This window comes from Streptomyces sp. DSM 116795, from assembly GCF_055792905.1.
The window spans coordinates 2,119,892-3,032,870 of record NZ_CM147707.1 but is presented as its reverse complement, the minus strand read 5'-3'; the positions used below and the strand labels follow the sequence as shown (position 1 = coordinate 3,032,870).

The 912,979-nt window shown below is 70.3% G+C and carries 792 protein-coding genes, 6 tRNA genes, 3 rRNA genes, 17 pseudogenes and 3 riboswitches (1 of these 821 only partly in view); of the genes and pseudogenes, 475 read left to right on the top strand and 343 right to left on the bottom strand.

The window, feature by feature from the left end:
• Positions 1–761 carry the 5' portion of a DNA integrity scanning diadenylate cyclase DisA gene (gene disA / locus ACSMXX_RS13010; protein WP_473184183.1) on the bottom strand. It extends 367 nt beyond the left edge of the window, so only the first 761 of its 1,128 coding nucleotides appear in the window; it begins with the start codon at positions 759–761; its stop codon lies beyond the left edge, outside the window.
• A gap of 70 nt (positions 762–831) precedes the next feature.
• Positions 832–2,253, bottom strand: a complete 1,422-nt coding sequence (gene radA / locus ACSMXX_RS13005) for a DNA repair protein RadA (RefSeq protein ID WP_473184182.1) — start codon at positions 2,251–2,253, stop codon at positions 832–834.
• A gap of 242 nt (positions 2,254–2,495) precedes the next feature.
• Between radA and ACSMXX_RS13000 the strand changes: the two genes are divergently transcribed.
• A complete protein-coding gene (locus ACSMXX_RS13000) occupies positions 2,496–4,388 on the top strand; it encodes a hypothetical protein (protein ID WP_473184181.1) in 1,893 nt (630 codons plus the stop codon).
• Positions 4,389–4,502: 114 nt separating this feature from the next.
• On the opposite strand, the gene ACSMXX_RS12995 is transcribed toward ACSMXX_RS13000, so the two are convergent.
• On the bottom strand, positions 4,503–5,501 hold the full coding sequence (locus ACSMXX_RS12995; RefSeq protein ID WP_473184180.1) for a DUF3109 family protein: 999 nt from the start codon (positions 5,499–5,501) through the stop codon (positions 4,503–4,505).
• Positions 5,502–5,549: 48 nt separating this feature from the next.
• On the opposite strand from ACSMXX_RS12995, the gene ACSMXX_RS12990 reads away from it, so the two are divergent.
• Positions 5,550–6,482, top strand: coding sequence for a Ppx/GppA family phosphatase (locus tag ACSMXX_RS12990; RefSeq protein WP_473184179.1), 933 nt, complete (start codon positions 5,550–5,552; stop codon positions 6,480–6,482).
• Positions 6,483–6,488: 6 nt separating this feature from the next.
• Here the strand turns inward: ACSMXX_RS12990 and ACSMXX_RS12985 are convergent, their stop codons facing one another.
• Positions 6,489–6,614 (bottom strand): hypothetical protein, encoded by a 126-nt coding sequence (locus tag ACSMXX_RS12985; RefSeq protein ID WP_473184178.1) that lies wholly within the window; start codon positions 6,612–6,614, stop codon positions 6,489–6,491.
• A gap of 26 nt (positions 6,615–6,640) precedes the next feature.
• Between ACSMXX_RS12985 and ACSMXX_RS12980 the strand changes: the two genes are divergently transcribed.
• The 4 genes from ACSMXX_RS12980 (at position 6,641) to ACSMXX_RS12965 (ending at position 10,727) form a co-directional block, all read left to right on the top strand.
• Positions 6,641–7,480: a sugar phosphate isomerase/epimerase family protein gene (locus ACSMXX_RS12980; RefSeq protein WP_473184177.1), complete on the top strand. Its 840-nt coding sequence runs from the start codon at positions 6,641–6,643 to the stop codon at positions 7,478–7,480.
• Positions 7,477–8,097 carry a TetR/AcrR family transcriptional regulator gene (locus ACSMXX_RS12975; protein WP_473184176.1) on the top strand — a complete coding sequence of 207 codons (621 nt, stop codon included), beginning with the start codon at positions 7,477–7,479 and terminating at the stop codon, positions 8,095–8,097. The genes ACSMXX_RS12980 and ACSMXX_RS12975 overlap by 4 nt, the downstream gene beginning before the upstream one ends.
• 305 nt (positions 8,098–8,402) lie before the next feature.
• On the top strand, positions 8,403–10,250 hold the full coding sequence (gene ilvD / locus ACSMXX_RS12970; RefSeq protein ID WP_473184175.1) for a dihydroxy-acid dehydratase: 1,848 nt from the start codon (positions 8,403–8,405) through the stop codon (positions 10,248–10,250).
• 183 nt (positions 10,251–10,433) lie between these two features.
• Positions 10,434–10,727: a hypothetical protein gene (locus ACSMXX_RS12965; RefSeq protein WP_473184174.1), complete on the top strand. Its 294-nt coding sequence runs from the start codon at positions 10,434–10,436 to the stop codon at positions 10,725–10,727.
• Positions 10,728–10,769: 42 nt separating this feature from the next.
• Here ACSMXX_RS12965 and ACSMXX_RS12960 read toward each other — a convergent pair whose 3' ends face one another.
• Both ACSMXX_RS12960 and ACSMXX_RS12955 read right to left on the bottom strand, forming a co-directional pair.
• Positions 10,770–12,362, bottom strand: coding sequence for a SulP family inorganic anion transporter (locus ACSMXX_RS12960; RefSeq protein ID WP_473184173.1), 1,593 nt, complete (start codon positions 12,360–12,362; stop codon positions 10,770–10,772).
• A 253-nt stretch (positions 12,363–12,615) separates the two neighbouring features.
• A complete protein-coding gene (locus ACSMXX_RS12955; protein ID WP_473184172.1) occupies positions 12,616–12,990 on the bottom strand; it encodes a hypothetical protein in 375 nt (124 codons plus the stop codon).
• Positions 12,991–13,198: 208 nt separating this feature from the next.
• Between ACSMXX_RS12955 and ACSMXX_RS12950 the strand changes: the two genes are divergently transcribed.
• From ACSMXX_RS12950 to ACSMXX_RS12890, 13 genes are all read left to right on the top strand, one after another.
• A complete protein-coding gene (locus ACSMXX_RS12950) occupies positions 13,199–13,999 on the top strand; it encodes an ABC transporter ATP-binding protein (protein WP_473184171.1) in 801 nt (266 codons plus the stop codon).
• 63 nt (positions 14,000–14,062) lie between these two features.
• A complete protein-coding gene (locus ACSMXX_RS12945) occupies positions 14,063–14,800 on the top strand; it encodes an ABC transporter permease (RefSeq protein ID WP_473184170.1) in 738 nt (245 codons plus the stop codon).
• A gap of 108 nt (positions 14,801–14,908) precedes the next feature.
• Positions 14,909–15,718, top strand: coding sequence for a pyrroline-5-carboxylate reductase (gene proC, locus ACSMXX_RS12940; RefSeq protein ID WP_473184169.1), 810 nt, complete (start codon positions 14,909–14,911; stop codon positions 15,716–15,718).
• A 580-nt stretch (positions 15,719–16,298) separates the two neighbouring features.
• Positions 16,299–17,826, top strand: a 16S ribosomal RNA gene (locus ACSMXX_RS12935).
• Between the two features lie 341 nt (positions 17,827–18,167).
• Positions 18,168–21,293: ribosomal RNA gene (locus tag ACSMXX_RS12930) — 23S ribosomal RNA — on the top strand.
• A gap of 122 nt (positions 21,294–21,415) precedes the next feature.
• Positions 21,416–21,532: ribosomal RNA gene (rrf, locus tag ACSMXX_RS12925) — 5S ribosomal RNA — on the top strand.
• The 16S, 23S and 5S rRNA genes sit together here, the layout of an rRNA operon.
• Positions 21,533–21,613: 81 nt before the next feature.
• A complete protein-coding gene (locus ACSMXX_RS12920; RefSeq protein WP_473184168.1) occupies positions 21,614–22,261 on the top strand; it encodes an HAD family hydrolase in 648 nt (215 codons plus the stop codon).
• Between the two features lie 54 nt (positions 22,262–22,315).
• Entirely contained in the window at positions 22,316–23,497 is a 1,182-nt protein-coding gene (locus ACSMXX_RS12915) for an acetoin utilization protein AcuC (RefSeq protein ID WP_473184167.1), read from the top strand.
• A 174-nt stretch (positions 23,498–23,671) separates the two neighbouring features.
• The gene (locus tag ACSMXX_RS12910; protein WP_473184760.1) at positions 23,672–24,469 is read left to right on the top strand and encodes a phosphatase; all 798 of its coding nucleotides are present in this window, start codon (positions 23,672–23,674) and stop codon (positions 24,467–24,469) included.
• A 129-nt stretch (positions 24,470–24,598) separates the two neighbouring features.
• Positions 24,599–24,808 (top strand): helix-turn-helix domain-containing protein, encoded by a 210-nt coding sequence (locus tag ACSMXX_RS12905; protein WP_158677109.1) that lies wholly within the window; start codon positions 24,599–24,601, stop codon positions 24,806–24,808.
• 150 nt (positions 24,809–24,958) lie between these two features.
• Positions 24,959–25,057, top strand: coding sequence for a 30S ribosomal protein bS22 (locus ACSMXX_RS12900; protein WP_003948845.1), 99 nt, complete (start codon positions 24,959–24,961; stop codon positions 25,055–25,057).
• 214 nt (positions 25,058–25,271) lie between these two features.
• Positions 25,272–26,384, top strand: coding sequence for an NAD-dependent epimerase/dehydratase family protein (locus ACSMXX_RS12895; RefSeq protein ID WP_473184166.1), 1,113 nt, complete (start codon positions 25,272–25,274; stop codon positions 26,382–26,384).
• A complete protein-coding gene (locus ACSMXX_RS12890) occupies positions 26,377–27,405 on the top strand; it encodes a lysophospholipid acyltransferase family protein (protein WP_473184165.1) in 1,029 nt (342 codons plus the stop codon). The genes ACSMXX_RS12895 and ACSMXX_RS12890 overlap by 8 nt, the downstream gene beginning before the upstream one ends.
• A gap of 114 nt (positions 27,406–27,519) precedes the next feature.
• On the opposite strand, the gene ACSMXX_RS12885 is transcribed toward ACSMXX_RS12890, so the two are convergent.
• The 3 genes from ACSMXX_RS12885 to ACSMXX_RS12875 form a co-directional block, all read right to left on the bottom strand.
• Positions 27,520–28,854 (bottom strand): DUF5667 domain-containing protein, encoded by a 1,335-nt coding sequence (locus tag ACSMXX_RS12885; RefSeq protein WP_473184164.1) that lies wholly within the window; start codon positions 28,852–28,854, stop codon positions 27,520–27,522.
• Positions 28,855–29,122: 268 nt separating this feature from the next.
• Positions 29,123–29,989 (bottom strand): ECF subfamily RNA polymerase sigma factor, BldN family, encoded by an 867-nt coding sequence (locus tag ACSMXX_RS12880; protein ID WP_473184163.1) that lies wholly within the window; start codon positions 29,987–29,989, stop codon positions 29,123–29,125.
• A gap of 364 nt (positions 29,990–30,353) precedes the next feature.
• On the bottom strand, positions 30,354–31,337 hold the full coding sequence (locus tag ACSMXX_RS12875; RefSeq protein ID WP_473184162.1) for an HAD family hydrolase: 984 nt from the start codon (positions 31,335–31,337) through the stop codon (positions 30,354–30,356).
• A 225-nt stretch (positions 31,338–31,562) separates the two neighbouring features.
• Between ACSMXX_RS12875 and ACSMXX_RS12870 the strand changes: the two genes are divergently transcribed.
• From ACSMXX_RS12870 to hemB, 6 genes are all read left to right on the top strand, one after another.
• Positions 31,563–31,799 (top strand): glutaredoxin family protein, encoded by a 237-nt coding sequence (locus ACSMXX_RS12870; RefSeq protein WP_473184161.1) that lies wholly within the window; start codon positions 31,563–31,565, stop codon positions 31,797–31,799.
• 292 nt (positions 31,800–32,091) lie between these two features.
• Complete coding sequence (locus ACSMXX_RS12865) at positions 32,092–32,871, top strand: redox-sensing transcriptional repressor Rex (protein ID WP_473184160.1); 780 nt, start codon at positions 32,092–32,094, stop codon at positions 32,869–32,871.
• A complete protein-coding gene (locus ACSMXX_RS12860; RefSeq protein WP_473184159.1) occupies positions 32,868–34,409 on the top strand; it encodes a glutamyl-tRNA reductase in 1,542 nt (513 codons plus the stop codon). The genes ACSMXX_RS12865 and ACSMXX_RS12860 overlap by 4 nt, the downstream gene beginning before the upstream one ends.
• The gene (hemC, locus tag ACSMXX_RS12855) at positions 34,406–35,404 is read left to right on the top strand and encodes a hydroxymethylbilane synthase (protein WP_473184158.1); all 999 of its coding nucleotides are present in this window, start codon (positions 34,406–34,408) and stop codon (positions 35,402–35,404) included. The genes ACSMXX_RS12860 and hemC overlap by 4 nt, the downstream gene beginning before the upstream one ends.
• Complete coding sequence (locus tag ACSMXX_RS12850) at positions 35,401–37,083, top strand: bifunctional uroporphyrinogen-III C-methyltransferase/uroporphyrinogen-III synthase (protein ID WP_473184157.1); 1,683 nt, start codon at positions 35,401–35,403, stop codon at positions 37,081–37,083. Before hemC ends, ACSMXX_RS12850 begins: the two co-directional genes overlap by 4 nt.
• Positions 37,080–38,087: a porphobilinogen synthase gene (gene hemB / locus ACSMXX_RS12845; RefSeq protein ID WP_473184156.1), complete on the top strand. Its 1,008-nt coding sequence runs from the start codon at positions 37,080–37,082 to the stop codon at positions 38,085–38,087. The genes ACSMXX_RS12850 and hemB overlap by 4 nt, the downstream gene beginning before the upstream one ends.
• Positions 38,088–38,215: 128 nt before the next feature.
• Here hemB and ACSMXX_RS12840 read toward each other — a convergent pair whose 3' ends face one another.
• From ACSMXX_RS12840 to argS, 3 genes are all read right to left on the bottom strand, one after another.
• Positions 38,216–39,019 (bottom strand): SAM-dependent methyltransferase, encoded by an 804-nt coding sequence (locus tag ACSMXX_RS12840; protein WP_473184155.1) that lies wholly within the window; start codon positions 39,017–39,019, stop codon positions 38,216–38,218.
• 253 nt (positions 39,020–39,272) lie between these two features.
• Positions 39,273–40,775 carry an FAD-binding protein gene (locus ACSMXX_RS12835; RefSeq protein ID WP_473184154.1) on the bottom strand — a complete coding sequence of 501 codons (1,503 nt, stop codon included), beginning with the start codon at positions 40,773–40,775 and terminating at the stop codon, positions 39,273–39,275.
• A 168-nt stretch (positions 40,776–40,943) separates the two neighbouring features.
• Positions 40,944–42,719, bottom strand: coding sequence for an arginine--tRNA ligase (argS, locus tag ACSMXX_RS12830; protein WP_473184153.1), 1,776 nt, complete (start codon positions 42,717–42,719; stop codon positions 40,944–40,946).
• A gap of 173 nt (positions 42,720–42,892) precedes the next feature.
• On the opposite strand from argS, the gene lysS reads away from it, so the two are divergent.
• Positions 42,893–44,653, top strand: a complete 1,761-nt coding sequence (gene lysS, locus ACSMXX_RS12825; RefSeq protein WP_473184152.1) for a lysine--tRNA ligase — start codon at positions 42,893–42,895, stop codon at positions 44,651–44,653.
• A gap of 76 nt (positions 44,654–44,729) precedes the next feature.
• On the opposite strand, the gene ACSMXX_RS12820 is transcribed toward lysS, so the two are convergent.
• The 8 genes from ACSMXX_RS12820 to ACSMXX_RS12785 form a co-directional block, all read right to left on the bottom strand.
• Entirely contained in the window at positions 44,730–46,352 is a 1,623-nt protein-coding gene (locus tag ACSMXX_RS12820) for a DUF2637 domain-containing protein (protein WP_473184759.1), read from the bottom strand.
• Positions 46,353–46,732: 380 nt separating this feature from the next.
• Positions 46,733–47,446, bottom strand: coding sequence for a DUF3558 domain-containing protein (locus tag ACSMXX_RS12815; RefSeq protein WP_473184151.1), 714 nt, complete (start codon positions 47,444–47,446; stop codon positions 46,733–46,735).
• A gap of 27 nt (positions 47,447–47,473) precedes the next feature.
• Positions 47,474–48,451 carry a hypothetical protein gene (locus tag ACSMXX_RS12810; protein WP_473184150.1) on the bottom strand — a complete coding sequence of 326 codons (978 nt, stop codon included), beginning with the start codon at positions 48,449–48,451 and terminating at the stop codon, positions 47,474–47,476.
• A 378-nt stretch (positions 48,452–48,829) separates the two neighbouring features.
• Complete coding sequence (locus ACSMXX_RS12805; protein ID WP_473184149.1) at positions 48,830–49,591, bottom strand: SDR family NAD(P)-dependent oxidoreductase; 762 nt, start codon at positions 49,589–49,591, stop codon at positions 48,830–48,832.
• A 97-nt stretch (positions 49,592–49,688) separates the two neighbouring features.
• A complete protein-coding gene (locus tag ACSMXX_RS12800) occupies positions 49,689–50,024 on the bottom strand; it encodes a YnfA family protein (RefSeq protein WP_473184148.1) in 336 nt (111 codons plus the stop codon).
• 131 nt (positions 50,025–50,155) lie between these two features.
• Positions 50,156–51,862, bottom strand: coding sequence for an FAD-dependent oxidoreductase (locus ACSMXX_RS12795; protein ID WP_473184147.1), 1,707 nt, complete (start codon positions 51,860–51,862; stop codon positions 50,156–50,158).
• Between the two features lie 347 nt (positions 51,863–52,209).
• The gene (locus ACSMXX_RS12790; protein ID WP_473184146.1) at positions 52,210–52,905 is read right to left on the bottom strand and encodes a helix-turn-helix domain-containing protein; all 696 of its coding nucleotides are present in this window, start codon (positions 52,903–52,905) and stop codon (positions 52,210–52,212) included.
• 69 nt (positions 52,906–52,974) lie between these two features.
• Positions 52,975–54,774: an L-lactate permease gene (locus tag ACSMXX_RS12785; protein ID WP_473184145.1), complete on the bottom strand. Its 1,800-nt coding sequence runs from the start codon at positions 54,772–54,774 to the stop codon at positions 52,975–52,977.
• A 218-nt stretch (positions 54,775–54,992) separates the two neighbouring features.
• Between ACSMXX_RS12785 and ACSMXX_RS12780 the strand changes: the two genes are divergently transcribed.
• Together ACSMXX_RS12780 and ACSMXX_RS12775 are read left to right on the top strand one after the other, a co-directional pair.
• The gene (locus tag ACSMXX_RS12780) at positions 54,993–55,736 is read left to right on the top strand and encodes a FadR/GntR family transcriptional regulator (protein WP_473184144.1); all 744 of its coding nucleotides are present in this window, start codon (positions 54,993–54,995) and stop codon (positions 55,734–55,736) included.
• 92 nt (positions 55,737–55,828) lie between these two features.
• On the top strand, positions 55,829–56,551 hold the full coding sequence (locus tag ACSMXX_RS12775; RefSeq protein WP_473184143.1) for a TetR/AcrR family transcriptional regulator: 723 nt from the start codon (positions 55,829–55,831) through the stop codon (positions 56,549–56,551).
• Positions 56,552–56,625: 74 nt separating this feature from the next.
• Here the strand turns inward: ACSMXX_RS12775 and ACSMXX_RS12770 are convergent, their stop codons facing one another.
• Positions 56,626–57,180, bottom strand: coding sequence for a hypothetical protein (locus ACSMXX_RS12770; protein ID WP_473184758.1), 555 nt, complete (start codon positions 57,178–57,180; stop codon positions 56,626–56,628).
• Between the two features lie 198 nt (positions 57,181–57,378).
• On the opposite strand from ACSMXX_RS12770, the gene hemL reads away from it, so the two are divergent.
• The 7 genes from hemL (at position 57,379) to dapA (ending at position 65,210) form a co-directional block, all read left to right on the top strand.
• Positions 57,379–58,695, top strand: a complete 1,317-nt coding sequence (hemL, locus tag ACSMXX_RS12765; protein WP_473184142.1) for a glutamate-1-semialdehyde 2,1-aminomutase — start codon at positions 57,379–57,381, stop codon at positions 58,693–58,695.
• A gap of 107 nt (positions 58,696–58,802) precedes the next feature.
• Positions 58,803–59,447, top strand: a complete 645-nt coding sequence (locus ACSMXX_RS12760) for a histidine phosphatase family protein (protein ID WP_473184757.1) — start codon at positions 58,803–58,805, stop codon at positions 59,445–59,447.
• Positions 59,448–59,593: 146 nt separating this feature from the next.
• Positions 59,594–60,196, top strand: a complete 603-nt coding sequence (locus ACSMXX_RS12755) for a TlpA family protein disulfide reductase (protein ID WP_473184141.1) — start codon at positions 59,594–59,596, stop codon at positions 60,194–60,196.
• 7 nt (positions 60,197–60,203) lie between these two features.
• Positions 60,204–61,019 carry a cytochrome c biogenesis CcdA family protein gene (locus ACSMXX_RS12750; protein ID WP_473184140.1) on the top strand — a complete coding sequence of 272 codons (816 nt, stop codon included), beginning with the start codon at positions 60,204–60,206 and terminating at the stop codon, positions 61,017–61,019.
• Position 61,020: 1 nt separating this feature from the next.
• Positions 61,021–63,009 carry a cytochrome c biogenesis protein ResB gene (resB, locus tag ACSMXX_RS12745; protein WP_473184139.1) on the top strand — a complete coding sequence of 663 codons (1,989 nt, stop codon included), beginning with the start codon at positions 61,021–61,023 and terminating at the stop codon, positions 63,007–63,009.
• Entirely contained in the window at positions 63,006–64,166 is a 1,161-nt protein-coding gene (gene ccsB / locus ACSMXX_RS12740) for a c-type cytochrome biogenesis protein CcsB (RefSeq protein ID WP_473184138.1), read from the top strand. Before resB ends, ccsB begins: the two co-directional genes overlap by 4 nt.
• 180 nt (positions 64,167–64,346) lie before the next feature.
• On the top strand, positions 64,347–65,210 hold the full coding sequence (gene dapA, locus ACSMXX_RS12735; RefSeq protein ID WP_473184137.1) for a 4-hydroxy-tetrahydrodipicolinate synthase: 864 nt from the start codon (positions 64,347–64,349) through the stop codon (positions 65,208–65,210).
• Positions 65,211–65,276: 66 nt separating this feature from the next.
• Here dapA and ACSMXX_RS12730 read toward each other — a convergent pair whose 3' ends face one another.
• Positions 65,277–65,801 carry a PLD nuclease N-terminal domain-containing protein gene (locus ACSMXX_RS12730; protein ID WP_473184136.1) on the bottom strand — a complete coding sequence of 175 codons (525 nt, stop codon included), beginning with the start codon at positions 65,799–65,801 and terminating at the stop codon, positions 65,277–65,279.
• 155 nt (positions 65,802–65,956) lie between these two features.
• Between ACSMXX_RS12730 and ACSMXX_RS12725 the strand changes: the two genes are divergently transcribed.
• Positions 65,957–67,408, top strand: a complete 1,452-nt coding sequence (locus ACSMXX_RS12725; protein ID WP_473184135.1) for a menaquinone biosynthesis decarboxylase — start codon at positions 65,957–65,959, stop codon at positions 67,406–67,408.
• Positions 67,405–68,340: a menaquinone biosynthesis prenyltransferase MqnP gene (mqnP, locus tag ACSMXX_RS12720; protein WP_473184134.1), complete on the top strand. Its 936-nt coding sequence runs from the start codon at positions 67,405–67,407 to the stop codon at positions 68,338–68,340. The genes ACSMXX_RS12725 and mqnP overlap by 4 nt, the downstream gene beginning before the upstream one ends.
• 56 nt (positions 68,341–68,396) lie before the next feature.
• On the opposite strand, the gene ACSMXX_RS12715 is transcribed toward mqnP, so the two are convergent.
• The 3 genes from ACSMXX_RS12715 to ACSMXX_RS12705 form a co-directional block, all read right to left on the bottom strand.
• On the bottom strand, positions 68,397–69,032 hold the full coding sequence (locus tag ACSMXX_RS12715) for a rhomboid family intramembrane serine protease (RefSeq protein ID WP_473184133.1): 636 nt from the start codon (positions 69,030–69,032) through the stop codon (positions 68,397–68,399).
• A 148-nt stretch (positions 69,033–69,180) separates the two neighbouring features.
• On the bottom strand, positions 69,181–70,464 hold the full coding sequence (locus tag ACSMXX_RS12710; RefSeq protein ID WP_473184132.1) for a hypothetical protein: 1,284 nt from the start codon (positions 70,462–70,464) through the stop codon (positions 69,181–69,183).
• 60 nt (positions 70,465–70,524) lie between these two features.
• Positions 70,525–71,223 carry a UbiX family flavin prenyltransferase gene (locus ACSMXX_RS12705; RefSeq protein ID WP_473184131.1) on the bottom strand — a complete coding sequence of 233 codons (699 nt, stop codon included), beginning with the start codon at positions 71,221–71,223 and terminating at the stop codon, positions 70,525–70,527.
• Positions 71,224–71,408: 185 nt separating this feature from the next.
• On the opposite strand from ACSMXX_RS12705, the gene ACSMXX_RS12700 reads away from it, so the two are divergent.
• Both ACSMXX_RS12700 and mqnE read left to right on the top strand, forming a co-directional pair.
• Positions 71,409–71,864, top strand: coding sequence for an Lrp/AsnC family transcriptional regulator (locus ACSMXX_RS12700; protein WP_473184130.1), 456 nt, complete (start codon positions 71,409–71,411; stop codon positions 71,862–71,864).
• A gap of 181 nt (positions 71,865–72,045) precedes the next feature.
• On the top strand, positions 72,046–73,212 hold the full coding sequence (mqnE, locus tag ACSMXX_RS12695) for an aminofutalosine synthase MqnE (protein WP_473184129.1): 1,167 nt from the start codon (positions 72,046–72,048) through the stop codon (positions 73,210–73,212).
• A 114-nt stretch (positions 73,213–73,326) separates the two neighbouring features.
• On the opposite strand, the gene ACSMXX_RS12690 is transcribed toward mqnE, so the two are convergent.
• Positions 73,327–74,631 (bottom strand): NAD(P)-binding domain-containing protein, encoded by a 1,305-nt coding sequence (locus tag ACSMXX_RS12690; RefSeq protein ID WP_473184128.1) that lies wholly within the window; start codon positions 74,629–74,631, stop codon positions 73,327–73,329.
• Complete coding sequence (locus tag ACSMXX_RS12685) at positions 74,616–75,980, bottom strand: carboxylate--amine ligase (RefSeq protein WP_473184127.1); 1,365 nt, start codon at positions 75,978–75,980, stop codon at positions 74,616–74,618. The genes ACSMXX_RS12690 and ACSMXX_RS12685 overlap by 16 nt, the downstream gene beginning before the upstream one ends.
• Positions 75,981–76,124: 144 nt before the next feature.
• Here ACSMXX_RS12685 and ACSMXX_RS12680 point away from each other — a divergent pair, with 144 nt between their 5' ends.
• Positions 76,125–77,444 (top strand): glycoside hydrolase family 26 protein, encoded by a 1,320-nt coding sequence (locus tag ACSMXX_RS12680; protein ID WP_473184126.1) that lies wholly within the window; start codon positions 76,125–76,127, stop codon positions 77,442–77,444.
• A 67-nt stretch (positions 77,445–77,511) separates the two neighbouring features.
• Here ACSMXX_RS12680 and ACSMXX_RS12675 read toward each other — a convergent pair whose 3' ends face one another.
• The 10 genes from ACSMXX_RS12675 to ACSMXX_RS12630 all read right to left on the bottom strand — a co-directional run bounded on the left by ACSMXX_RS12675 (position 77,512) and on the right by ACSMXX_RS12630 (position 89,878).
• A complete protein-coding gene (locus tag ACSMXX_RS12675; protein WP_473184125.1) occupies positions 77,512–78,675 on the bottom strand; it encodes a GNAT family N-acetyltransferase in 1,164 nt (387 codons plus the stop codon).
• Entirely contained in the window at positions 78,672–80,039 is a 1,368-nt protein-coding gene (locus tag ACSMXX_RS12670; protein WP_473184124.1) for a YveK family protein, read from the bottom strand. Before ACSMXX_RS12670 ends, ACSMXX_RS12675 begins: the two co-directional genes overlap by 4 nt.
• A gap of 8 nt (positions 80,040–80,047) precedes the next feature.
• Positions 80,048–81,241, bottom strand: a complete 1,194-nt coding sequence (locus ACSMXX_RS12665) for a glycosyltransferase (RefSeq protein WP_473184123.1) — start codon at positions 81,239–81,241, stop codon at positions 80,048–80,050.
• A complete protein-coding gene (locus ACSMXX_RS12660) occupies positions 81,238–82,197 on the bottom strand; it encodes a polysaccharide deacetylase family protein (RefSeq protein WP_473184122.1) in 960 nt (319 codons plus the stop codon). Before ACSMXX_RS12660 ends, ACSMXX_RS12665 begins: the two co-directional genes overlap by 4 nt.
• The gene (locus tag ACSMXX_RS12655) at positions 82,187–84,241 is read right to left on the bottom strand and encodes a lipid II flippase MurJ (RefSeq protein ID WP_473184121.1); all 2,055 of its coding nucleotides are present in this window, start codon (positions 84,239–84,241) and stop codon (positions 82,187–82,189) included. Before ACSMXX_RS12655 ends, ACSMXX_RS12660 begins: the two co-directional genes overlap by 11 nt.
• Entirely contained in the window at positions 84,238–85,596 is a 1,359-nt protein-coding gene (locus ACSMXX_RS12650; protein WP_473184756.1) for an O-antigen ligase family protein, read from the bottom strand. Before ACSMXX_RS12650 ends, ACSMXX_RS12655 begins: the two co-directional genes overlap by 4 nt.
• Positions 85,597–85,772: 176 nt before the next feature.
• Entirely contained in the window at positions 85,773–87,341 is a 1,569-nt protein-coding gene (locus tag ACSMXX_RS12645; protein WP_473184120.1) for an exopolysaccharide biosynthesis polyprenyl glycosylphosphotransferase, read from the bottom strand.
• Positions 87,338–88,531, bottom strand: a complete 1,194-nt coding sequence (locus ACSMXX_RS12640) for a glycosyltransferase (protein WP_473184119.1) — start codon at positions 88,529–88,531, stop codon at positions 87,338–87,340. Before ACSMXX_RS12640 ends, ACSMXX_RS12645 begins: the two co-directional genes overlap by 4 nt.
• A 62-nt stretch (positions 88,532–88,593) precedes the next feature.
• Positions 88,594–89,688 (bottom strand): DUF3344 domain-containing protein, encoded by a 1,095-nt coding sequence (locus ACSMXX_RS12635; protein ID WP_473184118.1) that lies wholly within the window; start codon positions 89,686–89,688, stop codon positions 88,594–88,596.
• Positions 89,689–89,737: 49 nt separating this feature from the next.
• A complete protein-coding gene (locus ACSMXX_RS12630; RefSeq protein WP_473184117.1) occupies positions 89,738–89,878 on the bottom strand; it encodes a hypothetical protein in 141 nt (46 codons plus the stop codon).
• On the opposite strand from ACSMXX_RS12630, the gene ACSMXX_RS12625 reads away from it, so the two are divergent.
• The 3 genes from ACSMXX_RS12625 to ACSMXX_RS12615 all read left to right on the top strand — a co-directional run bounded on the left by ACSMXX_RS12625 (position 89,868) and on the right by ACSMXX_RS12615 (position 92,542).
• Positions 89,868–90,392, top strand: a complete 525-nt coding sequence (locus ACSMXX_RS12625) for a GNAT family N-acetyltransferase (protein ID WP_473184116.1) — start codon at positions 89,868–89,870, stop codon at positions 90,390–90,392. The two genes, ACSMXX_RS12630 and ACSMXX_RS12625, sit on opposite strands and share 11 nt — an antisense overlap.
• A gap of 239 nt (positions 90,393–90,631) precedes the next feature.
• A complete protein-coding gene (locus ACSMXX_RS12620; protein WP_473184115.1) occupies positions 90,632–90,922 on the top strand; it encodes a DUF4229 domain-containing protein in 291 nt (96 codons plus the stop codon).
• A 339-nt stretch (positions 90,923–91,261) separates the two neighbouring features.
• Positions 91,262–92,542, top strand: a complete 1,281-nt coding sequence (locus tag ACSMXX_RS12615) for a dicarboxylate/amino acid:cation symporter (RefSeq protein WP_473184755.1) — start codon at positions 91,262–91,264, stop codon at positions 92,540–92,542.
• 56 nt (positions 92,543–92,598) lie between these two features.
• Here ACSMXX_RS12615 and ACSMXX_RS12610 read toward each other — a convergent pair whose 3' ends face one another.
• The 3 genes from ACSMXX_RS12610 to ACSMXX_RS12600 form a co-directional block, all read right to left on the bottom strand.
• Positions 92,599–93,993 (bottom strand): alpha/beta hydrolase, encoded by a 1,395-nt coding sequence (locus ACSMXX_RS12610; RefSeq protein WP_473184114.1) that lies wholly within the window; start codon positions 93,991–93,993, stop codon positions 92,599–92,601.
• Between the two features lie 334 nt (positions 93,994–94,327).
• Positions 94,328–94,675: a putative quinol monooxygenase gene (locus ACSMXX_RS12605; protein ID WP_473184113.1), complete on the bottom strand. Its 348-nt coding sequence runs from the start codon at positions 94,673–94,675 to the stop codon at positions 94,328–94,330.
• A gap of 207 nt (positions 94,676–94,882) precedes the next feature.
• Complete coding sequence (locus ACSMXX_RS12600; protein WP_473184112.1) at positions 94,883–95,029, bottom strand: hypothetical protein; 147 nt, start codon at positions 95,027–95,029, stop codon at positions 94,883–94,885.
• A gap of 319 nt (positions 95,030–95,348) precedes the next feature.
• Between ACSMXX_RS12600 and ACSMXX_RS12595 the strand changes: the two genes are divergently transcribed.
• Positions 95,349–96,827: an MFS transporter gene (locus tag ACSMXX_RS12595; RefSeq protein WP_473184111.1), complete on the top strand. Its 1,479-nt coding sequence runs from the start codon at positions 95,349–95,351 to the stop codon at positions 96,825–96,827.
• A 421-nt stretch (positions 96,828–97,248) separates the two neighbouring features.
• Here the strand turns inward: ACSMXX_RS12595 and ACSMXX_RS12590 are convergent, their stop codons facing one another.
• Together ACSMXX_RS12590 and ACSMXX_RS12585 are read right to left on the bottom strand one after the other, a co-directional pair.
• Positions 97,249–98,148, bottom strand: coding sequence for an MIP/aquaporin family protein (locus tag ACSMXX_RS12590; RefSeq protein WP_473184110.1), 900 nt, complete (start codon positions 98,146–98,148; stop codon positions 97,249–97,251).
• A gap of 163 nt (positions 98,149–98,311) precedes the next feature.
• A complete protein-coding gene (locus tag ACSMXX_RS12585; RefSeq protein WP_473184109.1) occupies positions 98,312–98,959 on the bottom strand; it encodes a TMEM175 family protein in 648 nt (215 codons plus the stop codon).
• 271 nt (positions 98,960–99,230) lie between these two features.
• On the opposite strand from ACSMXX_RS12585, the gene ACSMXX_RS12580 reads away from it, so the two are divergent.
• Positions 99,231–99,932 carry a TetR/AcrR family transcriptional regulator gene (locus ACSMXX_RS12580; protein WP_473184108.1) on the top strand — a complete coding sequence of 234 codons (702 nt, stop codon included), beginning with the start codon at positions 99,231–99,233 and terminating at the stop codon, positions 99,930–99,932.
• Here the strand turns inward: ACSMXX_RS12580 and ACSMXX_RS12575 are convergent.
• Complete coding sequence (locus ACSMXX_RS12575; protein ID WP_473184107.1) at positions 99,901–100,911, bottom strand: MaoC family dehydratase; 1,011 nt, start codon at positions 100,909–100,911, stop codon at positions 99,901–99,903. The genes ACSMXX_RS12580 and ACSMXX_RS12575 overlap by 32 nt on opposite strands.
• Positions 100,912–100,916: 5 nt before the next feature.
• Positions 100,917–102,356 (bottom strand): 3-oxoacyl-ACP reductase, encoded by a 1,440-nt coding sequence (locus ACSMXX_RS12570; RefSeq protein WP_473184106.1) that lies wholly within the window; start codon positions 102,354–102,356, stop codon positions 100,917–100,919.
• A gap of 72 nt (positions 102,357–102,428) precedes the next feature.
• On the opposite strand from ACSMXX_RS12570, the gene ACSMXX_RS12565 reads away from it, so the two are divergent.
• From ACSMXX_RS12565 to ACSMXX_RS12555, 3 genes are all read left to right on the top strand, one after another.
• Entirely contained in the window at positions 102,429–103,733 is a 1,305-nt protein-coding gene (locus tag ACSMXX_RS12565) for an acetyl-CoA C-acetyltransferase (RefSeq protein ID WP_473184105.1), read from the top strand.
• A 140-nt stretch (positions 103,734–103,873) separates the two neighbouring features.
• On the top strand, positions 103,874–105,805 hold the full coding sequence (locus ACSMXX_RS12560; protein ID WP_473184104.1) for an AMP-dependent synthetase/ligase: 1,932 nt from the start codon (positions 103,874–103,876) through the stop codon (positions 105,803–105,805).
• Positions 105,806–105,854: 49 nt separating this feature from the next.
• The gene (locus ACSMXX_RS12555) at positions 105,855–106,331 is read left to right on the top strand and encodes an ASCH domain-containing protein (protein ID WP_473184103.1); all 477 of its coding nucleotides are present in this window, start codon (positions 105,855–105,857) and stop codon (positions 106,329–106,331) included.
• A gap of 44 nt (positions 106,332–106,375) precedes the next feature.
• Here the strand turns inward: ACSMXX_RS12555 and ACSMXX_RS12550 are convergent, their stop codons facing one another.
• The 8 genes from ACSMXX_RS12550 to ACSMXX_RS12515 all read right to left on the bottom strand — a co-directional run bounded on the left by ACSMXX_RS12550 (position 106,376) and on the right by ACSMXX_RS12515 (position 113,713).
• On the bottom strand, positions 106,376–107,665 hold the full coding sequence (locus ACSMXX_RS12550; RefSeq protein ID WP_473184102.1) for a lipase family protein: 1,290 nt from the start codon (positions 107,663–107,665) through the stop codon (positions 106,376–106,378).
• 191 nt (positions 107,666–107,856) lie between these two features.
• On the bottom strand, positions 107,857–108,294 hold the full coding sequence (locus ACSMXX_RS12545) for a PIN domain-containing protein (RefSeq protein WP_473184101.1): 438 nt from the start codon (positions 108,292–108,294) through the stop codon (positions 107,857–107,859).
• Complete coding sequence (locus tag ACSMXX_RS12540; RefSeq protein ID WP_473184100.1) at positions 108,291–108,563, bottom strand: ribbon-helix-helix domain-containing protein; 273 nt, start codon at positions 108,561–108,563, stop codon at positions 108,291–108,293. Before ACSMXX_RS12540 ends, ACSMXX_RS12545 begins: the two co-directional genes overlap by 4 nt.
• A gap of 133 nt (positions 108,564–108,696) precedes the next feature.
• The gene (locus ACSMXX_RS12535; RefSeq protein WP_473184099.1) at positions 108,697–109,635 is read right to left on the bottom strand and encodes a TauD/TfdA dioxygenase family protein; all 939 of its coding nucleotides are present in this window, start codon (positions 109,633–109,635) and stop codon (positions 108,697–108,699) included.
• Positions 109,636–110,025: 390 nt separating this feature from the next.
• Positions 110,026–110,538, bottom strand: coding sequence for a thioesterase family protein (locus ACSMXX_RS12530; protein ID WP_473184754.1), 513 nt, complete (start codon positions 110,536–110,538; stop codon positions 110,026–110,028).
• Positions 110,539–110,612: 74 nt separating this feature from the next.
• Positions 110,613–111,662, bottom strand: coding sequence for a 3-hydroxyacyl-CoA dehydrogenase NAD-binding domain-containing protein (locus ACSMXX_RS12525; RefSeq protein ID WP_473184098.1), 1,050 nt, complete (start codon positions 111,660–111,662; stop codon positions 110,613–110,615).
• Positions 111,663–111,790: 128 nt separating this feature from the next.
• Positions 111,791–112,684: a beta-keto acid cleavage family enzyme gene (locus ACSMXX_RS12520; protein ID WP_473184097.1), complete on the bottom strand. Its 894-nt coding sequence runs from the start codon at positions 112,682–112,684 to the stop codon at positions 111,791–111,793.
• Positions 112,685–112,774: 90 nt separating this feature from the next.
• Complete coding sequence (locus ACSMXX_RS12515; protein ID WP_473184096.1) at positions 112,775–113,713, bottom strand: TetR/AcrR family transcriptional regulator; 939 nt, start codon at positions 113,711–113,713, stop codon at positions 112,775–112,777.
• A gap of 302 nt (positions 113,714–114,015) precedes the next feature.
• On the opposite strand from ACSMXX_RS12515, the gene ACSMXX_RS12510 reads away from it, so the two are divergent.
• Complete coding sequence (locus ACSMXX_RS12510) at positions 114,016–114,531, top strand: spore-associated protein A (RefSeq protein WP_473184095.1); 516 nt, start codon at positions 114,016–114,018, stop codon at positions 114,529–114,531.
• 186 nt (positions 114,532–114,717) lie between these two features.
• Here the strand turns inward: ACSMXX_RS12510 and ACSMXX_RS12505 are convergent, their stop codons facing one another.
• Both ACSMXX_RS12505 and ACSMXX_RS12500 read right to left on the bottom strand, forming a co-directional pair.
• The gene (locus tag ACSMXX_RS12505) at positions 114,718–115,587 is read right to left on the bottom strand and encodes a hypothetical protein (protein WP_473184094.1); all 870 of its coding nucleotides are present in this window, start codon (positions 115,585–115,587) and stop codon (positions 114,718–114,720) included.
• Between the two features lie 441 nt (positions 115,588–116,028).
• A complete protein-coding gene (locus ACSMXX_RS12500) occupies positions 116,029–116,232 on the bottom strand; it encodes a cold-shock protein (protein ID WP_028432886.1) in 204 nt (67 codons plus the stop codon).
• Between the two features lie 286 nt (positions 116,233–116,518).
• On the opposite strand from ACSMXX_RS12500, the gene ACSMXX_RS12495 reads away from it, so the two are divergent.
• The 4 genes from ACSMXX_RS12495 (at position 116,519) to ACSMXX_RS12480 (ending at position 121,647) form a co-directional block, all read left to right on the top strand.
• Positions 116,519–117,385, top strand: a complete 867-nt coding sequence (locus ACSMXX_RS12495) for a menaquinone biosynthetic enzyme MqnA/MqnD family protein (protein ID WP_473184093.1) — start codon at positions 116,519–116,521, stop codon at positions 117,383–117,385.
• 150 nt (positions 117,386–117,535) lie between these two features.
• The gene (mqnC, locus tag ACSMXX_RS12490; protein WP_473184092.1) at positions 117,536–118,732 is read left to right on the top strand and encodes a cyclic dehypoxanthinyl futalosine synthase; all 1,197 of its coding nucleotides are present in this window, start codon (positions 117,536–117,538) and stop codon (positions 118,730–118,732) included.
• A 790-nt stretch (positions 118,733–119,522) separates the two neighbouring features.
• Positions 119,523–120,215, top strand: a complete 693-nt coding sequence (locus tag ACSMXX_RS12485; RefSeq protein ID WP_473184091.1) for a demethylmenaquinone methyltransferase — start codon at positions 119,523–119,525, stop codon at positions 120,213–120,215.
• A gap of 148 nt (positions 120,216–120,363) precedes the next feature.
• On the top strand, positions 120,364–121,647 hold the full coding sequence (locus tag ACSMXX_RS12480; RefSeq protein WP_473184090.1) for a geranylgeranyl reductase family protein: 1,284 nt from the start codon (positions 120,364–120,366) through the stop codon (positions 121,645–121,647).
• 544 nt (positions 121,648–122,191) lie between these two features.
• Here the strand turns inward: ACSMXX_RS12480 and ACSMXX_RS12475 are convergent.
• Complete coding sequence (locus ACSMXX_RS12475) at positions 122,192–122,965, bottom strand: C40 family peptidase (protein WP_473184089.1); 774 nt, start codon at positions 122,963–122,965, stop codon at positions 122,192–122,194.
• 915 nt (positions 122,966–123,880) lie between these two features.
• Here ACSMXX_RS12475 and ACSMXX_RS12470 point away from each other — a divergent pair.
• The 15 genes from ACSMXX_RS12470 (at position 123,881) to ACSMXX_RS12400 (ending at position 141,451) form a co-directional block, all read left to right on the top strand.
• Positions 123,881–124,240, top strand: coding sequence for an NADH-quinone oxidoreductase subunit A (locus tag ACSMXX_RS12470; RefSeq protein WP_473184088.1), 360 nt, complete (start codon positions 123,881–123,883; stop codon positions 124,238–124,240).
• Between the two features lie 13 nt (positions 124,241–124,253).
• The gene (locus ACSMXX_RS12465; RefSeq protein WP_473184087.1) at positions 124,254–124,808 is read left to right on the top strand and encodes a NuoB/complex I 20 kDa subunit family protein; all 555 of its coding nucleotides are present in this window, start codon (positions 124,254–124,256) and stop codon (positions 124,806–124,808) included.
• Positions 124,805–125,572 (top strand): NADH-quinone oxidoreductase subunit C, encoded by a 768-nt coding sequence (locus tag ACSMXX_RS12460; RefSeq protein ID WP_473184086.1) that lies wholly within the window; start codon positions 124,805–124,807, stop codon positions 125,570–125,572. Before ACSMXX_RS12465 ends, ACSMXX_RS12460 begins: the two co-directional genes overlap by 4 nt.
• Complete coding sequence (locus tag ACSMXX_RS12455; RefSeq protein ID WP_473184085.1) at positions 125,572–126,903, top strand: NADH-quinone oxidoreductase subunit D; 1,332 nt, start codon at positions 125,572–125,574, stop codon at positions 126,901–126,903. The genes ACSMXX_RS12460 and ACSMXX_RS12455 overlap by 1 nt, the downstream gene beginning before the upstream one ends.
• Positions 126,900–127,796, top strand: coding sequence for an NADH-quinone oxidoreductase subunit NuoE (nuoE, locus tag ACSMXX_RS12450; RefSeq protein ID WP_473184084.1), 897 nt, complete (start codon positions 126,900–126,902; stop codon positions 127,794–127,796). The genes ACSMXX_RS12455 and nuoE overlap by 4 nt, the downstream gene beginning before the upstream one ends.
• Positions 127,796–129,145, top strand: coding sequence for an NADH-quinone oxidoreductase subunit NuoF (gene nuoF, locus ACSMXX_RS12445; protein ID WP_473184083.1), 1,350 nt, complete (start codon positions 127,796–127,798; stop codon positions 129,143–129,145). The genes nuoE and nuoF overlap by 1 nt, the downstream gene beginning before the upstream one ends.
• Positions 129,142–131,691, top strand: coding sequence for an NADH-quinone oxidoreductase subunit G (locus tag ACSMXX_RS12440; protein WP_473184082.1), 2,550 nt, complete (start codon positions 129,142–129,144; stop codon positions 131,689–131,691). Before nuoF ends, ACSMXX_RS12440 begins: the two co-directional genes overlap by 4 nt.
• A 358-nt stretch (positions 131,692–132,049) precedes the next feature.
• Positions 132,050–133,480, top strand: coding sequence for an NADH-quinone oxidoreductase subunit NuoH (nuoH, locus tag ACSMXX_RS12435; RefSeq protein ID WP_473184081.1), 1,431 nt, complete (start codon positions 132,050–132,052; stop codon positions 133,478–133,480).
• 73 nt (positions 133,481–133,553) lie between these two features.
• Positions 133,554–134,249: an NADH-quinone oxidoreductase subunit NuoI gene (gene nuoI / locus ACSMXX_RS12430; RefSeq protein ID WP_473184753.1), complete on the top strand. Its 696-nt coding sequence runs from the start codon at positions 133,554–133,556 to the stop codon at positions 134,247–134,249.
• Positions 134,250–134,251: 2 nt separating this feature from the next.
• Positions 134,252–135,244, top strand: coding sequence for an NADH-quinone oxidoreductase subunit J (locus ACSMXX_RS12425; protein WP_473184080.1), 993 nt, complete (start codon positions 134,252–134,254; stop codon positions 135,242–135,244).
• Positions 135,241–135,540, top strand: coding sequence for an NADH-quinone oxidoreductase subunit NuoK (gene nuoK / locus ACSMXX_RS12420; RefSeq protein WP_028437880.1), 300 nt, complete (start codon positions 135,241–135,243; stop codon positions 135,538–135,540). Before ACSMXX_RS12425 ends, nuoK (ACSMXX_RS12420) begins: the two co-directional genes overlap by 4 nt.
• A gap of 13 nt (positions 135,541–135,553) precedes the next feature.
• Entirely contained in the window at positions 135,554–137,443 is a 1,890-nt protein-coding gene (gene nuoL / locus ACSMXX_RS12415; protein WP_473184079.1) for an NADH-quinone oxidoreductase subunit L, read from the top strand.
• Positions 137,444–137,446: 3 nt separating this feature from the next.
• Positions 137,447–139,111 carry an NADH-quinone oxidoreductase subunit M gene (locus ACSMXX_RS12410; RefSeq protein ID WP_473184078.1) on the top strand — a complete coding sequence of 555 codons (1,665 nt, stop codon included), beginning with the start codon at positions 137,447–137,449 and terminating at the stop codon, positions 139,109–139,111.
• A complete protein-coding gene (gene nuoN / locus ACSMXX_RS12405; protein ID WP_473184077.1) occupies positions 139,108–140,769 on the top strand; it encodes an NADH-quinone oxidoreductase subunit NuoN in 1,662 nt (553 codons plus the stop codon). Before ACSMXX_RS12410 ends, nuoN begins: the two co-directional genes overlap by 4 nt.
• 172 nt (positions 140,770–140,941) lie before the next feature.
• The gene (locus tag ACSMXX_RS12400) at positions 140,942–141,451 is read left to right on the top strand and encodes a hypothetical protein (protein ID WP_473184076.1); all 510 of its coding nucleotides are present in this window, start codon (positions 140,942–140,944) and stop codon (positions 141,449–141,451) included.
• A gap of 163 nt (positions 141,452–141,614) precedes the next feature.
• Here the strand turns inward: ACSMXX_RS12400 and ACSMXX_RS12395 are convergent, their stop codons facing one another.
• The 3 genes from ACSMXX_RS12395 to ACSMXX_RS12385 form a co-directional block, all read right to left on the bottom strand.
• Positions 141,615–142,286: a hypothetical protein gene (locus ACSMXX_RS12395; protein WP_473184075.1), complete on the bottom strand. Its 672-nt coding sequence runs from the start codon at positions 142,284–142,286 to the stop codon at positions 141,615–141,617.
• A gap of 122 nt (positions 142,287–142,408) precedes the next feature.
• Complete coding sequence (locus tag ACSMXX_RS12390) at positions 142,409–142,858, bottom strand: hypothetical protein (RefSeq protein ID WP_473184074.1); 450 nt, start codon at positions 142,856–142,858, stop codon at positions 142,409–142,411.
• 71 nt (positions 142,859–142,929) lie between these two features.
• The gene (locus ACSMXX_RS12385; RefSeq protein WP_473184073.1) at positions 142,930–143,199 is read right to left on the bottom strand and encodes a helix-turn-helix transcriptional regulator; all 270 of its coding nucleotides are present in this window, start codon (positions 143,197–143,199) and stop codon (positions 142,930–142,932) included.
• Between the two features lie 224 nt (positions 143,200–143,423).
• Between ACSMXX_RS12385 and ACSMXX_RS12380 the strand changes: the two genes are divergently transcribed.
• Positions 143,424–143,555 carry a hypothetical protein gene (locus tag ACSMXX_RS12380; protein WP_473184072.1) on the top strand — a complete coding sequence of 44 codons (132 nt, stop codon included), beginning with the start codon at positions 143,424–143,426 and terminating at the stop codon, positions 143,553–143,555.
• Between the two features lie 450 nt (positions 143,556–144,005).
• On the opposite strand, the gene ACSMXX_RS12375 is transcribed toward ACSMXX_RS12380, so the two are convergent.
• The gene (locus tag ACSMXX_RS12375; RefSeq protein WP_473184071.1) at positions 144,006–146,258 is read right to left on the bottom strand and encodes a WD40 repeat domain-containing serine/threonine protein kinase; all 2,253 of its coding nucleotides are present in this window, start codon (positions 146,256–146,258) and stop codon (positions 144,006–144,008) included.
• 282 nt (positions 146,259–146,540) lie between these two features.
• Positions 146,541–147,467 (bottom strand): fumarylacetoacetate hydrolase family protein, encoded by a 927-nt coding sequence (locus tag ACSMXX_RS12370; RefSeq protein WP_473184070.1) that lies wholly within the window; start codon positions 147,465–147,467, stop codon positions 146,541–146,543.
• A 317-nt stretch (positions 147,468–147,784) separates the two neighbouring features.
• Here ACSMXX_RS12370 and ACSMXX_RS12365 point away from each other — a divergent pair, with 317 nt between their 5' ends.
• Together ACSMXX_RS12365 and ACSMXX_RS12360 are read left to right on the top strand one after the other, a co-directional pair.
• Positions 147,785–149,140 carry an enolase C-terminal domain-like protein gene (locus ACSMXX_RS12365; protein WP_473184069.1) on the top strand — a complete coding sequence of 452 codons (1,356 nt, stop codon included), beginning with the start codon at positions 147,785–147,787 and terminating at the stop codon, positions 149,138–149,140.
• A 5-nt stretch (positions 149,141–149,145) separates the two neighbouring features.
• Positions 149,146–149,925 (top strand): FadR/GntR family transcriptional regulator, encoded by a 780-nt coding sequence (locus ACSMXX_RS12360; RefSeq protein WP_473184068.1) that lies wholly within the window; start codon positions 149,146–149,148, stop codon positions 149,923–149,925.
• A 444-nt stretch (positions 149,926–150,369) separates the two neighbouring features.
• On the opposite strand, the gene fahA is transcribed toward ACSMXX_RS12360, so the two are convergent.
• Positions 150,370–151,587, bottom strand: coding sequence for a fumarylacetoacetase (gene fahA, locus ACSMXX_RS12355; RefSeq protein ID WP_473184067.1), 1,218 nt, complete (start codon positions 151,585–151,587; stop codon positions 150,370–150,372).
• A 287-nt stretch (positions 151,588–151,874) separates the two neighbouring features.
• Between fahA and ACSMXX_RS12350 the strand changes: the two genes are divergently transcribed.
• From ACSMXX_RS12350 to ACSMXX_RS12335, 4 genes are all read left to right on the top strand, one after another.
• Complete coding sequence (locus ACSMXX_RS12350) at positions 151,875–152,888, top strand: polyprenyl synthetase family protein (protein ID WP_473184066.1); 1,014 nt, start codon at positions 151,875–151,877, stop codon at positions 152,886–152,888.
• A gap of 288 nt (positions 152,889–153,176) precedes the next feature.
• Positions 153,177–154,586, top strand: a complete 1,410-nt coding sequence (locus tag ACSMXX_RS12345; protein ID WP_473184065.1) for a LolA family protein — start codon at positions 153,177–153,179, stop codon at positions 154,584–154,586.
• 121 nt (positions 154,587–154,707) lie between these two features.
• Entirely contained in the window at positions 154,708–155,700 is a 993-nt protein-coding gene (locus ACSMXX_RS12340; protein ID WP_473184064.1) for an ABC transporter ATP-binding protein, read from the top strand.
• Entirely contained in the window at positions 155,687–156,637 is a 951-nt protein-coding gene (locus tag ACSMXX_RS12335; protein ID WP_473184063.1) for an ABC transporter permease, read from the top strand. Before ACSMXX_RS12340 ends, ACSMXX_RS12335 begins: the two co-directional genes overlap by 14 nt.
• Here the strand turns inward: ACSMXX_RS12335 and rarD are convergent.
• From rarD to ACSMXX_RS12300, 7 genes are all read right to left on the bottom strand, one after another.
• On the bottom strand, positions 156,634–157,650 hold the full coding sequence (gene rarD, locus ACSMXX_RS12330) for an EamA family transporter RarD (protein ID WP_473184062.1): 1,017 nt from the start codon (positions 157,648–157,650) through the stop codon (positions 156,634–156,636). The two genes, ACSMXX_RS12335 and rarD, sit on opposite strands and share 4 nt — an antisense overlap.
• Positions 157,651–157,870: 220 nt before the next feature.
• A complete protein-coding gene (locus ACSMXX_RS12325; protein ID WP_473184061.1) occupies positions 157,871–158,962 on the bottom strand; it encodes a 2-oxoacid:ferredoxin oxidoreductase subunit beta in 1,092 nt (363 codons plus the stop codon).
• Positions 158,955–160,961 (bottom strand): 2-oxoacid:acceptor oxidoreductase subunit alpha, encoded by a 2,007-nt coding sequence (locus ACSMXX_RS12320; protein ID WP_473184060.1) that lies wholly within the window; start codon positions 160,959–160,961, stop codon positions 158,955–158,957. The genes ACSMXX_RS12325 and ACSMXX_RS12320 overlap by 8 nt, the downstream gene beginning before the upstream one ends.
• 226 nt (positions 160,962–161,187) lie before the next feature.
• Positions 161,188–161,871 (bottom strand): response regulator transcription factor, encoded by a 684-nt coding sequence (locus ACSMXX_RS12315; protein WP_473184752.1) that lies wholly within the window; start codon positions 161,869–161,871, stop codon positions 161,188–161,190.
• A 176-nt stretch (positions 161,872–162,047) separates the two neighbouring features.
• Positions 162,048–163,394 (bottom strand): sensor histidine kinase, encoded by a 1,347-nt coding sequence (locus ACSMXX_RS12310; RefSeq protein WP_473184059.1) that lies wholly within the window; start codon positions 163,392–163,394, stop codon positions 162,048–162,050.
• 595 nt (positions 163,395–163,989) lie between these two features.
• Positions 163,990–165,282 carry a sensor histidine kinase gene (locus tag ACSMXX_RS12305; protein WP_473184058.1) on the bottom strand — a complete coding sequence of 431 codons (1,293 nt, stop codon included), beginning with the start codon at positions 165,280–165,282 and terminating at the stop codon, positions 163,990–163,992.
• 287 nt (positions 165,283–165,569) lie between these two features.
• On the bottom strand, positions 165,570–166,409 hold the full coding sequence (locus tag ACSMXX_RS12300; protein WP_473184057.1) for a S1 family peptidase: 840 nt from the start codon (positions 166,407–166,409) through the stop codon (positions 165,570–165,572).
• 342 nt (positions 166,410–166,751) lie between these two features.
• Between ACSMXX_RS12300 and ACSMXX_RS12295 the strand changes: the two genes are divergently transcribed.
• From ACSMXX_RS12295 to ACSMXX_RS12230, 14 genes and pseudogenes are all read left to right on the top strand, one after another.
• Positions 166,752–167,123 (top strand): NADH-quinone oxidoreductase subunit A, encoded by a 372-nt coding sequence (locus ACSMXX_RS12295; protein ID WP_070008874.1) that lies wholly within the window; start codon positions 166,752–166,754, stop codon positions 167,121–167,123.
• Positions 167,114–167,821, top strand: a complete 708-nt coding sequence (locus ACSMXX_RS12290; protein ID WP_473184056.1) for an NADH-quinone oxidoreductase subunit B — start codon at positions 167,114–167,116, stop codon at positions 167,819–167,821. Before ACSMXX_RS12295 ends, ACSMXX_RS12290 begins: the two co-directional genes overlap by 10 nt.
• Positions 167,818–169,002 carry an NADH-quinone oxidoreductase subunit C gene (locus ACSMXX_RS12285; protein WP_473184055.1) on the top strand — a complete coding sequence of 395 codons (1,185 nt, stop codon included), beginning with the start codon at positions 167,818–167,820 and terminating at the stop codon, positions 169,000–169,002. Before ACSMXX_RS12290 ends, ACSMXX_RS12285 begins: the two co-directional genes overlap by 4 nt.
• Entirely contained in the window at positions 168,999–169,961 is a 963-nt protein-coding gene (locus tag ACSMXX_RS12280) for a complex I subunit 1/NuoH family protein (RefSeq protein WP_473184751.1), read from the top strand. Before ACSMXX_RS12285 ends, ACSMXX_RS12280 begins: the two co-directional genes overlap by 4 nt.
• Positions 169,961–170,626: a NuoI/complex I 23 kDa subunit family protein gene (locus tag ACSMXX_RS12275; protein ID WP_473184054.1), complete on the top strand. Its 666-nt coding sequence runs from the start codon at positions 169,961–169,963 to the stop codon at positions 170,624–170,626. The genes ACSMXX_RS12280 and ACSMXX_RS12275 overlap by 1 nt, the downstream gene beginning before the upstream one ends.
• Positions 170,623–171,213, top strand: a complete 591-nt coding sequence (locus tag ACSMXX_RS12270) for an NADH-quinone oxidoreductase subunit J family protein (protein ID WP_473184053.1) — start codon at positions 170,623–170,625, stop codon at positions 171,211–171,213. The genes ACSMXX_RS12275 and ACSMXX_RS12270 overlap by 4 nt, the downstream gene beginning before the upstream one ends.
• Positions 171,213–171,662: an NADH-quinone oxidoreductase subunit NuoK gene (gene nuoK / locus ACSMXX_RS12265; protein ID WP_473184052.1), complete on the top strand. Its 450-nt coding sequence runs from the start codon at positions 171,213–171,215 to the stop codon at positions 171,660–171,662. The genes ACSMXX_RS12270 and nuoK (ACSMXX_RS12265) overlap by 1 nt, the downstream gene beginning before the upstream one ends.
• Positions 171,659–173,701, top strand: a complete 2,043-nt coding sequence (locus ACSMXX_RS12260; RefSeq protein WP_473184051.1) for an NADH-quinone oxidoreductase subunit 5 family protein — start codon at positions 171,659–171,661, stop codon at positions 173,699–173,701. Before nuoK (ACSMXX_RS12265) ends, ACSMXX_RS12260 begins: the two co-directional genes overlap by 4 nt.
• Positions 173,698–175,524 carry a complex I subunit 4 family protein gene (locus ACSMXX_RS12255; protein WP_473184750.1) on the top strand — a complete coding sequence of 609 codons (1,827 nt, stop codon included), beginning with the start codon at positions 173,698–173,700 and terminating at the stop codon, positions 175,522–175,524. The genes ACSMXX_RS12260 and ACSMXX_RS12255 overlap by 4 nt, the downstream gene beginning before the upstream one ends.
• Entirely contained in the window at positions 175,521–177,212 is a 1,692-nt protein-coding gene (locus ACSMXX_RS12250) for an NADH-quinone oxidoreductase subunit N (protein WP_473184050.1), read from the top strand. Before ACSMXX_RS12255 ends, ACSMXX_RS12250 begins: the two co-directional genes overlap by 4 nt.
• Positions 177,213–177,400: 188 nt before the next feature.
• Positions 177,401–178,261: a zinc metalloprotease HtpX gene (htpX, locus tag ACSMXX_RS12245; RefSeq protein WP_473184049.1), complete on the top strand. Its 861-nt coding sequence runs from the start codon at positions 177,401–177,403 to the stop codon at positions 178,259–178,261.
• A gap of 182 nt (positions 178,262–178,443) precedes the next feature.
• Positions 178,444–179,034, top strand: a complete 591-nt coding sequence (locus tag ACSMXX_RS12240; protein WP_473184048.1) for a TetR/AcrR family transcriptional regulator — start codon at positions 178,444–178,446, stop codon at positions 179,032–179,034.
• A 103-nt stretch (positions 179,035–179,137) separates the two neighbouring features.
• A pseudogene (locus ACSMXX_RS12235) lies at positions 179,138–181,405 on the top strand (MMPL family transporter); the annotation flags it as partial.
• 6 nt (positions 181,406–181,411) lie between these two features.
• Positions 181,412–182,284, top strand: a complete 873-nt coding sequence (locus ACSMXX_RS12230) for an MSCRAMM family protein (protein WP_473184749.1) — start codon at positions 181,412–181,414, stop codon at positions 182,282–182,284.
• A gap of 211 nt (positions 182,285–182,495) precedes the next feature.
• Here the strand turns inward: ACSMXX_RS12230 and ACSMXX_RS12225 are convergent, their stop codons facing one another.
• Entirely contained in the window at positions 182,496–182,984 is a 489-nt protein-coding gene (locus ACSMXX_RS12225; protein WP_473184047.1) for a YajQ family cyclic di-GMP-binding protein, read from the bottom strand.
• Between the two features lie 189 nt (positions 182,985–183,173).
• Between ACSMXX_RS12225 and ACSMXX_RS12220 the strand changes: the two genes are divergently transcribed.
• From ACSMXX_RS12220 to ACSMXX_RS12210, 3 genes are all read left to right on the top strand, one after another.
• Positions 183,174–183,255 (top strand) — tRNA-Tyr (locus tag ACSMXX_RS12220).
• Between the two features lie 537 nt (positions 183,256–183,792).
• Entirely contained in the window at positions 183,793–184,389 is a 597-nt protein-coding gene (locus ACSMXX_RS12215) for a hypothetical protein (RefSeq protein WP_473184046.1), read from the top strand.
• 61 nt (positions 184,390–184,450) lie between these two features.
• Complete coding sequence (locus ACSMXX_RS12210; protein ID WP_473184045.1) at positions 184,451–185,395, top strand: hypothetical protein; 945 nt, start codon at positions 184,451–184,453, stop codon at positions 185,393–185,395.
• 99 nt (positions 185,396–185,494) lie between these two features.
• On the opposite strand, the gene ACSMXX_RS12205 is transcribed toward ACSMXX_RS12210, so the two are convergent.
• From ACSMXX_RS12205 to ACSMXX_RS12155, 11 genes are all read right to left on the bottom strand, one after another.
• Complete coding sequence (locus ACSMXX_RS12205) at positions 185,495–186,868, bottom strand: tyrosine-type recombinase/integrase (protein WP_473184044.1); 1,374 nt, start codon at positions 186,866–186,868, stop codon at positions 185,495–185,497.
• Positions 186,868–187,077: a helix-turn-helix transcriptional regulator gene (locus ACSMXX_RS12200; protein WP_473184043.1), complete on the bottom strand. Its 210-nt coding sequence runs from the start codon at positions 187,075–187,077 to the stop codon at positions 186,868–186,870. Before ACSMXX_RS12200 ends, ACSMXX_RS12205 begins: the two co-directional genes overlap by 1 nt.
• A gap of 235 nt (positions 187,078–187,312) precedes the next feature.
• A complete protein-coding gene (locus tag ACSMXX_RS12195; protein ID WP_473184042.1) occupies positions 187,313–189,112 on the bottom strand; it encodes a DnaB-like helicase N-terminal domain-containing protein in 1,800 nt (599 codons plus the stop codon).
• Between the two features lie 91 nt (positions 189,113–189,203).
• Positions 189,204–189,893, bottom strand: coding sequence for a hypothetical protein (locus ACSMXX_RS12190; protein ID WP_473184041.1), 690 nt, complete (start codon positions 189,891–189,893; stop codon positions 189,204–189,206).
• A gap of 13 nt (positions 189,894–189,906) precedes the next feature.
• On the bottom strand, positions 189,907–190,143 hold the full coding sequence (locus tag ACSMXX_RS12185; RefSeq protein ID WP_473184040.1) for a hypothetical protein: 237 nt from the start codon (positions 190,141–190,143) through the stop codon (positions 189,907–189,909).
• Positions 190,140–190,355: a hypothetical protein gene (locus ACSMXX_RS12180; protein WP_473184039.1), complete on the bottom strand. Its 216-nt coding sequence runs from the start codon at positions 190,353–190,355 to the stop codon at positions 190,140–190,142. The genes ACSMXX_RS12185 and ACSMXX_RS12180 overlap by 4 nt, the downstream gene beginning before the upstream one ends.
• Positions 190,356–190,372: 17 nt before the next feature.
• Positions 190,373–190,567, bottom strand: coding sequence for a hypothetical protein (locus ACSMXX_RS12175; RefSeq protein WP_473184038.1), 195 nt, complete (start codon positions 190,565–190,567; stop codon positions 190,373–190,375).
• Positions 190,564–190,845 carry a hypothetical protein gene (locus ACSMXX_RS12170; RefSeq protein WP_473184037.1) on the bottom strand — a complete coding sequence of 94 codons (282 nt, stop codon included), beginning with the start codon at positions 190,843–190,845 and terminating at the stop codon, positions 190,564–190,566. The genes ACSMXX_RS12175 and ACSMXX_RS12170 overlap by 4 nt, the downstream gene beginning before the upstream one ends.
• A gap of 141 nt (positions 190,846–190,986) precedes the next feature.
• Positions 190,987–193,221: a P-loop NTPase family protein gene (locus ACSMXX_RS12165; RefSeq protein ID WP_473184036.1), complete on the bottom strand. Its 2,235-nt coding sequence runs from the start codon at positions 193,219–193,221 to the stop codon at positions 190,987–190,989.
• A gap of 82 nt (positions 193,222–193,303) precedes the next feature.
• Positions 193,304–194,281 (bottom strand): DUF2637 domain-containing protein, encoded by a 978-nt coding sequence (locus ACSMXX_RS12160; RefSeq protein ID WP_473184035.1) that lies wholly within the window; start codon positions 194,279–194,281, stop codon positions 193,304–193,306.
• Entirely contained in the window at positions 194,281–194,586 is a 306-nt protein-coding gene (locus tag ACSMXX_RS12155; protein WP_473184034.1) for a hypothetical protein, read from the bottom strand. Before ACSMXX_RS12155 ends, ACSMXX_RS12160 begins: the two co-directional genes overlap by 1 nt.
• 241 nt (positions 194,587–194,827) lie before the next feature.
• Between ACSMXX_RS12155 and ACSMXX_RS12150 the strand changes: the two genes are divergently transcribed.
• Positions 194,828–195,616, top strand: coding sequence for a GntR family transcriptional regulator (locus ACSMXX_RS12150; protein WP_473184033.1), 789 nt, complete (start codon positions 194,828–194,830; stop codon positions 195,614–195,616).
• Positions 195,613–196,377, top strand: a complete 765-nt coding sequence (locus tag ACSMXX_RS12145) for a glycosyltransferase family 2 protein (protein WP_473184748.1) — start codon at positions 195,613–195,615, stop codon at positions 196,375–196,377. Before ACSMXX_RS12150 ends, ACSMXX_RS12145 begins: the two co-directional genes overlap by 4 nt.
• On the opposite strand, the gene ACSMXX_RS12140 is transcribed toward ACSMXX_RS12145, so the two are convergent.
• A complete protein-coding gene (locus ACSMXX_RS12140) occupies positions 196,367–197,122 on the bottom strand; it encodes a GntR family transcriptional regulator (RefSeq protein ID WP_473184032.1) in 756 nt (251 codons plus the stop codon). The two genes, ACSMXX_RS12145 and ACSMXX_RS12140, sit on opposite strands and share 11 nt — an antisense overlap.
• Before the next feature lie 455 nt (positions 197,123–197,577).
• Between ACSMXX_RS12140 and ACSMXX_RS12135 the strand changes: the two genes are divergently transcribed.
• Together ACSMXX_RS12135 and ACSMXX_RS12130 are read left to right on the top strand one after the other, a co-directional pair.
• Positions 197,578–198,318 (top strand): GntR family transcriptional regulator, encoded by a 741-nt coding sequence (locus ACSMXX_RS12135; RefSeq protein ID WP_473184031.1) that lies wholly within the window; start codon positions 197,578–197,580, stop codon positions 198,316–198,318.
• Positions 198,311–198,709 carry a hypothetical protein gene (locus ACSMXX_RS12130; protein WP_473184030.1) on the top strand — a complete coding sequence of 133 codons (399 nt, stop codon included), beginning with the start codon at positions 198,311–198,313 and terminating at the stop codon, positions 198,707–198,709. The genes ACSMXX_RS12135 and ACSMXX_RS12130 overlap by 8 nt, the downstream gene beginning before the upstream one ends.
• Before the next feature lie 254 nt (positions 198,710–198,963).
• On the opposite strand, the gene ACSMXX_RS12125 is transcribed toward ACSMXX_RS12130, so the two are convergent.
• Entirely contained in the window at positions 198,964–199,875 is a 912-nt protein-coding gene (locus ACSMXX_RS12125) for an FkbM family methyltransferase (protein WP_473184029.1), read from the bottom strand.
• Positions 199,876–199,962: 87 nt separating this feature from the next.
• On the opposite strand from ACSMXX_RS12125, the gene ACSMXX_RS12120 reads away from it, so the two are divergent.
• The 4 genes from ACSMXX_RS12120 to ACSMXX_RS12105 all read left to right on the top strand — a co-directional run bounded on the left by ACSMXX_RS12120 (position 199,963) and on the right by ACSMXX_RS12105 (position 203,436).
• Complete coding sequence (locus tag ACSMXX_RS12120; RefSeq protein ID WP_473184028.1) at positions 199,963–200,571, top strand: hypothetical protein; 609 nt, start codon at positions 199,963–199,965, stop codon at positions 200,569–200,571.
• Positions 200,572–200,630: 59 nt separating this feature from the next.
• Entirely contained in the window at positions 200,631–201,371 is a 741-nt protein-coding gene (locus ACSMXX_RS12115) for a hypothetical protein (protein ID WP_473184027.1), read from the top strand.
• 202 nt (positions 201,372–201,573) lie between these two features.
• The gene (locus ACSMXX_RS12110; protein WP_473184026.1) at positions 201,574–202,875 is read left to right on the top strand and encodes a hypothetical protein; all 1,302 of its coding nucleotides are present in this window, start codon (positions 201,574–201,576) and stop codon (positions 202,873–202,875) included.
• Between the two features lie 120 nt (positions 202,876–202,995).
• A complete protein-coding gene (locus tag ACSMXX_RS12105) occupies positions 202,996–203,436 on the top strand; it encodes a hypothetical protein (RefSeq protein ID WP_473184025.1) in 441 nt (146 codons plus the stop codon).
• A gap of 232 nt (positions 203,437–203,668) precedes the next feature.
• Here ACSMXX_RS12105 and ACSMXX_RS12100 read toward each other — a convergent pair whose 3' ends face one another.
• From ACSMXX_RS12100 to ACSMXX_RS12085, 4 genes and pseudogenes are all read right to left on the bottom strand, one after another.
• Positions 203,669–204,289 carry a dihydrofolate reductase family protein gene (locus ACSMXX_RS12100; protein WP_473184024.1) on the bottom strand — a complete coding sequence of 207 codons (621 nt, stop codon included), beginning with the start codon at positions 204,287–204,289 and terminating at the stop codon, positions 203,669–203,671.
• Positions 204,290–204,491: 202 nt separating this feature from the next.
• Entirely contained in the window at positions 204,492–204,908 is a 417-nt protein-coding gene (locus ACSMXX_RS12095) for a GntR family transcriptional regulator (protein WP_473184023.1), read from the bottom strand.
• Positions 204,905–205,726, bottom strand: coding sequence for a hypothetical protein (locus tag ACSMXX_RS12090; RefSeq protein ID WP_473184022.1), 822 nt, complete (start codon positions 205,724–205,726; stop codon positions 204,905–204,907). Before ACSMXX_RS12090 ends, ACSMXX_RS12095 begins: the two co-directional genes overlap by 4 nt.
• A gap of 247 nt (positions 205,727–205,973) precedes the next feature.
• Positions 205,974–206,263 (bottom strand): annotated as a pseudogene (locus tag ACSMXX_RS12085) (VOC family protein); the annotation flags it as partial.
• Positions 206,264–206,467: 204 nt separating this feature from the next.
• Here ACSMXX_RS12085 and ACSMXX_RS12080 point away from each other — a divergent pair.
• The gene (locus tag ACSMXX_RS12080; protein ID WP_473184021.1) at positions 206,468–206,854 is read left to right on the top strand and encodes a DoxX family protein; all 387 of its coding nucleotides are present in this window, start codon (positions 206,468–206,470) and stop codon (positions 206,852–206,854) included.
• Between the two features lie 23 nt (positions 206,855–206,877).
• Here the strand turns inward: ACSMXX_RS12080 and ACSMXX_RS12075 are convergent, their stop codons facing one another.
• The 3 genes and pseudogenes from ACSMXX_RS12075 to ACSMXX_RS12065 all read right to left on the bottom strand — a co-directional run bounded on the left by ACSMXX_RS12075 (position 206,878) and on the right by ACSMXX_RS12065 (position 209,178).
• Positions 206,878–207,765: a sigma-70 family RNA polymerase sigma factor gene (locus ACSMXX_RS12075; RefSeq protein ID WP_473184020.1), complete on the bottom strand. Its 888-nt coding sequence runs from the start codon at positions 207,763–207,765 to the stop codon at positions 206,878–206,880.
• A 174-nt stretch (positions 207,766–207,939) separates the two neighbouring features.
• Positions 207,940–208,545: pseudogene (locus ACSMXX_RS12070) on the bottom strand (LURP-one-related/scramblase family protein); the annotation flags it as partial.
• Between the two features lie 180 nt (positions 208,546–208,725).
• The gene (locus ACSMXX_RS12065) at positions 208,726–209,178 is read right to left on the bottom strand and encodes a DUF7144 family membrane protein (protein WP_473184019.1); all 453 of its coding nucleotides are present in this window, start codon (positions 209,176–209,178) and stop codon (positions 208,726–208,728) included.
• 357 nt (positions 209,179–209,535) lie between these two features.
• Here ACSMXX_RS12065 and ACSMXX_RS12060 point away from each other — a divergent pair, with 357 nt between their 5' ends.
• Entirely contained in the window at positions 209,536–210,594 is a 1,059-nt protein-coding gene (locus ACSMXX_RS12060) for a YihY/virulence factor BrkB family protein (RefSeq protein ID WP_473184018.1), read from the top strand.
• Between the two features lie 79 nt (positions 210,595–210,673).
• On the opposite strand, the gene ACSMXX_RS12055 is transcribed toward ACSMXX_RS12060, so the two are convergent.
• A complete protein-coding gene (locus tag ACSMXX_RS12055) occupies positions 210,674–211,345 on the bottom strand; it encodes an SDR family oxidoreductase (RefSeq protein ID WP_473184017.1) in 672 nt (223 codons plus the stop codon).
• 45 nt (positions 211,346–211,390) lie between these two features.
• Positions 211,391–212,667, bottom strand: a pseudogene (locus ACSMXX_RS12050) (amidohydrolase family protein); the annotation flags it as partial.
• Between ACSMXX_RS12050 and ACSMXX_RS12045 the strand changes: the two are divergent.
• The 7 genes from ACSMXX_RS12045 (at position 212,594) to ACSMXX_RS12015 (ending at position 215,974) form a co-directional block, all read left to right on the top strand.
• Positions 212,594–213,067 (top strand): hypothetical protein, encoded by a 474-nt coding sequence (locus tag ACSMXX_RS12045; protein WP_473185058.1) that lies wholly within the window; start codon positions 212,594–212,596, stop codon positions 213,065–213,067. The pseudogene ACSMXX_RS12050 and the gene ACSMXX_RS12045 sit on opposite strands and share 74 nt — an antisense overlap.
• Positions 213,068–213,256: 189 nt before the next feature.
• Positions 213,257–213,329: transfer RNA gene (locus ACSMXX_RS12040), tRNA-Thr, on the top strand.
• Between the two features lie 46 nt (positions 213,330–213,375).
• Positions 213,376–213,448: transfer RNA gene (locus ACSMXX_RS12035), tRNA-Met, on the top strand.
• Between the two features lie 89 nt (positions 213,449–213,537).
• A complete protein-coding gene (gene rpmG, locus ACSMXX_RS12030; RefSeq protein ID WP_046706212.1) occupies positions 213,538–213,702 on the top strand; it encodes a 50S ribosomal protein L33 in 165 nt (54 codons plus the stop codon).
• A gap of 217 nt (positions 213,703–213,919) precedes the next feature.
• Positions 213,920–214,399, top strand: a complete 480-nt coding sequence (locus tag ACSMXX_RS12025) for an FAS1-like dehydratase domain-containing protein (RefSeq protein WP_473184016.1) — start codon at positions 213,920–213,922, stop codon at positions 214,397–214,399.
• A complete protein-coding gene (locus tag ACSMXX_RS12020; protein WP_473184015.1) occupies positions 214,399–214,833 on the top strand; it encodes a MaoC family dehydratase in 435 nt (144 codons plus the stop codon). Before ACSMXX_RS12025 ends, ACSMXX_RS12020 begins: the two co-directional genes overlap by 1 nt.
• Positions 214,834–214,918: 85 nt before the next feature.
• A complete protein-coding gene (locus ACSMXX_RS12015) occupies positions 214,919–215,974 on the top strand; it encodes a UDP-N-acetylmuramate dehydrogenase (RefSeq protein WP_473184014.1) in 1,056 nt (351 codons plus the stop codon).
• Between the two features lie 122 nt (positions 215,975–216,096).
• Here ACSMXX_RS12015 and ACSMXX_RS12010 read toward each other — a convergent pair whose 3' ends face one another.
• Entirely contained in the window at positions 216,097–216,741 is a 645-nt protein-coding gene (locus ACSMXX_RS12010) for an NAD(P)-dependent oxidoreductase (protein ID WP_473184013.1), read from the bottom strand.
• Between the two features lie 93 nt (positions 216,742–216,834).
• Here ACSMXX_RS12010 and ACSMXX_RS12005 point away from each other — a divergent pair, with 93 nt between their 5' ends.
• On the top strand, positions 216,835–217,503 hold the full coding sequence (locus ACSMXX_RS12005) for a TetR/AcrR family transcriptional regulator (RefSeq protein ID WP_473184012.1): 669 nt from the start codon (positions 216,835–216,837) through the stop codon (positions 217,501–217,503).
• On the opposite strand, the gene ACSMXX_RS12000 is transcribed toward ACSMXX_RS12005, so the two are convergent.
• Entirely contained in the window at positions 217,500–218,513 is a 1,014-nt protein-coding gene (locus ACSMXX_RS12000) for an adenosine deaminase (protein WP_473184011.1), read from the bottom strand. The two genes, ACSMXX_RS12005 and ACSMXX_RS12000, sit on opposite strands and share 4 nt — an antisense overlap.
• Positions 218,514–218,660: 147 nt before the next feature.
• On the bottom strand, positions 218,661–219,899 hold the full coding sequence (locus ACSMXX_RS11995; RefSeq protein WP_473184010.1) for a pyridoxal phosphate-dependent aminotransferase: 1,239 nt from the start codon (positions 219,897–219,899) through the stop codon (positions 218,661–218,663).
• Between the two features lie 177 nt (positions 219,900–220,076).
• Here ACSMXX_RS11995 and ACSMXX_RS11990 point away from each other — a divergent pair.
• From ACSMXX_RS11990 to truA, 51 genes are all read left to right on the top strand, one after another.
• Positions 220,077–220,149 (top strand) — tRNA-Trp (locus tag ACSMXX_RS11990).
• Between the two features lie 110 nt (positions 220,150–220,259).
• A complete protein-coding gene (secE, locus tag ACSMXX_RS11985; RefSeq protein ID WP_473184009.1) occupies positions 220,260–220,538 on the top strand; it encodes a preprotein translocase subunit SecE in 279 nt (92 codons plus the stop codon).
• 70 nt (positions 220,539–220,608) lie between these two features.
• Positions 220,609–221,466 (top strand): transcription termination/antitermination protein NusG, encoded by an 858-nt coding sequence (nusG, locus tag ACSMXX_RS11980; protein ID WP_473184008.1) that lies wholly within the window; start codon positions 220,609–220,611, stop codon positions 221,464–221,466.
• 161 nt (positions 221,467–221,627) lie between these two features.
• Positions 221,628–222,062, top strand: a complete 435-nt coding sequence (gene rplK, locus ACSMXX_RS11975; RefSeq protein WP_473184007.1) for a 50S ribosomal protein L11 — start codon at positions 221,628–221,630, stop codon at positions 222,060–222,062.
• A gap of 99 nt (positions 222,063–222,161) precedes the next feature.
• Positions 222,162–222,884: a 50S ribosomal protein L1 gene (gene rplA / locus ACSMXX_RS11970; protein WP_473184006.1), complete on the top strand. Its 723-nt coding sequence runs from the start codon at positions 222,162–222,164 to the stop codon at positions 222,882–222,884.
• Between the two features lie 152 nt (positions 222,885–223,036).
• On the top strand, positions 223,037–223,933 hold the full coding sequence (locus tag ACSMXX_RS11965) for an SCO4651 family lipoprotein (protein ID WP_473184005.1): 897 nt from the start codon (positions 223,037–223,039) through the stop codon (positions 223,931–223,933).
• Positions 223,934–224,225: 292 nt separating this feature from the next.
• Positions 224,226–224,765 carry a 50S ribosomal protein L10 gene (gene rplJ, locus ACSMXX_RS11960; RefSeq protein WP_473184004.1) on the top strand — a complete coding sequence of 180 codons (540 nt, stop codon included), beginning with the start codon at positions 224,226–224,228 and terminating at the stop codon, positions 224,763–224,765.
• Between the two features lie 108 nt (positions 224,766–224,873).
• Positions 224,874–225,263: a 50S ribosomal protein L7/L12 gene (gene rplL / locus ACSMXX_RS11955; protein ID WP_473184003.1), complete on the top strand. Its 390-nt coding sequence runs from the start codon at positions 224,874–224,876 to the stop codon at positions 225,261–225,263.
• Positions 225,264–225,781: 518 nt separating this feature from the next.
• Positions 225,782–229,267: a DNA-directed RNA polymerase subunit beta gene (gene rpoB / locus ACSMXX_RS11950; RefSeq protein WP_473184002.1), complete on the top strand. Its 3,486-nt coding sequence runs from the start codon at positions 225,782–225,784 to the stop codon at positions 229,265–229,267.
• A gap of 123 nt (positions 229,268–229,390) precedes the next feature.
• Positions 229,391–233,290 (top strand): DNA-directed RNA polymerase subunit beta', encoded by a 3,900-nt coding sequence (locus ACSMXX_RS11945; protein ID WP_473184747.1) that lies wholly within the window; start codon positions 229,391–229,393, stop codon positions 233,288–233,290.
• A 58-nt stretch (positions 233,291–233,348) separates the two neighbouring features.
• Entirely contained in the window at positions 233,349–233,909 is a 561-nt protein-coding gene (locus tag ACSMXX_RS11940) for a DUF1707 and DUF4190 domain-containing protein (protein ID WP_473184001.1), read from the top strand.
• A gap of 316 nt (positions 233,910–234,225) precedes the next feature.
• Positions 234,226–234,597: a 30S ribosomal protein S12 gene (rpsL, locus tag ACSMXX_RS11935; RefSeq protein ID WP_003948652.1), complete on the top strand. Its 372-nt coding sequence runs from the start codon at positions 234,226–234,228 to the stop codon at positions 234,595–234,597.
• Between the two features lie 2 nt (positions 234,598–234,599).
• Positions 234,600–235,070 (top strand): 30S ribosomal protein S7, encoded by a 471-nt coding sequence (rpsG, locus tag ACSMXX_RS11930; RefSeq protein ID WP_028433241.1) that lies wholly within the window; start codon positions 234,600–234,602, stop codon positions 235,068–235,070.
• A 39-nt stretch (positions 235,071–235,109) separates the two neighbouring features.
• A complete protein-coding gene (gene fusA, locus ACSMXX_RS11925) occupies positions 235,110–237,233 on the top strand; it encodes an elongation factor G (protein WP_473184000.1) in 2,124 nt (707 codons plus the stop codon).
• 222 nt (positions 237,234–237,455) lie between these two features.
• Positions 237,456–238,649, top strand: a complete 1,194-nt coding sequence (tuf, locus tag ACSMXX_RS11920; RefSeq protein WP_070008911.1) for an elongation factor Tu — start codon at positions 237,456–237,458, stop codon at positions 238,647–238,649.
• A gap of 199 nt (positions 238,650–238,848) precedes the next feature.
• Positions 238,849–239,406 carry a YceI family protein gene (locus ACSMXX_RS11915; protein WP_473183999.1) on the top strand — a complete coding sequence of 186 codons (558 nt, stop codon included), beginning with the start codon at positions 238,849–238,851 and terminating at the stop codon, positions 239,404–239,406.
• 184 nt (positions 239,407–239,590) lie between these two features.
• On the top strand, positions 239,591–240,022 hold the full coding sequence (gene panD, locus ACSMXX_RS11910) for an aspartate 1-decarboxylase (RefSeq protein WP_473183998.1): 432 nt from the start codon (positions 239,591–239,593) through the stop codon (positions 240,020–240,022).
• 147 nt (positions 240,023–240,169) lie between these two features.
• A complete protein-coding gene (locus tag ACSMXX_RS11905; protein ID WP_473183997.1) occupies positions 240,170–240,691 on the top strand; it encodes a MarR family winged helix-turn-helix transcriptional regulator in 522 nt (173 codons plus the stop codon).
• A complete protein-coding gene (locus ACSMXX_RS11900; RefSeq protein WP_473183996.1) occupies positions 240,678–241,868 on the top strand; it encodes an aminotransferase class V-fold PLP-dependent enzyme in 1,191 nt (396 codons plus the stop codon). Before ACSMXX_RS11905 ends, ACSMXX_RS11900 begins: the two co-directional genes overlap by 14 nt.
• A gap of 415 nt (positions 241,869–242,283) precedes the next feature.
• Positions 242,284–242,592: a 30S ribosomal protein S10 gene (gene rpsJ / locus ACSMXX_RS11895; protein ID WP_016909683.1), complete on the top strand. Its 309-nt coding sequence runs from the start codon at positions 242,284–242,286 to the stop codon at positions 242,590–242,592.
• 16 nt (positions 242,593–242,608) lie between these two features.
• On the top strand, positions 242,609–243,253 hold the full coding sequence (gene rplC / locus ACSMXX_RS11890) for a 50S ribosomal protein L3 (RefSeq protein ID WP_473183995.1): 645 nt from the start codon (positions 242,609–242,611) through the stop codon (positions 243,251–243,253).
• An 8-nt stretch (positions 243,254–243,261) separates the two neighbouring features.
• A complete protein-coding gene (rplD, locus tag ACSMXX_RS11885) occupies positions 243,262–243,927 on the top strand; it encodes a 50S ribosomal protein L4 (RefSeq protein WP_473183994.1) in 666 nt (221 codons plus the stop codon).
• Entirely contained in the window at positions 243,927–244,259 is a 333-nt protein-coding gene (rplW, locus tag ACSMXX_RS11880; RefSeq protein WP_473183993.1) for a 50S ribosomal protein L23, read from the top strand. The genes rplD and rplW overlap by 1 nt, the downstream gene beginning before the upstream one ends.
• Before the next feature lie 39 nt (positions 244,260–244,298).
• Entirely contained in the window at positions 244,299–245,135 is an 837-nt protein-coding gene (gene rplB / locus ACSMXX_RS11875; RefSeq protein WP_070008918.1) for a 50S ribosomal protein L2, read from the top strand.
• A gap of 12 nt (positions 245,136–245,147) precedes the next feature.
• The gene (gene rpsS, locus ACSMXX_RS11870; protein ID WP_028433864.1) at positions 245,148–245,429 is read left to right on the top strand and encodes a 30S ribosomal protein S19; all 282 of its coding nucleotides are present in this window, start codon (positions 245,148–245,150) and stop codon (positions 245,427–245,429) included.
• Positions 245,430–245,472: 43 nt separating this feature from the next.
• Complete coding sequence (gene rplV, locus ACSMXX_RS11865) at positions 245,473–245,820, top strand: 50S ribosomal protein L22 (RefSeq protein WP_028433865.1); 348 nt, start codon at positions 245,473–245,475, stop codon at positions 245,818–245,820.
• Positions 245,820–246,656: a 30S ribosomal protein S3 gene (rpsC, locus tag ACSMXX_RS11860; RefSeq protein ID WP_473183992.1), complete on the top strand. Its 837-nt coding sequence runs from the start codon at positions 245,820–245,822 to the stop codon at positions 246,654–246,656. The genes rplV and rpsC overlap by 1 nt, the downstream gene beginning before the upstream one ends.
• 5 nt (positions 246,657–246,661) lie before the next feature.
• A complete protein-coding gene (gene rplP, locus ACSMXX_RS11855; RefSeq protein ID WP_070008921.1) occupies positions 246,662–247,081 on the top strand; it encodes a 50S ribosomal protein L16 in 420 nt (139 codons plus the stop codon).
• Entirely contained in the window at positions 247,081–247,305 is a 225-nt protein-coding gene (rpmC, locus tag ACSMXX_RS11850; RefSeq protein WP_028433254.1) for a 50S ribosomal protein L29, read from the top strand. The genes rplP and rpmC overlap by 1 nt, the downstream gene beginning before the upstream one ends.
• Positions 247,305–247,592 carry a 30S ribosomal protein S17 gene (gene rpsQ / locus ACSMXX_RS11845; protein WP_473183991.1) on the top strand — a complete coding sequence of 96 codons (288 nt, stop codon included), beginning with the start codon at positions 247,305–247,307 and terminating at the stop codon, positions 247,590–247,592. The genes rpmC and rpsQ overlap by 1 nt, the downstream gene beginning before the upstream one ends.
• Before the next feature lie 129 nt (positions 247,593–247,721).
• On the top strand, positions 247,722–248,090 hold the full coding sequence (gene rplN / locus ACSMXX_RS11840; RefSeq protein ID WP_473183990.1) for a 50S ribosomal protein L14: 369 nt from the start codon (positions 247,722–247,724) through the stop codon (positions 248,088–248,090).
• A gap of 2 nt (positions 248,091–248,092) precedes the next feature.
• Positions 248,093–248,416: a 50S ribosomal protein L24 gene (gene rplX / locus ACSMXX_RS11835; protein WP_070008924.1), complete on the top strand. Its 324-nt coding sequence runs from the start codon at positions 248,093–248,095 to the stop codon at positions 248,414–248,416.
• Positions 248,416–248,976 (top strand): 50S ribosomal protein L5, encoded by a 561-nt coding sequence (gene rplE / locus ACSMXX_RS11830; RefSeq protein ID WP_070008925.1) that lies wholly within the window; start codon positions 248,416–248,418, stop codon positions 248,974–248,976. Before rplX ends, rplE begins: the two co-directional genes overlap by 1 nt.
• Position 248,977: 1 nt before the next feature.
• The gene (locus tag ACSMXX_RS11825; RefSeq protein ID WP_070008926.1) at positions 248,978–249,163 is read left to right on the top strand and encodes a type Z 30S ribosomal protein S14; all 186 of its coding nucleotides are present in this window, start codon (positions 248,978–248,980) and stop codon (positions 249,161–249,163) included.
• A gap of 239 nt (positions 249,164–249,402) precedes the next feature.
• Entirely contained in the window at positions 249,403–249,801 is a 399-nt protein-coding gene (rpsH, locus tag ACSMXX_RS11820) for a 30S ribosomal protein S8 (RefSeq protein WP_473183989.1), read from the top strand.
• Between the two features lie 23 nt (positions 249,802–249,824).
• On the top strand, positions 249,825–250,364 hold the full coding sequence (gene rplF / locus ACSMXX_RS11815; protein ID WP_473183988.1) for a 50S ribosomal protein L6: 540 nt from the start codon (positions 249,825–249,827) through the stop codon (positions 250,362–250,364).
• 3 nt (positions 250,365–250,367) lie between these two features.
• Positions 250,368–250,751 (top strand): 50S ribosomal protein L18, encoded by a 384-nt coding sequence (rplR, locus tag ACSMXX_RS11810; protein ID WP_473183987.1) that lies wholly within the window; start codon positions 250,368–250,370, stop codon positions 250,749–250,751.
• Between the two features lie 43 nt (positions 250,752–250,794).
• A complete protein-coding gene (gene rpsE, locus ACSMXX_RS11805; RefSeq protein ID WP_028433263.1) occupies positions 250,795–251,397 on the top strand; it encodes a 30S ribosomal protein S5 in 603 nt (200 codons plus the stop codon).
• On the top strand, positions 251,397–251,579 hold the full coding sequence (rpmD, locus tag ACSMXX_RS11800; RefSeq protein WP_473183986.1) for a 50S ribosomal protein L30: 183 nt from the start codon (positions 251,397–251,399) through the stop codon (positions 251,577–251,579). The genes rpsE and rpmD overlap by 1 nt, the downstream gene beginning before the upstream one ends.
• 1 nt (position 251,580) lies before the next feature.
• A complete protein-coding gene (gene rplO / locus ACSMXX_RS11795; RefSeq protein ID WP_473183985.1) occupies positions 251,581–252,036 on the top strand; it encodes a 50S ribosomal protein L15 in 456 nt (151 codons plus the stop codon).
• 158 nt (positions 252,037–252,194) lie between these two features.
• The gene (gene secY / locus ACSMXX_RS11790) at positions 252,195–253,520 is read left to right on the top strand and encodes a preprotein translocase subunit SecY (RefSeq protein ID WP_473183984.1); all 1,326 of its coding nucleotides are present in this window, start codon (positions 252,195–252,197) and stop codon (positions 253,518–253,520) included.
• Entirely contained in the window at positions 253,520–254,188 is a 669-nt protein-coding gene (locus tag ACSMXX_RS11785) for an adenylate kinase (RefSeq protein WP_473183983.1), read from the top strand. The genes secY and ACSMXX_RS11785 overlap by 1 nt, the downstream gene beginning before the upstream one ends.
• 210 nt (positions 254,189–254,398) lie before the next feature.
• On the top strand, positions 254,399–255,235 hold the full coding sequence (map, locus tag ACSMXX_RS11780) for a type I methionyl aminopeptidase (RefSeq protein WP_473183982.1): 837 nt from the start codon (positions 254,399–254,401) through the stop codon (positions 255,233–255,235).
• A 232-nt stretch (positions 255,236–255,467) separates the two neighbouring features.
• On the top strand, positions 255,468–255,689 hold the full coding sequence (gene infA, locus ACSMXX_RS11775) for a translation initiation factor IF-1 (RefSeq protein WP_003948620.1): 222 nt from the start codon (positions 255,468–255,470) through the stop codon (positions 255,687–255,689).
• A gap of 64 nt (positions 255,690–255,753) precedes the next feature.
• Entirely contained in the window at positions 255,754–255,867 is a 114-nt protein-coding gene (gene rpmJ / locus ACSMXX_RS11770; protein ID WP_003956441.1) for a 50S ribosomal protein L36, read from the top strand.
• Positions 255,868–256,078: 211 nt separating this feature from the next.
• A complete protein-coding gene (gene rpsM, locus ACSMXX_RS11765) occupies positions 256,079–256,459 on the top strand; it encodes a 30S ribosomal protein S13 (protein WP_473183981.1) in 381 nt (126 codons plus the stop codon).
• Between the two features lie 66 nt (positions 256,460–256,525).
• Complete coding sequence (rpsK, locus tag ACSMXX_RS11760; RefSeq protein WP_028433270.1) at positions 256,526–256,930, top strand: 30S ribosomal protein S11; 405 nt, start codon at positions 256,526–256,528, stop codon at positions 256,928–256,930.
• A 26-nt stretch (positions 256,931–256,956) separates the two neighbouring features.
• Positions 256,957–257,583, top strand: a complete 627-nt coding sequence (gene rpsD / locus ACSMXX_RS11755) for a 30S ribosomal protein S4 (protein ID WP_473183980.1) — start codon at positions 256,957–256,959, stop codon at positions 257,581–257,583.
• A 153-nt stretch (positions 257,584–257,736) separates the two neighbouring features.
• Entirely contained in the window at positions 257,737–258,759 is a 1,023-nt protein-coding gene (locus tag ACSMXX_RS11750) for a DNA-directed RNA polymerase subunit alpha (RefSeq protein WP_070008937.1), read from the top strand.
• A gap of 187 nt (positions 258,760–258,946) precedes the next feature.
• A complete protein-coding gene (rplQ, locus tag ACSMXX_RS11745) occupies positions 258,947–259,576 on the top strand; it encodes a 50S ribosomal protein L17 (protein ID WP_473183979.1) in 630 nt (209 codons plus the stop codon).
• 97 nt (positions 259,577–259,673) lie between these two features.
• On the top strand, positions 259,674–260,576 hold the full coding sequence (truA, locus tag ACSMXX_RS11740; protein WP_473184746.1) for a tRNA pseudouridine(38-40) synthase TruA: 903 nt from the start codon (positions 259,674–259,676) through the stop codon (positions 260,574–260,576).
• A gap of 64 nt (positions 260,577–260,640) precedes the next feature.
• Here the strand turns inward: truA and ACSMXX_RS11735 are convergent, their stop codons facing one another.
• Positions 260,641–261,492 (bottom strand): hypothetical protein, encoded by an 852-nt coding sequence (locus ACSMXX_RS11735; RefSeq protein ID WP_473183978.1) that lies wholly within the window; start codon positions 261,490–261,492, stop codon positions 260,641–260,643.
• 53 nt (positions 261,493–261,545) lie between these two features.
• On the opposite strand from ACSMXX_RS11735, the gene ACSMXX_RS11730 reads away from it, so the two are divergent.
• From ACSMXX_RS11730 to glmM, 4 genes are all read left to right on the top strand, one after another.
• Positions 261,546–263,192: an ABC-F family ATP-binding cassette domain-containing protein gene (locus ACSMXX_RS11730; protein ID WP_473183977.1), complete on the top strand. Its 1,647-nt coding sequence runs from the start codon at positions 261,546–261,548 to the stop codon at positions 263,190–263,192.
• A 430-nt stretch (positions 263,193–263,622) separates the two neighbouring features.
• Positions 263,623–264,066 (top strand): 50S ribosomal protein L13, encoded by a 444-nt coding sequence (rplM, locus tag ACSMXX_RS11725; protein ID WP_473183976.1) that lies wholly within the window; start codon positions 263,623–263,625, stop codon positions 264,064–264,066.
• Between the two features lie 42 nt (positions 264,067–264,108).
• Positions 264,109–264,612 carry a 30S ribosomal protein S9 gene (gene rpsI, locus ACSMXX_RS11720; protein ID WP_070008943.1) on the top strand — a complete coding sequence of 168 codons (504 nt, stop codon included), beginning with the start codon at positions 264,109–264,111 and terminating at the stop codon, positions 264,610–264,612.
• Between the two features lie 467 nt (positions 264,613–265,079).
• A complete protein-coding gene (gene glmM, locus ACSMXX_RS11715) occupies positions 265,080–266,438 on the top strand; it encodes a phosphoglucosamine mutase (RefSeq protein WP_473183975.1) in 1,359 nt (452 codons plus the stop codon).
• 122 nt (positions 266,439–266,560) lie between these two features.
• Here glmM and coaA read toward each other — a convergent pair whose 3' ends face one another.
• On the bottom strand, positions 266,561–267,574 hold the full coding sequence (gene coaA / locus ACSMXX_RS11710) for a type I pantothenate kinase (RefSeq protein ID WP_473183974.1): 1,014 nt from the start codon (positions 267,572–267,574) through the stop codon (positions 266,561–266,563).
• 217 nt (positions 267,575–267,791) lie between these two features.
• On the opposite strand from coaA, the gene ACSMXX_RS11705 reads away from it, so the two are divergent.
• From ACSMXX_RS11705 to ACSMXX_RS11670, 8 genes and pseudogenes are all read left to right on the top strand, one after another.
• Positions 267,792–268,013, top strand: coding sequence for a hypothetical protein (locus ACSMXX_RS11705; protein ID WP_070008982.1), 222 nt, complete (start codon positions 267,792–267,794; stop codon positions 268,011–268,013).
• A gap of 112 nt (positions 268,014–268,125) precedes the next feature.
• Positions 268,126–268,842, top strand: a pseudogene (locus ACSMXX_RS11700) (glutamine--fructose-6-phosphate aminotransferase); the annotation flags it as partial.
• Positions 268,843–268,895: 53 nt separating this feature from the next.
• Positions 268,896–269,264 (top strand): holo-ACP synthase, encoded by a 369-nt coding sequence (locus tag ACSMXX_RS11695; RefSeq protein WP_473183973.1) that lies wholly within the window; start codon positions 268,896–268,898, stop codon positions 269,262–269,264.
• 84 nt (positions 269,265–269,348) lie between these two features.
• Positions 269,349–270,869: an NAD(P)H-hydrate dehydratase gene (locus ACSMXX_RS11690; protein ID WP_473183972.1), complete on the top strand. Its 1,521-nt coding sequence runs from the start codon at positions 269,349–269,351 to the stop codon at positions 270,867–270,869.
• Between the two features lie 338 nt (positions 270,870–271,207).
• Positions 271,208–272,401 (top strand): alanine racemase, encoded by a 1,194-nt coding sequence (alr, locus tag ACSMXX_RS11685; protein WP_473183971.1) that lies wholly within the window; start codon positions 271,208–271,210, stop codon positions 272,399–272,401.
• A 4-nt stretch (positions 272,402–272,405) separates the two neighbouring features.
• On the top strand, positions 272,406–273,947 hold the full coding sequence (locus tag ACSMXX_RS11680) for an alpha/beta fold hydrolase (protein ID WP_473183970.1): 1,542 nt from the start codon (positions 272,406–272,408) through the stop codon (positions 273,945–273,947).
• 149 nt (positions 273,948–274,096) lie between these two features.
• Positions 274,097–274,702, top strand: a complete 606-nt coding sequence (gene tsaE, locus ACSMXX_RS11675; protein WP_473183969.1) for a tRNA (adenosine(37)-N6)-threonylcarbamoyltransferase complex ATPase subunit type 1 TsaE — start codon at positions 274,097–274,099, stop codon at positions 274,700–274,702.
• 152 nt (positions 274,703–274,854) lie between these two features.
• Entirely contained in the window at positions 274,855–275,094 is a 240-nt protein-coding gene (locus ACSMXX_RS11670) for a hypothetical protein (RefSeq protein WP_473183968.1), read from the top strand.
• 134 nt (positions 275,095–275,228) lie between these two features.
• On the opposite strand, the gene ACSMXX_RS11665 is transcribed toward ACSMXX_RS11670, so the two are convergent.
• Positions 275,229–275,798: a hypothetical protein gene (locus ACSMXX_RS11665; RefSeq protein ID WP_473184745.1), complete on the bottom strand. Its 570-nt coding sequence runs from the start codon at positions 275,796–275,798 to the stop codon at positions 275,229–275,231.
• Positions 275,799–276,045: 247 nt separating this feature from the next.
• Between ACSMXX_RS11665 and ACSMXX_RS11660 the strand changes: the two genes are divergently transcribed.
• From ACSMXX_RS11660 to ACSMXX_RS11640, 5 genes are all read left to right on the top strand, one after another.
• The gene (locus ACSMXX_RS11660; protein ID WP_473183967.1) at positions 276,046–277,461 is read left to right on the top strand and encodes an LmeA family phospholipid-binding protein; all 1,416 of its coding nucleotides are present in this window, start codon (positions 276,046–276,048) and stop codon (positions 277,459–277,461) included.
• A gap of 177 nt (positions 277,462–277,638) precedes the next feature.
• Positions 277,639–278,304 (top strand): tRNA (adenosine(37)-N6)-threonylcarbamoyltransferase complex dimerization subunit type 1 TsaB, encoded by a 666-nt coding sequence (tsaB, locus tag ACSMXX_RS11655; protein ID WP_473183966.1) that lies wholly within the window; start codon positions 277,639–277,641, stop codon positions 278,302–278,304.
• Positions 278,305–278,360: 56 nt separating this feature from the next.
• On the top strand, positions 278,361–278,861 hold the full coding sequence (rimI, locus tag ACSMXX_RS11650; protein ID WP_473184744.1) for a ribosomal protein S18-alanine N-acetyltransferase: 501 nt from the start codon (positions 278,361–278,363) through the stop codon (positions 278,859–278,861).
• Positions 278,854–279,981: a tRNA (adenosine(37)-N6)-threonylcarbamoyltransferase complex transferase subunit TsaD gene (tsaD, locus tag ACSMXX_RS11645; protein ID WP_473183965.1), complete on the top strand. Its 1,128-nt coding sequence runs from the start codon at positions 278,854–278,856 to the stop codon at positions 279,979–279,981. Before rimI ends, tsaD begins: the two co-directional genes overlap by 8 nt.
• Positions 279,978–280,226, top strand: a complete 249-nt coding sequence (locus ACSMXX_RS11640; protein WP_473183964.1) for a hypothetical protein — start codon at positions 279,978–279,980, stop codon at positions 280,224–280,226. Before tsaD ends, ACSMXX_RS11640 begins: the two co-directional genes overlap by 4 nt.
• Before the next feature lie 81 nt (positions 280,227–280,307).
• Here ACSMXX_RS11640 and ACSMXX_RS11635 read toward each other — a convergent pair whose 3' ends face one another.
• Complete coding sequence (locus tag ACSMXX_RS11635; protein WP_473183963.1) at positions 280,308–281,588, bottom strand: class I SAM-dependent methyltransferase; 1,281 nt, start codon at positions 281,586–281,588, stop codon at positions 280,308–280,310.
• Between the two features lie 167 nt (positions 281,589–281,755).
• Here ACSMXX_RS11635 and groES point away from each other — a divergent pair, with 167 nt between their 5' ends.
• Together groES and groL are read left to right on the top strand one after the other, a co-directional pair.
• Positions 281,756–282,064 carry a co-chaperone GroES gene (gene groES, locus ACSMXX_RS11630; protein ID WP_028433901.1) on the top strand — a complete coding sequence of 103 codons (309 nt, stop codon included), beginning with the start codon at positions 281,756–281,758 and terminating at the stop codon, positions 282,062–282,064.
• A gap of 111 nt (positions 282,065–282,175) precedes the next feature.
• Positions 282,176–283,801 (top strand): chaperonin GroEL, encoded by a 1,626-nt coding sequence (groL, locus tag ACSMXX_RS11625; RefSeq protein ID WP_473183962.1) that lies wholly within the window; start codon positions 282,176–282,178, stop codon positions 283,799–283,801.
• Between the two features lie 153 nt (positions 283,802–283,954).
• On the opposite strand, the gene ACSMXX_RS11620 is transcribed toward groL, so the two are convergent.
• The 3 genes from ACSMXX_RS11620 to ACSMXX_RS11610 all read right to left on the bottom strand — a co-directional run bounded on the left by ACSMXX_RS11620 (position 283,955) and on the right by ACSMXX_RS11610 (position 285,868).
• Entirely contained in the window at positions 283,955–284,728 is a 774-nt protein-coding gene (locus ACSMXX_RS11620) for an SDR family NAD(P)-dependent oxidoreductase (RefSeq protein WP_473183961.1), read from the bottom strand.
• A 20-nt stretch (positions 284,729–284,748) separates the two neighbouring features.
• Positions 284,749–285,411: an MOSC domain-containing protein gene (locus tag ACSMXX_RS11615; RefSeq protein ID WP_473183960.1), complete on the bottom strand. Its 663-nt coding sequence runs from the start codon at positions 285,409–285,411 to the stop codon at positions 284,749–284,751.
• A 145-nt stretch (positions 285,412–285,556) separates the two neighbouring features.
• The gene (locus ACSMXX_RS11610) at positions 285,557–285,868 is read right to left on the bottom strand and encodes a WhiB family transcriptional regulator (protein ID WP_070016534.1); all 312 of its coding nucleotides are present in this window, start codon (positions 285,866–285,868) and stop codon (positions 285,557–285,559) included.
• A 373-nt stretch (positions 285,869–286,241) separates the two neighbouring features.
• On the opposite strand from ACSMXX_RS11610, the gene ACSMXX_RS11605 reads away from it, so the two are divergent.
• The 4 genes from ACSMXX_RS11605 to ACSMXX_RS11590 all read left to right on the top strand — a co-directional run bounded on the left by ACSMXX_RS11605 (position 286,242) and on the right by ACSMXX_RS11590 (position 290,486).
• A complete protein-coding gene (locus tag ACSMXX_RS11605; protein WP_003948568.1) occupies positions 286,242–286,853 on the top strand; it encodes a response regulator transcription factor in 612 nt (203 codons plus the stop codon).
• Between the two features lie 278 nt (positions 286,854–287,131).
• A complete protein-coding gene (locus tag ACSMXX_RS11600) occupies positions 287,132–287,716 on the top strand; it encodes a sigma-70 family RNA polymerase sigma factor (protein WP_473183959.1) in 585 nt (194 codons plus the stop codon).
• 53 nt (positions 287,717–287,769) lie between these two features.
• Positions 287,770–289,287 (top strand): IMP dehydrogenase, encoded by a 1,518-nt coding sequence (guaB, locus tag ACSMXX_RS11595; RefSeq protein ID WP_473183958.1) that lies wholly within the window; start codon positions 287,770–287,772, stop codon positions 289,285–289,287.
• A gap of 89 nt (positions 289,288–289,376) precedes the next feature.
• Positions 289,377–290,486, top strand: coding sequence for a GuaB3 family IMP dehydrogenase-related protein (locus ACSMXX_RS11590; protein ID WP_473183957.1), 1,110 nt, complete (start codon positions 289,377–289,379; stop codon positions 290,484–290,486).
• 24 nt (positions 290,487–290,510) lie between these two features.
• Here the strand turns inward: ACSMXX_RS11590 and ACSMXX_RS11585 are convergent, their stop codons facing one another.
• The gene (locus ACSMXX_RS11585) at positions 290,511–291,773 is read right to left on the bottom strand and encodes a nucleotide sugar dehydrogenase (RefSeq protein ID WP_473183956.1); all 1,263 of its coding nucleotides are present in this window, start codon (positions 291,771–291,773) and stop codon (positions 290,511–290,513) included.
• 291 nt (positions 291,774–292,064) lie between these two features.
• On the opposite strand from ACSMXX_RS11585, the gene ACSMXX_RS11580 reads away from it, so the two are divergent.
• The 5 genes from ACSMXX_RS11580 to ACSMXX_RS11560 all read left to right on the top strand — a co-directional run bounded on the left by ACSMXX_RS11580 (position 292,065) and on the right by ACSMXX_RS11560 (position 303,839).
• Entirely contained in the window at positions 292,065–293,771 is a 1,707-nt protein-coding gene (locus ACSMXX_RS11580) for a glycerol-3-phosphate dehydrogenase/oxidase (protein WP_473183955.1), read from the top strand.
• Positions 293,772–294,023: 252 nt separating this feature from the next.
• Entirely contained in the window at positions 294,024–296,048 is a 2,025-nt protein-coding gene (locus tag ACSMXX_RS11575; protein ID WP_473183954.1) for a serine/threonine-protein kinase, read from the top strand.
• Between the two features lie 228 nt (positions 296,049–296,276).
• Positions 296,277–299,612, top strand: coding sequence for a protein kinase family protein (locus tag ACSMXX_RS11570; RefSeq protein WP_473183953.1), 3,336 nt, complete (start codon positions 296,277–296,279; stop codon positions 299,610–299,612).
• Between the two features lie 486 nt (positions 299,613–300,098).
• Entirely contained in the window at positions 300,099–301,889 is a 1,791-nt protein-coding gene (locus ACSMXX_RS11565; protein WP_473183952.1) for a succinic semialdehyde dehydrogenase, read from the top strand.
• Positions 301,890–302,000: 111 nt separating this feature from the next.
• Positions 302,001–303,839 (top strand): GMC family oxidoreductase N-terminal domain-containing protein, encoded by a 1,839-nt coding sequence (locus ACSMXX_RS11560; protein WP_473183951.1) that lies wholly within the window; start codon positions 302,001–302,003, stop codon positions 303,837–303,839.
• Positions 303,840–304,652: 813 nt separating this feature from the next.
• Here the strand turns inward: ACSMXX_RS11560 and ACSMXX_RS11555 are convergent.
• Positions 304,653–305,018, bottom strand: a complete 366-nt coding sequence (locus ACSMXX_RS11555) for a chorismate mutase (protein WP_473183950.1) — start codon at positions 305,016–305,018, stop codon at positions 304,653–304,655.
• A gap of 502 nt (positions 305,019–305,520) precedes the next feature.
• On the opposite strand from ACSMXX_RS11555, the gene guaA reads away from it, so the two are divergent.
• Positions 305,521–307,065, top strand: coding sequence for a glutamine-hydrolyzing GMP synthase (gene guaA / locus ACSMXX_RS11550; RefSeq protein ID WP_473183949.1), 1,545 nt, complete (start codon positions 305,521–305,523; stop codon positions 307,063–307,065).
• A 100-nt stretch (positions 307,066–307,165) separates the two neighbouring features.
• On the top strand, positions 307,166–308,308 hold the full coding sequence (locus tag ACSMXX_RS11545) for a hypothetical protein (protein ID WP_473183948.1): 1,143 nt from the start codon (positions 307,166–307,168) through the stop codon (positions 308,306–308,308).
• A 208-nt stretch (positions 308,309–308,516) separates the two neighbouring features.
• Here ACSMXX_RS11545 and ACSMXX_RS11540 read toward each other — a convergent pair whose 3' ends face one another.
• Positions 308,517–309,014 (bottom strand): hypothetical protein, encoded by a 498-nt coding sequence (locus ACSMXX_RS11540; RefSeq protein ID WP_473183947.1) that lies wholly within the window; start codon positions 309,012–309,014, stop codon positions 308,517–308,519.
• A 162-nt stretch (positions 309,015–309,176) separates the two neighbouring features.
• Here ACSMXX_RS11540 and ACSMXX_RS11535 point away from each other — a divergent pair, with 162 nt between their 5' ends.
• Positions 309,177–310,421 carry a LysR family transcriptional regulator gene (locus ACSMXX_RS11535; RefSeq protein WP_473183946.1) on the top strand — a complete coding sequence of 415 codons (1,245 nt, stop codon included), beginning with the start codon at positions 309,177–309,179 and terminating at the stop codon, positions 310,419–310,421.
• Positions 310,422–310,490: 69 nt separating this feature from the next.
• Here ACSMXX_RS11535 and ACSMXX_RS11530 read toward each other — a convergent pair whose 3' ends face one another.
• From ACSMXX_RS11530 to ACSMXX_RS11520, 3 genes are all read right to left on the bottom strand, one after another.
• Complete coding sequence (locus ACSMXX_RS11530) at positions 310,491–310,958, bottom strand: DinB family protein (RefSeq protein WP_473184743.1); 468 nt, start codon at positions 310,956–310,958, stop codon at positions 310,491–310,493.
• A 309-nt stretch (positions 310,959–311,267) separates the two neighbouring features.
• Positions 311,268–311,885 carry a hypothetical protein gene (locus ACSMXX_RS11525; protein ID WP_473183945.1) on the bottom strand — a complete coding sequence of 206 codons (618 nt, stop codon included), beginning with the start codon at positions 311,883–311,885 and terminating at the stop codon, positions 311,268–311,270.
• 265 nt (positions 311,886–312,150) lie between these two features.
• On the bottom strand, positions 312,151–312,810 hold the full coding sequence (locus ACSMXX_RS11520) for a GOLPH3/VPS74 family protein (protein WP_473183944.1): 660 nt from the start codon (positions 312,808–312,810) through the stop codon (positions 312,151–312,153).
• A 199-nt stretch (positions 312,811–313,009) separates the two neighbouring features.
• Between ACSMXX_RS11520 and ACSMXX_RS11515 the strand changes: the two genes are divergently transcribed.
• Entirely contained in the window at positions 313,010–315,133 is a 2,124-nt protein-coding gene (locus tag ACSMXX_RS11515) for a LamG-like jellyroll fold domain-containing protein (protein ID WP_473183943.1), read from the top strand.
• A gap of 125 nt (positions 315,134–315,258) precedes the next feature.
• On the opposite strand, the gene ACSMXX_RS11510 is transcribed toward ACSMXX_RS11515, so the two are convergent.
• The 3 genes from ACSMXX_RS11510 to ACSMXX_RS11500 form a co-directional block, all read right to left on the bottom strand.
• On the bottom strand, positions 315,259–316,110 hold the full coding sequence (locus ACSMXX_RS11510; RefSeq protein WP_473183942.1) for a hypothetical protein: 852 nt from the start codon (positions 316,108–316,110) through the stop codon (positions 315,259–315,261).
• Positions 316,111–316,373: 263 nt separating this feature from the next.
• On the bottom strand, positions 316,374–317,084 hold the full coding sequence (locus ACSMXX_RS11505) for a LuxR C-terminal-related transcriptional regulator (RefSeq protein ID WP_473183941.1): 711 nt from the start codon (positions 317,082–317,084) through the stop codon (positions 316,374–316,376).
• The gene (locus ACSMXX_RS11500; protein ID WP_473183940.1) at positions 317,081–318,529 is read right to left on the bottom strand and encodes a PspC domain-containing protein; all 1,449 of its coding nucleotides are present in this window, start codon (positions 318,527–318,529) and stop codon (positions 317,081–317,083) included. Before ACSMXX_RS11500 ends, ACSMXX_RS11505 begins: the two co-directional genes overlap by 4 nt.
• A 197-nt stretch (positions 318,530–318,726) precedes the next feature.
• On the opposite strand from ACSMXX_RS11500, the gene ACSMXX_RS11495 reads away from it, so the two are divergent.
• A complete protein-coding gene (locus tag ACSMXX_RS11495) occupies positions 318,727–320,421 on the top strand; it encodes a PspC domain-containing protein (RefSeq protein WP_473183939.1) in 1,695 nt (564 codons plus the stop codon).
• Entirely contained in the window at positions 320,418–320,759 is a 342-nt protein-coding gene (locus tag ACSMXX_RS11490; protein ID WP_473183938.1) for a hypothetical protein, read from the top strand. Before ACSMXX_RS11495 ends, ACSMXX_RS11490 begins: the two co-directional genes overlap by 4 nt.
• Positions 320,760–320,850: 91 nt before the next feature.
• Here the strand turns inward: ACSMXX_RS11490 and ACSMXX_RS11485 are convergent, their stop codons facing one another.
• On the bottom strand, positions 320,851–321,396 hold the full coding sequence (locus ACSMXX_RS11485) for a DoxX family membrane protein (RefSeq protein WP_473183937.1): 546 nt from the start codon (positions 321,394–321,396) through the stop codon (positions 320,851–320,853).
• A gap of 235 nt (positions 321,397–321,631) precedes the next feature.
• Entirely contained in the window at positions 321,632–322,906 is a 1,275-nt protein-coding gene (locus ACSMXX_RS11480; protein ID WP_473184742.1) for a hypothetical protein, read from the bottom strand.
• A gap of 306 nt (positions 322,907–323,212) precedes the next feature.
• On the opposite strand from ACSMXX_RS11480, the pseudogene ACSMXX_RS11475 reads away from it, so the two are divergent.
• Positions 323,213–324,411 (top strand): annotated as a pseudogene (locus ACSMXX_RS11475) (cytochrome P450 family protein).
• A gap of 72 nt (positions 324,412–324,483) precedes the next feature.
• A complete protein-coding gene (locus tag ACSMXX_RS11470) occupies positions 324,484–324,837 on the top strand; it encodes a hypothetical protein (protein WP_473183936.1) in 354 nt (117 codons plus the stop codon).
• 31 nt (positions 324,838–324,868) lie between these two features.
• Here ACSMXX_RS11470 and ACSMXX_RS11465 read toward each other — a convergent pair whose 3' ends face one another.
• Entirely contained in the window at positions 324,869–325,951 is a 1,083-nt protein-coding gene (locus tag ACSMXX_RS11465; protein ID WP_473183935.1) for a C40 family peptidase, read from the bottom strand.
• Between the two features lie 8 nt (positions 325,952–325,959).
• A riboswitch (cyclic di-AMP (ydaO/yuaA leader) is annotated at positions 325,960–326,140 on the bottom strand.
• 220 nt (positions 326,141–326,360) lie between these two features.
• Between ACSMXX_RS11465 and pcrA the strand changes: the two genes are divergently transcribed.
• Entirely contained in the window at positions 326,361–329,009 is a 2,649-nt protein-coding gene (pcrA, locus tag ACSMXX_RS11460) for a DNA helicase PcrA (protein WP_473183934.1), read from the top strand.
• Between the two features lie 115 nt (positions 329,010–329,124).
• On the opposite strand, the gene ACSMXX_RS11455 is transcribed toward pcrA, so the two are convergent.
• The gene (locus tag ACSMXX_RS11455; RefSeq protein ID WP_473183933.1) at positions 329,125–330,825 is read right to left on the bottom strand and encodes a M23 family metallopeptidase; all 1,701 of its coding nucleotides are present in this window, start codon (positions 330,823–330,825) and stop codon (positions 329,125–329,127) included.
• Positions 330,826–331,680: 855 nt separating this feature from the next.
• On the opposite strand from ACSMXX_RS11455, the gene ACSMXX_RS11450 reads away from it, so the two are divergent.
• Positions 331,681–332,091, top strand: coding sequence for a cobalamin B12-binding domain-containing protein (locus ACSMXX_RS11450; RefSeq protein WP_070011578.1), 411 nt, complete (start codon positions 331,681–331,683; stop codon positions 332,089–332,091).
• Positions 332,092–332,108: 17 nt separating this feature from the next.
• Here ACSMXX_RS11450 and ACSMXX_RS11445 read toward each other — a convergent pair whose 3' ends face one another.
• Together ACSMXX_RS11445 and ACSMXX_RS11440 are read right to left on the bottom strand one after the other, a co-directional pair.
• Complete coding sequence (locus tag ACSMXX_RS11445) at positions 332,109–333,833, bottom strand: DUF5691 domain-containing protein (RefSeq protein ID WP_473183932.1); 1,725 nt, start codon at positions 333,831–333,833, stop codon at positions 332,109–332,111.
• 115 nt (positions 333,834–333,948) lie between these two features.
• Positions 333,949–335,517: an SWIM zinc finger family protein gene (locus tag ACSMXX_RS11440; protein ID WP_473183931.1), complete on the bottom strand. Its 1,569-nt coding sequence runs from the start codon at positions 335,515–335,517 to the stop codon at positions 333,949–333,951.
• 145 nt (positions 335,518–335,662) lie between these two features.
• Here ACSMXX_RS11440 and ACSMXX_RS11435 point away from each other — a divergent pair, with 145 nt between their 5' ends.
• From ACSMXX_RS11435 to sucD, 8 genes and pseudogenes are all read left to right on the top strand, one after another.
• Entirely contained in the window at positions 335,663–336,796 is a 1,134-nt protein-coding gene (locus ACSMXX_RS11435) for an ATP-binding protein (RefSeq protein WP_473184741.1), read from the top strand.
• Complete coding sequence (locus tag ACSMXX_RS11430) at positions 336,793–339,513, top strand: DUF5682 family protein (protein WP_473183930.1); 2,721 nt, start codon at positions 336,793–336,795, stop codon at positions 339,511–339,513. The genes ACSMXX_RS11435 and ACSMXX_RS11430 overlap by 4 nt, the downstream gene beginning before the upstream one ends.
• Positions 339,510–340,733, top strand: a complete 1,224-nt coding sequence (locus tag ACSMXX_RS11425; protein WP_473183929.1) for a vWA domain-containing protein — start codon at positions 339,510–339,512, stop codon at positions 340,731–340,733. The genes ACSMXX_RS11430 and ACSMXX_RS11425 overlap by 4 nt, the downstream gene beginning before the upstream one ends.
• 207 nt (positions 340,734–340,940) lie before the next feature.
• Positions 340,941–341,855, top strand: a complete 915-nt coding sequence (locus tag ACSMXX_RS11420; protein ID WP_473183928.1) for a hypothetical protein — start codon at positions 340,941–340,943, stop codon at positions 341,853–341,855.
• A 191-nt stretch (positions 341,856–342,046) separates the two neighbouring features.
• Positions 342,047–343,270: a hypothetical protein gene (locus tag ACSMXX_RS11415; protein WP_473183927.1), complete on the top strand. Its 1,224-nt coding sequence runs from the start codon at positions 342,047–342,049 to the stop codon at positions 343,268–343,270.
• 108 nt (positions 343,271–343,378) lie between these two features.
• The gene (locus tag ACSMXX_RS11410) at positions 343,379–343,891 is read left to right on the top strand and encodes a hypothetical protein (RefSeq protein WP_473183926.1); all 513 of its coding nucleotides are present in this window, start codon (positions 343,379–343,381) and stop codon (positions 343,889–343,891) included.
• 563 nt (positions 343,892–344,454) lie between these two features.
• Positions 344,455–345,627, top strand: a complete 1,173-nt coding sequence (gene sucC, locus ACSMXX_RS11405) for an ADP-forming succinate--CoA ligase subunit beta (protein ID WP_473183925.1) — start codon at positions 344,455–344,457, stop codon at positions 345,625–345,627.
• 38 nt (positions 345,628–345,665) lie between these two features.
• A pseudogene (gene sucD / locus ACSMXX_RS11400) lies at positions 345,666–346,535 on the top strand (succinate--CoA ligase subunit alpha); the annotation flags it as partial.
• Between the two features lie 166 nt (positions 346,536–346,701).
• Here the strand turns inward: sucD and ACSMXX_RS11395 are convergent.
• Positions 346,702–347,589, bottom strand: a complete 888-nt coding sequence (locus ACSMXX_RS11395; RefSeq protein ID WP_473183924.1) for a sigma factor-like helix-turn-helix DNA-binding protein — start codon at positions 347,587–347,589, stop codon at positions 346,702–346,704.
• A gap of 75 nt (positions 347,590–347,664) precedes the next feature.
• Between ACSMXX_RS11395 and ACSMXX_RS11390 the strand changes: the two genes are divergently transcribed.
• On the top strand, positions 347,665–349,212 hold the full coding sequence (locus ACSMXX_RS11390) for a cell division protein PerM (protein ID WP_473183923.1): 1,548 nt from the start codon (positions 347,665–347,667) through the stop codon (positions 349,210–349,212).
• A 67-nt stretch (positions 349,213–349,279) separates the two neighbouring features.
• Here ACSMXX_RS11390 and ACSMXX_RS11385 read toward each other — a convergent pair whose 3' ends face one another.
• A complete protein-coding gene (locus tag ACSMXX_RS11385) occupies positions 349,280–350,239 on the bottom strand; it encodes a hypothetical protein (RefSeq protein WP_473183922.1) in 960 nt (319 codons plus the stop codon).
• Positions 350,240–350,662: 423 nt separating this feature from the next.
• Between ACSMXX_RS11385 and purN the strand changes: the two genes are divergently transcribed.
• Both purN and purH read left to right on the top strand, forming a co-directional pair.
• Positions 350,663–351,277, top strand: coding sequence for a phosphoribosylglycinamide formyltransferase (gene purN / locus ACSMXX_RS11380; RefSeq protein ID WP_473184740.1), 615 nt, complete (start codon positions 350,663–350,665; stop codon positions 351,275–351,277).
• A 7-nt stretch (positions 351,278–351,284) separates the two neighbouring features.
• Positions 351,285–352,979 (top strand): bifunctional phosphoribosylaminoimidazolecarboxamide formyltransferase/IMP cyclohydrolase, encoded by a 1,695-nt coding sequence (gene purH / locus ACSMXX_RS11375; protein WP_473183921.1) that lies wholly within the window; start codon positions 351,285–351,287, stop codon positions 352,977–352,979.
• A 99-nt stretch (positions 352,980–353,078) separates the two neighbouring features.
• On the opposite strand, the gene ACSMXX_RS11370 is transcribed toward purH, so the two are convergent.
• The gene (locus ACSMXX_RS11370; protein ID WP_473183920.1) at positions 353,079–353,648 is read right to left on the bottom strand and encodes a hypothetical protein; all 570 of its coding nucleotides are present in this window, start codon (positions 353,646–353,648) and stop codon (positions 353,079–353,081) included.
• A gap of 282 nt (positions 353,649–353,930) precedes the next feature.
• Here ACSMXX_RS11370 and ACSMXX_RS11365 point away from each other — a divergent pair, with 282 nt between their 5' ends.
• Complete coding sequence (locus ACSMXX_RS11365) at positions 353,931–354,242, top strand: hypothetical protein (RefSeq protein WP_473183919.1); 312 nt, start codon at positions 353,931–353,933, stop codon at positions 354,240–354,242.
• Positions 354,243–354,331: 89 nt separating this feature from the next.
• On the opposite strand, the gene ACSMXX_RS11360 is transcribed toward ACSMXX_RS11365, so the two are convergent.
• Positions 354,332–354,928 carry a hypothetical protein gene (locus ACSMXX_RS11360; protein WP_473183918.1) on the bottom strand — a complete coding sequence of 199 codons (597 nt, stop codon included), beginning with the start codon at positions 354,926–354,928 and terminating at the stop codon, positions 354,332–354,334.
• Between the two features lie 365 nt (positions 354,929–355,293).
• Between ACSMXX_RS11360 and ACSMXX_RS11355 the strand changes: the two genes are divergently transcribed.
• From ACSMXX_RS11355 to ACSMXX_RS11325, 7 genes are all read left to right on the top strand, one after another.
• Positions 355,294–356,151, top strand: a complete 858-nt coding sequence (locus ACSMXX_RS11355) for a bifunctional methylenetetrahydrofolate dehydrogenase/methenyltetrahydrofolate cyclohydrolase (RefSeq protein ID WP_473183917.1) — start codon at positions 355,294–355,296, stop codon at positions 356,149–356,151.
• 5 nt (positions 356,152–356,156) lie between these two features.
• A complete protein-coding gene (locus tag ACSMXX_RS11350; protein WP_473183916.1) occupies positions 356,157–356,564 on the top strand; it encodes a DUF3017 domain-containing protein in 408 nt (135 codons plus the stop codon).
• Between the two features lie 218 nt (positions 356,565–356,782).
• Complete coding sequence (locus ACSMXX_RS11345; protein WP_473183915.1) at positions 356,783–358,423, top strand: helix-turn-helix domain-containing protein; 1,641 nt, start codon at positions 356,783–356,785, stop codon at positions 358,421–358,423.
• A 439-nt stretch (positions 358,424–358,862) separates the two neighbouring features.
• The gene (locus tag ACSMXX_RS11340) at positions 358,863–359,852 is read left to right on the top strand and encodes a malate dehydrogenase (RefSeq protein WP_473183914.1); all 990 of its coding nucleotides are present in this window, start codon (positions 358,863–358,865) and stop codon (positions 359,850–359,852) included.
• 359 nt (positions 359,853–360,211) lie between these two features.
• Positions 360,212–362,146, top strand: a complete 1,935-nt coding sequence (locus ACSMXX_RS11335) for a hypothetical protein (protein ID WP_473183913.1) — start codon at positions 360,212–360,214, stop codon at positions 362,144–362,146.
• Positions 362,143–362,604, top strand: a complete 462-nt coding sequence (locus ACSMXX_RS11330; RefSeq protein WP_473183912.1) for a hypothetical protein — start codon at positions 362,143–362,145, stop codon at positions 362,602–362,604. Before ACSMXX_RS11335 ends, ACSMXX_RS11330 begins: the two co-directional genes overlap by 4 nt.
• Positions 362,605–362,626: 22 nt before the next feature.
• The gene (locus tag ACSMXX_RS11325; protein ID WP_473183911.1) at positions 362,627–363,448 is read left to right on the top strand and encodes a hypothetical protein; all 822 of its coding nucleotides are present in this window, start codon (positions 362,627–362,629) and stop codon (positions 363,446–363,448) included.
• 41 nt (positions 363,449–363,489) lie between these two features.
• Here ACSMXX_RS11325 and ACSMXX_RS11320 read toward each other — a convergent pair whose 3' ends face one another.
• A complete protein-coding gene (locus ACSMXX_RS11320; RefSeq protein ID WP_473183910.1) occupies positions 363,490–364,077 on the bottom strand; it encodes a Uma2 family endonuclease in 588 nt (195 codons plus the stop codon).
• Between the two features lie 397 nt (positions 364,078–364,474).
• Here ACSMXX_RS11320 and ACSMXX_RS11315 point away from each other — a divergent pair, with 397 nt between their 5' ends.
• From ACSMXX_RS11315 to ACSMXX_RS11295, 5 genes are all read left to right on the top strand, one after another.
• Entirely contained in the window at positions 364,475–365,977 is a 1,503-nt protein-coding gene (locus ACSMXX_RS11315; RefSeq protein ID WP_473183909.1) for an aldehyde dehydrogenase family protein, read from the top strand.
• Positions 365,978–366,063: 86 nt separating this feature from the next.
• A complete protein-coding gene (locus ACSMXX_RS11310; RefSeq protein ID WP_473184739.1) occupies positions 366,064–367,677 on the top strand; it encodes a GMC family oxidoreductase in 1,614 nt (537 codons plus the stop codon).
• Entirely contained in the window at positions 367,677–368,780 is a 1,104-nt protein-coding gene (locus ACSMXX_RS11305; protein WP_473183908.1) for a quaternary amine ABC transporter ATP-binding protein, read from the top strand. Before ACSMXX_RS11310 ends, ACSMXX_RS11305 begins: the two co-directional genes overlap by 1 nt.
• A gap of 70 nt (positions 368,781–368,850) precedes the next feature.
• Complete coding sequence (locus tag ACSMXX_RS11300; protein ID WP_473183907.1) at positions 368,851–370,893, top strand: ABC transporter permease; 2,043 nt, start codon at positions 368,851–368,853, stop codon at positions 370,891–370,893.
• Between the two features lie 79 nt (positions 370,894–370,972).
• Positions 370,973–371,932: a glycine betaine ABC transporter substrate-binding protein gene (locus tag ACSMXX_RS11295; RefSeq protein ID WP_473183906.1), complete on the top strand. Its 960-nt coding sequence runs from the start codon at positions 370,973–370,975 to the stop codon at positions 371,930–371,932.
• A gap of 125 nt (positions 371,933–372,057) precedes the next feature.
• Here the strand turns inward: ACSMXX_RS11295 and ACSMXX_RS11290 are convergent, their stop codons facing one another.
• From ACSMXX_RS11290 to ACSMXX_RS11265, 6 genes are all read right to left on the bottom strand, one after another.
• Positions 372,058–372,798 carry an isocitrate lyase/PEP mutase family protein gene (locus tag ACSMXX_RS11290; protein ID WP_473183905.1) on the bottom strand — a complete coding sequence of 247 codons (741 nt, stop codon included), beginning with the start codon at positions 372,796–372,798 and terminating at the stop codon, positions 372,058–372,060.
• On the bottom strand, positions 372,795–373,286 hold the full coding sequence (locus ACSMXX_RS11285) for a carboxymuconolactone decarboxylase family protein (RefSeq protein ID WP_473183904.1): 492 nt from the start codon (positions 373,284–373,286) through the stop codon (positions 372,795–372,797). The genes ACSMXX_RS11290 and ACSMXX_RS11285 overlap by 4 nt, the downstream gene beginning before the upstream one ends.
• Before the next feature lie 58 nt (positions 373,287–373,344).
• Complete coding sequence (locus ACSMXX_RS11280) at positions 373,345–373,593, bottom strand: type II toxin-antitoxin system RelE family toxin (protein ID WP_473183903.1); 249 nt, start codon at positions 373,591–373,593, stop codon at positions 373,345–373,347.
• Entirely contained in the window at positions 373,590–373,853 is a 264-nt protein-coding gene (locus tag ACSMXX_RS11275) for a type II toxin-antitoxin system prevent-host-death family antitoxin (RefSeq protein ID WP_473183902.1), read from the bottom strand. The genes ACSMXX_RS11280 and ACSMXX_RS11275 overlap by 4 nt, the downstream gene beginning before the upstream one ends.
• A 65-nt stretch (positions 373,854–373,918) precedes the next feature.
• Entirely contained in the window at positions 373,919–375,289 is a 1,371-nt protein-coding gene (locus ACSMXX_RS11270; RefSeq protein ID WP_473183901.1) for a metallophosphoesterase, read from the bottom strand.
• Between the two features lie 12 nt (positions 375,290–375,301).
• Entirely contained in the window at positions 375,302–375,592 is a 291-nt protein-coding gene (locus ACSMXX_RS11265; protein ID WP_473183900.1) for an SCO4848 family membrane protein, read from the bottom strand.
• Positions 375,593–375,733: 141 nt separating this feature from the next.
• Here ACSMXX_RS11265 and ACSMXX_RS11260 point away from each other — a divergent pair, with 141 nt between their 5' ends.
• Positions 375,734–377,158 (top strand): D-alanyl-D-alanine carboxypeptidase family protein, encoded by a 1,425-nt coding sequence (locus ACSMXX_RS11260; RefSeq protein ID WP_473183899.1) that lies wholly within the window; start codon positions 375,734–375,736, stop codon positions 377,156–377,158.
• Here the strand turns inward: ACSMXX_RS11260 and ACSMXX_RS11255 are convergent.
• From ACSMXX_RS11255 to trpS, 3 genes are all read right to left on the bottom strand, one after another.
• A complete protein-coding gene (locus ACSMXX_RS11255) occupies positions 377,118–378,107 on the bottom strand; it encodes a YihY/virulence factor BrkB family protein (protein ID WP_473183898.1) in 990 nt (329 codons plus the stop codon). The genes ACSMXX_RS11260 and ACSMXX_RS11255 overlap by 41 nt on opposite strands.
• 133 nt (positions 378,108–378,240) lie before the next feature.
• Positions 378,241–378,864 carry a 2'-5' RNA ligase family protein gene (locus tag ACSMXX_RS11250; protein WP_473183897.1) on the bottom strand — a complete coding sequence of 208 codons (624 nt, stop codon included), beginning with the start codon at positions 378,862–378,864 and terminating at the stop codon, positions 378,241–378,243.
• A 119-nt stretch (positions 378,865–378,983) separates the two neighbouring features.
• On the bottom strand, positions 378,984–379,997 hold the full coding sequence (gene trpS, locus ACSMXX_RS11245) for a tryptophan--tRNA ligase (RefSeq protein ID WP_473183896.1): 1,014 nt from the start codon (positions 379,995–379,997) through the stop codon (positions 378,984–378,986).
• A 344-nt stretch (positions 379,998–380,341) separates the two neighbouring features.
• On the opposite strand from trpS, the gene rocD reads away from it, so the two are divergent.
• The gene (gene rocD / locus ACSMXX_RS11240) at positions 380,342–381,547 is read left to right on the top strand and encodes an ornithine--oxo-acid transaminase (RefSeq protein ID WP_473183895.1); all 1,206 of its coding nucleotides are present in this window, start codon (positions 380,342–380,344) and stop codon (positions 381,545–381,547) included.
• A gap of 116 nt (positions 381,548–381,663) precedes the next feature.
• Here rocD and ACSMXX_RS11235 read toward each other — a convergent pair whose 3' ends face one another.
• Entirely contained in the window at positions 381,664–382,968 is a 1,305-nt protein-coding gene (locus ACSMXX_RS11235) for an acyl-CoA thioesterase/BAAT N-terminal domain-containing protein (protein WP_473183894.1), read from the bottom strand.
• Between the two features lie 92 nt (positions 382,969–383,060).
• Between ACSMXX_RS11235 and ACSMXX_RS11230 the strand changes: the two genes are divergently transcribed.
• A complete protein-coding gene (locus ACSMXX_RS11230; protein WP_473183893.1) occupies positions 383,061–383,984 on the top strand; it encodes a transglutaminase-like domain-containing protein in 924 nt (307 codons plus the stop codon).
• 94 nt (positions 383,985–384,078) lie between these two features.
• On the opposite strand, the gene ACSMXX_RS11225 is transcribed toward ACSMXX_RS11230, so the two are convergent.
• From ACSMXX_RS11225 to ACSMXX_RS11200, 6 genes are all read right to left on the bottom strand, one after another.
• Positions 384,079–385,029 (bottom strand): trypsin-like serine peptidase, encoded by a 951-nt coding sequence (locus ACSMXX_RS11225; RefSeq protein WP_473184738.1) that lies wholly within the window; start codon positions 385,027–385,029, stop codon positions 384,079–384,081.
• A 233-nt stretch (positions 385,030–385,262) separates the two neighbouring features.
• Positions 385,263–386,054, bottom strand: coding sequence for a succinate dehydrogenase iron-sulfur subunit (locus ACSMXX_RS11220; protein ID WP_473183892.1), 792 nt, complete (start codon positions 386,052–386,054; stop codon positions 385,263–385,265).
• Positions 386,054–387,808, bottom strand: coding sequence for a succinate dehydrogenase flavoprotein subunit (gene sdhA / locus ACSMXX_RS11215; protein ID WP_473183891.1), 1,755 nt, complete (start codon positions 387,806–387,808; stop codon positions 386,054–386,056). Before sdhA ends, ACSMXX_RS11220 begins: the two co-directional genes overlap by 1 nt.
• A gap of 25 nt (positions 387,809–387,833) precedes the next feature.
• On the bottom strand, positions 387,834–388,325 hold the full coding sequence (locus ACSMXX_RS11210) for a succinate dehydrogenase hydrophobic membrane anchor subunit (RefSeq protein WP_473183890.1): 492 nt from the start codon (positions 388,323–388,325) through the stop codon (positions 387,834–387,836).
• A gap of 6 nt (positions 388,326–388,331) precedes the next feature.
• Positions 388,332–388,712 carry a succinate dehydrogenase, cytochrome b556 subunit gene (gene sdhC / locus ACSMXX_RS11205; RefSeq protein ID WP_079123323.1) on the bottom strand — a complete coding sequence of 127 codons (381 nt, stop codon included), beginning with the start codon at positions 388,710–388,712 and terminating at the stop codon, positions 388,332–388,334.
• Between the two features lie 318 nt (positions 388,713–389,030).
• Positions 389,031–389,555, bottom strand: a complete 525-nt coding sequence (locus tag ACSMXX_RS11200) for a 2-oxo-4-hydroxy-4-carboxy-5-ureidoimidazoline decarboxylase (RefSeq protein WP_473183889.1) — start codon at positions 389,553–389,555, stop codon at positions 389,031–389,033.
• A gap of 597 nt (positions 389,556–390,152) precedes the next feature.
• Between ACSMXX_RS11200 and ACSMXX_RS11195 the strand changes: the two genes are divergently transcribed.
• From ACSMXX_RS11195 to ACSMXX_RS11185, 3 genes are all read left to right on the top strand, one after another.
• Positions 390,153–391,766, top strand: coding sequence for a family 20 glycosylhydrolase (locus ACSMXX_RS11195; RefSeq protein WP_473183888.1), 1,614 nt, complete (start codon positions 390,153–390,155; stop codon positions 391,764–391,766).
• Between the two features lie 341 nt (positions 391,767–392,107).
• Positions 392,108–392,758 carry an RNA polymerase sigma factor gene (locus ACSMXX_RS11190; RefSeq protein ID WP_473184737.1) on the top strand — a complete coding sequence of 217 codons (651 nt, stop codon included), beginning with the start codon at positions 392,108–392,110 and terminating at the stop codon, positions 392,756–392,758.
• 323 nt (positions 392,759–393,081) lie between these two features.
• Positions 393,082–394,155, top strand: coding sequence for a hypothetical protein (locus ACSMXX_RS11185; RefSeq protein WP_473183887.1), 1,074 nt, complete (start codon positions 393,082–393,084; stop codon positions 394,153–394,155).
• A gap of 577 nt (positions 394,156–394,732) precedes the next feature.
• On the opposite strand, the gene ACSMXX_RS11180 is transcribed toward ACSMXX_RS11185, so the two are convergent.
• Positions 394,733–395,620, bottom strand: coding sequence for a L,D-transpeptidase family protein (locus tag ACSMXX_RS11180; protein WP_473183886.1), 888 nt, complete (start codon positions 395,618–395,620; stop codon positions 394,733–394,735).
• A 312-nt stretch (positions 395,621–395,932) separates the two neighbouring features.
• Between ACSMXX_RS11180 and ACSMXX_RS11175 the strand changes: the two genes are divergently transcribed.
• On the top strand, positions 395,933–397,531 hold the full coding sequence (locus ACSMXX_RS11175) for an acyl-CoA mutase large subunit family protein (protein WP_473183885.1): 1,599 nt from the start codon (positions 395,933–395,935) through the stop codon (positions 397,529–397,531).
• Positions 397,532–398,258: 727 nt separating this feature from the next.
• On the opposite strand, the gene ACSMXX_RS11170 is transcribed toward ACSMXX_RS11175, so the two are convergent.
• Entirely contained in the window at positions 398,259–398,966 is a 708-nt protein-coding gene (locus ACSMXX_RS11170; RefSeq protein ID WP_473183884.1) for an HAD family hydrolase, read from the bottom strand.
• A gap of 90 nt (positions 398,967–399,056) precedes the next feature.
• Between ACSMXX_RS11170 and ACSMXX_RS11165 the strand changes: the two genes are divergently transcribed.
• Positions 399,057–400,496, top strand: a complete 1,440-nt coding sequence (locus tag ACSMXX_RS11165; RefSeq protein WP_473183883.1) for an amidase — start codon at positions 399,057–399,059, stop codon at positions 400,494–400,496.
• 374 nt (positions 400,497–400,870) lie between these two features.
• A complete protein-coding gene (locus tag ACSMXX_RS11160; protein WP_473183882.1) occupies positions 400,871–402,904 on the top strand; it encodes a GTP-binding protein in 2,034 nt (677 codons plus the stop codon).
• A gap of 188 nt (positions 402,905–403,092) precedes the next feature.
• Here the strand turns inward: ACSMXX_RS11160 and ACSMXX_RS11155 are convergent, their stop codons facing one another.
• Positions 403,093–403,809, bottom strand: coding sequence for a FadR/GntR family transcriptional regulator (locus ACSMXX_RS11155; protein WP_473183881.1), 717 nt, complete (start codon positions 403,807–403,809; stop codon positions 403,093–403,095).
• Between the two features lie 267 nt (positions 403,810–404,076).
• Here ACSMXX_RS11155 and ACSMXX_RS11150 point away from each other — a divergent pair, with 267 nt between their 5' ends.
• Positions 404,077–404,589 carry a gluconokinase gene (locus ACSMXX_RS11150; RefSeq protein ID WP_473184736.1) on the top strand — a complete coding sequence of 171 codons (513 nt, stop codon included), beginning with the start codon at positions 404,077–404,079 and terminating at the stop codon, positions 404,587–404,589.
• Between the two features lie 51 nt (positions 404,590–404,640).
• A pseudogene (locus ACSMXX_RS11145) lies at positions 404,641–405,234 on the top strand (GntT/GntP/DsdX family permease); the annotation flags it as partial.
• Positions 405,235–405,314: 80 nt separating this feature from the next.
• Here the strand turns inward: ACSMXX_RS11145 and ACSMXX_RS11140 are convergent.
• Positions 405,315–406,739: a polysialyltransferase family glycosyltransferase gene (locus ACSMXX_RS11140; RefSeq protein WP_473184735.1), complete on the bottom strand. Its 1,425-nt coding sequence runs from the start codon at positions 406,737–406,739 to the stop codon at positions 405,315–405,317.
• Between the two features lie 32 nt (positions 406,740–406,771).
• Positions 406,772–407,761, bottom strand: coding sequence for a glycosyltransferase family 2 protein (locus ACSMXX_RS11135; RefSeq protein WP_473183880.1), 990 nt, complete (start codon positions 407,759–407,761; stop codon positions 406,772–406,774).
• A gap of 255 nt (positions 407,762–408,016) precedes the next feature.
• On the opposite strand from ACSMXX_RS11135, the gene ACSMXX_RS11130 reads away from it, so the two are divergent.
• The 11 genes from ACSMXX_RS11130 to ACSMXX_RS11080 all read left to right on the top strand — a co-directional run bounded on the left by ACSMXX_RS11130 (position 408,017) and on the right by ACSMXX_RS11080 (position 422,573).
• The gene (locus tag ACSMXX_RS11130; protein ID WP_473184734.1) at positions 408,017–409,378 is read left to right on the top strand and encodes a DUF6716 putative glycosyltransferase; all 1,362 of its coding nucleotides are present in this window, start codon (positions 408,017–408,019) and stop codon (positions 409,376–409,378) included.
• A 97-nt stretch (positions 409,379–409,475) separates the two neighbouring features.
• A complete protein-coding gene (locus ACSMXX_RS11125) occupies positions 409,476–410,789 on the top strand; it encodes a cytidylyltransferase domain-containing protein (protein WP_473184733.1) in 1,314 nt (437 codons plus the stop codon).
• Positions 410,790–410,829: 40 nt separating this feature from the next.
• Entirely contained in the window at positions 410,830–411,786 is a 957-nt protein-coding gene (locus ACSMXX_RS11120) for an N-acetylneuraminate synthase family protein (protein ID WP_473183879.1), read from the top strand.
• Between the two features lie 12 nt (positions 411,787–411,798).
• Positions 411,799–413,163, top strand: coding sequence for a hypothetical protein (locus tag ACSMXX_RS11115; RefSeq protein ID WP_473183878.1), 1,365 nt, complete (start codon positions 411,799–411,801; stop codon positions 413,161–413,163).
• A 117-nt stretch (positions 413,164–413,280) separates the two neighbouring features.
• On the top strand, positions 413,281–414,564 hold the full coding sequence (locus ACSMXX_RS11110; RefSeq protein WP_473183877.1) for an amidohydrolase: 1,284 nt from the start codon (positions 413,281–413,283) through the stop codon (positions 414,562–414,564).
• An 816-nt stretch (positions 414,565–415,380) separates the two neighbouring features.
• Positions 415,381–416,412 carry a BMP family lipoprotein gene (locus ACSMXX_RS11105; RefSeq protein ID WP_473183876.1) on the top strand — a complete coding sequence of 344 codons (1,032 nt, stop codon included), beginning with the start codon at positions 415,381–415,383 and terminating at the stop codon, positions 416,410–416,412.
• Positions 416,413–416,722: 310 nt separating this feature from the next.
• Entirely contained in the window at positions 416,723–418,297 is a 1,575-nt protein-coding gene (locus ACSMXX_RS11100; RefSeq protein WP_473183875.1) for an ABC transporter ATP-binding protein, read from the top strand.
• Positions 418,294–419,403: an ABC transporter permease gene (locus ACSMXX_RS11095; protein WP_473183874.1), complete on the top strand. Its 1,110-nt coding sequence runs from the start codon at positions 418,294–418,296 to the stop codon at positions 419,401–419,403. The genes ACSMXX_RS11100 and ACSMXX_RS11095 overlap by 4 nt, the downstream gene beginning before the upstream one ends.
• On the top strand, positions 419,400–420,800 hold the full coding sequence (locus ACSMXX_RS11090) for an ABC transporter permease (protein ID WP_473183873.1): 1,401 nt from the start codon (positions 419,400–419,402) through the stop codon (positions 420,798–420,800). The genes ACSMXX_RS11095 and ACSMXX_RS11090 overlap by 4 nt, the downstream gene beginning before the upstream one ends.
• Positions 420,797–421,210 (top strand): cytidine deaminase, encoded by a 414-nt coding sequence (locus ACSMXX_RS11085; RefSeq protein WP_473183872.1) that lies wholly within the window; start codon positions 420,797–420,799, stop codon positions 421,208–421,210. Before ACSMXX_RS11090 ends, ACSMXX_RS11085 begins: the two co-directional genes overlap by 4 nt.
• An 82-nt stretch (positions 421,211–421,292) precedes the next feature.
• Positions 421,293–422,573 (top strand): thymidine phosphorylase, encoded by a 1,281-nt coding sequence (locus ACSMXX_RS11080; RefSeq protein ID WP_473184732.1) that lies wholly within the window; start codon positions 421,293–421,295, stop codon positions 422,571–422,573.
• A gap of 81 nt (positions 422,574–422,654) precedes the next feature.
• Here ACSMXX_RS11080 and ACSMXX_RS11075 read toward each other — a convergent pair whose 3' ends face one another.
• On the bottom strand, positions 422,655–423,956 hold the full coding sequence (locus tag ACSMXX_RS11075; RefSeq protein ID WP_473183871.1) for an MFS transporter: 1,302 nt from the start codon (positions 423,954–423,956) through the stop codon (positions 422,655–422,657).
• A 90-nt stretch (positions 423,957–424,046) separates the two neighbouring features.
• Between ACSMXX_RS11075 and ACSMXX_RS11070 the strand changes: the two genes are divergently transcribed.
• Together ACSMXX_RS11070 and ACSMXX_RS11065 are read left to right on the top strand one after the other, a co-directional pair.
• The gene (locus ACSMXX_RS11070) at positions 424,047–424,988 is read left to right on the top strand and encodes a LysR family transcriptional regulator (RefSeq protein WP_473183870.1); all 942 of its coding nucleotides are present in this window, start codon (positions 424,047–424,049) and stop codon (positions 424,986–424,988) included.
• Positions 424,989–425,016: 28 nt separating this feature from the next.
• On the top strand, positions 425,017–425,898 hold the full coding sequence (locus tag ACSMXX_RS11065) for a class I SAM-dependent methyltransferase (RefSeq protein ID WP_473183869.1): 882 nt from the start codon (positions 425,017–425,019) through the stop codon (positions 425,896–425,898).
• A gap of 646 nt (positions 425,899–426,544) precedes the next feature.
• Here ACSMXX_RS11065 and ACSMXX_RS11060 read toward each other — a convergent pair.
• Positions 426,545–427,336 (bottom strand): alpha/beta hydrolase, encoded by a 792-nt coding sequence (locus ACSMXX_RS11060; protein ID WP_473183868.1) that lies wholly within the window; start codon positions 427,334–427,336, stop codon positions 426,545–426,547.
• Between the two features lie 150 nt (positions 427,337–427,486).
• Between ACSMXX_RS11060 and ACSMXX_RS11055 the strand changes: the two genes are divergently transcribed.
• Positions 427,487–428,608, top strand: coding sequence for an adenosine deaminase (locus ACSMXX_RS11055; RefSeq protein ID WP_473183867.1), 1,122 nt, complete (start codon positions 427,487–427,489; stop codon positions 428,606–428,608).
• Positions 428,609–428,711: 103 nt separating this feature from the next.
• Here ACSMXX_RS11055 and ACSMXX_RS11050 read toward each other — a convergent pair whose 3' ends face one another.
• From ACSMXX_RS11050 to afsQ1, 5 genes are all read right to left on the bottom strand, one after another.
• Positions 428,712–428,909, bottom strand: a complete 198-nt coding sequence (locus ACSMXX_RS11050) for a PspC domain-containing protein (RefSeq protein ID WP_473183866.1) — start codon at positions 428,907–428,909, stop codon at positions 428,712–428,714.
• A 79-nt stretch (positions 428,910–428,988) separates the two neighbouring features.
• Positions 428,989–429,582 (bottom strand): VanZ family protein, encoded by a 594-nt coding sequence (locus ACSMXX_RS11045; RefSeq protein WP_473183865.1) that lies wholly within the window; start codon positions 429,580–429,582, stop codon positions 428,989–428,991.
• 44 nt (positions 429,583–429,626) lie between these two features.
• Complete coding sequence (locus ACSMXX_RS11040) at positions 429,627–430,346, bottom strand: hypothetical protein (RefSeq protein ID WP_473183864.1); 720 nt, start codon at positions 430,344–430,346, stop codon at positions 429,627–429,629.
• Complete coding sequence (locus tag ACSMXX_RS11035; RefSeq protein WP_473183863.1) at positions 430,343–432,094, bottom strand: ATP-binding protein; 1,752 nt, start codon at positions 432,092–432,094, stop codon at positions 430,343–430,345. The genes ACSMXX_RS11040 and ACSMXX_RS11035 overlap by 4 nt, the downstream gene beginning before the upstream one ends.
• Positions 431,992–432,669 carry a two-component system response regulator AfsQ1 gene (gene afsQ1, locus ACSMXX_RS11030; protein WP_079123491.1) on the bottom strand — a complete coding sequence of 226 codons (678 nt, stop codon included), beginning with the start codon at positions 432,667–432,669 and terminating at the stop codon, positions 431,992–431,994. Before afsQ1 ends, ACSMXX_RS11035 begins: the two co-directional genes overlap by 103 nt.
• A 238-nt stretch (positions 432,670–432,907) precedes the next feature.
• Here afsQ1 and ACSMXX_RS11025 point away from each other — a divergent pair, with 238 nt between their 5' ends.
• Positions 432,908–433,675, top strand: coding sequence for a SigE family RNA polymerase sigma factor (locus ACSMXX_RS11025; protein WP_473183862.1), 768 nt, complete (start codon positions 432,908–432,910; stop codon positions 433,673–433,675).
• Between the two features lie 272 nt (positions 433,676–433,947).
• Here the strand turns inward: ACSMXX_RS11025 and ACSMXX_RS11020 are convergent, their stop codons facing one another.
• Complete coding sequence (locus ACSMXX_RS11020) at positions 433,948–434,586, bottom strand: hypothetical protein (protein WP_473183861.1); 639 nt, start codon at positions 434,584–434,586, stop codon at positions 433,948–433,950.
• A gap of 87 nt (positions 434,587–434,673) precedes the next feature.
• On the bottom strand, positions 434,674–435,342 hold the full coding sequence (locus ACSMXX_RS11015; protein ID WP_473183860.1) for a GOLPH3/VPS74 family protein: 669 nt from the start codon (positions 435,340–435,342) through the stop codon (positions 434,674–434,676).
• Positions 435,343–435,514: 172 nt separating this feature from the next.
• On the opposite strand from ACSMXX_RS11015, the gene ACSMXX_RS11010 reads away from it, so the two are divergent.
• Complete coding sequence (locus tag ACSMXX_RS11010) at positions 435,515–436,258, top strand: MerR family transcriptional regulator (RefSeq protein ID WP_473183859.1); 744 nt, start codon at positions 435,515–435,517, stop codon at positions 436,256–436,258.
• A 4-nt stretch (positions 436,259–436,262) separates the two neighbouring features.
• Here ACSMXX_RS11010 and ACSMXX_RS11005 read toward each other — a convergent pair.
• From ACSMXX_RS11005 to deoC, 4 genes and pseudogenes are all read right to left on the bottom strand, one after another.
• Positions 436,263–436,484: pseudogene (locus ACSMXX_RS11005) on the bottom strand (type II toxin-antitoxin system prevent-host-death family antitoxin); the annotation flags it as partial.
• An 82-nt stretch (positions 436,485–436,566) separates the two neighbouring features.
• Entirely contained in the window at positions 436,567–437,418 is an 852-nt protein-coding gene (locus ACSMXX_RS11000; RefSeq protein ID WP_473184731.1) for an aldehyde dehydrogenase family protein, read from the bottom strand.
• Positions 437,419–437,566: 148 nt separating this feature from the next.
• Positions 437,567–439,009: an aldehyde dehydrogenase family protein gene (locus ACSMXX_RS10995; RefSeq protein ID WP_473183858.1), complete on the bottom strand. Its 1,443-nt coding sequence runs from the start codon at positions 439,007–439,009 to the stop codon at positions 437,567–437,569.
• Positions 439,010–439,014: 5 nt separating this feature from the next.
• Positions 439,015–440,022, bottom strand: a complete 1,008-nt coding sequence (gene deoC / locus ACSMXX_RS10990; RefSeq protein WP_473184730.1) for a deoxyribose-phosphate aldolase — start codon at positions 440,020–440,022, stop codon at positions 439,015–439,017.
• Positions 440,023–440,195: 173 nt separating this feature from the next.
• On the opposite strand from deoC, the gene ACSMXX_RS10985 reads away from it, so the two are divergent.
• On the top strand, positions 440,196–441,011 hold the full coding sequence (locus ACSMXX_RS10985) for a PH domain-containing protein (protein WP_473183857.1): 816 nt from the start codon (positions 440,196–440,198) through the stop codon (positions 441,009–441,011).
• A 326-nt stretch (positions 441,012–441,337) separates the two neighbouring features.
• On the top strand, positions 441,338–441,745 hold the full coding sequence (locus ACSMXX_RS10980; protein ID WP_473183856.1) for a hypothetical protein: 408 nt from the start codon (positions 441,338–441,340) through the stop codon (positions 441,743–441,745).
• A 168-nt stretch (positions 441,746–441,913) separates the two neighbouring features.
• On the opposite strand, the gene ACSMXX_RS10975 is transcribed toward ACSMXX_RS10980, so the two are convergent.
• Positions 441,914–442,888 carry a helix-turn-helix transcriptional regulator gene (locus tag ACSMXX_RS10975; protein WP_473183855.1) on the bottom strand — a complete coding sequence of 325 codons (975 nt, stop codon included), beginning with the start codon at positions 442,886–442,888 and terminating at the stop codon, positions 441,914–441,916.
• Between the two features lie 102 nt (positions 442,889–442,990).
• Here ACSMXX_RS10975 and ACSMXX_RS10970 point away from each other — a divergent pair, with 102 nt between their 5' ends.
• Together ACSMXX_RS10970 and ACSMXX_RS10965 are read left to right on the top strand one after the other, a co-directional pair.
• On the top strand, positions 442,991–443,419 hold the full coding sequence (locus ACSMXX_RS10970; RefSeq protein WP_473183854.1) for a DUF3224 domain-containing protein: 429 nt from the start codon (positions 442,991–442,993) through the stop codon (positions 443,417–443,419).
• On the top strand, positions 443,416–443,832 hold the full coding sequence (locus ACSMXX_RS10965) for a DUF6157 family protein (protein WP_473183853.1): 417 nt from the start codon (positions 443,416–443,418) through the stop codon (positions 443,830–443,832). Before ACSMXX_RS10970 ends, ACSMXX_RS10965 begins: the two co-directional genes overlap by 4 nt.
• Before the next feature lie 4 nt (positions 443,833–443,836).
• Here the strand turns inward: ACSMXX_RS10965 and ACSMXX_RS10960 are convergent, their stop codons facing one another.
• The 3 genes from ACSMXX_RS10960 to ACSMXX_RS10950 all read right to left on the bottom strand — a co-directional run bounded on the left by ACSMXX_RS10960 (position 443,837) and on the right by ACSMXX_RS10950 (position 446,975).
• Positions 443,837–445,543 carry a phospho-sugar mutase gene (locus ACSMXX_RS10960; RefSeq protein WP_473183852.1) on the bottom strand — a complete coding sequence of 569 codons (1,707 nt, stop codon included), beginning with the start codon at positions 445,541–445,543 and terminating at the stop codon, positions 443,837–443,839.
• Positions 445,544–445,601: 58 nt separating this feature from the next.
• Positions 445,602–446,420, bottom strand: a complete 819-nt coding sequence (locus ACSMXX_RS10955) for a purine-nucleoside phosphorylase (protein WP_473183851.1) — start codon at positions 446,418–446,420, stop codon at positions 445,602–445,604.
• A 117-nt stretch (positions 446,421–446,537) separates the two neighbouring features.
• Positions 446,538–446,975, bottom strand: a complete 438-nt coding sequence (locus ACSMXX_RS10950) for a gamma-glutamylcyclotransferase family protein (protein ID WP_473183850.1) — start codon at positions 446,973–446,975, stop codon at positions 446,538–446,540.
• A gap of 194 nt (positions 446,976–447,169) precedes the next feature.
• On the opposite strand from ACSMXX_RS10950, the gene ACSMXX_RS10945 reads away from it, so the two are divergent.
• The gene (locus ACSMXX_RS10945) at positions 447,170–448,630 is read left to right on the top strand and encodes an NAD(P)H-quinone dehydrogenase (protein WP_473183849.1); all 1,461 of its coding nucleotides are present in this window, start codon (positions 447,170–447,172) and stop codon (positions 448,628–448,630) included.
• Between the two features lie 157 nt (positions 448,631–448,787).
• Positions 448,788–449,765, top strand: coding sequence for a DeoR/GlpR family DNA-binding transcription regulator (locus ACSMXX_RS10940; protein WP_473184729.1), 978 nt, complete (start codon positions 448,788–448,790; stop codon positions 449,763–449,765).
• Between the two features lie 579 nt (positions 449,766–450,344).
• Here ACSMXX_RS10940 and ACSMXX_RS10935 read toward each other — a convergent pair.
• Positions 450,345–452,117 (bottom strand): acetyl/propionyl/methylcrotonyl-CoA carboxylase subunit alpha, encoded by a 1,773-nt coding sequence (locus ACSMXX_RS10935; protein ID WP_473183848.1) that lies wholly within the window; start codon positions 452,115–452,117, stop codon positions 450,345–450,347.
• Between the two features lie 433 nt (positions 452,118–452,550).
• Between ACSMXX_RS10935 and ACSMXX_RS10930 the strand changes: the two genes are divergently transcribed.
• Positions 452,551–453,030 (top strand): hypothetical protein, encoded by a 480-nt coding sequence (locus tag ACSMXX_RS10930; RefSeq protein WP_473183847.1) that lies wholly within the window; start codon positions 452,551–452,553, stop codon positions 453,028–453,030.
• Positions 453,031–453,041: 11 nt separating this feature from the next.
• On the opposite strand, the gene ACSMXX_RS10925 is transcribed toward ACSMXX_RS10930, so the two are convergent.
• The 4 genes from ACSMXX_RS10925 to ACSMXX_RS10910 form a co-directional block, all read right to left on the bottom strand.
• The gene (locus ACSMXX_RS10925; RefSeq protein ID WP_473183846.1) at positions 453,042–453,710 is read right to left on the bottom strand and encodes a Maf family protein; all 669 of its coding nucleotides are present in this window, start codon (positions 453,708–453,710) and stop codon (positions 453,042–453,044) included.
• A gap of 125 nt (positions 453,711–453,835) precedes the next feature.
• Positions 453,836–453,973, bottom strand: coding sequence for a morphogenic membrane protein MmpB (mmpB, locus tag ACSMXX_RS10920; RefSeq protein WP_473183845.1), 138 nt, complete (start codon positions 453,971–453,973; stop codon positions 453,836–453,838).
• A 116-nt stretch (positions 453,974–454,089) separates the two neighbouring features.
• Positions 454,090–454,344 carry an acyl-CoA carboxylase epsilon subunit gene (locus tag ACSMXX_RS10915; protein WP_473183844.1) on the bottom strand — a complete coding sequence of 85 codons (255 nt, stop codon included), beginning with the start codon at positions 454,342–454,344 and terminating at the stop codon, positions 454,090–454,092.
• A 14-nt stretch (positions 454,345–454,358) separates the two neighbouring features.
• Entirely contained in the window at positions 454,359–455,969 is a 1,611-nt protein-coding gene (locus ACSMXX_RS10910; protein ID WP_473183843.1) for an acyl-CoA carboxylase subunit beta, read from the bottom strand.
• A gap of 157 nt (positions 455,970–456,126) precedes the next feature.
• Between ACSMXX_RS10910 and ACSMXX_RS10905 the strand changes: the two genes are divergently transcribed.
• From ACSMXX_RS10905 to hutH, 5 genes and pseudogenes are all read left to right on the top strand, one after another.
• Positions 456,127–457,125: a biotin--[acetyl-CoA-carboxylase] ligase gene (locus ACSMXX_RS10905; protein ID WP_473183842.1), complete on the top strand. Its 999-nt coding sequence runs from the start codon at positions 456,127–456,129 to the stop codon at positions 457,123–457,125.
• Positions 457,126–457,403: 278 nt separating this feature from the next.
• On the top strand, positions 457,404–458,618 hold the full coding sequence (locus ACSMXX_RS10900; protein WP_473183841.1) for an adenylate/guanylate cyclase domain-containing protein: 1,215 nt from the start codon (positions 457,404–457,406) through the stop codon (positions 458,616–458,618).
• Positions 458,619–458,819: 201 nt separating this feature from the next.
• Positions 458,820–459,644, top strand: a complete 825-nt coding sequence (locus ACSMXX_RS10895) for an enoyl-CoA hydratase/isomerase family protein (protein WP_473183840.1) — start codon at positions 458,820–458,822, stop codon at positions 459,642–459,644.
• Between the two features lie 237 nt (positions 459,645–459,881).
• Positions 459,882–461,126: pseudogene (locus tag ACSMXX_RS10890) on the top strand (GGDEF domain-containing protein); the annotation flags it as partial.
• Positions 461,127–461,502: 376 nt separating this feature from the next.
• On the top strand, positions 461,503–463,056 hold the full coding sequence (hutH, locus tag ACSMXX_RS10885) for a histidine ammonia-lyase (protein WP_473183839.1): 1,554 nt from the start codon (positions 461,503–461,505) through the stop codon (positions 463,054–463,056).
• Positions 463,057–463,155: 99 nt separating this feature from the next.
• Here hutH and ACSMXX_RS10880 read toward each other — a convergent pair whose 3' ends face one another.
• Positions 463,156–463,479 carry a hypothetical protein gene (locus ACSMXX_RS10880; protein ID WP_473184728.1) on the bottom strand — a complete coding sequence of 108 codons (324 nt, stop codon included), beginning with the start codon at positions 463,477–463,479 and terminating at the stop codon, positions 463,156–463,158.
• 151 nt (positions 463,480–463,630) lie between these two features.
• On the opposite strand from ACSMXX_RS10880, the gene ACSMXX_RS10875 reads away from it, so the two are divergent.
• Entirely contained in the window at positions 463,631–464,164 is a 534-nt protein-coding gene (locus ACSMXX_RS10875) for a hypothetical protein (protein WP_473183838.1), read from the top strand.
• Between the two features lie 234 nt (positions 464,165–464,398).
• The gene (locus tag ACSMXX_RS10870; RefSeq protein WP_473183837.1) at positions 464,399–465,640 is read left to right on the top strand and encodes a L,D-transpeptidase; all 1,242 of its coding nucleotides are present in this window, start codon (positions 464,399–464,401) and stop codon (positions 465,638–465,640) included.
• A gap of 79 nt (positions 465,641–465,719) precedes the next feature.
• Here the strand turns inward: ACSMXX_RS10870 and ACSMXX_RS10865 are convergent, their stop codons facing one another.
• Both ACSMXX_RS10865 and ACSMXX_RS10860 read right to left on the bottom strand, forming a co-directional pair.
• On the bottom strand, positions 465,720–466,250 hold the full coding sequence (locus ACSMXX_RS10865) for a type 1 glutamine amidotransferase domain-containing protein (RefSeq protein ID WP_473183836.1): 531 nt from the start codon (positions 466,248–466,250) through the stop codon (positions 465,720–465,722).
• A gap of 160 nt (positions 466,251–466,410) precedes the next feature.
• Positions 466,411–467,682: an MFS transporter gene (locus ACSMXX_RS10860; RefSeq protein WP_473183835.1), complete on the bottom strand. Its 1,272-nt coding sequence runs from the start codon at positions 467,680–467,682 to the stop codon at positions 466,411–466,413.
• 509 nt (positions 467,683–468,191) lie between these two features.
• Here ACSMXX_RS10860 and ACSMXX_RS10855 point away from each other — a divergent pair.
• Complete coding sequence (locus ACSMXX_RS10855; RefSeq protein ID WP_473183834.1) at positions 468,192–468,740, top strand: hypothetical protein; 549 nt, start codon at positions 468,192–468,194, stop codon at positions 468,738–468,740.
• Positions 468,741–469,170: 430 nt separating this feature from the next.
• Here ACSMXX_RS10855 and ACSMXX_RS10850 read toward each other — a convergent pair whose 3' ends face one another.
• From ACSMXX_RS10850 to ACSMXX_RS10835, 4 genes are all read right to left on the bottom strand, one after another.
• Positions 469,171–469,545, bottom strand: coding sequence for a hypothetical protein (locus ACSMXX_RS10850; RefSeq protein WP_473183833.1), 375 nt, complete (start codon positions 469,543–469,545; stop codon positions 469,171–469,173).
• Between the two features lie 53 nt (positions 469,546–469,598).
• Positions 469,599–470,459: a hypothetical protein gene (locus ACSMXX_RS10845; RefSeq protein WP_473183832.1), complete on the bottom strand. Its 861-nt coding sequence runs from the start codon at positions 470,457–470,459 to the stop codon at positions 469,599–469,601.
• Complete coding sequence (locus ACSMXX_RS10840; protein ID WP_473183831.1) at positions 470,456–471,355, bottom strand: MerR family transcriptional regulator; 900 nt, start codon at positions 471,353–471,355, stop codon at positions 470,456–470,458. The genes ACSMXX_RS10845 and ACSMXX_RS10840 overlap by 4 nt, the downstream gene beginning before the upstream one ends.
• Before the next feature lie 102 nt (positions 471,356–471,457).
• Positions 471,458–471,979, bottom strand: a complete 522-nt coding sequence (locus tag ACSMXX_RS10835) for a DinB family protein (protein ID WP_473184727.1) — start codon at positions 471,977–471,979, stop codon at positions 471,458–471,460.
• Between the two features lie 261 nt (positions 471,980–472,240).
• On the opposite strand from ACSMXX_RS10835, the pseudogene ACSMXX_RS10830 reads away from it, so the two are divergent.
• Positions 472,241–472,648: pseudogene (locus ACSMXX_RS10830) on the top strand (helix-turn-helix domain-containing protein); the annotation flags it as partial.
• A 259-nt stretch (positions 472,649–472,907) separates the two neighbouring features.
• Here ACSMXX_RS10830 and ACSMXX_RS10825 read toward each other — a convergent pair.
• The 5 genes and pseudogenes from ACSMXX_RS10825 to ACSMXX_RS10805 form a co-directional block, all read right to left on the bottom strand.
• Positions 472,908–473,519, bottom strand: coding sequence for a ClpP family protease (locus ACSMXX_RS10825; protein WP_473183830.1), 612 nt, complete (start codon positions 473,517–473,519; stop codon positions 472,908–472,910).
• 1 nt (position 473,520) lies between these two features.
• Positions 473,521–474,222, bottom strand: coding sequence for an ATP-dependent Clp protease proteolytic subunit (locus ACSMXX_RS10820; RefSeq protein ID WP_473183829.1), 702 nt, complete (start codon positions 474,220–474,222; stop codon positions 473,521–473,523).
• Positions 474,223–474,549: 327 nt separating this feature from the next.
• Positions 474,550–475,209: an MmgE/PrpD family protein gene (locus tag ACSMXX_RS10815; protein WP_473183828.1), complete on the bottom strand. Its 660-nt coding sequence runs from the start codon at positions 475,207–475,209 to the stop codon at positions 474,550–474,552.
• A 61-nt stretch (positions 475,210–475,270) separates the two neighbouring features.
• A pseudogene (locus ACSMXX_RS10810) lies at positions 475,271–475,654 on the bottom strand (hypothetical protein); the annotation flags it as partial.
• A 211-nt stretch (positions 475,655–475,865) separates the two neighbouring features.
• Positions 475,866–476,435, bottom strand: coding sequence for an SLC13 family permease (locus ACSMXX_RS10805; protein WP_473183827.1), 570 nt, complete (start codon positions 476,433–476,435; stop codon positions 475,866–475,868).
• On the opposite strand from ACSMXX_RS10805, the pseudogene ACSMXX_RS10800 reads away from it, so the two are divergent.
• Both ACSMXX_RS10800 and ACSMXX_RS10795 read left to right on the top strand, forming a co-directional pair.
• Positions 476,372–476,674, top strand: a pseudogene (locus tag ACSMXX_RS10800) (hypothetical protein); the annotation flags it as partial. The gene ACSMXX_RS10805 and the pseudogene ACSMXX_RS10800 overlap by 64 nt on opposite strands.
• A 197-nt stretch (positions 476,675–476,871) precedes the next feature.
• Complete coding sequence (locus tag ACSMXX_RS10795; protein ID WP_473183826.1) at positions 476,872–477,093, top strand: hypothetical protein; 222 nt, start codon at positions 476,872–476,874, stop codon at positions 477,091–477,093.
• Positions 477,094–477,203: 110 nt separating this feature from the next.
• On the opposite strand, the pseudogene map (ACSMXX_RS10790) reads toward ACSMXX_RS10795, so the two are convergent.
• Positions 477,204–477,948, bottom strand: a pseudogene (gene map, locus ACSMXX_RS10790) (type I methionyl aminopeptidase).
• Between map (ACSMXX_RS10790) and ACSMXX_RS10785 the strand changes: the two are divergent.
• Positions 477,873–478,106, top strand: coding sequence for a helix-turn-helix domain-containing protein (locus ACSMXX_RS10785; RefSeq protein WP_473184726.1), 234 nt, complete (start codon positions 477,873–477,875; stop codon positions 478,104–478,106). The pseudogene map (ACSMXX_RS10790) and the gene ACSMXX_RS10785 sit on opposite strands and share 76 nt — an antisense overlap.
• Before the next feature lie 54 nt (positions 478,107–478,160).
• Here the strand turns inward: ACSMXX_RS10785 and ACSMXX_RS10780 are convergent, their stop codons facing one another.
• Positions 478,161–478,985, bottom strand: a complete 825-nt coding sequence (locus tag ACSMXX_RS10780) for an alpha/beta fold hydrolase (protein WP_473183825.1) — start codon at positions 478,983–478,985, stop codon at positions 478,161–478,163.
• Between the two features lie 539 nt (positions 478,986–479,524).
• Here ACSMXX_RS10780 and ACSMXX_RS10775 point away from each other — a divergent pair.
• Positions 479,525–480,487 carry a hypothetical protein gene (locus tag ACSMXX_RS10775; RefSeq protein WP_473183824.1) on the top strand — a complete coding sequence of 321 codons (963 nt, stop codon included), beginning with the start codon at positions 479,525–479,527 and terminating at the stop codon, positions 480,485–480,487.
• Between the two features lie 116 nt (positions 480,488–480,603).
• Here the strand turns inward: ACSMXX_RS10775 and ACSMXX_RS10770 are convergent, their stop codons facing one another.
• Positions 480,604–481,815 (bottom strand): MFS transporter, encoded by a 1,212-nt coding sequence (locus ACSMXX_RS10770; protein WP_473183823.1) that lies wholly within the window; start codon positions 481,813–481,815, stop codon positions 480,604–480,606.
• A gap of 211 nt (positions 481,816–482,026) precedes the next feature.
• Between ACSMXX_RS10770 and ACSMXX_RS10765 the strand changes: the two genes are divergently transcribed.
• Entirely contained in the window at positions 482,027–482,671 is a 645-nt protein-coding gene (locus tag ACSMXX_RS10765; RefSeq protein WP_473183822.1) for a dihydrofolate reductase family protein, read from the top strand.
• Positions 482,672–482,856: 185 nt separating this feature from the next.
• Here ACSMXX_RS10765 and ACSMXX_RS10760 read toward each other — a convergent pair whose 3' ends face one another.
• Complete coding sequence (locus tag ACSMXX_RS10760) at positions 482,857–483,825, bottom strand: right-handed parallel beta-helix repeat-containing protein (RefSeq protein WP_473183821.1); 969 nt, start codon at positions 483,823–483,825, stop codon at positions 482,857–482,859.
• Positions 483,826–484,580: 755 nt separating this feature from the next.
• On the opposite strand from ACSMXX_RS10760, the gene ACSMXX_RS10755 reads away from it, so the two are divergent.
• On the top strand, positions 484,581–486,176 hold the full coding sequence (locus ACSMXX_RS10755) for a sodium:solute symporter family transporter (RefSeq protein ID WP_473183820.1): 1,596 nt from the start codon (positions 484,581–484,583) through the stop codon (positions 486,174–486,176).
• Positions 486,177–486,310: 134 nt separating this feature from the next.
• On the opposite strand, the gene ACSMXX_RS10750 is transcribed toward ACSMXX_RS10755, so the two are convergent.
• Positions 486,311–487,552: an MFS transporter gene (locus ACSMXX_RS10750; RefSeq protein WP_473183819.1), complete on the bottom strand. Its 1,242-nt coding sequence runs from the start codon at positions 487,550–487,552 to the stop codon at positions 486,311–486,313.
• Between the two features lie 177 nt (positions 487,553–487,729).
• Positions 487,730–488,221 carry an SRPBCC family protein gene (locus ACSMXX_RS10745; RefSeq protein ID WP_473183818.1) on the bottom strand — a complete coding sequence of 164 codons (492 nt, stop codon included), beginning with the start codon at positions 488,219–488,221 and terminating at the stop codon, positions 487,730–487,732.
• Between the two features lie 644 nt (positions 488,222–488,865).
• Between ACSMXX_RS10745 and ACSMXX_RS10740 the strand changes: the two genes are divergently transcribed.
• The 3 genes from ACSMXX_RS10740 to ACSMXX_RS10730 all read left to right on the top strand — a co-directional run bounded on the left by ACSMXX_RS10740 (position 488,866) and on the right by ACSMXX_RS10730 (position 492,420).
• A complete protein-coding gene (locus tag ACSMXX_RS10740; RefSeq protein ID WP_473183817.1) occupies positions 488,866–490,110 on the top strand; it encodes a serine/threonine-protein kinase in 1,245 nt (414 codons plus the stop codon).
• 228 nt (positions 490,111–490,338) lie between these two features.
• A complete protein-coding gene (locus ACSMXX_RS10735) occupies positions 490,339–490,701 on the top strand; it encodes a hypothetical protein (protein WP_473183816.1) in 363 nt (120 codons plus the stop codon).
• A 264-nt stretch (positions 490,702–490,965) separates the two neighbouring features.
• Positions 490,966–492,420, top strand: a complete 1,455-nt coding sequence (locus ACSMXX_RS10730) for a recombinase family protein (RefSeq protein WP_473183815.1) — start codon at positions 490,966–490,968, stop codon at positions 492,418–492,420.
• 134 nt (positions 492,421–492,554) lie between these two features.
• Here ACSMXX_RS10730 and ACSMXX_RS10725 read toward each other — a convergent pair whose 3' ends face one another.
• From ACSMXX_RS10725 to ACSMXX_RS10710, 4 genes are all read right to left on the bottom strand, one after another.
• Positions 492,555–493,964, bottom strand: coding sequence for a replication initiator (locus tag ACSMXX_RS10725; protein ID WP_473183814.1), 1,410 nt, complete (start codon positions 493,962–493,964; stop codon positions 492,555–492,557).
• 273 nt (positions 493,965–494,237) lie between these two features.
• Positions 494,238–494,426: a hypothetical protein gene (locus ACSMXX_RS10720; protein WP_473183813.1), complete on the bottom strand. Its 189-nt coding sequence runs from the start codon at positions 494,424–494,426 to the stop codon at positions 494,238–494,240.
• Complete coding sequence (locus tag ACSMXX_RS10715) at positions 494,423–495,724, bottom strand: FtsK/SpoIIIE domain-containing protein (protein WP_473183812.1); 1,302 nt, start codon at positions 495,722–495,724, stop codon at positions 494,423–494,425. The genes ACSMXX_RS10720 and ACSMXX_RS10715 overlap by 4 nt, the downstream gene beginning before the upstream one ends.
• On the bottom strand, positions 495,724–496,071 hold the full coding sequence (locus ACSMXX_RS10710; protein ID WP_473183811.1) for an SCO3933 family regulatory protein: 348 nt from the start codon (positions 496,069–496,071) through the stop codon (positions 495,724–495,726). The genes ACSMXX_RS10715 and ACSMXX_RS10710 overlap by 1 nt, the downstream gene beginning before the upstream one ends.
• 214 nt (positions 496,072–496,285) lie before the next feature.
• Between ACSMXX_RS10710 and ACSMXX_RS10705 the strand changes: the two genes are divergently transcribed.
• Positions 496,286–497,062: a GntR family transcriptional regulator gene (locus tag ACSMXX_RS10705; RefSeq protein WP_473183810.1), complete on the top strand. Its 777-nt coding sequence runs from the start codon at positions 496,286–496,288 to the stop codon at positions 497,060–497,062.
• 896 nt (positions 497,063–497,958) lie between these two features.
• Here ACSMXX_RS10705 and ACSMXX_RS10700 read toward each other — a convergent pair.
• The 5 genes from ACSMXX_RS10700 to ACSMXX_RS10680 form a co-directional block, all read right to left on the bottom strand.
• Positions 497,959–499,713: a pentapeptide repeat-containing protein gene (locus ACSMXX_RS10700; protein ID WP_473183809.1), complete on the bottom strand. Its 1,755-nt coding sequence runs from the start codon at positions 499,711–499,713 to the stop codon at positions 497,959–497,961.
• 535 nt (positions 499,714–500,248) lie between these two features.
• The gene (locus tag ACSMXX_RS10695; RefSeq protein ID WP_473184725.1) at positions 500,249–500,533 is read right to left on the bottom strand and encodes a hypothetical protein; all 285 of its coding nucleotides are present in this window, start codon (positions 500,531–500,533) and stop codon (positions 500,249–500,251) included.
• A 401-nt stretch (positions 500,534–500,934) separates the two neighbouring features.
• On the bottom strand, positions 500,935–501,168 hold the full coding sequence (locus tag ACSMXX_RS10690; protein ID WP_473183808.1) for a DUF7848 domain-containing protein: 234 nt from the start codon (positions 501,166–501,168) through the stop codon (positions 500,935–500,937).
• Positions 501,168–501,377, bottom strand: coding sequence for a hypothetical protein (locus ACSMXX_RS10685; RefSeq protein WP_473183807.1), 210 nt, complete (start codon positions 501,375–501,377; stop codon positions 501,168–501,170). Before ACSMXX_RS10685 ends, ACSMXX_RS10690 begins: the two co-directional genes overlap by 1 nt.
• 182 nt (positions 501,378–501,559) lie before the next feature.
• Positions 501,560–502,105, bottom strand: coding sequence for an ATP-binding protein (locus tag ACSMXX_RS10680; protein ID WP_473183806.1), 546 nt, complete (start codon positions 502,103–502,105; stop codon positions 501,560–501,562).
• Positions 502,106–502,323: 218 nt separating this feature from the next.
• Here ACSMXX_RS10680 and ACSMXX_RS10675 point away from each other — a divergent pair, with 218 nt between their 5' ends.
• Positions 502,324–503,694 carry a sporulation protein gene (locus ACSMXX_RS10675; RefSeq protein ID WP_473183805.1) on the top strand — a complete coding sequence of 457 codons (1,371 nt, stop codon included), beginning with the start codon at positions 502,324–502,326 and terminating at the stop codon, positions 503,692–503,694.
• Positions 503,695–503,699: 5 nt separating this feature from the next.
• Here ACSMXX_RS10675 and ACSMXX_RS10670 read toward each other — a convergent pair whose 3' ends face one another.
• From ACSMXX_RS10670 to mca, 5 genes are all read right to left on the bottom strand, one after another.
• Positions 503,700–504,620, bottom strand: a complete 921-nt coding sequence (locus tag ACSMXX_RS10670) for a phosphotransferase family protein (protein ID WP_473183804.1) — start codon at positions 504,618–504,620, stop codon at positions 503,700–503,702.
• A 174-nt stretch (positions 504,621–504,794) separates the two neighbouring features.
• Entirely contained in the window at positions 504,795–506,441 is a 1,647-nt protein-coding gene (locus ACSMXX_RS10665; RefSeq protein ID WP_473183803.1) for a P-loop ATPase, Sll1717 family, read from the bottom strand.
• 687 nt (positions 506,442–507,128) lie between these two features.
• Entirely contained in the window at positions 507,129–507,818 is a 690-nt protein-coding gene (gene msrA / locus ACSMXX_RS10660; protein WP_473183802.1) for a peptide-methionine (S)-S-oxide reductase MsrA, read from the bottom strand.
• A gap of 41 nt (positions 507,819–507,859) precedes the next feature.
• A complete protein-coding gene (locus ACSMXX_RS10655; protein WP_473183801.1) occupies positions 507,860–508,111 on the bottom strand; it encodes a hypothetical protein in 252 nt (83 codons plus the stop codon).
• A gap of 4 nt (positions 508,112–508,115) precedes the next feature.
• Positions 508,116–508,985 (bottom strand): mycothiol conjugate amidase Mca, encoded by an 870-nt coding sequence (gene mca / locus ACSMXX_RS10650; RefSeq protein ID WP_473183800.1) that lies wholly within the window; start codon positions 508,983–508,985, stop codon positions 508,116–508,118.
• A gap of 112 nt (positions 508,986–509,097) precedes the next feature.
• Between mca and ACSMXX_RS10645 the strand changes: the two genes are divergently transcribed.
• Both ACSMXX_RS10645 and greA read left to right on the top strand, forming a co-directional pair.
• Positions 509,098–509,562 (top strand): DUF4307 domain-containing protein, encoded by a 465-nt coding sequence (locus ACSMXX_RS10645; protein WP_473183799.1) that lies wholly within the window; start codon positions 509,098–509,100, stop codon positions 509,560–509,562.
• Between the two features lie 131 nt (positions 509,563–509,693).
• On the top strand, positions 509,694–510,191 hold the full coding sequence (gene greA, locus ACSMXX_RS10640) for a transcription elongation factor GreA (protein WP_473183798.1): 498 nt from the start codon (positions 509,694–509,696) through the stop codon (positions 510,189–510,191).
• A 122-nt stretch (positions 510,192–510,313) separates the two neighbouring features.
• On the opposite strand, the gene ACSMXX_RS10635 is transcribed toward greA, so the two are convergent.
• The 3 genes from ACSMXX_RS10635 to ilvA all read right to left on the bottom strand — a co-directional run bounded on the left by ACSMXX_RS10635 (position 510,314) and on the right by ilvA (position 513,769).
• Positions 510,314–511,180 (bottom strand): ABC transporter permease, encoded by an 867-nt coding sequence (locus ACSMXX_RS10635; protein WP_473183797.1) that lies wholly within the window; start codon positions 511,178–511,180, stop codon positions 510,314–510,316.
• Positions 511,177–512,235 carry an ATP-binding cassette domain-containing protein gene (locus ACSMXX_RS10630; RefSeq protein WP_473184724.1) on the bottom strand — a complete coding sequence of 353 codons (1,059 nt, stop codon included), beginning with the start codon at positions 512,233–512,235 and terminating at the stop codon, positions 511,177–511,179. The genes ACSMXX_RS10635 and ACSMXX_RS10630 overlap by 4 nt, the downstream gene beginning before the upstream one ends.
• A gap of 289 nt (positions 512,236–512,524) precedes the next feature.
• Positions 512,525–513,769 carry a threonine ammonia-lyase gene (gene ilvA, locus ACSMXX_RS10625; protein WP_473183796.1) on the bottom strand — a complete coding sequence of 415 codons (1,245 nt, stop codon included), beginning with the start codon at positions 513,767–513,769 and terminating at the stop codon, positions 512,525–512,527.
• Positions 513,770–513,948: 179 nt separating this feature from the next.
• Here ilvA and ACSMXX_RS10620 point away from each other — a divergent pair, with 179 nt between their 5' ends.
• From ACSMXX_RS10620 to ACSMXX_RS10610, 3 genes are read left to right on the top strand one after another with little or no spacing between them, the layout of a single operon-like run.
• Complete coding sequence (locus tag ACSMXX_RS10620; protein ID WP_473184723.1) at positions 513,949–514,512, top strand: MarR family winged helix-turn-helix transcriptional regulator; 564 nt, start codon at positions 513,949–513,951, stop codon at positions 514,510–514,512.
• Between the two features lie 55 nt (positions 514,513–514,567).
• Positions 514,568–515,164, top strand: coding sequence for a sigma factor-like helix-turn-helix DNA-binding protein (locus tag ACSMXX_RS10615; RefSeq protein ID WP_473183795.1), 597 nt, complete (start codon positions 514,568–514,570; stop codon positions 515,162–515,164).
• Entirely contained in the window at positions 515,161–515,409 is a 249-nt protein-coding gene (locus ACSMXX_RS10610) for a hypothetical protein (protein WP_473183794.1), read from the top strand. The genes ACSMXX_RS10615 and ACSMXX_RS10610 overlap by 4 nt, the downstream gene beginning before the upstream one ends.
• A 122-nt stretch (positions 515,410–515,531) precedes the next feature.
• Here ACSMXX_RS10610 and ACSMXX_RS10605 read toward each other — a convergent pair whose 3' ends face one another.
• The gene (locus ACSMXX_RS10605) at positions 515,532–516,701 is read right to left on the bottom strand and encodes a cystathionine gamma-synthase (RefSeq protein WP_473183793.1); all 1,170 of its coding nucleotides are present in this window, start codon (positions 516,699–516,701) and stop codon (positions 515,532–515,534) included.
• A gap of 109 nt (positions 516,702–516,810) precedes the next feature.
• Between ACSMXX_RS10605 and ACSMXX_RS10600 the strand changes: the two genes are divergently transcribed.
• Both ACSMXX_RS10600 and ACSMXX_RS10595 read left to right on the top strand, forming a co-directional pair.
• On the top strand, positions 516,811–517,983 hold the full coding sequence (locus tag ACSMXX_RS10600) for a hypothetical protein (protein ID WP_473183792.1): 1,173 nt from the start codon (positions 516,811–516,813) through the stop codon (positions 517,981–517,983).
• A gap of 717 nt (positions 517,984–518,700) precedes the next feature.
• Positions 518,701–520,737 (top strand): thioredoxin domain-containing protein, encoded by a 2,037-nt coding sequence (locus tag ACSMXX_RS10595; RefSeq protein ID WP_473183791.1) that lies wholly within the window; start codon positions 518,701–518,703, stop codon positions 520,735–520,737.
• Here ACSMXX_RS10595 and ACSMXX_RS10590 read toward each other — a convergent pair.
• Entirely contained in the window at positions 520,723–521,373 is a 651-nt protein-coding gene (locus ACSMXX_RS10590; protein ID WP_473183790.1) for a TetR/AcrR family transcriptional regulator, read from the bottom strand. The two genes, ACSMXX_RS10595 and ACSMXX_RS10590, sit on opposite strands and share 15 nt — an antisense overlap.
• A 38-nt stretch (positions 521,374–521,411) precedes the next feature.
• Complete coding sequence (locus tag ACSMXX_RS10585; protein WP_473183789.1) at positions 521,412–522,998, bottom strand: MFS transporter; 1,587 nt, start codon at positions 522,996–522,998, stop codon at positions 521,412–521,414.
• 135 nt (positions 522,999–523,133) lie between these two features.
• On the opposite strand from ACSMXX_RS10585, the gene ACSMXX_RS10580 reads away from it, so the two are divergent.
• Positions 523,134–524,345 (top strand): pyridoxal phosphate-dependent aminotransferase, encoded by a 1,212-nt coding sequence (locus ACSMXX_RS10580; RefSeq protein WP_473183788.1) that lies wholly within the window; start codon positions 523,134–523,136, stop codon positions 524,343–524,345.
• A gap of 155 nt (positions 524,346–524,500) precedes the next feature.
• Complete coding sequence (locus ACSMXX_RS10575) at positions 524,501–524,902, top strand: SCO4983 family protein (RefSeq protein WP_473183787.1); 402 nt, start codon at positions 524,501–524,503, stop codon at positions 524,900–524,902.
• A gap of 100 nt (positions 524,903–525,002) precedes the next feature.
• Here ACSMXX_RS10575 and ACSMXX_RS10570 read toward each other — a convergent pair whose 3' ends face one another.
• Positions 525,003–526,841, bottom strand: a complete 1,839-nt coding sequence (locus ACSMXX_RS10570; RefSeq protein WP_473183786.1) for a phosphoenolpyruvate carboxykinase (GTP) — start codon at positions 526,839–526,841, stop codon at positions 525,003–525,005.
• 292 nt (positions 526,842–527,133) lie between these two features.
• Between ACSMXX_RS10570 and trhA the strand changes: the two genes are divergently transcribed.
• Positions 527,134–527,940: a PAQR family membrane homeostasis protein TrhA gene (trhA, locus tag ACSMXX_RS10565; RefSeq protein ID WP_473183785.1), complete on the top strand. Its 807-nt coding sequence runs from the start codon at positions 527,134–527,136 to the stop codon at positions 527,938–527,940.
• Positions 527,941–528,167: 227 nt separating this feature from the next.
• Here trhA and ACSMXX_RS10560 read toward each other — a convergent pair whose 3' ends face one another.
• From ACSMXX_RS10560 to ACSMXX_RS10550, 3 genes are all read right to left on the bottom strand, one after another.
• A complete protein-coding gene (locus ACSMXX_RS10560) occupies positions 528,168–529,172 on the bottom strand; it encodes a right-handed parallel beta-helix repeat-containing protein (RefSeq protein ID WP_473183784.1) in 1,005 nt (334 codons plus the stop codon).
• A 325-nt stretch (positions 529,173–529,497) separates the two neighbouring features.
• Positions 529,498–531,129 carry an N-acyl-D-amino-acid deacylase family protein gene (locus ACSMXX_RS10555; protein ID WP_473183783.1) on the bottom strand — a complete coding sequence of 544 codons (1,632 nt, stop codon included), beginning with the start codon at positions 531,127–531,129 and terminating at the stop codon, positions 529,498–529,500.
• A 73-nt stretch (positions 531,130–531,202) separates the two neighbouring features.
• Entirely contained in the window at positions 531,203–532,474 is a 1,272-nt protein-coding gene (locus tag ACSMXX_RS10550; protein WP_473183782.1) for an alanine racemase, read from the bottom strand.
• 114 nt (positions 532,475–532,588) lie between these two features.
• Between ACSMXX_RS10550 and ACSMXX_RS10545 the strand changes: the two genes are divergently transcribed.
• From ACSMXX_RS10545 to ACSMXX_RS10525, 5 genes are all read left to right on the top strand, one after another.
• Entirely contained in the window at positions 532,589–533,767 is a 1,179-nt protein-coding gene (locus ACSMXX_RS10545; RefSeq protein WP_473183781.1) for a sugar kinase, read from the top strand.
• Entirely contained in the window at positions 533,764–534,528 is a 765-nt protein-coding gene (locus ACSMXX_RS10540) for an IclR family transcriptional regulator (RefSeq protein WP_473183780.1), read from the top strand. The genes ACSMXX_RS10545 and ACSMXX_RS10540 overlap by 4 nt, the downstream gene beginning before the upstream one ends.
• Positions 534,525–534,938 (top strand): RidA family protein, encoded by a 414-nt coding sequence (locus ACSMXX_RS10535; RefSeq protein WP_473183779.1) that lies wholly within the window; start codon positions 534,525–534,527, stop codon positions 534,936–534,938. Before ACSMXX_RS10540 ends, ACSMXX_RS10535 begins: the two co-directional genes overlap by 4 nt.
• A gap of 143 nt (positions 534,939–535,081) precedes the next feature.
• Positions 535,082–536,548, top strand: a complete 1,467-nt coding sequence (locus ACSMXX_RS10530) for a GntP family permease (protein ID WP_473183778.1) — start codon at positions 535,082–535,084, stop codon at positions 536,546–536,548.
• A 227-nt stretch (positions 536,549–536,775) separates the two neighbouring features.
• Positions 536,776–537,627, top strand: coding sequence for a S1 family peptidase (locus ACSMXX_RS10525; RefSeq protein WP_473183777.1), 852 nt, complete (start codon positions 536,776–536,778; stop codon positions 537,625–537,627).
• Positions 537,628–537,879: 252 nt separating this feature from the next.
• Here the strand turns inward: ACSMXX_RS10525 and ACSMXX_RS10520 are convergent, their stop codons facing one another.
• Complete coding sequence (locus ACSMXX_RS10520) at positions 537,880–538,920, bottom strand: chitinase (protein ID WP_473183776.1); 1,041 nt, start codon at positions 538,918–538,920, stop codon at positions 537,880–537,882.
• 206 nt (positions 538,921–539,126) lie between these two features.
• On the opposite strand from ACSMXX_RS10520, the gene ACSMXX_RS10515 reads away from it, so the two are divergent.
• From ACSMXX_RS10515 to ACSMXX_RS10460, 12 genes are all read left to right on the top strand, one after another.
• Complete coding sequence (locus tag ACSMXX_RS10515; RefSeq protein ID WP_473183775.1) at positions 539,127–540,479, top strand: Nramp family divalent metal transporter; 1,353 nt, start codon at positions 539,127–539,129, stop codon at positions 540,477–540,479.
• Between the two features lie 303 nt (positions 540,480–540,782).
• Positions 540,783–541,913 (top strand): hypothetical protein, encoded by a 1,131-nt coding sequence (locus ACSMXX_RS10510; protein WP_473183774.1) that lies wholly within the window; start codon positions 540,783–540,785, stop codon positions 541,911–541,913.
• Positions 541,914–541,916: 3 nt separating this feature from the next.
• Positions 541,917–542,648, top strand: coding sequence for a Flp pilus assembly protein CpaB (cpaB, locus tag ACSMXX_RS10505; RefSeq protein WP_473183773.1), 732 nt, complete (start codon positions 541,917–541,919; stop codon positions 542,646–542,648).
• Positions 542,649–542,661: 13 nt separating this feature from the next.
• Positions 542,662–544,806, top strand: coding sequence for a CpaE/TadZ family protein (locus ACSMXX_RS10500; protein ID WP_473183772.1), 2,145 nt, complete (start codon positions 542,662–542,664; stop codon positions 544,804–544,806).
• A gap of 103 nt (positions 544,807–544,909) precedes the next feature.
• The gene (locus ACSMXX_RS10495; RefSeq protein ID WP_473183771.1) at positions 544,910–545,317 is read left to right on the top strand and encodes a TadE family protein; all 408 of its coding nucleotides are present in this window, start codon (positions 544,910–544,912) and stop codon (positions 545,315–545,317) included.
• A 31-nt stretch (positions 545,318–545,348) separates the two neighbouring features.
• The gene (locus ACSMXX_RS10490; protein ID WP_473183770.1) at positions 545,349–546,701 is read left to right on the top strand and encodes a CpaF family protein; all 1,353 of its coding nucleotides are present in this window, start codon (positions 545,349–545,351) and stop codon (positions 546,699–546,701) included.
• A gap of 190 nt (positions 546,702–546,891) precedes the next feature.
• Positions 546,892–547,836 (top strand): type II secretion system F family protein, encoded by a 945-nt coding sequence (locus ACSMXX_RS10485; protein WP_473183769.1) that lies wholly within the window; start codon positions 546,892–546,894, stop codon positions 547,834–547,836.
• Positions 547,837–547,846: 10 nt separating this feature from the next.
• Positions 547,847–548,755: a DUF5936 domain-containing protein gene (locus ACSMXX_RS10480; RefSeq protein ID WP_473183768.1), complete on the top strand. Its 909-nt coding sequence runs from the start codon at positions 547,847–547,849 to the stop codon at positions 548,753–548,755.
• Between the two features lie 295 nt (positions 548,756–549,050).
• Positions 549,051–549,254: a hypothetical protein gene (locus ACSMXX_RS10475; RefSeq protein WP_473183767.1), complete on the top strand. Its 204-nt coding sequence runs from the start codon at positions 549,051–549,053 to the stop codon at positions 549,252–549,254.
• 35 nt (positions 549,255–549,289) lie between these two features.
• Positions 549,290–549,841: a hypothetical protein gene (locus ACSMXX_RS10470; RefSeq protein WP_473183766.1), complete on the top strand. Its 552-nt coding sequence runs from the start codon at positions 549,290–549,292 to the stop codon at positions 549,839–549,841.
• 32 nt (positions 549,842–549,873) lie between these two features.
• Positions 549,874–550,464 carry a hypothetical protein gene (locus ACSMXX_RS10465; RefSeq protein WP_473183765.1) on the top strand — a complete coding sequence of 197 codons (591 nt, stop codon included), beginning with the start codon at positions 549,874–549,876 and terminating at the stop codon, positions 550,462–550,464.
• 25 nt (positions 550,465–550,489) lie between these two features.
• Positions 550,490–551,221 carry an OmpA family protein gene (locus ACSMXX_RS10460; RefSeq protein ID WP_473184722.1) on the top strand — a complete coding sequence of 244 codons (732 nt, stop codon included), beginning with the start codon at positions 550,490–550,492 and terminating at the stop codon, positions 551,219–551,221.
• Positions 551,222–551,293: 72 nt separating this feature from the next.
• Here the strand turns inward: ACSMXX_RS10460 and ACSMXX_RS10455 are convergent, their stop codons facing one another.
• Positions 551,294–551,473, bottom strand: coding sequence for a hypothetical protein (locus ACSMXX_RS10455; RefSeq protein WP_473183764.1), 180 nt, complete (start codon positions 551,471–551,473; stop codon positions 551,294–551,296).
• Between the two features lie 321 nt (positions 551,474–551,794).
• Between ACSMXX_RS10455 and ACSMXX_RS10450 the strand changes: the two genes are divergently transcribed.
• From ACSMXX_RS10450 to ACSMXX_RS10435, 4 genes are read left to right on the top strand one after another with little or no spacing between them, the layout of a single operon-like run.
• Positions 551,795–552,232, top strand: a complete 438-nt coding sequence (locus tag ACSMXX_RS10450; RefSeq protein ID WP_473183763.1) for an SseB family protein — start codon at positions 551,795–551,797, stop codon at positions 552,230–552,232.
• Positions 552,229–552,798, top strand: a complete 570-nt coding sequence (locus ACSMXX_RS10445) for a hypothetical protein (protein ID WP_473183762.1) — start codon at positions 552,229–552,231, stop codon at positions 552,796–552,798. Before ACSMXX_RS10450 ends, ACSMXX_RS10445 begins: the two co-directional genes overlap by 4 nt.
• Positions 552,798–553,397 (top strand): putative T7SS-secreted protein, encoded by a 600-nt coding sequence (locus ACSMXX_RS10440; protein ID WP_473183761.1) that lies wholly within the window; start codon positions 552,798–552,800, stop codon positions 553,395–553,397. Before ACSMXX_RS10445 ends, ACSMXX_RS10440 begins: the two co-directional genes overlap by 1 nt.
• The gene (locus ACSMXX_RS10435) at positions 553,394–553,633 is read left to right on the top strand and encodes a hypothetical protein (RefSeq protein ID WP_473183760.1); all 240 of its coding nucleotides are present in this window, start codon (positions 553,394–553,396) and stop codon (positions 553,631–553,633) included. The genes ACSMXX_RS10440 and ACSMXX_RS10435 overlap by 4 nt, the downstream gene beginning before the upstream one ends.
• A 205-nt stretch (positions 553,634–553,838) precedes the next feature.
• On the opposite strand, the gene ACSMXX_RS10430 is transcribed toward ACSMXX_RS10435, so the two are convergent.
• Positions 553,839–554,339, bottom strand: coding sequence for a DUF3995 domain-containing protein (locus tag ACSMXX_RS10430; protein WP_473183759.1), 501 nt, complete (start codon positions 554,337–554,339; stop codon positions 553,839–553,841).
• Positions 554,340–555,258: 919 nt separating this feature from the next.
• Positions 555,259–555,429, bottom strand: a complete 171-nt coding sequence (locus ACSMXX_RS10425) for a DUF397 domain-containing protein (protein WP_473184721.1) — start codon at positions 555,427–555,429, stop codon at positions 555,259–555,261.
• A 358-nt stretch (positions 555,430–555,787) separates the two neighbouring features.
• Between ACSMXX_RS10425 and ACSMXX_RS10420 the strand changes: the two genes are divergently transcribed.
• Complete coding sequence (locus tag ACSMXX_RS10420; RefSeq protein WP_473183758.1) at positions 555,788–556,246, top strand: hypothetical protein; 459 nt, start codon at positions 555,788–555,790, stop codon at positions 556,244–556,246.
• A gap of 421 nt (positions 556,247–556,667) precedes the next feature.
• Positions 556,668–557,375, top strand: coding sequence for a class I SAM-dependent methyltransferase (locus tag ACSMXX_RS10415; protein WP_473184720.1), 708 nt, complete (start codon positions 556,668–556,670; stop codon positions 557,373–557,375).
• A gap of 455 nt (positions 557,376–557,830) precedes the next feature.
• On the opposite strand, the gene mgrA is transcribed toward ACSMXX_RS10415, so the two are convergent.
• Positions 557,831–558,883: an L-glyceraldehyde 3-phosphate reductase gene (gene mgrA, locus ACSMXX_RS10410; protein WP_473183757.1), complete on the bottom strand. Its 1,053-nt coding sequence runs from the start codon at positions 558,881–558,883 to the stop codon at positions 557,831–557,833.
• 173 nt (positions 558,884–559,056) lie between these two features.
• On the opposite strand from mgrA, the gene ACSMXX_RS10405 reads away from it, so the two are divergent.
• From ACSMXX_RS10405 to ACSMXX_RS10390, 4 genes are all read left to right on the top strand, one after another.
• Positions 559,057–559,857 carry an isoprenyl transferase gene (locus ACSMXX_RS10405; protein ID WP_473183756.1) on the top strand — a complete coding sequence of 267 codons (801 nt, stop codon included), beginning with the start codon at positions 559,057–559,059 and terminating at the stop codon, positions 559,855–559,857.
• 563 nt (positions 559,858–560,420) lie between these two features.
• A complete protein-coding gene (locus ACSMXX_RS10400) occupies positions 560,421–561,743 on the top strand; it encodes a PhoH family protein (protein ID WP_473183755.1) in 1,323 nt (440 codons plus the stop codon).
• A 480-nt stretch (positions 561,744–562,223) separates the two neighbouring features.
• Positions 562,224–562,916, top strand: a complete 693-nt coding sequence (locus ACSMXX_RS10395; RefSeq protein ID WP_473183754.1) for an aggregation-promoting factor C-terminal-like domain-containing protein — start codon at positions 562,224–562,226, stop codon at positions 562,914–562,916.
• Positions 562,917–563,138: 222 nt separating this feature from the next.
• Positions 563,139–564,662: an AI-2E family transporter gene (locus tag ACSMXX_RS10390; RefSeq protein ID WP_473183753.1), complete on the top strand. Its 1,524-nt coding sequence runs from the start codon at positions 563,139–563,141 to the stop codon at positions 564,660–564,662.
• A gap of 339 nt (positions 564,663–565,001) precedes the next feature.
• Here ACSMXX_RS10390 and ACSMXX_RS10385 read toward each other — a convergent pair whose 3' ends face one another.
• Entirely contained in the window at positions 565,002–566,999 is a 1,998-nt protein-coding gene (locus ACSMXX_RS10385; protein ID WP_473183752.1) for an alpha/beta hydrolase, read from the bottom strand.
• A gap of 178 nt (positions 567,000–567,177) precedes the next feature.
• On the opposite strand from ACSMXX_RS10385, the gene ACSMXX_RS10380 reads away from it, so the two are divergent.
• The 7 genes from ACSMXX_RS10380 (at position 567,178) to ACSMXX_RS10350 (ending at position 573,713) form a co-directional block, all read left to right on the top strand.
• Complete coding sequence (locus ACSMXX_RS10380; protein WP_473183751.1) at positions 567,178–568,005, top strand: helix-turn-helix domain-containing protein; 828 nt, start codon at positions 567,178–567,180, stop codon at positions 568,003–568,005.
• Positions 568,002–568,316: a DUF397 domain-containing protein gene (locus ACSMXX_RS10375; protein WP_473183750.1), complete on the top strand. Its 315-nt coding sequence runs from the start codon at positions 568,002–568,004 to the stop codon at positions 568,314–568,316. Before ACSMXX_RS10380 ends, ACSMXX_RS10375 begins: the two co-directional genes overlap by 4 nt.
• Positions 568,317–568,455: 139 nt before the next feature.
• Complete coding sequence (locus ACSMXX_RS10370; RefSeq protein WP_070011162.1) at positions 568,456–568,983, top strand: PadR family transcriptional regulator; 528 nt, start codon at positions 568,456–568,458, stop codon at positions 568,981–568,983.
• Positions 568,980–569,747: an ABC transporter ATP-binding protein gene (locus ACSMXX_RS10365; RefSeq protein WP_473183749.1), complete on the top strand. Its 768-nt coding sequence runs from the start codon at positions 568,980–568,982 to the stop codon at positions 569,745–569,747. The genes ACSMXX_RS10370 and ACSMXX_RS10365 overlap by 4 nt, the downstream gene beginning before the upstream one ends.
• Positions 569,744–572,227 (top strand): ABC transporter permease, encoded by a 2,484-nt coding sequence (locus ACSMXX_RS10360; RefSeq protein ID WP_473183748.1) that lies wholly within the window; start codon positions 569,744–569,746, stop codon positions 572,225–572,227. Before ACSMXX_RS10365 ends, ACSMXX_RS10360 begins: the two co-directional genes overlap by 4 nt.
• 173 nt (positions 572,228–572,400) lie before the next feature.
• On the top strand, positions 572,401–573,396 hold the full coding sequence (locus ACSMXX_RS10355) for an SPFH domain-containing protein (RefSeq protein WP_473183747.1): 996 nt from the start codon (positions 572,401–572,403) through the stop codon (positions 573,394–573,396).
• Positions 573,393–573,713 (top strand): type II toxin-antitoxin system antitoxin, encoded by a 321-nt coding sequence (locus ACSMXX_RS10350; protein WP_473183746.1) that lies wholly within the window; start codon positions 573,393–573,395, stop codon positions 573,711–573,713. Before ACSMXX_RS10355 ends, ACSMXX_RS10350 begins: the two co-directional genes overlap by 4 nt.
• A 106-nt stretch (positions 573,714–573,819) precedes the next feature.
• Here ACSMXX_RS10350 and ACSMXX_RS10345 read toward each other — a convergent pair whose 3' ends face one another.
• The gene (locus ACSMXX_RS10345; protein ID WP_473183745.1) at positions 573,820–574,098 is read right to left on the bottom strand and encodes an ANTAR domain-containing protein; all 279 of its coding nucleotides are present in this window, start codon (positions 574,096–574,098) and stop codon (positions 573,820–573,822) included.
• A 332-nt stretch (positions 574,099–574,430) separates the two neighbouring features.
• Between ACSMXX_RS10345 and ACSMXX_RS10340 the strand changes: the two genes are divergently transcribed.
• Positions 574,431–574,769: a hypothetical protein gene (locus ACSMXX_RS10340; protein ID WP_473183744.1), complete on the top strand. Its 339-nt coding sequence runs from the start codon at positions 574,431–574,433 to the stop codon at positions 574,767–574,769.
• 83 nt (positions 574,770–574,852) lie between these two features.
• Here ACSMXX_RS10340 and ACSMXX_RS10335 read toward each other — a convergent pair whose 3' ends face one another.
• From ACSMXX_RS10335 to ACSMXX_RS10325, 3 genes are all read right to left on the bottom strand, one after another.
• Complete coding sequence (locus ACSMXX_RS10335) at positions 574,853–575,167, bottom strand: DMT family transporter (RefSeq protein ID WP_473183743.1); 315 nt, start codon at positions 575,165–575,167, stop codon at positions 574,853–574,855.
• Positions 575,168–575,179: 12 nt separating this feature from the next.
• Positions 575,180–575,244, bottom strand: a riboswitch (guanidine-III (ykkC-III) riboswitch).
• Positions 575,245–575,313: 69 nt separating this feature from the next.
• On the bottom strand, positions 575,314–576,183 hold the full coding sequence (locus ACSMXX_RS10330; RefSeq protein ID WP_473183742.1) for an alpha/beta fold hydrolase: 870 nt from the start codon (positions 576,181–576,183) through the stop codon (positions 575,314–575,316).
• A 120-nt stretch (positions 576,184–576,303) separates the two neighbouring features.
• Positions 576,304–576,930, bottom strand: a complete 627-nt coding sequence (locus ACSMXX_RS10325) for a DUF4142 domain-containing protein (protein WP_473183741.1) — start codon at positions 576,928–576,930, stop codon at positions 576,304–576,306.
• Between the two features lie 417 nt (positions 576,931–577,347).
• On the opposite strand from ACSMXX_RS10325, the gene ACSMXX_RS10320 reads away from it, so the two are divergent.
• On the top strand, positions 577,348–577,881 hold the full coding sequence (locus ACSMXX_RS10320) for an alkyl hydroperoxide reductase (RefSeq protein ID WP_473183740.1): 534 nt from the start codon (positions 577,348–577,350) through the stop codon (positions 577,879–577,881).
• A gap of 95 nt (positions 577,882–577,976) precedes the next feature.
• On the opposite strand, the gene ACSMXX_RS10315 is transcribed toward ACSMXX_RS10320, so the two are convergent.
• The 5 genes and pseudogenes from ACSMXX_RS10315 to ACSMXX_RS10295 all read right to left on the bottom strand — a co-directional run bounded on the left by ACSMXX_RS10315 (position 577,977) and on the right by ACSMXX_RS10295 (position 585,988).
• A complete protein-coding gene (locus ACSMXX_RS10315) occupies positions 577,977–580,385 on the bottom strand; it encodes a SpoIIE family protein phosphatase (RefSeq protein ID WP_473183739.1) in 2,409 nt (802 codons plus the stop codon).
• A 51-nt stretch (positions 580,386–580,436) separates the two neighbouring features.
• Positions 580,437–581,066 (bottom strand): class I SAM-dependent DNA methyltransferase, encoded by a 630-nt coding sequence (locus tag ACSMXX_RS10310; protein WP_473184719.1) that lies wholly within the window; start codon positions 581,064–581,066, stop codon positions 580,437–580,439.
• Between the two features lie 658 nt (positions 581,067–581,724).
• A pseudogene (fomD, locus tag ACSMXX_RS10305) lies at positions 581,725–582,474 on the bottom strand (cytidylyl-2-hydroxypropylphosphonate hydrolase); the annotation flags it as partial.
• 131 nt (positions 582,475–582,605) lie between these two features.
• On the bottom strand, positions 582,606–584,000 hold the full coding sequence (locus ACSMXX_RS10300; RefSeq protein ID WP_473183738.1) for a class II fumarate hydratase: 1,395 nt from the start codon (positions 583,998–584,000) through the stop codon (positions 582,606–582,608).
• 278 nt (positions 584,001–584,278) lie between these two features.
• On the bottom strand, positions 584,279–585,988 hold the full coding sequence (locus tag ACSMXX_RS10295) for a fumarate hydratase (RefSeq protein WP_473183737.1): 1,710 nt from the start codon (positions 585,986–585,988) through the stop codon (positions 584,279–584,281).
• 206 nt (positions 585,989–586,194) lie between these two features.
• On the opposite strand from ACSMXX_RS10295, the gene ACSMXX_RS10290 reads away from it, so the two are divergent.
• From ACSMXX_RS10290 to ACSMXX_RS10280, 3 genes are all read left to right on the top strand, one after another.
• Positions 586,195–586,902, top strand: a complete 708-nt coding sequence (locus ACSMXX_RS10290) for a DUF1707 SHOCT-like domain-containing protein (protein WP_473183736.1) — start codon at positions 586,195–586,197, stop codon at positions 586,900–586,902.
• Positions 586,903–587,124: 222 nt separating this feature from the next.
• Positions 587,125–587,496 carry a WhiB family transcriptional regulator gene (locus tag ACSMXX_RS10285; RefSeq protein ID WP_473183735.1) on the top strand — a complete coding sequence of 124 codons (372 nt, stop codon included), beginning with the start codon at positions 587,125–587,127 and terminating at the stop codon, positions 587,494–587,496.
• A 113-nt stretch (positions 587,497–587,609) separates the two neighbouring features.
• Complete coding sequence (locus ACSMXX_RS10280) at positions 587,610–588,095, top strand: GNAT family N-acetyltransferase (RefSeq protein WP_473183734.1); 486 nt, start codon at positions 587,610–587,612, stop codon at positions 588,093–588,095.
• 283 nt (positions 588,096–588,378) lie between these two features.
• Here the strand turns inward: ACSMXX_RS10280 and glpX are convergent, their stop codons facing one another.
• Positions 588,379–589,413 carry a class II fructose-bisphosphatase gene (gene glpX, locus ACSMXX_RS10275; protein WP_473183733.1) on the bottom strand — a complete coding sequence of 345 codons (1,035 nt, stop codon included), beginning with the start codon at positions 589,411–589,413 and terminating at the stop codon, positions 588,379–588,381.
• Between the two features lie 208 nt (positions 589,414–589,621).
• Between glpX and ACSMXX_RS10270 the strand changes: the two genes are divergently transcribed.
• Entirely contained in the window at positions 589,622–590,335 is a 714-nt protein-coding gene (locus ACSMXX_RS10270) for a DUF4245 domain-containing protein (protein WP_473183732.1), read from the top strand.
• Between the two features lie 55 nt (positions 590,336–590,390).
• Here the strand turns inward: ACSMXX_RS10270 and ACSMXX_RS10265 are convergent, their stop codons facing one another.
• The 3 genes from ACSMXX_RS10265 to xseA all read right to left on the bottom strand — a co-directional run bounded on the left by ACSMXX_RS10265 (position 590,391) and on the right by xseA (position 592,727).
• Complete coding sequence (locus ACSMXX_RS10265; protein WP_473183731.1) at positions 590,391–590,984, bottom strand: malonic semialdehyde reductase; 594 nt, start codon at positions 590,982–590,984, stop codon at positions 590,391–590,393.
• A gap of 195 nt (positions 590,985–591,179) precedes the next feature.
• Positions 591,180–591,503: an exodeoxyribonuclease VII small subunit gene (locus ACSMXX_RS10260; RefSeq protein ID WP_473183730.1), complete on the bottom strand. Its 324-nt coding sequence runs from the start codon at positions 591,501–591,503 to the stop codon at positions 591,180–591,182.
• A gap of 9 nt (positions 591,504–591,512) precedes the next feature.
• Positions 591,513–592,727: an exodeoxyribonuclease VII large subunit gene (gene xseA / locus ACSMXX_RS10255; protein WP_473183729.1), complete on the bottom strand. Its 1,215-nt coding sequence runs from the start codon at positions 592,725–592,727 to the stop codon at positions 591,513–591,515.
• Positions 592,728–592,871: 144 nt separating this feature from the next.
• On the opposite strand from xseA, the gene ACSMXX_RS10250 reads away from it, so the two are divergent.
• The gene (locus ACSMXX_RS10250) at positions 592,872–593,936 is read left to right on the top strand and encodes a 4-hydroxy-3-methylbut-2-enyl diphosphate reductase (protein ID WP_473183728.1); all 1,065 of its coding nucleotides are present in this window, start codon (positions 592,872–592,874) and stop codon (positions 593,934–593,936) included.
• 48 nt (positions 593,937–593,984) lie between these two features.
• Here ACSMXX_RS10250 and ACSMXX_RS10245 read toward each other — a convergent pair whose 3' ends face one another.
• Positions 593,985–594,812, bottom strand: a complete 828-nt coding sequence (locus ACSMXX_RS10245; protein ID WP_473183727.1) for a DUF6542 domain-containing protein — start codon at positions 594,810–594,812, stop codon at positions 593,985–593,987.
• Between the two features lie 150 nt (positions 594,813–594,962).
• Here ACSMXX_RS10245 and ychF point away from each other — a divergent pair, with 150 nt between their 5' ends.
• From ychF to ACSMXX_RS10220, 5 genes are all read left to right on the top strand, one after another.
• A complete protein-coding gene (gene ychF, locus ACSMXX_RS10240) occupies positions 594,963–596,051 on the top strand; it encodes a redox-regulated ATPase YchF (RefSeq protein ID WP_473183726.1) in 1,089 nt (362 codons plus the stop codon).
• 431 nt (positions 596,052–596,482) lie between these two features.
• Entirely contained in the window at positions 596,483–597,235 is a 753-nt protein-coding gene (locus tag ACSMXX_RS10235; protein WP_473183725.1) for a GntR family transcriptional regulator, read from the top strand.
• A 95-nt stretch (positions 597,236–597,330) separates the two neighbouring features.
• On the top strand, positions 597,331–597,555 hold the full coding sequence (locus ACSMXX_RS10230) for an SPOR domain-containing protein (protein ID WP_473183724.1): 225 nt from the start codon (positions 597,331–597,333) through the stop codon (positions 597,553–597,555).
• A gap of 90 nt (positions 597,556–597,645) precedes the next feature.
• A complete protein-coding gene (locus tag ACSMXX_RS10225) occupies positions 597,646–600,096 on the top strand; it encodes a SpoIIE family protein phosphatase (RefSeq protein ID WP_473183723.1) in 2,451 nt (816 codons plus the stop codon).
• 311 nt (positions 600,097–600,407) lie between these two features.
• Positions 600,408–602,201 (top strand): SpoIIE family protein phosphatase, encoded by a 1,794-nt coding sequence (locus ACSMXX_RS10220; protein WP_473183722.1) that lies wholly within the window; start codon positions 600,408–600,410, stop codon positions 602,199–602,201.
• Between the two features lie 45 nt (positions 602,202–602,246).
• Here the strand turns inward: ACSMXX_RS10220 and ACSMXX_RS10215 are convergent, their stop codons facing one another.
• The 6 genes from ACSMXX_RS10215 to ACSMXX_RS10190 form a co-directional block, all read right to left on the bottom strand.
• Complete coding sequence (locus tag ACSMXX_RS10215; RefSeq protein WP_473183721.1) at positions 602,247–604,046, bottom strand: serine hydrolase domain-containing protein; 1,800 nt, start codon at positions 604,044–604,046, stop codon at positions 602,247–602,249.
• Between the two features lie 567 nt (positions 604,047–604,613).
• Positions 604,614–605,516 carry a succinate dehydrogenase/fumarate reductase iron-sulfur subunit gene (locus ACSMXX_RS10210; protein WP_473183720.1) on the bottom strand — a complete coding sequence of 301 codons (903 nt, stop codon included), beginning with the start codon at positions 605,514–605,516 and terminating at the stop codon, positions 604,614–604,616.
• Positions 605,513–607,498 (bottom strand): fumarate reductase/succinate dehydrogenase flavoprotein subunit, encoded by a 1,986-nt coding sequence (locus tag ACSMXX_RS10205; protein WP_473183719.1) that lies wholly within the window; start codon positions 607,496–607,498, stop codon positions 605,513–605,515. Before ACSMXX_RS10205 ends, ACSMXX_RS10210 begins: the two co-directional genes overlap by 4 nt.
• 31 nt (positions 607,499–607,529) lie before the next feature.
• Entirely contained in the window at positions 607,530–608,396 is an 867-nt protein-coding gene (locus ACSMXX_RS10200) for a hypothetical protein (RefSeq protein ID WP_473183718.1), read from the bottom strand.
• Between the two features lie 80 nt (positions 608,397–608,476).
• Positions 608,477–608,782 carry a hypothetical protein gene (locus tag ACSMXX_RS10195; protein WP_473183717.1) on the bottom strand — a complete coding sequence of 102 codons (306 nt, stop codon included), beginning with the start codon at positions 608,780–608,782 and terminating at the stop codon, positions 608,477–608,479.
• 285 nt (positions 608,783–609,067) lie between these two features.
• Positions 609,068–610,027: a bifunctional helix-turn-helix transcriptional regulator/GNAT family N-acetyltransferase gene (locus ACSMXX_RS10190; protein WP_473183716.1), complete on the bottom strand. Its 960-nt coding sequence runs from the start codon at positions 610,025–610,027 to the stop codon at positions 609,068–609,070.
• Between the two features lie 256 nt (positions 610,028–610,283).
• Between ACSMXX_RS10190 and ACSMXX_RS10185 the strand changes: the two genes are divergently transcribed.
• The 7 genes from ACSMXX_RS10185 to ACSMXX_RS10155 all read left to right on the top strand — a co-directional run bounded on the left by ACSMXX_RS10185 (position 610,284) and on the right by ACSMXX_RS10155 (position 620,789).
• Entirely contained in the window at positions 610,284–612,563 is a 2,280-nt protein-coding gene (locus ACSMXX_RS10185; RefSeq protein ID WP_473183715.1) for an ABC transporter family substrate-binding protein, read from the top strand.
• Positions 612,564–612,763: 200 nt separating this feature from the next.
• A complete protein-coding gene (gene typA, locus ACSMXX_RS10180; RefSeq protein ID WP_473183714.1) occupies positions 612,764–614,632 on the top strand; it encodes a translational GTPase TypA in 1,869 nt (622 codons plus the stop codon).
• A gap of 306 nt (positions 614,633–614,938) precedes the next feature.
• Positions 614,939–616,579 carry a peptide ABC transporter substrate-binding protein gene (locus ACSMXX_RS10175; RefSeq protein ID WP_473183713.1) on the top strand — a complete coding sequence of 547 codons (1,641 nt, stop codon included), beginning with the start codon at positions 614,939–614,941 and terminating at the stop codon, positions 616,577–616,579.
• Between the two features lie 14 nt (positions 616,580–616,593).
• Positions 616,594–617,517, top strand: a complete 924-nt coding sequence (locus ACSMXX_RS10170; protein WP_473183712.1) for an ABC transporter permease — start codon at positions 616,594–616,596, stop codon at positions 617,515–617,517.
• Positions 617,518–617,585: 68 nt separating this feature from the next.
• Positions 617,586–618,629 carry an ABC transporter permease gene (locus ACSMXX_RS10165; protein WP_473183711.1) on the top strand — a complete coding sequence of 348 codons (1,044 nt, stop codon included), beginning with the start codon at positions 617,586–617,588 and terminating at the stop codon, positions 618,627–618,629.
• Positions 618,630–618,736: 107 nt separating this feature from the next.
• Complete coding sequence (locus ACSMXX_RS10160; RefSeq protein ID WP_473184718.1) at positions 618,737–619,720, top strand: ABC transporter ATP-binding protein; 984 nt, start codon at positions 618,737–618,739, stop codon at positions 619,718–619,720.
• Positions 619,701–620,789 carry an ABC transporter ATP-binding protein gene (locus tag ACSMXX_RS10155; protein ID WP_473183710.1) on the top strand — a complete coding sequence of 363 codons (1,089 nt, stop codon included), beginning with the start codon at positions 619,701–619,703 and terminating at the stop codon, positions 620,787–620,789. The genes ACSMXX_RS10160 and ACSMXX_RS10155 overlap by 20 nt, the downstream gene beginning before the upstream one ends.
• Here the strand turns inward: ACSMXX_RS10155 and ACSMXX_RS10150 are convergent.
• Positions 620,753–621,736: a hypothetical protein gene (locus ACSMXX_RS10150; RefSeq protein ID WP_473183709.1), complete on the bottom strand. Its 984-nt coding sequence runs from the start codon at positions 621,734–621,736 to the stop codon at positions 620,753–620,755. The two genes, ACSMXX_RS10155 and ACSMXX_RS10150, sit on opposite strands and share 37 nt — an antisense overlap.
• A 492-nt stretch (positions 621,737–622,228) precedes the next feature.
• Between ACSMXX_RS10150 and ACSMXX_RS10145 the strand changes: the two genes are divergently transcribed.
• From ACSMXX_RS10145 to ACSMXX_RS10125, 5 genes are all read left to right on the top strand, one after another.
• Positions 622,229–623,275 carry an ABC transporter permease gene (locus tag ACSMXX_RS10145; RefSeq protein WP_473183708.1) on the top strand — a complete coding sequence of 349 codons (1,047 nt, stop codon included), beginning with the start codon at positions 622,229–622,231 and terminating at the stop codon, positions 623,273–623,275.
• Between the two features lie 86 nt (positions 623,276–623,361).
• Positions 623,362–625,155: an ABC transporter substrate-binding protein gene (locus ACSMXX_RS10140; protein ID WP_473183707.1), complete on the top strand. Its 1,794-nt coding sequence runs from the start codon at positions 623,362–623,364 to the stop codon at positions 625,153–625,155.
• A gap of 129 nt (positions 625,156–625,284) precedes the next feature.
• Positions 625,285–626,262, top strand: coding sequence for an ABC transporter permease (locus ACSMXX_RS10135; RefSeq protein WP_473183706.1), 978 nt, complete (start codon positions 625,285–625,287; stop codon positions 626,260–626,262).
• A 10-nt stretch (positions 626,263–626,272) separates the two neighbouring features.
• On the top strand, positions 626,273–627,346 hold the full coding sequence (locus tag ACSMXX_RS10130) for an ABC transporter ATP-binding protein (protein WP_473183705.1): 1,074 nt from the start codon (positions 626,273–626,275) through the stop codon (positions 627,344–627,346).
• 14 nt (positions 627,347–627,360) lie between these two features.
• Positions 627,361–628,479, top strand: a complete 1,119-nt coding sequence (locus ACSMXX_RS10125; protein WP_473183704.1) for an ABC transporter ATP-binding protein — start codon at positions 627,361–627,363, stop codon at positions 628,477–628,479.
• Positions 628,480–628,581: 102 nt separating this feature from the next.
• Here the strand turns inward: ACSMXX_RS10125 and ACSMXX_RS10120 are convergent, their stop codons facing one another.
• Positions 628,582–630,801 (bottom strand): S9 family peptidase, encoded by a 2,220-nt coding sequence (locus ACSMXX_RS10120; protein ID WP_473183703.1) that lies wholly within the window; start codon positions 630,799–630,801, stop codon positions 628,582–628,584.
• Between the two features lie 219 nt (positions 630,802–631,020).
• On the opposite strand from ACSMXX_RS10120, the gene ACSMXX_RS10115 reads away from it, so the two are divergent.
• From ACSMXX_RS10115 to ACSMXX_RS10100, 4 genes are all read left to right on the top strand, one after another.
• Entirely contained in the window at positions 631,021–631,215 is a 195-nt protein-coding gene (locus ACSMXX_RS10115) for a hypothetical protein (RefSeq protein WP_070011119.1), read from the top strand.
• 31 nt (positions 631,216–631,246) lie between these two features.
• Positions 631,247–632,215: an N-acetyl-1-D-myo-inositol-2-amino-2-deoxy-alpha-D-glucopyranoside deacetylase gene (mshB, locus tag ACSMXX_RS10110; protein ID WP_473183702.1), complete on the top strand. Its 969-nt coding sequence runs from the start codon at positions 631,247–631,249 to the stop codon at positions 632,213–632,215.
• On the top strand, positions 632,212–632,775 hold the full coding sequence (locus tag ACSMXX_RS10105; RefSeq protein WP_473183701.1) for a DUF6113 family protein: 564 nt from the start codon (positions 632,212–632,214) through the stop codon (positions 632,773–632,775). Before mshB ends, ACSMXX_RS10105 begins: the two co-directional genes overlap by 4 nt.
• 129 nt (positions 632,776–632,904) lie before the next feature.
• Positions 632,905–635,079, top strand: a complete 2,175-nt coding sequence (locus ACSMXX_RS10100) for a peptidoglycan binding domain-containing protein (protein WP_473183700.1) — start codon at positions 632,905–632,907, stop codon at positions 635,077–635,079.
• Between the two features lie 62 nt (positions 635,080–635,141).
• On the opposite strand, the gene ACSMXX_RS10095 is transcribed toward ACSMXX_RS10100, so the two are convergent.
• Together ACSMXX_RS10095 and ACSMXX_RS10090 are read right to left on the bottom strand one after the other, a co-directional pair.
• Positions 635,142–636,068, bottom strand: coding sequence for a transglutaminase-like domain-containing protein (locus ACSMXX_RS10095; RefSeq protein ID WP_473183699.1), 927 nt, complete (start codon positions 636,066–636,068; stop codon positions 635,142–635,144).
• Positions 636,069–636,074: 6 nt separating this feature from the next.
• Complete coding sequence (locus tag ACSMXX_RS10090; RefSeq protein ID WP_473183698.1) at positions 636,075–637,190, bottom strand: GNAT family N-acetyltransferase; 1,116 nt, start codon at positions 637,188–637,190, stop codon at positions 636,075–636,077.
• Positions 637,191–637,329: 139 nt separating this feature from the next.
• Here ACSMXX_RS10090 and fdxA point away from each other — a divergent pair, with 139 nt between their 5' ends.
• Entirely contained in the window at positions 637,330–637,656 is a 327-nt protein-coding gene (fdxA, locus tag ACSMXX_RS10085; protein ID WP_027764481.1) for a ferredoxin, read from the top strand.
• Positions 637,657–637,788: 132 nt separating this feature from the next.
• A complete protein-coding gene (gene dapC / locus ACSMXX_RS10080; RefSeq protein ID WP_473183697.1) occupies positions 637,789–638,910 on the top strand; it encodes a succinyldiaminopimelate transaminase in 1,122 nt (373 codons plus the stop codon).
• Positions 638,911–639,045: 135 nt separating this feature from the next.
• Here the strand turns inward: dapC and ACSMXX_RS10075 are convergent, their stop codons facing one another.
• A complete protein-coding gene (locus ACSMXX_RS10075; RefSeq protein ID WP_473183696.1) occupies positions 639,046–639,594 on the bottom strand; it encodes an ATP-binding protein in 549 nt (182 codons plus the stop codon).
• Positions 639,595–640,022: 428 nt separating this feature from the next.
• Positions 640,023–641,057: a VldE C-terminal domain-containing protein gene (locus ACSMXX_RS10070; protein ID WP_473183695.1), complete on the bottom strand. Its 1,035-nt coding sequence runs from the start codon at positions 641,055–641,057 to the stop codon at positions 640,023–640,025.
• A 51-nt stretch (positions 641,058–641,108) separates the two neighbouring features.
• On the opposite strand from ACSMXX_RS10070, the gene dapE reads away from it, so the two are divergent.
• Positions 641,109–642,188 (top strand): succinyl-diaminopimelate desuccinylase, encoded by a 1,080-nt coding sequence (gene dapE / locus ACSMXX_RS10065; protein WP_473183694.1) that lies wholly within the window; start codon positions 641,109–641,111, stop codon positions 642,186–642,188.
• 180 nt (positions 642,189–642,368) lie between these two features.
• Positions 642,369–643,121 carry an LOG family protein gene (locus ACSMXX_RS10060; protein ID WP_473183693.1) on the top strand — a complete coding sequence of 251 codons (753 nt, stop codon included), beginning with the start codon at positions 642,369–642,371 and terminating at the stop codon, positions 643,119–643,121.
• A gap of 43 nt (positions 643,122–643,164) precedes the next feature.
• Here the strand turns inward: ACSMXX_RS10060 and folP are convergent, their stop codons facing one another.
• A complete protein-coding gene (folP, locus tag ACSMXX_RS10055) occupies positions 643,165–644,034 on the bottom strand; it encodes a dihydropteroate synthase (RefSeq protein WP_473184717.1) in 870 nt (289 codons plus the stop codon).
• A gap of 203 nt (positions 644,035–644,237) precedes the next feature.
• Here folP and ACSMXX_RS10050 point away from each other — a divergent pair, with 203 nt between their 5' ends.
• Entirely contained in the window at positions 644,238–644,681 is a 444-nt protein-coding gene (locus ACSMXX_RS10050; RefSeq protein WP_473183692.1) for a DivIVA domain-containing protein, read from the top strand.
• Entirely contained in the window at positions 644,671–645,285 is a 615-nt protein-coding gene (locus tag ACSMXX_RS10045; protein WP_473183691.1) for a DNA-3-methyladenine glycosylase I, read from the top strand. The genes ACSMXX_RS10050 and ACSMXX_RS10045 overlap by 11 nt, the downstream gene beginning before the upstream one ends.
• Before the next feature lie 31 nt (positions 645,286–645,316).
• On the opposite strand, the gene ACSMXX_RS10040 is transcribed toward ACSMXX_RS10045, so the two are convergent.
• On the bottom strand, positions 645,317–646,105 hold the full coding sequence (locus ACSMXX_RS10040; protein ID WP_473183690.1) for an enoyl-CoA hydratase-related protein: 789 nt from the start codon (positions 646,103–646,105) through the stop codon (positions 645,317–645,319).
• A 310-nt stretch (positions 646,106–646,415) separates the two neighbouring features.
• Between ACSMXX_RS10040 and ACSMXX_RS10035 the strand changes: the two genes are divergently transcribed.
• The gene (locus ACSMXX_RS10035) at positions 646,416–646,583 is read left to right on the top strand and encodes a DUF3117 domain-containing protein (protein WP_016469583.1); all 168 of its coding nucleotides are present in this window, start codon (positions 646,416–646,418) and stop codon (positions 646,581–646,583) included.
• A gap of 154 nt (positions 646,584–646,737) precedes the next feature.
• On the opposite strand, the gene ACSMXX_RS10030 is transcribed toward ACSMXX_RS10035, so the two are convergent.
• A complete protein-coding gene (locus ACSMXX_RS10030; protein ID WP_473184716.1) occupies positions 646,738–647,394 on the bottom strand; it encodes an O-methyltransferase in 657 nt (218 codons plus the stop codon).
• Positions 647,395–647,595: 201 nt separating this feature from the next.
• On the opposite strand from ACSMXX_RS10030, the gene sigE reads away from it, so the two are divergent.
• The 4 genes from sigE (at position 647,596) to ACSMXX_RS10010 (ending at position 651,001) form a co-directional block, all read left to right on the top strand.
• A complete protein-coding gene (sigE, locus tag ACSMXX_RS10025; RefSeq protein WP_473183689.1) occupies positions 647,596–648,369 on the top strand; it encodes an RNA polymerase sigma factor SigE in 774 nt (257 codons plus the stop codon).
• Entirely contained in the window at positions 648,366–649,424 is a 1,059-nt protein-coding gene (locus ACSMXX_RS10020) for a hypothetical protein (RefSeq protein ID WP_473183688.1), read from the top strand. Before sigE ends, ACSMXX_RS10020 begins: the two co-directional genes overlap by 4 nt.
• Before the next feature lie 210 nt (positions 649,425–649,634).
• Positions 649,635–650,129 carry a sec-independent translocase gene (locus ACSMXX_RS10015; RefSeq protein ID WP_473183687.1) on the top strand — a complete coding sequence of 165 codons (495 nt, stop codon included), beginning with the start codon at positions 649,635–649,637 and terminating at the stop codon, positions 650,127–650,129.
• Positions 650,130–650,347: 218 nt separating this feature from the next.
• Positions 650,348–651,001 carry a hypothetical protein gene (locus ACSMXX_RS10010; RefSeq protein ID WP_473183686.1) on the top strand — a complete coding sequence of 218 codons (654 nt, stop codon included), beginning with the start codon at positions 650,348–650,350 and terminating at the stop codon, positions 650,999–651,001.
• Between the two features lie 188 nt (positions 651,002–651,189).
• Here ACSMXX_RS10010 and ACSMXX_RS10005 read toward each other — a convergent pair whose 3' ends face one another.
• From ACSMXX_RS10005 to ACSMXX_RS09995, 3 genes are all read right to left on the bottom strand, one after another.
• Positions 651,190–652,377 (bottom strand): Mrp/NBP35 family ATP-binding protein, encoded by a 1,188-nt coding sequence (locus tag ACSMXX_RS10005; protein WP_473183685.1) that lies wholly within the window; start codon positions 652,375–652,377, stop codon positions 651,190–651,192.
• Between the two features lie 153 nt (positions 652,378–652,530).
• The gene (locus ACSMXX_RS10000; protein ID WP_473183684.1) at positions 652,531–653,193 is read right to left on the bottom strand and encodes a DUF1003 domain-containing protein; all 663 of its coding nucleotides are present in this window, start codon (positions 653,191–653,193) and stop codon (positions 652,531–652,533) included.
• Positions 653,183–654,520, bottom strand: coding sequence for a magnesium transporter MgtE N-terminal domain-containing protein (locus ACSMXX_RS09995; protein ID WP_473183683.1), 1,338 nt, complete (start codon positions 654,518–654,520; stop codon positions 653,183–653,185). Before ACSMXX_RS09995 ends, ACSMXX_RS10000 begins: the two co-directional genes overlap by 11 nt.
• A gap of 235 nt (positions 654,521–654,755) precedes the next feature.
• Between ACSMXX_RS09995 and ACSMXX_RS09990 the strand changes: the two genes are divergently transcribed.
• Entirely contained in the window at positions 654,756–655,481 is a 726-nt protein-coding gene (locus tag ACSMXX_RS09990; RefSeq protein ID WP_473183682.1) for a hypothetical protein, read from the top strand.
• A gap of 69 nt (positions 655,482–655,550) precedes the next feature.
• Here ACSMXX_RS09990 and ACSMXX_RS09985 read toward each other — a convergent pair whose 3' ends face one another.
• On the bottom strand, positions 655,551–656,081 hold the full coding sequence (locus tag ACSMXX_RS09985; protein ID WP_473183681.1) for a hypothetical protein: 531 nt from the start codon (positions 656,079–656,081) through the stop codon (positions 655,551–655,553).
• A gap of 107 nt (positions 656,082–656,188) precedes the next feature.
• Positions 656,189–657,304, bottom strand: a complete 1,116-nt coding sequence (locus tag ACSMXX_RS09980) for a magnesium and cobalt transport protein CorA (RefSeq protein ID WP_473183680.1) — start codon at positions 657,302–657,304, stop codon at positions 656,189–656,191.
• A gap of 489 nt (positions 657,305–657,793) precedes the next feature.
• Between ACSMXX_RS09980 and ACSMXX_RS09975 the strand changes: the two genes are divergently transcribed.
• The 3 genes from ACSMXX_RS09975 to ACSMXX_RS09965 all read left to right on the top strand — a co-directional run bounded on the left by ACSMXX_RS09975 (position 657,794) and on the right by ACSMXX_RS09965 (position 660,102).
• The gene (locus ACSMXX_RS09975) at positions 657,794–658,381 is read left to right on the top strand and encodes a suppressor of fused domain protein (RefSeq protein ID WP_473183679.1); all 588 of its coding nucleotides are present in this window, start codon (positions 657,794–657,796) and stop codon (positions 658,379–658,381) included.
• An 82-nt stretch (positions 658,382–658,463) separates the two neighbouring features.
• Positions 658,464–659,102, top strand: a complete 639-nt coding sequence (locus tag ACSMXX_RS09970) for a DUF6758 family protein (protein ID WP_473183678.1) — start codon at positions 658,464–658,466, stop codon at positions 659,100–659,102.
• A gap of 142 nt (positions 659,103–659,244) precedes the next feature.
• Complete coding sequence (locus ACSMXX_RS09965; RefSeq protein WP_473183677.1) at positions 659,245–660,102, top strand: PHP domain-containing protein; 858 nt, start codon at positions 659,245–659,247, stop codon at positions 660,100–660,102.
• Here ACSMXX_RS09965 and ACSMXX_RS09960 read toward each other — a convergent pair.
• Positions 660,080–661,054, bottom strand: coding sequence for an alpha/beta fold hydrolase (locus ACSMXX_RS09960; RefSeq protein WP_473183676.1), 975 nt, complete (start codon positions 661,052–661,054; stop codon positions 660,080–660,082). The genes ACSMXX_RS09965 and ACSMXX_RS09960 overlap by 23 nt on opposite strands.
• A gap of 172 nt (positions 661,055–661,226) precedes the next feature.
• Positions 661,227–663,044: a DEAD/DEAH box helicase gene (locus ACSMXX_RS09955; protein WP_473184715.1), complete on the bottom strand. Its 1,818-nt coding sequence runs from the start codon at positions 663,042–663,044 to the stop codon at positions 661,227–661,229.
• Positions 663,045–663,387: 343 nt separating this feature from the next.
• On the opposite strand from ACSMXX_RS09955, the gene ACSMXX_RS09950 reads away from it, so the two are divergent.
• Positions 663,388–664,119 carry a ferritin-like fold-containing protein gene (locus ACSMXX_RS09950; RefSeq protein WP_473183675.1) on the top strand — a complete coding sequence of 244 codons (732 nt, stop codon included), beginning with the start codon at positions 663,388–663,390 and terminating at the stop codon, positions 664,117–664,119.
• A 197-nt stretch (positions 664,120–664,316) separates the two neighbouring features.
• Here ACSMXX_RS09950 and ACSMXX_RS09945 read toward each other — a convergent pair whose 3' ends face one another.
• The 4 genes from ACSMXX_RS09945 to ACSMXX_RS09930 form a co-directional block, all read right to left on the bottom strand.
• The gene (locus tag ACSMXX_RS09945) at positions 664,317–664,607 is read right to left on the bottom strand and encodes a hypothetical protein (RefSeq protein WP_473183674.1); all 291 of its coding nucleotides are present in this window, start codon (positions 664,605–664,607) and stop codon (positions 664,317–664,319) included.
• A 149-nt stretch (positions 664,608–664,756) separates the two neighbouring features.
• A complete protein-coding gene (locus ACSMXX_RS09940) occupies positions 664,757–664,987 on the bottom strand; it encodes a DUF3107 domain-containing protein (RefSeq protein ID WP_473183673.1) in 231 nt (76 codons plus the stop codon).
• 180 nt (positions 664,988–665,167) lie between these two features.
• Positions 665,168–665,791 carry a TetR/AcrR family transcriptional regulator gene (locus tag ACSMXX_RS09935; RefSeq protein ID WP_111600785.1) on the bottom strand — a complete coding sequence of 208 codons (624 nt, stop codon included), beginning with the start codon at positions 665,789–665,791 and terminating at the stop codon, positions 665,168–665,170.
• Positions 665,792–665,912: 121 nt separating this feature from the next.
• Entirely contained in the window at positions 665,913–666,143 is a 231-nt protein-coding gene (locus tag ACSMXX_RS09930) for a hypothetical protein (RefSeq protein ID WP_473183672.1), read from the bottom strand.
• A gap of 114 nt (positions 666,144–666,257) precedes the next feature.
• Here ACSMXX_RS09930 and ACSMXX_RS09925 point away from each other — a divergent pair, with 114 nt between their 5' ends.
• The 7 genes from ACSMXX_RS09925 (at position 666,258) to moeZ (ending at position 675,594) form a co-directional block, all read left to right on the top strand.
• A complete protein-coding gene (locus ACSMXX_RS09925) occupies positions 666,258–667,289 on the top strand; it encodes an alpha/beta fold hydrolase (protein ID WP_473183671.1) in 1,032 nt (343 codons plus the stop codon).
• Positions 667,290–667,378: 89 nt separating this feature from the next.
• On the top strand, positions 667,379–668,854 hold the full coding sequence (locus ACSMXX_RS09920) for a DUF3152 domain-containing protein (protein ID WP_473183670.1): 1,476 nt from the start codon (positions 667,379–667,381) through the stop codon (positions 668,852–668,854).
• A gap of 274 nt (positions 668,855–669,128) precedes the next feature.
• Positions 669,129–671,021, top strand: coding sequence for a DUF3492 domain-containing protein (locus ACSMXX_RS09915; protein ID WP_473183669.1), 1,893 nt, complete (start codon positions 669,129–669,131; stop codon positions 671,019–671,021).
• Positions 671,022–671,323: 302 nt separating this feature from the next.
• Positions 671,324–672,391: a hypothetical protein gene (locus tag ACSMXX_RS09910; protein ID WP_473183668.1), complete on the top strand. Its 1,068-nt coding sequence runs from the start codon at positions 671,324–671,326 to the stop codon at positions 672,389–672,391.
• Positions 672,392–672,540: 149 nt separating this feature from the next.
• Positions 672,541–673,467: an NAD-dependent epimerase/dehydratase family protein gene (locus ACSMXX_RS09905; protein ID WP_473183667.1), complete on the top strand. Its 927-nt coding sequence runs from the start codon at positions 672,541–672,543 to the stop codon at positions 673,465–673,467.
• On the top strand, positions 673,455–674,354 hold the full coding sequence (locus ACSMXX_RS09900; RefSeq protein WP_473183666.1) for a spherulation-specific family 4 protein: 900 nt from the start codon (positions 673,455–673,457) through the stop codon (positions 674,352–674,354). The genes ACSMXX_RS09905 and ACSMXX_RS09900 overlap by 13 nt, the downstream gene beginning before the upstream one ends.
• Positions 674,355–674,415: 61 nt before the next feature.
• On the top strand, positions 674,416–675,594 hold the full coding sequence (gene moeZ, locus ACSMXX_RS09895; RefSeq protein WP_473183665.1) for an adenylyltransferase/sulfurtransferase MoeZ: 1,179 nt from the start codon (positions 674,416–674,418) through the stop codon (positions 675,592–675,594).
• A gap of 105 nt (positions 675,595–675,699) precedes the next feature.
• On the opposite strand, the gene ACSMXX_RS09890 is transcribed toward moeZ, so the two are convergent.
• Entirely contained in the window at positions 675,700–678,303 is a 2,604-nt protein-coding gene (locus ACSMXX_RS09890; protein ID WP_473183664.1) for a lysylphosphatidylglycerol synthase transmembrane domain-containing protein, read from the bottom strand.
• Positions 678,304–678,824: 521 nt separating this feature from the next.
• Here ACSMXX_RS09890 and ACSMXX_RS09885 point away from each other — a divergent pair.
• The 5 genes from ACSMXX_RS09885 (at position 678,825) to nudC (ending at position 689,370) form a co-directional block, all read left to right on the top strand.
• The gene (locus ACSMXX_RS09885; protein ID WP_473183663.1) at positions 678,825–679,172 is read left to right on the top strand and encodes an MGMT family protein; all 348 of its coding nucleotides are present in this window, start codon (positions 678,825–678,827) and stop codon (positions 679,170–679,172) included.
• A 185-nt stretch (positions 679,173–679,357) separates the two neighbouring features.
• Complete coding sequence (locus tag ACSMXX_RS09880) at positions 679,358–682,942, top strand: ATP-dependent helicase (protein ID WP_473183662.1); 3,585 nt, start codon at positions 679,358–679,360, stop codon at positions 682,940–682,942.
• 287 nt (positions 682,943–683,229) lie between these two features.
• Positions 683,230–686,889 (top strand): UvrD-helicase domain-containing protein, encoded by a 3,660-nt coding sequence (locus ACSMXX_RS09875; protein ID WP_473183661.1) that lies wholly within the window; start codon positions 683,230–683,232, stop codon positions 686,887–686,889.
• 10 nt (positions 686,890–686,899) lie between these two features.
• Entirely contained in the window at positions 686,900–688,348 is a 1,449-nt protein-coding gene (locus ACSMXX_RS09870) for a dipeptidase (protein WP_473183660.1), read from the top strand.
• 98 nt (positions 688,349–688,446) lie between these two features.
• Positions 688,447–689,370 carry an NAD(+) diphosphatase gene (gene nudC / locus ACSMXX_RS09865; RefSeq protein WP_473184714.1) on the top strand — a complete coding sequence of 308 codons (924 nt, stop codon included), beginning with the start codon at positions 688,447–688,449 and terminating at the stop codon, positions 689,368–689,370.
• A 46-nt stretch (positions 689,371–689,416) separates the two neighbouring features.
• Here nudC and ACSMXX_RS09860 read toward each other — a convergent pair whose 3' ends face one another.
• The gene (locus ACSMXX_RS09860) at positions 689,417–689,659 is read right to left on the bottom strand and encodes a mycoredoxin (protein WP_473183659.1); all 243 of its coding nucleotides are present in this window, start codon (positions 689,657–689,659) and stop codon (positions 689,417–689,419) included.
• A 178-nt stretch (positions 689,660–689,837) separates the two neighbouring features.
• Between ACSMXX_RS09860 and ACSMXX_RS09855 the strand changes: the two genes are divergently transcribed.
• The 4 genes from ACSMXX_RS09855 to ACSMXX_RS09840 all read left to right on the top strand — a co-directional run bounded on the left by ACSMXX_RS09855 (position 689,838) and on the right by ACSMXX_RS09840 (position 693,442).
• Positions 689,838–692,198 carry an ATP-dependent DNA helicase UvrD2 gene (locus ACSMXX_RS09855; protein WP_473183658.1) on the top strand — a complete coding sequence of 787 codons (2,361 nt, stop codon included), beginning with the start codon at positions 689,838–689,840 and terminating at the stop codon, positions 692,196–692,198.
• A gap of 149 nt (positions 692,199–692,347) precedes the next feature.
• A complete protein-coding gene (locus tag ACSMXX_RS09850) occupies positions 692,348–692,623 on the top strand; it encodes a hypothetical protein (protein ID WP_473183657.1) in 276 nt (91 codons plus the stop codon).
• A gap of 133 nt (positions 692,624–692,756) precedes the next feature.
• Positions 692,757–693,122 (top strand): WhiB family transcriptional regulator, encoded by a 366-nt coding sequence (locus ACSMXX_RS09845; RefSeq protein ID WP_275521509.1) that lies wholly within the window; start codon positions 692,757–692,759, stop codon positions 693,120–693,122.
• Positions 693,119–693,442, top strand: a complete 324-nt coding sequence (locus ACSMXX_RS09840) for a hypothetical protein (RefSeq protein WP_473183656.1) — start codon at positions 693,119–693,121, stop codon at positions 693,440–693,442. Before ACSMXX_RS09845 ends, ACSMXX_RS09840 begins: the two co-directional genes overlap by 4 nt.
• 154 nt (positions 693,443–693,596) lie before the next feature.
• Here the strand turns inward: ACSMXX_RS09840 and ACSMXX_RS09835 are convergent, their stop codons facing one another.
• Positions 693,597–694,985 (bottom strand): ABC1 kinase family protein, encoded by a 1,389-nt coding sequence (locus ACSMXX_RS09835; protein WP_473183655.1) that lies wholly within the window; start codon positions 694,983–694,985, stop codon positions 693,597–693,599.
• A gap of 53 nt (positions 694,986–695,038) precedes the next feature.
• Positions 695,039–696,154, bottom strand: coding sequence for a ThiF family adenylyltransferase (locus ACSMXX_RS09830; protein ID WP_473183654.1), 1,116 nt, complete (start codon positions 696,152–696,154; stop codon positions 695,039–695,041).
• A gap of 190 nt (positions 696,155–696,344) precedes the next feature.
• On the opposite strand from ACSMXX_RS09830, the gene ACSMXX_RS09825 reads away from it, so the two are divergent.
• Positions 696,345–696,905, top strand: a complete 561-nt coding sequence (locus ACSMXX_RS09825; RefSeq protein ID WP_473183653.1) for a M48 metallopeptidase family protein — start codon at positions 696,345–696,347, stop codon at positions 696,903–696,905.
• A gap of 89 nt (positions 696,906–696,994) precedes the next feature.
• Here the strand turns inward: ACSMXX_RS09825 and ACSMXX_RS09820 are convergent, their stop codons facing one another.
• Positions 696,995–697,540, bottom strand: coding sequence for an NUDIX hydrolase (locus ACSMXX_RS09820; RefSeq protein ID WP_473183652.1), 546 nt, complete (start codon positions 697,538–697,540; stop codon positions 696,995–696,997).
• Entirely contained in the window at positions 697,537–699,138 is a 1,602-nt protein-coding gene (locus ACSMXX_RS09815; protein ID WP_473183651.1) for a zinc-dependent metalloprotease, read from the bottom strand. The genes ACSMXX_RS09820 and ACSMXX_RS09815 overlap by 4 nt, the downstream gene beginning before the upstream one ends.
• 255 nt (positions 699,139–699,393) lie before the next feature.
• On the opposite strand from ACSMXX_RS09815, the gene ACSMXX_RS09810 reads away from it, so the two are divergent.
• From ACSMXX_RS09810 to ACSMXX_RS09800, 3 genes are all read left to right on the top strand, one after another.
• Entirely contained in the window at positions 699,394–700,491 is a 1,098-nt protein-coding gene (locus ACSMXX_RS09810) for an SDR family oxidoreductase (RefSeq protein ID WP_070011077.1), read from the top strand.
• Between the two features lie 56 nt (positions 700,492–700,547).
• Entirely contained in the window at positions 700,548–701,006 is a 459-nt protein-coding gene (locus ACSMXX_RS09805) for a molybdenum cofactor biosynthesis protein MoaE (RefSeq protein WP_473183650.1), read from the top strand.
• A 537-nt stretch (positions 701,007–701,543) separates the two neighbouring features.
• Complete coding sequence (locus ACSMXX_RS09800; RefSeq protein WP_473183649.1) at positions 701,544–702,638, top strand: YlbL family protein; 1,095 nt, start codon at positions 701,544–701,546, stop codon at positions 702,636–702,638.
• 127 nt (positions 702,639–702,765) lie between these two features.
• Here the strand turns inward: ACSMXX_RS09800 and ACSMXX_RS09795 are convergent, their stop codons facing one another.
• Positions 702,766–703,338 (bottom strand): PPA1309 family protein, encoded by a 573-nt coding sequence (locus ACSMXX_RS09795; RefSeq protein ID WP_473183648.1) that lies wholly within the window; start codon positions 703,336–703,338, stop codon positions 702,766–702,768.
• 61 nt (positions 703,339–703,399) lie between these two features.
• On the opposite strand from ACSMXX_RS09795, the gene ACSMXX_RS09790 reads away from it, so the two are divergent.
• The 4 genes from ACSMXX_RS09790 (at position 703,400) to ACSMXX_RS09775 (ending at position 708,693) form a co-directional block, all read left to right on the top strand.
• Positions 703,400–706,333: a UPF0182 family membrane protein gene (locus ACSMXX_RS09790; RefSeq protein ID WP_473183647.1), complete on the top strand. Its 2,934-nt coding sequence runs from the start codon at positions 703,400–703,402 to the stop codon at positions 706,331–706,333.
• Between the two features lie 87 nt (positions 706,334–706,420).
• Positions 706,421–706,494: transfer RNA gene (locus ACSMXX_RS09785), tRNA-Met, on the top strand.
• Positions 706,495–706,688: 194 nt separating this feature from the next.
• Positions 706,689–708,461 carry a tetratricopeptide repeat protein gene (locus ACSMXX_RS09780; protein WP_473183646.1) on the top strand — a complete coding sequence of 591 codons (1,773 nt, stop codon included), beginning with the start codon at positions 706,689–706,691 and terminating at the stop codon, positions 708,459–708,461.
• A 158-nt stretch (positions 708,462–708,619) separates the two neighbouring features.
• Positions 708,620–708,693, top strand: a tRNA-Met gene (locus ACSMXX_RS09775).
• Positions 708,694–708,817: 124 nt separating this feature from the next.
• Here the strand turns inward: ACSMXX_RS09775 and ACSMXX_RS09770 are convergent.
• Positions 708,818–709,234: a Fur family transcriptional regulator gene (locus tag ACSMXX_RS09770; protein ID WP_473183645.1), complete on the bottom strand. Its 417-nt coding sequence runs from the start codon at positions 709,232–709,234 to the stop codon at positions 708,818–708,820.
• Positions 709,235–709,362: 128 nt separating this feature from the next.
• On the opposite strand from ACSMXX_RS09770, the gene ACSMXX_RS09765 reads away from it, so the two are divergent.
• Positions 709,363–710,829 carry a catalase gene (locus ACSMXX_RS09765; protein WP_473183644.1) on the top strand — a complete coding sequence of 489 codons (1,467 nt, stop codon included), beginning with the start codon at positions 709,363–709,365 and terminating at the stop codon, positions 710,827–710,829.
• 173 nt (positions 710,830–711,002) lie between these two features.
• Here ACSMXX_RS09765 and ACSMXX_RS09760 read toward each other — a convergent pair whose 3' ends face one another.
• Positions 711,003–711,410, bottom strand: a complete 408-nt coding sequence (locus ACSMXX_RS09760) for a CBS domain-containing protein (protein WP_473183643.1) — start codon at positions 711,408–711,410, stop codon at positions 711,003–711,005.
• A gap of 216 nt (positions 711,411–711,626) precedes the next feature.
• Complete coding sequence (gene hisN, locus ACSMXX_RS09755) at positions 711,627–712,421, bottom strand: histidinol-phosphatase (protein WP_473183642.1); 795 nt, start codon at positions 712,419–712,421, stop codon at positions 711,627–711,629.
• Between the two features lie 234 nt (positions 712,422–712,655).
• Between hisN and ACSMXX_RS09750 the strand changes: the two genes are divergently transcribed.
• The gene (locus ACSMXX_RS09750) at positions 712,656–713,246 is read left to right on the top strand and encodes a TetR/AcrR family transcriptional regulator (RefSeq protein WP_473183641.1); all 591 of its coding nucleotides are present in this window, start codon (positions 712,656–712,658) and stop codon (positions 713,244–713,246) included.
• Between the two features lie 87 nt (positions 713,247–713,333).
• Here the strand turns inward: ACSMXX_RS09750 and rsgA are convergent, their stop codons facing one another.
• From rsgA to ACSMXX_RS09735, 3 genes are all read right to left on the bottom strand, one after another.
• Positions 713,334–714,344: a ribosome small subunit-dependent GTPase A gene (rsgA, locus tag ACSMXX_RS09745; protein ID WP_473183640.1), complete on the bottom strand. Its 1,011-nt coding sequence runs from the start codon at positions 714,342–714,344 to the stop codon at positions 713,334–713,336.
• 14 nt (positions 714,345–714,358) lie between these two features.
• Complete coding sequence (gene aroA / locus ACSMXX_RS09740) at positions 714,359–715,735, bottom strand: 3-phosphoshikimate 1-carboxyvinyltransferase (RefSeq protein ID WP_473183639.1); 1,377 nt, start codon at positions 715,733–715,735, stop codon at positions 714,359–714,361.
• A 108-nt stretch (positions 715,736–715,843) separates the two neighbouring features.
• Complete coding sequence (locus ACSMXX_RS09735; RefSeq protein ID WP_473183638.1) at positions 715,844–716,557, bottom strand: M50 family metallopeptidase; 714 nt, start codon at positions 716,555–716,557, stop codon at positions 715,844–715,846.
• Between the two features lie 123 nt (positions 716,558–716,680).
• Between ACSMXX_RS09735 and ACSMXX_RS09730 the strand changes: the two genes are divergently transcribed.
• The 10 genes and pseudogenes from ACSMXX_RS09730 (at position 716,681) to ACSMXX_RS09685 (ending at position 726,447) form a co-directional block, all read left to right on the top strand.
• Positions 716,681–717,499: an SOS response-associated peptidase gene (locus ACSMXX_RS09730; protein ID WP_473183637.1), complete on the top strand. Its 819-nt coding sequence runs from the start codon at positions 716,681–716,683 to the stop codon at positions 717,497–717,499.
• Between the two features lie 193 nt (positions 717,500–717,692).
• Positions 717,693–718,460 carry an alpha/beta hydrolase family protein gene (locus tag ACSMXX_RS09725; protein WP_473183636.1) on the top strand — a complete coding sequence of 256 codons (768 nt, stop codon included), beginning with the start codon at positions 717,693–717,695 and terminating at the stop codon, positions 718,458–718,460.
• Positions 718,461–718,708: 248 nt separating this feature from the next.
• Positions 718,709–719,359 carry a sigma-70 family RNA polymerase sigma factor gene (locus ACSMXX_RS09720; protein ID WP_070011062.1) on the top strand — a complete coding sequence of 217 codons (651 nt, stop codon included), beginning with the start codon at positions 718,709–718,711 and terminating at the stop codon, positions 719,357–719,359.
• Positions 719,356–719,724, top strand: a complete 369-nt coding sequence (rsrA, locus tag ACSMXX_RS09715) for a mycothiol system anti-sigma-R factor (RefSeq protein WP_473183635.1) — start codon at positions 719,356–719,358, stop codon at positions 719,722–719,724. Before ACSMXX_RS09720 ends, rsrA begins: the two co-directional genes overlap by 4 nt.
• Positions 719,725–719,943: 219 nt before the next feature.
• On the top strand, positions 719,944–721,533 hold the full coding sequence (locus tag ACSMXX_RS09710; RefSeq protein WP_473183634.1) for an HD-GYP domain-containing protein: 1,590 nt from the start codon (positions 719,944–719,946) through the stop codon (positions 721,531–721,533).
• Entirely contained in the window at positions 721,530–722,774 is a 1,245-nt protein-coding gene (locus ACSMXX_RS09705; protein WP_473183633.1) for an HD-GYP domain-containing protein, read from the top strand. Before ACSMXX_RS09710 ends, ACSMXX_RS09705 begins: the two co-directional genes overlap by 4 nt.
• A gap of 173 nt (positions 722,775–722,947) precedes the next feature.
• Entirely contained in the window at positions 722,948–723,946 is a 999-nt protein-coding gene (locus tag ACSMXX_RS09700) for a hypothetical protein (RefSeq protein ID WP_473183632.1), read from the top strand.
• 269 nt (positions 723,947–724,215) lie between these two features.
• The gene (def, locus tag ACSMXX_RS09695; protein WP_473183631.1) at positions 724,216–724,875 is read left to right on the top strand and encodes a peptide deformylase; all 660 of its coding nucleotides are present in this window, start codon (positions 724,216–724,218) and stop codon (positions 724,873–724,875) included.
• Between the two features lie 230 nt (positions 724,876–725,105).
• Positions 725,106–725,852 (top strand): annotated as a pseudogene (locus ACSMXX_RS09690) (D-Ala-D-Ala carboxypeptidase family metallohydrolase); the annotation flags it as partial.
• A 61-nt stretch (positions 725,853–725,913) separates the two neighbouring features.
• A complete protein-coding gene (locus tag ACSMXX_RS09685) occupies positions 725,914–726,447 on the top strand; it encodes a hypothetical protein (protein WP_473183630.1) in 534 nt (177 codons plus the stop codon).
• A 98-nt stretch (positions 726,448–726,545) separates the two neighbouring features.
• Here the strand turns inward: ACSMXX_RS09685 and ACSMXX_RS09680 are convergent, their stop codons facing one another.
• From ACSMXX_RS09680 to ACSMXX_RS09655, 6 genes are all read right to left on the bottom strand, one after another.
• The gene (locus tag ACSMXX_RS09680; protein ID WP_473183629.1) at positions 726,546–727,607 is read right to left on the bottom strand and encodes a ribonucleotide-diphosphate reductase subunit beta; all 1,062 of its coding nucleotides are present in this window, start codon (positions 727,605–727,607) and stop codon (positions 726,546–726,548) included.
• On the bottom strand, positions 727,598–730,054 hold the full coding sequence (locus ACSMXX_RS09675; RefSeq protein WP_473184713.1) for a ribonucleoside-diphosphate reductase subunit alpha: 2,457 nt from the start codon (positions 730,052–730,054) through the stop codon (positions 727,598–727,600). Before ACSMXX_RS09675 ends, ACSMXX_RS09680 begins: the two co-directional genes overlap by 10 nt.
• Before the next feature lie 333 nt (positions 730,055–730,387).
• A riboswitch (cobalamin riboswitch) is annotated at positions 730,388–730,522 on the bottom strand.
• Between the two features lie 35 nt (positions 730,523–730,557).
• Positions 730,558–731,058 carry a GNAT family N-acetyltransferase gene (locus tag ACSMXX_RS09670; protein WP_473183628.1) on the bottom strand — a complete coding sequence of 167 codons (501 nt, stop codon included), beginning with the start codon at positions 731,056–731,058 and terminating at the stop codon, positions 730,558–730,560.
• Between the two features lie 97 nt (positions 731,059–731,155).
• Positions 731,156–731,365 (bottom strand): YbdD/YjiX family protein, encoded by a 210-nt coding sequence (locus ACSMXX_RS09665; RefSeq protein WP_473183627.1) that lies wholly within the window; start codon positions 731,363–731,365, stop codon positions 731,156–731,158.
• Positions 731,362–733,569, bottom strand: coding sequence for a carbon starvation CstA family protein (locus tag ACSMXX_RS09660; protein ID WP_473183626.1), 2,208 nt, complete (start codon positions 733,567–733,569; stop codon positions 731,362–731,364). The genes ACSMXX_RS09665 and ACSMXX_RS09660 overlap by 4 nt, the downstream gene beginning before the upstream one ends.
• A gap of 139 nt (positions 733,570–733,708) precedes the next feature.
• Positions 733,709–734,494, bottom strand: a complete 786-nt coding sequence (locus ACSMXX_RS09655; RefSeq protein ID WP_473183625.1) for a GntR family transcriptional regulator — start codon at positions 734,492–734,494, stop codon at positions 733,709–733,711.
• A gap of 353 nt (positions 734,495–734,847) precedes the next feature.
• Between ACSMXX_RS09655 and ACSMXX_RS09650 the strand changes: the two genes are divergently transcribed.
• From ACSMXX_RS09650 to ACSMXX_RS09625, 6 genes are all read left to right on the top strand, one after another.
• Positions 734,848–736,116 carry an extracellular solute-binding protein gene (locus tag ACSMXX_RS09650; RefSeq protein WP_473183624.1) on the top strand — a complete coding sequence of 423 codons (1,269 nt, stop codon included), beginning with the start codon at positions 734,848–734,850 and terminating at the stop codon, positions 736,114–736,116.
• A gap of 108 nt (positions 736,117–736,224) precedes the next feature.
• A complete protein-coding gene (locus tag ACSMXX_RS09645) occupies positions 736,225–737,223 on the top strand; it encodes a carbohydrate ABC transporter permease (RefSeq protein ID WP_473183623.1) in 999 nt (332 codons plus the stop codon).
• Complete coding sequence (locus ACSMXX_RS09640; RefSeq protein ID WP_473183622.1) at positions 737,220–738,053, top strand: carbohydrate ABC transporter permease; 834 nt, start codon at positions 737,220–737,222, stop codon at positions 738,051–738,053. Before ACSMXX_RS09645 ends, ACSMXX_RS09640 begins: the two co-directional genes overlap by 4 nt.
• Before the next feature lie 97 nt (positions 738,054–738,150).
• The gene (locus tag ACSMXX_RS09635) at positions 738,151–739,734 is read left to right on the top strand and encodes a glycoside hydrolase family 3 protein (RefSeq protein WP_473183621.1); all 1,584 of its coding nucleotides are present in this window, start codon (positions 738,151–738,153) and stop codon (positions 739,732–739,734) included.
• Between the two features lie 124 nt (positions 739,735–739,858).
• Positions 739,859–740,959: an SIS domain-containing protein gene (locus ACSMXX_RS09630; RefSeq protein ID WP_473183620.1), complete on the top strand. Its 1,101-nt coding sequence runs from the start codon at positions 739,859–739,861 to the stop codon at positions 740,957–740,959.
• Positions 740,960–741,391: 432 nt separating this feature from the next.
• A complete protein-coding gene (locus ACSMXX_RS09625) occupies positions 741,392–742,879 on the top strand; it encodes a sensor histidine kinase (protein ID WP_473184712.1) in 1,488 nt (495 codons plus the stop codon).
• Positions 742,880–743,086: 207 nt separating this feature from the next.
• Here the strand turns inward: ACSMXX_RS09625 and ACSMXX_RS09620 are convergent, their stop codons facing one another.
• Entirely contained in the window at positions 743,087–743,350 is a 264-nt protein-coding gene (locus ACSMXX_RS09620) for a WhiB family transcriptional regulator (RefSeq protein WP_027747983.1), read from the bottom strand.
• A 311-nt stretch (positions 743,351–743,661) separates the two neighbouring features.
• Complete coding sequence (locus ACSMXX_RS09615; protein ID WP_473183619.1) at positions 743,662–744,630, bottom strand: diacylglycerol/lipid kinase family protein; 969 nt, start codon at positions 744,628–744,630, stop codon at positions 743,662–743,664.
• 79 nt (positions 744,631–744,709) lie between these two features.
• Here ACSMXX_RS09615 and ACSMXX_RS09610 point away from each other — a divergent pair, with 79 nt between their 5' ends.
• A complete protein-coding gene (locus ACSMXX_RS09610) occupies positions 744,710–745,132 on the top strand; it encodes a hypothetical protein (protein WP_473183618.1) in 423 nt (140 codons plus the stop codon).
• A 261-nt stretch (positions 745,133–745,393) separates the two neighbouring features.
• On the opposite strand, the gene ACSMXX_RS09605 is transcribed toward ACSMXX_RS09610, so the two are convergent.
• The 6 genes from ACSMXX_RS09605 to ACSMXX_RS09580 form a co-directional block, all read right to left on the bottom strand.
• Positions 745,394–746,395 (bottom strand): RNA polymerase sigma factor SigF, encoded by a 1,002-nt coding sequence (locus ACSMXX_RS09605; RefSeq protein ID WP_473183617.1) that lies wholly within the window; start codon positions 746,393–746,395, stop codon positions 745,394–745,396.
• On the bottom strand, positions 746,392–746,814 hold the full coding sequence (locus ACSMXX_RS09600; protein ID WP_055486106.1) for an ATP-binding protein: 423 nt from the start codon (positions 746,812–746,814) through the stop codon (positions 746,392–746,394). The genes ACSMXX_RS09605 and ACSMXX_RS09600 overlap by 4 nt, the downstream gene beginning before the upstream one ends.
• 266 nt (positions 746,815–747,080) lie before the next feature.
• Positions 747,081–747,566 (bottom strand): GNAT family N-acetyltransferase, encoded by a 486-nt coding sequence (locus ACSMXX_RS09595; protein WP_473183616.1) that lies wholly within the window; start codon positions 747,564–747,566, stop codon positions 747,081–747,083.
• 10 nt (positions 747,567–747,576) lie between these two features.
• On the bottom strand, positions 747,577–748,461 hold the full coding sequence (locus ACSMXX_RS09590) for a 1-aminocyclopropane-1-carboxylate deaminase/D-cysteine desulfhydrase (protein WP_473184711.1): 885 nt from the start codon (positions 748,459–748,461) through the stop codon (positions 747,577–747,579).
• A gap of 155 nt (positions 748,462–748,616) precedes the next feature.
• The gene (locus tag ACSMXX_RS09585) at positions 748,617–749,207 is read right to left on the bottom strand and encodes an N-acetylmuramoyl-L-alanine amidase (protein ID WP_473183615.1); all 591 of its coding nucleotides are present in this window, start codon (positions 749,205–749,207) and stop codon (positions 748,617–748,619) included.
• A 65-nt stretch (positions 749,208–749,272) separates the two neighbouring features.
• Positions 749,273–750,838 (bottom strand): tetratricopeptide repeat protein, encoded by a 1,566-nt coding sequence (locus ACSMXX_RS09580; RefSeq protein WP_473183614.1) that lies wholly within the window; start codon positions 750,836–750,838, stop codon positions 749,273–749,275.
• 228 nt (positions 750,839–751,066) lie between these two features.
• Here ACSMXX_RS09580 and ACSMXX_RS09575 point away from each other — a divergent pair, with 228 nt between their 5' ends.
• Both ACSMXX_RS09575 and ACSMXX_RS09570 read left to right on the top strand, forming a co-directional pair.
• The gene (locus tag ACSMXX_RS09575; RefSeq protein ID WP_473183613.1) at positions 751,067–752,443 is read left to right on the top strand and encodes a transcriptional regulator; all 1,377 of its coding nucleotides are present in this window, start codon (positions 751,067–751,069) and stop codon (positions 752,441–752,443) included.
• Positions 752,444–752,531: 88 nt separating this feature from the next.
• A complete protein-coding gene (locus ACSMXX_RS09570) occupies positions 752,532–753,062 on the top strand; it encodes an NUDIX hydrolase (RefSeq protein WP_473183612.1) in 531 nt (176 codons plus the stop codon).
• Between the two features lie 270 nt (positions 753,063–753,332).
• Here the strand turns inward: ACSMXX_RS09570 and ACSMXX_RS09565 are convergent, their stop codons facing one another.
• Both ACSMXX_RS09565 and ACSMXX_RS09560 read right to left on the bottom strand, forming a co-directional pair.
• Positions 753,333–753,569 (bottom strand): hypothetical protein, encoded by a 237-nt coding sequence (locus tag ACSMXX_RS09565; RefSeq protein ID WP_473184710.1) that lies wholly within the window; start codon positions 753,567–753,569, stop codon positions 753,333–753,335.
• A 104-nt stretch (positions 753,570–753,673) separates the two neighbouring features.
• Entirely contained in the window at positions 753,674–754,582 is a 909-nt protein-coding gene (locus tag ACSMXX_RS09560; RefSeq protein ID WP_473183611.1) for a LysR family transcriptional regulator, read from the bottom strand.
• A 68-nt stretch (positions 754,583–754,650) separates the two neighbouring features.
• Between ACSMXX_RS09560 and ACSMXX_RS09555 the strand changes: the two genes are divergently transcribed.
• From ACSMXX_RS09555 to ACSMXX_RS09540, 4 genes are all read left to right on the top strand, one after another.
• The gene (locus ACSMXX_RS09555; protein ID WP_473183610.1) at positions 754,651–755,622 is read left to right on the top strand and encodes an EamA family transporter; all 972 of its coding nucleotides are present in this window, start codon (positions 754,651–754,653) and stop codon (positions 755,620–755,622) included.
• Between the two features lie 9 nt (positions 755,623–755,631).
• On the top strand, positions 755,632–756,798 hold the full coding sequence (locus ACSMXX_RS09550; RefSeq protein ID WP_473183609.1) for a methyltransferase: 1,167 nt from the start codon (positions 755,632–755,634) through the stop codon (positions 756,796–756,798).
• A gap of 215 nt (positions 756,799–757,013) precedes the next feature.
• A complete protein-coding gene (locus ACSMXX_RS09545; protein WP_473183608.1) occupies positions 757,014–757,202 on the top strand; it encodes a hypothetical protein in 189 nt (62 codons plus the stop codon).
• A gap of 578 nt (positions 757,203–757,780) precedes the next feature.
• Entirely contained in the window at positions 757,781–759,964 is a 2,184-nt protein-coding gene (locus tag ACSMXX_RS09540; protein ID WP_473183607.1) for a DUF1996 domain-containing protein, read from the top strand.
• A 169-nt stretch (positions 759,965–760,133) separates the two neighbouring features.
• Here the strand turns inward: ACSMXX_RS09540 and sodN are convergent, their stop codons facing one another.
• Positions 760,134–760,529: a superoxide dismutase, Ni gene (gene sodN, locus ACSMXX_RS09535; RefSeq protein WP_028434210.1), complete on the bottom strand. Its 396-nt coding sequence runs from the start codon at positions 760,527–760,529 to the stop codon at positions 760,134–760,136.
• Positions 760,530–760,699: 170 nt separating this feature from the next.
• On the opposite strand from sodN, the gene sodX reads away from it, so the two are divergent.
• Positions 760,700–761,149, top strand: coding sequence for a nickel-type superoxide dismutase maturation protease (gene sodX / locus ACSMXX_RS09530; RefSeq protein ID WP_473183606.1), 450 nt, complete (start codon positions 760,700–760,702; stop codon positions 761,147–761,149).
• Here the strand turns inward: sodX and ACSMXX_RS09525 are convergent.
• Positions 761,098–761,682 (bottom strand): CGNR zinc finger domain-containing protein, encoded by a 585-nt coding sequence (locus ACSMXX_RS09525; RefSeq protein WP_473183605.1) that lies wholly within the window; start codon positions 761,680–761,682, stop codon positions 761,098–761,100. The two genes, sodX and ACSMXX_RS09525, sit on opposite strands and share 52 nt — an antisense overlap.
• A gap of 88 nt (positions 761,683–761,770) precedes the next feature.
• On the opposite strand from ACSMXX_RS09525, the gene ACSMXX_RS09520 reads away from it, so the two are divergent.
• A complete protein-coding gene (locus ACSMXX_RS09520) occupies positions 761,771–762,601 on the top strand; it encodes a class I SAM-dependent methyltransferase (protein WP_473183604.1) in 831 nt (276 codons plus the stop codon).
• A gap of 160 nt (positions 762,602–762,761) precedes the next feature.
• Here the strand turns inward: ACSMXX_RS09520 and ACSMXX_RS09515 are convergent, their stop codons facing one another.
• Positions 762,762–763,958, bottom strand: a complete 1,197-nt coding sequence (locus ACSMXX_RS09515) for an NAD(P)-dependent malic enzyme (protein ID WP_473183603.1) — start codon at positions 763,956–763,958, stop codon at positions 762,762–762,764.
• Positions 763,959–764,607: 649 nt separating this feature from the next.
• Here ACSMXX_RS09515 and ACSMXX_RS09510 point away from each other — a divergent pair.
• The 4 genes from ACSMXX_RS09510 to ACSMXX_RS09495 all read left to right on the top strand — a co-directional run bounded on the left by ACSMXX_RS09510 (position 764,608) and on the right by ACSMXX_RS09495 (position 768,471).
• Entirely contained in the window at positions 764,608–765,564 is a 957-nt protein-coding gene (locus tag ACSMXX_RS09510; protein WP_473183602.1) for an ABC transporter substrate-binding protein, read from the top strand.
• Between the two features lie 125 nt (positions 765,565–765,689).
• Positions 765,690–766,655 (top strand): amino acid ABC transporter permease, encoded by a 966-nt coding sequence (locus ACSMXX_RS09505; protein WP_473183601.1) that lies wholly within the window; start codon positions 765,690–765,692, stop codon positions 766,653–766,655.
• On the top strand, positions 766,652–767,413 hold the full coding sequence (locus ACSMXX_RS09500) for an amino acid ABC transporter ATP-binding protein (protein WP_473183600.1): 762 nt from the start codon (positions 766,652–766,654) through the stop codon (positions 767,411–767,413). Before ACSMXX_RS09505 ends, ACSMXX_RS09500 begins: the two co-directional genes overlap by 4 nt.
• A gap of 95 nt (positions 767,414–767,508) precedes the next feature.
• The gene (locus ACSMXX_RS09495; protein ID WP_473183599.1) at positions 767,509–768,471 is read left to right on the top strand and encodes a zinc-binding dehydrogenase; all 963 of its coding nucleotides are present in this window, start codon (positions 767,509–767,511) and stop codon (positions 768,469–768,471) included.
• Between the two features lie 16 nt (positions 768,472–768,487).
• On the opposite strand, the gene ACSMXX_RS09490 is transcribed toward ACSMXX_RS09495, so the two are convergent.
• The 4 genes from ACSMXX_RS09490 to ACSMXX_RS09475 form a co-directional block, all read right to left on the bottom strand.
• Positions 768,488–769,012 carry a DUF6624 domain-containing protein gene (locus ACSMXX_RS09490; RefSeq protein ID WP_473183598.1) on the bottom strand — a complete coding sequence of 175 codons (525 nt, stop codon included), beginning with the start codon at positions 769,010–769,012 and terminating at the stop codon, positions 768,488–768,490.
• Between the two features lie 282 nt (positions 769,013–769,294).
• Entirely contained in the window at positions 769,295–770,308 is a 1,014-nt protein-coding gene (locus ACSMXX_RS09485; protein ID WP_473183597.1) for a PadR family transcriptional regulator, read from the bottom strand.
• Between the two features lies 1 nt (position 770,309).
• Positions 770,310–771,125, bottom strand: a complete 816-nt coding sequence (locus ACSMXX_RS09480) for a DUF4097 family beta strand repeat-containing protein (protein WP_473184709.1) — start codon at positions 771,123–771,125, stop codon at positions 770,310–770,312.
• Between the two features lie 258 nt (positions 771,126–771,383).
• Positions 771,384–772,778: an aminotransferase class I/II-fold pyridoxal phosphate-dependent enzyme gene (locus ACSMXX_RS09475; RefSeq protein ID WP_473183596.1), complete on the bottom strand. Its 1,395-nt coding sequence runs from the start codon at positions 772,776–772,778 to the stop codon at positions 771,384–771,386.
• Between the two features lie 282 nt (positions 772,779–773,060).
• Between ACSMXX_RS09475 and ACSMXX_RS09470 the strand changes: the two genes are divergently transcribed.
• The 5 genes from ACSMXX_RS09470 (at position 773,061) to ACSMXX_RS09450 (ending at position 778,062) form a co-directional block, all read left to right on the top strand.
• Complete coding sequence (locus tag ACSMXX_RS09470) at positions 773,061–774,128, top strand: substrate-binding domain-containing protein (RefSeq protein WP_473183595.1); 1,068 nt, start codon at positions 773,061–773,063, stop codon at positions 774,126–774,128.
• Positions 774,129–774,134: 6 nt separating this feature from the next.
• Positions 774,135–774,950, top strand: coding sequence for a nitrilase-related carbon-nitrogen hydrolase (locus ACSMXX_RS09465; RefSeq protein WP_473183594.1), 816 nt, complete (start codon positions 774,135–774,137; stop codon positions 774,948–774,950).
• Entirely contained in the window at positions 774,947–775,966 is a 1,020-nt protein-coding gene (locus ACSMXX_RS09460; RefSeq protein WP_473183593.1) for an ABC transporter substrate-binding protein, read from the top strand. The genes ACSMXX_RS09465 and ACSMXX_RS09460 overlap by 4 nt, the downstream gene beginning before the upstream one ends.
• A gap of 144 nt (positions 775,967–776,110) precedes the next feature.
• Positions 776,111–777,247 carry an amino acid ABC transporter permease gene (locus tag ACSMXX_RS09455; RefSeq protein ID WP_473183592.1) on the top strand — a complete coding sequence of 379 codons (1,137 nt, stop codon included), beginning with the start codon at positions 776,111–776,113 and terminating at the stop codon, positions 777,245–777,247.
• 65 nt (positions 777,248–777,312) lie between these two features.
• Entirely contained in the window at positions 777,313–778,062 is a 750-nt protein-coding gene (locus ACSMXX_RS09450) for an amino acid ABC transporter ATP-binding protein (RefSeq protein WP_473184708.1), read from the top strand.
• A 22-nt stretch (positions 778,063–778,084) separates the two neighbouring features.
• Here the strand turns inward: ACSMXX_RS09450 and ACSMXX_RS09445 are convergent, their stop codons facing one another.
• The gene (locus ACSMXX_RS09445; RefSeq protein WP_473183591.1) at positions 778,085–779,911 is read right to left on the bottom strand and encodes a thiamine pyrophosphate-dependent enzyme; all 1,827 of its coding nucleotides are present in this window, start codon (positions 779,909–779,911) and stop codon (positions 778,085–778,087) included.
• Between the two features lie 208 nt (positions 779,912–780,119).
• Between ACSMXX_RS09445 and ACSMXX_RS09440 the strand changes: the two genes are divergently transcribed.
• Complete coding sequence (locus ACSMXX_RS09440; protein ID WP_473183590.1) at positions 780,120–781,316, top strand: RNA-guided endonuclease InsQ/TnpB family protein; 1,197 nt, start codon at positions 780,120–780,122, stop codon at positions 781,314–781,316.
• A gap of 30 nt (positions 781,317–781,346) precedes the next feature.
• On the opposite strand, the gene ACSMXX_RS09435 is transcribed toward ACSMXX_RS09440, so the two are convergent.
• The 4 genes from ACSMXX_RS09435 to ACSMXX_RS09420 all read right to left on the bottom strand — a co-directional run bounded on the left by ACSMXX_RS09435 (position 781,347) and on the right by ACSMXX_RS09420 (position 786,881).
• Positions 781,347–782,759: an MFS transporter gene (locus tag ACSMXX_RS09435; protein ID WP_473183589.1), complete on the bottom strand. Its 1,413-nt coding sequence runs from the start codon at positions 782,757–782,759 to the stop codon at positions 781,347–781,349.
• Positions 782,756–784,450 (bottom strand): amidohydrolase, encoded by a 1,695-nt coding sequence (locus tag ACSMXX_RS09430; protein WP_473183588.1) that lies wholly within the window; start codon positions 784,448–784,450, stop codon positions 782,756–782,758. Before ACSMXX_RS09430 ends, ACSMXX_RS09435 begins: the two co-directional genes overlap by 4 nt.
• A gap of 98 nt (positions 784,451–784,548) precedes the next feature.
• Positions 784,549–786,255 carry an urease subunit alpha gene (locus tag ACSMXX_RS09425; RefSeq protein WP_473183587.1) on the bottom strand — a complete coding sequence of 569 codons (1,707 nt, stop codon included), beginning with the start codon at positions 786,253–786,255 and terminating at the stop codon, positions 784,549–784,551.
• Complete coding sequence (locus ACSMXX_RS09420) at positions 786,252–786,881, bottom strand: urease subunit gamma (RefSeq protein ID WP_473183586.1); 630 nt, start codon at positions 786,879–786,881, stop codon at positions 786,252–786,254. The genes ACSMXX_RS09425 and ACSMXX_RS09420 overlap by 4 nt, the downstream gene beginning before the upstream one ends.
• A 122-nt stretch (positions 786,882–787,003) precedes the next feature.
• Between ACSMXX_RS09420 and ACSMXX_RS09415 the strand changes: the two genes are divergently transcribed.
• Positions 787,004–788,200, top strand: a complete 1,197-nt coding sequence (locus tag ACSMXX_RS09415) for an RsbRD N-terminal domain-containing protein (protein ID WP_473183585.1) — start codon at positions 787,004–787,006, stop codon at positions 788,198–788,200.
• Positions 788,201–788,272: 72 nt separating this feature from the next.
• On the opposite strand, the gene ACSMXX_RS09410 is transcribed toward ACSMXX_RS09415, so the two are convergent.
• On the bottom strand, positions 788,273–788,467 hold the full coding sequence (locus ACSMXX_RS09410) for a DUF6104 family protein (RefSeq protein WP_473183584.1): 195 nt from the start codon (positions 788,465–788,467) through the stop codon (positions 788,273–788,275).
• A gap of 104 nt (positions 788,468–788,571) precedes the next feature.
• On the opposite strand from ACSMXX_RS09410, the gene ACSMXX_RS09405 reads away from it, so the two are divergent.
• From ACSMXX_RS09405 to fxsT, 7 genes are all read left to right on the top strand, one after another.
• Positions 788,572–788,997: a CU044_2847 family protein gene (locus ACSMXX_RS09405; protein WP_473183583.1), complete on the top strand. Its 426-nt coding sequence runs from the start codon at positions 788,572–788,574 to the stop codon at positions 788,995–788,997.
• A gap of 129 nt (positions 788,998–789,126) precedes the next feature.
• Positions 789,127–791,139: a VMAP-C domain-containing protein gene (locus ACSMXX_RS09400; protein WP_473183582.1), complete on the top strand. Its 2,013-nt coding sequence runs from the start codon at positions 789,127–789,129 to the stop codon at positions 791,137–791,139.
• 82 nt (positions 791,140–791,221) lie between these two features.
• Positions 791,222–792,235 (top strand): AAA family ATPase, encoded by a 1,014-nt coding sequence (locus tag ACSMXX_RS09395; protein WP_473183581.1) that lies wholly within the window; start codon positions 791,222–791,224, stop codon positions 792,233–792,235.
• Positions 792,236–792,241: 6 nt separating this feature from the next.
• Entirely contained in the window at positions 792,242–795,385 is a 3,144-nt protein-coding gene (locus tag ACSMXX_RS09390; protein ID WP_473183580.1) for an SAV_2336 N-terminal domain-related protein, read from the top strand.
• A 187-nt stretch (positions 795,386–795,572) separates the two neighbouring features.
• On the top strand, positions 795,573–795,836 hold the full coding sequence (locus tag ACSMXX_RS09385; RefSeq protein ID WP_473183579.1) for a hypothetical protein: 264 nt from the start codon (positions 795,573–795,575) through the stop codon (positions 795,834–795,836).
• A 34-nt stretch (positions 795,837–795,870) separates the two neighbouring features.
• On the top strand, positions 795,871–797,169 hold the full coding sequence (locus ACSMXX_RS09380) for an aKG-HExxH-type peptide beta-hydroxylase (protein ID WP_473183578.1): 1,299 nt from the start codon (positions 795,871–795,873) through the stop codon (positions 797,167–797,169).
• Between the two features lie 75 nt (positions 797,170–797,244).
• Complete coding sequence (gene fxsT / locus ACSMXX_RS09375) at positions 797,245–800,271, top strand: FxSxx-COOH system tetratricopeptide repeat protein (RefSeq protein ID WP_473183577.1); 3,027 nt, start codon at positions 797,245–797,247, stop codon at positions 800,269–800,271.
• An 85-nt stretch (positions 800,272–800,356) separates the two neighbouring features.
• Here the strand turns inward: fxsT and ACSMXX_RS09370 are convergent, their stop codons facing one another.
• From ACSMXX_RS09370 to ACSMXX_RS09355, 4 genes are all read right to left on the bottom strand, one after another.
• On the bottom strand, positions 800,357–804,214 hold the full coding sequence (locus ACSMXX_RS09370) for a multifunctional oxoglutarate decarboxylase/oxoglutarate dehydrogenase thiamine pyrophosphate-binding subunit/dihydrolipoyllysine-residue succinyltransferase subunit (protein WP_473183576.1): 3,858 nt from the start codon (positions 804,212–804,214) through the stop codon (positions 800,357–800,359).
• 268 nt (positions 804,215–804,482) lie between these two features.
• The gene (locus ACSMXX_RS09365; protein ID WP_473184707.1) at positions 804,483–805,598 is read right to left on the bottom strand and encodes a HAMP domain-containing sensor histidine kinase; all 1,116 of its coding nucleotides are present in this window, start codon (positions 805,596–805,598) and stop codon (positions 804,483–804,485) included.
• 137 nt (positions 805,599–805,735) lie between these two features.
• Positions 805,736–806,560 (bottom strand): response regulator transcription factor, encoded by an 825-nt coding sequence (locus ACSMXX_RS09360; RefSeq protein ID WP_473183575.1) that lies wholly within the window; start codon positions 806,558–806,560, stop codon positions 805,736–805,738.
• Positions 806,561–806,639: 79 nt separating this feature from the next.
• A complete protein-coding gene (locus tag ACSMXX_RS09355; protein ID WP_473183574.1) occupies positions 806,640–807,347 on the bottom strand; it encodes a spermidine synthase family protein in 708 nt (235 codons plus the stop codon).
• 384 nt (positions 807,348–807,731) lie between these two features.
• Between ACSMXX_RS09355 and lon the strand changes: the two genes are divergently transcribed.
• The 5 genes from lon (at position 807,732) to ACSMXX_RS09330 (ending at position 814,251) form a co-directional block, all read left to right on the top strand.
• Positions 807,732–810,254 (top strand): endopeptidase La, encoded by a 2,523-nt coding sequence (gene lon / locus ACSMXX_RS09350; RefSeq protein WP_473183573.1) that lies wholly within the window; start codon positions 807,732–807,734, stop codon positions 810,252–810,254.
• 274 nt (positions 810,255–810,528) lie between these two features.
• Complete coding sequence (locus tag ACSMXX_RS09345) at positions 810,529–811,665, top strand: hypothetical protein (protein WP_473183572.1); 1,137 nt, start codon at positions 810,529–810,531, stop codon at positions 811,663–811,665.
• A 315-nt stretch (positions 811,666–811,980) separates the two neighbouring features.
• Positions 811,981–812,844 (top strand): hypothetical protein, encoded by an 864-nt coding sequence (locus tag ACSMXX_RS09340; protein ID WP_473183571.1) that lies wholly within the window; start codon positions 811,981–811,983, stop codon positions 812,842–812,844.
• A gap of 2 nt (positions 812,845–812,846) precedes the next feature.
• Positions 812,847–813,026 (top strand): hypothetical protein, encoded by a 180-nt coding sequence (locus ACSMXX_RS09335; protein WP_473183570.1) that lies wholly within the window; start codon positions 812,847–812,849, stop codon positions 813,024–813,026.
• Between the two features lie 106 nt (positions 813,027–813,132).
• Positions 813,133–814,251, top strand: a complete 1,119-nt coding sequence (locus tag ACSMXX_RS09330) for a hypothetical protein (RefSeq protein ID WP_473183569.1) — start codon at positions 813,133–813,135, stop codon at positions 814,249–814,251.
• Between the two features lie 162 nt (positions 814,252–814,413).
• On the opposite strand, the gene ACSMXX_RS09325 is transcribed toward ACSMXX_RS09330, so the two are convergent.
• The gene (locus ACSMXX_RS09325) at positions 814,414–815,265 is read right to left on the bottom strand and encodes a lysozyme (RefSeq protein WP_473183568.1); all 852 of its coding nucleotides are present in this window, start codon (positions 815,263–815,265) and stop codon (positions 814,414–814,416) included.
• A 299-nt stretch (positions 815,266–815,564) separates the two neighbouring features.
• On the opposite strand from ACSMXX_RS09325, the gene ACSMXX_RS09320 reads away from it, so the two are divergent.
• The gene (locus ACSMXX_RS09320) at positions 815,565–816,011 is read left to right on the top strand and encodes a MarR family winged helix-turn-helix transcriptional regulator (protein ID WP_473184706.1); all 447 of its coding nucleotides are present in this window, start codon (positions 815,565–815,567) and stop codon (positions 816,009–816,011) included.
• An 85-nt stretch (positions 816,012–816,096) separates the two neighbouring features.
• On the opposite strand, the gene ACSMXX_RS09315 is transcribed toward ACSMXX_RS09320, so the two are convergent.
• A complete protein-coding gene (locus ACSMXX_RS09315) occupies positions 816,097–817,011 on the bottom strand; it encodes a hypothetical protein (protein ID WP_473183567.1) in 915 nt (304 codons plus the stop codon).
• Positions 817,012–817,441: 430 nt separating this feature from the next.
• Between ACSMXX_RS09315 and ACSMXX_RS09310 the strand changes: the two genes are divergently transcribed.
• Genes ACSMXX_RS09310 through ACSMXX_RS09290 form a run of 5 tightly spaced genes read left to right on the top strand, consistent with a single transcriptional unit; the run spans position 817,442 to position 823,077 of the window.
• Positions 817,442–820,174 carry a sensor histidine kinase gene (locus ACSMXX_RS09310; protein ID WP_473183566.1) on the top strand — a complete coding sequence of 911 codons (2,733 nt, stop codon included), beginning with the start codon at positions 817,442–817,444 and terminating at the stop codon, positions 820,172–820,174.
• Complete coding sequence (locus ACSMXX_RS09305) at positions 820,171–820,737, top strand: roadblock/LC7 domain-containing protein (RefSeq protein WP_473183565.1); 567 nt, start codon at positions 820,171–820,173, stop codon at positions 820,735–820,737. Before ACSMXX_RS09310 ends, ACSMXX_RS09305 begins: the two co-directional genes overlap by 4 nt.
• Positions 820,734–821,150, top strand: coding sequence for a DUF742 domain-containing protein (locus ACSMXX_RS09300; RefSeq protein WP_473183564.1), 417 nt, complete (start codon positions 820,734–820,736; stop codon positions 821,148–821,150). The genes ACSMXX_RS09305 and ACSMXX_RS09300 overlap by 4 nt, the downstream gene beginning before the upstream one ends.
• A gap of 7 nt (positions 821,151–821,157) precedes the next feature.
• Positions 821,158–821,772 (top strand): GTP-binding protein, encoded by a 615-nt coding sequence (locus tag ACSMXX_RS09295; protein ID WP_473183563.1) that lies wholly within the window; start codon positions 821,158–821,160, stop codon positions 821,770–821,772.
• A gap of 48 nt (positions 821,773–821,820) precedes the next feature.
• Positions 821,821–823,077, top strand: coding sequence for a styrene monooxygenase/indole monooxygenase family protein (locus ACSMXX_RS09290; RefSeq protein ID WP_473183562.1), 1,257 nt, complete (start codon positions 821,821–821,823; stop codon positions 823,075–823,077).
• Between the two features lie 164 nt (positions 823,078–823,241).
• Here the strand turns inward: ACSMXX_RS09290 and ACSMXX_RS09285 are convergent, their stop codons facing one another.
• The 6 genes from ACSMXX_RS09285 to ACSMXX_RS09260 all read right to left on the bottom strand — a co-directional run bounded on the left by ACSMXX_RS09285 (position 823,242) and on the right by ACSMXX_RS09260 (position 828,579).
• Positions 823,242–824,351, bottom strand: coding sequence for a C40 family peptidase (locus tag ACSMXX_RS09285; RefSeq protein WP_473183561.1), 1,110 nt, complete (start codon positions 824,349–824,351; stop codon positions 823,242–823,244).
• A 161-nt stretch (positions 824,352–824,512) separates the two neighbouring features.
• The gene (locus tag ACSMXX_RS09280) at positions 824,513–825,376 is read right to left on the bottom strand and encodes a protein kinase domain-containing protein (protein WP_473183560.1); all 864 of its coding nucleotides are present in this window, start codon (positions 825,374–825,376) and stop codon (positions 824,513–824,515) included.
• 596 nt (positions 825,377–825,972) lie between these two features.
• Positions 825,973–826,227 (bottom strand): hypothetical protein, encoded by a 255-nt coding sequence (locus ACSMXX_RS09275; RefSeq protein ID WP_473183559.1) that lies wholly within the window; start codon positions 826,225–826,227, stop codon positions 825,973–825,975.
• The gene (gene soxR, locus ACSMXX_RS09270) at positions 826,227–826,703 is read right to left on the bottom strand and encodes a redox-sensitive transcriptional activator SoxR (RefSeq protein WP_473183558.1); all 477 of its coding nucleotides are present in this window, start codon (positions 826,701–826,703) and stop codon (positions 826,227–826,229) included. Before soxR ends, ACSMXX_RS09275 begins: the two co-directional genes overlap by 1 nt.
• Positions 826,704–826,756: 53 nt before the next feature.
• Entirely contained in the window at positions 826,757–827,572 is an 816-nt protein-coding gene (locus ACSMXX_RS09265; protein WP_473183557.1) for a TetR/AcrR family transcriptional regulator, read from the bottom strand.
• A gap of 50 nt (positions 827,573–827,622) precedes the next feature.
• On the bottom strand, positions 827,623–828,579 hold the full coding sequence (locus tag ACSMXX_RS09260; RefSeq protein WP_473183556.1) for an AurF N-oxygenase family protein: 957 nt from the start codon (positions 828,577–828,579) through the stop codon (positions 827,623–827,625).
• Between the two features lie 197 nt (positions 828,580–828,776).
• Between ACSMXX_RS09260 and ACSMXX_RS09255 the strand changes: the two genes are divergently transcribed.
• The 8 genes from ACSMXX_RS09255 (at position 828,777) to ACSMXX_RS09220 (ending at position 837,713) form a co-directional block, all read left to right on the top strand.
• Positions 828,777–829,889, top strand: coding sequence for a ferritin-like domain-containing protein (locus ACSMXX_RS09255; RefSeq protein WP_473183555.1), 1,113 nt, complete (start codon positions 828,777–828,779; stop codon positions 829,887–829,889).
• A gap of 309 nt (positions 829,890–830,198) precedes the next feature.
• A complete protein-coding gene (locus ACSMXX_RS09250) occupies positions 830,199–831,047 on the top strand; it encodes a SigB/SigF/SigG family RNA polymerase sigma factor (protein ID WP_473183554.1) in 849 nt (282 codons plus the stop codon).
• Positions 831,048–831,355: 308 nt separating this feature from the next.
• A complete protein-coding gene (locus tag ACSMXX_RS09245) occupies positions 831,356–833,011 on the top strand; it encodes a sugar ABC transporter ATP-binding protein (protein WP_473183553.1) in 1,656 nt (551 codons plus the stop codon).
• Positions 833,008–834,030: an ABC transporter permease gene (locus tag ACSMXX_RS09240; protein WP_473183552.1), complete on the top strand. Its 1,023-nt coding sequence runs from the start codon at positions 833,008–833,010 to the stop codon at positions 834,028–834,030. The genes ACSMXX_RS09245 and ACSMXX_RS09240 overlap by 4 nt, the downstream gene beginning before the upstream one ends.
• Positions 834,027–835,019, top strand: coding sequence for a substrate-binding domain-containing protein (locus ACSMXX_RS09235; protein WP_473183551.1), 993 nt, complete (start codon positions 834,027–834,029; stop codon positions 835,017–835,019). The genes ACSMXX_RS09240 and ACSMXX_RS09235 overlap by 4 nt, the downstream gene beginning before the upstream one ends.
• Positions 835,020–835,174: 155 nt before the next feature.
• Positions 835,175–835,714 (top strand): flavoprotein, encoded by a 540-nt coding sequence (locus ACSMXX_RS09230; RefSeq protein ID WP_473183550.1) that lies wholly within the window; start codon positions 835,175–835,177, stop codon positions 835,712–835,714.
• Between the two features lie 248 nt (positions 835,715–835,962).
• Entirely contained in the window at positions 835,963–837,414 is a 1,452-nt protein-coding gene (locus tag ACSMXX_RS09225; RefSeq protein WP_473183549.1) for a 3-hydroxybutyrate oligomer hydrolase family protein, read from the top strand.
• Positions 837,415–837,539: 125 nt separating this feature from the next.
• Complete coding sequence (locus ACSMXX_RS09220; protein WP_473183548.1) at positions 837,540–837,713, top strand: CsbD family protein; 174 nt, start codon at positions 837,540–837,542, stop codon at positions 837,711–837,713.
• A gap of 133 nt (positions 837,714–837,846) precedes the next feature.
• Here the strand turns inward: ACSMXX_RS09220 and ACSMXX_RS09215 are convergent, their stop codons facing one another.
• Positions 837,847–838,743, bottom strand: coding sequence for an RNA polymerase sigma factor SigF (locus ACSMXX_RS09215; RefSeq protein WP_473183547.1), 897 nt, complete (start codon positions 838,741–838,743; stop codon positions 837,847–837,849).
• A 338-nt stretch (positions 838,744–839,081) separates the two neighbouring features.
• On the opposite strand from ACSMXX_RS09215, the gene ACSMXX_RS09210 reads away from it, so the two are divergent.
• The 4 genes from ACSMXX_RS09210 (at position 839,082) to ACSMXX_RS09195 (ending at position 841,445) form a co-directional block, all read left to right on the top strand.
• Positions 839,082–839,474 carry an ATP-binding protein gene (locus ACSMXX_RS09210; protein ID WP_473183546.1) on the top strand — a complete coding sequence of 131 codons (393 nt, stop codon included), beginning with the start codon at positions 839,082–839,084 and terminating at the stop codon, positions 839,472–839,474.
• Positions 839,475–839,616: 142 nt separating this feature from the next.
• A complete protein-coding gene (locus ACSMXX_RS09205; protein WP_473183545.1) occupies positions 839,617–840,039 on the top strand; it encodes an STAS domain-containing protein in 423 nt (140 codons plus the stop codon).
• A gap of 173 nt (positions 840,040–840,212) precedes the next feature.
• The gene (locus ACSMXX_RS09200; RefSeq protein WP_473183544.1) at positions 840,213–840,554 is read left to right on the top strand and encodes an SCO4225 family membrane protein; all 342 of its coding nucleotides are present in this window, start codon (positions 840,213–840,215) and stop codon (positions 840,552–840,554) included.
• Positions 840,555–840,881: 327 nt separating this feature from the next.
• Positions 840,882–841,445, top strand: coding sequence for an NlpC/P60 family protein (locus ACSMXX_RS09195; RefSeq protein ID WP_473183543.1), 564 nt, complete (start codon positions 840,882–840,884; stop codon positions 841,443–841,445).
• A gap of 112 nt (positions 841,446–841,557) precedes the next feature.
• On the opposite strand, the gene ACSMXX_RS09190 is transcribed toward ACSMXX_RS09195, so the two are convergent.
• Entirely contained in the window at positions 841,558–842,415 is an 858-nt protein-coding gene (locus tag ACSMXX_RS09190; protein ID WP_473183542.1) for an endonuclease I family protein, read from the bottom strand.
• A gap of 383 nt (positions 842,416–842,798) precedes the next feature.
• Between ACSMXX_RS09190 and ACSMXX_RS09185 the strand changes: the two genes are divergently transcribed.
• Positions 842,799–845,219 (top strand): glycogen debranching protein, encoded by a 2,421-nt coding sequence (locus tag ACSMXX_RS09185; RefSeq protein WP_473183541.1) that lies wholly within the window; start codon positions 842,799–842,801, stop codon positions 845,217–845,219.
• Between the two features lie 38 nt (positions 845,220–845,257).
• On the opposite strand, the gene ACSMXX_RS09180 is transcribed toward ACSMXX_RS09185, so the two are convergent.
• The 4 genes from ACSMXX_RS09180 to ACSMXX_RS09165 all read right to left on the bottom strand — a co-directional run bounded on the left by ACSMXX_RS09180 (position 845,258) and on the right by ACSMXX_RS09165 (position 849,822).
• Positions 845,258–846,481 carry a family 1 glycosylhydrolase gene (locus ACSMXX_RS09180; RefSeq protein WP_473183540.1) on the bottom strand — a complete coding sequence of 408 codons (1,224 nt, stop codon included), beginning with the start codon at positions 846,479–846,481 and terminating at the stop codon, positions 845,258–845,260.
• 19 nt (positions 846,482–846,500) lie between these two features.
• Positions 846,501–847,406 (bottom strand): carbohydrate ABC transporter permease, encoded by a 906-nt coding sequence (locus tag ACSMXX_RS09175; RefSeq protein WP_473183539.1) that lies wholly within the window; start codon positions 847,404–847,406, stop codon positions 846,501–846,503.
• A complete protein-coding gene (locus ACSMXX_RS09170; RefSeq protein ID WP_473183538.1) occupies positions 847,403–848,380 on the bottom strand; it encodes a carbohydrate ABC transporter permease in 978 nt (325 codons plus the stop codon). Before ACSMXX_RS09170 ends, ACSMXX_RS09175 begins: the two co-directional genes overlap by 4 nt.
• Positions 848,381–848,454: 74 nt before the next feature.
• Positions 848,455–849,822 carry an ABC transporter substrate-binding protein gene (locus tag ACSMXX_RS09165; protein ID WP_473183537.1) on the bottom strand — a complete coding sequence of 456 codons (1,368 nt, stop codon included), beginning with the start codon at positions 849,820–849,822 and terminating at the stop codon, positions 848,455–848,457.
• A 317-nt stretch (positions 849,823–850,139) separates the two neighbouring features.
• Here ACSMXX_RS09165 and ACSMXX_RS09160 point away from each other — a divergent pair, with 317 nt between their 5' ends.
• The gene (locus tag ACSMXX_RS09160) at positions 850,140–851,204 is read left to right on the top strand and encodes a slipin family protein (protein WP_473183536.1); all 1,065 of its coding nucleotides are present in this window, start codon (positions 850,140–850,142) and stop codon (positions 851,202–851,204) included.
• A gap of 163 nt (positions 851,205–851,367) precedes the next feature.
• Here ACSMXX_RS09160 and ACSMXX_RS09155 read toward each other — a convergent pair whose 3' ends face one another.
• The 13 genes and pseudogenes from ACSMXX_RS09155 to ACSMXX_RS09095 form a co-directional block, all read right to left on the bottom strand.
• The gene (locus ACSMXX_RS09155; RefSeq protein WP_473183535.1) at positions 851,368–852,456 is read right to left on the bottom strand and encodes a class I SAM-dependent methyltransferase; all 1,089 of its coding nucleotides are present in this window, start codon (positions 852,454–852,456) and stop codon (positions 851,368–851,370) included.
• Positions 852,457–853,518: 1,062 nt separating this feature from the next.
• Positions 853,519–853,809, bottom strand: a pseudogene (locus ACSMXX_RS09150) (hypothetical protein); the annotation flags it as partial.
• Between the two features lie 483 nt (positions 853,810–854,292).
• Positions 854,293–854,751 (bottom strand): (2Fe-2S)-binding protein, encoded by a 459-nt coding sequence (locus ACSMXX_RS09145; RefSeq protein ID WP_473183534.1) that lies wholly within the window; start codon positions 854,749–854,751, stop codon positions 854,293–854,295.
• Positions 854,752–854,761: 10 nt separating this feature from the next.
• Positions 854,762–857,056, bottom strand: coding sequence for a xanthine dehydrogenase family protein molybdopterin-binding subunit (locus ACSMXX_RS09140; protein WP_473183533.1), 2,295 nt, complete (start codon positions 857,054–857,056; stop codon positions 854,762–854,764).
• A 402-nt stretch (positions 857,057–857,458) separates the two neighbouring features.
• Positions 857,459–857,710 (bottom strand): hypothetical protein, encoded by a 252-nt coding sequence (locus ACSMXX_RS09135; protein WP_473183532.1) that lies wholly within the window; start codon positions 857,708–857,710, stop codon positions 857,459–857,461.
• A gap of 956 nt (positions 857,711–858,666) precedes the next feature.
• Positions 858,667–859,122, bottom strand: coding sequence for a hypothetical protein (locus ACSMXX_RS09130; protein ID WP_473183531.1), 456 nt, complete (start codon positions 859,120–859,122; stop codon positions 858,667–858,669).
• Positions 859,119–859,826, bottom strand: coding sequence for a vWA domain-containing protein (locus ACSMXX_RS09125; RefSeq protein ID WP_473183530.1), 708 nt, complete (start codon positions 859,824–859,826; stop codon positions 859,119–859,121). The genes ACSMXX_RS09130 and ACSMXX_RS09125 overlap by 4 nt, the downstream gene beginning before the upstream one ends.
• 38 nt (positions 859,827–859,864) lie before the next feature.
• On the bottom strand, positions 859,865–861,037 hold the full coding sequence (locus ACSMXX_RS09120) for a protein kinase domain-containing protein (RefSeq protein ID WP_473183529.1): 1,173 nt from the start codon (positions 861,035–861,037) through the stop codon (positions 859,865–859,867).
• Positions 861,034–862,101 (bottom strand): serine/threonine protein phosphatase, encoded by a 1,068-nt coding sequence (locus tag ACSMXX_RS09115; protein ID WP_473183528.1) that lies wholly within the window; start codon positions 862,099–862,101, stop codon positions 861,034–861,036. Before ACSMXX_RS09115 ends, ACSMXX_RS09120 begins: the two co-directional genes overlap by 4 nt.
• A gap of 134 nt (positions 862,102–862,235) precedes the next feature.
• Positions 862,236–863,528 carry a hypothetical protein gene (locus ACSMXX_RS09110; protein ID WP_473183527.1) on the bottom strand — a complete coding sequence of 431 codons (1,293 nt, stop codon included), beginning with the start codon at positions 863,526–863,528 and terminating at the stop codon, positions 862,236–862,238.
• A gap of 98 nt (positions 863,529–863,626) precedes the next feature.
• The gene (locus ACSMXX_RS09105; RefSeq protein ID WP_473183526.1) at positions 863,627–865,936 is read right to left on the bottom strand and encodes a hypothetical protein; all 2,310 of its coding nucleotides are present in this window, start codon (positions 865,934–865,936) and stop codon (positions 863,627–863,629) included.
• A 166-nt stretch (positions 865,937–866,102) separates the two neighbouring features.
• The gene (locus ACSMXX_RS09100; protein ID WP_473183525.1) at positions 866,103–866,444 is read right to left on the bottom strand and encodes a hypothetical protein; all 342 of its coding nucleotides are present in this window, start codon (positions 866,442–866,444) and stop codon (positions 866,103–866,105) included.
• 187 nt (positions 866,445–866,631) lie between these two features.
• Positions 866,632–867,138 (bottom strand): cupin domain-containing protein, encoded by a 507-nt coding sequence (locus tag ACSMXX_RS09095; RefSeq protein WP_473183524.1) that lies wholly within the window; start codon positions 867,136–867,138, stop codon positions 866,632–866,634.
• 269 nt (positions 867,139–867,407) lie between these two features.
• On the opposite strand from ACSMXX_RS09095, the gene ACSMXX_RS09090 reads away from it, so the two are divergent.
• Positions 867,408–869,660, top strand: coding sequence for a LamG-like jellyroll fold domain-containing protein (locus tag ACSMXX_RS09090; RefSeq protein ID WP_473183523.1), 2,253 nt, complete (start codon positions 867,408–867,410; stop codon positions 869,658–869,660).
• Between the two features lie 138 nt (positions 869,661–869,798).
• On the opposite strand, the gene ACSMXX_RS09085 is transcribed toward ACSMXX_RS09090, so the two are convergent.
• Positions 869,799–872,606, bottom strand: a complete 2,808-nt coding sequence (locus tag ACSMXX_RS09085) for a LuxR C-terminal-related transcriptional regulator (RefSeq protein ID WP_473183522.1) — start codon at positions 872,604–872,606, stop codon at positions 869,799–869,801.
• 213 nt (positions 872,607–872,819) lie between these two features.
• Here ACSMXX_RS09085 and ACSMXX_RS09080 point away from each other — a divergent pair, with 213 nt between their 5' ends.
• The 4 genes from ACSMXX_RS09080 (at position 872,820) to ACSMXX_RS09065 (ending at position 880,221) form a co-directional block, all read left to right on the top strand.
• Positions 872,820–874,343: a 3' terminal RNA ribose 2'-O-methyltransferase Hen1 gene (locus tag ACSMXX_RS09080; protein WP_473183521.1), complete on the top strand. Its 1,524-nt coding sequence runs from the start codon at positions 872,820–872,822 to the stop codon at positions 874,341–874,343.
• Entirely contained in the window at positions 874,340–876,949 is a 2,610-nt protein-coding gene (locus ACSMXX_RS09075) for a polynucleotide kinase-phosphatase (protein ID WP_473183520.1), read from the top strand. The genes ACSMXX_RS09080 and ACSMXX_RS09075 overlap by 4 nt, the downstream gene beginning before the upstream one ends.
• Before the next feature lie 1,002 nt (positions 876,950–877,951).
• On the top strand, positions 877,952–879,175 hold the full coding sequence (locus ACSMXX_RS09070) for a LamG domain-containing protein (protein ID WP_473183519.1): 1,224 nt from the start codon (positions 877,952–877,954) through the stop codon (positions 879,173–879,175).
• Between the two features lie 482 nt (positions 879,176–879,657).
• A complete protein-coding gene (locus ACSMXX_RS09065) occupies positions 879,658–880,221 on the top strand; it encodes a hypothetical protein (protein ID WP_473183518.1) in 564 nt (187 codons plus the stop codon).
• Positions 880,222–880,304: 83 nt separating this feature from the next.
• Here the strand turns inward: ACSMXX_RS09065 and ACSMXX_RS09060 are convergent, their stop codons facing one another.
• Positions 880,305–883,226, bottom strand: coding sequence for a helix-turn-helix transcriptional regulator (locus tag ACSMXX_RS09060; protein WP_473183517.1), 2,922 nt, complete (start codon positions 883,224–883,226; stop codon positions 880,305–880,307).
• A 300-nt stretch (positions 883,227–883,526) separates the two neighbouring features.
• On the opposite strand from ACSMXX_RS09060, the gene ACSMXX_RS09055 reads away from it, so the two are divergent.
• Entirely contained in the window at positions 883,527–883,946 is a 420-nt protein-coding gene (locus tag ACSMXX_RS09055; RefSeq protein WP_473183516.1) for a nitroreductase family deazaflavin-dependent oxidoreductase, read from the top strand.
• 39 nt (positions 883,947–883,985) lie between these two features.
• Here ACSMXX_RS09055 and ACSMXX_RS09050 read toward each other — a convergent pair whose 3' ends face one another.
• Positions 883,986–886,277 carry an FdhF/YdeP family oxidoreductase gene (locus ACSMXX_RS09050; RefSeq protein WP_473183515.1) on the bottom strand — a complete coding sequence of 764 codons (2,292 nt, stop codon included), beginning with the start codon at positions 886,275–886,277 and terminating at the stop codon, positions 883,986–883,988.
• Positions 886,278–886,686: 409 nt separating this feature from the next.
• On the opposite strand from ACSMXX_RS09050, the gene ACSMXX_RS09045 reads away from it, so the two are divergent.
• Positions 886,687–887,625, top strand: coding sequence for an SAM-dependent methyltransferase (locus ACSMXX_RS09045; protein WP_473183514.1), 939 nt, complete (start codon positions 886,687–886,689; stop codon positions 887,623–887,625).
• Positions 887,626–887,723: 98 nt separating this feature from the next.
• On the opposite strand, the gene ACSMXX_RS09040 is transcribed toward ACSMXX_RS09045, so the two are convergent.
• From ACSMXX_RS09040 to ACSMXX_RS09030, 3 genes are all read right to left on the bottom strand, one after another.
• The gene (locus tag ACSMXX_RS09040; RefSeq protein ID WP_473183513.1) at positions 887,724–888,635 is read right to left on the bottom strand and encodes a PE-PPE domain-containing protein; all 912 of its coding nucleotides are present in this window, start codon (positions 888,633–888,635) and stop codon (positions 887,724–887,726) included.
• 502 nt (positions 888,636–889,137) lie between these two features.
• Entirely contained in the window at positions 889,138–889,827 is a 690-nt protein-coding gene (locus tag ACSMXX_RS09035) for a GNAT family N-acetyltransferase (RefSeq protein WP_473183512.1), read from the bottom strand.
• 270 nt (positions 889,828–890,097) lie between these two features.
• Complete coding sequence (locus ACSMXX_RS09030) at positions 890,098–890,892, bottom strand: SDR family NAD(P)-dependent oxidoreductase (RefSeq protein ID WP_473183511.1); 795 nt, start codon at positions 890,890–890,892, stop codon at positions 890,098–890,100.
• A gap of 254 nt (positions 890,893–891,146) precedes the next feature.
• On the opposite strand from ACSMXX_RS09030, the gene ACSMXX_RS09025 reads away from it, so the two are divergent.
• Positions 891,147–891,605 carry a MarR family winged helix-turn-helix transcriptional regulator gene (locus ACSMXX_RS09025; RefSeq protein WP_473183510.1) on the top strand — a complete coding sequence of 153 codons (459 nt, stop codon included), beginning with the start codon at positions 891,147–891,149 and terminating at the stop codon, positions 891,603–891,605.
• 89 nt (positions 891,606–891,694) lie between these two features.
• Here the strand turns inward: ACSMXX_RS09025 and cobF are convergent, their stop codons facing one another.
• Complete coding sequence (gene cobF, locus ACSMXX_RS09020; RefSeq protein WP_473183509.1) at positions 891,695–892,522, bottom strand: precorrin-6A synthase (deacetylating); 828 nt, start codon at positions 892,520–892,522, stop codon at positions 891,695–891,697.
• Between the two features lie 377 nt (positions 892,523–892,899).
• On the opposite strand from cobF, the gene ACSMXX_RS09015 reads away from it, so the two are divergent.
• Positions 892,900–893,715, top strand: coding sequence for a cobalt-precorrin-6A reductase (locus ACSMXX_RS09015; RefSeq protein ID WP_473183508.1), 816 nt, complete (start codon positions 892,900–892,902; stop codon positions 893,713–893,715).
• A gap of 170 nt (positions 893,716–893,885) precedes the next feature.
• Positions 893,886–894,212, top strand: coding sequence for an EthD family reductase (locus tag ACSMXX_RS09010; protein ID WP_473183507.1), 327 nt, complete (start codon positions 893,886–893,888; stop codon positions 894,210–894,212).
• Between the two features lie 163 nt (positions 894,213–894,375).
• Here ACSMXX_RS09010 and ACSMXX_RS09005 read toward each other — a convergent pair whose 3' ends face one another.
• The 3 genes from ACSMXX_RS09005 to ACSMXX_RS08995 all read right to left on the bottom strand — a co-directional run bounded on the left by ACSMXX_RS09005 (position 894,376) and on the right by ACSMXX_RS08995 (position 898,401).
• The gene (locus tag ACSMXX_RS09005) at positions 894,376–895,983 is read right to left on the bottom strand and encodes a serine/threonine-protein kinase (protein WP_473183506.1); all 1,608 of its coding nucleotides are present in this window, start codon (positions 895,981–895,983) and stop codon (positions 894,376–894,378) included.
• 228 nt (positions 895,984–896,211) lie between these two features.
• Positions 896,212–897,039 (bottom strand): phosphoenolpyruvate hydrolase family protein, encoded by an 828-nt coding sequence (locus tag ACSMXX_RS09000; protein ID WP_473183505.1) that lies wholly within the window; start codon positions 897,037–897,039, stop codon positions 896,212–896,214.
• Between the two features lie 129 nt (positions 897,040–897,168).
• A complete protein-coding gene (locus tag ACSMXX_RS08995) occupies positions 897,169–898,401 on the bottom strand; it encodes a Tm-1-like ATP-binding domain-containing protein (protein ID WP_473183504.1) in 1,233 nt (410 codons plus the stop codon).
• 159 nt (positions 898,402–898,560) lie between these two features.
• Between ACSMXX_RS08995 and ACSMXX_RS08990 the strand changes: the two genes are divergently transcribed.
• Positions 898,561–899,418: a GNAT family N-acetyltransferase gene (locus ACSMXX_RS08990; RefSeq protein WP_473183503.1), complete on the top strand. Its 858-nt coding sequence runs from the start codon at positions 898,561–898,563 to the stop codon at positions 899,416–899,418.
• 494 nt (positions 899,419–899,912) lie between these two features.
• On the opposite strand, the gene ACSMXX_RS08985 is transcribed toward ACSMXX_RS08990, so the two are convergent.
• Positions 899,913–900,164, bottom strand: coding sequence for a hypothetical protein (locus ACSMXX_RS08985; RefSeq protein ID WP_473183502.1), 252 nt, complete (start codon positions 900,162–900,164; stop codon positions 899,913–899,915).
• Here ACSMXX_RS08985 and ACSMXX_RS08980 point away from each other — a divergent pair.
• Positions 900,151–900,636, top strand: a complete 486-nt coding sequence (locus tag ACSMXX_RS08980) for a hypothetical protein (protein ID WP_473183501.1) — start codon at positions 900,151–900,153, stop codon at positions 900,634–900,636. The genes ACSMXX_RS08985 and ACSMXX_RS08980 overlap by 14 nt on opposite strands.
• Before the next feature lie 175 nt (positions 900,637–900,811).
• Here ACSMXX_RS08980 and ACSMXX_RS08975 read toward each other — a convergent pair whose 3' ends face one another.
• From ACSMXX_RS08975 to ACSMXX_RS08965, 3 genes are all read right to left on the bottom strand, one after another.
• The gene (locus ACSMXX_RS08975) at positions 900,812–901,093 is read right to left on the bottom strand and encodes a helix-hairpin-helix domain-containing protein (protein WP_473183500.1); all 282 of its coding nucleotides are present in this window, start codon (positions 901,091–901,093) and stop codon (positions 900,812–900,814) included.
• On the bottom strand, positions 901,090–901,971 hold the full coding sequence (locus tag ACSMXX_RS08970) for an LLM class flavin-dependent oxidoreductase (RefSeq protein WP_473183499.1): 882 nt from the start codon (positions 901,969–901,971) through the stop codon (positions 901,090–901,092). Before ACSMXX_RS08970 ends, ACSMXX_RS08975 begins: the two co-directional genes overlap by 4 nt.
• Positions 901,972–902,331: 360 nt before the next feature.
• Complete coding sequence (locus ACSMXX_RS08965) at positions 902,332–903,474, bottom strand: cation diffusion facilitator family transporter (RefSeq protein ID WP_473183498.1); 1,143 nt, start codon at positions 903,472–903,474, stop codon at positions 902,332–902,334.
• A gap of 164 nt (positions 903,475–903,638) precedes the next feature.
• Here ACSMXX_RS08965 and ACSMXX_RS08960 point away from each other — a divergent pair, with 164 nt between their 5' ends.
• The gene (locus ACSMXX_RS08960; protein ID WP_473183497.1) at positions 903,639–904,109 is read left to right on the top strand and encodes a DUF5990 family protein; all 471 of its coding nucleotides are present in this window, start codon (positions 903,639–903,641) and stop codon (positions 904,107–904,109) included.
• A 10-nt stretch (positions 904,110–904,119) separates the two neighbouring features.
• Here the strand turns inward: ACSMXX_RS08960 and ACSMXX_RS08955 are convergent, their stop codons facing one another.
• Positions 904,120–904,434 carry a metal-sensitive transcriptional regulator gene (locus ACSMXX_RS08955; RefSeq protein ID WP_473184705.1) on the bottom strand — a complete coding sequence of 105 codons (315 nt, stop codon included), beginning with the start codon at positions 904,432–904,434 and terminating at the stop codon, positions 904,120–904,122.
• Positions 904,435–904,755: 321 nt separating this feature from the next.
• Positions 904,756–904,983 (bottom strand): hypothetical protein, encoded by a 228-nt coding sequence (locus ACSMXX_RS08950; protein WP_473183496.1) that lies wholly within the window; start codon positions 904,981–904,983, stop codon positions 904,756–904,758.
• Between the two features lie 1,078 nt (positions 904,984–906,061).
• Between ACSMXX_RS08950 and ACSMXX_RS08945 the strand changes: the two genes are divergently transcribed.
• Together ACSMXX_RS08945 and ACSMXX_RS08940 are read left to right on the top strand one after the other, a co-directional pair.
• A complete protein-coding gene (locus ACSMXX_RS08945) occupies positions 906,062–907,204 on the top strand; it encodes a PLP-dependent cysteine synthase family protein (protein WP_473184704.1) in 1,143 nt (380 codons plus the stop codon).
• Complete coding sequence (locus ACSMXX_RS08940; protein ID WP_473183495.1) at positions 907,201–908,493, top strand: MFS transporter; 1,293 nt, start codon at positions 907,201–907,203, stop codon at positions 908,491–908,493. The genes ACSMXX_RS08945 and ACSMXX_RS08940 overlap by 4 nt, the downstream gene beginning before the upstream one ends.
• A 170-nt stretch (positions 908,494–908,663) precedes the next feature.
• Here ACSMXX_RS08940 and ACSMXX_RS08935 read toward each other — a convergent pair whose 3' ends face one another.
• Positions 908,664–909,635 carry a hypothetical protein gene (locus ACSMXX_RS08935; protein ID WP_473183494.1) on the bottom strand — a complete coding sequence of 324 codons (972 nt, stop codon included), beginning with the start codon at positions 909,633–909,635 and terminating at the stop codon, positions 908,664–908,666.
• 297 nt (positions 909,636–909,932) lie between these two features.
• Between ACSMXX_RS08935 and ACSMXX_RS08930 the strand changes: the two genes are divergently transcribed.
• Complete coding sequence (locus ACSMXX_RS08930) at positions 909,933–912,236, top strand: heavy metal translocating P-type ATPase (RefSeq protein WP_473183493.1); 2,304 nt, start codon at positions 909,933–909,935, stop codon at positions 912,234–912,236.
• Between the two features lie 177 nt (positions 912,237–912,413).
• Here the strand turns inward: ACSMXX_RS08930 and ACSMXX_RS08925 are convergent, their stop codons facing one another.
• Positions 912,414–912,929, bottom strand: coding sequence for a DUF4396 domain-containing protein (locus ACSMXX_RS08925; protein ID WP_473183492.1), 516 nt, complete (start codon positions 912,927–912,929; stop codon positions 912,414–912,416).
• Between the last annotated feature and the right edge of the window lie 50 nt (positions 912,930–912,979).

The following is a 912,979-nucleotide window of genomic DNA, read 5'->3' as shown; positions in this document are numbered from 1 at the left end:
TAGTCGCGCGCCACCAGTTCGCGCTCCGGGTCGACGCCCGCGATCAACTCGTCGAGCTGGAGGGAGAGCAGCCGTCCGTCCGTGCCCAACTCCACGACGTACTCCGCGATCTCCGTGGCGATGCGGCGGACCATTTCGAGGCGCTGTGCGACGGCGGAGACGTCGCGCACGGTCACCAAGTCCTCGATCTCCAGGGCGGAGAGCGTGCCGGCGACCTCGTCGAGCCGGAGCTTGTACCGCTCCAGGGTGGCCAGGGCCTGGTTGGCGCGGGAGAGGATCGCCGCCGAGTCCTCCAGCACGCGCCGCTGGCCGTCAACGTAGAGCGCGATCAGCCGCATCGACTGGCTGACCGAGACCACCGGGTATCCGGTCTGGATGGAGATCCGCTGAGCCGTGCGGTGCCGCGTGCCCGTCTCCTCCGTCGGGATCGAGGCGTCCGGCACCAACTGGACGCCCGCCCGGACGATCTTGGTGATGTCGCTGTCGATGATCAGCGCGCCGTCCAGCTTGCACAGCTCGCGCAGCCTCGTCGCGGTGAAGTCCACATCGAGGACGAAGCCGCCGGTGCACAGCGGTTCCACGTTCTTGTCCATGCCGAGAAGGATGAGTCCGCCGGTGTTGCCCCGCAGGACCCGCTCAAGGCCGTCGCGCAGGGCTGTACCGGGCGCCACCGCGCTCAGCGTGGCGCGCATCAGGCCCTCGGCACCGGATCCTCCCCCACCGGTCCTGCCGGGAGCTGCTGCCCGGTCATTGGCTGCCACGGCACTCCTTCGGTCGTTCGTGCGTACGGGCGGGACCGGGGCAAAGTCTACCGGCGGCGAGCGCCCCTCCCTACTGCGCTGGCGCGGCGGGACCCGGCTGGAGCGAGCCGGACGCCCTCGACCGTACGGGCAGCACCGCCAGGGCCTCCCCTATGTCCGCGACCTCGCGCACCCGCATGCCCTCCGGGATCCTGCCGGGGTCGGCCGGTACGAGGGCGTGCGTGAAGCCCAGGCGGGCCGCCTCCGCGAGCCTCCGCTGCACGCCCGTGACCCGCCGCACCTCGCCCGCGAGACCCACCTCGCCTATGGCGACCAGGTTCTTCGGGAGCGGGGTGTCGCTCGCCGCGCTCGCGAGCGCCAGCGCAATCGCGAGGTCGGCGGCCGGCTCGGAGAGCTTCACGCCGCCCACCGTCGCGCTGTAGATGTCCCGCTTGCCGAGAGCGCTGATCCGGCCGCGCTGCTCCAGCACCGCCAGCATCATCGAGACACGGGACGTCTCCAGGCCCGAGGTCGTGCGCCGCGGTGAGGGGATCTGACTGTCCACCGTCAGGGCCTGCACCTCCGCGACGAGGGGACGGCGGCCCTCCAGCGTCACCGTCAGGCAGGTGCCCGGCACGGGCTCGGCACGCCGGGTCAGGAACAGCCCCGAGGGGTCGGCGAGGCCGGTGATGCCCTCGTCGTGCAGCTCGAAGCAGCCGACCTCGTCGGTCGTCCCGTACCGGTTCTTCACGCCGCGCACCAGGCGGAGGCGCGCGTGCCGGTCCCCCTCGAAGTGCAGGACGACGTCGACGAGATGCTCCAGCAGGCGCGGCCCCGCGATCGAGCCGTCCTTCGTCACGTGGCCGACGAGCAGCGTGGACATGCCGCGTTCCTTGGAGACCCGGATGAGGGCGGCGGCCACCTCCCTCACCTGTGCGACTCCGCCCGCCGCGCCGTCGAGTTCGGGCGACGCGACGGTCTGTACGGAGTCCATGATCAGCAGGCTCGGCTTCACCTCGTCCAGATGGGCCAGGACGGCGGAGAGGTCCGTCTCCGCCGCGAGATAGAGGTGGTCGCCGATGGCGCCGATGCGGTCGGCGCGCAGCCGCACCTGGCCCGCGGACTCCTCGCCCGTGACGTAGAGCGTGTGATGGGCCTCGTCGGAGGCCTTGGCCGCCACGTCGAGCAGCAGCGTCGACTTGCCCACGCCGGGCTCGCCCGCGACCAGGACCACCGCGCCGGGCACGAGCCCGCCGCCGAGCACCCGGTCCAGCTCGGGGACGCCGGTGCTGCGCGCGGCGACCTGTGTGCTGTCCACCTGGCCGATGGGGAGGGCGGACGCCGAGACACGGCCGGGCGTGGTCGTACGCGCGGCGGGGGCACCGCCCGCCTCGTCGACCGTGCCCCATGCGTGGCACTCCGGGCAGCGGCCGAGCCACTTGGCGGTCTGCCAGCCGCACTCGGAACAGCGGTACGTGGGGCGGTCCTTGGCGGAGGGTTTGCGGGCAGCCATGGACGTCACCGTAGACGGCGGCACCGACATCGCCGGTACGGGCCGGAACGGGCACGGCCGCCCGCGCTCCGTCCGGTGGCCACCGCCCGGTCTCCGCGCCCCCGGACGTCACCCACGAGTGAACGGACTGGGCCCTTCGAGGTGCCGCACATCCCCTTTCGTGGGAGATGGTCACCCGTAAGGATTAAACCTGGGCAACTGGGTCCGCAGCGGAAGCGCCGCCCGCCTACCGTCTCCGGGTGATGAGCAGCAGGCGCGACCACCCCACGCACACCACCGGCGCCCACCGTGCGCACTCGGTGCGGCGGCCGAAGCGGCACCAGAGCTCCGGCCGGTCCAAGGTCTTCAGCAGAGCCGGAGCCTCGCCGGACGCCGCCACGAACGGCACGGCCCGGGCGGCGACTTCGGCCGTCGCCGACGGCACGGACGGCGGCACGTCCGGCACCGAGCGCACGGCGGGCGCCACCGCCGGCACGGTCCCCTCGCCCGCGGGCGGCCGCGGGCGTGCGGCCGCCGGGCGCACAACCGGCTCCGGCCCGGCCTCCGTTGCGACGGCCCAGGCCGGCACGGTGGCTGCGGACGAGTCGCCGGAGCGCGGCATGGCGCGCTACGAGCCGTACATGGACGGTCTGTTCACGTACTGCCTGTCGGTGATGTGTGAGCACGACTCGGCCATCAGCGCTGTCGGCGAAGCGCTCGTGCTCGCCCAACGGCAGCACGAGCGCGACCGCGCACCCTCCCGCCGCACCCTTCAGCGGCCGTGGCTGTACGCGCTCGCACGCTGGGTCTGCCTGCGCCGTCTGGCCGAGCAGAGCAGCCGTGACGCAGGCCGCGGCACGGTCGCGGCCACCGCTCCGCATCTGACCGACGCCGCCCGCACCCAGCGCCGCCGCGACCTCGCCGCCCTCGCGTGGCCCGAGGCCGCGGGCACCACGCCCGAGCAGCGTGAGGCCCTTGAACTGGCCGTACGGCACGGGCTGCCCGCGCACGAGGTCGCCGCCGTGCTTTCGCTGAGCGCCGAGGCCGCGAGTGTGCTGCTCTCCCAGGCCGCCTGCGAGGTGGAGCGCACCCGCGCCGCGCTCGCCGTCGTCAAGTCCGGTGGCTGCCCCGCGGTTTCGGGGCTCGCGGGGGAGGATCAGCTGCTGCTCGGTCCCGCCTTCCGCCGCGAGCTCGTGAAGCATGTGGACGAGTGCACGCACTGCCGCCGCGCCGCCGAGCGTGCCATGTCCGGGGTCGCCTGGCCCGGCACTGCCCCCGCGGGCACTGCGGTGCTGGCCGTGCTGGAGGCTCCGCGTCCGGCTGTCGAAGCGGCCGTGCTCGCAGTACGGCGTGCGCGCTGCAGGCACACCCCCCGCTTCGACAAGACCGGGTTCCCCGTGGAGATCAAGGACCGCAGCGCCCGCCGCGACAGGCTGCGCAGCAGGGCCGTGACCACCACGGTCGTGGCCACGGTCATCGCGGCTCCGGTGCTCGCGCTGTGGGCCGCCTACCGGGGAGCGCCGCTGACCGGCGAGTCCGAAGGCTCGTCCGTCTCTGCAGGGCGCGACGAGGAATCGGCCCTGCGTGGGCAGCCGTTCGAGAACGCCGCAGAAGACGGTGCGCGCACTCACGACGGCCACCGCAAGCACGACAAGGACGCCGACTCCAGGAAGAAGCACGGCCGTTCGGGCGCCGACGGCAGGGACGGCAAGGGCAAGGACGGCCGGGGCACAGGCGCCGGGAGACTGACGGTCGACGCCCGGCCCGTGTCGGGCGCGACCCTCATCAGGCTTACGGCGAGCGGCGGTTCACCCGTGCGCTGGTCGATGTCCGGTGACGCCTCGTGGCTGGCCTTCAGCCGTATGAGCGGTGTGCTGCGCCCCGGCGAGAGCACCACCGTCCGGGTCACCGTGCTGCGCAACCGCGAGCCGGCAGGGGCATGGTCGGCGCACATCCGGGTCGCGCCGTCGGGCGCGGTCGTCACCATCCAGGGCCGGGGCAGCGGGTCCACCTCCCCGACGCCGCCGCCGTCCGACGACCCGACGACGCCGCCCCCGTCCGACGACCCCACGACTCCGCCGCCGTCGGAAGATCCGAGCACCCCGCCGCCTTCGGATCCCCCCTCCTCCGGCGGCCCCAGCTCGTCACCCGCCTGACGCGACGGGCTCGACGAGCGCCGGCCGGCGCGGCTCAGGGCCGCGCCGGCGTCCTTGTGTCCGGAGCAGACAGCCGGCGCCCGTACGTTCAACGGACGCCTTGCGGCCCGCCGTTCAGCTCCGTGGCGGCCGCGGATCGGCCGGGTGAGGGGCCAGCAGCGGCAACGGTGCGAAGCGCGAGTCCGCGCGCGGATCGACGGCGTGCAGGCGCTGTTCGCACAGCTCTGCGAGGGTCTCGTACCCCGCCTCGCCCATCAGCTCGGTCAACTCCGGCCTGTACGAGAGGTATACGGGCTCGCCCGCCCCGTGAGCCGAGGGCGCCGAGGTGCACCACCAGTGCAGATCGTGGCCGCCCGGGCCCCAGCCCCGTCTGTCGTACTCGCCGATCGAGACGACCAGCACCTGCTCGCCGTCCGCCTGCTCGACCCACTCGAAGGTTCTGCGGATGGGCAGTTGCCAGCACACGTCGGGCTTCGTCTCGAGCGGTTCCCGCCCCTCCCGCAGGGCGAGCTTGTGCAGTGCGCAGCCCTGACCGCCGGAGAATCCGGGCCGGTTGTTGAAGATGCAGGCGCCTTCCCAGCGGCGCGTCTGCCGTTCCCCGTCGTCCTCGTCGTTCTCGACCCAGCCCGACTCCGTGCCCACGTCGTGGAACTGCCAGGTCTCCGGCGTCAGCCGCGCGACGTGCGAGGCCACACGCTCCTCGTCCTCCTCGTCGGCGAAGTGCGCCCCCAGCGTGCAGCAGCCGTCGTCCGCCCGGCCCTGGCGGATGCCGTGGCAGCCCTGCCCGAAGACGCAGTGCCAGCGCGAGGTGAGCCAGGTCAGATCGCAGCGGAAGACCTGTTCGTCGTCGGCGGGGTCGGGGAACTCCACCCACGCCCGCGGGAAGTCGAGGCCGGTCTCCTCGGTACGGGGGGCGGCGCCGTCCCGGTCGCCGACGGCCTCGTCACCGGCTTCGTCGCCCGCGCCCCATCCATCGGGACGGCGCGGTCCGCGAACCTCGTGAGCCCTCTGTGCCTCCTGGGCCTGTTGGGCCTGTTGGGCCTGTTGCCCGGGCTGTCCCGGCTTTGCCTGTCCGCCCTGCTTCCGGCGCTTCGCCGCTTTCGTCTTTCCCACGTGCCCCAGCGTAGCCGTGGTGACACCGGAAACGGCTAGCGTGACCGTATGAGACTCGGTGTCCTCGACGTGGGCTCTAACACGGTCCACCTTCTCGTCGTAGACGCGCATTCCGGCGCGCGCCCGCTTCCCGCCTACTCGCACAAGGCAGAGCTCAGACTCGCCGAACTCCTCGACAGCGAGGGCGCGATCAGCTCCGACGGAGTGGACCGCCTCGCCACCACCGTCGCCGATGCCCTGCGCGTCGCCGAGGACCAGGGTGTCGAGGACGTCCTCCCTTTCGCCACGTCGGCGGTGCGCGAAGCGGCCAACGCCGAGTACGTCCTCTCCCGCGTCGCCGAGGAGACCGGCGTCAAGCTGGAGGTGCTCACCGGCGAGGACGAGGCGCGGCTCACCTTCCTCGCCGCGCGCCGCTGGTTCGGCTGGTCCGTGGGCCAGTTGCTGCTCCTCGACATCGGCGGCGGCTCGCTGGAGATCGCCTTCGGGCAGGACGAGGAGCCGGACGCCGCCGTCTCGCTCCCGCTCGGCGCGGGCCGTCTCACCACCGGGTGGCTGCCGGGCGATCCTCCGGACACAGACGATCTGCGGGCGCTGCGCCGCCACGTACGGGCCGAGATCGCCCGTGTCGTCGGCGAGTTCAGCCGCTTCAACACGCCGGATCACGTGGTGGCCACGTCCAAGACGTTCAAGCAGCTCGCACGTATCGCGGGAGCGGCACGCACCGCCGAAGGCCCTTACGTCGACCGGCGGTTGAGCCACGCCGCGCTGGAGGAGTGGGTCCCGCGCCTCGCCGCGATGCCCTCGGCGGAACGGGCCGAGCTGCCCGGCGTCTCCGAGGGCAGGGCACGCCAACTCCTCGCCGGCGCCCTCGTCGCGGAGGGGGCGATGGATCTTTTCCGGGTCCAGGAGGCCGAAATCTGCCCCTGGGCCCTGCGCGAAGGCGTGATCCTGCGCCGCCTCGACCATCTGCGCGGCTCGTGAGATCGCTCACGGCGACCGCGGCCGTACGGGCGCGGACGCGGCGTCCGCGGGCCCGTGCGGCAGCGTCGTGACCAGCGGGACGACCAGCGGGTGTGCCGCAGTGGGGCGGTCTCCGGCTCCCGGGATGATCATCCGGCGGGAGCCTTAGGCTGTCTGCTGTGGTTCAACCTGCTGCGCGCGTCCCCGATGTGAAGGTCGCCCTGTCCACGGCCTCCGTCTATCCGGAGTCGACGGCGACGGCCTTCGAGATCGCCGCGCGCCTGGGCTACGACGGCGTCGAGGTCATGGTGTGGACGGACCCGGTCAGCCAGGACATCGAGGCACTGCGCCGCCTCTCCGACTTCCACGGCGTGCCCGTGCTCGCCGTACACGCCCCCTGTCTGCTGATCACTCAGCGCGTCTGGTCCACGGACCCCTGGGTGAAGCTCCAGCGCGCCCGCCAGGCGGCGGAGCGGCTCGGAGCGTCGACGGTCGTGGTGCATCCGCCCTTCAGATGGCAGCGCAACTACGCGCGGGACTTCGTGCGCGGGGTGTGGCGGATGGCGGGCGAGACGGATGTGCGCTTCGCCGTCGAGAACATGTTCCCCTGGCGCTACCGCGACCGCGAGATGCTGGCGTACGCGCCCGACTGGGACCCCACGCAGGACGACTACCGGCACTTCACGATCGACCTGTCGCACACCGCGACCTCGCGCTCGGACACCCTCGCCATGCTGGACCGCATGGGCGACCGGCTGGGCCACGTGCACATCGCCGACGGCAACGGCTCCAACAAGGACGAGCACCTGGTCCCGGGGCGTGGCACGCAGCCGTGCGCGGAGCTGCTCGAACGCCTCGGCGAGAACGGCTTCGACGGCCACGTCGTCGTCGAGGTCAACACCCGCCGGGCCATGTCGGCGGCCGAGCGCGAGACCGACCTCGCCGAGGCGCTCGCGTACACCCGACTTCACCTCGCGCCGGCAGCCGTAAGGGGCGCCTCCCCGCAGGGGCAGCGGTGAGCGCCGGGGGGCGGCCGGTACGCAGACGCGGCCGCCCCGCCTCCGCGCAGAAGACCGCGGGAGAGCCGGCGGCGCGGGACCGGATCCTGAGCTCGGCACGTACGGAGTTCGCCGAGCGCGGCTTCGAGAAGGCGTCGATCCGTGCGATCGCGCGCGGCGCCGGCGTGGACTCCGCCCTCGTGCACCACTACTTCGGTACCAAGGAGCAGGTCTTCTCCGCCGCCGTGCAGGGCGCGTTCGCGCCCGCGCTGGGCATTCCGGACCTGCTGCTCTCCGGCAACCCCGAGGAGTGGGGCGAACAGCTCGTCGGCTACATCTTCAGGATCTGGGAGGACGCCGTAACGCGTGATCCGCTGCTGGCCATCATGCGTTCCGCCGTCAACAACGAGACCGCCGCGTCCATCTTCCGGGGGCTCATCACACGCAACCTGCTGGAGCGCGTCGCAGGTGGCCTGGACAGGCCGGACCCGGAGCTGCGGGTGGAGCTGGCGATGGCCCAGCTCGTCGGCACGGCCATGCTGCGTTACGTGATCAAGGTCGAGCCGATCGCCTCCGCGCCGCCCGAGACCCTGATCCCGCGGCTGGCGCCCGTCGTGCAGCGGCATCTGACCGGCTGAGGCCCGGGCCGGTACGGCCCCGGCGCACCTGGGCGGGACGGATCCGGCGTACGAAGGCGGAGACGCCCCCGGCGCACCTGCACAGGACAGCCCCGGCGCACACTCGGCCCGTCGGTCTCAGCATGTGATCCCGTGGTCCGGATCACGGTCGTGGAGGCGTACCCTCGGGGGCCACCGATCGTGTGAGCCGTGCCCGGCCGGGCCGCCCCCGAGCCGAGGCGCCGCAGACGCAGGCGCCGGCCGGCCCGCACCGGACGACACAGCGTTCCGCCGGACGGCGAGCGCACCGTACGAGGAGTGCCACCATGCCCGAGCTGAGGTCCCGCACCGTCACCCACGGCCGCAACATGGCGGGCGCCCGAGCCCTCATGCAGGCCTCGGGCGTAGCGCGCGAGGACTTCGGCAAGCCGATCATCGCCGTGGCCAACAGCTTCACGGAGTTCGTGCCGGGCCACACCCACCTGCAGCCGGTCGGCCGGATCGTCAGCGAGGCGATCCACGCGGCCGGCGGCATCCCCCGTGAGTTCAACACCATCGCCGTCGACGACGGCATCGCCATGGGCCACGGCGGCATGCTCTACTCGCTGCCCTCCCGGGACCTGATCGCGGACTCGGTCGAGTACATGACGGAGGCGCACTGCGCCGACGCGCTGATCTGCATCTCCAACTGCGACAAGATCACGCCCGGGATGCTCAACGCCGCGATGCGCCTCAACATCCCCACCGTCTTCGTCTCCGGCGGCCCGATGGAGTCCGGCACGGCGGCCCTGGTCAACGGCACGGTCCGCAAGCTCGACCTGATCAGCGCCATCTCCGAGTCCGCGAACGAGAGCGTCTCGGACGAGGACATGCGCCGCATCGAGGACAGCGCCTGCCCCACCTGCGGCTCCTGTTCCGGCATGTTCACCGCCAACTCGATGAACTGCCTCACCGAGGCCATGGGCCTCTCCCTCCCCGGCAACGGCTCGGTGCTCGCCACCCACACCGCCCGCAAGGCGCTCTACGAGGACGCCGGGCGTACGGTCGTCGAGCTGGCCACGCGCCACTACGAGCAGGACGACGAGACCGTGCTGCCCCGCAGCATCGGCAGCCGCGCCGCCTTCGAGAACGCCATGGCCCTCGACATCGCCATGGGCGGCTCCACCAACACGATCCTTCACCTGCTGGCCGCCGCCCAGGAGGCCGAACTCGACTTCACCATGGCGGACATCGACGCGCTCTCCCGCTCGCTGCCCTGTCTGACCAAGGTCGCGCCGAACGGCACGTACTACATGGAGGACGTGCACCGCGCCGGCGGCATCCCCGCCATCCTCGGCGAGCTCTACCGTGCCGGGCTGCTCAACGAGGACGTGCACAGCGTGCACTCACCGTCGCTGGCCGACTGGCTCAAGAGCTGGGACATCCGCGGCGGCTCGCCCTCCGCGAAGGCCACGGAGCTCTTCCACGCCGCGCCCGGCTGCGTCCGTTCCGCTTCGGCGTTCTCGCAGTCCGAGCGCTGGGGCTCCCTCGACACGGACGCCGCGGGCGGCTGCATCCGCGACATCGAGCACGCCTACTCCCAGGAGGGCGGCCTCGCCGTCCTCTACGGCAACCTCGCCGAGAACGGCTGCGTCGTGAAGACGGCGGGCGTGGACGAGTCGATCCTGACCTTCACCGGGCCCGCCGTGGTCTGCGAGTCGCAGGAGCAGGCCGTCGAAGCCATCCTCGCCAAGCAGGTCAAGGAGGGCGACGTCGTCGTCATCCGCTACGAGGGGCCCAAGGGCGGTCCCGGCATGCAGGAGATGCTCTACCCCACGTCCTTCCTCAAGGGCCGCGGGCTCGGCAAGGCCTGCGCACTCATCACCGACGGACGTTTCTCGGGCGGCACTTCGGGCCTGTCCATCGGCCACGTCTCCCCGGAGGCGGCCGGCGGCGGCACGATCGCGCTCGTCGAGACCGATGACGAGATCGTCATCGACATCCCGAACCGCACCATGCGGCTGAACGTCCCCGACGCGGAACTCGACGCCCGCCGTGCCGCGCTGAACGGCGCCTACGCCCCCCGCGACCGCGAGCGCAAGGTCTCCACGGCCCTCCGTGCGTACGCGGCCATGGCCACCAGCGCCGACAAGGGCGCGGTGCGCGATCTGACTCAGCTCGGCGGCGGCAGCTGACCAGTCCGGCGCCGCCGTACGAACGACGTCCGGGTGCCTCCGCGGGGGCACCCGGAACCGTCTCGGGGAGAACCCTGACCGGCCCCCCATAATCACCGTTTTGTCTTTCCCGGCCTGACAGCCGTGTGCGCATCATCGGATGCGCGCACACGCCGTGCACCAGCCGGAGAAAGAGGCAGCGAAGTGAGTCAGTCACCGTTCGGCCTCGCGGCCGCCGACCCCGCCGGAGTCTGGGCAGCGGCCATCGGGACCGCGGGCGTGTTCGTCCTGCTGATCGTGCTCGTGTGGCAGATCGCCGCGACGTGGCGCGCCCGCATGCTCGCGGCCCGCGAGGAGCAGTACAAGGAGCTCGCCCGCAAGTACGCGGAACTGCTGGAGGACAACGTCGAGTTGCACCGGCGCAGCATCGAAGAGCTCACCACGGCACGGCGTTCCATCAACTCCATGGAGCAGAAGTTGATGCGCGAGGTCGAATGACCCCGGCCGGGACGGCCGCCTCCCGGGCTTCCGCCTCCCGCCTCACGGCGAGGAGTGCCGCGCACCCGCCGCGGTACCCGGGGAATCCGGAGCGGACGAGGAACCCGACGACCCCGAGGAACCCGAAGACCCCGGGGAACCCGGCGAACCCGAGGACCCCGAAGACGGCTCACCGGACGCCGAAGAGCCCGCCCCGGCACGGGAGTTGTGCTCCTCCTCCCACGCGGCCAGCGCCATCCCGCACGCGTGGTCGACGTGCCGCAGCCCCGCCAGATTGAGCTCCACGGCCCGGTCCCGCGGGAGAGCCTCCAGCTGGTCCAGCAGCTTGGGAAGCCGCAGGAAGGTCGCATTCCCCAGGACCCGTACGCGCAGCGCCTGACCCCTGCCCGCCTCCTCCGTCTCGACCTGTACGTGCGAGATCTCCCACGCCGACTTGACCACCGCCAGCAGCAGCCCGATCAGCACGCCCTCGAACATGTTGATCCCCACGATGGCGAAAGCCGTCACCGCCAGCACCACCGCCTCCGCCCGGTGCTCCCGCCACAGCGGCACGAACTCCCGTACCGGAATCAGCTTCCAGCCCGCGTGCACCAGCACCCCCGCCAGCGCGGCCACCGGAATGATCCCCAGCGCCCCCGGCAGCGCCGCCACGAAGAGCAGCAGCCACACCCCGTGCAGCACACGGGAGAGCTTGGTGCGCGCGCCCGCCGACACGTTCGCGGAGCTGCGCACGATGACGGCCGTCATCGGCAGTGCGCCCAGCGCGCCGCAGACCGTGTTGCCCGCGCCCTGCGCCATCAGCTCCTTGTCGTAATCCGTACGGGGACCGTCGTGCAGCCGGTCCACGGCTGCCGCGCTGAAGAGGGACTCGGCCGAGGCGATGAGCGTGAAGGCGAGGACGGACGCGGCCACGCCGAACGACAGCAGCGCCCCGAAGTCCTCCGCGCCGGGCGGCTGTACGGCCTCCAGCAGGCCCTGCACCCGTACGCGGGCGACGGGCAGGTCGAGCACGAAGGTCGCCGCGGTCGCCAGGCCGACGGCCGCCAGCGGTGCGGGCAGCACCTTCGACGCGCGCTGCCACTTCGGCCAGACGACGAGTACGGCGACGGTCCCCGTTCCCACCGCGGCCGCGGCCAGTGCGCCGCCCCCGCCGAGCAGTTCACCGGCGAGGCCGGGAAGGCCCATGATCTTCCCGGGCCCCCCGGCGGGCGCCTCAGCATCGGCGAGCGCGTACACCTGCCCGGCGATCAGCACCATCCCGATCCCCGCGAGCATGCCCTGCACGACGGAGACGGAGATCGCCCGGAACCATCTGCCGAGGCGCAGTGCGCCCATGGCCAGTTGCAGCAGTCCGGCGGCCAGCACGAGGACGCCGAGCACGCCGAGACCGTACGACTGCACGGACTCGTAGACGAGTACGGTCAGGCCCGCCGCAGGGCCGCTCACCTGGAGGCTGCTGCCCGGCAGCGCCCCGACGACGAGCCCGCCCACGATCCCGGTGACCAGGCCCAGTTCGGCAGGCACACCGGATGCGACGGCGATGCCGACGCACAAGGGCAGTGCGACGAGGAAGACGACAAGGGACGCGGTGACATCGGCCCGCAGGGTCGCGCGGGCCTTGAATTTCGTAGGCATGAGGCATCTCCAGCCCGCCGCGCCGGCCCACGGCGCACGGCGGCGCGGCGGGGCCCGGCGCGACAGGTCATAGGTGTCGCTGCACGGTTGGCTGAACGGTTCGCTGCACGAGGAGGGGAGGGGAGGGGAGGGGAGGGGAGCAGAAAGGGAGCGCGCGGGCGGCCGCGTCAGGCGGCGCGGTCCGGTCCGGCGGGCCCGGCCGGCCCGGTCCGAGCGCGAGCGCATGGGGACGCAGACGCGGCCGCGCGAGAGATCAGCAGCGGAACGTCTGATACAGCACGTGCAGGCCGACGGAACGGCCGCTCGGAGCGCCGTCACGCACGGTGACATTCTTGGAGTAGCAGTAGGTCGACCGCGTACGGAAATCGCAGTCGCACACATGTCCACGAGTCCCTGCGGGCGCCTTGACCCCGGCCGAGCGGCGCGGCCCGTGCCGCGGCTTGCTGTCGTCCTCGGCCGAGCCGGAATGCTCGTGCGGAAGCGTCGTGTACGAGACGGCCACCGGGACGGGACGCAGACCCTGCGCCGCGACCTGTGCGGATGCGCACTCCGCGCCCAGGAGGGTGGCGAGCAGCATGATCACGGCGCTGACGAATGCCCGTACACAGCTGCGTCCGTCCGCCGCCATCAAGCCTCCCTCGCGCCTCTCGCCCACCCGTTGACAGATGGCTTCATTGTGTCAATCGGTACGTGAACGTTTGCAAGTCGGCACATGCACTCCGCGTGAAAAGCGACGTACAGATGGCTGTATCCCGACCCCGTCCCGCGTGGTCCGGCGAAGGGAGCCGTCACCCGGCGCTTGACGCGGGCGAGCGGCCCGCCACACAATTCATCGCATGATGAATAAACGTCCCGCAGGGCCGGACGAGCGCGACGCCCACGGGCCGGCCCGTCCCGCCGTGCACGCGTCCCGCTTCAGCGTCGTCCGAGGTGGCCGGACGGTCGTCGACGACCTCACCTTCGACGTCCCCTCCGGCATCGTCACCGGCCTGCTCGGCCCGTCCGGCTGCGGCAAGTCCACGCTCATGCGTGCCATCGTCGGCACCCAGGCCAAGGTCACCGGCACCCTCGAAGTGCTGGGCCGCTCCGCCGGCTCGGCACCCCTGCGCGCACGCGTCGGCTACGTCACGCAGGACCCGTCCGTGTACGGCGACCTGACCGCGCGCCAGAACCTCGACTACTACGCCGCCGTGCTCGGAATCCCCCGCCGGCAGCGCGCCGAGGCGGTGGACCGGGCGTTGAGCGACGTGGACCTCACCTCACACGCCGACTCCCTCACCGGGAACCTCTCCGGAGGTCAGCACTCCCGCGTCTCGCTCGCCGTCGCCCTGCTCGGCTCGCCCGAGCTCCTGGTCCTCGACGAGCCGACCGTCGGCCTCGACCCGGTGCTCCGGCGCGACCTGTGGAACCTCTTCCACCGCCTCGCCGCTGAGAACGGCACCACCCTTCTCATCTCCTCCCACGTCATGGACGAGGCGGACCGCTGCCAGAACCTCCTGCTCATGCGCTCGGGCCGGCTGCTTGCCAACGAGTCGCCGGACGCCCTCCGCACCCGTACGCACACCGACTCGGTCGAAAGCGCCTTCCTGCACCTCGTGGACGAGGCCCGCAGGGCAGAGGCAGCAGCCGCCTCCTGACCCGGACCCCTGCCGGTCCCCCGACCCCGCCCTCTGGCCCCTGCACCGCGGAGAACACCTGCCATGAATCCGGCCCGGACCACCGCCACCGCCCGGCGCGTACTGCGCCAGCTCAGCCACGACCGCCGCACGATCGCCCTATTGCTGTTGGTGCCCGTCCTGCTCCTCGTCCTGCTCTACTACGTCTTCGACGCCGACCGGCGCGCCTTCGACGCCATCGGCGCCTCCCTGCTCGGCATCTTCCCGCTGGTGACGATGTTCCTGGTCACCTCCATCGCCACCCTCCGCGAACGAACCTCGGGCACCCTTGAGCGACTGCTGTCGATGCCGCTGGGGAAGGGCGACCTGATCGCCGGTTACGCACTGGCATTCGGCGTCCTCGCCGTCCTCCAGGCGTCCATCGCCACCGGCGTCGCCGTGTGGCTCCTCGACCTCGACTTCGCCGGTTCGCCCGGGATGCTGCTCCTGATCGCCCTGCTCGACGCCGTTCTCGGCACCGCCCTCGGGCTCTTCGTGAGTGCCTTCGCCACGTCGGAGTTCCAGGTGGTGCAGTTCATGCCGGCGATCATCTTTCCGCAGATCCTTCTCTGCGGCCTCTTCGCGCCGCGCGACACCATGCAGCCCGTCCTCGAGTACATCTCGAACGTGCTGCCCATGTCGTACGCCGTGGACGGCATGAACGAGGTGCTCCAGCACACCGACCCGACCGGCGAATTCGTACGGGACGCGGTCATCGTCGCGGGCTCGGCCCTCCTCGTCCTCCTCGTGGGCGCGGCGACCCTCCGGCGCCGTACGCCATGACCGTGCGGCCGCGCCCCATCCACCAGCCGGACGGCCGCGCCGCAGCTCACGTACCGGTGCGAGGATGAGAAGGAGCACGCGTACGCACTGGACGAGGTGAACCACCCCATGACCCAGAAAGTCGCCGTCCTCGGCACAGGCAAGATCGGTGAGGCTCTGCTCTCCGGAATGCTCAGGGGCGGCTGGTCACAGTCCAACCTCCTGGTCACGGCACGACGTCCCGAACGGGCCCGCGAACTGAGTGAACGACACGGCGTCGAGGCTGTGAGCAACACCGAGGCCGCCAAACGCGCGGACACCCTCATCCTCACGGTCAAGCCGCAGGACATGCCGACCCTCCTGGACGAACTGGCACCGCACACCCCCGCCGAACGTCTCGTCATCACCGGCGCCGCCGGCCTGCCGACGTCGCTCTTCGAGGAGCGCTTCCAGGCCGGCACCCCGGTGGTCCGTGTCATGACCAACACCCCAGCTCTCGTGGACGAGGCCATGTCCGTCGTCTCCGCGGGCACCCACGCCACGGAGGCCCATCTCGCCCTCGCGGAAGAGATCTTCAACGGCGTCGGCAAGACCCTCCGGGTCCCCGAGAGCCAACAGGACGCCGCCACCGCCCTGTCGGGCTCCGGGCCGGCCTACTTCTACTTCCTCGTCGAGGCGATGACGGACGCCGGCATCCTGCTCGGGCTCCCGCGTGACAAGGCTCACGACCTCATCGTCCAGGCCGCTATCGGCGCCGCCGCGATGCTCCGCGACAGCGGCGACCATCCTGTGACCCTGCGGGAGAACGTGACTTCGCCGGCAGGCACCACCATCAACGCGATCCGTGAGCTCGAGAACCACCGCGTGCGCGCCGCAGTCCTCGACGCCCTGGAGGCGGCACGCGACCGCAGCCGCGAACTGGCCGCCGGAAAGGGCTGATTCACCCTCGCCCGCCGTACGAGCCCCTGCCCGGAGCGGGTTTGGGGGACCTTCCGAGCGTGGTGTACGCTCCAACAGTTGCCGGTCAGCCGTCTCCATGGCTCCTCCGGCGACGCTCTTGCCGTTCGGCGGCAGTCTCTACTGAAGTGTTCTTCCCCGTCCTGCGGGGCTGTTTTTCGTGTGCTTGTGTGTGCGGAAATCAGTTCGGTGTGGGTTGTGTGGCGTCTCGATTTTGAGGTGTCGGGGGAGTTCCTCTAATGTGGCGGCCGCGTCGGAAGGCGCCCCCTCCCGGCAGGGGTTTCAGGATGGAAATCCGGTCCGTCAGGACCGGGAATTCGGATCTGATAGTGTCGGGTTTACCGAGAGGGAAGCGCCCGGAGTGGCCTGTGGCAGGGTTGTGATGGAAGCGTCCGTTCTTTGAGAACTCAACAGCGTGCTAAAAGTCAACGCCAGATATGTTGATACCCCGCATCCCGGGTTTTTGAGGGGTGTGGATTTCTTTGATGACAGCGAGGGTGCTGGCATGCCGGGATTATTCCTCCTGGTTGTGCCGCTCTTTGTGGTTTGTCTTTTTGAGGCATTCACGGAGAGTTTGATCCTGGCTCAGGACGAACGCTGGCGGCGTGCTTAACACATGCAAGTCGAACGATGAACCGGTTTCGGCCGGGGATTAGTGGCGAACGGGTGAGTAACACGTGGGCAATCTGCCCTGCACTTCGGGACAAGCCCTGGAAACGGGGTCTAATACCGTATGGGACTGCCGGGCGCATGCTCTGGTGGTGGAAAGCTTCGGCGGTGCAGGATGAGCCCGCGGCCTATCAGCTTGTTGGTGGGGTGATGGCCTACCAAGGCGACGACGGGTAGCCGGCCTGAGAGGGCGACCGGCCACACTGGGACTGAGACACGGCCCAGACTCCTACGGGAGGCAGCAGTGGGGAATATTGCACAATGGGCGGAAGCCTGATGCAGCGACGCCGCGTGAGGGATGACGGCCTTCGGGTTGTAAACCTCTTTCAGCAGGGAAGAAGCGTGAGTGACGGTACCTGCAGAAGAAGCACCGGCTAACTACGTGCCAGCAGCCGCGGTAATACGTAGGGTGCAAGCGTTGTCCGGAATTATTGGGCGTAAAGAGCTCGTAGGCGGCTTGTCGCGTCGGATGTGAAAGCCCGGGGCTTAACCCTGGGTCTGCATTCGATACGGGCAGGCTGGAGTTCGGTAGGGGAGATCGGAATTCCTGGTGTAGCGGTGAAATGCGCAGATATCAGGAGGAACACCGGTGGCGAAGGCGGATCTCTGGGCCGATACTGACGCTGAGGAGCGAAAGCATGGGGAGCGAACAGGATTAGATACCCTGGTAGTCCATGCCGTAAACGTTGGGCACTAGGTGTGGGCGACATTCCACGTTGTCCGTGCCGCAGCTAACGCATTAAGTGCCCCGCCTGGGGAGTACGGCCGCAAGGCTAAAACTCAAAGGAATTGACGGGGGCCCGCACAAGCGGCGGAGCATGTGGCTTAATTCGACGCAACGCGAAGAACCTTACCAAGGCTTGACATACACCGGAAAACCCTGGAGACAGGGTCCCCCTTGTGGTCGGTGTACAGGTGGTGCATGGCTGTCGTCAGCTCGTGTCGTGAGATGTTGGGTTAAGTCCCGCAACGAGCGCAACCCTTGTCTCGTGTTGCCAGCAGGCCCTTGTGGTGCTGGGGACTCACGGGAGACTGCCGGGGTCAACTCGGAGGAAGGTGGGGACGACGTCAAGTCATCATGCCCCTTATGTCTTGGGCTGCACACGTGCTACAATGGCCGGTACAATGAGTGGCGATGCCGTGAGGTGGAGCGAATCTCAAAAAGCCGGTCTCAGTTCGGATTGGGGTCTGCAACTCGACCCCATGAAGTCGGAGTCGCTAGTAATCGCAGATCAGCATTGCTGCGGTGAATACGTTCCCGGGCCTTGTACACACCGCCCGTCACGTCACGAAAGTCGGTAACACCCGAAGCCGGTGGCCCAACCCCTTGTGGGAGGGAGCCGTCGAAGGTGGGACTGGCGATTGGGACGAAGTCGTAACAAGGTAGCCGTACCGGAAGGTGCGGCTGGATCACCTCCTTTCTAAGGAGCATGTGGCGACAGGGTTCACCTCCCGTTCGGAGGTCCTGCCGTCCAGAGCCATTTCGTCGGCGAATGTCCGACGGTGGTCTGCTCATGGGTGGAACGTTGACTATTCGGTCTGCTGTCGCGGGCCTGTCATCCAAGTACTGCCTCGTCTTCGGTCGGGGTGTGGAACGGAGGACGGGCCGGTGGCGGGGGCCGGGCGCGCTGTTGGGTGTCTGAGAGTACGGCCGTGTGGTCGTGGGTCTCTTGGTGCCGGCCCTGGTGTACTGCGTCTGTGGGCGTGGGTGGTGGGTGGCTGGTTGTTGTTTGAGAACTGGACAGTGGACGCGAGCATCTGTGGCCAAGTTTTTAAGGGCGCACGGTGGATGCCTTGGCACCAGGAACCGATGAAGGACGTGGGAGGCCGCGATAGGCCCCGGGGAGTTGTCAACCGAGCTGTGATCCGGGGGTGTCCGAATGGGGAAACCCGGCAGTCGTCATGGGCTGTCACCTGCATCTGAATGTATAGGGTGTGTGGAGGGAACGCGGGGAAGTGAAACATCTCAGTACCCGCAGGAAGAGAAAACAACCGTGATTCCGGGAGTAGTGGCGAGCGAAACTGGATGAGGCTAAACCGTATGTGTGTGAGACCCGGCAGGGGTTGCATGTACGGGGTTGTGGGATCTCTCTTTTCATGGTCTGCCGGCTGTGAGGCGAGTGAGAAACCGTTTGTGTAGGCGAAGGGTATGCGAAAGGCCCGGCGTAGAGGGTAAGACCCCCGTAGCTGAAACATGAGCGGCTTGTTGGAGAGACACCCGAGTAGCATGGGGCCCGAGAAATCCTGTGTGAATCTGGCGGGACCACCCGTCAAGCCTAAATATTCCCTGGTGACCGATAGCGGATAGTACCGTGAGGGAATGGTGAAAAGTACCGCGGGAGCGGAGTGAAAGAGTACCTGAAACCGTGTGCCTACAAGCCGTGGGAGCGTCGCGTGCCAAGCTTGCTTGGTGCGTCGTGACTGCGTGCCTTTTGAAGAATGAGCCTGCGAGTTTGCGGCATGTTGCGAGGTTAACCCGTGTGGGGGAGCCGTAGCGAAAGCGAGTCCGAAGAGGGCGTTTAGTAGCGTGTTCAAGACCCGAAGCGGAGTGATCTAGCCATGGGCAGGGTGAAGCGGAGGTAAGACTTCGTGGAGGCCCGAACCCACCAGGGTTGAAAACCTGGGGGATGACCTGTGGTTAGGGGTGAAAGGCCAATCAAACTCCGTGATAGCTGGTTCTCCCCGAAATGCATTTAGGTGCAGCGTCGTGTGTTTCTTGCCGGAGGTAGAGCACTGGATAGGCGATGGGCCCTACCGGGTTACTGACCTTAGCCAAACTCCGAATGCCGGTAAGTGAGAGCGCGGCAGTGAGACTGTGGGGGATAAGCTCCATGGTCGAGAGGGAAACAGCCCAGAGCATCGACTAAGGCCCCTAAGCGTGTGCTAAGTGGGAAAGGATGTGGAGTCGCAGAGACAACCAGGAGGTTGGCTTAGAAGCAGCCATCCTTGAAAGAGTGCGTAATAGCTCACTGGTCAAGTGATTCCGCGCCGACAATGTAGCGGGGCTCAAGCACACCGCCGACGTCGTGTCACTCATATGTGAGCCCTAACGGGTGTGTGGGTGGGTAGGGGAGCGTCGTGTGCCGGGTGAAGCAGCCGTGTAAGCGAGTTGTGGACGGTATGCGAGTGAGAATGCAGGCATGAGTAGCGATACATACGTGAGAAACGTGTGCGCCGATTGACTAAGGGTTCCTGGGTCAAGCTGATCTGCCCAGGGTAAGTCGGGTCCTAAGGCGAGGCCGACAGGCGTAGTCGATGGATAACCGGTTGATATTCCGGTACCCGTGGCAGTGCGCCAGCGCTGAATCAGGTGATGCTAAGCCCGTGAAGCCCCCTGCGGTGTCCTTCGGGATGCTGTGGGTGTGGTGGAGCCGGCGGTCCGAGTCTGTAGTAGGTGAGTGATGGGGTGACGCAGGAAGGTAGTCCAGCCCGGGCGGTGGTTGTCCCGGGGTAAGGGTGTAGGGCGTCATGCAGGTAAATCCGCATGACATGGGCCTGAGACCTGATGCCGAGCCGATTGTGGTGAAGTGGATGATCCTATGCTGTCGAGAAAAGCCTCTAGCGAGTGCTGTTGCGGCCCGTACCCTAAACCGACTCAGGTGGTCTGGTAGAGAATACCGAGGCGTTCGGGTGAACTATGGTTAAGGAACTCGGCAAAATGCCCCCGTAACTTCGGGAGAAGGGGGGCCACGGCTGGTGATCCCACGTGCTGGGGGAGCTGGTGGTGGCCGCAGAGACCAGCGAGAAGCGACTGTTTACTAAAAACACAGGTCCGTGCGAAGCCGTAAGGCGATGTATACGGACTGACGCCTGCCCGGTGCTGGAACGTTAAGGGGACCGGTTAGTCACATTTCGGTGTGGCGAAGCTGAGAACTTAAGCGCCAGTAAACGGCGGTGGTAACTATAACCATCCTAAGGTAGCGAAATTCCTTGTCGGGTAAGTTCCGACCTGCACGAATGGCGTAACGACTTCTTGACTGTCTCAACCATAGGCCCGGTGAAATTGCACTACGAGTAAAGATGCTCGTTTCGCGCAGCAGGACGGAAAGACCCCGGGACCTTTACTATAGCTTGATATTGGTGTTCGGTTCGGTTTGTGTAGGATAGGTGGGAGACTGTGAAGCATTCGCGCCAGCGGGTGTGGAGTCGTTGTTGAAATACCACTCTGATCGTGCTGGATGTCTAACCTGGGTCCGTGATCCGGATCAGGGACAGTGTCTGGTGGGTAGTTTAACTGGGGCGGTTGCCTCCTAAAATGTAACGGAGGCGCCCAAAGGTTCCCTCAGCCTGGTTGGTCATCAGGTGGTGAGTGTAAGTGCACAAGGGAGCTTGACTGTGAGACTGACGGGTCGAGCAGGGACGAAAGTCGGGACTAGTGATCCGGCGGTGGCTTGTGGAAGCGCCGTCGCTCAACGGATAAAAGGTACCCCGGGGATAACAGGCTGATCTTCCCCAAGAGTCCATATCGACGGGATGGTTTGGCACCTCGATGTCGGCTCGTCGCATCCTGGGGCTGGAGTCGGTCCCAAGGGTTGGGCTGTTCGCCCATTAAAGCGGTACGCGAGCTGGGTTTAGAACGTCGTGAGACAGTTCGGTCCCTATCCGCTGCGCGCGTAGGAGTCTTGAGAAGGGCTGTCCCTAGTACGAGAGGACCGGGACGGACGGACCTCTGGTGTGCCAGTTGTTCTGCCAAGAGCATGGCTGGTTGGCTACGTTCGGGAGGGATAACCGCTGAAAGCATCTAAGCGGGAAGCCTGCTTCGAGATGAGGACTCCCACCCCCTGTGTGGGGTTAAGGCTCCCGGGAGATGACCGGGTTGATAGGCCGGATATGGAAGACCCGTGAGGGTTGGAGTTGACCGGTACTAATAAGCCGAGGGCTTGACCACATGTGCTACGCGTCCACTGTGCGGTATCTGAAACAACAACCGTTGACAGATACAATTGAACAGCGTTGTTGCTGACACGCAAAGATTTCCCCGGTGCCGGATACGGTTTTTCCGGGGTGTGTTTCGGTGGTCATAGCGTGAGGGAAACGCCCGGTCACATTCCGAACCCGGAAGCTAAGCCTTACTGCGCCGATGGTACTGCATGCGGGAGCGTGTGGGAGAGTAGGACACCGCCGAACTACCAGTAGAAGAAGCCCCGTTGGAATGGGAACACAACCCACACCAACGGGGCTTCTTCATGTGCCCGTACAGTTGCGCGTATGGGCAGCTATGACGTGGTCGTCTTCGACAACGACGGCGTGCTGGTGGACAGCGAGCCGATCTCCAACCGCGTACTCGCCGAATATCTGACGGAGTTGGGGCATCCGACGACATTCGAGGAGTCGGTCCGCGACTACATGGGTGCGGCCGTGCACCGCATTCACGACCTGGTGCACGAGCGTTCGGGACGTCGGTTGCCCGGTGACTTCGACGAGACTTTCCACGGGCGGGTGTTCAGCGCGTTCCGCAGCGAGCTGAGGGCCGTCGACGGTGTGCACGAGGTGCTCTCGGAGCTGGATGCGGCCGGCGTGCCGTACTGCGTCGCCTCGTCCGGCAGCCATGAGCGGATCAGAGTGGCCCTGCGGAAGACGGGCCTGTACGAACGCTTCGGCGAGGGCCGCATCTTCAGCGCGCAGGACGTCGGGAAGGGCAAGCCGGCGCCGGACCTCTTTCTGCTCGCCGCCGAGAAGATGGGCGTGCGGCCCGAGCGCTGTGCCGTCGTCGAGGACAGCCCGCTGGGTGTGCAGGCCGCCCTCGCCGCAGGCATGGACGTCTACGCGTACGCGGCCATGACGCCTCCCGAGAGACTGTCCGGAGCCGGTGCCTGCTTCTCCCGCATGGAAGAGCTGGCTGCGTTGATCGCGTAACCGGCTGAGTGGCCTCCTCGGTGGGTGCCGGTACCGGGCCGGTACGGTGGCGGGATGAGTGGCGGCGCACAGTTGATGTGGGACGAGGCAGTCACCGGCTACGACTTCGGTCCGGGACATCCGATGGATCCGGTTCGGCTGGCGCTGACGATGCGGCTGGTCGAAGCACTGGGGCTCGACGCCCACAAGGATCTGAAGGTGGCGGCTGCGAAGGCGGCCGGGGATTCGACACTGCGGCTCGTACACAGACAGGACTACATCGATGCGGTGCGCCGGGTCTCCGACGATCCTGATTCGGCGACAGGGGAGTTCGGGCTCGGCACGCCCGACGATCCAGCCTTCGCCGGCATGCACGAGGCCTCGTCGCTGATCGCCGGGCAGTCGGTGGCGGCCGCGGACGCGGTGTGGCGCGGAGACGTGAAGCACGGGATCAACTTCGCCGGCGGGCTGCACCATGCGATGCACGCGTCAGCCGCGGGGTTCTGCATCTACAACGACGCGGCACTGGCCGTCGCCCGGCTTCTGGAACAGGGGGCCGAGCGGGTCGCGTACGTCGACATCGATGTGCACCACGGGGACGGAGTCCAGGACGCGTTCTGGAACGACCCGCGCGTGCTGACGATTTCGCTGCACGAGCACCCGCGGATGCTGTTCCCCGGCACGGGCTGGGCCGAGGAGAGCGGTGGCCCGGATGCGGAGGGCACAGCGGTGAACGTGGCGCTGCCCGCCGGCACCGGTGACGAGGGCTGGCTGCGGGCGTTGCACGGTGTGGTCCCCGAACTCCTCGGCGAATTCCAGCCGCAGGCGCTCGTCACGCAGCACGGCGCGGACACCCACTTCGAGGACCCCCTGGCGCACCTGGCCGTGAGCGTGGACGCTCAGCGTGCGGCGGCCGAGGCGCTCCACGGCTGGGCGCACGAGTATGCGGACGGGCGCTGGGTCGCGCTCGGCGGCGGGGGATATGCGGTGTTCGACGTCGTACCGCGGACGTGGACGCATCTCGTCGCGATCGCCGCGGGTGCGCCCGTGCCGCCGGAGACCGAAGTCCCCGACGCATGGCGGCAGATGGTGTACGCGCGTACGGGCAGTCCGGTGGCCCCGCAGCGGATGACGGACGGACGCGAGCCGGTGTGCCGAGTGTGGACGGAGACGGGTTACGACCCTGCCGATTCGCTCGACCGTGCGGTGCACGCGACCAGGAAAGCGGTCTTCCCGGCGCACGGGCTGATGCCGTAGCCGACCGGCGCCTCGGTGCCCCCGCGCTCGTACAAGGATTCGTCAGGTGGTCCCAGGCGCTGAGGGACACCGGTGCGGTGCTCAGCCGCGAGCATGGGCGGTGTGCTGAGTGGCAGCGACGGCGGAGCGGAACGGAGCGACCGGACGGGCGAAGGGCCTCCCGGCGCGGGGGCGCTGCGCGCACATCTGCTGGCGTCCCGGCTGGCCGGAACGACCGCGACCAGCCGGGAGAAGAGCCTCCGGCGTTACCGGCTCTTCGCGGCCCGCGACCCTCGCGCCCTCATCGGTCTCGAACCCGAACACGACTGGCCCGTCCCGGCGTTGCTCGCACTCATGGCTGAAACCTGCGGGGTGTCGGGCGACCCCGCTACCGTCTCGGGACACGACACCATCGACCCCGAGCGGACCATCGCGGCGCTCGACGCGTTCGCCGGGCGGCTGCGCAGCGCGGCTGAGCGGCGCGTTCCCGTGTTGCTGGGGACGGGTCACCCGGGGCGGCTTCTGGGCTTCTACGCCTCATTGGCCTCAGCTCTCTCGTCGGCGGGATGCACTCTCCTCACATCAGCGGAGGGGCGACCTGTCGACATAACGACCATGTTCGGCGTACGCACTCTCGTCCTCGGCTATGCACGCGGGGTTGCACTGATACATGAGCCCGGCGTGCGACCGGCGGCCGGTGCGCCGGGTGTGCACACGCATTCGCCGCTGCCGCTGCGGACCGTGCTCGCCGCGGCGATGGCGGACGGCGGGCCGCTGCCGGACCTCGTCATCGGAGACCACGGATGGGTCTGCGCAGCAGGTCAGTTGGGTATTGAGGCAATCGGGCCCGCAGATACGGATGATCCGGCGCCGTTCGTGGGTCAGGCAGAGGGGAGGGTGTCGGTTGCGGTACCTGTCGATGACGCTGCGCGGTCCGACAGCTACCGTCCGCTGGCGCACTATGTACTCAATCGAGCGTGTCTGTCACAGTAGGAGACCGATCGCTACTCCTCTTCCCCACTTGCATCACCCGCCCCTAATCTGGGGAGGAGCGCGCATGCGAGCGGGAGTCGCCGGAAGGGGAAGCCGGTGACCGACATGTGCGGAAGGTTCAGGTGTGACATGGCTGCTGGCAAGGGACCTCTCAACGAGGTCAACTTTCTGACCGTGGCGGAAGTCGCCTCGGTGATGCGAGTGTCCAAGATGACCGTGTACCGGCTGGTGCACAGCGGTCATCTGCCGGCGATCCGGGTGGGAAGGTCCTTCCGGGTCCCAGAGCAAGCCGTCCATGAATACCTCCAGGAATCCTATGTGGGGGTGGAGACGGCCTGACGGCATCGCGCGACGACCCTCGGATTACGAGCCGCGCACGGTGACGGGTAGGCTGAACCTTCATGTAGGTCGTGTGGGCTCGGACGCCCCGCGCCGAGTGAAGACAGTTCTCTCCGTGTCTGCGGGGAAGATTTGTGAGCGAGGGTTGTCGTGGGCTCAGTAATCAAGAAGCGGCGTAAGCGGATGGCGAAGAAGAAGCACCGCAAGCTCCTCAAGCGGACGCGAGTTCAGCGCCGCAATAAGAAGTGAGCGAGCGCCGAGTACGCAGGTGACCGCCGTTCTGCTGCCCGCACCAGGTGTGCGGCGTGGCGGGACGGCGGTTTCGTTTGGTATGGACGTTCGCGTTTCGCGGGCGTGTGTGCGGACAGGCGTGAACCGGAATCCGCAGAAACGTAACCTGCGGGACCCGGCGGTACCTCGCTTCGTGCGGCACAGTTCGCAAGTGGGCGTCAGGGGAGGGATCTTGGGCAGGGTCGTACTCGTGACCGGGGTGGCCCGGCAGCTCGGTGGCCGCTTCGTGCGCCGTGTCCAGCGTGAACCCGACGTGGACCGGGTGGTCGGCGTCGACGTCGTGGACCCGGAGCATCACCTGGGCGGCGCCGAGTTCGTACCGGCGGACATCCGGCAGCCGGACATCGCAGGAGTGCTGGCCCACTACGGCGTGGACACGGTCGTCCACATGGATGTGCACGGATCGCAGCCGGCGGTGCCGGGGACCGGCAGCCGCAGTTCGGTCAAGGAAGTCAACGTCATAGGCACGATGCAGCTGCTCGGCGCCTGCCAGAAGGCGCCGTCGGTGCGGCGGCTGGTGGTGAAGTCGACGACCAGCGTCTACGGCGGGGCACCCCGCGATCCGGCGGTCTTCGACGAGTCCACCCCCGCCAAGTCGATGCCCAGCGGCGGCTTCGCCAAGGACGCGGTCGAGGTCGAAGGGTATGTACGGGCCTTCGCGCGGCGCCGCCCCGATGTGTCCGTCACGGTGCTGCGGTTCGCGCACGTGCTCGGTACGTGCGTGGACTCGCCCCTCGCGGCGTACTTCGCCCTGCCCGTGCTGCCGACGGTGCTCGGCTACGATCCCCGGCTCCAGTTCGTGCACGAGGACGACGCCGTCGAGGTGCTGCGTCAGGCGGCCCGCGAGCCGCGCCGGGGGACGCTGAGCGCGGGCACGTTCAACATCGCCGGAGACGGCACCCTGCTGCTGTCCCAGTGCGCGCGCCGGCTCGGACGGCCGACGGTGCCGATGCTGCTGCCCGCCATCCGCTGGGGAAGGTCGCTGCTGCAGTCCGTCGGCGCCACGGACTTCTCGCCCGAGCAGGTGCGGCTGCTGACGCACGGACGCGTGGTCCGTACGACGCAGATGCGTGAAGTCCTCGGTTTCGAACCGCGGTTCACAACGGGGGAGACGCTGGCTGCCTTCGCCCGCAACCGCGCGCAGGGGCTGCTGCCGCCGGAGACCCTGGCCCGTACGGTCGACAGACTGGCCGCGATGGTGACCCCGCCGCCCGAGGACGAACGGCATGACCAGGGCCAGGACCAGGACCAGGATCAGGACGAGGAGGCCGGGCGCCGTGGCTGATGCGAAAGTCATCCCGTTCGGATCCCCCGACGACGGGCACGAGCGGCGCGGCGGGCACGAGCGGCGCGACAGGAGCGCGGAGCGCGCGGAGCGGCACTTGCGCGCCGGGCCTATGGACGGGGACCACGGTGACGACCGAGGCGAGGGAGTTGACCCCCACGACGGTGAACTCCCTCCGGAGGGCGACTGGGAGCGCAAGGCCGCGCAGGCGCTGGCGTTCCTCCGCAGGCGGGTCACCGGCGAATACGAGGTCGACGACTTCGGCTACGACCGCGAGTTGACCGACCAGGTGCTGATGTCGCTGCTGCGCCCGCTGTACGAGAAGTACTTCCGGGTCGAGGTGCGGGGCGTGGAGAACATTCCCGACGAGGGCTCGGCCCTGATCGTCTCCAACCACTCGGGCACCCTGCCGCTCGACGGCCTGATGATGCAGGTCGCGGTCCACGATCACCATCCGGCCGGCCGTCATCTGCGGCTGCTCGCGGCGGACCTCGTGTTCATGCTGCCGGTCGTCAACGCGCTCGCCCGCAAGGCGGGCCACACGCTTGCCTGTTCGGAGGACGCCGAGGCGCTGCTGGCGCGAGGCGAGGCCGTGGGCGTCATGCCCGAGGGGTTCAAGGGGCTGGGCAAGCCGTTCTCGGACCGCTACAAGCTGCAGAGGTTCGGACGCGGCGGCTTCGTGTCGACCGCGCTGCGGGCGGGGGCGCCGATCGTGCCGTGCTCGATCGTCGGCGCCGAGGAGATCTATCCGATGGTGGGCAATGCCAAGACGCTCGCCCGGCTGCTGGGATTCCCGTACTTCCCGGTGACGCCGACGTTCCCATGGCTGGGACCGCTCGGCGCCATACCGCTCCCGACGAAGTGGACCATCCAGTTCGGCGAGCCGATTCCGACGGACGGCTATCCGGCGGGATCTGCCGACGACCCGATGCTGATGTTCAACCTCACGGACCAGATACGCGAGACCATCCAGCACACGCTCTACAAGCTGCTCGTGCGGCGGCGGTCGGTGTTCTTCTAGAGCGCGTTCTGGACGTCCCGGCATCGGCCTCGTACGTCCGTGATGCGCACAGCGCGGCGCCCCTCCCACGTGGGAAGGGGCGCCGAGTGCTGTTCGGTGCTCGCGCTGCTCCGGCTACCTGTCGTCCGAAAGCCTCTTCAGCCCCGGCAGCACATCCGGAACGATGGGCGGCAGCGTGACCTCGGAATCCGGCTGCGAGTGGCCGCTCCCGCCCGAGCCGGGCAGCGACGGCTTCCCGTGCGGATCCCCGGACGGGTCCAGAAGGCCGCCGCCGCCGATGAGTTCGCCGGCGCGGGAATCCGAATCCGACGGCAAAGGCTCGCCGGATCCGCCGTCCTCCCGGCCGTCGGCCTCCGCGGAACCCGAAGAGGACGAGGGGCGGGGTGACTTGCCGCCGTGCCCGTGGCGGCCCTCTCCGCCGCGCTCGTGTCCTCGTGGCGATCCCTCGCCCGAGTCGGAGATCAGGCCGGCGATCGGGGTGATGTCGCTGTCCATGGCGTCGAAGACGGAGCTCACTTCGTCGCGTACGTCGGAGAGCTGAGAGGGGAGATTCTGCTGCAGCTTCCCCCAGCTCTCGCGGTGTTCCGAGCTGAAGGAGGACAGGGAGCGCATCGGGGCGATGCTGCCGTCCCTCTTGTACGCCGTGCTGAGCAGGTGGTGGCCCTCGCTGGCGTCGTTGCGCATTCCCGCGAGCGCCCTGCGGACCTTGCCCACCGACTCGTAGTCCAGTTCGGCGCCCCCTCGAGTGCCTTCCATCAGGCGGCGGGCCTCCTGGAGGCGCGTGGAGGCGCGGGCCAGATGCAGCCGCCCGCGGTCCGTCTCGTCGTCCGCGAAGTCCAGACGCAGGTCTTCCATGCCCCGTTTGAGGCCGTAGAGCGAGTCGCCCGGCAGCGCCTCGCTGCTCGCCGAGGCGACGCCGCCGAGGGCGGAGGCCGCGACTCCGACGCCGAGCCCGCCCGCCGCGATCCCTTTGCCCAGGCGCGAGTTGGGGCGGAGTCTGCTCAACGGCCTGACGGCGGGGGCGCGGTGGGCGCCTTTGCCCTTGGCCCCTCGTCCGTCCCGCTGCGCCGGAACCTGCCGGGCACGCGCCTCCGGCGAGGCGAACTCCGCCTCCATGGCGGCGATCAACTGCGCCCGCTGCACGGTCTTGACGTCGGGCGCCACCGCGGGTCTGGGTACGGAGCGGAGTCTGTCCGCCAGACCGAGCAGCAGCCCGGGCTCGGTGTCCCCTTCTTCCTCGGACGGGCTCTCCGCCGGGCCGGCGGCGGCTGCGCCCGGCCCGCCTCCGGCGGTCGCGCACGGGCGTACGGGGGCGGGCGGAGCGGCGCCGGAGCGTCCGTCTTCCGCCGTCCGGTCGGCCGCCGCGGCCTCGTCGAGCTCGTGCTCGTGCTCGTCAAGGGCCTGGGCGAAGGCGGCAGCCCGCTTGCTCGCGGTTGCTGACCCGATCACGGGCGGCACCTCCTCTCGTCAGCACGGTCCACTCCCCACCACGGATGGAAGGCTGTGTGGCAAAACGCTCATATTCACTCGGAAGTGGGAGCGAACCCTTGCGTGCCACGGTGCGGGGAGACTGCACCCCCACAACGAGCGTCAAGGCACTCGGGTTACGGACTCACGATGATGTGACCGGGTGCATACGCGGAGTCACCCTCTGGCGTGGGTCACGGCAGGGCGAATCCGGAAAAAACGCCCGAACGGGCTTGGGGATAGGCCGAGTTCAGCGAGCGTCCTGCGGCAGCAGCCGGGCGAGCGTGCGGACCGCCCTGTACTGCAGGGTCTTGATGGCGCCCTCGTTCTTCCCCATGGCGCGGGCCGTCTCGGCGACGGAGAGGCCCTGCAGGAAGCGGAGCGTGACGCACTCCTGCTGCTGCGGATTGAGCCTGCGTACGGCTTCGAGCAGTGCGGCGTTGGAGAGCGACTCCAGGACCGAGTCCTCCGGGCTGCGCTCGACCTCGTTGGCGTCGAGCATCTCCCCGGTGGTCACCTCGAGGCGGAAGCGGCTGGACTTGAAGTGGTCGGCGACCAGATTGCGCGCGATGGTGACCAGCCAGGCGCCGAAGTCCCGGCCCTGCCAGGTGAAGGTGCCGATGCGCCGAAGTGCCCGCAGGAACGTCTCACTTGTGAGGTCCTCGGCTGTCGCCTTGCCGCCCACGCGGTAGTAGATGTACCGGTACACCGTGTCGCTGTACTGGTCGTAGAGCCGCCCGAAGGCATCGGCCTCCCCGGCCTGCGCCCGCTCGACGAGATCCATCATCCGGCGGCTGTCGGTGTCCGAGGCGGCGGGGCGGGCGCGTCGGGCCGTGGACGTGCCCGAACTTCCCGAGGCCGAACTGCGGGTACGCCTGCCGACGTTGCCCGGCGAGGCTGCGGGGGCGGCGGGCGCTGCCGCCGCGGCGCCGACTGCGGCGCTGGTCGCGGCGCGGTGCGCCATGGCATAGCAGGGGCCGGCGGGGACGGGCACGGCTGATGCGAGGGCGGGGGCGTACGCGCGGGGGACAAGAGCGCGCAGCCGGCCGAGTGCCGCAACGACCGTGCTGCGCAGCGTAGCCAGGCCCGAGGCGTCAACCCCGACGTGTGGGTACACGGGACTCCCAGAGGCAGAGCTTCCATCACGTGCAGTACGGGACCGTTCGACCCGGAAGGGGCGTGTGGGTACCGATTGCGTCTGAGGAGAATAACGCTTTGTATAGACGGCGCTACGCGTAGTTGCTGAAATCGCCGATTCGGTCTGATCTGTTACGCATTCACGCCCTCTCTTGCACTGACTGTGACCGGTTCAACGATCGTTTGCTGGTCACAACTTGTCGTTCGAGTTACGACTTGTGCACGGAGGTCCGAAGCGTCACTGGCGGGAGCGAGGGTGCCGCAGGTGGCGGAAACCCGGCGTCCAACTGCCGTGCGGCATGCGTCCGTACGGCGTGTCGAGGCGTGGCGTCCGAGCTGAGGGCCTATCGGCGGCGGCGCTGCAGAGCGACCGCGGCGGCTGCTCCGCCCGCCACGGCGCCGACGCCCGCGGCTGCCGGAATGCCCACCTTCGCGGCCTTCCGTCCGGTGCGGTAGTCGCGCAGCCGCCAGCCCATTTCGCGCGCGTGCTCGCGAAGCCTGCTGTCAGGATTGATCGCATACGGATATCCGACGAGCGAGAGCATCGGGATGTCGTTCGCCGAGTCGCTGTACGCGGCACACCGCTCCAGCTCCAGGTCCTCCCCGGCGGCGAGCGCCCGTACGGCCTCGGCCTTGGCGGGGCCGTGCAGCGGCTCGCCCACGAGCCTCCCCGTGTAGACGCCGTCGACGGATTCCGCGACGGTGCCGAGCGCGCCGGTCAGGCCGAGCCGCCGGGCGATGATCGTGGCCGTCTCCACGGGGGCGGCGGTGACGAGCCAGACCTTCTGGCCCGCGTCGAGATGGGCCTGCGCGAGGGCGCGCGTGCCGGGCCAGATGCGGCCGGCCATGTACTCGTCGTAGATCTCCTCGCCGATGGCGGTCAGTTCGGAGACGCGGTGGCCCTGGACGATCGAGAGGGCACTGGAGCGCACGTCCGCCATGTGCCCGGCGTTCTCGTTGCCCGCCATCCTGAACCAGGCCTGCTGCCAGGCGAAACGGGCCAGTTCGCGCTTCTCGAAGAAGTCGCGCTTGTACAGGCCGCGGCCGAAGTGGAACAGAGCGGCGCCCTGCATGACCGTGTTGTCGAGGTCGAAGAAGGCGGCGGCGCGGGTGTCGCCCGCGACGGGGAACGCGGGCTCCTCCTCCTCGTACTCCTGCGCCGCCTCGAAGACGCCCTGCTGCACTTCTTCCGCTTGCCGCTGCTCCAGTTCCTGCTTGCGCGCCGCGTCGGCGGACGCCTCGCCCGCGAGCACGCTGCGCGCGGTGGCGGCGCGGCCGCGGCTCGCGATCCAGGACCAGGCGCGACGGGGAGTGGGACCAGAGGGCATGACAACGAGGATAGCCACTTCGCGACGCATGCCTGTTACGCCCGGATGTCCAACTGTGGGCCGTACGGGACACATTCGGAACGGGACGGTCGCCTGCGGGTGCCGGCCCCGGACGCGGTCGGCCCCGGCCCGGGTGCCCGGCGCCGTATCCGGCGGGTCCGGCGCCGGATGTGAAGCACTGCAGAGGGGGGCGTGTGGCAGCCGGGAAGCGGGAGAATGGCGGGCATGAGGACTGTCACCCTGATCGGGAAGCCCGGATGCCATCTGTGCGACATCGCACGGGACGTGATCGTGCGGGTGTGCGCCGAAACCGGAGCTGCCTGGGAGGAGAAGAGCATCAACGAGGACCAGGAGCTGTACCGGAAGTACTGGGAGCAGATCCCGGTTGTGCTGGTGGACGGTGCGCAGCACGATTTCTGGCGGGTGGACCCGCAGCGGCTGCGAAAGGCTCTGGAGAGCTGACCGGCCCGCGGGAAGCCCGCGGGGAGCCCGGCGGGAAGGTCCCGGGGAGTCCGGTCGCCTTGCCGGGTGCGGCAGTTGGGCCGTGCCGGAGAGGCGCCGGTCGCGGCCGGCGTGACGTGAGGAGTGACGTGTGTCGCGGCAGTTGCATGTGGCACCGGTCACGTTGACCGGACAAATCGGACTCCATCTTTGTGCACGCGTTCACAAAGGCATAGCCTTGTGGCGATGGAGCGTTCATGACGCGCGGCTCGCGCGGGAGCGCTCACCGCTTCGCGCAACCGGCAGGAGCACCGTGGCAACTGGCCGAAATCACCGACCGGCGACGACCCGGAGCCGAGGGATCCCCGAGGCCACCGTCGCCCGGCTACCGCTGTATCTGCGGGCCCTGACGGCGCTCTCGGAGCGCTCCGTGCCCACGGTCTCCTCCGAGGAACTGGCCGCGGCCGCAGGGGTCAATTCGGCCAAGCTGCGCAAGGACTTCTCCTACCTCGGCTCCTACGGCACCCGCGGTGTCGGCTACGACGTCGAATACCTCGTCTACCAGATCTCCCGCGAGCTCGGTCTGACGCAGGACTGGCCCGTCGTGATCGTCGGTATCGGTAACCTCGGCGCCGCGCTCGCCAACTACGGCGGATTCGCCTCCCGCGGGTTCCGCGTGGCCGCCCTGATAGACGCCGACCCGTCCCTGACCGGGAAGCCCGTCGCCGGCATCGACGTACAGCACACGGACCAGCTCGAGCAGATCATCGACGAGTCCGGCGTCTCCATCGGGGTCATCGCGACTCCCGCGGGCTCCGCGCAGCAGGTGTGCGACAGGCTCGTCGCCGCCGGTATCACCTCGATCCTCAACTTCGCCCCGACCGTGCTGTCCGTCCCCGAGGGTGTGGACGTGCGGAAGGTGGACCTCTCGATCGAGCTGCAGATCCTCGCCTTCCACGAGCAGCGCAAGGCAGGCGAGGAAGCCCCCGAGGAGGACGAGACCGCGCCGCCGGCGGCTCCGCCCGCCGCAGCGGTCACCAAGCGCACCGAGCCGGGATCTGACGGGGACCTCCCCGCCGTGATGCCCGCATGAGTCTGCTGGTCGTCGGCCTGAGCCACCGCAGCGCCCCGGTGAGCGTCCTGGAGCGTGCCGTGCTCGCGCCCCAGGTGCGCGGCAAGCTGCTGCAGGACGCCGTGAGCGCCGAGCCCGCGGCGGAGGCGGCCGTGCTCTCCACCTGCAACCGCATCGAGCTGTACGCGGATGTGGACAAGTTCCACGCCGGTGTGGGCGAACTCTCGACGCTGCTCGCACAGCACAGCGGCGTCGGACTCGACGAGCTGACTCCGCACCTGTACGTGCACTACGAGGACCGGGCCGTGCACCACCTGTTCTCGGTGGCCTGCGGCCTGGACTCGATGGTCGTCGGAGAGGGCCAGATCCTCGGCCAGATCAAGGACGCGCTCGCCGTCGCCCAGGAGCAGCACACGGCCGGGCGGCTGCTGAACGATCTCTTCCAGCAGGCGCTGCGTACCGGGAAGAGGGCACACAGCGAAACGGCCATCGACAAGGCCGGGCAGTCACTGGTCACCTTCGGCCTTCAGCAGCTCGCGCGCCCCGCGCCCGTGGAGGACTGGGTGCGCGGCAAGCGTGCGCTGGTCATCGGGGCGGGATCGATGTCGTCCCTGGCCGCCACGACCCTCGCGCGGGCCGGAGTTGCCGAACTGGTGATCGCCAACAGGACCCTGGACCGCGCCGAGCGGCTGGCTTCGGGGCTGGCTCCCGGGCTCGCTGCGGGCGCGGCGCCCGCGGCCGCGCTGAGCGCCGGGCACGGGCCTCGTGCGCACGCGCTGCCGATCGACGGGCTCGCGGCGGAGCTTCCCCGCGCCGACATCGTGGTCTCCTGCACGGGCGCCACCGGGCTCGTACTCACCGACGAGGCTGTTCGCGAGGCGCTGGAGCGCAGGACCGAAGGCGCCGGCGGGGCTTCCGGGGCCGGGGCAGGCGGAACCGGCGGATCCGGCGGGGCCGCCGACGGGATGGCGCTGCTCGACCTGGCCATGCCGAGGGACATCGACGCCGCCGTGCACGGCACGGAGCGGGTTCGCCTCGTCGACATCGAGTCGCTGGCCGAGGCGGCCGCGGACGCGCCGCTCGCCGTGGACGTGGACGCCGTACGGAGCATCGTCAGCGAGGAGGTCTCCGCCTTCGGCGCCGCACAGCGGGCCGCGACGATCACCCCGACCGTCGTGGCCCTGCGCACGATGGCCGCCGATGTCGTGGCCTCCGAGATGGCCCGGCTGGAGGGCCGCCTCCAGGGGCTCGACGACAAGCAGCGCGCGGAGATCACGCAGACCGTGCGCCGCGTCGTGGAGAAGCTGCTGCACGCGCCGACCGTACGCGTGAAGGAGCTGGCGGGTGAGCCGGGCGGCGCCGGATACGCGGACGCCCTGCGTGAACTCTTCGACCTCGACCCGCAGACGGTCGCCGCCGTCAGCAGCCCGGTGCCCACGGGCGTACCGGAGCCCACCGGGTCCCCGGAGGGCCCCGGCGGAGGCCGGCGGAGCGAGCAGACCGATGAAGCAGGTGTCCCGCGCCCGAAGGCGGCCGGGCGCGACGAGGTGAGCACATGAGCAACAACCCAGCCAGCCCCCTCCGGTTGGGGACCCGGCGCAGCAGACTCGCCATGGCCCAGTCGGGGCTCGTGGCGGAGCAGGTGCGCCGGGTGACCGGCCGGCCCGTGGAGCTGGTCGAGATCACGACGTACGGCGATACCAGCAAGGAACACCTCGCGCAGATCGGCGGCACCGGCGTCTTCGTCACGGCGCTCCGCGACGCTCTGCTGAGCGGCCGGATCGACTTCGCCGTCCACTCGCTGAAGGACCTGCCGACCGCGCAGCCCGCCGAGCTGAGGCTGGCCGCCGTGCCCCGGCGCGCCGATCCGCGCGACGTGCTGATCGCCCGCGACGGCCTCCGCTTCGAAGAGCTCGCCGCGAGCGTGCGGGCCACCGGCAGGCCGGCCCGCATCGGTACGGGCTCGCCCCGCCGCATGTCGCAGCTCGCCGCGTGGGCCCGCAGCCTCGGCACGGAGGTCGAGACCGTGCCGATCCGCGGGAATATCGACACGCGCATCGGGTATGTGCGCTCAGGCGAACTCGACGCCGTGGTGCTCGCAGCAGCCGGGATGGAACGCACCGGACGCCTCGACGAGGTGACCGAACTGCTCAGCCCCGACGCCGTGCTGCCCGCCCCCGGCCAGGGGGCCCTCGCCGTCGAGTGCGCGTCGGCCGACGCACACCTGGCCACCCAGCTCGCCGAGCTCGACGACCCGCACACGCGGGCCGCCGTGACCGCCGAGCGAACCCTGCTCGCCGCCTTGGAGGCCGGCTGCAGCGCACCTGTGGGAGCGCTCGCCGACCTGCTTGGCGACGGGCAGGTTGCCACCGAAATGCGCCTGCGCGGCGTCGTCGGAACCATCGACGGCGAGACGCTGGTGCAGCTGTCCACCACCGGTCCCGTACCGGCGTCCGCGGAGGGCACAGCGATCCCGGAGAACATGGGACGTGAGCTCGCCGACGAGATGCTCGCCAAGGGCGCGGCCGGTCTGATGGGGGAGCGAGCACTTTGAGCCCCACCACTGCCCACAATTCGACAACTCGGCACCTCTACGGTGCACACGGACACGTCACCTTCCTCGGTGCCGGGCCCGGAGACCCGGGTCTGCTCACGCTGCGCGCCGTCGAGGCGCTGTCGCAGGCCGACGTGCTTGTGGCCGACCCGCAGGTGCACGACGTCGTCCGCAGTCATGCGCGGGCAGGGGTGGACACGCCGCTTCGGGTGGAAGACGGGGCGAAGCAGGACGCGAAAGCTGACGGGGCATCAGCAGCCGCGCCGAACGGTGCAGCAGATATTGCCATGGCGGCCGCACGGTCGGGCAAGCGGGTCGTACGAGCGGTGACGGGCGATCCCGGACTCGACGCCGACGCGGCGCGCGAGATGCTGGCGTGCGCCGGCGAAGGCATCCCGTTCGAGGTCGTGCCGGGTATCGCGACCGCTGTGGGAGTCCCCGCGTACGCCGGTATCCCGCTGCGCGACGCGGAGGGCACCGACGTCCGCTTCATCGACGCGCGTACGGCCGACGACAGATGCTGGACGGAGGTCGGCGCGAGCGACGCGACCGTCGTCGTCTCCACGTCGCTGGACTCCGTCGTGTCCGTCGCCGGCGAACTCGTCGCGGGCGGCCGCAAGCCCGAGACTCCGCTCACGGTCACCGCCGCCGGCACCACCACACGGCAGCGCACCTGGAGCGCCACGCTCGGCACCATCGGCCAGGTCCTCAAGTCCGCGAAGGTGCTGCCCTCCCCGGACAGCGGGCAGCCGGTGATAGCCGTGGTCGGGGAGCGCAGCGGCGCCGCCGAACGCCACCGCCTGGCGTGGTTCGAGTCCAAGCCGCTCTTCGGCTGGCAGGTGCTCGTGCCGCGTACGAAGGAGCAGGCCGAGTCGCTCTCCGACCAGCTGCGCAGCTACGGCGCGGTGCCCGCGGAAGTGCCCACCATCGCCGTCGAACCGCCGCGTACGCCGCAGCAGATGGAGCGGGCGGTCAAGGGCCTGGTCACCGGGCGGTACGAGTGGATCGCCTTCACCTCGGTCAACGCCGTGAAGGCGGTGCGCGAGAAGTTCGAGGAGTACGGCCTGGACGCGCGCGCCTTCGCGGGCATCAAGGTCGCGGCGGTGGGCGAGCAGACGGGGAAGGCGCTGATCGAGTTCGGCGTGAAGCCCGACCTGGTGCCCAGCGGTGAGCAGTCGGCCGCCGGGCTGCTGGACGACTGGCCGCCCTACGACCCGGTCTTCGACCCCATCGACCGCGTCTTCCTGCCGCGGGCCGACATCGCCACCGAGACGCTGGTGGCCGGGCTCATCGAGCTGGGCTGGGAGGTCGACGACGTGACCGCGTACCGCACCGTGCGCGCCTCGCCGCCGCCGGCCGAGACGCGGGAGGCGATCAAGGGCGGCGGTTTCGACGCGGTGCTGTTCACCTCGTCGTCCACGGTGCGGAATCTCGTCGGCATCGCCGGCAAGCCGCACAACGTCACCGTCATCGCCTGTATCGGCCCGGCCACCGCCAAGACGGCGGAGGAGCACGGGCTGCGGGTCGACGTCATGTCGCCGGAGCCCTCGGTGCACAAGCTCGCCGAGGCGCTGGCGGACTTCGGTGCGGAGCGCCGCGCGGAGGCCGTCGCCGCGGGCGACGTGGTGAAGCGGCCGAGTGAGAAGCGGCCGGCCAGGAGGAGGGCACGATCGTCGTGAGCGAGCACGTACCAGGCGGCGCGGCGGGCGGGTTCCCTTCGGTGCGGCCGCGCCGGCTCCGTACGACTCCGGCCATGCGGCGGATGGTCGCCGAGCACCGGCTGCACCCCGCCGAACTGATCCTTCCCGTCTTCGTGCGCGACGGCATCAGCGAGCCGGTGCCCGTCTCGTCCATGCCGGGCGTCGTGCAGCACACGCGCGAGACGCTGAAGAAGGCGGCGTCCGAGGCCGTACGGGCGGGCGTCGGCGGCATCATGATCTTCGGCGTGCCCAAGGAGCAGGACAAGGACGCGGTCGGCACCGCCGGCACCGACCCCGAGGGCATCCTCCAGGTCGCGCTGCGGGACGTACGCGCCGAGGTCGGCGACGACATCGTGATCATGTCGGACCTGTGCCTGGACGAGACGACGGACCACGGCCACTGCGGCGTCCTGGACGCGCACGGCCGGGTCGACAACGACGCGACGCTGGAGCGGTACGCCGAGATGGCCCGTGTCCAGGCCGAAGCCGGCTCACATGTGCTGGGCCCCAGCGGCATGATGGACGGCCAGATCGGCTTCGTGCGCCGTGCCCTCGACGAGGCGGGCCACCAGGACGTGTCCCTCTTCGCCTACACCACGAAGTACGCCTCCGCCTTCTACGGGCCGTTCCGCGAGGCCGTCGGCTCCTCGCTCAAGGGCGACCGCAACACCTACCAGCAGGACCCGGCGAACGCCCGCGAGGCGCTGCGCGAGCTCTCCCTCGACGCCGCAGAGGGCGCTGACATGGTGATGGTCAAGCCGGGACTGCCGTACCTGGACGTGCTGCGTGACTTCGCCGAGCGCGCCGAAGTCCCCGTCGGCGTCTACCAGATCTCCGGTGAGTACGCGATGGTCGAGGCCGCGGCGCAGAACGGCTGGATCGACCGGGACCGGGCGATCATGGAGACCCTGACGAGCTTCAAGCGCGCGGGCGCGAACCTGATCCTCACGTACTGGGCGACGGAGGTCGCGGGCAAGCTCTGACTGCCCGGCCCGCCCTCTGGACGCCGCCCGCACACGACTACGGGGACGAGGCCGCCGGGCGGTCCCGTCCCCGTGCTCCGTCGTCAGGAAGGGCTCAGGCCTTCAGGGCCTGAACGGGCCTCCGGGCCTCAGGGCTTCCTTCCGATGCCGGCGTAGAAGAAGGCGTCCTCGTCGGTGATGCCGGACTCCCCGTCGGGGCGCCAGCGGTGCGTGGTGGTCAGGCCCGGCTCGATGAGTTCCGTGCCCTCGAAGAAGCGCATGATCTCCGACTTGGTGCGTATCTGCGCCGGGGTGCCGCTCTGCCGGTAGACGTCGACCGCCTTCTGCGCGGCGGGGTTGAAGTCCGGGGTGGCGTGCGAGAGCACCAGGAAGCTGCCTGGGGCCAGCCGCTCGACCATCGACTGCACGATCTGCAGCGGGCCGTCCTCGTCCGGGAGGAAGTGCGTCACCGCGAGCATCGACAGCGCCACGGGCTCGTCCAGGTCGACGGTCGAGCGGAGCTCGGCGTCCTCCAGGACGGCGTCGTGGCGCAGATCGGCGTGTACGTAGGCGGTGCGGCCCTGCGGGCTGCTGAGCGTCAGGGCGTCGGTGTACTCCAGCACCGTCGGGTCGTTGTCCGCGTAGACCACGCGGGCGTCCGGGGCCACTTGCTGGGCGACCTGGTGGAGGTTGGGCTCAGTGGGGATGCCGGTGCCGATGTCGATGAACTGCCGCACGCCGTACTCGGAAGCGAGGGTGCGCGTGGCGCGGTGCATGAAGTCCCGGTTGGCGCGCGCACCCGTCACGATGAAGGGGAAGACCGCCTTCACCTTCTCGGCCGCCTCCTGGTCGACGGGATACCAGTCCTTGCCGCCGAGGTAGTAGTCGTACATCCGGGCCGAGTGGGCCCTGCTGGTGTCAATCTGCGCGGGCCGTTCGCCGGAACCGGTCATCGCTGTGCTTCCTCTTCTGCCGCTGCCTGTACGGGGGCGGGCGGTGCCGGGCAATCACGTTCCGTGCCCTGGCCGGTTCGTCAACAGCCCTTTTTCGCAGCCGAGTTGAAAGTATCAGAGCGATGGTTGCGTATTGAAGGTCCCTGACCGGCAGACCTGCGGCGGGGAGCCGGGAGGTCTGCCGGGCGGGGTGTGCGGTCCCGGGTCGGCGGGTCGGCGGGTCGGCCGGTTGGCCGGCCGGCCGGTCAGCCGGTCAGAAGATGCCCTGGCCCGGGGCGAGGATGCCCGCCGGGTCGTACCGGCGGCGGGCCGCCGCCAGCGCCGGCCAGGCGCGCCCGAAGTGGTCGCGCCAGTCGCTCCGCCGGAACGGGATGGAGCCCACCGGGTACTGCTTGCCGCCCGCGTCCCGCACCGTCTCGTAGGCCGCACGGTTGGCGGCGAGCAGCCGGTCGACGGTGGCGGGATCGCCCGCCGGACCGGTGCGCAGCACGGCGAGCAGGTACGGAACCGGGTCGTCCGGCATCCGCAGCAGCGGCGTGCGCAGCAGCTCCCGGCGCATGGGGTAGAGCAGCACGACGCCGCTGCTGCCGACGTCCTCGGGCCTGAGGCCGTCGAGGATGCCGGACGCCAGGGACTCCACGGATGCGGACGGCAGAAGCAGATTGAGCCAGGGGTGCGGGTCGTCCCAGAGGCCCTGCTCCTTCTGCTCGGCGACGGAGGGCGCGAGCCGGTCGAGAAACGCGTAGTAGTCGAGGGTGTCCGCGGTCATGCCCGCGCTCTCGAAGCGCAGGCCTGCCAGCAGCTCCTCGTCGTCCGGCTCGGGGCCCGCCGGAGGGCCGTACGCGACGGCCTCCAGCACGTGTACGCGGAAGGCCCCGGTGTCGTCGGGGAGGACCAGCCCCTCGACGTAGTCGAAGCGGCGCTCGGCGATCAGCCGCCGCTGGTCCTCCAGGAAGACCTCCAGCTCCGCGTACGGCAGCTGGAAGTGGCGCACCGTCTTCGGCGCGCGTACGAGGCGCAGCGTGGCGCCCACGACGACCGCGCACTGGCCGAGGCCCGCCCGTACGGCGTCGAAGAGGTCCGCGTGCCGCGTGGCCGAGCAGCGGACCAGCTCGCCCGCGCCCGTGACCACTTGGAGCTCGGCGACCGTGTCGGTCTGGGCGCCGTGCCGGTGGGTCTGACCGCCGAGGCCGCCGACCGAGAGCGTGCCGCCGACGGAGAGTTCGAGATAGTCGGTGAAGACCGGAGGCGTGAGCCCGTGCCGCAGCGTGGACTTGGCGACCGAGCTCCAGCGGGCGCCCGCGCCAACGGTCACCTTGCCGTCCCGTACGGGGCCGATGTGCTTCAGCGGGCCGGTCTCGATCACCAGCCCGCCTTCGGTCTGTGCCTGCCCGTACGTCGCGTGACCCTGGCCGCGCGGCGCCACGGGAATGCGGTGCTTGCGGCAGAAGCGGACCATCACCACGACGTCGTCGACGGACCCGGGCCGCAGGACCGCCGCCGGGCGCCGGTGGATGATGTGCCCGAAGTCCTCGGCGGCGGCGTCGCGCGAGGCGTCGTCGGTGAGCAACTCCCCGTCCAGCGGCGGCACATGGTCGAATCCGCCGTCCGCAGGGCGACGGGGTGCGGTGCGCTCGGTGGCCCAGGCGCGCGCCGAGGGGTCGAATCCGACGACGGCAGCCGCAGTGGCCAGGCCGTACAGGGCAGCGGTCCGTCTGGACGGTTCCGGGCTTTCCGAGCGCAGTTCCGAGCGCATGGGCGTCCTCCTGATGCGGCGTCAGCGGGTGTCTCCCGGCTGTGGATGCTACGTCGGGGGAGGTGACGGCGCGCCGGGTTCACCCGGACTTACGGCACAAATGGTGCCGTTGGGGGCGCATACGGGCGTCCGTGTGACCGGCCGGATGCGCCCGTACGGCGGGCCCGGTCAGAGCCGCTCGGGCGTGCGGATGCCGAGCAGGGTCATGCCCTGGCGGAGCGTGCGGGCGGTGAGGTCGCACAGGAAGAGCCGGTTCTGCACCAACTGCGGTGTCTCCGCCTTCAGCACCGGGCAGTTCTCGTAGAACGGGCTGTAGAGCGTGGCCAGTTCATACAGGTACGCGGCGAGCTTGTGCGGCTCGTGGCTCTCGGCCACCGCCGCGAGCGTGTCGCCGAACTCGTCCAGATGCAGCGCCAGCGCCCGCTCGGCCGGCTCCAGCTTCAGCATCGGGTGCACCTGCGGCTTCTCGTCGCCCGCCTTGCGGAAGATCGACTGGATGCGCGCGTAGGCGTACTGGAGATAGACGCTGGTGTCGCCCTGCAGGGAGACCATCCGGTCCAGGTCGAAGACGTAGTCCCTGGTCATGGAGTTGGACAGGTCCGCGTACTTGACCGCGCCGATGCCGACCTGCGCGGCACGCTCCTGGATCTCGTCCTCCGTGAGGTCCTGCGCCTTCTCCCGTACGACGACAGCCGCCCGCTGCGTCGCCTCCTCCAGCAGGTCGACGAGCCGCACCGACTCGCCCGCGCGGGTCTTGAACGGCTTGCCGTCCTTGCCGAGGACCGTGCCGAACGCAAGCTGCCGGGCGGCGCCTTCGGGGAGCCAGCCGGCCCGCTGGGCGGTCTCGAAGACCATGCGGAAGTGCAGGGCCTGGCGGGCGTCCACCACGTACAGCACGGTGCCGGCCTGGAGCGTGCCGATGCGGTCGCGGATGGCGGCGAGGTCGGTGGCGGCATAGCCGAAGCCGCCGTTGGATTTCTGCACGATCAGCGGGGTGGGCGTGCCGTCGGGGCCCTTCACGTCGTCGAAGAAGACGCACAGGGCGCCCTCGGAGCGCACGGCGACACCGGAGGACTCCAGGTCCCGCACGACCGCCTGCAGACCGTCGTTGTAGGCGCTCTCGCCGACGATGTCCTCGTCCCTGATCTCGACGTCCAGCCGCTCGTAGACACCCTGGAAGTACGTCTTCGACTCGTCGACGATCTTGTGCCAGAGGGTGAGGGACTCCTCGTCCCCGGACTGCAGCTGCACGACCCGGTCGCGGGCACGGGCCTTGAACGCCTCGTCGGACTCGAAGAGCGAATAGGCGGACTTGTAGAGCCGGTTGAGGCGCGCCATCGCGGCCTCGCCCCGGTCCTTGGCGTCCGCGGCGTCCGACTCGTGGTCCAACTCGTGCGGGTGCTCGACCAGATACTGGATGAGCATCCCGAACTGCGTGCCCCAGTCGCCGATGTGGTGGCGCCTGACCACCTTCTCGCCGCGGAACTCCAGGATCTGCGTGACCGCGTCGCCGATGACCGTCGAGCGCAGATGGCCGACGTGCATCTCCTTGGCCACGTTCGGCTGCGAGTAGTCGATCACCGTGGTGCCGGGCTGCTCGGCGTACTGGACGCCCAGCCGCTCGTCGTCGGAGCGCGCGGCGAGATTGCGGAGGACTGCCGCGTCCTTGACCCCGATGTTGATGAAGCCGGGGCCGGAGACCTCGACGGAGCCGATCTCCTCGTTGGGCGGCAGGCTTTCCACGACCTGGCCGGCCAGCTCGCGCGGGTTCGTCTTGAGCCGCTTCGCGAGCGCCAGCATGCCGTTGGCCTGGAAGTCCGCCCTGTCGCTGCGGCGCAGCATGGGGTCGACCCACTCCGTGGGGGTGTCCTCCGGCAGGGCGGCCGAGAGGGCCTCCGCGAGGCGCTTGTGGAGCGTGGCGGCGAGCGACGGGACCGAGGGCATGAATGCGGGCCGTTCCGTACGTGGGTGGCTGGTTCGGGCCCCGAGTATTCCATGTGAAGCCCTGTGCTCCGCAGCGAGTATTCCGTGTGAAACCCTGCCCGGCGCAGTGGGAGAATGGGCCTCGCAGGCTTCCCGGAGGAGAGAGCCGGGTCAGAGAGAAGGAAGGGCCGGACGTGGGTCAGACCACCACCGAGACCGACTGGGTCTCCCGTATCGCCGATGACGTCGTCGCCGAGGCGGAGCGTCGAGCGCCGGGGAAACCAGTGGTCTGCGCCTCCGGTCTCTCGCCCTCCGGCCCGATCCACCTGGGCAATCTGCGTGAGGTGATGGTTCCGCACCTGGTCGCCGACGAGATCAAGCGGCGCGGTGTGCCCTGCGAGCACATCATCTCCTGGGACGACTACGACCGCTTCCGCAAGGTGCCCGCCGGGGTCGAGGGCGTGGACTCCTCGTGGGACGAGCACATCGGCAGGCCGCTGACCTCCGTGCCCGCGCCGCCCGGCAGCGCGTACGGAAGCTGGGGCGAGCACTTCAAGGCGGCGATGGCGGACTCCCTGGCCGAGCTGGGAGTCGAGTACCGGGGCATCAGCCAGACGGAGATGTACACCTCGGGCGCCTACCGCGAGCAGATCCTTTTCGCCATGGGTGAACGCGAGCGTATCGACGCCGTGCTGGAGCGCTACCGGACGCTGGACAAGGCCGCGTCGGCGCCGGGCGGCAAGAAGCAGCAGCAGAAGAAGCAGAAGCAGGGCGAGCCGGACGCCGCCGAGATCGAGGCCGCCGAGGGCTCCGGAGCCGCCGCCGAGGACGACGGCTCGGGCACGGGCGCGGGTGAGTACTACCCGTACAAGCCGTACTGCACGGCCTGTGGCCGCGACACGACGAAGGTGACGGCCTACGACGACGCGACGACCGAGCTGACCTACGTCTGCGGCACTTGCGGACACAGCGAGACGGTGCTGCTGCGCGAGTTCGACCACGGCAAGCTCGTGTGGAAGGTCGACTGGCCGATGCGCTGGGCGTACGAGGGCGTGGTCTTCGAGCCGAGCGGCGTCGACCACCAGTCGCCCGGGTCGTCCTTCGTCGTCGGCGGGCAGCTCGTACAGGAGATCTTCGGCGCCGAGCAGCCCATCGGCCCGATGTACGCCTTCGTCGGCATCAGCGGCATGGCCAAGATGTCGTCGTCGAAGGGCGGAGTGCCCACCCCCGCCGAAGCGCTGGAGATCATGGAGGCTCCGCTGCTGCGCTGGCTCTACGCACGCCGCCGGCCGAACCAGTCCTTCAAGGTCGCCTTCGACCAGGAGATCCAGCGCACCTACGACGAGTGGGACGCCCTGGAGCGCAAGCTCGCCGCGGGCGGCGCGCAGCCCGCCGACGCCGCCGCGCATCTGCGTGCCTCCTCGACGGCCGCCGGGCCGCTGCCGGCGACGCCGCGTCCGCTGCCGTACCGCACGCTGGCGTCAGTGGTGGACGTGACCGCGGGCAACGACGAGCAGACGCTGCGGATTCTCGGCGAGCTGGACCCGGAGCGTCCGGTTCGTTCGCTCGATGAGGTGAGGCCGCGCCTCGACCGGGCGCAGCGCTGGATCACCACGCAGGTCCCGGCGGAGCAGCGCACGCGCGTACGGGCCGAGCCCGACACCGCGCTGCTGGAGTCGCTGGACGACGGCCGGCGCGAGTCGCTGCGGCTGCTGCTGGACGGGCTGGAGGACCACTGGTCCCTGGAAGGGCTGACACAGCTCGTGTACGGGGTGCCGAAGGTGCAGGCGGGCATCGATCCCGCGGCGAAGCCGACGCCCGAACTGAAGGTGGCGCAGCGCTCGTTCTTCGCGCTGGTCTACAAGCTGCTCGTGGGCAGCGAGACCGGCCCGCGGCTGCCGACGCTGCTGCTGGCGGTGGGCACGGACCGGGTGCGCAAGCTGCTCGGCGCCTGACGGATGCGAGCCGGGCTGTGAGCCGGCCGTCGGACGTGATCGGCCTCGGCATGGTCGCCGTCCGGTCGGCGTCCGTTCAGCCCGCCAGGCCCATCTCGGTGTTGTAGCGCTCCTTGAACTCCCGCATGTAGGTGCGGAGATACGCCTCGCTCAGCAGCGAGCCGTCCACGTTCGTGACGCCGTGCCGCTCGTGCAGGGCGCGCGAGAGCTGCCGCGCGTTCGGGAAGCTGGCCTGCGAGGCGACGAACTGGCGGTAGGCCGAGAAGTAGAACTCGTCGCGGGGCACACCGTCCGGTATCCCCACCGGCTCGGTCTCGTCGGAGGCGGACGCCATGGGTGGCGCCGGGTCGCGCTCGGGTACGGACCCGTAGTCGTCCCCCGGCGCGCCGGCTGCCGCCGGGGGTTCCATGAACAGCTGCTGTTCCTGGGCCCGTTGGGGCGGGAGGTAGGCGGGACCGCTGTTGCCGGGGGCGTTGGAGTTGCCCAGGGCGCGGCGGCGGCCAGGGCCCACGGGGACGGTGACCTGCGGGCCGGAGGCCTGGGTCTCGGCCGCGTAGGTGTATTCGGGGGATGGCCCGGAGTCGTGCTGCTGCGCCGGCTGTTGCGGCTCCGGGGCGCCGAAGTCCCCGTACTGTGCGGGCTGTTGTCCGTACCCGGCGGCCTGCTGCTCGTACGGCCCAGGCGTCGCGGCCGGTCCGGGCTCATACAGCCCGGGCTGTTCGTACCCGTACTGCCCCTGCTGCTCCGGCTGTTCACGGTGTGCCGGCCGGGCGGGCTCGGCCTGCTGTTCCGGGCCCTGCTGCTCCGGCAGTCCCTGGCCCCGCCCTTGTCCCTGGGCTTGGCCCGTCCCGGCGACGCCCAAGTCACCGTGCTCCTGAGGGACTTCGCCGGCCTCGGGCTTCTCCGGCCTCTCCGGCCCGGCCGCGAGCTCTGCGAGCCGCCGCCCCCCGGGGGCTCCCGCCGGTGCCGTCGCCGTCGACGGCTCCGCCGCCCGCGACCTCGTCTCCGCTGCCGAACCGCCCGTACGCGTCAGGGTCGCCGGTGCCTCGATGCCCGCGGCTGCCAGCCCGGACGGCCCGGTCTCGGCGAGCGGAACGCCGTACCGGGCGAGCTTGAGCGGCATCAGCGACTCCACCGGGGCCTTGCGCCGCCAGCCGCGCCCGTAGTGGGCCTGGAGCCGGGCCTCGTAGACGAGCCGCTCCTGTTCCATGCGGATGACCTCGTCGTAACTGCGCAGCTCCCACAGCTTCATCCGGCGCCACAGCCGGAAGGTGGAGGGGAACGCGAGCAGCCAGCGCGAGATCCGCACGCCCTCCATGTGCTTGTCGGCGGTGATGTCCGCGATCCGTCCGATCGCGTGCCGCGCGGCCTCGACCGAGACGACGAAGAGGACGGGGATCACCGCGTGCATCCCGACGCCGAGTGCGTCGGGCCATGCGGCGGCGCCGTTGAAGGCGATGGTGGCCGCGGTGAGCAGCCACGCCGTCTGGCGCAGCAGCGGGAACGGTATGCGGATCCAGGTGAGCAGCAGGTCCAGCGCGAGCAGTACGACGATGCCCGCGTCGATGCCGATGGGGAAGAACGGTGCGAAGGCGCCGAAGCCCTTCCGGGCGGCGAGATCGCGCACCGCGGCGAAGGACCCGGCGAACCCGATGGCGGCGATGGTCACGGCACCGATGACCACCACCGCGATCAATATGCGGTGTGTACGAGTCAGTTGTACGGCCTGCACTGGAGTTGTCCCCCACCCTTGGAAACCTGCGCGGCGCACCAGACTGGCACATGCGTCAAGTCCCCGCCGCACGGGCGTGCGACGGGGCTAGCGCCGTGAGGGGCACTAGGGCGTATCCGCAACGTCCCTCCCCCAGACTCCGTCTGGGAGGTGCCCCCAGGACCGCGGGGTCTGGCACGCACGCTTGCTGCGTTGTCGGTCGTCGGCGCAGCCCGCTGCGCTCTCGCCCCCTGGGCCTGCCGGCCCGGGAGGTGCCCCCACCCTCCGCCTTGCCATCGCACGCACCAGACCCCGCGGCCCCCGCCCTAACGGGCGGACGACGCTACTTTGCGGACACGCCCTAGGCGTCACTTGAGGGAAGCGACCGCTTCCTTGGCCGCCTTGTCGGCGTTCTTCTTCAACTCGTCCGCACCGGGGGTCTTGCCGCTCTCGAAGCCGGCGCCGGCGTAGTCCACGGTCACGACGACATTCGCGGTCTGCACGACCAGACGGTGCTCGCGGAAGTTCTCCGAGTTCTTCCCGTCCTTCTTCTCGACCTCGTAGCTGAGGGCGGTCGCCTTGTCGCCGATGCCGCTCACCGGTGAGGACTTCAGGCCCTTGTTGGACTTCTCCGACTGCAGGGCGTCGGCCTGCTGCTTCAGGAACGCGCCGGCGAGCTTGTCGCCGGAGCCGCGCGAGGAGTCGGACTCGAAGCGCTTGAGGGAGACGGTCAGCTGCCGGTAGTCGAACTTGTCCAGACCGCTCCACAGGCAGCTGCCGGAGTCCTGGGTGTTGCCGGACCCGATCCGCTTGCCCGAGGCGTTGTCCGTCTTCGGGGTCAGCTTCTTGACGGTGTCCTTCGAGAGCGACTTGCAGGCGTCCGGGAGCTCCTTGAACTTCACCGCAGCCGCGCTCGGCGCGCTGTCGCCCTTCTCGGACGAGGCCGAACCGCCGCCCTCGCCACCGGAGTCGGAGGAGCAGCCCGCCACGAGCAGTGCGGGAAGGGCGACTGCCGCGCAGGCGAGCGTCCGGGCGAGACGCGGTGATCGTCGCTGTGGGGTTCGCTGTGCGTTACGGGGCATGATTCCTTCGCTTCCAGTCTGTCTGCGTCAGTTGTCGTCGAAGCCGGCAGCGAGCTCTGCGGCCACGCTACGGGCCTTCTCCTGCAACTCGGCGCTGTCCGGGGTGCGCCGTTTGTCGGTGAGCCACTGGTCGTACTTGACGGTGGCGATCACGTTCCCGCTGCGGAACACGACCGTGATGTCGCGATGGACTCCCGAGTCGCCGGTGTCCAGTTGGTCGTCGATGTAGGCGCCGTCCCCGATGTCGTCGAGCTTACGAGGGGAGAGATCCTCGTCCTGGGGCTGAGACGACTCGGCGGCCTTTCCGGGTTCGCCGGGAGCCTGGGAGCCGTTGTCGGATTTCTCACTCCCGCCGTCGCCCCCGCTCTCCTTGTCCGCGCTCTCGCCCTCGCCGCCGCTCTTGCCGTCGTCGCCGTTGCTGGTGCCGTCGTCGTTGCCGTTGCCGCTGCCGTCGCCCTCGGCGGAGTCGTCGGCGCTGCTGCCTTCGCTGCCGCCTTCGGCGTCCTCGGGCGGCGGGCTGCTTTCGTCGTCGGTCGGGATCTCGGCCTGGCCCGCGCGCTCGTCGTACAGCAGTTGGGCCTGCTCGTCGTCGCTCACGGCCGGGTCGTAGGACACGACGCGTTCCATGTCGACGGTGAGGTGGCGGGTGGCGAGGCTGGTGGCGCTCTTCCAGCGGCAGCCCACGCGCCGGTCGGTGTCGTAGGTGACGGTGGCCTCGCCCTCGTACGGGGAGGCGCTCTCGCCGTCGTCGGTGCTCTTGCCCGAGGTGTTGCTGCTCGCGCCCGCGTCCTCGGCCGCCTCGGCTCCGGGGAGCAGCTTCTTCAGGGTCTCCACGCCGACGGCTCCGCACGGCTCGGGGAGCGTGCTGTATTTGCCGGGCTCCGCCGGGGGTGCGGCGGAGGAGGAGGTGCCGGGCTTGGTGTCCTCGCCGTCACCCTCGTCGGAGGGTCCGGTGCAGGCGGTGAGGCCCCCGGAGAGCATGACGGCCAGCGCGACGCCGGTCACATACGTCCTTGCCCTCCGTTGCACTGTCCTGCCTCCTGCTCGGCTCTGCTGCCGTCCGGTCGGAACGTGTCGCCACCGTGACGGCGCCACGGAAGACAATGTCTACCGCACGCACGGCGGGGTCGTCCGTCCCTGTGGCGTTTATGTTGCGCGAAGTCCTGCTTTTCCGTTTCGTGGACTTGAGGCGTCTTCTTGTGTTCTGTCCGTGGGGGAGCCGCGTGAGTTGTCTTACACGGGATGCCGAACACGGAAGTGCGGCGCAGCGGGTGGGGGTGAGCGCAGCGCCGCGCACGGGATTCCGGTGCGCGGCGCCCTTCGCGACTCCCGGCGGCGGCCGGCGGCCGGTGGCCGGTGGGTGGGCCGGTGGGCCGGTGGGCCTCAGCGTTCGCGGTGGACCTTGGTGTTGGACGCCTGCGCGCGGGGACGTACGACCAGCAGGTCCACGTTGACGTGCGGCGGGCGGGTCACGGTCCAGGCGATCGTGTCGGCGACGTCCTCCGCGGTGAGCGGTTCGGCGACGCCTTCGTAGACCTTGGCGGCCCGGTCGGAGTCACCGCGGAAGCGGGTGAGGGCGAACTCGTCGGTCTTCACCATGCCGGGCGCGATCTCGATGATGCGTACGGGCTCCCCGCACAGCTCCAGGCGCAGGGTCTCGGCCAGCACATGGGCGCCGTGCTTGGCGGCGACGTAGCCGCCCCCGCCCTCGTAAGTGGCGTGCCCCGCGGTGGAGGAGACGACGACGACCGTTCCCTCGCCGGACGGGGACTGGGCCAGTGCCGGCAGCAGGGCCTGGGTGAGGTGGAGTACGCCGAGGACGTTGACCTCGTACATCTTGCGCCAGTCCGCCGGGTCGGCGGTGGCGACGGGGTCCGTACCGAGGGCGCCGCCCGCGTTGTTGACGAGGACGTCGCAGCGGTCCAGCCCGGCCGCGAAGGCGTCGACCGCCGCGCGGTCCGTGACGTCGAGCGGGAGGGCGACGGCTTCGTGACCCGCGTCGGTCAACTCCCCCGCCAGGGCGTCGATTCGGTCCTGGCGCCTGGCGGTGAGCACGACCCGGTAGCCGGCTGCGGCCAGTTGGCGTGCGGTGGCGGCGCCGATGCCACTGCTGGCGCCGCTGATGACGGCAGTGCGGTTGCTCATGGCCCAAAGGCTACGTCGTGCCGCCGCGCGCCCGCCGGGGAGCCGGTGCCCGGTGCCCGGTGACCGGTGACCGGTGGGGAGCAGGGGCGCGGTCGTGTCACCGGCCGCGGGGTGCGTACATGATCACCGCGACTCCGGCGAGGCAGATCAGCGCACCCGTCACGTCCCAGCGGTCGGGCCGGAACCCGTCGACCGCCATGCCCCACGCGAGGGAACCGGCCACGAAGACGCCCCCGTACGCGGCGAGGATGCGCCCGAAGTGAGCGTCGGGCTGGAGCGTGGCCACGAAGCCGTAGACCCCCAGGGCGATCACGCCGGCCCCGATCCAGGCCCAGCCGCGGTGTTCGCGCACGCCCTGCCAGACGAGCCATGCTCCGCCGATCTCCATGAGCGCCGCGAGGACGAACAGGGCGACGGAGCGGGCGATGAGCATGACCGCAGGCTACGCGAGTCCGGGCCCTTGCCCGCGGGCCGTCGAGCGCACGCGGGCCCGCCCGAGCGCGCGGAGTCTCGGAGCCGGGGCCGCGCGGCCCGCGCGGCCCGTGCCGTCGTGCCGCCGCCTCGCTACGCCACGGACCGCACCGCCGGTGCACCCGTCCACTGCGTCAGCGCCTGGCGCAGCCCCTGCAGGTCCGGCCCGTCGCTCGCCCAGGCGATGTAGCCGTCGGGCCGGATCAGCAAGGTCCGCTTCCCGACGGCTGCCGAACGCACATGCACCGTACGGTCGTCGGCCTCGGTGCTCATGTCCGGAGGCGGTGCGCCGAGCGGTGAGATGAGGACGAACGCGCCCCCGCGCAGGGCCTCGTAGAGCCGCCCCGAGGCGATCGGCAGATCCGGCGCCCGCTTACCGGCCAGCGGATGGGAGCCGCGCGGCGCCGGGTAGGAGATCCCGACGCCGGAGACCATGCGCACGCCGCGCCTCGCCAACGGGCGTACGCGGCTGAGGACTTCGGCGCCCGCGGAGCGCAGCGCACGGCCGGCGGGGGAGTGCGCGAGGGCGAGCCGGATGATGGCGCCGCTCATGCGCAGAACGAGGGTGCCCACCGGGTGCCGTTCGCCGTCGTACGTCTCCAGCAGGGTGGCGGGGGAGTGGCCGCGAAGCACCGCCGAGAGCTTCCAGGTGAGGTTGGCCGCGTCCTGCAGCCCGGTGTTCATGCCCATGCCGCCGGCCGGCGAGTGGACGTGGGCCGCGTCTCCCGCGAGGAAGACGCGGCCCACCCGGTAGCGCGGTGCCTGCCGTTCGTCGCTGTGGAAACGGGACATCCAGCGGGGGTCGTGCATCCCGTGGTCGGAGCCCAGCGCCCGCACCGTGAGCTCCCTGACCTCCTCCAGGTCCGGAGGCCGGCTGTCCGGCAGTTGCCGCCGGCGGTTCCAGCCCGCCACCCGGTAGTAGCCGTCGCCGAAGCCCGCGATGAGCGCGAAGGCGTCCTTCGTCGCGTTGACGAGGAAGGGTGAGGCGGGAGGATCGGTCAGCCGTACGTCGGCGAGCACGATGGAGCGGAGGACGGACTTGCCCGGGAAGGGCAGGCCGAGCAGTTCGCGGACGGTGCTGTGCACGCCGTCGCAGCCGATGACGTACGGGGCGCGCAGCGTCCGGACCTCTGCCGCCGGGGCTCCCGGCGCGCCTTCCGCCGGGCCGCCGCCACCCGGCGTCCCTGCCGTCCCGTCCGCCTCGGTACCTGCCGTCCCGTCCGCCTCGCGTGCCTCGGTCCCTGCCGTCCCATCCGCCTCGCCATCCGTGCCGGGCTGCCGCGCCGCCGTGACGTCCACCTCGACGCCGGAACCGTCCTGGCGCAGCCCCACGGCCTCCGTGCCGTACCGGAACGTCACTCCGGCCTTGCGGGCCCGCCGCTCAAGCAGCCGCTCCACCTCGAACTGCCCGGTGACGAGCACGAACGGGAACCGGCTCGGCAGTCGAGAAGGGTCGAGCACCGCGCGCCCGAAGAGGCCGAGCGACTGCATCCGTGCCCCCGTGCCGACCAGTTCGTCCGCCAGGCCCCGGGCGTCCATCTGTTCCAGGGTGCGGGCGTGCACGACGAGCGCGCGGGAGAGGTTGCTGATCGTCTCGTCGCGCCGCTCGACGAGGATGACGCTGTGCCCTGCCTCGGCGAGGTCCCCCGCGGCCATCAGGCCGGTGGGGCCCGCTCCCACGACGATCACGTCCGGGGCCTCGGACGCCTCGGACGCCTCCGACGCCTTGGGTGCCTTGGCCGTCCCGCTCCCGGAGCCGGAGGACGCGGGAGTCGTGCCGTCGGTGCCGCTGCGTGCCATGGAATCCTCCCCGGAGTGCGGATGCCAACGTGTGTGGGTCAACGCCCGTTGGCGCCACGGTAAGAGGGGCTCCGTGAACGTGTCAACAGCCGTTGGCCCACAAGTGTTGGCGCGGTTCCTGAGCCCGTACGGCCGGAGGGAAAGCCGCCCGCAGTCCGGAACCAGGCCTGCGGCCACGGCGGTTGACAGGCCGGGCAAACGGCCGCACGGGCTCAGACCATGCGTCGGCCCAGGTGGTACAGGGGCCGGGCCGCGTCAAGCCGCGCCGGAGGTCCCGGCCGGACGGCGGCACAGCGCCCGGAGCGTCACCTTGAGCTTCGCCCTGAGCCTCGCCCGGAGCGTCCCGCTCAGGCGTCCAGCCGCGCGCAGAACAGATCCACCAGCCGCGCGAGGAAGGCGCGGCCCTCTTCGCCGGGCTCCATGGAGATCGTCCCGCCGCCCCAGTCCACCGTGCCGACCATGTCCTGGTACTCGGAGTGCAGGTGGTGCAGGATTCCGCTGACGCGGGCCCTGCGCAGGTCGAGTAGCTTGCACACGGGCTGTACGTACGGCTGCCAGCGGGTCGTGACCGCCCGCAGCAGCAACTCGCCCAGCTCGGCCCCCTGCCCGGTGATGTCCAGCCGGGCGCGGAGCGGCAACGCCAGTGCGTCCCCGAGGAGTTCGGCCTGGCGCTCGGTCAGCTGCCACTGGCCGCCGCGCTCCATCTCCTCGTACTCGGACGGGTGGAGGCCCAGTCGCAGCGCCATGTCGAACGCGGAGACCCCGCGGGCGAGGCGGTGCTGGTGGACGCTGCTCAGCGATCCCATCAAGTCGCCGACAGAGCACCACAGCACACCCGCCAGCGCGGTCAACTCCCGCTCCCCGGGGCTCTGGTCGCCCGACTCCCAGCTGAGCACCGTCAGCGGGGTGACCTGCACCCCGTAGGCGCTGAGCATCGTGGCCGCGACGTCCTCGGCCCGCATCCCGAGGGCCTGGCGCGTGCTGCGCGCGGCCTCCCGGTTGAACGCGGGCCTGCGAGGATCGGATGACGTGTACTGGGACAAGCGATCCACTTCTTCGGTCGGCTTCCTCACGGCGCAGCTCCGGCCAGAAGGTCAAAGGATGTCAAGGTCCTAGCCCAGCGTCCAGGCCAGGATGCCGGACTGTGCATAGATCAACACGCAGAGAATCAGCAGGAGTCCGAGGCTCCACTTGAGCGTCGCGCGCAGCAGCTCGGACTCCTGGCCCGCGCAGCCGACCGCCGTGGCCGCGATGGTGAGGTTCTGAGGGCTGATCATCTTGCCGACGACGCCGCCCGAGGTGTTGCCCGCGACCAGCAGCGTCGGATCGAGGCCGGCCCCCTTGGCGGCAGCGAACTGGAGGCTGGCGAAGAGCGCGTTGGACGAGGTGTCGGAACCGGTCACCGCTGTTCCGAACCAGCCGAGCACCGGCGAGAGCAGCGCGAGCGCGCTCCCGCTCCCGGCTATCCAGGTGCCGATGGTGATGGTCTGCCCCGACAGGTTCATCGCGTACGCGAGCGCGAGCACCGACGCGACGGTGAGCAGCGCCGTGCGCAGCTTGACGAGGGTCGCCCCGAACTCCCGGAGCGCCACCTGCGGTTCGATACGGAGGACCAGCGCGGTGAGCAGGCCGGAGAGCAGCAGGAGAGTGCCCGGCGACGAAAGCCAGGCGAGGTTGTAGACGGTGGAGTCGACCTCGTTGCCCCTGACCGTGAGCAGCATCCCGTCGAGCCCCGGCCACGGGATGGCGATGTCGGTGTCGCCGAGGAACTCCTTGACGGGCGTCCACAGTTGGGCGACGGAGAACACCGAGATGACGATGATGTACGGCGTGAAGGCCGTGGCGAGGCGCCTGCCGTCGGTCTCCGGCCGTACGGAAGGCGCTCCGTGGGCGCTGTGACCTCCGTGGGCCCCGCCTCCGCCTCCGTCGCGGTCCGGACGCGTCACGGGCATCGTGTGTCCGCCGGATCCCCCGCCCTGGTGCTGCTGCCGGCTGCCGTAGGCGCCCCCGCCGCTGCCGGGACGCCCCTGGCCGCCGGGTCCGGCGGCACCGGATCCGCCGCCGTCGCGGAGCAGTTCGGCTCTCGCCTGCTCGCTGCCGCGCGGCCGCCAGAACCGCAAGAAGACGACGGCCGCCACCAGGCTGGCGAGCGAGGTGATGATGTCGGTCAGTTCGACCGAGACGTAGTTGGAGCTGACGAACTGGACCACGCCGAAGGTCACGCCGCACACGACGGCGACCGGCCAGATCTGGCGCAGTCCGCGCACCCCGTCCACCAGCAGCGTCAGCAGCAGCGGCACCACGAGCGCGAGCACCGGCACCTGGCGGCCGACGTACGCGCCGATCTCGGTGTACGGAATCTTGGTCAGCTCGCCCGCGGTGATGACGGGGATGCCCATGGCGCCGAACGCGACGGGGACGGTGTTGGCCACGAGCACCGTGACCGCCGCGCGGAACGGCGGGAAACCCAGGGCGATGAGCATGATCCCGGTGATCGCCACGGGTGCGCCGAACCCGGCGAGCGCCTCCAGCAGGGCGCCGAAGCAGAAGGCGAGCACCACCGCGAGGACGCGCGGGTCGTCGCTGATCAGCCGGAGGGACTGGCGCAGATCCTCGAACGTGCCGCTCACGACGGTCAGTTGGTACAGCCATATCGCGGTGACGAGGATCCAGCCGATGGGGAAGAGGCCGAAGACCGCGCCCTCGCTCGCGGTGAGGGCGGCCAGCTTCAGCGGCATCCCGTACACGGTGACGGCGATGGCCACGGCGACCGCGAGAGCGCTGAGACCTGCCCAGTGGGCTCTGACGCGGGCCGCTCCGAGCAGGAGGAACAGAGTCAGCAGCGGCACTGCGGCCACGAGGGCCGAGAGAGCGAGGCCGCCGGAGAGCGGAGCGAGCGCGGGCTGATACAAGGGAATCCCCGTACAGATTTGGTCAGACCATGCGATGAAGCTGCCACACACTATGAAGAGCTCAACTCGCTGTCCAGTAAACGCACATGACTTTTGGTCGGACCAAACCACGGTCGGTTGGGTTACGCTCGCCGCGACCGCGCCGTCCCGGCTGCGCTCCGGGGGCGAGTGGATCTGCGTCGCGGACATGGGGAGTCGCGGATATGGGGAGGGGTTTCATGGCCGGGCAGGACGACTGGGAACCCGTAGCCCGTTCACGCACGTACGAGTTGGTGCTCACCAGGGTCGAGGAACTCATCCTCGACGGACGACTCAGGGTGGGCGACCGGCTGCCGCCCGAGCGGGAGTTGAGCGAGATGCTCGGCGTGAGCAGGGCGGCGATCCGGGAGGCGCTGCGCGTGCTGGAGGCCCAGGGGGCGCTGCGGCCGCGGGTCGGCACGGGGCCCGACTCGGGGAACGTGATCGCGGCCATGCCCGACGCCGGGCTCACCCAGTTCCTGAGGCTGCACATCGCGCTGGCGCACTTCCCCCTCGACGACGTCGTCGAGGCGCGTGCCGTGCTTGAGCGGTCCAGTGCAAGGCTCGCCGCCGAGCGTGCCAAGGACGAGGACCTCGCGCGGATGCGCGAACTGCTCGACCGCATGGACGGCGTCGGGCTGCCCCGCGAGGTGTTCAACGACTGCGACACCGACTTCCATGTGGCGATCGCGGAGGCCGCGGGCAACCGCCTGGTCGCCGATCTGACCGCCTCCGTGCGCAACGCGGTCCGCCAGACCCTGCTGACGGTCTTCCACCGGGTCGAGGACTGGGAGGCGGTCGCCACCCGGCTGCGCGGGGAGCACCGGGCGATCTACGACGCCGTCGCGGCCGGCGAGGTCGAGCGAGCCGGTGCGGCGGTGGAGGCGCACATCCGCTCCGTGCACCGGGACATCGTCATCCCGTCCCTGTCGCCCGTCCCCTGAGTGGCCCGGGTTCCGGCTTCCGGCTTCCGGCCCGCGGACCGCGCGGGGGCGCGGCCTGGCGTGTCAACGAGTGTTGGCCTACAGTCGTTGACATGAAGGACGAAGCGAAGGCCGGGCCCGCACCGGAGGCGGACGCCGAGCCGGGAGAGGACGCCGCGGCGAGTACGGGCGCCCGGGCGGGCGCCGGTGCCGCCGCGCGGGCCGACGCCGGGGCGGCGGCGCACCTCGCGGTCTCCGCGCAGCTCGCGACCGACGGCCGGCAGCCCCGCCGCTCCGATTCGACACGGGCGGCGATCCTCCGTGCGGCGCGCGAGCGCTTCGCCTCGGACGGATACGAGCGGGCGACGATCCGCGCCGTCGCGCGCGACGCCGCCATCGACCCGTCGATGGTCATGCGCTACTTCGGCAACAAGGAGGGCCTGTTCGCCGCCGCCTCCGAAATCGACCTGCGGCTCCCGGAGTTGACCGGCGTCCCCGCCGATGAGATCGGCACCCGCCTCGTACGCCACTTCCTGGAACGCTGGGAGGGGGACGAGACGCTGAACGCCATGGTGCGCGTCGGTGTCACCAACCCGGCAGGAGCCGAGCGGGTCCATTCCGTCTTCCGCGACCAGGTCTCGCCCACGGTCGCCTCCGTGTGCCCGGATCCCCGACAGGTCCCGGTGCGCGCCGCGTTGCTGGCCTCGCAGATCCTGGGCATGGCAGTGAGCCGTTACGTGCTGAAGCTGCCGCCCGCGGCAGCGCTTACGCACGAGGAGATCGTGAACTGGCTCGGACCGACGGTCCAGCGATATCTCACAGCAGAGGGTCCGTAGACGGGGCCCGCAGAGGTCCCGGGTCTCTACGCCGAGGGCCGGCGGAGCGGGGGAACGGCGGAGCGCTCAGGGACTCAGGGCCACACCAGGCAGTACGGCTGGTGGCCCGCCATGTGCAGACGGTCGGAGAAGTCCTGCCATTCATGCAGAAGTTGGTACACGTTGAACGCGTCCTGGGGGCCGGCACGGTCCGGGACCGTCGACCAGATGAACGCCGCCGCACCGACCGACTCCTCGCCGATGCCCCGCAGCGGGTCCACGACCGTCATCGGCAGCTTCACCACGGCGTAATCCGGGTGCAGCACGACGAGTTCGAGCGGCGGCACCCGGTGAAGAGGTATGCCCTCGATTCCCGTGAGCACCATCGCGGCCATCGTCTCGGGCTTGATCTTGGTGAACATGCCGTGACCCAGCTCGTCGCCGCCGAGCTCCTCCGGGCGCATGGAGACAGGGACCCGGGCCGCGGTCGCGCCGTCCGGGGCGCCGAAATACTTGTAGGTCACCCCCACTCGGCCGCCACCCTTGCTGCTCCCAGTGTCTCTCTCCGCCGCGTCTCTGCGGTGACGTCCCCTCGCGCGCTCCGGACCGAGGTCCCCGGTACCCTCGCCCAGTCCACCACCGCGCTGCATGTCACCACCCGACCACTCGCGGCCGCCGCCGCGCAACCCGATCACCGTGTCAGAGACCTCCCCGTCCTGCGGAACGTGAAACGCCCCGCAGCGCCCAGGTAATCCCCGCGTTACCGGGCCGGTATCCCGCCGGCTCCCTGTCTCTCGCTTACCCAACGGTGGGACGACGACGCAGCGCGATCGGATCCCTCTGACACCATGGCCCTCGTGACTTACTCGTACGAGGCCCCAGTATCGCAGTCGCTCTTCGACCGTGCCGCCGCCGTGACGCCGGGAGGCGTGAACTCTCCGGTCCGTGCGTTCCAAGCAGTGGGCGGTACGCCCCGTTTCATGGTCTCCGGTGCCGGTCCGTACCTCATGGACGCCGACGGACGTGAGTACGTCGACCTCGTCTGCTCATGGGGGCCGATGATTCTGGGCCATTCCCATCCCGAGGTGCTGGCAGCCGTCCAGGAAGCGGTGAGCCGTGGTACGTCCTTCGGCACGCCCGGCGAGGACGAAGTGGCCCTGGCGGAAGAGATCGTGGACCGTATCGGGCCCGTCGAGCAGGTGCGGCTGGTCTCCTCCGGCACGGAGGCGACGATGTCCGCGATCCGGCTGGCGCGCGGTTTCACAGGTCGCGCGAAGGTCGTGAAGTTCGCGGGCTGTTACCACGGCCATGTCGACGCGCTGCTCGCCGCGGCCGGTTCGGGCGTCGCGACGTTCGGGCTGCCCGACACCCCGGGCGTCACGGGCGCGCAGGCGGCCGAGACGATCGTGCTGCCGTACAACGATCTCGACGCCGTACGGGCCGCGTTCGCCGCGCAGTCGGACGAGATCGCATGCGTCATCACCGAGGCGTCACCCGGCAACATGGGCATCGTGCCGCCGGAGCCCGGCTTCAACGAGCAGCTCAAGGAGATCTGCCGGGCGCACGGCGCGCTGTTCGTCTCCGACGAGGTGATGACGGGCTTCCGCGTCAGCAAGCAGGGCTGGTACGGGATCGACCAAGTCGTCCCCGATCTGATGACGTTCGGCAAGGTCATGGGAGGCGGCTTCCCCGCCGCGGCCTTCGGCGGGCGGCGCGACGTCATGGAGCACCTCGCTCCGGCCGGCCCCGTCTACCAGGCCGGCACCCTCTCCGGTAATCCGGTCGCCACGGCCGCCGGCCTCGCGCAGCTCCGGCTGCTGGACGACGCGGCGTACGCGGCCGTGGACGCGGCGTCCGAGCAGCTGCGCGGTGCGGTCACCGAAGCGCTGACCAAGGCGGGCGTCGCGCACCGGCTGCAGGTCGCGGGCAACATGTTCTCCGTGTTCTTCACGGATGCGCCGGTCACCGACTACGCGGGCGCAAGGGCGCAGGAGGCGTTCCGCTTCAAGGCCCTCTTCCACTCGATGCTGGAGCAGGGCGTCTATCTGCCGCCGTCCGCCTTCGAGTCGTGGTTCGTCTCGACCGCACACGACGACGGCGCGCTGGAGCGCGTCGCCGCAGCACTGCCCGACGCCGCCCGCGCGGCCGCCGAGGCGACGGCATGAGCGCCGAGGACCGTACGGGCCCGGGCGACGGCCGGGGAAGACCCGGCGGACGTGAAGTCCGCGAAACCCGCGGCGGCTCCGGTGAGGTCGTGACCGTGGTGCACGTCATGCGCCACGGCGAGGTCGAGAATCCGGGCGGCGTCCTCTACGGACGTCTGCCCGGCTACCACCTCTCCGAGCTGGGGCGCCGGATGGCCGACCGCGTCGCCGAGCATCTCGCCGACCGCGACGTCAGGTACGTCGTCGCCTCGCCGCTGGAGCGCGCGCAGGAGACGGCCGCGCCGATCGCCAAGGCGCACGGTCTGGACGTCGCAGGCGACGAGGGCCTGATCGAGGCCGACAACGTCTTCCAGGGCAGGACGGTCGGCGTCGGGGACGGCGCGCTGCGCAAGCCCGCGAACTGGCGCCATCTCTTCAACCCGTTCCGGCCGTCCTGGGGCGAGTCGTACGTGCACCAGGTGCAGCGGATGCGGGCCGCGCTCGACGCGGCGCGCGACGCCGCACGCGGCCACGAAGCCGTATGCGTGTCGCACCAGTTGCCGATCTGGACGCTGCGCAGCTTCGTCGAGCAGCGCCGGCTGTGGCACGACCCGCGTCGCCGGCAGTGCACTCTCGCCTCGCTCACGACCTTCACCTTCAACGGGGACAAGATCGTCTCCGTCGGCTACACGGAGCCGGCCCGTGACCTCGTACCCGCTCACCTGCGTGCGGGAGCGAAGGGGTCCAGGGGCGCCGGAGGACGCGGCGCCTGAGGGGCGGCCGGAGTCCGAGGGCGCCTCCTTCCCCCAGACTCCGTCTGGGAGGTGCCCCCAGGGTCGCCGCAAGTGCGGACGGCCCGTACGCAACGGCACAAGGGGGGCGCGGAAGATCGGCCCCGGGCCCATGCGAAACTTTTCACATGAGTCAGACCCGTGCCTTCCGGTACCGCCCCGCCCTGCTGATCGCTGCGCTCGCGGCGGGTGCGTCGGTGCTGGCCGGCTGCGGCGGGGACGACGCCGGATCGTCGTCCGGGGACACGAAGTTCGTCCGCGGCACCGGGCAGATCACCAAGGTGAAGAGCGGTGAGCGGCAGAAGTCTCCGGACATCTCGGGCAAAGGTGTCGACGGGAAGCGGCTGGATCTCTCCGACTACAAAGGCAAGATCGTCGTCCTGAACGTCTGGGGCTCCTGGTGCGCGCCGTGCCGCGCGGAGGCCCCGAACCTCGCCAAGGTCGCCAAGGAGACCGAGGACAAGGGCGTGCAGTTCGTCGGGATCAACACCCGCGATCTCGACCGCGCCAACGCCAAGGCCTTCGAGCGGAACTACGGCGTCGGTTACCCGAGCTTCTACGACCCCAGCGGAAAGCTCATCCTCCGCTTCCCCAAGGGCACTCTGTCCCCGCAGGCCATTCCCTCCACGCTCATCCTCGACCGCGAGGGGAAGATCGCCGTACGGGCGCTCAAGGAGCTCAGCGAGAAGGAACTGCGCTCCGCGCTCGACCCGTTGACGGCGGAGAAGTGACCCCGGCATGAGCGTGCTCGCCACCGCCGCGGCCTCCGCTCCAGGCACCGCCGCGCTGGCCGCGGGGCCGGGAGAGGTGAACCACACGGTCCTCAGCGGTGCCCTGCTGCTGGCCCTGCCCGTGGCCGTGCTCGGCGGCCTGGTCTCCTTCTTCTCCCCGTGCGTACTGCCGCTCGTGCCCGGCTATCTGAGCTACGTCACCGGCGTCAGCGGCACGGATCTGGCGCAGGCCAGGCGCGGCCGGATGTTCCTGGGCGCCGGGCTCTTCGTGCTCGGCTTCACCGCGGTGTTCGTCTCCGGCGGCGCCCTGTTCGGCGGTTTCGGCGCGACGCTGCAGGAGCACCGGGCGGTCATCTCCAAGGTGCTCGGGGCGCTGACGATCCTGCTGGGGCTCGCGTTCATGGGCACGCTCGGTCCGCTGTCCCGTCTCACCTCGCGCGAACTGCGCATACAGCGGCGGCCGTCCGTGGGGCTCGCGGGCGCGCCCATGCTCGGCGCGCTGTTCGGCATCGGCTGGACCCCGTGCATCGGCCCGACGCTCGCGGCCGTGCAGACCCTCGCGTTCAGCGAGGCCAGCGCGGGGCGCGGCGCGCTGCTGACGGTCGCGTACTGCCTCGGGCTCGGCGTCCCGTTCGTCGTGGCGGCCATCGCCTTCCGGCGCACGCTCGGCGCCTTCGGCTGGGTGAAGCGGCACTATGCGTGGGTGATGCGGACGGGCGGCGTGATGCTGGTCGCGGTCGGCATCCTGCTCGTCACCGGGGTCTGGGACCGGATCGTCTACGACCTTCAAGTCTGGTCGTCCGACTACACCGTGGGAATCTGAGATGCGTACGACGGACACCGGCACGGAGACCGGCAAGACCGGCAAGACCGGCGGCAGCACCCCGCCGAGCGACGGCACGGCCCCGGACGGAACCCCTGAGGGGACCCCCGAAGGGACGGCCGACGGGACGGCCGAAGGGACGGCCGACGGGACGGCCGAAGGGACGGCCGAAGGGACGGCCGACGGGACGGCCGAAGGGACGGCCGACGGGACGGCCGAAGCGACGGCCGAGGAGACGCGGCTGGCGCGCGAGGCCGAGTCCCAGCTCTCCTCGCTCTCCACCGCACCCGGCGAGGAGCGGCTGAACGTCCCCTCCATCGGAGTCGTCGGCTGGGTCCGCTGGTTCTGGCGGCAGCTCACGTCGATGCGGGTCGCGCTGATCCTGCTCTTCCTGCTCTCCCTCGGGGCCATCCCCGGTTCGGTGATCCCGCAGAGCAACGTCGACAGCGTCAAGGTCGAGGAGTTCCAGAAGAAGCACGACGTACTCTCGCCCGTCTACGCGAAGTTGCAGCTCTTCGACGTCTACACCTCGGTGTGGTTCTCGGCGATCTACATCCTGCTCTTCGTCTCCCTCGCCGGCTGCATCGTGCCGCGCACCTGGCAGTTCGTGGGCCAGCTGCGCAGCAGGCCGCCCCGCGCCCCGCGCCGCCTGGACCGGATGCCCGCCTACACGACGTGGCGCACCGACGCCGCACCGGAGGAGGTGCTGGGCGGCGCCCGCAGGCTGCTGCGTGGACGCCGCTTCCGCGTGGACGCCGAGGGCGAGTCGGTGGCCTCGGAGAAGGGATATCTGCGCGAGGCGGGCAACCTCGTCTTCCACATCGCGCTGATCGTGCTGCTGCTGGCCTTCGCCGCCGGGCAGTTGTGGAAGTCCGACGGCGGCAAGCTGATCGTCAAGGGCCACGGCTTCTCCAACACCCTCACCCAGTACGACGACTTCAAGTCGGGCTCCCTCTTCGACCCGGACGAGCTCGACGCCTTCGGGTTCACGCTGGACGGCTTCCACGCCACGTACGAGGAGTCCGGCCCCGAGAAGGGCACGGCACGCGACTACCGCGCGGACATCTCGTACTGGCAGGGCGCGGACGGCAAGGAGAAGCGGGACTCGATCAAGGTCAACCACCCGCTGGAGATCGGCGATTCAAAGGTCTTCCTGAACGGCAACGGATACGCGCCGGTCGTCTCCGTCAAGGACGGGGAGGGCCGCACGGCCCACCGCGGCCCCGTCCCGTTCCTCCCGCAGGACGGCAACCTCACCTCGTCCGGCGTCGTCAACGTCACCGACTACCGGAACGCGAAGGGACGCAAGGACCAACTGGGCTTCCAGGGCTTCTTCGTGCCGACGTTCGGCGGTTCGGGAGCGGGCACGATGTTCTCGCAGTCGCCGTCCCTGAAGTACCCGGTGCTCTTCCTCACCGCCTACCACGGCGACCTCGGTCTCAACTTCGGCGAGCCCAAGAGTGTCTATCAGCTGGACACGAGCCGGATGAAGCAGTTCAAGGAGCGGGACGGCAGCCCCCTGGCGAAGAAGCTCCTCCCAGGGGAGACGATGAAGCTGCCGGACGGCAAGAGCGAGCTGAAGTTCGAAGGCGTGCGGCCGTGGGCCCAGTTCCAGGTCGTGCACGAGGTCGGGAACGGCTGGGCACTCGGCGGCGCGCTGGCAGCGATCGGCGGTCTCGCCGGTTCGCTGTTCATCCAGCGGCGGCGGGTTTGGGTGCGCGCCGTCCCGGGAGCGGACGGCCGTACGGTCGTGGAGATGGCCGGACTCGGCCGCAGCGAGTCGGCCAGACTCCCCGAGGAGCTGGGCGACTTGGCATACGCCATGCAGTCGGAGGCACCGCCCGCGCAAGCCGAGGCCGAGGCCGAGATCGAGTCAGAGGCCCAGGACGCAGCCGAGGAACAAGCCCGAGACCGGGACCAGGACGGGCACGGGAACGACGACAAGGACGAGGACAGCGCCGAAACCTCGCCGCGAGGAGAACGCAAGTGAACATCGCCGCCGCCGGAACGAACGAGAGTCTCGCCGAGATCAGCAACTACCTGATCTATTCGGCGATGGCCGTCTACACCCTCGCCTTCGTCGCGCACATCGCCGAATGGGTCTTCGGCAGCCGCAGCAAGGTGGCCCGCACCGCCGCCGCGCTCAGCCCGAAGCGCGAGCAGGGCGCCGCGGACGGGGCCGCCGCCGAGCCCGCTTCCGGGGACGCCTCCGCCCGTACGGACAAGACCGCCGCCGCCAAGGCAGCCGCGAGCGGCAAGGGCGGCGCGACGTCGGTGCTGGAGCGTCCGCGCCCCCAGGTCGTCGTCCGCTCCTCCGCCGGCCGCCGCGGCGAACTGCCCGACGGCCCCGGCGCCGCGGCCGGTGACGAACAGGGCGATCTGTACGGCCGGATCGCGGTCTCGCTCACGACCCTCGCGTTCCTGCTGCACGTCGCCGGCGTCCTTGCTCGCTCGCTGTCGGTGCAGCGCGCCCCCTGGGGCAACATGTACGAGTTCTCGACCGCCTTCTCGATGGTCGCGGTCGGCGCCTATCTCGGCTTCCTCATCGCGAAGAAGAACGTCAGCTGGATCGGTCTGCCGCTGGTGACGACCGTGCTGCTGGACCTCGGCCTCGCTGTGACGGTGCTCTACACCGAGAGCGACCAGCTCGTGCCCGCGCTTCAGTCGTACTGGCTGTGGATCCACGTCTCGCTGGCCATCACCTGCGGCGCGCTCTTCTATCTGGGATTCGTCTCGACGGTGCTCTACCTCTTCCGCGACCGGTACGAGTCCAAGCTGCTGGGCGGCGGAGCCCCCGGCGGCTTCGCCACGTCCGTCCTGGAGCGGCTGCCCTCGTCGGCCTCGCTCGACAAGTTCGCCTACCGGATCAACGCCGCCGTCTTCCCCTTCTGGACCTTCACCATCGTCGCGGGAGCCATCTGGGCGGGCGACGCCTGGGGCCGCTACTGGGGCTGGGACCCCAAGGAGGTCTGGTCGTTCATCACGTGGGTCGCCTACGCCTGCCATCTGCACGCGCGCGCGACCGCGGGCTGGAAGGGACGCAAGGCCGCCTACCTGGCGCTGATCGCCTTCGCGTGCTTCCTGTTCAACTACTACGGCGTGAACATGATCTTCAACGGCAAGCACTCGTACGCCGGCGTCGGCTAGGGTCTGTCGTTTCGGTCAGGCGCGGGCCCAGCAAGATCCAAACGAGAGGCCCTGGTGATGTGACCGCTGGGTTCGCGATCACATCGCCGGCTCGTTCGGCTTGATCGCCGATCTGATTGATCCTTCTGTGCCGGTGGGGGAGGCTGTGCCGTACAACGAGGTATGTAAGGGGCGGTCAAGATGACTGGAGCGAGTCAGGCGCCGCTGGGGTCTGTACTGACGGCGATCGTCACTCCCTTCGACGACGGCCTCAAAGTCGACGAGCAAGCTTTCGTGTCGCTGCTGCGTCACGTGCTCGAGACCGGGTCGGACGGTGTGGTGGTGGCTGCGACCACGGGGGAGCCCTCCACTCTTACCAACGCCGAACATCTCAGGCTGATCGAACTCGCAGTCGCCGAGCGGCCGCCCGGCGCGAGCGTGATCGCCTCCACCGGTTCCAACGACACGGCGCAGGCATGCGCCATGACGCAGCGGGCCATCGAGCTGGGCGCCGATGCGGTGCTGTCGGTGGCCCCGTATTACAACCGGCCGAACCGCCGTGGTCTGCTGCGGCACTACACGGAGATCGCCAAGGCCGCCGGGAAGCCCGTCGTCCTCTACAACATCCCGACGCGCACCGGCATCGACATGCCGAACGATCTGCTCGCCGAGTTGGCCCAGATCGAGCACATCGACTACGTGAAGCAGGCCAACAACGCCAATCTCGCCCCGGTGGACGGGCTTGGTCTGTATGCGGGCAACGACGACGCCTTCGCCCCCACCCTCGACCTGAGCGGCTGCGGGGGCATCCTCGTGGGCAGTCACGTCGCCGGCCCCCTCATGCGGCGCATGGTCGACGAACCCCACCTGCGTGCGGAGATCGACGCCCGGTTGCGACCGCTCTATCAGGCGCTCGGCGTGACGACCAATCCGATTCCGGTCAAGGCCGCGCTCAACCTGCTCGGCCACCACGTGGGCGGCCTGCGCCTGCCGCTGGTCGAAGCCGACCAGGAAGAAACAGAAGTCGTCCGCACGGCGCTGGTCGCGTGCGGCCTGCTCCCTTGAGCCGCCGAGCGGCATGACTCCGCTCGCGGTAGCGGAGGGCCGTGTCCGGGCCTCGCTCCTCGGGCTTCAGCCCTTCGGCGGCGTCTCGTCCGGGCCGCCGCCCGCACCGTCGTCGCGCCGCCTCGACTCCTCCTCGCGGCGGCGCAGTTCGGCCTCCTGCGGTTCGGCTCCGGGACGCTGCTCCGGGGGGCCGGGATTCGCCGCACCGGGGCCGGGGCCGGCCCCGGTGGCCGTACCGCCGTCGGCGGTGCTCACACCGCCCTTGCCGGGCTGGTCGTCGTCCGGCTCCTCGTCGTCGCGTGAGCCTTGGGACTGCGTGTCGTTGATGGACTTGAGGAACTCGGGGTTGTCGTCCGGCGCGACCCAGCGGCGCTCGTCGGGACGCGTGGCACCGTACGGGGCGTTCTTGCGGGGCCGTCCGACGGCGAACCAGGCGACGGGGCCCAGCAGCACCTGCCCGAAGAGCAGGATGATGATCACCCACACCACCTTCGGCAGCTTCCGTACTTCCTGCTCAGGTGTGTTGAGGCAGTCGATGAATGCGTAGATCCACACCGCCAGAACGAGAATGAACGGCAGATACCTGAGCATGTGGGACGCCCCCTAGGCGAGCTGACTCGGCACGGCGGGCCGGAAGTGCGGTTGGTGCGGTGCTGTCGTTACGTACGTAGGCAAGCGTAACGGTGTCCGGAAGGCCCCGGGGGCGGCCCGTGAAGCACGCGGACCCATGCCGGATACTGGGGCGCATGGCTTACGACGATCTCCGCTCGCTGTTGCGGGCGCTGGAGCGCGACCGGGACCTGAAGCGGATCAAGGCGGAGGTGGATCCGTACCTCGAAATCGGGGAGATCGTCGACCGGGTGCAGAAGTCGGGTGGCCCGGCGCTGCTGTTCGAGAACGTGAAGGGCTCGTCCCTCCCGCTGGCCATGAACGTCTTCGGGACGGACCGCCGTCTGCTGAAGGCGCTCGGCCTGGAGTCGTACGACGAGATCAGCGAGAAGATCGGCGGCCTGCTCAAGCCCGAACTGCCGCAGGGCTTCGTCGGGATGCGGGAGGCCTTCGGCAAGCTCGGCGCGATGGCGCACGTACCGCCGAAGAAGGTGAAGGGCGCACCCGTCCAGGAAGTGGTCCTCGAGGGCGACGACGTCGACCTGGACGCGCTGCCCGCGCTGTTCACCTGGCCCGAGGACGGCGGCTCCTTCTTCAACCTCGGTCTGACGCACACCAAGCACCCCGAGACGGGCGTGCGCAACCTCGGCCTCTACCGTCTGCAGCGGCACGACCGGCGCACCATCGGGATGCACTGGCAGATCCACAAGGACAGCCGGAACCACTACCAGGTCGCCGCGCGGCGCGGGGAGAGCCTGCCCGTCGCGATCGCCTTCGGCTGCCCGCCCGCTGTGACGTACGCCTCGACGGCCCCGCTGCCCGGCGACATCGACGAGTACCTCTTCGCGGGGTTCACGCAGGGCAAGCGGGTCGAGATGACCGACTGCAAGACCGTGCCGCTCCAGGTGCCCGCGAACGCCGAAGTCGTGCTGGAGGGCCGGCTGGAGCCCGGAAAGACGCTGCCGGAGGGCCCGTTCGGCGATCACACCGGCTTCTACACGCCGCAGGAGGACTTCCCGGCGCTGACGATCGACTGCGTGACGATGCGCAAACGCCCCGTCTTCCAGTCGATCGTGGTGGGCAGGCCGCCGACGGAGGACGGGCCGCTGGGGCGGGCCACCGAACGGTTCTTCCTGCCGCTGCTGAAGATCATCGTGCCGGACATCGTGGACTACCACCTGCCCGAGGCCGGCGGCTTCCACAACTGCATGATCGTCTCGATCGACAAGAAGTACCCGAAGCACGCCCAGAAGGTCATGCACGCGATCTGGGGCGCGCACATGCTGTCGCTGGAGAAGCTGATCGTCGTGGTCGACGCCGAGTGCGACGTACGCAACATGCACGAGGTGGCGTGGCGGGCCCTGGGCAACGTCGACTACTCCCGTGACCTCACGGTCGTCGAGGGGCCGGTCGACCACCTCGACCACGCCTCGTACCAGCAGTTCTGGGGCGGAAAGGCGGGCGTCGACGCGACCACGAAGCTGCCGGAGGAGGGCTACACGCGCGACGGCGGCTGGCCGCACGCGATCGAGTCCGACCCCGCGGTCGCGCGGCTCGTCACGGAACGCTGGAAGGAGTACGGCCTGTGAGCGGCGACGCCGTGACCACCGGCGACGCACAGGCGGACATCCCACGGCCACGAGGCGGCGTACGGGCCTTCCTCCGTCTGGTGATGATCGAACACTCCGTGTTCGCGCTGCCGTTCGCCTACATCGCCGCGCTCACGGCGATGTTCGACGTGAGCGGCGAGGTGCGGTGGCGGGAACTGCTGCTCGTCACGGTCGCGATGGTCGGGATGCGCACCTTCGCCATGGCCGCGAACCGGATCATCGACCGCGAGATCGACGCCCGCAATCCCCGCACCGCCGGGCGCGAACTCGTCACCGGTGCGCTCTCGGTGCGTTCGGCGTGGGCGGGGGCGCTGGTCGCGGTCGCCGTCTTCCTCGGGGCGTGCGCCCTGCTCAACCCGCTCTGTCTCGCCCTGGCCCCGGTCGCCGTGGTGCCGATGGTGGTCTATCCGTACGGGAAGCGCTTCACGGACTTCCCGCACGCCATCCTCGGCGTCGCGCAGGCCATCGGCCCCATCGGGGCCTGGATCGCGGTGACCGGCAGCTGGTCGTGGGAGGCGGTGGTGCTGGGGCTGGCGGTCGGCGTCTGGATCGGCGGCTTCGACCTGATCTTCGGCTGCCAGGACGTCGCGGCCGACCGCGCGCACGGGGTGCGCTCGGTGCCGGCGAAGTTCGGCATCGCGGCGGCGCTGTACGGGGCGCGCGGCAGCCATGTCGTCACGGTGGCGCTGCTGGTGTGGTTCGGCCTGCTCACCGGGGCGGGGGGCTTCTTCTGGCTCGGGCTGCTGATCGTCGCGGGCGCCTTCGTCTACGAGCACTCGATCGTGAAGCCCGGCGATCTGTCCCGGCTCAACCGGGCCTTCTTCTCGGTCAACGGATTCATCGGCATCGCGCTCTTCGTCTGCGCCCTGCTGGACCTGGCGGTGCGAGGGCTGAGCGTGTCCGGCTCCTGACCGGCACGCTCGCCTGACCGGCACGCTCGCCGGCCCCCGCCGGGCACGGCGCGCGCTCAGTGCCAGGCGGGCTTGCCGCCTCCCGCCGTACGGGCGGTCGAGGTCATGAAGGCGGCCATGACGCCGCCGATCAGCCCGAAGAGGTGGCCCTGCCAGGAGATGCCGCTCTCCGTGGGCAGCACGCCCCAGAGGATCGAGCCGTAGAGCACCGCGACGACGCCGCCGAGCGCCACATCCGTGATGCGCTTGTCCACGAAGCCGCGCACGAGCAGATAGCCGAAGAGCCCGAAGATCAGCCCGGACGCGCCCGCCGTGTTGCTGCCGTCGGGTGCGACGAGCCACACGCCCAGGCCGCTGACCAGGATGATCGTGAGCGCGACGGCCAGGAAGCGCCCGGTGCCGCGCAGCGCCGCGAGGAAGCCGAGGACGAGCAGCGGCAGGGTGTTCGCGATGAGATGGCCGAAGCCGAAGTGCATGAACGCCGCGGGGATGACGTCGACCAGCTCGTCCTGCTTGCGCGGGACGATGCCGAAGGTGTCGAGCGAGTTGGCCGACGCCTGGTCGAAGAACTCCAGCACCCACAGCAGCGCCGTCAGGAGCAGGATCAGCTTCGCGGCAGGCCAGGCGCCCGCGCGCCGCGGTGCTCTGTCGCTGTTCGTGCTGTTGATGCCGGAGCCTGATCCGTACGCCATCGAGTCTCCCCCTGAGAGACAGTGAGCGGAGCCGATGCCCTGTGACCTTGAGGCCTTTGACCTTGGCCTTTTGACTTACAAACGTGGCAGAAGGCACCCGGAGTTCCGCACTCCAGGATCTCAAGACTCCAGTGTCTCAATGATGGCGTCAGAACTTCTCCGTGCCCAGAGCGCCGTACATCCAGGCGGCCATCAGGTCCTGCGGCTGGAGCTTCTCGGTGCCGGAGGGCGCGGTCACGGCGACGGCGTCGCCTCCGCTGAACTCCAGGCGCAGCGGCAAGCGGACGTCACCCCGCGTGAACTGGCCGAGGTCGAGCGTGAGCGACGTGAGCTGCCCGCGCCGGATCGACAGGTCGGCCGCGATGTCACCGCCGGGCACCCGGTCGGGGTCGACCTCCGCGCCCAGCGGCCGCAGAGCCGCGACCAGGTCCTTCGCCGCCTTCTTGCCGGGCAGCGTCATCTGTACGTGCTCCGCGCCGCCGCGTTCGCCCTTCGCGTCGAACTCCGCGTGCTCGCGGAGCAGGTCCTGCACTTCGCTGATGAACTCGCGCTGCGGCTGCCCTTCGAGGCCCGAACCGATGGTGACGGCGTCCCGGATCTCGCGGCTCAGCTCCGCCTGGGCGGCCTTTTCGTCCGGATTCCCGTCGTTGTCCGGATTCCCCGCCTTCTCGCCGCCGCCGTCTCCGTCCTTCTTGCCGTCTTTGTCCTTCTTCTCCTCTTTGTCCTCTTCCTCGTTCTCCTCGTCCCGCTGCCGCTCCGCCAGGGTCTCGGCCGCACGCGCGAAGTCGTCGAAGGCGTCCGGGTCGGCCCGTACCCACTCGCCCTTGAGCACGTCGCTGGCCGGCCTCAGCGTGGCGGGGAGGTCGTCGGCGATTTCCTCGATCTCCGCCGCCTTCTTGCGGGCGTCCTCGGAACCCCCGGCCTGCTCGACCAGCGACCGCAGGCTGGCGCGCAGATACAGCTTGTCGTCCACGGACTTGACGGCCGCGACGTCCTTGCCGCCGAAGTTCAGCGCGGCCGCGACGTTCGCGGCCTCCGACGCCGGCATCTCCTTCAGCGGCGTCTCCTCCTCCTCGTCCCCCGTACCGGCCGACACGGTCAGCTCGGCATGCGCGAGCCGGCGCGCCTCCTCCTTCGAGGCCCGGTGCTTCTCGCCGCCGCCCCGCGCCTGCGTGAGGAACTCACGGGCCTGGCGGGGTGAGGCGGCCACGGAGACGATGACAGTGGAGGCGGACTGGTCGCCGAGCTTCACGACGGCGTTGCGCACCTTCATACCCGTCGTGAGGCGCTCCGCCGAACTGCACGCGGCCGCAGACCCCGCGATCAGCGCCGCGCAGCTCACGACGGCGGCGGCGCGGACCGGCGTACGGGACCGGGACCGCACGGGCCGCGGACGGAAGAACTGTCCCGAAGGCGGACGGAAGAGCTGCATGCCCCGACCCAATCGCACAACGCCCCCGTGGCGCCAGTCGGTGTACGGAGCCGGGCGGTCTCAGGCCCCGGCGCCCTGCTCGCCGGTGGGCCGTCCCCCCAACTCGCCCTCCCAGCGCCGGTACAGCTTGTGCGGCACACCCGCCGCGTCCAGTGCACGGCCCGCGACGAAGTCGACGAGGTGCTGCGCCGTGCTGCCGCCCGCGTAGAAGGCGGGCGAAGCCGGCAGCACCACCGCGCCCGCGTCGTCCAGCGTCACGAGGTGCCTGAGCGTCTGCCCGTGCAAAGGGGTCTCCCGTACGGCCACGACAAGCGGCCGCCGTTCCTTGAGCGTCACGGAGGCGGCCCGCTGCAGCAGATCCTTCGACAGACCGAGCGCGACGCCGGCCACGCACGCGGTGCTCGCCGGCACGACGATCATCCCCTGAGCCGGATACGAGCCGGAGGACGGCCCCGCGGCGAGGTCCCCGGCGGGCCAGTGGCGTACGGCCGAGACGTCCGGGTCGAACGCGTCCGCTGCGCCGTCGGCGCCGAAGGAGAGCCAGCGGCGCAGATCGTCCTGCGCGTGCGCGTCGCGGAAGGGGTGCCCCGTCTCGTCGAGGATCGTCAGCCGGGCGGCGCGGCTCACGACGAGGTCCACGGACTCCCCGGCGTGCAGCAGCGCACGCAGCACGGCGGCGGCATAGGGCGTGCCAGAGGCGCCGGAGACACCGACGATCCACGGCCTTCGCGACGGGCTGGTTCCGGTCGTAGCGGTCACGTCACCGAGCCTACGCGTGCCTCCGGCGGCGCCTTCAGGGGTGAGGGGAGGGCCTTGAGGAGAGGTGTCTGAGGGTGAGCTGTCCCCATGCCTTAGATTCGTTACCGGAGATTTCGCGGAGCCCAAGGTTCCCCTGCCCCCGGGCGGGGCGACCCCGACAGCCGGCAACGGAGGCACCAGAACCCATGGACGCGGTGGACAGGCAGCTCATTCAGGCGCTGCGTGAGAACGGCAGGGCCTCCTACGCCGAGTTGGGCAGGCTCGTCGGCCTCTCCGGGCCGAGCGTCACCGACCGCATCAACCGCCTGGAGACCGCCGGGGTGATCACCGGCTACCGCGCGACGGTCGACGCGCCCTCGCTGGGCCTGGGCGTCACCGCCCTCATCGGCATCCAGCTCACCGACGCCACCGACCACGAGGACGTGGCGGAGCGGCTGCGTGAGCTGAGCGAGGTCGAGGACTGCTGGTTCATCGCCGGCGACGACTCGTTCATGCTCAAGGCCCGCGCCTCGGACGTGGACGCGCTGGAGACGCTCATCCGCCGGCTGTCGGGCACCAAGGGCGTTTCCCGTACGCGTACGACGGTGGTCCTCTCCACCAAGTGGGAGAACCGGGTCACCGAACTCCCGCAGGAGGCCTGACGCATTCCGTGTACGGGCCGCGCAGGCCACGGCCCCCGCACCGCGGCCACGCTCCGGACGCCGGACGCCGGACGCCGGACGCCTGCCCCGGACCCCGGACGGCGGCCGGTCCCTCGGCCGACGGGAGCGGGGAGTAGGCTCAAAAAGGCGCTTCGAAGCAGAAATCCTAGGAGGGCGACGCATGGACTCTGGGCTCAAGCGCGAGCTGGAGGAGAAGGTCCGCGCAGGTGAACGGCTGACGCGCGAGGACGGCATCGCCCTCTACGACTGCGACGACCTCGCATGGCTCGGCGGCCTCGCCCACGAGGTGCGAACGCGCAAGAACGGCGACGTCGTTCACTTCAACATCAACCGCCACCTCAACATGACGAACGTGTGCACCGCCTCCTGCGCGTACTGCTCCTTCCAGCGCAAGCCGGGGGAGAAGGACGCGTACACGATGCGCATCGAGGAGGCCGTGAAGCTCGCCAAGGCGATGGAGGGCGAGAACCTCACCGAGCTGCACATCGTCAACGGCCTCCATCCGACGCTGCCTTGGCGCTACTACCCGCGGTCGCTCAGCGCACTCAAGGAGGCGCTGCCCGACACGGTCTCGCTGAAGGCCTTCACCGCCACCGAGATCCAGCACTTCGAGAAGATCTCCGGCATGGACGCGAGCGAGATCCTCGACGTGCTCATCGAGTCCGGCCTGGAGTCGCTCACGGGCGGCGGCGCCGAGATCTTCGACTGGGAGGTCAGGCAGCACATCGTCGACCACGACACCCACTGGGAGGACTGGTCGCGCATCCACCGCCTCGCGCACCAGAAGGGCCTCAAGACCCCGAGCACGATGCTGTACGGGCACATCGAGGAGCGCCGCCACCGGGTCGACCACGTGCTGCGGCTGCGTGAACTGCAGGACGAGACGGGCGGTTTCCAGGTCTTCATCCCGCTGCGGTACCAGCACGACTTCGTCGACATGCAGGACGGCAAGATCCGCAACCGCCTCCAGGCGCGCACCACGATGGCCTCGGGCGCCGAGGCGCTGAAGACGTTCGCGGTCTCGCGTCTGCTGTTCGACAACGTGCCGCATGTGAAGGTCTTCTGGGTCATGCACGGGGTGCAGACCGCGCAACTCGCGCTGCAGCACGGCGCGGACGACATGGACGGCTCCGTCGTCGAGTACAAGATCACGCACGACGCGGACAACTACGGCACCCCCGACAAACTCACCCGCGAGGACCTGCTCGACCTGATCCGCGACGCCGGCTTCCAGCCTGTCGAGCGCAACACCCGCTACGAGGTCATCCGCGAGTACGACGGGCCGGACCCCGAGCGCCGCGAGTCGCCCCAGCCCATGCGCATCTGAGTCCCCCTCGGCCCTCCGGGGCACCGGCGGCCAGGACCGGGAGGCCGTACGTGAAGACCTCGTCTCCGGTCTGCGGGTGGCCGCCGGCGCGCTGCGTGGCTCCAGACCGCGGGCTCAGCGCCGCGCGGCAGGCTGCCCGGGCCCCTGCTTCGTCAACTGCGCGTCGATGCGGTGCTGTTCGACGGTACGGACACGGGCGGCGTGCGGCACCGTGGCCAGCCGCGGCTCGGCAAGCCGCCGCCGCACGCCCTGCACGACACGGTTCGCGGCGAACGTGGCCCCGTAGACGAAGCGCATCGACGGTCCGAACGACGGCGTGGCCAGCAGCCCGGCGAAGAAGAGCCCGGGGTGCGAGGACTCGAACCTGGCGTTGAGCTCGGGTGCGTCGCTGGTGCCGACCCGGTGCAGGATGCTGCGTACCGACTCGTCCAGCATCGGGAGCCTGGCCAGCCGCGGGGTGAAGCCGGTCGCGGCGACGACGTGGTCCGTCTCGACTGTGCGCACGACGCCGTCCGTGGACTCCAGCCGCAGCCGCACCTGCTCACCCACCTGCTCCGCCGCGCTGAGCCGGCTGCTGAGCAGCACCGGCACGGCGAACTCGAAGCGGTCGCGCAGCCACCAGGCACCGGCCGGGCCGAGTGCCGTACGCGCGATGTGCGTGCGCAGCCCCGCCGGCAGCTTCCGCACCGCCCACGGGAGCTCGGAGTAGACCCAGCTCGGCCAGCCGGTGCCGAGGCCGCAGTGCGGGTCGCGCATCGCCTTGAGCAGCGAGCGCTGGAGGGGCTGTGGCGGCGAGTTCCAGTTGATGCGGTCGGCGCGGGCGACGACCCGTACGTGCGCGCCCTCCTCGGCGAGCAGCGCGGCCGTCTCCAGGGCGGCCTGCCCGGCGCCGACCACCGTCACGTCCTTGTTCCTGAAGCGGCTCAGCTCGCGGTGGTGACTGCTGTGGGACACGAGTCCGGCGGGCAGCTTCCGCAGCGGGCCGGGCTTGTGCACGAACGGCATGACGCCGACGGCGACGACCACCGTACGGGTCACGAGCACTTCGCCCTCGGCCGTCTCGACGCGGAAGCCGCGTGCGCAAGGGACGACGGAGGTCACAGTCTGCTCGTCCGCCTCGGGTGCGGCACGCCGGCCGAACCACTGGCCGTACTCGGTGAACGTGCCGACCGGCAGGGGCCGTCCGTGCTCCACCGTGATGCCGCGCGCGGAGCAGTAGGCGGCCAGGGTGTGCGTGCCGGACGGGTCGGAGAGGTTGGAGGACCACGGCTCGGACTTGAGGTACATGCCCTTTGGCATGTGTTCCCGCCACGAGGACATGGGACGTCCCAGTACGCGCAGGTTGAGTCCGGCGGCCGCGGCGTGCGAGGCGATGGAGAGGCCGTAGGGGCCTGCGCCCACCACTACGAGGTCGTACATGCGTTTCCTTCTCTCTGATCTTTCACTGATCGCTCATCACGGGTGGTGCGGGAATGCGGTGCGGACGGCAGCTCCGGCGCGGAGGCCGGCAGCGCTGCCCTGACGGGTCTGACACGCAGCCAGATCTTGGATGCGCCGCGGACGAACCAGGCGCCGGTCATGGCGAAGAACGGCCGGGGGTCGTCGGCCGCGAACCAGGCACGCTCGACGACCCGGGGACCGCGCGCCCGGCGCCCCGTGCCGCCACCTCGGGCCCGGTCGTGCGTTCGCTCCCGGCGCCGCCCGCCGACGGCGGAGGCGCCTGCGGCCAGCGCCGACAGCAGGGCGTAGTTCTCGGCGACGAAGACCCGCCCCGGCCCGCCGCACTGCGCGGGTACCGGACGCCCCGTCAGATGCAGGTGCTGCGCCCGTACGACGTCCAGGCCGGCGTCGTCCGTGAACAGCCGGAACTGCGCGCCGGGCCGGGGGTTGAAGTCGAGCAGGTGGTACGTGCCGGTGGCGGGGTCGAGCCGGAAGTCGAGGTCGAGGATGCCGCGGTAGCCGACGTGCGCCGCCAGCCGTGCGGCCGCCTTCTCCACCTCGCGGTTGGCGGCCCATGTGCCGACCGCGGTCAGGCCCGTACGCGGGGGCCAGGAGCGGTCCTTGCGTCCCGCGCCGCCCACGAGGAAGCCGCCGTCGCCGGCCGCGTAACCGTGGAAGAACCAGTCCGTTCCGCGGCCGCCGGCCAGCCGCTGCTGCAGCAGGAGCCGGCTGCCGGTGCCGGCGCCGCGCTCGTACAGCTCGCCGGCGTCGGCGGGGGTCCGTACGAGCGTGGTGCTGCGCATGCCCTTCGGCAGCAGCCACGGCCTGCTCCACTTCGCGACCACCGGCGGCCCCAGCAGCGACGCCTCACGTGCCGCCTCGGCGGCGGAGTCCGGCGCCACTGTGACGGGGTGCGCGATGCCGGTCGCCCTGCACAGACCGGCGAGTTCGGCCTTGTCGGCGACGCGGGCCGGCAGGCCGGGCGGGGTGTCGGGGAGGAGAAAGCGGCCTCGCAGACGCTCGGAGAGCGCGGCCACGGCGATCGCGCCGCGGTCGTCCAGCGCGATGAGCACGGCCGGTCTGCCGATGGCCTCCGACACCCGGCACAGAGCACGTCCCAGTTCCGCTTCCGAAGTCCACTCCGGCGGCAGCGGATGCACCCGGTGCACGAACCGGGAGCGGTCCACCGGCCCCGATGCCGCTTCCGCGACGTGCACTTCGATCCCCGTACGTCCGAGAGACCTGATGGCTCCCAGCGATCCGTGGTGGAACGGATTGGGATCGAGACGGAGCAAAAGGACGGGGACTTCCGTGTCGAACGACGGCATGGGCATGTCCTTGCGTCATGAATGGGGCGAACAGGGAGAAAATATCCCCATTGGGCTATCAGACCGCACCGTGCCGTCCCGGAGGGTGAGGTCTGAAATGCGTGTTTCGCGGCCCGGGAGGTCGCCGACTGACCAGGAGGAGCGATGCGGAGCCCCAAACGCCGTGGCTACAAAGGAGTCTGCGGCGTCGTCGTGGCCGCCGGCCTGCTTGCCTCCTGTAGCGTCCTGCCGGTGAATCTGCCCGGTTTCGAGAGGGAATCGTTCATCCCGAGCGTCGCTTCGAGCGACGACGACAGGGCTCGCACACCGGATGCCGAGCCCCCGTCCGTCCGCTCCGCCGCTCTCCCGGCCATGGCCCCGCTTGCGCCGCTCGGCGCCTTCCTCCGCTCTGATTCGGGCGGCGTACGGCAGATCTCGGAGCTGCAGGAGTGGCTGGGCGGTACGGAACTGAAGGTGGGTCACACATATCTGCCGGGTGACCTGTGGTCGAACATCGAGGGCAGGCCCGAGTTCCTCGAACCCTGGACGCGCTGGCGGCAGGCCCGGCAGGACCGGCTCTTCGTGCTCAACGTGCCGATGCTGGAACGCAACGAGGACCGCCTACCGGACGACGAGGTGCGCGAACTCCTGCGCGACGGCGCGGCCGGCCGCTTCGACGCCCACTACCGCACCCTCGCCGAACGCCTGGTGCGGCAGGAGGCGCAGGACACCGTGATCGTGCTCGGCTGGGAGATGAACGGCCTGACGTACTCCCACCGTTGCGGCCCCGACCCGGAGGCCTGGAAGCGTTACTGGCGGAGCATCGTCACCACCATGCGCTCGGTGCCGGGGCAGAACTTCCGCTTCGACTTCGCACCGAGCCGCGGCCGGGACGTCCTTCCCTGGACGGAGTGCTACCCGGGGGACGACGTGGTCGACATCATCGGAATGGACACCTACGACCAGCCGGAGGGCATGTCCTTCGAGGAGCAGGTGAACGAGCCGTACGGTCTCCAGGCGCAGGTCGACTTCGCCCGGGAGCACGGCAAGGCCGTTTCGTATCCGGAGTGGGGACTCTTCCGCAACGGCGACAACCCCGAGTACGTCCGCCGGATGCTCGACTGGTTCGCCCGGCACAAGCCGCTGTACCAGACGCTCACCGACTACTGCCCGCACGGCGTGTGGCAGTGCCCCGACAACCCGGCCTCCTCGGAGACCTTCCGCGCCGCGCTCTACGGCCGTTCCGGTGGCAGGCCGTGGCCGTCACCGGGCGGGAGCGGCGGGACCTCGCCCGCGCCCACGCCGCCCGCTTCCCCCGGCGCGCCGTCGCCTTCGCCGTCGGGCTCCGCGGTGCCCGTACCGACGGAGCCGGGCTCGCGGGCTCCCTGGTACGAGCACTGCTTCGTCGTCGGTGACTTCTGCGTGCGGTTCGACAAGGGGCTGCCCGACTGGTGGACGTCCCGGCACAAGTTCGACGACGACTGACGGGCGGCAGGGCAACGAGAAGGGCGCCCCCGAGGGGGCGCCCGGCCGGGGGCGGAGGAGCCGGGGCCTACGCCCGGTCTCTCTCCGCCCCCGCCGCTGTGTCCGCGCCGGTGGGCGCAGCGCCGCCGGCTCCCCGGCCGGTGCGCAGCAGCGGTCCGGCGGCTCGGACGCGCCGTACGGCCTGTGCCGCCGACTGCCGCCCGGCGATCTGCGCCAGCTGCAGCCCCAGCGCCGGAACCATCTCCCGACGCGCCATCACCAGCCGCTGGTTGGGGACGGATTCGGCCTGCCATCTGAGCTTGTGCGGCTCCGCTCCGCGCAGCAGATTGAGCGTCCCGCACCCCCTGGCATGCGCCTGCGCCGCGGCGTGCCGCAGCAACATCGTGGTGATGTCCACCCGTTGCGACCGAAGCCGCGGGTGTGCTCCGTAGAGGTAGCCGCAGACCATGTCGCTGCTGATGAAAGTGATGTCCGAGGCGACGGCCTCGTCGTCGATCCGGTACTCGGTGAGCGTCGCGTGACCGCTCTCCGCCAGCTGCTCGACCGTACGTTCCAGATGCGCGCAGAAGCGGGGACGCAGGTGCTCGGAGGTCACGCCGCGGCCCTCCCACTGCATCTCGTGGAGTCGCAGCAGCGTACGAACGGCGGAGGCCGCCTCGGACGGCAGGACTTCGTGCTCCTTGATCCCCATCTTGTCGATCTTGCGGAGCTTCTGCCTGGTGCGCTTGGCGCTGGCCGCGGGCAGCCGTTGCAGCAGATCCTCCATGGGAACGCCGGGGAGTTCGAGGCAGGCGGAGTCCTGCAGTTGCCGGCGGGGTCCCGGCCACGCCTCGTACACCTGCTCGGCCGCGGCGCCGGGGCGCACTTCGCGCAGATCGATGACCGCCCCGCGCGAGGCCCGGTGCAGGGCTTCCGCGAGGAGCGGGGCCGCACCGGCGAAGTCGCGGTCCAGCAGTACGTCGCAGAAGTCGGTGATGCCGCAGCCGAGGGCGGCCAGTGTGGGGAGGGGCCGGTGGGTGAGCATCAGCGGTGCCGCGGCGACGAGCCGGCCTTCCCGGCGTACGAGCACGACGCGGAGCCTGCCCGCCGTCCCGTACGACTGCCACCAGGAGTGCAGCCAGGCATGGGACTGGAACGCGGTGGCGCCCGGGCTGCGGCGGCTCAACTCGTCCCACTCGCGGGCCAGACCGGCGAATTGCGCCGCGTCGCGGCAGACGGTGGCCGTGGTCATCGCTCCCGCTCCGTCCCGGAGGCGTCGCTCATGGCCTGCTCCGGACCGGTGGCGGTGGCGGTTGCTTCCGCGGGTGTGCCGGTAGCGGCGGGGCGGCGGCGGGACTGCGGGCGTACGAGCATGACCAGCCCGCCCAGGAGCCCGCCGGCGCACGCGCCCACCGAGACGGCGACGGTGCGGGAGGGAGAGACCGGAGTCGGGGGCGCCACGGCCTCGGAGAGGACGGTCAGCCGCGCGCCGGTACGTTTCACGGACGTCTTGGCCGTGTGGGTGAGAGCCTTCGCGACGGCGTCGGCGTTCTTCGCCGCCTGCGAGGCGTTGGACGAGGTCGCGGTGATCTGGACCATCGGGGCGTCGGGTGAGGTGCTCGCCTGGATGCCTTCGCGGATTGTGCCGCGGCGCAGGTTCGCCCGCTTCTCCGCGTCGGCGAGGATCATCGGGTCCGTGGCGATCTTGCCGTACGCCTGTGCGTAACCGAGAGCGCCTGCCGCCTCGGCCCGGCCGGAGGGGGAGACGACGACGTAGCTGATGGCAGCGTACTGAGGGGGCGTCGCCTCGGAATAGACCGCTCCGGCTCCGGCGCCCAGCAGCAGGCACAGCGGCAGCGGCCACCAGACAGGGATGCGGCGCAGCGACGCCTTGAGGTGCATGCCGAGGGAGGTCCTGGGCTCGGGGGTGCGGGGGCGGCGCTCCGGACGCGGGCCGGGACGGGTGCGGGTCGAGGCTGGCGTGCCGTTGCCGTTGCCGTTGCCGTTGCCGTCTCCGTTTCCGGCAACGGCGTTCGCCCGCAGGCGGGTCGTCCTTGTGAGGACGGTGGTCTTGCCGCCGCCCGGCTTGGAGGTGCCGGAGGTCCGCGGCGTTCCGGCGGTCCTCGGCGCGGTGCCGCTGGGGGAGGTGCCGCTCGGGGAGGTGCCGGGCTTGACCGTCACCTTCGCTCTCACCGTGGCCGCGCCGTCCTCGGCGGTGCCCGCCGGGGCAGCCGTCCCGCTCTCGGCCGCCGCCTTCGTGTCCGTCGCCGGGGCGGTGCCGGTGGCAGCCCTGGTCTCACCGTCCGAGCTTGTCTTCGTGCCGGTCGCGTCTGTCTTCGCGTCCGTCCTCGCGTCTGTCTTCGCGTCGGGAGCGTCTGTCTTCGTGCCGGTGGTGCCGGTCGTGCCGGACTTCGCGCTGCTCGTGTCGTTCTTCACCGCTTCGGTCCTCGTCGTCGCGTCGGGCTGGGTGGTGCTCGCCGTCGCCTCGGGGGACGCCGAGCCGCGGCTGCCGCCGGTGCCGGAGTTCGCCGAGCGGGCTTCGCGTCGGGACTGTTTCGTGCGCGCCGAGCCGCCCGCGTTGGGGGACTTGGCCGATCCCTTGGCGGTATTGCGCATGCCAGGACTCACCTCGATGTCAGGGGTAGGGACGTCGGCGCCGGTACGGGAGTCGCCGCGGAAGGCGCCGTTGCGGGCAGTTGCGGTGCGCCCGTCGCGGCGTGGTAGACGGCCATCAGCCGCTCCGCGCTGCGGGCGATGTCGTAGCGGTCCACGACGGCCGGTACGGGCAGCCGTACGGGCCCGGCCTTCTGGTACTCGCAGAGGAGCGCGGTGAGTTCGGGCACGCCCGTGCCGATCCGGCGCGCGCCCGGTGCCTGCTCGGGCGTCAGGTCGTCGATGGCCGGACACGTCACGTGCAGTGCGGGCAGGCCCGCCGCGAGGGCTTCGAGTACGGCGAGCCCGAACGCCTCGTCGGACGACGGCGACACGAAGACGTCCATCGCCGACAGCAGATCCGGGATCTCCCACGAACCGCCCCCGGACGGGGCGACCGTCCCGTCGCACTCGCCGAGCATGTGGATGCGGTCGAGTGCGCCGAGCGCCGAGGCGATGCCGTGGAGTGTGTCGCGTTCGGGGCCGTCGCCGGCCAGCAGCAGCCGCGCGTCCGGCAGTACGGCGACGGCCCGTACGAGCGTCTCGAAGTGCTTGCCCGGCACCAGCCGCCCCACCCCGCCCACCACGAAGGCGTCCTCGGGAATGCGGAGCCGCCGGCGTGTGGCGGCGCGCGCGGCGGGGTCGAAGCGGAAGCGGCGGGCGTCGATGCCGTTGGGCACGGTGTGCAGCCGCGCCGCGGGCACGCCCCAACGCCGCAGGCGCTGCGCGACGGTGTCGGAGACCGCGACCGTGGCGCTGCCGAGGCGTTCGGAGGCCAGATAGAGCGCGCGGACTCCGAGGCTGAGCGGTCTGCCCTCGATCGAGTCGTCGCCCAGGGAGTGTTCCGTGGCGACGACGGCGCGTACGCCCGCGAGCCGTGCTGCGAGCCGGCCGTAGAGGCAGGCCCGGTAGAGGTGCGTGTGGACGAGGTCGTAGCGGCCCTCGCGGAGCAGATGGACCAGCAGCGGCATGACCGTCGCGTCGAGGTTGCCGCTCATGCCCAGATGCGTGACGCGGTGACCGTCGGCGAGGATGCCTTTGCCCACGGAGCCGGGTGCGGTGAGGGTGAACACGTCGCAGCGGGCGGGCAGATGGCGGAGCATCAGCCTCAACTGCTGCTCGGCGCCGCCGACGCCGAGTCCGGTGATGATGTGCGCGATCCTCATCGACCGCCGCCCGCGTCGGTCCCGACGGCGTCGCCCTCGTTCTTCCCCGCTGCCGGACGCGCCTCCGCCGTGTCCGCCGTGTCCCCTGCGTCCTCCGTGTCCGCCGGCTCCGGCGGAGCCGGCGGGAGGGGCTTGCGGCGGACCGGATTCAGCAACCTCTTCAGGAAGAGCCGCGGCGAGGTGTCGGACGCGTCGATGTGCACCCTCGGCAGGGCGTGCATGCCGGTGAGCGCGCCCGGGTCGATGGCGCAGGCGTATCCGTAGCCGGAGGTGCGTACGGCCTCGACCGCGCGTGAGTCGACCGTCCCGTACGGGTAGCAGAAGCCGGCCGGCGCGGTGCCGGTGATGTCGGCCAGGAGGGTGCGGCTGTCCTTCGTCTCCCGTCGGAGGGTGGCGTCGTCGGCCGTCGTGAGATCGGTGTGCATCATGCCGTGCGAGCCGATCTCCATGCCTTCCGCCGCCGCGGCGCGGATGCCGTCGGCGGTCAGCAGCGGCTTGCGCGGGCCGAGTTCGTCCCAGGCGTTCTCGCCTCCGAGCCGGCCGGGCAGTACGAAGACGGTGGCGGTGCAGCCGTGCCGGTGCAGCAGCGGAAGGGCGCTGTCGACGAAGTCGGCGTAGCCGTCGTCGAAGGTCAGCCCGACCAGCCCGGCGCCCCGCCCGGCTGCCCGCGCCCGCATCAGCTCGCCGACGCTCACGCCCGACAGGCCCCGGTCCCGCAGCCAGCGCAGCTGCCTGTCGAGGCGGTACGGGGAGACCGTGATCCGGTACGGGTCGTCGGTGCAGCCGGAGACCGAGTGGTACATCAGCACCCAGGGAGGCCGTCGCCGCCGCATGCCTGTGCGAGCGATGGCCGGGGCGGTCACCGCCGCCTCGCGCGCGGACGCCGGTACGGGCACGCGTCGCTGCGGTGAGGGCAGCGGCAGAGCGGGGATGCGGGCACGGAACTCAGCGGACATGACAGAACCTTCGTTTGACGGTGGCGAACAGCTGCGGCACCTCCGGGGCCCGTACGAGAAGGGCCACGGACGCGAAGACGACCAGCACGGTCACGCCGCCGGCGGCGGCACCGGCCAGTGGATCGGCGAGGGCGCGGGCCACACCCCAGCCCGCCGCGGTGGCGGCCACGGCGGCCAGCAGCAGCCGGACCAGTCCGGCCGCGACGCGGCCGACGTCGATCGCGACCACCCGTGCACCAAGGCCGAACAGCAGGAGCAGTGCGGTGGTGAGGATCCCGGCCGCATTGGCCGCGGCGATGCCGTGAACACCCCACGGGTGCACCGCGACCGCACCCGCGGCCACGGTGATGAGAAGTCCCACGGCCATCGCTTTGGCCGGATACCAGGTGGGCCGCACGTCGGCGAAGAACGGACGCGCCAGGGCGCCCACCAGGCTGTGGCCGATCAGCCCGCAGCTGTAGACCCGCATCACCGAAGCCGTGGCGGCGGTGTCGCGTGCGTCGAACGCGCCGCGCTGGAAGAGGAGTTGGATGAGCTGAGGTGCGCAGGCAGTGACGTACGCGGCACCCAGCAGCACGACGATGCCGACCAGCGCCAGGTCGCGTTCCACACGCAGGCGTGCGCGCTGCTTGTCGCCGTCCGCAAGGGCCCGCGCGACGACGGGAAAGGTGACGGTGCACACCATGAGCGAGAGCACCATCGGCATCTGCGCGACCTTCTGCGCGTAGTTGAGGTGCGAGATGGCGCCGGCGGGCAGCGGGGCCGCCAGATAGCGCTCGAAGAGCACCTGCGCCTGCCGGCTGACGGCGAAGGTCACCACCGGCGCCAGCATCCCGAGGCCGAGCAGCGCGATGCGTCCGGTGTACGGGGTCGGTTGCGGGGCGGGAGCAGACGGGGGAGTGTCCGCCGCGTTCGCCCCGTCCGCCCCGTCAATCACGGGCGGAACATCCGGCGAGGCCGGGGCCCGCACTTCCGCCGTGGCCGTGGCCTGCGGAGCCGCTTCCGTCCCGTCCGGCACCGCCGGAGCTTTCGCGGGGCTTTGCGCGGCGGCCTTCGTGGAAGCTTGGGCCGCAGCCTTCGCGGCAGACTCCGCCCTGCGCACCGCCCTTGCCGATCTGCGCTGCGCACGCCAGGACAACTGCCGTACGAACGAGGGGAGTTGGATGAGCACCATCAGCCCGCCGCCCACAGCGACACCCAGGGCGGCCGCCCGTACACCCCACACGGTGTGCCCGGCGAACATCACCGCGATGATCCCCGTGTTGTACGCGACGTAGATCGCTGCGGGCGCGACGAAGCGCCGGTGTGCGCGGAGCGCGGCGCTGAAGTAGCCGGCCAGCCCGAACGTCACCACGGTCAGCGACGTGAGGCGCATGCAGTCGACGGCCGTGCGCGTGTCCCGGAGCCCCGGTGCCAGCACCTGCACCAGGAACGGGGCGGTGAGCAGCATCAGCGCGGCAGTCGCGGTGAGCGCCAGCAGCAGCCGGGGCAGGGTCCGCTGCACCAGGCCCCATACCGGGTCGGGCCCGACGCGCTCGGTGTCGGTGTCCGCGTCGGTGTCCAGCAGCACCCCGCCGCCGTTCCCGGTGCGCGAGCGGGCGGCGGCGCGGCGGGACAGGGCGAGGCTGAAGGCCGGGACGAGGATCAGCGCCATCGCGTCCTCGATGAGCAGCGTCGAGGCCAGTTCGGGGACTGTCCATGCGATGAGAAAGGCGTCGGTGGCGGCGTCGGCGCCGAAGAGGCTGGCGATCGCCTGGTCGCGCAGCAGACCGAAAACGGCGCCGGCCGCGGTGAGCGCCGCCGTGATGACGGCGGCGCGGGCGAGGAACCTGCCGAGTACGGGAGGACCGCCGGGTCCGCCCGGGCCGGCGCCGCTTCCGCCGGGTCCCTCCGCACCTGAGCCGCCCGCACCTGGGCCGCCCGCACCGGCGCCGCTTGCACCGGTGTCCGCGCCGGTCCCGCTCGTACCGCCGGGCCCGCCGCCGGTCACCGTGGACGTCGGAGCGTCAGGGGTCGTGGTGCGGGAGGCGTGCGTGTCCGTCATCGGGCGGGCGCCTCTTCCTCCTGGCTTCTCCCCCCGGCTCGCCCACGCTTCGCGGCGAGGGACCCCCAGGGAGGTGTGGCCGCGAGGGCCCACCAGGTGACGGCGCCCAGTACGACCGCGGTCAGTACGGTCGAGGGGCCCCCGATGTCGGCGTACAGGAAGTCGACGGCCTGCCAGACGAGCAGCCCGGCGGCGGCCAGCCCGCAGTCCGCGGCGCCCGGAGCCTCCGCCGCCTCGCCGGAGAGGTGCGCGGTACGCGCGGAGTGCAGGCGCCGCAGTCCGAACACGAGAAGGACGCCCCCGCCGCCGACGAGCGCCACGACGCCGATCAGGCCCTGTTCGCTGAGCACGAGCAGATACATGTTGTGCGGCGAGAGCAGCGGTTCCTTCTCGAACTGCATGCCCGCCCCCGCGGTGTCGCTGCCGGACGAGAGCCCCAGCGAGGCGTGTCCGTCGCGGTGCGCGGGGAAGTTCTTGGGGCCGACGCCGGTCGCGGGTGCGTCCTGCCACATCCCGGTGGCCGCCGACCAGAGGCTGTACCGGTCGGTGACGGAGCGGTCCGGCGCCGAGTTGATGTCGGCGATGCTGGTCAGACGCTCCTCGACCATCGCGGAACCGATGCCGAGGCCCCCGACCAGCACCACCGACGCCGTCGCCAGCGCGAGCAGTACGAGAACTGCCCGACGTACCCCCGCCAGCACCAGCACCGCCGTGCAGGCGGCCGCCGTGGCGATCCACGCGCCTCGGCTGTAGGAGACGACGAGCGGCGGCACGAGCGCCGCCGCGCAGCACATCGCCGCGACGCGCTGCGGCCGGGAGATGTCGCGTGGATTCGCCATGCCGAGGGCGAAGGCCGCGACGAGACCGAGGGAGACCACCGTGGACATCCCCATCACGTCCAGCGGCCCGAACGTCCCCACCGCACGGATGTCCTGCCCCATGTACGAGGCTCCGGTGCCGCTGAGGTTCTGCACGACGCCGACCGTTCCCTGTACCAGCGCCAGCAGGATCACGGCCCAGCACAGCAGCCGGAAGTCCCGCGTGCCGCGCAGCGACAGCAGCAGCGCCCCCGGCACCAGCACGAAGATCTGCAGGTACCGGACGAAGCCCGGAAGGCTCGCCCAGGGATCGGCGGACGCGGCGGTCGCCACCGCGAAGGCGACGGCCGGTGCCCCGAGCACCGCCGCCGCCGCGGGTGTCAGCCGACCGCCGCGTCCGCGCAGCAGCCTCACCAGGCACCACACCACCAGCACCAGGGAGGCCGCGTCTGCGGGAGTGATCTTGCCGGAGGTGGTCACATCGCCGGTCTGCACCGGCGCGCACAGGATGAACACGGTGGCCAGCGCCGGCGCCATCGGTGCCCACTGGCGCCAGAACGCCGGACTCGTCAGCGGCCGCCGGGGCGGTGCCCCGCTGCCGCCGTCCGTGCGTGCCCTGCTCCCGCCGGTGTCCCGGTCGTGTCCCGGCAGGCTCCGGCCACCGTCGCCGAGCGGCGGGCGCCGGCTCTCCGGCAGTGCGACCGTCACCCCGATCACCGTCCTTCGAGTCGGAAGAACGAGGTCACGGTGCGGAACATGATCCGTACGTCCTGCCAGAGCGACCACGTCTCGATGTAGTGGTTGTCGAAGCGCGCCCGGTCCTCGATCGAGGTGTTGCCGCGCAGCCCGTGCACCTGGGCGAGACCCGTGATGCCGACCGGCGAGCGGTGCCGCTCGGCGTAGCCCGGCAGTTCCTGGCTGAACTGCTGCACGAAGTACGGGCGTTCGGGGCGCGGCCCGACGAGGCTCATGTCGCCGCGCAGCACGTTCCACAGCTGCGGCAGCTCGTCCAGGGAGGTGCGGCGCAGCAGCCGGCCGACGGCGCTCATGCGGTCGTCGCCCGCGACGCTCCACAGCGTCGCCGACTCCTGCTCGTCCGCCGGCCGCAGCGTGCGGAACTTCAGCAGCGTGAACGGGCCGCCTCCGAGCCCCACGCGTTCCTGCCGGAAGATCACCCCCGGCCCGTCCGACATCCTCACGGCCAGCGCACAGCCCGCCAGCAGCGGCGCCGCGAGAACCAGCGCCGGCACGACCAGCACCAGGTCGAGCAGCCGCTTGCGCCAACTCCACCCGGAACCGGGGCACTCCAGGGACAGCCGCCTGCACGAGAAGCCCCACACGTGCGACGGGCCCGTGTCGTGCGTCCCGTGCACGCCGACGGCACAGCCGGGCCGTACCAGCCAGCCCGCCACGCCGCGTTCGCCCAGGTCCCGTGCCAGCAGGGCGTTCCGGGCCTCTTCCCAGGGGGAGTTGAGGAACACGACGTCCCGGACGGTGTTCTGGATGACCGCACGTGTCACGTCCGCAGGCACGACGACCACGGGCAGCGGCGCGTCGTCTCCGCTGCCGCTCTCGCCGTCGTCCTCGGCCACCTCGGGTTCGCCGACGAGGTCGACGAACCCGACCGGCCGCAGCCCGTAGCGGGGATGTTCGGCGAAGACCCCGGCGACCGTACGGGCCAGCCGTCCGCTGCCCACGATGAGCGCGGGACGCGGGCGGCGCCGTGCCCTCATGCGCCGGAAGCCGTGCACCAGCGCGCGGGCCGTGCCGCCGAGCGCGGCGTGTGCGGCGACCGCGGCCAGCAGGATCATCCAGCTCAGGGCGGCGGGACGGTCGAACGCCGCGAGCAGCGCGGCCGCGACGCACCAGGTGACCGCGGCGCGGGCGGCCAGCGCGGGGAGTTCGTCGAGCGCGTACGTCCGCAGACCCGGCCGGTACAGACCGGCCTGGGTGTTGAGCGCCAGTGCGCCGCAGACGACCGGCCCGAGCAGCAGGGCGTCCGTGTCCGCGCCGACACCCGCGCCTACGCCCGCGACGACGGACGCGGAGACGGCCACGTCGGCGCAGACGAGCGCCGCGGCGCCACGGTGCCGCAGGCGCAGCAGATTCCGGCGTCTGCGGAGACCGCCCACGGGCCGCGGAACGGGGGCACGGTCGACTGCGCGCTGCGGGGGCCGTACGGCGACGTTCCCGTCCCCGGGCGGAGCCGCCGCACCGTCGGCGGCCGGCCGGGTCGCCACGCGTGCGCCGCGGGACCGCTCCTCGGTGCTGTCCGTCGTCATCGTGCCGCCTGCTCACTGCCCGCAAGTGCCTGAGCCGGGCCCTGAGCCGGGGCGTCGAGCAGTTCCCGGTACAGGGAGAGCACCGCTGCCGCGCTCCGCCGTACGTCGAAGTCCGCCCGTACGTGCTTGCGCGCGGCCTCGCCCATGAACTCCCGCAGCTCCGGCTCGCGCAGCAGAGATGTCACCGATTCCGCGAGGGCTTCCGGATCTCCGGGCGGCACCAGGCACGTCTCATGCTGCTGCGACGGCAGGCTCTCCCGCGCACCGCCCACGTCCGTCACGACGACGGGGCGCCCGCAGGCCATCGCCTCCAGCGGAGTCAGTGCCATGCCCTCCCAGAGGGACGGCAGTACGACCAGGTCGGCCGCCGCGTACCAGCGGTTCACCTCGTCACTCGCGCCGGCGAACAGCACCCGCCCGGGCGCCGACTCGCTCAGCACGTTCAGCGCGCGCCGGTCGGGCCCGTCGCCGACGAGCGCGAGCCAGGCGTCCGGCACCGCCCCGGCGATGCGGGACCATGCGCTCAGCAGCGTGCGCTGGCCCTTCTGCCGGCACAGCCGCCCGACGCACACCACGAGCGGTGCGTCCGCGGGCACCTCGCTCAGCTGTCTCAACTCCGCACGGGCCGCGGCCCGTCCGCCCGGCTCGGCCTCCGGTACTCCGTTGTGCACGACGGCCCACCGCGCCACGACGCCGGCCTGCTCTCCCTTACGGCGCTCGGCCTCGCTGACGCACAGCACCCGGTCCGTCCAGCGCGCCGCGCGCCGCTCCCAGGCGCGCGCGAGCCGTGCGGTGCGTCCTTCGACGGCCTCGAACGACCACGCGTGGGGCTGGTACACGGTGGGGACCCTGCCGCGCAGTGCCAGCCGGGCTGCGAGCCCGGCCTTGGCGCTGTGCGCGTGCACGACGTCGGGGTCCACGTGCCGGATCAGCCGGAGCACCTGCCGGGTCTCGGACGCGACGCGGGGCCCGAGCTCCCGTACGGCCGCCCAGCGTTCCACCTCCGCACCCGCCGCCGCGGCCTGCCGGGAGAGGCTTCCGCCCTCCGGGCAGGCGACGACGGCGCGTACACCTTCCTGTGTCTGGGCCCCGACCAGATCGGTCACGACCCTCGCCACCCCGCCTTCGACCGGTTGTGCCAGATGAAGGACCGTCAGCCGGTCTCTTCGTTCTCTGCGCTGGGAAAGCACCCGAACGTCTCCTCAAACGTCACTACCGGACAGGCTTCTTTGCGGAATGGGATCTGCGGACCTCAGCGCCGGGCGTCGACCTGCGTGTAGAGCGCACCGAGCAGGTAGTCGTCGTCGCCGGACGCGAAGCGGAAGAGGAGACGGTTGCCTCCGGAACGCAACGCCTGCTGCGCGTCGAAGACATCGGAGTCGTATCCGAGCGTGTTGCGGTGCGCGGGAACGCGTCCCCCCACTTCGCGTCCGTGGTTGGTGATCGTCGAATTGAACGTGTCCTTCTGCGGGTTCGCCGAATTCGAAAGCGGCGTTCCCGCGCGCTTGTTCGCGGCCACCGTGAAAGGCTCGTCCCCGGCACCGCGGTCGCCGTCGTAGCCGACGACTCCGACGGAACCCTTGGCGCCCGCGGGGAACTTCATCGAACGCGTCGCGACGGGCAGCCCGCCGGAATTGCGCTCCGAGGCCGCGAATCCGTCCCACACGCTGAGATGACGCAGCGGCGACTTCTTGTTCTCGTACGCCACGACCAGAGTCCAGCCGCCCCAAGCACCGGCCTGGGACTTGCCCATCGCGACGTTGATCTGCGCCACCGTGTACGTGCCGGGGCCGCTGTCGCGCACCAGAGGCGTGACGTTCGCGGATGCCTGGTAGGCGTCCGCGCCGTCCGCGCGGCGGTGCGTGCGCACCGTGTCCGCTTTCACCGAGCGGTACGAGCCGCGCGGTTCGGACATCAGCACACGGCCGTTGTCCTTGGCCGGCTTGACCTCGCCGACGCGCAGGTTGCCGCCCCAGTACAGGCGCGCGTAGCTGACCTTGGCGTCCTTGGGCAGACGCAGGGCTGCCCGGGTCGAGTTGTACGTGTTGGGGTCACGGTCGACATCGGAGTAGAACATCTCGTAGTCGCTGTTCCGGCCGTCCCCGCCCTTCTGGACCGAACTGCACGGAGCTGCGTCCCCGACCGGCTTGCGGCACGTGATCGACGAGTTCGCGGCACTGGCGATTCCGCCGTGACGCGTCGCGTGATAGCGCTCTTTGAGGGCCTGGCCCTTGCGAGGTTCGGGGTTCGCCGCGGATGTCGCAGGCGGCGAAAGCGACACCGTCGCTGCCGCGCACACCACAGCGCAGCACAGGCCGCGCACCGCTGATTTCCTCTTGTCCACCATGGATGACTCCGTCTCCCGTCACGAAACAGAGCGACCTTTACAAAGGCGATCATTGAAATTCGGGCGGCGCGCCGGTCATCTTTACCTTTTCACTGACTAGCGGACACTTGATGGTGCCGATGGAGCCGAACAGGGCACCGGGAAAGGCGGGATGGTTGCCCTCGGCTAGGGTCTTGCGTATGCCGCTCACGTTCGAACTGGACCCGTCCGTCACTCCTCAACTGCGCGACGGCCTGTGCTTGTTGTGGGCGGACGTGACCAATGCGGAGGGCGCCGTCGGATTCGTGCCCCCTGTGACACCGGAAGCGATACGCCCGGACCTGCTGGCCCATCTCGTCTCCGTCGACGCCGGCCGTACGCGGATGCTCGTCGGACGCGACGCGGACGGCACGGTCGTCGCCACCGCGTTCCTCGTCCTCAACACACACCGGCTCAAGCGTCACTGGTGCTCGGTCTACACGGTCATGATCCATCCCTCGCTGCAGGGCAAAGGCCACGGACGGGATCTCATGTCCGCGATCGAGAAGGCGGCGCGGGGGATGGACGGCATCACCGCGCTGCGGCTCACCTGCCGGGGCGGACTCGGCCTGGAGCGGTTCTACGCCGGCTGCGGGTACCGCGAGGTCGGACGCCTCCCCGGCGCGATCAAGGTCGCGGACGGCGATCTGCGGGACGACGTCACGCTCTGGCTCGACCTCACCTAGGTCCGGGGCGAGGCGCACTCGTCCCGGGCGAGGGACGTCTCGGTCGAGTCGCACGTCACAGGGGGAGTGCAGGTCACAGGCGGGGGCCCGAGTGATCGTCCGTGGCGCTGTGTTTGACTGGATGACGGGCCGGCCGCCGCCCGGTGCCGCCGGACACGGCCCGCGTCCCGTGCCCCACGTCACGGCGCCGCCCGACGGGCGCGGCGCCCGTATCACCCGAGAAGTCCGGAGAAGGCCTCGTGAGCAGCAAGTCGCACGCAACGCTCCGCTACACCGCCATGCGGGCCGGCGTCTTCGCCGGCTGCCTCGTCCTCGTCGCGGTTCTCGCGTACACCGGGGTCATCCCGGAGGGCATCGGCAGGTCCAACCCGCTGTGGGTCGTGCTGCTGGCGCTCGTCGTCTCGGCACCGCTCAGCTTCGTACTGCTGCGCAGGCAGCGCGAGGCGATGTCGGAGCAGATCGTCGACGGAGTGGACCGCGCCAAGGAGCGGCTCGCGGCGAACCAGAGCCAGGAGGACGGCGTCGCGTAACGCCTCGCCGGGCCGCCGGCCCCGCTTGACCCGTCCGCCCCGTTCGACGGGACGTGGCTCCTGCAGCGTCGGCGGCGGGGACCCGTAAGGCTTGTCACACTCTCTTCATGTTCCGCCGGGAATGACCGGTGCCCGGTGGGGCGTTGTCGGTGCTCGTAACCCCCGGACAGAATTCTCTTTCCGGGGAGCCGCAGTCCACAGCCGAGCGGGAGTCCGACAGTGTCCTCGTCCCAAGAGTTCTCCGAATCCGCGGATTCCGCAGATTCCTCTCCCGGTACCTCGACCCGTGATTCCGCCCCGGCTCAGTCCTCGGCCCCTGCCGGGACGCCAAGAGGGCGGATACCCAGGATCCCGTTCTGGGCGCAGATTCTGCTCGGACTTCTCCTGGGCGCACTGCTGGGATGGGTGGCGCGCAGCGGCGACATCACCTGGCTCGGGACGGCACTGACCAAGACCGGCGAGATATTCGTCCAGCTCTTGAAGCTCGCCGTCGCGCCGCTCGTCTTCTTCGCGATCATGGTCTCGATCACGAATCTGCGCAACGTGCACAACGCGGCGCGGCTGGCGACCAGGACCCTGTTGTGGTTCATGGCCACGTCGCTGATCGCCGTGGCCATCGGCCTGTTCATCGGCCTGATCACCAACCCCGGTTCGGGCACCGGGCTTTCGGCCGGGGAAGCGGCCAGGCCGGAGGAGTCGGGCTCGTGGCTGGACTTCCTCACCGGGATCGTTCCGACCGACATCATCACGCCGTTCACCGAACTGCAGGTGCTGCAGATCGTGTTCATGGCCAGTGTCGTGGGCGTCGCCGCGCTCAAGCTCGGCGAGAAGGCCGCTCCGCTGCTCGCGGTGGGCGAGGCCGTACTCGCGCTGCTGCAGAAGGCCCTGTGGTGGATCATCCGGCTGGCGCCGATCGGAACGGTCGGCCTCATCGGCACCGCGATCAAGGACTACGGCTGGGACCTCATCGGCAAGTACGCGACGTTCACCGCCGACGTCTACATCGGCTGCGCGGTCGTGCTGTTCGGCGTCTACCCGCTCCTCCTGGCCACCGTCGCGAAGGTCAACCCGCTGCAGTTCTTCCGCGGTGCGTGGCCGGCGATCCAACTGGCCTTCGTCTCCCGCTCGTCCGTGGGCACCATGCCCCTCACCCAGAAGGTCACCGAACGGCTCGGCGTCCCGCGGGAGTACGCGTCCTTCGCGGTGCCGTTCGGTTCGACGACGAAGATGGACGGCTGCGCCTCGGTCTACCCGGCGATCGCGGCCGTCTTCATCGGCGAGTTCTACGGCGTCGACCTGGGCCTGCGCGAGTATCTGCTGATCGTCTTCGTCTCGGTCATCGGCTCCGCCGCCACGGCGGGCCTGACGGGCGCCACGGTCATGCTGACCCTGACACTGTCGACGCTGGGGCTGCCGCTGGCGGGCGTCGGCCTCCTGCTGGCGATCGACCCGGTGCTCGACATGGTCAGAACGGCGACGAACGTTGCGGGACAGGCGGTCATCCCGGTGCTGGTCTCGGCGCGGGAGAAGATCCTCGACCGCGACAAGTACGACCGGGCCCGCAGCATCGACGTGGACACCTTCGACCCGGAGCCCCGGCCGGCGGTTGCGACGGCGTAGCGCGCGGCCGTTGTGGGCCCCGTGAACTGACGGAGCCCACACCGGTCCTCGTGTCGTCAGAAGCGGTCAGGCAGTCCAGGGACGCGCCGAGGTGCTGACGGCGGGTGCTCGTTCGCCTCGCGGTTCTGGTTCTTCGCTGCCTTGCAGGTGACGTCCTTGGCCGGCAGCTTTCCGCTGCTCAGGTAGGCGTTGACCGCACGGTTCGCGCAGACCTTCGGGTCCTTGCCGTACACGCCGTGCCCTTCACCGCCTGCGACGTACACCTCGCGTGATCCCTTCAGGGCCTCGTGCATGCCGCGGCCGCTGGACAGGGGAGTCTGAGAGTCCCACTGGTTCTGGACGGTGAGTGCGCCCACGCCGTTGTCCACGTCGGTGACGGGCTCGGCGGGCTTGTTCCAGAACGCGCAGGGCGTGATGTTGGAGCCGAAGTCGCCGTAGAGCGGGTACTTGGCCTTGTCCCGGATCGCGTCACGGCGGTACTGCTCGGGGTCGCGCGGCCAGGCCGATGTGTCGCCGCAGACGACGGACCAGAAGGAGGCGGTCATGTTGTCCGTCATCTCATCCGGGGCCGCGGAGCCGCGTGCGTCCGGTCCGCCGTCGGCGGCCTTCTTCAGGCGGGCCACCGTGGAGGCTGCCTCCTTGGGGCTGAAGAACTGGCTTCGCAGCATGGCGCGGATCTCGTCGCCGTTGACCTTGTCGTCCTCGTACGGGATCGGCTTCTGGTCGGCCCGGGTGACAAGTGCCCAGAATGTCTTCCGGACCTCGGCAGAGGTCTTGCCGAGCTTGTACGTGCTGTGGTGCTTGGCGGTCCACTTGGTCCACCGGGCGAACGCCGGTTCGGCGCCCGTCGCCCATATCTGGATCATGCCCCGCCAGACCCGGGCGGGGTCGACCGAGCTGTCCAGGACGAAGCGGTCCGACTGCTCGGGGAACATCTGCGTGTAGACGGCGCCGAGATACGTGCCGTAGGAGATGCCCAGATAGGAGATCTTCTTCTCGCCCAGTACGCCGCGGATGACGTCCATGTCGCGGGCGGTGTTGCGGGTTGTGATGTGCGGGAGCTTGTCGCCGTTCTTGTCCCGGCACTTCTTCGCGACGGTCCGTGCCCACTTGACGTCACGGCTGAACGTCTCGCGTTTGTACGGGCGTTCGAAGTTCTGCTCCGCGGCCGAGAGGTCACAGCTGACGGGACTGCTCTTGCCGACGCCGCGCGGGTCGAAGCCGACCAGGTCGTACTGATCGCGAACCTTCTTGGGCAGCGAGTCCTTCATGAAGACAGGCATGTCGAGGCCTGGGCCGCCCGGACCTCCGGGGTTGAACAGCATCACGCCGTGCCGCTTGCCGGGCACGCTCGTCTTCATCCGGGAGATGGCCAGCTTGATCGTCTGGCCGGTCGGGCGGTCGTAGTCGAGCGGAACCTTGATCGTGGCGCATTGGTGCTTGGCGGGCATATCGGGGTCGCAGCGGTGCCACGAGGGCTTTTGGTTCTCGTACCGTCTGAGTGGGTCTGCCGCGGTTGCCTCCGTCGGAGCGAGTCCGGGGACAAGCGCAGCGGTGATTCCCACGATGAGCAGGGGTGGTGCTATGCGTCGTATCCGCACGACAGCCGTTCCTTCCTGTCAGCTTTCAGGTGGAATGACTGTGCCGTGCTGAGGAGTTCGGACGAATCCTTCTACGGGTCCGGCTTCGTACGACCTGTGATGGAGAGGGGTGAGACCTGCGTAGGAGGCAGGGGGAGCGCCCAGGCGAGCGTGCGTACGCGGGAGTTCGGGTGGTCGCCGTTGTTCAGCTCCCGCCCTCGGAAGGTGTCTGCTCGACGGACATCTCGCCTAGCTCCGACCAGTCGTCCTGGTCGATGTTCGCGTTGATGATCAGGGGAGTCTCCGCGAGATGCGGGGGCAGTTCGCGCCGTGCGGCCTTGAAGTGCTCGGAACCGACGTGCGCGGCGCCGGCTTCGTCGTCGCGGAAGGCCTCGACCAGAACGTACTCCGCCGGGTCCTCGATGCTGCGGGACCAGTCGAACCACAGGCAGCCCGGCTCGGCGCGGGTCGCCTCGGTGAAGTCGCGGGCGATGTCGGGCCAGCGGTCCGCGTGCTGGGGCAGTACCCGGAACTTCGCCGTAATGAAGATCATGCTGTTCTCTCCCTTGCCTGCGGTTTGCCGTTGGGCCGCCGCGGGGGGCGATGCCGGCAGGTCGGCGAACTGACGGCCGTGCGCCTCAGTCGGTCGACCGCCCGCCAACATACCTAGTTGGTCCGCGGCGACGAACGTGGCGGGACTCGCGCTCGTCCCCACCACGTTGCCGGGCGACGGGCCCACCCCCGTGGGCCGCAACGTGGATCAGGGCTTCGGGAGGCCGGTGATGTCCCGGCGGCTCTCAAGGGCCGCGAGCTGCTGGTCGCGCTGGCCGCCGCCCCTCAGCCGGCCGTACGGCGGCAACTCGCCGAGCTGCTGGCGCCGTTGCGGCGTGCCCGAGACTTCCGTCAATGGAATTCACCGCAGTCGGCTGAAGGCGCGTAAAGGCGCCGGGCATATGCCCTCGACTGCTGTTCGCGGAACCGTTTCTCTCCCATTCGAGAAGTGCTCAGTTCGATTGAGCGTCCGGGATGTTCCGTCGTGGGTGAAGTGTGGTCCGCGGCCCTTCACCTGCGCGGAAACGGGCGGTCCTGTATATCGATTCGGGGCTTCCACGAGGAGTCTTGCGTGTTAACTGTGCGGCCAGGCGTGTCAGTTGAGCTCGTGTCCTGAACGGCAGGCCGTCGAGCGGTATGCCTGAAATCAGTGAACAATTCAGACGGAGTATGCAATGGCAGTTGAAGGTGGAAGCAGCGGGACGCTTTCATCGGGAATAGTCAGAACGGCAGTGCCGGCCCGCCTGGACAGGCTGCCCTGGTCGCGCTGGCACTGGATGATCGTGATCGGCCTCGGGACGGTCTGGATCCTCGACGGGATGGAGGTCACGCTCGTCGGCAACATCGCCGGCCGGCTGTCCGAGTCCGGGAGCGGACTCGCCATCTCCTCGGCCCAGGTCACGGGGCTCGGCGCCGCGCTGTATGTGGCGGGAGCGTGTCTCGGCGCGCTCTACTTCGGGTGGCTGACCGACCGGTTCGGGCGGAAGAAGCTGTTTCTCGTCACGCTCGCCGTCTATCTGGCGGCGACGGCGCTGACAAGTCTGTCGTTCGACAGCTGGTGGTTCTTCGCCTGCCGCTTCCTGACGGGATTCGGCATCGGAGGTGAATACGCGGCCATCAACTCGGCGATCGACGAGCTGATTCCCTCGTACTACCGGGGGCGCGTCGACCTCGCGATCAACGGCAGTTTCTGGCTCGGAGCCGCGGCCGGCGCCATGCTCTCGATCCCGATGCTCGACACCAGCATCTTCGCGAAGGACGTCGGCTGGCGCCTGACCTTCGCATTCGGTGTGGTCCTCGGCCTGGTCATCCTGCTGGTCCGGAGAAATGTGCCGGAGAGTCCGAGGTGGTTGTTCATCCACGGACGGGGCGAAGAGGCCGAAGCCATCGTGAAGGACGCGGAGGCGCGCTGCATCGCGCAGCACGGCGAGGACTGCCTGCCCGAGCCGTCCGGAGAGATGGTCATCAACCCGCGTAAGCCCGTCGGTTTCGGGATGATCGCGCGTACGGTCTTCTCGAAGTACCGCTCGCGTGCATTCCTGGGCCTTTCGCTCTTCGTCGGCCAGGCGTTTCTGTACAACGCAGTCACATTCGGGTTCGGAGCCATTCTGGCGGCCTTCTACGAGGTGCCGCCCGGCGCGACGGGTTACTACTTCGTCGCCATTGCGATCGGCAATCTCCTCGGCCCGATTCTCCTCGGCCCGCTCTTCGACACGGTGGGACGCCGGATAATGATCGCCGGCACCTATATCGGGTCCGGCGTGCTGCTGTTCGGAACGGCGGCGCTCTTCGCCGGCGGACACCTCTCGGCGACGACGCTGACGGCATGCTGGAGCGTCGTGCTCTTCTTCGCCTCCGCCGGCGCGAGTTCGGCCTACCTGACGGTCAGCGAGATCTTCCCGATGGAGACCAGGGCCATGGCCATCGCGTTCTTCTACGCGCTGGGCACGGCCGTGGGCGGCATCTCCGGTCCGCTGATCTTCGCCGAGCTCACGGAGCACGGCGTCCTCGGTGACACGACCCTCGCCTTCCAGATCGGTGCCGGGCTGATGTGCCTCGCCGGTGTGGTCGCGGCGTTCCTGGCCGTGCCGGCCGAACGGCGTTCCCTGGAGGACATCGCGACGCCGCTCTCCGCTGAGGAGCCGGCGCACTGACACGAGCCGTCCGAGCCCGCCGGTACGGGGGTGCCGTGACCGGCAATGTTTGGCCGTCAAGGAGCGTCGTCCGGTGCGTGCGATCGCAAGGCGGCCGGAAGTCCTTGTAGCGGAGCTACCAGGGCTTTTGGCCAACGTAGCGAGCGTGCGTGCAGGGCGGCGCGACAGGTCAAAGCTTGCCGGGAGGGGCACCGGTCCGGGACGCCTTACGGGGTGGCCTGGCCGGGACGTACCGGCGGGCTCTCGTCGTTCCGGCCCCTGGCGGCCGCCGGTGCCGGATCCCGTGGGGCCCCGCGTCCGGTCATGGCGAAGACCCCCGGTCCCGGAGCCGTGCGGGGCTTCCGGTCGCGGAGGTCTTCGGGTCTCGCTGCTCGCCCTGTGGCGGCTGCTTCGAGGGCCGGGCGGTAGCGGCCTTGCGTGGCTACTGCGCCTCGCCGGCCTCCCCTTCAGGGTGCATCTGACCGCGGGCCGTGATGACGCGGCTGATGAGGTGCTCGTAGACCAGCGCCCCGATGACGCCGCCGATGAGAGGGCCGACGATGGGGATCCACCAATAACCGCTGAACCAGTCGAAACTGCCTGGGAAGGCGATCGCCCCCCACCCTTCGAAGAAGGTGAAGAGCCGGGGCCCGAAGTCGCGGGCGGGGTTGATGGCGTACCCGGCGTTCGTGCCGTAGGTCAGGCCGATCGCGACGACGACGAGACCGATGAGGAACGGCCCCATGTTCGACATCGGTGCCGTGTTGCGCATGTCGATGAGCGCGCAGACGAGAAGAAGCAGGAACGCGGTGCCGACGATCTGATCCAGGAACGGCCCCCACCACGAATTCCCGAAATACTCGGCCGGGAAGGTCGCGAAGATGGAGAAGGTCGGCAGAGATTTCTCTCGTCCTGTTCCTTCCTTGGCGTTGAACGCGTCGATCGCCCAGCGGTACGTGGCGTAGACGAGCGCGGCGGCGATGAAGGCGCCTACCAGCTGCGCCGCCCAGTAGGGAAGCACCTTCTTCCATGGGAAGTGGCCGCGCACCGCGAAGCCGAGCGTCACGGCCGGATTGATGTGGGCGCCGCTGATGCCTCCCGCGACGTACACGCCGAAGACGACCGCCAGGCCCCATCCCCAGGAGATGATCAGCCAGTTCGAGGGGCCGAAGTCCCCGGTCTGCCGTCCCGAACCGGAGAGGCCGACGACGGCGACGGCCACCGACCCGCAGCCGATCAGGATGAGTACGAAGGTGCCCAGGAACTCGGCGATCAGCTCGCCGCCCAGTCCGGATCTGTAACCGAGTCGGCGCGGACTGCTCCTCGGGTGTTGCTCAGCCATCGGCACTCCTTGCTCGTTCGGAACCGCCCTGCCTGCCCTCTCCGAACGGTAAGCAGGGGGACATCGCACGAAGTGCGCCTGACGGCGAGTCATCCTGTATGTCAATCCGATGGCGTATGACGTACCGGTGTCTCACCGCGGGGCGGTGCGTGGACGCCGAGGCTCAGGAGTCGCCGGCGGGGTCCGGCGCGAGTTTCTGCTGCCGGTGTCCGATGAGGATCTTGGCCGGCAGCAGAGCGAGCCAGACCCACTTGGCCGCCGCGGGTGAGACGAAGGCGAGCGGGACGGTGACGCCGAAGACGAGCACCGTGGAGACCAGGTCGGCGGTGTCGAGACGGCGCGCCCGCCGCCCGGCCGCGTCGCGTGCGGGGCCGAGACGCCTGTGCGAGGTGAGCAGCAGTGTCATGTGTACGGCGTTGAGAGCGGCGACGCTGAGGCCGTAGACGGCGACGGCCAGCGGCTCGTTGCTGTACTCGGCGAGCAGGGCGGTGGGGAAGGGCAGCAGTGCCGTGAGGCCCAGACCGAGCAGGGTCAGCCCGGTGACCTTGCCGTCCACGACGGGGAACGCGGCCAGGATGCGCCGGTGGTCGAGCCAGAACTCCGCGATGACCGCGAAGCTCAGCGCGTACGCGGCGATGTGGGGGAGGGTCAGATGCACGGCCTCGCGGAAGTCCTCGCTGCTGAGCCCGCGTCTGACGGTGATGTCGAGCACCAGCAGGGTCATGGCGAAGGCGAAGACGTTGTCCGAGAGGCTCTCCAGGCGTTCGAGCCCGCCGCCTCCCCGGTGGGCGGAGGCCGATGTCTGATCCACGTCCCGGATGGTAGGGGTGCGGTCGTGAAGCCCGACCGATCCCGCGCCTGTGCCGTCCGGAGTCGTACGGGAGTGCGGGGCGCGGCCGGGGCGCCGGCGGCGGGGGTTCCCGTACGGCTCACGCCTTACGCGCGACGGGGCGCTTGCCAGGTGCGTTGACGGAGGGTCCGCGTACGCTTACATCCGAGGATTCCGTGGGGAGACGGGGGAGATGGCGCGGAGGGGTAGCCAGGTGGGGACCAAGAGCAGAAACACCGGGGGGCGTCGGCGGATGCCGCGGGAGGTGCGCGAGCGTCAGATGCTCGACGCGGCCGTCGCGGGCTTCGCGCGGCACGGATATCAGGCGGCGTCGATGGACGACATAGCCGAGGAGGCGGGGGTCTCCAAGCCGCTGGTCTATCTGTATCTGAAGTCGAAGGAAGACCTGTTCACGGCGTGCATACGAAGGGAGCGGGCCGCTCTCGTCGATGCCGTGCGGGGCGGCACGGTGAAGGGAGGGCGGGGTGCGGAGTCGCAGAGCGCGGCGCGGGACCGCCCGGAGCACCCGGACCGCCAGGACCGTTCGGAGGGCCCGGGCAGCGATGCCGAGCAGCAGCTGTGGAAGGGGTTCTGCGCGTTCTTCGCGCACACCGCGGCACGGCCGGACGGCTGGTCCGTACTGCACCGGGCCGACACCCAGGGCGAGCCGTTCGCCCGTGAAGTCGCCGGGATGCGGGCGGAGATCACGGAGCTCGTGACGCTGCTGCTGAGCAGGGCGGCCGTGGACGCGGGCTGCGACCTGAAGTTCGCGGAGCGCGAGGTCTCCGCGCTCGCACACGCCATGGTCGGTGCGGCCGAGTCGCTCGCATGCTGGGCCAACGCCCGTACGGACGCGGTGCCTTCGGCGAAGGAGACGGCGGCCACGCTGATGAACTTCTGCTGGACGGGCCTGGAGCAGATGATCAAGGGTGCTCGCTGGTCACCTCACCACTGAGGTGCAGCCGCTGCCGTTCCCCGTCGCCGTCACCGCCGCTGCGCAACTCGAAGCGGTGCACGCGCACGGGGGCGCGGTAGCCCCCGGCCGAGGCGGTCGGCTCGTCCACGCAGTAGGCGACGCGGGACGGGAGCAGCACCGGAGCCTTGAACTCCGCGCGGGCGGTGAGCTGTTCACCGCCCGCGGCGGCGCCGGTCCCGGCGAGGGAGCGGGCGAAGCTCCACATGCCGTGCGCGATGTGGCGGGGGAAGCCGAAAAGCTTCGCGGTCAGCGGGTGCAGATGGATGGGGTTGCGGTCGCCGGAGGCGCGGCCGTAACGGCGTCCGAGGCCGGACGGCAGATCCCAGTGCTCGCGCAGGGGGAGCGGTGCCGAGGGCTGTCCGGGACCGTCGTCGCGCGTGCCTCCCTGGGCGCTGTCCTGGCCGCCGGGCTTACCGCTGGGCTCGTCCGGGGCGCCGGCCGTGCGGTGGCGGCACAGATAGGTGCTCCGCGAGTGCCACACGAGCCGGCCGTCCAGCCGGGCCTCCGTCACCACGTCGAAGCTGCTGCCGCGCCGGTGCGGTGCCAGCCCGTTCGCGTACACGGAGATCTCGGGGCGTTCGCCGGGCCGCAGCGCGCGGTGCTGGGTGAGTTCGACCCCGGTGTGGACGAGGCCGAGTACCGGGAAGGGGAAGTCCGGCCGCGCCATCAGCTGCATCGCGAGGGGGAAGCCCAGCACGTGCGGATAGCTGGGCGGAGCCGGCGCCTGCACAGGCGGCTGCCCCGCCGGGAGCTGCCCTGCGTCGCCGCCCGTGCCGAAGCCGCACACGCGGTTGTACGCGCGCAGCCGCCCGGCGTCGATGCGCGCGTCCGGAAGCATCAGCCGCACGGCGGGCAGCCGCGCCTGCTCGTACGGACCGCGCTTGGACCGGGACGCGATTGCGCCCCGCGCGAGGACCACGGGCAGCCGGGGCGGTGCCGAAAGACGGTGAACGGTCATGGTGCTCACGCTCCCAGCAGGCTCTGGCCGCAGACCCGGACGACCTGGCCGTTGACGGCGTAGGAGTCCGGCCCCGCGAGCCAGGCGGTGGTCTCGGCGACGTCGACGGGAAGGCCGCCCTGGGAGTGGGAGTTCATGCGCCGGCCCGCTTCGCGGATGAAGAAGGGGACGGCCGCCGTCATCTTCGTCTCGATGAAGCCGGGGGCGACCGCGTTGACCGTGACGCCGTGCTCCGCGGCGGCCCGCGGCGCGAGCGACCGTACGAGACCGATGATCCCGGCCTTGCTGGCCGCGTAGTTGGTCTGGCCGACGTTGCCCGCGATGCCCGCGATGGAGGCGGTGGCGACGACGCGGCCGGTGCCGCGCCGGAGTGCGCCCGCCGTCAGCAGGTGGTCCGTCGTGCGCAGCACCGAGGCCAGGTTGACCTCCAGCACCTGGTTCCACCGCTCGGCCTTCATGTTGGCGAGCTTGCGGTCGCGGGTGATGCCGGCGTTGTGGACGAGGACGTCGAGACCGTCCGCCGGGAGGGCGTCGGCGATGCGGGCGCCCGCGTCCTCCGCGGTGATGTCGAGCGGCAGCGCGGTGCCTCCCAGCGACTCGGCGACGCGCGCCAGATCGGCCTCCGCCTGGGGGACGTCGAGGCAGATGACGTGTGCGCCGTCCCGCGCCAGCGTCGCCGCGACGGACTCGCCGATGCCGCGTGCGGAGCCGGTGACGAGGGCGGTTCGCCCGTGGAGCGGTCGCTGCGGCCCGTCGGCCGCCGCCGCTCCGGACGGGGCCGCCGCCCCGGACGCGGCTGCCGCCGCTCCGGCCGCCGCCGCTGCTCCCGGTGCGGGTTCACCGATCTCGATGACCTGGCCGCTGACGTACGCCGACCTGGGCGAGAGCAGAAAGCGGAGTGTGGACCCGGCGTCCGCAGGCGTCGCGCCGGGCGCGAGCCGCACGAGCTGAACCGTACGTCCGCCGCCGGTCTCCTTCGCGAGCGAGCGTACGAAGCCCTCCAACGCCTGCTGGGCCGCGGCCTGATGGTGGTCGCCGTCGTCGGGCCGGGCCCCGAGCACCACGATGCGGCCGCAGCCGGCGACGGAGCGGAGCACCGGGTGGAGGCATTCGTGCACCGCACGCAGTTCCGGTACGTCGCGAATGCCCGTAGCGTCGACGACCACGGCGGCGTGGCGCGCAGCCGCCCGGTCCTCGCCCCCTTCCGCGCCGCCGGTGTCCGTGCGGACGGGGAGGCCGGCAGCGTCGAGTGCCGCCGCCAGCTCCTTGCCGTGCGTACCGGCGTCGCGCGGCGGCACCGCCGTGAGGTGCAATATGTCATCTCCCCGCAGCACGGGCCGCTCCGCCGACCAGCGGTGCAGCGGTACGGGACGGGGGAGGCCGAGCCGGCGGGAGAGGAGGCGGCCGGGACGTGTGTTGGTCCAATGCAGATAGCGGTCAGCCATTCCCTCGGTCCTCCGGCTCGCGTAAATTTACTTCCGAGTAAGGTTACTTACAGGTCAGGAGTTTGGTCGAGGATGAGTTCCAGCGGCCTCATGAGTTCCAGCCCTCCGCGCCGCGTCGCGGTGATCGGCGGCAGCCGCATCCCCTTCGCGCGTTCCGACGGACCGTACGCGAACTGCTCGAATCAGGAGATGCTCTCCGCAGCGCTCGACGGGCTCGTCGAGCGGTACGGACTGACCGGCGAACGCGGCGTCGGAGAGTTCGTGGCCGGCGCCGTACTCAAGCACAGCCGTGACTTCAACCTCGCGCGGGAGACCGTCCTCGGCTCCCGGCTCGACCCGCGCACTCCCGCCTACGACATCCAGCAGGCGTGCGGCACGGGCCTTCAGGCGGTCATCTCCGTGGCCAACAAGATCGCGCTCGGCCAGCTCGACGCGGGCGTCGCGGGCGGCGCCGACACCGCGAGCGACGCGCCCCTGGGCGTCAACGACGAACTGCGGCGCATCCTGCTGGCGGCGCGCAGGGCCAGGACGCTCAAGGAACGGGCGAAGGAGATCGCGCGCGTGCGCCCGCGGCACCTCGTGCCCGAGATCCCGCGCAACGCCGAACCGCGCACCGGCCTGTCCATGGGCGAACACGCGGCACACACCGCACGCGAGTGGGGCATCACCCGGCACGAGCAGGACGTGCTAGCCGCCGCGAGCCACCGCAACCTCGCGACCGCATACGACAGCGGCTTCCTGCACGACCTGGTCGTACCCTTCCGCGGCCTGGCCCGGGACCAGAACCTGCGCCCCGGCACCTCCACGCAGAAACTCGCCGAGCTGCAGCCGGTCTTCGGTACCGGCGAGGCGGACGCCACCATGACCCCCGGCAACTCCACGCCGCTCACCGACGGCGCCGCGACGGTGCTGCTCGCGAGCGAGGAGTGGACCGAGCGGCACGGGCTGACGCCGTCGGCGTACCTGACCGCGTACGAGACGGGAGCCGTCAGCTTCTTCGACGAGGACGGCAGGCCCGGCGAAGACGGGCTGCTGATGGCGCCCGCGTACGCCGTGCCCAGGATGCTGGAGCGGGCCGGACTCGGCATCGAGGACTTCGAACTCTTCGAGATCCACGAGGCGTTCGCGTCCCAGGTGCTGGCCACCCTCGCGGCCTGGGAGAAGCGGGGGCTCGCCCCTGTGGACCGCGAACGCCTCAATGTCGCCGGCTCGTCGCTGGCGACCGGACACCCCTTCGCCGCGACCGGCGCCCGCATCGTCGCCACCCTCGCCAAGCTCCTCGCCCAGCGGGACGGGGCCGAGGCGGGGGCGCGCGGCCTGATCTCCGTCTGCGCGGCCGGAGGGCAGGGGGTGACCGCCGTACTGGAGAAGGCCTGACGGCCTCCCTGCGGACGGCCGGGCGGGACGAGCCCGGCGAGCCGGATGAGCCCGGCGGTTCGCAGACCCGGCTGTCCGCGGATCCCCGCGGTCCGCGGATCCGCCGAAACGACGAGGTATCTCACGAAGAGGAGCCGCTCGTGACGACCCAGCCCGCAAGCCAAGCCCCGGCGCCCGCCACCACCGCGGGCCCCACGCTCGTCGAGCCGGAGAAGGAGGTGCTGGACGGCGTCGTACGGGAGGTCACCATGCCGCCGTTCGCGCCGGCGGTCACGAGCGGTTCTCTGGGGGACATCCCCTTCACCAACGCCGTGGAGGCGCCCTTCGAAGCGGTGCTCAGCCGCAAGCGGCCGGACGGCACATGGCGCGACGTGACCGCTTCCGAGTTCGCGCAGGAAGTCCTCAACACCGCCAAGGGCCTCATCGGTCTCGGCTTCGAAGCGGGCGACCGCATCGCCATCATGGCCCGCACCACGTACGAGTGGACGCTGCTCGACTTCGCGGGCTGGGCGGCCGGGCTCGTCACCGTCCCCATCTATCCGACGTCCTCCGCGGCGCAGGCCCGCTACATCCTCCAGCACTCGGGTGCGCGCGGCTGCGCCGTGGAGAACGTCGAGCAGTCGCGGATGCTCGCCGACGAGCGCGGCGCGATGCCCGCCCTCGAACACCTCTGGCAGCTCGACGCCGGTGCGGTCTCCCAGATTGCGCACTCGGGGAGGGAGCTGGAGGACGACGTGGTCGCCGCGCGGCGCGGCCTGATCGCCCCCGAGCACATCGCGACCCTCATCTACACCTCCGGCACCACGGGACAGCCGAAGGGCTGCGTCCTCACCCACGGCAATTTCTTCGCCGAGGTGGACAACGACATCGAACTGCTGCACCCGGTCTTCAAGTCCGTCAGCAAGGACCCGGCCTCGACGCTGCTCTTCCTGCCCCTCTCGCACGTCTTCGGCCGGATGGTCGCCGTCGCGTGCATGAGGGCGCGCGTACGTCTCGGGCACGCGCCGAGCATCCAGACCGAGGAACTCCTCGCGGATCTCGCAGGTTTCCGGCCGACGTTCCTGCTGGGCATCCCGTACGTGCTGGAGAAGGTCTACAACACCGGCCGTGCCACCGCCGAGAAGATGGGCCGCGCCTCCTCCTTCGACCGTGCCGCACGCATCGCCCGGCGCTACGGCGAGGCCGTCGAGGAGCAGGAGCACGGGCGGGGCGCCGGGCCCCGCACCGGACTGAAGGCGGCGCGCGGCCTGTACGACCTGCTGGTCTACCGCCGTATACGGGCCGCTCTCGGGGGCCGCTGCCGCTATGTCATCAGCGGCGGATCGCCGCTCGGGTCGCGTCTTGCCGCGTTCTACGAGGGCGCCGGCATCTCCGTGTTCGAAGGCTACGGGCTCACCGAGACCACGGGCGCCTCCACATGCACCCCGCCGCTCAAGCCCCGGCTGGGCACCGTCGGCTGGCCGGTGCCGGGCACGGCCGTACGTATCGCGGACGACGGCGAGGTGCTGCTGAAGGGCGCACACGTCTTCGGCGGCTACTGGGATTCGCAGCGGCAGGTCGCGGTGCCGGACGCCGGGGACGACGGATGGTTCGCGACGGGCGACCTCGGCACCCTCGACGACGAGGGCTATCTGGCCATCACCGGCCGCAAGAAGGACATCATCATCACCTCCGGCGGCAAGAACATCGCCCCGGCGCCCCTGGAGGACTGGCTGCGGGCGCACCCGCTGGTCAGCCAGTGCCTTGTCGTCGGCGACAACCGCCCGTACATCACCGCGCTGATCACCCTCGAACCGGACGGTCTCGCGCACTGGCAGCAGATGCACAAGAAGCAGGACCTGACCCCCGAACAGCTCGCCGTGGACGGCGACTTGCTGGCCAACCTGCAGCAGGCCGTCGACGAGGCGAACCGGATGGTCTCCCGTGCCGAGTCCATCCGCCGCTTCACGGTCCTCCCGCACGACTTCACGGAGGAGGGCGGCCATCTGACGCCGTCGCTGAAGCTGAAGCGGGCGGCGATCGTACGCGACTACGACGCGCAGATCGCGGAGCTGTACGAGACGGAGAGGTAGGAAGGGGCAGGGCTCGGGCGGTCACGGGCCGGCTCCCTAGGGTGGGGCGATGACTTCCCAGCCGACGCCCCACGTGCCCGGACTCCCGGGCGACGACGCCTCGTTGCCGCGCGCGGAGTTCGCGTTTCCGGGGCCGCTGCGGGACCGGCTCGTCGGCGCGATTCTGGACGGCTCGAAGACGGCCACGACCTCGCTTCTGCGCGAGTACGGGGACCAGGGCGAGCCCATGCCGGAGCCCGGCGCGCGCTCCGTTCTGGTCGACTCAGCCGACGAACCGGTCGCCGTCATCGAGACGGCGGCCGTGCGCGTCGTACCCCTCGCCGACGTCGACGCCGCGCACGCGCGGGACGAGGGCGAGGGGCACGGGAGCGTCGCCGAATGGCGGGCCGCGCACGAGGAGTTCTGGAACAGCGAGGCGATGCGTGCCGAACTCGGGGACGCGGACTTCGCGGTGGACGACGCGACCCCCGTCGTGCTGGAGCGTTTCCGCGTCGTCAGGGATCTGCGGCACTCCCGGCCCCGCTGACCCCGTCGGGCCGGCGGAGCCGGGAGCCGCCCGGAGGGGCGCGGTCAGCCGCCGCAGTCGCCCTGCGCCGGCTCGTCCTTGAAGCGGTCGGAGAGCCAGTTCATCGCGGGGATCGAGGCGAGGATCGCCGTACCCGCGTGCGGGGAGAGCGGGAAGCTCGTCCACTCCACGGTGTTGCCCTGTGCGCACCAGTCGGCACGCAGCTGCTTCCCGACGTCGTACGGAATGATCTCGTCGGCCTCACCGTGGTACAGGTACACGGGCGCGCCCGGCGCCTTGCTGCCGAGCTTGTCCTCGGCGAGGCGCTGCTGCCAGTCGGGCTCGTCCATGGGGTTGGTGGTCGTGACGTCCTCGACCTTCTTGTTCGCACCCGCTTCGGACGCCTCTGCCAGACAGCCGTCCTTCATGATCTGGGCGATGCTCTTGCCCTCGTCATTGAGGTAGCCGGCCAGGTCGAGTTCGGGATGTGCGGCGTCGTGGCCGACGGCCGACATCAGCACCAGGCCCGCCTCGGCGTCGCCGTCGTTGTAGTCGGCGACCTTCGGCAGATCGGCCGGAACACCGCCGCTCGCTGTGCCCTTGACCTTCAGTTCCGGGGCGTACGAGCCGGCGATCTCCGCCGCCCAGCCGCTTGCCTGGCCGCCTTGCGAGTAGCCCATGATGCCGACGGGCGACTCCTGTGTGACGCCCTGCTCCTGCGCCCCCGGCAACCGCTGCGCGGCGCGCGCCGCGTCAAGCACCGCCGTGCCGGCGGCCCGGCCGACGGTGTATGTGTGCGTGCCGGGCGTGCCCAGGCCCTCGTAGTCGGTCACCGCGACGGCCCAGCCGCGCAGCAACGCCCCCTCGATCAGCGGGGCTTCCTTCGTCTTGCCGACCGGGAAGCCCGCGGACGGGGCGCACTGATCGCCTATGCCGACGGTACCCACCGCATAGGTCAGCAGGGGCCGCGGTCCCTCGCGGTTGTCCTTGGGCACGAGGACGGTGCCGGAGACGGTGTTGGACTTCCCTTTCGCGTCGGTCGAGTTGTACTGGATCTTCCAGGCGTGGGTGGGGACGGGTACGCCCGGAAAGACCTGGAACTCGGTCTGTTCCGCGCTGACGACGTCGCCGGGCTGCGCGGCCTCGGGGGTGCCCGCGCTCGTGCCCTTGCCGACGCTGGGGGATGCGGCTGTGGCCTCGGCGGTCCCGCCGCCCGCGGCCACGGCCGCCGGGGCCGCCGCGCCGCCCGAAACGCACAGAGCGGCCACCGCGATTGTTGCGGTGACCGCTCTGGTACGGGCTCCTCCGGTACGAGGGCCTCTTCTTCGGATGGGGATGGGGATGGGGATATGCATGGGGGGTCTCCCAACGATTCAGAAATGCTGGGCTCGTTGGGACGGAACGTACTGACCCGTCAGTACCTCCGGAAGAGGGCGCGCAGCCGTTACGCACACATGGCACAACAACGGCCGGGAACCGCCCCATCGCGGTACGCGCCGGATTACGCGCCGAGTCCGTACCCGTAGGCCGGCCCAGGGGCGCGTGGTCACATGTCGTCGGGCAGTACGCGGAAAGCCTTCTGTGCCGAGAGCGGGCGCATGGCTCGGAAGTCGCGGCGGTCGAAGGTGAGAACGGCGTCGGTGCGGAACTCCGCAGCCAGGACGACGTTCACGGCGTCTGCCAGATCGAGATCCAGGTCTTTGTAGCGCCGCATGACGTTGCGCGCTGTCGTGAGCTGTTCGGCCGTGACCTCAGGGATGAGGAACCTGCCCCGGCGCGCCTCGCTGATGATGTCGTCCAGCAGCTCCTCCCGTAGCCCGTCGCCTCCTACGCGGCGCGAGAGGTGATCCGTCTCGGCGATGATCAAGGGGGAGATGACGACGAGGCCGGCGCGCGAGAGAACGTGCAGACTCGCCTGCATCTCGGGGTGATCCATGTCTGCGGAGGCGAGAAGGGCCGAGGTGTCGGCCACAATGACGATCAACGGCCGCGTCGCTTCGTCTCTTCGTAGGAACGGGCCTTCTCGTCCCAGACCGCATCGAGCGTCTCGTCCGTGCGTTCCGCGGATTCCGCATCCCCGCTGCGGAATCGCGGCCAGTCGAGCGGAGCGTTCCAGTCCCGCTTGGAAAGTGCGGCCAGGTGAATGGCCTCACGGATGAGCTCCGCCTCAGCCACCCCTTCGCGAGCTGCGGCTTCCTTGATCGTGGCGAGATCGTCGGCGTCCGCGTACACGGTCGTTCTCTTGAGTCCCATGAACGTATGGTACCCGTTGAATACGTCCACCCCGGCGCACTCTGTGCAACCGGTGAAGGCACGCTGTGACTGTCGCGACCGCCCACCGGGCTCAGCGGCGCCGAGCCGGTGGGCGGTGGAGGAGCCCGCCCCGTCAGAAGGGCCGGTCGCCGGCGATCGCGACGCGCTCCGCGACGCGGCGGTGCGGGGCGTAGTCGTCGACCGCGTAGTGCTGCGTGGCGCGGTTGTCCCAGAAGGCGATGTCGCCGGGCTGCCAGTGGAAGCGCACCTGGTACTCCGGCACATGCGCCTGCCGGACCAGGTAGCTCAGCAGCCGGTCGCTCTCGTCGCGGTCCATGCCCACGATGTGCGTCGTGAAGGACGTGTTGACGAAGAGCATCCGGCGGCCCGTCGCGGGATGCGTGCGCACCACCGGGTGTTCGACGGGCGGGAACTCCTCCTGCATCGGGATCAGCTTCTCCGGGCCGTAGAAGCGTGCGAAGCCGGGAATGAAGTCGTGCACGGCTGTCGCACCGTCGATGCGTGCCTTCACCGTGTCGGGGAGGTTGTCGTACGCGGCGGCCATGTCGGCCCACATGGTGTCGCCGCCGACGGGCGGGACCTCGTGGAGCTGGAGCACCGCGCCGAGCGCGGGCCGCTCCCGGAAGGTGACGTCCGCGTGCCAGACGTTCTCGAACGTCGGTGTGCCGCTGCCGCCCTTCTCGAAGCGGACGACCTCGGCCGAGGAGCCGCGCTCCAGCAGCGGGTTGGTCTCCAGCTCGCCCCAGTTGGCGGCGAAGTCACGCTGCTCCTGGGAGGTGAGGCCCTGGCCGCGGAAGAAGAGCACCTTCCACTCCAGCAGCGCCCTGTTCAGCTCGTCGCGCAGCACGGGTGAGAGCGGCTGCGACAGGTCGAGGCCGCGGATCTCGGCGCCGATGATGCGGCCCTGCGGCACGATCTCGAAACGCTCGTACGGGAGCTGGGGGGTGCCCTCGGGCAGACGACGCAGGGTGCGACGGCCCTCGTACATGCCGTCGGCGGGGACGCGGGCGTCGCGCAGGACAGGGGTGGCGGAGGCGGGGGTGACAGTCATGGGTGATGATCCTTCGAAGTCGGCGGTCGGAAGGGGACGATGCGTGCGTGCGCTCGTGTGCACGGGCGTACGTGATCTGGCGCGTGGACGCGCGACAGCGACGGGGCGCGTGGACGCGTGCGTGCGCGAGGTGGCGCGCTATCGACCGGACCGCTCACACCCACGCCGCCAGGGCACGCAGAAGCGTCCAAGGGCGACGGTGCGGGTGTGCTGGATCATGACCGCATTCTGTGGGGGCGGCTTCGGAAACGTCAACGAGTGACCGCGATGCGGACCGCCACATGAGACGGGACGGGGCCGACTGGACGGACCGACGGGACGAACCGACTGGACGGGACGAACCGACTGGTTGCGGGACGCGGGAGAGCTCCTGGGAAAACCGGGCCGTGCCTAAGACTCCGCCCCGGACTGGGACTTGGACTGGGGCTGGGCCTTTGACCGCGCCTTGGCCTGCGGCTTGGGCACCGGGCCGATCGAGCCGCCCGCCCACTCCGGCGCCTTCTCCGTCAGCGACGCGAATCGCTCACGCACCGGCTCCGGGAAGGGCGCGGCACGGCCCGGCCCTTGGTCGACATGGATCATGAGCAGCTCGGAGGTGGCCACGGTGTCCTTCCTGCCCGCCGCCCGCATCTCCAGCACAAGCCGTACCTTCTTGGCGTCGACGCCAAGAATCCGCGTACGGACGGTGAGTTCGGCGCCCTCGGAGACCTCGCGGAGATAGCGGACGTGGGCTTCCGCCGTATAGAGGGAGCAGCCGCTCTCCTCGCGGTACTGCTGGCCCATGCCGGTCTCGATCATCATGGCGTCCGTGGCGTGCCCGAAGACGAGCACGTAGAACGCCTCGTTCATATGGCCGTTGTAGTCGATCCACTCGGGGCGCACGGTCGCCGTGTGGTCCGGGATCCGGCCTTCCTGGCCTTCCTGGCCGTCCCGTCCGTCCTGCTCGTCCTGTCCGGTCTGCTCGTCCTGCTCGGTGCTCACGTTCTCTCTCCCTCGACGGTGGCGTTGCCGTCTCCATGGTCCATGTGCCCCCCACTGCCCTGCGGCAGGCGGCCCGTCGCCCGGAGCACGTCGATGACGCCCTGGTCCCGTTCGGCCACGAGCTGTGCGATGGAGCGGCCTCCGGCTGCCTCGTCGCAGCCCTCGACCATGGCATCACGCAGCGACGTGTCCAGCTCCGGCGCCTCCAGCCTCGTCCAGGGAGACTTCAGCGACGGCCCGAAGTGGTCCAGCATGTGTGCCATGCCGCCTTCGCCGCCCGCGAGCGCGAAGGTGAGGCAGGGGCCCATGAACGCCCAGCGCAGACCGGGGCCTTCGGTGATCGAGTCGTCGATGTCGCGTACGGTCGCCTCGCCGTTGGCGACCATGTGCAGCGCCTCGCGCCACAGCGCCTCCTGGAGGCGGTTGGCGATGAAGCCGGGCAGCTCGCGGTCCATGGTGATGACGGACTTCCCCGCCGCCTCGTAGAAGCGCGAGGCCCACTCCACCGCGCCGGGGTCGGTCGCCTCGCCGCCGACGACCTCGACGAGCGGAATGAGATACGGCGGATTGAAGGGGTGGCCGACGAGCAGCCGCCCGGGGTCCGCGGCCTCGCCCTGCATGTCCGACATCGGGTAGCCGGAGGTGGAGGAGGCGATCACGACGCCGGGCGGCGTGGCCGCGTCCAGCTCCGCCAGCAGCGAGCGCTTTAGGTCCAGCTTCTCGGGCGCGCTCTCCTGTACGAACTGAGCGTCGGCGACGGCCTCCTGGAGGCCCGGCACCACGGTCAGCCGGGCGGGGGAGGCACCCTCGGCGAGGCCGAGCTGTTCCAGGGCAGGCCAGGCCGCCGAGACGAGGCGGCGCAGCTTCTCCTCGGCGTCGGGCGCAGGGTCCCAGGCGGTGACGTCGTAGCCGCGGGCGAGGAAGTGGGCCACCCAGCCGCCGCCGATCACGCCGGCTCCGACGCAGGCGACGCGGCGTACGGACCCGGGCGGGCAGGGCGCGGGGGAAGAGCCGGGGGAGACCCCGGGGGAGGGCGTGGCGGTCATGCTTTCAATGTCCTCACGGTTGCTGGTCGTCGGGCCGTCTGCGGTCGGGCCGTCGGGCCGTCGGGCCGTACGGCCGTCCCGCTGGCCGGCTGTCTCCGGCCGTCTGGCGGGGGCCCGTCTGCCGCTGCTCAGGCGCGGGGCTTCAGCCCGAGACGTTCGCGGGCCTGATCGGGCGTGGCGACTCGCGCGCCGAGCAGCTCGGTGATCTGCACCGCGCGCTCGACGAGTTGGGCGTTGGTCGCCTTGACTCCCTTGCTGAGGTAGAGGTTGTCCTCCAGCCCGACCCGTACGTTGCCGCCCAGCAGGATCGACTGGGCGACCCAGGGCATCTGCATCCGCCCGAGCGCGAAGCTGGCCCACTGGGCGCCCTCGGGCAGGATGTCCACCATCGACTTCAGCACGCCAGGCTCGGCCGGGGCGCCCCACGGGATGCCCATGCACAGCTGGAAGACGGTCGGGTCGTCCAGCAGGCCCTCGTCCAGCAGCTGCTTGGCGAACCACAGCTGCCCCGTGTCGAAGATCTCCAACTCCGGCCGTACGCCCAGCTCCTGGATGCGCTTGGCACCCGAACGCAGCATGTCGGGCGTGGAGATGTAGAGGTTGCTGCCATCGCCGAAGTTGAGTGAGCCGCAGTCGAGGGTGCAGATGTCGGGGAGCAGGTCCTCGACGTGCGGCAGCCGTTCGACGCCGCTCACGAGGTCGGTTCCGGGCAGGTGGGTCAGCGGGTTCTCGGGGTCGACGACGAGGTCGCCGCCCATGCCCGCCGTCAGGTTGATCACGACATCGGTGCCGGTCTCCTTGATCCGCTCGACGACCTCCCGGTAGAGGCGGGGGTCGCGGGCCGGCGCACCGGTCTCCGGGTCCCGTACGTGGATGTGCACCACGGTGGCGCCGGCAGCGGCGGCCTCGACGGCGGAACGGGCGATCTGCTCGGGCGTGACCGGGACGTGGGGGCTGCGGCCGACGGTGTCACCGGCGCCGGTGAGGGCGCACGTGATGATGACGGAGCTGTTCATGGGCATGGTCTTCCTCCGCTCGTACGGACGTGACGTGATGGGACGGGAACTGGACAGGGCCGGGACAGGGCCGGGGACGGGATCAGGGGACGGGGATCACGGCATGGGCTCCGCGGACGGCTCCGCGGAGAGCTCCGTGGCGACATGGGCGAGAAGCGCGTCCCGCATGGTCTCGGCGCTCTTGCCGTCGGGTGCCGTGGCGAGCACCTGTGCGGCGAGGCCGTCGATGAGGGCGGTGAGATGCAGGGCGGCGAACTCCGGGTCCACCTTGCGGAAGACGCCCTGCCCGACGCCTCGCCGGATCACGTCGGCCACGGTCGTGCGCCACTGCCGGTAGTAGTCGACGTGGAGTTGTCCGACGGCGGTGGAGCGTGCCGCCTCCGCCCACAGGTCGAGCCAGACGCGCCACTGCCGCCGCTGCTGGTCGCTGAGCGGGATCTGGAGTTCGATCAGTTGGCGCAGTTCGTCCGCGGCGTCGTCCGCCTCGGCGATACGTGCCGCCCGGCGCGCGGTGTCCTCGTCCATGCACCAGCGGACGGCGGCTTCGAGCAGTTCGGCACGGCCCGGGAAGTGGTAGTGGATGGCGGCCGTGCTGGTCTCGCAGGCCTCGGCGATGTCGGAGACGCGCACGGCGTGGAAGCCGTGCTCGGCGATGAGGCGCACTGTCTCGCGGACGATCTGAAGCGGCCGGCCGCCCTCGGAGGCCCCGGGCACGGCGTGCGCCGAAGGCCCGTCGTGCGCCGAAGGCGCCTCGTGCCCGCCCCTGCCGGACCGTCCGCCCGCTCCCTTGCCGTTGCCCGCGCCGGAGCCCAGCAGCCACGCGGCGTCGACGCTGCCCGCGTCGGCGATGCGCGCCAGTTCGGCGACGGTGAAGCGGCGGCTGCCGCCCAGCGAGCGGGAGAGCTTCGAGGGATCCATCACGATCCGCCGCGCGAACTCCCGCTGGCTGCAACCGGCTTCGCCGATCACCTGCCGTACACGCACTGAGACGTCGCCGCCGGTGTCGGCGACGCGGCTCCCGGGCTCCTGCTGCATGCCGGTCACCGTACGAGCGCGTTGAGGAAAACGCAACATCGGCGACCTAGATCTCTGAAAACAGCAGGTGGTGGCTGTGTTGCGATACTGACTTGTGCATCAGTCGGTGACGCGGCACGCCTGGGCGGCGATGCGGCGCTCCCTGACGGCTCGTCACCGGGCACCGAATCGGGCACCGAAATCGGTGTACAACCCCCGCAAGGGTTCGCCGGTCTCCTCTGGTGGATCGGCAGACGCTGCTGATCCTCGTTCGACCGACCATCGACCGAGCAAGACCCATGACCATGACTGGGGGAACAGTTATGCGTTCCAAGAGTGCCGCTCTGGCAGCCGCCGCCGTGTTCGTCACCGGCGCCGGCCTGATCGCGACCGCGGGCACCGCCTCGGCAGCGACGACGGTCACCGGCTCCACGAGTGCCACCACTGCCACCACTGCCACTGCCGCCACCGCCGCCGGTGGCGCGAGCGCCGCGCCGAAGGCCGCCTACAACGGGGCGTGCGGCGCGGGGTATTCGGTGGTGAACTCCGCCGGCATCGCCGACCTGGGCACCGTCTTCCTGACCTACAACGCCGGCACCGGGAAGAACTGCGTCGTCACCGTGCGCAACGAGAAGGACGACCCGATCCACATGTCCGCCTCCGTCCGCGTACTGCTCGACGACGAGGAGACCGAACCGGTCGTCGAGGAGGGCGAGTTCACCTCGTACGCGGGCCCCGTCTATGTGGACGAGGGCGCGGGGCACTGCATCGAGTGGAGCGGCGTCATCGGCGAAGAGGAGTACTTCAACAGCGGCTCGAACTGCGGCGTGCTGAAGTAGCTTCCGGCTGCGGTGCGACTTCGGCCCGGCGCCCGCGCACGGGTGCCGGGCCGGACGCTCGCAGAGTGCACGGACGTCGGGGGCGGTTGACCAGGGGGAACGGTCAACCGCCCCCGACCGTGAGGGACTTGCACCTGCTCCCTTCAGCCGGCTGTCGTGCCCTCACCCGTCCTGGAGCTGTTTCTCCTACGGCTGCTTCCAGGTGTTGAGCGCCGTGCTGAAGACCAGGTCCTTCTCCGCGTCCCAGAGCCGCTCACGGGCCTCGAAGTAGATGGAGTACTCGGTGCCGGCGTCGTTGATGTACGCCTGTTCCACGACGCGCATCGTCTCGCCGCCTTCCGGCGTGTAGTTGAACTCCCAGCGCGCGCCGGGGTGTCCCTGGAAGGTGTTGTGGCCCAGGCGGATCCGTGAGTAGCCGTTGTCGGACTCCTGCATCTGCTCCTCCAGCTCCAGGAAGTTGATGAAGGAGGACCGCGGTGCGCCTGCCACCTCGCTGATGTGCAGATACTCGGTACCGGTCGGCGGGATGTAGCGGATCTGGGTCTCGCTCAGCTCCGTGCGCTGCCAGCCCTTCATCACGGCGAGGGAGAAGCCCTTGTCGTCGACCACGGTGTGGAATCCGGCGGGCAGCCCCGTGGGGGCGGGCTTGGGGGGCTTGGGCTTGGCGGGTGCGCTGGTGGACGGCTTGCTCGGGGAAGGGCTCGGAGACTTGGACTCTTTCTTCTTCTTCGCCTTCGGCGAGGCCGAGGCGGTGGTCGGCGACGGATCGGGCGACGCCCCCGTGTCGACCATCTTGTACTGCGAGACCTGATTGTCCGCGCGGTCGTCCCGGTCGTCGTCCTGGTTCATGAGGATGCCCGAGGACGTCCCCGCGCCGACCAGAAGACCGACGACACCCAGGGTGATCCCCAGCCGCAGGTAGTTGGTCCTGGTGCGCAGTTTGAACGGTGGCGGCGGCGGAGGCGCCGTGAGCGGATACAGGGCGCGGCCGCACCCCGTGCAGGCTTCGGATGATGCCGGCGATCTGGTGCCGCAGTGCGGGCATGTGGTCAGCATGAGCAGCTCCCCGAGCTCCGAGCGATCCCGATGGTCCCCTCAGGTCCTGTCCGGTGCACTGACAGACGGTACTGCCGCGGCCACTGTTTGCGCCCTCAACGGTTTCACTTTTAGCACACACGTATAGACCCTGAGCAGGGCAACTTCCCGATATGCCGGACGATTTACGGTCAATCGCCGCGGTCCGGCAGGGGGCGGCAGGGGCGCTCCGCCGGCCCCCGCGGACGGCTCGACAGCCTCGTACGCGGCACCGACGCGGCACCGACGCGGTCCGTGCGTGATCCGTACGCGGGTCCGTAACGCGGTCCGTACGAGGCCGCCCGGGTCGGCCCGGGGCCCGTACGAGTGCGTACGGGAAAGCCACCGCGTCGCACACGCCCCCGAACGGCAGGAGCCCCCGCCGGCATCCCGGCAGGGGCTCCTTGGGTGGTGCGACTCAGGTCACTGAGGGGTGACGTTCTCCGCCTGCGGCCCCTTCGGACCCTGGGTCACGTCGAAGCTCACGAGCTGGTTCTCCTCCAGGGAGCGGAAGCCAGTCGCGTTGATCGCGGAGTAGTGGACGAAGACATCGGGACCGCCGCCGTCCTGGGCGATGAAGCCAAAGCCCTTTTCAGCGTTGAACCACTTGACGGTTCCGGTAGCCATAAGCCCTCCTTGGGCCTATAAGGGTCGCCCTGCTCCCAGAACCCCGCTAAGAAGTCTCTGAAAACGACGAGAGCCCGCGGTCACATGCTCCGCAGGCTCTGTACTGCAAGGAAACCAAACTGCAACTTGCGGCGAGCCTAGCACGGTGCCGCGTGGCGCGGAAGGGCTGACGATCTCGGCCGTGCGCTGCTCGGTTTCCCCGCCGCCGGGCCGCCTGGAACCGGGCAGCACCCGGCGGGCCGGGGCTGTGCCAGGAGGCCACGGCGTGCGGCGTACGCTCCGGGGTGTGACTGAGTTTCCGAGGGTTGCCAGATCCCGTCCGCGCGTGGGGCACATCCAGTTCCTCAACTGTCTGCCGCTCTACTGGGGCCTTGTTCACACCGGCTCGCTGTTGGATCTGGAGCTCACGAGGGACACGCCGGAAAAGCTGAGCGACCAGCTGGTGAACGGCGATCTGGATATCGGCCCCATCACCCTCGTCGAATTCCTCAGGAATGCCGATCAGCTCGTCGCGCTTCCGGATATCGCGGTCGGCTGCGACGGCCCGGTCATGTCGTGCGAGATCGTCTCCCGCGTCCCGCTGGACCGGCTGGACGGCGCGAAGGTCGCGCTGGGCTCCACTTCACGGACGTCCGTGCGCCTGGCCCGGCTGCTGCTCTCCGAGCGCTTCGGCGTACGCCCCGACTACTTCACGTGCGAGCCCGACCTGGAACGGATGATGAGCGAGGCCGACGCCGCCGTCGTCATCGGCGACCTCGGGCTCCGCGCGTATCTGCGCAACCTGCCCGAGCCCGGCCTGGAGGTCCACGACCTGGGCGAACTCTGGAAGGAGTGGACGGGCCTGCCGTTCGTCATGGCGGTCTGGGCCGTACGCCGCGACTATCTGGCACGTCACCCGGAGACGGTCCGGGAGGTGCACCGCGGTTTCCTCTCCTCCCGCGACCTCGCGCTGGAGGAGGTCGCCAAGGTCGCCGAGCACGCGGCGCGCTGGGAGGTCTTCGAACCGCCCGTGCTGGAGCGGTACTTCACCACGCTCGACTTCCGGCTCGGCGGCCGGCAGCTGCAGGGCGTCGCCGAGTTCGTACGCCGCACCGCCGCCGCCGGCGACTATCCCGCGGACGTACGGGTCGACCTGCTGCACGAGCCGGGCTGACCGTCCCGCCCTCTCCCTCCGGGACTTGGGGAGGCGAGCTGAGGGCGAGGACCCGCTCCGGAAGGCGGCACGAGCCGCTGGCGTACGCTGGCCGGGTCAGACCCTGCTTGTCCAAGAAGGCCCAACCGCCACTTTCGGAGGGACGCCCCGGTGCCTGAGACCGCCGACCGTCAGTCCGTGCTCGACCGTGCCGCCGACGGCGCCCGCATCACCCCCGAGGAAGCACTCGACCTGTACCGCTCGGCTCCTCTGCACGCCCTCGGCGCGGCGGCCGACGCCGCCCGGCGCAAGCGCTACGCGGGTACGGAGCACATCGCGACGTACATCATCGAGCGGAACATCAACTACACCAACTCGTGCGTGACCGCATGCAAGTTCTGCGCCTTCTACGCCTCGCCGAAGAGCGAGGACGTATGGACGCGCGACCTGGACGACATCCTCCGCCGCTGCGCCGAGACGGTCGAACTCGGCGGCACCCAGATCATGTTCCAGGGCGGCCACCACCCGGACTACGGCGTGGAGTACTACGAGGAGCACTTCGCGGCGATCAGGGAGCGCTTCCCCGAGCTGGTGATCCACTCGCTCGGTGCGTCCGAGGTCGAGCACATGGCGAAGATCTCCGGGGTGACGCCCGAGGAGGCGATCCGGCGGATCCACGCCGCCGGCCTCGACTCATTCGCCGGCGCGGGCGCGGAGCTGCTGCCCGCGCGGGCGCGCAAGGCCATCGCACCGCTCAAGGAGTCCGGCGAGCGCTGGCTGGAGATCATGGAGACTGCGCACGGCCTCGGCGTCGAGTCCACCTCGACGATGCTGATGGGCACCGGGGAGACCAACGCCGAGCGGATCGAGCACCTGCGGATGATCCGCGACGTGCAGGACCGCACGGGCGGCTTCCGCGCCTTCATCCCGTACACATACCAGCCGGAGAACAACACCCTGAAGGGCCGGACGCAGGCCACCGTCTTCGAGTACCTGCGCTTGATCGCCGTCGCGCGGCTCTTCTTCGACAACGTCGCGCACATCCAGGGCTCCTGGCTGACGGTCGGCAAGGAGGCCGGGCAGCTCTCCCTGCACTACGGCGCCGACGACCTCGGCTCGGTGATGCTGGAGGAGAACGTGGTCTCCTCGGCGGGCGCGAAGCACCGTTCGAACCGGATGGAGCTGCTCGAACTCATCCGTTCCGCGGACCGGGTACCGGCGCAGCGGAGCACGACGTACGAGCATCTGGCCGTCCACGAGGACCCGGCGGACGACCCCGCCGACGACCGCGTCGTCTCGCACTTCTCCTCGACGGCGATCGCCGGCGGCAGCGCGCACCCGGAACTCAACCTGATCGAGGCGAAGTAGTCCCTGGCGGGACATGCCGGCCGGTGAGCCCGGCACCGATGCCTGCGCGGCCGGGAGGCGTGGCCGCCCCTGGCCGACTCCGGCGGCTCCGCTGCGCGGCGGAGCCGGGCTCCCCGCCAAGGCGTGAACTCCGCGCAGTGTGGGGTGCGTTGGCACACCGCGCGTATACGTCCCGCGTGGCCGCCCCTGGCCGTTCCCGGCGCGCGGGTCCGGCGGTTGCGCTGCCCAGGTGCGGCTGGGGAGTTGCCGTTTGCGCAGTGCGCTCAGCCGTCGGAGGCGGCTGCGTGCGGTGCGCGGCCCGCTGAGCGGCCTGCGGCGCGTCCGCGGCAGCCGCGGGGACTCGTCTCGCGTCCCTGCCGGCGGCGCGCGAGGTCCGGCGGCTCCGCCGCCGGCGTCCGGGCCGAACTCGCCGGTGCGGCCCGGGGCGCTGGGCGCTTCCGCCCTGTGTGCTCCGGGCCTGTGCATCAGTGCCTCCTGGGGCTCGACCTGCTCGTACCGCCGGGCTCGGGCCGGCGGTCGGCCGCACCTGTGCGGCGCGCGGGGTGCGGCTCATGCGTGGCCCGGGTGGTCGGGCGTTCGCCGTCGGCGCGGGGTCGGCGCGGGGTCGGCGCGGGGTCTGCGCAGTCGGGGAGCCCGCGCAGCATCGCGTCCGCGGCGCAGGACCGTTGCGGGCGCCGTGCCCCGCATGCCGTGGGGCACGGGCGCCCAGCGCGCGGGAGGGCCGCCCCCGGTGCGGCAGAACGCGGGCCCCGCGGGGCGTGGCGCCGGGGGACGGGACACAATGGGGCCCGTGACCCGAGCATCCCTGGACAAGCAGCCGCACGAAGTCGCCGCGATGTTCGACGACGTCGCCGCGCGGTACGACCTCACCAACGACGTGCTCTCCCTCGGACAGACGCGGCTGTGGCGGCGTGCCGTCGCGAGAGCCGTCGATGCGCGGCCCGGTGAGCGCGTCCTGGATCTGGCCGCCGGCACCGGCACCTCTTCGCAGCCGTTCGCCGCGGCGGGCGCTTACACGGTGCCGTGCGACTTCAGCCTCGGGATGCTGGCGGAGGGCAAGAAGCGGCACCCCTGGATGCCCTTCACCGCCGGCGACGCGACGCGGCTGCCTTTCCGCGACGGCGTGTTCGACGCCGTGACGATCTCGTTCGGGCTGCGCAACGTGCAGGACACGGACGGCGCGCTGCGGGAGCTGCACCGGGTCACCGCGTCCGGCGGCCGCATCGTCATCTGCGAGTTCAGTCACCCCACGTGGGCGCCGTTCCGGACCGTCTACTCGGAGTACCTGATGCGGGCGCTGCCGCCGGTCGCCAGGGCCGTCTCGTCCAGCCCTGACGCGTACGTCTATCTCGCCGAGTCCATCCGCGCCTGGCCCGACCAGCCCGCGCTCGCCCGTCATCTGCAGCAGGCGGGCTGGGCGAAGGTGGCCTGGCGGGATCTGACGGGCGGTGTGGTGGCCCTGCACCGCGGCGTACGTCCCTAGCCGTCCCCGGCCGTCCCTGGCCATCTCGGCGGTCCCAACCCGTCCCAACCGTCGCGAGCCGTCGCGCCCTCGGCCGCCCCCGGACCGCCGGACCCAGCCGTCCTCTTAGACTGCAACTGCCCAGTACCCAGCCTTTGCGGGAGTCCTTGTGACTGACACCGTCACCTCCGAGCGGACCGCCGATGTGATCGTCGTAGGTGCCGGCCCCGCCGGGGCCACCACCGCCTACCACCTGGCCCGCAGCGGCCTCGATGTCCTGCTGCTGGAGAAGACCGCCTTCCCGCGCGAGAAGGTGTGCGGCGACGGCCTCACGCCGCGCGCCTCGAAGCAGCTGGTCGCCATGGGCATCGACATCTCCGAGGAGGCCGGCTGGCTGCGCAACAGGGGGCTGCGCATCATCGGCGGCGGCCGGCGTCTCGAACTCGACTGGCCGGAGCTGGCCAGCTATCCGGACTACGGACTCGTCCGCAAGCGCGACGACTTCGACGAGCAGCTCGCCCGGCAGGCGGAGAAGGCCGGCGCCCGAATGTACGAGCGCTGCAACGTCGGTGAGCCGATCCTGAACTCCGCGGGCCGCATCACCGGCGTCCACGCGAAGCTCGGCGAGGAGAAGACCCCGGTCACCTTCCACGCTCCGCTGGTCGTCGCCGCCGACGGCAACTCCACGCGCCTCTCCCTCAAGATGGGCCTGCACAGGCGCGAGGACCGCCCGATGGGCGTCGCCGTCCGTACGTACTTCACCTCCCCGCGCCACGACGACGACTACCTGGAGTCCTGGCTGGAGCTGTGGGACCGGCGCGGCAGCCAGGACCGCCTGCTGCCCGGCTACGGCTGGGTGTTCGGCATGGGCGACGGCACCAGCAACGTCGGCCTGGGCGTCCTCAACACCTCGGACGACTTCAAGGAGCTGGACTGGCGCGAGATCCTCAAGGCGTGGACGGCCTCCATGCCGGAGGAGTGGGGCTACACCCCGGAGAACATGACGGGCCCCATCCGCGGCGCCGCGCTCCCCATGGCCTTCAACCGGCAGCCGCACTACACGCGCGGACTGCTTCTCGTCGGAGACGCGGGCGGCCTGGTGAACCCGTTCAACGGCGAAGGCATCGCGTACGCCATGGAGTCGGGCGTCGTGGCCGCGGAGACCATCGTCCAGGCGCACGCGCGCGCCACCCCCGCACAGCGCGAACTCGCCCTGCGCCGCTACCCGAAGATCCTCAAGGAGACCTACGGGGGCTACTACACGCTGGGCCGCGCGTTCGTGAAGCTCATCGGCAACCCGAAGGTGATGAAGGTGGCCACCGAGCGCGGCCTCTCGCACCCGCTGCTGATGCGCTTCGCGCTGAAGATGCTGGCGAACCTGACAGACCCGTCGGGTGGCGACGCGATGGACCGGGTCATCAACGGCCTCAGCAAGGTCGCTCCGCGGGCCTGACCGACGAATTCACCGGCCACGCGCGTGACCTGCGTATCCGCGGGCCGCGCGCGTAACCGGCGGTTCACGCTCGACCGGCGTGCTCACGCTGGCCCGGCGTACTCAAGTGCGCCCGCGCGACCAGGCAGGCGGTCCCGCCTCACGCGCTCCACAGCGCTTCGTCCGTGCGTGACGCCCGCCGCAGCAGAGCCGAGCCCAGCGAGCGCAGCGTGTGGTGTGGATGACGCTGCTGAACGCACCTCTGCCCGGGATCTCCCTGGAAGAACTCAAGGGAATCCGGCAGAGCGTACGGCTCCGCAAGCCCCTGGGGGCACCTCCCGGCCGGAGGCTGGGGGAGGGTCGCGCTCCGCTCCTGGGCCTTCGTCCAGCTAGGAGACTTCATCGTCTACAAGGCCCACAGCGCTGACCCGCCCGGGAACAGGTACCGGGACCTGAGTACCCGGGTACCCGAGACCCCGAGGACTGGCGAAGGCCCCACCGGCAAGCGGTGGGGCCTTCGTTGTCCGTGCGGGGCCTGTGGGCTACCGGGCTGCGGTCGTGCTCCTCACTGGAGGCGGACCGCGCCCGACGGCGGGTCGTAGTCCAGCGACTTCTCCACGACGCCGGTGGAGCTGTTCTGTGCGCCGATGAACTTGCCGCCACCGACGTAGACGCCCACGTGGTACGCGCTGCCGGCGCCGCCCCAGTAGAGCATGTCGCCCTCCTGCAGCGAGTCCATGGAGACGGGCGTCCCCTCGGTGGACTGCGCCTGGGAGGTACGCGGCAGGCTCACGCCGAGCTGTTTGAAGGCGGCCTGGGTCAGTCCGGAGCAGTCGTAGGAGGAAGGCCCGCTGGCGCCCATGACATAGGACTTGCCGACCTGGGCCTTGAGGAAGCTGATCATCCCGGCGACGTTGCCGCTGCCGGCGGAGAGCGCGGTGCGCTCGGTGGTGCGCGAAGCGCGGGATGCGGCGGCCTCCTTACGGGCCGCCTCGGCCTTGCGTTCGGCGGCCTCGGCCTTCTTCTTGGCCTTGTTCGCCGAGTCCTGCGCGCTCTCGGCGGCCTTGGCCTCGGCCTGGCTCACCTGGCGCTGGAGTGCGTTGGTCTTGAGCGAGTCGGCTGCCTTTGCGGTGGACCCCTCAACGGAGTTGCTGACCGCAGCCGTTTCGACTGTCTCGGCGGCTTCATCCTGCTTCTCGGCTGCCGAGGACGCCGGGGAGATCGCCGTGGTGAGGGCGACCGCTCCCAAGACGCCACCCGTCGCCCCTGCGCGCAGCGCCTTGTTCACGTTGCTGCTGCGGGGTTTCCGGTGTCTGGGTATGTGAGCGTTCCGGGACATGGGGCATGGATAGCAGGGCGAGGATGATCCGTTCAAAGAAGGTGCGATGCGCCACAGTGAGCCCGAATTCGTCCAGTTGAGCCTGAGTTGATCTTCCAAGGTCTCGGTCAGGTCACGGACGGCGTCCAACTACGCCCCTGTGACCACGTAGTTGTCCGTATTGGGTGCATTGCGTCGAGGCTCTATCACCTGCAGAGCGACCTGCGCAAAGGTGGCAGGAGCTGCCAACAGTCCCTGTGGCGCAGGTCACACCTTCGCTGTCAACTCTGTTGATGAATGGGCGTTTGAACCCCTGTCATCCCTTTTGGGTCGTGCGGAACCGTTGCGCGAAGCGTGAAGGAAGTGGGCAGGAGAGGTGGTTTGTGCCGCCGTTCACGAACGGCGGCCCGTCCGTGCCCTGTCCGCGCCCGGTCGCGTCCCGGCCGGAGCCCCGGCCGCCTCCCCGCACGTCTGCCCGAAGCCCCCTCCCGGACGCCGCTCACGCGGTCTCGTTCCTGCTGCGCGCGGGTCTCGTTCGGGTATCGGTTGACGTCCGTCCGCCGGTGCGGAGGTGAATTCGCCGGTGTCCGCCCGCGCCCCGCCGCGAGGCGTCCGTGCTCCCCGTACGGCCACTTCCGGGCAGCCGTCGGGAAAGGCCTTGCGGGGTCCGTCAGTTGAAGATCATCACCCCTCTGACGTGCAGCTTCGACGTCGCGTGTTGGAGATCACAAACTCCTAGCGGGACCCCGTGTCGCAGATCACAGGGCCCGGGCATAAGATGCCTCCCGCAAGGGCTTGTGAACTGCCTCACATAGAAGCGATCTTCATGGGAGCGGGACATTCGCCCGGCGGACAGCCGGCAGTCAGCGTCGACGGTCCCTCAGGGCCCACCGGTCCGGGAGGGTCCCCAGGGTCGACTGGAAGGAGCGGGGAGCGGTGAACGCCTACACGCCAATCCTTGTACTGGGAGCCATCGCGGCGGGTTTCGCGGTCTTCTCGGTGGTCGCGGCATCGGTCATCGGCCCCAAGCGCTACAACCGGGCCAAGCTGGAGGCGTACGAGTGCGGCATCGAGCCCACTCCGCAGCCGGCGGGCGGCGGGCGATTCCCGGTCAAGTACTACCTGACGGCGATGCTCTTCATCGTCTTCGACATCGAAATCGTCTTTCTCTACCCGTGGGCGGTCCACTTCGACTCCCTCGGAATCTTCGGCCTTGTCGAAATGCTGGTTTTCGTCGCCCTCATCGGCGTCGCGTACGCCTACGACTGGCGGCGCGGCGGCCTGGAATGGGATTAGGGGCAGGTACTCAATGGGACTCGAAGAGAAGCTGCCGAGCGGCTTCCTGCTGACCACCGTCGAGCAGGCCGCGGGCTGGGTGCGCAAGTCGTCCATGTTCCCGGCGACCTTCGGACTCGCCTGCTGCGCCATCGAGATGATGACGACGGGCGCAGGACGCTACGACCTCGCCCGCTTCGGCATGGAGGTCTTCCGCGGATCGCCGCGCCAGGCCGACCTCATGATCGTGGCGGGCCGCGTCAGCCAGAAGATGGCTCCGGTCCTGCGGCAGGTCTACGACCAGATGCCGAACCCGAAGTGGGTCATCTCCATGGGCGTGTGCGCCTCGTCCGGCGGGATGTTCAACAACTACGCGATCGTGCAGGGCGTCGACCACATCGTGCCCGTCGACATCTACCTGCCCGGATGCCCGCCGCGCCCCGAGATGCTGCTGGACTCGATCCTCAAACTGCACAAGCACGTTCAGGGCGAGAAGCTCGGCGTCAACCGCGAAGAGGCCGCCCGCGAGGCGGAGGAGGCGGCGCGCAAGGCGCTCCCGGTGATCGAGATGAAGGGGCTCCTTCGGTGACCGAGAACTCAGGCGCGAACGGCGAGAACGGAAACGGGGAGAGCGCGAACGGCTCCGTGCCCGCGCCCCGTCAGGACCCCGGCGAGGTCATCGGCGTCCGCCGCGGCATGTTCGGCGCCGGCGACGGCGGCGACACCTCCGGTTACGGCGGCCTGGTCCGCACGGTCCGGCTGCCCCGCGCGAGCAGCCGTCCCTACGGGGGCCCACGCGGCGAAGACGCATACGGAAGTTTCGACGAGGTCGCGGACGAACTCGAAGGCGCTCTCGAGGAGCAGGGGCTGGCGCCCGAGGAAGCCATCGAGAAGACCGTGGTCGACCGCGGCGAGATGACGATCCACGTCGCGCGTGAGCACCTGCTCCAGGTCGTACGGACGCTGCGGGACGACCCGGCGCTCCGCTTCGAGCTGTGCACCGGCGTCAGCGGCGTGCACTTCCCCGACGACAGGGGCCGCGAGCTGCACGCCGTCAACCACCTGCGTTCGATCACTCACAACCGGGTGATCCGCGTGGAGGTCAGCGCGCCCGACAGCGATCCGCACATCCCCTCGATCGTCGAGGTCTACCCGACCAACGACTGGCACGAGCGCGAGACGTACGACTTCTTCGGCATCGTCTTCGACGGTCACCCCGCGCTGACGCGGATCATGATGCCCGACGACTGGCAGGGCCATCCGCAGCGCAAGGACTACCCGCTCGGCGGCATCCCCGTCGAGTACAAGGGCGCCCAGATCCCGGCTCCCGACCAGCGGAGGTCGTACAGCTGATGAGCACGCCAACCCACGCACCCGCGGGCATCCGCGAGACCACCGAGGGCACCGTCTACGACGTGACCGGGGGCGACTGGGACGAGGTCGCCGCCGCTGCCGCCCGGAGCGACGACGAGCGGATCATCGTCAACATGGGCCCGCAGCACCCCTCCACGCACGGAGTGCTCCGGCTCATCCTGGAGATCGACGGCGAGACGGTCACCGAGGCCCGCTGCGGCATCGGCTACCTGCACACCGGCATCGAGAAGAACCTCGAATACCGGACGTGGACGCAGGGCACGACCTTCGTGACGCGCATGGACTACCTCACGCCGTTCTTCAACGAGACGGCGTACTGCATGGCGGTCGAGAAGCTGCTCGGCATCGAGGGCGACATCCCCGACAGGGCCAACGTCGTCCGCGTGCTGCTGATGGAGCTGAACCGGCTCTCCTCCCACCTGGTGGCCATCGCCACCGGCGGCATGGAGCTCGGCGCCACCACCGTCATGATCTTCGGCTTCCGCGACCGTGAACACGTCCTGGACCTGTACGAGTTGATCACCGGTCTGCGAATGAACCACGCGTTCATCCGTCCCGGCGGCCTCGCCCAGGACCTTCCGCCCGGCACGGTCGACGCGCTCCGCGAATTCCTGAAGAAGATGAAGAAGAACCTGCCCGAGTACGACGCACTGTGCTCCGGCAACCCCGTCTTCAAGGCCCGCCTGCAGGACATCGGCCACCTCGACCTGGCCGGATGCATGGCGCTCGGCGCCACCGGCCCGATCCTGCGCTCCGCCGGTCTCCCGCACGACCTGCGCAAGTCGCAGCCGTACTGCGGCTACGAGACGTACGACTTCGAGGTGCCGACCGTCGACACCTGTGACTCCTACGGGCGCTTCCTGCTGCGCCTGGAGGAGATGCGCCAGTCGCTGCGCATCATCGAGCAGTGCATCGACCGCCTGGAGCCCGGACCGGTCATGGTCGGCGACAAGAAGATCGCCTGGCCCGCGCAGCTCGCGCTCGGGCCGGACGGTCTCGGCAACTCGCTCGACCACATCAGGAACATCATGGGCACCTCCATGGAGGCCCTGATCCACCACTTCAAGCTGGTCACCGAGGGCTTCCGGGTCCCGCCGGGGCAGGCGTACGCGGCGGTGGAGTCCCCGAAGGGCGAACTCGGCGTGCACGCCGTGAGCGACGGCGGCACCCGCCCGTACCGCGTGCACTTCCGCGACCCCTCCTTCACCAACCTCGAAGCCATGGCGGCGATGTGCGAAGGCGGCCAGGTGGCCGACGTGATCGTGGCCGTGGCGTCCATCGACCCCGTGATGGGAGGCGTCGACCGATGACCACCGCGCCCGACCGGGGCAGCGCCCCCGAAGCACCGATGCTCGGCATCCCCGCGATGCCGGCGCCGGACTATCCGGCCGACGTACGTGAGCGGCTGGAGCCGGACGCACGGGAGATCATCGCGCGCTACCCCGACAGCCGCTCCGCGCTGCTGCCGCTGCTGCACCTCGTCCAGTCCGAGGAGGGCCATGTCACGCCCACCGGGCAGCGCTTCTGCGCCGAGATGCTGGAGCTGACGACGGCGGAGGTGAACGCCGTCGCGACGTTCTACTCCATGTACCGGCGCAAGCCCTCCGGCGACTACCAGGTGGGCGTCTGCACCAACACGCTCTGCGCGGTGATGGGCGGCGACGCCATCTTCGACGACCTGAAGGAGCACCTGGGCGTCGGCAACAGCGAGACCACCGAGGACGGCAAGGTCACCCTCGAGCACATCGAGTGCAACGCCGCCTGCGACTACGCCCCCGTGGTGATGGTCAACTGGGAGTTCTTCGACAACCAGACGCCCGAGTCGGCCCGCCGGATCGTCGACGATCTGCGCGCCGGACGTGAGGTCCTGCCGACGCGAGGCGCGCCGCTGTGCACCTTCAAGGAGACCGCGCGCATCCTCGCCGGCTTCCCCGACGAGCGCCCCGGCGCCGCCGAGGCCACCGGCGGCGGCGGTGAACCGTCCCTCGCCGGGCTGCGGCTGGCCAGGGGAGAGGCGCCCCCGGGCAGGCTCGCGCACCCGCGCGGCCCGGCCGGTCCCGCCGAACAGCCGGTGCCGCTCCCCGGCGAGGAAGCCCCGGAGAGCCACCCCAGTTCGCACGATCTGCCCCAGTCGACGTCCGCGTCGGATCCGGCCAGCGACTCGGGCCCGGTACGGCCCGGGTCGGAGGAGGAGAGCGAGTGATGGCGACGGAATCCCCGGAGAAGCTGCTCACGCCGGTCCTCTCCGCGTACTGGGACGAGCCCGAAGCATGGTCCCTGGAGACGTACAAGCGGCGCCACGACGGATACGAGGGCTTGAAGAAGGCACTGGCCATGCCGCCGGACGACGTCATCGCGTACGTGAAGGACGCCGGTCTGCGCGGCCGCGGCGGCGCGGGCTTCCCCACGGGCATGAAGTGGCAGTTCATCCCGCAGGGCGACGACAAGCCGCACTACCTCGTCGTCAACGCCGACGAGTCGGAGCCGGGCACATGCAAGGACATCCCGCTGATGTTCGCCAACCCGCACTCCCTCATCGAGGGCATCGTCATCGCCTGCCACGCGATCCGCTCCTCCCACGCGTTCATCTATCTGCGCGGCGAGGTCGTGCCGGTGCTGCGGCGCCTGCACCTCGCCGTGCGCGAGGCGTACGAGGCGGGGCTCCTCGGCAGGAACGCCCTGGGCGAGGGCAAGCACCTGGAGCTGACCGTGCACGCGGGCGCGGGCGCGTACATCTGCGGTGAGGAGACGGCGCTGCTGGACTCCCTGGAGGGGCGGCGCGGACAGCCCAGGCTGCGACCGCCGTTCCCCGCCGTCGCCGGCCTCTACGCGTGCCCGACCGTCGTCAACAACGTCGAGTCCATCGCCTCGGTGCCCGCCCTGATGAACAGGGGCAAGGAGTGGTTCCGCTCCATGGGCAGCGAGAAGTCCCCGGGCTTCACGCTCTATTCGCTCAGCGGGCATGTGGCGGGCCCCGGCCAGTACGAGGCACCGCTCGGCATCACCCTGCGCGAACTCCTCGAGGTGAGCGGCGGAATGCGCCCCGGCCACCGGCTGAAGTTCTGGACGCCGGGCGGCTCCTCGACCCCGCTGCTCACCGACGAGCACCTCGATGTGCCGCTGGACTACGAGGGCGTCGGCGCCGCCGGCTCCATGCTCGGCACCAAGGCGCTGCAGTGCTTCGACGAGACGACCTGCGTCGTACGGGCCGTCACGCGCTGGACGGAGTTCTACGCCCACGAGTCCTGCGGCAAGTGCACACCCTGCCGCGAAGGCACGTACTGGCTCGTGCAGTTGCTGCGCGACTTCGAGGCCGGCAAGGCCACGAAGGCCGACATCGACAAGATCGACGACATCCAGGACAACATCAACGGCAAGTCCTTCTGCGCGCTCGGCGACGGCGCGGCCTCCCCGATCTACTCGTCGCTGCAGTACTTCCGCGAGGAGTACGAGCAGCACATCGAGGAGGGCGGCTGCCCCTTCGACCCGGCGAAGTCGACCGTCTGGGCCGACGACCGCAGCCGGAGCGCTCACCCGGAGGTGAAGGCGTGACAGTCACCACAGACGCGAAGACCTCCTCGGGGGGCGAGGGACCACCTCGGGAGGACCTGGTCTCGCTCACCATCGACGGAGCCGAGATCTCCGTGCCGAAGGGCACGCTGGTCATCCGTGCCGCCGAGGAACTGGGCATCGAGATCCCGCGCTTCTGCGACCACCCGCTGCTGGACCCGGTCGGCGCCTGCCGCCAGTGCATCGTCGAGGTCGAGGGCCAGCGCAAGCCGATGGCATCCTGCACCATCACCTGCACCGACGGCATGGTGGTCAAGACGCAGCTCTCCTCGCCCGTGGCGGAGAAGGCGCAGCGCGGTGTTATGGAGCTGCTGCTCATCAACCACCCGCTGGACTGCCCCGTCTGCGACAAGGGCGGCGAGTGCCCCCTGCAGAACCAGGCGATGTCCACGGGCTCGGCCGACTCCCGATTCGAGGGCGCCAAGCGCACCTTCGCCAAGCCGGTGCCGATCTCCGACCAGGTGCTGCTCGACCGCGAGCGGTGTGTGCTGTGCGCGCGCTGCACCCGCTTCTCCAACCAGATCGCGGGCGACCCGATGATCGAGATGCTGGAGCGCGGTGCGCTGCAGCAGATCGGTACGGGCGAGGGTGAGCCCTTCCAGTCGTACTTCTCCGGCAACACGATCCAGATCTGCCCGGTGGGCGCGCTCACTTCGGCGGCGTACCGCTTCCGTTCGCGCCCCTTCGACCTGGTCTCCTCGCCGTCGGTCTGCGAGCACTGCTCGAGCGGATGCGCGACCCGTACGGACCACAGGCGCGGCAAGGTCATGCGCCGGATGGCCGGCCACGACCCCGAGGTCAACGAGGAGTGGATCTGCGACAAGGGCCGCTTCGGGTTCCGCTACGCACAGCGCCCCGACCGCCTCACCACGCCGCTGGTGCGCGGCGACGACGGCGAACTCGCCCCGGCGAGCTGGCCGGAGGCGCTGGAGGCCGCCGCCCGGGGGCTGGCAGGTGCACGCGGACAGGCCGGTGTGCTGACCGGCGGCCGTGTCACCGTCGAGGACGCCTACGCGTACGCGAAGTTCGCGCGGGTGGCGCTCGGCACCAACGACATCGACTTCCGGGCGCGTGTCCACTCCCGTGAGGAGGCCGCCTTCCTGACCGAAAAGGTCGCCGGGCACGGCCTCGACCTTGGGGGTACCGCCCACGCCGGAGGCAGTGGGGGAGGGACGGGAATCACCAACAGCGCCCTGGAGGCCGCGCCCGCCGTCCTGCTCGTCGGCTTCGAGGCCGAGGAGGAGGCGCCCGGCGTCTTCCTGCGACTGCGCAAGGGCATGCGCAAGCACGGCCAGCGCACCTTCTCCCTCGCCTCGCACGCCACCCGCGGTCTGGAGAAGGCGGGCGGCACGCTGCTGCCGGCCGCGCCCGGCACGGAGTCCGAGTGGCTGGACGCACTGTCCGGCCGGGTCGGGCTCGACGAGGCCGGCGGGACCGCGGCCGACGCGCTGCGCGCCGAGGGCTCGCTGATCATCGTCGGCGAACGGCTGGCGGCGGTGCCCGGCGCCCTGACCGCGGCCGTACGTACGAGCGCCGCCACCGGCGCCCGGCTGGTGTGGATTCCGCGCCGTGCCGGTGAGCGCGGCGCCATCGAGGCGGGCGCGCTGCCGACGCTGCTGCCCGGTGCCCGTCCCGTGTCCGACGCCCGCGCCCGTGAGGAGGTCGCGCGCGCCTGGGGGCTCGCCGGACTGCCGGCCGGGCCCGGCCGCGACACGGCCGCCATCATCGATGCCGCGGTCGACGGTGAGCTGGCGGCGCTGGTCGTCGGCGGCGTCGAGTTGGCCGATCTGCCGGACCCGGCGCGTGCGGCTCAGGCGCTGGACGAGGTGGGCTTCCTCGTCAGCCTGGAGCTGCGGCCGAGCGAGGTCACCGACCGGGCGGACGTCGTCCTCCCCGTCTCCGCGGTCGCCGAGAAGGCGGGCACCTTCCTCAACTGGGAGGGCCGCGTAAGGCCGTTCGAGGCCTCGCTGAAGGCGGACCAGATGACGCGCCGGCACGTACAGCCGGACGCGCGGGTGCTGCACATGCTCGCCGACGCCCTCGACGTGCACCTGGGTCTGCCGGACGTACGGACGATCCGCGGCGAGATCGACAGGCTCGGCCAGTGGGAAATCGAGCGCTCCGCCGACTCCTTTACCCGGGGCAGTGGCACCGCGGGTGCCGCTTCCTCCACGCCGCTGGCGGGCAAGGGCGAGGCGGTGCTCGCCGGACACCGGCTGCTGCTCGACCAGGGCCGGCTCCAGGACGGCGACGAGGCACTCGCCGGCACCAGGCACCCCGCCCGCGCCCGGCTCTCCAGGGCCACGGCCGCCGAGGCGGGCGTCGCGGACGGCGGCATGCTCTCGGTCTCCGGGCCGCTGGGCAGCGTCCAGCTCCCGCTGGAGATCACACAGATGCCGGACCGCGTCGTGTGGCTTCCGCTGAACTCCGTGGGCGGTGGCGTCCAGGCGGACACCGGCGCCCTGCCGGGCGAGCTGGTCCGCATCGCGGTCGGTACGGCGGCACAGCCCGAGGGGGCCGGCGCATGACAATGCGGCTCTTCACGTGGCGCGGCGCGCACTCCGCGCGCCTGGACCCGGCTCCTGCGGCACCGGCGACTGCGCTCGCGGACCGCGCGCCCTTGCGGCCCACCGCGAGGCCCGTGGCGGGCGCGGCAGCGACCGCTGCGCGCTGCGTGCGACACGTGACTTCCCCGCCGCGAATCACGCGTCCCGCGTGGGGAGTTGCCGGGCCGACGGCCCTGGAGCCCGCGCTCTCGGAGCGGGTTCGCGCGCCGCGCGCAGCGCGGCCACGTACAAGAGGAGGTGAGCGCGTGAGCGCGCTCGTCACGGACCGGTACAGCGCGCGCAGCGCTCGCGCACGCGCCCGCACCGGGGAGGTGACCGCATGACCGGCACCGGCACCGGAACGGTCCTCCTCGCCGAGGAGGACCTCTCGGTCTTCGGCAACGACCCGATCTGGCTGATCGCGCTCAAGGCCGTCTTCTGCTTCGCGTTCCTGATGGTGACGGTGCTGATCTCCATCGTCATGGAGCGCAAGGTCGTCGCGTGGATGCAGCTGCGCGTCGGCCCGAACCGGCACGGCCCGTGGGGCATGCTCCAGTCGCTCGCCGACGGCATCAAGCTGATGCTGAAGGAAGACGTCGTCGTCAAGGGCGCCGACAAGGTCGTGTACCTGCTCGCGCCGGTCCTGGGTGCCATCCCCGCGTTCATGGCGATCGCCGTGATCCCTTTCGGGCCGCCCGGCAACGAGGTGTCCATCTTCGGCACCCGTACGGCGATGCAGCTCACCGACCTTCCGGTGGCGGCGCTGTACATTCTCGCCACCGCGTCCATCGGCGCGTACGGCGTGGTCCTCGCGGGCTGGTCGTCGAACTCGACGTACCCGCTGCTCGGCGCCGTCCGCGCCACCGCGCAGGTCATCAGCTACGAGATCGCGATGGGCCTCAGCTTCGCGGCGGTCTTCCTCTACTCCGGCTCGATGTCGACGTCGGCGATCGTGGACGCACAGCAGGACACCTGGTTCGTGGGTCTGCTGCCGGTGTCGTTCCTGATCTACATGGTCTCGATGGTCGGCGAGGCGCACCGCGCGCCGTTCGACATGCCGGAGTCCGAGGGCGACCTGGTCGCGGGCTACCAGACCGAGTACAGCTCGATCAAGTTCGCGCTGTTCATGCTCGCCGAGTACGTGCACATCGTGACGCTCTCCGCCCTCGCGGCCACCCTGTTCCTGGGCGGCTGGCGGGCTCCGGCGCCGATCTCCACGTACTGGGAGGGCGCCAACCACGGCTGGTGGCCGCTGCTCTGGTTCTTCCTCAAGGTGTGCGCCCTGATCTTCTTCTTCGTCTGGATCCGCGGCACGCTCCCGCGTGTGCGCTACGACCAGTTCATGAAGCTGGGCTGGAAGGTCCTCATCCCCGTCTCCCTGGTGTGGCTGATGCTCGTCGCCACCGTGCGGGCGATGCGCAACGAGGGTTACGACTTCGCGGGGATCGTCTACTGGGTCGCGGGCGCGGCCATCGCGATCCTCCTGATCTCCTTCGTCGTCGACGTCTTCCGCGGACGCAAGGAGGAGGCGGAGGAGGAAGCCGCCCAGAAGAAGGCGGAGTCCGAGGTCTTCGATCCGATGGCGGGCGGCTTCCCCGTACCGCCGCTGCCCGGTCAGACCCTGCCGCCGGTGCCACGGCGCCCCTCGCGCCTCGACCGTGCGCTGGTCGGGCCGTCCGGTGCGCCGGAATCCGCGGGCGAGGCGGGCGAGAAGGGCAAGGGCGGCCGGGCCGCCCAGAAAACTGACGGAAAGGAGGCCGACGGTGCCTGACAACGAAGCACAGGGCTTGCATCCCAAGACCCCGCGCAGCTCCGTGGCCGGCTTCGGCGTGACCTTCAAGGACATGTTCAAGAAGCGGCTGACCGAGCAGTACCCGGAGTACAAGAAGCCGACGGCACCGCGCTTCCACGGCCGCCACCAGCTCAACCGGCACCCCGACGGGCTCGAGAAGTGCATCGGCTGCGAGCTGTGCGCATGGGCCTGTCCGGCGGACGCCATCTACGTCGAGGGCGCGGACAACACCGACGAGGAGCGCTACTCGCCGGGTGAGCGCTACGGCCGCGTGTACCAGATCAACTACCTGCGCTGCATCCTGTGCGGCCTGTGCGTCGAGGCGTGCCCCACGCGCGCGCTGACGATGACGAACGACTACGAACTGGCCGACTCCTCCCGCGAATCGCTCATCTACACCAAGAAGGAGCTGCTCGCGGGCCTGGAGGAGGGCATGGTCGACTCCCCGCACGCGATCTTCCCGGGCATGACGGAGAAGGACTACTACCGCGGGCTGGTGACCGAGGCCGCACCCGGCGCGGAGCAGCAGACCGTGACCGACACCGGTGACCCGCAGGAGTCGGCCCGGGACTTCGGGTCCGCGGAGCCCGCCGCCCAGCCGCTGGTCACCGACGCCCCGGTCGGCTCCCAGGCCGACGGAGTCGACCCCTCCGCGCGGGACGCCGCTGAGGCCGACACCGGCGAAGCGGGCACTGCCGTACGGGCCGAGGGCAACCGCTCCGGGAACGACTCGAAGGAGGGCCGGTGACCATGGCCGTACTGCCAGCCATGTCCGCCACGCAGGCCTCAGCCGGCCCGGCCGTCCTCGCCGCCACATCGACCTCGGCGGGCGAGACGGCGGCGTTCTGGGTGCTGGGCACGGTCGCCGTGCTCGGCGCGCTCGGCACCGTGCTGCTGCGGCGCGCGGTGCACTCGGCGCTGTGCCTCGCGGGGACGATGGTGATCCTGGCGCTCTTCTACCTCGCCAACGGCGCGTACTTCCTGGGCATCGTGCAGATCGTCGTCTACACCGGCGCCGTGATGATGCTCTTCCTCTTCGTGCTGATGCTGGTCGGCGTGAGCACCGCCGACTCCCTCAAGGAGACGCTCAAGGGTCAGCGCTGGCTCGCGGCGGCCTGCGGACTCGGCCTGGGCGTCCTGCTCGTCGCAGGACTCGGCCAGGCCGCGGTGCGTTCCTTCGAGGGTCTCGGGCAGGCCAACGCCGGCGGGAACGTACCGGCGCTGGCCACGCTGCTGTTCACCAAGTACGTCGTCGCCTTCGAGGTCGTGGGCGCGTTGCTCACCGTCGCCGCCGTCGGCGCGACGCTGCTGACGCACCGCGAGCGCATCGAGAAGAGCAAGACGCAGCGCGAACAGGCCGAGGAGCGCGTCAGGAGCGGCAAGCAGCTGCCGCCGCTGCCCGCGCCCGGTGTGTACGCGCGGCACAACGCCGTCGACCGCCCCGGCCTGCTGCCCGACGGCACCCCGTCCGACCTGACCGTCAGCGCGACGCTGCGCAACCGCGGTCAGATGCGCGAGGTCGGCCCCGAGGCGCTGCACCGCGTCGCCGCGCTGGAGCAGCGCACCGCGGACAGCCACGGCCAGACCGAGCACACCGGGCGGATGTACGGCGAACCGCACGACCCGGAGCGGGACGTGGACGACGCCGACGACGCGGGGCAGGGCGGCCGTGAGGCCCGCAAGGCCCGCGACGACGCCCGGCGGGACGGGCGGGACGCCCGCGAAGAGGAGGCCGCCAAGTGAGCCCCGTCAACTACGTCTATCTCGCCGCGGTGCTGTTCACCATCGGCGCCGCCGGAGTGCTGATCAGGCGGAACGCGATCGTTGTGTTCATGTGCATCGAACTGATGCTGAACGCGGCGAACTTGACCCTGGTCGCCTTCTCCCGCATTCACGGCAATCTCGACGGCCAGATCATGGCGTTCTTCGTCATGGTCGTCGCCGCGGCCGAGGTCGTGGTCGGACTGGCGATCATCGTGATGATGTACCGCTCCCGTCACTCGGCATCGGTCGACGACGCCAGCCTGATGAAGCTGTAAGGGGTACGAACCAGTGGAGTCATTGATCGGACTGCTCGTCGGCTTCCCGCTGCTGGGCGCGGCGGTGCTGCTGTGCGGCGGCACAAAGCTCGACCGGACGGGGCACTGGCTGGGCGTGCTGTTCGCCGGGGCCTCGTTCCTCGTCGGCGTCGTCCTGTTCGCAGGCATGCTCGGCAAGCCCACCGACGAACGCGCCATGCACCAGCACCTGTTCAGCTGGGTGCCGGTGGAGAGCTTCCAGGCGGACGTCGCCTTCCAGCTCGACCAGCTCGCCATGACCTTCGTGCTGCTGATCACCGGTGTGGGCACGCTGATCCACATCTACTCGGTCGGCTACATGGAGCACGACGTCGGCCGCCGCCGGTTCTTCGGCTATCTCAACCTCTTCCTCGCGGCGATGCTGCTGCTCGTCCTCGCGGACAACTACCTGCTGCTGTACGTCGGCTGGGAGGGCGTGGGCCTCGCCTCGTACCTGCTCATCGGCTTCTGGCAGTTCAAACCGAGCGCGGCCGTGGCGGCGAAGAAGGCGTTCCTGGTCAACCGTGTCGGCGACGCGGGCCTGGCCATCGCGATCTTCCTGATGTTCACCACGTTCGGCACCTTCACCTTCGCGCCCGTACTGGACAACGCAACGGACGCCGGCGAGGGCAAGCTGACCGCGATCGGGCTGATGCTGCTGCTCGCCGCGTGCGGCAAGTCCGCACAGGTGCCGCTGCAGTCCTGGCTCGGTGACGCGATGGAGGGCCCGACCCCGGTCTCCGCACTCATCCACGCGGCGACGATGGTGACCGCGGGCGTGTATCTGATCACCCGCTCCGGCGCGATCTTCAACGGAGCGCCGGACGCGCAGACGGCGGTGGTCGTCGTCGGCGCCGTCACGCTCCTCTTCGGTGCGATCGTCGGTTGCGCGAAGGACGACATCAAGAAGGCGCTGGCCGGTTCGACGATGTCGCAGATCGGCTACATGGTGCTGGCGGCCGGACTCGGCCCGATCGGCTACGCGTTCGCCATCATGCACCTCGTCACGCACGGCTTCTTCAAGGCCGGGCTCTTCCTCGGCGCCGGCAGCGTGATGCACGGCATGAACGACGAGGTCGACATGCGCAAGTACGGCGGTCTGCGCAAGTACATGCCGGTCACCTTCGTGACGTTCGGGCTCGGCTACCTCGCCATCATCGGCTTCCCCGGCCTCTCCGGGTTCTTCTCCAAGGACCAGATCATCGAGGCCGCGTTCGCCAAGGGCGGCACGCAGGGCCTGATCCTCGGCGCGGTCACGCTGATCGGCGCCGCGATCACCGCGTACTACATGACGCGCGTGATGCTGATGACGTTCTTCGGCGAGGAGCGCTGGCGCGGCCAGGAGAAGGAGCCGCACCCGCACGAGTCCCCGAAGGTGATGACGGTCCCGATGATCGTGCTGGCCTTCGGATCGGTCTTCGCGGGCGGCCTGTTCAAGGCCGGCGAGTCCTTCGTGCACTGGCTGGAGCCGGTCACGCAGTTCGAGCACGGCCACTCGCCGTTCTCGGCGGCCGTGGTGACGGGCATGACGGTCGTGGCGCTGCTGATCGGCGTCGCCGGGGCGTGGCTGCAGTACGGCCGCAGGTCCGTGCCGTCCGTGGCGCCGCGCGGCAGCCTGCTGACGCGTGCGGCCCGCCGCGACCTGCTCCAGGACGACTTCAACCATGTCGCCCTGGTCAAGCCCGGCGAGTATCTGACGCGCGGACTGGTCTACGCCGACAACAAGGTGGTCGACGGGGCGGTCAACGGCACCGCCGCCGCCTTCGGCGGCCTCTCCGGCCGTACGCGCCGGGTCCAGAACGGTTTCGTCCGCTCGTACGCGGTCTCGATGTTCGGCGGCGCGGCGGTCCTGGTCGCCGCGACGCTGCTGATGAGGGCGGTCTGAGTCATGTCTGTAGCAAACGCAGGATTTCCCCTGCTGACGGTCACGGCCGCGCTGCCGGCGGCCGGCGCGATCGCCACCGCGGCCGTGCCCGCCGCGAAGCGGGCCGCCGCGAAGTGGGTTGCGCTGCTCGTCTCCCTGGCGACGCTCGTGTTCGCGCTCATCGTGCTGGCGCGCTTCGACCCGGGCGGCTCGCGCTACCAGCTCACCGAATCGCACTCCTGGATCCCGGAGTTCGGCGTGCGGTACGAGCTGGGCGTGGACGGCATCGGGGCCGTGCTGATCGCGCTCACCGCGCTGCTGCTCCCGTTCATCATCGCGGCGGCCTGGCACGACGCCGACGAGCTGGAGCCCGCGCGCCCCAACCGCCGCTGGCGGCCCACCCAGGGCTTCTTCGCGCTGATGCTCGCCACCGAGGCGATGGTGATCGTCTCCTTCGCCGCGACCGACGTGTTCCTCTTCTACGTCTTCTTCGAAGCCATGCTCATCCCGATGTACTTCCTCATCGGCGGCTTCGGCGACCGCGCGCACGCGGCGGGCGAGGAGGAGGCCGCGAAGCAGCGCTCGTACGCGGCCGTGAAGTTCCTGCTCTACAACCTCGTCGGCGGCCTCATCATGCTGGCAGCGGTGATCGGCCTCTTCGTCGTCACCTCCGACCAGCTCGGCGAAGGCACCTTCTCGCTCCAGAAGATCGCGGAGGCCCGCGCGGACGGCGGCTTCCAACTCGGCACGAACACCGAGCGGCTGCTCTTCCTGGGCTTCTTCTTCGCCTTCGCGGTGAAGGCGCCGCTGTGGCCGCTGCACACCTGGCTGCCCAACGCCATGGGCGAGTCGACCGCTCCCGTGGCCGTCCTGATCACCGCCGTGGTCGACAAGGTCGGCACCTTCGCGATGCTCCGCTTCTGCCTCGGCCTCTTCCCGGAGGCGAGCAAGTGGGCGACGCCGGTGGTGCTCGTACTGGCGCTGGTGAGCATCCTCTACGGTGCGCTGCTGGCCGTGGGCCAGCGGGACATCAAGCGGCTGATCGCCTACGCCTCCATCTCCCACTTCGGCTTCATCGTCCTCGGCGTCTTCGCGATGACCAGTCAGGGCCAGAGCGGCGCGACCCTCTACATGGTCTTCCACGGCGTCTCCACCGCCGCGCTGATGCTGGTCGCCGGCTTCCTCATCAGCCGCCGCGGTTCGCGTCTCATCGCGGACTACGGAGGGGTGCAGAAGGTCGCGCCCGTACTCGCCGGGACGTTCCTGGTGGGCGGTCTGGCGACGCTCTCGCTGCCCGGACTGGCTCCGTTCATCAGTGAATTCCTGGTGCTGGTGGGCACGTTCAGCCGCTACCCGGTGGTGGGTGTCGTCGCCACGGTGGGCATCGTCCTCGCGGCGCTGTACGTGCTGCTGATGTACCAGCGCACCATGACCGGGCCCGTTGAGAAGCCCGAGGTGCGGGCCATGCCGGACCTGCGGGTGCGCGAGATGGCCGTGGCGGTGCCGCTCGTGGCACTGCTGATCTTCCTGGGCGTCTTCCCGAAGCCCCTGACCGAGATCGTCGACCCGGCCGTCGAGCACACGATGTCGGACGTGCAGAAGAAGGACCCGGAACCGGACCATCAAGTCGCCGAGACGGGCTGGTTCGACTACAAGCCGGCTGAGCACGCCGGAGGTGACCACAAGTGAGCACGGTGGCAACGGTTTCGGGGACGGCAGGTACCGTCCCCAGCCTGTGGACACTGGGGGCGGAGCAGCTCCAGGCCCCCAAGATCGAGTACGGCCAGCTCTCGCCGGTCATCATCGTGCTCGGCTTCGCCGTCGTCGGCATCGTGCTGGAGGCCTTCCTGCCCCGCAAGGTGCGCTACGGCGCCCAGTTGATCGTCGCGGCACTGGGCCTGGTGAGCGCCTTCGCCGCCGTGCTGGCTCTCGCCGTGGCCGGATACGGCACTAGCAAGCGCGCCATCGTGGGCATGGGAGCGATCGCCGTCGACGGGCCGACGCTCTTCCTGCAGGGCACCATCCTGCTGGTCGGGCTGGTCTCGGTCTTCGTCTTCGCGGAGCGGCGCCTCGAACCCAGGTCGCACCAGGCTCACGTGGACTCCTGGGCAGCGCAGCCCGCGGCCGTACCGGGAGGCGAGGGCGAGCGGGAGGCCACGAAGGCCGGCTGGACGACCACCGAGGTCTATCCGCTGCTGCTCTTCGCGGTCGGCGGCATGCTCATCTTTCCCGCCGCCAACGACCTGTTGACGCTCTTCATCGCGCTGGAGGTCTTCTCCCTCCCGCTCTACATGCTGTGCGCGCTGGCCCGCCGCCGGCGGTTGCTCTCGCAGGAGGCGGCCGTCAAGTACTTCCTGCTGGGCGCCTTCTCGTCCGCGTTCCTGCTCTTCGGCGTGGCACTGCTGTACGGCTACGCGGGCACCGTCAACTACTCCGGTATCGCCCGCGTCATCAGTGGCGCGGACCGGACCACCAGCGCCGTACTCGCCGAGACCACCGCCAACGACGCGCTGCTGCTGATCGGCGGCGCCCTGGTGGTCATGGGCCTGCTCTTCAAGGTCGGCGCCGTCCCGTTCCACATGTGGACCCCGGACGTCTACCAGGGCGCACCCACGCCCGTCACCGGCTTCATGGCGGCGGCGACGAAGGTGGCGGCGTTCGGTGCGCTGCTGCGTCTGCTGTACGTGGTGCTGCCGGGTCTGCGCTGGGACTGGAAGCCGGTGATGTGGGGCGTCGCGATCGTCACGATGCTCGCCGGCGCGGTGATCGCGATCACGCAGACCGACATAAAGCGTCTTTTGGCCTACTCCTCCATCGCACACGCGGGCTTCCTGCTCACGGGCGTCATCGCGACCTCGGAGAGGGGCGTCTCCTCGGTGCTCTTCTATCTGGCCGCCTACTCGTTCGTGACGCTCGGCGCCTTCGCGGTGGTCACGCTCGTACGGGACGCGGGAGGCGAAGCCACGCACCTGTCCAAGTGGGCGGGTCTGGGCCGCCGTTCGCCGCTGCTGGCGACCGTGTTCTCGGTCTTCCTGCTGGCGTTCGCAGGCATTCCGGCGACGTCCGGCTTCATGGGCAAGCTCGCCGTCTTCGCGGCGGCCGGCAAGGACGCGATGCCGCTGGTCGTCGTCGGTGTCATCGCCTCGGCGATCGCGGCGTTCTTCTACATCCGCGTCATCGTGCTGATGTTCCTCAGCGAACCGAAGGCGGACGGGCCGACGGTCGCCGTCCCCAGCGTGTGGACGACGTCCGCCATCACGGCCGGCGTCGTGGTCACGCTCGTCCTGGGCATCCTGCCGCAGTACTTCCTGGACCTGGCGAGCCAGGCGGGCGTCTTCGTCCGCTGAGGCGTGTCCGACTGCTCATGCCGCTACCCGGCACCCGCCAAGGGGCGCCGGGCAGCGGCATGTTCAGCGGGCGCCCCGGGCTGCTAGCTTGACGTGGCCCTGTCGAAAACAGGGCGGTGACCGGAGACCGAAGGGGTGCGGGGTGCGCAGGTCAGCGCGGAGTGCGGCGGGGGTGGCCGCGGCAGCGGCGATCGCACTGCTGCTGAGCGGCTGCGGAAGCGGCGACGACACCGGCGGCAAGGACGACGGCGGCGGAGGAAAGCCGGAGAAGTCCGCGCCCGCGTCGGAGTCCGCGGCCCCGTCCGAGCAGGCGCCGGAGCAGCCTTCCGGTGACGCCTCCGAAGGCGGCTCGGGCGACGGCGAGGACGGCGGGTCCGGCAAGGCGGGCAAGCTGGCGGGCGTCTGGAAGGCGAAGGGCAAGCAGTACGTGCTCACCTTCGTCGGCGACGAGGTCACGCTGCTGCGTGTGAAGGGCCGGAACTGCACGGGCGGCCTGGGCGGCGCGGACGGACGGTCGCTGGCCCTCAAGTGCCCGGACGGCGGGGACCAGACCCGTACGAACGGCACGGTCGGTGCCGTCAAGGGCAAGTCGGTGAAGGTGAGTTGGAAGGGCGGCCCGACGGAGGTCTACGCCCGTGTCACCGACGTCCCGGTGGAGCTGCCGGAGAGCCCGAAGTCCTGAACGCAGACGGCGACTACGGCCCCGGGCGGCTGAGCCGCCCCGGGCCCCAGCGAGGTACCGGAGCGGCACCCGGCGCATCGTCTTGCGTAGCCAATCACCAACAGCTCACCGAGTTTGGCCGAAAAGCAGCCCGTTAGGAGCTCTTCAGTCAGCTCTCAGGCGCTCACGCCGTACGCCCCTGGGTACGCGCACGGTGGCCTTCGTGGTCCGGCCCGGTGTCGAAGCCAGGCTCCCGTTCGAACTCACCGGCCCAGAGGCTGGACGGGGCGTGCTCCCTGACTGCGTCGATCAGGGGGTCCACCAAGGAACCCGCGGGTCCAGACATCCGGTAGCGCAGCCTTGGCACGCCCGGGCGGAGCGGCTCCTCGTCGCGGACCAACACCCATAGAACAGGCTCGTCACGGTCGATCGTGTCCTTCGGGCACAGATCAAGGGAGCGAGCCGTCGAAGAAGGGGTGCCGTTGCCATCGGTGCTCCGCTGCACTGCCAGGGCGGCGAGCGCGTCCCAGCGGATCAGGCCCCGTCCCTCGCTGTTGTGCAGCCACAGCCCGGTGTCGTCGACGGCCACGAACGTCCGCTGCTTCCTGCGGGCCCGCTGGACGAGGCGGATGCCGGGGATGCCGACGAGGCAAGGGATCACTAGTGCGGGCAGAATCCAAGGGTTGGGCTCCCGACCCGTGAGCCCGGCAGCCAGCATCACTATGTAAAGGGTGAGGCCGACGGCGACGGTGACGAGCACACTCCCGGACCGGATCGCGCCGCGGATGTGCCTTTCGCCGGAACGGACAACGGTGGCCGCTGGGTTCGGTCCTGCGGCCGTGGATGACGTAGTCATGATTTCTGGGTCCTTCTGAACGCCGGAACGTTGAGCTCTCGTTCTGCTTGCATGGGTATGCGGAGTCGTCCTCCAGCTGTCTTGCCCGATCCGCGATCAGGTTCCGCGGATCGGGCCGGAAGTCAGGTTCCTGCCGGGTGGGGTGCAAGTCCTTCGATGTGTGCCTTTACGCGACGCCGCGCACGCCTCCGCCCCATCAGAACTGCCAGTACGGACACGATGGCGAGTGCCACGGTGGCGGCGTCACCGACGCCGAAGGTGATCACCGCCAGAGCGGCGATGCCGACCAGCACCGCACTCAGAACGGTGGCCCCTGCGTTTGCCTCCACAGCGGAAGCGGGGTGAATCGCGTTGGGTTCACCCACCGCCGGCAGCGCTCCGTCCGAGGAGACGCGCGCGCTCTCCGGCAGTGCGACCGAAGTGTCGGCCGACTCCAGCCATCCGACGACGTAGCGCCGACCGTCCAGAACCAGTACGGCGTAACCGACCGAATTCGCGTATGGGAGCGGCCGGGTGGGCCGCCGCCAGTAGACCTGCCCACGGGCGCCGGCGAGCAGGGGCGCCAGGGGCACGGGGTCGACGATGTCATCCAGATACAAATGCAGTTCACCGAACTCAGAGCACGTCAGGCGAACGCGGGGCTTTAGCTGAGCGGTCGCGGAGGCGGCCGATGGGCGCTCGTCGAGGCTACTCCCACCTCCGCAACAGAGACGGGCAGGGCATGGAGCTTGCCCTGTTGCCGCGGCATCGCTTCGGCCGTCTCGATGCGCACGAGGTGGCTCCGGCTGACGTTCACAATCTCTGACAGGCCTTCAAGGGTCATGTCCGCGCGCTCCCGGTAGGCGCGCGTCTTCGCTCCGAAGATCTGGCGGGCACTTCGGTCAGGCGTCAGTTCACGTGGACGTGCCGCCATCGTGCAACTCCCGTCTCCCGAAAGCCCGCTGGGGACATCGGCGAGTTGAGCGACGCGCTGAGCGGCGCAGCAGTACGGCTGCCGTCGCTGTTACGCCCCGTTCGCCATCGAGCAGGACGATACGGCGGAATCCGTCCACGAAGCCGTAATGTGTCTCGGGTGACGCGATCGAGTGCGGCGCGGAGTCCGGACCGCAGCACGACCCGGAACCGGTCGAGGAGTGGATGCGAAAGCACACCCAAGGCACCCGCCACCGCCGTTACTTGCGCATCTTCTCGGACTACGCGGTCATGCGGCCCCAGGCCGAGCAGACCGATCAGCGGGAACCGGTGCGGGCGGACGGAGGCAGGCCGTGACCTTCACAGTGGCCGCCGAGCGGCCTTGGGACGAGTGTGGCCGCCCGTTGACGGCAATCCGTGGATGACGGGCCTGTGCATGCTCTACTGCCGACGCGACGGTGTGCGGGTGCTGTGGCTCGGGCCTGTGCACGCGTCCGGCCCCGAGGGCGGGATGTACGGATGCGGGCAGTGCAAAGCGGAGCTGGACTCCATGATCTACCGCCAGTTGTGCCGTGCGGACGCCCCGAAGTCCTGTGCGGATGCGGACAGTTCGGCAGGGCCTCTGGTGGAGGTGGAAGCGATGACGCTCGTACCGGAGCCGGAACGAAACGCCCTCCACGGCCGCGACCGAAGCCCAAGTGTCCCCATCCCGAAACGGAGAGGGTCGACGGGAAGATCTGCTGCGCGAAATGCGGCGCGCAGCTCCACCTGTGAGCTCGTTCCCGTCCGGGCCGGTGCACCGAATCGTCAGGGGTCTTTCCACAGCTGCACCGGACGCTCATAGCCGCTGCCTGCGATGAGCCGGCCGCGGGGGCTGAAGGCCACGACTGATGCGCCGTTCGTCTTCGTCGAGTCCGTCTTGCTCGACAGGCGGGCGCGTGGTTCACGCTTGGCCACGTTCCACAGCCACACTCCGTCGAAGGAGGGGGTGACGAGCGTCTTGCCGTCCGGGCTGAACGCCAGGTCCTCACCTGAGGATCTGCCGGCGGCGTCGTCAAGTGAAACCCTCTGACGGCCACTTGCCACATTCCACAGCCTCACCTCTTCCCCGGTGCCGGCGGTGGCGAGGGTCTTGCCGTCCGGGCTGAACGCCAGCGTCGAGAGCGCGCCGCCGGGGCGGAGGGTGGCGCGTCGTTTGCGGTCGGCCACATCCCAGAGGATCGCCTTGCCATTCGGGCTGGAGGAGCCTTCGGGGTCGTCGGGGTCACCACCCGCGGAGGCAAGCGTCTTGCCGTCCGGGCTGAAGGCGACAGCCCTGACGTCCGACTGACCGTCGAGGACGGCGAGTTCCTTGTCCTTGCGGCTGTCGGCGTCCCATAGCTTCACTTCGCCGTACTCGTTGCCGGTGGCGAGCGTCTTGCCGTCCGGGCTGAACGCCACGCTGTTGGTCAGACCGGAGTCGGCGATGTGGTGGACCTGCTTGCGTTTGGCCACGTCCCACAGGGTCACCTGGCCGTCGCCCGCGGTGGCAAGGAATTTGCCGTTCCTGCTGAACGCCAGGCTGGTGACACTGACCACGTCTGGGCCGTATCTGGCCTTTTGGGTGAGGACAGCGCGTCTTTTGCGGCCGGCCATATCCCACAGCTGCACCCTGCCGTCGTTGCCGCCGGTGGCGAGCGTCTTTCCGTCCGGGCTGAACTCCACGTCCTCGGTCGAGACGGACCGGCCGGTGGCGAGGGAGGCCGTGGGCTTGTGTGAGGGAGGCGCGTTGAGGCCGGTGGGGGACGAGGGAACGTAGAAGACGGCGATCAGGACGGCTGCGAGGACGACGACTCCGACCCCGGCTCCGCCGAGCATTGCGGGTAGTCCCAGGGTGGATGTGGCGGGGGAATCCGGGCTCGGAGGGGACGGCTGGCCGTCCGAGCCCGCCGGGGTCACATTGGCTCCGCCGATTTCGCCCCGTCCCGGGTCGAGCGAGGTCGGCGCATGCGCCGGCGTGCCGGGCCCGGCTTCCGGCGGGGACGCGGCGGTGAGGGTGTCGGCGGCGGGCGTGGCCGGGTCGAGCCGGTACGACGTGACGGACGCGATGGGCTCGGCGGGTGCGATGGACTCGGCCTGGGGCGGGGCGGCGGGTGCTTCGGCGGTGAGCGTGCCGGTGCCGGCGATTCCCGGAGCGGAGGACGTGCGGCACTGCCGGACGATCTCGGCGGGGGTGGGCCGTTGCTGCGGATCCTTCTCCAGGCAGCGGGCGGCGATCGTACGCACGGGCTCGGGGCATTCGTCGAGCTCGGGAGCCTGTTCCAGGACGCGGTAGGCCACGCCGTAGCCGCTGCCGCCGCCGAAGGCCAGCCGTCCGGTGGCGGCGAAGTTGGCGATGACGCCGAGGGCGAAGACGTCGCCGGCCTCGGTGACGTCCTGCCCCCTGATGTACTCGGGCGCCATGTAGGCGGGCGTTCCGGCGCGCATGCCGGTGCCGGTCACCGACGTGACGTCCGCGGCTCGTGCGATGCCGAAGTCGATGACCTTCGGACCGTCGCCGGTGAGGATGATGTTGGACGGCTTCAGATCGCGGTGGATCACCCCCGCGGCGTGGATGGACTGCAAGGCCTCGGCCACCCTGGCGATCAGCCCCACCGCAGCCTGGACCGGCAATGGGCCGGACTCGTCCACCGCGTCCTGAAGCGAGGGCCCGGGAACGTAGGCGGTAGCCAGCCACGGCTCGTCGGCCCGCAGATCCGCATCCACGACCGGCACGGTGTAGAGCCCCTGGACCCGCCGGGCCGCGGCCACTTCCTGCTCGAAGCGCTTGCGGAACGCCTTGTCGGCCGCGTACTCGCGGTGCACGAGCTTGACCGCCACCGCGCTTCCCGCCGGGGTACGGCCGAGATAGACGCGGCCCATCCCGCCCGCGCCCAACACCGCCTCCAGCCGGTACGGACCGGCCTCAGCAGGATCACCCGCCCCAAGAGGCCGAAGCGGCGGCGGAGTTGTCGGCCACCCCGGTTGTTCTCCCACGCCGACGGGCGGGACCGCCGGTCCGCCAGAACCCGGTTGGGACATGCCGAATCTCCCCCTTATCGGTCTGCCGGCGACGCCACATCGTCCGCTGCCCGACGCGACGGCAGACCACGAGCGGCCCCCACTCACGACCCGCTCCGGGATGCCCTGGGGCGGGCCGCTCACCGTTCGAGCGAGCGACAGCGTAGACGACCCCACCACCCCGTGACAGCCCTGCCCTAGACGCTAGGGAGAAGACCAACATCCGCCGGCCAGGGCGCGGTTCGCGGCGGTCACGGCGCCACGAACAAGGCGCCACGAACGCGGGCGCTGGCCGGACGAGCCCTACCGGGCGCGTCGTTCGCGGCGGATGAGGGGGTTGTCGACGGCTTCGGCCAGCCAGTCGAGCCGGGACTGATCGCCTACCACGGGGTTCGACAGCCGGCCCACGCCCTCGATCTCGATCTCGGCCGTGTCGCCGTCCTGGAGCGTGAAGTCCATGCCGGGGACGATGCCGGTGCCCGTCGCCAGCACGGCACCGTCGGGGAACGGCTGGGCGTGCCACAGGTATGCGGGCAGGCCGTGCGGGTCACGGTGGAAGGCGGCGGTCGACGTCTCGCCCTCGAAGACGGCCGCACCGTCGCGGCTGATGGTGAGGGTGATCCGGAGCGCGCTCACATCGTCCAGCTCCCATGCGGGGACGATGCCGGAGGAGACCGCGGCGCTGCCGCCGTAGATCTTCGCCTGGGGCAGATACAGGGGGTTCTCGCCCTCGATGGTGCGGGAGCTGACGTCGTCGGTGACGACGTAACCCACCGTCTCCGCCCGGCTGTTGAGGACGAGCCCCAGCTCGGGCTCGGGCACGTTCAGCTCGGAGTCGTCGCGTACGGCGACCGGTTCGCCGTCGGTCACGATCCGCCACGGCTGCGCCTTGAAGAAGAGCTCCGGGCGGTCGGCGTCGTAGACGCGCTCGTAGATGGACTGTTCGGTGCTCTCGGCGACGCGCGCCTCGCGTGAGCGCTCGTAGGTGACGCCGGCCGCCCACAGCTCCATCAGCCCGTCCAGCGGCGGCAGCAGTACGACGCCGCCCTCGGAGAAGACGGCGGGACCGCCGGCGGTCCGCTCGGCCAGGGCGCGCAGCTCGCCGGCGGGTAGCCGCAGCAGATCGGCGATGCGGGGTGTGCCTTCGAAGGCGCGGACGGCCCCCGCCTCGTCCGCGATGCCGGTACGTACGGTTCCGCTGTCGTCGGCGAAGCGCACTATGCGAGTCATCGCTACTCCTCTCTGCGGGCGGCTGTGCCGGTGCCGGTGCCGGTGCCCGTACCGGTGCCTCCCTGCGGCTGCCTCTGCTCTGCTGCTCAGTGAAGACATCAGACCGCTGGAACGTAACCTTCACGTTCCGCCGTGGCAAGGGGTTGCTCATCTGGCTTCGAGTCTGTTCACGGAGTGAGAGGGGCCTGGTGGACAGAACAGACATCTGACATCTTGGGTCGTGTGTCCGCTGTGCTCGCAGGGTTCGCTGTCTCGCAGCGTGTCCCGTACGGCGCAGCCTTCGCAGCCCTCTCGCACGTATCAGGAGTGAGTGCCGAATGACCGCCCGCATCGTCGACATCGAGACGGTCGATGTCCGTTTTCCCACCTCGCGCGCCCTCGACGGCTCCGACGCCATGAACGAGGCGCCCGACTACTCCGCCGCCTACGTGATCCTGCACGTCGGCGACGACGGAGACGGAACGGGCCCGGACGACGGCGCTCCGCATGTGCCCGAGGGGCACGGTTTCACATTCACCATCGGCCGGGGAACCGATCTGGCGGTGAGCGCCGCACAGGCGATCGGCCGCCGCGCCGTCGGCATGTCCGTCGACGAGATCACCGGCGACCTCGGCGCCTTCTCGCGCCACCTCCTCGGCGACAGCCAGCTCCGCTGGCTCGGCCCGGACAAGGGCGCCATCCACCTCGGCGCCGCCGCGGTCATCAACGCCGCCTGGGACCTGGCCGCCAAGCGGGCGGGAAAGCCCGTATGGAAGCTGCTCGCCGACTTCACCCCGCGCCAGATCGTCGACCTCGTCGACTGGCGCTACCTGAAGGACGCGCTCACACCCGAGGCCGCCCTGGAGCTGCTGGAGACGCGGGCGGAAGGCCGCGCCGAGCGCGAGGCGTACGTCCGTGAGCACGGCTATCCCGCGTACACGACCAGCGCCGGCTGGCTGGGCTACGACGACGAGAAGCTGGCGAGGCTGTGCCGCGAGGCGGTGGACCAGGGCTGGGACTCCGTCAAGCTGAAGGTGGGCGGCGACCTCGCCGACGACGTACGCCGCTGCCGCATCGCCCGCGGCATCATCGGCCCCGGCCGCCGTCTGATGATCGACGCAAACCAGGTGCTCGGTGTCGACGAGGCCATCGAATGGGCGGACGCGCTGCGGGAGTTCGACATCTGGTGGTTCGAGGAACCCACCAGCCCGGATGACGTGCTCGGCCACGCCGCCATCCAGCGGCGCATCGCACCCACGCACGTCGCCACCGGCGAACACGCGCACAACGCAGTGATGTTCAAGCAGTTCCTGCAGGCCGGGGCGATCGGCATCTGCCAGATCGACGCCTGCCGGCTCGGCGGTGTCAACGAGGCCGTCGCCGCGCTGCTGCTGGCCGCGGCGTACGACGTACCGGTGTGCCCGCACGCTGGCGGCGTCGGGCTGTGCGAACTGGTGCAGCACCTGTCGGTCTTCGACTACGTGGCGGTCAGCGGCTCCATGGAGAACCGTGTCGTGGAGTACGTCGACCATCTGCACGAGCACTTCCACGACCCCGTACGGGTCGAGGGCTCGCGCTACCGCGTGCCCGAAGTCCCCGGCTACAGCGCCCAGATCCGCCGCGAGACGCTGGAGGCCCACCGCTTCCCCGAGGGGTCCGTGTGGAGCGGCGCGGCGGCCCCGGTGACATCCTGACCGGCATGACAGGGACGAACGTGACAGCCGGCAGATCCGATGCGGGCACCGGTGCGGCAGTGACCGCCGGCAGCGTCGTGGACGTGGCGATCAGCCGCCTGAAGCAGCGCATTGGCAGCGGCGAGTTCGCCCCCGGGCACCGGCTGCCTCCCGAGTCGGTGCTCGCGGGTGAGCTGGAGCTGTCCCGTCCGTCCTTGCGCGAGGCCGTACGGGCGCTCGCCATGGCCGGAGTGCTCGAAGTGCGGCGCGGCGACGGCACGTTCGTCACGGATCTCCGTCCCGAACGGCTGATGAGCGCGATCGGCAGCTTCCTCGACCTCGCCCAGGACACCGCTCTGGACGAGATGCTGGAGTGCCGCAAGGTGCTGGAACCCGGTGCCACGGCGCTCGCCGCGACCCGTATCGACGACGCCGCGCTCGACGGGCTGCTGGAGCGGATGGAGCGGATGCGGACGCTGCAGGACCCGGGCGAACTGGTCCGCGAGGACCTGGCCTTCCACGCCGACATCGTCGCGGCGACGGGCAACCGCACGCTGCAGTCCCTGGTCTCCTCCGTGAGCGACCGCACCGCCAGGGCGCGCATGTGGCGGGCTCTGGTCAAGTCGGACGTCCTCGCCTGGACGCATCAGCAGCACATGGACATCCACAGCGCGCTGCGCGCCCGCGACAGCCTCGGCGCCTTCGCGGCGGCGAGCCGCCATGTGGGCGACGTGGAGAGATGGGTCCGGGAGCGTCTCGACGCGGTACGGGACGGCCCTGGCGGGCCGGGCGACTCCGGCGGCTGACCGGCCGGCCCCGCCCCGGGCCGAGCCCCTGGTCCCGGCCGACGGCCGACGGCCCTGCCCGGCCCGCCGGGTGGCGGGGCCGTGTCCGGGGGGACCCCAGGACGGCCTCCCGGCGATGCCAGAGGGAGGGCCGGCTCGGCGTGCCGGCTGCCGCGGTCGTCTTCACACCGCCGGGCTCCCTCCCGTCGCGGCCGGCCGCCGTTGCGGCGGAAAGAGTCGCCGCCGCGTGTAAGAAGAGCCGCCACGGCACGGCCTCCGGGCCGTTCCTGGTGGTCGGTCCAACCCGTCGGTTCGGCCCACGAGTTGGCATGGAACGGCGAGACCGTGAGGTCACGGCGGGGCCGGCTCCCGCCCGTGCCGCCATGGGCCGGCGCAGCGAGCGCGGGCCGGCCCGCCGCTGCGGCGGAAAGAGTCGCCGCAACGGCGGTGGAACGCCCGGCGCCCCTACCGGGACGGCTCCACGCGCCCCGTGACCTCGCCCAGTCCGATGCGGCCGCCGTACGGGCCGGGAGCCCATGCCGAGAGGGTCACCTCGTCGCCGTCCTCCAGGAACGCACGGCTGCCGTCCGGGAGTTCGAGCGGCTCCTTGCCGCCCCACGTCAGCTCCAGCAGACAGCCGCGCTGCGAGCGCTCAGGCCCGCTCACGGTGCCGGATGCGTACAAGTCCCCCGTACGCAGTGATGCGCCGTTGACCGTCATGTGCGCGAGCTGCTGCGCGGCCGTCCAGTACATCGCCGAGAAGGGCGGCTCGGAGACGGTGTGGCCGTTGATGCTCACGGTGATCCGCAGGTCGATTCCGCCGGGCTCCGGTTCCGCCGAGTCCTCCAGGTAGGGGAGCAGCGGCACGTCGCGGGCGGGCGGCGGGATGCGGGCCGCGTCCAGGGCGTCCAGCGGCGTGACCCACGCGGAGACGGACGTCGCGAAGGACTTGCCGAGGAAGGGGCCGAGCGGCACGTACTCCCAGCCCTGGATGTCCCGCGCCGACCAGTCGTTGAGCAGCGTCACCCCGAAGACGTGGTCGCGGAAGCCGGTCAGCGGCACGCTCTCGCCGTGCGCGGACGGTGTGCCGACGACGAAGGCGACCTCGGCCTCGATGTCGAGCCGCTTCGACGGGCCGAAGGACGGCGCGTCCTCGTGCGGCGGCTTGCGCTGGCCCTGCGGCCGTACGACGGGGGTGCCGGAGACGACGACGGTGCCGGCGCGGCCGTGGTAACCGATGGGCAGATGCTTCCAGTTGGCGGGCAGCGCCGCGTTGTCGGGCCGGAAGATCTTGCCGACGTTGGTGGCGTGGTGCTCGCTCGCGTAGAAGTCGACGTAGTCGGAGACCTCGAACGGCAGCCGCATCGTCACATCGGAGAGCGGACGCATGAACCGGGCCGCGGTCGCACGGTGTTCGGGCGCCGTCAGCCACTCGCGCAGCTCCGCCCGTACGGCCTGCCACACGGGGCGGCCCGCGGCCATCAGCGGCCCCAGCAGCGGCTGTTGGAGCAGTTCCGCGTGCGCCGACCCGAAGGCCGCCGCCGCACCGCCCGCGTCCAGCACGAAGTCGCCGTAGCGGACGACTATCAGCGTGCGGTCCGGGTGCTCAGGGGTGGTGCACACCCCGTACGGAAGGTTGTCCGGGCCGAAGGGGTCGCCCTCGGGAGGGTTCACGTCTGGCACTGAGCCTCGCCTTCGAGATCGTCGACGGTCACGGGCGAGCTCAGCGTACGGGGCACCTTGCGGGCGCCGTTCGGCAAGGGCTCCCTGTGCCGTCCATACGTCAGAAGGCCCGGGGGAACCGGCAGTGGAGAGCCGTGGTCGGGCCCGTGCCCGTCAGGACATACGCGCCCATGGAGATCGACATCTGACCGGATACGCTGCCGGGTGATGGCGACGACCGGAAAGTGAAAGCAACGGGCGTTCCCCGCGATCGCTCATTCGTCGTATGCAGACAGGAGAACCCTCTCGTGACCGATGTCGGGCCGTTCGGACTGACCGTGCGGGACAAGGCTCTCGAGGCCGATGTCCGGGCGGGGCTGGCTGCTGTCGAAGAGGGCCTCTTCGAGGCCACGAAGAGCGACGTGCCGTTCATAACGGGCGCCGCGCAGCACCTCGTACGCGCAGGCGGGAAGCGATTCCGGCCACTGCTGGTGATGCTCGGCGCACAGTTCGGCGACCCGTACGCACCCGGCGTGGTGCCCTCCGCCGTGGTCGTGGAGCTGACCCATCTGGCGACGCTCTACCACGACGACGTCATGGACGAGGCCGACGTGCGGCGCGGAGTCCCCAGCGCCAACGTCAACTGGACCAACTCGGTCGCGGTGCTCACCGGTGACTATCTCTTCGCCCGCGCATCGCACATCCTGGCCGACCTCGGCCCCGAGGCCGTACGCATCCAGGCGGAGGCGTTCGAGCGGCTGGTGACCGGTCAGATTCTGGAGACCGCCGGCCCCGGCGAGGACCGTGACCCGGTGCAGCACTATCTGGATGTCATCGCCGGCAAGACGGGCTCGCTGATCGCGGTCGCCGGCCGGTTCGGCGCGTTGATGTCCGGGGCCGACGAGAGCGTCGTCTCCATCCTCACCCAGTACGGGGAGCGCGTCGGCACCGCGTTCCAACTCGCGGACGACGTACTGGACATCGCCGGGGACTCCGAGGAGTCCGGCAAGACCCCCGGCACCGACCTGCGCGAGGGCGTCCCCACCCTCCCGGTGCTCCACCTCCGCGCCCGCGCCGCCTCCCCTCAGGCCACCGCCGAGGACCGGGCGCTGCTCGAACTGCTCGACGGCGACCTGACGGACGACGCCCGTCACGCCGAGGCCCTGACAGCCCTGCGGGCACACCCCGCCCTGGAGCAGGCCCGTCAGGACACGATCCGCTACGCGAACGAGGCACGCGAGACGCTCATGCCGCTGCCCGACTGCGCTGCGAAGGCGGCCCTTTCGCAGCTGTGCGACGCGGTCGTGCACCGCGCCGTCTGAGGCCGCAGGACCCCCAGGACCCCCGAAACGGCTCAGGGATCGCACCCGTTCGCAGGCCTCCGCACGGGGGACGCGAGCCTCCGCTTCTCCACCCGCAGGAGTAGGCGGAGTTGCCTCCACCGGCTGACGCGAATCGCTCACCGGTTTGGTGCCATTGAGACACCACCCCGCACGTTCCCGCGGAATTCGGGGACAATGGCCGAGCAGGCGTGGGGTCTCCCCGCCGAAGGCAGGGGACGGACGAGTGCACGTAGAGAACCGGCCACCGACCCGGAGGTAGGGCACGACATGGCACAGATCCAACCGAGGACATCCGGCAGGAAGGGCGTCCGGTACGGGATACCAGCCGGCGTCGCCGGAATCGCGGCGGTGACCATCGGGCTCGTCCCGGCGCTCGCCCAGACCGGTGCCCCCGATCTGCCGAAGATCTCGGCGGAGGAGCTGGTGGCGAAGATGGCCGCGTCCGACACCCAGCAGATGTCCGGCACCGTGAAGGTCAGCACCGACCTGGGCCTGCCCGAGATGCCCGGCGTCGGCGGCGGCAGCGGCCAGCCGGGCGGCGGCCTCTTCGGCGGCGGCCCGCACGGTGACGGTCAGGGCGGCGGCGAGCAGGGCGGCGAGCGCGGCGGCGACAAGGGCCCCGGGGCCTCCCCCCAGGACAAGCTGATGGAGCTGGCCTCCGGCGAGCACACGCTCCGCGTCGCGGCCGACGGCCCCGACAAGCAGCGCGTCTCCGTCGTCGAGGAGGCGTCCGAATACAGCTTCATCCGCAACGGCGGGGAGGTCTGGACGTACGACAGCGGCTCGGACTCCGCCTTCCACGCGGAGGCACCGGAGGGCGCCGCCGGGAAGCACGGCAAGGACGGCGAGCACGGCAAGGGCCACGGCGGACTCGGCAGCGTCACTCCTCAGGAGGCCGCCAAGCAGGCGCTGAAGGCCTCGAAGGACTCCACGTCCGTGACCGTCGACGGTACGGCGCAGGTCGCCGGCCGTGACGCCTACCAGTTGCTGATCAAGCCGAAGGGCGCCCCCCACTCGACCGTCGACTCCGTACGGATCGCGGTGGACGCGGACAACGGCACACCTCTGAAGTTCACGCTCGCCCCGAAGGGCGGCGGCAAGCCGGTCGTCGAGGTGGCCTACACCAAGGTCGACTTCGGCAAGCCGGACGCCGGCACGTTCGACTTCAAGCCGCCGAAGGGCACAGACGTCACCGAGGCGGACCCCCGCGGCATGGCGGACGGCAAGCACCCGGGCAGGCCCGAAGACAAGGGCGGGGCCGGGGAGTCCGACAGGGCGGAGAAGTTCAAGGAGCTCAAGAAGTCCGAGAAGTTCAAGGAGCTCGAGAAGCTCGAAAAGGGCGAGAAGGGCGAGAAGTCCGGCAAGGGCGAGGCACTCGGGTTCTCCGGGCTCAACACACTGGGCAAGGGCTGGGGTTCCGTCGCCGAGATCGACATGGGCGAGGGCGCGGCCGGCGGCCTGCCGGGCGCCTCGGCACCCGGCGGCGAGGACGGCAAGTCGCCGCAGGCCCAGCAGATGTTCGACAGCTTCACCGAGAAGGCCGAGGGCGACTTCGGCACCGGCCGGGTCTTCAGCACGCGGCTGGTGAACGCTCTGATGACCGACGACGGAAAGGTCTACGTGGGCGCCGTGACGAAGGAGGGCCTGATCAAGGCCGCCGACGCCGCCGCCAAGTGATCTTCCGCCACGAGTAGTCGGGCCGACTCGGTCCGAACCATTCCGTCCCCGCCGCCCGCCGTGGGCGGTGGGGACGGACGTACCGGAGGCAGATACACCCGACCCGACCCACGGGAGCGCCATGGCTCAGCCGCCCCCCGCAGCGGTCATCGAGACGCGCGGGCTCAGCAAGCGCTACCGAGGCGGGCAACTCGCCGTCGACGGGCTCGATCTGGCCGTACCGCGCGGCAGCGTCTTCGGTTTTCTCGGACCCAACGGCTCGGGCAAGACCACCACGATCCGCATGCTGCTCGGCCTCATCGACGCCACCGAGGGAGCCGTCAGCGTGCTAGGCGAGCCGATGCCGTCCGGGGCACGGCGTGTGCTGCCGCGCGTCGGCGCCCTCATCGAGGGCCCGGCGCTCTACGGCTTCCTCTCCGGGCGCGGCAACCTCCACCGCTACGACGCCGCCGACCCCACGGCCGATCCCCGTACGCGACGGGCGAGGGTCGGGCGGGCGCTGGAGCGGGTCGGACTCGCGGCCGCGGCGGGCAAGAAGGCCAAGGCGTACTCACTGGGCATGAAGCAGCGTCTGGGCATCGCCGCAGCCCTGCTCCAGCCGCGCGAACTGCTGGTGCTGGACGAGCCGACCAACGGCCTCGACCCGCAGGGCATGCGCGAAATCCGTTCACTCGTACGGGCGTTGGCCGAGGACGGCACCACCGTCTTCCTCTCCTCCCACCTCCTGGACGAGATCGAGCAGGTCTGCTCGCACACCGCTGTGATGAACCGCGGACGGCTCGTCACCCAGGGCACCGTCGCCGAGATGTCGGCGGACGCCCGGGGCCGGCTCACGGTCACCACACCGGACGGCGCCGAGGCGGCGCGCGTACTGAAGGAGCACGGCGTTGACGACCTGACGGTGCTGGGCGACGAGGTCACGGGCGAACTGCCGCCGGAGGCGGCCCGGAGGCACGAGCCGCCGTCCAAGGGGGGCTCCGCACCCGATCTCGCCGATCTGAACACCGCGCTCGTACGCTCCGGGGTCCGGGTACGGGGGTTCGGCGTGACGCGCGCTTCCCTGGAGGACGTCTTCGTCTCGCTCACCGGGGAGGGCTTCGATGTCGCAGGTTGACCTCGCCGGGTCGGGTCACGGCTCCGGTACGGGTTCGGCTCACGGCTCCGCCCCGGGCGCGGTCTCCGGGACGGGCACGGTCCCGCGCGCCGGAACGGGCCGCCGGCGCGCCTCCGGGCTCTTCCGCAGCGAGCTTCTGACGACGTTCCGCCGCTGGCGCACCGTGGCGCTGCTGGGCGTGCTCGCGGTGATCCCGGTGCTGGTCGGCATCGCGGTCAAGATCGAGACGGCGGACGGGGGTCCGGGCGGCGGCGGGGGCGGCGCCGGGCCGGCGTTCATCTCGCAGATCACCAACAACGGCCTCTTCCTGGTCTTCACCTCGCTCGCCGCCACACTGCCCTTCTTCCTGCCGATGACCGTGGGAGTGATCGCGGGAGACTCGGTCGCGGGCGAGGCCAACGCGGGGACGCTGCGCTATCTGCTGGTCGCTCCCGCTGGACGTACGCGGCTGCTGCTGGTGAAGTACGCGGGCACGATGGTCTTCTGCTTCGCGGCGACCCTCGTCGTCGCCGTCTTCGCGCTCGCCACGGGCGCGGTCCTCTTCCCGCTCGGGGAGGTCACCCTGCTCTCGGGGACCACCGTCTCCTTCGCGGAGGGCCTGCTGCGGGCGCTGGCGATCGCCGCCGCCGTGGCCGTCTCACTCACCGGGCTGGCCGCTCTTGGCCTGTTCATCTCCACGCTCACCAGCAGCGGCATCGCCGCGATGGCGGCCACCGTGGGGCTGCTGCTGATGGTTCAGATCGTGGACACCATCCCGCAGTTGCACGCCGTACAGCCCTATCTCTTCCCGCACTACTGGCTGAGCTTCGCCGACCTGCTGCGCGACCCCGTCTACTGGGACGGGCTCGCGAAGAACCTCGGTCTGCAGGCGCTCTACACGGCCGTGTTCGGCTCGGCGGCGTGGGCCCGCTTCACCAGCCGCGACATCACGGCTTAGCGGAGCCGGGGCGGCGACGACGAGGGCGAGGGCGAGGTCCCCGGCGCGGCGGCCTCCGCCACCTCCGCCGTCCCCGCGGCCTCCGCCACCTCCTCCGCACGCGCCGCGGCCGTACGGAGCTGTTCGCGCGCCCGGCGCCTGGTGCGCAGCGCGTCCCAGGTCAGCACGCACAGCGCGGCCCACACCAGGAAGAAGCCCGTCCAGCGCTCCGGCGGCATCTCCTCATGGAAGGCCAGCAGCCCGAGTACGAACATCAGCGCCGGCGCCAGATACTGCAGCAGCCCGATCGTGGAGAGCGGCAGCCGCACGGCCGCGCTCCCGAAGAAGATCAGCGGGACCGCGGTGACCAGACCCGCGACGGCGAGCAGCAGGGCGTGACCGGTGCCCTCGGTGGTGAAGGAGCCCTCACCGGTGGCCCACAGATAGACCAGGAAGCCCATGGCGGGCAAGAACTGGACGGCGCTCTCGGCGCTGAAACCGTCCATGCCGTCGAGCAGGACGCGCTTCTTGACCAGTCCGTACGTCGCGAAGGAGAGGGCGAGGGTGATCGAAAGCCAGGGCACCTGCCCGTACGCGATGCTCAGCACGGCCACCGCGATCGCGCCGATGCCGACGGCGGCCCACTGCGCGGGGCGCAGCCGCTCGCGCAGCAGCAGCACGCCGAAGGCGATGGAGACAAGCGGGTTGATGAAGTAGCCGAGGGACGATTCCAGGACCCTGCCGACGCTCACCGACCAGATGAACAGGCCCCAGTTGACGGAGATCGCCGCGGCGGCGACGGCGACGAGGGCGAGCCGCTTGGGCTGCCGCAGCAGCGGCCGTATCCAGGACCAGCGCCGCAGCACGGCCAGCAGCACCAGAGCGGTCGGCAGGGACCACACCATCCGGTGGGCCAGGACCTCGCCGGGGGGCGTGGATTCGAGCAGATGCCAGTACAGGGGGAGGATCCCCCAGAGGCCGTAGGCGGCGAATCCGTAGAGCAGGCCGGTCCGCTGGTCGCTTCGAGTTGCCACGAACCGTCTCCTCCTGTGCGGGCCGTCGGTGCCGGATCGACCGTAACGCCGCCCGGAGCCGGATGTCATCTCCGTTTCACATGACGGTACTGACACCGCCGTTGGGGCGCACACGGGCCGGGGCGCGGCAGCACAGGAAGGGGGCCGCGGCACAGGAAGGGCGCGGCCCCACCGGTGTCGTCCGGCGGGCCGCGCCCTTCCCGTCAGCTGCGCCGTCGCGTCAGCCTGCGACCGTCCAGGTGTCGTTGCCCGCGAGCAGCGCACCGAGATCGCCCTTGCCGTGGTTCTCCACTGCCGCCTCCAGCTGCGTGTTCATGTCCGCGTCGTACACGGGCCGCCGCACGTCCCGCAGCACCCCGATCGGTGTGCGGTGCAGGGTCTCCGGATCGGCCAGCCGGGACAGCGCGAACGCCGTCGTCGGCGAGTCCGCGTGGGCGTCGTGCACGACGAGCGCGTCGGTGCCCTCCTCCGCGACCTCGATGACACGCAGATCGCCGGTGGCCGGGTCGCGGACGACGCCCTTCGAGCCGAGGCCGTCCTCGCCGGGCGTGCCGAAGCGGATCGGCTCGCCGTGCTCCACGCGGATCACGGCCTCCTGCGCCTGCTGTTTGTCTTTGAGGGCCTCGAAGGCGCCGTCGTTGAAGATGTTGCAGTTCTGGTAGATCTCCACGAGCGCCGTGCCGTGGTGGTCGGCGGCCGCGCGGAGCGTGCTGGTGAGGTGCTTGCGGTCCGAGTCGACCGTACGGGCCACGAAGGACGCCTCCGCTCCCAGCGCGAGCGAGACGGGGTTGAACGGGGAGTCCAGCGAGCCCATCGGCGTCGACTTGGTGATCTTGCCGGTCTCCGAAGTGGGGCTGTACTGGCCCTTGGTGAGCCCGTAGATGCGGTTGTTGAAGAGCAGGATCTTCAGGTTCACGTTCCGGCGCAGCGTGTGGATCAGGTGGTTGCCGCCGATGGACAGGGCGTCGCCGTCGCCGGTGACGACCCACACCGAGAGGTCGCGCCGGGTGCTCGCCAGGCCGGTGGCGATGGCGGGGGCGCGGCCGTGGATGGAGTGCATCCCGTAGGTGTTCATGTAGTACGGGAAGCGAGACGAGCAGCCGATGCCGGAGACGAAGACGATGTTCTCCTTGGCGAGACCGAGCTGGGGCATGAAGCCCTGCACGGCCGCCAGCACGGCGTAGTCGCCGCAGCCGGGGCACCAGCGCACTTCCTGGTCGGACTTGAAGTCCTTCATGCTCTGCGCGGCTTCGGCCTTCGGCACCAGCGAGAGCGCCTCGCTCTGCCGGGTCTCCGGTGTCGTCTCAGTCATCGGTGGAGGCCTCCTTCAATGCGGTCGCGAGCTGCTCGGCCTTGAAGGGCATGCCGTTGACCTGGGTGTAGGAGTGGGCGTCGACGAGGAATTCGGCGCGTACGAGGGTGGCCAGCTGGCCCAGGTTCATCTCGGGGATGATCACCCGCTCGTAACGCCGCAGCACCGCGCCGAGGTTGGACGGGAAGGGGTTGAGGTGGCGCAGGTGCGCCTGCGCGATGTGCTGCCCGTCCTTGCGCAGGCGGCGTACGGCTGCCGTCACCGGTCCGTACGTCGAACCCCAGCCCAGCACGAGCGTCTTCGCCCGGCCGTCCGGGTCGTCGGCCTCGATGTCGGGGACGTCGATGCCGTCGACCTTGGCCTGCCGCGTACGCACCATCAGGTCGTGGTTGGCCGGGTCGTAGGAGATGTTGCCGGTGCCGTCCTGCTTCTCGATGCCGCCGATGCGGTGTTCGAGGCCGGGGGTTCCCGGGACCGCCCAGGGCCGCGCCAGGGTCTGCGGGTCGCGCTTGTACGGCCAGAAGGCCTCGGTGCCGTCGTCGAGCCGGTGATTGGGCACCTGCGCGAACTGGACGCGCAGATCCGGCAGTTCAGCGGTCTCCGGTACGCGCCAGGGCTCGGAGCCGTTGGCGAGATAGCCGTCGGAGAGGAGGAAGACGGGAGTGCGGTACGTCAGTGCGATGCGGGCCGCCTCCAGCGCCGCCGTGAAGCAGTCGGCCGGAGTGGAGGGCGCGACGACCGGCACCGGCGCCTCGCCGTTCCGTCCGTACATCGCCTGGAGCAGATCGGCCTGCTCGGTCTTGGTCGGCAGCCCCGTGGACGGGCCGCCGCGCTGGATGTCGACGACCAGCAGCGGAAGCTCCAGCGACACCGCGAGACCGACGGTCTCCGACTTCAGTGCCACACCCGGCCCGGACGTGGTGGTCACGCCGAGCGCACCGCCGAAGGCCGCTCCCAGGGCGGCGCCGATGCCGGCGATCTCGTCCTCGGCCTGGAAGGTGCGCACCCCGAAATTCTTGTGCTTCGACAGCTCGTGCAGCACGTCGGAGGCGGGGGTGATCGGGTACGAGCCGAGGAAGAGCGGCAGCCCGGACTGGTTCGAGGCGGCGATCAGGCCGTAGGCGAGGGCGAGATTGCCCGAGATGTTCCGGTATGTACCCGGGGGGAACGCGGTGGTGGCGGGCGAGACCTCGTACGAGACGGCGAAGTCCTCGGTGGTCTCGCCGAAGTTCCAGCCGGCCCGGTACGCGGCGATGTTCGCCTGGGCGACCTGCGGCTTCTTGGCGAACTTGGTGCGCAGGAAGTGCTCGGTCTGCTCGGTGGGGCGGTTGTACATCCAGGACAGCAGGCCCAGGGCGAACATGTTCTTCGAGCGGCCGGCGTCCTTGCGGCCGACGTCGAATTCCTTCAGCGCCTCGACGGTCAGGGTGGTCAGCGGCACCTCGTGCACCCGGTAGCCGTCGAGTGAGCCGTCCTCCAGCGGGCTCACGTCGTAGCCGACCTTGGCCATGGCGCGCTTGGTGAACTCGTCGGTGTTGACGATGATCTCCGCGCCGCGAGGCACGTCGCCGACGTTGGCCTTCAGCGCCGCCGGGTTCATCGCGACGAGCACGTTGGGTGCGTCGCCCGGCGTGAGGATGTCGTGGTCCGCGAAGTGCAGCTGGAACGAGGAGACGCCGGGGAGCGTGCCCGCGGGGGCGCGGATCTCCGCCGGGAAGTTCGGCAGCGTCGAGAGGTCGTTGCCGAAGGAGGCCGTCTCGGAGGTGAAGCGGTCGCCGGTGAGCTGCATGCCGTCGCCGGAGTCGCCCGCGAACCGGATGATCACCCGGTCCAGGCGCCGGACCTCCTTGGCGGAGGCGGGCCTGCCGGGAGCGTGGCCGACGGCCGGGGCGCCGTTGGGGGCGTTCCCGTTTGTGCCGTTCGTCCCGTTCATCCCGTTCGCCGCGGGCTCGTCGGCGTCCGGGTGCTGCCCGGCTGGACTGTTGACCTGGTTGGTCACGGTGGATCGGACCTCCTTCGAGGCGGCGGCTCGCCTGCCATCGTACGCCGGTAAGGGTTACCTTCCTTTGAGTGACCACATCGCGGACCCCATATTGAGACGCCCGGCGGGCGGTCCCGCCGGTGCCCCGCGCGGCTCTTCCTCCTCCCGCCGCCGTCCGCCGCCAGGCGCTGCAGGCCCTGTTCAGGGCGCTGGTGACGGGGTGTCGGGCCGGGTACGTACGCGGCTAGGAGTTGAGGTACGTCAGCACCGCCAGCACCCGACGGTGATCAGCGTCACTCTGCGACAGGCCCAGCTTCATGAAGATGTTGCTCACGTGCTTCTCGACGGCGCCGTGGCTGACCACCAACTGCTGCGCGATCGCGGAGTTCGTCCGCCCCTCCGCCATCAGACCCAGCACCTCCCGCTCGCGCGGGGTCAGCGCCGCCAGTACGTCCTGCTTGCGGCTGCGGCCCAGAAGCTGTGCGACGACCTCCGGGTCGAGTGCCGTACCGCCGTCGGCGACCCGGACCACCGCGTCCACGAACTCCCGCACCTCGGCCACGCGGTCCTTGAGCAGATAGCCGACGCCGCTGCTGGAGCCGGCCAGCAGTTCCGTCGCGTACTGCTCCTCCACGTACTGCGAGAGCACCAGTACGCCGAGGTCGGCGTGGGCTTCGCGGAGCGCGATGGCAGCCCGCACGCCCTCGTCCGTGTGGGTCGGCGGCATACGCACGTCCGCGACCACCACGTCTGGCAGGGAGCCCGCGGCCGCCAGGTCGGCGACGGTCTTCACCAGCGCCTCGCCGTCGCCCACCCCCGCGACGACCTCGTGACCGCGGTCGGTCAGCAGGCGGGTCAGGCCCTCCCGCAGCAGAACCGAGTCCTCCGCGATGACCACCTGCACCTTGTCCTCCACGTACTCCGCCATTCCCAGGCCCCCCGGCTCCCCTTCGGACTGCTCAGTACGACGCATGTGACGCGCTCAGCATTCCAGACTCCGGCCCGCCGGGCGGGGGGACGCGGCAGCCGGTCGCCGGGTTGCCGCGGGAGCCGGACCCGGGCCGGGGGCGGTGCCGGCCCGCGACGGGCCGGCACCGGATCCGGTCAGACCCGCCAGGGGAGTTCGGCGGTGATGGTGGTGGGGCCGCCGGTGGGGGAGTCGAGGATGAGGAGGCCGTCGACGGCGGTGAGGCGGTCGGCGAGTCCGGCGAGTCCGGTTCCGGTGCCGGTGGTGGTGGCGCCGCCTTTGCCGTCGTCGGTGGTCTGGAGGAGGAGGCGGTTGTTGGTTTTCCAGATGTCGATGCGGGCGGTGCGTGCTTCTGCGTGTTTGGTGATGTTCTGGAGGAGTTCGGAGACGGTGAAGTAGGTGATGCCTTCGATGGCTTGGGCGGGGCGGTCGGGGAGGTCGACGGTGACGGTGACGTCGGCGGTGCAGCGTGCGGCGAGTGCGGAGAGGGCGGGTCCGAGGCCGCGGTCGGTGAGGATGGCGGGGTGGATGCCGCGGGCGAGGTCGCGGAGTTCTTGGAGGGCGAGTTTCACTTCGCCGTGTGCTTCGTCGACCATGTCGGCGGCGGCTTGGGGGTCTTGGAGGAGTTTCTCTTTGGCGAGGCCGAGGTCCATGGCGAGGGTGACCAGGCGGGCTTGGGCGCCGTCGTGGAGGTCGCGCTCGATGCGGCGCAGGTCGGCGGCCGCGGTGTCGGCCACCGAACCACGATCCGACTCCAGTTCCTGCACGCGCGTCGCGAGCTGTGACGGGCCGAGCAGCCCCGGCACCATCAGCCGGTCGACGTGGGTCAGCCCGCGCACGACCCACGGGGTCACCAGCAGCAGTGCCAGTCCGGCCGCGCTGGTGAGCGCGAGTTCGGGCGGGCTGTCCACGTACATGCCGCCGAGCTGTGTCGTGCCGTCGGCCGTCGCGCCGTCGGGCCCCAGCCGGATGCCGGGCTGGCCCAGATGGCGCGGGAAGACCCACTGCCAGGCCGGGTAGAGCGTCAGGCCCAGGCTTACGGACCAGAGGACGACGGAGACGACGAAGGAGAACAGCGCCCACGGGAAGTGCAGCACCGTGTAGAGCAGGTGCCGCCACGAGACGCCGCTGCGCAGCAGCGCCCCCACCCACGGCATCAGACCGGGGCGCCGCTGGAGCGTGCGTACGGGCTCCGGCTCGGCCACGTCCACGTCCAGCAGGACCCGTGCGCGCCCCCGCTCCACCCAGCCGGCGGCGCGGCAGCCCATCAGGCCCGCGGCCAGGATGGGAACGCCCAGGAACGTGATCAGCAGACCGGCGCCGGCCGAGAGCATGGCGACGGCGCCGGCGAAGTACACGCAGGCCAGCGGCAGGCCGGTGACGACGTGGAGCAGCTCACGCCAGGCGCGGCCCTCGAAGGGTGCGCGCAGCGCACCCGGCACCCGGTGGGGCCGGGGCCGCGCGATGTCGGATGCGGTGGCCATGAGGTGGGTGCCCGTCCTTCCGGGGTCCGTGGACCGGGGTCCTTGGTATGTGTCTCGGGTCGCGCACCGGGGGCGCGGACGGGCCGCCCGGGCGTCGCTCGGGCAGCGACTGGTCCGACCTGGCCCGGGCGACCTTCTCTTACAGGGTCCGCCTTGAGCGCGGGCGGCGGCCATGGCGTGAGCACGCGTCTCCGTGAGGGGGTTTACCCCACCTCCGGCGGGCCGGCCGGTGCCGCGCCTTGCGCGGGGTGCGCGCTCGTGGCACAGGGGCCGGTCCCGCCCGGCCCTCGGCTGCGTCAGGGTGTTCGCATATCGCGGGGGACGGGGGTGGCGGCCGGTCGCCGGGCGGTTCTGGTCCGGGGCCGGTGGGCGGTGTGCCGTTCGCGCCTTGATACGGGCTCGGCCTGTCCGGAGAGCCCGGACGGCACTGTTCGTTCGTTGCCGTCCCCGGCCCCCTGGCCGGTGAAGCGAGTGCCCGCTGAGAAGGGACCGGGGACGGCAAGAACGCACCCGCATGCGGCAGGCGCGGAGCGCCGCGCCGCCGTATGGCATCCAGCCGGTGCTAGCCCCAGATACGCCAGGCCCCCGCCCCCGGTCAGCCCTGGGGCGCGATGCGCGCCCCCTTCTTCTCGGCCCGCGTTCCGCGCGGGCCCCGCACGCGTCCGCCGCCCCTGCGGGAGTCTCCGCCGCGGCGGCCCGCGTGCCCGGACTCCCGCTCGCGCCAGGGGAGTTCGGCGGTGATGGTGGTGGGGCCGCCGGTGGGGGAGTCGAGGATGAGGAGGCCGTCGACGGCGGTGAGGCGGTCGGCGAGTCCGGCGAGTCCGGTTCCGGTGCCGGTGGTGGTGGCGCCGCCTTTGCCGTCGTCGGTGGTCTGGAGGAGGAGGCGGTTGTTGGTTTTCCAGATGTCGATGCGGGCGGTGCGTGCTTCTGCGTGTTTGGTGATGTTCTGGAGGAGTTCGGAGACGGTGAAGTAGGTGATGCCTTCGATGGCTTGGGCGGGGCGGTCGGGGAGGTCGACGGTGACGGTGACGTCGGCGGTGCAGCGTGCGGCGAGTGCGGAGAGGGCGGGTCCGAGGCCGCGGTCGGTGAGGATGGCGGGGTGGATGCCGCGGGCGAGGTCGCGGAGTTCTTGGAGGGCGAGTTTCACTTCGCCGTGTGCTTCGTCGACCATGTCGGCGGCGGCTTGGGGGTCTTGGAGGAGTTTCTCTTTGGCGAGGCCGAGGTCCATGGCGAGGGTGACCAGGCGGGCTTGGGCGCCGTCGTGGAGGTCGCGTTCGATGCGGCGCAGGTCGGCGGCCGCGGTGTCGGCCACCGAACCACGATCCGACTCCAGCTCGGCGATGCGCCTCTCCAACTCGTCCGAGGGCGAGAGCAGGGCACGTACGAGCGCACGGTCCACATTGGTCAGACCCCGCGCCAGCCACGGCAGCACAGGCCAGCCGACGAACAGCGCGGGCAGCGTCACACCGAAGCTCAGCCACCCCCAGGGCAGCCGGATGAAGAAGTAGAGCACCTGCCGCCAGGCGACCGAGTCCTTCAGCTGCGTCCACAGCCAGGACAGGAATCCGTCCTCCCGCGCACGCAGCGCGCTCGGCTCCTCGACCCGTACACGCAGCAGCACCCGTGCCCGCGCCCGCTCGAACCGCCCCAGCTGGCGCACGCCGAGCAGCGTGACCGCGAGCAGCGGAAGCCCGACCAGCGTGAAGGAGAGCATCGCGCTGGCGTAGATGCACACGGCGATGTAGAGGAACCCCACCACCCCGACCGGCATGTTGCTCAGGAGGTGAGCGATCTCCCGCCATGTCTGCCCGCCGAGCACCGGTGCCGGCGGCGGAAGGCGCTCGTCCTGGGGTTCCCCGTAGCCGGAGGGGTGTGCGCTCGCGGTCATGGACCAAGACTGCCCGGTGGACGGGGGCGGCGCCATGGGGTTCGGCGGGGGGACGACGGGGGGATAACCCCACCCCCTCGCGGTAGCGGCTCCGCACGCGGCGACGCCCGTACACGACGGCGCTCGCAGGCGAGGACGCCCGTACACGAGGTACGCCCCGGCACGAGGTCGCCCCGCACACGACGGCCCCGGCACGCGGCGACGCCCGCACACGACGACGCCCGCGCATGCGTCGGATACGCAGGCGCGGGCGTCGCCGTCACTTCAGCGGGCCGGACGGCCGGGCGTCAGCCCAGGTCCGCGGCGGCCTTCTTGATGTCCGCGGCGAAGGTGCTCACCTCGGTGTAGACACCGGGCTTGCCGGGCCGGGCACAGCCCTCGCCCCAGCTCACGACGCCGACCTGGACGAACTCTCCGCCCTCGGTCTTACGGAACATGGGGCCGCCGGAGTCGCCCTGGCAGCTGTCGACCTCGCCCTTGTCCATGAAGCCGGCGCACAGCTCTTCCTTCTCCACCAGCTCGGAGTAGGCGCCCTTGCAGGTCGCGTCGTCGACGAACGGCACCTCGGCCTTCAGCATCTTCTGCTGCTGCTCGCCGCCTTCCTTGTCCGCACCCCAGCCGGCGATGGTGAAGTCGCCCTTGTTGTTGGAGTCGTCCTCGGCGATCGGCAGGGTCTCCTGGTCGATCGGCTCGGCGAGCTTGATGAGCGCCCAGTCCTTGCCCTTGCCGTCGTAGCCGGGGGCCTGGAGGACCTCCTTGGACTTCACCTCGACCTTGTCGCTGTCCTCAAGGTCGACGACGCCGCCGGTCGCGGTGATCTTGTCGGTCTCCTCGCTGCCGTCCACACAGTGGGCGGCGGTCAGGACGACGTCCTTCTCGAAGAGCGCACCGCCGCAGCCCATGGACAGACGCACCATCCAGGGGAACTCGCCCTTCTCCGCGGGCTTGCCGCCGACGATCTTGGCGCTGATGTCGTCGGAGTGCTGCTCGACGGCGGACTGCGCGGGAGCCTTCTTCGCGCCGTCCTCGCCGGCCATGGCGATGCCCATCGGCGCCAGGCTCACCGCGGCGAGCGCCACGGCAGCACCGGCTATGAGTCTTGCCATCTTCTTCCGCTGCTTCTGCACGGGTATTCCTCTCGTGGGGGGTTACGCGCGTAGCCCGGCGGAGACTGCCCAAATCGCCGTGAATATCCCGGAATTGAGCGGACCCCGACAAGCGTTGTGCGATTCTCTTCCGGCCTTGTGCGGCCTGGCAAGGGGCGGTTTCCGGCGACAACAGGCCCATACAGGGGCACACGCGGCATGCAATCCGCTGCCAGGTCCTGCCGGGTTAAAGATTGCGCGTACGCCCTAGACTCCCGTGCGTACAAAGTGCTGGACGCACGTAACGCGGACGGCGTGGTGGAATTCGCGCACGGTGCGGGCCGCGTCGTGGCCGGACGGACGAGTGAGTGAGGAAGGGCAGACGTGCCGGACTATTTCCACGGCTACTCGGTCGTCGGGCTGGTCGCGGTGGTCGGAGTGCTCTTCGTCGCCGTGGCTTTCGGCGCCGGGCGGCTGCTGCGGCCGGTGGTGCCGACGCGGGAGAAACTCCTGACGTACGAATGCGGCGTCGACCCGGTCGGTGAGGGCTGGGCGCACACGCAGATCCGCTACTACGTCTACGCGTTCCTGTATGTGATCTTCGCCGTCGACTCGGTCTTCCTCTTCCCGTGGGCGACCGTCTTCGCGGCGCCCGGTTTCGGCGGCGTCACCCTCACGGAGATGTTCGTCTTTCTCGGGTTCCTCACCGTCGGCCTGCTCTACGCATGGAAGAAGGGCGTCCTGGAATGGACGTGACGAACAAGGAGAGGGACGGCAACCGGGTGGATCTGCCCGACCCGGCAGGGACCGGGGGCGCGGGCGCCGGAGCCGGAGCGGTGGCGGCGAAGGCCCTCGGCCCGCTGGCCAGGCTCGCTCCCGAACCGATGAAGGTCATCCTCAACTGGGGCCGCCGCTACAGCCTCTGGGTCTTCAACTTCGGACTCGCCTGCTGCGCCATCGAGTTCATCGCCGCGTCGATGGCCCGGCACGACTTCATCCGGCTCGGCGTCATCCCCTTCGCGCCAGGGCCCCGGCAGGCGGACCTGATGGTCGTTTCGGGGACGGTCACGGACAAGATGGCACCCGCGGTGAAGCGGTTGTACGAGCAGATGCCGGAGCCGAAGTACGTGATCTCCTTCGGGGCGTGCTCCAACTGCGGTGGCCCGTACTGGGATTCGTACTCCGTCACGAAGGGCGTCGACCAGATCATTCCCGTCGACGTGTACGTGCCGGGGTGCCCGCCCAGGCCGGAGGCGCTGCTGCAGGGCGTGCTGAAGCTGCAGGAGAAGATCGCGCGCGAGTCGACGGCCCGGCGGTACGCGCCGGGGAACGTCGCGGAGGCCGGCGCGGCCACGGCCACCGGACGGCGTCCGTCGGCCGCCGCACTCACGAGCGGTCTGGTGACGCCGCCGCCCGCGAAGGGCACGGAGCCGGAGGAGGGCGGCGGGCGGTGACCGAGCCGAACGAGGGTGCGGGGCCGGGCGCTCGGGACGAGCCCGGATCTCCGGACGAGCCAGGCCAGGGTGCTGGGCAGGGCGCTCCGGGTGAGCCGGGCGAGGGCGCCGGGCATGGCGAGGGTGCAGGGCCGGACGAGGCCGCCGCGCCCGCGCTGCCCGGGTCGGCGACCACGCCCGTCGGCTGGCTGCCCGACGGCGCCGAGGCGCTGTTCGGCGAAGGAGCCCGCGCGGAGGAGGCGTACGGCCTGCTCACCGTCCATGTGCCCGCCGCGTCCTGGATTCCCGCTCTGGAAAAGGCCCGTGACGGGCTCGGTTGCCGCTTCTTCGACTGGCTGAGCGCCGTGGACGAGCCCGGCACCGGCTTCCTGGTGTGCGCGCACGTCGTCGCGCTGCCGGCCGCGGGCCAGGCCGGGGCCGGGGCCGGGGTGGGGGTTCGCCGGCTGCTGCTGCGTACGACCGTGCCGCACGAGGCGCCCGTACTGCCGACCGCGACCGGCGTCTTCGCGGGTGCGGCCTGGCACGAGCGCGAGACCCACGAGATGTTCGGAGTGGCCTTCACGGACCACCCCGGCCTGACGCACTTGCTGCTGCCCGAGTCCTTCGAAGGGCACCCGCTTCGCAAGGACTTCGTGCTCGCCGCGCGCGTGGCCAAGGCGTGGCCCGGCGCGGTCGAGCCCGGCGAGTCGGCCCACGGTGCCCCCAAGCGCAGGCAGATGCTGCCGCCCGGTGTCCCGGACCCCAACGAGTGGGGCCCGCTCAAGGGCCAGCTTCCGCCCGTACCGTCGCGACCCGCGCGCGGACGTGCGGGGCGTGCAGGCGCGGGGGCGGCCGAGCGCCCCGCACGGCGTGCGAGGTCGGCGAGCGCGGGCTCGGCGAGCCAGCGCGGTGACGCGGAGCCCGGCGCCCCGGCCTCCGACGCGCCGTGGCACGGCGACGGCCCCGACGCCGGTGCGGCCCCCGCCCCCGGCAAGGGCGAGCGGCGCGACGCCGGGCCAGCCCCCGACGAGGCCGACGGCCGTGGCGAGGGCGCCCCCGGCAAGGGCGAGCGAGGCAACGAGGGCGAGCGACGTAACGAAGGCCCCGGCCCCGGTTCCGCCCCCGGCCCCGCCGACCGACGTGGCCCCGGCGACGCCGACAGCGGATCCGGTGAAGGAACGGCCGAGGGTGGTGGCGCCTGATGGACGTGGTCGATGTCCTGTGGCGGCTGCTCGCCGTGCTGCTCGCCTTCCTCCTGCTGCCGCTGATCGTCGGGCAGGCCGAACACAAGGCGATGGCCCACATGCAGGGCCGCGTCGGCCCGATGTACGCGGGCGGCTTCCACGGCTGGGCCCAACTCGTCGCCGACGGCGTGAAGTTCGCCCAGAAGGAAGACATCGTGCCGGGCGGCGCCGACCGCAGGGTCTTCCAACTGGCCCCCGCCATCGCACTGTTGCCGTACCTGATCGTGCTGATCGCCATCCCGGTGGGGGACGGCGACGCGGTCGGCCAGGTCGTCGACGCGGGCGTGTTCTTCGTACTCGCCGTGATGGGCGTGGGCGTGCTGGGCTCGCTCATGGGCGGCTGGGCGTCCGCCAACAAGTTCTCCCTGCTCGGCGGACTCCGTACGGCGGCGCAACTGCTCGCCTACGAGCTGCCGATGCTGCTGGCCGCGGCCTCCGTCGCGATGGCCGCGGGCACGCTGTCCCTGCCGGGCATCCTGGACGCCTGGCAGTGGTGGTGGCTGCCGTGGCAGATCATCGGCGGGCTGGTCTTCTTCACCGCCGGACTCGCCGAACTCCAGCGTCCGCCCTTCGACGCCCCGGTCGCCGACTCCGAGATCATCTTCGGTGCGTACACCGAGTACACGGGGCTGCGGTTCGCGCTCTTCCTGCTCGCCGAGTACGCGGGCATCGTCGTGCTCTCCGCGCTGACCGCCGTGCTCTTCCTGGGCGGCTGGCACGGGCCGGCCGCGGGCGAACTCGGCTGGGTGTGGACGTTGCTGAAGACCGCCGCACTCGCCTTCGTCGTCATCTGGCTGCGGGTGAGCTATCCGCGGCTGCGCGAGGACCAGATCCAGCGCGTGGCCTGGACCGTGCTCGTACCGCTTGCCCTTCTTCAGATCGCCCTCACCGGCGTCGTCAAGGTGGTGATCCAGTAATGCCCGTGCCCGGCTCCGGACTCGCAAAGGGACTGGCCGTCACCCTCCGTACGATGACGCGCCGTTCGGTCACCGCGCACTATCCCGACGTACAGCCCGAACTGCCGCCGCGCAGCCGCGGCGTGATCGGGCTCTTCGAGGAGAACTGCACGGTCTGCATGCTGTGCGCACGCGAGTGCCCCGACTGGTGCATCTACATCGACTCGCACAAGGAGACGATGCCGGCCACCGCCCCCGGCGGCCGCGAGCGGAGCCGTAACGTCCTAGACCGCTTCGCCATCGACTTCGCACTGTGCATGTACTGCGGTATCTGCATCGACGTCTGCCCCTTCGACGCGCTGTTCTGGTCACCGGAGTTCGAGTACGCCGAGACCGACATCCGCGACCTCACGCACGAGCGGGACAAGCTCCGGGAGTGGATGTGGACGGTGCCCGAGCCGCCGCCGCTCGATCCGGCCGCCGAGGAGCCGAAGGAGCTCGGCGCCGCCCGTAAAGCCGCGGACAAACTCGCGGCACAGCAGGCGGAGTCGGAGCAGCCGCAGTCCGAAGTCCCGGGCACGGACGGGCAGTCCGCACCCGGCACGGACGGGCAGCCCGGACCCGACGGGTCCGGACCCGACGGGCTTTCCGGGCACCGAAAGGGCGAGCAGGAGGGCGATTCGTGAACCTCGCCGCAGCCGGCGCCCATCCCGGCTTCCTCTCGCCCACCGGAGTCGAGATCGTCTTCGTGCTCGTCGGGCTGGCCACTTTCGGCGCCGCGCTGGTCACCGTCACCACCAAGCAGCTCGTGCACGCGGCCCTGTGGCTGGTGGCGGCGCTCGGCGGTGTGGCCGTCGAATACCTCCTGCTCACGGCCGAGTTCATCGCCTGGGTCCAGGTCCTGATCTACGTGGGCTCAGTCGTCGTGCTGCTGCTCTTCGGACTGATGCTGACCAAGGCGCCCATAGGCCCCTCGCCCGACGCGGATTCCGGCAACCGGTGGATCGCGCTCGGCGTCGCCCTCGTCTCCGCGGCCACGCTCGTCACCCTCGTCGTCGACGCCTTCCGCACCACCTGGATCGACTTGAGCACCTCCCCGAAGGGCTCCACCCGGGTCACGGGTGAGGCCCTCTTCCGCGGCTGGGTGCTTCCCTTCGAAGCGCTGTCCGTACTGCTGCTCGCCGCGCTCGTCGGTGCCATAGTCCTCTCCCGACGGGGGGCGCCCGAGACGGATGAGGCGCCGCCGGAGACGAAGCAGGAGGGGCAGCGCTGATGCATCTCGCCTACCCGGCCGTACTGGCAGCCCTGCTCTTCTCCACCGGCCTGTACGGCGTACTCGCCCGCCGCAACGCCATCCTCGTGCTGATGTCGGTCGAGTTGATGCTCAACGCGGTCAACCTCAACCTCGTCGCCTTCGACGTCTGGCTGCGCGAGGAACTCCACACGGGACAGGCGCTCGCGCTCTTCACCATCGCCATCGCCGCAGCCGAGATCGGCATCGGCCTCGCCATCGTGCTGCTCGTGTACCGCAGCCGAGGCACCTCCGACATCGACCGGCTCAGAGACCTGCGCGAAGGCGGCCCCGACGCGGACGGGGACGACGCCCCCGGCACCGGCGGGGACGACGGTCCCGGTACGGGCGGGGGCGACGGCCCCGGCGACCGGCCGGGCGATACGGCAACTGTGACGTCCACCACCGACAGCGGGAGGCAGACAGCGTGAGCACCACGACACTCGCCGCCCTCGTCCCCCTGCTGCCGTTCCTCGGCGCCGTCGCGGGACTCCTCACCGGCCGCCGCGCGCCCGGCTACGCGCAGCCGCTGGCCGTGCTGCCCACGCTCCTCGCCACCGCGTTCGCGATCACCGTGGCCGTACGCCAGGGCGGCGGCGAACCGCTCAAGGCCGCGACCGAGCTGACACCGACGGGCGACGCGGCCCTCGTCGTCGAACTCGCCCTGCATCTCGACGGGTTCGCCGTCCTCGTCGCCGTCCTCGTCGGTGTCGTCGCCTCGTGCGTGCAGCTCTACTCGACCGGCTATCTGCGCGACGACCCGCGTTACGCGAGCTACTCCGCCTTCGTCTCCCTCTTCACCGCCGCGATGCTGCTCGTGGTCTACGCGGACGACCTCATCGTGCTGCTCGTCGGCTGGGAGGTCATGGGCATCTGCTCGTACTTCCTCGTCGGGCACTACTGGGAGACGCAGGCCGCGCGGGCCGCGGCCGTCAAGGCCTTCCTCGTCACCAAGCTCGGCGACGTCCCGTTCCTCATCGGCATCTTCGTGCTCGCCACCGACGCGGGGACCTTCCGCATCAGCGGCATCACCGGCAAACTCACCGCGCAGCTCGCCCAGTTCGAGCTGTCGCACCCCACCCTCATCGCACTGCTGCTGCTCGCCGGCATCGCAGGCAAGTCCGCCCAGTTCCCGCTGAACACCTGGCTGCCGGACGCGATGGCCGGCCCGACGCCCGTCTCCGCGCTGATCCACGCGGCCACGATGGTCGCCGCGGGCGTGTACGTCGTCGCCCGGCTGCTGCCTGTCTTCGCCGCCTCCACGGCCGCGCTAGTCGTACTGGCGCTGATGGCGGCCGTGACGATCGTCGGCTCGGCGCTCTCCGCGCTCGCCCAGGACGACATCAAACGCGTCCTCGCCTACTCGACGATCGGTCAACTCGCCTACATGGCTGGGGCGCTGGCCGTCACCGACCGCGGTGCCGCCGTCTTCCACCTCCTCACGCACGGCGCCTTCAAGGCGCTGCTCTTCCTCGCGGCGGGCGTCCTCATCCACGCGGCCGGCACCAACTCCCTTGCCGCCATGGCCCGTATGGGCGGCCTCACCAAGACCGCGCCCGACGCGTACTGGACGATGACCATCGGGCTGCTCGCCCTCGCGGCCGTGCCTCCCTTCAGCGGCTTCTTCTCCAAGGAAGCCGTGCTCGGCGCCGCGGAGCACGCCGCCTTCGCCGGCGCGCACGGCGGCGGGGCGGCCCAGGCAACCCCGGCCGCCGGCTGGATCGTGCTCGTGGCCGGCATGCTCGGCGCGCTGCTGACCGCGGCGTACGCCACGCGGCTGTGGCTCCTCGCCTTCCGCGGCGAGGGCCCGCGCGCGTCCGCCGACGAGCAAGGGCCCGAACCCGTCGTCATGAACCTCGTGTTGTGGGTGCTCGCCGTGCCCTCCCTCGGGCTCGGTCTCGCCTTCGGCGTGCTGCCGGGCTGGTTCGACAGCGAATCCCTCGCCCCAACCCTCGTGACCTCCGTGCTCGCCACCGGGATCGCCCTCGTCGGCGTGCTCGTGACGTACGCCGCGTGGCGGCACACCACCTCCCTCGCCGCGTCCCGCGCGCCCATGGGCGCCGTGGCCGCGCACCCGCAGGGTGACCCGGCCCTCTCCGAGGCCGAGGCCATCGCCACCCACGAACCCGCCTACGGGGACATCGCCTCCGCTCCCGACCCGTCCGACCCGGGACGGCTGCTGCTCGGCCCCCTCCACAAGAGCGCTGCTCACGGCTTCCAACTGGACGCCGCCTACAGCGCGTTGTTCGTCCGCCCGACGCGGGCCGCCGCGCGCCTCGTGCGCTTCCTCGACCGCGAGGTCCTCGACACCTATGTGCGCGGCGCGGGACAGGGGCCCAGGCTGCTGGGCGCCCTCGTACGCCGCACGCAGACCGGCAACACGCAGACCTACCTCGGCGCTCTCGTGGTGGGCTCGCTGCTGCTCACCGTGGCCGTCGTCCTCGTCGCCGCCGGAACCGGAGGGGCCTGACCGTGATCCCCGTCAGCAACACCGTCATGCAGGCGCTCCTCATCGCCGTACTCGTCCTTCCCCTGCTCGGCTCCGCCGCCGCGCTGCTGCCGGCGCCGCCCGGGCTCAAGGGCCGCGACCCCGGGCAGGCCGTGCTCCGGCACGGCGTCACCGTCACCGGCGTCGTGCTCGCCGCCTCGATCGTCCTCGCGCTCGGCTTCGACACCGGGCGGCCCGGCACCATGCAGGCCGAGTCGGACGCCGAGTGGATCCCCTCCCTCGGCGTTCACCTCCATCTCGGGGTCGACGGCGTCTCGTTGCCACTGCTCGTACTGACCGCTCTGCTCACCTTTCTCTGCGCGCTCTACAGCTACGGCACCGGTGCCGGCACCGCCTCCGGCACGACCTCCGGCACCGGCTCCGCCACCACGGCCGCGTCCGCGAGCCGGGAGGACGATCCCGCGAACCCGGACGACACCCCCGCGGGCCCCGACGACGACGCACCGGCCGCGCGCCGCAAGGGCAGCCCCCAGGCGTTCGTCGCGCTGATCCTGCTCCTCGAAGCCGGAACGCTCGCCACCTTCGCCACGCTCGACCTGGTGCTCTTCTTCCTCGCCTTCGAGACCGTCCTCATCCCGATGTACTTCCTCATCGCCCGCTGGGGCGGCTCGGACGCCCGGGACCCCCGTGAACCGGCCCGCGCCGCCTGGAAGTTCATCCTTTACACGCTGCTCGGCTCGGTCGTGATGCTGCTCGGCCTGCTCCTCATCGGCTTCAAGGCCGGCACTTTCGACATGGTGGCACTCGCCACTGACAACCACTCGGAGCTGAGCCGCACCACCCAGATCGTCGCCGTGCTCGCCATCGGCGCGGGCCTCGCCGTGAAGGCCCCGATGTGGCCGCTGCACAGCTGGCTGCCCGACGCCCACACCGCGGCGCCGACGGTCGGCTCCGTACTGCTCGCCGGCGTCCTGCTGAAGATGGGCACGTACGGCTTCGTACGCATCCTGCTGCCCGTGGCACCCGAGGGGATGCAGGTCTTCGCCCCGTACCTCGGCGCCCTCGCCGTGACCGGCGTCATCTACGGATCGCTGGCCTGCCTCGCCCTGGCCCGCCGCGGTGCGAACGGCGATCTCAAGCGGCTCATCGCGTACTCGTCCGTCGGCCACATGGGCTTCGTGCTGCTCGGCATCGCGACGATGACCCCCACCGGCGTCAACGGCGCGCTCTTCGCGAACATCGCCCACGGCCTCATCACCGGCCTGCTCTTCTTCCTCGTCGGCGCCCTCAAGGAGCGTGCGGGCAGCACCGACCTCGACACTCTTTCGGGGGAGACGGGCGGTGCGCTGTACGGTACGGCGCCGCGCTTCGGCGGGCTGCTCGCCTTCGGCGCCGTGGCCTCGCTCGGACTGCCCGGACTCGCGGGATTCTGGGGGGAGATGCTGGCGCTGCTCGGCGCATACGACCCCGCGGCCGGCCTCAGCCGTCCCGCCTTCATCACCTTCATGGCGGTCGGCGCTCTCGGCACGCTGCTCACCGCCGCGTACATGCTCGCCGTCGTCCGCCGCGTCTGCATGGGCGACCCGCTCGAGGAGCGCGGGGCCTCCGACCACCGTGAGCGCCGGGAGCTGCGGGACCCGGAGCCGGGCACGTCACCGGAACCGTCAGCTCCGGGGGAGCATCCCGAACCGGCGACCGTACGCCTGCCCGATGTGCGCGGCTACGAGTACGCGGCGTGGACGCCCCTGGTCGCGCTCACCGTCGCCGCCGGGCTGTGGCCCGCGCTCCTCCTGGGGCTCAGCGACCCGGCCGTGCAGAACCTTCTGCCAGGAGTGACCCGATGACCGTGCTCGCCCAGGGAGCCGCGGAGGCCGTGCGGGCCGCGCCCGCCGCGGACACCGCCGGTTCCGCGCAGTCCGCCGACTCCGTCGTCCACTCCGCCGGCCCTGTCCTGCAGTCCGCCGACTCCGTGGTGCAGTCCGTCGACTGGCTCGCGATCTCCCCGCCGACGATCGCCGCCGTGGCCGGACTCGCCGTCCTCGTCGCCGACCTCTTCCTGCCCGAGCGCGGCAAGCGGCTGCTCGGCCCGGTCTCCGCCGTGACCCTGGTGCTCGCGGCACTGCCGCTGCTCTTCCTCCGTACGAGGGACCTGGAGACCTTCTGCCTGCCCGACGGCACCCAGGCGTGCAGCTACTCCGCCGACACCCTCGCGCTCGTACTCCAGTTCCTGGTGCTGGGCGCGGCGTTCGTCACCGCGCTGCTGTCGATGCCCGCGGTGCACGACCTGAAACTGCCGGCCGGCGAGTACTGGTTCCTGCTGCTGTCCGCCACCGCCGGTGCGGCGCTCATCCCCGCCTCCCGCGACCTGGTCACCCTCGTCATCGCGCTGGAGACCGCCTCGCTGCCCGCCTTCGCCCTCGTCGGGCTGCGGCGCGGCAGCCGCGGATCGGCCGAGGCGGCGCTGAAGTTCTTCCTTTCCTCCGTGACCGCCACCGCCGTGACCCTCCTCGGGGCGAGCTTCCTCTACGCGGTCACCGGCACGCTCTACTTCGAGGGGATCAGCGAGGGACTCACCCGTGCCGATCCGCAGCTGGAGGCCCTGGGGAGCGCGGGCGTCGCCCTCACTCTCGTCGGCTTCGCCTTCAAGGCGTCCGTCGTCCCCTTCCACTTCTGGGTTCCGGACACCTATGTGGGCGCGCCCGTGCCCGTCGCCGCGTTCCTGTCCGTCGTCGGCAAGACGGCGGGGATCTCCGGCCTGATCCTCCTCGTCGTGCAGGCGTTCTCCTCCCGCGCGGAGCTGTGGGGCCCGGCCCTTGCCGTACTCGCCGCCGTCACCATGACCGCCGGCAACGTCGCCGCGCTGCGCCAGCGCACGGATCAGGCACACGGAGCCGTACGCCTGCTCGCCTGGTCCTCCGTCGGGCAGGCGGGCTATCTGCTGGTGCCGCTGGCCGCCGCCGCTCCGGACGCCGGCGGCGCGGAGGCGTCCGGCCCGGCGCTCTCCACCGTCGGTGCCACCGTGGCCTATCTGCTGATGTACGCGGCGGTGAACCTCGGCGCCTTCGCCGTCGTGGCCCACATCAGCCGCACCAGCAGCGCCAACCGGCTGCGCGACTACCGAGGTCTGTACGCGGCCCACCCGCTCGCCGCCCTCGCGCTCGCCTTCTTCCTGCTCTGCCTCGCGGGCCTGCCGCCCGGCGTCGTCGGCCTCTTCGCCAAGGTGGCGATCTTCTCGACAGCCGTCGGGAACGGCCTGGGCTGGCTCGCCGTGATCATGGCCGTAAACGTGGTGATCGCCCTCTTCTACTACCTGCGCTGGACCGGGCTCGTCTTCCGTACGGGCGCCACGGCGGCCGCCGCCGCCCAGCCGCAGCCGGACTGGGGGCATCTCCCGCGGAGCGGGGGAGGGCCGGGGCGCCCGCGCATGGCCGCACCGCTGGCGGCAGGAATCGCGCTCACCGCGGCCGTCGGCGTCGCCCTCTCCCTCGACCCCGACCTGGTGCTCACGTTCACCGCCGGGGGCCTGCGCTAGGGGCACGCCCGGGGCCCGCCCGGCCCCCGCCCCGCTTCCGGCAGGCACCAGAGCCGTACGGGGCACGTCGCCCCTGGCAGGGAACTGTTGTCCGGCTCCCCGCGTTGACCAGGGCGGAGAGGTTCCACCGAACCGTGGCACGACCACGCGGCTCAGGGTTCCCCTGCTGCACCACTGGAGGGCGTACTGTGCACCGGCACAACGGGCTGAGGACTGCCCTGCTCCTCGGGGGACTGTCGGCACTCATCATCGTCATCGGCAGCTTCTTCGGCCGTACGGGCCTGCTCATCGCACTGCTCGTCGCCCTCGGCACCAACGGCTACGCGTACTGGCGCAGCGACCGGATCGCTCTTCGGGCCATGCGCGCCCGCCCCGTCAGCGAGTTCGAGGCCCCCGGGCTCTACCGGATGGTGCGTGAGCTGTCCACCGCCGCCCGCCAGCCGATGCCCCGCCTCTACATCTCACCGACCCAGGCGCCGAACGCCTTCGCCACCGGCCGCAACCCGCGCAACGCGGCCGTCTGCTGCACCGACGGCATCCTGCGCCTTCTCGACGAGCGCGAGCTGCGCGGCGTCATCGGCCACGAGCTCAGCCACGTCTACAACCGGGACATCCTCATCTCCTCGGTTGCCGGCGCGCTCGCCTCGGTGGTGATGTTCCTGGTCAACTTCGCCTGGCTGATCCCCTTCGGACGCGGCGACGACGACGAGGGCCCCGGCCTCTTCGGGATGCTGATGATCATGATCCTGGGGCCGCTGGCCGCCTCCGTCATCCACCTTGCCGTCTCGCGTTCCCGTGAGTACGAGGCCGACGCCTCCGGCGCCCAGCTGACCGGCGACCCGCTCGCACTCGCCTCGGCCCTGCGCAAACTCGAGGCCGGCACACGGCAGTTGCCGCTCCCGCCGGAGCCGAGGCTGGAGACGGCGAGCCATCTGATGATCGCCAACCCCTTCCGCCGCGGCGAGGGCATGGCCCGGCTCTTCTCCACGCACCCGCCGATGGCGCAGCGCGTCGCGCGCCTGGAGCGCATGGCGGGCCGCGGACGGTAGTCCGGCGGAGCAGCCCACGGAAGTCGCCCCGGCAGGCGGTGACTGCCAGTTGGCCGTCCCGTACCCAGCGGCCCGATGCGTGACGCGGGCCACGTACGAAACGGTTTCGTTTCGACGACTCCTCTGGATAGGCTCTGCGCTGTACGAAACCGTTTCGTTCGGCACAGGAGTGGACGAGCAGCATGACCGAGGCCGCATCGGCACGCCGCAGCCGGATCACGCCCGAGCGTGAGTCCGAGCTGTACGGAGCCGTGCTCGGCCTGCTCCGCGAGGTCGGCTACGACGCCCTCACCATGGACGCCGTCGCCACCCGCACCCGTTCCAGCAAGGCCACGCTCTACCGCCAGTGGGGCGGCAAGGCCGAACTCGTCGTCAGGGCGCTGCGGCACGAGAAGCCGGTCAGGCTCGCGGACATCGACACCGGGACCCTGCGTGGCGACTTCCACGAGCTGGCTCTGCGCCAGAACGACTGCCAGTTGGAGGCGGACTCAGCGCTGATGCGCGGCCTGGCCATGGCGGTGCACGCAAACCCCGATCTCCTGCAGGCCTTCCGCGAGTTGCTGATCGAACCGGAGCTGGAGGAGCTCCGCAGGGTGCTGCAGCGCGCCGTCGACCGGGGCGAGGTCCGCCCGGAAAACCCCGCCTGCGAATACGTCCTGCACATGCTGATCGGCGCGTTCGCGGCCCGCACCCTGATCGACGAGCTGCCACCCACGCAGGACTTCCTCATCTCGTACGTCGACGCCGTCGTCCTCCCCGCCCTCGGCGTCTGAGCGTCCCCATGCACAACCCACAGCACCTGACACGACCGCTCACGTCGTCGGGCCGAATCCTCCTGACCTGTAAGACCCCACGACCCGACCGGGAGTACGTCTCGTGGCAACGTTCCTGAGCAAACTGGGCCGATTCGCCTTCAGGCGACGGCACTTCGTCGCCCTGATCTGGGTGGCTCTGCTGACCGTCGCGGGCTTGGGCGCCGCACAGGCGCCCGCAGCCGGCTCCAGCTCCTTCTCGATCCCCGGCACCGAGGCGCAGAAGGCCTTCGATCTGGTGGAGGACCGTTTCCCCGGTTCCGGCGCCGACGGAGCCACCGCCCGGGTCGTCTTCAAGGCGCCCGACGGGGAGAAGATCACCGCACCTGAGAACAAGGCCGTCGTCCAGCAGGCCGTCGAGGAACTCGGCACCGGCTCCGAAGTCGTCTCCGTGGTCGACCCGTTCCGGGCCAAGGCCATCTCCAAGGACGGCACTCTCACGTACGCGCTGGTGTCGTACGAGGTCCCGGGCATGGAGCTGGAGGACTCCTCGCGTGACGCGCTGGAGGACGTCGCCCAGGACGCCCGCGGCGAGGGTCTGACCGTCGAAGTCGGCGGCGACGCGCTCAACACCGTTCCCGAGACGGGCTCCACGGAGGTGATCGGCCTCGCCGTCGCCGCGGTCGTGCTGGTGATCACTCTCGGCTCGCTGATCGCGGCCGGGCTTCCGCTGCTCACCGCACTCATCGGCGTCGGGATCGGCGTCTCCACGATCACCGCGCTGGCGAACACGCTCGAACTGGACTCCACCACCTCGACGTTGGCGATGATGATCGGCCTGGCCGTCGGCATCGACTACGCCCTCTTCATACTCTCCCGATACCGCGCGGAACTCGCCGACGGCCGCGAACGCGAGGAGGCGGCAGGCCGCGCCGTCGGCACCGCGGGTTCGGCGGTGGTCTTCGCCGGTCTGACGGTCGTGATCGCGCTGGTCGGCCTGGCCGTCGTCGACATCCCCGTACTGACGAAGATGGGCTTCGCCGCCGCCGGCACCGTGGCCGTCGCGGTCCTCATCGCGCTCACCTTGATCCCCGCCCTGATCGGATACGCGCGCAAGCGGGTGCGGCCCGCGGGCGCGAAGCGGCGCAAGGCGCCGGAGGGCAGCCACAAGAAGGCCAAGCACAGCGAGGCCGGGCACACCGATTCCGCTCGCACCGACACCGGCCGCGCCGAGCCCGAACACACCGGCGCCAAGCCGAACATGGGCACCCGCTGGGCCCGCTTCGTCGTCCGCCGGCCCGTCACCATCCTGCTGCTCGGCGTCCTGGGCCTCGGCGCCGCCGCGGTCCCGGTCGGCGAGCTCGAACTCGGCCTGCCCGACGACGGTTCCAAGCCGACGGACACCACGCAGCGCAAGGCGTACGACCTGCTCTCCGACGGCTTCGGCCCCGGCTTCAACGGCCCCCTCATGGTCGTCGTCGACGCCCGTGCCGGCGACGATCCGAAGGGCTCCGTCACCGAGGTCGCCAAGACGGTCAAGGGCCTCGACAACGTACTCACGGTGACCCCGCCCAAGTACAACAAGGCCGGCGACACCGCGATGATCAACGTGATCCCGGACTCCGCGCCGTCCGCCGCCGCGACCGAGGACCTGGTGCACGCCATCCGTGATGCCGGGGAGGACATCAAGCCCGGCACCCAGGCGACGGTCCTGGTCACAGGCACTCCAGCGATGAACATCGACGTCTCGCAGAAGCTCGACGACGCACTGGCCCCGTATCTGGCACTCGTCGTCGGCCTGGCCTTCCTGCTGCTGATCGTCGTCTTCCGCTCGATCCTCGTGCCGCTCAAGGCCGCGCTCGGCTTCCTGCTCTCCGTACTCGCCGCGCTCGGCGCCGTCGTCGCCGTCTTCCAGTGGGGCTGGCTCGCCGAGTTGATGGCCGTGGAGGAGACCGGCCCCGTGATGTCGATGATGCCGATCTTCATGGTGGGCGTCGTCTTCGGACTGGCCATGGACTACGAGGTCTTCCTCGTCACGCGCATGCGGGAGGCGTACGTGCACGGGGAGCGGCCGCGTGAGGCGGTCGTGACCGGATTCCGGCACGGAGCCCGGGTGGTCACAGCCGCGGCAGTCATCATGATCGCGGTGTTCGCGGGCTTCATAGGGTCGACCGACTCGATGGTCAAGATGATCGGCTTCGGACTGGCAGTGGCCGTCTTCTTCGACGCGTTCATCGTGCGCATGGCCGTCGTCCCGGCGGTCCTGGCGCTGCTGGGCAGGGCCGCCTGGTGGCTGCCCCGCTGGCTCGGCCGCGCGCTGCCGAACGTCGACGTCGAGGGCGACGGTCTGCGGGACACGCCGACGGGCGGTGCGAAGGGCGGCGGCCCCGAGGCCCCCGTGTCGATCCCCCGCCCATCGGCCGAGCGGGTGCCCGCGGTGGCCGGAGCAGCGGTGTCCGTGTCTGCCGCCGGGCCGGCCACCGCGCCGGAGCAGTACGAACTGGCCGGCTGCGGCGTACGCGGCACCGTCCGCAACGCCGACGGGGCGGGCGTGGGTCGCGCGGCGCTGACGCTGATCTCCATGAGCGGGCGCCAGTTGGGCCGTTCCACGGCGCACGAGAACGGCTCGTACGTCCTGGACGCCCCGGAGCCCGGCAGCTACGTGCTGATCGTGGCGGCCGACCGGCACAAGCCACGGGCCTCCACGGTCGTCGTCGGCGACGAGCCGCTGAGCCACGACATCGTGCTGTCCGGCACCAGCGGCCTGGCGGGCCAGGTGCGCAACGCGGATGACGGCCGGCCGGTCACCGACGCCATGGTCGTGGTGACCGACGAGCGGGGCGAGGCGCTGGCCACCGGAAAGACCGGCCAGCGCGGCGACTTCAGCTTCGAAGGCCTGGTCACCGGGATCTTCACGCTCGCGGTGAACGCTCCGGGCTATCGGCCCACCGCCCGGCCGGTCGAAGTGGACGGGCACGGTGTGACCCGTATCCAGATCGAACTGGCGGCGGGCGCACAGGTGCAGGGCACCGTGCGTGCGGGGGCGCGCAACGAACCGCTGCCGGATGCGCGGGTCACGCTGGTGGACGCGGCGGGCGACGTGGTCGCTACGTCCACCACCGGCGAGGACGGCGCGTACGCCTTCACGGACCTGGACGGCGGCGACTACTCGGTCGTCGCCGGCGGCTACCCGCCCGTGGCGACCACGCTGCACGTGGACGGCCCGGGAGTGGAGGGATTCGACATCGAACTCCGCCACCCGGACGAGTAGTTCGCACCGGCGCCGGCCCCGGGCGGGCCGGTGGGCCGGCGGGGCCGGTGAGCGGCGCGCGGCTTGAGCGGAGCGCGCGCCGCCCGGCCCGTTCCGGAAGGCCCCGGCCACGGCGTGCGTGCTGCGGTGCGCTCCGGGGACGGCCCGCACATCGCGCGGAGCAGGGGCCGGTCCCGGCGGGCGCGGGCGTGTGCGGTGGGCGGCCGCCCGGTCAGCGGTAGTTCACGAACTGCAGCGGGAAGTCGAAGTCCTTTCCCTTCAACAGCGCGATGATCTCCTGCAGATGGTCCCGGCTCTTGGACGAGACGCGCAGCTCGTCACCCTGTACCTGGGCCTTGACGCCCTTCGGGCCCTCGTCGCGGATGACCTTCGCGATCTTCTTGGCCTCGTCCTGCGCGATGCCCTCCTTCAGCGACGCGAAGATCTTGTACTCCTTGCCGGACGCCTGCGGTTCACCGGCGTCCAGAGCCTTGAGGGAGATGCCGCGTTTGACCAGCTTGGACTGGAAGATGTCGAGGACGGCCTTCACACGCTCCTCGGCGTTGGCCCGCATCTCGATCTTCTCGCCCGACCACGCGACCGAGGCGTCCACGCCGCGGAAGTCGTAACGCTGGGAGATCTCCTTGGACGCCTGGTTGACGGCGTTGTCGACCTCCTGCCGCTCGACCTTCGAGACGATGTCGAAACTGGAGTCGGCCATGGTGAGTTGGCTCCTCTGGATAGATCCGTCACAGAAGCGGCCCGCGACGCGAACCGCGCGGTCAGCCTAGCCACTGAGCAGCCCCCGCACCCCTGATCAACCGGGTGGCGAAGCACCCCCGGGCATCGGGTATGGTTTACAGCGTTGCCACGGAGCACCGCCCATCGGCGGTCCCTGGCAGCAATCCCAGGCGGTGTGCCCGAGCGGCCAAAGGGAGCAGACTGTAAATCTGCCGGCTCAGCCTTCCTAGGTTCGAATCCTAGCGCCGCCACAGACGAAGAAAAGGCCCCTGACCTGCTCGTAAGCAGGCAGGGGCCTTCTCTTGTGCGGCGTGTAGAAGGTGCCGGACTGTCTCGCTGTGTGCCGTCGCGTCACGCTCTCTACCAGGCTCTCTGGACGAGGCGCGGACGGGATTCTGCGGCTTCACCTGGGGTTTCGGGGCCAGTTGTGGACCGGATCAGGCCGGGGGCGTCCTCCTCTCTTGGAGCCGGGCCGAATGCGGCCCCGTACGGCATGGCAGGAGGCTGCGGGGGAAGTCCACAGCTACTACCGGCCACACAGGTAGCACTCACCAACTCACTCCGCCTCGACCGGCCCGACGCGCAGCGCCAGCAGAGCATGGGTTCGAGGATGCAAGGCCTCCGCCCAAACTTGCGTGCCACGACGTGGGCGCTCTGACACTCCCCGAAGCTGACCGGCCGTTCGCGAGTCAGGAGGGAGCCGTGCTGCAGGTTCTGAAGTGGTAGTAGACCACGTCGTATGCAATGTGCGGGCGGACGTGCGTATCTGCCTATGCCAAAATGCTTGCATGGATTACTTCAGGCCGAGATGGATGATATATATCTACATGCCTCTGGCACTGTTCTACCTCTTTGTAGTGCCCCTTTGGATGGCGGGACGGCCAACGCAAGGCGTCGCTGGACTTCTGAACGCTGCGTTTGCACTGTTCCTTGTATTTCAGGCATGGCTTCTTGCAGCACTTTGGGCTGCCGAGTCTCTCTGCTCGCTATACAACGCTAGGCCTCGTTTTCTGCAGTTCATCGACGCCTTTTTCCGTGGTCGGACAGATGGCGTCGCGTCTCCTATGGGTGCGGCCCTGCTAGGAATACTGTCGTACGGGTTGAGCACCTATGTTTTTACTGTGATCTACCTCTTCGTGTCTCAGCGTCAAGCTGGAACGTTCGGCGTTGGCAAGCTCAGCACATTCGACGCCATATACTATGGAGTCTCCACGGCGCTCACGTATAGTGACCTGCAGCCTGCTACTGCTTTGGGTAAATCGATTGTATTGACCCAGTTGTGCGTAGGGTTTGCGTTCGCCGTTTTCCTGTTCTCGCTTATCGCAGGAACTATCCAGTCGTCACGGCCCGTCGCTTCGTCCACTGAAGACGAGGATGGCTCTTGATTCTTGAACCGTCGGTGAGTAGCAGTTGGCCATACGCGAATCTCCGGGAGGCTGTTTAACCGTGAATGACGATCAGGATCCCTCGGAAGGTGATTCGCGGGAGCGCAGGCGGCCGAAATACGGACCTATCCACCCGGTCTTCCGCAGCCCAGTTGCGCGGTTCTATGAAAATTGGCAGAAGTCGACGGGTAGGCGACTATCTGAGTCGATAGCGGCGAATATTTACACACGCCAGTACGAATTCATGAGCCCTGTGCTGTCGCAGCTAGCAGAGCTTACTCGTGGGCCTCGTGGTCTCGCCGAATTGACTCGTGTTCTGACTACACAGAGTCGGCAGTTGCAGAGTATTTTCCAGTCTCTAGGTAAGATCACCTCAAGTGTTTTCCCAGAGAATTGGGAAGGGGTTTCCGCAAGGCCGTTTATTGATGACCTGGAAGTCCTCTTGGTTGATGAAGGTATCCCCTTGATGTGGGTTCCAGGGCATGGAACACTGTCGGCACTGTTGGACGCGAATTCTGCAGCAGAGCGGCGCCGCGTGATCGGTCGGCGATGGAAGGGAATCGTCACCGACTGCGAGGGAGTATTGCAGAAGATCGAGCACCTAAACCTGCTCGACGAGAGAGACTTTGCTCTGAGTTGCGTACATGCCCTCAGGGATGGTCACGCGCGACCTTCTCAGGCGCTGGCAGCGACCCTCCTAGACACCGTGCTCTGTCATCTAGACAAGGAAGTTCGAAAGGAGCTAACTAGCAACTGGTTTAGTAAGAACGGAGTGCGCTTCAATATGGATGACTACAAAATTCGCGCGGCCTTTGTATTTGCCCCAGTGTGGTACGCACACGCACATTTCTTCATTAGTCAAGGTGATCCAATCCCCCGCACTTTCGGTAGGCATCCGAGTGTCCATGCTGTCTCTCGGCAGCAATACACGCGCGTCAATGCGGTGATTGCCCTGATGCTTGTGACGTCCGTGCTGAAGTTCTTCGATACCGAGCTGCCGCGCTAGCGTCGAATCCTAGCGTCGCCACCGACACAGAAAGGCCCCTGAACTGCGTGAGCGCAGGCAGGGGCCTTCTGCTGTACGGGTGCAAGACCGGGGGCGCGCTCAGGCCGGGGGCGTCCTCCTCTCTTGGAGCCGGGCCGAGATCTTGGCGTTCGCCGCCTCGTCGCTGTTGCCGAGGAACTTCGCATACACGCGGAACAGCACGGCCACGCTGTGGCCGGCACGCTTCGCCACGAGCTGAGGTTCCACGCCTGAGCTGAGCCAGGTCGAGACGGCGGTGTGCCGGAGGTCGTAGGGCCGCTTCGCCATGAGGGATGCTGCGTCGGCGGATGACAGGGCCTTGTCTCGCGCACGTGCCCAGACCTCCCCATAGCCGCTCTCCTGGACCAGTCCGCCGCGTGCTGTCCGGAAGAGCCTGCCGTCCGGAGCAGCCCCGTACGCGCAGATGTGCCAGCGCAGCATGGCCACCAACTCGGGCGGTATGGGCACCGGTCGGACGGTCTTGCGCGATCGGTGCTTCAAACCACGCCGGTCGTGAGCCGTGCGGTCGTCTGTCCACGCCGATCCCGCTCGGGGCCGCGTGTCTTGTAGCTGGAGCAGCCCCCAACCGCGACGGGGCAGCATGCAGTCTTCACGTCGTAGCCCCACCACTTCCGCCGGCCGCGCTCCGGCGTAGTAGATGCAGCCGAAGAACGCGGTCAGGTGTCGTCCACGTGGCCCTTGAGCGCGTACGCCCGCGAGCAAGTCAGCAGCCTGCCCAGGGTCTGGAACACAAGCCGGGTCGATCTCCTCTTCCACGGGCTCGGGCAGCTTCCAGCGGACGTGTGGGATGGGGTTCTCGGTGAGAAGTCCGGCGTCTACTGCGTAGACGAGGGCGTTGTGGAAGATGGCGCGCTTCCGTCGGATCGTGGATGAGGCCGCCGTGCCGCCATCCATCTTCAACGTCAGCGTGTCCAACGTCTTCCGGACAAGCATCCGGTCAGCAAGTGCCGATACGGGCTTTGACTTTCGGTCGAACCAGTCCAGAACCGCTTTCACCTCGGGCGGCTGTTCCTCCCCCCAACGGTTAACGTTGAAGGCCCAGCTGTAGAGCGCCGTCCGTACGGAATGCGGATCAGCCATGCCCTTGGTGTCCTTGACGAGCACAGGCGTCACCGTGGCCATGGCCTCCGCCAGAGTCTTGCGTGTTGAGGCCGGCGCGTGCGTCCACTTCATCTCGATGTATTGCTTGGCGTGGTGGAACCACGAGATATCTTGCTGCTTCTGCACCATCGATTTCGGAAGGCCACTGTCGATGTCGAACGGTTCGCCTGCCCGGGCCGCCGTGATGAATTGAGCACGGCGGCTCTCTGCGAGTCCCGACGTCAGGAACGATTCCGAGTGTGGGCGAGTGCCGACCTGCCAGCGAAGTTGGAACGGCTTGCGGTACGGCCGCTTTCGAATGCTCCACACGCGTACCGTGTAGCTCCACTCCATTACGCGACCTCCATCTCTGCCAGAAACGCGTCAAGGTCGCTGCGGCGGACACGCAGATGACCATTCGGAAGGCGGTGAGTCCTCGGGCACTGGCCACGGTTGCGCCAGCGATACCAAGAGGCCCGGGTGATGCCGAGTTCTTCGAGGACGACGTTCAGCGGCAGCAGTTCGTCAGCGGGCGTGCGGCGTATGCGTGCATGCGTGCTCACGGTGTTAGCTCCTCGGGTCACGACGTTCGAGGGGTCCGGGCGGAGCGATAAGGGCGGTAAGGGTGGTAAGCCGTGTGACCTGGGGCCTTGCTGGCGCGGAAAGGGGTGTGGCAAGGGGTGCGGAAAGTCCAAGCGCCATGAACGCGAAGACTTACCGCCCCGGCTTTCGCCCCGCTTACCGCGCCTCTGTTGTTGCTGGTCAGTTGGCTTATCGGCCTTTTCACCCTTACCGCCTTCAGCCCGCGTAGCTGATGGCGGTGGTCGGCCGTCCCTTGGTTGGCCGCTGGCTGCGGATGTAGCCGGGCCTGTCCAGCAACTCGGCGGTGAGCCGGTCGCGTTCGGCGCGGGTGGTGTTCTTGAAGAGTCGCCGAATGCGGTCGGCGCTGAGTCCGTCTGCTCCGGCGGCGCGGACGGCGTCGGCGAGTTTGTTCACCTTGGGGTCGCCGGTCACGTTGCCGAGCAGGTGCACAGCCGAAGCGCGGGCGTAGTCCAACAGCCGCCACGCGGCCCGCATGTGGGCCTCGGTGATGGTGTCGGTGTGGTCGCACAGGGCGTAAGTCATGGCGACTCGTTGCACGTAGGGGGCGGCGCGGGCGGTGAATTGAGTGATGACGCCGCCGGCGGAATCGTCGCTGAGCGCGGGATAGACGTGGTCGCAATACAGCGCCCACGCATCCGAGCTGAATTGGACGTGTTCGACGCGGGATGCGTCGTCCAGGACGGTGCCCCACCCGGCGGCGAGGTTGGCCACCAATTCACTGCTCGCGCCGCGTGAACCGGGCAGGATCAGATTCCGGTGACAGAAGACCGGAAGGAACCGGTTGTACGTTCCGCCCGCCATTTCCGAGTCCTGCATTTTGGCCCGGAATTCCTCCGGAGTGATGTGCCCGAGAATCGCAATGTGCGGGTCGGTGGCCTTCAGGGAATCGCGGACCATCGAACCGAGAGAGTCGCCGTCCCACGCCTGGCGCAGCACGCCGGGAAGGCTGGAGCCTTCGCGACGTCCCCGGCTCATGGTGACCGCGTATTCGGACTCCACCACCCACAGCCGCTTGTCGATGCTCGCGGGGTCGGGGTCGTCGCTGTGGTCGTCCTTGACGTACTCGATGAGCCCTTCCCCGGAGTTCAGACCGCGCGGGGTGTGCTCAGGGCCGAAGAAATCCGGCAGGGCTTCGGCGAGCACGCGGCGGGCCGTGGATGTCGCAGAGCCCTTGCGGCCGGATGAGGTGGGGCCGATTGTGAGCGCCCAAATCAGCGTGGGGTGACGGTCGTTGCCCACCATGATGTGCGGGCGCCGGCCGATGACCGCGCCGGCCGCTGAGAGCAGGTTCACCAGGACCGCCACGGGATCGGCCTCGGTGGTTGGGTCCAGCTCCCGCACGGTCTGGCCAAGCCAGCCGCAGAAGACATCCGGGTGCGGCGTCGGTCCGGGCCGGTGCGGACGGCGGACGCCCGGGTGCGGGTCATACAGCGGGTTGGGCGGTCCGGCCGGCGCCGTGTCGGCCTGGTCCTCATCGAGGGGGGCGCGGACACTGAGCGCGGAGACCTGAGCGAGTGCGGCGGCGCGGACCTCATCGGCGTCCGCATCAGGGGCGGACGCTGCCTGTACGAGCCGGGTGCCGGTCGCGATGAGGCGCCGTCGTTCGGCGAGTTCGTGCACGATCTCCGCGTAATACTCGGCATTCGCGGCCGTGGGCACCAGCTGGACCAGGCCGTGCACGTAGCCGGGGCCTCCGACGCGGTTGAGGTCACCGCTCTGGTTGAGGTGGTGAGTAATGGTGATCGGGTCGACAGCCTGTCCGGCGTCGTGCAGCTGCTGAATGGCTCGGTGGATCGTCTCGTGAGCGGGCCGGTAGTGGTCGCTCGCGTCCATCGTCGCGGCCACATCATCGATCGCGTCCGGCGAGAGCAGCATGCCGCCCAAAACCGACTGCTCAGCTTCGAGATCATGCGGCGGACCCTCCGCGCGGGACGGGGCGGCCCCATGGAGTGGCAGTACGTTGCCGTACTGCGGTGGTGCTGGCTCAGCTGTCATGCTGGACGTCTCCTGTTCTGTCTCAGGGCGGGCAGGGAGACCGGCGGCGGTGGGCATTCCTGGCAGGGAGGGCCACCGCCGCCGGGCGTAGCTACTGGTTGCTGGCCCAGTGGGCGTATTCCTGGCGGACGTAGCCGCGCGGGCGTGCGTGGGCTTCGGGGTGTTCGGCCCAGAACGGGACGCCGTAGTAGTGGCCGTCGCCGTCGCTGTCGAACTGGACGAGCTTCAGCGCAGCTTGCGGGGCGATCTTGCTGGCGTCCCCGTGGATGCCCTCGGCTTCATCGGCGATCGCGATGCGATCGAGCACGGCAGCCTTGCGGAGCCAGAATTCGCGACCCATCGGCTGACCGAAGGCGCGGTTCGCAGCCTGGTCGGCGACCCAGCCGATCTCCCGGACGATGCTCGGAGCGTCGGCGTAGGCGACTTCCGGTGCGGGGTAGTCCGGCGGCGCGCTCGCCGTTGCGTTGCCTTGGCCGTGAGCGGCGTCGGACATGGCCAGCAGCTGCGGGACCAGCTGCGTGGCGTGCTCGCGCAGGATGGTCCATTCGTGGCCCACGCGGTTGTCGTGCGCACGGTCTTCGAGCGTGACGGTCACGGTGTCGCCGCATCCCACGACAGTGGTGTCCAGCCACGGAGCAGGGGCGGCGGTGGCGTACAACCGCAGCCGCTTGCCGTCGCGCGTGGGCGCCTCGTTCATCTCGGAGAGCAGGAAGAGGGAATTGAGGGTTTCGGTGACGCGGGGTGCGTCGGCGGGATCGCAGATGACGCGAATGTCGAACACGGGAAGGCTCCTCTCAGGCCGCGCGGTCGCGGCCGTGGGCAGTGGGCAGGGGGATGACGGCGGCCAGCTGCTCCGGCGCGGGCAGCGGTTCGCCGTCTCCGGTCGGTGGTTCGGGTGCCGGCGCCGTATGGAAGGCGGCGGCTATGGCTGCGTCGTGGCGGCGGGTCCACAGGTGGCCTGCGAGGCAGACCGTGCCGAGGACGGCGCCGGGGGCGGTGAGCACGGCGACGATGGCGAGGTCTGCGTTCATGCCTGGCTCCTGACGAGGGTGAGGAGTTCGGGCAGGTCACCGCCGAGGTCGGCGAGGCGGGATTCGATGGCCTGCCACGAGTCGGGGTCGATGGCCATCAGGCCGGAGACTGCTGCGACCGTCTCGCCGCGCTCGAACGCGTCGAGAGCGTCGCGGAGTTCACCGGCGGCCATGAGCGTGATGCACGCGTTGCCGGGTGCCGTGGCGTCCATGTGGCGCTCCTTTCGGGCTAGTTGCCGATGCCGCGTACGGCGTCGGCGCAGGCGGTGACGAACTGGGTGATGGGCTGCGCGGCGTCGGTGCCGGCGAGGTAGAAGCCGAAGAGCGCGACGAGGACGGCGGCGCCTGCTCCGACGGCGCGGAACTTCAGCAGCGCGGCTACGGCCAGGCCGAGGATGAGTACGACGGAGACGGTCACAGTCATCGGGCGGCGCCTTCCTGGGAGTTGGGGCGGGGGTTGCCTTCGCGGTAGAGCCGCGCGGCGCGGTTGTATATCCAGCGGCCGATGCGGATGCGCCTGCCGTGCCCGTGGCAGCGGCGGCAGTGCTTGCCGCGCTTGGGCTTTCCGCGCCGGGTGGTGCGGAGCTGGAAGCCCAGTCCGCCGCACTTGCGGCAGTTGCCGAACGGGCTGACGGCACACAGAGCTACGTAACAGAGAGTGATGAACAGGAGTCCGGGTATAGCGGTCAGGACAGGGGTCATGGAGCCCTCCCAGGGCGGGTTTTCGGGGTTTCCGCAGGTGGGCTGCTATGCGCTAGATCGCTGATGGCAGCCGGTTTGAGTCGCTAGCGGGGGTGCTACCGGTAGCAGGGGGACCTGCTACCGGTAGCGGCCGATCGACGGCTAGGCGGCGCCCCGGTTTTCGTCACGCTCCGCTATCGCGGGGGTGATGTCGTCGCGGACGATGCCGCGCCGGGTGGTGCGGGTGCCGTCGTCGGTGGTGCCGGCCACGTCCCGCGTCTTGACGCCGTGGGGCTTTACTGCGGCGGTGACGTTCTCGCCCTTCCAGCCGCCGTAGACCTCCGGCCGAAGCTCTGCCAGCCGGGAGGCGATGCGCTCGTTCCACACCCGCTCTTCGTCCTCGGCCACGACAGCGAGGATGTCGGCGAGCAGGTCATAGCCCGGTCCGCTCGTCTCCTCCTCGTCGCCGAGAGCGTGGCCGGAGAGGGTGCCGGCGGCCTTGCGCAGCGCGTGCGCGTGGTCGGCGACCTTGGCCGTGGCGTTGTCGTCCAGGTAGGCGGTGCGCACCACGGTCGGTGTCGCGGTCGCCCCTGCCAGGTAGCCGATACCGGCGTCTCCGCCCTCTGACGGAATGCCCGGGCGGAAGATCGTGGCCCGCACGCCGTTCTTGTACGCGCTCGTGCCCAGGATCATGTCGTTCTCCAGCTGGCCCGCGACTTTGAGGCAGAACCGGATGGAGACGTTGCCGGAAATCCCGGTGGGCAGCGACTCCTTGTCCGGGCGCTGGGTGGCCAGGATCAGCGTCACGCCCAGCGCCCGGCCAAGCTTGATGATGAACTCCGCATCGTCCCCGGCCTGCTTGCCGTACTTCGAGTGAGCGAAGAGGTTCTGGCACTCATCGAAGACGGCGACCAGCGGCCACAGGTTCAGCGACCGCTTGTCGGCGATCTGCCGGGTGACGCGCTTGTCCGGGCACAGGTCCCTCGGCAGCTTCTTGATCGCAGCCGCCCGCCGCATGACCTCCGTACGCAGCAGCTTCAGCGACTTCGCCGCGTAGGCGATGGAGTCGTCATCGATGCCGGAGACGAACCGGTGCGAGCACTTGGCCAGCTCGTCCAGGTCGCCGGTGCCCTTGTTCTCATGCAGCCACAGCTCCACGCTCGGATCGAGCGCCGCGCCGCAGGCCAGCACGCGGATCGAGGCGGTCTTGCCCTGCCCGGGCAGGGAGCCGACCAGCACGTTGTGCTGGATCAGCGGCACCGACTGGGACCGGCCGCGCGGGTCCAGACCGAAGGGGATGCGCTTGAACACGTCGTGGCTCTTACCGCCGGACAGCTGCCACTTGACGTTGCCGGTCTGGGACAGATCCTTGTCCCCGACCCACAGCACCAGCCGCCCCTCGTGCGCGCCCGGATCGCCCTCGGGCCACACACAGCCCAGCGGCCGACGCAGACCCGACGCGAGCCGGGAACGCTTCCCGACCACATCCCCCGGCGTGACACCCAGCGGCAGGTTCATGTCCGCGCGCCAGCCGGGCCCTTCGCGCACGATCGGCGAGACGAACTCGATCCCCTCACCGCCCTTCGCGACGGCGGCCGTGATCTGGGAAATGCCGATGGAGGCCATGGCCTTGACCACGATGTCGCCGGTCAGCTTGGTCACCTCGGTCTTGACCACCGCACGCGTCGAGAGCGGCGCATCGGCCGGCGCACCGAGCAGTCCGAAGACCACGAACGCGCCGCACAGCGCGGCAGCCTGCACCAGCGCGGGCGCGAAGAACGCCAGGTAGACCAGCAGCGCCAGCACGAACGGCGCCCCTACCAGCAGGCAGGTGCCGCGCCAGCGCACACGGCGGTCCCGCTGCCGGGCCACCTTCAGCCACTCCCCGGTGTTCTCCCGCTGCGCCTCAGCCGCCCGCAGGGGCGCGCTCTCGGCATCGCGGGCCCACCGGCCGAGTCCGGTCAGGGTGCGGCTCAGGCCGCGCGGGGTGCGCAGCATCAGGCGCCCGGCGTAGACCGGGGAGCGCAGGGCGTGGAAAGCCGCCGTGTGACCGGCGTACCCGGCCACCCACGTGGCGCCGTCGACGAATCCGCTCTTGGAGCGCAGCCAGTCCGGGCGGACCGGCATCCGCTTCGCATCCCGAATCCGCGCCAGCTTCCCCGGGCCCGACGCGTCGGCCCGATCCACCATCACCGGACGGTCGGTGTCGTCGCCCGACGTGTCGGGCGCCTCACTGTGGTCACGGTCGGCCGACGCGTCGGCGCTTCCGTCGGGTGTCTCCGTCGGGCCCGTGCGGGCCGACCGAGCCTTGCTCAGGTCGAGTACCGCGCCATTCGACGCGTCGCCCATCTCTGCTTCGAGCCGGTCGAACAGCTCGTTGTCGTCCTCGTGGTTCACTGAACTTCCTTCCATGGGTTGGGAGGTGCCGGGGCCCGGCCGCTGCTTTGGTCGGTCGTGACCGGGCCCCGTCGCGCTGTTCCTAGGCGGCAAGGTCATTGGGACTCTTCGCGCGATCGCTCTTGAGGACGTCGCGCAGCTGTCGGGAACGCTGCTGTCCGCAGCCGACGGCCTGTCGGATCGGCTCAGCCTTCAGCTCCTGCTCTGACCAACCGGCCGTGAGCTGACGGGCCTTGGCCAGCTGCTGATCGAAGGGAAGCCGAGGGGACCTTTTCCCCGTGCCCTTCGCCCTCGGTGCGCGTCGCTGACGCGGCGAGCGGGGCGGCGCGGGCGCCTTCTCGGGCTCGGAATTTGAGCCCGGCGTGTCCGGGTCGGCGGCCGCCGGCAAGGCGTCCTGCGGTGCCAGCTCTCCCAGCTTCATCAGGACGGCGGTGCGACGCGGAGCCTTCCGGCGCCAGCCTCGGCCGTGCGCCTCGCGCAGGTCCGCGCGAGCCAGCTTCCGCTCCCGCTCGCGGTTCAGAGCGTCGCGGTAGCTGACGATCTCCCACAGCACCATCCGGCGCCACAGGGCGAAGGTGGAGGGGAAGGCGAGGAGCCAGCGGGAGCGGCGGATGCGCTCCATTCGGTAGCCCGTCACGGCGCCGATGCGGGAGCCGTACACGTGGGCGGCGATCTCACTCAGCACGACCCAGAGCAGGGGCATAGTGCCGTGTGCCAGCTTCGCCGACAGGGTGTGTCCCGCCGCGATGTTGAGCCAGCAGGTGACCAGCGTCAGGACCCAAGGGACGAACCGCACCCAGCCCAGCGGCATGTCGACGCGGATCAGCAGCAGGTTGGCAGCGGTGAAGACCGGAATGGACACATCGATACCGACCGGGAGCATCCAGGGCTGACCGAAGCCCCACCGGGCGGCGGCATCGGCCACTGCGTCGAAAGATGAGGCGAGGCCCAAAGTGCCGACGGCGACGGCGAAGACGGCGACGGCGCTGAGGAGAACGCGTTCCCGCTTGCTGAGCGGCGGGACCTGGCCGCCGGTGTCCTTGGCGAGGCTGACGGTCATCAGGCGGCCCTCCCGTTCAGAGAGGCGCCGGAGTGTCCAGCCCGGCGAACGCTGGTCAGTGGGGCGACGGCATGCAGGGCGGCTGCCTTCGTCTCCAGCAGTTCAGCGGCCAGGGTCGTGACGCGGTCGAAGAGCCCGGGGTCATCGGCGAGGATGTCGCGGGCCGCCTGCACGCGGATCGAGCGCTCGTACGGCGTCTCGCCGTCGACGCCGAGCCACAGATCCAGCGGTGTGCCCAGAGCAAGTTCGAGTGCTTCCTCGTCTGTGACGACCTGGTGGCCGGCGATGAAGTGCTTCATAGGCATGAGGTGGTCTCTCCTGTAGTTGGCAGGACGGGCAGGGAGAGGCCGGGGCGGCGGGCGTTCCTGGCAGGGAGGGCCGCCACCCCGGTTGGGTCGTGCATGACCCTCCCGTACTCCTCAAGAGTTCAGGTCTTCATGTCCTCTTAAGGAGTACCCAGACTATGGCCCACCCCACCCCGACTCGTCAACACCTCTTAAGGACTCGTATGCTGAGCCGTGTCGGACGACAGGACGGTGAGCACCAGTGGCAAAGGCATACGAACGCATCGCGGATGAGCTGAGGCGCGATATCCGCGCAGGTCAGCTGAAGCCCGGCGACCAACTGCCCTCGGAGACGAAGCTCTCGGAGACGCACGGCAAGAGCCTGCCGACCGTCCGACAGGCCCTAGGTCAGTTGCAGGCGGAGGGGCTGATTGAGAAGCGGCACGGCATCGGGACCTTCGTCCGTCGACCGCGCAAGCTCGTGGCACGCACGAATGAGCGCCACCAGTGGGAGAAGGACCGTGCACGCGCGCCCGAGGCCGAACGGCTGAAGACGGGAAGCACTGAGCACGACACCGGTCTGGGCGTTGACGATCTCGTCTTCCATGCGGCGTACCGCGAGATCAAGGCAGACGAGAGGACCGCGCAGATCTTCGACGTCCCGGAGGGCGCCGCTCTTGTCGAGCGCACCTACCGGACTCGGTATCGCTCTGAGACGGCCCCGTTCACTCTGGTGTGCTCCTACCTCGTGCGCGAAATGGTCGCCGGCAACCCTGATCTTCTGGACGCCGATAACGAGCCCTGGCCTGGCGGGACTCAGAACCAACTCCACACCGTAGGAATCGAGCTGGACCGCATAGAGGAGCGGATCACTGCCCGTCCGCCTACTGCTGAGGAAGCGGAGGAACTGGACCTCCCGCCGGGTACGGCGGTCCTGGTCCTCCGAAAGACCTCGATCGATACCAATGACCGTGTCGTGGAATTCTCTGATGTCACCCTGCCTGGCGACCGCACGGAATTGATCTTTACCACCCCCTTGGAAAGGTGGTGACTGCCGTGCGCCGGTTCATCATCATCACTGCCGTACACCCGCCGGCCGCTCCCTATCTGGCCGATGCATACAAGTCGCTCTGCGAACAAGAGCTTCCAGCGGACTGGGAGTGGCGCTGGGTGATCCAAGAGGACGGCGAGGGCGACGAAGTCACGCGCCACGTGCCCGATGACGAGCGCATCAGCTTCGGGCAGGGCAGGCATGGAGGGCCTGGCGTCGCGCGAACGATGGGTCTCTCACGGGCCGATGGCGACTTCGTCAAGGTCCTGGACGCCGACGACTCACTGACCGCCGGCGTGCTGGCCCGTGATGTTGCCGTGCTCGCCGACAACCCGGAAATCGGTTGGACGACGTCACGAGTGCTGGACCTGTTGCCGGACGGATCCACCGTGGGCTTCGACGCGGACCCGCCCGAGGGGCCGATCGAGCGCGGGGCGGTTCTGGAGCACTGGCAGGCACACAACCATCGGGCCCAGGTCCATCCTGCGACGCTCTGTATCCGCCGTGACCTACTCCTCGCCCTCGGGGGGTGGATGGCCATGCCGGCCTCGGAGGACACCGGGCTACTCCTCGCAGCGAACACCGTCAGCCGCGGCTACTTCCACGCTGAGCCGGGCCTGTTGTACCGCAAGTGGCCAGGCCAGGCGACCGGCCAGGCGGCGCACATCGATGCCAAGGAGCGCGATGCCCGCATGGCCGTAGTGGAGGCCAGGGCGCGGGCATTGTCGTACTACGGCTGGCGCTACCCCGTCACCGATTGATCGGCAGTTCGTACACGATTTCGCATGCCGCCGCCGGCACGATGATGTCGGCTGTCTCTACCGGTCGACCGTCGTCGCTGTAGTACGTGCGCTTGATGTGCGTCACCAACGCACCTCGCTGCACGCCGAGGAGAGTGGCCTCCTCGGGAGTGGACTGGCGGGGCTCGGGCTGCTCCACCACATGACTGATCGTGATGCCGATTTCAGCCATGCGGTCGACGACCCCCTTCCCTGCATGAGGGCCACCTTCGGGAAGCACCACGAGCGTGCCCCCGGTGATGTCGTACGGCTCCCAACTGGTCGACAACTGGACGGGTTTGGTGTCCGCCAGGAACTCGTACGCGGTGCGGACGCAAAGGTCGTCTTCGGCGATGCCGAGACGTGCCGCGATGTCTGCGGGTGCCGGCACCTTGGCCTCGCTCCGGCTTTCCCACGAGCCCCGTTTGCCCAGCGCAGCCATGTCTGCGCGAAACGGAGATCCGCCGCGCTGCTCACGGGACAGCGACCGGACCATTCGCAACCGTTCGCGCTGTTCGGCGACGTAGGTGCCTGACCCTGCGTGCCCTTCCAGGAGTCCTTGCGCGATCAGTTCTTCCTGGGCGCGCTGCATGACGTTCCGACCTACGCCGTACTCCTCCGCGAGGTGAGCACGGGAGGGCAGCCGTTCACCAACTGCCCATTCCTGCTCAACGATCCGCTGTCGGAGCAGGTCAGCGACGCGGAGATGAGATGACGGCTCAGGCATATGGAAAATCTAACGCGTTAGCTCTAGTCTGCATATGTAGCTTCACGTTGAGTGGTCAATCGCGTCGGGAGTGATCGCCTGTGTCTTCGCCGGCGAGTCGTGCCGAAGGCATCGCTGCCCGTCTCTCCGCCGCTGGTTGGGATGCCGATGTGAAGCAGCGTAAGGACCACGTCCGTGTCGAGACCGAGGTGAACACCTCGTCACTTTCGCCGGAGTCGTGGGGAGCCCTCTTAGCCGTCTTGGAGGCGGCAGACAGGTACGGGTTCAACAGGGGCAACGGCGGCATGACCGCCTGGGCTGCTGTGCACAGGGAGACCCCCGCGACGACCTGAGTCGCCCGGGGGCACGGCCATCAGCTATGAGGAGCTGACCGACTTGATTGACCATACCGACCGCGCTGTCACGTGGGCCATTCAATGGCCGTCCCGCTCCCGCTTCGGGGGTGGTGAGCAGCCATGACCACTCGTTACGAACGGATCGCGGCGGAGCTTCGGCGTCGCATCAAGGCCGGCGACTTGTCTGCGGGGGAGCAACTGCCCGCAGAGACGGAGCTGGCCGTGCAGTACGACGTCAGCATGCCTACCGTCCGCCACGCGCTCGAACTGCTCCGGGATGAGGGCCTGGTCGAGAAGCGCCACGGCGTTGGGACGTTCGTCCGCGCCATGCCACGCCGCATCACCTACATCAGTAGTTGGCACTCTCCTGACTCGCGCAGACCGGAAGTCGACCTGCAGGTTCGGGTGAACGTGACCGAGGTTGCGGCTCAGGGGGAGCTCACTTCGCTTCTCCGGGTGGCGGACGGTGCGCCCCTCACTGAGTTCGTCTATCGCAGTTGGCACGAGGAAGATCCGTACAGCCTGGCTCACGTCTATGTGCCATGCAGCGTCGCCGAGTTGGGTCCACCGAGAGAGAGCCGGTCGCCGTGGGGCGACGACATTCGGGCCAGGCTCCTCATCGCCGGCGTGCGCCTTGCGGCAACTGTCGAACGCGTTACCGCACGCATGCCGACCCGGGACGAAGCAGAGACGCTGCAACTCCCTGTCAGAGCTTCCGTTCTGGCGGTGAAGCGCGCATCGACCGACATAGACGGCCGTGTGGTCGAGGGGGCGCTTCTCGTGCTCCCTGGGGACCGCACTGAGGCGGTATTCACCACTCTCGCGCCGAGTGAAGAGCTTGAGGGAGTTCTCCGTGACTGACCATCTGAACGACGAAGCGCGGACCGAGGACCTGTACGGAATCTCGCCGCTCCGCCGACTGCCGTGGGACACGCCGTCGGGCAACGCGTGCTACCTGAGCACAGACAACCCGTACGGGCTGCTGTCCACCATGGCCGACGAGGTTGAAGCGGAAATGCTGCGTGACGGAACCAAGGTGCTGAGCGGTGCGAAGGCCGTTCTGTCTGACCCAAAGGCAGGGGAAGACGCCCTTCGTCGGGCCCTCAAGTCCACGACAGAAGCTCTCCACGACGTCTTGCGCGTCGCAGAGAGCCGGGGCACCCAATTGAGCCTTCCGGAGGGTGCGATCGAACTCGTGGAAGACGACGGCGAGGGAGACGGGTCGGAACTCCCGGCGGAGTCTTTCGGGTGAGGGCTGCATGCGCTATGAGTGCGGCGCCATGACGGCTCGCGGCGCGTGAGCCGGGGCGGGGGCCGCCGTGGGCATCATCCGGCCGTCCCTGCCCCTTCCAGGTCGCCACTCCGGCGCTCTCTATCCGCCGGCACCGGAAAGTGGAGCCCTGGACACCTGTTGGTCGCGGCGCACTTGGTGCGTAGGCAACCGGCACAAGAGGCGGCCCGGCTTCCTCCCGAGCAGTTGGGAGGAAGCCGGGCCGCTCACGTGCGTCAGGGCAGTGTCTCGGCGTCGATACGCGAGAAGATCAGATCGCTTTCGTGGGTAACGGCGCCACGCAATCTCACTGGTACAGCCGGATTCCGCACGGCCTTCGGGTAGCTTTCCGGGGCGTAGTCGTTCGCAAGGTGGTAGGCGTGGAAGCCGTGCTGGCGCATCGTGTCGACCAGATCGGGCGCAGCGTCGCCTAGTTGGGCCATGCGTGACGGCGTGACTTCGACGGCAATCTCTGCGTCCTTTCGCAGCTGCCCCAGCACCGGATACAACCCCCGCATGACTGCGCCTTCGGCGCCCTCCACGTCAACCTTGATCACGCGGGCGTTGGAGACTTCCGTCTTGTCGAGCAGTTCCGAGAGCGGTCGCGCTTCCATTTCGAATCTGGACTCCGTTGGACCGTCGTACGGGACGATGCTGTTCGCGCCCATGTTTTTCGTGCTGGCCAGTACGAACGTCAATAGCTCCGTACGGTCCGACACTGCGGTGTTGACCGCTCGAATGCTGCGGTAAGGATTTCGCTGAACCTGTTGCAGCATCAGGGCGTGGAACGCTGGCGACGCCTCGATGGCCACTACGTGACCCTCGTCCCCGACGAGGCCGGCGGCGAGCAGCGAGAAGTATCCGAGGTTGGCCCCGACGTCCACGAAGGCGTCTCCCGGCTTCAGCCTGCGGCGGAGCCAGTGCGTCAGATGCGGTTCCCAGACGCCGAAAGTGTAGATGTAACGCTGAATGAGGTCTTGAGTGTCGATCTCCAGCGTGGCGCCGAATCTTGTGCGAGCCGCCCGCCGCCGAGGGTGCTCCCTCAGGTAGGTATTCAAGCGCGCTGCGAGCGAAGCCTTCCCCAACGTGACAGGAACGTGCCGGACGTACCAGCGTCCGAGGGTTGCCAGGTGGTCCGACTCCTGCATGGCCCCTCCCAGCTCGTTCAGTCGCCTCAGGTTCCCCGCAGCAAGGGGCGCTGTTGCCGCACGCCTGGTAGTCCTTAGGATCTCCCAATGACTGCGCAAGTGCCGTCTATGGGGGACTACTTGGACACCGCCGAACAGCTCGTCACGGTCAGTGCGGTACTACTCGGCGCACTGACCACGCATGTGACCAGCTACCTGATGGAGCGGCAGCGCAACCGCCACGAGTTATCGACGCGGTGGGACACCGCCAAGCTTGACGCCTACGAGGGTTTCATCGACAGGACCCGGGCCTCCATCTTCCTCAGTGTGGAACTCTACGAGCACCGGAGCGGTCTGCGGGAAGGTGAGAGGTCTGAACGGGAGATGTCCGCGGATTTGGCCGACGCACGTCGTCTTCGTGGCCGCGCCTTCGAACGGGTGCTTCTGCTCGGTGGAGACGACGTCGTGGAGGCCGCACACGAGCTCAATGCCGCCGCTCTGCATGTTGATTGGCAGGCCAGCGGCAAGACTGAGGGAAGCCTGGCGGATTGGCGGGAGCGAAACCGTGTGGCGTTCGCCAGGATCAACGACTTCCACGAGAACGCTCGGGTTGATCTCGGCGTACAAGGCAGCGTCACGGGAGAGCGGCACCCGGAGCGGGATCTCCTGCTTCCTCCCGCGCGCCGCGACGAGAACAGCACACCGTCCGACACCTGAGCGGTGGACCTCCGGATCTCGTCTACGCTCAGGGCCCGAGAGGAGCCTGGCACCGGGCAATGAAACGTACGAGCGGTGGGCCGATGTTTCCGCCGTGGTCTGATCAGGGGAATACGGTGGAGATAGCGAAGCTCATACTCGACTACGTCAAGGTGTTCATTTGGCCCGGAGTAACCCTAGCTATCGTAGCCGCATTCCGGGCACCGCTAGAAGAATTGGTACATAGAATGCGTGCCCTAAGCGCGCCAGGGATAGATGCAGAGTTCTCGGCGCGGGTAGCCGAAGTAAGCGCAGAGGCAGGGGAAGCCGTCCAGCGCCATACCGCCGAGCCTTCGGAGGATGTTGCGCGCACAGCACCCTCGACCGAGGGTGAGTCAGAAAATGAACCACCGCCAACACCAGAAGAGCATCCCGGGCACACCTCCGGCATCGACGGAAATCAGAATATCCAAATTCTTCCAGATTGGGGGAATTTGTTTGCTTTGGCGGCACTCCATCCCGAACGCGGCTTGCTTCGTTCCTATGAGAGGCTTGAAGCGGAGATAATTGGGAAGCTGGATGCTCCAGGGGAAAACCCAATGATTCCACTTCCAGGGGCGCACTGGACGACACTTGAAGCGCGCTATGAGATCCCCGATGATATTTCGGCGGCGATTGGTGAACTACGCTCCTTGCGAAACGCCGTAGCACACGGGCGGCGCACATTGAGTGCAAGCGCCGCAACGGCATATGTGGCAACTTGCCAGGACGTGGTTGCGTGGCTGCGGAGCAACCCTCGCACTCTGCCGACTCTCTTCTGAAGCAGTTAGAGCAGAGCTCGCGTACGTCAGCACCGCCAACGGTTCGTTCTACGCCCATTGAGTGGCGGCCGGACCTTGGATAGCGCGACCGGCCACGTCACCAGCGATAAGGCAATCAAGTTGCGCGGCCGCAACCGCCGGCCTCTGTAAACAAGTTGCGTTCTCTCTCGTGGCCCGCCCTGGATCTGGCAGTGTGGCCTGCATGGATGCTGAGGTGATTGCTGCGTTAATCGGCGTGCCCACGAGCGTGGTGGTGGCGGCCATCGCCTACCCAGTCGGACGTGGGGTGGCGCGGCGACAGGCTGATGACGCGAAACAGCAGTGGCTGCGGGGAGAGCGTCAGTCTGCCGCCCGGTCTTTGGCGGTGGCCGCGACCGATTTCATCGAGGCTGCGGAGACAGTCCGGGAGGCGGTAACACGTCCGGACTACGGGCACACCCGCCGCCGGGAAGTCGCTGACCGTAAGCGGCTGGAGCCCGCCCTGTATGAGGCGCCGAAGCAGGCGCTGCGCGCTCTGCACGCTGCCTTGCCCGCGATGGCGTTGCACGGTCCGGACGCAGTCGCCGAGGCGGCCCAGAGGGTCTATGACGTCGCGGTATTGGCGACGGGACGACTGCTGCACTTTGATGCCACCGCTGTGCAGCGCTCCGTAGTGATCGCTCAGGCGTTGGAGAAAGGACCGTCGCAGGAGCGCACCGAGGCGGCCCTGGAGGACCTAGACACGGCCTATGCGCGGTTAGCGGCGCCCCTGGGGCTACCTGAGTTCGCCACAGGGGTGACCGAGGTGCTTGACGAGACTGCGCTCTTGGTGCCGTGCCTGAAAGCGGTGCGCATCGGCTCTCCCCAAAGGGACCCAGCAGCCACACTGGGCGCACTGCAGGAATTGCGGGAGGTTCGGGAACAGATGAGCGGCGGCCAGGACAGTGACTTAGGTGAACTCGCCGACATGTTGTTGAGCTACCTGCCCATGTTGCAGGCGGCGACAGGAGCCAAAACCGGTCACGTCGGCGTGCCTGACGCACTGCTGGCCATTCAGAAGGTTGTGACGCCCTCCAGCGTTGCCGAAATCTCACGGCTGACCGAAGCGAATCAAGAGCAGCTGGATCAGCTCCCAAAGGAGGTCCAAAACGAATTTCCTGAGGTGCTTGCGCTGCAAGAGATCCTCACTCAATTCGGCGATGGACGCGCGGTGGACGTCTTCCAGCAGATCAGTGAGTATCTTGCGATGGGCAACGATGTCGTGGCCGCGGCACTCGCGAAGGGCATGGACCCCCACTTCGCCGTCGCCGCCTGGCTCTCACACCTGCCTTCCCTAGCTGCGCGAGTAGTTGTCACCGCCGAGATACCCGAGGCGGCGCACGACCAGGTCATTCAGATCCACAAGAAGATCCTTGACAGGCGCGCCAACCACGCCCGCGAGGAAGCAGCCGCCGGCATGGCCAAGGTCGTTGAGGCCCGACTCGAATTCCTCGACACTGCCCGTGAGGTAGTCGGCGCCAAGTAGGGTCGCACATGCAACGGTCCTGGTCAGACGGGTACGTGTCGATCAGGTCCATCCACCGTCGCGTTCGCTGGCAAGATTCAGCCTTAACCGACCGCGGTCTGCCCCTCTACCGTGCCCCGCGTGACTACACCAAAGCTGCCCCACCTGTTCGGGCTCGACGGAGCCTGGAAACAGCTCGACCACGACCCCGTCTTGGACGCGCCTGGCGTCGAGAGGGGTGAAGGTAAAGACTTCGACACCCAAACCGAGCAAGCGGGCTACAGCTCATTCCTTAGCTTCCCTGCTTCGGACCTTGCCTTCCTCAGGCTGGAGGTCTGGCGGGCAAATCAGGTTGCAAGTCAACGCGGTGAGCCCGAGTTCCTGATCGATGTCTCCACGCAAGTTGGGTGGGACGTGGTGTACGCGGAGAACACTCCTGCCCTGATGGAGCTTCTGTCCCGCTGGGCACCAGCCGTGCAGGGGGCCGCGCTCGCCGACTTCCTGACAGGGCTGGAAGACCCCAAGGGCGCACACAGCACCTTGGGCAAACTCCTGCAAGAAGCCTTGAAGCAACAACGGTGACGCGCACCGCGTTGTGGCGGCTATGGACGTGGCGTGGACGGCACCTGGGGCAGAGAGGTTCCGGCAGGCTTCTGACCAGCTCATACAGACGCCGTAGCGAGGGGTCTGTAAATCTGCCGGCTCAGCCTTCCTAGGTTCGAATCCTAGCGCCGCCACAGCCAAAGAAAAGGCCCCTGACCTGCTCGTAAGCAGGCAGGGGCCTTTTCCTGTACGGGGTGTCGAGGGTGCGGACTCAGGGCAGCACGCGATAGGTCACGTGTGTAACCGAGTTCGCTGCTCGCGACTCCACCTGCGCAAGATTCAGTGACGGCACGCCGTCGAACAGCCGGGTGCCGGCGCCGAGTGTGAACGGCACGATGTGCAGCCGCAGCTCGTCGATCAAGCCTGCGGCGAGGTACTGGTTGACGGTGGTCGCGCCCCCGTGAATCGACACGTTGCGGTCCCCGGCAGCCTCGCGAGCCTGCCGCAGTGCGGATTCGATTCCGTCGGTGACGAAGTGGAACGTGGTGCCGCCGTCCATCGGTTGCGGGTCGCGCGGGTGGTGGGTGAGCACGAAGACCGGTGCGTGGTACGGCGGTTCGTCGCCCCACCAGCCCTTCCACTGCCGATCCCACGTGCCGCGTACGGGGCCGAACATGTTGCGCCCCATGATGAACGCGCCGACCGCCGTCAGCCGGTCGAGCTCGGCCTGCCGCTGCTCCGCGGTTTCGAACATCCAGGCGTGCAGCCTGTCTCCCCAGCCATCGCCGGCGTCGTCGCCGAACGGGCGCTGCTCGGTCTGGTTGGGCCCGGCCGAGTATCCGTCGACGGAGATCGAGAGGTCGCAGGTCACCCTGCCCGTTTGCTTGGTCACTGCGCCATCCTCCTGGTGGCGGCCTTCCGTCGCCTTGGCGGTGAGCCGCCTGATCCGTTCATTACCGGGGTGGACCGTTCCGGACCCGAGGACTCATCGCACGGCCGTACCCCCGTTTTCGGCGCCACTCGACGGCCGGCGGTCCTCGACGCTGTGCTCAGGCCTCCTCTCCCGCGCGGGCAGGAGCCCTGTCGTGCCTGGATCACGGCAGGTCGCCGTCCCGCAGTTTCGAGGTGGCCGGGCTTGACGAGGGCGATGCTGCGATGCCGTTGGTCAGCGCCGCCCGGACGATGCGGATGGCCTCGTCGGTGTCGATGCCGACGCCGGCGATGACGGCGGCGTACTCGGCGGCGGCTCGGCGTGCCCGTTCGTGTCCCTGCTCGCCGGCTGCGGAGACGAACGAGCCGGCCGGTCCGCGGGTCTCGATCAGTCCTGCTTCCTCCAGCTGCCGGTAGGCCCGGCCGACGGTGTTGACGGCCAGGCCGAGGTCTGCGGCCATGCGGCGGATGGTCGGCAGCTTGGTGCCCACGGCCAGTGTGCGGTCCTGGATCTGGCGGGCGAGCTGGGCCCGGAGCTGCTCGAACGGCGGGACGGGCGAGGCCGAGTCGATGACGATCACAGGTTCACCGGTGCGCTCGTGGCGTGCCGCGCCACCGTGCCGCTCTTCTCGGTCCGCCCTGTGATCAGGGCGAGCGTGATGATGCCCAGCACGATGAAGACAAGCCAGGCAGCGATCCACCAGCCAGGCGCGGTAGCCATCACCGACACGACCGGCAGCGACCACACCACGGTTGGCGTGGCGACCTGGCGGGCGTCCTCGACCCGCATCATGACGTCGGCCGTCAGCGAGACCTCGTCGTCGGCCACGACCGGGTGCGTCAGAACATGGCGCAGTTGGACAACCATCCCTGCCGCGACCCCGCCCAGTCCGATGAGCAGGAGGAGCGCCGCGTACCGCGAGGTGGAGTCCTGCACGGTCAGAGCACCGATCCCCAGCACCGTCGCGCCCGCGAAGGTGGCAACCGCGAACGCGGCACGCGGCCGGCCGAGCACGGTGCGCCAGCCGAGCCGGACCGGGTGGGCCGCCCGTCGCGGCAATGTCGCGCCGGCCCGCCGGTCGACCCGCCGCACCCGCCAGTCCAGCAGCGACTGGGCCAGCACCAACGCCACCACCACCGCAGTCAAGGCCAGCAGCGACCAGTGCGTGTACGACCTGGGCCCGTCGGCCGCGGCGTCGGCAGGCAAGGTGGCGACGTAGACGAGGGCGACCGCGACGACGAACGCGGCCAGCAGGACATCAGCGGCCAGACGGGCACGTCGCCGGGCCGCCAGGCGTGTGGCCAGCAACGGTGTCGGCCGGACCTCGGCCAGGCCGTGCTCGGCCAACCACACGCCGGCCCGCTCAACATCCGCCGGACGCACCGACTGATCAGTCATCTGCAACCTTCCCCTCAGCATGGCGCCCTATGTCTTAAGCTTTGTCTCAACAGAGTGCGTCAAGCTTTGCGACAAGTCAATGGGAAGGAGAGGGGCGGCGCCGGCCCTCGGGCCGCCCCAGTCGCCGGGCGCGAGCCACCCGGGCGAAGGCCTTGAGCGCCAGACACGTACGCGCCGAAGCAGCCGCGGAGCACGATCGGCACCCAGGGCTCACGTGCCGGGGTGTCGTCGAGGCTCCGCGTCAGGACGGCGCGAGGACACAGAACTCGTGGCCCTCGGGTCGGCCAGGCACGTCCACGGGACGTCGCCCTGGCCGAGGTCGAGGTCGGTGGCGCCGAGGGCCCGTTCCGGGACGGTGACGACGTCGACCCAGACGGCGACCGGGTCCGGCCAGACGAAACCGCCGACGGGTCCGACGCAGGTGGTCACCCCGGGCACTCCGCTGGAAGCACTCCAGCCGAACGCCTCCGCCCAGAACCGGCCGACCGCCGAGGCATCAAGAGCCTTGACGTTCGTCTGAACCGGTCGCAGTGCCATCCCCGCGATCCTATGCACCCGATCTGCGACGGCATCCGCAGGTGCCGTCGGCAAACAGAACTCGCAACCGGGCAAGTCCCCGTCGGACCCTCTCAGTTGCCCGGTCTCGCGACCGCCATCCTGGCGATGGGTTACCTTCCGGTTCCCAGCTCCGTCATCAGTACGACGGCCCCAGCGCCGACGTCACCCGATGAAGGAGCGCTCGTGAACACTGCACTTTGGATCATTGCCGGTCTACTGGCGACCGCATTCCTCATTGGTGGCGCCAGCTATGTCCTGATGCCCAAGGAGAAATACCGCTCGCTCGGGGGTGCGAGCGCGCACTGGGTCGACGACTTCAGCGACGGCCACGTGAAGGCCATCGGGACGGTCAAGATCCTCGGGGCGTTGGGACTGGTACTGCCGGCTCTGCTCGACATCGCTCCTGTGTTGGTGCCGATCGCCGCGTCGGGCCTGATGCTGTTGATGGCCGGCGCGGGCACCACCCGGTTTCGCCGTGGCGAATGGACTTACCTGACGGGGGACTTCGTCTTCCTGTCGTTGTTCGCCTTCCTGGCGTGGGGGCGGTTCTCGCTGGAGCCGTTCGCCTGACGGGCGGCCTTTCGTACGAGGCACTACGCCGCTGGGGCCGGCCCCGGGAGGTCCATGGCTGCGAGGCGCTTCGGATCGATGATCGACAGCATGTCGACGATCCGTCCCTCCGCCACGGTGCACGCCATCAGGGCGCGCGGCCGGCCCTTCGCATCCCACACCATGAAACCCGGCTCGCCGTTCACGAGGACGGTTCGGGTCCTCGCCGCCCGGCCGCCGCCACGCTGGGCCGTCGCGGCGACTTCGGTCGCTCCGACCTTCACGAACACACCACGTGCGGTGTGGCTGCGCAGCGTCACGTCAGGGTCGAGCACTCGAAGGAGACCTTCGAAGTCACCGCTCCGCGCCGCCGCGAGGAAGGCGTCGACCACCGCGCGCCGACGGTGCCGTTCGTCGGTGGGGCGTGGCGTCCCCTGCACCTTGCGGCGGGCCCGGCTGGCGAGCATCTTGGTCGCGTCGCTCGACTTGCCGATGATCTGGCCGATCTCCTCGAACGGCACCGCGAACATGTCGTGCAGCACGAACGCCAGCCGTTCGGTGGGGCGGAGGGTTTCGAGCACCACGAGGAGGGCCAGCCCGACCGATTCGGCAAGCACTGCGTCGTCCTCGGGCGCTCCGCCGTCGTCCTCCGTCACGACGAACTCGGGAAGGTGGTCGTACGGCGCCTCGGGTCTGGCCCTGCGCGAGCGCAGCACGTCGAAGCAGACGCGGCCCACCACCGTGGTGAGCCACCCCCCGAGGTTGTCGATGGAGTTCGGATCCTGGCGCGCCAGCCGCAGCCACGTCTCCTGTACGGCGTCTTCGGCGTCGGCCTGCGACCCGAGAATCCGGTACGCCAGCGCCACCAGACGCCCGCGCTGCTCCTCGAAGGATCCCGTCAGCTCCGCGGCCCGCGGATCGGGTTCCGCCATGTCGTCCTCCCGCACGCGAGTCCCGTCAAAGGTGATGACGCCTCGGAGACGGCAGAGGTAACGAGCACCGCGACGGTATCGCCGATCACCGGGGGAGTGTCCCGGTTGCTACCGGACGAAGTCCCTTCCCTGCCTGTTCCCTGCCTGCTGTGAAGCAGGACCGGGCGGGGGGTCTCAGCCCACTGCTCCCGCGTCCTGCTTCAGCGCGGTGTCGACGGCGAGCGCCGTCGCCACGACCAGGCTGCGCAGCGGCTCTTCGAGCGGCTGGTGGACCTCCAGGACGTAGTTGTCCGCGGAGGTGAAAGCCGCCTTGGCCAGGCCCGCCCACTTCTTGGTGATGCGGGCGACCTCGGTGCCGTTCTTGTCGGCGATGGAGAAGTTCCAGGCCCGCCAGTTCTCGGCCTTCAGAGTGCCGACCTGCCTGCCGCGCGCCTCCATCGAGAAGTTGATCTTCCCGAAGACGTTCTGCTGCACGATCTCGCCGACCTGCGCTCCGTCGGGACGTTCGACGATCAGGCGGGACTTCACGAACTTCGCGGGCCGGGTGAGGACGAGCTGCACGTCCCCCTTCGCGTCGCGTACCTCAAGGCGGTGTGTGAGGAACTGGTCGACGTCGGTGAGGAACCGCATCACCTTCTTCGCCTTGCCCTGACCGGTCTGCGTCACAGACCCCAGGGCATCACCGTCCCCGTCGAACACCTTGTACTCATTGGTGAGTTCGATCAGCTTGCCCTTCTGATTCACCACGAGGACCGGTGAGTCGAAGAGCGTGCGTCCACTGGGCCGTATGCGTTCTGAGGTCATGACCGGGACCGTACCGCCGCCATGCGGGAGCTCGTTGAGTAAACGCTACTCGTGACGGGTGGCACATCGGGCGCCCGGAGCACGTTCAGAACCTGCTCAGACCCTGGGACGGCTCCGGACCGGCACGTTCGGTCCGGAGCCGTCGTCTCGGCTGGGCTAGGTCGAAGCCTGCGATCGTGTGCCCATTCCCGCGCACAGTGCCCAGATGATGAATACGTCGATCGCCAGCGTGATCACTGCCCAGAGCGGGAAGTAGGGCAGCCACATGAAGCTGGCGATCATGCCGAGGCCGGCGAGCGCTATGCCCAGCCATCGGGCCCACGTGGCGCCCGTCAGCATCACGGCGATGCCGGCGACGGCTATCGCGGCGCCCAGAAAGAGATGGACCCATCCCCAGCCTGTGAGGCTGTAGTCGAACGCGTAGTTCGCGGTCGACGCGAAGACGGCGTCCTCGCGCAGGGCTGCGACACCCGAGGAAACGGCGAGCAGTCCGCCGAAGAACATCAGGGCACCGGCCAGCTTGGTCCAGCCGCTGAACATCGTCGTGGGCTTGCCGGTATGGCGCACCGCGGTGCCCGAATGCGCTCCACTGGCAGCATGAGTTGCCATGTCGAGACCCTCCTCCTGCAAGGTCTACCTTCACCTGTTCAGGTGCTTATGCCCCAGTTTGGCAGAATATCGGCAGGCTGCTACCGGAGACGTTTCCGCAGGTCAGAGCGGCAATCGAGGCTCACGCCCAGCCGGTCACCCCCCGCCACCCGCCGTCCCCGTGAGGGTCCTGTCGGCCGTCCCCGTCACCGCGGCAGGCCATGGGCCCGCGCGCCTCGGCGGCCCTTGCCGGCACATCCCGTACCTCCGATGTTTCCGGCGCGGTGAACCCGGCCAGACGCGTACCAGTCGCAACCGAGCGACGCGAGCCCGGGACGCCTCCCCGGGCACGGAGCGCGCCCGGGGAGGAGGAGCCGAGTGAGCACACGGGTTACCGGAGAAAACGCGGGAGCGGACGGCAGCCGTGACGGCCCCGCGGCACCAGCGGAGGCCGGGCCGGCGGCCTCTCCCGAAGGCCCGGCGCCGGTCTCGTTCCCGGCCGCGCCTTCGTCCCCGCCCTCGTCCCCATCCTCGCCCTCGGCCCTGCCTTCGTCCCCGCCCTCGGCCGGAACCCGGCCGGTACGCGCCTCCCTGCCCGGGGCCGCCGAGTGCCGCACCGCGCTGCGCCGTACGCCGGTCTCCGTCTGGAACGACGACGTCACCGACTGGGCGGCCGCCCTCACCTACTACGCGGTGCTCGCGATCTTCCCCGCGCTGCTCGTCACGGTCTCGGCCGTGGGCCTCGCCGGTACGGACGCGACCAGGGAGCTCATCGTCCGCGTCACAACCGTTCTGCCCGCCCAGTCCGGCGAGCTCATGGCCGGCGTGCTGAAGGACATGGCCGCGCAGAGCACCGCCGCCTGGCTGCTCGCCGTGTTCGGCACGGCCGGATCGCTCTGGTCCGCCTCCAGCTATCTCAGCGTCTTCCGCCGTGCGCTGCACGCCATGCACGGCGTCGAGGACCACCGCCCGGTGTGGCGTACGGTCCCGCGGATCGTGCTGACCGCCCTGGCGCTGCTGGCGCTCCTCGTCTCCAGCGTCTTCGTGCTCGTGCTCAGCGGCGAGGTCGCACGTGCGGCCGGCGGACTGCTCGGCATGGGCGGCTTCGCCGCCGGCGCCTGGAACACGATGAAGTGGCCGCTGCTGCTGGGACTGGTCGCGGTGCTCGTGCTGGTCGTCTTCCGCACCGGGCCCGCCGGGACGCGGGGTGTACGCAGGAGGGCTCCAGGCGGTGCGCTCGCCGTGGTGCTGTGGCTCGCGGCGTCGCTGGGCTTCGCCCTCTACACCTCGCACGTCGGCACGTACCACAAGCTGTACGGGTCGCTCGCCGGGATCGTCGTCTTCCTGGTCTGGCTGTGGATGTCGAATCTGGCGCTGCTCGTCGGCGCGCAGTTCAACGCCGAACTCGCCAAGTTGCGCCGCTGCTCGACCGGTTGAGCAGTTCTCAGCGGCTCATGAGCCGTCCCGGGAGCACCGAGCCCGAGCCCCCGAGAACCCGAGTCCCCGCCGGCGCGGCTCACCTCAGCGCGACCGCCCCCACCGCCTCGTCGACCGGGGTGTCACCGCCGATCAGTTCGAGCGTCATACCGGCGGTGCCGGGTGCGTGCAGCAGCGCTCCGAGCACCGCCGCGACATCGTCGCGCGTCACCTCGTCGCGCCCTGTCCGCTCCGCGAGCCGGACTTTGCCCGTACCCGGTCCGTCGGTCAGGCGTCCCGGCCGCAGCACCGTCCAGTCGAGGCCGCTCCGTGCCCGTACGGCGTCGTCAGCGGCGCCCTTGGCGCGCTGGTAGGCGGCGAAGACGGGGTCGGTACCGGGCGGCGGCTCGGTGAGGCCGGCGTCGGCACCCATCGACGAGACGATGATGTAGCGCCGTACGCCCGCCTGTTCCGCGGCGTCCGCGAAGAGAACGGCGGCGTCACGGTCCACCGTCTCCTTGCGTGCCGCGCCGCTGCCGGGGCCGGCTCCCGCGGCGAAGACGACGGCGCCGGCGCCCTCCAGATGAGCGGCGACCTCCTCGACGGAAGCCGACTCCAGGTCGCAGACGACCGGTTCGGCACCCGCCGCCCGCAGAGCCTCGGCCTGGTCGGGGTTGCGGATGATGCCCGCGGCCTCGTCCCCGCGTGCTGCGAGCAGGCGCTCCAGGCGCAGGGCGATCTGACCGTGTCCACCAGCGATGACTGTGCGCATGCCCCGACCGTACGTCACGTCTGCGGGACGCGCGCTGAGAGGCCGTCAGCCCTGCGACTGCCGCGGCAGATCGAACTCCGACGTACCCGTGAAGTCGCAGAACTCGCGCACCGCGCTGGTGCGTGCGACAACCCGCCCCCGGTGCACGACGATCCGGCTGTACGCGAGTGAGAGCGCCCCCGCCAGATCCGTACCGCGTACGGCGAGCAGCTCCGCCGGAAAACCCGCCTCCACCCGCACCTCGGGGAGGCCCATCGTCGTACGCGCCCGCGCGCACACCGCGTCGTACGCCGCCTCCGGCCCCGCCTCGCCGTGTGAGGCGAGCAGATAGGCGGCCTCCAGCGGATCGCCCCGGCCGACGGAGTTGGCCGCGTCCCGCAGCGCGCCGCTTCCCGCCGCGACGGTGACTCCGGCCGCTTTGAGCAGCCGTACAGGAGCGACTCGCGAAGGCGAGCTCTGCGAAGGACGCTCCAGCACACCGCAGCCGCCCTGCGGCAGGCACACCACCGTGACTCCGGCGGCGGCGAGCCGCTCGGCCGTACGGACCGCCGGCTTGTACGACATCCTCGCCAGCCCCGCGCACGGGCCGATGGCGACCCCCGGGCGCAGCCCGCGGCTGCCGCCGCCAGTCTGGACAGCCGGGCCGGGTCCCCGCCGTCGGTGTGGAGGTCGACGGGGCAGCCGTGCTCGGCGGCCACCTCCAGCACTGCGTCCACGTAGCCCGCCGGATCCGGGTCGAGGTCGGGGCAGCCGCCGATGACGGACGCACCCATCTTCACCGCGTCACGCAGCATCGACAGGCCGTCCGCACCCGCGACTCCGGTGAGCAGCCGCGGCACTGCGACGGTGCTCAGCTCCACGAGGCCGCGCAGCGCCCGGCGCGCCTGCAGCACCGCTTCCAGCGAGCGCAGGCCCGCGACGTCGCCGATGTGTACGTGCGTGCGCGTGGCGGTGGCGCCGAGCCCGAGCTGCAGCAGGGCGGCCTCCGTCGTGCGCCGCTGAACGTCCTCGGGGGCGCTGCGCGGAGGGCCGTCGGAGGTGGGGGAGACGGCGGTCAGCGCGGTGTCGTAGTGGGCGTGCGCCTCGGCCGGAGCCGGAAGCAGCAGATAGCCGGCGAGGTCGACCCGCGAACCGCCGGCCGGCTGCGGGCCCTGCGCGAGGCTGCCGGCCGTACCGACCGCTTCGATGCGGCCGCCGCCCAGCCGTACGTCCACGGTGCGGCCGTCGACGAGTCGTGCGCCGCACAGCATGAGGGTGCGGGGCGAGGCGCTGTCACCGGTGCTGTCGCGGGGGGCGGCCGGCTCGCGGGCGGCGACGCCTGGGGAGACGCCGGGGGACGGGCCGTGGGAGGAGTCGCGCTGGGGAGAGGCGGGGTCGGTGGAGGCGGAGTCCGGGGAGGCGGGGCCCGTGGAGGTGGAGTCCGGGGTCGCGGAGTCCGGGGACGTGGAGCCGGGGCCCGAGTCCTCACCGGTTGCCTCGGCGTTCCCGTCCCCGGTCTCGGGGCTGTTCGCCGGGCCGCTCGCGGAGCCGCTGCCGGGGCTGTCGGTGGGGCTGTTCGCGTCACCTTCCGCCGGGCCGCACGGCGAGCCGTTCGCATCTCTGCCCGGACCGCCCTTCGAGCCGGGGTCGTCGCGGGGGTCGTCGCCGTCTCCCGGCCTCGCTGACTGGCTGTCGGCCATCGCACTCCCCACATCGGCGGATGATCATGATCACGCAGCGTGAGTAGAGAGTAGGGCGCCGGTAGGGCACCGGCGAGGAGGAGGCCAATAGTCGTACTGGCGTGGTGCGAGGGGATGTTGGGGCCTTCCGTGACCTCGGATGAGACCCTTGAGGCAGGGCCGGGAAGGGTGCCTGACGGGCGCGATACGGATTTCACCTTTGGCTGTCAGGCGTGTAATGTCTTCACCGCTCGCCCCAATAGCTCAGTCGGCAGAGCGTCTCCATGGTAAGGAGAAGGTCAACGGTTCGATTCCGTTTTGGGGCTCTGATGTGTGAGATCTCCCGTCGGGAGATGGGAGTCCGCGCATCGAGGCGGTGTAGCTCAGTCGGTAGAGCAAGCGGCTCATAATCGCTGTGTCACCGGTTCAAGTCCGGTCACCGCTACTTCACCGAATGTAGCCGATTGTGGGTTCGGTCCTTCGATCGGCTACTCTTCCTGCGTTCTAGCCATCCGTCCGTCAAGGAGCACTCACGTGGCTGCCACAGACGTCCGCCCGAAGATCACGCTGGCCTGCGTGGAGTGCAAGGAGCGGAACTACATCACCAAGAAGAACCGGCGCAACAACCCGGATCGTATGGAGATGAAGAAGCACTGCCCGCGCTGCAAGGCCCACACGGCGCACCGCGAGACACGCTGAACCAGGCCCTTCTACGAGGCCGTCCCCGCACCGGGGGCGGCCTCGTGTCGTTGGCCGCCGGACTCCCGGCCCAGCCCGGTCCAGACCCAGCCCGGTCCAGACCCCGCCCGGCCCGACTCGGGCAGGCCAGGAAGGCAGGCGGGCCGGCCGACCAGGACCGTTCACGGTCCCCCTCTCCGGCCCGATTCACCGTCACCGACCAGGAGGTGCCGCACTCATGGCGCTCGACCAGTCCTTCGTGGGGCGGAGCTATCCGCCCACAGCCCCGTACGAGGTGGGCCGCGAGAAGATCCGCGAGTTCGCCGAGGCCGTCGGCGACTCCAACCCGGCGTACACGGACCGCGAGGCCGCCGAAGCCCTCGGGCACCCCGATGTGATCGCCCCGCCCACGTTCGTCTTCGCGATCACCTTCCGCGCGGCCCGACAGGTCACCCAGGACCCGCAGTTGGGCCTCGACTACAGCCGAGTGGTGCACGGGGACCAGCAGTTCGCCTACACCCGTCCCGTACGGGCGGGGGACCGGCTGACCGTCACCTCGACCATCGAGTCGATCAGGTCCATGGCCGGCAACGACATCCTCGACGTGCGCGGCGAGGTGCACGACGAGTCGGGCGAGCACGTCGTGACCGCCCACAGCAAGCTGGTCGCCCGCGGGGCCGAGGAAGAGCAACCCGCGTCGGAGACAGGGGAAGCGTGATGGCAGCGAAGATCGCGTACGCGGATGTCGAGGCCGGCACCGAACTGCCCGCGTGCACCTTTCCCGTGGACCGGGAGCGGCTCGTGCGCTATGCCGGAGCCTCCGGAGACTTCAACCCCATTCACTGGAACGAGCGTTTCGCCAAGGAGGTCGGCCTGCCCGACGTCATCGCTCACGGCATGTTCACGATGGCCGAGGCGATCCGCGTCGTCACCGACTGGGCCGGCGATCCGGCGGCGGTCGTCGAGTACGGGGTGCGCTTCACCAGGCCCGTGGTCGTGCCCGACGACGACAAGGGCGCGTCCGTCGAGGTGAGCGGAAAGGTCGCGGCCAAGCTCGATGACGAGTCGCGCACGGTGCGGGTGGATCTGACGGTGATGAGCGCGGGCCAGAAGGTGCTGGGCATGTCCCGGGCCGTGGTGCGGCTCGCCTGACGGCTGCGTACGCCGGGGGCAGGGATACGGGCGCCGCAGTGGGCGCCCGCCCCGGCCGCGCCGCGCGCTCTCGTACGCTGGGCGCGTGCAGGAACTCCAAGACGCCCCCCTCGCCCCGCTGACCACCTTCCGGCTCGGCGGTCCCGCCGCCCGCCTCCGTACCGCTTCGACCGACGACGAGGTCGTCGCCGCCGTCCGCGAGGCCGACGCCGCCGGCACCCCGCTGCTGATCGTGGGCGGCGGCAGCAACCTCGTCATCGCGGACGAGGGCTTTCCGGGCACCGCTCTGCGCATCGCCACCACCGGCTTCGAACTCTCCGGTACGCGCCTGGAGTTGGCCGCGGGGGAGAACTGGTCGGATGCCGTGGCCCGCACCGTCGAGGCCGGCCTCGCGGGTGTCGAGTGCCTGGCCGGAATCCCCGGCTCCGCCGGTGCGACGCCCATCCAGAACGTGGGTGCGTACGGACAGGAGGTCTCCGCGACCATCACCGAGGTCGTCGCCTACGACCGGCGTACGGACGAGACGGTCACCATCCCCGATTCCGAGTGCGGCTTCTCCTACCGCCACAGCCGCTTCAAGGCCGACCCCACCCGCCATGTCGTGCTCCGTGTCCGCTTCGAACTCGAGGACGCCGGTGGCCTGTCGGCACCGCTGAAGTACGCGGAGACCGCCCGCGTCCTCGGCGTCGAGCCCGGCGACCGGGTGCCGGCGCAGACCGCACGCGAGACCGTACTCAAGCTCCGCGCGGGCAAGGGGATGGTGCTCGACCCGGAGGACCACGACACCTGGTCGGCAGGGTCCTTCTTCACCAACCCCGTGCTCGGGGAGGAGGAGTTCGCCGCCTTCACCGCCCGCGTGGCCGAGCGCCTCGGGGGCGACGTCGCGGCGCCCGCCTTCCCCGCCGGGGACGGCGGCACCAAGACCTCGGCGGCCTGGCTCATCGACCGCGCCGGGTTCCCGAAGGGCTACGGGACGGGGCCGGCCCGTATCTCCACCAAGCACACCCTGGCGCTCACGAACCGGGGAGAGGCATCGACGGCAGATCTGCTCGCGCTGGCCCGTGAGGTACGGGACGGAGTGCGCGAGGCCTTCGGCGTCACGCTCGTGAACGAGCCCGTGACCGTCGGCTGCGCGCTGTAGGAGGGGCCGGGACGGCACCTCCCCGAGGTAGGCGCACGCGCGGCCCGGCACCTCGCAATCCCTGGCGTGCATCCACGAGCCCCCCGGCTCTCGTCCCTGGCAGCACGCCCCACCTCAGGTCCTCAGGAGGCGACCCCTACCCCCTGCTCCATCGTCGCCGGATCCTCCACCATCGCCAGGATCGCGGCCGCCAGATCGGCGCGGGAGACGGAGTGGCTGCGCGGAACATTGCCGCCGATCACCCGCTGGTACGTGCCGCTCGCGGGCTTGTCCGTCAGCTTGGGCGGCCGCACGACCGTCCACTCCAGCCCGCTCGCCCGCACCACGTCCTCCATCACCGCCAGGTCCGCGTACACCTGACGCAGCGCCCGCCGCACCAGCGGCACCATCACCCCGCGGACCAGCAGGCTCTCGCCCTCGCCCCAGGAGACCACCGGAGCCGCGCTCACCCCGATGTAGCGGCGCACCCCGCCCTCCTCCATGGCGTGCAGTATCGCCGCCGTCCCGCGTGAGGCGATGCCTGCAGCCTTGTTGCCGGGTGCACCCAGGGCCGAGAGCACCGCGTCCCGCCCGGCCACCGCGGGCACCAGCGCCGCCGGGTCGGTGACGTCCGCGGTGACGACCTCCAGACGTACGGGTCCTTCGTTCCGCACGGGCAACCGGGCAGGGTCCCGTACCACCGCGGTGACCTCGTGCCCGGCGTCCAGCGCCTGCTGTACGAGCTGCCGGCCTGTGCCGCCGGTCGCCCCGAAGACTGTGAAGCGCATCAGCGTCGCCCTTCCGTGATCCCGGTGAGGAGTCGAATAGTGGGTGAGTGTTCACTCACCCACTGCCCACCACTGTGCCACTAAGGTGAGCGAATGCCCACTCACCCTTCGGGCTCCGCCCGCGCCACCCGCGAACGCATCCTCGACGCCGCCGAGGAGCGGATGCGCACCATCGGCCTCGCCCGCGCCACTACCAAGGAGATCGCCCGCGCCGCGAGCTGCTCGGAGGCGGCCCTCTACAAGCACTTCAAGAGCAAGGAGGAGATCTTCGTCCACGTCCTGAAGGAGCGGCTGCCTCCGCTCAGCCCGCTGCTCGACGAGCTCACCGCCGGTCCCCCCGCAGCCAGCGGCGCCGATGCCGACGCCCGAAGCGTCGAGCAGAACCTCACCGAGATCGCCCGCCGTGCGGCCCGCTTCTACGAACGCAGCTTCCCCATCGCCGCGTCCCTCTTCGCCGAGCCGAAGCTGCTGCAGCGTCACGACGATGCGATGCGCAGCCTCGGTACCGGACCGCACAAGCCCGTCGAGTCGCTCGCCGCCTATCTGCGCGCCGAGCGCGACGCCGGCCGCCTCCGCGCGGGCGCCGACCCGCGGGCCGCTGCCGCGCTACTGCTGGGGGCGTGCAGCCAGCGTGCGATTCTGCTGAGCATCGGGGGCGGGGCCGAGGCAGCGCAGCCGCTGGAGGACTTCGCCGCGGGCATCGTCCGCACGCTGCTGGCCGGAATCGCTCCCGCCGCAAGCCCGGATACGGACACTCGCTAGGCGAGCCACTCGTCGATGCCGGTCAGCACCTTCTCGCGCACCTCCGCCGGCATCGAGGCCGCACGCACCGACTGCCGTGCCAGCTCGGCGAGTTCGTGATCGGTGAACCCGTGCGCGTCCCGTGCGATGGAGTACTGGGCGGCCAGCCGCGAGCCGAACAACAGCGGGTCGTCGGCGCCGAGAGCCATCGGCACCCCCGCGTCCCAGAGCGTGCGCAACGGCACGTCCTCCGGCTTGTCGTACACACCCAGCGCGACGTTCGAGGCCGGACAGACCTCGCAGGTGACGTTGCGTTCCACGAGGCGGGCGAGCAGCGCCGGATCCTCGGCCGCCCGTACCCCGTGCCCGACACGGGTCGCCTGCAGGTCGTCGAGGCAGTCGCGCACGCTTTCCGGCCCTGTGAGCTCCCCGCCGTGCGGCGCCGCCAGCAGTCCGCCGTTACGGGCGATCGCGAACGCCCGGTCGAAGTCCCGTGCGAATCCCCGCCGTTCGTCGTTGGACAGCCCGAATCCGACGATGCCGCGGTCCCGGAAGCGCACGGCGAGGCGCGCGAGAGTACGGGCGTCGAGCGGATGCTTCATCCGGTTCGCCGCCACCAGGAGCCGCATTCCGAGGCCGGTCTCCCGGGCCGCGCTCTCCACCGCGTCCAGGATGATCTCCAGCGCCGGGATCAGACCGCCCAGCCGCGGTGCGTACGAGGTGGGGTCCACCTGGATCTCCAGCCAGTGCGATCCGTCCCGCACATCCTCCTCCGCGGCCTCGCGTACCAGCCGCCGGATGTCCTCGGGCTCGCGCAGGCAGGAGCGCGCGATGTCGTATAGCCGCTGGAAGCGGAACCAGCCCCGCTCGTCCGTCGCCCTCAGCTCGGGAGGCTCGCCGCCGCTCAGCGCCGACGGCAGGTGCACGCCGTATTTGTCGGCGAGCTCCAGCAGCGTGGCGGGACGCATCGAACCCGTGAAGTGCAGATGCAGATGGGCCTTGGGCAGGGTGCGCAGATCTCGGACAGCCATCCACAGATCCTGCCGCAAACCGCTCGCCCGCCGGTAGCCGCTTGTCCCTGAACGAGCGCCGGACCGAACACGAGGACGGCCCGCCGGCATCTGCACCGGCGGACCGTCCTCGACTGCGAACTCAGGGCCGCGCGGCCCCCGGCCCGCTCAGCCGCGGGCCTCGCCCAGCAGCTTCTGCATGCGGGAGACGCCCTCGGCCAGGTCCTCGTCCCCGAGCGCGTAGGAGAGCCGCAGGTAGCCGGGGGTGCCGAACGCCTCGCCGGGTACGACCGCGACCTCCGCCTCCTCCAGGATCAGCTCGGCCAGCTCCACGCTCGTGGCCGGGCGCCTGCCACGGATCTCCTTGCCCAGCAGTCCCTTCACGGAGGGGTACACGTAGAAGGCACCCTCGGGCTCGGGGCAGACCACGCCCTCGATCTCGTTCAGCATCCGCACGATGGTGCGGCGACGGCGGTCGAAGGCCGTACGCATCGCCGCGACCGCCTCCAGGTCGCCCGAGACGGCGGCGACCGCGGCGACCTGCGCCACGTTGCTGACGTTCGAAGTGGCGTGCGACTGCAGGTTCGTGGCGGCCTTCACGACGTCCTTCGGACCGACGATCCAGCCGACGCGCCAGCCGGTCATCGCGTACGTCTTGGCCACGCCGTTGACGACGACGCACTTGTCGCGCAGTTCGGGTACGACGGCGGGCAGCGAGGTGAACACGGCGTCCCCGTACACGAGATGCTCGTAGATCTCGTCCGTCATCACCCACAGCCCGTGCTCGACGGCCCACTTGCCGACGGCCTCGACCTGAGCCGCCGGATAGACCGCTCCGGTGGGGTTGGAGGGTGAGACGAAGACCACCATCTTCGTACGCTCCGTGCGCGCCGCCTCCAACTGCTCGACGCTCACGAGGTAGTCGGTGGTCTCGTCGGCGGTGACGGGCACGGGCACGCCGCCCGCGAGCCTGATCGACTCGGGGTAGGTGGTCCAGTACGGAGCGGGGACGATGACCTCGTCACCCGGGTCGAGGACCGCGGCGAAGGACTCGTAGATCGCCTGCTTGCCGCCGTTGGTGACCAGCACCTGCGCGGGTTCGATCTCGTAACCGGAATCGCGCAGCGTCTTCTCGGCGATCGCGGCCTTCAGCTCCGGGAGTCCGCCGGCCGGTGTGTACCGGTGGTTCCTCGTGTCGTGGCAGGCCTGTGCCGCCGCTTCCACGATGTAGTCGGGCGTCGGGAAGTCCGGTTCGCCCGCGCCGAAACCGATCACCGGACGCCCGGCGGCCTTGAGGGCCTTCGCCTTGGCGTCGACGGCGAGCGTCGCGGACTCGGAGATCGACCCCACTCGGGCCGAGACACGTCGTTCGGTGGGTGACTGTGCAGGTGGCGTTGCAGCGCTCATAGAGGCATGTTCCCAGACGCCCGCACGCCCCGGCACCGGGGATTCGGGGCAGGAGCGGGGTTACGTGTTCGACGCCCGCCCGTGGACCACGTACACTCACACGTCGTCGGTTCCCGGCCCGTCATCAGGCACGCACACCGAGCAGTCGTTCCGATGCGGTAAGTTGGGGAATCACAAAGGGTCGTAGCTCAATTGGAAGAGCACTGGTCTCCAAAACCAGCGGTTGGGGGTTCGAGTCCCTCCGGCCCTGCTCCACACACCGTCGATGCGGCGTGTGAGTGCTTGCGTACGTACTGAAATGCACCGCTGTGCGGCCGGGCCGGACGCCGCATGGCAACGACCCGGATCAGGTGAGGACGAGTGACGGAGATCACGGATACCACCCAGGTCCCAGAGCCCGGAGGGTCGTCGGAGGGCAAGTCCCGCCGAGGGGGCAAGCGCGGCAAGAAGGGCCCCTTCGGGCGCCTCGGCCTTTTCTACCGGCAGATCGTCGCCGAGCTGCGCAAGGTCGTCTGGCCCACCAGGCATCAGCTGTCGACGTACACCTCCGTGGTGATCGTCTTCGTAGCCGTCATGATCGGTTTCGTCACCGTGATTGACTACGGGTTCACCGAGGTCATCAAGTACGTTTTCGGCTGAGCCCGCGAAGGTACCGCCACGCGGCGCCTTCCGTACGTCGAACCTATGAAGCCAGGAAGAAGCAGCCACCGTGTCTGATCCGAACCTGAACGATGCCGTCGAGTCCGGCGAGGGCGACGACACCGCACGCGACATCGTCGAGGCCGCGGACGACGGCGCGGAGCAGGAGCAGATGGACGCCGGGGGCGAGTCGGCAGAGGAAGCCGCCGTCAACGTCGAGTCGGACGCGATCGCGGAGACCGCCGAGGACGCCGCAGCGCAGGATGCCGCCGAGGCCGGGCTCCCGGAGGAGCCGGAGGCCGAGGACCCTGTCGCCGCGCTCCGCGACGAACTGCGCATCCTTCCCGGCGAGTGGTATGTGATCCACACCTACGCGGGCTACGAGAACCGCGTGAAGACGAACCTCGAGCAGCGTGCCGTCTCGCTCAACGTCGAGGACTTCATCTTCCAGGCCGAGGTGCCGCAGGAAGAGGTCGTCCAGATCAAGAACGGCGACCGCCGCACCGTCCGGCAGAACAAGCTCCCGGGCTACGTCCTCGTCCGCATGGATCTCACCAACGAGTCCTGGGGCGTCGTCCGCAACACCCCGGGCGTCACGGGCTTCGTCGGCAACGCCTACGACCCGTACCCGCTGACGCTCGACGAGATCGTCAAGATGCTCGCCCCCGAGGCCGAGGAGAAGGCCGCCAAGGCGGCAGTCGCCGAGGAGGAGGGCAAGCCCGCGGGCGGTCCCGGTCGCAAGGTCGAGGTCCAGGTGCTGGACTTCGAGGTCGGCGACTCGGTCACGGTCACCGACGGCCCGTTCGCCACGCTCCAGGCGACGATCAACGAGATCAACGCCGACTCCAAGAAGGTCAAGGGCCTCGTCGAGATCTTCGGCCGGGAGACCCCGGTCGAGCTGAGCTTCGACCAGATCCAGAAGAACTGAGCCTTAGCGCCTCGGCGTTCGGCAGCTCGGCGCATCCCTCGCGGGGCGCCTGAGCTGCCGGTTTCAGCGCGCACCACGGTACGGGCTATCGTGGTGCGGTATGCCTTCATCCGCTCGAAGGGTGGAGGCCGAATCACCTCTCACTAGGACCCGGAGAGAGCATGCCTCCCAAGAAGAAGAAGGTCGCGGGGCTGATCAAGCTCCAGATCCAGGCCGGCGCGGCCAACCCGGCACCGCCGGTCGGCCCGGCGCTGGGTCAGCACGGCGTCAACATCATGGAGTTCTGCAAGGCCTACAACGCCGCGACCGAGTCGCAGCGCGGCTGGGTCATCCCCGTGGAGATCACGGTCTACGAGGACCGCTCCTTCACCTTCATCACCAAGACGCCGCCGGCGTCGAAGATGATCCTGAAGGCCGCGGGCGTGGACAAGGGCTCCGGCACCCCGCACACGACGAAGGTCGCGAAGATCACGCGTGACCAGGTGCGGGAGATCGCCACTACGAAGATGCCCGACCTGAACGCCAACGACCTGGACCAGGCCGAGAAGATCATCGCCGGCACCGCCCGTTCGATGGGCGTCACCGTCGAGAGCTGACCGGCCGGTCACCCCGTGGAAGGGCCGGCGCAGGCCCGTACCACGACTCCGTAACCGCCGTGCGGCCGCAGCCGTACGACGACACTGTCAGGAGCAGAAGTGAAGCGCAGCAAGTACTTCCGCGAAGCGGAGGGCAAGATCGACCGGGAGCGTCTCTACGCCCCGCTCGAGGCCATCCGCCTCGCCAGGGAGACCTCCACGAAGAAGTTCGACGCGACCGTCGAGGTCGCCCTGCGTCTGGGCGTCGACCCGCGCAAGGCCGACCAGATGGTCCGCGGCACCGTGAACCTGCCGCACGGCACCGGCAAGACCGCCCGGGTCCTGGTCTTCGCGACCGGTGACCGTGCAGCAGCCGCGGAGGCCGCGGGAGCCGACATCGTCGGCGGCGACGAGCTGATCGAGGAGGTCGCCGGCGGCCGTCTGGACTTCGACGCCGTCGTCGCCACTCCGGACTTGATGGGCAAGGTCGGCCGCCTCGGCCGTGTGCTCGGTCCGCGTGGTCTGATGCCGAACCCGAAGACCGGCACCGTCACGCCCGACGTGACCAAAGCCGTCAACGACATCAAGGGCGGCAAGATCGAGTTCCGTGTCGACAAGCACGCCAACCTCCACTTCATCATCGGCAAGGCGTCCTTCGACGACACGCAGCTCGTCGAGAACTACGCCGCGGCGCTCGACGAGGTCCAGCGTCTGAAGCCGTCGGCCGCCAAGGGCCGTTACGTGAAGAAGACGTCCATCGCCACCACGATGGGCCCCGGCATCCCTGTCGACCCCAACCGCACCCGCAACCTCCTGACCGAGGAGGACCCCGCCGCGGTCTGAGCGCCCTGCTCAGACCCGCGGGCCGCGCGATGTGACGCTGGGCCCCGTCCTCTCCGGAGGGCGGGGCCCAGCCGTGCGTTGCACGCGGCGGGCATGTCCGGGATAAGGTCCTCTGCGTACTGCTCAACAAGTGGAAAACCAGGGGGAATCAGATGCGCCAGGCCCGAATCGCCATGATGGCGGCCGGAGTTGTGATGGCAGCAGGCCTCACTGCCTGCGGTGGCGGCTCCGGCAGCAAGGACTCCGGGAGCGGCTCCGAGGAGAAGCAGGGCCTCTCGCCCGCGCAGGTGGCCATCACCGAGCTGGAGCAGGCGTCGAAGAGCACGGAGGAGAAGAAGTCCGCGAAGGTCGAGGGTGACCAGACCCAGGGCACCCCGCGCGGCGAGATCTCCACGAAGACCGAGGGCTCCGTCGACTGGTCCGGAGGCGGCACCACCGCCGACATGACCGTCACCCAGCAGGGCTCCGGCGCGAGCGGCCTGCCGACGAGCGGCAAGCCCATGCCCGCCCGCTACACCGAGGACGCCATGTACGTGAACCTCGGCGACCAGTTCGCGTCCACGGCGGGCAAGGGCAAGCACTGGATGAAGTACGACTACGACAAGCTGGCCGAGCAGTCGGGCCCGTCGGGGGCGCTCATCAAGGACCAGATGCAGAACAACAACCCGGCCCGCTCGGTCGATCTGCTCCTGGCCAGCGGCAAGGTGAAGAAGGTCGGTTCCGAGACGGTCAAGGGCAAGAAGACCGACCACTACAGCGGCACCATCGAGGTCGCCGAGCTGGCTCGGATGCAGTCCAAGAAGCTCAGCGAGAAGGACCTGGACCAGCTCTCCGACCAGCTCAAGCAGCAGGGCTTCAAGACCGAGAAGGTCGACGTCTGGATCGACGGCGACGATCTGCTGGTGAAGAAGCAGGAGCGGGCCAAGGGCAAGAACGGCGACCTGAACTCGACGGTCTTCTACTCGGACTACGGCACCGAGGTCTCCATCGAGGCGCCGCCCACCTCCGACACGCTCTCCTTCGAGGAGGCGCTGCCCGGCAGCAGCTGAGCCGGAGATCAGCGAGAGTACGCCCCCTTCCGGCACCGGATTTGGTGCCGGAGGGGGCGTTCGCGTAATCTCGTACGAAGCCAAAGACCGCTGGTCGTCGTCGTGCTCACTCAGAGGGCACGGTGGCCGAAGGATCCGCTAGCTGCGGGCGACCCGCGTAGGTGAATGAGGAAGCTCCCGCGCGACGTGTCCGTCGTCGCGGTCGAGCCACGCCCCATGCGCCTGCGCAGGGGCGTTTCGTCGTTCCAGCCCCTTCCGAGCGGTCTCATCACCCGGAAGGAGGCCGAGGCTCATGGCGAGGGACCAGGTCGCGCCCGACAAGATCGCCGCCGTTGAGGAGATCACGAACAAGTTCCGTGACTCCAACGCCGCAGTGGTCACCGCGTACACGGGGCTTTCGGTTGCCCAGCTCAGGGAGCTGCGCCGCTCGCTCGGTGAAGACGCCCAGTACCGCGTGGTGAAGAACACGCTGACCAAGATCGCGGCCAACGAGGCCGGGATCAACGAGCTCGACGAGTTCTTCCAGGGCTCGTCGGCCGTCGCCTTCGTCACCGGTGACCCGGTCGCGGCGGCGAAGGGACTGCGTGACTTCGCCAAGGAGAACCCCGCCCTTGTGGTCAAGGGCGGCATCGTCGACGGCGCGCTGTACAGCGCCGCCGACCTGAACAAGCTCGCGGCGCTCGAATCCCGCGAGGTGCTGCTCGCCAAGCTGGCCGGCGGCATGAAGGCGTCCATGGCGAAGGCCGCGGCGACCTTCCAGGCCCCGCTGACGAAGTTCGCCCGTACCGCGGACGCGCTGCGCAGCAAGGTCGAGCAGGGCGGTGCCGAGTAATTCGGCTCCCGTCGAGGCCGGGAAGGCACACCCACCCGGTCGCAGCGGGCCGTAAGCCCGTCGATACGTACACACGGCACCAGCCGGACTAGTGGAAGGACCGCCATCATGGCGAAGCTCAGCCAGGACGAACTGCTCGAGCAGTTCAGTGACATGACCCTTCTCGAGCTCTCCGAGTTCGTGAAGAAGTTCGAGGAGAAGTTCGACGTCGAGGCCGCCGCTCCGGCCGCCGTCGCCGTCGCCGCCCCCGGCCAGGGCGGCGGGGCCGCCGAGGAGGCCGAGGAGCAGGACGAGTTCGACGTCGTCCTCACCGGCGCCGGCGACAAGAAGATCCAGGTCATCAAGGTCGTGCGTGAGCTGACCTCGCTGGGTCTGAAGGAGGCCAAGGAGCTCGTGGACAGCACGCCGAAGCCGGTTCTCGAGAAGGTCGCGAAGGACGCCGCGGACAAGGCCAAGGAGTCCCTCGAGGGCGCCGGCGCCTCCGTCGAGGTCAAGTGATCATCGGGGTCGCCAGACCCCTCAGCCAGGGGCGATCACCCAGCCGGGTGGTCGCCCTTCGGCGTCTCTGAAGCACTCACAGAACCCCGCGGAACGGGCAGGTATGGTGATCTTCGCTGCCGTGGGGCCCTTGACGAACGGCACTTGGCGCGCAATTCTCTGGACGCGCCGTTCGCATCGATCCGGGTTCCGAGGCATGGATCGAGGATGAAGCGGGAAGTGTTGCGGCAAGCACGTTCCGCCCCGACGTACCGAGGCCGTCGGGACGGGCCGCGACGGAGATGAACAACTAGGGGGCCCTCCCGGAGGGAACAAAGGACAGGGTCCTCCCGGAGGAGAGATTGCCACCGGCTGGAGGCGGAGACCGGGACCGAGGCCCGGTCCCGGAAATCTGCTCTGGACATCAGTGGGCCTTGAGGCTACACTGACCCTTTGCGCTGCCTGTTAGCTGCTCCCTGCCCGTCGCCAGGGGCACCGGTATGCGCGCAGAGAGTCCGAGCCCTCGGAAGGACCCCCTCTTGGCCGCCTCGCGCACTGCCTCGACCGCCAATTCGAACAACGGCGCCAGCACCGCCCCGCTGCGTATCTCTTTTGCGAAGATCAAGGAACCTCTCGAGGTTCCCAATCTCCTTGCGCTCCAGACCGAGAGTTTTGACTGGCTGCTCGGTAACGAAGCCTGGAAGTCCCGGGTCGAGGCGGCGCTGGAGAGCGGAAACGACGTCCCGACCAAGTCCGGTCTGGAGGAGATCTTCGAGGAGATCTCCCCGATCGAGGACTTCTCCGGATCGATGTCGCTGACCTTCCGCGACCACCGTTTCGAGCCCCCCAAGAATTCGATCGACGAGTGCAAGGAGCGCGACTTCACGTACGCGGCTCCCCTCTTCGTCACCGCCGAGTTCACCAACAACGAGACCGGCGAGATCAAGTCCCAGACCGTCTTCATGGGCGACTTCCCGCTGATGACGGACAAGGGCACCTTCGTGATCAACGGCACCGAGCGTGTCGTCGTCACGCAGCTCGTCCGATCGCCGGGTGCCTACTTCGACAGCTCCATCGACAAGACGTCCGACAAGGACATCTACTCCGCCAAGATCATTCCGTCCCGGGGTGCCTGGCTGGAGATGGAGGTCGACAAGCGCGACATGGTCGGCGTGCGCATCGACCGCAAGCGCAAGCAGTCCGTGACCGTGCTGCTCAAGGCTCTCGGCTGGACGAACGAGCAGATCCTTGAGGAGTTCGGCCAGTACGAGTCGATGCGCGCCACCCTGGAGAAGGACCACACCCAGGGTCAGGACGACGCGCTGCTCGACATCTACCGCAAGCTGCGCCCGGGTGAGCCCCCGACGCGTGAGGCCGCACAGACGCTGCTGGAGAACCTCTACTTCAACCCGAAGCGTTACGACCTGGCCAAGGTCGGCAGGCACAAGATCAACAAGAAGCTCGGCGGCGACGAGCCGCTGGACTCCGGCGTGCTCACCACCGCGGACGTCATCGCGACGATCAAGTACCTGGTCAAGCTGCACGCGGGGGAGACGGAGTCGACTTCGGCCGAGGGTGACGAGATCGTCATCGAGACCGACGACATCGACCACTTCGGCAACCGGCGTCTGCGCAACGTCGGCGAGCTCATCCAGAACCAGGTCCGCACCGGTCTCGCCCGTATGGAGCGCGTCGTCCGGGAGCGGATGACCACGCAGGACGTCGAGGCGATCACGCCGCAGACGCTGATCAACATCCGGCCGGTCGTGGCCTCCATCAAGGAGTTCTTCGGCACCAGCCAGCTGTCCCAGTTCATGGACCAGACGAACCCGATCTCCGGGCTCACCCACAAGCGCCGTCTCAACTCGCTCGGCCCGGGTGGTCTCAGCCGTGAGCGGGCGGGCTTCGAGGTCCGTGACGTGCACCCCTCGCACTACGGCCGGATGTGCCCGATCGAGACGCCCGAAGGACCGAACATCGGTCTGATCGGTTCGCTCGCCTCGTACGGCCGTCTGAACGCGTTCGGCTTCGTCGAGACGCCGTACCGCAAGGTCGTGGACGGTGTCGTCGGCGACGAGGTGCATTACCTCACGGCCGACGAGGAGGACCGCTTCGTCATCGCGCAGGCGAACGCGCCGCTCACCGAGGAGATGCGGTTCGCCGAGGACCGGGTGCTGATCCGCCGGCGAGGCGGCGAGGTCGACCTGATCCCGGGTGACGACGTGGACTACATGGACGTCTCGCCGCGCCAGATGGTGTCGGTCGCGACCGCCATGATCCCCTTCCTGGAGCACGACGACGCCAACCGCGCGCTCATGGGGTCGAACATGATGCGGCAGGCAGTGCCGCTCATCAAGGCCGAGTCGCCGCTGGTCGGCACCGGCATGGAGTACCGCTGCGCGGTCGACGCCGGTGACGTCATCAAGGCCGAGAAGGACGGCGTGGTCCAGGAGGTCTCCGCGGACTACGTCACGGTGGCCAACGACGACGGCACCTACACCACGTACCGCGTGGCCAAGTTCACGCGCTCCAACCAGGGCACCTCCTTCAACCAGAAGGTGCTCGTGGACGAGGGCTCGCGGGTGATCGAGGGCCAGGTCCTGGCCGACGGCCCGTCCACCGACGAGGGTGAGATGGCGCTCGGCAAGAACCTGCTGGTCGCCTTCATGCCCTGGGAGGGCTACAACTACGAGGACGCGATCATCCTCAGCCAGCGTCTGGTGCAGGACGACGTCCTCTCCTCGATCCACATCGAGGAGCACGAGGTCGACGCCCGCGACACCAAGCTCGGCCCCGAGGAGATCACCCGGGACATCCCGAACGTCTCCGAGGAGGTCCTCGCCGACCTCGACGAGCGCGGCATCATCCGCATCGGTGCCGAGGTCGAGGCAGGCGACATCCTGGTCGGCAAGGTCACCCCGAAGGGTGAGACCGAGCTGACTCCGGAGGAGCGGCTGCTGCGTGCGATCTTCGGTGAGAAGGCCCGCGAGGTCCGTGACACCTCGCTGAAGGTGCCGCACGGCGAGACCGGCAAGGTCATCGGCGTCCGCGTCTTCGACCGCGAGGAGGGCGACGAGCTGCCCCCGGGCGTGAATCAGCTGGTGCGTGTGTATGTGGCGCAGAAGCGGAAGATCACCGACGGTGACAAGCTCGCCGGCCGTCACGGCAACAAGGGCGTCATCTCCAAGATCCTCCCGGTCGAGGACATGCCGTTCCTGGAGGACGGCACCCCGGTCGACGTCATCCTCAACCCGCTCGGCGTCCCGTCCCGTATGAACCCGGGACAGGTGCTGGAGATCCACCTGGGCTGGCTCGCCTCCCAGGGCTGGAACGTCGCGGGCATCGACGAGGAGTGGGCGCGGCGCCTGCAGCAGATCGGCGCGGACGAGGTCCAGTCCGGGACCAACGTCGCCACCCCGGTCTTCGACGGTGCGCGTGAGGACGAGATCGCCGGCCTCTTCCAGGCCACCGTGCCGAACAGGGACGGCGACCGGATGGTTCTGCCCTCCGGCAAGGCCCACCTGTTCGACGGCCGCTCCGGAGAGCCGTTCCCGGCGCCGATCTCGGTCGGCTACATGTACATCCTCAAGCTGCACCACCTGGTCGACGACAAGCTGCACGCCCGCTCGACCGGCCCGTACAGCATGATCACCCAGCAGCCGCTGGGCGGTAAGGCACAGTTCGGTGGCCAGCGCTTCGGTGAGATGGAGGTGTGGGCCCTGGAGGCGTACGGCGCCGCGTACGCGCTGCAGGAGCTGCTCACCATCAAGTCCGACGACGTCACCGGCCGCGTGAAGGTCTACGAAGCCATCGTCAAGGGCGAGAACATCCCCGAGCCGGGCATCCCTGAGTCGTTCAAGGTGCTCATCAAGGAGATGCAGTCGCTCTGCCTCAACGTGGAGGTGCTGTCCTCGGACGGCATGTCCATCGAGATGCGTGACACGGACGAGGACGTCTTCCGCGCGGCGGAGGAGCTCGGTATCGACCTGTCCCGGCGCGAGCCGAGCAGCGTCGAAGAGGTCTGACGGGTCTGGCCGGGACGCGTTCGCCAGGCGTGCCGGCCTCCCCCTCGGCCCTGGGGGCCTGGAGGCGACCCCTCCAAACCCCGCTCAGACCATTCATCACAACCCTGAGAGGGATTGACGAGAGTGCTCGACGTCAACTTCTTCGACGAACTGCGGATCGGCCTGGCCACCGCCGACGACATCCGTCAGTGGTCGCACGGCGAGGTCAAGAAGCCGGAAACCATCAACTACCGAACCCTCAAGCCCGAGAAGGACGGACTCTTCTGCGAGAAGATCTTCGGTCCGACCCGGGACTGGGAGTGCTACTGCGGCAAGTACAAGCGCGTCCGCTTCAAGGGCATCATCTGTGAGCGCTGCGGTGTCGAGGTCACCCGCGCCAAGGTGCGCCGTGAGCGGATGGGCCACATCGAGCTGGCCGCACCCGTCACCCACATCTGGTACTTCAAGGGCGTTCCGTCGCGCCTGGGCTACCTGCTGGACCTTGCTCCGAAGGACCTGGAGAAGGTCATCTACTTCGCGGCGTACATGATCACGTACGTCGACGAGGAGCGCCGCACGCGCGACCTGCCCTCCCTGGAGGCGCACGTCGGTGTCGAGCGCCAGCAGATCGAGCAGCGCCGCGACGCCGACCTGGAGACCCGCGCCAAGAAGCAGGAGGCCGACCTGGCCGAGCTCGAGGCGGAGGGTGCCAAGGCGGACGTGCGCCGCAAGGTGCGTGAGGGCGCCGAGCGCGAGATGAAGCAGATCCGCGACCGTGCGCAGCGCGAGATCGACCGCCTCGACGAGGTGTGGTCCCGCTTCAAGAACCTCAAGGTCCAGGACCTGGAGGGCGACGAGCTGCTCTACCGCGAGCTGCGCGACCGCTTCGGGACCTACTTCGACGGCTCCATGGGCGCGGCTGCTCTGCAGAAGCGTCTGGAGACCTTCGACCTGGACGAGGAGGCGGAGCGGCTCCGCGAGATCATCCGTACCGGCAAGGGCCAGAAGAAGACCCGTGCGCTCAAGCGCCTCAAGGTCGTCTCGGCGTTCCTGCAGACCAGCAACAGCCCGAAGGGCATGGTGCTGGACTGCGTGCCGGTGATCCCGCCGGACCTGCGTCCGATGGTGCAGCTGGACGGTGGCCGCTTCGCGACCTCCGACCTGAACGACCTCTACCGCCGCGTCATCAACCGCAACAACCGCCTCAAGCGTCTGCTCGACCTCGGTGCGCCCGAGATCATCGTGAACAACGAGAAGCGGATGCTGCAGGAGGCAGTCGACGCGCTCTTCGACAACGGCCGCCGCGGCCGCCCCGTCACGGGTCCCGGCAACCGTCCGCTGAAGTCGCTGTCCGACATGCTCAAGGGCAAGCAGGGCCGCTTCCGGCAGAACCTGCTCGGCAAGCGCGTCGACTACTCGGCGCGTTCCGTGATCGTCGTCGGCCCGCAGCTCAAGCTGCACCAGTGCGGGCTGCCGAAGGCCATGGCGCTGGAACTCTTCAAGCCGTTCGTGATGAAGCGCCTGGTGGATCTCAACCACGCGCAGAACATCAAGTCGGCGAAGCGCATGGTCGAGCGCGGCCGTACGGTCGTCTACGACGTGCTGGAAGAGGTCATCGCGGAGCACCCGGTGCTGCTCAACCGCGCACCGACCCTGCACCGCCTCGGCATCCAGGCCTTCGAGCCGCAGCTGGTCGAGGGCAAGGCCATTCAGATCCACCCGCTCGTGTGCACCGCGTTCAACGCGGACTTCGACGGTGACCAGATGGCCGTGCACCTGCCGCTGTCCGCGGAGGCGCAGGCCGAGGCCCGCATCCTGATGCTGTCCTCGAACAACATCCTCAAGCCGGCCGACGGCCGGCCGGTGACCATGCCCACGCAGGACATGGTGCTCGGGCTGTTCTTCCTCACGACCACCGAGGAGCAGCGCGAGACCATCGGCGACGGCAGGTCGTTCAACTCCACGGCCGAAGCGATCATGGCCTTCGACGCCGGGGAGCTCTCGCTCCAGGCGGAGATCGACATCCGCTTCCCGATCGGCTCCGTGCCGCCGGCGGAGTGGACGCCTCCGATGCCCGAGCAGGGTGAGCCCGAGTGGCAGCCCGGCGACGGCTTCCGGCTGCGTACGACGCTGGGCCGTGCGCTCTTCAACGAGCTGCTGCCCGAGGAGTACCCGTACGTCGAGTACTCGGTCGGCAAGAAGGAGCTCTCTCAGATCGTCAACGACCTGGCCGAGCGCTACCCGAAGGTCACCGTCGCCGCGGCGCTGGACAACCTCAAGTCGGCCGGTTACTTCTGGGCGACGCGTTCCGGTGTCACCATCGCGATCTCGGACGTCGTCGTCCCTGAAGCGAAGCCGGAGATCATCGCCGGTTACGAGGAGCAGGACGAGAAGGTCCAGAAGCAGTACGAGCGCGGCCTGATCACCAAGGACGAGCGCACGCAGGAGCTCATCGCGATCTGGACCAAGGCGACCAACGAGGTCTCCGAGGCGATGAGCGAGAACTTCCCGAAGACGAACCCGATCTTCATGATGGTCGACTCGGGTGCCCGAGGGAACATGATGCAGATGCGTCAGATCGCGGGCATGCGCGGTCTGGTGTCCAACGCGAAGAACGAGACCATCCCGCGGCCCATCAAGGCGTCGTTCCGTGAGGGTCTCTCCGTGCTGGAGTACTTCATCTCCACGCACGGTGCCCGTAAGGGTCTCGCGGACACCGCCCTGCGTACCGCCGACTCCGGTTACCTGACGCGTCGACTCGTCGACGTCTCGCAGGACGTGATCATCCGCGAGGAGGACTGCGGCACCGACCGCGGTCTGAAGCTGGAGATCGCGGCAAGGGGCGCCGACGACGTGCTGCGCAAGGCCGCGGACGTCGAGACCAGCGTGTACGCGCGCTGCCTCGCCGAGGACATCGTCGTCGACGGCAAGGTGCTGGCCCCGGCCGGCACCGACCTGGGCGACGTGCTCATCGACGAGCTCGTGCGGCACGGCGTGGAGACCGTCAAGACCCGCTCCATCCTCACGTGCGAGTCGACGGTCGGCACCTGCGCCATGTGCTACGGCCGTTCACTGGCCACCGGCAAGCTGGTCGACATCGGGGAGGCCGTCGGCATCATCGCGGCCCAATCGATCGGTGAGCCCGGCACCCAGCTGACGATGCGTACCTTCCACACCGGTGGTGTGGCCGGTGACGACATCACGCAGGGTCTGCCGCGTGTGGTCGAGCTGTTCGAGGCCCGTACGCCCAAGGGCGTCGCGCCGATCTCCGAATCGGCCGGCCGTGCCCGTATCGAGGAGACGGAGAAGACCAAGAAGGTCGTCGTCACCCCGGACGACGGCTCGGACGAGACCTCGTACGCCGTCAGCAAGCGCGCCAGGCTGCTGGTGGGCGAGGGCGACCACGTCTCCGTCGGCCAGGCGCTGACGGTGGGTGCCACCAACCCGCACGACGTGCTGCGCATCCTCGGCCAGCGTGCGGTCCAGGTGCACCTGGTCGGCGAGGTCCAGAAGGTCTACAACAATCAGGGTGTCTCGATCCACGACAAGCACATCGAGATCATCATCCGGCAGATGCTGCGCCGTGTGACGATCATCGAGTCCGGCGACGCGGAGCTGCTGCCGGGCGAGCTCGTGGAGCGTACGAAGTTCGAGGGTGAGAACCGTCGGGTCGTGGCGGAAGGCGGCCACCCGGCCTCCGGCCGTCCGCAGCTGATGGGCATCACCAAGGCTTCGCTGGCGACGGAGTCCTGGCTGTCGGCGGCGTCCTTCCAGGAGACGACCAGGGTGCTCACGGACGCGGCGATCAACGCCAAGTCCGACTCCCTGATCGGCCTCAAGGAGAACGTCATCATCGGCAAGCTCATCCCGGCCGGTACGGGCCTGTCCCGCTACCGCAACATCCGGGTGGAGCCCACCGAGGAGGCCAAGGCCGCGATGTACTCGGCCGTCGGCTACGACGACATCGACTACTCGCCGTTCGGCACCGGCTCCGGTCAGGCCGTCCCGCTCGAGGACTACGACTACGGGCCGTACAACGCCTGATCCGAGGTCATAGCTCTGCTACAGAGGACGGCCGTCCCTACCGGGGCGGCCGTCCTCTGTGCATGATGAGCCGAAGGGGGTGGTGCGGATGCTCGCCGGGAACGCTGACCGGGACCGGGCGGGGGACGTACTCAAAGCCGCATACGCAGAGGGCCGGCTGACCAAGGACGAGTACGACTACCGCATCGGGCGCGCTGTGGCGGCCCGTACCGTCGAGGAGCTCCAGCAGCTCACCAGCGATGTGCCCAACGGGCCCAGCGCCGTGCCGCCGACCTTTCAACGCCCGGGCGTCCAGGGCCAGTTGGTGCCCTTCCAGCCCCAGCCGATCGCGCCGTACGCCGTTCCGCGGCGGCAGAACCCCACCGCGACCGCCGCCCTCGTCTGCGGTATCGCGGCTCCGGTGCTCTCCCTGATCACCGCGCCGCTCGTGTTCGGGCTCAACGCCCCGTACCTCTTCTGGCTGGGGGCGGCCCCCGGGGTGATCCTCGGGCACAAGGCGCGCAACGAGGTCCGGCGCACGGGAGAGCGTGGCGAGGGCCCGGCGATGGCGGGGACGCTGCTGGGATGGATCTGGCTGGTGCTCAGCGGGGTGCTGGCGCTCGTCGTCACCGGGCTCTGACAGGCATCCGGGACCGGGCTCCGACAGGCCCCCGACCTGGGACTCCTGAGGCCCGTGGGCAGCGTGGAGGCTTGTTTTGACCGGGGACGACGCGATAGGTACGCTCTGACCTTGTGCCTGGGGTGCCCCCTGCGCTCTCGTAAGCGGTCAGACGCTCGAGAAGTGCGGACGGCGGCACCGGATCTGCATGCTTCTCACCTGAGGGGCCCTTCGCCTTCGCGCGGGACTCTGCAGTCTTCGACACGCCCGACCTCGTGGGTCGGGAGAGTGGCCCAGGTTAGCTTTACCGAGACGGCACACAGAAACCGGAGAAACGGTGCCTACGATCCAGCAGCTGGTCCGGAAGGGCCGGCAGGACAAGGTCGAGAAGAACAAGACGCCCGCACTGGAGGGCTCCCCTCAGCGTCGCGGCGTCTGCACGCGTGTATTCACCACCACCCCGAAGAAGCCGAACTCGGCCCTGCGTAAGGTCGCGCGTGTGCGTCTGACCAGCGGGATCGAGGTCACGGCCTACATCCCGGGTGAGGGCCACAACCTGCAGGAGCACTCCATCGTGCTCGTGCGCGGTGGCCGTGTGAAGGACCTGCCGGGTGTTCGCTACAAGATCATCCGCGGCTCCCTCGACACGCAGGGCGTCAAGAACCGCAAGCAGGCTCGCAGCCGCTACGGCGCCAAGAAGGAGAAGTAAGCATGCCTCGTAAGGGCCCCGCCCCGAAGCGCCCGGTCATCATCGACCCGGTCTACGGTTCTCCTCTGGTGACCTCCCTCATCAACAAGGTGCTGCTGAACGGCAAGCGTTCCACCGCGGAGCGCATCGTCTACGGCGCCATGGAGGGACTGCGGGAGAAGACCGGCAACGACCCGGTCATCACCCTCAAGCGCGCGCTGGAGAACGTCAAGCCGACCCTTGAGGTCCGCTCGCGGCGCGTCGGTGGCGCCACCTATCAGGTTCCGGTCGAGGTCCGCCCCGGCCGTTCCTCCACGCTCGCGCTGCGCTGGATCGTGGGTTACTCCCGCGCCCGCCGCGAGAAGACGATGACCGAGCGCCTGCTGAACGAGCTGCTCGATGCCTCCAACGGGCTCGGCGCCGCCGTGAAGAAGCGCGAGGACACCCACAAGATGGCCGAGTCCAACAAGGCCTTCGCGCACTACCGCTGGTAGTCGCAGACCCCATCGAGACCGAGAGAAGACTGAAGCCTTATGGCTACCACTTCACTTGACCTGGCCAAGGTCCGGAACATCGGGATCATGGCCCATATCGACGCGGGCAAGACGACGACCACCGAGCGGATCCTGTTCTACACCGGTCGCAGCTACAAGATCGGTGAGGTCCACGACGGCGCTGCCACGATGGACTGGATGGCCCAGGAGCAGGAGCGCGGCATCACGATCACGTCTGCCGCGACGACCACTCACTGGCCGCTCAACGACGTCGACTACACCATCAACATCATCGACACTCCCGGCCACGTCGACTTCACCGTCGAGGTGGAGCGTGCGCTGCGTGTGCTCGACGGTGCCGTGACGGTGTTCGACGGTGTGGCCGGCGTCGAGCCGCAGTCCGAGACCGTCTGGCGTCAGGCGGACCGGTACGGCGTGCCGCGCATCTGCTTCGTCAACAAGCTGGACCGCACCGGCGCGGAGTTCCACCGCTGCGTCGACATGATCGTGGACCGCCTCGGTGCGGTGCCGCTGGTCATGCAGATCCCGATCGGGACCGAGGCGGACTTCAAGGGCGTCGTCGACCTCGTCAGCATGAAGGCGATGGTCTGGTCGCCCGAGGCGAAGATGGGCGAGATGTACGACACCGTCGACATCCCGGCCACGCACGCCGAGGCAGCCGACGAGTGGCGCGGCAATCTGCTCGAGGCCGTCGCGGAGAACGACGAGGAGATGATGGAGCTGTACCTCGAGGGCCAGGAGCCCACCGAGGACCAGCTCTACGCGGCGATCCGCCGCATCACCCTCGCCTCCACCGGCGCCGAGGGCACCACCACGGTGACTCCCGTCTTCTGCGGAACGGCGTTCAAGAACAAGGGCGTTCAGCCCTTGCTCGACGCCATCGCCCGCTACCTCCCGTCCCCGCTGGACGTCGAGGCGATCGCGGGTCACTCCGTCAAGGACCCCGAGGAGGTCCTGACGCGGAAGCCGTCCGAGCAGGAGCCCATGTCGGCGCTCGCATTCAAGATCGCGAGCGACCCGCACCTGGGCAAGCTCACCTTCATCCGGGTCTACTCCGGCAGGCTGGTAACCGGCTCGCAGGTGATGAACTCGGTGAAGGGCAAGAAGGAGCGCATCGGCAAGATCTACCGGATGCACGCCAACAAGCGTGAGGAGATCGAGTCGGTGGGTGCCGGCGACATCGTCGCCGTCATGGGTCTCAAGCAGACCACCACCGGTGAGACCCTCTGCGACGCGGGCAACCCGGTGATCCTGGAGTCGATGGAGTTCCCGGCTCCCGTGATCGAGGTCGCGATCGAGCCCAAGTCCAAGGGCGACCAGGAGAAGTTGGGCGTCGCGATCCAGCGGCTGGCCGAGGAGGACCCGTCCTTCCAGGTCAAGACCGACGAGGAGACCGGCCAGACGATCATCGCGGGCATGGGCGAGCTGCACCTTGATGTGCTGGTCGACCGCATGAAGCGCGAGTTCAAGGTCGAGGCCAACGTCGGTAAGCCGCAGGTGGCGTACCGCGAGTCGCTGCGCAAGGCGGTCGACAAGGTCGACTACACCCACAAGAAGCAGACCGGTGGTTCCGGTCAGTTCGCGAAGGTGCAGATCGCAGTCGAGCCGCTCGAGGGTGACGGCTACGAGTTCGTCAACCAGGTCACCGGTGGCCGCATCCCCCGGGAGTACATCCCGTCCGTGGATGCCGGCTGCCAGGAGGCCATGGAGTTCGGTGTGCTGGCGGGCTACCCGCTGACCGGCGTCCGCGTGACGCTGCTCGACGGTGCCTTCCACGACGTCGACTCCTCGGAGATGGCATTCAAGATCGCCGGTTCCATGGCGTTCAAGGATGCCGCGCGAAAGGCGAGCCCGGCACTGCTGGAGCCGATGATGAAGGTCGAAGTCACCACGCCCGAGGACTACATGGGCGATGTGATCGGCGACATCAACTCCCGTCGTGGCCAGGTTCAGTCCATGGACGACAGGAGTGGCGCCAAGCTCGTCACCGGCCTGGTCCCGCTGTCGGAGATGTTCGGTTACGTCGGGGACTTGCGCAGCAAGACCTCCGGCCGCGCCAACTACTCCATGCAGTTCGACTCCTACGCCGAGGTTCCCAAGAGCGTCGCCGAGGAGATCATCGCGAAGGTCAAGGGCGAGTAACACCGAGTTGCTCAACCCTTAGGCTGGAGCAAAGGCATTCGGGGCACTCCGGCACAGACCGTACGGCTCGTCCGTCGGGCTGTGCCGGGTCCCCGTCCGCCAGCCCCCCAAGCGAACTGGTCAAGGGCATCCCCCTAGGGGTCCTGACCGGTTCATATCGACCATCTGAACCCCTCCGCAGAATGTGGAGGGTGTACAGCACCAGTCCACAGGAGGACCCCAGTGGCGAAGGCGAAGTTCGAGCGGACTAAGCCGCACGTCAACATCGGCACCATCGGTCACATCGACCACGGTAAGACGACTCTTACCGCGGCGATCACCAAGGTGCTGCACGACAAGTACCCGGCGCTGAACGAGGCCTCGGCCTTCGACAGCATCGACAAGGCGCCGGAAGAGCGCCAGCGCGGAATCACGATTTCCATCGCGCACGTCGAGTACCAGACGGAGAACCGTCACTACGCGCACGTTGACTGCCCGGGTCACGCGGACTACATCAAGAACATGATCACCGGTGCCGCGCAGATGGACGGCGCCATCCTCGTGGTCGCCGCCACCGACGGCCCGATGCCGCAGACCAAGGAGCACGTGCTCCTGGCCCGCCAGGTCGGCGTTCCGTACATCGTGGTCGCCCTCAACAAGGCGGACATGGTGGACGACGAGGAGATCATGGAGCTCGTCGAGCTCGAGGTCCGTGAGCTGCTCTCGGAGTACGAGTTCCCGGGCGACGACGTGCCGGTCGTCAAGGTGTCCGCGCTCAAGGCCCTTGAGGGTGACGCCGAGTGGGCCGACTCCATCGGCAAGCTGATGGACGCCGTCGACAGCGCGATCCCGCAGCCCGAGCGTGACGTCGAGAAGCCGTTCCTGATGCCGATCGAGGACGTCTTCACGATCACCGGCCGCGGTACGGTCGTCACCGGCCGTATCGAGCGCGGTGTGCTGAAGGTCAACGAGAATGTCGACATCATCGGCATCAAGGAGACCAAGACCTCGACGACCGTCACCGGCATCGAGATGTTCCGCAAGCTCCTCGACGAGGGCCAGGCCGGTGAGAACGTCGGTCTGCTGCTCCGCGGCATCAAGCGCGAGGACGTCGAGCGCGGCCAGGTCATCATCAAGCCGGGCTCGGTCACTCCGCACACGGAGTTCGAGGGCCAGGCGTACATCCTGTCGAAGGACGAGGGCGGTCGGCACACCCCGTTCTTCAACAACTACCGCCCGCAGTTCTACTTCCGTACCACCGACGTGACCGGCGTCGTGACCCTCCCCGAGGGCACCGAGATGGTCATGCCGGGCGACAACACCGAGATGAGCGTCCAGCTCATCCAGCCCGTCGCCATGGAAGAGGGCCTCAAGTTCGCCATCCGCGAGGGTGGCCGGACCGTGGGCGCCGGCCAGGTCACCAAGATCAACAAGTGACCCGCGGCTCCCTTTTCCGAGGGGAGCTGCCGGCCTGAAGCCGGCGAAGGGGTCCGCACGACGTGTGTCGTGCGGACCCCTTCGTGCTGCCCGGGAGTAGACACGGGCCGGCGAAGAACGACCGCGCGTGGCAAGGGCGGAATAGTTTACGCTTCAACGAGGTTCTTCGAGGCAAGTACCCGACCCTTGGAGGAACCCAATGACCAGTGCCACCGACTACGCAAAGCTGACCGGGGACTACGGCCTCGACCCCGCCCACACCCGCATCGGTTTCGTCGCACGCCACGCGATGGTGACCAAGGTCCGCGGCGCGTTCAACGACTTCACCGGCACCGCGCACATCGACGGCGACGCCCCCGAGCGTTCGTCGGTGGAGCTGGCCATCAAGGCCGAGAGCATCGACACCCGCAACCCGGACCGCGACGCCCACCTGCGCAGCAACGACTTCCTGAAGATGGACGAGTACCCGGAGATCACCTTCCGGTCGACGGGAGTCCGGCCGAACGGCAAGGACGGGTTCGACGTCACCGGCGACCTCACCATCAGGGGGGTGACCCGTTCGGTGACCGTCCCGTTCACCTTCGAGGGGCAGGCCACCGACCCCTTCGGCAACAGCCGGATCGGGCTTGAAGGCACCACCACGATCAACCGCCAGGACTTCGGCGTCAGTTGGAACGCCGCACTGGAGACGGGCGGCTTCCTGGTGAGCGACAAGGTGACGCTCGAGTTCGAGGTCTCGGCCATCAAGCAGAGCTGACCACCCACGCGAAGTGCAGCGGCCCGTACGGCCGGCCACGTCGGCCGGCCGCGCGGGCCCGCCTTCGTCCGGACGGACCGCGCTGCCCGGTCGTACGGGACCTCTTCGCGTCGTCGCTTACCATGTGCGGGTCGGCGCGCACCTCTTCGCGAGGGCGCGACCTTCTTCCCTCAGGAGTGACGCCGTGCTGCGCACCATGTTCAAGTCCAAGATCCACCGTGCCACCGTGACCGAGGCCGATCTGCACTATGTGGGTTCCGTCACCGTCGACGCCGAACTCATGGACGCCGCCGATCTGTTGCCCGGCGAGCTGGTACACATCGTCGACATCACCAACGGCTCGCGCCTGGAGACGTACGTCATCGAGGGCGAGCGCGGCTCGGGGGTGATCGGCATCAACGGCGCCGCAGCACATCTGGTGCACCCCGGAGACCTGGTGATCCTGATCAGCTACGCCCAGGTCGACGACGCGGAGGCACGGGCACTGCGGCCAGCGGTCGTGCACGTGGACGCCGGCAACCGCATCGTCGGCACGGGTGCCGATGCAGCCGAGGCGGTCCCGGGCGGGGGCGCCGTCCGCAGTCCGCATGCGGCCGCCGCCTCCCGGGCGGGCTGACCTGGGCGCGCTGACCCGGGTGGATCCGGTCTGCGCGGCGGGCGCTCCCCGGGGGTCGGGGGGTCGGTCTCCGCAGCCCCGCGTCCGATGGAGTCCGGTGACGCAGGAATATATGCGCCAGACATGTGTCCGTGTCATGCTTCGTGGATGACCAAACCCACCGCGAACTGGCTCGGCGCGCTGGCCGTGGGCGTCACGGACCTGCTGGACCAGGCGCTCAGGGAGGCCTCCGGGCTCGACCCCGCGGCCGTCGCCGCGGTACTCACCGTGCGTGCACGGCCCGGTCAGTCCGTCTCCGACCTGGCCGGGGCGCTCGCGGTGACGCACTCCGGCTGTGTACGGGTCGTCGGGCGCCTCGTCGATTCGGGGCTGCTCGTCCGCGGTCCGGGCCCCGACGGCCGTACCCGCGGGCTCGGCCTGACCGAGGCCGGCGACGAGGCGGCCCGCCGGATGCTGCATGCGCGCCGGACGGTGCTGGGGGACATCGTCGGGCGGCTGTCGGACGAGGATGCCGCCGCCCTGGAGCGAGTGCTGGAGGCCGTCCTGCCGCGGTTGCCCGGCGACCGGTCCGCGGCGCGCCGGATCTGCCGGCTGTGCGAGCACGCCGTGTGCCGCAGTCCCGACTGTGCCGTCTCGGCCGCCGTCGGGAGCGGGGATGAACGTGACTGACGAGCCGGCGGCCGGCGCCCCGTCCGTCACGGCTCAACTGACGGACTACACCCGGTACTTCAGCGATCCCGAGGGCCATGTCTGGCTGAACACCGCACACCAGGGGCCCATGCCGGAGGCCGCTGTGCGGGCGGCCTCCGAGGCAGCGCGGGAGAAGGCAAGGCCGCACCTGATTCCCGACGCCGCCTTCACCGAGCGTCCCGAGCGGCTGCGCACCCTGCTCGCGGGCTTCGTCGGAGGGCGCCCCGACGAGATCGTGCTCGGCGACAGCACCTCGCACGGCATGAACCTCATCGCCTACGGCTTCCCCTGGCGGGCGGGGGACCAGGTGCTGTGCGTCGAGGGCGACTACCCGGCCACGGTGCTGCCCTGGCTGGCGCAGCGACACAACGGGGTGGAGGTGCGATTCGTGCGACGCGGCCGGCGCGGATGGCTCGACCCCGAACAAGTGCGCCAGGCCCTCACGCCGCGTACCCGCGTGCTGGCGGTCACCTGGGTCGACTCCTTCACGGGCGCGACCGCCGACCTCGGTGCGCTGGGGGAAATCTGCCACGAGGCCGACGTCCTGCTCGTGGTGAACGGCTCGCAGGGGGTGGGCGCCCGGCCTGTCGACGTCGCCCGTACGCCCGTGGACGCGCTGGTCTCCTGCGGCTACAAGTGGATGTGCGGTCCGTACGGCACCGGCTTCGCCTGGCTCGATCCCGCGCTGACGGACCTGCTCCAGCCCCGCCGGGTCTACTGGCTCGCCCAGCAGCGCGGGCGCGACCTAGCGCACATGCGCTCGTACACGATCGAGGACATCGGGGTGCGCGCCCTGGACGTCTTCTGCCCGGCCGACTTCCTCGACACCGCGGCGTGGACGAGTTCCCTCGAACTGCTCGGCGGACTGGGCGCGCAGGCAATCCACGCCCACGGTCAACGGCTCGTGCAGCGGCTGCTGGACGGAGTGGACGGGGGCCGCTACGACGTCATCGGCCCGCGGGCACCGGAGGAACGCTCCAGCCTCGTGGTGCTCGGCTCTCGTGGCGCACCGGCGGACCGTACGGCCGCGGCGCTGTACGCCGAGGACATCCACGTCGCGGTCCGCGAAGGCAACATCAGGCTCTCGCCGCACCTCTTCAACACCTTCGAGCACATCGACCGGGCGCTCGAAGTGCTGAATTCCGCGCACGGTTGAGGCCGCTCCTCGCCGGGCAGCCTGCACGGCAGGCGAGCGCCGTGAACGGTGCGGTCGCCCCGATTGGCATGAGCCAAATGCCTTGTGGCACACTGTCCAGGTTGCTCGGTTGAGTGCCGATGCTGCGCGCCTCCCGCCGGGAGGACTGGAAGCGAGTCCCAGCGTATTCGTCGCCCCTTATCAGAGGCGGAAGTACGGGAATCTTCCGGGAAGTGCAGGAGGGGCTTCCAGCCAGGCACCCGGTGGGTCCGTACCCCCGAATCCTTTCTCTCGAGAGAAACCTCCGCGGTTCACCGCGGTCTGGGCTCATTGCGGGAAGGGATACGACACGCCCGACCGCGTGGGTCGGTGGGTCGCAGGAGGACGGCACCCATGGGTTCCAGAGCGTTTCGAGAGACAGGACTACGAAGTAGCCATGGCGGGACAGAAGATCCGCATCCGGCTCAAGGCCTACGACCACGAGGTCATCGACAACTCGGCGAAGAAGATCGTCGAGACGGTGACCCGCACTGGTGCGTCGGTCGCGGGCCCGGTGCCGCTGCCCACTGAGAAGAACGTGTACTGCGTCATCAAGTCGCCGCACAAGTACAAGGACGCGCGCGAGCACTTCGAGATGCGCACCCACAAGCGTCTGATCGACATCCTCGACCCGACGCCCAAGACCGTTGACTCGCTGATGCGCCTGGACCTCCCGGCCGGCGTCGACATCGAGATCAAGCTCTGAGGGGTGCGGGAAGAAGATGGCTAAGCAGATCAAGGGCGTCCTGGGTGAGAAGCTCGGCATGACCCAGGTCTGGGACGACAAGAACCGCGTCGTTCCCGTGACCGTCGTCAAGGCCGGGCCCAACGTCGTGACCCAGGTCCGCACCGCAGACAAGGACGGCTACGAGGCCGTCCAGATCGCCTTCGGCGAGATCGACCCGCGCAAGGTGAACAAGCCCCTCAAGGGCCACTTCGCCAAGGCCGACGTCACTCCCCGCCGTCACCTCGTCGAGCTGCGTACCTCCGACGCCGGTGAGTACAGCCCCGGCCAGGAGCTCAACGCCGACACCTTCGAGGCCGGCGGCAAGGTGGACGTGACGGGCAAGTCCAAGGGCAAGGGCTTCGCCGGCGGCATGAAGCGCCACGGATTCCGCGGCGGCAAGGCCTCGCACGGTGCGCACCGCATCCACCGCAAGCCCGGTGCCATCGGCGGCTGCGCCACGCCCGGCCGTGTCTTCAAGGGCACGCGGATGCCCGGCCGCATGGGCAACGAGCGGGTCACCACCCAGAACCTGACCGTCCATGCCGTTGACGCGGAGAAGGGCCTGCTGCTCATCAAGGGCGCGGTCCCGGGTCCGAACGGCGGCCTCGTCCTGGTCCGCACCGCGGCCAAGGGGGCCTGAGGTTAACCATGACTACCAGTACCGTTGACATCCTTTCGCCTGCGGGCAAGAAGGCCGGGACCGTCGAGCTCCCCTCGGAGATCTTCGACGTGCAGGTCAGCGTTCCGCTGATCCACCAGGTCGTCGTCGCCCAGCTGGCCGCTGCCCGCCAGGGCACGCACAAGACCAAGACCCGCGGCGAGGTCCGCGGCGGCGGCAAGAAGCCGTACCGCCAGAAGGGCACCGGCCGCGCCCGTCAGGGCTCGACGCGCGCTCCGCAGTTCGCCGGCGGTGGCATCGTGCACGGCCCCCAGCCGCGTGACTACTCGCAGCGGACGCCCAAGAAGATGAAGGCCGCCGCCCTGCGCGGTGCCCTCTCGGACCGCGCCCGCCACGACCGTGTGCACGTCGTCTCCGGCGTCGTGGAGAACGAGGTCTCCACGAAGGCCGCGAAGACGCTGCTCGGCAAGATCAGCGAGCGCAAGCACGTGCTGCTGGTCGCCGAGCGCGGCGACGAGCACGCATGGCTGTCGGCCCGCAACCTGCCCCAGGTGCACATCCTGGAGCCGGGTCAGCTGAACACGTACGACGTGCTCGTCTCCGACGACGTGGTCTTCACCAAGGCCGCCTTCGAGTCCTTCGTGGCCGGCCCGCAGAAGGCTGCCACCTCTGAGCTCGAAGGGAGCGACGCCTGATGAGCGAGGCAACAGCCGCCCAGGCCACAAGCAAGACGTTCACGGACCCCCGTGACATCTTGATCAAGCCCGTGGTCTCGGAGAAGAGCTACGCGCTGCTGGACGAGAACAAGTACACCTTCATCGTCGACCCGCGCGCCAACAAGACCCAGATCAAGCAGGCCGTCGAGGCGGTCTTCTCGGTCAAGGTCAGCGGGGTCAACACGCTCAACCGGCAGGGCAAGCGCAAGCGCACCCGCACCGGTTACGGCAAGCGCGCCGACACCAAGCGCGCCATCGTGACCCTGGTCGAGGGCGACCGAATCGACATCTTCGGCGGCCCGGTCTCCTGACGGAGGCAGGACCGTCCGATATCGGACGAGGACTGAGAAATGGGTATCCGCAAGTACAAGCCGACGACTCCGGGCCGTCGTGGCGCCAGTGTCGCCGACTTCGTCGAGGTCACGCGGTCCACGCCGGAGAAGTCACTGGTCCGCCCGCTGCACAGCAAGGGCGGCCGTAACAACGCCGGTCGTGTGACCGCTCGCCACCAGGGCGGTGGCCACAAGCGCGCCTACCGAGTGATCGACTTCCGTCGTCACGACAAGGACGGCGTGCCCGCCAAGGTCGCGCACATCGAGTACGACCCGAACCGCACCGCGCGCATCGCGCTGCTGCACTACGCCGACGGCGAGAAGCGCTACATTCTCGCGCCCGCCGGCCTCGCGCAGGGCAGCCGCGTGGAGAACGGTCCCGGGGCCGACATCAAGCCGGGCAACAACCTGGCGCTGCGCAACATCCCCGTCGGTACGACGATCCACGCCATCGAGCTGCGGCCCGGCGGCGGCGCGAAGTTCGCCCGGTCCGCCGGCGCCTCCGTGCAGCTGCTGGCGAAGGAGGGCCGCATGGCCCACCTGCGCATGCCGTCCGGTGAGATCCGCCTGGTCGACGTCCGCTGCCGCGCCACCGTCGGCGAGGTCGGCAACGCCGAGCAGTCGAACATCAACTGGGGCAAGGCCGGCCGCATGCGCTGGAAGGGCGTCCGCCCGACCGTCCGCGGTGTGGTCATGAACCCGATCGACCACCCGCACGGTGGTGGTGAGGGTCGTACCTCCGGTGGCCGCCACCCGGTTTCGCCGTGGGGTCAGAAGGAGGGGCGTACGCGCTCGCCGAAGAAGGCCAGCAACAAGTACATCGTCCGCCGCCGCAAGACGAACAAGAAGCGCTAGGAGGCGGATCAGATGCCGCGCAGTCTCAAGAAAGGGCCCTTCGTCGACGACCACCTGACCAAGAAGGTGGACGCGCAGAACGAGGCCGGCTCCAAGAACGTCATCAAGACCTGGTCCCGCCGCTCGATGATCGTCCCGGCCATGCTCGGCCACACGATCGCGGTGCATGACGGCCGTAAGCACGTCCCGGTGTTCGTCACCGAGTCGATGGTCGGCCACAAGCTCGGCGAGTTCGCGCCGACCCGCACCTTCCGCGGCCACGTCAAGGACGACCGCAAGTCGCGTCGTCGCTGATGGCGGGGTGTGAAGACCTATGACTGACACCGAAGGGACAACCATGGAAGCCAGGGCCTCCGCGCGCTATGTGCGCGTTACGCCCATGAAGGCCCGCCGGGTGGTGGACCTTGTCCGTGGCTTGCCTGCCACGGAGGCCCAGGCGGTCCTGCGCTTCGCCCCGCAGGCCGCGAGCGTGCCGGTGGGCAAGGTGCTGGACAGCGCCATCGCCAATGCCGCACACAACTACGACCACACGGACGCCGACAGCCTCGTCATCTCCGAGGCGTACGTCGACGAGGGCCCGACCCTGAAGCGGTTCCGGCCGCGCGCCCAGGGGCGTGCCTACCGGATCCGCAAACGGACGAGCCACATCACCGTGGTCGTGAGCAGCAAGGAAGGAACCCGGTAATGGGCCAGAAGGTAAACCCGCACGGGTTCCGCCTCGGCATCACCACCGACTTCAAGTCGCGCTGGTACGCCGACAAGCTCTACAAGGACTACATCAAGGAAGACGTCGCGATCCGCAAGATGCTCACGCAGGGCATGGAGCGGGCCGGCATCTCCAAGGTGGAGATCGAGCGCACCCGTGACCGCGTACGTGTGGACGTGCACACCGCACGTCCCGGCATCGTCATCGGCCGCCGCGGCGCCGAGGCCGACAGGCTCCGGGGCAACCTGGAGAAGCTGACGGGCAAGCAGATCCAGTTCAACATCCTCGAGGTCAAGAACCCCGAGACCGATGCGCAGCTGGTGGCCCAGGCCGTCGCCGAGCAGCTGTCCTCCCGCGTCTCCTTCCGTCGCGCCATGCGCAAGAGCATGCAGACGACGATGAAGGCCGGCGCGAAGGGCATCAAGATCCAGTGCGGTGGCCGTCTCGGCGGCGCCGAGATGTCCCGCTCGGAGTTCTACCGCGAGGGCCGCGTGCCCCTGCACACGCTCCGCGCGAACGTCGACTACGGCTTCTTCGAGGCCAGGACCACCTTCGGCCGCATCGGCGTGAAGGTCTGGATCTACAAGGGTGACGTCAAGAACATCGCTGAGGTCCGCGCCGAGAACGCCGCCGCCCGTGCGGGCAACCGCCCGTCCCGCGGTGGTGGCAACGAGCGCCCCCGTCGTGGTGGCGAGCGTGGCGGTCGCGGCCGCAAGCCGCAGCAGCAGAGCGCTCCCGCCGAGGCCCCCAAGGCCGAGGCTGCGGCGCCCGCCGCCGCGGCGGCAGAGCCCGGCGCTGCCGGGAAGGAGGGCTGACCGCCATGCTTATCCCGCGCAGGGTCAAGCACCGTAAGCAGCACCACCCGAAGCGCACGGGCATGGCCAAGGGTGGCACCGAAGTCTCGTTCGGTGAGTACGGCATCCAGGCCGTCACCGCCGCGTACGTGACGAACCGGCAGATCGAGGCAGCTCGTATCTCCATGACTCGTCACATCAAGCGTGGCGGCAAGGTGTGGATCAACATCTACCCGGACCGCCCGCTGACGAAGAAGCCCGCCGAGACCCGCATGGGTTCCGGCAAGGGCTCTCCGGAGTGGTGGATCGCGAACGTCAAGCCGGGCCGGGTGATGTTCGAGCTGTCCTACCCGAACGAGAAGATTGCCAAGGAGGCGCTCACCCGCGCCGCCCACAAGCTTCCGATGAAGTGCCGCATCGTTCGGCGCGAGGCAGGTGAGTCGTGATGGCGGCCGGGACGAAGGCCTCCGAGCTGCGTGAGCTGGGCGACGAGGAGCTTCTCGGCAAGCTTCGCGAGTCCAAGGAAGAGCTGTTCAACCTCCGCTTCCAGGCGGCGACCGGGCAGTTGGAGAACCACGGCCGGCTGAAGGCCGTGCGTAAGGACATCGCCCGGATCTACACCCTGATGCGTGAGCGCGAGCTGGGCATCGAGACGGTGGAGAGCGCCTGATGAGCGAGACGAATGTGACTGAGAAGGCAACCAACGAGCGCGGCTTCCGCAAGACCCGTGAGGGTCTCGTCGTCAGCGACAAGATGGACAAGACCGTCGTCGTCGCCGTCGAGGACCGCGTGAAGCACGCGCTGTACGGCAAGGTCATCCGCCGTACCAACAAGCTCAAGGCGCACGACGAGCAGAACGCCGCCGGGGTCGGCGACCGCGTACTCCTCATGGAGACCCGGCCGCTGTCCGCGACCAAGCGCTGGCGCATCGTCGAGGTTCTTGAGAAGGCGAAGTAAGCAGTTCCGCAACGGAATTGGCTTGGCAATCAGCCTGGGGACCCCCAGGACAGTTCCGCCAGGCTCGGCAGGGCACGCCCCGCGCGGGTGTGACCCTGCCGGGAACCGGCAGACGATCAGGAGATAGACGTGATCCAGCAGGAGTCCCGGCTGCGCGTCGCCGACAACACGGGTGCGAAGGAGATTCTCACCATCCGTGTGCTCGGCGGCTCGGGCCGGCGCTACGCGGGCGTCGGTGACGTCGTCGTCGCCACCGTCAAGGACGCGATCCCGGGCGGGAACGTGAAGAAGGGCGACATCGTCAAGGCCGTCATCGTGCGCACCGTCAAGGAGCGCCGCCGGCCCGACGGCTCGTACATCCGCTTCGACGAGAACGCGGCGGTCATCCTCAAGAGCGACGGGGACCCCCGCGGCACCCGCATCTTCGGCCCCGTGGGCCGGGAGCTGCGCGAGAAGAAGTTCATGAAGATCATCTCGCTCGCGCCGGAGGTGCTGTGACGATGAAGATCAAGAAGGGCGACCTGGTCCAGGTCATCACCGGCAAGGACAAGGGCAAGCAGGGCAAGGTCATCGTGGCCTACCCCCGCGAGGACCGAGTCCTGGTCGAGGGTGTCAACCGGGTGAAGAAGCACACGAAGGCCGGCCAGACCGCCCGTGGTTCGAAGACGGGCGGGATCGTGACGACCGAGGCTCCGGTCCACGTGAGCAACGTGCAGCTCGTGGTGGAGAAGGACGGCAACAAGGTCGTCACCCGCGTCGGATACCGCTTCGATGACGACGGCAACAAGATCCGCGTTGCCAAGCGGACCGGTGAGGACATCTGATGACTGCCACCACTGAAGCACCGCGCCTCAAGCAGCGCTACCGCTCCGAGATCAAGGGCAAGCTGCAGGACGAGTTCAAGTACGAGAACGTCATGCAGGTCCCCGGTCTCACCAAGATCGTGGTCAACATGGGTGTGGGCGACGCGGCCCGCGACTCCAAGTTGATGGACGGTGCCATCAAGGACCTCACCACGATCACCGGCCAGAAGCCGGCGGTGACCAAGGCCCGCAAGTCCATCGCGCAGTTCAAGCTGCGTGAGGGCATGCCGATCGGCGCGCACGTGACGCTGCGCGGCGACCGGATGTGGGAGTTCCTGGACCGCCTGCTGTCCCTCGCGCTGCCGCGCATCCGCGACTTCCGCGGTCTGTCGCAGAAGCAGTTCGACGGGCGGGGCAACTACACCTTCGGTCTCACGGAGCAGGTCATGTTCCACGAGATCGACCAGGACAAGATCGACCGGGTCCGGGGCATGGACATCACCGTGGTCACCACGGCGACCAACGACGACGAGGGCCGCTCCCTGCTTCGTCACCTCGGCTTCCCGTTCAAGGAGAACTGACATGGCGAAGAAGGCTCTGATCTCCAAGGCCGCTCGCAAGCCGAAGTTCGCTGTCCGCGCGTACACGCGCTGCCAGCGCTGCGGCCGTCCGCACTCCGTCTACCGCAAGTTCGGCCTGTGCCGCGTGTGCCTTCGCCAGATGGCGCACCGTGGCGAGCTGCCGGGCGTGACCAAGAGCTCCTGGTAACCCGTCGCTCGCCCTTCATCGGGAGGGCGAGCGGATACGGGCCAGCCAGGGCTCTCGGTAAGTGCATCAAGGCCGGACGGGTGTCCGTCGCACACCGCTGAGGTCGTGCGGCCGGCCGCCCGCCGTCCGTGACCGTCTTACTACGCCGTAGGTCCCCGCACCCCACCTGTCCTGTCCTTGCACAGGGAGAAGGAGGGCGCATACAGGAAACCCCGGCGAGAGAGGCCGAAGGCCATCACATGACAATGACCGATCCGATCGCGGACATGCTGACGCGTCTGCGGAACGCGAACTCGGCGTACCACGACTCCGTCGCGATGCCGCACAGCAAGATCAAGTCGCACATCGCGGAGATCCTCCAGCAGGAGGGCTACATCACCGGCTGGAGGACCGAGGAGGCCCACGTCGGCAAGAGCCTCGTGCTCGAGCTGAAGTTCGGGCCCAACCGCGAGCGCTCGATCGCCGGCATCAAGCGGATCTCGAAGCCGGGCCTGCGGGTCTACGCAAAGTCCACCGGTCTGCCGAAGGTGCTGGGCGGCCTGGGAGTGGCGATCATCTCCACCTCCCACGGGCTCCTCACCGGTCAGCAGGCGCAGAAGAAGGGCGTGGGCGGGGAAGTCCTCGCCTACGTCTGGTAACGGAAGGGAACGGAGGTAAAGCAATGTCGCGTATCGGCAAGCTCCCCATCCAGGTTCCCGCCGGTGTGGACGTCACCATCGATGGCCAGGCGGTCGCCGTGAAGGGCCCCAAGGGTTCCCTCGCGCACACCGTTGCCGCGCCCATCGAGATCGTGAAGGGCGAGGACGGCGCACTGGTCGTCTCCCGTCCGAACGACGAGAGCCGGAACAGGGCCCTGCACGGTCTGTCCCGCACGCTGGTGGCGAACATGATCACTGGCGTGACCAACGGATTCAGCAAGGACCTCGAGATCAGCGGCGTGGGTTACCGCGTCCAGGCGAAGGGCTCCAACCTGGAGTTCTCGCTGGGCTACAGCCACCCGATCCTGGTCGAGGCGCCGGAAGGCATCTCGTTCAAGGTCGAGTCGCCGACCAAGTTCTCGGTCGAGGGCATCGACAAGCAGAAGGTCGGCGAGGTCGCCGCCAACATCCGCAAGCTCCGCCGCCCGGACCCGTACAAGGCCAAGGGCGTGAAGTACGCGGGCGAGACCATCCGCCGCAAGGTCGGAAAGGCTGGTAAGTAAGCCATGGCATACGGCGTGAAGATCGCTAAGGGCGACGCCTACAAGCGCGCCGCCGCCAAGCGCCGTCACATCCGCATCCGCAAGAAGGTCTCGGGCACACCCGCCCGTCCCCGCCTTGTGGTGACGCGTTCGAACCGCCACATGGTCGCCCAGATCGTGGACGACCTGGCGGGCCACACCGTGGCTTCGGCGTCGTCTCTCGACTCGTCGATCCGCGGTGGTGACGGTGACAAGAGCGTGCAGGCCAAGCAGGTGGGCGCACTCGTCGCCGAGCGTGCGAAGGCCGCGGGCGTGGAGACCGTCGTGTTCGACCGCGGCGGAAACAAGTACGCAGGGCGGATTGCCGCTCTGGCTGACGCCGCCCGTGAAGCCGGGCTCAAGTTCTGAGCCGGTTCCAACGCTGAGCGGATAAAGGAGAGAGGTAATTCCAATGGCTGGACCCCAGCGCCGCGGTGGCGGCGCCGGTGGCGGCGAGCGTCGGGACCGCAAGGGCCGGGACGGCGGCGCCGCCGCCGAGAAGACCGCGTACGTTGAGCGCGTCGTCGCGATCAACCGCGTGGCAAAGGTCGTGAAGGGTGGTCGTCGCTTCAGCTTCACCGCGCTTGTCGTGGTGGGCGACGGTGACGGCACCGTGGGTGTCGGATACGGCAAGGCCAAGGAGGTGCCGGCCGCCATCGCCAAGGGTGTGGAGGAGGCCAAGAAGCACTTCTTCAAGGTCCCCCGCATCCAGGGCACCATTCCGCACCCCATCCAGGGTGAGGAAGCCGCGGGTGTCGTGCTCCTCAAGCCGGCTTCGCCCGGTACCGGTGTGATCGCCGGTGGCCCGGTGCGTGCCGTGCTGGAGTGCGCGGGCATCCACGACGTGCTCAGCAAGTCGCTCGGCTCCGCGAACCCGATCAACATCGTGCACGCCACGCGTGCGGCTCTGCAGGGCCTTCAGCGCCCCGAGGAGATTGCCGCCCGCCGTGGCCTGCCGCTGGAGGACGTGGCCCCTGCGGCTCTGCTGCGGGCCCGTGCCGGGGTGAGTGCGTAATGGCTCGCCTGAAGATCACGCAGACCCGTTCCGTCATCGGGACGAAGCAGAACCACCGGGACACGCTGCGGACGCTCGGCCTGAAGAGGGTCCGCGATGTGTCCGTACGCGAGGACCGTCCCGAGGTGCGCGGCATGGTGCACTCCGTGCGGCACCTGATCACGGTCGAGGAGGTCGACTGAGATGGCGGAGAACAAACCGCTGAAGGTCCACAACCTCCGGCCGGCTCCGGGCGCCAAGACCGCCAAGACCCGAGTGGGTCGTGGTGAGGCGTCGAAGGGCAAGACGGCCGGACGTGGCACCAAGGGCACCAAGGCCCGTTACCAGGTTCCGGAGAACTTCGAGGGCGGGCAGATGCCGCTGCACATGCGGCTGCCCAAGCTGAGGGGCTTCCGTAACCCAGCCCACAAGCAGTTCCAGGTCGTGAACCTGGAGAAGCTTGCCGAGCTGTACCCCAAGGGCGGCGAGGTCACGGTGGCCGATCTGGTCGCCAAGGGCGCGGTTCGCAAGAACGAGCTCGTCAAGGTGCTCGGCTCCGGCGACATCTCCGTGGCGCTGACGGTGACCGTCAACAAGGTCTCCGGTTCCGCCAAAGAGAAGATCACCGGTGCCGGCGGCACTGTCAATGAGCTCGGCTGAGTTCGCCGACTGACTGGCCGGGGACGTCCCAACGGGGCGTCCCCGGTCCGTCGTTCCACGGCAGGCACCGTCGCCGGTAAGGTGGCGGGCACTGTTGGTATCTGTCGACCCCAAGACCGTCACCTCTCGCGCGAGACGCGGGGGGCGCAGGAGGCACCGTGCTCACCGCGTTCGCCCGGGCGTTTCAGACGCCCGACCTGCGAAAGAAGCTGTTGTTCACGCTCGGTATCGTGGTGCTCTTCCGGTTGGGGCAGCACGTTCCGGCGCCGGGTGTCAGCTTTGAGAACGTCAACCAGTGCGTGAACGAGGCCAAGGGGGACCAGGGCCTCCTCGGGTTGGTCAATATGTTCAGCGGTGGCGCACTGCTGCAGTTGACCATCCTCGCGCTGGGGATCATGCCGTACATCACAGCGAGCATCATTCTTCAGCTGCTCGTCGTGGTCATTCCCCGGCTGGAGGCGCTGAAGAAGGAAGGTCAGGCCGGGCAGGCCAAGATCACGCAGTACACGCGTTATCTCACGGTCGCGCTCTCGATTCTTCAGGCGACGGGCCTCGTCGCCACCGCACGCAGTGGCACCCTCTTCCCGCAGTGCCAGGTGCGGGACCAGATCATCCCGGACCAGTCGATCTTCGTCACCGTCACGATGGTGATCTGCATGACCGCGGGCAGCGCGCTCATCATGTGGCTCGGCGAGCTGATCACGGACCGTGGCATCGGCAACGGTATGTCCATGCTGATGTTCATCTCGATCGCCGCCGGCTTCCCCGGCGCGCTGTGGGCCATCAAGAAGCAGGGCAAACTGGCCGACGGCTGGATCGAGTTCGGCACGGTGATCATCTGCGGCCTCGTGATGGTGGGCCTCGTCGTCCTGGTCGAGCAGGCTCAGCGCCGTATCCCCGTGCAGTACGCGAAGAGGATGATCGGGCGCCGCAGTTACGGCGGTACGTCCACCTACATTCCGCTGAAGGTCAATCAGGCGGGTGTGATTCCCGTCATCTTCGCGTCGTCGCTGCTCTACATTCCGGCGCTGATCGTTCAGTTCAGCCAATCGCAGGCCGGCTGGGCGCAGTGGATCCAGGACCACTTCGTGACGGGCGACCACCCGCTCTACATCGCCACGTACTTCGTGCTGATCGTCTTCTTCGCGTTCTTCTACGTCGCGATCTCCTTCAACCCCGAAGAAGTGGCCGACAACATGAAGAAGTATGGTGGCTTCATCCCGGGCATCCGGGCAGGTCGGCCCACCGCGGAGTACCTGGCTTATGTGCTGAACCGCATCACATGGCCGGGGTCTCTGTACCTCGGGCTGATCGCTCTGGTGCCGACCGTCGCGCTGATCGCGTTCGGTGCCAATCAGAATCAACAGCAGAGCTTCCCGTTCGGCGGGACGAGCATTCTGATCATCGTGGGCGTCGGGCTCGAGACCGTGAAGCAGATCGAGAGCCAGCTTCAGCAGCGCAATTACGAAGGGTTCCTCCGCTGATGCGTATCGTCCTCGTCGGACCGCCTGGCGCGGGTAAGGGAACGCAGGCCGCGTTCCTCGCCGAGAACCTGTCGATTCCGCACATCTCTACGGGTGACATCTTCCGCGCGAACATCAGCCAGGGCACTCCGCTCGGGCAGCAGGCCCAGGAGTACATGCGTGCGGGTCAGCTCGTACCCGACGAGGTCACGATCGGTATGGCGAAGGACAGGATGGCCGAGGCCGATGCGGCCTCGGGCTTCCTGCTGGACGGCTTCCCCCGCAACATCGCGCAGGCGGAGGCGCTGGACGGCGTTCTCGAGGAGCGGAGCCAGAAGCTCGACGCCGTGCTGGACCTGGAGGTCCCGGAGGAAGAGGTCGTGAAGCGGATCGCGGGCCGCCGCATCTGCCGCAGCGACAGCAGTCACGTCTTCCACGCGCAGTACAGCCCGCCGAAGCAGGACGGGGTGTGCGACGCGTGCGGCGGCGAGCTGTACCAGCGCGACGACGACCGCGAGGAGACCGTCCGCAAGCGGCTGGCCGTCTATCACAGCGAGACCGAGCCGATCATCGACCACTACAAGCGTCAGGACCTCGTCACGACGATCTCGGCGCTGGGTGAGGTGAGCGAGGTCACCGAGCGGGCGATGCAGGCCCTCGAGGCCGCGAGGGACTCCGTGCCCGACTGACGGTACGAAGCGATCCGTCACCGGCTTCGCCTTGCGGTCGCGGTGCCCGTCAGGGGCCGCGACCGCACGCATATACGGCACACTGAGTGAAGCGGGGGCGGCAGCTCGCTCCCGTGCGAGCCCCCCGGCCCGCGTCAGCCCTGTTCAGGACATCGAAGCCCCGTACGACTTCAAAGCCCCTGCACGACTTCAATGGAAAGGCACCGCCGCATGGTGGAGATCAAGACCCCGGAGCAGATCGCGAAGATGCGCGAGGCGGGCCTGGTCGTCGCGGCGATGCACGACGCGTGCAGGGCGGCGGCCGTGCCTGGGGCCAGCACCAAGGACCTGGACGAGGTCGCCGCCAAGGTGCTCGCCGATCACGGCGCCAAGCCCAACTTCCTCGGCTACGGCGGCTTTCCGGGCAACATCTGCACCTCCGTGAACGACATCGTCGTGCACGGCATCCCGGACGGGGCCACCGTCCTCAAGGAGGGCGACCTGCTCTCCATCGACGCCGGCGCCATCATCGACGGCTGGCACGGCGATGCCGCCATCACCGTCTTCGTGGGCGAAGGACACTCGGCCGAGCTGCACGAGCTGAGCCGGGTCACCGAGGAGTCCATGTGGGCGGGTATCGCCGCCGTACGCAAGGGCAACCGGCTCGTGGACGTCTCCAGGTCGATCGAGGGGTACATCCGGCGGCAGCCGCGCCCCGCCTCCGGCTCGTACGGCATCGTCGAGGACTACGGCGGGCACGGCATCGGCTCCCAGATGCACATGGACCCGCACCTGCTGAACTACGTGGACCGCCGGCGCGGGCGCGGACCGAAGCTGGTGCCCGGCCTGTGCCTCGCCATCGAGCCGATGGTGACGATGGGGACCCCCAAGACGCACGTGCTCTCGGACGACTGGACGGTCAAGACCAACGACGGCACCTGGTCGAGCCACTGGGAGCACTCGGTGGCCCTGACCGAAGCGGGCCCGCTCGTGCTGACCGCGCCCGACGGAGGCAAGGCGAAGCTTGCCGAGCTGGGGATCACGGCCGCCCCCGACCCGCTCGCCTGACCTCGTCCTGAAGCCGTCCCCGCACGGCTCCGGCACGTACGCCGACGCCGCTCCCGGAGGGCGTGCGCGGAGCGGACTTGACCGTGCCGCGCATGATGATCTTGATAGCCGGGGAGGCTAGCCGAATTCGTCTTTGCGGGGCGGGTGCCGTAGACTGGCTCGTCGGTCCCGGGGTATCGGTATGCCCGGGGTCACCCCAGGTAGCCGATCCCGGAAGGTGAAGCGCTAGAGCATGGCCAAAAAACAAGGGGCCATCGAGATCGAGGGCACGGTCGTCGAATCTCTGCCGAATGCGATGTTCAAGGTGGAGCTTCAGAACGGGCACCAGGTTCTCGCGCACATCAGCGGCAAGATGCGGATGCACTACATCCGTATCCTTCCCGACGACCGGGTCGTGGTGGAGCTCTCTCCCTACGACCTGACCCGCGGGCGGATCGTCTACCGCTACAAGTAGCTCGACAGATCGAGCCGCTGTCCCATGTCCGTGGGGTGGCGGCATGACCCGGAGAACCTCATAAATGAAGGTCAAGCCGAGCGTCAAGAAGATCTGCGACAAGTGCAAGGTGATCCGCCGTCACGGCAGGGTCATGGTCATCTGCGACAACCTGCGCCACAAGCAGCGCCAGGGCTGAAGCAACCAGGGCCGCGAGCCTTCGCACAGATCGCACTCTTCGCGCGACGCAAGTGAAAAGTACATACGCAGACACCCGACCCCCCGCCTGGTAATTCTTGTCGGTGGGGACGACACCCCCGGTCGGAGGCCGGGGACCTTGCACGTACGACGCGTACGGACAGGGGACGGTGCTGTGGCAGACCTCCGCAAAGCAATCAGGAGCCCAAGGAATGGCACGCCTCGCAGGCGTCGACCTCCCGCGCGAGAAGCGCGTCGAGGTCGCCCTCACCTACGTCTTCGGCATCGGTCGCACCCTTGCCCAGCAGGCCCTGGGTGAGACCGGCGTCAACCCCGACACCCGGGTGCGGGATCTGACTGAGGAAGACCTCATCAAGATCCGCGACTACGTGGACAACAATCTCCGGGTCGAGGGCGACCTCCGCCGTGAGATCCAGGCCGACATCCGCCGCAAGGTCGAGATCGGCTGCTACGAGGGCCTGCGGCACCGCCGCGGTCTCCCCGTCCACGGTCAGCGCACCAAGACCAACGCCCGCACCCGCAAGGGCCCGCGCCGCGCGATCGCCGGCAAGAAGAAGCCGGGCAAGAAGTAGTCCGCACCGGACACGCTGCAGCGGTCCGTGTTGCAGGACCGACGACCTCCACAGGAGTAAATCCATATGCCTCCGAAGGGCCGTACGGCCGGCGCCAAGAAGGTGCGCCGCAAGGACAAGAAGAACGTCCCCGCCGGGCACGCTCACATCAAGAGCACGTTCAACAACACCATCGTTTCGATCACCGACCCGACCGGCAACGTGATCTCCTGGGCCTCCGCCGGCCACGTCGGCTTCAAGGGTTCCCGGAAGTCGACGCCGTTCGCTGCGCAGATGGCCGCCGAGAACGCCGCTCGCCGTGCTCAGGAGCACGGCATGCGCAAGGTCGACGTCTTCGTGAAGGGTCCCGGCTCCGGCCGTGAGACCGCGATCCGTTCCCTCCAGGCCACCGGTCTCGAGGTCGGATCGATCCAGGACGTGACCCCGACCCCGCACAACGGCTGCCGCCCGCCCAAGCGCCGCCGAGTCTGACCAGCTGAAACAGGAGAACTGAGACAATGGCGCGTTACACCGGGGCCGACTGCAAGCGTTGCCGTCGGGAGAAGCAGAAGCTCTTCCTCAAGGGGAGCAAGTGCGAGAGCGCGAAGTGCCCGATCGAGATCCGTCCTTACCCCCCGGGTGAGCACGGTCGCGGGCGCACCAAGGACTCCGAGTACCTGCTGCAGAAGCGCGAGAAGCAGAAGGCAGCTCGTATCTACGGCGTCCTGGAGAAGCAGTTCCGCGGGTACTACAACGAGGCCAACCGCCTCCAGGGCAAGACAGGTGACAACCTGCTGCGCATCCTGGAGACCCGTCTGGACAACGTGGTCTACCGGGCCGGCTTCGCCAAGTCCCGTGACCACGCCCGTCAGCTGGTCCGGCACGGGCACATCACGGTCAACGGCCGCAAGACCGACATCCCGTCGGCGCGCGTGTCCGTCAACGACATCGTCGAGGTCCGCGAGGCCTCCCGTAACCTGACGCCTTTCCAGGTGGCGGCTGCGGAGGCCGGCGAGAAGACGGTTCCGGCCTGGCTGGAGTCCCTCCCCTCGAAGATGCGGATCCTCATCCACTCGCTGCCCGAGCGCCAGGTGATCGACACCCAGGTGCAGGAGCAGCTGATCGTCGAGCTGTACTCGAAGTAGTCGGAGTACGCCCGGCTGCTGCCCGTCGAGTTCTGCTCGGCGATGCAGCGGTTCAACCGGGGTGGGTGGTACGGCACTCGAACGTGCCGTGCCGCCCGTACCCTGTCAGTACGGCATCAAATAGCGGTTGCCGAAGACTGGAGGCATCACCACATGCTGATCGCTCAGCGCCCGTCCCTGACCGAAGAGGTCGTCGACGAATTCCGCTCACGGTTCGTGATCGAGCCGCTGGAGCCTGGTTTCGGCTACACCCTCGGTAACTCACTGCGTCGCACGCTCCTCTCCTCGATCCCCGGAGCGGCTGTCACCAGCATCCGGATCGACGGTGTCCTGCACGAGTTCTCGACCGTGCCGGGCGTCAAGGAGGACGTCACCGACCTCATTCTCAACATCAAGTCCCTCGTCGTCTCCTCGGAGCACGACGAGCCGGTCGTGATGTACCTGCGCAAGCAGGGCCCCGGCCTGGTCACCGCCGCGGACATCGCCCCGCCGGCCGGTGTCGAGGTGCACAACCCCGACCTGGTCCTCGCGACGCTCAACGGCAAGGGCAAGCTGGAGATGGAGCTGACGGTCGAGCGCGGCCGCGGCTACGTCTCCGCCGTGCAGAACAAGCAGATGGGCCAGGAGATCGGGCGCATTCCGGTCGACTCCATCTACTCGCCCGTGCTCAAGGTCACGTACAAGGTCGAGGCGACCCGTGTCGAGCAGCGCACCGACTTCGACAAGCTGATCGTCGACGTCGAGACCAAGCAGGCCATGCGGCCGCGGGACGCCATGGCCTCGGCCGGCAAGACCCTGGTCGAGCTGTTCGGCCTGGCCCGCGAGCTGAACGTCGACGCCGAGGGCATCGACATGGGCCCGTCCCCGACGGACGCCGCGCTGGCCGCCGATCTGGCGCTGCCGATCGAGGAGCTGGAACTCACGGTCCGCTCGTACAACTGCCTGAAGCGTGAGGGCATCCACTCCGTGGGTGAGCTCGTGGCGCGTTCCGAGGCGGACCTGCTCGACATCCGCAATTTCGGCGCCAAGTCGATCGACGAGGTCAAGGCGAAGCTGGCCGGCATGGGCCTGGCCCTGAAGGACAGCCCGCCCGGATTCGACCCGACGGCCGCCGCCGACGCCTTCGGCGCGGACGACGACGCGGACGCCGGTTTCGTCGAGACCGAGCAGTACTGAGCCTCGACGAGCGGTTCTGATCTGCGGGGTCCGTCTGCGGGCCCCGTCGCCCCGGCCGGGAATCCGCCCGGCCGGGCTCCCCTCGGCCCTGGCGGGCCTGGGGGTAACCCGATCCGGTACCTGATACGGCCGGAACTGCCACCGGTACCTGATACGGCCGGTGCAGGGACACCGAAGGAGAAGCACGATGCCGAAGCCCACCAAGGGTGCCCGCATGGGTGGCGGCGCCGCCCACCAGAAGGCGATGCTGGCGAACCTCGCCACGGACCTTTTCGAGTACGGGCGCATCACCACCACCGAGGCGCGGGCCCGTCGGCTGCGCCCCGTCGCGGAGCGTCTGATCACCAAGGCGAAGAAGGGCGACCTTCACAACCGCCGTCAGGTCATGCGCACGGTCACGGACAAGAGCGTGGTCCACACCCTCTTCACCGAGATCGGTCCCCGCTACGAGAACCGGCCGGGCGGCTACACCCGCATCACCAAGATCGGTAACCGCCGTGGCGACAACGCTCCCATGGCTGTGATCGAGCTGGTGGAGGCCCTGACCGTGCAGCAGCAGGCTGTCGGCGAGGCCGAGGCCGCCACCAAGCGGACGGCGAAGGACAAGGAAGCGGCGGGCGACAAGGCCGCGGCCGACCTGAAGAAGGAATCCGCGGAGGAGTCCGAGGCCGCCGAGGCCAAGGACGACAAGGCGGAGAAGGCCGAGAAGGCCGAGAAGGCTGCCAAGGCCAAGCCTGCGAAGGCCAAGGCTGAGAAGGCCAAGGACGACAAGACCGAGGGCGACGAGTCCGGGGCCGAGGAGTCCAAGGACGCCTGACGCTCGTGGAGCTCGTGAGCGGGCCCGTTCCCTTCGGGGAGCGGGCCTGTTCGTTCTTCACCGGGAGAGGAACGGAAGGACCGGCTGCGTGACGGACGTGACGGACGCGGTGGAGCCCGGCAAGGTACGGGCGCGACTCGACCTGAGCTATGACGGCAAGGGCTTCTCCGGCTGGGCCCGTCAGCGAGGCCGGCGGACGGTGCAGCAGGAGCTGGAGGACGCGATCCGCGTGGTGCTTCGCCTCGGGCAGCGGGACGAGGCCGTACCGGTGGATCTGACCGTCGCGGGCCGTACGGACGCCGGAGTGCACGCGCGGGGCCAGGTCGCCCACGTCGATCTGCCCGAGGACGTGTGGGCGGAGCACAACGGGCAGTTGCTGCGGCGCCTGGCGGGGCGGCTGCCGATGGACGTACGGGTGTGGCGGGCCGGTGCGGCGCCCGAGCACTTCAACGCCCGCTTCTCGGCGGTCTGGCGCCGCTACTCGTACCGCGTGAGCGACCATCCCGGTGGCGTCGACCCGCTGTTGCGCTCGCACGTGCTGTGGCACAACTGGCCGCTGGACGTCGATGCGATGAACGCCGCCGCCCGGCATCTGCTCGGCGAGCACGACTTCGCCGCGTACTGCAAGAAACGCGACGGCGCGACCACCGTCCGCACGCTGCAGCAGCTGCACTGGGTACGGCGCGAGGACGGGGTGCTGGAGGCGACCGTGAAGGCCGACGCCTTCTGCCACAACATGGTGCGCTCGCTGGTCGGAGCGATGCTCTTCGTCGGCGACGGGCACAGGCCGCCGGAGTGGCCCGGTGAGGTGCTGGCCGGGCAGATCCGGGACTCGGCGGTCCACGTCGTACGGCCGCACGGGCTGACCCTGGAAGAGGTCGGCTATCCGCCGGACGGCGAGCTCGAGGCGCGCAACCGGGCGGCGCGCAACCGGCGTTCACTGCCCGCGGGCGGCGGTGGCGTCCAGGGTGGCGCGGCTGCCGGGGCGGGCTGCCGCTGAACGCGCAGCTGCCGGATGCGCCGCTGCTGGACGGGCCGCGTTTCTCCGCCGCGCCGCCGGTCCGTCACTCGGGTGCGGCGCCCACTGCCTTCGCCGCCTGCTCCTTGCCCCGCTTGAGGATGCGGGCGTACGCGTACGTGGAACCGTCGCGGCCCGCCTGCTCCGCCTTCGAGTCGGCTGCGGTGGACGGCTTGCCGTTCGTGCGCCCCGCGATGGTGAAGTAGGCGTACCTGCCGTAGGAGTTGGCAGTCGTACGGCAGGTGACGGTGCGGCAGAAGTCGGGGACACCGCCGCCCTTCAGCGCGACGAGGTTCGGCTTGTACTGCTTCTTCACCTTGGTCGCCGTCCTCGCGTCGTCGAAGACCGCGATGCCCACCGTGACGGCCAGCCCGCGGTGTGTGTAGGTCGCGCGGAAGAGACTCTCGCAGTCGTTCTTGCTGAGGACCGGGCCGAGACCGGCGTGCGCCGCGTCCGTGCAGCCCTTGCTGGTGTCGGTCACAGCACGCTCGTACGGACGGCCGTTGATGGTGACGTTCTTGGAATTGAAGAGCGTGCCGACGTTGAGCGGGGCCTTGTCGCGCTTGGCGTCCGAGACGAAGTCGCGGGGTGGTGGCGGGGGCGGAGGCTCGTCCTTGAACGTCGGGTCGGGCTGGCCCGCGGTGCTCGACGGCAGGTCCTCGGGTGTGGGCAGCGTCTCTGACGGCTTGTCGGACGCGGTGCCTCCGCCGCCGCCCTCGTTCATCACCGCGACGGCGACGATGCCGGCGACGACCACCGTGGCCAGTGCTCCCGCGCCGGCGATCATCCAGCGGCGCCGCTTGGACCGCTCCCGTTCCGACTCGTCGGCGAGCGCAGCCCAGTCGGGAGTGGAAGAACCGCCCGGACCCTGGTCGGGTCCACCCTGCCCAAAGCTCATGGGCGCATCATATTCGGTTGGTTCCGGTGGTACGCCACCGCGAGAATCCGCCCATGGGACATCTTGAGGCGGCGCACGTCGAGTACTTCCTTCCGGACGGGAGGCCTCTGCTCTCGGACGTCTCGTTCCGGGTGGGGGACGAGGCCTCGGTTGCGCTCGTCGGCCCGAACGGGGCGGGGAAGACGACGCTGTTGCGGCTCGCCTCGGGTGAACTGCGCCCGGACAGCGGCACGGTGACGGTCAGCGGAGGGCTGGGCGTGATGCCGCAGTTCATCGGCGTCAGCACCGACAGCGACGATGAGCGGACTGTACGGGACCTGCTGGTGTCCGTCGCGCCGCACGCCATCCGTGAGACAGCGGAGGCGGTCGACGCCGCCGAGCTGGCGGTCATGGAGGCGCCTTCCGACGACGAGGCCGTTCAGCTGAGGTATGCGCAGGCGCTCGCCGACTGGGCCGAGGTACAGGGGTACGAGGCCGAGACCCTGTGGGACAAGTGCACAACGGCCGCACTCGGCATCCCGTACGAGAAGGCCCAGTGGCGCACGCTGAGCACGCTCTCCGGGGGTGAGCAGAAGCGGCTCGTGCTGGAGTCGCTGCTCCGCGGCAACGACGAGGTGCTGCTGCTGGACGAGCCGGACAACTATCTCGACGTCCCGGGCAAACGCTGGCTGGAGGAACGTCTCAACGACACCCGTAAGACGGTGCTGTTCATCTCTCACGACCGCGAACTGCTGGCGCGCGCGGCCGACAAGATCGTGAGCGTCGAGCCGAGCCCGGCCGGGAGTGACGTGTGGGTGCACGGCGGCGGGTTCGACCGCTACCACGAGGCGCGGCGGGAGCGGTTCGCGCGCTTCGAGGAACTGCGCCGCCGCTGGGACGAGAAGCGTGCGCAGCTGAAGAAGCTGGTGCAGGACATGCAGCGGTACGCCGCGCGCAGCGACGAGATGGCCTCTCGCTACCAGGCGGCGAAGACACGGCTGCGCAAGTTCGAGGAGGCCGGTCCGCCCCCGGAACCGCCGCGCGAGCAACGGATCGCGATGCGGCTGCGCGGCGGCCGTACGGGAGTGCGCGCCGTGACCTGCGAGGAGCTGGAGCTGACGGGGCTGATGAAGCCGTTCAGCCTGGAGGTCTTCTACGGGGAGAGGGTGGCGGTGCTCGGCTCGAACGGCTCCGGGAAATCGCACTTCCTGCGGCTGCTGGCCGGCGGCCCGGACGGGGAATCGGTGGCGCACACAGGCAGCTGGAAGCTCGGCGCACGTGTCGTGCCCGGGTACTTCGCGCAGACACACAACCGTCCCGAGCTGGCGGGACGCACGCTGCTGGACCTGCTGTGGAAGGAGCACGCCAAGGACAGGGGCGCGGCGATGTCCGCACTGCGCAGATACGAGATGACGGGCCAGGCCGAGCAGCCCTTCGACCGCCTCTCCGGAGGACAGCAGGCCCGCTTCCAGATCCTGCTGCTGGAGCTGGCGGGCACGACCGCACTGCTGCTGGACGAGCCGACGGACAACCTGGACCTGGAGTCGGCGGAGGCGTTGCAGGAGGGGCTGGAGGCCTACGAGGGCACCGTGCTGGCGGTGACGCACGACCGGTGGTTCGCGCGTTCCTTCGACCGCTTCCTGGTGTTCGGCGCGGACGGTGCCGTACGGGAGACGCCGGAGCCGGTGTGGCAGGAGGGGCGGGTGGCGCGGCGGCGCTGAGCGGTGGTCGGCGTGGTGCCGACGGGGTGCCGACGTGGTGTCGGCGTGGCCGCACGGGGGGCTTGGAGGAGCGAGGGCCTTCGAGCCCCGGGGGTCTTCGAGGAGCGTCCGCGGAAAGGGACTTGAGCCCTGTCACAGAGCGGGCCGGGCCGTTTTGACCCGTACGGGTGCGCCCCGGTAAGCTGCCGGTTCGTTGTGTGTATTGGCTTGCTCATTCTCACGTGGGAGGGCCTTGCACCCCGGCCCACCGGCCGATGACCAGCGATCAGCACACGCGGCCCGCGTCACCGTAGTGCGGTCAAGGCTGACGTGATCTGCCAGGTGGCCTTGTCAGGACCTTTCCCGTGGCCCTCCGGGGCTCAAGGGAGACGTCCCCCAGTCCTTAGCGGGCCTGGGGAGACCCCACCTAGAAGAAGCGAAGGCTACGACAGTGCGTACGTACAGCCCCAAGCCCGGCGATGTCCAGCGCCAGTGGCATGTCATCGACGCGCAGGACGTTGTCCTGGGCCGTCTGGCCACGCAGGCCGCCACCCTTCTCCGGGGCAAGCACAAGCCGGTGTACGCGCCTCATGTCGACACCGGTGACTTCGTCGTCATCATCAACGCCGACAAGGTGCACCTGTCCGGTAACAAGCGGACTCAGAAGATGGCCTACCGCCACTCCGGCTACCCGGGTGGTCTGCGGTCGGTCCGCTATGACGAGCTGCTGGAGAAGAACCCCGCGAAGGCCGTGGAGAAGGCCGTCAAGGGCATGCTCCCCAAGAACACCCTGGGCCGCCAGATGCTCTCGAAGCTGAAGGTGTACGCGGGCGACCAGCACCCGCACGGCGCCCAGAAGCCCGTGCCGTTCGAGATCAGCCAGGTCGCGCAGTAAGTCCGGCCACCTACCCGATACAGAGAGAAGTTGAGGAGAACCGTGGCCGAGACCACTGCTGAGACCCCCGTCGAGGGCGTCGAGGAGTACACGACCGAGACCCCCGAGGCGCCGGAGGAGTTCACCTCCGAGTCGCTCGCGTCCCGCTTCGGCGACCCGCAGCCGGCCGCCGGCACGGGGCGCCGCAAGAACGCCGTCGCCCGTGTCCGTATCGTCCCGGGCAGCGGCAAGTGGAAGATCAACGGTCGCACTCTTGAGGGTTACTTCCCCAACAAGGTGCACCAGCAGGAAGTCAACGAGCCCTTCAAGGTGCTCGAGCTGGACGACCGCTACGACATCGTCGCCCGTATCAACGGCGGCGGCATCTCGGGTCAGGCCGGAGCCCTTCGCCTCGGCGTGGCCCGTGCGCTGAACGAGGCGGACGCGGACAACAACCGCGGCCCGCTGAAGAAGGCCGGCTTCCTCACGCGTGACGCTCGCGCCGTCGAGCGCAAGAAGGCCGGTCTGAAGAAGGCACGTAAGGGCACGCAGTACAGCAAGCGCTGACGCGCCGTCCTGGCTGCGCTGCCCGGAGCAGCGATACGAACCGCCCCGGGGGTACGAAACCGTGCCCCCGGGGCGTTCGTCTATGAGGTTGCCGGCGGAAGGTGCCGAAGCAGTGGGCCCGGCCGCCGGGGGAGCGGCCGACCGGCGTCGGCCGCCGGGCATGCCACTCGAGCGCATTCGGTATACAACGTGTCGCGACGGGCACTTTTGCTGAGTGCGGGCGGCGTGTGAGCGTGCCGGGCACGGGGAGCGCGGCAGACGGGGCTGCGGCGGATACCTTGCACGGACGGGTACGGGCCCGGCGACGGGTTCGGACCTCCCGTACGGACCGGGTCGCGACCGGTTCGTGTCTGCCTCGTACGCGGCTCCCATGCGCCTCATATGCGGCTCGTATACAGCTCGTATCCGGTCGGGATCACCCCCTCGGCCCGGTACTCGGACTCGACTCGGACTCGGAGGAACCACCAGTGGGACGACTCTTCGGAACGGACGGTGTGCGCGGTGTCGCCAACGAGGGGCTGACCGCCGAGCTGGCGCTCGGCCTGTCGGTCTCCGCGGCACATGTGCTCGCTGAAGTGGGCTCGTTCGAGGGACACCGGCCGGTGGCCGTGGTCGGGCGGGACCCACGAGCGTCCGGGGAGTTCCTGGAGTCCGCCGTCGTCGCCGGTCTGGCGGGCGCCGGTGTCGATGTGCTGCGTGTGGGCGTACTGCCGACCCCGGCCGTCGCCTACCTGACCGGGTCCCTCGGCGCGGACCTCGGCGTGATGCTCTCCGCCAGCCACAACCCCATGCCCGACAACGGCATCAAGTTCTTCGCGCAGGGCGGCCACAAGCTCGCCGACGAGCTGGAGGACCGTATCGAGGCGCTCTATCACGAGCACGGCACGGGCCAGCCGTGGGCCCGCCCGACGGGCGCCGCGGTCGGCCGCGTCCGCGACTACGACGAGGGCTTCGACAACTACGTCGCCCATCTCGTCGGCGTACTGCCGAACCGGCTCGACGGGCTGAAGGTCGTCATCGACGGCGCCAACGGAGCCGCCTCACGGGTCTCCCCGGAGGCGTTCGCACGCGCCGGCGCCGAGGTCGTCACCATCGGCGCGGACCCGGACGGCCTCAACATCAATGACGGCTGCGGCTCGACCCACCTGGACGGTCTCTGCGCGGCGGTCGTGGAGCACGGCGCGGACCTCGGCGTCGCGCACGACGGCGACGCGGACCGCTGCCTGGCCGTCGACGCACAGGGCGAGGTGGTCGACGGCGACCAGATCCTCGCGGTGCTGGCGGTCGCCATGCGGGACGCGGACCGCCTGCGCAAGGACACCGTGGTGGCCACGGTCATGTCCAACCTCGGCTTCAGGCTGGCCATGGGCCGTGAGGGGATCGAGGTGCTCCAGACCGCGGTCGGCGACCGCTACGTACTGGAGGAGATGAAGCGCGGCGGGTACGCACTGGGCGGCGAGCAGTCCGGGCATGTGATCGTGCTCGATCACGCCACCACCGGCGACGGCACGCTGACGGGCCTGATGCTCGCAGCACGCGTGGCCGCGACCGGCAAGCCGCTCGCGGAGCTGGCGAGCGTCATGGAGCGGCTGCCGCAGGTGCTGATCAACGTGCGGGACGTGGACAGGAGCCGGGTGGAGACCTCCGGGGAGCTCGCCGCGGCCGTCAACGACGCGGAACGGGAGCTGGGCGGTACGGGCAGGGTCCTGCTCCGCTCGTCCGGCACCGAGCCGCTGGTGCGGGTCATGGTGGAGGCCGCGGACAGCGAGCAGGCCGAGTCCGTGGCGGGCCGGCTGGCCGACGTCGTGAAGAGCTCGCTCGGCTGAGGCAGGGCGCTGCGGCCAGAGGGCAGGGGCCGGGGCCGGGCGACGGCCAGGGTCTGCCGGCCGGAGGGCCGGAGGGCCAGAGCCAGACCGGCCCGGCCAGACCGCCCGGCCCGGCCCGGCTCTCACAGTTTGCGCAGCGAGAGCCGCTCGACCTTGTGGTCCGCCCCCTTGTGCAACTGCAGCGTCGCGCGCCCGCGTGTGGGCGCGATGTTCTGCCGCAGATTGGGCTCGTTGATGGTGTGCCACGTGCGGCGCGCGTAATCGAGCGCCTCTTCCTCAGTCACCTGCGTGTAGCGGTGGAAGTAGGAGCGCGGGTTCTGGAACGCGGTCTCGCGCAGCGCGCGGAAGCGGTTCAGATACCACGCCTCGATGTCGCTCGTACGGGCGTCGACGTAGACGGAGAAGTCGAAGTAGTCGGCGAGGGCGAGCCGGGTGCGGCCGTCCTTGCCGGGCAGCGCGGGCTGCAGCACGTTCAGTCCTTCGACGATCAGAATGTCGGGGCGCTGCACCGTCAGCCGCTCCCCGGGGACCCGGTCGTAGATGAGGTGCGAGTAGACGGGCGCGGTCACCTCCGGCCTGCCGGACTTGACGTCGGCGACGAACCTCGTGAGCGCACGGCGGTCGTACGACTCGGGGAAGCCCTTGCGCGACATCAGCCCGCGCTCCTGCAGCTCTGCCGTGGGGAGCAGGAAGCCGTCGGTGGTGACGAGTTCGACCCGGGGGTGCTCCGGCCAGCGGGCGAGGAGCGCCCGCAGCAGCCGGGAGACCGTGGACTTGCCGACCGCGACACTGCCGGCGACGCCGATCACGAAGGGCGTGCCGTGCTGTCCGCCGATCACGAAGGGCGTGCCGTGCTGTCCGCCGTTCCCTTCGTCTCCTCCCGACTCCGCCCCCGGGCGGTGCCCCCAGTCGCTGAGGAACGTGTTCACCGCGTCACGCAGGCCTTGCGTCGCGGCGACGTAGAGGTTGAGCAGCCGGGAGAGCGGCAGGAAGACCTCGCGCACCTCGTCGAGGTCGACGACGTCGCCGAGGCCGCGCAGCTCCTCGACCTCGGCGGCGGTCAGGGGCAGCGGCGTGCGCTCGCGCAGCGCGCTCCATTCGGCGCGTGAGAGTTCGACGTAAGGCTTGGCCGGCACGTGACCATTCTGCGCCGCGGCCGGTGGCCGGGAGCCGCCGGGGAGGAGCCGGAACGGGACCGCCGAGGGTTGGCGGAGGGATGGCCGAAGGGACGGGGGAGACACATACGAACCCTGCGTGAAAATGGGATGTGCAGACGGTGTACGACCGGTGGGGTTTGCCGCTACGTTTCGCGTCATGTCCCTCCGCATCGGCCGTATGAGCCGCAAATACCGCATGCGAAGACGACCCGCCCTGCTCGTGTCACCGCCGGACCGGGACTTCGCCGCCCGCATACAGAGCGATCTGGCGCTGGACGATCTGCCTGATGAGGACCTCGCCGAGGATCTCTCCGAGAGCCTCGACATGTATGTCCTGGGCAGCAAGCCGCGCTGCGAGGAAGCCGAATATCTGGAACTGGTCGAGGACGCCATAGAGCGCATGGCCCGCGGCCGCTGAACGCACGCCGGCGCGCTCGGCTGCGCCGGTGCCCGTGCCCGTGCCCGGTGCCCGGTGCCCCGCGCCCGGCGCACGTCGGCGCCCGGCCGGGGACACGTTCTAGGGTGCTCGCATGTGCGGAATCGTTGCGTACGCGGGAGGGCGTTCCGCCCTCGGTGTCCTGCTCGGCGGACTGCCCCTGCTCGAGCACCCGGACTACGACTCCGCGGGGCTCGCCCTGCTCGTCGACGGCGGACTGGCCGCGGCGAAGAAGGCGGGGACGCTCGACGACCTGCGGCGGGAGCTGAGGCTGCGTCCGCTCCCCGCCGCGACGACCGGGATCGGGCACGTCCGCCGAGCCACGCACGGGCCGCCCACGGATCTCAACGCACACCCGCACCTGGACGGTTCGGGCCGCGTGGCGGTCGTACAGAACGGGGACATCGCGGACCGCAGGCGGCTCCGGGACGAACTGGCCGCCCGCGGGCATGAGTTGGTGTCGGAGACGGACACCGAGGCGGCCGCGCATCTGCTCGCCGGGCACTACTCGTCCTGCGGCGACCCGGCCGAGGCGATGCGTCAGGTCTGCCGGCAGCTCACCGGCAGCTTCGCGCTGGTGGCGGTGCACGCCGACGAGCCGGACGTGATCGTGGGCGGGTGCCGCGGTCTGCCGCTCACCGTGGGAACCGGTGACGGCGAGACGTTCCTGGCATCGGACGCCGCGGCCTTCGCGCCGCACACCCGCGAGGCCGCCGCGGTCGGCGACGACCGAGTGGTGACGGTGCGTCCGGAGGGCGCGTGGATCACGGACCTGGACGGGGTGCCGGTGGATCCGCACCCGTACGAGGTGCGGCCCGGCCCCCGCAGCGGGCGGGGCGAGGACGAGGTCGTCGGGGGTTCCAGGTGATCGTGGGGGTCGGCATCGACGTCGCCGAGGTCGACCGGTTCAAGCAGGCGCTGGAGCGCACCCCCACGCTGGCCGGACGGCTCTTCGTCGACGCCGAGCTGTGGCTGCCCAGCGGCGAGCGGCGGGGTGTGGCCTCCCTGGCCGCCCGCTTCGCCGCGAAGGAGGCGCTGGCCAAGGCGCTCGGGGCGCCAGGGGGTCTGAGCTGGACGGACGCGGAAGTCGTACAGGCCGACTCGGGACAGCCGTCGCTGACGGTACGGGGCACGGTGGCGGCGCGCGCCGGGGCGCTGGGGGTACGGGGGTGGCATCTCTCGCTGTCGCACGACGCGGGCATCGCATCCGCCGTGGTGATCGCGGAGGGGTAGGGCCCCGGGCCGTGAGTCCGCCGGGGGTGAGCCCTCGTCACGTTCGTGTGGTCGGCCCTGCTGGTGCGCCGTCAGACTGGTGGCATGAGGACTGCGTACAGCGTGGAGACCGTACGGGCCGCCGAGCGCGAACTGATGGAGCGCCTGCCCCCCGGTGTGCTGATGCAGCGCGCGGCGGCCGGCCTGGCGGCCGCGTGCTCGGGGCTTCTCGGACGGACGTACGGCAGCCGCGTCGTGCTCCTCGTCGGCAGCGGCGACAACGGCGGCGACGCTCTCTTCGCGGGCGCCCGCCTCGCCCGGCGCGGGGCAGGCGTCACCGCCGTACTGCTGTCGCCCGAGCGGGTCCACGAGGGCGGGCTCGCAGCGCTGCGTGCCGCGGGCGGCCGGGTGCAGGCGGCGCCCGGGGCGGTCGTGGAGGGCGCGCCCGTCCCCGTAGAGCCGGTCGTCGCGCGCGCGGACCTCGTCGTGGACGGCATCGTGGGGATCGGCGGCAAGGGCGGGCTGCGGCCGGCGGCCGTGGAGCTGGCGGAGCTGGTGGAGCGGGTACGCGCGCCGGTCGTGAGCGTGGATCTGCCCAGCGGCGTCGACGCGGACACCGGCGAGGTACCGGGCGTGGCGGTACGGGCGGACGCGACGGTGACGTTCGGCGCGTACAAGCCGGGGCTGCTGCTGGATCCGGCGCGGGAGTACGCCGGGGCGCTGCGCCTGGTCGACATCGGGCTGGGGCCGTTCCTGGGCGGCGGTCCTGCGGCGGAGGCGCTCCAGCACGCCGATGTGAACGCGCTGCTGCCCCGCCCGGGTGCGGAGAGCGACAAGTACAGGCGTGGTGTGGTCGGCGTCGTCGCCGGGTCGGCGCGCTACCCCGGGGCGGCCGTGCTCACCGTCTCGGGTGCGCTGCGGGGCGGCGCCGGAGCCGTGCGTTACGTGGGCCCCGCGGCGGACGCGGTGATCGCCCGTCACCCCGAGGCCCTGGTGTCCACAGGTCCGCCGAGCAAGGCCGGCCGGGTGCAGGCCTGGTCGGTCGGCTCGGGTCTGGGCGAGGACCGGGACCGGCTGGAGGACGTACTGGCCGCCCCGGTGCCGGTGCTCATCGACGCCGACGGACTGCGTCTCGCGGACGAGCAGGCGCTGCGGGCCCGTACGGCACCCACGGTGCTGACCCCGCACGCAGGAGAGGCCGCCGCACTGCTCGGCTGGGAGCGCGGCGAGGTCGAGGCGCGCCGCCTCGCCGCCGTACGGGAACTCGCGCAGCGCACTGGCGCGACGGTGCTGCTGAAGGGCTCGACGACTCTCGTGGCGGGACCAGGCGGCGTGCGCGTCAACCCGACGGGCAGCGGCTGGCTGGCCACCGCCGGGACCGGGGATGTGCTCTCGGGGCTGATCGGTTCGCTGCTGGCAGGCGGACTGGAGGCGCTGGAGGCGGCGTCCGTGGGCGCGTATGTGCACGGAATGGCGGGCCGCCTCGCGCCGCGGCCCGCGGGTGCGTCCGATGTGGCGGAGGCGCTGACCGCGGCCTGGCGTGACCTGCTGCGGGACGATGCAGCGAGTACGGGCACGGACCCGGGCATCGGGACGGGGCCAGGCGGGGGCCCGGCGCAGGCGTGACGCGGTTCCGCCGCAGGCCCCCCGGCCCAGGCCGGCGGACGGAGTCAGCGGAGGCGCTTCTCGAAGAAGTGGTCGGCCCCGGCCACCGCCCAGCGATAGCCGGGGGAGTATCGCCGGGTCGGCCGTAGCGGCTGATGACTTCGTCGATGTACGCGCGGTGCAGGCGACGGCGTCATCGCTGCCGACGGCTTCGGGCGCGACTGCCCAGGTCCGGCCGGGCAAGCTCCTGCCATTTCCCGGGGGCCGCAAGCGGTTTTCCCGTGCGCGTCCCGCGAGCCCGGATGCTGCCGGGACGGCACGGAGAAAGGCCGTACCGGGGTGCCTGAGACACTGAGACCGTGAACGACCTCTCCAGCCCCACCGCTCTCCCGGCGCCACCCGGCACCGAGGCCCTCCGCGCCCGTGCCGAGATCGACCTCGCCGCCGTACGCGCCAACGTCCGCGCGCTGCGGGCCAGCGCGCCCCGCGCCGAGCTGATGGCCGTGGTGAAGTCCGGTGGATACGGGCACGGTGCCGTGCCCTGCGCCCGTGCCGCCCGCGCGGCGGGCGCGTCCTGGCTGGGGACCGCCACGCCTCAGGAGGCGCTGGCGCTGCGCGCCGCCGGTGACACCGGACGGCTGATGAGCTGGCTGTGGACCCCGGGCGGGCCCTGGCAGGAGGCGATCGAGGCAGACATCGACGTCTCGGCGAGCGCGCTGTGGGCGCTGGAGGAGATCGTCGCGGCGGCCCGCAGGAGCGGCCGCACCGCACGCGTACACCTCAAGGCCGACACCGGCCTGGGCCGCAGCGGCTGCCAGCCCGCCGACTGGCCGGACCTCGTCGCCGCCGCACGCGCCGCCGAGGCCGAGGGAGCGGTCCGCGTCACGGGCGTCTGGTCGCACTTCGCCTGCGCCGACGAGCCAGGTCACCCGGCCAACGCCGCGCAGCTCGACGCCTTCCGGGACGCGCTGAGGACCGCTGAGCGGGCCGGCCTCGACCCGGAGGTGCGGCACCACGCCAACTCGGCCGCGACGCTGACCCTTCCCGAGTCCCATTTCGACCTCGTACGGCCGGGGGTCTCCGTCTACGGGCTCTCGCCGTCCCCCGAGGTCGGGGTCGCGGCCGAGCTGGGACTGCGCCCGGCGATGACCCTGAGCGCCTCGCTCGCGCTGGTCAAGCAGGTCCCGGCGGGGCACGGGGTCAGCTACGGGCACGACTACCGCACCGCGGGCACCACCACCCTCGGCCTTGTGCCGCTGGGCTACGCGGACGGTGTGCCGCGGCACGCCTCCGGTACGGCGCCGGTGCTGGCCGCCGGCAAGTGGCGGACGGTGGCGGGGCGCGTGGCCATGGACCAGTTCGTGGTCGACCTCGGCGGCGACGCGGCCACCGCGGGAGACGAGGTCGTGCTCTTCGGGCCCGGCGACCGCGGCGAGCCGACCGCGGAGGACTGGGCGCGCGCGGCGGGGACCATCTCGTACGAGATCGTTACGCGTATCAGCGCCCGGGTATCACGGATCCATACGAACGAACGCGCGAATACGGGGGATTGAGCGGATGACAGCCGGGGTGGAGACCGAAGCGCTCGCGGACACCGCGGCCGGGATCGCAGAGGCGGTCTCCGGCGGTCACGGCGGTAGTGGCGGCGGTGCCCTCGGCGACGGCCCGTGGGGCCGCCGCGCCGGGCTGGCCGGGGCGGCGCTGGGACTGGTGGCGGCCGGCGTCGCCGTGGAGCGGCTCACGGTCAATCGCGGCGTACGTCGCAAGGCCCGCCTCGCTCTGGACGCCGCGGGGCCGTACGGCTCGCTGCGCGGCACCGTCGGCACCGCGTACGCGGAGGACGGCACGGAGCTGTACTTCGAGACGGACGAGCCCGAGGCGTACGAGGACGGCGCCCCTGACGGTGCCGCCGGTACCGCCGCGGGCACCGCTGCCGGTACCGGTTCCGGGGCCGGTTCCGGTCCCGCCCGCGACGGCCGCGCCACAGCCGCCCGTACCGCTGCCGCCGCGGCGGCCGGTGACGGTGTCGGCGGCCCGACCGTGGAGCCCGTGCGCATCGACGCCGGCGACGTCGGAGCCGCCGGTGCCGGGGACGGTGAAGGCGGTGCACGCGAAGGTGCCCGCCGTGGCCCCGGGGCGCGCGGCGGACACGCGCAGCCGGCGGCTCAGCCCTCGCCGCACCGCAACCGCCTGATGCGGCTGCTCAGACGCCGCCCCGTACAACGGTCCGGTGAGAAGCCGCAGCCGAAGGCCGGCCCCCCGCCGCCCACCGTCGTCTTCACCCACGGCTACTGCCTCAACCAGGACGTCTGGCACTTCCAGCGGGCCGCCCTGCGCGGCGCCGTACGCACCGTCTACTGGGACCAGCGCAGCCACGGACGCTCCGGCCGCGCCCCCGTCGGCGAGCCCGTGACGATCGACCGGCTCGGCCGCGACCTCAAGGCCGTGCTCGACGAGGCGGTTCCGGAGGGCCCCATCGTGCTCGTGGGCCATTCCATGGGCGGCATGACGGTGATGGCGCTCGCCGATCAGTACCCGGACTTCGTCGCCGAGCGCGTCACCGGCGTCGCCCTCGTCGACACCAGCGCGGGCGGCCTCGGCGAGGTGACGTACGGGCTGCCGCTCCCGTCGTTGGGCGTGAAGGCCGTACGCCGGGTGGTGCCCGGAGTGCTCAAGGCGATGGTCGCGCAGAGCGCGCTGATCGAACGGGGCCGCCGGGCGACCGCGGACCTCTTCGCCGGGCTGGTCAAGCGCTACTCCTTCGGCGACGTACGGAATGTCGACCCGGGGGTCGCGCGCTTCGCGGAGCGGCTGATCGAGTCGGTGCCGATCGACGTGGTCGCGGAGTTCTACCCGGCGTTCGAGGCGCATGAGAAGACGGCGGCGCTCACGGCGTTCGACGGTCGTCCCGCGCTGGTGCTCGCCGGGGACCGGGATCTGCTCACGCCGTACGCACACAGCGAAGCCATCGCCGCCGCGCTGCCCTCCGCCCGGCTGCTGATTCTGGAGAAGACCGGTCATCTGTCGATGCTGGAGCGCCCGCACGAGGTCAACGAAGCCCTGGCACAGCTGATCACCCGCGCCGTCACGGACGCCTGAGCGCGCGCCCCGGCGTACGCCGCCCCGCCCCGCCCCGCCCCGCCCCGCCCCGCCCCGAGCCGGCCGCGCCGGTCGTGCAGTCCCAGAGCCCGGGAGTCCCACGGGGGAGCGACGCAGCGCCCCGCCTCTCGCGCGTACCATCCGGACGCATGGAAGCACCACAGTCCCCGGCGGCGGCCGAGCCGATCGCCGTCCGGCGCACCGCGCTCGTCCCGACCCCCGAACGGATGCGGGAGGTGGGGCAGCGCATCGCCGGGCTTCTCGGCCCCGGTGATCTCGTACTGCTCACAGGCGAGCTGGGCGCGGGCAAGACCACACTCGCCCGTGGCATCGGCGCGGGGCTCGGCGTGCGCGGCTCCGTCACCTCGCCGACCTTCGTCATCGCACGCGTGCATCCGCCGCTCGGCGACGGGCCGCCGCTGGTGCACGTCGACGCGTACCGGCTGGGCGGGCGCGGGCTGGAGGAGATGGACGACCTCGATCTGGACGTGTCGCTGCCGGAGTCGGTGGTGATCGTGGAGTGGGGCGAGGGCAGGGTCGAGGAGCTCTCGGAGGACCGGCTCCACGTGGTGATCGAGCGCGAGACCGGTGCACCCACGGACGGGGGCGCGCACGTACGCACGGACGAAGGCGGCGAAGGCGGCGAAGGCGGTGTGGGTACCGAGGGCGGCGGCGGTGCGGACGACGAGCGGACCCTGACGGTGACCGGCGTCGGCGAGCGGTGGCGCGGGGTGGATCTGTCCGTCCTCGGGTGACCTCCCCGGCGGGCAGTCCGCACGGCCCGTACGTCCCGACAGGTTGTCGGCAAGATGTTGCACGGGCGGCGGCGGGCGTGGTCAGATGGTCGGGAGCGCGGGTTAGGTCTGCCTCACTTGACCCGCCCGCCCAGGAGCCACGGGAGGATCCCATGCCCGCCGAAGACCGAGCGCGGAAGCCCGGCGCGCTGCCGTCGGCTCCCGGGGAGACAGGCGTTTCGATGCGTGCCCTGCTGGCCTCGTGCGCTGCCGCGGACGCGGTCTCGACGCCGCCTTCGGACGTGGAGGGGTCTGCGCCGGAGGGCGAGTGCGCGAAGCCCGGCGACGACGACGCCGGGCCGGCCACCATGACTGGGCCGGCGGGAGCTCACCCGGGCCAGGACGCCGCCTGAGGCAAGCACCCCGATCGTCTGTACGGCCCGAACCGCCTCAGCGCCCGGTACGCCGGAGCTGTGCCTCGAAGCTGTGCCCCGGAGCTGTGCCCCGAAGCCGCGGCCCGTCCCGTAGACATGGGCCGCCGAGTCCTTCAGCGGACGACCACGACCTTCGTCCCGATCGTGGCGAACAGCCACATCGCCTCACCGTCCGCACGGCGTTCCCGGATCCCGCCGGTCTGCCGCACCGGGTCCGCGTCCGGCATCGACCCGTCGAGCGCGGCGCTGAACCCTATGGTCGTGCCCTGGCTCGTCGCGAAGCGCACCACGTTCTCGACGGGCACCCCGTCCGAGCCCGTGACGTGCGGCGCGCGGGATTCGACCTTGTACGTCCCAGGCTTCGGGTCGATGGAGCTCGGGGCCACGCGGAAGGTGCGCTTCACCTCCTGGTCGGGGCCCATCAGCCAGACCCTGTTCCGGTCCAGGTCGTAGACCACGCGCTCGCCCGCACCGGAGAACGCGGGGAGGTTGGTCTCCCGCTCCTTCTCCTCCTTCTCGCGATCCGAGAGCTCCCCGGAGCTGTCGGAACCGCTTGAGTCGGAGGCGCCCGCCTTCGCGCGGTCCTGCGCGGCGCTCGCCTGGTAGGTGAAGAAACCGACGACGGCGAGGGCCGCCGCCGTAAGCGCCGCCACGACCGCTCCCGCGCTGCTGCCACGTGCCACCGTGCGCCGCCCCTTCCCGATGTCCGCCGTCCCCGCGTCGACGGTAGCAGCAGGTGACGGGGCGACGGCCGGGATCGGGAGCGGGCGGTGCAGCGGGGCGTCCACGACCGTGGTGGCCGTACCCCGGTTCCACAGGCGCGAGTTGGAGATCGCGTCGAGCTTGTGTTCGCATTGGCCGATGAGCGCGCACCGACCCCCGACAAGTTCCACAGGGTGGACAAGGACGGCACCGAATCCTTACGAGGAGTTGGCCTCGCCGGACGCCCCGCCGGTCGCCCCGGACAGACCCAGCCCGTACGACGCGCTCGCGGCGGGCCACGGGCACGGCGGCGACGGCGGCGGTGACCACGGTCGCCACGGTGACCGCGGCGTCGGGCAGGGCGCCCGGCATGCCCGCACCCGCACCGGCCCGGACGGGCTCCCCGTCGCCGGCTCCGGCCTCTACGGCAGCCCGTACGACGGCTTCCGCGGCGAAGTGCACGGTGACGCGCATGGCGACGCGCACGGTGACGAGACGCAGGAAGAGGGCTTCCTCGGGCTGGCTCTGCGCTCCGAGTACGACGAGGCCCCCGAGGACCGCATGCCCTACCTCCGCGCGGTGCGCAGGCGCCGCCGTTCGCGGGCGCGCAGGACCGTCAAGGCCGCCGTCGCCGTCGTCGTCCTGCTGGCCTTCCTCGTCGTCGGCGACCGCTGGGCGGCCCTGTACGCCGAGAACAAGGCCGCCGGGAAGGTGAAGAGCGCGCTGAAGCTGCACGCCGAGCCGGAGGTGCACATCCGTGGCTTCCCGTTCCTGACGCAGCTCGCCGGCGGGCGGCTCGACCACGTCGACATCGCGGTCCCGGACGTCCCGGCGGGCCGGATATCCGTCGCGCAGGTGAAGGGGTCCGTCGACGACGTACGGATCGTGGGCGGCGCCCCGTCCTCCATCAAGGGAGCCGTGCTGGGCCGGCTGCAGGGCGACGTGCTGCTCGACTTCGACGATCTGGACCGCGAACTCGGCACATCCCAGGTGGACTTCACCGCGGGCTCGCGCAACTCCGTACTGGCGCACGGCGAGCTGCCCGTGGCGGGCAAGCGGGTCCAGGTGGGGGCGCGCGCCCATCTGCGCCGCACCGGCGACCACGGCGTCGGCACGACCGTCGACCGCATGCGGCTCAAGGTCCCCGGCCTGTTCTCCTACACCCCCGGCAAGGACGGCGGTCTGCGGCTGGCCCGGCCGGTCGCCGAGCGCATCAAGCGCGACGCGGCGGACGCGAAGGCGCTCTTCCGGGTCGGCTCGGTCGCCGAGCGGTTCGGGCTCACCCCGGAACGTGCCGCACAGGTACGGCAGAGCGAGACGGAGCTGCGCCGTACGACAGGCGCTCCGCGTTTCGTCGACAGACTCATGAAGATCAACATGCTGGACGTACTCCTGGAGCACCCCTCGTTGCTGAAGCGCATCGGCATCGACCCCGGCCTCATCGAGAGTCTGAAGAAGATCGAGGAGCCGAAGCTGGCGGAGAAGCTGTCGCTGTCGGTACGGCTGCCCGAGGTGCCCGGTGACGTGCGGCTGCGAGAGATCTCCGTCGAGAAGGACGGAATACGGGCACAGCTGACCGGCGCCGACATGCCCTTCGGCGACGGCGCGAAGCACATGCCGCAGGGACCGGCCGGTCAGCGCTGAAGCCCGCTCCCCGGGGCGGCGCCCTCGTGCGGGCCCGCCGGCCGCGGGTCGCGCGGACCACGCAAACCAAGCGACCACGCGGACGACGCGGACGACGCTGCTCACCCAGGTCACCCGAAAGCGTCCAGTACGGGACCCCGGAAACGGCCGCTCCCCATCCGCCGTAGGCTGGCTACCGTGCTGCTGCTCGCTCTTGACACCGCCACACCGGCCATCACCGTCGCGCTGTACGACACCGACGGCGACCGCCTCCTCGCGGCCTCCGACCAGACCGACGCCCGCCGCCACGGCGAGCTGCTGCTGCCGTCGGTCGACCGGGTGCTGCGCGATGCCGGCCGTCCGCTGCGGGACGTCGACCGGGTCGTCGTCGGTACGGGCCCCGGTCCGTACACCGGGCTGCGGGTCGGGCTGGCCACCGCCGAGTCCTTCGGCGCCGCGCTGGGGATTCCGGTGCTCGGGATGTGCACGCTCGACGGCATCGCGTACGCCTCCGGCCTGGAGGTCCCGTTCGTCGTCGCGACGGACGCCCGCCGCAAGGAGGTCTACTGGGCGCGGTACTCCGACGCCCGTACCCGCGTCGGCGACCCCGCGGTGGACCGCCCCGGCGAGCTGCGCGCGGAGATCACGGCGCTGCCCGCCGTCGGCGCGGGCGCGCGGCTGTACGAGGAGGTTTTCACGGGGCTGCGTACCGACCTCCCCCTCGACCAGTCGGCCGCGGCGCTCGCGTGCCTCGCCGCCGAGCGGCTCGCCAAGGGCCAGGAATTCCCGCCGCCGCGGCCCCTCTACCTCCGCCGCCCCGACGCCCGTGTCCCCGCCAACTACAAGGTGGTCACGCCGAGGTGACCCGTACCGCCGCGGAGGACCGCCCCCGGCGGAGCGCCGACGTGGTGCTCCGCGAAATGCGCTGGTGGGACATCGAGCGCGTGCTCGGCCTCGAACACGTCCTCTTCCCCGAGGACGCCTGGACAGCGGGCCTCTTCTGGTCGGAGCTGGCGCACGCCCGGGGGCCCGGCGCCACCCGCCGCTATCTGGTCGCCGAGACGCCGGGACCCGGTGAAGAGGAGCACACCCTCGTCGGATACGGGGGCCTCGCCGCCGTCGGCGGCACCGGCGACATCCAGACCATCGGAGTCCTCCCCGCCCACCGCGGCACCGGCCTCGGCGCCCGGCTGATGGGTGAACTCCTCGCCGCGGCCGACGCGTTCGGCTGCCACGAGGTGATGCTGGAGGTCCGCGTGGACAACGCACCCGCACAACGTCTCTACGAGCGCTTCGGCTTCACCAGGATCGGCCTCCGGCGCGGCTACTACCAGCCCGGCAACGTCGACGCCCTCGTCATGCGCCTGGAGACCCCCGCCCCCTCCGCGAACTCTTCCCAAGGAACGAAGACCCATGGCTGACGAACCCCTCGTCCTCGGCATCGAGACCTCCTGCGACGAGACCGGCGTCGGCATCGTCCGCGGCCACACCCTGCTCGCCGACGCCATCGCCTCCAGCGTGGACGAGCACGCGCGCTTCGGCGGCGTCGTGCCCGAGATCGCCAGCCGTGCCCACCTGGAGGCGATGGTCCCCACCATCGAACGCGCCCTGCGCGAGGCCCGCGTCTCCGCCTCCGACCTCGACGCCGTCGCCGTCACCGCCGGGCCCGGGCTCGCGGGCGCGCTCCTCGTCGGCGTCAGCGCGGCGAAGGCGTACGCGTACGCGCTCGGCAAACCCCTCTACGGCGTCAACCACCTCGCCTCCCACATCTGCGTCGACCAGCTCGAACACGGCGCCCTGCCCGAGCCGACCATGGCGCTGCTCGTCTCCGGCGGACACTCCTCACTGTTGCTCGCCCCCGACATCACCGCGGACGTACGCCCGCTCGGTTCGACCATCGACGACGCGGCGGGGGAGGCCTTCGACAAGGTGGCCCGCGTGCTCGACCTGGGCTTCCCGGGCGGCCCCGTCATCGACCGGTACGCGCGCGAGGGCGACCCGGAGGCCATCGCCTTCCCGCGGGGGCTGACCGGGCCGCGCGACGCCCCCTACGACTTCTCCTTCTCCGGCCTGAAGACGGCCGTCGCCCGCTGGATCGAGGCCAGGCGGATCGCGGGCGAGGAGGTGCCCGTACGGGACGTCAGCGCGTCCTTCCAGGAGGCGGTCACCGACGTGCTCACGCGCAAGGCCGTCCGGGCCTGCCAGGACGAGGGCGTGGAGCATCTCATGATCGGCGGCGGCGTCGCCGCCAACTCGCGGCTGCGCGCGATGGCGGAGGAACGCTGCGCCCGCGCGGGCATCGAGCTGCGCGTGCCCCGTCCCAAGCTGTGCACGGACAACGGGGCGATGGTCGCGGCGCTCGGCGCCGAGATGGTCGCGCGGCGCCGCGCCACGTCCGACTGGGGCCTTCCCGCGGACTCCTCGCTGCCCGTCACCGAACCGCACCTGCCCGGCCGGGCGGACTCGCACTCCCACGGCCACAGCCACGGCCACTCCCACGATCACGTGCACGAACTCAGCCGGGAGAACCTCTACTCATGACCGTCGCGCTGATGTGGGAGGCCAAGGCTGCCGGCGGCCGCGGCGGCGAGCTGCTCACCTGGGCACGTGACCAGGAGCTGGCGGGAGCACCACAGCGCCGCGAGACGTACACGGCTCCCGGCGACCGCGTCCTCGTCATCACCTGGTGGTCCGCCGGGCTCTCCGCGAAGCTTCCCGAACTCCCCGATCCCCCCGAGGAGTTGACGGCCCGGCCCGTGCACCGCTGGCGCTTCGAGCAGGTCTGAGCGTACGGATCCGGCCGTACGCGGACAGCGGAACAGCAGCGGAACTGCAGCGGGACAGCGGCCGGGAAGAGGAGCGAACGGCTAGGCGCCCGCCGGTCCTTCGAGCGGCTGCCCCAGAAGCACCGTGGGCGCTCCCGCCACCCGCGTGAGGAACACCGTGCAGATGCCCGGCCCTTCGAGCTTGAGCTTCTTGCGCAGCTCCGCGGGCTCCACGGCCGAGCCCCGCTTCTTGATGGTGGCCGTGCCGACGCCGCGCTCGCGCAGCAGCGCACGCAGCCGCTTCAGCTGGAAGGGCAGCACATCGGTGATCTCATAACCCGTCGCGTACGGGGTGAAGTGCGCCTCGTCGCACGTCACATAGGCGATCGTCGGGTCGATGAGCCGGCCGTCCAGCTCCGCGGCCACCTCCGCAACGAGGTGCGCGCGTACGACCGCGCCGTCCGGCTCGTACAGATAGCGGCCGACCGGACCGGCGGGCGGATCGGCCAGCCCGCGCGACGAGAGTGAACGCGGGCCCGGCAGCAGGGTCGCCCGTACGGGGGAACTCTCCGCCGTGCCGGCCGCTCCGCTCCCCGCCCCGAACCAGAGCACGGCTTCCTTCACATCCCCCGCGTCCGAGATCCACTCCGCCTCGGCGTCGTACGGAACGGCCTCGTGCGGAATGCCCGGCGCGACCTTCAGCGCCGCATGCGAGACGCGCCGGGCCACTTCGACCGCCCACGACAGCGGTGGCGAGTACGCCTCGGGGTCGAAGATCCGGCCCTTGCCGCCACGGCGCGCCGGGTCCACGAACACGGCGTCGCAGCCGGAGACATCGGCGTCGCCCACGTCCTGGCAACGGACCTCGATGCGGTCGGCCAGCCCCAGCGCCGCCGCGTTCGCCCGTACGACGTCGCACGTCAACGGGTCGCTGTCGACGGCCAGTACGCGCATTCCGGTGCGCGCCAGCGCGATCGCGTCACCGCCGATGCCGCAGCACAGATCCGCCAGTACCGGCACGCCCGCCGCGGAGAAGCGCTCCGCCCGGTACGCGGCGACGCTCGTGCGCGTCGACTGCTCCAGGCCGTTCGGCGTGAAGTACATCCGTGCCGCGTCGTCCGCGCCGAACTTCGCCGCCGCCCGCTGCCGCAGCCGGGCCTGGGCGAGGGCGGCCGAGACCAGTTCGGGTGCGTGCGTACGGCGCAGACGCGTCGCCACGGCCAGCTCGCGGTCCGGGTCGTACTCCTCCAACGACTCCAGCAGCGCCTGTCCTTCATCGCCGAGCAGCCCGGCGAACGCCTCACGGTCCACCCCCGCATTCTCCCGTCCCGGCGGCGAACGGGCAGCCCCGGGTCGCGGGTACGAGGCTCGCACGCCTGGCACTCGTGTTGACGGAGTGCTAACCGCGGCATAATGTCGACCCTGGCACTCTCCCATTGCGAGTGCCAGACATCAGCGACAGGAAGATCCGGCACCCGCGACGACGGATCTGCCAGGTCGCCACCCCAGACATAAGACCCCGTTATGAGATCTCCGAAGGGGGAGGTCGGATCGTGACGACCGCCAGCAAGGTTGCCATCAAGCCGCTTGAGGACCGCATCGTGGTCCAGCCGCTCGACGCTGAAGAGACCACGGCCTCAGGCCTGGTCATCCCGGACACCGCCAAGGAGAAGCCCCAGGAGGGCACGGTCCTGGCTGTCGGCCCGGGCCGCTTCGAGGACGGCAACCGGCTGCCGCTCGACGTGAGCGTCGGCGACATCGTGCTGTACAGCAAGTACGGCGGCACCGAGGTGAAGTACAGCGGCGAGGAGTACCTCGTCCTCTCGGCTCGCGACGTTCTCGCGATCGTCGAGAAGTAAGTCACCGAAGCCGGAAGACACTTCTGATCCGCGCCCCGGTCCCTCCCGCATCGCATACGAGATGTACCGGGGGCCGGGGCGCGGTTCGTTCGAGAGGACTCAACAGCTCCCATGGCGAAGATCCTGAAGTTCGACGAGGACGCCCGCCGCGCCCTCGAGCGCGGCGTCGACAAGCTGGCCGACACCGTGAAGGTGACGATCGGCCCCAAGGGCCGCAACGTCGTCATCGACAAGAAGTTCGGCGCACCCACCATCACCAACGACGGCGTCACCATCGCCCGTGAGGTCGAGGTCGAGGACGCCTACGAGAACCTCGGCGCGCAGCTGGTGAAGGAGGTGGCGACCAAGACCAACGACATCGCGGGCGACGGCACCACCACCGCCACCGTGCTCGCCCAGGCCCTGGTCCGCGAAGGCCTGCGCAACGTGGCGGCGGGCGCTTCACCCGCCGCCCTGAAGAAGGGCATCGACGCCGCGGTCAAGGCCGTCTCCGACGACCTGATCGCCAACGCCCGCCCCATCGACTCCAAGGAGGACATCGCCTCCGTCGCCGGTCTGTCCGCCCAGGACAAGCAGGTCGGCGAGCTGATCGCCGAGGCGATGGACAAGGTCGGCAAGGACGGTGTCATCACCGTCGAGGAGTCCCAGACCTTCGGCCTGGAGCTCGACTTCACCGAGGGCATGGCCTTCGACAAGGGCTACCTGTCGCCGTACATGGTCAGCGACCAGGAGCGTATGGAGGCCGTCCTCGACGACCCGTACATCCTGATCCACCAGGGCAAGATCAGCTCCATCCAGGACCTGCTGCCGCTGCTGGAGAAGATCATGCAGGCGGGCGGCTCCAAGCCCCTGCTGATCATCGCCGAGGACGTCGAGGGCGAGGCGCTCTCCACCCTCGTCGTGAACAAGATCCGCGGCACGTTCAACGCCGTCGCCGTCAAGGCGCCCGGCTTCGGCGACCGCCGCAAGGCGATGCTCGGCGACATGGCGACGCTCACGGGCGCCACCGTGATCGCGGAGGAGGTCGGCCTCAAGCTCGACCAGGCCGGTCTGGACGTGCTCGGCACCGCCCGCCGCGTCACCGTCACCAAGGACGACACGACGATCGTCGACGGTGCCGGCAAGCGTGAGGACGTCGAAGCCCGCGTCGCCCAGATCAAGGGCGAGATCGAGGCCACCGACTCCGACTGGGACCGCGAGAAGCTCCAGGAGCGCCTCGCCAAGCTGGCCGGCGGCGTCTGCGTCATCCGCGTGGGTGCCGCGACCGAGGTCGAGCTCAAGGAGAAGAAGCACCGCCTGGAGGACGCGATCTCCGCGACCCGTGCGGCGGTCGAGGAGGGCATCGTCGCCGGCGGCGGCGCCAGCCTCGTGCACTCCGCGAAGGTCCTGGAGGACTCGCTCGGCAAGAAGGACGACGAGGCGACCGGCGTCGCCGTCGTGCGCCGCGCCGTCGTCGAGCCGCTGCGCTGGATCGCCGAGAACGCGGGCCTCGAGGGTTACGTCATCACCTCGAAGGTCGCCGAACTCGACCGCAACCAGGGCTTCAACGCGGCCACCGGCGACTACGGCGACCTGATCAAGGCCGGCGTCATCGACCCGGTCAAGGTCACGCGCTCCGCGCTCGAGAACGCGGCGTCGATCGCGTCGCTGCTGCTGACGACCGAGACCCTGGTCGTCGAGAAGCCGGAGGAGGAAGAGCCGGCAGCGGGTGGCCACGGCCACGGCCACTCGCACTGACGCCGACGCGTCGGGCAACCGAACCGAGGCCCGGCACCCCTCACTTGGGGGTGCCGGGCCTCTGGTTCGTGCGCTTCGGGTCCGTTTCTGGTACCGAGGCGCACGCCCCCGGCCCCACACGCGCCGGCGGCGCAACACGCACCCAGCAGAGGGCTAACGCGGGCCGAACCGCCGCCCCGTCGTCGAGGACGCCTTCGACAGCAGCTCCCTGGGAAGGAGCCTCGCCGCCCCCATGAGCGTCTTGTAACGCGCGTCCGGGATCGAGATGTTCCGGCCCCGGACCAGGTCCTTCATCGCCGCGGCCACCACCGCGTCCGCGTCCAGCCACATCCACCGCGGAACGCTGCCCGCGTCCATCCCGGCCCGCTCGTGGAACTCCGTACGTACGAAGCCGGGGCACAGCGCCATCAGCCGCACCCCCGACCCCGCCAGGTCCTTCGCCGCGCCCTGCGTGAACTGGACGACCCACGCCTTGCTCGCCCCGTACGTGCCCCGCGGCACGAACGCGGCGACCGAGGCGACGTTCACGACACCCCCGCGCCCCCGCTCCCGCATGCTCGCCGCCCCCGCCGAGGTGAGCCGCAGCACCGCCTCGCAGTGGACCTTGAGCATCGTGAGCTCGTCCTTGAGGGGGACGTCGAGGTAAGTGCCCTTGTTGCCGAACCCCGCGTTGTTGATCAGCAGATCCACGGGATGCTCCCGGTCTCCCAGCCGGTCCTCCACGGCCGAGATGCCCTTCTCCGTGGCCAGGTCGGCCGACAGGACGGACGCCTCGACACCGTGCCGGTCGTGGAGCCGAGTCGCCTGTTCCCACAGGCGGTCCTTGTCGCGGGCGACCAGTACGAGGTGGTGCCCGTCCCGGGCAAGCCGCCGGGCGAAGGCGGCGCCGAGGCCGGAGGTCGCTCCCGTGATCAACGCAGTCGTCATGGGGGCACGTTATCCGCGCTTCAGTCGGCCGTACGCCGCAGGGCCTTGCCCCGCGCCTCCGGGTGCAGCGCGTCGCCGGCCGCGAGGACGCGCGGCAGCAGCTCAGGCTCCCGTGTCAGCGCCCGGAAGAGGAAGCTGACGGTCACCTCGTGTTCCGGGCGGTGGACGATGCCGATGCCGTCGCCAGCGCACACCGCCCCCGGCTGGATGACCCGCAGATACGCGCCGGGCAGGGCCCTGTCGGTGAAGCGCTTGACCCAGCCGCGCTCGTCGAGCCAGCCCGCGAACGTACGGCAGGGAATGCGCGGCGCGGTCACCTCCAGGACCACTTGGTCCCCGATGAGCCAGCGCTCGCCGATACGCGCACCGTTCACATCCAGCCCGCGGGTGGTGAGGTTCTCGCCGAAGGAGCCCGGGTCCAGTTCCCGGCCGAGTTCGTGGGCCCAGCCGTCGAGGTCCTCGCGTGCGTACGCGTACACGGCCTGGTCGTCGCCGCCGTGGTGGCGCATGTCGCCGACGGTGTCCTCGGCGAGGGCGCTTCCGCCGGTGCCCTTCGGTCCTGGCGCGGCGACTTCGACGGGGCCGGAGGCCGGCCGTTTGTCGATGCCGGTCAGGCTCCCCGGTGCGTCGGTGTACGAGGGGGAGCGCAGCGGCTTGGCGAGGTTGACGGACAGAAGGTTCATGAGCGTCAGGCTAAATGGGTGAATCTCCGCGGACGACCGGTTTCAGCGGCGGCGGTGAACGAGGCGGCTGAGGCGGCGAGATGACGCCGACGCCGAGGCCGAAGGGGCAACGACTTCGTGTGAGGCACGGGGTGAACGTTTCTGCTCAGCTCTGGCCGTCGGGCACGGCGACGAGCCTGCTGCGGGCCCGCCCCATGAGCTCCTCGCGCTCGTCCTCCGTGAGTCCCCCCCACACGCCGTACGGCTCACGCACCGCCAAGGCGTGCGCCGCGCACTCCGAGCGGACCGGGCAGCGCATGCAGACCTCCTTCGCGGACGCCTCGCGCGCGCTGCGGGCGGCACCGCGCTCGCCCTCGGGGTGGAAGAAGAGAGAGCTGTCGACTCCGCGACAGGCGGCGAGCAGCTGCCAGTCCCACAGGTCTGCGTTGGGGCCCGGGAGGCGGGAGAAGTCTGCCATTGCGTGTCCTCTCGTCGGCGTACTTGAGGCTCGCTCTCGCTCCGTCCATTTATAGACAAATATGACTCATTGCGAACCTAGCCGAAAGAAAGCGAGAAGCAGCACTAAGTCTGCTAAATAGGGCAAAAGGTAAAAGACGCCACTCGGGGAAACCCTTCAGTGCGATGCGGCAGATCTGTGTACGCGCGATCACGTAGAGTGCTGATGGCGGTGGCCGAAACCCGTAACTCTTTTGGGTGACCGTCGTTGAGTGTGCGGAGGCGGTTGGCGGAATGATCTCGGGCACTGTTGTCCGAGGGTGTCAATCGCACAGGTGACGATTCGTAACAGCCTGGAGGCTCAAGGTGACGCGCATCAGCTGCGGAGGGCGGTCATGACATCCGTCCTCGTCTGCGACGATTCCCCGCTTGCCCGAGAGGCGCTCCGCCGCGCGGTCGCGACCGTGCCCGGCGTCGAGCGTGTGACGACGGCGGCCAACGGCGAGGAAGTCCTCCGCCGCTGGGGTGCCGACCGGTCCGACCTCATCCTCATGGATGTCCGCATGCCCGGTCTCGGTGGTGTGGAGACCGTGCGGCGGCTGCTGTCGGCCGACCCCGGCGCCCGCATCATCATGCTGACGGTGGCCGAGGATCTCGACGGAGTGGCACTGGCCGTGGCCGCGGGCGCCCGCGGCTACCTGCACAAGGACGCCTCGCGCGCGGAGCTGCGGGCCACGGTCACGCAGGCGCTGGCCGACCCGACGTGGCGGCTCGCACCCCGTCGGCTGCGTTCGGCCGAGATGGGGGCCGCCCCGACGCTCACCGCCCGTGAGATCCAGGTTCTGGAGGGCATGAGCCACGGCCGGTCCAACGCCGAGATCGGCCGGGAGCTGTTCCTCTCCGAGGACACGGTGAAGACCCACGCCCGGCGCCTGTTCAAGAAGCTCGGCGCCTCGGACCGCGCTCACGCCGTGGCTCTCGGCTTCCGCTGGGGTCTCGTTCGATAGATAGCTCACGTTCGCTCATGGCCCGCCCGTCCCCGCCTGCGAAGTTCCGCCACCCGCGGTCTTCGGGGCCGGCCCAGGGGGAAGGGCGGGGCGGCGTAAGCGGCCCAGGAATCCCGCCAGTGCCGCATGCTTGTTGTATGGAGTTCCTCGGGGACCGTTCGGTCAGGCGTGAGGGGAGGGCGCGGGAGATGAGGGCCAGTGCCCCTGCTCATAACGCTTCGGTGCACAACCAAGGGCGCGGTGCGACGGAACGCGGGGCTCAGGTGCACCATGGACCGATGCGCAACGACGGGCACGACGACACTGCGGTCGTGAGCGCACTCGTACGACGCGCCAGGGAGGGCGACGAGCAGGCCACGCACGACCTCCTCGCCCACGTCCATCCGCTGGCGCTGCGCTACTGCCGCAGGCGGCTGACCCGACTGCCGGGCGACGCAAGGCACTTCGTGGACGACCTCGCACAGGAGGTCTGCATCGCGGTGCTCTGCGCACTGCCGCGCTACCGCGACACCGGGAAACCCTTCGAGGCCTTCGTCGTGGCCATCGCCCAGCACAAGGTCGCCGATCTGCAGCGAGCTGCCATGCGCGGTCCCGGCAGTACGGCGGTGCCCTCCGACGAGATGCCCGAGCAGCCGGACGATTCGCTTGGCCCGGAGGAGCGCGCGCTGCTCAGCAGCGACGCGGCATGGGCCAAGAAGCTGCTTGCGAATCTGCCGCAGCATCAGCGCGAGCTGGTGCTGCTGCGGGTCGCCGTCGGGCTCACCGCGGAGGAGACCGGCGAGATGCTCGGGATGTCGCCCGGGGCGGTACGTGTCGCCCAGCACAGGGCGCTGAGCAGGCTGAGGGCACTGGCGCAGCAGTAGTTCCGGGCCGTTTAGCATGGACTTTCACCCCGGGCAAGCATTGGAAAGGTGTCATGACAGCGAACGACGGAGTCGGAACCGAAGCCGGAGTACCTGCGAAGTTCGCCATGCTCGGGCTGACGTTCGACGACGTGCTGTTGCTGCCCGGTGAGTCCGACATGGCTCCCGGTGAGATCGACACCGGCTCGCGGATCTCCCGCAACGTCCGCGTGAACGTACCGCTGCTGTCGGCGGCGATGGACAAGGTCACCGAGTCCAGGATGGCCATCGCGATGGCCCGTCAGGGCGGCGTCGGCGTGCTGCACCGCAATCTGTCGATCGAGGACCAGGCGGCCCAGGTCGACAGGGTCAAGCGTTCCGAGTCGGGCATGGTCGCCGACCCGATCACGATCCGTCCGGACGCGACGCTGGGCGACGCCGACGTGCTGTGCGGCCGCTTCCGCATCAGCGGGGTGCCCGTCACCGACGAGGCAGGCAAGCTGCTCGGCATCGTCACCAACCGTGACATGGCCTTCGAGTCCGACCGTGACCGGCCCGTGCGCGAGCTGATGACGCCGATGCCGCTGGTCACCGGCAAGGTCGGCATCTCGCGGAACGACGCGATGGAGCTGCTGCGCCGTCACAAGATCGAGAAGCTGCCGCTGGTCGACGACGCCGGCGTCATCAAGGGGCTCATCACCGTCAAGGACTTCGTGAAGGCGGAGCAGTATCCGCTGGCCGCGAAGGACCCGGAGGGCAGGCTCGTCGTGGGTGCGGCGGTCGGTGTCGCCGGGGACGCGTACGAGCGGGCGCAGGCGCTGATCGAAGCGGGCGTGGACTTCGTCGTGGTGGACACCGCGCACGGTCACTCGCGGCTCGTCGGCGACATGGTCGCCAAGATCAAATCGAACTCGCCGGTCGACGTCGTCGGCGGCAACGTCGCCACCCGTCAAGGTGCGCAGACGCTGATCGACGCCGGTGCCGACGGCATCAAGGTCGGTGTCGGGCCGGGCTCCATCTGCACGACGCGCGTCGTCGCGGGCATCGGGGTGCCGCAGGTGACGGCGATCCACGAGGCTTCGCTCGCCGCGCAGGAGGCCGGGGTCCCGGTCATCGGCGACGGCGGTCTGCAGTACAGCGGCGACATCGCGAAGGCCCTGGTGGCGGGCGCCGATACGGTCATGCTCGGCTCGCTCCTCGCCGGCTGCGAGGAGTCGCCCGGCGAGCTGCTGTTCATCAACGGCAAGCAGTTCAAGTCCTACCGTGGCATGGGCTCGCTGGGCGCGATGCAGTCGCGGGGCGAGCAGAAGTCGTACTCGAAGGACCGCTACTTCCAGGAGGAGGTCGGCGGCGACGACAAGCTCATCCCCGAGGGCGTCGAGGGACAGGTGCCCTACCGGGGGCCGCTCGGGGCCGTGGTGCACCAGCTGGTCGGCGGTCTCAAGCAGTCGATGTTCTACGTCGGCGGGCGCAGCGTCCCGGAGATGAAGGCGAACGGCCGGTTCGTACGCATCACTTCGGCCGGGCTGAAGGAGAGCCACCCGCACGACGTCCAGATGACGACCGAGGCGCCGAACTACTCACGACGCTGAGCCCGGCACCCACCGGGCCGCAGGGCGCCGCGTGTCGGTGATACTGGAGCGGCAGCAGAGCACAGCGCACGGCGAGAAGGGCTTCACAGGTGACTGAGATCGAGATCGGGCGCGGCAAGCGCGGGCGCCGGGCGTACGCCTTCGACGACATCGCTGTGGTGCCCAGCCGCCGCACGCGTGACCCCAAAGAGGTCTCGATCGCCTGGCAGATCGACGCCTACCGCTTCGAACTGCCTTTCATGGCCGCCCCGATGGACTCCGTCGTCTCGCCCGCCACCGCGATCCGCATCGGTGAGCTGGGCGGTCTCGGTGTGCTCAACCTCGAAGGACTCTGGACGCGTTACGAGGATCCGGAGCCGCTGCTCGCCGAGATCGCCGAGCTGGACGAGCGCACCGCGAACCGCCGGATGCAGGAGATCTACGCGGAGCCGGTCAAGGAGGAGCTGATCGGCGAGCGGATCAAGGAGGTGCGTGACGCGGGCGTGGTGACGGCCGCCGCGCTCTCACCGCAGCGAACGGCCCAGTTCTCCAAGGCGGTTGTCGACGCGGGCGTCGACCTCTTCGTCATCCGCGGCACGACGGTCTCCGCGGAGCATGTGTCGGGGGCGGCGGAGCCGCTCAACCTCAAGCAGTTCATCTACGAGCTGGATGTGCCGGTCATCGTGGGCGGTTGCGCCACTTACACGGCGGCGCTGCATCTGATGCGTACGGGCGCGGCAGGTGTGCTGGTCGGGTTCGGCGGCGGCGCCGCGCACACGACGCGGAACGTGCTGGGCATCCAGGTGCCGATGGCGACCGCCGTGGCCGATGTCGCAGCGGCGCGCCGGGACTACCTGGACGAGTCGGGCGGCCGCTACGTCCACGTCATCGCGGACGGCGGCGTCGGCTGGTCCGGCGACCTGCCCAAGGCCGTCGCCTGCGGCTCCGACGCAGTGATGATGGGCTCGCCGCTCGCGAGGGCCACGGACGCGCCGGGCCGCGGGCACCACTGGGGCATGGAGGCCGTGCACGAGGACGTGCCGCGCGGCAAGCGGATGGATCTGGGCGCCGTCGGTACGACGGAGGAGATCCTGCTCGGTCCTTCGCACACCCCGGACGGCTCGATGAACTTCTTCGGCGCGCTGCGCCGTGCGATGGCGACGACCGGCTACTCGGAACTGAAGGAGTTCCAGCGGGTGGAGGTCACGGTCACCCGGTGACCTCGGGGCGGCGGAGCCGCCCGGTCAGAGGCGGTGGGCGGCGCCCGTCGGGCTCGCTCCCCTTGTGTCGAAGAGGAGTTGGGCCTTGGCGGCCAGCCCTTGCAGGTCGTATCTGCGGTGGTGCTGGAGGAGCACGGTCAGGTCGGCGGACGCGGCGGCCTCGTACAGGGAGTCGGCCCGCGGCACCGGCTGGTCCGCGACCTGCCACTCCATGACGTACGGGTCGTGGAAGCTCAACTGTGCGCCGAGTTGCTTGAGCCGGAGTGCCACTTCGCGGGCGGGTGCGCCCTCCTGGTCGGGCAGGTCGGGCTTGTAGGTGACGCCGAGCAGCAGTACGCGGGCGCCACGCGCCGACTTGCCGTGTTCGTTGAGGAGTTCGGCGGCGCGCTGGCACACGTAGCGCGGCATGCGTCCGTTGACCTCCTGCGCGAGTTCGACCATACGCAGCGGATATCCCAGCGAACGGCTGCGGTACGCAAGGTAGTTGGGGTCGATGGAGACGCTGTGGCCGCCGACGCCGGGGCCCGGCCGGAACGCCTGGAAGCCGAACGGCTTGGTCTCCGCGCATCGGATGACGTCCCACAGGTCGACGCCGATGTCGTGGCAGAAGACCGCCATCTCGTTCACCAACGCGATGTTGACCTGGCGGAAGTTGGTCTCCAGCAGCTTCGTCGTCTCCGCCTCACGCGGGCCGCGTGCGCGTACGACCTTGGCCGCGAGGCGTCCGTAGAAGGCCGCGGCACGCTCCGTGCAGGCGGGGGTGAGACCGCCGATGACCTTGGGGGTGTTGGCGTATCCGTAGCGGCGGCTGCCCGGGTCGAATCGGGCGGGTGAGTAGGCGAGATGGAAGTCACGGCCCGCGCGCAGGCCTGAGCCCTCTTCGAGCAGCGGCTTGAGGAATTCCTCGGTGCTGCCGGGGTACACCGCGGATTCGAGTACGACGGTCGTACGGGGGCGCAGCCGGGAGGCGAGAGCGTGAGCAGCGGTGCGCACCGCGTCGAGGTTCAGCGCGCGGTCGGGCCCGAGGGAGGTCGGGGCGCAGATCAGCGCCGTACGGACGTCGCCGAGGACTTCGGGATCGGTCGTGGCGCGGAAGCCGCGGGAGATCATGCGGCGGACGGCTGCGGCGGTGAGGGCGCCGTCGGCCGGCGGGCGGCCCGCGTTGATACCGGCGACGGTCTCCTCGTCCGCGTCGTAGCCGATGGTCTCGATCCCGGCGGCGACGGCTGCCTGTGCGACCGGAAGACCCGAATGGCCCAGTCCGAGGACGGCGAGATCTGCGGGCATTGCGGCGGACATCCTTCCCCTTGGTTCCCTCGCTGGGGTGGTGAGGCCCCGTGTGTGCCGTTCCGGAGGGCGGGCCCCCGGAGGTCGCGTCGAGCTGCGCGGGCCGGTGCTTCCCGCTACTGCGCGGCGCTATAGCAAGTTAATCGGCAATATGACGGATATCTGGGATTACCCGCTCCGCGACGCCCGCGATGCGGCCGAAGTCAGGGAATTGGAGGACCATCGGCAGGGGAACACTGCCTACGTTCTGACAACACCACCGACGAACGCACGACCACACGGGAGGCAGCGGTGAGGACGGCGACACTGGGACCGGAGCAGCGTGTCAGGGCGCTGGCGCAGATGTCCGAGCGCGAACTCGACGTGCTGGTCGTCGGTGGTGGCATCGTCGGTGCCGGCACGGCGCTGGACGCGGTCACGCGCGGGCTGTCCACCGGCATCGTCGAGGCGAACGACTGGGCGTCGGGCACCTCCAGCCGCTCCAGCAAGCTGATCCACGGCGGGCTGCGCTATCTGGAGATGCTGGATTTCGCGCTCGTGAGGGAGGCGCTGAAGGAGCGCGGGCTGCTGCTTCAGCGGGTCGCTCCGCATCTCGTCAAGCCCGTGCCGTTCCTCTACCCGCTCGAGCACAAGGGCTGGGAGCGGCTGTACGCCGGTTCGGGTGTGGCGATGTACGACGCCATGTCGCTCTCCTCCGGGCACGGACGCGGGCTCCCGAGGCACCGGCACCTCAGCCGGCGGGGCGCCCTGCGGGTGGCACCGGCGCTGCGGAAGGACGCCCTGGTCGGTGCGTTGCAGTACTACGACGCGCAGGTGGACGACGCGCGCTACGTGGCCACCGTCGTCCGCACCGCCGCCGCCTACGGGGCGCACACCGCGAACCGGGCGCGGGTCGTGGGCTTCCTGCGCGAGGGCGAGCGCGTCGTCGGGGCACGAGTGAAGGACCTGGAGCAGGGCGGCGAGTACGAGGTACGGGCACGGCAGGTGGTCAACTCCACAGGCGTGTGGACGGACGACACCCAGGGGCTGATCGCGGAGCGCGGGCAGTTCCATGTGAAGGCGTCGAAGGGCATCCACCTGGTCGTGCCGAAGGACCGGATCAACTCGACGACCGGGCTGATCCTGCGTACGGAGAAGAGCGTGCTGTTCGTGATCCCGTGGGGCCGGCACTGGATCATCGGCACCACAGACACCGGCTGGGACCTGGACAAGAGGCATCCGGCCGCCTCCAGCGCCGACATCGACTATCTGCTGGACCACGTCAACTCGGTGCTGGCGGTGCCGCTGACGCGGAACGACGTGGAGGGCGTGTACGCCGGGCTCCGCCCGCTGCTGGCAGGCGAGTCGGAGGCGACGAGCAAACTGTCGCGGGAGCACACCGTCGCGCATCCGGTACCGGGACTGGTCGTCGTCGCGGGCGGCAAGTACACGACGTACCGGGTGATGGCGAAGGACGCGGTGGACGAGGCGGTGCACGGCCTGGACCGGCGGGTCGCGGACTGCGTCACCGAAGAGGTGCCGCTCGTCGGCGCGGAGGGCTATCATGCGCTGTGGAACGGGCGGGCGCGCATGGCGGCGCGTACGGGTCTGCATGTGGCGCGCGTGGAGCATCTGCTCAACCGCTACGGCACGTTGACGGAGGAGCTTCTCGAACTCGTCGCCGACGACCCGAAGTTGGGTGAGCCGCTCCCCGCCGCCGACGACTACCTCAAGGCGGAGATCGTCTACGCGTGCACGCACGAGGGCGCGCGCCACATCGACGACGTGCTCACACGCCGTACGCGCATCTCGATCGAGACCTTCGACCGGGGTACGCGCAGCGCGCGGGAGGTCGCAGAGCTGATGGCCAAGGTGCTGGGATGGGACGCCGGCCAGATCGACCGCGAGGTCGAGCACTACGAGAAGCGGATCGAGGCGGAGCGCGAGTCGCAGCTCCAGCCGGACGATCTGACGGCGGACGCGGCGCGGTTGGGAGCGCCGGAGATCGCGCCGGTGTGAGGCCGGTGGGGAACCCGCTCGCCTGGTGGTCCGACGGAATCGTTGACGATGTGTGAGGCGGCGTGTGGGAAGGCGTCGGGATGTGTCCGCGCTGCGCCGCCCCCGTACGCGGTGTGACGGCGCAATGGTTCACAATGAGGAGGGGCTGGGGTGGGCCATCGCTGAGGGAACACAAGGGGATTCATGAGCGAGGACGCGGGTCGGCTGGTAGGGGGTCGCTATCGGCTGGGGGAAGTTCTCGGCCGGGGTGGCATGGGCACCGTGTGGCGCGGCGAGGACGAAGTCCTGGGCCGAGCGGTCGCGGTGAAGGAGCTCCGGTTCCCCTCCAGCGTCGAGGAGGACGAGAAGCAGCGGCTCATCACCCGTACTCTGCGCGAGGCGAAGGCGATCGCCCGTATCCGCAGCGGCAGCGCGGTGACGGTCTTCGACGTCATCGACGAGGACGACCGCCCGTGGATCGTGATGGAGCTCGTCGAGGGCGCTTCGCTCGCCGATCACATCCGTAAGGAAGGGCCGCTCACGCCGCAGCGCGCGGCGGAGGTCGGGCTCGCGGTGCTCGACGTGCTGCGTGCCGCGCACCGTGAAGGGGTCCTGCACCGCGATGTGAAGCCCTCCAACGTGCTGTTGGAGGACGTCACAGGTCGCGTCGTGCTGACCGACTTCGGCATCGCGAAGGTCGAGGGCGATCCGTCGGTGACGTCGACGGGCATGCTGGTGGGTGCTCCCTCGTACATCTCGCCCGAGCGCGCCCGCGGGAAGCCGCCGGGTCCGCCCGCCGATCTCTGGTCGCTGGGCGCTCTGTTGTACGCGTCGGTCGAGGGCCACCCCCCGTACGACAAGGGCTCGGCCATATCCACGCTGACGGCGGTGATGACGGAGCCGGTGCCGCCGCCGGAGCAGGCCGGCGAGCTGGAAGAGGTGATCTTCGGGCTGCTGTCGAAGGACCCGGACAAGCGGCTCGATGTGGCGGGCGCGCGTGGGCTGCTGGAGCCGGTGGCGTCGGGTGCCGGAGGGGGCGGGGCCGTGGAAGCGGCCGCTGCTCCCGTACAGGACGGCGGGACGACGGCGGTGCTGTCGCCGAAGCCCGGCAAGGGCGCGGAGAAGGACAAGTCCAGGTCCAAGTCGGAGTCCCAGGACAAGCCTCAGGACAAGGCCAAGGACAAGGACAAGGCCAAGGGCAGCAAGGACGAGGGCGCCGGCGGGGAAGCGGACGCCCGGTCCGGCAAGGGGGGCAGGAAGCCGTCCGCGAAGTCGGCGTCCCGGCCCGGGAGTTCGAAAGCCGCCGGTGCTGCGGCTGCCGGAGCCGGAGCGGCGGCAGGAGCGGCGGCGGGTACCGCGTCCGCGACCGGCGACGACGCCGCGGGAGCGGATGGCTCGGACGGTGACGGAGCCGGCGGCGACGAGACCCACGCGCCCGTCGCCTCAGGGGCGGTTGCGCGGGCCGGCGACAAGGGGGCGGGCAGCCCGGCGTCTCCGTCGGGCGGCGGCGGCCTGGCATCGGCGACGACGGCGCTGACGCAGCTCACGCAGCGCTTCTCGCGGCGCACGCTGACCGTCGCGGCCGTGGCGGTCGCGGCGGTGCTGGCGCTGCTCGCGGTCTTCGCCCTCGATGACGGCGGTGGCGGTGGTGGTGGCAAGTCCGGTAAGGACGCCGCGAGTTCGGGAGCGGGCGGTGGCGCCGAGCGCGACAAGGGCGAAGGCGGCGCGGGCGCCGGCAAGAAGGAGGACAAGGGCGGCGAGGAGAAGGAGACCCCCTCCCCGGACCCGAACGCCTCCTCCGGTGGCGAAGGGGACGAGGAAGAGCCCGGCGGTGGCCCTTCGTTGCCCGAGGACTACACCCAAGTCACCGACAAGCGCTTCCACTTCAGCATGGCGATGCCGGAGGATTTCGCGCGCTCGGGAACGGCCGGACGCAACTCCGGCGCCCGGTACTCCGACGGCGGTCTGCCCAAGCTCCAGGTGGACTTCAGCCCCGATCCGCTGAAGGACGCAGCCGCGGGCTGGCGTGATCTGGAGCCGGCCGTGAAGGGCAACAGCAGCGGATACCGCCAGATCAGCATCAAGAGCGTGAAGTGGCGGGGCTATCCGACCGTCGGCGACTGGCAGTTCGAGCGTGACGAGAACGGCGAGAAGGTACGGGTGCTCAACCGCGGTTTCCGGGTGGACGATTCACGCGGCTACGCGATCATGATCACCTGCAAGGCCGACAAGTGGGACGACGAGGAGTGCCGGACGCTGCGGAAGACGGCGTTCAAGACCTTCAAGCCGCTCGGCTGAGCGTGGTTCCCCGCCCTCGTTCCGGGGGACGTTGGGGTTGAGGCGGAATCGGGCAAGCGTTTTAGGTGAGTGAGGCCTGCTGCGGGCCGTACGCGGCTGAGGAGTCCCCGAGTCCGCCCGCACCGGACAGCTCAGGCACGTATCGTGAATGGCCGCAGACCGGTATCCGTCCGTAAAGATGCGGATGCGGTGTGGAATTGACGGTCTCGCACGCTGTGGGGAGGCGTCGTGGACGACTACGCGGACAATGCGGGACGGCTGCTCGCCGACCGCTACCGCCTGCCCCAACCCACTGCCGACTCTTACCAGTTGACGGAGTCGGTGGCCTACGACACGGCCAGCGGCCAGGAAGTGCTCGTCCGTCAGGTCCCGTTGCCCGAGGTCGTCGAGGCGGAGGTGCTGGGCGACGGCGGCGCGGGCGGCGCGGGCGACGGAGCCGCACAGGCAGGCGCCCTCCGGGGCTCGATAGGGCGTGCCACGCGCAGGCCCGCGGATCCGGTCGTACGGCGGGCCGTCGAAGCCGCGGTCTCGGCCGCCAACCTGCCCGACCACCCCAGGCTCGACCAGGTCTTCGACGTCTTCGTCGAGGGGGACGGGCTGTGGATCGTCAGCGAGTTGCTGCCGGCTACGCCGCTCGCGGCGCTGCTGTCGCACCAGACGCTGACCGCGCACAGGGCCGCGGAGGTCGCCGCGGATGTGCTGACCGCGCTGCGTGTGGTGCACGCGCACGGCTGGACCCACCGCAATGTCACCCCCCGCACCGTCCTGATCTGCGACGACGGACGGGCTCTGCTGACGGGGCTCGCGGTCGGCGCCGCGCAGGAGGCGCTGTGCGGCTACAGCCCGCACCCGGATTCCGGGCGGGTGGCGCTGCCGCCCAGCGGCAGCATTCCGGGGGAGGCGCGGCGCGGCGGCGGTGCAGGCGGTGCAGGCGGTTCAGACGGTCACGGCGGGAGAGGCGGGGCGAGTGCGGACGAGGGCCGGGGGACCGGCGCGGGCGATGGTCCGGGCGGTGGTCCGGGAGAAGGTGACGGGCCGTCGAACGCGCCCGAGGGGCCCGCTCCCGCACCGTGGTCGGGCATCTCGCTGCCCGACGGCTTCGCCGCCCGGCAGGAGGACGAGCCGTACGGCCACCGCCCCGACCGCTACGGGTCCGACGGAGGCCGTGGTCACGAACCGGGCCGTGGTCACGAACCGGGCCGTGGTCACGAACCGGGCCGTGGCCAGGAACCGGGCCGCGACTACGGGACCGGCGATCACCCGGACTCCGGCCGAGGGCCGCGGGGCATCTTCGGCCTCCAGGGGCTGAGCCACGGCAGCGGGGCGGCGGAGCAAGAGGACGAGCCCGTACGCCACGGTTACGAGACCGGCAGGCGAGGCGGGCGCAGCGGTGCCATCGCGGCGTACCAGGCGGGTGCGCGGCGAGGGGCCGCGGCCCGCGCGCACAGCGCGGATCCGGAGGAGCAGGAGCAAGGACGCCGGCCGGAGAGGCCGCAGCGGGACGAGGCCGGGGAGACGGGCGCGCGGGACGACTGGTGGAACCGCTCGGCGTCGGCGCCCCCGACGACCGGTCCGCACACCACGCCGGACGACTTCGTACGCTGGCTGCCGTCCGGGGAGGACGAGGTCACGCCGAGCGATCTTCCGGGTTCGCGGGTGCCCAACAGCCTTCCGGTGAAAGCGACTTGGCGTCCCGCCGAACCCGAAGCCGGGGCCGAATCCGGGGCCGGACCCGGGACCGGCCCGGAGTCCGGGCCGCGTCCGGCGGCCGCCGGGCACACGGGTGACGCGTTCACGGACGCGTTCACGAAGGCCCCGCACTCGCAGGAGCCGGACACGGACGACCCGTACGGCGAAGCCTCGTACGACGAGGCCTCCTTCGACGACCCGTACACGGACGACCCCTACGACGACGCCCCGGAGAACCGCCCCTGGGGCGGCGAGGGCGCGGAGGAGCCAGGCGCGCCGGAAGGCTTCCACGGGCCGACCACCGCACTCGCGGCCGAACGTGCACGGCAGGCCCGGATGACGGTCGTCGGAGCGGTCGGCGAGCGGTGGGCGCCGGAGCAGGCCGGGCCCGTCCACCGGAACTGGCGGCTCGCCCCGCCCGTCGGTCCGGCCGCCGACCTGTGGGCGCTGGGTGTGCTGCTCTTCCGTGCGGTGCAGGGCCATGCGCCCTATCCCGAGGACGACGTCGCCGAGTTGGTGCAGATGGTCTGCGGCGAGCCGCCCGCCTTCGCCGAGGAGTGCGGCGCGCTGCGTCCCGTCGTCGAGTCGCTGCTGCGCCAGGACCCCACGGAGCGCCCCGACTTCGAGGAGCTGAGGGGCTGGCTGCGGTCGCTGGTGCGCTCCGCGCCGGAGCCCGACGCCGGCTGGCACACGGTGTACGCCCCGTCCCTGGACCCGGGCGGTACGTCCGACCCGCGGCGGCTGCCGATACTGCGCCGCCGCGGCGAACTCGTACGCAGACGGAGGGCTGCCAGACGGGCTGCCCGCGCCGAACAGCGGCAGCAGCACAGACAGCAGCAACGCCAGCAACGGCAGCACCGCAAGCAGCAACGCCCCCCGCAGCACCCGCAGGCCCCGCAGTCCTCGCAGCACCGGCACGAGCCGTACCGGCACGGGCAGCAGCAGCTGCACCCGCATGAGCCGCACCCGCATGAGCCGCACCCGCACGAGCCGCATCCGCAAGCGCAGGACGTGCCGTACCCGCAGGACGTGCCGCTTCAGCAGGCCGCCGGCCCCGTACCGCCGAAGCCCCGCAAGGCGCCGAAGCCGCAGCCCGAACGGGCAGCCCGTGAACAGGCCGCGCCCGTACGCCAGAAGAAGCAGCGGCAGGGTGCGGGCCCCCGCAGGCTGGGCGGCGTGCTGGTCGGGCTGGTGCTCGCGGGGCTGGTCGCCGCGATGATGTACGCGGTGTGGTTCATGCCCGAGAGCGACACGGCCGGTGCCCCGAACCAGCAGCGCGGTTCGGTGGGCGGCGAGAGCCGCTCCCCGCAGCCCGGTGAGGACGGCGGGGGAGAGGCGCAGGGCGGCGCCGCCGGCGACGGCAAGGGAGGCGGCGGAGGCAGCGCGGAGAAGCCGCGGCCGTCCGCGCCCGCGGGCAAGGCACCGGAGGGCTACAAGCTCAGCCGGGACCCGGCCGGTTTCCAGGTCGCCGTCCCCGAGGAGTGGAACCGGCGGTCGACTACCGGCCGCGGCCAGATCCGCTACAACGGCGGCGGGGTCGAGATGGTAGTCGTCAACGGCCGGGACAGCGTACGGAAGTACGGCAAGGACCCGATGGCCTACCAGAGCGACGACGAAGCGGAGTTGAAGGCCTACCGTGCCTCGGACTGGGCGTCGACCTCCGGGCTGCGGCGCATCGATGTGGGCGAAACCGCCATGGCCGAGGGCACGTTCAGCTGGAAGGACGGCGGCCGGGACGTGTACGCGCGCAACCGGGCGATGATCCTCGACGGGCGCTACCACGTGCTGATGGTGATGGGCTCGAAGGGCAAGAAGCAGGAGATCGACCGGCACTTCGAGTCGGTGGCCGACACGTACAGGCCGACGGGCGGCTGAATTCCCGCGCGTCGGCGTCGGCGTCGGCGGCTGCCGCGCGTCCGCCGCGCAGCGCCCTTGCGCTCGTCGCGCGCTCTCGCCTCGCGCTCGCCGCGCCCCGCGGTCCCGTGGGCCGCGCCCGCCCGTATCCGCCCCGCCCGGTACCCGCCCCGCCGGGTGCGCCCGCACCGCGCGCGCCGGCGTTGTCGCTTCGGCTCGCCTCCCGCCCGTCTCGGTGGCACCGCGCGCCTCCCACGCGCTCGCTCCGCGCCGCCTCGCCGGGTGCGCCCGCACCGCGCGCGCCGGCGTTTTCGCTTCGGCCGGCCTCCCGCCGTCTCGGTGGCACCGCGCGCCTCCCACGCGCTCGCTCCGCGCCGCCTCGCCGGTGCCTCGCGGCCCTTGGCGGCTGCGCTCGCGGCTCCGTTGCGCCAGCGTTCACTGGCAGATTCGGTGAAAGTGGTTACCGTCGGGTATGCAGCGTGTTTCCGTGGTCGTAGTCTCTCCCGCATGACGGACACGCAGGACACCCGAGGCTCCCAGGCAAGCGGCGACGACCGCGGAAGCAACGGCGACGCGACAGGCGGCAGCGACCCCGTGGCCGGCCCCGAGAGCAAGACCGCGGACCAGACCGCGAGCAAGGCCGCGGACAAGGCTGCGGAGAAGGCCGCGAGCAACGCCGGGGGCAAGGTCGCGAGCACGCATGCCGGGGACCACGCCGGAAACCCCGTGGCCCCCACCCCCGCAGGGGCGCGTACGGCCGCCGACGTCGTCACCGCCGAGCTCGTCGCGCAGCTCTCCGAGGGAGTGATCGGCAGCGGCCGCACGTCCAGTCACACGCCTTTCACGGGGAAGAAGCTGGCCGAACTGCCGGAGTCCACACCGGAGGACGTCGCCTTCGCCTTCCACCGTGCGCGCGAGGCGCAGCGCGCGTGGGCGGCCACCCCCGTACGGGAGCGCGCCGCCGTCCTGCTCCGCTTCCACGACCTGGTGCTGCAGCGGCAGAACGAGGTGCTGGACCTGATCCAGCTGGAGACCGGCAAGACCCGGCTGCACGCGCACGAGGAGGTGCAGGCCGTTGCCGTCGCCGCCCGCCACTACGGGCGCCGGGCCGCCGCCTATCTCCGTCCCAAGCGGCACACGGGCGCGATCCCCGTGCTCACCAAGGTCGCCGAGCACCGCCACCCCCGCGGCGTCGTGGGGCAGATCGCGCCGTGGAACTACCCCCTCGAACTCTCCGTCGGCGACGCGCTTCCCGCTTTCGCCGCGGGCAACGCCGTCGTGATGAAGCCCGACACCGAGACCGCGCTGACCGCGCTGTGGGCGCGCCGGCTGCTGATCGAGGCCGGGCTGCCGAAGAACGTGTGGCAGGTCGTCCTCGGTGAGGGTCATGTGATCGGTCCGGCGGTCGTCCAGCGTGGCGACTACGTCTCCTTCACCGGCTCCACCAGGACCGGCCGCGGCGTCGCGCAGAAGGCCGCCGAGCGCCTCGTCGGCGCCTCGCTGGAACTCGGTGGCAAGAACGCCATGATCGTGCTGCCGGACGCCGACTTGAACAAGGCCGCGGCGGGTGCAGTGCGCGGTGCCTTCTCCTCCGCCGGCCAGCTGTGCATCTCGATCGAGCGGCTGTACGTGCACGAGTCGGTGGCGGACGCGTTCGTGGAGCGCTTCGTCGCCCGTACGAAGAAGCTGCGGCTCGGTTCCGCGCTCGCGTACGGGGCCGACATGGGGTCCCTCGTCTCGCAGAAGCAGCTCGACAACGTCACCCGGCACATCGAGGAAGCGGTCGCCAAGGGCGCGAAGGTGCTCGCGGGCGGGCGCGCACGGCCGGACGTCGGTCCGCTCTTCCACGAGCCGACCATCCTCGACGGAGTCGAGTCGCCGATGGCCGTGTGCGCCGAGGAGACCTTCGGGCCCGTCGTCTCCGTCTACCGCTTCGCGGACGAGGACGAGGCCGTCGAGCTCGCCAACGCCACGTCGTACGGCCTGAATTCGAGCGTCTGGGGCCGTGACGGCCGCCGGGCGCGCCGGGTCGCGGCGCGGCTGCGCAGCGGAACCGTCAACGTCAACGAGGGCTACGCGGCGGCGTACGGCAGCGTGCAGTCCCCGATGGGCGGCATGGGCGACTCGGGCCTCGGCAGGCGGCACGGCAGCGAGGGCATCCTCAAGTACACCGAGTCGCAGACCGTGGCGCACCAGCGGGTGCTGCCGATGGCGCCCTCCTTCGGCATGGACGACGCGATGTACGCCAAGTTCATGAGCGTGTCCCTCAAGGCGCTGAAGGCGCTGCGTTTCCGCTGACTTCCGCTGACTTCGGCCGGCGCGACGCGTCGAGCCGACCCACCTCCACGCCCCCGACCCGTCCCCGTACAACCGATCCCCGAGCCGCACCACTCGCACCGGAGGCCCACCGTGTCCGAGGAGAACTCCGCCCAGAACGAGGGCGGTTCGTACGACTACGACGTGATTGTCATCGGTTCCGGCTTCGGCGGTTCCGTCTCCGCTCTCCGTCTCACGGAGAAGGGGTACAGCGTCGGAGTGCTGGAGGCCGGACGGCGCTTCACGCGCGAGACCCTGCCCAGGAACTCCTGGGACACGAAGAAGTACATATGGGCGCCCGCGCTCGGCCTCTACGGCATTCAGCGCATCCACGTGCTCAGCAATGTCATGATCCTGGCAGGCGCGGGCGTCGGCGGCGGTTCGCTGAACTACGCCAACACCCTCTACGTGCCGCCGAAGGCCTTCTTCCAGGACCGTCAGTGGGCCCATATCACCGACTGGCAGGAGGAGTTGAAGCCCTTCTACGACCAGGCGCAGCGCATGCTCGGCGTACGCCTCAACCCGACGATGACGCCCTCGGACGAGCATCTGAAGACGACCGCCGAGCGGATGGGCGTCGGCGACAGCTTCCATCTGGCGCCCGTCGGCGTCTTCTTCGGCGACGGCAAGGACGCGGACGGCGAGGCCACGGCCGAGCCGGGCGGCGAGGTGGCCGACCCGTACTTCGGCGGAGCCGGCCCCTCGCGCAAGGCGTGCGCGGAGTGCGGCGAGTGCATGACGGGCTGCCGGCACGGCGCGAAGAACACCCTCAACGAGAACTATCTCCACCTCGCCCAGCAGGCGGGCGCGGTCGTCCGCCCGATGACGACCGTGCGCGAGGTGGCGGAGCTGCCGGACGGGCATGGCTTCGAGGTCACCACCGTCGCGACGGACAAGCAGAAGGGCCCTCGTACGGTGCTGCGCGCCCGCAAGGTCGTCGTCGCGGCCGGCACGTACGGGACGCAGACCCTGCTGCACCGCATGCGCGACAACGGCACGCTGCCCCGTCTGTCCGAACGTCTCGGAGAGCTGACCCGCACCAACTCCGAGGCCCTGGTGGGCGCTCAGACGATCCCCCGCCGCTACCGCAAGAAGTGGAAGGACGGCCGGAAGCTCGACTTCACGCGAGGCGTGGCCATCACCTCCTCCATCCACCCGGACGAGCACACGCACATCGAGCCCGTCCGTTACGGCAGGGGCTCGAACGCGATGAGCGCCCTGACCACCCTCCAGGTCAACCATGAGACCAAGCTGCCCAAACTGCTGGGGCACCTGGTCACCTGCCTGCGCCATCCGAATCTCTTCATCCGGTCGCTCTCCGGGCGCAAGTGGTCCGAGCGGATCATCATCGGTCTGGTGATGCAGACGCACGACAACTCCCTGACCACGTACAGGAAGCAGAAGGGCCTCGGGAAGGGCCTGCTCACGGCCCGCCAGGGGCACGGTGCGCCAAACCCGGCCTACATTCCCGAGGGTGCGGAGGCGGCACGGATACTCGCCGACGAGATCAACGGCTTCGCGGGCACCAACCTGGGTGAGCTGACGGGCATGCCGCTCACGGCGCACTTCCTCGGCGGCTGCCCGATCGGAGCGGATGCGGACAGCGGCGTCATAGACCCGTACCACCGGCTCTACGGGCACCCGGGCATCTCGGTCGTGGACGGCTCCGCCGTCTCCGCGAACCTGGGCGTCAATCCCGCGCTCACCATCACGGCGCAGGCGGAGCGCGCGATGTCGCTGTGGCCGAACAAGGGCGAGGAGGACTCACGGCCGGGACAGGGCTCGGCGTATGTGCGCATGGCGCCCGTCGCGCCGCGCGAACCGGCGGTGCCGGAAAGCGCGTTCGGGGCGCTGCGGCTGACGATCCTGCCCGTGCCGGAGGTGCCCGCGAAGAGGCCTGAGTCGGCACGGGAGAGGGCGGACGTGGAGTAGGCCGCGCCCCACCAGGCCGTCCCCCCGCCGCCCGGCAGCAGCCCCGAAAGGGCCGCCGGGCGGCGGCGGTTGCGTTTCGGGGACATGCATTCGGGACGTGTGCGTTTGGGGATCCGAGCGCTCGGGACATGTGTGTTCGGGACATGGGCGTTCGGGATGTGTCTTCGGACGCGACGTGCGAAGGGCCCCGTGGAGCCGACCGGGTGGTGGGCGGCGCCGCGGGGCCCTTGGCGTTCAGTACGGGCGTCAGGGCAGCGCCCGTACTGAAGGAGCGGCACCGGGGGGTAGTGCCGCCTAGCCGTCCCGAATCGCGGCAGCACGCTGCAGCGCCGGTCAACGGCTGGGTCCTGAACGGGAGTTCGTGTGCATCGTGCTGGATGTGCTGGCGAGGCGCAAGGCGTTGGGCGCACTCAGTCACGGCATCCGTACCGCCTGGCCGGAACTTTTACGGTCGGCCGAGAATCTCCCGAGAATTTCCTGATCCGGGGATGCCGCATTCCGCGGAGCGGCCGGTCCAGGGCGTCCCCGGGACCGGCCACTCTCTCCCCGTACGGGGAGAGTTGGTGACCGGGCTGCTGTCCCCTGCTGACCGGTCACGCGCGCCGGAGCGAGGTCCCACGACACTTCCGCCTCCGCCCACGGGGAGGAACGGGCGTCTCATCGCTGCGATGGCGCTGCCCCGAACCGCCGGACGTCCGGCCGGCATCGGGGTCACCGGGACCAACGAACCGCCTCACCGGGCGGTCACGCACCGTACGGGTGACCGCCATGTACGAACGCACCGCTGTCCTGGGGCAGTCGTGCGCCGGGGGTTCACAACTGCCCCCGGCAGAGCGCAAGCAGAGTCATCGCGAGCTGGGTGCCGGGCCGGCCCAGTTCGCCCCGGTAGCGGTCGAGGATCTCCATCTCGCGGGCCAGCTGCACTCGCCGCCCTCCGGCCTCGATTCGTGCCTGCTGGATGCCCGCGGAGACCGTCCTGCGTTCCTGGACGAGCGCGATGATGCGGGCGTCCAGCTCGTCGATGCGGGAGCGCGCGGCGGTGGTCGCCTCCACCGTGCCGTCCCCGGATTTCCGGTCTCCGGACTTCCGGTCTCGGGATTTCCCGTCTCCGGATTTCCCGTCCTCGCTCGTGCCCGGGGTGGTCGGCCGGGGCGTCGTCCGTGCGGTTTCGGTGCTCATGGTGTTCGGTCTCCGTCCTGGTGGCTCGTGCCGTGCTCGTATCTGCGGCCGAGCCCTGGACCTCGCGGCCCGAGGGAGCGGAAACGACAGGCGCCCCGGGCCTTGATCGGCCCGGGGCGCCGGTAAGTCGCTTGTCAGTGGATCAAGCAGCTCGACCATGGCAGCCGGACGGGCCGGTGCCATAGGTAAACCAGAAGCTGGTCGTGACGGGCTGCTCGAACATGGCCGCCAGTATGCACGGGCCGGCCCCGGAGGCCAAGCTGGAGCCCTGCGGTCTCCCGTTAGAATCGGCCGTACGAAGTGAGCACGTGCTCTGCGCTTCAGTACGGCGCTTCCACGCCGTCCGACGCCCTTCCACACCCCCGTACCACCCGCCGCAAGGCCGAAAGGCAGCCGCTCCGTGGCATCAGCGCCCGCCCCTCGGGGCACAGGCTCCCCGGAATCCGCCTCCGCCTCCGTCTCCGTCTCTCCGGATGCTCCGGATGCTCCGGAGACGGTCCTCGTGGTCGATTTCGGCGCCCAGTACGCGCAGCTCATCGCGCGCCGCGTGCGTGAGGCGCGGATCTACAGCGAGGTCGTCCCGCACACCATGCCGGTGGAGGAGATGCTCGCCAAGGGCCCGAAGGCGGTCATCCTCTCCGGCGGCCCCTCGTCCGTGTACGCCGACGACGCCCTGTCCCTCGACGGCTCGCTCTTCGACGCCGGCGTCCCCGTGCTCGGCCTGTGCTACGGCTTCCAGCTGATGGCGCAGGCGCTCGGCGGCACCGTCGACAACACCGGCAGCCGCGAGTACGGGCGTACGGACCTGTCCGTCTCGAAGGGCGCCTCCACCCTCTTCGAGGGCACGCCGTCGCACCAGCAGGTGTGGATGTCGCACGGCGACGCCTGCTCCGCCGCCCCCGAGGGCTTCACCGTCACAGCGTCGACGGACGTGGTCCCGGTCGCCGCCTTCGAGAACGACGGGCGCAGGCTCTACGGCGTCCAGTACCACCCCGAGGTGATGCACTCCACCCACGGTCAGCAGGTGCTGGAGCACTTCCTCTACCGCGGCGCCGGTATCTCCCCGACCTGGACGACCGCGAGCATCGTGGACGAGCAGGTCGCGTCGATCCGCGAGCAGGTCGGTTCGAAGCGCGCCATCTGCGGGCTGTCCGGAGGCGTGGACTCCGCGGTCGCCGCCGCCCTCGTACACAAGGCCGTCGGCACGCAGCTGACCTGCGTGTACGTCGACCACGGGCTGATGCGCAAGGGCGAGACCGAGCAGGTGGAGAAGGACTTCGTGGCGGCCACGGGCGTCCAGCTCAAGGTCGTCGACGCCGCCGAGCGCTTCATCTCCGCGCTGGCCGGAGCGTCGGACCCGGAGCAGAAGCGGAAGATCATCGGGCGTGAGTTCATCCGGGTCTTCGAGCAGGCGCAGGCCGAGCTCGTCGCCGAGGCGGGGGCGGCCGGCGAGGACGTCGCGTTCCTCGTGCAGGGCACCCTCTACCCCGACGTCGTCGAGTCCGGCGGCGGTACCGGCGCGGCCAACATCAAGTCGCACCACAACGTGGGCGGCCTCCCCGAGGACCTGGAATTCGAGCTGGTCGAGCCGCTGCGCAAGCTCTTCAAGGACGAGGTCCGCATGGTCGGGCAGGAGCTCGGCCTGCCCGAGGAGATCGTGCAGCGCCAGCCGTTCCCCGGTCCCGGCCTCGGCATCCGCATCATCGGCGAGGTCACGCGCGAGCGCCTCGACGTGCTGCGTGAGGCCGACGCCATCGCCCGCGAGGAGCTGACGGCCGCCGGCCTGGACCGGGACATCTGGCAGTGCCCGGTCGTGCTGCTGGCCGACATCCGCTCGGTGGGCGTCCAGGGCGACGGGCGTACGTACGGACATCCGGTGGTGCTGCGTCCCGTCTCGTCCGAGGACGCCATGACCGCCGACTGGTCGCGGCTGCCCTACGACGTGCTGGCCCGCGTCTCCACACGCATCACGAACGAGGTCTCCGGCGTCAACCGTGTCGCCCTCGACATCACGAGCAAGCCGCCGGGCACGATCGAGTGGGAGTGAGCCGGGTGGAGCCGTGCCGCATGCGGCACCCCGGCGACTCCCGCCTGACGCTGCCCCGGTGATCTCGGGTGCCGTCCGCCCGCAGCGGTAGTTTGCCCGGGTGACGGATATCGGGGGGCGGCCTCGCCGCCGCGACAGGCGGAAGCGGATCATCGGTGCCGCTGCCGCCGGAGCGGTCGTGCTCGGCATCGCCGTCGCGGTCGTCGAGCCGTACGCGAACGACTGGTGGGTCGCACGCAACGCCTGCGGCGGTGCACTGCCCGAAGGCGTCCTCGAGGACCTGGGTGCCGGCCCGGCCGACGACGACGGACATCTCTACGCACACGAGGAGACCGTCGACCAGCGGCTCGGCCGGTACCGCTGCGAGGTGAACGACGCGTCGTCCGGCCGGGGCTACCGCTTCCGGTCATCCGCCTACACCTCCCGCGACGACGTCGAACGGCACCTGTCCGACGACTTCTCCGGACGTGAACCCGCCCGGCTGGCGCTCCCCGCCGGGCTCCCCGGATACGAGTCGCAGCGCGGCGATCTCGTGCTGGCGCTCGGCTGTCCACGGCTGGGCGAGGACGGCTCGGGGAAGCCGAAAAGGCTGCACACCAGGGCGCAGATCCCCGGCTACTTCGGTCACGAGGAGTCCGGCGACGAGCCCGGGATCGACGCGTCCTACGACGCCGGTGCGCGCGCCGCCGTCGCCTTCGCCAACCAGGCGTCGCGGAACCTGCGTTGCGGGGCGAAGCCACTGGAGGTACCGGCGGAGGTCGCCCGGCCGGCGCCGGTGCCGCTGGGGGAGACGGCGGGTACGCCGTGCGGGGCGCTCGCCCGCGCGCCGCTGGCGCGGGAGGGCGCATGGAGCGTGCAGGTACGGATGTCGAAGCGTGCCCCGGTGGGGAGCTGCCTGCTGGCGCGCGACCGTGACCGCGCGGGGTCCGGCCGGGCCGCGAAGAAGACCGAGGTGCTCGACCTCACGGCGTTCCACGGCGAATTCTCCGGAGGGATGTGGAAGGCCGCGGGCAGGGAGAAGCCGTGGGTGAGCAGCACGGAGGGCTGGGCGACGGCGCGCTGCGACGGAACTGAGGCCGTCTTCCGGGTGCGGGCGCTCGGCGAGGACGGCCGGGCGCCGGTGCTGAGCGCCGGGGAGCTGCGGTCGGTGCTGGCCGACTTCGCGGAGCGGCAGGCTGCCGGGCGAGGCTGCACGAAGCCGCGGGTACCGTCGGGGACTTCGGACGGCGGGCCGAGGGCGTGAGGGTGTGAGGGGCGGCGGGGTGACGGCTGACAAACATTGAAATTTGTCAGCTGAAATCTGATATCCGACGGCTGATATCCGCTCGCTGATATCGGGCCGCTCACCACAAGCACCGTGCCCCCGCCCCGGGTTGCGGGACGGGGGCACGGCCGCTCAACTCTGCCCTTACCGCTGCCGGTTCAGCAGATCAGCGCTCGGGCCCGGTCCGTCAGCAGGGCTTGATCTTCCACACGGGGGTCCAGGACGCCGTGCCGGTGTCCTTGGCCCGGTTCGTCCAACGCAGGCTCCCGTTCCGGTTGTAGAAGCGCGCGACCGTGCCGGAGGTCTGGTTGTTGTTGAACGTGCCGTCGCCGATTCCGTAGAAGTTGTACGTGCCGCAGCGGTAGTAGTCGTACCGCTTGCCGCGGCCGTCGATGATGCACAGGTGCCCGTGTGCGCAGGCGGGTGCACGCTTGGCCGACTGCTTCTCCTGGCCGCGTGCGGGGAAGGTGACGGTTCCACCCTCGAACGCGACCTTGTTCGCGGAGACCTGCCGGGCCCCCGAGTCCTTGGCCAGGTAGCCGTCCACCTGCTGCTGGAGCTGCTGCGCCTGGCTGCCGGACGACTGCTGCGGTGCCGCGGACGCGGTGCCGGCGAGCACTGTGCCGCCGACCAGTGCCGCCGAGGCGGTCATCACGGCCAAGGCCTTGCGCGGTGACTTCTTCACTGAGTGTTCCCCCTCCAAATGGGCTCTCCGGCGGCCGCTCACCAGATGGCGGTCCGTCGCGGAGACGTCACCCATCGTGCTTGGATGGGCAGTGCTGAAGAAAGGGGAAACTCAGGCCGTTACGGTACAAATTGATGCAGTATCCGGTATGGGGGAATACGGGTGGAACGGTCGAGCGGCAGTGGGGACCGCAAGACGGCAACTGGGGGGAGCGATCCGAGTGTTCATCAATTACGCCTGTTCCTGGCGCTCGCCGAGGAGCTGCATTTCGGGCAGGCGGCCAGACGCATGTTCATCAGCCAGCCCGCGTTCAGCCGGCAGATCACGGCGCTCGAACGGCGCATGGGCATCGGCCTGTTGGAGCGCTCGACGCGCCGCGTCGAACTGACCCCGGAGGGCCGTGCGCTGCTGCCGGTCGCACGGGACGCGGTGGAGGCGGCGGACCGGCTCCGGCAGGCCGTGGAGTTGCAGGCGCGGCGTGTGAGCGGACGGGTGCGCGTGGGATTCATCGGCGCGGAGGCGGCCATGCCGTACACGCAGGAGATCCTCGTGGAGTTCCGCGCCCGCAACCCGGAGTGCGCCGTGGAGATGCGCGGGCTGGACTTCGCCGGGCAGGTCGAGGCGCTCACGGGCGGGGAGGTGGATGCCGCGTTTCTCCGCCCGCCTCTGCCCGCGGGCATCCGTACGCTTCAACTGGCCGCCGAGGCGCGGGTGGTGTGTCTTCCCGCGGGTGATCCGCTGCTGTCCCTTCGGCGGCCGCTGGATCTGTGCGATCTCGACGGGCGCGTATTCGTCGACGTGGCGGGGGAGTCGGTGCGCGCGTGGTGGGACCACTGGACGGTCAACCCGCGTCCCGACGGCACTCCCGTGCGCTTCGGGCCGGTGGTCACGGATCTGGAGCCGCTGCTGCTGGCGGTGGCGCAGGGGGAGGGCATCGCTCTGCTGCCCTCCGCCGCCCGTGAGTTGTATCCGCGGCCCGGGCTCGCGTATGCGGACATCTCGGGGCTGGCGCCGGTCACGGCTGCGCTGGCGTGGCTGCCCGCGCGGAGCGAGTGCCGGGGAGTCGCCGCACTGCGACAGGCGGCCCACTCGGTGCTGCGCGCCGCGGGCGCGGGCGCAGGCACCACCGCGGCCGGACGGCATGGCGGAGGCCGAGGTGGTCACGGCAGCACGGGGGAGGGCGGCAGCAACAAGGGCGGCGGCAGCGGCGGCACGGGTGGCGACGGCGGCACTCGCAACACCGGCGACAGCACTCTCAGCAGCGGCAACAGCACCGGCAACAGCGGTAGGAGCACCGGCACCGGCGGCAACAGCACCGGCACCGGCGGGAGTTCGCGCGCGGGCGGCGGAGGCGGCGGCCACGCGCGGCGGGTGCGGCTCCCCCGGCAGCGGCGGCCCGTCGGCTGACGAACGGGTGCCCAGGGGCGGCGGCCGGCCGGTGCCGGGTGCCCGGGCGCCCGGGCACCCGGCAACGCCTCAGGCGCCGGAGGTCCCGTCGATGCGTTCGCGGAGCAGATCGGCGTGGCCGTTGTGCCGCGCGTACTCCTCGATGAGGTGGACGAGGATCCAGCGCAGCGACACGCTGTCGTCGCCCAGCACAGCGGCGTTCTCCTCCGGGAGGGTGCCGGAGTCGTCGAGGGACGCCTCGGCGGTCAGTTCGCGGCCGCGCTCGACCTCGCGGTGCCAGGCGGCCATCGCCTCGTCCATGCCGTGCTCGGGGGAGAGCGCGAATCCGTCCGGCCCCTGGTCGTACAGCCGCGGGACGTCCTGTCCGGCGAAGATCCGCTGGAACCAGTTGCGTTCGACTTCCGCCAGGTGCTGGACCAGCCCTAGCAGGGTCATCGAGGACGGTTCAACGGACCGCTCCCGCACGTGACTGTCGTCCAGATCCGCGCACTTGAGGGTGAGCGTGGCGCGGTGGAAGTCCAACCAGCCCTCCAGCATGGTGCGTTCGTCGGCGTGCGGCGCGGGGACGGGGCGGCCGTCCGGTGTGGTCCTGGTCTTGGGCCCAGCCTTGCACGCCCGTTCGAGCCCGGGCGCGCGTTGCGGCACGGGCGCCCACAGGGGGCGTCCACGATGAGCTCCGGTGCCGCGGCCGGTCTTGCCCTGACGTCGAGCTGTTCCGTACGGAAGGAGACGCCGCTGTGGCAGGGACCGCCGAGGCCGAAGCCGTCCGCGCACACATGGTCCGGCCGTCGTCAGACGGGCGTGAAAGCGGACCGGGAGTTCATTCTCCCGGGCCGGTAAGTCACCTCAGACACCGCGCTCCTTCGGCGGCCGTGCCGCTGCCACGGCGAACAGCGCGAAGCCCAGCGCGAAGCCCAGCATCGTCACCACTCCGCGCGGGTGGAAGATGTGGCTGTCGAGGAAGGACCAGCAGCACACCAGCAGCACCGCCGTGCCCGGCAGCACGCGCGCCCCGTACCGGAGGCACAGCGCGACCGACGCCGCGACGACGGCGGCGCCCAGGCACCACACTCCCGCCTGCCCGAGCGCGTCTCCGGTGTGGAAGAGCGGGTTGACGACCGTGCGCCGCTGCTCGCCGCCGTGTTCCTCGGCGATTCCCGCCGCGATGCCGGCGACGGCGTCGAGCCCGGTGTAGTAGACCGCGTAGCCGAAGGCTCCGATCCATGCGACGACGGTGGCCGCGCCCGCCACGTCCCGCCGCGGACGGCCCCACAGCGGCACGACCACCCCCAGCGCCAGCAGCGGCCAGACGGGCAGCAGCCAGATGTGCAGCTCGGCCCAGTGCTGCGCGTTGTGCGGCCGGAGCCCGCCCGGGTGCCCGAGGCCGAAACCGGCCAGCACGAGGGGGGCGACGACGACGAGCGCGATGTCGCGGGTCAGAGGTTTCCACGGGGACGCGGGCATGGTCGTGATGGTAGGGGTGCCGCGGGGGGCTCAGGGATATGCCTGCGACCGCCGTCACGGAAGCGAAAGAACTCCGCGCGAGCGCGAGGGACAGGCTCGACCGTCGCAGTACACCTCGGCGGAGTGCGCTTTTCGTCCGAGCCCTTCAGCGCGGCTCGTGTTCGCCGCCGTGGCCGGAGGTGCCGCGATCCGGCAGGGGGAACGGCGTGGCGCGCTCGGCGAAGCCACCTCGCAGTGGCGGAACGAGGCCTGGGCTCGGTCCGGTTCAGGTCACGATGGTGGCAGCGGTGAGCGCCGTCGCTGACGCGACCGCTGCCTGCATGCTGCGGATCGCCGCTTGAACGCTTTCGCCCGCCCACTGTCCCTCCGCGATCTCCGCCATGCGCGGTTCGACCGTCTTACGGGGCAGATCGGGGAAGGCCTGCCGGTGCAGCCCTGCCCCGTGCAGCAAGGCGATCAGTCCGGAGGTGCGGTCGTCCGGCTCGGACCCGTCCAGGACCACGGACGCCAACCGGTCCCTCACCTCTCGTTCCACCGAGCCGTCCGCCTCCGGGTAACGCCGTACCGGGAAGAGGCCCAGCGTCCGCCGCCGCTCCTCGACGACCAGGCCGCGGTCGCAGAGGCTGTCCACGGCCCGCTGCACGGCCTTGGCATTGTCCTTGGCCAGCCAGTCGGAGACCCTGCGAGTGCCCTTGGGCTTCGTCCACTCGACGATCCGCTCCAAGGGCTCGTTCAGCATGGCCACGTCGGTCGGCGTCGGGTCGCTGACCTTCATCCGTCCGCCGGCCACCGAGACCCGTCCCGCCATTGCGAGTTCCAGCAGGGTGCCGCCTGCGACAGCCCAGCCCGCCGACCGCCCCTTCGCCTCGCCGGATTCGTCATCCAGCGACAGGAGCATGATCTCTTCACTCAAGGTGACGGCCATGCGCAGCTCCTCGTGTCCTCGTCGACTTCTTCGAGTAGACACCCAAAGCCGGTGCGGCGGTTCCCCCTGGCCCAAGTGCCACTGCGATGGAGCCGATTCGGCCTCCCGTACGTCGTATCCTCGTACTGTCATCGGCCATGCACTCTGAGCATTCGTCTCGTGATCGAGACGCCGTCGAGTCTGGGGACTGAGCGAACGGATGGAATGTGCGCGACTGTCGGACGCGGAACTTCTCCCGCTGGTGCGGGAGGAGGGCGAGGCATCCCGCGATGCGCTCCGTGAGCTGGAGCGACGGCACTTCCATGCCGTGAGGGCCTTCGCGGCGGTGTGCACCGTCAGCGAAGAGGCGGCCGATGAGCTGGCCGCCAACGCCTGGCGCCGGGCGACGACGTTCCGGGAGGGCGTGCGCGTGGGTGCCGTGCGCCCGCACGCGCTGTGCTCGGTGCTGCGGACGACGGCCGACTGGGCCGGCACGGCCAGACGCGGCGACCTGCACGAAGAGCTGGTCGCCTGGATCCAGAGCTACGTCTCGGAAGGCCGGGGCGATTCCTCGGCGGACGACTTCCCGTGTACGTCCATGGCCGCGCGGGCCTTCGGATCGCTCGCGGACCACAGCCAGACGGTGCTGTGGCACTACGCGGTCGAGTTCGACGGCGTCGCGCGGATCGACCAGCTCCTCGGCGGCGGCACCGACGAGGTGTCGGTGCTCAACAGACGTGCGCGCAGGGAGTTCTACAACGCCTATGTGCGCCTGCACGAGGAAGAGATCCGGGACGACGAATGCCGTCGCCTCCACCGCACGGTGCTCGCCTACGCGGACCAGAAGTCGATCGAGACGGCCGCGGACCTGCTGCCGCATCTGGAGCGGTGCGCGCACTGCTCGCAGGCGGTCGACGACCTCGGGCTGATGCACGTGCACTGCGGGGCGCTGCTGGCGGAGGCGCTGCTGCCGTGGGGCGGCCCCGAGTACGCGGCGGCCGGCTTCCCCTCGGCGGCCGGCGGAGCCGGGGCCGCCCGCGGTACGGAGGGGGACGGGGCCCGGCACGGAAGCGGAGCGGGCGAGGGAGCCGGACTCGGCGCAGGACTCGGAGCCGGAGCCGTTGCTGGCGCGTCCGCGGGCCGCGGCCGTGGGGAACGCTCGTACGAGGGTCAACTGACCAGCAGGCTGCGGGGGTTGCTCCTCCGCGGCGCGGACCGGCTGCGGACCGGCAGGTCCCCGGCCGGCCTCCTGGCCGGATTACTGGGTACGCGCGGCGCCGGCGGCGACGGCCTCCCTCCCGGGAACGGCCTCCCTCCCGGGAACGGCCTCCCTCCCGGGAACGGCCTCCCTCCCGGGAACGGCCTCCCTTCCGGGAACGGCCTCCGTCCCAGCGACGGCCTCCGTCCCGGGGACGGGAAGAGACGGCACCAGACCAAGCGCGTGGTGCAGAGCGCGGCAGTGGTCGCCCTGTGCTCCCTCGCCGTCGCCGTCGCCTACACCGGAGCCTTCCGCCCCGGTTCGCCACAGAGCAGCGAGAGCCCGCCCGCGCAGGGTGCGTCACAGGCCCCGGCACCGCCTCCCGGATCCTCCCCGACGACGGCCACGGCCACCGCCACCTCGACGGTCACCGCGACGGAGACCGCGCGGCCGCCCGACGGCGGTGACGGCCGCCCGGGCGGCACGGGCGCGCCGAGCAGGGACGGCATCCCTGCCGACGCCGCGCTGGAGTGGCTCTTCGACGGGCTCGACGGCGCGAAGGCGTCGGACACCTCCGCCAACGGCATCATCGGGACGCTCTTCGGCGACCCGTTGCCGAGCCTGGTGGACGGTGCTCTGGTCTTCAACGGAACGCAGGAGGTCCGCTCCCAGGGCGTCGTGCTCGACACGGAGCGCAGCTTCTCCGTCTCCGCCCGCGTGAAGCTGCAGGACAAGGGCGGCACCCAGACCGTGGTCAGCCAGGACGGCAACCAGGTCAGCGGCTTCGCGCTGCAGTACGACGCGGAGGAGGACAGCTGGTCGATGGGCGTCCGCGACGAGGACGCCCAGGACACCGGGACCGACGCCGCACTCTCCGAGTCCCGTCCGCGGGCGGGCATCTGGACACATCTGACCGGGGTCTACGACGACGCGGAGAAGGAGATCCGTCTGTACGTCGACGGCAGGCTCGAGGACCGGTCGGAGCACGACGCCGACTGGCCGGCGGACGGTGTCTTCGCGGTCGGCCGCGCGCTGCTGGCCGGCGGCCCGTCGCAAGGGCTGAGGGGGACCGTCGACGACGTGCGGGCCTTCGGCAGGGCGCTCTCCGGACGCGAGGCGCGCACCCTCGCGGGCGGCGGCGCCTGACCGTACGACTGGTCCGGGCCCTCTGGCCGGGGGCTCGATCCGGCAGTTCGATCCGGGGCTCCATCCAGGGGCTCGATCCGGGGCGGCTGGACCGGACGGGCGCTCCGTGGAGGCTCTCCCGCCCGCTACTCGCCTTCCCAGGTGAGCGTTTCGCTGTCGCCCTGGTCCCACTTGACGGTGAGTTCGTCGTCCGTGCGGGTGGAGTTGCCCGCGATGTATCTCTTGTCGCGCCCGTCCTCGCACTTGAGCGCGATGCGGAGGACCGAGCCCGACCTCCGCTCGTCGCCGATGCCGAAGCAGACGCCTTCGCCGCGCGGGTCGGCGTACGAGACGGGGTTCTTCCCCGCGTCCTCACCCGAGCGGACCTTCTCGCCTATCGTCAGCTCCTTACGGCCGGACTCCCACGTGCCCTCGAAGCCCTTCTGTCCGGCGCCGCCGCCCTTCCCCGAGCCGGCCTCCGGTGGGGCGCCGCCTTCCTGCGATCCGGCGCCGGTGGCACCGCCGCCTCCGCCCTGCCCTTCGGACATGTAGTACACGCCGCCCGCCGCGAGCAGTATCGCGAGGACGGTGCCGGCGAGCAGAACGAAGAGCTTCGTCTTCGAACGGGCGGCCCGCTGCGGCCCCGCGGGCGCGAAGCCGTAGGCGCCCGGCGGCTCCTCCCCGTACGGCTGCTCGTACAGGTGCTCATATCCGTAAGGGGGCTGGGTCGGCATCGTCTCCCAGGGCGGCGGCACCGTCTCCCAGGAGGGCTGCGGCGGCTGCTGCGGGGGCAGCGGCGGCGGCTTCGGCGGCGGTTGCGAAGCCGAATCCCAGTACCCGAACCCGGCGGTCGGCGGCTGCGGAGGCGGCTGCCGTGGCTGCTGCGGCCGCTGCGGCTGAATCTGCTGTGGCGGCGGCTGCCGCGGCACGGGTGGCGGGGGAGGCCGCTGCCCTCCGTACCGAGGACTGCCGTAACGGTCCTGCGGTGGCTCAGTCATAGCGAACACCTCTGCGCACGTGCCCGCAGCCACCAAGAGCCCAGCTCACCAGGTGGCCCGGAATCCTCCCGGTTCGGCCTCGGCCGCTTACGAGCCCGCCGCTTCTACACGACAAATGAGCGGGCCACACGGCTATCTTCCGTCATCGTGACGTTCGCCCGCAGGCGAACCAGAGGCCTGTGTGCGGTACATCCGCCCCGTCGGCGTCGCGGTGTGTGCTGCGCGAGGCGTTCCGGCTGCTGCCCGACGATCTGGCCTCCGGGTCAGACCAGCCGGCGGGCCGCGGCCCAGCGCGTGAGCTCGTGACGGTTGGAGAGCTGGAGCTTGCGCAGGACGGCCGAGACGTGGGATTCGACCGTCTTCACGGAGATGAAGAGCTGCTTGGCCACTTCCTTGTACGCGTAGCCGCGGGCGATCAGGCGCAGCACCTCGCGTTCGCGCTGAGTGAGGCGGTCGAGGTCCTCGTCGACCGGCGGGGCGTCGGTGGAGGCGAAGGCGTCCAGCACGAAGCCCGCGAGGCGCGGTGAGAAGACCGCGTCGCCGTCGGAGACGCGGAAGACGGCGCCGACGAGGTCGGCCCCGGTGATGGTCTTGGTGACATAGCCGCGGGCACCGCCGCGGATGACACCGATGACGTCCTCTGCCGCGTCGGACACCGACAGGGCGAGGAAGCGGACGGGCGAGTCCGCGGCGCCCATCATCGAGGCGCTGCGGCGCAGGACTTCGACGCCGCCCCCGCCGGGGAGATGGACGTCCAGCAGTACGACGTCGGGGCGGGTGGCGGTGATGACGGAGACGGCCTGTTCCACGTCTCCGGCCTCGCCGACGACGTCGACGCCCGTCTCGTCCGTACGCCCGATCTCCGCCTGGACGCCCGCGCGGAACATCCGGTGGTCGTCGACGAGGACCACCCTGACCCGGCGGGACCCGCCCGCGTCCGTGGCTCCTGCGGTGCCTGGTGTCTCGTCCGTCACGACTGGGCCGCCCTCTCCATTTCGAGCTCCACCTCTGTCCCCTCGCCGGGCGCCGAGCGCACCCGGGCCGTGCCCCCGTGGCGCCGCATGCGGCCGATGACGGACTCGCGCACGCCCATCCGGTCCTCGGGCACCGCTTCCGGGTCGAATCCCGGGCCCCGGTCGCGTACGGAGACGAAAACCGTGCGGCCCTCCACCTCTGCGAACACCTGCACCGCCCCTCCCCCATGCCCTCCGGCGTGGGTGGTGCCCCCGCCACCGTACTTGGCGGCGTTCACCATCGCCTCGCGTGCGGCCTGGATCTGTGCTTCCAGCCCTTCGTCGAGCGGGCAGTCGCCGACGCAGACGACCTCGATCGGTACGCCGTGGTGGTCCTCGACCTCGGCCGCCGTGGCCTTGACGGCCTCCGACAGGGTCCGCGGTCCCTGCTCCTCCTCCTTGCCGTTCCCGTGCGGCTTGTACAGCCAGTTGCGCAGCTCGCGCTCCTGGGCGCGGGCGAGGCGGGACACTTCGCGGGGATCGTCGGCGCTGCGCTGGATCAGGGTGAGGGTGTGCAGGACCGAGTCGTGGACGTGCGCGGCGACCTCGGCCCGCTCCTGTGCGCGGATGCGCATCAGCCGCTCCTCGGACAGATCCTGCATCATCCGTACGAGGTACGGGCCGGCGAGCAGCGCGACACCGACGAGGACGGCGAGCGCGGCCTGCAGTACAGGGCCGAAGTCGCTGGCCGAGCCCTGCACGAGGACGATTCCACTCACGCCCACCGCCACCAGCACCACACCGGCCGCGCTGCGGGCGATCGGCACGAGGCGGCGGCGCCGGGTGACTTCGGCCCAGTGCGCGCGCCGGGCGTCGTCGGCCTGACGCCAGACCAGGACGACGCCGAGACCGATCAGCAGCACCGGCCACAGATAGGTGTTGATCCGCCCGAACTGCAGGTTGTCGGCGATCACTGCCGCGCCGACGAGCAGCGCCAGTACGGCGAAGAGCTGGCCCTTGTCGGGCTTGCGAACGCGCAGGCGGGACCGGCCCGCCTTGCCGCTCTCGCGCCGGCGGCGCCGGGGGGACTCCGCGGCCGGGGCCTCCCGTCCGGTACCGCCGGCTCCGCCGGTGACGTCGCCGGTGACGGGCTTGGAACCCGGGCCGGAGCCGGTGCCCACGCCGCCCGTACCGAGGGGAACGACGAACCAGAACGCCGCGTAGAGCAGCACGCCCAGACCGTCCGTCACCGTGAGCGCGATGAAGACGACGCGGACCCAGGAGACCGGCAGCCCCAAGTGCCCTGCCAGACCCCGCGCGACGCCGCCGAGCATGCGGCCCTCGGCGCTGCGGTAGAGCTTGCGCAGCGGGGGCCGCGAGGCGGCCTCGTCCGGGGGGACCCCCAGGCCGCCGCCGGCCGCGTGCGCGGCCCCGGGGCCGGAAGCGGTCGACGAGGCGGGGGTCATGCACCGATCGTCACACGTTCGTACGGCGTGTGGCATCAGGGTGGTCCCTGATCCCATCCCGTACGTGGGCCGGGCCGCGGCGCCGTCAGGGGCAGGGGGCACCCGGGAGAAAGGGCCCCTGAGCGGCGGCGGAATCAGGGTCCTCTAAGGGACGGGCCCCGATGTGCCGCGCGGGGAGCGCGGGACACCATGGGCGCATGACCGAGGACGACGAGCAGGCACCGTCGCCGCAGTCTTCGCAGCAGGACCGGCGGGACACGTCGCAGTCCTCGCCGGAGCACTCCTCGCCGGAGCACTCCGCGCCGCAGGGTCCGGCACCCGGAGGCGAGCGCGGCTCCGGTGCAGGCGGCGGCCCTGATGCGGGCCCTGATACGGGCCCCGATGCGGGTGCGGACGGGGGCGGTGACGGCAGAGGCGACGGCGCCCACGACGGCGGGACCGGCGACGGGCCGGACGGCGGGCCGGAGGGCGCGTCCGGTGACGGGTTCGACGACGGATCGGAGGGCGGGTCCGACGGCGGTGCGCTGCCTGCCGGCCGGCTCACGCGGAGCCGCAGCCCCAAGACCGTCGCCGGCGTGTGCTCGGGCCTTGGCCGCTATTTCGACCTCGACCCCGTCATCTTCCGGGTGCCGCTCGTCGTGCTGTCCCTCCTCGGCGGGCTCGGCCTCGTCTTCTACGGCGCCGCCTGGCTGCTGATCCCCGCCGAGGGCGAGCGGCAGAACGAAGCGCGCTGGCTGCTTTCGGGGCGGGTCGAGGGCACGACGCTCTCCGCCATCCTCGTCGCCCTCGTCGGCTGCGGGCTCTTCCTCGCCTCGCTCGGCAGCAGCAGCACACCCTTCTCGCTGCTCCTCGTCGCCGCGGTCGCGGGTGCCGCGTACTGGTCGCTGCACCGCAGAGAGGCGGAGGCCGCCGAGGCCGTCGGAGCTCCCGTGGATCCGACCACGGCGCACGCGGTCGCCGACGCGCCCCCCGAGGCGCAGGCTCCACCCGTACCGGACATGCCGTCGTGGTGGCGCGAACCCCTGACGAAGGACGGCACCGGCGCTCCACCCGGCACGGGATATCTGTGGGGACCGGCTGACGCGGAGACTCCCGCGGACGCGCTGGGCCCGCCGGGCGGGCGCTCCCGGTGGCCGGGCGGCGCCGTCGCACGCGGGGGCGGGCGACGCGAGCGGTCGTTCGGCGTCTTCGTCGCGATGCCGGCCATGGTCGCGGCGGTCGCGGGTGCCGCTCCCGGCTGGGATTCGCGGCCTCTGGGCACCAGCCTCACGGTGGGTCTGGCCTGCGCGCTCGCGGTCTACGGGATCGGGTTCGCCGTCAGCGCCTTCGTCGGCCGGGTCGGCTTCGGCACCGTCTTCCTGACGGTCGTCACCGCCCTCATGCTGGCGGGCGCCGCCGTGATCCCGAAGAGCATCGGCACGGACTGGCGTGAGGTCACATGGGCTCCGGCCACCGCCTCGGACGTCTCCCGTACGTACGAACTCGACGGCGGCGCCGCCGAACTCGACCTGAGCGGCCTGCGGTCCGCCGGAGACCGCGAGACCGTACGTACGGCGGCGCGGCTCGGAGCGGGCCAGCTGAAGGTGGTCGTGCCGAGCGGCACCCGCGTCGAACTCGAAGCGGACGTGGGCGCGGGCGAGATCCGGATGCCCGGACGGACAGGACGCGCGGGGGACGACTTCGTCGTGGAGAGCATCGGCGGCGTCGACAGACACGAGCGGCTGACGCTGCCGCCGTCCGGCACCCGTAAGAAGGGGGGAACGCTGGAACTGTCGGTCGACGTGACGGTCGGGCAGCTGGAGATCGTGCGGCTTCTCCCTTCCGGCGAGCGGACCGACCATCTGCCCGTGAACACCGTGCCCCGCGACGAGTCGAGCGAGGACCTGCCGTGAACAGGCACCGTTTCGAACCGGCCCGGCTGCTGCTGGGCCTGCTCCTGGTCGGCGCGGCGCTGACGTATGTGATGCACGCGCTCGGGGAGTGGCGGGTCCCGGTGTGGGTGCTGCTGGTACTGGTGCCCGCGTCGCTCCTGACGGCGGCGTTCACCGCGGGCGCGGTCTACGCGGCGCGGCGCTTTCTGCGACGGCGGCGGGCTCGGACGCCGCGCCCACTGGGCGGGATGCCGATGGACGAACTGCGCGGCGGCTACGAGAGGTCGGGCTGGGGCAGCGGCGATGGAACCGGGACGGATACGGGAACGGGAACCGGAACCGGTACGGGAACGGACTGAGGCGGGGCCCGGCCGGGGGAGACCCCGGCCGGGCCCCGCCTCAACCCGTATACCGCTCAGCGTTCGGCGTTCAGCGCTCAGCACGCGCCGCTCAGCCGAAGATGTGCCTGCCTTTTCGGCGGCGCCGGCGCGAGAAGGCCATGTCGAGCGAGAGCACCGACGCGCCCGCGAAGACCAGCGGCACCCAGGCCATCATGTACGGCAGGTCGTTGCCGTAGTAGTACGGGTCGCTCTGCCAGCTGACCGTCAGCCACAGGCTCAACGAGATCAGCATGCCCCCGATGGCGGCGAGCCGCGTCCACAAACCCACCAACGCGCCCAGCCCCGCGGCGATTTCACCTGCGGCTATGGCGATGCCGAAGGCCTTGGGGTCGTTCTGCGCGAGGTCGATCATCGCCGGGATCGCCGCCGCGTCGCGTGACGACTCCAGCAACGTGGCGAGCGATTCGCTGCCCTTGCCGGAGAGGAACTCCTTGTTCAGGAGAAGCTTGTCCAGGCCCGCGTAGATGAACGTGGCACCGAGGAAGAGCCGGAGCGGGAGCAACGCGTACTTGGACGCTCTGGCCCGCATGCTGCCCGGGGGGCCGCTGACCGGCGCATCGCTGCCGACCGCCCTGGTCTGATCCGCCAGAGACATGACACGTCCCCTTCCGTAGTTGCCGCCTCTGCCGCATGCACGTTCGGCTTGGGCTGGAGTCGAGTCGCTACGGTACGCGGCCGTGGCCGCACGTACACCCTCTCTGAACGATCTCAGTCGCCATCCGCGGACGAACACGTCGCCGGTGAGGGCACATTCGTGACAGAAGGGTCAAACAGGCCGGGTCGCCCGTCCCCGCCCCGTCCCCGTCACGCCCTCCCGGCGTCAGCGGCCGTCAGTCGGCGACGTCGATGGGATAGCGGTTGGTCTCGACGCCCGCGGCGGTGACGACCTGGACCTCGACCCGGCCCGGTTCGACCTCGACGGGCACCGGCACGGTGAGCGTCGCGTCCGCCGGGTTGGAGAAGCCGTCTCCGGCGGGGATCAGCGGGACCGGCACGTGCACCGCCCCGACACGGACGACCATCCGGGAGAGCCGGTCCGGTTCGCCCGCGCCCGGCGGCACGAAGCCCGCGCCGCGGATCTCGATGTCGTCGCCCGTACGGATCGGTGCGTGCAGGTCGCCGATCTCGCGGGCCCGTACGACCGACAGCACCACGGGGCGGCCGCCCTCGGCGTACTTGCCCGCGAGGTACGTCGCCGCGGAGACCACGACCAGCAGCGCCAGGCTCCAGGGAAGGTCGGGCAGCTGGTCGGGCTGCCGTGCCAGGCGGACGCAGGCGAAGACGACGGCGACGCCGCTGACCAGCACGTACTGAACGTCGCAGAAGGAGCCGCGGCCGGCGTCGTCGGTGAGCAGGTCGGCGGCCCGGGGCCGTTCGGCACGCACCTTCTGCAGACGCTGGTGCTGCACCCGCACCGTGACGGTGCGGCGCACGAAGACCGCTATGGCACAGCTCAGCGCGAGCACGGTCAGCAGCTCCGCACCCCGGGAGATCTCCAGGCCTTCGATGAGCTCGCGGCGCTCCGACTGGCCGGAGCGGCCCGCCAGTTCGAAAGCGAGGACGAGGATGTCGTACACGGCGAGGAGCACCCAGGCCGCGGCCACCGTGCGTGAGGTGGAGAGCCGGTTGTCCTCGCCGATGAGCGGGGCGAGCGCGCCGCCGCGCGCCCGGTGCAGATACGCGGCGAGCGAGACGGCGCCCGCCGCGATGACGGCTGCGATCAGGGAGGCGGTGCGTCCGGCCGTCCAGCCCACGGCAAGTGCGGAGAGCAACTGCCCCACGAGCAGCACCCCGACGGCGCCCCAGACGGCGATCACGGTGTGCCGCCACAGGGCCGCCAGCCGCATCGCTCCCTCGTCGCGGGCCCGTTCGGCGACCGTACGGGCCGCCCGCGTCAACTCGTCGGAGACCCACTGGCGCGAGGCCCCGGCCGAGTGCGCGAGGGCGGCGGGAAGCCCCTTGCCGGCGGCGAGTTCGTCGCGCCGGCGGCGGAAGTCGTCCCGCGCCTGCCGGTGGCCCTCGCGTGCGCCGTGCGGACAGTCGCCGCATGTGCAGGAGGCGGAGTGGGCGCCCGAAGGGGTGCCCGCGGGGGCGGACTTCTGCAGCGGGACGGTCTCGTCGCGTTCGCCGCCTCCGCTCGTGCCGTCCCGTGCCGTGTCCACGGCCACTGTGCAACCCCGCCTTTCAAACACCGTGCGTGAAAGGCGCAATTGTGCCCTACCGGAAGGGGGCGGCGAACGGCAGGGCCGCCTTCGTCACCCGGCTGTGTGAGGCGGGGGACGGGCGGTGGACGGGCCGTACTCCGAACGCCTCGGAGAGACGGGCGAGGCGTGGACGGTTGTCCGAAATTGCTGTTCTTGAGCCGGAGTCGGGCGGTTAGCGTGCACGGAACCCAACAGCCGAGGGGACACATGGCGGCCGACGGCATCGTCGAACTGACCGAGTTCAGCCCGGACTTCGTACGCGATCCCTACCCCGTCTACGCCGCACTCCGCGCCGAGGCACCCGCGCACCACGTACGCGTGCCCGACGGGAGAGAGCTGTGGATCGTGGTCGGGCACGAGATGTGCCGCAGGGCCTTCACCGACCCCCGGCTCAGCCGGGACTGGCAGAACCACGGGGGCATCGGGCAGATCCTCAACCCCGGCCTGCCGGCGATCGGCCACATGCTGACGACGGACCCGCCGGACCACACCGGCTGCGGCGCCTGGTTGCGGGGTCGTTCACGCCGCGCCGGATCGCCGCGCTCGGACCGCGCGTCCAGCAGATCACCGACGAACTGCTCGACGCGATGCTGGAGAAGGAGGAGCGGCGTGCGGACTTGATCGCCTCCTTCGCCTTCCCGCTGCCGATGACGGTCATCTGCGAACTGCTCGGCGTACCCGAACTCGACCGCCAGACCTTCCGTGGCTGGTCCAACGCGGTGGTCGCGCCCACCAGCGCGGAGGAGGAGGCCCGCGCGTACGAGGAGATGCCGGCCTATCTCGCCGCGCTGATCGGGACGAAGCGGGAAACCCCTGGCGACGACCTGCTCAGCGCGATGATCCAGGAGGTCGACGACGGTGGCGACCGGCTCACCGGCGACGAACTCATCGGCATGTGCGTGCTGTTGCTCGTCGCCGGCCACGAGACCACGGTCAACCTCATTGGCAACGGAATGCGGGCCCTCTTCGCGCACCCGGACCAACTCGCCCGACTCCGCGCGGACTTCGGGCTGCTGGAGGGCGCCGTCGAGGAGATGCTCCGCTACGACGGCCCCGTCGAGACGTGTACCCAGCGCCTCGCCCTGGAGGACGTGGACCTGGACGGGGTGACCGTGCCCGCCGGCTCGACGGTCCTGATCGCCATGGCCGACGCCGACCGCGACCAGGAGCGCTTCGAGGACCCGCACCGCTTCGACATCGGGCGCGACGCCCGCGGCCACATCGCCTTCGGCCACGGCCTGCACTACTGCCTGGGCGCGCCGCTGGCCCGCCTGGAGGGACGGATCGCGATCCAGACGCTGCTGGAGCGGTGCCCGGACATCGCGGCGGACGCGGACGAGTCCTCGCTGCGGTGGCTGACGGGGATGCTGATGCGGGGTGTGAAGGAGCTGCCGGTGCGCTGGTGAGGCGCCACCCGGGCCCGGTGGGCCGCGCCCCGCCCCGTGACGCGGGCGGTCCCGTCGCTACGCTCCCTGGCCATGGACGTACTCATACATGTCTTCGTCGGCCTCCACATCATCGGTATCGCGGCCCTGCTGGGCGGCTTCTTCTTCCAGATGAAGGCGATGCGCGCGGAAGAGGCCCGCTTCGTGCCCGGCATGCTGCACGGCGCGTTCACCATGCTGCTGACGGGGATGGTCCTCGTCGGCCTCAACCAGGCCGACGACAGCCCGGTGAACAACATCAAGATCGGCGTGAAGCTGGCGCTGCTCGTGGTGATTCTCGGGCTCGTGTATGTGAAGAGGGACGAGGAGAAGGTGCCCTCGTCCCTCTTCGGCACGGTCGGCGCGCTGACGACAGCGAACATCTTCGTCGCCGTCCTGTGGACGTGACGGAGGGGACGAACGCCGGGCGGCCGCGGGGTCAGCCGGGGCGTACTGCCGAGTGGAAGGGCATGTTGCCGGCGGATTCGTACCGCACCTCGGCGCCCGGCTTCGGCGCGTGGATCATCTGCCCGTTGCCGGCGTAGATGCCGACGTGGCTGATGTCGTCGAAGAAGAAGATCAGATCGCCCGGCTTCATCTCCGACTTGGCGACCTTCGTGCCGACCTTGACCTGGTCCCACGTCGTACGGGGCAGGGAGATGCCGGCGGCCTTCCAGGCACCCTGGGTGAGACCTGAGCAGTCGAAGGAGCTCGGACCGGTCGCGCCCCAGACGTAGGGCTTGCCCAGCTGCTGCTTCGCGTAGCCGAGGACCTTCTCCGCCTGGGCCGTCTGCGAGCCGCCGCCCTTCCCGGCGTCGTCGCGCGCCTCTTCGGCGCGTTCGGCCGCCTTGCGGGCTTCTTCCTGCTTCTTCTTCTCGATCGCCGCCAGGCGGGCCTTCTCCTCGGCCGTCAGCTTCGAGAGCATCTTGCGCGCCTCGGCGAGCTTGTCCTGCACTTCCCGCTTGTTCTTCTTCAGCGCCTTCTGCGAGGCCTCGAGTGAGGCCAGTTCCTCGGTGGCGCTCTCGCGCTTGCTCTGCGCCGCCTTCTGCTGCTTCTCGAAGTCGGTGACGGCTTCCTTCTGACGGCCGGTCATCCGGTCCAGCATGTGCGACTGCTCGAAGAACTGCTGCGGGTCCTCGGTGAGCAGGAGGGTCGCGGTCTCCGACATGCCGCCGGTGCGGTACTGCGCGGTCGCGTAGTTGCCGAGCTCGCGGCGTGCGTCGTTGAGCTTCGCGGTCCGTTCGGCGGCCTCGTCGAGGGATCTGTCCGCCTTCTTGCGCTGGGCGTCCGTCTTCTCCTCGGCCTCGTTGTACTTCTGGGTCGAGACCTCGGCCTGCTGGTACAGCTTGTCGACCTTCTTCTTGACCTCGGAGATCGACGGCTTGCCGTCGTCCGGTGCGGCCTGCGCGCTCTGGGAGAGCAGCGAGACGGAGGCGAGCGCGGCGGTGGTGACGCCGAGGACTCCGCGCTTTGTCGAGGCGGACTTCAGTATCCGGGTGCGCGGCTTGCGATGGGACGCCAAGGCCGGCGACTCCTTCCGTGAACCGCCTACCGGGTTAGCTGACGGGTTCGGGCTGTCGGAAGGCTGCCCTACGGGTCGTGCGCGGTGCTTCTGCGGTGCGACTTCCCGATTCACCCCGGGTGCGTACGCCGTGTCGCGCGTACGCGGTGGGTCCCCGGCTCCGGCGGCGGCTCCCGGCGGATGACCGCCGGCTGGCCGCCGGATTAGGCGGAGGCGGCCCGTGCCGACGCTTTCGCCGACGATTGGTGCGGACCGCCTGGCACGGCACGGTAGCGAGATGTGGGGCGTCTGTGAAGGCCGTTAGGTGATACGTCCGATATCTGTTCGTTATCCCAGGCGGAGTTGGCCGCCTGGTGTCGCCGTGGGTGTCGGCGCGCGTGTCGGCGCGGCAATCTAGACTTCTCCGACGATGAGCAGCCTCTTCGACGACAGCTTTCTCGCCCACCTCGCACCCGTGCGCGCGCAGGACGACTCCTCCGGACACGGCGGCCCAAGTGGCCCCGAGGGGCCCCAGGATGGGCCGGGCCGCACGCCTGACGACGGCTCCGGCGGCGCCCGCGGCGGGGCCGCCGGGGGCGCGTCGGGCGGCGGCTCGTCCTCGTACCACAGGGGCGGCTCGCCTCGTACGGTCGTCGACGCGGCGGCGCTGCTGGAGGAGATGAACGAGGCGCAGCGCGCGGCCGTCGTGCACACCGGTTCGCCCCTGCTGATCGTCGCGGGTGCCGGCTCGGGCAAGACCCGCGTGCTCACTCACCGCATCGCCCATCTCCTCGCCGCACGCCGTGTGCACCCCGCGCAGATCCTCGCCATCACCTTCACCAACAAGGCGGCGGGCGAGATGCGGGAGCGCGTGGAGGAGCTGATCGGGCCGCGGGCGCAGTCGATGTGGGTGTCCACCTTCCACAGCGCGTGCGTACGCATCCTGCGCCGCGAGAGCAAGAAGCTCGGCTTCACCTCGTCCTTCTCGATCTACGACGCGGCAGACTCGAAGCGGCTGATGGCGTTGGTCTGCCGGGACCTCGACCTGGACCCGAAGCGGTATCCGCCGAAGGCGTTCAGCGCGAAGATCTCCAACCTGAAGAACGAGCTGATCGACGAGGAGGACTTCGCGGGGCAGGCCTCGGACAACTATGAGAAAACTCTCGCCGAGGCGTACACGATGTACCAGGCGCGGCTGCGTGAGGCCAACGCCCTGGACTTCGACGACATCATCATGACGACCGTCCATCTCCTCCAGGCGTTCCCGGATGTCGCCGAGCACTACCGGCGCCGCTTCCGGCACGTCCTCGTCGACGAGTACCAGGACACCAACCACGCCCAGTACCTGCTGGTTCGCGAGCTCGTCGGCACCGGCGAGGCGCCGGGCGCCGGGCAGGGCCACGAGCCGGAGGAAGGCGGCGAAGCGGAGGAAGGCGGCGAAGCGGAGGAGCGCGGTGACGCGGATGAGCGCGGCAGGCCCGCGCCGGAGCGCGCCGAGCTGTGTGTCGTAGGCGACGCCGACCAGTCCATCTACGCCTTCCGCGGCGCCACCATCCGCAACATCCTCCAATTCGAGGAGGACTATCCGGACGCCACGACGATCCTCCTCGAACAGAACTACCGCTCCACGCAGACGATCCTGAGCGCCGCCAACGCCGTCATCGAGCGGAACGAGAACCGCCGCCCGAAGAACCTGTGGACGGAGTCCGGTGCCGGCGCGCGCATCACCGGCTATGTCTCGGACACCGAGCACGACGAGGCGCAGTTCGTCGCCGACGAGATCGACCGGCTCACCGACGAGGGCGAGGCCAAGGCCGGCGACGTCGCGGTCTTCTACCGCACCAACGCCCAGTCCCGTGTCTTCGAAGAGGTCTTCATCCGCGTCGGACTTCCGTACAAGGTCGTCGGCGGCGTCCGCTTCTACGAGCGCCGCGAAGTGCGTGACGTACTGGCCTATCTGCGGGTGCTGGCCAATCCGGAGGACACGGTGCCGCTGCGCCGCATCCTCAACGTGCCCAAGCGCGGCATCGGCGACCGGGCCGAGGCGATGATCGAAGCGCTCGCGCTGCGCGAGAAGATCAGCTTCCCGCAGGCGCTTGCCCGGGTCGACGAGGCGTACGGGATGGCCGCCCGCTCGGCCAACGCGGTGCGGCGCTTCAACGTGCTCATGGAGGAGCTGCGCACGATCGTCGAGTCGGGTGCCGGGCCGGCGACCGTGCTGGAGGCGGTGCTGGAGCAGACCGGATATCTCGCGGAGCTTCAGTCCTCGACCGACCCGCAGGACGAGACCCGCGTCGAGAACCTGCAGGAACTGGCCGCCGTGGCCCTGGAGTTCGAGCAGGAGCGAGGCGAGGACGAGCCGGGCACGCTCGCCGACTTCCTGGAGCAGGTCGCCCTCGTCGCGGACTCCGACCAGATCCCGGCAGCGCCCGATGATGCCGCTGACGCGGCGGAGTCGGCGGGAGAGGAGAGCGGCGTCATCACGCTGATGACGCTGCACACGGCCAAGGGCCTCGAGTTCCCCGTGGTCTTCCTCACGGGCATGGAGGACGGCGTGTTCCCGCACATGCGCGCCCTCGGCCAGACCAAGGAGCTGGAGGAGGAGCGGCGGCTCGCGTACGTGGGCATCACGCGTGCGCGCAAGCGGCTGTATCTGACGCGCTCGGTGCTGCGGAGCGTATGGGGGCAGCCCTCCTACAACCCGCCGTCCCGCTTTCTGGAGGAGATCCCGGACCACTACGTGGACTGGAAACGCAGGGGAGCGGCCGCCGGAGGCGGCTCCGGCGGCGGCGGTATCGGTTCGGGCCTCGGGGCGTTCGCGGCTCCGGGGGGCGCGGCAGCGGGCGTCGGGGGCGGCGCGCAGCGGCGTGGCGGGCCGAGCGGCTTCGCGACCCGGCGTACGTCGGACCGTCCCGTCGTCTCGCTGTCGGCCGGGGACAGGGTCACGCACGACAGCTTCGGGCTCGGCACGGTCGTCGCGGTGAAGGGCAGCGGCGACAGTTCGGAGGCGACGATCGACTTCGGCGGGGAGAAGCCCAAGCGGCTCCTGCTGCGGTACGCGCCGGTGCAGAAGCTGTAGTTGCGGCGGGAGGCGCGGTCGGTACAACCGGTGGCGTGCCGTCAGACCCGCGGCAGCGGATGGCTGCCGGTCGGGGCTGCTGCGTCCGAGGGCTTCCGCGCCCGAACGACAGGCCCTAGTTCGGCTCCAGGCCCTTGCCACGCAGCCAGGGGAGCGGGTCGATCGCGTCGCCGCCGCCCGGATGCACCTCGAAGTGCAGGTGCGGGCCCGTGGAGTTGCCCGAGGTGCCGGAGTAGCCGATGGTGTCGCCGGCCTTGACCTGACCGGAGCGGATCTTGGTGCTGCTCAGGTGGCAGTACCAGGTCTCCGTGCCGTCGGGCGCGGTCACCACGGCCATGTTGCCGAAGGACACGTCGTACTTGGTGGTGACGGTGCCGTCGGTGGCCGCCATCACGGGGGTGCCCTCGCTGACGGGGAAGTCGATCCCCGAGTGGACGGACATCCAGTTGAGACCCGCCTGCCCGTAAGTGGCGCTGAGACCGTGCTCCTTGACGGGGAGCGCGAACTTGGGGCGCAGCGCCTCCTTGCGGGCGGCCTCCTTCGCCTTGCGTTTGCGCTCCGCCTCCTGGCGGGCCTGCAGGTCGAGGCGTTCCTGCGTACGGCTGGCCCGGTCGGCGAAGTCGTCGGCGTCGGCGGAGAGTCCGGCGAGCTGGGTGTCGAGCTTCTTGTTGGCCGGCTTGACGGGGGCGTCGGCGGAGGCCTGCGTCGTCGTGTCGTCCTGCGGGGCGCTGGTCGTGACGGACGCCGCCGCCGCTGCGGCCACACCCATCACGGCGACGGACGGAACCGCGACTGTGAGCAGCGCGGAACGCCTGGGTCTGGGAGAGCGGCGCCGGCCGGGGAGGTTCGCGACCGTGAGGTCCCGCTCCGGGCGGACGTGGGAGACACCCGGGCCGGCCGGGGCGTCGGGGCCGACGTCGTCGAAATGCCCAGCGGATTCGTCGAAGTGCGCGGGGGAGTCGGCGCCGTAGGCCTCGTACCCGTTGTAGCCGTCGTACGTGCTGTATCCGTTGAATCCGTCGAATCCGTCGTACGTGTCGAAGGCCGGGAGGGCTGCTGTGGCGTCCGGCGCGCCGTCCTGCGCGAACGCTGCTTCGTCGTACGAGAGTTGCTGGTCAAGGGCGGCGTAGCCCTCAGCGACTCCGGGATCGTAGCTGTCGAAGGACTCGTACGCTTCGTACGCCTCGTGGTTCTCGAAGGAGTCCGCCGTGGCACCTTCGTGGCCCTGGGCGGCAGGCTGGTCGTAACCGTAGGCGTTCCAGGTGCCGTTGGCGTCCTGGGAGTCCCACTGGCCCCCTGTCTCCCACTGCCCGTTCTCCCACTGGGAGGCGTCCCACTGGCCGCTGTTGTCCCAGCCGAAGTCGGCGTGCGCCGGGCCGGTTTGGGCGGCGACGTCGGCGGTCTGCGGGAATCCGGCGTTCGACCAGGCGGCGTCCGCGTCGTACACGCCGGTGTCGTAGCTGCCGGTCGCGTAGGTGCCGCTGTCGTAAGCGCCCCCGGTGTAACCGGTTTCGTACGTGCCGTGGCCGGAGTAGGCGTCGTAGGTGCCGCTCGTCCAGGCGCCGCCGTCGGTGGCCGCGTCCGTGCCGGGCATCGAACCGAAGAGCGGGTCCTGGTCGTAGGAGTCGTAGGCGAATCCGTGGTTGTCGAAGGAGCCCGTGGAGTAGCCGTCGTACGCGGCCTGTTGGCCGTGGCCCTGCTGTGCGTAGATGCCGTGCGCCGAGTGCTCGTACTGTCCGGCACCGGAGGCCGCGTACGAGAAGCCGTGAGAGGTATCGGCCGGGAATGAGTTCCCCGACGGGTGACCTTCGTTCACCACCAACTTCTCTTTCGCCTCGACAGCAGGGGCGGAGCAGTGCGGCGACTGTACCCGGCGGTACGTGAGGACGACAATCTTCAACAGGTTTTAGGGCCCGGAGAAACGGGCATTCGGTCGCCTTTCGGGGCTCTACGAACCCGTATTTGGCCTGGCGTTCGATGCGTGTTCGACGAACTTCCGGGCTCGGTGGGACGGGGAGGCGGACGGGGGAGGCCGGTCGCGGCTCTCCATGTGCCTCAACTGCGGCGCGAACTGCGGCGCGACGCGAGCGGAAACATCAAGACGTGTCCGCAGACGGACGTGATGGGTGGATTGGCCGATAACACCCGTGTGCGCGAGGTGTGTTGGAGCTGGGGAGGCGGGCCTGGCGTTCGGTGGCTCCGCGAACTCCGCGTTCCGTGGCTCAGGGCTTCCGCGACTCCGCGACTCCGCGTTTCTGCGACTCCGCGATCGCTGACCGGTGTTCCGCAGGTTCGGCGTTCCGCGGTTTCGGTGCTCAGCGTGTCCGGCGTTCTGCGTGTTCGGTGTTCCCGCGTGTGCCGTTCGGTCCTCCGCGTCACGCGGTGCGGTGACCGGGGCGCCCCCGGGCCGGGTTGCGGTTCGTGAAGTGTCGGTCCGGTCCTGCCGGCGGCGGGCGGAACGGGGACCGGTCCGGGGTGTCGCCGCCGTGTGATTTCGCCCTCCCTTCAGGGGCGGAAGCGCCCGGGTGCGGGATGCTGGGGATAACGTTCGTTCACTCGGGCAGTCGCGGATGGCCTCCGCGGATGACGAAGGGCCGTCGTAGAGCCAACCCGTAGTGGGGGCACCTCCCACGCCGTCAGGCGTAGGGGGACCGTCGAGATGGAGGCAGTGATGAGTGTGTCGGGTCCGATCCGCGTGGTGGTCGCCAAGCCGGGGCTCGACGGTCATGACCGCGGGGCGAAGGTCATCGCACGCGCGCTGCGTGACGCGGGCATGGAGGTCATCTACACCGGGCTGCACCAGACGCCGGAGCAGATCGTGGACACCGCGATCCAGGAGGACGCCGAGGCGATCGGCCTGTCCATCCTCTCCGGCGCCCACAACACGCTCTTCGCGAAGGTTCTGGAGCTGCTGCGTGAGCGGGACGCGGAGGACATCAAGGTCTTCGGCGGCGGCATCATCCCCGAGGACGACATCGCGCCTCTGAAGGCGAGCGGTGTGGCCGAGATCTTCACCCCGGGTGCGACGACGAACGAGGTCGTCGAATGGATCCGGGCCAACGTGGGACGGCTGGCTGCCTGACCGGACCGTCACTGCCCTCAGGCGTCCGCGTCTGTCTCCTTGCCGCACTCTCCGCGCAGTTCGGCCCGCATCGCCGCCCGCAGTCGCAGAGTCGCCACGAGGCGCTGGAACGACTCCGCCCAGTAGGCGCCCGCACCGGGTGAGCCCCCTTCCGGCTCGTCCGGTACCGCCGCCAGCGGCTCCAGCCGTGCCGCGTCGCAGGGCGGGAGGCAGCGCTCGGCCAGGCCCAGGACACCGCTGAAACTCCACGGATAGCTGCCGGCGTCCCGCGCGATCTCCAGGGCGTCCACCACCGCCCGGCCCAGCGGCTCCTCCCACGGCACCGCGCACATTCCGAGTACACGGAACGCGTCCGACAGTCCGTGTGCCTCGATGAATCCCGCAGCCCACGCGGCGCGTTCCCCCGGGGGAAGCACCGCGACGAGCTTGGCCGCATCCCACGCACCCGCCCCGGGCGGCGCCGTGGGCGGTCCGATCAGCGCCCGTGCCCACTCCACGTCGCGCTGCCGCACCGCGGCACGGCACCAGGCGGCGTGCAGATCCTGACTCCAGTCGTCGGCGACGGGGAGACCCACGATCTCCTGCGCGCTGCGGCCGCCGAACTGCCCGTACCACGCGGACAGCGGTGCGGCCTCCACCAACTGCCCCAGCCACCAGGCACGTTCGCCCCGGCCCGCGGGCGGCTTGGGCACCACGCCGTCGCGCTGCATGCCGGCGTCGCACTCGTGCGGAGCCTCGACCGCTATGCGCGGTGTCGTCGCCAGAGGGTCCTGCGTGACGTACGTACGGGCACGGACCGCCATGCGGGCGGCGAGCGCGGAGCCGGGCAGGGTGCTGAGCAGCTCGGCCGCGGTCGCCCGCACCGTGCGGGAACGGTCGCTGAGCGCCTGTTCGAGAAAGTCCTCGTCCGAGGGGGAGAGGCCTTCGCGCAGCGAGTCGAGGAACATCAGCCTGTCCTCGGCGCGCTCCGTCGCCCAGGTGCCGGCGAGGAGGGCGAGCCCGGCCGCGCGGTCCCGGCGGCGCAGCGAGGAGAGCAGGGCGACGCGCTCCGCGAACAGCCCTTCTTCCCAGAGCTGTCCGACTGCCTCGGCCTCCGGGCCGGCTGCGGCCTGCGGCCCTGCTTCGGGCTCCGGGCCTGCTTCGGGCTCCGGCACGGTCGACCCCGGCTGCCCTTCCGTGGCGCCGGGGGCAGGGTGCCGCGGCACGTGCGGCAGGCTGTTACGCAGCGCGAACTTCCACTCCGGGTTGAGCCGGGCCAGCCACAGCGCTCGGGGGCCGGCGAACGCCAGCGTCTCCGCGCGGAGGTCGGTACGGGCACGGGCTGCTTCCAGCAGCGCGGGCAGTTGCGCTTCCGGCGCTCGGTACCCGTGCTCGTTGGCCGCGGAAAGCCACTGCGGCAGCAGCTCGGCCAGGTCGGGAGCCGTGCTCCGGCGCCCGCCCGCGGCGCCCGCCCCCGTGTCTCCCGCACGCCCGGCGAGCAGCATCGTCAGCCTTCGCGCGGCGGGAGCGGGCAGTGGGGGCCGGGAATCCACGGGTGCGGGCTCGGGGCGGGAACCGGCGGACGCGGGCAGCAGACCGGCACGGTGGCGAACGGTTTCGACCGCCGCCGCATCCAGCAGGGCCGCGGGACTGCCGCCCGGTGGCGTACGGCGCTCGGTGCCGAGCAGAGCGGCCGTGAGGAGCTCGGCCCACGTGGTGGCCGGGGCGCCGGCCGCGTCCGACCGGGTCGGCGTGGCGGTCATCGGTCTCCCCTCCGCCGGGCGGCAGCCGGCTCCGCACGGACCCGTGCGCGTGCCCGCACGACAGTCCGCGCGCCTGCCCGCACGCCTGTCCGTGTCCCTGTCCGCAACGTCGGACTCACAGCGGCACCGCCTCTCCCTCGCTCCAGGCCGTGTACGGGGCGAAGCCCAGGTGCCCGCACTCGCCGAAGACGGTCACGGGGCGGCCACCCGATATCGCCGCGAGCTTCCACAGGGCCGTGGACGAGACTCCGGGCGCGACCGGAAGCGCGAACTCGCCGTCGGCGTCCGCCAGTTGCCGCACGCCGTGGCCGCCGCCGCCCCGGCCTCGGTCGCCACGACGGCCGTCCCCGGGACCCTCATCGCATGGATCGAGGGCCGGGACGACATCGCTCAGCACCGCCGGCCAGGCGTCCAGCCACGGGTCGTCGCTCAGCGCATGCCCGTAGGAGACCAGCGCCTCGGTCACCGTGCCCCCCTCCGGTACCGGGCCGGCGACGGGTGCGGCATACGTCTCGCCCAGCGCGGCACGCAGCGGGAGCGCCCCGGGGTAGTAGGCCAGCTCCGCGTCGGTCACCGAGCCCACGGGGAGGGGCTGTCCGGGCTGTCCGGGCGTGCGGTTCCCCGCCGCGTACGAGAGCAGCAGCGCCGGAAGCCCGGTCCCGCGGCCGCGGAGCCATATGCGCCGCGCCGTCAGCCGCCCCTCCTCCGTGTCCCGCTGCGCAAGCACAAGCCACTCGTCCCGCACCTTCTCCGCATCCGAGTCCGCAGACAGCAGCTCCGCGGAGTCGACCGTGAGACCGGCTCTCGTACGGACCGTCGCGGCGAGCGGCTCCGGAAGGCCGTCCAGCGCGAGGAGGCCCCGGTTCAGCAGATGGAGAAGCGCGCACTCCGAAAGCAGCCGCGCGGGCCGGCCTCCGAAGCCCCCCTCGGCCTGTGGGGGCGCCTGGCCGGACGCGGTAACGGCGCCCAACTCCCGTACACGTGCCGCCAGGCCGGGAGCCTGCGCGTCGACCATCCGGGAAGCCGTCTCCTCCCATTGCCCGCCGTCCTGCTCAGCACCGGCGAGACCGCCGCGCAGCAGATCGCAGAGGCGCTCCTCCAGTTCCGTCGCGCCGGCCGTGACGCGCAGCATTCTTCGCTCGGCGCGGAGCCGGGCGGCCTTCCGGTCCGCTTGGCGTGCCCCGCTCCCGCCGCTCCCGTCGGCGCTCCCGGCCCCCGCGGCGTCCGCATTCCCGGATCCCGCCCCGTCCGCCACACCGGCGGCGGTCGTGCGGGCAGCGCGCTCCCGGCGGCCGCTGAGCCACTCACCGGCCCACTCCGGCGGCTGCCCGCCGGGCTGCGCGGGCTCGCCGGCCCAGAGCAGCAGCAGCCCCAGTGCGTGCTTGCACGGGAACTTCCGGCTGGGGCAACTGCACTTGTATCCCGGCCCGTTCGGCCCGGTGAGGGGGCTGCCGGGACCCTCGGTGCCGCCGGCGGAACCCTGGCCGGCTCCGCCGAGATCCACCACCGTGCGGTACGGCCCGCTTCCGCTCCCCTCGCACAGACCCCATACGGCACCCCCGCCCGACCCCGCTTCCGACCACGGGCCCGGCGCGGAGAGCTTGCTCCCGGCCCGGCGTGACGCGTCGTCGGGAGCGAGCGCCAGCACCTCTTCCGCCGTCCAGCGGACCCCCTGTCCAGTCATGCTCCCGACCGTACGAGCGGCCACTGACAATCGCCCTGACGATCAATCGCCGCGGTGCCGCGCGCACCTCGTATCCGCAGGTCAGAGCAGGTACGGGAGGTGACTGTCAGTGGTGGGGTGCAGGCTGGTGAGCACATCGAAGGCCATGTGTGGAGGGGGACCTGTGACCGATTCGTCCGGCGGGTACGCGGCGGAGCCGCCCGCGCTGCGGCCGCATGCCGAGAAGGCTTTCGCCGAAGAGCTGCGCGCGCTGGCCGCCGCGGACGACAGACCGCGCCCCCAGCGCTGGCGCCTGTCACCCTGGGCCGTCTGCACCTACCTTCTCGGCGGTGAGCTGTCCGGGGGAGGCATGCTGATCACGCCGAAGTACGTGGGGCCGCGCCGCCTCGTCGAGGTCGCCGTCAGCACGCTGGCGACGGACCGCGCGCTGCTGCTGCTCGGCGTTCCCGGCACGGCCAAGACCTGGGTCTCGGAGCACCTCGCCGCGGCGGTGAGCGGGGATTCGACGCTGCTGGTCCAGGGCACGGCGGGCACCTCGGAGGAGTCGGTGCGCTACGGGTGGAACTACGCACAGCTCCTCGCCGAGGGACCCAGCCGCAAGGCCCTGGTGCCCAGTCCGGTGATGCGCGCGATGGCGGAGGGCAGGACGGCGCGCGTCGAGGAGCTGACGCGCATCCCGGCCGACGTGCAGGACAGCCTGATCACCGTGCTGTCGGAGAAGACACTGCCGGTGCCGGAGCTGGGTGAGGAGATCCAGGCGGTGCGCGGCTTCAACCTCATCGCGACGGCCAACGACCGCGACCGGGGGGTGAACGAGCTCTCCAGCGCCCTGCGCCGCAGGTTCAACACCGTGGTTCTGCCGCTGCCGGAGTCGGCCGAGGCGGAGGTGGAAATCGTGGCGCGCCGGGTCGACCAGCTGGGCCGCTCCCTCGAACTGCCGGCCGCGGCAGACGGCACGGCGGAGATACGCCGGGTGGTGACGGTCTTCCGCGAGCTTCGCGACGGGGTGACCGCCGACGGGCGTACGAGGATCAAGTCCCCTTCCGGGACGCTCTCCACGGCGGAGGCGATCTCCGTGGTCACCGGCGGCATGGCGCTGGCGGCCCACTTCGGCGACGGCGTGCTGCGGGCGGCCGACGTGGCGGCGGGAGTGCTCGGCGCCGTGGTGCGCGACCCGGCGTCGGACCGTGTGGTGTGGCAGGAGTACCTGGAGGCGGTCGTACGGGAACGGGACGGCTGGAAGGACTTCTACCGCGCCTGCCGTGAGGCCTCCCCGTGACGACTGCGCACGCGGGTGCCGCAGAGCCGGTCGCTGAACGCGGCGCCGCGCCGCTGCTGTTGGGCGTGCGGCACCACGGTCCGGGGTCCGCGCGCGCCGTGCGGGCTGCACTGGAGGCGAGGCGGCCGCGGGTGCTGCTCGTCGAGGGGCCGCCCGAGGCCGACGGCATCATCGCGCTCGCCGGGGACGAGGCGATGCGCCCGCCGGTGGCGCTCCTGGCGCACGCCGCGGACGAGCCGGGCCGGGCGGTGTTCTGGCCGCTGGCCGGTTTCTCCCCGGAGTGGATCGCCGTGAGATGGGCGCTGGAGCACGGTGTTCCGGTCCGCTTCATGGACCTTCCGGCGGCGCAGGCCCTCGCTCTCGGTGACGAGGACGAGGCCGACGAAGGCGATGAGGCAGACGAAGGCGATGAGGCCGACAAGGGCGCGAACGACGGCGACGGTGACGGTGACGGAGCGGAGGACGGCGGCCGGCGGAGCACCGGCGGGTCGGTGCGCCTCGATCCGCTGGCCGTGCTCGCGGAGACCGCCGGCTACGACGACGCCGAAGAGTGGTGGGAGGACGTGGTGGAGCACCGCGAGGCGCGCGCCGGCTCCGACCCGTACGCGCCCTTCGCCGTCCTCGGCGAGGCCATGGCCGCCCTGCGCGAGCAGCACGGCACCGGAGGGGGCACCACGAGTCACCGGCGTGACCGGATACGCGAGGCCCACATGCGGCTGCGGCTTCGCGACGCGGCCCGGGAGTTCGGAGCGGGCGGCGTCGCCGTCGTCTGCGGAGCTTGGCATGTCCCGGCCCTCGCGGCGCAGGCGAGGGTCGCCGACGACAGGCAACTGCTCAAGGGCCTGCCCAAGTTGAAGACCGAGGTCACCTGGGTGCCCTGGACACACCGCCGCCTGGCCCGCCGCAGCGGTTACGGCGCGGGTATCACCTCCCCGGGCTGGTACGGGCACCTCTTCGCCTCGCCCGACCGCGTCGTCGAGCGCTGGATGACCAAGGTGGCCCGCCTGCTGCGCGACGAGGACCACGGCGTCTCGTCGGCGCACGTCATCGAAGCCGTCCGGCTGGCCGATTCGCTCGCGGCCATGCGCGGCAGGCCCGTCCCCGGGCTCGCCGAGACCATCGACGCCGTGCGGGCCGTGATGTGCGAAGGCTCCGACGTGCCGCTCGCGCTCGTACGGGACAGGCTCATCGTCGGAGAGGTGCTGGGGGAGGTGCCGGACGGGGCGCCCGCGGTGCCGCTCCAGCGTGATCTCGCCCGGCAGCAGCGCAGGCTCAGGCTCAAACCGGAGGCCTCAGAGCGGGAGTTGGACCTCGACCTGCGCAAGGAGACGGACGCGGCGCGCAGCCGTCTCCTGCACCGGCTGCGCCTGCTGGGCATCGACTGGGCGGTGCCGACCCGCTCGCGCACCGGCAGCACGGGCACGTTCCGGGAGAGCTGGCGGCTGCGCTGGGAGCCGGAGTTGTCGGTCCGTACGGCCGAAGCCGGGGTGTGGGGCACGACCGTGGAGAGCGCCGCTACGGCCAAGGCGGTGTCGCAGGCCGCCGACGCCACCGCCCTCGCGGATGTCACAGCCCTCGCCGAACACTGCCTGCTGGCCGAACTGCCCGGCGCCCTGGGGGTCGTCATGCGGGCGCTGGCCGACCGTGCCGCACTGGACGCCGACGTCGGCCGGCTCGCCGAGGCCCTTCCGGCACTGGTGCGCTCGGTCAGATACGGCACTGTGCGCGGCACCGGTTCGGCGGCGCTCACCGACGTCGCGCAAGGGCTGGCCGAGCGCGTGTGCGTGGGGCTGCCGCCCGCGTGCTCAGGCCTGGACGCCGACGGTGCGGAGCGGATGCGCGGCCACATCGACGCCGTGCACCGGTCGATGGCCCTTCTGGCACAGGCACGGGCGGAGTGCCCGCCTGCGCCGCCTGCGCCGCACGCGCAGGAGGCGCCGGTCGTCCCGGATGCCGGCGGCGACGGTGCCGGGGGCGACGTACAGACGCGCTGGCGTGCCGCGCTGCGCAGGCTCGCCGGGCGCGACCGGATACCGGGTCTGATCCGTGGCCGCTGCGTCCGGCTGCTGCTGGACGAGGGCCAGTTGACGCAGAAGAAGGCCGCCCGGCTGATGGGCCTCGCGCTCTCGCCCGGCACGGCGCCGCCGGAGGCGGCGGCATGGATCGAGGGCTTCCTGGGCGGCGGCGGAATGCTGCTCGTGCACGACGAGCGGCTGCTCGCCCTCGTCGACGGCTGGCTTTCCTCGGTGCCGGGTGACGCCTTCACGGACGTACTGCCGTTGCTGCGCCGGACGTTCGCCGAGTTCGAGCCGGGTGTGCGGCGCACCGTCGGCGAACTGGTGCGGCGCGGTGACCTCTCCGCCGCGGCGGCCGCCGGGGGAGTGCTCGACGGGCCGCCGGGCGTGGTCGGCCAGGGGGCGCAACTCCGGCCGGTACGGCCCGGCTTCGGCCCCGGCCTGGACGCGGCCCGCGCGGCGGCCGTCCTGCCGACGCTGCGCCTGCTGCTGCCGGACGTGGTCACGGAGGCAGGGCGGGGGACGGGCCCGGCTGACGGACCGCACCCGGCGGACCGGCCGCACACGGCGGACCGGGCCGTCCGGGCCGACCGGCCGGAGCGGAAGGACCAGAAGCGCGAGGCGGACCAGAAGCGCGAGGCGGACCAAGACCGCGAGACGGACCGGGAACCCGCGACCGACGACGAGGAGGCACCCGTATGACCGGGAACCTCGGCAGCCCCGGCCCCAGCCCCACGCCCGGCACCCCCGGAACCGCGCCCCCCGCCCCGGCGGCCGAACGGCTTCGCCGCTGGCGCCTGGTGCTCGGCGGCGCGGACGCCTCCGACGGCACCGGATGCGAGCTGAGCGGTACGGACGCGGCCATGGACCGTACGCTCCAGGCGCTCTACGGCAGCGGCCCGCCGGACGGCCGGCCGAACGGCCGGGGGAGCGAGCGCAGCGGCGGCCTCGGCGGCTCCGCTCCCCAAGTGGCCCGCTGGCTCGGCGACATCAGGACGTACTTCCCCAGCTCCGTCGTGCAGGTGATGCAGCGTGACGCCATCCAGCGCCTGAACCTCTCCGCGCTGATGCTGGAGCCGGAGACGCTGGAGGCGGTGGAGCCGGACGTGCACCTCGTCGGCACACTCCTCTCGCTGAAGGCGGCCATGCCGGAGACCAGCAAGGAGACCGCACGCGCGGTGGTGCGCAAGGTCGTCGCCGAGCTGGAGAGGAAGCTCGCCGCCCGCACACGCTCCACGCTCACCGGTGCGCTGGACCGCTCCGCGAAGGTCCGCCGTCCCCGCCACCGCGACATCGACTGGGACCGCACGATCCGGGCCAACCTCAAGAACTATCTGCCTGATCACAGGACGGTCGTCCCGGAACGTCTCATCGGCTACGGGCGCGCAGCGCATGGCGTGAAGAAGGACGTCGTCCTCTGTGTCGACCAGTCGGGCTCGATGGCGGCGTCCGTCGTCCACGCGTCGGTCTTCGGAGCGGTGCTCGCCTCGATGCGTTCGCTGAACACGCGCCTCGTCGTCTTCGACACCAGCGTCGTCGACCTCACCGACGAACTCGACGACCCGGTGGACGTGCTCTTCGGCACACAGCTCGGCGGCGGCACCGACATCAACAGGGCACTCGCGTACTGCCAGTCGCAGATCAGCCGCCCCGCCGAGACCGTCGTCGTCCTCGTCAGCGACCTCTACGAGGGCGGCATACGCGACGAGATGCTCAAGCGGGTCGCGCAGATGAAGGCGGCGGGAGTGCAGTTCGTCGCGCTGCTGGCGCTGTCGGACGAGGGCGCGCCGGCGTACGACCGTTCCCATGCGGGCGCGCTCGCAGCCCTCGGAGTCCCCGCTTTCGCCTGCACACCCGACCACTTCCCGGAGGTGATGGCGGCGGCCGTCGAGAAGCGCCCGCTCCCGGTCCCGGACGACTGAGGGGACGAGGCCCCCGCGACCCGAACCCGAATCCCCGCCCGGGACGTAGCACTGTGACCAGAAGGTGAACAAGTTGTAAGGGCAGTTGCGCCGGTGACCGGCCAGCGTGCAAGGATCTCCGTTGTCCGGAACGCAGGGCTCCCGACGGGCGGTTGTGCCCCGAGCAGCCTGCGTCCGTCTTCCCGGTCCACCTGGAAGGTCCCCGCCTTGTCAGCAGTCTCCGCTGTGCCTGCCGCCGTGCGCTTGCCGCACGCGGCCGCCGCGCGGCGGGCCGTGCTGACCTTGCTCTTCCTCGGCGGTTTCCTTGCGCTCGCCTTCGTCTTCGGCGGCAGCGCACAGGCCGCTTCCGGTACGGATCACGACGGACGGGCGACGACTGGTGCCCCGGCCGGGGCACTCAAGACCGGCAAGCCGGCCGGCTCCGCGGACGATTCCCGTACGGGCCCGTCCGGGAAGACGAAGCACGACCTCACCGAAGCAGAAGAGGCCGAACTCGCCGAGCAGCAGCGGAGCGCGGCGCAGCAGGCCGGTGACCGCACCGCCTCGCATGTCGTGGGCCCGGTCGCAGGCGGCGCCGGCCGTACCGAAGAGGCCACGCGTCCCGTCGGCGAGACCGTCGAGGGCGTCGCCGGCGCGGAGGGCTTGCGCGAACTGCCCGGCCGACTCGGCCTCGGAGAGCTCGGCGACGGCATCGCCGGCGACGGGCCCGATGACGGCAGCGGCGACTCTGCCGGCAGCGGCACGGACGACGCGTCCGGCGCAGCAACCGGCGACGCGTCCGGCGACCGCGCCAACTGGCCGCGCACGCACGGCGACAGGGACTTCGCACTCGCAACGACCCTTCCCGGTGCGGCGGCACATGCGTCCGCCGCCGACGGCCTCGCCGGCGCCGGCGGAGACCCCTCCGACCGGTCGCCCTTCCACCCCACACCCGCCGCGCCGGCCCCCGGCACGTCGCAGCATGCCGGCGACAGCCAGGGCCAGCGCGGAGGCCCGCACCAGCTCGACGCCGTCACCACCGGCGCCGAGAACTCCGGGCCGCTTCAGCCCGGCGCCGTGCGCGCCGCGGACGGTACGCCGACGCGTGACCGCGAAGGCGACGTCCTCGAATTCCCCGGCTAGGGCGGGCTCTTCCACCCGCTGCGCAGTGCGTGACGCGTGACGCGTCCGCTGCGCACGACCTGCCACGCGGGGGTGGACAGGTCCGCCCGAGCAAGAATCCCCGGAGCCCGGTTCAGGATCCGCGAGAACGCGATCCGTCCGGCAGGTATCCGGGGCCCAGGTTCCCCTGAATTCGAAGGACTTCCGTCATCATGCGCAAGAACATCCGACGTTCACTGCTGGTCGCTGCCGCCGCCTCCGGCATATGGGCGCTGACCACGGCAGGCGCTTCCGCCGCCGAACTGCCCGTGCCCTCCGGCGCGGGCAGCCCGGCGGGCGGCGCCGTCGAGAAGGCGGAGAAGGCCGGTGACGCGGGCGAGGGCACCGTGGCCGACACCGTCCGCGGCGCCACGGACACCGTGCAGAGGACCACCGGGACCGTCGAGGACGTGACCCGCGGCGTCACCGGGAAGCTGCCCAGCAAGGGCATCCCCGAGAACGGCCTTCCCACCAACACACTGCCCACCGACACCGTGCCGACGGGCGACCTGCCCACCGGCGGGGCGGACGCGGCGGACGCCACCAGCGTGGTCGAGGGTGCGAAGGGCGCCGCGAGCGCCGCGTACGACCGGACGGGACGCGCGAGCAAGGCCGTCAAGGAGGCCCAGAAGGACCTCCGTCCGGCCACGCAGGGTCTGCCAGCGGTGCCCGCCGTCCCGGCCGTGCCCGCCGTCCCCGCCGTGCCCGGCGTCGGCTCCGTCTCCGGCCACCTGCCGGCTCACACGCTGCCCGCCCCGGCCGTCCCCGCGGTCCCCGCGGCGCCCGCCGTTCCCGCCACCCCGGGCGTGCCCGCCGCCCCGGCAGTACCGCGTCCGGACGTCCCGGCGGTGCCCGGCACCCCGTCCACCGGCGACCTCGCCGGCGGTCTCGCCGCCGCCGGCCTGCGCCCCGAGCAGGTGACCGCCGAGCTCAAGGGCGAACACGCAGAGGAGACGGCCCGCAAGGTCCGTAACACCGTCTCCACCGCACACCCGGTCCTCGACGGTGCGAGCGGTGCCGTGCTGCCGCCGGCCGCCCGCAGCGCCGCGCTGCAGGTGCGCGCCCTGGGTTACCAGGTCGCCACGGACGCCGCCGTGACCGTCGACCGCGCCTCCGCCACCACCGCTCCGTTCGCGGAGAGCACCTACCACCGCACGCGCGTGCTGGCGCACGACGTCACCGGTCACCTGGGCGGCTTCGGCGGGGGCGTCGCCTCCGACGCCGTGCCGTACGCGCACGAGCTGGGCACCGGTGTGCACGCCAGCACGGACGAACTGGCCTCCCACGTCGTCACGGACGTACAGATCCTCATCGCGGGCCCGACGAGGCACGACCTCACCGACCCGGCCAACGTCCCCGGTCTGCCCGTCGCCTCCCAGGTGCCGGCCGGTCTGTGAGCCGCCGGTAAGCGGACGCGGGGTGGCCTGCCAAGGGGGTTCGGCCACCCCGCGTCTCCACTCATTCCTCATCACTTCACCACCAACGGACTGTTAATCGAGGTAACCATGCACACGAGCAGGAGCATTCGCCGCGGATTCGTCGTCGCGGCGGCTGCCGGGCTGCTGGCGCTCGGCACCGGCAGCGCGTCCGCGGACGAGGCACCGGCGGGTACGGGCGTGGGTGCGGACCCGGTCGCGGCCGCCGGCGACACCACCGACACCACCGGCGCCGTCGAGGACGCGACGCAGCACACGCAGCACGTTCTCCACAAGACCGGCAGCATCGCGCAGGACCAGAAGAAGACGGGGAACGGGGCAACGCGAGGCGCAGGGAAGGCGATCAGCCATGTCACGCAGAAGGCCGGTGAGGCCGTGTCCGAGGCGCCGTCGGCTCCCGCGGATAAGGACCTGGGCGCTGTGTCCCGCATCGCGGCTCAGGCAGCCCCATCGTCCGCGCCGGGGCTGCCGGAGGACCTCGTGATCGAGATTCCCGAACTGGTCCCGGGCGTCCCGAGCATCGGCATCATCCCCTCCTCGATCCCGGCTCTTCCCGTCACTCCGGGCATCCCGGCTCTCTGACCGGATGGAACCGGGTCGCGTCCCGCGCCCTTGTACGGCGCCGGTTCACAGCGGACGCGACCCGGTTCTGGGTGCCTCAGGCGCGGAGGTGGAAGTGCCCGGCTTCGACAGCACTCATCACGCTCTCAACGCCCTCAACGCCCTCCCCACGACCGCCGGTTCGAACGGAACGACGGTCCGGCGGACTCAAGTCGCCCTATACATGGGAAGGTTCGGACACACAACCGTTCCGGGTCCCGGGGGCGTCCCGGCCGAGCGGTCCCCGGCGCCGTACGTACTCCCCAGGGCACGGCAGGAAACGGCGGCGGCGTCCGCCTCATCGCCCCCGCGGCGTGCGAATCCGGCAGCCCGGCGCGTAGATTCCGTCCGCACAACATGTACGTGCCGCTGTGACCGGTGTCACCGCCCAGGTGTGAGCTGGAATTTATGCACCGCTCATGCGCGGAGCTAACCTGCAAGGCGGACATGCCGCGCCTCGTCGTGACGCCGCGGCCACGCGGCACGCCCATGATCACGCTGACACGCTGACAACCGCGAACCACTGATTAAGGGGACGTACGCGCGTGGACCTGTTCGAGTACCAGGCGAGGGATGTCTTCGCCAAGCATGACGTACCGGTACTGGCCGGCGAAGTCATCGATACGCCCGAGGCGGCGCGCGAGGTGACCGAGCGACTCGGCGGTCGCGCGGTCGTCAAGGCGCAGGTGAAGACCGGCGGCCGGGGCAAGGCCGGCGGTGTGAAGCTTGCTTCCGACCCCGCGGAGGCCGTCGAGAAGGCCAGGGCCATCCTCGGCATGGACATCAAGGGCCACACGGTCCAGAAGGTCATGCTGGCCGAGACCGCGGACATCGCGGAGGAGTACTACGTCTCCTTCCTGCTGGACCGCACCAACCGGACCTTCCTCGCCATGGCGTCCGTCGAGGGCGGTGTCGAGATCGAGGAGGTCGCCGCCACCAAGCCCGAGGCGCTCGCGAAGATCCCCGTCGACGCCATCGAGGGCGTGACCGACACCAAGGCGCGCGAGATCGCCGAGGCCGCGAAGTTCCCGGCCGAGCTCATCGACCAGGTCGCCGAGGTCCTGAAGAAGCTGTGGGACGTCTTCGTACGTGAGGACGCACTGCTCGTCGAGGTCAACCCGCTCGTCAAGACCGGCGAGGGCAAGGTCATCGCGCTGGACGGCAAGGTCTCGCTCGACGCCAACGCCGAGTTCCGGCAGCCGGACCACGCGGCGCTGGAGGACAAGGCAGCGGCCGACCCGCTCGAGGCCGCCGCCAAGGCGAAGGACCTCAACTACGTCAAGCTCGACGGCCAGGTCGGGATCATCGGCAACGGCGCGGGTCTGGTCATGTCGACCCTCGACGTCGTCGCGTACGCGGGCGAGGCGCACAACAACGTCAAGCCCGCCAACTTCCTGGACATCGGCGGCGGCGCGTCCGCCGAAGTGATGGCGAACGGCCTGGAGATCATCCTCGGCGACCCCGCCGTGAAGTCGGTCTTCGTCAACGTCTTCGGCGGCATCACCGCCTGCGACGCGGTCGCCAACGGCATCGTCCAGGCCCTCGAACTGCTCAAGAGCAAGGGCGAGGACGTCACCAAGCCGCTGGTCGTGCGGCTCGACGGCAACAACGCCGAGCTGGGCCGCAAGATCCTCACGGATGCGGACCACCCGCTCGTGCAGCAGGTGGACACCATGGACGGTGCGGCCGACCGCGCTGCCGAGCTGGCCGCCAAGTAAGCGGACGAGACCGAGATCTGCGAGGACATCGACACACCATGGCTATCTTCCTCAACAAGGAGAGCAAGGTCATCGTCCAGGGGATGACCGGCTCCGAGGGCCAGAAGCACACCAAGCGGATGCTGGCCTCCGGCACCAACATCGTCGGCGGCGTCAACCCGCGAAAGGCGGGCACGAACGTCGACTTCGACGGCACCGAGGTGCCGGTCTTCGGCGGCGTGAAGGAGGCCATCGAGGCCACCGGCGCCGACACCACCGTCATCTTCGTACCGCCGAAGTTCGCGAAGGACGCGGTCGTCGAGGCCGTCGACGCCGGGATCGGCCTGGCCGTCGTGATCACCGAGGGCATCGCGGTGCACGACACGGCCTACTTCTGGGACTACGCCTCCCAGGCCGCGTCGTCCGGGAAGGGCACCCGCATCGTCGGCCCCAACTGCCCGGGCCTGATCACGCCCGGCCAGTCCAACGCGGGCATCATCCCGTCGGACATCACCAAGCCGGGCCGCATCGGTCTGGTCTCGAAGTCGGGCACGCTGACGTACCAGATGATGTACGAGCTGCGCGACATCGGCTTCTCGACCTGCGTCGGCATCGGCGGCGACCCGGTCATCGGCACGACGCACATCGACGCCCTGGAGGCGTTCGAGGCCGACGCCGACACCGATCTGATCGTGATGATCGGCGAGATCGGCGGTGACGCCGAGGAGCGTGCCGCGGACTTCATCAAGGAGAACGTCTCCAAGCCGGTCGTCGGCTACGTCGCGGGCTTCACCGCCCCCGAGGGCAAGACGATGGGTCACGCGGGCGCCATCGTCTCCGGTTCGTCGGGCACCGCCCAGGCGAAGAAGGAGGCGCTGGAGGCGGCGGGCGTGCAGGTCGGCAAGACGCCGTCGGAGACGGCGCGGCTGCACGCGCGCTGCTGGCCGGCTAGAGCCTCAGCCGCGGCCCACCCGCGGCCGCAACGCCGCGGGTACGACCGCGTCTGCGACCGCACGCGCACGTGCACTCGTACGCGCACTCGTATGTGCGCTCTGACGTGCACTCGTACGTGCGCTCGCACAACTCCGCGAGCTCTCACGCTCGTACGACGAACGGGCCCGTTCCCTGGGCATACCGCCGGGGAACGGGCCCGTCGTTCGTCCCGTCCGGCCGCGCGGGCAGCGCTCCGTCGTGGACCATCGGCTGCAGACGTCCCGGCTGCCGTTCCGGGGCGAGCGTCGCGTGCGGCTGCTTGGGGACCGGCAGCGACGGCACGTTCCGCACCCCGTCGGATACGACGAGCGCGACGGCCGCCGCGGCCAGGCCGGCGGTGAGGCCGAGCGCGGCGAGAGTTCCGCACCAGGTCCGGGCCTCGCTGCTCCGCCGTACGCGCCGCCCCGGGGGCAGCGAAGCGGGCTGCGGCGCCGCCAACTGCCGTACGAGCAGCGCCGTCACGCGTGGCAGCTCCGGCGGAGGGACGTCACGCAGCTCGGGCACCCGTTCGGCCAGCGCCGCACGTGCGTGGCGCAGCCGCCCTGAGGCCGCCGCGGTGCCGGCCTCCACCTCCGCGGCCGTGTCGCCGAGGCTCAGGCCCAGGCCGTCGTGCAGCAGCAGCGCCGCACGGTACGGGCGCGGCAGGCGCAGCAGCGCGTCCAGCAGCGCACGGTCGCCGGGCGGCACATGACGCATCGCCCGCACACGGCGCAGGAGATGGACGAGACGGAAGTGGCGCCAGGGCGCGAGCGCATGACGGTGTGCGGCCGCACGTACCCACCCCGCCGGATCGGGGTCGACGGCGACCTGCGGCCAGCGGTGCCAGGCGAGACGGAAGGCTCCCGCGACGGAACGCCGCGCGAGCCCGCGGCCCCCGCAGAGCAGAAACGTCTGGCGTACGAGGGCGGCGGCATGACGCTCGTGCAGCCGGTCGAAGGCGACGGCCGCGTCCGGGTGCCCGCTGCATTCGCTTTGTCTGACAAGGTGCATGCGGACATATTGGGCGACACAACGACAACAAGCTTGTTACCCGGACAGAACGTGTGTTGTTGACAGCATGTCGATGTGAGCCAAGTGACGCATCGCAGCCCGACGTTGTCCTCGTACGGCCCGGACGTCTCACGGCCGCTGCCGTCGCGGGCCGCCTGGTTCCTCGAAGGGGTGCTCGCGGCGGGGCTCGGGCTCGGCGCGTTCACCGTCCTCGTCCTGCTCCTGTGGATCATCTCGCCGTACCCGGACAGCGGGGCCGGCGGCGCCCTGCACATCGCCGCCGACCTGTGGCTGCTCGGGCACGGCAGCGGTCTCGTACGCACGGAGACGCTCTCCGGCGTTCCCGCGCCGATCGCGCTGACGCCGCTGCTGCTGGTGATTCCGCCCGTGTGGCTGCTGTACCGGGCGTTCGTGCAGGCGCTGTCCGCGGACGGCGAAGGCGAAGGCGGCGGCGAAGGCGGCGTCGGAGCACACGACGGGGACGAGTCCAGGCCGGGGACGGCAATGGGGGAGGAGGCCGCAGAGCCCCCGGGTGTGCTGACTCCGCTCGGCTGCGTGGCGGGCGGCTATCTGCTGACCGCCGCGGTCACGGTGCTGTTCGCCTCCGCCGGGCCCGTACGCGCCGACGTGCTCAGCGCGCTGGTGCGACTGCCGCTCTTCGTCCTGTGCGTCGCGGTGGCCGCGATGTGGCCTGCCTGGGGACGTACGCAGCCGAAGACGCCCAACGACCTTGCCCCGTCCGCCAGTTCACCGCTCGACGGCGATACGGCACAGCCCGGCGGTTCCGCGGTGCGGCAGGGGCGCTTCCCCGCGCCCGTGCTGCGTGAGGCGGGCGTCCTCATCGGGCGGCTGTGCCCGTTGCGCGCGGCCCTGACGGCCGTGGCGGTGCTGTGCGGGGGCGGTCTCCTCGTCACGCTCGGCGCGCTGCTGTGGCACCTGGACGGTGTGCAGTCGGCGTTCCCCCGGCTCGCCGGAGGTTCCTGGACGGGCCAGTTCGCCGTGCTGCTTCTCGTCGTCGCCTTGCTGCCGAACGCGGCGGTGTGGGCGGCCGCTTACGGACTCGGCCCCGGCTTCGCGCTCGGCGCGGGTTCGGTGGTCGGTCCGGTGACGGAGAGCGGCGGCCGCACGCGACTGCCCCCGTTTCCGCTGCTGGAGGCGCTGCCCACGGCGGACGGCGGCTTCGGTCTGCTCGCCTGTGTGGTGGCGGGGGTGGTTCCGCTCGCGGCCGGCCTGACCGTCGGCGGGCACGTGGCACGCGCCGCCGTACCCCGGCCCGGCCGGGCCGACGGGGCGGTCGGGCGGCAGGCGACGTTGTGCGTCGTCGCGCTCGTGGCGTGCGAGTGCGGAGCGGTCGTCGCGGCGCTCGCGGCGTTCTCGGGCGGCGCGCTCGGCACCGAGGCCATGGCGTTCCTCGGGCCGAGCTGGTGGCTCACCGGTGTGGCGGCGTTCGCGTGGGCCCTGCTGGTCGGAGCCCCCGTCGCGCTCGCGGTCCGCGCGTGGCGGCTCCGGGAGCGCGGGCCCGACGACGACTGGCACGAGACGGCCGCGCGTCAGGCCCGCTGGACGGCGCTGAAGACCGCGTCGGGCGGTCTGATGCCGGACTTCGAACCGCGCCGCGACTGACCGGCCCAGGTATGTCCGGCGGGGCGTCGCGAGCCCGCGCGGATCCGCCGGACACCCCCTGGCCGCCTCAGCGCACCTGCAGACCGCCGGCCGCCGAGGAGCGGTTCTCCAGCAGTGGCCGCAGCTCGCTCGGCAGCAGGTCCTTGCAGTCCTCGCGGGAGGACTGCGTCAGCGCGTCCTCCGTGCATGTGAAGTACTCGCTGTAGACCTGCTGGAACGTGAACGTCGCAGCGACGACGGCGAGCGCGAGCGAGGCCGTGATCAGGCCGCTGACCGCCGCCGTCGTACGGGACTTGGCCGCCTGCGCCGGGCTGACCGCGACGGGGACCTGCGACACCGGCTTCGGGGTCTGCCCGGCCGCCGTACGGTCGGTGCCCGCCACGTCCTCCGCCGTCGCCGCCGCTCCGGAGTGGCCGCGCTTGCCCGAATTCCCGGACGTGGACGAGGACTTGCCGCCGCGCAGCGCGCTGATGCCCCAGTACACGGACAGCGCGCCGAGCAGCAGTGCGACCTCGGGAAGGCTGAAGAGGGAGAAGAAGAGCGCCCAGACCCCGGTGTGGAGGGAGTAGCGGGCGTGCCGCTGCGACGGGTCGGTCGGGTCCCAGCGCATGCCGCGGGCGAGACCGCCACCGGGACCTCCGTCCCCCTTGCCGCCATCCGGGCCACCGCCCGCACCGTTGCCGCCGAAGCCGCCGCTCTGCCGGCCGGGCTGCTTGCTGCTCCAGTGGCTGCCCCACGCCGAGCGGTCACGGCCCCGGTCGGAGCCGGAGCCGGAATCCGAACCGTCCCCGGAGCCGCCGTTGCCCGAGCCGTCGGAGCCGTTCGTACCGCCGGGGCTGCCGTGCCCCTGCCCTGGGCCCTGGCCCTGCCCCTGGCCCGTGTCCGTCCCCGGCCCGCCCTGGCCGCCCGCTCCATGGCGCGGCTGCCAAGGCTGGTCCGGCCGCCCCTCCGGTGGTGCCGCGAAGGGGTTGTCCTCGCGCGGGGCGTCGTCGGATGGGGCCGCACGGCGGCGGCGTCGGTCGGTCATGTGGAGTGTGTCTTCCCCTAGCCCTGTCGTCCTGCTGAGTCGTGTTGAGCCTTGTTGTCGTAGCCGCTCCCGGCCCTGCCGGTGCCGGAACGCGTCCATACCGTGACGGGCGTACCTGAGGGCCCGTACCTCCTGACGCTACCTGGCGCAGCGGCCCCCGTCCCGAGTGGGCCGCGTGAGGGGCCGGTATCGTTGCCGACGGTCGGACGCTTCGTAGAGTTCCCCGGAATCCGCCGGTCCATGAGTTCGTACGACCACACAATCCGCTGTTCCCTTGTCCGGCACCGTCCGTGCCGGGGGAATCCCGTGAGAGAGAGCTTCGCCGTGGCTGCGCACCAGAGCCCGAGCCGCACCGGTTCCGGTTCCGTCTCCGGCACCGGCCCGGGCTTCAGCCCCCGCTCCCGTAAGGGCCCGGCCCGCCTCGTGGTCCTCGTCTCCGGCTCCGGTACGAATCTGCAGGCCCTGCTCGACGCCGTCGAGGCCGAGGGACCCGAGCAGTACGGCGCCAGGATCGTGGCCGTCGGCGCCGACCGCCGCGGAATCGAAGGGCTGGAACGTGCCGGGCGCGCGGGGATTCCCACGTTCGTCTGCCGCGTCCGGGACCACGCCACGCGTGACGAGTGGGACGAGGCGCTGACGGCGGCGACCGCGGCGTACGAACCGGACCTGGTCGTCTCCGCGGGCTTCATGAAGATCGTGGGCAAGGAGTTCCTCGCCCGCTTCGGAGGCCGGGTGGTCAACACCCACCCGGCGCTCCTTCCCAGTTTTCCCGGCACCGACGGGGTGCGCGACGCCCTTGCCTACGGGGCCAAGGTGACCGGGTGCACCGTCCACTTCGTCGACGACGGTGTCGACACGGGACCGATCATCGCGCAGGGCGTGGTGGAGGTCCTGGACGAGGACGACGCCGACGGCGGCGCCGCTCTGCACGAGCGGATCAAGGAAGTCGAGCGACGGCTGCTCGTCGATGTCGTGGGACGCCTCTCCCGCGACGGCTATCGCATCGAGGGACGAAAGGTACGGCTGCAGGATGGGTGAGGGTGGCATGAGCCAGGGCCAGAGCCAGAGCCAGGACGAGGGCCGGAGCCGGGGCGGGGACGCGGAGACCAAGCTGCCGGTCCGCAGGGCGCTGGTCAGCGTCTACGACAAGACGGGTCTGGACGGCCTGGCGCAGGGCCTGCACGCCGCGGGCGTCCAGCTCGTCTCGACGGGGTCGACGGCGAAGCGCATCGCCGCGGCCGGGGTCCCGGTCACGGCGGTGGAGGAGCTGACCGGCTTCCCGGAGTGCCTCGACGGGCGAGTCAAGACGCTGCACCCTCGCGTGCACGCGGGCATCCTCGCCGACCGGCGGCTCACCTCGCACCGTGAGCAGCTCGACGAGCTGGGCATCGAGCCCTTCGACCTCGTCGTCGTCAACCTCTATCCGTTCCGGGAGACCGTCGCCTCGGGCGCCACTCCGGACGAGTGCGTCGAACAGATCGACATCGGCGGACCGTCGATGGTGCGCGCCGCCGCCAAGAACCACCCCTCGGTCGCGGTGGTCGTCAACCCGGAGCGCTACGGCGCGGTGCTGGCGGCCGTCGGCGGGACCACCGCCGAGGCCGAAGGCGCCGGTTCCGGCGCCGGTTCCGGCTCCAGTTCTGGACCTGGGGGCTTCACGCTCGCCGAGCGCAAGCGCCTCGCCGGTGAGGCGTTCCAGCACACGGCGGCCTACGACGTGGCCGTCGCCGCCTGGTTCGCCGACGGCTACGCACCCGAGGAAGCCGGCGCGGAATCCGGGCCCGTGAGTCCGCTCCCCGCCTTCGCCGGCGCCGCACTCAGCCGCGGCAGCGTGCTGCGCTACGGCGAGAACCCGCATCAGCCCGCGGCCCTCTACACCGACGGCAGCGGCACCGGCCTGCCCGGCGCGCGGCAGCTGCACGGCAAGGAGATGTCGTACAACAACTACGTCGACACCGAAGCCGCCCGCCGTGCCGCGTACGAGCACGGAAGCCGGCCCTGTGTCGCGATCATCAAGCACGCCAACCCCTGTGGCATCGCCGTCGGTCAGGACGTCGCCGAGGCACACCGCAAGGCGCACGCGTGCGACTCGCTCTCCGCGTTCGGCGGCGTCATCGCGGTCAACCGCCCGGTGTCCCTCGCCATGGCCGAGCAGGTCGCGGAGATCTTCACCGAGGTCATCGTGGCGCCGGACTACGAGGAGGGCGCCGTCGAGGCGCTCTCCCGCAAGAAGAACATCCGGGTGCTGCGCTGCGCCGAAGAACCCTCCGCGGACCTGGAGTTCAGGCCCATCGAGGGTGGTGCGCTGCTGCAGGTCAAGGACCGTCTCCAGGCGGCGGGCGACGATCCCGCCAACTGGACGCTGGCGACCGGCGAGGCGCTCTCCCCGTCCGAACTGGACGAACTCGCCTTCGCCTGGCGCTCCTGCCGCGCCGTGAAGTCCAACGCGATCCTGCTCGCCAAGGACGGCGCGACCGTCGGCGTCGGCATGGGCCAGGTCAACCGCGTGGACGCGGCGAAGCTGGCGGTGCAGCGCGCGGGAGAGGAGCGTGCCGGCGGTTCGTACGCCGCCTCCGACGCCTTCTTCCCCTTCCCGGACGGGCTGGAGGTGCTGGCACGCGCCGGCATCAAGGCCGTGGCGCAGCCCGGCGGTTCGGTGCGCGACGAGGCCGTCACGGACGCGGCGAAGGCGGCGGGTGTCACGATGTATCTGACCGGCACGAGGCACTTCTTCCACTGATCGCCTCCGCGTCCACCGATCGCCCTGACCGCTTCCACGTGACTGTGAGCAGCCGCCGGTGACCACCGGCGGCATGCCACTCGTACCACGGCCGGTGGTTCAGTACCGCGGCCTCTCGAACCAGGCGCCCGACTGCGCCAGCAGGACGATGCAGGTTACCCCCAGCCCCAGCCAGAGGATTCCGAACGGAAACGCGATGAGGCCGAAGAGGGTGATGAAGGAGGCCCAGACGATGCCTCCGACGCGTACTCCGCTGCCGCCGTTCGTGAACCAGATGCCCAGCATGATGCCGATGACGGCGTGCACCAGGAAGAGACCGCAGAAGAAGTAGGCGATGCCGATCCCGATCTTGGCGTCCGCCATGTTCTCGATCTCGCTCAGGCTGTTCGCAGCGATCCCGAGCATCGCGATGCCGAACACGGAGAGGAGCCCCTGGAGCCCGCCGGCGATGAACATCATCACGCGGACGGCGTTGACCTTGCTCTCCATCGCCCCGGTCGGCACCGGCTGCTGGTACGTGCCGGGTGCCTGCTGCGGAAAGCCGTAGCCGGGCTGAGGGGTCTGGGGATATCCGTACGGCTGCTGATGCTGATGCTGCTGGGGCGGCGGCTGCTGGGCATAGGGGTTGCCGGCGTACGGGTTGTTGGGCGGCTCGGTCGGATAACTCATCGTGGTGCTTCCTCACTTCGGTATCTGCGCTGCTGTGGGGCACAGGGCCCCTGACGTCCCGCTGCCGGTACGACATACTCGTTGGTCATGAAAGACGGATCGACGCCAGAGCAGGGCGGGTTCGGACCGGCGGAACCGATGCCCCCTCAAGGTGGAGGGGCAGCATATGGATATCCCGGTCCTCACGGGGGCCACGGATATCCGTCCGGCGCCGGACCTGCGGAGACCTATGGTCACGATGGGGGGTACGCACAACCGCTGGTCACCATCGGGGACATCACGGTGACGGCGGACGGCATCATCACGCCGGCGGGCAAGATGCCGCTGAGCGGCGCCACTTGGACGATCACGGACATGAGCCGGACGGAGGAGAGGATACCGACGCACGCGATCGTGCTCGCGGTGGTCTTCCTCGTCGTCTGCTTCCTCGGGCTGCTCTTCCTGCTGATGAAGGAGCGGACCACGGCCGGCCACGTACAGGTGACCGTGAACAGCGGCGGGAAGTTCCACTCGACGATGATCCCGGTGTACGACCCGATGGCCGTGCACCACATCATGCAGCAGGTCAACTACGCCCGCTCCGTGAGCATCTGAGCCGGCGGGCCCGCCGAACGCGCGAGGGCCGTGCGCCGCGGAACGTCGCGGCGGGCACGGCCCTCGTCGCCTGTGTGACGTCTGCGTGCTCAGTACCGCGGGCGGTTGAACCACTGCGAGCCGTCCTGCTTCGCCATGAAGACGATGATCAGGATGCCGAGCGCGAGCGGGATGATGCCGACGATGACGATGAGGGCGAAGAGCCCTCCGACGGCCATCAGCGATCCGTAGACGATGCAGCAGATGCGGATGGCGTTGCCGCCGTTGTTGAACTGCGAGGCCAGGAAGATCGCGGCTGCGCTGAAGAGCAGCCCGATCACGCCGCCGGCTATCAGGATTCCGGAACCGACGCTCGCGAAGTCCGAGCCGTAGGTGTCATCGACCTGCGAGGCGTTGTAGAAGTTGGCGATCGCGCCGATGATGCCGAGCCCGCCCATGATGAACATGATGATCCGGACGGCGTTCACCGTGCCGGGCATCGTCTGCGGGGCGTTCGGGTAGGTGAAGCCGGGCTGCTGCGGGTAGCCGCCCTGCACGGGCTGCTGGAAGCCGGCCTGCGCCTGCTGCGGGTAGCCGTATCCGGGCTGGCCGCCCTGTCCCTGCTGCGGGTAGCCGTACGCCTGCTGTGGCGGCGGCTGCGCGTAGGGGTTGTTCGGGTCCTGGCCAGGGGGTGGTGGGTAGCTCACGAGTGCCTTCCTCCGAGCGTTCGACAGGGGACGGAATGGGCCGAAGAACTCGGGGGAACGACAGATCCGCCCCCGCAGATGCCGTGAGTGGACTGCGTGAGGTGTGCGTTTTGCACGTTGTGCCTCCCCCGATGGTGCGGCCCCGTGCCGTCGGCCCTTCTTCGTACGGGCACGGTGCCAACGGCTCATGTTCGTCGCCCCATGGTGACGATGTCCAGCCGGACTCCTCGAATGTGGCGAATCCGAAACGCGAAGCCCCAATCCCCGCCACCCCGGCGGCCGTTTCGGATCGGCGTGCCCGCCGCTCCGTCCTGCGGAGCGATACGGATTTCGGCCCGGCCTCGGTATCCGCGAGTATGGGAGACATGACGGCCCAGATTCTCGATGGCAAGGCCACGGCAGCAGCGATCAAGACCGGTCTGAAGGCGCGTGTCGACGCCCTGCGGGCGCAGGGGATCACGCCCGGCCTCGGCACCCTGCTCGTCGGTGACGACGTCGGCAGCCAGAAGTACGTCGCCGGCAAGCACCGCGACAGCGAGCAGATCGGCGTCCGGTCGATCCGGCGGGAGCTGCCCGCCACCGCCACCCAGGAGGAGATCGAGGCGGTCGTACGCGAGCTGAACGACGACACGGCCTGCACCGGCTACATCGTCCAGCTGCCGCTGCCCAAGGGCATCGACACCAACCGCGTGCTGTCGCTGATGGACCCGGACAAGGACGCGGACGGCCTGCACCCCACCAGCCTGGGCCGTCTTGTGCTGAACGAGCCCGGCCCGCTCCCGTGCACGCCGCGGGGCATCATCGAGCTGCTGCGCGAGCACGGCGTCGAGCTGAACGGCGCGCATGTCGTCGTGGTCGGCCGCGGCATCACGGTGGGCCGTTCCATTCCGCTGCTGCTGACGCGGCGCAGCGAGAACGCCACCGTGACGCAGTGCCACACCGGCACGCGTGATCTGCCCGCGCTGCTCAAGCAGGCCGATGTGATCGTGGCGGCGGCCGGAGTGCCGCATCTGATCAAGCCCGAGGACGTACGGCCGGGAGCCGCCGTCCTCGACGTGGGCGTGAGCCGCGACGAGTACGGCAAGATCGTCGGGGACGTGCACCCCGGTGTGGCCGAGGTCGCGGCGTGGATCTCGCCGAACCCGGGCGGCGTCGGCCCGATGACCCGCGCGCAGCTCCTCGTCAACGTCGTCGAGGCCGCCGAGCGCGCAGCGGGGGAGTGATCAGGATGCCTGAGGGAGGAATTTCGCGCCGCTTCCCGTCGATCACGCGCGACACCGCGCGGCCGGAGGGCGGACAACGGGCGATGGGCGCCGGGCACGCGGCGCCGTACCGGCAGTGGCCGCTGCTGTCGGTCTGCTGCGGAGTGCTGATCGGGCTGCTGGTGACGGTCGGGGAGTTCCGCGCCGGGACGCTGATCATCGGCCTGTCGCTGCTCGCCGGCGCCGTGATGCGCTGGCTGATGCCGTCCGTGGGCATGCTTGCCGTCCGTTCCCCCTTCACGGACATCGTGACGTACGGCGCGCTCGGCCTGTCGATCATTCTGCTGGCGATGATGGCGCAGCCCAAGCCCTGGCTGAACATCCCGGTCCTGGAGGAGATCGTGCACTTCGTCGTCGGCAGGGAGGGCGGCTGACGCCGGCTCCGGGCTGGGTTCCGGCGGGCCGGGCGCGCCCCCGCCCGGGCACCCCAGAGCACATACCCCGACACGTGCTGTGAAGTGTGAAGACGGCCCGTGCTTCCTCGTGGAAGTGCGGGCCGCAGTCATGGATGCAGCAGGCGGACGGGGTGGCAGACTAGGTGACGATCTGGCGCGGGAATTGTCGACGAAGTCGGGGGACTAGGGGGAGGCACATGCCTCGGTGGAGGCCGCTACCGGAGGAACTGGACCCACAGATCCGGGAGTTCACCAGCCAGCTGCGGCGGCTGGTCGACCGCAGCGGAATGAGCGTCGCGACCATCGCGGACCGTACGGGCTACAGCAAGTCGTCCTGGGAGAGGTACCTGGGCGGACGGCTGCTGCCGCCACGCGGCGCCGCGCACGCGCTCGGGGACGTCACGGGGATCGACATCCGTCATCTCGAGACGATGTGGGAGCTGGCCGAACGGGCGTGGAGCCGCGACGAGATGCGGCACGACCAGACGATGGAGGCCATCCGCGTCGCGCAGGCGCGTGAGGCGCTCGGGGAGTTCTGGGACGACGAGCCGGCCAAGGGCCGCAAGTGGGGCCGTAACAAGGACAAGGTCAAGAACAAGGACCGCGACGGGAACCGCGACAAGGAGAAGGCACGCGCGAAGGGTGCGGAGAAGAGCGGTGCCGAGCCCGCCGTCAAGGAAGAGGAGTGGAAGGAGAAGACGGGGGAGCACGCCATCGTCTCCGCCGAGATGCTGCAACGGCAGGGCTCTGCCGCCGGGTTCCTCGCTCCGCCCTCCGCCTCCGCGATCCCTGGCATCCGCGGCAGCGCCGCGTCCGCGCCCGCCGCGCCGGCGGAGACGAACCGGCCGCCCATAGACGACGAGACGGCCGTGCTCCGCCCCCGCCCGCTGCCAGGCAACGGCGGTAACGGCGGTAATGGCGGTCACGGCGGCAACCTCGGCAAGGGCGGCAACGTCGGCGGCAAGGGCGGCGTGCCCCAGGGTGGTCCTCCGGGCCGGAGCCCGGCGACGGCCGGCGTGCCCGCGCAGCGCGTCGACGTGTCCTCGTGGGGCGCGGCGCCCGCCGCCGGCGGCGGGCGCCGCGGCCATGGTGCCCCCCGCGGCGACGGCGGGACGGCGGGGCCGGGACGTACGGAGCCGCCTCGACCGGAATCGGGACTGCCGGCGTACCCGGGCAACGGGCCGGGCGCCACGGCGAGTTCAGGCGGTGCGGACGTCCCCGGCAGCCCCGGTCCAGGGGGCCCGGACGGCGGTGGCCGTGCCTCGCGCGGCCGCCGGGTCGCGGCGCTGCTCGTGGGCGCCGTGTCCGTGTTCGCGGTCCTGGGCGTGGGTGTGCTGGTCTTCGGGCTGCCCGGCGGGGCGGACGACTCCTCAGCCTCGCCGACGCCTTCGGCGACGGCCTCGCCCCGTAACCTCCCTGCCGGGGTGAAGTGCCAGGGCGAGGGCTGCTCGGGCAAGGACCCGGAGAAGATGGGCTGCGGCGGGCAGAACGTCAAGAGCAGCAAGTCCGCGTTCGTCGGGCCGAGCGTGGTCGAGGTGCGGTACAGCAGCGTCTGCAAAGCAGCGTGGGGCCGTATAACGGGTGCCGCGCAGGGCGACGGTCTGAAGATCAGTGCCGGCGGCCAGGCAGAGAGCGACAAGGTCGACGCCACGAACGACGCGTACACGGAGATGGTCGCCGTCGAATCCGCGAATGACGCGCGCGCCTGCGCCACTCTCGTGGCGGGCACGACGGGCTGCACGAAGGCCGGCACGGCCGGCCAGGCGGACACCGCGGAGACGGCCGGCCCGGCGACTCCCGCGGAGACGGCGGACACTGGGGGCGCCGCACAGCGGTAGCCGGGGGAGGCTCTGTGCCCCGAGCGTGCGGGGCCCGGCTCCCGTCGTCCGTCCGGGTCAACTCGCCGCTCTCAACTCGCCGCTCTCAAGGCGGCGTTGACGATTCTGAAGCTGTCCGAAATTCATTGGTGTTCGGATGAATGCGCATGCATGGCTCGGCCGATCCCGGGAATGCGCCCTGTCAGCAACCCCCCACGGGCTGGCCGCGTCGGCCGCCGTCCGCGTCATCCCTCCTTGCGCGGGCGGCTGCCGACGCGTATACGACGTCGGATAACCTGGCGCGGGGTCTCTTGACATGGAGAGACATCCAGAGACTTCCGCACAGGGCAGGGCGCGTTCCCTCTGGCTTTTCCCTGCGGGTCCCCCTGGGGACCTCAGGAGGTGCCCAGGGAAGGAACCCGCCAGGAAGCTGCCACCGCCAGGTACTACGGAGACCGCCATGACCCGCACCCCTGTCAATGTCACCGTCACCGGAGCGGCCGGCCAGATCGGCTACGCGCTGCTCTTCCGTATCGCCTCCGGCCAGTTGCTGGGTGCAGACGTGCCCGTCAGGCTGCGGCTGCTGGAGATCACCCCGGCGCTGAAGGCCGCCGAGGGCACCGCCATGGAGCTCGACGACTGCGCCTTCCCGCTGCTGCAGGGAATCGACATCACCGACGACCCGAACGTCGCCTTCGACGGGACCAACGTGGGGCTCCTCGTCGGCGCCCGTCCCCGCACCAAGGGCATGGAGCGCGGCGATCTGCTGGAGGCCAACGGCGGCATCTTCAAGCCGCAGGGCAAGGCCGTCAACGACCACGCGGCTGACGACGTGAAGATCCTCGTCGTCGGCAACCCGGCGAACACCAACGCCCTCATCGCCCAGGCGGCCGCCCCGGACGTGCCCGCGGAGCGCTTCACCGCGATGACGCGCCTCGACCACAACCGCGCGCTCACGCAGCTGGCGAAGAAGACCGGCTCGCAGGTCTCCGACATCAAGAAGCTGACGATCTGGGGCAACCACTCGGCCACGCAGTACCCGGACATCTTCAACGCCGAGGTCGCCGGCAAGAACGCGGCCGAGACCGTGAACGACGAGAAGTGGCTGGCCGAGGAGTTCATTCCGACCGTCGCCAAGCGCGGCGCCGCCATCATCGAGGCCCGCGGCGCCTCCTCGGCGGCGTCGGCCGCCAACGCCGCCGTCGACCACGTACACACCTGGGTCAACGGCACGCCGGCCGGCGACTGGACGTCGATGGGCATCCCCTCGGACGGCTCCTACGGCGTCCCCGAGGGCATCATCTCGTCCTTCCCCGTCACCTGCGACGGCGGCACGTACAAGATCGTGCAGGGGCTGGAGATCAACGAGTTCTCGCGCCCCCGCATCGACGCGTCCGTCCAGGAGCTGTCGGACGAACGCGAAGCGGTCAGCGGCCTCGGTCTGCTCTGACGCCTGCGGCGGAACGGCGGCGCGCCTTCGCCGTCTTCGCCGCGGTGTCGGCGGAACGCATCCGCGGCATCCCGAACGGGCCCGTGCGGTCCGGGAGTTCGCCTCCCGGCACCGTACGGGCCCGTCCTCGGCCGGTGGCCCCGGCTTGGCCGGTCCAGCCGCGGGAAGGTGCCCAGCTGACCACGCCCCAGGGGCAGTTCGCGCATTCCGCGCACTCGGGACGGTGAACTCCGCGGCGTTCCCGAAGCGTTATCCACAGGGTTTTTGCTGCCGTGGTCGGGGCGCTGCTCCCTCGGGTATGTTCAAGGTCAATCCCTGAACGGAACTTGGGGAAGCCGGGGCTACTCATGAGTTACTCAATGCGCACGCATGCTCACAGTGAGGCGACGCGTCTGCTGTGCGCCGGCGCGCGCTTGAATGCCGGATTCCGCCAGCGCGTCATCGATGAGCTGGTCGGTCACGCCGAGCGTCCCGTCCCGCCTTCGCTGGGTGTCGACGTGCGTCCCGTGCTGGCACACGCTCTGCGGGCGCGGCGGCAGGAAGTGCAGACGGCGATCGCGCTGCTGGCCGTGTGGACCGGATTCTTCCTCGTCTCCGTGCTCCTGACGTGGGACACCCTGGACGACCAGTTCGGCGCGAACTTCGACCTCTCGCTCGACGAACTCCTCTCCCTGGCCCTGTTCCTGGGCGACGACGCGTTCTCGTCGATGGGGGACCAGCCCACCGCCTGGGTGCTCTTCTACGCCGGTGTCGTCCTCGCGCTGTGGGCCGGCCGCGCGATCTCGGGGCGCGAGACGCTGCTGTACGCGGGGACCAGGACACCGCGCAAATCGCTGCGGTCCGCGATACGGCGCAGGCTGGGCACGGCCGTCACCTACGCCGCCCGCGCGCTCGCTGCCGCCTACTGGATCGCCGCCGTCGCCGGCATCCGCGACAACCCCTATCCGGTGATCTTCCCGCTGCTGATGGTCGCCGTGGTCTGGCTGCACCGGATCAGGGTGACCTCCGTACTGCGGGAGCAGCTCAGCCGCGAGAACTTCGGCACGGCCCAGCAGCCCGAACTCCCGTACGCGCAGCGCTACCGGCGCATCGGCGAGGCGATCGACCTCGAACAGCACGCCCCGGCGACGCTGTACGACGCGAACCGTCCGTTCGTCGGTTCCGGTGTCCCGCACAAGCCCTGGTCCTTCGCGCTGGAGCTCCGCCGCAGGAAGGACGCGCCCGCCGCCGAACCGGCCAACGGCGTGCCGCCGCAGGCGGCGCATGGAGCGGCGGTGCCGGCGGCGGCGCCTCAAGTGCAGGCGCAGCACGCGGAGTCGCAGCAGCCGGAGATGCCGCCGCTGCCGATGCCGTCGGGGCAGATCAACCCGATGCAGCCGCCGCACCCCGGCAGCCAGACGCAGACGCAGCCGCAGACGCCGGACGAGTATCCGCAGCACGCGCATACCCACGGGCACACCCACGGGCACGCGCACGCACAGCACCCGCCGGCGAACCACCTCTCCAGCCGTCACGTCCTCGACATGATCACGCCCCGGCTCGTGGCGCTGCGCGAGGCGACGGCGCGCACCAGCCGGGACAGCCTGCGCGGACTGGAGATCGAGGAGTTCGTCTATCTGCCGTCCGGCGTGCGCCGCGACAGCGGTGTCTACGAGCCGGACAGCGTGCAGCAGCACCTCTCGGAGGCTGCCGACGACGGCGGGGAGGCCCGAAGGCACTTCCTCCGCGTCCGCGTGGGTTCCTGGCATGAGCAGGTGGTCGTCTCGCTGCTCGTGCGCGTCCACACGCAGGGCGGAATGCTGGTCCTGGAGGTCGTCCCGCACGTACTGGGGCCGGTCGCCGAGGAGTTCCGGGAGGTCGACGCGATCGTCGAGCGCCACGCGGCCGGCTCGTCCCGCGAAGGTGTGCTCGCGTTCCTCACGGCACCCGCGGCGACGGCTGCGGCCGGGATCGCCACGGCCCGTACGCTGCTCTCCGTCTTCCGCGTCTGGCTGAGCTCTCCGGAATACGCCGCGCCGGACGCGCCGCTGGTCTCCATCAGGGAGCTGGCGAGTGCGAACGAACTGTCGCTGTTCCAGGAGATGGACGTCAGCCGCTACATCAAGACCGTCCAGGACAGGATTGCCGGCGGTGTGCGGGACGCGCTGGAGCAGCGCGGCTTCCGTACGGACCGCTTCGAGCAGCAGATCGTGAACGTACGCGACGGCGGTGTCTACATCGAGGACATGAGCGGCGGCGCCGTGGCCACCGGCGAAGGCGGCCAGGCGCATCACGTGGAGAGGAGCCCGGCGTGATGGCGCCGGGCGAGGACCGCTCGGGCGGCGTGCCGCAGGAGCCGGGGACGGAGCCGGAGGCTCAGCCGGGCGATGGCCGCCGCCGCGAATCCGGCGGCGGGGGAGGACCGGTGAACATCGGCAGCATGTCCGGCGGCGCGATCGCCACCGGCGCCTACGGCCGGGCGACCTCGTACAGCCACACCGCCCCGCCGCCGCAGACCGACGAGGCGACGCTGGCGCTCCTGGAGGCGGTGCGGGCGCTGCGCACGGACATGCGCGTCCTGGCGGCCACCGACGAGACCGCCGCCGTCGACGGCGAACTGGGCGAGATCGAGGGCGAGATCACACGGACGGGCCGAGCCGGTGCCGGCCGTCTCGCCCTGCTCCGCGACCGGCTTCAGGCGGGCGCGAGCGCGGTCGGGATGCTCGCGTCGGCGACCGCGGTCGTGCAGGCCGCCGCGCAGGTGCTGGGGTGAGAGACGTGAGAGGTGAGTGCCCGTGATTCGCTTCGACGCCGATCAGCAGCGCTGGGTCGACGACGACGCCGAGACGTTGCACGCACGGCAGCAAACGGAGTCCGCGCGGCAGCAACGGCACGTGGCCAAGGGCACGTTGGTCGTGCTCGCGGTGTGCGGGCTCGCGTTCGGCACGTGGGCGCTCGGCTGGAAGGACGAGCCCGGGCAGCCCGACGGCCGGTCGCAGGAGTCGGTTGTCGTCCCCGACCCGGCGGCCACGTCACGCCCCGACAAGAGCGCGCCGGCGGGCGACGGCGAGGAGCCGGCCGACCCGGCCGGCTCGGCCGATGCCGACCCGCCGGAGGGGTACGAGATCGCGGAGGACCCGGAGGGCTTCAGTCTCGCCGTTCCCGAGGGGTGGCAGCGCCGCACGGAGGAGCGCGACGGCGCGCAGGCCGTCTTCTACGAGAAGTCCGGCCGGGCCAGTCAGCTCCAGGTCTTCTTCGTGGAGGACTCCGACCCGTACGAGTCGCTGGAGCTGGCGGAGGAGAACGCCCAGAAGAACGAGGGCTTCGAGCTCGACTCCCTCGACCGCCTCGACGGCGGCGACGGTCCGGCGGCCCGTCTCGAATACACCTACGACTCCCATGAGCACGGCGGGACGCGGCGCGTCATCGACCACCGCTTCGAGGCCGAGGACGGCGAGCTCTACGCGGTCGTCGCATACGGGCAGGAGGACGACAGCGCCTCGGAGGAGCAGAAGGAGCTGCTGGACACCGCGCTGACCTTCTTCTGCCCGACCGGAGTGGACTGCGGGGACGACGGGGACGGGAGCGGCGACGGAGACGGGGACGACGGGCTCTGAGAGGCACCGTTACGGCGGACGGGGGAGCGGCCTCAGCGACCTCAGTCCCTGGGGAAGTCTCCCGTCTCCAGCTTCAGCCCGACGACCGTCCCGGTCAGGTCGAGCGGCTTGCCGAAGGCGACGGTGAGCCTGCTCTCGTATTCGCCCTTCTCGGGCTGCGTGAAGAGGTGGCACTCGCCGGTGTAGGGGTCCGCGACCACATACACGGGCACTTCGGCGGTGGCGTAGGCCTGCAATTTCGGGCCGTAGTCGTTTGGGCCCGTACCGGCGGAAACGACCTCGGCGACGCACTCCACGTCCTCGTGCTGCCAGTGACCCTTCTCGTCTTTCACCGCACCCTCGGCGAGAGCCACCACATCGGGAGCGAAGCCGTTCAGATGCCCGGGGAAGTCGAAGCGCACGTCCGACTTGATCCGATTCCTGGGATACCTGGTCCGCAGCTGATCGTAGAGAGCCGCGATGATTTCCCAGTGCGTGTCCCGTTGCGGCGACATGAAGACGGTCCCCTCGACGATTTCGGTCTTGTAGCCCTCGGGGACGGGCATCCGCTCCAGCCGCTCGAACAGGTCGTCCAAGCTCGGATCGTCGCGCTCGGTCATCTCGGTCCTGTCGGTCAGTGCGATGGTCATGACCCTGTGCTCCTCCCCGCTGCCGCGTCGCTCCACGCCTGCAGCCGCATTGTCGAACGATACGAACACAGATCAGGACACGCTCTTGATCGCCGTGAGCGCCGCGACCGCGGCCGTCAATACCGCCCGGCTCGGAATGCGGCAGATCCGGCCACGCGGCACGCTCAAATCGTTATGAACGTCCGCACATGGCGTCAATCAGGCCCTTCGCCTCCCTCCGCCGCACTTCGGCCCGTGAGGAACCCCACTTATCCGTGCCGGGCGGACATGCAAACGCGAGGACGGGGCAGGGTTCGCTCTTGTCATGTGACCAGCGCATGGCCTTATTTCACCGTGATCGCGATGTGATTTTTTCGTGACACGATGCGTCATTACAGCTCGGAAGGCAGTACAGAAGGTGTCCGAAATCGAAAGCATTCACATCGACGGCAACTGGCGCGTGGCGCAGTCCGGCGGGACCCGGGAGATTCTCGATCCCGCCGACGCCACCACGCTCGCCGTCGTCGCCGAGGGCGGCCTTGAGGACACCGACGCCGCCGTCGCCGCCGCGCGCCATGCCTTCGACGCGGGCGAGTGGCCCCGTACCCCCGTCGCAGAGCGCGCCGCGCTGCTGCGGAGGGTCGCGGACCTCCTCCAGCGGGACCGCGAGGAGATCGGCCTCACCGAGTCGCGGGACGCGGGCAAGACATGGGAAGAGGGCCGCATCGACGTCGACGACGTCACCGCGGCCTTCCGCTACTTCGCCGACCTCGTCACCGGGGAGTCCGGCGGACGCGTCGTGGACGCCGGCGACACGGACGTGCACAGCGTCGTCGTGCACGAGCCCGTCGGCGTCTGCGCCATGATCACGCCGTGGAACTACCCTCTGCTGCAGGCGAGTTGGAAGATCGCGCCGGCACTGGCCGCCGGAAACACCTTTGTGATCAAGCCCAGCGAGATCACCCCCATGACCACCGTCCACCTGGTGAAGCTCCTCGCCGAGGCCGGCCTGCCCGCAGGCGTCGCGAACCTGGTGACCGGCGCCGGCGACCCCGTCGGCGCCCGCCTGTCCGAGCACCCGGACGTGGATCTGGTCTCCTTCACGGGTGGCCTCGTCTCCGGTACGAAGGTCGCCCAGGCCGCCGCCCCCAGCGTGAAGAAGGTGGCCCTGGAGCTGGGCGGCAAGAACCCCAACGTCGTCTTCGCCGACGCCTGCGCCACCGAAGAGGGCTTCGACACAGCCGTCGACCAGGCCCTCAACGCCGCCTTCATCCACAGCGGCCAGGTCTGCTCCGCCGGCGCCCGCCTCATCGTCGAGGAGCCGGTGCGTGAGCGCTTCGTCACCGAGGTCGCCGCCCGCGCCCAGCGCATCCGGCTGGGCCGCGGCACCGAGGACGGCGTCGAGTGCGGTCCGCTGGTCTCCGCGCAGCAGCTGGCCAAGACCGAGGCGTACGTCGCGTCCGCGCTGGACGAGGGCGCTGTGCTGCGCAGCGGCGGCGAGCGGCCCGAGCCCTCCGACGTGCGTCCCGCCGACGGCTACTTCTACTCGCCCACGGTCCTCGACAACTGTCACCGGCGCATGAAGGTGATCCGGGAGGAGACCTTCGGGCCTATCCTCACCGTCGAGACCTTCCGGACCGAGGACGAAGCGGTGGCGCTGGCGAACGACACCGAGTACGGCCTCGCCGGCGGCGTCTTCTCCGCGGACACCGCTCGCGCCCGCCGCGTCGCGGCCCGTCTGCGGCACGGCACCGTGTGGATCAACGACTTCCACCCCTATCTGCCGCAGGCGGAGTGGGGTGGTTTCGGCAAGTCCGGTGTGGGCCGTGAGCTGGGGCCGCACGGGCTGGCCGAGTACCGGGAGACCAAGCACGTGTACGAGAACCTGCGTCCCGCACCGGTCCGCTGGTTCTCCGGCTGACGGAGCACCGCGCCATGCCTTCGTCGTCCCCTCCCCCTGCGACACGTGAACACAAGGAGCACAACACGGAAATGTCCAGCCACGACATGTCCAGCTACGACTACGTCATAGTCGGCGGCGGTACGGCCGGGTCGGTGATCGCCTCACGGCTCACCGAGGACCCGGACGTCACCGTCGCCCTCATCGAGGGCGGGCCGTCGGACATCGACCGCCCCGAGGTGCTCACGCTGCGCCGCTGGCTCGGTCTGCTCGGCGGTGAGCTCGACTACGACTACCCCACGACCGAGCAGCCCCGCGGCAACTCCCACATCCGGCACAGCCGCGCGAAGGTGCTCGGCGGCTGCTCGTCCCACAACACCCTGATCTCCTTCAAGCCGCTGCCGTCCGACTGGGACGAGTGGGAGGCGGGCGGTGCCAAGGGCTGGGGCGGCGCCGCGATGGACCCGTACTTCGGCAAGCTGCGCAACAACGTCGTGGCGGTCGGCGAGCAGGACCGCAACGAGATCGCCCGAGACTTCATCGCGGCCGCCAAGGAGGCGCTGGACGTCCCCGAGGTCGACGGCTTCAACAAGCAGCCGTTCCACGAGGGAGTCGGCTTCTTCGACCTCTCCTACCACCCGGAGAGCAACAAGCGCTCCTCCGCCTCCGTTGCCTACCTCCACCCCCACATCGAGGCCGGTGACCGCCCGAACCTCCACATCCTGCTGGAGACCTGGGCGTTCCGGCTCCAGATCGACGGCAGCAAGGCGACCGGCGTGCACGTACGCGGCAAGGACGGCGCGGAGCGGCTGATCCGGGCGGAGCACGAAGTGCTCGTCTGCGCGGGCGCCGTAGACACCCCGAGGCTGCTGATGCACTCCGGTATCGGACCCAAGGGTGACCTGGAGGCGCTCGGCCTCCCCGTCGCACACGACCTGCCGGGCGTGGGGGAGAACCTGCTCGACCACCCCGAGTCGGTGATCGTCTGGGAGACGGACGGGCCCATCCCCGACAACTCCGCGATGGACTCCGACGCCGGGCTCTTCCTGCGCCGGGACCCGGAGTCGGCCGGGCCCGACCTGATGTTCCACTTCTACCAGATCCCCTTCACCGACAATCCCGAGCGGCTCGGCTACGAACGACCCCCGCACGGCGTGTCGTTGACGCCCAACATCCCCAAGCCCCGCAGCCGCGGGCGTCTTTACCTCACCTCACCGGATCCGTCCGTCAAACCGGCCCTGGACTTCCGGTACTTCACGGACGAGGACGACTACGACGGCCGCACCCTCGTCGACGGCATCAAGGCCGCCCGCCAGGTCGCGCGTACGGAACCCTTCGCGAACTGGATCAAGCGCGAGGTCTGCCCCGGCCCGGACGTCACCTCCGACGCGGACATCAGCGAGTACGCGCGCAAGGTGGCCCACACCGTGTACCACCCGGCCGGCACCTGCCGCATGGGCGCCGCCGACGACGCCCTCGCAGTCGTCGACCCCCGGCTGAGGGTCCGCGGCCTGGAGGGCATCCGCATCGCGGACGCCTCCGTCTTCCCCGCCATGCCCGCGGTCAACCCGATGATCGGCGTGCTGATGGTCGGCGAGAAGGCCGCCGACCTCATCCGGTCCGACCGCTCCGACCTCTCCGGCGGATCCCACCGGTCCGCCACGACCACGAGTACGAGTACGACCCCGAATACGACTACGGCACCGGGAGGTGTTGCGTGATGTCCGAGACCCACGAGTCCGCCCCGGTCAACCCGGTGTTCTCCGTCCGCAATCTGTGGAAGGTGTTCGGCCCCAAGGCACATCGGGTGCCCGGCGACAAGGAACTCGCCGGGCTCTCCGCCGCCGAACTGACCAAGCGCACAGGCTGCACCGCCGCCGTCCGCGATGTCTCATTCGACGTACGCAAGGGCGAGGTCTTCGTCGTCATGGGCCTCTCCGGCTCCGGCAAGTCCACGCTCGTGCGCTGCCTCACCCGCCTCATCGAACCGACCGCCGGCGTGCTGGAGATGGACGGCGAGGACGTACGGGCGATGGACAAGCACCGCCTGCGCGAGCTGCGCCGTCACCGCACCGCCATGGTCTTCCAGAACTTCGGCCTGCTGCCCCACCGCACGGTGACCGACAACGTCGCCTACGGCCTGGAGATCCAGGGGATGTCCAGGCAGGAACGCCGCGCCAAGGGCACCGAGATGGTGGAGAAGGTCGGCCTGGAGGGCCTGGGCGACCGCCGTCCCGTACAGCTCTCCGGCGGCCAGCAGCAGCGCGTCGGGCTGGCCCGCGCCCTCGCCGTCGACCCCGAAGTCCTGCTCTTCGACGAGCCGTTCAGCGCCCTCGACCCGCTGATCCGCCGGGACATGCAGGAGGAGGTCATCCGGCTGCACCGCGAGGAGGGCCGGACGATGATCTTCATCACGCACGACCTGTCCGAGGCGCTGCGGCTGGGCGACCGCATCCTGCTGATGCGCGACGGCGAGATCGTGCAGCTCGGCACGCCCGAGGAGATCGTCGCCAACCCCGCCGACGACTACGTGCGCGACTTCGTCCGCGACGTCCCCCGCGAGCAGGTCATATCCGTGCGCCGCGCCATGCGGCCCGCCGAGAAGGCCGACGGTGACAACGGCGCGGAACTCTCCCCGGACACTCTGGTCTCCGACGCGATCGAGGCCGTCGCCCGCAGCGGCGAGAACCTCCGCGTCGTGGACGACGGCCGGACGATAGGCGTCATAGACCACGCCTGCCTGCTCAACGTCGTCGCCGGTATCGACGGCGACGACGACGGCGAGGGCGACCCGGGCAAGGACAAGGAGGTGGCCGCCGTATGAGCATCCGCTTCGCAGCGCCCGCCGCACGGCAGGGCCGCTTCGGGGTCGACCCCGGGAAGGTGAGGCCGGCATGAGCACCCCCACCATTCCCGAGCAGGGGGAGCAGAAGGCACCCGACGCCCCCTCGCCGCAGCCGGACAGGCGGCCCGAGCAGCAGGCCGCCCCGGGCGGCCTGGCCGTGCTCGCCCGCAGCCCCAAGGTGCTGGCGGTGCTCTTCGCCGTCCTGGTCGTCGTCGTCAGCGCGGCGGCCGGCGGCTCCGGGGTCTGGCCGCAGGACTGGACCGTCGACATCAGGACGCCGCTGAACGACCTGGACGGCTGGCTGGTCGACAACCGCGAGAAGAGCCCGATCTTCCTCTACTTCCTGCTGCACATCAGCAACTCCGCCGAGTCCTCGGTGGACGCCATCATCAGCCTCTTCGACTCGATGGGCTGGATCGGTGTCACCGTCGTCGGCACGCTGGTCGGCTGGGCGGCCGGAGGCTCCGACCTCTCCCGCCGCGCCCTGCGTACGGGCGCCACCACTCTGGGCGTATTCATCGCCTGCGGCGTGCTGCAGATGTGGCAGGCCACGATGGAGACTCTCGCCCTGATGACGGTGGCGGTCTTCGCCTCCGCCGTGCTGGGCATGCTGCTGGGACTCGGGGCCGGGCTCTCGGACCGCTTCGAGAAGGTACTCCGCCCGGTCTTCGACACCATGCAGGTCATGCCGGCCTTCGCGTATCTGCTGCCGCTGCTGCTGATGTTCGGCATCGGCGTGCCGTCCGCGCTGATCGCGACCGTCATCTACGCGGCTCCGCCGATGGCCCGCCTCACCTCGCTCGGGCTGCGCAGCGCCGATCCGGCCGCGCTGGAGGCGTCCGCCTCACTCGGGGCGAGCCGCTGGCAGCGGCTGTGGACGGCGCGGCTGCCGCTGGCGCGCAAGCAGATGATGCTGGGACTCAACCAGGCGATCATGATGTGCCTGTCGATGGTCGTCCTCGCCTCCCTCATCGGCTCCGAGGGCCTGGGTGACGAGATCTACCAGGCGCTCGGCAGCCTCGACGTCGGCACCGCGCTCACCGCGGGCGTCGCCGTCGTGCTCATCGCGGTGCTGCTGGACCGTACGACCGCGGCGGCCGGGGAGCGGCTGGACGCCACAGTGACCGTCGGCGCGACCCGCCTCATGGCGCGGATCCGGATGGCCGTGTGGGGCCTGGCGCTCGCCCTGATCGGTCTCTTCTCCTCGATCGGGTCCGCCATCGGCGAGCGTGAGTGGCCGGACGCGTGGACGGTGGACCTCACGCGTCCGCTGCAGGGCGCCGTCGACTGGCTGACCGAGACGATCGGATCCGGCATCCCCGTGCTGGGCGGAACGGTCGTCTGGGCCAAGGGCTTCACCGTCTACGTGCTCAATCCCCTGCGATCAGGGCTGGAGACCACCCCGTGGTGGGCCCTGGCGCTGCTGGTCGCCGTCGTCGGGTGGCTCGTCGGCACCTGGCGGGCCGCGCTGACCGGCGTGATCTGCCTCGGCCTGATCGGGATGATGGGCCTGTGGGAGAAGTCGATGGACACCTTCTCGCAGGTCATCGGCGGCCTGGTGCTGACCATGGTCATCGGCATCGTCCTCGGCATTCTCACGGCGCGGGTCGAACGCGTGGAACGGATGCTGCGTCCCGTGCTCGACACGATGCAGACGATGCCGCAGTTCGTGTATCTGATCCCGGTGATCGCTCTCGTCGGCCTCAGCCGTAGCGCGGGCATCATCGCGGCGGTCATCTACGCCTGCCCGGCCGTCATCCGCATCACCGCGCAGGGGCTGCGGTACGTCGACCCCGCGGCGATGGAGGCGTCCCGTTCGCTCGGTGCGACGAGCAAGCAGCAACTCCTGGGCGTCCAGCTGCCGTTGGCCCGCAAGTCACTGCTGGTCGGCGTCAACCAGGGTGTCGTGCTGGTGCTGTCGATGGTCGTCATCGCCGGTCTGATCGGCGGCGGCGCGCTCGGCTACGACGTCGTGCAGGGCCTGTCCAAGGGTGACCTCTCCCAGGGCCTGCCCGCGGGCATCGCCATCGTCTGCCTCGGCATCATGCTCGACCGGATCTCCCAGCCCGCCGGCGAGCGCCCCCGTGATTAGTGCGCGCGCCCACACCCACAAACGCACCCCCCACCCCCTGACGGAACCCCACCCCGAGAAGAGAAAACAGGTCACAGACATGCAGAAGTCGCAGATACGCAAAACGGTCGTCGCCGGAATCGGCATCCTCGGTGCGCTCTCCCTCAGCGCGTGCGGCGCCGCCGACACCAGCAGCGGTGGAGGCAAGGACGACAAAGTCGTCCTCGCCGAACCGTCCTGGGTGGGCGCACAGGCCAACGCCGCGGTCGTGAAGAAGCTCATGGAGGACGAGCTCGACGTCAAGGTCGAGGCCAAGCAGATGGACGAGCCCGTCGCCTTCGACGCGCTCGACAGCGGCAAGGCCGACGCGATCCTCGAGGACTGGCACGGCGTACCGAAGAAGGAGAAGAAGTACGTCGAGGAGAAGAAGACCGTCGTCTCCGGCGGCGACCTCGGCGTCGTCGGGCACATCGGCTGGTTCGTGCCGAAGTACTACGCGGACAAGCACCCGGACGTGAAGGACTACAAGAACCTCAACAAGTACGCGAAGGACTTCCGTACGTCCGAGAGCGGCGACAAGGGGCACTTCATCGGTGCCGCCCCGTCGTACTCGCAGCACGACAAGGAACTGATCAAGAACTTCGACCTCGACTACAAGCACATCCCCAGCGGTGCCGAGGCGGCACAGCTGAAGGAGATCCAGCGGCTCTACGACGCCAAGAAGCCGTTCCTCACCTACTGGTGGGAGCCGCAGTGGATGAACAACAAGATCGACATGGTCGAGGTCGAGCTGCCGAAGCACACGCCTGGCTGTGAGGAGCCCGCCGCGAAGGCGAAGTGCGGCTACGAGACGAACCAGCTCGAGAAGTTCCTCAACGCGGACTTCGCGAAGGGCAACAGCGACGCCGCGAAGTTCATCAAGAACTTCAAGTGGACCACCAAGGACCAGAACGAGGTCGCGGGGAACATCGCCGGCAAGAAGATGAAGCCGGAGGACGCGGCCGAGAAGTGGATCAAGGCGAACAAGTCCACCTGGGAGAAGTGGATCCCGAAGAAGTGACGCCGCGGCGCCTCCGCTGAGGCGCAGGCTCAAGTGGCCGGGGCCGGAACACCACGGTGTTCCGGCCCCGTCGCGTTCTCAGCCTCGACGGCCTCGGGCCCGCCCGCCCCGTGCGGCCCGCGGGCTCAGCCGCCGCGCAGCTTCCGCGCCAGCTCTCTCACGGCCTCGCCCGCGCGCTGTGCGAGGGCCCCGCCGAAGGTGATGCGGGCCGCCCCCGCGAGGCCCAGCTCGCGTGGGGACGGGCAGCCCTCCCCGGGGGACCAGGCGTTGACCGGGACGCCCAACTCCCTTGCGAGTACGCCGATGTCCTCACCCGGCGCCCGTATCGGATAGACGCCCTCGGCCCCGGCGGCGACGTAGAGCCGCCCACGTGCCAGAGCATCGGCGAGGGGCTCGGTGGCCCCGCGCAGATACGTGTCGATGCGGGCGTTGACGAACAGCCGCCCGCCCGCGGCCTCGTGCACCGCGGCCAGGAAATCCGCCTGACGGCGCGGATCGACCAGCTCACCGCCTGCCGAGTCCTCCAGGTTGCAGCCGACGGCTCCGCTCTCCAGCAGCCGCTCGACGATCTCCTCCGGCCCCAGCCCGTAACCTCTCTCGATGTCGGCGGTGACCGGCACGTCTACCGCCCGTACGATCCGGGCCACCGCGGCGAACATCTCGTCGGCCGGGGTGTCGCCGTCCTCGTACCCGAGCGACTCCGAGACCCCGTGGCTGGGCGTCGCGAGGGCCTCGAAACCCGCATCCGCGAAGATCCGCGCGCTCGCCGCGTCCCACGGCCCCGGAAGCACGAGGGGGTCGCCGGCGGCGCGGCCGTGATGGAGCAACCGGAGACGCTCGACGCCCCCGCCCGCCGCGGCGTTCACCGCCCGCCCCGTTCCGAGGCGAGCCCCGCCGGTATCGCACGGGTCGTCACCTGGAAGCGGTTCCAGGCGTTGATGGCTACGATCTGGGCGATGAGACCCGCCAGTTCGGCCTCGGCGAAGTACCGCGCCGCCCGCTCGTACACCTCGTCCGGCACGAATCCGTCGGTCAGCTGCGTGATCGCCTCCGTCAGGGCGAGTGCGGCCTGCTCCCGCTCGGTGTAGACGCCCTGACCGCCGACCTCCTCCCATGCCGGCAGCAGATCGAGGCGCAGCTGCGTCTCGCCCTGCTTGCGGGCCTCGGTGAGATGCATGTCCAGGCAGAACGCGCACTTGTTGATCTGCGAGGCCCGGATCTTGACCAGCTCGGCGACGACCGGATCCAGCCCTTCGGCCGAGGCGGCCTGGAAGGCGGCCATGCCCTTGTAGACGTGAGGAGCGGCCCGGAAGAGGTCGATGCGCGAGCCGTGTTCGTGGGACATCGTCGTCATGCTGCCGACCCTACGGGCCGCCACCGACAGTCACCTCCGGGTTCTCCCGAGCCTGCGGTCAGCCGCCGGTCCGCCCGATGTGCTCGATGTGGAGGGTGTGCGCTCCGGTGTCGATCCGGTACAGCACGCGCCAGGGCCCGTGCCGCAGCCGCCGGTGGTCGGTGCCCCAGGGCCAGGAGCCTTCCGGCCGTGGGCCGGCGAGTTGATCGGTGGCCTGGAGGAGGGAGCCGACGCTCTCGGGGTCGTCCTTGAGATGACCGGTGGCACTGTTGAGCGCGGCCGGTTCCCACACGACTTGCCAGCTCACTCGCTCTTCCCCGCCGCATCGAGGAGGGCGCGGCGTGCCTCGGAGTGCGGAACAGGGGTCTCGCTGCGGCCTGTCGCCCGGTCCCGTTCAAGTCGGGCGAGCGCGAGAGCGTCCTCCAAGTCCTCAAGTTCTGCGGGGGAGATGAGTATGGCCGCGGGGACACCGCGGTCGGTCAGAGTGATGTGCTCGTGCTGCGCGGCGCGGCGCGCGAGGTCTCCGAGCTTTCCCCGGGCCTCAGCGATCGGATATGTACTGGTCATGAACGTAGTGTACACCGGCATGACACTCTGCACCGTCGTTGCCCGGCCGGTTCTGCCCCGCGGCGTCACGTCTGCTTCGAGGCCAGCTGGACGACCGTGACGTCCGGGTCGGCGCCCACCCGCACCGGCGGGCCCCATCCACCCGCCCCGCGCGTGACGTAGAGCTGGGTGTCGCCGTAGCGCTCCAGGCCCGCCACCGTCGGGTTGGCGAGTGCCACGACGAGGTGGAAGGGGAAGATCTGACCGCCGTGGGTGTGCCCCGACAGCTGGAGATCCACGCCGTGCTCGACCGATTCGTGGATCTGAACGGGCTGGTGGGCCAGCAGTACCGAGGCGCGGGAGGTGTCGCGGTCGCCGAGGGCCTGCTGGAAGTCCGGTCCGTCGCCGCTGTCCTCGCCGCGTACGTCGTTGACGCCGGCAAGGTCGAAGCCGGGCATCTCCACGCGGGCGTTCTCCAGCGGATGGATGCCCAGTTCGCGTACGTGGTCCACCCACTCCGCGGCGTCCCCGAAGTACTCGTGGTTTCCGGTGACGAAGAACGAGCCGTGCCGGGAACGCAGCCGGCGCAGCGGCACCGCCGCCGGCCCGACGTTCTCCACGGTCCCGTCGACGAGATCGCCGACGATCGCGACCAGATCGGGCTGGGCGCTGTTGATCGTACGGACGACGCGCTCGGCGTGTGAACGCCCCAGCACCGTCCCGAGGTGGATGTCGCTGACGACGGCGATGCGGTAACCGTGCGCGGAGCGCGGCAACTTGGCCAGTGGCACGGTGACGCGCTTGAGCGTGGGCCCGTTGAGGAGGTTGTACGCGCCCGAGGCGACCGTGCCCCCCGCCGCGACGGCGGCACCGGCCGCGACCGTACGGGCCACGAAGAGGCGACGTGAGGTGGTTGCGGGGTCCGCGGGGCCCGCGGCCCCGCCGGCCGGACCTCCCCCTGAATGCGCCCCCGATGCGGGCCCTGATCCGGGCTGAGCCTCCGAACCCGCCTCAGCGTCCGCCGCCTTCGCCGCGGTGGCGGTCACCGGCCCCCCGGAGCCCCCGGAGCCCCCGGGGCGCGCACCCGCGGGAGCCGCGTCCGGAGCCGCCTCCGCCGGAGCGTCCCCCGCAGCCGCCCTACGCTCCAGGAAGCGCCGCAGCAGCGGCCGTACGGCCTCTCCCACCGCCAGCGCCATCAGCAGATACAGCAGCAGCGCCAGCCACAGATATCCGGGCCACGCCAGCACGCGCTGAAGCGTGAAGGGCGTCTCGGTCCGACCGACCACCATGTTGACGATCACGAGCACCGGCAGCGCGAAGGCCAGCACGGTCCCCGTACGCCACCAGGCGCCTCCGCGCGCGGACACATCACGTACGAGACGCCGCCACAGGTACCAGTGGGCGCACCCCATCAGTACGAGCGCCGTCAGCGCGATGACCAGGAAGACCACGGTCATGGGCCCGCCCCCTTACTCTCCGGGTCTGACCCGGAGAGCCCTCAGCCCCCGGAAACCGATGATGCCGATCGCCGTGCCCAGCAGGAACGACACGATCGCGAGCAGCAGATGAACCCAAAAGTAACCGGTCGGCTCACCGGCGTCGTCGAAAGCAAGCCCGCTGCCGTCCGCCCAGAGGTTCTTGACGAAGGTGATCCACAGGAACCAGGACCAGACCCCGAAGGCGAGCAGGAACCAGGACACGCGACGGCTGAGAGCGAGCGGGCGGGGAGGGGAGGATCGTGTGCCCTGAGACTGACTCATGGGTCAAGTATGGCTATCGGCCCAATGAGGTAGCTCGGGAGGGGCCAACTGACCGGCCTCATGGGGCAGTGCGATGTCCACAAGTGTTCGAGAGGCATGTAATTTCGCCCTGTGCCGACTTCCTCACACCGCGCCGTTCGCATGCCTGCGACAGCCGCAGCCGCCCTGTCCCTAGCGCTCCTCGTCCCCGCATCGCTCGCCGGCACCGCCCACGCGGCGTCACCCGGCGCCGCACGCGCCGGTTCGCCCGCCGCCGCGACGGACGACGACAACGCCCCCCAGCCTCCGGATCGCATGTCGACGGTCGGCGGGAAGCTGCTCGGCTCCCCCGGTACGCAGATGAAGCCGAAGCCCGGACAGAATCCGCCCGGGATCCCCGAAGACCTGACCGCACGCTCCTGGATCGTCTCCGACGCCGAGTCGGGTGAGGTGCTGGCCGCGCACAACGCGCACTGGAAGCTCCCCCCGGCCAGCACGCTGAAGATGCTCTTCGCCGACACCGTGCTGCCGAAGTTCCCCCAGACGAAGACGCACAAGGTCAAGGCGTCCGACCTGGAGGGCATGGGCGAGGGCAGCAGCCTCGTCGGGGTCAAGGAGGACCAGACGTACAGCGTGCGCGATCTGTGGCGTGGCGTCTTCCTGCGCTCCGGGAACGACGCGGTGCACGTCCTTGCCGCCATGAACGGCGGCAAGGACAAGACGGTGCGCGAGATGAACGAGCAGGCCGAGAAGCTCCGCGCCGAGGACACCAACGTCGTCAGCCCCGACGGCTACGACAAGAAGGGCCAGGTCTCCTCCGCGTACGACCTGACGCTCTTCGCCCGCTCCGGGATGCAGAAGGCCGACTTCCGCGAGTACGCCTCGACGGCCCGCGCCCAGTTCCCCGGCGAGAAGAAGAAGGGCGAGAAGCGCGAGACGTACGAGATCCAGAACACCAATCGTCTGCTGACCGGGGACGTCGGCCTCGACGCCTACCCGGGTATCGCCGGCGTGAAGAACGGCTCGACCTCGGAGGCGGGCGCGACCTTCACCGGCGTCGCACAGCGCGGCGACCGCGTGCTGCTGGTGACGACCATGCACCCGGACGGCCGCCAGGGCGGGCTCGAGGTCTACAAGGAGACCGCCAAGCTCTTCGACTGGGGCTTCAAAGCCGCGGAGAAGATCCGGCCCGTCGGTGAGCTCGTCGCGCCGGACGGCGCCGGCGCCTCCGGGAAGTCGGGCGACCGCGAGGACCGCGGCAAGACGGCCGGGCAGGCCGCCGGTGCCGACGGCGGCGGCGAGGAGGACTCGGGCGGCGTCGGTGTCGCCATCGGCGTCACGGGGGCCTGCCTGGTGCTGGTGGCCGCGGTGGCCTACGCCGTGCACCGCAGGTGGCCGATCTCGGATCTGGCGAAGCTGCGACGTCTTCCGTTCGGGAAGGGGCCGGCTCCGGAAGGTTCCGACGCCCGGACCGGGTCCGCGCCGGTGTCCGGCTCCGAAGCCGAAGCCGAAGCCGGCTCCGGCTCCGGCTCCGGTCCGGATCCCGCTACGGGGTCGGACCGCGTGGGTGCTCGCGACCCCGACTGACGCTCTTTCCGGTCTCCATGTCGCCTGCGGGAGCGGCGCGTTCGGACTCCACGGGTTCGGAGGCGCCGCTCCCCAGTGTGTCGATCTCCTCGATCGGCTTACGGGTGCGTTCCGTCGCCGTCCACGAGGCGCAGAAGAGCATCAGCTTCGCCATGAGACTGATCCACAGCAGCAGCGCGATGGGTGTACCGAACGCCCCGTAGACGCTCTTGGTGGCGACGCCCTGCAGATAGCCGCCCAGCAGAAGCTTCAGCAGCTCGAAGCCGACGGCGCCCATCGCACAGGCCAGGAGGGTCGCACGGCGGGGCGGACGTACGCCGGGCAGCACCGTGAGCGCGTACCACAGCAGCGCGAAGTCGGCGGCCAGGGCGGCCCCGTAACCGGCGGCGCTCAGCAGCACCGAGCCGACGCCGTGCTCGCCGATCCCCACCCGCCCGGCCGCCCAGCTGACCGCCGACACGGCGAACGCCGAACCGGCGAGCGAGAAGACCCCGACCAGGCCGAGCCCGGCGAGCGCCGCGAGGTCCTTCAGCTTCAGCACGACGAGATTGCCCGGGTCCTCCTCCAGGTCCCACAGGGCGCGCAGGCTCTCCCGGAGCGTGCCGACCCAGTTGACGCCGGTGACGACGAGGAGCAGACCGGCGATGAGCCCGATGGTGCCCGCGTTGTCGGCCAGCGACTGCAGATCCAGCTCCGCGGAGATGCCCGGGACCTGGCGGTCGATCGTGTGCTGCACGGTCCGCATCCGCTCCGGCGTCAGCAGCGAGGCGCCGACGGCGGCGAAGACCGCGAGCATGGGGAAGAGGGAGATGAAGCTGGTGAAGGTGACAGACGCGGCGTGCCGGTTCCACTTGTGCTCGTCCAGGTGCTGGTAGACCCGCCAGACGCGGGTCCGGAAGAACCATGCCGCCACGGGGCCGATCACCGGCAGCTTCGTCAGCCAGTCCATGATCGGCGATTACCCGCTGCGGGGGCTCTCACCCGGCACGTTCAACGGATGCGCGCGGTGGACATGACCCGTCCGCTCGGGACCGCCCGCTCATGGGGCTCCGCTGAGAGCCGCTCGCCGGGGTGCCGTCCGCTCAGTGCAGCGGAGCGAAGGAGTCCGCACCGTCCTCGCAGACCGGGAACGGCTGCGGGACCTGCCGGGGGACGCCGGAGACCGACAACGGTGTCTCCTCGCCCGAGCCGAAGGTGAATTTCCGCTGGAGGCGCCACACCAGGTCGGAGCCCTGCTCGTACAGCGCGAAGCCCGTGGCCGTCCAGGACGCCTCGAAGCCGGCCAGCTCCTCCTGCGCCCGGTCCATGGACTCCTCGGAGATCCCGTGCGCGACGGTGACGTGCGGGTGGTACGGAAAGGCGAGCTCACGCGCGACCGGGCCCTCCGGCGCACGCACCTGCTCCTGGAGCCAGGAGCACGCCGCGGCGCCCTCGACGAGCCGCACGAAGACCACGGGGGAGAGCGGGCGGAAGGTGTCCGTGCCCGACAGCCGCAGCCCGAACGGCCGCCCCGAGGCGGCCACGTCCGCCAGATGCGCCTCGATGTCCGGACGGTCGGCCGGGTCGGCCTCCGTCGGCGGGAGCAGCGTGATGTGGGTGGGGATGCCGTGTGCCGCCGGGTCGCCGAAGCTCGCACGCCGCTGCTGGAGCAGGCTGCCGTGCGGCTCGGGGACGGCGATCGATACGCCGAGCGTGACGGTCCCCACCTCGTGCTCCTTCCTGCTCGATGGCCGGTTCACGGCCCGCTGTCTGGGGTTGTGTGCTGTGAGCTGCATGTGCTGTCCGAGTCGAGTCGCTGCCGGCGGTGCGTCGCGTTCGTCGTGCCTCAGTGCTTCCCGGGCAGCAGGCCGACCTTGTCGTAGGCCTGCGCCAGCGTCTCCGCCGCAACGGCCCTTGCCTTCTCCGCGCCCTTGGCGAGGAGCGAGTCCAGTGTCTCGGGGTCGTCCAGGTATTCCCGCGTACGGGCGCGGAACGGGGCGGCCCAGTCACTCACGATCTCGGCGAGGTCGGTCTTCAGCGCACCGTAACCCTTGCCCGAGTACTTCTGCTCCACTTCCGCGATTGTCGAGTCCGTCAGCGTGGCGTGGATCGTGAGCAGGTTGCTGATGCCCGGCTTGTTCTCCGGGTCGAAGCGGATCTCGGTGCCCGTGTCCGTCACCGCGCTCTTGATCTTCTTCGCGGAGGCCTTCGGGTCGTCCAGCAGGTCGATGATGCCCTTCGGCGACGACGCCGACTTGCTCATCTTGATCGTCGGGTCCTGCAGGTCGAAGATCTTCGCGGTCTCGCGCAGGATGTACGGCTCGGGGACGGTGAAAATCTCGCCGTAGCGGCCGTTGAACCGCTCCGCCAGGTTCCTCGTGAGCTCGATGTGCTGCCGCTGGTCCTCGCCGACGGGGACCTGGTTGGCCTGGTAGATCAGGATGTCCGCGACCTGCAGGATCGGGTATGTGAAGAGGCCGACCGACGTACGGTCGGCGCCCTGCCGCGACGACTTGTCCTTGAACTGCGTCATCCGGGATGCCTCGCCGAAGCCCGTCAGGCACTCCATCAGCCAGCTCAGCTGGGTGTGTTCCGGCACGTGGCTCTGCACGAAGAGCGTGCAGCGGTCCGGGTCGAGGCCGGTGGCCAGCAGCTGCGCCGCGGCGAGGCGGGTGTTCTCCATCAGCTGCTTCGGGTCCTGCGGAAGCGTCAGCGCGTGCAGGTCGACGACCATGTAGAAGGCGTCGTGCGTCTCCTGCAGGGCGACCCACTGGCGAACGGCACCCAGGTAGTTGCCGATGTGGAACGAGCCCGAGGTGGGCTGGATCCCGGAGAGCACACGCGGACGGTCATTGGCCATGCGCCCATTGTCTCAGGTCCCCCGGCTCGGGCGTGCACAGTAGGGCAGTGACCTGAGGCACCGTGTCGGCGGTGTGCGCCGCCTCCGCGCCGTCTCCGCGCCGCCCCCGCGCGGTGCCCGGGTCCGCGTGCGCCGGACGCGCCCCGTCCGCGCAGGCAGTGCCCCCGCCGCGATCCGCTCCAGCGCCGCCGCCCGTCCCGTGAGAACCCCGCACCGACCGCAAAGTTTCTTCGCATCGCGGCGGGTGGACGATAGAAAGAGGCAGCCCTCCGCGATGCCACGGGAAGACGTGAGACCCGGCGGGAGGGCGCCGCGGGACCACACGAGACGAACGGAGACCCCGGATGTCCACCTCGGAAAGGCTGATCGCCGCCTCCGAAGCGCGCAGCGCCCACAATTACCACCCCCTGCCCGTCGTCGTCGCCGCTGCCGAGGGGGCCTGGGTGACGGACGCCGACGGGCGCCGCTACCTCGACATGCTCGCCGGCTACTCGGCGCTCAACTTCGGGCACCGCAACCAGCGGCTCATCGACGCGGCAAAGGCCCAGCTCGACCGGGTGACCCTCACCTCCCGCGCCTTCTACCACGACCGCTTCGGCGACTTCTGCGAGCAGCTCGCGGAGCTGTGCGGCATGGAGATGGTCCTGCCCATGAACACGGGGGCGGAAGCGGTCGAGACGGCCGTGAAGACGGCCCGCAAGTGGGGCTACCGCAGCAAGGGCGTGCCCGACGGGCAGGCGAAGATCGTCGTCGCGGACAACAACTTCCACGGCCGTACGACGACGATCGTCTCCTTCTCCACCGATGCGGAGGCCCGTGCGGACTTCGGCCCGTACACACCGGGATTCGAGATCGTCCCCTTCGGAGACCTCGCCGCCCTGGAGGCCGCCGTCGACGGCAACACGGTCGCCGTGCTCATGGAGCCCATCCAGGGCGAGGCGGGCGTGCTGGTGCCGCCGTCCGGCTACCTGGCGGGCGTGCGGGAGCTGACGCGCAGCCGGAACGTGCTCATGATCGCGGACGAGATCCAGTCCGGGCTGGGGCGTACCGGGGCGACCTTCGCCTGCGAGCACGAAGGCGTGCACCCGGACATGTACGTACTGGGCAAGGCGCTGGGCGGCGGCGTCGTGCCCGTCTCGGCGGTGGTCTCCTCACGCGACGTGCTGGGCGTCTTCAAGCCCGGCGAGCACGGGTCGACCTTCGGCGGGAATCCGCTCGCCTGCGCCGTCGCGCTGGAAGTGATCGCGATGCTGCGCACCGGCGAGTACCAGCAGCGGGCGAAGGAGCTGGGCGAGCACCTCCACCACGAACTGGGCGTGTTCGTGGGCGGCGGAGCCGTACGGGAGGTGCGCGGGCGCGGCCTGTGGGCGGGCGTCGACATCGACCCGGCGCACGGTACGGGCCGGGAGCTGTCGGAGAAGCTGATGGACCGCGGGGTGCTCGTCAAGGACACCCACGGCTCGACGATCCGCATCGCGCCGCCGCTCGTGGTGACGAAGGAGGACCTCGACTGGGGTCTGGAGCAGCTCGACGCCGTGCTGCGCGGCTGACGCGGCCCGCCCGCGCGACTCGCGGCCCGCGTCCCGTGGCCGCCGGGCGGGCACTTCACTGCCTGCCCGCCCGGTGCTCACGTCAGCGCTGGTGCCCCGGAGGGGCACGGCACTCCCTAGTTCTCCAGGAGCTTCAGCACGCGTGCCCAGCCGTCCTTGCGTGCGGTCTGGTCGGAGCCGGAGGTGCTGACGATCTCGCCGTTCGCACCGCCCTCCTGGCCGGGCTGGCCGTAGGGGAACCAGTTCACGTGATGGCCGGCCTTCGGATAGGTGACCTGCTGGTGGCTCGCGCCCGACGCGTTGCGCTGGGAGGCGATCTCGCGGGCGGCTGCGGCGGAGCCCCACATCTTGTCGTTGCCGCCCGCGACCGCCAGCACCCTGCCGCGTACCTCGTCCAGCCGGATGGGCCCGGCGGGAATCGGCCTGCCGTTCTCCGCCCACGCCGCACGGCCCGAAGCGCCCGCCAGATAAGGGCCGTTGACCTTGGCCGAGGGCGCGTAGGCGATGACGTCGCGGAAGAGCGACGGATGACGCTGGCCGAGAAGCTGGGCGATCTCGCTGCCCCGTGAATTGCCCATCACCGCAAGCCGCTCGGGGTCCGCGCCCGGCTCCTGGGCCAGTACGCGGGCGGCGCGCACGAAGTAGCCGGTGTCGATCATGTTGAGGGCGTCGGGACGGCCCGAGCCGCCGCCGCAGCGGAAGTAGCACAGCGACAGCGCCGGATGGCCGCGCGCGGCCAGCAACGCCGCCGCGTACTCACCGGAGTTGCCGCCCTCGGAGCCGCCGAAGACCAGGACCGGGGCCCGGCGCCGCTCGCCCTTCGGCGGCGAGTACATCTCACCGTCTATGCGGTTCTTCGCGACCGTGAGCTTGCGGTGGCGCACCTCGCCGGTCAGCCACTGGCGGGTGACGGTGCGGTCGGCGATGCGCCTGCCGTTCTTGCTGACGGTCAGGCGCAGTTCGTACGAGGGCTCCTCGGCCGGTGTGGGCGGGTGGTACGAGAAGGCGTCGCCGCTGCCGATCTTCTTCACGCCGCGGCCCGCCGTGGGCAGCATCGCGCCCAGCAGGCCCGCGCTGTCCGCCTTCCCGTACGGGCGTCCGCCGCGCGGTGCCTGCTCGTCCAGGTCTATGCGGCCGCTCCCGTCGGCGGTGAAGTCGCCCTGCGCGCTCCAGGGTTGCCCGCTCCGGTCCACGGAGTGCGCGGCGACGGTGACGCGGTCGCGCGAGCCGAGGCCGCCGATGCGCACCTTCACATCCTGGTCGGCGAGGGCCACGGGGCGGTCGACGTGGATCGCCGCGTGGTCGCGGTCCGGCTTCCGGGCGTCGTCCGCGCCGCCGTCCCCGCCGCCCGAGCAGGCCGCCGTGGCGGCCAGCATCAGGAGTGCGGCGAAGCCCGCTCGTGCTTTCGGTATACGTGCCACGCGGGGCACCCTACGCACGCCCTGCGGGATCAGCGGAACTGGTCATTCCTCCCGGCTGGAAATCCGTGGAGAAATCCGCCACCCTGTCGCGCATGCTGCCCGCAGAGCGTCACTTCTATTTAACTCAGAGCGTCCACAGTGATCCGGGTCTGGCGGATAGGCTCGCGGAGTTGCCCGACGGCCCCGATGAACTGGCCCTTCTTGTACGGCACTTGCTCATCCACCGCGAGGAGGCGGGCCGGTTCGGCTGTGCCCTGCCCGAATCCCGCTACCGCTCAGAAGCCGAAACCCGTTACATAGACGACATCCTGGACATCGTCGTGCAGCTGCACGACGCGCCCCTGACGGCACCCCGCCGTCCCCTCGACCGATTCGCGGGCACCTGCCGGGACTTCGCGCTGCTGCACTGCGCGCTGTTGCGCCACACCGGAACCCCCGCCCGTATCCGCTGCGGCTACGCCACCTACTTCGCCGAGGGCTTCCACGACGACCACTGGCTCACCGAGTACGCACACCCCGAGCGGGGCTGGGTGCTCAGCGATCCGCAGATGGTGCCGGACGTGCGCATCGAGTCCCCGTACGAGCTGGACTTCGACCCGCTCGACGTGCCCCGCGACCGGTTCCTCGTGGCCGGCGAGAGCTGGCGCCGCTGCCGCAGCGGTGAGGCCGACCCGAAGACGTTCGGAGTCAGCGTGCTGGGGCTCATGGGCATGTGGATGGTGCGTGCCAACGTCGTCCGCGATCTCGCCGCCCTCAACCGGGCAGAGGTGCTGCCCTGGGACTCCTGGGGCGTCGGCGACGGCGGGCGGGACGGCCAGAACGAGGCCGGCGACGAGGCGCTGGCGGTGCTCGACGAGGCTGCCCGCGCCACGGTCACCGCGGACTTCGACGAGGTGCGGGCGCTCTACCGGGACACCCCGAGCCTGCGGGTGCCGGAGACGGTGACCTCGTACCAGTCGTACGACGGTGAGTGCGAGGTGCGTCTGCGCGGCGGCCCGCAGGACGAGGAGCCCTGACGGCGGCGGCGCGGCGGCGCGGCGGCGCGGTGGCCTGTGCCGGCACGGGCACCGGTGCAGGTCGTGACGCCCCGGTGCCGGTGCCGTCCGGCGGTCAGCCTGCCTGCGCCGTCTCGTACAGCTTCTTCGCGTCCTCCCCGAAGTACGGGCCGAACATCGTGTCGGGCAGGAAGGTGTAGCCGAAGCTGTTCACCGAGGACTGAAGGCCCTTGCCCGTCGCCTCGTCGAACTCCGTGAACCACGGGCCGCCGCTGGAGCCGCCCGTCATGTTGCACGAGAGGCCGTGGTCCTTGGTGAGCAGCACGTCCTGGAAGGTCGTGCCGCTGCAGTAGATCAGCTTCTCGCCGTCGTACGGATCGGCGGCGGGGAAGCCGAAGGCGTACATGGTGGTGTTGTAGTCCGCGTTGAAGGACAGCCCCTGGCCGCCGACGACGTCGGTCAGCTTCTTGCCGTCCAGCGGATCGACCACGGCGGCGCCGACGTCGAAGTTCATGTCCTCGCTGGCCTCCCACTGCGCGGTGGTCAGCGTCTTGGACGCCGGCCACTTGCCGTGCGGGGCCTCTCCGTCGTGATAGCCCGGCACGAAGACCCAGTCGGTGTGCCAGCCGCCCTGGTACTTCACGCAGTGCCCGGCCGTCATGACCGTACTGCCGTTGTCGCTGGTGACGGCGTTGCCGGAGCAGGATGCGTCGCGGTCGCCCATCTTGAAGAAGACCCGGCCGGAGGTCTTCACGACGTCGCCGCCGCCAGACCACGGGCCGCCCGGTTCGGGCAGCGCCTTCGTGACGGCGTCCGATACCTCCGACGGGAGGATCTTCAACTCCTCGCCGCGTGGCACCGCCTTGCCGCTTCGTTCGACGGCGCGGGAGCCGATGTCGAGAAGGTCCTCGACGGGCGTGGCTTCCCGCATCCGCTCGGCCGTCCAGAGGCCGGCGGCACGGTCCTGCGCGGCCTCGGATATCGCCGAACCCGGTGCTGTGTCACCGGAGTCGGCGCTTGCGGGGGTGGTCTGCAGCGCGAGGCCGAGGAGGGCGCCCACGGCCATCAGGGCGCCGGCGCCCCGGCGCATACGTCTTGTGCCTCTCACGCGTACTCCTTCTGCTGGGATGGGGCAGATGAGTGGTGCGGAATGACGTGCTTGTTGCGTGGTGCGTCGATAGCGTGCCCCGAAATCGGCCCCGTCGAACGGGAGTCGGCGCACAGGCAACGACACGGCGCCCGGGGCCGTGCCCCGGGCGCCGTCGTGTGCGCGTACAAGCGCGTATGAGCGGGCTTCGCTCAGAAGCGGCGGGTGATCAGCGCGCGCTTGACCTCCTGGATCGCCTTCGTCACCTCGATGCCCCTGGGGCAGGCGTCCGTGCAGTTGAACGTGGTGCGGCAACGCCACACGCCGTCCTTGTCGTTGAGGATCTCCAGACGCTGCTCGCCCGCCTCGTCACGGCTGTCGAAGATGAAGCGGTGCGCGTTGACGATCGCCGCCGGGCCGAAGTACTGCCCGTCGTTCCAGAACACCGGGCACGAACTGGTGCACGCGGCGCACAGGATGCACTTGGTGGTGTCGTCGAAGCGCGCCCGGTCCGCGTCGGACTGCAGACGCTCACGCGTCGGCTCGTTGCCGCTCGTGATCAGGAACGGCATGACGTCCCGGTACGCCTGGAAGAACGGCTCCATGTCGACGACCAGGTCCTTGAGGACCGTCAGGCCCTTTATCGCCTCGACGAGCACCGGCTTGGTGCCCTTGCCGTCCTTGATCCCGGTTATGTCCTTGATCAGCGTCTTGCACGCCAGGCGGTTGCGCCCGTTGATGCGCATCGCGTCCGAGCCGCAGATCCCGTGCGCGCAGGACCGCCGGAAGGTCAGCGTCCCGTCCAGCTCCCACTTGATCCTGTGGAGCGCGTCCAGGACACGGTCCTTGGGATCGATGTCGAGGGTGAAGTCCTCCCACTCGGCGTCCGCCGCGACCTCCGGGTTGAAGCGGCGGATGCGGAAGGTGATCGTGACCAGGTGCGAGGCCGTGGGCTCCGGACCGGCCGCGGACTCACCGGACTTGTCCATGACTGCGGTGCTCATCAGTACTTACGCTCCATCGGCTGGTAGCGGGTCTGCACGACCGGCTTGTAGTCCAGCCGGATCGACTCTGTGCCGTCGTCGCCCACTTCGCGGTACGCCATGGTGTGACGCATGAAGTTGACGTCGTCGCGGTTCGGGAAGTCCTCGCGGTAGTGGCCGCCGCGGGACTCCTTGCGGGCCAGCGCGGAGAAGGCCGTCACCTCGGCCAGATCCAGCAGGTTGCCCAGCTCGATGGCCTCCAGCAGATCGGTGTTGAAGCGCCTGCCCTTGTCCTGGACGCTGATGTTCCGGTAGCGCTTGCGCAGTTCGCCGATCTCCTCGACGGCTTCCTTCAGCGTCTGCTCCGTACGGAAGACCATGACGTTCTTGTCCATGCACTCCTGGAGCGCCTTGCGGATCTCCACGACCCGTTCGTTGCCGGTGGCGTCGCGCAGGTTCTCCACCTCGCCCTCGACGAACGCGGCCGGGTCCGGCGGCAGTTCGGTGAAGTCGGAGGTGGCGGCGTACGCCGCGGCGGAGATGCCGGCGCGCCGCCCGAAGACGTTGATGTCCAGCAGCGAGTTGGTGCCGAGCCGGTTGGCGCCGTGCACGGAGACGCAGGCGACCTCGCCCGCCGCGTACAGCCCCGGCACCGGAGTGCTGTTGTCGGCCAGCACCTGGCCCTGCACGTTGGTCGGCATGCCGCCCATCGCGTAGTGCGCCGTCGGCTGGATCGGCACGGGGTCGGTGTACGGCTCGATGCCCAGGTACGTACGCGCGAACTCGGTGATGTCCGGAAGCTTCGCGTCGAGCTGCTCGGGCGGCAGATGCGTCAGGTCGAGGAAGACGTGGTCCGCCTCGGCGCCGCAGCCCCGCCCCTCGCGGATCTCGGTGTAGATCGCGCGGGAGACGACGTCACGGGAGGCGAGGTCCTTCATCACCGGCGCGTACTTCTCCATGAAGCGCTCGCCGTCCTTGTTGCGCAGGATCCCGCCCTCGCCGCGGGCGCCCTCGGTGAGCAGGATGCCCATCTTCCAGATGCCCGTCGGGTGGAACTGGAAGAACTCCATGTCCTCCAGCGGCAGTCCGCGCCGGAAGGCCGCGGCCTGGCCGTCGCCTGTGAGGGTGTGCGCGTTCGAAGTGACCTTGAAGAACTTGCCGTTGCCACCTGAGGCGAAGACGACGGCCTTGGCCTGGAAGACATGGATCTCTCCGGTGGCCAGTTCGTACGCGACGACGCCGGCGGTCTTGCGGACGCCGTCGACCTCGTTCATGAGCAGGTCCAGGACGTAGAACTCGTTGAAGAACTCCACGCCCTCCTTCACGCAGTTCTGGTAAAGCGTCTGAAGGATCATGTGGCCCGTGCGGTCCGCCGCGTAGCAGGAGCGGCGCACCGGTGCCTCGCCGTGGTTGCGGCTGTGGCCGCCGAAGCGGCGCTGGTCGATGGTGCCGTCCGGGGTGCGGTTGAACGGCAGGCCCATCTTCTCCAGGTCGAGTACGGAGTCGATGGCCTCCTTCGCCAGGATCTCGGCGGCGTCCTGGTCGACCAGGTAGTCGCCGCCCTTGATCGTGTCGAAGGTGTGCCACTCCCAGTTGTCCTCCTCGACGTTGGCGAGGGCCGCGGCCATGCCGCCCTGGGCGGCGCCGGTGTGGGAGCGGGTCGGGTAGAGCTTCGTCAGTACGGCGGTGCGGCTGCGCTTGGTGGATTCGATGGCCGCGCGCATGCCCGCGCCGCCGGCGCCGACGATCACGGTGTCGTACTTGTGGATCTTCATTGGGTCACCTCAGCCCGTACGTACGTCAGCGGATGTTCGGGTCGAAGGTGAAGATCACCAGCGTGCCCAGCAGGACGGTGAACGCCGTGGCCGTGTAGAGCAGCATCTTCAGCCACATGCGGGTGCCGTCGCGCTCCGCGTAGTCGTTGATGACGGTCCGCAGGCCGTTGGCGCCGTGCAGCATCGCCAGCCACAGCATCATCAGGTCCCAGACCTGCCAGAACGGCGAGGCCCAGCGGCCTGCGACGAAGGCGAAGCTGATCTTGCTGACGCCGCCGTCCAGCACCAGCTGGATCAGCAGGTGCCCGATGACCAGTACGACGAGGACGATGCCGGACAGCCGCATGAACAGCCATCCATACAGCTCGAAGTTGGTGCGGGTCGCCTTGGGCGTCCTGGCGGTACGGGCGCGGGGCGGCGTCATCAGCGGGGCCGGGTTGTCCACGCCGTAGCGGCCGTTGCCGGTGCTGCCGGTGCCCCTGCCCTCGGAGGGTGCGTTCGCGGTCTCGGTCGGCATGGTTCATCAGCTCCCGGACAGCGAGTGCAGCGTGTGCTGCAGGATGGGGTAGAAGGCACCGATCATCAGCACGCCCCAGATGCCCATCACGGTCCACAGCATCTGCTTCTGGTACCTCGGTCCCTTGGACCAGAAGTCCACGGCGACGAGCCGCAGACCGTTCAGCGCGTGGAAGAGGACCGCGGCCACGAGGCCGTATTCCATGAGATTGACGACGGGCGTCTTGTAGATCGCCACCGTCTCGTCGTACGTCTCGGGCGAGACGCGGACCAGCGCGGTGTCCAGCACGTGCACGAACAGGAAGAAGAAGATGAGGACACCTGTGACTCGGTGAGCCACCCAGGACCACATGCCTTCCCGGCCGCGGTACAGCGTTCCAGCCGGCACGGAAAAAACCCCTCCGGGTGCGGATGTCAGAGCCGGCCGCCATCTTCGGCTGAGAGTGCAGCGGTGTCGGTCGGGCTCGGCCGGGTATGGGCCACCGGCCTGAGCCATCGTAGCGACGCATTGTCGGTACATCGGTCCCGGGAGGGGCGGATGTGATCAATCAGGCAGTGCGGGCCGACGGGGGAGAGCCCCTGGCGAGAGCCCCGCGGACGTATCCGCACGCCACTCCGGAAGCCGGGAGTTGTTCCGTACGGGCAGCGGCGAGGGCCCGGCGGGGGGCAGTTCGCGGGGGTGTGCGGCGGGCCGAAGGGCTCGTCGTCAACCGGCGTCCCCGACGCCTCTGACCGTGCGACCGAGCCTGCCCCGGGCGAGGCGCCGCAGCTCCTCGGTCACCACGAGACGCTCCTCCTCCAGGTCGTTGCCGAGGCGGGCGCGGACGCTCGCGAGTGCCTGGCCGAGCCGTTCCCCCGGCGCCCATCCGTCGAGGCAGACGACGAAGACGTGGCCGAAGCGGTTCTCGTAGGCGGCATGGGCGGCCCGGAGCGCGGTGTGTGCGGTGAGGAGACCGCGCTGGTCGCGGTGGCGCCGGCCGTCGCGGGCCTCTGACGGCGCGGGGCCCTCGCCGGGGGAGGGCAGCTGAGGTGTCTCCGAGGACAGGGCCTCGGCCAGGTCCGCGGGGGTCATGTCGTAACTCGCCTCGTCCAGCGCGGCCAGCAGTGAGTCCGTGTCCGGGTACGGGCGGCAGCCCGCGATGCGGGCCGCCCAGCGGGTGCTGCCGCAGCAGCGCATCAGCAGCGCGGCGGCCGTCTCGTCCGGCGCGGCGTTGAAGCGGGACAGCGGCATCGGCGGTGCCGTGGGGACAGGGCCGGACCGCGCAGGCTGCGGTGGCGGAGGCAGAACGGGCACGCCGCCCCCCGGGTGCCGGGCCGGGGGATCCTGCGCCGGTCCGTGACCGTGGCCGTGGCCGTGGCCGTCCGGGCTGCCCCCACGGGCACGCACGCCGGGCTCGGCGGGGGCCTTCTCGTCGCTTCGCGGACTGGGCGGCGGCATGGGCTCCTCGGGCGGGCCGGCTGAACGGACGGATCCGGTCGGCGTACTGGCCGGCGGACGTGGCCGCCGGCGGACCGGTGCGGGAGAGCCGCCGCGACCGGCCGGGCTCGCCCGTCGGCTCGCCCGAGCTGCCGGCGTGCGACCTCCGGCACGGCTCCTCGGGCGGGCCGGGGCCACCGTAACCACGCAGAGCCCGAACGATACGGCGAGTACGGGAATTTCACCCGGACGGGAACGAGCCGGGCCGGTTCCCGGGCGCCGCCGTTTCCGGCGCCGTAGCGAGGAGCGTGCCGCTTCGCGAGGAGTGTCCCGCGTCTCTCCGCTGGAGAGGCTGGTCACCTGAGGCCGTCTGGACAGGACCCGATCGCGAAGGGGCAATAACGTATCCATATGGGACCTAAGAGGCCAAAGAAGCTGACGGTTTCGACGGCCGTGCTCGCGGCGTGCACGGTGAGTCTTCTCACCCTCGGCGGCTGCTCCAGCGAGGACGCCGGCGGCGGCAGCGGAGGCAACGGCGGGGGGACGGGCGGCACCGGCAGCCACCCCGCGGCGGTGCCGAAGCCGACGGAACCGGCCCGAACCGGCCCCGCACCCGCGGCGGTTCCCTCCGTACGGGAGTGGGAGCCGGTCCGCGGCCCGGCGTGGAAGCCGTCGAAATTCACGCGGGTCGTCGCCGACCCCGGCGGACCGCTCGCGGACGAGGCCCGGCTGCTCGCCGAGGAGCTGAAGGTTCCGTTCTCCAAGGGGCCGGCACGCACGGCGGACATCCGGCTGAGCCTCGACCGCGGACTGGAGACCGGGCCCGAGGGTTACGTGATGGAGAGCCGCGCGGGCCAGGTGAAGATCGCCGGCGCCGACCACGCGGGCGTCTTCTACGGCACCCGCACCCTGCTGCAGTCCGTACGGGCGCGGGGCGGCGTCGCGGACGGCGTGGTCCGCGACAAGCCCGACCGCCCGCAGCGCGGCCTCATGCTCGACATCGCACGCAAGCACTTCAGCGCCGCGTGGATCGAGGACCGCATCCGCGAGATGGGCGATCTCAAGCTCAACCAGCTTCAGTTGCACCTCTCCGACGACCAGGCCTTCCGCGTCGAGAGCGACACACACCCCGAGGTCGTCTCGAAGCCGCACCTGACCAAGGCGGAGATGCGGCGCATCGTGAAGCTCGCCGAATCCCGGCACATCGAGGTCATTCCGGAGATCGACTCCCCTGGGCATCTGGGCGCGGTCATCAAGGCGCACCCGGAGATCCAGCTGAAGAACGCCTCGGGGGAGCCCACCGAGGGCGCGGTGGACATCTCCGATCCGCGGGCGGCGAAGATCATCGACGATCTGCTGCGCGAGTACGCCGGCCTCTTCCCCGGCAGGCACTGGCACCTGGGCGGTGACGAGTACCTCGCCCTGATGCAGGAGGATCCCGAGGCCTCGTATCCCGGACTGGCTGCGAAGGCACGCGAGAAGTACGGCCGCGACGCCGGCGTGCAGGACCTCGCGACGGGCTGGCTCAACGACCGGGCCGCCGTCGTACGGGACGAGGGCAAGACCCCGCAGGCGTGGAACGACGGCATCCACGCGGGCGGCGAGGTCCGCGCCAAGCAGGACCGTCAGGTCGCGTACTGGACGGGCAAGGAGCCGGGGCAGCGGAATCCGGTGGCGTATCTGAAGGAGGGCTGGAAGTTGATCAACCTCAACGACGAGTACCTCTACTACGTCCTCGGCGAGCCCAACAAGTTCACATATCCGACAGGGCGTCGCATCTACGACGAATGGACTCCGGCGGTGCTGCGCGGCACCGAACCGGTTCCGAAATCCCTCTCCGGTCCTGAGCACATCCCCGGCGGCCGCTTCGCCGTGTGGTGCGACCGAGCCGGAGCGCAGACCCCGGAGCAGGTCGCCGCGGGCATCAGGAATCCGCTCCGCGCGACGGCGCAGAAGCTGTGGGACCCCGGAAAACCGGCCATGAGCTGGGAAGACTTCAAACGGCTCGGCGACCGCGTGAGCTGAGACCGCCCGGCGGGCCTGCCGGAAAATGCGAAGGCGACCGGGGTCGCCACCCCCCACAGGAGAGACCCCGATCGCCCTCGAGAACGGGCGCACCACGCCAGGGGCAGGCCCGTACTCCCTACAGCGTTAGCGATCCGCATTCCGTTACCTGGTCAACTTCAGGGACTATTTACCGGGTCAACTTACGTGGACTATGACGCACACTTGGGCTTAGCGTGCTCTCGCATCGATGCTGGACCGTGCGTAAGGCATGCGCAGGCATCAGCGAGATGACGACAGACGTCCGACCAGGGGCGTGACCAGATCCGTTGGGACATCGCGGAGTGGGGCGAGAGACGGCCGTGCAGGGGGACGACGCGGAGTTGACTGCCGCGGTGCGTGCGGCACAGGGCGGGGACGAAGTCGCTTTCCGCACCGTGTACCGCACTGTGCACCCGCGGCTGCTCGGCTATGTCCGCACACTGGTCAGTGACCCCGACGCCGAGGACGTCACCTCGGAGGCGTGGCTTCAGATAGCCCGCGACATCAGCAGGTTCAGCGGCGACGCGGACCGCTTCCGCGGCTGGGCCGCGCGCATCGCCCGCAACAGGGCGCTCGATCATCTGCGTACGAGAGGCCGCCGGCCCGCCATCGGCGGCGACGAAAGCGACCTGGCCGTGCTGCCGGCCGGCGCCGACACGGCCGACGAGGCTCTCGAAGCGCTCGGCACGGGCCGCACCATGGCGCTCATCTCCCGTCTGCCGCAGGACCAGGCTGAGGCCGTGGTGCTTCGCGTGGTCGTCGGGCTGGACGCCAAGAGCGCGGCGGAGGTACTGGGGAAGCGCGCGGGCGCGGTGCGTACGGCGGCGCACCGGGGACTTCGCAAGCTCGCTCAGATGCTGGACGAATCCGAAGAACCGGCAGGTCCCGGAGAACCGCCCGAGGGTCCGCAAGCGTCTCCTACGGCACGCGGTGTGACGCATAAGGCCACACGAACGCTGAGGGAAACGTGATGGCGGACGACGACCGGTACAGGTGGCTGGATGACGAAGCGGCGGAGCGCTTGCTCCGCGGCTCGCAGGTCAATGCGCGTAGCACCAGGCGCGGCGGACGTCACGGAGCCGGTCACGACAACGTTGAAGCTGCCCCCACCAGCATTTACGGACGGACTTCCGGGTCAACTCCCTCGTGGGCACGCGGCACAGACCCCTCACATTCCTCACACGTAACAGGCCACCCGGAGCCCGCAGGCCCCTACGGAGCCGGAGCCCTGCCGGATCAGCGCACCGGTGCGGAGGTCGCCGAGGACCGTCTCGCGTCCCTTCTCGACTCGCTCGTGGCGGAGCAGACCGCGGCGCTTCACGCGCTCGGCGCGGCCCGCACCGGGACGGTCATGGGCGACGCCGGTGCCGAACTCCCGGGAGAGGCCGCCGCAATCGAGGCCTTCCGTGCGGCGCACCCGCGAGTGGACGCCGAGCACAGGGGCACCGTCGACATCAGCGCGGGCCCGACCGAGTCGGAAACGGTCGTCGGCAGGCGCGCCGTGCGCGAGAGCCGCCGCCGCTCACGCGGCCGCCGCGGAGGAGACGCCCGGCGTACCTCGCTGGTGGGACGTCCGCTGCGCGCGGGCTTCGCCATGGCGGTCGCCGGATGCGCGCTCGGCGGTGTCGCGGTCGCGGCCGGAACCGGCGTGCTGCCCTCGCCGTTCGGCGGCAGCGACACACCTGCGGCGAGCGTGTCACCGATGGTGAGCCCCGAGGAACAGGCGGCGGCGGGCGGCGGCGGCAGCCCGTACGACGGTCCAAGACGTGGCACCCGCGAGGGTGGTTCCCCGTCCGACTCGCCGAACGGCGAGGACCTCGCGGGCAAGGAGCGCGGACGGGACGGGAAGAACTCCAAGGGTCCCAAGGGCGACGAGGACTGGTGGCACGGCGACGGCAAGGGACTGTCACCGTCCGACAAGAAGGCGATGGCGCGTGCGCTGTGCAACGCGTACGAGAACGACGATCTCAGCGCGAACGACCGGCTCCGCCTGGAGCTGGTGGCCGGCGGCCCCGCGGGCGTGAAGTACTTCTGCGACAAGCACGACGGCGGCCGCGACGAGAGCGCCTCCTCCTCGGGCGGCAGCCCCGGAGGAGTCGGCGCGCCGGGAGACCCGGACGGTGACTCCGGCGGCGCGTCGTCGGGAAACGACGGTGACGACGGCGACGACGGCGGCGGTGGCCCCGGCGGCGACGAGGGTGGCGACGACGGCGGATACAGCGGCGGCGACGACGGCGGCAGCAGGCCCGACAGCGGCGGCGAGGGCGAGGACCCCGACGGTCCGTCCGCCGGCGCGGACTCCCCGGAGCCTTCGGCATCGGACGGCGGCGACGCCTCGCCGAGCGCCGACGGCACGGCCGGCTCCTAGGCCCTGTCCGACCGCCCTTCTCGGGCCCGCGACGCTCACCCTGGGCCTTACCGGCCCGGGTGGTACCCCAGCGCTCTCGCCCAGGGGGAGGACGACGCTACTTTGCCGACACGCCCTAGCCGGAAGAGAGATCCGGCCGCGAAGTGAACTCCCCTTCCCCCGGGCCCAGTCAGGGCTCCCGAGTACGCAACCCCCGGCTCCGGCCGGGGGTTTCTCATGCCGTGACGACGGGCGACGCCGGTTGCCCCAACGGTCTCCCAGCCGCCATCTCGCGGCCATATGCAGGGTGTGCACGGGCAGCCTGGATGTGTGACACAGGTCACGCGATTTAGTTGAATCCTGGTGTGACACTTTCGGCGGAGAAGGCGCAGTAACAAGTGAGCCGACTGGTCATCGGCTGCGCGACAAGTCCGAGGTTCCCCCCGTACCTTCGGGCTCGCGCGAATGGCGCGGGCGGGACACGTTCCCCCGGTCCCGCCCGCGCCCCATCGGGGATTCACCCCACAGAGCCTCAGCCTCCGGCGCCCCTTCTTCCGCGTGCCTCGCGTATTTCGTGTCCTCCGCGCGGCAGGCCGCCTCACTTGTAGACGACGACCTTGTCGCCCTTGCGTACCTGCGCGAAGAGCGCCGCGATCTTCTTCTTGTCCCGTACGTTGACGCAGCCGTGCGAGGCGCCGCCGTAGCCGCGGGCCGCGAAGTCCGGCGAGTAGTGGACCGCCTGGCCTCCGCTGAAGAACAGCGCGTAAGGCATCGGGGTGTCGTAGATGGTCGAGACGTGGTCGCGGCTCTTGAAGCTCACGCCGAACTCCCCTTCACGCGTGGGCGTGTAGGCCGAGCCGAAGCGCACGTCCATGGCCGAGAGCATCCGCCCGTTCACATACCAGGCGAGCGTGCGGCTCTCCTTGCTGACGCACAGCGCCCGCCCCGTCAGGCAGCGCGGGTCGGGGTCGTCGAGCGGGAGCGTCGTGGGCGGATACAGCTCGTCGCGTGACGGCGGCGAAGTGCGGGCGCGCAGCGCCGCCCAGAGGTCCGAGGTGACCGTCCCGGTACTGCCCATGCCCTGCTGCCGCTGGAAGGCGCGTACCGACGCGGTGGTGACCGGACCGTAGTAGCCCGTCGGATTGCGGTCGAAGAACTCCAACTTGCGCAGTCTCGCCTGGAGTTCGCGCACCTGCGAGCCGTTCGCGCCGGTGGCGAGGAGCACCGGCTTCGCGGGCGCGGCAGGCTTCGCCCGCTGCGCCGGCCCCGGCGGTGCGTCATCGTCCCCGCCCTGTGTGCTGTTGCTCACGGAAGAGCGCTGAGGTCTCTCCGGCGGCGCCGGCGGGACCGAGGTCTTCGTCACGCGGATGGGCGCACTTCCCGTCGTGTGCGCCTTGCAGCCGGCGGCCGCGCCCCCGCCGACGGCCAACGCCGCCGTCAGCGCCCACACGCTGGTGCGCCTTGCCCGTACGGATCTTCTGGTCATGCTTGCCCCCGCCACTCCAACCCCCGGAATACGAGCGGACATCACGGAAATCCCGACACCGATCGCCCCTTCTCTTCCCGCGCGGCCGCCGCGCGAACCGTGCGGCATGACGGCATCCTGTGAGTGCGGCGCGGCGCGCTGTGAGCAAGGTCCCAGCCTGGGGACCTGCAACGGACGAACGCGGATCGCTACAGTCCGTGGCAATCGAAAGGGACAGCCCGAGCGGCCACCGGCTCACCCGAGCGGTTTGCGCGCGAAAGGCTGCGGCCGGACAACTGCCGGCACGACCCAGACCGTACGGAGGCACAGTCCATGGCACGCCAGTCGGGCAACCAGCGGTTCAACGAGAGCGGTCTGCCCATCGAGCCCGTCTACGGCCCGGACGCGCTGCACGACTGGGACGCCGCGGAGAAACTGGGGGAGCCGGGCGCGTATCCGTACACGCGTGGCGTCTACCCGTCGATGTACACGGGGCGGCCGTGGACGATGCGGCAGTACGCCGGTTTCGGTACGGCCACCGAGTCCAACGCCCGCTACAAGCAGCTCATCGAGAACGGCACGATGGGCCTCTCCGTCGCCTTCGATCTGCCGACCCAGATGGGCCACGACTCCGACGCGCCCCTCGCGAGCGGCGAGGTCGGCAAGGTCGGCGTCGCCATCGACTCCATCGACGACATGCGGGTGCTCTTCGGCGGGATTCCACTGGAGGAAGTCTCCACGTCGATGACGATCAACGCCCCTGCGGCGCTGCTGCTGTTGCTCTACCAGCTCGTCGCCGAGGAGCAGGGCGCCGACCCGGCGAAGCTCACGGGCACCATCCAGAACGACGTGCTCAAGGAGTACATCGCGCGCGGCACCTACATCTTCCCGCCCAAGCCGTCGCTGCGGCTGATCGCGGACATCTTCAAGTACTGCCGCGCCGAGATCCCCAAGTGGAACACCATCTCCATCTCCGGCTACCACATGGCCGAGGCGGGGGCGACGCCCGCGCAGGAGATCGCCTTCACCCTGGCCGACGGCATCGAGTACGTACGTACGGCCGTCGCCGCCGGGATGAGCGTGGACGACTTCGCGCCGCGGCTTTCGTTCTTCTTCGTCGCACGTACGACGCTGCTGGAGGAGGTCGCCAAGTTCCGCGCCGCGCGGCGCATCTGGGCCCGGGTTATGCGGGACGAGTTCGGGGCGGAGAACCCCAAGTCGCTGATGCTGCGCTTCCACACGCAGACGGCGGGGGTCCAACTCACGGCGCAGCAGCCCGAGGTGAACCTCGCCCGCGTGACTGTGCAGGCGCTGGGCGCGGTGCTGGGCGGCACGCAGTCGCTGCACACCAACTCCTACGACGAGGCGATCGCGCTGCCCACGGACAAGTCCGCGCGGCTCGCGCTGCGGACGCAGCAGGTCCTCGCCTACGAGACGGATGTCACGGCGACGGTCGATCCGTTCGCCGGCTCGTACGTCGTGGAGTCGATGACCGACGAGGTGGAGGCGGCGGCCGTCGCTCTCATGGAGCAGGTCGAGGACAGGGGCGGCGCGGTCGACGCGATCGAACAGGGCTTCCAGAAGGAAGAGATCGAGCGCAGCGCGTACGCGATCGCCCGTGAGACCGACAGCGGCGAACGGGTCGTGGTCGGCGTCAACCGCTTCCAGCGCGACGAGGAGGACCCGTACGAGCCGCTGCGCGTCGACCCCGCGATCGAGCAGCAGCAGTGCCAACGGCTGGTGCGGCTGCGGGCGGAGCGTGATCAGGCGGCCGTGGACGGGGCATTGGCGGAGCTGCGCAAGGCGGCGGAGGGGACGGAGAACGTCCTCTACCCGATGAAGGAGGCGCTGCGCGCGCGGGCGACGGTGGGCGAGGTGTGCAACACCCTGCGCGAGATCTGGGGCGCGTACGTGCCGACGGACTCGTTCTGACGCGGGTTCCGGCTGCGGGCGTGTTCGCCTCCGGCTTGCGGGTGGTGCCGGGGGCGTGCCGCTCCGGCGCACATGTCCGGACCCGTCCCCTACCTTCGGCGGGGAGACCCCATATTTACCTCCCTGACCCGACAACCGGTTTGTCGAGCCCTTCATGTGCCGGTCGACAAATCACGGGCAAGCGTCCGGACACGCACTTCCCCTACCTTCGGCGGGGAGGCCCCAAGGCGTCCCGCCCCCTCCCGCCGGTTCGGCGGCTGTCTCCTTGTGGCCACCGCGATCCACCGAGCCGCTGCCCTGCGGACCTTCCGACACGTGTACGTACCTGCGGCACCAGCCAACCACCCCTCGACAGGGGGCGGTTGGACCACCGTCGACCGGAGTGGCACTGGTCCGAACGGGACGGGCGAGGGGACTCACCGGGGCCACCGGGGGAAAGCCGCCGACGCACGGGAGGGGGCGGGACGTGGAGGTGGTGGTTCCGGGAAACTCAAGCAGGATTTGCGGACCGGCACATGGGAGGCAGGACAACGGACCGTACCGGTACAGGGAGGAAAATCATGCCTTCCCGGAGCCGCCGCCGGAACGGCACGCACCCGCCGCCAACCATGCACCGGAGGCGCACCCGGAACGGCACGCCCCCGCCTCCAACCACGCACCGGAGGCGCCCCCCCAGAACGGCCCGCACCCGGACCTAGAAACGCACCGGAGGCGGACACGGGCCCCGTCACAGCAACCGCAGCACCGCCCCCAGCCCCCGCTCCGACCCCGGCGACGCCCCCGCGGGGAGGACGTACGAGCGGAGGCCCGCCCCGGCCGCGCCGCCGTCCTTGGCCGGGTGGTCGCCCACCATCAGCGTCTCCTCGGGCTCCACGCCCAACTCCCCGCACGCGTGCAGGAAGAGCCGCGGGTCCGGCTTCTCCGAGTCGTGTTCGTACGAGTGCACCCACGTGGAGAAGTGGTCCGCGAGGCCGTGGTGGGCGAAGGTGGCGCGCAGGTCCCAGCCGACGTCGCTGACCACACCCATCGCGATGCCGCGCCCGGCCAGCCGGGCGAGGATCCGCTCGGCGTCCGCGTACGGACGCCAGTGCTCCGGGGCCTGCAACTGCCCGTACAGCTCCTCCGCGTACGGGGCGAGGGCGGTCGCGGAGGCGTACCACGTCGTGAAGGCGTGCCGGTGGGCCTTCGATGAGACGTCGCGGCCGCGCTGTGCCTCGATCACCCCGGGATCGGCCAGGCCGGCCTCCAGAGCGCCGAGCATCTCCTCCATCTCGGGCTCACCGACCGGGTACGGGAGCGCCGCCCGGATGCGGTCCTCGTAGCTGCTGATCTGGAAGAGCGTGCCGGAGAAGTCGAACAGCACCGCCCTTACGGGTGCGGGAGGCGGGCACGTGCGGGTGCGGATGGGGCCTTCGGGGCCGCAGACGACGGTCATGTGACTTTCCTAGCGCATCCGCGGCGTTGCCGAGCGGGCTTACGGGGCGCAGGATGAGGGTTGGATTACCGGCGAGTAAGGGGAGTGCTGGTGACAGCGGAAGTCGGTACGCAGGTCGAGCCGCGGGAGACGCGCGGGCTGGCCGAGCAGGCCGCGGCTCTGGCCGCCGGTGAGGTGACCGCGCGCGAGCTGGCCGAGAGTGCGCTGGCCCGTATCGCTGCCACGCAGCCGACCCTCAACGCGTTCCGCCGCGTGCGCGGGGACGCGGCGCTCCTCGAAGCGGACGCCGCCGACCGGCGGTTGGCCGGGGGTGAGCGGCTGCCGCTGCTGGGTGTCCCGGTCGCGGTCAAGGACGACGTGGATGTGGCGGGCGAGCCCACGGCGTTCGGCTGTCCCGGCGACTTCCCGCGCAAGCAGGCGGACAGCGAGGCCGTGCGGCGGCTGCGCGCGGCCGGTGCCGTCATCGTCGGCAAGACCAACGCTCCCGAGCTGGGGCAGTTTCCCTTCACCGAGGGGCCGGCCTTCGGGGACACCCGGAACCCGTGGAGTCCGGAGCACACCCCGGGCGGGTCGTCGGGCGGATCCGCCGCCGCGGTGGCGGCGGGGCTCGTGGCCGCCGCGCTCGGGTCGGACGGAGCGGGCTCGATCCGTATCCCCGCTGCCTGGAGCCATCTGGTCGGCATCAAGCCGCAGCGCGGCAGGATCTCGACGATGCCCGAGCCCGAGGCGTTCAAGGGGATCACCGTCTTCGGGCCGCTGGCCCGCACCGTGCGCGACGCGGCCCTGCTGCTCGACGTGACCTCCGGCGGGGCGGAAGGGGATCTGCACCGCCCGTCGCCGGTGGAGGTGCTGCCCGAGGTCGGACGGGACCCGGGGCGGCTGCGCATCGCACTGTCGCTGCGGCCTCCGTGGACGGCGACGGGGGCGTCGCTCGATCCGGTGGTACGGGCAGCGGTGACGGGTCTCGCCGAGCGGTTCGCGGCGCTCGGGCACGAGGTCGAGGAGGCCGACCCGCGCTACGGGCCGATCGGGCTGGCGTTCGTGCCGCGGGCGACCGCGGGTATCCGCGAATGGACCGGCCGCGTCCCCGACTTCGCCCTGCTGGACGTCCGTACGCAGGGTGCCGCGCGTACGGGAAGGCTGCTGGGCGGGTCGGTGCTGCGCGCCGCCCGCGCGGCCGAGGCGCCGCTGCGCCGGCGCGTGGGGCGGATCTTCAGCCGCTACGACGTCGTACTCGCGCCCACCACGGCCACTCCGCCGCTGCGCATCGGCGATCTCGCCGGCCTCTCGGGATGGCAGACGGACCGCACGATGATCGCCCACTGCCCGTACGCATGGCCCTGGAACGCGCTCGGCTGGCCCGGTGTCAACGTCCCCGCGGGCTTCACCGGTTCGGGTCTGCCGCTGGGTGCGCAGCTGCTGGGTCCGGAGAGCAGCGAGCCCCTGCTCGTACGGCTGGCCGCCCAGCTGGAGGCAGACCGGCGGTGGTTCGAGCAGTGGCCGCCGGAGGCGGAACCGCAGGGGCGGTGAGCGGCCAGGTCTGACGGAGGGCGGCTAGGGGGTGTCGTCATCGTCCCGTCTGGGCCGCGGGGTCTGGCACGCACGCTCTCCCCCACTTCGTGGGAGGTGCCCCCAGCGTTGTCGGTCGTCGGCGCAGCCCGCTGCGCTCTCCTCCCTCCGCCTTGCCATCGCACGCACCAGACCCCGCGGCCCCCGCCCTAACGGGCGGACGACGCTACTTTGACGACACCCCCTAGCCGGAGCCGAAAACCGGTTGTCCTGCGTGGCCGCCCTCTGCTGTGCTCCACCGCGACAGCACAGGCCGAGCAGGGAGAAGAAGATGCGGCGAGCGTTCATGTCCAACCAGAAGGGAACATTCATTCGCCTAAAGGACATGACGCTCTGTGAAAACGCTCAACCTGGGAATCCTGGCGCACGTAGACGCCGGTAAGACGAGCCTGACCGAGCGGCTGCTGCACGCCGCCGGAGTCATCGACGAGATCGGCAGTGTCGACGACGGCAGTACCCGGACCGACTCCCTCGCCCTGGAGAGACAGCGGGGGATCACCATCAAGTCCGCCGTCGTCTCGTTCACCGTCGGCGACGTCACGGTCAATCTGATCGACACCCCCGGCCACCCCGACTTCATCGCGGAGGTGGAGCGGGCCCTCGGAGTGCTCGACGGCGCGGTGCTCGTGCTGTCCGCCGTCGAGGGCGTGCAGGCCCAGACCCGCGTGCTGATGCGCACGCTGCAGCGGTTGGACATCCCCACGCTCCTCTTCGTCAACAAGATCGACCGTGCCGGAGCGCAGTACGAGCGTGTACTGCGGAGGATCGCGGAGAAGCTGACGCCCGCCGCCGTCCCGCTGGGAACGGTGCGTGAACTCGGCACGCCCGCCGCCGGGTTCACGCCCCACGGCACCTCCGATGCCGGCTTCGCCGCACGCCTCGCCGAGCTGCTCGCCGAAGGTGACGACGAGTTGCTGGCCGCGTACGTCGAGGACGAGACCGCCCTGTCGTACGACCGGCTGCGCAAGGAGCTGGCAGCCCAGTCCCGGCGAGGGCTCGTGCATCCCGTCTTCTTCGGCTCGGCCATCACCGGTGCGGGCGTGGAGGCGCTCACCGCGGGCCTCACGGAGCTGCTGCCCGCCGCCGAGGGCGATCCGGACGGGCCCGCCCACGGCACGGTCTTCAAGGTCGAACGCGCCCCGGGCGGGGCGAAGACCGCCTACGTCCGGATGTTCTCGGGGACCGTCCGCGTACGGGACCGTCTGCTGCACGGCTCCGGCGCCGAGGGGACCGAGCGCGTAGCGGGGGCCGAGGGCAAGGTCACCGGCATCGACGTCTTCGAGCGGGGAGAGCACGTCCAGAGCCCGTCCGTCGCCGCCGGACGGATCGGCAGGCTGCGCGGGCTGCCCGGAGTGCGGATCGGCGACGCGGTCGGCGACCCCGGCGCCGTCCGCGAAGTGACCGGGGCGCGGCACCACTTCGCGCCGCCGACACTGGAGACCGTCGTCACGCCCTGCCGGGCCGGGGACAGGGGCGCGCTGCACAACGCCCTCACCCAGCTCGCCGAGCAGGACCCGCTGATCGGGCTGCGGCAGGACGAACTCCGTGGCGAGGTCCACCTGTCGCTCTACGGCGAGGTGCAGAAAGAAGTCGTACAGGCCACGCTCGCCGACGAGTTCGGCCTCGATGTCACCTTCCGCGAGTCCACCACCATCTGCGTCGAACGGCTGGACGGGCCGGGATCGGCCGCGGAGATCATGAACAAGGAGCCCAATCCGTTCCTCGCGACCGTGGGGCTGCGCATCGAGCCGGCACCGCCGGGCAGCGGTGTGCGCTACGGGCTTGAGGTCGAACTGGGTTCCATGCCCTACGCGTTCATGAGAGCCGTCGAGGACACCGTCCGGCAGACGCTGCGCGAGGGTGTCCACGGCTGGGAGATCCCCGACTGCACCGTCACCATGACGCACTCCGGGTACGCGCCGCGCCAGAGCCACGCCCACGCGGTCTTCGACAAGAGCATGTCCAGCACCGGCGCCGACTTCCGGCAGCTGACGCCCCTGGTCGTGATGGACGCGCTGAAGCGGGCCGGTACGACGGTGCACGAGCCGATGCACCACTTCCGGCTCGAGGTCCCCGCGGAGACGTTCGGTGCCGTGCTCCCGGTGCTCTCACGCCTGCGCGCGGTCCCTCAGGCGCCGGTGACGAAGGGCGACGCGTATCTGCTGGAGGGCGAGATCCCGGCGGCCCAGGTGCACGCGCTGGAGCAGCAACTGCCCACGCTGACCAGTGGGGAGGGAGTGCTGGAGTGCGCCTTCGCGCGCTACCGGCCGGTGGTGGGAGAGATCCCGTCGCGGCCGCGCACCGACCACGACCCGCTCAACAGGAAGGAGTATCTGCTGCGCGTCGTACGGAGGGTCTCAGGCGCGTGACCCGGCGGGGCCCGACCCCCGCGGACACGGGCACCGTCCCGCGGACACGGGCACCGTCCCGCCGACACGGGGCTGGGCCCCGTCCGCATCGCGGTGTGCAGCGCCCGGTGCGGAGCGGCCGCCCTCGGCGCGCGTCGCACGCTGCCCCCCGTCGGGGAAGCCCTCGGCGGGCTCGCGGGAGCGGTCAATCACGGTGCGAGGACGTCCAGTTCGGCCAGGGCGTCCTCGGTGATGGTGCGCATGACGCGCTCCGCCCCGGCGCCGTCCCCCTCCCGTACGGCCTCGGCGACCTTGACGTGCATGGTGACGGCCTCCTGGCGGGGGTCGCTGAACATCACCTCGTGCTCGGTACGTCCCGTGAGGACGGCGGCGACGACGTCCCCGAGCCGGGCGAACATCTCATTGCGGGACGCCCGCAGTATCACGCGGTGGAAGGCGACGTCGTGCACCAGGTAGTTCTCCAGCTGCTCCCCGCGCGAGGTGCGCACCAGGCCGAGCGCGTGCTCGGTCAGCTCCGCGCACTCCTCCGGGGTGGCCAGCTCCGCCGCGAGCCGGGCGGCCACGGGCTCGACGGCCGAGCGCAGCCTGGTCAGCGAACGCAGCTGCCGCGGCCGGTCGGCACCGGCGAGGCGCCAGGTGATCACCTGCGGGTCGAAAACGTTCCACTGCTCGGCGGGAAGAACGGTCACCCCGACCCGGCGGCGCGACTCCACGAGATGCATGGACTCCAGCACCCGCACCGCCTCGCGCACGACGGTGCGTGAGACCTCGTACTGCTCGGCCAGCTCGTCCGTGAGCAGCACGGTGCCCGGAGGGTGGTCGCCTGCGGTGATCGCGGGCCCGAGCCGGGCGAGCAGCCGCGCGTGCAGCCCCCGCCCCCGGCCGTCCGCAGCCTGGCTGGTCATGAGTCTCCTGTGTTGTCTCCGCCCCCGGTGGACTCAGCGTACGTGGTGGCCGTCGCTGCAATTAAGTATGACGATTTGATGTCTCACTATTGAATACGTGTGACGTAATGAGGTTGAGTGTTCGGCGCCCGGCGAAGACGCCGGACGAGTACGACTGCGAGGTGTGACATGGGGTCTCCCCACCGAAGGCACGGGGTCTCCCCGCCGGCGGCCGGGCTTGGGGCCTCCCCGCCGGCGGACGTCGCGCCGGGCGGCGTCGTGATCGTCATGGGCGTGGCCGGCACCGGCAAGACCACCGTGGGAGCGCTGCTCGCCGAGGCGCTGGGCGTGCCCTACGCCGAGGCCGACGTCTTCCATCCGCCGGCCAATGTCGCCAAGATGACCGCCGGCGAGCCCCTCGACGACGCCGACCGCGAGCCCTGGCTCGACGCCATCGGCGAGTGGGCGGGCGAGCGGGAGGAGTCCGGAGGTGTCGTCAGCTGCTCCGCGCTCAAGCGGGCCTACCGCGACCGGCTGCGCGCTGCGGCGCCCCGCGTCTTCTTCGTACACCTCACCGGGGACCGCTCGCTGATCGCGAGGCGCATGGAGCAGCGCCGGGACCACTTCATGCCGCTCGCGCTGCTGGATTCGCAGTTCGCGACTCTGGAGCCGCTTCAGCCGGACGAGGCGGGCGCCGCCGTCCAGGTGTGCGCCGGCCCGGACACCGTCACGCGGCAGGCCCTCGCGGCGCTCCTTGAGTGGTCCGGGGCACCGGACGGGCCGCCCGCGGTGCGTCCGTAGGCCGGCGGCCGCCCCCGCCGCATCACTGCAACACCCCGCCCCACACCCCTGCTGACACCGTTCACCTGCAGAGAAGGAAGAGCCGCGCGCCATCTCAGTGCCGAGAGACTGGCGGCCGGACCGGAGCCCGTAGATCCGATCAGCTCCGCCGGCAACCTTCAGCTGGGGCTCGCCGCCAAGGTCCACGCGTTCCTGGCGCTGACCCTCGGCACCCTCGCGCTCGGTGCCGTGGCCGCCGCCCCGCTGGACAAGACCATCGAGAGCTTCTCCACGGGACTGGGCGACACGTTCGCCGGAGTGGGCGTGCTCATCGCGCTGGGCGGGATGCTCGGCAAGCTCCTGGCCGACTCCGGTGGCGCAGACGAGATCGTCGACACGATCCTCGCCAGGACCGGCGAGCGCGGCATGCCGTGGGCGATGGCGCTGATCGCGGGCATCATCGGTCTGCCGCTCTTCTTCGAGGCCGGCCTCGTACTGATGATCCCAGTGCTCCTCCTCGTCGCACGGCGCGGCAACTACTCCCTCATCCGCATCGGGATACCCGCCCTCGCCGGTCTCTCCGTCATTCGTCTCCCTGATCTTCCTGCTGCTGCTCTGGCTCGTGGTCTGACCCGCGGGGCCGGCGCCGTTGCGGCAGCGGCGGGCCCGCGCCCGGTGCGCGGGCCCGCCGGCCGTTTCGGTCAGCGAGCGCGTCCGCCCGTCCGCCCGGACACCCCCTGGGTCGCTCAGCCCGCCGCCGCGCGCTTCAACGCCCGTACGCGGCGGGCCACCCGGCGGACCGTGGGCCTGCGTCGCAGGAATGCGAACTGCTTCGTCCAACCGCCCGGCAGGGCGAGCGCCGTGAGGCGGCGCCGCTTGAAGTACCGGTGCGTACGGGCGTCGAGGTTCGCGGAGAGATACCGTTCCGCCTCGCCGCGCATCCCGGGCAGGATCTCGGGCTGCATGCAGAAGCCCACCGCCCGCAGCAGGCCCGTCAGTTGGCGCTCGATCCCGTGCGTGTCCGGCATGCGCCAGGAGACGGCCGCAGGACCGGCGCCGGAGCCGTCCGCGGTGCCTGCGCCCTCCCCGTCGCCGACGGCCTCCCCGCCGATGTCCGGCAGCAGGGCGTCGACGAGCGTGACCGGCACCCGGTTGCTGTTCTGGTACGGCGTGATCCGCTCCAGCAGCAGACCCGTTCCCGTACGGGCGACGGGCAGCCCGTAGAAGGACGCGGCCGTCAGCAGCGCCGTCGAGAAGCAGCCCACGACGAGCTCCGGACGCATCTCCTCGTACAGCACCTCCGCCAGCACCGGAGTGCTCAGCACCCGCAGTTCGACGCCGAGTTCACCCGCTTCCTTCTCCAGCGCCCGCGAGAAGCGCGCCGGCGCGACAGGGTGCGGCTTGAACACCACGCTGCGGTGGCCCAGCCGGGCGGCTCCGCGGAGCATCCGCAGATGGAGCCGCTCCTCCTCCTCGGTGGTGAGGATCTCCAGGGCCGACAGGTACTGCCCCAGCAGCAGCGCACCGCCGCGCGGTGCGGACGTCACGCTCGGCGGCACGTCCTGCGCCAGTTCGGCCAGTACGGACGTGAAGGCGGCAGTGGGCACGACCTCGCTCGGGACCCCGAACTCCGTGAGCAGCAGCGGCTCCAGGCCCGGCAGCAGGTCGAGGTGGAGCAGCCGGCGTACGCGCGAGCCGACCAGCGGGTCGAGCTTGTTGCGGGTGGGGCCGTAGCTCATCAGGCCGTCCGCGTAGACCTCCAGGGGAGCGTCGGGGAACGACCGGGCGAGGGCGAGGGCCGGATCGACCTGGATGGACTCGACGACGAGCTCCACCTCGTCGTCGCCGATGCCCCACAGCAACCGCAGATAGCGCTCCAGCATCGGCACGTCGTCCGTGCGCGGCGACCAGCCGCCCGGATGGAAGGGGTGGATGGCCTCGTTCCACGACAGCACGCGGTCGAAGCGGCCGCGCAGCCGCTCGAATCCCGGCATGGAGTCCAGCGCCGGAGTCGTCTCCGGATTCGCGGCGTTGTTGCTGACCAGCAGCAGCCGGCGTTCGGCCTTGGGCCCTCCGTGCCGGGAGCCGGCGGAGAAGCTGCCCGCGTCGATGGCGGCGGCGAGCGTCGCGGCACCGTAGAGGGTCGAGGCGAAGAAGATCTGCGTACGCATGCGGTCGGTCCGTCCTGGAAGGTCTGTGTCGCTCACGCCGCCTCTCCCGCCGCCTTGCTGCGGAGGACGGCGGGCCGGCGGCGCAGCCTGCGCAGCCGGGAGGCGCGTTCGAGGTCCATCGAGTCGAGGGCGTCGGAGAGCACACCGGAGGGGAGGCGCTTGAGCACGGCCGCGCTGCGCGCACGCAGCTCGCGCTCCACCCGGGGCTGGAACCTCCCGCTGGTCAGATGGTGGGAGATGATCGCGCAGTACGTGCGAACGGCCTTCGGCAGCAGCGTCTCCGCGTCCCGGTCCCGTGCCGTCTCGTCGACGACCTGGTCGAAGGCGCGGATGAAGTCCAGCTGGCGCACGTCGCCGATCTGCGTGAGCGAGGAGGCGACGCCGCGCCGGTAGTAGACGCCCATGAGGCCGACGGCGGCGAAGGACTTCGCCTCGCGGTGCAGCCGCCAGATCCACGGGCGGTCCTCGGCGGTGCGCAGCCCGTGCGTGAAGTGCAGCAGCCCGTCGTCCAGCAGCCGGCGGTGGTAGATGCCCGCCCAGGCGTAGGCGTAGTCGACGGAGGTGGTGCGGTCGGCCGGCAGGATCGCCTTGCGCGGATCCATGACCACGCCGCGGCGGCCGTGCGGGACGCGGGCGATCGTACGGGCGCGTGCGGTGCAGCTGACGTGGTCGGTGCGCACGAAGTCACAGCCCAGCTCCTCGATGGCGGCGAGAAGCCGGGGGTAGTAGCCCGGCGCCAGCCAGTCGTCGCCGTCGAGGAAGGTGAGGTATCTGCCGCGGGAGGCGTCCAGGCCGGTGTTGCGCGCAGTCGCGAGGCCACCGTTGCGTTCGTGCCGGACGAGGACGGCGCCACTCAGTTCCCGCTCGGCTTCCTCGAGAATCTCGGGGGTGGCATCCGTCGAACAGTCGTCGACAAGAATGAATTCGATGTCCTCGCGCGCATTCGCGCGTAGGCTTCTGATTGCTTCGGGGGCATAGGACTGCACGTTGTAGAACGGCACGATGACGGAGAGATTGACCACCCGGCCGACGATAGAGCCGCCCGCCGCCGGGATTGTGGCCTGCTCGGCAATCACCGGTGAACGGCGCGTGGCGGGATGGTGAATCAGTTTGCCGGCGGGCCAGTTGGCCGGTCGGCGGTGCGCTGTTAACCCGTTGTTGTATTTCCGTTGGGCCGGGCTCCGGAATTGCTTTCTAGCGTCATAGACGTGCCATCAACCATCCCTTCCGCATCCGGTGAGCATTCCGCGGATTCCGCATCCCCGCTCCGTACGGCGGTGCTCGCAGATTCCGACACGCGCTGGAAATGGGGAGCCCTCACCGCACGCCGCATCGCGCCCGGCTCCCGCATCGACGGGCTGCTGCTGCGCGGACGCGCCACCCCGACGCCCCGGCAGCTCGCCGAGGTCGGCGTCGACGTGGACTCGTTGCGGGAGACGAGCGGCGCGGCCTTCGTGCGGGAGGCCGCGGACCGCGGCGCGTACGACGTGGTCGTCCTCGCCTGCGTCGGCGGCGCGGTGCAGGCGATGCTGCACGGCATGGCGCATGCGGCGCGGACCGCGCAGCCGGAGCCGCACTCGTCGCCGCAGCCGGAGTCCGGGGGCGCGGAGATACGCGAGGAGGCGCACCGCCGCCCGGTGACGGTCACCGGCTATGTCGGCGTCGTCTACGAGAAGCTCGCCGACGGTCTGCTGCTGCGTCACGGCGCCGACGTCGTCCTCGCCAACTCCCGCTACGACGCGGAGCGTTTCCGCGGCGTCTACGAGGGCGCCGGCGCCGACGCCTCGTCCGTGACGGAGGGCGCGCTGCCCTTCCTCGGCGGCGCACCTTACGAAGGCCCGCGCGAGGACCGGCCGTTCACCGTCGTCTTCGCGGCGCAGCCCTCCGTGCCCGCGGGCCGCGACGACCGCGCGTACCTGCTGCGCCGGGCCGCCGGCCACGCACGCAGCCACCCGGGGCGCGAGGTGCTGGTCAAGCTCCGCAGCCGCCCCGGCGAGCACACCACGCACATCGAGGAGCAGCCCTACCAGCGCCTCGCGGACCGGCTGCCCGGCGGCCTGCCGCCCAACTGCCGCCTCGTGTACGGGCACATGAGCGAGGTCCTGGACCGCACCGACCTGCTCGTCACCGTCAGCTCCACCGCCGCGCTGGAGTCGCTGCACCGCTCGATCCCCACCGCCGTGCTGACCGACCTGGGAGTACGGGAAGCGCTGGGCAACCACCACTTCCTCGGTTCCGGCTGCCTCGCCTCCTGGGACGAACTCGACGGCGGGCACCTGCCGAAGGCCGACGCCGCATGGACGGCGCGGCAGGGAGTGCTGTCCGGCGGCCCGTACGAGCGCGCCTTCGACCAGGCACGCGAGCGCGTCGCCCTGCTCGCTGGGCGCGACCGGCTGCCCGCGATCGCGCCGTACTACACGCCCACGACCGCCCCCGGATATCTGCCGGGCGTGCTCGCCCGCTACGGCTTCGGCGCCGACGGCGCCGTGCTGCCGGGTGCCGCGAAGGCGGCCGCCGCCGGCGCCTCCACCGGGGTGCGCGCGGCGGTACGCGGCGCGGTGCGGGACGCGGCACGCGGGGCGTACCGGCACGGCGTACAGCGCGTGGCGCCCGTGATCCGCCGCATGGGGGAGCTGTGACGGGCCACGGCGGGGCGCGTCCCGCCGCGCGTCCCGCAGCTCCGTGTCCGCCCGAGCCGTATCTCCCGTACACCGCCGAGGAGTTGACATGACCGAGATGTCCGGGACGAGGACAGCGACAGGAACCAGGGCCGGGTCCTCCGGTGCGGGTGCCCGCCGGGTGCTCGCCGTGATCCCCGCCCGCGGCGGATCGAAGGGCGTGCCCGCAAAGAACCTAGCCACCGTCGGCGGCGAACCCCTCGTGGCGAGGGCCGTACGGGCCTGCCTCGGCGCCGGGCTGGTGACGGATGTGGCCGTCTCGACGGACGACTCCGGCATTGCCGCGGCGGCACGCACGGCGGGCGCCCAGGTCGTGGAGCGGCCGGGGGAGATAGCCGGCGACACCGCGACCAGCGAGGCAGCCGTGCTGCACGCCGTGGACGTGTGCGAAGCACGGTCGGGAGCCCCCGTCGACGCGGTGCTGCTGGTTCAGTGCACGAGCCCGTTCATCACCTGTGAGGACATCGACGCCGTGGCGGGCGCGGTCGTCGAGGGCGGCGCGGACAGCGCCCTGACCGTGGCACCCTTCCACGGCTTCGTCTGGCGCGACGGCGTCACCGGAACGGACGCCGCAGTCACGGACGCTGCAGTCACGGACGCCGTAGCCACGGACTCCGCCACGGACGCCGGCGCCGCCGAAGCCACCGGCGGCTTCGGCGTCAACCACGACAAGGCCTTCCGGCCGCGCCGCCAGGACCGCCCGCAAGACCTCCTGGAGACCGGCGCCGCCTACGCCATGGACGCCGCCGGCTTCCGCAAGGCCGGACACCGCTTCTTCGGACGCACTGAGCCCGTCCGTACGGACCCGGCCCGCGTCCTGGAGATCGACGACCCGCACGACCTCGCCCGCGCCCGCGCGCTCGCGCCGCTGCTCGACGAGCCGCGCCCCCGCGCGCTGCCCGGACGTGAGGACGTGGACGCGGTCGTGCTCGACTTCGACGGCACCCAGACCGACGACAGGGTGCTGATCGACTCCGAAGGACGGGAACTGGTCGCCGTGCACCGCGGCGACGGCCTCGGTATCGCCGCGCTCCGCCGCGACAAGCTGGAGCTGCTGATCCTCTCCACGGAAGAGAACCCGGTCGTCGCCGCACGGGCCCGCAAGCTGCGGATCCCCGTACTGCACGGCATCGACCGCAAGGACCTCGCACTCAAGCAGTGGTGCGAGGAGAAGGGCATCGAGCCCGAGCGCGTGCTCTACGCCGGAAACGACGTCAACGACCTGCCCTGCTTCAACCTCGTCGGCTGGCCCGTGGCAGTCGCGGGCGCACACGAGGTCGTACGCGAGGCCGCACGCGCCATCACCCAGACGCCCGGAGGCGAGGGCGCGATCCGCGAGATCGCCTCCTGGCTTCTCGGGCCGTCCCTGTAACCGACCTCAGCAAGCAGAGAGTTGTAGGAGAAACGTCCTCATGAGCACCAACCGTCTGCGTACCCTCGGTGAGAAGACCGTAGGCCCCGGACACCCCGTCTACGTCACGGGCGAGATCGGCATCAACCACAACGGCGAGCTCGAGAACGCCTTCGCGCTCATCGACGCCGCCGCCGAAGCCGGCTGCGACGCCGTGAAGTTCCAGAAGCGCACCCCCGAGGTGTGCACCCCGCGCGACCAGTGGGACGTCGAACGCGACACCCCCTGGGGCCGGATGACCTACATCGACTACCGGCACCGCGTCGAGTTCGACGAGGACGGCTACCGCGCCATCGACGAGCACTGCGCGAAGCGCGGCATCGACTGGTTCGCCTCCCCGTGGGATGTGGAATCCGTCGCCTTCCTGGAGAAGTTCGGCGTGCCCGCCTACAAGGTGGCCTCCGCCTCGCTCACCGACGACGAGCTGCTGCGCGCCATGCGCGCCACCGGCCGCACCGTGATCCTCTCCACGGGCATGTCCACCCCGAAGCAGATCCGCCACGCGGTGGAGGTGCTCGGCAGCGCCAACATCGTGCTCTGCCACGCCACTTCGACGTACCCGGCGCAGGCGGGCGAACTGAACCTGCGGATGATCCACACCCTGGAGCGCGAGTTCCCGAACGTGCCCATCGGCTACAGCGGCCACGAGACCGGCCTGCAGACCAGCCTCGCGGCAGTCGCCCTCGGCGCCTGCTTCGTGGAGCGGCACATCACGCTCGACCGCGCCATGTGGGGCTCCGACCAGGCGGCGTCCGTCGAGCCGGGCGGTCTCCAGCGGCTGGTCCGCGACATCCGCACCATCGAGGACTCGCTGGGCGACGGCGTGAAGAAGGTCTACGAGAGCGAGCTGAAGCCGATGGAGAAGCTCCGCCGCGTCAAGGGCGTCGTCGCCGAGGCGGAATCTGCGGCTGAGGGTTCCGGAGCCGACGGGGCCGACCGCGAGCCGGCTGTGGCCTGACGGAGCCGAGCAGTGAGCCGAAGCGGACGGGACGGGGCCCGCGCCCGGGGAAGAAGGACGGGCGGCACGCTGGCCTTCGTCGAGAGCCCCGTACAGCTCCTCAACGTCCTGGAGTGGGCGCACTCCGCGGCGCTGATCTCCGCCGTGCCCGGGCCGGGGACGGCCGGCTCGGCGGAGGCTCTGTCCCCGGGGGCCCCGGGGACCCCCGGGGAGGATGCGGGGGACGGCCTCACCGTGGTCGTCCTCTCACCCCACGACCCCATGACGCGCGGCCAGCTGCGCAGGGTCGCGGAGCTCGCCCGGGACGAGGGCATCGCCGTGCGCTGGGAGGACGCGCGCGGCGGTCCCACGGCTCCGCTCAAGACCGTCGGTTCACTCGCGCGCGATCTGCGCCACGCGACCCGGGTCGTCATCGGCGATCCGTTCTCGCGCTACGTGCAGCTGCTCCTCACGCTCACCTCCGCCCGCAGCGTCGTCGTCGTCGACGACGGCACTGCCACGATGGAGTTCGTCTCCCAACTCGCGGGCGGGGAACGGCTGGTGCGCTGGCACCGCAAGGGCTCGGCACCGGCCGGGCTGCAGGCGGCGGCCCAGGCCGTCCTCTTCGCGCCCTTCGCACGGCGGGCACGCTCGCGCCTCACTCCAGGGGTCTCCCCGTCGCGGGCGGGGGACGGGCCGGGCGCCCGTGACGGGCTGCGCGTCCGCCGCGTCGAGGTCTTCAGCTCGATGCCTGTCGACGCCTCCGACGGGCAGCTGCGCGAACTCGGTGTCACCGTCTCCGCCAACGACTTCTCCTGGACCCGTGCACGCTTCGGGCCCCCACGGCTGACCCGGGGCACCGATCTGGTCGGGACCTCGCTCGTGGAGACGGGAGTCGTGGACCTGGAGCGCTATCTGGAGGGGGTCGCCGCGCTGGCCCGTACACACGGCGCCACCCGCTACTTCGCCCACCGCCGCGAGAGCAGCGAGAAACTTCACCGCGTGAAGTCGGCCACAGGCCTGGAGATCGTCCGTCCCGATCTGCCGCTGGAGCTGGTCGCCCGCCGCGGACCGATCGGCCGTACGATCGTGAGCTTCCCGTCCACCGTCGTGCACACGCTGCCGCTCGCGCTGACCGGTACGCCCGTCTCGGTGGCGGTCTGCGAGGTGGACCGGACGTGGTTCACCGCCGATGCCTCGCCCCGCGCAGAGGGCTTCCTCTCGGGCGTCACCGACAGCGCACACCGGGTACGGAAGCTCGGGGGCACGACGGCTCCGGAGGCGGCACCGCCCGCAAGCGGAACCGGAACGGGCCCGGCCGGGCCGCAGGGGGCACCCGCTCCTCAGCAAACGTCGCGGACTTCCGTACCGACGAAGGCCGACCGGGCAAGCGCCTAGGTATACCCACCTCCATCCGGACATAATCGCCGGCCCTGAGAATTTTTGGTCCCCTGAGGGGCTGAACTTTCGTTGATCGGCTGCATGAGGTGGCCTGAATGCGCCTACCCTGCGGATATGAACAGAGTCCTGTCCCCCGAGCCGGAGGTGGACCCGACCGGCGAAGCAGCAGTCGAAGCAGCCCTGCTGGGCGTGGTCCCGGAGCTGCCCGGCAGACTTCCCGACGCGCTTCGCGAGGAACTCGTCGCTTTCCGTCGCGACCTGCACATGCATCCGGAACTGGGCAACCAGGAGTTCCGTACGACCGCGGCCATCAAGGCCCGCCTGGAGCAGGCCGGCCTGCGGCCGAGGACCCTGCCGATGGGAACAGGCCTCATCTGCGACATCCACCCCGGCCTCGCCGAACGGTGGGACGGCGTGCGCCCGATGCTGGCGCTCCGCGCGGACATCGACGCGCTCCCGATTCCTGACACCAAGTCCGTGCCGTACCGCTCGACCGTCCCCGACCGTGCGCACGCCTGCGGCCACGACGTGCACACCGCCGTCGTGCTCGGAGCCGGGCTCGTCCTCGCCGACCTCGCCCGCGCGGGTCACCTCACGCGTTCCGTACGGCTCCTCTTCCAGCCCGCCGAGGAGGTTCTGCCCGGCGGCGCCACCGACGCCATCGACGGCGGCGCGCTCGACGGGGTCGGCCGGATCATGGCCGTCCACTGCGACCCGCGGGTCGACGCCGGCCGCATCGGCCTGCGCCCCGGCCCCATCACCTCCGCGTGCGACCGCGTCGAGGTGGCCCTCACCGGTCCCGGCGGCCACACCGCGCGCCCGCATCTGACCACCGACCTGGTCACGGCCGCGGCGAAGCTCGTCACCGAGGTCCCGGCGCTGCTCTCCCGCCGCGTCGACGCGCGTGCCGGCATGGCCCTCACCTGGGGACGCATCGAATCCGGCCACGCCTGCAACGTCGTGCCGCAGCGGGCCGAACTCTCCGGCACACTGCGCTGCCTGGACATCGCGGCATGGCGTGACGCGCCCGACCTGGTGCACGCCGCCATCGACGAGACGGCCACGCTGCACCGCGCGAAGTCGGAGATCACGTATGTGCGGGGCGTGCCGCCGGTCGTCAACGAGCCCGGTACGACAGAGCTGTTGCGTACGGCGATGACGGCACGGCGCGGGACGCCCACCGTCGAGGACACCGAACAGAGCCTGGGCGGCGAGGACTTCTCCTGGTACCTGGAGCACGTCCCCGGCGCGATGGCCCGCCTCGGTGTACGGGCTCCGGGGGACCGTCACCCGCGGGACCTTCACCAGGGCGACTTCGACGTCGACGAGTCGGCGATCACGGTGGGCGTCGAACTCTTCACGGCAGCGGCCCTCCTGGACACGCCGGGGCCCGCGTAGCGGGCCTGCCTTTCCGGGTGCGCCTCCGGTGCATGGTTGGCGGCGGGGGCGTGCCGTTCCGGCGGCGGCTCCGGGAAGGCATGATTTTCCTCCCTGTACCGGTACGGGCCGTTGTGCTGCCTCGCATGTGCCGGTCCGCAAATCCTGCTTGAGTTTCCCGGAACCACCGCCTCCACGTCCCGCCCCCTCCCGTGCGTCGGCGGCTTTCCCCCGGTGGTCTCCGGTGAGTCCCCTCGCCCGTCCCGTCGGGTCCAGTGCCGCCCTCAGGCGGCAGGGGTCCAACAGACCCCTGATGAAGGGTGGTTGACGGGGTAACGCACTCGCGGCCGCGATTAGGCCACTACGGGAGGGAGTGGTGGCTCTGTAGTGACCACCATCGGGGAGCCGCTGGACCGGCGGGAGGGGGTGGGACGCGTAGGTACGTGTGTCCGGACGCTTGCCCGTGATTTGTCGACCGGCACATGAAGGGCTCGACAACCGGTTGTCGGTTCAGGGAGGTAAATCATGGGTCCGGACATGCGTGCCGGAGTGGCACGCCCCCGGCACCACCCACCCACCGAGGGCGCACACGGCACCCGCAAGGCGCCAGCCGGAGGGGCACCCGGAACCGCCCGCACGGCGAACCGCGACCGTCCGCCGCGCCCCCGCGCGCAGCGTCGGGGGCCGCGGCACCGTTGTGGCCTGGGGCGCAGCCCCCTTCGCACCGATCCGATAACAGCATTCCAGCAACCCCTTTACCAGGAATCTACGCGCGTTAATCTGTGCCGGAAGCCAGCGCCGGAAGAGGCGCTTCCATGAGCCGAAGGGGACGTCCTCTTGCGTCGGGTAACCAAGCTTGCAGCCGCGGTCACCACCACCGCGGCCCTCGCCCTGACCGCCACCGCGTGCGGTGAGAGTTCCACAGAGTCCGCCGGCAAGAAGGACAAGGGAGTCGGCCTGGCCTTCGACGTCGGCGGCCGCGACGACCATTCCTTCAACCAGGCGGCGGCCCGTGGCGTCGACAAGGCGAAGAAGGAACTGGGCGTCGACTTCAAGGAGATGACGGCCAGCAACGACGAGACCGAGGCCGACCGCGAGCAGCGGATAACCTCGCTGGCCAAGGCCGGGTACAACCCGGTCATAGGCGTGGGCTTCGACTACGGCAAGTCCGTCAACAAGATCGCCAAGAAGTTCCCGGACACGACCTTCGGCGTCGTCGACTCCCCGTCCGAGGGGAAGAACGTCGCCGGTCTGGTCTTCGCGGAGCACGAGGCGTCCTACCTCGCCGGTGTCGCCGCCGCGAAGAAGACCAAGACCAAGGAGGTCGGCTTCATAGGCGGCGTCAACAACGCGCTGATCCAGAAGTTCCAGGCGGGCTTCGAGCAGGGCGTGAAGGAGACCGACCCGAAGGTCAAGGTCACTTCGCAGTACCTGTACCCGACCAACACCAAGGGCTTCAACGACCCGGCCGCCGCCAAGGACAAGGCCAAGGGCATGCTCGACGCGGGCAACGACGTGATCTACTCCGCGGCGGGCCAGTCCGGTGTCGGCTCGATCGAAGAGGTCAGCAAGAAGAAGGGCTCCTGGGCGATCGGAGTCGACTCCGACCAGTACAACCAGCCCGGTCTGTCGAAGTACAAGGACGCGATCCTCACCTCGGCCGTGAAGAACGTCGACGTGGCCGTCTTCGACCTGGTCAAGAGCGTCGAGGACAAGAAGCCGATGAAGGGCACCACGTCCTTCGACCTGAAGGAGGACGGCGTCTCGCTGGCCAGCTCGGGCGGCTTCATCGACGACATCCAGAGCGACATCGACAAGGCCAAGAAGGAAATCGTCGACGGCAAGATCAAGGTCAAGGACACCCCGTGATCCCGCTGCCGGTCCGCCGTACGTAACGGAGGACCGGCGGCGGCTTCCGCCCACCGAGCGGGAGGCGGCACGGAGTCCGGGACCGGGCGTATCCACAGGCGGAAGCCGTCTGTGGATACGCCCGTGACCGTCCAGCCTCCGCCGGTACGGGCCGAACCCTCCACTGAACAGCAGCGTTTCAGGAGAGTGCGTCATCTCAACGTCCAGCAGCAGCCCACCGGCGGCCGCCGACGCGGCGGGCCCCGAAAGCGGCGCGGCCTCCCGGCCGGCCGTAGAACTGCACGGCATCACCAAGCGGTTCCCGGGGGTCGTGGCCAACCACGACATCGACTTCGCCGTCCGCCGCGGCACCGTGCACGCCCTCGTCGGTGAGAACGGCGCGGGCAAGTCGACCCTGATGAAGATCCTCTACGGCATGCAGAAGCCGGACGAGGGCACCATCGCCGTCGACGGCGAACAGGTCTCCTTCGCCACGCCCGGCGACGCCATCGCGCGCGGAATCGGCATGGTGCACCAGCACTTCATGCTCGCCGACAACCTCACGGTCCTCGAGAACACCGTGCTGGGCGCCGAAGGCCTGCACGGCATCGGCGCCCAGGCCCGTAAGAAGATCAAGGAGCTGTCGGACGCGTACCGGCTGGGCATCCGCCCCGACGTGCTCGTGGAGGATCTCGGCGTCGCCGACCGGCAGCGCGTGGAGATCCTCAAGGTCCTCTACCGGGGCGCACGGACGCTGATCCTCGACGAGCCCACGGCGGTGCTCGTACCGCAGGAGGTCGACGCGCTCTTCGAGAACCTGCGGGAGCTGAAGGCCGAGGGCCTCACGGTGCTGTTCATCTCGCACAAGCTGGGCGAGGTCCTCTCCGTGGCCGACGACATCACCGTCGTACGGCGCGGCACGACCGTCGCCTCGGTGAAGCCCGAGGAGACGACGCCGAAGCAGCTCGCCGAGCTGATGGTCGGCAGCGAACTGCCCTCGCCCGAGACCCGCGAGTCGACGGTGACGACCACGCCGATGCTGTCCGTCGCGCGGCTGCGGCTGTGCGCGACCGACGGCGACGGCGCGGAACGCGAGGTCCTGGACGGCATCGAGTTCACCATCCACAAGGGTGAAGTCCTCGGCGTCGCGGGCGTGGAGGGCAACGGCCAGGCCGAACTCGTCGAGGCCGTCATGGGCATGCGCGAGCTCGACGCGGGCACCGTCACCCTCGACGGCAAGGACGTCACGGCGCGCTCCACACGTGAGCGCCGCGAGGGGGGCATCGGCTACATCCCCGAGGACCGGCACCGGCACGGGCTTCTCCTGGAGGGCACCCTCTGGGAGAACCGCATGCTCGGGCACGTCACCGAAGTGCCCAACAGCAAGGGCCAGTTGCTCGACCTCGCCGGAGCGCGGACGGACACCGCGCGGATCGTCGCCGACTACGACGTGCGCACGCCCGGCATCGAGGTCACCGCGGCCTCGCTCTCCGGCGGCAACCAGCAGAAACTGATCGTCGGACGCGAGATGAGCCACAACCCCAAGCTGCTGATCGCCGCACACCCCACCCGCGGTGTGGACGTCGGCGCGCAGGCGCAGATCTGGGACCAGATACGCGAGGCACGCCGCGAGGGCCTGGCCGTGCTGCTGATCTCCGCCGACCTGGACGAGCTGATCGGGCTCTCCGACACGCTGCGCGTGATGTACCGCGGCCGCCTCGTCGCGGACGCCGACCCCGCCACGATCACCCCGGAGGAGTTGGGCTCCGCCATGACGGGCGCCGCCAGCGGCCACCTCGAACGCAGCGAGGACGACGGGGAAGTTCAGGACTCCGTTCAGGACTCCGCGCAGAACTCCGGGCGGGACTCCGTACCGGGCCAGCGGGACGGGGGCGAGGAGCGGTGAAGAAGTTCGACAAGGACAGGCTGATCCTCGCGCTCGGCGCTCCGCTGCTCGCGATCGTCGCCGCTCTCGTGATCACCTCCGGGGTCATCCTCACGACCGGCAAGGACCCCTTCTACGCCTTCTACGTGATGATCGACTTCGGCTCCAAGAGCGACAGCCAGGTCTGGATCATCAACAAGGCGATCCCGTACTACCTTTCGGCGGTCGCCGTCGCCATCGGCTTCCGTATGAACCTCTTCAACATCGGGGTCGACGGCCAATACCGCATCGCGGCCTTCTTCGGCGCCGTCGTCGGCGGTGCGCTGACGCTGCCCGGCATCATCCAGATACCGGTCATCATCGTTGTCGCGATGGCGGTCGGCGCGATCTGGTCCAGCATCGCGGGGCTGTTGAAGATCACCCGGGGGATCCACGAGGTCGTCACCACGATCATGCTGAACTTCATCGCCGCCTCCACCATCGGCTTCTTCCTTCAGGACGGCAGGCTCGCGGAGAAGGACGGCAACCTCTTCCACACCCCGGACATCCCGGCCTCCAGCCACTTCTTCACCATCCCGACCGACCCGGACCCGATCTACGGCACCATCGTCATCGGCGTACTCGTCGGCATCGCCTACTGGTTCGTGCTCGGCCGCACCCGGTTCGGCTTCGACCTGCGGGCCGTCGGCGGTTCCGAGTCGGCAGCCGCCGCGAGCGGAGTGAGCGTCAAGCGGATGGTGGTCACCTCGATGGTGCTCTCCGGCACCGTCGCGGGGCTGGTCGGCATGCCGACGCTGCTCAACGCGTCGTACAACTACGGCACCGACTTCCCCGCCGGCATCGGCTTCACAGGCATCGCCATCGCCCTCCTCGGGCGCAACCACCCCGTCGGCATGGCGCTCGGCGCGCTGCTGTGGGGCTTCCTCGAACGCACAGGCACGCAGCTGGAGTTCGAGGAGTACGCCCAGGAGATCGTCGGCGTGATGCAGGGTGTCATCGTCCTGTGCGTCGTCATCGCCTACGAGGTCGTACGCCGCTACGGGCTCCGCAGGCAGCAACGTCAGGTCGGAGAGCAGCTGGCCGCTCAGGCCCGTACGAGCGAGAAGAAGGCGGAGGTGTCCGCGTGAGCACGAACATCACTGCCAAGACCGGCGGGGACGGCACCGGCACTCACGGCGAGGGCGGCGCGAACGGCGGCGGAAACGGCAAGGGCGGCGGCAAAGGCAACGGCAACGGCAACGGGAAGCGGCCCGGGAACGGGAACGGCACCGCCACCGGCCGGAAGCCCGGGGGCGAGCGGCGCAAGCTCTCGTACCCCGTCGTGCTGCTGATCATCGCCGGAGGGCTCGTCGCCCTCTCGCTGCTCCGCATCGTCACGGGCTCCGACCAGGTCACCTCCAGCGGCCAGTACTCCAGCGCGCTGGCCGCCGCCGTCCCCATCGGACTCGCGGGGCTCGGCGGCCTGTGGTCGGAGCGCGCGGGCGTCATCAACATCGGCCTCGAAGGCATGATGATGCTCGGCGCCTTCGCCGCCGGCTGGATGGGCTGGCAGCACGGCCCGTGGGTAGCGGCCCTGGCCGGGATCGTCGGCGGCGCGCTCGGCGGCCTCATACATGCGATCGCGACCGTCAGCTTCGGCGTCGACCACATCGTCTCCGGTGTGGCCGTGAACATCCTGGCGCTCGGCGTCGTGCAGTTCCTCGCCAAGCTGTGGTTCGGCGCGGAGGGCAGTGCCGCCGCCGCGGCCGGCGGCAACGACAAACAGTCGCCGCCGATGGCGGACATGCCGACCTTCACCGTGCCCGGGCTGGCCGACGGGCTGCAGACCGTCGAGAAACAGCACTGGTTCCTCGTCTCCGACGCCGCGGGCATCCTCGGCTCGCTCGTCAGCAACGTCTCCTGGCTGACGGTGCTTGCCGGTGCCCTCTTCGTGGGCAGCTTCTACGCGCTGTGGCGCTCGCCCTTCGGGCTGCGGCTGCGCTCGTGCGGTGAGAGCCCCGTCGCGGCGGAGACCCTCGGCGTCAACGTCCTGAAGTACAAGTACGCGGCGGTCACCGCCTCCGGCGCACTCGCCGGCCTGGGCGGCGCGTTCCTCGCCATCGGCGTGCACATCTACCAGGACCAGCAGACCGGCGGCCGCGGCTACATCGGCCTCGCCACCATGATCTTCGGCAACTGGCGTCCGGGCGGCGTCGCCATGGGCGCCGGCCTGTTCGGCTTCATGGACGCGCTCCAGCTCCGCGCCGGCGGTCCGACCGTGCACGCGCTGCTGCTGCTCGTCGCCGTGCTGCTCGCGGCGCTCGCGCTGTGGAAGCTGCGCAAGGGCGGAATGGTGCAGGCGGTCATCAGTGGCGTGACCGCCGTGGGGCTGCTGATGTGGTATCTGATGACGGACACCGTTCCCCTGGAGTTCGTCGAGATGAGCCCGTACATCACCACCCTCCTGGTGCTCTCGCTCGCCGCGCAGCGGCTACGACCACCCAAGGCCATCGGCAAGTCCTACCGCCGGGGGCAAGGCACATGACCGCCGCCCCGGTCGGCTCCGCGGATGTCGACTGGGCGGCGCTGCGGGCCTCGGCCCGGGATGCGATGACCCGGGCCTATGCCCCCTATTCGGGGTTCCCGGTCGGTGCGGCGGCACTGGCCGACGACGGCCGCACCGTCTCCGGCTGCAACGTGGAGAACGCCGCCTTCGGCATGGCGCTGTGCGCCGAGTGCGGCCTGGTCTCGTCGCTCATCGCGACGGGCGGCGGCCGGCTCACCGCGTTCACCTGCGTCGACCGGCACGGCGATGTGCTGATGCCGTGCGGGCGCTGCCGTCAGCTGCTGTGGGAACACGGAGGCCCGGAGCTCCTGATGGAGACCGAGAGCGGTGTCCGCACCCTGGCCGATCTGCTGCCGGACGCCTTCGGACCGGCCGACCTGAAACGCTGAGCGCGCGCCGCGCTCACCCGCTCGATCCCGGGTCTGCCGTCCTGCCGGCCCGTTGTGTGAAGGAGACTTCCGCTCTATGTCCATGGACGTCATCTCCGTCATCCGTACGAAGCGCGACCGCGGCACGCTCACCCCGGGACAGATCGACTGGGTGATCGACGCCTACACGCGCGGCGAGGTCGCCGACGAACAGATGTCGGCGCTGGCGATGGCGATCCTGCTCAACGGCATGTCGCGGGAGGAGATCGCCCACTGGACCGGCGCGATGATCCGCTCCGGGGAGCGGATGGACTTCTCTTCCCTGGAGCGCCGCACCGCCGACAAGCACTCCACGGGTGGTGTCGGCGACAAGATCACGCTGCCGCTGGCCCCGCTGGTCGCCGCCTGCGGCGCGGCGGTGCCGCAGCTCTCGGGCCGCGGTCTCGGCCACACCGGCGGCACCCTGGACAAGCTGGAGTCGGTCCCGGGCTGGCGCGCGTCGCTGAGCAACGAGGAGATGCTCGGCGTCCTGCGCGAGGTGGGCGCGGTCGTCTGTGCGGCGGGCGACGGTCTGGCCCCTGCCGACAAGAAGCTCTACGCGCTGCGCGACGTCACCGGCACCGTCGAGTCCATCCCGCTCATCGCCAGCTCCATCATGAGCAAGAAGATCGCCGAGGGAACCGGTTCACTGGTCCTCGATGTGAAGACCGGCTCCGGCGCCTTCATGAAGTCGGTGGACGACGCGCGTGAACTGGCCTCCACCATGGTCGAGTTGGGCAACGACCACGGCGTGCGGACGCGGGCACTGCTGACCGACATGGACACCCCGCTGGGCGCCACCGTCGGCCACGCTCTCGAAGTACGCGAGTCCGTCGAGGTGCTGGCGGGCGGCGGCCCCGCCGACGTCGTGGAACTCACCCTCGCGCTCGCCCGCGAGATGCTCGACGCCGCCGGCCTCCCCGACGCCGACCCGGCGAAGGCGCTCGCCGACGGCAGTGCGATGGACCACTGGCGCCGCATGATCACCGCCCAGGGCGGCGACCCGGACGCGGTCCTGCCCGAGGCCCGCGAGCGGCAGCCCGTCATGGTGCCGTCCTCCGGAATCCTCACCCGTCTCGACGCGTACGCCGTCGGCGTCGCCGCCTGGCGGCTCGGCGCGGGCCGCGCCCGTAAGGAGGACTCCGTACAGGCGGGCGCGGGCATCGAACTCCACGCCAAGCCGGGCGACCCCGTCACGGCGGGACGGCCGCTGATGACCCTGCACTCGGACAACCCGGAGAAGTTTGCGGACGCGCTGGAGGCGCTCGCGGGCGCGTACGACATCGCGCCGGAGGGCACGGAGTTCGCGGTCACGTCGATCGTGCTGGAGCGGCTGCCGGCCTGACCGGCCGCGTGTGCGCGCTCGGCCTGCACGCCTCACGGGGGCAGCGGGGGCGCCGGCGGGCCGCCTCCCGGTGCCCCCGGGTCAGGTCCGCGCCTCGCGGAGGCGGCGCCGGTGCACCGCGGCCGCGCTGCGCGTGCCGTAGTACGTCACACCCGCCGCGAGGACCATCGCGCCCAGCGTCAGCGCGACCGTGGCCTCCCAGCCGCCCGCCGCGAACGCCGCCGCTCCCACGGCCCCACCGAGCGAACTGCCCGTGTAGTACGCCATCTGATAGAGCGCCGAGGCCTGCGCACGCCCCTCCTTCGCCGTGTGGCTTACGGACCCGGAGGCCACCGCGTGCCCCGCGAAGAAGCCCGCGGTGATCAGCACAAGTCCGGCGACGACCGCGACCAGGCTGTCGGCGAGGCTCAGCAGCAGACCCGCCGACGCGGTGACGATGCCGGCGTAGATCAGTCCGCGCCTCCCCAGCCGCGCGTTGAGCCTGCCCGCCGTGGCCGAAGTCGCCGCTCCCACCAGGTAGATGACGAAGACGGAGCCCACGAGCCCCTGCGACAGCCCGAACGGCTCGGCCACCAGCCGGTAGCCGATCACCGTGTAGACGCCGCCGAAGACGATCATGAACAGCAGCCCGATCGCGTACAGCCGCACCAGCAGGGGATTGTGCAGATGCGCCGAGACCGTACGGGCAAGGCCCCGCGCGTTCAGCGGGCTCGGCCGGAAGTGGCGGGCCCGCGGCGCGAGCAGCCGGAACGCCACCACGCACAGCAGCGACGCCACCGCCACCGCCGCCAGGCCCGCGCGCCATCCCCACGCCTCGGTGACCCAGCCGGAGAGGATGCGGCCGCTCATGCCGCCGACGCTGTTCCCCGCGACGAACAGCCCCGTGGCGCCGACCAGATACTTCCCGCGCACCTCGTCCGCGAGATAGGCCATCGCCGAGGCGGGCACGCCCGCAATGGCCGCGCCCTGCAGCGTACGCAGCGCGATCAGCGTGCCCATGTCCGGCGCCAGCGGCACCGCGAGTGCGAGCGCGACGGCGGCCGACATCGACACCGTCAGCATGCGGCGCCGCCCGAAGCGCTCGGAGAGGGCCGCCAGCGGCAACACGGCCAGCGCCAGACCGACCGTCGCACCGGAGACCGTCCAGCTCGCCAGGCCGGGATCGGCGTGCAGAGCACGGGAGATCTCCGGCAGCAGCGCCTGCGTGGAGTACAGGAGCGCGAAGGTAGCGAGCCCCGCGGCGAAGAGCGCGAGACGCATCCTGCCGTGGCCGGGGTCGCCGGGGCTCAGCTTGGTGGATTCGGGAACGGAACCGGAGTCGGAGGCGCTGGCATCGGCTGCGGCGTCCGCGTCTGCGGACGCCTCGGTATCGGCGGAGGGCATGCTTCGACGCTACGATTCCCCCACTGATGCGTCCAATGCACAGAACGTCGAAAACCGTTCCCCTCACGCATCACGCCAGTTGAGGAAGGTATGTCACCGGCACGCAACGAGAAAGACATCTCAGTCACACCGGACTGGGGCGCATCTCTCACCCCACGCCTCGCCCAGTTCGCCGCCGTCGCCCGGCACGAGCACGTCACACGCGCCGCGAACGAACTCGGCGTACCCCAGTCCACGTTGAGCCGTGCCGTGACCCGCCTGGAGGAGGACCTCGGCGTCGCGCTCTTCGCCCGCCGCGGCCGCACCGTCACGCTCACCCCCGCCGGGCGCACCTTCCTGGCCTCCGCGGAGCGCGCCCTCGCGGCCGTCGAGCAGGCCGCCGAGTCCGTACGGGCCGACGCCGACCCCGGCAAGGGCAAGGTCGCCTTCGGCTTCCTGCACACGCTCGGCTGGGAGACCGTCCCCGTCCTCCTCCGGGCCTTCCGCGCCGACCACCCCCGCGTCCGCTTCGCCCTCGTGCAGAACTACGGCGAGGCCATGCTGGAGCGGCTGCGCGCCGGCGAACTCGACCTGTGCCTCACCTCACCCGTGCCCGACGCCCCCGACCTCGTCGCCCGCCGCCTCGACGAGCAGCGGCTGCGCCTCGTCGTACCCGACGACCACCCGCTCGCGGGCCGCCGCCGCGTACGCCTCGCAGAGGCCGCCGACGAGCACTTCGTCACCCTGGAACGCGGCTACGGCATGCGGCGCATCCTCGAATCCCTGTGCGCGGAGGCCGGGTTCACACCGCGGGTCGCCTTCGAGGGCGAGGAGGCGGAGACCATTCGCGGACTCGTCGCGGCCGGCCTCGGCGTCGCCCTGCTGCCCCCGCCGACCGTGCCGCGTCCCGGCGTACGCGAACTGACCGTCACCGCACCGCGGGCGGTGCGCGAGATCGGCGTCGCCTGGCTGGCGGGGCGGCCCGACACGCCGCCGGTGGCCGCGTTCAAGAGCTTTCTGCTCAGCCGTCGCGGCAGGCTGCTCCCGGGATGACGATTCCCGTACGTACGAGGAGGACAACGTGAGCACACACACCGGCCACCACCACGAGGACATCGACTGGGACGCCATGGCCGTCCACCTCGAACGGGAAGCCGAACTCCGCGTTCCCTTCGTCGAGGAGGCCCTCGCCTGGCTGCGCGGTCTGCTCCTGGAGGGCGGCTGCGGGCCCGACACGGCGGGCCGGCTGCTCGACGTCGGCAGCGGCCCAGGTGTCTTCACGGCGCTGCTGGCGAGGGCCTTTCCGCAGGCCGAAGTCGTCGCCGTCGACGGAGAACCGGGCCTCCTGCAGCGCGCACGTGACCGCGCGGCACGCGAGGGCGCCGCCTCGAACATGACGACCCTCGAGGCCCGACTCCCCGACGACATCGGGACGTTGGGCAGCGCGGACCTCATCTGGACCAGCAACGTCATCCACCACATCGGCGACCAGCAGGCGGCGCTGGACGCGCTCGGGGCGCTCGTGCGGCCCGGCGGCCTGCTCGCCGTCGTCGAACGGGGGCTCTCGCCCCGCTGCCTGCCGCGCGACATCGGAATCGGGCGGCCGGGACTCTTCGCCCGCCTGGAGGCGGCCAACGAGGAGCGCTACACCGCCATGAGGGAGGCCCTGCCGGGCCACACCTCCGTCGTCGAGGACTGGCCGGCGATGCTGGCCCGCGCGGGCCTGGTGCCGGCCGGCACCCGTACATTCCTCACCGACCTTCCCGCGCCCCTCGGCCCCGAGGCCCGCGCACACCTGCACGACCGGCTGGAGCGGAGCCGCGACACGCTGGGGGAGTGGCTCGACCCCGACGACGCCGGCGTCCTGGACGCCCTCCTCGACGCCGACGCCCCCACGGGCATCCTCCACCGGCCCGACGCGTTCTACCTGACGGCCACGACGGTCCACGCGGGGCGCCGCTGACGCGGTTTGCCGCTTACGCGGCGGGTCGGCGGCGCGCGCCTTCGGTGTGTTCGTGGTGCCGGGTGCGTGCCGCTCCGGGAGCCAGTCCGGACGGCATGATTTCCCTCCCTGTACCGGTACGGGCCTGTGTGCTGCCTTCCATGTGCCGGTCCGCAAATCACGCTTGAGTGTCCGGACGTGTCTCCCTGCGCGTCCCGCCCCCTCCCGTGCGTGCGCGGCTCTCCGCCGGTGGCCCCTCCCTCCCCCGTCGGGGCCCAGTGGCCAGGAGTCCAACAGGCCCCTTGTTGGGGGTACTTGGGGCCGAAGGCACGTGTACATGTCGGCAGGCCCGCATGGCAGCGGCCTGCTGGTTGGTAATGGCCACGATGGGAGAGCCGCCGTACCGGCGGGAGGGGGTGGGACGTGGAGGCGGTGGTCCGGGAAACTCAAGCAGGATTTGCGGACCGGCACATCAGAGGCAGCACAAAGGCCCGTAACGGCACAGGGAGGAAAATCATGCCTTCCCGGAGCCGCCGCCGGAGCGGCCCGCCCCCGGCACCACGCACCCACCGGAGGCGAACCCGTCGCGGAACCGGACGCCGCCGGAGCGGCCCGCCCCCGGCACCCACCATGAACCGCAGGCGAAACACGCGGCAACCCCGCCGCGTCAGCGGCGCAAGCTCGCCCCGAACCCCGTCGCCAGCGGCATGCGCAGCCCCAGCGGCGGCGGAGCCGCCATCGCGTCGACCAGCGGGCGGGCGAAGTCCCGCCCGCACACCGTGCCGAGGACGAAGTTCTCCGCCAGCGCAGCGACCTCCGCGTTGTGCTGGTGGAGCCGGTGCCCGTCCGTGTGGACCTCGAAGCGGCACACGTCCGCGTTCGCCTTCTTCGCGCGCTCCGCGAGCCGGTAGGAGAGTTCGGGGTCGGTGTGTTCGTCGTCGGTGCCGTGCACCAACAGCACCTGGCGGCCCACGAGTTGCCGCACCGGCTCCTGCTCAGGGGCGGCGGGACTGTCCACCGGAGGGTCCGGGAGCCAGAGCGAGAGCGCCAGCACAGAGGTGACCATCGGGTGCCCCGCCGCGCGCAGCGCCGCACGCGCGCCGACATCGATGCCGACGAGGCACACCGGCACGTCCCCGTACCGCCGTACGACCTCCTCCACCGCCCACTCCGCGTCGCACGCGGGATGCGCCGCCTCCCCGTTCCAGCCGCGGTAGCGGTAGTGCACGACATGCGCCACCAGCGACGTCTCCGGCTCGCCCTGCAGCGCGCCCCGTACCAGCCGCCGCGCAAGCGGCCGCACCGCCGCGGCCGCGACCGCCGAGCGCCGCCGTGCGCTGTGTTCCATGCCGCCGCCCGGCAGCAGCAGCACCACCGCGTGCGGGGCCGCCCCGGAGGCGTCCGCGCCCATCGCCCGCCCCAGTCGGGCCTCCCGCTCGGGCAACGCTTGCTGAGCCATAGGGAAGACGATGGCAGAAGCGGGGGTGCACGTACGGTGTCGCGGGATCACCATTGCGTATCGAAGGCGACGGCCTCGGTCAACTACCGGCCCCGAAACGGAAGTTAAGGTGCAGATGCCATCTACGCGCGTAGGAGCTAGAGTACGCGGATGACGAGCCAGACCCTCAACACCGTTCCCACCCCGCAGCAGATCCGCCGTGCTCCGAAGGCGCTGCTGCACGACCACCTCGACGGCGGTCTGCGGCCGGCGACCATCGTCGAGCTGGCCACCGAGACGGGGTACGACGCACTGCCCGAGACCGACGCGGAGCAGTTGGAGCGCTGGTTCCGTGAGTCCGCGGACTCCGGTTCCCTGGAGCGCTACCTGGAGACCTTCTCCCACACCGTCGGCGTGATGCAGACCCGTGAGGCGCTCACCCGTGTCGCTGCCGAATGTGCCGAGGATCTCGCCGCGGACGGCGTGGTCTACGCGGAGATCCGCTTCGCGCCCGAGCAGCACCTGGAGAAGGGCCTCACGCTCGAAGAGGTCGTCGAGGCGGTCACCGAGGGCTTCCGCGAGGGCGAGGGCCGTGCGCGCGCCGCCGGCGACCGCATCCGCGTCGGCGCCCTGCTCACCGCGATGCGGCACGCGGCCCGTGCCCTTGAGATCGCCGAACTCGCCAATCGCTACCGCGAGTTGGGCGTCGTCGGCTTCGACATCGCCGGTGCCGAGGCGGGCTACCCTCCCACCCGTCACCTCGACGCCTTCGAGTACCTCAAGCGTGAGAACAACCACTTCACCATCCACGCCGGCGAGGCGTTCGGACTGCCCTCGATCTGGCAGGCCCTGCAGTGGTGCGGTGCCGACCGGCTCGGGCACGGGGTGCGCATCATCGACGACATCCAGGACGACGGCACGGGTTCGGTGAAGCTGGGCCGTCTCGCCTCGTACGTACGGGACAAGCGGATCCCGCTGGAGCTCTGCCCGTCGTCCAACCTGCAGACGGGCGCGGCGCCCTCCTACGAGGAGCACCCCATCGGCCTGCTGCGGCGGCTGCACTTCCGCGCCACGGTGAACACGGACAACAGGCTCATGAGCGGTACGAGCATGAGCCAGGAGTTCGAGCACCTGGTGCGGACGTTCCACTACACGCTCGACGACATGCAGTGGTTCACGGTCAACGCGATGAAGTCCTCCTTCATCCCGTTCGACGAACGGCTCGCGATGATCAACGAGGTGATCAAGCCGGGCTATGCCGAGCTGAAGAGCGAGTGGCTCTTCCGCGAGTGAACCGCCTGCCGGCGGCGGCCCTCCGTGCGGCATGCGGCGGGCCGCGCACCGTTCCCGGTGCGCGGCCCGCCGTGGCGTCCGGTACCTGCGACGGCCGCAGGCGCTACCAGGCCGTGCGCTCGTTGCCGTTGGGCAGCAGGATCCACAGCGCCAGGTAGACCAGGAACTGAGGGCCGGGCAGCACGCATGACACCACGAATATCAGGCGCATGGTGCCCGGTTTCATGCCGAAGCGGCGTGCCAGTCCGGCACAGACACCGCCGATCATCCGGCTTTCGCGCGGGCGGGCAAGTGCGGGCATGACGCGACTCCTTCGATTCGTGTTGCTCTTCGACGTCCGGTTTCCACGCTAGGCGGCGGCCACACCCGCAGGCGTCGGCCTACGGGGCGATCCCGACCCTGGCCGCTCTCGGGGGCGTACCCCCGCCGGTCTCGTCCCGCAGGGGGAGCGCGTCGTGCGGCCCCGTACCCAGGGCGGATCCGCCCCACGGGGGTACGTGTGCGTACCGGCGCCGCAGCAACGCCCGTACGGGAGGGAAGACCAGCAGCGAGCCGAAGGCCACCCCCGCGGTGTTCAGCAGCACGGCGTCGACGTTCACCGAGTGCCCCGGCACAGCCGACTGCAGCAGCACTATCGCGGACGAGATCAGCACGCCCGCGGAGACCGTACGGGCGCAGGTCGTCGCCAGCGGACGCTCCGCACGCCACGTCGCCAGGGGCAGCAGCACACCCAGAGGAGCCAGTAGTGCCAGCCCGCGGGCCAGGCCGGTCAGCGAGTCGGGCGACCCCTCGTGGAGGTCGGCGCGGATCGTCGCGAAGGGCTGCAGATTCGGGGGCGAGACCCACGGCACCGAAAGAGGACGCAGCGCCAGCCATCCGACGACGGCCAGATACGCGATCAGCAGGACGAGTCCTGCGACGCGGATCCGGGGAGCGGAAGCGGCGGTTCTGCCGCCACGGCCATGACGCTGCACACGAGCAAGGACGCCGCCTTCCCGTGTGCGGTTCCGGGGCCTCGTCACAGCGGCGTACCGGCCGTGGCGGCCGCCCCCGGGCGGGTGCGCAGCGTCGTGTCGCACCTGAAGAGCTGCAGCGAGTCGCCTGCTCCTCCGGCGGCGGGGCCGCCGAGTATCACGGAACGGTCGGCCCCGGCGGCGGCCGTGTCGGCGTACGTGCAGACGATCTGCGCGAGCGCGAAGGACGGCAGATCCTTCAGCGGCTTGTTCAGCCGCAGTGCCGCGGGCGGGTCGCCCGCGCTCGCTCCGCCGACCTTCAGATCGCGGGGAACGGCCGTCTTGAACCCGGCGGCCTCCTCCTCCGAGTCGGGCTTGGTCTGCAGGGCGTCCAGCAGCCCGCGGGCGACGGGCAGCCGCTCCGAGTCGTCGCCGTCCGGCAGCGCCACGCGCCGGTCGACGGGGGAGACCCGCGAGCCACATGAGAGATACACCCGCACCGGCAGGTTGCCGCCGTCGCTTCCGTCGGACGTCTCCCGGTCGCCGGGCAGCACGCAGCTGACGCGCGAGGGCGCCGCCCCCGCGTCGACGGGCACGGACGTGGAGCGGATGCCGCATCCGGAGGCGAGCGCGCCCAGGAGCGCCAGGCCGGTGCAGGCGAGGCGCAGCCGGCCGGCCGCGGTGGGGCGGCGCCGTGCTGTGCCGCCGCCCGGCGGTCGTGCTCCCGGCGGTCGTCCTGTCCCCGGCGGGCCTGTCCCCGGTCCAGTTCCCGGTCCCGTTCTCAACGGTCCTCCCCCTTCCCGTCGCCGCCCGGACCGTCCCTGTCCCGTCCGTCGCGTCCGTCGCCGCCGTCCTCGTCGTCCGGGGGAACGTGCTCTCCCGAATCGCGCGGAAGCCGGAGCGTGAAGACGGCGCCGCCACCGTGCTCCGTGTCGTTGCGTACGGAGATGGACCCGCCGTGGATGTGCGCGTTCTCCTGGGCGATGGACAGCCCGAGACCGCTCCCCTCGGACCTGGGCCTGGACGCGCTGGCCTTGAAGAAGCGGTCGAAGACGTGCGGGAGCATCTCCTCCGGGATGCCCGGCCCCCGGTCCGAGACCTCGATCAGCAGCTCGCCGGGGCGGCCCGCGGCCGGCTCCTCCGTACGCACCGAGACGCGGACCGGAGAGCCGCCGTGCTTGAGCGCGTTGCCGATGAGATTCGCCAGGACGACGTCGAGGCGGCGGGGGTCGAGCCTCGCCATCTGGCCCCGGTCGGCGTCGAGTTCGACGGCGTCGAGCCATGCGCGTGCGTCGATGCAGGCGGTGACCTGGTCGGCCACGTCGACGTCGTCGAGGACGAGCTTCGCCGTGCCCGCGTCGAAGCGTGTGACCTCCATGAGGTTCTCCACCAGGTCGTTCAGGCGGCGGGTCTCGCTGACCACGAGCTGCACGGCGGGCGCGATCATCGGGTCCAGATTCTCCTGCTCCTCCTCCAGTACCTCGGTGACCGCCGAGATCGCCGTCATGGGTGTGCGCAGTTCGTGCGACATGTCGGCGACGAAGCGCCGCGAGGACTCCTCCCGTGCGCTCAGATCGGCCACCCGGTGCTCCAGCGACTCGGCGGTCCGGTTGAACGTCCTGGACAGCTCGGCCAGTTCGTCCGTGCCCGAGACCTTCAGCCGGGTGTTCAGCTTTCCCTCGCCCAGCCGCCGCGCGGCGTCGCCGAGCCGCCGTACGGGACGCAGCACCGTCGTCGCCGCGGCCTGCGCGAGCAGCATCGCGCCGACCAGCGCCAGACCCGTCGCGACCCCCAGCGACCAGCCGAGCGAGTTGAGATCGTCCCGCTCCTGCGCCAGCGACTTGCGCATGTAACCGGAGGGCGTCGGCCCTTCGCCGATCATCTTCGCCCCGCCGACCAGGAAGGGCTCGTTGCCGCCGTCCTCGGCGGTCCGCTGCCAGTACAGGTGGTACGGATGGGAGTTGCCGCTGTCGACGGGGCGCCGCTCGGCGACGGCCGTGCGCAGCCGCGCAGGTATGTCCTTCATGGTGAAGACGGCCGGGTCCGAGGCGACCGCGCAGCGCACGCCGTCGGCGTCCTCGCCGGTGAGCAGCACCTCGTAGTTCTGCGACGAGCCGCTCATCTGCTCGGCGGCGTCCCGCAGTTGGCGGCAGTCGTAGCGGCGCGGAAGGCTTCCGGCGTTGTCCTCCATGGACTTGCGGAAGTCGTTGAGCGCCGCGTTCTGAGTGCGGGTGAGGACGGCGTCCCTGTTGAGCCAGTACGCGATCCCGGACGCGGAGACCGCGGCCGTCAGCGCCACGAGGGCGAAGACGACGACGAGCCGCAGCCGCAGCGTCGGCAGTAGTCCGGCGATCCAGCCGCGCACCCGTTCCTCACGCTCCCGGTTCACACGCGTACGTCCCCGCTCCGGCGTCGGCTGCGCCGGGTCGGTCACTGCGGCGCGTCCAGCCGGTATCCGACGCCGCGGACCGTACGGATCAGCGACGGCGACGACGGCACGTCCTCGACCTTGGCGCGCAGCCGCTGCACACACGCGTCGACGAGACGCGAATCGCCGAGGTAGTCGTGCTCCCACACCAGCCGGAGCAACTGCTGCCGCGACAGGGCCTGGCCCGGCCTCCTGCTCAGCTCCAGCAGCAACCGCAGCTCCGTGGGCGTCAGTTGAAGATCCTCGCCGTTCTTCGTCACGGTCATGGCGGAGCGGTCGATGACCAGGGTGCCGAAGGTCGCCGCGTCGTTGGACTCGCGCTCGCCGCGGCGCATCACCGCACGGATGCGCGCGTCCAGGACCCTGCCCTGCACCGGTTTGACGACGTAGTCGTCCGCACCGGACTCCAGTCCCACCACCACGTCGATGTCGTCACTGCGCGCCGTCAGCAGGATGATGGGCAGCTGGTCGGTGCGGCGGATGCGGCGGCAGACCTCGAAACCGTCGATGCCGGGCAGCATCACGTCCAGCACGATCAGGTCCGGCCGCTGCTCGCGCAGCAGTTTGAGGCCGTCCTCGCCGGACGCGGCGGTCACCACACGGTGACCCTGCCGGGTCAGGCCCATCTCAAGGGCCGTACGGACAGCGTCATCGTCCTCGATCAGCAACAGGAAAGGCACGCGGGCCATTCTGTCCCATGCCCCCCTCACACTTCGACCGTACGGTGCTGCTCCCTCGGCCGGCTCCGCACCGTGGCGGCACCCCGGACAACGCGGGAGACCGCAGCTCACGAGGCGGGACACGGCCGCCAACGCCCTTGTGACACCGCTGTGACAGACGGGGAACCTGGCGATGAAATCGGCCGGGCAATGTGTACGTCATCAAGGAGCGATCAGGTTTGCCCGAGGGGGGCGCAAGATGAACACACTGCACAGCGACAACGTCAGCGCAGTCATTCACACGCGCCTGCACACCCCTTCGGTTCCGGGAAACCCGACGAACAAGATCGCCGACAAGTCCGGAACGATCGGACGTGGGTGCGTCCGTTCCTCCGGGCGTGCACGGCCGCCGCACATCACTGCGGTGGAGGGCCTTCGAGGGGAGGCCCGCAGCACGGGGGACGGTGAGTACAGGGAGGAGCCGGGAGCACGGCAGGAGGCCGCGTCGGAGGCGGAGTTCACAGCCTACGTACGCGAGCGCCGCGCCTCCCTGTACGCCACCGCCTACCACCTCACGGGCGACCGCTTCGAGGCGGAGGACCTGCTGCAGAGCGCGCTGTTCTCCACGTACCGCGCGTGGGACCGCATCAGCGACAAGGCGGCACTCGGCGGCTATCTGCGCCGCACCATGACGAACCTGCACATCAGCGCGTGGCGCCGCCGCAAGCTGAACGAATACCCGACGGAGGAACTGCCGGAGACCGCCGGCGACCAGGACGCCATGCGCGGCACCGAACTGCGCACCGTGCTCTGGCAGGCACTCGCCCGGCTTCCCGAACTGCAGCGCACGATGCTGGTGTTGCGCTACTACGAGGGCCGTACGGACCCGGAGATCGCGGACATACTAGACATAAGCGTCGGCACCGTGAAGAGCAGCATCTGGCGCTCTCTGCGCCGCCTGCGCGACGACGAAGTGCTCAGCTTCGGCAGGGACCAGGAGGAGTCGTTCGGCGAACTGGTCGCCTGACCGCACAGACCTGAGGCGCGAGGGCCGGGGGATGGGCCTTCGAGGGAGCCTCGGGACCGGAGCAGGGGAGCTCCGGGGGGGGTGCACCGGGGGAACACGGGGGAACACGGGGGAACAGAGGGGAAAACGGGGACCCGTCCGGGGGGACGGGACGCGAGAGAGCGGGTGCGGGCAACCGGGGGGTCTGCCCGAACCCGCTCTCTCCTCCTCCTCCTGCTTTCTCCCCCTTCTGCTGTCCGCGCGCGGCCGGTGGTCCAGCCGCCCTGCCGCGCTCACATCGTCGTGCGAGCTGCCCGTACCGCCTCGCGCAGCCGCCGTATCCGCCCCGCGGCCTCGTCGCGCGCGCACGGAAACGCGCCCAGCTCCCGGTGCCGCGCCACGATCGCCCCCTCTGCCCGCAACAGCCGCCAGCCGCGGCGCAGCAGGAAGAGCGCCGACTTGCGTCCCTCGCGCAGATCACGCAGCAGCCGCCGCCGGAACGTCGTCGACGGACGGCCGCGAAGACAGATCGCGTCGGCGAGCAGGCCCAGTTCGCGGCAGCGGTCAACGATGTCGGCGGCGAAGATGCCCTCGGCGATGAAGAGCCGCGCGCCGTCGAGCGTGAGCGTCTCCTTGCCGACGCGGGCGCTCAGCGCGATGTCGTACAGCGGCACGGTCGTACGCCCCGTCGCGCACACCTCGCGCACCGCGGCCACCGCGGCCTCCGCGTCCCAGGAGGCGGGCGAGTCCCAGTCCACGCCGATGCCGTTCGGGAGCTGGGGCAGCGTCGGGTCGCCGGCCTCCTTGTAGAAGTCGTCCAGACGCATGACGGGGAGCCCGCTGCGTGCCGAGAGCCGGGACTTGCCGGAGCCGGAGGGCCCGGTGAGCAGAATGACGCGGGGCGAGCGCGATATGTCACGGGGATCGGTCACGAGAGACCATTGTCGGCCATCCCGTCCGCGACGTAACCGGGCGGTGCGCCAACCCGAAGCTCATTCGGCTTGCACCCGGGGTGTGGCCTAGCTGGTGACGGCGGCGGCGCTTCCCGCGGAGTTCGCCGCCATGACCCGCATCACGGCGGTGTTCACTGCTTCGGCGCCCCAGCTGCCCTGCTCCAGTTCCTTCGCGCGCTTGTAGACCTTGCCCGACCACGGGATGGAGCGGTGCAGGCTCGTCAGGGTCCCGCTCGCGGAGAGCAGTCCCACCAGCGCCGCCGTACGGGCATCGGGCTCCACGTCGTCCACCAGGACGGCGCGGGCCCTTTCGACCAGGGCCTTCTTGTGCCCGGTGTCCGCGACCGTCATCGATGTCGAATTGAAGACGCCCAGCCACTTCTTGCTTTCGCGGCGCAGCACGCCTCGCTTGACGAGCCGGTCGAGTACGGGCTGGCGCAGTCCGGTGCCGATCTCGGCGAGCAGGCCCTGGACGCCCCGTACCTTCTTGGCGGCCTTGTCGTGTGCGCTGCGGAGCAAAGGGTCCGGCAGCCGACGGCCGGGGACGGCGCGCACCTTCAGGCCGGTCAGTCCCCTGTCGTTCTCGTCGACCGTGACGTGTCCGCCGTGACTGAGCTCGACGAGCACGGCGCCGCCCAGCGTGTAGTAGAGCGTGCCTTCTCCCGCGATCGCTCCCGACTCGTCGTCCATCATCAGCAGCATCAGATCTTCAACGATGAGCGGTTCGTTCTGCATGTCACGTTTCCCAGGGTCGTCATCGGGGTGGGGTCGTCAGGACAGGCCCGGCTGGGCTGATACCGCTCACGACACACTGTGCCGCTGCGTCACAGTCAAGGGGTTCGTCGATGCACGAACCGGCCGGCAGTGGGTCTTGCCCATGCCGTCACGGCATGTGTGCACTGTGCGTATGGCCTGGAGCACCCGAGAGATCGCCGAGCTCGCCGGCGTCAGCCTGCGAGCGGTCCGGCACTACCACGAAGTCGGGTTGCTGGCCGAACCCGAGCGGCGCGCCAACGGCTACAAGCAGTACGGCGTCGCGCACCTGGTGCGGCTGCTGCGCATCAAGCGCCTCGCCGATCTCGGGTTCCCCCTGGCGCAGATCGCCGCGATGGGCGACGTGGAGCACCACCCGGAGGAGGCCCTGCGCACCCTCGACGCTGAACTGGCCGCCACCATCGAACGCCTCCAGCGGGCCCGCGCCGAACTCGGCCTGATTCTGCGTGAGTCGCTGCCCGCCGACCTGCATTCCGAGTTCGCGCCGGCCGCCCGGACGGAGATCTCCGATGCCGACCGGTCGCTGTTCACGGTGATGACGCGAGTCCTCGGGCCGGCCCCTCGACAGGCCTGGGCGGACATGTTGCGGAACGAGTCCGGCGACCCGGTGGGCAAGGAGTTCGACACGCTGCCCGCCGACGCCGAGGAGCAGACCCGCCAGGACATCGCCGAGCGGATGGTGCCCACGACCCGAGCGCTGTTCGACGAGTACCCGGACCTGCGCGACCCGGCGACCGACGCTCCGCACGGCGAGGCATTCGCCAAGAAGACGATCGCGAAGGCCCTCAACGACCTGTACAACCCCGCACAACTCGACGTCCTGCGGCGCGTCAACACACTGCTTGCCACACGCTCTCCGCGCGGCGCCGGGCAGTGACCGGTCAATTCTTCTGGCCGAGGCGTCGGCCGAGCTCCTCATGCGAGACGTACTCATCGGTGCCTGCCGCGACGACCTTGGCCCGGTACTGGGCGATCGCCGCCGCGTCCTCAAGATCCATCAGGTCCTGGGGGTTGATCAGTATGGCGGCCGTATGTCCGTGATCCGTGATCGCGATGCGGTCATGGGAGTGGGCTGCCCGGCGAACCAGTGTGCCGAACTGGGCCCGTGCCGCCGTCCAGTGCCGCCTGCCCGGTCGGCACTGGACGGCGCCCGCACGTTCTCGCCCCGCCGCGTCCGCGGCGCCGTCACACCCCGATCGGGTGCCAGACCGTCTTCGTCTCCAGGAAGGCGAGCAGGCGGGACGTACCCGGGTCGGCGGACCAGTCCGCGTCCCCTTCCCCGGGCCTCAGCACCCGCTTCAAGTTCTCCGCCGCGGCCGTCTCCAGCTCCTTCGCCAGCTCGGTGTCCGCGGCCGCGCCCGCCAGGTCCAGCGCGTTGACGTCCTGGTGCGCCGCCAGGGTCGCCCCTACCTCGCGCGTACGGCCGGAGAGGACGTTGACCACGCCGCCCGGTACGTCCGAGGTGGCGAGCACCTCCGACAGCGACAGCGCGGGCAGCGGCGCCTTCTCCGACGGCACGACCACAGCCGTGTTGCCCGTGACGATCACGGGCGCGAGCACCGAGGCAAGGCCCATGAACGAGGACTCCTGCGGGGCCAGTACGGCGACGACACCCGTCGGTTCGGGTGTGGAGAGGTTGAAGAAGGGCCCCGCGACGGGGTTGGCGCCCCCCGCGACCTGCGCGATCTTGTCGGACCAGCCCGCGTACCAGACCCAGCGGTCGATCGCCGCGTCCACCTGGGCGGTGGCCGCAGCCGCCGACAGCCCTTCCGCCGCGGCGACTTCGGCGGCGAACTGCTCGCGCCGTCCCTCCAGCATCTCGGCGACGCGGTAGAGGATCTGCCCGCGGTTGTAGGCCGTCGCGCCCGACCAGCCGCCGAATGCCTTGCGCGCGGCGGCGACCGCGTCACGCGCGTCCTTGCGGGACGACTGAGGTGCGTTGGCCAGCCGGTTGCCCTCGGAGTCGGTCACCTCGTACACCCGTCCGCTCTCGCTGCGCGGGAACTTGCCGCCGACGAAGAGCTTGTAGGTCTTCATCACGTCGATCCGCCGGGACGGTGTGCGGACCGAAGTCCGTCCCGTCGCAGGGGACTTGGCCGCGCCCTTGCCTTCCTTGGCCGCACCGCTGGCCGCCCTGGCAGCCTTGCCCGGCGCGGAGTTTCCGGACTTCGCGGTCTTCTTCGGTTCATCGGACATCGAGGTAGGCCTCCAGACCGTGACGTCCGCCTTCGCGGCCGAAACCCGACTCCTTGTAGCCGCCGAACGGCGAAGTCGGATCGAACTTGTTGAACGTGTTGGCCCAGACGACGCCCGCCCGGAGCTTGTTCGCCATGGACAGGATGCGCGAGCCCTTCTCCGTCCAGATGCCCGCCGAGAGCCCGTACGGAGTGTTGTTGGCCTTCGCGACGGCCTCGTCCGGCGTACGGAAGGTCAGCACGGACAGCACCGGCCCGAAGATCTCCTCACGGGCGATCCGGTGCGCCTGGCTGACGCCGGTGAAGAGCGTCGGGGCGAACCAGTAGCCGGTGCCGGGCAACTCGCAGGGCGCGGACCAGCGTTCGGCACCCTCCGCCTCACCGGAGTCGGCCAGCTCCTCGATCCGGGCGAGCTGCTCGGCGGAGTTGATGGCGCCGACGTCGGTGTTCTTGTCCATCGGGTCGCCGACGCGCAGCGTACGCAGCCGCCGCTTCAGCGCGTCCAGCAGCTCGTCCTGCACCGACTCCTGTACGAGCAGCCGCGAGCCCGCGCAGCACACCTGCCCCTGGTTGAAGTAGATGCCGTTGACGATGCCCTCGACGGCCTGGTCGACCGGGGCGTCGTCGAAGACGATGTTGGCGCCCTTGCCGCCCAGTTCGAGGGTGAGCTTCTTGCGCGTACCCGCGATGGTACGGGCGATCTCCTTGCCCACGGCCGTCGAACCGGTGAAGGCGACCTTGTCGATGTCCGGGTGCGCGACCAGCGCGGCACCCGTCGCGCCGTCCCCGGTGACGATGTTGACGACGCCCCTTGGCAGGCCGGCCTGGCGGCACACGTCCGCGAAGAAGAGCGCGGAGAGCGGCGTCGTCTCGGCGGGCTTGAGCACGACGGTGTTGCCCGTCGCGAGAGCCGGGGCGATCTTCCAGGCCAGCATCAGCAGCGGGAAGTTCCACGGGATGACCTGCCCGGCGACACCGAGCGGTCTCGGGTCGCGGCCCAGGCCGGCGTGGGCGAGCTTGTCGGCCCAGCCCGCGTAGTAGAAGAAGTGCGCGGCGACGAGCGGCAGATCGGCGTCGCGCGTCTCGCGGATCGGCTTGCCGTTGTCCAGCGTCTCCAGGACGGCCAGTTCACGGGCGCGTTCCTGAAGGATGCGGGCGATGCGGAAGATGTACTTCGCCCGCTCGGCGCCCGGCAGGGCGGACCAGCCGGGGAAGGCCGCGCGGGCCGCCCTTACCGCAGCTTCGACGTCCTCGCCGTCCGCCTGCGCGACTTCGGAGAGCACCTCCTCGGTGGCGGGCGAGACCGTCTTGAAGACCTTGCCTCCGGCCGCCTCGCGGAACTCTCCGTCGATGAACAGCCCGTAGGACGGGGCGATGTCGACGATCGCGCGGGACTCGGGCGCGGGTGCGTACTCGAAAATCTGGTCTGTCATCTGCTTCAGTCCACCGTCACGTAGTCGGGACCGGAGTAGCGGCCGGTGTTCAGCTTCTGGCGCTGCATCAGCAGGTCGTTGAGGAGGCTGGAGGCGCCGAAGCGGAACCAGTCGGGGCTGAGCCAGTCCGGCCCGGCCGTCTCGTTGACGACGACCAGGTAGCGGATGGCGTCCTTGGAGGTACGGATGCCGCCGGCCGGCTTCACGCCGATCTGAGTGCCGGTGGCGGCGCGGAAGTCGCGTACGGCCTCCAGCATCAGCAGCGTGTTCGGGAGCGTGGCGTTCACGGCGACCTTGCCTGTCGACGTCTTGATGAAGTCGGCGCCCGCGAGCATCGCCAGCCAGGAGGCGCGGCGGATGTTGTCGTACGTCGACAGCTCGCCGTTCTCGAAGATCACCTTGAGGTGGGCGGGCTCTCCTCCCCCGGACCGCTTGCACGCCTCCTTCACGGCCTGGATCTCCTCGAAGACCTTGCCGTAGTGGCCGGCGAGGAAGGCACCGCGGTCGATCACCATGTCGATCTCGTCGGCGCCGGCGGCCACAGCCTCCCGGGTGTCGGCCAGCTTCACGGACAAGGCGGCGCGGCCCGAGGGGAACGCGGTGGCGACCGAGGCGACGTTGATGCCGGCGCCGCCGCCCGCGGTCAGGGCCTGCTTCGCGGTGGCCGCCATGTCGGAGTAGACGCAGATCGCGGCGACTTGGGGCGTGGTGCGGTCGCTCGGGTCGGGGTTTGCGCCCTTGGCGCACAGGGACCGCACCTTGCCCGGGGTGTCGGCCCCTTCGAGGGTGGTCAGATCGATCATGGAGATCGCGAGATCGATGGCGTACGCCTTGGCCGTCGTCTTGATCGAGCGTGTGCCGAGGGTCGCGGCGCGGGCTTCGAGCCCGACGGCGTCGACGCCGGGCAGCCCGTGCAGATAGCGGCGCAGCGCGGCGTCGGACGCGGTCACGTCCGCGAGCGCGGATGCGGGTGCGGAAGCGGGGGACGCTGTGGCTGTGGACGCTGAAGACATGGTCACCAGAGGAGCATATCTACACGCGTAGCGCTGTCGGTAGGGGGCAGCCGCATACAGGACCCGTACCGCAGGCCCGGGCCGGGCCGCGCGCGGGCGCCCGCGACCGGTGCGGCAGATCGATGCCGAGCCGCAACGTCCGCCATACGGACGGTCCGGCAGAATCAAGCCCCATGAGTAGCGAGTCCCGACCCGAGCGCGAGCGCGAAACCCGGAACGGGCAGGAGGACGAGGCGCCGCCCGAGTCCCGCACGGACGCCGGCGCGCAGACGGCGGCCGAGCCCGAGTCCGCGTCCGAGTCCACGTCCGAGTCCGGCCCCGCGCCTGACTCCGAGCCCGGCACCCCGGCGTACGCCGACCGCTGCTACCGCTCACCGGGCGCCCTCGTCGGCGGCGTCCTGCTGCTGCTCCTCGCCTGCTGGCTCGGCACGGACGTCCTGATCAACGGCGACACCCACACGCGCCTGACCGCCGCCTTCGGACTCGTGGTAGCCGTGCCGCTCGTGGTCGCCTTCACCCTCCGCCCCGCCGTGTACGCGGGTGCGCAGCGGATGCGCGTACGGAATCCCTTCCGCACCATCACCGTCCCGTGGGGCACAGTCGAGGCCTTGCGCGCCGGCTACTCCAACGAGGTCGTCGCGGGCGGCACCAAGTACCAGCTCTGGTCGATCCCGGTCTCGCTCCGGGCCCGCAAGCGCGCCGCCCGCCGCACCGAACGCGCGGAACGTGCGGCCTCCCGCGGCGAGACCGCCGTCGCGCCGGCCCGGCCGACCGGGCTGTTCGGGCTCGGCGGCGTGCCGGGCGCGGACGACGTGGGCGAGACGCGCGCGCCGTCGGACCAGGCGATCGACGAACTGCGCCTCCTCGCCGCGGACAACGGTGAGAAACCGTCGGCGCAGGGCGAGGTCACCGTCCGCTGGGCGTACGAGATCGCAGCCCCCGCCGCCGCCGGTGCTGTCGCCCTCACGGTCCTCCTCGCTTCGCGCTGAGAGGCATTCGGCGCCGCAGGGCGCAATACCCGCGGGAATGCCCCTTCTTGAGCTGTGCGCGGTCCGGATGAGAATCCGAAAGTACCGGCGGCACCGCTCGGTTCTGTAACTCGCTCGTGCGGGTGAAATCCGCATCACGGCCGCTCAACTGGCGAATCGATTCTCTGATTGGCATGGAAGAACCGGCGCTGAATCCGGACCGCAAATGCATATCTTCAGCCGAATCGAGTTCTCTTGTTTCGTTGCCATTCGGTGGGGAATCTGAGCGCAGCCCTTCACCGGGCATTCGGCCAAGCCGGCCGAGCAAGAGAAAGCGAGAGACAGAAGTGAAGATCAAGAGATCTCTGGCAGTGCTGGGGGCGAGCGCCACGCTGGCACTCGGGTTCGGCGGAGTGATGGCACCTTCTGCCCAAGCACACACCCCGGCCTGGGGCGACGCCAGCTACACGCAGTCCGACCTGCGGAACGGTGTCGTGCACAGAGGGACCGCGTACGGGTGGACGGGCGGCGACACCGTTGCTCCGTCGTACTCCACCGCGTCCCCGCGCTGCTGGAACACCCGCACCTCGTGGCGGACCTACACCGCCTCGTGCTCGGGTACGCACTGGCGCCTGTACGCCGACTGCACGGACAGCAACAGCTACGTCACGCCGCCGCAGTACGGCACGAAGCGTGTGGCCGTCCATTGCCCGGCCGGCACCCGTGCGCTGCGCGGCGGTGCGTTCGGCCGCTGAGCCGGAACGCAGGGCAGGACCGGCAGAACGGCCCGCTGAGGACTTCGCATGAAGCCCTCAGCGGGCCTTCGCCGTCCCTGGCGCAGTTCCTGAATTCCGGCCCCGCACACCGTTCCTGAAGTACGCCCAGGGGGCGCCAGAAGTGCTGAACCGTCCCGGGTACGGAGATCAGGGCGAGCTTCCGTAGCGGGTGGCGAGTGCCGTCACGGTCCCGGCGACGGCCTGGCGCAGCTCGGGCGGGCCGAGCACCTCCGCCTCGTCGCCCAGCCGGAGCAGGTCTCCGACGGCCACGGACTCCGTCTCGACGGGCAGTTCCACCTCTGTCCAGCCCTCGCGGTCCGGCGGCCCGGCCCTCTCGACCGCGTCGGTGCCGGCCGCACCGAACTGCATGGGCAGCAGTTTCCGTGCGCGGGGCGAGATGCGTAGACGTGCTGTCGCCTTGTGCAGCGCCGCTTCGAGGCGTCGGGTCGATTCCTGCCAGTGGGCGGCGAGATCGAATCCGGCCGGGCGCTCGAAGGAATCGCTCGCGGCGTTCAGTTCGAGAATGCGCGATATCCGGTACGTGCGCGCCGCCTCTTCGTCCGCCAGGGCCACCAAGTACCAGATGCCGGCCTTGAGCACGATGCCCAACGGACGCAGCTCGCGGCTCACTTCACCGTGCCAGCCGCGGTAGTGGACGTGCAGTCTCTGCTGCTCCCACACCGCCCGTGCGACGGCCGCAAGGTACGGGACCGGGTCGGCGTCCCGGAACCACGCCGGTGCGTCCAGATGGAACCGGTCCTGTATGCGACGGGTCCTTGCTGCGAGTCCGGCGGGCAGAGCGGCCTGGAGCTTCAACTGTGCGGTGGCCAGCACCGAGCCGAGCCCGAGCTCCTGTGCCGCGCCGGGCGTTCCGACGAGGAACAGCGCGCCGGCCTCGTCGTCGGTGAGCCCGGTCAGGCGAGTCCGGTAGCCCTCCAGAAGGTGGTAGCCGCCCTCGGGCCCGCGCTCCGCGCTGACCGGAACGCCCGATGCGCTGAGCGCCTCGACGTCCCGGTAGACGGTGCGTACGGAGACCTCCAGCTCGGCGGCGAGTTCGGGGGCGGTCATCCGTCCGCGGTTCTGGAGCAGCAGAAGCAGGGAGAGCAGCCGGTCAGCGCGCATGGGGCAAGTATGAGCCGTACCTGACAGAAGGTGTCAGGTACGGCTCTTAACCTGCTCTCATGCCGCGCCGGAAGGCGCACCGGAACCTGCGAAGGGGAATTCATGAGCGCTGTGTCCGCGAGGACCGCCACCGGCCACTTCACCTTCTCCAACTGGGAGGAAAGACAGGTCACTTCGAGTGGGGGAGGCCCCCGGCTCGCCCATGCCTCCGTCGTCAACTCCTTCTCCGGGGGCATCGAGGCCGCCGGAACGGCCTGCGAGTACTCGATCGTCTACGTGACGGAGACGACCGGCACATTCACCGGCATGCAGGTGCTGTCGGGCACCGTCGGCGGGCGCAAGGGCACCTTCGCGGTCGCCGAGCACGGCTCGTTCGAGGCCGACGGCACCCTGCGCTGCGCCTTCGAGGTCGTGGCCGGATCCGGTACCGGAGACCTGACAGGGCTGAGCGGAACCGGCGGCTTCACCACAAGGCCCGGTGAGCAGTCCGTGCCGTACGGATTCGAATACGACCTGGGACAGCTCCCGTGAACTACTTCGGAACACTGATCGCGGTCGCGGACGACTGCCCTGTCACCCGCAGCACCGTCCCCGCGGCCCGCGGGGGGAAGAAGACAGTCGCCGTTCTGCAGTACGAGATGCTCACCGAGCGGCCCGGCCGGATGACGCAGGAAGACGTGCTGTTCGAGTCGTGGTTCCTGCGTCAGCCCGTAGCCGGCGAGCTCGCCGGGCCGGAAGCCGCCGCTCTGCGGGAGGAGTTCTTCTCGAAGGGGCAGGCGTGCCTGCGGGCGTCCCCGCTGCCGAAGAAGTACGGCTTCGGGCTGCTCTTCGACGGCGACGGGCTGGTCACGCTGTGTCCCGTGGAGTCCGGTGAGTACGGGCATCTGGTGGCGGGCGCCGAAGGGGTCACCGTCCTCAAGGCACTGCGCTCGGCGCGCCGTTGACGCCTCAGACGCCCGCCGCGGCCGCCAGATCCGCCTTGAGCGCCGCCAGCACCGTCGCCGCGCCGGTACGGGCGGCCGCCAGCGCCGCCTGGTCGCGTACCGGGACGACGACCTCCAGATAGCACTTGAGCTTCGGCTCCGTACCGCTGGGACGCACCACCACGCGCGCCTTCTCCACCCCGGCCTCCGGGTCGCCGGCGAGCTGGTAGCGGAGCCCGTCCGTGGGCGGAAGCCGGTCGGAGCCCTCGCTCAGATCCTCGGCGGAGACGACGGCCAGGCCCGCGAGTGACGCCGGAGGAGCGGCCCGAAGCTGCTCCATCGCCGACGCGATGCGCGACAGGTCGTCGACGCGTACGGACAGCTGGTCGGTCGCGTGCAGTCCGTGCTCGACGGCCAGATCGTCCAGCAGATCCGTCAGCGAGCGGTCCGCCTGCTTCAGTTCGGCGGCGAGTTCGGCCACCAGGAGCGCGGCCGTGATGCCGTCCTTGTCGCGTACGCCCTCGGGGTCGACGCAGTAGCCCAGCGCCTCCTCGAAGGCGTAGCGCAGACCGTCCACGCGGGCGAGCCATTTGAAGCCGGTCAGTGTCTCCTCGTACGGCAGGTCGGCGGCGTGCGCGATCCGCGAGACGAGCGAGGAGGACACGATCGTCGTGGCGAACGTGCCGCGCGCCCGCTTGTGCACGAGATGCGTGGCGAGCAGCGCGCCCACGTCGTCGCCCCGCAGCATGCGCCAGCCGTCCTCGGCGGCGGGGTCGGGCACGGCGACGGCGCAGCGGTCGGCGTCCGGATCGTTGGCGATGACGAGGTCGACGGGGCCGGATGCCGCCGCGGTCCCGCGTGCCGTCGCGAAGGCGAGATCCATCGCGCCCGGCTCCTCCGGATTGGGGAAGGAGACGGTCGGAAAGTCGGGGTCGGGACCGGCCTGCTGGGGCACCGGGACCGGCTCGGGGAAGCCCGCCCGGCGGAACGCGGCCAGCAGCGTGTCCGAGCCGACGCCGTGCAGCGCGGTGTGCACGACGCGCAGGTCCCGGGGCATGCCTTCCGTCAGTACGGCGCCCGTACGGGCCAGATAGCTGTCGACGGTCTCCTCGCCGAGCACCTTCCAGCCCGACTCCGGGCGGGGCACGTCCGCGAGCGGTCCGACCGCCTCGATCCTCGCGGCGATCGCGCCGTCGGAGGGCGGGACGATCTGGGAGCCCCCGCCCAGATAGACCTTGTAGCCGTTGTCGCGGGGCGGGTTGTGGCTGGCGGTGACCATCACACCCGCGACGGCGCCCAGCCGCCGGATCGCGAAGGCGAGCACAGGCGTGGGCAGCGGCCGTGGCAGCAGGGCGGCAGCCAGGCCGGCGCCGGCCATGACGGACGCTGTCTCGCAGGCGAAGTCGTAGCTCTTGTGGCGGGCGTCGTAGCCGATGACGACGAGGCCCGGGGTCTCCTGCCCGTCCGCCGCCGGCTGCTGCTCGCGCAGGTACGCGGCGAGGCCCGCCGCGGCACGGATCACGACGGAACGGTTCATCCGCATGGGCCCGGCGCCGAGCTCGCCGCGCAGTCCGGCAGTACCGAACTGGAGGGTGCCGCAGAAGCGGGACGCCAGCTCCGCCTCGTCCTCGACGTCGATGAGCTTCGCCAGTTCCTCGCGGGTCTCCGGGTCGGGGTCCTCGGCCTGCCATGCCCGGGCACGGGCGACCAGATCCGTCACATCGTCCTGCACAGCTCTGCCTCTCTCCTCAGCGTCTCCGGTGCGCGCCGGCGACCGGCGGGCCGGGAGCTCACATCCGGCTCAGCACCTGCGCCAGCAGCGAACCCATGCGGGCGGCCGACTCACGGCCCGCCTGCAGCACTTCCTCGTGGTTGAGGGGTTCACCCGTCATGCCGGCCGCGAGGTTGGTCACCAGGGAGATGCCGAGCACCTCGGCGCCCGCCTCGCGCGCCGCGATGGCCTCCAGCACGGTCGACATGCCGACAAGGTCCCCGCCGATCGCGCGGACCATGCCGATCTCGGCGGGGGTCTCGTAGTGCGGGCCGGGGAACTGCACGTAGACGCCCTCTTCGAGTGACGGCTCGACCTCCTGGCAGAGTGCGCGCAGGCGGGGGGAGTACAGGTCGGTCAGGTCGACGAAGTTGGCGCCGACGATGGGGGAGGTGGCCGTGAGGTTGATGTGGTCCTTGATCAGTACGGGCTGGCCAGTCACCATGTCGCCGCGCAGGCCGCCGCAGCCGTTCGTCAGTACGACGGTCTTGCAGCCGGCGGCGACCGCCGTACGGACGCCGTGGGTGACGGCGGCGACACCGCGGCCCTCGTAGAAGTGGGTTCGGCCGAGGAAGACGAGCACCCGCTTTCCGCCCAGCTCATGCGAGCGCACGGTGCCCGAGTGGCCCTCCGCGGACGGTGGGGGGAAGCCCGGCAGCTCCGTCACCGGGAACTCGGACTCTGGGACCCCGAGCGCGTCCGCGGCGGGCACCCAGCCGGAGCCCATCACGAGGACGACGTCGTGGCTGTCCGTACCGGTCAGCTCCCGCAGCCGGGTGGCTGCGGAATCGGCGGAACGATACGGATCGTCGGCGGTGTTCGAGACTGATTCGTTCACGCGTTGAGCGTAGCGGCTCAGAGCCTACGCGCGTAGAGGGTGTCCATTTCCAGGGCGTGCGTGTGAGGTCGCCCGGGGGTGGGTGTGGCCACGCACCGAAGGTGCAAACAAGCCCGCCTAACAAGGCCGCTTGCGGATCTCCATCACGTAGTCGTGCGGTGCCCCCGCCGACTCCGCCGCGTCCGCGATGTCGCCGAGGTAGCGGGCCGAGGGGAGGCCGCCCTCGTAGCCGTTGAGGACGTAGCACCAGGCCGTCGTCTCGCCGTCGAGCGTGTGGACGCGGAGCTTGGTGCGCCGGTAGATGCCCATGCCGACGCCCTCCCAGCGGTCCATGGACTCCTCGTCCATGGGCGCGATGTCGTACAGCGCCACGAAGATCTGCGACACGGGCGACTCGACGACCGTCGCGAGCGCGCCCTCCCAGCCCATCTGCTCGCCGCCGAATGTCAGGCGCCAGTCCGTGACCCATCCGGTGCCGCGCAGCGGGGAGTGCGGGGCCCGGCGCGACATAAGCCGCGCGTCGAGGTTCGCGGCGTAAGCGGCGTAGAGGGACATGACGATGAGGGTACGGGAGTCCATCGCCGGGGCGGTGGTGGCGAAGGGGGTGGCGTGAGGGCGCACCGGCCGTGGGCGTCACGCCGGGTCGGGGGCGCGATCCGGGCCCCCGGCGCATGCCGCAGCGGGGCCCGGGATCAGTCGTCCCCGGCGCCGGCCGCCCCCGGCATGTGCCCGGAAGTATGTGCGGGACAATGGAGCATGTGACTCGGATCGTGATCATTGGTGGCGGACCCGGCGGCTACGAGGCCGCCCTCGTGGCGGCGCAGCTCGGCGCCGAAGTGACCGTTGTGGACTGTGACGGCCTGGGAGGCGCGTCGGTGCTCACCGACTGCGTGCCCTCCAAGACCCTCATCGCCACGGCCGAGGTCATGACGAACTTCGACTCCTCGTACGAGGAGCTCGGCATCCGTGTCGAGGACAGCACCCACGACCCGGACGACCCCGCCCGCGTCGTCGGCGTCGACCTCGGCAAGGTCAACCGCAGGGTGAAGCGGCTCGCGCTCGCGCAGTCGCACGACATCGTCGCCTCGGTGACGCGTGCGGGAGTACGGGTGATGCGCGGCCGGGGCCGGCTGGAGCCGTCGCAGGCGCCGGACGGTTCGCGGCAGATCGTCGTCACGCCGACCGGGGACGCGGCGGGCGGGCCCGACGAGGTGCTGGCCGCCGACGCCGTGCTGGTCGCGACGGGCGGTCATCCGCGCGAGATCCCGGACGCGCAGCCGGACGGGGAGCGGATCCTCAACTGGAAGCAGCTGTACGACCTGGAGGAGCTGCCCGAAGAGCTGATCGTGGTCGGTTCCGGTGTCACGGGCGCCGAATTCGCGGGCGCCTACCGGGCGTTGGGCTCGAACGTCACACTCGTCTCGTCGCGGGACCGGGTGCTTCCCGGTGAGGACCCGGACGCGGCGGCGGTGCTGGAGGACGTCTTCAGGCGCCGCGGCATGAACGTGATGGCGCGTTCGCGCGCCGCCTCCGCGAGGCGCGTGGGCGACAAGGTCGAGGTGGAGCTGCAGGACGGCCGTACGATCACGGGAAGCCACTGCCTCGTCGCCGTCGGCGCCGTCCCGAACACGGCTGACATGGGCCTGGAGGAGGCCGGGGTCCGGCTGAGGGACTCGGGCCACATCTGGACCGACAAGGTCTCCCGTACGTCCGCGCCCGGTGTCTACGCGGCCGGTGACTGCACCGGGGTCTTCGCACTCGCGTCGGTCGCCGCGATGCAGGGCCGGATCGCGATGTACCACTTCCTCGGCGAGACGGTCACGCCGCTGAACCTGAAGGCGGTCTCGGCGAACGTCTTCACCGACCCCGAGATCGCCACGGTCGGTTACAGCCAGGCCGACGTGGACAGCGGCCGGATGGACGCCTGGTGCGTGAAGCTGCCGCTGCTGCGGAACCCGCGCGCGAAGATGCAGGGCATCAGGGACGGCTTCGTGAAGGTGTTCTGCCGTCCCGGCACGGGGATCGTGGTGGGCGGCGTGGTCGTCGCTCCGCGCGCGAGTGAGCTGATCCATCCGCTGTCGGTGGCGGTCGACAACAACCTGACGGTGGGGCAGATCGCGAACACCTTCACGGTGTACCCGTCGCTGACCGGCTCGATCGGCGAGGTCGCCCGGCAGTTGCACACGCGCAAGACGGCCGAGGAAAGCTGAACCGACTGGCCGGTTCTGCCTGTTTGTCTCTATATCACGTGGCTGATGCAGCTATGGACAACTTCCAAAAATCGACGAAAACTGCTGAAAGCAGACGGTCGTTGGGGTTACTGTCAGTTTCGTGTTCGCTGCAGAACGTCGCCAATTGATCCTGGAAATGGTGCGAGCCAACGGTGCCGTGTCGCTCCGTGAGCTCGCCCGCGTCGTCCAGACCTCCGAAGTGACCGTGCGCCGTGACGTACGGGCTCTGGAGGCAGAAGGGCTGCTCGACCGCCGGCACGGCGGTGCCGTCCTGCCGGGGGGTTTCACCCGTGAGACGGGCTTCCCGCAGAAGTCCCATATGGCGACTGCCGAGAAGACGGCCATCGCCGATCTCGCCGCGGGTCTCGTCGAGGAGGGCGAGGCCATCGTCGTCGGTGCGGGGACGACGACGCAGGAGCTGGCCCGCAGACTGGCCCGCGTGCCTGGCCTGACGGTGGTGACCAACTCCCTTCTCGTCGCACAGGCGTTGGCGCATGCCAACCGCGTCGAGGTGGTGATGACGGGCGGTACGCTGCGCGGCTCGAACTACGCGCTGGTCGGCAGCGGCGCCGAGCAGTCCCTGCAAGGGCTGCGTGTCTCCCGGGCCTTCCTCTCGGGCAGCGGGCTGACCGCGGAGCGCGGGCTCTCCACGTCCAACATGCTCTCGGCGAGCGTCGACCGCGCGCTGGTGCAGGCCGCGGCGGAGGTCGTCGTCCTTGCCGACCACACGAAGCTCGGCACGGACACCATGTTCCAGACGGTGCCCACGGACGTCATGACGCGCCTGGTGACGGACAAGCCGCCGGCTCATGAGGACCGCGCGGGCACGGAGTTGCAGGCTCTGGCCGACCAGGGCGTGCAGATCACCGTGGCCGGAATGACTCCGGCGGGCGCCGCCGAGGCCCCGGCTCCGGTGCAGGGTGGCGGCGGACGCGGCAGCGGCGGCGAGAAGGGCGGGCCGGGGCGCCGGGACGTTCCGATGCCCGGCCAGCGGCGCAACCTGCCGCCGGGCGGCGGCGGTTCACATGCGCCGCAGCTGCGCAGCGCGCCCGCGCTGCCCGAACAGCCGCCCGCCGGGGGGCGCGTGGCGGATCTGGCTCCCAGGCGCCGCTAGGGGGCCTCCGGCGGATCCTCGCGGGCTTGCGATGCCCGGCACCGCACCTCTCCCCCGCTTCGCGGGTGGGGGTCCCCCCAGCGGAGCGAGGGGGAGTGCCCCCAGCGTTGTCGGGCTCGTCCGAATACTCCCGCCCCTGGGCTTCGCCATGGGGAACCCCAGCCCTCCGGCATGGGGGACCCCAGTATGAGAACGACCCTCCGCCTTGCGTGCGTCCCCTGGGCCTGCGGCCCGGGGAGGCCCCATGCACCGGACTCCCCCTGGCTTCGCCGGGAGGTGCCCCCAGCTCGCTGACCCACGAAGATCCGCCGGACACCCCCTAGGCCCTGCCGGGCAAGCCGGCACCGGACGCGAGCTTCCCCCGGCCTGCGGCCGCCCGGTGGCAGGTCCCGCTGGGGCACTCCGGGGCTTCCGCGGATCCTGGTGGCGCCTCTTGGCGACACCTTCCTGGCATGGACCCTCGCCAGGGACGGGTTCGGCCATTGCGGCAGTAGACGTGGTCCCCTCCCCCCAGGCCGGAGCACTGGCGGAGGGACCACGTCTACTGGCAAACCGCCGGGCACGGCACCCGGCTGCCGATCAGTCCTTGATCTCGCAGATGACGGTGCCCGCCGAGAGCGAGCCGCCGATCTCGGCGTGGAGGTCCTTGACGGTGCCGGAGCGGTGGGCGTTGAGCGGCTGCTCCATCTTCATCGCCTCGAGTACGACGACGAGTTCGCCCTCCTCGACGTGCTGGCCCTCCTCCACGGCCACCTTCACGATGGTGCCCTGCATGGGGGAGGCGAGGGCGTCGCCGGAGGCCGCGCCGCCCGCCTTCTTGGCCGCCTTGCGCTTGGGCTTCTTGCTGCCGCCTGCCGCGGGTGCGGCCGTGGCGCCCAGCGACGAGGGCAGGGAGACCTCCAGCCGCTTGCCGCCCACCTCGACGACGACGGTCTCGCGGGCGCCCTCGTCCTCCTCGGCGTCCGTGCCCGGAGCGGCGAAGGGCTTGATGTCGTTGACGAACTCCGTCTCGATCCACCGGGTGTGGACGTCGAAGGGCGCGTCGGGACGGCCGTTGACCTCGGGCGCGAAGGCCGGGTCGCGTACGACCACGCGGTGGAAGGGGAGGGCGGTGGCCATGCCCTCGACGGTGAACTCCTCCAGCGCCCGCGCCGCCCGCTGCAGGGCCTGCTGCCGGGTGGCGCCGGTGACGATCAGCTTAGCCAGGAGCGAGTCCCACGCCGGGCCGATGACACTGCCGGACTCCACGCCCGCGTCGAGCCGCACACCGGGGCCGCCGGGCGCGGCGAAGGCCGTCACCGTGCCGGGCGCGGGAAGGAAGTTGCGGCCGGGGTCCTCGCCGTTGATACGGAACTCGAAGGAGTGACCGCGCAGTTGAGGGTCGTGGTAGTCGAGCGTCTCGCCGTCGGCGATGCGGAACATCTCCCGTACGAGGTCGATGCCCGTGATCTCCTCCGTCACCGGATGTTCCACCTGCAGACGGGTGTTGACCTCCAGGAAGGAGATCGTGCCGTCCTGGCCGACGAGGAACTCGCAGGTGCCGGCGCCGCTGTAGCCGGCCTCCTTGAGGATGGCCTTCGACGCGCGGTACAGCTCCGCGTTCTGCTCGTCGGTCAGGAAGGGCGCGGGCGCCTCCTCCACGAGCTTCTGGTGGCGCCGCTGCAGCGAGCAGTCACGCGTGGAGACCACCACGACGTTGCCGTGCTTGTCGGCCAGGCACTGCGTCTCCACGTGCCGGGGACGGTCCAGGTAGCGCTCGACGAAGCACTCGCCGCGCCCGAATGCGGCCACCGCCTCGCGCACCGCCGACTCGTACAGCTCCTCGACCTCGTCCAGCGACCGCGCGACCTTCAGGCCGCGGCCGCCTCCGCCGAAGGCCGCCTTGATGGCGATGGGCAGCCCGTTCTCCTCGGCGAAGGCCACGACCTCCGCCGCACCCGAGACCGGGTCCTTCGTGCCGGCGACGAGCGGCGCACCCGCGCGCTCCGCGATGTGCCGCGCCGAGACCTTGTCGCCCAGAGCGCTGATCGCGTCCGGCGGAGGGCCGATCCAGGTCAGGCCGGCGTCCATCACGGCCTGTGCGAAGTCCGCGTTCTCGGAGAGGAATCCGTAGCCCGGGTGGACGGCGTCGGCGCCCGAATCGGCCGCGGCCTTCAGCACCTTGCCCATGTCCAGGTAGCTGGCAGCCGGTGTGTCACCGCCGAGTGCGAATGCCTCGTCGGCGACCCGGACGTGCAACGCGTCCCGGTCCGGCTCGGCATAGACGGCGACGCTCGCGATCCCCGCATCCCGGCAGGCACGGGCGACGCGAACAGCGATTTCGCCGCGGTTGGCGATGAGCACCTTGCGCACGATGACTCCCTACTTGGCGCTGCGCCGCAACAGCATTTGATGTGGTGAGTGTGTCGTGAGTTTAGGTACTGGCGACACCACTGGCCGAGCCGCCCACAGGCGTGAGCTTTCCCACACGGACTGTGACGTGCGGCAGTCACAGCCCTCCGTGTTTCCCGTCATCCCAAGGTACGCCGGGTTTCCGGCGAGGCCCGGGGATCTTCGGATGTGGTCAACGTCTCCGCGCGGCAAGCGGTGACGGGCGGACCGGTCTTTGTGGGGTTCCTATGAATCGCGAGGCGAAACTTTGCTTCACGACAGGCCTCTTGCCCGCTGTGATACCCGTAAGTAGCGTTCACGTTGCCATGGTGGCGTACTCCAGGTAACGCGGCCTGCTCAAGTCAACGAACGGCATCGGCCGTGGCCCGGTGAAAAGTGGAAGAGGGTGGGCGAGGTGGGACTCCGACGATCGGTCGCCGCGGCTGCGGCGCTGATACTGGTGGTCGAGGCGGTCGGCATCGTTCTGCTGAACATCTTTCTAGGCATGGTCGTGGACGAGCAGCAGATGTCCATGGCAGGTCTCGAACCCCAGTCGATGTCCCTCTCCGCCGTGGTCGCGGGCGGGCTCTTCGGTGCCTATCTGCTGCTGTGCGCACTGGTGTTGGCGCGTACGGCCGTCCGCGACAAGGCGCCCACGGGCCTGCTGCGCATCGTCCTCATCAGCGCCGCCGTCGTGCACGGGATGCTGGGCGCCGGGTCGGTCGGGCTGGTCGGCTGGGTCGCGTTCCTGTTCATGATGCTGGTGCTGGGGCTGATCGTCTGGTCGCTGCTGTCCTACAGCCCCGAAGAGCCTTCCGCGGAGGGGACTTCGCAGACGGGTACGGACGCCCCGCCGCCGTCGGGCGGTTCGCAGGCGGAGCCCTCGGCGACTTAGGGGTGTCCGGCTCAGGCCGGAGAGGCCGGGGTCCAGAGGTCGGTGATGCGGACGTCCAGCCGGGCGAGGAGTTCGCGCAGCAGCGGCAGCGACAGCCCGATCACCGTTCCGTGGTCGCCCTCGATGCCCCTGATGAACGGCGCCGAGCGGCCGTCGAGCGTGAACGCGCCCGCGACGTGGACGGGTTCGCCTGTGGCGACGTAGGCGGCGATCTCCTCGTCGCTGGGCTCGCCGAAGTGCACGGTGGTGGCGGCCGTGGCCGAAGTGCCCGCGCCGTCACGGGTGTCGAGGACGCAGTGCCCCGTCTGAAGCACGCCGGAGCGTCCGCGCATCGCCTTCCAGCGGGCCGTGGCCTCTTCGCCGTCGGCGGGCTTGCCGAGCGGCTCTCCGTCCAGTTCGAGCACGGAGTCGCAGCCGACGACGAGCGCGTCCGCGGCCTGCGGGAGCGCCGCGACGGCCTGGGCCTTGGCCTCCGCGAGTACGCGCGCGAGTTCACCCGGAGCCGGTGCGGACAGGGCGTCCTCGTCCACGCCGCTGACGATCACCTCCGGTGCGAAGCCGGCCTGCCGCAGCAGTCCCAGACGTGCGGGGGAGGCGGAGGCGAGTACGAGCCGGCGCACGGGCGCGTCCGGTCGGGGCTGAGGCTGTGGCGGCTGCTGCTGCGATGTCGGGGAGGCCATGGAGGCAATCGTAGGACCGGGCAGCACCGAGCCCGTCCGTACCCGGTGGATCGGCGGAACGCGGTTGTCCCCTGGGCCCCGAGTCCCGGGTGGTGCCGCCTGCGTGAGGTTTCCCGGTGAGGGCCTTACGCGTCCGGCCGGACGTTGGCCAGCACGACGGAGGCGATCACGACGACGGGCAGCAGCCAGCACAGGCGCCGCAGCATCGCCAGAGTCGCGCGCATCTCCGTCGGAGGCTCGTCACGGGGGTCGGACCACAGCATGTTTCCCATGCTGCGTGCGCACGTACGGAGCGCGCCTGAGTACCCGTACTCATTCCCGCGCGGGCTCGTTCCCGCGCGCTCCCCCCGCGCGACGCGACCTGGACCTGGACCGCCCCTCAGCCCGGCCAGTACGTCGTGCGCCACGCCTTCGGGCCAGGGTGAGGCACGCGCCGCGGGACCGTACGGGCCGGATCCGACCACTCCTGGGCGGTGCGGGAAGCCGGTGCCTCCGCCGCCACCGCGGCCGCCCGGGCCCGGACCACCGCGAGCGCGGCGGCCAGCTCCTCGGGAGTCGGATTGCCCCGGACCACCTTGATCGGCGGGAACGGCGGGCGCTCCCCCCGCTCCTCTGTCGTCGTCGGATCGAGCATGGCGGACGGCCTCCTCACAGCGGGATGTTGCCGTGCTTCTTCGGGGGCAGCTGCTCGCGCTTGGAGCGGAGCGTGCGCAGCCCGCGCGTGATGTGGCGGCGGGTCTCGGACGGCATGATCACAGCGTCCACATACCCGCGTTCGGCCGCGGCATACGGATTCAGCAGCGCGTCCTCGTACTCCTGCGTCAACTCCGCACGCAGCTCCTCGCGTTCGTCGTCCCCCTCGACCCCGGCGAGACGCTTGCGGTGGAGGATGTTGACCGCGCCCTGCGCACCCATCACGGCGATCTGCGCGGTGGGCCAGGCGAAGTTGAGGTCGGCGCCCAGGTGCTTGGAGCCCATGACGTCGTACGCGCCGCCGAAGGCCTTCCGCGTGATGACGGTGATCAGCGGCACCGTCGCCTCCGCGTAGGCGTAGATCAGCTTGGCGCCGCGCCGGATGATGCCGTCGTACTCCTGGTCCGTGCCCGGCAGGAAGCCCGGCACGTCGACGAAGGTGATGACCGGCACGTTGTACGCGTCGCAGGTGCGCACGAAGCGCGCGGCCTTCTCGCTGGCGTCGATGTTGAGGCAACCGGCGAACTGCAGCGGCTGGTTGGCCACGACACCCACCGACTGGCCCTCGATCCGCCCGAATCCGGTGATGATGTTCGGCGCGAACAGTGCCTGCGTCTCAAGGAATTCACCGTCGTCCAGCACGTGCTCGATCGCCGAGTGCATGTCGTACGGCTGGTTCGCGGAGTCGGGGATGAGCGCGTCCAGCTCGCGGTCCTCGTCCGAGGTCTCCAGGTCCGCCTCCTCGGGGAAGACCGGCGGCTCGGAGAGGTTGTTGGACGGCAGGTAGGACAGCAGCGCCTTGACGTACTCGACGGCGTCCTTCTCGTCCCCGGACATGTGGTGCGCGACGCCGGACGTCGTGTTGTGGGTGCGGGCTCCGCCCAGTTCCTCGAAGCCGACGTCCTCGCCCGTCACGGTCTTGATGACGTCGGGCCCGGTGATGAACATGTGCGAGGTCTGGTCCACCATCACCGTGAAGTCGGTGATCGCGGGCGAGTACACCGCACCGCCGGCACACGGACCGACGATGAGACTGATCTGCGGCACGACGCCGGAGGCGTGCACGTTCCGGCGGAAGATCTCCGCGAACAGGCCGAGCGCCACGACGCCTTCCTGGATGCGCGCGCCGCCGCCGTCGTTGATCCCGATGACCGGGCAGCCGTTCTTCAGCGCGAAGTCCATGACCTTGACGATCTTCTCGCCGTAGACCTCGCCGAGTGATCCGCCGAAGATCGTGAAGTCCTGCGAATAGACGCAGACGGGGCGGCCGTCGACCGTGCCGTATCCGGTGACGACGCCGTCGCCGTACGGACGGTTCTTCTCCAGGCCGAAGTTGGTGGAGCGGTGCCGGGCGAACTCGTCCAGCTCCGTGAAACTGCCCTCGTCCAGCAGCAGATCGACCCTCTCGCGGGCGGTCAGCTTGCCCTTCGCGTGCTGCTTCTCCACCGCCCGCTGCGAGCCCGCGTGCGTCGCCTCCGCGGCGCGGCGTTCGAAGTCCGCGATCTTGCCGGCGGTGGTGTGACGCTGCTGATTTTCGAGGGCTGGGCTGCTCTGCTGCTCGGACATCTGCGTGCGGCTCCTGCTTGTGAGCGTGCGGCTACCGGTTCGTAGGCTATCCGCGAAGAAGCCGTTCGTCGGTGCGGCGTTGGCCACACTCGCACCGGTGGCCGCGAGTCACCCGCCGCGCAGGCGGCGCCCGGTGCCGCGCGCCTACGCTGGCGCCATGACGCCGAACCCGTCCGACCCGTCCGACCCGTCCGGTCCCTCCGAGCCGTCCGGTCCCTCCGAGCCGTCCGAACCGTCTCACCGGGCCGGCGATCCGGACAGCCGCTGGTCCGACCTCAGCCGGCCCCCGCTGAACCCCGCCTCGCTGCGCCGTGCGCTGACCGGGCAGGACAGCTTGTGGACGTCGCTGGACGTGGTCGAGCGCACCGGCTCGACCAACACCGACCTCGCACAGCGGGCGCGCGAGGGCAGCGCGCGCGAGGGCGCGGTGCTCGTCGCCGAGGAGCAGACCGCCGGCCGGGGAAGGCTGGAGCGGGGCTGGAGCGCACCGGCCCGCTCCGGTGTCTTCGTCTCCGTGCTGGTGGTGCCGCCGGTGCCGCAGGAGCGCTGGGGATGGGTGCCGCTCATCGCGGGGGTGGCGACGGCGAGCGCACTGGCCCGTACGGCAGGCCTCGACACGAAGCTGAAGTGGCCCAACGACGTCCTGGTCGACGTCGGGGGAGAGGAACGCAAGACCGGCGGCATCCTCGCGGAACGTACGGACGTGGCCGCCGGACAGGGCGAGAGCGGGGAAGCCGCCGCGGGGATCGTCCTCGGCATCGGGCTCAACGTCTCGCTGCGCGAGTCGGAGCTGCCCGTGCCGGCAGCGGGCTCGCTCGTGCTCGCGGGCGCACGGGCGGCCGACCGCGATCCGCTGCTGCGCGCGGTGCTGCGTGCTTTCGAGGACTGGTACGGGCGCTGGACCGCCGCCGACGGCGACCCGCTCGTCAGCGGGGTGCTGGAGGCCTACGCCGCCGGGTGCGCGACCCTCGGCCGCCATGTACGGGCCGAGCTGCCCGGCGGCGAGGAGCTCGTCGGGGAGGCGGTGGCCGTCGACAGCGACGGACGGCTCGTCATCGCCACGGAGGCCGGGGTGCAACGTCCGGTCTCCGCGGGCGACATCGTGCATCTGCGCGGCGACGGGGGGCACGGAGGGCGCGGCGGCACGGAGGCGTGACCCGGGCGCCCCGCACCGAACGTGCACCGGCGCGGGCGGCGGTCGCGCGCACCGTACGTGTTCCTCCCCCAGAGCCTCCGGCCTGGGAGGTGCCCCCAGCCGGTGGTCCGCTTCTGATGGTCCGTTCGCAGAGGGGCCTGTTCAGCGCGCTGCTGCCGTATTGTTGGCACGCGGCGGAGGGGACACGGATGTGAGGCGTCCCGGTGATCCCCGGAAGATCTCAGAAGAGAACGGAAGGGCAGTGCGCAGGGACGACCGGACCGGGCAAGGGGCGGACAGTGGCCGACGATGAACCGGACATTCCCGCGCGTACGTCCGGGTCGCAGTCCGCGCCGGAGCCGGAGCGCGAGCAGGGCCCGTCGGCGCCGCCCGCCGAAGCCGACGGGGCGGGCTCAGGGCCACACGAGCCACCCCCGGCACCGTCACCGGCGGTCCCCGGCAGCCCGGACGGTACGGACCCCCAGGGCATCTTCGAAGACGACGAGGACGACCCGAGCGCGCTCCGCATCGAGCAGCTGATCCTCGGCTCGAAGCGGCAGTACACCCCCTTCCAGGCGGCCCGGGCGGCAGGCGTCTCCATGGAACTGGCCTCCCGCTTCTGGCGGGCGATGGGCTTCGCCGACGTGGGACAGGCCAAGGCGCTCACCGAGGCGGACGTACTGGCGCTGCGGCGCCTCGCCGGCCTGGTCGAGGCGGGGCTGCTCAGCGAGGCGACGGCGGTGCAGGTCGCGCGCTCGACCGGGCAGACCACGTCGAGGCTGGCCGACTGGCAGATCGACTCCTTCCTGATGGGGCTCACCGAGCCGCCCGAGCCCGGCATGACACGGAACGAAGTCACCTACCCGCTAGTGCAGCTGCTCCTGCCCGAGCTGGAGGAGTTCCTGGTGTACGTGTGGCGGCGGCAGCTCGCCGCGGCCACCGGCCGGGTCGTACAGGCGCTGGACGACGAGGACACCGTGGCCAGGCGGCAGGCCATCGCCTTCGCCGACCTCGTCGGCTTCACGCGGCTGACGCGCCGTCTGGAGGACGACGAACTGGGCGAGCTGGTCGAGGCGTTCGAGACGACGGCCGCCGATCTGGTCGCCGCGAACGGCGGCCGTCTGATCAAGGCGCTCGGCGACGAGATCCTCTACGTCGCCGAGGACGCCGGCACGGCCGCCGAGATCGGGCTGCGGCTGATCGAGACCATGACGAACGATCCGACCATGCCCGAGCTCCGCGTCGGCATCGCCTTCGGCACGATGACGACGCGGATGGGCGACGTCTTCGGCAACACGGTCAATCTCGCGAGCAGGCTGACGTCGATAGCGCCCAAGGACAGGGTGCTCGTGGACGGCGACTGCCGTGCGGAGCTGGTCGCCTCGGGCGACGCACCGGAGTCGGAGAAGGAGACCGAGGACCTCTCGGACTACCGCTACGCGCTTCAGCCGCTGTACCAGCGTCCGGTGCGTGGCCTAGGCGTCGTCGAGCCCTGGATGCTGAACCGCCGCTGAGCCCGGGGGAGCACGGAGCGCGGCTCGCGGTCGCCGGTCCGTTTCCGTACGGCTCGCGGGCCCGGGTCCGTTCCCGGGTCCGTTCCCGGGTCCGGTGCCGGGTCCGGTGTCTGTCCGGGATCACGGCAAGCCGTCCCGGCGCCCGCGGGGTGACCGTACAGTTGCCCGGGAACTGGTGAGCGAGCGTCAGTCGGAGGGGTCATGAGCACGGTGAGCGAAGAGCGTTACGGCGAGTGGATCGCGGTCCGCAAGGAAGCCGGGACCTACATCGCGGAGCTCGTACTGGACCGGCCGAAGGCCATGAACGCCGTCTCCTCCGAGGTCGCGGCCCGCCTCGCCGAGGCCTGCACCGATCTCGCCGCGGACCGGGACGTACGCGTCACGGTGCTCACCTCCAGCAACGACCGGGCGTTCTGCGTGGGCGCCGACCTCAAGGAGCGCAACTCCCTCAGCGACGCGGAACTCGGCCGTCACCGGCCCACGGCCCGCGCCGCCTACACCGGTGTGCTGGACCTGCCGATGCCGACGATCGCCGCGGTGCACGGCTTCGCGCTCGGCGGCGGCTTCGAGCTCGCCCTCTCCTGCGACCTGATCGTGGCCGACCCCACCGCCGTCGTCGGGCTGCCCGAGGTCTCCGTCGGCGTCATCCCGGGCGGCGGCGGTACGCAGCTGCTGCCCCGCAGGGTGGGCGCGGCCCGCGCCGCCGAGCTGATCTTCTCCGCGCGACGGGTCGAGGCCGCCGAGGCACGCGAACTCGGCCTCGTGGACCACTTGGTGGAGGCCGGACAGGACCGTGCCGAGGCCTTCGCCCTTGCCGCCCGCATCGCCGGGAACTCGCCGGTGGGCCTGCGGGCCGCCAAGCGTGCGCTGCGTACGGGCTGGGGCATGGACCTGTGGGCCGGGCTGGAGATCGAGGACGCGGCCTGGCGCACCGTCGCCTTCTCCGACGACCGGACCGAGGGCGTGGCCGCGTTCAACGAGAAGCGGAAGCCGCAGTGGCCGGGCGAGTGGGGCGCTGACGGCTGACGGCGGACGGTTGCCCGGGCTGCCGGCTGCCGCGACGCGGGGCGGGACGGCTCCCTCCCCGGGATGCCGCCCGTCGCGCGTCTCCGGGCGTCGGTTAACCCGTACGGCAGGGTCCGCCCGCGGCGTCTCGCGGCGGCCCGTTCCACCGCAGCCGCGCGGCCGGGCCGGGGTTCCGGGTGGCCCAGGGGCCCCGGTGGACTCGAGAAGATTGTCCGTACTGGTCCTAGCCTGGCTCTCATGGGAGAGGACATACGCCTGCGAGCTGTCGCCGAACTGGCGCAGGCCATGGCGGGTGCGCAGCGCTTCTGCGAGGCGCACCCCCGCCACTCCACGCACCGCGAGGTCGCGCACGCCGCGGCCGTGCGGGCATGCTCCGCCATGGACGGCACGTTCGCAGCCCTCTCCGCCTGGGACCGCGCACGCGGCCGCCTGGACGTACTGGTCAACGTCGGCGAACTCGCCCCGGGCGAGAGCGAGTTCCCCGAGCAGGAGTCCTACCCGGTGCACGACTTCCCGGAGATCACCGAGCCGCTGCCCGAGCGGTGGGCGGCGGACGGCGAGGACGAGCCGCTGGCGTGGATCGAAACCGCGGACGGCCGGGGCGCCGCGGGGTCCGTGTCCCCCGGGCGTTCCGGGGGAGCCGGCGTCCCCGGTCTCTCCGCCGAGGGCGCTGACCGGCACGCCCGCGTGGCCGCTCTGCGCCGGCGTGGCCGCGGCTGCTGCGTCGTCGCTCCGATCGTGCTGCGCGGGCGCGCGTGGGGCGAGCTGTATGTGGCCCGCGGTCCCGGGGCGCCGGTGTTCGACCGCTCCGACGCGCACTTCGCGACGATACTGGCCGAGGTCATCGCCGCGGGCATCGCGCAGAACGAGCAGCTGGAGGAGGTCCGCCGGCTCGCCTTCACCGACCAGTTGACCGGCCTCGCCAACAGGCGGGCCATCGAGGGCAAGCTGGACGACGGGCTGGGCCGCCACCGCGAGGACGGCACCGTCGTGAGCCTCGTGGTCTGCGACGTCAACGGCCTCAAACGCGTCAACGACGAGTTCGGTCATGCCGCCGGGGACCGGCTGCTGGAGCGGTTCGGGATGGTGCTGTCGCTGTCGGGCGCGAAGCTGCCGGGCGCGCTGGCGGCCCGCCTGGGTGGCGACGAGTTCTGCCTGCTGACGGTGGGACCTCCGGCGGACCAGGTCGTACGGGCCGCCGAGGAGGTCTGCCGCAAGGCTCTCGGGCTGCGGGGCGGGGACGGCGTCTCGTGCGGCGTGGCCTCCACGGGCGACCGGATAGGGACGGTGCGGTCGGCCGCCCGTCTCTTCAGGCTGGCGGACGCCGCGCAGTACCGGGCGAAGGCGGCGCGGGCGCTGGGGCCGGTGGTCGCCGGGCGCGACGGCGGTACGGAGGATCCCGTCGTGCGCCTCGCGGACGCCTCCGAGGCGGAGGAGGCCGCGCCGTCGCCGCCTGCGGGCGACCGGCGTCACTTCCGCGGCCACACCGGGAAGCCGGACGAAGCGGAGACTCCGGATCCGGAGGTGCGCGCCTGGCCGGGGCGGCAGCCGGAACCGCCCGGCCATGCACGGCCGGGGCGGTCGCTCGAACGGCCCGAACCGCCGGACCCGGCGGACCCTCCGGACCTCGCGGGGCAGTCGAACCCTCCTGATTGCGCGGCCCGTGCGGCTCCGCCGGACCGGCCAGGCCCGCGCGTCCGCAGCCCCGAGGCGTGAGCGGTTGCCCGTACCTCGCCGGCCCGCGCCCCGCGTACCGTCCCGCACCCTTCACGCGTCACCCTCGTACGGGCCCGGGCCCGGACCCGGACCCGGACCCCGGCCGTGACAGGAATCGATTCACTCTTTAGGGTGCCTGAATATGAGTATGCACACCGTGGTGCTGGGCGACTCCGGCACGAGCCCCGATGACGTCATCGCCGTCGCCCGGGACGGCGCCCGCGTGAAGCTGTCGGCACAGGCGCTGGCGGCCCTCGAAGCCTCCCGGCGTCACATCGAGGAGCTGGCCGCCAAGCCGGAGCCCGTGTACGGAGTGTCGACCGGTTTCGGCGCCCTCGCCGTACGCCACATCAGTCCGGGGCTGCGCGCGCAGCTGCAGCGCAACATCGTGCGCTCGCACGCCGCCGGCATGGGCCCCCGCGTGGAACGCGAGGTCGTGCGCGCGCTGATGTTCCTGCGTCTGAAGACTCTCGCCTCCGGTCGCACGGGCGTACGTGCCGAGGTGGCGCAGTCCATCGCGGCGCTGCTCAACGCCGGGATCGTCCCCGTCGTGCACGAGTACGGCTCCCTCGGCTGCTCCGGCGACCTCGCCCCGCTCTCCCACTGCGCCCTGACCCTCATGGGCGAGGGCGAGGCGGAAGGCCCCGACGGGACCGTGGCACCCGCGGCGGAACTCCTCGCCGCACACGGCATCACCCCCGTCGAACTGCGCGAGAAGGAGGGCCTCGCGCTCCTCAACGGCACGGACGGCATGCTCGGCATGCTCCTGCTGGCATGCGCCGACCTCGCCCGCCTCTTCACCTCGGCCGACATCACCGCCGCGCTCACGCTGGAGGCGCTGCTCGGCACCGACAAGGTCCTCGCGCCCGAACTGCACGCCATCCGCCCGCACCCCGGCCAGGCGGCCTCGGCCGCCAACATGCTGAAGGTGCTTGCCGGTTCGGGGCTCACCGGTCACCACCAGGACGACGCGCCGCGCGTCCAGGACGCCTATTCGGTGCGCTGCGCCCCGCAGGTCGCCGGAGCAGGCCGCGACACGCTCGCGCACGCCCGTACGGTCGCGGAGCGCGAGCTGGCCTCCGCCGTCGACAACCCGGTCGTGCTGCCGGACGGCCGCGTCGAGTCCAACGGCAACTTCCACGGTGCGCCCGTCGCGTACGTGCTCGACTTCCTCGCTGTGGCCGCCGCCGACCTGGCCTCGATCGCGGAACGCCGGACCGACCGCCTGCTCGACAAGAACCGCTCGCACGGCCTGCCGCCGTTCCTCGCGCACGATCCAGGCGTCGACTCCGGGCTGATGATCGCTCAGTACACGCAGGCCGCTCTCGTCAGTGAGATGAAGCGCCTGGCGGTCCCGTCCTCCGTCGACTCGATCCCCTCCTCGGCGATGCAGGAGGACCACGTCTCGATGGGCTGGTCCGCGGCGCGCAAGCTGCGCGGCGCCGTCGACGCCCTCACCAGGGTCGTCGCCGTCGAGCTGTACGCCGCGGCGCGCGCCGTCGAGCTGCGCGCCGACGGAGCCAGGCTGACCCCCGGCGCGGCGTCACGCGCGATCGTGGACGCGCTGCGCGGTGCCGGAGTGGACGGGCCCGGTCCCGACCGCTTCCTCTCGCCGGACCTGGCGGTGGCCGAGCGGTTCGTACGTACGGGAGAGCTCGTCCGTGCGGCTCAGTCGGTGACGGGCGAACTCACCTGAGAGGCCCCGAGAACCCGCCGGCGCAGCCCAGGCGCGCGCGTCTCCCGCTCCGAGCTCTCAGGCCTGGGATCCCGGCCTGGGATCTCCGGGCTTGGGAGCTCAGGCTTCGGATGCCGCGGACGCGCGGCGGCGGGCGCGGACGATCAGGGCGCCGCCCGTCCCCGCGAGGCCGAGCGCGCTCAGCACGAAGGGCGTGGTGAGGCCGTCCTCGCGGAGCTCCGCGGCGCCCGCCTGCGCGTTGGAACGGGCCGGCGCCGACGACGGGGACGCCGCGGAATCCGAGGGCGACGTCGCCGCATGGTGTGTGCCGGCGCCCGGGCCCGGCGCCTCCGGGGTGGCCTTCGCGGAGGGAACGAACCAGAGAGCGCAAAGCACCGTCCCGGCCGCGGTGGCCGTCATCAGTGACCGGCGGTGAGCGGAGATGCTTGATCGTCCGGCTGCGGGCACGGAGGAAGCCCCTTCCAAGTGCTGTGGTGCGCCGGGCGCACCATGAACTGGCGGCACGACGGCCGATGTTATAGACAGCCGCGGGTCGTACGGAAGCCGCGCCTCCGTTCCGTCCTACGCTCCGGGCATGGCTGCTGACGAGACACCGCGTTCCGAACCGTCCGACACCTCCGCTCAGCCCTCGCCGCACATCCGGCTCCGCGTCGACCTCGTCGTCGAGATCGCCGACGCGGCGGCCCTGACCAGGTCCGCTCTCGACCACGTCGCCCGCGACGAGCTGATGCCGGACGAGGAGCGTGCGCACGCCGAGGAGATCATCGGCGGCGACGCGGGTGAGGCCCTCGCGTGTCTCGTCGACCCCTTCGACCTCGTCCGGGAACTGCCGGGAGTGGAACTCGCCCACGCCAGCTGGGGCAGCGAGGAGATGGACGCGGACGACCTGGACGCGTTCTCCTTTCTCGACGGCGCGGACGGCTTCGGGGACGAGGACGACCGTTTCGACCAGGATGAACGGGACGAATCGGTCAGCCGCCGGGATCGCGGGGAAGGCCCGGACCGCCTGGCCGAAGGAGTGCGGGAAGACGTGCGGGGAGAGGCCCACGAGGACCTCCACGGCGACGTCTATGAGGACCTTCACAGCCTGGACGGCGTCCGTCCCTGACCGCCCTCCCGGCAGGGCGGCCACAGTCGGCCCCGACGGGTATCAGCGCAGGTCACAGCAGTGTTCCCGGGGGCTTCCCGATGCGTACGTGTCTTGGAACACAGTTTTGTAACTCGTGGAACCGGTCACATGCCCGGGAGCGTTCCAATCCGTAGAGCCGGGTCCGCACATGTCCGGGTTGGTCCGGCAGGGGGCGTACGCGGTGATTTCGGGGAGCTTGGGATTCTGACGCATATGGAGAAGTCTGTGACGACGCTGGGTAGGCACCGTAAGGCCGCATCCGCCATGGCCATGGTGCTCGGCGGTGTACTCGCTCTGGGCGCCTGCGGCTCGTCCGGGGGCGAGGGCGACGACGCGAAGAACGCCAACTCGGAGGCGCACGGCAAGAAGAGTTCGGAGGCCCGAATAAAGATCGCGTCCAAGGACGGGTCGGAGGGCGCAAGCATCAACTCCGGCGGCGACGTCTCCGTGAGCAAGGGGAAGCTCACCTCGGTGAAGCTGACCGCCGTGGAAGGCGGCACCAGCGTCGCCGGCACGATGTCCGGGGACGGCAAGTCCTGGAAGCCGAAGGCGGAGCTGGAGCGGGCGACCCAGTACAAGATCACGGCGAAGGCCAAGGACGGGGGAGGCCGCAAGGCCGTCGAGAACTCCGCCTTCACCACGGTCTCGCCCGACAACAGCTTCATCGGCACCTACGCCGGTGAGGACGGCCAGACCGTCGGCGTGGGCATGCCGGTGTCGATCAAGTTCGACAAGGCGATCACGAACAAGAAGGCCGTCCAGTCCGCGATCAAGGTCAACTCGACCAGCGGCCAGGAGGTCGTCGGGCACTGGTTCGACGACACACGCCTCGACTTCCGTCCCCAGGAGTACTGGAAGCCCGGCTCGAAGGTCACCCTCGACTTCGCGCTCGACGGGGTGAAGGGCGCCCCGAACCTGACCGGCGTGCAGAAGAAGAAGGTCACCTTCAACATCGGCCGCTCGCAGGTCAGCACGGTCGACGTGAACAGTCACCAGATGACGGTCGTGCGCGACGGCAGCAAGGTGAAGAGCATCCCGATCTCCGCCGGCGGCGCCAAGAACCCGACGTACAACGGCAAGATGGTGATCTCCGAGAAGCACAAGGAGACACGGATGGACGGCGACACGGTCGGGTTCGGACGCAAGGGCGAAGAGGGCTACGACATCAAGGACGTCCCGCACGCCATGCGCCTGTCGACGTCCGGCACCTTCATCCACGGCAACTACTGGGGCGCGCCCTTCGGTTCGGGCAACACCAGCCACGGCTGCGTAGGCCTGAAGGACGCCCGTGGCGCCGACGACAACAGCACGGACGGCGCCTGGTTCTACTCGAACTCGATGATCGGCGACGTCGTCGAGGTCAAGGGTTCGCCGGACAAGACCGTCCAGCCGGACAACGGCCTCAACGGCTGGAACATGAGCTGGGCGCAGTGGAAGGCCGGCTCCGCCGTCTGATTCAGCGCAAGACCGCACTCGAAGAGGGGCGGGGCAGGGCCCAGCAGCCCGTGCCCCGCCCCTCTTCTGCTGCGCCCCTTCAGCCGCCGGCCTGGACGACGAGGGCGTCGTCGAACGCCTTGAGGTCGTCCGGCTTCCGGCTGGTGACGAGGGTGTAGGTGCCCTCGTCGACGACGACCTCCTCGTCGGCCCAGTGGGCGCCCGCGTTGCGCAGGTCCGTCTCCAGGCTCGGCCACGACGTGAGCCTGCGGTCGCGCACGACGTCCGCCTCGATCAGCGTCCACGGGGCGTGGCAGATCGCCGCCACGAGCTTGCCCGTCTCGCAGAACGTCTTCACCAGCCGCACGGCGTCGTCGTCCAGTCGCAGCGCGTCCGGGTTCGCCACTCCGCCGGGCAGGACCAGAGCGTCGTACTCCTCGGCCGCGGCCTCGTCCACGGTCTGGTCCACCTGGAAGGTGTCGCCCTTGTCGAGGTGGTTGAACGCCTGGATGCGGCCCGCAGTCGTGGACACCAGCCGGGGGGTGTGCCCGGCGTCCTTCACGGCCTTCCACGGCTCTGTCAGCTCGACCTGCTCGACCCCTTCGGGGGCCATGAGAAAGGCGATACGCATTTCTGGCCCTTCCTTCCACGCCGTTCCTTTCACGCCGCGCACGGCGCGAGCGGGATTCCTCGGATTCCTCGCTTACCCCGGCCGGGTCCCCGGCGTGGCGCGCGTCATGCCCGGTGGCGGCCGGTGAGGGCAGGTGACGCCCGGCGGCCGGGGAGCGGGATCAGACCGCCGCGTCGGCCTCGTCGAGAGCACGGTGCACCGTCGTGAGCAGTACGGCCGCGGCGGTGACGGCCACCGCGCCGAGGACGAACGGCACATGGGCGTTGTAGTGCTCGACGAGCTTGCCCGCGGCGAAGGGCGCGAGGCCGCCGCCGATGAAGCGCACGAAGCCGTACGTCGCCGAGGCGACCGGGCGCGGAACGGGCGCGATGCTCATCACGGCAGTGGTGACAAGGGTGTTGTTGACGCCGATGAAGGCGCCGGCCGCGATCACCGCGCCGGCAACGACCCAGCGCTCGTCGGGGAAGACGCCGATGACGGCCAGGTCGGCGGCCATGAGGAGCAGATTGCCGTAGAGCGTCCGAGGCGTGCCGAACCGGCCGCGCAGCGCCGGCGCCGCGAACACCGCGAAGACGGCGACGAGCAGCCCCCACGCGAAGAAGACCCAGCCGAGTTCGATCGCGGAGAGGTTCATCAGGAACGGCGCGTAGCCGAGCATCGTGAAGAAGCCCCAGTTGTAGAGCAGCCCGGTGACGCTCGTCGTCGCGAGAGCGCGGTGCCGCAGCGCCGCGAGGGGTTCGGTGAGCGATTCGGGGCGCTCGGGCACCTTCGTACGGGGGAGGAGCACGGTCGTGGCCACGAGTGCGACGGTCATGAGGGCCGCCACCCCGAAGAGGGGCCCCCGCCAGCTGACGTTGCCGAGCAGGCCACCGAGCAGCGGCCCGGTGGCGATTCCGACGCCGAGCGCGGTCTCGTACAGGACGATCGCACCCGCGAATCCGCCGCTGGCCGATCCGACGATCACGGCGAGGGACGTGGCGATGAACAGGGCGTTGCCCAGACCCCACCCGGCGCGGAATCCGATGATCCCGTCGATGCTGCCGGTGGCCCCGGCGAGCGCGGAGAAGACGACGATGAGGACGAGACCGAGGACGAGGGTCCGTTTGGCGCCGAGCCGGCTCGACACCCACCCGGTGACGAGCATGGCCACCGCGGTCACTACGAGATAGCTGGTGAACAGCAGAGTGACCTGGCTGGGCGTGGCGTCCAGCTGGCTGGAGAGCGCGGGCAGGATCGGGTCGACGAGCCCGATGCCCATGAAGGAGATCACGCAGGCGAAGGCGACCGCCCAGACGGCCTTGGGCTGCCGGAAGGGGCTCTCGGCGCGGCGGTGCGGGCCGGCGCCGGTGCCGTCGCAGGCGACGGCACCGGCTGTGGGTATGCGGTCCGGGACCGCGGGAGCTTCGGGCGTGGTGGTCTCGGGCCCGTTCATGTCGGGAAGGTCCCTTCGTTCGGTGAGCCGCCCGGTGGCGATACGGGGGTCAGGCCGGCGCCGATCGTCGGCCGGGGGAGGTCGGTGTACGCCACAACGGAATATATCGATGGCCACTACAACTACACAATGACAGGTGTCACGAACGTGCGAGGCGTGGAGCGGGAGTTGATCACCGGCGGGGGTGGTCCGAGGCAAGCTACGAAATCGTTTTCGTGAAGATCGCGATGAGTGACCTGCGATTTCCGCGCCGGGACAGTGGCCCGTTGGCGCCTGATGTTCCACTTCCTGTCGCCATATTCGGATGTGATCCGTGTGTCTGAAGTGTGAAAACCAGCTTCCATTGACGGGTCACAGTCAGACTTGTACGGTCCCGCACGAAATCGATTGCTCGCACTTTCCGCAGGTCGCCGGAAGGCCGGGGGAGTGGCGAGGGGTTACTGGGTTCCGCGCCAGCAGGGATGCGTATCTACGCGCGTCCCTGTCCCCACCTGGAAGGAAAGACCCCAATGACGTTTACCGCGAAGATCAGACGCAAGACGGTTGTCCGCAGCGCCACGGCTCTGGCCGCCGGTGTTCTCCTCGCGGGCGGACTGGCCGTACAGGCCAACGCCGGTGAGACCGAGGGCAAGGACCACCGGGCCAACGCCGAGGTCCTGGACGAGAAGTGCGCCGTCCCGCCGGACTTCGACGCGGCGATCATCAACACCGTGCACGACGTCGCGACCCAGCGAGGTGTCAACGACAAGGTGATGCTCGCCGCCTTCGAGGCGGGCTGGGTCGAGTCCCACATGAACAACCTCAACTGTGGCGACCGCGACTCCCTCGGCGTCTTCCAGCAGCGGCCCAGCGCCGGCTGGGGCACGCCCGAGCAGATCATGGACCCGGTCTACGCGACCAACGCGTTCCTCGACCAGGCCATCCCGAACGACCAGGAGGACCCGAGCATGACCGCGGGTCAGCTCGCGCAGAGCGTTCAGCGTTCGGCCTTCCCCGACCGCTACGACCAGAGCGAGGGCAAGGCCCGCGAGATGATCGACACGGCTGCCAACAGCTGACCTCCTCGGAGCGACGGCTCCGCCACGGGGTACGACGCGGCCCTGGCCGGGCCGCATAGGGAATGCGAGGTCGAAGGGAGCTGGGGACACCCCCCGGGCCGTCAGTCCCCCTGGCTTCGCCGGGGGGACCCCCAGGGGGACAGTCGGGCTCCTCGTGCCGTGACCGGCGAACCAATTGCCGTGACCGGCACTCGATGCGGAACGAGGCGAGCGGCCGTCCTGTCGGCGTCCTGATCCACGTCCTGATCCAGGTGCGCAAGGCCGCAGCCCGGTCCATGGCGGGCGGCACCGGAGCCACCGGTGCCGTCCGCAGTCCGGTCTCCGGGTTCGGGTCTCCGGGTTCGGGTCTCCGGGCTCGGGTCTCCGGTTTCTCGGTCGGAGCGGCCTCCTGCCGTCACGCCCCGCCCAGCGGAGCGGCCCGTCCCGGACTTCAGAGGTCCTCCTCCATGCGGATGGACGTGCGCAGATTCTCGTGCGCCTTGTGCGAACCGCCCTCGTGCTGCTCCAGCAGCACCGCCGCGATCGCGTCGAGCTTGCGCTGGAGGGCGTGCTCCGCACGTCGCTCGGTGTTCTTCAGCAGCGCCAGCAGCAGCAGACTCACCGCGGCCATCATGTCGCCCACGAAGATCATCCAGGCCACTGGCACAGGCGTCACGTGCACGACGACGAAGGCGACGATCAGGAGCACGCAGAAGCCGTAGAAGACCGGTGAACCCGTGATGTTGGATGCCGTCTCTGCCAGACGCTCGAACCGGCCCCGTTGGTCGCCGCCTCGCTCGGCGGGGTGCTGGAGGGTCATGGTCATCCGTTCTGTCGTTCCTGCCGGATGACGTGCGTGTACCCGGCGCCGCCCTGCGGTCACTCCCCCCGCTGCGGAAGACCGGCGGCCTGCCGCGGCTCCCGCAGCGCGTCGAGCGCGGTCTGCGGGGCGTCGGCGAAGAACCGGACCGAGGTCACCTGCGCCTCGCTGCCCAGCGGCCGTACGACCGTGACCGGTTCCGTAAGCTCCACCAGCACATTCGTACGTGAGGAGACGGCCACCGCGAGCCGGTCCTCCTCGACGGAGACCAGGCCGCGCTCGTTGTAGTTGTGCGAGATCCGCACCGAGGCCACAAGCCGCCGGGGCACCCGTACATCCAGGAAGGTCCCGTACCGGACGCGCAGTTCGGCCGCGGAGACGACATGCGGACGGGTCACGCCCGCCGCCCAGACCGCCAGCACCGCCACCGTCGCGTACAGGTCCAGTACGAGGACGACGACGCGGAGCCCTGCCGGTGCGCCCAGCCCGCGCAGCAGCACCTCCGTGCCGGCCGTCTCCAGGACCGTCACGAAGAGGATCAGCATCAGGAACGGGCTCTGTTCGCGCGAGTACGGAACGGCGACTGCGCCTCGCGGCACGCCGTCGCGGCGGCGGGCGGCCCACAACCCGAGACTCGCCATCCCCAGCACTTCGAACGAGATGAGCCGCCGAACCCGCGCGGGTACGAGACTGCGGAACACGCCGCGCAGGGCCGTGCGGCGGTCCGCGCCGCCGCGGAGGCCGTCCCTGAACAGCCTGTACGCGGTCACGCCCTCCAGCAACAGCACTGATATGACGGCCAGTTCGGCTGCTACGAGCAGCGGCGCCGGCAGTGGGACCCCGGAGACGAGCAGCACCGCCGTCAGCAGTTCCGCCGGGACGACGGCGAGCAGCGCGGCGCGGGCGGCCTTGAGCATCATGATCGGTCCCCTTCTCCGGTGCCTGTGCCGGTGCCGGTGCCGGTGCCCGTGCCGTCGCCGTCGCCGTCCGCGTCCCGCTCCCGCCGGGCGAGTGCGGCCACGGTCAGCCGGAGCACCTCGGCATGCGCACGGGGCATCTCGGCGAACACCCCCTCCGTCCAGCCCACTTGGTCCGCGCCGCCGCCTCCGGCCGCCCTGGCCACGTACGGGCTCCCAGGGCCGCGCGGACGCACCTGCTCCGGCGTCTGGTCGAGGTTCTCGAGCATCATCGACGCCATCCCGTCCGGGATATGGGCTGCCAGGTCCGAGGCGAGGGGCCCGATGCGGGGATCGTCGGGGGACGCGTCGGCGAGCTCGTCCATGCGCTCGTAGAGGGCCTGACCGCGTGCGACCGCCTCCGGCTCGGTGAGCGGACGCAGCAGATCGAGGAGGCGTTCCCGGTCCTCCGGCCCGGCCAGGGCACATACGAGCGTGAGCATCTCGCGGTCGGCCTCCGCGAACTTCGAGCCCCCGGCGGGCAGTTCGCGCAGCACCGCCGCCATGTCCGGCGACACCGCCGAGTCGGGGTGCAGCTCCGGGTCGGCCAGGAGCGAGGCGAGCCGGTCCCGCCGCGCGCCGATGGTCTCCTGCTGCCGCGCGAGGTCGGCGTCCAGCTCCATGAGCACCTCGCGCAGCTCACGGTCGCGGTCTTCCGCCAGCACCTCGCGGATCTCGTCCAGGGAGAGCCCCAGCTCGGCCAGCCGCCGTACGCGCGCGAGCACCACCGCGTCGCGCAGCCGGTAGTCGCGGTAGCCGTTGGGGCGCCGTACGGGTTCGGGAAGCAGCCCGAGGCGGTGGTAGTGCCGCACGGTCCTGGTGGAGACCCCGACCAGGGCGGCGAGCTCGCCGATTCTCATGTCTCGATTGAAGACCTTGTCGTTGCGTCAAGGTCAACCGCGCGCCGCCGGCCGGTCCGTCCGCCTCGGCCGGCGGGTCCCGGCCCTGTCGCCCCGCTTGCCCTACTGGCCGACGCGTCCGTCGAGGCGTTCGCGCAGAAGGTCCGCGTGGCCGTTGTGGCGGGCGTACTCCTCGATCATGTGCACCAGCACCTCCCGGAGCGTGAGCTGCGCCCCGTCGTGCGTGACCGCGAGATCCATGTCCGGTGCCTCCTGTACGAAGCGCTCCGCGAAGGCGACCTCCGCGCGCCACGTCTCCCAGGCCTCCGCGACGACCTCCGGGTCGGGCACCGCGCCGTTGAAGTCCGCGTCGCGGTCGGCCTCGGTGCGGAAGTGCCGCTCTACGTCCTGGCCGGCCAGCACCCGCCGGAACCAGCTCTGCTCCACTCCCGCCAAGTGGCGCACCAGGCCCAGCAGGGAGAGGTTGGACGGCTCGACGGAGCGCCGCGCCAGCGCCTCGGCGTCGAGCCCGGAGCACTTCATCTGCAGCGTCAGGCGCTGTTCATGGAGGAAGCCGGTGAGCGAGGACCGCTCGTCCTCGTAGCCACCCTCGGAGCGGGGGTCCTCATCGGGATGGACGAACATGTCCGACCATCCGAAGCGCCGTCCGTGCTCCTGCCCGTGCTCCGCTGCCGATTCCGCGAGGTCCGCCATCCGCCGAGCATCGACGATCCCTGCCCGGACCGCCACGGATTTTCGTACGGCTCCCTAGGCCCGCACGGCCGTACGGGTCGGGGCGCGGGCGGTGCGGCAGGGCGCCGGAGCGCACCTGCGGCTCGTTTCGCCGGTGGCGGAAGAGGACGCCGCGGCGGTGCCGGCACTGCGCCGCGCTTCTAATCTGAAGTGGTGAGCAGCCACGCGTCCGACCGAGCCCGCGTCATTCCCCTGCGCCCGGGCACTGCCTCTGCGGTGCCGGGCGCCGGAAGGGCCGTGCCGGCCGCCCCGGCGACGGTGCCGGCCACCCCTGCCGCCGTGCCGGGGGCAAAGGAGCCGCTGTGGCGGCACGTGGTCGGCGGTGTGCTGCGCCGCGAGCGCCGCGCCCAGGAGCGCACGCTCAAGGACGTCGCCGAGGCGGCCCGGATTTCGATGCCCTACCTCTCCGAGGTCGAGCGCGGTCGCAAGGAACCCTCCTCCGAGGTGCTCGCCGCCGCTGCCCAGGCCCTGGGGCTGGGCCTTTCCGACGTACTGGAGCTGGTACAGGGCGAGTTGGCCCGCCTCCCAGGTCCCGCCAGGCGCGGCAGGCCCGGTGCCGGCCCCGCATCGGCACCGGCACCGTCCCCTGCTCCAGCACCGCCCCCTGCCCCGGCCGCATCGCCCGGTGGCGCACGCTCCGGCCCGTCCGCCGCCGCGGAGGGCGAGGACGGCGCGGCGGACGGTTCCGTATCGGCGCTGAACACACCGCGGACCGGGACGCGGCCCGCTGCCCCGCGGCAGGGCGACGTACGCCTCGCCGCGTGAGCGACGCAGCCGGGAACCGCCGCGACGGAACCGCCACCCCGTGGTCTGCACCGCGTCACGCTGCGGCCGCCGCCAACTGCCGTCGGGAGAGCACCTCGTCGGCCAGTCCGTACGCAACCGCCTCGTGCGCGGTGAAGACCTTGTCGCGGTCCATGTCCGCACGGAGGGCCGCGACGTCGTGATGCGTGTGCCGGGAGAGGATCTCCTCCACCTCGGAACGGATCCTGAGCATCTCCTTGGCCTGGAGGCTGAGGTCCGAGACGGTGCCCCGGCTGCCGCCGCTCGCCGGCTGCCCCAGCAGCACGCGCGAGTGTTCGAGCACGAACCGCCGCCCCGGGTCGCCGCCCGCCAGCAGCACGGCGGCCGTCGAAGCCGCCTGACCGACGCAGAAGGTCGAGATCGGCGCACCGACGAAGGTCATCGTGTCGTAGATCGCGGTGAGTGAAGTGTAGGAGCCGCCCGGGGAGTTGAGATAGATCGCGATCTCCTGCTCGGGCGCTGAGGACTCGAGATGGAGGAGCTGCGCGATGACGACGTTCGCCACGCCGTCGTCGATCTCCGTACCCAGGAAGATCACGCGCTCGGACAGCAGCCGGCTGTAGATGTCGTACGCCCGCTCCCCGTGCGGCGTGCGTTCGACGACGGTCGGAATCGTGTACTGGCTCATCTCAGAGACCCACCCTCCGCTTCGAGGCCGCCGGCCGGACGTCGTCCAGTGAGCGCACGACGCGGTCGACCATCCCGTATTCCAGGGCTTGCTCGGCGGTGAACCAGCGGTCGCGGTCGCCGTCCCGCGAGATCGTCTCCTCGCTCTGGCCGGTGTGCTCGGCGGTGATCCGCTCGATCGCCGTCTTCATGTACTCGAGGTTCTCGGCCTGGATCGCGATGTCCGCAGCGGGTCCGCCGATGCCGGCGGAGGGCTGGTGCATCATGATCCGCGAGTTGGGGAGCGCGTAACGCTTTCCCTCGGCGCCCACGGTGACGAGGAACTGCCCCATGCTCGCCGCGAACCCCATGGCGAGGGTGGAGACGTCGTTCGGGATCAGGCGCATCGTGTCGTAGATCGCCAGGCCTGCCGTGACGGAACCGCCCGGGCTGTTGACGCAGAGGCTGATGTCCGTACGGGAGTCCTCGGCGGAGAGCAGCAACAGCTGCGCGCAGATCCGGTTCGCGGAGACGTCGTCGACCTGGCTGCCGAGGAAGACGATGCGCTGCGTGAGGAGTTGGGCGGCCAGGTGATCGTCGAACCGCGACGGAAGGGTGTCGCCCTCCTCGGCCCGCGGCGGCGACGCGGACCGCGTCGCTCGGAGCTGTGAGTGCTGCGGGTGCGGTGAGTGCTGCGAGTGCTGCGGGATGACGAGTGGCGACATCGGGCCTCCTGATCGTGATGTGCGGCGGGCGGATTCGCCGCGCTCACTTCACTCTTGGCCCGTTCACCCCGCCGCGTCCGGAATCTCGGCCCTCAGCAGATTCGCCGACGGCAGAGCCCGCGCGGACGGACTGAGCGAGTGCGGCGATGCGAGTGGCGCCGCGCCGCATCGTGGGCGGGCCGATCGGTCGCGCCCCGTGAGTGGCGCGGCCTGTGAGACGCGCGGCCTGTGAGTCGCGCTCCCCGTGAGACGCGCGGCCCGCTTCATCACATCCGGACGCCGGGCGGCGTGCCTCAGGGGCCGCCGCCCCGTCCGGCCGGACGCACCCTAGACGACCGCCTCGGCGTGCCAACGGGTCCCGAGGTCGCGTATCAGCTCCTGCGGATCGGCCCCGGGGGCGAGCAGCGCGAGGAGTCCCCTTCTGCCCTCGACCGGCTGCCCCGGTGCGGTGAAGCCGCGTTCGCCGAGAAGCGCGGCCTCGGCGCCGTCGGCCGCCGCGAGTGCCGTGCGCAGGGCGGCGGTCTCCTGCTCTTCACCGGGATCGCCGTCCACCGTCGTGGTCTGCGTGGCGGCGAGGCCGAGCGCATGGCGAGCCCCGTCAGGCTCCGTCGATCCGGCGAGTGCCGCGGCGACGACCGACAGCGCCTCCGGCCGTACGCCGAGAACGGCGGCAAGCCGGCACGCGACCTCGCACCCGAGTACGGCCGCCTCCGCCGCCCGCTCACCGTTGCGTATCGCCGCGACTGCCGCGGCCGCGGCGACCAGCGGATGCCTGCCCGAGCGCGTCAGCCCGGCCGTGGCTCCGAGTACGTCCGCACGCGGGTCCCCCTGCGGGTACGCCGACCTCAGCGCCGCGACGTGCGGGTCCTGCTCCGGTCGGGTACGGGAGGCGTCCGCGCGGCCCGGGACCGCGGAGCGGAGTCCTCCGGGCACCGGGGGGCCTCCGGGCAGGACGAATCGAACCAGCGAAGTGCTGACGTCGGTCATCGGTTCTCCTCCCCGGAGCAGGCGTTCATGAGAGCGGTCAGGTAGCCGGGTCCCTCGCCCGTCACGGCCTCCACGACGGAATTTGTGTCCTTCCGGGCAGCACCGGCTCGACGAGCCGGGAGACCTTGGTGTGCAGGTCCGCCTCCGTCATCGGCATGTCCTCGCTGCCGCGTGCGGCCGGAACGTGCTGCCGCAGGGTGGTGCCGTCCGCCATGGTGACGACCACCTCGGCCTCCGCACGTGCGCGTTCCGGCGCGGCCCGGAGCGCCACCTTGCTCCGCACCTGCGTCATGGACTCCGACCTGACGAATTCGTCGTCGTACGCGGAGAGTTCGACGATGCCGAGCAGCAGACCCGCCGCCACGCCGTGCACGGTGGAGAAGCGCGCCCGCAGGCCGTCCGACGGGTCGGGGTCGCCGGTGAGTTCGGGAACCAGCGGATGGCAGTGGACCTCGACGCCCGACGGCCTCGGTGATCACCTCGGCGATGCGGCTGCTGGCCAATGAAGTCCCTCTCCCATGCTGCTTGTTGCCGTCGTTCGTTGCGGTCCGCCCGGTCCCGGGGGCTGTAGACCCCGTCCCCGGGTTCACGGGCCTCGGTCACTGGCTTTCGGTCACTGGCTTTCGGTCACCGGCAATCCGGCCACCGGCATTCGGTCACAGGCCCACCATCGGTCCGACCGTCAGAACCCCGGCCACCAGGACCGTCACGCCGAGTACGTCGAAGACGATCCCCGTACGGACCGTGCGCGTGATGGGGACGAGCCCCGAGCCGTACACGATCGCGTTCGGCGGGGTGGAGACCGGAAGCATGAACCCGTAGCCGGTCGCCGCGGTGGCGACCAGGCCGGGGATGAGCGGGTCCACGTGAAGTGCCTGCACCATGGGCAGGACGATGGGCAGCACGATGCCGACGCTCGCCGTGTTGCTCGTCGACTCGGAGATGAGTACGCCCGTGACCGCCGCCAGGATCGTCACGCTCGTCAGCGAGGAGACGCCGATGAGCTCGGACAGTCCGCTGCCGAGCGTCTTGGCGAGGCCCGTCTCGGCGCTCAGGGTGCCGAGCACGATGCCGGCACCGAAGAGCAGGATCGTGCCCCAGTCGATCTTCGCTGCGTCGGACCACTCCAGCGTGGCCTTGTGCCCCGGCCCCGGCAGGGGGAGGCATCGAACAGGTCGGCTGGCTGATGCCCGCCCGCTGGGCCGTCGCCGGCGCCGGAACCACACTCGACCTCGCGCACACCATGCCGCCCTGGGACCTCGGGCGGCCGGACGAACTCGATCCGCTGTGGGCCCACACCGTCACCCAGTGGGGCTTCGACCTCGGCGTGCTCCCGGCGCTCGGCACGGCCTGCGGCTTCGCGGTCGCCCGCCTGCTGCGCCGGCACGAACCCGAGGTCATGCGCGGCTGGGCCGTGTCCGCAAAGTACCGACGCCGGAACCTCGGTTCAGGTACGGCACGTTGATACCGCGCTGGTTTGTCCGCCCGGTTTGTCCGCCCGGTGTGTCCGCCTGGTGTGTCCGCCTGGTGTGTCCGCCCGGGCAGAAGGGGCCCGGTCTGCGGCCTCCGTCGTGCTGATCGGCTTCGCGGGCGCACGAATCCCGCCTCCCGCTCTCCCCGCCCTGACCACTCGGGGCTCAGGCAGCGCATACTGGACTCACGATGACGAAGCCTTCCGCGCCCCGGCGCCACCTGCCCACAAGCCCCTTCAAAGCTCCGGCCGACCCCGTGGCCAAGCACTTCGCGCCGGGAGACCGGGTCTCACATGACCGGTACGGCCTCGGCAGGATCATCAGCGTCGAGGACGGGATCGCGGTGCTCGTCAACTTCGGCTCCCTCCAGGCCCGGATCGTCAGCCCGTACACGGGAATGGACAAGCTCTGAGGTCGTGACCGTACTGCCGTCGGTTCGGAGCTCCGCCCGCGCAGAACCCGACGTGAGAGATGACGCACTGCGGGCTGCTGATTCCGGACCGGCCGGGTTGTGCCGTGGCTTCACGGAAGGGTCAGGATGCGCGGGCCTTCTTCAGTGATGGCGACGGTGTGTTCGATGTGGCTGCTCGGCTGCCGTCGGTGGTGAGCAGGGTCCAGCCGTCGATTGCGGCGTAGTAGTCATCGCTGCCGCCGGCCATGAGCATGGGTTCGATGGCGAGGGCCAACCCGGGGCGGGGAAGCCGCGGCCGGGGCGTCCCCGGTTGGGGACGTGGGGGTCCTCGTGCATGCGCCGCCCGATGCCGTGCCCGCCGAAGTCGGCGGGCATGCCGCAGCGAGCTTGCTGCGCGATCGCGCCGACGGCGTGGGAGATATCGCCGATGCGGTTGCCCGGCTGGGCTGCGGCGATGCCCTCGTCGAGTGCCTTCTGGGTGGCTTTGATCAGCTCTTGGTCGGCGCGCCGGGGAGTGCCGACGGTGAAGGTGATCGCGGCGTCACCGGTCCATCCGTCGAGTTCGGCGCCGCAGTCGATGCTGACCAGGTCGCCGTCGCGCAGACGGTAGTCGGTGGGGATGCCATGGACGACGGCGTCGTTCACCGAGGTGCAGATGACCGCGGGGAAGGGCGTGGGGGCGAAGGAAGGTCGGTAGCCGAGGAAGGGTGAGTGGGCACCGGCCTCGGCCAGGACGGTACGGGCCGCTTCGTCCAGCTCTCGCAGCGAGACCCCCACGTCTGCCGCTTCCCGGACGGCTGCGACGGCTTGAGCCACAGCGCAGCATGGTGGATGTCGCCCTGGCCGCGGGGGTATCGGCGGAGACCCTCCGCAAGATCGAGACCGGCCGTGCGCCGACTCCGGCCTTCTTCACCGTGGCCGCTCTGGCGATCGCCCTCGGAATGTCCCTGGACGATCTGACCGCCGCTTGCGCGTACGAGGCCGGCGATGCCGACCCGGCACTGTCGGCCTGAGCCTGCGCCTCACGGGAGGGCGTCGACTGCAGCGTGGCCCTCCGTTCCCGCCGGTCAGCGTTCATCGACCGACGTGAGGAAGTCCTCCAGCAGCGAACTGACGATGACTGGCTGCTCGAGGGTGCTGGAGTGTCCGGCATCGGGGACCACTTCCAGGCGTGCCCCGTCGATTCCGGCCGCGATCCGTTCAGCCTTCGCCGGCGGGGTGGCTATGTCGGCCGCGCCGACGATCACCAGTGTGGGGAGCGCGATGTCCGCCAGTTCGTCCCGGACGGGCGAACGGTCCGCCACGCCCAGCACCGCCTTACGGACCCCCGCGCGGTCGCAGCGCCGCAGGCGCTGAGTCCACTCGCGGACAAGCGGTTCGCTCGCCGGAGAGGACAGGAAAGCCGCCCCGAACATCAAGGGCAGAACCTTCCTCCGTACCGGCGTGATGCCGACGAGCCGGTAGACCGAAGCCAGGAGCCGGTACCGCTTGGCCTCAGTGGGGTCCTCCTCGTCGGCGCTGGTGTCCAGCAGGGACAGCGAGCGCAGCAGTTCACCACGGCGGGCGGCGAGACGCTGTCCCACGAAGCCGCCCATCGACAGACCCACGAAGTGGACGGGGGCGAGGCCGAGTTCCTCGATGAGAGCCACGGCGTCTTCGGTGAGGGTGTCCATGTCGTAGCCGGAAGAGGTGGCCGGGCTGTCGCCCTGCCCGCGCCAGTCCAGGGTGACGCAGCGGTAGCGCCCCCGCAGGGCCTCGATCTGCGGGTGGAACATCCAGCCGCTGAACAGCAGCCCGTGGCCGAACACGACGGTGGGAGCGTCGGGCCTGTCCGGGGGAGCTCCCGTGTCCGTGTAGGCAACCGTCACACCGTTGAGCTGGAGGGTCGCCATCTTTGACTCCTTGTCAGGATCAGATCGTTCGTGACACGGGCCGTGCTGTCGGTGCCCGGACCGACGGGGTCCGGGACCTCGGTACGGCGCCGGGGCCCAGATGCAGGACCGACCGCGGACGCAGCACAGGGCCTTCTCGCTGCTCGAAGCTGCGTATCCCGGACCCCATGGGAAGTCAATGGTGGGCGCCGCACTCCCCGACCCGGTGGGCGCGTGGGGTGGCGATGCCACAGACTCCGGCGTCGTCCGAGCGGTTGACGGGAGGGCGTTGACAGCAGCGGCACGGGGTGGAAAGTGCACAGCCCTCGGAATGGGGGCCGATCCCACCAGGCGTTGCCGGTGCGGTCTTGAGTAGAGATTACTCATCCGGGATTCCGCCGGCTTCGTATCTACTGGCGCGTATGAATGCGAACGGGGGCTCGGCGAGAATCGAGCGGTTTCTGATACGCAACGGACTTCCACAGTTGGTGCCCGGATGGACCGCACGCACCCACGTGGTGCCCCGGATGCTCCCCTCTCTCGCCTTCTTCGCTGCGTTCATGGTGGTCACCATCACCCAAGACGGCGGCTTTCTTGAGATATCGCCCTTTGGGATCGGTCTGGCGGCAGGAATCACCGTATGGGCGTTGTGCGGAAAGCTCCGCGCGCACATGTGGGAACTCCCACGATGGGTGGTTCTCGGGATCACGATCCTTTTCCTCGCCCTGCCCGGGACCGTCGTTCTGCTTCACTATGCGGCCGACCGGGAGGCATGGGTGGCCACAGGTAATGAGGCGGGCGGCATCCCCCCGGGCCTTGCCGCATTCCTGATCGGAATTCTCACAACAGCTACAGCGATCGGCTGGCTGGTCGTCAGCTACGCCGGAGTGCAATTCGGCGTCGTCGCTCTCATCCGTATCGCATTCATGCAGTCCTTGGGCGATCTCAGGAACTCAGGACGACTTCACGGCCGGGCTCTACCCGCCATGCTCTTCGTCACCTTCCTCGGCTTCTTCGCAGGAGAGATGTGGCAACTCGGCGCCCACCTCACCTGGCTGCGCACGGTGCTGGTCCTGTGCCTGTTCGCCCTGGTCGCCACGGCGGCCGGGGCCAGCCACCTGCGGGACGAACTCGAAGCCCTGGAAGATGTGAACCTCACCAGGCGGCAGATGCGCAACGTGCTGACCGTCCTGGCGACCCGTCAGCTCGTTCAGGCCACAGTCGTCGGTGTGGCCATCTTCGCCTTCTTCACCGTGCTGGGCGTCGTCGCCGTCGATCCGCAGACCGCGGAGACATGGGTGGGCGCCAAGCCCGATGCTTCGGTCATTCCCGGTGTACCGCAGGCCCTGCTGCGGTGTGCGGCACTTCTCGCAGGCTTCGGGGCGACGAACTTCGTGGTGAGCACCATGACTGATCGCGACGCGCGCAGCGAGTTCTTCCGCCCGATCGTCAGCGACCTGGAGGAGAGCCTGCGGCGGTGGGCCGAAGCGACGCGGCCGGCGCCCGAACCCGTCGCGGCCTAGGAGGACGGCGCGCTGCGACGAGCGCGGGTACGCCATCCGCGGCACCGTCACCACGGCGGCGTTCGTCGTCTGGCTTCGCTCATGAGCGGGCGGACATCGCTCTCCGCTCGCCCGCATCAGTGACTCTCCGAGGGCCGGCCGCCCTCCACGTCGGCGAGGGCTGGAGGCTCGGCCGGGGTGTGGCGCGAGGGGCCGCTCTCGGCCATGGCGCTGACAGCGGTGATGAGGAGGGTGGTTGCGACACCGCCGAGAATCGCCACCGAGGGGTTGGCCAGATCCAGCGCAACGGCGGACAGGGACGCTGCGAGGCTGTAGCCCACGGCCCCGACCGCGTACATGACGGAGTACGCGGCAGCGTGAGCGTGTTGGGGCAGGCGTTCCCGGAGGCTGAGGTTGCGGGTGACCATCACCCCGGACTGGAAGACGCCTGCCAGGAGCAGGCCGGCAGCGATGCCCGGCATGCCGGGAGAAGCGGTGACCAGGCTGAGGCACCCGGCGGTGACGGCAAGGAGCACCAGACTCTGGGCCCGTACAGAGCCAGGCCAGGTCCGCAGGCCGTAGCAGAACGCGCCGGCCGCGCTGGCCAGCGCGAAGCCGGCGAGCAGCGGTCCCGACCAGCCGACTGCGACATTCCGCTCCTCGAGCAGGGCCGGCAGGACCAGTTCCGCGGTGGCCAGCATCGCCATGGCGGCGGCGCTGGTGAGATAGACCGGCCAGCCGGAGAAGAGGGTCCTTGTCATCGGCACGGCGGCACGCTCGGCTCGGGCGGATTCCGGCTCCTGCTTCTCCGGCAGCCGGAGAAGCAGGGCCGAAGCGGCGGCCGCGAACAACGCACCCAGGATCAGCGGGGCTCCGGAGTGGACCTGTAGGGCCAGGAGGACCACAAGGCCGGGCGCTGCGGCCCAGATGATCTGCGTCAAGGTGGCCTCTGCGCTCAGTGCGCGGGGCACCGCGTCGTCGGCCACCAGCGGGGTGAGCATCGCGCGGATGCCGCCGGGGCAGGCGGCCGGTGCCGCACCGGCCAGGAAGGCGAGACCGATCCGTACGGGGGAGGGGGCGGATCCCGCGAGCGGCAAGGCACCGAAGGCGAACGCCCCCGCCATGAGCCCGGCTGACATCGACCGCCTCATTCGGCCCTGGCTCAGACGGGCCCCGAGCAGGGGTGCACCGACCACCTCCCCCAATACGTACGCGGAGGCCAGGCCCGCGCCCAGGGTGTAGCCGCCTGGGCTCTGCCGGCTCAGAAACACCAGGGCCAGCGGCGCCATGGCCACCGGGACCTTGCTGGCGAGCGCGACGAGACCCCATAGCAGCAGCTCTCGAGTCATCAGGTCCCTGTAGCGGGACTTGAGTGCCGACAACTCCATCAACCCTTCACGCAGAGCGAAGCGAAACGGTCGGCAACAGCCCCTCCGGTCTCCGGTTCCCGAACGTGCCCGGCGTCCCGCGTACGAAGCCGGGTGCCGTCGCAGCGATGGGTCTGCCGGTGCCCACTGGTCTACCTCCCGACCGAGACAACCAACGCGTTGGGAGTAAGGCATGGGCCTCATCCACATCGAGATGTTCGCAACCCTCGACCTCGTCGGGCAGGCGCCCGGCGGCCCCGACGAGGACCCGGTGGGGTTCCCGTTCGGCGGCTGGCAGGCGCCCCTGCTGGACGAGGTCGCCGGGGCGCAGATCGGTGCCGCGTACGAGGGCACGGACGCGCTCCTGCTCGGCCGGCGGACGTATGACATCTTCGCCGCCTTCTGGCCGCACCAGGAGGGCGGCGAGGACAGCGAGATCGCCACGCTCTTCAACAGCGTCCCGAAATACGTGGCCTCCCGCGGCAGGCCCGACCTCTCGTGGGCAGGGTCCACGCAGCTCGGCCCGGATCTGGCCGGCGCGGTGCGCGAGATCCGCGACCGGCACGAGCACGTGAAGGTCGTCGGGAGCCTGAACCTGGTGCAGACCCTGCTGCGCGAGAAGCTCTTCGACCGTCTCGACCTCTGGGTACACCCGATCGTGCTCGGCGTCGGGAAGAAGGTGTTCGACGGCGGCGCGGTGCCCACGAACGTCACACTCCTCGAACCGCCGGCAGCCGGTCCGAAGGGCACCGTGTATCTGCGCTACGGGCTCGCCGACGGCACGCCCGGGACGGGGGACATGAGCGCACCCGATCGCGGCGCCGGGCGCGACGACTGAAGCCGCCCCGGCAGCTCGTCAAGTACCAAGCCAGAACAGAGCAGGGTCCCGGCACCAAGCCACAAGGCCCTTGCTGCAGATCTGAACAGCCGCCAACGCACGACGCTCGGCTGGGAATCCCAGCCGAGCGCCTGCATGAACTGCTTGTTTCTGTCGCTGGTCGACCGCGACGTGGATCTTGGTGGTCAGCCCGTGCAGCCGGGGATGGCGCCTGGGGGTGCGCAGTTGTCGGGGGTGTTGTTGGTGACGCTGCCCCCGGTCAGGCGTACCTCGCCGCTTTCCTCGAAAATGCCGCCACCGCTACCGGGACCGTCTGTTGCGGTGTTGGCGGTGACCCGCGTACCGACGAGCCGCGCAATGCCGTCGGCGTTGGAGAGGCCGCCGCCGTTGTCGCCGGCTCGGTTGTTGGTGATGGTGCTGGAGGTGAGGCGCAGCGTGGAGTTACCGGAGCTGTCGATGCCGCCGCCGTCGATGCCGCTGGTGTTGCCGGTGATGGCGGTGCCAGCGAGGGAGGTTGTGGAGTCGATGTTCTCCAGACCGCCGCCCGCCGCGGCGGCAGTGTTGTTGCGCAGAGCACCCGACGTCATGGACATCGTGGCCCCGTTGTTTTCGATACCGCCACCGAAAACTGCCGAATTGTCCTCGACCGTGGTCTGGGTCAGGCTGAGCTGGCCGGCGAAGTTGTGGATTCCACCGCCAACTCCCGCCGTGTTGCCGCTGACGGTGCCGCCGTTAAGGGTGAGCGTGCCTCCGTTGAGGATGCCGCCGCCCTCATTCACCTCTCCGCCGGTGATGCTGATCCGCGACAGGTTGAGGCTCCCACCGCTGGCGACTTGGAAGATGCGGAAGTTGTCGGTGGCGTTGGGGGAGCGGCGGATGGTGGCCCCTCCGGTGGCGGAGATGCGGACGTTGCCGGTGATTTCCGGGAGTCCGTTCTGGTCGTTGTCGGGTGTGGTGAGGGTGTAGGTGCAGCCGGTGGCGAGGGTGATGCTCTCTCCGGTCATGTTTGCTTGGTTGATGGCGGCTTTGAGGGCGGGGATGTCGTTACAGGGGACGGCGGTGGCCGCGTGTGCTTGTCCTGCGGGCAGGAGTGCCAGGCCGAGTGCCAGGCCGACGGCGGCGCTCAGGCCGCTTCGTCTGATTGCTGTTTTCATGCGGAGAGTCCCATCTTCCATGAAGGGGGTGGATGGCTACGTGATCACTCCGGATGATGCTGTGACACCCAGACGCCGGTGATGGCCGCTGCTGCGGGGCGAAGATGATGGGCCATCAGGCGCGTCTGTCGCGGGAGCAGCTGGCCGGCCCTGGGTGTGCCGGCAGCCTTTTCACTCCGGGAAAATGATCCCCCGTCATGAAGGGTGGAGAAGAAACCACGCCGCCCTTGCCTCGGGTGTGGCCCAGGTGCCGGGGTGACCGGCAGCGGCAGGAACCCGGCGGTTCGCTGCCGGTAGCACACCGAGTGTGCGGTCGACTCTCCAGGGCGGACGGTCGTAGAGGCTCTGGACAGCCGTCATGGTCGCGCAGGTCGTACGACGAGCAGGTCAGCCGTACCCATCCGCCCAGCCCGGCCACAGTCGTTGACGGCCCAACTCCCGTTCACCTGCCATCGCCGCCGGTCTGATCCCTGCGCTCAGCCGGCCGCGCATGACAGTGGAGTCCACACTCACCTGCCGGCCCGCCATTCTGCCCGCTACACCTTCACAACGCAGACGCGATTTCCTTTACCACACCCATAGGCCCGCGTGAGGACGACGTAACGAAAAAGCCAGACTCACGAGTCATCAGATAACCTCCGGTAACACCGACGAGTCATGCCGAAAACCCCGAGAACACGGGCGCCCGCGAGGCCCGCGATCATCACCGGAGCAACGAAGATGACCTCCCCCTCACCGAACAGGCAGTTCGGTCCATGAATGACTTCCTCGAACCGCGCTTCCTCGCCGTGTGCCTATTCATGCTGTTCATAGGTGCCTGCCTGTTCCTGGCCATGTGGGTCAGCCCGGATCTGCGCATCAGAGACGGCTTCTTCCGCGAGGGCAAACAGCTCGGCAACGTGCCCACCGGCCTGGCCTTCGCCAGCGAGATAGCGCCAACCGCCGCCGTGCTCTACTTGATCGGCACCGTCGCCGTCAGCGGTCTCGACGGAGTGATCCTCTTCCTGTGCGCGGCTGCGTCTCCCGTGCTGATGCGCTACTGGCTGGCCGGCAGGCTGCCGTCGGCCAGAGGCCGGACCTTCGGCGAGATGGTCACCCGCCACTTGCCGCACGGGTCCGCCAAGCGCTGGGTGGGGGTCGCGTGCCTGGTGGCCGTCGTGCCGCTGCTCATCGCGCAACTCCAGCCGCTCGGCCATGCCGCCCAACTGATCGGGCTGAGCGATACGTTCTCCCGGCGGCTGGTCGTCATCCTGGCCGGTGGTTTGATCCTCGCCTGTGCCGCGATCGGCGCCGCCCGCGGCGCAACCATGCACCAGATCGGAACGGCCGCCTCCTTCCTGCTGATTGCTCCGGTGATGGCGGTCATGGTGCTTCTGCGCTTCGACGGGGACATCGGCACCCTGTTGGAGACCGCCGAGCGGGAGCAAGGGGGCGCAGGGGCGTATCTCGGCACCGGCGGTCTTTTCGGAGAGGGCATCGCCGGCCACCTGGACCTCCTCAGTTACGCCGGCTGCGTGCTGGTCGGTGCGGCCTTCCTGCCGCACATCGCCGTACGCCTGGCCGGATCACCGGATGCGCGCAGCGCCAGGAAGGCGGCCGGTGTGGGGGCGGCCGCTCTGTGCTTCCTCGTCAGCATGGCCATGTTCCTCGGCTTCGGCACCGCCGCCCTGGTCGGGCGCGAGGAGCTGGCCCAGGAGGGGCCGTTCGGCGGCGTGAACCTGGCATTGCTCGCCATGGCCCTGGACGGCAGTGACACCGGCGACGTTGGCAAGCTCATGTTCTTCATCATGTGCGCCGTCTTCCTCACGATTCTCGCCTCCGCCTCCGTGCTGCTGCTGTCCGGATCCGCGTCGATCGTGCACGACCTGGGCCTCGGCGGCAGCGCCGAAGTGGAACCAGACGCCCGCCGCGACGGAGGAGCGGTGCGGGCCCGGCTGGCCATGGTGGGCCTGGGCATCGTCTGCATCCTGGTCGCGGCGCTGACGATCGACGTCAGCCCCCAGTTCTGGCTGGTCCTCACCTACACCCAGACGGTCTCGACGCTGCTGCCGCTCCTTGTGTTCAGCCTGGGCAAGCGGCCGGTCCCCGCCGCTGCGGTCAGGTGCTGCGTCCTGGTGACCACCGTGATCAACCTGGTCCTGATCTCCTTCTCGCCCTTGGTCTCGGGCACCACCCACGCGCTCTTCCCGTCCGCCGACTGGAGCGTGTGGCCGATGACCTCTCCGAGCCTGCTGAGCGTGCCGGCTGGATTCTTGATCTGCACGGCCTTCAGCAGGCGCACACGGGCCGACAAGGACGCAGCGGGCGGCGACGAGCACGGCCAGCCGGTCACCGCACCGCTTCGCCACTGATCCGGCCCCGGGCGGGTCGGTCAAGCAACGGATCCGTAGCGCTCAGCGCCCTGCCTCAGCTGTCCTCCTCCGAAGTGCGTCGACCACCGGTCTCGCAGGAGCACGCTCGCGACTTCGGCCGTCAACGACGCTGGTCATACGGCAGTGGGCCGGCCCGTGGCGGGGGAGATGAGTTTCCCCCGGTGCACGGCGAGGACGATCGCGCCAACACCCGCACTTGCGACTGCGGTGGCGATGGCAAGTGCAGCCCCAGCCTCTTGGGCCTGAAGCCCCGCCAGCATCGTTCCCAGAGCGATGCCGAGTTCCTCGGCCGAGACCATCCACATCATGGAAGAGACCGCTGTGCCGTGGGGAGCGTGGGTGTCCAGCAGCTCGAACAGACAGACCGTGATGGGCGCCAGGGCTCCACCAGCGATGACCAGCACGACTGCCAGCAGAACCCCGGCAGGCAGCAAGACGGCCGGGGCGAGAGCGAGGAAGAGCCAGAGGAACCCGATGGGGTAGCCGGTCGCCGGCTGTGTCCGCCGCCGCGTGCCGAACCATGCACCGGCCATCGCGCTGCCGAGCCCGAGGCAGGCGAAGAGCCAACCGGAATCGGCTGCCGATCCGTGCTCAGCAGTACGGGCAGGAAGTCCCACCGTCAGTGCTCCAAGGCAGACCCCAGCAGCGATATTGGCCAGGAGCAGCAGCCGCAGACTGCTTGTGGCCAGGACGGCGCCCATCGTCCGGGCGCTGGACGGCGCGGGAGCTGCCGGCCCAAGCCGCATGACGACCAACAACGTGCCCGCAACGAGGAGAAGGCCGGCGGTGACGACGCCGGAACGTGCAGACCAGATGGCCGCGGCAGCCGCAATGAGCGGCCCGCACACCTTGGCCACCTCAGTGAGGACAGCGTCCATCGCATAGGCGCTCCGGACGAGGTCCTGCTGAACGACGCGGCTCCACAGCGGGCGGACACTGGCCACGATGGGCGGAGCGGCAGCCCCGGCGAGCGCGCCGAAGAAGATCAACGGCAAGGCAGTTGAGGCCGTGGCCAGCCCAGTTACAGCGATGACAGTTGCCAGCGACAGCACCGCCAATGGAACACGATTCCCGTAGCGGTCGACGAGATGCCCGCGTACCGGTGCGGTCAGGGTGCCGCCGATACCCCAGGCTCCGGCAACCAGCCCTGCATCGATGAAAGAGCCAGATGATCCATGGCCCAGCAGCACCGTGGCCAGCGGGAAGGTCGCGAAGCCGAGCTTGCCCGCCGCGGTGGCTGCAATCAGTCTGCGAGCCGTCCCACTCCGCAGGAGATCGGCGTAGGCACGCATCACCACATGCTCGCACCCGGTCGAACAGCTCAGCCAGGGACCGCAGTTCTCCTTCGCGCTCACCCTGGTCTTCAGCCTGCAGACTCGGCGAGGGGGTTCGGGCGCCGCGCAGGCAAGCCGAGCCGGCAGCAACCCTGTCACGCATCTTGCAGTGGATCGCCCAGACTGCGCGCCCGCCAAGCGCCCCAAAAACCCTCAGTCGCCGGTCAGTTGCTTCGGGAGACGAACGCTGATCGCAGATCAGTCCTTCGCTTCGCGGACGTCCTTTCCCTCCTCGGCGAAGGCCTTGAAGTCCTGCATGTGCTGTTGCGACTGCTTGCGGAAGGCGCCGGGCATCAGGAGCCCGACCAGCCGCATCAGCAAACCGCTGAACCGGTATTCGCTCTCGCTCACCCAGAGCGTCGTCTCCGGGCCGGCTTCGGTCAGCCGCTCGCGCACTGCGCTCCACATGCCTTCGCCGACGATCTCGCGGTCGAAGTGAACGACGTGACCTTTCGGGATCGCGCGCAGGTCTGCCGGTTCCCGGCGCGTAATGGTCTCGGTGCACTCGATCTTCTGCTTCCCCATCTGCATCACGACTCGCGATTTGGTACCGACCTGCCCGTGCACCCCGCTCAGCGGCTCGTGCAGTACCAGACCTCGCAGCCATTTCGACATGTGTGCCGGGTCGGCGAGCAGCTGTACTACCCGCTCCCGCGGCAGGGCGATCTCGATGGAGACGGTGTACTTCATGGCGGAGTTCTCCGGGTTCCCGAGTGAAAAGACATGCACCTGCAGCCTCGCCTCATATTATTCAGTCACGGCATGTCAACGATTCCCCTCGGTCCGCGTGGTCATGGCGGCTGTCCATCACACGCGCAAGCATGGCCACGGCGCAGCCAGGTGTCCGCAGAGCATGCCAGCCGGACCAATCCGGACAGGAAAGGCCATGGCGGCGACATTGCCGCGTCCCGGTGCGGGGACTGCGAGCCTGCCCTCTCGTGAATGCTTGCGGGCGCCAAGTGGCGGCCCACGAGGCTCTCTGCGAAGCGTGCAGTGCAGTCGTTACGTGATTCTGGGGAGCACTCCCGCAGGGCCGTTGCTGAATACCCACATGCTTTTCACGGGAATGGTGTGACGGCTGCATGGCGCATGGCGCAGAAGGTTGTGCGGCTGGCTGGTCCCGGTCGTATGCGGAGCAAGGCGGGCATCTCACTCTCCTCGTTCTGCGCCCCGCGGCGTGCGGCGGTTCAGGGCTCTCGGGCCTGGCCTGCACCCGGCCCCGTCGGCGCCGCGGGTTATCGCAGGCTTTGAGCGAAGCAGCCTGCGTCCGAAGATCGCTCGGGTGCCACACGCAGAGTCGGAGGATCGTGCGGGGCGTTGAAGGAGGTGAGTTCGTGCTGGCAGCAGGGCGGTACCGACTGGTGGAACTGCTGGGCCGCGGCGCCATGGGAGAGGTGTGGCGGGCCCAGGATGCCGCTCTCGGACGTGACGTCGCCGTCAAGCTGCTCCTCGAACACACGGCAGCGCCGGAGGCGGCGGAACGTTTCCGCCGCGAGGCGCAGACCGCTGCCCAGTTGAACCATCCGAACGTGGTCGCTGCCTACGACTTCGGCGAGGAAGACGGCCGTGGCTACCTGGTCATGGAACTGGTGCCCGGACGCAGCCTCAGGGAGGAGTTGGCCGAACGTGGGCCGCTCGGCGTGGAGCAGGCGCGACGTTTCGCGGGGCAGGCTGCCAGCGGTCTGGCCTCAGCTCACATCCACGGGGTGGTGCACCGGGACATCAAGCCGGGCAATCTGCTGCTGACCGCTGATGACACGGTCAAGGTGGCGGACTTCGGTATCGCCCGGGCGGCGATGGAGGCAACCTCAGCACTTACCACCACCGGGGAAGTCCTTGGCACCACCGCCTACCTCGCCCCGGAGCGGGGCCTTGGCGGCGATGCCGGCCCCGCGAGCGACGTGTACGCGCTGGGCTGTGTCCTGTACGAAATGCTGTGCGGGCGCCCCCCGTTCACAGGAGAGCCGGCCGCGGTGGTGTACCAGCACGTCGACGCCGCACCGCAGCCGCTCACTCACGTGCGCTCCGACATTCCCGCGGCGCTTGCGGATTTCATCCTCCTCATGCTGGCCAAAGACCCCGCCGCACGTCCGACGACCACGCAAGTCGCCCACTTCCTCACCGGGGACCCGGTGGCCTCCAGCCGCAACGGGTCCTCGGGCGTGACGGAGAAGGAAGCGGAGACTTCGCGGTCGACACTCGCCTTGTTTCCAGCACAGGGGCAGCGCTCCCGCCGGTCGGCCATCACCGTCGTGGCCGCAATGGTGGCCGTGTTCATCACCGCGTGTCTGGTCGGCTTTCAGCTCACCTCGGGTTCGGACAAAGGCGACCTAGCGCCTGCCCCATCCAAAACGCAATCACCTTCACCCCGGCAAGAAGACCCCAGCACAACCCCGCCGCCCGACGAGGCACGGGAACACCACGGCGGCGACGGGGAGAAGGCAGCGGAAGATGAGCGCAAGCGGCGAGAAGAGGCCGCCAAGAAGCTCGCGGAGGAAGCCCGCAAGGCAGCCGAAGAGAAGCGTAAGCAGCAGAAGGAAGCCGCGAAGAAGGAAGCCGAACTACGCAAGAAGCAGTGATGACGGCTGAACTGAGCCCAGCCGCACGTCCGAACCCGAGTGGCCGCGTGCGCGGCTGTGTTCGCCGCCTTCGACGGCTTGCCGCGGATACACCGCCCCCGCTCGCTGCCACGCCGAACAGCTCCGCTCCGGCTCCCCGGCCGAAAACGCTCCGGGGCCTGCGACCAAGGCCTCCGCCTGGCCATCCCGGTGCGTTCGAGACACGTACATCCCAGGGATTGGAACGTCATGAGTCATGCCCACGAAGCCGCTCGCACAAGCCACCGGCAGGGCGGACCCCGTAATGAGGCGCTCTCGAAATGGACAGCCTTCGTCGTCCACACAGTCGCCGACATTGCCGCCGCCTTCGTGGGCCTGTGGATCGTCCTCTACTTGTTCGGCGCAGACCAAGCCACCTTGTTCGTTCAGTACGTGCGGGACATGGCGTACTGGCTCGCCGGCTGGTCCCAGAACATCTCCACAGTTGATGACGGACACCTGCGCCTCATCCTCAACTACGCACTTCCCGCTGTCGTTTATCTCTCCATCGGGCACGGCATCGCCGCGAAGATCCGACACACAAACCGACGTGGCGTCCACAGACCGGCCTGACGGCTGACCCTCCCGCCAACGGACCGGCGGCCGAGATACCCCAGAGCTCCCGGACCGGCGCCTACCGCCGCACACCGCGGAGGCCGACGACGGAGTACGGCGCACACACGCAACCGACCGTCCCCAGCGGGCGCATCCGGCAGCAGACCACCCAGGGAAAGATCACCGTCGGCGTGATGACCCGAAAGGTGATCAGCCCTCAGAGGGCGCGACCCTGATCGGGCAGGAGACGCCGGTCCCTACGAAGGTGTACCAATGTGACCCATGGCCAACTCAACGAGGCGAGCAGCGATCTACTGCCGGATCAGCCAGGACCGCGGTGGCGCCGGACTGGGCGTCACCCGCCAGGAAGAAGACTGCCGGGCCCTGAGCGCCCGCAAGGGCTGGGACGTCATAGCCGTGCACACGGACAATGATGTCAGCGCCTACTCCGGCGCACCGCGTCCCGCTTGGCAGGAACTCTTGGCCGAGGTGCGTAGCGGATACGTCGACGCAGTTGTGTGCTGGCACGTAGACAGGCTCACCCGCTCTCCGCGCGAGTTGGAAGACGTCATCGATCTCGCGGACCAGCACGGCATTGAACTGGCCACCGTCAGTGGTGAGATCGACCTTGCCACGCCGACTGGCCGCATGATCGCCCGCATGCTGGGTGCGGCGGCCCGGCACGAGGCTGAGCACAAGGCCGAACGGCAGAAGCGGCAGCGACGGCAGGCAGCGGAGGCCGGGAAGATAGCCGGGGGAGGGAAGCGTCCGTACGGCTACGAAGAGGACCGGATCACCGTGCGGGAGAGCGAGGCCGCCGTCATCCGCGAAGGCGCTCGACGAGTGCTTGCCAGTGAGAGCCTGGCCAGCATTTGCCGGGACTGGCAGTCACGCGGAATCGTCAGCCCGGCGGGCAAGCCCTGGAAGCCCAGCGGGCTCCGCCGGCTGCTCGCCTCGGCACGTATCAGCGGGCGACGCGAGCACACACCGCGGGCATCGTGGGAGGGCACACGCCCGCTGCTCGGAGAGATCGTTGCCGATGGCGTTTGGCCCGCCATCATCAGCCATGAGGCTTCGGACCGGCTTCGTGCCGTGTTGGCCGACCCGGAGCGGCGCAAGCGAGTCGAGGGCAGCAAGCGTCACAGCTACCTCTTGTCGGGCATACTCCATTGCGCCAAGCCGAACGAGCATGGGAATGCGTGCGGTTACGGCATGGTCGGTCGCCCCCGATCCGGCGTACCGAGGTACGTCTGCCCGAACACCCCTGGTACCGAGGCGTGTGCCGGTACGGCGACCAATGCCGAGAGGACCGACGACCACGTTCGGGACATGGTGCTCGCTGCGTTGGAGTCGCCCAGGTTCGTAGAACGACTCCGGAGCCCTGATACCCAGGGCAATGAACTCTACGAAGAGATCCGTACCGACGAGGAAGAGCTGGAAGAGCTTGCGCGCGATGTGGGAGAACGCCGGATCAGCCGCAAAGAGTGGATGGTTGTGCGCCAATCCATCGAGGAACGACTTGAGCGCAACCGCGCGAAGCTGGCGCAGGTGTCCCGGACGGCCGTACTCGTGGACTTCGTCGGTTCATTCGAAGACATGCGAGCACGCTGGGAGCAGCTCAACAACTCCCAGCGGCGCGCCATCGTCACGGCTTGCGTGCGTCGCATCGACGTCGTCCCCGCCGATCCCCGGAAGCGCTGGGACCCTGACCGCTTCGTATTCGATTGGATTGCTTAGCCCGAGAGCCATCGGAACACTGCTCTGGCGGCACCAGCGCGAAGACGCGTGCAGCTCGTTCGATCACAGCGAGATCTTCGATAACCGGGGGCAGTCCCTGACGGGCGCGGGAGGCAGTCACTCGCCGCCTCAACTCATCCGGCACCAAAGGCGCCTCCGAGTTCGGTTCTCAGCGCCTCACGATTGGCCGCCAGATCCTCAGCGACTCCGACAGCGATGAGTGCGGCGCCGGGCGAGTGGCCGGAGCCCGCGTAGCGCCAATTGGCATCGGTGATCGCGTCGCGCTCTTCCTCACCGGTGACACCGAAGGTGCCTTGCTCATGCTGAGCACGCTCTTCACGCAGTGCAGCGTAAGTCGTGGAATACGCACGGGATTTGGTGAGGATGTGGCCCCGGTAGCCGAGCGAGTGAGCCCAGGTGCGCAGCCTCAGCGGCTCCAGCTCCGCTTTTCCGCCGAGTCGCCAGCACGTCGCCATGAGCGTTCGGACGTGAGGAGAGACGGGCGCACAGGTGATGTCGTCGAGGCTTGTGATGCGGTGATCGAGACCGGCCGCGGTGTCCGCGGCTCCCTTGGTCACGTACTTCGCCACGTAGGCGGCTACAGCTTCGTCGCTGAGCTCATTTCCGTCGTCGGAGGCGTTCAGCGGTCGGACATCGAGCTGTGCGCCCCACCGGAGTTCGTATGTACCCAGGGCTGCCGTATCGGGAGTTGCGAGTTGCACGGCGGTCGCGGCGCTGCGTACGGCTGCGGTCAACTGGTCTGCGGAGATCCAGGAGGGCGGAGGGGAATCAGGCCCGTCTGCACCATCCAGGCGGAGGACGGCGTGTACGTGGACGGCTGCTCGCCGCTGGAATTCGGCGACCTTGGAGTACGAGAGCCGTACGGCACGGCGCAGGCCGCGACGCGTGCGGCCAGCTTGAGCAGCGAGGTGGTTGTACAGGTTGTCGGTGAAGGCCTTCCACAGCCGTCCGGCGTGCGCGTGCCAGAGGACGTGGGCGGTGTAGTCGTAGCAGCGGGCGCACAGGGGTTGGCCGACGAGCTGGTCATCCGGAGCGTGTTCCGCATGACAGCCGACCGGTTCGCCGTGCGCGCACGGCGCGGAGTCACGTCGCGGACGACAGGGCCCGTCATCGGTGGTTCGGTGAACCGCGCCGAAGCTGGGCGCGGTGAGGGTGATGAACAGCCGGGGGTGAGTGCGTACGCCGTCGGGCACGTTCTTGCCGCCGAGAAGTCCGGCGCGTACGAGGTGGAAGGTGTCTCCTGCGTGGAGGCGTGAGCAGGACGGGCAGACGGTGGCGCGGCGGTTGCGGCACCGGACGAGGAGGCGTCCGCCGGGTTCTGCGGATGTGTCGTAGTGGTGGAGCAGTTCGCCGGTTGAGGCGTCGTGTGTGGTGGTGGAGCCGGTCAGGTGGATCGGGTGCGCACATCCACCAGTGGCGGTGATCTGTTCCAACCATCTCGGGAACAGGGGGTCTTGAGCGAGGCGTATGACTTCCTGGTCGATGAGGGGGAGCCGACGAAGGCGCGCCGTACGCTCCAGCACGGCGCGCCGGTCGGCCGAGGTGTTCTCGGCGGTGATGGTGGTGGGTCCCTTCCGGGGTGGGCCGCCGCAGCGGCACAGATGGATGAGGTTGGGTGCGGTGTGTCCATGGCGATCACTCCTGTCTGAGTGGGTTGTTCGCTGTGTTCAGCGGATGGTTCCGGCGCCCCGGCAGACTCGGCAGCGGCGTCGGCGGCCGGTCCAGGTGGTGCGGGTCCCTTCGCCCTTGCAGTGCGGGCAGAGCACTCGGCGCATCGGCATCAGCTGGCTCCCTCCTCAGTCACCGATGAAGCCGCCGAGCAGCCAGTTGACAACGGCGACCACGGCCCAGCCGATGGGCGTCATGGCGGTGTAGAAGCCGAACAGGCCGATCAGTACGGCTTCCCAGGCCCGTACGTCGCGACCTCGGACGAGGAGGACGGTGATGATGCCGAGCACCACCACGAGAGGCATGGCCATGCTCATTCCGGCCCACCTCCCGTCACGGCTGCTGCGAGGAACGGCAGTTGCGGGGTGCGATCCGCATGGCTGATCGCTGCATCCCGGGCATCTGCGGGAGTGGTGAGGTAGGAGCGTGCGCGCACCCAGCCCCCCGAATCGGCAGCGGTCACGGCGACTCCCTTTTCGGTCGTCTCGATGTCCTGCGCCACTGCGACGGCGTCCTTGTGGAGGTCGCCCAGGGTCATCTCTGCCGTACCCGGATCGTTGACGCGGTGACAGATCCGGCCGCCGAGCTGGGCCCGCAGCGCGGTGACACCGGGCCCGAGGTCCGAGCCGACCCGTTGTCCCGCGACCACCAGGTAGACGCCGAGAGCTGCGCCGAGTTGAGCCAGGCGCAGCAAGTACGTTGAGCACTGCTCCGCCTCGCTCCTGTCCTCCTTGCTGCCGTTGGTCAGGTACAACTCCGCCAGCTCGTCGACGAGCAGGACCACGGGCACCGGCCTGGCCTTGTCCGGCAGGTCCCAGATGGAACGCGCGCCGGCCATCCGGCAGGCGGCCATGCGCTCTTGGAGTTCGGTGACCAAGGCGCTGAGCACCGTCACGGCCTCCCGGCGGGATGTCGCCAGCGCCGACAGCCGCTCCGCGAACAGCCCCAGTTCCATGCCGCCCTTGCAGTCGATCCCGAGCAAGGCCACCGGTTGCGGGGCGAGTTGAGTGACCAGCCGCGCCAGCAGCGTGGACTTGCCGGACCGTGTGGCACCGACGACCAGCCAGTGCGGCACGCGGCGGAAGTCCACGACCCAACTGCGGCCAGTCTCCAACGCTCCAACGACCGCTGACAGCAGCTCAGTCGAGGCAACCGCAGCCGTACGTGACTCCTCCAACGGGTCACGTGCCGTTGCCGTCATCACGATCTCGCCCCGCTCGGGGGAGACCACCCGCACCGCGTACGCCCGCCAGGCGTGAGCCAGGGCGTCAACTGCTTCCAGGAACGGCGCCGGAGTCTGCCCGGGGTGAAGCCGTGCCCGTACTCCCAGACCGTTCGGCAGCGGCCGGGGGAAGCTGAGGCGGGGGACGCGCGTACGCAAGGGCTGGCCCCTGACCGCCACATCCCCCAGCACTCGACGGGACGGTTTGAACGACACGGCAAGGTCGTTGAGGTGCGCGACCTTGCGCCAGGTGAACAGGACCCGCAGCGCCATGAGCGGGTAGCCGGTCACGTACCAGTGCCAGCCCGGCCGCTTCGCGCGTACGCGGTCGCTGATGACCACGATCCAGGCGAGCACGGCCAGCGCGAACGCCAGCAGGACGGGACGTTCCATCAGGCCCCACCCGCCTTTGCGGACGAAGTGCCCGCCGGCGCCGGGGTGATGGCTGTGGCGCGGAAGCTGATTCCGTGCCGGTCGCCCATCGACCAGGCGAAGGCCTCAAGCCCGGTCACCCGGACTTCGACGCCTTCGACCACGCCCTTGGGTTCGCCGGGTACGGCGATTTCGATGACCGAGACCCTTCGGCCGTCCTGGCGCACCATCACGGCGACGGTGTAGATCGTGTTGCCGTCCCGGTCCTTCTTGATCTCTCTCGTGTCGTAGTTGCTGAACTTCGTCTCCGGTGCCACGGCGCACCGCAGTACGCCGAGCCGGGATGTGTCCACAGGTATGGACTGCATGAGTCGTGGCCCTCCTTGGCCTCCAGACGACAGCCAAACTGACTGACGTCACTCGTACTTACGAGTGACGACTATGCATGTCTTGACGCCGGGGCGCAAGTGCTTATGCTGACGAGTGACGTGACACGGGATTAGCGTGAGCCAGCGGCGTGCGCAAACCCCGTGTCTCATACGGCATCGCGGACACCGCGTCGATACGACAGCGAGGCATGGCATGGGAGAGATCCAGCGCCCCGGAGCGCTCTACCGGCAGGTTGCGGCAGCTATCCGCGATGCGATCGCAGCTGGCGAATACGAACTGGGGAAGCCGCTGCCTTCCGAGGCGCAACTCATTGAGCGTTACGGGGTCTCGCGTCCCACGGTGCGCAACGCCATCTCGGCACTGAGGGCCGAAGGGCTGATCGAAGTCGTCCACGGCAAGGGCAGCTTCGTACGCGGCGCACCCACCGCCGTCACGACCATCGACCGCACCGTCACGCGTGACGACGAGGGCGCCTACTTCACGGACTACGCCACCTGGGAGCTGAAGGAAGAGCCGACCGTCTACCGCACGCACGCCAACGCGGAGACTAGCCCGCCCCTCGAACTCGACCAGGGCGAAGCCCTGTTCGGCGTGGACCGTCTCCTGACCGATCCCGACACCGGCACACGCCTGGCGCACCGACTACTCATCCCGTTCGCCACAGTTGACGGCACAGAACTGGAAGACCAACCCGACGCGGCCCCCGAGCACATCTATGCCATCCTTGACGATGCCGGGCACAGCCTGTGGTGGACCGAATCCGTGCGCGCCCGCATGCCACTGCCCGAAGAGCGCGCCACCCTCGACATCCCGGAAGCCACACCCGTCATCCACACCACCCGCATCACCTACGGCCGCGACAACCGCCCGCTGCTCCTCGAAGAGCTACGCATGAGCGGCAACCGCGCCGAAGTCGCCTACCGCATCACCATCGACACCCCGCGAAAGCTCCGCGCCGTCCGCGACTGACGGTCCCCACTGTCGAAACCTGTCTTCACTTCCTCAAGGGCGCGCCTACGGCGCGCCGGCGGCCCTGCCGCCCTCGGGCGCGCTGCGGCCTTCGGCCGGTCGCGCCCGAACGGCAGCCATACCCGTGAGGAGTTGAGGACCATGGTCACTTCGCGGGCGCGGGCGTTCGAAGGGTACTGGGACGGTCAGGCCCCGCGCCGCGATGGGCGAGATGCTCAAGGAAGCGGCTCGGAGTCGCTGACGGATGCAGCAGAATGCGGCAGGGTTGTGTCAGCCGATCGAAGCGCGGCACACGGGAGTTGAGGGTTGAGTCAGGTACCGCCGACGGCGGAGGTCTCCGCCAGACGCCCGAGATCATGGATGTGGCACGCCCGGCGTACCCCGGGCTGGCCTCGCAGACTCCTGTTAGTGAGCGTGCTATTGGGCTTGCTCTTCGTTCCCTTCGCCTATATCACCGCTGAATCATATTTCACCGAGTGCCGTAACGGATGCGCGAGTGATTGCCCACCAGAGATTCCCGAAGCCGACTGCCCGGAACACGAGGCAGGAGAGGCAATTGAGATGATCTCCGCAGTGGGAACGGCGGCAAGCGGAATCGGCGCCCTCGTAGCCGTGGGCTTGTCCTGGTACACGACGCTCCGCCGCATACCGCCTATGCCGCAGACACCGCCGATGCCCTCCCAACCTCCTGAGCCGCCCGAGAGCGAGGGCTACATGTAGGGCGCCAGCATGCGCCCACGGTCCCGATCTGTGTCGGCTCGCGGACGTTGCTGCAACACCCTGGGGTGTTGCAGCCGTCTGTACCTGCGCCGCGCGATCGGCACACTCGGACACAGCGAGAGGGAAGCGACTCACCCAGCTGAATACCTCGAGGGAGCGGCCGGGTGAGACGACCGTCAACTCTGGTCATGAAGCGCTGGCAACTCTCTGCCGCTCGGGCGCACTTTCTCGGACTCGCTGACTCGCAGACGGTCAGCTATCCGGGGGTCCTGTGCAATCTCTGGGGTTAGCTGAGCTTCATGCAGAGAGGTGACCTGCATGAGCTGCTCGACCGTCACACCTCGGACGGCACCACGATCTTTACACAGGCGGGCATTCGTGAGGTTCGCACCGTACAGCCAGGCGTCGGCGAGGTTGGCCCCGCGAAGGTCGGTGCGGCTGAGGTTCGCCCCGTACAGCCAGGCGTCGGCGAGGTTGGCCCCGCGCAAATCGGCACCGGTGAGGTCCGCCCCGTACAGCCAGGCGTCGGCGAGGTTGGCCCCGCGCAAATCGGCACCGGTGAGGTCCGCCCCGTACAGCCAGGCGTCGGCGAGGTCCGCCCCGTACAGTTTGGTGCGGGTGAAGTTTGCCCTGTGCAGCCAGGCGTCGGTGAGCTTCGTCTCCCACAGGTTAGCGTCAGTGAGGTCCCCCTCGCGCAGGTCAGCGTCAGTGAGGTCCGCCTCGTCCAGGATGGCGCCGGTAAGGTCCGCCTCGCCCAGGACGGCGCTGGTAAGGTCCGCCTCGTCCAGTTTTGTGCGGGTGAGGTTCGCCCCGTACAGCCAGGCGCCAGCAAGGTTCGTCTCGCGCAGGTCGGCGTCAGTGAGGTCCGCTTCGTCTAGTTTGGCATTAGCGAGGTTGGCCCAATGCAGCTTGGTGTTGGCGAGGTTCGTCCTCTTCAGGTTGGCGCCGGTGAGGTTCGCCCTGACCAGGTCGCTGCGGGTGAAGTTCGCCCCGTTCAGTTGGGCGTTGGTGAGGTTGGCTCCGTCCAGCCAGTCGCCGGTAAGGCCCGTCTTCTGCGGCCTTACCTTTATAGGGTTCCCCGCGCTTAGCCAGACTGTGGCAAAAATCGTCCTGTTCAGGTTGGCGCCAGTGAGGTTGGCCCCGTGCAGCCAGGCGCCGGTGAGATCCGCCCCGTGCAATTCGGTGTCGGTGAGGTTCGCTTCCCGCAAGTCGGCGTCAGTTAAGTTCGTCCCGTGCAACTTGGCGCGGGTGAGGTCTGCTTCGCGCAGATCGGCGCGAGTGAGGTCCGCCTCCTTCAGTTTGGCGTTGGTGAAGTTCGCCTCGGGCAGTCTGGCGTTGGCGAGGCAGGTCTCACGCAGCTCCGCGTCGGTAAGGTCGGCCGCTGGAAGTTGAGCCCCTGCTAGCCAGGTGCCCTCAAAGTCGAGCAGCTGGTGAGGATCGACGTGGGTGCGGGATTCAGGCCGAGTCGTGGCAGTCAGGGCCGCTTGCACGTCGGCGTCTGGCCGGTCCAGTGAGCTTGGCGGGCGCGCGTGGCGGACGAAGTGCTGGAGGACTTCGGTGGCGTCTGTCGCTTGTTCGGGGGCGTCACGCACGATCTGTTCTAGGGCGAGGACGCCGCCTATGCGCACGTAGATGTGCTCTGAGTCCAGGCGCTCTAAGGCCTTCGTGAAACGGTCGGTGACCTGCCCGCGGTGATTGAGCCGGTAATTCCGGGCGGTATAAAATAGTGCGACGCCAGCGCCGATCGACGCGACACATGTGACCATCGCTGTTCGTAGCCCTGTCACCAGCGCCGCTGAGCCCGCACCCTCACCGATGGAGTCGGTGTTTAGGTACTTTCCGTCGAGTAGGTAAGGGCCTTTCCACACACCCAGCGGTAAGCCTACGAACAACACAAGGGCAGCCAGGCCCAGCAGAAGGGGTGATCCCACCCGTCGGATTCTGCGCATATCTTGGGCGCGGGAACGGCGACGGTCTAGATCGGTCTCAGGATCGTGTGGGAGCCTGCGGCGGGACAAGCGTCGGTGACGCAAGAGGTTGGTCTTCACCGTGCCCACGATGCCTCAGGTGATTGTGCACCCCCTCCCCCTCCCCCCTCTTCCGGATGTTGCAGCAAGACGCACCGTGACCGAGCTTGGCAATCTACCCGATCGGTCCCACAAGAGGGCTTGAGCTGCGGGAACGGATGCCGGTGGATGTCTTGAACGTGAGGCAAGCGGTCAAAGCGCCGTCTGGCTGGGGCGGCCGGCCTCCGAGGCTTTAGACAGCCGCCATGGAGCGAGGCTCTAAGAGCAGGAGGCCCATCGGGCGAAAACGCGGGCAGGGCAGGAGCCCGCCCGATTCGCTGAGCGAGCGTAAGGCCCCCTGCTCTCTCGCCCCATGGCGGCTCCCGTCCAAAGCCTCTACGACCGCCCGCGTGCCCAAGCCGCACCATGCTGGTTCCTCTGCACACCCAGTCCAGCCGCATCAACTGGCCCTTCTCAGCCGGGCAGCCGTGACCCGCGCCAGCATGGCCACTTCTCGCGCGGCGTTCGCAGAACACGTCAGCCGCACCAACCCGGATCCGTCCGACGCGGCGTCCGCCTGGAACCGCACGGCCCCAATGCCGGCCGACGACAGCGCGTTCAGCAGCTCATCCCCGGCGTTCCTGGCGTCCCGCCATCCGGCCACGTAGCTCACCCCACGCACGTACAGCATCGCGTCAGGATCGAACTCTTCGCCTGCCGGACCCAGTTCGTCCCCGTCGTCCACGGCGCTCAACTCCCGTTCCATCGCAGTGACTTGGAAGCTGCGGATCAACGAGCATGACCGCAGCCCCGATACCATCGGCACCGGGGTCCTGCGGGATTCCCAGCCGGACCACCCCATGCCTGCCAGGGTCGCGGGTGGTCCGGCCTCACATCTGCGGTTGTTTGTTGCTGACCTTTACGGCGAGGTTGCGTTCTCTCGCTCTGCCAGTTCGGCCAGGCGGCGAAGTTCCCGCCGTGCGTACTCCGGTGTGCACCATCGGTCCGGTACTGAGCCGGTCCAGGGCCCTTGGAGTCCGGGCGGTTCAAGCGCAGATGCGCCGTGCCTGTGGCACCGCAACCTGTGCCGACGTGGAACGACGAGCAACAGTTGGGCCCAGCAGATGTGGCGCCGCCGCGGGCTCTTCATCGCGGTCCCTCCGTCAACGACGCCCGGAAGAAGCTCATTACGGTCGCGCGGAACCCGGTGTGTCCCGTACGGCCCGCATGCCGCAGACACCAGATCTCCGGGTCTGCCTTGTCGTTCGACGCCGAAGACACCTCGGCGCACGTCGTGCACTCGGTGGCGTAGATCGGCGGACCTCCGTGTGGATCTGTGGTCAGCGTCCAGTCCGCGAAGCGCATGACTACCCCGCTCATCAGCGAGCCCCCTTCAGCACCGACACCCGGTCGCCCGCCCGGACGCGAAGTGCCGGCGAGGCACGGAAGATGAGGATCACTGCCGGTCCACCCGTGGCGTAGCGCTCCAGCCGGGCCGCCTTCACCTCCAGCCAACGTCCGCGCACGCTCACCAGGTCGCCCCGTCGTACGCGTACGGCGGGTATCCGCTTGCCTCTGCTCGGCACCACAACCACCCTTGTCCTTCCTGATGTTCGGGCGGCCTCCCGGTCCGGGGTGTGAGGCGAACCGGGAGGCCACCCACCGCTGCGGAGTCCCTTGCCGATCTCCGAGCGGTCTCCGGTACCGTCACCGCAACCCGCCGTCTGACGGGTGTCGGCTGCCTGTGACGTCCCGGAGTCTGCGAGGCCCCTCAGGCTTGGGCGCTGCCGGTCACGTCGAAGCGGCAGAAGACGCTCTTGCCGCCCTCATCTCGCGGCGCCCACCACACGGCGTCAGCGATGCTCTGTACGAGGAAGAGTCCGCGCCCGCTGTCGTGCAACGCGTGGTCGAATTCCAGGTGAGACAGGTCGGGTTCAAGAAGCTCACCGACCGGGAGCATGGGCGGAGTTGAGTCCTCATCGGACACCTCGATGAACAGCCAACGAGTCCAGGCGCGGAAGGCCACGGCGATGTGCCGTTCGCCGCCGAAGGCAGTCAGTCGCCCGTCCGGGGTCGCGTGATGGACCGCATTGCCGACGAGTTCGGAAACGCACAGTTCCACGTCGTCCGTCGGCAGCGTCAGTTCCCAGTCCCGTACCACTTCCCGCGCCATGCGCCGCGCGACTCGACCGGTATCGGGGGAGTCGGCTACGAGCATGATCGAGCGGAAGCGCTCTGCTGTCGCCAGCGTGACCGGCTCCAGCGGAGCGAGCCGTGCCGCTCGCAGCGGTAGCTCTCGCGCCTCACTGGACTTCATCGCTCACTCCTTGGTCACCAGCGGGAAGGCTTCCCGCCGTTGCGTGCAGACCAGTGAAGGGCGATTCCGCCGTAACCGGCAGTGTTCACAGGGGGGTTCACGTGCACACCAGGGTTCACAGGGATTGCAAGGGGGTTCACCCGTGAACCCCCTCCACCCCGCGCCGTGACCGTGGCACCATGAATACTCAGTGTCATCCCGCCCTGGGCAGGGGGATCATGAGCAAGGAACCGAATCACCGGTTGGCCGCACTCATGGCGGAGGCCGGCGTCTCGAACAAGGGGCTGGCGAGACGGGTTCAGGACGTCGCACGACGAGGCGGCGCACACGTAGGCACGACGCACGTGGCAGTACACCGATGGCTCGACGGCAGCGGCATCCAACCGCAGACCGCCGCTTTTCTCGCCGAAGCCCTCAGCGAGAAGCTACGGCGCAGGGTCACGCCCAGCGACCTCGGATTCTCCAGCGCGGCCCCAACTCCCCCGAGAATCGGCACGAGTTACGCCGCTTCGCTGCCCGAGGCCTTGGGCGTCATGGACGGGCTCACCCAGTTCCGCCCCGAAGACGAGGCCACAGACGATCTGCTCCTGCCTGAAGGCGAAGTCAATTCGGCAGTGCTGTCGTGGCTCGTCTCCCGTCCGGACGGACTCACCGCGCCTCAAGCCAACTCCCGCCGAGTCGGCATGCGTGACGTAGCCGCCATGCGCACGGCCGCCGAGATGTTCATGCATCTCGACTTCAAATACGGCGGAGGACACGGACACCGGCCTCTACGCCACTACTTCCGCGAAGACGTCTTACCACTGCTCAACGCGAACTACAGCGACAAGGTGGGCAACGCGCTCTTCGGGGCAGCCGCGGAGATCTCTCAACTCCTTGCCTGGACCGCGTACGACACGGGGAATCACACGCTTGCGGACCGCTACCTGATAGCAACGCTGCGCCTCACACAAGTGGTTGACGACCGCATGATGGGTGCCCGGATTCTCACCAACATGAGCCACCAGGCCAACTACTTGGGCCAGGCCCCACGAGCCGTACGACTGGCCCGCGCGTCCGTCGAGGGCGGCAAGGGCCGGTCCACACCCCGCGCCATGGCTTTGTTCTCCGCTCACGAGGCCCGCGCACTGTCGACGGCGGGTGACGTCAAAGGCGCCACACACGCCATGAACGAGGCAGAGGGTTTCTTCGAGCGTGCGGAGACCGCCGATGACCCTGACTGGCTCGGTTACATGGACGAGGCCGAACTGGTCGGCGAGTTCTGCCACTGCTTCCGGGACCTCAAGCATGGACGCGAGGCAATCCGCTTCGCGGAACGAGCCGTTGAACTCACCGACCCCAAGTACGCCCGCACACTCGGCTTCTGCCGCATGGTGCTTGCGCAAAGCCAGATGCTGAACGGCGAACTCGAAGCCGCTGTCACAACCGCCGGATTGGCAGTAGACGGCGGAGACGCACTCCAATCCTCACGCTTCCAGCGCTACGTCACAGACTTCCAACGGGAGGTCTCCGCGCACGCGACGAATCCCGCAGTGCAGGAGTTCAACGACAAAGTGCACGAAGCTATGGCTGAGCTGGACGACGAGTAGCGCCCTCAGCCCGGATGCCAGTTCCGCGGAGCGTCGTCATTGCGTAGCGATGCGATGCGCCGCGCGTACTCGGCAGCGACATCCTGACTCTCCCCGACGTTCTGCATGAGCCAGGTCGTCATCTGGAACTCTTGGATGCCGCGCAAGATCGGGTATCCGTCCCAGTCGCGGAGATCCCGACCGTAGGCGTTGACGAACGCCCTGTACTGCTCCGGCGTTTGCCAGCCGAGGCTGTGATGCTCCGTCGCCGTAACCATCAGGTCCCACTCCGGATGATCGAAGCTGAACCCTTCGAAGTCGATCAGCAGAACCTTCCCGCTTCGGTCCACCATGAGGTTCTGCACGTGAGCGTCCCCGTGCACAGGCCCCTTGGGGGACCCGAACCGCAACCCTGTCAGCCGATCCCGGAGTTCCCGGCCTCGCTTCCGCAAGAACTCGCGATCGTCCTCGGAGATCCCTGTGACCTTTTCAATGCGCAGGTCAGTCCGGCCAAAGACTGTGAACGGCGGGAGCGCCAGCCCTTCCGGCAGGGTCAGCGCGTGCAGGTCCCGCAGGATGCCGCCCAACTCCCCGTACGTCGCCTTGCGGTCGCCCTCCTCGATCAGGTGCCAGAACGTGACCGGGCATCCGTCCACGATCAGCGGCTGCTCAACGTCTTCCAGGACGTGCGCAGCTGGGAACCCCTCACGGTCGAGCCAACGCGACACCTGGACCTCGTTCCGTACGGACTTCAGGTAGTCCGTCGACCGCGCAACCCGGACGATCACGGGGTGAGCACTCAGCCGGAAGAGCGCATTCTCCCCGAACCGGATCAGCTCCGCACGTTCACTGGAGAGTTCAGCTGCCCCGCAAGCGGCCTCCATCACTTCCGCGGCTTTCGCTGAGGTGAACTCAGCCCCCACGCTCTGCACTTCATCCGACGGCATGCCGCAACAGCTCCCCTAGATCACGCGCCCTTCCACCATCCGCCGAGGCAGACAGCGGTGAGCGGTAAGCACCAGCCCGAAGGTACCCACAGGCTAGTCACCGGCACACACAGGGCTGGGGTCGCACTCCGAGCCAGACACCACGTGCGATGCTGCCTCATTTCTCACATATGGCTACCTTGGAAGCCATGAATAGTCGGCACGGCAATCCAGGCCGGTTTGAAATGCTGGATGCACATCGACGTGCGTAACTGCGTGTAGATTGCTTGTCCGCATCAGCAGATCGGGTTCGGTGTGCGCAAACTTGACGACGGATCGGGCTCCCATCGCACAACCAACGAATCCGATTGCGTACAACATTCGAATCAGGGGGGCGCACCACTCTATCTCGTCGGTGTGCTCCGAGTGCCACATTTGTGCGGTCATCTCCGCCAACCAGTCAGTACCTTCATAGCGTGGATCAGCCAGCAGTAGTGCTGCATCTTCAAGCTTTCGAACGAAATTTGGAAGACTCATCGGAGTGCGCGCGCCTTCGAATAATTCGAAGACTTGGTGTATTCCCGGGAAGGAAGGCTTCCATTCATCCCTCAAAGCAAGGAGTCTGTTACGCGAGTAAGCAGGCTCTGCGGCGTGAATGGCCTCCCAGGTGATTTGCTCACGCCCCTCGGATTCCGTAAGGCACTCATTCACGTAGGAGATTACATCACGCGGGCGCATCAACGTCCGAGAGAGTATGTATTCCATGGGATCTCCGCGCCGCTGATTCACTCGCGGAAGCATCTCCGATGCAGAGGATGCGGTGAATCCAAGTCTGCGAGATGCGACCCTGGTCCTTTCATCCACTAATTCTCGAAGGTCGCTCTTCGTCCAACGCATCTTGAGGACTAGGGCGCGGAACTTCTCTTCCTGTCCGCCGGATCTCTGGCCGAAATCTAGGTGTTCGAAGATATTGGTTCGAAGTGCAACGATGACTTTCAGATTGGCGACGCGTTGAAGTTCAAGAACGGCCCGGAAGAGACATTTTATCAATGTGTTTTCAAGCCGATCGTCCACCCAATCGCGGTCCAGATCGTCAATCACGACGTAGGTAAAATTCTGCCGGCTATCAAGGATATCCTCATCGAGGACCTTGATCATCTTATTGAGTCGCGCCAGTTGAGTCTCGTTCACGATACGCTGAAAGCGATACGCAAGTTCTCTGCGCATTTCATGAGAAGACGTGCTTCCCGTATTGGCCCCTAGGTTGGCGCCGGAACCACCAACTGAGAGCGTGGCCTTACCTTCTGAATCAATGCGCTCTTCGAATTTTTCAGTTATCTCACGCACGCGCTCGTCGGTTTGAACCCAGAAACGATCTTGAAAATCGGAGAGATAGTCGAGTGCGGCTCTCTTTGCCGGGTCCCTCTTGATCTTTTCCTTGAGGGTGTTTAAGAAATTCGCTTTCGCCTCTGGCGAGTCGACCTTGTACCGATGACGGATCAACTCTACAAGTAGTACGTGCTTCCATAGTGCGATAAATAGTGGATCCAGATGCACTTGAAGGTCATCGAGATATTGCATCACTTGCAGATTTGTTATGTACGGGAGAGAGAGGTCCTCGGGTGATATTCTGATCACGTGGTCGGGGTTATCCTCTTCGAGCTTCCGTAAGGCCGCCGACTTCCCGCTACCGGTACGTGCAATTAGAAAGCATCGCGGATCTTCCTTGGAGGCCACGGTCAAATAGTCATTAGACTCGAAGAATGCATCCGAGAGAAGCGGGTCATTCTCGGCGCTCTCTCCGCCAACGCTGAAATTTCCCCTGCGGCCTCGTAAACCCATGAATCGGCCCCCAGCCTCTTTGTGGCTCTTCTGCGCTGCAACGATACATAGCTATCCGCACTCTGACACTAGCGGCGTCGAAAGTGGCGCAAAGATAATTAGCCGCTGGTCAGCTCTAGTCCCTGGTGATGCCTTGACTCACTGGGACGAAGTGAGACTCAGGAGACAGTTGAGCTACCTTGCGGTGCCCTCCTCGAGATCAGAAGGCGAGTCCAGGCACGAGCGCGACAACTCCAGAGAGGAGGCTCCCAACACCGGCCAGGGCAACGATGGTGTGCTGGGCATCTGAGAACAGACCCGAGCAGAACTCGCGGACTTGGCGACGAAAGATCAGCATTTTGAGTTTCTGCCACCTGTGTTGCCGGCGCCAGCAGCCCATGAGTAGCCCGTACGCGTTGTCTCGGCAGCCGTCACTGTGTTCTCGCACAGGAGCGCCGCAGTAGACGGGTGCCTGGAAGGCGCACCAGAGGAGTGTGATCAGAGACAGTGCGATCACAACTGGCGGACCTGCAGCCGAGTTGATCCAAGCTGCGATAAGGAGCCCGCCTGTCAGTACGCCCCACCAGCGCCCGAGTCCTCCGAACTTGCCGCTGCTCGCCCTCCCCATGCCTCCATGGATGCACTCAGCCACATGGAGCTATGCCTAACCAGCTTGGAATGACTGATTAATTGGCATGAATCTGGTCATCAGCCGTCCGAAGGCGTGATCCCCGTCGGGCAGGAGCCACCGAACTGGTCACCTAGCTTGACGCCCGTCCCCTCGATCCCGCAGTACCCTGCCGGGTTCTTGTCCAGGTACTGCTGGTGGTAGCCCTCCGCCGGGTAGAAGGGGCGGGGCTCGGAGGGGAGGATCTCCGTGGTGATGGCGGCGTGGCGGGCCGCCGTGAGGACCTTCTGGTACGCGTCCCGCGAGGCCTCAGCCGCGGCCTGCTGCTCGGGGCCGTGGGTGTGGATAGCCGAGCGGTACTGGGTGCCGCTGTCGTTGCCCTGGCGGAAGCCCTGTGTCGGGTCGTGTGACTCCCAGAAGAGCTTGAGGAGGGAGTCGTACGAGATCCGCTCGGGATCGTAGACGACGCGCACCGCCTCGGTGTGCCCGGTCATGCCGGAGCAGACCTCTTCGTACGTCGGGTTCGGGCTGTGGCCGCCCTGGTAGCCGACGAGGGTCGTCCAGACGCCGTCGGCGCGCCAGAAGATCCGCTCGGCTCCCCAGAAGCAGCCCATGGCGAAGTCCGCCACCGCCAGGCCCTCCGGGTAGGGACCCAGCAGCGGGTTGCCGAGGACGGTGTGGCGCTCGGGGACCGTGAACTCGCGTTCGGGGCGGCCCGGCAGGGCCTCGTCCGCGGTCGGGAGGTGGTTCTTGTGGCTGCCGAACAGCATGGCGAACTCCCGTCGTACGTATACGTACTCGTGTGTGCCGGTCAGGCTCCGGGCCCGGAACTCTTGCCGGCGGTCCCGTCGCCCTCGCGGGCGGCACCCGCCGGCGGGGCCTCCTCGAAGTCGACCTTGTTCATGTGCCGGTGCATCGACTTCATCAGCATCCACACCGCGACGCCCATCACGGCGAAGACGATGAAGCCGAGGACGCCGGGCGTCACCTTGTTCTCATCCAGGTCCTTTGCCAGGGGAAGGACCTGGACGACGGCGTTGTGGGCCGGACTCGTCAGGGTCATGTCTTCAATTGTCGCGGATGCCCGCGAAGAGGTCGTCCTCGGGTAGCGAGGTGTCCACGAGGGACTTCGCGAGCTCGTACTCCTCCGTCGGCCAGACCTCCCGCTGGAACTCCAGCGGTACGCGGAACCAGCCGCCGTCGGGATCGATCTGCGTGGCGTGCGCGATGAGCGCCTTGTCGCGGATCTCGAAGAAGTCGCCGCAGGGCACGTACGTCGTGAGCGTGCGCTCGCGGCCCATCGACTTCCACCGCTCCAGCCACTCCCCGTAAGGGGAGTCCAGGCCGCGGTCCAGCAGGCCCTTGTGCAGGGCCTCGGTGCGGGGGCGGTTGAAGCCCTGGTTGTAGTAGATCTTCTGCGGCTGCCAGGCGGGGCCGGTCTCCGGATACCTCTCCGGGTCGCCGGCGGCATCGAAGGCCGCCATCGAGATCTTGTGGGTCATGATGTGGTCGGGGTGCGGGTAGCCGCCGTTCTCGTCGTACGTGGTGATCACGTGCGGCCTGAACTCGCGGATGAGGCGCACGAGCGCCCCGGCCGCGACGTCCACGTCCTGCAGCGCGAAGCAGCCCTCCGGCAGCGGCGGCAGCGGGTCGCCCTCCGGCAGCCCCGAGTCGACGAAGCCCAGCCAGGCCTGTTTCACGCCGAGGATCTCCCGGGCCTCGTCCATCTCCTTCTTGCGGACCTCGTGGATGTGCTCCTCGATGTACGGATCGCCCTGGAGCTTGGGGTTGAGGATGGAGCCGCGCTCGCCTCCTGTGCAGGTCGCGACCAGCACGTCCACCCCCTCGGATACGTACTTGGCCATCGTGGCCGCACCCTTGCTCGACTCGTCGTCGGGATGCGCGTGTACGGCCATCAGTCGCAGCTGCTCAGTCAAGACTCGGTCCTCGTCAACTCGTCATGGCGGGCGCCACCTATAGTGACCGAATCGGCATCCCGATGTATTCCCGATTCCAGCCCCCCTCGATGCGACGAAAGTGGACCCGGCCATGGTTGACGTGCGATCCGCGGACGGCGGGCGGCGCGCCCCGGGGGCCGGCGGCCTGCCGCAGGGACGGTACGGGGCCGCGGCGACGGGCGGCGGCCGGGACGCGCGTACCGACCGCAGGCTGAAGATCGTCGGCGGAGTGCTGGGCGTGCTGTCGCTCGCCGGGATCTGCTGGTTCGGCGCGGACTACGTGGGCGGCCAGCCGGTGAGCGGTCAGGTGATCAAGTTCAAGGTCGTCTCCGGCCGTACGGTGGAAGTGCACCTCGAGGTCCGCAAGGACGCGGACGTGAGCGGTGTCTGCACGCTGCGTGCACGGTCGGCCGACGGAGCGGAGGTCGGGCGGAAGGACGTGACAGTCGCCGGCCGCGCCGAGCAGGTGGACACAGTCGCTTCTCTGCGGACGACGAGGCGCGCCACGAGCGCCGAGCTGCTGGGCTGCGAACCGCGGGAAACCAAAGGTCACTGACTTCGTACGCAGCGTTCGTCCTTCTTCCCTTTTCCACCGGAATTGTTAGGCTCGTAGTTTCCGCCCCACCCTGAAGGCGCAGCCTCTGGGCAGGGCGATGTTTTTATTCCCAGTACCGACGAGGAGCACCTGTGACCCAGACCAGCGACAACGTCACCTGGCTCACCCAGGAGGCGTACGACCAGCTCAAGGCCGAGCTGGAGTACCTGTCGGGTCCTGCACGTACCGAGATCTCCAAGAAGATCGAGGCGGCTCGCGAAGAGGGCGACCTCCGCGAGAACGGCGGGTACCACGCGGCCAAGGAGGAGCAGGGCAAGCAGGAGCTGCGCGTGCGCCAGCTCGAACAGCTGCTGGAGAACGCCAAGGTCGGTGAGGCCCCCGCAGACACCGGCGTGGTGGCGCCCGGCATGGTCGTGACGATCGCCTTCGACGGTGACGAGAACGACACGGTGACCTTCCTGCTCGCGTCGCGGGAGTACGCAAGCTCGGACATCGAGACGTACTCGCCGCAGTCCCCGCTGGGCAGTGGCGTGAACGGCAAGAAGGTCGGTACGGACGCGGAGTACGAGCTGCCGAACGGCAAGATGGCGTCGGTGAGGGTCCTGGAGGCGAAGCCGTACCAGGGCTGAGGTGTCGCACCAGCGGAGCCCCTCACCGCACCACCCCGGCAGACGCAAGAAGCACACAGCTGTGGGCCCCGGCCGATCCGGCCGGGGCCCACAGCTTGCCGGTTGGGCTGACGGGGGTGCCGTCAGGCCGTCGCCGACTTGTACTTGCGCACCGCCAGCGTGCGGAAGAACGCGATGATCAGGATCGACCAGATCAGCGACGCCCAGCCCGGGTGCTGCATGGGCCATGCGTCGGGCACCGGGTAGTTCGGCGGAAGGTTGCCGAACAGCTCGCGGCAGGCCTGCACCGTGGCGCTGAACGGGTTCCACTCGGCGAATACCCGCAGCACCGCAGGCATGTTCTGCGAGGGGACGAAGGCGTTCGAGATGAACGTCAGCGGGAAGAGCCAGATCAGCCCTCCGGAGGTGGCGGCCTCAGGCGTACGGACCGTCAGGCCGATCAGCGCGCCGATCCACGTGAAGGCGTAGCCGAGGAGCAGCAGAAGGCCGAATCCGGCCAGCACCTTCAGCCCGTTCTCATGGGTGCGCCAGCCGACGAGCAGCGCGACGAGGCCCAGCACTATCAGGGTGAGCCCGGTCTGCACGAGATCGGCGAGCGTGCGGCCCGTGAGCACAGCTCCGCGGGCCATCGGCAGTGAACGGAAACGGTCGATGAGGCCCTTGTGCATGTCCTCGGCGATGCCCGCGCCCGCTCCCGCCGTGGCGAAGGTGACGGTCTGGGCGAAGATGCCGGCCATCAGGAACTCGCGGTAGAGGCCCGGGTCGAGGCCGGCGCCCGGGAGGTTGATGGAGCCGCCGAAGACGTAGCTGAAGAGCACCACGAACATGATGGGCTGGAAGAGCCCGAAGACGACGACCTCGGGGATGCGCAGCATCCGGATGAGGTTGCGCTTGGCGACGGTGAGGGAGTCGCGGACGGACTGCCGGAGGCCGCCGCCCGCTGAAGTGGCCGGAGTGGGAGCCGTCGGTGCCGTGGTCGTGGCAGTCACTTGACGGCCTCCTTCTTCTGCTGCTTCCTGCTCTTGCGCTTCTGCTTCTTGTCCGCCGCGGCGTCGCCGCCGGCCGCCGCGCCGCCCTGCTCGTCGGCGTCCTCGGCAGCGTGGCCGGTGAGGGTGATGAAGACGTCGTCGAGGGTGGGGCGGCGCAGGCCGATGTCGTCGATCTCGATGCCCCGGCCGTCCAGTTCGCGGATGACTTCGGCGAGCAGCTTCGCGCCGCCGGTGACGGGGACCGTCAGCCTGCGGGTGTGCTGTTCGACCGAGACGCCCTCCGGGCCGGTGCCCGGCATGCTGTGTTTGGCGAGGATGGCCTCGGCGGCCGAGATCTCGGCGCGGTCGTGCACGACGACCTCGACGCGCTCGCCGCCCATCTGGGCCTTGAGCTGGTCGGACGTGCCGCGGGCGATGATCTTGCCGTGGTCGACGACGGCGATGTCGTGGGCGAGGCGGTCGGCCTCCTCCAGATACTGCGTGGTGAGCAGGAGGGTGGTGCCGCCGGCGACCAGCTCCTCGATGACCTCCCACAGCTGGAGCCGGTTGCGCGGGTCGAGGCCGGTCGTGGGCTCGTCCATGAACATCACCGGTGGACGGACGACGAGCGCCGCCGCGAGGTCGAGACGGCGGCGCATGCCGCCCGAGTACGTCTTGGCCGTGCGGTCCGCGGCGTCCGCGAGGTTGAACCGCTCGAGCAGCTCGCCCGCCCGTTTCTTGGCGTCGTGTGAGGAGAGCTGGTAGAGCTGCCCGACCATCCGCAGGTTCTCCCTGCCGGTCAGATACTCGTCGATGGCGGCGAACTGGCCGGACAGGCCGATGGAACGCCGCACCTCGTTGGGCTGCTTGAGGACGTCGAGCCCGGCCACGGCAGCCTTGCCGCTGTCGGGCCGGATGAGGGTGGTGAGCACCCGCACGGCCGTGGTCTTGCCGGCGCCGTTGGGCCCGAGCAGACCCAGAACAGTGCCCTCGGGGACATCGAGGTCGACGCCGTCCAGTGCCCTTACCGCGCCGAAGGTCTTCACGAGACCCTCGGCGTAAATGGCGCCTGGCATAAGTGGGCTCCCAGGTATGGAGAAGTGATGGTTGATGACGATCAGGCCGGAGATGTCCGGCATGCGATGAGAAAGCTGGTTCTGCAAACCGTAGGTCAGTAGTATGAGTTGACGCGATACATCGCGTCAACACCTTTCCGGCACCTCGCGACAGTCGCGAGTGCTCCCGCATGGAGCGCGGATGGTGGGACCTGGATGTCCGAGCTGGGAATCGGCTCCCCGTCTGCCCCCGCTTGTACCCCTCCCGCTTCCGCCACCGGGCGGGCCGTCGCCCGTCGGGCCGGCGGCGTCAGCGGGTCAGAACGACCGTGTATCCGGCCGTGCGCAGCTTGGCCGCGACGTCCTCGCAGTGTTCCGGTCCCTTCGTCTCCAAGTGCAGCTCCACCTCCACCTCGTCGAGCCCGAGCCGCGGATCGGTCCGTACATGGCCCACGTCCAGGACGTTAGCGTCCGCCACTGACAATTCCCTCAGCAGAGCCGCCAGCGCCCCCGGCCGGTCCGTCAGCCGCAGCCGCAGGGACAGATAGCGGCCCGCGGCCGCCATGCCGTGCCGCAGCGTCCGCTGCATCACCAGCGGATCGACATTGCCCCCGGAGAGGACCGCGACGACGGGCCCTTCGACCGACTCGGGCCGTGAGAGCAAGGCCGCCACAGGAGAGGCCCCCGCCGGCTCCACCACCAGCTTCGCCCGCTCCAGGCAGAGCAACAGCGCGCTGGACAGGGCGTCTTCGGACACCGTACGGACCTCGTCGACCAGAGCGCCAACGATTTCGAACGGCACGTCCCCGGGCCGCCCCACCTTGATCCCGTCGGCCATCGTCGAGACGGAGTCCAGCACCACCGGCCTGCCGGCCGCGAGCGAGGGCGGATACGCCGCCGCCCCCTCGGCCTGCACGCCGATGATCCGTACGTCGGGCCGCAGCTCCTTGACCGCCACGGCGATGCCCGCGACGAGGCCGCCGCCCCCTACGCCCACCACGATGGTGCGCACCTCGGGGCACTGTTCGAGGATCTCCAGCCCGAGCGTCCCCTGACCGGCCACCACGTCGGGATGGTCGAAGGGGTGGATGACGACGGCGCCCGTCTCCTCCGCGTACTCCTGGGCCGCCCGCAGCGTCTCGTCGACGACCTGACCGCGCAGCCGCACCTCCGCGCCGTAGTCGCGGGTCGCCGCGACCTTCGGCAGCGGGGCGCCCTCCGGCATGAACACGGTGGAGTCCACGCCGAGCAGCGAGGCCGCCAGGGCCACCCCCTGCGCGTGGTTGCCGGCGCTCGCCGCGACGACGCCGCGCGCTCGCTCGTCCGGAGTCAGGCCGGCGATGCGCACGTATGCGCCGCGCAGCTTGAACGAGCCCGTGCGCTGCAGGTTCTCGCACTTGAGGTGAACCGGGGAGCCGACGAGGGAGCTGAGGTGCCGGCTTCCCTCCATGGATGTCGTACGGGCCACTCCGGTGAGCGTCTTCTGCGCGGCCCGTACGTCGTCGACGGTGACGGACGCGGATACGGCTGAGGCGTCGGGGGCGGGGGAGACCATGGCGTCAGTGTCGCAGCTCGCGGGCCCCGGGCGACCGTGCGGTAGAGGGCCTGTTCACGCAGCGCCGGTACGGGTCACGCGCTTGCCGCGTACTCTTGGCAGCAGATCAGGTCTTTCCGTGTTCCTTGGAACTTTCCCGGAGAAGTGAGCCCCTCGGCATGCCCATGCAACCGGACATGATGACAGTGAACAGCACAGATCAGACCCCGGATCACGCCCGCGCCGACCAGGACGGCGAAGGCCGCGAAGCCCCCGAGCACGCCCCGAGCCCCGAAGCCCGCGTCCTCGACGCGATGCAGCACCAGGTCGCCGTCTTCGCCCGCCGCGCCGAGCAGACCCGTCTCGGCGGGATAGGCCAGGCGAGGAACTCGATGGACCGGGCCGCGTATCTCCTGCTCAACCGGCTCGACCAGGTCGGACCGATGGGCGTCAAGGCGCTCGCGTCCGGCATGGGCATCGACTCCTCGACCGTCACCCGGCAGGTCGCGCCGCTCGTCGAAGCAGGCCTGGTCACCCGCGCCACACACCCCGAGGACGGGCGAGCCGTCGTCCTCAAGCTGTCGCCGCACGGCACCGCCCGCCTCGGCCAGGTGCGCTCCTCCCGTCGTGAGCTGATGGCGGTGCTGACGGAGGATTGGGCCGAGGAGGACCGCGAGACGTTCTGCAGGCTGCTGACCCGCTTCAACAGCGCCATGCAAGGCATTCAGCCCTCCACGGACACTCCGGAAGTACCGCCCTCTTGATTTGATCACCGCGCCTGCCGTCCCATTGCCGTACGGGGCGTCGGGAGGCGCAGACGTGGGAGAGCGGCGGGCGCGAGAAGAACGCCGCCGGGCCCGGGAGTTCGAGGCGTTCGTCGCGGGCGCGGCAGGCCGGCTGCTGCATGCCGCCACGCTGCTGACCGGGGAGCCCTTCGGTATGGCCCCGGCCGCGCAGGATCTGCTCGTCGGTGCCCTGTCGCGTACGTACGCGGACTGGGACCGTCTGCGCGGCGAGGATCCGTACGAGCACACACGGCAGGATCTCGCCGCCCACTTCGCGCACACCGCCCGCCGCTACCGGCGCCCACGCGGCGGCATGCTCGACGCTCTGCCTCCTCAGGAACGGCTGATGCTGGTGCTGCGGATGTACGAAGGCGTGGCGGAGGAACAGGTCGCCGCGTCGCTCGGACTGCCGGTGGAGCGGGTGCGGGGGCTGTGCACGCGGGCCATGGCGGAACTGCTTAGCCGCGGGGGCGGGGGCGGAGGCGGAGGCCCGCGCGGAACCCGGCCGCGCGCCGCGTCCCTGATCGCGTCCCGCTTGCTCGGCGGCCTGGGGCACCGGGGAAAGCCGGCCGCCGCCCTGCCCGTGCGGCACCCCGCCGGAGCGGGCCGGGAGCCGGGAGGGGTCGCATGAAGGCGCCCGACCGCAAGGAGACCGAGGTGCGCAGCCTGCTCGAGTCCGTACCGCCTGCTCCCCTGCCGACCGATCTCGCCGAGCGTGCACTGCTGCGCGGGCTCCGCGTGGCGCACCGGCGACGTACCGCGGCGCTGCTGCTGTGGGCGTTCTTCACCGCCGCTGTCGCCTTCGCCGTGTGGGCGGCCGTCGCCGAGCCCTGGGCCGTGCAGCCCGCACGGACGACGCCGCCCCTCGGCTGGTAGCCAATCCTGCAGGGGAACGGGCAGCGGAACCGGCAGCGGAGAGCGGCCAGGCGGCCCGGGCGGCCCCCGGTGACCGGAGCGAGCGCCACCCGGTGGCACGAGGCCCGGCCGCCCGCGAACGGCTACTGGCCCAGTGCCTGCCGCAGATCCGCCAGCAGGTCGTCCACCGACTCGATCCCGACGGACAGCCGCACCAGATCCGCCGGCACCTCCAGCGCGGAGCCCGCCGCCGACGCGTGCGTCATGCGCGCGGGGTGCTCGATCAGCGATTCGACACCACCCAGCGACTCTCCCAGCGTGAACAGCCGCGCGCGCTCGCACACCCGCACCGCCGCTTCCTCGCCGCCCGCCACCCGGAAGGAGACCATGCCGCCGAAGGCCCGCATCTGCTTCGCCGCCGTCTCGTGCCCGGGGTGCGAGGGCAACCCCGGGTAGTAGACCTGCGCCACCTCCGGGTGGGCCTGCAGCATCTCGGCCACACGGGAGGCGTTCGCGCTGTGCCGCTCCATCCGTACGGCCAGGGTCTTCGTGCCGCGCATGACCAGCCAGGAGTCGAACGGGCCGGCCACCGCGCCCATCGCGTTCTGGTGGAAGGCGATCTCCGCGGCCAGCTCCGCCTCCGTCAGCACCAGGGCGCCGCCGACGACGTCGGAGTGGCCGCCCACGTACTTCGTCGTCGAGTGCACGACGACGTCCGCGCCCAGGGCGAGGGGCTGCTGCAGATACGGGCTCGCGAAAGTGTTGTCCACGACCAGGCGTGCGCCGGCGCCGTGCGCGAGCTCGGCGAGCACGGTGATGTCGCTGATGCCGAGCAGCGGATTGGACGGCGTCTCCACCCACACCGCCTTCGTACGGTCGCGCAGTGCGGCACGCACCGCCGCGGGGTCGGAGGTGTCGGCCACCGACCACTCCACACCCCACCGCTCCGCGACCCGCGCGAAGAGGCGGAACGTGCCGCCGTAGGCGTCGTTCGGGATCACCACGTGGTCGCCGGGCACGAGCAGGGTCCGCAGCAGGCAGTCCTCCGCGGCCATGCCGGACGCGAACGCGAAGGCGTTGCGGCCGCCTTCGAGTGCGGCGAGGTTCTGCTCGAGTGCGGTACGTGTCGGGTTCGCGGAACGGCTGTACTCGTAGCCGCCGCGCAGGCCTCCGACGCCGTCCTGCTTGTACGTGGAGACCTGGTAGATGGGCGGTACGACGGCTCCCGTCGCCGGGTCGGCCGTCTGCCCCGCGTGGATCGCGAGGGTCTCGAAGCTCTGGGGCGTCTGCCCGCTGTCGCGCTGGTCGCTCATGGCCCGAGCGTAATGCGCCGTACGGTGTAGTCAGAGCGGCTCACGCGAACCGCTCGGACGGGACCGCCCGTCACGTCCCGCTCGCACGTCCACCGGGGAGACAGCAGACATGGAAGCCCTGCTCGTGCTGATCGCACTGACCGCCATCTTCGGTGTCCTGGTCGGGCCCGCGATGCGCCGCCGGCGGCATCGGCTGCAGGGTGCGCAGGGAATCGCCCGCGCCGTCGACGCGGGCGCCGGTTACGGCTTCGTACCGACCGAGCAGCTCGACGTACGACTGCCGGGCCCCGACCACGAGTTCGCCGAGGCGGTGGAGGAGACGCAGCGGACCCAGGACTGGCAGCCCGTCGCGCGCCTGATCGCCCTGACCGGGGACGAGTGGGAACTGCGCTGGCAGCGGGTGCAGTCGACGGCCGGCGCGGCGGCGATGGAACTCGCACAGGCGCGTGCGCTCGGCGCCCCCGAATCCCCCGCCGACGGCAAGGGTGGCCCCGGTGGCGGTGTCTCGTTCAGCAAGGAAGCGGGGCTGCGTGACGCGCGCTGGCTGCGCGAGTGGCGTGCGCAGCAGCCCGGCGACCCGGGCGGCGCCCAGGTGTACGCGCAGTTCCTGGTCTGGCAGGCGGTCTCCGACCCGTCCTCCGCGGACCACCGGATCATCCTCGAAGAGGCCCGTACGGTCTGCGAGGAGGCCGCGCGGCTCGCCCCCGACGACCCCACGCCGCACATCACCGAGCTCTTCGTCGCACGCCATCTTTCCTACCGGCGCGCCGACTTCGAGGAGCTGTGGGCGAGGCTGCGGCGCAAGGCACCGAACCACATGGGCGCGCACATGGCCGCCCTGCCGTACTGGTCGGAGAAGGGCTGCGGCTCCCGCGCCGAGGCCGACCGTTTCGCGCAGACAGCCGCCGCCGACGCCCCAGAGGGGACGCTGCTGCCGGCGCTGCCGCTCTTCGCGGCGTACGAGCACCTGCCCGAGGTCAACGTCGTGCGCGGGCTCTACCAGAGCGCGGAGATCGAGAAGGCCGTCGAGGCGGCCGAGTACGCCGTCGACCAGGTCGAGGCCGGCCATCCCGTACGTCCGCACGTGCTGCATCTGCTCGTCTGCTTCCTCGTACGGGCCGAACGGTACGGAGAGGCGATGGAGGCGCTGCGTGTGGTGGACGGCTACGTCGGCGCGATTCCGTGGGCGGACTCGGGTGACCCGGCCGCCCACTACGCGGCGTACCGTGCGCTGGCCGTCTCCGGCTGGGAGGCGACGGGCGGCGACCGCGCCCAGCTCTGAGCCGGGGCGCGGGGCGCCGGGGCGCTCCGGCGCACGGGACTCGTCCGGGCACGCGAAGGCACCCGCGGCCTGGCGGGGTGCGGTGCCGTCTGCACCGCACCGAACCGAACGGCTCCGGTACCTGGCGGCGCGTCTGCGGCTTGTGGCCTTGTGGCCTTGCGGCCTTGCGGGGCCGGGTCCGCTTCTGCGGTCCTTCGCGGGCACGTCGGCCCCCGTGCCGATCGGCATGCGGCCGAGCGGGCCCCGCCGATTCGGTCTCCGGCTCCCGGCCGATTTCCCGGCCGGTTCGGTCCTCCGGCTGCTGACCGGGCGGCGGGTGTTCCGCCGATGCCTTCGGATCCGGCGTCCCGCTCCGCCGAACAGCCCCGGGCCTTCGGGGTGGATCTCGGCGCCCGACCCGGCCTGGCCGGGTGAAGGGCCCGGCGTGGGGCGGATCGTCGTGCGGGGCGACTCAGCTGCGGCGAGCGCAGCGCGTGCGCGGTCCGGTCCTGGCCCGGCGATGCGGTTCGCGGCGGCTCGCCTGGTGTGTCACTGAGGGGTCCGGAACCTGCTCGGCGGGCTTGCGGTGCCGGGCCCGCCCGTGAGGGGCGGACCTCTCCCGGACCCCGCTCCCTCTCCCCGGCGGCGTCCCGCGGGGCCGCGGCCATCGGAGGAGCCCCGGAGCGCGGCTGCGGGTGGGCGGATCACGCGCGGGAGCGCGTAATGCACGATGGAGGGATGGCGAACCGACTCGCGGACGAGACGAGCCCCTACCTGCAGCAGCACGCCGGGAACCCGGTCGACTGGTGGCCCTGGTCGGAGGCCGCGTTCGAGGAGGCGCGCAGCCGCGGGGTGCCGGTGCTGCTCAGCATCGGATACGCCAGCTGCCACTGGTGCCACGTCATGGCCCACGAGAGCTTCGAGGACGAGGCCACGGCCGAGTACCTCAACTCCCACTTCGTCTCCGTCAAGGTCGACCGCGAGGAGCGTCCCGACGTCGACTCCGTCTACATGGAGGCCGTGCAGGCGGCCACCGGCCAGGGCGGCTGGCCGATGACCGTCTTCCTCACGCCCGCCGCCGAGCCCTTCTATTTCGGCACGTACTTCCCGCCCGCTCCCCGTCACGGCATGCCCTCGTTCCGGCAGGTGCTGGAGGGCGTCGCCACGGCGTGGTCGGACCGGCGCGAGGAGGTCGCCGACGTGGCCGGCCGGATCGTACGGGACCTCGCGGCCCGCGGTATCCGTTACGAACAGCCGCAGCCCCCCGGCCCGGACGAGCTGGCCACGGCGCTGCTGGAGCTGTCCCGCGACTTCGACGCCGAGCGGGGCGGGTTCGGGGGAGCGCCGAAGTTCCCGCCGTCCATGGCGCTGGAGTTCCTGCTGCGCCACCACGCCCGTACCGGCTCCGACGGTGCGCTGGAGATGGCCCAGGCCACCTGCGAGGCGATGGCGCGCGGCGGCATCTACGACCAGCTCGGCGGCGGATTCGCCCGCTACTCCGTGGACGCCGGATGGGTCGTACCGCACTTCGAGAAGATGCTCTACGACAACGCCCTGCTCTGCCGCGTCTACGCCCACACCTGGCGGAGCACCGGCTCGGACATGGCCCGCCGCGTCGCTCTGGAGACCGCGGACTTCATGGTGCGCGAACTCGGCACGTCCGAGGGCGGGTTCGCCTCCGCACTGGACGCCGACAGCGACGACGGGCACGGCCGCCACCGCGAAGGCTCCTACTACGTCTGGACTCCCGCCCAGCTGACCGAGGTCCTCGGCGAGCAGGACGGGCAGTGGGCCGCCGGCTACTACGGCGTGACCGACGAGGGCACCTTCGAGGAGGGCGCCTCCGTCCTCCAGCTCCGCGACGGCGCCCAGCTCTCGGACGCCTCCCGGGTCACGTCCGTACGCGAGAGGCTGCTGCGCGCCCGCGAGGAGCGGCCACGCCCCGCCCGTGACGACAAGGTCGTCGCGGCCTGGAACGGGCTGGCCGTCGCCGCCCTCGCCGAGACCGGCGCCTACTTCGACCGCCCCGACCTGGTCGAGGCCGCGTCCGCCGCCGCCCGCCTCCTGGCCGATCTGCACATGTGCGCCGACGGCCGCCTCGTACGCACCTCGCGGGACGGCACCGCCGGCCCCAGCGCGGGCGTGCTGGAGGACTACGCGGACGTGGCGGAGGGGCTGCTGAGCCTCTACTCCGTCACAGGAGAGCCCGGCTGGCTCGACAGCGCCGGCGTGCTGCTGGAGACCGTGCTCGGCCATTTCACGGACGCCGACGGGACTCTCTACGACACCGCCGACGACGCCGAGGCCCTCATCCGGCGTCCGCAGGACCCAACCGACAGCTCCACCCCGTCGGGCTGGACGGCCGCCGCGCACGCCCTGCTCACCTACGCCGCCTACACCGGCAGCTCCCGGCACCGCGAGGCCGCCGAACGGGCGCTCGGCATCGTGCGGGCGCTCGCGCCGCGCGCCCCGCGCTTCATCGGCTGGGGTCTCGCCGCCGCGGAGGCCGCCCTGGACGGCCCGCGGGAGGTCGCGGTGGTCGGCCCGCACACCGACCCCGGTACGGGCACGCTGCACCGTACGGCGCTGCTGGCGACCGCGCCCGGCGCGGTGGTCGCGATGGCCGAGCCGGGCTCGGCGGCGGCGCTGGACGTGCCGCTGCTGCGGGACCGTCCGCTGCTGGACGGGAACCCGACCGCCTACGTGTGCCGCAACTTCACCTGCGACGCCCCGACGGCCGATCCCGAGGTCCTGGAGCGCTCACTGCGGAACTGAGCCGGAACTGAGCCCGTTCTCCACCACGTTCAGCGCGCAGTCGAGCACGTCGAGCAGGTCCTCCCGCTCCTCGTCCTCGCCCCAGCAGAACAGCGCCTCTGCCAGTGCGCCGAGCAACGCCCCTGTGTACACGCGCAGTTCGAAGGAGTCCTGGGCGAGCCCGGTCCGCTCGGCCAGCGCGCCCGCGAGGAACCGCCCCGTCACCGACATGTGTTCGGCCATGCGTGCGCGCAGGGCCGGGACCTCGCGTACGAGCCGCATCCGCTGGCGCGCCTCGGCGGGCTCACGGCCGGGCTCGGCACGCATGGCCTGCGCGAAGATCCCCAGCATGGCGTTGCGCAGCGCCGTCACGGGCGGCTCGTCGGCGGGACGGGACAGCAGCGCGTCGCGCAGCAGCGGGTCGTACTCGTCGGAGAGCACGATGTCTTCCTTCGTCGGGAAGTAGCGGAAGACGGTGCTGGGGGAGACCTCCGCCTCCTCCGCGATCCGCTCGACGGACGTGGCGGCGTACCCCTGTTCATCGAAGAGCCGGTAGGCGGCCTTCCGGATCGCCTGCCTTGTCTTGATCTTCTTCCGCTCGCGCAGCCCCGGACGGGAGGCGGACACAGCGGAGGACTCGGTACGTGCGGGGGCCATGGGCCTCATTGTCGGCCATCCCCGCTCAGCGGGGCCACCTATGCGCCGGGCAGAGAGAGGGAGCCAGGACCCTCCTCCGTCTCTTCGGCCGCGGCCCCTGTCTCCGACGGGGCTGGTTCCTCCGCCGCCGCGGCCGTCTTCTCCCGCCGGCCCTCCGGCAGCAGCACCGTCAGCAGGGCCGCCGCGAGCGCCGCGGCTCCGCACACCGAGAGCACCATCGTCATGCCGTCGACGAACGCCGCGTCCGCCGAGGCGGCGAGCGCGTCCGAGTGCACCCGCTCGGCGATCGCATGCGCCGCGACCACGGAGTCGCGGGCCGTCTCCGCCGCGACCGCGGGCAGCCCGTCCGTCTCCAGCCGTGCCGCGTACGTGCCGGACAGCAGGCTGCCCAGTACGGCGATGCCGATCGCCGCACCCGTCTGACGTACGGTCATCAGCAGCCCGGAACCACTGCCCGCGTGTGCGGCGGGCAGCGCGGCCAGCGCGCCGTCCATCGCGGGCACCATCGCGAAGCCGACGCCGAATCCGGTGACGGTCAGCCAGGTCGCCGTAAGCCCGTAGCCGTCGCTCACGTCGGTGCGGGCACCGAGGAACGCGGCGAAGGCCATCACCACCAGCCCGGCGGCGATCACCGGACGCGCCCCGAACCGCGCCGTCAGCGGGCCCGATCCACGGGCCGCGACGAGCAGGCCCGCCATCAGCGGCAGCAGGCGCAGCCCCGTGCCGAACGCGTCGAGGCCCAGCACCGCCTGCAGGTACTGGGGCAGCACGAACAGCAGCCCGGACAGTACGAGCGTGATCAGCGTCGCGATGAGCGCGTTCCGGCCGAACGCGGGCCGCGCCAGCAGCGTCAGGTCCAGCATCGGCCGCGCCACCCGCCGCTCCCGCAGTACGAGCGCCGCCAGCAACGCCACCGATGCCGCGAGCGTGCCGACGACGAACGCGTCGCTCCAGCCGCGCGCCGGCCCCTCGATGATGCCGAAGACGAGTGAGCCCAGGCCGGCGACGCTCAACAGGGCGCTGAGCGCGTCGACATGAGGCGCCGACTCGTCGCGGGACTCGGGCAGCAGCGTCAGGCAGACGACGATCCCGAGCGCGGCGAGCGGCACGTTGACCAGGAAGACCGAGCCCCACCAGAAGTGGTCGAGCAGCCAGCCGCCGACGATGGGGCCGAGCGGCATCCCGCCGGCGACCGTCGCGGTGATGATGCCGACGGCCTTGGTGCGCTCGCCCTCGTCCTCGAAGAGCGACGGGAGCACGGACAGCGCGAGCGGCGTCACCAGGGCCGCCCCGAGCCCCATGAACGTACGGGCCGCGATGACCCACCCGGGATCGTCCGCGAGTCCGCCGAGCAGCGAACCCGCGAGGAAGACCGCCAGCCCCGCGATGAGCAGCCGCCGCCGTCCGAAGCGGTCGCCCAGCAGGCCGGCGGGCAGCATCGCGGCGGCGAAGACCACGATGTACGCATCCACGATCCACTGCATCTCCCCTGTTCCGGCGCCGAGTTGGCGTCCCATCTCGGGGAGGGCGACGTTGAGGATCGTCAGGTCGAAACCGAGCACGAGCATGCTCGTGCCGAGGGCGGCGAGGGCCCACCAGCGGCGGGGATCGGGCGACGTGGTCATGGCGAACTCCGATGGTTGATATCTTTTGATAGTGACTCTCAAAAAATATCGCCTGTCAAGGCCGAGTCGCCGGGCGCTGCCCCGGGTGGCCAATAACACGTGGCCCCGTCCCAGGTCGGCCCGTAAGGTGACGGAATGCAGGTGATCCAGTCGGCGAAGCTCGCAAACGTCTGTTACGAGATCCGGGGCCCGGTCCTGGAGGAGGCGATGCGGCTGGAGGCAGCAGGCCACCGCATCCTCAAGCTCAACACCGGCAACCCGGCGCCCTTCGGCTTCGAGTGCCCGCCGGAGATCCTCGAGGACATGATCCGCAACGCCGGCGATGCCCATGGCTACGGCGACGCGAAGGGGCTCCTCTCCGCCCGCCGCGCGGTGATGCAGCACTACCAGACGCAGGGCATCGAGCTATCCGTCGAGGACATCTACCTCGGCAACGGCGTCTCCGAGCTGATCCAGATGTCGATGCAGGCACTGCTCGATGACGGGGACGAAGTCCTCGTCCCGGCGCCCGACTATCCGCTGTGGACGGCGTCCGTCTCGCTCTCCGGCGGCACGGCCGTGCACTACCGCTGCGACGAGCAGTCGGACTGGATGCCGGACCTGGCCGACGTCGAGAGCAAGGTCACCGACCGGACGAAGGCGCTCGTCGTCATCAACCCGAACAACCCCACGGGTGCCGTCTACGACGAGGAGATGCTGCGCGGCCTCACGGACATCGCGCGGCGTCACGGCCTGATCGTCTACTCGGACGAGATCTACGACAAGATCCTCTACGACGGCGTGACGCACACGCCCACGACCGTCGTCGCCCCCGACCTGCTCACCGTCACCTTCAACGGCCTTTCGAAGGCGTACCGGGTTGCCGGGTACCGGAGCGGCTGGATGGCGGTCTGCGGGCCGAAGGGCCACGCGCAGAGCTACATCGAAGGGCTGACGATCCTCGCCAACATGCGGCTGTGCGCCAATATGCCGGCGCAGCACGTGGTGGCCGCCGCGCTCGGCGGGCGGCAGTCGATCAACGACCTGGTGCTGCCGGGCGGGCGGCTGCTGGAGCAGCGCGACATGGTGCACGATCTGCTGACGCAGATCCCCGGTGTGACGTGCGTGAAGCCGAAGGGTGCGATTTACGCGTTCCCGCGGCTCGACCCCAAGGTCTACAAGATCAAGGACGACCGGGAGATGGTCCTCGACCTGCTGCGGGCCGAGCAGATCATGATCGTCCACGGCACGGGCTTCAACTGGCCCGACCCCGACCACTTCCGCATCGTCAACCTGCCGCCGGTGAAGGAACTGGAAGACGCGGTGACCCGCATCGGCGCCTTCCTGGACGGTTACAGCCAGCCCTGAGCTCCCCGGAGCCACCGCCTCCGCATCTCGCCCCTCCCGCATCGGCGACAGGGCACGACCGCTTGTCGTCCGGGCAGGAAATGTACACGGCTCAACTTTAGACCGAGTCTAAGTTAGGCTGTCATCCGGGCGACGTAACGCGCAGGAGGCCGACCATGTACGAACCGATCCGCAGCAAGTCGGTACACGCCATGGCCGAGGCTGATTTCCCGCACCGCTCACGGGAAGAGGAGCTGGACATCCGCCTCGCCGGACACCTCACCGCCCTGCTGACGGTGACGGACGAACTGCGTGCGCTCGTTCCCGCTGCCGAACTGGACGAAGCCGCAGAGGAGTTGGCCGTCCAGGTCACGCGCCTGCGCCAGGCCCCGCTCCGTGCGGCGCCCACGGCGCGGGACGCCGACCCGGCGCACATCGATTCGCTGCACCACCGGGCCCACACTCTGGCAGGCCATGCCGTCGTGATCGCCACGTACCGGGACGACGAGCCGGCCATGGTGGTTGCCAGCCAGTGCCGCGACTTCCACGCCTCGGCCCTGGGTCTCACCGCTGCCTGATCCCAGGCCCCGGAACCCACGGCTTCGCACGGCGCGAACGGCGCCCCCCACCTGCCGGTGAGGGGCGCCGAGCGGAGTCCGAGCGGGGGCGGTTACCGCATCAGCCCAACCGCTCCACAAGCGCGCGGTGTTCGTCCCAGAGCTCCTTCGGCGTGTGGTCGCCGAAGGTGTTGAGGTGCCCGGGGACCAGCGCCGCCTCGTCGCGCCAGACCTCCTTGTCGACCTCCAGCACGAAGTCGAGCTCCGCCTCCGTCATGTCGAGCCCGTCCCGGTCGAGGGACTCCTTCGTCGGAAGCACGCCGATGGGCGTCTCGACGCCCTCCGCCTCGCCGTTGAGGCGCTGCACGATCCACTTCAGCACGCGGCTGTTCTCGCCGAAACCGGGCCAGACGAACTTGCCGTCCTCGTTCTTCTTGAACCAGTTGACGTAGTAGATCTTCGGCAGCTTGGCCTGGTCGGCGTCCTTGCCGACCTTCACCCAGTGCGCGAAGTAGTCGCCCATGTTGTAGCCGCAGAAGGGCAGCATGGCGAACGGGTCGCGGCGCAGTTCGCCGACCTTGCCCTCGGCCGCCGCCGTCTTCTCGCTGGCGACGTTCGCGCCGAGGAAGACCCCGTGCTGCCAGCTGAAGGACTCCGTCACCAGCGGTACGGCCGAGGCGCGCCGGCCGCCGAAGAGGATCGCGGAGATGGGCACGCCACGCGGGTCCTCCCACTCCGGCGCGATGATCGGGCACTGCCCGGCCGGCGTGGTGAAGCGGGCGTTGGGATGGGCGGCCGGAGTCCCGGATTCGGGGGTCCAGTCGTTGCCCTTCCAGTCGGTGAGGTGTGCGGGCGTCTCCTCGGTCATGCCCTCCCACCACACGTCGCCGTCGTCGGTGAGGGCGACGTTGGTGAAGACCGAGTTGCCCCAGAGGGTCTTCATGGCGTTGGCGTTGGTGTGCTCGCCGGTGCCCGGGGCGACGCCGAAGAAGCCGGCCTCGGGGTTGATGGCGTACAGACGCCCGTCCTCGCCGAAGCGCATCCACGCGATGTCGTCGCCGATGGTCTCGACCGTCCAGCCCTTGATGGTGGGCTCCAGCATGGCGAGGTTCGTCTTGCCGCAGGCCGAAGGGAAGGCGGCGGCGACGTACTTGGACTCACCGCGCGGCGGCGTGAGCTTCAGTACGAGCATGTGCTCGGCGAGCCAGCCCTCGTCCCGTGCCATGACGGAGGCGATGCGCAGCGCGTAGCACTTCTTGCCGAGCAGTGCGTTGCCGCCGTAGCCCGATCCGAATGACCAGATCTCGCGGCTCTCGGGGAAGTGGGAGATGTACTTGGTGTTGTTGCACGGCCAGGGCACGTCCTGCTCGCCGGGCTCCAGCGGGGCGCCGACGCTGTGGACCGCCTTGACGAAGAAGCCGGCCTCGCCGAGCTCGTCGAGGACCTGCTGTCCCATGCGCGTCATGGTGCGCATCGAGACGGCGACGTACGCGGAGTCGGTGATCTCGACGCCCAGTGCGGAGAGCGGGGAGCCGAGGGGGCCCATGCAGAAGGGGACGACGTACATGGTGCGGCCGCGCATGCAGCCGCGGAAGATCCCTCCGGAGCCACCCTCGCCCTGGAAGAGGGCCCGCATCTCGCCGGGGGCCTTCCAGTGGTTGGTGGGACCGGCGTCCTCCTCCTTCTCGGAGCAGATGAAGGTGCGGTCCTCGACGCGTGCGACGTCGCTGGGGTCGGAGGCGGCGTAGTAGGAGTGCGGCCGTTTCACCGGGTCCAGTTCGGTGAACGTGCCCTTCTCGACGAGCTCTTCACACAGGCGCTCGTACTCCGATTCGGAGCCGTTGCACCAGACGATCCGGTCCGGTTCTGTGAGAGCGGCGATTTCCTCCACCCAGGAGACGAGCTCCTGGTGGCGTGTGGGAACGGTGTTGATGGCGGGAGCCGCAGAACTGCGCGCCACAATCTCTCCAGACGTTGAGGGTTCCAACGGATAACTGCACTGGTATCCGCATTTTTTGGCTTCGTGCTTCAACTCGCCCCTTGGGGGCCGCGACCCGGATGCGTTCGTGATGGTGCTGGGCTGGTGCGTCTGCGCGGCTCGCTCATCCGGTGTCACCCTTGCTCCTCTGAGCATGTGAGCGTATCGGCTGCCTGTCCAGATGGAAAGGATGTGTCCATCACCACTCCGATGAGCGGCATGCGGTCCACGAGAGCGTGTCGTTGGTTACGCCCCCGTAGCTACGATGGGCCGTATGAATGACGCGTCCCGCCCGCACGAGCCCGTGAACAGCGCGGGCTCCGAAGGTGGCGCGGACGGAACCGACAAGCCGGTCCACTCCGGCGGTTCTGCCGCCGCCACCCTGGAGTCCGCTGCGGCTGCCGTCACTTCGGCGGCGTCCAGAGGCGCCTCGGCGATCCCCGCACTCATCAAGCCGCGGCTGCGCGGATGGCTGCACGCGGGGATGTTCCCCGCGGTGCTCGCCGCCGGGATCTTCCTGACCGCGCTCGCCGACAGCTCCCGCGGCCGTATCGCCTGCGCCGTCTACACCCTGACCGCCTGTCTGCTCTTCGGAGTGAGCGCCCTCTACCACCGGGGCGAGTGGGGGCCGCGGGCCAATGCCGTGCTGCGGCGGCTCGACCACGCCAACATCTTCCTGATCATCGCGGGGACGTACACGCCGCTGACGATCCTTCTGCTTCCCGACGGTTCCGGTTCGCCGCTGCTGTGGGGTGTGTGGGCGGCAGCCGTGTTCGGCATCGGCTTCCGGGTGTTCTGGGTCGGCGCTCCGCGGTGGCTCTACACGCCTTGCTACATCGCGATGGGTTGGGCCGCGGTCTTCTATCTGCCCGCGTTCCTGCGCGAGGGCGGCATCGCCGTGCTGGTGTGCGTGATCGTGGGCGGCCTGCTGTACAGCGCGGGCGGCCTCGTCTACGGAATCAAGCGGCCGAACCCGTCACCGCGGTGGTTCGGCTTCCACGAGGTGTTCCACTCCTTCACCCTGGCCGCGTTCGTCGTCCATTACGTGGGGATCTCGCTGGTGGCGTACCAGCACGCGTAGCCCTCGCACCGGGCGGGCGGGCGGGCGTTCCGTTCCGCCGAACCAGCTGCCACCCGGACCCTCATGTGGGTGGTTCACACGCTCGACGACCCGGTGTGTCCGGCCGGCCGGACACACCGGGGAGACGCGAAGACCTCCACATGCGGTGCCGTACGAACGGTCTCACCGCGGCGGAGGTCTTCGCCTTCGCCTTGCTCACGGAGCCGACGGATCCGTGAGCAACACACCTAGCCGGTCTTCGACTTGGGTGACGACGCGGCGTGGCTGTGGTCGAGATGCCGGGCCTTGCTGCGTGCGTCAGGTGCTTCGTCCTGACGGAGAGCGGCGGCGGGATTGGTGCAGCCGGGAAGGGCGCCGTCCGGGAAGCAGTTGTCGGGCGTGTTGTTCGTGACGGGGCTGGAGACGAGGCTCGCTCCGCTTGCGGCGACGAAGATGCCGCCTCCGACGGATCCTGCCCTGTTGCCGGTCACAGGGCTGTTCACCAGTTGGGCGCCGGCCCCGCAGTGGTAGATGCCGCCTCCGTTGCTCGCTGCTCTGTTGCCGGTGACCGGGGAGGAGGTGAGACGCAGTGTGGCGGAGCCGCAGTTCTCGATGCCGCCGCTGTCCGAGGCACTCGTGTTGTCCGCGATGCTGACGGAGGTGAGGACGGCGGAGCCTTGGTTGTTGAGACCACCGCCGAAGCTGGCGGTGGTGCTGTTGTTGCGGAGCGTTCCGGAAACCCACGACAGGGTGCCCGAGTTGTAGACGCCGCCGCCTCTGTTGGCCTGATTGCCGGTGACGTTGCTCTGCGTGAGGCTGAGGCTGCCGTCCTCGTTCCAGATGCCACCGCCCTGGGACCCTTCCAGCGTGTTCAGATTCGTCCGGCCGCCGCTGACGTTGACGCGGAGAAGGGAGAGACTTCCCGAATTCTTGACGTGGAAGATCCGGAAGTCGTCCGCGGCGCCGGCGGAGCGCCGGATGGTTGCGTTCTGGCCGGAGATGGTGACGTCACCGGTGATCTCCGGGAGCCCGTCCGATTCGTTGTCGGTGTCGGTCAGGGTGTAGGTGCACCCCGCTGCGAGCTGGACGGTTTCGCCCGTGAGGTTGGCTTGGTCGATGGCGTCCCTGAGAGCGGTGATGTCGTTGCAGGGGACGGTGGTCGCGGCGTGGGCCGGCTGGGCGGGCATGACGGCCAGACAGAGTCCGAGGCCGACGGCAGCGCTGAGACTGCTGTTCCGAAGGGACTTTCTCATGCAGAGGTCTCTCCCTCGTGCTTGATCTGATCAGCTGGAAGGGCGGGTCACGGAACCGTGAGTACGGCGAACTCGCCCTGAACGCGATTTGTTTGTGACATCTCCGACAGATGTCACATCGCGAAGAAATGCTGCCCGTCGGCGGAGGATGCAACAGCCTGCACGTGAGGGGCATGCAAATTCCGAAGTAAGCAGTTCTTATGCACGCCCTCTGAGGGCTCCGGCTCCGTGCGATGCGCCGTCATGCGCCCTGCCTCAGCCAGAGAGAAAGGGACAGGGGCTCAACTCCGCGAGAACCCCGGCCTGTTGCTGCCGCCCGGCATCGTCAGTGCCGCGGAGTTCCCTCCGTCGGTGTACGGCGGATCGCGCGGCCCGCGAGGACGTCCGTGCGGCGGCCGTCCTCGATGACGGGGCGCCCGTCGACCAGCACGTGCGGGATGCCCGTGGGCAGCACGCGCGGGTTGTCGTAGGTGGAGCCCGGCGCGACCGTGGCCGGGTCGAAGAGGACGAGGTCCGCGCGGTAGCCCTCGCGGACCAGGCCGCGGTCGGGGAGGCGGAGCCGTGCGGCGGGGCGCGAGGTGAGGTGGGCGACGCACTCCTGGAGGGAGAGCACGCCCAACTCCCGTACGTAGCGGCCGAGATACTGCGGGAAGGTGCCGTACGCGCGCGGGTGCGGCTTGTCGCCCTGGAGGATGCCGTCGCTGCCGCCGGTGTGGACGGGGTGGCGCATCATGTGCCGGACGTTCTCCTCGTGGCCCACGTGCTGGAGGATCGTCGTGCCGAGCCGGTCCTCGATCAGCAGGCGGCGGGCGGTGACGAACGGCTCCTCCCCGTTCTCCGCCGCCGACTCGGCGACCGTCCGGCCGACGTGGTGCGAGAGGGCCGGGTGGGAGACGCCCGAGATCTCGATCGTGCTCCAGTCCATGGGGACGCCGTGGCAGCCGTCGGCTCCCTCGACCTCCATGACGTGCCGGATGCGCGAGCACGTCTCCTCGTCCGAAAGCCGCGCCAGGATCGCCTCCGGGCCGCCGGCGCTCGCCCAGCTCGGCAGCATCGCCACGAGAGTCGTGCACCCCGGGGTGTACGGATACGTGTCGAGGGTGATGTCCGCGCCGGCGGCGAGCGCACGGTCGAGGAGGCCGGTCAGCTCGGGCGCCCGGCCCTTGTTGACGCCGAAGTTCATGGTGGCGTGGGCGAGATGGAGCGCGCAGCCGGCGTCGCGGGTGAGCTCGATCATCTCCTCGTACGCCTGCAGCGCGCCCTTGCCGTAGGAGCGGTGGTGCGGGCAGTAGTAACCGCCGTACGCGGCCACCGTGCGGCACAGTACGGCGAGTTCGGCGTCGGAGGCGTACATGCCGGGTGTGTAGGTGAGGCCGGAGGACATGCCGACGGCGCCCTGCTCCAGGCCCTCGGCGACGAGGCGCCCCATCTCCTCGGTCTCCGCACGCGTCGCGGGGCGGTCGTCCCAGCCGACGGCGAGCATTCGCACGGTGCCCTGCGGCACGAGGTAGGCGGCGTTGACGGCCGTGCCCTGGCGGTCGATGCGGTCCAAGTACCCGCCGACGGTGCGCCAGTCGAAGTCGATGTCGTCGCCCGTGCCGTTCCAGCCGGTGATGGCGCTGCGTACGGCGGCGAGGGTGCGGTCGTCGACGGGCGCGTAGGAGAGCCCGTCCTGGCCGACGACTTCGAGCGTGACGCCCTGCGCGGCCTTCGCCGAGTGGTCCGGGTCGCGCAGCAGGGCGAGGTCGGAGTGGGCGTGCATGTCGATGAAGCCGGGGGAGAGGGCGAGGCCCGTGGCGTCGAGTGTGCGCCGGGCTCCGGCGGGGCGGGCGCCAGGGCCGTCGGTTTCGCGGGTGACGGCGGTGATGCGGCCGTCCTCGACGGCGACGTCGGCGCGGTACGGGGCCGACGTCCCGGAGCCGTCGACGACGTCCGCGTTGCGGATGAGCAGGTCCATGAGGGCGGTTCCCTTCCGGGTGGGTGCGGGCAGGCCGCCCGTCAGAAGGCTGCGGGCTCAGAAGGCTGCGGGCTCAGAAAAACGTACGTACGTATCCCGTGACGGTGCCGTCCGCGGTCGTCTCCGGGATGAGCTGCCACTTGTCGAAGATCGTGCACGGGTGGGAGAGCCCGAGGCCCACCCACTCGCCGACCTCGACGGGCGCCTCCGTACGGACCCACGCGTGCTGGTCGGAGAGCGCCGTGACGGTGATGCCGTCGGCGGGGCGCGTGGCGCCGTCGCGCGAGCGGACCGTGTGGGGCTGCGGGAGGTGCAGGTCGAACGCCGCGTCGCGCTTGCCCGCGTTGAGGAACGCCTGGTCGGGGGCGGGACGGGAGACGACCTGCGCCCAGAGCGTGAACGCGGCCTGCAGGGTGCCCTCTTCGGGTACGCGGTTGAAGGGCGTCTTCTCGCGGTATGCGCCGTCGTCGTGCGACACGTACGCGCCTGAGCGGAGCAGCTTCAGCACCGGCCGGGAGAGCGGCGGCAGTTCGGCGAAGACCTCCGCGACGGCGTCGAACCAGGCGCTGCCCCCCGCGCTCAGCACGATCTCGGAGAGCCCGTCGAAGCGGCCCGCGGTGTCGAACGCGGCGGCGAGGGCGGTCAGCCGTCGCAGCCAGGCGGTGACCGTCTCCGTCGAGGCGTCCGGGACTTCGCCCTCGTAGCCCGCGACGCCGGCCAGGCGGAGAGTCGGTGCCGCGGCGACGGCGTCGGCGACCGCCTCGCACTCGGCTTCGCTGCGCGCTCCCGTACGGGCGCCTTCGCCGGCGGCCAGTTCGACCACGACGTCGACGGGACGCGAGGCACCCGCCTCAGCGAGGGCGGCGTCCATCAGCGCGACACCGGCCGTCGAGTCGGCGTAGCAGACGAAGTGGAAGTCCGGGTCGGCGTCGAGCTCCTGGGAGATCCGGCGGAGCGCGGCGGCGTCGACGAGCTCGTTCGCGAGGAAGACACGCGGAATCCCGAACGCCCGGGCCACGGCGACCTGATGGGGCACGGCGAGGGTGATCCCCCAGGCACCGTGGGCGAGTTGGCGGTGGAAGAGCTGCGGGGCCATGGAGGTCTTGCCGTGCGGGGCGAAGGCCAGGCCGTGCCGCCGCGTGTACGTCTCCATGAGCGCCAGGTTGTGCTGGAGGCGCTCCGCGGAGAGGGCGAGAACCGGTGTGGTGAAGCCGCCGGTGAACAGATTGCGGTGCTCCGCGGTGAGTGCGGCGACGGTGGCGCCCGCGGCGTCCGGAGGGAGCCCCTTGAAGCGGTGGTCGATGCGCTCTTCGGCGAGGGAGGCGAGCGGGTCCGCGCCGGCCATAGGGGACTCCTACTCCGTAGCACCAGGCCGTTGCAGTAAGTGCAACAAGCATTGCGTATTTCGCTCAAAGCTGTTTAGCATCCCGCCGAACACCCGTCAATCGATGAGGAGCGGATGCGGACAGTGGCACGCACCGACGTCGTCTGCCTCGGCGAATCCATGGTCACGTTCCTGCCCTCGCGGGCCGGACGGCTCGCGGACGTACCGTCCTTCGAGCGGGCCATCGGCGGCGCCGAGTCCAACGTGGCCTGCGCGCTTGCCGGTTCGGGGCACTCCGTGCGCTGGGTCAGCCGGGTCGGTGCCGACGGATTCGGCGACCACCTGGTGGAGGCGGTCGCCGCACGCGGGGTGGATGTCGGAATTGTCGGACGGGACGCGAGGCGCCCCACGGGCATCTACTTCCGTACGGAGGGCGAGCGCCCCACCACCCTCGACGGCCCCGACGAGTCCGTGGGCGGCGCGGGCGCTGCGCCCGCCGCCGGCACTTCCGGCACCGCCGAAGTCGTCTACTACCGCGCCGGATCCGCCGCGTCCGCCATGTCGCCGCACACCGTGGACCTCGCTGCCGTCGACGACGCCACCGTGCTGCACGTCACAGGCATCACGGCGGCGCTCTCCCCGGAGTGCCTGGAGCTGATGCGCCTGCTCACCGGCCCGCGCGCGGACCGTCCGCTGGTCTCCTTCGACGTGAACTACCGCGTCGGCCTGTGGGCCCGGGCCGAGGGCGACCCCGCTCCCGGGCCCGGCGTGCTGCTCGAACTCGCCGCCGGCTGCGACCTCGTCTTCGTCGGCGAGGACGAGGCAGCGGCGGCCTGGGGCGTCACCGGCGGCCCGTACGCGCTCAGGGAGCTGCTGCCCGGGCCTGCCGTCCTCGTCGTCAAGCAGGGCGGGACGGGAGCGACGGCATTCGTACGCGGGGACGGCGGCAGTCAGGGCGGCGGTCCCGGTGGCGGTCAGGGTGGCGGTCCCGGCGAAGGTCCCGGCGAAGGTCCCGGTGACGCGGGCGACACCGTCCACACCGTGCCCGCCCTGCGCATCGACGTCGCGGGCGCCGTGGGTGCCGGCGACGGGTTCGCCGCCGGTTTCCTCTCCGCGACGCTCCGCGGGCTGCCCGTACGGGAGCGGCTGCGGCACGGGCATCTAACCGCCGCGGCCGCTCTCACCGTGCCCGGTGACCTCGCGGAGCCGCCGTCGCGCGAGGTCGCGGACCGGCTCGCCGCCCTGGACGACGAGGCGTGGGGAAGACTGCGCCTCGGCCCCGGGTGGAACACACAGAAGGCGAACGCAACATGAGCCAGACCGTCGACCGAGCATTGAGCATTCTGCCCCTGCTCGCAGAGGGACCCGCCAACCTGGAGCAGGTCGCGGGCCGGCTCGGGGTGCACAAGTCCACCGCGCTGCGGCTCCTGCGTACGCTCCACGAGCACGGCATCGTCCACCGCCAGCCCGACCAGCGCTACCGGCTGGGCACGCGGCTCTTCGCACTCGCCCAGCAGGCCGTGGAGAACCTGGACGTACGGGAGATAGCGCATCCCCACCTGGTGGAGCTGAACGCGCAGACCGGGCACACCGTCCATCTCGCCGTACACGAGGAGGACGAAGTCCTCTACATCGACAAGGTGGAGAGCCGCTACCCGGTACGGATGTACTCGCGCATCGGCAAGCCCGTCGCGATCACGGTCGCCGCGGTCGCCAAGCTGCTGCTCGCCGATCTGCCCGAGCCGGAGCGGCGGGCGGTCGCGCAGCGGCTGAACTACCCCCGCTACACGGCCCGTTCGATCACCGACCCCGCGTCCTTCCTCGCCGAGCTGGCGAAGGTGCGCGAACAGGGATGGGCCACCGACCTGGGCGGCCACGAGGAGTCCATCAACTGCGTCGGCGCCCCGGTGCGCGGACCGGACGGGCGGGCCGTCGCCGCCATGTCCGTATCGGCCCCGAACGTCGTCGTCAGCGCGGACGAACTCCTCACCCTCCTGCCGCTGGTGCGGCGCACCGCCGACGCGATCAGCGACGAGTACTCCGGAAGAACCCCAGACAAGGAACAGCAGTCATGAGCGAGAAGCAGACCAAGACGGCTCTCACGCCCTCCACCCACACCACTCCGCCCGCGAAGTTCTCGCACGGCGTGCGCAAGGGCAACATCCTTCAGGTCTCGGGGCAGGTCGGCTTCGGCCCGGCCGTCCCGGGCCAGGCGCCCACGCCCGTCGGGCCGGGGCTGCGCGAGCAGACGCTGCGCACGCTCGCCAACGTCGAGGCCGTGCTCCAGGAGGGCGGGGCGAGCTGGGAGGACGTGGTGATGATCCGCGTCTATCTCACCGACACCGCGCACTTCCCCGAACTCAACGAGATCTACAACGAGTTCTTCGCGGACCTCACCGAGGCCCCCGCGGCCCGTACGACCGTCTACGTCGGCCTGCCGGCCGGGCTGCTCGTCGAGATCGACGCGCTCGCCGTACTGGGCTGAAGCCCGGCACCGGCCGAAGTGCGCCCAGCCCGCGCCTCCTTAGCGGTGCACGGGGCCCGAAGGGGCTCCGCGCACACCCCCTGCATGTCCGAACTCCCCATCAGATCCGATCTGTTGACACAGAATCCCCGAGGTCCACCACCATGCTGCTCGCATCCGCGCCCGAGAAGGCGCCAGCACAGACCGGCGGTCTGCTCGCCCTCATAGGCGGCACCCCCGGGCTGCTGATCGTCGCCGCCCTGGGAATCCTGCTGCTGCTCTTCCTCATCATCAAGCTCCGGGTGCAGCCGTTCGTGGCGCTGCTGGGCGTCTCCATAGGCGTCGGTCTGGCAGCCGGGCTCTCGGTGACCGAACTCTTCGGCACAGTGCAGAAGTCCGAGGCGGTCTCCCTCATCGAGGACGGCATGGGCGGCATCCTCGGCCACGTCGCAATCATCATCGGGCTCGGCACGATGCTGGGGGCGATACTCGAGGTCAGCGGTGGCGCCGAGGCGCTCTCCAGCCGTCTGCTGGCCCTCTTCGGGGAGAAGCGCGCACCGCTGGCCATGGGCCTGACGGGCCTCATCTTCGGTATCCCGGTCTTCTTCGACGTCGGCATCTTCGTCCTCGCGCCGATCGTCTACGCCGCGGCCAAGCGCTCCGGCAAATCGATCATCCTCTACTCGATGCCGCTGCTCGCCGGTCTGTCGATGACGCACGCGTTCCTGCCGCCCCACCCCGGTCCGGTCGCCGCGGCAGGGCTGCTGAAGGTCGACCTCGGCTGGATCATCCTGATGGGCATCGTCACCGGTATCCCCGCCGTGCTGGCGGCCTGGGCGTACGCGGCCTGGATCGGCAACCGCCTCTTCGTCGAGGTGCCGCACGACATGGTCGAGGCGGCCGAGGAGGCCAAGGCGGCCGTCGCGGCGGAGCAGAAGGCGGCGGGGGTCTCCGCGGAGCGGCCCGTCTCGCTGGCCGTCGTGCTCGGCATCATCGGCACCCCGCTGGTGCTGATCCTGCTGGCGACGTTCTCGTCCATCGCGCTCGACCCCTCGACGCTCCGCTCCGTCATCGAGTTCTTCGGGCACCCCTTCGTGGCGCTGACGATCGCGCTGCTGCTGGCGTACTGGCTGCTCGGCCTGCGGCGCGGCTGGTCGCGTCAGTCGCTGGAGACGGTCTCGACCGCCTCGCTCAAGCCGATCGGCAACATCCTGCTCGTCGTGGGCGCGGGCGGCGTCTTCGGCGCGGTGCTGGACGGCAGCGGTGTCGCGCAGGCGCTGTCGGACACGTTCGGGGACGCGGGGCTGCCCGTCATCGTCCTGTCGTATCTGCTCTCGCTGGTGCTGCGCGTCGCGCAGGGCTCGGCGACCGTCGCGATCGTCACCACGGCGGGAATCGTGGCGCCGCTGCTGTCCGCCGGCGACTACTCGCAGCCGCACATCGCGCTGGTCATCATGGCGATCTCGGCGGGCTCCATCTTCGCCTCGCACGTCAACGACGGCGGATTCTGGATCGTCTCGAAGTACTTCGGCATCTCGGAGCGGGACACGCTGAAGTCGTGGACGGTCCTGGAGTCCGTCCTGTCGGTGGTGGGCTTCGCCGTGGCGGCCGTGATCAGCCCGTTCGTATAGCCGGACCTGCCCGTGCGACGGGTGCGTGCCGGCCGCTCCGGCGTACGGGCCGGCCGGCACAACCCGTCTCTCTCCCGGAGCCCGCGCGCCCCCGACGGAATGCCATCTTCCGTTTCTGGGGGCGCTGTTGGGGTCTTGTGGGGGTGCCGCTTAAGGCCAAGAATGCACGGCGTCACCCCCGACGAATCACATTCACGAGATTCGGTGAAGGAGAGGAACCCCCCACCATGAAGAGACCTCTCGCCGGCGCCTTGGCAACGGCCTTCTTCGGAGCGGCCGCCGTCACCGGGATCGCCGCGGCACCCGCGTCCGCCGCGGAAGCCCCGGCGGCGCCCGAGGCCGCCGCCGCCCCGGACTTCGCGGGCACGGTCGCGCTCAGCAACTGTTCGGGCTCGCTGGTGAAGATGCCCGGTTCCAAGGCATCCGACCCGGGGCTGGTGCTCTCGAACGGGCACTGCCTGGAGGAAGGCATGCCGGAGCCGGGCAAGGTCGTCGTCGACCAGCCCTCGTCGCGCAGCTTCACGCTCCTCGACGCCGGCGGCGGCGACGCGGGCACGCTGAAGTCCTCGAAGATCGCCTACGGGACGATGACGGACACCGACGTCTCCCTCTACGAACTCGACTCCACGTACGAGGAGATCAAGAAGGACACGGGCATCGACCCGCTGGAGGTGCAGGCCGAGCACCCCAAGGAGGGCACCGCCATCACCGTCGTCTCCGGTTACTGGAAGGAGACGTTCAGCTGCTCGATCGACGCCTTCGTGCCTGAGCTGCGCGAGGACGGCTGGACCATGAAGGACTCGCTCCGCTACACCAAGGAGTGCGAGACCAAGGGCGGCACGTCGGGCTCCCCGGTCGTCGACGACTCCACCGGGAAGATCGTCGGGATCAACAACACCCGTAACGAGAACGGCGAGGAGTGCACCCTCAACAACCCGTGCGAGGTGGACGAGAACGGCAAGGTCACCGTCCACGAGGGCATCGCGTACGGACAGCAGACGCACACCCTCACCAGCTGCATCGCCGCGGGCAACAAGGTCGACCTGAGCCTGCCGGACTGCAAGCTGCCGAAGCCGTAGCGGACCGGCCGGCCAGGCCCTGAACGTCGGGCCGCACTCGGAGCCCGGCAGCTGCCGGCCGGCGGCGTGGTGCGGCGGCACCACGGCGCCGGCCCGGCGGCACCACTGCTCCGACTCCCGCATGCGGCTCAGGGGCTCAGGACGAGCGACGCCCCCGGACACTGTCGTCCGGGGGCGTCGCGTGCGTACGGGGAGGTGGGGGACACCCCGCAGCAGCCGGGAGGCGCAAGGGTGCGCCGGGGGAGGCGGGACCTACGGCAGCGCGTCCACGTGCGGACCGACCTTGCCGGACCAGCTGTTGCCGTTCGAGGCGTCCCAGTTGGTGGACCAGGTCATCGCGCCGCGGATGCCGGGGTAGGTCTTGTCGGGCTTGAAGCTCCCGCAGTTGGTGCCCTTGGCCAGGCAGTCCAGGGCGTCCGTCACCACGCCGGGCTCGACGTGGCCCGAGCCCGCGGCGCTGGAGGAGGCCGGGGTGCCGATGCCGACCTGCGAGGCGTCGAGACCGCCTTCGAGCTGGATGCAGGCGAGGGCGGTGAGGAAGTCGACGCTGCCCTGCGCGTAGGTCTTGCCGTCGCAGCCGTTCATCGAACCGCTGTTGTAGTACTGCATGTTGACGACCGTCAGGTAGTCCTTGATGTTCAGCGCGGTCTTGAAGTACTCGTTCGACGTCGACTGCATGTCGATGGTCTGCGGGGCCATCGTCACCACGACGTCGCTCTTCTCGCTGTGGATGGTGTCCAGGGCCTTGCTCATATACGTCGAGTTGAGGCCGTTCTCCAGGTCGATGTCGACTCCGTCGAAGCCGTACTCGTCCATGAGCGAGACGATGCTGTCGGCGAAGGCCGAGGCCGAGGCGTCGTCGGCGACGCTGACGGCGCCCTTCTCGCCGCCCACCGAGACGATCACCGACTTGCCCGCGTCGTGCTTGGCCTTGATGTCGGCCTTGAAGTCGTCCTCGGAGCCGTAGCCCGTCGCCGGGTCCAGCTTGAAGTCGACCTGGCCGGGTGTGCCCGTGGCGTCGGCGAAGGCCACGGCGACGATGTCGTAGTCGTCCGGCACATCGGAGAGCTTCTGTTTGGCCGCTCCGTTGTCGAAGTTCTGCCAGTAGCCGGTCACGGCGTGGGCGGGGACCGCCGAGGCGCCCACGGCGCGGCCGGTGTCCTGGGAAGGTGCCGGGCCGGCGTTCGCCGTGCCGGCCGTGATCAGTCCGCAGATCGTCAGTGCCGCTGCTGTGACCGCGGCGAGGACGCGCGGACGCGTGCGTAGGTGGGACAGGAATCTTGCGCGTGCCACAACTGCCTCCGGGGTGGGGGGAGATGGGGGGAGGGAAGGTGCTGAGTGTGGTGCGCGGGGCCCTGCGCTTCGGTGACAACATGGTCCAGACCAATCTGGTTGTCAAGACCTTTGACAGTCGTCCTGGGCCTTGTATTGATCGTCTTCGGGGGATTGGATGCGCCGGGCAGGACCTCTTGAGGGGACGAGTGTGAAGGCGGTCAGAGATGGCAACCGAGGACAACAAGCAGAGCGGGGCCGGGACCCCGGCCCCCTCTTCCAGCGAGGAGTACCGGCCGCCCGTACGGAAGGCGAGCTGGAAGCTGGTCGGGCCGGGCATCGTCGTCGCGGCGACCGGCGTCGGCGCCGGTGACCTGGTCGCCACGCTCATCGCGGGCAGCAAGTTCGGCTACACGCTCATGTGGGCGGCGGTCATCGGCTGCATCGTCAAGATCGCGCTCGCCGAGGCCACCGGCCGCTTTCACCTGGCCACCGGCCGCACCATCTTCGACGGGTGGCGCTCGCTCGGCCCCTGGACCACCGTCTACTTCGCGATATACGTCGTCGTCTGGGGATTCGTCTACGGCGGCACCGCGATGTCCTCCTCCGGGCTCCCCCTGGAGGCGCTCTTCCCGGGCGTTCTCGACCTCAAGGGATGGGCGATCATCACCGGCCTCGTCGGCCTCGTCTTCGTCTGGTTCAACCGCTACGCCGTCTTCGAGAAGGTCATGACGGTGATGGTCGGCATCATGTTCGTGGTCGTCGTCTACGTGGCGATCCTCGTCTCGCCCGACATCGGCGCCAGCTTCGCCGGGCTCCTCCCGGTCCTGCCGGACGGCTCGGTCTTCTACACCCTCGGCCTCATCGGCGGCGTCGGCGGCACCATCACGATGGCGGCGTACGGGTACTGGGTGAACGCCAAGGGCTGGACGGACAGCGGCTGGATGAAGATGATGCGGCTCGACAACCGCGTCGCCTACGTCACCACCGGCATCTTCGTCGTCGCGATGCTGATCGTCGGAGCGGAGCTGCTGCACTCCACGAACATCGCGATCGCCGAGGGCGACAAGGGCCTCGCCGACCTCGACAAGGTCCTCGAGGACCGGTTCGGCGCCTTCACCTCCACGCTCTTCCTCGTCGGCTTCTTCGCCACCTCCTTCACGTCCCTGATCGGCGTGTGGCAGGGCGTGAGCCTGATGTTCGCCGACTTCGTCGAGCGGCTGCGCGCCGCCCGCAAGGCCGGCGAGGAAGGCGGCGAGGACAGCGGTGACCAGGCGGTGGCGGCGGTGGCCGGCGGTCAGCGCGAGCGTTCGCTGCCCTTCCGCGCGTATCTGCTGTGGCTGACCTTCCCGCCGATGACGCTGCTCTGGCTGGAGCAGCCCTTCGGTCTGGTCGTCGCATACGGCGTGCTGGGCGCGTTCTTCATGCCGTTCCTCGCGCTCACCCTCATCTGGCTGCTCAACACCAGCCGTACACCGCGTGAATGGCGCAACGGCATTCTCAGCAACGTGATGCTCTTCGTCTCCGGGATGCTCTTCATCGTGCTGTGCGTGCAGCAGGTCAGGGAGATTCCCTGGTAGGACGACGAAGCCCCGGCGCGCTCCCGCCGCCGGCGCGGCCGGCCACCGCGCCAGCAGGGCCTGTTTCGAAGTAGCGTCGTCCGCCCGTTAGGGCGGGCGGGCCCCGCAGACGGGACTTCGGAATAGGCCCTAACTCCCCTTTGCCCGATTGACTGACGGGCAGGGCGGGGTATGGCAGGGGAGCGGCCGGGGCAGAAGCTGTTCCGAGGTCTGGGCTCCGCCCGTAAGGTGTGGTGTCGTCAGATCAAGATGACGATCGGGTACCTGGGCCGCGGGCCCGGCACAGAGCGCTCGGGGGCGGGGATGACCACTGCGATAGCAGTCACCAGCCACAGCCACATGCTGCCCCCGCCCGACCGGCACACGCCGCGTGCGCACGTCTTCCAGCCGCCGGACGAGCAGCCGTTCGACGTGGCGCTCGCCCAGACGCAGCGACTGCTCGAACAGCACGGCCACATGATCGTCGTCCATCCCACGACGCTGCCGAAGTCCTTCGTGCACAGGCTCCATGCCATCCGTTCCGTCCTGGAGACCGACCGGATCGCGCTGATGCCGACGGCACTGCCGCCGCTGGGCACGGGTGTCCTCGTACGGCAGTTGAGGCAGCTGTCGCTGTGCGAGTTCAGCCCCGGCGTGCTCGGCGCATCCGTACGCCTCCTTGCGCACTACATCTACGCGGGTGCGCTGCTGAGTTCCGTGGCGAAGCTCGATCACCTGCCGGTCTCCTACACCGAGCACGCCAGGTCCTGGAATCCCAAGGCGCAGTTCGCGGTGCTGGCGACGCCCACTCCGCAGCTCGTCCGTACCGACAGCGGTGCCCGCGGCGTGGCCCGGGCCGCTCTCACGGGGCCGCAGTTCCCCACGCATCTCACCTACGCCGACGGCCAGCTCAACTCCGACTGGGTCACCGGCCTGCTGGCTCCGCAGTGGCGCGTCGGCCAGGTGCAGGAGGCGTATCTGCCCGCGGAGTCGGCACGCTGGTGGGGGACCGGCAAGCTCATCGAGTTCGCGGCCGCGATCCCCGACGTGTCGGTGCTCTACCGGCTCGTCTCCTCCGTACGGCGGGACGAGTGCCACTGGTGCGGCCTCGAACTCATCGGGGACCGCTGCGCGTTCTGCGCGGCCCCGGCCCCACTCGGGTCCGGCTCGCGCAAGGCCGCGGCTCTGCGCCCGGCTCCGGCCCGCAGCCGCTCCGGCTCCGCTCTCACTTCCCGCATCGCTTCCGGTTCCGGTGATTCCGGCTCCGGCGGTTCCGCGCCCGGCTCCGGCAAGGACGGCGCCGGTGACCGTGCGGACGCCCCCGCCAGGGGCGGCGCGGGGCTCGGCGCGTTCCTCAAGCAGAAGCACGCCGCGGCGGCGCAGAAACAGGCCGCCGCCGCACGATCCGAACCGCAGTCCAGTCACGCCGTTGTCGCCGATCCCCGAGGTCTGTAGTCCATGAATTCACGCCAGCGCCGTGGCGTCATCCTGCTGGTCGTCTCCGTCCTGTGTGCCCTGGCGGCGTTCGGGGGCGTGCTGGCGTTCATACGTGACGTGGAGTCGAAGGTCGGCCCCGAGAAGACGGCGTACAAGCTGAAGGCGGACGTTCCGCCGTACAAGTCCCTGAGCGCGGGGCAGTTCGACAAGGTGTCCGTGCCGGAGCGCTGGCTGCCGGACACCGCGGTCACCGATCTCGGCGAGGTGCGCGGCAAGGTCGCCACCAACGAGCTCCGCAAGGGATCGTTGCTGCAGACGGACATGATCGACGACCGGCCCGAACTCAAGCCGGGCCAGCAGGAGATCGCCATCATGATCGACGCCGAGACGGGCGTCGCCGGCAAGATCAACCCGGGCAGCCGCGTCAACATCTTCGCCACCTTCGAGGGCGATCAGCAGGCGGCCGGCAAGGGCAAGACACCGAATCAGTCGAAGGTCATCGTCAGCGAGGCCGAGGTCATCGACGTCGGGAAACTGACCCCGTTCAAGGAGAACTCCGGCCAGGACGAGCGCACCCGGCTGAACGAACGGGACGGCGTCCCGATCACCTTCGCCCTCTCCACGGTGGACGCGCAGCGCGTCGCCTACGCGGAGTCCTTCGCGGAGCACGTCCGGCTCGCCCTCGTGGCTCCCGGCGACGGCAACGACATCCCCGAGAGCGACCGCACGTACACGCTCGACGGGGACAAGTGAGGCAGGTCAGCCCATGGTCACCCGCATTCAGCCAGCCGTAAGCGACCCGGAGGCAGCCAGGTCGGTCGGCGGTCTGCTCAGTCAGCTGCCCGACAGCGAGCCGGTACCGGCCGCCGTCGACTCCACCCAACTGCTGGACTCCCTCGCGCGGTTGGCGGAAGGCACCGTGGCGGACCTGCCCGAGGTCGTGCTCGTCCACGAACTCATCCGTCCGATGCCGGCGCTGGAGCTGATCCGTGAGATCGCGCTCCGCTTCCCGGCCGTCGGCGTCGTACTCATCACGCGCGACACCAGCCAGCCGCTCTACTCGGCGGCGATGGACGCCGGGGCGCGCGGCGTTCTCGGGCTTCCTCTGAGCTATGACGATCTCGCCGCGCGGGTGGGCGCTGCGGCGTCGTGGGCGGTGGGCGTACGGAAGCATCTGGGCGGCATTCCGGACGAGACGGCGGGTCCGGGCGGCACCGTCGTCGCCGTCACGGGTGCCAAGGGCGGTGTCGGTACGACGCTGACCGCTGTCCAACTGGCCCTCGCGGCACAGGCGTCGGGGCGCGGCACGGCTCTGGTGGACATGGATCTGCAGTCCGGGGACGTCTCCTCGTATCTGGACGTGCAGTTCCGGCGTTCGGCGGCCGACCTCGCGGGCATCGCCGACATCTCCGCGCGGGTGCTCCAGGACGCGCTCTTCGCGCACGAGTCGGGGCTCGGCCTGCTCCTCGCCCCGGGCGAGGGCGAGCGGGGCGAGGAGGTCGACGACCGTGCGGCCCGTCAGATCATCGCCGCGCTCAGGGCCCGCTACGACATCGTCGTCATCGACTGCGGCACCCAGCTCAACGCCGCCAACGCCGCCGCGATCGAGACGTCCGACAGCGCGGTGCTGGTGACGACGCCGGACGTGGTGGCCGTACGGGCCGCCAAGCGCATGGTCCGGATGTGGGACCGGCTGCAGATCCGCAAGGCGGAGGAGACCGTCACCCTCGTCAACCGCACCTCGAAGCTCACGGAGATCCAGCCGCCGCTGATCGCCCGTATCGTCGGGACACCCGTGGCCGGGACGACGATTCCCGCCAACTACAAGGAACTTCAGAGCGCCGTGGACGCAGGGCGCATCCAGGACGTCGACGCCAGAAGCGCGGTCAAGCAGGCCCTGTGGTCCTTCGCCGGCGAGCTGGGGCTGAGCACGGCGGCGGAGGTGTCGAGCGGCACCGGCAGGCACAGCAAGGGCGGTGGCAGGGGCGCCAGGGCCGCGAAGGGACAGGCGGGACAGCCCAAGCAGGTGCTGCCTCCGACGGGATCCGGTCCGGGCGGACGCGCGCTGCCGCCGGGCGGGGAGTCGGGCACGGCGTCGCGCGGGGCCGCCGGCGGGCAGGCGGGCACGCAGGCGCAGACGGGCAGGCAGGCACAGGCGGCGGGGGCGGGAGGCCAGGGAGCGCCACGCGCCGGGGCGGGACGTCCCGGCCCCGGAGGGACCCCGCCTCGTCCCCGGCACGCGCCGGGCAGCGCGGGAACCGGCGCGGGCACCGGCGCGGACGCGGCCGGCCGGCAGGCGCTGCCGCCCGGCGCGTCGAGCCGCACCCTGGGTGCTTCCCACGACGAGCCGAGGGCAGCCGATCACAGCGACCCGGACGTGGACCACCGTGACCGCGACCACCGCAGCCCGCTGGAACACAACAGCGCCGCCCCCTTCCACACCCGTACGCGCGTGGGGCCGGTCGGACCCGAGGTCGGACGCATACCGGGCCGGCCCGCGGCGCCGCCGGTGGACGACCTCGACGACGAGGGCGAGACGAGCGTCTGGGGCGAAAGGGGCGCCGTGACCCTGGAGTTCGCGGGAATGGCACCCGTCGTGCTCGCGGTTCTGGCGGTCCTGTGGCAGTGCGTACTCGTCGGATACACGTTCTCGCTCGCCGGCAACGCCGCCGACGAGGCGGCGCGCGCCGCGACCGCGGCCGCCTCGACCGGCGACGCGGAGGGCGCGTGCGAGTCGGCGGCGACCAAGCACCTGCCCGCCGAGTGGCGGGACAACTCGGCGGTCAAGTGCAGCCTCGACGGCCATCTGTGGAAGGCGGACGTCGACCTGTCGGCACCCGTCCTCTTCCCCGGCGCGGGGAAGCTCCCGTTCAGCGTCACCGGCACGGCCGGCGCCGCGGAGGAGGGGTGAGCGCCGCATGAGCCGCGTGAGACGCCCGCAGCGGAGACGGACGGGACCGGTACCGGAACGGACGGAAGCGGCACGGGTACCAAGGGTTCGGCGACGCCGCACGATGCGGGTCCCCCGAGTAAGGGCATGCCTGCGGGGCGGAGCGGATCGTGAACGCGGAGCGGAGCGCGAACGCGGCGCGTCCAGCCTGGAGTTGGCGGGGATGATGCCGCTGCTCCTGCTGGTGGCCATGGCCGCGATCCAGCTCGGCGTCGCCGGCTACGCCGTACAGCAGGCCGGTACGGGGGCCCGCGCCGCCGCACGCATCGCGAGCCAGGAGGACATCGCCGAGGACTACGCGACCTCGGGCAAGGCGGCCATGTCCAAGTGGACGGCTTCCCGGAGCAGTTTCGCCCTCGGCGGGGGAGAGGACGAGGTAAGGGTGACCACCACCGTCACCATTCCGTCCGTCGTCCCCGGCGTGGACGACTTCGGCGACGCGTCACGCTCAGCGACCATGCCGCGCGACTGATCACTGCGAACACACGGAGAGGAGGCCGGAATTGAGTCTGCGAGCCCGCATCACCACCCCAGAGTCCCGGACGCGCAACGGGGTTGCCGCCGACGGCGGCACCGCCCACCTCGTGTCCGCCTACCGCACGAAGCTCCTCGAAGAGATAGACCTCGCGGAGATGTCCGCCCTTCCCTCGCATGAACGCAGGGCCCGCCTGGAGCGCGTACTGGGGCACATCGTCAGCCGTGAGGGGCCCGTACTGTCCACGGCCGACCGGGAGTTGCTCATCCGGCGCGTCGTCGACGAGGCTCTCGGGCTCGGTGTGCTCGAACCGCTGCTGGAGGACGCCTCCATCACGGAGATCATGGTTAACGGACCGGATCAGGTCTTCGTCGAACGGTCGGGACGCGTCGAGCAGGTGCCGGTCCGCTTCGCCTCCGAAGAGCAGCTGATGCAGACCATCGAGCGGATCGTCTCGACCGTCAACAGGCGTGTGGACGAGTCGAATCCGATGGTCGACGCCCGTCTGCCCTCCGGCGAGCGCGTCAACGTCATCGTCCCGCCGCTCTCCCTGACCGGCCCCACGCTCACCATCCGGCGCTTCCCCAGGGCGTACGCGCTGCACGAACTGATCGCGCTGGGCACCCTCGACGAGCACATCGTGGCGCTGCTGTCGGGCTTCATCCGGGCGCGCTTCAACGTGATCGTCTCCGGCGGCACGGGCAGCGGCAAGACCACTCTGCTCAACGCGCTCTCCGGGCTCATCCCGGACCACGAGCGCATCATCACCGTCGAGGACGCGGCCGAACTCCAGCTTCAGCAGCGGCACATCATCCGGCTGGAGACCAGGCCGCCCAACGTCGAGGGCAGGGGCCAGGTCACGGTCCGCGACCTCGTACGGAACTCGCTGCGCATGCGGCCGGACCGGATCATCGTCGGCGAGGTGCGCGGCGGTGAGACGCTCGACATGCTGCAGGCCATGTCGACGGGGCACGACGGCTCACTGGCGACGGTGCACGCCAACAGCGCGGAGGACGCGCTGATGCGCCTGCAGACCCTCGCCTCCATGTCGGAGGTCGAGATCCCCTTCGCGGCGCTCCAGGACCAGATCAACTCCGCGGTGGACGTGATCATCCAGCTCGCGCGCTTCCCCGACGGCTCACGGAAGATCGTGGAGATCTCCCTTCTCGCCTCGCACGGCCGCGAGGTCTTCCGCATCGCGTCGGTCTCCCGGTTCGGCGCCGAGCCCATGTCCGCGGACGGCAAGGTGCACGGGAGCTTCGAGCATCTGCCCGTACCGCGGCGTGCCGCCGAGCGGCTGCACATGGTGAGCGAGACCGTGCCGCCGGTCTTCGGGGTCGCGGACGACGCGGACCAACTGACCACGAGGGAGGCGGTGTAGAGGGGTCCGCGGAACGAAGCCGGGACCCACCGGCGACACGGACACCGCAGCCGGTACGAGCACCGCAGCCAGTTCGACAGCCACAGCCAGGACGAGCACCGCAGCCAGTTCGACAGCCACAGCCGGTACGAGCACCACAGCCGGTACGACCACCGAAGCCAGGACGGACCACGGGACCCAGGACCACGCCATGGACACCACCGCACAACTCGCGCTCGGCGCCTTCCTGCTGGCCGGCGCCCTCGCCGTCGCCGCGGTCATGGCGTTCGCGTCGGGACGCGCGCAGAACAAGGAATTTCTGGAGCGCCTCTCCGACGAAGCGGCCGGCCGTGAGCTGCCGCCGGGCCGCCGCCGCGCCTTCACGGGCGTCGACAAGCGGCTGCGCGGCACCCGGCTGGGAAACCGCGTGCAGAGCGGACTGGCCGCGACGGGACTCGACATCACACCCGGCGAGTTCACCGTCTACGTCGGCGTCGTCGGCGCCGGCATGTGGCTGGTCGCCGCCTCGGTGCTCGCCCCGTTCTTCGGGCCGATCGCCGCGGTCCTCGTACTGCTCGCCGCCGGGGCGTTCCTGAGCCACCAACGGCAGCGCCGCACCGAGCAGTTCATCAACCAGCTGCCCGAGCTGTCCCGCATCCTCGCCAACGCCACCTCCGCCGGGCTCGCTCTGCGTACCGCGCTCGCCATGGCGGCGGACGAGCTGGAGGCCCCGGCGGGTGAGGAACTCACCCTCGTCAACAATCAGCTGGCCGTCGGCCGATCCGTCGAGGACGCCCTGAACGAACTCGCCGAACGTCTGCCGTCGCGTGAACTGGTCGTGCTCGTCACGACGTTGGTGCTCGCCAACCGGGCGGGCGGCACGCTCGTGGCCTCGCTGCGAAACCTCACCGACACCCTTGAGGAGCGCAAGGAGACCCGCCGCGAGGTGCGCACCATGCTCGCCGAAGTGAACGCGACGGCCTTCACCGTGCCCGTACTGGGCCTGGGCGCGATGCTGATGATGAACTCGATGATGCCCGGCGCCCTCGCCCGCGTCACCGGCTCGGCGATCGGTCAGCTCGCGATCATCGGAGCCGTCGGCCTCTTCGCCGCGGGCTTCTTCGTGATCCGCCGCCTCGGCAAGATCGAGATCTGAGGAGGAGACCGTGAGCGCTTTCCTGCCCTTCCTGCCCTTCCTCCTCGCCGCGGCCGCCGGCCTCGCCGTGTACGGGGCCATCGCGGGCATCCGCATGTACCGCGCCCACATCGAGCTGCCCAGCGACCTCGCCGTCGCGCTCGAGGTCGGCGCCACGCGTACGACCGCCCGCGAGGCCGCCGTCGACCGCATCGGCATGCCACTGGCACCGCTCGTGCTGCGGCTGATGGGCGAGGAGCGCGTCAACGCCAAGCGCCGCAAGATCGACCGGGCGGGCAACCCGGGCGGCCTCACCATCCACCGCTACGCCGCACGGCGTGCCGCGTACGGGGTCTTCGGCGTCGTCATGGCGGTCGTCGGACTGGCCGCCGACAGCTGGCTGTTCGCGTTCATCGTGCTGGCCTTCGGCTTCACAGCCGCGGAGCTCGGAATCCGGCAGGCCGTCCGCGACCGCAAGCGCGTCATCGAGCGCACCCTCCCCGACTTCCTCGACGTACTCGCCGTCGTCGTCTCCGCGGGCCTCAGCTTCCGGCAGGCGATGGAGCGCGTCGCCGAGCACTACGAGGGCCCGTGGGCCGACGAACTGCGCATCACGCTGCGGCAGATGGACCTGGGCGTCAGCCGCCGTGCGGCCTTCGACGAGCTGCGCAGGCGCAACGAGAGCGACCAGGTCGACCAGTTCGTCACCGCTCTCCAGCAGGGCGAGGAACTGGGCGCGCCCATCGCGGACACGCTCATCCAGATCGCCACGGACATGCGCCGTACGGACGCGCAGAACGCCCGCCGCCAGGCGGCCAAGACCGTGCCGAAGGCGACGATGACGACGATCGCCTTCCTGCTGCCGGGGACACTGCTGCTGATCGTGGCGACCTTCGTACTCGGCTCGGACACCGACTTCGGTTCCGTACTGAACGGGTGACGTGATGACGGCCCAACTGCCCGGTCCCACAACGGATTCCGCCAAACTCCGCCCGCGTTCCGCGGACCCCTTCGTCGGAGGCGGCCGATGTGGCACAGTCTGCATCCGGACAACAACGGTGGGCGACGCAGCGGAAGGGAAGCCGGAATGACTGGTCGTCGGCTCGTCACCGCCCTTTCCGACTGCCGCGCCGCGGCAGCCCGTTTCACGGGCGCCAGGACTGTGCAGAACTACAGCAGACGGGCCCGGGGCCTGCCGTCGCGCCCCAACTCGGCCATCAGCGAAGGAGATCGTGATGTCGAAGGCCATGCACCGCTGGCGCCACCGCGTCGTGGAGCGATTGCACGGGCGCTGGTCGGACAGCGGCGCGGGAGCGATCGAATACGCGGGCATCGTGATCATCGTCGCCGGGATCATCCTGGCGATCCGCGGACTCGGGCTGGACACCGCGATCTCCGGGGGGATCGCGAAGGCGGTCAACAACATCCTGGGTGGCTGACCAGACGGCTCGGGCACCGGGACGAGGGGGCGACGGTGATCCTCTACGGAGCCGTGATCACAGGTCTGCTCTTCCTCGCCTTCGCCTTCTTCGCCGTCGCCCAGGCGGGGACCGTACGCAACGGGGGTCAGTCGGCCGCGGACGCCGCCGCGCTCGCCGCGGCCCAGGACGACCGGGACGAGCTCTTCGAAGACTTCCTCGACGCCATCCTCGAAGGCAAGAGCCTGGAGGACATCCTCGACGGTCTCGGCTCGCTCTTCGGTGACGGCTGCGGCGAGGCCGAGCACTTCGCGGACCGCAACCGCTCGGACGTCCTCAGCTGCGACGCGGTCACCGAGGACGGGCACGACGGCTACACCGTGAAGGTCCGCACCCGTTTCGACACCGGCGACACGGTCCTCCCCGGCGCCGACAACAAGAAGGCCGAGGCCGCTGCCACAGCCGTCATCAAACCCCGGTGCGAGCTCGTGGACGACGGCAAGCTGATCGAAATCACCTGTGACGGCGAGGACTTGACCATCGACCCGGACGACATCGACCTCGAGCTGGAGCCGTCGGATCTCTTCTCGGTGGTGCTGGTCGACTGATGAGCGGACGACGAACAGGGGACGAGCTATCCATGACCATTCGGCGCGCCATGAGAGCCCGCAGAGGGACGACCGCGGCGGCGATCACCACCGGCCTGGTGCTCGCCGTTGCCGGCTGCAGCGGCGGGGACGACGGCGGGGACGAGGGCAATAAGCCGGGCGACGCCTCCCAGCAGGACGACGGCGGTGACGCGGGCGCCGGTGCCGACGAGACGAACGAGGTACTGGCGCAGGTCAAGGGCGGGAAGGGCGGAAACTTCACCCTGACCATCAATTCCGCGAAGCGCGACGACTCCGGATTCACCACCTTCAAGGGGAAGTTGAAGAACGAGGGCCCTTCGGTCGTCGTTCTGCCGGGATGGGCCAGCGAGGAGTCCGAACTCAAGAACAACGGGCTCTCGATGGCCGGGGCGACGATGGTCGACAAGAAGGGCAAGAAGCGCTACTTCATCCTCCGGGACACCAACGGGCACTGCCTCTGCACCAGGTTCACGGGCGGCCTGGACCAGGGCGAGACATCCGAATGGTTCGCTCAGTTCCCCGCTCCGCCCGCGTCGGCGACGTCGGTCGACTTCCAGGTGGCGGACATGCCCAGCGCGACCGTGAAGCTGTCAGGTGAGTGACGAGATGAAGCTGCCCGCGGGCCACTTGCTGCGCACCGTCCTGTGTACATCCGCCTCGGCCGTGCTGCTGACGGCGCTCAGCGCCTCCGGTGCCCGGGCAGACGACCCCACGCCGGAACCCACGGTCAAGGTTCCCAGCGGGCCGACGTCCCTCCCCGGCGCCGACGACCCCACGACCATCCCCACCACCGCCCCCTCCCTGCCCGGCGAGGGCGGCGCGCCCGCACCCGATTACAGCGAACCGCCGGACAACATCGGGGACTCCAAGCCGCCGGTGAAGATCGACGCGCAGGCGGCGGGGCTGAAGCTGGCCGACGGTGCGAAGCTCGCGCCGTCCAAGGTGCTGGACATCAAGTTCGTCACCGAGGACCTGACCGGTGAGGAACGCCGCGAAGACAGCACGGAGAAGACGAAGTTCACCCTCCAGGCGGAGGTGCTCTTCCCGAAGGACAGCTCGAAGCTCGACGGCAGTGCGCAGACCCGTATCGCGGACATCGCGGAAGAGGTCGATTCGCAGAAGGCGCAGGAGATCAACGTCTTCGGCTTCACCGACGACCTCGGCTCCTACGAGCACGGGAAGACGCTCTCGAAGAAGCGCGCCAACGCCGTACAGAAGGCGCTGGCAGAGGAGTTGGGCTCCACCGTCACCTTCAACGTGCGCGGCTACAGCGAGGACTACCCGATCGCGGACAACGCTTCCGAGGACGGCCGCAAGAAGAACCGCCGCGTCGAGGTGTCCTTCCCCCGCCAGGACTGACCCCCGCCAGGACTGACGAAGGGCGGGCACGGCGTTCAGCCGGCCCGCCCGATCGAGCGAGATGCGTGAGGCTCAGGCCGCTCGTGTGACCGCTGCCTGGACGGCGTGCCGCCAGTCCGTACGCAGACGGTCCAGCTCGGCGAGGTCCGCCTGCGACCAGATCGTACGGCCCGCGACATACTGGCGGATGGCCTCGTTGGCGTCGGCGATGGTCTGACCGTCGGAGACCGGCGGCTGGGAAGTCGAGGACATGAGTCCAGATTAGGGCCTGGCACTGACAGCCAACGGCCGAATAGCGGGCGATTTAGGTCACGTGACGCCAACTCAGCTCATGTAAACCTCTCGCGGGCCGACTTGCCTCAACCCTCCCCAACTCCGTCCGCGTCGGCTCTGACCGGCGCCTTCGTCCCATAAGCACGGGCCGCACCACTGTCCGCCCGCACGGGCCGCACTGCCGGCGCCCCGCACCGGCAGTGACCCATGCCTCACAGAGCGAGTGTCCTGCGGGTCTGTCCGTGACCGTGTGTACGGTCTTGGGTACTGCCGGACGTATGGGACGGGGGAGTTGTACGGATGTCGGGGGAAACGGCAGCGGACGGCCGGGCGGACCGGGCGCTGGACGAAGCGGCGGCGATGGTGGGGGAGTTCCGCCGCAGCCTGGTTCTGGTGCCCTTGTGCGGCGCCGGGTTGATGTCCGCGGAGCTGGGCGGTCTGCGCTGGATATATGCGTTCACTTCGCGGGAGGCCCTGGCCGCGTTCGCCCGTGGACGGGGCGAGGGCGGCGAGTGGGAGTTCCAGACGCTCTACGGGGCGCGGCTGCTGGACGAGGTGATCCCGTCCCAGGCCTTCCCCTGTGGCGTGGCGCTCGACGCGGGGACCGAGGAGGGGCTGCTGCTGCCACCGGTGCGGGGGATCGTTCCGGAAGGGGCGTCGGTGGAAGCGGCGATGGAGGCCGAGGCGGGCACAGCGGCGGTGGAGATGGTCGCACCGGCCGAGGGGGCTGAAGCATGAGCGGCTACAAGTTCGACCCCGAGGCGGCGAAGCGCCTCGAGAAGGGGCTGAAGGACGCGATCGCCGAACTGGAGTCGGTGGGGTACTTCTCCATCACCAGCCAGCAGGGTCACGGCTTTTCGAGCATGTCGATGACTGGGCTGGCGATGGGGGACGCCCAACTGGCCTCCGGTTTCAGCGAGTTCTGCGACCGCTGGGGCTGGGCGGTGAAGGAGAAGATCCACGACGCGAACCAGATGGCGCTCGGACTGGGCCTGAACGCGGGGCTGTACCACGAGCAGGAGGAGTACGTCGTCGGCAGCCTGAAGGAGCTGGCGGCCGGAGCCTCGAACGACCCGCTCGCGGGGATGAGCGCGTCCGAGGGGGCCGCGGACAAGTCCTGGGAGCAGATATCGCGGGACAACGCGAAGGGGGCGGCGCCGGACTATTCGCTGCCGGATTTCGACGACATGGGCGACCAGTGGGGGAAGGTCGCCGACGACGCCTCCACATCCCCGCTCATCGGCGGCGGTGACGGCAAGGGCGACGGCGGGCAGCAGCAGGGCAGCGGCGGGGGGACGCACTGATGAGCGACTGGATCGGCAGTGCGGGCGAGGCGATCGGCGACGGCGTCGAGTGGGCCGGCGACAAGGCCGCGGACGGCCTGGAGCAGATGGGCGGGGGCGCCGTCTCGGAGGGAATCCGCGACGGCAGCGAGTGGGCCGCCGACCGCCTCGGTGCCGAGGTCTCCGAGCGCGAACTGGGCACGACCGAGGACCCGAAGGAGCTGATCCACGGTGAGGTCAAGGAGCTGACCGGGACGGCGGAGCATCTGCGGGACTTCTTCCGCGCGTTCGAGCGCATGGGGTCGGGGATGCGGGGCCTGGACGCGGGCTCCTGGCGGGGCGAGGCGGGTGACAGGTTCCGGGAGAAGTTCGAGCCGCAGCCGAAGTTCTGGATCAAGCCCGCCGACGCCTGCGAGTCCGCGGCCAAGGCCCTGGTGACGTACGCGTCCACGGTGCAGTGGGCGCAGGACCAGGCGCGCGAGGCGATAGCCGCGTACAAGAAGGCGAAGGACACCTCCGAGGCGGCCGTGGCCGCCTACAACAAGCGGGCGGACGCCTGGAACCGGACTCCCAATCACGTTGTGACCGTCATGATTCCCAAGGAGGTCCGTCTGCCGTGAGTCCTGAGGAACGCTTGGCATCCTTGATCGATGAATTCTCTTCGGGAAGTGATCGATCGATGAAATTGGTCGCGGAAATTGAGGGGATTCTGGTTTCTGATTTTCTGGAGACCTCGCTCTATGAGTCCCTCGCCGAGCCGGTCTCTCTGTATCGTCCAGGAGCTGGGACTCCGTACTACGATGAAGAGGAAATGGCCCAGGTTCTCACGGAAGCGCGTCGGCAGATCAGTTCATGAGCGCAACTTGGTGTTCGGTGTGAAACCAGTCGACGATTCTGCTCCGCAAATCCAATCCTCGACCGGCAGGGGTTTCATCGCAGAGCACCATCTGCGAGGTATCAGTCAACATGGAAGGGCGGCACTGGTAGGCGGGCGCCCCGCCTGTGCGGGAGGCTTGCGACGTTGTGAGCGAAATCCCCTTCGGCCCTGTGCCTATCCGGCTTCAGCGCGAGCGCACCGTACGCAAGCGCGGATCCGTCTGAAGCGATGAGGAACGATTGTGCCTGCGGGCTTCAAGGGCGGCCAGGCCGAACGCCAACCCGCCGGCGAAGAACCAAGGGTTCCACAGCACATGGGTCCAGAACCGCTGATCCGCACTCACGCCGCTCAGGTCCGTCACGTTTGTCAACAGAAGGAACTCCACCGCGATGCCTCTGGTCAGCAGGATGAAGCTGACCCCCCAACCCAGACACTCCAGGGTCCGCCTTGCCGCCCCGCGCGGCCGTGACCCGGCGAGCAGCCACCCAAGCAAGGCGACGACCAGGCAGAGAGCTCCCACGCCCCACAAGCCCGTCAGCACAAACCAGAGCGGTCGCTCGGTGGCGAGCTGTTCCCCGGCAGATACCCTCAACCCCGCGCTGCCGCCGAGGGCCCAGTAAAAGTGTGATCCCGCGAAGACGACCGCCCACAAACACGCGACGTACCCCCACTGCCACGACTTCATCCTCAGCAACATTCCGCCCCCACCCCACTCATCAGTGCCTTCGCCTCATTCTGTCTGCCGACGGCAGTCCCGGATGACGCGGGTGCCGGACGACGGGCTAGGCCGGCGCATCACCGGCTCCACGACTCAGGCCGAGGTCGACTCCCGCTTCTTCGCGATAGCGACGTGGTCTGCACCTCTACCGAACTCCTCGACGAGACCGACGACATCGCCTGGCGTAGGCGGTGGCGTCCGCGTTCCAGGTCGTGGTGCCCCACAGGGTGCTGCGCGTGCCGGAAACGGGCCTCCACTACAACTTCCACCGCCACTACGACCCCACCACGACCCGCTAGGCGAGCATGGTGATGACTTTGCGAGGCAAGGAATATCTCGCGAACAGATTCCTGATCTAGTCATGAAAGCCCGCTCGGAAGGAGAGGACGTCGGACATCAGGGGACAGGGGCCCAGGCGCGTCCCATATATGCCGTTGAATATCAAGGCACAACAAGACATGTAGCGGTCGCCACGGGAAACAACGGTTTCATCGTCGGGGCGAACCCGAGAAGCGGTGGTTAGGAGTACGGTGTCCGAGGTCGTTCGACTCGCAGCTGAGTACGGATGCTACCCGCTGTGGAAATCCACGGAATCCGGAGCGGACAATATCCCAACCTCAGATCTTTTTATCAGCAAGACACTCGCTGAGGAAGTACAACACTGGGGGGACGAGTATCAATCCACTTATGACCCCGATGACCCCATGAGTTCCGGATTCTCCAGGTCGGAGATGGAGGATGAATTCGTTGAGCGTGGGCGACAAATTGCTCACCGCTTGGCTGGTGAATTGGGCTCATCATGGCAAGTCTTCTATTCCGTACCGGGGGTCGTGTATCGAGAAGAGATCAAGTAGGAATTCCTAATGACCCAGCTAATCAAGCCTAGTCAAACCAGCCGTTCTTGACCGCACTCTAGGAGTGCGCTGAGTTGGGCGGGAGTCGCTGAGAAAACGGTGTTGGGGTCATCGCTCTCGCGGAGGTGGACGGCCGAAGTCGTCTTCGCGACCTCGACGCAGTTCTCGCCTCCGGCTCCCGAGAAGGACGACTCCCACTGCAGGGACTAGGCCGTGTCGGCCACTCCTCAAGGTTCTCGCGCGACGTGGTGGATGAGCTGGGGGGATTTCTCGGCGCCGAGTGAGGCGCTCTCGGCGACGTCGAGCAAGCTGCAGTACCTGCGCAGTCCATCGATGTAGCGCCCGCCTGAGACCGCGCCAACCTGGACTTTATCCAACTGAGGTACCAACCCGCTTGCGTACAGCTACCGTCCTGGGCAGCCGTCTGATCGGACTACATGGGATTCCTGCGCCACATGTCGTCGAGATCGTGCACCATGTGAATCCACAGACTGGAGAGTCGTTCCCGCGATGGGGTGAGACGCGACCGGCACGACCAGATGAAATTCCGATACCGGGAACGTGATCACGATGGAGCCAGTTCAACACTCTGAAATCGAAGCTTGGGCTCGTAGCTTCACTGGGAAGCTCGACTATCTGGACTTCGCGTCCTACAGGCTCTCGTTGCCTGATTGGTTGGCAGTGGCCCGGCTGTTCAGGCCAAAGTTCGTAGAGGTTGAAGGATGCGTTCTCTGGGATCGTGCGTACGAGCCGAAGAATTTTCAATCATGGTATGTCGAGGTCGACGGGAACGCCACGGCAATTGAAACCGTGTTGAACAGGGTGCGGCTCTGGCAGTTCGTTGAAGTCGACGGGGAAGAAGATGAGGAGGCGATCAACGCCCTTGCTCGTGATGTCGAGTTCTTTTGGCGTGCTTCCCTCAAAGATGCCTTCCCGGACAAGGAATTTGAGGTATCGATCATTGACATCGGGGATGGTCCTGAAGTTGGCTTTATTGTGCGCCGAGGTGAAACGGGCTAGTGCAGCCTCTCCGTCTGGGCGGCAGTCTTGTGGCCTCGCGCGCATGGCGAGCCCAAGGTCCCGAATCCAGACGTCAAGGTCGCGCTCGTTCCGGGGTCGCTCGTCGCGGTAGTGCGGGCAGGAGCCTGGTTGGGTGCGGCCGGGATCAGCAGTGTTGACGCCGAAGATCGCACTGAAGAAGCAGATCGAAGCGTGGACCTGCCGAGGAGTTACTCAGCTGCGCAAGTCCGTAGTCCGGCATCCACCAAGCGATGCTCGGCATCGCACGCCTCCACAACCTCGCCCTCGCGGGCTGAAGCACGACCATGAGGTCCGAGCTGCCAGCTTCGAGCAACGGTGACTGAGCACTTCGGTTGGCCAACCTGAGTGTCACAGTGGGCAGGGCATGTGTCTCTGCAAGAAGGAGTTTCTGGTGAGTTCGATGGCGCAACCGGAGGGAGCCGCAGGCGAGTGGCCGGAGAGAGTTGCTGCCGTACGCCGCGAGCTCGCCGAGCACGGACCTCCGCGGAGCCCCGACGGCGCTCCGGACTTCGCCACCGTCACGCTGCCGGAGCGCGACTGCGATCAGGTGCGCGACCTCCTGGTGGACGAGCGAGCCGGCACGGTCGTCGAGATCGGACTCGCCTATGCCGGCTCGGCGTTGGCGATCGGCGAGGCTCTGCTGCGCGCTGGTTCACAGACCCCACGGCACGTGGTCATCGACCCGTTCCAGTACACGGCGTACGACGGTGTGGGGTGGGAGTTGCTGCGCAGCGCGGGCCTGGACGGCGTCGCCGAGCTGGTGACCGAACCATCGCAGCGGTTCCTGGCCAGGTTGGCCGATGTGGGCTTTGCCGCCGACGCGGCGTTCGTCGACGGCAGCCACCACTTCCACAACGTGTTCGTCGACCTCCACTTCCTGGGTCAGATCGTCCGGCCTGGCGGCATCGTGCTGCTCGACGATGTCTGGTGGCCCTCGGTCGGCGCTGCCGCGGCGTACTTCGAGACCAATCTGGAGTGGAGTCCGGTGCCGGGCGCTCTGGCCGACGGGACGACTGGCCCGGCCAGTGGCCGGCCGCGGACCCGGGCCTACCGGCTGCCCGCTCCGCAACCGACGCCGGATTTCAAGGAGTTCCGGCCGTTCTGCTGAGCCGATGGTGGATCCGAGCTCACTGGCTGACTCAAGCGCTCAGTCACTGCAACCCGAAGATCACTTACGGGACAGCCTCTCTGGCCAAGTGGCCCCTCCTCTCTGGGACGGTGCCGACAGAGGTGCTTGCCCCGTTGAGCTCCCTGGTCGACAAGGCTCTCGGCGCGTCAAGGTGGCGCTCGTTCCAGGGTCGCTCGTCGGGGTAGTGCGGGCACGGCACGCCGGTGGGCGAACCGCCGCCGAACTCCGGGCGGGCCGCAGGGAAGAGTGCGGAAACGACACAGCGGCAAGGCAGTTGGTGCCCGGATGAACCGCTTGCAGGGGCTAGGGTGGGAACCCCCCCTCGGGCCGGTCCGTATCCCCCCACGGACCGGCCCGCTTTACGTTCAGGGCCGCCGGCCTGGCCGGTGGCCTGGCCCCGTCGGCCGGCCCGCCCCGCCAGGGGCACCCCGGCGTCAGCTCTCGCTGCTCCGGGCCCAGATGTTCGTGCCGGGCTCGGAGACCGCGTACGAGTCGATCTCGCGCAGCTCGTCCCCGGTCAGCTCCGGCCCCTCCAACGCCGCCACGTTCGCCTCCAGTTGGCGCACGCTGCTCGCACCGATCAGCGCCGACGTCATGCGCGGGTCCCGCAGCACCCACCGCAGCGCCAGCTGCGCGAGCGACTGCCCCCGGCGCCGCGCGACGTCGTCCAGCCCTCGCAGCCTCCGCTGCACGTCCTCCGTCAGCAGCCCGGGGTCCAGCGACGTGCCCTTCGAGGCGCGCGAGCCCTCCGGGACGCCCTGCAGGTACTTGTCGGTGAGCAGGCCCTGCGCGAGCGGGGCGAACGAGATGCAGCCCATGCCCTCCGACTCCAGGGTGTCGAGCAGGCCGTCCTCCTCCGTCCAGCGGTTCAGCATCGAGTACGAGGGCTGGTGGATGAGCGCGGGCACGCCCATCTCCCGCAGCAGTGCGGCCGCTTCGCGCGTACGCCGGGAGTTGTACGAGGAGATGCCGGCGTAGAGCGCCTTGCCCTGGCGCACGGCGGAGGCGAGGGCCCCCATCGTCTCCTCCAGCGGGGTCCGCGGGTCGAAGCGGTGGGAGTAGAAGATGTCGACATAGTCGAGGCCCATGCGCCGCAGCGAGGCGTCCAGCGACGACAGCAGATACTTGCGGGAGCCCCAGTCGCCGTACGGGCCGGGGTGCATGGGATAGCCCGCCTTGGTCGAGACGATCAGTTCGTCGCGGTACGGACGGAAGTCCTGGTCCATCAGCTTGCCGAAGTTCAGCTCCGCGGAACCGGGCGGCGGGCCGTAGTTGTTGGCCAGGTCGAAGTGGGTCACACCCAGGTCGAAGGCGCGGCGGAGGATCGCGCGCTGCGTCTCCAGCGGGCGGTCGTCGCCGAAGTTGTGCCACAGGCCGAGGCAGATCGCCGGTAGCCGCAGACCGGAGCGGCCGGTGCGCCGGTACTCCATGGAGTCGTAGCGGGCGTCGTCGGCGCGGTAGGGGTGGAGAGAGGAGTCGTCCGTCATGGCACCTTTCCTATCAGCAGGCTGCCGGGGCCCTGCCCGGCAGACGGCCGGTCGATGCCCGGGCTGCGCCGCCCTCTCCGCGTGGCCCGCGATCCTCCCCGTACGCGGTGATCGCCCGGACAGCGGCCTGACGGCCCGGCTTCGTCCAGGGACCTCACCCGCAGTAAGGTTCAATGGTCCCGGACTCGCCGAAGGAGGGGCTGGCCATTTACAACAAGCTTCGCAACCTGGTGTACAGGCTCTATGCCCGCCGGGTGGAGTACCGCCTCGACACCGACCAGGTGCCCAAGCACATCGGTGTGATCCTGGACGGGAACCGGCGCTGGGCGCGGGCTTCGGGCGGTACGACGGAGCAGGGCCATCAGGCGGGCGCGGAGAAGATCCGTGAGCTGCTCGGCTGGTGCGAGGAGACGGACGTCAAGGTCGTCACGCTGTGGCTGCTCTCCACGGACAACCTCAACCGCGCGGAGAACGAGCTGCTGCCGCTGCTCGGCATCATCGAGGACACCGTGCGCGACCTGGCCGACGACGGCCGCTGGCGGGTGCACCACGTCGGCCAGCTCGATCTTCTGCCGGACCGTACGCAGCAGGTGCTGAAGAAGGCCGAGGAGAAGGCCGGCCACATCGACGGCGTGCTGGTGAACGTGGCGGTGGGCTACGGCGGCCGTCAGGAGATCACCGACGCCGTGCGCTCGCTGCTCGCGGACCGTGCCGCCGGCGGCACGAGCCTGGACGAGCTGGCGGAGACGCTGACCGTCGAGGACATCTCCGAGCACCTCTACACCCGGGGCCAGCCCGATCCGGACCTCGTCATCCGCACCAGCGGCGAGCAGCGGCTCTCCGGCTTCATGCTCTGGCAGAGCGCCCACTCGGAGTACTACTTCTGCGAGGTCTTCTGGCCTGCCTTCCGCAAGGTCGACTTCCTGCGTGCCATTCGCGACTACGCGGCCCGTCACCGGCGCTACGGGAATTGATCCACCGGCGTCACGGGAACTGATCCACCGGCGTTACGGGACTGCTCCCGCTCACCGCGGCCACGCGAACCGAACCGAACCGAACCGCCCACCGGCGCCACGTCGGCCGGTCCGCGCCCCCACCGCACCCCCGCGCTCTGCCGCACCCCCGCACCCCTGCCACGCTCCGGCGTACGAGCCCCGGGCAGCGCACTGCCGGCCGCACCTCCAGCGCATCGGCAGCGCACCGCCGGCGCCCCGAACAGCGCACGCCACCGGCCCCCGTCGATGCGCAGCACCGCCGCCCCCCGGTACGGGTTGTCGAAGTCACCCTGGCGGGGCGCTCCGCATATGCCATTGCATGCTTGCGCTCAGCCGGGGGAATATCACCTCATGGCTGGGTGCCCTCCACAGGCCCCGGCGCCGGGAGGCCCGATTGCAGACCACGGACCGCCGCAGGAACTCTGCGGCGACTGGGATGTCGCGGAGGGCCGGTCTCCGGCCCGCCGCGTGCGGGTCCGGACCGGTCTCTTCCCTTGCGACGCCGTCGCACCCCGACCTCTTCCGAGGGGGTTCGTCCACCCGTGGTGACAAGCAAGAAGCGCAACGATTCCGACCGGCGCACGTATGTCATCGACACCAGCGTGCTGCTCGCAGACCCGATGGCGATGGACCGTTTCGAGGAGCACGAGATCGTGCTGCCCGTCGTCGTCGTGACCGAGTTGGAGGCAAAGCGGCATCACCCGGAGCTGGGCTACTTCGCCCGGCAGGCGCTGAGGCGGCTGGATGAATACCGTGTGAAGCACGGCCGTCTGGACGCCCCCATTCCGATCGGCGACGTGGGCGGCTCGCTCCGCGTCGAGCTGAACCACTCGGACCCGGGTGTGCTCCCCGCCGGTTTCCGGCTGGAGGACAACGACTCCCGGATCCTCGCCGTGGCGAGGAACCTGCAGGCGGAGGGGTTCGACGTCACGGTCGTCTCCAAGGATCTGCCGCTGCGCATCAAGGCGTCGTCCGTCGGACTTCACGCGGAGGAGTACCGCGCGGAGCTCGCCATCACCGAGTCCGGCTGGACGGGCATGTCGGAGCTCACGCTGCCGGGGGAGGACATCGACGAACTCTTCGCCGCCGAGAGCGTGTTCGTGGAGGAGGCAGCCGAATACCCCGTCCACACGGGCCTGGTGCTCCACTCGGAGAAGGGCAGGGCGCTCGGGCGCGTGACGCCGGAGGGCCGTATCAAGCTCGTACGCGGCGACCGCGAGGCATTCGGCATCAAGGGCCGCAGCGCGGAGCAGCGCATCGCCCTCGACCTGCTGATGGACCCGGAGGTCGGCATCATCTCCATGGGCGGCCGCGCCGGTACGGGCAAGAGCGCGCTCGCGCTCTGCGCCGGGCTGGAGGCCGTGCTGGAGCGCCGGCAGCACCGGAAGGTGATGGTCTTCCGGCCGCTGTACGCGGTCGGCGGCCAGGATCTCGGCTATCTGCCGGGCACCGAGGCCGAGAAGATGAATCCGTGGGCGCAGGCGGTCTTCGACACGCTCTCGGCCGTCACCAGCCGCGAGGTCATCGAGGAGGTCGTGGAGCGCGGCATGCTGGAGGTGCTGCCGCTGACGCACATCCGAGGCCGTTCGCTGCACGACGCGTTCGTGATCGTCGACGAGGCGCAGTCGCTGGAGCGGAACGTACTGCTGACCGTGCTCTCGCGGATCGGTGCCGGATCGCGGGTCGTTCTCACCCATGACGTGGCACAGCGGGACAATCTCCGCGTCGGGCGGTACGACGGAGTCGTGGCCGTGGTTGAGAAGTTGAAGGGGCACCCCCTCTTCTCGCACATCACACTCACCAGGTCCGAAAGGTCGCCGATTGCGGCCCTTGTGACCGAGATGCTCGAAGAGACGCACATCTGACGGTAGTTGTCCGCTTCTGCGAGCGTTGGGCGCCGGCTGTCCTCAAGGGCGGTCGGCGTCAACGCTGTTCAGCGGCGTGTGCGCCGACGTTCGCTCGTACGGGTGGTCGTGAGGGCCCGGCAGCCTAGCCCTCCGAAGCGGTGCGCGCGCGTCTTTCCGGTCAACGTGACAGCCAAACCACGTGTGACCTATCCCACTCAGCACAGAATTGCCTCAGCCTGCTCGCGTCCGGCAGGGTGTGGGTTCTGTCAGGCCCCGCATACGGCACACCGGCACCAGAGATGGTGCTGCACCACAGAGCAGTTCAGAACTGAAAAGCAGTCAACGCCGTATGCCGCCCGAGTTCCACGCGGATCCTCCCAGCCCAAGGAGGGTCCTACGGGCCCGTGCCTCCGGTGACCATGTTCCGAGGAGGTCTGTGCCAGGGGCACGATCAGCGCCCGCGCGGTCACTCAAGCGGGCACGTTGGAAGGAAACCGTGTGACTCGGATCTCCGTCCGGGGATTCGCAGTGGCGTCCGCCACCGCGGTCACCACCGTCGGCGCAGTCGTCGGTGTGGCCTCCGGCAGTCAGCAGGGTCAGACGACGAACGATGTCGAGGCCACCGCTGCAGACTCGACGCTCCTCGAAGACATACCGGCGGGTCAGCAGGCCCGGGTACAGACCGCTTCACTGACGCAGCAGGCGGACACCATGTCCGCGGCCGCGCACGCGGAAGCGAAGAAGTCAGCCGAGGACGAGGCGCGCAAGCAGGCAGCTGAGGACGCCGCAGCCAAGAAGGCCGCCGCTGAGAAGGCAGCCGAGGAGCGCGAAGCCAAGGCGGCCGCCAGCCGTTCCTCCGCCCGTGCCGACGCCGGTGACTTCCCCACCCAGAGCTCTTATTCGGTCGCCGAAGTCAAGTCGATGGCGCAGAAGATCGTCGGCGGAGGCAACTTCCAGTGCTTCTCCGAGATCGTCGAGCGCGAGTCGGGCTGGAACTACCAGGCCAGCAACCCCAGTTCGGGTGCCTACGGGCTCGTGCAGGCGCTTCCCGGCACCAAGATGGCCTCGGCCGGGGCCGACTGGAAGACCAACCCCGCCACGCAGATCAAGTGGGGCCTGAACTACATGAACGACCGGTACGGCAGCCCCTGCGGTGCCTGGGACTTCTGGCAGGCCAACAACTGGTACTGAGCAGCGCGGCTGTTGCCGTCACCCGGCGCTGAGCCGGACAACTTCACAAGCTTCGATCGACGCTCACCCTCGTCCCGTACGTCCGCGGGCCGGGGGTGAGCGTGTGCCGTGACCGCGTGGTGAACATCGCTGCGCCCCCTGGGCCGAAGCAACCTGCACGCCGGTAACGTCGTCACTCAACGGCAGCGGAACATGTGGGTTCGCGGGGGTGGAGGAAGCACGATGACGAGCAGGGTGGACAGGCTCCGGGACAGCGTGGCGCGCATGGCGTCACGCATCGCGGCGCGGCGTGAGGAGCAGCTGGAGAAGGAAGCGGCGATCACCAAGCCCGGGGCCGGGCCCGGTTCGCTGCCGGAGGGCCCGTCCGCTTCCCCGCCGGCGGGACCACCCCAGCCGCCCCCCGGGCAGCCGCCGGGCGCCGGGAGCGCCGGGGGAGGCGGCGGCGTCCGGCCCGCCCCGTCGACCGCGGTTCCCTGGGGCGTACGGGTCGCGGCCGAGGCCGGGTGGCGGCTGCTGGTGCTCGCCGGTGTCGTGTGGGTGCTGATACAGGTGATCAGCTCCATCAGCCTGCTCGTGCTGTCGTTCTCCGCCGGTCTGCTCGTGACGGCGCTATTGCAGCCGACGGTCGCCCGCCTGAGGCGTTACCGCGTCGGACGCGGGCTGGCCACCGCGATGACCTTCATCACCGGCTTCGTGGTGATGGGCCTGATCGGCTGGTTCGTGGTCTGGCAGGTCACGGAGAACCTTCCCACCCTCACCGAGCGCGTGCAGGAAGCCATCGAGGAGGGCAAACGCTGGGCGATCCAGGGCCCGTTCCACGTGTCCGAGGACCAGGTCAACGACGTCGCCAAGAATCTGAGCCAGTGGCTCGGGGACAACAGCCAGGAGGTCACCTCCGCCGGGCTCGAAGGCGTCACCGTCCTGCTGGAGTTCCTCTCCGGTGCGGTGCTGACGATGTTCATCACCCTCTTCCTGCTCTACGACGGGCGCGGGATCTGGGAGTGGTTCCTCAAGCTGGTGCCGGGCGGCGCACGCGAGGGAGTCGCCGGTGCCGGGCCGCGGGCCTGGGTGACGCTGACCGGGTATGTGCGCGGGACCGTGATAGTCGCCTTGATCGACGCGATCTTCATTGGTGTCGGCATCTACATCCTCGAAGTGCCGCTGGCGGTGCCGCTCGCCGTCCTCATCTTCATCTTCGCCTTCGTCCCGATCGTGGGTGCCGTCGTCTCGGGTGCGCTGGCGGTGCTGGTCGCGTTCGTCACCAACGGGCCGATCACGGGACTGCTCGTGCTCGGTGTCGTGCTTCTCGTGCAGCAGATCGAGAGCCATGTGCTGCAGCCCTTCATCCTCGGGCGGCTGGTGCGGGTGCACCCGCTGGCTGTGGTCCTCGCGGTGACGGGCGGCAGCCTCATCGCGGGGATTCCCGGCGCTGTGGTGGCGGTGCCCCTGGTGGCGGTGATCAACACGGCCGCCGGCTATCTGCGGGCGTACTCGGAGACACGGCGGGCGGAAGCTGCGCTTCCTGCGGGCGCGGGCGGGCCGGCGGCCGGTCCCGCGGTCGGTCCCGGTCCCGGTGGCGGCGGCGTCGGCGGTCCTGGCACGCGCCCGGGCAAGGTTGCCCGGGGCCCGCAGGCCTCGACGGAACCGGGCGCGTCCGCGACGGAGTCCGCGGCCGAACCGCCGCCTCCGGAGACCGGTTCCGGGCCTGGAAGGGAGCCGAAGGGCCCCGGCGGGCCGCAGAAGTAGACCCTTCCGGTGTTCCGCCGGACGCGGACGGACCGACCCGGGCCGTTTCCCTGGCACCGGACTGCCGCAGGCGCAGTCCGCCGCCGTTGCGAGGACGCTCCCCCTCGCGCTCCCCTGGCTTCGCCGGGGCCGCCCCGGGAAACCTGCCCGGGCCGGCGCAGAATCGGGGGCAGGGCGCTGCCGCGCGGCTCAACTGCGGTCGCCGGCAAGGCGATCGGGCCTGCATGCGGCGCCGTACGGGCTCGGTCCCGCCAGGTGCCGCCGTCTCGGGACCGGGCCCGGCGTCCGGGAGCGGGACCGGGACCGGGAGGGGGACCGGAGCCACGGCGCGCGGCCCGGTCAGTACGGTGCCTTCCGCTTCTCCATGTACCGCCTGAGCCGGTCGTAGTCCGCCGCGTCCCAGCCGTCCGGCGGCGCGACGGCGATCCACGCCTCGACCGATCCGGTGCCGTAGCGGTGCCCGTGCGGTGCGTCCACGTCGTACGAGACAGCCAGATCCACGGTCGTCTGCCAGAACGTGACGAACGGGAACCAGCCGACCTCCTCCGTGATGTCCGGGCCGAGCGGTTCGCTCAGCCACCGCGGGCGCTCCAGGGCCAGGTCCCAGGACCACCAGACGATGGGGTCGGAGGCGTTCTGCAGATAGACCACCCGCGGCCCCCGCCACGGTCCGGGCGGGCGGGCCAGGTCCTTCGCCGGCCACTGCGCGAAGCGGAAGTGCCTGCCCTGCTCGTACTGCGGACGCCACACCGGGCTGCCGGCGTCGCGGTGTGCCGTGATCTCCTCGCGGACCGGTGAGAAGCCGGGCGAACCGGCCAGCACCGCACCGTCCACCTTCGACAGCAGATCGTCCGGCCCGTCGAAGGCCGCCTCTATGCCGTACGCGCCCAAGCTCTCGCCGAACACGACCAGTTCGGGACGGCTGCCGGCCGGCTCCGCCAGCCAGCGAGCCCGTACGGCCTTCATCAGCGCGCGGTTGGCGCGTCCGGCCTGCTCCTTGTCGACGACGAACGAGAGCCAGCTGGGCAGATACGAGTACTGCATCGCGACGATGGCCGTGTCGCCGCCGTGGAGATACTCCAGCGGTTCGGCGTCCGTCGAGTTGACCCAGCCCATGCCGGTCGTGCCCGCGACGGCCAGCACCTCGCGGTCGAAGGCGCCCGTACGCTCCAGCTCCGCGACGGCCAACTCCGCGCCCGCCTCGTAGGCTTCGGCCTCTTCCGTTCCGAGCCCCTCGAAGGCGCGCCTGCCGACGTACACGCGTACCGGGTCCCGGGCCGGGCGCTGGGTGACTTTGCGTATCCGGTGGGCCGACGGCGTGGAGCCGGTGAAGTTGCGGCCCTCGTAGCCCAGTTCGCGCCAGCTGATCAGCGAGCGGGGGCTGCCGGAGACGAAGCGGGAGCCCGACTGGACGATGCCGTACTTCGTGTCCCGGTCGGTGCTCTCCGCCATGTGCGACACGACGTCCACGACGCCGCGGTCGAAGACGACGTCGCGGGTGCCCACGACAACCGCCGTCGCGCTGATCAGCAGCCCGGCGACGACGGCGACGGGGCGCGGCACGAAGCGGCACAGGCCGCGTATCAGCGTCCGCGTGCCCAGACGGACGGCGCGGGCCAGCAGGAGCAGCACCGCGCACAGGGCCAGCGCCGTCAGCGTGATCATCATCGAGTGCCAGGTGAGCGTCTCGGGCAGATCCTGCAGGGCCCTCAACTCCCGCTGCATGCGGGCGCTTTCGGACAGGGCCAGGACGGTGAGCCCGCCCGCGGTGACGTAGTACGCCTGCCATGCGTGCGCCCGCGCGCGCTCACCCGGCGGGCGGCGGAATCCCGGCCGGTGGTGAAAACGGCGGCGGGCCGCTGCGAGCACGGGACGGGCGAGCCGGGCGAGCAGCGCCCCGATCGTGTAGCCGATCGCGGCGGTGATGCCCCCGATGACGCCTTGCAGGAACCAGGGACGCGGCACGAGGGACGGGGTCAGGGAGAGCCAGAAGAAGACGGTGGCGAGGCATGTCGCGCTCAGGTCGGGCCAGCGCCGTACGACCCAGGAGGGGTCGGGATGCTGCCAGTACGGGCGCCGGGCGACGGCGAGGGCACGGGAGGCGGCGCGCCGCAGCGTCCGGCGAAGTGCGGAGCGGCGACTGCGCCGGGGAGGAGGCGGTGCCGGGGACGGACGGAACGGTGCCGGGGTCGGGCGGGACGGTGCCCGGCGCGGGCGTGCCGGAGGCGTCGGCTCCCGTTCGGGTCCCGTGAGCGGGACGGTGCCCGTGCCCGTGCCCGTGCCCGTGTTCGTGCCCGCCCCGTCGGGACGCGGTCTCTGCGCCGTCGTGTACCCCATCGTCCGCCCCCACCCCGTACCGGAACCTGGTCGCCGTTACGGCTGACGCAGCACGGCGGGAGGGGGTTGAGTGCGCATATCCGTCCCGAAAAGGGGTTGTTCACAACAACGGCGGTCGGTAGGGCTGGCGGGCAGCACGTCATCGCAGGGAGAACCGCGGAAATCAGGGGGAATCGCGATGCCCGCACGCAAGTCCGGCCTTGGGCGCAGGCCGTCGGCCCGGCTCGTACTGGCGGCGGAGGCGGCACGTCTCAGGGAGCGGTCGGGCCGTTCGCTGGGCGATCTGGCGGCCCGTACGGCGTACGACCGCACCTGTCTGCGGCGGCTGGAGAGCGGCGAACGGCTCGGCACACGCGCGGTGTTCGCCGCCCTGGACGAGGTGTACGACACGGGCGGCCACCTCGTTGAGCTGTGGGAGCTGGCCCGGGACGCGGTCTTCCGCGAGCGGTTCAAGCAGTTCATGGACCTGGAGCGGCGGGCGTCGGCGCGCCACGAGTACGCGGCGGCCACGGTGCCCGGTCTCTTCCAGACCGAGGAGTACGCGCGTGAGCTGCTGCGTACGGCGCGGCTGGGGAACGAGCAGGAGCTGGAGGAGCAGGCCGCCGCCCGCGTGGGGCGTCAGACCCTGCTCGTGGGCGAGGGCGCCCCGCACTTCCGGGCGGTGCTCGACGAGGCCGTACTGAGGCGGCGGCTCAGCGACGCGGCGGCGTGGCGGAGGCAGCTGGAGCGGCTGCTGGAGGCGTCGGAGATGACCCGCATCACGCTCCAGGTGTTGCCGTTTGCGTCCGGTCTGCAGCATCTCCTGGGCAGCTCGCTCACGCTGCTGTGGATGCCGGACGGCAGGGCCGTGGCCTACACCGAGGGCTCCTGGTCGGGGGAGCTGATCGAGGAGGCCGAGGCCGTGGACAGGCTCCGCCTCTCCTGCGACGTGCTGCGGGACTCGGCCCTTCCGCCGGGGGAGTCCGTGGCTTTCATCGAGCAGGTGATGGAGGGAGATGCACCGTGACCGCACGCGCGAGCACGCACCCGCAACTGCCCACGCACACACCCACCCACCCGCAACTGCCCACGCACACACCCACGCACATGCCGACGGCCTGGCGCTCCTCCAGCTACAGCAACGCGGAGGGCGGCAACTGCGTCGAGGTCGCCCGCGGCCGCGGCGCCACCGGCACGGTCCCCGTACGGGACAGCAAGTGCCCGCACGGACCGGCGCTGCTCTTCCGTACGGAGGCCTGGTCGTCCTTCGTCGGCGCCCTCAAGGTGAGCCCGGTGACCGCGTCTCCGCGAAGGCCGACGGCGGCCGGTGAGGGCTGACGGCGACCCGTGAAGCCGTGGCGGTACCGGGCGCCGACAACCGCCAGACGGCGCTGACCTGACGGGTCTTCCCGCAGGTCAGAACCCACTTCCAGGGTTCTATACACGGGATGTATACCCGTGTTGTATAGTCCCCGCCATGTCCATCAGCCACACGCTGCTCGCCCTTCTGGAAGAGTCCGGCCCCCGGCACGGCTACGACCTCAAGCGGTCCTTCGACGAACGCTTCGGGCACGACCGCCCCCTGCACTACGGGCAGGTCTACTCGACGATGTCGCGCCTGCTGAAGAACGGTCTCGTCGAGGTGGACGGGATCGAAGCGGGCGGCGGCCCCGAGCGGAAGCGGTACGCCATCACCGACGCGGGCATCACCGACGTCGCCGATTGGCTCTCTCGCCCCGAGAAGCCGGAGCCGTACTTGCAGAGCACCCTCTACACCAAGGTCGTGCTCGCCCTCCTCACCGGGCGTGACGCCGGCGAACAGCTCGACACCCAGCGCGCGGAGCACCTGCGCCTGATGCGGGAGCTCACCCGGCGCAAGCAGGGCGGCGATCTGGCGGACCAACTCATCTGCGACCACGCGCTCTTCCACCTCGAAGCCGATCTGCGGTGGCTGGAGCTGACGGCCGCACGGCTCGACAAGCTGGCCACGGAGGTACGGAAATGACGTCAACTGCATCGACCGCGTCCGCGGGATCTCCGCGCGGCGCGGCATCCACGGCGGAGGCCGCCGCTCAAGGAGCCGGTACGGGCTCTCAGTTCCTGCTCTCCGCGAGCGGGCTGCACAAGACCTACGGATCGACGGCCGCCCTCGACGGCGCCGACTTCGCGATCCGCCCCGGCGAGACAGTGGCCGTCATGGGCCCCTCGGGTTCCGGCAAGTCGACGCTGCTGCACTGCCTCGCCGGCATCGTCCCGGCGGACGCGGGCACGGTGACGTACGCCGGCCGGGACCTGACCGCCATGAACGACGCCCAGCGCAGCGCCCTGCGCCGCTCCGACTTCGGCTTCGTCTTCCAGTTCGGGCAGCTGGTGCCCGAACTGACCTGCCTGGAGAACGCCGCGCTGCCGCTGCGCCTGGCCGGCTTCGGGCGCAAGGAGGCCGAGTCCCGCGCCGGGGCCTGGCTGGAGCGCCTGGAAGTCGAGGACGTACGGCGCAAGCGGCCCGGCGAGGTCTCCGGAGGTCAGGGCCAGCGGATCGCCGTCGCCCGCGCCCTCGCGGCCGGGCCCCGCGTGCTCTTCGCGGACGAGCCCACGGGCGCACTCGACTCGCTCAACGGCGAGCGTGTGATGCAGCTGCTGACCGAGGCCGCACGCGAGACCAAGGCCGCGGTCGTCCTCGTCACGCACGAGTCGCGGGTCGCCGCCTACTCGGACCGCGAGATCGTCGTACGCGACGGCCGTGCCCGGAGCATGGCGGGGACGCTGTGAGCACCGCCGGCACGCGCGAGGAGCAGCGCGGCGACGAGCGGACCCAGCACACCGGGGAGGCCGGACCGGCACGACCAGCCGGACCGGCCTGGCGGACAGGAGGAACCGGCACCGCTGCGAACAGGCGTGGCAGCGGTGCCGCCGGTCCCCGGGAATGGGCACACGATCTCGCTCTGGGAGCGCGCTTCGCCACGAGCGGCGGGCGGCAGGGCTGGCTCCGTACGCTGCTGACGGCGGTCGGCGTCGCGCTGGGCGTGGCCGTGCTGCTGCTCGCGGCGGCGGTGCCGGAGATGGTCGCCGGCAGCGACACCCGCGAGGAGGCGCGTTCGGGCGCGTTCAACTTCGGCTCCCAGAAGGTCGAGCGCAGTGAGTACTCGGTACTCGGCAAGGACGCCAACAACCGCTGGAACGGCAACCAGCTGTACGGGCGGCTGCTGCAGGCCGAGGGTTCCAGCCCGGCGACTCCCCCTGGCCTGGACCACATCCCGGCACCCGGCGAACTGGCGGTCTCGCCCGCGCTGAAGAAGGTGCTGGAGTCCCCGGAGGGCGAGGAGCTGCGGAAGCGGCTCGACGGAAAGGTCACGGGGACCATCGGTGAGGACGGGCTGCTGGGGCCGGCCGAACTCGCCTTCTACAAGGGCGTGGACGACCTGTCGGTGAAGGACGGCGCCACGCGGGTCACGAAGTTCGGCAGTCCGCAGGACGAGTCGCCGATGGATCCCGTACTGGTGCTGCTGGTCGTGGTCGCCTGCGCGGTGCTGGTGATGCCGGTGGCCATCTTCATCGCCACCGCCGTGCGCTTCGGCGGCGAGCAGCGGGACGCGAGACTCGCCGCGCTGCGGCTCGTCGGCGCGGACATCGCGAGCGCCCGCCGGATGGCGGCGGGGGAGACGCTGGTGGGAGCGCTGCTCGGACTGCTCCTGGGCGGCTGGTTCTTCGTACTAGGACGGGCCTTCATCGGCAACGTCGAGGTGTTCCAGATCAGCCTCTTCCCCGAGGACGTCACGCCCTCGTTCTGGCTCGGGCTGCTGGTCGTCGTCGGTGTGCCGGTGACGGCGGTGGTGGTGACGATCTTCGCGCTGCGGGGCGTCGCCATCGAGCCGCTGGGCCTTGTGCGCAAGAGCGAGCAGCGCAAGCGGCGGCTGTGGTGGCGGCTGGTGCCGCCCGCGGGCGGTGCGGCGCTGCTGCTTCCGCTGGCCGGCGGCCTGGAGGACGGCGGCTCCGTCAACGAGGTGCGGGTGAGCTCCGGTGTGGTGCTGCTGCTCAGCGGTGTCGTACTGCTGCTGCCTTGGGTGGTGGAGCGGATCGTGGCGCGGTTCCGGGGCGGCCCGGTGTCCTGGCAGCTCGCCACCCGCAGGCTCCAGCTCAGCAGCGGCAACGCCTCAAGAGCCGTCAGCGGCATCACCGTCGCCGTGGCCGGGGCGATCGCGCTGCAGTTGCTCTTCTCCGTCGTCGAGCAGCAGTCGTCGGAGAACCAGAACCTGAGCCAGGACCAGACCCAGATCGACATCCACGGGCCGACTTCCACCCTCGCCCGGGCGGAGGCGCTCACGTCCGAGATGAAGCGGACCGAGGGCGTGACGGACGCCAAGGGCTATCTGCAGACGTGGTCGGCGGCCAAGGGGATCGAGGACGGCGTCGGTGTCACCGTCGGCAGCTGCCGGACGCTCCGCGAACTGGCCCGCGTCGGCGACTGCCGCGAGGGGGACGCCTTCATCGTTCCTCCCGCGAAGAACGTCGAAGGCGTTCCGGAAGAAGCGGTGAGTGAACCCTCCGGGCTGAAGCGCGGCACGACCCTGATGCTCGACAAGCCTCCCGGCGAGGAGGGCAAGGCCAGTGACTACACCTGGCAGGTGCCCGAGTCGGCGCGTACGGCCAAGGGGATCAAGCCGCCGGAGGGGATCGCGGTGGAAGGTCTCCTGGTCACGCCCTCGGTGCTCGACGAGGAGCGGCTGGAGACACCGTCGTTCCAGGGCTGGGCGATCACCGAACGGAGCGGGAAGGCGGTGGAGAACCTCCGTACGACGATCTTCCACATCGACCCGGCCTACACGCTGTGGGAGTCCGCCGACCAGGAGACGGCCAAGGAGGTCGGCACCATCTCGCGAGCGATCATGGCGGCGTCGCTGGCGGTGCTGCTGCTGATCGGAGCCAGCATGACCGTTTCGATGCTGGAGCAACTGCGGGAGCGCAAGCGGCAGTTGTCGGTCCTGGTGGCGTTCGGCACCAAACGCTCCACGCTCGGCGTCTCGGTGCTGTGGCAGACGGCGGTGCCCGTGGTGCTGGGCATTGCGCTGGCCGTGGTCTTCGGGCTGGGCATCGGCTGGATTCTGCTGCGGATGACCGGTGAGGCCGACGCGGACTGGTTCGTCTTCCTGCCGGCCGCGGCCGGTGGCGCCGGGCTGATCGTCCTGGTGACGCTGATCAGTCTGCCGTTCCTGTGGCGGATGATGCGGCCGGACGGGCTGCGTACGGAGTGATCCGACGAGCCGCCCTCCGGCGCGGTCCGGAGGGCGGCTCCCACCAGCACACGGTTCCGGCCAGGCCCCCATGCTGGCCGGGACCGTGTTTTCGCGCTAAAGTGATATCACTTTGCTAGACGGGCGACGGCAGTCGTCCTCCGCTCATCCGATACGTAGACGGGGGAATCCCTATGTCAGCGCAGGACCCGGTACCCAACACACCGAACACACCGAACACTTCGAACGCCCGGAACGCCGACGCCGAGCCGCAGGACCTTCCCGGCATGCCCGAGCCGGAGGTCCGCGAGGTGGTCGCGCACAGCATCCCCGGCGGCCTCGCCCTGCTCCTCGGCCTGATCGGCTTCCTGCTGGGCGTGGCGGGCATAGTCTTCGGCGGAAGCCTCGCCTCGGGCGGCTCCACCGGGCCCGGCGCGACGCTGATCGTCGTCGGCGTCCTCGTGCTCATCGGTTCGGTCTTCGCGATGTGCGGCCTGAACATGGTGGCCCCGGGCGAGGCCCGCGTCGTCCAGCTCTTCGGGCGCTACACCGGCACGATCCGTACGGACGGCCTGCGCTGGGTCAACCCGCTCACGAGCCGCAGCAAGGTCTCGACCCGTGTGCGGAACCACGAGACGGCCGTGCTGAAGGTCAACGACGCGTACGGCAACCCGATCGAGCTGGCGGCGGTCGTGGTCTGGCAGGTCCAGGACACGGCACAGGCGACCTTCTCGGTGGACGACTTCGTCGAGTTCGTCGCCACCCAGACCGAGGCCGCCGTGCGCCACATCGCCATCGAATACCCCTACGACGCACACGAAGAGGACGGCCTCTCCCTGCGCGGGAACGCCGAGGAGATCACGGAGAAGCTCGCCGACGAGCTCACCGTGCGCGTGGAGGCGGCGGGCGTGAAGATCGTCGAATCCCGCTTCACGCACCTCGCCTACGCACCCGAGATCGCCTCGGCCATGCTCCAGCGGCAGCAGGCGGGCGCGGTGGTCGCCGCCCGCAAGACGATCGTGGAAGGCGCCTGCGGGATGGTCGAGGACGCCATCACCCGCATCGCGGCACAGGACTTCGTCGAGCTGGACGAGGAGCGCCGGGCCACGATGGTCAGCAACCTGCTGGTCGTCCTGTGCGGTGACCGCTCGCCGCAGCCGGTCATGAACACGGGGACGCTCTACCAGTGACGGATCCCCCCGAACGCGACACGTCCGCGGAGTCCGCGGAGTCCGCCGAGTCCGTGCCGTCGTCAGGCGGCACGGACGGCGGGCCCGCGGGGGCTCCGCGCGAGCGGACGGGCAGAGCCGGGCGGCAGCGCAAACAGGTGCTGCTGCGACTCGACCCCGCCATGTACGAGGCGATCGCCCGCTGGGCCGCGGACGAACTGCGTTCGACCAACGCCCAGATCGACTATCTGCTGCGCAAGGCGCTCGCCGACGCGCGGCGGCTGCCCCGCGACGCCCGTCCGCACCCGCGCAGGGGCCGTCCGCCCCGCGAGGAGTGACCCGACCGCGGCGTACGCCTGCACCGCCCCTGCACTGCCCTGCCTGCGCTATCCGCCCTGCCTGGTCCGGCCCGCGCAACGCCCCCTTCCAGGGCCAACGCCCCTTCTACGGAAGGACGTTGCGCAGCGCACACGTGATCGCCGCTCTTATGGCCTCGGGCGGAGCCTGGGAGCTGCTCTCGGCCACTGCCAGCACGGTTTCGGCCACCGCTCGCAGTTGGGTCCCGGAGCTGCGTGCGACTCCGGTGAGGATGCCGGACGCCACCTGTGCCGTGCAGCCGTGCGCCGCCATCAACGCGCTCTGAGCTCGGCCGATCACATCCTGGGCGGAGTCGGCGCGGTGCAGCCGGCCGGCCTCGTCCCCACGCTGCTCTGCACAGTTCACGGTCGCCTCACTTCTGTGCGCAGGGGAAACCCGGGTGGCCGGAATGAGCCCCCGTCGCCGTGAAGACAATCACAGAGTGTGCCCTCGCGGCCACCGTGAGGGGTCCCGGCTTGACTTCCGGCGAACCGTCTCACTCACGAACGGCGTGAAAAGCGACCCCTGTTGGTGTTTGTCCGCTCGCCGCCCGCCCGTACACATGAGGAGATCCGGGGGCCCGCGCTCGCGAGGGCGTGCTCGTCGCGGGTGCAGACCCGCGTATCGACCCCATGACAGACTCGAGCGGCAGCCGCGTGCCGCCGGAGGGCACTGCGGATGCCGGGCAAGGAGGACACATGGGCGGGGAGGATCCGCACATCCATGTCGAGTCGAAGGTCGTCCGCGGCGATGCGGCTGTCCGCAACGTGATGGCGTCCACCTTCGGTCTGGCCGGTGACCTGCCGAGCGTCGTCACCACGGGATGCGGGGTGCAGGTGCCGTACGCGATGACCTCTCCGCGTCCGGGCAAGGTCACCTGCCTCGCCTGCTGTGAGCACGCCCGGCGCGAACATCTGCGCTTCGCGGAGGAGATCGAGAGCCTGAGCCGCATGCCAGGGTCGACCATCAGCTCCGCAGAGGGGAGGCAGGCAGCGGACAGGCATCGCGGCCTCGCGGAGAAGTTTCACGCCGGGTAGGGCTGAGCCCGTCTGCCCGCGGCAGGACGCACTCAGGCCGTCAAGGGCCTCCGAACCTCACCGACTCGGCTCTGGACCGGCCTTCAGTGAAGGATCTTCAGGCCCGCGACACAGCCGACGAGGCCGGCCAGCAGGAGCAGCTTGACCGGGGAGACGGCTTCGCCCCCCGAGATCATCGAGTACCCGGCCGTGAGTGCCGCCCCGACGCCGACCCACACCGCGTAACCGGTGCCCACCGGCAGGGTGCGCAGCGCGAAGGACAGCCCGGCCATGCTCAGGACCAGGCCGACGACGAACACGACGGAGGGCAAGAGGCGGGTGAAGCCCTCGCTCCTACCCAGAGCGGTCGCCCAGACGGCTTCGAGTACGCCGGAGATCAGCAGAACCAGCCATGCCACGGCAATCATTCCCTGATGCCGTCTTGTCATGGCCGGGTACGGCAACCCTCGTCCGGAGATCCGGTTGTGGTCTCGCTTACGAGCGTCTCACAGCCGGAAATGTCCGTGGAGCCGGACGACCAGAGGGGGACGGGGAAGGACGGGCGTCAGCCGGCATCGTCGAGGACCTCGCGCAGCTTGCGCGCGAAGGCCTCAGGCTGCCCGGCGTAGCCGAACTCGCCACCGAGGAAGCCGCCGTGGTGGCTCGGGAACACCGTCGCCTGCTGACCGAGCAGCTCGGCCGTCGCCACGGAGGTGCGCCATGTGAAGGTGTCCAGGGACTCCTCGCCCACCGCGATCACGACCCGCGAAGGCGCGGCGGCAAGCGCCTCGACGTCGGGCCGGTAGCTGCTGACGGCCCAGGAACGGTCCGAGAGCAGCGGGTCGTCGCGGGAGCCGTCGTCCTCGGCCGGCATCCCGAACGCGGCGGGATCGGGCGCCGGCCGGGCGAAGTAGTCGTCGGTGAACTCGCCCCGCCACGACGTCATCGCGATGAAGGCAGCCATGCCGGCACCCCAGCCCTTCTCCTCGTACGCGTCCCGGAACCCCGCCCGTGCCCGCTCGGCGGCCGGGGCGTCGGGAAGCACCGGGATCAGCGGGGGCTCGTGCGCCACCAGGGCGGCCACGTCACCGGGGTACGCCGCGACGAGCGCGAGCGCGGTCACCGCACCCCCGCTGCTCGCGAACATCTCGACAGGGCCCGCGTCCAGCGCGGAGATGACGGCGTGCACGTCGGCGGCCTGTGTCCCGGGCACCTGGTCGGTCCGGCCGTCCTTGCGGGTGCTGCGGCCGAGGCCGCGGGGGTCGTAGGTGATCACGGTGCGGTCGGGGAAGTGCGACGCCAACGCACCGAAGCCGGAGGCGTCCATCGGCTGCCCGATCATGAGCAGCGGCGGGCGTCCGCCCGCGGGCGGCAGCGGGCCGCGGACGTCGTACGCCAGGCCGGCCTCGGGAGTCTCGAGTATCTGCGTGTCCATACGAGTGCCGACCTCGTCCGTGCCACGAACTCATCGTCCGTGCCGGGAACTCACCGGCACCAGCGCAGGACAGCCGGGAAGGTCCGTCCGGCCCGGGCAGTTGCTCCCCGGGCCGCCGGCTCACTGCACGTTGTTGAGATCCTCGAAGCTCACGAGCCCCGTGTCCTCAAGGACCGTGATGTGGTCGAGGACTATGGCGTTGGCCCTGGTCGCCAGCGACCGCACCATCGAGTTGTTGGTCTTGTCGCGCACGATGTTCACGAGTCCGAAGACCACGCCGTGCTGCTTCCGCAGATGATCGACGGCGACCTTGTCGAACTCCTTGCCCTCGGCCACTTCCATGTCGTTCAGGTACTCCCGCTGGGAGCCCGTCGGCTGGGTCGGCAGCGAGACCTTCATCGCGCGGGCAGCGCTGACGGCCCGCCTGTCCAACTCCTCGTGTCCGTCGACGAGATGGTCACCCATGATCCGTACCGACTTCGTGGTACCCCGCTCCTGTGCGGACCGGCCGGCGGGCCCCTCCCACAGACCCGCGGAGCGCACCTTGCGGATGAAGTCGCGGTCCAGCGCGGTCAGCGGCCCGTACTCGGTCTTCCAGGTTCCCCTGCCGTCGTCCTGCCACCCGGATCTCGCGAGCGCGCTCGACCGGTTCCCCTCGAACCAGGTCGTGGGCATCACGAGAGCGGCGAGCGTTCCTGCGAGCGCGAGTACGACCAGTACAGTGCCGATCGCTCGTCCCGACGTCATGGCGGACCGCATCCGCCCCCCTCTCCACAACATCTCCGAAGTGCGCTGAATCTTAGTGAACCGTGTGAGGGTGTGGCCGAAGCTTTCGTCCGTCCTGACAAGAACCGGCGCCGCAGCGCGCCGATACCGCTGCATCCGGACGGTTCCGTGCCCGTTCGGGCGTCCTCCGCGAGCCGGTGCGGGGCCCGATGCCCATCGGCCGCCGCGATTCTGTGATCACTGGACGCTGTGGCACTGTGGGGTGCGGCCAACCACCAGGAATGCCCTGTAAATCGGGCATTCCTCCGCGCAAGGAGGGCATGTTGCTCACCGTAGGTGACAGGTTCCCAGGGCGACGCCCCGACCACGACGACCTGCGCGATCTGCCCTTCCCGTTCCCCGATGCCGCCCAGCTGCCGGCAGGGGCGTGAACGGCCCATGGCTCTCGAAGATCTGAAGTCGGCGCTTCCCGCGTACGCCAAGGACCTCAAGCTCAACCTCGGCTCCGTCACAGCCGATTCGCCGCTTTCGCAGCAGCAGCTGTGGGGCACGGTGCTGGCCTGCGCGATCGCCGCCCGCTCGGGTATCGCCCTGCGCGCGCTGGAGCCCGAGGCCAAGGCGAACCTGAGCCCGGAGGCGTACGAGGCGGCCAAGACCGCAGCCGCGACCATGGCGATGAACAACGTCTTCTACCGCACCCGGCATCTGCTCTCCGACCCGGAGTACGGCACCCTCCGGACCGGCCTGCGGATGAACGTCATCGGCAACCCGGGCGTGGAGAAGGCGGACTTCGAGCTGTGGTCGCTCGCGGTCTCCGCGCTGAACGGCTGCGGCCAGTGCCTCGACTCGCACGAACAGGTGCTGCGCAAGGCGGGTGCCGACCGCGAGACCGTCCAGGAGGCGTTCAAGATCGCCGCCGTCGTGCAGGCCGTGGGCACGACCCTGGAGGCCGAGGCGCAACTCCGCCCGTGAGCGGCCAGGCGCAGGGCAGCAGGCTCTGCTGAGCGCGGGGCCAACCGGCCAGTCACCACGAGGTCCCCGAGTCACCCCGGGGACCTCGAATCACCTCAGGACACCGGCAGTTCGAACCACACGACCTTGCCCGTCGACAGCCGCGTGGCACCCCAGCGCCGTGCGAGCCGGTTGACGAGATACAGCCCGCGGCCGCCCTCGTCCGTCGCCCGCGCCTGCCGCAGCCGCGGCAGCTGCGGCACGTCGTCGCCGACCTCGCAGCGCAGCGTGTCCGTACGCAACAGCCGCAGCGTGATGGGGCGTTCGGCGTACCGCACCGCGTTGGTGACCACCTCGCTGACCAGCAGCTCGACCGAGTCGGACAGCTCCTCCAGGTCCCAGCGGGCCAGCGCGCGCCGCGCCAGCCTGCGGGCCTGTCCCGCGGTCTGCGCACGCGGGTCGAGGAACCAGTACGCGACATCGCTCGGCGCGATCCCGTCGAACCGTGCCGCGAGCAGCGCGATGTCGTCGTCGCGGTCGCCCGGGCCGAGGATGTCCAGCACCTCGTCGCACAGCGGCTCCAGCGGAGCCGAGGCGTCCGGACGGGTCAGCCGGGCCGTCGCCGTGAGCTTCTCCCGCAGGTGCTCGATGCCGGTCCACACGTCTCGCTGGCGCGACTCGACCAGCCCGTCGGTGTAGAGCAGCAGCGTGGCACCCGCCGGGGCGTCCAGCTCCACCGCCTCGAAGTCGACACCGCCGACGCCGATCGGAGCGCCTGCTGGTATCCGCAGCACCTCCGCCCGGCCGTCGCGGTGCAGCAGCACGGGCGGCGGGTGGCCGGCGTTGGCGATGATGATTCGGTGGGCGACCGGGTCGTAGACCGCGTACAGGCACGTCGCCATGCGGTCGCTGCCGAGGCGCTGCGCCTGCTCGTCCAGGTGGTGCAGCACCTCCTGCGGCGGCAGGTCGAGTCCGGCCAGGGTCTGCGCCGTCGTACGGAGCTGGCCCATGATCGCCGCCGACGTCATGGAGTGGCCCATCACGTCGCCGACGACGAGGGCGACCCTGCTGCCGGGCAGCGGGATCGCGTCGTACCAGTCGCCGCCGACGCGTGCCGTCTCGGCCGCCGGCAGATACCGGCTGGCGAGATGGCAGCCGGTCGGCTGCGGCAGCTCGTCGGGCAGCATCGTGCGCTGCAGCTCGTCGGCGATGTACGCCTCACGCCCGTACAGCACCGCCTTGTCCACACCCAGCGCGGTGTGCGTGGCGAGCTGAGCCGCGATCAGCAGATCGTCGGGCTCGAAGGGGGCACGTTCCGGGCCGCGCAGGAAGACGGCGGCACCGATGACTCTTCGCCGTCCCCGCAGCGGAGCGAGTATGGCGCGCTGCCCGGAGGGCACATCCGGCCCGCTGCCGATCAGTTCGGGAAGGGCGTCGCGGGCGGCGGGCGCGTCGGCGAAGACGGGACGTACGCCGCGCAGCACCTCGGCCAGCGGGCCCCCGGAGAGCACCTCTACGTACTCGGCGGCGCCCGCCGTGCCGTCCGAGACGGCGGCGTGCGAGGGGCCGGCGGCGGCACCCGGGCCTGCCGCCGCGGTGTCGCCGTCCGGCTGCTGCCTGCCGTCGGCCGCGGAGGCCGCGGCAACCATGGCGTGCGGGTCGTCGGGAATGCGGTCGCTGCGCCGCAGCCGCAGCATCAGCGGGCCCGTGGGACGCTCGTCGCCCACGGGCAGCGGATCGCGCAGATAGACCAGGATGGCGTCGGAGTACGCGGGGACGCTCGCCCGGCACAGTCCGAGCACGGTCTCGTCGAGGTCCATGCCGCGTGCGATGCGGCGGGTCGCGGCGCCGACGAAGCGCAGCCGGTCGCCTCCGCGCCGCTCGCGCTCGGCGGCGTCGCCGTTTCCGGCTGCGACATCGCGTGCGGACGGGGGACCGGAGGCCGGGGCCGGCGGTGCGGTGGGCGGTACGTCGGCGGCGGTCATGTCGCCGGTGGTCGGATGAGACACGGCACCGCTCTCCGCGGTCGGGGGTTGGGACGGGGCACGGGACGGCCGCTTGGGCGCCGGTCCCGGCCCGCCGTGGGACGGTTCGGGGACGGCGCGCCCTGGGCCGCCGCCCCTCCCGCCGGAGCCCCGTGAGGCTTCGGCGGTCTGCTTCTGTGACGTGTGCCCCGCGCCTGGCCGCGGCCGCGAGCCGGGGCGTGCCTGCTCCACCTCTTCGCCGCCGGCGCACGCCCCGGGGAGCGCACCGTCGTGCGAGGTACGCGACGCACCCGCTTGCGCCTCCCTGCCGGCGGACCGTGCCACAGGACCCGCGGCGGCAGGACCGACTGCAGGTCCGACTGCCGGACCGGTGGCCGGGCCCGCGGACCCGTCACGCGCTTCGTGCGCACCGGTCCCCCCGGGCCGCGCGGAACGGCCCGCCGGGGTCCCTCCCGTCGCGGGCGTGCCCACAGGCGGGAGCGGCGGCACTGCTGTGCTGGTCGCAGGCTCTTGGTGCTCCGTCACGCGTTCGGTTTCCATCCATCCGGGGCCGCGCCTGTCGCGCGCGCAGCGCTCACTGCCCTCCGCCCCCTACGGTCGCCGTCGGCACTGCAGGAAGATCTGGATCTCGGGCGGTACGTCCGTGCTGGCCGGAGCGTAGGCATAGGCGTCCTCCCCTGCGATCTCGAAACCGCCCTCGTGCACGACCTGGCGCAATTCGTCCCGCAGATAGCCGGATACCCGGATCGTGTTGCCCAGGAACGGCAAGGTGAAGTCATCTACATCCGCTTCCACCATCGACATGGCCATCGGGGCGCCTTCCCGCAGTTGCTGGTGCAGCATGCGCAGCGCGTAAGGAATTTCGGCCCGAGGCAGCATCAGAAGGGAGAAGAAGGCGGCGACACCGTCGAAGGGCCCGAGGTCGTACCTCTCCACCTCGTAGATGTCCATGCGGCGGAATTCGCCGTCCGGCACGTTCGCCTCGGCGAGTTTCACCATGCCAGGTGAGAGGTCGATCCCGGTGACCTGGTGCCCCGCTTCGACGAGCTGACGGGCGGTCGGCAGACCGGTGCCGCAGCCCAGGTCCAGGACGTGCGAACCGGCGGGCAGTTGCTCCGCGAGCCACGCACCCGAGGCGATCTGGCCCTCCTTGTGCGGGAAGGCCTCGTCGTAGCGGTCACCGATCGCGTCGAACGCGGCAGCCTGCCCTATCCGGTCCATCGAGTCCCAGTCGAAGTCCTTGTAGGCGCGCGCCTTCGACCTCGGAGGGCGTACCGCCCCCTCCGGCGTGGGGGGACCTCCGCCCTCGTCCTCCGCCCCGGAGCGACTCTCAGAGCCCTCCGGCCTGGGAGAACCAGGGGTTCCGTCCGTGCTGCTCACGCTCGGTCTCCTCTCTGGCCACGCGCCAAATCCCCGAGGGGGGAGGGGAGTTGTTGCAGCAGTGCGCCTACGGAGGTTGATCCTACGTTTGCAGTATGGGGGCGCAGCAAGGGGGAACGAGAGGTCGAAGCGGGTGCGTGTCGCCCGATACATCCGGCACATCCACGCAAGTACGGAACACGACGCGCTCGACGGGGCCCGACGGGGGCGTTTCCGGCCCGGATCGCGGCCGGTTCCGGACGGGTGGTCCGGCTGCCGGACCCAACAGGCCGGGCACGCACCGGATTCCGGACAGCCGCCGGCCCGGGACGGGCACCGTTCACGAGGGGCGCCGTTCGCCTCGCCGGTGCCATGCGGGGCCGCCGTTCGCACCGGCGCCAACCGTCTCCGGGGCGCCGGCTTCCGGGGCGTGGGCCTCCGGGGTGCCGGCTTCCGGGCCGTGGGCCTCCGGGGCGTCCGCGTCCGCGCCGGAAGGTGCCGGCGCCACCCCGCACGGCGGCGGACTGCCGTCCCAGTTCCGCGGGAGCAGCGGCACCGGCCAGTCCGGGTCCGGCCGCCAGTCCTCCCAGCCGTCGCGGAACGGCGACGCCCACGAGCCGATCAGCTCCACCACCGACCGCCCGGCCGCGCGTACCCGTGCCGCGAGCGCGTCGTCGACGAGGCCGGCGTGGCGCGCCGCTGCGAACTCGTCCTCGTCACGCCACTCCCAACTGCGGTCCGGGTAGACGGCGATGTCGAGGAAGTGGTCCTCGGAGTCGATGCCGCCCGCCCAGCGGCGCCGCGGCTCCTCGAGGTTCACGTACCAGTTCTTGAAGCGCCAGTCCCGCTCCCAGAACAGCCACACCGACCAGGGCTCGTCCGGGCGGGCGAGCTTCAGCACGCCCGTCCCGAACCAGCGCGAGAGCACCGTTCTGCGCGGCTTCGTGTAGCGGGTCGCCAGCGGCTCGTGGTGTACGGGCGTGCCGTCCGCGATCTCGGGCTTGACGCAGACCGTGCCCGGCGCCACCCAGGTGGCGAGCAGGTCCGGGGTGTCGCGTACGACGGTGACGGGCCGGCAGATGTGCGGATGCCCGGTGCCGTTGGCGCGGTAGCGCCACAGGATGCGGGTGCCCGGCGCCCAGTGGCCTCCGCCGCCGCCGGCGGTGCCGCCGTTGCCACCGCCCAGGCGCGTCCGGCCCTTCCGGCCCTCTTCGTCGCCGTCGCCGTGTGTGCCGGCCGCTCCCGCCGCGCCTGCCGTCTCCGCTGTCATGCGCAGATCCTAGGCGCGCCCGGCACCCGCCGCCGTGAGCCGAGGCCGAATGCGCCATTGCCCCCGGCCCCGCCCGGAGGCAGCCCGCCGGCCGCCGCCCGGGGGTGCCCGGAAGCACGCCTGATATCCACTCAGGGCCGCGTCATGCGGAGGACGTCGAGCGCCGCGTCCAGCTCTTCGAGGGTCAGATCGCCGCGCTCCACATGGCCCGCCTCCAGGACGGCCTCCCGGATGGTCTTGCGCTCCGCGAGCGCCTTCTTGGCCACCGCCGCGGCGTTCTCGTACCCGATGTGCCTGTTGAGGGGAGTGACCACGGACGGCGACGACTCCGCGTACTCCCGGGCACGCTCCACATCGGCCGTGATGCCGTCGACGGTGCGTTCCGCGAGGAGCCGGGAGGCGTTGCTGAGCAGCCGCACCGACTCCAGCAGGTTCTTGGCCATCACGGGCAGCATCACGTTCAACTCGAAGTTCCCCGAGGCCCCGGCCGCCGCGATCGTCGCGTCGTTGCCCGTGACCTGCGCGGCGACCATCAGCACGGCCTCGGGGATCACCGGATTCACCTTGCCGGGCATGATCGAGGAGCCCGGCTGGAGGTCGGGAAGCGCGATCTCGGCGAGGCCGGTGCGGGGGCCGGAGGCCATCCAGCGCAGATCGTTGCAGATCTTGGTGAGGCTCACTCCGACCGTACGAAGCTGCCCCGAGGTCTCCACCAGCGCGTCCCGCGCGCCCTGCGCCTCGAAGTGGTCGCGGGCCTCGGTCAGCGGCAGCCCGGCGGCCGCGGCGACCCGGTCGATGACGGCGGCGGCGAAGCCGGGCGGGGTGTTGATGCCGGTGCCCACGGCCGTACCGCCGAGGGGGAGTTCGGCGAGCCGCGGCAGCGAGGCCCGCAACCGTTCGGCGCCGTGGCGGACCTGGGCGGCGTAACCGGCGAACTCCTGCCCCAGCGTGACCGGTGTCGCGTCCATGAGGTGCGTGCGTCCGGACTTCACGACCTCCGCGAACTCCTCGGCCTTGCGCGCCAGCGACGCCTCCAGGGCGCCGAGCGCCGGGATCAGGTCCCGGGTGACCGCGGCGGTGGCGGCGATGTGGATGGAGGAGGGGAAGACGTCGTTGGACGACTGGCTCGCGTTCACATGGTCGTTGGGGTGTACGGGCGCTCCCAGCCGCTCGGAGGCGAGCGTGGCGACGACCTCGTTCATGTTCATGTTGGACGAGGTGCCGGAGCCCGTCTGGAACACGTCGACGGGGAACTCCGCGTCCCAGCGCCCCTCGGCGACATCCTCGGCGGCGGCCCGTACCGCCTCCGCCAACTCCGGCTCCAGCACGCCCAGCTCGGCGTTGACCTGGGCGGCCGCCGCCTTGATACGGGCCAGCGCCTCGATGTGGGCACGCTCCAGGCGCTGCCCGCTGATGGGGAAGTTCCACACCGCGCGCTGCGTCTGCGCCCGCCACTTCGCGTCCGCGGGCACCCGGACCTCGCCCATCGAGTCGTGCTCGGTCCGGTAGGTCTGGCTGTCGCTCATTCGTGCACCTCCGTACGAGGCAGCGTCCCCGCAGCGCGAGGACATTCCCGACGCCGCCGGGTACCCCGCAAACGCGGTGCGCAGTACGCGGGCGGTACTAGGAGCCCGTGCGTACCGGGATGGAGGTGACGAAGGGCTGTGCGGGGCCGGGGTCGGTGAAGAAGTCGTTCCCCTTGGCACCGTTTCCGATGGCCGCCCTCGCATTGCTCGGCCCTGGGGGCCTCGCAAGCTTCGGGTGGCTGCGCCGGACTCCGTCCGTCGTGGGGTTGCCGTTGCGGCTAGGAGCCCGTGCGTACCGGGATGGAGGTGACGAAGGGCTGTGCGGGGCCGGGGTCGGTGAAGAAGTCGTTGCCCTTGTCGTCCACCACGATGAACGCCGGGAAGTCCTCCACCTCGATCCGCCAGACCGCCTCCATGCCCAGCTCCTCGTACTCCAGCACCTCGACCTTCTTGATGCAGTCCTGCGCGAGCCGCGCCGCCGGGCCCCCGATGGAGCCCAGGTAGAAGCCGCCGTGCGTGGCGCACGCCTCCGTCACCTGCGGGCTGCGGTTGCCCTTCGCGAGCATCACCATCGAGCCGCCGGCGGCCTGGAACTGGGCCACGTACGCGTCCATGCGGCCCGCCGTCGTCGGCCCGAAGGAGCCGGAAGGGTAGCCCTCTGGCGTCTTGGCCGGGCCGGCGTAGTAGACGGGGTGGTCCTTGAGGTACTGCGGCATCTCCTCGCCCGCGTCGAGCCGCTCCTTGATCTTCGCGTGCGCGATGTCGCGCGCGACGACGAGCGTGCCGGTCAGCGACAGCCGGGTCTTGACGGGGTGTCCGGACAACTCGGCGAGGATCTCGGGCATGGGACGGGCGAGGTCGATGCGTACGGCCTCGTCCCCGGAGGCGGAGGCAGTGGGGCCCGCGCCATCCGTGAGCTGCTCCTCCGTCGTCTCGGGGAGGAAGCGCGCCGGGTCCGTCTCGAGCTGCTCCAGGAAGACGCCCTCGGCGGTGATCTTCGCCTTGGCCTGACGGTCCGCGGAGCAGGAGACGGCGATGGCGACGGGGCAGGAGGCCCCGTGCCGGGGCAGCCGCACCACCCGCACGTCGTGGCAGAAGTACTTGCCGCCGAACTGCGCGCCGATGCCGATCTTCTGCGTGAGTTCGAAGACCTGCTGCTCCAGCTCCTTGTCGCGGAAGCCGTGCCCGGCGGGGGAGCCCTCCGCGGGAAGCTCGTCCAGGTAGTGGGCGGAGGCGTACTTCGCGGTCTTCAGCGCGTACTCGGCGCTGGTGCCGCCCACCACGATCGCCAGGTGGTAGGGCGGGCAGGCGGCCGTGCCGAGCGAACGGATCTTCTGCTCCAGGAACTTCATCATGCTCGCCTCGTTGAGGACGGCCTTCGTCTCCTGGAAGAGGAAGGACTTGTTGGCGCTGCCGCCGCCCTTGGCCATGAAGAGGAACTTGTAGGCGTCGCCGTCCGCCGCGTACAGCTCGATCTGCGCGGGCAGGTTGGTGCCGGTGTTCTTCTCGTCCCACATGTTCAGCGGCGCCATCTGCGAATAGCGCAGGTTGAGCTCGGTGTAGGCGTCGTAGATGCCGCGGGAGAGGGCCTCTTCGTCCCCGCCGCCGGTGAGGACCTGCTGGCCGCGCTTGCCCATCACGATGGCCGTGCCGGTGTCCTGGCACATGGGCAGCACGCCCGCGGCCGAGATGTTGGCGTTCTTCAGCAGATCGAGTGCGACGAACCGGTCGTTGGCGCTCGCCTCGGGGTCGTCGAGGATGCGGCGCAGCTGCGCGAGGTGTTCCGGACGCAGGTAGTGCGAGATGTCGTGCATCGCCTCGGCGGCCAGCTTGCTCAGCGCCTCCGGCTCGACCTGCAGGAAGGTGCGTCCGTCCGCCTCGAAGGTACGCACGCCCTCCGCGGTCACGAGCCGGTACGGGGTCGGGTCCTCGCCCAGCGGAAGCAGATCCGTGTACGTGAAGTCCGGTCGGGACGGGCTGGCGGCCATCGGTTGGCTCTTCCTCTCGTACGGCTCGTACGGCTCTGGGGCGTGTCCGCGGCCGGGTGCAGCGCGGCGCCGCGCCCATCAGCGTAGAGCGCCGGGACCCGGCCGTGTGGGTGAGGTCGGCCTCAGTCGCGGCCGGGGACGCCCGGGACGCATTGGAGCCCTCGCCGGTCTAGTCGCGATCTATCGCGTTTGGGTAGGCTGCTCATGTGACTGATTCTCCGCTGGAAAAGAAGCCCGGGACCGCCCCGGAGACCAAGCCCGCGGTCAAGGACCCCGACGCGGCGGCGGTCTCCGTACGCGCCTCGGACGCCGACCGCGACCGGATCGCCGACATCCTCCGCGAGGCCCTGGCGGAGGGACGCCTCGACGCGGAGGAGCACGCGGAGCGCATCGACGCCGTCTACAACGCCAAGACGCTCGGCGAACTGGAGCCGCTGGTACGGGATCTGCCCGCAGGGCGTACGGGCTCCGACGCGGTGCCCGCGTCCGAGTCCGCTCAGTACGAGTGGACGGCGTCGGCGCACGGGGCCCTCCCGAAGGACGACGTCGTCGCCATCTTCAGCGGCAGCACCCGCAAGGGCCGCTACCGGGTTCCGGGGAAGATCAACGCCTTCGCCTGTTTCGGCGGCATCGAGATCGACCTGACCGAGGCGGTGTTCGAGCAGCAGCACGTGCAGCTCAACGCCACCGCGATCTTCGGCGGGATCGAGATCCGTGTCCCCGAGAACATCACGCTCCGGCAGAAGGGCACCGGGATCTTCGGCGGCTTCGAGGTACGCACCACGGAAGCCGAGGATCCGCGCGCTCCGGTCGTCCTCGTGCAGGGAGCCGCGATCTTCGGCGGGGTCGAGGCCAGGCCGAAGATGGGGAAGCGGCTGCGGGATCTCCGGGACCGGCTGCGCAAGGAGCTCTGAGTCCCCGCGTACGGGGCGCCGGTACCCGGAACGGACCGGGGCGTCTCCGGATCGGCGTACGGATCGGCGGGCAGAGAACCCCGTCCGCATTCCTACGGTATGCATACCGGTGCACACAGCGGGTAGAGCCTGGGCATCGTTTCACGTACGGCGGCAGCGCGAACTGCCGTGCGCAGCAAGTCGGGTGAAGGTGCCCCCCGTCGTTCCCGTCAGGAGTAGACCGTGCTGCAACCGCCGCATCAGTCCCTTCAGGCAGCCGCCCCCGTTCCCGTGCAGCGAGCTTCCGCGCGCGAGGACGAGGAAGGCCCCTGGCACTCGGAGGCAGTCTGCCGCCGGGATGAGGCGGGACTCTTCTTTGCCCCGTCGAAGGAGCCCACTGCGGCGAGGCTCTCGCGCGAGCAGGCAGCGAAGCGGGTCTGCGCCCGCTGCCCGGTGATGATCGAGTGCCGCGAGCACGCCCTGGTCCTCCCCGAGCCGTACGGCGTGTGGGGCGGGCTGACCGCCGCCGAGCGGCGGGTCGTGCTGGCCCGGCGCCGCAGGCGGGAGGCCGCTGCCGCGGCCGGCGACGCGGGGCAGGTCTCCCGCATCGCCTGAGCGGCACACCGGGGTCCGGCCCGCCGGGCGGCCGCGTGTGTCCGTGCCGGACCGCGCGGCCTCGCATGTCCGGTTCACGTGTCCGAAACAGGCTCACGGCACAATCGCGCCGCATGAGGATCGAGCAGGTCGCGTGGACGGACCCGGACGCCGTCGCCCTGCGTGCCAGGCAGCGGGTCGAGATCGCCGAGCGGTACGGCACTCCGGACAGCGAGCCCGGGACCGCTCCCTCGGAAGAGGACGTCGTGGCGTTCTTCGTGGCGTACGAGCTCGGCGGCACCGCCGTGGGATGCGGAGGGCTCCGCGAACTCGGGGGCGGCGTGGGCGAGATCAAGCGCATGTACGTGACCCCGCCCTGGCGCGGTTCGCAGTTCGCCGTCCGGATCCTTCAGGCGCTGGAGGAGTGGGCCCGTGCCCAGGGCTGGAAGAGCCTCCGGCTGGAGACCGGGGACCGCCAGCCCGAGGCCGTCCGCTTCTACAGGCGCTCCGGTTATGTGCCGATCCCCAACTTTGGCGCGTACGCCGGGGTCGAGGCCTCACGCTGCTTCGAGCGGGAGCTTCGACAGCCCGATGCGGGAGGCCCGTCCCGGCGTTCTTAGTGCCGACCGGGCCGCCAGGCCAGGGGGACTTCGGCCGGGGATGTCCCCCGCGTTGGCCGACAGCCCTGGTAGCTCCTCCCCTGGGCTTCTCCCCCTCGCTTCGCGGGGAGGTGCCCCCAGGGGGACCCCAAAGGGCTTCCGGCCGCCCCATGCCCGCGATTACCGCTGTTGGGCGGTGCCCCCACCCCCAGCTACCGCTGAGGCCCCAGCTCCGCCAGGGGGAGTGCCTCCAGCACGCACCGGACGACGCTCCTTGACGGGGCAGACATTGCCGGTCACGGCACTAGCGTGCGCGGTCGAAGTCGACGGCGCTGTACGCGCGCAGCTTCGAGAGCTTGTGCGTCGAGTCGATCATCCGGATCGTGCCGGACTTCGAGCGCATCACCAGTGACTCGGTGAAGGCCCGCTCGCCCCTGTAGTGCACGCCGCGCAGCAGGTCGCCGTCGGTGATCCCGGTGGCGACGAAGAAGACGTTCTCCCCGCTGACGAGGTCCTCGGTGTGCAGCACGCGGCCGAGGTCGTGCCCGGCGTCGAGTGCGCGCTTCTTCTCCTCGTCGTCCTTCGGCCACAGCATGCCCTGGATCGTGCCGCCCAGGCACTTGATCGCGCAGGCCGCGATGATGCCCTCCGGAGTTCCGCCGACGCCCAGCAGCAGATCGACGCCGGTGCCCTCGCGTACGGCCATGATCGCGCCCGCGACGTCGCCGTCGGAGATGAACTTGATGCGGGCGCCCGCCTCCCGCAGCTCCTTGACCATGCCGTCGTGCCGGGGACGGTCGAGGACGACCACCGTCACGTCGTCCGGTGTGCAGCCCTTCGCCTTCGCGACGCGGCGGACGTTGACCGCGGGAGGTGCCGTGATGTCGACGAACTCCGCAGCGTCCGGACCCGTGACGAGCTTGTCCATGTAGAAGACGGCGCTGGGGTCGAACATCGTCCCCCGTTCCGCCACAGCCAGGACCGAGACGGCGTTCGACATGCCCTTGGCGGTGAGGGTGGTGCCGTCCACCGGGTCCACGGCGACGTCGCACTCCGCGCCCGTGCCGTCACCGACCCGCTCCCCGTTGTAAAGCATCGGCGCCTCGTCCTTCTCGCCCTCGCCGATGACGACGACGCCGTTCATCGAGACCGTCGAGACGAGGTGGCGCATCGCCTTCACGGCGGCGCCGTCCGCACCGTTCTTGTCGCCGCGGCCCACCCAGCGGCCGGTGGCCATCGCCCCGGCCTCGGTGACCCGTACGAGTTCGAGGGCGAGGTTGCGGTCCGGGGCCTCGGGGCTGACGTCGAGCGGGGAGGGGAGGTGCTGATGATCGGTCATCGGGGCACACCTTTCTGCTCGGCTTGGACACGGCGGCCGGGCGACAGAGGGTGCTTCGAGGGTACCCAGCATCCGTCAGGGTGAGCAGAGGGCCCCACGGATGAGCGGTCGGGGGAGGGCTGCTACGTGCCGCGGCCGGGGCCTGCGGAACGGAGGCCCCACCTCGCCCGCGGGACCGGATGTACCCCCGCGCCGGGCGCTCTCCGGCATGAGCGACGATGGGTACGTGGCAGCAGAAGCGGAACAGCCGGTCAAGCGGCAGAACAACCGGACGGTGCGGGGCATGGTGCCCTCGATGGCCGTCGTACTCCTCGCGGCGTTCGTGATCTACCTGTTCATCCCGCACGACGAGAGCGTGGACCCGGTCAAACCCATCGGCTACAAGGTCGAGCTTGACTCCGCCCGCCGTGCGGCGCCCTACCCGGTGCTCGCGCCCGAAGGGCTCTCCGCGAAGTGGCGCGCCACGTCGGTGCGGTACGAGGGCGGCAGCGCCGACGGCCGTGTCTGGCATCTGGGCTTCATGACACCGGACACCCAGTACGCGGCGGTGGAGCAGAGTGACGCCCGCCGCCCCTCGAAGTACATCGAGGACGTCACGCAGGGTGCACGGAAGACCGCGGACACGGTGCGTGTGCGCGGCGAGGAGTGGACGCGGTACGAGGGCGAGAAGTACGACGCGCTTGTGCGGCGGTCCGCGGCCGGCGGCTCCGAGGGCTCCGGCAGTTCCGAAGCTTCCGAAGGCTCCCGTGGCGACGGAAAGGCGGGCCGCGGCGGCAAGGCTGCCGGGGGCCGCCCGTACACCACCGTCGTGACCGGGACCGCTTCCTTCGAGCAGCTTCAGAAGATGGCCGCCGCGCTCAGCCCGGGCGCGGACGGCGGGAAGGACGCCGGAAGCGGGGCGGGCAGCGCCGGCAAAGGCTGACAGCCCCGCCGTGCCCCTGCCGCCCGGCCCCGGCATCCGAGCGCCCCGGGCGCCCTCAGACCGTCGTGACCGCGTCCTCGTACGTGAGACGCGGCAGGCGCGGCTTGTACGCCTCCTCGCCCGGCCTGCCGATGTTGACCACCAGCAGCGACTTCTGCCTGCCGTCGCCGAAGAACTCCTTGTCGACACCGTGCCGGTCGAAGCCGCTCATCGGCCCCGCGGCCAGCCCCGCGGCACGGACACCGACGATGAAGTAGCCCGTCTGGAGCGTCGCGTTGAAGGTGCCCGCGGATTCGCGCGCTTCGGCCTCGGAGAAGAACGTGTCCTTCACGGAGGGGGCGTGCGGGAGGAGTTCGGGCAGCCGCTCGTGGAATTCGAGGTCGACGGAGAGCACCGCGGTCAGCGGTGCGGTGGACGTCTTCGGCTTGTTCCCCTCGGACATGTGCTTCACCAGGCGGCTGCGTGCCTCGGGTGAGCGGAACAGGGTGATCCGGAGCGGGGACTGGTTGAACGCCGTCGGGGCGTACTTGACCAGTTCGTACACCGCCCGTATCTGCTCGTCGCTCACCGGTTCGTCGGAGAAGGTGTACGCGGTGTGCGCCTCGCGGAAGAGCAGATCCTGGGCGGTCGGGTCGAGGGCGAGAGTCATGTGGCGATGCCTTGCCTTTGCGCGCTGTGATTCGAACGGAACGGTTCACCGTAGGCGGGAACCTCTTGCGTCCTCCATCAACAAGCGGACCCCGCGCAATCTTCCGCTCCGCCGCGCTGGCACCGCGCCGGCTTCACCGGGCGGCCTTTCAGCGCCTGCTTCAGGCGCCTGTTTTCACGCACGGCCGAGCCCTGTTCACTGCGCGTCCTCGGAACCCTCCGCCAGCGCGTCGCCGTCCGCGCCCTCGGCCTCCGGATCCGCGTCCTCACCCGCTTCGGCCTCCGCCTCCAGCACGGCGTCCAGACGCGCCCGGGCACCCTCCAGCCATTCGCGGCAGACACGGGCCAGCTCCTCGCCGCGCTCCCACAGCGCCAGCGACTCCTCAAGCGTCGCGCCGCCGGCCTCCAACTGCTGGACCACGCGCACCAGTTCGCCCCGGGCCTGCTCATAGCTGAGCGCGGAGCGCACCTGCTCACCGTCCGTCTCCACGCCCGATTCCGTCTCAGTCTCCGAGGTCATACGGCAACCCTAAGCGTCCGGTCCGACGGTGACGCCGAACTCCCCTTCCGCCACCCGGGCCCGCAGCTTCTCGCCCTCCGCGGTCTCCTCGGGTGCCCGGATGACGCCGCCGTCCTCCCGCTGCAGCACCGCGTAGCCGCGCTTGAGCGTCGCCGCCGGAGAGAGAGCGACGACACGGGCGCGGGTGTGCGCGAGCTCGTCCTCGGCCCGCTCCAGACGGTGCCCCAGCGTGCGCCGGGCGCGCGCCAGCAGGAAGCCGATCTCCTCCGCGCGCTCCTCGGTCATCGCGTGCGGATCTGCCATCGCCGGGCGGCTCATGAGGTCGGCGAGGCCTCTCTCCTCCCTCTCCAGGAAGGAGTTGATCACGCGGTACGCCCGGGCCCTCAACTCCCGTACGCGCTCGTGCTCCTCGCCCACATCGGGCACGACGTCCTTCGCGGCGTGCGTAGGGGTGCGGGAGCGCAGATCGGCGACGAGGTCGAGCAGCGGGGAGTCCGCCTCATGGCCGATCGCGGAGACCAGCGGCGTACGGCAGCCGGCGACCGTGCGCACGAGTTGCTCGTCGGAGAAGGGCAGCAGGTCCTCCATGCTGCCGCCGCCGCGGGTGACGATGATCACGTCGACGTCGGGGCGCCCGTCCAGCTCCCGCACCGCCTCGATCAGCTGGGGCACGGCACGTACGCCCTGAACTGCCGTGTGCCGTACCTCGAAACGGACGGCGGGCCACCGCTCGCGTGCCGTGTGCAGCACGTCCCGCTCGGCGTCCGAGGCGCGGCCCGTGACGAGGCCGACGCGGTGCGGCAGGAACGGCAGCGACCGCTTGCGCTCGGCGGCGAACAGCCCTTCTGCGGCAAGGGACTTCTTCAGCTGCTCCAGCCGCGCCAGCAGTTCGCCGATCCCGACCGGCCGGATCTCGGCGGCTCGCAGCGACAGCGTGCCCGCCCTTCCGTACCAGACAGGCTTGGCGTGCACGACCACCCGCGCGCCCTCGGAGACGACGTCCTTCACCCGGTCGAAGACCTCACGGAAACAGGTGACGCTGATGGAGACGTCGCGCGAGGGATCCCGCAGGGTGAGGAACGCCACGCCCGCGCCCGGCCTCGGCGAGAGCTGGATGATCTGCCCCTCCACCCACACCGCGCCGAGCCTGTCGATCCATCCGCCGATCAGCCGGGAGACCTCACCGACCGGGACCGGCGCCTCGGGAGAGGTGATGAGAGCCATACGAGGACCCTAACGGCCGCCGCCGACAGCCGGCCGTCCGCGCGCAGCCCAGCAGGCCCGGCGCCACGGACACCACCCGGAGCCACCGCCTCCGCGCGCCGCCCGTCACGCGGTGCCCGCCCGTCGCGCCCTTACGATGGACGCATGTCTGCAACGCCCTCGCGCCCGTCCGCTGCCGACGCCCCCGAGACCTCCGCCACCGAGACCGGCACCGAGACCGGCACCGAGCCCGGCACAGGCGACCGCCGCCGCGTGCTCCTCGCCGCCCCGCGGGGCTACTGCGCGGGCGTCGACCGCGCGGTCATCGCCGTCGAGCAGGCCCTGGAGCAGTACGGCGCCCCCGTCTACGTACGCCACGAGATCGTGCACAACAAGTACGTGGTGAAGACCCTGGAGAAGAAGGGCGCGATCTTCGTCGAGGAGACCGGTGAGGTCCCCGAGGGCGAGATCGTGATCTTCTCTGCGCACGGCGTCGCCCCCGAGGTCCACGAGGAGGCGGAGCGCGGCAAGTTGGCGACGATCGACGCCACGTGCCCGCTCGTGACGAAGGTGCACAAGGAAGCCGTGCGCTACGCCAAGGAGGACTACGACATCCTCCTCATCGGCCACGAGGGCCACGAGGAGGTCATCGGCACGAGCGGCGAGGCCCCCGAGCACGTCACCCTCGTCGACGGCCCGGACGACGTCGCGAACGTCGAGGTCCGCGATCCGGAGAAGGTCGTGTGGCTCTCGCAGACCACGCTCTCGGTGGACGAGACGATGGAGACCGTCGACGCCCTGCAGGGCCGCTACCCGAATCTGCTCTCCCCGCCCAGCGACGACATCTGCTATGCGACGCAGAACCGCCAGACGGCCATCAAGCAGGTCGCCAAGGACGCCGACTTCGTGCTGGTCGTCGGCTCCCCCAACTCCTCCAACTCCGTTCGTCTGGTGGAGACGGCCATCGCACACGGCGCCAAGGACGGCCGCCTGGTCGACGGCGCGGAGGAGATCGACGAGGCCTGGCTGGAGGGCGTGACCACCATCGGTCTCTCCTCCGGCGCATCCGTTCCGGACGTCCTGGTCGACGGCGTGCTGGAGTGGCTCGCGGAGCGAGGCTGGGAGGACGTGGAGATCGTCCAGCCGGTGGAGGAGCGCATGCAGTTCTCCCTGCCGAAGGAGCTGCGGCGCGATCTGCGCGCGGAGGCGGCGGCCCGCAAGACGGGCTGACGAGACGGCGGGGCGGGGTGGCCGCCCGGCCCTGAACGGCCCGCTCCCTCAGCGGCCTTCGGTCTCCGCGGCCTCGTCCTCGGCGTCCTCCGCCTCCATGAGCGCCCGGACGCGCGACTGCTGAACCATCAGCGCGATCTTCCGTACGGTCACGACGAGCACGGCGACGAGTGTGCCCGCGTACAGCCAGACCGCGTTGACGGCCAGCACGGGGAAGAGGTTCGTCAGACGTTCCATGAGGCCCTGGCTGCCCGAGCCACCGCTGATCAGGAAGAGCCCCGCGGTGAACGCGAGCGGCACGGAGACAGGGCCCGCGATCAGGTCGGTGGGACGTACCCACGCCGCGCAGATCACGCAGACGGCGATGAACACACACCCGTACACGGTGGCCGAGCCGTCGAGCAGCCATCTGCCGGCCGCTCCGGTCAGCAGCATCAGCACCACGCCCAGGAGCCCGCTGCCCAGTGCGGTGAGGCGGGCCCGCGGCAGCCACGAGAACGCGTCGGTCAGCGGCGCGGGGATGAGCGGGAAGCGCAGCTGTGCCTGGTAGAGCGCCGCGGCCTCCTCCCGTACGGCGCCTGCGCCGCCCCGTCTGCGCGGTTCACGCGGAGCGGAGACGGGGCCTCCGGCAGAGTCGCCGGCGGAGCCGGAGCCGCGGTCCGAACCGGGGCCGGTGCCGTAATCGGGCGTGTGACCGGGGGCGGCGGACGTGACCCCCGGAGCGGCCACCGGTGCGGCGGCAGCGGCGGCGCCCCGTGGTTTGTTCCCGCGCGGGCGGCGCTGCCGGCGCCCCTGGTTCTGTGACTGCCCCTGCTCCTGCCCCGGCCCCTGACCGGGGTCTTTCCCACCCGTATGAGCGCTGTGCTGCTGTTCCACGGCTCCAAAGTAGGCCGCGTCACCGCTGTTCACCGGGGACGGACACGCATTGGCCGTCAGTTCGAGCCGTAGACTGGTGGACCGGCCGGACGCGCTCCGCACGGCCCACATGCTCAGCACACCTCAGATCTCGCTACGGGAAGTCGTCAAGTGTCGCTCACGATCGGAATCGTCGGCCTGCCGAACGTCGGCAAGTCGACCTTGTTCAACGCCCTGACCAAGAACGAGGTGCTGGCGGCCAACTACCCGTTCGCCACGATCGAGCCGAACGTCGGCGTGGTCGGTGTGCCGGACCCGCGCCTCGGCACCCTGGCCGGGCTGTTCGCCTCGGAGAAGGTGCTCCCCGCCACCGTCGACTTCGTCGACATCGCGGGGATCGTGCGCGGCGCGAGCGAGGGCGAAGGGCTGGGCAACAAGTTCCTGGCGAACATCCGTGAGTCGGACGCGATCTGCCAGGTCATCCGGGCCTTCCACGACGACAACGTCGTACACGTCGACGGCAGGATCTCGCCGAAGGACGACATCGAGACGATCAACACCGAGCTGATCCTCGCCGACCTGCAGACCATCGAGAAGGTGCTGCCCCGGCTGGAGAAGGAAGCCCGGGTCAAGAAGGACAAGCAGGGCGAGGTCAAGGCCGTCCAGGAGGCCAAGGACATCCTCGAACAGGGCCGCACGCTCTTCTCCGCCGGCCTCGCGCAGGGCAGCGAGGCCGCGGCGCCACTGCACGAGCTGCATCTGCTGACGACGAAGCCGTTCATCTACGTCTTCAACGTCGACGAGGACGAGCTGACCGACGAGGACTTCAAGGACGCCCAGCGCGCGCTCATCGAACCCGCCGAGGCCGTCTTCCTCAACGCCAAGCTGGAGGCCGACCTCGCCGAACTCGACGAGGACGAGGCCCTCGAACTCCTCCAGACCGTCGGCCAGGAGGAGCCCGGCCTGGCGACCCTCGCCCACGTCGGATTCCGCACGCTCGGACTGCAGACCTACCTGACGGCGGGTCCGAAGGAGTCCCGCGCCTGGACGATCAAGAAGGGCGCCACGGCCCCGGAGGCCGCCGGCGTGATCCACACGGACTTCCAGCGCGGATTCATCAAGGCGGAAGTCATCTCCTTCGACGAGCTGGTCGCGGCGGGCTCGGTCGCCGAGGCCCGTTCGAAGGGCAAGGCCCGCATGGAGGGCAAGGACTACGTGATGCGCGACGGCGACGTGGTGGAGTTCCGCTTCAACGTCTAGCCGACGCCTGGAACCGCTGCCCGGCCACGCCGGAGTCTTTCGGCCCTGTTTACGACCAGAAACCACTTCAGCCATTACTCAATCCGTAATGGATTCCTGAGTTCGGCCCCCGGGCCCTGAAAACGCGCTCTGCTGGCGGGTGTTGAGGAAAGCCTGAGGAGTTCGGTTCCCGCTGTTCGCGGCACCGAACCGGACCCTCCGGGCGCCCGGTGCGAGCCCCGGAATGTGAACGATTCACGCCGCGTGTGGAGGCTCTGAGCAGCTACTCATCACATCGGGTGAAACTCTGGGCGTTAGTTGCAACGCACAACGGTGAGTTGCGAAGCTGTTGCCCATTGTCAACTTCACTGCCTGTCGCGCCCCATTTCTGAGAAGGCAGCGCCCGAGAGGACGCTGGCGGGACTGGCCTTTCGAGAACGGGGAGGGCACTCGTGCCATTCGGTGAACAGCCCGCCTACCTCCGCGTCGCCGGTGATCTCCGTCAGAAGATCATCGGCGGTGCTCTTCCGCCGCATACGCGGCTGCCCTCCCAGGCCCGCATCCGCGCGGAGTACGGCGTCTCGGACACCGTCGCCCTGGAGGCCCGCAAAGTGCTGATGGCCGAGGGCCTGGTCGAGGGCCGCTCCGGCTCCGGCACGTACGTACGCGAGCATCCCGTCCCGCGCCGCGTCGTCCGCAGCGGATTCCGGGCCCTCGGTGACTCCACGCCGTTCCGGCAGGAGCAGTCCGACGAGGATGTGAAGGGCACCTGGGAGTCGCGCAGCGAGCAGGAGGACGCGAGCCCGCTCACGGCCGAGCGGCTGCGCATCGAGCCCGGTGAGCGCGTGATGCGGACCAGGTATCTCTTCCGCGTGGACGGCGAGCCCGTGATGCTCTCCACCTCCTGGGAGCCCTTGTCGCTCACCGGTCGTACGCCTGTGGTGCTGCCCGAGGACGGACCGCTGGGCGGCAAGGGCGTGGTGGAGCGGATGGCCGCCATCGACGTGGTGGTGGACAACGTCGCGGAGGAGGTCGGCGCCCGCCCCGGGCTGGCCGAGGAGATGGTCGATCTGGGGGGCGTCCCCGGGCATTCCGTGCTGGTCGTGACCCGTACGTTCTTCGCCGGCGGGAGCCCCGTGGAGATGGCGGAAGTGGTCGTCCCGGCCGATCGTTTCCGCGTCTCGTATCACATGCCCGTGAGGTGACCTGCCGCTTCCGCATGCGAACGTGTGGCCGAAATCGATGCCTCGTTGTACCAAGTCGAATGCGCTGAGTGAAGGCCCGGCGTAAGCTCCGGCATATGCGAAGCGTAAGCGGTGACGGCGACACTGTGCTGCCCTGGCACGTCATACGGGAGGACGGCGACGGCAATCGCTATCGCGTGGGCAGCTACGCCACCCGTACGGAAGCACAGCAGGTAGCCGACCGGCTGCGCGGGAGCGGAGGCCGCGCGAAGGGCGGCAGCGAGAGCGACGGCAGCTATCTGGTCGAGCCTCTGGGATGCGCGAGCGGCGAGTACGCCTGACTGGGCCCAAAATCGGAAGCAGGGACTCTTCGTTCCCGCCTGCCCGGAAAGACCGGGCGGGTCAGCTACCCGATCAGGGACGTGGGCGGTGTGAGCACAGGACCCTCCGAGGGAGTGGCCTCGATCCTCGACACCCTCCGAGTCGGCACGGTCATGCTCGACGGCAAGGGAAAGATCCTGCTCTGGAACCCGATGACGGAGGAGATCCTCGGGTGGCGGGCCGACCAGGTCGTGGGCAGCCGCATCCAGGACTTTCTCGAGGACGGGTACGACGAGGGCGAGCGGCTTCGCGACGAGGCGCTGCGCAACGAGGGCCGCTGGCGCGGTTCGATGCGCATCCTGCACAGCGAAGGCCACCGCGTCGCCGTCGAGGGCCGCGTCACGCTCCTGCACGACACCCAGAACCGCACCGTCGTCATCGCCAACATCGTCGAGACCAGCCGGATCCGCGCCGTCGAGCACGACCTGGCCGCGCTCGACGCGCTTTTCGCGTCCTCGCCGCTCGGGATCGCCCTCTTCGACAAGGACAAGCGCTTCGTACGAGTCAACGAGTCCCTCGCCAGACTCAACCAGGTCGACGCCGAGGAGCACGCCGGCAGGACCGTCCACGACGTACTGCCCTCCTGGATGGCCGACGAAGTCTCGGCCGTGCAGTCGACCGTGCTGGAGACCGGAGAGCCCCTCGTCGACGTCGTGATGCCCGCACCGGAGGGGCCGGGCTCGCGCTCCGTCTCGTACAGCAGGCTCACCACCGACAAGGGCGAGGTGCTCGGCGTCAGCACCGTGTTCATGGACATCACCGAGCGGCGCGAGGCACTGGAGAAGATCGAGGCCGCCCGAGAGCGGCTGGCCCTGCTCGACGACGTCGGCGTCGGACTCGCGGACCGGTTCGACGTCACCGCCATCTCCCAGGCCCTCGCCTCGGCCCTCGTCCCCCGCCTCGCCGACTACGCCGGCGTGATGCTCATCGGTGCCGCGGCACACGGCGGCGACCTGCCCGACATCGAACTCCTCACCGGCACTCCGCTGTTCCAGCTCGGCGTCGCCGCGCGCCATGAGGGCCCGACGGTGAACCGGATGCTCCGCGTCGGCCAGGACGTCCCCTTTCTCGCCGATTCCTTCTTCGGCCGCACGCTGGCCAGCGGCGTACCCCACATCGCGTCCTCACCGCGCGAACTCCTCGCCGCCACCTACCCCGGCGACCCGAAGATGCAGGCGGCCCTCGATCTGAAGGTCCACTCGCTGATGGCCGTGCCGCTGCGCGCCCGCGGCGTCGTGCTCGGCCTGCTGGTCGTCAGCCGCGCCGAGGGCCGTGAGCAGTTCGGCAGGGACGACATAGCACTCGCCATGGAACTGGCGGACCGCGCGGGCGTCTCGCTCGACAACGCCCGCCTGTACGCACGCGAACGCGCCGGTGCGCTGATGCTCCAGCGCAGCCTCCTGCCGCAGAAGGTGCCGGAACCGCCCGGAGTCCAGGTGGCCTACCGCTATGTGCCGGGCAGCAGCGGCACCGAGGTCGGCGGAGACTGGTTCGACGTGATCCCCCTCGCCGGCGGCCGGGTCGCCTTCGTCGTCGGCGACGTCATGGGGCACGGACTCCACGCGGCAGTGACGATGGGACGGCTGCGCACGGCCGTACGCACGCTGGCCGGGCTCGACCTGCCACCCGACGAACTGCTGCGGCGTATCAACGACTTGGCGGACGACTTCGTCCAGACTTCCGACGACCCCCTCATCGCCACCTGCGTCTACGCCGTCTACGACCCGTCCACACGCCGGTGCAGCCTCGCCAAGGCCGGCCATCCGCCTCCGTTGCTGCTCACCGAGACGGCCGACGGGAGCTGGGTGGCCGACACCCTCGAACTGCCTTCGGGCGCACCGCTCGGAGTGGGCGGCGTCCCCTTCGAGTCCTTCGACCTGGAGGTCGTCGAGGGCTCGGTGCTCATCCTCTACACCGACGGCCTCATCGAAGCGCGCGGCGAGGACATCACCCAGGGCATCGACCGGCTGTGCGCGATGCTCTCCGGCGGCCCCGCGCGGCGGGACCCGGACACCCCGGCCACGCTCGAGGCCGCCTGCGACAGCGTCATCGACGACCTGGAGGGCAGGACGGCCTCCCAGCCCAACGACGACGTCGCCCTGCTGATGGCGAAGCTCGGCGGACTGCCCCATGGCAGCGCCGCCTCCTGGACCTTCCCCGCGGAGAGCTACGCCGTACGCAGGGCACGCGAGGTGGTGCGCCGGACCCTGCACGAGTGGGGACTCGACGCCCTGGAGGACACCACCGTGCTGCTGGTCAGCGAGCTGGCCACCAACTCGATGCGGTACGCACACGGACCGATCGGCGTCCGTATGGTGCGCGGCAGTTCGCTGCTGGTCGAGGTCTCCGATCCGCTTCCCGATCCGCCGCGTGAACGCAGCGCCATGCCCGACGACGAAGGCGGCCGCGGCATCCGGCTCGTGGCCAGGGAGGCGCGCCGCTGGGGCACGCGGCACGGACCGATGGGCAAGACCGTCTGGTTCGAACTCGCCCTTCCCTGAACGCGGTTGGCGGGCACGGCGGCGCGCCGCTGCGTCCGGCCGCCGTCCGTCCTGCACTCGCCCGCATCCCTGCTCCCGCCGTGCGCCCTCGAAGAAGATGGTTCGAACAGGTGCAGCCGGGTTAGGAGACAGATGTCCCTGCCGGATGAGGTCAGGGGGGAGCGCACGGAGGTGTGAGGCCGCACGTCAGTTGTCACAAGCGACGGGAACCACGAATTTCGTGCGGCGATCGGGAAGAGCGTGTTCCGGGTGGCTTACGCCTGCCACACTGCTCAGAACCGGTGCCACACTGGTCACGGGAAGGGGCGGCGTTGAGCGATATCCCTGTGGAGGCGGCAGGCAAGCCCGACGATGTTCGCCGCGCCCTCGCTCTTCTCAACGCGGCGGGTGCCCGTATCGGCAACTCGCTCGACTTGGAGACGACCGCCCGCGAGCTGCTGGACGTCGGCGTCCCGCAGTTCTGCGATCTCGCGTCCGTGGACCTGTACATGGACGTTCTCGCGGGCGACGAACCGCGCCCCGTCGGCCCCGGCGACGGCAGCGGCGAGCTGCGCCGCGTCGGCTTCGCGAGTTCGGTCTCGGAGGCGCCCCCGTCGCTGACCCGCGACGGCCAGACGGGCACGACCGGTTCGAGCCCGGTGACCGTCGGAGCGACCCACTGCTATCCGTTCAGCACCCCGTGCGCGAAGGCGCTGCGCAGCGGGCGCGTACAGCACATACCGGGGCAGGACGGCACGGTTCCGGTCCAGTTCGGTGCCGTCGTGCAGTCGACGCTGGCGGTGCCGATGGTCGCCCGCGACAGGGTGCTGGGGCTCGTGCAGTTCTCCCGGGTGAAGGGCAGCGAGCCCTTCGGGGAGCGGGACGCGGCGCTCGCCGCCGAACTGGCCTCGCGTGCGGCCGTGTGCATAGACAACGCACGTCTCTACCGCCGGGAGCACGAACGGGCGTTGATACTTCAGCGCAGCCTGCTGCCGCCCGGTGACCCCGAAGCCGCCGGCCTCGACATCGCCTGCCGTTATCTGCCCGGCAATCCTGCGACCGAGGTCGGCGGCGACTGGTTCGACGTCATAGAACTGCCCGGGCACCGCACCGCCGTCGTCGTCGGCGACGTGATGGGCCGGGGGCTGCGCGCAGCGGTCGCCATGGGCGAACTGCGCACCGCCGTACGGACGTTGGCGCTCACCACCGACATGGAGCCCGCCGAGGTGCTGGGCGCGCTGGACGAGATCGCCCGCGGGCTCGGAGACGCACCGGGCTCCCAGCGCGGCAGCGACGACCTGGCGGAGGTCTATCTCGCGACGTGCATCTTCGCCGTCTACGACCCCGTCTCCCGCCGCTGCACCATCGCCAACGCCGGCCATCTGCCGCCCGTCCTGGTGGAACCGGACGAACCGGCCCTGCTGCTGGAGGTCCCCAAGGGCGTGCCGCTCGGCGTGGGCGGCGAACCCTTCGAAGAGATCGAGATCGAACTGCCCGACGGCGCGATGATCGCGCTGTACACGGACGGTCTCGTTGAGTCGCGCGAACACCCCATCGACGAGGGCCTCAGCTCGCTGCGGGACGCCCTGACCGACGCCACCGAGTCCCTCGAGAACGTCGCCGACCAGGTGCTGACGACCCTCAACGTCCACCACGGAGAGGACGACATAGCCTTGCTCGTCGCCCGTGTGCAGGGCCTCCCGGACGGTGCCGTCGGCGACTGGACGCTCTCCTCCGAGCCGCGCTCCGTCGCCCGTGCCCGCGAGCTGACCCGCGACCAGCTCTCCGCATGGGAGCTGGACGCCCTCGCGGACACCGCCGAGCTGCTGGTCAGCGAGCTGGTGACGAACGCGCTGCGGCACGGCGAGGGCGAGATCCGCCTACGGCTGCTGCTGGACCGCACGCTCGTGTGCGAGGTGTGGGACTCCGGCCTGGTGCAGCCACGCCGGCGCCGCGCCCATGTCACGGACGAGGGCGGCCGAGGTCTGCAGCTGGTCGGTCTGCTCAGCGCGGGCTGGGGCAGCAGGCGTACGTACCGCGGCAAGACCGTCTGGTTCGAACTGGGCCGCCCCGGCAAGAACTCCAAGCCCGCCGACCCGACAGAAGCGCTGCTCAGCCTCTTCTGAAACAGGACGGACGGCGGGCGGGGGTGGGCGTAGCGTGGCTCGGTCTCAGTCCTCGGAGAGCTTCCAGCCGTCGGCCTCGATACGGGCGTTGTCGCGCGGCCGGAGGCTCATGAAGACGGGGCGCGTGCCGTCGAGGACGCGGATGTCGTCGAGGTAGATTCCCCGGCCCTGCTGCTCCTCGTCCGTGACGTACCGCCAGCGCACGGCGGTCACGCCGTCCGGCAGCTCGCCCTCGGCGTGCAGCCAGCGGCGCGCGGAGAACCCCGCGAAGTCGCCCTCGCTGTCCCAGCGGTGGCGGCCGGCGCGGAGCTTCAGTGCGACCGGGCTCCATGTGGCGTCGTCGCCGGGCCGTGCGTCGGTCGTGGCCTCCACGGTGCACACGTCCGTGGACTGGGTGTCGTACCAGAGCCGGAAACGCAGCGCGGCGTCGTCCCGCACGGGCTCCTTCAGCGGGACCCGCAGGGTGGCGGTGGTCTCGTCGCGCTGCCCCGAATACCAGGCGGCGCGCGCGACGGCTGGACGCACCGGCACGGCGCGCGCCAAGTGGCGTGCGGGGGCGCGGCGGTAGACGCTCACGGTGCCCCAGTCGCGGGTGGGGTGCACCCGGTTGGTGAGCAGCACGAAGAGCGTCCCGGCGACCGGGTCGGCCACCAGGCAGGGCCCGGTGTATCCGGTGTGCCCCGTGGTGACGGGCGTGGACAGGGCGTCCATGTAGAAGCGCTGGTCGAGCTGCCAGCCCAGGCCGCGTGCCGCTTCGGTGCCCATGCCCGGGTTCTCGTTGGTGATCATGGCGCGGACCCACTCCTCGCCGAGCACTCGGTGGCCCCCGTACGTGCCGCCGTTCAGCACCATCTGACCGAAGACGGCGATGTCGGCGGCCGTGGAGAAGAGGCCCGCGTGGCCCGCGACCCCGCCCAGGTAGTACGCCTTCTCGTCGTGCACGGAGCCGCGCACCATGCCCCGGCCCGTCCACGGCATGTACTCGGTCGCGGCGATCCGCTCCAGCTTGGACTCGGGCGGGTTGTAGCCGGTGTCGGTCATGCCCAGAGGCTCGGTGATCAGCTCGGCGACAAGCTTGTCGAGGCCCTTGCCGGTGATCCTCTCGAGGAGGGCGCCGGCGGTGATGAGACCGAGGTCGGAGTACGTGTAGTGCTCGCCCGGCGGGTTGTCCAGCGCTTCCGCGTAGATGGCGGCCATCCGGGCCGCGTTGTCCGGGTAGGGCTGGAGGTCCATGTCGGCCTTCATGCCCGAGGTGTGGTTGACCAACTGCCGTACGACGATGGGGGACTTGGCCGGATCGCTCGCGTCGAACGGCGGCAGGTAGCGCGCGACGGGGGCGTCCAGGTCGAGCGTCCCCTTCTCGGCCAGGGCGACCAGGACGACCGAGGTGAACAGCTTCGAGACCGACGCCATGTCGAAGATGGTGTCCTTGCGCATCGCCACCCACTGATCGCGAGGCAGCTCGACGGGGCTACCGGCTGCCGCGTCCCAGCGGGCGTAGCGCAGGGCATGGCCGCGCGCCGCGTGCTCCACGACCACGCCGTCCCTGGCGGCCAGCAGCACGAATCCCGGGTGCGACGGGTGGGGGCGGTCCGGGCCCGGCCGCATGTACTCCTCGGCGGCCGGCACCGTCCGCTCGACCTCGGCGGGCAGCAGGCCCGCGCGCTGCGGGCTTCCCGGGCGCAGCTTGCGGGGGCGGAAGCGGAGATCGTCCGGTGTGACCGTCGGCGGCCCGTCCGGGCCGGGCCCGTACGGTGTCGCGGCGAAGGCAGGCGCTGAGCTCGGGCCCACTCCGGAGGCGAGTGCGACGCTGCCCACGGTGCCGAGGAACTGCCGGCGTCTCATTCGGTGTATCCCCTGTGCTCGTACGGATGTGGTGTCGGTGACGGGTGACTTCGGCTTCGGCTTCGGCTGTGGCTTCGGCTGCCGCTGTGACTGGTGGCTGTGGCTGGTGGCGGTCCCGGGTGACGGTGCCGGCGCATCCCCGGGACGGGCCGCCGGCGGGCGGGCATGGTGCGTCCGGACACTCAGAGCGTATCCAGCGCGCGACCGCAGTGAGCGGTGGTACGGGGATGCCGTTGGTCCGACCAGTGGCGGTGATGTGACACGGGGTAGCGCCGGACGGGCCAGGCGGAATGGGCGGGAAGGCCCGTAAAAGCCCGGAAGTACGCGGAAACGAGGGGGAAAGGCGCCCAAGCGGCGAAGGGCGCGGAAACGGGCCGAAGGGGCGCGTCGGGGGCGCGCGGTGGCACGCCCCGGTGATGCACCTCTCAGCGGGCCCTGCCGCTCAGTCGCGCGGCAGGGCCCCTGAAGGGTCAGGCAGGCTCAGGCAGGGCGCAGGCCCCAGGCAGGCGCCGCTGAGTCGCCTGAGTCGCCTGAGTCGCGGAACGCTTCAGCCTCAGACGGTGCCGCTCAGGCGCCGTTCCTGCGGCGGATCTTGTTGCCGAGCCAGACGATCGGGTCGTACTTGCGGTCGGCGGCGCGCTCCTTGAGCGGGATCAGCGCATTGTCGGTGATCTTGATGCCTTCGGGGCAGACCTCCGTGCAGCACTTGGTGATGTTGCAGTAGCCCAGCCCGTGGTCCTCCTGCGCGCTGGACTTACGGTCCAGCCCGGACTCCTCCGCGGCGTCCAGCGGATGCATGTCCAGCTCGGCCTGCCGCATCAGGAAGCGGGGGCCGGCGAAGGCCTGCTTGTTCTCCTCGTGGTCGCGCACCACGTGGCACACGTCCTGGCACAGGAAGCACTCGATGCACTTGCGGAACTCCTGCGAGCGCCCGACGTCCTCCTGCTGCATCCGGTACTCGCCCGGGCCCAGGTCCGCCGGAGGAACGAAGGCCGGGATCTCCCGGGCCTTGGTGTAGTTGAACGACACGTCCGTGACCAGGTCCCGTACGACGGGGAAGGCCCGCAGCGGCGTGATCGTGATGGTCTCGGACCGCTCGAAGACGGACATCCGCGTCATGCACAGCAGCCGCGGCCGGCCGTTGATCTCCGCGCTGCACGAGCCGCACTTGCCGGCCTTGCAGTTCCAGCGGACGGCGAGATCGGGCGCCTGCGTGGCCTGCAGCCGGTGGACGATGTCGAGGACGACCTCGCCCTCGAAGACCTCGACCTTGAAGTCCTCCAGGCCGCCGCCGTCGAGGTCGCCGCGCCAGACCCGGAAGTCCGCGATGTAGCTGGTCCCGGTCGAGTCCGGGGCGCCGCCGCTGACGGCGCCCGGCGTACCGGTGCCCTCGGCGGTGCCCCCTGCGTCGTGGGCGCCGGGGCGCGTGTGCGTCCCCGTGCCCTCGCCCGCGTGCGTCTCGGCGCTCATTCGGCTGTCAGCTCCTCGTCCGTCAGGTACTTGATCAGCTCCTCCTTCTCGAAGAGCCCCAGCAGATCCGGCCGGATCGGCGGCATGTCGCGGCGTTGCAGATCGATGCGGCCGCGGTCGGCGCGCTTCGCGGCCTCGCCCGGCTGGGTGGAGGCGTCGACCGACACGGGCTCGTCGGCGAGAGTGCAGACGAGGTTGGAACGCCGCCACTGGCGGTCCATGTCCGGATGGTCGTCGCGCGTGTGACCGCCGCGTGATTCGGTGCGGGTCAGTGCGGCACGCGCCACGCACTCGCTGACCAGCAGCATGTTGCGCAGGTCGATCGCCAGGTGCCAGCCCGGGTTGAACTGCCGGTGCCCCTCGACGCCGGCGTACGTCGCCCGTACGCGCAGCTCCGCCAGACGCTCCAGGGCCTGAGTCATCTCGTCGTCACGGCGGATGATGCCGACGAGGTCGTTCATGGACTGCTGGAGGTGCTGGTGGAGCGTGTACGGGTTCTCCGCGGGCTCCCCTTCCGGCACCTCCGCGGCGCTGAAGGGGCGCAGGGCCTCGGCCGACGCGCTCTCGATCTGCTCCTCGTCGACGACGGGCCTCCCGTCGCCCTTGAGCGAGGCGGCGTACCGCGCGGCGTGCAGCCCCGCCCGGCGCCCGAAGACGAGCAGGTCCGAGAGGGAGTTGCCGCCGAGCCGGTTCGAGCCGTGCATGCCGCCGGCGACCTCGCCCGCCGCGTACAGGCCCGTCACGCCGATCGCCGCGGCCGTGTCCGGGTCGACGTCGACGCCGCCCATCACGTAGTGGCAGGTCGGGCCGACCTCCATGGCCTCGCTGGTGATGTCCACGTCCGCCAGCTCCTTGAACTGGTGGTGCATGGACGGCAGCCGGCGCCGGATCACCTCGGCCGGCATGCGTGTCGACACGTCGAGGAAGACACCGCCGTGCGGTGAGCCGCGGCCCGCCTTGACCTCGGAGTTGATGGCGCGGGCGACCTCGTCGCGCGGGAGCAGTTCGGGGGGACGCCGGTTGTTCTCCGGGTCCTCGTACCAGCCGTCGGCCTCGCGTTCGGACTCGGCGTACTTCTCCTTGAAGACGTCCGGGATGTAGTCGAACATGAACCGCTTGCCCTCGGAGTTGCGCAGGACGCCGCCGTCCCCTCGCACCGACTCGGTGACGAGGATGCCCTTCACCGACGGCGGCCAGACCATCCCCGTGGGGTGGAACTGGACGAACTCCATGTTGATCAGCGAGGCCCCCGCCAGCAGCGCCAGCGCGTGCCCGTCGCCCGTGTACTCCCAGGAGTTCGACGTCACCTTGAAGGACTTGCCGATGCCTCCGGTGGCCAGGACCACGGACGGCGCCTCGATGACGAAGAAGCGGCCCGACTCGCGCTCGTAGCAGAAGACGCCGGAGACAGCCTCTTCGCCCGGTGCGCCGCCCTCGACGGGCGACTTGAGGATGCGTGTGACGGTGCACTCCTGGAAGACCTTCAGACGGGACTCGTAGTCCCCGGTCTCCTTGTAGTCCTCCTGCTGCAGCGCGACGGTCTTCTGCTGGAGCGTACGGATCAGTTCCAGGCCCGTGCGGTCACCGACGTGCGCGAGGCGTGGGTACTCGTGACCGCCGAAGTTGCGCTGCGAGATGCGGCCGTCGGCCGTGCGGTCGAAGAGCGCGCCCCACGTCTCCAGCTCCCACACCCTGTCGGGCGCCTCCTTGGCGTGCAGCTCCGCCATCCGCCACTGGTTGAGGAACTTGCCGCCGCGCATGGTGTCGCGGAAGTGCACCTCCCAGTTGTCACCCGGGTTGGCGTTGCCCATGCTGGCGGCGATGCCGCCCTCGGCCATCACGGTGTGCGCCTTGCCGAACAGGGACTTGCAGATCACTGCCGTACGGAGCCCCTGTTCGCGTGCCTCGATCGCAGCCCGCAGACCCGCACCGCCGGCACCGACGATGACGACATCCCACTGCTGGCGTTCGACTTGCGTCATTTTGTCGTGCATCCCTCTCGAAGAAGCGTGGTCAGAAGAGCTGCGGATCGGTGAAGGCACCGGTCGCCAGCAGGTACACGTAGAGGTCGGCGAGACCCACGCTCAGAAGCGACGCCCACGCGAGCTCCATGTGACGGCTGTTGAGCTTTCCGACCCAGCCCCACATGCGATACCGCACCGGATGCTTCGAGAAGTGCTTGAGCCGCCCGCCGACGATGTGCCGGCAGGAGTGGCACGAGATTGTGTACGCCCAGATCAGCACGATGTTGATGAGGAAGACCACGGTGCCGAGGCCCATGTGGCCCCACTCGTAGTCCGCGTTGCGGAAGCCGAGGATCGTGTCCCAGGTGAGGATGACCGCGACCCCGACCGCCGCGTAGAAGAAGTAGCGGTGGATGTTCTGCAGGATGAGAGGGAAGCGCGTCTCACCGCTGTAGCTCTTGTGGGGCTCGGCGACGCCGCAGGCCGGGGGAGACGCCCAGAAACCGCGGTAGTAGGCCTTGCGGTAGTAGTAGCAGGTGAGCCGGAAGCCCAGCGGGAAGATCAGGATGATCAGCGCGGGCGAGAGCGGCCACCAGTCCCCGAACAGCGCCCAGTTGGGGCCGCCCTGCATCTTCTCGCAGCTCTCGGCGAGACAGGGGGAGTAGAAGGGCGAGACATACGGCGCGTGGTAGTAGTCCGCGTCCGCGAAGGCCCGCCACGTCGAGTAGACGACGAAGAGGAACAGGCCGAACGCCGTGGACGCCGGTGCGAGCCACCAGCGGTCGGTGCGCAGATGAGGCTCCGCGATGGCAGCGCGCGTACCGGTACGCACGCCGCCCGTGCCGCCGGCGTCCGGCGGCCTGCTCGTGCTCTCCGTGCTGCTCGTATTCGGTTGGGGTCGGGTGCCAGTGGCCAACGGTTTCTCCGGTAGGGGCGACTTGTCAGTTGGGGCTGCCTCTTGAGCGGCCGGTCCGGCTCAGCTCGGGGGCGCGGGGCTCACGGCGCGTGCCGGTCCTTGGCGCCCACCCCCTCGTCATCGACGTCCGACCACAGGCCGTGGTCGTAGGGCTTGTCCGGGATCGTGACCATCTCGGGATGTGCCGCGCCGGGCGTCCCGGCGGCCGGTGAAGCGGCACGAAGCAGTGCCAGGGACTCCCGCAGATGCTCGGCGTCGCTGCGTACGCGCCTGACCTCCAGGCCGCTGCCGAGGGTGTTCTCCAGACGGGCGACGGTCCGGGTGAGTTCGTCGAGGCAGCGCTGGGCCGCCGTCAGGTCGTCGTGCAGTGACGTGTGAGGTGACATGACGTGCCTACCTCCGCTGGTCGTGGCGGCTGGCTTGTGTACATGAGCGCCTTGCGTGCCCAGGTGAGATGGCGAGTGTCGCTCTTCACACTCCCCCTTGTGAAGGGCGCTGCACGGGTTTACCCCGTGCGGGGCATGATCACCAAGTTCCGTCACCCGGACGGGTAGCGGCGGCTCCCCGCAGCCGACAAAAGAGAACGTCCGGCCGGACCATACCCGTGATCGGCGGGGACGGGGGCGCGTCCCGCGGATCCGGAACGACGGACCCCGGGCCCGCCCGGGACGTCACAGCAGCAGCCGCCAGTCCTGGCCGGTCAGATCGTGGCCGAAACTGTGGTGCCGCGCCTCGCCGACCAGCTCGAACCCGGCCCGCTGATAGATGTGCCGGGCAGCCGCCAGTACGTCGTTGGTCCACAGCACCAGCTCCCGGTAGCCGGCGGCCCGCGCGAAGTCGACGCACTCGCCGACGAGCCGGTCCCCGAGCCCGTGCCCCCGCGCCGACGGGTCGACGAGCAGCAGCCGCAGCCGGGCTGTGTCATGTGCGTCCTGATCGCCGTCCCGCACGCACATGACGCAGCCCGCCCGGCGCCCGTCGAGCTCCGCGATCCAGGCCGCCTCCCGAGCGGGGTCGTGGCCGGCGGCGAACTCGGCGACGATGCGTGCGACGAGCGCTTCGTACGTCGCGTCCCAGCGGAACTCCGCCGCGTAGACGGACGCGTTGCGCTCGATGATCCAGCCCATGTCGCCCGGGCCCGGCGCCCGGATCCGTATCCGTGCCGCGACGCCCTCCCGTGCCGCGTCGCCCTCCCGCGTGGAGCCGCCCTCCAGGATTCCGCGGGCCGCGGTGAGGCTCTGCGCCAGCAGCTCGCGCTCCGCTTCCGCCATGCCGTCCAGCATCGACTCGACCGCGCTCTGCGAACGCTCCTCCAGGAGCCGGGCCGCCTCCCGGCCCTCCGCGGTCAGCTCCACCTGCACGCGCCGGGCGTCGCGCTCCGAGGTGCGGCGGGTGACCAGCCCTCGCTTCTCGAAGCGCGCGAGCATACGGCTCAGCTGGCCGGCGTCCACGGACAGCGCCGCGCGCAGATCGGCGGCCTCGGTACGCGGCGCGTGCACCAGCTCGTAGAGCACCCGCGCCTCGGTGAGGGTGTAAGGGGTGTGCAGGTGGCGGCTGTAGTCGAGCGCGCCGATGAGGTTCGTGTAGAAGCGGTTGAACTCACGCATCTCCTGGACGGTCCGAGTGGCCATCGCACACCCTCCCTTTTCCTTTGACTGAGTCAAAGGTATGTCTCTCTGCGGCCCTCTGTCTCCCCCTTTCCGCGGCTCTGTGCTCCGCCCGGGTGGCTTGCCGTGCGACGCGGCCGAGCCTCCGCGCCACGGCACACGGCCTCCCCTTCAGTGGGCGATAGATGTGATGAAACGCCTATGCCGCCGAACGTGCCCACGCAGGCACCGAGCCGCGTGTACGCACAGTCGGACCCCGTCAGCCCCGGAGGTCTCAGACATGCCAGCCGCGCAAGCTCTCGACGCAGCCACCCGGCGTTCACTCGCACTCCTCCTGGCAGGCGCACTGATCCCGCTCGCCGGGTGCACATCCGGCGACGACGGTGGCCCCAGTTCCGAAGGAGGCGGCAGCGGCGCCTCGCGCGACGTTCCGCATCTCGACCGCGAGCAGGTCGCGTCGGGAGGCACGTTGCACTGGGCCGTCGACTCCCTGCCGCCCACCCTCAACGCCTTCCGGCCCCAGGCCGACACGACGACCGAACGCATCACGGGCGCCATGCTGCCCTCTCTCTTCACGCTCGACGCCGCCGCACGCCCGCAGCTCAACCCGGACTACCTGGAGGCCGCCGACGTCACTGCCGAGGAACCGCGCCAGACCGTCGTCTACAAGCTCAACCCGAAGGCGAAGTGGAGCAGCGGGCGCTCCGTCGGCGTCGCCGACTTCAAGGCCCAGTGGAAGGCGCTCAGCGGCAAGAAGAAGTCGTTCGGTGCCGCGCGCAATGCGGGCTACGACCGGATCGGCAAGGTGACCAAGGGCGCGAACCGGCACGAGGTGAAGGTCGTCTTCCGCAAGCCGTACGCCGACTGGAAATCCCTGTTCACGCCCCTCTACCCGCGGACGGTCATGGCCCGCGCCGACGACTTCAACCACGCCGCGCGCAGATCGCTTCCGGTCTCCGCCGGCCCTTTCCGCGTCGAGAAGATCCACCGGGGCGACACCGCGGTCACGCTCGTACGGAACAAGAAGTGGTGGGGCGACGAGGCCAAGCTGAAGCGGATCGTGCTGCGCGTCGTCCCGCGCGACGAACGCCAGGAGGCGCTGCGCGGTGGACAGCTCGACCTCGCCGAGGTCGATGTGGCCACCGTGCGCAGCATCGTCCGGGCGCACAAGGGCGGGGAGGAGGACGCCAAGAGCCGGAAAGGTCAGGATCAGGCACGCAAGTCCGCGGACGAGCTGCGCGAGCAGGCCAAGCGGGACGGGAAGCTGCGCCACGTCGCCGTACGCCATGCCTTCGAACCCGCATATACGCAGCTCGCGCTCAACGGCGCCGAGGGTCCGCTCGCGGACGAGCGCGTACGCAGGGCCGTCGCCCGCGCCATCGACCGCGAGGCGATCGCGAAGCGCGCCCTGCGCGGCACGGGGCTGCCCGTGAAGGCGCTCGGCAGCCACCTGCGGATGATCGACCAGGACGGATACGCCGACAACAGCGACGCCCTCGGGGACCAGGACGTGGAATCCGCCCAGTCGCTCCTCGCGGAAGCCGGCTGGAAGGACGGCGGCGCGCGTTCGGAGTCCACCGCCGGTGCGGACGCGAAGAAGGGTGACCGCAGCAAGAACGCGGACGGCGACAAGAACGACGGCGACAAGGGCGGCAAGGAGAGCAAGGAGAACGACAGCAAGAAGAAGGACGGCAAGGACGGCGGCAGCGACAAGAACGCCGGTGACAAGAACGCCCAGCAGAGCAGCGCCCAGAACCGGGCCGGAGCTGCCGCACCCGCCGTCGCCCCCGTCGGCGTCCAGGAGGCCGCCCGGCTCGCCGCCCAGCCGCTGACCCTCTCGCCGGTCACCGCCGGGCAGCGTGCCTCGCTCATGACGCAGGCGGCCCGGCTCCAGCTGAGCAAGGCGCAGGCGAGCGGCTCCGAAAGCAGGGTGCGCAAGGCCCGGACCGCCCTGAAGCAGGCCACGCGCGTACGCGCCGACGCCGACGAACTGCGGCTGCTCTCCGACGGCGGCGCCAAGGTGCAGCGTACGAAGGCGGGCAAGCCGCTCACGCTGCGTCTCGTGCTCCCCAAGGGGCCGGGCTCGGAGTCGATCAGGGCCACCGGTGCCCGGATCGCCAAGGCGCTGACCCGCATCGGCGTACGTACGCAGGTCAAGCAGGTCCCCGACAAGGACTACTTCCGCAAGCACATCGCCACCGGCGATTACGACCTGGCCATCTACTCCTGGCCCGGCACCGCCTACCCCGCGACCGACGCCCGTCCGATCTTCGCGAAGCCGGCCGCCGCGGCGGACGGCTCGCTGCTCGTCGAGCAGAACTTCACGCGCGTCGGGACCAACCAGATCGACCAGCTCTTCGACCAGGCGTCGAAGGAGCTCGACGACGGCGCCCGCAACGACCTCATCAAGCAGGCCGACGCCCGGATCTGGGCGGCGGCGGGCTCGGTGCCGCTCTACCAGCGCCCACAGCTCGTCGCGGCCGGCGACAAGGTCGCCAACGCCGGTGCCTTCGGCTTCCAGACCCCGCGCTATCAGGACATCGGCTTCGAGAAGGAGTGACGCCGGACGACGGCGACGGCCCGGCACCAGGCCCGGCCCCCGGCTCCAGGCCCGGCCCCCGGACAGGGCGGAAGGCGTCCCCCGGGTGGCCGGGCCTTACCATGGTTGACGGAGCCGCGGCGAGATCAGCCCGGCAGGGCGCGTGAGGAGCAGCTGCGCACCCGTGCCCACCCACGATCCGGGAGAAGCGTCAGTCAGCCATGCCCACGCGCCATGACATCCGCAACGTCGCCATCGTCGCCCACGTCGACCACGGGAAGACCACCCTCGTCGACGCCATGCTCAAGCAGGCCGGGACATTCGCCGCGCATCAGCTGGAGTCGGTCGACGACCGGATGATGGATTCGAACGACCTGGAGCGCGAGAAGGGCATCACCATTCTCGCGAAGAACACCGCGGTCAAGTACCACCCCAAGGGCGGCGACTCCGTCGTCATCAACATCATCGACACCCCCGGCCACGCCGACTTCGGCGGTGAGGTCGAGCGCGGCCTGTCGATGGTGGACGCCGTGGTGCTGCTGGTGGACGCCTCCGAGGGGCCGCTCCCGCAGACCCGGTTCGTGCTGCGCAAGGCCCTGGAAGCGAGGCTTCCGGTCATCCTGTGCATCAACAAGACCGACAGGTCCGACGCCCGCATCTCCGCCGTCGTCGACGACACCTACGACCTCTTCCTCGACCTGGACGCGGACGAGGAGCAGATCGAGTTCCCCATCGTCTACGCGTGCGCGCGCGACGGCGTCGCATCGCTCACCCAGCCCGAGGACGGCACGGTCCCCGGCGACAGCGCCAATCTCGAACCTTTCTTCACCACCCTGCTGGAGACCGTCCCCGCGCCGACGTACGAGGAGGACGCGCCGCTCCAGGCCCACGTCACCAACCTCGACGCCGACAACTTCCTCGGCCGGATCGCGCTGCTGCGCGTGAAGAACGGCACGCTGAAGAAGGGCCAGAACGTCACCTGGCTCAAGCGCGACGGCTCGGAGCAGAACGTACGCATCACCGAGCTGATGATGACGGACGCGCTGACCCGCAAGCCCGCCGAGGCCGCCGGCCCCGGCGACATCTGCGCGGTCGCGGGCATCCCCGACATCATGATCGGCGAGACGCTCGCCGACCCGGAGAACCCGGTCGCGCTGCCTCTCATCACCGTCGACGAGCCGGCGATCTCGATGACGATCGGCACGAACACCTCGCCGCTGGTCGGCAAGGGCGGCAAGGGCCACAAGGTGACGGCCCGGCTGGTGAAGGAGCGGCTGGAGCGCGAGCTGATCGGCAACGTCTCGCTCCGCGTCCTGCCGACCGAGCGTCCCGACGCATGGGAGGTGCAGGGCCGCGGCGAGCTGGCCCTCGCGATCCTCGTCGAGACGATGCGCCGTGAGGGCTTCGAGCTGACGGTCGGCAAGCCCGAGGTCGTCACGCGGGAGATCGACGGGAAGCTGCACGAGCCCGTGGAGCGGATGACGATCGACGCACCCGAGGAGTTCATGGGCGCCATCACGCAGTTGATGGCCTCGCGCAAGGGGCGCATGGAGACCATGACCAACCACGGGTCCGGCTGGATCCGCATGGAGTGGATCGTCCCCGCCCGCGGCCTGATCGGATTCCGCACGGAGTTCCTGACCGAGACCAGGGGCACGGGCATCGCGCACAGCCTCTTCGAGGGGCACGAGAAGTGGTTCGGCGATCTGCGTACGAGGCGGAGCGGCTCGCTCGTCGCGGACCGGGCGGGGTCGGCGACACCGTTCGCGATGATGAATCTCCAGGAGCGCGGCACGATCTTCATCGAGCCGGGCACCGAGGTGTACGAGGGCATGATCGTCGGCGAGAACTCGCGTTCGGACGACATGGACGTGAACATCACCAAGGAGAAGAAGCTCACCAACATGCGGGCGGCAGCCGCCGACACCACGGAGAACCTGGTGCCGCCGCGGAAGCTCTCGCTGGAGCAGGCCCTGGAGTTCTGCCGCGAGGACGAGTGCATCGAGGTCACGCCGGACACGGTTCGCATCCGCAAGGTGGAGCTCGACCAGAAGGCGCGCGGACGGGCGGCGGCACGCGCCAAGCGCTGAGCCCCACGCGCGCTGAAGGAGCCGAGCGCTGAGCGCCGAGCGCTGATACGGGCGGCGGGAGGCTCGGCCCGCCCCGGCGTCGCGGAGCGGCGGTCCCCCGGAGTCCGGTCACCCCACCGGACGTACGGGGGCCCGCCGTTTTTCCTTTGCGTCAATTCCCTTTGTCCGGCCCCGGAATGGGCCGTGGCAGACGGGCGTTCCTGCGTGAATTGCCCCGCGGCGCCGCCGGGCCGGCGAGATGAAGATGCGAGAAGGGTGTTATCTGGTCCGCAAGGCAGGACGTCGGCGGTACCGAGGAGGCACCCCATGCGTGGAGCCACGCGTGTCACGTGGGCATTCGGCTGTGCGACGGTCGTCACCCTGGCGGCTGCGGGGTGCGGCGGGGGAGCCGGCGGCGGGGCCGCCGCCGGCTCGGACGCCGGCATCGTACGCGCCTTCTGGACCGACCCGCAGAACCCGCTCGAACCCGCAAACACCAACGAGGTGCAGGGCGGCAAGGTCCTTGAGATGACCTTCCGGGGACTCAAGCGCTACAACCCGCAGACGGGCAAGGCCGAGAACGCCGTCGCGAAATCGATCAAGACCGACGACCAGCAGAACTTCGACATCACCCTGAAGAAGGGCTGGAAGTTCTCGGACGGCACTCCCGTCACCGCCAAGTCCTTCGTCGACGCCTGGAATTACGGCGCGCTCGTCACCAACAAGCAGGTGAGCTCCTACTTCTTCGAGTACATCGACGGCTATGACGACGTGCACCCGGAGAACGAGAGCGCGAAGCCCAAGGCGAAGAAGATGTCCGGCCTGAAGGTGACCGGCAAGAACACCTTCAAGGTGAAGCTCAACCAGAAGTTCTCCCTCTGGCCCGACACCCTCGGCTACGCGGCCTTCTCGCCGCTCCCCGAGAAGTTCTTCACGGACCACGCGAACTGGCTGAAGAAGCCCGTGGGGAACGGCCCGTACCAGGTCGACTCCTACACCAAGGGGCAGTCCATGCGGCTGTCGGTCAACAAGGAGTACGCGGGCCCGGACAAGCCGAAGAACAAGGGCGTCGAGCTGAAGGTCTACACGGACCAGAACACCGGCTACACCGACCTGCAGGCCGGGAACCTGGACGTGTTCGACGAACTGCCCGCGGGTCAGCTCAAGAACGCGAAGCGCGACCTCGACGGCCGCTACATCAACCAGCCGGCCGGTATTCTGCAGACCCTCTCCTTGCCGCTCTACAGGAAGGAATGGCAGACCGAGAAGGCCAAGCAGGTCCGCGTGGGCCTGTCGATGGCGATCAACCGCAAGGAAGTGACCGAGAAGATCTACCACGGCACCCGCAAGCCGGCCGGTGACCTCACCTCTCCCGTACTGACGAAGTCGGGCGGCTACGAGCCCGGGATGTGCGGCGAGGTCTGCACGTACGACCCGAAAGAGGCGAAGAAGCTGATCGAGGACGCGGGCGGGCTCCCCGGCGGCAAGGTGACGCTGACCTCGAACGTCGACACCGGCTCGCACCGGCAGTGGATGGACGCCGTGTGCAACAGCATCAACAACACGCTCGACAAGGACAACGCGTGCACCGTCAATCCGGTGCCCACCTTCAGCGAATTCCGCAAGGACATCGCGGGGAAGAAGCTGAAGAGCATGTTCCGTACCGGCTGGCAGATGGACTATCCGCTGATCCAGAACTTCATGCAGCCGCTGTACTACACCGGGGCCTCGTCCAACGACGCCGGATACTCCGACAAGCGCGTCGACAAACTCATCGACGAGGCCAATGCCGCCGGTGAGGAGGAAGCGGTGAGCAAGTTCCAGAAGGCCGAGGAGATCGTGCTGAAGGACCTTCCCGCCATTCCCCTGTGGTACCAGGACGGCAACGCCGGCTATTCGGAAAGGGTGAGCGACGTGCGGCTCAACCCCTTCTCCGTCCCGGTGTTCACCGACATCAGAGTCAAGTGAGAGAGTGAATTACCGTGGGGCGCTACGTCATCAGACGACTGCTCCAGATGGTCCCGGTGTTCCTCGGGACGACGTTCCTCATCTTCGTGATGGTGTATGCGGTCGGCGACCCGGTCAACGCGATGTTCGGGGACCGGGCGCCCGACCCCGCCACCGCCGCACAGCTGCGCGCGCAGTTCAATCTCGACAAGCCTGTGTGGTTGCAGTACCTGCTCTACCTGGGCGACATCTTCACCGGTGAGTTCGGCAACGCCTTCAACGGACAGCCCGTCACCGAGCTGATGAGCAGGGCGTTTCCGGTGACACTGCGGCTCGCGGTCATCGCGATCGTCATCGAGATCATCATCGGCATCGCCCTCGGCGTGGTCACCGGCCTGCGGCGCGGCCGGCCCGTCGACAGCTCGGTGCTGATGCTCACCCTGGTGGTGATCTCGGTGCCCACGTTCGTGACCGGCACCCTCGTGCAGTATCTGCTGGGCGTGAAGTGGGGCTGGATCTCTCCGGCCGTCTCCCCGGAGGCGCCGGTCGGCGAACTGCTGGTGCCCGGGCTGGTGCTGGCGCTGCTGTCGCTCGCGTACGTCACGCGGCTGACGCGGGCCTCCATCAGCGAGAACTCCCGCGCCGACTACGTACGCACCGCACTCGCCAAGGGGCTGCCGCGCGCCCGTGTGAACGTGCGTCACCTGCTGCGCAACTCGCTGATCCCTGTCGTCACCTTCCTCGGCACGGACGTCGGGAACCTGATGGCGGGCGCCCTGGTCACCGAGCGGATCTTCAACATCCAGGGCGTCGGCTTCCAGCTCTGGCAGGGCATCGTGCGGCAGAACTCGCCGACGGTCGTCGGCTTCGTGACGGTGCTCGTGATCGTCTTCCTGCTCGCGAATCTGATCGTCGACCTCCTCTACGCCGTGCTCGACCCGAGGATCCGCTATGCGTGAAACCGACGGCACCGCATCCGCGAGGGCGTGTCCGCCCGGCAGCGCGAACGACGGACGGGAGGTGACGCATGGCTGAGCGCGCACCCGAGAGTCCGTCGGCCGCCGGCGAACCCACCGCAGTGACGGCCGGCGCGGCCGCCGGAGCTCCCGCGGGGGCCGGCACGGAAGCCGGTGCCGTGGGCGCCGCCGGTCTGGCGCCCGCCCCGGGCACCGACCCCGCGGCACCGCCCTCCGCCCCCCAGGAGCCCGCACCGGGGGAGCGGGCCCGCAGTCTGTGGTCGGACGCCTGGCACGACCTGCGACGCAACCCCGTCTTCATCGTCTCGGCGCTGCTGATCCTCTTCCTCGTACTGATCTCGCTGTGGCCCGGCCTCATCGCCACCCGGAACCCGCTCTCGTGCCGGCTCGACAGGTCCCTCGACCCGGCCTCCCCGGGCCACTGGTTCGGCTTCGACGCCCAGGGCTGCGACGTCTACACGCGGGTGGTGCACGGCGCCCGTACGTCCGTGACCGTCGGCGTCTGCGCGACCCTGGGCGTGGCCGCCGCCGGCAGCGTTTTCGGCGGGCTCGCCGGCTTCTTCGGCGGCTGGTGGGACGCGCTGATCTCGCGGCTCACCGACATCTTCTTCGGCATTCCGATCATGCTCGGCGGGCTGGTCTTCCTGTCGATGACCGGCAGCCGCTCGGTGTGGACCGTGGTCGCCTTCATCGTGCTGCTGGGCTGGCCGCAGATCGCCCGTATCGCACGCGGCTCGGTCATCGCGGCCAAGCAGAACGACTACGTACTGGCCGCCCGTGCCCTCGGCGCGGGCAACGCGCGGATGCTGGTGCGGCACATCCTCCCGAACGCGATCGCACCGGTGATCGTGACGGCGACCATCGCGCTCGGTACGTACATCGCCCTGGAGGCGACCCTCAGCTATCTGGGCGTCGGGCTGCAGCCGCCCACGGTCTCCTGGGGTGCGGACATTTCCGACGCGTCGCAGGGGATGCAGTTCCGCAACGCGCCGCACATCCTGCTCTACCCCGCCGCCGCACTGAGCCTGACCGTGCTGGCGTTCATCATGCTCGGCGACGCCGTGCGCGACGCCCTCGATCCCAAGCTGCGCTGAGGGAGGCGTACGTGACACGGACTCAGCCAGGCCACGGGCCGCTTCCTGATGAGGGGCGCGAGCCCGGCGACGGGCCCGGCGTCGGCACGGGTGCACACGCCACGCCGCTGCTCCAAGTACGGGACCTGCGCGTGGAGTTCCGTACCCGCGACGGTGTCGCCACGGCCGTGGACGGTGTCAGCTTCGCCGTGGAGGCCGGCGAGACGCTGGCCGTGCTCGGCGAATCCGGCTCCGGCAAGTCCGTGACCGCACAGGCCGTGATGGGAATCCTCGACTCACCGCCGGGACGGGTGACGGACGGCCGGATCCTCTTCGACGGACGGGACCTGCTGAAGGTGTCCGCGGAGGAGCGCCGCTCCGTCCGCGGCGCCCGCATGGCGATGATCTTCCAGGACGCGCTGTCCGCGCTGAACCCGGTGGTCAGCGTCGGACGGCAGCTCGGCGAGATGTTCCAGGTGCACCGCGGCGCCTCCCGCAAGGACGCCTGGGCCAAGGCGGTCGAGCTGATGGAGCGCGTACGGATCCCCGCCGCCCGCGCACGCGCCGGCGACTACCCGCACCAGTTCAGCGGCGGCATGCGGCAGCGGATCATGATCGCCATGGCGCTGGCCCTCGAACCGGAGCTGATCATCGCGGACGAGCCGACCACCGCGCTCGATGTCACCGTCCAGGCGCAGGTGATGGATCTGCTGGCGGACCTGCAGAGCGAATACCGGATGGGCCTGATCCTGATCACCCACGACCTGGGCGTTGTCGCGGACGTCGCCGACAGGATCGCGGTGATGTACGCGGGACGGATCGTCGAGACCGCCCCGGTCGGCGACCTCTACCGGGCGCCCGCGCACCCGTACACCAGGGGCCTGCTGGACTCCATCCCCCGTCTCGACCAGAAGGGGCAGCAGCTCAACGCGGTCAAGGGGCTGCCTCCGAGCCTGCTGAACATCCCGCCCGGATGCAGCTTCCACCCTCGCTGCCCGGCGGCCCGTCCCGTCTGCCACGCCGACGAACCTCCGCTGTACGAGGCCGGGGTGGGCCGGGCCAGCGCGTGCCACTTCTGGAAGGAGCTGCTCGATGACGAGTGCGCCGAGTGACGGCACGGGCGCGCAGCCGGCGCCCGCGGCTCTCGCACCGCGCCCACCGGGCGAGGCGATCCTGGAGGCACGGGATCTGGTCAAGCACTATCCGCTCACGCAGGGCGTCGTCATCAAGCGGCAGGTGGGCGCGGTCAAGGCCGTCGACGGTGTCTCCTTCGAGCTGAGGCGCGGCGAGACCCTCGGCATCGTGGGGGAGTCGGGGTGCGGCAAGTCCACGGTGGCGAAGCTGGTGACGAGCCTGGAGGCGCCCACTTCGGGGAGCATCCACTTCAAGGGCGAGGACGTCACACGGCTGAGCGGCAGGGCACTGAAGGCCCTGCGCCGCAACATCCAGATGGTCTTCCAGGACCCCTACACCTCGCTGAACCCCCGCATGACGGTCGGCGACATCGTCGGCGAACCCTTCGACATCCATCCCGAGGCGGCGCCCAAGGGCGACCGGCGGCGCAGGGTACGGGAGTTGCTGGACGTCGTCGGGCTCAACCCGGAGTACGTCAACCGGTATCCGCACCAGTTCAGCGGGGGCCAGCGGCAGCGCATCGGCATCGCCCGGGGCATCGCCCTGCGGCCCGAGATCATCGTGGCGGACGAGCCGGTCTCCGCCCTGGACGTCTCGGTGCAGGCGCAGGTGGTCAACCTGATGGAGCGGCTCCAGGACGAGTTCGACCTCTCGTACGTCTTCATCGCTCACGATCTGTCCGTCGTACGGCACATCTCGGACCGGGTCGGCGTGATGTATCTCGGCAAGCTCGTCGAGACCGGCACGGAGAGCGAGATCTACGAGCACCCCACCCACCCGTACACACAGGCGCTGCTGTCGGCCGTGCCCGTACCGGACCCCGGGGCGGAGGCGGGGCGTTCGCGCATCGTGCTGGACGGCGACGTGCCCTCGCCCGCGAACCCGCCCTCGGGCTGCCGCTTCCGCACGCGGTGCTGGAAGGCGGACGAGAGGTGCGCGCGGGAGGAGCCGCCACTGCTGGTCCCCGCGGCTCCGGCGGAGGGGCCGGCACGCCACCCCTCGGCGTGCCACTACGCGGAGGAGAAGGCCCTGATCGTCCCGGAGTGAGGCTCGCGGCCGGTGGTGTCACCGTGGCGTGCGGAGAGGGCGAGCAGCACACCCAGGGCGGCGAGGATCTCGAAGACCGCGGTGCAGAGCCACAGTTGGTCGCGCGCGGCGAGCCGTCCGAAGCCGCCCAGCAGCCCGGACTTGGCCGCGAAGGAGAGGTGGAAGAGGCCGAGCCCGAGCAGCGGTCCGCTCACCGTCAAGCCGAGGGGACGCGAGTGCGGGGCGCGGGTGAGGGCGGCGCCGGCCGCGTACAGGGAGACCAGGGCGAGGGTGGAGCCGTACCAGCTCTCGGGTACGGCGAGCAGCGTGGCCAGCGACCTGTCGCCCGTGAAGTGCTGCGAGTAGAGCTCCCAGCCCTGCTCGGCCGCCGAGTGGATCTCCCAGGAGACCAGCACCGCGGCCACCAGGGCCAGCAGCACGCACGCGGCGACGCCGCCGGCGCGGGTGGGAGGTGCCGGGGCCTCGTCGCGGGCGGCGCCGGCGCCCGGGGAGCCGGGCGGCACGCTGCGGCGGCCGGCCACCGCGAGGACGATCAGCGCGGCGGCGGTCACGAGCATGGCGATCACGCTGAAGAGGACCTTGAGCCGCAGACCGTCGGAGACACCGCTCTGCACCCAACTGGCGTTGAGATTCCACAGGGTGGGGACGCGCAGCAGGATCGTCAGCACGCCTGCCGAGACGAGGATGCCGCGGGCGGCCGAGGAGACCACGACGGTCACGGTGCAGACGGTGTACAGGATGAGCAGTGTGGGCTCCACGAACGAGCTGGCCCATATGCCGTCCTGCGCGCGGAAGATGAGGCCCGACCACATCCACCACGCGTCGGTCACATCCGTGGCCTTGCTGAAGTCCCGGACGATCCAGGCGAGATCGAGCACCGCGAGCGCGGCCAGCAGCGCGGCGCCGGCCGAGCGCGCGCCGGGTCTCAGCGTCCTGTCCTGGCTCATCTGCTTCCCCCGCGGTGCGGTTTCCCGGGCGCCGTACGGCTCGGGACCGGACGGCGGCGTCGGAGCGTCGGCCAAGTTTACTGTGGCGTTCATCGGCGGTTCGCGGCGGCTCATCGCGGGCCCGCAGCGGCCGGGCCGGGGGCGGCATGGCCCCGCACCCGGCCCGGCGTTACGGCACCCGCACGGCCGTACGAAGTTCAGAGTGGCGGGTCCGTATATCGGAGCTGCGACGACTGAGTTGCGGTCGCGTTAACGCGTTTCAAGGCTCCATATGACGACATGTCTGGTAGCCGCGAAGCTCGTCAAGCACGCTGTGACCTCAATCTGCAAAACCTTCGCTCAAGATGCGCTGAGGGTCCACATGCTGCCGCCGGTACCCCTTGACTGGGCAGTTATTCACTTGCAAAGTCTCCTCAACCCATGGCACGGACTGCCAGCGTGCCAACGCATGGATCTATCCGCATAGATGACGAGCGCGGGGGCGCAGACACGATGACAAGTCCATCCCAGGCCGCGATCGCCGGGGCAGAGACCCCAGATCCCGACGGCGTCGGCCTGACCTCCGAGCCTTCAGACGGCCAAGAACCCGTCAAAGACCAGCTCGTGGGCCGTTCTCCCGGCCAGCTCATGTGGATGCGCTTCAAGCGCGACCGTACGGGCGTCACCTCGGCCATCGTGGTTCTCACGATGTTCGCGATCGCGGCGCTGGCCCCCGTCATCTCCTGGCTCTACGGCAAGGATCCGTGGACCCGTTACGGACAGACCCAGCCGGGACTGCTGAACGACAACGGCTACCCGGTCAAGCCCAACGGCGGCATCGACGCCGAGTACTGGTTCGGTCTGGAGCCGGGGCTGGGTCGCGACGTCTTCACCCAGCTCGTCTACGGGATGCGCACCTCGCTCTCGCTGGCGGTGGTCATCACGATCCTCTCGGTGGGCCTCGCGATCGTGATCGGTGTGGCGGGCGGCTACATGGGCGGCAAGACGGACTACTTCCTCGGCCGCCTCACCGACCTGATGATGTCGTTCCCGAACCAGCTCTTCTTCGTCGCCTTCGTCCCCGTGGTCGGGGCCCTGGTGGTCAGCCCCCAGGACGAGATGCCGACCTGGCTCCGGGCGTCGGTGCTGATCTTCGTTATGTGGCTGCTGGGCTGGATGACTCTCGCACGGCTGCTGCGCGGGCAGGTACTGACCCTGCGGGAGCGGGAGTTCATCGAGGCCGCGAAGGTCGCGGGCACCCCGCCCTGGCGGATCATCCGCAAGGAACTCCTGCCGAACGTGGTCACGCCGATCCTCGTGCAGTCGACCTACATGCTTCCCAACTTCGTGACCGCCGTCGCCGGACTCTCCTTCCTCGGCGTCGGCATGCCGGCCTCCACACCGGACTGGGGCCGGATGTTCGCCACAGGTGCCGAGGTCTACCAGAGCGACATCACCTACATGATCTTCCCCGGCGTCGCGATGGTGGTCTTCATCGTCGCGTTCAACCTGCTCGGGGACTCGGTCAGGGACGCCTTCGACCCGAAATCGGGACGTTGAAGACCGAGCAGCGGGGGGTGCTGCCACCCCAGCACCGCATGAGTCAGGCAGCAACAGACAACCGACAGGCAGGTGCTACCACCACCATGAGCAGATTCAGGATGCGTACGGCGCGCGTCTCCGTCGTGGGGCTCGCCGCGGGCGCTCTCATCCTCACAGGGTGCAGCAGCGGCGGCGGCGGCGACGCCGGGGACGTGAGCAAGGACGACGCCACGAAGCAGCAGGTCAGGTACGAGTTCGGTGACGAGGCGGCCTCGAAGGGCCCGGCCGAGGCGGTCAAGGGTGCCAAGAAGGGCGGCGACCTGACCGTCTACCAGCGCGACAGTTATGCGCACCTCGACCCGGCGCAGATGTACGTCAGCGACGAGGGCACGATGTCGACCCTCATCCACCGGCGTCTGACCTCCTACAAGCGTGACAGCGCCGGCAAGTACACGATCGTCGGCGACCTCGCCAAGAGCAGCGGCCAGTCCTCCAAGGACAAGAGGACCTGGAAGTACGAGCTGAAGGACGGGATCAAGTGGGAGGACGGCTCCCCGATCACGTCCAAGGACATCCGGCACACCTTCGAGCGGCAGTTCGCGCCGTTCATCTCCGAGGGCCCGGTCTTCATCCAGCAGTGGCTGGCGGGCAAGAGCGGCACGGACTACCGCAAGCTGCTGCCGGACGGCCCGTACAAGGGCGACCACCTGCCTGACAAGGTGATGGAGACGCCCGACGACAAGACCATCGTCTTCCACTTCAAGGACCCGCAGCCCGACCTGCCGTACGCGCTGGGCATGGCCGGATACGCCGCGGTCCAGGAGAAGGGTGACACGAAGGAGAAGTACGACAAGAAGCCCGTGTCCTCCGGGCCGTACAAGATCGCCTCCTTCAAGTCCGGCAAGAGCATGAAGCTCGTGCGCAACGAAGAGTGGGACGCCAAGACGGACCCGGTGCGTCACGCCTACCCGGACGCGCACAACATCCAGTTCGGTGTCTCCTTCGAGGCCTCGACCAAGCGCCTGGTCTCCGACAGTGCGGAGAACCAGACCGCGGTCAGCTACACCAACCAGGTCGACGCGTCCAGCATGCAGTCGGTGCGCTCCGACCCGAAGGTCAAGGACCGCTCGCTCTCGGGCTACCAGTCCTACGTCGGCAAGATCTCGCTGAACATGGACCGGCTGAAGGACAAGAAGGTCCGTGAGGCCATCGCCTACGCACTGCCGGCCCAGTCGCTGGTGCAGGCCTTCGGCGGTTCCGGCGGCGGTGAGCTGGCGGGCAACTACCTGAGCCCGACGGTCGCCGGCCACACCGAGTCCGACCCGTACGGCAAGGTCGAGAACCCGCAGGGTGACGTGAAGAAGGCCAAGCGGATTCTGAAGGAGGCCGGCAAGACCGGCCAGAAGCTCACCTTCGCCTTCCAGAACGCGCCCGAGTGGCAGGACTACTCGATCGCGGCCAAGGACAACCTGACCAAGGCCGGGTTCGACGTCCAGCTCAAGGACATCGTCGCGGACACGTACTACGACCAGATCGGCAAGGTCAAGAACAAGTACGACATGTACCACTCCTCCTGGGGTGCCGACTGGCCGAGTGCCTCCACCGTCGTTCCGCCCACGCTGGACGGCCGGCAGGTGCAGGACGGTGCGTCGAACTACTCGCACTACAACAACCCGAAGATGAACAAGGAGATGGACCGCATCTCCAAGATCAAGAACCCGGACACGGCCGCGAAGGAGTGGGCCAAGCTCGCGGACAAGATCCTCAAGGAGGACCTGCCCGACGTTCCGCTGATGTACTACAAGCAGATCCAGCTGTACGGATCGAAGGTCGGCGGCGCTGTGAACAGCACGGTGCTCAGCAGCATCGACCCGACCCAGCTGTACGTGAAGAAGTAACAGCGCGCACGGCGCGGTTGCTCGCGCCGACCGTGGTGCCCGCCCTCCTGGAATCTTCCCCAGGGGGCGGGCGCCACGGGCCCGTTCCCCCACCACTGAATCCGCTGCCCACGAGAGCTGCGTTCCGTCATGCTTCGTTTCCTCGTCCGCCGGTTCCTCGGCGCGATGGTGATCCTGCTGGTCATCAGCGCGGTCACCTTCTTCCTCTTCTACGCCGTACCGCGAGATCCGGCGATGCTGGCCTGTGGCAAGAACTGCACGCCGGAGGCGCTGGAAGTCATCCGCAAGAACATGGGCATCGACGAGCCCATCCCGATGCAGTACTGGCACTTCATGGTGGGCATCTTCGCCGGCCGTGACTTCGCCGCGGGCGCCTGTCCCGCCCCGTGCTTCGGCTACTCCTTCGCCAACCAGGACCCGGTCTGGAACACCATCCTCGACCGCTTCCCGACCACGGTCTCGCTCACGATCGGCGGTGCCGTCGTCTTCCTGATCATCGGGCTCGGTGCCGGCATGATCGCCGCCTGGAAGCGCGGCACGCTGGCCGACAAGCTGTTCAGCACCGGCTCCCTCGTGCTCAGCTCGCTGCAGATCTACTTCGTCGGCCCGCTGGCGCTCGCACTCCTCGTGTTCAACCTGGGCCTCCTGGACCAGCCGACGTACGTTCCGCTGACGGAGGACCCGACGGGCTGGTTCATGGGCCTGCTCATCCCGTGGCTGGTGATCCAGATCATCTTCACCGCCAACTACACACGTCTGTCGCGTTCTTCGATGATCGAGCAGCTCTCCGAGGACCACGTCCGCACGGCGAGGGCCAAGGGCATGTCGGGGAAGTTCGTCTTCTTCCGCTACGCCTGGCGCGGTTCGCTCATCCCCATCGTGACGATCTTCGGTGTGGACCTCGGTTCACTGCTCGGCGGCGCGATGATCACCGAGTGGACGTTCTCGCTGCCGGGCCTGGGCAGGCTGGCGGTCGAGTCCGTGCAGAACACCGACCTGCCCATGGTGATGGGCGTCATGCTCTTCTCGGCGACCTTCATCATCCTCTTCAACGTCATCGTGGACGCCGCATACGCATTCATCGACCCGCGCGTGCGGCTGGCCTAGGAGTACCGCTGTGACCACCCTGACCCAGGAAGCGGACGTCCCGGCCCCGCGCGATGCGGGCGCGTCCGGCGCGTTCCTCTCCGTACGCGACCTGTATGTGCACTTCGACACCGAGGGCGGCACCGTAAAGGCCGTCGACGGCCTCTCCTTCGACCTGGAGCGCGGGCGCACCCTCGGCATCGTCGGCGAGTCCGGCTCCGGCAAGTCGGTGACGAACCTGTCCATCCTCGGGCTGCACAACCCGAAGAAGACAGACATCTCCGGCGAAATCCTGCTGGAGGGGCAGGAGTTGACCAGCGCGCGGGAGAAGACGCTGGAGTCGCTCCGCGGCAACAAGATGGCGATGATCTTCCAGGACCCGCTCACGGCGCTCTCGCCGTACTACACGGTGGGCCGTCAGATCGCCGAGCCGTACCGCAAGCACATGGGCGCCTCCAAGCGTGAGGCGCATCTGCGGGCGGTCGAGATGCTCGACAAGGTCGGCATCCCCAACGCGAAGCTGCGCGTCGACGACTACCCGCACCAGTTCAGCGGCGGCATGCGGCAGCGCGCGATGATCGCGATGGCGCTCGTGTGCAACCCGGACCTGCTCATCGCGGACGAGCCGACGACGGCGCTCGACGTGACCGTGCAGGCCCAGATCCTCGACCTGCTCAAAGACCTCCAGCAGGAGTTCGGTTCGGCGATCGTCTTCATCACGCACGACCTCGGCGTGATCGCCAACGTCGCCGACGACATCCTCGTGATGTACGGCGGCCGCGCCGTGGAGCGCGGAAGCGTCGCCGAGGTGCTGCGGGCACCCCAGCACCCGTACACCTGGGGCCTGTTGAGCTCCATGCCGCGCCTCGCGGGCGACGTCAACGAAGAGCTGGTCCCGATCAAGGGCACACCGCCGAGCCTGCTCGCGCCGCCGCCGGGCTGCCCGTTCCACCCGCGGTGCGACTACGTGCAGGAGGTGGCCGGCGGCAAGTCCTGCTCCGCCGACCGCCCCGGGCTGCCGGAGGGACGTGGCGCCGCCTGCCACCTGACGGGTGAGCAGAAGAAGACCTTCTTCATCGAGCAGATCAAACCCCGGCTGGGCTAGGGAGAATCACAGCAATGAGCGAAGAACTCACCCTGACCAAGCCGCAGGACGACGTGCCGGCATCGGGCGAGCCCCTGATGAAGGTCGAGGGCCTGACCAAGCACTTCCCGATCATGGGCGGCTTCCCGTTCAAGCGGCAGGTGGGCGCCGTCCAGGCCGTCGACGGCATCGACATGAGCGTGATGCCCGGCGAGAGCTTCGGTCTCGTCGGCGAGTCGGGCTGCGGCAAGTCGACGACGGGTCGCCTGCTGACGCGGCTGCTGGAGCCCACGCGCGGCAAGATCTCCTACCGCGGTAAGGACATCTCGCACGCCAGCCGCAAGGAGATGGCATCCGTACGCTCCGAGATCCAGATGATCTTCCAGGACCCGTACTCGTCGCTGAACCCGCGGCAGACGGTCGGCTCCATCATCGGCAACCCGATGGAGGTCAACGGGATCAATCCGCCCGGCGGCCGTGAGAAGCGCATCCGGGAGATGCTCGAGACCGTCGGTCTCAACCCGGAGCACTACAACCGCTTCCCGCACGAGTTCTCCGGCGGCCAGCGCCAGCGCATCGGGGTCGCCCGCGCCCTCGCGCTGGAGCCGAAGCTGATCGTGGCGGACGAGCCGGTCTCCGCGCTGGACGTCTCGATCCAGGCGCAGGTCGTCAACCTGCTCCAGCAGGTGCAGCGCGACATGGGCATCGCCTTCGTCTTCATCGCGCACGATCTGGCGATCGTGCGGCACTTCTCGCAGCGTCTCGCGGTGATGTACCTGGGGAAGATCGTCGAGGTCGGCGACCGGGAGTCCATCTACCAGCGCCCCCGCCACCCGTACACGCACGCGCTGCTCTCCGCAGTGCCGGAGGCGAGGCTGGACGAGGGCGAGGAGGACCAGCGCGAGCGCATCCGCCTCGCGGGCGACGTGCCCTCGCCGATCAACCCGCCCTCGGGCTGCCGGTTCCGTACGCGCTGCTGGAAGGCGCAGGAGAAGTGCTCCACGGAGGACCCGCCGCTGGTCCAGATCACGGGCAACACCGCGGGCCACCTGACCGCGTGCCACTTCCCGGAGGAGGGATCGACGACGGGCCGTGACGAGGACGTCGTCCTGGACTCCGCGCTCCAGGCGATGGAGTCCGGCGGCCACGCCTGAGCCAGTGCATCGGGGAACAGGGGCGCCGCCGCGACGACGAGGTCGCGGCGGCGCCCTTCGCCGTCGCCGCTGTTCGGCCAGGCACCGACAGCCGGCTACCGGCTAGGCGACGCCCAACGTCCGCTTGAGGAACGCCACTTGAAGCAGGAGCAGGTTCTCCGCGATCTGCTCCTGCGGCGTCATGTGCGTGACGCCCGACAGCGGCAGCATCTCGTGCGGCCGTCCCGCCGCGAGGAGTGCGGAGGAGAGCCGGAGGGTGTGCGCGGCGGCCACGTTGTCGTCGGCCAGGCCGTGGATCAGCATGAGCGGACGGTGCTGTGCGGCCGCGCCGGAGAGCCCCTCGTCGGTGATCACGGAGGAGCGGGCGTACACCTCGGGGTCATCCTCCGGCGTGCCGCAGTAGCGCTCCGTGTAATGCGTGTCGTACAGCCGCCAGTCGGTGACGGGGGCGCCCACGACAGCCGTGTGGAACACGTCGGGACGGCGCAGGGCGGCGAGCGCGGCCAGGTAACCGCCGTACGACCAGCCGCGGATGCCGACCCGCGTCAGGTCGAGCGGATGGTCCGCCGCCAGCGACCGCAGCGCCTCGATCTGGTCGTCGAGCGTGACGTCCGCGATGTTCCGTGAGACCGCCTTCTCCCACGCGGGCGAATCGCCCGGCGTGCCGCGGCCGTCGGCCACGATCACCGCGAAGCCCTGGTCGGCGAACCACTGCGAGGTGAGCCAGGCGTTGTGCGCCGCGACCACACGCTGGCCGTGCGGGCCGCCGTAGGGGTCCATGAGGACGGGGAGCGGACCGTCTCCGTCCCGGTGGCCCGTGGGCAGTACGAGGCCCGCCGGAATCCGCCGCTCGCCGGTGCGCAGCAGGCGCGGTGCCGTGGCGAGCACGGGCACTTCGGCGTGCGAGGGCACGACGTCCAGGGGCTTCAGCGGCAGCGCACGGCCCTGGCCGCCCATGCGCACGACGGCGACGCGCGAACCGGCGCGCGACAGCGAGGCGGTGGAGAGCACGACGGTGTCGCCGCCGCGCACGGCGGAGGCCACATGGGGCGGCCCTTCGCCGGGCACGCCGGTGGCGGCAGCGCCCTCGGGCCCCGGGTCACCGTCAGGGTCGGTCAGCCGCTCGATGCCGCCGCAGGAGCCGTCGTCGGCGAAGCGTGCGAAGTGGACGCCGATGTCGCCGGGTTGGCCTTCCAGGCCCCCGCCGGCGCCCGCCGAGGCGGAGAAGAGCACCCCGTCCGCGCCGATGTCGAGCACCGCCCGTACGTGCAACGACGCAGACGTGAAGGGGCTGCCGCCCACGGTCAGCACCCGCGCACCGGACGCGTCCTCGATGCGCACGTGCCGTCCGTCCGGTGTCCAGGCGGGCACGCCCGCGAACAGCTCCAGCCAGTCCGGGTCCTCCTCCGTGTGCAGCGTGCTGGTCGAGCCCGTAGCGGGATCGACGCTCAGGTGGAGCTGCGTGCGCTGGTCACGTGACTGTACGAGCAGCAGCGGCGGGCCTCCGGGCGACCAGTGGACGCGGGCGAGATACGGGAAGCGCCCGCGGTCCCACTCGACTTCCAGGCGCTCCCCGCCGTCCGCGCCCGCCAGATGCAGCGTGACATCGGCGTTGGACGTGCCGGCCGCCGGATACGGAACCTCGGACGGCTCCCGCTCCGGATGCGCCGGATCGGCGATCCACCACCGCTGAACCGGTGTGTCGTCGGCTCGCGCGACGAGCAGCCGCTCGCCGTCCGGAGCCCACCAGAAGCCGCGGCTGCGGTCCATTTCCTCCGCGGCGACGAATTCGGCCAGACCGTAGGTGATCCGGTCGTTCTCCGGTGACGCGATCGCGCGGTCGCCGGTGCCGTCGGTGCGGATGACGCGCAGTGCGCCGCCCGAGACGTACGCGATGCGGGTGCCGTCGGGGGAGGGGCGGGGATCGACGACGGGCGAAGGAGTGTCCAGCTCGTGGCAGTCGCCGGTGCGCAGATCCGTCACGAACAGACGCCCCGAGAGCGTGAACGCCGCACATTCCACCGCCTTGTCAGCGGCATATCCGACGATTCCGGCGGAACTCTCGCGGCTGCGTTCACGGCGGGCGCGTTCCTCCGCGGACAGCTCCTCCGCTGCGCCCCCGAGCAGACTCGCGGGGTCGGCCGCGACGTACTCCCGCGGACCGCAAGGATCGCGCACCCAGAGGAGATTCGCCCGGTCAGTGCCCCCGCGGGAGCGGAGGAAGACGACGCGCGAGCCGTCCGGTGCGACGGTGAAAGCGCGCGGGGCGCCCAGGGTGAATCGCTGGGTGCGCGCGTACTGACGGGGGAAGGAAGTGGCCATGCGGCAGAGCGTAGAGCCTGGCGGGCGCGCGCCGCCGTGGCCGGAATCGAATATGCGCCCCTCGTCTGCACCTGTGCACCCGGCCCATGCCGTCTGACGGGTAGTTATGATCCATTGCGCGAGGCGGGAGCCGGGTATGCAGCCGGTGGCCCGCTCGTGTCATGGGCTCATGCTGTCCGGATCCGTCGCCCGACCGCGCGTACTTGGAGGTGAACCGCCGTGGCACTCTCGATTTCGGCGGTCGTGCTGCTCTTGATCATCGTCCTGCTGCTCGTCAAGAAGTCGGGTCTGAAGGCCGGGCACGCCGTGGTGTGCGTGCTGCTCGGGTTCTACCTGGCAGGCTCGTCGATCGCCCCGACGATCAACGACCTGACGACGAACGTGGCGGGCATGCTCGGGGACATCAAGTTCTGAGGCGTTCGAGGGGAGCCGTAGGGTCAGGGGCATGAGCGCAGCTCCTGACCGGCGTCTGCTGCTGGTGCACGCACACCCGGACGACGAGTCGATCAACAACGGCGCCACCATGGCCAAGTACGCCGCCGAGGGCGTCCACGTCACGCTGGTGACATGCACTCTGGGCGAGGAGGGCGAGGTCATCCCCGCCGAACTGGCGCATCTCGCGCCGGAACAGCCGCGACCGGAGCGGCAGAACCCGGAGCCCGGGAGCGGCCACGCGGCCCCGGAGCAGCCGCCGGGCGGTCTCACCCCGCTGGGACGTCACCGCATGGGTGAACTCGCCCACGCCATGCGCGAACTCGGCGTCACCGACCACCGCTTCCTCGGCGGCCCCGGCCGCTACCGCGACTCCGGGATGATGGGACTCTCCACGAACCGGCATCCCGGCTGCTTCTGGCAGGCCCCCCTCGATCAGGCGGCGCTGCATCTGGTCCGGGTCGTCCGCGAGGTGCGTCCGCAGGTGATGATCACCTACGACCCGGACGGCGGCTACGGCCACCCCGACCACATCCAGGCGCACCGCGTGGCCATGCGAGCGGCCGAACTGGCCGCCGACCAGGCCTTCGAGCCCGGCGCGGGCGAGCCGCACGAGGTGGCCCGCATCTACTGGAACTGCGTGCCCCGGCCGGTCGTCGAGCCGGGCCTGGCACGGCTGAGGGAGAGCCTCCGGCACCCGTTCTCTCCGTACGCCGCGGTGGCGGAGGCGGAGGACGTGCCGGGGCTGGTGCAGGACGAGAGCTCCGTCGACGCCGTCGTCGACGGCCGGTCCCACGCGGAGGCCAAGGCCGCGGCCATGCGTGCGCACGCGACCCAGATCGCCGTCGAGGGCGACACGTTCGCCCTCTCCAACGGTCTCGGTCAGCCCCTGATCAGTACGGAGTACTACCGCCTGGCGCATCCCGCGCGAGAGCATGCGGGCGGCATCACGAAGGACTTGTTCGCAGGAGCGGGCGCATGAGCGGCGACGGTGACGAGGAGAAGCGCGGCCAGGCCCCCAACGGGCAAGCCGGCAACGGACAGACCGGCAAGGGGCAAGCCCGCAAGGGGCAGGCGGCCAAGAGGCACGCTGGTGGCGGCGGCCAGGGCGCAACCCAGGATCAACCCCCGCGAACAGGACGGCCGGAGCAACCGCCGTGGCCCGCAAGGGTGCCCGCGTCACGCACGGCGCGCGCGCTCGTCTACCTCGTGCTCCTCGCGTTCGGTGTGCTGACCGCGGCGGCCGGTGCGCTGGTGCAGAGCGGCTGGTTCCCCGGCGGTCTGCTGCTCGCGCTGGCGGGAGCCGTCGGACTCTTCTGCGCCGGCGCCAAGTTGTGCCGTACGCGGGTGGGAGCGGCCGCGCCCGGAGCCGGCTGGGTGGTCACCGCGTTCCTGCTGACTTCCCCGCGCGCGGAGGGCGACTTCGTCTTCGGTGCGGGCGCCGGTTCGTATGTCTTTCTGCTGGGCGGGGTGCTCGCCGCTGTGATGTGTGCCACGATCGCGCTGCCGGCACCGCCAGTGCCAGGGCACAAGTACCGCTGACGGGGCCGCTGTCCAGGGGATTACGAGGGAGAGGGTCCCGCGGCGGCGACCCCAAGTAAGCTGGTGCGCGCCGGCGAGTCGTTCTGGGACAAGCATGATGGACGGCGAACCCAACCGGGAGTACCTGCTTTGAGTCGTGAAACTGACCGTTCGTCCTCCGGGCCGCAGGGCCGTGGCGGGTCGTCGTACCCGCCGGGCACCGGCCCGTACGGCCCCGGCGCCTCGGGCGACTCCGCCGATCCGGAGGAGACGGCGTCCGACGCGCAGCGGCGGCCCGAAGACCGCAAGACCGAGACGACGCTGACGACCCGCATCCGCATCAACATCCCCGGATCGCGGCCGATTCCGCCCGTCGTGATGCGCACGCCCGTGAGCGAAGGCGAGTCGGGCGCTGCCGGCGGCAGGACCGGCACGGACCAGAACGGGCCCTCGCCGGCGGACGACGCGCACCCGCTGCGCGCCCCCGGCGACGGTGCCCCGGGCACCGGGCCCGGCGCCGCACCAGGCGCAGGTGCCGGAGCGGCCGGTGTGTCCGGCCCGGGTGCTCCCGGCCCGTCGCGGGGGTCCGAGGAGACCTCCGGCAGCGGTGAGTTCAAGCAGGAGACCAGCGACTGGTTCGCCCCCCGCAAGGCGAAACCGGGCTCGGGCGGTGGCCCGGGTGCCGGTGCGGGTTCCGCTTCCGGTCCGGGCTCCGCCTCCGGGACCCTCGCCGGTCCGGGTGCCGCCCCGGGCGCCGGTCCCCGTCCGGGCGGTCCCGCGGACTCCGGTACGACGCCGGGTGCGGCGGAGTCCCCGTACGGCAACAACGCCCCGTACGGCCTCGGAAACCCCTACGGCGTGGGCGATTCGTACGGTTCGAGCGACCCGTACGACACGGGTTCCTACTCCCTGCCCCGCACGGACACCCCGCCCGGCGGCACACCCGCCCCCGGCTCACCCGGGGCCCCGGACGCCGGCCCGGGCCGTGGCCAGGACGGGCCGACGACCGGCCCCGTCAGCGGTGACATGCCGCTGCCCCCGCAGCCCGGCCAGGGCGCCGCGCCGCCCGAGCCACCGGCGAGTTCCACTCTCGGACTGGGCACCGGCATCGCGCCGTTCGCACCCGGCGGCGCCGGCGAGGAGATGCTCGCCCGCGAACCGGGCGGCCCTGACGGCCTGCCCGCCTACGGCGGCCCGAACGGCGCCGGCGGTGCCGCCGTGGCGGACGAGTCGGAGAGCGACCGCATCGTCAGCGACACCCTCATGAGCCGGGCTCCACGCCTGGCCGACGAGGAGAGCCCAGGCACTGCCGGTTCGCCCTTCGAGCGCGCGTCCGCTCCGTCTGCGGCACGAGACCTCGGCGAGTCCTCCGGCAGCCGTTCGAAGCTGATGCTCGCCGGGGCCGGCGTCCTCGGGATCATCGGAATCGCATACGGCGCCGGCCTGCTCTTCGACCACGCAGACGTGCCGAACGGCACGACCGTGCTGGGCGTCGACATCGGTGGCATGAGCCGCCATGAGGCCGTCAACAAGCTGGACGCCGCGTTCGGCGACCGTACGACTCAGGCGTTCACCGTCGTGGCGGCGGACCAGCGGGCCAAGCTGAAGCCGAGCGTCGCCGGCATGACGCTGGACACCGAGGCCACCGTGCGCAGCGCCGCCGGACGGGACTACAACCCGGTCACCGTCATCGGCTCGCTGTTCGGCGCCGCGCGGGAGTCGGAGCCCGCGCTCAAGGTGGACAAGGAGAAGATGGCGTCGGCGCTGCAGCAGGTCTCCAAGGAGACCGGCGTCGGAGGCACTCCCAAGGACGGGCTCGTCAAGTTCGTCGGCGGCAAGGCCGTCGGCGTACCGGGCAAGACGCACAAGGGAATCGATGCCGACAAGGCCGCCGCGAAACTGGAGGACGCGTACCGCACGCGCGCCGCCACCGGGAACAACAGCCCGGTCGAACTGCCCGTGTCCCAGCAGCGGCCGCAGGTCGGCAAGAAGGAAATCGCAAGGGCCATCCGGGACTTCGGCAAGCCCGCCATGTCCGGACTTGTGACGGTCAAGGCCGGTAGCGCCTCGATCCAGTTCAGCCCCGAGAAGTCGCTGCCGAAGTTCCTGTCCATGAAGCCCGTCAACGGCACCCTCGTCGACACCTACGATCTGCCGGTCCTCAAGCAGCTCTACGGCACGACGTTCGACGGCGTGAAGATCACCCGTGGCGACGGCAGCAAGTCACCCGTCACTCCGCAGGACGTGGCCGGTGCGTTGCGCCTCGCGCTCAAGGAGACCGACCCCTCCAAGCGCGTGGCGGAGATCAAGCTCAACGCGCAGTGAGCCGGAGACCGGGCGGCCGGTGAACGACCGGCCGGTCACCGGTCTGCCCGGCAGCCCGGTGGTCAGTTGAGCCGTGCCCGTGCGGCCCGCGCCGCCTTGCGTACCTGTTCCGCCTCGGCGGGCTCCATGGCCTCGATCGCCGACGCGTACTCCTCCAACTCCGCCGCACCGCCGAGGAAGTCGCCCCGTTCGACGAGCAGCCGTGCCCGTTCGTGACGCAGCCGCGCCGGACGGTGGGGAAGGAGCAGGGAGAGGTCCAGCGCCCAGAGCTGTACGCCTGACTGCTCGGGCCGGATCGCCGCCCAGGCACGGATGTTGTTGAGGATCCGCAGCACGATCTCCAGCGGCCCTGCCGGATGCAGCGTCGCGCCGGACAGCGGCCCACGCACGCCCGTCGCACCCGCGACGAGCAGCTCCAGGTCACCGGCGGACAGCAGCCGGCCGCCGTTGTACGGATCGGCGAGCGCATGGCTCCCGGCGGGATCACCGAACCCGATCACGAAGTGGCCCGGCAGCCCCACCCCGTACACCGGCGCTCCGGCGCGCCGCGCGACCTCCATCCAGACGACCGACAGCAGGATCGGCAGTCCGCGGCGGCGGTGGAGCACGGACTGCAGCAGCGAGGAGTCCAGCCGCCGGTAGTCCTCGGGAAGGCCGTGGAAGCCGAGTTCCCGCCCCAGCAGCTCTTCGAGCGCGCGTGCCCACTCCCCGGGTGTGCGGGACGCGGCATACGGCAACAGCCCGGCGAGACGGTCGAGTTCGATCTGCGCCTCCAGAACCGACTGTTCGTGCCCGCCCTGTGCGGTGCCACCCGTGTCCGCCGTGGCTGCCTCGACGCCGATCAGCAGGCAGAGCAGCGCCAGATCGGGCCGCTCCTCGCGTGCCGCCTCCGCGAACCGCTCGCGGTTGCCGCCGTTGCCGTTGCCGTTGCCGCTGCCGCTGCCGCCCGCGCCGGGACCGCGGCCTTTCCCGCTCTCTTCACCGGCCAACGCGGATCAGTCCTCCGGAGCGCGGCGGTAGTGGTAGGCGTGGTGGTCGGCGAAGCCCATCCCGTCGTACAGCGCACGGGCGGCGTCATTGTCACGCTCGACCTGGAGGTACGCGGCGGAGGCGCCCTCCGCGAGGGCCGCCCGCGCCAACTCGGCCATCACCGCCGCGGCCAGCCCTTGCCGGCGGTGTGCCGGTGCGACCTCCACCGCGGCGAAGCCCGCCCACCGTCCGTCGATCACGCACCGTCCGATCGCTGCCGCGCCCCCGCCCGCGCCCGTACTCGGGCCCACGCTCGCGTTCGCGTCCGGCGCGCCCCCCGTGCCCGCGCCGCCGGGCACCGTCGCGAACCATACGGACGGCCCGCCCGTCAGCACCCTCGTTGCGGAGCGCGGCATTTCCGCGGCCCGCCGGTAGAGCGAGAACCAGTCCGCACCCGGTGCGCGGCCGAGCAGCACGCGGCCGTCCGGCTCGCGGTCGGCCAGCGGAGCCAGGGCAGCGACCCGCAGCAGCGCGTACCTCTCACCGCTCCAGCCGCGCTCCTCCAACTCGGCTGCGAGCAGTTCGTCGGTGTGTTCGCCGCCGGTGGTGACCTGCACGCGAGGCACCAGCCCGCGCGCCTCGTACCACCGCCGGGCCAGCGTCAGCGCCGCTGCCTGCGGCAGTCCGGGATCGCCCAGCGGCAGTACGGAGTTGGCGCGTGCGGTGAAGCCCTCGCGACGGCTCCCGGCCGATCCGCCTCCGTGCCCGTCACCGGCTGTCCCGTGCTCCGCGCTCGCCCTCAGCGTCCAGCCGCCCACGCGTTCCGTCTCCACGGCGGGCCATCCCCGCGCCGCCACCTCGACGAGTTCCCGTACGCTCGCAGATGGGACGCCGCGCCGCCGGGCGGGTGTGCCGGGCACGACTTTCGCGGCCACCAGCGCCGATTCGTCGAGCGTCACACTCTGTCCTCCGCGGCGGGTGATGTGCAGCACACCGTCGTTCCAGGATGTGAGAACGCCGACTGTGTCGGTGAAGGTGGCGTGCCGTCCCCCGGACCTGGTCAAGGACCGGACAGAAACACGTTTTCCCACGTCAGAAGCGGTAATTCGGACCTCGAGGCGTCCGCCCGTGGTGAATTCCACTGCTCTACCCGCCCCTCCTGTTCGTCTCGGTACCGGGAACGGAGATACTAGGACGGGCATCGACGACGCCGCGCTCCCGCGCGCCCAGCGGCGGACCCCCGACACCGGTCCGCCGGCCCTATTGAGGAGGAACGACAGCGTGACCTACGTCATCGCGGAGCCTTGTGTCGACCTTAAGGACAAGGCCTGCATCGAGGAGTGCCCCGTCGACTGCATCTACGAGGGCCAGCGGTCCTTGTACATCCACCCGGACGAATGCGTCGACTGCGGTGCCTGCGAGCCGGTCTGCCCGGTCGAGGCCATCTTCTACGAGGACGACACTCCTGAGGAGTGGAAGGACTACTACAAGGCGAACGTCGAGTTCTTCGACGAGCTCGGTTCGCCCGGCGGGGCCAGCAAGCTCGGGCTGATCGAGCGGGACCACCCGGTCATCGCCGCGCTCCCCCCGCAGAGCCACGACGAGTGACACCGCCGCGGTACGGGCGGTCCCCCCTCCGCGGTCAGTGGTCCCGCACAGCGCGCCGGTCCGTCCGGCGGGTGTGCGGGACCGCGTGTTTCACAGCAGGCCGCGTGCTTCACACAGAAAGTGAGTCTTCCCGTGGCCTCATCCACTGGTCCCTCCGGCTCTTCCGTCTCCGCGCGGCTTCCTGAATTCCCCTGGGACAGGCTGGAGCCGTACAAGGCCGCGGCCGCGGCGCACGACGGCGGCATCGTCGACCTCTCCGTCGGCACTCCCGTCGACCCCGTCCCCGACCTGATCCGGCAGGCGCTCACCGACGCCGGCAACAGCCCCGGCTATCCGACGGTGTGGGGCACGGCCGAACTGCGCGACGCTGTCACCGGCTGGTGCGGACGCCGGCTGGGAGCGTCCGGCATGACCCACCGGAACGTGCTGCCGGTCGTCGGCTCCAAGGAGTTCGTCGCATGGCTGCCGACTCAGCTCGGTCTGGGCCCGGGCGACCGCGTGGCCTATCCGCGGCTGGCGTACCCGACGTACGAGGTGGGCGCACGCCTCGCCCGCGCGGAGCCCGTCGTCTACGACGACCCGAGCGCACTCGACCCGGAGGGCCTGCGTCTGCTGTGGCTCAACTCCCCTTCCAACCCGACGGGTCGGGTGCTGGACGCGGAGCAGCTGACCCGTACGGTCGCGTGGGCGCGCGAGCACGGGGTGCTGCTGGTCAGCGACGAGTGCTATCTGGAGCTCGGCTGGGAGACGGATCCGGTCTCGGTGCTGCACCCCGCCGTCTGCGGCGGATCGTACGAGGGTGTCGTCGCCGTCCACTCGCTCTCCAAGCGCTCCAACCTCGCTGGCTACCGCGCGGCCTTCGTCGCCGGTGACCCGGCGGTGCTGGGGGAGTTGCTGCACATCCGCAAGCACGGCGGGATGATGGTCCCCGCTCCGGTGCAGGCCGCGACGATCGCGGCGCTCGGCGACGACACGCATGTCGCGCAGCAGCGCCAGCGTTACGCCGCCCGGCGCGCCGCGCTGCGGGCGGCCCTCGAAGGGCGCGGCTTCCGCATCGAGCACAGCGAGGCGTCGCTCTACCTCTGGGCGACGCGGGACGAGCCGTGCTGGGACACGGTCGGCGACCTCTCCAAGCTCGGAGTGCTCGTCGCGCCGGGCGACTTCTACGGCACGGCGGGGGAGCGTTTCGTACGCGTCGCGCTCACGGCCACGGACGAGCGCGTCTCGGCGGCCGTGCGGCGGCTGGAGGGCTGAGGAGGCGGCCGGACCGCGGCAGGACCGCCGGAGCCGGACACGGGAGTCCCCCCGCGGAAGCCGAACGCGGAAGGGCCGCGGAGAAGTTCTCTCCGCGGCCCTTCCGCATGGGTGAGCGCTGTTGCTGCGCCGGTGTCAGAGGCTCATGCCACCGAGCCCGACGGTCCCCGTACCGTTCGGCAGAACCTTCCCGCCCAGCAGGCTGTTGGTCGGGAGCTCCTGCTGAGGCTTCTGGGCGGGGGTGCGCTGAGGCTGAGACGCGCTGCCCGGCTTCATGACGTCGGCCGGCAGTCCCGGGATCTGCGCGTTCGGCAGGGTCCTCTGGACGTTCGGGGTCTGCTCCTGCAGACCAGCGCCGGCACCGGTGGTGGCGCCTTCCGCGACCTTCGTGGTCTCGGGCGCGACCTTGCGGGCGTCGGTGCCGACGTCGACCCCCGAGGCCGTGCCGGTGGCGGTGTCGACGGGGCTGCTGCTGCTCATCGGGGTGAGAGCCTTGGCACCCTTCGAGGCGGCGCCGGAGACGTCGTTGCCGACGGCGTTGTCCAGCTTGCTCAGCCCGCCCACGTCAGCGGTCGTCGGCAGTTCTGCGGCACTCGCCGCACCGGCCGTACCTACGACGGAGGCGGCGCCCGCGGCCGTCAGCAGCACGGTCTTGGCGATCCGGCGCGTGAGAGGGAGGGACATGTTGCTCCTTTGACGGAGAGATCTTGCTACGGAAAACGTGATGCAAACCCGGCCGGGCAATCGCCGGGCCGGGCGCTGTGCCTATCGCCTCGGGGAGCCTGAAAGTTGCGGGCCGCCGGAGTAAAGGATTGGCAATGCGTCGCATCATCGGTTGTGCCGAACAAGCCTTCCGTGCCTGCTCTTCGTGGCTGCCGAAACGTCAAACCCCGGGAACGGCAGGGGGTTTGCGGGGCGCGCGGTGGGTTGCGGAGACGCGGTGGGCGTCGGCGCGGCGTCCACTCCGGCGCAGTGAATTCCCCCGAATGTGAGGCCTGCTCCAGGGTTGGCGAGGCGGGCGCCGTGCACGCCCGGCCAACTGGCCCCGTCCGCAGACTTGTCGAGAAGACGACCCGGAAGCGAGCGGGCCCGTGCTGCTTCCCCTGCTTGCCCTACTTCCCTTTCGCCAGCCGTACGCTGACGGCCGGTTCGCCGCCCGGCTCGCTGCCGGAGTCCTCGCGGGGGCGCCAGCCCTCTTCCGAACTGGACGCGTCCCAGATGCGGTTGCGGTAGGTGATCTGCTCGATGTGCAGTTCCGAGGCGTTCGCCACCGCCCAGTGCGCCAGTTCCCAGCCGCGGCGGCCGCGCTGCACCGGAATGCGTACCTGGGACGACTTGTCGCCGGCCGCCGCCCGCGGCACGTCCCCCGACGCCCGGAGGGCGGCCTTTCCGTCCTCGGGCCCCGGCTGCTGCGGCCGCTCGGCAGGCCCGTCCAGGCCGGCATTCTCGGCGGACGGCGCAGGTGTCCCGTCCTTCTGTCCGGGCAGTACGCCGTTGCCGAACTCCCGTACCAGGCGCTCCCGCAGCTGTGTGGGGCTGCCTGCCTTGCCGTCGCCCCCGGCGGGTCCGGTGGTGCAGTTGAACGCGGCCGCGCGGCGGCCCGTAAGAGCGGCGGTCAGCAGCGACGCGTGCGTTTCGTGCTTCGCGTACGCCTGCGGGTAGCCGCTGCGCTGTACGCGTTGCGCGGCCACCGTCAGCGGCAGCCGGGAGTAGCCGGGGATCTCCACGAGATGGTCGTAGAACTTTCCCGTGGAATACACCGGATCCTGGATCTCGCGCACGCTTCCCCAGCCCTGCGAGGGACGCTGCTGGAACAGGCCGAGCGAATCGCGGTCCCCGTGTTCGATGTTGCGAAGCGCGGACTCCTGCATGGCCGTGGCCAGGGCTATCGTGACCGCCCGTTCCGGAAGGCCGCGCTGGGACGCCACCGCTGTGATCGTGGCGGCGTTCGCGGCCTGCTCGGGCTTGATCTCGTAGTCCTGCTGCTTCTCGCCTGTGGTTCTGACGGTGCACCGCGCGGGACCGGTGCTGCTTGTGACGTACTGCGTCGCCACGTAGCCGGCTATGACCAGCAGAACCGTGCACGCCGCCGCTGTGCGAAGAACTCGCGCGCGGGACTTCTGGGGAGAGGATTCCGAGGGGGACACGGGCACAAAGGTAGCCGGTTTGCCAAGTCCCCCCGCCCGTAGGCTGTGTTCATGCTGAAAAACGGACTCGACCTGCACCAGGACGCCGCCCGGCTGACGGCTCAGCTCGTGGACATGCCGTCGGAGAGCGGGAACGAGCGGCCTCTCGCCGACGCGGTCGAGACCGCCCTGCGCGCGCTGCCCCACCTGGCCGTGGACCGCCACGGCAACAACGTCGTCGCCCGCACCCGCCTCGGCCGGCCCGAGCGCGTCGTACTCGCCGGGCACATCGACACGGTGCCCATCGCGGACAACGTGCCCTCCCGACTCGACGAGGACGGCGTGCTGTGGGGCTGCGGCACGAGCGACATGAAGGCGGGCGTGGCGGTGCAGCTGCGCATCGCCGCCACCGTGCCGGAGCCCAACCGCGACCTGACCTTCGTCTTCTACGACAACGAAGAGGTCGACGCGCATCTCAACGGGCTGGGCCACGTCGCCGAAGCCCACCCCGACTGGCTCGCTGGTGACTTCGCCGTGCTCCTGGAGCCCTCCAGCGGCCAGGTCGAGGGCGGCTGCCAGGGCACGCTGCGCGTACGGCTGTGCACCTCCGGAGTGCGTTCCCACTCCGCGCGGAGCTGGAAGGGCGAGAACGCGATCCATGCCGCCGCGCCGATCCTCGCCCGGCTCGCCTCGTACGAACCGCGGCGGAAGGTGATCGACGGGCTGGAGTACCGGGAGGGGCTAAACGCCGTCCGCATCGAGGGCGGGGTCGCCGGAAACGTCATCCCCGACGCCTGCGCCGTCACCGTCAACTACCGTTACGCGCCCGACATCGGCGAGAAGCAGGCCCTCGCACACGTACGGGAGGTGTTCGCGGAGTGCGGCGAGTGGGAGCTGACGGTGGACGACAGCTCGGCCGGGGCCCTGCCGGGGCTTTCGCACCCCGCGGCGAAGGCGTTCACGGACGCCGTCGGCGGCGAGGCGCAGCCCAAGTTCGGATGGACGGACGTCTCCCGCTTCAGCGCACTCGGAGTCCCGGCCGTGAACTACGGCCCCGGCGACCCGAACCTGGCGCACAAGCGCGACGAGCACGTGGACACGGCGAAGATCCTGCACTGCGAGGAACGTCTCCGTGCCTGGCTGACGTCCTGAACGGAACGGGAGGACCGGACGGTCCCGGCGGCCCGGAACGGCCGGAGGTGCCGAACCCGCCGGACGGCCTGAACCCGCCGTACACCTCGCCGCCGGGCGGAGTGCGGCCGTCTGTCACGTCTGTACGGGTTCCCCGTGCGTACGCTGAACCGGAATGACCGCAGTCGGAGGGAGCGTGGGATGACCAGCCCGGAGCGAGAGCGAGCACGGAAGCCGCGCGAGCAGCGTCTCGGCCCGGTGGTGCGCCGGCGCAAGCAGATGCAGGCCGAGACGACCGACCAGCGGCTGCTGGACACCACCGGACCTTCGGACTGGGTGCACCAGGACCCCTGGCGGGTCATGCGCATCCAGTCGGAGTTCGTGGAGGGCTTCGGCGCTCTCGCGGAGCTCGGCCCCGCCATCAGCGTCTTCGGCTCCGCCCGTACGCCTGTCGACTCCCCGGAGTACGACGCCGGGGTGCGGATCGGGCGGGCGCTCACCGAGGCGGGCTTCGGGGTGATCACCGGGGGCGGGCCGGGGGCTATGGAGGCCGCCAACAAGGGGGCGCTGGAGGCGGGCGGCACGTCGGTCGGGCTCGGCATCGAGCTGCCCTTCGAGCAGGGGCTCAATCCATATGTCGACATTGGTGTGAATTTCCGCTACTTCTTCGTGCGCAAGACGATGTTCGTGAAGTACGCGCAGGGCTTCGTCGTGCTGCCGGGCGGGCTCGGCACGATGGACGAGCTGTTCGAGGCGATGACTCTCGTGCAGACCAGGAAGGTCACGCGCTTCCCCATCGTCCTCTTCGGCAGTTCGTACTGGCAGGGCCTCGTCGACTGGCTGCACGGCTCGGTCGTGGCACAGGGCAAGGCGTCCGCGCGCGACGTCGAGCTCTTCCACGTCACCGACGACATCGAGGAGGCAGTCGCGGTGGTCACGAAGGAAGCCGGCTGACGCGGGGGTACGGCGGCCGCGGAACGGGGCGCGAAAGGCCCGCTCAGGCGAGCCCGCGCCGCGCCACGGCGGGCGGCCGGTGCCCCGCGATCGACGCGACCATCTCCAGCACCTGCTTCGTCTCGGCGACCTCGTGGACGCGGTAGACCCGCGCACCGAGCCAGGCCGAGACCGCGGTCGTGGCGAGCGTGCCCGTCAGCCGCTCCGTGACGGGCTTGTCCAGGGTCTCGCCGACGAAGTCCTTGTTGGACAGCGATACGAGCACCGGCCAGCCGGTGCGGGTCATCTCCTCCAGGCGGCGGGTGGCTTCGAGCGAGTGCCGGGTCGACTTGCCGAAGTCGTGCCCCGGGTCGATGAGGATGGCGTCCCTGCGTACGCCGAGGGCGGCCGCGCGCTCGGCCAGGCCGAGCGTCACGCGCAGGATGTCGGCCAGCACACCGCCCTCGCCGTCGTAGCTCACCCGGTGCGGGCGGGTGCGCGGCTCGGCGCCGCCCGCGTGCGTGCACACAAGGCCCGCGCCGTGCCGGGCGGCGACCTCGGCCAGGGCTGGATCGACCCCGCCCCACGCGTCGTTGATCAGATCCGCGCCCGCGGCGCAGACGGCTTCTCCGACCTCGTGGCGCCAGGTGTCCACGCTGATCACGATGTCCGGATGACGGCGGCGTACCTCGGCGACGAAGCCGGCGGTGCGCCGCACCTCCTCGCCGGGCGTCACTTCCTCCCCGGGGCCGGCCTTGACGCCGCCGATGTCGATGACGGCCGCGCCCTCGGCCACGGCCTTCTCGACCCGCTCCAGGGCGGGTTCGTCGCGGAAGGTGGCGCCGCGGTCGTAGAACGAGTCCGGCGTCCGGTTCACGATGGCCATGATCACCGTCTCGTGCGGCCCGAACTCCCGCTTCCCCAGGCGCAGCATCGCCATCCTCTCGCTCGGCACAAGGGGCGGCACGTGCCGTTTCCCCCGGAGGCGACCTTAACGGGCGGTGGAGAGCGCTCCTCTTCGAGACCTGTCGGTCGTGTCAGGGGGGCGTGGCACGATGCAGGGAGCATTGGAAGCCTTAGTCATCCGGACGTCCGCGAGAGGGCCCTCTCGCGAAAAAGTTCCTCGGGGAGTTGGCCGTGTTCTGGTTCCTGCTGATCTCGCTCGCCGTGGTCGTCGCCGCGGTCACGCTCGCCGTGGTGGGCAGCACCGGGGAGGGGCGGGGCGGCACCGCCATCGGCGGGCTCGCGGACGCCCCGCCCGACCAGCTCGACGAACCGCTGCCGGCGGGCCGTCCGGTCAGTCGCGTGGACGTGGACCGGCTCCGCCTGCCGGTCACGGCGCGTGGATACCGGATGCAGCAGGTCGACGACGTACTGGACCGGCTCGGTGCCGAACTGGCCGAGCGTGACGCCCGTATCGCCGAGCTGGAGTCGGCGCTCGCCGGCGCTCAGGCGGCGGCGATGGGGCGGGGCGAGCCGGTCGGACGCGGCGGGCCCGGCGCACCGCGCTCCGGAGAGCTCGGCGAGTACGGGCCGGGTCCGCTCGCGCAGGATTCCCCGGAGCGCGGCGATGGGCGTTGAGGGCGGTGCGCAGCCGGGTCCCGACGGGGCGCTGCGCTGCCCGTGGGGCCTGTCCGCCGAGGACTATGTCGCGTACCACGACAAGGAGTGGGGCCGCGCCGTCCACGGCGACGACGCCCTCTACGAGCGGCTGTGCCTGGAGGCGTTCCAGTCCGGCCTCTCCTGGCTGACGATCCTCCGCCGCCGCGAGGGCTTCCGCGCCGCCTTCGCGGGCTTCCGTATCGCCGAGGTGGCTGCCTTCACGGCGGAGGACGAGGCGCGGCTGCTCGGCGATCCGGGAATCATCCGCAACAGGGCGAAGATCCAGGCGGCCGTCGCCAACGCGAAGACCGCCGCCTCGCTCGGCGAGGGCGGCCTGGATTCGCTGGTCTGGTCGTTCGCCCCCGACCCGGAGGGCCGCCCCGCACCCCGCACGCACACCGAGATCCCCGCGGTGACGGACGAGTCGAAGGCGCTCGCGAAGGACCTCAAGAAGAAGGGCTTCCGCTTCGTCGGCCCCACGACGGCGTATGCGCTGATGCAGGCGTGCGGGCTGGTGAACGATCACCTGGTGGACTGCTGGGCGCGGAGCGAGATGCGCACGGGGGGCCGGCTGACCGGCTGAGGAGACCCGGGGCCGGGCCGGCCCTCGTGCGTCAGCGCCCCGTGAAGCGCGGCTTCTCCTTCTTCACGAACGCCTCGACTGCGGCCTGGTGATCCTCCGACGCGCCTGCGCGGACCTGGAGTTCGGCCTCCTTCTGCAGCGTCTCGGCGAGCGAGTGGCCGGCGCCGTAGGCCAGCGACTCCTTGATCGCCGCATAGGCGCGCGTGGGCCCCTGGGCGAGTTCGCGTGCCACGGCCGCGGCCTGCTCCGCGAGTTCGTCGTCCGGCGCGACCCGGTGTGCGAGACCCAGTTCCAGTGCCTCATCGGAGCGCACGCTCCGCGGGAAGAGCAGCAGGTCGGCGGCGCGGCCGGGGCCGACCAGGCGCGGCAGCGTCCAGGAGATCCCGGAGTCCGCGGTCAGCGCGATCCCGGCGAAGGAGGTGTTGAAGGCGGCCGATTCGGCGAGTACGCGGTGATCGGCGGCGAAGGCGAACCCGGCGCCCGCCCCGGCGGCGACCCCGTTCACGGCTGCCACGACCGGCTTCGGCATGCCCGCGATGGCGAGCGTGATGGGGTTGTAGTGCTCTTCGACGGTGCTGAGGGCGCTGCCTCCGCCTTCCGGCAGCGCGCCGATGTGTTCCTTGAGGTCCTGGCCGACGCAGAAGGCGCGCCCGTTGCCGGTGAGCAGCACTGCCCGTACGGCCTCGTCCTCGGCGGCGGCGCGGAGGGTGTCGCGCAGAGCCGACTTGAGTTCGGTGTTGAGGGCGTTCATCGCATCAGGGCGGTTGAGGGTGACCGTCGCAAGACCCTCGGTCACGTCATAGAGCACGGTGTCCGACATGGGCCAAGCATGGCCCAGAACACCGGGGCCCCGACAGGGCGTCCCCGCTGCGCTCCCACAGGTGCGGGGGTGCCGACCGGAGCGGCCGGGGAGGGGTTCCGCGGAATCACGGACGGGGTGAAGCGGAGCAGTATCGCAGCTTCGTCGACGGATTGAGTGGTTTTGTGCGAGAGCGAGTCACAAGTGATGCGACCTCTTGTTGGTCATCGGGTCCTGCCATGCGGGATAATGGCCGTGAAGCAATGTGTTCGATGCCGGTGACACGCGCGTTGTCGGCTGCGATCAGCTGGTTTCAGGAAGGGGAACGAGCATGGCGGCCATGAAGCCGCGGACGGGTGACGGCCCGCTCGAGGTGACCAAGGAGGGGCGGGGCATCGTCATGCGCGTTCCGCTCGAAGGCGGTGGGCGACTCGTCGTCGAGCTGACCCCGGATGAGGCGACTGCGCTCGGTGAGGAGCTGAAGAAGGTCTGCGGCTGACGCCCGGCAGCGGGGCCGCCCCGCCCGCGGCGGACCGAGCGAGCCATCAGTGGGTTCTCCACGGCCCCGGAGCACATCGTGCTCCGGGGCAGATGTGTACCGGCAGCGGTGCGCCGTCTCGCGCCGCCCGTCTCGTGTTTCACTGCGCACACCTTCACTGCGCGCGCTTGACCGCGCAGAGCAGACCGTCCCCCACCGGCAGCAGCGACGGCACGAGCGCGGTGCTCTCCCGTACGGCGCCAAGGAGTTCGCGGAGCTTGCGCACCTCGGCGGGCTGGGCTGCGGAGTCGACCGTACGGCCGTTGGCGAAGACCCCTTCGAAGCAGACGAGACCGCCGGGGCGCAGCAGACGCAGCGCCTCGGCGAAGTAGTCGAGGCACTCTGCCCGGTCCCCGTCGCAGAAGACCAAGTCGTAGCCGCCGTCGGCAAGGCGCGGCAGCACGTCCAGGGCGGAGCCCGGGATGAACCGCGCGCGGTTCCCGGTGAACCCGGCGGCACGGAAGGCCTGCCGCGCGGTCTGCTGCTGCTCGGGGTCGGTGTCAACCGTCGTCAGTACGCCGTCGGGCCGCATTCCGGCCAGCAGGTGGATGCCGGAGACGCCGGTGCCGGTGCCGATCTCGGCGACGGCCTTGGCGCCGGCGGTCGCGGCCAGCAGACGAAGCGTGGCACCGGTGGCGGGCGACACCGTGCGCACGCCGGCCTGCTGAGCCCGCTGCCGGGCCCAGTGCAGCGCCGCGTTCTCGGCGTCGTCGACGAGCTCGGCGCCGTAGGCATCGGCGAACGCCCAGCTCGACTGCCGGTTGCCGGTAATGGCCCTCTCCTGTCCCCGTCCTCCACGCCACGGTGACTGTATCCGTTGCCCCGGGAACCCGCTGATGGGACCGAGCGTTGTAGTGGGGTGGAAGGTGCAGGGGGTGCCGTGCAATTGCGATCGACGACTGTGCAGCGGGAAGAGCGCCAGGACCGGGAGCCGGTCAAAAGTGCTTATCCGGAGCTAACGGGCGAGGTGGTTATGGTTGGGATTCCACTGGACACCACCAGAGCCGACAGGGGAGGTGCGGCTGCTGTCCGGGACCGTGGAATGCTCCGGCGTTTTCGCAGGTCGGCGGACGAGCCGAAATCCGTGACTGACACCGCTGACCAGGTCCGCCCTGCCGAATCCGCGACCACGGCGACTTTCGACACCGATGCGGAGAGCCAGGCGTGGACCCCTCCCTCCTGGGAGGAGATCGTCAGCACGCACAGTGCCCGGGTCTACCGCCTCGCATACCGCCTCACCGGCAATCAGCACGACGCCGAGGACCTCACACAGGAGGTCTTCGTCCGCGTCTTCCGCTCCTTGTCGACGTACACGCCGGGCACGTTCGAGGGCTGGCTGCACCGCATCACCACGAACCTCTTCCTGGACACGGTGCGCCGCAAGCAGCGCATCCGCTTCGACGCCCTCGCCGACGACGCCGCCGAGCGTCTCCCCAGCCGTGAGCCCACGCCGCAGCAGCACTTCAACGACACCCACTTCGACGCGGACGTGCAGCAGGCGCTGGACACCCTCGCGCCGGAGTTCCGTGCCGCCGTGGTGCTCTGCGACATCGAAGGGCTGTCGTACGAAGAGATCGCCGCCACGCTCGGCGTGAAGCTGGGCACCGTGCGCAGCCGCATCCACCGCGGCCGCTCGCAGCTTCGCAAGGGCCTTCAGCACCGCTCTCCCGAGGCGCGCGCCGAACAGCAGCGCGCTCTGACCGCCGCGGCCCCCGCCGCCGGGAGCGGGGAGGTCGGTGCCGCGTGAGTGGCACGGGCATGGGTGCGAGAGCGCCGCAGCCGGAGAGAGAACTCACTCCGGCCGAGCAGCATCTCGGCGACCGTCTCGCCGCGTTGATCGACGGGGAGCTGGGACATGACGCACGCGAACGCGTGCTGTCGCACCTCGCGACCTGCTGGAGCTGCAAGACGGAGGCGGACGCGCAGCGCCGCGTGAAGAACGTCTTCGCGGACACCGCGCCCCCGCCCCCTTCGGACGGACTGCTGGCACGGCTCCAGGGCCTGCCTGCCGCCGGCCCCGGCGACGGGCCGCACGACGGAATGCCGTCCGGCGGCGACGGCGTCCGCCTCCCGGGCAGCGGCTCCCGCGGCGGGCTCCCCGGCACGTCGGCGCCCATGGCGAACACGGAGTCCGGCGGCTCGGTATGGGCCTTCGACCAGCTGCGCGGAGGGCGCGGCGGAAGCGCGCTCGCGCCGGGCCGCGGCTTCCGGATACACGAGATGGAGCGGCTCTCCGCACGGGGCCGCCGCTTCGCCTTCGCCGCCGCGGGCGCCGTCTCGCTGGCGGCACTCGCCCTGGCGGGCGGAGTGGGCACTTCCGGTACGGCCGGCAGCGGATCCTCCGCCGCGAAGGGCGACGCGGGCACGGCCTCGGCCAGCTCTGTCCGTACGGCCAACGCGAGCGCCAGCAGCGACAGGGACCGCCGTCGCCGTGACACGAGCGCGATGCGCACCGAAGTGAGCGGCACGGTCCTGAGCGCGACCGCGTCGGCCGGCGACAGCAGCGGCGCGGCCCTGAAGGCGGGCCGGGGCTCGGGCCTGCACCGCGGTGCTCCTTGGGCGGCGCCCACGGCGCCTCCGGTGGAGGGCGGGCGGGCCGGCTCCGCCCACCCGCTGCTGCGTGAGGCCTTCCTCTCGTCCCTGGCTCTGCGGCCCGCGCAGCCTTCGGCCGCAATCGGCTCGTACGGCTTCGGGGCCGAGTCGTATGCGGGGCTTCCCGCGGACGAGTTCCCGGGCGGCGCCATCCGGAAGAGCGCGCCCTCGCCCTCACCGGTGACCACGGCGGCTCCACCCCGGCGCTGAGCCGCAGGGGCGCCGCGTGACGCGGCTCTCACCGCACCGGCTGAATTCCCGCCGGGCGAGAGGGAATTGCCGGTCCAAGGAGGACGGCGGCACCAGCGGGGCCGTTCCTGCGGATGCCGAGGTGGGCTCCCACGGCGGCGCGCACTCCGGGTACCGTGAGAGCGGGCCGTAGCACTGCCCGCGAACGCATGAGGATGAGGGAGCTGCAAGGTGTTCTTCGACATAGGACCCCTAGAGCTGGTCGCGCTCGTCATCCTTGCTGTGCTCGTCTTCGGGCCCGAGAAGCTGCCCAAGGTGATCCAGGACGTGTCCGGATTCATCCGCAAGGTGCGTCAGTTCTCCGACAACGCCAAGGAGGACATCCGCTCCGAGCTGGGACCGGAGTTCAAGGACTTCGAGTTCGACGATCTGAACCCGAAGAACTTCGCCCGCAAGCACCTGCTCGACGGCGACGACCTGGGCGTCAAGGAGATCCGCAACAGCTTCGACTTCCGCGACGACATGGCGGAGGTCACCGACGCGGTCAACGGCACCGAGAGTGTTGGCGCACGTGGCAGCGGCAGCAGCAGCGGCAGCGGCAGCCGTACGAGCCTGAGCAAGGGCGGGGCGGCCACCGGCCTGGATACGCCCGATCCGCTCAGCAAGGAGAGCCCCCGGAAGCGCCCGACGGGCGAGCCGCCGCCCTTCGACGCGGACGCGACCTGAATCTTTCGGGTCACATACCGGGGCACATCGCGCACCCCCCGCATCATCTGCCTCACGCGGGTCACCTGAGAGGCGCATCTCACGTCCCTGATGAAGGGCCGTTTTTTGGTCATGCCCGAAACGGCGGACCCGGGTGGCTATCCTCCCTGTGTCCGGGGTTCGCCGTCCGAGGGGGGCAGGCTGCCCGTGGCACAGGGCATTGAGGAGGCGTCGCACAGATGGAGACGACGAGTCGGGTGGCTGGTGAACCCGGGCCCGCCGCACCGGAAGAGACCGGTGCTGAGCGGGCTGTGGACGGGTTCCTGACGGCTTCCTTCCCGTGGTACGGCCTCGACGAGGCGTTCGCCGGACCACGCTGGCTGATGCAGGTCGGTACGACGGCGGACGGCACCGTCGAGCACGGTTCGACGGGGCACGGTGAAGTGCCCTCACTCAAGGTCGAGGCAAATCCGGACAACCAGCGCTTCGCGGTCGCCGTCACGGTCGCGAGCCGGCCGGTCCGGCGCAGCGCGGACGGCACCGGGGTGCTGGAGGCGACATCCGTGTCCACTGCGGCATGGCTCGCCGGCTCGGGGCTGCTGTCGTGCACATGGCCGCAGGAGATGGAGCGCGGGCTGCGGCAGGACTGGCTCGACCAGCAGACGGTGGTGGCCTGGGAGCTCGCCGACGATCTCGGCGGGGCCGGATGGTCCACGCTGACCCTGCCCGTGGACGGAGTTCCGACCGACTTCCACTACCGGGAGTCCGAGTACGGCTGGGTGCTCGCCGGAGCGGCACAGGAAGGCGTGCACATCGGAGCGTACGGGCGCGGCATGAGCGCGTACGGACTGGGTTTCGCCGTCGTCAAGGACATCACCAGCTACCAGCAGTGACCCGCGCGCAAGGCGTGTGAGGCAGCGCACAAGGGGCGTCCCCGCATCCGGGGACGCCCCTTGTGAGTGCGCGTACGTACGGAGGTGCGTGCGCGTACGCACGGACTCAAAGGAGCGGGGCGGAAGGAACCGGGCCCTCGACCGGCCCTCCTGCCCCTGCCGCTCCCGCCGGCGGTCGGCCGCCGCCGTCAGAACTTGTTGGTCGGCGTGAGCCCCAGCGACATGCCCGACAGGCCACGCTGCCGTGCGCCGATCTTGGCCGCGACGTCGCGCAGCGCCGAGCCCGCGGGTGAGTCCGGGTCGCTGAGCACGACAGGCTTGCCCTCGTCGCTGCCCTCACGCAGCCGCAGGTCGATGGGGATGCCGCCCAGGACCGGCACCTCGGTGCCGGTCGTCTTCGTCAGACCCTCGGCCACCCGCTGTCCGCCGCCCGTGCCGAAGACGTCGACCATCTCGTCGCAGTGCGGGCAGGGCATGCCCGACATGTTCTCGATGACGCCGACGACCTTCTGGTGCGTCTGCACGGCGATGGAGCCCGCGCGCTCCGCGACCTCCGCGGCGGCCTGCTGCGGGGTGGTCACGACCAGGATCTCCGCGTTGGGCACGAGCTGGGCGACCGAGATCGCGATGTCGCCCGTGCCGGGCGGCAGGTCGAGCAGCAGCACGTCCAGGTCGCCCCAGTAGACGTCCGCGAGGAACTGCTGGAGCGCGCGGTGGAGCATCGGACCGCGCCACACCACGGGGGCGTTGCCGGGCGTGAACATGCCGATCGAGATGACCTTCACGCCGTGCGCCGACGGCGGCATGATCATGTCCTCGACCTGTGTCGGACGGGCGTCGGTGCCCAGCATCCGCGGTACGGAGTGTCCGTAGATGTCGGCGTCGACCACGCCCACCTTCTGGCCCTCGGCGGCCAGCGCCGCGGCCAGGTTGACCGTCACCGAGGACTTGCCGACTCCGCCCTTGCCGGAGGCCACACAGTAGACGCGGGTCAGCGAGCTGGGCTGGGCGAACGGAACTTCACGTTCGGCCTTGCCGCCGCGCAGCGACGAGGCGAGCTCGCGGCGCTGCTCGTCGCTCATCACATCGAGTTCGACGGAGACGCGGGTGACGCCCGCGACATCCTGGACGGCCTCGGTGACGTTCGCGGTGATCGTCTCGCGCAGCGGACAGCCGGAGACCGTCAGATAGATCCCGACGTCGACGGCGCCGTCGGGTGCGATACCGATGGACTTCACCATGCCGAGGTCGGTGATCGGACGGTGGATCTCCGGGTCGTCCACCGTCGCGAGCGCGGCACGTACTGCGTCCTCGGTGGGAGGGGTCGCAGAGGGATCCCCCTCCCGTACGGACTCTGGGGGAGTGTCGGTAGCCATGCGCAAATGGTACGGCCGCCCGGCGCGGCCGCCGAAGCCGCGGGTGCGGGGAACTGGCAGAGCGGAACTGGCAGAAGGAACCGGCGATACCGAGGGCACGGACGGCCACGGATTTCGGACGGCATGGATGCCGGACGGCACGGATGGCATGGATCACACTCCGTGCGGCGGACTTCCCGTGCGGGTCCCGGCCTGTTCGGCCTCGCGGTCCATCTGCCCCGTCTGCTCCAGCTCCTTGACCAGCTCCTGCAGTTCCGAGCGGATCCAGTCGCGGGTGGCGACCTCGCCGAGACCCATCCGGAGCGAGGCGATCTCGCGGGTCAGGAACTCGGTGTCGGCGATGCTGCGTTCGTTCTGCTTCCGGTCCTGCTCCAGATTGACCCGGTCGCGGTCGTCCTGCCGGTTCTGCGCGAGCAGGATCAGCGGTGCCGCGTACGACGCCTGCAGCGACAGGGCGAGGGTCAGGAAGATGAAGGGGTATTCGTCGAAGCGCAGCGGCGCCGGCATCACCACGTTCCAGAAGATCCAGACCGTGACGACGAACGTCATCCAGACGATGAACCGCCCCGTGCCCAGGAAGCGCGCGATCTCCTCCGACAGCCGCCCGAAGGCGTCGGGGTCGTACTCCGGGAGCAGCCGCCGCCGCGGGGCGCGCGGCAGGTCCAGGCGGCCGCGGGTGCTGCGCTCCCGCTCGCGCTCGCGGGCTCCTTCGAGTTCCCGGTCCCGCTCGCGCTCACGTTCCCGCTCCAGATCGCGTTCGCGGTCGCGCACCCGCTCGCGGTTCCTCTCCCGCTCCCTGTCCCGTTCAGCCGCCATGCCGTACGACTCCCTCCGCTCGCGGTCCGGCACCGGGCAGCCGTTGCGCGGCCTCCTCACGCCAGTCGTCCGGCAGCAGATGGTCCAGGACGTCGTCGACGGTGACGGCGCCCAGCAGATGCCCGCCCTCGTCGACCACCGGTGCCGCCACGATGTTGTACGTCGCCAGATAGCTGCTCACCGCCGGCAGCGTGGTCTCCGGCGGCAGCGGGCGCAGATCGGTGTCGACGATCGAGCTCACGAGGGTGAACGGCGGGTCCCGCAGCAGCCGCTGGAAGTGGACGAGCCCCAGATACTTCCCCGTCGGCGTCTCGTCGGGCGGCCGGCAGACGAAGACCTGCGCGGCCAGCGGCGCGGACAGGTCTGCGTTGCGCACCCGCGCGAGCGCGAGCGCGACGGTGTCGTCCGGCTGCAGCACGATGGGTTCGGTCGTCATGATGTTTCCGGCGGTGCCCTCCTCGTACGACAGCAGCCGCCGTACGGGCGCCGCGTCCTGGGGCCGCATCAGCTGGAGCAGCCGCTCCTTGTCCGGCTCGGCGAGCTCGGAGAGCAGGTCGGCGGCGTCGTCCGGGTCCATGGCCTCAAGCACGTCCGCGGCGCGCTCGTCCGGCAGCTCGTCGAGGAGTTCGACCTGGTCGTCGGTGGGCAGCTCCTCCAGCACGTCGGCGAGCCGGTCGTCGTCGAGCGCGGCCGCGACCTCGACCCGGCGCTTCGGGGAGAGATGGTGGACGGTGTTGGCGATGTCCGCGGGGCGCATGCGCTCGAAGGTGGCCAGCAGCGTCGCCGCTCCCTGTTCCTTCTCCTCAAGGGCGAAGCCGGTCACCGCCGACCACTCGACGGTCAGGGCCTCGCCCCGCCGCCGTAGCGCCCCGCCCTTGCCGCGCCGAAGCCGCCGTACGAACACCTTGTCGATCTGCCAGTCGCGCCTGGCCGGCAGCTGCTGGATGCCGACGTCGAGGACGGTGACCTGCTCGCCGGTCTCCACCAGGGTCACCTGACGGTCCAGCAGCTCACCGAGGACGAGCGTCTCGGAGGGGCGCTGTTCGAAGCGCCGCATGTTCACGACTCCGGTGGTGATGACCTGGCCCGACTCCACACCCGTCACCCGTGTCATCGGCAGGAACACCCGTCGCCTGCTTACCACTTCGACCACCAGGCCGAGGACGCTCGGCGGGCGCTCCCGCTGCGGACGCCCGTCGCCCGGGGCGGGCTGGCCGCGCAGCATGACGACGACGTCGCGCACCCGCCCCACCTGGTCGCCGTTGGGGTCGAAGACGGCGATGCCGGAAAGGTGCGACACGAAGACCCGGGAGGCGCCTGCGGCCATCTGTCGGGCCCTCCTCGTCCGTCCGTACTCCGGTGCAAACGCACCCTTTGCCGCCTTCAGCCTAGCCCGGCGGCGGCCGGTGAGAGCGTGTGCGATGGTCCGGACGGCTGCCGTCCGCAACCGGGTGCGGGCACCGGTAGGGTGCGGTTTCCGGCTCGATCTCCAGGAGGTTGCCGACGTGGTTGGACGCGCTCATGTGGCCTTCCCGCCGAAGGCAGGGGACACACGAGGAAGCATGGTCCTCAAGGGGGCCGTCTGCGTGGGACTCACAGTGGCGCTGGCAGCGTGCGGGACCAGCGATCCCGACGCCGGCACCAACGGGGTCGGCAAGCTCTCCGCGTCCAAGATCGAGAAGAAGGCGCGGGCCGCCGCCGAGAAGGCCGACTCGGTCAAGCTGTCCGGCACCGTCGTCGTCAAGGGCCAGACCTACCGTCTCGACATGCGGCTGCAGCGCGACGGCGCGATGGGCAAGGTCGCGACCAACGGCGGTTCCACGTTCTGGCTGCTGCGCATGGGCAAGGAGCTGTATCTCAAGGCCGACGCCGACTTCTGGGCGCGGCAGGAGAAGGGCGGCAAGCAGCCGTCCAAGTCCGATGTGCAGGCAGCGGGAAAGCTGGACGGCAAGTACGTGAAGGTGCCGTCAGAAGACCCGGCGTACAAGCAGCTCAGTGGTTTCGCCGACATGCGCGTGCTGCTGGAGGGGCTGCTGGTGATGAACGGCAAGCGCGAGACCGGCGAGCGGGGCGAGGTCGGCGGCGTCAGAACGGTCCGCGTCCAGGGGGGAAGCGGCAGCGTTGTCGACGTCTCGCTGCTCGGCACCCCGTATCCGCTGCGCATCCAGCGCGCGGGCGGCGCGGGCACTCTCGAACTCGACGACTGGAACAAGGAGTTCGAGCTGGAGGCTCCGGCGAAGCAGCAAGTCGTGGACTACGGCAAGAAGATCGTCGCGAACAAGGGCTGAGCCTGCACGCTTCCCTGCGCCTGCGCCTGCGGCAGTGGCAGTGGCAGTGGCATCGTGCTCGCGCTCCCGCTACGTGCCGTGCTGGCGCCGCCTGCGGAACAGCAGCTTGGGCAGCCCCGCGGGAATGCGGCGGCGGGTCGTCGCCGGCGTCGGAACGGGCACGGCAGCCTGCGAGCCGTCCGGCATCGCACCGGGCTTCTGTACGGGCGCTCCCGTCGGCTCCAGCCGCAGCACCCGGCACTCACTGGCCCAGCGCTCCGCGACGGTGGGGAAGTCGGGCGCGTTGAGCCGCTTGCTTCTCAGCTCGCCGACGACCGTCTCCCAGCGTTCGCCGCGCGGCGCCAACTCGACCACGCGCGCGGGCCAGACCACCAGACGTCCGCCCTTGTCCTTGCTGCGCACGCTGACCGTGGCGGTGCCCCCGTCCGTCAACCCGAGGCCGTCCAGGGGTTGTTCGAGCGGTCCGCCCCCTACGACGCAGACGGCACCGTCGTGCCACACGTGCCACAGGGAGCGGGCGGGGCCCTCCGGGCCGCGCACCCAGATGAGGCCGGACTTCTTGCTGGCCTCCTCGATAAGGGCCTGATCGAGCAGCGTCATGGGCGCAGGCTACCGGGCGGAGGCGCGGACGTGCCGGTGGCGCCATGGCCGCCTGTCGCCACCGGCTGTCAACGCGATACGTCAACTCCGTCCGTCAAAGTGGCCCGTCAGAGCCACCCGTTCCGCTTGAAGCCGCGGTAGATGGCGACGCAGATCGTCACCGTGACGCCCATCACCGTCGGATAGGCGTATTTCCAACCCAGTTCAGGCATGTACTCGAAGTTCATCCCGTAGATGCCGGCGATCATCGTCGGCACCGCGAAGATGGCCGCCCACGAAGTGATCTTGCGCATGTCCTCGTTCTGGGCGACGGTCGCCTGCGCGAGGTTGGCCTGGAGGATCGAGTTGAGGAGGTCGTCGAAGCCCAGCACCTGCTCGTTGACCCGCGTCAGGTGGTCGGCGACATCGCGGAAGTACTTCTGGATCTCCGGGTCGATGACCTGCATCGGCCGCTCGCTCACGAGCTGCATCGGCCGCAGCAGCGGCGAGACGGCACGCTTGAACTCCAGCACCTCGCGCTTGAGCTGGTAGATGCGCCCCGCGTCGCCGCCGCGGCGCCCGTTGCCCGTCGTGTGGGAGAAGACCTCGATCTCCACCTCGTCGATGTCGTCCTGGACGGCGTCGGCCACGGCGAGATAGCCGTCCACCGTCTGGTCGGCGATCGCGTGCAGCACCACCGACGGGCCCTTGGAGAGCAGTTCCGCGTCGTCCTCCATGCGGTGCCGCAGGGCGCGCAGCGAGCCCTGGCCGCCGTGGCGCACCGTGATGATGTAGTCCCGCCCGGTGAAGCACATCACCTCACCGGTCTCCACCACCTCGCTGGTGGCGGTGAGTTCGGCGTGCTCCACGTAGTGGATGGTCTTGAACACGGTGAACACGCTGTCGTCGTAGCGCTCCAGCTTCGGGCGCTGGTGGGCCTGCACCGCGTCCTCCACGGCGAGCGGGTGCAGCCCGTACTCCGTGGCGATGCCGGAGAACTCCCGCTCCGTGGGCTCGTGCAGACCGATCCACACGAATTCGTGGCCACCGCTCGCGCGCACGCGCCGGAGTGCCTCATCGGGCATCAACTGGACGTCGACGCGCCGCCCGTCGCGGTAGACCGCGCAGTCGACGACGGCGGTGCCGGCCGCGTCGGTGCGGGTGTTCTCGTACGGGTACGCCGAGCGGCCCCCCTTGCGCAGGGACGGGCGGACGGCGGCGCGCAGGTCTCGGATCATCGACATGCTGAGCTCCTTGTCGGTGCCGTGACGCGGCCCGGCTCAGCGCTGCCCGGAATGTGGACCTACGGGTTCGTGCGGCGCACGGCCGGAGGTCTGCAAAGCGGGTACCGCTCGGTGCCGGTCGCGACGGCGTTGAGTGGTTCGCTGTCGGGACGGGGAGCGAAGCTCTGTGCTCTTCCGCCTTGCGCGTCCTGCGGAACCCGGTGGAGAACAGCCCGGAGAAAAACCTTCCCAGCGAGGTTTCACCGTTGAAACGGCTGGGGAGTAGGGCGCTCAGGAGTGGGGACGCGGCCTTGCCACGGAAGAGCAGTTGGTACTGCACGGTCGACTCGGATCCATGTCAGTCCCACCTCCTCCGGCCGGTCCCCGGTCAGGGGACGATTCGCATGTCTGACCAGCAGCCAACGGTAACACCGGTCAGAGGGCCTCGTGTCCGTTCGGGTCACCGGACGCATCTCTTTGCCCCGTCCTTACGCGATCTATGCTCGCGTCATGGCTGACGTTGCGGACTTGGTTGAGGCACGGCTGCGTTCGGCGCTGGGCGAGCCGGACGCGCGGGCGTCCGTGACGTTCCTGGGCACCGAGCGCATCGAGGTGCTGCGCTTCCCTGACGAGGACGTCGTGCGTTACGCCACGCTCGGAATGTCCGCGGCCCCCATGACCGATCCGGCCGCCGCGCTCGCCGACCCGGATCGCGGACCGCGCGCCGAACTGGTGCTGTCGGTACGGACCGGGACCGCCGAGACCGACAAGGTGCTGCGTCCGCTGGCCGTGCTCGCGGCCTCACCGCAGGTCGAGGGGGTCGTCGTCGCACCGGGCGCCTCGCTGGACGTCGGCGAACCGCTCTGGCCGCAGGCCCCCTTCACGTCCGTACTCGTGGCCGAACCGGGCGGCCTGGTCGAGGACTTGGAGCTCGACGCGCCGCTCGAACCGGTGCGTTTCCTGCCGCTGCTGCCGATGACGCCGAACGAGGCGGCCTGGAAACGGGCGCGGGGCGCGGAGGCCCTGCAGGAGCGCTGGCTCCGGTACGGCACCGACCTGCGGGACCCGCTCCGCGAGGCCGTGCCGCTGGCCGGCTGAGTCCCGCCGCCGGCGCGGTGGCCCACTCGGGCGAGGTGATCGTCCTTGACGCGGGCGTCACCGGGGAGCACCGTTGTTCAACATGAGGGGCGAACCCAGTTGCCCGAAGTGCGGTGGCCGGGTGCGCGCGCCCGGACTCTTCGCAGACACCTGGCAGTGCGATCTGCACGGCACGGTGCATCCGCTGCAGCCCGTCGTTCCCCCCAGCGTCGAAGCTCTCGCCGTGGCCGTGGGCCGTACGAAGGTGCCCGTCTGGATGCCGTGGCCGCTGCCGGTCGGCTGGCTCTTCTCCGGTGTGGCCTGCGCGGGCGACGACCGCAGCGGCGGCCGCGCGACGGCGGTGGCCTGCTCGGGCCCCGGCCCGCTCGGAGGCCCGGGCGAACTCATCCTGGTGGCTGAGGAGTTGGGCGTCGGCCTCGGTGCACGGTACGCGGGTGTCGACGGTCCCGACCCCGGCCCTGGCATGCGCGTGGATCAGCCGCCGCCGGTGAAGGTGCTCGCCGCGGGGCGCCCCACACCGCTGTGGCACGTGACGGGAACGGCGAGCGACCGCGCCGTCTTCGCGGGCGAGGCGTGCGGACTGTGGCTGTGGGCGATCGTCTGGCCTGAGCAGTCGGGGCTGCTGCTGTACGACGAACTCGTACTCACCGATCTGCGTGACGCCGGCGCCGAGGTCGACCTGCTGCCCTGCGGCGCGCTCTCGCCGCGCATCATCTCCTGACCGGGCCGTCGTCCGCTGGCCCGGGCCGTCGCCTCCTGACCCTTGCCGCCCGTCCCGGGACGCAACCCGCGCGTGGCTATCCTGGTGGGACCCGCCGCCGTACGGCCCGTCGGTCCCCTCGTCCGCAGCTGGAGCCCTTCTCGTGCGCATCGACCTGCACACCCACTCCACCGCCTCGGACGGCACGGACACCCCTGCGGAACTCGTCCGGGGCGCGGCGTCCGCCGGTCTCGACGTCGTCGCCCTGACCGACCACGACACCGTCTCGGGCCACGACGCCGCCGTACGTGCCTTGCCGCCGGGCCTCACGCTGGTCACCGGGGCGGAACTCTCCTGCCGCCTGGACGGCGTCAGCCTGCACATGCTGGCCTACCTCTTCGACCCGGCTGAACCGGAGCTCGCCCGCGAGCGCGAACTCGTACGCGACGACCGCGTCCCCCGTGCCCGCAGCATGGTGAGCAATCTGCGCGAGCTGGGCGTCCCCGTGACGTGGGAACGGGTGGCCGAGATCGCCGGCGACGGAGCCGTCGGCCGTCCGCACATCGCGACAGCCATGGTCGAGGCGGGCGTCGTCGCGAGCGTCTCGGACGCCTTCACGGCGGAGTGGATCGCCAACGACGGCAGGGCGTACGCCGAGAAGCACGAGCTCGACCCGTTCGACGCGCTGCGTCTGGTCAAGGGCGCGGGCGGCGTGGCCGTCTTCGCGCATCCGCTCGCCGCCAAGCGCGGCCAGTGCGTACCGGAGAGCGCCATCGCGGATCTGGCCGCCGCAGGTCTCGACGGCATCGAGGCCGACCACATGGACCACGAACCGGCGACCCGCGCGCGGCTGCACGCACTCGCCGCCGACCTCGGGCTGCTCGCGACCGGCTCCAGCGACTACCACGGCAGCCGCAAGAGCTGCCGTCTGGGCGAGCACACCACCGACCCCGGGGTCTACGAGGAGATCGTGGCCCGTGCCTCCGGTGCCGCGCCGGTCAGGGGTCCCGCCGGCGGCTGACGCCGCCCGGGCTCCCGTCCCCGCCTTCGTTCCCGTCGCCGCCCCCGCCTTCGCTCCAGAAGGACGCGAGCGCGCGTGCCGTCTCCTCGGGCCGTTCGGCGTTCGGGGAGTGCCCGGCGCCGGCCACGACGGTGCGTACGGCGCCGAGCCGTACGGCCGTCGCGTCGAGCAGCGGCAACGGCCAGGCGTAGTCCACGGAGCCTGAGAGCACATGCACCGGGAGGGGGTCCGGGCGGCCGGCGGCGGCCGCGGCGAGTTCGTCGACCCTGTCCGGCTCGGAGATCAACTGCTGTGCGGTGGCGGAGAGTTGCTCCGGTACGTGGGCCATCCAGCGCCGGTGCAGGAACTCCGCGACATCGGGCGGGGTCTCCTCGTCGGCTGCCTCGACCGGGTCCAGCTCGAGCATCGCCTGCCAGATCTCCTCCATCTCCATCACCCCGAGGGCTCCGAGCAGCATCTTCAGACGCCGCTGCTGAGCCGTGGAGACCGCGGCAGGACCGCTGCTCATGAGCGTCAGGGAAGCGAACAGCGAGGCGTCCCGCAGCACCGCGGCGCGTGAGACGAGGCCGCCCAGCGAATGCCCCAGCAGATGTACGCCGGACTCTGCCCGGGGGGACTCCGTGCCCTCCAGGACCGCTGTGCCCTCCAGCACCGCTTCCGCGAGTGCCAGCACGTCCCGTGCGAGCTCGGGCTGCGCGTATGCGGACTCCTCGCGCGGGCCCTCCGTCTCGTACTGGCCGCGCCCGTCGACCGCCACGACGCGGTAGCCCATGCCGGCTAGAGGGTCCAGCAGTGCGATGAAGTCCTCTTTGCTGCCGGTGAAGCCCGGCACCAGCAGCGCCGTGCCCAGCCGGGGCTCGCCCGCCTCGTGTACGGCGAACTCGCCGCGCGCGGTGGACAACCGGTAGGCGCGGACAGCGGGCGGCAGCCCGAGGAACGGCGGCTTGCTCATACGAGGACGCTACCGCTGCCCCATCCCGTGACAGCGCCGCGCACGAGCCTTCGGCGGCACGCGAAGGCCCGGCACCCCCGCATCAGGGGTGCCGGGCCTACTACGTGAAGCGGTCGGCCGGTCCGGCCAGTCCAGCCGGTCAGCTGGTCAGCCGGTCAACCTGGTCAGCCGGTCAGCTTTCCGGGCTCGCCTGGGGCTGCTGCGCCGCCGTCGCACTGTTGCCGCCGTTGCCGCCGCCTCCGCGGGTACGGCGCCTGCGGCGGGGCTTGCCGCCCTCCTCGGCGGCCGCCTCGCGCTGAGGGCCCGTGGCGGTTGCGGTGGCCGCGGTGGTGGCCGTCGCGGTGCCCGCGGAACCGGCATCGCCGGCGGAAGCCCCAGCGGTTCCGTTGGCGCCGCCGCCTCCGCGGGTACGGCGCCTGCGGCGGGGCTTGCGTGCGCCGCCGTCCCCGTCCGCGTCCCCAGCCGGAGTCACCGCGGCGCCGTCGCCAGCACCGGCCGCGGGCACCGTCGCCTCGTCACCGACGGGCTGGCCGTTGCGGGTACGGCGCCGCTGGCGCGGCGGCCGGGCTCGCCTCGGCCGCTCGCCGGATTCGCCGTCCTGCCCCGGGCCGCCACGGCCGCCACGGCCGCGTGCCGGACCGCGGCCCGTCTCGCCGAGGTCCTCGACCTGCTCGGCCTTGAGGCCCGCGCGGGTGCGCTCGCCACGCGGCAGAACGCCCTTGGTGCCCTCGGGGATGCCGAGAGCCTCGTAGAGATGCGGGGAGGTGGAGTAGGTCTCCTCCGGGTCGGGCAGCCCGAGCTCCAGAGCCTTGTTGATCAGCTGCCAGCGCGGGACGTCGTCCCAGTCGACGAGCGTCACGGCCGTACCGGAGGCGCCGGCCCGGCCGGTGCGCCCGATGCGGTGCAGATACGTCTTCTCGTCCTCGGGGGACTGGTAGTTGACGACGTGCGTCACGTTGTCGACGTCGATGCCCCGGGCCGCCACGTCCGTGCAGACCAGGACGTTGACCTTGCCGTTGCGGAAGGCGCGCAGCGCCTGCTCGCGGGCGCCCTGCCCCAGGTCGCCGTGTACGGCGCCCGCGGCGAAGCCCCGCCGGGTGAGCTGGTCGGCGACGTCGGCCGCCGTCCGCTTCGTACGGCAGAAGATCATCGCGAGCTCGCAGCCCTCGGCCTGCAGGATGCGGGCGACCATCTCCTGCTTGTCCATGGAGTGGGCACGGAAGGCGTGCTGTGTGGTGTTGGCCACAGTCTGGCCCACGTCGTCGGGCTCGGAAGCGCGGATGTGCGTGGGCCGGTTCATGTAACGGCGGGCCAGGGAGATGACCTGCCCCGGCATCGTGGCCGAGAAGAGCATGGTCTGCCGCTTCACCGGCAGCATCTGGATGATCTTCTCGACGTCCGGGAGGAAGCCGAGGTCGAGCATCTCGTCGGCCTCGTCCAGGACGAGAGTGCGCACGTCGGAGAGCCGCAGCTTCTTCTGGCCGGCCAGATCGAGCAGCCGCCCGGGCGTCCCGACGACGACGTCGACGCCCTTCCTCAGGGCCTCGACCTGCGGTTCGTACGCACGGCCGCCGTAGATGGGGACGACCCGGACGTTACGGACCTTGCCCGCGGTCAGCAGGTCGTTCGTGACCTGCTGGCACAGCTCACGCGTCGGTACGACGATGAGCGCCTGCGGGGAATCGGTGAGCAGCTCGGGCTCGGCCCTGCCGGACTCGACGTCGGCGGGCACGGTGACGGACTCCAGCAGCGGAAGGCCGAAGCCCAGCGTCTTGCCGGTGCCGGTCTTGGCCTGCCCGATGACGTCGCCGCCCGCGAGGGCGACGGGGAGCGTCATGGACTGGATGGGGAAGGGAGTGGAGATGCCGACGGCCTCAAGGGCCTCGGCCGTCTCGGAAAGGATTCCGAGTTCGCGGAAAGTCGTGGTGGTCAGGATGCTGGCCTCTTCTGTGTGACGCGTGATGAGGCGGCGAGGAGGGTCGTACCGCATCAGCGGGGGCGGCGTTCTGCCTGCCCGCCGGTCTGTGCGGGACCACTGGCTCTCGCTCAAGCGCTCTTCACGCGAGCGGTCCCTCATGGTCACGGGACGTGTGGGGAACACGCGCCACGCGGAGGGCGGTCGGGGTCGGAGCCGATCGGGCCTCCGACCGGGCATCCGCAGTGTTGCGTCATACGTCCCGCCGTCCGGCGGGAGCCAATATCACTGTACCCCGGATCCGCGCATGTGTACCGGGGCGATTGTTGTGTACGAGTTCACTGTGGCGTGCCCACCGGGAAGATGAGGCCTGAACCAGGGGCTTCCGGGCCAGTTGGTGCGGGCTATCGTGCTCAGCATGGAGACCAATGGGAAGACCCCCGAGGCTGTGCACACCGGGATCGCCACCCAGAACTGGGCAGAGGCGTCCGCAGACTCCACCTACCGCGCGGCGGTAGTGGATCTGCTGGGTGCCCTGGCCTACGGGGAGCTTGCCGCCTTCGAACGGCTGGCGGAGGACGCGAAGCTCGCCCCGACGCTCGGCGACAAGGCCCAGCTGGCGTCCATGGCGTCCGCCGAGTTCCAGCACTTCGCGCAGCTGCGGGACCGGCTGTCGGTGATCGACGCCGAGCCGACGGAGGCCATGCAGCCCTTCGCCGCCGCGCTGGACGAGTTCCACCGGCAGACGGCACCGTCGGACTGGCTGGAGGGCCTGATCAAGGCGTACGTCGGTGACTCGATCGCCTCGGACTTCTACCGCGAGGTCGCCACGCGCCTGGACTCCGACACCCGGGCGCTGGTGCTGGGAGTGCTCGACGACAGCGGGCACTCCAGCTTCGCGGTGGAGAAGGTGCGGGGCGCCATCGAGAAGGACCCGCGGGTCGGCGGAAGGCTCGCGCTGTGGGCGCGGAGGCTGATGGGGGAGGCCCTCTCACAGGCGCAGCGCGTGGTCGCGGACCGCGACGCGCTCTCGACGATGCTGGTCGGCGGCCTCGCGGACGGGTTCGACCTGGCTGAGGTCGGCCGGATGTTCTCCCGGATCACCGAGGCGCACACGAAGCGCATGGCGGCGCTGGGGCTCGCGGCCTGAGCGGAGCACGTGCGGTACGCCGGTCACGGCAGGCCCGCGGGGCCGGGGCGGAGGTGCCCGACGCCCGAACGAGCGACGAACGGGGACCGGCAGTGCTTGACCTGCCGCTGGACCTGTCCGCTTGACCGGCAGCCCCGGGACCGGCCGTGCTCGACCGGTCCTGCGGTCCCCGGTACGGGCCGCGCGCCTACGCGCGTCTACACGTGCGGCGGGCTCGGCACCTTGGCGCCGAGGCGCTGCGGCGGGCGGACGTTCTCGCCGAGCAGCAGTGAGAGGATCGCCACACTTACGACCGCGGCGACCGCAAGAGTCACCAGGGTGTGACCGCCGCCGAGGACGATGTGGCAGATGAGCCCGCCCAGGAGCGCGGCCGCGGGGCCGGTGGCGAGCACGAGGGGGCGGCCGGGGAGTCGCTCGGGAAGCCGCCGGGCGGCGGCGTAGGCGATGGCGAGCCCCAGTGCCATGGCGCCGAGTGCCTCCCAGATCATGGGACCTCCTCGGGGTGGCCGGCGGCCGGTCCGGCCACCGTGCAGGTCGAGTCGCTCCCGTACTCCCCGTGTGGCCCGCATGCGAAACGGCGGCTTCCCGAAAGATTCGGGAAGCCGCCGCAATGCCGGACGTACGGTTGCCCGGGCGCTCAGATTGTGCCGAACCCCACCTTGCGGCCCGTGTGTTCGCCGATCTCGACGTAGGCGACGCGGTTCCCCGGCACGAGGATCTTGCGGCCGTGCTCGTCGGCCAGGTTGAGCATGTTCGAGCCGCTGTCGGCGAGTGCGGCCGACACGGCGCTCTCGATCTCTTCGGGAGACTGCTTGCTCTCGAAGACGATCTCGCGGGGCGCGTGCTGCACGCCGATCTTGACCTCCACGGCTATGTCCCTCCGAACGGTCAGTTGAATACGCGGTCAGCCGCGCTGTACGGAGCACACATTAGCCCGACGCCCGGCCGCGCCGGGGCCCGGCTCCGCACGCCCGCAGCGAACACGCCGGAGCCCCCGCCGGCCGGGAATCCGCCGATGCCGCGGGGGCTCCGTACACGCTCCATACGGTCACTGCATGGGGAAGCCGGCGATGCCCCTCCAGGACAGCGAGGAGATCAGCTTGGCCGCCGCGTCGCGGGGGATGGGCCGGCCGGAGCCGAGCCAGTAGCGCGCGGTGATCTGTGCCATCCCGCACAGCCCCACGGCGAGCAGCATCGACTGGTCGCGCGAGAGCTTGGTGTCCTCGGCGATGACGTCGCTGACGGCCTCCGCGCACTCCAGGCTCACCCTGTCGACGCGGTCGCGGACCGCGGGCTCGTTGGTGAGGTCGGACTCGAAGACGAGCCGGAACGCGCCGCCCTCGTCCTCGACGTACGCGAAATAGGCGTCCATCGTCGCCGCGACCCGCTGCTTGTTGTCCGTCGTGGAGGCGAGGGCGGCCCGTACCGCCTCGAGCAGGGACTCGCAGTGCTGGTCGAGCAGCGCCAGGTAGAGGTCGAGTTTCCCCGGGAAGTGCTGGTAGAGCACGGGCTTGCTGACGCCGGCGCGGTCGGCGATGTCATCCATGGCGGCCGCGTGGTAGCCCTGGGCGACGAAGACCTCCTGTGCTGCTCCCAGCAGTTGGTTGCGTCGGGCCCGGCGCGGCAGGCGCGTGCCGCGAGGGCGCGCCTCTGTTTGCTCGATGGCTGTCACGCCGCCTCCCTGATCAGTCTCTGTGCGCGATATGCGCTGCGCTCGCCATCGTACTTTTCGGTAACCGGCCTGTGACTGCCGCGGGCCGAATATTTCGGCTCGGGCTGACGCAGCGGGCGCACTATCGGTACTCATCCTCGTTCAGTTCGACCACGCGTGCCTGCTCGGCGGCGTCGGCGGGATCGGCCTCGATGTCCTCGCGGCCGGTGATCGGCATCTTCCGCTGACGGAGCAGATCCGCGTGCTGTTCGGCGGCGTCCTCCGGCGGGGCTTCGGGGTCGGCCGGCTCCTCCTCCGGCTCCGCCTCGTAGGTGTCCTCGAAGTCCTCGGGGTCGGTCGGATCAACAGACATGCTCGCTCCCCTTTCCAGGAAGGACGCCTCCTATTCGAGGCTACGTCGTGGCCCGGGCGCCTGTGTGATGACGAACACCGGTGGAGCCGTGTGATCGTCTCGTAATATTGCGCCATGTCATCGACCGAGCAGCCTGGTGTGCGGAGCGCTCCCGAGGCGGCGCAGACCGTGCCGCCGGCCGGTGATCCCACGGCCCACGACGGCGAGACCGTACGGCCGGTGTCCCTGTCAGGGCTGACGCTGAACGTACGCTCGCGCCCCCCGGAGCGCGCGGGGCTGCCTCCCGCGGTGTACGTGCACGGGCTCGGCGGCTCCTCGCTGAACTGGTCGGCGCTGATGCTGGAGCTCGTCGGCGACGTGGACAGCGAGGCCGTCGATCTGCCGGGCTTCGGCCTGTCACCGCCGCCCGACGACGGCAACTACTCCCTCTCCGGGCACACCCGTGCGGTGATCCGCTACCTCGACTCGTGCGGGCGTGCTCCCGTGCACCTATTCGGGAACTCCCTCGGCGGGGCCGTCGCGACGCGCGCGGCGGCGCTGCGCCCCGATCTCGTACGCACCCTGACGCTGGTCTCGCCGGCACTGCCCGAGCTGCCGCCGCAGCGGACCGCCCTGCCGACGGCCCTGCTGGCGGTGCCCGGCATCGCCGGTCTGTTCGGGAGGCTCACGAAGGACTGGACTGCCGAGCGCCGCACCCGTGAGGTGCTGGCGCTGTGCTACGGCGATCCGGGACGGGTCTCACCAGGAGGATTCGCCGCGGCGGTCGCCGAGCTCGAACGCAGGCTGCGTCTGCCGTACTTCTGGGATTCCCTTGCACGTTCCGCGCGCGGCCTCGTCGACGCCTACACTCTGGGCGGTCAGCATTCGTTGTGGCGGCAGGCGGAGCGCGTGCTCGCACCGGCGCTGCTGGTGTACGGCGGGCGGGACCAGCTCGTCGGCTTCCGTATGGCGCGCCGCGCGGGTGCGGCGTTCCGTGACAGCCGGACGCTGGCATTGCCCGAAGCTGGACACGTGGCGATGATGGAGTACCCGGAGATCGTCGCGTGCGCATTCCGTGAACTGCTCGTGGATACAGCTCGGTTGACGGCCCATGCCGAGGTGGGAATCGCTCCGTCGCCGAGGCCCGTACCCCCGAAAGGTGACTAGTGGGACGCCATAGCCGCAAGGGGCGCGCAAAGGCCGGTCATCCGTCCGAGGGGGCGGAGCCGCGCGGCGACACCCCAGCGTCGTACGGCATGGCCGATCCCGGAGCGGCGGCCTCCCGCCCGCAGGCTCCCTATGGGCCGCCCGATCCCCGTGAGGCATCCGAGGACGGCGCCTTCTCCTGGCCCCGTGACGAGTACAAGTACGGATACGGCCGCGGCTCCTCCGTGCGCGGCGGCCATCCCGAGCACCGCGAACCGGGCGGCGGCTGGGGTGCCGACTCCTCGGGCCGCGGGCCCGGGGGCGGCAACGCGGCGGGACGGGTGCTCCAGGGCACGCCGGGTGCGGCGGTCGGCATGGGGCGGCCCACCACCGGTCCCCGGCAGGAGTACGTCGAGGCCTTCGAAGACGGCGTCTTCGGGCGGAAGACAGGTGGCGGTGCGAGCTCCCTGCGGGCTCCCGCCCCGCGTCATCCCGGTGCCGCAGGCCGTGCTCCCGGCCGTTCCCTTCCCGATCCGGGTCCCGCTCCGGTCCGGCGCCCGGGAGGTCGCAGACCGGGAACTCCCGGACCGTGGAACGGTTACGACGGCTACGACGACCCAGTCGCCTTCGGACAGAGCGGTCGCGGGGGTGCGGACGTGTACGGGCGGGACGTGCACGGGCGGCAGGCCCCTCCCGACGCGGACGGCGGTCTTCCGCATGCTCCGCCTCCTCGCGTGCCCGGGCAGGTTCCCCGTACGGGGAAGGGCGGCAGCAGCAAGGGCCGGGCGGTCACAGGCGTGCTGGCGGTCGCCGTCACGACCGTGATCGCATTCGTCGTCGCCGGTCAGATCACCGACCTCGGCGAGCAGGGCGGGGACGGTGCCGAGGAGGGCGCCGCCGCCGAGCGCGGGGTCTCGGCGGACGAGCCGGCATCCCGCTCGGACAAGGGCAGAGGCGTCCCGGGTCAGGCGCAGGGCGCCGCGCAGACGTACACGGAGAAGCTGGGCACGACCTTCCCCCTGAAGTCCGGATTCAAGGGCAAGGGCGACTTCAAGGCCGTCCCGGGCAGCGACGAGGGGGTCGGCGGCAACGAGGTCATGCGTTACCGCGTCGACGTCGAGAAGGGACTCCCCCTGGAATCCGGCCTGTTCGCGGAGGCCGTGGAGAAGACGCTGAACGACAAGCGCAGTTGGGCGCGTGGCGGAGAGCGCAGCTTCGAGCGGGTCGCGAAGGGGGACGTCGACTTCGTCATCACACTTGCCAGTTCGCCGACGACGGACGTCTGGTGTGCGAAGTCCGGGCTGGACACGAGTGAGCAGAACGTCTCATGCGACTCGGCATCCACGGACCGCGTCATGATCAACGCCTACAGGTGGGCGCAGGGTTCGAAGACCTTCGGGGACGACCGGATCCTCGGTTACCGGCAGATGCTCATCAACCACGAGGTGGGGCACAGGATCGGCAAGGACCACGTCGGCTGCCCCAAGGACGGTGCCCTCGCCCCGCTGATGATGCAGCAGACCAAGTCCCTCACCACGGACGGGGCGAAGTGCCGCCCCAATCCCTGGCCGTACCCGCGCGGGTAGTCCGCCACGGCGCTTCGCACGTGAAAGGGCCCTGCCGTCGGGGACGGCCGCGCGGCGGCTTGGCGCGTTCAGCGCGGTCGCATGAGTCCGAATTGGTCACCTAGCGCACAGGAACGTCCAACTGGGCGGTAAGTCACGGGCATTCACCCCTTTTGGTGGTGCGACGGACAACCGTCCACCGTGTGCGAGGGGCGCGCATAGCGTCTTCCGCGTCACGCCATCGGCCCGTACGGGCGATGGCCCACTCGGAGAACCGGTCGGGGGTGGTGCGTCCGTGCGCATCGCATTGCTTACGGAGGGTGGTTATCCCTACGCGCGTGGTGAATCGGTCGCGTGGTGCGACCGGCTGCTGCGCGGTCTCGGCGGGCACGAGTTCGACGTGTACGCGCTCAGCCGCAGCGCCCGCCAGGAGAGCGGGCGCCGGTACGAACTCCCGGGGAACGTGCGCCTGGTTCGCACGGCGCCGCTCTGGGACGCCGCCGCGGGCCGTGGTCCGGCCGATGTGCGGGCGGGCTCGTCCGGTTCGTACGGACGGCGGGAGCGGCGGCGCTTCGGCGAGTGCTTCCGGGAGCTCGCGGGCGCAGTGTGCGGCGGCGGAGCAGGCCCGGGTCAAGACGCCGAGAGCGCGGGGCAGTTGGCGGACCGTTTCGCCGAGGGTCTCTACGGCCTCGCCGAGCTTGCCCGCGACTGCGGGGGCGGACTGCGCGCCGCGCTCCGCTCCGAACAGGCCGTCCGCATCCTGCAGTCCGCCTGCCGCGCACCCGGGTCTCTCCGCGCGCTCCACTCGGCGCAGGTGACGGATCTGCTCGCCGTCTCGGAGAGGCTGGAGCGCGCGCTGCGCCCGCTCTCCCTCGACTGGTACGGAGCCGGGGACGCGGGAGCGGAGGACGGCGGCGCGGGCCTTGCGGACGTGGACCTGTGCCACGCGGTCGGTGGCGGTCCCGCGGCTCTTCCCGGGCTCCTGGCGAAGCGATTCTTCGGTACACCGCTGCTGATCACCGAGTACGGCGTGCGCGTGCGCGAGCACTATCTCGCGAGTGCCGCGGACGCCGTTGCCCCGGCCGCCGCGGGAGCTCCCGTACGGGCGCTGCTCGCCTCCTTCCAGCGGCAGTTGGCGCGCGAGGCGTACACCCGGGCGCAGCTGATCACGCCGGGGAACACTCACGGACGGCGATGGCAGGAGCGGTGCGGCGCCCCGCGCGAGAAGCTGCGCACGGTCTATCCGGGCATGGACGCCGCGCCGTTCGCGGAGCTGGGCGAGGAGGAGGGCGGCCGCAGAGCAGCCGGGGACGCCACGCTGGTCTGGGCGGGGCGCATCGAGCCGGGCAAGGACCTGATCGGCCTGCTCCACGCCTTTGCGGAGGTCCGGCGGGCGGTACCGGGCGCGCGGCTGCGCATCGTCTCCACCGCGGCCGGGCGCGGCCCTGAGGCGCGCGAGTACGAGTCGCGGTGCCAGGGGCTGGCCGCGCAGCTCTTCCCGGACGAGGCGGCCGACGCCGTGGCAGTCGGCGAGAATCCGGTCTCCTTCGAGGAGTCGGGCACTCCGTCGGTGCCGACGCCTGCCGACGCCTACGGCGCGGGATGCGTGGTGGTGCTCTCCAGTTCGGTCGAGGGATTTCCCGTACCGCTGGTCGAGGCCATGTTCAGCGGACGGGCCACCGTCTCGACCGACGTCGGCGCGGTGTGCGAAGTGATCGGCGGTACGGGTCTCGTCGTACCGCCGCGCAACCCGCGGGCGCTGGCGGACAGTTGCATCGCGCTGCTGCGTGATCCGGAGCGACGGGAGCGCCTCGGGGCCGCGGCGCGTGCCCGCGCCCTCGAACTGTTCACCGTGGAGCAGAACGTCGCGGCCTTCCGTGCCATCTATCTCGAGCTGATGTCCCGCTGGCCCGTCGGCACGTACGAGGCGGCGGGTGCCGCCGGCGGGGAGGAGCCGCTGCCCTTCGCAAGGCCGCCCGAGTCGCATGTGCCGGGCCGCTGGGCCGGAGGCACGGGCGGTACGGGGGGTCCGGGGGCTCCGGGGGGCGGTTCCGTGGTGCGGCCGTTCCCGGGGGTGCGCATGCCGGCTGCCTTCGCGCCGCTCATGCTCGCCGCGCTATCGGCCCGGCCGGCGCTTCTCTCCGCGGCACATGCGGGGCGCGAACACCGGAAGGATGAGGGCAGATGAGCGATCACGCATCCAGGCCGGGCAGCGCCGCCGGTACCGCTGCACCTCCGGGCCCCGCCGGGCGTCCGTACGAGCCCTGCGCTCCGGCCGGTGCGGACGCGTGGGACACGCGCTCCAGGGCGCTGGTCGAGGGGGCGCGGCCCGGTCCGGGACGCGGGCAGGGGACCGCGCACGGGCCGAAGTCCGGACACGCTGCCGGAAGCGGGAGCGGAGCGCGGCCCGCGCGTGCGAGGCGGCCCGGACAGAAGTCCCAGCCGTCCCAGCCGTCCCAGTCATCGTCATCTCAGTCGTCCGCGTCGTCCGTGCAGTCCGCGTCGCCGCCCGGCTCCCAGCCGGCCGACCCGGTGCGGGAGTTGATGCACCGGCACCGCGAGCTGTGCGAACGGGCCGTGGACCCTCTCGAGATCGCCGCCGCGCTGGAGGCACACGGAGTGACCGACCGCGTCGCGGCGCGCTTCCGGCACCGGGACGTCTTCTCCCTCGCCGAGGAGCTGTTCGCGCGCGTGCCCCGAGCCGAGGGCCACCGCCCCGGCCCGGCCGGCGCCCGGGCTGCCCGCCTCGGCGCCGCGCGTGCGGCGGCACCCCGCCCCGGCTCACCGGCGCGCGTGCTGCTCGCGCTGCTGTGGGTCCTGCCGGGTGTGCTCGCCGCCGCGGCGGTCGCCGTACTCGCGTCGGCCGGTGCGGGGCCCGGCCAGGGGCATGGGCCCGGAGCGGTCCGCGCCTGCGCTGTCGCCGTCGGCCTCGGCCTGGCGTGCGCGCTGGTGCCCGCCGTGTGGTGCGCCCGCTGGTTCGCCGTACGGGCGCGGCGCAGCCTCGAACACAGCCGCAGCCTGGCCGAGTTCGCTGCCGGTACGCGGCCGCTGCTGACCGCGGCCGTGGTGCTCTTCACCGGGGCGCTGACTGGCCTCCAGTTCGCCTCGCGGGAGATCGCGGCGCTGGCCGGTGTACGGGGCGGTACGCCCGGCGCCGTACTGCAGGCGGGGGTGGGGGCGACGCCGGCGGTAACCGCGCTCGGGGCGCTGCTCTTCGCCGCGCTTCTGCTGGCGATGCACGGTTTCCGCGGAACGGCTGCCGCGGGGCTCGTCGCCGCCTGTGCGCTGCAGGCCGCCGGAGCCGCCGCCGGGTCCGCCGCCACGGGCGCGTCCGCCTCGTCCGTCGCCGCAGCCGCAAGCGGGTGCGCGGCGCTGTTCCTGATGGCTTGCGCGTACCGCCTGCTCAGCGGCGCCTCGGCGCACCGCCCCAGGGGCTCGGCGGCCCAGCCGGAGCCACCCGGCGGAGACGGAATCCGCGGACGTCCCGAGAGCTGCGGCCCCTGTGACCGCTGCGCCTCCCGCGAGCGCTGCGAGACCCCGCACGGCACAGCGACCTGACAGCTGCCGTGTCCGGTGCCGGCATCCGGCACACCGACCCCGCGCCTTCGCCCGACGAGGGCTCTGCGCGGCCCGTGGAACGACAAGGAGCAACGAAAGATGATCACTGCACGGCCGTACTGCCGCATCTCCGAGGAGGGGGACACGCGATGAGGGTTCTTCTGCTCGGCGCGGGCGGCCATCTCGGCCGTTTCGTCGCCGACCGGCTGCTGGCGGACCCCGCCGTACAGCTGACGGCCCTGGGGCGCAACGACGACGCGGACGTCCGGTTCGACCTGTCATCAGGAAGCCCCGGCGCGCTGACGCGCTTTCTGGACGCGGTGCACCCCGGGGTCGTCATCAACTGCGCGGGCGCGACCCGCGGCAGCGCACGCGAACTGACCCGGCAGAACACGGTCTCCACCGCCACGGTCTGCGAGTCGCTGCGCCGCAGCGGCTGCGACGCCCGTCTGGTGCACCTCGGCTGCGCCGCGGAGTACGGGCCGTCCACCTCCGGTTCGTCCATCGGCGAGGCCGCCGCGCCGCGCCCCGGCGGGCCGTACGGCGTGAGCAAGCTTGCGGCGACGGAGCTGGTGCTCACATCGGGGCTGGACGCGGTGGTGCTGCGGGTCTTCTCGCCCGCGGGGCCCAGCACTCCTGCCGGTTCGCCGCTGGGGCGGCTGGCGGAAGGCATGCGGCGTGCGATGCAGCAGGGCGACAGCGAACTGAAGCTGACCGGGCTCGGCGTGCAACGGGACTTCGTGGACGTACGCGACGTCGCGCGGGCCGTGCACGCCGCATCGCTCTCGGCGGCGCAGGGCGTCATCAACATCGGTACGGGCCGGGCCGTAAGGCTGCGCGACGCCGCCGGCGTCCTCGCGCGGGTGGCCGGGTTCGGCGGTTCGCTGCACGAGCTGGAGCCGGGCGGCGGTGGGGCGCCCTCGTCCGCCCCGTCCGCGTACCCCTATCCGGACGGCTGCGGCAGCTGGCAGCAGGCGGACGTACGGACCGCCCGCGACCGCCTGGGATGGCGTCCCCGCATCGGCCTGGAGGAGTCGCTGGCCGACATCTGGATGGAGGCCGCATGCCGCATCTGATGACTCCCGGCGGAACGCTCCGCGCACCGGCCGGGCCGACGGGCCGCACCGGATTCGGCGTGCCCGGCTGGGCGCACCCGATGCTCGCGCCCGTCGAGTGGGCGGCGCTGACACAGCCGGGACTCCCACTGCACTGGGCGGTGCTGGACGTGGCCGGGGGCCCCGGCGCGCGGCCCGACCCGTACTGTCTGGCGGCGGCGGCCAGGCTGCGCGAGTCGGGCGTGACCGTACTGGGTCATCTCGGCATGCGGGACGGCACCCGGTCGTTCGGCGAGCTGGTGTCGGACGCGCACCGCTTCCTGGACTGGTACAGCGTGGACGGTTTCTACCTCGCGCAGTGTCCGGCCGGGCGCGCTCAACTCACGGAGACCGCGCGGACGGTGACGACTCTGCGCGCGCTCTGCGCACAGCAGCGTCGCTACCAGGACCGGCACACCGTTGGCCTCGTCGCCCCCGGCCGCCCGCGCGGTGCCATGACGCGCGGTGCCGTTCCGCGCGGCGCCGGTACGGGCCTGGGCGCGGACCCGGTGGAGGCACCGGCGGCCCGGCCGCGGGCGGCACTCGTCTTCGGGCACGGCACCCATCCGCACCCCGGATACGCGGACCTCGCCGACCAGTTGGTGACCTTCTCGGGCTGCTGGACGGACTACCGCTGGTCGCAGGCCGCCGAGTGGACCGCCGACCATCCGCCGGAGCGCTTCTGCCACCTCGTGCACGGAGTTCCGCGCATGCACATCGACGAGGCGCTGCGCGTCGCGCGCTGGCAGGGCGCGGGCACCGTCTGGTTCACCGACAGGACGGACAAGGAGGGCCAGAACCCCTGGGAGACGCTGCCCGGCTACTGGGACGAGCTCGTCTCGCGCATCGGACCGGGTGTCTCGGAATGAGACCGTGCGTGGCAGTGTTACGGGAGAACAACCGTACGTTCCACCGACCAACGGAGTCCCCGTGTCGCTGCCACCCCTGGTCGAGCCGGCTGCCGAGCTCACCGTTGACGAGGTCCGCAGGTACTCGCGTCACCTGATCATCCCCGATGTCGGGATGGACGGGCAGAAGCGGCTGAAGAACGCCAAGGTGCTCTGCGTCGGTGCGGGCGGCCTCGGGTCGCCCGCCCTGATGTACCTTGCGGCCGCGGGCGTGGGCACCCTGGGCATCGTGGAGTTCGACGAGGTCGACGAATCGAACCTGCAGCGTCAGATCATCCACAGTCAGTCGGACATCGGGCGTTCCAAGGCCGAGTCCGCCAAGGAGACGGTGCAGGGGATCAACCCGCACACCACCGTCAACATCCACGAGGAGCGTCTCGACTCCTCGAACGCGCTGGACGTCATCGCCCCGTACGACCTGATCCTCGACGGGACGGACAACTTCGCCACCCGCTACCTCGTCAACGACGCCTGCGTGCTGCTGAACAAGCCGTACGTCTGGGGGTCCATCTACCGCTTCGACGGTCAGGCTTCCGTCTTCTGGAGCGAGCAGGGCCCCTGCTACCGCTGCCTGTACCCGGAGCCCCCGCCGCCCGGCATGGTGCCGAGCTGCGCCGAGGGCGGGGTGCTGGGCGTGCTGTGCGCCTCGATCGGTTCGATCCAGACGAACGAGGCGATCAAGCTGATCGCCGGCATCGGCGAGCCGCTGGTCGGCCGCCTGATGATCTACGACGCCCTGGAGATGAGCTACCGCCAGGTCAAGGTCCGCAAGGACCCGGACTGCGCGGTCTGCGGTGAGAACGCGACCGTGACCGAGCTCATCGACTACGAGGCGTTCTGCGGCGTCGTCTCCGACGAGGCCCAGCAGGCCGCGGCCGGCTCGACCATCACTCCCAAGCAGCTCAAGGAGTGGATGGACGACGGCGACTCCATCGAGGTCATCGACGTGCGCGAGCCGAACGAGTACGAGATCGTCTCGATCCCCGGCGCGAAGCTCGTACCGAAGGACGAGTTCCTGATGGGGAGCGCCCTGCAGGGCCTTCCGCAGGACAAGAAGATCGTCTTGCATTGCAAGACGGGTGTCCGCTCAGCGGAGGTCCTCGCCGTGCTCAAGGACGCGGGCTTCGCGGACGCCGTGCATGTCGGCGGCGGCGTCATCGGCTGGGTCAACCAGATCGAACCCGACAAGCCGGTGTACTGAGCCCGGACCCCGGCCTTGGCCGCCCGCGAAACCGCACACCGCACCGCTGCCGGCCCGGACGCGTACGCCGCTCCGGGCCGGCAGCGTGCGTACGGGCCCGTCCCGTCAGATGGCGCCCTTCCGCGTGAGGTGCGTGAACGACAGCCAGCCGGGCCCCACCGGCAGCCACAGCGTCAGCAGCCTGAACAGCAGCACGGCGGGAGTCGCGATCTCCTTCGGCACCCCGAACGTGATCAGGCCTGCGATCAGCGCGGCCTCCACCGCACCGAGACCGCCCGGCGTCGGGGCCGCCGACCCCAGTGCGTTGCCCGCGAGGAAGACGACGGCGATGCTCGCGTAGCTCGCGTCGTAGCCGAACGCCCGTACACAGGCGTCCAGGCACATCACGAACAGCAGCGTCATCAGCAGCATCCCGCCGATGCCCGTGACGAGCTTCCGCGGCCGCTGCACCACGTCGAGCATGCGGGGCACGACGCCCGCGAACAGCGAACGCAGCCGGGTTGAGACGAATCTGCGCAGCGCCGGGATCGCCGTGACGATCAGGACCAGCACCGCGGCCGCGAGCAGCCCCGCGATCACCGTCCTCGACGGCGAGAGCGTCGGTGTGTGCTCGGTGCCGGTGAGATAGCCGAAGACGAGCAGCAGCGTGATGTGGCTGCCCAGCCCGAAGAGCTGCGAGGCGCCGACGCTCGCCACGGCGAGCCCGGGGCGTACGCCCGCGCGCTGCAGGAAGCGGGCGTTGAGGGCGACGCCGCCGATCTGCGCGGGTGCGACCAGCTTCACGAAGGAGCCCGCGACCTGGGCGACGACGGTACGCGGGAAGGGCACCTTCTCGGGCACGAAGCCCAGCAGCGCCATGGCGGCCGCGAAGTACGTACACGCCGAGAAGAGCGCGGCACCGCCCACCCAGGCCCAGTTCGCCTCACCGACGACCTGCCCGAACTGCACCTGCGTGAGCTGTGAGAGCAGGAAGTACGCGGCCAGCGCACCCGCGATGAAGGTGACCAGCGTGCGCGGCTTGACCCGCTCCAGACGGGCCGGCTCTATCGGCGCCTGCGGCCTGACCAGCAGGACCTGCTGGCGGATCTGCGCCAGCAGGTCCTCCTCCCGCGCCTCCTCCAGCGCGTCGTCGATGGCCCGCTTCTCCGCGTTCTTCTCGGCGCGCAGCGACTTGCGGTCCGTCTTCTGCACGGCGCCGTGGGCCGTACTCCCGCCTTCGTGGTGGCCCTTGGCGTCCTTCCCGGCACGTGAGGCCTCGATGACGGCGTCGCGCTCGCGCTGGGCCCGCTCCCTGGAGAGCTTGCGCAGCGTCGTACGCGTACGGCGGCTGAGCGCGATGGGCTGCAGCAGCGGCAGGCTGTCGGCGACCGAGTCCGGCCCGAGTACGTCGACCGCGGCGGCGACCGCGCGCTCCGCGCCGACGCGCAGCCCGAACGTCGTCATCAGCTGCGCGATGTCCATGCGCAGGACGACGTCGCCGGCCGCGATCTCCCCACCGCGCATGTCCGTCAGATAGACCGTCCCGGAGCTGTCCACCAGCAGTGCGTCGCCGACCAGGCGCCGGTGCGTGATGCGACGCGACTGCAGCGCCTCGACCTGGCGCCAGGCCGCGCGCATCAGGGTGCCGGTGATCTCCTCGTCCGGGAGGGAGTCGAGGGTGCGGGCGTCGATGTGCTCGTAGACGAGCATCACCGCGTCCGGGCCCAGTTCCGAGGTGGCGATCAGGCGCGGGGCGTTGGCGCCGGCGGCGATCGCCGCGTACGCGAGGAGCGCCTCCTGTTCGAGCGCCTGGCGCAGGGACTGCAGGCTGCGGTTCTGGATGATGCCGCGCAGGGTGAGACGGCGCCACACCCGGTAGAAGAAGCCGTGCGCCTGCTGTTCGCGGTCGACGACGGTCACGTCGATGGGCGGGCCGTTCTCCAGGGTGACGAGATAGCGGCGGCCGTGGTCGCCCGACTCGGTGCCCTCGAAGGCGTCGGCGTCCTCGACGCGTTTGGCGCTCACCGGGTTGAAGCCGACGCGCCGCAGCCCCGCGAGCAGCGTCTGCCCGGTCGGGCGGACGTTGGGGGTGCCGACGGCGTACAGCGTGCCGTACGCCACGGACCAGCCGATCAGCACCGTGACGATGATGGAGAAGAGGGTCGAGTAGCCGGGGAAGAGGATCGCGAAGGCGTTCAGCAGCAGCACGGCCCACAGCAGCACCCGCCAGCGCGGCCTGCGTGCCATGCCGACGGCCGTCATGTAGGCGATGACCGGGGCGAGATAGCTGTGCACCGGGGTGGTGAGGTCGGTGTCGGTGATCTGCTTGGTCAGCGCGTCCCGCACGGAGTCGGGCGCCGCCTGCGCCACCCACAGGTCGACGGCCAGCGAGGCACCGTGCGCGAGGACCGCCGCCAGCACGCCGTCGGCGATGCGCAGCCCGTCCCGCTTGATCAGCCGCTCGATGGCGAACGCGACGGGGACGAGCAGGATGACGATGCTGGACGCGAGCCCGGTGACGCTGATCAGCAGGGGCGGAGCCTGCTGGGTGCCCTTGTCGATGTCCTGTTCGAGGCCGGCGGTGGTGCCGTGTGCGAAGTTGGCGATGACCAGGACGACGGTGATGGCCAGCAGACCGAGCCCGAGGCGGAGCAGGTCGGAGGGGCGGTGCACGCGGGCCGAGAGCAGCGGTTCGTCGCTCTCGACGGCGTCGGAGGGCGCGGCCGTCAACGGACCGCCCGAACTGCCGGGGGCCTTGGCGCCACTGGAGCCGTCGGTGCCGCTGGAGCCGTCGGCACTGCCGGTGCCGTCGGAACCATCGCCTCTTCCGGGGGCCGGGGACGGGTCCGCGGCTCTCCCGGACTTCTCATCGCCGGGCGGTTCGCCGGACGGTTCGCCGGATGGTCCGGTCCCTCCGGATCTCCCGGGGCTCCCGGCGCCACCGGCCTTTCCGGTGCCGTCCGCGTCCTCACGTCGTGATTCGTCCGGGCCTTGCCACTTGCGGGCACCGTGCGGCTCGTGCCGCCCCGTCCATCCGCGGGCAGCACTGCGGGAGGTGCCGTCCGCCCCGGTGGCGGGCCGTTCACCTTGCCGTCGGCCGCCTGCCGGCCCGTCCTGGTCCCGTATCACTCGTCACCGCCCGCACGATGGTGGCACGAAGGGAAACGGGACGTGACGCCCAGGGTGCCTTTGTGCGCCCGCGGAACCCGGCCGCGCGGCGGCTGTCGGTGGCGTGCGGCACCATTGCCCGCATGCATGCGAGCGAGCCGGGGCCGCCGGACCTGCCTGAGTACGCGGAACGGGTCCTCGACGCAGCCGAGCACATCCCTTCCGGCCGCGTCATGACGTACGGCGATGTCGCCGAGTGGCTCGAAGAAGGCGGCCCCCGTCAAGTAGGCCGCGTCATGGCGCTGTACGGGGGTGCCGTGCCGTGGTGGCGCGTCGTACGGGCCGACGGAGTGCTGCTCGCGGGGCACGAACTGCGCGCGCTGGAGCACTACAGGGCGGAGGGCACACCGCTGCGTGCCGCCGGCCGAGCGACGGAGGGACACCTTCCGCGGATCGACATGCGGAGGGCCAGGTGGGACGGCCAGATGTGACCATGTACTGCTGCGGGCGCTGCGGCGCGTACTGCGGCTGCTCACAGTTACCACCTTCCGCCATCTCCGCTTCCCGCTCGCAGCGGGCCACCCGTACGGAGTACACGAGCACCGCGCTGCGGCCCGTGTGCCCGCTGGCGTAGCGTCTGCACCATTCAGCACAGACCCTCCCCGAGGCGATCCACGTGAGCTCCTCCTTCCCGTCCGATGCGCACCGGCCGGGGTCCGGCAGCGGTCCGGGCCCCGGCTCCGGTACGGGCGCCGGTCCGTACCGGCTGGTGCGCACGCGGCCGGTGCCCACGGACCCTCCTGCCTTGGACGCACAGCAACGCGAAGTGGTTGACCATTCCGGCGGACCGCTGCTGGTGCTGGCGGGCCCCGGCACGGGCAAGACCACGACGCTCACCGAGGCCGTAGCGGAGAGGGTAAGGGCGGGAGGCGATCCGGAGCGGATGCTCGTGCTCACCTTCAGCCGCAAGGCCGCCGTGGAACTGCGCGACCGGATGGCCGCACGCCTCTCGGGCTCAGGAGGTGAACGCACCTCCGCGCCGCAGGCGACGACCTTCCATTCGTACTGCTACGCACTCGTGCGCGCGCACCAGGACGCCGAACTCTTCGCGGAGCCGCTGCGGCTGCTGTCCGGTCCCGAACAGGACCTCTACATCCGCGAACTGCTGGAGGGTCAGCTGGCCCTGGAGTCCGAGGGCCGCGGCCGCATCCCCTGGTCCGACGAGCTGCGCGCCTGTCTGACCACCCGCGGCTTCGCGGACGAGGTACGGGCGGTGCTCGCACGCAGCAGGGAACTGGGCCTCGGCCCGGACGAGCTCGGCGACTTCGCGAAGCGCACCGGGCGTCCCGACTGGTCGGCGGCGTCGGGTTTCCTCGCCGAGTACCTGGACGTGCTCGACGCGCAGGGCGTGCTCGACTACGCGGAGCTGGTGCACCGTGCCGTACTGCTCGCGGAGAGCCCCGACGTCGCCGGCGAACTGCGTGCGCGCTACGACGCCGTCTACGTCGACGAGTACCAGGACACCGACCCCTCCCAGGTACGGCTGCTGCGGGCACTGGCCGGCGGCGGCCGTACCCTCGTGGTCTTCGGCGACCCGGACCAGTCGATCTACACCTTCCGCGGCGCCGACGTGAACGGCATCCTCGACTTCCCCGAGGTGTTCCGGCAGCGCTCCGGCGCGTCCGCACCGGTGCGTGTGCTGCGCGCGGGGCGGCGCAGCGGCGGGCGGCTGCTGGAGGCCACGCGCGAGATCACCCGCCGTATCCCCCTGACGCGGCTGCCCGCGGATGCCGTACGTGCGCACCGTGGGCTCGTGGCGCAGCGCCCCGGGGGACGGGTGGAGGCCTTCACCTGCCCGACGGCCGGCGCGGAACTCGACAACATCGCCGACCTGTTGCGCCGTGCGCACCTCGAAGAGGGCGTCCCCTGGGGGGAGATGGCGGTCCTGTTCCGCGCCGGCGGCCGGAGCATCCCGGCCGCGCGGCGCGCCCTGACGTCTGCGGGGGTTCCGCTCGACGTGGACGGCGCCGATGTGCCGCTGCGTCATGAACCTGCGGTCGCGCCGTTGCTGACGGCGCTGCGGGCGGTGGCCCGGGCGGCTGCCCAGGTGGACGCGGCGGCAGGCGGACGCGGACGCGTGGAGGCCGCGGGGCCGCCCGGGCCGGGCCGAGCCGGGGGGCCCGAGCGGGAGAGCGCCGCGGAGTTGGATCCGGGCGCGGAGTTGGAGCCGGGCGCAGGCGACGGCTCCGAGCGGGACGGCGGCAGCCCCGCGGCCGGCTGGCTGGACGGCGAGACCGCACTCACCCTCCTCGGATCCCCGCTCGGCGGCATGGACGCCGCCGACCTGCGACGGCTCGGCCGTGCCCTCCGCGAGGAGGGGCGCGCCGCCGGACAGAGCGTGCCGCGTCCCTCCGACGTACTGCTCACCGAAGCGCTCGCCGAACCGGAGCGCCTGGTGGCGCACGACCCGGCGTACGCGCGCGGAGCCCAGCGCCTCGGCCTGCTGCTCCGCAAGGCGCGGGAGCTGCTCGCGGGCGGCGGCACCGCGGAGGAGGCGCTCTGGCAGCTGTGGGACGGCACGCCGTGGCCGCGGCGACTGGAGCGCGCCGCCTTCCGCGGCGGGGCCGCGGGCCGCAACGCGGACCGCGATCTGGACGCCGTCTGCGCGCTGTTCGACGCAGCGGCCCGCGCGGAGGAACGCAGCGGCGGCCGGGGCGCGCTCAACTTCCTGGAGGAGATCGACGCCCAGGACATCGTGGCTGACACGCTCACCCGCCGTGCCGTACGCCCCGACGCCGTACGGCTGATGACCGCTCACCGCTCGAAGGGGCTGGAGTGGCGTCTCGTCGTCGTCGCGGGCGTGCAGGAGGGGCTCTGGCCCGATCTGCGGCGCCGCGGCTCACTGCTGGAGGCGGACCGCATCGGGCGCGACGGCCTCGCGGAGCCGCTGTCTCCCGGTGCGCTGCTGACGGAGGAGCGGAGGCTGTTCTACGTCGCGGCGACCCGCGCGAAGGAGCGGCTGGTCGTCACCGCGGTGCGCGCGCCCGCGGACGACGGTGACCAGCCGTCGAGGTTCCTGAGCGAGCTGGGCGTCGAGCCCAGGGCCGTCAACTCCCGTCCCCGGCGCCCGCTTTCGGTCTCCGCGCTCGTCGCGGAGCTGCGTGCCACGACCGTCGACCCTGCGGCCTCACCGGGGCTGCGGGAGGCCGCGGCCGGGCGGCTCGGCCGGCTGGCGGGGCTGCGGGACGAGGAGGGGCACGCGCTCGTACCGGCGGCGCATCCGCACCGGTGGTGGGGGCTGCACGAACCGACACGTTCCGAGGCGCCGTTGCGCGACCCGGACCGGCCCGTGGCGTTGTCGGGCAGTGCGCTGGACCAATTGGCCAACTCCTGCGCGCTGCAGTGGTTCCTGGCCCGTGAGGTGAAGGCCGACGCCCCCGCCACGGCCGCGCAGGGTTTCGGGAACGTGCTGCACGTACTGGCCGACGAGGTCGCCTCCGGCGGCACGCCCGCCGATCTCGCCGTACTGATGGAGCGGCTGGAGACGGTCTGGGACGGCCTCGCCTTCGAGGCGCCGTGGAAGTCCCGGCAGGAGAAGCAGAACGCGCGGGCGGCGCTGGAGAGGTTCTTGCGCTGGCACGTCATGCGGTACGGCGCGGAGGGAGCGGCTCCGGACGGCGGGGGAGCGGGTCCGGACGGCGAGGCGGGGGAGTCGGACGGCGAGTCCGGGGAGCCGGGCGGCGTCGCCGGCAGCGAGCTCGGCTTCGACGTCACGCTGGAGGCGGGGGAGTACGCGGTGCGGATCCGCGGCAGCGTCGACCGGGTGGAGAGCGACGGGCAGGGGCGCGCGTACGTCGTCGACTTCAAGACCGGGCGCACGAAGCCGAGCGGCAAGGAGGTCGCGCGCCATCCGCAGCTCGCCGTCTACCAGTTGGCTGTGCGTGAGGGCGCGGCCGACCACCTCTTCGGGGGTGAGCGCCCGCAGCCGGGCGGCGCTGAGCTGGTGCATCTGCGGCTGGGGGCCCCGGAACGGGAGGGCGGCGACTCGCTGCCTGTGGTGCAGCGTCAGGACGCGCTGACAGGCGACCCGTCACCGGAGGAGGGCGACGACGGCGGGGAGTGGATCGGCGGGCTGCTCGCGACGGCGGCCGGGCGCGTCCTCGACGAACGCTTCACGCCCTCACCCGGCTCGCAGTGCACGCACTGCGCCTTCCGCGGCGCGTGCTCCGCGCGCGGCGAGGGGCGCCAGATCATCGAGTGAGCGGGGCCGGCGGGTACGGGCCTGCCTGTGTGACCGGAGGGGCCGGGGCCGGGGCCGGGGTTGGACCGCGTGATCCGCGTCTCGTCGCCGAGGTACGGGAAGCCGTCGCGGCGCTCTCCAGTTCTCCGGGCGGGCCGAGCTCGCCGGGTTCTCCGGGTTCTCCGGGTTCGGCGACATCGTTCGGCATGGCCGACTGCCTTTCGTACGGGGGCGGTTGACGGGACGTCCGCGCCCCCGGCTGCCGGCTTCTCCCGCGACTGTCGGTGCCAGCCGTTAGCGTCTCTTGCGTGCCCGCACGACTCACCCGCACCGGACAGCTCGAAGAGCTTCTCGGCATCCCCTTCACCCCGGAGCAGCTCGCCTGCATCACCGCGCCGCCCGCTCCCCAAGTCATCGTCGCGGGTGCCGGTTCGGGCAAGACCACGGTCATGGCCGCGCGCGTCGTATGGCTTGTGGGCTCCGGGCAGGTCCAGCCGGAGCAGGTTCTCGGCCTGACGTTCACCAACAAGGCCGCGGGCGAACTCACCGAGCGGGTCCGCAAGGCGCTGCTGCGGGCGGGGATCACCGACCCCGATCCGGCCGACCCCGACTCGTCCGACTCCGAACATGCCTGCGGCGAACCGCAGATCTCCACCTACCACGCCTTCGCGGGCCGGCTTCTGACCGAGCACGGGCTGCGCCTCGGCATCGAGCCCGGTGCCAGGCTCCTCGCCGACGCCACGCGTTTCCAGCTCGCGGCGAGCGTGCTCCGAGCGGATCCTGGCCCTTTCGAGGCGCTGACCAAGTCCGTCACCGCGCTCGTCGAGGATCTGCTCGCGCTCGACGGCGAGCTGAGCGAGCACCTGGTACGGCCGGGCGGACTCCGTGCGTACGACGAGGAGTTGCGCGCCGCCCTGGAGAGCGCGCCGCTGAGCAACGCCGCGCTGCGCAAGGTGCCGCAGACCGCCCGCGGCCGCGCCGAACTCCTCGGCCTGGTCGAGAAGTACCGCGCACGGAAGCGCGAGCGCGAACTTCTCGACTTCGGCGACCAGATCGCGCTCGCGGCCACCCTGGCGCGCGACGTGCCGGAGGTCGGCAGGGCCCTGCGGGCGCAGTTCTCCGCCGTCCTCCTCGACGAGTATCAGGACACCTCGGTGGCCCAACGTGTCCTGCTCTCCGGGCTGTTCGGCGCCGGAGAGGGCGCGGGGGAGGGCGCGGGCCACGCCGTCACCGCCGTCGGCGACCCCTGCCAGGCCATCTACGGCTGGCGCGGCGCCTCCGTCGCCAACCTCGACGACTTCCCCCGGCACTTCCCGCACACCGACGGCAGCCCCGCACGCCGCTTCTCCCTCAGTGAGAACCGCCGCAGCGGCGGCCGTCTGCTCTCCCTCGCCAACTCCCTCGCCGCGCCGCTGCGCAGCCGTCACGAGGGCGTCGAGGCGCTGCGGCCCGCACCGGGCGCGGAAGGCGACGGGCTGGTGCGCTGCGCGCTGCTGGACACGCACGAGGAGGAGGTGGAGTGGCTGGCCGACTCCCTCGCCCACCTCGTCCGTACGGGCACACCTCCCGGAGAGATCGCCGTACTCTGCCGCGGCGCGGGCGACTTCGCGGAGATCCAGGGCGCCCTGGTCGCGCGTGAACTCCCCGTCGAGGTGGTCGGTCTGACGGGGCTGCTGCATCTGCCGGAGGTCGCCGATCTCGTCGCGATGTGCGAGGTGCTCTCCGACCCGACGGCCAACGCCTCGCTCGTACGGCTGCTGACGGGGCCGCGCTGGCGGATCGGCCCCCGCGACCTCGCGCTGCTCGGGCGCAGGGCCCGGCTGCTCGTACAGCACGAGGAGGACCACGGTGGCGACCGGGACAGGCGCCTCGCCGCGGCCGTCGAGGGCGTCGACCCGGCGGAGGTCGTCTCGCTCGCCGACGCCCTGGAGACCTTCCTCGACGCCGGCGCCGGTCGCGGCGCGGGCGGTCACGGCAACGCCGGTCATGACGGAGGTCACCGCGACGGTCACGACGGGGGTCACCGCGACGGTCACGACGCCGGGCTGCCGTTCTCGGCGGAGGCGCGAGTGCGCTTCACCAGGCTCGCCGCCGAGATACGCGACCTGCGGCGCTCACTGGCCGAGCCGCTGATGGACGTGCTGCACAGGGTGCTGGCGGTGAGCGGCCTAGAGGTCGAACTGTCCGCCTCACCGCACGCGTTGGCCGCCCGCCGCCGCGAGACGCTGAGCGGCTTTCTCGACGTCGCCGCCGGATTCGCCGCCGTCGACGGCGAGGCCACGCTGCTCGCCTTCCTCGCCTTCCTCCGCACGGCGGCGCAGTACGAGAAGGGCCTCGACAGCTCGCTGCCCGGCGGGGAGAACGCGGTGAAGGTGCTCACCGCGCACAAGGCCAAGGGCCTGGAGTGGGACGTGGTGGCGGTGCCCGGGCTCGTGGCGAAGCAGTTCCCCAGCGAGCAGGCCCGCGAGTCGTGGCTCAGCCGGCCCAGGGTCCTGCCCCACGCGCTGCGCGGCGACGCGGCCACCCTCCCGGACGTGGAGGAGTGGACGGCGAAGGGCGTGAAGGCCTACGACACCGCGATGCGGGACCACCAGTCCACCGAGGAACTCCGCCTCGGCTACGTCACCTTCACCCGTCCCCGTTCGCTCCTGCTCGGCTCGGGGCACTGGTGGGGCCCGCACCAGAAGAAGCCCCGCGGGCCTTCGGCGTTCCTCGAAGCCCTGCGTTCGCACTGTGAGGCCGACCCGGCGCACGGCGAGGTCGAGCACTGGGCGGACGCCCCAGCCGACGACGAGCAGAATCCCGCCATCGCCGCCGCTGCCGCCGAGCAGCGGGCTTGGCCACTGCCGCTGGACGAGGAGGCGCTGGCGCACCGGCGTGCCGCGGCCGAGGCGGTGCTGGACCATCTCGCGGAGGAGCGGGCGGAGGGGGAGTACGCGGGGGAATACGGCGACGCTGGTGCTCGGCCGCGGACCTCCGGCGCCGCGGCACGCACGCCGGATGCCGCGGACGGCGCACGCACGCCGCGGGCCGCCGACGCGGCGCTCACGCCGGAGGAGTCGCGCCTCGTCGCCTCCTGGGATCGCGATCTGGATGCGCTCACCGGTGAACTGCGGCGTTCTCGCGTCGCCGTGCGCGACGTACCGCTGCCTGCCGCGCTCTCCGCGTCGCAGCTGCTGCGAATGGCCGCCGACCCGGACGGCTTCGCACGCGAACTGGCCCGGCCGATGCCGCGCCCGCCGCAGCCCGCGGCGGCCCGCAGCGGCACGCGTTTCCACGCATGGGTGGAGTCCAGGTTCGAGGAATTGACCCTTCCGATGCTCGGCCCCGACGAGCTACCCGGCGCGGGCGACGGAGCCGCCGGGTCCGCCGGGTCTGCCGGACCCGGCGGCACCGACGGGTCCGCCGTGGAGCCGGACGGGATCGCAGACGAGCGCGACCTGGCCGCGCTGAAGGAGGCGTTCCAGCGCTCGCCGTACGCGCGGCGCACTCCGTACCGCGTCGAGGAACCGTTCCAGCTCGAACTGGCGGGCCGCGTCGTCCGCGGCCGCATAGACGCCGTGTACCGCGACGTCGCACCGGACGGCTCGGAGGCGTACGACATCGTCGACTGGAAGACCGGCCGCGCTCGCGACGCCGACCCGCTCCAGCTCTCCGTCTACCGCCTCGCCTGGGCCGAGAAGCAGCGTGTGCCGCTCGAATCCGTGGGCGCGGCGTTCCTCTACGTACGGAGCGGGGAGCTGGTCCGTCCGGAGGGGCTCCTCGGCCGCCCCGAGCTCGAGGAACTGCTCGCCGGGCCGGACGGCGGCGCCGACCCCGGCCCGGACGCCGGCCCGAGTGCGGACAGCCGGGAAGCCGGCCGGAGTGCGGACCGCCCGGAAGCCCGCCCGGACACCGGCCCGGACGGGGCCCGCACAGGCACGGACGGCGCGGACACGGATGGGAGCCGTCCCCCGAATGCCGGATAGGCTGCCCGGCATGAGCACCGTCCCGGCAGCTCCGGACGACGCCGTCCGGGCCTGCATCGAAGACAGGCGCGCAGCCTTCCTCGACGACCTCGTGGAGTGGCTGCGCATCCCCTCTGTCTCCGCCGACCCGGAGCACGCCGGTGACCTGCGGCGCAGCGCCGAATGGCTCGCCGGGAAGCTCACCGCGACGGGCTTCCCCGTAGCCGAGGTCTGGGAGACCGCGGGCGCGCCCGCGGTCTTCGCCGAGTGGCCCTCCGACGATCCGGACGCCCCGACGGTGCTCGTCTACGGGCACCACGACGTCCAGCCCGCGTCCCGTTCCGACGGCTGGCACTCCGATCCCTTCGTCCCGGAGGAGCGGGACGGCCGGCTGTACGCACGCGGCGCCGCCGACGACAAGGGCCAGGTCCTCTTCCACACCCTCGGCGTGCGGGCGCACCTCGCCGCCGCGGGGCGTACGTCCCCGGCCGTGAGCCTCAAGCTGATCGTCGAGGGCGAGGAGGAGTCCGGCTCGCCGCACTTCCCGGCGCTGCTGCAGGAGCACGCGGGAAGGCTGGCGTGCGACGCCGTACTCGTCTCCGACACGAGCATGTGGTCCCGCGAGACCCCGTCCGTCTGCACGGGGATGCGCGGCCTCACCGACTGCCAGATCGACCTGTACGGACCGGACCAGGACATCCACTCCGGCGCCTTCGGCGGCGCCGTCCCCAATCCGGCGACGGAGGCCGCGCGGCTGGCGGCCGGCCTGCACGACGAGGCACGGCGCGTCACGGTCCCCGGCTTCTACGACGGCGTCGTCGAGCTGACGCCGCAGGAGCGCGAGCTCTTCGCCGAGCTTCCCTTCGACGAGGAGTCCTGGCTGGGTACGGCCCACTCCCGCGCCGCGCTCGGCGAGGCCGGCTACACGACGCTGGAGCGGATCTGGGCCCGCCCGACCGCCGAGGTCAACGGCATCGGCGGCGGCTACCAGGGGCCGGGCTCCAAGACGGTCATCCCGGCGAGCGCCCAACTGAAGCTGTCCTTCCGGCTGGTGGAGGGGCAGGACGCGGAGAAGGTCCAGCAGTCGGTGCGCGAGTGGGTCGCGCGGGGCCTTCCCGACGGCGTCCGGCACGAGGTCACCTTCTGGGGAGCGACCCGCCCCTGCCTCACACCGCTCGGGCACCCCGCGCTGCGTTCGGTCGTACGGTCGATGGAGCGCGCCTTCGGCCGGAAGGTCCGTCTCACGCGGGAGGGCGGCTCCGGTCCGGCGGCGGACCTGCAGGACGTGCTCGGGGTTCCGGTGCTCTTCCTGGGCATCTCCGTACCGTCGGACGGCTGGCACTCACCGGACGAGAAGGTCGAACTGGACCTGCTGACGAAGGGCGCCGAGGCCGCCGCGTACCTCTGGGGCGATCTCGCGGAGCACTGGAGCGTGCACTCCCGCAGTGCGCTCGCAGGAGGAGTAGGAAGGCAGAAGTGACCACTCGGACCGACTCGACCGCACCTGCCGGAGCGGGCACCGGCCCCGGAACCGGCCCCGGAACCGGTGCCGGAACCGGTGCCGCCGCGGACCGCCCGATCACCCTCACCCCGACCGGCGGCATCGACCGCGCCGCGCACCACCGGATGAACGAGGCGTGGCTGGCGGCCGCATGGAGCCACCCGACGACACGGGTCTTCGTGGTCTCCGGCGGACAGGCGCTGGTCGAGGACGACGGCGAGGGCAGCACGGAGCTGGTCATGATGCCTTCGTTCGACGCGCCGTTCACCGAGGCCCACCGGTACTTCCTCGGCGTCGACGAGGAGGGCGTCCGCTACTTCGCGCTGCAGAAGGACTCACTGCCGGGCCGTATGGACGACATCGCACGCCCAGCCGGGCTGCGCGAGGCGGGCGTGCTGCTCTCCGCCCGCGACGCCGAGCTGATGGCGCACGCCGTGGGCCTGGAGAACTGGCAGCGCACGCACCGCTTCTGCTCGCGCTGCGGTGAACGCACCGTCATCGCCGCAGCGGGCCATCTGCGCCGCTGTCCGGCCTGCGGTGCCGAGCACTATCCGCGTACCGACCCCGCCGTGATCATGCTGGTGACGGACGGGAGGGACCGGGCGCTGCTGGGCCGTCAGGTCCACTGGCCCGAGGGCCGCTTCTCGACGCTCGCCGGGTTCGTCGAGCCCGGGGAGTCGCTGGAGGCCGCCGTCATCAGGGAGGTCGCCGAGGAGGCGGGCGTGACGGTGGGCCACGTCGACTACGTGGCGAGCCAGCCGTGGCCGTTCCCCGCCAGCCTGATGCTGGGCTTCATGGCTCGCGCCACCTCACCCGAGATCCGCGTGGACGGCGACGAGATCGAGGAGGCCCGCTGGTTCTCCCGCGACGAGCTCAAGGAGGCGTTCGAGACGGGGGAGGTGCGGCCGCCGTCCGGCATCTCCATCGCGTCACGCCTCGTGGAGCGCTGGTACGGGGAGCCGCTGCCCCTGCCGGGGGCGGGGCCACGGGCCGGGCGCTGAGGCCCCGGTCAGGGGCACCGGCTCGGCCGGCGGCCCGGGCCTCCGGTCAGCTCCCGACCTTCTGCTGCACCTGGGCCAGCGAGGGGTTGGTCAGCGTGGACCCGTCGGGGAAGAGCACCGTCGGCACGGTCTGGTTCCCGCCGTTGGCCTTCTCCACGAAGTCCGCGGACTCCGGGTCGTGCTCGATGTTGATCTCCGTGTACGAGATGCCCGCGCGGTCCATCTGGCCCTTCAGCCGACGGCAGTAGCCGCACCACGTGGTGCTGTACATCGTCACGTTTCCCGTCATGGGTCCTGCGCTCCTTCGTGTCCGTTGGTGACTGGGGAACGTGTGAACGGGCCGGACCATTCCCGTGACGCGGGAGCTTCCGTGAGTCGCGGGAGCTTCCGTGAGTGTCGTATGACGATACGGGTCCGGCTGTGGACAAGCGTCACGTCCGCCCCGTACGACCTGGCAGCATGGCGGGGTGACAGCAGCAACTGACTCCACTCTCTTCTCCAGCCCCGACCAGGACGCGTTCACGGGGCCGCCGCGCGACGCGGACGCGGTGCTGGAGGGGCTCGATCCCGAGCAGCGCGAAGTGGCGACGTCGCTGCACGGGCCGGTCTGCGTGCTCGCCGGCGCGGGCACGGGCAAGACCCGCGCGATCACCCACCGGATCGCGTACGGAGTGCGTGCGGGGATCCTGCCGCCCGCCAGTGTGCTGGCGGTCACCTTCACCAGCAGGGCCGCGGGCGAGATGCGGGGGCGGCTGCGGCAGTTGGGGGCGGAGGGAGTCCAGGCCCGCACGTTCCACTCGGCCGCGCTGCGGCAGCTCCAGTTCTTCTGGCCGCGCGCGGTCGGCGGCGAGCTGCCGAGGCTGCTGGAGCGCAAGGTGCAGCTCGTGGCGGAGGCCGCCGCCCGCTGCCGGCTCCGTCTGGACCGCAGCGAACTGCGGGATCTCACCGGTGAGATCGAGTGGTCGAAGGTGACACGGACGGTGCCGGAGGACTATCCGGCGATGATCGCCAAGTCGGGCCGCGTCCCTCCGCGCGATCCGGCGGAGACAGCCAAGGTCTTCGGGCTCTACGAGCAGCTCAAGCGCGAACGTTCGGCGATCGACTTCGAGGACGTGCTGCTTCTGACGGTCGGCGTGCTGCAGGACCGTCCCGACATCGCCGAGACGGTCCGAGCGCAGTACCAGCACTTCGTCGTCGACGAGTACCAGGACGTCAGCCCGCTCCAGCAGCGGCTCTTGGAGCTGTGGCTCGGCGAGCGGGACAGCCTCTGCGTCGTGGGCGACGCGAGCCAGACGATCTACTCCTTCACCGGCGCCACCCCGGACCACCTCCTCGACTTCCGTACGCGCCATCCGCGGGCGACGGTCGTGAAGCTCGTACGGGACTACCGCTCGACCCCCCAGGTCGTACATCTCGCGAACGGCCTGCTCTCCCAGGCGGCCGGCCGTGCCGCCGAGCACCGCCTGGAGCTCGTCTCGCAGCGCGAGGCCGGCCCCGAACCGGTGTACACGGAGTATGCGGACGAGCCGTCCGAGGCGGAGGGCACCGCCAGGCGCATCCGCGCACTCATCGACTCGGGCGTCCCGGCCAGCGGGATCGCGGTGCTCTACCGCATCAACGCCCAGTCCGAGATCTACGAGCAGGCGCTCGTCGACGCCGGTGTGCCCTATCAACTCCGCGGAGCCGAGCGCTTCTTCGAACGTCCCGAGGTCCGCGAGGCCGGTGTCGCGCTGCGCAGCGCGGCCCGCTTCGGTGACAACGACACCCTGCTCGACGGAGCCGTCGGCCTTCCCTCCCAGGTGCGTGCCGTCCTCAGCGGCAAGGGCTGGACCGACGAGCCTCCGGCGGGCTCGGGCGCCGTCCGCGACCGCTGGGAGTCCCTGATGGCTCTGGTCCGGCTCGCTGAGGCCCTCTCCGCCGGGCGCTCCGCGTCGGGCGGCGGGGAGCCGAGCCTCTCGGACTTCGTCGCGGAGCTGGACGAGCGGGCCAACGCCCAGCATGCGCCGACCATCGAGGGCGTCACACTCGCGTCGCTCCACTCGGCCAAGGGCCTCGAATGGGACGCGGTGTTCCTGGTGGGTCTGACCGAGGGCATGATGCCGATCACCCACGCCAAGAGCGACACCCAGATCGAGGAGGAGCGGCGGCTGCTCTACGTCGGTGTCACCCGTGCCCGCTTCCACGTCGGTCTCTCCTGGGCGCTGTCGCGTTCGCCCGGCGGCCGCGGAGGGCGCCGCCCGAGCCGTTTCCTGAACGGGCTGCGGCCGGGCTCGGCCCCCGGCGGTCCAGGCACGGCAGGCGGCCGCGGTGGGATCGAGCGCGGCGGATCCGCCGGCGGCCGGGGGCGTAAGCGCCGCGGGCCCGTGCGCTGCCGGGTGTGCGGGCGTTCGCTGACGGATCCCGGCGAGATGAAGCTGATGCGCTGTGAGGGCTGCCCCTCGGATCTGGACGAGCAGCTGTACGAGCGGCTGCGCGAGTGGCGTTCGGAGCGCGCCAAGCAGCTCGGCCAGCCCGCGTACTGCGTCTTCACCGACAAGACGCTGATGGCGATCGCGGAAACGGTGCCGGACGACGATGCGGCTCTCGCGCGCATCTCCGGTGTGGGCGGTCGGAAGCTGGAGAAGTTCGGAGCGGATGTCCTCGCACTCTGCGCGGGCGAGGAGTTGGAGTCCGCCGACCCGGGATCCGCACCCGAATCCGGCTCGGATTCCGGCACGGACTCCGGGGGCGCCTCAGCGTCCGAGCCCGGACCGGGGTCCGTTGACGCCCCTCCGGCGGCTGCCGCCGAAGCCGTCCCGGAAGCTTTTTCGGAGACGGCGGAAAAATAGTTTGCGCGCGCCGTCCGGAGCCCCATAGCCTTCCGGACGTGGACAGGGCGGGGGCTTTCCGCTCCAACCCATCCATGCTGTACTGACTCTTGCACGTTTGCGGATCGGCTCCGGCTGATCCCCCGAGTCGCCGAGAGGAGGCGAACCCAGTGATCGACTTCATTACCACCACCAAGATGACCGACCGCTCGGTCGTCGCCTCTTGCCTGCTCGGTTCCCGGGCCGACGGCACGGGTCTGTCCCGCGTCGTTCCCGGCGCCGGCGAGCGACCGGCCACGGCACTCGAGGTAGCGGCAGCAGCGGCGCCGGCAGCGGCCTACGCCTTTGCATTCGCGGCCGCCGGTGTCGGCGATGGCAGCCAGAAGACGAAGCACAACCCGATGTGGGCCTTCCGTGGGCTCGAACCCTGGAGAGATCCAGCCTGATCGGCGAGATCAGGTCGGCACCTTCCAGGGCCGCGGAACCCACACAGGGATCCGCGGCCCTTCTGTTTGCCCCAGGGCCCGGCCACCAGCCGGGCCGACAAGACAACAGACATCAACAGACGAGGAACCGGCAGTGCACCCCGAAACGCACCCCCCGTCACCCACGACAGACCTGATGCCGCCTGATGCCACCACGGAGGAACTCGTGACTGCCCCGCTGATCACGCTCACCGAGCTCGACGAAGCTATCGAGCGGCTCGGTGTGACCGTGCCCTGCCGCTCCTACGACCCGGAGGTCTTCTTCGCCGAGGCCCCGGCCGACGTGGAGTACGCGAAGACGCTGTGCCAGACCTGCCCGCTGCGCGAGGCCTGTCTCGCCGGTGCCAAGGACCGCCGCGAGCCCTGGGGCGTCTGGGGAGGCGAGCTGTTCGTCCAGGGCGTGGTCGTGCCCCGGAAGCGTCCGCGTGGCCGTCCTCGCAAGAACCCGGTCACAGCATGAGCACCGCAGGCACCATCGACCGCCCGACGACGCGCGATCCGCAGCAGCGTCCCCTTCCGAAGCAGGATCCGACGATGACATCCGACTCCGACATCCCGAACCACTCCGGTATCGATGCGAACTCCTCGCGTCAGAACAGGACACGACAAATGCAACTCATGCCGGAATCCCTGGCGCGAGCCCATATGAACGACCGCCTGTACGAGGCCGAGTCCGAACGCAGAGCGCTGCGCGTCAGCTCGGCCCGTCGCCTCCAGCGCCGCGCCGAGCGCGCTTCGCTGCGGGCCCGCAGGGCGCTGGCCATGGCGGTCATGCAGTGAACAAACGGAGAGCCGGGGCGTAACGCCCCGGCTCTCGCCGCTGGCGGGCGCAGGCTCCCGCCCGCCGCGGCGCCAGAAGCCTGACGTGCGGGCGCCGCAACGACCCGCCCTCAGTCCCCCCGTGCTCAGTCCACCCGTGCTTGGCCGCGCCTCGTCAGGCGGGTGTCTCGGCGGCGGCCTGTGAGTCGTCCTCGCCGTCCTCCTGTTGCTGGGCGAACCCCGGCACCCAGGCCTCCATCTCCTCCCGCATCCGCACCGTCGCCCCCAACTGGCACAGCACCCCGATGGTGCTCAGCGTCACCCGGTGTATGAGCAGGTACGACGGGGGCAGATTGAGCTGTTTGCCCAACTGGTGTGCCGGAGAGCGGGGATCGGCGATGCGCGCCGCCTGCTCCCGCATCCAGCCCCGGTGGAAGTGGAAGGACTCCGCCCGGGCGGGCTCGATGACGGGCACCAGATAATCCAGCACCGCAGACGGCTCCAGCTCGATGGAGTCCTTGACGAAGCCCTCCGAGCACAGCAGTTCGTACACGGCATCGGCTTCACCGTCGATGACCATGCGCAGTGCCGTGCCGATCACGGGCGGCAGGCCGCCCGGCAGGCGGTCCACGGTGCCGAAGTCCATCACGCCGAGCCGCCATTCACCCCCGCCGTCCTCGGACCCGTCGGCCGGCAGCAGCCGGAAGTTGCCGGGGTGCGGGTCCGCGTGCAGCAGCCCCGTGCGGGCAGTGCCGGAACAGAGGAAGCGAGCCAGCAGTTGCCCCGCACGGTCCCGTTCCTCCTCGGTGCCTTCCGAAATGACATCCGCGAGCGGCACCCCGTCCATCCACTCCGTCACCAGCACTTGCTCGCACTGGTGCACCACCGCGGGAATCACGACGTCCGGGTCCTCGGCGAACTCTTCCGCGTAGAGCGTCTGAGCCTGCGACTCCAGCCCGTAGTCCAGCTCTTCGGTGACCCTGTCGCGCAGCTCGGTGACGAGAGGCTTGATGTCCATGCCCGGGATGAGCGGCCCCAGCATGCGCACGAAGCGGCCGAGTTGGGTGAGATCGGAGACCAGCGCCTCGCCGGCCCCCGGATACTGCACCTTCACCGCGACCTCACGTCCGTCGTGCCAGACGGCGTGGTGCACCTGCCCGATCGACGCGGCAGCCGAGGGCATGTCGTCGAACTCCTGGAAGAGTTCGAGCCACTCCTTGCCCATCCGCTCGGCCAGCACCTCGTGGACGGTGCTGGTCGGCATCGGCGGGGCTGCTTCCTGCAGCTTCGTGAGCGTGGCCCTGTACGGCCCCGCTATCTCTTCAGGGAGCGCCGACTCGAAGACGGAGAGCGCCTGCCCGAACTTCATGGCACCGCCCTTCAGCTCACCCAGGACCTTGAACAGCTGCTCCGCGGTGCGCTGTTGAAGATCGTGACCGACGAGCTCGGCGGAGAGACCTCCGATCCGCTTGCCGATGCCCCATGCGGAGCGCCCGGCGAACCCCAGCGGCAGCGCAGCAAGTTTGGCGGTACGCGTCACTGCCTTGCGGGGAAGATCAGACATTGGCCCCTCCACTTCCAGACGGCTCGGCCGCAGCGCACCGGCAACCGCGGCCGTCAGGCCATTGTGACCTCTTCGGCGGCATCCGCCGAGAGCGGGCGATCCGCTGTCACGGAAGAGGCACCACATGGACACCCGGGGTGGGCTGAGAACTGCTCGGTGCTGCCGATGAGGTGCGGCAGCGCGAAGCGGATCCGGTATCCCGCGGCGCAGGCACCGTCACCGTCGAGGAAGCCGAGCGCATAGGAGGCGATGGCCCCCGCGGCCACCGTCGCCAGCGCCGAGTCACAGGCGGGGACTCCCGAGCGCCGCCTCGCCGACATGCGCCACTGGCCCACCACGAGAGGCCAGCTCGGCTCACGTTCGGCCCGGCCGCGCAGTATGCAGCCCGCACATGGAGAGACCCCCGGCGTCACCAGCGGCCCGACGAATCCCGTGCTCTCCACCACACCGCCGTACAGATGCGGCGTCCCCGCCTCGACGAATCCTTCCGCGGCTCCCGGGTCCGGCGCGTAGGCGTCGAGGCCGTCACGCGGAGCCAGCACCACGAGCCGCACAGCCCGCCCCGACCCGGCCGGGGACCGTCGCCGCGAGGGACGGGAGCACCACGGCCGAGCACGGGAGACGGCCCTGCGCGCGGCCACGTCACGCCGCTCCCCGCAGTCGTCCGGAGAGACACCACCCGGCGCGGTGTCCCAGGGCTCGACGTGGCCGCCGTCCACGACCGCGACCTCTCCCACCCCCGCGGCCGACAGCGTCGCCGCGACGAGGGCACCGACGCGGCCCGCGCCCCGCACCTGCACGCATGCCTCCCTGCGGGCCACGAGCCTGCGCAGCCCTTCGCCCGGCTTCCGGTGCACGACGGAGAGGGAGGCCAGATCAGGCCGGAGCCGGTCGCCGACGCTCGTCGACGCGCTTCTGTCCGCCGTGGCGTCGTCGAGAACCCCCGCCGATGCGAGCCTGTCGACGAGCTGCTCCGCTGTGCCCTCCCGCAGACCCAGCCGGGCGGCCTCCGCACGCAGCTGCGGGAGGGAGCGGGTGCCGTCCATCGACTCCATGAACGCCGCCGTCGCGTTGTCCACCGGGCCGAGCAGCACCGCGTGCGCAGGGGCGACGCCGTACTGCACCGTCTGCCTGTCCCGCCACGCACGACGCAAGGCCGGCTTGATCATCGGATGCATTCTGCTCCGTCCTTCCTCGACCACCTGCTGCCTGGAACAGCATGCGGTTGCCGGTCGAGGCCTGCAGAAAGTTATCCACAGCCTTGGGAGGCAGTCATATGAAGCGAACAGGTATGGGGCGATTGCCTCGAACCCGGCCGGAGGTGGGACTTCCGCTCCCATCAGCGGGTAACGTCGAGGCGTGTCCGCCGACCCGCTGAACAGCGCAAGCCAGCCGGCGGTCGAAGTGCGTCGCAGTGCGCGGCGCAGGCGCACCGTCTCCGCGTACCGCGAGGGCGACCGCACCGTCGTGATGATCCCCGCCCGCATGTCCACGGACGAGGAACGGCGCTGGGTCGGCGTCATGCTCGACAAGCTGGCCGCACAGGAGAGCAAGCGCATGCTGGGCGACGCCGAGCTCGCCGAGCGCGCCGCACGGCTCTCCGAGCAGTATCTCGGGGGACGGGCCCGGCCCGACACCGTCCGCTGGGTGACGAACCAGAACACCCGGTGGGGCTCCTGCACCCCGGCCGAGGGCAGCATCCGGCTCTCGCACCGGCTGCGCGGCATGCCGGAGTACGTGATCGACTACGTGCTCCTGCACGAACTGGCGCACCTGCTGGTGCCCGGACACGGCTCGCGCTTCTGGCAGCTCCTGGAGTCATACCCCCGTACGGAGCGGGCCCGCGGATTCCTCGAAGGCGTCGTCGCGGCAGACCGGCTGCCCCATCTCCCGGCCGCGCGCGAGGAGCAGGACGAATAGGACGGGTCCTCGTCCTCAGCCATGACGTCCGTGCAGCGGGCAGTCAGGACGGTCGCGGCAGCGACATGGCCACGAAGGCCGGGAAGCGCTCAGCGCCGTCCGTCCCCGACCAGCGCACGAGCGCGTTCCACGAGCCGTACGACCGACTCGTCGGCGGCCGCCGCCACTTCGTCGTAGCCGTACCAGCGCAACTCCAGTGACTCCTCACTCACCTTCTCCTGCGCGCCTGGCGGGGCGATCGCCGCGTACTGCACATCCAAGTGCCAGGCGCACGGCGTGAGATGGCGGTCGAGGCGCAGCGGGCCGCCGGGGAGCAGCGCCAACTCACCGATCCCGGACTCCTCCTGCGCCTCGCGCAGCGCCGCACCGGCAAGCGTCGTGTCCTCCGGCTCGCAGTGGCCGCCCATCTGGAGCCACATGTGCAGCTTCCGGTGCAGTGTCAGCAGTACGCGGCCGGCGGGCGGGTCGACCACGAGGGCGCTGGCCGTGATGTGCCCCTCGGAACAGGCCTTCCAGATGCCGTCCTCGTGGGCCCGCAGATGCGCCAGATAGCCGCGGCGCAGTTCCTCCTGCCCGCCGTCCGCCGGAGCGGACCATTCCGTCAGTGTGCGCGTCGCATCGTCGTACAGGCTCACAGCTTCTTTCCGCCGCCGTCGCCCTCGCCGCCGTCCTCGCCCTCGCCGCCGTCCTCGTTGCCGCGGCCGGCCTCGTGGCCCTTGTCGGCGCCCTTGTCATCGGCGTCGCCGCGGTCCTCGCCGCCGTCATCGTTGCTGGCGGCGCCGCCGTTCCCGGAGTCCTCGGCGGCGTCGCCGAGCAGCGACTCGAGCTCCGAGAAGTCCGCGTTCTCGCGGTGCACGAAGCCGTCGGGGTCGTCCAGGTCGTCCGCCGTCGGCAGCATGTCGGGGTGCGCCCACAGGCCGTCACGCCCCTCGGCACCCCGCGCGTCCGTGAGCGAGGCCCACAGCCGGGAGGCGTCGCGGAGCCGCCGCGGACGGAGTTCGAGCCCGATCAGCGTGGCGAAGGTCTGTTCGGCCGGGCCGCCCGAGGCGCGGCGGCGGCGCAGGGTCTCGCGGAGCGCGGAGGCGGAGGGCAGGTGCGGCTCCGCCGCGGCGTGCACGACCGCGTCGACCCAGCCCTCGACAAGTGCGAGGGCGGTCTCCAGCCGGGCCTTCGCCGACCGCTGCTCCGGGGTGTCCTCGGGCTGGAACATGCCCTGCTGCAGGGCCTGTTGGATCTCCTCCGGGTTCTGCGGGTCGAACTGCCCGACGACGTCCTCGAGTTTGGTGGTGTCCACCTTGATCCCGCGCGCGTAACCGTCGACCGCCCCGAAGAGATGCGAGCGCAGCCACGGTACGTGCATGAAGAGCCGCTGATGGGCGGCCTCCCGCAGCGCGAGATACAGGCGTACTTCTTCCTGGGGCACGCCGAGGCCCTCGCCGAGCGCCGACATGTTCGTGGGCAGCAGCGCGGCCTTTCCGTCCGGCCCCAGGGGCAGACCGATGTCGGACGATCCGACCACCTCGCCCGCCAGGACGCCCAACGCCTGGCCGATCTGCGTACCGAACATGGCGCCACCCATGGAACGCATCATTCCGAGCAGCGGGCCCGCCATGGCCTGCATCTCCTCGGGCAGCACGTCGCCCATCGCCGCGCCGACGCGCTCCGCGACCGGGTCGACCAGGTCCTTCCACACGGGCAGCGTGTTCTCCACCCACTCCGCACGGCTCCACGCCTCCGCCGTGGTCGCTCCGGACGGCAGGGACGTCACGCCGTCCAGCCACAGGTCGGCCAGGCGTACGGCCTCCTCGACCGCAGCGCGGTCGGACGGCCCGATGCTGGCGTCCTTGGTGCCCGCGCCCGTGCCTGCGCCGCTGTCCGCGTCCTCCGACGCTGAGCCGCTGCCGGGAGGCCCTGCCGCGACCGTCTGCCGGGCGATGTCCTTGGCCATGTCCCAGTTCACGGGCCCGCCCTCGTACGAGAGCATCTGGCCGAGCTTCTGGAAAGCAGCGCCCAGGTCGTTCGGGTCCATGCCGCCCTGACCGCCGCCGAGCGAGCCGAACATCGCCGCCAGCGGATTGTCCGCGCCGGGACCGCCGGAACCACCGGCGCCGCCGCCGAAACCGAAGGGGTTCGGGGTGCCGCCCTGGCCCGCGCCCTCGCCCTTCTTCTTGCCCTCGTCCCCGTCTTCGGGCTCCTCGGGAGGTACGCCGAATCCGAATGGGGTGTCACTCACGGGTTTCCTCGGCTCTGTCGTGTGGGTCTCGTGGGTCTTCGTGCGGTCGTTCGGTCTGACGGGAGGGTGCGCCGACGTCCGGCTCGCAGGCACGAGCGTGTGGACTACGTTGGACTTCCCGGGTGGCCGAAGTGGACCAAACGGGACACGGGCGAGCCTGCTTCGGTGACGCATGCTCCACCTCCAGCCTAGACACCTGTCAGGCAGGATGGAGCTTGCGCACCTCCTACCAGAAACAACCGCTGGAGACGACTGGTGAGTTCCTCCGACAGCAACGTTCGCGCAGCGCGAACCCCGACAGTCGCCGTCACGGGTGCCGCGTCAGGAGTGGGCGCGCTGCTGACGGAGCGGCTCGCGGCATCGGAGGAGATCAAGCGGGTCATCGCGCTGGATGAGCGCCGTGGCGAGGTCAGCGAGGCTCAGTGGCACACGCTCGACGTGCGCGACCCGGCGATCGCCGACCGGCTGCGCAACGACGGCGATCCCGTGGACGTCGTCGTCCATCTCGCCCTCGACCTCGACCTCGAGACCGATCCCACCGCCCGTACCGCCCTCAACGTGCGAGGGACCCAGACGGTGCTGACCGCAGCGGCCGCGGCGGGGGTGCCCCGCGTCATCCTGTGCACCTCGACGATGGTCTACGGGGCCCTGCCCGACAACGACGTCCCGCTCGCCGAGGACGCGGAGCTGCGGGCCACCGCCGAGGCCACAGCCGTCGGCGACCTCCTGGAGATCGAACGCCTCGCACGCAGGGCGCCCCGCGCCCACCCGGGGCTCAACGTCACGGTCGTACGCCCGTCGGTGCTCGTCGGCGCGGGCATGGACACGGCGCTGACCCGCTATTTCGAGTCACCCCGGCTGCTGGTCGTCGCCGACTCACGCCCCTGCTGGCAGTTCTGCCACGTAGAGGACCTGGTCAGCGCGCTGGAATTCGCGGTCCTCGAGAAGGCGGACGGCGAGATGGCCGTCGGCTGCGACGGCTGGCTGGAGCAGGAGGAGGTCGAGGAGCTCACCGGGATCCGCCGCATGGAGCTGCCCTCGGCGGTCGCGCTGGGCGCGGCAGCACGGCTGCACCGGCTGGGCCTCACGCCCTCGCCGGCGGGAGACCTCGCGTACACGATGCACCCCTGGGTCGTCTCGGGGGCCCGCCTCCACGACGCGGGCTGGCGGCCCCGCTGGACGAACGAAGAGGTGCTCGCCGAGCTGCTGGAAGAGGTCGCCGGGCGTCACACGCTCGCGGGCCGCAGGCTCGGACGTACGGAAGCCGCCACGGCTGCCGGTGCCGGCGCGACCGTGGCGCTGCTGGGTACGGCGGCGCTGGTGCGCAGGGCCCGCAAGCGCCGCGGCCTGTAAGGGCCTGCGCGGGGCAGGCAGTTCCCCCGGTGCCGCGCTTGCGGCAGCATGAAGCCATGGCACAGAAGCACGATCACCCCGGCGAGCAGGCGGCGGCCGACCCGATCCGGCTGCTCGGCATCCGCGACGCACCGCTCTCCGTCGACGAGGTGTTCACGGCCGTCGGCGACTCCTCGGCGGGCGGCACCGCGCTCTTCGTGGGCACGGTGCGCGATCACGACGGCGGGACGGACGTCACCCGTCTGGGGTATTCGTCGCATCCCACTGCCGAGGCGGAGCTGCGTCGGGTCGCGGAGAAGACCGCCGCCGACTTCCCGGTCCGCGCGCTCGCGGCCGTGCACCGGGTCGGCGAGCTGGCCATCGGCGACCTGGCCGTGATCGTGGCGGTCTCCTGCCCTCACCGCGCGGAGGCGTTCGCCGCGTGCCACCGCCTCGTCGACGACCTCAAGCGCGAGGTCCCCATCTGGAAACACCAGACTTTCACCGACGGCACCGAAGAATGGGTGGGCGCGTAGCGCTCTCGTTGAGGGGCGGTCGGTCGGGTGGGCGCGTAGCACCCTCCCTGGGGGTTGGTTGGCCCGCGGAGTGGGCGGCTCGGAGTAGTGGCGTCACCGGGTGAGGCGATCGGCGCACCCGGACGGTGCACATTCCGGTTGCGTAACCGGATCCCGGGAAAGAGCGTTGTCGTGCCGGGAGTTAATCTGCTCATCGGCCGTTCTGCCCGGCAGGACTCGGTCGGACAGCGCATTTCACAAGGGGTCGGGAGGTCTTCATGGCGGCACTCTCCTGGTTGCTGATTCCGATCATGGCCGCGATCGCGGCCGGCGTCTGGGGCAGCTGGGCCAGTCGGCATCGGACGGGCATCCCCGACTCTGCGGGTGTCGCCGGTTACGAGCGCTTCCGCGCGGCGATGGAACGTTCACGCATGGAGGAGACCGCTGCCGGACACCGGCCGGAGCCTCCCGCGGAGCCAGTCGTGACAGCCGCCCGGCCGGTTGCGGATCCTCCCGCCCGGACGGCGGACTGACGGTCCCGTCCCGTACTGTCGTGCCATGCCACGACGCACCGCGACGATGCTCGCGTCCACGCTGCTTCTCATAGCGATGCTCTGTGCCGGGCTGCTGATCAAGGTGCCTTACGCGGAGATGTCGCCCGGGCCCACCGTCAACACCCTCGGTGAGCACGACGGCGAGCCGGTGCTGAACATCAAGGATCACAGGACGTACGACACGTCGGGGCATCTGAACATGACGACGGTCCGCGTCACGGCCTCCGACTACCGGATGAACCTGCTGGAGGCCGTCGGCGGCTGGCTGCAGCACGACAGCGCGGTGGTTCCGCATTCGACGCTCTACCCGGAGGACAAGTCGGCCAAGGAGGTCGACCAGCAGAACGCGGAGGAGTTCAGCGCCTCGCAGGAGAGCGCGAAGGTGTCCGCGTTGCGGGAGCTCGGGATCCGGGTCCCCTCGTACATCATCGTCGGCTCCGTCGTGAAGGACGGAGCCGCGGAGGGCAAGCTGCACGCCGGCGACCTGATCAGCAACGTCGACGGCAAGGCGGTGAAGGACCCCAAGGGCGTCGCGGACCTCGTGACCAAGCACAAGCCGGGGGAGAAGGTCAGCTTCACGGTCATTCCCGCGGCGAAGGTCAAGGCGGCCCAGAAGGCGGGGAAGAAGCCGTCGCCGCGCGACGCGGAGAAGATAACCGTCGGCACGAAGAAGGCGGGCGACGACGGGCGGGCGATCGTCGGCATCCAGCCCGCGACCGGTCACGCTTTCCCGTTCGACATCGACATCAAGCTCGCGGACGTCGGCGGTCCGAGCGCCGGTCTGATGTTCTCGCTCGGCATTGTCGACAAGCTGACCCGTGAGGACCTCACCGGCGGCTCCTTCGTGGCGGGTACCGGCACGATCGACGACAAGGGCAAGGTCGGGGCCATCGGCGGCATCCAGATGAAGACGGTCGCCGCGCGCGCCAAGGGCGCGAAGTACTTCCTCACTCCGGCCGCCAACTGCGCGACCGCGGCCAAGGACAGGCCCGCAGGTCTCACGCTCGTCAAGACGGGCACCATCGGCGACGCCATGGATGCGCTGGAGAAGATCCGCGAGGACGACACCGCCGGCCTCTCACGCTGCAAGGCGGGCTGAGGAAGGCGGACTGAGGGCGGCGTCGCCGCTCCCCAGGTGCAGTTCCCCGGCGAAGGAGCGCCCGTGTCACGGCCCTCCGTTGTCTCAAGGCCCCCTGCCGGTCAGGTTGCCCGGGAGCCTCCGCGGGTCACTCCTCGAATGTGGCGGCCAGGGCCTCGGCCAGCCCCGGCACCAGGCCGGCCCCCGTCAGCACCTCGGTCGCGCTGTCCTGGGCGCGCAGCCGCAGTGCCGATTCGCGCGTACCGTCCCGCAGCACGGCGACGGTGAGCCGGACCTCCTGACGTTCGGGGTGTTCGGCCACCCAGTCCGTGAGCTTCTCCTCGGCGCCTTCCCGCTGGAGTTCCTCCGGCACCGACGCCTCGGCCGACTGCGGGAGCATCAGCCGCTCGACCGTCATCGCGCAGCCCGCGACGGCTTCGGGCCAGGCGATCGTCGCCAGGAACTCGTCGAGCGGAGCTCCGGTCGGCAGTTCGTCCTGTTCCACGGGCGTGAGTGAGGCGGTGGCCTGCGCCGTGTCGTCGAAACCGAGCTGACCTGCGAGTTCGGGCTCTTCTGCGCGCAGCCGGGCGGTGTCGACCAGGGCGAACAGCCGGCTCGGCTGGTCCCAGCCCAGGCCTGCCGCGTACTCGTCGAGTTCCAGCACCGCTTGGGTGAGCGGGTCGGAGGCCAGGGGCGTGCCGTCGGTGGGGAGGTTGTCCATGGCTCTATCCTGCCCGCTTCCACCCCGGGATCGGGAACTGGGTAAAGCTTCGGTAAGTTGCATGAGTGGGCTTACGATGCGGGCCCGTTCCTTCACAGCGATCTTCGAGGTGCGCACCTTGGCTTTCCAGATGCCGGACCGTGGCTCAGGCGGCCCCTCAGGGCCACGGATCAGAGTGGGCCGGCCGTCCAGGCGCGCCCGTACGCTGCTGATGACCGTCGGCGTGCTCGCAGTGCTCGCCATGCTTTTCGTGATGTTCGCCGGGTTCTGGACCGACTGGCTCTGGTATCGCTCGGTGCAGTACAGCTCGGTCTTCACCAAGACGCTGTGGACAAAGGTCGGCATGTTCGCCGTCTTCGGCCTGGTGATGGCGGCAGCCGTCGGGCTGAACATCTGGATCGCGCACCGGCTGCGGCCCCCGCTCAGCGCCATGTCGCTGGAGCAGCAGAGCCTCGACCGCTACCGGATGAGCATCGCCCCGTACAAGAAGTGGGTGCTGCTCGGGGTCACCGCGCTCGTGGGGCTGATCGCTGGCGCCTCGGCGGCCGGGCAGTGGCGCACATGGCTGCTGTGGGTCAACTCCGTGCCGTTCGGCAAGACCGATCCGCAGTTCGGCGAGGACATCTCCTTCTACGCCTTCGATCTGCCCTGGTATCGCTTCCTTCTCAGCTTCGGCTTCGCCGCCGTGGTGCTGTCGCTGCTCGCCGCCGCGCTGGTGCACTACCTGTACGGCGGGCTGCGCGTGACGACGCCGGGCGCCCGCGCGACCGCGCAGGCCACCGGACACCTGTCCGTGCTGCTCGGCTTCTTCGTCTCCCTCAAGGCCGTCGCCTACTGGCTGGACAGGTACGGGCTGGCGGTGAAGTCCGGCGACTTCAAGGCGACGGACAACTGGACGGGTCTGAAGTTCGTCGACGCCAACGCCTATCTCCCCGCGAAGACCATCCTCTTCTGCATCGCGATCATCTGCGCTCTGCTCTTCTTCGCGACGATCTGGCGCCGCACCTGGCAGCTTCCGGTGATCGGCTTCGGGCTGATGGTCCTCTCGGCGATCCTCATCGGCGGGCTGTACCCGGCGATAGTCCAGAAGTTCCAGGTCCAGCCGAACGAGCAGGCCAAGGAGACGCCTTACATCAAGAAGAACATCAAGGCGACCCGTGACGCGTACGACATCGACGACTCCCAGGTGAAGGACTACTCGGGCACCAGCAAGGCCGGCAAGGAGCAACTGCGGGCCGCCGCCGACGACACCGCCAGCATGCGCCTGCTCGACCCGAACGTCGTCTCGCCGACCTTCCAGCAGAAGCAGCAGGTCAGGGGCTACTACCAGTTCCCCGCCGTGCTGGATGTGGACCGCTACAAGAGCAACGACGGCAGGGAGCAGGACACCGTCGTCGGTCTGCGTGAGATCAACACGGACGGCATCCCCGAGAAGAACTGGATCAACGAGCACTTCAAGTACACCCACGGCTACGGCATGGTCGCCGCCAAGGGCACCACCGTCGACAAGGACGGTGCGCCGTCCTTCACCGAGCAGGACCTGCCGCCCAAGGGCGACAAGGGCAAGTACGAGGGGCGCGTCTACTACGGCGAGAAGACCAACCAGTACTCGATCGTCGGCGGTCCGCAGAAGGAGCTCGACTACGCGGACGACTCGGGCGAGAAGACGTACACCTATGAAGGCAACAGCGGTGTCAACCTCTCCAACCCGGTCAACCGCGCCGCGTACGCCGTGAACTTCAACGAGCCGCAGATCCTCTACTCCGGAGCGATCGGCGAGGGCTCCCGGATCCTCTACAACCGGACGCCCAAGGAGCGGGTCGAGGCCGTCGCGCCGTGGCTGACGATCGACGGAGATCCCTACCCGGCGGTCGTCAACGGCCGGATCAAGTGGATCATCGACGCCTACACGACGTCGGACAACTACCCGTACTCCTCGCGCACGACCCTGGGCGACACCACGGAGGACTCGCTGACGGACGGTCAGCGTGCCGTGGTCGCCCGGCAGAACCGCGTGAACTACATCCGCAACTCCGTGAAGGCCACGGTGGACGCGTACAGCGGCAAGGTCGACATGTACCAGTGGGACAAGAAGGACCCGGTGCTGAAGACCTGGATGAAGGCGTTCCCCGACACGGTCAAGCCGAAGAGCTCGATCGGCAACGACCTCATGGACCATCTCAGGTACCCCCAGGACCTGTTCAAGGTGCAGCGCGAGCTGCTGACCCGCTATCACGTCAAGTCGCCGTCGCAGTTCTACAGCGGCAGTGAGCGCTGGCAGATCCCGGACGATCCGACGACGACTCAGCGGAGTGCGGTACCGCCGTACTACCTGAGTCTCCAGATGCCGGACGAGAAGAAGCAGACGTTCTCGCTGACGACGACGTTCAACCCCAACAAGCGGGAGACGCTGGGCGCGTTCATGGCGATCGACGCTGATCCGCGCAGTCCCGGGTACGGCAAGATCAAGATGCTGAAGCTGCCGTCCAACACGACGGTCTCCGGGCCGTCGCAGGTGCAGAGCAAGTTCAACTCCGATCCCGCGATCGCCGAGTCGCTCAACCTGCTGAAACGTGGCGACTCGGAGGTCGAGTACGGCAACCTGCTGACGGTGCCTCTGGAAGGCGGCCTCCTCTACGTCGAGCCGGTGTACGTGCGCGGTGCCGGCACGAACTACCCACGCATGAGGAAGGTTCTGGTCACCTACGGAGAGCGCATCGCCTTCGAGGACACCCTCGGCCAGGCCCTCGACAAGGTCTTCGACAGCAAGGGCGCGCCCTCGGAGGAGACCGATCCCGGCGAGCAGCCTCAGGATCCGCCGTCGTCCGGTGACGCCTCGGTGCGCGAGGCGCTGAAGAACGTGCAGGACGCCTACGACGCCGGTCAGGACGCGCTGGAAAAGGGCGACTGGAAGGCGTACGGCAAGGCGCAGGAGGACCTCAAGGCGGCCATCAAGGAGGCGCAGGACGCCGAGGAGGCCGCCAAGAAGGAGTAGCCGACCGCACCCGGGAGGCCACTGGGAGGCCAGGCCGGCCCGGGTGCGGAGCACTCCGTACCGTGGTGTAGAGTTGTCACACAACGGCGCGGGGTGGAGCAGCTCGGTAGCTCGCTGGGCTCATAACCCAGAGGTCGCAGGTTCAAATCCTGTCCCCGCTACTGAAGTCGAAGGGCCCGGATCCTCAAGGATCCGGGCCCTTCGCGTGCGTCAACGTGTCACACCTCAATCCCCTTTCGTGGCAGGCGGTTTGAGGTGTCTCTCTGTCGGGAAGTCGACAAACCTCTGAAGTGACCTCACCCGGTGGTGGTATTCCAGGTGTACGTGGGTTGCGGGTGGTGCGAACATGGGGTTTATGGGGGACAAGGTGAGGCTCGAAGCTCCGCCGGGTACCGGTACGGGCCGGGCTGGTGTTGACAGCAGGGCCGAAGACGTAGAGGACGTCGGTGCGTTGAGCGTGCTCGGCGCCCAACTGCTGCGCCGTGGCGATCTCGACGGGGCGGAGGGGCCGCTGCGCTCCGCCACCGCGGCCGGCGACCGTGCCGCTGCCAACAATCTGGGCGTTCTGCTCCACCAGCGGGGGAGCACGGATGAGGCCGCGGGCTGGTGGCGCGTCGCCGCGGTCGCCGGTTCGGCTGCGGCAGCACACGCGCTCGGGCGGCACCACCGGGAGTGCGGCGACGAAGTCGCGGCGCACTACTGGCTGTTGCACGCCGCCGAGTGCGGGCACGCGCTGGGCGCCTACGCCTTGGCGGACCTGCTCGATCACCGTGGTGAGGACGGCGCGGAGGCCTGGTTCCGTGCTGCCGCCGAACAGGGCCACCGTGAAGCCGCGTACAGGCTCGCGCAGATCGTCAGCGCCCGTGGGGCCGATGTCACCGCCGAGGGGGAGCAGAGCGACGAGGCGGCGGAGGCCCAAGTACGCGAGGCCGAACAGTGGTTCAGGCAGGCTGCCGCGCGCGGCCACCGCCGTGCCGCGCTCCGTCTCGGGGCCATCCTGGAGCGCCGCGGCGAGCTGAAGGAGGCGGGCCGCTGGTATCTCACCTCCGCGAAGGAGGGCGAGCCGCGTGCCGCCTGCGCGCTGGGCTTCCTGCTCCGGGACGCGGGCGACGAGGAGAGCGCTGCGGTCTGGTGGCGCCGTGCCGCCGAGGAAGGCGACGGCAACGCCGCGAACGCGCTGGGCGCCCTCCACGCCGACCGAGGCGAGCGCCAGGCCGCGGAGCGCTGGTATCGCGTGGCGCTCGAAGCAGGCTGTGACAACGGCGCGTTCAACCTCGGGCTGCTGTGCGCGGCTCAGGGCCGTACCGCACAGGCCGAGCAGTGGTATCGCCGTGCCGCGTACGCCGGCCACCGCGAGGCGGCCAACGCGCTCGCCGTGCTGCTCCTGCAGCGCGGCGACGCAGACGGCGCGGAGCCCTGGTTCTCCAAGGCGGCGGAGGCGGGCAGCATCGACGCCGCGTTCAACCTGGGCATCCTGTACGTCGGCCGGGGCGATCACCGTACGGCCCGGGTCTGGTACGCGCGGGCGGCCGCAGCGGGGCACGCGGAGGCCGCGCTGCAGGTGGGCATCGCGCTCTTGCGGGAGGGCGACGAGCAGGGAGCTGAGGCTCAGCTGCGCTGTGCCGCCGGCGGCGGAAGCGTCGAGGGCGCCTTCCGGCTGGCCGTGCTCCTGGAGCGCCGGGGCCGGCAGGAGGCGGACGGTACGGGTGCGACGGCGTCCGTGAGCAGCCGCGACGAGCACGAGGAGTGGTACGAGCGCGCGGCCGAGCAGGGGCACAGGCGTGCGCAGGTGCGGCTCGGCATGTGTGTGGCGGCGCGCGGGGAGATCGTCGACGCCGCCCGCTGGTACCGGGCCGCGGCGGAGGCCGGCAGCCCCAACGGGGCTTTCAACCTCGGTCTGTTGCTGGCCCGCGAGGGCAGCGAGCCGGAGGCGGCCCTGTGGTGGACCCGCGCCGCCGAGGCGGGACACGGGCGCGCGGCGCTCCGTCTCGCGCTGCTGAGCGCGCGCCGGGGCGAGCTCGAGACGGGGCAGCGCTGGTGCGCCAGGGCGGTCGAACTCGGTCCTGCCGAGGTGGCCGGGCGTGCGGCCAAGCTGCGTGACGCTCTTCGGTCGGAGCTGACCGCCTGACCGGCCGCCCCCACCGCCGGACGGACCGCCTGACCGCTGAGGCGGTGGACGACCGTGCGGCGGGCCGGGCCACGTGCGCTCATGCGCGGGCCCGGCCCGGCTGTACGGAAGCGATTTGCACTGGTCGTCGGCGCAGGGTTAGAGTTACGGCACAACGGCGCGGGGTGGAGCAGCTCGGTAGCTCGCTGGGCTCATAACCCAGAGGTCGCAGGTTCAAATCCTGTCCCCGCTACTGAAGTCGAAGGGCCCGGATCCTTGAGGATCCGGGCCCTTCGCATGTGCCAAGTGTGCAAGCCGCTCCTGTCAGGCCCGCCGGGTTCGCCGCGATCCGCGCCGCGGCCAGCGGAGAGACGGCGTCAGCCGGCGGCGCACTGGGGACAGGTGCCCCGGTAGGTGATCGTGGCGTCCGAGATCTTGAACCCGAAACGCTCGGTCTCGGGAAGGCCGGCCAGCGGGTCACCGGAGGGGTGCACGTCACGGATCGTGCCGCACTGCGAGCAGACCAAGTGCTGATGTGTCCTGCGGGCGTTGGGGTCGTAGCGCTTCGCGCGGCCGTCCGTGCTGACCTCGATCACCTCTCCGATGGAGACGAGCTCGCTCAGCGTGTTGTAGACGGTGGCGCGTGCGATCTCCGGCAGGCGCGCGGCGGCGCGCGCATGCACCTCGTCGGCCGTGTAATGCACGTGCTCGCCGTCGAGTACTTCGGCGACGACTCGCCGCTGCGCGGTGAGCCGCCAGCCACGGTCCCGGAGCCGCTCCAGCAGGTCGCTCATACGTCAACCCTAGCAGTGCGGGCGTCCGGGAAAAGAACCCGTATGGAAGTAGTCGCCTTCTTGACTTAGACAATGTCCAATGTAGGATCGGCTCAAGCTCAGCCCAGCACAGCAAGCAGGAGGAGTACGTGACGGTGCAGGACAAAGCCACCGGTCCGCTGACCACGGAAGCCGGCGCCCCGGTCGCGGACAACCAGCAGACCCAGACCGCGGGCCCGGGCGGGCCCGCCCTGATCCAGGACCAGCTCCTCCTGGAGAAGCTGGCCCACTTCAACCGCGAACGCATCCCGGAGCGCATCGTCCACGCCCGCGGCGCGGGCGCGTACGGCACCTTCACCGTGACCGCCGACGTGACGCGGTACACGCGGGCGAAGTTCCTCTCCCAGGTCGGCAAGGAGACCGAGACCTTCCTGCGGTTCTCGACCGTGGCCGGCAACCTCGGGGCGGCGGACGCCGTGCGTGACCCGCGCGGCTTCGCGCTGAAGTTCTACACCGAGGAGGGCAACTACGACCTCGTCGGCAACAACACCCCGGTCTTCTTCATCCGGGACGCCATCAAGTTCCCCGACTTCATCCACACCCAGAAGCGCGACCCGTACACGGGCTCGCAGGAGGCGGACAACGTCTGGGACTTCTGGGGTCTCTCGCCCGAGTCGACGCACCAGGTGACCTGGCTCCTCGGGGACCGCGGCATCCCGGCTTCGTACCGTCACATGAACGGCTACGGTTCGCACACCTTCCAGTGGAACAACGCCGACGGCGAGGTCTTCTGGGTCAAGTACCACTTCAAGACCGACCAGGGCATCAAGAACCTCACCAACGAGGAAGCCGAGATCCTGGCCGGCAAGGACCCGGACAGCCACCAGCGGGACCTGCGCGAGGCCATCGAGCGCGGGCAGTTCCCGAGCTGGACGGTGCAGGTGCAGATCATGCCTGCCGCGGATGCGTCGAGCTACCGCTTCAACCCGTTCGACCTGACCAAGGTCTGGCCGCACGACGACTACCCGCCCATCGAGATCGGGAAGCTGGAGCTCAACCGCAACCCGGAGAACATCTTCGCCGAGGTCGAGCAGTCGGTCTTCTCGCCGCACCACTTCGTGCCGGGCATCGGCCCGTCCCCGGACAAGATGCTCCAGGGGCGGCTCTTCGCGTACGGGGACGCCCACCGTTACCGCGTCGGCATCAACGGCGACCATCTGCCGGTGAACCGCCCGCACGCCACGGCCGCCAACTCCCACGGCCGCGACGGCGTGATGTACGACGGCAGGCACGGCGGCAGGAAGAACTACGAGCCCAACAGCTTCGACGAGACGAAGCAGACCGACAGGCCGCTGTGGGAACCGGTCGCGGTCGCCGGGCTCACCGGTGACCACGTCACCCCGTCGCACACAGAGGACGACGACTTCGTACAGGCGGGCAACCTCTACCGGCTGATGCCGGAGGACGCGAAGCAGCGCCTGATCGACAACGCGGCGGGGTTCATCGCGAGGGTCACGCGCGAGGACATCGCCCAGCGCGCGATCGAGAACTTCCGCAAGGCGGACGAGGACTACGGCAAGCGGCTGGAGGCCGCGGTACAGGCCCTGCGCGGCTGATCCGGCAGCTCGCCGTAAGAAACCGGAGGGACCGCACCGCCGTGCGGTCCCTCCGGTGTTGTCCCTGGTCCTGGTCCTGGTCCTGGTCAGGCCGGTGATCGTGGCCGGCTGGGTCCTGCTTGTGCCTGTTCGGTGAGTTCCTGGATGGCCGGGCGCATGCAGCGACGCTCAGCTCACACCCCGACGGTCCCCACGGTCTGCGCTCTTGCGGTCCAGCAGCGCACGATGTCCCGTACGGAGACGATCCCGACGGGCTCCTGTCCGCGCAGCACGATCAGGTGGCGGAACCCGCCGTGGGTCATGGCCTCGGACGCCTGCTCCAGCGTCCACTCCTCCGCCGCGAAGACGACGTCGGTCGTGGTGTGTGACTGGGCCGTCTCCTGGTCGGGGTCCTGGCCCGCTCCGAGGGAGTTGAGGATGTCGCGCTCGGTCAGGATGCCGAGCCCGCTGGTGTCGGGGTCGAAGACCACGGCTGCGCCGACCCGACGGGCCGACATCAGAGCTGCGGCCTGGCGGAGTGTGTGGGCGGGACCGATGGTGAGGACGACCGTGGTCATTGCGTCTCGGACGAGGGTGGGCATGTGCGTGGTCCACCTCCTGGAGAAATCTCTCCCGCTCGAGAAGAGATTCACAAGGTCACAAGCTTACGGATCCTTATGTTCACACGGCTTCGGGACCACAACAAGGGCACATGCACCGGCAGGGGAGCGCGCGGTTCCCCGCACCGCGCTCGGGTTTCGCGCAGCGTTGCTGACAGGTTTCGTGCAGGCGTGCTGACAGGCGCACCCGAAGGCGCGCTAAGCCGTCAGGTAGGTGAGCACTTCCTCATGCAGCAGGCCGTTCGAGGCGAGGGCGTTTCCGCTGTGCGGGCCCTCCCTGCCGTCCAGGCCGGTGAACATGCCCCCGGCCTCCTTCACGATGATCGCGGGGGCCGCCATGTCCCAGAGCGAAAGCTCGGGTTCGGAGCAGGAGTCCACCGAACCCTCGGCGACCATCATGTACGGCCAGAAGTCCCCGTAGCCCCGGGTGCGCCAGCAGTCGCGAGTCAGTTCGAGGAAGCCGGGGAGCATGCCGCGTTCCTCCCAGCCGTGCAGCGAGGAGTACGCGAAGGACGAGTCCCGCACGGTCTCGACCCGCGAGACGTGGAGACGTGTGGCCTGCGAGAGGCTGCGGCCCGTGTACGCGCCGCCGCCCTTCGCCGCCCACCAGCGCCGGTTGAGCGCCGGGGCCGAGACCAGCCCGACCACGGGCTGGTCGCCGCCCTCGCCCAGCTCTGTCAGGGCGATCAGCGTCGCCCAGACCGGGACTCCGCGAACGTAGTTCTTCGTTCCGTCGATCGGATCGATGATCCAGCGGCGTGAACCGTGGCCCTCGGTGCCGAACTCCTCGCCCAGCACGGCGTCGCGCGGGCGCGTGCGCTTGAGCGAAGTACGGATCAGCTCCTCGGCAGCCTTGTCGGCCTCGCTCACCGGAGTCAGGTCCGGCTTCGTCTCGACCTTGAGATCGAGAGCCTTGAACCGCTCCATCGTCGCGGCGTCGGCGGCGTCGGCCAGTACGTGGGCGAGACGCAGATCATCGTGGTAGTCCGGCATGTGTGAACAGTATCTACCCACCGGATACCCAGCCACAGGGCAGTGCCACCGGGAAGCCATGCGAGTGCCGCCCATTCGCTCCGACGGACGGGACGGCGGCGAACGGGCGGTCCCGGCAGGGCCGGCGGCAGGCTCCTGACCGGCGACTGCGACCGGTGTCCGCACGCTGTCTTGACAGGACTTGGCGACGCGTCAATTCTGTCCCGCACCCCAGCCGCCGGGTCCGGAGGCACGATGCCTACTGCACGCGAGACATTGCTGGAAGCCGCACACACGGCCGTCGGCACACAGCCCTGGACAGGAGTGCGGATGGTGGACGTCGCCACCGCCGCCGGTGTGTCCCGGCAGACGCTCTACAACGAGTTCGGCACGAAGGAAGGGCTCGGAGCCGCCCTTGTGAACCGCCTGGTCGACGGTTTCGTCGAGGGCGCGGTACGGGCTGCCGCCGAGGGCGGACGGGGAGGCGCCGATCCCGCGGCCTCCTGTGCGGCCGCCGCCGCCTGGATGCTGCGGACCGCTCGCGACGAACCGATCGTCCGTGCTGCGCTCACGGGATGCTGGGGCACCCCGATGCCGTTGCCTCCGGAGAGCGTGTCCGCCGCCCTACGCCCCGGAGAACCGGGAACGCTCGCCGCCACGCTGTGCGAGCGCATGATCGACGGGCTCTCCCAGAACGGCTCCTCCGGCAAGCTTGGCCTGGCGTGTGAGGCGGGGGTGCGGATCGCGCTGTCGTTCGTGGTCGCGCCGTCGGCCGGCCGACGGGACGAGGAGGCGGTCGGTCAGATCCGTGAAGTGGTGGGGGCGTTGATGGCGCAGCCGCGCTGAGCCGCGTTGAGCTGCACCGCCGCCTCTGCCCTGCCCCTGTCTGCCTTCGCCTCCGCTTCCGCGCCGCCGGTGCGCTGCTGCGCATCGTCAGTCCCCTTCGTGCCGATCCCGCGTCGCCAGCAGCCGGCGCAGCGAGTACAGGCGCTGCGGGTCGGCGTGGCCGTCCGCGACCCACTGATCGAGGGCGCAGTCCGGCTCGTCGTGACTGCAGGCGCGCGGGCACCCGGCGGTACCGGGTTCGAGGTCGGGGAAGGCTCCGATGACCCGCGACGGGTCGACGTGGTGGAGCCCGAAGGAGCGGACACCAGGAGTGTCGATCACCCAGCTTCCCTCTCCCGGCAGCGGCAGGGCGAGTGCGGAGGTCGTCGTGTGGCGCCCCCGTCCGGTGACCGCGTTGACGTGGCCGGTGGTGCGCTGCCGATCCTGGGACACGAGGGCGTTCACCAGGGTGGTCTTGCCGACGCCGCTGTGACCGACGAACACGGTGATCCGCCCGTACAGGGATTCCCGTACGCGCTCCGCCGCATCGCCGACGGCCAGTTCGTCGCGGCTGGTGACGACATGGGGCACTCCCAGGGGCGTGTACTTCTCCAACAGCGGCCCGGCCGGGGCGAGATCCGCCTTGGTCAGCACGAGCAGCGGGTCCAGCCCGGCGTCGAAGGCGGCGACGAGGCAGCGGTCGACCAAGCGGGGCCGCGGCTCCGGGTCGGCGAGCGCGGTGACGATGGCGAGCTGGTCGGCGTTGGCGACGACCACGCGTTCGTACGGGTCGTTGTCGTCGGCCGTGCGCCGCAGTACGGATGTGCGCGTCTCGACGCGGACGATGCGCGCGAGGGTGTCCTTCTCGCCGGACAGATCGCCGACGACGGCCACCCGGTCCCCGACGACGACGCCCTTGCGCCCCAGCTCACGGGCCTTCATCGCGGTGACCGTGCGGTCCTCGACGAGGCAGGTGATCCGGCCCCGGTCGATGGTGAGCACCATGCCCGGTGCGGCGTCCTCGTGCTTGGGGCGGTCGTGCGTGCGCGGACGGCTTCCCCTGCGGCCAGGACGTACGCGGATGTCGTCCTCGTCGGTGTGCTTGCCGTAGCGGCGCATCGCCCGGCCCGTCCTCAGGCGCTCTCTTCGACGCGCGTGCCGTCGCCGGCCTGCGGGCCGCCTGCGCCGGGGCCTGCCTGGCCCAGCATCGCCGCCCACATGCGGTCGAAGTCCGGGAGGGTCTTGCCCGTCGTGGCGATGTTCTCGACCTGTACGCCCTCGACCGCCAGGCCCAGAAGGGCACCGGCCGTGGCCAGGCGGTGGTCGTCGTAGGTGTGGAAGACGCCCCCGTGCAGCGGGCGGGGCCGGATGCGCAGCCCGTCCCCGGTCTCGGTGACGTCGCCGCCGAGGCCGTTGATCTCCTTGGTGAGCGCGGCGAGCCGGTCCGTCTCGTGCAGCCGCAGATGGCCCACGCCGCGCAGCACCGACTCCGACTCGGCGAGGGCGGCGACGGCGGCGATGCCGGGGGTCAGCTCGCCGACGTCGCTCAGGTCGACGTCGAGCCCCTGGACGCGGCCGCTTCCGGTGAACGTCAGCCCGCGCTCGTCCAGTTCGCAGGAGCCGCCCATCTCCGTGAAGATGCCGCGCAGCGCGTCGCCGGGCTGGGTGGTCTGCTCGGGCCAGTCGGGGACGGTGACGCGCCCACCGGTGATCAGGGCGGCAGCCAGGAAGGGCTGCGCGTTGGAGAGGTCGGGCTCGACCACCAGGTCACGGCCGAGCAGAGCTCCCGGGGTGACCCGCCAGACATCGGGCTCGCCGCCGTCCTCGGGTGCGTCGACCTGCGCCCCGGCCTTGCGGAGCATGTCGACCGTCATGCGGATGTGCGGCGCCGAGGGCAGGGCGCCGCCGGTGTGACGCACCTCCACGCCCTGGTTGAAGCGCGGTCCGGACAGCAGCAGCGCGCTGACGAACTGGCTGGAGGCCGAGGCGTCGATCTCCACGGTGCCGCCGGCGAGGGAACCCCCGCCGTGCACCGTCAGCGGCAGACGCCCCCGGCTGTCGTCGTCGACGCGGGCGCCCAGGGCACGCAGTGCGTCGATGACGCCGTGCAGCGGACGTTCGTACGAACGCGGGTCGCCGTCGAAGCGCACCGGGCCGTCCGCCAGGGCCGCGACCGGCGGGAGGAACCGCATCACCGTGCCCGCGTTGCCGACGTCGACGGTGGCCGGGCCGTGCAGCCCGGCGGGAATGACGTGCCAGAACTCGCCGGCGCCGTCCGGGCCGACGCCCTCCTCGACGTGCACACCGAGCGCCCGCAGGGCCGCGGCCATCAGCAGGGTGTCCCGCGAACGCAGCGGGCGGCGCAGCCATCCGGAGTCGGCGGACAGGGCGGCGAGCACGAGACCGCGGTTGGTGACCGACTTCGACCCGGGCACGGCGACGGTCGCTTCGACGGGTGCGTCTGCGAACGGTGCGGGCCACAGAGCGGCGGAGGCGGTTTGCTCGGTCATGAGATTCACCTTAGTCGTTCGCCGGACACGCCGGTCGTGGCGTATCCGGCGACGGAGCGCCCCCGCGGAGCCTCCGCGGCGCAGCTCACAGGCCGTACGGCCGCGGGTTCACAGCCCGAGCAGCCAGCGGCCGCCGCCGGTCAGCGAGCACAGCGAGACCGCGTGGAAGAGCACCAGCCAGACCAGGGCGGGTACGTGGGTGAGCCGCGAGAGCTGGTCCGCGTCGGAGTCCGGGGCACCGCCGCGGCGGCGCTTCCCCTGGAGCTCGAATACCGGCCGTACGCCCCCGAGCAGCAGGAACCAGACGACGACGTATGCGAATCCGGCCTGCACCTGCGGCTCGGTCAGCCAGGAGATCAGGACGAAGAGGCCGCCGGTGAGGAAGACGGTGAGCACGCCGTAGGCGTTGCGGATCATCGCGAGCATCGCCAGCAGCAGCGCGGTGGCGCTCCACAGCAGGAGCGTTATGTGGTTCGCGGCCAGCAGCCACGCACCGCCGAGGCCCAGCAGGGAGGGAGCCGTGTAGCCGGCGGCCGCGGTGAGGACCATGCCGATGCCGGTCGGCTTGCCGCGGGAGAGGGTGAGGCCGGAGGTGTCGGAGTGGAGCCGGATGCCCTCGAGTTGACGTCCGGACAGCAGGGCGATGAGGCCGTGCCCGCCCTCGTGCGCGATGGTGACCGCGTTCCGTGACAAGCGCCACACGCCGTGCGGCACGACCGCCGCGAGGGCTATGACGGCGGTGGTGAGGACCAGCCACTGGTCCGGGTCCGGCTGCGTGCCGAAGACCCGGTCCCACAGGCCGGCGATGCTCGTGGTGTCCATTTCTGTCCTTCGTCCTCCCCTGCCCCGCGCGTGTGCGCTGCCCGCACACCCTCTCCCAGAACGGAATGTGCTTCTCCGTGAACGCGGGGCGCTTCACATCAGTGCCGTGGCAGTGTGGCACTTATGTGCGGACGCTATGCAGCAAGCCGGAGACCCGAGGACCTCGTCGCGCTCTTCGGCGTGGAGATGACGGACCCCCAGGAGACCCTGGCGCCCGACTGGAACGTCGCCCCGACGAAGCAGGTGCACGCGGTCCTCGACCGCCCCGTGAAGGGCCTGGACGATCCGCGGCCGGTACGGCAGTTGCGGACTCTGACGTGGGGGCTCGTACCCAGCTGGGCCCAGTCGCCCGAAATGGGCGCCAAGATGATCAACGCCAGGGCGGAGACGGTGCACGAGAAGCCGGCCTTCCGCCGGCCCTTCGCCGCCCGCCGGTGCCTGCTCCCGGCTGACGGTTATTTCGAATGGTGTACGGCAAAGGGAGAGCTTCAGCTGGAGCAGGAGGGGAGGAGGAAGCGGCCGCGGAAGCAGCCGTACTTCGTGACGCCTGCGGACGGTTCCGTGATGGCGATGGCCGGGCTCTACGAGTTCTGGCGCGACGGCACGCTGCCGGACGACCACCCGAGGGCCTGGTGGGCGACCTGCACCGTGGTCACCACCGAGGCGGAGAAGGCCCCGCTGGTGGGGGACACCGGCGAGGACGGTCCGGAGTCGCTGGCGGACATCCATCCGCGGATGCCGCTGATGGTGCTGCCGGAACGCTGGAACGCCTGGCTGAATCCGGCGCGCAGGTCGCAGGAGGACCTGCGGGCGCTGCTCCAGCCGCCGCCCCCGGGGACGATGCGTGCGTACCCGGTCTCCACGGACGTCAGCAACGTACGCAACAACGGTCCCGACCTGGTCAGGGAGTGGACCGGACCCGAGGTCGGCACGCTGTTCTGACGCGGGGCGGGGCCCACGGCCGCCGGCCGACGGCCGATGAGGACCGACCACCGGCCACTGACCACCGGCCACTGACCACTGACCACTGACCACTGACCACTGAAATGACCACCGACCAGTGCCGCTGACCACGGACCGGGCCGGACGGGGACGGGGACGGAATCGGGGACGAGACGGGGCAGGATGGCTTTCCATGACCAAGAGAGCCGCAGCCGCCGGACACGGCGTACCCGCCGGGCAAGCCCGGAAGACGGGGAACACCGCGAAGACGGGGAACACCGCGAAGACGGGAAGCACGGCGAGCCCCGCCACGGACGCCCGTACCGTCCCGACCCCGGCCGGGGATGCCCGTATCACCTGGCACCACTCCGCCCGTGCGGCACACACGGTGCTCGCCCTGGGCCACGGCGCCGGCGGCGGAATCGAGGCGCGGGACCTGCAGGCGCTCGCTGCGGCCCTGCCCGCGACGGGAGTCACGGTCGCGCTCGTCGAGCAGCCCTGGCGCGTGGCCGGCAAGAAGGTGGCTCCCGCGCCGAAGACGCTCGACTCGGCATGGTGTGAGCTGTGGCCCGAGCTGTGCTCACCGGGGCTTCCCGTGGTCGCGGGCGGGCGCAGCGCAGGCGCGCGAGTTGCGTGCCGTACGGGCCGGGAACTGGGCGCCGGGGCCGTACTCGCGCTCTCCTTCCCGCTCCATCCCCCGGGGAAGCCGGAGAAGTCCCGCGCCGGCGAGCTGACCGGCACGGGGCTGCCGGTGCTCGTGGTGCAGGGCGGGCGCGATCCCTTCGGCCGTCCCGGCGAGTTCCCCGAGGGCACCCGGATCGTGGAGGTGCCGGACGGTGACCACGGCTTCGCCGTGCCCAAGCGCGCGGAGACCGGGCAGGAGGAGGCGATGGACGTCCTCACCGACGGTGTCGCCGGCTGGCTGGCGGGGCTCTCCCTCCCGCCCGTCGCGGACCGGTGATGACTGGCGGGCGCGGGAATGAACACCCGCCCGGGATGTGTTCACGGCAGAGTCAGAGTAACGAGACCAAGGGAGCCGTCAGTATGGGTTCTGTCGCTTGCCCGCAGCGTCCGAAGGCCGCTGACCTGGACTGGGCCACGGTCGCGCTTGCCGGCGGGACGACAACCGGGGCGGCGCGCGGAGTGGAACGTCGTCTATTCTCCGATTCGGGCGGGTCCGCTACCGGGCTCGCCGTAGCACCGGAGGAGGTGGGTCCGGTCACCGGGACCGAAGACGGCGGAAACGCCGGGCAGGAGACCGAGGCGGAGCGCAGCGCGCGCTTCGAGCGGGACGCGTTGAACTACCTCGACCAGATGTATTCGGCGGCGCTGCGCATGACGCGGAACCCGGCGGACGCCGAGGACCTGGTCCAGGAGATGTACGCGAAGGCGTACGCCTCCTTCCATCAGTTCCGTGAGGGCACCAACCTGAAGGCCTGGCTGTACCGGATCCTCACCAACACCTTCATCAACTCCTACCGGAAGAAGCAGCGCGAGCCTCAGCGCAGCGCTGCGGAGGACATCGAGGACTGGCAGCTCGCGCGCGCCGAGTCGCACATGTCGACCGGCCTCCGCTCCGCCGAGGCGCAGGCCCTCGATCACCTGCCGGACTCCGATGTGAAGGAGGCCCTCCAGGCCATCCCCGAGGAGTTCCGCATCGCGGTGTATCTGGCGGACGTCGAGGGGTTCGCCTACAAGGAGATCGCCGACATCATGGGCACGCCCATCGGCACGGTCATGTCCCGGCTGCACCGCGGCCGGCGGCAGCTTCGCGGCATGCTGGAGGACTACGCGCGTGACCGCGGGCTTGCACCCGCGGGTGCCGCTCAGTCGCACGACGGGAAAGGTTCGGGCTCATGAGCTGCGGAGAGCCGCACGAGACGGACTGCTCCGAGGTGCTGGACCACCTCTACGAGTACCTGGACCGGGAGATGCCGGACAGTGACTGCGAGAAGTTCAAGGAGCACTTCGACGAGTGCTCTCCCTGCCTGGAGAAGTACGGCCTCGAGCAGGAGGTCAAGAAGCTCGTCAAGCGCTGCTGCGGCCATGACGACGTGCCGTCGGATCTGCGCTCGAAGGTGATGGGGCGCATCGAACGTATCCGTGCGGCCGAGGCCGCGGGCGCCGAAGTCCCGGGCGGTCAGGCCGAGTCGGACGCGGGCGGCGAGCCGTCGCAGTCGCCCCCGCCGTCGGAGTCCGTCTCCGGGCGCAAGAAGTACGCGTGACGCGTGGTGCGGAGGCGCCGCCGCCGCACCCGACGCGTTTCGCCTCGATTCGCCGTGTCAGTACGGGAGTTGGGGCTGCCCCACCCGTACATTCGGCCTCTTCTCACTCAAAGGTGTGAGAACTTCCTGTCCCGAACGGACCATTGAGCGGATGAGGCCCCACTCGCGCCACTGCCGTCCTATTCTCCCCTTCCAACGTGGTACGGGGAGGAGTTTCCGATGCGTGCAGGGCGAGCCGGCCTGCCGTGGGGGGCGCGTGGGCTCATCGCGTGTGCTGCGTCCGGCGCGCTGAGCTGTGCGGGCCCCGCTCTCCTGGATCTTCCCCGCCTCGAATGGGGCGTACTGCTGCCGCTGACCGCGCTCTACGCGATCTGTGAGTACGCGCCGCGCTGCCCGCTGATGGGCCACAAGGTCCCCGGGAACATGGGTGCGTTCTTCCCGGTGCTGCTGACCGCCGCCTTCCTGCTGCCCCCCGCTGCCGCCGCGCTCGTACCGCTGCCGGGTGCGCTGATCGGCCGCGTCGAGCCCGGCCACGCGGCCGCTCGCCGGACCTGGCACGCGGCTCAACTGGCCCTTGCGGCCTGGGCGTCGGCGCAGGTCTGCTCACTGCTGGGCGGCAGCCTGTCGGTCCCGTCCGGTGGCGGGGGTCCCGCCGTCGCGGGTCCGGCGCTCGTCCCGTTCGCGGAGGGCTTCCCGGATGTGCTGTGGGCGGCGGCCGCCGCCGCTCTCGTCTTCTGCGTCGTGGTCACGGCACTGGACGGCGCCGTTCTGGTCGCCGCGGAGCGGTGTGCGCTGCGTGCGGCCTGGCGCGGACAGTTCCAGCGGGCGGCGGCGCCTCATCTGCTGCACGGGCTCGTCGGGCTGATGATGGCGGTGCTGTGGCGTAGCCCGTACGGACCGGCGGCGGCGTTCTTCGTGCTGCTGCCGATGTACATCTGCTGCTGGGTGTTCGCCCAGTACCACCGTGAGCGCGGGGCCCACCAGTCCACGATCCGGGCGCTGGTGCAGGCCGTCGACATCAAGGACCGCTATACGCGCGGTCACAGCGAACGCGTCGGCCGGGCGTCCGTCCTGATAGCGCGTGAGCTGGGCATGGACGACGAGCGGACGGAGGCGCTGCGCTTCGCCGGAATCCTGCACGACGTCGGCAAACTCGGCGTGCCCACAAGGCTGTTGCGCAAGGACGGCCCGCTCACCCCCGAGGAACGCCGCGTCATCGAGCTGCATCCTGAGTACGGGCACGAGATGGTGCGCGGCATCGGTTTCCTCGGGGAGGCGCGTGACGCGATCCTGCACCATCACGAGCGGCTCGACGGCAGTGGTTATCCGTACGGGCTGACGGGCGCCGAAATCCCCGAGTTCGCACGGGTGGTGGCGGTGGCGGACGCCTTCGACGCTATGACCTCCACGCGCAGCTACCGCCGGGCACGGCCGGTCGGGACGGCGGTGGCCGAGCTGGAGCGGTGCGCGGGAACGCAGTTCGACCCGCGGATGGTGTCGGCGCTGGCACGGGCCCTGGACCGGCAGGAATGGTCGCCCGCCGTCACAGCCGACCGGCCGGGCGGAAACGTACCGGCAGCGCGTGAGCGGGGCGAGCGGGGCGAGCGGCCCGAGGCGCGGGGCGAGCGGCGTGACCCGAGTGCGGCGCGGGGCGAAGGGGCTGCGAACGGTGCCGGCGGCGGCAGCGGTTCCACCGGGTCCAACGGCGCCGACCGCGGCAACGGCTCCAACGGCGCCGCCGGTTCCGCGAGTTCGGCACCTCCGTCCCACACCGCCGAGGAGGCCGGCGCGGGGCGGCCCTCGCCATGAAGTACCTCGTCGCGCTGAGCCGTGCGTCCGCCGTGGTCCTGTGCTGTGCCGCGCTCGGCGTCACCTTGTGGCGCGGGCTCGAACAGCCGCTGGTGGCGCTGGCGTTCGCCGCCGTCATCGCGGTCGGCGAATCGGCGCGCGTTCGGATGCCCGGCCGTGACCACGACGGACGCGCGCCTACGAGCGCACCGCTGGGCGCCGCCGGCGCACTCGGCTACGCACTGCTGGGCGAGGTGGGCGGACGGGACACCTCCCACGGCGCCCTGCAGGTCGTCGCCGTCGTGATCGTCGCCGCGCTGGCCGGCAGTGCGCCCCGGGTGGCGCGAGGCCCGTCCCTCGACCTGGACCACGCGATGCGCGGAGTGCTCGCTGTCGGGTTCGCCGCCACATGCTTCCAACCGCTCTACACCTCGGGCGTGTTGGCGCACTGGGTGGGGCGCGGACCGTACTACGCGCTCTGCCTGCTCGCCGTCACACTGCTCACCGGTCTGTGCGACGCATGGCTGGCCGCCGTCTTCGCCGCGGGCAGTACGGGCAGACCCGTCGTACCGCTCCTGCGCGGCCAGTTGCGCGCCCGCGTCGGCATAGCCCCGGCCATCGGCGCGACGGGCGCGGTGATAGCGCTCGCGGTGGCGGTCGCCGGACTGTGGGCACTGCCCGTCTTCTGCCTGCCGCTGCTGCTCACGCAGTTCTCCTTCCGCCGGTACGCGACCGTACGCGGCACGTACCGGCAGACGATCGCCTCGCTCGCGCGCTCCACCGAAGTGGCCGGCTACACACCGCACGGGCACGCGCGCAGGGTCGCCGAGCTGAGCTGTGCCGTCGGCCGCGAGCTGGGGCTGACGGACCCGGAACTCACCGTGCTGGAGTACGCGGCGCTCATGCACGACATCGGCCAGCTCTCCCTCGTGGATCCGGTCGCCTCGGGCGCCACCGAAGCGCTCGACCCCGAGTTGCAGCGCCGCATCGCCCTGCTGGGCGGTGCCGTGGTGCGGCAGACGGGAGTGTCCTCGGAAGTCGCCGTGGTGGTGGAACGGCAGGCCGATCCTTTCCGTGAGCAACCCCTTACAGCACGTATCGTCCGCGCGGTCAACGCGTACGAGGACATGGTCGCCGGGAATGCCTCCATGGAGGGTTCGTTGCGGGCCCTGGAGCGGCTCAGGCTGGGGGGCGCCCGTGACTACGAACCACGCGTCGTGGAGGCCCTGTCACGCGTGGTGTCCCGCGGTACGAGGGGTTGACGCCGGGTAGTGAGCAGGCCCCCGCGCGGGCATGGTTGGATGCGAGAGGGGAACTCCGTACATGGCGCCCACCGTGCTCAAAGCGGGCACGGGGCAGCGGGACGACAGGGCGCCGGGAGCAGGTGCGAGCGCGAGAGCAGCCGGTCAACAGGCGGGAATCAGGCGGGAACATCGTGAGGATCTTCGGCAGGGTGAGGCACCGTCCCTCCGCCTCTTGGCGGCAGGCGACGGACCGTGCCTTCACGCTCATCGGGGACGGACGGTACGAGGACGCGGACGAGCTGCTCACGCAGGCCGCCGACCTCGAACCGTGGCTGTCGGAGTCCTGGTTCAACCTCGCGCTGCTGCACAAGTTCCGGCACGACTGGGAGCAGGCCCGCACCGCCGGCCTGCGCGCAGTCGCACTGCTGGAGCGGCAGACGGGCGCTCCCGACTGGTGGAACGTCGGCATCGCCGCCACCGCACTGCAGGACTGGCCGCTCGCCCGGCGCGCGTGGCAGGCGTACGGGCTGCGCGTGCCCGGGCAGTCACACACCGCGGCGGTCGCCGAGCCGGCCGGCATGCAGCTGGGCAGCGCGGCGGTACGGCTCTCGCCCGAGGGCGAGGCCGAGGTCGTATGGGGACGGCGCATCGACCCGGCACGCGTCGAGGTCCAGAGCATCCCGCTGCCGTCCTCCGGGCGTCGCTGGGGCGAAGTGGTGCTCCACGACGGGGTGCCGCACGGCGAGCGCACCACGGAGGGCGGCCCGTCCTACCCGGTCTTCGACGAGATTGAGCTGTGGGCCCCCTCACCGGTGCCCACCTGGGTGGTGCTGCTGCAGGCCGCCACCGAGGCCGACCGGGACGCGCTGGAGCGGCTGGCCGCGGACGCCGGCTTTGCCGCGGAGGACTGGTCCTCGTCGGTCCGGCTGCTGTGCCGTACGTGCTCCGAGAGCAGGATGCCCGCCGACGAGGGCGACGGTTCCGCGCACGTCGATCCGCACGATCACAGCTCGCCGGGGCACCCCGGCCCGCTGGGCCACATGGCTCCCGGGGGTCCCGGGGAGCTGTGGGTGCCGGAGCGTGAGTGCGGGCTGGCGGCCCCGGGCGGTCTCGTGCGGGGGCTGCTGGACAGCTGGGCCGCGGACAGCCCGGACACGCGTGAGTGGCGTGATCTGGAAGAGGTCTGCTGAGCGCTGCCGGCCCGTCCTCTGTCGTCACGTCCCGGTCGTCACTGCCCGGTCGTCACTGCCCGGTGGTCGCACCCCGGTGGTCAGAGCCCGGTGGCCGCACCCCGGTGGTCGCACCCCGGTGGTCAGAGCCAGGCCGTCCCGCCCAGGTGATCACGGCCCGGCGGTTCGGCCGGCCCCGGGGCTCCACTCGGCGGTCCCGGACGGGTGCGCCGTGCCTCCGGCTACGCTGTGGGGCGACGGTTCAGGTGGCGAGGAAGGCAAGCGGCGGAATGGCGCGACAGCAGCAGGAGATCAGCGGGGAGACTGTGGCGGAGGCAGCCGCGACGGCCGGTTCGGGCTTCGTGGACGACACCAGGGACTGCGAGGCGCGCGAGAACGCCCACCGTGAGCGCGGCACGGCACGACCGATCACCGTCGTCGGAAACCCTGTGCTGCACAAGGAGTGCCGTCAGGTCACCGCGTTCGACGACGAACTGGCCTCGCTCATCGACGACATGTTCGCGAGCCAGCGCGCCGCGGAGGGAGTCGGCCTCGCGGCGAACCAGATCGGCGTCGACCTGAAGGTCTTCGTCTACGACTGCGTGGACGACGAAGGAGTGCGGCACGTCGGCGCGGTCTGCAACCCGGTGCTGGACGAACTCCCCGCGGCGAGCCGCAGCCTGGACGACTCCAACGAGGGCTGCCTGTCGGTGCCCGGCGCCTACGAGGCTCTCGCGCGCCCCGATTACGCCGTCGTGCGCGGGCAGGACGCGGAGGGCAAGCCTCTCGCCGTCGAGGGCACGGGCTACTTCGCCCGGTGCCTGCAGCACGAGACGGACCATCTCTACGGCTACCTCTACATCGACCGGCTCTCGAAGCGGGAGCGGAAGAACGCCCTGCGGCAGATGGCCGAGGGCACGCCGCGCTACGAGACCGTGCCCAACGAATAAGCGGGAACGGGACCTTCCGCCTCGTCACAGCAGGACATGACATATGTCAGCCGCCCGGCGCCATCGGCGCCGGGCGGTGCTCGTGATGTCCTCGCAGCCCCTCCGGCCTGCTGCGTCTGCCGGTGATCGTCATTCAATGGCCTTGTCCATTGGCATTTCCTGGCAGTTGTTGACGCCTTCTTATTGTCACGACAAGCTCTGGGGCACTCCCCACATCTCATGGAGGCACCATGCCCCCCCGACGTACGGTCAGGACCGTGCTGGCTCTTGTCATGGTCGCGGCAGCTGTTCTGGTGGGTTCGGCCGCTGTGGCCACCGCCGGCCCCGCGGCCCCCAAGGACGGCTGCTTCACCTGGGACCGGGACCTCGCCGAAGGTGCTTCCGGGGACGACGTCAAGCAACTGCAGGTAAGGGTCTCCGGCTACCCGGCGAGCGGTGAAGTCATCGCCGTCGACGGGGAGTTCGGGCCCGGGACGAAGGCTGCGGTCACCCGCTTCCAGGAAGCCTGGGGGCTGAGCGCCACCGGCAAGGCCGACGCGGCCACGTACAACAAGATCTACGAGCTGCAGGACGACGACTGTTCGCCGGCCCACTTCTCATTCGCAGAGCTGAACAACTGCAACTCGGACTGGAGCGGCGGAGCCGTCAGCGCCGCGGAGGCCAAGTCCAACGCGCTGCGCACGATGTGGAAGCTGGAGGCCATGCGGCACGCCCTCGGCGACGAGTCGATCAGGGTCACCAGCGGCTTCCGGTCCAAGGCGTGCAACGACGACGTGGGCGGGGCTCCTTCGAGCCGTCATCTCTTCGGTGACTCGGCCGACCTCGGCGCCGGACCGCACTCGCTCTGCACACTCGCCAAGGAGGCGCGCAACCGCGGCTTCCACGGCATTCTCGGGCCGGGCTTCCCGGGCCACGACGACCACACGCACGTGGACCACCGCTCCAGCAAGTACTGGGACGCCCCGGACTGCGGCGTCACCTCTGAATTCCCACGAACTACCAACGCCTGCTTCATTCCAGGAAGGAACCAACCCCCCCATGAACAGAAAGATCGCTCTGCGCGCGGCAGTCGGCGGTTCGGCGATGGCACTCGCGATCTTCTCCACCGCGTACGTGGCGGAGGCGACGACGACCGCCGAGCCGAAGGACACGGGCGCGCTCGCGAAGATGAGCCACTCCGCGGCGGCGAAGAAGCTCAGCGACGCGGGCATCGGCATCCGCTCCAGCGGCGGCTGCTCCGACCGCAACAACCCCAGCTGCACGTCGCTCGAGCAGGTCAACTCGGAGTCGATCGACGGCGCCATCACGCTCAAGGGCGCCAGCAAGTGCGACCTGACCGTCACCGGCGGGACCGAAACGGGCCACGCCAGCGGCGAGTTCAGCCACTGGAACGGCTACAAGCTGGACTTCGCGATGACGGGCTGCCTGAGCAGCTACGTCAAGAACACCTTCACCTCCATCGGTGGAAACAAGTGGAAGTCCGGCTCGGGGAACATCTACTTCGACGAGAGCAACCACTGGGACGTCACGTTCCACAACTGCGGCGGCTGCCTGGACGGCGGCAAGGGCTGACAACAGTCAGTACGAGACCACACGTGGGGTGAACGAGGGGGCCGCGCCGGGCAGCGCGGCCCCCTTCCCGCGCCTCGTGCAGTCGGACCGGAACGGCGTCAGAAGTCGTCGTCGAACGCGACCGAGCCCTCGACGGCGACCTGGTACGCCGAAGAGCGGCGTTCGAAGAAGTTGGTCAGTTCCTGCACGTTCTGCAGCTCCATGAAGGAGAACGGGTTGCGGGCACCGTAGCGGGCGGGGAAACCCAGCCGGACGAGACGCTGGTCGGCGACCGCCCGCAGATACTGCTCCATCGACTCGGTGTTCATCCCGGGCATGCCCTCGCCGCACAGATCGCGGGCGAACTGCAGTTCCGCCTCGACGGCCTCCTCCAGCATCTCCGTGACCTCCTTCTCCAGCTCCGCGTCGAAGAGTTCGGGTTCCTCCTCGCGGACGGTGTCCACGACGTCGAAGGCGAAGGACATGTGCATCGACTCGTCACGGAAGACCCAGTTGGTGCCGGTGGCCAGCCCGTGCAGCAGCCCGCGGGAGCGGAACCAGTAGACGTATGCGAACGCGCCGTAGAAGAAGAGCCCTTCGATGCAGGCCGCGAAGCAGATGAGGTTGAGCAGGAAGCGCCGCCTGTCGGCGCGGCTCTCCAGCCGGTCGGTCGGCCGGCTGCCCTCGCCCTCCTCCATCGCCGCCATCCAGCGGAAGCAGAACTGCGCCTTCTCCCTGATGGACGGGATGTTCTCGACCGCGGCGAAGGCCTCCGCGCGCTCGTCCACATCGGGCAGATAGGTGTCCAGCAGCGTCAGATAGAACTGGACGTGCACTGCCTCCTCGAAGAGCTGCCGCGACAGATACAGGCGCGCCTCGGGGGAGTTGATGTGCTTGTAGAGGGAGAGCACGAGATTGTTCGCCACGATCGAGTCACCGGTCGCGAAGAACGCGACGAGACGGCTGATCATGTGCTGTTCGCCGGGTGTGAGCTTGGCGAGGTCGTCGATGTCGGAGTGGAGGTCGACCTCCTCCACGGTCCAGGTGTTCTTGATCGCGTCGCGGTACCGGTCGTAGAAGCCGGGGTAGCGCATCGGGCGCAGCGTCAGCTCGAAGCCCGGGTCGAGCAGATTCCCGGCGGGACCGCCGGCGGTGGTCTTGGCGCTGGTCATTACTGGCATGCCTCGCAGGTCTCGGGGTTCTCCAGGGAGCAGGCGGCTTCGCCGTCGCCGGCTGCGTCGGCGTCGGCTGCGTCGGCGTCGGCGTCGGCGGCGGCGGCGGTGGCGGTGGCGGTGTCGGAGGCCGTGGCGGTGGCGGCGGACGGCAGGGCCTGCGTGCCGCCGTTGCGGCCGTCGCCACCACCGTCCTCCCCGGTGTCGCCCACGTCGCCGCTCGTCCCGCCCGCCGCGCGGGCGATCCGTGTCGCGGGTCGCGAACGCAGGTAGTACGTGGTCTTGATGCCGCTCTTCCAGGCATAGGCGTACATCGAGCTGAGCTTGCCGATCGTGGGCGCCGCCATGAACAGGTTCAGCGACTGGCTCTGGTCCAGGTACGGGGTGCGGGCGGCGGCCATGTCGATCAGGGAGCGCTGCGGCAGCTCCCAGGCCGTGCGGAAGAGCCGGCGGACGTCCTCCGGGACCCGCGCCAGCTCCTGCACCGAGCCGCTCGTCTCGCGGAGCTCCTCACGGGTGCGCTCGTCCCACATCCCCAGCCGCTTCAACTCCGCTACGAGATAGGCGTTCACCTGCAGGAACTCGCCGCTCAGCGTCTCCCGCTTGAAGAGGTTGGAGACCTGCGGCTCGATGCATTCGTACACCCCGGCGATCGCCGCGATGGTCGCGGTCGGTGCGACGGCGAGGAGCAGCGAGTTCCGCATGCCCGTGCGGGCGATGCGGGCGCGCAGCTCCGACCAGCGCTCGGGCCAGGTCCGTCCGGCCTGCGGGTAGTGGTCGGGATGCAGCACGCCGCGCGCCGTACGAGTCTCCTCCCAGGCCGGCAGCGGACCGTGCCGCTCGGCGAGGTAAGCACTGGTCTCGTACGCGGCGAGCATGATCCGTTCGGAGATGCGGGTGGACAGCTCCCGCGCCGCCGCGGAGTCGAAGGGCAGCCGCATGCGGAAGAAAGCGTCCTGCAGGCCCATGACGCCCAGACCGACCGGACGCCAGCGGGAGTTGGACCGCTCCGCCTGCTCCGTCGGATAGAAGTTGATGTCGACGACCCGGTCGAGGAACGTCACGGCCGTACGGACTGTGGCGTCCAGGCGCTCCCAGTCCATCCCGTCCCCGGCCTCGGTCAGGTGGGCGGCGAGGTTGACCGATCCCAGGTTGCAGACGGCCGTCTCGCCGTCGTCGGTGACCTCGAGGATCTCCGTGCACAGGTTCGAGGAGTGCACGATACGGCCGGGTTCCGCGGTCTGGTTGGCGGTGCGGTTAGAAGTGTCCTTGAAGGTCATCCAGCCGTTCCCCGTCTGCGCGAGGGTGCGCATCATGCGCGCGTACAGCTGGCGGGCCGGCACCTGCCGCACCGCGCGGCCCTCGGCCTCCGCCCGGCGGTAGGCGGCGTCGAACTCCTCGCCCCACAGGTCCGCGAGCTGCGGCACGTCGACCGGGGAGAAGAGCGACCAGCCGGCGTCGGCCTCCACGCGCCGCATGAACTCGTCCGGAATCCAGTGCGCGAGGTTGAGGTTGTGCGTGCGCCGCGCCTCCTCGCCGGTGTTGTCCCGCAGTTCGAGGAACTCCTCGATGTCCGCGTGCCAGGTCTCCAGGTAGACGCAGGCTGCGCCCTTGCGCCGGCCGCCCTGGTTCACGGCGGCGACCGAGGAGTCCAGGGTGCGCAGGAACGGCACGATGCCGCCGGAGTGGCCGTTGGTGCCGCGGATCAGCGAACCGCGGGCGCGGATACGGGAGTAGGGCAGGCCGATGCCGCCCGCGTGCTTGGAGAGCCGTGCCACCTGCTTGTAGCGGTCGTAGATCGAGTCCAGGTCGTCCTGCGGCGAGTCCAGCAGATAGCAGGACGACATCTGGGCGTGCCGCGTACCGGAGTTGAAGAGCGTGGGGGAGGAGGGCAGATACGCGAGCGAGCTCGTCAGCCCGTACAGCTCGGCGACCTCCTCGGCCGCCTCCGCCGAAGCGTCCGCCGCGAGTCCGCACGCGACGCGCAGCAGGAAGTGCTGGGGCGTCTCGATCACCTGCCGGGTCGTGGGATGCCGCAGCAGGTAGCGCGAGTGCACCGTGCGGAGCCCGAAGTAGCCGAAGCGGTCGTCCGCTCCGTCTGCGATCGCCGCATCCACCAGCGCGTCCAGCCGCTGCGCGTGCGCCCGTACGAACTCGGCCGTGCGGTCGGCGATGAGACCCTCGCGGTGCCCGGTCGCGACGGAGGATGAGAAGGACACGGCGCCCTGGCCGCGGGCCTCGTCGCGGATCGCGAGGGTGAGCAGCCGCGCCGCCAGCTGTGAGTATGCGGGCTCCTCGCCGATCAGCCCGGCGGCCTCCTCCGCGGCGAGCGCCCGCAACTCGGCCTCGCCGGCGCCCTGCCGGCGTCCGCGGAGCACCGCCGTGGCGACCCGGCCGGCTTCGGTGCCGGGCAGATCGGCGGTCAGCTCGGTCAGCTCGGTCAGGACGCGCGACAGTGCGCCGTCCCGGTCCGGTGGCGCCGGTGAGGAGCCGGACGCGGACGCCGGTACGTAGGCCGATGCCGGTACGGACGCGGGTGCGTCCCCGGTCCCGGTTGCGGTCCCGGTTGCGGCCCCGGTCACGGTCACGGATGCGATGGTCACGGGATGTGCTCTCCCTCGCTCGGTTCAGGTCACCGGCTCACCGGGGAGCGCACTTGGCGGGCGCGCGAGGGGCATGCCGCATCGGCGAAGCGGCAGACCTTGCGGCGTCCACCGGCCCAACCCTCGGGACCCGGACGTCTTTCGACACGGCCGGCAGGCACTCGGACTCGCGACGACCGCTCAGCGCGGCTCACCCGGAAGAGGACGGGCCTGCGGCACAGAGCAGCACATCGCACACCGTTGCGGGACAGTTCCGGATTCGCACCGGATTCCCCTGCGCGGCAGCGAGCACGAGCATACATCTAGTAGCGAGTTGCGCCACTCGCCCCCACATCTTGTGCCGGGTGAGTCGCAGTTCACAGTTCGAGAGCGAACGCGTGCAGCCACAGGCCGGGATACGGCTCCCAGTCCTGCTCGGGCACCGGGACGAACCCCAGCCGCCCGTACAGCCGGTGGGCCGCCGACATCCCCTCATGGCTGCAGAGCACGAGCCGTCTCAGGCGACGCTCACGCGCCCTGTCCATGCACGCGCGCACGAGGGCCTCGCCCGCTCCGCGCCCGCGCCCCTCCGGCCGTACGGCGAGCATCCTGAACTCGCCCTCGCCGGGCCCCGCGATGTCCGCGTACTCCCCGCCGTCACCGACGAATGAGACCGCGCCGAGCACGGAATCCGAGGCGGTGTCGACGGCGACCAGGATCTCCGTGTGCTCTGCGCGGCGCCGCGCCGCACGCAGCTCCGTCAGGTACGGATCGTCCGCACCGAACGTCAGCAGTCCGTCCTCGAGATACGCCTGTGCCGTCAGCTCGCCGACGCCGTCCAGCTCCTCGTCCCGCGCCGGTCTGATCGTGATGTCCATGGAACGAGCATGCCTTGCCCCACTGACAACGCGGAGGGCTGCCCGTCCTCGCCAGGACGGACAGCCCTCTCACGTACGTCAGTGACTCCCGCACACCTCAGCAGCAGCGGAAGCCGCCGCGGGGATCGCACTCGCGCGCGTCGGTGCGCTCCCGCTCGAACTCCCGGCGGCTCGGCACCCGCGCCGTGGGATCGTGCTCGCGCAGATGCGCCACGTACCGGTCGTAGGCGCTCTCGTCGGTCAGCTCGCGCATGTACCAGCGCACCCAGCGTGCGCCGCGCATCAGGCGTCCCGCCACCGCTGTCATGAGCTCTCACGCGCCCCTGAGCCGCTCGTGGCGCCCGCACCGCCGGAGCCCTCACCATCGCCGTCACCGGCCCCGACACCCGCGCCGACGGCCACCAGCTCCGCCTTCTCCTCCTGTGTGGGGATCAGGCCGGAAGGAGCGACGAGTTCGGACTTCTGGTACGGGACCTCGTTCAGCGGCGTGCTGTCCGGAGCGCGCAGCGCCTTGACGCACACGCGGCCGGCGTCCACCAGAACCACCACGACCAGCAGCGCGAAGAGCGCCGAGAGCACGCCGTCCACCGTCGAGTTGGTCACGATGGTGTGCATGTCGTCCATGCTCTTGGCGGGCGGCAGCACCTTGCCGTCGTCGATGGCCGCCTGGAAGTCGGAGCGCTGCTGGAAGAAGCCCACCTTCGGGTCGCTGGAGAAGACCTTCTGCCAGCTCGCCGTCAGCGTCACCACCGCGTCCCAGACCAGTGGAACTCCCGTCACCCAGGCCCACTTGACCCTGCCGGACTTCACCAGCAGCGTCGTCGCCACCGCGAGCGCGACGGCAGCGAGCAGCTGGTTGGCGATGCCGAACAGCGGGAAGAGCTGGTTGATCCCGCCGAGTGGCTCGTGCACGCCGACCCACAGGAAGTAGCCCCACAGGGTGACGACGATCGCGCTGCACAGCCACAGACCCGGCAGCCAGCTCACCTTGCGGAACGGCTTGTAGAGGTTGCCCAGCGTGTCCTGCAGCATGAACCGGCCCACGCGGGTGCCCGCGTCCAGCGCGGTGAGGATGAACAGCGCCTCGAACATGATCGCGAAGTGGTACCAGAAGGCCTTCGCCCCCGCACCGCCGACGACGGCCGAGAAGATCTCCGCGACCCCGACGGCCAGGGTCGGTGCCCCGCCCGTACGGGAGAGCAGCGACTGCTCCTCGACTTCCTTGGCCGCCGAGGCCAGCGCCTCCGGCGAAATCGAGTATCCGAGGTCGCCGACCGCCTGGGACGCCGACTGCACACTGTCGCCGATGACACCCGCCGGGGCGTTCATCGCGAAGAAGAGACCGGGGTCGATGATGCAGGCCGCGACCATCGCCATCACGGCGACGAACGACTCCATCAGCATGGAGCCGTACCCGATCATCCGGATCTGCGTCTCCTTCTGGATCATCTTCGGGGTGGTGCCCGAGGAGATCAGGGCATGGAAGCCGGAGAGCGCCCCGCAGGCGATGGTGATGAAGACGAACGGGAAGAGCGACCCGGCGAAGACGGGCCCGTCGCCGCGCGTCGCGAAGTCCGTGACGGCGTCCATCTTCATGGTGGGCATCGCGACGACCACACCGACGGCGAGCAGCCCGATGGTGCCGACCTTCATGAACGTCGAGAGGTAGTCGCGCGGCGCGAGCAGCATCCATACGGGCAGCACCGAGGCGATGAAGCCGTACACCACGATCCAGATGACCAGCGTGGCCGGCTCCAGCGTGAAGGTGTCCGCCAGCGAGGACTCCGCGACCCAGCTGCCCGAGGCGATCGCGAGCAGCAGCAGCGCGACGCCGATCAGCGAGACCTCGGTGACCCTGCCGGGACGGATCACCCTCAGGTAGAAGCCCATGAACAGTGCGATGGGGATCGTCATGGCGATGGAGAAGGTGCCCCACGGCGACTCCGCCAGGGCGTTGACCACGACGAGTGCCAGCACGGCGAGCAGGATGATCATGATGGCGAAGACGGCGATCAGCGCGGCCGCGCCGCCCACCGGGCCGATCTCCTCACGTGCCATCTGCCCGAGCGACTTGCCGTCGCGCCGCATCGAGAAGAAGAGCACCACCATGTCCTGCACGGCGCCCGCCAGGACGACGCCGGCGATGATCCAGATGGTGCCGGGCAGATATCCCATCTGGGCGGCGAGGATCGGGCCCACCAGCGGTCCGGCGCCGGCGATGGCGGCGAAGTGGTGGCCGAGCAGCACGCGCCGGTCGGTGGGATGGAAGTCGATGCCGTTGTTGAGCCGCTCCGCGGGCGTGGCACGGGTCTTGTCGACCTTGAGCACACGATTCGTGATGAACCGCGCATAGAAGCGGTAGCCGATGGCGTATGAGCCGAGGGCGGCCGCGACCATCCAGGCCGCGGAGATCTCCTCGCCCCGTGACAGCGCGAGGACGCCCCAGGCGACCGCTCCGATCAGCGCGACAGCGGTCCAGATGATGATTGTTCGTGGACTGGCGGTACGCACCCGGTCGTCCTTCCGTCGGCATTGCTCATGAGGACGGCAAGGACGGTAAGCCACCTCCTGCACACAGCGCTACGGCGCGGACAGCCTTCGGCAGCTCAGGGCCCGTTTCGTTATCTTCCCGAGCGCCGTGGCGCCTGCCTCAGTGCTGGGGCCGCTGGAGGTTGGCGACGAACTTGTAACGGTCCCCGCGGTAGACGGAGCGGACCCACTCGACGGGCTCGCCGTCGGTGTCGAGGGAGTGCCGGGAGAGCATCAGCATCGGCAGGCCCACGTCGGTGCCGAGCAGGCCGGCCTCACGGGGCGTGGCGAGGGACGTCTCGATGGTCTCCTCGGCCTCCGCGAGATGGATGCCGTACACCTCCGCCAGCGCCGTGTAGAGCGACGTGTACTTCACCAGGCTGCGGCGCAGCGCCGGGAAGCGCCGCTGCGACAGGTGCGTCGTCTCGATCGCCATCGGTTCGCCGCTGGCCAGCCGCAGCCGCTCGATGCGCAGTACGCGCCCGCCCGCCGGGATGTCGAGGGCGTCGGCGAGGCGGTCGTCCGCGGTCACGTAGCCGATGTCCAGCAGCTGCGAGGTCGGTTCGAGGCCCTGGGCGCGCATGTCCTCCGTGTACGAGGTCAGTTGCAGCGCCTGGGAGACCTTGGGCTTCGCGACGAAGGTCCCCTTGCCCTGTATGCGCTCCAGCCGCCCCTCGACGACGAGTTCCTGCAGGGCCTGGCGCACGGTCGTACGCGAGGTGTCGAACTCGGTGGCGAGCGTGCGCTCGGGAGGCACCGGGGTGCCCGGCGGCATGGTCTCCGTCATCTCCAGCAAGTGCCGCTTGAGCCGGTAGTACTTGGGCACGCGAGCGGTCCGCGCGCCGCCGTTGCCGCTGCCCGACTCCGGCTCTGCCGCGGCTGTGACCGCGCCCCCGTCCGTGCTCATCGCTTGCCTTCCCGCTCGTGTCGTGCTGCCGTCACCGGTTTCCTCCGTGTGCGTGGGACGTGCCGAGTGCCCCGCTCCCGGCTCCGGTTACGGCTCCGGCGCGACGCCGTGTCCGGTGGTGTACCGGTCTCCGGCCGCCGTTCCGGCTGTACTTCGCGCAACTTCGCGCAGAACTTCGCGGCTCACATCGTGGCACGTGGTCGGCGTCGGGGGACTCTCCCGCCCAGATGTCGTTCCGATAACGGAACCCGCAACTCGGTTTCTGCACCGTTGACACCCCAATAGGTCTAGGCCAAGCTGCGGACTGGTCTAAACCATTAGACCAGCACATGCAGTCCGTTGGGGAGGATGCCGTGAGACGAGGACTCATCGCCGCGACAGGAATCGCGGCTCTGATGGCGGGCGTTGCCGCCTGCGGGACCGGCGGTGAGGCGGAGTCCGGCGCCGACGGCTTCAAGGGGCAGACGCTGACACTGTGGGCGATGGACGGATCCACGCCCAAGCAGTGGGAGAAGGACGTCAGGGCGGCCTTCGAGAAGAAGACCGGCGCGAAGCTGAAGCTCGAAGTCCAGCAGTGGAACGGGATTCAGCAGAAGATGACCACCGCGCTCTCCGAGCCCGACCCGCCGGACGTCATCGAGGTCGGCAACACCCAGACTCCCGCCTACGCGAAGACCGGCGGCCTCGCCGACCTCGGTGACCTGAAGAAGGACATCGGCGAGGACTGGACGGAGTCCGTCAACAAGTCGGCCGTCTACGGCGGAAAGCAGTACGCGGCGCCCTGGTACACGGTCAACCGCACCGTCATCTACAACAAGCGGATCTGGCGGGACGCCGGCATAGACAAGACCCCCAGGACCCGCGCCGAGTTCTTCGACGCACTGGACGCCATCGAGAAGAAGACCGACGCCGAGCCGCTCTATCTCCCCGGCCAGAACTGGTACTTCTTCGACGGCCTCCTCATCGGCAAGAAGGCCGGCCTCATCAAGAAGCAGGGCGGCAAGTGGGTCTCGAACCTGGCCGACCCCAAGGTCGGATCCGCCATGAAGCTCTACGAGAAGTACGCGTCGTACTCCGACGCCCCCAAGGACAAGGACGAGGCGACCCCGCAGCAGGCCGAAGTCTTCGCCAAGGGGAAGACGGGCGCGTTCATCGGCCTGGGCTGGGAGGCGGCCACCGCCGTCGAGGCCAACGCGGAGATCAAGAAGGACATCGGATACTTCACCATCCCCGGTGAGAGCGCGGACAAGCCCGAGGGCGTCTTCCTCGGCGGCTCCAACCTGGCAGTCGCCGCGGGCAGCGAGAAGCAGGAACTGGCGAAGCAGTTCCTCAAGATCGCGCTTTCCGACAAGTTCGAGGGCGCGCTCGCCGAGGAGGGCGGGGTCATACCCAACAAGACCTCCCTGCAGAAGAGGGTCGAGGGCAACCCCGCCGCCGAGGCCGCGGCCCCCGCGGTCGCGGGCGGCGGCCTGACGCCGCTCGTTCCGCAGTGGGCCGCCGTGGAGAACCCCCCGAACCCGGTGAAGAGCTATATGACCGCCGTGCTCAAGGGGAAGTCGCACGCCACCGCCGCCGAATCGGTCGAGGACGAGATCAACAAGAGGCTCTCGCAGAAGCAGTGAGTTCCCGCCGGGCTGCCGGGGTGCAGGCAGTCGTGCTGCCGGAGGGGGTGGCACGACTGCCGGCACACCGGCAGCCCGGGCTCTTCGACCACGTGAGCTGGAGCAGAGATGTCAGTGCGGACCCAGGACGCGCCACCACCGGTGCGGAGCACGCCCCCCACACGGCTGCGACGGCCACGCCCAGACGCCGCAGCCCCGCACGGCGGACGTGACAGGAGGAGCGCCGGCGGGCTGCCGTACCTTCTGCTGCTTCCCGCGCTCGTGGCCACCGCCGTACTCCTGGGCTGGCCGCTGGTGATGAACGGTCTGCTCTCGTTCCAGAACCTCAACATGACGCAGCTGATCCAGCACGTCACGGAATGGGCGGGAACGGACAACTACCGCGCCACCCTCGGCAGCGAGGAATTCTGGCGGGTCACCCTGCGCTCGGTGCTCTTCACGGCCGTCAACGTCGCCCTGATCATGCTGTTCGGCACCCTGACGGGGCTGCTGCTGGCCCGCCTCGGCCCCCGCATGAGGCTGCTGCTCTCGGCCGGCCTCGTGCTGGCCTGGGCGATGCCCGTCATCGCCGCGACGACGGTCTACCAGTGGCTGTTCGCCCAGCGCTTCGGTGTCGTCAACTGGGTGCTCGACGCCCTGGGGTTCCACTCCATGGCGGACTTCAACTGGACCGGCGGGCAGATCTCGACGTTCTTCGTCATCTCGCTGCTCATCGTCTGGACGTCCGTGCCGTTCGTCGCGATCAATCTCTACGCCGCGACGACGACCATCCCCAAGGAGCTGTACGAAGCGGCGTCGCTGGACGGTGCGAGCGCCGCGCAGAGCTTCGCGACGGTCACGCTTCCCTTCCTCAAGCCCTTCCTCCTGGTGACGACCTTTCTCGAAGTCATCTGGATCTTCAAGGCGTTCCCGCACATCTTCGCGATCAACGAAGGCGGCCCCGACCGGCTCACCGAGACGCTGCCCGTCTACGCCTTCGTCGAGGGCGTCGGGAACCAGCATTACGGCATGGGGGCTGCCATCTCCGTCCTCACCATCCTGATCCTGCTGGCGCTGATGTCGTACTACCTGCGCATCGCGATGCGCCAAGAGGAGGACGAGAAGTGAACCTTGCACGCAACTGGGCCCGTGTCTGGCCCAACGCGACGGCGCTCGTGCTCTTCGCGGGCTTCGTCTTCCCCGTCTACTGGATGTTCAGCACGGCGTTCAAACCGGACAGCGACATCGTCACCGACAGCCCGGTCTGGTTCCCCTCCCGTCCCACCCTCGAACACTTCGCCACAGCGGTACGGGCGGAGAACTTCTGGACACTCGTGCGCAATTCGGTCACCGTGACGCTCGTCGCCGTCGGACTGGCGCTGCTCATCGCGCTCTTCGCCGCCTTCGCCCTGGCGCGTATGCGCTTCGCGGGACGCAGGAGCATCGTCCTCACCTTCATGGTCGCCCAGATGGCGCCCTGGGAGGTCATGGTGATCGCGATCTACATGACCGTGCGGGACGCCGACATGCTCAACAGCCTCGTCCCGCTCACGCTCTTCTACACGGTGATGGTGCTGCCGCTGACGATCCTGATGCTGCGGGGTTACGTCGCCGCCGTACCGAAGGAGCTGGAGGAGTCGGCGATGGTGGACGGCTGCGGACGGACACAGGCGTTCCGCCGGGTGATCTTCCCGCTGCTGGCCCCGGGCGTGATGGCCACGTCGCTGTTCGGATTCATCACGGCGTGGAACGAGTTCCCGATGGTGCTCATCCTCAACAAGGACGCGCAGGCACAGACGCTGCCGTTGTGGCTCTCCGGATTCCAGACGGCGTTCGGGGACGACTGGGGCGCCACCATGGCAGCCGCCTCGCTCTTCGCCCTGCCGATCCTGCTGCTCTTCCTCTACTTGCAGCGCAAGGCCGTCAGCGGGCTCACCGCCGGCGCGGTGAAGGGATAGGTGAGGCACGGGCAGCAGACGGACGGACGACGAGCCGCACACGGGCCCGCGGCCGATCCCCCGGCAAAGGGCCACCAGTGAAGGGACAATGCGCCACATGACCACGCTCGCAACCGGCACCGAGAGCCTCACCCGTGACGCCCTCACCGTGCTCCAGCCCGGCTTCACCGGCACCAGCGCACCCGGCTGGCTGCTGCGGCAGCTCAGCGAAGGTCTCACTTCCGTGGGCCTGTTCGGACGCAACATCGAATCGCCGGAGCAGCTCGCCGCCCTCACCGCCCAGCTGCGCGAGGTCCGGCCCGAGGTGCTGGTCGCGATCGACGAGGAGGGCGGCGACGTGACCCGCCTGGAGGCCCGTACGGGGTCGTCCTTCCCCGGGAACCTCGCCCTGGGGCACGTCGACGACGTGGCCCTCACCCGTGCCGTGGCGCACGAGCTGGGCCGCCGCCTCGCCGCTTGCGGAGTCAACCTCAACTGGGCGCCGTCCGCCGACGTCAACTCCAACGCCGACAACCCCGTCATCGGGGTCCGCTCCTTCGGCGACGACCCGGGACTCGTCGCCAGGCACACCGTCGCGTACGTCGACGGGCTGCAGGCCGCCGGAGTCGCCGCCTGCGTGAAGCACTTCCCGGGGCACGGCGACACCGCGGTCGACTCACACCACGCGCTGCCGCGCATCGACGCCGACATGGCCACACTCCGCGAACGAGAACTCGTCCCGTTCCAGGCCGCGATCGACGCCGGCGCCAAGGGGGTGATGAGCGCGCACATCCTGCTGCCCGCCCTCGACACGTCCCTGCCGGGCACGCTCAGCCCCGCGGCACTCATGGGGCTGCTACGCGCGTCACAGGAGGAGGGCGGTCTCGGCCACACGGGCCTGATCGTCACCGACGGGATGGAGATGCAGGCCATCTCCGGCACCTACGGCCTGGAACGGGGCAGTGTCCTCGCCGTCGCCGCGGGAGCCGACGCCCTGTGTGTCGGCGGGGGACTGGCCGACGAGGACACGGTGCTCCGCCTGCGCGACGCACTCGTACGGGCAGTGCACGACGGCGAGTTGACCGAGCAGCGCCTCGCCGGAGCTGCCGCGCGCGTACGGGTGCTCGCGAGCTGGACGAGGTCCGCCGGCACCGCCGCCCGGGAGGAGGGGCCCGCGGCGCACGCGGAATCCGGTGCCTCCGGGGTCGGGCTGGAGGCCGCCCGCCGGGCCCTGCGCGTCACGGTCCGCGATCCCCGCGGACAGCGCGAACCGCTCACAGCGCCGCCGTTCGTCGCGTCGTTCACACCGGCGGCGAACATCGCCGTCGGCGGTGAGACTCCGTGGGGCGTCGCCGCCGAACTGGCGCGGCTGCTTCCGGGCACCGCCACCGCGACGTACGGCCCCGGCGAAGCCGGCCCGGCCGGTCCCGCCACGGACGGGACCCCCGGACTGGCGGCAAGCGTGCTCGCCGATGCGGGGAACCGTAGGATCGTCGCCGTGGTGCGCGACGTGCACCGTCATCCGTGGATGGCCGGGGCGCTGGACGCACTGCTCGCGGCACGCCCCGAGACCGTCGTGGTCGAAATGGGGGTGCCGCAGGCGCCGGCGGGCGGAGCGCTGCACATCGCCACGCACGGAGCCGCCCGCGTGTGCGGACGGGCCGCCGCTGAGGTCATCGCCGGTGGGGCCACCCCCGGCTGAGGCCGGGCGGGGGACTGCCCGCCGCGTCCGTCCGTCCGTCAGTCCGCCCGTCCCCGCCCGCCGCCCGCCGTACGTCCGCTCGTGAGTCACCCAGCACCCGTCACCTCAACCGGAGGCAGCCAGCATGTCCGCCACGTCGGCATCGACACCCGAGCAGTCTTCGTCGACGGACGGGATCGGCAGCGCGCCGGGCCGCGTCATGTCCGGCGAGATGGCCGAACAGCCGGCCGTGCTGCGCCGCATCCTCACCGAGGGAGCGCCCAGGATCCGGGAGATCGCCGAGGAGATCGCGGCCCGCAGCCCGCGCTTCGTACTGCTGACGGCGCGGGGCACGTCCGACAACGCGGCGCTCTACGCGAAGTATCTGCTGGAGATCCTGCTGGGCAAGCCGTGCGGCCTCACCTCGATGTCCACGACCACCGCATACGGCGCCAGGCCGGACCTCACCGACTGCCTCGTCATCACCGTCAGCCAGTCGGGCGGCTCCCCGGACCTCGTCGCCTCCACCAGGGCCGCGCGTGAAGCGGGCGCGCTCACCCTGGCGGTCACGAACAACTCCGCGTCCCCGCTGGCAGAGGTCAGCGAATTCCACATCGACGTGCTCGCAGGCGAGGAGAAGGCCCTTCCGGCGACGAAGACCTACACGGCCGAACTCCTCGCCCTCTACCTCTTCGTGGACGGCATGCGCGGCGGCCAGGGCGCGGCGAAGGCCGAGCTGCTGCCGGATCTGGCGCAGTCGGTGCTCGACCGCCGGCCGGAGGTCAAGGCGCTCGCAGGGCGCTACAGGTTCGCCGGGCGCATGGTGCTCACCTCCCGCGGATACGGCTATCCGACCGCGAAGGAGGCGGCGCTGAAGCTGATGGAGACCAGCTACATCCCCGCCCTCTCCTACTCGGGCGCCGACCTGCTGCACGGCCCGCTGGCCATGGTCGACAACATCTCGCCCGTCATCGCCGTGGTCACGGACGGAAAGGGCGGTGAGGCGCTGCAGCCCGTCCTCGACCGGCTGCGCGACCGCGGCGCGGATCTCGTCGTCATCGGCAGCCGTGCCGAAGTGGACCGCGCGTCCGCGGGTTTCGCCCTCCCCACGGAAGGCCTGCCGGAGGAGCTGCAGCCGATCCTCGAGATCATCCCGCTGCAGATGCTCGCGTACGAGGTCACCATCGCCCGCGGCCAGGACCCGGACGCGCCCCGCGCGCTGGCCAAGGTGACCGAGACCCGCTGAGCGAGCGCGCGCCGCATGCCCTGCGCGGTCCTGCGCGGTATCCGTAGCGGGTTTCGTACGTACGCGGGGAGACCGGCTCCGGACCTTCGGCGCCCGGACACACGTCGGGCCACGGCGCCGGAGCGGGACCCTCAACCCGCCCGGCACCGCAGCCCGATGCCGGAGACCACGGCGCGATCAGGGCAGACGACGCCCGGGTCTCTCTCTGCCCTCCTGTGCGGGGAGGGCAGAAGCCTCTGTTACTACGGGTTCATTGTGGACTAGACCACTCTGAATGTCCATGCCACAGCAAAAGTTCATCAGGAGTGGACGAATTCTCGGCCGATCCGCGACGGATTCCGTCGGTCCACGACCGGACCCGGAGTGCGAGACCGGTGAAGCCGCCCCCGGCGTACGGCACGGCCCGCCGGTAGGCTCGCCGGTGTGCCCTCCATGAACGACCTCGTACGCCAGCACACGGCCCTTTCGGACACCGATCTGGAGTGGCTGCACCTGCTGATCTCCGAGTGGCAGCTGCTCTCGGATCTCTCCTTCGCGGACCTCGTGCTGTGGGTGCCCACGAGGGACGGCACGCGCTATGTGTCCGTCGCCCAGATGCGGCCGAACACCGGGCCGACGTCCCACCAGGACGACATGGTGGGCCACCTCGTGCCGCGCGGCCGGCGTCCGCTGCTGGACGCCGCGCTCGACGAGGGCCGGATCGTGCGCGAGGGCGACCCGGAGTGGCGCGAGGAGGTGCCCGTACGGGTCGAGTCGATCCCCGTGTGCAGGGAGGGCCGCGTCCTCGGCGTTATCGCCCGCAACACCAACCTGCTGACGGTCCGCACCCCGAGCCGGCTCGAACTCACCTATCTGCAGAGCGCGTCCGACCTCGCCCAGATGATCGCGGCAGGCGCCTTCCCCTTTCCCGGCCAGCAGCTCGACATCGACCATCTGCCGCGCGTCGGCGACGGGCTGATCCGGCTCGACTCCGACGGCATCGTCCAGTACGCAAGCCCCAACGCCCTCTCCGCCTACCACAGGCTGGGCCTCGCCACCGAGATCGTGGGGCTCCACCTCGGCCAGGTCACCGCGGAACTCGCGCCCTCCAGAGCTCCCGTCGACGAGGCCCTGGTGAAGCTCGCAAGCGGATGGGCGCCGCGCGGCGCGGAGGTCGAGGCGAAGGACTGCGTCGTACAGCTGCGGGCCATCCCGCTCGAACCCAAGGGCGCCCGCATCGGCTCCCTCATCCTGCTCCGCGACATCACCGAAGTGCGCCGCCGCGAGCGGGAACTGATGACGAAGGACGCGACGATCCGTGAGATCCACCACCGGGTGAAGAACAACCTGCAGACGGTCGCCGCGCTGCTGCGTCTCCAGGCCCGCCGCATGGACTCCGACCGCGGCCGCAACGCGCTCAACGAGGCCGTGCGGCGGGTCGGTTCGATCGCCATCGTGCACGAGACGCTCTCCCAGACCCTGGACGAGAGCGTCGAGTTCGACGAGATCGCCGACAGGGTGCTGGCGATGGTGGCCGAGATCTCGCCCGGCCGCGTGACCGGTCACCGCACGGGCCACTTCGGCGTGCTGGAGGCGGAGGTCGCCACACCGCTGTCCATGGTGCTGACGGAGGTCCTGCAGAACGCCCTTGAGCACGGCTTCGGCCCCGGCGAGCAGGGCACCATCGAGGTCGGCGCGGTGCGTACGGCGGGTACGGGCAAGGCCAAGGAGACGGGGCGCCTGCTGGTCACCGTCCAGGACGACGGGCGCGGCCTGCCCGAGGGCTTCGAGCCCAAGCAGACCGGCAACCTGGGGCTGCAGATCGTACGGACGCTGGTGGAGGGCGAGTTGGGCGGCGAGTTCGACATGCTCCCCGCCCCCGGCCGCGGCACCCGCGTGGTCTTCGACCTTCCCGTCTCGGTCGAGAAGCGTGAACGCTGAGGCGGGAAGAGGGCGTTGACAGCAGGACCTGAGTGAGGGCCGCTGACGGACGTCCTTGAGAAAGCGTACGGAAGCGACATAGGCCGGCCCGGTCCCCGCGGGGACCGGGCCGGCCTATGTCTCATGTCTTACGTTTACGCGGTGCGCTTCGTGGCACTGCGCGCTGCGGCTCGGGATGCAGCAAGGGGCCAGGTGTGGGCGTCAGTCTCAGGCGGTCGCGGCGTTGTTCCGCGCCCGGTTGCGAGCGGCACGGCGCTTCATCGCGCGGCGCTCGTCCTCGCTGAGGCCCCCCCAGACACCGGAGTCCTGACCGGACTCCAGCGCCCACTGCAGGCACTGCTCCATGACGGGGCAGCGGCGGCAGACGGCCTTCGCTTCCTCGATCTGCAGCAGCGCAGGACCGGTGTTGCCGATGGGGAAGAACAGCTCGGGGTCTTCCTCGCGGCAAACGGCGTTGTGACGCCAGTCCATGGCTGCTACCTCTCCTCGTGAGTGTGCTGGCTTGTGAATGTGAACGCTTTCACGAATCCTCCCGCAAGGGAAGGGATGCCGATCAACTGTGATGCGGGTCCCAGTGGAATGAGAGAGAGGATTCGGGCGCCTGGGGGCCGCCGTGAGGGGCCGCCCGATCGCCATGAAGAGACTCGCAAACCTCAGCGGCGGATACAACCCCTTCCGCTAAGTTTTTTTTGATTCCTTGGTGTCGCATCACTCACAGTCGTACTTCCAGGGGGTGGACCCTGGCCTAAACGTTCGAGTGGAAGGACTTTTGGGTCTTCGACTTAAGCAATCACACGCAGTGCACGGCGTACGCCTGTGAAGTTCACGCTGTTCCGCACTCCCAGGTGGTCACCGTCCATCTGAAAGGGCAGTGGAACCTGCGAATGCAAGGTGAAGTCACTCACGTCGTGCAGGGTTACCGCGTGTTTGCCTCGTGGTCCGCGCTCGGGGCTGGAGGTGAGGAGCTGGGTGCCGTACCGGCTCATCGCCAGCGGCGTCAGCCGTGAGAGTCCGAGCACGTCGAGAGCGGTGTCGAAGGACGCTCGCGGGGCGGCGTAGACGGGACGGTTGCCCAGGTAGGTCCACGGCGCGGTGTTGCAGACTATCGACGCCACGAGGTCCTCGACGGGCTCCTGGCCCTCCCGTTCCAGTCGGATCGTGCCGCGGCTGCGGTGCTGTTCCTTCGCGAACTGCTTCAACACCTGCCGTACGTACAGGGCGTGGGTGGAGCGCTTGCCGAGTTCCCTCTTCTGTTCGACGCGGCCCACCACTCCCGCGTCGAAGCCGAGGCCGGCGCAGAAGGTGAACCAGCGCGGCCGCAGGCCCGCGTCGTCGGTGTCCGGCACTCCCGACGCCAGGCCGAGACCGATGGTGCGTTCGCGGCCCGACTCGATGGCGTCGAGGAGTTGGCCGGTCGCCTCGACGGCGTGGTTGGGGAGACCGAGGGCACGGGCGAAGACGTTGGTGGAGCCGCCGGGCACGACGGCGAGGCGGGGGAGCCGCTCCGGGGCGGGGCCCTGGTGCAGCAGGCCGTTGACGATCTCGTTGACGGTGCCGTCGCCGCCGAGCGCGATGACCAACTCGGTCTCGCCGTTCTGCGCCGCCAGCCGGGCCAGTTCACGGGCGTGGCCGCGGGACTCGGTGGTCGCCACGTCAAGCTTGAGGTCGCTCGCGAGTGCGTGGGTGATCACTTCGCGGGTCCGCAAGCTGGTGGTGGTGGCTACCGGGTTGACGACGAGGAGTGCGCGCATGGAGGGCAGCGTACCTATCCGCGGGGGAGAGGCCCCGGCCGTTGCGGACGTATCCACATGGAGGGCTACGCTCTTCACCGTGCCTCCCCGAAACGAGACCCCCACGCCCTCGGACCGTCCTCGGCGGCTCACTGCCGCTGCCGTGCTGACCGCACTCGAAGGGGCGGTCGTCGCCGCGTTCGGTGTCGTCTCGCTGGTGAAGCTGGTTACGGACAAACCGGATGGAATGGTGCAGGCGGTCACGATGGCGGTGACCGTGCTGGCGCTGTCCGTGCTGCCGTTGGCCGCCGCCCGGGGGCTGTGGCTGTGCCGGCGGTGGAGCCGGGGCCCGTCGATGATCGTGCAGCTGATCGCACTGCCGACCGGCTACCAGATGGCGCAGAACGGCGGAGTGTGGACTGCCGGGGGCGTCGTCATCGCGCTGACGGGAGTCGCGGTGCTCGGCTGCCTCATCAACCCCACGGCGACCGAGGCGCTGGGTATCGGCCCGCGCGACGCGTAGCCGCCTCGCGGGGCCCGACGGAACGCGTCCCTCCGCGCGAAATGGGTTCGCGAAGGGCCGGCCGGCGGGGGCCGGTAAGTCGACGAGTCGACGCGGCGACACAGGTGCCGTGGGTGCGTCGATCGCGCGCATTGCGGAGCCCGCGTCACGTCCGTGAGCGGCAGTGCGGCACGAAGGTGCCGGGACTCATGACGCCCGCACCGCCCGCCCTCGGTGCGGGCGGGCGGTGCGGGCGGTGGTCTTCGTAGCCGGAGGCGCCGGTCACTCCTCGACGAGGAGCCTGTCGCGAAGCTGCGCCAACGTCCGTGCCAGCAGCCGCGATACGTGCATCTGCGAGATGCCGACCTCCTGCGCGATCTGCGACTGGGTCATGTTGCCGAAGAAGCGCAGCAGCAGGATCTTCTTCTCGCGCGGCGGCAGTTCCTCCAGGAGCGGCTTGAGCGATTCGCGGTACTCCACTCCTTCGAGGGCGTCGTCCTCGGCGCCCAGGGTGTCCGCGACGGCCGGCGACTCGTCGTCGGTGTCGGGAACGTCGAGGGAGAGGGTGCTGTAGGCGTTGGCGGACTCGAGGCCCTCCAGCACCTCCTCCTCAGAGATCGAAAGCCGCTGGGCCAGCTCGTGCACCGTCGGGGCCCTGCCGTGCAGTTGGGACAGCTCGGCCGTCGCGGAGGTGAGTGACAGGCGCAGTTCCTGGAGACGGCGCGGGACACGCACGGCCCAGCCCTTGTCGCGGAAGTGCCGCTTGATCTCGCCGACGACGGTGGGGGTGGCGTACGTGGAGAACTCCACGCCGCGCTCCGGGTCGAAGCGGTCGACGGACTTGATCAGACCGATCGTCGCGACCTGCGTCAGGTCGTCGAGAGGTTCCCCGCGGTTGCGGAATCGGCGGGCCAGGTGCTCGACCAGCGGCAGGTGCATGCGCACGAGGTGGTTGCGCAACTCGGCCCGCTCGGGGGAGCCGTCGGGCAGATTGCGCAGGGCGATGAACATGGCCCGCGCTCCGCTGCGGTCGTGCGGGTCGAAGTGCGCGAACTGGGCAGCCCGTGCCGTACGCGCGCCGGGCTGGCCGTGTTCGTGTCCGTGCGCGGTGTCGTGTCCGTGCGTCTCCTGCTGCTGCATGTCCATCGCGTCCGCCCGCTCTGCCTGCTCCGGTCGCTGACTGCTGGGGTCGGCGGGGTGCGGCCTGGCCTGCTCAGGCACGACCGGGTCGGCCGCCGCACCGATGCGGCCTGCCCAATGCTCCCGTGCCTCGTGGTCAGTCACGGCGCTCCGGGGCCCGCACCGCGCTTCTTGTGCAGGCTGATGCTGACCGTACGGTCGTCGGACACCGCCGAATCCACCTCGCCGGCCAGGGCGGAGAGCACCGTCCAGGCGAAGGTGTCGCGCTCCGGTGCCCTGCCGTCGGTCGTGGGTGCCGAGACGGTGACCCTGAGGGAATCGCCGACGAGCCTGAAGACGCAGCTGAGCACGGAGCCCGGCAGCGCCTGCTGGAGAAGGATCGCGCACGCCTCGTCGACGGCGATCCGCAGATCCTCGATCTCGTCAAGGGTGAAGTCCAAGCGGGCTGCGAGTCCGGCAGTGGCCGTACGCAACACCGACAGATAGGCACCCGCCGCGGGCAGCCGGACCTCGACGAAGTCCTGTCCGTCCTGCCCCACGGGCTCACCTGCGATCTGGGACACCCTCACCTCCAAAGTGGCACAAGCCGGTTCGGCTCGTTCGCTGTACGAGTGCGTCGGTCCGCCGCGCAGCCCGTGGATCTCCTCCACGGAGAACCAACGGACTGACGCCGTCGATGGTTCGCCTGCGACGCTATCGCGATCCGCGAGCCGATGTCGCCCGCACGGATCTACGACGGTCCACGGCGCTCCACCACATGAGCGTCACCCATAGTAAACATATGGGTACTGTCTGTGGCTAGAGGTCGGACGTCGTGAATCCGAAGTGATTACGCTGCGTCGCCGTCGGCCAGCTTCCTCAGTGGTTCCCCGGACATTCGGAAGACCGTCCACTCCTCCATCGGTTCGGCGCCGAGTGATCTGTAGAAACCGATTGAGGGGTCGTTCCAGTCCAATACCCACCACTCGAAGCGTTCATAACCCCGTTCGACACAGATTCCGGCAAGGGCTGAAAGCAGTTGCTTCCCGTGGCCCGCGCCGCGAGCCGGCGGGCGGACGTACAGGTCCTCCAGATACACACCGTGAGTGCCGGTCCAAGTCGAGAAATTGAGGAACCACAGAGCGAAACCGACGGGGTCACTCTCCGTGTCCTCCTCGGCGATCAGAGCGAAGACCGCGGGGTGCTCGCGGAACAGGGCGTCGTGCAGCTGCTGCTCCGTGGCCCTCGCATGCTCCAGCGCCCTTTCGTACTCGGCGAGTTCACGGATCATCGCGTGAACTGCCGGTACGTCGGACGGGGCCGCGGCTCGGATCATGCGCACCACGCTAACGCGGGCCTGTGACAACGGCCGTCACGGTGCTGCCCCGCGCGAAGGCACCCTCCTCGGCGAGCGTGGTGAGACCGGAGAGCAGCTTGGCGACGTACACCGGCTCCAGCGGTGGGAGGCCGTGGCGGGCGGCGAAGTCGCGGGCGAAGTCCTCCAGTTCGGGGCCGCCGCGCGCATAGCCGCCGAAGTGGAACCGTTCGTCCAGGCGCCACTCGCCCCGCGGACCGCCGAACGCCGAACGTTGCAGCTCACGGACGTCCTCGGCGAGGAAGCCGCCCCGGAGCACGGGGATGCCGAGCGCGCGCTGCCCGCTGCCGAGGCCGGCTGCAAGGCCGGCGAGGGTGCCGCCCGTGCCGCACGCGACGGCCGCGACATCGGTGCGGCCGCGCAGTTCCCCGCCGAGGGCCGTGCAGCCGCGCACGGCAAGGGCGTTGCTGCCGCCTTCGGGTATGCGGAACGCCTCCCGCGCCGGTATGCGGTCGTCGGTTCCGCTCAGCAGCCGCTCGGTGAAGTCCCGCTCGTGGCGGCGCCTGTAGTCCGCCCGGGAGACGAAGTGGAGCCGCATTCCGTCGGCGGCGCAGCGTGCCAGCGAGGGGTTCAGGGGCTTGGCGGCCAGTTCGTCACCGCGTACGACCCCGATGGTGGTGAGCCCGAGCATCCGGCCGGCGGCCGCGGTCGCGCGCAGATGGTTGGAGTAGGCGCCGCCGAAGGTCAGCAGCGCGGTGTGGCCGGCTTCGAGCGCGGCGCTCAGATTGGGGGCGAGTTTTCGCCATTTGTTGCCCGGAAGTGCCGGGTGTATCAGATCGTCGCGTTTGAGCAGCAGCCTGACGCCGCGGCGCTCGAAGCGCTCGTCGCGGATCTCCTGGAGCGGGGAGGGCAGCAGCGGACTGGGGTCGAGCGAGGCGAGGAGCTCGCCCGCCGGAACGCCCCCGGTGGCCCCCGAGGACGGGGAACCGGGCTGCGGGGGAGGGGCGGGGGCGCTGCTGGTCACCTCTGCATTGTCGCGCCGCGCGCCCCTCCCGTCGCTTCAGATTCCGCTCACTTCAGGCGGGCGGCGATGCGCTTGCGCATCGAGTCCATCGTGAAGCCGCGCGGGTCGGACTTCTGGTTCGTCCACTCCAGATGGCCGATGACCGAGCCCTCGTTCCAGCCGTGGTGCCTGCACAGAGCGGCGGCGGCACGTTCGATGGCGTCGAGTTGCGCGTCGGGCCACGGGTCCTCGCCGTCGCCGAGGTTCTCGCATTCGAAGCCGTAGAAGTACCGGTTCCCGTCCGTGTTCATCTGGTTAGGGCTGGGCAGGTCGTCCTCCGCTATCACCGCGCGTAGCACGTCGTCGTCGCCGAGCCCTCCGTGGTTCGCGCGGCCGTGGCCGACGAGGTGCACCGTGCCGTCCTTGGTGATCGCGCCGTGCGCGAGCGGGCCGGGCAGATCGGAACGTCCGTCGTAGATGAGGTCGACCGTCTCCTTGGCGCCGCTGGTCACGGTGTGGTGGATCATGATGCCGTGAACGGGGCCCCAGGGGCCCTTGTGGTTGCGGTTGTGGTTGCGCCAGTCGCGGACCTCCTCGACCGTCACGCCCTCCTTCTCCAGGGCTGTGATGAAGGCGCTTGCTGTGATGGGTGTGGCCATCTCTGCCCCGTACCTTCCCTGTGCGCTCTCGTGTGTTCGAGGGTGATGCCCATGCGGGCGGGTGCTTACTCCGCTCTCCGGCCTTCGAGGGGCAAGCCCGCACGCGTCAGCAAACCCTGTACGCAACGCTCGTCGGCGTACGGACCCAGCAGCCGCGGCATCCGGTCGCGGGCGCGGCGGGCGCGGCCGGACCGTACGAGGGCGGAGTCCTCCAGGAACGCCAGCCACGCCGTGCACGCCTCCTCCAACCGTCCGCGGGAGAGCAGGAGTTCGGCGAGCTCCGCCTCACTGAGGGCGCGGGAGCGGCGTTCGCCCGCGGGTCGGGAGCGCAGCGACGCACGCAGCTCGCGGACGGCGCCTTCGCGGTCTCCCAGTGCGGCCCGCACCTGGCCCGCCTGGTAGTGCAGCGCGGCGTCCTGGTAGGCGCCGACGGGTTCGCCGCCGTCAGGGGACTCCGGACCCGTCGTCAAGTCGGCGGGCGCGCGGGCGAGTTCGTGCTCCGCGCGGCCCAGGGCGGCCAGCGCCGGCCGGCGTTCGCCCTCCGCCGCCTGGGCCACCGCGAGCCCCGCGTAGAGGAACGAGCGCGCGGAGGGTGCCGCGTCGGCGGGTGCCGCCTCGCACGCGGACTCCGCGAGGGCAAGGCTCTGGCGCCGGTGCCCTAGCTGGTGCGCCTGCGAACTGAGCGCCCGCCGCACGAGTGCCACGCCTTCGGGGTCGTCTCCCTCGGCGGCGAGCTGGGCCGCGGTGTCGAAGGCGCGCTGTGCGAGCCCGTGGCGCTGCTCGTCCGCGTAGACGCGTGCCAGCAGAAAGCTCAACCGCGCGGCTCCGGCGACCAGTTGGGGGTGGTGGGGACCGTCCCCTCCGGTACGCAGCCGGCGCACCAGCCCGGCGAGGCAGGCGGCCAGCGGGGTGCGGATGTGTCCGCCGCCGTGCCGGTCCGCCTGCTGGGCGAAGAAGCGCGCGTGTTCCCGTACGGAGGCGACTTCGTCCGGCGTGGTGCGCCTGGGAGGCCGTCCGCCCCGGGGGAGGGAGGGGAAGTGTGCCCGGGGCGGACGGGGGCGCAGGGGCTCGGCGGTCTCGGTGGGCTCGTCGCCGACTCCGCGCCTGAGCGCGACGGTTGTGGCAGAGCCGGACGTGCGGAGGGTGAGCCGGTACGGGGCGGGCGGCGGCGGGTCGGCGCGCGGCGGCCCCACCACCGCGGCGGTGAGCGCGGCGAGCCGGTCGGCGGGGCGTGCCTGGTCTCCGAGTTCGGCGAACTGTGCGGACGACTGGGCCCGGTGTCCGGGGAGTTCGTCCCGGGCGCCGGTACCGCCCGTGCCGCGGGGGCGGGGGCGGGGGCCGGGGCCGCCGGAGAGGCCGTCGCCCATGCCCAGTTGAGTCACCGTCACCGGACGGCCCAGCCGCCGCGAGAGCGCCTCCGCGATGAAGCCCTGAACCCGTGGCGACGGGCGGCTGCCGCGCAGCCAGTGGGCCACGGACGTGCGGTCGTATCCGAGCCGGACTCCGGCCTCGGAGCCCAGCCTTGCGATGGCGCGGGCGAAGGCCTCCTGCGTCCACTGGCTCTCCGCCAGTAACGAGCGCAGCGCGCGGTTCGGCGTCGGGTCCCGGCGGTGGCGCTCACCGGGCCGCATGGCAGGCCGCCCGTCGGATGTCGAAACGGAATCGAATCGGGTCGTTCACGGGGATTCCCTCCTTGTGTGCTCCGGCGCGACGTTGCGTACGGAGTGATCCCAAGCGAACCGCAGGTTCCGGTACTTGGGGAGCATGTGCTTCGCACACGTACAGGTGCGACTTTCACACCCCGTGTGAACGAACGTCCGTTACTCTCTGAAACAAGGGTTGGACGACCGGAGGGCGAGATGGAGCCCAACAGTCAACTGGACGTACTGCTTGACCAGTCCGGAATCTCCCGGGCCGGTCTGGCCATGAGAGTCAATCGTCTCGGCGCGGACCACGATGTGACTCTGCGTTACGATCACACGGCTGTCGCGCGCTGGCTGAAGGGCCAGCGTCCGCGCGGCCGGGTACCGGAGCTGATATGCGAGGTCCTCGGCGCGCGGCTGGAGCGCACGCTGACCCTCGCGGACATAGGCATGGCCGGGCCCCCGGGTGCGCCGCCGCCGGCCTTCCCCGCCCTTTCCGGAGCGGCGGGGGACGGCGACGAACGGGCCACACTGGGCCGGTTCGTGGAGCGGGTCGCGGTCTCCTGGCGCTCCGACCAGCTCCACGCCGACACCGCGGGGCCGGCCCTGCTGACGGGCGCGGCCGCGGTGGCGCCGGTGTGGGAGTGGGAGAACCCTCCCGACGACCTGGACGTCTCCCACCACGGGAAACGGGAGGTCTCGGAGGTGGACGTCGCGCTGCTGCACGCCGCCCGCGGGCACTACGAGCACCTCTACCGCAACGCCGGCGGCGTCGCCACGCGCCCCCGCGTCGTCGGCTTCCTCACCGCCGAGGTGACACCGCTGCTGCGCGGCGGCTACGACGACGGCACCGGCCGTGAACTGTGCCGTGCCGCGGGCGCGTTGGCTGCGGTGAGCGGCATCTGCGCGTACGACGCGGACGAACAGGGCCTCGCCCAGCGGTACTTCCATCAGGCGCTGCGCCTCGGCAAGGCCTCCGGCGACCGGCTCTTCGGCGGCTACGTCGTCTCCCTCCTCGTCAACCAGGCCCTCTTCCTGGGGGACAACAGGCGCGCCATCGCCTGCGCCGAGGCGGTGTTACGCACGCCGGGGCCGCATTCCACGCCGGCCCTGGCGACCGACCTGTACGCGATGCAGGCGAAGGCGTACGCACGCATCGGCGATCGGCGGAGCGCCCACAGCTGCATGCGCAGTGCCGAGACCTGCTCCGCGCGCATACGTCCCGAGGAGGAGCCGGAGGAGACCGACTACGTCCAACCGGGCCTGGTGCAGGTGCGATTGGCGGAGGCGCTGCTCGTACTCGGAGAGCTGGACCCGGCCCGGCGGTATGCCGAGGAGGCGGCCAGGGCACCCGCCCATGTGCGCGGCCGGGTCAACCGGCTGGCCACGCTCACCGGCGTCGAGTTGCGCACCGGCTCGCCGGAAAGCGCTGCGGAGACGGCGGTGCGGATGGCCGATCAGGCGCAGGGCATCGAATCACAGCTGCTGCGGAAGCGCATGCGGCAGGTCCGGGAGCAACTGCTACGGCATCCCGGGGCGCCGGTCGCACAGGCGGCGGAGCTGATCGAGGAGACGTTGCGGGTGCCTCTCTGAGGGGAGGCCGGCCGGGCGGAGCCTCTGTCAGGGGGAAGCCGCGGCGTGCTGGGATGTGCCCAACCTCCGTCAGGAAGGGGGCACATACGTGCGATGGAAGAACCTGGGTGAACACACGGTGTACGAGAACCAGTGGTTACGGGTCAATCTCGCGGACGTGCTGCTGCCGGACGGCCGCCACCTGGATCACTATCTGATCCGGCTGCGGCCGGTGGCCATGGCCACCGCGGTCAATGAGCGCAACGAGGTGCTGATGCTCTGGCGGCACCGCTTCATCACCGACAGCTGGGGATGGGAACTCGCGGCCGGAGTCGTCGAGGACGGCGAGGAGCTCGCCGATGCTGCTGCCCGGGAGATGCTGGAGGAGACGGGGTGGCGGCCCGGACCGCTGAGCCATCTGATGACGGTGGAGCCCGCCAACGGGCTGACCGACGCGCGGCACCACATCTACTGGTCGGACAGCGCCGTCCATGAAGGCCACCCCGAGGACGACTTCGAGTCGGACAAGCGCGAGTGGGTGCCGCTCAAGGAGACGCCGGAGCTGATCGCCCAGGGTGAGGTTCCCGCCGCGAACACCGCGGCCGCGCTTCTGATGCTGTACCGGCTGCGCTTCGGATGACCGGAGGGTGCCTGCCGGACGGCGGGAGGTCTGTCGGACGGGCCCGGACCGGAGGGGCCCGGATCGGATCGGCCCGGGCGGGCCCGGCTCGGAAGGCCCGGCTCGGAAGGCCCGGACCGGAAGGCCCGGACCGGATCGGACCGGACCGGGCGGGCCCGGCTCGGGACCCGGTACACGGCACGACCCGGCCCCCGGCCCGCGATGTGCGGCGGCCGGGGGCCGAGGGTGCCGGTGGGGCCCCGGTGGTGCCGGTGCTGCCCGTGCCGGGACTCAGTGGCCGCGCAGGAAGCCGTCCCCGTGCTGCGCGATGTGCTGCTCCAGCGCCGACATCGCCTGCTGCACCTCGGCGGAGGAGCCGCTGCCGCGCTGCTCGGCGTAGTAGGCGGCGCCCAGCCGCTTCAGCAGGTCGCTGCCCTGGCGCTGCGCCTGCACCTCTTCCACCTTCTCCTTGCCCTGCGCCAGTCCGCGCTGGGCCTGTTCCTTGGCCCTGTCGAGGAAACCCGCCATCGTTCCTGCCTCCTGTGGCTGCGTCACTTGGGACTGCGTCATCTTGGGGGCCCGGAAACCCCGTCTGTCCTTGTTCGTCTTGCTCGTCCAAACGTATGCCGTGATCAGCTGGTTCCCTGCTCATCCTCGGCCAGTACCTCCAGCGCCACTCTTACGAGCTGCGGCACGGCGGGGTGCCCCGGCCTCCCCGAACCGACGGGGCTCTCACGCCAGATGAGCATCAGCGGCACGTCGCCGGTGCCCGCGAGCGGCCGGTAGACGACGTCCGGGTGCGGGTGCATCTCGGCCGTGGCGGAGGTGGACACGCCGACGGCGTTGCCCGCCGCGATGGCCCCCAGCCAGTCGTCCGTGTTGGCGACGAGCACCGCCGAATCCGGGTCGGGGCGGATCTCCTCGGGCCACAGTTCGAGCGTCGTCAGACCGGAGACGGTGTTCAGCGCGATGGAGTGGTGTGCCAGGGACGCGAGGTTCAACGGGCCGGTGTTTGCGGCCAGTTCGCTGTCCGCGGGGACGGCCGCCACACGCGGCTCGTTGCACAGCCACTCGCCGAGGAGGCCCTCGGCCTCCCGCGGGATCAGCGGCGCACGCACGAGCGCCACGTCGACCTTGCCGCTCAGCAGGCCGGCGGTGCGCTCGTCCACGCGCAGCAGCTCCAGCGGCGTCTGCGGATAGGTCTCCTTCCAGCGGCGCAGCACGGGCGTCGTGTGCCGGCCGAACGCCGACCACGCGTGCCCGAGCCGCAGCGGCCAGGGGCGCAGCCGCGCCGGGTCGAGCGCCTCGTCGACTGCGGCGACGGCGGTGGCCGCCTTGTCCAGGAAGCGGCGTCCGTCGGTGGTCAGTTCCAGATGGTGCGTCGTACGGTCCACGAGCCGGACGCCCAGGTGCGCTTCGAGCTGGCGCAGCGTACGGGACAGGGCAGGCTGGCTCATCCGCAGCACCGCTGCCGCGGACGTCACGCTGCCCGCGTCCGCGATGGCGAGGAAGGCGCGGAGGTGACGCAGTTCGGCGGTCATGCGCACGGAGCATAGCCGCAGGCCGAGACGCATTTCACAGGCCGACGCGGTCGCCATAACGTGGGCTCATGAGCTCTGGTGACAGCAGCGCCGCGCCCGACCCGGGCCCGGCCGCGGCCCCGGTACCGCTCCCGGCCGCGCCGGCGGGCGGCGGCGCCCACGGTCCGTACGCACAGCAGGGCCACGGCCGGCCGGGTGCGGTGGCGATGGTCATCGGCAGCGCCATGTCGCTGCAGTTCGGGTCGGCTGTCGCCGCGACGCTCTTCCCGCGCGCCGGTGCGCTCGGCGTCGTCGCGCTCCGGCTGGTCTTCTCCGCCCTGCTCATGGTCGCGGTGTGCAGACCGCGGCTGCGCGGTCACTCCCGTACGGACTGGGCCGCCGTCACCGGGCTCGGTGTCGCGCTCGGCAGCATGAACACGCTCTTCTACCAGGCCATCGACCGCATCCCGCTCGGGGCCGCCGTCACCCTCGAACTGCTGGGCCCGCTGGTGCTGTCCGTCGTCGGCTCGCGCCGCCTGCTGAGCCTGCTCTGGGCGGCGCTCGCGCTGGCCGGGGTGTATCTGCTGGGAGGCAGCGGCAGCGGATTCGGCGGGATGAATCCGGCGGGCGCGGCCTTCGCGCTCGCCGCCGGCGCCATGTGGGTCGCGTACATCCTCTTCAACTCCCGTACGGGCGCCCGCTTCCCGAAGGCCGACGGCCTCGCCCTCGCGATGGTGCCGGCCGCGTTGCTCAGCGCCCCGCTGGGCGTGGCGAGCAGCGGGCGTGCGCTGCTGGACCCGGTGACGCTCGGCCTCGGCGCTGCGGTGGCGGTGCTCTCCTCGGGGGTGCCGTACACGCTGGAGCTGTTCGCCCTCCGCCGGCTGCCCGCGGCCACGTTCGCGCTGCTGATGAGCCTGATGCCGGTGGCGGCGGCGTCCGCGGGCTTCCTGGTGCTGGGGCAGCGCCTGCAGATGCTGGAGCTGGTGGCCATCGCGCTGGTCGTCGTCGCCAGCATGGGCGCGGTACGTACGCCGCCCTCCCCCCGTCCGCGGGCGCCATAGGCTGGGCCGGTGAACGAGCGCGCGCGGCAGACGGCCGTCTGGACGGAGGACGGCGGCGAACGGTCCGCACTGTGGCGTTCGGAGAGCGGCACGAGGCCGCCGCGGCACGTACGGGTCGCGGACGACCGCATGACCGCGGACGCCGCCTACAAGCTGGCCTGCGAGGGGACGGCGCTGCTGTGGCGCGGGGACTACCACGGCGCACGGCAGTTGCTGGCCGCGCTGCGCCGCCGCGTCGACCGCAAACCGCCGAAGGGCGGTGCGGACCCACGGGAGACCTTCCACCTGCACAGGCAGGCACAGTCCCGCCGCGCCCGCGTGCTGGGCATGCTGCTGGTGCCGCTCGACTCCGGTCCGGCACAGGAGGGTTACGCCGTACCGCTGCGCCGCGCCCCCGATGTACGCGAGGCGTGCGCCGAGGCGTACGGAACGCCGGGCGGCGACGCCGTGCGGTCCCTCGTGCCGCTGCGCGAGCTGCTGGGCGTCATCGGTGCGCACGAGTGGCGGCAGCGGGGCGTGCCGGTTCCCGCGCTCGGCGGCGACCGCGTGCACCCGGCGTACGGGGTCTTCGCACCGGTGCGCGGCGAGTACGTCGACCTGGTCGCCAGCACCGAACTGCCCCCGGGCGGGCTCGCGTTCGACATCGGCACCGGCACGGGCGTGCTCGGCGCGGTGCTCGCGAGACGCGGCGTCGCCCGTGTCGTCGCGACGGACCAGGATGAACGGGCGCTGGCCTGCGCCCGCGAGAACACCGAACGGCTGGGTGTCTCCGGGCAGGTGACTGTCGTCGCGGCGGATCTCTTCCCGCCGGGCGGTGAACGCGCCTCGCTCGCGGTCTGCAACCCGCCCTGGCTGCCCGCGAAGCCGACCTCGCCGCTGGAGCACGCCGTGTACGACCCCGGCAGCCGCATGCTCCGCGGCTTCCTCTCCGGGCTGGCGGAGCGGCTGACCCCGGACGGCGAAGGCTGGCTGGTCCTCTCCGACCTCGCCGAGCACCTTCAGCTCCGTACGCGCGAGGAACTGCTCGGCTGGATCGACGCGGCGGGCCTCTCCGTCGCCGGGCGCGAGGACGTCCGCCCCCGGCACCCGCGCTCCGCCGACTTGTCCGACCCGCTGCACGAGGCACGGGCTGCGGAGGTCACTTCGCTGTGGCGCCTGAGGCGCACCGGTTCCTGACGTCCGCCGGGGGGGGGCGGGGCGTCGCCGCGAGGTCCGGTCCGGTCCGGTCCCGGGAACCGGCCGGCGCGGACTGCGGATTCGGGGTGCCATGGGCTGTGTTCACCGGTTCACCGCGATGGGCCTGACCACTGCCGCACTGAACGCGCTCACCGTCACCGAATACGGCTTTCAAGGGAACATGCAGCCGCCTTTGTGGCTTTTTGTTGACGCCCATGGCAATAGCGGTGTTCCGCAATGGGGGAAATCGCGTCGGTGATCTTGGGGGCGTTGTCGGCGATGTGGCAGTTGCCGGTGAAATTTCTATCTGTTCGACTTCGGGCCCAGCGGCGCAAGCGCAGTTCTTTTTGATTGCCCACGAAGTTCATACCGTGACCATTGTCATGATCTACTTCTTCGACTGAGCGGGAGGCGCGGCGATCATCGCCGTCGCTGTGCAGGGTTTGTCTCCGGGGGGACCACGGCCTCACCTCGCGGGAATCTCTGACCAATTCACCGCAAATCTGCTCCAACACCGTTCAATCCACTCGGTGGTGCGCCCAGCGGAACGGAGGGCGACAGCACGGGAGCGTTCGCAGCCACAACAACTTGTTCCATCGGTACGAGATTGCCATCCTCGCGGACCGGCTGCGCTAGGCTCAGGGCCGTCTTTAGGCCTCGTTGGCCTAGGCCTTGTACGCGATCAGACCCGCAATTCAATGGTGTTGTCGTTGGCGACCGGGCCAACGCCTTTTCCTCGATCACCTCACAGTCCTGGAGGACTCCGGGCTCGTGGATTTCGAGGCGCTGAATGACGCGAAATGAGTGGAGTGAAGTCAATATGAGGAGAAAGGGCCACAGACGCTCGCGCACAGCGAACAAAACGATAGCGATCGTCGCAGCGCTGGTGTTCGGCGGTGGTGGTGCAGTGGCGGTAGGTGTGAGCGCCTTCGCTGGGTCGAGCGACCCCGCTCCTGCCGCGAGCACGATCGACTGTCCTGATGTGAGCCTTGCACTGGGCCAGGTACCCGAGGGCGCCAAGGAGCCCGTGGGTCAGAAGCTCGCCACTCTGGATCAGCAGGTCGCGCAGGCTTACGGTCAGTGGAACTCCCAGGAGCAGAGCTCCGAGGAGGCCCTCGGCGAGCTGAACCAGCAGCGCGCGGAGACCATCCAGAGCATGGGTCAGGACATCCAGAACGCCGGCGGCGAAGCCCCCGGTGACATGGAGTCCATGGCCCAGTGCCAGATGATGCAGGACCAGGCCACCCAGGAGGGCCAGGAGGGCGGAGGCGAAGACGGGCAGCAGGTTCAGGGCCCGGTCGCCGAGGACTTCGTCAACATCGAAGACGTCGAGCCCAACGCCTCCAAGGAGGAGGACCCGGGCGGCAGTTTCGAGACGAAGTGCGGCAACAACGAGGAAGAGCACTTCAACTCGGACAACGTGATCGCCGCTCCCGGTGTTCTGAACGGCGCCCACCACGTGCACGACTACGTGGGCAACGAGGACACCAACCAGGCCTCCAGCGACGAGTCTCTCGCCGCAGCCCGCACCACCTGCGCCAAGGGCGACCAGTCGACGCACTACTGGCCCGTGATCCGTTCACTGGACGGCAACGAGGACCAGCGGGGCGCCGTGCAGGAGGGCGACGTCCAGGAGCAACAGCAGGGCGACCAGGGCCAGGAGGAACAGCCCCAGGGCCAGCGGACCGGTGAAGACGCCGGTCAGGACCAGGGCCAGGACCAGGGTCAGGAACAGCCCCCGGCCGAGGAACAGCCCCCGGCTGAAGGCGAAGACCAGGGCCAGGAACAGCCCCCGGCCGAGGACCAGGGTCAGGAACAGCCCCCCGCTGAGGACCAGGGCCAGGACCAGGGCCAGGAGCAGCCTCCGGAGGAGGGCGAGGACCAGGGTCAGGAACAGCCTCCGGAGGAGGGCCAGGACCAGGGTCAGGAACAGCCCCCGGAGGAGGGCCAGGACCAGGGCCAGGGTGAGGGCGAAGAGGAAGAGCAGGTGGGTGGCGGCGAAGGTGCCGAAGCCCAGGTCGGCGACGGTGGGGCCAACGACCTCAACGTCGGCAGCATCCTCCAGCCTGACCCCGAGCTGAAGTTCACGTCCGGCGGTGCCGACCAGGTCGTCGAGATGCCGCGCTTCCTGCGCATCATCACCGGTGACGCCAAGGCCTTCACCAACGGCGACGCGAACGCCAACGCGTCCTGGAGCTGCGAAGGCTTCGAGGACCGTCAGCTCGAGGAGCAGTACCCGATCTGCCCCGAGGGCAGCGCCACGATCCGTACGTTCAACTTCCAGAACTGCTGGGACGGTCAGAACACGGACAGCGGTAACCACCGGGACCACATGGCGTTCTCGGACGACCAGGGCAACTGCCCCGAGGGCTTCCAGAACGTCCCGCAGCTGCAGCAGACGATCAAGTACGACATCCCTCAGCAGAACTTGCTGAATGCTGACACACCGTTCGCGGTGGACTCCTTCCCGGAGCAGCTGCACAAGCCCATCACCGACCACAGCGACTTCATCAACGTCATGCCCGAGGACCTGATGAAGGAAGCCGTGGACTGCATCAACGACAACAAGGAGTGCCCCAGCGAAGGCAACGAGACGGGCGACGGAGAGGGAACTGACTCGAAGCCTGAGTCGCCTTCGAAGCCGGACGACTCCACCCCGTCGGACTCGAAGCCGGACTCGGGCTCGAAGCCGGACTCGGGCTCGAAGCCGGACTCGGGCTCCAAGCCGGACTCGGACTCGAAGCCGGACTCGGGCTCCAAGCCGGACTCCGACTCGAAGCCGGACGACTCCGCGCCGTCGGCCGACAAGCAGGATGAGCCGGCCTCGAAGTCGGGTTCGGGGTCGGACTCGAAGTCGGACGAGTCCACTTCCTCGGACGAGAACCGGGATGAGCCGGCCTCGAAGTCAGCCTCCAAGTCTGACTCCAAGTCGGGCTCGGGGTCGGACTCGGAGTCGGAAGACTCCACCTCCTCGGTCGACAACCGGGACGATCCGTCCTCGGCGCCGGACCGGTCGACCCAGCTGGCGAAGGGTCAGGACAGTGACCTCCCGGTCACCGGCTCCAGCACCCCGGTCGGTCTGATCGTCGGGATCGCCGCCGCAGTTGTGGCTGCCGGCAGTGCCCAGGTGTGGTGGCTGCGCCGCCGGAGCGCCTTCCGGCGCTGACGCGTCGTGACCCGTCGGCTGTGAAAGCCCAGGTCCCGTACTCGCTCGTGGTGAGCGGGTACGGGACCTGGTGTGTTTCAAGGGAACGCTCTGTCGCACATGCGGCCCGGCGAGGCCGGGTGCGGACAGGCGCACCGAACGGCCAAGGAGGCCGCGGGGCTTGAGACGTTCAGCCCTTCTTCGTCTCCCAGAAGATCTTGTCGATCTGGGCGATGTAGTCCAGGGCCTTCTGGCCCGTGGCCGGGTCGGTCGAGCCCTTGGCCGTCGAGAGCGCCTTGAGGGTCTCGTTGACCAGCTGGTGCAGGTCCGGGTACTTCTCGAAGTGCGGGGGCTTGAAGTAGTCGCTCCACAGCACCGAGACGTGGTGTTTGGCCAGCTCGGCCCGCTCCTCCTTGATCGTGGTGGCACGAGCGCGGTAGTGCGGGTCGTCGTTGGCCTGGTACTTCTCCTGGATGGCCTTGACCGACTCCGCCTCGATGCGGGCCTGCGCCGGGTCGTAGACACCGCAGGGCAGGTCGCAGTGGGCGCTGACCTTGACCGTGGGCGCGAACAGACGGGAAAGCATAGAGCCGTCCTTCCTCGTGATCGTCTTCTCACCTGTGAGATTACTCCGTAGGGGAGGCCTTTTCGCGTGTGCCCCCTGGGGCTTAGGACAAAAGTCCAGTGCGGGGTGACCGTGAAGACGGGCGACGATGTGAGAAGTCGCCGGAGTACGGACAGCGAAGGAGCGGAGCCTTGAGCGGGTTGCTGAAACGGATCGGTCTCGCCGAGGTCTACAACCCGTCGATGCTGCCGCTGCTCCGGCCCGGTGACCGCCTGGTGGTGAAGTACGGCTCGCGCGTGCGCCCCGGCGCGGTCGTGGTGCTGCGGCATCCGCTCCAGCACGACCTGCTCATCGTCAAACGGGCCGTGGAGCGCCGTTCGGGTGGCTGGTGGGTGGTCGGTGACAATCCGCGGGTGCGCAATGACAGCCGGGAGTTCGGCGCCGTACCGGACGACTTGGTGGTCGCCCGGGTGTGGGTGCGGCTGCGGCCGCCGCGGGGTCCGCAGAGCCGCCTGCGGCCCGTGCTGCTGTGGGTGCTCTCCGCGGTACGGCCACTTCCGGCGCTGCGGGCGGCCCGCTCCGGACCGGCCTATGTGCCGTCGTTGCTGTCCTGGCTCGCCAGGCGCTTGCGGGCGCGGTAGGCGGCGACGTTGGCGCGGGTGGCGCAGCGGTCGGAGCAGTAGCGGCGGGAGCGGTTCGTCGAGGTGTCCAGGTAGGCCTTGCTGCACGGCGCGGCCTGGCAGACGCCGAGCCGGTCCACGCCGAGGTCGGTGAGATGGAAGGCGAGCCCCATGCAGGCGGTGGCGGTGTAGCCCGCCGCCGCCGTGACGGGGTGCTCGGCGAGGTGCATGTGCCAGCGGGGGCGTCCGTCGTCGGCGAGGTCGCCGTGGCCGCTGATCTGAGGGCTGGTGGGGAATTCCATGAGCAGCGAGTTGAGCAGGTCCACGGCCCTGGTGCCGTCGCCTTCGGAGGCGGCGCTGAAGACGGCGCGCAGCCGTGTCCGCACGGCCCGCAGCCGGCCCACGTCGGCGTCCGTGGCCCGGCGGGCCATCTGCCGGTTGGCGTCGCACAGTTCCCGTACGGCTTCGACGGACGTGAGGGTGTCCTCGCCGCGCTCGGGCTGCTCGGTGTTGACCAGGCGCACCGCCAAGTCCGAGTAATGGTTCAGTTCCACTTGTGGTCCTTACGGCTGCTGGTCTATCGTCGGCCGTGTCCGGTAATGAGCAGGTTCGGTCTGAGGGTATTACATACGGGAGGACGGCGTGGCTGCGTACAGGGACGGCGTGGACACCGCGGGTGCTGAAGCGGACTGGCAGGCGTGGCAGGAGAGTTGGGACCGGCAGCAGGAGTTCTACCTGCCGGACCGCGAGGAGCGCTTCCGGGTCATGCTCGACATGACCGAGGCGCTTGCCGTGTCCGGCGGCCCATCGGGCACCGGGGACGGCACCGGCCCGGCCGTGCTCGACCTGGCCTGCGGCACCGGGAGCATCTCGCGGCGGCTGCTGGAGCGTCTGCCGGGGGCGCGCTCCACCGGGGTCGATCTCGACCCGGCCCTGCTCACCATCGCGCGCGGGCACTTCGCGGGCGACGGACGGGTGGAGTTCGTCAGCGCGGACCTGACCGACCCGCAGTGGACGCGGAAGCTCCCGCACCGCTCGTACGACGCCGTGCTGACCGCCACCGCCCTGCACTGGCTGCGTACGGAGCAACTCGGCGTGCTCTACGGGCAGATCGCGGGAGTGCTGCGCGACGGCGGCGTCTTCATGAACGCCGACCACATGCCGGACGGGACCACGCCCCGCATCAGTGAGGCGGCGCACGCCGCGGACCGGGCGCGCCGCGAGAGGGCCGCCGGTACGCCGGGGACGCGGGACTGGATTGCCTGGTGGGACGAGCTGTCCCGGGAGCCCGCGGTGGCGGACGCGGTCGCCGAGCGCTTCCGTATCATCGGCAACCCGCTCACCGGCGACCATTCGGACGGCGAGGTGCAGTCCGCGGCCCGCCACGTCGAACTGCTGCGCGCCGCGGGCTTCGCGGAGGCGCGGACGGTGTGGAGCTCGCCCCTCGACGGGCTCGTGCTGGGTCTGAGGTAGCCGCTCCCGACGGCGCCTGCGGACAGCCGCCGGCGGGGAGGCTCCGTAAGCACGTGAGGGCGGTACGGGCACGTTCTGCCCGTACCGCCCTCACTGCCGGTCCACTGCGGTCGACTGCCGGCGGACTGCCACTGCCGTTCCGCGCCGGGCGCCAGCCCGGTCAGCGGCGCGCGACGCCTTCCGCGCGAGCGGCCGCGGCGACCGCGGACGTCACGGCCGGGGCGACCCGCTCGTCGAACGGTGAGGGGATGACGCAGTCGGCGCTCAACTCCTCGGAGACCACGGCCGCGAGGGCCTCGGCCGCCGCGAGCTTCATGCCCTCGGTGATGTCGGTCGCGCGCACCTGCAGGGCCCCCGCGAAGACGCCGGGGAAGGCGAGCACGTTGTTGATCTGGTTCGGGTAGTCGCTCCGGCCCGTGGCCACGACCGCCGCGTACTTCGAGGCGACGTCCGGGTGGATCTCCGGGTTCGGGTTGGCCATGGCGAAGACGAAGGAGTCCTCGGCGAGCGTGGCCACGGCCTCCTCCGGGACGGTGCCGCCGCTGACGCCGATGAAGACGTCCGCGCCGGCCATCACCGACTCGAGCGAGCCGGTGCGCCCCTCCTTGTTGGTGAACTGCGCCAACTCGCGCTTGACGTCGGTCAGATCGTCGCGGTTCGGGGAGACGACGCCCTTGCGGTCGCACACGACGATGTCGCTGACACCCGCCTCCACGAGGATCTTGGCGATGGCGAAACCCGCCGCGCCGGCACCCGAGATGACCGTACGCAGCTCGCCGAGCGGCCGCCCGGTCAGCAGCGCGGCGTTGCGGAGCGCCGCGAGCGTGACGATGGCCGTGCCGTGCTGGTCGTCGTGGAAGACCGGGACATCAAGGCGCTCCTTGAGCTTGGCCTCGATCTCGAAGCACCTGGGCGCCGCGATGTCCTCCAGGTTGACGCCTCCGAAGGACGGTGCGAGACGCGCGACGGTCTCCACGATCTCGTCCGTCTCGCGGCAGTCCAGCGCGACGGGGAACGCGTCCACGCCGCCGAACTGCTTGAAGAGGATGCACTTGCCCTCCATCACCGGGAGGGACGCCTCCGCGCCGATGTCACCCAGCCCCAGCACCGCACTGCCGTCCGTGACGACGGCCACCACCTGGGACTTCCAGGTGTAGTCCGCGACGAGCTCCGGCTGGCGTGCGATGGCGCTGCAGACCTTGGCGACGCCGGGTGTGTACGCGAGGGACAGTTCGTCCGCGTCGCGCACCGGGACGGTCGCCTGCACGGCCATCTTTCCCCCGCGGTGCAGGGCGAAGGCCGGATCGATCAGGTCCTCGTCCAGCCCGTCCTTCGAATTGACGATCTCCGCTGCCACTTGTCGAACCCCTTTGTCGAAAAACCTTTGTGAGAGTGGCCGCTCCCTGGTTGAGGAACGGGCGGGCAACCACGTCCGCCGGCCGCCGGCCCCTGAGCCCGGTAGGGGCCCGGGCAAGGCCCTGGGGGAGTGTCCCCCAGGCCGTGAGGCCCAGTGGGAGGAAGAGCGAACGCCGGGCGCGCCGCACACGCGCCCCGGGTCCCCGGGTGAGGGGTGTAATCGACCTTTGTACCTGACGAAGGCCGTAGGTCACGACCCGCTTTCGCCATGACCAGCAGCCGGCAACCGGACATTAGCCCACAGAACAGCCGGAAGGTGTCCGGGAGGCGGGGATACCGCGACCTCAACGGGGCTGTGGGTGAAGGGTCTTCGGCGGAGCCCGCGTATGTGCCGAAGGTCTCCTGCCGCAAGACGCGAGGTCCGCTGCCGAACGGAGTGCGACGCCCCGTACGCGACGAGTGAGTGCCCTGTATCCGGAACCCGGCCTCCGTTATCCGATTTTGACTCGCGAGTCCTCGGTAACCGCTCGAACGGATGGCAGGATTTCCACCATCCACCGGCAGTCCACCGGCAGCACCCTTCGCGCGGTCGCGACACCCGAAGGTGTGTGCACGGTCGGCCGCTCCCTCATCCGCAGGAGGATCCCGCAATGACCGCACGCAACCCCCGACGCCCGGCCGCCGTGCGCAGCCGGCGCGCTCGTATAGCCGCGCCCGTAGCCGTTGCGGTCACCGGCGCTCTGCTGCTGGCCGGCTGCGGCGACCAGACGGACTCCGCGAGCGGCGGAGCGGACACGCAGGGCTCCAAGGCCCCGCTGTTCGACAAGCTGCCGAAGAAGATCCAGAAGGCGGGCGTCGTCAAGGTCGGCACGGATGCCGCGTACAAGCCGATGGAGTACAAGGACGGGCAGGAGATCGTCGGGCTCGACCCCGACCTCGCGAAGGCGCTCGGCAAGCAGCTCGGTGTGCGGTTCGAGTTCACCAACGGCACCTTCGACGGGCTGATCACCTCCATGCAGACCGGCCGCTTCGACATGATCATGTCGTCGATGACGGACACCAAGGACCGGCAGGAGGGCCTGGACGACCAGGGCAAGAAGGTCGGCAAGGGCGTCGACTTCGTCGACTACCTCACTGCGGGCTCCTCGATCCTGGTCAAGAAGGGCAACCCGGAGAACATCAAGACGGTCGAGGAGCTGTGCGGGAAGAAGGTCGCGACGCAGCGCGGCACCACCTCGCACGAGATCCTCAAGAAGCAGATCGACAAGTGCAAGAAGAACCGTGAACGGCCGCTGACGATCGAGCCGTTCGACAACGACGACGAGGCGCGCGTACGGCTGAAGGCCGGCGGCGTCGTCGCCGACATCTCCGACTTCCCCGTCGCCGCCAACGCCGCCAAGAGCGGCAACGACTTCGAGGTCGTCGGTGAGCAGATGGAGTCCGCGCCGTACGGCATGGCCGTCTCCAAGGGCAACGACAAGCTCAGCGGCGCCCTCAAGGAAGCCCTCGCGAAGATCATCGAGGACGGCTCCTACGAGAAGGCGCTCAAGAAGTGGGGCGTCGAGGACGGCGCAATCGACGAGGCGAAGATCAACAGCGGCACCTGAGCCGCGCCGCGCAGGCCGGCCCGCACACCCGCGGCCGGCCTGCCGCGCGCGGCCGCACTCATGACCGCTCTCCCCGACGGGGCGCCCCGCGACGTGCCCCCACCGAACGACAGGCAGCAGCATCCATGACCGCTCCCCCCGGCAAGGCACCCAGCGACGTGCCGCCACCGACCGCCACGGCACCCGAGGCGATCAAGGCGATACCCGTGCGGCACTACGGCCGCTACGTCTCCGCCGTCGTCGTCATCGGGCTCCTCCTGCTCATCGTCAAGGCCTTCGCGGAAGCGGACCTGACGTGGGGCTCGGTCGGCGACTTCTTCTTCAACGACCAGATCATGGAGGGCGTCAAGAACACCCTCGTGGTCAGCGTCCTGTCCATGCTGATGGGCCTGGTGCTCGGCATCGTGCTGGCCGTGATGCGGATGTCGAAGAACCCGGTCACCAACTCGGTGGCCTGGGGCTACATCTGGTTCTTCCGCGGCACGCCGGTCTATGTGCAGCTGCTGCTGTGGTTCAACCTCGCGCTGATCTTCCCCACGCTGAATCTCGGCCCCCTCTACAAGGACGAGATGACGGACGTCATGACGCCGTTCATGGCAGCGCTGCTGGGACTCGGCCTCAACGAGGCCGCGTACATGGCGGAGATCTGCCGCGCCGGCATCCAGTCCGTGGACGAGGGGCAGACCGAGGCCTCGCAGGCGCTCGGCATGACCCACGCGCAGAACATGCGCCGCATCGTGCTGCCGCAGGCGATGCGCGTCATCGTCCCGCCCACCGGCAACGAGTTCATCAATCTGCTGAAGACCTCGGCGCTCTGTGCCGTCGTTCAGTACGAGGAAGTGCTGCGCAAGGCGCAGAACATCGGCAACAACTCCGGCGCCGTCGTCGAGATGCTGTTCGTGGCGACGATCTGGTTCCTCGTGATCACGACGGTCTTCAGCATCGGGCAGTTCTACCTGGAACGTCACTACGCGCGTGGTTCGTCCCGGCAGCTGCCCGCGACACCCTGGCAGCGGGCGCGGCAGCTGGTGTTCACCTTCAGCCGTGGTACGGGAGCGGGCTCCGGCCCAGGAGCGGGAGGCGCCGCATGAACGCGATGGTGAAGTCGGAGAAGGTGCACAAGTCCTTCGGCCCGGTCGAGGTGCTCAAGGGCATCGACCTGGAGGTGGCGCCGCGCGAGGTGTTCTGCATCGTCGGGCCGTCCGGATCGGGCAAGTCGACGTTCCTGCGGTGCATCAACCACCTGGAGAAGATCAACGCCGGACGGCTGTACGTCGACGGGACCCTCGTCGGCTACCGCGAGCACGGCAACAAGCTCTACGAGCTGCGCGACCGCGAGGTGGCGGCGCAGCGCCGCGACATCGGCATGGTCTTCCAGCGCTTCAACCTCTTCCCGCACATGACCGCGGTGGAGAACGTCATGGAGGCCCCGGTCCTCGTCAAGGGCGAGACGAAGGCGAAGGCGCAGGAACGCGCCCGCGCCCTGCTCGACCGCGTCGGCCTCGGCGAGAAGCGCGACAGCTACCCGGCGCAGCTCTCCGGCGGGCAGCAGCAGCGCGTCGCCATCGCCCGTGCGCTGGCGATGGAGCCGAAGCTGATGCTCTTCGACGAGCCGACTTCCGCGCTCGACCCGGAGCTGGTGGGCGAGGTGCTGGACGTGATGCGAGACCTGGCCCAGGACGGTATGACGATGATCGTCGTCACGCACGAGATGGGCTTCGCGCGTGAGGTCGGCGACTCGCTCGTCTTCATGGACGACGGTGTCGTCGTGGAGTCCGGTAATCCGCGGGACGTGCTGAACAACCCGCAGCACGAGCGGACGAAGTCCTTCCTCTCCAAGGTTCTCTAGCACCGACGCCGCGCCCGTGGGCGTGCCGTGAGATCTGTCGCGTCGCGGGGCGGAGGGCTGGCTGGTCACCGCCCCGTGGGGATACCGTCCGGATCATGTTTGCTGCATACGCCGCGCGCATCGACAAGGACCAACCGCTCGACGGTCTGGAGCTGGGCGACCGCCCGGATCCCGCCGTCCCGGACCGCTGGACGACCGTCGACGTCAAGGCGGCGTCGCTCAACCACCACGACCTGTGGTCGCTGCGGGGCGTCGGCCTCGGCGAGGACTCGCTTCCGATGATCCTCGGCTGCGACGCCGCGGGCGTCGACGCCGACGGCAACGAAGTGGTCCTCCACTCGGTCATCGGCGCCACCGGGCACGGCGTCGGACCGCGTGAGCCGCGGACCTTGCTGACGGAGAAGTACCAGGGCACCTTCGCGGAGCGCGTCGCCGTACCGTCGTGGAACGTGCTGCCCAAGCCGAAGGAGCTCTCCTTCGAGGAGGCCGCCTGCCTGCCGACGGCCTGGCTGACCGCCTACCGGATGCTCTTCACCAACGCGGGCGTACGCCCCGGCGACAGCGTGCTCGTACAGGGCGCGGGCGGCGGTGTCGCGACCGCCGCGATCGTGCTCGGCGCCGCCGCCGGTCTACGGGTCTTCGCCACCAGCCGGCACGAGGACAAGCGCAAGCGCGCCGTCGAACTCGGCGCGGAGGCCGCCGTGGAGACGGGTACGAGGCTGCCGCAGCGCGTCGACGCCGTACTGGAGACCGTGGGCGCCGCCACCTGGTCGCACTCCCTGAAGTCACTCAAGCCCGGCGGAACCGTCGTCATCTCGGGTGCCACCAGCGGGCCCAACCCGCCCGCCACGGAGCTCAACCGGGTCTTCTTCCTCGAACTGAAGGTCGTCGGCTCGACGATGGGCAGCAAGGAGGAGCTCTCCTCCCTGCTGGACTTCTGCGCGGCCAAGGGCGTCCGCCCCGTCATCGACTCGACGCTGCCGCTGGACCGCGCCCGCGAGGGCTTCGTGAAGATGGCCGAGGGCGACCTGTTCGGCAAGGTCGTGCTGACGGTCTGAGGGCGGGCCCGTCCCCTCACTCGGCGCCCGGGGTCGTGTGCTGTGCAGTGGGCGCGTGCTGTGCGGTGTAGGCCTCGAACGGCTCGATGCCCACCTCCGCACGGCGCTCGTCCAGCCGTTCCGGCTCCTCGCATGGCCACGGCACGGGGGCGCCGTCCCGTACACCCGCGATCTGTGTGCCGTAGCGCTGCTCGCGCCCTTCGTTGACGTACGTACGGTCGCGGAGGAAGGCGAGTTGTGCAGGGCTCGCCCCACCCGCCTCCACGACGCGCTCCATGAGTGCCAATGCTCTCCGCTGCACGTCCAGTTGACGGTCGGCGTGCTGTGCGATCAGCCAGGCGGCGCGGGCCGCCTCCGCGCCGACCAGCGCCGCCGTGGGCCAGCCGTGCTCCGCCATGATCGCGTTCAGCCGGTCGCCGTGCCGAGCGGTCAGCCGGCGCCAGGCGAGCTGGTCGGCGTAGTCGTCGCTGAGGGCCACGGAGGAGGCCTCGTGATCCGCTTCCGCCATGCGTTTCAGTTCGTCTGCCAGTTCGGTGTGCATCCGTCCCCCGCTCCCTGTGGTGGCTGTTGGTGTTTGTCCGTACGGCTCACGGGTCATCACGGTAGGCGAGCGGGCGGCCACAAAGATCATCTTCGAGAACGGTGACACGCGGGCCTGTGCGCAGGGACAATGGGAGTTGTGCTCGGACGGATGGCGGGCGTTTCGGCCTACGGGCGCAGGTCCGAGGCGAAGCTGTCGAAGACGATCGAGTTGCCCGAGCCGCAGGGGTTCGAGCTGGACACCGGGCTGTTCTGAGCGGCGGAACCAGGCCGGTGCCCGGCGTCATTCGGCGGCGCCGTCGGGTTCCGCGTCGTCGCAGGCGTCCGGGTCGCGCAGGAGGGCGCCCAAGTGGGCGGCCGTGGTGGCGAGTCGGCGGCGGACCTCGCGGAGCTGGTGGTCGCTCACGCCGTGATCGCGTGCCGCGTCCCGTACGTCGTCACGGAAGTGGTCCAGGAGGCGCTCCAGGTCCCGTTCCGGATCGTCGCTGGGGCCGTCGTCCTCCTTGGCCCAGGCGGGGTGCGCGGCTTCGCCCTCTGACGGCGGCTCCTGGCGCAGATACGGGAACCAGGGCGTGACCTGCTCGGTGAGGCGGCCCAAGTTCCCCATTTCACGGGTCAGTTGGGACATGCCTTCGCGGACCGCGCCCGGCCAGTCGCCGGACTTCGCCCGCGACTGGACCTGGTCCTGCACCTGCCGCGCGATGCGCTGGACCTCTTCGACGGCGGCCGCGCGTGCCTGGGCCTCCTTCGCCTGGCGCTTGGCCTGCTGCGTCTCCCGCCAGGCGCGGCGGGCCTGTTCCTTCCACTCCTCCTTGGCCCGCTTCATCTCCTCCTTCGCCTGCTGCCACGCCTCCTTGTCGGCGGCGCCCGCACGGGCCCGGGCCCTGCCCGCGGATCCGGACTCCTTACGCGTACGGCGGGCCTGTTCGCGCAGCTCGTGCCGCAGGTCGCGGGCGGAGCCGCTGACGTCTTCGCGGATGTCCGCGGCCAGTGCCGTCAGGGAGGCGCTGATCTCGACCTCCAGCTCCGCCAACTCCTCCTCGCGCTCGGCGAGTTCGGCGCGTCCGGCGTCGGTGATCGAGTAGACCTTGCGGCCGCCGCCCTCGGTGGTGTGGCTGACCAGCCCCTCCGCCTCCAGCTTGGCGAGGCGCGGGTAGACGGTGCCGGCCGACGGTGCGTACAGGCCCTGGAAGCGCTCCTCCAGCAGCCGGATCACCTCGTACCCGTGCCGTGGTGCCTCCTCCAGCAGCTTGAGCAGATAGAGGCGGAGACGGCCGTGGGCGAAGACGGGAGACATGTCAGGCGTCCTTGCTGAGGAGGAGGTCGTCGTCGTGGAGCGGTTCCGCGCGCCGCAGGAGGGCGATGGAGCCCGAGACGCTGTCGGCGCGGAGACGGCCGCTGCCGGTGCCCAGGGTGCCCGTCAGCTTCTTCGCGCCCCACAGTCCTTCGACCTTCAGCTCGTCGAACGCGCTCGAGACGGCGCCGCTCGCGGTGTTCGCCTCCACGGTGGCGTCGACGGGGTGGGACAGGCGGAGGGCGACCTCGCCGGAGACGGTGCCGAGAGCGATGTCCGTCTCCACGTCGCTGCCCCCGGTGTCGAGGTCGAGGATCATGGAGCCGCTGACCGAGTCGGCCTTCACGGCCGACCGGCCGTCCATGACCGTCAGGTCGCCGGAGACGGAGTTGAAGCCGATCCTTCCGCTGAGGCCCTGGGTCTCGACGTTGCCGGAGACGGTCTCGGCGCGGACGGGCCCGTCGATCCCGACGAGCGTGGTGTCGCCGCTGACCCCGCGTACGTCCGTACGCGCGGCGATGCCCGAGACGAAGGCGCCGGCGCTGACGACGCCGACCGAGAGACGCACGTCGGAGGGCACCGACACCGAGACGACCGCGTGCCGGTTCCAGCCCTTGCGGTCCAGCCACTTGAGGAAGCCCTTCCAGGGCACGTCCTCGTAGGCGATCACGAGTTCGCCGTCCTCGAGCGTCACCAGGAGCGGTGGCCCCTTCACCTCGCTGATCTCGACCCGGGTGCCGGGGGCGTCGCTGCCGACGACGTTGACGCTGCCGCCGACGATGCGGACCTGGAGCGATTCGATGCGGTCGTCGATCTCCATCGTCTGCGGTTCGGAGATCGGCCACGAGGAGCGTTCGGACACGGCGGCCTCCCGGATAGGCGTACGGCGGCGGCGAGCGGGACACGGCGGCACGGGCGACGCGGCAACACGGCAACGGCCACACGGCGACATATCGCGTTCGTGCAGGAACACGATATGTCGTGTGTAGCTCCGGAGGCAAGCGTACGTGTGTACGGGACGACGGGACGCGAGCTCAGCGGAATCTCAGCACGGACCCGGGACGGGCTGAGCGCCGGCTCACGGCGCGCGGTCGGTGCGCGCGGCCAGGGCGATGAGCTCCGCGGTGGTCTCCAGGGACGCCGCATCCTCGGTGAGGCGGCTGATGGCCACGCGAAGGTGCGGCGGGTGTGCCGTGGACGTGACGAAGTGGCTCCCGGGCGACGCGGTCGCCCCCCGTGCCGCGAGCGTGACGAGCGCGGAGGTCTCGTCGGCGACGGGAATCCACAGCGAGAGCCCGTCCTCGTTCCGGGTGCCGATGCCGAGCGCGGCCAGCCGGCCGGCGAGCCCGGTGCGGCGCTGCTCGTAGTGGTGCGCCGCTCTCTCCACATGTACGGCGGTGGCCTCGTCGGTCAGCAGATGTGCGAGGGCGTCCTGAAGGATGCGGCTGGTCCAGCCGGTTCCGTACGTGCGCAGCACCCGCGCCTTCTCGACGATGCCGTGCGGGCCGCCCAGCACGGCGAGGCGCAGATCCGGCCCGTACGCCTTGGAGTACGAACGGACGAGCACCGTGCGGTCCGGCAGCAGGCTGCCGATGCTGTGCGCGGGCCGTGCCGCAAGGGGGCCGGTTCCGTCGTCCTCCAGGACCGTCACGTTCGGCGCGTCCTCCAGTACGGCGGCCAGCGCACCGGCGCGCGGCTCGCTCAGGGACCAGCCGCAGGGAGTCTGGGCGCGCGGCTGGAGCAGGAACATCGCGGGGCGCGCGTCCAGGGCCTCGGTGAGCGACGACGGCAGCGGCCCCTCGTCGTCACAGGCCACGGGCACCGTGCGCACTTCGAGGGCGTCGAGGATGTCCAGCAGCCGTACGGCGGTGGGCTCTTCGACCGCGACCCGGTCCCCGGGGACGAGCAGCGCCTGGCACAGCAGATGTACGCCCTCGAAGCCGCCGCCGACCGCCAGCCACGCCTCCGGGGTGAACGGCCAGGTGCCGCGCACCGCTTCGAGGAGGGCCGGGGTGATCGCCGTGCGCGAGTAGTGGTTGAGGCGGGGCGTCCGCGCGCCGGCCAGCAGTGCCTCTTCGAGAGGCGGCAGCAGCGCGGGGTCCGGAGCGGCGATGGCCAGGTCCTGCGTTAGGTGGTCGCCGAAGTCGCCGACGCGCTCGTAGCGGACGGGGTGGGCGACCGTGGGCGGTCCGCTGACGATGCTGCCGCGGCGTCCGAGTGTGGTGATCATGCGGTGCTTTCGCAGCACTGCCCATGCGTCGGCGACGGTCCCGGGGCTCACGCCCAGCCGGGCCGCCAGCGCCCGCACGGTCGGGAGGGCGGCGCCCGGGGCGAGTTCGCCGCTGCGTATCAGGTCGGTCATCGCCGCGGCGATGCCGCGGGCGCTGCAGTCGGGGAGCCTGTCCGCGAGTTGCCCGGCCGAGGGGCCGGTCGGCCCGGGCTCACGGGCGCTGACCGTGGTGCTCCTGGCCATCACACCACTCTCCTCACGCCTCATCCCGCGCCGCCGCCGTGCGCAGCGTAGCCGGGCGGCACGGCGTCGACGAACACTGTGTTCGGTAACAAAAAGACTCTTGTGTGCCTCATCGGCTGAACAATAGCCTCCGATTGCGCCCGGCCATCGGGCGTCTGGACGAATGGGCCGTTCACCGCAGTTCACGGCGGTACGGGCCGGGTGCCGGCGGGGCGGAACGCTCCGGCCCGGGGTGTTCGGCCGGCCGCGGGCCGCCGGTCCGTTGGGAGTGAGGAGCACGACGTGTCCGATCCGGTTCTCCGCCTGGCGCTGCGCGACTGGGACCACCTGGTACCGCTGGCGGCCGGTCTTGTGGACACCCCCGGGCTCACCATCCGGATCGACTCGCGCGAGACGGCGACGCCCGACGTCCTCGCCGAACCCGGACTCGACGGCGGTGAGACGTCCTTCAGCCGCTATGTGCAGGCCCGCGCCGCCGGCGACGACCGCCTCGTGGCGCTGCCCGCCTTCGTCATGCGGGGCTTCCGGCACCGCTGCGTACTCGTCCGCGCCGACAGCCCGCGCACCGCCCTGTCCGAACTCGCGGGCGCCCGCGTGGGACTCACCGGCTGGCCGGACTCCGGCAACACCTGGACGCGGGCGCTGCTGCGGGCCGAAGGGATCGGGACGGCCGACGCGGAGTGGCGGATAGGGCCGCTGACGGCAGAGGAGAGCGGCAAGGATCGCCTCGGCAGCCGCCCGCTCCCGCCGAACGTCGCCGTACTGCCCGGGAGTTCGTCCCTGGTGGAGGAGCTGGCGGCCGGGCGGCTCGACGCCGTGCTCACGCCCTTCATGCCGCCGGAGTTCTTCACGCGCGACAGCCGCTTCCGGCATCTGCTCACCGACCACGCGGCAGCCGAACGCGACTACTGGAAGCAGCACGGCTTCGTCCCCGGAATCCACCTCGTCGCACTGCGCCGCGAAGTGGCCGACGCGCGGCCGGAGTTGCCGCGGCTGCTGCTCGACGCGCTGGAGAGGTCCAAGCGCCACTGGGTCGCGCGCCGCCGCGTCCTGGCCGACACCACACCGTGGCTGTTGCGCGAACTCACCGAATCCGCCCGGATCTTCGGCGACGACTGGATGCCGTACGGCACCGGAAGCAACGCCGCGATGATCCGCGCCTTCTGTACGGAGCTGCACGAACAGGGCATCCTGCCCGAGCCCGTCGACCCGGAGATCCTCTTCCCCGACCCCGCCCTCGCGGCCCCTGCCACGCCGGCCGGGCCGGCCTCGTCCTCCCCCTGCCTCCGGCGGGGGGACCCCCAGCCGGCCGCGCCTGTCGGTGCCGCCGCCCGGAACCACGGAGTCTGACGTCAAATGCGTACCGCTGTCGGCCAGTTCACTGCCGTACCCGACTGGAAGGACAACCTGCTCGCGTGCCTGGCTCTGATCGAGCAGGCCGAGCAGGGTGCCGCCGATCTGCTCGTACTCCCCGAAGGAGTGCTCGCACGCTTCGGTCAGGACGACGAGCGGCACCGCATACGCGAGGTCGCCCAGCCACTCGACGGCCCTTTCGTGACGGGCCTGCGTGAGAGCACCGCCGGCGGGTGCACGACCGTCGTCGCCGGTATCCACGAACCTTCGGGCGACGGCCGCGTGTTCAACACGCTGGTGGCGCTGCGTGACGGCGAACTCGTCGCCCGCTACCGGAAGATCCACCTCTACGACGCCTTCGGCGAGCGGGAGTCCGCACACGTGCGGCCCGCCGACGAACCGCCCGTCGTCATCGACGTCGCAGGCACCCAGGTCGGTCTGATGACCTGCTACGACATACGCTTCCCCGAGCTGGCCCGGCTGCTGGCCGACGCCGGTGCGGAGGTCCTGGCCCTGCCCGCCGCCTGGGTGCGCGGACCGGCCAAGGAACGCCACTGGGAAGTCATGCTCGCCGCCCGCGCCCTGGAGAACACCTGCTGGGTCGCCGCCAGCGGCGAGTGCGGGCCCCGCAACATCGGCAACAGCATGATCGTCGACCCGCTCGGCACCGTACGGTCCCGGCTCTCTTCCGCGCCCGGCCTGGCCTGGGCCGATACGGACCCGGAGACCACCATCGCGGCGCGCCGCGCCCTTCCCGTCCTCGCCAACCGCCGCTTCGCCGTCAGCCCCGAACTCCTCGCCCCGGGAGAACTGCCATGAAGATCCTGAACAAGCCGAATGCCTCAGGCGGCACCGTGTCTCGTACACGCTCGCGCCGAGGGCCGCTCACCGTCGCGACGGCGGCCGCAACCGCCCTGGCCTGCCTCGCCCTTGGCGCCTGCGGCAGCAACCCGCCGCAGGCCGAGGGCGGCACGAAGGAGTCGTCGTCCGGGAAGGACGGAGCGGGAGCCGGGGAAGTCGCCCTGCCCAAGCTGGAGAAGGACCCCGCGCTGAGCAAGATGCTCCCCGAGAAGATCCGCAAGGCGGGGAAGATGACGTCCGTCAACAACGGATCGTTCCCGCCGTACGAGATCGCCGGCTCCGACGGCCGCAGCCTGACCGGCGCCTCCGCGGACCTGGCAACCGCCCTCGGGCAGCTCCTCGGCGTCAAGATCAGCCATGTGACGGCGGACGGCCTGCCCAGCTCGCTGACGGGGATCAAGGCCGGGCGCTACGACCTCGCTCTCGGCCCGATCGGTGACTTCAAGGACCGCCAGAAGTCGAACGATTTCGTCGACTGGGTGCAGGAGTACGTGGTCTTCGCAGTGAAGAAGGGCAACCCCGAGAAGATCGAGTCCCTCGCGGACACCTGCGGCCTGCGGATCGCCGTCATGAGCGGCGGCAGCGCCGAGGGCGTCATCAAGGAGCAGGCCAAACGGTGCGAGAAGGACGGGAGGAAGGCCGTGCGCGTCCAGTCCTACAAGGATCAGCCGGGCTCCGTACTGGCCGTACGATCCGGCCGTGCCGACGCCTTCTTCTCCTCCCAGGCCCCGTTGACCTACTTCGTCAAGGAAGCCAAGGGCACACTCGAACTGGCGGGCACGGGCGAGGCCAACGGCTTCGAGGACCTCTACCAGGGGGCCGTCGTGCCGAAGGGCTCACCGTTGCGGAAGGTGCTGGTGGAGGCCATCAACAAGCTGATCGACAACGGCACTTACGGCAAGATCATGAAGAAGTGGGGGACCAGCGACAACGCCCTGAAGAAGCCCGGGGTCAACCTCGGCGGCGAGGCGTGACCCAGGGCGTGACCGGCAAGGTTTGCGCGACAGGGCCCGACCCGACCCGACCTCCGGACCCGTACGCGATCCGTCCCCGGCCCGTCCCCGGCCCGTCCCGACTCGTCCGACCCGTGCCGACCGAAAGACAGGAGGTGAGCCCACGTGGCCACCGCGCAGCCGCCACCAGGCACCCGCGACGATTCCCGGGGCCCGGGCGTGAACGGGGAAGCGAAGCCGGGCGCAGACTCGGAGCCGGAGACGGAGCCGGAACCGAAGACGGACGCGGGCCGTGACACGGCTCCGGGCCGGAACCCGGACGCGGCGGCTGGGGATGCCGATGTGGACGTGGCCGGCGCCGTGCCCGTCCGCCATCCGCTGCGCTGGCTGGCCGTCGCCGTACTGGCCGTACTCGCCGCCCAGCTCTTCCACTTCCTCTTCACCAACCCCAACTTCGAATGGGACACGGTCGGCGCCTACTTCACCGCCGAGATCATCGGCAAGGGAATCGCCACCACGATCGAACTCACCGTCATCGCCATGGTCATCGGCATCCTGCTCGGGGTGCTGGTCGCGGTCGGCCGGATGTCGCACAACCCGGTGCTGCGGGCCGTGTGCGGCGCGTACGTCTGGTTCTTCCGCGGCGTTCCGGTGCTGGTTCAGCTCGTGTTCTGGTACAACATGTCCGCTCTGCTGCCGCGCATCTCCGTGGGGGTGCCGTTCGGGCCCGAGTTCGCGAGCGAACAGACCAACCACCTCATCACCCCGCTCTTCGCGGCCATCCTCGGCCTCGGCCTGAACGAGGCCGCGTACATGGCCGAGATCGTCCGCGGCGGGCTGCTCGGCGTCGACCCCGGGCAGACCGAGGCCTCCGACGCGCTGGGGATGAGCCGGTCACGCAGCCTCCGCAGGATCGTCCTGCCGCAGGCGATGCGCTTCATCGTCCCGCCGACCGGCAGCCAGGTCATCAACATGCTCAAGGCCACATCGCTGGTGAGCGTGATCGCGCTGTCGGACCTCCTCTACACGGTGCAGTCCATCTACAACCGCACCTTCGAGACGGTTCCGCTGCTCATCGTGGCGTGCCTCTGGTATCTGGTCATGACCTCCGTGCTCTACGTCGGCCAGTCGTTCATCGAACGTCACTACGCACGCGGCGCCACCCGCGACGCCCCGCAGAGCTTCTGGGCGTTCGCCGCCTTCCGGCGGCGGCCTGCCCTTGCGAGGGCGGAGGCCCGCGTACCGGACGCGCACGGCCCGCAGGACCCGCAGGACCCGCACGGCCCCAAGGAGTCAGCATGAGCGCCCGCGCCGGCACCCAGGACGCCACCTCCGCCGGCGGGACGGACGCTCCCGCACAGCCGCAGATGCTGCGCGCCCGTGGCGTACGCAAGAGCTTCGGTCAGCTGGAGGTCCTGCGGGGCATCGACATGGACGTCGCGGCGGGGGAGGTCGTGGTGCTGCTCGGGCCGTCGGGCTCGGGGAAGTCCACGTTTCTGCGCTGCATCAACCATCTGGAGACGCCCGACGGCGGCTCGGTGCGCGTCGCCGGACAGCTCATCGGCTTCCGCAAGCACGGCGGCCGCGTGCACCATCTGCGTCCGCGCGAAGTGACGCGTCAGCGGCGCGACATCGGCATGGTGTTCCAGCACTTCAACCTCTTCCCCCATCAGACCGTTCTGCAGAACGTCATCGAGGCACCGGTGGGGGTGCTGCGCCGGCGGAAGGCCGAGGCGCGGGAGCGGGCGTACGAACTGCTGCGCCGCGTCGGCCTGTCCGACAAGGCCGACGCCTATCCGAGGCAGCTCTCGGGCGGCCAGCAGCAGCGGGTGGCGATCGCCCGCGCCCTGGCGATGCAGCCGAAGCTGATGCTCTTCGACGAGCCGACCAGTGCGCTCGACCCGGAGCTGGTCGGTGAAGTGCTCGCCACCATGCGGGACTTGGCGCGCGACGGTCTCACGATGGTCGTCGTGACGCACGAGATCAGCTTCGCCAAGGAAGCCGCGGACCGCGTCGTCTTCATGGACGAGGGCCGTGTCCTGGAGAGCGGCCCGCCGTCCGTTCTCGACCGCCCTTCCAACCCGCGCACCCAGGCCTTCCTGAAACGCTTCCTGTAACCGAGCGGCCGCCCGCGGCGGTTCATCCGCCGCCGGCCCCCGCACCCGCGCCGCCGCCCGCCTGTGCGCGCAGCGAGCCGACCGTGGCGCCCGGGGCCAGGCGCCCCTCCGCGGGGCGGAGGGAGATCAGTGCGGCTCTGCCTGACCGGCAGTTGGCGAGGGAGCGTTCCAGGGCGGGGGCGAACTCCCCGGTCGATGTGACCGTTTCGCCGTGTGCGCCGAAGGCGCGGGCGTAGGCGGAGAAATCCGGGTTGACCAGGTCGGTGCCGCTGACGCGGCCGGGGTAGGCCAGTTCCTGGTGCTTGCGGATGGTGCCGTAGGTGCCGTTGTCGACGACGAGGATCAGTGGTGCGGCCTCCTCGGCGACGGCGGTGGAGAGTTCCTGTCCGTTCATCAGGAAGCAGCCGTCGCCGGCGAAGGCGACGACCTGGCGCCCCGGGTGGGCGACGGCGGCGGCCACGCCAGCGGGGACGCCGTAGCCCATCGAGCCGTTACGGGGCGCGAGTTGGCGCATGCCCTGGCGGTAGGTGAGGAAGCGCTGCGCCCAGAGCGCGTAGTTGCCGGCGCCGAAGGTGACGACGGCGTCGGCGTCCAGCCGGGCGTCGAGCGTGGCGAACACGGCACCGAGGTCGAGAGGTTCGGGGTCGTGCAGTGGCCGCCGGTAGTCGAGGTGGGCGGCGCGGTCGGCGCGGGTGACGTCCGTCCAGGGGACTGGCGCGGCGGGCTTGCGGTCGGCGACGGCCCTGCCGAACGCGGCGGGCGTGGCCAGCAGTGTGAGGTCCGGGCGGTGCCAGGCGCCGGGCGGCGGGGAGTCGGGAAGGACATGGACGATCCGGCGGGAGCGCGTGCCGCCGCGGGAGGACGCGGGCGCACCGTCCTCCGGCGTCCCGTCCTCGGGCGTCCCGTCTCCCGTCGCCCCGTCCTCTGCCGCCCCCTCTCCCGTCGCCCCGTCCCGCGACTCGTCCCCTTGCGGCGCGAGCCGTGTGTAGCCGTCCGTGCTGACGTCGCCGGGGGCGGCGCCGACGCACACCAGAAGGTCGGCGGAGGCCAGCCGGGCGGCGAGCGCGTCGGAGCGTCCGTAGCCGAGGTTCCCGGCGAAGATCTCGCAGTCCCCGGGGATCAGATCCTGGCAGCGGAAGTCGACGGCGACCGGCAGCGACCACGACTCGGCCCAGGCCCGTACGTCCGCACGCGCCGCGTCCGTCCAGCGGCTGCCGCCGAGCACCGCGAGCGGGCGCTCCGCCTGCGCCAACAGGGCATCCAGCTCGTGGAGTTGGTCCGGTGACACGGCGCCCTCGGGAACCGGCAGCGGTTCCGCGTCCGGAACCTCGGCGGTGTCGGTGAGCATGTCCTCGGGCAGTCCGATCACCACGGGCCCCGGCCTGCCGCCGGCCGCGACCGCGAAGGCCCGGGCGGTGATCTCCGGCAGCCGTGCCGCGTCGTCGGCCGTCTCGACCAGCTTGGCGTGCGCCCCGAAGGTGCCGCGCAGATCGAACTCCTGGAACGCCGCGCGGCCGGTGTGGCCGCGCGGCACCAGGCCGACGAAGAGCACCAGGGGCGTCGCGTCCTGATCCGCCGTGTGCAGCGCCACCAGCGCGTTGGCCGCGCCGGGGCCGCGCGTGGTGAAGCAGACACCGGGACGTCCGGTGAGCTTGCCCGTGGCCTCGGCCATGTAGGCGGCGCCGCCCTCCTGGCGGCACACGACCATCCGTACGGGAGAGTCGTGCAGCGCGTCCAGGACGTCGAGGTAGCTCTCGCCCGGGACGCCGTAGACCGTCTCCACGCCGTGCGCCGCCAGTTGGCCGACGAGTATCCGTCCGCCGGTGCGCGCGAGGGGTTCATCCGTCATAGGAAATCCTCCGTGGATACCCCCGCCTTGGGGCGCGGGTGGGGTTGCCTCTGGGGGGCACCTCCCGGCGAAGCCAGGGAGAGGAGCCAAGGGGAGAAACGGACTCCTGCGGGGCAGGGCAAGGGGCGTCGGTTCGCCGACAGGAGGAATCGGGGTGTGCTGCCGGGTGCCTGCTGCAGTCATGATCTGACGGGTTATCATGTGAAAGATGGGGGAATTGCAGGTGAAGCGGGCATTCAAGTACCGCTTCTATCCGACTGATTCGCAGGCAATTGAGTTGTCGCGCACCTTCGGCTGTGTGCGGAAGGTCTACAACATGGCGCTCGCCGCCCGTACCGAGGCGTGGGCGCGGCAGGAGCGTGTCAACTACAACGCCACGTCCGCGATGCTGACCGCGTGGAAGAAGACAGAGGAACTCGCTTACCTCAATGAGGTGTCGTCGGTTCCGTTGCAGCAGACGCTGCGGCACCTGCAACGGGCGTTCACCAACTTCTTCGCCAAGCGGGCGATGTACCCGCGGTTCAAGTCCAAGCGGAGATCCCGCGCCTCGGCGGAGTACACCAGCTCCGCCTTCCGCTACCGCGAGCGCGAACTGACGCTGGCGAAGATGGACCAGCCGCTGGACATCGTCTGGTCGCGGCCACTGCCTAGTGGGGCGGTGCCCTCCACGGCGACTGTCTCCCGCGATGCTGCGGGGCGCTGGTTCGTCTCCCTGCTGTGCGACGACCCGGCCGTGAAGCCACTTGCGGTGAACTCGAACGCAGTCGGGATCGATGTCGGCTTGGACCACCTGCTGACCCTGTCCACCGGAGAGAAGATCGCCAACCCCCGGCATGAGCGCCGCGACCGGACCCGGCTGGCGAAGGCGCAACGCTCGCTGTCCCGCAAGACCAAGGGGTCGGCGAACCGGGCGAAGGCCCGGGCGAAGGTCGTCCGCGTCCACGCGAAGATCGCCGACCGCAGGCGGGATCACCTGCACAAGCTGACCACTCGACTCGTGCGCGATAGCCAAACGCTCGTGATCGAGGACCTGACCGTACGCAACATGGTCAAGAACCGGAGCCTGGCCCGCGCCATCAGCGATGCCGCGTGGGCGGAGTTCCGCAGCATGCTGGAGTACAAAGCAGCGTGGTACGGGCGGGAAGTGATCGCGGTGGACCGCTTCTTCCCCTCCTCCAAGTTGTGCTCCCACTGCGGCACCCTCGCCAAGAGGATGCCGCTGAACGTCCGCACCTGGACGTGTGACTGCGGCACGACCCACGACCGGGACGTGAACGCCGCACGCAACCTTCTGGCCGCCGGGCTGGCGGTGTCTGTCTGTGGAGCTGGTGTAAGACCTCAACGGGAGTCCTCCTGGACGGGGCGGTCGGCGACGAAGCAGAAACCCCCACGGCGCAAGCCGTAGGGACTCCCCTCCATCAGGAAGGGGAGGAAGTCAAGCGATGGCCTTCGACGTCTCGTGCTGCTTGCTGGGGTCGTGGCCGAGGCGCCGCCGCAGCTGCGGTCCCGCGAGGTACGAACCCACGGCGGTGCAGGCCGCGATGAGGATCAGCAGCAGCGCCGCGCTCCACGAGGCGCCCCCGGACAGCCCGAGCAGCGATGCGGCCACCAGCGGCACGAACCCGGAGATCACGCCCGCCAGGTTGTACGACATGGCCACGGCGCTGTAGCGGAAGTTCTCGGGGAACATCCCGGCGACGACGGCACCGATCGGCGCGTACGGGATGGAGATCGCCCCGATGCCGAGCGCGACCCCGAGGACGACGAGGGGAGTCTCGCCCGTGTCCACCAGCCAGAACGTGGGGAAGGCGGCCAGCACGGAGACGAGGCCGCCGACCACGCACACCTTCCACGGGCCGGCCCGGTTGGCGATCCTGCCGCCGACGTAGAGCACGCCGATCTCGACGACCGCCCCGACGAGCGTGGCGTTCAGCATCACCGACTTGTCGATACCGAGCTGCTCGGTGCCGTAGGAGATGATGAAGGTGGTCAGCAGGAAGAATCCGCCGATGCCGAGGAAGGCGGCGGCGACGCCGATGAGGATGCGGCCCCAGGTGCGGCGGAAGGCCTCGATCAGCGGGGCGGGCGGCGGTCCGTTCTGCTCGCTGTCGGCCATCATCGCCTTGAACACGGGGGATTCCTCGATGCGCAGCCGCATGTAGAGCGCGACGAGGAGCAGCACGAAGGCGAACAGGAACGGTATCCGCCAGCCCCACGAGTAGAACGCGTCGTCGGGCAGCATCCCCACCAGCGCGAAGGCGCCGCTGGAGAGCAACGTACCGACGGGGGAGCCGAATTGGGGGACGGCGGAGTAACTGCCGTGCTTCTCCTTGGGGGTGTGCTCCAGCGTCAGCAGCATCGCGCCGCTCCACTCGCCGCCCACGGAGATGCCCTGCAGGAACCTGAGCGTGGCCAGCAGCGCCGGTGCCCAGATGCCGATGGAGCCGTAGCCGGGAAGCAGGCCGATGAGGCCGGTCGACAGGCCCATCAGCACGACGGTGATGATCAGCGCAGTGCGCCGCCCGTACCGGTCGCCGACGTGCCCGAAGATCGCCGCGCCGATGGGGCGGGCGACGAAGCCGACCGCGAAGGTGATGAACGAGGCGATCGTGCCGACGGCCGGATCCAGGTCGGGGAAGAAGAGCTTGTTGAAGACGAGGGCGGCGGCGGTGCCGTAGAGGAAGTAGTCGTACCACTCAAGGGCGGTGCCGATGAACGCGGCCGAGAGCAGCCGCTTGATGTCGGAGGGGCTCGCCGTCGGCCGGGCGGCGTCGGCGGGCCCGGACGAGGACGAAGCCGACGACGAGGACGAAGAAGGGGGCGGGGACGGGGACTTGGAGGTGCTCATGCGGTCCTGCCTTCTGAGCGGGGTGGGACGGTGACCAGACTGTGCGGGTCGTGGGCGGTGGCACCGCCGACGGCGGTGGCCAGGACGCTGATCGCGCCGATGCGGTCGGCGTCGGTACGCAGGGGGTCGGCGTCGAGTACGGCGAAGTCGGCGAGCATGCCGGGTCGCAGGCGGCCCTTCCGGGACGCGGCGCCCGTGGCGTCGGCCGATCCGGCCGTCCATGCGCGCAGGGCGCTCTCGGCGGGCACCCGCTCGTCAGGCCCGAACGGCGCACCCGATTCGGTCAGCCGGCGCACCATCGCCTCGATGGCGGGAAGCGGCGCACCGGGCGCCACCGGCCGGTCGGACGAGCCGGGCACGCTCAGCCCGAGGTCGAGGAACGAGCCGAGCCGGTACGTCCAACCGGTGCGCTCCGGGCCGAGGTTGGCAGCCATCGCGTCGCCGAAGGCGGCAAGGAAGTTGTGCTGCGGCACGGGGACGACGCCGAGTCCGGCGAAGCGTGTCAGCTGGTCCGGGCGGACCATCCCGGCGTGCTCGACGCGGTGGATCACGTCCGCGCGGGGGTGTTCGCGCTGTGCGCGCTCGTATGTGTCGAGGGCCAGGTCGACGGCGCGGTCGCCGATGGCGTGCGCCGCGACGCTCCAGCCGGCACGGTGCGCGGCCACCACGAGTCCGGCCATCGCCTCCGGGTCCTGCTGGAAGTAGCCGGTCCGGTCCGCGGCGCCGGTGTCCGCCGAGTGGCCGCAGCCGCAGAAGGGTTCGGTCACGGCCGCCGTACGGCCCAGCAGCGAGCCGTCCAGGAAGATCTTCACCGGGCCGATGGACAGCCGGTCGTCGCCCAGGCCGGTGCGCAGCCCGAGGTCGAGCCCCGTGGTGATGCCGTCGCCGGGGTGGGCTCCGCCGATCGGATGCAGCGCGTCGGAGGCGATCATCAACTGGGCGCGTGCGTTCAGTCTGCCGGTGTCCAGGGCGAGTTGGTACGCGGCGAGTTCGACGGGCGTCTGCCCGATCCAGCCGCCGCCGATGCCGGCCTCGGTGAAGCTGGTGACGCCCTCGGCGAGGTAGCGGCGGGTGGCCGCCTGCACGGCGTCGGCGACGGTCTCGACGGAGTACGGAAGCACCTGGTCCTGGACCAGTTGCTGTGCGGTCTCCTCCAGGAGCCCGTCGGGGCGTCCGTCCGCGTCCCGGGCGACGACCCCGCCGTCCGGCGCCTCGAAGCCGGGGTCGAGCGCTCCGGCGCGCCGCAGCACCTCGGTGCTCACGTAACACAGGTGTCCCGACGTGTGTTTGAGCCATACGGGACGGCCGCCGGCGGCGCGGTCGAGCGCGTCGCGGTGCGGACGGCCGCCGGTCTTGTGGTGGTCGACTCCCGCGCCGACGACCCACGAGCCGTCCGGGAGCGTGCGTGCATGGCTTTCGACCGCCGTGTAGACCTCGTCCAGGGAGCGGGCGGCCGACAGGTCGAGCTGGGAGAGGGTGAGCCCGTACCAGGCGGTGTGGCAGTGCGCGTCGTTGAAGCCCGGCACCACGGTGGCCCCGTCCGCGTTCAGGACGCGCTCGGCGCGAAGGCCCTCGATCTCCTCGTCGAGGCCGACGACCCGTCCGTGCAGGACGCCCAGGCCCCGGGCCGCCGGACGGTTCCCGTCCAGCGTCAGGATGTTCGCGTCTCGCACGATCAGATCAAGTCGCATGCGGTGGTGTCCCTCGTCTCTTTCCCTGCCTGTACGGCTTCGGACTCCAGGTGTTCGGGCTCCAGGTGTTCGGGCTGCAGGTGTTCGGGTTCCAGGTGTCAGGCCAGATGGTGGAGTTGGGCCAGCGGGACTTCCGTGGCCGCTTCGGTCGCGGTGGGTGCGCCGTCGACGAGGACGGGGCCGGGGGAGCGGGGCACTTCGACGCGTGGCGTCGCGGTGTTGTGCAGCATGTCGGCTCGTGCGAGGCCGCGGCTGTCCCGTACGGGTGCGTAACGCAGGCCCCGTGGCAGGGAGTTGCGGGCGGCGCTGTCCGCCAGCGTCTCGGCGCCCACGAAGACCCGGGCGAGCTGCGAGGCCGCGTCGCCGAGCGCGCCGTAGTACGGGCGGTACCTGCGGGGTTGTGTGAGCCGCGTCGAACCGGAGCCCGACCCGGTGTTGCCCCAGGCCACGAAGCCGCTCTTGATGACGAGTTCGGGCTTGGTGCCGAACCAGGCGGGGTGCCAGAGCACGATGTCGGCGAGCTGCCCGGGCGCCACGCTGCCGACCTCGTGCGAAATCCCGTGTGCCACTGCCGGGTTGAGCGTGATCTTCGCCAGGTAGCGCAGCACCCGTGCGTTGGCGCTGTGTCCGACGCCGCTCTCGCCGCTGCGCAGCGCCTGGAGGTGCGCGAGCTGCCAGGTCCGGCGGACCGTCTCCGCGATCCTGCCCATGCCCATCGAGTCGGAGTTGACGATGCTGATCGCGCCGAGGTCGTGCAGGGAGTTCTCGGCGGCGATCGCGTGCGCGCGTATGCGCCCCCTGGAGACCTCCACGTCGCTCTCGATGTGGTGGTTCTGCCGGTGGACGGTCATCGTCATCGGGAAGAGCTCCTCGACGGTGTTGACCGTGTACGGCACTGTCGGAGTCGTCGACGAGGGCAGGATGTTCGCCTCGGAGAGGATCTCCAGCAGGTCCGGGTGACCGCCGCCGCCCTCCACGTGGTACGCGTGCACGGTGCGGCCGCGCGTCGCGCCGACGGTGTCGCGCAGATAGCCGGACTCGTTCATCGAGTCGGTGTGCAGCGCGACCGGCAGGTCGGCGTGCTCGGCCGCGTCCAGGCAGGTGTCGACGATGCGCGGAGTCGCCCCGAAGTCCTCGTGGATCTTGAAGCCGCCGGCGCCCGCCAGCACGATCTCGTCCAGGAGCGTGCGCGAGGAGGACGAACCACGGGCCAGGAACGCCACGTTGAGGGGTGTGCCACGCCATGCGCTCATCAGCGTGTGCAGGTTGTGGGCCGGGTTGCAGCCGATCTCCCACATCCCGCCGAGGCCCATGCCGACGACGGTCGTGACGCCGGCGGAGAGCGCGGCGGGCGCGATCTCCGGGGAGGATAGGTGCACATGGCTGTCGACGATCCCCGGGGTCGCCAGCAGTCCCTCGCCCGGGACCATCGAGGTGTGGGAGTCGACGGCGAAGTCGACGGGCATCACGTCCGGGTTGCCCACTCCGCCGACCGCCACGACACGGCCGTCCTTCACGCCGATGTCCGTCTTGCGCACGCCGAGCCGGGGGTCCAGCAGCACCACGTTCGTGATCACCATGTCGAGCGCGGAGTCGCGGTCGGAGCGGGGTGAGGCGAGCAGGCCGTCGCGCACGGTCTTGCCGCAGCCGCCGAGGAGTTCGTCGCCCGGAGTTCCGTCGTCCGTCTCGACCTCCACCCACAGGCCGGTGTCGCCGAGGCGGATCCGGTCGCCCGTCGTGGGGCCGTAGAGCGCGTTGTAGGTGCGCCTGTCGATCTCGCGCGGCGGGTGCTCGGGCGTGTTCATGTACGTGCCTCCACCAGCTCGACCTCGCGCTCGCCGCCCGGTTCGAAGACCAGGGCGGTTCCCGCGGGGATGTCGAGCCGCATGCCGGCGGCGGCCTCGCGGTCGAAGCTCAGTGCCGCGTTGGTTTCGCCGAGGGGATAGTGCGAGGAGACGTAGACGGCGGTCTCGCCCGTGTTCCGCACGGTCAGCCGCAGCCTGCGGCGGCCCTCGTTGATGCGTACGGGCGCGGCCGCCGTACGGACGGCACCCGGTGGATACGCGGCCGCCGCCGCGGACTCCTCCGCCGGCCGCTCCGCCGCTGTCGGCCCGGCCGCCGCGGGCCCGGCCCCGATCGGACCGTCGACCGCCACCAGCGCCGTGCCGCTGGGAAAGAGCGCCTCGACCTGCACGGTGGGCACCATCGCGGGCACGCCTTCCAGCACGTCGTCCTCGGTGAGGACCGCGCGGCCCACCGCGACGACCTCGGCCATGCTCAGCCCGTCCCATGCGGCCTCCAGCACCTCGTCGCAGATGAGGGCGATGGCCTCGGGTGCGTTGAGGCGGCGGCCGCGGGCGCGGCGCCGGCGTGCGAGTTCCGCGGCGGTGAACAGCTGGAGCCGCTCGTTCTCGCGGGGAGTCAGATGCACTGTGATGGCCTCCGGGATCGACCGGCCGGTCGGTTGGACTCGGGCGATCGACCCAGGATTGCGTGATGCGCGTGGAAGGCCAACGTTGAAGTATCGCGGACCTGGGCGTCACAATTGTGCATGTGCACAGTCCACCGGAGCCCCCGCCCGCAGCCGCGCATCCACGTGCGGCCGAGCTGGCCGTCGACTGCCTGAAGGGCGTCGACAGCCTGCTGGGCGACTGGCTGGAGACCGTCGAGCCACTGCGCGAGCAGTACGAAGGCGCGGTGCCCGACGAGGACTTCCGGGAGTCCGCAGTCCAGGCCTTCGAGCTTCTGCTGCGCACCGTCGCCGGGCTCCCCGTGCCCGCCGAGCTCGCCGGGATCTCCGGACGCATCGGGGAGCGCCGCGCCCGCCAGGGCGTCCCACTCGACTCGCTGCTCGCCGCGGCCAGGCTCGACTTCCGGGTGGTCTGGGACGCGCTGGTCGCACGCGCCGACGACGAGGACAAGGTGCTCCTCGTCGCCTCCGCGTACCACGTGTGGGAGGCGGTCGAGGCGCACGTCACCGGCATCATGACCGCGTACCAGCGCACGGTGCTGGAGATGGGCCGGCAGCGCGAGGACGAGCGCCGGCTCTGGTTCGAGCGGCTGCTGGAGACCGGGGGCCACAATCCGACGGTGGTACGGGACGTCGGACTGGCACTCGGATTCGTGCCCGGCGGCCGGTTCCTGTGCGTCGCGGCCCTCCCGGGGCCCGGGCCGGGCGGAGGGCTGCACGGTGCGGCGGCGGCGCTGCGCTCGGCGGGGGCCACGCTGCAGCGGCAGACGGTCTCGTCCGCGTCACTCCTGGTCGTACAGCTGGGTCCCCGCGTCACGGAGGAGACCGTGCTCGGCAGGCTGGAGGGCGTGCCGTGCGGGGTGTCACCCGTCGCGGACGGCCTCGCCGGAGTGCCCCGCGCCGTCGAGCTGGCGACCGCCACCGTACGGGCGCTTCCCGGCGCCGGGACGGGGCCGCGGCGCCTGACGGACGCCTGGCTGGACGTACTGGTCAACCGGGCGGGCCACTTCGCGGCGCACCTCGCGGACGACGTCCTCGGCGGCCTGGCGGCCGGGGGAGTGCCCGCCGCGGAGCGGGAGCGGCTGCTGCACACGGTGGGGGTGCATCTGGCGGGGAGCGGCTCCATCGCGGAGACCGCGAGGGCGCTCTACTGCCACCGCAACACCGTCCAGCAGCGCTTCACGCGGTTCTGCGAGCTGACCGGCCGCGACATCCGCCGCCCCGGGGAGGCGGCGCTTGTGGCGCTCGCGCTCCGGGCACGGGAGAGCGGCGGGAAGTAGCGCGGGGCCGCGGACGCCGGCGGCCGGACACCGCAGCTCGGCGGTCGTCCTCGGTCTCACGCTTCCTCGGCCTCACTCCTCCTCGTCGTCCTCGTCGTCCTCGTCGTCGAGCCGGGCAAGCCAGGTCGCCAGCCGCTCGACCGGGACCTCGAAGTCCGGGTTGAGATCCACGAAGGCCCGCAGCTGCTCCGAGAGCCACTCGAAGCTGAACTCCTCCTCGCCGCGCCGGCTGCTCAGCTCTTCGATGCCGCGGTCGGTGAAGTACACGGAAGGCTCCTGGAGGCAGTGGGACGTTGCGGCCTCCAAGATAATGCGCGCAGAGGCCGCGTCCGCAGCGGACGGCAGCGGCACCGAGGATGGGGAGGGCACCGGTGGAACGGGGTGTGCAGGAGATCGAACTGCCGGGCGGGCAGAGGGTTCTCGCGTCCGTGAGCGTGCTGGAGCCGGGGCGGCTGCAGGGCGGCGGGGGCGGCGCGGAGGAGGAGTACGAGTTCGAGGACACGGCCGCGCTCGACGGGCTGGCAGCCCGTGTCGAACGGCTCAACGACCTTGTCAGCGGCGTCGGTTCGGCCGTGCTGAACGCCGCGCGCTCCGCGTGTCCGGACGAAGTGAGCGCGACCTTCGGCATCGAGATCGCCGCCAAACCGGGCAAGGCCGTGGCCATGCTCGCCGACGGCGAGGTGAAGGGCGCGATTTCGGTGACCCTGACCTGGCGGCCGGAGGAGCGCGGGGAGGAGCGCCGGGAGGTGCGCACGGCACAGCGGCAGGGGGCAGGAGGGGAGCGGCGGGAGCAGTAACCTGGGCACCTGCCTCACACGCCGAGTACCGGGGGAGCGGGGGAAGTTGGGGAGCGTGATCGCTGAACTCGAGACCGGGGCTGCGCGGGCTGCACACATCCATGTGTCGCCGTGCGCCGTGCGTGTCCCATGAGCGCCGTCGAGAGCGCCGCGCGGGCGGCCGTCGTACGGATTGGTGCACCCGCCGACGGGTATGACGGCGGAGACGATGGTCCACGTGCGGAGTTCTGGGGCAGCGGCTTCTTCATCGCGCCGGGCTGGGTGCTCACGAGCGCGCACGTCGTGGACGTGGGGAGGCGTGCCGTGTGGAGGGGGGAGCGCGTCATCGGCATCACCACCGAGAGCGGCGACAAGCTCGTCGGTGAGCTGGCGTGCGCCCTGCCCTGCCCGTCCGCGGACGGGTCTCGGTCCGGGCCCTGGCCCGATCCCGATCTCGCGCTGGTACGGGTGCCGGACGCCGCGTCCAACACCGACGCCGTCTGGCTGAGCGACCGTATGCGGCTCAGCGCGCCCCTGGTGCAGATGCACGGCTACTCCGTGGCCGTGGGCAGCGGCGGCGAACCCGGGTATGTGCAGGGTTCCGGAAGGGCCAGTGCCCCGGTCGACGGACCGATGGTGCTCCAGGGGGCGTACGTGCCGCCCGGCTGTTCGGGCGGGCCCGTGGTGGATGTCGAGCGCGGCGCTGTCATCGGAGTCAACAAGGGCCGTTCGAAGGATCCCCAGGTCGCACGGGCCACACCGATCACGGCGCTGCGCAGCTTCGTCGAGGCGGGCCCGCGCGAGGCGGAGGTGCTGCACGAGGCGCTGTGCGCACACGACCGGCACCATCTGCAGCGTTTCCGTGGCCCCGACTGGAGCTGGCCCCGGCTGCAGTTCGACCGGGGCAAGCAGCGGGACAGCGGCTACGCGCTGGGCTTCAACGCACACGACCGCGCCCAGCTCTTCGGCTGCTTCGCCCAGTTGCCGCCGCCGGACAGCGCCGGCGAGGTGCTGGGCATGGTGCAGGAGGCTCGCCGCGAGGTGGTGCAGGAGGCGATCCGGCTGCACATCAACAAGCCGAGCAGCTGGCGCGAGGGCGTCGGGCTTCTTTACGCCGAGGGCGGCGACCGTGACTTCGAGCGGGCGGCGGTGGTGCTGTACGCCGCGCAGGTCTGCCAGGCGCTGGCGGGACGGGGCGTACCGGACGGGGCGCTCAGGGAGCTGGACCGGTGGGTCCGGAACATCGCGATCACCCTGCCGACCGGCGACCTGAGGAAGAAGGTCCGGGACATCCTGGCGGGCGCCGCCGCCACGTCCGGTGCCCGCACCTCGTACGCCGACGTGCTCGTCGAGATCGACCCGGATATGTACGGCACGCACCCCTGGCGGATCAAGCTCGTCCAGCCGGACGGCCAGGCTGCCTTCGTGAAGGGGAACGAAGTCGGCGCCGAGCGTGACCAGTTGGAGCGGGACATCCGGGCCGCGCTCGCCGAGGCCCTCGACCAGGGCGATGTGGGCGAGCATCTGGCCGCCGTGGACTTCATGCTGCCGCGGGCGCTGTTCGACGAGCCGGTGGAGCTGTGGCGGGCCCACGTGCCGGCCCCGGAGGAGGCGTTCAGCCCGCGCAGCCTGCCCCTCGGACACCGCCGTACGGTCGCGCTGCGCGACCACCACCGGTGGCAGCAGGGCGAACGCATCCCGGAGTGGCACCAGCGCTGGCGAGCCATGCGGCGGGGGCAGATGACGGCGGCGCCGCTGTGTCCGGGGCACGAGTGCCAGGAGAGCCAGCTGACGGCGTGGGGGCGGCTGAGCGGGCTGCCGCGGAACGCGGTGCCGGTGCACTGCTCACGCGTGTCGGAGGGGCGGGGCACGATGGCGATGGGCGTGGCGCTGGGCGCGGGCCATGTCGTGGCCTTGTGGCGCCGCTGCGACGAACCGCACGCCGACTGCGACGAGTTCCGGAGGCGTGCCGCCGAACTGCTGCGTTCCGCGAAACCGCACGGATCGCCGGGGTGTCTGCGCGAGCTCGTCCGGGACGTGCGCAATCAGAGCGCGGGGCTCCACGTCTCCCTGCGCGGTGAGCTGGTTCTGCTCTACGATCCGCCGCATGGAGGGCCGCACGTGGAGGACGAGCCCCTTCGTGCACCACCGACCCGCCCATGACCGCCGCCGTCAGCCGATCCGTGCCACGTCAGGACCAACTCGCCAGAACCCGACCCAGGACAGCACCAGCAAGGAGCTCGCAGTGAGCGATTGGCGGATCTACCGGGGAGCGGGGACCCCGCACACGGGCGCCCAGAGGTTACCGGCCCCCCCGCCCTGGCGGGACTTCACGCAGGAGATCGACGCGGGCCGGCGGCTGGGCGTGCAGCGGCAGTTGGTCGAGAACCTGCATCCGCGCCCCGAAGAGGTCGAGGCGGTCAACGCGGCGCTGTATCTGCGCCGTCCGCTGCTGGTCACGGGAAATCCGGGCACCGGCAAGTCGACGCTCGCGCACGCCGTGGCGCACGAACTGCAGCTCGGACGGGTGCTGCGCTGGCCCATCGTCAGCCGCACCACCCTGCAGGACGGGCTCTACCACTACGACGCCATCGGCAGGCTCCAGGACGTACAACTCGACGAGGCCGTCGAGGGAGAGCGGGCCGAACGGCCGCCCATCGGCTCGTACATCAGGCTGGGCCCGCTGGGGACGGCGCTGCTGCCACGTCCGTCGGACGGCGGGTCCGGGGAGGACGGGGTCGCCCTGCCGCGGGTGCTCCTCGTCGACGAGCTGGACAAGAGCGACATCGATCTGCCGAACGACCTGCTCAACGTCCTGGAGGAGGGCGAGTTCCCCATCCGGGAGCTGGAGCGCAGCGCCGACCGGGAGCCTGTCAGCGAGGTGCTCACGGACGACGGGGACAAGGTGGCCGTGACGGGCGGCAGGGTGCGGTGTACGACATTCCCGTTCATCGTGATGACATCCAACGGCGAACGGGACTTCCCCGCCGCCCTGTTGCGCCGCTGTATTCAGCTCGAACTGAAGCCGCCCACCGACAAGCAACTCGCCGCGATGGTGGCGGCCCACCTCGGCGAGGAGGCGCTGACGGAGGGCGAGGAGTACATCCGCCGTTTCCTGGAGCGCGACGCCGGGCAGGTCGTCGCCACCGACCAACTGCTCAACGCTCTCTTTCTCACGCAGCGGACCGCGGGAGCGGAACGGGTGACGCGCAGCCGTCTCGCCGACATGCTGCTGCGGCCCCTGGACCGCCCGAGGTGATGGCCGATGGACCCGAACGGGCCCGCGCCTCAAGGCCGTTCGCGGCGGCCTGAACCGCGGCTGTCCGAGTTCGTCTCCCGGCTGCGCGCGACGGGCCTGGACCCGACGGCCCAAGAGATCGCCGAGGCGCTGTGGTTCGCCCGCTGGGCGGACCCCGGCGCGGGCGCGGCGGAGCCTGCGGACGCCATACGTGACGAGGACGGTCCGGACGCACCCCGGCAGCGGGACCCGGCACGGCGCAGCCGCCGGCCGCCCGGGACCGGCGGGCGGGACGAGCCGCGGTCACGCCCCGGCGCCGTGACGGAACGTCTGCCGTCCGTGTCCACCGTGTCGCTCTATGCCCCGGACCGGCACGGCGGCGGCGCAGGCTCGGGTACCGCCTTCCCCGTGCGCGCCCCGGCCGCCAGCACCCTGCCGGGTCTGCTCGAACTGCAGCGCGGCATGCGCCCGTTACTCGGGTACCGGCCGCCGCTGCCGGCGTTCGAGTCCGTACTGGACGAGGCGGCCAGCGCCGACCTGAGCGCCCGCAGCGGCGCCGTACGCCCCGTCTTCGGCCCGTCCCCGCGACCCGACGCCGAACTGCTGCTGCTGATGGACGCGTCGGCGACCAACTCCGTCTGGCAGCTCACGTTCGACAAGCTGCGGCAGACCTGCGAACGGCTCGGCGCCTTCCGCGACGTACAAGCCCTGTGTCTGCACCGGGGTGCGGACGGCGCACCGCTCGTCGGCACCGGACCAGACCCGAAGACCACCCGGCTGCGGCCCGCCGACCAGTACCGGGACACCACCGGGCGGCGGCTGACGCTCGTCGTGAGCGACTGCGTGGGGTCGCTTTGGCAGGACGGCCGCGCACAGCGGCTGCTGCACCGGTGGCTGGGAAGCGCGCCGGTGGCCGTCGTGCAGCCGCTGCCGCCGCGGCTGTGGCGGCGGACGGCCCTGCCCGGCGAACCGGGGCAGCTCATCCGCGCCAAGGGGCCGGGCGGGCCCGTCACCTTCGAACCGGACGGCTACGGGCCGCCACCCGCGCACGACGTGCGGCCCGTGCCGGTGCTGCTGCCCACGCCTGCGGCGCTGGGCAGCTGGGCGCGGCTGCAGGGCGGTGAAGGGCGGCAGACGGTGCGCGGCGCCGCGGCGTGGGTCAGGCCGCGGCACCACGCCATGCCCGCGCCCACGAGCCCGCGCCGCGGCGAACCCCACGAAATGCTCGCCGCCTTCCGCGCCTCCGCCTCCCCGGGCGCGCTCGACCTGGCCGTGCATCTGGCGGCCGTACCGCTGCTGTTGCCCGTCATCCAGCTCGTACAGGAGGCGATGCTGCCCGACACGGGCCCCATGGAGCTGGCGGAAGTGCTGCTCAGCGGGTTGCTGGAACGGCTGCCGGACGTCGAGGACTCTCCAGGGCCGCGCTACGACTTCGTATCCGGGGTCCAGGAACTGCTTCTGCACTCCCTCGACCAGGGCGCCGCGGAGCTGGTGCTCAAGCACCTCTCGGAGTACGTGACGAGGCGCTTCGGCAGCGGCACCCGCAACTTCCCCGCGATGGCCGTGGCACGGCTGGGCAACCGGCCCGTGGGGGAGGGCGCCGAGGAGGATCTGCGGGCCTACCCGCCGGACGTCCCCGACGAGCTCTTCGCGCAGATTCCGGCGCGGGTGGTGCGGCAGTACATCCCCGACCCGGAGACCGCGCCCGACGACATCTCGCAGGCGGAGCTGCTGCTGCGGCGGTGGCGGGCCCAGGCCGACCCGTGGCTGCTGGAGGAGGCGCGCAGACACGCGGAGTCGGCGGTCGAGTCGGCGGGAGAGGCGGAGGACGCACTGGCGCGGGCGCGGCGCGTGCTCGGACAGGTCCTGCATGCCATGACGAAGACGGGCCCGGTGCGCCGCAATCCCAAGCGCGTACGGGAGCTGCTGCACCAGGCGGCCTACATGCTGACCGCGAGCACGCTGGCCGGGGACGAGGTGCACGCACGGATCGAACTGGCCTCCGTGCGTTACGACTTGTGGAAAGCCGAGGGCGCCGCCGGGCACTTGCACGCCGCCGTGCGGACGCTGCGCGCCATGGAGGGACGGGCCCCCGGCGCGGAGGGGACGCTGCACGGACGCGCCGAGGCCGAGCGGCGCCTCTGGCTGGGCAAGGCGCTGCTGGAGCTGAGCAGGGCCGGGGAGAGCGCCGACCAGGGCGCGCCCTCGTACGAGGTGCAGGCCGCGGACGAACTGGGCGCCGCAGCCGAGCGGTTGACGACCGCCGGGTCGCGCGGCCGGCGGCTCTGCGAGGCCCTGCTCGACCGCGGTGCCGCCCTCCGCCGGGCGGGCGCGGAAGTGGGCGAACGGCTGGCGAACCTCGACCGGGCCGAGGCCGCGGCGACCGGCGACGCCGAACTCCGGCTGCGCTGCGCCCGCGAACGGGCCCGGGTGCACCGGGACTCGGGCCACCGGTCCGCCGCGGAGGCCGCCTACGCGGAGGCCGAGACCTACACCGGCCGCTACAGCTCGCAGCGGGCCGAACTCCTCACCGAATGGGGAGTGATGCTGCTCCGTGCCGACGACGACGAGTCCGCGCAGGAGGGCGAGGCTGAGGTCGCGGCGGCCGCGTCGGAGGCCGTCGGGGCACAGTCCGGCAGCCGGGCCGGCCGTGCCGAGGGGCTGCTGCGTGAGGCGCTCACCACCGCACCCGCGGACGGCGCGCTCGCCGGCCGCCTCCAGCTCCTCCTCGGCGGCGCCCTGGTGGACCGCTACGAGCGGGACGAGTTCAAGCCCGACCTGTACGAGGGCTGCCACATGCTGGAACAGGCCGCCCGCAAGGCCCCCGAGGGCGAACTCCGCGCCGACGCCTGGCTGTTGCTCGGGAAGGCACTCGACTCCTTCCAGGACGGCGGCGCCGACCGCGCGGCCGAGGCGTTCTCCAAGTCCGTCGAAGAGGCGCGGCAGGCGCGCGGCGGTGCCGCCGGGATGGTGGCCGTGGCGCGCGCTCTGATGGGCCGGGCGAAGGTCAACGAGCGCCGCTCCCACCGCAGGCAGGCACTCGCCGACTACCGGGCCGCGCGTGCGGAGTGGCAGCAGCTGACCAGCCGCCTCGCCGACGACATACCGTGGAACGAGGTACGCGAGACCAGCGAGCGGCTCGCCGCGCTGGAGGGCCGGTGGGGCCGGTGACAGGGCCTCTGAGGGGACCTCTGACAGAGCCTCTGACGGGGCGGGGCACGGGGCTTCACGAGGCCGAAACGCGCCGGGAGGGTCGTCCCGCCCGGTGCCCGAACACGTTTCCGGTACAAGGCACTTGGGAAGAACCCTGCACTGTCATTGCCGACCTCCCGCGCGAGGCGGCAGGGAGGAGAGCAGCGTGCCGAAACTGGGCCGAGGCGCGCCCGCGGCAGCGGGCACTGACAACACGGGGAGTCCGCCCCTGCCCGACCTCACAGGCGTCGACCTGCACGTTCTGCGGGCCTCCGACGATCCCGCGGTCCGTGCCGCGGTCGACGACGTGCTGCGTGATCCGTACCGGCACACCGATCTGTGGTGGGGGCCGTCGGACGGGGGCGACACCAACTCGACGAAGCAGGACTGCGTGCCGGCGCCACGCAGAACGGGCCGCAGAACCGTCTGATCGCGCCAAATCTCGGAACGGGGGAGGGGGCACGATGCTGCATGCCGCGCCATCGTTCGCCGTCTCCCCGGCCGCCGTCGCCGCGCTGGCCGGCACCCGTCCCGCCCCCCGTGAACTACGGCTGCTGGAGGCCGGGCTGCACAGCCGGCGGCTGGTATTGCTCAAGTCGCTGCTGGTGCGGGCCGAACGGCACGGTGTGCCGCCGTCCGTGCGCAAGAACCTCCACGAGCACTGGCAGTTGCTCGCCCGCGCCGAGACCCGCGATCCGGTTGCCGCCCGCGAGGCGCTCGACTATCCGTCCGTGGGCAACTGGCTGCTGTACGGCCTGGGCATCCCGCTCACCCGGCCGGCGGCCTTCGCCGAGTTCCTCGGCGGCCTCGGCACGCTCGCCGCCTCCGTCGCACTGCGGACGGGCACCGACTTCCGTCTGACGCTGCCGGCTCCCGGCGGTCGGCTCGTCCTGCCAGGGTTCGGCGTGTACCGCTCCGGGGCCTCCCGCGTACGGGCCGTCGCAGGCCCGCGCAGCCTCCGTCTGACGCCGGGCGACCGGGGCGCCGGCACCCTGCTGACGCCGCCGTACGAGCGTGCGACGGGCGCGGGCTGGCACGGGCTCCTCCCGCTGCACGGAGGCGGCACGCTCCTCGACGCGCTCGACCCGCACCGCGCCGGCATCAGCCCCCGCGAGACGACCGGCACACCGTCGCTCACCGCGCGGAACGCCCGCCGCTGGGCGGGCCGTTGGCACGGGGCACTGGTGCTGCTGGAGGCCGCGGACCCGGAACGCCGGGCCGAGGTCGCCCGCCTGGTGCGAGCGCTGGTGCCGCTGACGCGGCCGGCGGACCGGCCCGAGGGCGCCGCGGCGAGCGGCACCCTGCGCTCCGCGCCCCTCGCCGTGATGACCGAACTGCCCCGGTCGGCACAGGAGTTGGCGGCCGTGCTCGTCCACGAGGTGCAGCACACCAAGCTCGCCCTGCTCTGCGACCTCACCCCGCTCCACCACGCGGACGAAGCCCCCGCCCACCGTGTCCCCTGGCGCGCGGACCCCCGCCCGTTCGACGCGGTGCTGCAGGGCACGTACGCACATCTCGCCCTCGCGGACCTATGGCACCGGTTCGCCGTCCGCCCCGGCGCGACCACGGCCGCACGGGCCACCGCCCGCGCCGCGTGCGAGGGATACCGCGCCCAGGTCGCCGAGGCGCTCGGCGTGCTGCGTGCATCTGGCGAACTCACCGTCGGAGGAGTTCAGTTCACCGACGGCATGGCCCGCCGTCTGGGGGCTCTGCACAGACATCCAGCTGTTTATCCTGGCCGTAACTCCGTTACTACAGGGTGACGTACGGTGATCCTGCGGAGCAGCCGGGGCGAATCCGGCGGCCCGTGACCACCACGGACAAGGGAGAACGTGCCCATGGTCGAGCAGCGGTACCCGGACGGGGGCAGCGCCCCGGGGGACCTGGGGCAGGAGCAGCAGCATGTCACGCTGGCCTTTCCCGGCTACCACCGGTCCTGGGCGACCTGGCTCGCCCACCGCCTGGAGAGCCATGGCCACCGGCCGGCGCTCCAGCGCTGGGACCCGTCGCGCGAACAGCCCCTGGAGGAGGCGCTGGACGACCTGCTGCTCGCCCGGGGGCGGGTGCTGCTGGTGCTCAGCGACTGGTTCTTCCAGCTCGGCCCCCGCCCCGAGGGCGAGTGGAACACGGTGCTGCGCGGCTTCGTACGGGACAACGCCGAGCGGTTCGCGGCCGTCAACCTGACCAACCGCCCCATGCTTCCGGCCACGGCCGTGCTGGAGCCCGCCGACCTGTGGGGCGTCAGCGAGGAGGAGGCCGAGCGGCGGCTGTTCTCCCGGCTGGGCCTGCCGCGCCGCAGCGAGCCGCTGGAACTGCCGGGCGGTCCCGGCTCCCGCTTCCCCAACGACCCGGTGGCCGTCTGGGGTGAAGTGCCGCGCCGCAACCGCCAGTTCACCGGACGGGACGAGCTGCTGAACGAGATCCAGCAGCGGCTCACCGACTCCCGGCCGGGCGCCGCGGCCTGCACGCTGGTCGGGATGTCCGGCATCGGCAAGACGCAGACCGCCGCCGAGTACGCCCACCGCTTCAGCCCCGACTACGACGTGGTCTGGTGGATCAACTCCGATCAGCGCAACACCCTGCGCGAACGGTTCGGCGAACTCGCCGTCGAACTCGACCGCACCGAGAGCTTCGAACTCGGCGAACGCATCCGCGCCGCGCGCGACGCGTTGCACCGCGGCCGGCCCTACGGCCGCTGGCTGCTCATCTTCGACGGCTGGGACGAGACCGAGGAGGCCGCCCAGTACCTCCCGCAGGGCGGCACCGGGCACGTACTGATCACTTCGCGCAACCGATCTTGGGGCGAGACGACGGACGTGATCGACGTGACGGGCTTCCGCCGTGCCGAGTCCACCGGCTATCTCATGCGCCGCGCCCCGCACGTCGGCGCCGCACAGGCCGAGCAGATCGCGGGCGAGTTCAACGACGTACCGCTGCAGATGGCACAGGCCGCGGCCTGGCTCGGCGAGTCGAAGATGGACCCGGGCGAGTATCTGCGGATGGTGCGCCGCAGCGACGCCCACGGGACGGCGCGGCCGCCGGAGATCCCCGACTACTCGGACTCCTCCATCACGTCCTGGTCGATACTGATCAACCGGCTCCGCTCGTCCGAGCCCCACACCATCGAACTGCTGAAGCTGTGCTGCGCGTTCGCGCCCGGGCGTATCCCGCTGGGCCTGGTGCGTGGACTCAACCCGGCCCAGCTGCCGGAGAACCTGAAGTGGATCGCCACCGACCGCCCCGCCTGGGCGCGGGCCCTGGACAGCCTCGTCAACTTCTCCGTCCTCACCCGGCAGTCGCGCGGCAGCGCGCGCAGCGAGGGTGGCCCGGAGCGCGAGTCCGTGCACATGCACCGCACCGTGTACAACATCGTCGGTGAACTCACCGTCTCCAGCGACCGCCCCCTCTACCAGGAAGTGGTGCGGAAGGTCCTGGTGATGGCCGACCCCGGTGCCCCGGAGGACAGCAGGAACTGGACCGGCTACACCGAACTGATCCCGCACCTCGGCCCGTCCGGCGCCTTCAGCAGCCAGGACCGGGACACCCAGTCGATGGTGCTCAACTGTGTGCGCTACTGCCAGGCCGGCGGCGAGTACCGGGCGGGCGCCGAGCTCGCCGAAACGGTGCGCGAGCAGTGGTCGCAGTTCCTCGAACCCGACGCCGCGCCGATGCTCCACCTCACCACGATCCAGGGGAACATCCTGCGCGCCGCCGGCCACTTCCAGGAGGCGTACGACCTGGACAGCAGCAGACTGGAGCGGCTGCGCGGCGGCACGGAGACCGACGAGGACAAGCTGATGACGGCGACGGCCTCCTTCGCCGCCGACCAGCGCTTCCTCGGGCAGTACGCCGAGGCGCTCCAGATGCAGCGCGAGGTCGTCTCCACCGCGGAACGCCTGCTCGGTCCGGACGACTGGTCGACGCTGCGCGCCCACCACAACCTCGCGGTCGGGCTGCGGCTGCTGGGCCGTTATGCCGACGCCTACGAGGAGGACCTGGAGACGCTGCGGAAGCGGGAGACGCTGCTGCGCCACCGGCACCCCGACACCCTCAGCTCCGTCAACTCCTGCTCCCGCGACCTGCGGCTGATGGGGCGCTACCAGGACGCGCTCGCCCGGCAGGAGCTCTGCGTGCGGCGGCACGTGCAGGTGATGGGAGCGCAGCACCCGAAGACGCTGTGGTCCCGGCACAACCTCGTGCTGTGCGAACGCCGGGCGGGCACCTCCAAGCAGGACACCGGCGCGGTGCTGGAGAGCCTGCTGGAACAGCAGCAGCAGACCTACGGGCGCAGCCACTACAGCACGTTCGCCCTCATCACCGACTACGGCAACTATCTGCGGGCCCGGGGCGAACTGGACCGGGCGGCGGACCTGTTGACCGAGGCCGAGGAGGGCTATCGCAGACTCCTCGGCCAGGCACACCCCGTCTCCACCGGCATGCAGTCGAACATCGGTCTCGTACTGCAGGCGGAGGGTGACCGGGACAAGGCCCTGAACCTGTTCGAACAGGCGCTGGCCGGGCTGCGTACCGTCCTCGGCGACAACCACCCGGCGACGCTGGGCTGCGCGCTGAACACCGCATGCGGGCGGAACTTCATCGGGCGGCTGGACGACGCCGTGGAGCTGAGCCGCGAGACGCTGCGCCGCGCGGGGCACGTCCTCGGTGAGAACCACCCGCTCACGCTCTCCTGCCAGGTCGCCCTCGCGGCCGACCTGCGCGCGGTGCGCGAGCACACCGAGGCGGGCAAGCAGGAGGAGGACGCCCTCCAGCGCCTCACCCGCACCCTCGGGGCCCAGCACCCGCACACGCTCTCCGCACGTCAACGGGTGCGCCCGTACTGGGACTTCGAGCCCTACCTGGGCTGAGCACCCCGCCCCCGCCGCCGCACGACGGAGGGCCCGCCGGCAGCGATGCCGGCGGGCCCTCCGTGTGGCTGCGAGCGGCGTGCGCTCAGAGGTCGAAGACCTCCTGGATCAGCTGCTGCTGCTCCTCCTGGTGCCGCTTGCCGGAGCCGACGGCGGGCGAGGAGGACGAGGAACGCGAGACCCGGCGCAGCCGGTCCGCGTTGGGGACCGGCTCGGAGCCGATGATCAGGTCCAGGTGGTCGACCAGATTGAGCGCGATGAACGGCCACGCACCCTGGTTGGCCGGCTCCTCCTGTGCCCACAGGAACTTCGACGCACCGCTGTACTTGGCCATCTCGCCCTGGATCTCCTTGCCGGGCAGCGGGTAGAGCCGCTCGATCCGGATGATCGCGGTGTCGGTCAGACCGCGCTTCTGCCGCTCGGCGTCGAGGTCGTAGTAGACCTTGCCGGAGCAGAAGACGACCTTGCGGACGTCGGACGGGTCCACGGAGTCGTCGCCGATGACCGGACGGAATCCTCCGGAGGTGAACTCCGAGGTCTGCGACGCCGCCGCCTTCAGCCGGAGCATCGACTTCGGGGTGAAGACGACCAGCGGCTTGTGGTGCGGGTTGTGGACCTGCCAGCGCAGCAGGTGGAAGTAGTTCGACGGCAGCGACGGCGAGGCGACCGTCATGCTGTTCTGCGCGCACAGCTGGAGGAACCGCTCGATGCGGGCCGAGGAGTGGTCCGGGCCCTGGCCCTCGTAGCCGTGCGGCAGGAGCAGCGTCACGCCGGACGTCTGGTTCCACTTCTGCTCGGCGGAGGAGATGAACTCGTCGATCACCGTCTGCGCCCCGTTGGCGAAGTCGCCGAACTGCGCCTCCCACATCACCAGCGCCTCGGGGCGGGCCAGGGAGTAGCCGTACTCGAAGCCCATCGCCGCGTACTCGCTGAGCAGCGAGTCGTAGACGTTGTAACGGGCCTGGTCGTCGGCGAGGTACAACAGCGGCGTGTAGTCGTTGCCGGTGTTCTGGTCGAGTAGCACGGCGTGACGCTGGCCGAACGTGCCGCGGCGGGAGTCCTGGCCGGACAGCCGCACCGGCGTGCCCTCCATCAGGAGCGAGCCGATGGCGAGGGTCTCGCCCATGCCCCAGTCGATCGTGTCGTCCTCGATCATCGCCGCGCGCCGCTGGAGCTGCGGGAGCAGCCGTGGGTGGACGGTGACGTGGTCGGGGATGTTGACCTGCGACTCGGCGATCCGCTTGACGACCTCCTGGCCGACGCCCGTCTCGATGTGGACCGGGAACTCGGCCTCGGGCTGCGGGACTTGCGCCGGGGCCGGGGCGTTGGCGGCGTCCCGCACCTCGGTGAAGACCTTCTCGAGCTGGCCCTGGAAGTCCTGCAGCGCCTGCTCGGCCTCCTCCAGCGTGATGTCGCCGCGGCCGATGAGGGACTCGGTGTAGAGCTTGCGCACCGAGCGCTTCTTGTCGACCAGGTTGTACATCAGCGGCTGCGTGAACTGCGGGTTGTCGGTCTCGTTGTGACCGCGGCGCCGGTAGCAGATCAGGTCGATGACGACGTCCTTGTTGAACGCCTGGCGGTACTCGAAGGCCAGGCGGGCCACGCGGACCACGGCCTCCGGGTCGTCGCCGTTGACGTGGAAGATCGGCGCCTCGATCATCCGGGCCACGTCGGTGGAGTACATCGACGAGCGCGCCGACTCGGGCGCCGCGGTGAAGCCCACCTGGTTGTTGACGATGATGTGCACCGTGCCGCCGGTGCGGTAGCCGCGCAGCTGCGACATGTTGAGCGTCTCGGCCACGACGCCCTGGCCCGCGAAGGCCGCGTCGCCGTGCAGCTGGACGGGCAGGACGGTGAAGTCCGTGCCGCCCTTGCCGATGATGTCCTGCTTGGCGCGCGCGACACCCTCGACGATCGGGTCCACGGCCTCCAGGTGCGAGGGGTTGGCGGTGAGCGAGACCGTGATCTGCTCGCCGTCCAGGCCGGTGAAGGTGCCCTCGGCGCCCAGGTGGTACTTCACGTCGCCGGAGCCGTGCATCGACTTCGGGTCGAGGTTGCCCTCGAACTCCCGGAAGATCTGCGCGTACGACTTGCCGACGATGTTCGCCAGTACGTTCAGCCGGCCGCGGTGCGCCATGCCGATCACGCACTCGTCCAGGCGCGATTCGGCGGCCGCGTCCAGCACGGCGTCCAGCATCGGGATGACGGACTCGCCGCCCTCCAGCGAGAAGCGCTTCTGGCCCACGTACTTGGTCTGCAGGAACGTCTCGAACGCCTCCGCGGCGTTCAGCCGCCGCAGGATGCGCAGCTGCTCGTCCCGCTCAGGCTTGGAATGCGCACGCTCGACCCGGTCCTGGATCCACTTGCGCTCCTTCGGGTCCTGGATGTGCATGTACTCGATGCCGGTGGTGCGGCAGTACGAGTCGCGCAGCACGCCCAGGATGTCGCGCAGCTTCATCATCGACTTGTTGGCGAAGCCGCCGACCGCGAACTCCCGCTCCAGGTCCCACAGCGTGAGCCCGTGCTCGGTGATGTCCAGGTCGGGGTGCTTGCGCTGCTTGTACTCCAGCGGGTCGGTGTCGGCCATGATGTGGCCGCGCACCCGGTAGGAGTGGATCAGGTCGAAGACGCGGGCGGCCTTGGTGACGTCGTCGTCGTGCGAGGCGTCGATGTCCTGGTTCCAGCGCACCGGCTCGTACGGGATGCGCAGCGCCTTGAAGATCTCGTCGTAGAACCGCTCCTCGCCGAGCAGCAGCTTGCTGACGATGCGCAGGAACTCGCCGGAGGCGGCGCCCTGGATGACCCGGTGGTCGTAGGTGCTGGTCAGCGTCATCACCTTGGAGACGCCGAGCCGGTTGAGGGTGTCCTGCGAGGTGCCCTGGAACTCCGCCGGATACTCCATCGCGCCCACGCCCAGGATCAGGCCCTGGCCGGGCATCAGCCGCGGCACGGAGTGGACGGTGCCGATGCCGCCCGGGTTGGTGAGGGAGCAGGTGACGCCGGAGAAGTCCTCCATCGTCAGCTTGTTCTGCCGGGCGCGGCGGACGATGTCCTCGTAGGCCTGCCAGAACTCGAAGAAGGTGAGCGTCTCGGCCTTCTTGATGGCGGCGACGACGAGCTGGCGGTCGCCGTTCGGCTTCACCAGGTCGATGGCCAGGCCGAGGTTGACGTGGTCGGGCTTGACCAGCGTCGGCTTGCCGTCCTTCTCCGTGTAGGAGTGGTTCATCGACGGCATCGCCTTCAGCGCCTGCACCATGGCGTAGCCGATGAGGTGCGTGAAGGACACCTTGCCGCCGCGGGCGCGCTTGAGGTGGTTGTTGATGACGATGCGGTTGTCGAAGAGCAGCTTCACCGGGACGGCACGTACGGACGTGGCGGTGGGCAGCTCCAGCGACGCGTTCATGTTCTTCGCGACGGCCGCGGACGGCCCGCGCAGCTGCGTGTACTCGGGGCCGGACGGCTGCTCCGCCTCGGCGCCGCCCTGCGCGGGCGCGGCGGGCTTGGCCTGTGCCCTCGCCGGCTCGGCCGGTGTGGGCTTGGCGTGCTTGGCCGGCGCGGGCTTGGCTTCCGCGGGCTTCGCTTCCGCGGGCTTGGCGGGTGCGGCGGCCTTGGCCGGCTTCGCCTCAGCGGGCTTGGCCTCCGCCGGCTTCGCCGGTGCCGCGTGCGCGGGACCTGCGGCCACTCCCGAGGTGCCGGCTGCGGCGCCCGGCGGCGTGGTGGGGGCCGCAGCCGGCTCTGCCACCGCTCCCGCGGCCTCGGCGCCCGGCTTGTAATCGGCGAAGAAGTCCCACCAGGCTCGGTCTACCGAGTTGGGGTCCTGGAGGTACTGCTGGTAGATCTCGTCGACGAGCCACTCGTTTGGCCCGAAGACGGCGGCGGGATCGCTTCCCTGACCGTCCTGCTGGGTCGAGACGCTCGAGCTGTTGTGGGACTGTGACGACACGGCGGCAACCGCCCTCTTCCGCGTTCCTTAGGTGGTGGACAGCGGGAACAAAGGCTACGCCTCTCGCCGCCTGACTTGCAGTCCAGGCCGGGTTGTCGTCACGCAAGTCACATCAAGAGTCCGGTTTCGGCGCATGAAGTGGCGGGAAACAACCAAGGTTCGCCGCAGAGTGGAACTGGCGGCCCCGGTTCCACGTCCTACTACTTCGGGGCCTTTCGTCAGGCGATCTCTTCCATCAGGGTGCTGTGTCGGCCTGCGCCTCCCCGCGTCAGCCCTGCGCCTCGTTCACACCCGGAAGGGTGACCTGGATGCGGCAGCCCCGGGGGGACTCCGCGACCCTGATCCAGCCGCCGTGCAGGTCCACCGCCCAGCGCGCGATCGCCAGGCCCAGCCCCGTGCCGCCGTCGCCGCCGCCCGGTCCCGAGCCGCGCTGCGAGGACGTCTCGGCGGCCTTCGTACGGTTGAAGCGCTCGAAGACGTGTGCGCGTTCCGACTCGGGGATGCCGGGCCCCTCGTCGAGCACCTCCACCTCGAGGCTCTCCTCGGTCGCGCCCGGGCGCGCACGCACGGTGACGCGGCCGTGCGGAGGGCTGTGCTTGACCGCGTTGTCGATGAGGTTGGCGACGACCTGGTGCAGCCGCTCGGCATCCGCGTAGGCCGTCAGTTCGGGCGGGGAGACGTCCAGATGCAGATGGACGTCCGTACGGGAGTGCCCCTGCCCCTTGCTCATGTTCGCCTCCTTGAGCACCCCCGCCAGGTACGGCCACACCTCGAAGCGGCGTGCGCGCAGCGGCACGACACCGTTGTCCAGGCGGGAGAGGTCCAGGAGGTGCTCCACGAGGCGGCCGAGCCGGTCCGTCTGCTGGAGGGCGATGCGCATCGTCTCGGGATCGGAGTCGGAGACACCGTCCACGACGTTCTCCAGCACGGCCCGCAGCGCCGCGATCGGGGTGCGCAGCTCGTGCGAGACGTTGGCGACGAGCTCCTTGCGGTGCTGGTCGACGAGCTCCAGGTCCGCTGCCATCTGATTGAAGGTCTCGGCGAGTTCGCCGAACTCGTCCCGGCGGTCGCCGCGCACGCGGCGTGAGTAGTCGCCGTCCGCCATGGCTCTGGCCGCGTCCGTCATCTCGTCCAGCGGCGCAGTGAGGGACTGCGCCACGAACTGGGTGATCAGCAGCGAGGCGATGATCGAGATGATGGTGATGACGCGCAGCTCGGTCGCGGAGTTGACCGCGAAGAGCGCGAGCAGCGTGGTGATCACCACGGAGACGATCACCAGCGCGCCCAGCGCCGCCTTCACCGAGCGGTACGGGTCGAGGGGGCGCAGCCCTTCCCAGAGCCGGTCGATCCACCCCACCCATACGGGCTCCCAGCGCCGGCGCAGGCGCTGGTTCAGGCGGCCCAGGGCACGCACCGCGCGCCCCAGGAACCTGCCGGTGACACGGACCGAGCGCGGGAGGCGGACCGCCCGGCTCGCCGAAGGGGTGTCAGGCACCTCTGCCACGTCGCCGACGCCGCCTGTCAGGAGCCGTCCGCGGCCGACGCCGGATAGCCGCCGCCGTCCGCACCGGACGACGCGTTCGCCGAGTTGGAGCCCGACGAGGGCGTCTCGAGTGCGTAGCCCACGCCGTGCACCGTACGGATGCGCTCCGCGCCGATCTTGCGGCGCAGGGCCTTGATGTGGCTGTCGACGGTGCGCGTCCCGGAGGCGTCCGCCCAGTCCCACACCTCGGCGAGCAGCTGCTCCCGCGAGAGCACGGCACGCGGCGAGTGCGCGAGGCACACAAGCAGGTCGAACTCGGTGGGCGTGAGGTGCACGTCCTCACCGGTGACGCGCACCCGGCGCTGCGAGTGGTCGATCTCCAGCTCGCCGAGGCGGAGTATGCCGCTGCGCGGGGTGTGCGCGGCGAGCGTGGCCCGCTCGACCCGGCGCAGCAGTACGTGCACCCGCGCGGCGACCTCGCGCATCGAGAACGGCTTCGTCATGTAGTCGTCCGCGCCGACTCCGAGCCCGACCAGCATGTCCGTCTCGTCGTCCCGCGCCGTCAGCATCAGTACGGGGACCGGACGTTGCGACTGCACCCGTCGGCAGACCTCCAGTCCGTCGAAGCCCGGCAGCATCACGTCGAGGACGATCAGATCGGGCTGCCACGCCTCGGCCGTGTCCACGGCGGCGGGGCCGTCGCCCGCCGTCTGGACCTGGAATCCCTCGGCCCGCAGCCGCATCGCGATGGCGTCGACGATCGTGGGATCGTCCTCGACGACCAGGATTCTGCGCTGCGCGCCAGGGGTGGTCGACGCGGACGCGTTGCTGCTCTGTGCCGGTGTGATGTTCTTCTGGTCCATTCGACCCCGCCCCTGCATGGCCCCGTGGCTTGTTTGTGTGCGTGCTTGCAGCAGCGTAAGGGGCTTGTGTCGGCTGCGGCTATGCCGGTTTGGTTGCGAAGTGGACCACGTCGGGGACGCCTCGGGCGACGGGGATCTCTTCCGTACGAACCCCCTGGAATCCGGCATTCCGCAATGCATCCTCGAATGTCGGGGAGGCTTGCGCCGACCAGACGGCGAGTACGCCGCCGGGCGCCAGCCGGGCACGGCAGCCGGTGAGCCCGGCGGGGGAGTAGAGGGAGGCGTTGTCCTCGGTGACGGTCCATTCCGGGCCGTTGTCGACGTCGAGGCACAGCGCGTCGAACAGCTCGCCGCCCCGCAGATACCGCGTGAGGTCCGCGTGCACGATCTCCGTACGCGGATCGCGCAGCGCCGCGGCCGAAAGCCGGGAGAGCGGCCCGCCCTCCCGGTGCCAGTGGATGACGGCCTCCTCGCGCTCGACGACGGTGATGCGCCCCCACTCCTGCTCTGCGGCGGCCTCGGCGAGCGAGAAGCCGACGCCGAGGCCGCCGATCAGCAGGCGCGGCGCCTCCCCGTGCGCGCTTCGGTGCTGCCGTCCGCGGCGCAGCTCCTCCAGAGCGGCTCGTACGAGCAGACGCTCGGAGCGCCCGTCGGAGGTGTCCATGAGGAAGGTGCCGTTGGCGATGATCTGCAGCAGCGCCCCGTGCTGCCGCAGCACCACTTCGCCGTTCGGCCCCGAGCGGCGGTCGAGGACGACGGGGGCCGCGGCGTCTGGGGGTAGGGACATGGGCTCATCCTCTCGCTCCGCGGTGGCAGCCCGACAAGTGCGGGCCCATGGGGCGCCTCCCGGGACGTTGCTCGGCGGGGGGCGGGTTTCTCTCCGCCGCGACGGTGAGTCGTCCCGCGGCGGAGCCCGGCGGTGCCGGACCTCCGCGCGGGGCGCGGGGAACACTCGCGGAGTGGAGCGCATTGCCGAGAGGGAGATGCCGCGGCCAGATGCGGGCCGCCCCGGGGCAGAGCCCCGGTGGCGGGCCCTCTGGGGCCGCCCGCTCCTCCGGCCGGGCCGGAGTGGGTCGATCGCTCCTGGCGAACAGCAGGGAATCGGCGGAACATCCGCAGGCCTCTGCGCATTGAGTGGGCATAGCTCAACTTGCCTGCCTAGGGAGAGATCATGGCTGCGACGTCCACACCCCTCACCCTGCCCGTGCTGCCCCTCGACGACGAGGTCGTGCTGCCGGGAATGGTGGTGCCCCTGGACCTGTCGGACAGTGAGGTGCGGGCGGCGGTCGAGGCCGCGCAGGCCGCCATCGCCTCTGGAGAGAAGCCGCAGGTGCTGCTGGTGCCGCGGGTCGGGGGGAGTTACACGGACATCGGCGTGCTCGGCCGCGTCGAACAGGTCGGCCGCCTCGCGGACGGCGACCCGGGTGCCCTCATCCGCGGCCGGCAGCGCGTGCGCGTCGGCTCAGGTACGAGCGGCCCCGGCGCCGCCCTGTGGGTTGAGGGGAGGCTCGTACCGGAGGACGGAGAGGGGGAAGGGGCCGCGGAATCCGGCGGGGGTGCGGACACCGACAGGACCGCGGAGACCGGCGGGGCTGCGGACAACGACAGGCCCGCGGAGGCCGGCGGGACGGAGACCGGCGGCGACGCCGCCGAGCTGATGACCGAGTACAAGGCGCTCGCCGCCGACTGGCTCCGCAAGCGCGGCGCATGGCAGGTCGTGGACCGGCTCCAGCAGATCGACGACCCCGGTCGGCTCGCGGACAACGCGGGGTACTCCCCGTTCCTGTCCGCCGAGCAGAAGATCGCCCTCCTGCGGACCCTCGACCCCGTCGAGCGGCTGCGCCTCGCCATCGGATCGCTGCGCGAGCACCTCGCCGAGCAGGACGTGGCCGAGTCGATCGCGAAGGACGTCCAGGAGGGCGTCGACAAGCAGCAGCGTGAGTTCCTGCTCCGGCGCCAGCTCGACGCCGTACGCAAGGAGCTCGCCGAGCTGAACGGCGACCCCGAGGACGAGGGCGAGGACTACCGCGCCCGCGTCGAGGCGGCGGCGCTGCCCGATCACGTGCACAAGGCCGCGCTCAAGGAGCTGGAGAAGCTGGAGCGCGCCTCCGACCAGTCACCCGAGGGCGGCTGGATCCGCACCTGGCTCGACACCGTCCTGGAACTGCCCTGGAACGAACGGACGGAGGACGCCTACGACATCGCCGGCGCCCAGGCCGTCCTGGACGCGGACCACGCGGGACTGCAGGACGTGAAGGAGCGCATCACCGAGTACCTGGCGGTGCGCAAGCGGCGCGACGAGCGCGGCCTCGGCGTCGTCGGCGGCCGGCGCGGAGGCGCCGTGCTGGCACTGACCGGGCCGCCCGGCGTCGGCAAGACCTCGCTCGGCGAGTCCGTGGCGCGGGCGATGGGCCGCAAGTTCGTCCGCGTCGCGCTCGGCGGCGTACGCGACGAGGCGGAGGTCCGCGGTCACCGGCGTACGTACGTCGGGGCGCTGCCCGGGCGCATCGTGCGGGCCGTGAAGGAGGCCGGCTCGATGAACCCGGTGGTGCTGCTGGACGAGGTGGACAAGCTCGGTGCCGACTTCCGCGGCGACCCCTCGTCGGCGCTGCTGGAGGTCCTGGACCCGGCGCAGAACCACACCTTCCGCGACCACTACCTGGAGGTCGAACTCGACCTGTCCGACGTGGTCTTCCTCGCGACCGCCAACGTCATGGAGGCGATCCCGGACGCGCTGCTGGACCGTATGGAGGTCGTGCAGCTCGACGGCTACACGGAGGACGAGAAGGTCACCATCGCCCGCGACCACCTGCTGCCCCGCCAGATGGAGCGCACCGGCCTCGAATCCGGCGAGGTCCGGCTGGAGGACGGCGCGCTGCGCAAGCTGGCCGGCGAGTACACGCGGGAGGCGGGCGTACGGAACCTGGAGCGCTCGGTCTCCCGGGTGCTGCGCAAGGTGGCGGCCCAGCACGAGCTGGGGGAGCGCGAACTCCCCGTCACCGTCGGCGCGGACGAGCTGCGCGCCCTGATCGGGCGGCCGCACCACACCCCGGAGTCCGCCCAGGACCCGGCGGAGCGGCGTACGGCCGTGCCCGGTGTGGCGACGGGGCTCGCGGTCACGGGCGCGGGCGGCGACGTGCTCTTCGTCGAGGCGTCGCTCGCCGACCCCGAGACGGGCGGCTCCGGGCTGACCCTCACCGGGCAGCTGGGTGACGTGATGAAGGAGTCCGCGCACATCGCCCTGTCGTACCTGCGTTCGCGCGGTGCGGAGCTGGAGCTGCCGGTGGCCGATCTGAAGGACCGCGGCATTCACCTGCACGTCCCGGCGGGCGCGGTGCCCAAGGACGGCCCGAGCGCCGGCATCACCATGACCACGGCGCTTGCGTCGCTGCTGAGCGGACGTCAGGTGCGTACGGACGTGGCGATGACGGGCGAGGTCTCGCTGACCGGGCGGGTGCTGCCCATCGGCGGCGTGAAGCAGAAGCTGCTCGCGGCGCACCGTGCCGGTGTCACGACGGTGATCATCCCCAAGCGGAACGAGCCCGACCTGGACGATGTGCCGGAAGAGGTGCTGGAGAGGCTCGACGTGCGTCCGCTCGCCGACATCCGGCAGGTGCTCGAGCTGGCCCTGACACCGGCCGAGTCCGGCTGCCTCCACGATGGCGGCGAGCGGGGGTTCCCGGTGGCGGCCTGACGCCGCGAACCGCCGGGGACCCTCCCCGCCCTGGACGCCGCGCCGGCATCGCATGCCGGCGCGGCGCCGTGTCCGGGCACGGTCGCTCCACGGGCCGGGCCGGGCCGGGACGTTCGGGAGGACGGCCGAACGGCACAGCCGGACATGCGGCGGATCCGGTCGTCGGATAGATCTCGGATTGCTGATCCGGCGGCGCTCAGGGCGGTAACTGCCCGGGGGCCTCTGGGCGCTGCCGGATCCCGACTCCCTGTTCCCTCACAGCAAGGGATGCCGCATGACCGCGAAGCTCAGACGCGTAACCGTCACCACCGCGACGGGCCTCGGCCTGTTCCTCACCCTTCTTCCCACCGGACAGGCCCAGGCGCAGGCCCAGGCGCAGGCTCCGCAGGCGTCGGTCCGCGTGCCCTGCAACGACATCGCCGCGCTCAGGACGGCCATCGACGACGCGAACACCGGCGGCGGCAGCATCGTCCTCGCCTCGCACTGCATCTACTCCCTGACGGCGGCCGACAACACCGACGACGGCCTGCCGGAGATCACCGGGGACGTGCGGATCTCCGGGGACCGGTCCACCATCCAGCGAGGTCCCGGCGCCAACGGTGCCTTCCGCGTCTTCCACGTACGGCAGGGGGGCAGCCTGAGTCTGAAGTCGCTCACTGTCCGCGGCGGTTCGGCGTTCAACGATACGGGGCGCAACGGCGGAGGAATCTTCAGCGATCAGGGCAGAGTGACCCTGACCGACGTGACGGTGAGGAACAACAGTTCCGCGTTCCTCGGCGGCGGCATCTGGAACAACCGCGGAGCGCTGGAGCTGAAGAACACCGAGGTCAGGAACAACACCAGCGTGAACGCCGGTGGGGTGGCCACCAACGGGACGATGACGATGCGGGGCGGCGCCCTCAGCGACAACACGGCCGTCAACTGGGGCGGTGGCCTCGCGAACGCCGGCCGCACCACGCTGCACCACGTGTCGGCGAACCACAACGAAGCCGAGGTCGGCGGCGGCCTCATGCCCCTGGACATCAACGGCCGCAGCGGACCGCTGCGTACGAACTTCACGCAGGTCAGAGGGAACACGGCCGTGACAGGCGGCGGCATCCTGATCGGCGGCACCGAGCCGACGACCCTGTACCGGAGCACCGTCAACCGCAACACCGCGACCGACGGCCCCGGCAGCGGCGGCGGCATCGGCAACTTCGGAGCCCGCTACGAGATCACCACGGCCACAGGCGCCGAGGACGAGCGGATCAGCAAGGCCGGTGCCGCGCAGGCGCTGCCCAAGGTGAATCTCATCCGGAGCACCGTCTTCAAGAACACGCCCGAGAACTGTGCCCCGCCCAACAGCGTTCCGCGCTGCGACGCCGTCGGCTCCGCGCCGTCCAAGAACGAAACGAAGCCGGGCAGGAGTTGACGGTTCCACCACGCCCCGGCCGCCCGTCCCCAGAGCAAGACGCCCGTCCCCCAGAGCAAAGGGAAGCCGCATGACCGACGAGCTCAGACGCGTATCCCTCACCGCAGTCACCGGCCTCGGCCTCTGCCTCACGCTCCTTCCCGCCAGGCTCCGCAGGCGTCGATCCGGGTCCCGTGCAACGACGTCGCCGCGCTCAGGGCCGCGGTCGACAACGCCAACACGAGCGGGCGCGGCATCGTCCTCGCGCATCGCTGCACCTACTCGCTCACCGCGGCCGACAACGCGGACGACGGCCTGCCGGAGATCACCGGCAAGGTGCGGATCTCCGGAAACCGCTCGGTCATCCGGCGCGCAGCCGGCGCCCCGCCCTTCCGCGTCTTCCACGTGACGCTGGGCGGCAGCCTCGCTCTGCACTCGCTCACCGTCCGCGGCGGTGAGTCCGCTCCGGTGAGCGGGAGCAACGGCGGCGGGCTCCTCAACGAACGCGGCACCGTCAGCCTGAGCGGCGTGACGGTCAGGAACAACACATCCAGCGGCCTCGGCGGCGGGATCGCGAGCGTCCTGGGACGGCTCGTTCTGAAGAACACCACGGTCAGGGACAACAGCGCCGTGTGGGGCGGCGGGGTCGGCACGAGCGGGACGATGACGATGCGGGGCGGCGCCCTCCGCAGCAACACGGCGACGAACTGGGCAGGCGGCCTCGCGAACGGAGGCGCCACCAAGCTGGACCACGCGTCGGTCGACGGCAACGGCTCCGGCGATCTCGGCGGCGGCATCGCAACCATGGCCATCGATGAGGAATCCGGGCCGCTGCGGATGAACTTCACCAGGATCCGGGGCAACGTCGCGCAGACCGACGGCGGCGGCATGTACGCCGGTGCGGACGAGCCGACGACTCTGTACCGCAGCAGCGTCAGCCGCAACGTCGCGAACGGCGGCCCCGGCATGGGCGGCGGCATCTCGAACACAGGTGTCTCCCTCGACCTCCACACCGGCACGGGGACGAGCGCCAAGCGGAGGAACAGCAGCGCCGCCCAGCCGCCGTTCGAGGTGAACCTCATCCGCAGCGCCGTCTTCAGGAACACCCCCACCAATTGTGCGCCGCCCGGGAGCGTCCCCCGCTGCGACGCCGTCGGCTCCGCCCCGGCCGGGAACGCCACAAAACCGGGGAGAAGCTGAGGTTGCGGCGGACGCAGGGCGGCTGCGCCGCCGAGGTCGCGAGGGACGACCGGCAGGTCTTCCTGACGGCCGCGTACGGGATCTCCCGGCCGGGGCCCCTCGCCGCGCCTTCGACGGGGCCGCCCTGGGCACGGCGGCCGAACGGCACAGCCGGACATGCGGCGGATCCGCTCGTCGGATAGATCTCGGAATGCCGGCTCGGCGGCGCTCAGTGGCGATGGCTGCTCGCAGGCTTCTGGGCGTCGCCGGAAGCCGTCCTCCTGTCCCCCCAGACGCAAGGGAAGCCGCATGACTGACAAGCTCAGACGCGTAACCCTGACCGCCGTCACCGGCCTCGGCCTGTGCCTGACACTCCTGCCTGCCGGGCAAGCGCAGGCGCAGGCGCCGACTCGCGTGCCCTGCAACGACATCGCCGCACTGAAGGCGGCCATCAACGCGGCCAACACCAGCGGCGGCAGCATCGTCCTCGCCCCTCGTTGTGTCTACAACCTCTCGCAGCCGGACAACGCGGACGACGGCCTGCCGGAGATCACCGGAAAGGTACGGATCTCCGGAGACGGCACCGCCATTCAGCGCGGCACCAACGCCCAGGCGTCCTTCCGCGTCTTCCACGTGAGACAGGGCGGCAGCCTCAGCCTGGACTCGGTCAGCGTCCGCGGGGGTCAGACCACCGCGGACTCGGGCCACGGCGGGGGCTTCTTCAACGACCGCGGCAGACTCTCCCTGACCGATGTGACGGTCCGGGACAACAGGGGCAGCGTCGGCGCCGGGATCTGGAACCAGCTGGGAACCCTCGTTCTGAAGGACTCCACGGTCAACAACAACAGGGGCGGTTTCGGCGGTGGGGTGGCCACCAACGGGACGATGACGATGCGGGGCGGCGCCATCCGCGACAACTGGGGCGGCATCTGGGGAGGCGGCCTCGCGAACGCAGGCGAAACCAAGCTGGAGCACGTATCGGTCGACGGCAACGACTCCGGCGACCACGGCGGCGGCATCATGACCATGGCCATCAACGACCAGACCGGGCCGCTGCGCGCGAACTTCACAAAGGTCAGGCGCAACATCGCTCAGACCGACGGCGGCGGCATCCAGACCGGTGCGAACGAGCCGACGACCCTGTACAGGAGCAGCGTCAGCCACAACACCGCGAACGGCGGCGCCACCCGCGGCGGCGGCATCGCGAACCCCGGTACCCGCTTCAGCCTGTTCATCGGTACGAACGGCGCCCCCAGGCATGAAGAGAGCAAGAGCAAGTCCGCGAAGCAGCCGACCCCGTTCCAGGTGAACCTCATCCGGAGCACCGTCTTCAAGAACCACCCCACCAACTGCGCGCCGCCCAACAGCGTCCCCAACTGCGAAGCCGTCGGCTCGGCGCCGGCCACGACGAAGCCGGACAAGAGCTGACGGGTCAGTACAGCTACGGCGTGTCCGGGCGGGCGGGAGCTCCCGGTGGCGGCCCGCAAGAGCCGCCACCGGGCACCCCCTCCCGGCTGGGAACGCCGCGCCGGCACGCTCCGCCGCCGGCGCGGCACGGGCGTCAGGTCACCGTCCGCGGGGCGTCGCCGGTCATCCGTTGGCGAGCGCCTTCAGACGGTCCATCGAACCGTTGAACAGGTTGTGGTCCCCGACGGTCGGCCCGGTCGAGGTGTACTGCCAGAAGGTGTGGAAGCCCCACCCGTTGGGGAGCGTGCCGGGCGAAGAGGCGTAACGGGCGATCCACAGCGGGTTGGTGCTGCCGAAGCCGCCGTTGTTGCCCGTGCACTGCGTCCACCAGTCCGTCGTCGTGTAGATCACGGCGTCCCGTCCGGTACGTGACTTGTAGGTGCTGGTGAAGTCCTTGATCCAGCTGACCATGGCGCTCTGGCTCTTCCCGTAACAGGTCGATCCGTACGGGTTGTACTCGATGTCGAGCACGCCGGGGAGCGTCTTGCCGTCCTTGCTCCAGCCGCCGCCGTGGTCCGCGAAGTAGTTGGCCTGCGCGGCACCGCTGGAGTTGTCCGGCAGCGCGAAGTGGTAGGCGCCGCGGATCATCCCGATGTTGTACGAGCCGTTGTACTGCTGCGTGAAGTAGGGGTTCGTGTACGACGTGCCCTCCGTCGCCTTGACGTAGGCCCACCTGACGCCGCTGTTCCACAGGGTCGACCACGGGACGTTGCCCTGATGGCTGCTCACGTCGACGCCGTGGACGGACGCGGCCAGCGTCTGCGGCGGGCTGCCGTCCGTGGAGTCGCCGCCCTCGTGCATGCGTACGCCGACGCCCATCGAGGCCTCGCCGGGCTTGACGGGGTCGGCGTCCTGGGGGGCCGCGCTCGCCGTACCCGGTGCGGTGACGAGCAGAGCGAGAGCGGAGATGAACAACCCCGCCGCGGAGAGGATTCCTCGTCCGCGGCGGGTCGTACCGGATCCGTGACCTGGCATCGCTGCCTCCGAAACCGTGCGTGGGGTGGGGAGTCGGGATTGGCGCGGGGAACGGTGCGGTGGGGCGTGAAGGTGGGGGGTAGTTGATACATGCCCACTCTGGTGTGGGCATGTCACATCTTTAACCGTACGCGCGTAGACATAGGCGGGGAAGACGGACAGCTCTCTGCCGGTGGTCCATACCTGCGAAATAATGCTGGAACTGCGACGATCGCCGTCCGCGACGGGAAGTTTCCGCGCGAATGACGGCAGAGACGCGTGGGGCGACGGAGGAGAAGGGCGCAGAGGTGGATGAGTACATGCGGCAGCAGGCACCCGAACTGCTGGATCTCGAACGGGAGCTGACGGTCTTCATGCGCCGGGCGCGCGCCTTCTCGGGCGAGATGGCCCGAGAGGTTCACCCTGAGCTGGAGCCCGCCGCGTACGGGCTCTTCATGCGTCTTGACGAGGGCGGTCCGCAACGGGCCACCGACCTCGCCACGTACTTCGGTGTCGGCAAGGCGACCATCAGCCGCCAGTTGCGGGTGCTGGAGAACCTCGGGTTGATCCTCCGCGCCCCCGACCCGGTCGACGGCCGTGCCCAGCTCGTGCATCTGACCCCGCGGGGCCGCGACAGTTTCAGATCGGTGCGCGAGGCACGCCGGGGCGAGTACATGCGCAAGCTCGCCACCTGGGACCCGGCCGAGGTCGCCGAGCTGGCGCGGCTGATGCATCAGCTCAATTCCATGTCGGACGCGGGGAGTTGACGAGTTCACCGCGGGCAGTCTGGCCGCGGGAGTCAGCGGCGGGAGTCGGACGGGCGAGCCGGACGGGCGAGCCGGCCGCCGGCAGTCAGCTGCCCGCAGTCTCCCCGGCAGCGGCCGGCGGGCCTGATGCGCCCGGTGCCCCTCCCGGCACCAGTTCGGCGAAGACGGCCGAGGCGTCGTCGTGCGCCTTGCCCCGCGGATGCGCCGTACCGTGCGGATCGGCCCGCTCGGCCCGGCGTACGCGGGCGACCAGCGAGCCGGTGCCCTCCTTCCGTACGAGGGCGAGAAGCGCCGCCCAGTCCCCGAGCCGGAAGATCTCGCTCCAGCGTGCCGCGCCGTCGCTGAGCGCCAGCAGCGCGCTCACCTCCGAGCGTGGCGCGGTCCCCGTGACGGCGCGTGAGGCGACGGCCGGGTCGGCGGCAGCCGTGTAGAAGCCGGTGCCGTCGGGGATGTTGCGCAGGGCCTCGACCGCGCGGACGTACTCGGCGCGGGCGGCGCTCCGTTCGGCACCCTCCTCGGGCAGCGCACGCACACGGCTTCGCAACGCGCCGATGTGCGGCGGCAGTTCGCCCAGCCGGGAGTCGAGTACGGGCGTCACCGAGCCGCCCGGGCGCTCCATGAGCAGCACCGAGTCCGACAGGACCAGGTGCTCGACGGTCTCCTCGTCCCAGCGGGCGGCGACGACGGTCGCCTGCGGAGTACGGCTGTGAGAAAGGTCACAGATTGAACAATGTTCGGCAGCGGTACGGGAAATGGCCTTCGAAAGGCACGCACGGAGTGTCAGGTCCCGCTGTGCGGTGGCGAGTTCGAGCATCGTGCCGCCCAGGCGGGCTGTGAACCAGGGCACCCCGTGTACGCATCCGGTGCCGTCCCGCGGCGGCGTCACCCCGTCCAGCACCACCAGTGCGCCCCCCTCTCCGGACGAGGGGAGAGCCGCCGAGACGTAGTCCTCGTTGGGGTGCCGGGGATCTCCGGGCTCGCCGGTCATGTCGATGCGCATGGCCTTCAGTCTGCACTCGGGGCGCTCCGGTGGAGGGGACCGGCAAGACGTGTCAAGAGCCTGGGCATTCGGCGAAGTTCGCCAGGTCAGGCGTCGCGGTGGGACCGGAGTTGACCGGAATTAGCGCGTCCGCAAGTATGCGAACGCGCAACGTGCCAGCCCTTGAGGGGATCGCCAACCGGTGCCCGGCACAGGGTGGTTGGCGTGCGCAAGTGGAGTTGTTCGCCGACTCCCGTTTACGGTTCACTCCTTCGGGTGGCCCAACAGGAGATCGTCACATCGCCTGTCATCCGTGCTGGAAGGGTCGGATGGCGTCCAAGGGGATGCAAGGGACGACATGGGACGAAGTCCGCTCCTGCGACACATGGTTGGACTGCGCCACCCGGGGTGGGTCGCCCCGGGGCAGGCCCCGACGAGATTGCGAGCACGGGTGCGGACGAAGCTACTGCGGAAGCCGGGCGGACCGGCCGGACTGCTGACCAGGCCCGGGAGCCGGGCCACGGCGCAGGGCGGCCCGGCACAGGAGCCCGCCCCCCGCCGGGCGCGGGTGCGGAACCGGCTGCTGGCCTCCGTGGCGCTCTGCTCAGTCGCCGTGCTCGGAGCCGGCACACCCGCGGTGCTGGGCGCATACGGCGATCTCACCGAGTCCCAGGAGCTGGTGGACCGCGCCGAGCTCGACAAGCGGGCCATCGCCCTCGGCCACGCACTGGCGGACGAGCGCGACGGCATGGTCGAGTATGTCGCCGCCGGCCGCACCAGCCGTGACGGCGCAGGCGTCACCGAGGAGCAACGCGCCCGCGTCGACCGGCAGATCACCGAGATCCGGGAGACGGCACCCGCGTCCGTACGGAAGTCCCTCGGCAAGCTGCCGCGCATCCGCCAGGAGGCGCAGGCCGGCGACAGCAGCGCGCTGGAGATGCACGAGGCGTACACCGGCACCATCAAGACCCTTCAGGACGTGGGCGCGGAGATCGCACGCTCCCTGCCCGCACGCGCCACGGACACCTCCGGCGGTTCGGGAGCGGCACACGCGCTGCCCGACCTCGGCCAGGCCGTCCAGCAGGCGTCGGCGGTACGAGGCCTGCTGCGCGGCGCGCTCGCCGCCGGCGGACCGCAGGGTGCCCTGATGGAAGAGGCACAGCGCGCGGACGTGCGTGAGCAGGCCGCGCTGGCGGACTTCGGCGACGGCGCGGGCGGTTCGGCCCGCGACACCTTCACCGAGACGGTCACCGGTGCGGACGTCGCGGTGGCCGAGCGCTATCTGGCGCGGCTGACCGGCCGGCCGTACCTGGACGCGGGGGACCGCGCCATGAACCACGACCGCATCGACGCGACTCTCTCGGCCCGCATCGACAGCATGCGCGGGGTCCAGTCGTCCTTCGCCGCCGAGGAGTTGAAGCATCTGGAACAGCTGCGGGACGACGACGTCACCGCGCTGGAGTGGCGCATCGCCCTGGTCGGGCTCTGCCTGCTGCTCGCGGCCGGCATCAGCGTGCAGACGGCGCGCTCCATGGCCCGCCCGCTGTCCGTGCTCAAGCGCGGTTCCCGCCGGCTGGCGGGGAACCCGGTCGGTGAGGCCCCGGTCGTCTTCAACGGCAGGAACGACGAGTTCGCCGAGGTCGTACGCTCGCTGAACACCCTCCGCGAAGCACTCGTCGACGCGCACGAGCGTGCCGCCGAGGCTGAGGCCGACAACAACTACCTGGTCCGCCACAAGGACACTCTCACCGCCGAACGCGACCGTGTGCGGGGCGAGTACGCCGCCCTGAAGGAGCGCCTCGACGCCCTGTCGGGCGCCGTCCACGGCACCTTCGTCAACCTCGCCCTGCGCACCCTGGGCCTGGTGGAGCGGCAGCTCGGCGTCATCGAGGACCTGGAGGAGAGGGAGAGCGATCCCTCCCGGCTCAGCACGCTCTTCAAGCTCGACCACCTCGCGACGCGGATGCGCCGTTACAGCGAGAACCTGCTGCTGCTCGCCGGCGCCGAACACGTCACCGCGAACCACTCCGGCCCCGTACCGCTGCTGGACGTGCTGCGGGCCGCGATCAGTGAGATAGAGCGCTACGAGCGCGTTGAGCTGGGCCAGTTGCCGCCGCACGTGCAGGTCTCGGGGCACGCCGCCGACGACCTGAGCCACCTCCTCTCCGAACTCCTCGACAACGCTGCCACGTTCTCCCCGCCCGACGCCCAAGTGCAGCTCTCCGGCTGGCTGCTGGAGAGCGGCGAAGTGATGCTCTCCGTCGAGGACGAAGGCATCGGCGTCACCAGCAGAAGACTCGCGGCGCTCAACGCGCGGCTCAGCGTGCCCGAAGGGCAGGAGCCCCCGGAGATGGAGGCCGCACAGGCGCAGGCCGGTGACCGCAGCCCGGAGACCGGGCTCGGCATGGGCCTCTACGTCGTCGCCAGGCTCGCGGCCCGGCACGGGCTCCGTGTGCAGTTGCGCGAACGCCGGCAGGGCGGCGGCATAGCGGCCGTCGTGGCGGTGCCGAGCGTGCTGCTGCCCGCACGGCCGGCCCCCGTGGCGGCGTCGGGCGAGGGCGCGGGAGGCCGACGGGCCGCCGCTCCGGCGTCGGCCTTCCCGGGCTCGGTCGCGGAGGCCAACTCCAATGCGCTGCCCGCCCGCCGGACCGGCGATCCGCTCGTCACGGCGGCGGAGCAGGCCGTACGGGACGCGGGCACGCCCTCCGAGGAGCACGGGCTGGCGCCGGGCGAGACCGGCAGCCGGGCGGGGCACGACCCCGGGCCCGACGCCGAAGCCCCGCCCGGGACCGCGCCGGAGGCCGCTCCCACGGCCGCGCCGGAGGCCACTCCCGGGACCGGTCCCGGTCCCGTTTCCGGGCCGCACCTGGACCCGGAGCCGGACCTGGAGACGGAGCCCGCGCCGGAGCCCGCGCCGGAGCCCGCGATCCCGGAACAGCCGAGCATCACCGACAAGGGTCTCCCGAAGCGGACCCCGCACCATGTGGAGGCGCAGAGCGACCGCGCGCAGCCGCGCAAACAGGGCGCGAACGCCGAGGAAATGCGCCGCAGGCTGGGCGGGTTCCAGCGGGGGGCTGCGCACGGCCGCCGTGACGCGGAGGCCGAGACCGGCGCTGAAGAGAATGCGACTGATCAACGGGGGGCGCAGTCCGAAGGTGGTACCGCCGAGGAGGCTCGCAGGTGAACGCGCCCACCACGCGCACGACTGGCAGCACTCAAGCGCGCAATCTGCGCTGGCTGTTGGAGAACCTTGTCGACGAAGTGCCGGGCATCCTGTCCGTCGCCGTAGTCTCGTCCGACGGGCTGCTGCTGCTGTCGTCCGACCGGCAACAGGAGGCGGCCGCCGCCGGCACCCTGGGCACCGACGGGCACGCCGGGTCCGGGAGCTCCGGTCCGCGGACGGACGGCGAAGAGGGCCGCCCGGCCGTCCGTGCGGGCAGAAGCCGCAGTCCCAGGGGGACGAGCGCCGACCTGGCGACCATCGTCTCCGGCCTCGGTTCGCTCACCATCGGAGCCGCGAAGCTGATGGACGGCGGCGAGATCCGGCAGACGGTCGTCGCGATGGAAGAGGGCTCGCTCTTCGTGATGGCGATCAGCGACGGTTCCCTGCTCGGTGTGCACGCCACGCCGGACTGTGACATGAGCGTCATCGCCTACCACATGGCGCTCTTCGTGGGCCGTGCCGGCCATGTCCTCACCCCTGAACTCCGCACCGAACTGCGCTCGTCGATGGAGCTGGACCAGTGACACCTGCTGCTTCCTCCCCGCCCCCCTTGCCCGCACGCCGTGGCGAGAGCGGAAAGTCCAAGAGAGTCCGCCCGTACACCCTCACCGGAGGCCGTACCCGCTTCGGCCACGTGCTGCTGGTCGAGACGATCGTGGCCGCGATCGAAGCCCCCGAGGAGCGCCCGGAGTTGACCTCGGGCGGTCTGCGGGACCGCGTGATGCCGGAAATGCGGGCGATTGTCGAACTCTGCCGCCGCATGCGGTCGGTGGCGGAGATCGCGGCACTGTTGAAGATGCCTCTCGGCGTGGTACGGGTTCTGCTGAGCGACCTCGCCGATCAAGGAAGGGTGCGCGTTCACGGCACCGGGCACGGCAGCGACCGTCCCGACCGTGCGCTGTTGGAAAGGGTGCTGGGTGGACTTCGCAGGCTCTGAGCCGGTCGTGGATGAAGTGCGGACTGCGGGCGATACGGCTCCCGGAGTGCAGGAGTGGCAGGAGGATCTCTCGCAGGCGCCCATATCCACCAAGATCGTGGTCGCGGGCGGCTTCGGCGTCGGCAAGACGACTCTCGTCGGTTCGGTCTCCGAGATCGAACCCCTGACGACCGAGGCGTTGATGACGCAGGCGAGCGAGTCCACCGACGACATCGCCTCCACGCCGGAGAAGACCACGACAACCGTGGCCATGGACTTCGGGCGCATCACGCTCGAATCGGACCTGGTGCTCTATCTGTTCGGCACGCCCGGCCAGCAGCGGTTCTGGTTCATGTGGGACGACCTCGTGCGCGGCGCGATCGGCGCCGTCGTGATGGCGGACACCCGGCGGCTCGAGGACTGCTTCCCCGCTCTGGACTATTTCGAGAGCTGCGGGTATCCGTACGTCGTCGCGGTGAACCACTTCGAGGGGACCACCGCCTACGAAGCCGAGGACGTGCGGGAGGCCCTGTCCGTCCCCCGGCACGTGCCTGTTGTGATCATGGATGCGCGTGAGCGGCCGACCGTCCTGAAGTCCCTGCTCGCTCTGGTCAGTCACGCCCTGGACGTCACGCCCGCCTGAATCCCGCGCGGGCGCCGAACTGCACTACGTACGGAGAAGAGAGCCGCCATGCGGAAGATACTCATTGTCGGAGCCGGTCAGGCGGGCCTGCAGCTTGCGCTGGGCCTGCAGGCGCAGGGCTACGAGGTCACCGTGATGTCGAACCGCACGGCGGACGAGATCCGCGGCGGCCGCGTGATGTCGACGCAGATGCAGTTCCACACGGCACTGCAGAACGAGCGCGACATCGAGGTCAACTTCTGGGAGGGCCAGACCCCGAAGGTCGAGGGCCTGGGTGTGTCCGTCGCCGACCCGGAGTCCGTGCACGGCCCGGGCGAGACCCAGCGCGCCATCAACTGGCTGGGAATGCTCGACGGTTACGCGCAGTCCGTCGACCAGCGCGTGAAGATGTCCGGCTGGATGGAGACCTTCGCGCAGCGCGGCGGCCAGCTCGTCATCCACGGTGCGGCCGTCTCCGACCTCGACTTCTTCGCGAAGAAGTACGACCTCGTCCTCGTCGCGGCCGGCAAGGGCGAACTGGTCTCGATGTTCGAGCGGGACGCGGAGCGTTCACCGTACGACTCCCCGCAGCGCGCCCTGGCGGTCAGTTACGTCAACGGGCTCGGCCCGCGCCCCGAGCACCCGGACACCGAGGCGGTGCGCTGCAACCTGGTGCCTGGCGTCGGCGAGATGTTCGTCATGCCCTGCCTGACGACGACCGGCCGCTGCGACATCCTCTTCTGGGAAGGCATCCCCGGCGGTCCTCTCGATGTCTTCCAGGGCGTCAAGGACCCGAACGAGCAGCTCGCCACGACCCTGGAGCTGATGGAGCAGTTCCTGCCCTGGGAGTACGCGCGGGCCACGAAGGTCGAGCTCACGGACGCCGGCGGCACGCTCTCCGGGAGGTACGCCCCGACCGTGCGGAAGCCCGTGGGGCGCCTGCCCGGCGGCGGTGCCGTGCTCGGCGTCGCGGACGTCGTCGTCGCCAACGACCCCATCACGGGCCAGGGTTCGAACTCCGCGTCCAAGTGTGCGGCGGCCTACCTGGCGTCCATCCTCGAACGCGGCGACAAGCCCTTCGACGAGGAATGGATGCAGCAGACCTTCGACCGCTTCTGGGCCGACGTGCAGCACACCACGAAGTGGACGAACGCGATGCTGGCCCCTCCGCCCGAGCACATCCTCAACCTGATCGGCGCGGCCGGCCAACTCCAGCCCGTCGCCGACCGGTTCGCCAACGGCTTCGACAACCCCGCCGACTTCGAGGAGTACTTCTACGACCCGGCGAAGGCCGAGGCGTACCTGGGCAGCGTCGCGGGAGGCTGACGGCTCCGGCTCCGGCGGCGGCCCCTCCGTCCCGCCCGTCGTCCCGCCCCGTCGTCCGGCCGCCGCTCCCGAGGTCCGGCCGCCGCGCCCGGGTGGTCCCGGCGCGGCGGCCCGTCACGGACGGGGAAGGGGACCCGCCCGTGGTCCATGGGTGCGGCTGCGCGTCAGCGCAGCGGACCCGGCAGCCGGTAGCCCTCAAGCGGCGGCCTGCCCACGTCGGGCCGCACCGCTCCCCGTACAGAGGGGATGGCGCCGACCGGGGAGAGCGTCACGTCGGAACCCGGCCGCGGCGCGTGGACGACCTTGCCCTGCCCGGCGTACAACGCCACGTGCGAGGCGCTCGGGTAGTAGACGACGAGGTCGCCGGGGCGCAGCTCGTTCATCGGCACGCGCCGCAGCTTCTTCCACTGGCCCTGGCTCGTACGCGGAATGGAGCGCCCCGCCTTCCCCCACGCCTTCGAGGTGAGCCCCGAGCAGTCGTACGCTCCCGGCCCCCGTGCGCCGAACCGGTACGGCTTGCCGATCTGCCGCAGCGCGAACCTCACCGCCTGCGCGCCCGGACGTGACGGCTTGCGCTGTGCTTTCGGGCCGTGCAGTTCGTGCGCGGACATCAACGTGCGCTGGGTGCTGGTCTGCTGAGCGTTCTCCATGGTGCGCAGACGGCTCAGCTGATCGTCCGAGAGAGAGGCCAGTGTGCGCTCGACCCGGCGCAGCCGTGAACGTACGGTGTCGCGCTGCTCCTGCTTCCGGTCCGCGAGACGCTGCTGCCGTGCGAGCGCCTTGCGTGCGCGCGCCGTGAGCTGACGCTGCCTCTTCTCACCGGCGACCAGCCGCTGCACGGTCACGGCCTGGCGGCCGGCCGCACGGGTCAGCAGATGCAGTCCGTCCATCGCGTTCCGCGGCTCCCGGGTGAGCAGCAGCTGCACGACCGGGGGGAGGCCGATGTCGCCGCGCCGGTACTGCTGCCGGGCGAGGTTCCCGGCCTCGCGGCGTGACTCAGCGAGGGCGGAACGCAGGGAGCTGAGCGCCTTCTCCGCTGTTTCGGTGCGCTTGCGCTGCCGTGCCAGCTTGCCGGCGGTCTTGTTGTACGCGTCCGAGGCCGACTCGGTCTTCTCGTACATGGTCTGCAGATCGCGGAGCAGCTCGCTGACGGGCTTGCCGCCGGGATCCGCGGCGGCGGGGAGCGGCTGGAGGGCGAGTGCTGCCGCCGCCACGATGGCCGCCGTCCCGGCGGCGACGGAGCGTTTGGCACTCAGGGCACGTCGATACGACACCGGCTCGCCTCCGATCTGACTCGCTATCGGAGCGATCGTGCACGGCGGTGTGTGTTACCGGCGGGGTCGCCCGGCCCTGCGGCCGGGTCCGTCACCCGAAGGGTGCCCGGGCGTCGCCCGTGCGGCGGCGATGGCAGGTCCGTACTGCCCGTCCGCCCTGCTCACCTGCCGAAGAGACGGCGTCCGGACAGGCGGCGTGCGCTGTCCGCGATCTCTTCGATCTCGTGTGTGTACACCTCGGGCAGCCATTCCGCGGCGGGCTGTTCCGCGGTGTCGGCCAGGTCGAGCGCCTTGGCGAGGACGTCGGGCGGAGGACGGGACTCCGGTGTCTTGTGCAGGCACGCGAAGAGCGCGGGGCACAGGGCGTCGGGCACGCCCGTCAGGTCGGGGTCCTCGCGTGCCATGGGGAGCATGTTCCCGGCGAAGGGCTGGTGGGCGCTGCATGCGTAGACGAGCGTCGCGCCCAGGTCGAAGACGTCGTCGGACAGTTCGTCGGTTGCCGGTCCGCTCATGCGGCCGAGCGCCAGGCCGTAGTCGACGACCCGCGGGGTGTCCCAGGCGAGCAGCACGTTGTGCGGGCCCAGGTCGCGGTGGGTTATGCGGGCCGCGTGCAGGGCCATCAACGACCGGGCGAGCGCACCGCCCAGGGCGCGCACCGAGGACTCGGGCAGCGGGCCGTACTTCGAGACCAGCAGCTCCAGGGAGGCACCGGGGACGAAGGAGTTGGCTATCCACGGCTGAGCGCTGTCGAGTTCGCAGCCGGCCGCGTCCGCGACGTACGGGCTGCGCACACCCGTCGCGGCAGCCTGCATCTCCTGCCGCAGCCGTGCGCGCAGCGGCCGGTCGCGGATCAGCTCGGGCCTGAGGGTGCGCACGGCGACGAGTTGCTTGCGTGCGCCGCGCTGTGGTGCTCCCCGCCCGAGGTAGACGGTGCCCATGCGGCCGTTGCCGAGTACGCCCTGCAGGCGGTACGGGCCCAGCTGCTGGGGATCTGTGCTGCCGAGGCCAGCCATCCCTTGGATCACGCAGAGCAGCCTAGGCGCACAGCGTGTACAAGGGGACGGCCCCAACAGAACCGTCGCAGTTCTTCGCAAACTTCACGTGAGACCCAGAAATCGTCACGGATGTGCTAGCACCCCTCCCGGCAAGCCTTGCCCTGTCGCGCCGCCCTGCACGCACTCCCCCCAGGGGGCACCTCCCGGGCCGCCAGGCCCAGGGGGACTTCGGCCGGGGGGTGCCCCCACTCCCTCACTTCGTGGGTGGGGGTCCCCCAGCGGAGCGAGGGGGAGTACCCCCAGCGTTCGTCAAAAGCCCTGGTAGCCCCTGGGCTTCGCCATGGGGGACCCTAAAGGACTTCCGGCCGCCTTGCGATCGCACCGGACGACGCTCCTGGGGGTCCCCCCGGGCCGTGAGGCCCAGGGGGAGGGCAAACATTGCCGGTCACGGCACTAGAGCCTCTCGGGCCGTGGAGCCGGACGCGGCTCCGCAGGCAGTCGGGCATGCTGCCGGACCTCGTGCGGGAGGTCCGCTCCCGCGAAGGGCCGGTGGTGTGAAAGCGGCGGTGTTCCCGGCCCGTTCGGCTGCGCGCCCCGGGCCCGGTCGGCTATCGCCGGCCGCCGCCCTACGGCCAGCGGGGCCCTCCGCGCGGTCGCCCTTCCGGTTCGTGCACGTAGCGCCAGCCGCGCGGGATGCCCAGCCGCCGCGTGAAGCCGGCCGGTTCCAGCCGGTAGACGTGGACGGTGTCGGGCACCCCCTTGTCCTCGGAGGGCACCGGGACTTCGTAGGTCTTCGGCGGACGTCCGTTGGCCCCCGTGAGCACCGGCAGCACACGGCCGTCGAGCGGCCCGCCCACGAAGAGGCTCTCCTCGCTGCGCATCAGCCGCACTCCTCCGGGTGGCAGCCCGCGAGCGAGCGCGCGCCCGGGCCCTGCTCGCCGAGCGTGTCGTAGGGGTTGGCCAGCGCGCAGTGGTCCAGCGAGAGACAGCCGCAGCCGATGCACTCGGTGAGATGGTCGCGAAGCTGCGTCATCAGCTTGATGCGCTGGTTGAGGTCCTCCCGCCAGCACTCCGAGACCCTCGCCCAGTCCTCCCGGGTGGGCGTACGGCCCTCGGGCAGCAGCGCGAGCGCCTCGCGGATCGCGGCGAGGGGCATGCCCAGACGCTGGGAGGCGCGGATGAAGGCGACCCGGCGCAGGGTGTCGCGGCTGTAGCGGCGCTGGTTGCCGGAGGTGCGGCGGCTGTGGATCAGGCCCTCGCGCTCGTAGTAGCGCAGCGCGGAGGTGGCCACTCCGGCGCGCTCGGCGAGCTCGCCGACCGTGGCCTCCTTGGCCTGCCAGGACAGTTGAGTGGACATGGGGCCAGGATAGGCGTTCTTCAAGTTTTCTTTAAGTTCTTCTCGGCGGCGGATCAGAGGTCGCCGCGGGCTTCCAGCAGATGCCCCTTGTCGCCGACGACCGGCAGCATCCGGCGCGCGAGTTCGCCCACCGGGCCGTCGCCCTCCTCCAGGTCCAGGGCGTGCCGGACGATACGGGCCGTCTCCGCGTCCCGGGTGGCGGACGCCATGAGCAGGGCGACGAAGTGGTCCAGCAGCCAGTCGCGCAGCTCGGCGACCGGCGGCTGCTTGCCCTCGTCCAGCCACATCAGGGACGCGGCCTCGACCACCGTTATCCAGGTGCTCACCGTCATGCGCAGCCTGGGCCCGGCCTTGGTGCCCGGCCTGTCGGCTGTGCTGTCGGGTCCGCCGGCTGTGCCGCCCGGCCTGCCGGCATCGTGCTCGGGCTGGAAGCCGAGGTGGAAGAGGATCTGGTCGGCCGCGGTCCGCCGTACCTCGTCGACGATCGCGTGCGTACGGGACGTCTGTACGACGCTGCCGCCCTGCAGCAGCGCCATGAAGCCGGCGTCGTGCTCGTCGACGAACGCGAGGTAGCGCTCCAGGGCGCGCACGAGCCGCCGGGTGAGCGGACCGGTCTGTGCCTCGGCGAAGCATTGCTCCAGCTCGTCGGCGGCGCTGCGCAGCGCCGCCTCGTACAACTGCTGCTTGCCGCCGGGGAAGTAGCGGTAGACCAGCGGACGTGACACGCCGGCGGTCGCCGCCACGTCGTCGAGCGAGACGTCCTCGGGCGGGTTGTGGGCGAAGAGGCCGAGCGCGGCGCCGATCAGCTGCGTACGCCGTTCGTCCACGCTCAGCCTGCGATACGCCGGGGCCGTGCCGCTGCTGCTCATCCCATGAGCGTAACCGGCACCTCCTCCCAGGCCGGTCGGCCGGGCGGCCCCTACTTGGCGAGCAGGCCCGAGCTGACCCACAGCTTGCGGCCGATGCCGCGCATGACGCCGATCTCGTCCAGGAAGTCCGTGAGGCGGCGGGCCCCGGTCTGCATCACCTCGCGGCGGTGGCCACTCGCCTTGACCTGGGCCATCGCCTCGCGCTTGTCCAGGCCCACGTTCGTGTAGACCTCGGGGTTGATGAAGGAGATGGAGAAGACGCGCGAGGCCTCGCCGGAGCTGAGGCGCGTGAACTCCGCTTCCCAGCGCGGGCAGTCGACCATCTGACGGCGCAGCTCCTCACGCGCGTACCGCACGTGCCGCGACTCCTCGACGACGTGGATGCGTGTGACGCCGCGTACCAGTGGCTGGATGCGCTCGTCGGGGAAGGTCAGCCGCTGCATCCAGTCGAGGATCTCCTCGCCGAGCAGCGTGGCGGTGAACGAGCCGGGGGTGGTGGAGACGGTCTTCAGCAGCCGCGCGAGATTGTGGTGGATCCGGGAGACGCGGTATTCCGGGACGCCGCTCTTGGTGAGCAGCCGGGCGAACATCTTCGAGTGCCTGCACTCGTCCTCGATCTCCGTCAGGGCGTACCGCACATGGCTGCTGGTCAGCGGCTTGTCGTAGATGTGGCGTACCAGCAGCTGCATGAGGATGACCTCGAACCAGATGCCGAGCGAGGCGAGCGAGCCCGCCTCGTGACGGGCGAGGTCCATGCGCTGCTCCTCCGGCATCCGCTTCCACAGCGGGGTGTCGTAGAGCGAGACGAGCTCCGGCGGCCAGAACCACTTGCCCTCCTCGAAGGGCGCGTCCCAGTCCAGTTCGGTGTCCGGGTCGAACCAGTGCTTCTTGGAGGAGTCCAGCAGGCGCTCGGCGGTCTTCTCCCGGTCCTTGAGCAGGCCGAGAGCGTCCCGGAGCGGTTCCTTCGCGGTCTCCTGGGGGGTGGCCGTGTCGGGCGTGATCGTCATGCTGGGCACCTCTTCGTGAGTTACCGAAGGTTACGTCGGCTCGACTCTTTATGAGACTGCTTGTCAGCAAGCCCGTCAATCCCCGCGACGCAGATTGCACGGGCTTTGTTGACCGCCCGGTAACTGCCGTGTGAGCCTGCCGAAGAGGGCCCGCGGGGGGTCAGGGGACCCCCAGACCCCGGAATCAGGAGGCGTCCATGTCCACGCACGACCTCTACGTCCAGAACCCGGGAGCCGGCGAGTGGGAGGTGCCCGCCTCCGGAGCGGCCCGCTTCAGCTGGGACTACGACGACGGCCGTGACCGCCTCCTCGCCCTCTACCAGAAGGGCAAGGACAAGCAGTGGGACGGGCAGCGGCGCATCGACTGGGATCTGGAAGTCGACCCGAAGGACCCGCTCGGCACCCCGGACGAGGCCATGTCCCTCTACGGCACGTCCTACTGGGACAAGATGAACGCGGCCGAGCGCGCCGACCTGCGGCAGCACTACGCCTCCTGGCAGTTCAGCCAGTTCCTCCACGGGGAGCAGGGCGCGATGGTCTGCGCGGCACGCATCGTGGAGTCCGTCCCCGACCTGGACGCGAAGTTCTACTCCGCGACCCAGACCATGGACGAGGCCCGGCACGCCGAGATCTACGGGCGCTTCCTGCACGAGAAGGTCGGGATGGTCTACCCGATCAACGACAACCTTCAGTCCCTGCTCGGCGACACCCTCCGCGACTCCCGCTGGGACATGCCGTACCTGGGGATGCAGGTGCTGATCGAAGGGCTGGCGCTCGCCGCCTTCGGCATGATCCGCGACACGACCAACAAGCCGCTGCCCAAGCAGATCCTCGCGTACGTCATGCAGGACGAGGCCCGGCACGTCGCCTTCGGCCGCATGGCGCTGCGCGACTACTACAAGCAGCTGACGGCGGCGGAGCTGCGCGAGCGCGAGGACTTCGTCATCGAGGGCTGCTATCTGATGCGGGACCGCCTCAAGGGCGTCGAGGTGCTGGAGAACTTCGGCATCCCGCGCGAGGAGGCCGAGACCTTCAGTGAGCAGTCGGACTTCCTCAAGCTCTTCCGGCAGCTGCTCTTCAGCCGGATCGTGCCCTGCGTGCGCGACATCGGGCTGTGGGGGGAGCGGCTGCAGCGCGCGTACGTCGACATGGGCGTCTTCGAGATGGGCGACCAGAACCTGGACCTGCTCATGGCACAGGACGAAGAGATCGCCGAGAAGCTCGACGCGGAACGCTTCGCCGCGGAGGAGGCGGAACGGACCGCCGAGGTGGCCGACGCGATCGCCGAGGGTGAGCGCGAGGAAGCGTAAGCGTAAGGGCCGAGCGCCAGGCCCAAGGGCCCCGGGTGTGCTGCTGCGCACCCGGGGCCCTTGTGTGTCACCTGCGGCGCTCGGACGAAACACGGCGTACGTGTGGCACAAGGCTCCGCCGCGACGTAGTTTGAAGGGGATCGGGAGTAATGAACGGTGTAATTACTCTTCGGGTGCTTTGAGCACCTTGTGCTTCGGCCAGTAGGCACAGCTGCGGGAGGGCGGTCGGCGCCGCCGCGCTTGATCGCTGTGTCGGCTCCCGCGGTGACGCGCTACCCGTAGTTCACCGCGCACCGGGAGGCAGCAGTCATGTCAGCAGTTCGTTTCCGTGCGAAGCACGCACGCCACCCGCATGACGATGCGCCCGACACCGCGGCCCACTTCGAGCGCATCACGTCACTGCCCGACGGGCCGGAGAAGGAGGAGCTGCGTCAGGAGGTCGTCCGGGCCTGGATGCCCATGGCCGACCGCCTCGCCCAGCGCTTCCGCAACCGCGGCGAGAACCTGGAGGATCTCCAGCAGGTCGCCGCGCTGGGGCTGGTCAAGGCCGTCGCCCGGTACGACCCGGCGCGTGGGTGCGCCTTCGAGAGCTTCGCCGTGCCGACCATCGTCGGAGAGATCAAGCGGCACTTCCGCGACTACATGTGGGATCTGCACGTGCCGCGCCGGGTGCAGGAGCTTCGTAACCGCGTGCGTGCCAGCAGCCGTGAACTGGGCGTCACCCTCGATGACCGGTCGCCGACCGTGGCGCAGATCGCCGAGCACAGCGGGCTGAGCCAGGAGGACGTCGTCATCGGCATGGAGGCGCTGGAGAGCTACAGCGCGCTGTCGCTGGACGCCGAGCTGTCCAAGAACGAGGACGGCTACTCGCTGCTCGACACCCTCGGTGCGACAGAGCCCGGCTTCGACCGTGTGACCTACCGCGAGGCGGTCAAGCCGCAGCTGCGCAACCTGCCGGAGCGGGAGCGCTACATCCTCTACCTGCGGTTCTTCTGCGACATGACGCAGAGCAGCATCGCCGAGCAGCTCGGGATCTCCCAGATGCACGTCTCGCGGCTGATCAGCCGTACGTGCGAGCGCCTGCACCGGGAGGTCGAGACCGAGGTCGCGGCGCGCGCTCACGAGGCCTCACCGGAGCGGACCCCGATGACGGTCTAGTGCTCCGGTCCGGCACCGGCCGCCGCGGCGAGCACGGTCCACCCAGCCGGCCCGTTCCGCGCCCAGGTCGCCAGGGGCGCGGAACGGGCCGTTCTCGTTGTGTCCTTCGCGGGGTCGTGTCCTTCGCGTGCCGGTGACGTGGCTTGCGGGCCGCTTGCGGAATCGATTTCATAGGACGAAACCGGGTTTCCGTGTGGAGGCCGTATGTAAGCCCGTAGGGAAGCACTGCACATGCATTGACGGCCGGTGGGCGCCTTCCTAAGCTCTGCTGAAATCGATTTCTAGGAGCTCGTGGGGAGGCGCTGGAAATGGAGAGCGGTCACAGCGCGACGACCGGGAGCGGCGGTGAGCCGCTTCTTCAGCTGCGCGGCGTCGCCAAGAGCTTCCCCGGCGTGCGGGCGCTGGAGGACATGCGTCTCGATCTCCGCCACGGCGAGGTGCTCGCCCTCGTCGGCGAGAACGGCGCCGGCAAGTCGACGCTCATGAAGCTGCTCTCGGGCATCCACACGCCGGACGCCGGGGAGTTCGTACTGAACGGTGAGGCCGTGCGCATCGCCGGCCCGCGCCATGCGCAGCAGCTCGGCATCAGCATCATCCACCAGGAGTTCAATCTGATGCCGGATCTGACGGTCGCGCAGAACATCTTCATCGGCAGGGAGCCGCGCGGCCGCCTGCTGCTCGACGAGCGTGCCCTCAACGACCGCGCCCGCGAGCTCATCGAACGGCTGGAGCTGCCGCTGGACCCGCGGTGGCGCGTGGGCACGCTCACCGTCGCCCAGCAGCAGATGGCAGAGATCGCAAAGGCGATGTCGTACGACGCCAAGGTGCTGATCATGGACGAGCCGACCGCGGCGCTGAACGACGCCGAGGTGCGCGTACTGCACGCGCTGATACGGCGGTTCACGGGCGACGGCGACGGCGACGGCGACGGCGACGGCGACCGCGGCAGCGGCTCCGGCGGGACCGGCGGCGACCGTGGCAAGGGCGTCATCTACATCTCCCACCGCATGGAAGAGCTCAAGTCGGTCGCCGACCGCATCACCGTCATCCGCGACGGGCGCTATGTCGACACCCTGGCCGCGGCACAGACCCCCATGCGGGAGGTCGTCGCGCGCATGGTCGGCCGTGAACTCGACGCCGGGGCAGGGCCGCAGGGCGTGCGCGAGGACCGCGAGACCGTGCTCAAGATCCACGGCCTGTCGACGAAGGACCTGCTCAAGGACGTCTCGCTGGAGCTGAAGCGGGGAGAGATCCTCGGCCTTGCGGGCCTGATGGGCGCCGGCCGCACCGAAGTCGCCCGTGCCCTCGTCGGCGCCGACCCGGTGACCGCGGGCACCGTCACCCTGGAAGGGCGCGAGGTCCGTATCGGCAATCCGGCGGACGCCGCCCGTCACGGCATCGGCTATCTCTCCGAGGACCGCAAGAACTTCGGCCTGCTGCTCGAACAGGACGTCGACACCAACATCGGGATCGGCTCGATGAAGCAGCGGTTCCAGTCGGCGGGCTTCGTCAGGGCGCGTGCGATGCGCGCCAAGTCGGAGGAGTTCATCGGCAAGTTGCGCATCAGGACGCCCTCGGCCGGCCAGACGGTCAAGCACCTCTCAGGCGGCAATCAGCAGAAGGTCGTCATCGCCAGGTGGCTGCTGAAGGACTGCGACATCCTCATCTTCGACGAGCCGACCCGCGGCATAGACGTGGGCGCGAAGGAGGAGATCCACCGCATCGTCGACGAGCTGGCGGAGCAGGGCAAGTCGGTGATCGTGATCTCGTCCGAGCTTCCCGAGGTGCTGCGCATGTCGCACCGCGTCGTCGTGATGTGCGAGGGCCGCGTCACCGGCGAACTCTCCGCGGACGAGGCCACCCAGGAGACGGTCATGCACCTTGCGACGCTCCGCCCGGAGCCCTCCGGGACGGACGCCGCACCGGCACCGGCAGACGGCACCAGGCAGGAGATGATCGGATGACAGCCCCAACAGTCGCCACGCCGCAGCAGGAGAGCGGCGCAGGCGCACCCTCCGGCGGCGGCCGGCTGCGCGGCGGTGTGCTGGGCCGGCTCCAGCAACTGCTCGCGTTCGCAAGCCTGATCGCCGTGTTCGTCTTCTTCTCCTTCGCCAGCCCCAACTTCCTCAACTACAGCAACATCACCTCGATGCTCTTCTCGACGGTCGTCATCGGGACGCTGGCGCTCGGGGCGACCTTCGTCATCGTCACCGGGGGCATCGACCTGTCCGTTGGTACGGGCATGGCCCTGTGCGCCGTGATGGGCGGAGTGATGATCGTCGAGGCCGGGGTGCCCGTGTGGCTAGGCGTACTCGGCACCCTGCTGTTCGGCGCACTGATCGGACTCGTCAACGGGCTGAACGTCACGGTCCTGAAGCTGCCGCCGTTCATCGCGACGCTGGCGATGATGCTCGTCGCGCAGGGGCTGGCGCTGGTCGTCTCGGGCAGTGCGCCCATCTACTTCTCGGAGGAGTCCGGTTACGCGGACATCTCCACCGGCAGCGTCATCCCCGGTGCGGACTTCCCCAACGCCGTGCTCGTCTTCGCGCTCGCGGCGCTGATCGGCGGCGTCGTGCTCAACAGGACGCTGCTGGGTCGCTACACCTACTCGATCGGCAGCAACGAGGAGGCGACTGCGCTCTCGGGCATCGACGTACGCAAGTGGAAGATCATCGTCTACGTGGTCTCGGGGCTCTTCATCGGCCTCGCCGGCGTGCTCATCTCCGCCCGCCTCGGCTCGGCGCAGCCCGCCACGGGCATGGGTTACGAACTCCAGGCGATCGCCGCGGTGGTCATCGGCGGCACGTCGCTCTCCGGAGGCAAGGGCTCGATCGTCGGTACGGTCATCGGTGCCCTCATCATCTCCGTGCTCAACAACGGGCTGCAGATCACGTCCGTCCCGCAGGAGTGGCAGAACGTGATCCTCGGCTGCGTCATCGTCGCCGCCGTCTACGCGGACAACGCACGCAGGAGGAGGGCATGAGGCGGCCGAAGGGGGCGGCGGCACGGCTGGCAGCGGGGCTGACCGCGGCCGTCACGGCACTCGCGCTCGGCGCGCTGAGCGCGTGCAGCCCCGGCGGCGGGCAGACGGGCGCCGGCGGCGGCAAGCCGTACATCGCGATCGTCTCCAAGGGCTTCCAGCAGCAGTTCTGGCAGGCGGTGAAGAAGGGCGCCGAGCAGGAGGCGCGGAAGCAGAACGCCACCATCAGCTTCGAGGGCCCCGCCACCGAGAGCGATGTCGAGGCGCAGGTGAACATGCTGGCCAACAGCATCGGCAAGAAGCCGGACGCGGTCGGCCTCGCAGCTCTGGACTCGCGTGCGCTGGAGCCGTACTTGAAGAAGGCTCAGCGCAGCCGGACTCCCGTCGTCGCCTTCGACTCCGGAGTGGACAGCGACATTCCGGTGACCACCGCGGCCACCGACAACAAGGCCGCCGCCGCGGAGGCCGCTCAGCACATGGCGCAGGAGGTGGGAGGCGAGGGCAAGGTGGCGCTGGTGGTGCACAGCCAGACCGCCGGCTCGGGCATCGACCGCCGTGACGGCTTCGCGAAGTGGATGAAGGCGCACGCGCCCGGGGTGAAGCTGCTGCCCGTGCAGTACGGCGGCGGCGACCAGACGAAGTCCGCCGACATCACCAAGGCGATCATCGCCTCGAACCCGGACATCGAAGGGATCTACGGCAGCAACGAGGGATCGGCGATGGGCGTCATCCAGGGCGTGAAGGAGAGTGGCCGCACGGACATCGCCACCGTCGGATTCGACTCGGGCCAGGGGCAGATCAACGCCATCGAAGAGGGCCGGATGGCCGGTGCGATCACTCAGAATCCCGTCGCCATCGGCCGCCAGGTCGTACGCGCCTCGGTTGCCGCGATCAAGGGGAAGCAGCTGCCCGAGGTCATCGAGACCGGCTACTACTGGTACGACCGGCGCAACATCGACGATCCGCGCATCCAGTCGGTGCTCTACCACTGATCCGACGCCGACTCACCACCGATCCGCCCTTGATTCTCCGGGCCGGGGCCTCGGCTGACGAGGGCGAACGGCGGGGCCAGCGACTGAACCCGAGCCGGCAATCCGCCCCCGGCGCCCGCCGGTTCGGGGGCGGCCTGCTGTGGTGGGATACCCGCATGACCGCTCGCACGCTGCACCTCCTCGGCTCCGCTGCTCCGCCCGTCGTCGACCTCGTCGACGTTGTGGGACGCGCGCAGGCCGACGGCTGGACGGTGTGCGTCGGTCTGACTCCGACAGCGGCCGAGTGGGTCGAGGATCAACTGCCGGCGCTGGCAGAGCAGACCGGGCACCCCGTGCGCAGCGCCCCGCGGAAGCTCGGCGGTGATGAGGAGTGGCCGCGGGCAGACGCGACGATCCTGGCCCCGGCGACGCTGAACACGGTCAATGCGAGCGCTCTGGGTCTGACGACGAACTTCGTGACGGCCTGCGTCGTCGAGGCGATCGGGATGCGGTGGCCGCTGGTGGTGATGCCGTGCGTCAACAGCGCCTATGCCACACATCCGCAGTTCGGCCGGAGCGTCGGGACGCTGCGTGAAGCCGGGGTACGGGTTCTGTTCGGCGAGGGCGGCTTTGAGCCGAACCCGCCGGGTCGAGGGGACCGGAAGGCGTACCCATGGAGGCTCGCCCTCGATGCGGCGCGGTCGCTGGCGGAATAGCTCTGGTGTGCACCGGCCGCCGTCGGGCCGCACCACGCCCCGGTGTATGGCTGCCCGGTCGTCCCGCCCACGTGTGGCGGCGCACCATCGGCCCGGTCGGGAAGGTGGCGGTCCGTCACGTGTGTGGGGCACGGCGGTGCTCATAGCGTTCGGGCATTCACCACGCCGGGCCGGGCCGATCCCGGCCGTCCGGCCGTCCGGTCGCACGTCCGGACGGCCGGACACAGCCCACCTTGGAGGCCTCGCCGATGACACGGGTCAGCACACGGGCCGCCGTACGCACCCTCCCGTACCGCTTCGCGACCGTCGCGGCACTCTCCGCGGCACTGCTCTCCTTCCCCACGCCGGGCGGTGCCGCGGCCCAGCAACAACCAGACGCGGAGCGGCACTGTGCCCGTACGGACATACCGCAGGTGCCCGGCGCCGAACATCAGAAGGCCGCCTGCCTGGAGGAGTTGACGACGGCCGGGACCGTGGACACCGGTCACACCGACCCCGCCGACTGGGCAGGCCTGACCCCTGAGAAGCTGCCGACGCCGAGCGGGGTGCCGGGCGTCCAGATCGACGGCTATTTCCCGGACACCTCGGCCACCAACACCAACAACGGCTGGGCCCACGACGCCCAGTTCGTGCTGCGGCTGCCCGCGCGCTGGAACGGCGGCCTGGTCGTCAGCGGCGCACCCGGCAACCGCGAGCAGTACGCCAACGACCGTGCCATCGGCGACTGGGCGCTGAAGCGCGGATACGCGTTCGCCGCCACCGACAAGGGCAACACCGGAGCCGCCTTCCACCGCGACGGACGTGCACCGGGTGACGCGGTCGCCGAGTGGAACCAGCGCGTCACGCAGCTCACCCGTGCCGCCCGCGCGACCGTGGCCCACCACTACCGGCGCCCGCCCTCGCGCACCCTGGCCACCGGCATGTCCAACGGCGGCTACCTGGTGCGCTGGCAGCTCGAGAACCATCCGGAGCTGTACGACGGCGGCGTCGACTGGGAGGGCACACTGTGGCGGGCCGGCGGCGAGCCGCCCAACCTGCTGACCTTCCTGCCGCCCGCGTTGCGCCACTATCCGGCGTACGCGGCCGGCGGCCCCGAGGCGGAGAAGGCCAGGAAGGCGATGCACGCTGCCGGATTCCCGAAGGGCTCGGAGTTCCTGTGGCCCTACTTCCACAAGAACTACTGGGACCTCACCCAGCGCGTCTACCGCGAGGAGATGGACCCGGGCTTCGACGGCGCCACCGAGGCGGGCACCCCCTTCTGCGCTCCCGGCGATCCGGACGGCCCGCCGTGCGACGCGGACTACGAGTACGAAGACCGCCCGGAGGAGGTCCGCCGTGCCGTGGCCAAGACCGGACTGACCGGCAGGATCGGCAAACCGCTCATCACCCTGCACGGCACCCTCGACACGCTGCTGCCCATCGGCGAGGACTCCGACGTGTACGCCCGCATGGTGCGCGAATCGGGTCGCGGCGAGCTCTTCCGCTACTACCGCGTCGAGGACGGCAACCACGTCGACTCGCTCGCCGACACCTACCCCGGCCGCCTCCGGCCGCTCACGCCGTGCCACCGCTCTGCCTTCACGGCGCTGGAGCGCTGGCTGGACGACGGCCGGCAGCCGCCGCCCCCCAGCCGTACGGTGGCCAGGCCCGAAGGGGCGTCGCAGGCAGAGTTGTTGAGGAGCTGTCCGCTCAAGAAGTGACCGTGGGAGCCGGCTTCGGCAGACCGGTGCGCGCTGCACGCCCCGCCACAGCTGTGTTTCAGGCGTGCGCCACGGGCACCCGGAAGGGGAATCAGCAATGAATCTCGTGGGGAGGAGGACTCACCGTGAGTGCTGAGAGGAAGAACCAGGCCAAGGGCGACCAGCTCAAGGGCAGGTTCAAGGAAGCCGTCGGCCGCACGCTCGGCAACGAGAGGCTGGAGGCGCGGGGCCGCTCTGAGCAGTCGAAGGGCGACTTCCGGCACGCCGCGGAGAAGGTCAAGGACGCCTTCAGGCGCTGACCGTCTCCGCCCGGAGAGCGAGCGCGGGCCCGCGACGACGAGATCGTCGCGGGCCCGCGCTCGCTCTCCGGGCTCTGCGTCCAAGCGCGCTCCCGGCCTCCCGAAGTGGCGGGCCGGGAGCGGCACTCGGCGCTCAGCTGCTCGTGAGCAGGCCCGCGCGGAGCCCCGTGAGCGCGCGGCTCAGCAGGCGCGACACATGCATCTGGGAGAGGCCGAGCTCCTCGCCGATCTGCGCCTGGGTCATCTCCTCACCGAAGCGCAGCTCGATGATCCTCCGGTCGCGCTCGGAGAGTTCGGCCAGAAGCGGCTTGAGGGCGTGGAAGTCCTCGACCAGATCCATGGCTTCGTCGCGCTCGCCCAGCACGTCCGAGAGGGAGGCCTCGCCCTCCTCGTCGTTGACGGTCGCGTCGAGCGACGAGGAGTTGTAGCCGTTGGCCGCGACCTGGCCCTCGACGATCTCCTCCTCGGTCACGCCCAGATGCCCGGCCAGCTCGCTCACACGCGGCGAACGGCCCAGCTCGGAGGTGAGTTTGTCGTTCGCCCGTGCCAGGTCCATGCGCATCTCCTGCAGGCGGCGCGGCACCCGTACGTCCCAAGTGGTGTCGCGGAAGAAGCGCTTGATCTCGCCGACGACGTAAGGGATCGCGAAGGTGGTGAACTCCACCTCGCGCGACAGGTCGAAGCGGTCGATCGCCTTGATCAGGCCGATCGTGCCGACCTGGACGATGTCGTCCATGTCGTCGCCCCGGGACCGGAAGCGGCGCGCGGAATACCGTACGAGCGTCAGGTTGATCTCGATGAGGGTGTTGCGCACGTACTGGTACTCGTGCGTGCCCTCTTCGAGGACGGTGAGCCGGTCGAAGAGCGACTTCGACAGCTGGCGCGCGTCCTCCGGGGCGAGCTTCTCCGGCTCCTCTATCACGGGCAGCTCGTGCGATGCGCCTCCGGCTGCCCGCCCTTCGAGTACGGACGGCCCGCCGGCAGTGGCGTCCTCCGTTGTCGTCGTGACGGTCGGCGTTGCGGAAGTCATCGCGTGGACCTGCCCTTCAAGTCGTCGGAACACGTCGGGCTGTACCGCCTACCCCGCATCACTCCGAACAAGCCCCCGGCAGCGAAGTGTTGTGACGTATCACCCGTTTTGTGATGTCTTGTTGGCCGCGCAGACGGCCAGTTGGCATGAGCCGTCCGCGGTTGGGCAAGCGGATCTGGGACCGACTTTCCGGCTACGACGTGCGCCCCGTTCGTCCGTACGAAAACGGCACGGACACGCGGCGCCCGTCGGCAGACAGCGTCCTCGGCGGAGGACGGGAGGTGATGCCTGTGCCCGCGGGTCAGAGCCTTACGGCTACAGGCGACGGGGAGAAGCAAGTGCTGCTCGTCGATTCCGTGTGCACGGACATCGGACAGGCGCGCAGGGCCGTCGAGGAGCATCTCGCGCACGCGTGCGCCTGGGTGGACCTGGGCGGCGTGCTCCTGGTGGTCTCCGAACTCGTGACCAACGCGCAGCGCCACGCCCGCGGCCGGTGGGAGCTTCGGGTGCAGGCCGAACGGCACCGCGTCCTGGTCGAGGTCACGGACACGGTGCCGCTGCCGCCGCGCGGGCGGCCCGGCAGGCTCGACGGCAGCGGCGGCTGGGGCCTGCGCATCGCCGAGGAGTGCGCCGACACCCTTGAGGTGCTGACCTCGGCGAGCGGCAAGACGATGCGTGCGCAGTGGCTGCACCCGGCCGGGCCGGCGCGACGCTGGCCTGACCTCGCCTGACGCACGCCTGACCCGCGCCCGACCGCGACTGACGCACGCCCGACCCGCGCCTGACGCATGGCGACGATCCCTTACGTCCCCGAAGGCGCAGCTCGTGCCGGTTGAGCCCGGGACGGTGCGGTGTGTGACAAGGTAAGACGCTGTGACGACCGGTGACGACGCGACGGGCCCGGCCCCGGCGCAAGGGCAGAACGAGGAGTACGAGCGAGCCCGGGCCGGCGGCGCGGGCCCCGTGGCATCGCGGCGGCGTCAGGGGGGCGTGGAGGTGCTGGTCCTCGCCGGGGAACTCGACCTCAACTCCGTTCAGGACATCGCTCCGGTGCTGGACGAAGCGCTCGCCGCACAACCCGGAAGGCTGGTTGTGGACCTCTCGCGGGTCGGGTTCGCGGATTCCTCGGCGCTCAATCTCCTGCTGCGCACCCACACCCGTACGTCGCTGCACCTGGGCGGACCACTGAGCCCGTTCGTGGAGCGGCTGTTCGAGGTGACGGGGATCTCGGGCGTCCTCAATCTGCACCCCACAGTCGAGGACGCGGTACGGGCCGCGGCGCCGCCCGGCGGGTGACGCGTCGTCCGGCGTCCCCCGGGGCGCGGGAGTCACCGCAACCGCGCGGGCAACAGGAGCCGCGGATCTGAGTACATGTACTCATGCGCCCGGGCGGCACGAGGGCGGAGGATCGCCCCGAGCGCCCAACCGTCGTCTCCCATGACATCTCCCTCGACCCGGGAAGAGCGAGCATGCCGGACCGCAGGAACTGGAAGCGAATTCTTTCGGCGGCGACGGACAACTGGCCCTCCCGTGGCTATCTCGCCGTGTGTGCGGTATTGCTGATCTGGACGGCCGTCGATGCCGCTTTCGCGAACACGGAGGACGCGTCCTTCGCGGGAGTGTGGCCGATTTTCGCGACGTTGCCGACGAGCTTTCTCGTCGTTCTGCTGGCCGGCGGAATCGGTTTTCTGCTGCCGTCGGCGGTGACTCTGCCGCTCTTCTTGATCCTTCTCGCGGTGGCGGCTCTCATCAATGCGACGGTGCTCGGGATGCTGCTGCGCTGGCAGCGTAACCGCAGATCACAGGCCTGATCCGGGCGCCTGCGGCTTTCCACCGGCAAGACGCCCGGATTCCTCGACTGAGGCTTTGCAAGGAGCTCCTGAAGCAACCCCTGAAGGAACCCCTCAAGGCGCCCTGAGCGAGCGCCGGTTGCCCAAGTCTGAATTCGGCGCCTGACATTCGTCATCCATTATGACGGTTGCCCCGGGAAATCTTGACGTGCTCACTTCAGTGACCCTAGTGTCCCCGGCGTCGGGCAACGGGGCCGTCAGACAGGTGAGAGTGATGAGGAACCTCTGGTCCCGTGAAATGCCCGGCTGTCAGCCCGTAAGGGAAATCAGACGAGACACGGGGAACACATGAACCGCAAGTTGCGCATTGTTCTTCCCATGGTCGCGGGGGCCGCCGTACTGGCACCCCTCGCGCCCATGGCCACGGCCGGCGACTCTCCGGCCGACGCCGGCAAGTCCCAGGTGCGCGAGGCGAAGGCGGACGCCGGTGCCCAGGCGGCGATCAGCCGCGACACCGTCATCAAGCGCGCCAAGACCTGGCTGACCGCCGTCGACGGCCACCAGGTGCCCTACAGCCAGAGCAAGACGTTCGGGGGATACCGCACGGACTGCTCCGGCTACGTGGCGATGGCGCTCAAGTACGGGAAGCCGGGCACGAACACGGTGGGTCTGGCCTCCTCGCAGTTCACCAGCAAGATCAAGATGTCGCAGCTGAAGAAGGGCGACCTCATCATCGACGCGAACGGGAGCAACACCACCCGTCACGTCGTGATCTTCGAGAAGTGGACCAGTTCCGCCAAGAAGTCCTACCGGGCCTACGAGCAGCGCGGCGGCCACGGCACCGACCACAGCACCCGCAGCTACGGCATCGGGAACGACGAGTACGACGCCTACCGGCCGAAGAAGTACTGACTCGCCCGTTCCGCACGCGCGACCCCGCGACTGTGCCCTCGTCCCGCAGCGGGACGAGGGCACAGTGCTGTGATCAGCGGGACGGAAGGACGGACTCGCTTCCCGTCTCTGTCTACTTGTAGATCTCCGCCACCCACTCCGGGTGGTCGATGAACGGGTTCCGGTTCTTCTGGATCTTGTCGAAGATGACCTGGTTGCGGTTCTGCTCGAACTTGTCGGGCGGGTCCGCCTCGTTCCACTCCTTGAGGACGGACAGCCGCCCGTGATTGGGCTTGGAACCGTTGTTGACGTCGTCGTTGGCTTCCAGGTCGGGGAACTCGCCCTCGCCCTCGTAGCGCACGTCCATGTAGAGGATCATGCGGGCGACGTCGCCCTTGACCTCGTCGCGCGGCTCGAAGGAGTCTTCGTCGGTGAAGCTGCCCGGCGCGCCCTCGACTTCCTCGCCGCCCTTGTCGAAGTCCTTGCTCCCGCGGATGCTGTTGACCTTCACGTTCGTCGGGCGCAGATGGTGGACGTCCGTACCGGGGCCGTTGGCCGTGCCGAAGTCGCCGTGGGACTTGGCCCAGGTGTGCTCACGGTTCCACTGGTCTTCGCCGCCGCCGTTGGAGTCCTTGGAGACGGACTTGCCGCTGTAGAGCAGGATGACGTTGCCGGTGTTGTCCGGGTCCTGGTCGGTCTGCTTGAGCGCGTCCCAGACCTCGTCGTACGAGAGTGTGGTGACGTCCTTGCTGATGATGCCGTTCAGCGCGGTCTTGAGCTCTTCGCCGGTCTTGCCCTCGGCGTCCTTGTAGTAGTCGTCGTCTTCGGCGGCGCTGAATGCGGACTGCGCGCCGGCGGCCCGTGCGGAGGACTTGTCCGGTGCGGTGGCCGTGCCCGCGGAGGCGGGAATCTGTACGACGGCGGCTATGAGCGCGGTGCCGGCGAGTGCGCCGAGCGTTCTGCGGCGCGCTGCGGAACGTATGAAGTCCACGTTGGCGTCCTCTCCCCGAGGATGTGGCGCCGCGTGCGCAATGTGGGGGTCGCAGCACGGCACCGGCCGAAGGGTGATCGGCCGCTGCGAAGCTTTCCATTGCCTCGAACACCAATGCGGGACGGATGTGAAACGGTGCTGTGAAGAAATAGTGAAGGATAGCGCGCCGTCACCCAGGGCTACTTGCGCTTCACCCCGCCAACACCCCCGCGAGTAGGCGCTGTTGGGCAGACGGCACACCGCAAGGTGTTCCTGAATGTTGCGGGAAGTCTTTACAGTCCTGCGCGGCGCCGTTACGTTCCCTTCAAGTTCCCGCCCGCAGACGGGAATCGAGTCCGGCTGCTGGCGCGTGCGGCCCTTCCGACCGACGTGAAGGAGCCGTTGTGCGTACGCGCATCCCGCTCGTGTTGTCCGTCCCGGCGTGGTGGCCGCCTGCCGCGGCCCGCCACAGGGCACCTCTCCTCGCCGTGCTGGCGGGCCTCGTTCTCGCCCTGCTCGCCGCCGTACTCGGTCTCCCGCCCGCCGACGGCCAACGCGCCCTCGCCGCCGGGGAGAAGGCGGAGAACGCACAGACCACCCTCGGTGCCCACTACGACGCCGCTGCCGAGAACATCACCTTCCGGGTGCACTCCTCAGCCGCGACGCGGATGGTCGTCGCGCTCTACGCGAAGCCCACGGGCGCCGAGGAGAACGGCAGCCTTCCGCTGAAGAAGGAGGAGGGCTCCGACGGGACGTGGACCGCCACGGTGAGCGCCCGCGAGCTGAGCGACAAGTACGGCATCGACGGCACCGTCTACTACGGCTACCGCGCCTGGGGCCCCAACTGGCCCTACGACGAGGACTGGACGAAGGGTTCGGAGGCGGGCTTCGTCTCCGACGTGGACGGCGAGGGCAACCGGTTCAACCCGAACAAGCTGCTCCTCGATCCGTACGCCCGCGAAGTGAGCCACGACCCGCTGCGCGAGGGGATGACCGACAAGGGCGTCTACGGCTCAGGGCCCGGGCACCGCACCGAGGACAGCGGCCCGCAGGCGCCGAAGGGCATCGTGCTCCCACAGACCAGCGCCGGCGACGGAGGTACGGGCGAGAAGCCGCAGCGCGCGCTCAAGGACGACATCGTCTACGAAGCGCATCTGCGCGGCCTGACGAAGAACGACAGCAGCATCCCCGCCGACGAGCGCGGCACATACAAGGGTGCGGCGGCCAAGGCCGGGGAGCTGGCCGAACTCGGCGTGACCGCCGTGGAGTTCCTGCCCATGCAGGAGGCCCAGAACGACGCGAACGACGCTGACCCCGGCAGCAGCGCCGACGACAACTACTGGGGCTACGTCACCGACAACTTCTTCGCGCCCGACCGCCGTTACGCCGCGGACGACTCACCCGGCGGCCCCACACGCGAGTTCCGCGCCATGGTCAAGGCGTACCACGACGCCGGAATCAAGGTCATCGCCGACGTGGTCTACAACCACACCGGCGAGGGCGGCCCCTGGAAGGAAGGGGACAAGAACACCTACGGCGTCCACTCCTACCGCGGCCTGGACAACCCGACGTACTACTCCCTGACCGACGACCGGCAGGAACCCGTGGACAACACGGGAGTCGGCGGCAACTTCAACACCTACAACCCCGTCGCGCAGAACCTCATCGTGGACTCCCTCGCCTACTGGAAGGACGTACTCGGCGTCGACGGCTTCCGGCACGACCTCGCCCCCGTGCTCGGCAACACCTGCGAGCACGGCTGCTTCAAGTACAGCGCCACCGACCCGGATACCGCGCTGAACCGCATCACCGATGAGATGCCCGCGCGCGGGCCCGACGGCGGCGAAGGCACCGACTGGATCGCCGAACCGTGGGCGCTGGGCGAGGGCACCTACCAGATCGGCAATTTCCCCGCGGGCTGGTCCGAGTGGAACGGCAAGTACCGCGACACTCTGCGCACCGACCAGAACAAGCCGGAGGACGAAGTCACGCCGGGGCAGCTCGCCACTCGCTTCGCCGGCTCCTCCGACCTCTACGGGGACGACGGGCGGCGCCCCTTCAACTCCGTCAACTTCATGGTCGCGCACGACGGATTCACCCAGCGCGACCTCTACGCCTGCAACGAGAAGCGGAACGACCAGACCTGGCCGTACGGGCCCTCCGACGGCGGCTCGGACGACAACATCTCCTGGGACCAGGGCGGCGAGGCCGGAGCCCAGCGGCAGGCCGCCCGCAATGGTTTCGCCTTCCTCATGCTCTCCGCCGGCACGCCGATGATGACCGGCGGCGACGAGGTCCTGCGCAGCACCCGCTGCAACAACAACCCCTACAACCTGGACAACTCCGCGAACTGGCTGGACCACGAGCCCAGCTCCGACCAGCGCACCTTCCGTACGTACACGCAGCGGATGCTCGAATTCCGCAAGGCGCACCCGGCGTTGCGGCCCGCGGACTTCTACGCGGGCGGAGACGCCAACGGCAACGGCATGGGGCAGCTCGACTGGTTCACACCGGCCGGTGCGGCCCCCGATGAGGCGTACTGGAACGGCGCGTCCAACCACGCGCTGGCCTGGCGGATCGACGGCACGGAGTTCGAGGACCCGGCGGACGGGCTGTACGTCGCCTACAACGGGTCGCCCGAAGCCGTGAAGTTCACGCTGCCCTCGCCCGGGGAGGGCAAGGAGTGGCACCGCGTCACCGACACGGGCAGCCCGTCGGAGGGCGACGACCAGATCGCCGAGCCCGGCTCTGAGACCCGGGTCGGCGGCAAGGGCACGGAGTACGAGCTGGGCGGCCGGTCACTGGCGTTGATGATCGCGAAGTGACGGTGATGATCGCGAAGTAGCGGGCAGCGCCGCCCCGTTCAGTCCGCCTCCGTCCGCGCCAGTTCGCGGAAGCGGGCCACGAGCGGGGTGGCGTTGCGGCGCAGGATGTTGCCCGCGTCGCGTTGCAGGTCGTAGAGGCCCATCTGGACCAGCCAGTGGTCGGGCGGTTCGTACGACTCCCGGTAGAGCCAGTCGACGAGGGCGAAGAAGGGGAACCACGTGTAGCCGACGAGGTCCATGCCGTCCGCGCGGAGTCCGCGTACGGCAGCCACGCTCTCCTCCAGCCACGCGAGCCGTTCGGCGGCCGGGCCGCCGCGGCTGGTCTCGGTGAGGAACAGCGACCGGCCGTAGCGGGCGGCGTACGTGTGGAGCAGCTCGGTGAGGCCCTCCGTGCCCGCTTCGACGGGGTGCGGGGTGCCGGTGCCCGGGTCGTGGCGAACGGTGCTGAAGGCCGGGTAGTAGTTCACGCCGATCACGTCGGGCGTGACCGCGTTGTCGTGGAACCACCTCAACTCCTCGTCGGTCACGCCGTGTTCGGTGAGGTAGGCGTACATGGGATGGTGTTCGGCGACTCTGCCGAGTACGAGGTCCAGGCCGAGGAAGCGCCTCTCCTCAAGGTGCTCCCTGGGCGCGGGATGGTGGTCCCCGGCCCAGCGGAACCCGGCGTCCACGTGGACGAACACCGCTTCGGGCTGCACCTGTGCGATCCGCTGCTGCGTGAGCACCATGCCGCGGGCGAGTTGGACGATGAGCTTCACGAAGCCGTCGTCGCCGCGCAGATACGGGGGCCAGCTGCCCTGCTCGCCGCAGTAGACGGCGTTGATGACGGGTTCGTTCAGCGGCGTGTAGTCCTGCAGGATGCCGCGGTAGCGCTCCGCGACGGCACCCGCATAGCCGGCCACGCGTTCCGGGTAGGCCGCGTTCAGGAACTGGTTGTGGAGCCAGAGCGGCGTCCCGTAGTGCATCAGGTCGACGACGCACCGCAGACCGAGCCGGTCCAGGTGCGCGACGACCTCGTCGAGCCACTCCCAGCGGAAGCGTCCCGGCTCCGGTTCGACGAGATACCAGGGGATGCCCCAGCGGATCAGCCCGGCCCCGGCGTCGGCGGCGCGGTCGAGGTCTTCGCGCCACTGCTCGTAGTGCTGGGTGAGCTCGTACTCGTCGAGCCTGCGGTGCCCCGGGGCCTCCTGCGGTACGAAGGTGTTCTCGATGCCGACGGCGAAGTGGAGCCGTCCGTCCTCGAACCAGCGCGGTCCGGTCACAACTCCCGCCTCCTGTCCGTCATTTGAGACCCGTGGTCGCGATGCCCTGCACGAAACTGCGCTGGATCAGCAGGAAGAGCACGATCACCGGCAGCAGGGAGAGCACGGCTCCGGCCATGAGCAGCCCGTACTGGGTGACGTGCTGCCCCATGAACAGTGAAAGCCCGGCGGGCAGCGTGGCCCTGCCGGTGTCCGAGGTCATGATCAGCGGCCAGAGCAGGTCGTTCCAGTTGAACTGGAAGTGGAAGAGGCCCAGCGTCAGCAGTGCGGGACGGGCCAGGGGCAGCACCACGCGCCAGTAGATGCGCCACTCCGAGGCGCCGTCGATACGCGCCGCCTCCTCCAGGTCCTTCGGCAGCGAGAGGAAGAACTGCCGGAGGAAGAAGATGCCGAAGGCGTTGGTCGCTCGCGGGACGATCAATCCGGTGAAGCTGTTGACCAGGCCGAGGTTGTTCAGCAGGTCGTACAGCGGGACGAGCGTGATCTGGAACGGCAGCATCAGCATGATCAGGATGATGACGAAGACCGCCTCGCGTCCTCGGAAGTCGAGCCTGGCCAGCGCGTAGGCCGCCATCGAGTCGAACAGCAGCGAGATGACGGTGACCGCGCCGGCGAAGACGATCGTGTTCCGGTACAGCGTCGCGAAGGGGAGTTCCTTCCAGATGTCGAAGTAGTGCTCGATGGTGAACGACCGCGGCCACAGCGTCGGCGGGCCGGCGACGATGTCCTGCTCGGGCCGGAGCGAGGCCAGCACCATCCAGATCAGCGGCAGCAGTACGGCCATGGCGATGGCCAGCGACGCCAGTACCGTCGTGATGCGCCAGGCCGTCACGAGGTTGCGGGTCTGGCGGGTCCGGCGGGCCTGGCCAGGCCGGCGCGGGGGCCCGGCGTCATCCGTACGGGGGTTGCGCAAGGTTGTCGTCACAGGGTCACCGCCCGCTTGCGGAAGTAGCCGAACTGAAGCATCGACAGCACGAAGACCAGCACCAGCAGCACCCATGAGACGGCTGCCGCGTAGCCGAACTCGTTGCGCTCGAAGCCCACCCGGTAGGTGAAGACCACCAGGGTCTCGGTCTGGAAGAAGGGGCCGCCGTGTGTCATCACGTAGATCTGGTCGAAGGCCTGGAGGGTGCCGATGGCCGCCATCATCGTGATGAGCATGGTCTGGTTGGCCAGCAGCGGCCAGGTGATGCTGCGCAGCCGCTGCCAGGCGTTCGCCCCGTCCACGCGAGCGGCGTCGTGGAGTTCGGGCGGTATCGACTGCAGGCCGGCGAGGTACATCACCATGTAGAAGCCGAGGTTCTTCCAGACCCCGACGGCGATCACGGCGGCCATCGCGTAGGCGGGGTCCTCCAGCCAGCCCTGCTCGGTGGAGATCCCCACCGCCGACAACCAGTCGGTCAGGAGGCCGATGTTGGGGTCGAGGAGGAAGGCCCAGGCGATCGACACGACGCCGAGCGAGACGACGAACGGCAGGAAGACCGCGGTGCGCAGGAACCCGCGCAGAACCATCGCCCGGTTGAGGAAGAGAGCCAGGGCGAGGGCGAGCACCACGCCGACGGGTGTACTGACGACGGCGTACAGCAGGGTGTTCTCCAGGGCGTTCCACGCCTCCGGATCAGCGAGCAGCCGGCGGTAGTTGGCCAGGCCGGTCCAGTGCGCCGCCTGCATCAGGTTGTAGTCCGTGAACGACAGGTACGCCGCCTGGATCATCGGCCAGACGACGAACACGGTCAGCGCGGCAAGGCTCGGTGCCAGGAACAGCCAGGCCGCGCGCGCCTGCCGTCTGCGCTGGGTGGGGCCGCGGCGCCGCGCGGAGCGGCCGGTCCGGGACCGTACGGCAGCATCCGTGTTGCGGGCGGCGCGCGGGACGGCCGCTGGATCGGCTGCCGTTCGCATGTCTGCCTCCCTGGGTGCGGTGACCGGCCGGGCGGTGCCGGCGCCAACCGCCCGGCCGCGTCCGCTGCTTCTGCCTACTTCTGCTTGTCGAGCTGCGCCTGCACGCTCGCGTCGGCCTTCTTGAAGACCGACTCGACGCTGCCCTTGCCGTTCAGCGCACGCTGGAGGGCGGGGTAGAAGATCTGGTCGGAGATCGTCGGACCGTTGACCAGGCCTGGCAGGTAGGGCCGGGCGCTCTTGGTGACGTCGGGGGCGCCGAACGCGGCCGCATGCGGATTGGCCTTGAGCTCCTCGGGTCCGACGTCGGTGCGGTCCGGCGGGAAGCCGGTGCCTTCGGAGAGCTTCACCTGCGACTCCTTGCTGTTCCAGAAGGAGAAGAACTCGTAGGCCGCCTTCTTGGTCTGCGGGCTCGCCTTCGCGCTCACCCCGAAGGAGGTGACCCCGCTCAGCGTCTGCTGACCTTCGGGGCCCTTGAACGGCCGGGTGACGCCGTACTTCACGCCCGCCTCCGAGAAGGACGTGGTCGCCCAGGGGCCGACGATCTGCATGGCGGCCTTCTGCGTCTGGAAGAGCTTGTCGGCGTCGGCGCCGCCCAGCCCGATCGGGGAGACGCGCTCCGAACGCACCTGCTTCACCCAGTACTTGAGGGCGTCGAGGGTCTTCGGGTCGTCCAGCGTGGCCTTCTCGCCGTCCTCGCTGACCACGTCGCCGCCGCCCTGCCAGAGCAGTACGGGGTACATCGGGACCGTTTCGTGGTCGGCGAGGGCGATCGCGTACTGGTCGGGCTTGCCGTCCTTGTCCGTGTCCTTGGTCAGCTTCGGGGCCATCTTCGCGAACTCCTCCCGGGTCTCCGGTGGTTTGTCCGGGTCGAGGCCCGCCTCCTTGAACATGGTTTTGTTCCAGAACAGCATCAGCGTCGCCATGTTGAGCGGGACGCCGTAGTTCTTGCCTTCGAACTTCGAGCTGTCCACGGCGGCGGGCACCAGCTTCGAGGTGTCCATGTGCTTCTTCGAGCTGTAGAAGTCGTCGAGGGGAGCCAGGACGCCCTTGTCGGCGTACTTGGGTATCTGGCCGGCGTCCATCGCGACGATGTCGGGCCCGCTGCCGGAGCTGACGCTGGTCAGCAGCTTCTGGTAGAAGACGTCCCAGGGCATGGGGACCGACTTGACCCTGACCTTCTTCTGCGAGTCGTTGAACTCGCCTATCAGCTTGTCGATCGTCTTCCGGTCGCCGCCGGTGAGGCCGTTCCAGAACTTGAGCGTGACCTTGCCGTTCGCCTGCGCTGCGTCGTCCGAGCCGCTTCCGCTCGCTCCCTGCCCCGTACAGGCGGTGAGCGAGACGGACAGTCCGACGAGGCCGACGAGGGCGACGATGCGAGTGCGGCGGAGCCCTCGCCGGGCAACGGTGCGCCGGGACGGGCCTTCGAGGGTGTGGATGCGCATGGATCCTCCCGGTGTTCGTGCCTGGCTGCCGGAGGCTGCTGGAAGGGACGGGAAGCGTTGCGGCACCTTTATTACAACGTTGCAGTAGGCGTTGTACAGGCTTGTTTCCAGTGGATCTCGGGTAATTCGGAAGCGGTCGCGTTTTGTGAGTGATCCGGTACTCGCCGTGACACGGGCCGCGGGTCCGGCTCGCCGGGCGGTCCGGCCCCGTACACCGGGTACCGGCACATCTCTCGACCGCCGGTCCGCGCGGAGCTACCGTTGACAGAGGTTCTCTCCCTGAATGCCGGGCTTGTACGGCAGTGCAGGAGGCCGTGATGGTCGTCGAGGTGATCGTAGGGCTCGTGATCGCGTTCGCCCTGTACGCGATGGCGGCAGCACGCGTGGTCCGGCAGTACGAACGGGGCCTGGTCTTCCGGCTCGGACGGCTGCAGTCCGGCCTCAAGGAGCCGGGCTTCACGATGATCGTGCCCGGCGTCGACCGGCTGCAGAAGGTCAACATGCAGATCATCACGCTGCCGGTGCCGGCGCAGGAGGGCATCACCCGGGACAACGTCACGGTGCGCGTGGACGCGGTCGTCTACTTCAAGGTCGTCCAGCCCGCCGACGCGATCATCCGCGTCGAGGACTACCGCTTCGCGGTCTCCCAGATGGCACAGACCTCGCTGCGTTCCATCATCGGCAAGAGCGAACTCGACGACCTGCTGTCCGACCGCGAGAAGCTCAACCAGGGCCTTGAGCTGATGATCGACAGCCCCGCCGTGGAGTGGGGCGTTACCGTCGACCGCGTCGAGATCAAGGACGTGTCGCTGCCCGAGACGATGAAGCGCTCGATGGCGCGGCAGGCCGAGGCACAGCGCGACAGGCGCGCGCGTGTCATCAACGCGGACGCGGAGCTGGAGGCGTCGAAGAAGCTCGCACAGGCCGCCGAGCAGATGTCGGAGACTCCGGCGGCTCTGCAGCTGCGGCTGCTGCAGACTGTCGCCTCCGTGGCCACGGAGAAGAACTCCACGCTCGTGCTGCCGTTCCCCGTCGAGCTGCTGCGCTTCCTGGAAGGGCCGCGCGAGACGGACGGCGGCAGCGGCGGCAACGGCGGCAGGTCAGGCAAGGCCGGTAAGGGTAAGGCAGTCAAGGCCGCCAAGGGCGATGGGAAGAAGTCCCTGCCCGAGGCGTCCGGCTCGGACGTGCCCGTACCGGCGGACTACTCACTTCCGCCGGAGGCGGCCGTTCCGGAGGGTCCGGCGCCCGGCGCGATCTCGCCGGACGACGTGCCGGACGACGCGCTGGACGAGCTGCCCGGGGCGGCAGGGGAGCAGCCGTCGGAGGGCGCGGTTCCGGAGGAGGAACCGCCGCTGCCGGAGACCCGCCGCCGGGGCCGGTAGACAGCGGCCCGGCCACCGGAGGGGCCACCCACCGGAGGGCGCACCGGCGCCCGTTCAAGAAGACACCGGCCGGCGCGGAGGCCGAGGGACGGCGGACCGTCCCGGTCGGTTTCCGCGCCGGCCGGCGCAGTGCGGATCTCGTTCGCGGTTCCCCGGTCTGGTCTCAGCCCAGCCGGTGCACCGGGCGTCCGTCGCCCCAGCGCTTGATCGCTTCCTCGTCGGCGAACGCGAGGGCCCGCAGCATGTTGCCGCCGTCCGATGCGAGGACGGACTCCTGCAGGCGCCGGCTGTGCTTGTCGCTGAGCCTCGTCGTTCCGGCCTCGATGGAGTCGCCGTAGAACGGCTCGAAGGCCACTCCCGCGAAGCCCGCCTGGCGGAGCAGCTTGGGCATGGTCTCCCGCGAGTAGAACATCAGATGGTTACGGGTGAACCCGTTCCACTTGGAGCCGAACGCCTTCCGCAGCAGCGAGTCCGCGTTGACGGTGAGGATCATCAGCACGCCGCCGGGCGCCAGCAGGTTGCGGAAGTTGGTGAAGTCGTCGACGGGGCGCGGCAGATGGGCCAGCACCGACCACAGGGTGACGACGTCGAAGCCGCCCGCCGCGATCTCGGGCACGTCCTCGGGGGCACCGAAGTGGGCCGTGGCGGACGTCAGGCGCTCGTTGGCCTCCTTGACGGAGTCCGGCGAGAGATCCACGCCCTGAGCGTCGAAGCCGCGCTCCTCGGCCAGCTCCAGGAAGAGGCCTGCGCCACAGCCGAAGTCGAGCAGCCGCCGCTTGTCGCCCTCCTCGAAGACCGGCTTGAACGCGTCCATGGCCTGGCGGTAGCGACGCTGCCTGTTCGCGGCGTAATTGCCGGTCAGGAAGCTGCTGTAGTTCTTGGAGTATAGGTCGCCGAGGCGCTCGGGCAGGACGTTGGGGTTGCGGTACAGGAACCCGCAGGACGGGCAGCGCACGACGTTGTACTGCCATGCGGTCTTGCCGTTCTTCTTCACCTTGGTCGGCTTGTAGAGCGGCTGTTGCCGGGACTCGCCGCACATGTGGCAGGTGATGAACTCCTCGATCGCGCCGAGCTTGACGCGCGACCGGTATTCATCGAGCGATATCACCGGCGACTTGCGCAGCAGCATCCGCCACTGCAGCTCCCTGAATATTCGTTCGCCCGGCCTGACGTAGACGCGCTGTTCCCACGGAACGCTCGCGTAACGCGAACCGTATACGGCACGGGCGACGGCTCGTTTGGCTGACACCATGGGGTTACCTCTCGGGGACGGCTTTCGCTTCACAGTGTCACCCGGGACCGACTTTATTCAAATAGTGGGTGACGCCTTTGTGCACTGATCGCCCGCTGCTTCTTCCTGAACGGCCTCAACGACCCCTGAAGGATGCCTCAGTGGTGAGATAAATACCGTTATGTCCGAATCACCTGAGGGGTTGGTCCTGATTTGACGTGCTGTTACAGAGGTGCAGCATTCGGTTCTCCGGTGGATGTGCGGGCCTGGTGGAATTCGCGGAATCCCTGTAGCCGGGAGTGGACGGTGCGTGTTCTTCCGCAGTCTCAGCAGGGCATTCCAACCGCTTTCAACTCATGAATGAACCGCTGAATCAGGCGCTGCGGGGCGACGTCCTCCGCTTGTGTAGGCGTCCCGGTCCGGTTCCATCCGGCGCGTCATCTTCACCGGCCGGTCAATCCGTGCACACGGCAGCGGATATGGCAGTCGCGCCATGACCAGCGTGAAGTCCGTGAGAGCGAGAAGCAGGGCCGGCGCGCATTCTACGAATCAGTAATGTGACTCAGAGCGACTGTCATGAGTTGGTAACAAAGAGAGTGGGTGCTACGTAAAGCCAGGTGCATTACCGGGAATTGGGCCCGCGATTGCCGTTCACAGAAGGTCCGGCCCGGCCGGCCCCCGCCCTGGTCCCCGGGGCGGCCCCGGGCGAGGTCGGCCCGGGCCCGGCACCGGCTCCCGGGTGACCCCGGGTCATCCGTCTCCGGCTCCGCCGCGTACGTGCCCGCGCGGGGTGCCTTCCGGGCCCATGGTGGGGCGCCGCCGCCCGGGCGCGTACGCGGGCCGCCGCTGCCCCCTGCGTGCCCGTGGCGCCGCCCGTACGCGACGCGCCCCCTGCCCGGCGTCACAGCGGACGCCGGGCAGGGGGCGCGTCGTTGGCGATCGCGAACTCGCGTCGTGCCGTCCGCGGCCTGCTTCACAGGCCGCGGACGGCTTCGTCGCAGAGTCCGCGCTCCGTGCTCACTTCTTCTCCGTGCGGAATTCCGTGTGAGCCCCGTGATGCGGAGCCGGAACCCCGTGATCTCGTCAGAGCCGGCGGACCCGCGCCGAAATGCCGTGCCCTATGAGGAGGTAGATCAGCGCGGGCAGGCCGTAGTTGAAGAAGACGCGCAGGCCTTCGCTCTCCATCGTGAAGATGTCCTGCGCCCACGCGGCGAGCCAGTCTGCGGAGCCCTTCACGAAGTCCACGAACGGATTCGCCTGGTTCGCCTCCAGCAGGTACAGCATGATCCACAGACCCAGGATCACGGCTGCGATGTCGGCGATCGTGTGGATGACCAGAGCCGCGCGCTGCGCGCCCTCGCCGTCGCGCTGACGGCGCTCCCGGCGCGGAGCCGGGGGCTCCGGGGGCCGCTGCCCGTACCCGTAGTCAGGGGGCGGAGGCGGGCCCTGCGGACCGGGTCCGGGAGGCGGGCCGCCATGACCATGAGGGCCGGGTCCGGGTCCGGGAGGCGGCCCGCCCTGCCGGTAGGCCGGGCCGGGCGGGGGTCCGCCCTGCCCGTGCTGGTGGTACGGCTGCCTGGGCATGGGTTGGGTGTCGCTCACGGGATCGGTCCCTATCCGACGCGGAATCGGCGTCTTGTCGCAGGAGTCTCGTCCAAGGAGAAGAAGCGGTACGGCAGCAGGCGTACGGAGTTCAAGGGGATCAAGGAGACCAGGACGATCAGGCGAGATGCCGCCGGGAATTCCGGTGCCCGCATTCCCTCAGCGCCGTACGGGGGCGGCCGCGTTACTCACGTCACCGCACCCACACATCAGCCCCACCGCACCGTTTGCACACCGGCGCACAACCACCCACAACTACCTCATCATCGACGCCGCCTTCTTGATCGCCTCCCGTATGCGGAAGTACGTGCCGCAGCGGCAGACGTTCGCGATCGCGTCGATGTCCTCGTCCGAGGGGTTCTTCGTCTCACGGAGCAGGGCGACGGCGGCCATGATCTGGCCGGGCTGGCAGTAGCCGCACTGGGCGACGTCTTCTTCCAGCCACGCCTCCTGCACCGGGTGCAGCCTGTCGCCGTCGGCGAGGCCCTCGATCGTCGTGACGTCACCGCCGTCGGCTTCGGACACGGGCACGACGCAAGGGTTCACGGCCCGCCCGTCGAGGTGGCTGGTGCAGGCCTTGCACACGTCGATGCCGCACCCGTACTTCGGGCCGCGCACGCCGAGCATGTCGCGCAGCACCCACAGCAGGGGCATGTCGTCGGGGGCGTCGACCGTGACGCTCTTGCCGTTGACGGAGAAAGTGTGGGTGGGCAACTCGGGCTCCTCAACGCGGGAAGGGGTCGAAGTCGACGTCGAAGTTCACGGGGAAGGAACGCGGCCGGGTCCCGGTCGCACGGGCATAGGCGTTGGCGATCGCGCCGACCGCCGCGGGAACGCCCAGCTCGCCGGCGCCCCCCGGCTCCGCGCCCTCCTCGGCGGGCATCACATGGACGGCCACGTCCCGCGGGCTGTCGTTCTGCCGCGCGTAGTGGAACTGCGAATAGCTGCCCTCCAGCGGCAGCCCGTCCTCGATGTGGAGACCGGCACGCAGGGTCGTGGAGATCGCGTCCGTCAGGCCGCCGAGCATCTGCGCCTCCAGACCGCGCGGATTGACGGGCTTGCCGACGTCGACCGCGATGACGGCCTTCGTCACCCGGGGTTCCTTCGGGTCGCGGGCGTCGATCTCGACGAGGCACGCCGTACGGGACTTGTACTCCTCGTGGAAGCCGACGCCCTGCGCGAAGCCCTCGGGCAGCTTCCGGCCCCACTCGCCGTCCTCGGCGACCTTGTCCAGAACCGCCCGCTGACGCGCGGACTTGAGGAACGAACGTCGGAATTCGACCGGGTCCTTGTCCATCTTCTTCGCCAGCTCGTCGACGACGATCTCCTCGGCGCCACGCGTGTTCGCCGAGTAGACCGACCGCCACGAGGCCGTGGGCATCCGCAGCGGCACCTCGTTGAGCAGCTGCGTCGTGACGCCGAAGTTGTACGGGGACTTCACCGTCGTCAGGAAGAGCGACTGCGCGAGCGTGGCGTTCCCGGCGACGGGCAGCTTCGAGGCGTTCGCGGTGAGGATCTCGCCCAGCCCGTGCCGGAAGTCGGTCTCGACGGCGGCGACCCTGTGCTCGAAGCTGATCACGTTGCCCAGGGAGTGCGTCGCACGGATCTTGTGGTGTGTGGCGGGACGCATCCGCCCGTGCCGCATGTCGTCGATGCGGGACCACATCAGCCGCACCGGACGCCGGCTCTTCTTCGAGATACGGGCCGCTTCCAGCGCCGCGTCGAAGAAGAGCCGCCGCCCGAACGAGCCGCCGCCCTGGACGACATGGACGGTCACCTTCTCCTGCGGCAGCCCCAGCTCGGCGGCGATGGTCTGCTGCGCCACGATCGGTGACTTCAGCCCGGACCAGACCGTCGCGTGGTCGCCTCGTACGTCCGCGACCGCGGAGTTCGACTCCAGCGGTGCGTGACTGACGAAGGCGAAGTCGAACTCGGCGTCGGTGTGGTCCGTCAGCACCGGAGGCACGACGAGGGGCGGGGTGGCGGCGCGGAGCTTCTTGCGTATGCCGTCGTCTGACAGACCGTCGACGGTGCCCTTGCCCCAGTCGACCTCCAGGGCGTCCTTGCCGTCGAGCGCCTGCCCGAAGGTCTCGGCGACGACGGCGACGCCGGTCTCGACGACGACGACGTCGAGCACGCCGGGCATGCCCCGTACGCGGGCCTCGTTGCGCACCGACTTCACCGTGCCGTTCAGCGTCGGCGGCCGGCGCACCATGGCGGGCTTCGCACCGGGAACGTCCAGGTCGAGGGTGTACTCCTGCTGCCCGGTCACGATCGCGCGCGCGTCGATGCGGGAGGTGGGCACACCGACCAGTGAGTGGTCCGACTCCGGCTTCGTCGCCGTCAGTTCGCCGCTCAGCTCCTCGGTGCGCTCACCGGCCGCCGCGGAAGTGAGCGAGGCGTAGGAGGCCTTGCGGCCGCCCGGGCCCACGACCACGCCCTCGCGTACGGACAGATCCTCCGGCTTCACGTCCCACTTGCGGGCCGCCGTCGCGACCATGCGGGCGCGGGCGGCGGCCGCGGTGTGCCGTACGGGTCCGTAGAGCGACCGGATCGAATTGGAGCTGCCCGTGAGCTGGTTGAACAGCAACTCGGGCCGTGCGTCGTCGAGTTGGACCCGTACGTTCGCCAGTGGGGTGTCCAGCTCCTCCGCGACGAGCATCGCCACGGCGGTGGTCAGGCCCTGGCCGACCTCCTCGCGCGGCAGCCGGAAGTGCACCGTGCCCTCTTCGTCGATCTTCAGCACGAGCAGGCCGGACGTCGGCTTGGCGGCGAGGATGAGGACGTCACCGAGATCGAGGATGTCGGCCGGCGCCGGAGGAGACGGCACAGCGGCCTGCGCCTTCGAGGGGGCGGCGGACTCCGAGCCGACGCTCGTGGCCACCGCCAGGGTCGGTGCCGCCAGCAGATAGGTCAGGAACCTGCGCCTGCCGTGCTCCTTGGGGCCGGGGCCGTCGCCGCCGTGGGCGCCGTTGCCATGGACGCCGGTCCCGCCGGCCTCCCCGTCCGCTCCCGCCATGGTGGGCTCCTTCGCAACAGGACGGCTGCCTGCACGGCAGCCCGTGATCCGGCTGTGGGAACACACTTCCGCGCCGCGCCCTGCCGGGCAATGTGCCTTCGGTGACGATTGTGCGTAAGCGTTGGAAACGCGTGATCACACGCGGGGGCCAGGGTGGCGGGGCGTCACCTTGACCGCCCGGGGACGGGCAGCCGGGGCCCGGCACGGCTCTGTCCGCTCGCCTCGCGGACCCTTACGGGCAACTGCCTACGGGGCAGGGCATGTTCGTCCTCTTCGTGCGGCGCGCCCAGCCCGCCCTCCCCGTCGGCCGAGCGGTTCACCGCTCATGAGGCCTGCGGTCCCGCGGTTCCGTGCCGCAGCGGCCCGGAACCGGACAGGGCTCGACGAGCGCCAAGGGGTGACTCACGTGGGGGACGGGTCAGGCTTGAGGTCGTACTCCTTGGACAGGGCGTCGTTCTCGTAGATGCTGACGACGTCGTCACTGATCACGTAGTCGTACTCGTCGTTGTGAGCCTCGTAGCCGTCGACGGTCTCCTCCGCGGGCATCGGGATCCCCTTCTCCCGCTCGTCCTTCCACTCGCCGAAGTAGTAGAGCTCGTCGGTTGCGGTGCGGCAGAGGACGATTCGGTGCTCCGTCGTCGTGTAGGCCTCCACGAGCTCGGACCCCTCGCCGTCGGGCAGTACATCTGCGATGCGGTCGGGGCAGGTGCTTGCCGTCTCGGATTCTCCTGAGTCCGGGGCTCCGGCGTCCGAGGCGCCCGTCCCATCGCATCCCCTCGTGAGGACGCCGAGAAGGAGCCACGCGAAGAGGAGGATCGCGCAGCCTGAAACGCAGCCGCGTGTCTGGTTCGAGGGGGAATTTCCCGTGGAGACAGGGAGAGAGGGCCGGAATGGCGGAGGGGGCGGAGGGGGCGGAGGGGGTGGAGCCGGCTTCGGTTTCGGGGCGGCGGGTGTGTAGCCCGAGGAACCCGCCGAGGGATAGAAGACCCCCTCACGCGAGGGCGTTCCACCCGTCGTCGTGCTCCCCGGGCGGGTGGGACGAGAACTGGTGGAAGGCGACGGCCGCGGCGGCTTCGGGGCCGAACGGGCGGATCCAGTGCCGGTGGGGCCGTGACGGGACGTCGTCCCCTTGGACGTGGACTTTTTCGGAGTGGGCTTCTTGGGTCCGCCGCTCGCAGATGCGGACTTCTTCGCCGTGGCCCCGCCCTTGGCAGTCGCCGGCTTCTTGGTGGCGGCTTTCCACTTCGTACCGCAGGCCATGCAGGAGAGGTCGTCGCGGCTGTTGTTGGTGTCGCACCTGGCACAGCGCCAGGCCCCGGCCGGCCGCGCTTCCGCCCGCTTGGCGGCCGGGGCGGCCGGGCGTTTGGCGGCCGGGGCGGAGGAGCGCTTGCGCGGCGGTGCGGGCTTGTGGCCGGACGTCTCCCGGCCGCCCGGCTTGGCCGGAGGCCGTCGGCTTTCGCAGGCTGTGCAGGACTTCTCGGCTGGATCGTTGTACGTGTCGCAGTCCGTGCACTGCCAGTTGGCTGATGACGCCACTTACTACGATTCCTCTCCCCGTCAGGTGGACCGATTGCCTCGGTTCGCTCGCGGAATCCGGACAGACCGAGCCGTCAGCCCTCGTCCGCCGAGATGCCGGCCATCACGTACTTGAAGAGACCCTCGGATGCGGGGCTCGCGGGAGCGGCGATCCACTCCGGTGAGCCCAGCGGTACACGCTCCAGCTCGGCATCCTCGGATTCCTGCTCCGCGTCCTCGGACTGCGGCTCGGCGGCGCGTTCCGGCACTGCGTGGGTCTGGCGCAGGAAAGCGAGAAGGTCCTCCGCCGCGATCAGGTCCTGCTCGGGTACGGCCACCCGCGTCACCAGGAAGCACTGGGCCGGGCCCTCGGACTGCTTGAAGACGAAGACCAACTGGCGGCTGCCGACGGTGGAGTCCCACGCCTGGAGCGACGCCGAAATGCAGTGCTCGACGGCCACGTCCTGCGAGCCGAAGCCGGTCCACCGGAAAACCAGTACGCCGCCTTCGGTGCATTCGAGTCTGAAGTCCGCCCAGCTCAGTACTCTCACAGGCTGTTCGCGATCGTTTCGATGATCTCGTCCATCTCGAACTCTTCGAGGCCTTCCCCTGCCTTGGAGGCGAAGTGGAGGGTGAGGTCCCACTCTTCGGCGATCGGCTCCGACCACGGATTCGTCTCCGGAGCGAAGAGCACCAGCCGCTTCGCCGACTGCTCCATCACGGCCGTCTGGCTCCTGGCGTAACCCCACTGTTCGAAGAGGTCGTCGATGCTGTGCGGAATGTTCTTGGGGTAGGTCTGCGCCTTCGCTCCGACCGTTCCCAGGGGATGGGCAGGGGCATCGGTGAACATCACGATGACGTGACGCCTGCGGTCCAGCCCCTTCTCCCACGGCGAGTTGACGGCCAGAGCAAGTGCTTCCAAGCCGGATTCGGGGATGTCCCCGCCGCCGGAGGCCGTGATCTCCTGCACGAAGTCCCGGAAATCCCTGGATTGCGACGGGAGTTGAAGGAAATCGGTCTGCTCGATCGCGTCCGACGGGTCGTCGCCGAAGTCTCGGAAGGCGATGACCTTCAGCCGTAGCTGGCTGATCGCCTTGCCCTTCTTTCCCATCACCTCGTCAAGACGCTCATGGAACTGGAGCGCACTCGACTTCACGGTCTCCAGTACGGGGGACATGCTGGCTGTGGCGTCGATGCACAGGACGATGTCCACGGCGTACTGAAGGTTGCCTTGGTACTTCTCGAGGGCACTCATAGGGATCTCCTTCTGCTGTGTGCGGTGAATGCCAGAGGTCAGGCGCGGCGGTTGCGGTCCCCCAGATTGATCCGTACGCGGGAGGGGCGCCGTCCCGGCGGCTCCGCGGGGGTTTCGCGCTCCGGTGACGCGGAGCGCTCCGATGCGGGTGACTCCTCCGGAAGCGGTCCGTCCGGGGACTTCGGTCCGGGGCCGGACCGTCCCGGCGACTTGAGATTCGTGCGGACCCGACTGGCACGCGTGGCCGGTGCCGCGCCACTTCCGTCCGAGGCCGGTTCCGCAGCGGACGCGGAGCGGGCGGCGGCCCCCGGTCTGCTGTGATGAAGTGCGCACACCTTCGCGTCGGACAGCATCTTCAGGAACGTCGCGATGCGGGGACGCATCCTCGGTGACGGGGAAGCCATCGCACGCAGCATGTTCGCCATCGAGTCCGAGAGCGCCGTGTGGAACTGCAGTGACTGGCCGGCGTTGACGGCGTCGGCCGGTGAGTCGTAGCGGTCGTCGTGGTAAGGGAGTTCTCCCGTGAGGTAGAGGTGGGTCATCAGGCCCAGAGCGAAGACGTCGACGGCGCACGTCAGCGACTTGGGGCCGGCATCTTCCGCGCGTTGCAAGTACCGGCGCCATTCGGGTGCTCCGTAGAGCGAGTCGCCCGCGATGGCCTCCGGTTCAGGCGGACTGCCCGACATGTAGGAGTCGTCGAAGTCGATCAACTTCGCGGAATGGAAGGCCGCGCCGTCGCGCTTCTGTACCAGTACGTTCTGCGGCTTGAGGTCTCCGTGCACGATGTCGATGGCGTGGAGCTGCTTGAGGCTGAGCGCCAGGGTCCTGAGAAGCACTCTCTTCTCGTGGGGTTCGAGGTCTTGCGGCTTCTCGATGCTCGACGTGTCGATCCGCTCGGTGACCTTGTAGTACGTGCTGCCTTCGTGGAAGAAGCCCCTGGCCAGTACGAGGTTGCCCCCACCGGGCGCAGCCGGGTCCAGCTTTTCCATGATCGCCAGATGACGTTCCTCGAACTCCCGCGCCGACTGCCTGCGGATCCGCACACTCTTCGTGTCGGCCGCGTCGTCACGGGGCCGCTTGGGTTCGAGGAACCTCTTGAGGAAGAACTGGGCGCCGTCCTTCTCGGCGAAGGCCCACATGCACTTGCCGCCGCCGGCGTTCGTCGGCTCACTCGTGATCTCGTAGCCGCCGATCACATCGCCTAGCTTCATGGGTGCTCCTGGGGCGGTTGCGGCATGAACTGCTCATAGCTGGCGCGGTAGTTGTCCCACGTCTCGTCCTGCCAGGCACGCATCCGGGCGTGCAGGGCGGCCCGGCTCTCGTCATCCGGTGAGGTGGAGGGTGACCGGGCCTCCGCCTGCTCCGGCCGGGCACCGGCAAGGTGTCGTTCCAGCTCGTGGAGACGGCCGCGGAAGGCCTCTCGCACGTCGGCGAACTCCCTACGACCGATGCACACGATGGCGAGAGAGGCATCGTCCGCCGTGTACTCCTGGACTCCGCGGCGGATCAGATCGGCCCACTCGCTCACATAGCGCGCCCGGTCGAGGGTGTCCAGGAGCAGGTATTCGAACTCGGACGGCGTGTTGACGTAGCCGAAGAAGCCGTCCGTCGCGACGACGAGCACGAACGGCGGATCGATCGGCAAGCAGCCGGAGTCGATCTCGAACTCCCTGTCCGCACATACCGTGTTGGTCATCGGTGGATCGGTGCGCAGCAGTTCGAGCGCGTCACTCTCGGGTGTGTGGTCCCGGGTGAGGACCTGAAGTCCCCGCACGGGCGTCAGAAGGTAAGCGCGTGAGTCACCGGCCCACAGAGGTCTCAGGTGGCACTCCGAACCCGCTCCCGTCCACCGGTAATGGACGGCGGCGAGGGTGGTGGGGAGCTGGCGGCGCATCGTGCCCCCGATCTTGCTCGTGCGCTGCGGCGCCTTGGAGAGGAAGTACCGCAGGTACTCGTGAAGGGTTCCCGGCCCGTCGTCGCTCTCTCCCCCCGTGGCCACGGCGTGGAACCAGTAGTCCGTCGCCATGCGCGCGGCCCGGGACCCGACCCACGCTCCTGTGTGGGACGCGCCGTCCGGGGACTGCCAGACCGATGCGGCTCCCGAGCCGCCCGAGCCGTCGAACACCGCGAGGAGCCCCTGCTTGCTCTTCAAGTGATGGGCGACGAAGGGTTCCGCGTCCTCGCCCCGGGCCGCCACCCTCTCCGTCCACACGGAGAGTGCCTGCAGGCCCTCGACGCTTTCGCTCCAGACCTGGTGTGCGGGGTCCGGGGCCACGGCCTGGGCGGGCCCTGCGAGCGGGTCCGGACCCTTACCGGAGTCCGCGGCCGAGGACGTCGGAGATTCCGGCGCGGCTGGTACCGGGGGCTGATCTGGCGATGCCGTTCCGAGCGACTCTGGGCCGGGATGCGTCATCGGCGCTCCCCGTTGCCGCCTCGCTCGCCGGGGGTTCCGTCTTCCTGTCGCTTCTTTGCCGTGCCGCGCACACGGCTCACACGCTGGTTCCCGGGCTCGTCCGGCTTCCTCGACCGGCCAGGTGGTTTCCCGGCATCGGGCGGTCCTGTCTGGGACGCGGCTCCACCGATACGGGAGACGCGCGCCGGCGGAGTCTCGTGCGGGGACGGCAGCGGCTCGTCCGGGGGCGGTGCGGACGGTGCCGCTGTATCGACGCCGCGCAGTCCGGAGATCCGCGGTGCCGGTCTGGCCGCGTCCTTCTCCCGCATGACCTCGCCCTTCAGCGGTTCATGCTCGCCCTTCGGCGGCGTATGAAGCGCGGGTCCACTCGCTTCGTCGCCGCGTCCCGCTTCCGCCTCCTCCATGGGAGCCGGCTCCAGCGACCTGGCTGCCGTGCCGCGCAGCCGTCCCCGGCGCGGTGCCGACCCGAAGAGCCCGTCGCCGTCGCGGAATGCCTCTTCCACGACCGCCCGTTCAAGTTCCGCCTGCTCGAAGGGTTCCCGGTCTGCGTCGCCCCGCTCCAGGACCATCCGTCTGACTTCGCGTCGGACTTCCCGCTTCTCTGCCTCGGCCTTCTCGATCCAGGCGAGGGCGGCGCGGGGGCCCTCCCGTTCCATGACGCCGGCAATGAGACCGTCGATGCCTTCCTCGCTGATCATGTCGAGATGCCGTCTGCGGCGCATTCCCTCCAGCCGGGTCTCGCGCTGGATGTTTCTGAACTCCCGTCCGCTGGTGGCGACTTCGTCCTCATCGACGAGGAGCTCCACCTGGACGGAGCGCAACCGGACGGCGTCGTCGCCGGTGAGGCCCGACAGGGCGTCGTTCAGGGCTCTCTCCGCCTCGTGGAATTCGGCGATGTCGTAGTTGCGGGCGACGCCACGCAGCGTCCTGCGCAGAGGGCCGTACAGCGCGTCGCTCATGTCGCGGATGCCGCGCGCGACCACTTCCGCCGGGTTCACAACGCGGCACACCAGATCGACCCGGCTGCGGAAGGAGAACCCCGGGTCCCGGCTCAACAAGGGGAAGTCGAGAATGAGCCGGTGCTCACCCAAGTCGACTGTGTACGCACGGTGGTAGAGGCCGAAATGCGGGGAGTCGATCGCCTCGCCGTTGTGGACCGTCAGCGAAGGACCGCTGCCGCGGTCGAGGACGAGCGCACGGCCGGGCCCCGGCGGGCGCAGCGGCTTCGTCAGCCGCCACATGGAGAGTTCTTCGCTGCTCACAATCGGGTCGTACGTCTGCTGCCCCACGGGTCCCTCCCCATTCGCCCTGCCTCTTTCTCTCCGCTTCATGACCTGGCTGCCGCCCGTACGCGTCCGTACATGCCGGCGCCGCACGCGTCGGCTCGTCAGGACGCCGACTCCAGCAGGCGGAGCAACTCCGCCGCGTTCCTGGAAGGTTGGTCGCGGTCGCCGGCCCACTTGTTCAGCCACCACAACAGCCGTTCGCGGTGTTTTCCCGGTTTGCGAGCGACCTCGAGGACGATCCGCCCGACTGTTTCGACAGAGCCGGGGACCTTGTCCATGTACTCGGTGACCCACTGGCGCAGCGCGTCGATCGCCGCATTCTGAACGGGGCGTCGGGCCAGTGCGCGGGCCCACAGCTCCGAGAGCCGCTCGATGTTCCGTGGAAGGTCACTCAGCAGCAGCGGCACTTCAGGTACGACGTTGCGTTTGCCTTCGGCGAGCGCGTCGGTGGGCTGATCGCAGGGACGTGACACGGCGAAGACGAACGCCGACAGCGACTTGACGACCAGGGGGGAGAGATCCTGCCGCCTTGACCATTCGAGGTAGGCGTCCAGAAGCGCCTCTGCCCGTCCCTGATGGATGAGATGAACGCCGCCCCAGGCGACCGATGGCAGGGTGCCCCAGTCGTCTCCCTGATCCAGTGCTTTGCGCAGCACGGACACCGCCCGGTCGGGGCGGTCGCGGCCGAGGATTCCGCCGGCCGCGTTCGCCGCCGTGCCCGCGAGCCGCCGCTGGTTCGCGGAGGTGCCGCTCCGTGCCCACTCGCTCAGCAACTCCCAGACGTCCCCGGCCGATTCGGACCGGTTCCCTGCAACGCCGAGTGCCGTGGCCGCAGCCTGGCGCAGCGGCCAGGATGTACTGATCGCCCAGGTCTTGAGGAAGCGGTGGACGGCGTAGTGGTGGTCGGCCCATACGAGGACACCCGCCGCGACCGATGCTCTCGCTCGGACCTCGAGGTCCTTGTGGGTCAGCAGCCGCCGCAGCCAGTCGAGAAGGACGTCCCGGCGGCCGTCGAGAGTGGTCCACGCGTAGGCGAGGACCACGTGGCCGAGTAGTGCGCTGCGGAACCGGACCCGAGGCGATGAGGCGGAGCCGCCTGCTTCGGCGGCGGTGCTCTCCAGCCGTAACCACCGCTGTTCATAGGCGAGACGGTCCCGGAAACGCAGATCCGGGGGTGCGGATTCGGGAGGCAGGAAGGCATTGCAGAGTTTCACGGCGGCATCCGCGACAGTGAGATAGCTCCCGCCCTCCAGCACCGCGGCGGACAGCGCGAAGGCGAGTGCTTCCGGGCCCCGGTGCTGATCGAACCAAGTGCGCACCTGATCGCTGGGGTCCCGGAGCGCGGCCACGGCCGCGGCCACGTCTCCACCAGAGTTGATCAGTGACGCCAGATCCGCCGCATGTCTCGCTGCGGGCCGTTCCCGCAGTGCGTTCGAAACTCCGGTGGCCTCCAGCATCCGTCGAACACCGGCCTCGGTCTCCGGGCCCGAGCCGTGGCCCAGCACCCGCTGCTCGACCACGGACACCGGGTCGACAGGCGCGAGTTCACGGCGGGCGACCGATCCGGTGCCGGCACCGGACAGAGCAACCGCGAGGTCGTGACCGCCCGTCAGCACCAGATGGCAACCCGCCGCCCTGAACGCCGAGGCCACGTTCGCCAGTTGTCTGATACCGCCACCCGCCCCCGATGCTCCGCGGTCGAATGCCCCCCGCCCCACCGGCGGGCCGGTCAACTCCCGTACTCCGTCGGGCCCGTCGTCGAGTACAGCGAGATAACCGCAATCCTTGGCAGGTGGTTCGAAGCCGGGCTTGAGTACGACAGCGGGATCGGTGATCCGGTGGCAACCGCCGCCGTCGGCACCGTCCAGTGCCATGGCCTCTGCCAGCAGGTTCACAGCGGTCGCTTCGCGTCCGCTTCCCGGCACGCCCGTGAGGACGAGTAGGTGCTGCTCGCGGAGGGCGTTCAGGGCGTCGTCGTAGCCGTGGGGGTGGACGAAAAGGCTGGTGTACTCGGTGAGTTCGCCCTCTTCCAGAGGCAGTGTGTCGGATCCGCCCAGGGGAGCCGGCCGGTGATCCCGTCCGTGTCCGGCGTTGAAGCCGCCCCCGAAGCTCACCGTGTCGTTGAACAGCGCGAGTGTGCCGATCCGGGTACCGGAGGCATCGGCATTCAGCCGCTCGGCTATGAGGTCGGCGATGGCGCCGGCCTGCTGTGCCTCCGTCCGTTCGGCGTCGTCCGGGCTCGCTGCTCCGCTCAGGGATCGCAGGGCTTCGGCCTCGCTCACCGGTCCGTCGTGGTCCTCGGACCGCTTCTCGGGCGCGGTGTCCTTCGAGGCTTCCGGCTCCGCGCCGGAGGCAGGGACCGGAGTGCTGTCCGTCCCGTTACGGGGATCGGTGTCGGGTTCCTCAGTCATAGCTCTGGTCTTCCGGAATCATGGGTCGTGACCGGGCGAGGTCCGGCGGCACCGTCGTGCAGTCGACGAGACCGTCCGGCGGCGGAATCCGGCCGGTGCCGGGCCGGCGCGGCTCGTGAAGGCCGCACGAAGGCGAGCGGGCGCAGAGGCGCCGAGGGGAATGTCCCTACGACACGTTCCAGTCCCCCTGCACCTCGACCTTCTCGTTGAAGACCTGCGCGTTCTTGATCAGTGCTGCGTTGACCTGCGGGCCTCCGCGCCCCTCAGCCGCCGCCGCGTCATCGACCATCTGCCGCACCTCCTTCTCGAAGGTCCGGTCGCGCAGCATGTGAGCAGCGAGCATGCGCTCCAACTCCTGATGAGCGCGTTCGTCGTCCGGCTCCTGTGTCACCCGGTCGAGCGCTTCCTCGGCGTCCTGGTCTCCGCGGAAACGCCCACGGAGCCGTTCCAGCAGGCGTGCCGCACCGTTCCAGCCCGCTCTTCCGGCCTCCTGGCCGGCAGTTTCCAAGGTTCCCTTGACGACTAACGCAACACCTGCCGCGGCCGCGGCTGTCACCGGATCCATCCTTTTCCCCCGACTCTCACCAACAGACAGGCGAGCCAATGTAAGTGGCTCCGCAGAGTTACCGGCGCGTTGAAGGCGGGGTTGGCCGAAACTCCACGCGACGAACACAAGTGGAGGCGATCCGCCGCCGCTACTCGCCGATCAGCTTCAGCCCGTACTTCCGCGTCAGCTCTGCGACCCATTCGTCGGAGAACGTGAGCCCGTGCAGGCGGCCCAGCTCTTCGCGGATGCGGAGGAACTCCTCGCGGTCCGGCGTGTTTTCGGCGGCCTCGCCGACCGCTTCGAAGAAGTCCTCGAAGCCCGCGGGGGAGAGGATCTCCAGGATCCTCGCCGGCTCCGGACCGGCGTTCCAGAAGGTGTGCATGATCCCGCGGGGCTTGAGGATGTACGAGCCGGGACCGGCGGTGGCCTCCTGGTCGCCCACGCGGGCGCCGACCCTGCCCTGCAGGATGTAGGAGAACTCGTCCTCGCGGGTGTGCGTGTGCGGTGGCACGAGCCGGCCAGGGGCGACGGGGTGCTCGACGACAGAGAACTGCTTGTCGCTCTCGTCGCCGCGGATCTTGAAGTCGATGCCCATGCCACCGAAGTCGATCGACTTTCCCTCACCCGGTTCGATCACGAAACGAGGGCCCTTCATGACGGCCTCCCAGGTGTCGCTTTCATCACCTTTCTTCCAGTTTAGCGGCGGCGAGAGGGTGCCCCGGGGGCCGCTGCCGGAGGCCCGCTCCGGCCCGCGGGCCGTGCCGTCCGGCGGAACCGGCCGCCGGGTCTAGGTACATATTGCTCATGTCTCGGCTGTCACCGGTCTGTGATTCTGGGTGAGGACCAGGTGCGGTCGCGGTGCTGCGTCCGCGCTCGAGAGTTCAGCTCCGGTCTCTTGGTTGAGACGCCGTCAACTGCACGGGAATGAACGAGCGGATGGTATTCACGCGACTGTCTGACGCCGAGCTGCGCCGGCTCGTCCAGGAGGAAGGGGAGCTGTGTCCGGGCGCGCGCGAGGAGCTGCAGCGGCGCCACCATCAGGGCGTACGCGCCTTCGCGGACGTCGCCGCCCCCTCGGCGGGCGAGGCACTGGCCGGGGAGGCCTGGGAGCAGGCGCTGCGGCCGCTGGACGAGGACATCACGGGTGCCATGCGTCCGCGTGCGCTCGCAGCCGTGCTGCGCACCGCGGCCGACTGGCTCGGTACGGACCGGCGGGGCGCGCTGGCACCGGAGCTCGTGAACTGGTTCGAGCCGGACGACGCGAGCGGGGACAGGGACGCTAGCGGCGACAGGGGAGGTAACGACGGCCTGGATGCGGGCGACGTGCTGGGCGCCGGACCGGGCGACGCACCTGGCGCCGTCCCTGCCGACGGCGCAGGCGCCGGCCGTCTCGCGGAGTTCCGCGCCTCCTCCCTGACGGCGCGGGCCTTCGAACTCCTCCCGGAACGCAGCCAGACGGTGCTGTGGCACCACGAGGTCGAGCACGACGACACCGCGGTCGTCGACCAACTGCTCGGCGGCGGACCCGAGGACGTCTCACTGCTCAACAGGCGTGCGCGCAGGGAGCTTTACAACAGCTACGTGAGTCTCCACCAGGAGACCATGGTGGACGACGCGTGCCGGCGCCTGCACCGGATGCTGCTGGCCTACGCGGAGCAGACGTCCATGAACACGCCGGGCGACCTCGTCTCGCACCTCGACCGGTGCGCGCACTGTGCCAGGGCCGTGGACGATCTGGAGCGCATGCGCTTCGAGTTCGGGAGCGTGCTGGCCGAGGCGCTGCTGCCCTGGGGAGGCGCCGACTACGCCCTCGCGGCTCACACCGTCTCCTCCGCGACCTTCGACGTATCCAAACCGTCCCCCCGGGAACGGTGGGCCACCATGGGCGCGGTCGGCCCGGGCGGAGCGGTGCCGTCCGGCAAGCGGCTCCTCGGTGCGCTCCGCGGCCGAGCGCTGGCGGTTCCCGGCGTCTCCGCCCTGGTGAGCGGCGAACGCAGCCCGCGTGCCCGCCGTCTGGTGCTGTCGGCCGCGCTCGTCGGTCTCTGTTCGCTCGTCGTCGCCGTCGCCTATACGGGCGGGCTGCGGCAGGGCGAGAACAGCGCCGCTCCGCGCCCGGGGAACACCTCGGGGGCACCGGCGCCGCCCCCCGGCGACGAGCCGACGGCCACGGCGACTTCGACGGTGACGGCGACGAAGCCACCGGGGAAGCCGCCGGGGAAGGGCTACAAGCCCGCATCTCCCGTGCGCGGAGCGGCACTTGAGTGGCTGTTCGACGCGGTGGACGACGGGGCCACGGTGGACACCTCGGGCAACGGCATCGACGGAACGCTCGACGGCGACCCCCTCCCGGAGCTCGCGAAGGGCGGCGCGCTGGAGTTCGCGGGGGAGCAGTCGGTGATCGCGGACGGCCCGGTCGTCGACACGACGAAGAGCTTCTCCGTATCGGCCCGCGCGAAGCTGAACGACACCGAGGAGTTCCAGACGGTGGTCAGCCAGGACGCCTCCTACATCAGCGGCTTCTCCGTCCAGTACGACCCCGACTCGGACCGCTGGGAGATGATCATGCCCGAGGAGGACGAGGAGGACGCCGACCTGATACAGGCCGGTTCCGGGTCCGCGCCCGCGGCCGGCAAGTGGACGTATCTGACAGGGGTTCACGACGCAGACGCCGGCGAGCTCCGTCTCTACGTGGACGGCAAACTGGAGGACACCGTGGGAACCGGCGAAGCCGAAGCGGACGGCGACCGGATCGAGGGCGAGTCCACCACCACCACCAGTTCCTCGACCACCACGACGACTTCGGGCGGCGGCTTCGGTTCGGACGGGGGCGGATCCGGCGGCGGGGGTCCCGGCGGCTTCGGCGGCGGCGACGGTGGCGGTGGAGCCGGTGGCGGCGGAGCCGGGGGCAGGTTCTTCGGGGAGTCGTCCGGGGGCGCCGGCGGGAACTTCAACTTCGGCCCCGGCGCGGCCGGCGACCTCGCCGACGAGGTCTTCCGCAGGACCACCGAGAGTCTGGGCGGGGTCTTCGAACCCATCGAGTCCGAGGGGGACTTCGCCGTCGGCCGCGGTCTGGCGGGTGAGGAGTTCGTCCGGGGCTTCGACGGCACGATCGACGACGTACGGGCCTTCAAGCGCGCGCTGACGGCCCGCGAGGCGGCGGCCCTGGCCGGACGGTGAGGGGGCGGGTGCGCGTGCGGGCAGGCTGACGTGCTCCGGCCGTCGCGGCCGGAAATCGCTTCCTTGCGCCGCAGAAGGCGACGGGCCGGCGCAGGAGCGACCGTTCGCCGGTGCTCGCCCCGTGGCGCCGCGCCCGCGTCAGGCGAAGTCCTCCTTCAGGTACTCCGTTCTGAGCGCACGCCGGCTCCGTACGCCCAGCTTGCGGTAGATGTTCTGGAGGTGGTTGTCGACCGTCCGTTTGGAGATCGTGACCGCCTCCGCCACCTCGACGTTCGTGAGGCCGGAGCACACGAGGCCGGCGATCTCCGCCTCCCGGGCGGTGAGGTGCTTCGCCGCCCCCAGCACCGTCAGCCCCGGGGTGCGGGCCTGCTCGCAGTGCCGCTGGAGTGAGAGGGCGAGGTTCTCGGCGGCCGTGGCCGGCCGTTGTTCACCGCGGTGGATCCACAGCGTGCAGGCGGAGGCGGCGGCCTCCGCGGCGACCAGCGACGCTCCGGTCTCCGCGAGCAGCCGGGCGCCGTTCATCAGCCTCTCGGGGTCCGCCGCGGCCAGAGCGGCGACGTACGAGGCACGGGCCGCGGTCAGTGCGCCGTCCGAGGTCCGCCCGATGTGGAGCAGCCGCGGCTCGGCGCCCTTCGCGTCGCCGAGCCGGGCGATGTCGGTGAGGATCCTGGCCTCGGCGGCGAGATGGCCCGCGGTCCGTGCGTCCTCCGCCGCCTCCCACAGCACGCTCCGCGCCGCCTGCTGCTTTCCCTGCGCGGCAAGCAACCACGCCTGGCCCAGCGGCAGTTCGGAGCGGAACATGCCCCAGCGCGGCAGACCCGCGCACGCGTCGACCGCCTTCGCCGCGGCCGGTACGTCCTGCATCAGGGCGGCGGCCTCGGCCTTGCGGGCCAGCGCGGTGTGCAGGGTGCCGGGGAAGGAGTTGCGCGAGGCGATGCACGCGGACTGGGAGGCCCAGCGCCGCGCCTCGGCGGGCCGGCCGAGCAGCAGGGAACAGCGCGCGAGGGCCGCGGCGATCACGGCCTCGGCACCGGCGACGTCGTCGGCGAGGGCCTCCTGCCAGCCGCGCTCGCCGGTCTTGTACGCCTCGTCGAGCCGGCCCTCCTCCTCCAGCGCGAACATCACGATGCCGAGGTACTCCACGGGGTGCGGGATCGCGGGCGACTCCTCCAGGCGCAGGCGTTCCTCGTACGCGTCGTGCGCCGCCTCCGTGCCCGCCCTCACCCTGCCCGTGGCCACGAGGGCGGTCGCCCGGGAGCCGTTTCCGAGCGCACCCGCGATGCAATTGCCGTCGGAACCGGGTCCGTCGACGACCTGCAGTGCTTCCTCGGGCCTTCCGAAGGCCATGAGGATGGCGCCGCGTGCCGCTGTCAGCACGTCCCGGTGGCGCGGTTCGCGGATCTCGTGCGCCGCCTCCGCGTTGACGTCCAGCGCCTTGCGCGCGTCGATGAACCCCCAGGCCAGCAGCCTCGATCTGCCGAGCGCGAGGAGCAGACGGTCGAACTCGCCGTCCGTACGTTCCGCCGCCTCCTCGAACACCCCCCAGGCGGTGTCGAGATCGCCCAGTTCGAACAGCGACTCGGCGAGCAGCACCCGGGAGAGGAAGTCCTCGCCCTCCCGGCACGCGGCGCGCGAAAGGTCGCGCACCTTGCGGAAGTTCTGGGTGCGGCGCGCCAGGGTCGCGGCGCGCAGCAGCGTGTCGGGGTCGGCGGTGCCGGTGGCGGCGAGCTGCCAGGAGGCGATGCGGATCTTGTCGGTGAACCTCTTCGCGCCCATCGCCCGCACCAGTTCGGCCTCGTCGCCGAGGATGCGCCTGCGTTCGGGGGAGGGGATGGCGGCGCGCAGCACCTTCTCGTGCGCTGGGTGGCGGAGGGAGACCGATTCGCGGCGGCCGTCGCGCAACGTCCGTACGAATCCCAGGACTTCGAGCTCGTCGAGCGCTCCGTCGGGAAGGCTGGAGGCCTCCACCGGCTGGCACAGTGCGATCCGGTTGAGCGTCCGGCGGGTTTCGGCGGAGACGCCCGCCAGGCGCCGCTCGGCCATCTCCGACAGGAGGGGGGTGGTGCCGACGTCGGAGATCAGCGTCCACCACTCCCCGTCGTCGACGAGGCTCTCCTCCGCCAGGGAGTGCAGGACGAACTCGCGCAGATAGCAGGGGTTTCCGCCGCTGACCCTGTGCAGCAGGGCGACCGTGCGCGGCTCGACGGGACCGCCCAGCACCCGGCGCAGCGCCTCTCCGGCCAACGGCTCGCTCAGGCCGCTGAGTTCGGCCCGCCGCGTCTGGCCGCCCGCCTGCAGTCGGTACGCGACGGGCCCGAGGTTCTGCAGGGAGCCGATCGTGCCGACGAGGAAGACGGCTCCCGCTTCGAGGAGTTGAGCCGTCAGCGATGCCGAGGCCTCGTCGAGTCCGTCGAGGTCGTCGACGACGAGCGTGAACCTCCTCCGGGGGCCGGTGCCCGGACGGCCGCCCGAGCTGCCCGTACCGCCCGGGCCGCCCGAGTTGCCCGCGCCGTCTGAGCCGCCTGCCCGGCCCGCCCCGGCTGCCTCGTCCGTCCCGCGTGCCCGGCGCGGTGCCCCGCCTGAGCAGCCCGCTCCGCACGCCCCGCCCGGGCCTCCGGCGGTTCCGGCCGCTCCCGCGCCCCGCCCCGTGAGCGCGTCGCGCGCCTTCCCGAACAGTGACACCGAGTCCTGGACGCCCGTCCCCTGGGGCAGCAGATGCGCCAACGAGGCCAGCGGGAAACCCGGTTCGGAGACGGCGATCGCCTTGCCGGTCGCATGGCCGCGCCGTTCGGCCCGCTCGCGGCAGACCTGCGCGAAGTGCGACTTCCCGATGCCCTGCGGGCCGTGTACGACGAAGGCGTGCCAGCGCTCGCTCGCCAGCGCCTCCTCGAAGTCGGCGATCTCCCGCTCGTGCCCGACGAACGGCCATGCTGTCGGAGCATCCACGGTCTCGCCCTCCTCGCAGGAAGTCGGCTCGCAGCAGATTAGGGACCCGGCGGCCGCAGCAACCCCCGTACGTACGGGAATTGGCAGATCTTGAGTGCCGGGAGCCGGCCCTGCCACAGCTTTGACGCATCAAGCCCGTGTCCGGACCCACCGGAGCCCGGGGGCCGGGAAAAGCAGTGGGGAAGCGGGCCCTGAGCGGCGATACTCGGCCAGGTGTTCTTGACGATAAGCACCACGGGAGACGCCCGCAGTCCGGCCACCGACCTGGGGTTCCTCCTGCACAAGCACCCGGAGAAGGCGCAGCGGTTCGCCACGTCGTACGGCGACGCCCACGTCTTCTACCCCGAGGCGTCGCCCGGGCGCTGCACCGCGGCGCTCCTCCTCGACGTGGACCCGGTCGCGCTGGTCCGGCGCGGCAGGGGCAAGGGCCGCGGCGGCGCTCCCGACTCCGCGCTGGCGCAGTACGTCAACGACCGCCCGTACGCGGCGTCCTCGCTGCTCGCGGTCGCCCTGCGGACGGTCTTCGCCACCGCGATGAAGGGCCGCTGCGACGCGAAGCCGGAACTCACCCGGCGCGACCTGCCGCTGCGCGTGGAGGTGCCCGCGCTGCCCGCCCGCGGCGGTCCCGCCCTCGTACGGCGGCTGCTGGAGCCCCTGGGCTGGAGCGTGGAGGCCGACGCGCTCCCGCTGGACGGACACTTCCCGGAATGGGGCGACTCGCACTATGTGCGCCTCGTCCTCACCGGACGGCTGCGGCTCTCGGACGCGCTGCGCCACCTGTACGTGCTGCTGCCGGTCCTGGACGACGCCAAGCACTACTGGGTCGCACCCGACGAGGTCGACAAGCTGCTGGAGGCCGGCGAGGGATGGCTGCCGGGCCACCCCGAGCAGACGCTCATCACCCGCCGCTATCTGACCCGGCGGCGCGCGCTGACCCGCGACGCCATGGAGCGGCTGGAGCTGGCGAGGCTCGCCGAAGCCGACGACAGCGAGGCTGAGGAGCTGGACAACGCCGTCGACGAGGACGCGGACACCGAGGAGAAGCCCGTACCGCTGGCGGTGCGGCGCCGGGACGCGATCCTGCGGGCCCTGACCGGGGAGGGGGCGCGGCGGGTCCTCGATCTGGGCTGCGGGCAGGGGCAGTTGGTGGGTGCGCTGCTGAAGGAGAGCCGCTTCACGGAAGTGGTCGGCGTGGACGTGTCGGTGCGCGCGCTGAACGAGGCCGCGAGGCGGCTGCGCCTGGAGCGGATGCCGGAGCGGCAGGCGTCCCGGGTGAAGCTGATGCAGGGCTCGCTCGCCTACAGCGACGTACGGCTGAAGGGGTACGACGCGGCGGTGCTGTGCGAGGTCGTCGAGCACGTGGACCCATCGAGGCTGCCGGCGCTGGAGCACGCGGTGTTCGGCACGGCCGCGCCCGCAGCGGTGGTCGTGACCACGCCGAACGTCGAATACAACGTCCGCTGGGAGTCGTTGCCCGCCGGACGGGCCCGCCACCCGGACCACCGCTTCGAGTGGGACAGGGAACAGTTCCGCGCCTGGGCGGACGGAGTGGCCGGGCGCTACGGCTACGGCGTCGAGTACCGGCCCGTCGGCGACGACGACCCGGAGGTGGGCCCGCCGACGCAGATGGCCGTGTTCCGGACCGGGCCGGCGGAGGGGCCGGCGGAAGGGCCGGCGGAGGGGGAGACCGCCTCCGCCTCCAGAAGAAGCAACCACGCGCAGGAGGACCGCAGATGACCGCCACCACGGACACCGCGTCGCCCCTGCTCGGCGTGCCCGACCTGTCGCTGGTCGTCCTCGTGGGCGTCACCGGATCGGGCAAGTCCATGTTCGCCCGCAGGAACTTCCTGCCCACACAGGTGCTCTCGTCGGACTTCTGCCGGGGCCTGGTCGCCGACGACGAGAGCGACCAGGGCGCCACCCGCGACGCGTTCGACGTCCTGCACCACATTGCGGGCAAGCGGCTGGCAGCGGGACGGCTGACCGTCGTCGACGCCACGAACGTGCAGCCGGAGGCGCGCGGACAGCTCGTGAAGCTGGCACGCGAACACGACGTGCTGCCCGTCGCGATCGTCCTCGACATGCCGGAGAAGGTGTGCGCCGAGCGCAACGCGCGGCGGCCCGACCGCGCCGGCATGGGTCGTCACGTACTGCCGCGGCAGCGCCGTGAACTGCGCCGTTCCATGGGGAAGTTGCAGCGCGAGGGGTTCCGCAAGGTGCATGTGCTGCGCACTCCCGAGGAGGCCGAGGCCGCCGGGATCGCGATCGAGAAGCGGTACAACGACCTGCGGCACCTGAGCGGGCCGTTCGACATCGTCGGCGACGTACACGGCTGCCGTGCCGAGCTGGAGTCGCTGCTGCGGCGCCTCGGTTACGAGCTCGCCCGGGACGGGCATGGCCGGCCCGTGGACGCGCGCCACCCGGAGGGCCGCACCGCCGTCTTCGTCGGCGACCTCGTCGACCGCGGCCCGGACAGCCCCGGCGTGCTGCGGCTGGTGATGGGCATGGTCGGCGCGGGAAACGCGCTGTGCGTGCCCGGCAACCACGAGAACAAGTTCGGCCGCTTCCTCAAGGGCCGCAACGTGAAGCTCACCCACGGCCTTGCCGAGACGGCCGCGCAGATGGAGGGCGAGAGCGAGGAGTTCAGAGCGCGGGCCGCCGCGTTCGTCGACTCACTCGTCAGCCACTACGTGCTGGACGGCGGCGCGCTCGTCGTCTGCCACGCGGGCCTGATCGAGAAGTACCACGGCCGTACGTCGGGACGGGTGCGGTCCTTCGCGATGTACGGCGACACCACGGGCGAGACCGACGAGTACGGCCTGCCCGTCCGTTACCCGTGGGCCGAGGAGTACCGGGGCCGCGCCGCGGTCGTCTACGGGCACACGCCGGTGCCGTCCGCGTCATGGGTCAACAACACCATCTGCCTGGACACCGGCTGCGTCTTCGGCGGGCAGCTCACCGCGCTGCGCTGGCCGGAGCGTGAGCTGGAGGCCGTCGAGGCCGAGCGGGTCTGGTACGAGCCGGTGCGGCCGCTCACGGCGACGGGGCCGTCCGGGCATCAGGAGCGCCCCCTGGACCTGAACGACGTCGCCGGACGGCGGATCGTCGAGACCGCGCACCACGGCCGGATCTCGGTACGGGAGGAGAACTCTGCCGCGGCACTGGAGGTCATGAGCCGGTTCGCGGTCGACCCGCACCTGCTGCTCTATCTGCCGCCGACGATGGCGCCGTGCGCGACCTCCTCGGAGGACGGCTTCCTGGAGCACCCGGCGGAGGCGTTCGCGGCCTACCGCGCGGAGGGCGTCTCACGGCTGGTGTGCCAGGAGAAGCACATGGGCTCGCGCGCCGTCGTGCTGGTGTGCCGCGACGCGGAGACGGCACGGCGGCGCTTCGGAGCCGCGGACGGCACGAGCGGCGCCGTCCACACCCGGACCGGGCGGCCGTTCTTCGACGATCCCGCGCTCACCGAGGAGTTCCTCGCGAGGCTGCGGGAGGCGGTCGGCGACGGCGGTCTGTGGGACGAACTGGCCACGGACTGGCTGCTGTTCGACGCCGAACTGCTGCCCTGGTCGCTGAAGGCGTCGGGGCTGCTGCGCCGGCAGTACGCGGCCGTAGGCGCCGCGGCGGGCGCGGTGTTCCCGCCGGCGGTCGCGGCGCTCCGGGCCGCCGCGGACCGGGGAGTGGGCGGCGAGGACGTCGCGGCGCTGCTGGAGCGGCAGCGCGAACGTGCCGGGTGCACCTCCGCGTTCACGGACGCCTACCGCCGCTACTGCTGGCCCGTGGACGGTCTCGACGGGGTGCGGCTGGCCCCGTTCCAGATACTCGCCGCCGAGGGCCGCAGCCTGGCCGCGGTCCCGCACGGCGAGCAACTGGCCTGGATCGACCGGCTGGTGGCGGCCGACCGGGACGCGGCAGCGGCGGACGGACGCGAGGAGCTGCTGCGTGCGACCGCGAGGATCACGGTGGAGGCCGGCGACGCTGCGAGCGAGGCCGCAGCGGTGAACTGGTGGCTGGAGGCGACCGCGTCCGGCGGCGAGGGCATGGTCGTGAAGCCGCTCGACGCGTTCGTGCGCGGCGGCAACGGACTGGTGCAGCCAGGGGTGAAGTGCCGCGGGCAGGAGTATCTGCGGATCGTCTACGGCCCCGAGTACACCAGGCCCGGGCAGCTGTCGCGGCTGCGCTCGCGTTCCCTCGGGCACAAGAGGTCGCTCGCGCTGCGCGAGTACGCGCTGGGCCTGGAGGCACTGGACCGGCTGGCGGCCGCGGAGCCGCTGTGGCGGGTCCACGAGGCGGTGTTCGCGGTGCTGGCGCTGGAGTCGGAGCCGGTCGACCCGCGACTGTGAGTGCGCCCGAAGAGGGCCGGAGCGCCGCGCGGACCCCGGCAGTCACCGTGCGGCTGGGCAGCCGGGCCGGGTTCCGGCTGCCCGGCCGCTCCGGCCGCCGGGGTCCGACTGGGCACTGCTCCTCACGCCGCGCCTCAAACCCCGGCCCGCCGGGACCCGCCGGTAACCACCCGTTCCGGCCATGCCGCATCCCTCAACCCTGCCCCGCCGGGTGATTGGACGGCGACATGGAGAGCAGTCCCCGGCTAGGTACATATTGCCTATGGCCTTTTCAGCGTCCTTCCGATGAGCTGGTGAGCGACCATTGCCACCGATGCGGTTCAGGGCGTCGGCCCGCACGTGAGACATCCGACTCGTACGGGAGGCGCAGGGACGGCCGGGGAGATTGAACGAACGGATGGAATGCGCGCGCCTGTCAGATGCGGAACTGCTCCGGCTCGTACGAGCGGGCGGGGAGCCGTCGACCGCTGCGCTCCGTGAGCTGGAGCGACGCCACTTCCAGGCGGTGAGAGTCTTCGCGTCGGCCTGCGTCGTCAGCTCCTCGGCGGCGGACGCACTGGCCGGCCAGGCGTGGAAGCAGGCGCTGCGGCCGCAGGACGGCGAGGCTTCGGGCGCCGTGCGTCCTCACGCGCTGTCCGTCGTGCTGCGTACGGCCGCCGTATGGTCCCGGGGCGAGCAGGAGAGCGTTCTCAGCCCGGACTTGATCTCCTGGGCCCGGACGCACGCTCCGGCGCCGGACCCTGCCGGCGAGGGCGACGCGCAGCCGGAATTCCACCCCGTCTCGGTGGCCTCGCGGGCCTTCGCAGGCCTGGCCGACCACAGCCAGACGGTGCTGTGGCACAAGACCGTCGAGCACGACGAGACGGAGCGCATCGAGGAGATCCTCGGCCCCGGCGGCGAAGCGGTGCACCTGCGGGAGCGGCGTGCACGGAACGAGCTGTACAACGTCTACGTACAGTTCCATCAGGCCGGTCTGGCCGACGAGTGCCGGCCCTTCACCGGATGGTCCTGGCCTACGCCGAGGAGAAGGCCATCGACATGGCGGCGGATCTCGCGCCGCACCTCGAAGGCTGTGCCGCCTGTTCACGGGCGGTCGCCGACCTCGGGCGGATGCGCGTCGACTGCGGGGCGTTCCTCGCGGAGGCGGTCCTGCCGTGGGGAGGCGCGGAGTACGTCGCGATCAGGGCGGAGGAGGACGCCCCCGTCGGCACGGCCCTCGAACTCCTCCCGGCCGGCGTGCACTTGAGGCACACCCCGGGCAGGATGCACCGCCGCCTCTTCGGACGCTGGGGCCCCGTCCGTCCCGTGTTCAGCGGCGGGCGGCGGGCCACCCGGGTGATGCAGAGCCTCGTCCTCATCGGACTCACCTCCCTCGCGGCGGCGTTCGCCTTCTCCGGCAGCCTCCGGCCCGGTTCGCCGCAGAGCAACGAGGCCAGGCCGTCCGAGAGCGCGCAGCCCGCGCCTCCCGGGAAGCCCGGCCCTCCCCGTGCGACCGCGACGGCCACCTCGACCGTGACGGAGACTCCCAGCTCCAAGCCGCCCCCCGGCGGCAGCAAGGCCCCGCCCCCCGCCTCCAAGGCTCCCGTTCGCGGCGCGGTCCTGGAGTGGGTCTTCGAGGGGGTCAAGGGCGGGGTGGTGTCCGACACTTCGAAGAACGGCCGCAGCGGGAGCTTCGTGGGCTCGCCGCCCCCGAAGGCCGCCGAGGGAGGTGTGCGGTTCGCCGGGCAGCAGTCCGTCGTCTCGGACGGCCCCGTGATCGACACCGAAAGCGACTTCACCGTCTCGGCGCGGGTCAGGCTCGACAGCGTCGGCGACGACCAGGCCGTGGTCACCCAGGACGCGGACCAGTCCAGCGGCTTCCTGCTCCAGTACGACTCGGAGGAGGACCGCTGGGAGATGCGCATCCCCGACGAGGACGAAGAGGACGCCGAGGAGGCCGAAGCCGACGAGGCGGCCTCCGAGTTCGGCCCCGAGACAGGCGTGTGGACGCACCTGACGGGCGTCTACGACGAAGACGACGGCGAGATCCGTCTATATGTCGACGGCCGGCTGGAGGACACGGCGGATCATGAGAGCGACTTCGCCTCCGACGGCGACTTCGCCGTCGGCCGCGGCTTGTCGGGCGGCGAGGGCTTCCGCGGAGTGGAGGGCACCGTCGACGACGTGAGGGTCTTCGACAGTGCCGTCAGCGGGAGCGAGGCCGCGGCTCTCGCCAGGCGGTCCTGATGTGCTGACCGGCCGCCGCGGTGCGTTCTGCCGTGGTGCGCTCTGCCGCGGTGCGTCAGCCGAGCGCCCGCGCCTGCGGCGTCTCCGTGCCCGGTACGCCCTGACCGGTTGATCCGCCGGCTCGCCGGCACCTGACCGGACCCCCGGCCGAGGGCCCGAGGGCCCGACCCTCCACGGTCCGATGCCTCAAGTGCCCAGTGACAGGCGGTACTTCGGCCGTTCGCCCCCGGGTCGAGCCCGCCCGTACGAGGCTGACTCGGGGCTCTTTCGTCTCCGGGGCGGGCACCGTCGCTCCCGGCGGATTTCTTGCGTATCCGTATATCGCCCGACCCGTATAGGCGCGTCACGGATCCGTGAGTAGCTTCCCTGGCGATCGGTATGCGGGCCCCCGGTTCGGGCCCGAGGATTCGCGGCGGTGCCCCCCACGGACTCAGGGCCTGGCCGGCGCGGGTGAACGCCGCCCCCCACAGAGGAGATTGCCAATGCGCACGCTGCTTCGAAGACTGACCGGCGCCGCCGCTCTCGTCTTCGCTCTCGTCTTCGCCTTCCCCGTCTCGGCGACCGCCGCCGAGATCGGCGACGCCGCACGTTCCGGCGCCGCACCTTCCGCCGCCGCGCAGCCGGCCGGCCAAGCGGCGCTCTCGGAAGGCTTCCCCACCGGTGACGCGCCGGGCTCCTCCGCACTTCCCGACGCCCCCCGCGACGACCGTTCCGGCTTCACCGCCTGGACGTACCACATCACTTCCTCCTGCAGCGGTCTCGAAGCCCCGATACGCCAGGGCGCCAACTTCTGGGGCGACGCCCAGGAGACGTCCTCCAGCGGCACCCCGGTGGAGTGCACCGGCGGCTACGTGCAGGGCTGCGGTGGCGGGAACGTCGTCGGGTGCAACTGGGGCCAGGGAGACCGGATCATGCTCTCCACCCTCGTCAGCGACTTCGCCCTGCTCTCCGCGCACGAGTTCGGGCACAACTGGTACGGGCACTCCCCTGCGGGATGCGCGAACTGGGCGAGCGCGTACGAGGTGATGCGGCCGACCATGTGCTGACGGCCAGTTCCAGCAGGCGGCCTCCGGCGCGGTTGCGCCGGGGGCCGCAGGCGTGTCCGTACGCCCGCAGTGCGGTGCCTGCCCTATCCAGGGACGCGTCCCGCCGGTTCGGTGTGCTCCGCGAGGGCTTGCCGTGAGCTGATGCCGAGCTTGCGCATCGCCCGTGCGACGTGCTGTTCCACCGTCCGCGGAGACAGATGCAGTGTGGCCGCTATCTCCCTGTTCGTCAGGCCGGTCGCGGCCAGTTCCGCCACCTCGCCCTCACGCGGGGACATCCGCTGAGCGTACGAAGGACGCCCCCGGGCCCGTCGCCGTGCCGTCGTGGGGCTGTGCGCACGCAGCGTCGCCCGTACCCGGGCCGCGTCCCATACCGCGCCGAGCGCGGTCAGCTGCTCCACCGTCTCCCCGAGCCGCCGCGCGGCCGCCTCCGCATCGCTGCCGAGCAGGAACGCGCAGCGCCCGGCACGCTCGGCCATCAGCGCGGACGCGTACGGGTGCGGCAGCCGCGCGTAGGCCGCCGCGGCCTCCTCGAAGCGTCCGAAGGCCGCCTCCACTTCGCCGTCCTCCTCGGCCAGCACGGCCCGGCACCAAAGCAGCGCGGCCGCCGCCGCAGGAGCGTCCCGTCCCGCCAGACCGTCGGCGAACTCACCCACCGTCTCCCGCGCCGCGGACGGTCTGCCGGCGCGGATGTGCGCCTCGGCCACCCAGGGCGCGAGGGGAGCGCCCCAGACCCAGACGCCCTTCCTGCGCAGCCGCTCCCAGGCCCAAGTGGCCGCCCCCTCCGCCGAGTCGACGTCCTGGCGGGCCAGCCGGAGCCGGATGTACGCCCCTGCCGCCGTGGTCGCGACGGGAGCTTCGCAGGCCTCCCACGCCTCGCACGCCCACCCCTCGGACGGACGGGACGGACGGACCGGGCCGGGTGGGCCGGACGGGACGGGCGGACCGGGCGGCCCGGAGACGCCGGACAGCCTGGACGGCTGCGGCCCGCCGTACGGCAGCCAGTCCTCCGCCGCCGCCCACTCGCCCTTCGCCAGCGCCAGCAGAGCCAGCACCACCCGGGCGTCGTTCGCGACGCCGTCCTCGGCGACGAGCCCCGTGCACCGTTCAGCGAGACCGTCCCAGCGGCCTGTCAGCCAGTCGCGCAGGAGCGCCGTGCCGCGCCCCAACCGCTCAAGGAACGGCGCCCCGCTGCGTACGGCCAACTCGACGCCCTCCACGAGGAGTTCACCCGCACGACGGTGATGGCCCAGATACACCGCGCCGTTGGCCGTGTTGCAGAGCCCCCGCGCCACCTGCTGCCTTTCGGCCCGCCCGTGGCTGTCGCGCGGCAGCTTCTCCACCAGTCTCCAGGCCTCCGGGTCACCGGAGTTCATCAGCACCGTCGCCCGGGATGCCGCGACCGCCGTGCGCGTCGTGCAGTCCCCGGAGGCGGCTGCCGCCTCCTCGGCGCGCCGCAGCCAGGCGAGATTGTCATGCAGACCGGGGCCCGGGAAGAACGGGTTGGCCAGGGCCGCCGTGGCCCGCGCGGCCAGCGCGGGCCGGTCCGTCAACTCCTCGGCGGCACGCCGCAGTTCGGCACGTCCCTCGTCGAAGCGGCGCTTCTGGCTGTGCAGCAGCAGACCGAGTTCGAGCCGTATCTCACCGCGAGCCGCGGCGGGCAGCGCCGGGTCGTCGACGATCCGGCGCAGCGCCCGCGCCGTCCTCTCCGAGCGCGGGCCGAACATGGCCCCGCGAGCCAGGGTCAGCGCCAGCCGGGCCCGCTTGTCCGGCGGCAGCCCGACTGCGCCCAGCACCTGCTCCAGTAACGCGAACCGGGCCTCGTCCCCGGCTCCCGCACCGGCACCGCCCTCTCCGCCGCCCGTGCCGGCGCCCCCGTCCGTGGCCCCGCCCATGGCTGCATCCGGGTCCACGCCCTCGCCGGCCCCGCCCGCGGCCGCGTGCTCGGCGGCGCGCAGCCAGTCCTCCATGCGGCCGCTGCCCTGCCAGTGCCGGGCGACCTGTGTCCACGGCACAGGTGCGCGGTCCGCGAGCATCGCCGCGGCGCGTTCGTGCAGCCGCTCCCGTACGGGCCCCGGCAGCTCCTGATACACGGCCGAGGCCTCCAGCGGCACCGCGAACCCGTACCGGCCCTGCTCCGTCTCCCGCAGCACCGAGCCGTTCAGCGCCGCCACCAGCGCCTCGTGGCCGCCGTCCCCGGGCAGACCCGCCACGGTGGCCAGGTCCCGGGCGCCGGCCGGCTCGCCGAGCACCGCGGCCGCCCAGACCAGCGGACGGTGCGGCTCCGGCAGGGCGCCCGCCCGGTCGAGCACCAGCTCGGCCAGGCGGACCGGCACACCCGCCTCGTCCACGTCCACGGCCGTGAAGTGCCGGCGTTCCCGGCCGCCGCACGAGTCGCGCAGCGCGCACAGCAGATCGACGACCACCTGCGGTATGCCCGCGGACCGGCGGTGCAGCCCCGAGACGAACTCCTGGGTGCAGCGCTGTGCCCCGAGCAACTCACCGGCGAGAGCGCGTACTTGCTGCTCGTCCAGGGCAGACGGCGTGTGGCGGGTGACGGACAGCCGCGACGGGTAGTCCACGGCGCGGCCCAACGGCAGCCCGGGACGCGCCAGTTGGCCGGGCCGGTAGGTCAGCACCGCCATGAAGCGTGCGGGCGGCTCACGCAGCAGGTCCCGCAGCAGCCGGAGGTTCTCCTCGTCCGCGTGGTGCACGTCCTCGACGACGAGCAGCGCGGGGCGCAGGGAGGCGAGTGCCGATTCCACGGACGGATGCGGTACGGAGCCGGCCGCGCCCGGATCGGCGATGTCGGGCCCTCCGGACGTACGGAAGGTGACGGCCAGCCGCGGCACGGACCTCGCCTGCGGCGACTCCAGCAGCCGCCGCACGAGTTCACTCTTGCCCATGCCCGCGGCGCCACCGACCAGCAGCAGCGCCGGCCGCGCGGGGCCCTCCGCGTCGCCGGCCAGCGCGCACGTCAACTGCCGCTCCCACGTCTGCTCGCACACGAGAGGCCGCTCCTCGCCCGGTCGTCACGAACTCCTCGCCCTACCGAGCCGCCTGCGAGCGGACGCACATGCCACCGATGGCCGGTGCCCGCTATGTATCACGTATTCGTACTTATGCACCAGAGCCGGGACTTGACGGCCCCGCACGGTCAACTCCGCGCCGTGATGCGGTAGTACAGCGTCAGGAGGCGCTCAGGAGCGTCGACAGGGCGTCATCAGTACTTGAGGCAGTACGTCAGCAGTACGTCGGTACAGGGCCGGAACGGCGTCACGGCCGGCCGGCGCAAGGGGAGATCAGCGATGTCGCGTCACCACGAGCTCAAGTTCCGTACGGTCACGGCGTTCCAGCGGAGGATCGGCAACCCGGTCACCACCCGCCTGCCGGGCCAGGTCATCCTGGAGACCACCGGACGCAAATCCGGACTGCCCCGCCGCACACCGGTCGGCGGGCGCCGCACCGGCGAGACGTTCTGGCTCGTCTCGGAGTACGGCGAGAAGGCCCAGTACATCCGCAACATCCGGGCCGATCCCCGGGTCCGCGTCCGTATCCGCGGACGCTGGCACACGGGTACCGCCCACCTCGTACCGGACGACGACCCGCGTGCGCGCCTGAAGACCCTGCCCCGGCTCAACAGCGCGGCGGTGCGGGCCGTCGGCACGAATCTGCTGACGGTACGGGTCGACCTCGACGGCCCCGCCTCGGGCGTCACGGAACCCTGACCTCCCGCGGCGTACGGGGCGGACGGCGGGCGGACGGCCTCAGCCTGGCAGCCCTGCCGGCTCCAGCCGGCAGACGATGCCCTTGGACGTCGGCGTGTTGCTGATGTCGGCGACGCTGTCGAGCGGCACCAGGACGTTGGTCTCCGGGTAGTACGAGGCTGCGGAGCCGCGGGCCGTGGGATACGCGACCACGCGGAAGCCCTTTGCCCGACGCTCCAGCCCGTCGTGCCACACGCTCACCAGGTCGACCTCGGCGCGGTCGGCGAGCTCCAGCTCCTCCAGGTCCGCGGGGTTGACCAGCACCACGCGGCGGGCGTTGTGGATGCCGCGGTAGCGGTCGTTCATCGCGTACGGGACGGTGTTCCACTGGTCGTGGGAGCGGAGCGTCTGCAGCAGCAGATGACCCTCCGGCGCCTGGAGCATCGTGAACTCGTTCCGGGTGAAGAGGGCCTTGCCGCCAGGGGTGTTGAACCTCCGCTCGTTCACCGGATTGGGCAGCCGGAAGCCTCCGGGTACCCCCACCCGCGCCTCGAAGTCCTCGAACCCCGGCACGACTCGGGAGATGCGGTCCCGGACCGTGCGGTAGTCCGCCTCGAACTCCTCCCAGGGGATTGCGGGGCTCTCGCCGAGAACCGCACGCGCCAGCCTGGCGATGATCGCCACCTCGCTCAGCAGCATCGGCGAGGCCGGGGCCAACCGCCCGCGCGAGACGTGCACTTCGCTCATCGAGTCCTCGACGGTGACGAACTGCTCCCCGCCGGCCTGTAGGTCCCTGTCGCTGCGCCCGAGCGTCGGCAGGATCAGCGCCGTGTCCCCGCACACCGTGTGCGAGCGGTTGAGCTTCGTCGAGATGTGCGCGGTCAGCCGGCAGCCGCGCAGGGCCTCTTCGGTGGCCTGGCTGTCCGGGCTTGCCCGTACGAAGTTGCCCGCCACTCCGAGGAAGAGCCGGGCCTTCCCGTCCCGCATGGCTCTGATGGCGTTCACCGAATCCAGCCCGTGCTCCGCGGGCGGCGTGAAGCCGAACTCCCGCTCCAGGGCGTCCAGGAAGGACTGCGGCACCCGCTCCCAGATCCCCATGGTGCGGTCGCCCTGCACGTTGCTGTGGCCGCGTACGGGGCAGACTCCGGCTCCCGGCCTGCCGATGTTCCCGCGCAGCATCAGGAAGTTGACGATCTCGCGGATGGTGGGCACGCCGTGCTTGTGCTGCGTCAGGCCCATCGCCCAGCACACGATGATCTTCTCCGAGCGCAGGACACGTGTGTGCAGGGCCTCGATCTCCTCGCGGGAGAGGCCGGTGGCGGTCAGCACGTCGTCCCAGCAGACCTCGCGGGCGTGTGCCGCGTACTCGCCGAAGCCGGTGCTGTGGCTCTCGATGAAGCCGTGGTCGAGCACCTCGCCCGGCGCCTCGTCCTCCGCCTCCAGCAGCAGCCGGTTCAGGGCCTGGAAGAGCGCGAGGTCGCCGCCGGGGCGGATCTGCAGGAACTGATCGGCGATCTCGGTGCCCCGCCCGAGCACGCCGCGCACCTTCTGCGGGTGCTTGAACCGCATCAGCCCGGCCTCGGGCAGCGGGTTCACGGCGACGACCTGACCGCCGTTGCGCTTGGTCTCCTCCAGCGCGGAGAGCATCCGCGGATGGTTGGTGCCAGGATTCTGCCCGACGACGAGGACGAGGTCCGCGTCGTGGACGTCCTGCAGGCTCACGCTGCCCTTGCCGGTGCCGAGGGTCTCCTGGAGGGCCGAACCGCTCGACTCGTGGCACATGTTGGAGCAGTCGGGCAGGTTGTTCGTGCCGTACGCGCGGGCGAAGAGCTGCAGCAGGAACGCGGCCTCGTTGCTGACCCGGCCCGAGGTGTAGAAGAGGGCCTCGTCGGGGGAGGCGAGGCCGCGCAGCTCGCCGGCGAGCAGACCGATCGCCTCGTCCCAGCCGACCGGCTCGTAGTGGTCCGAGCCCGGCCGCTTGACCACGGGTTCCGTCAGGCGGCCCTGCTGGTTGAGCCAGTAGTCCGACTTCTGGTCCAGCTCGGATACGGAGTGCTCGCGGAAGAACTCCGCGGTGACGCGGCGCGAAGTGGCCTCGTCGTTGATGTGCTTGGCACCGTTCTCGCAGTACTCGTTGCGGTGCCGCTGCCCCGGCGCGGGCTCCGGCCAGGCGCAGCCCGGGCAGTCGATGCCCTTGGTCTGGTTGACGTTCAGAAGCGTGAGCGCCGTGCGCCGTACGGAGGTCTGGCTCAGGGAGTACTGGAGGGCGTGGGTCACGCCGGGCACGCCCGTCGCCCAGGTCTTGGGCGGGGTGACGGACAGCTCGTCGTCCGGGTCCTCGTTGCTGCGCATGGTCTCTTCGGTCCCTTTCTGCCGCGTACGCGAACTCGGCGGCGCCGGTGCTCGGTTGAGGTCCGGTGCGTCCGGTCCTCCCGGCCCGTACGGCCCGGTGTTCAAGAGGCGCAGGGGAGCCCGGCCGGTTATAGCAGCTCTTGTCTGCGTATGAGCGCGTCCGCGACATCGCCAGCCTTGTGCGGGCTTCCCGGTTGTGTCAAAGAGTCGCCTCCGATCACCCGATAGCCCATGTCTATACGCGGCATGGACGCCGCAGCTCACCGCCCCCGAGGAAGGGCTAGTTGCTTGGGGCTACCATCTAATAGTGTGCGGCCCGGCGGCCTCCCGTGAGGGCCCGGGCCCGCAGCCCGCCACGCGTTCGCGGGGTCGCATCTGACCAGCACGACTGCGAACACGGAGGTGTCCGTTGAGCACGGACCAGCAGTGGGACATCGTCACCGGCGTCGGGGTGACCGCCCTGGCGGTGGCCGCCGGCAGAGCAGCCGAGACCGCACGCTCGGACGCGCTGATAAGCGACCCGTACGCCTCCCGGCTCGTCGCCGCGGCGCAGTCGCCGGTGCCCTTCCCCTTCTCCGACGGCTCCGACGGCTCCGACGGCTCCGACGGCTCCGGCGGCTCCGGCGGCTCCCGTGGGTCCGCCGGCTCCGCGGCCGAGGGCCGGGACGACGAGCTGTGGAACGGCGCCTCCGACTACGTGGGGCTGCGCTCACGGGTCTTCGACGACTACTTCCGGGACGCGTCCGGGGACGGCATCAGGCAGGCCGTGATACTCGCGTCCGGGCTCGACACCCGTCCGTACCGGCTCTCCTGGCCCGCCGGCACCGTCTGCTTCGAGCTCGACCAGCCGGCGGTACTCGACTTCAAGTCGGCCACGCTCGCCGAGGAGGGCGCCACCCCGGGCTGCGATCACCGGCCGGTACCGGCCGATCTGCGCCACGACTGGGGAGCCGCTCTGGAGGCCGCCGGATTCGACGCCTCCCGGCCGGCCGCGTGGCTGGCCGAGGGGCTTCTTCCGTATCTTCCGCCCGAGGCCGAGACAAGGCTGTTCGAGGAGGTCAGCCGTCTCTCGGCGGCCGGCAGCCGCTTCGCCGTCGAACGGATCGAGAAGGTGGGGCACCTGCTCGACGACCCCGTCATGCGCGAGCGCTCCGACGCGCTCGGCATGGACCTCCCTTCGCTCTTCCCGGCGGGGGAGCGTGCCCCGGTGGAAGGCCAACTGACCGGCCTGAGCTGGAAGTTGGAGCACCGCACCATCCCGGAGTCCGCCGCCGCGCTCGGCCGTCCCCAGCCGGGGCTGACGATGCTCACCGATCACGTCACGCACACCTTCGGCCGGCTCGGCTGACAGCTGCCACGGGCGCCCTCGTGCCGGGCCCGGAGGAGAGCCGGGCCCGGCACGAGGGGGAACGCGAGGGGACGTGAAAGCGGGCCGCGGCCCGGTGGTCACTTCCCGGGGACGGAGAGCCAGGGGAACTCGTCGAGCCGGTCTCGCAGTCCGGCCGGAAGGTGCTTCGCGGCGCCCTCACGGAACCCGCCGGTCACGCGCTGCGCCTCTTGCAGGTTCCCGTTGTACGTCTCGTACGGCGTCTTCGCCGGGACGGGGAGCGGCGGGCCGTGCGGCACGCGTGGCGGCTGGTCGTGGACGGTGTCGCCGTTGCCCCGGTGGGCCGAGGGGTCGATGTCGTAGGCGTGGTCGCCGAGGAAGTAGCCGGCGACGCCGTTGGCGAAACCGAGCAGGTTCGTGACCGGGTTCTCCGAGAAGCAGATGCCGTCGTTCTTGTTGCAGATCTCGTGGACAGCGATGTCACCGAAGCCGCGCGGGCCCTTCATCGTGATGCCGGGGACGATCGTGGGCAGGTTCGTCTCGATGCCGCCGGGGCCGCCGTTCACTCCGGGGCGCCTCGGATCGCCGTAGAGCACCCCGTCGATCTGCTGGTGCGGGATCGTCTGCTCCTGCGACAGCTTGTTCAGCTCGTCACCCGCGACGATCGCTCCCTCGGAGTACCCGGAGATGGTGATGTGGGAGCCGGGGCACTGCGCGTGGTAGTCGCGAACAGCCTTGTCGAGCTTGGCGATTCCCTCGGACACCGAATCGTCCATGGAAAGCGTGTCACCCGGGAAAGGGGCGATCTCGGCCGAGTAGGGCACCTTCTGGAAGTCCGTGCCGGCCGGGAGACCGGCGTTGCTCTTGTCGTAGACCGTGGCATTGCCGTCGCGATGGCCGCCGACCTCGAAAATCCGGGTCCCTGCGCAGTCCGCCGCCTCCTCCGCGCCGACGGCGGTCGCCACCCCCGTTGCGGTCAGCGTCAGCGCCGAGGTGGCCGCCAGCGCCGCCCACAGAGTTCTTCTCCGCATTTCGCCTCCTTGTCTTCGCCCGGTGAATCTCCTTGCCGAAGCGGCGTCATAAGTGACGCCGCCTCAAATTCGCAGCGAGCGTAGCAACGATTCAAAGCCCCAAGTGCCGGTCGTCCCAATGAAATTAAAATCCTCGGCGCTGGAAATTCCGGTGCATCGGTGCGACCAATGAAGAATTGCGGTCACGCCTGCTCGTCGCGCGATTCTGAGCCGGTCCGCAATACGCCTTCGAATGGGGCACGTTCGGCTCTCCGGCGCGGGTGGGCCCCACGGGGGATGCCGCCGCGAGGTACGTCTCCGGTCTGAAAACCGGGCGGCGCGGGGCGAGTTCAGGGGGACGGACGGGTGCGGATTCCGGGTTCCGGTGGTCGTACCGGTGGCTGCCGAAGACGCGGAAGACGCGGAAGACGCGGAAGAGGCGGAAGAGGCGGAAGAGGCGGAGGACGCGGAGGACGCGAAGGGCGCGGAAGGCGAGGGCGTCCGTACCGGTGCGGAGGTTCCGTCAGATCCTGTACCGGTTGTCCGCGGGAGGGAGCCCCGGCCGGGGCGGGGCGGGGCTGGGAAGTCCCGGCGTGGGCCAGGCGGCGGGCGCCGCCTGCAACGCCAGCTGGCCGTAGCCGCCCACGGGTGTCGCACGGCTCGGGGCGAGCAGCGCGTAGAGGACGGTGTCGCGCCACGTGCCGTCCGGGCGTCTCTGATGCCGCCGCAGCAGACCTTCACGGACCGCACCGATCTGCTGCATCACCTCGTGGCTCCTGCGGTCGAGGTCGTCGAGCTGCCACTGCACCCGCGAGAACCCCAGGTCGTCGAAGGCGTGCCGCAAGAGCAGCAGATGCATCTCGACGGTGGCGTACGTGCCGGTCAGCGAGTCCCCGAGCCAATGCCAGCCGATGTCCAGGCGCTGGTCGATCACGCCGATGTTGAGATACGCGATCCAGCCGGCGGGCCGGTGGGTGCGGGCGTTCAGCGCGACGAAGAGGAAGGCGGCTCCCGCCGCCTGCTGGGCGAGCCGCTGCTCCACGATGAAGCGCATCTCGGCCTGCGAGCGCGGCGCGTGCACCGGAAGCCAGCCCCAGTCCGTCTCCAGACCGCCCTGGGCCGCGAAGAGCTCCGGGACGTGATCGATCCTGAGTGGCTCCAGCACGACGTACCGGCCTGGCAAGGCCACGGGAGCGGGGGGCCGCGCTGTCATGTGCGGCACGCTAGCGGGCGGACCCCGTCCGGCGGGAGTTATACGCACGATCACAGAATTTCCGCCGAGGAGGGTTAGGCGTCTGTCGTTTGGATCTGGCCGCGTGCCCAGCAAGATCCAAACGAGGCCCTAGGCCGCGTACGGACGTCGACGCGGCCCTCGTCCCGTACGACGTGACGCGTCCCCCGCCGTGGCCACGCGCCCCGCTCCCGCCGCGCTCCAGCACGCTGGAGCGACCGCGAGGACGAGGCGCGCGGCCCGCGCGCGTGATCAAGGTATGAGGGTCGGAGCGACTCCGCCGTCGACGCGCAGGGCGGCACCCGTCGTCGCCGAGGCCTGCTCGGACGCGGCGTAGAGAACGAGCGCGGCGACCTCGTGCGGACGGATCAGCCTGCCCAGCAGCGAGGTGGGGCGCTCCTGCTCGATGAACGCCCGCTCGGCCTCCTCGAAGGAGGTGCCCGGCCCGACGCGGTCGGTGATGAACTCCTCCACCCCGGGCGTGAGGGTCGGCCCCGGCAGCACGGAGTTCACGGTGACGCCAGTACCGGCCACTTCCTGGGCCATGCCGCGGGAGAGGGCGAGCTGGGCGGTCTTCGTCATGCCGTAATGGACCATCTCGGTCGGTGTCATGACCGCCGATTCGCTGCTGATGAAGAGGACTCGGCCCCAGCCGCGCCGGGCCATCCGCGGGGCGTGATGACGCGCCAGCCGGACCCCGCTGAGTACGTTTACGTCGAAGAAGCGCTGCCACTCCTCGTCCGGGATCTCGAAGACCGGCGCGGCCGCGAAGATGCCGGTGTTGTTCACGAGGACGTCGCAGTCGGGCACGGCCTCGACGAGCCGCCGAGTGCCCTCCGCGGTGGACACGTCCGCTGCCACGGGACGCACCGTCTTCGAGCCCGACTCCTCGGCGACGGCACGGGCCGCCGCCGCGGTGCGTTCCTCGTCGCGTCCGTTGACCACGACGTCGGCGCCGGCAGCCGCCAGGGCGACGGCGACGGCCCTGCCGATGCCGGCGGTGGAACCGGTGACGACGGCGGTACGGCCGGAGAGGTCGATCTGCATGGGGTCCTTCCTTCATGGCGCGCTCTCCGCCCCGGGCGGAAGGCGGTCGCCAGTCGTTACGGGTGCACCAGCCGTTGCGGGTGCACCAGCCGTTGCGGGTGCAGGAGTGCTTCCGGGGTACGGAAGCTTCCGCCCGCACGTTACTTGCGCGCGCAGCTAGTTGCAAACGCGCTATATGACCGTCCGCTGGTAACGCTTGCTGGGTGCTCTATCCTGGGCCCCGGCAGGTTCTGCTTCGAAGGAGGAAGACAGAGATGACCGCGACGGACCCGGCGATGACCGCCCTCGCTCAGGGCTGGTGCGCGCTGTCCCTGCTGCACGGCCGGATCGAGACGCACATCGAGCGTGCCCTGCAGGCGGGGCACAGGCTCAGCGTCCGCGAGTTCTCGCTCCTCGACGTCCTCAGCCGTCAGCACACCGGACCCGGCGGTCATCTCCAGATGAAGCAGGTCGCGGACGCCGTCGTGCTCAGCCAGAGCGCCACCACCCGCCTGGTGACCCGGCTCGAGGACCGCGGACTGCTCTCGCGTTACCTCTGCCCGACCGACAGGCGCGGCATCTACACGGACGTCACCGACGACGGCCTCGCCCTCCTCGGTGAGGCGAGGCCCACCAACGACACGGCGGTCCGCGAGGCGCTCGACGAAGCGGCCAAGGACCCCGAACTCGCCCCGCTGGTCAGGGCCGTCGAATCCCTGAGGGCACCCGCCTGAGCAGGGCGCGCGCCTGAGCGAAGCGCGCGCCCGCCGGCAGGGGTGGACCTTCGTACGGAATCCGCGCCCGCGTCGGCCGCCCTCGGCCGTCAGCGGCGGTCGCCTGCGGGGGAATCGTCCGCGGACTCGCCGGGCTCCTCCCCGGGACGGCAGCGGCGCAGGAGGTAGGTGTCCATGATCCAGCCATGGCGGGCACGGGCTTCGGCGCGCAGTTCCACGATGCGGCCGGCCACCTGGTCCAGCGGCCCTGCCACCAGGATCTCGTCCTCAGTGCCGACGTAGGCGCCCCAGTAGATCCACAGATCCTCGGCCGTGTGCCCGGTGAAGCGCTGATGGGCGTCGAGCATGACGACGACGTCGTCCGCGGAGCCGATGCCCTCGTCCAGGAGCCTGCCCGGAGTGAGCAGCACCGGGCCCCCGACCTGGTTGAGCGGTGTGCCGTGGGCCGCCGTCAGCGCGGAGATGCTGCTGATGCCGGGGACGACCTCGTAGCCGAAGGACACGGTGCCCCGGGAGAGGATGTCCCGCAGGACTCCGAGCGTGCTGTCGTACAGGCCGGGATCGCCCCAGACCAGGAAGGCCCCGCATTCGCCCGGTGCCAGTTCCTCGCTGATGAGCCGCTCGCAGACGTCGGCTCGCCGGTGCCGCCAGTCCCGTACCGCCTCGGTGTAGGCCCCGTCGCCCTGGCGGCTGCGGTCGCGTTCCGGGTCCTCGCCTTCGACCAGCCGGTACGGCGTCCCCACGTGCTGGTCGAGCAACTGCCGCCGCAGCCGGACCAGTCCGTCCTTCTCGCTGCCCTTGTCCAGTACGAAGAAGACGTCCGCCGTGCGCATGGCGGCCACGGCAGCCAGCGTCAGGTGTCCGGGGTCCCCGGCACCGATGCCGATGACGAGGATGTGCCTGTCGCCGGCGCTCACGGTGAGGTCCGCTCTCCGGTTGCGGCACGGCTGCGGCAGCCCTCGCCGGGCAGCGCCCGTGCGGGTCCGGGCCTGTCGTACACGGAGCTCTCCTTCGCGGACAGGGCGCGGTGCGCCTCGACTGCCTTGGGGGACGAGGGCGAATCAGCTGCGTCGACCCTACGGAATCCCGGGGGAGGGCGGTCGTGCCGGTCCGTCCGGTCGCGCGGGCGGGCGTGAACAGCGCCCTCCGGAAGGCGTCTTCGAAGCGGGCGGGCAGCGACGTGCACAGTGCTCCTGTGCGCTCCTGTGTGCTTCAGTGGGGCTGTGTCCGCCGAACCGTCCGCCGAACCCCTCTCCCGCCGCCGCCCTTCACTCCGGCACTGAGAGGCGGGACGGTGAACGAGCGCCACGTGCTGATCCTCGGCGGCACCACGGAGGCCCGCGAACTGGCCTCCCTGCTGTCGGCCCAGGACCCGCCGACCGGCGGACGGCCGGCGCCCCGGCCGCCCGGTGGCGGCGCGCCGGTCCCGCACCGTCTGCGCGTCACCACGTCGCTCGCGGGCCGCACCGCGAACCCCGCGCCGCTGCCCGGCGAACTGCGTACCGGAGGGTTCTCGGACGTCGGCGGTCTCTCAAGGTGGCTGACCGAACACCGGGTTGCGGCGCTCGTGGACGCCACACACCCCTTCGCCGCGACGATCAGCCGCCACGCGGCGCAGGCCGCGGCCCGCTCCGGTGTGCCCATGCTCGCGCTGCGGCGGCCGGGCTGGTCCGCCGGCCCCGGTGACGACTGGCACGTGGTCGCTTCCCCGGAGCAGGCTGCCGGCGTGCTGCCCCGGCTGGGGCGGCGTGCCTTCCTCACCGTCGGACGTACGGGCACCGCCGCCTTCGCGCACCTCGACGGGGTGTGGTTCCTCATCCGGTCGATCGGAGCGCCGGAGCCTCCCGTGCCGCCGAGGGCGGAAATCCTCCTCGACCGTGGGCCGTTCACCGTCGAGGCGGAACGCGGGCTGCTCCAGCGGTACGCCATCGACGTCCTGGTCACCAAGGACAGCGGCGGTGCCGCGACCGCCGCCAAGCTCACGGCCGCACGGGAGGCGGGACTGCCGGCCGTGATGATCGGCCGGCCGCCGGTGCCCGGCGGCGTCCCGGTCGCCTCGTCCCCGCAGGAGGCGGCGGACTGGGTCCGTGCCCGGGCGGGCGCCCGTTGACGAGCGGGCCGCCTTCGGCGAGCCCCCGCCGCCCGGTGTGCCTTGTCGGGGCGGACCTGAGGTGAGTGACGCTCTGTCACGCACTCTTGCAGAGCCCGCAGCCCGCCGCGTACGTGTAGTACCGATACGGCAGTTCAGGAAGACCGGACAACGCTGAGCAGGAGCGCTACGTGTACCGATTGACCGTCCTCTACGGGCACCCCGAGGATCCCGAAGCCTTCGACGAGCACTACACCAACACGCACATTCCGCTGGCCAAGAAGATGGACGGCCTCACCGGCTGGACGATCGGCCACTGCGAGGGCGCGGAGGAGGGCGAAAAACCGCCTTACTACATGATCGTCGGCCTGTACGCGGAGTCACGGGAAGCCCTCGAAGCGGTCCTGGCCAGCCCGGAGGGCCAGGCCACCGTCGCCGACGTGGCCAACTTCGCCACCGGCGGCGCGTGGTTCTTCTTCGACGACGAGCAGGTGCTCATCCCCGTCGAGTTGGGCTGAGAACCCTCGGACCTGCCACTGCGATGCGGGCGAAACGGCTGACCACCGTTCGACCCGGGATGTGAGGTGGCGGCGCCGAACCGCGCCGCCCACCGCCCCGGTTCGCGACGCGCCTCCCGGGCCGCGTCGCTCACCTGTACTTGCGGTACCCGTACTTCGGCCGTCAGTGGGCGGCGGGAGACTTCTGCTGGAAACGGCTGCCCGCGAAGCTGCGCAGCGCAGTTTCCAGTCCGGCCGCACGGGTGCGCGTCTCCTCCTTGGCCGGCGAGACGATCGTGCACGTCAACACGCCGTCTCCCGGACTCAGTTGCCGTGGGACGTGGGTGTCGGCCCCCTTCTCGAGAGCGACCGTCAGGGCGAGTTCGCGCATGTTCTTCGCCCTCGTGAACGTGACGGACGCGATGTCCCGCCAGGGGACCGTCAGCATGTGCGGGCCGTGCCGCACATGGAGCCCGTCCGCCCCCACTTGCAGGGCTCTGGCCCGCAGCAGCGGCAGCGTCACCCTCAACTTGTAGACCAGGTACAGAAGCGTGGCGATGCACGCGTACATCACAATCGCGGGATTGGCGTCGAAGACGAACCCCACCATGAGAATCATGGCGCCGGTCGCCGCTGCCCGCAGGACGGGCGGCCGCATGCGATGCCAGAACACCTGAGGGCCCCACTCCTCCACCGCGAACGCGGGGGGATCCGCCGGTTCGTCTCGCGCCTCGGCGGGCGGCCGGTTCCGGTGCGTGGCCGGCGCGGGCCGTGCGGACTGAGCACGTTGGGCGGACCGACCGGGAGGCCTGGTCGCGTCCGTCGCGCCCGCCGAACTCGCTTGCTGCGGCCCGGTGGTGGCCACGGCCTCGGCATGCGGATCGCCGTTCGTCACGGCCGACCGCGTCACGTCCGTCCGCGAGCCCGTGGCCACGGCCTCCGGGGCGACCCGCGGGTCACGGACCGCAGCCGGCTGCCGGTTCGCGAGACGCGCGACCAGTTCACCGGCGGCGGGGCGGTCCTCCGGGGCCTTCTGCAGGCAGTCCTGCGCCAACTCCCGCAGGCCGTACGGCACTCCACTGAGGTCGGGAGCCTCGTACACGACGCGGAACAGCAGCGCGTGCGAAGGCCCGTCGCCGAAGGCTCCCGCGCCGGTCGCCGCGTGCACGAGCAGTGAGCCGAGGGAGAAGATGTCCGACGGCGGACCCGCCGGCCGCCCCAGTGCCTGTTCGGGCGACATGAAACCGGGTGTACCGAGGACGGTTCCGGCCCTCGTCAGATCGGCTCCCACCGAAGTCTCCAGGGTTTCCAGGGCCTTGGAGATGCCGAAGTCGATGACCCTGGGACCGTCGTCCACGAGCAGGACGTTGGAGGGCTTGAGGTCGCGGTGCACGAGGCCGCCCTTGTGGAACGATGCGAGCGCCTCGGCCAGGCCCATGCCGAGCCTGCGCACCTCACTCTCGTCCAACGGGCCCTGCTGCCGTACGCGTTCGGCGAGCGAGGGCCCGTCGACGTACTGGCTCGCGATCCACGGCATGGCGGCGTCCGGGTCCGCGTCGACGACCTGTGCCGCCCAGAAGCCGCCCGCCCGCATAGCGAGCTTCGCCTCCCGGCGGAAGCGGTCGCGGAAACCGGGAGAGGACGCCAGGTCCTCCCGTACCACCTTCACAGCGACCCGGCGCCCTGCCGGGGACTCACCGAGGAACACCCGGCCCATCCCGCCCGAGCCGAGCCGGCCGGTCAGCCGGTACGGGCCGGCGGTTCGCGGATCCCCGGCTCCCAGCGGTTCCATCGGGCCCCTTTCCGACTGCGGCTTCACCTGTCACGCCGTACGCCACACCTTAGCGACGACGTCCCCCGACAACTCAGCGGTTCCGGCAGCTCGGAGGCGAACAGGCGGGTGCGGGGAGACTCCGCCCGCGTCTCCGCGTCTCCGCGTCTCCGCGTCTCCGCGTCTCCGCGTCTCCGCGTCTCCGCGCCGCCCATGTCGCCCGTGCCACCCGTGCCGGCGAATGCGCGCTCAGCGCCGGTACGTCATCGACTTGAAGGACTCGGTCTGCCGGCGGATGCCCACTTCGGTGGGCAGCCGCTCGATCGAGCTGGCACCGAAGAAGCCCACGACCCCCGAGGTGCGGGAGAGGACGTACTGCGCGTCCTCCGGTTCCGCGATGGGCCCGCCGTGGCACAGGACCAGGATGTCGGGGTTGACCGTGGTCGCGGCGTCCCGCATCGCCTGGATCCGCTCGACGCATTCGTCGAGCGTGAGCGCGGTGTTCGCACCGATGGTGCCCTTGGTCGTCAGGCCCATGTGCGGCACGAGGACGTCTGCTCCGGCATGCGCCATGGCGGTCGCATCCGCTTCATCGAAGACGTACGGGGCGGTCAGCAGCCCGCGCTCGTGCGCAGCGGCGATCATCTCGACCTCCGCGCCGTAACCCATCCCGGTCTCTTCGAGGTTCTGCCGGAAGACACCGTCGATCAGTCCCACCGTGGGGAAGTTCTGCACCCCGGTGAAGCCCGCCTCCTCGACCTGGACGAGGAAGCGGTCCATCACCCGGAACGGGTCGGTCCCGTTCACCCCGGCGAGGACCGGGGTGTCCTTGACCACGGGCAGCACTTCGTCGGCCATCTCCATGACGATCGCGTTCGCGTCGCCGTAGGCGAGCAGCCCCGCGAGCGAGCCCCGTCCGGCCATGCGGTAGCGGCCGGAGTTGTAGATGATGAGCAGGTCGATGCCGCCTGCCTCCGCCGACTTGGCGGAGAGGCCCGTGCCCGCCCCGCCGCCGATGACCGGGCGTCCTTCCGCCGCGGTGGCCCTCAGCCGCCGCATCGCCGTTTCGCGGTCCAAAGCCGCGCTCCCCTCTGCCGTCGGTCCCGTGCGGGCCGCGTGTGTCCCGCATTCTCGTACTCGTGTGGTGCCGTCCTCGTGCGGAACCGCTCCTGGTGTGGAGTCCCTCCCTCGTGCGGAACCGCTCCCTCACACCCTCCCGGTGATCAGCCGGTCGAGGCGCCGGGCCGCATCGCGTCCGAACCCGGGGGAGTTGATGTGCGCGTCCACGTCGACGATCTCGACCCGCGATCCCGCGAGCGCGTCACGCAGCGCCGAGAACAGAGCCTCGTCCGCCGCGGCGTCCCGGAACGGGCCACCGTCCTCGTCGATGCCGCTCAGCCCGCGCAGCGGGAGATGGACGGCGACCGGTCCGTGCGCACCGGCGAGCTTCGCGCCGATGCGCCGGCCCAGCTCGGCGTTCTCCTCCGGCGTGGTCCGCATCAGCGTCACCGCCGGGTTGTGGATCACGAACTTACGGTCGCCGAACTCGGCCGGCACCGTTTCGCGTGGCCCGAAGTTGGCCATGTCGAGCGCGCCGAGCGACACGATCTGCGGGACGCCCTTCTCAGCCGCCGCCTCCAACCGGCGGGGCCCCGCACTCAGTACGCCGCCGACCAGGTCGTCCGCGAGTTCCGTCGTCGTCAGGTCGAGCACCCCGGCGAGCAGACCGTCGCGTACGAGCTTCTCCATCGCGCGCCCGCCGGCGCCGGTGGCGTGGAAGACCAACGGCTCGTACCCGAGGCGCACCAGCTCTTCACGCGCCTCGTCGACGGCCGGCGTGGTCAGACCGAACATCGACAGGCCGACGGTCGGCCGCCGCTCGCCCTCGGGCGCGTTACCGCGCGCCTCGTGCTCCACGGCCATTGCGGAGATCGCCGCGGCGGCGTTGCCGAAGATCTGCCGGGAGACCGAGTTGATTCCGGCCACGTCGACCACCGCGTGCATCAGCGTCACGTCCACCTCCCCGACGTACGGAGAGACATCGCCCGAGGCCATCGTCGAGACCAGCAACTTCGGGACGCCGACCGGCAGTTCACGCATCGCGCGGGAGGCGACCGACGAGCCGCCGGAGCCGCCGAGGCCGAGTATTCCGTCCAGCCGGCCCTCCGCGTAGAGCCTCAGGACGACCGCGGCCGCCCCGGACGCCATCACCTCCATGGCCGCTCCGCGGTCGCCGGCTTCGCGCAGTGCCGCGAGGTCGCCGCCTCCGGCGCGCGCGACCTCGGCCGCTTCCACGTCCACGCCGGACGCGGGCGCTTCCGAGAAGGAGCCGACGTCGACGGTCACCGTCTCCACCCCGTGCGCACGCATGCGCTCCGAGATCCAGGCGTACTCCTCGCCCTTGGTGTCCATCGTGCCGACAAGCACGACCGTGGCCATCCTGCCCACCTCCTGTCTCCAGCCCTTGAAACTCAAGGTTCACAGATGCGACGCCCTGGGACCCGGTTTCCGGGAACAACTCCTGTGCGGTCACGCGTGGTTGACACGTGTCTGTGACGAGGACCGGCGGCCGAGTCCGTCCGTCAGGGATCATGAAGCATGCCTCCTCCGGATGACTGGCACCTCACCGACAACGTCGACGACTTTCTCGCCCGAGCCGGAGAATTCCTGCGCTCGCGGCCCGCCCTGCACACCATTCCGCTGACAGTGACGGAGAAACTGCGCACACTCGGGGCGTCCGCACACGGCACCGGAGCCCCCGTCTTCGGCCGGCTGGAGCGAGCGGGCGAGGTCCTCGCCACCTTCCACCGCCTTCCGTCCCGCGGCCTGAGCGTCACCCCTCTCACCCCCGGGCAGGCCGACACCCTCGCCGCCCACCTGGCCGCCCTCGGGCTCTCCCTTCCAGGTGCCGCCGCGGACCACGGCACCGCCACCGCTTTCGCCGAGGCCTGGCAGCGGCACACAGGCGCAACGCCTGCACTCCGCGACCGGCTCCGCCTGTACCGGCTCGGCACGCTCACCCCACCCGAGCCAATCCCAGCGGGCCGGGGCCGGCTCGCGGGCGAGCAGGACCGTGAGCAACTCATGCTCTGGTGCCGTGAGTTCGCCACGGACGTCGGGGAAGTGGTCTCTGTGGACGCCGACTCCTGGGCCGGCACACGCTTCGCCGAGAAGCGCTATACGTTCTGGGAGACTCCGGACGGCACGCCCGTCTCCATGGCGGGCGTGAACCCGATGGTCGCCGGCCAGATCCGGGTGGACCCGGTGTACACCCCGGCCCACCTACGCGGACGTGGCTACGCGGGCGCCGTGACGGTCGAGGTGAGCCGGGCCGCGCTCGCCGCAGGCGCCACTGCCGTGCTCTTCACCAACGCGGCCAATCCCACCAGCAACGCCCTCTACCAGCGCATCGGGTACCTCCCCGTCACCGACTTCGCCGTGTACGACTTCGCCTAGGGCGTGTCCGCAAAATCCCTCCCCCAGACTCCGTCTGGGTGGGGGTCCCCCCAGCGCAGCGTGGGGGAGTGCTCCCAGGACCGCGGGGTCTGGCACGCACTCCCCCAGCCTTCGGCCGGGGGTGCCCCCACGCTGCGTTGTCGGTCGTCGGCGCAGCCCTCCCCCTGGGCCTGGGCGGCCCGGGTGGTACCCCCAGCGCTCTCGCCTCCCGGGCCGAAGGCCCAGGGGGAGGACGACGCTACTTTGCGGATACGCCCTCGGCCTCACCGGTAGCCGGTCAGGAACGTGACAGGCCCTGCTCGCAGAGACAGATGCCCGCAGTCACCGGCTCGGCGTGGGGCGCGTGAGGACCGCGTGCCGGCTGACCACGCCTGCGCGCCCACCGTCCTGCCTGGAGAGACGGCCGGTCGTGCTGCCCATTCGGTGCATTTCAATGGCTCGCGCGGGTGACAAATCATATTCGTGTGAACTGGAGTACGCCGCCCGTGGCATCGTCAATCTGGAAACAGGCTGCCGTCGATTTGAAGGTCTTCAATAAATCCCGCATGATTCCAGGCGCCGTTTTCCGGAATTTCATGCATGAGTCGCGAAGACGGCAGCCTGAAGAAGGCCACTCTCGCCTTTTCTGAGTGACACTCGCACGCACACAACAGGAGTGCAGGAATGGAATTCAAGGTAAGGGATTCACGACGCTCCCAGCGCATCACTTGGGCCGCAAGAGGTGTTTCGGCGGTGGCCGGAACCATGATCGCCGGCGTTCTCGTCGCCTCGCCCGCGGTCGCCCAGAGCAGCATTCACGACGGAAAGCCAGTCCCGCCGAGCAAGGCGAACTCGACAGCACCCGCGAAAACACCCGCCAAAGCAAAGGGACTTGGCGGCCACGGTGCGAAGAAGCACCAGAAGATCGTGCGGGCCGTGGTGAGGGACGACGCGACCCTCGTCCGCGGGCAGAGCTTCGGTGCCGCGTCGGCCAGCAGGGTCGGTACGGAAGCCGGCACCTACCAGGTCTGCTTCGACGTACGGATCACCAACGGCACCTACAACGCGACAATCGGGCTTCCCGGCAACGCCGGCGAACCGAATCCCGGTGAAATCAACGTCGTGGGCCGGATCGGCACCGACAACTGTCTGTTCATTCAGACATTCAACTCGCAAGGCGTGCTGACAGACAGCGGATTCCATGTGACCGTTGCGTACTCGGAAAAGCGGCGACGGTGACGGTGGCGGTGAATCACCGGGAAAGACCCTCCGCGTCATAGTGAACAAGGGGGCCGCCGCGCCCCGTCGTTGTTTCCGGCCGCCGAGGTCGTGAACAACGACGAAGAGCCGGACTCCGCGAGACCGAGTCCGGCTCTTCACGCGCGGTGGTCCCATCTGCACGTGGTTCCGTCCGTCATCCCAGCAGTCGTTTGCGCGCGGGGGTGTAGTGCCACCAAGGGCGGGCCGGCCGCCCTTCGGCCTGATCTACTGCGGACATGACGGTGTCGAGCAGGCATGGGTCGAGCCGCTCGCCGAAGGCGGCCGACATCCGCTCGTACAGCTCGATCGGGTCCTGGTCCGCCAACTGCGCGATCCTGGTGATGCCGACGCGTTCGAAGTAACAGGCCACGGATCGGCCGACGTTGACCAGCTCAGTGAGGTCCGATTCCTCACTTGAGGCTTGATTCGAGGTCATCGGGGCACCTCCGTTCCCCAGCCGGTCTCGTCGAGGGCGTCGGCCAGCAGACCGATCTGCTCGGGCTCCCCCGAGCACGGGAACAGCACCAGATCGTCAGCCCCGGCCTCGGCGAGGCGGCCGGTCTCTTCGCGCAGACGGTCCCCGTCCGTCATGACGTCGGAACGGACCTGAGGGAAGGACTCGGCCCCGTAGTAGTGCTCCACATACGTTTCGGCGGTCTTCGCCGCGCCGGTGCCGAGACAGAAGTAACGCTCGACTATTACCCGTGGTCGTCCGGGTCGTCCTGCTCGGGCCCATTCCCGGCGTACGACGTCGACGCCTTCCTTCAGCAGCTCCAGCCCGAACGCCGGGGCCACCCAGCCGTCGGAGAGGGCGGCTGCCCGGGCGAATCCGGCGGTCACGACTCCGGCGAGCAGCAGTCCCGGGCGCCCGTGGGGGAGTGCGGGGACCGGCCCGGAGGCGCCGGCCACTTCGCCGCGCCACACTTCGCGCATCCTCGCCAGGGTGGCCTCGAACGCGGCACCCCGTCCCTTCAACGACACGTCGCTTGCCGCGTAGTCCTCGGGCCAGCCGCCCATGCCCAGCCCCACGGTCAGCCGTCCCGCGGAAAGCCGTTCGACCGAGTCGATCTGCTTGGCCAGGACGACGGGGTTGCGGCGGTAGCCGGCATTGAGCACGGTGGTCAGCAGCTCGACGCGTTCGGTACGGGTCGCCGCGGCGGACAGTGCCACCAGCGGGTCCAAGTTGTCGTACACCAACCGGTCGATCACGCTCAGCGAACGAAAGCCACGCTGCTCGCTTTCGGCCGCCCATTCCCCGATCGACTCGGCGTCCGCCCCCGGTACCGCGGCTGGCAGTCCGATTCCGATACGCAACGTTCCTCCTCAGGTGACCGGTCCTTGACGCCGCTTCAGATGTCCGGGGCGAGCGCTCCGCCAAGTCGAAGGCGACGGCCGTATCCCGGCTGACCCGGCCGGAAAATCAAGCCGATGTCTGAACTCCTGCGCCGCAGCGTAATCAGGGGGATCGCGTCAGTCTTGAAAGAATCGGACATGCCCGAGCGGTTCGCTGCCGCCGACAGCAGGGCGTCCACCAGGGCCGCCGTCGGGCAGCATCTGCGCTCGCGTGTCCTGGACGGGGACTTCTTCGAAGCGAGGTTCGCGGCTGATCGCCTCGCCGATCGCCTGGACCTGTTCGGGGAGTCGCCGGCGGAGTTCGTCACGACGCTGCTCGTGTCATCTGCCGCGGACAGCGCCTCGTTCCGCCGGTGCCGGGTGTTCCGGTCGGTTGCCGTGGTGTGCCAGGTCCTCGTGCGGGTCGGCGCCGCGAGAGAAGGTGTGGTCGGTGTGGACCGTCGCGGCGGTCAGACGGGGGACGGCGTGGATCAGGGCGTGCTCGGCCGCGACGGCCAGCCGGTGGGCCTGGACGACGGTCAGGTGCGGGTCGAGGACGATGTCGGCCTCGGCGCGGAGGGCGTGGCCGATCCAGCGCATCCGCACTTGCCCGATGCCCCGGACCCCGTCCACGCCGCGCAGGGCGGTTTCGGCGGTCTCGACGAGTTGAGGGTCGACGGAGTCCATCAGCCGCCGGCAGACCTCGCGGGCGGCGTCCTTGAGAACCAGCAAGATGGCGACGGTGATCAGCAGGCCGACGATCGGGTCGGCGGCCCGCCAGCCGATCGCGGCTCCGCCCGCGCCGAGGAGGACCGCGAGTGAGGTGAAGCCGTCGGTGCGAGCGTGCAGGCCGTCAGCGACCAGAGCGGCGGAGCCGATCCGCCGGCCAGTGCGAATGCGGTAGCGGGCCACCCACTCGTTGCCGGCGAAACCGGCCATCGCAGCCGTGGCCACCGCCCAAACGTGCGTGATGTCACGGGGGTTGAGCAGCCGGTCGACGGCCGCGTAGGCGGCCAGCGCCGCGGACGCCGCGATCGTCGCGACGATGACGATGCCGGCCAGATCCTCTGCGCGGCCATAGCCGTAGGTGTAGCGGCGGTTGGCAGCTCGCCGCCCGAGCACGAACGCGATCCCGAGCGGCACCGCGGTCAGAGCGTCGGCTGCGTTGTGGATCGTGTCCCCCAACAAGGCCACCGACCCCGACACAGCGACGATCAATCCCTGAACGACGGTGGTCGCCCCAAGGACGAGCAGGGAGAGCCACAGTGTGCGCATTCCCTCCCGCGAGGTCTCCATGGCCGCGTCGACCTTGTCCGCTGCCTCATGGCCGTGTGGAGTCACCAGGTGCCGAACCCGATGCCGTACACGAGCCAGGAGGGAGGCTCGCGGGTCGTTCCCTCGCCCGGCGCCCGCATCCCCAATGCCATGACCGTGCTGGTGATCGTGGTGGTGATCGTGTCCGTGGTTGTGCCGATTCCCCGCCATGACGCTCACCGTGACACAGCGATTCCATTGCGGCTACAGCCGTCATACGCTCTGTGACCAGGTGCGATGCGCTCGCAAGTGGGCCTGGGGAGCGACTCCGCACCGGCCGCGCGAAGGATCGCACCCGCGGATCCGGAGTTTTCGGGGGAGGGGATGATGAGCCCATGCAGATCCGTATCGAGGCCGTCGACCTGCCAGGTCTGATCTGCCTGCCCGGTACGGACAGTCCGCGGTACCGGAACGTTCACGTAGCTGTGCAACGCCGCAACCGGCCCGGCGAACTGCTCGGTGTGCAGCCGGGAAACGCGGACCGGGTGCAGTGGACACTCGAGGTCACCGTGGTGCCTGCCGAGTCCGGCACCGATGTGCGGGGCCCCTACGTCCAAGGTCGCCCGGGAGACCGGTTTGTGTACCTGTCGTGGGGCATGGTCGACGACGACGGTGCGTTCGAGATGTTCCGCCGCGCCAAGCTCATCCTCGACGCCGTCCCCGACGACATCCTGGCCGCTGCGGCGCGCGACGGACTGCTGGTCGGGCGGCTCGGATTGACGGATGCGTGCGGTGCGCCGTTGTGTGCCCGCGTCACTCCACCTCGGATCACCTGGAGCGCGGCATCCCCGGACTCACCGGAGTGAATCCGCTGGATCAGGAGCGAACCAGCCGGGCGATGGCCTCGTTGGCTTCCTTCAGTTTGACCGTTGCTTCTTCGCCGCCCTCGGCGACGGCTCCGCTGACGCAGGTCGCGAGATGCTCTTCCAGAAGCTGCAGGGCGAAGGACTGCAGTGCCCGCGTGGTGGCCGAGACCTGAGTGAGGACATCGATGCAGTACGTGTCGGACTCGACCATGCGCTGCAGCCCGCGGACCTGGCCCTCGATCCGGCGAAGTCGCTTCGAGACCTCGTCCTTGTGGTTGCTGTAACTGACCATCGACTTCACCCTCCGGCACGCTCCGGGCCTCAGTCGACTATACCCGGGGGCCGTACCGGGAGGTATGGGCGGGAGCACGGCGGAAGCCTCTCAGTACGCACGTGACTCCCCGCTGTAGTTTCCAGGTGTGCCGCCGGGCATCGAGGGCGCGTTCGCCCTCCAGTACAGGGCTGCCATACCCCCCTAGGGTAATCATCGATCGGAGGCGGCCGACTGCCGTTGCGCAGCAGTTGACGCATGGCCTGTTCCACTCCCCTCAAGACGAGTCTTGTGCGGGCGGCGATGGACTCCGGTTACGATCACGACATGGTCACGGCCCGGCGGACTCCCGGAGTGCTGCGGCCCCGCTCTTCTTCAGCGGGTCCGCTGTACCTGGTGTGGCTGGCGGCGCTTCTGCTGGGCCTGCTCTACACGCACGGCTTGAGTGGTGAAAGCGTCGCCGCCCATGCGGCCGTCAACTCCGTTGCGCCGGCCGCAGCTCCAGCGCACGCCGACGAACAGGCTTCCTCGGCCGAGGCGTCCGACGCGCATTCCGAGGATCACCATCAGCCCGGCACCGGACATCACGGAGAGGGTGATCACGGGGAGCAGGATTGTCTGACGGTCAAGCCACAGCAGAACACTGACCTGTCAGCACCCTGTGCGACTCCGCTCCCCGTTGCTCCGCCCGCGGCCAGTTCAGCCGGCTCGATCGCGCGTCCGGTCAACACCGGTCCTGCGCAGACTCCCGCAAGAGATCCGTCGATTCTCCGGATTTAAGCCGGCGTCATTCAACCGACCGTCAGGGGCCCCGGCCTCGTGCGCCCGCGCGGTGCAACGCTTCGTGACCGTACGAATGCGGTCGGTTCCTGTGCCCGCTCAAACCGGTCGCCTTGCGTCTGACAAGGCGAGGAGCCTCTGTCCATCGGCGTGAGCGGCACTGTCTGCCGTCGAACTGTTCTGCCTGCCGACGTACCCGACTCCCATTGCGCGGCCTGGATTACGGAGCATCATGTCGCACCCCCCTCATGGCCGGTGTGCTGTGACGCACGCAGCCACCACCTCTCTCCGCCCTCACCTCGCCGGTTCTCAGTCACGGTTCTTCGTGCACGGTCTCGTCGGAGCCCTTCTCGCGGCTCTGCTGCTGTGCTTCGCCTGTCCGAATTCGGCCTCAGGGGCGGATCGCGGGCATGGGATGCGCAGCTCCGCGGTCGACGTCCCGGCGACCGGCAACGCGCCCGCGGAGGCTGCTCCGACGGACGACAACTCTTCCGGTCACGACAACTCTTCCGGTCACGACCCCGTCTGCGAGCGGCTGGACCAGCACCGTGCGGCTCTCGTGCCGCCACGGCTGGAGCCCGGCGCCGATCCGCCGGCAACAAGCGCGTCGGTGCCGCCTCCTTCGCGTTCGCGGGAGCCGCCACACCGTCAAGAAGGGGCACCGGCCGCGGTGAGTGGCCGGGATGTCCTCTCCCGACTCTGCCGGTGGCGGATCTGAGCCTTCACCACGCGGCCGTCATCCGGCCGCCGCGTCCGGCCGGGAGTCAACTCCCGTTGTCCGCACGCGAGATGAGTCTGCCCTGCTGGATCACTCACAGCGACAGAGAGCGAAATGATGTACTCGCCAACCCCCACTACGCCCACCTACCCCGACGCGGGCAGGCCCGGCACTGCCCACGGCATGTCCGGCCTGGTGGGCAATACGCCGCTTCTGCGCGTTTCCGAGCCCCTCGCCTCCGCCGACCGCGGATTCTGGGCAAAGCTCGAAGGATTCAACCCCGGCGGGATCAAGGACCGCCCTGGCCTTCACATGGTCGAACGTGCACGCGCCCGAGGTGACTTGCCCCCAGGCGGGCGGATCATCGAATCCACCAGCGGGACCCTCGGGCTGGGACTCGCCCTGGCCGGCATGGTCCACGGCCACGAAGTCACGCTGGTCACCGATCCGGGGCTGGAACAGTCCATGACCCGGTTGCTGACCGCCTACGGCGCCCAGGTCGATGTCGTTTCCGAACCCCACCCGGCCGGTGGCTGGCAACAGGCACGCCGCGAGCGCGTGACCCGGCTGCTGGCTCAGCACCCCGGCTCCTGGTGTCCCGACCAGTACAACAACCCCGACAACACCGCCGCCTACACACCACTCGCGCTGGAACTCGCTGCCGAACTCGGCCATGTCGACGTTCTGGTGTGCAGCGTCGGCACAGGCGGACACTCCGCCGGGGTATCCCGTGCTCTGCGTCAGCTCTACCCGGAACTGCGGCTGGTGGGGGTGGACACCATCGGCTCGACGATCTTCGGTCTGCCGGCCCGCCCACGGCTGATGCGAGGCCTGGGCTCGAGCATCTATCCCCGTAACGTCGCTTACGGCAACTTCAGCGAGGTGCACTGGGTGGCGCCTGCAGAGGCGGTGTGGACATGCCGCCAACTCGCCGCGTCCCACTACGCAACGGGCGGCTGGAGTGTCGGCGCGGTCGCCCTCGTCGCCGGCTGGCTGGCCCGCACTCTTCCGGCAGCCACGCGTATCGCCGCCGTCTTCCCCGACGGGCCGCAGCGTTATCTCGGCACCGTCTACGACGACGGCTACTGCGAAGCGCACGGCCTGCTCGATTCACCGCCGGCCGCGGAGCCAGAAGTGATCGGGCGTCCCGGCGAGAAGGAGGTCACCGGCTGGACGCGATGCACCGCCGTGGTCGATCCACTCGCCTTGACCGCCTCGCCCGAAGAGACGGATCCCCTCGACTCGGGCGAGAGGTCCGGCCCACCGGCACAGGACGAAGCACACGGACATCACGGCGAGAGCAAGACAGTGGAGGAGGTCCGATGAAGGCGACCATCGCTCAGGTCCGTTCCTTCGAGCGCAGCGTGCAGCTGTTGATGGTGAATCAGTTCACCATCAACCTCGGCTTCTACATGCTGATGCCGTACCTGGCGCAACACCTGGCGGGAACACTGGGATTGGCCGCGTGGACGGTCGGCTTGATCCTGGGCGTACGCAACTTCAGCCAGCAGGGGATGTTCCTCTTCGGCGGCACACTCGCCGACCGCCTCGGCTACAAGCCCATGATCATCGCTGGTCTGATGCTTCGCATCGTCGGCTTCGCCGTACTCGGACTCGTCGACTCGCTGCCCGCCCTGCTCGCCGCCTCCGCGGCGACGGGACTGGCGGGGGCTCTGTTCAACCCCGCTGTCCGCGCGTATCTCGCACTCGATGCCGGGGAACGGCGTGTGGAGGGATTCGCACTGTTCAACGTCTTCTACCAGGCCGGGATCCTACTCGGGCCCTTGGTCGGAGTGGCGCTGACCGGGGTGAGCTTCCGCCTGACGTGCCTGGTGGCGGCGGGCGTCTTCGCTGTCCTGGCGTTGGTGCAGATGCGTGCTCTGCCTGCTCGGACGGGCCCGCGGGACCCGGACAAGTCGCCGGCGTCGGTGCTCTCCCAGTGGCGCACGGTGGCGGCCAACCGCCCGTTCTGGCTGTTCTCCGTCGCGATGATCGGCTCCTACGCGCTGTCCTTCCAGATGTATCTGGCGCTGCCGCTCGAGGTGCGGCGAGTCGCCGGAGACAGTGAGGTCAACACAATTGGAGTGGGGCTTCTCTTCGCTGCTTCCGGCTTGTCCACGATCCTCTGGCAGACCCGCTTGACCGCCTGGTGCAAGGAACACCTGGGCACCGGGAAGTCGTTGGTGGCCGGGCTCACCTGTCTGGGAGCCGCGTTTCTGCCGCTTCTGGCGGCGACCGCCGTCCCGCTGCCTGCCCACGGGCCGGGACGCTGGGTCCTCGCCGTTGTGCCGCCCTTGATGTCGGCGCTGCTGCTGGCTCTGGGAACGATGCTTGCCTATCCCTTCGAGATGGACACGATCGTCGCCCTGTCACAGGACCGGTATGTCGCCACGCACTACGGGCTCTACAACACCATCTGCGGCATCGGTATCACCCTCGGAAACCTCCTGACAGGCGCGGCGCTGGACGCCGCCCGTGCTGCCGGGGCCCCGGCGCTTCCGTGGCTGGTTCTCGCCGGCGTCGGAGGCGGCTGCGCGCTGGCGGTGCTCGGTCTGCACCGCACAGGCCAGTTGACGGTCGCTCCGGTGAAGGAGACACAGGCCGCAACGGCCTGAGCGCCGGCGGATGACGTGCGGGCGACTGCGCCCGTTCGTCATCCGCCGCCCGCCTGCCGCCGTCTGCCGCTCGTCTGCCGCCGAATACGTGGCACGTCGGCCGCAGACCGGAGTCAGGTCTGCGGCCGAAGTGCCCAGGCATGTCGACGTCTTGCCGGGCAGAACCCGGCTCAGTGCTTGTGGCTGTCGCCTTCCTCGTCTCCGGGGGGCTTCTCCTTCGGGGCATCGCCGACTGGACCGGCTCCGAGGGTGAACTCGGCCGTGCGGACCTTGCCTTCGTGCTTGAAGTCGAGGAAGAGACGGTAGGTGCCCTCGCTCGGAGCCGTCGCGGTGAAGGAGATCTCCGGCCCGGGCTTCGTGGTGCCGTCGCCGGGTTCGCCGTTGGGATGGACGTGGAGGTAGGCGAGGTCGCCGGCGCGCAGAGCCACCAGGTGTCCGTACGCGCCCAGATAGGGCTGCAGATCCCTGACCGCGCGGCCCTTCTTGGTGACCTTGAGCTTCACTTCCTCCGCGGCCCCCGGGCGCAGGCGACCGGCGAGGGTCACCGTGTATCCGTCGACCTCCGCGGTGCGGGAGGGCTTGGCGGGCGCGCCCGGTTCGTAGTCACCGGCGACGGGCAGGTCCGCTCCGAGGGTGAGGTTCTCCGCGCCTTCGGCAGCGGGCGTGAAGTCGGCGAACATCCGGTAGTCGCCTGCCTCGGGGAGTTCGGCCGAGATGCTCCACGTGCCGTCGTCCGCCCGCGCCGGGTGCAGGTGGCGGAATGTGGTGAGGTCACGCGAGGCGAGGATCAGGTGCAGTTCCTTGTCGTGTTCGCGCTTGAATCCCGTGACCTTCCGGCCCTTGCTGTCCCGGACGGCGAAGCGCAAGTCCGCTTGCTTGCCGGCTTCGAGCTGTGTGGTCTCCAGGTCGAGGGTGTATCCGCCCTCGGAGACCTGGAGCCCTCCGGCCGGCGAACTGCCCCCTCGCCCGTTCTCGTTGGACGACGCACCCGCTGCGTGACCACTGTGGGCTTGGGCTTGGGCTTGGGCCGCAGGTTCGGCAGGCGAGGTCACGGGGTCGACGCCCTTGCCGACGCCGTAGGCGGCGCCGAATGACACCGCCAGTGCTGCGGCGAACGCGGTGATCTTCACTCCGGTGTGCATGGCTACTCCTGTGGCGCGGTGCAGACGTGAGTATCGGCACGGCCAAACATATACCCCCCTAGGGTATTCTTGCCAAGACTCGGACGGCTTGCTTCCAGATACAGGGAGGGGGTATATGTGGACCACTGAGGGGAGTACCCCCCTAGGGTATAAATCCCGGGTCGATCGCACCACCAGGAGAGAAGCCATGTCGTTCTGCGGTACCGCCGGCGGCAGCCGCCACAGGGGTGCGGCCCCGGCCCGTGGAACGTCAGGCCGGGCCCCGGGCCCTCAACCCTTCCAGCCCGAGGAGCAGTGATGACCACCGCGGTTTCCCGGACAGCCGAGACAGAGCTCGCCATCGGCGGGATGACCTGCGCCTCGTGCGCCGCTCGCATCGAGAAGAAGCTCAACCGCATGGACGGGGTCGAGGCCACCGTCAACTACGCCACGGAGAAGGCCAAGGTCACGCACGACGACGGCATCGCGGTCGAGGACCTGATCGCCACGGTCGAGGCGACCGGCTACACGGCTGAGCTTCCCCCGCCCGTTCGTACGGAGAGCGCGGCCGCTGACGCAGAACATGCCGGGGAGGAGGCGGACGAGCTGCGACCGCTGCGGCACCGGCTGATCACCGCGGTCGCCCTGGCCGTACCGGTCATCGCGATGGCGATGGTGCCGGCCTTGCAGTTCGAGTACTGGCAGTGGCTCTCGCTCACCTTCGCGGCGCCGGTGGTCACCTATGCGGCATGGCCCTTCCACCGGGCGGCATGGACTAACGCCAAGCACGGCGCCGCCACGATGGACACGCTGATCTCGGTGGGCACCTCCGCCGCCTTCTTGTGGTCGCTGTGGGCGCTGTTCTTCGGCACCGCCGGCATGCCCGGCATGACGCATCCGTTCGAGCTGACCATCGCTCGTACGGACGGTGCCGGCAACATCTATCTCGAGGCCGCTGCAGGCGTGACCGCGTTCATCCTCGCCGGGCGCTACTTCGAGTCGCGCTCCAAGCGACGGGCCGGGGCGGCGCTGAAGGCGCTGCTGGAGCTGGGGGCCAGGGAAGTCACCGTCCTCCGGGACGCCCGTGAGGAGCTGATCCGCACCGAGGACCTGAGCGTGGGCGACCGTTTCCTCGTACGTCCTGGGGAGAAGGTCGCCACGGACGGCACCGTGATCGAAGGTGCCTCCGCGGTCGACACGTCGATGCTCACCGGAGAGTCCGTTCCCGTGGAGGTCCGCGTCGGCGACACCGTCACCGGCGCCACCCTCAACGCCGGCGGACGACTCGTCGTCGAGGCCACCAGGATCGGGGCGGACACCCAGCTCGCGAGGATGGCAAAGCTCGTCGAGGACGCCCAGAGCGGCAAAGCCGCCGCCCAGCGCCTGGCTGACAAGATCTCCGCCGTCTTCGTCCCCGTCGTCATCGGCCTGGCCCTGGGAACGCTCGGCTTCTGGCTGGGCAACGGCGCCGGGCTGACCGCGGCCTTCACCGCAGCAGTCGCTGTTCTGATCATCGCCTGCCCGTGCGCTCTCGGGCTGGCCACACCCACGGCGCTGATGGTCGGCACCGGCCGCGGCGCCCAGCTCGGCATCCTCATCAAGGGGCCTGAAGTGCTGGAGACGACCCGCAAGGCCGACACCATCGTCCTGGACAAGACGGGCACCGTCACCACCGGCAAGATGACCCTGCTGAAGGTGCGTACGGCCGAGGGCGTTGACGAGGCCGAGGTTCTGCGCCTGGCCGGGGCACTGGAGCACGCCTCGGAGCACCCCATTGCCCAGGCCGTCGCCACCGGGGCCGCGGAGAAGGCCGGCACCCTCCCGGTTCCCGAGGACTTCGCGAACCACCCCGGACTCGGAGTGCAGGGCATCGTCGAAGGTCACGCCGTACTCGTGGGCCGGGAGAAGCTGCTCACGGTGGGGGCATCTCACCTGCCCGAAGGGCTGCGGGGGAGGGCGATCGAGCTCCCTACGGACCTCAAGGAGGCCAAGGCGGAGGCCGAGAGGGCAGGCCGCACTGTCATCACGGTCGCCTGGGACGGCGAAGCACGCGCCATCCTCGAGGTCGCCGACGCGGTCAAGGACACCAGCGCCGAAGCCGTACGGCGCCTCCGCGCCCTCGGTCTGACCCCTGTTCTGCTGACCGGCGACAACCGCGCGGTCGCTGACGCGGTCGCCGCCGAGGTCGGAATCGCCGCTGACGACGTCATCGCGGAGGTCATGCCCGAGGACAAGGTGGAGGCAGTCAAGCGCCTGCAGGGGGAGGGCCGTTCGGTGGCCATGGTCGGCGACGGCGTCAACGACGCGGCGGCCCTCGCCCAGTCCGACCTCGGGCTGGCCATGGGCACAGGGACGGACGCCGCGATCGAGGCGGGAGACCTCACCCTCGTACGGGGCGACCTGCGGGCCGCGGCCGACGCCATCCGCCTCTCCCGCCGCACTCTGGCGACCATCAAGTCCAACCTCTTCTGGGCCTTCGCCTACAACGTCGCGGCTCTTCCGCTCGCCGCGGCCGGGCTGCTCAACCCGATGATCGCCGGAGCGGCAATGGCCTTCTCCTCGGTCTTCGTGGTCAGCAACAGCCTGCGGCTGCGACGCTTCCGGCCGATGACCGGAAGCTGACGAGCCGGGGCCGCACCCACGGGGGTGCGGCCCCGCGCAGCGACGCACCCGGCTCCGGCGTCAGCGAGCCGCGAGGCAGGGAGTGTGCGGCCTCCGCTCCGCAGGCCGTTGCCGTATTCGCTGCTCCGGCCGTTTGCGCCCGGCGCCGCGTGCGCACCCGCGAGGGGCACTCACCGGTCAGTGATAGGCATGGACGACGGCGTGGCCCTTCCCGCGGCCGATCATCCACTTGTTGACCGGAGTGGTGACCACGAAGGCCACAGCGAATCCGCCCAGCAGCGCGGACCAGAACAGACGGTCCGACAGATGGGCGTCGATCGCGCCGGGAACCAGGGCGATGATGAGGTTGTCGATCAGCTCCATCACCGCGATGGAGATCGTGTCGGCTGTCAGCGCGACCTTGATGGCGCCCTTCAGGCCCAGCCCGGCCCTGCGGACCGCGAACAGTGTGAAGGAGTAGCCGAAGATGAACGCCAGGGTGATCGCCAGAACCATGGTCGGCACATTGCTCCACAGCAGGGCGGTGCCGATGACCATGCCGAGGATCTCGCCGATGGCGCAGCCGGTCAGGCAGTGCAGCGTCGCCTTGGCGGCCGTGCTCCAGGTCGCGTCCCCCGAGCCTTGATCACCGTGATCGAGGTGCCCCGTGTGGTCGTGGCCGGATGCTTCTCCGCCCTGGTCCGCGTGGTCCATGACCGTCCAACCCCATTCCCGTCGAGTGTGGCTCATAGGCGCCTGCACCC

Excerpts from the sequence above, each read along its gene's own strand:
- infA (WP_003948620.1), top strand. The coding sequence starts at position 255,468 with ATGGCCAAAAAACAAGGGGCCATCGAGATCGAGGGCACGGTCGTCGAA.
- ACSMXX_RS08945 (WP_473184704.1), top strand. The coding sequence starts at position 906,062 with ATGTCCGGCCTGGTGGGCAATACGCCGCTTCTGCGCGTTTCCGAGCCC.
- ACSMXX_RS08960 (WP_473183497.1), top strand. The coding sequence starts at position 903,639 with ATGCAGATCCGTATCGAGGCCGTCGACCTGCCAGGTCTGATCTGCCTG.
- ACSMXX_RS11335 (WP_473183913.1), top strand. The coding sequence starts at position 360,212 with ATGCGCACGCATGCTCACAGTGAGGCGACGCGTCTGCTGTGCGCCGGC.
- ACSMXX_RS12920 (WP_473184168.1), top strand. The coding sequence starts at position 21,614 with ATGGGCAGCTATGACGTGGTCGTCTTCGACAACGACGGCGTGCTGGTG.
- ACSMXX_RS12945 (WP_473184170.1), top strand. The coding sequence starts at position 14,063 with ATGAATCCGGCCCGGACCACCGCCACCGCCCGGCGCGTACTGCGCCAG.
- trpS (WP_473183896.1), bottom strand. The coding sequence starts at position 379,997 with ATGGCCAATGACCGTCCGCGTGTGCTCTCCGGGATCCAGCCCACCTCG.
- ACSMXX_RS11440 (WP_473183931.1), bottom strand. The coding sequence starts at position 335,517 with ATGACTGGACAGGGGGTCCGCTGGACGGCGGAAGAGGTGCTGGCGCTC.
- rpsK (WP_028433270.1), top strand. The coding sequence starts at position 256,526 with ATGCCTCCGAAGGGCCGTACGGCCGGCGCCAAGAAGGTGCGCCGCAAG.
- ACSMXX_RS12140 (WP_473184032.1), bottom strand. The coding sequence starts at position 197,122 with ATGCCTGAGCCGTCATCTCATCTCCGCGTCGCTGACCTGCTCCGACAG.
- hemC (WP_473184158.1), top strand. The coding sequence starts at position 34,406 with ATGAGCAACAACCCAGCCAGCCCCCTCCGGTTGGGGACCCGGCGCAGC.
- ACSMXX_RS10040 (WP_473183690.1), bottom strand. The coding sequence starts at position 646,105 with ATGTCGGACACCGTGCTCTATGACGTGACCGAGGGTCTTGCGACGGTC.
- ACSMXX_RS10380 (WP_473183751.1), top strand. The coding sequence starts at position 567,178 with ATGCCCGCACGCAAGTCCGGCCTTGGGCGCAGGCCGTCGGCCCGGCTC.
- rplP (WP_070008921.1), top strand. The coding sequence starts at position 246,662 with ATGCTTATCCCGCGCAGGGTCAAGCACCGTAAGCAGCACCACCCGAAG.
- tsaD (WP_473183965.1), top strand. The coding sequence starts at position 278,854 with ATGGCTGACGAACCCCTCGTCCTCGGCATCGAGACCTCCTGCGACGAG.
- ACSMXX_RS12180 (WP_473184039.1), bottom strand. The coding sequence starts at position 190,355 with ATGGACGCCACGGCACCCGGCAACGCGTGCATCACGCTCATGGCCGCC.
- ACSMXX_RS11310 (WP_473184739.1), top strand. The coding sequence starts at position 366,064 with ATGTCCAGCTACGACTACGTCATAGTCGGCGGCGGTACGGCCGGGTCG.
- ACSMXX_RS12205 (WP_473184044.1), bottom strand. The coding sequence starts at position 186,868 with ATGGAGTGGAGCTACACGGTACGCGTGTGGAGCATTCGAAAGCGGCCG.
- ACSMXX_RS11825 (WP_070008926.1), top strand. The coding sequence starts at position 248,978 with ATGGCGAAGAAGGCTCTGATCTCCAAGGCCGCTCGCAAGCCGAAGTTC.
- ACSMXX_RS12870 (WP_473184161.1), top strand. The coding sequence starts at position 31,563 with ATGAGGACTGTCACCCTGATCGGGAAGCCCGGATGCCATCTGTGCGAC.
- ACSMXX_RS10870 (WP_473183837.1), top strand. The coding sequence starts at position 464,399 with ATGGAGAAGTCTGTGACGACGCTGGGTAGGCACCGTAAGGCCGCATCC.
- ACSMXX_RS10195 (WP_473183717.1), bottom strand. The coding sequence starts at position 608,782 with ATGTCACCTCACACGTCACTGCACGACGACCTGACGGCGGCCCAGCGC.
- rpmC (WP_028433254.1), top strand. The coding sequence starts at position 247,081 with ATGGCGGCCGGGACGAAGGCCTCCGAGCTGCGTGAGCTGGGCGACGAG.
- ACSMXX_RS10150 (WP_473183709.1), bottom strand. The coding sequence starts at position 621,736 with ATGAGCCAGGACAGGACGCTGAGACCCGGCGCGCGCTCGGCCGGCGCC.
- ACSMXX_RS10720 (WP_473183813.1), bottom strand. The coding sequence starts at position 494,426 with ATGAGCATGGCCATGCCTCTCGTGGTGGTGCTCGGCATCATCACCGTC.
- ACSMXX_RS10485 (WP_473183769.1), top strand. The coding sequence starts at position 546,892 with ATGGACACCACCGCACAACTCGCGCTCGGCGCCTTCCTGCTGGCCGGC.
- ACSMXX_RS10165 (WP_473183711.1), top strand. The coding sequence starts at position 617,586 with ATGGCTGAGCGCGCACCCGAGAGTCCGTCGGCCGCCGGCGAACCCACC.
- ACSMXX_RS11220 (WP_473183892.1), bottom strand. The coding sequence starts at position 386,054 with ATGAGCACCGCAGTCATGGACAAGTCCGGTGAGTCCGCGGCCGGTCCG.
- ACSMXX_RS09655 (WP_473183625.1), bottom strand. The coding sequence starts at position 734,494 with ATGAGCACGGACGGGGGCGCGGTCACAGCCGCGGCAGAGCCGGAGTCG.
- ACSMXX_RS12550 (WP_473184102.1), bottom strand. The coding sequence starts at position 107,665 with ATGCATATCCCCATCCCCATCCCCATCCGAAGAAGAGGCCCTCGTACC.
- ACSMXX_RS12475 (WP_473184089.1), bottom strand. The coding sequence starts at position 122,965 with ATGTCCCGGAACGCTCACATACCCAGACACCGGAAACCCCGCAGCAGC.
- ACSMXX_RS09095 (WP_473183524.1), bottom strand. The coding sequence starts at position 867,138 with ATGAAGGGCCCTCGTTTCGTGATCGAACCGGGTGAGGGAAAGTCGATC.
- ACSMXX_RS10815 (WP_473183828.1), bottom strand. The coding sequence starts at position 475,209 with ATGACCGACGTCAGCACTTCGCTGGTTCGATTCGTCCTGCCCGGAGGC.
- ACSMXX_RS12840 (WP_473184155.1), bottom strand. The coding sequence starts at position 39,019 with ATGACCGGTTCCGGCGAACGGCCCGCGCAGATTGACACCAGCAGGGCC.
- ACSMXX_RS12345 (WP_473184065.1), top strand. The coding sequence starts at position 153,177 with ATGGCACAGATCCAACCGAGGACATCCGGCAGGAAGGGCGTCCGGTAC.
- ACSMXX_RS11615 (WP_473183960.1), bottom strand. The coding sequence starts at position 285,411 with ATGAACCTTCTGTCCGTCAACCTCGCCAAGCCGCTGCGCTCCCCCTCG.
- ACSMXX_RS10710 (WP_473183811.1), bottom strand. The coding sequence starts at position 496,071 with ATGCAGTCCATACCTGTGGACACATCCCGGCTCGGCGTACTGCGGTGC.
- ACSMXX_RS11075 (WP_473183871.1), bottom strand. The coding sequence starts at position 423,956 with ATGCCCTCCGCCGATACCGAGGCGTCCGCAGACGCGGACGCCGCAGCC.
- ACSMXX_RS10970 (WP_473183854.1), top strand. The coding sequence starts at position 442,991 with ATGAGCGCTGTGTCCGCGAGGACCGCCACCGGCCACTTCACCTTCTCC.
- rplK (WP_473184007.1), top strand. The coding sequence starts at position 221,628 with ATGCCTCCCAAGAAGAAGAAGGTCGCGGGGCTGATCAAGCTCCAGATC.
- ACSMXX_RS09255 (WP_473183555.1), top strand. The coding sequence starts at position 828,777 with ATGTCCACGCACGACCTCTACGTCCAGAACCCGGGAGCCGGCGAGTGG.
- rsgA (WP_473183640.1), bottom strand. The coding sequence starts at position 714,344 with ATGCGCCGCTACGGCAAGCACACCGACGAGGACGACATCCGCGTACGT.
- ACSMXX_RS09075 (WP_473183520.1), top strand. The coding sequence starts at position 874,340 with ATGACCGCCACCACGGACACCGCGTCGCCCCTGCTCGGCGTGCCCGAC.
- ACSMXX_RS10550 (WP_473183782.1), bottom strand. The coding sequence starts at position 532,474 with ATGGCCGGCGCGGACCCGCTCGCCTCCCTCGCCGAAGAGCGCATCGAC.
- ACSMXX_RS09390 (WP_473183580.1), top strand. The coding sequence starts at position 792,242 with ATGGACCCGAACGGGCCCGCGCCTCAAGGCCGTTCGCGGCGGCCTGAA.
- rplO (WP_473183985.1), top strand. The coding sequence starts at position 251,581 with ATGGCGGAGAACAAACCGCTGAAGGTCCACAACCTCCGGCCGGCTCCG.
- rpmJ (WP_003956441.1), top strand. The coding sequence starts at position 255,754 with ATGAAGGTCAAGCCGAGCGTCAAGAAGATCTGCGACAAGTGCAAGGTG.
- ACSMXX_RS12335 (WP_473184063.1), top strand. The coding sequence starts at position 155,687 with ATGTCGCAGGTTGACCTCGCCGGGTCGGGTCACGGCTCCGGTACGGGT.
- ACSMXX_RS10585 (WP_473183789.1), bottom strand. The coding sequence starts at position 522,998 with ATGACCACGTCGCCCGATCCCCGCCGCTGGTGGGCCCTCGCCGCCCTC.
- ACSMXX_RS09460 (WP_473183593.1), top strand. The coding sequence starts at position 774,947 with ATGAAGATCCTGAACAAGCCGAATGCCTCAGGCGGCACCGTGTCTCGT.
- ACSMXX_RS11385 (WP_473183922.1), bottom strand. The coding sequence starts at position 350,239 with ATGACCGACCGACGCCGCCGCCGTGCGGCCCCATCCGACGACGCCCCG.
- ACSMXX_RS10595 (WP_473183791.1), top strand. The coding sequence starts at position 518,701 with ATGGCGAACCGACTCGCGGACGAGACGAGCCCCTACCTGCAGCAGCAC.
- ACSMXX_RS09425 (WP_473183587.1), bottom strand. The coding sequence starts at position 786,255 with ATGAACACGCCCGAGCACCCGCCGCGCGAGATCGACAGGCGCACCTAC.
- nuoH (WP_473184081.1), top strand. The coding sequence starts at position 132,050 with ATGACCGGCACCGGCACCGGAACGGTCCTCCTCGCCGAGGAGGACCTC.
- ACSMXX_RS11175 (WP_473183885.1), top strand. The coding sequence starts at position 395,933 with ATGGCACGCCAGTCGGGCAACCAGCGGTTCAACGAGAGCGGTCTGCCC.
- ACSMXX_RS10575 (WP_473183787.1), top strand. The coding sequence starts at position 524,501 with ATGTACGAACCGATCCGCAGCAAGTCGGTACACGCCATGGCCGAGGCT.
- rplD (WP_473183994.1), top strand. The coding sequence starts at position 243,262 with ATGACTACCAGTACCGTTGACATCCTTTCGCCTGCGGGCAAGAAGGCC.
- ACSMXX_RS10320 (WP_473183740.1), top strand. The coding sequence starts at position 577,348 with ATGGCTCTCGAAGATCTGAAGTCGGCGCTTCCCGCGTACGCCAAGGAC.
- rplW (WP_473183993.1), top strand. The coding sequence starts at position 243,927 with ATGAGCGAGGCAACAGCCGCCCAGGCCACAAGCAAGACGTTCACGGAC.
- rplX (WP_070008924.1), top strand. The coding sequence starts at position 248,093 with ATGAAGATCAAGAAGGGCGACCTGGTCCAGGTCATCACCGGCAAGGAC.
- rplV (WP_028433865.1), top strand. The coding sequence starts at position 245,473 with ATGGAAGCCAGGGCCTCCGCGCGCTATGTGCGCGTTACGCCCATGAAG.
- ACSMXX_RS12340 (WP_473184064.1), top strand. The coding sequence starts at position 154,708 with ATGGCTCAGCCGCCCCCCGCAGCGGTCATCGAGACGCGCGGGCTCAGC.
- groL (WP_473183962.1), top strand. The coding sequence starts at position 282,176 with ATGGCGAAGATCCTGAAGTTCGACGAGGACGCCCGCCGCGCCCTCGAG.
- ACSMXX_RS10690 (WP_473183808.1), bottom strand. The coding sequence starts at position 501,168 with ATGAGCGGGGTAGTCATGCGCTTCGCGGACTGGACGCTGACCACAGAT.
- ACSMXX_RS12250 (WP_473184050.1), top strand. The coding sequence starts at position 175,521 with ATGACCGTGCTCGCCCAGGGAGCCGCGGAGGCCGTGCGGGCCGCGCCC.
- ACSMXX_RS09565 (WP_473184710.1), bottom strand. The coding sequence starts at position 753,569 with ATGGCGGGTTTCCTCGACAGGGCCAAGGAACAGGCCCAGCGCGGACTG.
- nuoI (WP_473184753.1), top strand. The coding sequence starts at position 133,554 with ATGTTCAAGAAGCGGCTGACCGAGCAGTACCCGGAGTACAAGAAGCCG.
- ACSMXX_RS09595 (WP_473183616.1), bottom strand. The coding sequence starts at position 747,566 with ATGATCCGAGCCGCGGCCCCGTCCGACGTACCGGCAGTTCACGCGATG.
- ACSMXX_RS11010 (WP_473183859.1), top strand. The coding sequence starts at position 435,515 with ATGGCCTGGAGCACCCGAGAGATCGCCGAGCTCGCCGGCGTCAGCCTG.
- ACSMXX_RS09575 (WP_473183613.1), top strand. The coding sequence starts at position 751,067 with ATGGAGCCCAACAGTCAACTGGACGTACTGCTTGACCAGTCCGGAATC.
- ilvD (WP_473184175.1), top strand. The coding sequence starts at position 8,403 with ATGCCCGAGCTGAGGTCCCGCACCGTCACCCACGGCCGCAACATGGCG.
- ACSMXX_RS12045 (WP_473185058.1), top strand. The coding sequence starts at position 212,594 with ATGAGGGTGCGGGGCGAGGCGCTGTCACCGGTGCTGTCGCGGGGGGCG.
- ACSMXX_RS12090 (WP_473184022.1), bottom strand. The coding sequence starts at position 205,726 with ATGACTGATCAGTCGGTGCGTCCGGCGGATGTTGAGCGGGCCGGCGTG.
- ACSMXX_RS11995 (WP_473184010.1), bottom strand. The coding sequence starts at position 219,899 with ATGAGCGCTGCAACGCCACCTGCACAGTCACCCACCGAACGACGTGTC.
- ACSMXX_RS09920 (WP_473183670.1), top strand. The coding sequence starts at position 667,379 with ATGGCCGATCCCGGAGCGGCGGCCTCCCGCCCGCAGGCTCCCTATGGG.
- ACSMXX_RS09435 (WP_473183589.1), bottom strand. The coding sequence starts at position 782,759 with ATGAGCACCTCCAAGTCCCCGTCCCCGCCCCCTTCTTCGTCCTCGTCG.
- ACSMXX_RS09710 (WP_473183634.1), top strand. The coding sequence starts at position 719,944 with ATGCGTGCAGGGCGAGCCGGCCTGCCGTGGGGGGCGCGTGGGCTCATC.
- tsaE (WP_473183969.1), top strand. The coding sequence starts at position 274,097 with ATGGAAGCACCACAGTCCCCGGCGGCGGCCGAGCCGATCGCCGTCCGG.
- ACSMXX_RS10875 (WP_473183838.1), top strand. The coding sequence starts at position 463,631 with ATGGCTGCTGACGAGACACCGCGTTCCGAACCGTCCGACACCTCCGCT.
- ACSMXX_RS12670 (WP_473184124.1), bottom strand. The coding sequence starts at position 80,039 with ATGCGCAATACCGCCAAGGGATCGGCCAAGTCCCCCAACGCGGGCGGC.
- ACSMXX_RS10840 (WP_473183831.1), bottom strand. The coding sequence starts at position 471,355 with ATGAGAATCGGCGAGCTCGCCGCCCTGGTCGGGGTCTCCACCAGGACC.
- ACSMXX_RS12155 (WP_473184034.1), bottom strand. The coding sequence starts at position 194,586 with ATGCCTATGAAGCACTTCATCGCCGGCCACCAGGTCGTCACAGACGAG.
- ACSMXX_RS11525 (WP_473183945.1), bottom strand. The coding sequence starts at position 311,885 with ATGCCCGCGTCCCCGTGGAAACCTCTGACCCGCGACATCGCGCTCGTC.
- ACSMXX_RS09665 (WP_473183627.1), bottom strand. The coding sequence starts at position 731,365 with ATGACAGCGGTGGCGGGACGCCTGATGCGCGGCGCACGCTGGGTGCGC.
- ACSMXX_RS09980 (WP_473183680.1), bottom strand. The coding sequence starts at position 657,304 with ATGTCGATGATCCGAGACCTGCGCGCCGCCGTCCGCCCGTCCCTGCGC.
- ACSMXX_RS10985 (WP_473183857.1), top strand. The coding sequence starts at position 440,196 with ATGAGTAGCGAGTCCCGACCCGAGCGCGAGCGCGAAACCCGGAACGGG.
- ACSMXX_RS08935 (WP_473183494.1), bottom strand. The coding sequence starts at position 909,635 with ATGCACACCGGAGTGAAGATCACCGCGTTCGCCGCAGCACTGGCGGTG.
- ACSMXX_RS10940 (WP_473184729.1), top strand. The coding sequence starts at position 448,788 with ATGGTGCGAGCCAACGGTGCCGTGTCGCTCCGTGAGCTCGCCCGCGTC.
- ACSMXX_RS11470 (WP_473183936.1), top strand. The coding sequence starts at position 324,484 with ATGGACGTACTCATACATGTCTTCGTCGGCCTCCACATCATCGGTATC.
- ACSMXX_RS09055 (WP_473183516.1), top strand. The coding sequence starts at position 883,527 with ATGTCGCGTCACCACGAGCTCAAGTTCCGTACGGTCACGGCGTTCCAG.
- ACSMXX_RS10630 (WP_473184724.1), bottom strand. The coding sequence starts at position 512,235 with ATGCCAGGCGCCATTTACGCCGAGGGTCTCGTGAAGACCTTCGGCGCG.
- ACSMXX_RS09380 (WP_473183578.1), top strand. The coding sequence starts at position 795,871 with ATGCTGCATGCCGCGCCATCGTTCGCCGTCTCCCCGGCCGCCGTCGCC.
- ACSMXX_RS09585 (WP_473183615.1), bottom strand. The coding sequence starts at position 749,207 with ATGGCCACACCCATCACAGCAAGCGCCTTCATCACAGCCCTGGAGAAG.
- ACSMXX_RS09215 (WP_473183547.1), bottom strand. The coding sequence starts at position 838,743 with ATGACTTCCGCAACGCCGACCGTCACGACGACAACGGAGGACGCCACT.
- ACSMXX_RS10385 (WP_473183752.1), bottom strand. The coding sequence starts at position 566,999 with ATGGGGTACACGACGGCGCAGAGACCGCGTCCCGACGGGGCGGGCACG.
- ACSMXX_RS12380 (WP_473184072.1), top strand. The coding sequence starts at position 143,424 with ATGCGAAAGCACACCCAAGGCACCCGCCACCGCCGTTACTTGCGCATC.
- ACSMXX_RS10915 (WP_473183844.1), bottom strand. The coding sequence starts at position 454,344 with ATGCTCGATCCGACGACGACAGAGGAGCGGGGGGAGCGCCCGCCGTTC.
- ACSMXX_RS11340 (WP_473183914.1), top strand. The coding sequence starts at position 358,863 with ATGACCCGCACCCCTGTCAATGTCACCGTCACCGGAGCGGCCGGCCAG.
- ACSMXX_RS09730 (WP_473183637.1), top strand. The coding sequence starts at position 716,681 with ATGTGCGGACGCTATGCAGCAAGCCGGAGACCCGAGGACCTCGTCGCG.
- ACSMXX_RS09165 (WP_473183537.1), bottom strand. The coding sequence starts at position 849,822 with ATGCGCATCCACACCCTCGAAGGCCCGTCCCGGCGCACCGTTGCCCGG.
- ACSMXX_RS09245 (WP_473183553.1), top strand. The coding sequence starts at position 831,356 with ATGGAGAGCGGTCACAGCGCGACGACCGGGAGCGGCGGTGAGCCGCTT.
- ACSMXX_RS12185 (WP_473184040.1), bottom strand. The coding sequence starts at position 190,143 with ATGAACGCAGACCTCGCCATCGTCGCCGTGCTCACCGCCCCCGGCGCC.
- ACSMXX_RS09120 (WP_473183529.1), bottom strand. The coding sequence starts at position 861,037 with ATGAAGCTAGGCGATGTGATCGGCGGCTACGAGATCACGAGTGAGCCG.
- ACSMXX_RS09345 (WP_473183572.1), top strand. The coding sequence starts at position 810,529 with ATGACCGCGAAGCTCAGACGCGTAACCGTCACCACCGCGACGGGCCTC.
- proC (WP_473184169.1), top strand. The coding sequence starts at position 14,909 with ATGACCCAGAAAGTCGCCGTCCTCGGCACAGGCAAGATCGGTGAGGCT.
- ACSMXX_RS12510 (WP_473184095.1), top strand. The coding sequence starts at position 114,016 with ATGCGTTCCAAGAGTGCCGCTCTGGCAGCCGCCGCCGTGTTCGTCACC.
- ACSMXX_RS10655 (WP_473183801.1), bottom strand. The coding sequence starts at position 508,111 with ATGACCCTGACGAGTCCGGCCCACAACGCCGTCGTCCAGGTCCTTCCC.
- ACSMXX_RS10925 (WP_473183846.1), bottom strand. The coding sequence starts at position 453,710 with ATGGCCTCCCCGACATCGCAGCAGCAGCCGCCACAGCCTCAGCCCCGA.
- rplR (WP_473183987.1), top strand. The coding sequence starts at position 250,368 with ATGGCATACGGCGTGAAGATCGCTAAGGGCGACGCCTACAAGCGCGCC.
- ACSMXX_RS09800 (WP_473183649.1), top strand. The coding sequence starts at position 701,544 with ATGCCACGACGCACCGCGACGATGCTCGCGTCCACGCTGCTTCTCATA.
- soxR (WP_473183558.1), bottom strand. The coding sequence starts at position 826,703 with ATGTCCACTCAACTGTCCTGGCAGGCCAAGGAGGCCACGGTCGGCGAG.
- ACSMXX_RS10265 (WP_473183731.1), bottom strand. The coding sequence starts at position 590,984 with ATGACTCTCGCCCTCGACCCGACCGCCCAGGATCTGCTCTTCCGCGAG.
- ACSMXX_RS12500 (WP_028432886.1), bottom strand. The coding sequence starts at position 116,232 with ATGGCTACCGGAACCGTCAAGTGGTTCAACGCTGAAAAGGGCTTTGGC.
- ACSMXX_RS11150 (WP_473184736.1), top strand. The coding sequence starts at position 404,077 with ATGGGCGTGGCCGGCACCGGCAAGACCACCGTGGGAGCGCTGCTCGCC.
- ACSMXX_RS09105 (WP_473183526.1), bottom strand. The coding sequence starts at position 865,936 with ATGACTGAGGAACCCGACACCGATCCCCGTAACGGGACGGACAGCACT.
- ACSMXX_RS12750 (WP_473184140.1), top strand. The coding sequence starts at position 60,204 with ATGAGCGTGCTCGCCACCGCCGCGGCCTCCGCTCCAGGCACCGCCGCG.
- ACSMXX_RS09795 (WP_473183648.1), bottom strand. The coding sequence starts at position 703,338 with ATGGACAACCTCCCCACCGACGGCACGCCCCTGGCCTCCGACCCGCTC.
- ACSMXX_RS09560 (WP_473183611.1), bottom strand. The coding sequence starts at position 754,582 with ATGACCGCCGAACTGCGTCACCTCCGCGCCTTCCTCGCCATCGCGGAC.
- ACSMXX_RS10270 (WP_473183732.1), top strand. The coding sequence starts at position 589,622 with ATGAGCGACGATGGGTACGTGGCAGCAGAAGCGGAACAGCCGGTCAAG.
- ACSMXX_RS09645 (WP_473183623.1), top strand. The coding sequence starts at position 736,225 with ATGTCAGTGCGGACCCAGGACGCGCCACCACCGGTGCGGAGCACGCCC.
- ACSMXX_RS12125 (WP_473184029.1), bottom strand. The coding sequence starts at position 199,875 with ATGCAGGAGTCGGACCACCTGGCAACCCTCGGACGCTGGTACGTCCGG.
- ACSMXX_RS12725 (WP_473184135.1), top strand. The coding sequence starts at position 65,957 with ATGGCTTACGACGATCTCCGCTCGCTGTTGCGGGCGCTGGAGCGCGAC.
- rplC (WP_473183995.1), top strand. The coding sequence starts at position 242,609 with ATGGCTAAGCAGATCAAGGGCGTCCTGGGTGAGAAGCTCGGCATGACC.
- ACSMXX_RS12065 (WP_473184019.1), bottom strand. The coding sequence starts at position 209,178 with ATGGCAACTCATGCTGCCAGTGGAGCGCATTCGGGCACCGCGGTGCGC.
- ACSMXX_RS10675 (WP_473183805.1), top strand. The coding sequence starts at position 502,324 with ATGAGCAAGGAACCGAATCACCGGTTGGCCGCACTCATGGCGGAGGCC.
- ACSMXX_RS08965 (WP_473183498.1), bottom strand. The coding sequence starts at position 903,474 with ATGGCGGGGAATCGGCACAACCACGGACACGATCACCACCACGATCAC.
- purH (WP_473183921.1), top strand. The coding sequence starts at position 351,285 with ATGAGCCAGGGCCAGAGCCAGAGCCAGGACGAGGGCCGGAGCCGGGGC.
- cpaB (WP_473183773.1), top strand. The coding sequence starts at position 541,917 with ATGAATTCACGCCAGCGCCGTGGCGTCATCCTGCTGGTCGTCTCCGTC.
- sdhA (WP_473183891.1), bottom strand. The coding sequence starts at position 387,808 with ATGAAGATCCACAAGTACGACACCGTGATCGTCGGCGCCGGCGGCGCG.
- ACSMXX_RS09200 (WP_473183544.1), top strand. The coding sequence starts at position 840,213 with ATGCCGGACCGCAGGAACTGGAAGCGAATTCTTTCGGCGGCGACGGAC.
- ACSMXX_RS10330 (WP_473183742.1), bottom strand. The coding sequence starts at position 576,183 with ATGGACACGCAGATACTCGAGACTCCCGAGGCCGGCCTGGCGTACGAC.
- ACSMXX_RS10440 (WP_473183761.1), top strand. The coding sequence starts at position 552,798 with ATGAGCGACTGGATCGGCAGTGCGGGCGAGGCGATCGGCGACGGCGTC.
- ACSMXX_RS12715 (WP_473184133.1), bottom strand. The coding sequence starts at position 69,032 with ATGGCGTACGGATCAGGCTCCGGCATCAACAGCACGAACAGCGACAGA.
- ACSMXX_RS12645 (WP_473184120.1), bottom strand. The coding sequence starts at position 87,341 with ATGACGACGGACAGCACCGAGGAGCGGTCCCGCGGCGCACGCGTGGCG.
- ACSMXX_RS09680 (WP_473183629.1), bottom strand. The coding sequence starts at position 727,607 with ATGCCAGTAATGACCAGCGCCAAGACCACCGCCGGCGGTCCCGCCGGG.
- ACSMXX_RS09805 (WP_473183650.1), top strand. The coding sequence starts at position 700,548 with ATGGCACAGAAGCACGATCACCCCGGCGAGCAGGCGGCGGCCGACCCG.
- ACSMXX_RS11445 (WP_473183932.1), bottom strand. The coding sequence starts at position 333,833 with ATGACCGCCACGCCGACCCGGTCGGACGCGGCCGGCGCCCCGGCCACC.
- mqnE (WP_473184129.1), top strand. The coding sequence starts at position 72,046 with ATGGACTCTGGGCTCAAGCGCGAGCTGGAGGAGAAGGTCCGCGCAGGT.
- ACSMXX_RS10665 (WP_473183803.1), bottom strand. The coding sequence starts at position 506,441 with ATGGGTTTACGAGGCCGCAGGGGAAATTTCAGCGTTGGCGGAGAGAGC.
- ACSMXX_RS09260 (WP_473183556.1), bottom strand. The coding sequence starts at position 828,579 with ATGACGATCACGCCCGACACGGCCACCCCCCAGGAGACCGCGAAGGAA.
- ACSMXX_RS11180 (WP_473183886.1), bottom strand. The coding sequence starts at position 395,620 with ATGACCAGAAGATCCGTACGGGCAAGGCGCACCAGCGTGTGGGCGCTG.
- ACSMXX_RS11120 (WP_473183879.1), top strand. The coding sequence starts at position 410,830 with ATGAGCACCAACCGTCTGCGTACCCTCGGTGAGAAGACCGTAGGCCCC.
- ACSMXX_RS10120 (WP_473183703.1), bottom strand. The coding sequence starts at position 630,801 with ATGGCCACTTCCTTCCCCCGTCAGTACGCGCGCACCCAGCGATTCACC.
- ACSMXX_RS11495 (WP_473183939.1), top strand. The coding sequence starts at position 318,727 with ATGACCGAGGACGACGAGCAGGCACCGTCGCCGCAGTCTTCGCAGCAG.
- ACSMXX_RS10035 (WP_016469583.1), top strand. The coding sequence starts at position 646,416 with ATGGCGGCCATGAAGCCGCGGACGGGTGACGGCCCGCTCGAGGTGACC.
- ACSMXX_RS10780 (WP_473183825.1), bottom strand. The coding sequence starts at position 478,985 with ATGGCGACCCTCCAGCTCAACGGTGTGACGGTTGCCTACACGGACACG.
- ACSMXX_RS12565 (WP_473184105.1), top strand. The coding sequence starts at position 102,429 with ATGAGTTCCAGCGGCCTCATGAGTTCCAGCCCTCCGCGCCGCGTCGCG.
- mmpB (WP_473183845.1), bottom strand. The coding sequence starts at position 453,973 with ATGCTGTGGTCCGACCCCCGTGACGAGCCTCCGACGGAGATGCGCGCG.
- ACSMXX_RS12860 (WP_473184159.1), top strand. The coding sequence starts at position 32,868 with ATGAGTCTGCTGGTCGTCGGCCTGAGCCACCGCAGCGCCCCGGTGAGC.
- ACSMXX_RS12225 (WP_473184047.1), bottom strand. The coding sequence starts at position 182,984 with ATGGCCGACTCCAGTTTCGACATCGTCTCGAAGGTCGAGCGGCAGGAG.
- ACSMXX_RS12700 (WP_473184130.1), top strand. The coding sequence starts at position 71,409 with ATGGACGCGGTGGACAGGCAGCTCATTCAGGCGCTGCGTGAGAACGGC.
- ACSMXX_RS11735 (WP_473183978.1), bottom strand. The coding sequence starts at position 261,492 with ATGAGCTTTGGGCAGGGTGGACCCGACCAGGGTCCGGGCGGTTCTTCC.
- ACSMXX_RS12005 (WP_473184012.1), top strand. The coding sequence starts at position 216,835 with ATGCCCACTCACCCTTCGGGCTCCGCCCGCGCCACCCGCGAACGCATC.
- ACSMXX_RS11705 (WP_070008982.1), top strand. The coding sequence starts at position 267,792 with ATGCGAAGACGACCCGCCCTGCTCGTGTCACCGCCGGACCGGGACTTC.
- ACSMXX_RS10010 (WP_473183686.1), top strand. The coding sequence starts at position 650,348 with ATGGAGACGACGAGTCGGGTGGCTGGTGAACCCGGGCCCGCCGCACCG.
- ACSMXX_RS09290 (WP_473183562.1), top strand. The coding sequence starts at position 821,821 with ATGCGGAAGATACTCATTGTCGGAGCCGGTCAGGCGGGCCTGCAGCTT.
- ACSMXX_RS10995 (WP_473183858.1), bottom strand. The coding sequence starts at position 439,009 with ATGACAGACCAGATTTTCGAGTACGCACCCGCGCCCGAGTCCCGCGCG.
- ACSMXX_RS09445 (WP_473183591.1), bottom strand. The coding sequence starts at position 779,911 with ATGACGGATGAACCCCTCGCGCGCACCGGCGGACGGATACTCGTCGGC.
- ACSMXX_RS12365 (WP_473184069.1), top strand. The coding sequence starts at position 147,785 with ATGACCGCCCGCATCGTCGACATCGAGACGGTCGATGTCCGTTTTCCC.
- ACSMXX_RS09490 (WP_473183598.1), bottom strand. The coding sequence starts at position 769,012 with ATGCACACCGAACTGGCAGACGAACTGAAACGCATGGCGGAAGCGGAT.
- ACSMXX_RS11350 (WP_473183916.1), top strand. The coding sequence starts at position 356,157 with ATGCCTGAGGGAGGAATTTCGCGCCGCTTCCCGTCGATCACGCGCGAC.
- ACSMXX_RS10475 (WP_473183767.1), top strand. The coding sequence starts at position 549,051 with ATGTCGAAGGCCATGCACCGCTGGCGCCACCGCGTCGTGGAGCGATTG.
- ACSMXX_RS12525 (WP_473184098.1), bottom strand. The coding sequence starts at position 111,662 with ATGACCGCCACGCCCTCCCCCGGGGTCTCCCCCGGCTCTTCCCCCGCG.
- rplJ (WP_473184004.1), top strand. The coding sequence starts at position 224,226 with ATGGCGAGGGACCAGGTCGCGCCCGACAAGATCGCCGCCGTTGAGGAG.
- trhA (WP_473183785.1), top strand. The coding sequence starts at position 527,134 with ATGAATGACGCGTCCCGCCCGCACGAGCCCGTGAACAGCGCGGGCTCC.
- rplL (WP_473184003.1), top strand. The coding sequence starts at position 224,874 with ATGGCGAAGCTCAGCCAGGACGAACTGCTCGAGCAGTTCAGTGACATG.
- ACSMXX_RS09070 (WP_473183519.1), top strand. The coding sequence starts at position 877,952 with ATGGTCCTGGCCTACGCCGAGGAGAAGGCCATCGACATGGCGGCGGAT.
- ACSMXX_RS12455 (WP_473184085.1), top strand. The coding sequence starts at position 125,572 with ATGAGCACGCCAACCCACGCACCCGCGGGCATCCGCGAGACCACCGAG.
- ACSMXX_RS11450 (WP_070011578.1), top strand. The coding sequence starts at position 331,681 with ATGAGTGTGTCGGGTCCGATCCGCGTGGTGGTCGCCAAGCCGGGGCTC.
- ACSMXX_RS12010 (WP_473184013.1), bottom strand. The coding sequence starts at position 216,741 with ATGCGCTTCACAGTCTTCGGGGCGACCGGCGGCACAGGCCGGCAGCTC.
- rpmD (WP_473183986.1), top strand. The coding sequence starts at position 251,397 with ATGGCTCGCCTGAAGATCACGCAGACCCGTTCCGTCATCGGGACGAAG.
- ACSMXX_RS12555 (WP_473184103.1), top strand. The coding sequence starts at position 105,855 with ATGACTTCCCAGCCGACGCCCCACGTGCCCGGACTCCCGGGCGACGAC.
- rpsS (WP_028433864.1), top strand. The coding sequence starts at position 245,148 with ATGCCGCGCAGTCTCAAGAAAGGGCCCTTCGTCGACGACCACCTGACC.
- ACSMXX_RS10865 (WP_473183836.1), bottom strand. The coding sequence starts at position 466,250 with ATGCGTATCGCCTTTCTCATGGCCCCCGAAGGGGTCGAGCAGGTCGAG.
- ACSMXX_RS09615 (WP_473183619.1), bottom strand. The coding sequence starts at position 744,630 with ATGCGCGCACTCCTCGTCGTCAACCCGGTAGCCACCACCACCAGCTTG.
- ACSMXX_RS11070 (WP_473183870.1), top strand. The coding sequence starts at position 424,047 with ATGTCACCGGCACGCAACGAGAAAGACATCTCAGTCACACCGGACTGG.
- rimI (WP_473184744.1), top strand. The coding sequence starts at position 278,361 with ATGCGCTGGTGGGACATCGAGCGCGTGCTCGGCCTCGAACACGTCCTC.
- mshB (WP_473183702.1), top strand. The coding sequence starts at position 631,247 with ATGAGCGCAGCTCCTGACCGGCGTCTGCTGCTGGTGCACGCACACCCG.
- ACSMXX_RS10600 (WP_473183792.1), top strand. The coding sequence starts at position 516,811 with ATGGAAGCCCTGCTCGTGCTGATCGCACTGACCGCCATCTTCGGTGTC.
- ACSMXX_RS12655 (WP_473184121.1), bottom strand. The coding sequence starts at position 84,241 with ATGACGGACACGCACGCCTCCCGCACCACGACCCCTGACGCTCCGACG.
- ACSMXX_RS09160 (WP_473183536.1), top strand. The coding sequence starts at position 850,140 with ATGGTCGTCGAGGTGATCGTAGGGCTCGTGATCGCGTTCGCCCTGTAC.
- ACSMXX_RS11300 (WP_473183907.1), top strand. The coding sequence starts at position 368,851 with ATGAGCACCCCCACCATTCCCGAGCAGGGGGAGCAGAAGGCACCCGAC.
- ACSMXX_RS12175 (WP_473184038.1), bottom strand. The coding sequence starts at position 190,567 with ATGACTGTGACCGTCTCCGTCGTACTCATCCTCGGCCTGGCCGTAGCC.
- ACSMXX_RS10045 (WP_473183691.1), top strand. The coding sequence starts at position 644,671 with ATGGGCGTTGAGGGCGGTGCGCAGCCGGGTCCCGACGGGGCGCTGCGC.
- ACSMXX_RS10205 (WP_473183719.1), bottom strand. The coding sequence starts at position 607,498 with ATGACGCAAGTCGAACGCCAGCAGTGGGATGTCGTCATCGTCGGTGCC.
- ACSMXX_RS10560 (WP_473183784.1), bottom strand. The coding sequence starts at position 529,172 with ATGAGAAAGTCCCTTCGGAACAGCAGTCTCAGCGCTGCCGTCGGCCTC.
- ACSMXX_RS10825 (WP_473183830.1), bottom strand. The coding sequence starts at position 473,519 with ATGAGCCAGTACACGATTCCGACCGTCGTCGAACGCACGCCGCACGGG.
- ACSMXX_RS12290 (WP_473184056.1), top strand. The coding sequence starts at position 167,114 with ATGGACGTGACGAACAAGGAGAGGGACGGCAACCGGGTGGATCTGCCC.
- ACSMXX_RS10295 (WP_473183737.1), bottom strand. The coding sequence starts at position 585,988 with ATGGCCGCCAGCCCGTCCCGACCGGACTTCACGTACACGGATCTGCTT.
- ACSMXX_RS10545 (WP_473183781.1), top strand. The coding sequence starts at position 532,589 with ATGCGGACAGTGGCACGCACCGACGTCGTCTGCCTCGGCGAATCCATG.
- ACSMXX_RS10765 (WP_473183822.1), top strand. The coding sequence starts at position 482,027 with ATGGGCCTCATCCACATCGAGATGTTCGCAACCCTCGACCTCGTCGGG.
- ACSMXX_RS09230 (WP_473183550.1), top strand. The coding sequence starts at position 835,175 with ATGACCGCTCGCACGCTGCACCTCCTCGGCTCCGCTGCTCCGCCCGTC.
- ACSMXX_RS09985 (WP_473183681.1), bottom strand. The coding sequence starts at position 656,081 with ATGACGCTGCTCGATCAGGCCCTTATCGAGGAGGCCAGCAAGAAGTCC.
- ACSMXX_RS12540 (WP_473184100.1), bottom strand. The coding sequence starts at position 108,563 with ATGGGACTCAAGAGAACGACCGTGTACGCGGACGCCGACGATCTCGCC.
- ACSMXX_RS08930 (WP_473183493.1), top strand. The coding sequence starts at position 909,933 with ATGACCACCGCGGTTTCCCGGACAGCCGAGACAGAGCTCGCCATCGGC.
- ACSMXX_RS10910 (WP_473183843.1), bottom strand. The coding sequence starts at position 455,969 with ATGTCCGAGCAGCAGAGCAGCCCAGCCCTCGAAAATCAGCAGCGTCAC.
- ACSMXX_RS12580 (WP_473184108.1), top strand. The coding sequence starts at position 99,231 with ATGCCGCGGGAGGTGCGCGAGCGTCAGATGCTCGACGCGGCCGTCGCG.
- ACSMXX_RS12590 (WP_473184110.1), bottom strand. The coding sequence starts at position 98,148 with ATGGCTGAGCAACACCCGAGGAGCAGTCCGCGCCGACTCGGTTACAGA.
- ACSMXX_RS09840 (WP_473183656.1), top strand. The coding sequence starts at position 693,119 with ATGAGCACCGCAGGCACCATCGACCGCCCGACGACGCGCGATCCGCAG.
- ACSMXX_RS09140 (WP_473183533.1), bottom strand. The coding sequence starts at position 857,056 with ATGGCGGGAGCGGACGGGGAGGCCGGCGGGACCGGCGTCCATGGCAAC.
- ACSMXX_RS10430 (WP_473183759.1), bottom strand. The coding sequence starts at position 554,339 with ATGAAGTCGTGGCAGTGGGGGTACGTCGCGTGTTTGTGGGCGGTCGTC.
- ACSMXX_RS12775 (WP_473184143.1), top strand. The coding sequence starts at position 55,829 with ATGAAGGACGAAGCGAAGGCCGGGCCCGCACCGGAGGCGGACGCCGAG.
- ACSMXX_RS12240 (WP_473184048.1), top strand. The coding sequence starts at position 178,444 with ATGACCGAGGCCGCATCGGCACGCCGCAGCCGGATCACGCCCGAGCGT.
- ACSMXX_RS11260 (WP_473183899.1), top strand. The coding sequence starts at position 375,734 with ATGCCTGCGACAGCCGCAGCCGCCCTGTCCCTAGCGCTCCTCGTCCCC.
- ACSMXX_RS11295 (WP_473183906.1), top strand. The coding sequence starts at position 370,973 with ATGCAGAAGTCGCAGATACGCAAAACGGTCGTCGCCGGAATCGGCATC.
- ACSMXX_RS10525 (WP_473183777.1), top strand. The coding sequence starts at position 536,776 with ATGAAGAGACCTCTCGCCGGCGCCTTGGCAACGGCCTTCTTCGGAGCG.
- ACSMXX_RS09035 (WP_473183512.1), bottom strand. The coding sequence starts at position 889,827 with ATGACAGCGCGGCCCCCCGCTCCCGTGGCCTTGCCAGGCCGGTACGTC.
- ACSMXX_RS09265 (WP_473183557.1), bottom strand. The coding sequence starts at position 827,572 with ATGAGCAGCAGCGGCACGGCCCCGGCGTATCGCAGGCTGAGCGTGGAC.
- ACSMXX_RS12710 (WP_473184132.1), bottom strand. The coding sequence starts at position 70,464 with ATGCAGCTCTTCCGTCCGCCTTCGGGACAGTTCTTCCGTCCGCGGCCC.
- ACSMXX_RS09465 (WP_473183594.1), top strand. The coding sequence starts at position 774,135 with ATGCGTACCGCTGTCGGCCAGTTCACTGCCGTACCCGACTGGAAGGAC.
- ACSMXX_RS11600 (WP_473183959.1), top strand. The coding sequence starts at position 287,132 with ATGCGCAACGACGGGCACGACGACACTGCGGTCGTGAGCGCACTCGTA.
- ACSMXX_RS09025 (WP_473183510.1), top strand. The coding sequence starts at position 891,147 with ATGACCGCGACGGACCCGGCGATGACCGCCCTCGCTCAGGGCTGGTGC.
- ACSMXX_RS10835 (WP_473184727.1), bottom strand. The coding sequence starts at position 471,979 with ATGTTCGTCCATCCCGATGAGGACCCCCGCTCCGAGGGTGGCTACGAG.
- ACSMXX_RS12780 (WP_473184144.1), top strand. The coding sequence starts at position 54,993 with ATGGCCGGGCAGGACGACTGGGAACCCGTAGCCCGTTCACGCACGTAC.
- ACSMXX_RS10855 (WP_473183834.1), top strand. The coding sequence starts at position 468,192 with ATGACGTTTACCGCGAAGATCAGACGCAAGACGGTTGTCCGCAGCGCC.
- ACSMXX_RS11965 (WP_473184005.1), top strand. The coding sequence starts at position 223,037 with ATGCGCCAGGCCCGAATCGCCATGATGGCGGCCGGAGTTGTGATGGCA.
- ACSMXX_RS11680 (WP_473183970.1), top strand. The coding sequence starts at position 272,406 with ATGACAGCCGGGGTGGAGACCGAAGCGCTCGCGGACACCGCGGCCGGG.
- ACSMXX_RS10450 (WP_473183763.1), top strand. The coding sequence starts at position 551,795 with ATGTCGGGGGAAACGGCAGCGGACGGCCGGGCGGACCGGGCGCTGGAC.
- ACSMXX_RS10770 (WP_473183823.1), bottom strand. The coding sequence starts at position 481,815 with ATGACTCGAGAGCTGCTGCTATGGGGTCTCGTCGCGCTCGCCAGCAAG.
- ACSMXX_RS09975 (WP_473183679.1), top strand. The coding sequence starts at position 657,794 with ATGGCTGACGTTGCGGACTTGGTTGAGGCACGGCTGCGTTCGGCGCTG.
- ACSMXX_RS12955 (WP_473184172.1), bottom strand. The coding sequence starts at position 12,990 with ATGGCGGCGGACGGACGCAGCTGTGTACGGGCATTCGTCAGCGCCGTG.
- ACSMXX_RS11025 (WP_473183862.1), top strand. The coding sequence starts at position 432,908 with ATGAACACACTGCACAGCGACAACGTCAGCGCAGTCATTCACACGCGC.
- ACSMXX_RS10370 (WP_070011162.1), top strand. The coding sequence starts at position 568,456 with ATGTCCATCAGCCACACGCTGCTCGCCCTTCTGGAAGAGTCCGGCCCC.
- ACSMXX_RS12570 (WP_473184106.1), bottom strand. The coding sequence starts at position 102,356 with ATGGCTGACCGCTATCTGCATTGGACCAACACACGTCCCGGCCGCCTC.
- ACSMXX_RS10185 (WP_473183715.1), top strand. The coding sequence starts at position 610,284 with ATGCCAGCCGCGCAAGCTCTCGACGCAGCCACCCGGCGTTCACTCGCA.
- ACSMXX_RS09900 (WP_473183666.1), top strand. The coding sequence starts at position 673,455 with ATGCCGCATCTGATGACTCCCGGCGGAACGCTCCGCGCACCGGCCGGG.
- ACSMXX_RS09705 (WP_473183633.1), top strand. The coding sequence starts at position 721,530 with ATGAAGTACCTCGTCGCGCTGAGCCGTGCGTCCGCCGTGGTCCTGTGC.
- ACSMXX_RS10310 (WP_473184719.1), bottom strand. The coding sequence starts at position 581,066 with ATGGACCGGATAGGGCAGGCTGCCGCGTTCGACGCGATCGGTGACCGC.
- ACSMXX_RS11255 (WP_473183898.1), bottom strand. The coding sequence starts at position 378,107 with ATGGACTGGCTGACGAAGCTGCCGGTGATCGGCCCCGTGGCGGCATGG.
- ACSMXX_RS09065 (WP_473183518.1), top strand. The coding sequence starts at position 879,658 with ATGCGCACGCTGCTTCGAAGACTGACCGGCGCCGCCGCTCTCGTCTTC.
- ACSMXX_RS10610 (WP_473183794.1), top strand. The coding sequence starts at position 515,161 with ATGAAGGCGCCCGACCGCAAGGAGACCGAGGTGCGCAGCCTGCTCGAG.
- ACSMXX_RS09960 (WP_473183676.1), bottom strand. The coding sequence starts at position 661,054 with ATGAGCAAGCCGCCGTTCCTCGGGCTGCCGCCCGCTGTCCGCGCCTAC.
- guaB (WP_473183958.1), top strand. The coding sequence starts at position 287,770 with ATGACAGCGAACGACGGAGTCGGAACCGAAGCCGGAGTACCTGCGAAG.
- rpsC (WP_473183992.1), top strand. The coding sequence starts at position 245,820 with ATGGGCCAGAAGGTAAACCCGCACGGGTTCCGCCTCGGCATCACCACC.
- ACSMXX_RS09830 (WP_473183654.1), bottom strand. The coding sequence starts at position 696,154 with ATGATCAAGCCGGCCTTGCGTCGTGCGTGGCGGGACAGGCAGACGGTG.
- ACSMXX_RS12120 (WP_473184028.1), top strand. The coding sequence starts at position 199,963 with ATGACTGCGCAAGTGCCGTCTATGGGGGACTACTTGGACACCGCCGAA.
- ACSMXX_RS11060 (WP_473183868.1), bottom strand. The coding sequence starts at position 427,336 with ATGGCTCAGCAAGCGTTGCCCGAGCGGGAGGCCCGACTGGGGCGGGCG.
- aroA (WP_473183639.1), bottom strand. The coding sequence starts at position 715,735 with ATGACCGAGCAAACCGCCTCCGCCGCTCTGTGGCCCGCACCGTTCGCA.
- ACSMXX_RS10405 (WP_473183756.1), top strand. The coding sequence starts at position 559,057 with ATGGTCCCGGACTCGCCGAAGGAGGGGCTGGCCATTTACAACAAGCTT.
- fxsT (WP_473183577.1), top strand. The coding sequence starts at position 797,245 with ATGGTCGAGCAGCGGTACCCGGACGGGGGCAGCGCCCCGGGGGACCTG.
- ACSMXX_RS10540 (WP_473183780.1), top strand. The coding sequence starts at position 533,764 with ATGAGCCAGACCGTCGACCGAGCATTGAGCATTCTGCCCCTGCTCGCA.
- ACSMXX_RS10105 (WP_473183701.1), top strand. The coding sequence starts at position 632,212 with ATGAGCGGCGACGGTGACGAGGAGAAGCGCGGCCAGGCCCCCAACGGG.
- rsrA (WP_473183635.1), top strand. The coding sequence starts at position 719,356 with ATGAGCTGCGGAGAGCCGCACGAGACGGACTGCTCCGAGGTGCTGGAC.
- ACSMXX_RS09630 (WP_473183620.1), top strand. The coding sequence starts at position 739,859 with ATGTCCGCCACGTCGGCATCGACACCCGAGCAGTCTTCGTCGACGGAC.
- ACSMXX_RS10210 (WP_473183720.1), bottom strand. The coding sequence starts at position 605,516 with ATGAGCGCCGAGACGCACGCGGGCGAGGGCACGGGGACGCACACGCGC.
- ACSMXX_RS09555 (WP_473183610.1), top strand. The coding sequence starts at position 754,651 with ATGAGCTCTGGTGACAGCAGCGCCGCGCCCGACCCGGGCCCGGCCGCG.
- ACSMXX_RS12835 (WP_473184154.1), bottom strand. The coding sequence starts at position 40,775 with ATGCGCTCGGAACTGCGCTCGGAAAGCCCGGAACCGTCCAGACGGACC.
- ACSMXX_RS12665 (WP_473184123.1), bottom strand. The coding sequence starts at position 81,241 with ATGAGGATCGCGCACATCATCACCGGACTCGGCGTCGGCGGCGCCGAG.
- ACSMXX_RS09155 (WP_473183535.1), bottom strand. The coding sequence starts at position 852,456 with ATGGTGTCAGCCAAACGAGCCGTCGCCCGTGCCGTATACGGTTCGCGT.
- ACSMXX_RS10465 (WP_473183765.1), top strand. The coding sequence starts at position 549,874 with ATGACCATTCGGCGCGCCATGAGAGCCCGCAGAGGGACGACCGCGGCG.
- ACSMXX_RS09885 (WP_473183663.1), top strand. The coding sequence starts at position 678,825 with ATGCATGCGAGCGAGCCGGGGCCGCCGGACCTGCCTGAGTACGCGGAA.
- ACSMXX_RS10555 (WP_473183783.1), bottom strand. The coding sequence starts at position 531,129 with ATGGACCTGCTCATCCGCAACGCGGACGTCGTCGACGGCTCCGGGACG.
- ACSMXX_RS10155 (WP_473183710.1), top strand. The coding sequence starts at position 619,701 with ATGACGAGTGCGCCGAGTGACGGCACGGGCGCGCAGCCGGCGCCCGCG.
- ACSMXX_RS09950 (WP_473183675.1), top strand. The coding sequence starts at position 663,388 with ATGGAGACCAATGGGAAGACCCCCGAGGCTGTGCACACCGGGATCGCC.
- mgrA (WP_473183757.1), bottom strand. The coding sequence starts at position 558,883 with ATGACGGACGACTCCTCTCTCCACCCCTACCGCGCCGACGACGCCCGC.
- ACSMXX_RS09620 (WP_027747983.1), bottom strand. The coding sequence starts at position 743,350 with ATGGACTGGCGTCACAACGCCGTTTGCCGCGAGGAAGACCCCGAGCTG.
- ACSMXX_RS08990 (WP_473183503.1), top strand. The coding sequence starts at position 898,561 with ATGCCTCCTCCGGATGACTGGCACCTCACCGACAACGTCGACGACTTT.
- ACSMXX_RS11640 (WP_473183964.1), top strand. The coding sequence starts at position 279,978 with ATGACCGTCGCGCTGATGTGGGAGGCCAAGGCTGCCGGCGGCCGCGGC.
- ACSMXX_RS10190 (WP_473183716.1), bottom strand. The coding sequence starts at position 610,027 with ATGGCCACTCGGACCGTCCAGGAGATGCGTGAGTTCAACCGCTTCTAC.
- ACSMXX_RS12985 (WP_473184178.1), bottom strand. The coding sequence starts at position 6,614 with ATGATCATCCCGGGAGCCGGAGACCGCCCCACTGCGGCACACCCGCTG.
- ACSMXX_RS09580 (WP_473183614.1), bottom strand. The coding sequence starts at position 750,838 with ATGCGGCCCGGTGAGCGCCACCGCCGGGACCCGACGCCGAACCGCGCG.
- hisN (WP_473183642.1), bottom strand. The coding sequence starts at position 712,421 with ATGCCGGACTACCACGATGATCTGCGTCTCGCCCACGTACTGGCCGAC.
- ACSMXX_RS09945 (WP_473183674.1), bottom strand. The coding sequence starts at position 664,607 with ATGATCTGGGAGGCACTCGGCGCCATGGCACTGGGGCTCGCCATCGCC.
- ACSMXX_RS10590 (WP_473183790.1), bottom strand. The coding sequence starts at position 521,373 with ATGGCCCCCGCACGTACCGAGTCCTCCGCTGTGTCCGCCTCCCGTCCG.
- ACSMXX_RS11230 (WP_473183893.1), top strand. The coding sequence starts at position 383,061 with ATGCTGCCCGCAGAGCGTCACTTCTATTTAACTCAGAGCGTCCACAGT.
- ACSMXX_RS10535 (WP_473183779.1), top strand. The coding sequence starts at position 534,525 with ATGAGCGAGAAGCAGACCAAGACGGCTCTCACGCCCTCCACCCACACC.
- ACSMXX_RS10775 (WP_473183824.1), top strand. The coding sequence starts at position 479,525 with ATGGTGGTCACCATCACCCAAGACGGCGGCTTTCTTGAGATATCGCCC.
- ACSMXX_RS10060 (WP_473183693.1), top strand. The coding sequence starts at position 642,369 with ATGACCAGCCCGGAGCGAGAGCGAGCACGGAAGCCGCGCGAGCAGCGT.
- ACSMXX_RS11415 (WP_473183927.1), top strand. The coding sequence starts at position 342,047 with ATGCGCAAGAACATCCGACGTTCACTGCTGGTCGCTGCCGCCGCCTCC.
- ACSMXX_RS12610 (WP_473184114.1), bottom strand. The coding sequence starts at position 93,993 with ATGCCCGCCAAGCACCAATGCGCCACGATCAAGGTTCCGCTCGACTAC.
- ACSMXX_RS09320 (WP_473184706.1), top strand. The coding sequence starts at position 815,565 with ATGCGGCAGCAGGCACCCGAACTGCTGGATCTCGAACGGGAGCTGACG.
- ACSMXX_RS12115 (WP_473184027.1), top strand. The coding sequence starts at position 200,631 with ATGAAACGTACGAGCGGTGGGCCGATGTTTCCGCCGTGGTCTGATCAG.
- ACSMXX_RS11210 (WP_473183890.1), bottom strand. The coding sequence starts at position 388,325 with ATGCCGACCGAGACCGCGAACGCACCCTCCGAGGGCAGGGGCACCGGC.
- ACSMXX_RS12465 (WP_473184087.1), top strand. The coding sequence starts at position 124,254 with ATGGGACTCGAAGAGAAGCTGCCGAGCGGCTTCCTGCTGACCACCGTC.
- ACSMXX_RS10730 (WP_473183815.1), top strand. The coding sequence starts at position 490,966 with ATGGCCAACTCAACGAGGCGAGCAGCGATCTACTGCCGGATCAGCCAG.
- ACSMXX_RS11905 (WP_473183997.1), top strand. The coding sequence starts at position 240,170 with ATGACCAAACCCACCGCGAACTGGCTCGGCGCGCTGGCCGTGGGCGTC.
- ACSMXX_RS11410 (WP_473183926.1), top strand. The coding sequence starts at position 343,379 with ATGCACACGAGCAGGAGCATTCGCCGCGGATTCGTCGTCGCGGCGGCT.
- ACSMXX_RS10500 (WP_473183772.1), top strand. The coding sequence starts at position 542,662 with ATGGTCACCCGCATTCAGCCAGCCGTAAGCGACCCGGAGGCAGCCAGG.
- ACSMXX_RS12685 (WP_473184127.1), bottom strand. The coding sequence starts at position 75,980 with ATGCCGTCGTTCGACACGGAAGTCCCCGTCCTTTTGCTCCGTCTCGAT.
- ACSMXX_RS10230 (WP_473183724.1), top strand. The coding sequence starts at position 597,331 with ATGCGAAGCGTAAGCGGTGACGGCGACACTGTGCTGCCCTGGCACGTC.
- ACSMXX_RS09970 (WP_473183678.1), top strand. The coding sequence starts at position 658,464 with ATGAGGGGCGAACCCAGTTGCCCGAAGTGCGGTGGCCGGGTGCGCGCG.
- nuoF (WP_473184083.1), top strand. The coding sequence starts at position 127,796 with ATGGCGACGGAATCCCCGGAGAAGCTGCTCACGCCGGTCCTCTCCGCG.
- ACSMXX_RS10515 (WP_473183775.1), top strand. The coding sequence starts at position 539,127 with ATGGCAACCGAGGACAACAAGCAGAGCGGGGCCGGGACCCCGGCCCCC.
- ACSMXX_RS11000 (WP_473184731.1), bottom strand. The coding sequence starts at position 437,418 with ATGAAGACCTACAAGCTCTTCGTCGGCGGCAAGTTCCCGCGCAGCGAG.
- ACSMXX_RS09360 (WP_473183575.1), bottom strand. The coding sequence starts at position 806,560 with ATGGACCAGAAGAACATCACACCGGCACAGAGCAGCAACGCGTCCGCG.
- ACSMXX_RS10755 (WP_473183820.1), top strand. The coding sequence starts at position 484,581 with ATGAATGACTTCCTCGAACCGCGCTTCCTCGCCGTGTGCCTATTCATG.
- ACSMXX_RS10260 (WP_473183730.1), bottom strand. The coding sequence starts at position 591,503 with ATGACCTCGGAGACTGAGACGGAATCGGGCGTGGAGACGGACGGTGAG.
- rpsH (WP_473183989.1), top strand. The coding sequence starts at position 249,403 with ATGACAATGACCGATCCGATCGCGGACATGCTGACGCGTCTGCGGAAC.
- ACSMXX_RS10845 (WP_473183832.1), bottom strand. The coding sequence starts at position 470,459 with ATGATGCTCAAGGCCGCCCGCGCCGCGCTGCTCGCCGTCGTCCCGGCG.
- ACSMXX_RS12310 (WP_473184059.1), bottom strand. The coding sequence starts at position 163,394 with ATGGCCACCGCATCCGACATCGCGCGGCCCCGGCCCCACCGGGTGCCG.
- ACSMXX_RS12605 (WP_473184113.1), bottom strand. The coding sequence starts at position 94,675 with ATGATCTTCATTACGGCGAAGTTCCGGGTACTGCCCCAGCACGCGGAC.
- ACSMXX_RS11435 (WP_473184741.1), top strand. The coding sequence starts at position 335,663 with ATGTGTGGAGGGGGACCTGTGACCGATTCGTCCGGCGGGTACGCGGCG.
- ACSMXX_RS09510 (WP_473183602.1), top strand. The coding sequence starts at position 764,608 with ATGACCGCACGCAACCCCCGACGCCCGGCCGCCGTGCGCAGCCGGCGC.
- ACSMXX_RS09330 (WP_473183569.1), top strand. The coding sequence starts at position 813,133 with ATGACTGACAAGCTCAGACGCGTAACCCTGACCGCCGTCACCGGCCTC.
- ACSMXX_RS12800 (WP_473184148.1), bottom strand. The coding sequence starts at position 50,024 with ATGCTCATCGCCCGCTCCGTCGCCCTGTTCGTCCTCGCGGCGCTCATG.
- ACSMXX_RS09355 (WP_473183574.1), bottom strand. The coding sequence starts at position 807,347 with ATGTCCCTACCCCCAGACGCCGCGGCCCCCGTCGTCCTCGACCGCCGC.
- ACSMXX_RS10620 (WP_473184723.1), top strand. The coding sequence starts at position 513,949 with ATGACAGTGAACAGCACAGATCAGACCCCGGATCACGCCCGCGCCGAC.
- ACSMXX_RS12160 (WP_473184035.1), bottom strand. The coding sequence starts at position 194,281 with ATGACCGTCAGCCTCGCCAAGGACACCGGCGGCCAGGTCCCGCCGCTC.
- ACSMXX_RS09545 (WP_473183608.1), top strand. The coding sequence starts at position 757,014 with ATGGCAATAGCGGTGTTCCGCAATGGGGGAAATCGCGTCGGTGATCTT.
- ACSMXX_RS10325 (WP_473183741.1), bottom strand. The coding sequence starts at position 576,930 with ATGACGTCGGGACGAGCGATCGGCACTGTACTGGTCGTACTCGCGCTC.
- ACSMXX_RS10175 (WP_473183713.1), top strand. The coding sequence starts at position 614,939 with ATGCGTGGAGCCACGCGTGTCACGTGGGCATTCGGCTGTGCGACGGTC.
- rpsJ (WP_016909683.1), top strand. The coding sequence starts at position 242,284 with ATGGCGGGACAGAAGATCCGCATCCGGCTCAAGGCCTACGACCACGAG.
- ACSMXX_RS09485 (WP_473183597.1), bottom strand. The coding sequence starts at position 770,308 with ATGTCTCCCGTCTTCGCCCACGGCCGTCTCCGCCTCTATCTGCTCAAG.
- ACSMXX_RS12905 (WP_158677109.1), top strand. The coding sequence starts at position 24,599 with ATGGCTGCTGGCAAGGGACCTCTCAACGAGGTCAACTTTCTGACCGTG.
- ACSMXX_RS09870 (WP_473183660.1), top strand. The coding sequence starts at position 686,900 with ATGAGCACCGTCCCGGCAGCTCCGGACGACGCCGTCCGGGCCTGCATC.
- ACSMXX_RS09005 (WP_473183506.1), bottom strand. The coding sequence starts at position 895,983 with ATGGAACCGCTGGGAGCCGGGGATCCGCGAACCGCCGGCCCGTACCGG.
- nuoE (WP_473184084.1), top strand. The coding sequence starts at position 126,900 with ATGACCACCGCGCCCGACCGGGGCAGCGCCCCCGAAGCACCGATGCTC.
- ACSMXX_RS11355 (WP_473183917.1), top strand. The coding sequence starts at position 355,294 with ATGACGGCCCAGATTCTCGATGGCAAGGCCACGGCAGCAGCGATCAAG.
- ACSMXX_RS09505 (WP_473183601.1), top strand. The coding sequence starts at position 765,690 with ATGACCGCTCCCCCCGGCAAGGCACCCAGCGACGTGCCGCCACCGACC.
- ACSMXX_RS12595 (WP_473184111.1), top strand. The coding sequence starts at position 95,349 with ATGGCAGTTGAAGGTGGAAGCAGCGGGACGCTTTCATCGGGAATAGTC.
- ACSMXX_RS13000 (WP_473184181.1), top strand. The coding sequence starts at position 2,496 with ATGAGCAGCAGGCGCGACCACCCCACGCACACCACCGGCGCCCACCGT.
- ACSMXX_RS10760 (WP_473183821.1), bottom strand. The coding sequence starts at position 483,825 with ATGAAAACAGCAATCAGACGAAGCGGCCTGAGCGCCGCCGTCGGCCTG.
- rplE (WP_070008925.1), top strand. The coding sequence starts at position 248,416 with ATGACTGCCACCACTGAAGCACCGCGCCTCAAGCAGCGCTACCGCTCC.
- ACSMXX_RS12575 (WP_473184107.1), bottom strand. The coding sequence starts at position 100,911 with ATGACCGTTCACCGTCTTTCGGCACCGCCCCGGCTGCCCGTGGTCCTC.
- ACSMXX_RS10315 (WP_473183739.1), bottom strand. The coding sequence starts at position 580,385 with ATGGAAACCGAACGCGTGACGGAGCACCAAGAGCCTGCGACCAGCACA.
- ACSMXX_RS11050 (WP_473183866.1), bottom strand. The coding sequence starts at position 428,909 with ATGCCCGCACTTGCCCGCCCGCGCGAAAGCCGGATGATCGGCGGTGTC.
- ACSMXX_RS11370 (WP_473183920.1), bottom strand. The coding sequence starts at position 353,648 with ATGAGTTATCCGACCGAGCCGCCCAACAACCCGTACGCCGGCAACCCC.
- ACSMXX_RS08975 (WP_473183500.1), bottom strand. The coding sequence starts at position 901,093 with ATGACCTCGAATCAAGCCTCAAGTGAGGAATCGGACCTCACTGAGCTG.
- ACSMXX_RS12950 (WP_473184171.1), top strand. The coding sequence starts at position 13,199 with ATGATGAATAAACGTCCCGCAGGGCCGGACGAGCGCGACGCCCACGGG.
- ACSMXX_RS12755 (WP_473184141.1), top strand. The coding sequence starts at position 59,594 with ATGAGTCAGACCCGTGCCTTCCGGTACCGCCCCGCCCTGCTGATCGCT.
- ACSMXX_RS11605 (WP_003948568.1), top strand. The coding sequence starts at position 286,242 with ATGACATCCGTCCTCGTCTGCGACGATTCCCCGCTTGCCCGAGAGGCG.
- ACSMXX_RS10300 (WP_473183738.1), bottom strand. The coding sequence starts at position 584,000 with ATGAGCGACAGCCAGACCTACCGGACCGAGCACGACTCGATGGGCGAG.
- ACSMXX_RS12360 (WP_473184068.1), top strand. The coding sequence starts at position 149,146 with ATGACAGGGACGAACGTGACAGCCGGCAGATCCGATGCGGGCACCGGT.
- resB (WP_473184139.1), top strand. The coding sequence starts at position 61,021 with ATGCGTACGACGGACACCGGCACGGAGACCGGCAAGACCGGCAAGACC.
- ACSMXX_RS10945 (WP_473183849.1), top strand. The coding sequence starts at position 447,170 with ATGGAGCATGTGACTCGGATCGTGATCATTGGTGGCGGACCCGGCGGC.
- rpsE (WP_028433263.1), top strand. The coding sequence starts at position 250,795 with ATGGCTGGACCCCAGCGCCGCGGTGGCGGCGCCGGTGGCGGCGAGCGT.
- sigE (WP_473183689.1), top strand. The coding sequence starts at position 647,596 with ATGGTTGGGATTCCACTGGACACCACCAGAGCCGACAGGGGAGGTGCG.
- ACSMXX_RS12690 (WP_473184128.1), bottom strand. The coding sequence starts at position 74,631 with ATGTACGACCTCGTAGTGGTGGGCGCAGGCCCCTACGGCCTCTCCATC.
- dapE (WP_473183694.1), top strand. The coding sequence starts at position 641,109 with ATGCTGAAAAACGGACTCGACCTGCACCAGGACGCCGCCCGGCTGACG.
- ACSMXX_RS09400 (WP_473183582.1), top strand. The coding sequence starts at position 789,127 with ATGAGCGCCGTCGAGAGCGCCGCGCGGGCGGCCGTCGTACGGATTGGT.
- map (WP_473183982.1), top strand. The coding sequence starts at position 254,399 with ATGGTGGAGATCAAGACCCCGGAGCAGATCGCGAAGATGCGCGAGGCG.
- ACSMXX_RS10495 (WP_473183771.1), top strand. The coding sequence starts at position 544,910 with ATGCGGGTCCCCCGAGTAAGGGCATGCCTGCGGGGCGGAGCGGATCGT.
- ACSMXX_RS09770 (WP_473183645.1), bottom strand. The coding sequence starts at position 709,234 with ATGAGCGACCTGCTGGAGCGGCTCCGGGACCGTGGCTGGCGGCTCACC.
- ACSMXX_RS12370 (WP_473184070.1), bottom strand. The coding sequence starts at position 147,467 with ATGACTCGCATAGTGCGCTTCGCCGACGACAGCGGAACCGTACGTACC.
- ACSMXX_RS10250 (WP_473183728.1), top strand. The coding sequence starts at position 592,872 with ATGTCTGCAACGCCCTCGCGCCCGTCCGCTGCCGACGCCCCCGAGACC.
- ACSMXX_RS11305 (WP_473183908.1), top strand. The coding sequence starts at position 367,677 with ATGTCCGAGACCCACGAGTCCGCCCCGGTCAACCCGGTGTTCTCCGTC.
- ACSMXX_RS12520 (WP_473184097.1), bottom strand. The coding sequence starts at position 112,684 with ATGCCCATGAACAGCTCCGTCATCATCACGTGCGCCCTCACCGGCGCC.
- ACSMXX_RS08995 (WP_473183504.1), bottom strand. The coding sequence starts at position 898,401 with ATGGCCACGGTCGTGCTTGTCGGCACGATGGACACCAAGGGCGAGGAG.
- ACSMXX_RS10860 (WP_473183835.1), bottom strand. The coding sequence starts at position 467,682 with ATGAACGGGCCCGAGACCACCACGCCCGAAGCTCCCGCGGTCCCGGAC.
- rpsM (WP_473183981.1), top strand. The coding sequence starts at position 256,079 with ATGGCACGCCTCGCAGGCGTCGACCTCCCGCGCGAGAAGCGCGTCGAG.
- ACSMXX_RS10645 (WP_473183799.1), top strand. The coding sequence starts at position 509,098 with ATGGTTGACGTGCGATCCGCGGACGGCGGGCGGCGCGCCCCGGGGGCC.
- ACSMXX_RS09750 (WP_473183641.1), top strand. The coding sequence starts at position 712,656 with ATGCCTACTGCACGCGAGACATTGCTGGAAGCCGCACACACGGCCGTC.
- xseA (WP_473183729.1), bottom strand. The coding sequence starts at position 592,727 with ATGGCTCTCATCACCTCTCCCGAGGCGCCGGTCCCGGTCGGTGAGGTC.
- ACSMXX_RS10850 (WP_473183833.1), bottom strand. The coding sequence starts at position 469,545 with ATGACCATGACCCTCCAGCACCCCGCCGAGCGAGGCGGCGACCAACGG.
- ACSMXX_RS09195 (WP_473183543.1), top strand. The coding sequence starts at position 840,882 with ATGAACCGCAAGTTGCGCATTGTTCTTCCCATGGTCGCGGGGGCCGCC.
- ACSMXX_RS09450 (WP_473184708.1), top strand. The coding sequence starts at position 777,313 with ATGCTGCGCGCCCGTGGCGTACGCAAGAGCTTCGGTCAGCTGGAGGTC.
- ACSMXX_RS12805 (WP_473184149.1), bottom strand. The coding sequence starts at position 49,591 with ATGAGCAACCGCACTGCCGTCATCAGCGGCGCCAGCAGTGGCATCGGC.
- ACSMXX_RS09240 (WP_473183552.1), top strand. The coding sequence starts at position 833,008 with ATGACAGCCCCAACAGTCGCCACGCCGCAGCAGGAGAGCGGCGCAGGC.
- ACSMXX_RS10005 (WP_473183685.1), bottom strand. The coding sequence starts at position 652,377 with ATGGCTACCGACACTCCCCCAGAGTCCGTACGGGAGGGGGATCCCTCT.
- ACSMXX_RS12055 (WP_473184017.1), bottom strand. The coding sequence starts at position 211,345 with ATGCGCACAGTCATCGCTGGTGGACACGGTCAGATCGCCCTGCGCCTG.
- hemL (WP_473184142.1), top strand. The coding sequence starts at position 57,379 with ATGGCCCTCGTGACTTACTCGTACGAGGCCCCAGTATCGCAGTCGCTC.
- ACSMXX_RS11510 (WP_473183942.1), bottom strand. The coding sequence starts at position 316,110 with ATGACTGAGCCACCGCAGGACCGTTACGGCAGTCCTCGGTACGGAGGG.
- ACSMXX_RS11170 (WP_473183884.1), bottom strand. The coding sequence starts at position 398,966 with ATGACCGTCGTCTGCGGCCCCGAAGGCCCCATCCGCACCCGCACGTGC.
- ACSMXX_RS11690 (WP_473183972.1), top strand. The coding sequence starts at position 269,349 with ATGAGGACTGCGTACAGCGTGGAGACCGTACGGGCCGCCGAGCGCGAA.
- ilvA (WP_473183796.1), bottom strand. The coding sequence starts at position 513,769 with ATGGTCTCCCCCGCCCCCGACGCCTCAGCCGTATCCGCGTCCGTCACC.
- ACSMXX_RS09835 (WP_473183655.1), bottom strand. The coding sequence starts at position 694,985 with ATGTCTGATCTTCCCCGCAAGGCAGTGACGCGTACCGCCAAACTTGCT.
- ACSMXX_RS11530 (WP_473184743.1), bottom strand. The coding sequence starts at position 310,958 with ATGCTGGAGGGCTGGTTGGACTTCCACCGCGCCACGCTCACCCTCAAG.
- ACSMXX_RS11085 (WP_473183872.1), top strand. The coding sequence starts at position 420,797 with ATGACCGCCGCCCCGGTCGGCTCCGCGGATGTCGACTGGGCGGCGCTG.
- ACSMXX_RS10905 (WP_473183842.1), top strand. The coding sequence starts at position 456,127 with ATGACGCCGAACCCGTCCGACCCGTCCGACCCGTCCGGTCCCTCCGAG.
- ACSMXX_RS10415 (WP_473184720.1), top strand. The coding sequence starts at position 556,668 with ATGGCGCAACCGGAGGGAGCCGCAGGCGAGTGGCCGGAGAGAGTTGCT.
- ACSMXX_RS11200 (WP_473183889.1), bottom strand. The coding sequence starts at position 389,555 with ATGCCGCTGTCCCGCTTCAACGCCGCGCCGGACGAGACGGCCGCCGCG.
- ACSMXX_RS09030 (WP_473183511.1), bottom strand. The coding sequence starts at position 890,892 with ATGCAGATCGACCTCTCCGGCCGTACCGCCGTCGTCACCGGTTCCACC.
- ACSMXX_RS09315 (WP_473183567.1), bottom strand. The coding sequence starts at position 817,011 with ATGCGCATCGACATGACCGGCGAGCCCGGAGATCCCCGGCACCCCAAC.
- ACSMXX_RS12195 (WP_473184042.1), bottom strand. The coding sequence starts at position 189,112 with ATGACAGCTGAGCCAGCACCACCGCAGTACGGCAACGTACTGCCACTC.
- ACSMXX_RS10510 (WP_473183774.1), top strand. The coding sequence starts at position 540,783 with ATGACCACTGCGATAGCAGTCACCAGCCACAGCCACATGCTGCCCCCG.
- ACSMXX_RS11520 (WP_473183944.1), bottom strand. The coding sequence starts at position 312,810 with ATGGCCGTCACCTTGAGTGAAGAGATCATGCTCCTGTCGCTGGATGAC.
- ACSMXX_RS12215 (WP_473184046.1), top strand. The coding sequence starts at position 183,793 with ATGGATTACTTCAGGCCGAGATGGATGATATATATCTACATGCCTCTG.
- ACSMXX_RS12135 (WP_473184031.1), top strand. The coding sequence starts at position 197,578 with ATGACCACTCGTTACGAACGGATCGCGGCGGAGCTTCGGCGTCGCATC.
- ACSMXX_RS10145 (WP_473183708.1), top strand. The coding sequence starts at position 622,229 with ATGACAAGTCCATCCCAGGCCGCGATCGCCGGGGCAGAGACCCCAGAT.
- ACSMXX_RS11620 (WP_473183961.1), bottom strand. The coding sequence starts at position 284,728 with ATGACGACTGCGTTGATCACGGGAGCGACCTCCGGCCTCGGCGCCGCC.
- ACSMXX_RS11575 (WP_473183954.1), top strand. The coding sequence starts at position 294,024 with ATGGGCACCGTGTGGCGCGGCGAGGACGAAGTCCTGGGCCGAGCGGTC.
- ACSMXX_RS12730 (WP_473184136.1), bottom strand. The coding sequence starts at position 65,801 with ATGCTCAGGTATCTGCCGTTCATTCTCGTTCTGGCGGTGTGGATCTAC.
- folP (WP_473184717.1), bottom strand. The coding sequence starts at position 644,034 with ATGCTGCGCCTGGGGAAGCGGGAGTTCGGGCCGCACGAGACGGTGATC.
- ACSMXX_RS11285 (WP_473183904.1), bottom strand. The coding sequence starts at position 373,286 with ATGACGACGATGTCCCACGAACACGGCTCGCGCATCGACCTCTTCCGG.
- ACSMXX_RS08940 (WP_473183495.1), top strand. The coding sequence starts at position 907,201 with ATGAAGGCGACCATCGCTCAGGTCCGTTCCTTCGAGCGCAGCGTGCAG.
- ACSMXX_RS09235 (WP_473183551.1), top strand. The coding sequence starts at position 834,027 with ATGAGGCGGCCGAAGGGGGCGGCGGCACGGCTGGCAGCGGGGCTGACC.
- ACSMXX_RS11555 (WP_473183950.1), bottom strand. The coding sequence starts at position 305,018 with ATGAGCACCGAAACCGCACGGACGACGCCCCGGCCGACCACCCCGGGC.
- ACSMXX_RS10950 (WP_473183850.1), bottom strand. The coding sequence starts at position 446,975 with ATGTCCCTCTACGCCGCTTACGCCGCGAACCTCGACGCGCGGCTTATG.
- ACSMXX_RS09625 (WP_473184712.1), top strand. The coding sequence starts at position 741,392 with ATGAACGACCTCGTACGCCAGCACACGGCCCTTTCGGACACCGATCTG.
- ACSMXX_RS12625 (WP_473184116.1), top strand. The coding sequence starts at position 89,868 with ATGCCGCTCACGTTCGAACTGGACCCGTCCGTCACTCCTCAACTGCGC.
- ACSMXX_RS12110 (WP_473184026.1), top strand. The coding sequence starts at position 201,574 with ATGGATGCTGAGGTGATTGCTGCGTTAATCGGCGTGCCCACGAGCGTG.
- ACSMXX_RS12650 (WP_473184756.1), bottom strand. The coding sequence starts at position 85,596 with ATGGCGCCGGCGCTGGCCACCGTGTTCATCCTGTGCGCGCCGGTGCAG.
- ACSMXX_RS10340 (WP_473183744.1), top strand. The coding sequence starts at position 574,431 with ATGGGCGGGGAGGATCCGCACATCCATGTCGAGTCGAAGGTCGTCCGC.
- ACSMXX_RS12315 (WP_473184752.1), bottom strand. The coding sequence starts at position 161,871 with ATGGCGGAGTACGTGGAGGACAAGGTGCAGGTGGTCATCGCGGAGGAC.
- rocD (WP_473183895.1), top strand. The coding sequence starts at position 380,342 with ATGTCCACCTCGGAAAGGCTGATCGCCGCCTCCGAAGCGCGCAGCGCC.
- ACSMXX_RS12385 (WP_473184073.1), bottom strand. The coding sequence starts at position 143,199 with ATGGCGGCACGTCCACGTGAACTGACGCCTGACCGAAGTGCCCGCCAG.
- ACSMXX_RS11080 (WP_473184732.1), top strand. The coding sequence starts at position 421,293 with ATGGACGTCATCTCCGTCATCCGTACGAAGCGCGACCGCGGCACGCTC.
- ACSMXX_RS11485 (WP_473183937.1), bottom strand. The coding sequence starts at position 321,396 with ATGTCTCTGGCGGATCAGACCAGGGCGGTCGGCAGCGATGCGCCGGTC.
- ACSMXX_RS10530 (WP_473183778.1), top strand. The coding sequence starts at position 535,082 with ATGCTGCTCGCATCCGCGCCCGAGAAGGCGCCAGCACAGACCGGCGGT.
- ACSMXX_RS09780 (WP_473183646.1), top strand. The coding sequence starts at position 706,689 with ATGGGGGACAAGGTGAGGCTCGAAGCTCCGCCGGGTACCGGTACGGGC.
- radA (WP_473184182.1), bottom strand. The coding sequence starts at position 2,253 with ATGGCTGCCCGCAAACCCTCCGCCAAGGACCGCCCCACGTACCGCTGT.
- ACSMXX_RS12915 (WP_473184167.1), top strand. The coding sequence starts at position 22,316 with ATGAGTGGCGGCGCACAGTTGATGTGGGACGAGGCAGTCACCGGCTAC.
- ACSMXX_RS09790 (WP_473183647.1), top strand. The coding sequence starts at position 703,400 with ATGAGTGGGCTTACGATGCGGGCCCGTTCCTTCACAGCGATCTTCGAG.
- ACSMXX_RS09760 (WP_473183643.1), bottom strand. The coding sequence starts at position 711,410 with ATGCCCACCCTCGTCCGAGACGCAATGACCACGGTCGTCCTCACCATC.
- ACSMXX_RS10605 (WP_473183793.1), bottom strand. The coding sequence starts at position 516,701 with ATGAGCGACCAGCGCGACAGCGGGCAGACGCCCCAGAGCTTCGAGACC.
- ACSMXX_RS12075 (WP_473184020.1), bottom strand. The coding sequence starts at position 207,765 with ATGGCGGAACCCGATCCGCGGGCCGCGGAGCTGACGGGATCCTTCGAG.
- ACSMXX_RS12395 (WP_473184075.1), bottom strand. The coding sequence starts at position 142,286 with ATGACTACGTCATCCACGGCCGCAGGACCGAACCCAGCGGCCACCGTT.
- ACSMXX_RS11610 (WP_070016534.1), bottom strand. The coding sequence starts at position 285,868 with ATGGCAGACTTCTCCCGCCTCCCGGGCCCCAACGCAGACCTGTGGGAC.
- ACSMXX_RS11565 (WP_473183952.1), top strand. The coding sequence starts at position 300,099 with ATGACGGACACGCAGGACACCCGAGGCTCCCAGGCAAGCGGCGACGAC.
- ACSMXX_RS11275 (WP_473183902.1), bottom strand. The coding sequence starts at position 373,853 with ATGACCAGTACATATCCGATCGCTGAGGCCCGGGGAAAGCTCGGAGAC.
- ACSMXX_RS12815 (WP_473184151.1), bottom strand. The coding sequence starts at position 47,446 with ATGCCCCGTAACGCACAGCGAACCCCACAGCGACGATCACCGCGTCTC.
- ACSMXX_RS12535 (WP_473184099.1), bottom strand. The coding sequence starts at position 109,635 with ATGACTGTCACCCCCGCCTCCGCCACCCCTGTCCTGCGCGACGCCCGC.
- ACSMXX_RS10135 (WP_473183706.1), top strand. The coding sequence starts at position 625,285 with ATGCTTCGTTTCCTCGTCCGCCGGTTCCTCGGCGCGATGGTGATCCTG.
- ACSMXX_RS11500 (WP_473183940.1), bottom strand. The coding sequence starts at position 318,529 with ATGACCCCCGCCTCGTCGACCGCTTCCGGCCCCGGGGCCGCGCACGCG.
- ACSMXX_RS10000 (WP_473183684.1), bottom strand. The coding sequence starts at position 653,193 with ATGGCGGCTGAACGGGACAGGGAGCGGGAGAGGAACCGCGAGCGGGTG.
- lon (WP_473183573.1), top strand. The coding sequence starts at position 807,732 with ATGGCTGCGACGTCCACACCCCTCACCCTGCCCGTGCTGCCCCTCGAC.
- ACSMXX_RS09480 (WP_473184709.1), bottom strand. The coding sequence starts at position 771,125 with ATGGAGATCGACGACCGCATCGAATCGCTCCAGGTCCGCATCGTCGGC.
- ACSMXX_RS10705 (WP_473183810.1), top strand. The coding sequence starts at position 496,286 with ATGGGAGAGATCCAGCGCCCCGGAGCGCTCTACCGGCAGGTTGCGGCA.
- ACSMXX_RS09725 (WP_473183636.1), top strand. The coding sequence starts at position 717,693 with ATGACCAAGAGAGCCGCAGCCGCCGGACACGGCGTACCCGCCGGGCAA.
- hutH (WP_473183839.1), top strand. The coding sequence starts at position 461,503 with ATGAGTATGCACACCGTGGTGCTGGGCGACTCCGGCACGAGCCCCGAT.
- ACSMXX_RS09170 (WP_473183538.1), bottom strand. The coding sequence starts at position 848,380 with ATGCGAACGGCAGCCGATCCAGCGGCCGTCCCGCGCGCCGCCCGCAAC.
- ACSMXX_RS12760 (WP_473184757.1), top strand. The coding sequence starts at position 58,803 with ATGCGCCACGGCGAGGTCGAGAATCCGGGCGGCGTCCTCTACGGACGT.
- ACSMXX_RS09905 (WP_473183667.1), top strand. The coding sequence starts at position 672,541 with ATGAGGGTTCTTCTGCTCGGCGCGGGCGGCCATCTCGGCCGTTTCGTC.
- ACSMXX_RS11785 (WP_473183983.1), top strand. The coding sequence starts at position 253,520 with ATGCGTATCGTCCTCGTCGGACCGCCTGGCGCGGGTAAGGGAACGCAG.
- ACSMXX_RS11110 (WP_473183877.1), top strand. The coding sequence starts at position 413,281 with ATGAACAGAGTCCTGTCCCCCGAGCCGGAGGTGGACCCGACCGGCGAA.
- ACSMXX_RS10455 (WP_473183764.1), bottom strand. The coding sequence starts at position 551,473 with ATGTCCTCGACTTCCCAGCCGCCGGTCTCCGACGGTCAGACCATCGCC.
- deoC (WP_473184730.1), bottom strand. The coding sequence starts at position 440,022 with ATGTCTTCAGCGTCCACAGCCACAGCGTCCCCCGCTTCCGCACCCGCA.
- ACSMXX_RS09500 (WP_473183600.1), top strand. The coding sequence starts at position 766,652 with ATGAACGCGATGGTGAAGTCGGAGAAGGTGCACAAGTCCTTCGGCCCG.
- msrA (WP_473183802.1), bottom strand. The coding sequence starts at position 507,818 with ATGCTGTTCGGCAGCCACAAGAACCACCTCCCGACCGCGGACGAGGCC.
- dapA (WP_473184137.1), top strand. The coding sequence starts at position 64,347 with ATGACTGGAGCGAGTCAGGCGCCGCTGGGGTCTGTACTGACGGCGATC.
- ACSMXX_RS12025 (WP_473184016.1), top strand. The coding sequence starts at position 213,920 with ATGGCGCTCGACCAGTCCTTCGTGGGGCGGAGCTATCCGCCCACAGCC.
- ACSMXX_RS12960 (WP_473184173.1), bottom strand. The coding sequence starts at position 12,362 with ATGCCTACGAAATTCAAGGCCCGCGCGACCCTGCGGGCCGATGTCACC.
- ACSMXX_RS10355 (WP_473183747.1), top strand. The coding sequence starts at position 572,401 with ATGTCAGCGCAGGACCCGGTACCCAACACACCGAACACACCGAACACT.
- ACSMXX_RS10975 (WP_473183855.1), bottom strand. The coding sequence starts at position 442,888 with ATGCGCGCTGACCGGCTGCTCTCCCTGCTTCTGCTGCTCCAGAACCGC.
- ACSMXX_RS10445 (WP_473183762.1), top strand. The coding sequence starts at position 552,229 with ATGAGCGGCTACAAGTTCGACCCCGAGGCGGCGAAGCGCCTCGAGAAG.
- ACSMXX_RS11900 (WP_473183996.1), top strand. The coding sequence starts at position 240,678 with ATGAACGTGACTGACGAGCCGGCGGCCGGCGCCCCGTCCGTCACGGCT.
- ACSMXX_RS09670 (WP_473183628.1), bottom strand. The coding sequence starts at position 731,058 with ATGGACATCACGATCAGACCGGCGCGGGACGAGGAGCTGGACGGCGTC.
- ACSMXX_RS10715 (WP_473183812.1), bottom strand. The coding sequence starts at position 495,724 with ATGGAACGTCCCGTCCTGCTGGCGTTCGCGCTGGCCGTGCTCGCCTGG.
- ACSMXX_RS09440 (WP_473183590.1), top strand. The coding sequence starts at position 780,120 with ATGGGGGAATTGCAGGTGAAGCGGGCATTCAAGTACCGCTTCTATCCG.
- rplF (WP_473183988.1), top strand. The coding sequence starts at position 249,825 with ATGTCGCGTATCGGCAAGCTCCCCATCCAGGTTCCCGCCGGTGTGGAC.
- ACSMXX_RS09325 (WP_473183568.1), bottom strand. The coding sequence starts at position 815,265 with ATGCCAGGTCACGGATCCGGTACGACCCGCCGCGGACGAGGAATCCTC.
- ACSMXX_RS12660 (WP_473184122.1), bottom strand. The coding sequence starts at position 82,197 with ATGTCCGCTGAGTTCCGTGCCCGCATCCCCGCTCTGCCGCTGCCCTCA.
- ACSMXX_RS08985 (WP_473183502.1), bottom strand. The coding sequence starts at position 900,164 with ATGGTTCCGGCCACCGCCGAAACACCTCTTGCGGCCCAAGTGATGCGC.
- ACSMXX_RS10670 (WP_473183804.1), bottom strand. The coding sequence starts at position 504,620 with ATGCCGTCGGATGAAGTGCAGAGCGTGGGGGCTGAGTTCACCTCAGCG.
- ACSMXX_RS12410 (WP_473184078.1), top strand. The coding sequence starts at position 137,447 with ATGTCTGTAGCAAACGCAGGATTTCCCCTGCTGACGGTCACGGCCGCG.
- pcrA (WP_473183934.1), top strand. The coding sequence starts at position 326,361 with ATGAGCAGCCTCTTCGACGACAGCTTTCTCGCCCACCTCGCACCCGTG.
- ACSMXX_RS11515 (WP_473183943.1), top strand. The coding sequence starts at position 313,010 with ATGGAATGTGCGCGACTGTCGGACGCGGAACTTCTCCCGCTGGTGCGG.
- ACSMXX_RS12275 (WP_473184054.1), top strand. The coding sequence starts at position 169,961 with ATGCCCGTGCCCGGCTCCGGACTCGCAAAGGGACTGGCCGTCACCCTC.
- ACSMXX_RS11225 (WP_473184738.1), bottom strand. The coding sequence starts at position 385,029 with ATGGCCGTGGGCGCCCTCCTCGGCCTCGCGCTGCAGACCACCCCCGCA.
- ACSMXX_RS12375 (WP_473184071.1), bottom strand. The coding sequence starts at position 146,258 with ATGTCCCAACCGGGTTCTGGCGGACCGGCGGTCCCGCCCGTCGGCGTG.
- ACSMXX_RS10075 (WP_473183696.1), bottom strand. The coding sequence starts at position 639,594 with ATGTCCCTCCCTCTCACGCGCCGGATCGCCAAGACCGTGCTGCTGACG.
- argS (WP_473184153.1), bottom strand. The coding sequence starts at position 42,719 with ATGCCCTCGGTCCCGTCGCTCGCCGCCACGCTCCACAAGCGCCTCGCG.
- ACSMXX_RS10795 (WP_473183826.1), top strand. The coding sequence starts at position 476,872 with ATGACGAAGCCTTCCGCGCCCCGGCGCCACCTGCCCACAAGCCCCTTC.
- ACSMXX_RS09090 (WP_473183523.1), top strand. The coding sequence starts at position 867,408 with ATGAACGAGCGGATGGTATTCACGCGACTGTCTGACGCCGAGCTGCGC.
- ACSMXX_RS12680 (WP_473184126.1), top strand. The coding sequence starts at position 76,125 with ATGCGGAGCCCCAAACGCCGTGGCTACAAAGGAGTCTGCGGCGTCGTC.
- ACSMXX_RS12305 (WP_473184058.1), bottom strand. The coding sequence starts at position 165,282 with ATGACCGCGAGCGCACACCCCTCCGGCTACGGGGAACCCCAGGACGAG.
- ACSMXX_RS12020 (WP_473184015.1), top strand. The coding sequence starts at position 214,399 with ATGGCAGCGAAGATCGCGTACGCGGATGTCGAGGCCGGCACCGAACTG.
- ACSMXX_RS11585 (WP_473183956.1), bottom strand. The coding sequence starts at position 291,773 with ATGCCCGCAGATCTCGCCGTCCTCGGACTGGGCCATTCGGGTCTTCCG.
- ACSMXX_RS12770 (WP_473184758.1), bottom strand. The coding sequence starts at position 57,180 with ATGCAGCGCGGTGGTGGACTGGGCGAGGGTACCGGGGACCTCGGTCCG.
- ACSMXX_RS09250 (WP_473183554.1), top strand. The coding sequence starts at position 830,199 with ATGTCAGCAGTTCGTTTCCGTGCGAAGCACGCACGCCACCCGCATGAC.
- typA (WP_473183714.1), top strand. The coding sequence starts at position 612,764 with ATGCCCACGCGCCATGACATCCGCAACGTCGCCATCGTCGCCCACGTC.
- ACSMXX_RS10735 (WP_473183816.1), top strand. The coding sequence starts at position 490,339 with ATGAGTCATGCCCACGAAGCCGCTCGCACAAGCCACCGGCAGGGCGGA.
- ACSMXX_RS11195 (WP_473183888.1), top strand. The coding sequence starts at position 390,153 with ATGGGACCTAAGAGGCCAAAGAAGCTGACGGTTTCGACGGCCGTGCTC.
- ACSMXX_RS12325 (WP_473184061.1), bottom strand. The coding sequence starts at position 158,962 with ATGACTGAGACGACACCGGAGACCCGGCAGAGCGAGGCGCTCTCGCTG.
- ACSMXX_RS09990 (WP_473183682.1), top strand. The coding sequence starts at position 654,756 with ATGGTCCTCAAGGGGGCCGTCTGCGTGGGACTCACAGTGGCGCTGGCA.
- ACSMXX_RS09735 (WP_473183638.1), bottom strand. The coding sequence starts at position 716,557 with ATGGACACCACGAGCATCGCCGGCCTGTGGGACCGGGTCTTCGGCACG.
- ACSMXX_RS09995 (WP_473183683.1), bottom strand. The coding sequence starts at position 654,520 with ATGGCCGCAGGCGCCTCCCGGGTCTTCGTGTCGCACCTTTCCGGCATC.
- rplB (WP_070008918.1), top strand. The coding sequence starts at position 244,299 with ATGGGTATCCGCAAGTACAAGCCGACGACTCCGGGCCGTCGTGGCGCC.
- ACSMXX_RS09475 (WP_473183596.1), bottom strand. The coding sequence starts at position 772,778 with ATGGCCAGGAGCACCACGGTCAGCGCCCGTGAGCCCGGGCCGACCGGC.
- ACSMXX_RS11270 (WP_473183901.1), bottom strand. The coding sequence starts at position 375,289 with ATGACCGTGGTCTTCCTGGTCATCGCGCTGACGGCGCTCGTACTGATG.
- ACSMXX_RS12425 (WP_473184080.1), top strand. The coding sequence starts at position 134,252 with ATGGCCGTACTGCCAGCCATGTCCGCCACGCAGGCCTCAGCCGGCCCG.
- ACSMXX_RS09125 (WP_473183530.1), bottom strand. The coding sequence starts at position 859,826 with ATGAGTGCCCTCGAGAAGTACCAAGGCAACCTTCAGTACGCCGTGGAC.
- ACSMXX_RS10895 (WP_473183840.1), top strand. The coding sequence starts at position 458,820 with ATGAGCACGGTGAGCGAAGAGCGTTACGGCGAGTGGATCGCGGTCCGC.
- ACSMXX_RS09225 (WP_473183549.1), top strand. The coding sequence starts at position 835,963 with ATGACACGGGTCAGCACACGGGCCGCCGTACGCACCCTCCCGTACCGC.
- ACSMXX_RS09955 (WP_473184715.1), bottom strand. The coding sequence starts at position 663,044 with ATGCGGTACGACCCTCCTCGCCGCCTCATCACGCGTCACACAGAAGAG.
- ACSMXX_RS09430 (WP_473183588.1), bottom strand. The coding sequence starts at position 784,450 with ATGCGACTTGATCTGATCGTGCGAGACGCGAACATCCTGACGCTGGAC.
- def (WP_473183631.1), top strand. The coding sequence starts at position 724,216 with ATGGCGCGACAGCAGCAGGAGATCAGCGGGGAGACTGTGGCGGAGGCA.
- ACSMXX_RS10820 (WP_473183829.1), bottom strand. The coding sequence starts at position 474,222 with ATGTCGCCACTCGTCATCCCGCAGCACTCGCAGCACTCACCGCACCCG.
- ACSMXX_RS11915 (WP_473183999.1), top strand. The coding sequence starts at position 238,849 with ATGACCAGTGCCACCGACTACGCAAAGCTGACCGGGGACTACGGCCTC.
- ACSMXX_RS11395 (WP_473183924.1), bottom strand. The coding sequence starts at position 347,589 with ATGCACCTTGTCAGACAAAGCGAATGCAGCGGGCACCCGGACGCGGCC.
- ACSMXX_RS09685 (WP_473183630.1), top strand. The coding sequence starts at position 725,914 with ATGAACAGAAAGATCGCTCTGCGCGCGGCAGTCGGCGGTTCGGCGATG.
- ACSMXX_RS10680 (WP_473183806.1), bottom strand. The coding sequence starts at position 502,105 with ATGAAGTCCAGTGAGGCGCGAGAGCTACCGCTGCGAGCGGCACGGCTC.
- ACSMXX_RS09930 (WP_473183672.1), bottom strand. The coding sequence starts at position 666,143 with ATGTCTGTTGATCCGACCGACCCCGAGGACTTCGAGGACACCTACGAG.
- ACSMXX_RS12515 (WP_473184096.1), bottom strand. The coding sequence starts at position 113,713 with ATGCAGCAGGAGCCCGGGAGCCGCGTCGCCGACACCGGCGGCGACGTC.
- ACSMXX_RS12875 (WP_473184162.1), bottom strand. The coding sequence starts at position 31,337 with ATGCCCTCTGGTCCCACTCCCCGTCGCGCCTGGTCCTGGATCGCGAGC.
- ACSMXX_RS09860 (WP_473183659.1), bottom strand. The coding sequence starts at position 689,659 with ATGACGGGAAACGTGACGATGTACAGCACCACGTGGTGCGGCTACTGC.
- rpsQ (WP_473183991.1), top strand. The coding sequence starts at position 247,305 with ATGAGCGAGACGAATGTGACTGAGAAGGCAACCAACGAGCGCGGCTTC.
- ACSMXX_RS09925 (WP_473183671.1), top strand. The coding sequence starts at position 666,258 with ATGTCATCGACCGAGCAGCCTGGTGTGCGGAGCGCTCCCGAGGCGGCG.
- nuoK (WP_473184052.1), top strand. The coding sequence starts at position 171,213 with ATGCATCTCGCCTACCCGGCCGTACTGGCAGCCCTGCTCTTCTCCACC.
- rplQ (WP_473183979.1), top strand. The coding sequence starts at position 258,947 with ATGCCGAAGCCCACCAAGGGTGCCCGCATGGGTGGCGGCGCCGCCCAC.
- ACSMXX_RS12990 (WP_473184179.1), top strand. The coding sequence starts at position 5,550 with ATGAGACTCGGTGTCCTCGACGTGGGCTCTAACACGGTCCACCTTCTC.
- ACSMXX_RS11265 (WP_473183900.1), bottom strand. The coding sequence starts at position 375,592 with ATGAGTCAGTCTCAGGGCACACGATCCTCCCCTCCCCGCCCGCTCGCT.
- ACSMXX_RS11730 (WP_473183977.1), top strand. The coding sequence starts at position 261,546 with ATGGGACATCTTGAGGCGGCGCACGTCGAGTACTTCCTTCCGGACGGG.
- ACSMXX_RS10125 (WP_473183704.1), top strand. The coding sequence starts at position 627,361 with ATGAGCGAAGAACTCACCCTGACCAAGCCGCAGGACGACGTGCCGGCA.
- sodN (WP_028434210.1), bottom strand. The coding sequence starts at position 760,529 with ATGCTTTCCCGTCTGTTCGCGCCCACGGTCAAGGTCAGCGCCCACTGC.
- ACSMXX_RS11345 (WP_473183915.1), top strand. The coding sequence starts at position 356,783 with ATGCCTCGGTGGAGGCCGCTACCGGAGGAACTGGACCCACAGATCCGG.
- ACSMXX_RS10365 (WP_473183749.1), top strand. The coding sequence starts at position 568,980 with ATGACGTCAACTGCATCGACCGCGTCCGCGGGATCTCCGCGCGGCGCG.
- ACSMXX_RS11015 (WP_473183860.1), bottom strand. The coding sequence starts at position 435,342 with ATGCAGAACGAACCGCTCATCGTTGAAGATCTGATGCTGCTGATGATG.
- ACSMXX_RS12170 (WP_473184037.1), bottom strand. The coding sequence starts at position 190,845 with ATGACCCCTGTCCTGACCGCTATACCCGGACTCCTGTTCATCACTCTC.
- ACSMXX_RS10280 (WP_473183734.1), top strand. The coding sequence starts at position 587,610 with ATGAGGATCGAGCAGGTCGCGTGGACGGACCCGGACGCCGTCGCCCTG.
- ACSMXX_RS11670 (WP_473183968.1), top strand. The coding sequence starts at position 274,855 with ATGCCCGCCGAAGACCGAGCGCGGAAGCCCGGCGCGCTGCCGTCGGCT.
- ACSMXX_RS09040 (WP_473183513.1), bottom strand. The coding sequence starts at position 888,635 with ATGCGGAGAAGAACTCTGTGGGCGGCGCTGGCGGCCACCTCGGCGCTG.
- ACSMXX_RS09635 (WP_473183621.1), top strand. The coding sequence starts at position 738,151 with ATGACCACGCTCGCAACCGGCACCGAGAGCCTCACCCGTGACGCCCTC.
- ACSMXX_RS09275 (WP_473183559.1), bottom strand. The coding sequence starts at position 826,227 with ATGCGCAGCGAGGAGAGCCTCTTCGTGGGCGGGCCGCTCGACGGCCGT.
- ACSMXX_RS12675 (WP_473184125.1), bottom strand. The coding sequence starts at position 78,675 with ATGACCACGGCCACCGTCTGCCGCGACGCGGCGCAATTCGCCGGTCTG.
- fusA (WP_473184000.1), top strand. The coding sequence starts at position 235,110 with ATGGCTACCACTTCACTTGACCTGGCCAAGGTCCGGAACATCGGGATC.
- ACSMXX_RS08925 (WP_473183492.1), bottom strand. The coding sequence starts at position 912,929 with ATGGACCACGCGGACCAGGGCGGAGAAGCATCCGGCCACGACCACACG.
- ACSMXX_RS10745 (WP_473183818.1), bottom strand. The coding sequence starts at position 488,221 with ATGAAGTACACCGTCTCCATCGAGATCGCCCTGCCGCGGGAGCGGGTA.
- ACSMXX_RS11425 (WP_473183929.1), top strand. The coding sequence starts at position 339,510 with ATGACCGGGAACCTCGGCAGCCCCGGCCCCAGCCCCACGCCCGGCACC.
- ACSMXX_RS11125 (WP_473184733.1), top strand. The coding sequence starts at position 409,476 with ATGTCCGGGACGAGGACAGCGACAGGAACCAGGGCCGGGTCCTCCGGT.
- ACSMXX_RS10140 (WP_473183707.1), top strand. The coding sequence starts at position 623,362 with ATGAGCAGATTCAGGATGCGTACGGCGCGCGTCTCCGTCGTGGGGCTC.
- ACSMXX_RS11750 (WP_070008937.1), top strand. The coding sequence starts at position 257,737 with ATGCTGATCGCTCAGCGCCCGTCCCTGACCGAAGAGGTCGTCGACGAA.
- ACSMXX_RS10390 (WP_473183753.1), top strand. The coding sequence starts at position 563,139 with ATGACGAGCAGGGTGGACAGGCTCCGGGACAGCGTGGCGCGCATGGCG.
- glpX (WP_473183733.1), bottom strand. The coding sequence starts at position 589,413 with ATGACCGATCATCAGCACCTCCCCTCCCCGCTCGACGTCAGCCCCGAG.
- ACSMXX_RS12795 (WP_473184147.1), bottom strand. The coding sequence starts at position 51,862 with ATGGCACGCAGCGGCACCGACGGCACGACTCCCGCGTCCTCCGGCTCC.
- ACSMXX_RS11055 (WP_473183867.1), top strand. The coding sequence starts at position 427,487 with ATGACGAGCCAGACCCTCAACACCGTTCCCACCCCGCAGCAGATCCGC.
- ACSMXX_RS12000 (WP_473184011.1), bottom strand. The coding sequence starts at position 218,513 with ATGGCTGTCCGAGATCTGCGCACCCTGCCCAAGGCCCATCTGCATCTG.
- ACSMXX_RS11320 (WP_473183910.1), bottom strand. The coding sequence starts at position 364,077 with ATGACCATCGCACTGACCGACAGGACCGAGATGACCGAGCGCGACGAT.
- ACSMXX_RS11140 (WP_473184735.1), bottom strand. The coding sequence starts at position 406,739 with ATGCGTACGCAGATCTTCTTCGCCTCGACCCTCTACGGTGCCGCGACG.
- ACSMXX_RS11155 (WP_473183881.1), bottom strand. The coding sequence starts at position 403,809 with ATGACCAGCCAGGCTGCGGACGGCCGGGGGCGGGGGCTGCACGCGCGG.
- ACSMXX_RS12635 (WP_473184118.1), bottom strand. The coding sequence starts at position 89,688 with ATGGTGGACAAGAGGAAATCAGCGGTGCGCGGCCTGTGCTGCGCTGTG.
- ACSMXX_RS09050 (WP_473183515.1), bottom strand. The coding sequence starts at position 886,277 with ATGCGCAGCAACGAGGACCCGGACGACGAGCTGTCCGTCACCCCGCCC.
- rpsD (WP_473183980.1), top strand. The coding sequence starts at position 256,957 with ATGGCGCGTTACACCGGGGCCGACTGCAAGCGTTGCCGTCGGGAGAAG.
- ACSMXX_RS10215 (WP_473183721.1), bottom strand. The coding sequence starts at position 604,046 with ATGAGACGCCGGCAGTTCCTCGGCACCGTGGGCAGCGTCGCACTCGCC.
- ACSMXX_RS10580 (WP_473183788.1), top strand. The coding sequence starts at position 523,134 with ATGCAGGTGATCCAGTCGGCGAAGCTCGCAAACGTCTGTTACGAGATC.
- ACSMXX_RS12505 (WP_473184094.1), bottom strand. The coding sequence starts at position 115,587 with ATGCTGACCACATGCCCGCACTGCGGCACCAGATCGCCGGCATCATCC.
- rpsG (WP_028433241.1), top strand. The coding sequence starts at position 234,600 with ATGCCTCGTAAGGGCCCCGCCCCGAAGCGCCCGGTCATCATCGACCCG.
- ACSMXX_RS09495 (WP_473183599.1), top strand. The coding sequence starts at position 767,509 with ATGTTTGCTGCATACGCCGCGCGCATCGACAAGGACCAACCGCTCGAC.